A 922,746-nucleotide genomic window follows, 5' to 3' on the forward strand; every position below is an offset into this window, starting at 1 on the left:
TTATCGTTACCGACATCAACGATATTTACTATGCTGCCGCCGATGAGAAAGTGACGCGGGTGTATACCCGACGCGAAGAGTTTGTGATGCCGATGAACCTCAGCGAGTTTTACGGTCGTCTGCCTGAAGAACATTTCTTCCGCTGCCACCGTTCCTACTGCGTCAATCTGTCAAAAATTCGCGAGATCGTACCCTGGTTCAACAACACCTATATTCTGCGGCTGAGCGATCTGGATTTTGAAGTGCCGGTCAGCCGCAGCAAGGTAAAAGAGTTTCGCAAACTGATGCGTTTATAATCGCCAGCCGTTACCAGCGTGGCCCCGGGCGATAGTAATAGCCCGGCGGCGGTGGTGGTGGCATACGGTAATGCGGGCGGTCGCGCCATTCGCGTCGTGGCGGGCCGTAATAAATAACCCGTGGTGGCGGACCATAGTAATAACCGCGCGGGCGTTCATAGCCCCGGTGTTCAGACCACCAGCGCGGATCGCGCCAGCGACCGCCGTCCCAATAGTGACCGCGATTATCGCGATCGCCAATGTGCAATGAAAGGCCCGGTACATTGACGCCAATCGATACGTCTGCGTGGCTCACCAACGGCAGCGACAGCAGTGCGGCTAATAACAACAGTATTTTCTTCATCTCAACGACTCCTGCAGAGCGGAACCCGTCCGTTCGCAGATAACATAGATCTGCGCCAGCCGCCGCTCTATAGGAACAATGCCCATTTACGCCTTTCACACAGATCCTTCACAATTCAACCACAATCACCGCCGGGTGATCGGCGATAAATCGCTAACATTCTTGATATAGATCACGTAGCACCCGCCGCATTTCACGCCCTTTTAAGCGCAAAAAAGGCAACTCATGCGCCTTCTGATGCATTTCATTCCTTCCCTTGTGCAACTCATTCCCGATCCGCCGTCCAGTGGTATTACCAGCCTTATAATAAGCCCATACCGCGGGGCCTTAGACGCTATCCGCAAATTTCCGCCAACGGCTAACGCCCGGCAATGCACACACAGGAAGGAGTCCGGCCATGAACACCAAACCGGCAAATCGCAGCTTAATCGTTCTGGGGACCATCATCTGCCAGATGGGTCTCGGTACTATCTATACCTGGAGCCTGTTCAACCAGCCGTTGGTCGATAAGTTCCACTGGGGCCTCGGCGACGTCGCCACCACCTTCTCCATCACCAGCTTCTTCCTGGCTTTCGCCACGCTGTTTGCCGGCAAACTGCAGGAACGTTTCGGTATCCGCAACCTGACGCTGTGCTCCGGTATCCTGGTGGGTCTGGGCCTGATGGCCAGCGCCTACGTCAGCTCACTGAATATGGTCTATCTGCTGGCCGGCGTAGTGGTCGGTTTCGCGGTCGGTATCGCTTACATCTCTACCCTGTCTAACCTGATCAAGTGGTTCCCGGCCAACAAAGGGCTGATCTCCGGTATCTCAGTCGGGGCTTTCGGTACCGGTAGCCTGCTGTTCAAATACGTTAACGCCGCACTGATTACCGACGTCGGCGTGTCCTCCGCCTTCTTCTACTGGGGTGCCATTGTAATGGCGCTGATCGTGCTCGGCTCCCTGCTGTTGAAAGAACCGGTACTGGTGAGCAACTCGGCACAGCAAGGTACCCACGGCCTGGGCAATGACTACAGCGTGCGCCAGATGCTGGCCACCAAAGAAGCCTACCTGCTGTTCATCATTTTCTTCGCGGCCTGTATGAGTGGCTTGTACCTGATTGGTATCGTGAAGGACATGGGCGTGCAACTGGCCGGAATGGATTTAGCTACTGCCGCCAACACCGTTTCTGCCGTCGCTATCTTCAACACTGCGGGCCGTATCATTCTGGGTACGCTGTCCGATAAAGTGGGCCGCATGCGCGTCATCAGCTTCACCATGCTGGTTACCGTACTGGCGATTGTGGCACTGAGCTTCCTTACCCTGAACCACACGCTGTTCTTCATCTGCGTCGGCGCCGTCGCCTTCTGCTTCGGTGGCAACATCACCGTGTTCCCAGCGATTGTCGGTGACTTCTTCGGCCTGAAAAACCACAGCAAAAACTACGGCATCATCTATCAGGGCTTCGGTCTGGGCGCACTGGCCGGTTCGTTTGTCGCCAAATACTTCGGCGGCTTCCATGCCACCTTCATCGTGATTGGCGTGTTGTCAGTGGCTTCTCTGATAATCACCCTGTTCATCAAGGCACCGAAAGCGGTAGCGCAGGAAGAAGAACACTTCCCGCAGACGGAGCTGGCAAAAGCCTAACTCCTCAAACGATAAAAGGGGCGCAACTTAACGGTTGCGCCCCTTTTTTTATAGTAGAGATATTGATAGCGAAATAATAGTAATTGGCCCAACAAAAAATAATTAGCAAAGAAATTAATAATTATTGTTCTGGGTTTGTAAAACATTGTTATGATGAGCGGAATTCAATGTCGAGGATAGGGAAGTGAAAAGTTTATTACTGTTTTCTTCTGCAATATTATTGCTGACTGGTTGCTCAGCCAAATACAACACAAATAACATCCAAAAAAACACAGAGCTTTTAATTAAAGATACCCCCGTAGTCATAGCGAAACCTGCTGATGGCGCATATGAAACGCATAATTACGCAGGTTCGGGTAATGCTACAGCAACGGCTGTTAAAGCCGCATTCTTGCAACACTCAGATAACGTGAGTGTTTTCACAGATTGCGAGGACACTGCTTGCCTGAAGAGTAATCACCCAATTAGTCGTGGGTATTACGTAATCCCACAGATATTACACTGGGAAGACAGAGCTACTGAATGGTCCGGCAAACCTGACAAAATAGAAGTAAAAATCACCATATACAATGCAGAATCAAATACTAGAGTTGCTTCAACAATTATTAGCGGGAAAAGCAAATGGGCAACATTTGGAGGTGACCATCCACAAGACTTATTGCCTGAACCCGTTAACGCGTATATCTCCAGTCTGTATTAAGTGAACTTACCGCCAAGATTCGTCCCCCCCCCCCACAATAATCTTGGTACAAATAATCCCGGCAAATCAGCATACCGCTGTTTTGCCGGGATTATGCATTACAGATGCATGCCCAGCGTTTGACGCAGATGAGCGCCGGCACCCAGCAGGCCAGGTTGCCCGTGAGTGATCATAAATACCGGAATGTCGTGCACGTAATCTTTGAAACGCCCTTTATCCTCGAACGCCGCACGGAAGCCAGAAGCTTTAAAGAACTCCATAAAGCGCGGCACTATGCCCCCAGCAATATAAACGCCGCCAAAGGTGCCCAGGCTCAGCGCCAAATTGCCGCCGAAACGCCCTAGAATGACGCAGAACAGCGACAAGGCGCGGCGACAATCAATGCAGCTGTCGGCCAGTGCGCGCTCGGTAATGTCCTTTGGCTCCAGCTTTTCCGGCAGGCGCTTATCCGACTTAACGATAGCGCGGTAGAGATTGACCAGCCCCGGCCCGGACAGCACACGCTCGGCAGACACATGGCCCACTTCGGCGCGTAACACCTCCAGAATGATATCTTCTTCTTCACTGTTCGGTGCGAAGTCCACATGGCCGCCCTCGCCCGGCAGGCTCACCCAGCGACGGTTAACGTGCACCAGATGCGCCACCCCCAGACCGGTACCGGCGCCATACACTGCAATCGGCTTGTCTTTCTGCGCGCTGCCACCGCCGAACTGCAACACGTCGTCTTGCGACAGCATCGGGATCGCCATCGACACGGCGGTAAAGTCGTTGATCACTTCCAGGTGGCTCAGCCCCAGGCTGGCCTTCATCTCTTTGATCGAGAACGCCCAGGTATGGTTGGTCATCGCTACCCAGTCTTCAGTGACCGGGCAGGCAATGGCAATACAGGCGTCCTGCACCTGAATATCCTGCTCGGATAAATATTGGCGGATCACCGCCTCCAGGCTGTCAAACTCCAGGCCGGAATAGGTTTTCGCCTGGGTAATTTCACCCGTCGCCACAGTGCACAACGCCAGGCGGGCATTGGTGCCGCCTACATCACCTACGAGGGCATAAGTCATCAGTATCTTCTCCGCGGAATGAATAATTGAAAGCTGCCCACACTGTAAAATCCCGCTGCAAAAACAACAATCACCATCCTTCACGCGGCCATCCATTAGCGATCCAGATCACAAAAAACATTTCAGCCCATCCCTTTCAGGGCGATTTGAAACAAATTGCGGCAAAAAACGCGCTACCACGGCTGTTAACCATCAACACAGAAAGGCACTATTAATTGGCTGTGGCCCCAGGCCTGGCCGGAAATTTCTTTGCGTGCCAGAGTGCTGATTGTCTGGCAAGCTGTGGTCACAATTCAATCACCCGTTCGCCCTGCCATCCGGGGCCATTAACAAGGGATCGCCGCATGTTGCACCCGCGCGCCAATGCCATGTTGGCTTTCGCTCTGCCCGCTCTCGTTATCGGTTCGGCTTCAAGCCTGGTGCTCATTCTGGTGATGAAATTCGCCGATGCACTGCAGCGGCTGCTGTGGGTGAATATTCCCGCGGTTATGAATATCGACACCCAGTCGCCCTGGTGGTTGATCGGCATTCTGACGCTGACCGGCGTCGCCGTCGGGTTAATTATCCGCTATATGCCCGGCCATGCGGGGCCAGACCCGGCAACGGAATCGCTGATCGGCATGCCTCTGCCCTTGTCGGCGGTGCCCGGTCTTGCGCTGGCACTGATCGTTGGCCTGGTGGGTGGCGTCAGCCTGGGGCCGGAAAACCCGATCACTGCCATCAATATCGCGTTGGTGGTGGCAATCGGCTCACGTCTGCTGCCGAGAGTCCCGCGCATGGACTGGATTATTCTGGCCGCAGCCGGCACCATCGGCGCACTGTTCGGCACTCCGGTCGCCGCTGCGCTGATCTTTTCACAAACGCTGGCGGGCAATAATGATGTGCCGCTGTGGGATCGGCTGTTTGCCCCGCTGATGGCAGCAGCAGCCGGTGCGGTCACCACCCAACTCTTTTTCACCCCGAACTTTACCCTGCAGCTTGATGCCTATGGCGTTACCCGGCTGACGGATATTTTCAGTGGATCTATCGTCGCGCTGATCGCCATCGCGCTGGGCATGGTGGCGCTGTGGAGTTTTCCGCATATCCATCGCCTGTTCCATTCGATCAAGAACCCAGTACTGATGCTGGGGCTGGGCGGCTTTGTGCTCGGGCTATTGGCATTAATCGGCGGCGAGGTCACCCTGTTTAAAGGGCTGGATGAAATGAAGCGGCTGGCGATCGGCGAGAATTTTTCGGTCACGGAACTGCTGCTGATCACGCTGACCAAACTGGCGGCACTGGTGATTGCTGCCGCCAGCGGTTTTCGTGGTGGGCGCATCTTCCCGGCAGTGTTTGTCGGGGTGGCGTTGGGCCTGATGCTGCATCAGCATGTTCCGGCGGTGCCGGCGGCCATTACCGTCTCCTGCGCCATTATGGGGTTGGTGCTGGTGGTCACGCGTGACGGCTGGCTCAGCCTGTTTATGGCCGTTGCGGTGGTGCCGGAGTTGCACCTGCTACCGGTGCTGTGTGTGGTGATGCTGCCCGCCTGGCTGGTGCTGGCGGGCAAGCCACTGATGCTGGTGGGTAAACTCCAACCGCCGCACGACGATTAGGCTAGCGAGTATTCTGCTGCTGCGCGCGCATGGATAGCAGTGGTGTCAAATACCGGCACTGACGCATCCTGCGCGCCAACCAGCAGACCAATCTCGGTGCAGCCGAAAATAATCCCCTGAGCGCCCTGCTGTTCCAGATTGCCGATAATACGGCGATACTCATCGCGCGACGCATCACGGATTTTCCCCAGGCACAGCTCTTCATAAATAATGCGGTGCACAATGTCGCGATCGGCCGCCACCGGGGTGACCACCTCAATGCCATACTTTTCCTGCAGTCGCCCACGATAGAACTCTTGTTCCATGGTAAAACGCGTGCCGAGCAGCCCGACGCGGCGAATATCCTGCTGACGCACCTGCAACGCCGTGGCGTCGGCGATGTGGATCAGCGGTAAGCCGCTGGCCTGTTCAACCGCATCCGCTACCTTGTGCATGGTGTTGGTACAAATGACGATGGCCTGTGCCCCCGCAGCACGCAGTGAGGCCGCAGCGGCAGCCAGCAGTTGCCCCGCCCCCTGCCAATCGCCCTGATGCTGCAAGCGTTCCACCTCGTGGAAATCGACGCTGTAGAGCACGATTTTGGCCGAATGCAGGCCGCCAAGTCGCTCCTTAACCTGTTCATTGATCATGCGGTAATAAGGAATGGTCGATTCCCAGCTCATGCCGCCCAGCAGGCCCAACACTTTCATCGTTTGCTCCTCAGTCATTGCTGCAATTATCCGACATTACCTGAGAATCGCAGGGATGACGACGCCTTATTTAGCGGAGGAGTTGACTGGCTGACGCGCCTCAAACCAACGCTGACGCAGCGTATCGTACGCCCAGTTATAGAACATGGTGTACGGCAGGAAGAACAGGAAGAAGCCGATCTCCAGCATAAACGCCTGCCCCAAAGAAATGCTCAGCATCCAGGCGGCAATGGGCACGCCGATCAACACAAAACCGGCCTCAAAGCCCAGGGCATGAAACACCCGCACTTTAAGATTACGCACCACGCGGCCCACCGGCCACAGGCGGTCAAAAACGGTGTTATAAACCATGTTCCATACCATGGCGACGGTGGACAACATCACCGCCAACGCACCGACCTGTACCATCGAACGGTTCAACAACCACGCGCCCAACGGGGCGCAGACCATCACGGCAATGGTTTCGAAACCGACGGCGTGGACGATACGTTCAACGAAAGACTTGTTTTGCAGTTGCATACATCACCTGTTTTATCCCTTATGAATTTGTAGGGGCGCTGCATGCCGCGCCCGCATAAATTGGAGCGAATATATTCGCCCCCTACTAAACTCAGGTGATTATCATCGATTTTTTGGGTAGATTAAAAATAGGTTCCATCGATAAAGTAGATACATCATGCGCTATTCTCCCGAAGCCCTACAGGCGTTTGTTGAGGCCGCCGCCCTCGGTTCTTTCTCAGCCGCCGCGCGCAAGCTGCGCAAAAGTCAGTCCACTGTCAGTACCGCGATCGCCAATCTGGAAGCCGATCTCGGGCTAAACCTGTTTGATCGCCAGGCACGCCAGCCGGTATTAACCGCCGCCGGTCACAAAGTGCTGGCCCATGTGCAGGACATTCTCACGGCCAGCGAACGACTCGACGCGCTGAGTATTCGGCTGGCGGACAATATAGAACCCCGCCTGACCATCGTTTTTTCCGATACCTACCAACCCACCCACCACGATCGCCTGATGCAGCACTTTGAACAACGCTATCAGGACATAGAGCTGGAGTGCATGATCGCCGAGGACGGCGACGTACTGGATCTGTTGCAAAGTGGCCGTGCGCATCTGGGTATGGTGGAAGTGCAGGCCAGCTATCCACCGGATATCGGCTTTGCACGGCTGCCGGAACAGACGGAGATGGGGCTGTTCGTCACCCACTCGCACCCGCTGGCGCAGACGCCTTCCCCCACGCCGGAACAACTGTCCAGCACCCGCCAACTCTATCTGAACACCTACACCGGCGCCGGTGCGTCCCGTCCTCAGGGCCGGGTCTGGTCGGCACCCAGTTACCTGATGCTGCTGGAAATGGCCGAGCAAGGGGTCGGTTGGGCCACATTGCCGAACTGGCTGGTGCGGCAATATGGCCATGACAAATTAACCGAACTTAAGCCACGCGGATGGCCGAAGCTGATTTCAGTGGATGCGGTTTGGTCGAAACTGACCCCGCCAGGGCCGGCGGGGTATTGGTTGCTGGAACGCCTGCTGGAGAACGCGACGGATCAGGCCGCCGCGTTACGCGACTGAATGGCGCGCGAGACGGTATCCAGCAATTCGGGAATATCCATCTTTGGCAGCACCACTTCCACAAAAGCCAGTTGCGGGCTGTCGCCGACTTCTCTCAGCGCCTGGCGCAACTGTTCTGGTTCAGTAACCCGCAGCGTTTTCACCTGATGTTCGCCGGCTAACGCCTGCGGCAACTGCGTCCAGTTCCACTGGGCGATATCGTTGTAACGCTGTTGCGGGCCGTGGATAGCCCGCTCAACGGTATAACCGTCATTATTGAGCAGGAAGATCACCGGTTTCAGCCCGTCGCGCAGCATCGAGCCCAGCTCCTGTGCGGTGAGCTGTGCCGAACCGTCGCCGATTAACAGCACCACCCTACGGTCCGGCTCCGCCGTCTGGGCACCGAATGCCGCCGGCAGGGTATAACCGATAGACCCCCACAACGACTGGACGATAAACCGACAGCCCTGCGGCAGACTAAGCGCCGCAGCACCAAAACAGGCCGTGCCCTGCTCGGCGATCACAATGTCGCCCGGCCGCAGAAAGTCCTGCATCTGTTGCCAAAAACCGTGCTGATCCAAACCACTGCCGTTCGGATCCGGTAATACCGGGCGTTTAATCGCCGGTAATTGCCATTGTTTTACCAACGTCAGCGTCAACTGGTGCAACGCAATGACCGCGTCTCGCATTGGGATCTGGCTGAAGACTTGCTGCCCTACCCGTGCTTCAAACGGCTGAATATCAATGCATTTCTCCACCGGCAGATGATGAGTGAAGCCAGCGGTAATGGTATCGGTAAAACGCACGCCGACGTTAATGACGACATCGGCGCCCTCAATCAGTTGCTTCACCTGCGGATCGCTGGCCGCACCGGCATAGGTGCCGGTAAAGCAGGCATGGGTTTCATCCAATACGCTCTTGCCAAGCAACAGGGTTGAATGTGGCATATCAACCTCATTCATCCACTGTGCCAGCACCTTTTCAGCCCCAAAGCGTTCCGCCAGAAAATCCGCCAGCAGGGAGACCCGCTTGACCGGCAGCAGCATTTCCCGCGCGGCGGCGATAAAGGCTTGTAGTGACACCTGAGAACAATGGGCCTGCCGCAGCATCAGCGGTGCCGGTCGGGATGCCAGCGGTGCTTCTGCCACCTCACTCGGCAACAGCAGATAAACCGGACGATGCTCAAACAAGGCGATGGTCAGCAGCCGATCTATTTCTGCCTCGGCGTTGTCGGCGGTTAGGCTGGCCTGCGCGACGGTGACCTCTTTCGCCATACGGGCAAAGTGGCCGAAATCGCCATCGCCCAGAGAATGGTGCAATAAATCTCCAGCCTGCTGGGCACGTAATGTGGGGGCACCCACTACGTGGATCACCGGCAAGTATTCAGCGTAGCTGCCGGCAATGCCGTTGACCGCGCTCAGTTCACCCACGCCAAAAGTGGTCAGTAAAGCGGCAGCCGGTTTACAGCGTGCATAACCATCTGCGGCATAGGCGGCATTCAGCTCGTTAGCACAGCCTACCCAGGTGATCTGCGGATGAGCGATGACATGATCGAGAAACTGCAGGTTGTAGTCCCCGGGCACGCCAAAGAAATGTCGGATACCGATCTGAGCCAAACGATCGAGTAGGTAATCGGCCACCCTATAGGTTTTATTCATGATCATCACCTGCCAACAGTTGAGATTGTCAGTATTAAGTATCGAAGATGTGGTATGAATTTCGAGCTTTGTGTTTAAAAAGGGATTGGCAACCCAGCGTTACATCGACGCACCCTTGGCAGGCATAAGTTATACCTCATAAGTTGTATTTATAACGTTATGGCGATTAAGCGTGATCGGCGACTCTGACAACCGCAATGGAAACGCATACACTAAAATTCATTCCACCTCTGCTGAAAAGGGTTCCTATGCTCTACCAGGCTGATTCTTCACGTTATCAAAGTATGGAATACCGCCGCTGCGGCCGTAGCGGCCTGAAACTGCCGGCCATTTCACTCGGCTTGTGGCATAACTTTGGCGACACCACGCTGTATGACAATGCGCGCAAGCTGATCCACTGCGCGTTCGATCGCGGCATCACCCACTTTGATCTGGCCAACAACTATGGTCCGCCTCCCGGTTCCGCCGAAGAAAACTTCGGCCGTATTCTTAACGCGGACCTGAAGCCCTGGCGTGATGAACTGATTATCTCCTCGAAGGCCGGTTACACCATGTGGCCTGGCCCTTACGGCGACTGGGGATCGAAAAAGTATCTGGTCGCCAGCCTGGATCAAAGCCTGCAACGCATGGGGCTGGAGTACGTGGACATCTTCTACCACCATCGTCCCGATCCGGATACGCCGCTGGAAGAAACCATGGGCGCGCTGGATTTGCTGGTGCGTCAGGGCAAGGCACTGTACGTCGGGCTATCAAACTACCCGGCCGACCGTGCACGCGAAGCGTTTCGCATTCTGCAAAAACTCGGCACGCCTTGCGTGATCCATCAGCCCAAATACTCGATGTTCGAACGCTGGGTTGAACCCGAGTTACTGGATACGCTGGAAGAACACGGCGTAGGTTCCATTGCCTTCTCACCACTGGCCGGTGGTCTGCTGACCGATCGCTATCTGCACGGTATTCCACAAGATTCGCGCGCCGCCAGCGGCAGTCAGTTTCTGCAGCCCGGTCAGCTCACCGACGATAAGTTGGAAAAAGTGCGTCGACTCAATGCATTGGCGCAACAGCGTGGGCAAAAGCTGTCGCAAATGGCACTGACCTGGGTATTACGTGGCGATCGCGTCACTTCGGTACTGATTGGTGCCAGCAAGACCAGTCAGATTGAAGACGCGGTAGGCATGCTGGCTAACCGCAGCTTCAGCGATGCCGAAATTGCCCAGATCGAACAAATATTAGTGTAATCGGTTACAATGATCGCCGGATCCCACGCCGGCGATCGTCTATCCTCGCCAGACAAATCTTAAATCAGCTGCCCCACACCGCTTTTCAGAATCTCTCTAAGATTCAACCCTAGCCCCACAGGCTAAGATGCCGCTATTGCAGGTAAAACTATAAGGCCATTTTATAAACTGATGAACGCGCTTCATTACTTATAAAACCGGCCAACCCGCTGCGGCGGAAAGGAGAATTCATGTTTAAACCTCTGTTATTGGCCGCCCTGTTGGTGGTGTCAACGGTGCCTGTCATGCAGCAAGCCCAGGCGGACGGCCTCAGTATCGATCTGATGCCGGGCGTGTCATTACGTATCGGTGAACAAGACAACCGTGGCCGTTACTGGGACGGTTATGACTGGCGTGACCGCGACTGGTGGCAGGGCCATCAGGGCCGCTACCTGGGCGATCGCAACCGCCGGGGTTACAACTGGGACGGTTATCGCTGGCGCGACAACGACTACTGGCGCAAAAATTATTACTATCATGAAGGCCGCTATCGCAAATACGATAAGCACTACTACAAGCATCATGATAAACACCACTGGAAAGATCGTCGCCATGATGACCGCGATCACGGTCACCATGGTCATGGTGACCACGACGACTAACAGCAAAAGGCCGGCATCATGCCGGCCTTTCATTTAACAGGTGCTCACAGCAGGCTGCTGACCAGCAAATAACCGTTCAGCCCCACCACTACCACCACGATCAGCTTACCCATCGTCTGTATGGTACGGCTGTTCACCATCTCGCCCATCAACTCACGATTACCAGTGAACGACAGCAATGGCACCAGTGCCAGGGCAATCCCGAAACTCAGCAATACCTGGCTTAGCACCAGAATGCGCGTAGCGTCCATCCCCAGCATAATCACGATAAATGACGGCAGCATGGTGACCACGCGGCGTACCCACAGCGGAATGTAAAAGCGCACGAACCCCTGCATTACCACCTGCCCCGCCAGCGTGCCCACCACGGTAGAAGACAGCCCGGCAGCCACCAGGCTCAGCCCGAAAATGGTCGCTGCCGCCTGCCCCAGCAAAGGTTGCAGCGTCAGATAGGCCTGGTCGAGATCGGTGACGCCACTATGACCATTAAAATGGAAAGCGGCGGCGGCGGTGGCCATCATCGCCAGATTAACAAACCCGGCGATGGTCATGGCAATGGCGACATCGAACTTGGTAGCGGCATAGCGATCGGCCTTTGAATTCTCGCCAGCGGCCTGGGTTAACGACGAATGCAGATAAATCACGTGCGGCATAATGGTAGCGCCCAGTACGCCCGCAGCCAGAAACACCGCATCGCCGTTCGGCAAATCCGGCAGCGCCATGCCTTTTAACAACGGTCCCAACTGCGGCTGGGAGAACACCAGCTCCACCATATAAGCCAGGGCGACAAACAGCAGCAGGCTGCCAATCACCCATTCCAGCGGTTTTTGCCCACGTTTTTGCAGCATCAGGATCAGGAAGGTGGCAATACCGGTCAGGATCGCCCCTTCCAGCAGCGTTACGCCCAACAGCAGTTTGAAACCGATAGCCGCACCAATAAACTCGGCCAGATCGGTCGCCATCGCAATGATTTCTGCCTGCACCCAATAGGCCCAGACCGCTGGGCGTGGAAAACGATCGCGAATGTGCTCCGCCAGGTTTTTACCGGTGGCAATGCCCAGTTTGGCGGACAACAGCTGGATCAGCATCGCCATCACATTGGCCCACACCACCACCCACAGCAGGGTATAGCCAAAAGAAGCCCCTGACTGGATATTGGTGGCGAAATTGCCAGGGTCGATATAGCCGATAGCCGCGATAAATGCGGGCCCCATCAGGGAGAGTTTGATCTTTCTGGATGGGCGCTGAGTGGTCTCTACCACGCGACTGTTCAGCATGCTCTGAACCCTTACGTCTATTAAGCCTGAGGTTATTTTATGTAAATGATAATAATTATCAAGTGCGTTTAGAGCGGTAATACTTATCTCTGCGATAGAGAAAAACCACGGGTTTAACGAAAGGTTTAGCGGGTAGATGGATATTTTCCGTACTCTGCCGAGCCTGATTCAGAGCACAATCGGTCTTATAATGGAATTAGCACAGGAATAGGAATTTCATATGGTTTCATTAAGCTCTTGATTTTTTATGCTTTACCGTACTAATTTAAGACATATCCCACTATGACTTTCCATATTTGCAATAGACCTCTCGTTTTTAAACGTGGCGTTACATAAAATGACATCCGAAATTCAGCCTGCCTCAAGTTTGGAGCAAACATGTCCCATATTGCGCACTTTGCGTTGGCGTTAGTGGTGGTTGCGGTTCTGGCACTGTTAGTGTGCCGCGATCGTAAAAGCATCCGCATTCGCTACGTTATACAACTGTTGGTTATTGAAGTACTGCTGGCCTATTTCTTCCTGCATTCGGAAGCGGGTTTAGGCTTTGTAAAAGGATTCGCAGCGCTGTTTGACAAGCTGCTCGGGTTTGCTGGGCAAGGGACTGAATTTGTATTCGGCGGTATGGGTGATAAAGGTCTGGCCTTCTTCTTCCTGAAGGTACTGTGCCCGATCGTCTTCATCTCTGCGCTGATCGGTATTCTGCAATACATTAAAGTACTGCCGTTTATCATCCGCATTATTGGTACCGTGCTGTCAAAAGTAAACGGTATGGGCAAGCTGGAATCCTTCAACGCCGTCAGTTCGCTGATCCTGGGCCAGTCTGAAAACTTCATTGCCTATAAAGATATTCTGGGCAAGATGTCAGAAAAGCGCATGTACACCATGGCAGCAACCGCGATGTCTACGGTTTCCATGTCCATCGTCGGTGCTTACATGACCATGCTGGATGCCAAGTTTGTGGTCGCCGCGCTGGTACTGAACATGTTCAGCACCTTTATCGTGCTGTCATTGGTCAACCCGTATGACACCAGTAAAGAAGAAGAACTGCATCTGGGCAATCTGCACGAAGGCCAGAGCTTCTTCGAAATGCTGGGTGAATACATTCTGGCTGGTTTTAAAGTAGCTATTATCGTTGCTGCGATGCTGATCGGCTTTATCGCCCTGATCGCCGCGCTCAACGGCCTGTTCAGCGCCATCTTCGGCCTGAGCTTCCAGGAAATCCTGGGCTACTTCTTCTATCCATTCGCCTGGATTATGGGTATTCCTAAGCACGAAGCGTTGCAGGTAGGCAGCATCATGGCGACCAAACTGGTTTCCAACGAATTCGTGGCGATGATGGAACTGCAGAAAATCTCTGCTGAACTCTCTCCTCGCAGCATGGGGATCCTGTCGGTGTTCCTGGTTTCCTTCGCCAACTTCTCTTCCATCGGTATCGTTGCCGGTGCGATTAAAGGGCTGAACGAGCATCAGGGCAACGTGGTGTCCCGCTTTGGTCTGAAGCTGGTATACGGTTCTACGCTGGTCAGCATCCTGTCTGCGTCCATCGCAGGCCTGGTTCTGGGCTAAGCCGAAACCTCAGTGAGACAAAGGTCGCTTCGGCGGCCTTTTTTAATGGCTGTAATTCGGTGTTCGGGATGGAGGAGGAAAGACAGAAAGCAAAAAGCCGACCCTGAGGTCGGCTTTTTAAATGGTGGTGGAGCTAGACGGGATCGAACCGTCGACCTCTTGCATGCCATGCAAGCGCTCTCCCAGCTGAGCTATAGCCCCACAAAAGTGGTACGCTTTAACCGGCGTTACGGTATTCCCCAACCCTTCTGAGATAAAGGTTGGTGGAGCTAGACGGGATCGAACCGTCGACCTCTTGCATGCCATGCAAGCGCTCTCCCAGCTGAGCTATAGCCCCAATCCACAATCACAAAATCCTGTGAACGGGGCGCATAATATGAAACCCCTGAAACACTGTCAACGGCTAAATTGAATTACTCGATCAAGCGCTGAAAAAGCCGCCAAATCAGCGCGTTTCACGCTAAAAAATCGCCAGGACGGGTAAAAATCAGCCATTACCCTGGTCATCTCACAAAATACAAAAAACCTTATCCATTGTGTTGATTTTTATTTAATGGAATGTTAGCGAAATACGCTTGAGTCATCATCCCCACAGGCATAGACTGCCCGCGTCGTAAAATCCACAACTATAAACCGAGTCAGTTATGTCGTTGCATTCACCAAAAGAAATCGCTGCGTTAGCCATTCAGGCCGGCGTAAACAAAAGCCAGGCGTCACTCGCCAATCTGCTCATTCTGGGCTTTCTCGCCGGTGCCTTTATCGCTACCGGCTTCCTGCTGGATATCCATGTGATCGGCACCCTGCCGGCCGAATGGGGCTCGTTTGGGGCATTACTGGGCGCCGCCGTGTTCCCGATCGGCCTGATCCTGACAATTCTGGCCGGAGGAGAGTTACTGACCGGTAATATGATGACTCTGCCGATGGCCTGGTTTGCCCGCCAAATATCGCTGTTTGCCATTCTGCGCAACTGGTTCTGGGTCACTCTGGCCAACCTGGCCGGCAGCGTGGCCGTTGCCTATTTCTTTGGCCACCTGCTTGGCCTGACAGAAGGGGCATTCCTGCACAAAACCTTGTCCATCGCGCAAGCCAAAGTGGATGCTGACTTCCTGCACGCATTTATTTCCGGCGTCGGCTGTAATTGGCTGGTGTGTCTGGCGGTATGGCTGGCCTTTGCCAGCAAAGACGTGCCGGGCAAGGTGATTGGCATGTGGTTCCCGGTGATGGCTTTCGTCGCTATCGGTTTCCAGCACGTGGTGGCGAACATGTTCATTATCCCGGCGGCCATCTTTGCCGGTGGCATGAGCTGGAGCCAGTATCTGCCCAACTTCACCGCCGTGTTTCTCGGTAACGCATTGGGCGGCGCAGGCTTCGTCGGCCTGATGTATTTCCTCGCCTACCGCCCCGCCGTTCCGGCCAGCGAACAGGCCTGATCGACACCGATAAAAAAGCCCCGGGATTGCTCCACGGGGCCTTTTCATTTACAGGCTGGGAAACTATCAGCCTTAAGCTTCACGCCCGGCAATGAAAGCCAGCGCCAGGTCGATGCGCTGCAGAGAACGTTTCTGACCAATAGCATGAACGGTAACATCCATACCCGGTGACTGACCGGCACCGGTCACCGCTACGCGCAGCGGCATGCCGACCTTGCCCATACCTACACCCAGCTCATCAGCCGTGCCCTGAATGGCGTCATGCACGTTTTCCGGGGTCCAGGCAGTGATAGCAGCCAGTTTGGCACGTACTGCCTCCAGCGGCTGGCGTGCAACCGGACGCAGGTGTTTCTTGGCAGCATCAGCGTCGAACTCGCTGAAGTCTTCGTAGAAGTAACGGCAGGACTCGGCCATTTCCTTCAGCGTTTTGCAACGCTCGCCCAGCAGCTTAACAATATCTTTCAGCTCAGGACCGTTGCGGGTTTCAATCCCCAGTTGCTCAACATGCCACGCCAGGTGCACCGCCACTTCTTCGGCAGGCATATGGTTAATGTAGTGGTGGTTGAGCCACTGCAGCTTCTCGGTATTGAAGGCGCTGGCAGATTTGTTGATCGCTTCCAGAGTAAAGAACTCTTTCATCTCATCAATAGAGAAGATTTCCTGATCGCCATGGGACCAACCCAGACGCACCAGATAGTTCAGCAGCGCCTGCGGCAGGTAGCCGTCATCGCGATACTGCATTACGCCTACCGCACCGTGGCGTTTCGACAGTTTTTTGCCGTCGTCACCGAGGATCATCGAAACGTGCGCGTATTCCGGTACTGGCGCGCCCAGCGCTTTCAGAATGTTGATCTGACGCGGGGTGTTGTTGATGTGGTCTTCGCCGCGGATCACGTGGGTGATTTCCATATCCCAGTCATCCACCACTACGCAGAAGTTATAGGTCGGTGAACCGTCGGTACGGCGAATGATCAGGTCATCCAGCTCCTGGTTGCTGAATTCGATCGGGCCACGGATCTTGTCATCGAAGATAACCGAGCCTTCCTGCGGGTTACGGAAACGCACCACGTAGGGTTCGTCGTCGGTATGGCTGCACTGGCTGTCACGGCAATGACCGTCGTAACGTGGTTTTTCACCGTTTTCCATCTGCGTTTCACGCAGCGCTTCCAGACGTTCCTTCGAGCAATAGCATTTATAGGCGGTATTCTGCACCAGCATGTCGTCAATCACCGCGTTATAGCGGTCAAAACGCTTGGTCTGGAAGTACGGGCCTTCGTTCCAATCCAGGTTTAACCAGTTCATGCCATCCATAATTGCGTCAATAGCGTCCTGGGTTGAACGTTCCAGATCGGTATCTTCGATACGCAGAACGAACTCACCGCCCATATGGCGGGTGAACAACCAGGAGTAAAGCGCAGTACGGGCGCCACCGACGTGAAGATAGCCGGTTGGGCTCGGTGCAAAACGGGTTTTGATTTTCATTGGGTTCACTGCCTTATTACGCAACGCGTGTCGGCGGTTGCCGACGATTGCTCGGAATTTAAAAAAGTGGGCAACATTGTACCACCACGCGCTAATTCCTCAACGCTGACACGATATTGCTGCCCCTGATTTCGTTATCTCTGCGGCAGGTTTCGCATAACCATGTGCAAAGATCCGTCATTGCGGGCGATAAATATCGCATCCTGTTTAAATTTGCGGCGAACGATTGAAATCATTTTAAAAACCGTTGACTCACTTTCAACTATCCCTATAATGCGACTCCAACAAGACGGGGCGATTAGCTCAGTTGGTAGAGCATCTCCTTTACACGGAGGGGGTCGGCGGTTCGAGCCCGTCATCGCCCACCATCTTGTTGAGTAGTAAAGCAGTAAGAAATGAGAAGAATGAGGGTGATTAGCTCAGTTGGTAGAGCATCTCCTTTACACGGAGGGGGTCGGCGGTTCGAGCCCGTCATCACCCACCACTCATTCTCTTGTTTGGCAGTACCCGGAAGTTCTGAAGTGGGTGATTAGCTCAGTTGGTAGAGCATCTCCTTTACACGGAGGGGGTCGGCGGTTCGAGCCCGTCATCACCCACCACTTCTGCGGGTCGTTAGCTCAGTTGGTAGAGCAGTTGACTTTTAATCAATTGGTCGCAGGTTCGAATCCCGCACGACCCACCACTACAGAAAAAAGCGCCTTTTGGCGCTTTTTTCGCATCTGACGTCCGGAAGCGCTCAAAACCTCAGTAATTCTCCCAATATCTCCATACAACTAACAATGCTCGTTATTAGGGAGAGCGTGCCGAAGGGGTCGTAGCGGCTTGCCCGCCGGAGCGCCCCTCGGTGCGCTAGGCCCGGGCATCTCGAGATTAAAGACAACTAATAAAGGCGCTGCAAGCAGCGCCTTACGGCTATCGCGAAGGTAGAACCTGATTATCAGGCCGCCAGCGTCGCTCCACCATCAATCACAATATCCTGCATAGTGATATGGCTGGCGCGATCGGAAGCCAGGAACAGAATGGCATCGGCGATTTCCTGTGGTTGAGCAATTTTGCCCAACGGAATGCCCAGTTTGAACTGTTCCGGGAAACCGTTAATGGTGTTCTGCTCACCGGTTTCATCCTGCCACATGCCACGCTGCATTGGCGTATTGGTCGAGCCCGGCGAAACCAGGTTGCTGCGCACGCCATAAGGGGCCATTTCCAACCCCACGGTTTGGCACAGGCTGCGCAATGCAGCTTTAGAAGCGCAGTAGGCCGCCATGCCGACGCGCGGCACATGGGCGGCGTTGGACGCTACGCTGACAATCACACCGCGTCGTTGGCGACGAAACACCGGCAAGGCATGGCGGAACATATTGAATGCCCCACCGGCATTGACCGCCAGACAAGCCAGCCAGTCTGCGGTGCTGGTTTCATCCGTCAGCCCCATGCGCAAAATACCGGCACCGTTGACCAGCACGTCCAAATCCCCCTGCTCCGCCAGCAAACGTCCGCACACGCGGTCTACTGCATCACTGTCAGCGATATCCAGCACTTCAGTACGGAATGGGTATTCCGGCTCACCAAAGTGTTTATCAAAGCCAACCACTTCGGCACCGGCCTGCACAAACGCCAGTGCCGTTGTCAGACCAATTCCGGCACCAGCACCAGTCACCCAGACTCGCTTACCGGCGAAATCGCCCTGTTGCTCCATCAGGCTTTCCCCTCTGACAACAACGCCCACCAGCCATCGATGGTTGGGTTCTTGGCCAGCGCGATAAAATCGATATCGCCGCGAATTTTGCGCCAACGTGCCGCCAATTCCATGATACGCACCGAATCCAGACCGTAGTCGATCAGGTTTTCATCGTCGCCCATGTCTTCGCTGTCTTCATCGAGGAAAGGCATGATTTGCTGGCGCAGCGCAGCCTTGCTGGCAATGCCCGGCAACAGCTCGGCGGTGGTCACCACGCGACCGCAACGGCCGGCGGTATAACGCAATGCCATCAGATGCTCTTCACGGGAGAAATCGGCCAGGCCGTCGGCCACCATGAACGGCTGAATATTGCGCATAAAAGCATCGATCGCCGTAGTCATGCAGCCGATATGCGCGTAGACGCCACAGATGATCAACTGATCGCGCCCCGACTCCTGCAGAATCTCCTGCAGCGGTGAGCGGTGGAAAGCACTGTAACGCCACTTCACCAGTACGGTATCGTCTGCTTCCGGTGCCAGGGCAGCAACCACTGCCTGCTGTTCCGGGTGCTTATTCAGACCTGGGCCCCACATGTCATTCAACAAGGCGCGATCTTCATCGCTCTGCTGATTAGGCTGCGCGGTGTAAAACACCGGGATCCCCTGGGATTTGCAGTAACGGCGCAGGTTGGCGATGTTCTCCACCACCTGTTTGATCAGCGGGCTGTCTTCACCCCAGAAATTCAGGAAATACTGCTGCATATCGTGGATCAACAATGCGGCGCGCTGCGGTTCCACCTTCCAGCTCACTTTGTTGGTCGGCAGTTCAGCCTGAGTCGGCAACGCGTAATCATTAAGTTTTGGAATGGCCATGACTTATTCTCCCTGGACCAGAGTCAGTTGTTGCGCCTCCAGGCGTTGGCGCAACAGTTTTTTATCCACTTTGCCAACCGGGGTGAGCGGCAGCGTATCAACCTGTATAAAACGATCGGGTAATTTGAATTCGGCCACGCCCTCGGCGCGCAAATGGCGGCGCAGTACCACCGCTTTCAGCGCGCTGGTCGCGATAATATAGGCACAGCTTTTTTCACCCATCAGTTCGTCCGGCATCGAAACCAACGCCGCGTTGATCACTTCCGGATGACGCAACAGCAGGTTTTCGATCTCCTCGGCGGCGATCTTCTCCCCACCACGGTTGATCTGATCTTTCTGACGACCTTCAACCTTCACATAACCGTCTTCGGTCAGGCTGATCAGGTCACCGGAGCAGTAGAAACCGTCGTCATCAAAGGCGGCGGCGTTGTGCTCTGGACTTTGGTAATAGCCACGGAAGGTATAAGGACCACGGGTCATCAGACGTCCGGTTTCGCCCACCGGCAGCGGGTTGCCCTCATCATCGGCCACCCACAGCTCGTCATCCGGCGACATCGGGCAGCCCTGGGTGGTCAGAATATACTGGTCGTCATCGTCCAGTCGGGTGTAGTTCACCAGGCCTTCCGCCATGCCGAACACCTGCTGCAACTGGCAGCCGATCTCGGCCGGAATACGTGCCGCCAGGGTTTCTCCCAGCTTGGCGCCGCCCACCTGCAGCAGCTTAAGGCTGGCCAGTTGCTGGCAACCGCCCCACTCTTCAATCGCCTGCAACCACAGCGTGACCGCCGGCGGTACCAGCGCCGTCACGTTAATCTGATGCTGCTCGATCAAACGGAAACATTGTCCGGCATCCGGATCGCTGGCAAATACCACCAGCCCGGCACCATAGAACACGCCCAGGATGCCCGGGGAGCTCATCGGATAGTTGTGGGCCACCGGCAGCGCGCACAGATAGCGGGTATCGACATCGAAATGACAAATTTCCACGCTACGGCGAATGCTGTAGTAGTAATCATTGTGGGTACGCGGGATCAGTTTTGGCGTGCCGGTACTACCACCGGAAAGCTGGAAAAATGCTACCTGATCGGCCGGGGTTGGCGTCGCAACAAAATCACCGCTGTCTTCTTCCAGCCAGGCCGCCAGCGACTGTTCGCCCTCGGCCTGATTACGCAGTGCCACCACGCGCAGTGAAGGATGCTCAGCATGAAAAGCCGTCAGATATTCATCGTTGCCAAACAAGCCATGCTGGCGATCGGCAATCAGCAACGCTGGTTTGATCTGTACGGCGTAGGCGTTCAGCTCGTTGCGTTGATGGCTGAACAGCGCATTCACCGGCACCACGCCAATTTTCAGCAGCGCAAAGAAGGTCACATAGAATTCGACTACGTTGCCCAACTGCACCAGCGCAGTGTCACCGCTTTGGATGCCGCGACGCTGCAAGGCGGCGGCCAGCCGATCGGAAAGCTGATTAAGCCGGCGATAGCTCAGGCTGCGCTCCGGGTCGATCAGCGCGATGGCGTCATTTTTGGCCTGGCGAGTGATGATGTCGGTCAACGGCCGGTCGGTCCAATATCCGCGCTCACGATAACGACGGGCCAAGGCCTCAGGCCAGGGGGTAAAAGCAATGGTCATCAGAATGTCTATCCTTGGTTCAGGCCAAACGCCCGCGAAATGGTACTGAGTTTGGTGCCGGTTTCATGCCACTCGGATTCCGGCGAAGAGTCTTGTACGATGCCGGCTCCGGCAAACAGTCGTACCTGATTGCCCTGCACCGTGCCGCAACGGATGGTCACCACCCACTCGCCGTTACCTTCGGCGTCACACCAACCGACGATGCCGCCAAACAGGCCGCGATCAAAAGGTTCCAACTGTTTAATCACCTGATGTGCCAACGCGGTCGGCGTACCGCACAGCGCCGGCGTCGGGTGCAACAGGCAGGCCAGCGACAGCGCATTTTCAGCGCGGCTGGCGGCTTCACCATCGATAGGTGTCGACAGGTGCCACAGCGTGGTAGTGCTCAATAATTCAGGAACGGTGGGGATATTCAGATAACGGCAGCGATCGGCCAGCACCTGACGCATCCCTTCGGTGACAAACTGGTGCTCATAGCGATCTTTTTCTGACACCAATAACTGCTGGCTGACTTCCAGATCCCGCTGCGGATCGGCATCACGACGGGCAGAGCCGGCCAGCGGGTTGGAGTAGAACTGCGCGCCGGATTTGCGTAGCAGCAATTCCGGGCTGGCCCCCAACAGTGCCCCCTGTTCCAGCGGGACATGGAAGTGGAAACCATGAGGATTCTGGGCGATGATACGCGCCATCAACGCCTGGCGATCTACCGGCTCGCGGGTTTCAATCTCCAGCAATCGCGACAGCACCACTTTATCCAACTGGTCGCCACGGGTCGCTTCCACCGCATCCGCCACCATCTGCATAAAGGGTTGCTGGGCAGGCACTTCATTTTGGCGAGTAATTTCCGGCAGGGCGTCCTGCGGTGAAGCTACGCCAGCCAAATAGGCATCGCGCTCAAACCATTGGGTTTGCTGGGGAATAAACAGCGCGGAGGGCTGATGAGTGTCAAACGGGATCGCACCGCACAGTATTGGGTTTTTCACCCCCGCCAGTTTGGCCTCGGCAAAAGCATGCTGTACCGCCTGCTGGAACTCGCCGTTAAGCTGGTCCCCGTCCTGGGCCGGCAGCGTGATTTTGGCGAAGCAGCCTTGAGTACTCAGGCTACGGAAAGGAGAGGTAAAGAAAAAGCCGGAGGTCGGCGACACGCCTGCAGCAGACTGTTCGCTATCCTTGCTTTGCGGCTTCTTCTGCCCGGAACTCTTTACTGTAACGCTCATCGGTACTCCCTTTCGTATCATGAACAATAACCGGTATAATAATGATTATCATTTGTATTGAATCGCGTTAAATTACCCTCGTGAATATGCTATGTCAATAAATGTAAACAGTTCTTCCATTCATAATCGTGATATAAAACCAGCAGTTTTAATTATATAAATGATAAGTATTACTATTTAACTTCTAAGGATGCTTTATGAAGAAGAACCCGATCTTCAGCCTGGTGCTGTTTGGCCTGATGGTCATCGGTACTGCCCATGCCGCAGACGCCGGTTGGCCGCGCAAAATTGAAACTTCACACGGCGTGGTGACACTCAGCCAGCCCCCTGCGCGTATTGTTTCCACCAGCGTCACCGTCACCGGTACCCTGCTGGCGATCGACGCCCCGGTGATCGCCAGTGGCGCCACCACGCCCGGCAACCGTCTGGCGGACTCACAGGGCTTCTTCCATCAATGGGGCGCTATCGCGGTACAGCGGGGCGTCAAGCGTCTGTATATCGGCGAACCCAACGCAGAAACTATTGCCGGTGAAGCCCCCGATCTGATTATCATCTCGGCCACCGGTGCCGATTCCGCCCTGCGCCTGTACGATCAGCTCTCTGCCATTGCCCCGGTGCTGGTGGTCAATTACGACGACAAAAGCTGGCAGGCACTGGCGACCGAACTGGGTCAGGCTACCGGGCATGAAGTTCAGGCACAGAAAGTGGTCAGTGATTTCGATGCGCGTGAAAAATCACTGAAGCAGCATATGAAACTGCCGGAACAACCGATTTCCGCCCTGGTCTTCAACGCCGATGGCAAATCCGCCAACCTGTGGACCGCCGCTTCGTCCCAGGGGCAGATGCTCAAGCAGTTGGGTTTTACCCTGGCACCGCTCCCGGCCAAGCTGAACAACAGCCGCAGCATGGGGATGCGTAAGGACATTATTCAACTGAGCGGTGAAAACCTGGCGGAAGGCCTGAACGGCCAGACGCTGATGCTGTTCGCCAACAACGACAGCGATGTCCAGCGGCTGATGGCCAATCCTTTCCTGGCGGACCTGCCGTCGGTGCAGCACCAGCGGGTTTACGCGCTGGGGAGTGACACCTTCCGGCTGGATTACTACAGCGCCAGCAACCTGCTGACGCTGTTGGAAAAACAGTTTATTTCTCAGTAGATTCTGCGGCGGGCTGGAGATCGCTTTCTTGCCCGCCACGGCCCACCTGACGCAGACCGCGCATCGCAAAAGCCAGCACCACACCGAGTAGCGCCACGCCAAAGCCAAAACTGGTTGAGGTCATCGCCGGCAGCATAAACGCCCCCATAGCCCCCAGCAGCAGCGCGCCCAAGGCGTCACCCACCACGTTTTGCGCCGTCCACAGGCCATTGATACGTCCGAGAAACGCATCCGGCGTCAGGTTCTGGATCAACCCGTACTGCAGCAGTGAATTCAGCGCGCTCAGATAACCGAAGACCACCAGGAAAAACAGCGCCAGGCCATACCACGGCATCAAACCGAACAGGCCGATAGCGACAAAAGCGCCAATCGCCGTCATCAGCATCATCCAGCCCGGCCGCGCCACGTGGGCTACCCGACCACTGGTAAAGGCGCCAATCGCTGCTCCCAGCGGCACGGCGGAATACATAAAGCCCAACTGCGCCGCACTGACCTGCCACATGCCGGACATCGCCGGATACAGCACCCGCACCGCACTGGCCATGGTCAACAGCGCGCCAATCAGCGCCACCATGCCAATCACCCGGTTACGGAACAGGAAACCAAAGCCCCCGGCCAGCGCACGTAGTGGGTGCTCACGCGGCTGCGGGGGTGGCAACAACTGCGGCAGGCGCAGCAACGGGATCAGCGTCAGCAAGGTGCCAAATGCCGCCAGACCGTAGTTCCAGGCCACGCCGGCGTTGGCGATCACCAGCCCCCCGATCGCCGGGGAGAGGATCGAGCCAAAACGCACCGTCAGCATGCTGATGGCCCCGGCCTGCACGATATTTTCACGCCCCACCAGTGCCGGTGTCGCCGCCAACAGCGCCGTAACGCCAACCGCACCGAAGAAGCCGTCCCAGACGGCCAGCAGGTAAATCAGCGTTAATGAAGGGGCAGGCAAAGCGGCGTTCAGACACAAACCGACAAAACCGATGCCGCAGGTGGAACGGGCGAATAAAATCAGGCGACGGCGCTCGTAACGATCGGCCAGCACGCCCCCCATCAGCAAACCGGCAAACATGCCGCTGCCCGCCAGCGTCACGGACAAACCAACCAGCAATGTCGACCCGGTCAAGGCCTGGATCTGCACCGGGATCGCAATGGCCATCAACCCCAGCGCTAAAATGGAAATAAAACGCGCGCAAAAAACGGCACGAAACGCGCCATTGGTCTTAAGCAGGCCAAAATCAAGCAAAATAGAGGGCTTACTCATGAGCTTTCTCACCACAACTAAAGAAAAAGGGGCAGCGTCTGTGCTGCAATAGCGAAGGGACTCATGGTACCATAGATGAAAGCAATCAATAATGATAATAAAACTCATTTATATTCAATTAAATAATGGATTGGTATGTTACGGATTTCACACCCTGGCACACAGCCCGTTCCTGCCCCCCGGGAGCGTCTTATTGGCGGCACTCCCCGCTCATTTCGCCGCAGGCTGTTTGGCCTGCTGATTGCCTTTTGTGCATTGCTGGTCGTGATGTTACTCAGCCTGTCACTTGGCGCTAAATCTATTCCCTTCGACACGGTTATCCAGGCGCTGAACGGCCAGTGCAGCGGTGCAGACTGCACCATAATTACCAATGCCAGGCTGCCACGTACACTGGTGGGCGTGCTGGCCGGTATCGCACTGGGCCTGTCCGGCGTACTGATGCAAACCCTCACCCGCAACCCCCTGGCCGATCCGGGCATTCTCGGGGTTAATGCCGGTGCGGGCTTTGCCGTGGTACTGGGGATCACCTTCTTTGGTGCTGCCGAGGTCAGCCAATATCTGTGGTTTGCCTTTGCCGGTGCGATGTTCGCTGCGCTGCTGGTGGCGCTAATAGGCGCTTTGGGCGGCAGCAGCCTTAACCCGGTACGTCTGACGCTGGCCGGTGTCGCGCTGGCCGCGGTGCTGGAGGGCATGACCTCCGGGATTTCCCTGCTGAACCCACTGGTGTTCGATCAGCTCCGTTTTTGGCAGGCCGGTTCGCTGGATATTCAAAATATGCAGGTGGTGCGTACCGTGGCCCTGCCGATCCTGCTGGGTACGCTGATTACCCTGTGGATGAGCAAGTCACTGAACAGCCTGAGCATGGGTAATGAATTGGCCACCGCACTGGGCACCGGTATCGTGCGTACCCAGTTGCTGGGTCTGCTGGCGATTACCTTGCTGTGTGGTGGTGCCACTGCCGCCGTCGGCCCGATTGCCTTTGTCGGTCTGATGATGCCGCACATCGCCCGGCGGCTGGCCGGTTCCGAGCTGCACTGGATGCTGCCATGGACGCTGGTATTGACCCCGATCCTGCTGTTGAGCGCCGATCTGATCGGCCGCTTCCTGGTGGCCGGTGAACTGCGCGTTTCCATCGTCACCGCTCTGATTGGCGCACCGCTGCTGATCATGTTGGTGCGGCAACGCCATATGTTCAGGAGGCAGCGCTAATGTCGATGTCCGCGGCCCGCCTGATGGCCAACCACAAACTACGCGCCCTTTCGCGTCCGGCGCTGACTGCGCTGCTACTGTTGCTGGCCGTGCTGGCGCTGGCGATTTACGCGCTGGGTTCCGGTGCTCTGTCACTGACCGCCTCGCAGGTGATCGACGCCTTGCGCGGTGAAGGCCCGGCCAACCTGGCGGTGATCGTCACCCAATGGCGTTTACCACGCGTGGTGATGGCGCTGCTGCTGGGGGCGGCACTGGGCATCAGCGGTGCCATTTTCCAGTCGATACTGCGCAACCCGCTCGGCAGTCCGGACGTGATTGGCTTTAATACCGGCGCTTACAGCGGCGTGCTGGTGGCCATAGTGCTGTTTAACGGCGGCGTTATCGGCATCACTTCCGGGGCGCTGGTCGGGGGTCTGTTGACCGCCGCGCTGATTTATCTGCTGGCCTGGCGCAACGGCGTCGAGTCTTTCCGTTTGATTATCGTCGGCATTGCCGTCCGCGCCCTGCTGGTGGCGGGCAATACCTGGCTGATCATCAGCGCCTCGCTGGAATCCGCCATGACCGCCGGACTGTGGAGCGCCGGTTCACTCAACGGCGTGAACTGGGCGAAAAGCCTGCCGGTGTTGGTGGTGTTCGCGCTGTGCTGCTTACTGTTGCTGACCCTGTCCCGCCGCATGCGGCTGCTGGAAATGGGTGATGATACCGCCTGCGCACTCGGCGTACCGGTAGAACGCTCGCGCGTTATGCTGCTGCTGATCGGCGTGTTGCTGACGGCCGCCGCGACCGCCGTGGCCGGGCCGATCTCCTTTATTGCGCTGGTGGCTCCGCAGATTGCACGACGCCTGTGCGCCAACCGCAGCGTACTGCTGCTGACCGCCTTGATCGGTGCCCTGTTGTTGCTGCTCGCCGATGTCGTTGCACAGCGCCTGTTTATGCCTTATCAGCTGCCGGTCGGGGTGTTGACCGTCAGCCTGGGCGGCATTTATCTGATTTGGCTATTAATCCGTGAGTCACGTAAAAAATGAATGCTGAACCCCTGCAGCCCGCGCCGTTACGCGCCGAACATCTGACGCTCGGCTACGACAAAAAAATTGTCGCCAGCGACCTGTCCGTCTCTATCCCGCACGGCGAACTGACGGTGATTATCGGGCCGAACGCCTGCGGTAAATCGACCCTGTTACGCACCCTCAGCCGCCTGATGCAACCGCAGGCCGGCGCAGTCTGGCTGAACGGCAAACAAATCAGCGAATACGCCACCAAAGAGGTGGCACGCCAGTTGGGGTTGTTGCCACAAAGCTCGACCGCACCGGGTGATATCACCGTGTTTGATCTGGTGGCCCGTGGTCGCTATCCGCATCAGCGCCTGTTCAGTCGCTGGAGTGAGGAGGATCAACAAGCGGTAGACCAGGCGATGTGCTCTACCGGCGTATTCGAGCTGGCCGAACAACCGGTCGATACGCTCTCCGGCGGACAACGTCAGCGGGTGTGGATCGCGATGGTGCTGGCGCAGCAAACGCCACTGCTGCTGCTGGATGAGCCGACCACCTGGCTGGATATCACCCACCAGATTGACCTGCTGGAGCTGATGCGTCAGTTAAACCGTGAAAACGGCCATACGCTGGTGGTGGTGCTGCACGATCTCAACCATGCCTGCCGCTACGCCACGCATCTGATTGCCATGCGCAATGGCAAGGTGGTGGCCGAAGGGGCGCCGAAGGACATTGTGACCGCAGAACTGATCGAAGAGGTGTACGGCCTGCGCTGCATGATCATTGACGATCCGGTCTCGCACACGCCGCTGGTGGTACCACTGGGTAAGTCATAGATATTGTAGGGGCCCAGCATGCTGGGCCCGCATTAATCGGGGCGAATGTATTCGCCCCCTACCGTCACTGGGGATTACAGCGCTCTTAGAATCCGGTTCAGCAACGGCCCTAACACCTTGAACGACGCCGGTGACACGATATCTACGTGGGCACAATCCAGCTCATGCACCTGCAAGGCATCCACGTATTGCGACCAGGTCTGCTGCACGTCCATCCCTTCCTGCAACGTCTGACGCGCGACAAACAGCGTCGCCTGCCCTTTAAAGTTCGCCGTATGAGTCGCTGAAAGCAGGCGCACCGAATCGGCATAGTTGGCTTCGATATTATCGAACATCGCCACACGGGTTTCGCCCAATGCCGGATCCAACGCATCCTCGGAAACTGCCAGGAACTGCTGACGTTCGCGCTGGACTTCTTTCAGTACGTTGTCATCCAGCATCACGTCCCAGTTCTGGGTTTCCGGCGGATAGGTATCCAGCAGCCCAAGGAAGGCTACCTCTTCACCCCGCGCCTGCAATCTGGCGGCGATACCCTGCGCCAGCGTGCCACCCAGTGAGTAACCGATAAAGTGGTACGGGCCCTGCGGCTGCACCTGCAATACCGTCTCCAGATGTGCGTCGCAGACCTGATCCATATCCTCGCTCAGCGCCAACGGACCCTCTGGCCGTGGTGACTGAATACCCACCAGCGACCAATGCTGATCGATATAGCGCGGCAATACGCTGAACTGCCAGGAGAATCCGGATGCCGGATGCAGACAGAACAACGTTGGGCCTTCCGTGGTACGTAATGGCAGTACGCTGTCAAAACCGGTCCGATCGGCCTCTTCCTGCGTGCGTTCTTCCGCCAGCAGCTGCGCCAGTTGTTCCACCCGGGAAGCCACCATCACCTGCCCTACCGAGACCGCTTTACCCAGCTCACGGCGCAGCTCCGCCGCCAGACGCATCGCCAGCAGCGAGTGACCACCGAGGGCAAAGAAATCGTCGTCGGCAAACACGGTTTCACGCTGCAGCAGACGGGCGAACACCGCAGCAATCGCCGTTTCCAGCCCGGCTTCAGGTTCACGCCCGGCGGCTCTGACGCCGCTCTGTGGTTGCGGCAACGCTTTGCGATCCAGCTTGCCATTGGCACTCAGCGGCAAGGATCCCATCTCGACCAACGCCACCGGCACCATATGCGGCGGCAAACGATCGGTCAGCGCGGCTCGCAGCACCTCCAGATCTAGGCGCACACCGGACTGCGCCACCAGATAGCCTACCAGTTGGCGGGCATCGCCACCGGCCGGATCTATCGGCGTATTATCCAGCACCAGCGCATGAGTCACCGCTTGCTTGATCCCCGGCAGTGACAGCAACGCATGATCGATTTCACTCAGTTCTATACGTTGGCCACGAATTTTTAACTGATCGTCGCTGCGGCCGAGGTATTCCACTTCGCCCCCCGGTAACCAGCGTGCGACGTCACCCGTGCGATACATCCGCCCACCGTCACCTTCCGGATCGGCCACAAAGCGGCTGGCGGTCAGTTCTGGTCGGCCCAGATAGCCGTGCGCCAGCTGTACACCGGTGAGATACAAATCACCCGCGACACCCGGCGGCACCGGCCGCAAGCGTGCGTCGAGAATGCGCAGACAGGTGTTCCATACCGGCAGACCAATAGGCACGTTAGCCCCGGTGACGGCGGCCAACGCCTCGCCCCAGGCCGGATGCCAGGTGACATCCACTGCCGCTTCGGTCGGGCCGTACAGGTTATGCAACGGCACCCCGCTGCGGCTTTGCCACAGGCGGCACAGCTCGGCCGGCAAGGCTTCACCACTGCAGAACACCTGCCGCAACGGCGCACAACACGCCACCGCCTGCCGAGTGTCCAATGCACCGACAAAGGCCGCCAGCATCGAAGGCACAAAGTGCATAGTGGTGACCCGATATCGGTCAATCAGTTGCAGCAGCTGTTCCGGATCGCGATGCGCTTCCGGCGGTGCCATCACCAACTGGGCACCCACCATCAACGGCCAGAAGAACTCCCATACCGAGACGTCAAAACTGCAAGGGGTTTTCTGCAACACCACATCGCCCGCAGCCATCGGATACTGATGCTGCATCCACAGCAGACGGTTGACGATCGCCTGATGCCCCACCAGCACGCCTTTCGGCCGCCCGGTTGAGCCGGAGGTAAAGATAATGTAGGCCGGATGATGCGGCGTTGGCCCACTGAGCACCACGTCCGCCGCACTGTTTGCGGCCAGCGGTGCGTCATACAGCAAGATCTCACCCTGGCCGGCAAAACGCGCTTGCTGGCTGGCTTCGGTGATAATCAGGCGTGGTGCGGCATCTTCCAGCATCATGCTGAGGCGTTCGTCAGGATAACCGGTGTCCAGCGGCAAATAAGCCGCCCCGGCCTCGACGATGGCCATTAATGCCAGCGACAAAAACACCGACCGTGGCAAGGCAACGGCGACGATATCGCCGGGCTGCACGCCCTGTGCCGTCAGTTGACGCGCTAACGCAGTGACCTGTTCACGGGTCTCGCGGTAGTTGAATTGGTATTGCGCATCGGCCAGCGCCGGGGCATCCGGGGTTTTCTGCGCCTGTTGCGCCAACAGGCCGCTGAGGGTTTGCGGCACCACCGGATGAGCGGTGTCGTTAACCCGGGCCAACAATTGGCGATCCTGCTCGGTGAGCAAATCGGCTTCACCGATCGGCATCTGTGGTTGTGCCGCAAACTGGCGCAGCAACAGCGGCAGGCGTTGCAGATGCGCCGCCAGCTCATCCGGCTGATAACGCTCGGCATTGGCCAGCAGATCAACCTTCAGCGTACCGGCCTCATCGAGGTACAACGCGATTTCCAGGTCACGCACCGGCCCGGAGGCCAGCTCATGGGTAATACCTTCGATATCACCGAAATCCAATTGGAAATCGAACATCTTAAAGTTGAAAACGGTGCCGTACAGCGGCTGGGCATCGCCAATCCGCCCCAGATCACGCTGCACCTGTTCCGCCTCGTAACGCTGATGACGACGGACGCTTTTCAGCTCTCGGCCGATATTGCCGGCGACTTCGCTCAGCGTAGCCTGAGGGTCGAGGTGCATTTCGATCGGCAATACGTTAATCACCGGCCCGTTGGCGCACAGTGCCGCCGAACCGGTGCGGCGCATAAAGATAAAACCGGCGCTGAAGCTGGCGTGGCCGCTCAGACGAGACACCCACAACGCCACCAATGCCAGCGCCATATCAGCCACGCTGAACTGCTGCTGACCGGCGTTCACCAGTTGACTAAAGTCCTGGCGGTCACACAGCTGTGATAACCGATGAATGCGGGTGGTCGGCGTTTGGCCGGCCAACGGCTGTGGACAGAGCGTGGCCGGGGTCGGCAACTGCTGCGCCTTGTTCAGCCAAAAGGCCGCGTCGCGCTGGCAGGTAGGCGACTGGGCGTAGCGTTGATACTCTTCAACCACTTCGCTGAAGGCGCTAAACGGCGTCGGGTCCGGCTGTTCATTACGCAACGTTCGGGTATAAATATGGGCAATTCTGCGGGCAATGGCGGTGAAACTGAAGCCATCGACCAAAATATGGTGATAACGCTGATACCAGAACCAGCGCTGATCCGACAGGCGGATCAACATATGGCGGTACAGCGCATTGCCGCTGCCGATGCGTAAATCACCGGACATATCCAGTTGCATCAAGGCGCGTGCTGCAACGGCTGCGTCAGGAGAATCACGCAGGTCAATAAACTCGACCGGCAGGATCGCCAGCGCCGGGTCATGCCACTGCATCGGCACCCCGTCACGTTCTGCAAAACGGAACTGCAGGGTATCCACTTCGGACAACCCCTGCGCGATCGCCTGTAGCAGACAATCCTGGTCCAGCGGGCCGTTCAGCTCAATATAGTGGGAAACCGCGTAAGCATTGGCATGCGGTGAAATTTGATCGGCAACCCAGATCCCGGGCTGCGCGGCGACCAAAGGCAGCTCAGTGGCGAGCTGCTGTTCGGACGATAATAAAATACTGTCTGACAAGGGACTGACTCCTGTTTTCGGGACTGATGCCATCACGCCTTACGCAGTGATGCGGGCCGCATATCCTGCCAATGTTGTTCCAGCCACAGCACGCACAGCGGCCGGGCCGCCGGGCCGAATACCGGCGTCCACCCCGCCGGTACTGCGCTGAAATCCGGCCACAGGCTGTATTGCCGTTGGTCATTCTGCACAATCAGGCAGATTTGTTGTTCGTCATCGAACGGGTTCAGAGTTTCCATCACGGACTCCTTGGACAGTGAAGGTTAGCTTGGCCAAAGGAGCAGGAACTTGATCCGCCCACAGCGCCTGTAGCCCATCGATCAGACCGCCACGCCAGCACAGGTAATCATGCCCCCCCGCGACCACCCGGTATTGCACCCGATGTCCGGCGTCACGCAGCAATGCCGCCATTTGGTCGTTCACCCGGTGCGCTACTTTTTCGTGCACGCCGGCCTCCATAAACACCTTCAACTTACCCTTGCCGACGCCCTGCTCAACCTGATGCAGCAACCAGCCGGCATCGGCGGGTATCTCTTCACGCTGATACATATCGCGACGTGGCCACCAGAAGGAGCCAGACTGGCTGATAACGCCGCCAAAGCACTGTGGCCAGTGCAAGCCGGCATACAGCGATGACAGGCCGCCAAAACTCTGGCCGCACACTAACGTCGTGGCAGGATCACGGCTGTGAGGTGCCCATTCAGCCACCTGCGGCAGCAGTTCTTCTTGCACCGCCAGCCAGAAATCTTCATTGCAGGCCAGTTCCTGGCTACGGTGTTTGAGGCTGATGATGTCGATCAGCAGATAAACCGCTTCCGGCAGTTTGCCTTCGCGGGTCAACTGCATCAGCGGATCCCAGACCGGCATGTTGCTCGACCAGAATTGCCCGTCCAGCATTACCGCCAGCGGCCGTTGCGCCGGGTTGCTGTCGCCGGTGGTGTAAACCCAGACGTTACGGGTATTACCCAGTCGCTCGCTGTGCCAACTGTGACGCTGCAGTCGCGCAGGCGGCGCTGGTGTACAGCGCCCACTGGCCACGGCGTAGCGATCAAAATCCAGCCAGGCCGGTTGCGATGGGGCCTCCGGCATATGCAGCCCGGACAGCACATTGCCGCCAACACCGGTCCATGAACGATGGGGATTAAGCAGATCCTGAGTCGCACCGGCAAACACCTGATGCCACCAGTGACGGATCGAATGCATATTGGCGTGCGCATCGTCACCCCTGTTTTCCAGCGGTCGGTCGTCCATACAGGGGATAAAGCAGTAGCTGCCACGCCAGTCCGCGCTCAGCTCGGTTTGCCAATACCAGACGTCGGTGCCTTCCAGTCGTTGCAGGCTCTGTGGCGGCGACGATTGATGGTGGTCGGTCAGGCAATTGATGTGGATCCAAACGCGTTGATAGGCTGAAGTGAGCTCACATCCCTGCGGATCGCGCCATAAAAATGTGACCTCCCCTCGCCCATCCCCCAGCAGCTCCACCAGCGGCGTGCCGCGTTTGGCGATATTCAGCCACCATCCATGGCGCCCGGCGTGCTTGCTCGATAATAATCTGCTGCTTTCTGACTCGGATTTTGTTTTCAAAACGCCTATTCACTTTTTAGCTGGCAGCTTCAGGAAAGCCGGTAAATTCGCGGCGCGAGGCGCTGCCCAAGAAAACCGTAAACCGAATACTATTGATAATTATTTGCGTTTGCAATAGTGTGTGTAGGCCCGCAAACGGGGCAGGTATTCTTCAACAGGGATGGATACCGGGTTTTAGCGCTGAATCCAATGTCGGTATCGGTGTCGTCGCGTCTCGGCCGGCTGGATTTTTATTTCCGAAAACACAAAAACTACAACCGCCCTTCTCTCCGCCGGTGGCCTACAGCTTGGGTGCCCCGGGAAAGGCAGCAAGGTAGGAACACTCACATGAACCGCAAATTATCTCGTTATTCCTTAGCCACACTCATCGGGTTAGGATTAGGCGCGTCCGCCTTTGCGCACGCCGCACAGCAAACAGAAACCACCGCAGAAACAGACTCCGTCGCCAAAAACAAAAAACAACCCGCTGAAGAAACCATTGTTGTGACCGCCGCCAAGCAGAACCTGCAGGCACCCGGGGTTTCTACCATCAGCGCCGACGAAATCAAAAAGCGCCCACCGGCGCGCGATATCAGCGAACTGATCCGTACCATGCCCGGCGTTAACCTGACCGGCAACTCCACCAGCGGCCAGCGCGGCAACAACCGCCAGATCGATATTCGCGGCATGGGTCCGGAAAATACCCTGATCCTGATCGACGGCAAACCCGCTACCAGCCGTAATTCGGTGCGTCAGGGTTGGCGTGGCGAACGTGATACCCGTGGCGATACCGCCTGGGTGCCACCGGAGATGATTGAACGCATCGAAGTGCTGCGCGGCCCGGCGGCAGCACGCTACGGCAACGGTGCCGCCGGTGGCGTCGTCAACATCATCACCAAGAAGAACACCAAAGAGCTGCACGGCTCGTTAAATGCCTACTTCAACGTACCGCAGCACAAGCAAGAAGGCTCTACCAAGCGTACCGACTTCAGCCTGTCAGGTCCGTTGACCGACGAGCTGAGCTTCCGCCTGTTTGGCGGCTACAGCAAAACTCAGGCCGATGCCTGGGATATCAACGAATCACACAAATCCGCGCGCGTGGGCGCTTATGCCAGCAGCACGCCCTCCGGACGTGAAGGCGTAGAAGACAAAAACATCGATGCCATGCTGCACTGGGACTTTGCTCACTTGCAGTCACTGGAGTTTGAGTATGCCTACGGTCGCCAGGGCAACCTGTATGCCGGGGATACCCAAAACACCAACTCCAACGCGCTGGTGCAAAGCAACTACGGCAAAGAGACCAACCGTATTTACCGTGAAACCTTCGGCCTCAACCACCGTGGTGCCTGGGATAACGGCGTCAGCACCAACAACTATATTCAGTTCGAACGCACGCGTAATACCCGTCTGAACGAAGGCCTGGCCGGCGGTACCGAAGGCATCTTCGATACCAAAAACGAGGGTTTCGGCACCACCAAGCTCGACGATTTCCTGGCGCACAGCGAAGTCAGCGTGCCATTCGAACTGGGCGTGACGCAAACCGCCACGGTCGGGACCGAGTGGAACCAACAGAAGATGAAGGACGGCTCTTCGACCAGCCAAACTCAGATGGGCGGCACCATTCCAGGCCAAGACACCGGCACCCGTAGCCCTTACGCCTCCGCGCATATCTTCTCGCTGTTTGCCGAAGACAATATGGAGCTGACTGACAGCACCATGCTGACACCGGGCCTGCGTTACGACCTGCACTCCGAGGCCGGCAACAACTGGAGCCCGTCACTGAACCTGTCGCAGGAACTGGGCGACTTCTTCACCCTGAAGATGGGCATCGCCCGTGCCTATAAGGCACCAAACCTGTACCAGACCAACCAAAACTATTTGCTCTACAGCAAGGGGCAAGGTTGTTCGTCCAGCGACGTCAAAAATGGCTGTTACCTGCTGGGTAACGACGATCTGAAAGCGGAAACCAGCGTCAACAAAGAGATTGGTCTGGAATTTCATAACGACGGCTGGCTGGCCGGCGTGACCTATTTCCGTAACGACTACCACAACAAAATTGAAGCGGGCAACTCCCGAATCGGCACCAGCAGCACCGGTACCGCCATTTACCAGTGGGAAAACGTGCCTAAAGCGGTAGTACAGGGGCTGGAAGGGTCGTTGAACGTGCCGGTGAGCGAGACCGTTTCCTGGACCAACAACGCCACCTACATGATTGAAAACAAGAATAAGACGACCGGTGATTACCTGTCGATTATTCCTGAGTTCACCATCAACTCGACCCTGAGCTGGCAGGCAACCCAGGAGCTGTCGATGCAATCGACCCTGACCTGGTACGGCCGCCAGAAACCGAAGAAGTATAACTACCAGGGTAAGCCGGTTAGCGGCACCGAAACCAAGGAAGTCAGCCCTTACGCCGTCGTGGGCGCCAGCGCCACCTATGATGTGACCAAGAACATCAGCCTGACCGCCGGTATCGACAACCTGTTCGACAAACGCCAGTTCCGTGAAGGTAACTCGCAGAACGTGGGTGATCCAACCACCGGCGCGATTAACATCGCCGGCGCAGGGGCAGCCACCTACAACGAACCGGGCCGGACTTACTATATGAGCGTGAATACCCATTTCTAATGGTGGGATAAACCGGTCATGATTTCAGGGGCTGCCATGCAGCCCCTTTTTATTATTTCTCCAGCGAGACCTGTTTGAAGATGTGCTTACCAAACGGGTCGATCTCGTAACCTTTCACTTCTTTGCGCACCGGTTCAAAAATGGTTGAGTGGGCAATCATCATTGCCGGCATTTGGTCATGCATCATCACCTGCGCCTGCTGATACATCGCCACCCGTTTGGCGTGGTCATTCTCTTCACGCGCCTGCAAAATCAGCTTATCAAAGGGTGGATAGCACCACTTGGCCGAGTTCGAACCCCCATTGGCCGACACGCAGGTAAACAGCGGGCCGAAGAAGTTATCCGGATCGCCGTTGGCAGTGGTCCAACCCATCAATGCTGCCTGATGTTCACCGTTTTTTATCCGCTGCAGATACTCACCCCACTCGAAGGTGACAATCTTGGCCTTCACGCCGATCTTCGCCCAATCGGCCTGGATCATCTCCGCCATGCGCTTGGCATTCGGGTTGTACGGCCGTTGTACCGGCATCGCCCACAGGTCAATAGCGAAACCCTGGCCCAGCCCGGCCTCCTGCAACAACTGTTTGGCTTTTTCCGGTGAGTACGGATAGTCCTCAATTTTATCATTGCTGCCCCATTGGGTCGGCGGCAGTAGATTCTTCGCCGGCTGCCCCGCGCCGTGGAATACCGCTTCGAGAATAGCCGGCTTGTTCACCGCCAGAGCCAACGCCTGCCGTACCTTGAGGTTATCCAACGGCTTTTTCTGGGTGTTGAACGCCAGGAAACCGATGTTCAACCCGGATTTCTCCATCAACTGGATATTTTTGTCCTCACGCATGCGCGTCAGATCCGCCGGGTTGGGGAATGGCATCACCTGGCATTCATTCTTTTGCAGCTTGGCGAAGCGCACCGCCGCATCCGGGGTGATCGAGAACACCAAGCGGTCAATCTTCGGTTTGCCTTCCCAATACTGGTCGAACGCCTTGTAGAGGATCTTCGCATCCTTCTGGTACTGCACCAACTGGAAGGGACCGGTACCGACAGGATCGTTATCCACCCGCTGCGGGGTGCCGGCTTTCAGCATCGCATCGGCATATTCGGCGGAGAGAATAGTGGCGAAATACATGCCGAGATCGGCCACAAACGGCGCTTCTGCGCGCGAAAGTTCAAAGCGCACGGTGTTGTCATCCACTTTGACAATCTGGTTGATCAGCGAACCAAACTCCATCGATTCGAAGTTGGTGTAAGCCCCGTTGGAGACCTTGTGATAAGGGTTATTGGCATCTTTTTGCCGCATAAAGGAAAAGATGACGTCGTCGGCATTGAAGTCACGGGTGGGAGTAAAGTATTTGTTGCTCTGGAACTTCACGCCTTTACGCAGATGAAAGGTGTAATTCTTGCCGTCTTCGCTCACCTGCCAGCTTTCCGCCAGGCTCGGTTGCAGCTCGACGGTACCGGTTTTGAAATCCACCAGCCGGTTGTAAAGGGTCGCCGAACTGGCATCGACCGTCGGGCCGGAGGTAAACAGCTGCGGATTGAAACCTTCCGGCGAGCTTTCGGAACAATAAACCAGCGTGCTAGCGCGCGCGCCGCCCATCACCGCCAGGGCCAATAATCCCAGCGTCATTGTTATCGCTTTTGCTTTTGATTTCTGATTCATCGTGCCATCCCCAGAGTAAAAAACAGACTCGAGGGATACCAATAAATCATGCAGTTAGGGATGTAAAGAACAAATTCTGAGCATGGAAAACGGGGAGTGCCAGAGGCGGCATTCCCCGTGGTTTAACGACTTGCTGAAATTAAATCATCTGGCTGAAGTTCATCTGCGCCATCAGTTTGTAGTTGTCGGCGTAATCCACCGGAATGGCCACCACGACCGGCCCCTGAATTTCCATCGCCTTACGCAGCATCGGCCGCAAGTCCTCCACAGACTGCACGGCAAACCCGACCGCACCGCAGGCCTCGGCATAGGCTTTAAAGTCGATGGGGCCGAATTCCACCCCGGATTTACGCTGGTATTTGTTCACCTCCTGCATTTCCACCATGTTGTAGGCGTTATCCACCCAAATCACGTGCACGATGTTATTTTTCAGCCGCACCGCGGTTTCCAGCTCCATGCTTGACTGCATAAAACCGCCGTCGCCGGATATCGACACCACTTTATCCCCCGGGCGCACCAGCGCCGCACCGATGGCCCACGGCAACGCCACCCCCATGGTCTGTTGGCCGTTGGAAATCAGTAGCTGGCGCGCGCGGAAACTGTAAAGGTAACGTGCAATCCAGATGTGGAAACTGCCCATGTCCACGCACAGCGTCACGTCGTCGCTGACTATGTCCTGCAACTCTTTCACGATGCGCAACGGGTGGATCGGCATGCCGCCGCGCCGTGCGGCACGTTCCGCCAACTCATTGCGCTGACGCCCCAGATCGCTGAGGATCAGTTCGACCTCCGCCGGTACGCTCACCACGCTGTTAAAGGCTTCGGTCATCATGTCGAGAGTGGCGCTGATATTGCCCACCAGCTCGACGTCCGGGCGATAGCAGGTGTCGATGTCCGCCGGCAGCACGTCGATATGCACCAGTTTCAATCGACCCTGGCTGTTCCACATGCAGGGATCGTACTCGATCGGCCCGTAGCCGACGCTGACCACCAGATCGGCCTTCTGCAATAGCTGGTCGGCAGGTTGGTTGTTGAACAACCCAACACGCCCGGCAAAACGCGCGAAGTGATTGACGTCGATCACCCCGGCCGCCTGATAGGTACCCACCACCGGCATATGGGTGCGATGCAGCAACTGACGCACCGCCTCGCTGTTTTCCGGACGGCTGGCCTGCAGGCCTAACAGCAGCACCGGGCATTTCGCCTGTTGGATCAGTTTAACCGCCGCACCAATATCCTCGGCCGCCGCTGCCCCCATGCGCGGCAATCGGCACCCCGCCAGCACCGGCGCACTGACCGGCTCATTGACGATGTCCATCGGCAGGCTGACGAACGATGCCCCCGGACGGCCAAACTCGGCGTGGCGGAAAGCATTGGCGATCACTTCCGAAATCGCCGAACCGGCATGCACCTCGGCGCAATACTTGGTCACCGGCCGGAACATGCTGACGGTGTCCATGCTCTGGTGGGTTTGCTTCTGGTTATCGGCACGTTTCACCGCCCCGCCAAACGCCACCACCGCATCCCCTTCTGAGGTGGCGGTCGCCAGCCCGGTGATCAGATTGGAACTGCCCGGTCCGGAGGTCACCAGTGCCACCCCGGCCTTGCCGGTCAAACGCCCGACCGCCGCTGCCATAAACGCGGCGTTGGCTTCGTGACGCACCACCACCGTTTCTATCGAGGGGGCGTCCTCCAGCGAATCAAATACCCGATCAATCTTGGCTCCCGGGATGCCGAATACGTAGTTAACCCCCTGCGCTTCCAGATTTTTCACCACTAAATCTGCGCCGCACGCCCAGTTATGGTCTGTTTTTGCCTTGCTCATGGAATACCTCCTGAAAATTAACCCAAGACTGTCGCGGACTTAACCCTCGGCAGAACGAATTGCGCGGTCCAAATCCTCTGGACAGAGGTCGGCGCGCAGAAAATCCGCATCATGCGGCAACTGAAGATTGAGACGGGTGATCACGCCAAATTGCAGGCGACCGTGGTCGAGCTGGTAATCCAGCACGTGGCCGCCGCCGTTGCGATCCTCGGTGACAAAATGTTCGTGATAACCGGCCACGCCAATGCCCTGCATATAGTCAGGCGAGCGGAAACCGACCAGGGTGCCCTGGCAGTGATGAAAGGCAAAGGTTGGCTGCTCCTCTATCGCTTCCAGCATCGGGCGATAGGGGCGTTCCTGGCGGGGTACGGTGCGGGTTTCCACGTGGCTGAATTCGCCGTCAACGCGTACCGCGCAGAACAGATTTGGTGAAGCCACCTGTTCGTCAATGCACTGGTGCAGTTGCGCCTTGGTGATCGGGCGATCAAAGTTTTGGGTAATGCTCGGTTGGAAAAAGGTGACAACGGCAAACGGGGTTTTCTGCTGCAGACTAGCCGGCCGCGCACTGCCGTCGGCACGCAACTGGTGAATTTCCTTGTCGAAGGCGATCAGTTCGCCGTCAAGGTGATTGAAGGTGCCCAGGCCGAAGTTACCGTGCCGGAGCAATTCGGCAATAGTGACCTCCCCTTCGTAAACGCCGCTGATTAACGCGCTCATCAGCGAGATTTGGTAGATCTCGCCCTCCCCAACGCTCAGCGACTGCCTGGCAAACCCTTGCGCCAAATGCTGCGCACAGGAACACCCGTGGTCTTCGTTCATAAACTACTCCTCCACCAGCGCGGAGTGGAATGCCCCGCGCGTTCAAAAATGCTCACCTGAAGGTGAGCAAAGATGTCACCGGCGACGCGTTCAGTTGGAACGATTCAGCCAACGATGACAAAAAAACCGGCACGGCAGGCCGGTGACACCCAAGGTCAACAACGGTTTAGATTCACTAATCATTGTTGTTAAACAGGGTGCCAAATTGAACGGTTAGTCTGGTGTTGAAGCAGTTATCAATACCGCAGGCACACGGCGGAGCCTGGGGAAAACAAGCTATCTGAAGTTCTAAAAACCGCGTGTCTTATGCATTCTTGCTCTGTGCGGTGAGCTCACGGCACGTTGTTATCCGCCGTAAGCACCAAAAAAGAGTAGCCGTATTGCGACGGACGGAGAACCAGGTATTCATAAGAAACGCTTTTGCATATAATGCAAAGATGAATGACGCCCGCTATGTTGAACATCTGCCGATATTTCTCGAGGTGGCCCTGTTGGGCAGCTTCTCCGCCGCCGCCCGCAAGCTGGGAATGGTGCCTTCTTCGCTGGTGCGCCACGTTGATGCACTGGAAAGTGCCTTGGGCGCGACGCTGTTTATTCGCTCAACGCGCGGTCTGATGCTGACGGACGCCGGGGAAATGCTGCAGACGCGAGCCACCACGTTGCTGACGGACATCAGCGATATCCGCGCCGAACTGACTTCGCTGAGCGACAGGCCGCAAGGCACCTTGCGCATCAGTTGCCTGCCGACCTTTGGCAAAACCTATATTCTGCCACTGTTGCCGACGCTGGCTGAACGCTATCCGCAGCTGTTTGTTGAGCTGGATTTAACAGAGCGTCAGACCGATCCGACCCAGGAACTGCTGGATGCCGCCATCCGCATCGGCGAGCAGAAAGACAGTGGGCTGTATGCCAGCCGGATAGCCACCCAGCGCTGGATGATGTGCGCCAGCCCTGATTATCTCGCGCGCTATGGCCGCCCAGCCGACCTGAACGCCTTGCCGGAACATCGGCTGATTGCCCGCTATCACAAACAACAACCGGCCTGCTGGGCACAAATTCTCAGCGCTCCTTTGATGGATCGCTGCAATCTGGTATTGCGCTGTGATGACTTTACCGCTCAGCGCGAGGCGGCGCTGCTGGGGCTGGGGATCACCTTTTTACCCAACTGGGTCGTCGGACCGGATATTCAGGCCGGTCGGTTGCTGCCGCTGCTGGAAGATCCGCGGCAGGAGCAACAGGGGATTTATCTGCTGCGGCCGCTGGCGAAGGTGTCCACACGGCTGAATCTGTTTATTACTCTGCTCAAGCAAAGTATCGGTCAGCCGCCGAGTTGGGAGTGAAGCGGTGATACCTGGCCATACAACGCCGGGTTGTCACTTTCATCTTTCAGCTCTATTCCGGTCAGGCGACGCTGGAAAGCCTGCTCCAGCAGCCACGCCAGTTTAAACGCCGCCTGCGGGTAATCCAGCCCTTCCGGACGCACGTTGGAAATGCAATTACGCTCCGACTCCCGCCGCTGGGTGTTCGGCCCCCAGGTCAGGTAGATCCCCAGGCTGTCCGGCGATGACAGGCCCGGCCGCTCGCCGATCAACATCGCCACCGCTCTGGCCCGCAAACATTCACCAATATCATCCCCCAATGCCACCCGCGATTGATGCGCTAACACCACCGGTGCGACCGAGAGCCCCAATAGGTCGAGATAAGGCCGCAGCGCCTGCAACAACGGCAGCGCCTGACGATGTACCGCCTTGGAGGACAAACCGTCCGCCACCACCAGCAGTAAGTCAGCTGGCTTGTCCGACAGGCCCTGCAGCAGGCTGCGGCTGTCCGCAGCCAACCGACGCCCCAGATCCGGTCGACTGAGATAAGCGGTACGATCGGCCGCCTGGCTGTGCACCGTCAAGGTTTGCCAGCCCTGATGCTGTAAAGCGCTGGCCAGCGTATCGCTGTCGAACGGCTGGTGCACCGCATCACGCGCCTGCGCATGCGCCAGGCCAAATTTAAGCAGTTCCTCGGTGGGCAGGCTGGCACCGGTGCGCCCCAGCGCAATGCGCGCATCGGTAAAGGCACGCAGCGCATCCCAACTATTAACGTGGACCGGCTTGCTCATGGTTGCTCTCCCTGTAACGCCAGCAACAGCGGGTGATTGGCGGCGGTGTCGCGCAGTCGCCCCAGATCGTCGGTGATATGCATTTTCGTCAGCCAGTCGGCGAACTCCGGCGCATGCTTCAGCCCCAGCAGTTCGCGGATATACAGCGCGTCGTGGAATGAGGTGCTTTGGTAATTGAGCATGATGTCATCCGCCCCCGGAACGCCAATCAGGAAGGTCAGCCCGGCGGTGGCCAACAGCGTCAACAGCGTATCCATATCGTCCTGATCCGCCTCCGCGTGATTGGTGTAACACACGTCGCAACCCAGCGGCAGGCCGAGCAATTTCCCGCAGAAATGATCTTCCAGACCGGCGCGGATAATCTGTTTGCCGTCGTACAGGTACTCCGGCCCGATAAAGCCGACCACGGTGTTGATCAGCAATGGCGAGAAATGTCGCGCTACCGCATAGGCACGTGCCTCACAGGTTTGTTGATCAACACCGTGGTGCGCATTGGACGACAAACAACTGCCCTGCCCGGTTTCAAAGTACATGACGTTATGACCCAGAGTGCCGCGATTGAGGCTCAGCGCTGCCTGCTGCGCCTCCGCCAGCAGGGCCAGATTTATGCCAAAACCGCTGTTGGCCACCTCGGTACCGGCGATCGACTGGAACACCAAATCCACCGGCGCGCCACGTTCGATCAGGCGCAGCGTATTGGTGACGTGCGTCAACACACAGGATTGGGTAGGAATGGCGAAACGCTGGATCACGTCGTCCAGCATATAATTGAGTTTCTCCAGCAGCGGCAGGCTGTCGCTGGCCGGGTTGATGCCCACCACCGCATCACCGCTGCCATACAGCAGGCCATCAAGCATGCTGGCCGCAATGCCCTGCAGACTATCGGTAGGATGGTTCGGCTGCAGTCGCACGCTGAGGTGGCCCGGCAAGCCAATGGTGTTGCGAAAACGCGTGATCACCCGGCACTTTTTAGCCACCAGGATCAGATCCTGATTGCGCATCAGTTTACTCACTGCCGCCGCCATTTCCGGCGTAATGCCGGCGGCCACCCGCGCCAACATAGCGCTGTCCGCCTGCTCACTCAGCAGCCAGTCGCGAAAGTCCCCCACCGTCAGGTGCGAAATCGGCGCAAAGGCCAACGCATCGTGGCTATCGATAATCAGCCGTGTCACCTCGTCCTGTTCGTACGGCACCAGCAACTGCTGGAGGAAAGTTTTCAGCGGCACCTCTGCCAACGCGATGCGCGCTGCCATGCGTTCCTCTGCGCTGTCCGCCGCCACTTCCGCCAGATAGTCGCCGGAACGGGCCGGTGACGCCTTGGCCATCAACTGGCGTAAATCACTGAAACGGTAGCTGCGCCGGCTAAGCGTTGCCTGATACATAGTGTCCCCTGTTGTGCCCTGAATACTCACCTGAAGTTGCAAACCCTGTACCAAGTGTAGTCAGTCGGCCAGCGAATATATTCGCTCGCTGTTTCACCCACGGGCACTTCAGGTTACAGTAGCCGCAACAAAGGAGAGGTAATGACCCGGCAACAGAAAATTATCCAGTGGTTACAGCAAGATAGTGAAAGAATGGCGGCATTGCGCACCGCACGGCGGCTTGGTCTGAATGACTGGTGCCTGGGGGCCGGTTTTGTGCGTAATCTGGTGTGGGATCGGTTGCACGGTTACACCACGTCAACGCCGCTTAACGACATCGACGTGATCCATTTTGATCCACAACGCCCGGAAGCGGAGCGTGACCAAATGCTGGAAACGCGACTGCAAGAGTGGTTGCCACAGCCGTGGTCGGTGAAAAACCAGGCGCGTATGCACCTGCGCAGCGGCCGGGCGCCCTATCTTAACAGCGAAGATGCCATCAGCTATTGGACCGAGCGGGAAACCGCGGTGGGCGCACGTCTGAACGCTGACGACAGCATCCAACTGGTCGCGCCATTCGGCCTCGACGGGTTGTTCGATGACACCATCACCTTCAATGCCAAAAACGGCGACCTCAGCGCCTATGAACAACGGGTGGCCAGCAAAGGCTGGTTACAGCACTGGCCACGCCTGCGGCAAATCCGCGGGTAAAGTTTTCCCCCGCGCGGCCGATACCCTGAGCAGCAGAATCAAACTCAGGGAGAGTATTATGTCGACCAGCATTACCATGATTGTCCCGGTGAAAAACACCGTACCCGGCATCAGCAAGGTTTTTAGCGCCCCCGGTAACGAAGGCCAGTTGCTGATGGCCAAACCGGTCAACCAGCAGCCGGAAGGCGGCAAGATGAAAGAAACCAAGGAAGCGGGCGGTAGCGATCAGGTAAAAGTGGCCGACAGCAGCGCCTCAGCACGGATCAAATCGCTGAATAAACAAATCCAGGATCTGCAACAAAAACTGGTGGATCTGAAAGACTCGGATGGTGATCCTAAAGAGATCGAAAAACAGAGACAGTTGATTCAGGCGCAGATCAAAATGCTGCAGGCCGAAATCGCGCGGATTCAGAAAGAAGAGATGGAAAAACAGCAGGCAGAGCAAATGGCCAAAACGGCTGACAGCGTTACCCCCGCCAAAGGCGACGGCATCAACCGCCCGACCGCGCTTAACGCCGTGGATGTGTATATTTAACTCAGTAATCCGCCTGCCGTTGGCGCTGCTGCTGCAACAACGCCGCCTGCTGTCCCACTACCTGCCAGATGACCTCTGCCGCCGGTGTCAGCGAGCGATTTTTACGCCGTACCAGCATCAGCGCGCGGTTGATTTCCGGCACCAGCCGCCGAACCTTCAACTGGCCCCCTTCCGGCAAGGGTAATGCCAACGCCGGAAAAATACTGATGCCGATACCTGCCGCCACCATCGGGAACAACGTGGCCGGGTGGCCAATCTCCTGCACCACCGTCGCTTCCACCCCTTGTTGGCGCAGGGCGCTGTCAATCAACGGTCGGCTGCCGGAGGCATAATCCTGTAATACCAAACGACTGCCGTTCAGCGCCGACCAGTGCACTTCAGGCAGCTCGGCAAACGGATGATCGTTACGGCACAGCAGCAGGAAAGGTTCGTGCAGGATCGGTTCACAGTCCAGATCCAACGCCTGCACCGGATCGACCACGATGCCAAAATCGACCTCGGCGTTGCGAATGCTGTGCAGCACCTGCTGTTGCGCCTGGTCACGCAGCATCATGCGGATGTCAGGATACTGCTTTTCCCCTGCGGCGATACATTGCGGCATCAGGTGCGCAGAGATGGTCTGGCTCGACGCCACCCGCACCGTACCACTGCGTAGCACGCCAAAGCTGCGCGCATCCAGCAATGACGACTGTAATTCATCCAGCAATCGTTCAACGCGGTTGGCCAACCGCTGCCCGGCGTCGGTCAGCAGCACTTCGCGGGTAGTGCGATCGAGCAGGCGTACGCCAATTTCCGCCTCCAGCTCTTTTACGCTGTGACTGACCGCCGACTGGGTCAGGCCAATCGCCTCACCGGCCCGACTGAAGCTGCGGTGCCGGGCAATGGCGACAAAAACCCTGAGTTGTTTAATCGAGTAATTCATGTTTTTTATTCATAAATAAATTAAATAAATCAATTTAATTATTATATCCCGTCGCGCGACAATGGGCGCATTGATTTTTCTTCGAGTATGCCGCCATGAGATTTTTGCCCGATCGCTTTACCCTGACGCTGATCGCCACCGTGCTGCTGGCTTCGTTCCTGCCGGCGCGCGGCGAGTTCGTCGGTTGGCTGAACGCGTTGACCATCGCTGCCATCGCCCTGCTGTTCTTTATGCACGGTGCCAAGCTGTCTCGCGAAGCCATTCTGGCCGGCAGCAACAACTGGCGGCTGCACCTTTGGGTGATGTTCAGCACCTTTATTATTTTCCCGACGCTCGGCGTGCTGTTTAAATGGTGGTCGCCGGTCAACGTCAGTCCCGAGTTATATTCCGGTTTTATTTACCTGTGCATTCTGCCCGCCACCGTGCAATCGGCCATCGCCTTTACCTCACTGGCGGGCGGCAACGTGGCCGCTGCGGTGTGCAGCGCGTCGGCTTCGAGCCTGCTGGGGATTTTCGTCTCGCCATTGCTGGTCGGGTTGTTGATGAACGTGCACGGTGAAACCGGCAGCCTGCAACAGGTGGGCTCCATCGTGCTGCAACTGTTGGTGCCGTTTGTCGCTGGCCATCTGTCACGGCCACTGATTGGCAAATGGATCGAACGCAACCGCAAGCTGATCGGCAAAACCGACCAGACCTCGATTCTGCTGGTAGTGTATGCCGCCTTCAGCGAAGCGGTGACGCACGGCATCTGGCATCAGGTGGGGTTGGGTTCACTGGTGTTTATTGTGGTGGGCAGCCTGGTGCTGTTGACCATTGTGCTGGTGGTGAACACTTATATGGCACGCTGGCTGGGCTTTAGTAAAGCCGACGAAATCACCATTGTGTTCTGCGGCTCGAAGAAAAGCCTGGCGAACGGCATCCCGATGGCCAATATCCTGTTCCCAGCCGCGACCGTGGGGATTATGGTGCTGCCGTTGATGGTGTTTCATCAGGTGCAGTTGATGACCTGTGCGGTATTGGCTCGGCGTTATCAGAAGAAACAGCAGGAAAAGCAGGCGGCGCTAAGCGCAGAAGCCGAAACCGTACGGGGATAATAAAATGGGCGCGGCACAGATACCGCGCCCGGTAACTCAAGTTCTCTTCAGCGGCTTGACTAGGTGGTCGAGCCCTTCGATTTTAATCGCCAACGTCATTTCCATCAGCATACCGAGTTTCCCCTGGGGGAACTCCCCTTTGCGGGCAAACCACAGCAGGTATTCTTCCGGCAGGTCAATCAACACTCGCCCCTGGTACTTGCCGAACGGCATCAGGGTGTTGGCGATTTCGATCAGGTTCTCTTTTTCCATCAGACACCCAACAGGCGGATCATTTCCGCTTCGTCGATGACCGCGATGCCCAGCTCCTGCGCCTTCACCAGCTTGGAGCCCGCCGCTTCACCGGCAATCACCAGATCGGTTTTCTTCGATACGCTGCCGCTGACCTTGGCGCCCAGCGCCGTCAGGCGATCTTTGGCCTCGTCGCGGGAAAGCTGGCTCAACGAGCCGGTCAGCACCACGGTTTTACCGGCAAACGGGCTGTCGATCTCTTCCGCCACTATCACTACCGGTGCCGGCCAGTTAATGCCGATTTCGTCGCTGACCAGTTCCTGGATTACCTGCTGATTAAGTTCTTCGTCGAGGAAATGACGCGTGTGCTTCGCCACCACCTCACCCACTTCCGGCACCTGTTTCAGTGCCTCAATATCAGCAGACATCAGCTTATCCAGCGAACCGAAATGTGCCGCCAGATTGGCCGCCGTGGCTTCGCCGACTTCGCGGATACCCAGCGCGTACAGAAAACGGGCAAAAGTGGTCTGTTTGGATTTTTCCAGCGCGTTAACCAGATTCTGCGCCGACTTCGGCCCCATGCGATCCAGCCCGGTCAGTATACCGGCGGACAGACGGAACAGATCGGCCGGATTCTTCACGTACTCTTTTTCGACCAGTTGCTCGATGATCTTGTCGCCCATGCCGTCGACATCCAATGCCCGACGGGAAACAAAGTGCTTCAGCGCTTCTTTACGTTGTGCAGCACAGATCAACCCGCCGGTGCAACGTGTCACCGCTTCGCCTTCCACTCTCTCAACGTCGGAACCGCATACCGGACAATGCTGTGGGAATACGATTTCACGCGCATCCGCCGGACGGCGTTCGGTCATCACTCCCACCACCTGCGGGATCACATCACCGGCACGGCGTACAATCACCGTGTCACCGATACGCAAGCCCAAACGTTCAATTTCGTCGGCATTATGCAGCGTGGCGTTGCTGACGATCACCCCGGCCACCAGCACCGGCTCCAGTCTCGCCACCGGCGTAATGGCACCGGTACGGCCAACCTGGAATTCCACCTCACGCACTAGCGTGATCTGCTCCTGCGCCGGGAATTTGAACGCCGTCGCCCAACGCGGCGCACGCGCCACAAAGCCGAGCGTTTCCTGCAGGTCAATATCGTCGATTTTCACTACCACGCCGTCGATATCAAACCCGAGTTGCGCGCGGTCCTGTTCTACCTGGCGGTAGAATGCCAGGACTTCGTCGCTGCCGGTACAGCGTTTGGCACGATCGCTGACCGGTAAACCCCAGTCTTTGAATTGCATCAGGCGCTGCCAGTGACTGCGCGGCAACTCGCCGCCTTCCCGCAGGCCAACGCCATAGCAGAAGAAGGTCAGCGGGCGTTTGGCGGTAATACGTGGGTCAAGCTGACGGATCGATCCGGCAGCAGCGTTACGCGGGTTGGCGAAAATTTTACCGTCCTTGCGACGCGCCTCTTCGTTCATCTGCTCAAAACCGGCCTGCGGCATAAACACTTCGCCACGCACTTCCACCCGACGCGGGATATTGTCACCGGTCAGTCGCAGCGGAATGGCGCGGATGGTACGCACATTGGAAGTAATATTTTCACCGGTGGTGCCGTCGCCACGCGTGGCCGCGCGAACCAGCTCGCCCTCTTCGTAAAGCAGGCTGACCGCCAGACCGTCCAGCTTCAACTCGCAGCAGAAGGTCAGCGGGTCGCTGCTCTTCAGGCGATCCTGCACTCGCTTATAGAACGCCAGGAAGCTTTCTTCGTCGAAGACGTTGTCCAGCGACAGCATCGGCACTTCATGACGCACCTGATCGAACGCCGCCAGCGGGGCTGCGCCCACACGCTGAGTCGGAGAGTCCGCGGTGATCAACTCCGGGTGTGCGCTTTCCAGTGCACGCAGTTCCCCCATCAGGCGATCGTATTCCGCATCCGGCACTTCCGGCGCGTCCAGCACATGATATTGATATTCGTGATGGCGCAGTGAGGTTCGTAGTTGATTGATTTGTTGGATTATCGATTCCATGGCTCACCATCAAAGATAAAAAACCCCCGGCAAGCGGGGGCTTTGTTGTTACGGATGTTCAGTGCGCGTGGCCGTCGATCAGGCGTTGTTTTCCAACACTTCACGAAGGCGCGCTTTGTAGGTTTCCAGCTTTTGCGGGGTCATCATGCGGCGCTCATCGTCCAGCACCACACCACCCACATCGTCGGCGATCCGCTGTGCCGACTGCAGCATCAGCTTGAAGTTCTGATTAGCGTCGCCATAAGACGGCACCATCATAAACATCGACACGCCCGGCGTAGAGAAATCGGACATCATCTCAGGATCAAAGGACCCCGGCTTAACCATATTCGCCAGGCTGAACAGCACAGGACCGCTGCCCGCAGGACTGATATGGCGATGGAAGATACCCATTTCACCAAACTGGAAGCCCGCCTGCAGTACGCTCTGCAGCAGAATTTCGCCGCCGATCACGCCACCCTGATGTGCGGTAACGTGCAGCACCAGTACGGTTTCTTTCAGTTTAGCCTTGATGGCAGCAGGCGCTGGCTGAGGCTCGTGTGCCACGGCTGGCTTCACTTCCGGCTGCGGCTGATGAGCAGGTTCGGCGTGGAATGCCGGCTCTGCTACTGGTGCCACAGGCGGGAGATCGTCAACGCGCGGTTCACGGCGTGGCGCAGGCTGCTGCGGCTCGTCGTCTTCGTCCTGCGCGTAATTGTCCAACAGGATGTCATCATAATCCGGCCGCTGAGACAGCGGTGGCGGAGCCTGATGAGCAGCCGGTTGAACGGCACGCGGTGCTGGCTCAGCCGCCGGAGCAGGCTTGGGCGCAGCCACGGGTTCTTCGCGAGCGGCATCAAAATGACCAAAGGACGGCTCATCTTCCGGGTGAGCGGAGCGTACACGCACCTCTCCCACACCTTCATCGAGTTCGTCGATCGGGGATTGTTCACGTTCCTTTTTGGAACGTTTGGCTGGGCGATCGCGAAAAAGCGATGAGCGTTCCTTACGACTGGTCCAAAGACCGTGCAATAACAACGCTATTATGGCGATCGCGCCAACAACGATTAATATCAGACGCAAATCCTGCATCATTGCTATCTCTGTTGTTCCAATACATTGCCACCGCGGCAAACATTCACTCTTTAACTCTATTTGCCCGAGCACACAAGTGCAAGTCCGTGCTGAACTTTATGCCAATAAAGATGATTATACTGCCTTTTTTTGCTGTTTTTTCAGCCAATGTCACCCTAGCCAGTAGAAAATCATCCCGATATGATAGCTAAGCCTGTTCAGACAAAGAGATAACTTAAGATATGTCCTATACGCAGTCACCTTCTCACTCCACCAACGGCCTTCATTATTTTGCCGAAGGCTGGCGCCTGATTTCGCGCCCGGGGATTAAACGCTATGTCGTATTACCGTTACTGGTCAACGTACTGCTGATGGGGTCCGCCTTCTGGTGGTTGTTCAGCCAGCTAGGGGATTGGATCCCCAGCATGATGAGCCATGTCCCTACCTGGCTGCAGTGGCTTAGCTATTTGCTGTGGCCGCTGGCGGTCATTTCCGTCTTGCTGGTGTTCAGCTATCTGTTCAGCACCATCACCAACCTGATTGCCGCTCCGTTTTGCGGCCTGCTTGCCGAACACCTGGAGGGCAGCCTGACCGGTAAACCGCTGCCGGACACCGGCATCTTCGGCATTGTGAAAGATTTGCCGCGCATTATGGCGCGTGAATGGCGCAAGCTGGCCTACTACCTGCCACGCGCGCTGCTGCTGCTGATACTCTATTTCATTCCGGGCATTGGCCAGACGGTGGCGCCGGTGCTGTGGTTCCTGTTCAGCGCCTGGATGCTGGCGATCCAGTATTGCGACTACCCGTTCGACAACCACAAGGTGAGCTTCGCCGATATGCGCCGCGCACTGCGCCAGCATAAAACCGACAACCTGCAGTTTGGCGCGATGGTCAGCCTGTTCACCATGATCCCCATCCTTAATCTGGTGATCCTGCCGGTCGCGGTTTGCGGTGCTACTGCAATGTGGGTCGATCGTTACCGCCCACAATTTGTTCGTTCCTGAGTCGTTTTACTGACCGTTTCACGATTAATTCTTCGACAGGGCGCGCAATCTGCGCCCTTATCCTTGTGCTTAAAACTTATTTCCTAATAACATATAGATATACCAATTCTTTACTTCCCTGCCGGTACTGTTAGCGTATGCTTTCGACGTTCCCCACATTTTCATAGAGTTAAAGGACGGGCTATGAGCAAGATATATGAAGACAACTCATTAACAATCGGCCATACGCCGCTGGTTCGTCTGAACCGTATCGGCAACGGACGCATTCTGGCCAAGGTTGAATCACGCAACCCCAGCTTCAGCGTTAAATGCCGCATCGGTGCCAATATGATTTGGGACGCAGAAAAACGCGGCGTACTGGTTGCCGGCAAAGAACTGGTGGAGCCAACCAGCGGCAACACCGGTATCGCACTGGCGTTCGTCGCCGCAGCGCGCGGCTATAAGCTGACGCTGACCATGCCGGAAACCATGAGCATCGAACGCCGCAAGCTGCTGAAAGCGTTGGGCGCCAATCTGGTGCTGACCGAAGGCGCTAAAGGCATGAAAGGCGCGATCGCCAAGGCGGAAGAAATTGTCGCCACCGATCCCAACCGCTACCTCATCCTGCAGCAGTTCAGCAACCCGGCCAACCCGGCGATTCATGAACAAACCACCGGCCCGGAAATCTGGGACGATACCGATGGTGAAGTCGACGTTTTCATCTCCGGCGTCGGTACCGGCGGTACGCTGACCGGTGTCAGCCGCTATATCAAGAACACCAAAGGCAAGGCGATTACCACCGTGGCGGTGGAGCCTACCGACTCCCCGGTGATCACCCAGGCGCTGGCCGGTGAAGAAATCAAACCGGGTCCGCACAAAATTCAGGGCATCGGCGCCGGCTTTATCCCCGGCAACCTGGATCTCGATCTGGTCGACCGCGTTGAGCAAGTCACCAACGACGAAGCCATCAGCATGGCGCGCCGTCTGATGGACGAAGAAGGCATTCTGGCGGGCATTTCCTCTGGTGCAGCAGTGGTTGCTGCGGTGAAACTGACTGAAGAACCCGAGTTCGCCGACAAGACCATCGTGGTGATTTTGCCGTCCTCCGGTGAGCGCTATTTGAGCACCGCTTTGTTCGCCGATTTGTTCACCGAACAAGAATTACAACAGTAGTGCCAACCGCGCACTAATCGCTAAAAAAGCACCTTCCGGGGTGCTTTTTTGTGGACTGGATCAAAGTTTATAGCAGTCAAAGATTGATTTTACCCGCCAGCTTTAGTATTTAACGGTGCATTATTTCGATGCGCGAAATTAATCACCCTTCATTTCTGGTTTAAGCTGAATCGATTTACTCATTTGTCGCCAAGGCGTTAAACACGGCATAATGGAGAGCGGATTAAAACGACGATGGAAGCCGAATTTTTTGATCTGAAGTGCCTAACTCGTCGTTTTCTGTTGCATCAATGCTCGCCCCTGTACCATAGTCAGGCGCTAACCAGACAAGCTAAAGTCATACCCTTGGGCTAAACTTTAGCTCCACAACACACCAATAAGTTGGGGAAACATCAATGTTCCAGCAAGAAGTTACTATTACCGCTCCGAATGGTCTGCACACTCGCCCTGCCGCTCAGTTCGTGAAAGAAGCCAAAGGCTTCACGTCTGACATCACCGTGACCTCCAACGGTAAAAGCGCCAGCGCCAAAAGCCTGTTCAAACTGCAAACTCTGGGGCTGACTCAAGGGACCGTAGTGACCATCTCCGCTGAGGGTGAAGACGAGCAGAAAGCCGTTGAGCACCTGGTAAAACTGATGGCAGAGCTTGAGTAATCGGCCCGTCTTCTTAGTTAACACCAGTCAAGAGTAAGGTAGGGTTATGATTTCAGGCATTTTAGTATCACCGGGTATCGCTTTTGGTAAGGCTCTCCTACTGAAAGAAGATGAAATTGTCATCAACCGGAAGAAAATCTCTGCAGACGCTGTAGAGCAGGAAGTCCAACGTTTTCTTGATGGCCGCGCCAAGGCATCCGTGCAGTTGGAAGCAATCAAGACCAAAGCTGGCGAAACCTTCGGCGAAGAGAAAGAAGCTATCTTCGAAGGCCATATCATGCTGTTGGAAGACGAAGAGCTTGAGCAGGAAATCATAGCCCTAATCAAAGATGATCTGGCTTCTGCGGACGCGGCTGCCTACACCATCATCGAAGGCCAGGCGAAAGCGCTGGAAGAACTCGACGATGAGTACCTGAAAGAACGTGCGGCCGACGTACGTGACATCGGTAAACGCCTGCTGCAGAACATTCTGGGCCTGGCTATCGTCGATCTGAGCTCAATCCAGGACCAAGTGATCCTGGTAGCTACCGATCTGACGCCGTCTGAGACCGCACAGTTGAACCTGGACAAAGTGCTGGGCTTCATCACCGATCTCGGCGGTCGTACTTCCCACACCTCCATCATGGCTCGCTCCCTGGAATTGCCGGCAATCGTAGGCACCAGCGACGTGACCAAACAGGTGAAAAACGACGACTACCTGATTCTGGACGCGGTTAACAATAAAATTTACGTTAACCCAACCGCTGACGTCATCGATCAGTTGAAAGCCGAACAGAACCAGTACCTGACCGAGAAAAACGATCTGGCCAAGCTGAAAGATCTGCCGGCAATTACGCTGGACGGTCATCAGGTTGAAGTCTGTGCCAACATCGGCACCGTGCGCGACGTCGCAGGTGCAGAGCGCAACGGTTCTGAAGGTGTCGGCCTGTATCGTACCGAATTCCTGTTCATGGACCGCGACTCACTGCCAACCGAAGACGAGCAGTTCCAGGCCTATAAAGCCGTTGCGGAAGCCGTAGGCTCACAGGCGGTGATCGTCCGCACCATGGACATCGGCGGCGACAAAGACCTGCCGTACATGAACCTGCCGAAAGAAGAGAACCCGTTCCTCGGCTGGCGCGCCATCCGTATCGCCATGGACCGCAGAGAAATCCTGCACGCTCAGTTGCGTGCCATCCTGCGCGCCTCCGCGTTCGGCAAACTGCGCATCATGTTCCCGATGATCATTTCCGTGGAAGAAGTCCGCGATCTGAAAGGTGAAATCGAGACGCTGAAAGCGCAACTGCGTGAAGAAGCCAAGGCATTTGACGAAACAATTGAAGTGGGCGTGATGGTGGAAACACCGGCCGCGGCAGTGATTGCTCACCACCTGGCGAAAGAAGTCGACTTCTTTAGTATTGGGACAAACGATCTTACCCAGTATACTCTGGCGGTAGATCGCGGCAACGAGCTGATTTCTCATCTCTATAACCCGATGTCCCCATCAGTGCTTGGCCTGATCAAACAGGTTATTGATGCATCTCACGCAGAAGGCAAGTGGACCGGTATGTGCGGTGAACTGGCTGGCGATGAGCGTGCTACACTGTTGTTATTGGGCATGGGGCTGGATGAGTTCAGCATGAGTGCGATTTCAATCCCGCGCATCAAGAAAATTATTCGTAATACGAATTTCGAAGATGTGAAGGCGTTGGCAGCGCAAGCCTTGGCACAGCCAACGGCGCAAGATCTGATGAATTGCGTGAATAAATTCATCGAAGAAAAGACGCTCTGCTAAACTTCCACGACACTGGAACGCCGCCCAATTTAATGCTTAGGAGAAGATCATGGGTTTGTTCGATAAATTGAAATCTCTGGTTTCTGATGACAAGAAAGACACGGGCACTATCGAGATCGTAGCTCCACTTTCTGGCGAAATCGTTAATATCGAAGATGTACCTGACGTAGTATTCGCTGAAAAAATCGTTGGCGACGGTATTGCTATCAAACCAACGGGCAACAAAATGGTTGCTCCGGTTGACGGCACTATCGGTAAAATTTTTGAAACCAACCATGCTTTCTCTATCGAATCCGACAGCGGCATCGAGCTGTTTGTCCACTTCGGTATCGACACCGTTGAACTGAAAGGCGAAGGCTTCAAACGCATCGCTGAAGAAGGCCAGCGCGTCAAGAAAGGCGATGTGGTCATCGAGTTCAATCTGGCCCTGCTGGAAGAGAAAGCCAAGTCTATCCTGACGCCGGTGGTTATCTCCAACATGGACGAGATCAAAGAGCTGATCAAACTGTCCGGTACCGTGACCGTTGGCGAGACCCCGATCATCCGCATCAAGAAGTAATAGCGAATGAACGCAAGAACGGCGCCCTCGGCGCCGTTTTTTTATATCTGTTATTTGTGCAACGTCGCGATAGCGATTAACTCCAGCGTGGAATGCGCAGGGTAATCACCAGCCCTTCCTGTTCGCCGTTACGCGCTTCAACCTGGCCGCCATGTGCCAGTACCACCTTGCGGGTGATCGCCAGCCCCAGCCCGTAGCCCTTGCCCGACATCGCCGATTTCACCCTGACGAACGGATCAAAGATGCTCGAAAGCTTCGACTCTTCTACTCCTGGCCCCTGATCGCTGACCTCAATCTGGAACAGTTGCTCGATACGCGTCAGCACCACCGTCACCCGCTGTCCGTGGCTGGAGAAGCGTAACGCGTTACGCACGATGTTATCCACCGCACGTCGCATCAGCTCGGCATTGCCCTTGACGGTGTAATCCACGTCCGAACTGGCCTGCAGCACGATTTCCACCCCAGGGATCTGGGCTTCATAACGCGCATCGCTCACCACCGCGTCCACCAGCCCGTACAGATCGAAATACTCTTCATCCGGCAGGCTGTTGCTCTCGGCACGTGACAGCGCCAGCAGTTCGCCGATCATTTTATCCAGCCGCCCTGCTTCATGCTCAATGCGCTGCAGCGAGTTCTCTACGTTGCCCTCATTCTGCCGCGCCAGGCCAATCGCTAATTGCAAGCGGGCCAGCGGCGAACGCAGCTCGTGCGAAACATCGTGCAGCAACTGCTCACGGGCGCTGACCAACAGTTCCAGCCGTTCGGCCATGCTGTCAAAGTCACGCGCGACCTCAGAAAGTTCATCATGCCGTCGGCGCATGGCCGGGAACAAACGTACCGACAAGTCCCCCTGCGCCACGCGATCAAAACCGTCACGCAGCTTGCGCATCGGCCGGGTCAGGTTCCAGGCCAGCATCGCACTGAACAACAGCCCCGCCAGCCCCCCGACCCAAAGCATCGGCGCGGGAATATTGAAGAAATGCGAACGCTTGTTGGGGCGATACTCTTCCCGCAGGCCACGCATGTCGTAACTCAGCCAATAGCCGTTACCGCCCTCACCTTCTACCCAGGCGGTGATCGCTTTCGGCATCCGACGGCCTTCAAACACCGGCTCCTCGGGTTCTGGTGCCGGTGCCGGTGGCTCCGCCATCGGGGTCACAGACAGCAAACGTCGGTCATCATCTGACCAGTCTTTCAGCATCGCATTCAGCGCAGGCATGCCACCGCTGCGCAGTTGGGTGGCGGCCGACGTCAATTGCAGCGTGATCACCCGCCGGGCCATGGCATTTTCCGGCGGTTCGTAGCGATCGCCATACAAAGAAAAAGCGACCCACAGCGCCTGGGTCATGATGATAAAAGTCAGCCAGAAGCCGAGCAGGATTTTCCAGAATAATCTTCCGCGCATGGGCATTATCGGATGCGATAGCCGATGCTGCGCACCGTCTCAATGCTGAGCGCGTTGTCCGTCAGCGCCCCCAGCTTCTGGCGAATGTTGCTGATATGCACATCAACGCTGCGGTCATAGGCTTCGCGCGGGCGGCCTAACCCTTTTTCTGACAGCTCATCTTTTGACACCACACGCTCGGGCGCACGCAGCAACAGCTCCAGCAGGTTGAACTCGGAAGCGGTCAGATCGAACGCCTTGCCGCGCCATTCACTGCTGCGGGTCGAAGGGTTAAGGGTCAGCTCACCAAAATTAATCGCAATCTCGTCGTCCACTTCATCCGGACGCTCGTCAAAACGGCGCAGTACCGCACGCAGGCGCGCTACCAGCTCACGGGGATAGCACGGCTTGGGCATATAGTCGTCGGCCCCCATTTCCAGGCCAATCACCCGATCGATGTTATCGCCTTTGGCCGTCAGCATGATGATCGGCATACGGCTCTTTTTACGCACGTCACGCAATACGTCGATGCCGCTCATGTCCGGCAGCATAATGTCGAGGATCATCGCGGTGTAATCGCCTGACAGCGCGCCTTCTACCCCTGCTTTGCCGGTTAGCACCAGCGTGGCGTTAAAGCCTTCGCCGGTCAGGTACTCACTCAGCATGGTGCCGAGTTCGAGGTCATCATCGACCAATAAAATTTTCATGCCTTGCTCCTTCGCGGATTTTCGCCATTTTCACGCCTATTTGTCTGCTTCGCAGCCGGTTTTACTCAATCCTTACATATTCCTGAACGCCACTTAACCGCAGCCTGAGCGACGGCGCGTTAAATTAGTGCCAACAGATTTTTGCCGCGCTTTTATGCCAGGGAATCCCATCGTCATGCCATCGTTTCAACGCTCAAAACGCTATCTGCTGCCCACCGTTATTGTGGCTGCTATCGCCTTATTTCTCTACTTCAGGTCGCAAGGCGGCGAAGAAACTCCCCGTTATATCACTACGGTGGCGCAAACGCGCGAGCTGGAACAAACGGTGTTGGCCGATGGCACCATCGAGGCGCAAAAGCAGGTCAGCGTCGGTGCCCAGGTCTCCGGCCAGATAAAGGCCCTGTACGTGACGCTGGGCGATAAAGTACATAAGGGGCAACGGGTAGCCGAGATTGACGACTTAACGCAGCAGAACGCCCTGAGGGACGCAGAAGCGGCATTGAAAAACGTTCAGGCCCAGCGCGCTTCCAAGATGGCGGCACTGCATAACAATCAGCTCGCTTATCAGCGTCAGCAGGCCATAGTGGCGCGCGGCGTTGGTGTGCGGGCAGATTTGGACAACGCCCAGGCCACGCTGATTGCGACCCGTGCTGACATCAATGCGCTGGACGCGCAGACGGTTCAGGCGCAGATCGCGGTCAATACCGCCCAGGTCAACCTCGGTTACACCAAAATCACCTCGCCGATCGACGGCACCATCGTCGCCCTGCCGGTGGAGGAAGGCCAGACGGTGAACGCGGTACAGAGCGCACCGACCATCGTCAAAGTCGCTCAACTGGCGACCATGACCATCAAAGCGCAAATCTCCGAAGCCGACGTGGTGAAGGTGAAAACCGGCATGCCGGTCTATTTCACCATTCTCGGCGAGCCGGGCAAGCGCTACCGCACCACCCTGCGGGCGATAGAGCCGGCACCGGACTCCATCAATGACGATACCACCTCGTCCAGCACCAGCAGTTCCAGCAGCACTTCCAGTACCAGCACCGCGATTTACTACAACGGCCTGTTTGACGTAGCCAACCTGGACGGCGCGCTACGCATCTCCATGACCGCACAGGTGTATATCGTGCTGGCCAAGGCAGCAGACGCGGTGGTGATCCCCGCCACCGCATTGCAGGGCAACTGGGTACAGGTGGTGGATAAACAGGGCAATATCGCCCGCCGCCCGGTCAAGGTCGGCATCAATAACAACGTCGATGCGCAGATTATCAGCGGCGTGTTGGCCGGCGAGCAAGTAATTGTCAGCCAGGTCAATGCCACGACTAAAAGCAGCACCCGCCGTATGGGCCCGCCGCCGATGGGGATGTAATCATGAGCCAACAGCCTCTGCTGCAACTGCATGGCATCAGCCGCCATTTTCAGGCCGGTGAGCAAACCGTGACGGTGCTGAACAATATCAACCTCACCATTGGCCAGGGCGAAATGGTGGCGATAGTGGGAGCTTCCGGCTCCGGTAAATCGACGCTGATGAACATTCTCGGCTGCCTTGATCATCCCAGTGAGGGCGACTATCAGGTGGCAGGTCGCAGTACCGGGCGGCTGGATCGCGATAGCCTGGCCGAACTGCGCCGCGAACACTTTGGTTTTATCTTCCAACGCTACCATCTGCTGGGCGATCTTAGCGCACAGGGCAACGTGGAAGTCCCGGCGGTGTATGCGGGCCATCAGCGTAGTGCTCGCCGACAGCGCGCCGCCGATTTGTTGCAGCGGCTTGGTTTGGCGCAACGGCTGGATTACCGTCCCAGCCAGCTCTCCGGCGGCCAGCAGCAACGGGTCAGCATCGCCCGTGCATTGATGAACGGTGGCGAAGTGATCCTGGCGGACGAACCGACCGGCGCGCTGGACAGCCACAGTGGTCAGGAGGTGATCGGCATCCTGAAAGACCTGCACGCCCGTGGTCACACGGTGGTAATCGTCACCCACGACATGCAAGTCGCGGAACATGCCCAACGCATCATCGAACTTAGCGACGGCGAAATCATCGCCGACCGACAGAAAAGCGCCCAGACCGTCGCACGCCTGCCAAAGAGGCCGGCCAGCACCAGCAGTCGTTGGCAATCACAACGCGACCGCCTGCGTGAGGCGTTCAAAATGGCGCTGCTGGCGATGGCTTCCCAACGTCTGCGCACCCTGCTGACCATGCTTGGCATTATTATCGGCATCGCCTCGGTGGTGTCGGTGGTGGCGCTGGGCAAAGGCTCCCAACAGCAGGTGCTGGCGAACATTAATGCCATGGGGACCAGCACTCTGGAGGTCTATCCGGGCAAGGATTTCGGTGATATGCGTTCAGCCGCAGTGCAAACGCTGCGCGCCACCGATGCCGACGCGCTGGCGCAGCAGAACTACGTACACAGCGTGACGCCGACCGTTTCCAGCAGCACCACTTTTCGCTATGGTAATCAGTCGGTCAGCGGCACGGTCAACGGCGTTGGCGAACAGTATTTTCTGGTGCGCGGCTACCACATTGACAGCGGCATGGCGTTTAACCGCCAGAGCGTCGATCATCTGATGCAGGAAGCGGTGATCGACGAAAATACCCGCGACAAACTGTTTCCCCACGGCGCCAATCCGCTGGGCGAAGTGATCCTGCTCGGTTCGTTGCCGTGCCGCATTATCGGCGTCGCCGCCAAAAAACAGAGCGGCTTCGGCAGCGATGAAAACCTCAACGTCTGGATCCCCTACACCACTGCCATGAAACGCATGCTGGGCCAGAGCTACCTGAAAAGCATTACCGTGCGGGTTAACGACGATATCGATCTCACCAGCGCCGAAGACGGTGTCACCCGCCTGCTGAGCCAGCGCCACGGCGGTAAAGACTTCTTCGTGATGAACACCGACAGCATCCGCCAGACCATTGAACAGACCACCGCCACCCTGACCTTGCTGGTGTCGATGATCGCGCTGATTTCGCTGGTGGTCGGTGGGATTGGGGTGATGAATATCATGCTGGTGTCGGTCACCGAGCGCACGCGTGAAATTGGCGTCCGTATGGCGGTGGGTGCCCGCGCCAGCGACATCATGCAACAGTTCTTGATTGAGGCGGTGCTGGTGTGCCTGCTGGGCGGCGCGCTGGGGGTCTTGTTGTCACTGGCGATCGGCGTGGTGTTCAGCCAATTCAGCGACAACTTCAAGATGGTTTATTCCACCGGATCCATCGTCGCCGCTTTTATCTGTTCGACGTTGATTGGGGTGATTTTTGGCTTCTTCCCGGCGAAACGCGCCGCCGGGATGGATCCGATACATGCGTTGGAAAGGGAATAACTGTCAGGCAAAAACGCCGGTGGAGAGATAGCGATCGCCGCGATCACAGATGATCGCCACTATCACGCTGCCCGGATTGGCTGCCGCAATCTTTAGCGCACCGGCTACCGCACCGCCGGAGCTAACGCCACAGAAAATGCCTTCGCGCTGTGCCAACTGGCGCATGGTCTGTTCGGCGTCGGTTTGCTCGATGTCCAGCACCTGATCCACCAGTTCCGGACGGAAGATGCCCGGCAGGTAGGCCGGTGCCCAGCGGCGAATGCCGGGAATATTACTGCCTTCTGCTGGTTGCAGGCCGATAATCTGCACCTGAGGATTTTGGCTTTTCAGGTAGCCGCCCACGCCGGTAATGGTGCCAGTAGTGCCCATGCTGGAAACGAAATGGGTCACCCGTTGATGGCTCTGCTGCCAGATTTCCGGACCGGTGGTGGTGAAGTGGGCGTAAGGGTTGTCCAGATTATTGAACTGATCCAGCACCTTGCCCTGCCCCTGATTCTGCATTTCCAGCGCCAGATCGCGCGCGCCTTCCATCCCCACTTCCCGGCTGACCAGGATCAGCTCTGCGCCATAGGCGCGCATCGCCGCCTGGCGTTCCAGGCTCATGTTTTCCGGCATCAGCAGGGTCATCGAATAGCCTTTCAGCGCCGCGATCATCGCCAGCGCAATACCGGTGTTACCACTGGTGGCTTCGATCAACCGATCGCCGGGCTTTATCTCACCGCGCAACTCCGCCTGCTGGATCATCGCCAGCGCGGCGCGATCCTTCACCGAACCCGCCGGGTTATTGCCTTCCAGTTTGAGCCAAACCTCGCTGCCCAGTCCTGCGGCCAGACGTTGTAATTTTACCAGCGGGGTATTACCGATGCATTGTTCAAGCGTTGTCACGATCTTGGCCTGTGTTGAAGTACGTAATGTAAAAAGGCAACCCCAGGGTTGCCTTTAAAATGAAGTTGGGGGCTAAAAACTATCAGGCGCTTTTAGCTAACGCAACAGGTTGTAGCAGTTGGTCACCGGCATACAGACGCGCATTCAGGCTGCCAACGTAGTAACGGCCGCCGCGTACCGGGGGTTCGTTGCCATCCGGCAGCACTACGCTGATCGGTTCCTGATGCCAGCCGATGGGCTGTACGGTCATCTGCCAGAAATGGCCGCGTGGGCTGACTTCCAGCACCTGAACCGGCAGCGGGCAGCGGTCGCTGCTTTCGGTGCCGACTTCCATTTCCCAGGGCCGCAGGAACAAATCCACGCTGCCCTGATGCATCGGCTGGAACGACAGCGGCCACTGGTGCGCACCGACGAACAGTTGCGAACCGCGGATCTCGCCGCTCAGGCGGTTCACTTCGCCCATAAATTCCAGCACGAAGCGGCTGGCAGGCTCACGCACAATCTCTTCCGGCGAACCGACCTGTTCAATATTACCCTGGCTCATCACCACGATACGATCGGCCACTTCCATCGCCTCTTCCTGATCGTGGGTGACAAACACGCTGGTGAATTTCAGCTCTTCATGCAGTTGGCGCAACCAGCGACGCAGCTCTTTACGCACCTGTGCATCCAGCGCACCGAAGGGTTCGTCCAGCAGCAGGATTTGCGGTTCGACCGCCAGCGCACGTGCCAGGGCAACGCGCTGCTTCTGGCCACCGGAAAGCTGTGACGGGTAGCGGCTAGCCAGGTGGCTCAACTGCACCATTTCCAATAACTGGGTCACTTTTTGTTTGATCGCCGCGGCATTCGGACGCTCACGACGCGGCAGTACGCTCAGGCCGAAGGCGATGTTGTCGAACACCGTCATATGGCGGAACAGCGCGTAATGCTGGAACACGAAGCCCACCCGACGATCGCGGGCATGCACATGGCTGACGTCGGTACCGTGGAAGCCCAGCTTGCCGCCGCTCTGGCTTTCCAGCCCGGCGATAATGCGCAGCAACGTGGTTTTACCGGAGCCAGAAGGCCCCAGCAGCGCCACCATCTCACCGGAGGCAATATCGAGCGAGATATCGTTCAATACCTTGGTACGACCGAAAAACTTGTTGATACCGTTAATCTCAATGCTCATGATTTTCCTCCCGCTCGAGACGTGCATTCTGACGTTCCAGACGCCATTGCAGGCCACTCTTCAAAAATAGGGTCACTATTGCCATCAGGGTCAGCAAACCGGCGGCGGTAAAGGAACCGACCGTGTTGTAGTCCTGTTGCAATAACTCAACCTGCAGCGGCAGGCTGAAGGTCTCACCGCGAATAGAACCGGACACTACCGAGACCGCGCCGAATTCACCGATGGCACGCGCGTTGGTCAGTACCACGCCGTACAACAGCGCCCAGCGAATGTTTGGCAGCGTCACCCGGCGGAACATCTGCCAGCCGGAAGCGCCCAACAAAATGGCGGCTTCGTCTTCCTGGCTGCCCTGGCTGAGCATCATCGGCACCAGCTCACGCACCACGAACGGACAGGTCACGAAAATGGTCACCAGTACCATGCCCGGCCAGGAGAACATCACCTGGATATTATGCGCATCCAGCCAACCGCCCAGCAGGCCATTGCTGCCGTAAAACAACAGGTAAATCAGCCCCGCTACCACCGGTGAAACGGCGAACGGGATGTCGATCAGCGTCAGCAGCAGCTGGCGACCGGGGAAGGTGAAACGCGTCACCAACCAGGCCAGCAAGGTGCCGAAAACCAGGTTGAACGGCACGGTAATTAAAGCGATCAGTACCGTCAGCCAGATGGCGTGCAACATGTCGCGATCGATCAGGTTGCCCCACATCGCGCCAACACCCTTGGAAAAGGCCTCGGCGAAAATCGAAATAATCGGCACCACCAGCAGCAGTACCGAAAACAGTACGCCGATACCGATCAGCGTCCACTTGCCCCAGTTGACGCGTGGGCGTTCGACACCGTTGAACTCAGAGATATCCGCCATCAGTGCCCCCCAATGCGTCGGCCAAAGCGGCTCTGCAGAACGTTAATGCTGAACAGCAACAGCAGCGAGGCCGCCAGGATCACCGAGGCAATCGCACTGGCCGCCGGATAATCAAATTCCTGCAAACGAACAAAAATCATCAACGAGGTCACTTCCGTCTTCCAGGCGATGTTGCCGGCAATAAAAATCACCGCACCAAACTCGCCCAGGCTGCGGGTAAAGGAGATGGCCGTACCGGCCAGCAGCGCCGGTGCCAACTCGGGCATTACCACACGGCGGAAGCTCTGCCAGCGGGTTGCCCCCAGGGTTTCCGCCGCTTCTTCATATTCCGGCCCCAGTTCTTCCAGTACCGGCTGTACGGTGCGCACCACAAACGGCAGGCTGGTAAACGCCATCGCCACCGCAATCCCCAGCCAGGTGAAAGTTACCTTGATGTCAAAATGCGCCAACCACTGGCCATACCAACCGGTGGTGGAAAACAGTCCCGCCAGCGTCAGACCGGCTACCGCAGTCGGTAGCGCGAACGGCAAATCGATCAGGCCGTCCAGCAGCGTGCGACCGGGAAAACGATAGCGGGTGAGGATCCAGGCCATCAGCATGCCGAACACCGCGTTAAACAGGCTGGCGACGCCCGCTGCCAGCAGCGTGACCTTATAGGCCGCCACCACCTGCGGGTTGGAAATCACTTCCCAATACTGCGCCAGGCTCATCTGAGCCAACTGCATCACCAGCGCACTGAGCGGCAACAGCAGGATCAGGCAGGTATAAAACAGGCTGCTCCCCAGACTGAGGCCGAACCCTGGCAAAACCCGCTTGCTGGTCAACGTCAACATTACTTACGCCCTGCGGCTAACAGTTGATCCAACTCACCACCGGTGGAGAAATGCGTTTTCATCACCTGCGGCCAGCCACCAAACTGATCTTCCACCCGGAACAGCTTGGTCTCCGGGAACTGGCCCTTGGCCGCTGCCATCGCCTGCTTGTCGTAAACGCGATAGTAGTAGCTGGTGATCACCTGCTGGGCTGCCGGGCTGTAGAGATAATTCAGGTAGTCTTTGGCCGCCTGTTCGGTGCCGTTTCTTGCCACGTTTTTATCTACCCAGGCCACCGGGAACTCCGCCAGAATATCGACCGGCGGCACGATCACTTCGTATTTGTCCTCGCCATACTGCTTGCGGATATTGTTCACTTCCGACTCAAAGCTGATCAGCACGTCGCCCAGACCCCGTTCCACGAAGGTGGTGGTCGCGCCACGGCCGCCGGTGTCAAACACCAGGACGTTTTTCAAAAAGCGGGTCATAAAGGCGCGAGTTTTGGTCTGATCGTTGCCATCTGCCTGGCTGGCAGCACCCCAGGTGGCCAGATAGGTATAGCGGCCGTTACCGGAGGTTTTCGGGTTCGGGAATACCAGCTTCACGTCGTCACGCACCAAATCGTTCCAGCTATGAATGCCTTTTGGATTGTCCTTGCGTACCAGGAAAGCCATGGTGGAATAGAAAGGTGAGCTGTTGTTCGGTAAACGGGTCTGCCAGTCGGCCGGGATCAGTTGGCCGCGATCGTGCAGGATCTGCACGTCGGTCACCTGGTTGTAGGTCACCACATCGGCACGTAATCCTTGCAGGATCGCCAACGCCTGCTTGGAAGAACCGGCGTGGGATTGCTTGATGGTCAGCTTGTCGCCCGGATGCTGCTGGTTCCATTGCTGTTCAAAGCCTGGGTTCAGCGCGGTAAACAATTCACGGGAAACGTCATAGGAGCTGTTCAGCAATTCGGTTGCCGATACGGTGCCGCTGGCTAACAGCGCCGCCGTCAACCATCCTTTCAGTACGATATTTTTAACCCGTGTTTGTTTCATTGTGCACCTTATAACTGAGTCAATCCGTCGGGCTTTCGCCCTGATGTTGACCAGTGTATTTATAACTAGGTGCGGAGCTGTAACGCTTTTATATACCGTTTAGTGATTTTCAAGCATCAAACGCTATAAGGCAGGTACGGAGCGGCATGGCGGAGGGGGATATAAAACCGGAGCTGGCGTGGCCAACCCCGGTGAAGGGGTTAAAGCGACAGCAGGCGCGTCAGTGATGGCGCAAAGTAATAGCTGCCGGTCACCGCACGGCTGAAACGCAGCATCGCATCACGTTTGCCGTCCAGATCGCCAAACATGCTCAGCAGCTGTTTTTCGATGTTATGCAGGCGCGCGCAGTAGGCGATGAAATACAGCCCGTGCTTGCCGCTGGCGGTACCGTAAGGCAGGCTCTGGCGCAGGATCTTCAGGCCCTTGCCGTCTTCTTTCAGATCGACACGGCTGACATGCGAGGTATCCGGACGCTGCTCCGGCGGCAACTCTTCGCTATCCTGCTTGGTGCGGCCGATAATCTGCTCTTGCTGCTCGGGGGTGAAACGCTGCCACTGACGCAGGTTGTGTTCGTAACGCTGCACCAGCACGTAGCTGCCGCCGGCATCTTCTTCGCCTTCGGCAATCACCGCCACTTCCGGGCGTTGCTCGCCCTGCGGGTTTTCAGTACCGTCGATAAAGCCGCTCAGATCACGCTCTTCTACCCAGCGGAAACCGTGGGTTTCTTCTTCAATTTTGATGGCGTTGCCAAACGCCGCCAGTGCGGCCTGAGCCAGCGTGAAGTTAACGTCATGACGCAGGGATTGAATATGGATCAGCAGGTCGCGCTGGGTGGCCGGTGCCAGCCCCTTGCCAAGCGGGGTGAATGGCTTCAGCTCTTTGGCGCCCTGACCGCTGGACAGGTCATGCCAAACGTCGTAGCCGAAGGCGATCACCGCGCCCAAATGCGCATCGGGGAACTGCTGTTGCAGCTCGGTCAAGGTCTGGCAAAACTGCTTGCAGCCCTGGCGTAAATCGGCGAATTCGCCCTGCACGGTGGCTTCCATAAAAATGGCGAAACGGCAGTGTTCCAGCAAAATGCCGCTCTGAACCTGTGTCATTATCGTTATCCTCAATAGCAGAATCGGGTAACAGTGGCCTGTTACGAATGCGCAGCATCATACCGCAAGCAAGGGTAATTGCCTTGCCCGAACGCAAAGAAAATAAGGATATCCGTCATGATGAGGGGAGCGGAGGCGCCGCGGATTGGGCGCCCAAAAAGAAAGGTTTACTGAGGTTTGGCGTGCCAGATGATCTTGCTGACCGTCCAGCTTTTCAGCGTGTCATCCGGCGGGATGATGTCCTGCGGACCGGCCCATTTGCCGTTGAAGATGTAGGTGACGTACTTGCTCTGCTCCGCCACGCACTCTACCTTGCCGGCATCATCGCCATCGGCCGGTTTACAGGCGCCAAACGCCTTGCTGTACAGGTCGCTGAACGGCGTGCCGAGTTTGCTGCCCCACTCGGTAGCGACCTTGCTGTCCATCACGTCCACACGCTGCACGTGGCCCTTGGGTTCACCGGTGATCACCAGCTTCACGTCGTTGCCGTCCATCGCCTGGTAGTAAGAAACAATCTGGCCCTGACTGGTAGCCATGCCGCCGCGCAGGCGGTAATCGCCGTTCAGCCCGTCGTTAATGGCGCTTTCCGACATTGGGGTGCCGGCATTGAGTTCACCAACGCCCTTGGCACTGACCTCAAGACTGCTGCCAAACCAGTTAAGCGGTGACAGGCTCGACCAGGAGAAGTTGGACATCGTCGAACAGCCGGTCAGTAACAGCGGGAGCCCTAACAGCAGGGGGCGAATATTCATCTCTAACTCCTTAATATCAAGCGCGCTCGGCGTTTTGCTGCGTGTCAGCCTCTCATAACTGCCCACGCTTCGCCATCGGTTGCGAGCTTGGAGTGCGGAAAATAAGAAAAGTGCCGCAGCCAGCGGCAATTACCCCGCCTCGTCCTGCACGGTAAAGCAGGCTTTCAGGCGCTCACTCAGCAGCAGACAGGCCAGTGCCAACGCATCAAGCAGCACCAGAACAGCCTCCAGCAGCGGCTGATTGTCGGCCTGCTGCCACAGGCTGAACAGCGAACCACCCAGCGCCGCCAGTAGCGAGAGGCAGAGCACCCAACGCCAGGCTCGCCACAAGCGTGGCCACTGATGACGGCGCGGGGCTAACAAAAATGCCAGTGCCGCCGGTAGCCCCAATATGATGCCGAACCAGAACCTTTGAGTATCCGGATAAAACAGCTGCAGCAGCCCTTCCCCCTGCTGACGTGAGGCACCGGCCATCACGAACAGGATCCAGGTGCGGGCCTGTAAAACCAGCACGCCCCAAAACCACAGCGGCAAACGCAACGCGCCGTGATGATCGTAATCGTCGGGGGAAAAACGGGGGGGAGAGTGGCTTCAACGTCGATTCCTTGCCAATTTCATTTGATTACTCCTTCAAATGGGAGCCCGATTTATGGTTTTCAATGCGCACGCTTAAGAACCCCTTAAGATTTTCATGCTTTACTTAACCCCATCAAACCAGCAGTCCTGATTGGCAGGGCTTTAATTCTCGATTGAGATAAGGAAGCTTCAAATGAAAAAATATACCCTGGCCGCATTAATCGCTCTGTGCAGCGCACCGGTTTTGGCACAGCAAGGTGGGTTCCTCGATCCTGCAGCACCACAGACGCAAACGCAAAACACCCAGCAAGGCGGCTTCTCCGGCCCCAGCGCCGCACTCACCACCGTGGACAAGGTTAAGTCGATGAGCGATGACACCTGGGTGATGCTGCAGGGCAACATTGAGCAGCGCGTCGGTGACGACACCTATACCTTCCGCGATGCCAGCGGCACCCTGACGGTAGAGATCGACAGAAAACGCTGGAACGGCCAGACCATCACCCCGAAAGATAAAGTGCAGTTGGAAGGGAAAGTGGATAAAGACTGGAGCAGTGTCGAAGTGGATGTGAAGAACATCAAAAAACTGCCGTAACCGGTAGCAAAGGGCGGTGAAGCTTCACCGCCCAAAGTACCACTCAATATTCCTGATCTTCGATCAGTCGTTTGCCCAGGCTGGTGACGTTCTGGATTTCGTAACCGAGCTTCTCGTACATCTCGATCACCGTATCGTTATCTTCCCGCACCATCAGTTGGATTTTCGGGCAACCGCGCGCAATCAGCTTCTTCTCCAGGCGGCTAATCAACGCATTGGCAATGCCCCGCCCGCGATAATCCGGGTGTACCCCCAGATAATACGCCGAGCCACGATGGCCGTCGTAACCGCCCAGCACTGAACCCACCACTTCTCCGCCCACTTCGGCGACCAGAAACAACTCCGGATCGTGATTCAATTTGCGCTCAATATCCATCTCAGGATCGTTCCACGGCCGCAGCAGATCGCAGCGCTCCCACAGGGTAATGATTTCTTCAAAGTCGTCTTGTCGAAATACGCGAATTTCCATCGATGTTCGCCGCTGTTAATTAAGATGTTTATCTGATTATCGCGTGATTATTCACTTACGCAATATCAAACTGCGATTTCCCCCCTCAATTATGTAGAAATCACCGGTAACACGAGTAATAAATGGACATAGTTATCAGGTCGATTAATGATTATCAATACGATATAACATCGCAAAATAGAATTTGTCGATGGAGCGTAGCGTTATGAAAAAGCAGGTTAAACAATTCCTCAATTTTAAGCCGCTTTCTGTTTCCCCCACGCGACGTCAATTACTGCTCTCCGGTCTGGCATTAGTGTTACTTGGCAGCAAAAGCCACACTGCCGAAGCCGAGTCTGGCGGCATGCTGCGCAATCAACATCCCAAACCGACCGCTAAACCAGCGCCTAAACCCTCCGGCAGCAAAAGGCTGGTGATGATCGATCCCGGTCATGGCGGTATCGACTCCGGCGCAGTCGGCAGTGAAGGCTCACAGGAGAAGCACGTGGTGCTGGAGATCGCCAACCACGTCCGCCGCATCCTGCACGAACAGGAACATGTCGAAGTTCGCCTGACGCGGGAAGAAGACGAGTTTATTCCCTTGTTCCAGCGGGTGGAGATTGCCCACCAGCACCAGGCCGATCTGTTTATCTCGATTCATGCCGACGGCTTTACCAGCCCGGAAGCCTCTGGCGCTTCGGTGTTCGCCCTATCCAACCGCGGCGCCAGCAGCGCCATGGCGCGCTACCTGTCGAACCGTGAGAATGCGGCTGATGACGTGGCCGGCGGCAAATACAAAAACCAGGACAACTATTTGCAACAGGTGCTGTTCGATCTGGTGCAGACTGACACCATCAACAATAGCCTGACGCTCGGCCGCCATGTGCTTGGCCAGATCCGTCCGGTGCACCACCTGCACAGCAACAGCACGGAACAGGCGGCATTCGCGGTGCTGAAATCCCCGTCGATCCCATCGGTGCTGGTCGAAACCTCGTTCATTACCAACCCGGCCGAAGAGCGCCTGCTGGGCACCACCGCATTCCGTGAAAAAATCGCCCGCGCCATTGCCGACGGGGTGATCAGCTTCTTCAGCTATTACGATACCCACCAACGAAAACCCGGCTGATACTGCCAGCCGCGATGAATAAAGGTATACTCTGCGGCTTGTTCAGTCAGACGCTGTGAATTTTCCCGTATGAGTTTATCGACCATCGCAGAAGTAAAATCCTTCCTGCTGACGCTGCAGGACCGCATCTGCAGCCAGTTGGCCCAGGCCGACGGCGGCGCCGTTTTCAACGAAGACCGCTGGACGCGTGAAGAAGGCGGCGGTGGCCGCAGCCGGGTGTTGACCGACGGTGCGGTGTTCGAACAGGCGGGTGTCAATTTTTCACACGTCTCCGGTGCCACCCTGCCCGCTTCCGCTACCGCGCATCGCCCCGAACTGGCCGGACGCAGCTTCCAGGCGATGGGCGTTTCGCTGGTGATCCATCCGCGCAGCCCCTACATTCCCACCAGCCACGCCAACGTGCGCTTTTTCATTGCGGAAAAGCCGGGTGAAGAGCCGGTGTGGTGGTTTGGCGGCGGTTTTGACCTGACGCCGTTCTATGGCTTCGAAGAAGACGCCGTTCACTGGCACCGCACCGCCGAACAGCTGTGTGCGCCCTTCGGTGAACAGGTCTATTCCAAATACAAAAAGTGGTGCGACGACTATTTCTTTATCAAGCACCGCAACGAGGCACGCGGCATCGGCGGCCTGTTCTTTGACGATCTGAACACCCCGGACTTCGCCACCTGCTTCGCGTTTACCCAAGCGGTGGGCGAAGGCTTCCTCGAGGCCTATCTGCCAATCGTAGAGAAACGCAAGGCGCTGAGCTGGGGCGATCACGAGCGCCAGTTCCAACTGTATCGCCGTGGCCGCTATGTGGAATTCAATTTGGTCTGGGATCGGGGCACGCTGTTTGGCCTGCAAACCGGTGGCCGTACCGAATCCATCCTGATGTCGATGCCGCCGCTGGTACGCTGGGAATACAACTATCAACCGGCAGAAGACAGCCCGGAAGCGGCGTTGTACCGTGACTTCCTGCCGGTGCGCGATTGGCTGAAGGAGCCAGAATGATGCAGATTTGGGTTGATGCGGACGCCTGTCCGAACGTAATCAAGGAAGTGCTGTTCCGGGCGGCAGAACGTACTGCGATGTCGGTGACACTGGTCGCGAACCAGCCACTGAGAACGCCGCCGTCAAAACACATCCACACCCTGCAGGTGCCGGCCGGCTTTGACGTGGCGGATAACGAAATCGTACGCCGCTGTGAGAAAGGCGATCTGGTGATCACCGCCGATATTCCGCTGGCAGCAGAGGTGATAGAGAAAGGGGCGGTGGCGCTGAATCCACGCGGTGAGCGTTACACCCCGGACACCATTCGTGAGCGCCTGAACATGCGCGACTTTATGGACACTTTGCGCTCCAGCGGCATCCAGACCGGCGGGCCGAATACGCTGAACCAGCGCGACCGTCAGCAGTTCGCCAACGAGTTGGACAAGTGGCTGCAACAAGCCAAACGGGCGCAGTAACTGCGCCCGCATTGCGCTTAGAATCGCACCTCCCCGCCGAAGATATAGGTTCGGCCGCGGGCGGTGTTGGTCGGTGAGACATCCTGCGACTGCGACGGCATAGCGTTCATCTTGTTCAATGCATCGGAATAATCTTTGTCCATCAGGTTCTGCACGCTGAATTTCAACAGCAGATTGCGGTTGAATTGATAGGTGCTGTACAGGTCGATAACGGTCGGAATATGCGGCGCAGGCTCTTTCAGCAACTGCTCATTCTCATCGACGTTAGAATCGGGAGAGAGGCGCACAGCCTTGCCGGTGTATTTCACCAACCCGCCCAACGTCAATTTCTCATCCAGCAAACGCACCCCCGTATCTAGCGTAAAGTACAACTCCGGTAACTCGCTAATGTCACCGGCACCAAACACATTGCTGGCCTGATTGGTCGGCTGGCTGGTGTGCTCCTTGCTCAAAGACAGTTTGGTGTAGGCGAAACCGGCGTCGTACATCGCCTCTACTTCTACCCCACGCAACCTGACTGGCTCGTAAGAGTTGCTGTACATAGTCATGGCGACATTCACATCGGCGTTATCCCATTCCTCCTGACTAGTCTGGGCACGATTACATTTTTGGCGATTGCTGCACACCATGTAGCTCTGACTGGAAATGTAATTTTTGATTTTCGACTCAAAATACACCGCCTTGAGCTGGAAACTGTCCTGTTTAAACAGCAGGTCATGAGCATTGGCGTTAAAACCCGCCTGATAGGTTTCTGCCGTTTCCCCCTTAAGGAAAGGGTTCATCGACTGCCCGCCGCTGTTGGCGAAGAACACTTCCTGAATATTTGGCCCACGCATCGATTTGTTGTAGCTGACGAACGGCTGCAGCCACGGTGTTACCTGTGCGGACAACATCACCGCCGGGTTAAGGCCATGCTCTTTCAAATTGATGTTACTGGCCCCCTGCGGGAAGCAGGCGACGCGCTCATCGCAGGCGGGTTTATAGCCGGAAATATCATAGGCGCTGTAGTTCAGGTCAAAGTTACCCTGCAAGATGCCGTAATTAAGCTGCAGGCCACTGTAAATACTGGCAATATTTTGTTTTCCTGCAATGCCGACCGGCGAGCTTTCCGCCTGGCCCTCGTCTGTCACCAGACCGGAGGCATGTTTCTTGTATTCGTTGCGAATCAGCTTGCCACCGTAGCTGAAGGCAAAATCAACCTCCTGCAGGCTGAAACGGCTGGTATTGTTCACATCCAGCGCGTCGGAGATATTTTTCGCTGTGCTGTCGCTAAAGCCCGCCATATTGTCGGACATAAACTTCTGCTCACCCCGGCTGGTACTGGCCGTCAGATTAAAGTCAATCAGCTCTGAAAACGGGGCGTAATGATATTTAATATAAAAGTCATTACTGTCGATATGGCGTCGGGTGATCTTATTTTGATAAGTTCTGGCTGACAGTTCAATGCTATTAAAGGCGTCAGGTTTAATATCCACTTTGAATAACTGGGATTTAGGATTCTGGCGATAGGTTTTATCGACATTAAACTCTTCACTGTCAAATCCTGAGCCGTTCTTATAATTAGAGGTGATGGAGCTGCCGCTGATAGCCGCCATGGCTCCCAAACTACCGCCGTCGCCGAATGCGTCGGTTTTCCCACCCACGGCGATCATACCGCTGCGGCCAATACCGTTATTGCCTACAGAAAATTTGGTGCGCACGCCAAAGGGGTTATCCGAAAACACCACGTCATCCACACCAATCGTGCGGAAGTTGGCGCTGCCTGCCAATGCATTAACACCGGCGGAACCCGTAGCATTACCGCGAGCCACATCAACGCCGACGATAAAGTTGGGATCGATCAGCGCACCAAACTGACTGGTAGGCAGGCCGCCATGCGCCGCGTCGCTGGGTGAGCTGCCATAGTAGTTCTGAGTGATGCCATCAACCATGGTATTAACACGACCAAAGCCGCTCATGCCACGGATATTAACGCTGACCGAACCCTGGCCTGGGTCTATCTGGGTATAGGTACCCGGCATGCTGCGCAGGATGCTGTCTACCGACTCCAGATTCTTATTTTCCCCGCGTGAGCTGAAAGCACCGGGCTTTTCCAGCGCTTCTTTTTCACTGCTACTGTTACTGCTCTCTGCCGCCGAAACATTCAATGGGCTGAAAACCACCTGGCCCTTTCCCTCTTCAACCCCGTTCTGCGCAGCCGTCGCCATCCCGCTCAGCGCTATTCCCGCGCCGATCAGGCTTACTATTAATTTGATTTTCATATATCCCCAGAAATTGCCAAAAAGATTTGGTGGCCGACAATGCCCAGCAAAAAGTCCGCCGAAATCGACGGTAAATTGATTTTTTATAGTTTTAATAAACCGTCGGGTTTATTACCCGACGGTAGTAATGGTTATTTCTGTGTTTTCTGATCCATCGCCATAATAAAGCTGTATTCCAGCGCGTTACTTTCCAGCCGCGTCAGACGGCCAGATTTTCCGCCGTGGCCAGCCGTCATATCGGTCGCCAGCAGCAACACTGAATCGCCCTGTTTAAAACGACGCAGTTTGGCGACCCATTTGGCCGGCTCCCAATATTGCACCTGCGAGTCATACAGGCCGCTGGTGACCAGCAGGTTCGGATAGGCCTGCTTACGCACGTTGTCGTAGGGACTATAGGACTTCATCAACGAATAGGCCTGCGCTTGATTCGGGTTGCCCCACTCCTCGTATTCACCGACCGTCAGCGGAATGCCGTCGTCCAGCATGGTGGTCAGCACATCAACGAAAGGCACCTGCGCCACCACCGCGTTATACAACTGCGGTGCCTGATTGATCACCGCTCCCATCAGCAGTCCACCGGCGCTGCCGCCCATGGCGTAAATCCGCCCCGGCTGACCATACCCCTGTTGGATTAATGTCTGGGTGGCATCGATAAAGTCGTTGAAGGTGTTCGGCTTATGGGTCAGTTTGCCCTGTTGGTACCAGTTCTGCCCCAGCTCACCGCCACCACGCACGTGGATCAACGCATAAACGAAACCGCGATCCAGCAAACTAATGCGGTTAGCGCTAAAGGCCGGATCCATGCTCATGCCGTAGGCACCATAACCGTACACCAGCAGCGGGCTGTGCCCCGCTTTGAACATTGCTTTGTTGTAGACCAGCGAGACCGGCACCTTCACACCGTCACGCGCCTGAATCCACACCCGCTCGCTATGATACTGGCTGGGATCCACCCCCTTCACTTCCTGCTGTTTCAGCAGGGTGCGCTCGCCTTTATTAAGATCCCATTGGTAAGTCCGGGTCGGGGTGGTCATCGCCGAATAGCCGTAGCGCAACTGCGGGTTGTCCGGATCGGGGTTATAACCCAACCAGGCCATATAGCTGGCATCATCGAACGGAATGCGGTGCTGAGTGTTACCGTCCCAACTGATTTGCCGCAGTTGCACCAAACCCTCGCCACGTTCCTTCACCACCAGCCAGTCGCGGAACAGGGTAAAGCCCTCAACCTCGTTCTTTTCCTGCGGCGCTATCAGCGTCTGCCACGGCTTGTCGACCGCCGCGGTGTGATACAAGCCAAAATGCGGGCTCTGGTGGTTGGAGCGCAGATAGAACTCACCGCGATAGTGATCCAAATAATATTCGAGGCCGTTCTTGCGTGCGGCAAACAACACCGGTGTGTTCAGCGGCTGATTAGCGTCGATCAGTCGCACCTCCGAGGTGGTATTGCCGCTGATGCTAATAATGACGTAGTCACGTGAGGAAGAGCGGCCGAGGCTCAGATAAAAACCGCCGTCGTTTTCCTGATACACCAGTTTATCGTCCGTGACCGGCGTGCCGGATTGATGACGATAAACCTGATACGGCAGCAAGGTCTGCGGGTGATTGCGGATATAGAACAGCGTCTTGCCATCATTGGCCCACGCCATATCACCGGAGGTATTTTCAATCACTTCCGGAGCCCATTTTCCGCTATCAATATCCTGCAATGAGATACGGTACTGCCTGCGCCCCTGCAAATCTTCAGCGATCGCCATCTGCCGATTATCCTGGCTGATTTCCAACCCGGCCAGGCGATAATAATCCTGGCCCACAGCGCGCTGATTGGCGTCCAGCAAGGTTTGCCATGGCGCATCGGCCGTCAAAGCCTGGCGTTGATACAGGGCAAAATCCTTGCCCGCCGCATAGCTTTCCTGATAGCGATAACCGTTAAGCTGATAAGGCACCGAGCGATCTTCCGGGCTCATACGGCCCAGCATTTCCTGATACAGCGTATCGCGCAGTTTTTTATACGGCTGCATCATTTGCTCGGTATAACGGTTTTCCGCCGTCAGATAATTCAGCACCTTTTTATTCTGGCGGCTGTCGTCGCGCAGCCAATAATAATCATCCACCCGGATTTCCCCCTGGGCAGTTAATGAATGCGGGATAATTTCAGCGCTGGGTGCCAGTGGTTCCGACCGGGCTACCTGCCCCAATAAACTCAATGAAATCGCTGCATAGGCGGCCGTACGCCAACGACGACGAACCGACAGAAATGGATGTTTCATAATCCCTCACGATGATTTGGCATAAGCAACCCCCGCCCCTGGTTTAGATAAACCAAGGCCGCTGCTCACGGAATAAATTATTGGCTGGCGTTCAATGCCGCCAGATTAAAATCAATCGGCATCGTCACCTGTACATTACCCTGCCGCAGCAGCTCGCCCGGTGGTGGTGGCAGCGGTTGTGCTCGCATCACCACCGCTAACGCCTCCCGATCCAGCGAGGCCGTGCCCGACGGAGCCTGCAATGTCAGATCGAAAACCCGCCCCTGCGCATCCACAAAAAAAGACACCTGCGGCATACCGCTACGGCGACGACGCTGCGCATCCGGCGGATAACGTTTGATGCGGTTTAGCATTCCCTTCACCTGACTCTCCCACGACAGCTTGGCCTGCACGCGGCTTGCGGAATCGCTGTTCAGCGGCGCTGCCGTCTGCCGGGAGATATTCAGCGCTTTTGGTGCCGCGGCACTGGAGGCGGCGGCACGTTTGGCCTCTTTCGCCTGATCTTCCGGCTTCGGCTGAGCTTTCTGCGGTGGCCGGTGTTCGGTCCGCTTTTTCTCAGCCACGCTAATTTTGGTCTTTTCAGCCCGCGCCAACTTCGGCAAGTCCGGCTGTTCCTGCTGTTCGGCCGGTTGTGCCGCTGCGGACTCCGCCTGTTGCACGCCCAACGGCAGCGGCCTGGGGCTATCCGGCGCCTCAATCTGCGCAGCCCAACTCATCATCACCGCCGGTGGTGGCAACTGCATCGGCGGCAACGACGAAGACGGCCAGTAAAACAACAGCACCAGAGCCGCATGTGCCGCTATTGCACACAAAAAGCCGCGAGCCCAACGTGGCTGCGGCATAGCGACGGTCGGGTAAGATAAAGACTGACTTAACATAGGGAGATTAGACTATTTAATTACGAATGATTTTAGATCTCATTTGCTAATGATAATCATTTGTAATTTGTATTAACAGTTCTTTTCACTGTCTTAACTTAATCATTTAACCTCAGGGGTTATCGCAGGGGTAACCCATAGGTAATCCGCCACCTGCTTATCGATCTGCACACCAGGTTCAGCCAGCATCAACACGGTCGGCAACGCCGTCGGCTGCAGATCCTGCACATGCAGCGGCACCCCCACCGTCTTGGCAGCATGGTAGCCACCGGCAATCAGCAGCGCCGGCGTCGGGGCCGCCAGCAGACGTTCAGCCATGCGCCGGTCACGTTGCTGCTGGATCGCCAACATCGCATGCAGCTGCTGAGGTTCAATCTTCCCACCGTGCGAAGTACGGATAGTTTCTTCCAGTGCCTTCTGCACCGCCGGACGCACCGACAGTTGGCCCTGTGGGAAAGACGGCTGCTGATAAAACGCCATGATCTCATCGCGATCCAGCTTGGCCGACCACAGCGGGTACGGCGCACGTATCGCCGCCATCGTCAGATCGCCATACAGCGACCATTTCCAGCCTGGCTGCCAGTCAATCAACTCCGCCACACGGCTGTCACGTACCGCCGGGCTGCCCTGTAGCCAGTGCTTCACCTGATCTACCTTGGCCTGCTGATTCGGGTTAATCATCTCCATCAGTACGCTACCCTGCGGCCGTTGCTGCGGCAGGTTTTGCACCAGCCACAGTTCAATCTGGTGGTGATACGGGTTGTCATGTTTTTCCCCAACGATAACCCGTGGCTGAGCGGCCAAACGGGTCAGCAGTTGGTCAGGCGTCAGGGTTTCCCCCGTGTGCAAGTCGGTTATTTTCCCCAGCTTGTCGAGGGTATTTTTTGGTGAGGAAACCGGGGCCTGACTACAGGCGCCGAGCGCCAGCACGGTCAATAAAATCAGAAATCTCATGATGCTGCCCTGTCATAAAAAGTGGCGACATTATAGATAATAATTATCATTTGCATATAGGTCGCACCCGATCCTGAGACGTCGATAACTATTTTTTTACTTTATGGTTTCCGCTCCCGCATTGATTTCATGAAGTATTGCGGGTATAACCAATAGCCACTTAGCAGCCCAGACGTCTATACGGACAAGAAATTATGCACTCAGCCGTTCCCACCGAAGGACAGTTCAAACGCACCATGAAAGCCCGGCATCTGGTGATGCTGTCGCTGGGCGGTGTGATTGGCACCGGACTGTTTTTCAACACCGGTTATATCATTTCCACCACCGGCGCTCTCGGCACCCTGCTGGCCTACTTGATCGGCGCGCTGGTGGTCTATCTGGTGATGCTGTGTCTGGGAGAACTGTCGGTAGCGATGCCGGAAACCGGTGCCTTCCACGTCTATGCTTCACGTTATCTTGGCCCGGCCACCGGTTACACCGTCGCCTGGCTGTACTGGCTGACCTGGACGGTTGCATTGGGCTCCAGCCTGACCGCCGCCGGTTTCTGCATGCAGTATTGGTTCCCTCAATCACCGGTATGGCTGTGGTGTTTGATCTTCTGCGCAGCCATTTTCCTGCTCAACGTGGTCACCACCCGCTTCTTTGCTGAAAGCGAATTCTGGTTCTCGTTGATCAAGGTGATCACTATTCTGGCGTTTATCATTCTCGGCGGTGCGGCGATGTTCGGCCTGCTACCGATGAAAGACGGCACCCCGGCGCCCTTCCTGCATAACCTGACCGCTTCCGGCTGGCTGCCGAACGGTACTTTGCCGATCCTGATGACCATGGTGGCGGTGAACTTCGCTTTCTCCGGTACTGAACTGATCGGCATCGCCGCCGGCGAAACCGAGAACCCGGAAAAGGTGGTGCCCTGGGCGATACGTACCACGGTGATCCGTCTGATGCTGTTCTTTATCGGCACGGTGTTTATTTTAGCGGCGCTGATCCCGATGGATCAGGCCGGAATTGTCAAAAGTCCCTTTGTACTGGTGTTTGAACGCATCGGCGTACCCTATGCCGCCGACATCTTTAATTTCGTGATCCTGACCGCCATTCTGTCGGCGGCCAACTCGGGCCTGTACGCTTCGGGCCGCATGCTGTGGTCGCTGGCCAACCAGCGTACTCTGCCGGCCTATTTCTCCCGCGTGAATAAACGCGGCATTCCGATTAATGCGCTGACCTTCAGCATGCTCGGCGGCGTACTGGCACTGCTGACCAGCGTGATCGCTCCGGACACGGTGTTCGTGGCGCTGTCGGCGATTTCCGGCTTTGCGGTGGTGGTGGTCTGGTTGAGCATCTGTGCCTCGCACTTCGCTTTCCGCCGTCATTATGTCCGCAGCGGCCAGCCGATCTCCGGCCTGAAATACCGCGCGCCGGGTTATCCGCTAACGCCGATTGTCGGTTTCGCCCTGTGCCTGTTGGCCTGTATCGGTCTGGCGTTCGATCCCGAGCAGCGTATCGCCCTTTACTGTGGCCTGCCGTTTGTCGCCCTGTGCTACATCGCCTATTACCTGACCCGCCGTGCCGGGCAAAAAACCTCACTGGGAGAGAATCATGTCGGTCAATAACCCCGTAGCCCCCCTCTTGGCCGCTAACGGCACGCTGATTTTAGACGGCGCGCTGGCTACCGAACTGGAAGCGCGCGGCTGTGACCTCAGCGACCCGCTGTGGTCGGCAAAAGTGCTGATTGAAAACCCTGAGCTGATTTATCAGGTGCATCTCGATTATTTCGAAGCGGGGGCACAGTGCGCCATCACTGCCAGCTATCAGGCCACGCCGCAAGGCTTTTTACGCCGGGGTCTGGATCAAGCACAGTCACTGGCGCTGATTGCCAAAAGCGTGCAACTGGCGCAGCAGGCACGCAGTGATTACCTGGCGCAGCATCCGCAAGCTGCCCCCTTGTTGATTGCCGGCTCGGTGGGGCCGTATGGCGCTTATCTGGCCGATGGGTCTGAATATCGCGGCGATTACTCACTGCCGCAGGAAGAGATGATCGCCTTCCACCGCCCGCGTATCCAGGCGTTAGCCGAAGCCGGGGTGGATTTACTGGCTTGCGAAACCCTGCCGTCCTTCAGCGAACTGCAGGCGTTGCTGACGTTGTTACAAGAATTCCCGACGCTGGGCGCCTGGTTCGCTTTCACCTTGCGCGACAGCCAACACCTCAGCGACGGGACACCGCTGACTGAGGTCATGGCGTTGTTACACGCAAATCCACAGGTGCTGGCCATCGGCATTAACTGCATTGCACTGGAAAATGTAACCCCGGCACTGCAACAGTTTGCCGCCCTGGCTGACAAACCGCTGCTGGTCTATCCGAACTCCGGTGAACACTACGACGCGGTGAGCAAAACCTGGCATGCCTGCGGCGGCGCACACGGCAGCCTGATTGATCAAATTGGCGAGTGGCAAGGCATCGGTGCGCGACTGATTGGTGGCTGCTGCCGTACTACGCCGCAGGATATCCGTCAGATCGCGGCCAGCTGCAAGGCATAAAAAAACCCCCTGCGCCGAGGGCGTCAGGGGGCGGTTTATCGCTAAAGGTTTATAGCGGTGTGGTCTGCGCTTCTACCACGGCCAGCGCCACCATGTTGACGATGCGGCGTACCGAGGCGATTGGCGTCAGGATGTGTACCGGTTTCGATACCCCCATCAGTACCGGTCCTACGGTGACCCCTTCGGAAGAGGAGACGCGCAGCAGGTTGTAGCTGATGCGCGCCGCTTCCATATTTGGCATGATCAACACGTTGGCCGCCCCTTTCAGCGGGCTGTCCGGCATCAGATCATTACGAATGCTCTCTACCAGCGCGGCATCGCCGTGCATCTCACCGTCAATTTCCAGTTCCGGCGCCATCTTGTTCACCAGCTCCAGCGTTTTGCGCATCTTGCAGGCCGCCGGGTTATCGGATGAGCCAAAGCTGGAATGGGACAGCAGCGCCACTTTCGGCTCAATACCGAAGCGGCGCACGGTTTCCGCCGCCATCAGGGTGATTTCTGCCAGTTGTTCCGGAGTGGGATCGTCATTGACATAGGTGTCGGCAATAAAGGTGTTGCCGCTTGGCAGCAGCAGCGCATTCATCGCCCCGGCGACGTGTGCCCCCTCGCGGAAGCCAAACACTTTCTCAACCACGTCGTAATGCTCATGGTAGCTGCCGATGGTGCCGCAAATCATCGCATCCGCTTCACCGCGATGCAGCATGATGGCGGCAATCAGCGTCGGGTTCCCGATCACTGCACGGCGCGCCTGCTCCTGCGATACACCGCGGCGCTTCATGATCTGGTAATACTCGCCCCAATATTCGTTGAAACGCGGATCGGACTCGTTGTTCACCACTTCAAAGTCTTTACCTGCCGTCAGTTGCAGGCCGAGTTTTTTCAGGCGCATTTCAATCACGCTCGGACGACCGACCAGGATTGGATAGGCCAGCCCCTGCGATACCAGTTCCTGAGTCGCATGCAGTACCCTTTCCTCTTCGCCTTCCGCCATCACCACGCGCTTCATTTCTTTCTTCGCCTGGGAGAAAATCGGCTTCATGAACAGGTTGGTTTTATAGACGAACTCGGACAGTTTTTCGACGTAGGCGTCAAAGTCTTCGATCGGACGCGTCGCCACGCCGGACTCCATCGCCGCCTTGGCGACCGCCGGAGCAATTTTAACAATCAGGCGCGGGTCGAAAGGTTTTGGAATGATGTATTCAGGGCCAAATGACAGGTCCTGATCGCCATAGGCCGAAGCCACTACGTCGCTCTGCTCAGCCAGTGCCAGATCGGCAATCGCATGCACACAGGCCAGCTTCATTTCTTCGTTGATGGTGGTTGCACCCACGTCCAGCGCGCCACGGAAGATGAACGGGAAGCACAATACGTTGTTCACCTGGTTCGGGTAGTCGGAACGGCCGGTACAGATAATGGCGTCCGGACGCACGGCTTTCGCCAGCGGCGGCAAGATCTCCGGTTCCGGGTTGGCCAGCGCCATGATCAGCGGATCCTTGGCCATGGTTTTCACCATATCCTGGGTCAATACGCCCGGGCCGGAACAACCGAGGAAGATATCAGCATCGGGGATCGCGTCCCCCAGCGTCCGCTGGCCGTTATCTTCAATGGCGTAGGCCGCCTTGGTCTGCTCCATGTTGGCGTCGCGACCTTTGTAGATCACCCCTTTGGAATCGCAGACGGTAATGTTCTGCTGACGCAACCCCAGCGCCACCAGCAGGTTTAAACAGGCGATCGACGCGGCACCGGCACCGGAAACCACCAGCCGCACGTCGGAAATATTCTTTTTCACTACCCGCAGGCCGTTCAGCACTGCGGCGGTGGTGATAATGGCGGTACCGTGCTGATCGTCATGAAACACCGGGATCTTCATGCGTTCACGCAGTTTCTGCTCGATGTAGAAACACTCTGGCGCTTTGATGTCTTCCAGGTTGATGCCACCAAAGGTGGGCTCCAGCGAGGCAATGATGTCGATCAGCTTGTCAGGGTTTAGCTCATCCACTTCGATATCAAACACGTCGATACCGGAAAATTTCTTGAACAGGACGCCTTTCCCTTCCATTACCGGCTTACCGGCCAAGGCGCCGATATTGCCCAGCCCGAGCACTGCCGTGCCGTTGGAAATCACCGCCACCAGGTTGCCACGCGCGGTGTACTTGTAGGCCGCCAGCGGATCGGCAGCAATTTCCAGACAAGGGGCTGCGACGCCCGGCGAGTAGGCCAGCGCCAGATCGCGTTGCGTTGCCAGCGGTTTGGTTGGAGATACCTGGATCTTCCCTGGGACCGGATACTGGTGAAAATCAAGCGCACTCTGTTTGAGCTGTTCGTCCATTATGGGTTCCTATGCTTTTTGCTTTTATGTTGAGGTAAGACTTGTAAACCTTTAAGGCTATGAGGCTGCGTCCTGTCATTGTCCGTGGCGCCGTCGCAGACCCAAAAGCCCGTAATCAAGGCGGAGGGAGCAGGGTATAGCGGGCCTATGTTCAAACCCGACAACGCGGAGTACGGGCTTTTGGGGCACGACCCGAAGGGCTGGGGCCATTTGAACGCGCATCTGTGTTACGAGCCGCTTATTTGGCTCACCAAACCTCACGACCCGCGCCTTGCTGCGCGTCCAAATGACCGCCAGCGGCGCTCACGTACAATGGCAGGGCACAGCCTTTAAGTATAGTGAGAGAAACGTCACAAACTTTGAACCGGGCCATAACCTTGATCGAAATAGTTTTTTAAAAGTAAAAAAAGAAGTACCACAGGACGGAAAAGAAAAACACTGCCGTCAGTGCGACGCTAGTGAGTTTGATAACAAAGTTGTTTTTTAGCTCGAGATACCCGGGCCTAGCGCACCGAGGGGCCATTATGGGACACGTCCATGTGTCCCACCCTACGGGCCGACTGGAAGTCGTTCCAATTTGCTCCCGGCAAATTGGTCGGCAGCCAAGGCCGCTACGACCCCTTCGGCACGCTCTCCCTAATATCGGACATTATCAGTAGCCTGAGTGCCGTCAGTACGACGGCAGTTGGGCACGCCAAGCGTTGAGCGTTGCCACCCGGCCGGCGCAAATTTGTAACGAGGTTTGTAGTGCCAGGGTGTAACTCAGCGCGTCGCCCCAGGTACTGCCCAATAACTGCGGCTGCTGGCACGGGGTAAATACAGACTCAGGGGGCAACAGCACCACCGGCACTGCTGCCTGCGGCGGTTGGGCGCAGGAGCTCAATAACAGCATCAGGCATAGGCTGCCCAGCGCAGGCGTCATTTTTGATCGCTTCACGGTATTTCCTCTGATAAACGTCGCTTTGCTGGCGCAACTGCTGCTCCTGCTGCTGTTGGACCGCCATCAGCGCCCGGTTCTGTGCATCCTGAATTTGCAACGTGGCAATCAACCCTGCCTGCTGCGCCAGGGTCTTTTGCTGTTCACCCGCCTGCTGCTGCACCAACTCCAGCCGGTGCGACAACAGCGAGCTATAGCCGCCAAGGCAGATGGCTGCCACCAACAACAGCAGCCATCCCCCCTGCACCAGCCGGCTCAACAAGCCGCTCATGCCGGATAATCCCTGAAGGAAAGCTGGAAGTGCGGCCCGTCCTTCAGCGTTTTCCATTCCCCGCCCCACTCAACGCTGACGGCACATTCGCGTGCCGCACGGCGAACTGCTACGGCAATTTGCGCGTAGTAATCCCATTCCCAGGACACCACGCCCGCCGGCATCGCCACCACGTCCACCGCATGGCCGGTCAAATGACGGCTTTTCAGCGTCTGGCTTTGACCACCGCGCACCAGATCACGCTGACGAGCCATGGTGCGCAGCCCCTCGGTGATGGAAAACGGCACCAGCGAGTAATGCAGCGCCAGCCTTATCACCCGCACCAGATCCGGATGAACGCCGATTAAATTCGCCTCGCTGCGGGCGGTAAACTGAATGTCCTCAATTTCATTTATCATTTTTAAACCCCGTCTTTTTTCCAATGATTTTTTTAATTAATGCGCTGATATAATCGGCCCCAAGGAAACCAATCAGCACGCTGGCAAGATTCGCCCATTTTAATTCCAGCCCGGTCAGCGCCAACGCATCGCGTACCGTCCAGGCCAATAATGCACACATGCCTGCATTTAATAGTCGGCGCCTCATACCTACGTTGCGGTAGGCGCCATGTAATAGCGCCATGATGCCCGCCAAAATGGCATTCATCACCGGCTGCAGATATTCACATGCTCGCTGGATAATTAAGCCAACAGCGTCTGGCTCTAAGCTGGACATAGCTACACTCCTATTTTATTTTAATAAACTGCCCATCACGGCCGGTGGGATATCGGTACCATCAGAATCTAGTTAAGGATGCTATAACAAAGCAAATGAATAAATATAGCCTCTAAGGTCAAATTGATTCATGCTCAGCCACAGCACAACAAGCCCAGGCAAATAACAGGGCCCATTGATAAAAAACTCATCTTTACTGTGATTTATTTCGACTTCTCTTTATCAGAAAAATAAACATTAATAGCGGCGAGAGAATGGCTCTCAATAACAAAAAACCTCAACCCTGGAGAAATACCATGTCCGAACGTAAAGCCGTTATTGGTTATTATTTCATTCCAACCAACCAAATTAATAACTATACCGAGTCTGATACTTCAATCGTGCCCTTCCCGGTATCAAACATCACACCGGCCAAGGCCAAACAGCTGACCCACATTAATTTCTCGTTCCTCGACATTAACAGCAATCTGGAATGCGCCTGGGATCCAGCCACTAACGACGCCAAGGCGCGCGACGTGGTCAGCCGGTTAACCGCGCTGAAAGCGCACAACCCCAACCTGCGCATTATGTTCTCCATCGGCGGCTGGTATTACTCCAACGATCTGGGGGTTTCCCATGCCAACTATGTCAATGCGGTGAAAACCCCGGCGGCGCGGACCAAATTCGCACAATCCTGTGTTCGCATCATGAAAGACTACGGTTTTGACGGCGTGGACATTGACTGGGAATACCCACAGAGCAGCGAGGTAGATGGCTTTGTCGCCGCTCTGCAGGAGATCCGCACCCTGCTGAACCAGCAGACTCAGGCCGACGGCCGCCAGGCACTGCCTTACCAGTTGACCATTGCCGGCGCCGGTGGCGCGTTCTTCCTGTCGCGTTACTACAGCAAGCTGCCGCAGATCGTCGCCTCGCTCGATTACATCAACCTGATGACCTACGATCTGGCCGGCCCATGGGAAAAGATCACCAACCATCAGGCCGGGCTGTTCGGCGACAGCGCCGGGCCAACCTTCTACAACGCGCTGCGTGAAGCCAACCTGGGCTGGAGCTGGGAAGAGCTGACCCGCGCCTTCCCCAGCCCGTTCAGCCTGACAGTGGACGCCGCAGTACAACAGCACCTGATGCTGGAAGGCGTGCCGAGCCACAAAATTGTCATGGGTGTGCCATTCTATGGCCGTGCGTTCAAGGGCGTCAGCGGCAGCAACGGCGGCCAGTACAGCAGCCACAGCACACCGGGCGAAGATCCGTTCCCGGGCACCGACTATTGGTTGGTGGGCTGTGAAGAGTGTGTCCGCGACAAGGATCCGCGCATTGCCTCCTACCGCCAACTGGAACAGATGCTTTTGGGCAACTACGGCTATCAGCGCCTGTGGAACGACAAGACCAAAACGCCGTACCTGTATCACGCGGCCAATGGCCTGTTCGTCACCTATGACGACGTCGAAAGCTTCAAATACAAGGCGAAGTACATCAAGCAGCAGCAGTTGGGCGGCGTGATGTTCTGGCACCTGGGCCAGGATAACCGTAACGGGGATCTGCTGGCGTCGCTGGACCGTTATTTCAACGCGACGGACTACGATGACAGCCAACTGGATATGGGCACCGGCCTGCGTTATACCGGCATTGGCCCGGGTAATTTGCCGATCATGAGCGCCCCGGCCTACGTTGCCGGTACCACCTATAACCAGGGGGCGTTGGTGTCATATCTGGGCTACGTCTGGCAGACCAAGTGGGGCTACATCACGTCGGTGCCCGGCTCCGATACCGCTTGGCTGAAAGTGGGCCGCGTGGCGTAACAGCAGGTTATCCCATAAAAAAACCCCGGGGCCGATGGCAACGGGGTTTTTACTGCATTAAACATTTAATTTTCGCATCCCTTCGTGGCTACTCCCTCAGTTGTTACACCAAGGGTAACCCCCGTCACGTATCACTTCACGCCCCATCAGGCTAAATACGTCGCTTTTGCGCGTCAGCCGCTCATGCCACCAGGTAAACCCGGCCCCCTTGCTGGCCGGATGCCAGGCCAGCCAAATCATTTCGTCACCTTTTTGCATATCAACCGGCACCGTCACCAGTTCACCGCTCGCCAGCTCTTTTTCTATCAGTGCCGGTGGCAGGAAGCCGTGGCCAATGCCGCGCTTCAACAACGCCAGCTTACTTTCGACGTCGCACACCACCAGTTGGCGCTGCAACGGCATGGTGCCGTGGTTACGCTTGGGCAGCTCGTGGCTGCTGTCGGCAATCACCACCACGATATCGTTCAACCGCTGGTTTTTATCCACCGGCTTTTTCTGCGCCGCAAAGGGATGCGAAGGTGAAACGCACAGCACAAAATTCAGCTTGCCGAGCATCAGCGTCTTGGCCTGTACACTGTCCGGGATCTGGCCGATGGCGATAATCAAATCGGCCCGGTTGTTCTTCAGGGCATCCCAGGTGCCATTCAGCGCTTCACGCTGTACGGAAATGTTGGCATTCGGACTGTGCCCAATATAGTCGCGGATATCCTGGGTGATAGTTTCCAACGGAAAGAAATTATCGACGACGATGCGGATATTATTATCGAGTTTCGGGATGTTTCTTACCCTACTCTCCAGATCCTGCACCGCATTTAAAATCCAGCCGCCCTCTTGCAACAGGAATTCCCCTTCATCTGTCAGGGTAATCATCGGGCCATTACGATGAAAAAGTTTCACGCAGAGTTTACTTTCAATATTGGAAACCCGATAAGAGATTGCCGACGGGGTTTTATGCAATGCCTCCGCCGCCATTGAGAAAGAGCCGGTACTTTTGATGGTGCTGATTATTTTAATCGCATCCAGGGATAATCTAGTCATACAAATTCCTCTTTGAAATAAAATAAGAAAAAATTGACACTAAATTCCCAAGTGGTTGGCGCGTAAAAGTCGTTCAAGTCACACAAGAGTAAGTCAAACCACAAGCAATATACTCCATATCGGAGAACGTCATCTGAAAGACTATTCATCAATCCTTTAAATAAAATTCATCATGACGCCGTTTTTTTAGACAGCAGCGTTTAAATAAATTCAACCAGGAAACAAAAGACAATCATCATAATAATTTTAGTTAATAGCCTATAAAACATTCCATACTGACGAGCGAGACTAAGAGTAAAAATAAAACAAGCCGCCAAGAATGATGTTTTTAATTTCGTTAATAACCTCTCATTTCACCGGTGAAATAAACCCAACTTACAAAACAACTTCAGTCAGGAGTGACTTATGAACACGACTTCCCGTACCCTTATGTCCCTTGGTCTTTTGAGTGCCGCACTGTTCGGCGTCTCGCAACAGGCTGCTGCCCACGGCTATGTCGAAACACCGGCCAGCCGCTCTTACCAGTGCAAACTGCAGCTCAATACCCAGTGCGGCAGCGTGCAATATGAACCGCAAAGCGTTGAAGGGCTGAAAGGCTTCCCGCAGGCCGGTCCGGCGGATGGGCATATCGCCAGCGCCGACAAAACCACCTTCTTCGAGCTGGATCAGCAAACGCCGACCCGCTGGAACAAGATCAACCTGCATACCGGGCCTAATTCCTTCACCTGGACATTGACGGCTCGTCACAGCACCACCAGCTGGCGTTATTTCATTACCAAGCCAAACTGGGATGCTTCACAACCGCTGACCCGTGCGTCGTTTGACCTCACACCGTTCTGCCAACAGAACGACGGCGGTGCAATCCCTGCCGCACAGGTCACCCACCAGTGCAACATACCGGCAGACCGTAGCGGCTCGCACGTGATCCTCGCCGTGTGGGATGTAGCAGATACGGCCAATGCCTTCTATCAGGCGATTGACGTTAACTTGAGCAAATAATAAGGAGGGGGAATACCACAGGGTTCAGCCGGGTGCTGAACCCTTTTTTATTGCTTTATAGATCGTCGCAGCGCATGTTTCTTATTGTTCCCCCTCAGGCTAAATTCGGCTTCCCGCTGCCGAACAACCGGCGCAAAGCCGCAGCCCGCCTGGTTTTGGAGAGGATCCATCGTTCTTGTCCATTGCAACAATCAGAAAAAGCGCATTTTAATCTTCGGGCTTCTGATGCAGTGTGTTCAGCCTACGATGGAAAACGTTCTCATTTCCTACATTGACGTTAGGTCAAGGAGCTTATAAATGAATCAATTAGACGCACTCAAGCAGCTAACCACGGTTGTGGCCGACAGTGGCGATATCGAATCGATCCGCCAGTTCGAACCGCAAGATGCCACCACCAACCCTTCCCTGATCCTGAAGGCCGCTGCACTGCCTCAATATAAGCCACTGATCCTCGAAGCCCTGAGCTATGCCCGCCAGCAAGGCGGCAGCAAAGAAACCCAACTGATTAACGCCTGCGACAAACTGGCGGTCAACATCGGCGTCGAAATTCTGAAAAGCGTACCGGGCCGCATTTCCACCGAAGTGGACGCCCGCCTGTCCTTCGACCGCGGTATGTGCGTGGCCAAGGCGCGTAAACTGATTGGCCTGTATCAGCAACAGGGCATTGATAAGTCGCGCATTCTGATCAAACTGGCTTCTACCTGGGAAGGCATCAAAGCCGCCGAGGAGCTGGAAAGAGAAGGTATCAACACCAACCTGACACTGCTGTTCTCTTTCGCCCAGGCCCGCGCCTGTGCCGAAGCCGGGGTGTTCCTGATTTCACCTTTCGTTGGCCGTATCTATGACTGGTATCAGGCCAAACAGCCGTCCGCTGACTATAACGCCGAGCAGGATCCGGGCGTGGAATCAGTCCGCAACATTTATGAATACTACAAGCAGCACCGTTATCAGACGGTGATCATGGGTGCCAGCTTCCGCAAGGTAGAGCAAATTCTGGCGCTGGCCGGCTGCGATCGCCTGACTATCGCACCGAACCTGCTGGAACAGCTCAAGCAAAGCGATCAACCGATAGAACGCAAACTGACGCCATCTACCGAAGGTTTCCATCAACCTGCCCCGCTGGCCGAGGCCGAATTCCGTTGGCAGCACAATCAAGATGCCATGGCGGTTGAAAAACTGGCCGAAGGTATCCGTCTGTTCGCCGTTGACCAGCAAAAGCTGGAAGACATGCTGGCCGCTGAACTGTAATCACTCTGGAGTCCCGTAATGTCTGCTCGTAAAGAACTCGCCAACGCCATCCGCGCACTCAGCATGGACGCCGTACAAAAAGCAAATTCCGGCCACCCGGGTGCACCTATGGGCATGGCGGACATCGCCGAAGTCCTGTGGCGTGACTACATGAACCACAACCCGACCAACCCGCACTGGGCTGACCGTGACCGCTTCGTCCTTTCCAACGGCCACGGCTCCATGCTGATTTACAGCCTGTTGCACCTCACCGGCTACGACCTGCCGATGAGCGAGCTGGAAAACTTCCGCCAGCTGCACTCCAAAACTCCGGGTCACCCGGAATACGGCTACACCCCGGGCGTGGAAACCACCACCGGCCCACTGGGTCAGGGCATCGCCAACGCCGTCGGTTTCGCCATTGCCGAACGTACCCTGGGCGCGCAGTTCAACCGCCCTGGCCATGACGTGGTCGACCACCACACCTACGCCTTTATGGGCGACGGCTGCATGATGGAAGGCATCTCCCACGAAGTCTGTTCACTGGCCGGTACCCTCAAGCTCGGCAAACTGACCGCGTTCTACGATGACAACGGCATCTCCATCGACGGTCACGTCGAAGGCTGGTTCACCGACGATACCGCCGAGCGCTTTGAAGCTTACGGCTGGCACGTGGTGCGTCACGTTGACGGTCACAACCCGGACGCCATCAAGGCCGCGATTGAAGAAGCCCGCAAGGTGACCGACAAGCCGTCGCTGCTGATGTGCAAAACCGTGATTGGTTTTGGTTCCCCGAACAAGGCCGGTACCCACGACGTGCACGGCGCGGCACTGGGCGCCGCCGAAGTGTCTGCCACCCGTGAAGCCCTGGGCTGGAAATACGCCGCCTTCGAAATCCCGCAGGACATCTATGCCCAGTGGGACGCCAAAGAAGCCGGTAAAGCCAAAGAAGCGGCCTGGAACGACAAGTTCGCCGCCTACGCCAAAGCCTTCCCGGAACTGGCTGCCGAGTTCAAACGCCGTGTGAACGGTGAACTGCCGGCCAACTGGAAAGCTGAAGCCAAAGCCTTCGTTGAAAAACTGCAGGCCAACCCGGCCAACATCGCCAGCCGCAAGGCCTCGCAGAACGCGCTGGAAACCTTCGGCAAGGTGCTGCCGGAATTCCTCGGCGGCTCCGCTGACCTGGCACCGAGCAACCTGACCCTATGGTCCGGCTCCAAGCCGCTCAACGAAGACCTGGCGGGTAACTACATCCACTACGGCGTGCGCGAGTTCGGCATGACCGCCATCACCAACGGCATCGCGCTGCACGGCGGCTTCCTGCCGTACTCGGCGACCTTCCTGATGTTCGTGGAATACGCCCGTAATGCGGTGCGTATGGCGGCGCTGATGAAAATCCGCAACGTGTTTGTCTACACCCATGACTCCATCGGTCTGGGCGAAGACGGCCCGACGCACCAGCCGGTTGAGCAGATTGCCAGCCTGCGCGTGACCCCGAACATGAGCACCTGGCGTCCGTGTGACCAGGTGGAATCGGCGATTGCCTGGCAGTACGGCATCGAGCGCAACGACGGCCCGACCACGCTGATTTTCTCGCGTCAGAACCTGACCCAGCAGCCACGTACCGCAGAGCAACTGGCTAACGCCTACCGTGGCGGTTACGTGCTGAAGGATTGTGCCGGTACGCCGGACGTGATCCTGATTGCCACCGGTTCGGAAGTGGGCATCACCGTGGAAGCGGCAGACCAGCTGACAGCAGCGGGCCGCAAGGTGCGCGTGGTTTCCATGCCGTCTACCGACGCATTCGACAAGCAGGATGCGGCCTACCGTGAATCCGTGCTGCCGGCGGCGGTGAGCGCACGCGTGGCGGTGGAAGCGGGTATCGCGGACTACTGGTACAAGTATGTGGGCCTGAACGGCGCCATCGTGGGTATGACCAGCTTCGGCGAGTCTGCCCCGGCGGAGCAGCTGTTCAAAGAGTTTGGTTTCACCGTGGAAAACGTGGTGGCCAAGGCGCAGGCACTGCTGAAGTAAGCCGTAAGTAGGGGCGCCGCATGCTGCGCCCTGAACATGATGACGAAAACCCGGCAATGCCGGGTTTTTTATTCCATAATCCGATGAATTTGCAGGTACTGCAGCAGCATAATGGTCTTGCCGTCTTTCATCCGCCCGTCGGCGATCATCGCCACCGCCTCGGTGAACGGCAGTTCCACCACTTCAATGTCTTCGTCTTCGATACCGCCGCCGGCTGCACGACGCTCATCGTCATGGTACTCGGCAATAAAGAAATGAATGATCTCGGTCACGCCGCCCGGTGACATGTAGGCTTCGAAAATCTTCTTCACTTCGCCAACCTGAAAACCGGTTTCTTCCACCGCTTCACGGCGCGCGCACTGCTCCGGTGAGTCAGCATCCAGCAGGCCCGCACAGGCCTCCAGCAGCATGCCGCTGTCGTTGCCGTTAACGTAGGTCGGCATACGGAATTGGTTGGTCAGCACCACAGTGCCCTTGGCGCGGTTATACAACAAAATGGTTGCACCGTTACCGCGATCGTAGACTTCGCGCATCTGCTGAACAGAACCGCCATCCTTGCGCTTCAGATCAAAAGTGTATTTGTGCAACACATACCAGTTATTCGACAACAGCTCTTTTTTCACATTCTCAATTTTCGCTGACATGAACCCTTCTTCTTTTCCGTTAGCTGAAACGCAAAAATGATACCGCGATTAAGCGCCGAAGTGACAAAGGATTTGCAACAAAAAACCCCGCAGCTCATCAAGAACTACGGGGTTTTTACCACCGAAAGCATTTAGAAGCCGTTAGGCACGTCGCGCATATCCGGCAGCTTGTGGGCGATCCCCTTGTGGCAATCGATACAGGTTTTTCCTTCGGTTATCGCCTTGTCGTGCATCTTCGCCGCCACGGTTTTCTGCGCGGTAAAGTCCATATATTCAAAATTATGGCAGTTGCGACACTCTTGCGAGTCATTGGCCTTCATGCGGGCCCATTCGTTGCTCGCCATCGCCAGCCGGTGCTGATCAAATTTCTGTGGCGTGTCGATCAAACCGAATGCTTTGGCATACAACTCTTTGCTGGCTTTGATCTTACGCAGCATTTTCGGCCCCCACTCATGGGGCACGTGACAATCCGGACAGGTAGCGCGCACGCCGCTGCGGTTGTTGTAATGCACCGTGCCCATATATTCCTCATAGACGTTTTCGCGCATTTCATGACAGCCGATACAGAACTGCTCGGTATTCGCCGCCTCCATGCCGGTATTGAAACCGCCCCAGAAGATGATGCCGGCACCAAAGCCCAGCAACAACAGCGTACCCAGCGCCAGACGACTAGGCCTGCGCCACCAGCGCCATAACCGCAGCAGCCGACCGGGCTTTTTTTCAGTGGTGGTGTGTTGGTCTTCGCTCATAGCTCCCCCGCTTAGTGCCCAAAGCCCGGCATGGGCTGGAAATCATTGCCGACAATCGGCGCCGCGTCGGTTTGCGGTACGTGACACTGCAGACAGAAATAACGACGCGGTGCGACTTCACTCAGCACCTTGCCGTCCCGGTCCATAAAATGCGTCGGACTGATACGCGGCGCACCGGTGGTACGGTAATGTTCCACGCCGTGGCACTGCAGGCAACGGTTGGTGTTCTTGCTGATCTGATAGCCATCAACGCTGTGCGGGATCATCGGTGGCTGATTGACGTAGTTCAGCGCCATCCGTTCCTGCTGTTTCGGCATCGAGATCGGCCCGCTGACAGTCCCGGACACTTCCGGGGACTTACTGAGATCGACATCACCAGCAGCAAACGCCAGACCGGCGAAGGCCAGCGATAACAAGGTAACCCACAGGGCAAGCGTCTTTTTCACAACAGGGCTTTTCATTTTTATTTGGCTCCCGGGTAATAAAATGGGGTGTTCATCGTGCAATTCGTCCGCCTCATACCTTCTGCAACTTCACCGCACATTTCTTGAAGTCGACTTCCTTGGAAAGCGGATCGGTAGCATCCAGCGTCAGGTTGTTCACCAACTGCGCTGCATCAAAGAACGGCATATACACCAGTCCTCTTGGCGGACGGTTACGGCCACGGGTTTCGACCGTGCTGATCAATTCGCCACGGCGCGACAGCACCTTGACCTTCTCGCCACGGCGCAGGTTGCGGCTTTTGGCGTCCAGCGGATGAATAAACAGCACCGCTTCCGGGAAGGCCCGATGCAACTCCGGCACCCGGCGGGTCATCGAACCGGTATGCCAATGCTCCAGCACCCGACCGGTGGATAACCAAAGGTCGTATTCACTGTCCGGGCTTTCCGCCGCAGGTTCGAACGGCAGTGCGAAGATCACCGCCTTGCCGTCCGGTTTGCCGTAGAAACGCACTTCTTCCCCGGCTTTCACATAAGGATCGGTACCTTCGCGATAACGCCACAGCGTCTCTTTGCCCTCCACCACCGGCCAGCGCAGACCACGAGCCTGATGGTAGCTATCAAACGGCGCCAGATCGTGACCATGACCGCGCCCAAAACCGGCATATTCTTCAAACAGCCCTTTTTGCAGATAGAAACCGAAGTCGCGCGCCTCGTCGTTCAACTGGTCCGCCGGGATTTCAGTCAGCGGGTATTTGTTGACCTCACCATTGGCGAACAGCACGTCGTACAGCGTTTTGCCGCGATATTCCGGTTTCTGTGCCAGTAATTCTTCCGGCCACACTTCTTCTACCTTAAAGCGCTTGGAGAACTCCACCAGTTGCCACAGATCAGATTTGGCCTCGCCCGGCGCTTTCACCTGCTGACGCCAGAACTGGGTGCGGCGCTCCGCATTGCCGTAGGCGCCCTCTTTCTCCACCCACATGGCGGTCGGCAGGATCAGATCGGCAGCCAGGGCGCTGACGGTCGGGTAAGGATCCGACACCACCACAAAGTTGCGCGCATCGCGCCAGCCCGGCATACGGTCTTCATTGATGTTCGGCCCGGCCTGCATGTTGTTGTTGCACATCACCCAGTAGGCGTTCAGCGTGCCGTCTTTCAGCGCGCGGTCTTGCGCTACCGCATGCAGCCCGACTTTAGCCGGGATGGTGCCGGCCGGCAGTTGCCATTTCTGTTCGGCTGTCTGGCGGTGCTTTTCGTTGGTGACCACCATGTCGGCCGGCAGACGGTGAGCAAAAGTCCCCACTTCACGCGCGGTACCGCAGGCGGAAGGCTGGCCGGTCAGTGAGAAAGGTCCACAGCCCGGTTTGGAGATCTTGCCGGTTAACAGGTGCAGGTTGTAACACAGGTTATTGGCCCACACGCCGCGCGTGTGCTGGTTAAAGCCCATGGTCCAGTACGACACAACCTTGATATTCGGATCGGCATACAGCTTGGCCAGCGCTTCCAGTTGGTCTTCCGGCACGCCGCTCATTTTCGACGTTTTTTCCAGCGTGTATTCCGCCACGAAGGTCTTGTATTCCTCGAAGCTCATCGGATCCGAAGCGTCGCTGCCCGGGTTTTTCGCCGCTTTTTCCAGTGGGTCAGTCGGACGCAGGCCGTAGCCGATATCCGTCGCCCCACGGCGGAAGTTAACGTGTCGATTCAGGAAGTCCTGATCCACCGCGTTGTTTTGAATGATGTAATTGGCGATATAGTTCATGATCGCCAGATCGGTCTGCGGCGTGAACACCATGCCGTTATCCGCCAGCTCGAAGCTGCGATGCTCAAAGGTCGACAGCACCGATACGTTGACTTTCTCGTTGCTCAGGCGACGGTCGGTAATACGCGACCACAGGATCGGGTGCATTTCCGCCATGTTGGAACCCCACAACACGAAGGCGTCGGCCTGCTCGATATCGTCATAGCAGCCCATAGGTTCGTCCATGCCGAAGGTGCGCATAAAGCCCACCACCGCGGAAGCCATACAGTGCCGAGCGTTCGGATCCAGGTTATTGGAGCGCAGGCCGGCTTTCAGTAGTTTGGCGGCGGCATAGCCTTCCCACACCGTCCACTGGCCGGAGCCGAACATGCCAACCGCGTCTGGGCCCTTCTCTTTCAGGGCCTGCTTGAACTTTTCGGCCATGATGTCGAACGCCTGCTGCCAGCTGACCGGCGTGAACTCGCCTTCTTTGTGGTACTGGCCGTCTTTCATGCGCAGCAGTGGCTGAGTCAGACGATCTTTGCCGTACATGATTTTTGGCAGGAAGTAGCCTTTGATGCAGCTCAACCCACGGTTGACCGCCGCTTCCGGATCGCCCTGTGAGGCCACAATGCGGCCATTCTGGGTGCCAACCAGCACGCCGCAGCCGGTACCGCAGAAACGACAGGGCGCTTTGTCCCATTTGATAGAGTCAGCGCTGCCGGCCACTGCCTGCGCCACCGTAGGAATAGTCAGCCCGGCGGCTGCCGCAGCGGCTACCGCGGCGTTTGCTTTCATGAAGTCTCGACGACTGAGTTTCATGGCGTTACCTCACCTTGAGTGTCCTGCTGGTGATAAACCAGCGATACCGCCAGCACGCCATCCAGATTGCGTACCGACTCAATTTTTTCCAGCAGCTGATGAGAACAAGCCGCCTGCATCACTACCACCAGCTTGCCGTGCTGCGGATCCTGCGCCGGGATTTCCGTGTCCGTTATCGCCAGCAAGGCCGTTATCAGTCGTGGAATTTTTTCCGGTCGCGCCTGCACTACCAGCCCGCTGACGTGCCATTCGCTATTCATTATTATTTTCGCTCCGGGTTAAGGTGACGGCGTCGGCCGGACAACCGGCGACACAGGCGCCACAGCCATTGCAGGCCGCGATGTCCAGCGTCGGTTGTGCCATTTCGCCCAGACGTGGCCGAAAGCGGATCGCCTGAGTCTCACAGCTATCCTGGCAACTGCGACATTCCACGCCCCGCTGCGCCAGACAGGCGCTACCGAATACCGCATGTTGCCGCCAGGGGGTTTCTGCCAACGGGCGAAATAGCGGTTCTTCGCAGGCCTGTACGCAGAGCCCGCAAAACGTGCATTCCGCTCGCTGAAAATCAATTTCGGGAAAACCGCCGCTGCCGCCGATCAGCACCCCGGTTTCGCAGGCGCGAACGCAGGCCTGGCAGCGAGTGCAACCGGCAATAAAAAGGGATTCTTGCAGCGACCACGGGGGGCGGATCGCTGCGGTTGGCTGACGCCATTGTCCACCGAGCAGTTTGCGCCGTGACAATACGGTCATACGGTTTTTCCTCGACATTGCAAACACGCCATCGCGCGTAATAAATAAAACCTGTTTTTGTATTGTTATTGTAGTCATTGCCAGGGAATTTCCCGTTGCCGCCATAACGTGAAAGACGACAGGAATAAACCCTGAGAAAGACGGGGGTAAGATAAGGGGATCGCTGGGGGTATATAATTACCCTAAAGGGGTAAATGCGGGGGTAGCTTGCGCCAGATCAATCTATTTCCGCTCTCAATGGGTTATCGGCCGCAGGAACGCCAGTCAGACGCTATCTAGTTGATTATATAGCGTCTGAATTTTGTGGTGATGCAGACCAACTTAATGCAAAACGCAGTGCATTTTAGTTGCAAAACTTATAATTTTGCTTTCGAATGAAACCCGGCGATGCTCATCGCCCACCAGAAAAGGATGCATGATTGCTTGTTAAACGTTCAGTGACCAGCAGCCTGGCCAAGGCGCTGTTTTGCATTGTAATTTTGTCCGTGCTCTCCACCGGGCTGGCGCTGACCACCGTTGCTGACAGCCTGCGCGACGCCGAAGCGGTTAACATTGCCGGTTCACTGCGCATGCAGAGCTACCGGCTGGCCTACGATCTCACCCGCCCGGCTCCGGAGCTGGAGCAGCACCTGTTGCAGTATCAGCAATCGCTGCAGGCCCCGGCATTACAAAAGCTGGACCGTTTTTACGTGCCCGAGGAGGTGCGGGAAAAGTACCTGTCGCTGCAGCATGCCTGGCAACCGCTGGCGCAGCAGATCCGGGCCGGCCAGTCGGTCGACTATCAGGCCAATATCGCCGGCTATGTTAACCAGATTGACCATTTTGTGTTGGCGCTACAGCGTTATTCCGAGCTGAAACTTACCATCGTGGCGGCCATTAGCGTGCTGGGCTTTATCGCCATTATCGGCCTGGTGCTGTTTTGCATCCGTTTTATGCGCCGTCAGGTCGTGGCACCGCTGAAACACCTGGTAGATGCCAGCCAGCGCGTGCAACAGCGGGACTTTAACCACCCGCCGCTGGATACCGCCCTGCCGAACGAACTCGGGGTACTGTCGCAGGCCTTTACCGCCATGTCGGGCGATCTGGCCAAGTTATATAACTCGCTGGAGCAGAAAGTGCAGTTAAAAACCCAGCGGCTGCAACAGGCGAACAAGACGCTGGAGGTGCTGTACAACTGCTCGCAAGCGTTGAGCGTGCGGCAGATAGACCAGCAGGCATTCGAACAGATCCTGCATATCGTGCGCCAAAGCGAAGATTTGCACTGCATCCGGCTAAACGTGGCGGACAACCTCAGCGAATGGCAATTGCGCAGCGGTAGCCCTTCGCCGACGCTGGCGTGGCAATCGTTGACCATCATCCAGGGCGACAAACCGCTGGGTGAACTGAGCTGGCAGCATCAGGATCATCCGCCACACCCACATCTGATGCAAAGCGTGGCCAACATGCTGAGTCGAGGGGTTTATTTTAACCGGGCGCAGAAACAGCATATGCAATTCTTGCTGATGGAAGAACGCGCCACCATCGCCCGGGAGCTGCACGATTCTCTGGCACAGGCCCTGTCATTCCTGCGTATTCAGTTAACCCTGCTCAAGCGCAAACTGGCGGGCAGTGCCCCTGAAGCCCAAGAGATCATTACCGATTTTGACCAGGCGCTGGCCGATGCCTATCGTCAGTTGCGCGAGTTGCTGACCACCTTCCGCCTCAACATTCAGGAGGCCGATTTGAACACCGCGCTGCAGCAGTTGCTGGCGCCATTAAAGGTTCTTACCGACGCACGGATTCAGTTACACTGTCGGCTTTCTTCCCAGGCGCTCAATGCCCAGCAGCAGGTGCATGCGCTGCAGATTGTGCGCGAAGCGGTGCTCAACGCCATCAAACATGCCGGAGCACAGGAAATCGTGATTCGCTGCGAAATGACGGCCGAGGGGGATAACAGTATCAGCATTGCTGACGACGGCTGCGGCATTGCCAGCCTGAATGAACCTGAAGGCCACTATGGCCTGACCATCATGAGCGAACGCGCTGCGCGACTGGGAGGAACGTTGCGCATCCAGCGGGGTGAGCCGGACGGCACGGAAGTCCGTCTGACATTCCCGCCATAAAATCAGGACTGTTCACCCTTCGTTACGGTTTAGCGAAGTCTAACGGTCATTTCAGGATGTCCGGGGCGCTAATTGCCACTATTTTATAAGAGTCTGTCCCACTGTGAAGCGTGCTGCACAGCGCGTTTGAGTGGCTTTACTCGCTACAGGGAGCATATTTCATGGTGATGAAGAATTACCGAGTGATGATCGTCGACGACCACCCGCTGATGCGCCGCGGAATCAAACAACTGCTGGGGCTGGATCCGCTGTTTACCGTGCTGGCAGAAGCCAGTAACGGTAACGAAGCCATTACGCTTGCGCTGCAACACGCACCGGACGTCATTCTGCTCGATCTGAATATGAAAGGTTTATCCGGTCTGGACACGCTGAAAGCGCTGCGCAATGAAGGCGTGGATGCCCGCATCATCGTGCTGACGGTGTCAGACTCACGCAACGACGTGTATGCGTTGATCGACGCCGGTGCCGACGGCTACCTGCTGAAAGACAGTGAACCGGAACAGTTGCTGGAACACATTCGCGCGGCGGCGGAAGGACAGAACGTGATCAGCGACGCGGTGGCGGACTATCTTTCATCCCGCAGCGAACAGCACGATCCCTTTGCCGAACTGACCGAACGCGAGCTGGACGTGTTACAGGAAGTGGCGCGCGGCCTGTCCAATAAACAGGTAGCGGCGCAATTGCACATTTCTGAAGAGACGGTAAAAGTGCATATCCGCAACATGCTACGCAAGCTGGACGTGCGTTCACGCGTGGCGGCCACGGTGATGTATCTGGAGCACAAGAGTCATTAATACTTCCCCGGCACGCCGGGGAGGCTTTATTCAATGGCGGCGAGCAGCGTCTGATGGTGCTGGTTAACCCAGCCCTTGTTGATCGGCCCCCAATTTTCCAGCTGGTAGAAACCGTCGTTATTACGCACACCCTGCTGAACAAACTGCAACTCTACCCCCAGACCTGGCAAGGCTTTCAACACGTCCTGCAGAGTACGGCGCGGCCAGCCGGTCAACTCCATCAGTCGTGGCACGTTGGGCCGTTCGCTGTGGCTGATCAGCCAGCACAGATAAAGACGGCGGGCAAATACCGGGTTAATTTCCATGCCTTGCTCCTGCTTTAATATGAGTCCTGATGATTTCCCGTGAACCCTGATCGGTCAGGCCCTTGATAGTAATAAATTTGTCTTAATGGCGTAATTAACAGCAATAGCAGCACCATTGCAGGTTTCTACTACCGTTATTTACATTATCTCCTTTTTTTCTCCACGCTTTACTCCCCCTACCCGAGTAAAGTGCATAAGCGCCGGAATCCTTCCCAGCCGCTGATAAACGCAATTCCGATGCGTCTTAAAGATAGAACAAGTCATAACGAGGTTCGCGCTGCATGGCCAATTTTTTTATTGATCGCCCGATTTTCGCCTGGGTTCTGGCAATTATTCTTTGCCTGACCGGCGCCTTGGCGATTTCTTCCTTACCGGTAGAACAGTACCCGAACCTGGCACCGCCGAACGTGCGCATTAGTGCCAACTACCCCGGAGCCTCGGCGCAAACGCTGGAAAACACCGTCACCCAGATTATCGAACAGAACATGACCGGTCTGGACAACATGATGTACATGTCGTCGCAGAGTACCAACACCGGGCGTGCCACGGTAACGCTGACCTTTGAGGCCGGCACCGATCCCAACGAGGCGATGCAGCAGGTGCAAAACCAGCTGCAGGCGGCGATTAAGCGACTGCCACAGGCCGTGCAAACCCAGGGCGTGACGGTCTCGAAATCCGGCGACACCACGCTGATGATGGTGGCCTTTGTCTCCACCGACGGCAGCATGGACAAGCAGGACATTGCCGATTACATCGTTTCCAACCTGCAGGATCCACTCAGCCGCATCAACGGCGTGGGCAGCATGGACGTTTACGGTTCGCAATATGCCATGCGTATTTGGCTCGATGCCAACAAGCTCAACAGCTACCAGCTCACCACCCAGGACGTGGTTACCGCGATCAAATCACAGAACGCCCAGGTGGCCGTCGGTCAGCTCGGCGGCACACCGTCCGTGGATAAACAGGCACTCAACGCCACCATCAACGCCCAGTCTCAGCTACAAACGCCGGAACAGTTCAAACAAATCACCCTGCGGGTCAACCAGGACGGTTCACTGGTGACATTGGGTGATGTTTCCACCATCGAGCTGGGCGGCGAGAACTATGACTATCTCAGTCGCTATAACGGCATGCAAGCCGCCGGCATGAACATCAAGCTGGCCTCCGGTGCCAACGAACTGCAAACCGACCAGTTGGTGAAAGACAAAATTGCCGAGCTGTCACAGTATTTCCCGCACGGGCTGGAGGCGAAGGTCGCCTACGAGACGACTCCGTTCGTTAAAGCCTCAATCAAAGACGTGGTAAAAACCCTGCTGGAAGCCATTTTGCTGGTGTTCCTGGTGATGTATCTGTTCCTGCAGAACTTCCGTGCCACGCTGATCCCGACCATTGCCGTGCCGGTGGTGCTGATGGGCACCTTTGCCATTCTTTCGGCCTGCGGATTCAGTATCAATACCCTGACCATGTTCGCCATGGTGCTGGCCATCGGGCTGCTGGTGGATGACGCCATCGTGGTGGTGGAAAACGTCGAACGTGTGATGAGCGAAGAAGGCCTGTCGCCCCGGGATGCCACACGAAAATCCATGGGGCAGATCCAGAGTGCGTTGGTCGGTATCGCCATGGTGCTGTCGGCGGTGTTTATCCCGATGGCGTTCTTCGGCGGCACCACCGGTGCCATCTACCGCCAGTTCTCGATCACCATTGTTTCTGCCATGGTGCTGTCCGTGCTGGTGGCGATGATCCTGACCCCTGCCCTGTGCGCGACCCTGCTCAAACCGATCGCCAAAGGTCACCATCACGGCAAACGCGGCTTCTTCGGCTGGTTTAACCGCATGTTCAACCGCAACGCCGATCGCTACGAGCGCGGTGTGGCACGGGTTCTGCACGCAAGCACCCGCTATATGGTGATTTACCTGCTGCTGCTGGGGGGCATGGCGTTGCTGTTTATCAAGCTGCCAACCTCGTTCCTGCCGCAGGAAGACCGTGGAGTGTTCACCGTACAGGTGCAGTTGCCGCCGGGATCGACCCAGCAGCAGACCACCAAGGTGGTGGAAAAAGTTGAGCAATACTTCCTGACCAAAGAGAAGCAGGACGTGCTGTCGGTGTTTTCCACCATCGGCGCCGGGCCTGGCGGTAACGGGCAAAACGTGGCGCGTATGTTTATTCGGTTGAAAGACTGGGATCTGCGCACCTCGGGTGCCAACAGCTCTTTCGATATCATCAATCGCGCCACCCACGAATTTAACAAGATTAACGAGGCGCGGGTGATTGCCAGCAGCCCACCGGCGATCACCGGGCTGGGTAACTCCTCCGGTTTCGATATGGAACTGGAAGATCATGCCGGGCTGGGTCACGAAAAACTGATGGCAGCGCGCGATCAACTGCTGCAACTGGCCGCCGCCAATCCACTGCTGTCCCGGGTACGCCACAATGGTCTGGATGACAGCCCGCAATTGCAGATTGATATTGACCAACGCAAGGCTCAGGCGCTGGGGGTTTCTATCGATGACATCAACAACACGCTGTCGACCGCCTGGGGTTCAACCTACGTCAACGACTTCGTCGACCGTGGTCGGGTGAAAAAAGTTTATGTGCAGGCTGCCGCGCCGTTCCGCATGTTGCCTGGCGACATCGATAAATGGTTCGTGCGCAACAGCGCGGGCGGTATGGTGCCGTTCACCGCTTTCGCCACCTCTCATTGGGAGTACGGTTCCCCACGTCTGGAGCGTTATAACGGCAACTCGGCGCTGGAGATTGTTGGTGAGGCGGCAGAAGGCGTCAGCAGCGGTACGGCAATGATCGAAATGGAGAAAATTGTCAGCCAGTTACCGACCGGTTTCGGCCTGGAATGGACCGCCATGTCCTATCAGGAACGCCTGTCCGGTTCCCAGGCACCGGCGCTGTACGCCATCTCGCTGCTGGTGGTGTTCCTGTGCCTGGCGGCGCTGTATGAGAGCTGGTCGATTCCGTTCTCGGTGATGCTGGTGGTACCCCTCGGCCTGATTGGTGCCGTTGCGGCGACCTGGCTGCGCGGGCTGGAGAATGACGTTTACTTCCAGGTGGGGATGCTGACCATTATCGGGCTGTCGGCGAAGAACGCCATTTTGATCGTCGAATTCGCCAACGAGCTAAATCAAAAAGGCCAGGATTTGATGGCGGCGACGCTGGAAGCCTCGCGCATGCGTCTGCGGCCGATTCTGATGACCTCACTGGCCTTTATCTTCGGTGTACTGCCGATGACCATCAGCAGCGGTGCCGGCTCAGGCAGCCAGCATGCAGTAGGCACCGGCGTAATGGGCGGCATGATTTCCGCTACCCTGCTGGCGATATTCTTCGTACCGCTGTTCTTTGTGCTGGTTCGTCGCCGCTTCCCGGGTAAACCCTCCAGGGCGGCCAAACCGCAAGACAGCGCAGAATAGCAGGCAAAAAAAAGCAGCGTCGGGAAACCGATGCTGCTTTATCTCGAACGAGAGTCTCGTTCCCAAGGTGCTTCAATTACCGACAAATCAACCAACCTTGTTTTCAGCCTCAACGCAGTGTCAGTTACCCAACATCTCTTCGATGAAGTCTTTCCAGTTTCCTAACTCACGATCAACCATAATAATTTACAACCTCAATTAATAGACGAAGCGAATTCTACGCCTGTTTTTTGAGCAAGTGAAGGGGGTTGGGAACGATGCCAGCCGCGAAAACCGGGGATAGTGCACATTTTCGTATTTATCTGATCAATCGATAATCCCGGCTATTCCCTTCCGATCTTAATCCGTCCAAGCCAACGCAGAAAAGATCTAACCCGGCCGCTGTTAGCAAACGGCCGGGCTATTGACTCAGCAAAACTTAGAAATCGACGCGTAAGCCGAGGTTATAACGACGGCCCTCCAGCTGCGGATATTCCCCCCAACTGGTGGTGCGTTTTGGCGCGCTATCGAAAATGTTATACACGCCCGCCATCACCTGGGTGTGCTTGTCGAAGTGGTAAATCACCCCGGCATCCAGCAAAGCGTAAGCTCCGTAGCGGGTATGGTCGCCGGTCTCCTCGTTGCGGCTGCGATAATTGACCTTGGACCAGACGTCCAGCGCCGATGCCGCAGCCCACTTGGCGGATAAGTTAGCCATGTGTTTTGGGAAGTCATTTAGCGCATAGCCCTTATTGACACCGTTTTTCTGCTCGCTCTTGTTGAAGGTGTAGTTGGCACTGAGATTCAGACTGTCTGTCGCCTGCCAGTCTGCGTTAAGTTCGACACCGTAAACATTGGCCTTGCCAATATTGAAATACTTATCGATCGATTCGGCGTTATAACCGTTAACCACGCAGGGATGGTTGGCACTCGCCTCACAGATATTCACCTCCGCGATCTTGTCCTTGAAGTCGGTATAAAACACCGTGCCGTCAAAGGAGAGATCGCGATTGTTGTTCCAGTACAGCCCCAGTTCGGTATTCAGGCTGGTTTCCGGCTTCAACTCGCTGTTGCCCACCGACAGATAGGGATAAGGCGGGTTGCTGCCACGCGGCGTAATGAATTGATCGGAGTTTTCCCGCAGCGACGGTTTTTTATAGCCGGAAGAGACGCCGCCCTTCAGTGCCCAGGCTGAATCGAGGATCCAGTTGCCGTAAAGTTTCGGGCTAATGTGGGTGCCAAAGTAATTGTCCCGATCCATACGTGCCGAGGTGGTCAGCGAGAAATCTTCAATGTTCCACTGCCCTTCGGCGAACAGCGCCCAGCCGTCGCGCGAAATTTTGGTGACGGGATCGATGCCCGGCGCCCGTTTGTTGTCGGCATAGAAATCGTCATTCAGCGTTTCACGGCTGTAGTTGGCGCCGAGGGTCAGGTTGTGCTCACCCAGGCTTAGCTTGGCCTGGCTATTCAGCACGTAATTCTCGGTCTGGATATGCTGTGGTGCCAACGTGCTGGTGTGGAAGGTTGATTCGCCTTTTTCGTATTGAAAATAACTGGTGGTGGCGATGCTATCTTCCGCATACCAACCCGAGTGGGTCAGGCTCAGGGCGTCACGATCAAAATCCCAGCCCCAAGGGGTGCCACCGCCTTTCTCCGTCCGGCTGCGTTTTTTCTCCCCTTTCACCAGGTTCAGGTCGAACAGGTTGGTCTCATTGGCGGCAAAACCGAGCGTCATGTCGAGCGACTTTTTGTTGTTCTTGCTGAACGAGTTGGGTTTTTCGTCCTCACGGCGATCGAGGTAATCCGCCGACAGGCTGAGCCCCAGAACATCGGGTATCAGCGGCCCCATCAGGAACAGGTTGGTCTGTTGGGTATTACCGAACTCCTGATGCTGTTGCAGGAAACTGTTTGCGGCAATCGAGCCCATCCATTCCCGTACGCCAAACGGTTTTTTGGTGATGACGTTGACCACGCCGCCGATGGAGTCCGAGCCGTACAGCGATGACATCGGGCCGCGGATCACCTCAATACGATCGATGGCCGCCAACGGCGGTAAAAAGCCGGCTTCGGTGCCAACATTCTGGCCATAGGGACGGGATTCGCCGGTATTCTGCTTAATGCTGTTGACCATGAACGAGGTGTAACTCGAGTCCATACCGCGGATCATGACGTCGCCGGACACCTCAGTGCCAGCACCGTTGCTGACAGACACCCCCGAAATATCCTGAACCGCTTCGGCCACATCGCGGCTGTTCTGCTTCTCGAGCGCCTTGCGATCGATTACCGAAATGCTGGCCGGGGCGTATTTCTTGTTCTGCTTGAATCCGGAGGCGGTGACCACCAGTTGGTCTTCCTGGGAGGCGTTATTTTTCTGTTCTGCCTCCCCTTCCTGCGCGTAAGCCTGAGGGGCAATAATCAATGCCAGAGCCATCGCTTTGGCCATTACGCTGCGTTTTCCCATGTATTGTTTAACACTCATAACCATTCCTAATAAAACCGGTTTCCGATAGGTGATGTAGCCCGCAAAGCGTCCAAAAATGGCTGACGCAGCAGGAGATCGATGGCCTTAGCCAACTCGCTCTGTACGCCAGCGGATAACCGCTGCTGATGGTATTTTTATTTACAATCCTTCACGATTGACGGCGAATATAGCGGATAATCATTCGCATTAAAACGAAATGAAAATTATTACAACAACAAAAATCGCGGGGAACAAGATCGCGCAATGCGGACATATCATGGGGTTATTTTAAATATTTACTTATTTTTCAATAAGAAAAATACATATCTTCATATGATTAATTAAATGATATTGATATTAATTATCAATATCATTAGCATCCTTAAATCGTAAACTGATGTAAAGGAATGTATATGAAGTTGCACCTGTTCACCCCAGGCAAAGGTTTCTCTTTCAGCGCACTGACCTCCGCCATGCTGCTGCTGTCTTGTTCAACGCTGGCCGCTGAGCTGCCAGAAAGCCATTTCCAGGCCAAACCGGTGGGATACGGCCTGTATGAGTTGGCATTTGATGGACAAAACAGCACCTTGTTTGCCGCTTCTACGCCTTCATTCGCCAAAGGAAAAAACAGCGGGATTGTTTACCGTATCAATCCGGCCACGCTGGCTACAGATGGGAAAATCGTCACCCAACGTCGTGCCTTCGCCACCGCGCTGGATGAAGAACGGCATGTCCTGTACATCGGCAACACCGTGGACGGTTCAGTAACCATGATCGATACCCAGAGCGGTAAAGAACTCGCGACCATCCAGCTCAGTGAAAGCATGAAAGAAGACCAGTTCGTCCCGACGCGTGAAATGGTGCTTGATAAGAAAAATCAGCGTTTGTATGTCTCTGGCACGTCCAAGAAAGGTGTGCTGTGGGTGATCGATACCGCCAAGCGGGAAAAAATTGCCACCCTGAACGACGTCGGCGAATACCCTACCGGCCTTGCCCTGGATACCGAACGTGGCCGCATCTACTGTGTTAATGGCGGCGGCGAACTGATTACCCTGGACGCCAACAGCCACCAGATCCTCAATCGCCTGGTGGTCGAACCCGCCAAGAAACACTTCTTCCTTAACATCAGCCTGGACAGCAAAACCGGTCGCGCCTTCCTCACCGACCCCGACCTGCCTAACGTGCTGGTAGTCGATGTCAACAGCGGCAAAATCCTGCACCAGATTGACGTGAACAACTCACTGGCGGTGCTGTTCAATCCGGCACGCAGCGAGATCTACATCACTCACCGCGAGGCCAAACGCATCAGCATCGTTGACAGCAACAGCTACCAGGTCAAAAACAGCATCGCCACCCACGCTTTGCCTAACAGCCTGGCGCTTTCTGCCGATGGCAATACCCTCTTCGCCAGCATCAAGCAATCCAAGGAAGAGATGGAGAAAAAGCAGGACTATCTGCTCAAGATTAATCTCGGCGGATTGTGAGGCAGGTCATGGCTAGTTTTATGATCCGCCTTTCCGGCGGGGTACTGCTGTGCCTGCCGGTCATGGTGGTACAGGCGGCGGGAACCGGGCAGGCTCCCCGCCCACAGAAAGAAGAAACCCTGGAGGTGGTCGCTTCGCCGTTAAGCGAGGACGGCAGCACTGAAAACACCGGTTCCTACACCACCAGTCAGATGAGCACCGCCACCGGCTTGCCGCTGAGTATCAAGAATACGCCGCAGTCGGTCGCGGTTATCACCCGCCAGCAAATTGACGATATCAACGCGTATTCGCTAAAGGATATCCTGCGCTGGTCCACCGGTGTCAGTGAGAGCAACTACGACAGCGAACGCTCCTCGTTCAATTACCGCGGTTTTAGCGTCGATAACTATCAATATGACGGTGTTCCCACCTTCTTTGATTCGGGTTATTCCGGCGGTGAGTCGGAAATTGACTCGATCACACTGGATCACGTCGAGATCGTCAGGGGGGCCGCCGGCCTGCTGAACGGCGTCGGTAATCCGGGCGCGGCCATCAACCTGGTCAGAAAGAAAGCTTCCAGCCTTTCTCCTTTTGCCCGCGTCGAACTCTCCGCCGGTTCCTGGGATCACTACCGCACTACGGTCGATGTCGGCACACCGCTCAATGACGAAGGCACCGTCAGGGTGCGCATCGCCGCCGCCGGCGAGCGCAGCCACTCATTTATGGACAGGCATCAGGAACGCAAAGGCACCCTCTATGGCACGCTGGAAGCCGATCTGAGTAGCGAGACCTTGCTGCGACTGGGGGCGGATTATCAGCAAAACCGGCCTAAAGCCTCCACCTGGGGCGGTGCCCTGCCAACCGGCTGGTTCAGCGACGGCAGCGAGATCAATTGGGATCGCCACTATAGCGGCGCTTCTGACTGGTCGAGCTGGGACACCACGCTCAGCACTCAGTTCGCTACGCTGGAGCACCAGTTCGAGAACAGCTGGAAAGGCGTGGCCAACTACACCCACAGTCGGCAGGTCTTCGATGCAAAAATGGCGATGAGTCTTGGCGGGCTGATTGATCCGGATACCTGGGCAGTGAAACCTTCCAGCCCTTATGCCGGGCGCTATGAAGGCTACCGGGATCAACATGCGGTAGACCTGAAGCTGAACGGTGATTTCGACCTGCTGGGCCGCAATCACAAATTTGTGGTGGGCAGTTCCTCTGCCTGGCAACACAGCTACAGCACCTATCGTAGCGCCAGCACCTCACAACTGTTTAGCGGCAGCCTGCTGGATTGGAACGGCGGCCTGGGCGACCCCGAGTGGTCAGACAAAATGCCGCAAATGGATTACCGTACGCGGCAAATCGGCTTCTACAGCAGTGCTGACTTTTCGGTCACCGACCGTCTGGATCTGATACTCGGCGCTCGCTTCAACAGCTTTAAAAACACCACCACCAGCACCGCGAACAAAGTCACCCCATTCGTTGGCACGGTCTATAAGCTGACCGATCAGGTCTCTGCCTATGCCAGCTACACCAACATCTTCAAGGATCAGAACTATCTCGACAGCAGCGGCCACTACCTGGCGCCGATCGAAGGGGTGAATAAGGAAGTGGGCATTAAAGCTGCGTTACTCAATGAGCGGCTCAACCTGTCGCTGTCGGCATTCCGCATCACGCAGGACAATCTGGGTGTGCTGGACGAAGACACCAGCAATCTGGACTGGCTGCAGCAGACCTATCATGAGAGCCAGGGCGCCACCAGCAAAGGCGTTGAGTTCGAACTGAACGGTGAACTGGCACAGGGCTGGAACGCACAGTTTGGCATTACCCACTTCTCATTGAAGGACAAGGATAAGGTCGATCTCAACACCGAGCAGCCGCGTACCCGCATCAACCTGTTCACCACCTACCAACTGACGGGTGCCTTGCGCGACCTGACGCTGGGCGGCGGCGCACGCTGGCAGAGCAAGGTTTACGCCAACGTTAACGGGGCCAATAACGGTGAAATGGTCAATCGCAAAGCCGAACAAGGGTCTTACGTTCTGGTCGATGCGATGGCGCGTTACAGGCTGACGCCGCAAACTGCGGTGCAACTTAACCTGAACAACGTTTTCGACCAGAAATACTACTCACAGGTTAATTTCTACAGTACCCGCAACTATGGCGAGCCGCGTAACTTCATGCTGACGCTCAAACACGAGTTCTGATTATCTACAGTAACCCGTTGAAAAGCCAGTTATTATGGGGAGCGTGCCGAAGGGGTCGTAGCAGCTTTAGCTGCCGGAGCGCCCCTCGGTGCGCTAGGCCCGGGTATCTAGGGCTAAAAGACAACTTTGACAGCAAAAACCGGCCCCGGATCGCGGGGCCAACCTTCCCTCAGCAATGCCTATACCCCTTGTGCGATGAATTCTTCCGTAGTAGCGTGCAAAAGGTACAAAAACCCTACTCACCTAAGGCCATGTGATGTCCCCTACGCTGACCATCGAACAATTGAAAGAGTTGGGCCGCTATCAGGAAGCGACCGAACTGGCGCAACAACAGTTACTGCAACAACCGGAAGACGCCGCCCTGCACTACCAATTGGCTTGCCTGTATGACGTTCAGGGCTTTGAGCAGCAGGCGATCCCCAGTTACCTCGCGGCACTGGCGCGCAATTTGTCGGCAACGCAACGCCAGGAAGCCTGGCTTGGCCTGGGCAGTACCTACCGGGCGCTCGGCCTGTATCAACAATCGCTGGCCGCCTTCGACGAAGGGCTGAGCGAGTTCCCACAGGCCAAAGAACTTACCCTGTTCCGCGCCATGACGCTGTACAACCTGGGTGAAACCAAACAAGCGGTCGCGGATTTGCTGTTGCTGCTGGCTGAAACCTCTTCGCATAGCGACATCAGCAGCTACCAGCGTGCGATCCGTCAATACGCCGCCGATCTGGACCGGATTGGCTAAGCGAGGTCAACATGGAAATCGTGACCGACCCGAACCGCTACGGCGTCGACTGGCTACAGTTGGCCGGGCTACTGGAAGCCGCCGGATTGGGCCAGCGTGACTCGCAGGTTCTGCAGCGCGTTTATCAGCACAGCCAATTTTGCTACTGGGGCTACCTGGATGACCGGCTGATCGCCACCGCCCACGCCATTAGCGATATGACTTCAGTTGCCTATCTGGCCGACGTGGCTCTGCATCCAGACTTTCAGGGCCAGGGTTTGGGACGTCAGTTGATGGATCGGGTCATGCAGGATTTGGCCCCGCTCGGCAAAGTGTTTATCTACTCGGTGCCCGACAAGCTGGAGTTCTACAAAAAATACCACTTCCGTGAGCTGACCACCGGCATGGTCTATGCCGATAGCGCGGCTTTAGAGCGACTGCAGCAAAATGGTTATATCCGCTGAAAAAACCTTAAAGGAACTCCCCATTGCTTATTGAAAACCGGCTGTCTCCGCAGGACTGTGCGAACATGAATGATATTCGCGCTGAAATAGACATGATGGACGAAAGCATTATCAAGCTGATCGCCCAACGCTTCGCCTACGTGAAGGCTGCGGCCAAATTCAAGACCAGCCCCGATGCGGTACGCGCCAAAGAACGCTTTGAGGCCATGCTGCTGCAAAGACGAGTCTGGGCCGATGAGCAAGGTTTAAGCCCGGAGGTGATAGAGAACATGTATCGCGATCTGGTTAATTATTTTATCAGCGAAGAAATGAAACATTGGTCCCAGGATCAGGGCGAAAAGTAAACTCAATGAGGAAATCAACAGAACATGGCTGACTTATCCTGGCTAATGGAAACCGAACTGAAAAGCGAAAGCATCAGCCTTATCCCATTACGGAAAGAGCATGCGTCACAGCTGGTTGAAGCGGCTACCGACGGCCGTCTCTGGGAACTTTGGTTTACCTCGGTACCCAATGAAGACACCGTAGAAGACTATATCAGCCTGGCTTTAAGTGAACAGGCAGCCGGGCGAGCATTACCGTTCGTTGTGGTGCATAACGCCACGCAAAAAATTATCGGCACCACTCGGGTTTGTCATGCCGACGGACAAAACCGTCGCGTTGAAATTGGCTACACCTGGTATGCCAAAAGCCATCAAAAAACCGCCGTTAACACCGAGTGCAAATTGTTGTTGCTCAGTTATCTGTTTGAATCCCTGGCGGTGATTGCCGTTGAATTTCGCACCCATTGGCATAATCATGTTTCCAGAACGGCGATAGCGCGCCTGGGTGCCAAGCAAGACGGCGTACTGAGAAATCACCAGAAAAATGCAGATGGTAGCTATCGGGATACGGTGGTTTTTTCCATCATCGACCACGAATGGCCGATGGTGAAAAAAAGCCTGAGTTATAAATTACGTCAGGCCAGAGAATGATTTCTGGCCAGTAATCTACAACGTCTTCATCATAAAGATCCTGCTGGTACCTGCCGGCAGACAGGGCACTTCGCCAAAGCTCGTCCAGCCGTTCAACTCATAAAACTTCGGTGCCTGAAAGCTGATGGTGTACAGCACGGCGGAAACGCAGCCCCTGCGTCGCCCTTCCAGCTCAAAGCGACGCAGCAACTCACTGCCCAGCCCTGAACCACGCAGCGATTTTGGCAGATAAAACAGATCGACAAACAACATACCCAACGATGAACGCCCGCTAATACCGCCCAGCACTTCGCCGCTGATCGGGTCTCTCACCACTACCGCTAACGGGCGACGATCGTTGGTGCCGGTCACTTCATCGTTATATTGATTCAGCCCTTCTGCAATCAGCGCTTCTATTTCGTCGATGGCGCTTTCGGTGACTTCGATTCGGTAATTTTCCATGATCTTCTTCTTATGTAGGGTTGCTCAGTAGCACAGTGAGATTAGCAAAAAAGCAGCGTAATAAACGCGATCGGCATTTTTTCAGCTTTCCCCTGCCTTTCAGACCATTGTACGGTGGAACTCCCCGCCATTTTTCGGCATGCTGGTCGCTGGCTTTCATTAGATGTAATCAAAAAAATCAATAACTACCCTTTTGATTTTTTATATTAATGAGTGAAAAAATGCACTTAACCATTCGATGGATAAGGGCATCGGAGATTAGTTTTGTACTCATTTTTTAGACAAATTGAGAAATGACTGTGGCGGCTTAAAAATTATGAGTTTGGAACCACCTTTGGTCGGTGTTAAGGACTTACGTAACTTATGAACAATTTCTGGTAATTGACTATGTTTAAGAACCTCATACCCGTCTCTAACTTTTTTATGACTCCATCACGCTCTAACGCGTCAAAATCAATTTTTGATAATTATCCTTATAAACCGATAAGTTATTTACACATTTGTTCTGTAAATTTCAAGTTTTTATCTTCTCTCATAATCACATCAAGATTTCAAAAAAAATTAGAAGTACTTAGCTCTCATTTCATCTAGAGAGGTATTACTGATTATTGGCCTGCCCTCAGGATTAGATACAACGCTCAGTTAGTAATGTCGGATCTTTCACTCTCAGAATTACCCGTTCTCCAGCCCGCCGTAAATTCAGACGGTGTCTGATAATTGAGCGTGGAGTGTGTGCGGCACTCGTTATAATCTTTACGCCATTCACTGATGATTTTCCTGGCATGGCTGATCTCGCTGAACCAATGTTCATTCAGGCATTCATCGCGAAAGCGTCCGTTAAAACTCTAAATAAATCCATTCTATGTCGGCTTACCTAGCTGGAAAAGCCGCAGCTCCACGCCTTGTTCGTAAGCCTACTGGTTAAGCGCTCCGCTGGTAAACTCCGCCCCCTGGTCGTCGCCGGATAGCCGCGAAACAGCGCAATGCTGTCGAGAATACGCGAGACCTGAACGCTAGAAATCCCAAAGGCAACGGTTACCGTCAGGCACTCCTTCGTGAAGTCGTCCACACAGGTCAGGCACTTTATCCTGCGACCGGTGGCCAGCGCATCCATCGCAAAATCCATCGACCAGGTCAGATTAAGAGCCGCTGGGCGGAGCAGCGGCAAACGTTCTGTTACCAACCCTTTACGACGTCGTCTGCGCTGTACACCCAGACCACTGAGATGACAAAGCCGTTACACTCGCTTGTGATTAACATGAAGCCCTTCGTGGCGCAGCAGCTGAGATGCGGCGGTAGCCAAAACGCCTACGCTCCAGTGCCAGTTCGGTGATGCATCCTGATAAATGCGCATCCGACACTGGACGCTACGCTTCGTAACAGCAGGCCGACAGGGACAAACCCGTTAGCCTGCAGGCACGACGTTGCGACAGATTGGTCGCATCACACATCAACACCACTGCTTCCCGCTTCTGGTCTGTCGTCAGTACTTTCGGCCCAGAACCACCTGAAGTACCTCCTTATCCTGCATGGCTTCGACAAGCAGCTTCTTGAGTCGAACGTTCTCCTCCTCAAGCGACTTCAGACGCTTAACCTCGGGCACCTCCATACCACCATACTTTTTACGCCAGGTGTAAAACGTGGCGTCGGAGCTCACATGCTTGCGGCTGAGTTCACGGGCAGAAACCCCGGTTTCAGCCTCTCGGAGAATACTGATTGATCTGTTGGTCGGAAAAACGCTTCTTCACGGGGATGTCCTCATGTCGCTTATGAAGACATTGCTAACATCTGGGTGTACTAATCAACGAGGAGCAGGTCACACAAGGTGGATCACAAAATCGAAATACATATATTAAATTCAATTGAGTTTATTCATATATCACAACATAATTATTAAAAATTTCTCGAGAAAAAATAATGTTAAAAAAATTGATTCTTTTAGCATGTTCATACCGTCCTGGAGGCCGTTGCGTTGCAGGAATAGAAATAGTTGATAACCGAGCACAAGGTTGGGTACGCCCTGTCTGCTTAAACGGTGAGGGGCAAGTTCATGATTCAGATAGAATTTGCCTTAATCAACACACAGCAAATAAACTCAGTGTTGTACAAATTGATTTTACGACAGCTCAAAATCATCCAATGCAGAAGGAAAACATGCTGTTCACTCACGATGCAAAATGGACACACGTAGGAAATTATTTACAAGCACATGAATATTTAAGCCCATTGCTACAAAGACCTACTTCTCTTTGGGAAAATGGACTGCATAGTACTAATGGAATTAATGACAAAGTACCTGTAGGTATAGTTAGAACATCTCGTGATTCACTCTATTTTATTCGGCCTACAAGATTATTCGTTCATATTGCAACTGAAGGGGAAGCGTTCGATAATCCTCAAAGAAAAGTAAGAGCTAGATTCTACTACAACAGTGTCGAATATATGTTCTCTTTGACTGATGCTATGATCTTAGAGCAATACGCAAATCACAGAAATGGTGAGTATGAAATTAATAATTGTTATCTGGTAGTAAGTCTAGGTGGAGAACACTTAGGCTATTATTGGAAAATAGCAGCTGCTATATATGAGGTACAAGAATGAAAGTATATTCGATAGGATTCACTGAGAAATCAGCAGAAAAATTCTTTAATCTTATGAAGTCACAGAAAATCTCCACATTAATAGATGTTAGGTTAAATAATATTTCGCAACTTGCAGGTTTCTCCAAGAAAAATGATCTAAAATATTTCCTTAAAGAAATTTGCAATATCGATTATGTGCATGTGCCAGATCTAGCTCCAACAAAAGAAATGTTAGATCCCTATAAAAAAGGTAACATTCCTTGGGAAACTTATGAAAATAATTTTTTAAACCTTATGGCCCAAAGAAACATTGAAAGAATTGACAAAGAACTCATTAAAAACAGCTGCTTACTATGCAGCGAGCATAAACCTCATCACTGCCATCGACGTCTTGTGATAGAATATTTGAATGATCACTGGGATACTGACTTCGAGGTTAAGCATTTGATATGATGAAAGTACTGATAATGTATCATCCAAACTTTGTATCTGCTGGTAAGTTTGAAAGAAAACTTACTAAAATACTTTCAGCACTGGATGATTACCAAATTCTATACTTTGCTGATCCAGCAAGTCTTATTAGTAATCACTTCGATTCAAAATTATTAAAACATCTTGACGATGATGTACTTAGTAGTGTTATTCAAGATAAAAAACTAACTCATGCGGTAATTTTTGATTCTATCTATTCCCCAGAATTCACAACTGTTAAATCATATCTTTCAGAGAAAATACCAGTCAGATATATTCAAGACAAAATAACATTCGTCTCAAATAAAGACAAAGATGAACATTTTGATACTTATATTGGACGCGGAACTTTATGGGGGAATCCGTATGCAATAGGTCAAGACGGCGACCGTGATGAAGTCATCCGAAAATTTGCTTATGATTTTAACCGTGGTTTTTTACGTGGAGGAGATGATTTTAATGAAAAGCTTAGGCTTTTAAGAGGACATACTTTAGGCTGCCATTGTAAACCATACGCATGCCACGGGGATGTTCTTGCTGAATATCTCAATAAATTAGATGATGGTGAATAAACGCAGGTTACTAAGTAACCTCAAATTAAACCACTCGCATCTTGCAGTAGTGCTGATTTGTACAAATCCCCTTGTACACCCCAAACGCCCCATTCCTTCAAGTGCTGCAATAACTCAGTATCAAATACGCCGGATACGATAATCCTAGGGCAATACTTAATTATATCCTTTAGTAATACTGGAAAGCTGTTCCTGTAGAATTGAGTACTGAACAGGATTTTATCGATCTTAACCACTTCAAATATGGTACTAACATAAGTTAGTAGATTTACACTCCCAGCGCCAAGATAATTAAGGGAAATAGCATTGCTACTATGTGAAAGTGATTTCAATTCTGGATTCATTACCCCCTGCTCATTTTTTATATCCCCTCTGATACCATAAAATTAACTGCATGGCATTAATTTCAACAAAGTCAGAATGTATGTATCGTGCTTCAAAATTAATACAGTACTGGAATCGATACTGAGGGAACATAACAGTTTTTTTCTTTGAGAAATGCTTCGCCATTGGTAATAAAATATATTACGTCAATAAAATAAGTTTTTTCGTGGATAATCCAATCCTGCATTATTTCACCCCCTAACAACTTCTGATCTGTGCTCATTACAGGTTGAGCAAAGTATTGAGTAATCATCTCTGGCTATCCTGATTTTTAATGTACTGATGATTGATTATACCAAGCAGGTCAGCTAAAAACTAATGCAGATAAAAACGCTCTACTTTTAATATTCGTATGTAACCCCTTAAACTTTCAATTTTAATAATGAATAATTTGGGTATTTGGTATTTGGTATTTGGTATTTGGTATTTGATATTTGATATTTGATATTTGATATTTGATATTTGATATTTGATATTTGATATTTGATATTTGATATTTGATATTTGAAAATATAAAGATAAGTAATGTTAAAGGTATTAATTACGGAAATGATATTTTTATTAATACATTTAAATAATAAAAACCATTTAAATCATAGCTCTACTTTCCGTAATTAAAAAACTGGGCATCTGAACGAAAGATAGAGCATATAATAAATTAAAAAACATTTAAAGTAATGCCTGAATCTCAAGCCAATACAATTGGTTTTGCATCACTTTTGATTTAATTCCATCTATGTTAGCAATGTTTAATTGTGAGCTTTCAGGATCATATTTTAAATGACGAGAGAAATTCTTTTTCAAGAAGACTGCACAATGTCTTGAGAACCCCATAAATTGCAATTGCCAAACAACTGGATCATTCGATCCAAACTCAATGAACTGGGACCAATTAGCCCCAGGATTGTTCTCAAATATTAGCGATAGAAGCTGACAGTAATGTGAAATGTAATTTTGGAGTTGATAACCGACCTTCAACTCAATGTCCTTTATAGTATCATTTACTAACTTGGTAATATGCGTAGGGTTACTGGAATCAAATAGCTCACGAACTCCATTAGAAAAATACAATTCCCTTCCATTTGATTTATAGTAATATATTGTATCAGCTATAATTTCACTTAAAGAGTTACCATGCATCCATTTGGATAAAATAACAGCGTAGTAGGTTATTGATTTAGAGTTAAGGCGATTCAACCCTTTACTATATTTTTCTATTTGATAAAGTTCAAATATTAGCTCTAACTTTCCTTTTATATCATCATGCGTAGGATTCCATGATAACTTCAGTTCATCGATAGAATAATTTTTTATTTTATTAAAGGCATTATATTGAGAGTTAATAGCAATATGGCTGTTGGCTAGTAAAATATTTAGAGGGATATTGAGGTCATTAGTACTCTTTAAAGCATGATGTAAAATATCGCTATTACCATTATCCCTAAAGTAGTTAATAAGTGGAAGATTATTAACCCCATCAGTCCTTAAGGTATCTATTCTAACCATGTCCCCTAGGGTTCTTAGAAACTCACTATTCTTAATGCCATCTGTGGAACCAGTTGTAATTATCTGTTTTAATGAATCAATACTTTTCTTATCATTTATATAGAAACTTGGAATTAACTCTATACTATTTTTATCTGATAGAATTAATTTTTTTATTGCATTATCTGTCCATGTTTTGCTTTCATCTTTTACACAGAAAATATCTCCTGCCAACTCCATAGCTAACCTTCCAGCTCTACCTGCAAGATTCCAAAAATCAACTGACTCAAAGTGGCTGTTTCCTTTCTTAGATGTTAGAATGAATATTGAACGTGCCGGTAAATTTACGCCTTCCAGCAATGTTGATGTGCAGAATAGATATTCTATATTCCCTTTTCTAAAATGATGTTCAATAAGGTCACGAATTGCTTGCGGTAAGTTACCAAAATGAAATGCAATACCATATTCTATGGCTTCGGCCAATTCATATCCATTGTGTACAAACTCTCTAATTTGCGAGGCAAGATCAGAATTATAGAGTCTCTTTGCTTGCTTTGTTTTTTTAATATAATTCAAAAACTCTCTTGTCCGTAACAGTGTATTATCTATACCTCCAGAATAAATTATTTTACTTTTACCTTTGTTGATTTTATATATAAGATCATTAGCAGAAGCATATCTTTCATTTATATTTTTTATTTTTGTTAAACTATTTCCACCTACATAACTGAAATTCTGCTCTAACAAATCAATAAAATATAAATTTTGTGCAGTAGCACCTTCAATGCTTCTATATGTCGCAGCATTTTCTCTATCGAATAGTTTGTTAAACACCTCGGGATTTGATAAGTTTGGTGATGAAAAAAATAATTTCGCATTAATATTTAAATTTAAAGCCTGTTCAATAGCTGAATATGTAACAAGACTTCTCGTGTCATTTTTTGTTGTAAGCTTCTGAGCTTCATCTACAAAAATATAATCAATTTTCATTTTAGGAGATGAACTAATTAAACTAACTAATCGTTCAGGAGTTAGTACGAAAATATACCCCCCACCATTATCAACACCACCTCTTAACATATAGGAGGTAGTAATTAATCTATAACGATTTTTATTAATCTCATTCCTAAGCTCGTTCTTCAGCTTTAATGTATTCTGACTGATTAGTGCTCTGGTAGGGACCATAAGCACAATTTTTTTACAATCTTCATTAATGACAATATGTTTTATGTATTCATTGATAACAAATGATTTCCCCATTGATGTAGGACCTGCAAAGCTTAAATTATTTGAGCTAATCAAGGATTGATAAAGTTCATATTGCCTGTCTGTAAAATATAAACCATCGACACTAGTCTTTTGGATGGTTTTTTTTACCGCAGACTCAACCTCACGATCTAAAGGTAATTGTACACCTTGCGATATTAGATTGTCCGCAGCGAATACGCCTAAGCGGTTGATTACGGCTGACCCAATCATTTTGAAATAAGGATTATTTGATTGGAATGTAGCTATTTTACTTATTATTTCAAATGAACTAGAGCGATGTTTTTCTGATAGAGAGTGTGATAGTATGTCCGCAAAACGCAAAGCATGTTCAATTTTTGACATGTCAATTACATCTATTATATCCTGCTCATTATTGTTAAACAAACAATCATCATATATCATTGATATATATGTGTGAATTTCTTTGAAGTAATCACTCTCATAAGCATCCACTGACAAACGCTCTGCTAGTGGAATTTTTTTTATAATACCTTCTTCATTCATAACTCTCACCCAACCGTTAGCATTTCTTGAATTAGTTTCTTTCGGGTAATATCTATATCCGTAAATGGAACTATGTAAATATGAAAATCATGACCAAATAGCTTATGCTTTATAATTCTCTTTTGAATGGTATCAATTACTCTGGATGCATTTTGTTGCACAACGGAGTATATCCATTCTCTAAATTCACTATTTTTCATGGATAACTGAACATCATCAATAGATAGTTCAAAACCTAGAAAAACACCAAAAGACAAATCGAGATCTGGGCCATTATCTCCTGAGGGGAGTAAAATAGATTTGATTGTTTCATACCCTTCTTCTGTAACCATTTCATTTATTACATGAGTATCAATTAAACCTCTTTCAAACCCTAAACCGTTAAGTTTAAACTCTGCAATAGAGTCAAATGCTTCGCGGGCACCGTCTAGTAAGTTTGCATACATTTTAGACTCACCAAAAATTAATTGATAATCGTTGCCTACTTCTAAGAGATGTATACCATCAGACCCTTTAATATAGTCATTCGCATCAGTTTTTAACTCCATTTTAGACAACAATTTAGGTGCATTTAAACCTGACTCAAGAAATGCATATAGTAGCAATTCACCAAGCTCACCTTCATTAGATGTATAATTCCGAAATTTCCGAATTGCCTCTAAATATGGTTTAGGACTAAATCTTGGATGATTTTTATCGAATTCTGCTAACCTTCGATTAGAATGAACATAGCCAACAATTAACTCTCGTAGTTCATCAACTAACTTTTGGTATATAAAACTATTACTTTCAATATTAAGTACATGCAAATTTATTGTTGATTGCTGAGGTGACCGATCTAACTGTAATGTTCTAAATAAATTAAGAAATCGTTTGTTGACTCGTATTGGTAGCAACATTTCCACAATACCCTTTTGTTATCATGGATAAAATTTAACACGCATACCTCTAGTTGTCGATTTCATGGTCATAGTATACATACTGTATAAAAACACAGTCAAGTCTGTTTCATCAAGTTAATAGGCGATTTTTTGACTTAGTGCAGTACCCCTATGCAAGCACTGCAACTTAGTAACTCTAAAACGTTGTAGCTTCGTTTGTAAGTATCCCTGCAAAACGAACCATTCACTTTTAGAGATCTTCCGACATACTGACTATGTCCCTGGAGGAGATCGCCATGCGCAAAGCACGATTCACCGAACACCAGATCATCGCCGTTCTGAAGTCCGTCGAAGCCGGACGCACCGTTAAAGACGTCTGCCGCGAGGCCGGGATCTCTGAGGCCTCTTACTACAACTGGAAAGCAAAGTTCGGCGGTATGGAAGCCTCTGATATCAAAAAGATGAAAGACCTTGAGGATGAAAACCGCCGGCTGAAACAGATGTTTGCGGACCTGAGTCTCGAGTGCCACGCACTGAAAGACGTCATTGAAAAAAAGCTTTAAAACCAGCGATAAAGCGTGAGCTGGTCAGCTATCTGACCGCGCAGTTTGCCATGAGCTTACGCCAGGCATGTAGGACATTGTCGCTGAGCAGGACGGTATTTCGTTATCAGCCGGATACGCGACGTGATGAGCCGGTTATCATGGCGCTGACCATGGCGGCTGAACGCTATCCACGATACGGATTTAAGAAGTTTTTCAGGTACTTCGCAGGCAGGGCAATATCTGGAACCATAAGCGCGTGCACCGGATTTACTGCCAGCTAAAACTGAATTTTCGCCGTAAGGGTAAACAACGCCTGCCGGTGCGCAATCCGGCTCCGCTGGCAACGCCGGAAGCACTCAACCAAAGCTGGTCGATTGATTTTATGCACGATGCCCTGACATGTGGCCGACGTTTTCGGACCTTCAACGTTGTGGATGATTTTAACCGTGAGGCTCTGGCCATCGACATTGACCTGAATATCCCGGCCCAACGGGTTGTCAGGGTGCTGGACAGGATAGTTGCAAACCGTGGATATCCGTTGAAGATGCGGATGGATAACGGGCCGGAACTGATATCGCTGGCTCTGGCACAATGGGCTGAAGACCACGGAGTGATGCTGGAATTTATCAAGCCAGGCAAACCGACGCAAAACGCATTTATCGAACGTTTTAACCGGACGTACCGGACCGAAATACTGGATTTTTATCTGTTCAGAACACTGAATGAAGCACGGGAAATAACGGAACGCTGGCTGACTGAGTACAACAGCAAGCGACCTCATGAGTCCCTGAATAACCTGATGCCGGAAGAATATCGGCTGATGGCAGATAAACCGGAAACCCCAAAAAGTGCGTGGAACTAAAGCTGGGATACTTACACGTTCACCAAATGCGTTTTAGTCAGGTTTACCCCCTTCTGAACTTTTTTACATTTTCCTTTAGTGCCCCAAGTGCCGGATTAGGTGACGTTACATAAGGATTTGGTTGTGAAAACTGTATACCTGCGCGGGATAATGCTTCTATGCGGTAACCACTTTCAACTTTGCCGCCGATCTGCTGTGTACAGGGCTTCCCGATCCGTACATAGCAGTTGAGTACTACCCGTGATCGGTTCTGCTTCACTTGAATGTGTAATACTTGGTCATTTCTATTATTAAGATCATTAGATAGGGGAGCATTACACTTTTCTACATCACTGGCCCATGAACGAGTTTTCAACAATGGCTCAGTGCCAGCCGCATACACAGCCGCGACTCTTTGTACCACTAAGAGTGTTTGCGGCTAATGGTAAGCCACTTCTCAACATCATGCAGTTCGATTTGAGCACGGTCTAATTGCGAAATGTACTCAACACCCTTGAAAGGGTTTTCGCGAGAGAACTGATCGAGCCTTTCGCTATGTCACCATCATTAACACGCTTGAAAAATCGTCCTAACCCTGCACTTTCATGCAAATGTTCGGCTTTGAATGCTAAACGCCCTTCATCGATAATTAGCTCGTAGTCTGGATCGAAATCCTGCACTGGGGCATTATCTTCAAAATACTTGATGAGCAGTGATTCCTGACAGTTTAGGCCATCGCCTGATACCTGTTGCTCTGAACTTACCCTGATATAGAGGTAACATTTTTTCATGAAAGACAATGCTCAAAAAAGTTTGCTTAAGCTCTACGGCATCAAAAATTGTGACACCATCAAAAAAGCACGCCGCTGGCTGGAAGAACAGGGTGTGGCTTATCAATTTCACGACTACCGCGCCGACGGGCTGGACGAACAGCAACTGCGTGGTTTTGTCGAACGCCTGGGCTGGGAGCCGCTGCTGAATACCCGCGGCACTACCTGGCGCAAGCTGGATGAAGCGCAGCGCACCGCCTGCGACAATGCCGATGCGGCCATCGCGCTGATGCTGGCTCAACCGGCAATCATCAAACGCCCACTGCTGGACGACGGCAACGGACACGCCCTGCTCGGCTTCAGTGCCGAAGGCTACCAGCAATTTATTTCCGAGGTGGCAGCATGATTTGCCCGGTTATCGAACTGGCTCAACAGTTGATTAAACGCCCGTCGCTCAGCCCGCACGATGAAGGCTGCCAGGCACTGATGATTGAGCGTCTGGAAGCCATTGGTTTTACCGTTGAGCCCATGCCGTTCGGCGATACCCTGAATTTCTGGGCCTGGCGTGGCGAAGGTCAAACGCTGGCGTTTGCCGGCCACACCGACGTGGTACCGACCGGCGACGAAAAACGCTGGGACAACCCGCCGTTTGAGCCAACCATCCGCGACGGCATGCTGTATGGCCGTGGCGCGGCAGACATGAAAGGTTCGCTGGCCGCGATGGTCGTGGCGGCTGAGCGTTTTGTGGCAGCCAACCCGCAGCATCGGGGCCGTCTGGCCTTCCTGATCACCTCCGATGAAGAAGCCAGTGCTACCCATGGTACGGTGAAGGTGGTAGAGGCGCTGATGGCGCGTAGTGAGCGCCTGGATTATTGTCTGGTCGGCGAGCCGTCCAGTACCGAACGTGTCGGGGACGTGGTAAAGAACGGCCGTCGCGGCTCGATCACCGCCAACCTGCACATTCACGGTATTCAGGGCCATGTCGCCTATCCGCATCTGGCGGATAACCCGGTACACCGTGCCATGCCGGCACTGAATGAATTGGTGGCGACCGAGTGGGATCGCGGCAATGAATTCTTCCCGCCGACCAGCATGCAGATCGCTAACGTGCAGGCCGGTACCGGCAGCAACAACGTGATCCCAGGCGAGATGTTCGTCCAGTTCAACTTCCGTTTCAGCACTGAATCGACTGACGCAACCATCAAACAACGCGTGGAAGAACTGCTCGAGCGCCACCAGTTGAACTACAGCATCGAATGGCGCCTGTCGGGCCAGCCGTTTCTGACCGCACGCGGCGCACTGGTGGATGCGGTGGTTAACGCCGTCGAACACTATTCTGAGCTGACGCCACAGTTGCTGACCACCGGGGGCACCTCAGACGGTCGTTTTATCGCCCAGATGGGCGCGCAAGTGGTTGAACTGGGGCCGGTCAACGCGACGATCCATAAGGTCAACGAATGCGTACACGCTGCCGACTTGCAGCTGCTCAGCCGCATGTACCAGCGCATCATGGAGCAACTGGTCGCATGATCACGCCAGAAATGCTGACCGGGCGCTCAACCGATCATCTGGTACCGCTCTGCGGTAACCACCGGTTGCAGCCCGCCGCCGTGGCCGCGTTCCTCGCCATGCAACAGGCGGCACTTGCGGCCGGGTTCGATCTCCAGCCCGCCAGCACATTTCGTGATTTTGATCGTCAACAGGCGATCTGGAATGGAAAATTCTGCGGGCAGCGCCCAGTATTAGATAAGGACAGTCGACCGATCGACATCACGCCACTGTCCGCCGCCGAGCGCTGTGAGGCAATCTTGCGTTGGTCGGCTTTGCCCGGTGCCAGCCGCCATCACTGGGGCAGTGACCTCGACGTCTACGATCCCTCACTGTTACCGGCAGGGCAAAAGTTGCAGTTGGAGCCCTGGGAATACCAGCATGGCGGCTACTTTTATCCGCTCAATCAGTGGATGACGGCGCATATGGCTGAATTTGGCTTTTACCGTCCGTTCACCGAAGAAGGTGACGGTGTGGCGGTAGAACCCTGGCATCTGAGTTACCGGCCACTGGCGCGTGAAGCCGAGCATCTGCTGACGCCGGCGCTGCTGCTGGCAGCCTGGAAAAATAAGGACGTTGCTGGTGCCCAATGGCTTGAAGAGCATTTGCCATCGATATTTTCGCGTTTTATACGCCCTGAAGGAAAGGAGTAAATATGGAATGGTTAGCTGACTACTGGTGGATCATCCTGCTGATTTTATTCGGCATGATTATCAGTGGGATCAAAGAGCTGCGCCGCGTTGACGTCAAACGCTATCTGGCCGATAAGCCGGAGCTGCCACCGCACCGCGATAACAACGCCGAGTGGGATAACGACGACGACTGGCCGAAGAAGAAATGATATCAGGGCGCATTTAGCGCCCTGAAGTTTATTTAAAAGCGATCAAATCGCCGCGTTTGCCGAACATCGCTTCATCCCAGTAGCGCTGAGGCACGTAGTAATGCAGCCGTTCGAGGGCATCGTTCATCATGCCCTGATTGATGGCGTGCCCCACGTCTTCTTCCACGTCCAGCGTGAAATCGACGCCAATAGCCTGCAGCTGTTCTGCCGCCGCTCTGGCATGTTGCACCGCAATCACCGCATCCTGTTCGCCGTGGATCAAGTGCACCACGCAATCACCGAACGCCCGCTCCGGCAGGCTGGCAAAACGTCCGCTGAAAGCCACTACCCGGCCGGCCAGTCTGGGTTCTGCCTTCAAGGCTTCCAGCGCCATGATTGAGCCCTGAGAAAAACCGACCAGTGCGGTGCCGGCATCATTCACGCCGCTCTGTTTCTGCCAGTAACGCACAGTTTCGACAAACTGTGGCATCACTTCAGCAATGCGCTCGGCGCGGTTTTCTTCGGTCACACCCTGCACCGAAAACCACTGACGGCCGCTGCCGTTACCGAAGGCAAAAGGGCCACCAATGCTGACCACCAGCGCCTGCGGGAAGTCTTTGGCAAAATAGCTGCCAATCTCGCCCATCGCCTCTGGGGTATCGCCAACACCGTGAAACAGCAGGATCAGCTGCGCAGCCGGGGTTGCCGGGCTCTGTACAACAAAATGCTCATGTTTCATCGGTGACTCCTCGTATTGATCAAATTCTGCCCGGCGCCAGTTGCCCGGGTTCCTGTCAACTACTATACGCCGCTGAGAATTCAGGAAAATCGGGTTTTATTGAGCAACATCTTCAATTTATTCCAACGATTGCGACCAATTGTGCCAGCGCAGGCAGTGCTGGGCATCAAGTTGCTCAAGCGCTAACCCCGCCTCCTGCCGCCAGCGGCGTAGCAAAGCCTTCTGGCCGCTGAAGCCAAGCAACGCCACGCAGCCCGCCGGCGTCGTTTGCTGTTGCAGATGCTGACGCAGTGCGGGCAGCGGCAAAGGACTGGCTAGCAGTAAACGTTGTAGCGCCCCCAGGCTGGCCTCAAGCGGCCGATGGGCGAAGGCGAACCCGGCAAGTTCGCGCCAGTCATCCTCACCCAACTGGATATCGCCGTCGTCACCGGTGATTTCCAGTTGCAGATCAATACGCGGCTGCAGCCAGCGCCAGTCACGCGCCAGATGCTTATGCGCCGCATGCCGCAGCGCCTCACCCTGCTCACTTAGCGGCAGGATGGCCATGGCGGTGTAACAACCGCTGCTGGCTTCCGTTTTGCTGCCGATGCGCACCAGTTCAAAACCACAGGATTGCCAAAAGCGCCACAGCGACTCGGTGTAACCAAAGCTGACCGAGAGGTAATCCAGCCCCTGCGTTTGCCGACGTTGCTGTACGATCAGACTGCGGGCAATGCCCTGCTGACGCAAAGCCGGTAATACCGCAATGCGGGTAATGCGCCGTGAACGCAGCGTCGGTGCCCACCACTGCCCGCCATGTGCCGCCAGCGACTGTGCCACCAGGTTGCCGCGCGGTCGCCGCCGCCCGGCCCAGACTTCGTGTGCCAGTTCGGCGCTCAGGCCGCCTTCCTCCACCAGCCACAGTGCGCCGATGACTTCATCTTCAACCTGCGCCACGCCAAAATGCATGCCGGGCGCGTCCATCAACCGCCGTAAATCAAGCGGTGAAGTGCGGTAATGGGCGCTGCTTAACAGGGCGTAAAAACGCATTAACCCTTGAGGGTCGGCACACAGCGCTCCTTGTTCTGTCTCGCTGATACTGACGGGTTTATTCGTCGCCGGCCAGAGTGGCAGTTCGTTGAACAACAGCGCGTTATCAATGACGCGTTCCAGCGCATCGCCCTGCGCCCAACGCATGGGCTGCTGTAACCCCAGCGACTGAAACGCAGGCAACCCCGCGCAAAATTTCAGTAAAAACCCCCGGCCGGTGCCTTCATAGCCCTGTACCGTGGTGGTCAGCAAAACTCGGGGGAAATGGCTAACCAGTTGTTGCAGCAACGGGCCGGGGATCGCCGCCGCTTCGTCCACCAGCAGCCAGCCCACGTCGCTGACGTCGTGTTCGCGACAATGGGCCAACAACGCGTCCGGTGCCCAAAATTGTGCGCGGCCCTGCGCCCATTCACCAGCGACCTCGGTAGCCGCTCGGCTGGGCCCGGTGATCCAGCAGGTGAGCGGCGTGTTCGCCACCAGCATACCCGCCACCGTTGACTTGCCGCGCCCACGGGCAGCGGTCAGCACCCAAATGCCTGACTCAGCGCCGAGTAATTGTGCCAGCAACCTTTGCTGCTCGGGAGTCGGCTGGCCATCCGGCGCTTGCCACTGCGGGCGTATTGGCAAGGGTGCCAAAGTCAGCGGCTCATCCTCTCGCCAGAGCGTGACTTCGTTGTCCGCCGCCAGGTGTTGCTGTAGATGGTGAATGAAATTAGGGGTCATGATCGGCTGCGGGCAATCGCTCCAGCGCAGGCTGTCGTGGTCCGGCTGCTGATGCCATTGTTGCCATGGTGGTGTCAGCAACAGCAACCAACTGCCGGCGCGCAGGGTACCGGCCAGCGCGGCCAGCGCTTCGACATCCAGGCCGCGGGTCGCATCAAACACCGCATGCAACCGCTCCTGCCCCAGCAATGTCCGTACCGCACCACTGGCCAGTGACGGCATAGCAGGCGGCGGATTTTCTCCCACCCACGGCCAGTCGCCCGGCAGGGTTGTCGCCAGCCGTTGTGCTTGCTGGCGACACCATTGCGGCTCGCCACTGAGCACCAGCAGGCGCCTGATGCCCTGCTGCTGCATAAGTTGTTGCATTGCCTGTAACATCAGGATCCAGACCTAAAAAAATGCCGGAGTCAGGCTCCGGCATGCATGTTAACGGGAAGCGAAGGTGTTGCAGGTGTTAGGATCACCGCTATCGAAACCCTGTTTAAACCAGGTGTAGCGCTGCTGCGAGGTACCGTGAGTGAAACTGTCCGGCACCACTCGTCCCTGGCCCTGTTGCTGCAAACGGTCGTCGCCGATCGCCTGCGCAGCGTTCAACGCCGCCTGCAAGTCGCCCTCTTCCAACATCTGTTGCTTCTCGGCATATTTGCCCCAAACGCCGGCAAAGCAGTCCGCCTGCAGTTCCATTTTCACCGACAGACGATTCACTTCCGCCTGGCTGGCACCCTGCTGCATCTGACGCACTTTAGGCTCAATGCCCAGCAGGTTCTGCACATGGTGGCCCACTTCGTGCGCCACCACATAGGCCTGGGCAAAGTCACCGCCGGCCCCCAGTTTGGTTTTCATATCCTGATAGAACGACAGGTCGATATACACCGTTTTATCGCCCGGGCAGTAGAAAGGCCCCATCGCCGCCTGACCGGTGCCACAGCTGGTGCGCGTTACGCCGCGATACATCACCAGTTTGGGTGGCTGGTAGGTTTTGCCCATGCGCTGGAAAACTTCTTTCCAGTTATCTTCGGTAGAGGCCAGCACCACCGAGGTAAATTTAGCCAGTTCATCGTCTTTTGGACTGATGCTGGCGCTTTGTTGTTGAGTTTGTGGGCTAACGTCCCCACCGTTCAACAGCGGCGAAAGATCGATGCCGTAATAGCCGGCCACCAGCACCACCACCAGAATGGCGATACCGCCCTTGCCGCGAGGCACGCGGAAACCGCCGCCACCGCCACCCAGACCTGAAGACTGCCCGCGACGATCCTCAACATTGTCACTTTCCCGACGCCCTTGCCAACGCATATGTAAACTCCAGATTAGGTTTTTGTCATGTTACGTAGATCATTATAAATGCTCAGCGGCAAAGGAAATGTAGAATTTTTCTGGAAATGCAGACAGAAGGAACAGACGGCGGGGAAAGTCAGGAAAATGACGGGGCCGGAGAGACCCCGTATAGCGAGAAAACGCTTAGTCGAGTTTGACGCCGATGCGGCGAGCCACTTCTTCGTAGGCTTCGATCAAGCCACCCAGGCTCTGACGGAAACGGTCTTTGTCCATCTTGTCCAGGGTGTTTTTGTCCCACAGGCGGCTACCGTCCGGTGAGAACTCATCACCCAGCACCACTTCGCCATTGAACAAGCCGAACTCCAGCTTGAAGTCGACCAGGATCAGGCCGGCATCGTCAAACAGCTTGCTCAGCACGTCGTTCGCCAGGTAGCTCAGCTCACGCATGCGTGCCAGGTGCTCTTTGTTCACCCAACCAAAGGTTTCACAATAGGACTCGTTGACCATTGGATCGTGCATCGCATCGTTTTTCAGGAACAGGTCAAACAGCGGCGGGTTCAGTACCAGTCCTTCTTCAATGCCCAGACGCTTCACCAGTGAACCGGCGGCACGGTTGCGGATCACACACTCGACCGGCACCATGTCCAGCTTCTTCACCAGCACTTCGTTGTCTGACAGCAGGCGTTCCATTTGCGTCGGGATACCGGCTTCTTCCAGTTTGCTCATGATGAAATGGTTGAACTTGTTGTTCACCATGCCTTTGCGATCAAACTGCTCAATGCGCTGACCATCCAGTGCTGACGTATCGTTGCGGAACTCCAACACCAACAGATCAGGGTTTTCGGTGGTGTAGACGGTTTTTGCCTTTCCGCGATACAGCTCAGCTAGCTTTTGCATCTTAGTTACTCCAATAAAAAATTGTTTTAAAAACGCTGCAAGAATGATGGGTATATTGTGCCAAATATGCGACGCAAACGATACCGTAACCATCAAAGAAAAAGGGGCCTTGGCCCCTTTTCAGTTACTTAACGCTGGTTTTACTGAATGCTGACTGGAATGCCGCAACCAACCCGTCGTTTTGCGACTGGGTCAACGGCTTCCCTTTAGGATCGATAAATTGCAGGCTGGAACGGTTGTTCAAGTCACCCACCTGCAGTTTGTAATCGCCTTCTTTCAGCTCAGGATCCTTGACGCCCAACGCATCCCAATCGCTGCTGCTCAGGGATTTGTAGGTTACGGCAACGGTACCTTGCGGACGGCTGCGGTCACCCACTTTCATCCCCAGTTTTTCCAACGCCGCCGGCAGACGATCCCACACCACGGTGTACGGACCGCGCACTACCAACATTGGCAGACCGGTATCATCTGCGCCGCTCTGCACGTCCAGCGTGCCGAAACGGTTGGCAGACTGGTTGCTCGCCAGGTTGTCCTGCTTGTCCAGGCCTTCAACCAGAGTGTTCATCATCATGCCGTTGTAGCGCTGCACTTCCGACGGGTCGGTAATCTGCTCGGTTTTACCCTGCTGCTGCAGGCCGACGGTCTTCACCACCAGCGCCTGCTGGTAACCCTGCTGCTGTACGCTGATCTGGTAGCGGCCTTCGTACTGGTTGTCTTCATCCAGACGGTTCCACTTCACCCAGTCGGTGGTCAGGGTCTGAGTAGCGTCCTGACGTGAGGCGATCGCAATGTTTTTCGTTTGCAGCATGCTGGTCACGCGTGACCACAGGTTCTGGTTCTGCGGGCTGTTTTCCAGCAGCAGCGTGCCGCTGTCGCCGGCATATTGCGCACGTGAACCGCTCAGCAAGGCCAGTGGCTGTACTGGCGGACGAATATCCAGTTGCTTGCCGACGCCGCCTTTCAGCGTGGTGGCCGGAACATCATAATTACCGCTTTGCACCGGCAGGATCATACCGGCTGGTGCGTTCAGTGGCTTGAGCACCGACGCATCGAGGTAAGACTCATCGCCGCTCACCTGGCGTTTGTAACGCTGATCGGTGGTACAACCCACCAGCATCATCACCAGCGAAATACCCACGACTTTTGCTACCGTCGACTTTTGCAATGAATAAACCATCAAATTTCCCTTAGAGTTACAGCAAACCGGCGCTTTTCAAGGCGCGTTCCACTACCGGACGGGCAGCGTCGGTCAACGGCGTCATAGGCAGACGCATCGTATCGGTTGCCATCAATCCCAATGCCTTACAGGCCCATTTCACCGGGATCGGGTTTGCTTCTACAAACAAATCCTGATGCAACGGCATCAAGCGCTGATTTAAGCGGCGTGCCTCAGCAAAGTTACCCTGTGCTGCCAGCGCGCAAAGTTGCGCCATTTCACGCGCCGCCACGTTGGCCGTCACGGAAATCACCCCTTTGCCGCCCAGTTGCATGAAATCCAGACCGCTGGCGTCATCGCCGCTCAGCAAAATGAAATCTTCATCATCAACCAGCACTTGGATCTGACTTACACGACTTAAGTTCCCTGTTGCCTCTTTAACAGCAACAATATTCTTAATTTTTGCTAAACGCGCGATCACCGGCGGCAGCATGTCACACCCGGTGCGCGAAGGCACGTTATAGAGGATCTGTGGCAGCGCGGTGCTTTCGGCAATCGCCTTGAAGTGCTGATACAGCCCTTCCTGAGTCGGTTTATTGTAGTAAGGCGTGACCGTCAGACAACCCACTACGCCGGTATTTTCGAAGCGTTGGGTCAGCGAAATGGCTTCAGCGGTAGCGTTGGCGCCGGTACCGGCGATCACCGGAATGCGGCCAGCGGCCAGTTCCAGCGTCTGCAATACCACGTCAACGTGCTCGTCATGGGCAAGCGTTGCTGACTCGCCGGTAGTCCCTACGGAAACGATAGCCGCAGTTCCACTGGCTACATGATAATCAATCAATTTTTTTAGGCTCGCGCGATCGACAGCACCTGTGTCGTCCATCGGCGTAACCAGTGCAACAATACTTCCCGTAAACATTGGCCGTCCCCTCCACAAACAAGTCACTCATGGTACTTTTGCTGCCTATCCAAAAGCAAGCAAACAACGGTGTTGTAAGCGCTTGGCAGGCGGTTTTTTTTATGTTTACCATGGTAACCCCATTGTGCACGACAGGAAGCTCCATTTTGCCTAAGCCAGATGAACACTATCTCGTGATTACCGCGCTCGGTACCGACCGCCCCGGGATCGTCAATGCCATCACCCGCCACGTCAGCAGTTGCGGATGCAATATCGAAGATAGCCGTCTGGCCATGCTGGGTGAGGAGTTCACTTTCATCATGCTGCTTTCCGGCAGTTGGAACGCCATTACCCTGATCGAGTCCACCCTGCCGCAAAAAGGCGCGGAGCTGGAACTGCTGATTGTGATGAAGCGCACCAACTCGCACGAAAGGCCGCCGATGCCGGCCACGGTGTGGGTACAGGTTGAGGTGAAGGATTCACCGCACATCATTGAACGTTTTACCGACCTGTTTTACTCCAGCCAGATGAACATTGCCGAACTGGTGTCGCGCACCCAGCCGGCAGAAACTGACCTGCCACCCCAGCTCCATATCCAGATCACCGCACACAGCCCTGGCAATCATGATGCATCAAATATTGAGCAAGCCTTTCATCGCCTATGTACAGAATTGAAAGCACAAGGCAGTATTAGCGTTGTGAACTATCCACAGCATGATGAGAAAGATGGAGAGTAGTGATGACCCCATTGAAAGCCGGTGACACAGCGCCAAACTTTAGTTTGCCTGACCAGGACGGTGAGGAAATTAATCTGGCCGACTTCCAGGGACAACGAGTACTGGTTTATTTTTATCCCAAGGCGATGACGCCGGGCTGTACCGTACAGGCCTGCGGTTTGCGGGATAACATGGATGACTTGAAAAAAGCGGGTGTCGAAGTTCTGGGCATCAGCACGGATAAACCCGAAAAACTGTCGCGTTTTGCCGAGAAAGAGTTGTTAAACTTCACGTTGTTGTCTGATGAGGATCACCAGGTAGCACAGCAGTTTGGCGTTTGGGGTGAGAAAACCTTTATGGGTAAAACCTATGACGGCATTCACCGCATCAGCTTCTTGCTCGACGGCAAGGGCAAGGTTGAAAAAGTGTTTGATGATTTCAAAACCACCAATCATCACGACATCGTTCTGAGTTACCTGCAGCAATAATTTATACGAAGCGCAGCGGCCTGCTGCGCTTCGTTATTCCTGCCTATTCCTGTTCCGTTTCCACCCGCAGTTCGTCCGGCCAGGCGTGGATCACCGCCTTCACCAAAGTCGCCAGTGGGATAGCAAAGAACACGCCCCAGAAACCCCACAGCCCGCCGAAAATGATCACCGACAGAATAATCACCAACGGATGCAGGTTGACCGCCTCAGAGAACAGGATCGGCACCAGCAGATTACCATCCAGCGCCTGCACCACCAGATAAGCGACGATCAGCGTCCAGAAGTCGGCGCCGATACCCCATTGGAACATCGCCACCACCACCACAGGAATGGTTACCAGCACCGCACCGATATAGGGGATCAGCACCGAGACACCGACCAGCACCGCCAGCAGCAATGAATAGCGCATGTCCAGAACAACGAACACCAGATAGGTCGCTATGCCGACAATCACCATCTCCAGCACCTTGCCGCGAATATAGTTGGTGATTTGCTGATTCATCTCGATCCATACCTGCCCGGCCAGCCCGCGATTCCGTGGCAGCACGCGGCGCACCGCGTTGAGCATTTGCTCTTTGTCCTTCAGCAAGAAGAACATCATCATCGGCACCAGGATCAGGTAAATCGCCAGCGTCAACAGCCCAACCAGCGAAGCCAGTGAGAATTTCACCACCGACTCCCCCATGCCCGACAAACGCCCACGCAGGTTTTCCGCCATCATATCGATGATACCGGCATCCACCAGCGCCGGATAACGCTTCGGCAGCGTCGCGGCAAAGTTATAGAACTGATTGAGCATACCCGGCAGATCGGTCATCAGGTTGATACCCTGTTGCCAGGCGGTCGGCGCCACCACAAACACCAGCAGCATCGCAATACCGGCAAACATGATCATCATCATGCTCGCCGCCCAGTTACGCGAGCAACCAATACGCTGCAGCCGTGCGGTCGGCCACTCCAGCAGATATGCCAGTACGATGGCCACCAGCAGTGGAGTCAGAATGCCATGCAGAAAATAGAGAATGAGGAATCCGGCAACCAGGATCACCAACAGCGCGATGGCCTGCGGATCGGTAAAACGACGGCGGTACCACTGTAATAACATCTCCAGCATCAGAGAGTGCTCCTAGAGGTTTGACTGGCAGGCATTGCTGTTCCTGTGATGGAGTATTTTTTAACTTATTGCTCCCCCAGCACAAAGCGGGGGGCTTCAGGCGTATGGTTGTACCATGCCAGCCATCTGCCAGCCAGCGATTGTCAGTACAGACAAGGGGAAAGACAATTATCGATTTAATGCGGGGAAGGTAGAGCGGCGGTTTAACTGCGAGTCAAACCGCCGCTATGGCCTAAGGCCGGTGGTTATCAGAAATCGTAAGTTACGGAGACTTTAGCGGTACGCGGTTGCCCCTGGAACAGATAGGTGCCATAACTCTCTACACCAGACCAGTATTTCTCGTTAGTGACGTTATCCACGCCGACACGCCATACCATACTGTTTTTATCCTCGTTCAGGCGCATGCGGTAACGCAGACCGAGGTCCAGAGTCGTATAGCTGTCCAGTTTTTTGGTATTGGCCGCATCGGCGTACTGAGATCCCGTGTGTCTCACCTTGGCAGTGGCTGTCAGGCCATCAACCGGTTTGATGTCATACTCGGCACCCAACACCATGTAGAAACGCGCCACGCCAATCGCATCATTACCTTCATTCACGCCGCCCTGGGTTTTAGTCAACTCAGGTTGAAGCCAGGTCGCGCTGCCGTTCAGGCGCACACCAAACGTCGGTTCACCAAACACATTCAGCTCTACGCCACGATTACGTTGCTCACCATCCAGCACATAGTTGCCACTGTCGTTGAGGATGGCGGAAGGTTTCTTGATTTCAAACAGCGCCAGCGAGCCGCCTACGCGCTCGAAATCGACCTTCACCCCCACTTCATTTTGCTTGGAGCGGGCAATGCCGGTGCTCTGACCATAGTTGTTGGCCCCCTGCGGCGCGTTGTCACCAGGTTGCAGCGCCTCAGTATGGTTGGCGTACAGCGACACTTCTTCCCACGGCTTATACACCAGGCCAAATGTCGGCATCCAACGGCTTTGGGTATAGCGAGACGAAGTATCCTCCAGGCCGGTGGTGTTACTGTAGTTGCGCACGACCACTTTCTGATGGCGTGCCGCCGCGGTAAACAGCAATTGATCGTTGAAGAAGCCCAACGTATCGCTGAATAGCCAGCCCTGAGTCCGATTACGGGCGGTGGTTAACGGATCGGAGTAGTTGCCGCCAAAGTAGGCATTATCCGGCACCGGGACATCGTGATTGTCATAAATATTGGTCGTGGGATTGTTGGCCGACATACGCCAGGCGGTCTTGTCACTTTTGATCTGCGCCGAGTAACCGACGTTCACCTTATGCGACACGTCCCAGGTGTTGAATTCGCCGCTAATGCCTGCCATGCCGCTGAACGCGTCGATAATGCGGTTAGTATCCAGGCGCCCGACCGTGGCGTCACCATCGGCGTTAATCAACTTCGGTGCGCTGTAAAGACCGGTTTCATGGGCATGCTGTGCACCCAATCCCACGTAAGCCTTCCAGCTTTGCGTGAGGTCATATTCCGCTTTCGCCATACCGAACTCGTTTTCGATATCGCTGTAGCCCCATTTCTGGCTGTAGTTCTTGGTCGGGTCCGGCACGGCGGGAATAAAATCAACGCCGCTGACGTTGAGCCCCATGGTCCCGCCATGGAAAGTCTTTTTCTGATAGCCGAAGTCCAGTGAGGTGCGGAAACGATCGCCACGGTAATCCAACCCCACGGAGGCCAGGGTTGTGCGACGTTTATCGTCGTTAACCGCCGTTTCACCTTCGCGATGAACCAGGTTTACGCGAGCGCCGAACTGGTTGTTGTCACCAAAGCGGCGCCCCAGATCCAGCTTGCCGCCGACTTGCGAATCAGAAGTGTAATCAATGCCTACCTGGGTCGTTGGCGTATCTTCCGCACGTTTGGGTTCGAGGTTGATCATACCGCCTACTCCGCTGCTGGCTACGCCATTCAGCAGGGCATTGGCGCCTTTGAATACTTCCACGCGTTCCAGCATTTGGGTATCCATCACCTGGCGTGGAACCACTCCCGCCAGACCGCCCATGGTCATGTCGTCGCCATCGAGCATAAAACCGCGAATACGGTAGGTTTCGGCAAAGTTACCGTAGCCCTGTACCGCCTGAACGCCCGCGTCATTGCTGATGACATCGGCAATGGTTTTCGCCTGCTGATCTTGTATCAGCTTCGCGGTATAGCCAACGACGTTAAACGGCACGTCCATGGCTTTTTGCTCGCCGAGCATCCCCAACCGCCCGCCATGCGCAATTTGCCCATCCAGATAAGCGGGCACCAGGTCATCACCGCCGGCTTTAAAATCGCTGTCTTTGCTGGCTTCAACCACCAGGGTTTCTTCCTGACTTTTTTTACTGCTCTCTGTGGGTGCGGCCAGCGCCCCCTGACTAATCGCGCCGATAGCCAGCGCCAATAGCGTCAAGCGCTGCGGAAAAGATGTTGAACTGGTGTTATGCATAATTCACTCATAGATGAGGATAAGTGGAACAAAAATGGCCCGTTACCGAGCCGGTGTGGCTTATTTATTCAAATCAATGCGAACAACGCTGTCCGGGCCTTTGGTCGAATGATCTTTATTAAATACCTGCTTAACGGTGACATACAGGGTCTGGCCGTCTGCAGAGAGCGACAGGCTGTTTGGATTCGGCGGCAACGCCCAGCTCTGTTTCACCGCATAGGTGGTGGCGTTGAGACTCAACACCTTGCCGGATTCGCGCTGCGAGATATAAATTTCGTTACGTTTCGCATTGAACAACACCGCCAGCGAATCGCCGACATCGAGCTGTTTCAACAAATTACCGCTATGAATATCCAATACCAGCGTGGTTTTAGCTTTTGAATTGTCGGTCACAAACAGTCGGCCGGTGTCGCTGTCTTCCGTGAGGTTAAGCAACAGCGCCGGCTTATCGCCAAGCGGCTTCCAACGTTTTTCGATGCAGTTGTTTTTCGGGTTAATCACCAGGATTTCCCCGCTGCCGTTCGCGGCATACAGGCGCTGGGTTTGTTGCGAGTAATGCAGGCCGGTCATCCATTTGCCGGTGTTTTTGATTCGCGCTTTTAATTTCAGCGTATTGGCATCAACCACCCAAATCAGCGCCGGATCGGCCACTGCGCCCACATACAGCGTATTTTCGTGTAGCAAGATCTGGCGCGCGCCATACGGCAGCCCTTTCTCGTTGCGTTCGCTAAACAGCAGACGACCTTTCACTTTGCCGTCAGCAGTATTGATAGCGCTGATACCGCCATCCAGAGAATTAGTCACATAGAGAGTTTTGCCATCAGGGGATATCTGCATGGCAAAGTTTTTCAGATCTGTGTGGGTCAGGCTAATCGTTTTCAGCGTTTTCGCATCCAGCTTATAAACCACCCCACCCTGCACATCTTTAAAACCTTCGGAGCTGGCGACATATAACGCATCACCCGCCGGAGCCAGTGCGATCTCATACAGACCATTTGCCAGTTCACGTTGAACACTATTGGCGGGTTGAGTCACCGGTGCGGCAGGTTGGGCGATTGGAAAAGCAGAGGGTTGCTTTTGTGTAACGCAGCCACTCAGCGCCAGGCTCATCACCAGGGCGAGCGCGGAGACTTTCATTTTCATCAGGGAAATCCTTGGCCATATAAAGTTATTGAGTGGTGGCTCTGCGGATTATTTTTTGGCTTTCCCATGACGAGAAATGAGCCCCACCGTCTGTCTCAGTGTTCCCTGTGGAGGGTATTTCACTTTTATGCATGCGAATAACAAAGAGAATAATAATCATACTCATTACATTTTATGCAAGCAAGCGTAAATGGCTGTCCCAATAGCCGCGTAAAGCCGTATGAACCCTCAGCAACATCAGGTGAATGCTCACACAACTCTTGCTGGACAGTGGCAAATAAAACGAGAAATGGTCATGCTGTACGGCAAGTTCATTATCATGTCTGACCAAGGGGAATTTATGTCAGTATCAGCTCGTAACCAGTTATCCGGTACCGTGTCTGCGGTCGCAAAAGGCGCCGTTAATGATGAGGTAGAAATCACCCTGCCGGGTGGAGAGAAATTGGTCGCCATTGTGACAGTGCAGAGCCAGCAATCGCTTGGTCTGGTCACCGGCAAAGAAGCCGTAGCGCTAATCAAAGCACCTTGGGTGATCCTGGCGTCTGAAGATTGTGGGCTGCGTTTTTCCGCCCGTAATCAGTTTGCCGGAGAAGTGAGTGCGGTGGAACAAGGAGCCGTCAACAGCACCGTACATATCAAAACGGATGCGGGCTTTACCCTGACCTCGGTGATTACCAACGAAAGCCTGCAGGAAATGGCATTGAAAAACGGGTCTCGGGTGATTGCGCTGATCAAAGCCTCATCCGTGCTGCTTGCCGTCAGAGCCTGACGGCATCCCCCTTGATATATCCGCCATCATGTCGGCGGATATATCCTCTCTTATTTGAGCGCTTGCTCGGCTAACAAGGCGACGGCGATGATCACCATCGCGGCACCTGAGATACGGCTGACAACTCGCGCCGCCTGTGGGCGAGTCTGCAAGACAGACTGCGAGCCAAACCCCACCAGCAGATAAACCAGCCCACAACTGACCAGATGCAACAGGCCGAGTGCCAGGATCTGCGTCGGTATTGACCAAACGGCATGCGGATCGGTGAATTGCGGCAGCAGGGCCAGAAACAGCAGGAACACTTTGGGGTTCATGCCACTGATGCAAACTCCTTTACTCGCCCAGCGCATCCATGAGTCTGAGCTCTGTTTCTCCGCGGAATTGGGTACAGGCGGGCTCATCAGCAGATTGATGCCAATCCACAACAGGTAGGCCGCTCCCGCGACGGTGAGCACGGTCAGGATCAAGGGGTTACCTGCAACCAACACCCCCACGCCAGCCGCCACAACCACAATCGCCAGCAGGTGACCAAACAGCAAACCGGCGACGGCGGGGACCACGACCCTGCCACGTATACCTGCCGATATGACGTATGCCCAGTCCATGCCCGGCGTGATGACAAACAGCATAGAGACCGCCCAAAAGGCCGCAAAAATGGCGAGTGTCATGATGGTTTAAGCCCCTGCCGAGATTGCTGTGTTATCCGTATGTTCACCTGACTTTCCTCATTATAAGACCCTGAGCGCCGCTGCAAAAACGCGCAGTCCCGAGCGGTTAATTATTGGAAAGAATATCTTTAGGGCGTTAAAATGTGCTGCCAATTACTTGCCTGAAAACCACGAGTTCGGGGAAATTCTTCTAAATGGATAAGATTGACCACAAAATTCTTGCTGAACTACAGACCGATGGGCGACTTTCGGTCACCGACCTGGCCGAACGGATCGGGCTCAGCGTTTCCCCCTGCCATCGTCGGGTCCGGGCTTTGGAAGAGTCGGGAGTGATCCGGGGTTATCGCGCCCAGCTTGATCCCACCAGCCTGGGGTATAACTTTTCCGCGCTGGTTTTCGTCACCATGAGGGAAGGCGATCGCCACGCCGTGGCGGCCTTTGAGGATGCGATGGTGGATATTCCTCAGGTGGTGCAGGCGCAAAGACTGTTCGGTGATCCAGACTATTTGCTGCACGTGATCTCGCGCGATCTACCCGCATTCCAGCAGCTGTATGACGAGAAGCTTTCCGCACTGCCCGGCGTTCAACGCCTCAGTTCGACACTGGTGATGAAAACCGTGGTGCCTGAGCGCTCTTTTTTGCCGATGGGGAAATAACAACGGGAGCGTTTCCGCTCCCGTTGGTGACTTAAGTCTTAAGGGACAATCACAAAGTCTGGATTGGCGACGGCGAACAGCGCATCGCGATCCGCTGCCGGTGGGTAAATCCACTGGGTGTTGATTTCCTGTTTGATCTTTTTTCCCTCCTCACGTGTGAAGCGCACCTGACGGTCCCAGCCTTCGGTGTAGAGCGCTCCCCAGGAACCGAGATCGAGGCAGGTCACGTACTTGGGCTGACTGTAAGGATAAAGAGGCAGCCCGACCAGTTCCGCCGCGGCATTGTGCCCGGCTACGCGCCCCAGGCTCATCGCATGCTGGCAGGTCATCAGGTTATGATTTCCCTGCCCGTCGGTCGCGGCTTTGACCGTATCCCCGGTAACAAACACGCCGTCCACCGCCGGTGCATGCAGGAAGGCATCACCGACAATGCGTCCGGAGCCGTCACGCTCACCCGGAATTTGTGCAACCAACGGATGCGCCCGCACGCCGGCGGCCAATATCACCGTGTCGGTTGCAATGCGTTCGCCGCTCGACAACGTAACGCTGCCGGCATCAATCGCCGTAACGCGCAGCCCGGCCCGTGACTCAACGCCACATTCATCCAGCGCTTGTCGGATCACCACGCCAGGTTCAGCCCCCATACCCGCCCCCACTTCTTCTGCGGTATCAACAATCACCACACGGATGTTCGCTTCGCTGCCCAGAATGGCACGCAGGCGCATTGGCATTTCGGCCGCGCTTTCCAGCCCGGTTAGCCCACCGCCAACCACCACCACGGTGTTACGCGCCGGAGTTTCTGGCTGACTCGCCAATGCTTTTAGATGGGCGTCCAGTCGTTGCGCACTTTGCAGCGTATCCACGTTGAAGCCGTGCTCGGCAAAACCAGCCACCGGAGGAATAAACAATTGGCTGCCGGTCGCCAATACCAGGCGATCATAATCCAGTTGTAGTCTTTGTCCTTCTGCGCACTCCACCACCAGCGTCTGGTTTTCGCTGTCTATCTGCGCAACCAAACCGGCCAAATGACGAACGCCAATAGCGGCAAGCTGTGCCGAGATATCCGGACTCATGTTTTCCAACACCGCTTCATACAGCCGTGGGCGAATGGTGACGTTCGGCGTCGGCGAAACCATCGTCACTTCGATGTCCTCTTCCTTGCCGGCCAGCGAGATTGCCCGCATGGCAGAAACGGCAGCCCAAAAACCAGCAAAACCAGAACCGGCGATCACTATTTTCTGCGTCATGGAATAACTCCTTCATACACGTTTATCGGGTTGCCCGTACTGTTTTCCAGGCGAGTGGCGCCGTTCCGCTCCCGGATAAAAGGGTGCAGAAGGGCTACCGCCTGTGGCACACAGGCGGGAAAAAATAGTCAGAGAAAATACTGAGGCGTTATTGAGGCTTGGTGCGGGCCGGTTTGCCGCTGCGCGTGGTGCGCTCGCTCATGCGCTCATCCATCCAGATGTTGACCTCACCGAAGAACCCTTCTGGTGCCTTGCGCCCGAAGCGAGTAGCGACAGCCCCCAGAGTTTGTACCGCCAGCGCATCACGCATGGCCTTTTCGGCCTGCAGCATCACCGCATGGATCGCACACTTGCCCGACACCGCCCAGTCTGGCGGGCTGTCATCAAACACCGCACAGCGACCACGCACCTCCTGGCAATCGAACAGCGGTTTGTGACCTTCAATGGCATCAATGATCTCCAGAAAAGTGATCTCATCTGCCGGGCGGGCCAACCGATAACCACCGCGCACGCCTTCGCTCGCGGCAACGATCCCCGCTTTTTCCAGCTTGGGAAAGATTTTGGCCAGGAAGCTGGGGGAAATACCCTGCAGCTCGGCAAGTTCGCGGCTGCTAAGAGCACGCTGGTTATCGCCGACGAGCCAAAGCAGACAGTGGATGCCGTATTCAACGCTGGTAGTGATGTAAGCCATATGGGGTTTGCGGTGCACCTGTGAATTCAATAACACAGACTATATTAGTCCACGTTTAACCTGTCAATTAAAACGCGGACAAACTTTGTCTTTGTTTTTTGTCGATGGCCTGAGAGCGTCACTCCGTCGATCGCCATGGTGGTATTCAGAAATGAAAAATAAAGCCTTTCTGTCCGATTATTGCCGAACATAAGTTTCATTGTCGCTTTTGGCTGACTATGATGTGATCTGCCAACAGGCCGCCGCAACGCGTGCATTTTTGTGAGCCAACACGCTTTCGCACTGATTGTTTTGGCGAGTCCGGCAGGGAACAAGAACTCTTAGGTGATGCTGACGTCTTAGAAATGACTATTTAAGGGAAAGGCCTGACTATGACCACCCGGTTGACCAAAACAGCGATTGCAGTACTGTTGCTTGGCACGCTCAACGCCACGGCGATGGCGCCGGTGCAGGCGGAAACCCAGGATCAACTGCCGGATATGGGCACCTCTGCGGGCGGCACCCTGAGCATTGGCCAGGAAATGGCCATGGGGGATTTCTATGTGCGTCAGCTTCGCGCCAGCGCACCGCTGATCAACGACCCACTGCTGACTCAATACATTAACCAGTTGGGTAACCGACTGGTGGCAAGCGCCTATTCAGTGCGCACGCCATTCCATTTTTATCTGGTGCGTAACGACGAAATTAACGCCTTTGCCTTCTTCGGCGGCAACGTGGTGTTGCACTCTGCCCTGTTTCGCGAAACCGACAACGAAAGCCAGCTCGCCTCGGTGCTGGCGCATGAAATCTCGCACGTGACCCAACGCCACCTGGCACGAGCGATGGAAGACCAGCAACGCAATGCTCCCCTGACCTGGGTTGGCGCCCTCGGCTCCATCCTGCTGGCGATGGCCAACCCGACCATGGGCATGGCGGCGCTGAGCGGTACCCTGGCCGGTACGCAACAGGGCATGATCAGCTTTACCCAATCCAACGAACAGGAAGCCGACCGCATCGGTATTCAGGTATTACAACGCGCCGGGTTTGATCCGGAAGCCATGCCTGACTTCTTGCAGAAGCTGTCTGACCAGTCGCGCTACGCCTCGAAACCGCCAGAAATGCTGCTGACCCACCCATTACCCGACAGTCGTCTGTCTGACGCACGAAACCGCGCCAACCAGATGCCCAAGCATTTGGTGCAGTCCACCCAGGATTACCTGATGGCCAAGGTGCGTTCTTTGGGGATGTACAGTTCCGAAGGTTACGGCCTGCGCGAAGAACTGCTCGATACTTACAGCAAAGGCAATATACGTGAACAGACCGCCGCCAAGTATGGCCGCGCCATTCTGTTCTATGAGGCGAAAAAATACGATGACGCCCGTAACATCATTCAGCCGTTGCTGACGCAAGATCCGAAAAACGTCTGGCTGCTCGATTTGATGACCGACATCGATCTCGGTCAGAAACGTGCGCCGCAGGCCATCGCCCGTCTGCAGGCGGCCAATGCCGCCCAAAGCAACAACCCGGTGCTGCAGCTCAACCTGGCCAATGCCTATGTTGAAGGCAACCAGCCGGCCCAGGCATCCAAAATACTTAACCGTTATACCTTCGCCCATCCGGACGATCCCAACGCCTGGGATCTGCTGGCCCAGGCCAGTGCCGCTCAGGGACTGCGCGATGAAGAGCTTTCTGCCCGTGCCGAAAGCCTGGCACTGACCGGCCGTCTCGATCAGGCCATTGGCTTGCTCAGCAATGCCAGTTCGCTGCAAAAACTCGGCAGCCTGAAACAGGCGCGCTATGATGCGCGCATCGACCAGTTGCGCCAGTTGCAAGAGCGTTTCCGCCAGTACCAGCGCAGCTGATTTTGATAAGGATGATTTAAATGAAGAACGTCACGATTTACCACAACCCGCGCTGCTCCAAGAGCCGTGAAACCCTGGCACTGCTGGAACAGCATGGCGTAACACCTGAAGTGGTGCTGTATCTGGAGACGCCGCCGTCGGTGGAGCAACTGAAAAAACTGCTGAAGGAGCTGGGCTTCACCTCGGCGCGCGAACTGATGCGTAAGAAAGAAGATCTGTACAAGGAGTTGAATTTGGCGGATGAAAGCCTGAGCGAAGCCCAGTTGTTAGCGGCGATGGTGGCGAATCCGAAGTTGATCGAGCGCCCTATTGTGGTCAACGACAGCAAAGCGCGTATCGGCCGACCGCCGGAGCAGGTGCTGGAGATTTTGTAAGCGTGATATTGATATTGGGCACTGATTATGGTGCCCAAAATTTTCGAAGTGAAGCTGTTACAGCCCCAGGATCTCTTTCACAAACGGGATGGTCAGCTTGCGCTGGGCGGTGATCGAAGCGTGATCGAGTTGATCCAGCGTCATAAACAGCGTACGCATTTCGCGATCCAGGCGTTTGAGCAGGAAACGCCCCACGTCTTCCGGTAATTCAAATCCGCGCAGTTTGCCACGCAATTGCAGCGCCAACAGTTTCTCTTCATCCGACAGCGGTTGCAGCTTGTAGATTTGCCCCCAGTCCAGGCGTGAGGCCAGGTCGGGCAGATGAAGATTGAGTTGGCGTGGCGGACGATCCCCGGTAATAAACAGGCGCGTACGGCCGGTTTCCAGGATGCGGTTATAAAGATTGAAGATGGCCATTTCCCAGGCTTCGTCACCGGCGATGCACTCGATATTATCGATACACACCAGCGCCAGCTGCTCCATGCCATCCAGGACCTCAGGCACGAAATAGGCTCGCTTATCCAGCGGCACATAGCCTACGGCTTCGCCGCGCTGCGAAAGCTCTGCGCAGGCCGCATGTAACAAGTGACTGCGCCCACCGCCCTCGCGTGACCAGAAATAGATATAGTTGCCGTGTTCCTGACGAACGGCGGACTGGATCGCGCTCAATAGGGATGGGTTCTCCCCCGGATAAAAACTGGCAAAAGTTTCATCATCGGGAAGATAAAGTGGCAGTGAAAGCTGTGCCGGCGTATTCAGAAAAGCACCTCAACCAAAACTGGCAGGAAAACGCGGTAAGTCTACCACAGAAAACGGGCTCTGTTGAACCGGCAGGATTTTATGCCGCAATAGTGTACAACGGTGGCCAACGCGATCAAATTAACCGACGGCTCTGGTCAGTGAAATTTGTATTTCAGCTAAGTCTTATCCTAGTATAGATAAGCGAAACGCAATCACCATAAACAAGGTTCTACAAGGATATAGACAATGAAAGTATGGAATAAAGTGCTTTTGGCCTCACTCATTGGGCTAGTACTTGCCGGCTGTGATGACTCATCCAAAGTCGACGCCAATCTTGAAAAGGCCAAAGACAGCGCAGAGCAGATGAAAGACGCCGCCCAGAAAAAAGCGGACGATCTGACCGATAAAGCCGCCGCCGTGGCCAAGGACATCAAGAAAGAGGCCACCACTCAGGCCGACCAGCTTAAAGACAAGGCTTCGGCGATTAAAGACGATGCCAGCAAGCAGGCAGAAGCCATCACCAATGATGCGAAGGCCAAAGCCGATGCCATCAAAGATGACGCCAGCAAACAAAGCCAGCAGTTGGTCGACCAGGCTAAAACCATTAAGAACGACGCCATTAATGGCGCCAACGATTTGACCGAACAGGCCAAAGCGAAAACCGAAGCGATTAAAAACAGCGCTGAGAATAAAGCGGAAGAATTAAAAAGTGATGCTGATGCAGCAGGGAACAACAATACCCAGCCGGCAACACAACAATAATTTAGTTGATATCAAAGAAAGGAGCAGTCAATGGGAATTATTTCCTGGATCATTTTCGGCCTAATCGCCGGTATTTTAGCCAAGTGGATCATGCCAGGTAAAGACGGCGGCGGTTTTATCCTGACCATCGTATTGGGTATTGTCGGTGCCGTGGTCGGGGGTTATATCAGCACCTTCTTTGGCTACGGCAGAGTGGACGGTTTCAACTTCGGCAGCTTCGTGGTGGCGGTGATTGGTGCCATCGTGGTGCTGTTTGTTTACCGTAAAATCCGCAGCTAATTTATTGCGTATTAATAAAACGGGCAGCTTATCGGCTGCCCGTTTTCATTCATCACTTCTGTTCGGCCGACTCATCCGGCGCTTCGATCACTTCCTCTTCCTTACGGTACAGGCTAATGACCTTGAACAGCAGGCTGAGGCCGATGCCCACGATGGTTGCCAGCGCCATGCCTTTCAGCTCGGCAGCGCCGATATGCACCTTGGCACCGCTGACGCCGATAATCAGGATCACCGAAGTCAGAATCAAGTTTTGCGCCTTGTTGTAATCCACTTTGGATTCAATCAGCACGCGAATACCGGACGCGCCGATCACCCCGTACAGCAGCAGGGACACGCCGCCCATCACCGGTACCGGCACCGCCTGAATGGCCGCTGCCAACTTACCGACGCAGGAAAGCAGGATCGCCAGAACCGCCGCACCGCCGATCACCCAGGTACTGTAAACCTTGGTGATGGCCATCACGCCGATATTCTCACCGTAAGTGGTGTTTGGCGTTGAGCCAAAGAAGCCGGAGATCACCGTCGAGATGCCGTTGGCAAACATGGAACGGTGCAGACCTGGGTCGCGCAGCAGGTCTTTTTTCACGATATTGGCCGTCACTACCAGGTGGCCGACGTGCTCGGCGATCACTACCAACGCCGCCGGCAGGATGGTGAAGATGGCAAACCATTCAAAACGTGGGGTGTAGAAAGTCGGCAGTGCGAACCAGTGCGCCTCACGGATCGGGGTTAAATCCACCACGCCCATAAAGAACGACAGCGCATACCCCACCAGTACGCCGATCAGAATTGGGATAATCGCCAGAAAACCGCGGAACAACACGGAGCCCAGGATAGTCACACCCAGCGTTACCAGCGAAATGGTCACTGTAGTGGTGTCTGCACTGACGCCGTCGGCCGGCAACAGCCCCGCCATATTAGCCGCCACACCCGCCAGTTCCAGACCGATGACCGCGACAATCGCCCCCATCGCCGCCGGTGGGAAGATGACGTCCAGCCAGCCGGTACCGGCTTTTTTGACAATCAGCCCCACCAGGCAGAACAACACCCCGCACATGATAAAACCGCCCAGCGCGACTTCATAACCCAATGGCAGTAACAACAAGACCGGTGAGATAAAAGCAAAGCTGGAACCGAGATAAGCCGGGATCTTGCCCTTGCAAATAAACAGATACAGCAGCGTCCCTATGCCGTTAAACAGCAACACCGTCGCCGGGTTAATCTTGAACAGGATAGGCACCAGCACCGTAGCGCCAAACATGGCGAACAGATGCTGGAAGCTGAGTGGAATGGTCTGCAGTAGCGGCGGGCGTTCACTGACGCCGATGACGCGACGGGTCATGGGGTTTTTCCTCTAATTATTTTCCGGTCAAAAAAAAGCCGACTCACGTCGGCTTCAATTTTTATTTGGTACCAAATATCTTATCGCCGGCATCACCCAGGCCCGGCACGATGTAGCCCTTGTCATTCAGGCATTGATCGATAGAAGCGGTGTACAGCTCGACGTCCGGGTGTGCTTTCTCCAGCGCGGCGATACCTTCTGGGGCCGCTACCAGTACCAGCACCTTGATGCTGTTGCAGCCGGCTTTCTTCAGCAGATCGATAGTGGCGATCATCGAGCCACCGGTCGCCAGCATCGGGTCAACAACCAGGGCCAAACGCTCTTCGATATTGGAAACCAACTTTTGGAAATAAGGTACCGGCTCCAGGGTTTCTTCGTCACGGTAAACGCCAACCACGCTGATGCGTGCGCTAGGGACGTTTTCCAGCACCCCTTCCATCATGCCCAGACCGGCACGCAGGATAGGCACAACGGTAATTTTTTTCCCTTTAATCTGGTCTATTTCAACCGGACCACACCAGCCATCGATGGTCACTTTCTCTGTTTCCAGATCGGCGGTCGCTTCATAGGTCAGCAAACTACCCACTTCCGAAGCCAGCTCACGGAAGCGTTTGGTGCTGATGTCATTTTCACGCATCAGGCCAAGCTTGTGTTTCACCAGCGGGTGTTTCACCTCAACGATCTTCATCATTTTTCTCCTATTAAGGTGGTTGACGGCCAAAAAAATCGCCGGATTATACCTCCTTTTGCCGACTGCGCCACCCACTATAGCCCGATCGGGATCAACAAAAGATTGAATAACAGTATAGATGACGAAAAAGCGGAGCTGGTTCACAAGCCACTCGCAAACGTTTGCCTGCGCTGTTAGAATTGCCGCGCCTTAGTCCGGAATCAATGCCGGATGCACAGTTTTCAAACCGCAAACCGTCGTGGGGATCGCGCAGTGACCGACAAAACCTCTCTCAGCTATAAAGACGCAGGTGTCGATATCGATGCTGGCAATGCATTGGTAGACCGCATCAAAGGTGTAGTTAAACAGACCCGCCGCCCTGAAGTGATGGGTGGTCTGGGCGGTTTTGGCGCCCTGTGTGCGTTGCCGCAGAAATACCGCGAGCCGATTCTGGTGTCCGGTACCGACGGCGTAGGCACCAAGCTGCGTCTGGCGATGGACCTGAAACGACACGACACCATCGGCATCGATCTGGTTGCAATGTGTGTGAACGATTTGGTGGTACAGGGCGCCGAGCCGCTGTTCTTCCTGGATTACTTCGCGACCGGCAAACTGGACGTGGACACCGCGGCCAGCGTGATTACCGGTATCGCCGAAGGCTGCAAGCAGTCTGGTTGTGCGCTGGTTGGGGGTGAAACCGCCGAAATGCCGGGCATGTACCATGGTGAAGATTACGACGTGGCCGGCTTCTGCGTCGGGGTGGTCGAGAAATCCGAAATCATCGACGGCAGCAAGGTTCAGTCCGGCGATGCCTTGATCGCCCTGGGCGCTTCCGGCCCGCACTCCAACGGCTACTCGCTGGTGCGCAAAATCCTGGAAGTCAGCAACACCGACCCAACCACCACCGATCTGGAAGGCCAAACGCTGGCTGACCATCTGCTGGCACCGACCAAGATTTATGTGAAATCCGTGCTGGAGCTGATCGAGAAAATCGACGTCCATGCTATCGCTCACCTGACCGGTGGCGGCTTCTGGGAAAACATCCCGCGCGTGCTGCCGGAAGGTATGCAGGCGGTGATCGACGAATCCAGCTGGCAGTGGCCGGCCGTCTTCACCTGGCTGCAGCAGACCGGTAATGTCAGCCGTCATGAAATGTACCGCACCTTTAACTGTGGCGTGGGCATGGTGATCGCACTGCCGGAAGAATTGGTTGAATCCGCCATCGCATTGTTGACTGCCTCCGGTGAAAAAGCCTGGAAGATCGGTAAACTGACCGCTTCTTCTGACGAACAACAAGTGGTCATCAACTGATGAAAAAGATCGTGGTGTTGGTCTCCGGCCAGGGGAGTAATCTCCAGGCGCTGATTGACGCCTGCCAGCAGGGCCGAATTGCCGCCGAAATTGTGGCGGTATTCAGCAACCGGGCACAGGCTTATGGCCTGCAACGTGCAGAAGCGGCAGGCATTGCCGCCCATGCGCTGGATGCCAAGGCCTTTGCCGACCGTGCGGCGTTTGACGTCGCACTGGCGGAAGCCATCGACCAATACCAACCCGATCTGGTGGTACTGGCCGGCTACATGCGTATTCTCAGCCCGCAGTTCGTACAGCGCTTTACCGGGCGCATGCTGAATATCCACCCTTCCCTGCTACCGAAATACCCGGGGTTGCATACCCACCGGCAAGCCATAGACAACGGCGACAGCGAACACGGCACCTCGGTGCATTTCGTGACCGAACAGCTCGACGGCGGCCCGGTGATTTTGCAGGCCAAGGTGCCGATCTTCCCCGGTGACGAGGAAGATGAGGTGGTTGAACGGGTACAAGTGCAGGAACACCAGATTTATCCGCTGGTGGTGAACTGGTTTGCCGAAGGTCGGTTGGCGATGCGTAATGGCGCTGCCTGGCTGGACGGCGAACGCTTGCCCGAACAGGGGCATGCGGCGGACTAGAGTGCATCTTGAGTTTCTTCAAACCCTGGCTTTCAGCCGGGGTTTTTTATTCAGGGATATTCACGTTTGGCATGAATAACACTCAGAACTTCTATATGTCCGATGACTCTATAAACAACCAGATAGTTGGGATGGACGACAATTTCTCGCGTATTATCCACCCTACCCAAGCGGTGCATTAAAGGGTTTAACGGCAGGGTAAGGACCACCGCTTCGATTTCCCGGTGCAATTTTCGCGCCGCCTGCGGGTTTCTGTCATCGATATAATCAATAATGCTCCATAGCTCTTCCTGAGCCTCACTGCTCCATTCTATCCGCATTGATCATCCCATTTTGCGCAATTTTTTCTTTGCCGCTAGACGAGTTTGCATTTCAGTCATCACTTGTTCGTGTGAAATTCTCGGTTGTTCACTGTTAATTGCGCTCTCAACCTTGGCCCGGTACCAACGATCGTAACTCTCTGTTTGCTCAGCCGAGCCCAGCACCGGCAAAGTGGAGAGTGGAGGTTTTATCGCCATGGAATACGTCCTCTCTGGGTTGTCTATATTTCAGGCAGTATAACGGCTTTGTTTACGAAAAAATACGCGACTCAGAGCTTCATCCTGACCATAATGTATTGTCCGGTATTATCATTGGTACCCATCCACGACATTAAGGAACCCCCATGTCCAGCCCTACCAACGTCAAGCTACGCCCACTGGAACGGGATGATTTGACGTTCGTCCACCAGATGGACAACAACGCCAGCGTGATGCGCTATTGGTTCGAAGAACCCTACGAGGCCTTCGTGGAGCTTTCCGACCTGTACGACAAGCACATCCACGACCAGAGCGAACGCCGCTTTATTATCGAACACCAGGGTGCCAAAGTCGGGCTGGTGGAACTGGTGGAGATCGACCACATCCACCGCCGTGCAGAGTTCCAGATCATTATCGATCCTACTCATCAGGGTAAGGGCTACGCCACTATCGCCGCCAAGCTGGCGATGGAATACGGCTTCTCGGTGCTGAACCTGTATAAGCTGTATCTGATCGTCGACAAAGAGAACCCGAAGGCAATCCACATTTACAGCAAGCTGGGCTTCGAGGTAGAAGGCGAGCTGATCGATGAGTTCTTCGTTTACGGTGAATACCGCACCGTGCTGCGCATGTGTATTTTCCAGCCGCAGTACATGGCGAAGTTCAAAACCGCTGCCAGCGATAAGCCTCTGGTGAAGTAAACAAAAAACCCGCGAAAGCGGGTTTTTGCATGCTAAAGACCTGAGTTCTGTTTCGCCGGCAGAAAGCGATGCGGCACCTTAACCATAGCGCCCGGTAATGTAATCCTCGGTACGGCGCTGGCGCGGCGAGGTAAAGATGTCGTCGGTGTCGTTGTACTCCACCAATCGGCCCTGGTGAATAAACGCCGTGTAGTCGGATACTCGCGCCGCCTGCTGCATGTTGTGTGTCACCAGCACCACGCTGTAGTGCTGTTTCAGCGCGGAAATCAGCTCTTCGATGGTTAGCGTGGATATAGGATCCAGTGCCGAGGTCGGCTCATCCAGCAGCAGCACTTCCGGCTCTATGGCGATCGCCCGCGCAATCACCAACCGCTGCTGCTGACCGCTGGAAAGGCGAAACGCGTTCTCACGCAGCCGATCTTTCACCTCGTGCCAAAGCGCTGCCGCACGCAGCGAGCGCTCTACCGCTTCGTCCAGGATCCGTCGGTCACGCACTCCCTGCAGACGCAGGCCATACACCACATTTTCATAAATCGACTTGGGGAAGGGATTCGGGCGCTGGAACACCATACCGACCCGCCGTCTCAGTGCCGCAACATCGATTTGTGCCCCACTGATGCCCTGGCCGTTAAGCTGCAGATCGCCTTCAATCCGGCAGTTATCCACCAAATCATTCATCCGGTTGAAACAACGCAGCAGCGTCGATTTACCGCAGCCGGAGGGGCCGATCAGCGCCGTCACCCGGTGTTTCGGAATTCGCAGTGAAATATCGTGCAGCACCTGCTTTTCGCCATAAAACAGGTTGAGGTCGGTTACCGACAGCGCGGTATCTTCATCACCAAGATGCTGGACATCCAGCCGGGGCAAACTGCCTGGCGTCATCAAACTCATTAGGCACTCCCCAGAAATAGCTTCATTGTTACTGCGACCATGCTCGGTACCGCTCCCTTAGCGAATGTCGAATGCCCATCGCCGCCAGATTCAACCCCACCACAATCGCCACCAGCAGGAAGGCGGTGGCAAAGACCAGCGGCCGGGCGGCTTCTACGCTCGGGCTCTGGAAGGCCATATCGTAAATCTGGAAGCTCAGGTGCATAAACTTCCGCTCCAGATGCAGATACGGGAAAATATCATCCACCGGCAGTACCGGCACGGATTTCACCACGCCCACCAGCATCAGCGGCGCGGTCTCTCCCGCGGCGCGCGCTACCGCCAGGATCAGGCCGGTCATCATTGCCGGTGCGGCCATGGGCAAAACAATGCGCCACAGCGTTTCCGCCCGGCTGGCCCCCAGGGCCAACGACCCTTGACGCAGGGAGGCAGGAATACGCGACAGCCCCTCTTCGGTAGCAACGATCACCACCGGCAGCGTCAACAGCGCCAGCGTCAATGCCGCCCATAGCACACCCGGCGTACCAAAGGTCGGGTTGGGCAGTGATTCCGGATAGAACAACTGATCGAGCGTGCCGCCAATCATATAAACAAAGAAGCCGAGGCCAAACACCCCGTAGACGATCGAGGGCACGCCGGCCAGATTCACCACCGCAATACGGATCAGCCGCGTCAGCAGATTATTCCCGGCGTATTCGTGCAGATAGACGGCGGCAATGACGCCAAACGGCATCACCACGATCGACATCAGGATCACCATCAATACCGTACCGAAAATGGCCGGGAATACGCCACCTTCGGTATTGGCCTCACGTGGGCTGTCGCTGAGGAATTTCTTCACCTGCTCGCCCCAGTGCACCAACTTCTGCGTGCTATTCATCGCATTGGGATACCAGGCATCGCGCACCTGGCTGAGCGAGATAGTATGGACCTGGCCATGCATATCACGCAGCAGCAGCGCATCACGCTGGCGATCGCGGTTCAAGCCTTCCAGTCGGTCAGACAGCAAGCGATACTGGCGCTGCAGCTCCAGCCTCTCTGCCTTGATGGACGCCTGCGCACGGGCGTCGAGCAGGTCGTCATGCAGCAGGCTTTTCTCCCGCAGCCGCAACGCGTCAAACCGTTGGTTGATGCGCGCCATATCGCGGAACTGAATATCGTGCGCCTGCCGCGAAAGCGCGGCAATTTGCGGCAAACGCTGTAGCAACGCCTGGCTGAGGTTACGCCCGGTCAACGGCTGGCCGTCCTCCAGCATGCCCGCCAGATAACCATAGGCGGTGCCATTGCTGTTGCGTTCCAGTACCAGCAAATTGCGCGGCGTGCTTTGGCTTAAAATGTCACCGGCCAGCAGCGTGCGGAAGTCCTGCCCTTCGCTCTCTCGGTTGCCCACCTTGATCAGATAACGTTCAAAACTCTGCGCATTCCCCGGCGGCAGCGCAACGCCGGACTCCTGCAACTGACGGCGCGGAATACTCTGCTGTTGGTACAGTTCGCCGATCATCGTCACCGCCCCGGCAGCGCTCTGATTAAGCTCAAACTGGTAGACCGGGCTGGGCCAGAAATAGCGCATCCCCTGCCCGGCCAGCAACAGCATGATGCCGATCAACGCCAGCAGGCTGACGGCCACCGATCCGGCGGTCAGCCAGATCCACGGCGAACCGCTCTTTGCCCAAAGCCTCATGGCGCCTCCTGATTCAGGGTATAGCGTTTACGCAGGCGCAGCCGGACTGCCTCTGCCAGAGTGTTGAAAACAAAGGTGAAAATAAACAGCACCAGCGCGGTCAGGAACAGCACCCGGTAATGGCTGCTGTCGGCCACCGCTTCCGGCATCTCGATAGCGATATTGGCCGCCAGGGCACGCAACCCCTGGAACAGGCTGCCGTCGATTACCGGCGTATTGCCGGTCGCCATCAGCACAATCATGGTTTCACCCACCGCTCGGCCAAAACCGATCATCAGAGCCGAGAAAATACCGGCGCTGGCCGAAGGCAAGACCACCCGCATCACGGTTTGCCACTGGGTCGCGCCCAGCGCCAACGAGCCCTGGCTCAGCGTCGCCGGCACGCTGAACAAGGCGTCTTCCGCCAACGAGAAGATGATCGGCACCAGTGCAAAGCCCATCGCCACGCCGACCACCAACGCATTACGCTGGTCATAGTCATCGCCCAGCCAGAAATGCAGCGGTTCGCCAAACAGTTTGACCTCCAGCCACGGCCCCACGCTGAACGCCAGCCAAACGGTAAGTATCATCAACGGCAGCAGGATCAGCAGATCCATGCCCGGCGGCAAGCGGCGCGGTGCCAGCTTGTTCACCAGGGCACCGCAGGCCAGCACCACCACCGCCAACAGCAGCGGCAACGACAACACCGCCAACAGATAATGTTCAATCACCGGCGCCAGCCAGATACCGGCCACCAGCCCAATCACTACCGTTGGCAGCGCGCCCATCACCTCGATCGCCGGTTTAATCACCCGTCGCAGCCCGGCCGACATGAAATAGGCGGTATAAATCGCCCCGGCCAATGCCAGCGGGATGGCGAACAGCATGGCGTAAGCCGCTGCCTTAAAGGTGCCAAAAATAACCGGCATCAGGCTAAATTTGGCCTGATAGCTGTCCTCACCGGAGGTGGATTGCCAAACATAGGCCGGTTCGGGGTAATTCTCATACCACACCTTGTGCCACAGCGAGCGCCAGGTGACGTCGGGATAAGGGTTATCGATTGGATAATGCTGCCAGCCCTGCGCCGTTTCCAGCAGCAGACCGTCACCGCGTGGGGCGAACGCCATTTGCTGTACGCCAGTGCTCAACCTGCCGTTCAGCAGCGGCTGCGGCTGAATGCTGGAGAACAGAGAGAAGCCGCCGTCAGGTCTCAGGGTGGCGAATACCCGACGATAAGGCTCGGCCACCAGCAGATCCTGCGGCTCGGACTGGTGGTTGAAATGCTGCACCGGGGTCAGTTGCCAGCGCTGATCCTTTTCAACATCGAACCATTCGCGTATGCCACCGTCAGCCGCTTCGATCAATAAGGCGCTGCCACCGGGCAAGGCGGTCAGTTGATAAGGCGTGTGATCGCCTAAGATGCGCGTTTCTTTAAGCTGTAACTGGGTGTCGTTAATTTGATAGCGTGCCAGTCGGTTGCCCGACAGCAGATATAATTGACGGCCGTCCGGCGTCAGCACCAACTGCTGCACCGCGCTCTCCAGCGGGCTTTCGCTCAACTGCGGCGCTTGGTCGCTGCTAAAACGGCCAAACACCAAACGGTGGTCATCAGTGACACCAGCCAGCAGATAGTGACCCTGTCGCACCTCTGACAGTGCCAGCAGCGCCAACGGCCGTCCCTGCTTATCCAGCGCTAGCGGCCGTTGTCCCAGCGGAAATAGCCACTGTGGTACAGAAGTGCTCGCGGCAGCAAAATCCGCGCTGGCAACGATAAAGCGGCCATCGGCCTGCGCCAAAGCAAACAGATCGCGTTCACCGGCGGCCTGGGTCAATAACGTCGGTTTGGTCAGCAATGGCTGCTGCGACAACGGCGTGCCCGCTGCGGCGGCGTCCTGCGGTACCAATCGGTAGAACTGCCCCAGCCCCTGCGCATCAATGCGGTACCCGATACGCTGCTGCACATCCATGCCCAGCGCCAACGCAGGCGCAGTGGCGCTGATCGGCAAAGGCTTTGCCTGCCCCATCGTTGCCGGTTTGAACAGCGGCAGCACCGCAAACAGCAGGTAAACGAAGATCAGCATTAGCGTCATCAGCACCAGTAGCCCGCTGACGGTCACGGCCGCCTGCACGCTACGGTCGATGCGCGCACGCAGCCGATCCCGGGGATGTTGGTTTACCGTAGTCTGTGCCATGTCTCTCGCTGTCGCTGATGTAAGCAGGCTTGCGCCATAGAATAACCGGGCATCTTATGTCAGTTTTATGACGTTTGCATGACAAAGTTACCCGCCAGGTGCAGCGAACTTTGCGCTACCCATCAGCATTATTAATGCTATATATTGCTGAAAAATGATGATAAACCCAATCACATCTATAAATATAAAGCATGAAATACGCCATTTTATGCCAGTTGGTGATGACCAACAGTTCCCACGCCGCAGAAAATATATTTACCGCTTAAAATGCCTCACGCCAAGGTAATGGATGTGTTGGACTTTACTGTCAATCTCTCGCAATAATGATGAAGGACACTAGAGCGGCATCCGGGCTGCGTCCCGGATCCTTTTCTAAAATTGAACTGGAGTGGCAATGGGTCAGGAAAAGCTCTACATCGAAAAAGAACTAAGCTGGTTATCCTTTAATGAACGCGTATTGCAGGAAGCCGCAGATAAGAGCAATCCCCTGATTGAGCGCATGCGTTTTCTGGGCATTTACTCCAATAACCTGGATGAGTTCTATAAGGTCCGCTTTGCCGATCTCAAACGACGTATCCTGATCAGCGAAGAACAGGGTTCCGGTGGCGCGTCACGTCATCTGCTGAAAAAGATCCAGGCCAAGGTATTAAAAACCGATCAAGAATTCGACAGCCTGTATAACGATTTGCTGCTGGAAATGGCGCGTAATCAAATCTTCCTGATTAACGAACGTCAGGTGTCGGAGAACCAGCAAATCTGGCTGCGACAATACTTCAAGCAGCATCTGCGTCAGCACATCACCCCCATCCTGATCAACCACGAAACCAATCTGGTGCAGTTCCTGAAAGACGATTACACCTATCTGGCGGTGGAGATTATTCGCGGCACACGCATCGATTATGCGCTGCTGGAGATCCCGTCGGATAAAGTGCCACGCTTCGTTAACCTGCCACCGGAAGCACCACGCCGCCGCAAGCCCATGATCCTGCTGGACAACATTCTGCGCTACTGCCTGGATGATATCTTCAAGGGCTTCTTCGACTACGACGTACTCAACGCCTATTCGATGAAAATGACCCGCGACGCGGAATACGATCTGGTCACCGAAATGGAGTCCAGCCTGCTGGAACTGATGTCCTCCAGCCTGAAACAGCGTCTGACCGCCGAACCGGTGCGCTTTGTTTACCAGCGCGACATGCCGAATGAAATGGTGGAACTGCTGCGCGGCAAGCTCGGTATCTCCAACTACGACTCGGTGATCGCCGGCGGCCGCTATCATAACTTCAAAGACTTTATTGGCTTCCCGAACGTCGGCAAGGCCAATCTGGTCAACAAACCGCTGCCCCGCCTGCGCCATATCTGGTTCGAAAAGTTCCGCAACGGCTTTGACGCCATCCGCGAACATGACGTGCTGCTTTACTATCCATACCACACCTTTGAGCACGTGCTGGAGCTGGTGCGCCAGGCGTCGTTTGACCCCAGCGTACTGGCGATAAAAATCAATATTTACCGCGTAGCAAAAGACTCACGCATTATCGAATCGATGATCCACGCCGCCCACAACGGCAAGAAAGTGACGGTGGTAGTGGAGCTACAGGCACGCTTTGATGAAGAGGCCAACATCCACTGGGCCAAGCGTCTGACGGAAGCCGGAGTGCACGTTATCTTCTCTGCACCAGGGCTGAAAATTCACGCCAAACTGTTCCTGATCTCGCGCCGTGAAGGCGACGAAATTGTGCGCTATGCTCATATCGGTACCGGTAACTTTAACGAGAAAACCGCGCGTATTTATACCGACTATTCGCTGTTGACCGCCGACTCACGCATCACTAACGAAGTGCGCCGAGTGTTCAACTTTATCGAAAATCCGTACCGGCCAGTCACCTTCGACAACCTGATGGTGTCGCCACAAAACTCGCGCCTGAAGCTGTATGAGTTGATCGATAAGGAAATTGCCAACGCTCAGGCCGGTCTTCCGGCTGGCATTATGCTGAAAATCAACAATCTGGTGGATAAAGGGCTGGTAGATCGGTTATATACGGCATCCGGCGCCGGCGTAAAAATCCGCCTGTTGGTGCGGGGTATGTGTTCTTTGATTCCCAACCTGCCGGGGATCAGTGACAATATTCAAGTAATCAGCATCGTCGACCGCTATCTGGAACACGATCGGGTTTACGTTTTCGAAAACAAAGGTGACAAACTGGTTTATCTGTCCTCTGCCGACTGGATGACCCGTAACATAGATTACCGCATCGAAGTCGCGGTCTCGCTGCTGGATCCAACGCTGAAACAACGGGTTCTGGATATTCTGGAAATCCTGTTCAATGACACGGTCAAGGCGCGCTACCTCGATAAAGAACTGAGCAACCAGTACGTCCCGCGCGGCAATCGCCGTAAAGTGCGTTCTCAGGTTGCCATTTATGAGTATTTAAAAGCTCTGGAACAACCAGGACAGTAGGCCAGCCACTATGCCGCTAAAAAGCACTGCAACAAACAAACCGCAGGAAATCGCTGCCATCGACCTCGGGTCGAACAGCTTCCACATGGTGATTGCCCGCGTCGTCAACGGCGCCTTACAGGTGTTGGGCCGTTTAAAACAACGGGTCCACCTCGCCGATGGATTGGACAGCAACAATGTGCTCAGTGAAGAGGCAATAGAACGCGGCCTGGCCTGCCTGGCGCTGTTTGCCGAACGGCTGCAGGGCTTCCCGGCGGATAACGTCACCATCGTCGGGACCCATACCCTGCGCCAGGCGGTTAACGCCGAAGTGTTCCTCAAGCGTGCGGCCAAAGTGATCCCCTACCCGATCGAAATCATCGCCGGGCAGGAAGAAGCGCGTCTGATCTTTATGGGTGTGGAACATACCCAACCGGAAAAAGGCCGCAAGCTGGTGATCGACATCGGTGGCGGTTCCACCGAACTGGTGATCGGCGAAGACTTTGAACCGCTGCTGGCAGAAAGCCGCCGTATGGGCTGCGTCAGTTTCGCCCAACAGTTTTTCCCTGGCGGTGAAATCAGCAAAAGCAATTTCAAACGTGCGCGCCTGGCGGCGGCACAAAAGTTGGAAACCCTGGCCTGGCAATACCGCATTCAGGGCTGGCAGTATGCCCTGGGCGCGTCAGGCACCATCAAGGCCGCACACGAAGTGCTGGTAGAGATGGGCGAAAAAGACGGCCTGATCACCCTGGAACGTCTGGAGATGCTGGCGGAGCAGGTGTTGCAGTTTAAAAGCTTCAGCTCCCTGAGTCTGCCGGGGCTGTCGGAAGACCGTCAGTCGGTCTTTGTACCGGGTCTGGCGATCCTGTGCGGCGTATTCGATGCGTTGGCGATCCGCGATTTGCGCCTTTCCGACGGCGCGCTGCGCGAAGGCGTGCTGTACGAAATGGAAGGCCGTTTCCGCCATCAGGACATCCGCAGCCGTACCGCCAAGAGCCTGGCCGATCACTACAATATCGACCGTGAACAGGCCAAACGGGTACTGGAAACCACCGAATTGCTGTACGCGCAGTGGATGGCGCAAAACACCAAACTGGCGAATCCTCAGTTGGAAGCGCTGCTGAAATGGGCCGCGATGCTGCATGAGGTGGGGCTGAGCATCAACCATAGCGGCATGCACCGCCACTCAGCCTATATTCTGCAAAACACCAACCTGCCTGGCTTCAACCAGGAGCAGCAGTTACTGCTGGCGGCGCTGGTGCGGTTCCACCGCAAGGGCATCAAGCTGGAAGAACTGCCACGCCTGAACCTGTTCAAGAAGAAGCATTATCTGCCGCTGATCCAACTGTTACGTCTGAGTACCCTACTCAACAACCAGCGCCAGTCGACTACCACGCCAGAGACCCTGCGCCTGAGCACCGACGATAATCACTGGACGCTGCGCTTCCCAGCCGGTTATCTGGCACAGAACAATCTGGTTCAACTGGATCTCGAACGCGAACAGGCCTACTGGAACGACGTAGTAGGCTGGAAACTGATTTGTGAAGAAGAAGGTTCACAGAACGAGCAACGCTCGGCCTGAGTCTGTGCCCCCTGCCAGCCGGGGGGCCAATTCAATCTTGTACCGGTAACAGCGCCGCCAAGGGTTGTGGCTCGCCGATGAAATAGCCCTGCATATAGTCAACACCGACCCCTTTCAACGCGAGCAACTGCTCCATACTTTCGACGTATTCCGCCACAATGGTCAATCGCTTCATCCGTGCCACCTTGCAGATAGACGCAATCACCTGGAAATCTACCGGATTGGTCAGCATGTCGCGGACAAACCCACCGTCAATTTTCAACATGTCGACCGGCAGTATCTTCAGCCGATCGTAGCTGGCATAGCCGGTGCCGAAATCGTCCAACGCAATGCGGCAACCCATTTCACGCAGTGCCTGCAGGTTTGCTCTGGCGTAATCGGTATCCTGCAGCAAGTGCGATTCGGTTACCTCCAGCGTCAGCTGATAAGGCTCAATCCGGTGCTGCTGCAACAGGTTGTCCACATCATGGCACAGCATCGGTCGGCACAGCGAAGAAGGCGATAGATTAACCGCAAAGCGCGCACTGGGCAGTTCGGTCCGATGTCGGTCCATAAATTTCAACGTATTGCGCAATACCCAAATGTCCACCCGATAAGAAAGGCCGAACTCGTGCGCCACCGGTAGAAAATCATTCGGCGAGATGATCTCCCCCCGAGCGTCGCGCATACGCAGCAAAATTTCATGATATCGATCACCACGCAGGCCAACGATCGGCTGCGCCATCAGGATAAACCCGTCGTTATCCAGCGAATGTTGTACGCCATGCAGCAATGCCACCTTGCGTTTGACCTCCTCCTGAACCAGATGACCGCCGTTTTGCACACTCTCCGGCTTGCCGCTGGTCAGGGATACCTCTGCCAGTGAGCTAAGTTCCCCCAACAGCAGGTAGAGATGTTCAAAATCGGACACCACGCTGCAAAATCCTAACCCCAGCGGGGGATGGAGCGGCAAGCCGTTCCATACCAGGCGAAATTTCTCCAGCGCGCGGTAAATCTCTGCGACCTTTGCTTCGCTGTCTTCAGCGTCCACTCGCAGCAGCAGATCATAACCCGGCAGGTGGTAAACCCCCTCGCCAGGTGCCAACACCTGATGCAATAGCGCCGCCAGTTGTTGTTTGAAGCGAATGCGTAACTGCATGCCGTAGTTACGGGTCAGTAAATCCAACTCGCTGACCCGCAGGAAACACAGCGTTGAAGGAGGGGACTGGGCCAGATCGCGCTTGAGGGCACGCAGGTTAGGCAGGCCAATCACCGGATCCTGCAGCGAGGCGCTTTGTGCCCTGGCGTGGCTCAGGCGCTGACGGGTGTTGAGTGCCGACATCAGGTAAATGCACAGAGTAAACACCACCATCATCGAAGAGATCACCGCCAGATTCAGCAACAGATTCTCACGCTGGGTATAACCGGGATAATTGAAAAACAACACCAGCAGGGTGGCGGACCAGATAATACAAATGAATTGATAGCCAAAACGCATCGCGCCGTACAACATCACCGGCAGCAGCAATATCAGGCCGTAGCCCCCCAGCAGCAAAGGGCTGGCGCTTTTGGCCTGATGGCATAGCAGAGCCACCATGGTGCCCAGCACTGACAGCCACAACACCAGCTCTTTTTTATCGGCGTTTGGCGCCATTTCGCGGCCAAAACGCCGCCAAAGGGTCAGAACAAACCTGGGCTTGTTCAATATGCGCAACATAAAGTAGAACAACGGCATGGCCGAAAGGCTGCCCAGCAGCAGAGCCTGAAAATTAACCAAGGCCAGCAGATGACTGCTCTCGCCAGACATCATCCCCAGCTCATCAGGCAATTGAGCGAGGCCGACCAACAGCTTCAGGCCAAAGACAAACAGCAACGCCGGCAACACCACCAGCCAGATCAACCGCGCCTTGACCAGCGCCGGTACCCCCGGGGCCGCACACCAACGCCGCTGGGTCTGGCTGCGGTACCCCAACCAGCACAGGCTCAGGCAAAACAGGTACAGCAACATCACCAACATGCCGCTTTCCAGCCCCAGTCGAAGACAGTAACGCAGCATGATGGCCAGGGTAATGCCCGGCAGCGCACGCCAGTCATAAACCATCAGCAGTGCCATGCAGGCCGTCAGTGGCAGATAGAGCAAATAGACTTTGCCCTCGGGCAGCATAATGCGCGGTGACAAGCAACCGGCAAACGGGATCAAAAACAGGCCCCAGATGAGGGGATACCCCCACCAGCGCTCACGCAAATGCTTCCAGAATATTGGCTTAATCATAAAAATAACGAGTCCTTCAGAGCGTAATTCCATTCACGCGTTCAGGTAATAAGGCAGGTTCCTTTACGTACCTCTCTCCATTCATGAGGCAAAGTGAAAATAACATATGCGACAGGGGAATGGGGGGAATTTTAGGCGCTGGGGTCAGCGGAGGCTTGACTGCGATCAATCAAAAAAGAAAAGTTGGGTAATAATGTGTAAAGCCATATTTTGTATTGCCTTAACCCGCTGATCCCAGTGACAAACTCAAACCCGAGTTAAACACCGGTGAAATACCTGGTTTTGCCGTCCGGAAATAAATAGACAATATTTGTCATCGATAGCTAAAATTCCGGTTACAATTTATCGGCTTTAATCACCCGCAATCCCCAGACAGGATCGAGGAAAATGTAATCGCCCTCTCCCGCAGGCAAGGCGCGCGGGTATAACACAGGAAACCGGCATGGCCGGGTGATATATGCGTAAAAAAACCACCGGACAGATGACGAAAATAGTGCTGCTTATCAGCTTTATCATTTTGGTCGGCCGTCTGTTGTATGCTGCGGTTGTCGCGGTGCCCCATCATCAGGAAAAAAAGCTCGCCCCTTATCAAAGCACCTCCGAGATCGGCGGCGAAAACCAGGACACAACCCCCTGAACCCACAGACTCGAGCTTCTCTGCAGGGCTTGCGAATAGTTAAGCAGCCTGCCGGCGTATCGGCATGCCAGGCCCCTTACTTATTCCTCAGCTTCTGCACCCATTTCATAAAAATGACGCCTGCATTCACTATGCTCTATGTTGTCCAGAGTCCGTCTGTAAGGATCACCGAGTGCCAGTAAGGAATACCATGTCAGCCGCAACGCATAACGTTCAAAAAGTCGCTGAGTATCGCCAGCGCATTCTTTCTCTGCTGTTAAACAACAAAGACCTGGTCGACGGCATTCTCGGTCGTCCAGGGGATGGAAATGCCCTCAGCAAAAGTGAACTGCTAAACCAGACTGCTGAAATCACCGGCCTGCTGGACGATATGCACGCCGCTGACCTGGCAGACTTGCTGGAAGCCCTGCCGCAGGACGAGCGCCTGGCAGTATGGCGATTGATCGGCAACGCCAAACGCGGCCAGACGCTGGTGGAAGTGGCCGAACCGGTGTGGGACAGCCTGATCGAAGAGATGAGCGACAAAGACCTGCTCAAAGCGATCAAAACGCTGGACGTCGATGAACAGGCCTATCTGGCGCAATACCTGCCGCGTAACCTGATGGGTCGCCTGCTGACCTCGATGGATCCGGAGCAACGCGCGCAGGTGCGCGAGATGATCCACTACGGTAAAGACACCGTCGGTTGGATGATGGATTTTGAACTGGTCACGGTGCGCCCGGACGTCACCCTGGGGGCGGTGCATCGCTTCCTGCGCCTGCGCAAAACCATTCCGGCAGCCACCGATAAACTCTTTGTCACCGATCGTAAAAATACCCTGTTGGGCGAATTGCCGCTCACCGCCGTGCTGCTAAATGATCCGGAAACGCTGGTGCAGACGGTAATGGACAGCGATCCCACCCGTTTTTTGCCGGAAGATAAAGCCGAGGCCGCCGCCAGCGCGTTTGAACGTTATGACCTGATTAGCGCCCCGGTGGTCGATGCCAAAGGCAAGCTGATGGGCCGCCTGACCATTGAAGAGATCGTTGACGTGGTCAACGAAGAAAGCGACAGCAACCTGCGCCGCATGGGGGGCTTAAGCCCGGAAGAAGACGTGTTTGCCCCGGTCAGCAAAGCGGTGAAAACCCGTTGGGCCTGGCTGGCGATCAACCTGTGTACCGCGTTTATTGCCTCACGCGTTATCGGCCTGTTCGAACACACGATTTCGCAACTGGTGGCGCTGGCCGCGTTGATGCCGATCGTCGCGGGAATCGGCGGTAACACCGGCAACCAGACCATCACCATGATCGTTCGTGCGCTGGCACTGCATCAGATTGAGGTCGGCAATATTTCCCGTCTGATGTTCAGAGAGCTGGGGGTCGCCATCATCAACGGCGTGGTCTGGGGCGGGATCATGGGGATAGTCACCTGGTTGCTGTATGGTGACTGGGCAATGGGCGGCGTGATGACCCTGGCGATGATCCTCAACCTGCTGGTGGCGGCGCTGATGGGGGTGGTGATCCCAATGACTATGTTAAAAATGGGGCGCGATCCGGCGGTCGGTTCCAGCGTATTGATCACCGCACTGACCGACACCGGCGGCTTCTTTATTTTCCTCGGTCTGGCCACCATTTTCCTGCTCTGAATCCTGACGGCCGGCGGCAACGCCGGCTTTTGCCACCGCTCACTAAAACCGCCTGATTCAGTAGGCTTTCTTGCCGCGCTGTACTACCCTTTGGCAATGAACTCTCCACCTCATCCGCGTCATGACGTCGTTCAGTGACAGATGCCAGCGTTAAGGTTGTTTATGGATATCAGCGCACCGAATCATCTCACCACGCGCAAAGGCGCACTGCTGATGCATACCCTGCTGGCGGCCGCCGTGGTTTTCCTGTTGGCACTGCTGTGCCTGACGTTGTCCAACGAATCCAGTCACTTTACCCCGCTGTGGTTCCCGACCGCCGCTATCATCACGGTGCTATACCGCCACTCACCGCACCAGTGGGGTTTGCCCTTGCTGGCCAGCGGTGTCGCCATTGTCACCGCCAGCACGCTCCTGTACGGCTTTAGCTGGCTGCCGGTCAAACTGTCGCTGATCAACCTGCTGGAGGCCGTGGTCTGTACTCTGTTACTGCGTCGCATGCTGTTACCGGACGATCCGCTGAACAGCCTGGCCAGTTGGCTGAAATTTGTGGTCTGTGCGGTGATCTTCACCCCGTTGTTCAGCGCCTTGCTGGCCGCCTGGTGGGCGCCGGCTCCCGAGCAAAGCTTCTGGCAGTCGTTTAACACCTGGTTTATTTCGGAAGCCATTGGCGTGCTGTCGCTGGCCCCCATCGGGTTGGTGTACCGCCGCCGCATGCTGGAACAGCTGAACCCGTTCCCGCTGTTATTGGCACTGATAGCGTCGCTGGTTTTTGGTTATCTGGCGCTGGCCCACCTGCCCTTTCCGTTTACCTTCGTCATCCTGCCGCTGCTGTGGGCGGCGATCGCCCTGCCACGGTTGGAAGCCTTCACTATCTGCTTTTGCACCACGGTAATGATCACCGTGATGATTTCATTCGGGTTATTGCATTTCCGTATCCCCACGACGCCGCTCAGCGACATTGAAATCTACCTGCCGATCCTGCTGATTCTGATCCCGGCGCATGCGATGGCGATGGTGATGCACGCTTTCCGGGTAGAGAAGCAGCATATCGTCGAGAGCGAAATCCGTTTTCGTAATGCGCTGGAATATTCCGCCATCGGCATGGCGTTGGTATCGCCGCAGGGACAGTGGCTGCAGGTCAACCAGGCGTTATGCAAACTGCTGGGCTACACCCCGGAGGCCTTGCGACGCCTGACGTTTCAGGAAATCACTCACCCGGACGATCTTAATGCCGACCTGGTGCAATTGCGCGACCTGCTCGACGGCCATATCAGCAGCTACACCCTGGAAAAGCGCTATATCCGCAGCGACGGGGAGCACGTCTGGACGCTGCTGGCGGTATCGATGGTGCGCGATGCCGAAGGCCTGCCGCTGTATTTTATTTCTCAGGTGGAAGACATCAGCGAGTTGAAACGCACCTCAGCAGAAAATCACCGACTGATGGAGCGCATTACCCTGGCCAATCAGGTCGGGGGGATCGGCGTTTGGGAGTGGGTGATGGACGGCGAAGAACTCACCTGGGACAAGCGCATGTTTGAGCTTTATGATCTCAGCCCGGACCAGAAGCCAACGATGTCGCTGTGGCGGACGCTGCTGCTGCCGGAAGATCGTGAACGTACCGACCTTGAGATGTCCTCTTTGCTGGACCAGCCGCGGCCGTTTATCCTGGAATTCCGACTGCTCACCCGCGAAGGAAAAGTGCGCCATATCCGCGGTCAGGGCAACGTCATTTTGGATGCACAGGGCAAGGCACTGCGCATGATCGGCACCAACATCGACATGACGGAAGTGCGCAACCTGACCGAAGCGCTTCACCAGGAAAAAGAGCGTCTGCACATCACCCTCGATGCCATCGGCGAAGGTGTGATCTCCACCAACGATGCGATGCAGATTACCTTTATGAACCCGGTGGCCGAGCAGATGTGTGGCTGGCCACTGAGCCTGGCGGTTGGCATGCCGATCGCCGGGGTAGTACGTTTGACCAACGGCAAAGACGGCGCAGAAGTCGAAAACCCGGTTCAGTGCTGCCTGCAAGAGAACCGCCAGCTTTCGGCAGATTATGCCCTGGTGTTGCACAGCCGCGATGGCCGCCATTTCGACATTCAGCAATCGGTATCACCGCTGAAAACCCTCAATGATGAAGTGATGGGGGCAGTGATGGTGCTGCAAGATGTTACCGTCTCACGCGAATTGATGCGCAAGCTGAGTTACAGCGCGTCTCACGATGCCCTGACCACCCTGCCCAATCGCACCAGTTTTGAAAAACGACTGAAAAACGCCATCGCCGGTGCCGTTGAACACCAACGTCAGCATGCGTTGGTGTTCCTCGATCTCGATCGTTTTAAAGCGGTCAATGACAGTGCCGGCCATGCGGCAGGCGACGCGTTGCTGAGAGATATCGCGCAACTGATGCAGCACCATCTGCGCCACAGCGACTGTCTGGCCCGGCTGGGAGGTGATGAGTTCGGCCTGATCCTGTTTGACTGCTCATCCGAGCAGGCCAAATCCCTGATGCAACAACTGGTGAACTACATCGGCCAGCATCCGTTCTATTGGGAAGACAAGGTTTATCACGTCGGTGCCAGCGCGGGTATCACCTGCATCACTGCAGATAGCGGCAAGAGCAGTGAACTGCTGGCTAAGGCCGATCTCGCCTGCTACACCGCTAAGCATCAGGGTCGCGGGAAGGTCTATCTGTACGAAGCACGACAAAAAAAGATACTGACTCCAGGCGCACCACACCACAAAAGTTAGCCACAGGGACCTGAAACAAGCGCTGACCGCACGACGCCGCGGCGGTGACCGTGGCGTTCGCTCCCCCCATTCCCCTTCATTCTGCCCCACTCTCCCGTTTTTCGGGCTGTGGCGTCATTGGGTCACAGCCCCCCGATCACGTTTTTTTTGCTTAGCCAACCTGAGGTTAGTGGTATAACTAACGGGTCAAAGTTAATCGTTTAAACAATACCTCGATACGGAAATCAGCACGCGCGTTAATTTCCACCCCATCTTTAAACGTGATTGCTCAGGGATAATGGCTATGAAAAACGAGTGGTTTGCCGCCAGAGAGCTAACCGGCATTGCAGGACTGCCCTCCTCGCCACAGGGCATCAATTTGATGGCCCGCCGCGAAGGTTGGATCAGCCGCCGCCGAAAAGGCGTACAGGGCAAAGCGGTGGAATACCACATTGACAGCCTGCCGATCGGCGCACGCAGCCTGCTGATACTGCAAGAAGATCCCGCAGAATATCAGATTGAACGTAAGGATCCGCTGGCGGTATGGGTTGAGTATTACTATCACCTTAGCGAAAGCGAACGCGAGAAAGTCCTGACGTTCCTGATGCGTGAAGGGATCGACAGCCTGCTGGCGCGCATTGCCGCCGAAGAGTAGCGCGACTAGCCATCAGTGTCCGTTGAGGGTACCCAGCCATCGTTATGCCACAAATGCAGCGTGGCGTAAGAGCGCCATGGCCGCCAGCGTTCGGCATAGTTTTCAATCTGGCGTGGCGTCATCTCCGGAAAGCGCTGTTTGATCAGATAATCTCCCGCCAAAAAGACGTCCGGCCATGACCAGGCACGCATAGCGATATAACTGGCCGTCCAACTGCCAATTCCCGGCAACGCGGTCAGTGCCTTGATCCCCTGCTCAATATCCAGCACGTTATCCAACTGCAACCGCCCTTCGGTGACCGCCCGTGCAATGGCGATCAGCGCCGCTGCGCGTTTTAATTGCACCCCCAGCGGACGCAGTTCCTCAGGTTGCAATTGTGCCACCTGCTCAGCATTGGGGAACACATGGGTAATGCCGGCGTAGGGCTGTTCCAACGGCGTTCCCCAGCGTTCCGCCATGCGCCCGGCAAAGGTCGCCGCCATCTTGACGCTGACCAACTGCCCGAGCACCGCCCGGGTCGCCTGTTCAAAACTGTTGACGCAACCGGGCAGCCGCAGGCCCGGCGCATCGGCGGCCAGGGCTCCCAGGGCCTGGGTGATCAGATCCGGTGCGGCATCCAGATCGAACAGTTGGCGGATACGGCGTAACACCTCCGTGGTTACCCGGCTGAGCGCCGGAGCGATCTCTACCCGCACCCGATTGCGGGCCTCCTCCGGCTGTACGCTGACCCAGCCGTGATAGTCAATACCGCCCTGAGTAATGGCGATCGCCCGCAAATATTGTTGCCCCTCAACCCGTTCCACCCCGCTCACCGCACGGGTTTGCAAAAAGCTCAGCATGCGCGGCCAGTCATAGGGTGGCCGGTAGCCCAAATGAAACACCAGCCCGCTGGCGACGGTACGCTCATTACGGCCGCTGCTGCTACGCAGCGCCGAGGGGATCAGCCGGTAGCGCGCCTTGAACAATTCGTTAAAGCGTCGCAGGCTGCCAAAACCGGCGGCAAACGCCACTTCACTCAGCGGCATATCGGTATCCGCCAGCAGCCGTTTGGCCTGTAACAGCCGGTGCGACTGGGCATAATCAATCGGCGAGGCGCCAAACTGATCGGCAAAAATGCGCCGCAGGTGGCGATCGGAAATCCCCAGCCGCGCGGCCAGTTGCTCGCAGCTGTGCTCCGACAGATAGCCTTGTTCAATCAACTGTACCGCCACCTGAGCGTAGCGATTGCCGAGGTCGATCAACGCCAGCCCCGGTGCCAACTCCGGCCGGCACTTCAGACAGGGGCGAAAACCCGCCAGCTCCGCCGCCGCCGCGCTCGGGTAAAAAGTACAGTTCTCGATCTTCGGCGTGCGGGCACTGCACACCGGGCGGCAATAAATACCGGTCGAAGAAACACCGACGAAGAAGCGGCCATCGAATTTGCGATCGCGCGCACTCAGTGCCTGATACAACGCCTGCTGTTGGTTTTTCATGGCCACGCTCGGGGTCAGTTTTTTGTTCATTATGCGACTCGGCTGATGCGCTGACGTGCGGGATTCGGACATTAAGTTAAGCATGCACTCCCGTTCGCCGCTAAAATTTTCGTCAGTTACGCGCTCACACATTGCCCGGGGGGCAAGTCTCGGGTAAAGTCGCCCCCCTTCATCGGCATGGGGAGTGAGAAAAGACATGTTTATTGGATTCGATTACGGAACGGCCAACTGTTCCGTCGCAGTGATGCGTGATAACGGCCCCGAGCTGCTGACGTTGGAAAACAACGAACCCTATTTACCGTCGATGCTGTGTGCGCCGACGCGGGAAGCCGTGAGCGAGTGCTTGCACCGTCACTGGCAGGTGCCGACCGGCAGCGAAGAGAACCAGCAACTGCTGCGCCGGGCGATCAACTACAATCGCGAGGAAGACATTCCGGTCGCGAATAACAGCGTGCTGTTTGGCCTGCAGGCATTGGCGCACTACGTTGAAGATCCGGAAGAGGTGTATTTTGTTCGCTCACCGAAATCCTTCCTGGGTGCCAACGGCCTGAAGCCGCAGCAGATCGCACTGTTTGAAGATCTGGTGTGCGCCATGATGTTCCACATCAAGCGCCAGGCGGAAAACGTTCTGCAGGATAGCATCAGCCAGGCGGTCATCGGTCGCCCGATCAACTTCCAGGGCATGGGTGGTGAAGAGGCCAACCAGCAGGCGCAGGGCATTTTGCAGCGCGCAGCCGAACGTGCCGGGTTCAGAGACATTGAATTCCAATTCGAGCCGGTCGCGGCAGGACTGGACTTCGAAGCGACGCTGAGCGAAGAGAAAACCGTGCTGGTGGTAGACATCGGCGGCGGGACTACCGACTGTTCAGTGTTGCTGATGGGGCCGCAATGGCGTGACCGCGCCGATCGCCAGCAAAGCCTGCTGGGCCACAGCGGTTGCCGCGTAGGCGGTAACGATCTGGATATCATGCTGGCATTCAAACAGCTGATGCCGCTGTTCGGCATGGGCGGCGAAACCGGAAAGGGTATCGCCCTGCCCGCGCTGCCCTACTGGAACGCCGTCGCCACCAACGACGTGCCGGCGCAGAACGACTTTTACAGCGTCGCCAACGGCCGCATGCTGCAAGATTTGATCCGCGATGCCGCCGAGCCGGAAAAGGTCAAACGCCTGCTGAAAGTCCACCAGCAACGTCTGAGCTACCGTTTGGTGCGCGCGGCAGAGGAGAGTAAAATCGCCCTGTCTGCGCAGCAAAACATCAGCGCACCGCTGGCTTTCGTCCAGGCTGATTTGGCGGAAACCATCAGCCAGGATCAGCTTGCCGAGGCTATTTCGCAGCCGCTGTTGCGCATTCAGGAACAGGTCAGCGCCGCGCTGGCCAGCAGCCAGACCGCACCACAGGTGATTTATCTCACCGGCGGCAGCGCACGTTCACCGCTGCTGCGCGCCGCGCTGCAACAGCAGTTGCCGGGCATTCCTATCGTCGGTGGCAACGACTTCGGCTCGGTCACCGCCGGGCTGGCACGCTGGGCGCAAACGCTGTTCCGTTAATGACCAGAAGGCGCGGCTTGCCGCGCCTTTGTTCACTGGAGCCAAGTCGATGAGTGAAATACTCCCCTTCGAGAGTGACCGGTTGCTGTTACGCGCCTGGCGCGACCAAGACCTGCCGGCATTCGCCGCACTCAATGCCGATCCACAGGTGATGCGTTATTTCCCCGCCCCGCTGACAGCCGAGCAAAGCTACGCGCAGGCTGACAAGATCCGTCAGTTTATGCAGCAAAACGGTTGGGGTTTATGGGCGGTGGAAGAAAAAGACGGCGCGCCTTTTATCGGCTTTGTCGGGTTGGCGATCCCGGCGGACGATCTGCCCTGCTCACCCTGCGTAGAAATCGGCTGGCGGTTAGCCGCAGCGCACTGGGGTAAAGGCTATGCTTCTGAGGCCGCCGGTGCCGCACTGCGCTTCGCTTTCGAACGCCTGGATTTGGCTGAAGTGGTCTCTTTTACCGCCGAAAGCAACGAGCCATCACGCCGGGTAATGGAACGCATTGGCATGATGTCCCACGGCGAAAATTTCCTGCATCCCCGACTGCCGCAAGGCCATCCGTTGCAAAAACACGTCCTGTATCGGCTGGCACAACAAACCTGGCGGGAAAAACTCCACGGCTAATCCCGCCGCTGATTGTTGGAAATATTACCAGGCGCTGGCCTGGTTCAGTGCGCTGATATCTTCAGCCTCCAACCGCAGTCGGGTGGCACTAATCAGCTCATCCAACTGTTTCAGCGAAGTGGCGCTGACGATCGGTGCGGTGATGCTCGGTCTTGCCATCAACCAGGCCAGCGAAACCTGCGCCGGTGAAGTGTGATGTTTCGCCGCAACGCTATCCAACGCCGCCAGGATTTTAAAACCACGCGGATTGAGATACTGCTCAATCACTCTGTCACCACGCTGGCTCTTGCCAATATCTTGCTCGCTGCGGTATTTTCCGGTCAGGAAGCCGCTGGCTAACGAGAAGAAGTTAATTACCCCCAGGCCATGACGTTGCGCCACCGCTTCCAAACCTTGTTCGTAACCTTCGCGCGCATACAGGTTATATTCCGGTTGCAGGGTTTCGTAACGCGCCAGCCCTTCCTGCTCACTGACTTTCAGCGCTTCTTCCAGACGATCGGCCTGATAGTTGGAGGCACCGATCACCCGTACCTTACCGGCCTTGATTAACGCATCGAACGCCGCCAGGGTTTCCGCCAGCGGCGTATCCCGATCATCATCATGCGACTGATAAAGGTCGATATAGTCGGTCTGCAGACGGCGCAGTGAATCCTCGACCGCCTGCTGGATATAGCGCGGCGACAGCCCCTGCTTCCCTTCCCCCATCGGCTTGCCGACCTTGGTGGCAATGATCACCTGATCACGCTTGCCGCTTTTTTTCAGCCACTGGCCAATCGTGCTTTCGGACTCGCCGCCCTGGTTGCCCGGTGCCCAGCTCGAATACACGTCGGCGGTATCAATAAAATTAAGCTGATTTTCCACCAGTGCATCCAGCAGGCTGAAGGAAGTTTCGCGATCCGCCGTCCAGCCGAACACGTTACCGCCGAAGGTTAATGCCGGCACTTTGATGCCCGAACGGCCCAGTTCTCTGTTGCTCATTGCATGCTCCATGGGGTTAATGATTTGCAGGTTAATTATTAGCGCAAAATCGGAAGGCAGGCTAAAACGCATTGGCTATAAGCCCGTTTAACTCTCTTATAAACCTGGCATGATCAAATCTACAACTTATTCGGACGATGCTGACGATTCCTCCATATTTCCTTCATCTTTATGCCGTCTTTGCTGGCTAAACTAGTATCCTGTAAGGAGTGTAACTTTTGAGGCAATGAGTGCCCGCACGCCTGCCCTTTTGGAGATATTTTCGCCGCCATGAATGCAAAAAACCCACGTCGTTCACTGATACTGCGCCTGCTGGTGGTGGTCATTGTGGCTATTGCCGCCGTGCTGATTTGGCGTCACTTCAGCGCTTCACCACCGGCTACGGCTACCGCACCAGGTGCGCGCCATGCAGGTAGCGGCCCAGCTGCCGGGGGCCGACGTGGGGCACCAATGTCACCGGTGCAGGCCGCGACCGTTACGCAGCAGACGGTACCGCGCTATCTTTCCGGGCTGGGCACCGCCACCGCCGCCAACACCGTGACCGTCACCAGCCGGGTTGACGGCCAACTGATGGCAGTCCACTTTACCGAAGGCCAACAGGTCAAGGCCGGCGATCTGCTGGTTGAAATCGACCCACGCCCGTTTGAAGTACAACTGACCCAGGCGCTGGGGCAACTGGCCAAAGATCAGGCCACGCTCGCCAACGCCCGGCGTGATTTGGCGCGTTATCAGCAACTGGCGAAAACCAATCTGGTCTCGCGCCAGGATCTGGATACCCAACTTTCCTTGGTGCAACAGACAGAAGGGGCGATCAAGGCCGATCAGGGCACGGTCGACAGCGCCAAACTGCAAATCACCTACAGCCGTATCACCGCACCAATCGACGGCCGCGTCGGCCTGAAGCTGGTGGATGTCGGTAATTACATCACCAGCGGCAGCACTACCGGCATTGTGGTGATCACCCAGACTCACCCTATCGACGTGGTGTTTACCCTGCCGGAAGCCAATATCAGCGATTTGATCAAGGCGCAAAAAGCCGGCCCGGTCAGCGTCGAAGCCTGGGATCGCACCAACCAAAGCCAATTGGCGAGCGGTTCGCTGCTGAGTCTGGATAACCAGATCGACACCACCACCGGCACCATCAAACTGAAGGCGCGTTTTACCAACGAGGACGACGCACTGTTTCCCAATCAGTTTGTTAACGCTCGGCTGAAAGTGGCAACCTTGCATGATGCGACCGTTATCCCAACCGCGGCGCTGCAGATGGGCAACGAAGGCAACTTCGTCTGGACCCTGAGTGAAGAGAACAAAGTCAACAAACACCTGGTCACTACCGGCATGCAGGACAGCCGGCAGGTGGTGATCAACGCCGGTCTGAACGTCGGCGATCGGGTGGTTACCGACGGTATCGATCGTCTGACTGAAGGCATGCAGGTGGAAGTGGTGACGCCGCAGGCGGCTGCGACCACCACCAAACCCAGCCATCCACCGCGCGCTCAGGGGAAATCCTGATGCAGGTGATGCCACCTAACCCCGGCGGCGGCCCATCCCGCCTGTTTATTCTGCGTCCGGTCGCCACCACATTATTGATGGTGGCTATCCTGCTGGCGGGGATTATCGGCTATCGCGCCCTGCCGGTTTCCGCCTTGCCGGAAGTCGACTATCCGACCATTCAGGTGGTCACGCTGTACCCTGGCGCCAGTCCGGACGTGGTCACTTCTGCCATCACCGCCCCACTGGAACGGCAGTTTGGCCAGATGTCCGGCCTGAAACAGATGGCGTCGCAAAGCTCCGGCGGTGCCTCGGTAGTGACGCTGCAATTCCAGCTTGAACTGCCGCTCGACGTCGCCGAACAGGAAGTGCAGGCGGCGATCAACTCCGCCACCAACCTGTTGCCGAGCGATCTGCCCTACCCGCCGATTTACAGCAAGGTTAACCCCGCCGATCCGCCGATCCTGACGCTGGCCGTAACCTCATCCGCCATGCCGATGACCCAGGTGGAAGACATGGTGGAAACCCGCGTGGCGCAGAAAATATCGCAGGTCACCGGCGTTGGGCTGGTCACGATTTCCGGCGGTCAGCGACCGGCGGTACGCGTGAAGCTTAATGCGGCAGCCGTCGCCGCCTACGGCCTGGACAGCGAAACCATCCGCACCGCCATCAGCAATGCCAACGTCAACTCCGCCAAAGGCAGCCTGGATGGCCCAACCCGTTCGGTCACGCTGTCCGCCAACGATCAGATGAAGTCCGCCGACGATTACCGCCAACTGATTGTCGCCTACCAAAACGGCGCGGCGATCCGCCTGCAGGATATCGCCACCATCGAACAGGGCGCAGAAAATACCCGGCTGGCGGCCTGGGCCAACAAGCAACCGGCCATTGTGTTGAATATTCAGCGTCAGCCGGGGGTGAACGTGATCACCACCGCCGATAGCATCCGCGAAATGCTGCCAACGCTGATTAAAAGCCTGCCGAAGTCGGTCGACGTCAAGGTACTGACCGATCGCACCACCACCATTCGTGCCTCGGTCAGCGACGTACAGTTCGAACTGCTGCTGGCGGTAGCGCTGGTGGTGATGGTGATTTACGTGTTCCTGCGCAACGTGCCTGCCACCATTATTCCGAGCGTCGCGGTACCGCTATCGCTGATCGGTACCTTCGCCGCCATGTACTTTCTGAACTTTTCGATCAACAACCTGACGCTGATGGCACTGACCATTGCCACCGGGTTTGTGGTCGATGACGCCATCGTGGTGATCGAGAACATCTCGCGCTACATCGAAAAGGGGGAGAAACCGCTCGACGCGGCGTTGAAAGGCGCCGGTGAAATCGGCTTCACCATTATCTCACTGACCTTCTCGCTGGTGGCGGTGCTGATCCCACTGCTGTTTATGGGCGATATCGTCGGCCGACTGTTCCGTGAGTTTGCCGTGACGCTGGCGGTGGCGATTTTGATTTCCGCCGTGGTTTCGCTGACGCTGACACCGATGATGTGCGCACGCATGCTGAGCCACGAATCGCTGCGTAAACAGAACCGTTTTTCCGCGGCCTCCGAGCGTTTCTTTGATCGGGTCATCGCCCGCTACGGCAAATGGCTGAAAACGGTGCTGAATCATCCCTGGCTGACCCTGGGTGTGGCGTTCAGCACGCTGGTCCTCACCGTGTTGCTGTACCTGATCATCCCAAAAGGCTTCTTCCCGGTGCAGGACAACGGCATTATTCAGGGCACGCTGGAAGCGCCGCAATCCGTGTCGTTCAGCAATATGGCCGAACGCCAACAGCAGGTGGCGGCAGAAATTCTCAAGGACCCGGCAGTGGAAAGCCTGACGTCGTTTGTCGGCGTTGACGGCACCAACGCCACGCTCAACAGTGGCCGGTTGCAGATCAACCTCAAGCCCTTAAGCGAACGCGCAGACCGCATTCCGGCCATCATCACCCGCCTGCAGCAGCAAAGCGCGCAGTTCCCCGGCGTGAAGCTGTATCTGCAGCCGGTGCAGGATCTGACCATCGATACCCAGGTCAGCCGTACCCAATACCAGTTTACTTTGCAGGCGATGTCGCTGGACGATCTGAGCCTGTGGGTACCGCAACTGATGGCAGAGCTGAAACAAACCCCGCAGTTGGCGGACGTGACCAGTAACTGGCAGGATCAGGGACTGGTCGCCTATGTTAATGTCGATCGCGATTCGGCTTCCCGACTCGGCATCAGCATGAGCGACGTGGATAATGCGTTGTATAACGCCTTTGGCCAGCGGTTAATTTCCACCATTTACACCCAGGCCAACCAATACCGCGTAGTGCTGGAACATGACGTCAGCAGCACGCCAGGACTGGCGGCGCTGAATGATATCCGCCTGACCAGCAGCAACGGCACCATAGTACCGCTGAGCACCATTGCCAAAATTGAGCAGCGCTTCGGGCCGCTGTCGGTTAACCACCTGGATCAGTTCCCGGCGGCCACCATCTCCTTTAACGTGGCGGGCAATTATTCGCTCGGTGAAGCGGTCGATGCCATCACCCTGGCGGAAAAAAACCTCAATATGCCAAAAGACATCACCACCCAGTTCCAGGGCGCGACACTGGCGTTCCAGGCAGCGCTGGGCGGCACCCTGTGGCTGATCCTGGCGGCGGTGGTGGCGATGTATATCGTGCTGGGCGTGCTGTATGAGAGCTTTATCCACCCGGTGACCATTCTGTCTACTCTGCCCACCGCCGGGGTCGGTGCCTTGCTGGCGCTGATGCTGGCCGGCAGCGAACTGGACGTGATCGCCATTATCGGCATCATCCTGCTGATCGGCATCGTGAAGAAAAACGCCATCATGATGATCGACTTCGCCCTGGCCGCCGAGCGTGAGCAGGGGATGACGCCGTATGACGCGATTTATCAGGCCTGCCTGCTGCGTTTCCGGCCGATCCTGATGACCACGCTGGCCGCGTTGCTCGGCGCACTTCCGCTGATGCTCAGTACCGGCGTCGGCGCGGAACTGCGTCACCCGCTCGGGGTTTGTATGGTCGGCGGACTGGTGATGAGCCAAATCCTGACGCTGTTCACCACCCCGGTGATCTACCTGCTGTTTGACAAGCTGGCGCGTAACACTCGCCACCAGCCGGATGCGCAGGAGCTGCCGTGAAATTCTTTGCCCTGTTCATCTACCGGCCGGTCGCCACCACGCTGCTGACATTGGCCATCGCCATCAGCGGCGTGATTAGCTTCAGCCTGCTGCCGGTTTCCCCGCTGCCGCAGGTCGACTATCCGGTGATTTCGATCAGCGCTTCGCTGCCGGGTGCCGATCCAGAGACCATGGCCTCATCGGTGGCGACGCCGCTGGAACGCGCACTGGGCCGAATTGCCGGGGTCAATGAAATGACCTCGATGAGTTCACTGGGCAGCACGCGAGTGATCCTGCAGTTTGATCTCGACCGTGATATCAACGGGGCCGCACGTGACGTACAGGCGGCAATCAATGCGGCGCAAAGCCTGCTGCCTACCGGCATGCCAAGCCGCCCCAGCTACCGTAAGGTCAACCCCTCCGACGCGCCGATCATGATCCTGACGCTGACCTCGGATACTTACAGCCAGGGCCAGCTTTACGACTTTGCCTCTACCCAGTTGGCGCAGAAAATCGCCCAGACTGAAGGAGTGGGTGACGTTTCGGTCGGCGGCAGTTCGCTGCCTGCGGTGCGGGTCGAACTCAACCCGAGCGCCCTGTTCAATCAGGGTATATCGCTCGATGCGGTGCGCCAGACCATCAGCAATGCCAACGTGCGCAGGCCGCAGGGCGCGGTGGAAGATCCTCAGCAGCGCTGGCAGCTCCAGGCCAACGACGAGTTGAAAACTGCCGAGGCTTATCGCCCACTGATTATTCACTATAACAACGGCTCGGCGGTGCGCCTGAGTGATGTGGCTGCGGTCAACGACTCGGTACAGGACGTGCGCAACGCCGGGATGACCGATGCCAAACCGGCGATTATTCTGGCCATCAGCCGGGCACCAGATGCCAACATCATTGAAACCGTCGATCGTATTCGCGCCGAATTGCCCGCGCTGCAAGACAACATTCCGGCGTCAATCCAACTGAATATCGCCCAGGACCGCTCGCCGACCATTCGCGCCTCGCTGGCCGAGGTAGAACAGTCGCTGGTGATTGCCATTGGGCTGGTGATCCTGGTGGTGTTTATCTTCCTGCGTTCCGGCCGCGCTACGCTGATCCCGGCGGTCGCCGTACCGGTATCGCTGATCGGTTCCTTCACCGCCATGTATCTGTGCGGCTTCAGCCTGAATAACCTGTCGCTGATGGCATTGACCATCGCCACCGGCTTCGTGGTCGACGACGCCATCGTGGTGCTGGAGAACATTTCCCGCCACATCGAGGCCGGCATGAAGCCGGTCAACGCGGCGCTGGTCGGGGTGCGTGAAGTCGGCTTTACCGTGCTGTCGATGAGCGTGTCGCTGGTGGCGGTGTTTATTCCGCTGCTGCTGATGGAAGGCCTGCCGGGCCGTCTGTTCCGCGAGTTTGCCGTGACCCTGTCGGTGTCGATCGGTTTGTCGTTGATTATCTCACTGACGCTAACCCCGATGATGTGTGCCTACCTGCTGCGCCACCAGCCGCCGCGCTCGCAGAGGCGAGTACGCGGCTTCGGTAAAATGCTGTTGGCGTTGCAACAGGGCTACGGTCGCTCGCTGAGCTGGGTGCTTGGCCATTCGCGCTGGGTGCTGGCGGTGTTTTTGGCCACCATCGCGCTCAACGTGTGGCTGTATGTCAGCATTCCAAAAACCTTTTTCCCGGAGCAGGATACCGGTCGGCTGATGGGCTTTATCCAGGCTGACCAGAGCATTTCCTTCCAGGCGATGCGCGTGAAGCTGGAAGATTTTATGAAGATTGTGCGTGAAGATCCGGATGTGGAAAACGTCACCGGCTTTACCGGGGGGTCACGTACCAACAGCGGCTCGATGTTTATTTCGTTGAAACCCCTGTCGGTACGCAGCGATGATGCACAAAAAGTGATCGCCCGGCTGCGCGCCAAATTAGCCAAAGAGCCGGGAGCCAGCCTGTTCCTGATGGCGGTACAGGATATCCGCGTCGGCGGTCGGCAGGCTAACGCCAGCTACCAGTACACGCTGCTGGCAGATGACCTCGCCGCGTTACGTGAATGGGAACCGAAGATCCGTACCGCACTGGCCGCCTTGCCAGAGCTGGCAGACGTCAACTCCGATCAGCAGGACAAAGGGTCGGAGATGGATCTGGTTTACGATCGTGAGACCATGGCCCGGCTGGGTATTTCGGTCTCTGACGCCAACAACCTGCTGAACAACGCCTTCGGTCAGCGCCAGATTTCGACCATCTATCAGCCGCTCAATCAGTACAAAGTGGTGATGGAAGTGGCGCCGCCCTATACCCAGGACGTCAGTTCACTGGACAAGATGTTCGTGATCAACAAGGACGGCAAGGCTATTCCCCTGTCCTACTTCGCCCGTTGGCAACCGGCCAATGCACCGCTGTCGGTTAACCATCAGGGGCTGTCGGCCGCCTCGACCATCTCGTTTAACCTGCCGGATGGCGGCAGCCTGTCCGATGCCACCGCCGCCGTGGAACGTACCATAACGGCACTCGGCGTCCCCGCCACCGTACGCGGTGCCTTCGCCGGTACCGCACAGGTGTTCCAGGAAACGCTGAAATCCCAGTTGCTGCTGATCGCCGCCGCCATCGCCACGGTGTATATCGTGCTTGGCATTCTTTACGAAAGCTATATTCACCCGCTGACCATCCTGTCCACCCTGCCCTCTGCCGGCGTGGGGGCGCTGCTGGCGCTGGAGCTGTTTGGCGCGCCGTTCAGCCTGATTGCGCTGATTGGCATTATGTTGTTGATCGGTATTGTGAAGAAAAACGCCATCATGATGGTCGACTTTGCCCTGGATGCGCAGCGCAACGGCGGCATTAGTGCGCGAGACGCCATTTTCCAGGCATGCCTGCTGCGCTTCAGACCTATCATGATGACCACGCTGGCGGCGCTGTTCGGTGCATTGCCGTTGGTACTGACCCACGGTGACGGCGCCGAACTGCGCCAGCCGCTCGGTATCACCATCGCAGGCGGCCTGATCGTCAGCCAACTGTTGACGCTGTACACCACCCCGGTGATTTACCTGTATTTTGACCGGCTGCAGATGAAGTTCCGTCGCGGCAAGAAACTGGATCCTTTGCCCCAATAATGGCTGATTGATGCTTATAAAACACACCGCTTCAGTACAGTGGCAACTCTGGATTGTGGCGTTCGGCTTCTTTATGCAGACGCTGGACACCACCATCGTCAACACCGCCCTGCCATCGATGGCTGTCAGCCTGGGGGAGAATCTGCTGCGCATGCAATCGGTGATCGTCTCCTACGTACTGACGGTGGCGGTGATGCTGCCGGCCAGCGGCTGGCTGGCGGATCGGGTTGGCGTGCAGCGGGTATTCTTCAGCGCCATCGTGCTGTTCACTCTGGGATCGATCCTCTGTGCCCGCTCCGAAACCCTGAATGAGCTGATTGCCTCACGCGTGGTGCAGGGCATCGGCGGCGCGATGATGGTGCCGGTCGGTCGGCTGACGGTGATGAAAATCGTCCCGCGCGAACAGTATATGGCGGCGATGACCTTTGTTACCCTGCCCGGCCAAATCGGCCCGCTAATGGGGCCGGCACTGGGCGGCTTTTTGGTGCAGTACGCCAGTTGGCACTGGATTTTCCTGATCAATATTCCGGTGGGAATTGCCGGGGCCATCGCCACGCTGCTGCTGATGCCCAACTACCGCATGCAGACCCGGCGCTTCGACATCAGCGGTTTTATCATGCTGGCTATCGGTATGGCGACGTTGACGCTGGCGCTTGACGGCCACAAGGGAATGGGGTTGTCGGCCACCGCCATCGGCGGCCTGGTGGTAGCCGGCGTAGCGGCGCTGGCCGGTTACTGGTGGCATGCTCACGGCAACAGCCGGGCGCTATTCTCGCTGCGGTTGTTCAAAACCCAGACCTATAAAGTTGGGCTGACGGCCAGCCTGCTGGGCCGTATCGGCAGCGGCATGTTGCCGTTTATGACGCCGCTGTTTATGCAGGTCGGCATGGGGTTTTCTCCGTTCCACGCCGGGTTGATGATGATCCCGATGATTATTGGCAGTATGGGGATGAAGCGCATCGTGGTGCGAGTGGTTAACCGTTTCGGTTACCGCAACGTGCTGGTGGCCGCAACGCTGATGCTGGCATTGATCAGCCTGAGTTTCCCGCTGGTCGCCATGCTCGGCTGGATCTGGCTGTTGCCGGTGGTGTTGTTCTTCCAGGGCATGGTCAACTCGCTGCGCTTCTCGGCCATGAATACCCTGACGCTGAAAGATTTGCCTGATCGGCTGGCCAGCAGCGGCAACAGCCTGCTGTCGATGGTGATGCAACTGTCGATGAGTCTTGGCGTCAGCATCGCCGGTATTCTGATCGGCAGCTTTGCCCATCAGCAGGTGATCACCGGCAGCCCGGCGATTCACAGCGCCTTTATTTACAGCTACTGCTGCATGGCGTTAATCATCGCCCTGCCTGCGCTGGCCTTCGCCCGTGTCCCGGCCGATACCACGACTAACCGTACGCTGACCAAAGAGCCGGGCACCGGCTCCACGAGGTTGCAATGAAAATAGGCATTACCGGTAAACTGTTCATGGCGATCTTCGCCACCTGCATGCTGGTGCTCATCACCATGCATTGGGGTGTGCGTGTCAGCTTCGAGCGCGGTTTTATCGACTACATCAAGAACAGCAACGAGCAGCGTATCAATATGCTGGGTGAAGCGCTGGAAGAACAGTACAGCCGCCACGGCAACTGGGTCTTTCTGCGCAATAACGATCAGGTGGTTTACCAGATCATGCGTTCGTTCGAACAGAACAGCGACAGCAGCCACAATCTGCCGCCCAAGGGCTGGCGTACCCAGTTCTGGGTGGTAGACAGCCAGTTTAACCGGCTGGTCGGGCATTCCGGCCCGCTGCCGAAGGAAGGCCCGCGCCATCCGATCCGCTACAACAATGAAATTGTCGGCTGGGTGATCACCACCCCGGTTGAGAGGTTGACGCGCAATACCGACATCAACTTCGACCAACAGCAAAGGCGCACCAGTTGGATGATTGTCGCCCTCTCCACGCTGTTGGCAGCGGCGGTGACCTGGCTGATGTCGCGCGGATTACTGGCGCCGGTCAAACGCCTGGTAGCAGGTACTCATCGCCTGGCTGCGGGGGATTTCGGCACCCGTGTGGCCGTCAGCAGCCAGGATGAACTGGGGCGACTGGCGCAGGACTTTAACCAGCTCGCCACCTCACTGGAAAAAAATGAACAGATGCGGCGCGCCGTGATGGCCGACGTTTCGCACGAATTACGTACCCCGCTGGCGGTGTTGCGCGGCGAACTTGAAGCCTTGCAAGACGGCGTGCGCCAACCCACCCCGGCCTCACTCAGCTCATTGCTGGCGGAAGTCACCACCCTGACCAAGCTGGTAGATGACCTGCACCAACTGTCGTTATCCGATCTCGGCGCGCTCGCTTACCGTAAATCACCAGTCGACTGTGTGCACTTGCTGCAAATTGCAGTCGCCAGCTTCCGCGACCGGTTCCGCGCCAAAGGGCTGGAAATCGTGACTCTGTTGCCTGAACAGGCATCGCTGTTTGGCGATCCGGACAGGCTTAATCAGCTGTTTAACAACCTGCTGGAAAACAGTCTGCGTTATACCGACGCCGGCGGTAAGCTGGAAATCGGTGCAGAGCCGTTGCCGGGCCGCCTGCGGATTTACTGGCAGGACAGCGCGCCAGGCGTCAATGATGAGCAACTGGCGCGCATTTTCGAACGCTTCTACCGTACCGAAGGTTCGCGTAATCGTGCCAGCGGCGGCTCCGGACTGGGGCTGTCGATCTGTCAAAACATAGTGGAAGCACACAACGGGACGATCTACGCACAGCACTCGCCTTTGGGCGGCGTGCGGATTACAGTAGAATTCGCCGTCCCGGTAATGAATAAGGCGTCATGATGGAAACCCAGAACCAGCCGTTGCAAATTATGATTGTTGAAGACGAACCTAAACTTGGCCAACTGCTGGTGGACTACCTGCAGGCCGCAGGGTACGCCACGCGCTGGCTGACCAATGGCAGCGAAGTCGTGCCGGCAGTGCATGAACGTGCCCCCGCACTGATCCTGCTGGATCTGATGCTGCCGGGCGCTGATGGGCTGACCGTCTGCCGCGAACTACGCCGCTTTACCGACATCCCTGTGGTGATGGTGACAGCGAAAATTGAAGAAATTGATCGCCTGCTGGGGCTGGAGATCGGCGCAGATGATTACATCTGCAAACCTTACAGCCCGCGCGAAGTGGTCGCCCGGGTGAAAACCATTCTGCGCCGTTGCTACCGCCCGCTGGATAATACGCAGGAAGAAACCCAGCTTCATATTGATGAACCGCGCTTTCAGGCCAGCTATCAGGGCCAAATGCTGGATCTCACCCCGGCGGAATTCCGCCTGCTGAAAACGCTGGCCAGCCAGCCGGGCAACGTGTTCTCACGCGAGCAACTGCTGAATAATCTGTATGACGACTACCGGGTGGTGACCGACCGCACTATCGACAGCCATATCAAAAACCTGCGGCGCAAGCTGGAGCTGATCGACGGCGAAAAATCCTTTATCCGCTCGGTGTATGGCGTGGGTTACCGCTGGGAAGCCGAAGCCTGTCGGCTGGTGAATGGGCTGTAACCGGTTCTAGGTCCAGTCTTCGACCCTCAGCCCCGGCACCATGGCGAACGCCTTATCGTTAGTCACTATTGTCGCACCACGGCTCTGCGCGTGTGCGGCAATAAGCTGATCCAAAGCCCCCATTACTCGCCCCTTTTTCGCCATATCCGCCCGCATCGTTCCGTAGCAATGCGCGGCTTCCCGGTCCCAGGCATACACCGTCACGGAATCCAGGAATGCCGCCACGGTCGCTTTTAGCGCCAAACTTTGCCGCTTGGCTACGCCATACAACAATTCCGCCTCCGTGATACTGGAAATGCAGACCGCAGACGGCGGGATCTTTTCCATTACGCGCAATAAGCGGGGATGCCGACGGAACAGTTGGCTGACCGTATTGGTATCAAACATGTACATGCTTACTCTTCCTCGCCGAACGGATCGCGGATGGCGATCCCCTGTTGACGATCCTCAGCCACCAGGAAGTCCTGCGGCACCTGAGTTTGCTCGATCATTTGCAGCAGTGGAGCCCAACTGTCAGGTTTTGCCGGATACTTTGATAAAATCACGTTTCCCTCCCGATCGCGGCGGATATACACACGATCTGTATCAAATTCGAATTCCACGGGTAATCTCACCGCCTGATTTCTGCCGTTTTTAAACAGCTTCGCGACTCTTTCCATTTTCATCTCCTCTGACAGGCATAGGCCTAAGCATATGCCTGTTGAGCTTCGATGCCAAGATGCTGTGCTTGTTTTTTGAACGCCAATGACGCAGCGAGCCAACCTTAACGTGGCGTGACCGTCGGTGAAATACTGCCATGGCAAAAATGCGGCCAGCTGCGCAGACTTTCTGCGCATCACAATCCCCCATTAGCTTCTCGTGCTACAGCACTATCCGCTGGTTAAAACTCAACGCCAGCGCAAAAAAATCGCCTGTTTTTTGCGCTATGGTGCGCAAGTCATGTTTATTAGCCGCCCAATTTCAAGCTATTGGCTACACTTACATCACTTATCGGAACCCACAGGAGAGGAACCATGGCAATCGGTCACTATGAGCTGAAAAAAGCAAAGAATGGACAGTACCACTTCAACCTGAAAGCCAGTAATGGTGAAATTATTCTGGCCAGTGAGATGTACGCCAGCAAGGCCTCGGCGGAAAATGGCATTGCCTCAGTGCAAACCAATTCCCCTCACGAAGCGCAGTACGAACTGAAACACAGCACCAGCAATCAGCCTTACTTTGTACTGAAAGCCAAGAACCATCAGGTGATCGGCGTCAGTGAAATGTACAGCTCTGAAACAGCAGCAAAAAACGGTATTCAGTCGGTGATCAAGAACGGCCCGAGCACCGATGTGCGCGATTTGAGCGCATAACTTCATCTGGGCGACGCGCGATGGCTGCCATCGCGCGTTTTTCTTATGACCAGGATCAATCTCCCTGTAATAAATCCGGTTACCTGCTGATTTCTTGCCACGCTGCCGCTACAATCCCCCGCTTTTACTGCGCCATTTGGTGGTGCGGTACTGACCTGAAATCAGACCGAGACTCATTATGTTTACACCGGAACTTCTCTCCCCGGCCGGTACGCTGAAAAACATGCGTTACGCCTTTGCCTATGGTGCCGACGCCGTTTATGCCGGCCAACCGCGTTACAGCCTGCGGGTGCGCAACAACGAATTCAATCATGAGAACCTGGCGCAGGGGATCAACGAAGCCCACGCACTGGGCAAAAGATTCTACGTAGTGGTGAATATCGCCCCGCACAACGCCAAGCTGAAAACCTTCCTGCGCGATCTTAAACCGGTTATCGACATGGGCCCGGATGCGCTGATCATGTCCGATCCCGGCCTGATCATGATGGTGCGCGAAGCCTTCCCGCAGATGGACATTCATTTGTCAGTACAGGCGAATGCGGTTAACTGGGCAACGGTGAAGTTCTGGCAGCAAATGGGGCTGACGCGAGTGATCCTGTCGCGCGAACTGTCACTGGAAGAGATCGCCGAGATCCGCGCCCAGGTACCTGAGATGGAGCTGGAAATCTTTGTTCATGGTGCGTTGTGCATGGCCTACTCCGGCCGCTGCCTGCTGTCCGGTTATATCAACAAACGCGACCCTAATCAGGGTACCTGCACCAATGCCTGCCGCTGGCAGTACAAGGCGGAAGAAGGCAAAGAGGATGAGACCGGCAACATCGTGCATATGCATGAGCCGATCCCGGTGCAGACCGTCGAACCGACATTGGGTATCGGCGCGCCAACCGACAAAGTGTTCATGCTGTCCGAAGCGCAAAAGCCGGATGAATACATGAGCGCCTTTGAGGATGAACACGGCACCTACATCATGAACTCGAAGGATTTACGCGCCATCCAGCACGTAGAACGTCTGACTCAGCTCGGCGTGCATTCGCTGAAAATCGAAGGCCGTACCAAATCCTTCTACTACTGCGCACGCACTGCGCAAGTTTATCGCCGCGCCATTGATGACGCGGTCGCGGGCAAACCATTCGATCCCACCCTGCTCACCACACTGGAAGGTTTGGCGCACCGGGGTTACACCGAAGGTTTCCTGCGTCGCCATGTGCATGAAGCCCAGCAAAACTATGATTACGGTTCCTCACTGTCTGAACGCCAGCAGTTTGTCGGTGAATTCACCGGCGTCCGCCGTGACGGTTGGGCAGAAGTGGATGTGAAAAACAAGTTCATGGTCGGTGATGGCGTAGAGATGATGACTCCCGGTGGTAACGTGTTGTTTACCCTGGAGAGCATGCAGAATAAAAAAGGTGAAGCGATCGATGTGGCGCCAGGCAACGGGCATATCGTCTATTTGCCGATCCCGCATGATATCGATCTCAATTACGCGTTGCTGATCCGCAATTTGCCTGATACCAATACTCCTGCGGTGTGAAAATTCCGCTGGCTATCTTTAAGTGGTGATTTTTAGCAAATATTAGAATTGGATCACATCAATTAGTCCGCAGCTTGGTTAATATCAGGCTGCTTAAAACTAAGAACGAAAAATATTTGCATAGCAATACTAGGAACCACCTCCTTAGCCGGTCCAATCTCCCTTGGACTGGCTTTTTCTTTGATTTCAACCGCCTATCCGCTCGGGTATCGCTAATATAACCAGCCATTTTTTTAACACATTATTTAAATCTATTTTTAAAAGCACCTTCCTCACAGCGATATAAATACCATGCTACAACGGTTAATTAATTCATTAACAAAAAACGCTAACTCATCTGCGGCGTATATCTCAGATTAAGTCAATTATGTAGGAATTATCTCTGCCCAACGGCATCTACCCAGAATTAACTGAATATTCTGATGGCCTGCCGCGGGTGGGTAGTTTATCGTTGCTCATTATCTGTTTACCGCAGGGAGAGACCGGGAATGCATCCACCAGCACCAGCGCTTCTTATCATTAATGGCAAAGGCGCCGGCAACGAAGAGGTTCGCCTTGCCGTCCAGAAGTTGCGGGATGAGGGCCAAACTCTGCACGTTCGCGTCACCTGGGAGCATGGAGATGCTGCACGGTATGTGCAGGAAGCCTGCCATCTGGGAGTGACCACGCTGATTGCCGGCGGCGGCGATGGCACCATCAACGAAGTGGCCGCAGCATTGGCAACCTTACCGGCCAAGGGTCGGCCGGTATTGGGCATTCTGCCGTTGGGCACGGCCAACGACTTCGCCGTAGCCTGCAATATCCCACTGCTGCCGGAGCAGGCACTGCGTTTAGCCGTAAAAGGCCGCGCAGTCCCGATAGACCTGGCCAAAGTGAATGATCATCGCTATTTCATCAATATGGCCACCGGCGGCTTTGGCACTCGTATCACGACCGAGACCCCGGAAAAACTGAAGGCCGTGTTAGGCGGTGTGTCCTACTTTATTCATGGCTTACTGCGCATGGATACGCTCAAGGCCGATCGCTGCGAGATCCGTGGGCCGGATTTCCATTGGTCCGGCGACGCGCTGGTGATTGGCATCGGTAACGGCAAACAAGCCGGTGGCGGGCAGCAGTTATGCCCGGACGCACTGATCAACGATGGCTTGCTGCAACTGCGTCTGTTGATCGCTGATGAGTTGCTGCCGGCGTTAGTGGCCAGCCTGTTTAGCGATGAAGAAAACAAAAACGTGATCAGCGCTGCACTGCCGTGGCTGGAAATCGATGCGCCCCATGAGATGGCTTTTAATCTCGACGGCGAACCGCTCAAGGGCACTCATTTCCGTATTGAAGTGCTGCCCAACGCCATCGAATGCCGCCTGCCACCCAACTGTGGATTACTGGGCCAACCTCAGTCCTCTAAATAGTCCCCCACAGCGCCCACCAGCACAGGTTGGGCGCGGTTTGCTATAAGGGCAACCCGTCCGCCTTTGCCTTGCCTCCGCTGCTCCCTTTTCTGCGACAAAATGTGATCCTCTCCGGCAAATTCATTAAATCATACTTGTATGGTAGTTAGTTCATGGCGTATTTTTCGTCCATTATGATGACCCGTGGGAACAGGATTAGACCTATGAAAATTATCAACGCAGAGGTTTTTGTGACCTGCCCAGGCAGGAACTTTGTCACGCTTAAGATCACCACTGACGAGGGGATTACCGGTATCGGCGACGCAACCCTTAACGGCCGCGAGTTGCCGGTGGCGTCCTACCTGAAAGATCACGTCTGTCCGCAATTGATCGGTCGTGATGCCCACCAGATCGAAGACATCTGGCAGTTCTTCTATAAAGGCGCTTACTGGCGGCGCGGCCCGGTGACCATGTCCGCCATTTCCGCCGTAGACATGGCGCTGTGGGATATCAAAGGCAAGGCCGCCAACATGCCGCTGTACCAGTTACTGGGCGGCGCATCACGTACTGGCGTGATGGTTTACTGCCACACCACCGGCCATTCTATCGACGAAGTGCTCGACGACTACGCCAAACATAAAGAGTTGGGCTTTAAAGCCATTCGCGCCCAGTGTGGCGTGCCGGGCATGAAAACCACCTATGGCATGGCCAAGGGCAAAGGGTTGGCTTATGAACCCGCCACCAAGGGCAACTGGCCGGAAGAACAGCTGTGGTCAACGGAGAAATACCTCGATTTCACCCCCAAACTGTTTGAAGCCGTGCGCAACCGCTTTGGTTTTGACGAGCACTTGCTGCACGACATGCACCACCGGCTGACCCCGATCGAGGCCGCACGCTTCGGCAAAAGCGTTGAGCAATACCGCCTGTTCTGGATGGAAGACCCCACACCTGCGGAGAATCAGGAATGTTTCCGCCTGATCCGCCAGCACACCGTCACGCCAATCGCCGTCGGCGAGGTGTTTAACAGCATCTGGGATTGCAAACAGCTGATTGAAGAGCAACTGATCGACTATATCCGCACCACCCTGACCCACGCCGGTGGCATTACCGGCATGCGCCGTATTGCCGACTTTGCCTCGCTGTATCAGGTGCGCACCGGCTCGCACGGCCCCTCCGATCTTTCGCCTATCTGCATGGCGGCGGCGCTGCATTTTGATCTGTGGGTGCCGAACTTTGGCGTGCAGGAATACATGGGTTACTCCGAACAAATGCTCGAGGTGTTCCCCCATAGCTGGAGCTTTAACGACGGCTATATGCACCCGGGCAATAAACCGGGGCTGGGCATTGAGTTCAACGAAAAACTGGCCGCCCGTTATCCGTACGAACCGGCTTACCTGCCGGTCGCACGCCTGGAGGATGGCACCCTATGGAACTGGTAACAGGAGAACGCACCATGCAAAGCGTGGTCATTGAACAGCCCGGCCTGCTGGCTATCCAGCAGCGCCCTCTGCCGCAGCCGGCCGCTAATGAAGTGCGGGTAAAGGTTAAATTTGCCGGTATCTGCGGTTCTGACGTGCATATTTATCATGGTCATAATCCTTTCGCCCGCTACCCGCGTGTGATCGGTCATGAGTTTTTTGGCGTGATTGATCAGGTGGGCAGCGATGTCGACCCGCAGCGGCTCGGCGAACGCGTTTCGGTCGATCCGGTGGTCAGTTGCGGCCATTGCTACCCTTGCTCTATAGGCCGCCCCAACGTCTGTACCGAACTGCAGGTAATAGGTGTGCACCGCGACGGCGGCTTCAGTGACTATGCCTGTGCCCCGGCGCGTAACGCCTACCGCATTCCGGACAGTATCAGCGATCGCCACGCCGCCATGGTCGAACCCTTCACCATTGCCGCCAATATCACCGCCCATCTGCAGCCCAATGCCGCTGATATCGCGCTTGTCTACGGCGCGGGGCCGATGGGGCTGACGGTGATCCAAACGCTGAAAGGCGTCTACGGCGTGAAGCAGGTGATCGTCACCGATCGCATCAAGGAACGACTGGAGATGGCGCAGGAAAACGGGGCCGACTGGACATTCAACAATGCCGAAGCGTCGCTGCCCGCCGAACTGGAACGACGCGGCATCCGCCCGACGCTGATCGTCGACGCCGCCTGCCATCCGGCCATTTTGCAGGAGGCGATCAACCTGGCGTCCCCAGCGGCACGCATCGGCATCATGGGGTTCTCCGGCGAGGCCTGCACCGTGACTCAACAAAGCATCACCAGTAAAGAGCTGTCGATTTTCTCCTCACGCCTCAACAGCGCGCGCTTCCCGCAGGTCATCGAGTGGATGGCCAGCGGGAAAATCGCCCCACAGAAGTTAATTACTCACTGCGTGCCGGCCGCCGAGGTTGAACAGGCGATGTTAATGTTCGAAAAAGATCAGCGCACCTGCTGCAAGGTGTTGTTGCAATTCGATTGATTACTCTACCAGGGCCAGGGGCTGCAGGAAGCGGCCCTCTCCAACCATGAAGCATCGCGATTAAAACAACATCAAGTGGAGTGCTTTTATGTTTAAAAACCTGCGTTGGACCATCGTATTCCTGCTGTTTATGGTTTACATGATCAACTACCTCGACCGCGTCGCGCTGTCGATTACCGTACCTATGATCGAAAAGGATCTGATGTTGAATGCCGAGCAGTTCGGCATCATCTTCGGCAGCTTCTTCTTCGGCTACGCCATCTTTAACTTTATCGGCGGGCTGGCAGTAGACAAATTCGGCCCGACGTTAGTGCTCGGCATTGCCGTCGGCCTGTGGTCGATTTTCTGTGGCATGACGGCATTAGCCACCGGTTTCTATTCCATGCTGATCCTGCGCGTACTGTTCGGCATGGCCGAAGGGCCAATCTGCGCCTCCGCCAATAAAATGATCAACGGCTGGTTCCCGAAGAAACAGGCGGCGACTGCCATGGGCCTGCTCAGTGCCGGTTCCCCCTTGGGCGGCGCCGTCGCCGGGCCGATCGTCGGCTATCTGGCATTGGCATTTGGCTGGCGACCGGCGTTTATGGTCATCTGTTCGATCGGTATCATCTGGATGCTGGTGTGGTTCTTCGTGGTGGCGGATAACCCGGCGAAAAGCAAACGCATCGGCGATGAAGAGCTGGCGCTGATTAACCAGATGAAGGAAGAGACTCACAGCGCCGAAGAAGAGCTGAGCAATGCCGCGCACGGGCTGGGTTACTACCTGAAGCAGCCGATCATCCTGGTCACCGCGTTCGCCTTCTTCTGCTACAACTACATCCTGTTCTTCTTCCTGAGCTGGTTCCCGTCCTATCTGGTGCAGGCACACAACCTGAACATCAAGGAAATGAGCCTCACCACCATGATCCCGTGGATTGTCGGCTTTGTCGGCCTGGCGCTCGGCGGCTATATCTCCGACAAAATTTTCAATATCACCGGCAAGCTGCTGCTGTCGCGCAAGATTGTGCTGGTCACCAGCCTGCTGGCGGCGGCCATCTGTGTGGCACTGGCGGGTACCGTCAGCAGCGTAGTGCCGGCGGTGATGTTGATGTCGGTATCGATCTTCTTCCTGTACATCACCGGGGCGATTTACTGGGCGATTATCCAGGACGTGGTGCATAAATCCCGGGTTGGTGGCGCCAGTGGCTTTATCCATTTGGTGGGCAGCGTTTCCGGCATCATTGGCCCGGTCGTAACCGGCTACATCGTGCAAAACACCGGCAAGTTCGACAGCGCCTTTATGCTGGCGGGTGGCGTGGCCGCGCTCGGGGCCGTGTTGGTACTGCTGGTGATCAAGGCACCGCGCAATACCGCACAACCGCAAATATCAAAACCCTAATCTGCCCGGGGCGGCCAACGTCGCCCCGCTTTCAGTCCCCACATTCAGGAACTTCAGCATGACACTTTCCAGCAACAGCGTGCTGCCGACGGCGGTTGCGCAGCCGGGTTACGCTCGCGAAAGGATTAAACCGCGCATCGTGCATCTGGGTTTTGGCGCGTTCTTCCGCGCACATCAGGCGGTATATACCGAACAGTTGGCTAACGAGCACGCCAGCGACTGGGGTTACTGCGTGATCAGCATGCACAACGGCCGGCAAAAAATCGCCGACCTACAACGGCAGGATTTGCTGTATACGGTTGCAGAAATGGACGGCGACGGCTGGCATGGTCAGACGATCGGCGTCATCAGGCAGGCGCTGCACCTGCAGGTCGACGGGCTGGAAGCCGTGCTTGAAGCCATGGCACAGCCGGAGATTGCCATCGTTTCATTGACCATCAGCGAGAAAGGCTACTGTTATCAGCCCGCCAGCGGCCAGTTGTTGGCAGAGCATCCGGATATTCAGCATGACATCGCCCACCCGCTGCATCCGCGATCGGCCCCCGGCCTGATCCTGGCCGCACTGCGGCTACGCCGGGCACGGGGCCTGCCGGCGTTTGCCGTAATGTCCTGCGACAACATGCCGGCCAACGGTCAGGTAACCCGCAACGTACTCAGCCAACTGGCACAGCGACAGGATGCGGATCTGGCGGCGTGGGTCACACAGCAGGTCACCTTCCCATCAACCATGGTCGACCGCATTGTTCCGGCAGTCACCGCGGAAACGCTGCAACACATTGAGGATTTACTGGGTGGCATCGCCGATCCGGTCGCTGTCGCCTGCGAACCCTTCCGCCAATGGGTGATCGAAGATCACTTTCCGCAGGGACGCCCGGCATGGGAAAAGGCCGGTGCTGAGCTGGTCAGCGACGTACTGCCATACGAGGAAATGAAGCTGCGGATGCTCAACGGCAGCCATTCGTTTCTCGCTTATCTGGGCTATTTGGCCGGTTATGCGCATATCAGCGACTGCATGCAGGATGCGTATTTTGTTAAAGCCGGACGCCACCTGATGCTGGCGGAGCAAGCACCGACGCTGCAGGTTCATGAGCTGGATCTGACGCACTACGCCGACTCGCTACTGGCCCGTTACCGCAATACGGCGCTAAAGCACCGTACCTGGCAGATCGCCATGGACGGCACGCAAAAACTGCCGCAGCGCATGTTGGACTCCATTCGTTGGCATCTGGCGCACGGCAGCGATTTTAGTTGTCTGGCTTTAGGTGTCGCCGGTTGGATGCGTTACGTCGGCGGCAAGGATGAACAGGGTCAGCCTATTGAGATCAGCGATCCTTTAAGTGAACGCCTCGCCAACTTGGTCGGCAACAGTCGCGAAGGCCCGGAACGGGTGCTGGCCCTGTTGCAGCTCGATGCGGTCTTTGGTCAGGATCTGCCGGCCTATCACAGCTTCGTCGACACCGTCACCCATGCCTATCAGGCGCTGTTAGCGCAGGGTGCCAAGACCACCGTTTCCAAATTGCTGGCCTGAATACTGGGTCACCAGGAGAAAGTCACCATGGAAAATGTCATCAAGGATCGGCCGATCAAATTGCGTAATCTGCTGGCTTACGGCAGCGGGGATGTTTTCGGCGGCGGCAGTTTTGCGGTACTCGGCCTGTGGATCATGTTCTTTTACACCACCTATGCCGGTCTCAGTCCGGTTCAGGCCGGTGCCATCATAGCTATCGCCCGATTGTTAGATGCTATCTCCGACCCGCTGATGGGTTATGTCACCGACAATTTCTATCGCAACCGTTGGGGTCAACGTTTTGGGCGTCGCGGCTTTTTCTTCCTTATTGGTTCACCTCTGGTACTGGTGACCTACATCTGTATGTGGGTCGACGGCATGGGATTCGGCTATTACCTGACAACCTACGTGCTGTTTTACCTTACCTACACGCTGGTGATCGTGCCTTACGAAACGCTGGCGGCGGAAATGACCAGCGATTTTAAGGTTCGCGCCAAGCTCACCGGCGTTCGCATGCTGTTTTCCACCGGTGCGGGCATACTGGCCGCCTGGCTGCCGGGCCGCATTATTGCTTATCTCGGTGAGGATGCTTCGTCATCCTTCCTGTATATGGGGGTAATTTTCGGCATCCTGTTCGCCATCGTCATTGTCCTGCTGTACTGTTTTACCTGGAGCCGCCCGGTTCCCATCTCTCAGAATATGCCGCCGCTGTCGTTTCGCCGCGATATGCGAGATTTATTCAAATCACTGATTTCTACTTTTCATATCAAAACCTTCCGCCTGCACGTAGGTATGTATCTGGGCGCTTATGTGGCGCTGGACGTCCTGGGATCGGTGCTGGTCTATTACATTGTTTTTGTGCTGGGCCAAAACGCTATTGATGCTTCCAACGCACTGACACTAATGACCCTGGTGCAGTTTCTGTGCGTTTCGCTGTTTATTCCACTCTGCATCCGATTCGGCAACGGGGCCGCCTACAAGATTGCTCAGTCCTTTATGCTGGTGAGCATTGCGCTGTTTTTGATGATTTATCTGGTTTCACCGGCTAATGCCATCTACTGGATCGCGCTGGCCGCGGTAGTGATGGGCTGCGGCCGCGCAGGCAGCTATTACGTCTGCTGGAACATTTACAGCTTTATCCCGGACGTCGACGAAATATTCACCGGCCAACGGCGTGAAGGGATCTTTGCCGGCGTAATGACCTTCGTTCGTAAAGCGGTACAAGCCCTGGCGCTGTTTATGGTCGGGCTGGCACTGCAACATTCTGGCTTTATCGCCAAAAGTAGCAGCCAGCCGACCGAGGCTATTCATGGTATCGCGATGGTATTTTGCATCGGTTCGGTGCTGTTCTTGCTGTTTGGTCTGCTGTGCGCCCGCAAATTCCGCCTGACTATCGATAACCACCGCATCCTGGTGGAAGAAATCAACCGACTGAAGCAAGGAGGATCAATGAGTACCGCCAGCGCGGAAACCCGGCAGGTGGTCGAAACGCTGACCGGCTGGGACTACCGCTTCGCCTGGGGTAATAACAGCATCATTAACCGCCCCACCACACTGCCGATCAAGGAGCAACAAAATGAACAGAATCCCCTTTGAGGTGATGCAAAACACCGTTGAGCGCGCTTTTGTCCAGGCTGGGCTGGGACAGGACAAAGCCGCCACCTGTGCTCGTATTCATACCGAATCCAGTTGCGATGGCATCTATTCCCACGGTCTGAACCGCGTCGCCCGTTTTATCGACTATCTGCAACGTGGCTGGGTTAATCCACAGGCCGAGCCGGTGCTTATCAAACAGTTGGGGGCGATCAATCTGTATGACGGCCAACGTGGAGTCGGCATCACCAATGCCCTGTTTGCCGTTGAGCAAGCAGCGCAATTAGCGCGACAAAACGGCGTCGGCATTGTGACAATGCGCAATACCACCCATTGGATGCGCGGTGGCACCTACGGCTGGCAAGCCGTTAATCAGGGACTGGCCGCCATTTGCTGGACCAATACCGAATCCTGCATGCCGGCCTGGGGGGGCAAGAACCCACGGCTGGGTAATAATCCTTTTGTTATGGCGGTGCCAGGTGAACAGCCACTGGTGCTGGATATGGCGATGTCACAATATTCTTACGGCCAACTGCAGGTGACCCGGCTCAAAGGGGGGCAAATGCCTTTCCCCGCGGGCTATGACCAGCAGGGGAATATCACGCTGGAACCCGGCCCGGTAGAAGAATCCATGCGCATTATGCCAGCCGGGTATTGGAAAGGCTCCAGCATGGCAATCCTGCTGGATGCGATGGCAGCCATGCTGTCCGCCGGTCACACCACCAGTGAGATCGACTGTATCGAACAGGGCAGCGGAACCGGCGCCAGTCAGATCTTCATGCTGTTTGATCCCCAGCAACTGGGCGGCGCAGACTATACCCGCCGGCTGACCGAGGACGTAGAGCGTTATGTTGCCGCCTCCGAACCGGCTGAGGGGGTTGAACGGGTATTTTATCCCGGTGAACAGCAGTTGCTAAGGCGTCAGCAAAACCTGAGCCTGGGCATTCCGGTCGATGATGACATTTGGGCCAAGGTGGTCGCCCTGGCCGGCAATTAATTCGCCGGGATAAACCCGCCGGTTTCAGGTCGATACCGGCGAAACATAAGGGTTTTCATAACCCGTAAGCAATAATCTGCTAGTATGGTGGCATCCAAATCCCAGCCAGATGACCGATCGTCTCCATGTCTGAATCCTACAGCCTCACCAATAGCCTTCCGGTTAATCAGCAAATCTACCGTTTCCTGCGTAAGGACATCGTCGACTGCACCATTCCCCCCGGCACGCTGCTGTCAGAGAAAGAGATTTCCACCCGCTTTAGCGTTTCACGCCAACCGGTGCGCGAAGCCTTTATCAAGCTGGCGGAGGCCGGACTGGTGCAGATCCTGCCGCAGCGCGGGACTTTCGTGATGAAGATTTCGGCCAAACGGGTAGCCGATGGGCGTTTTATCCGTCAGGCCGTAGAATGCGCTGTTGTACGTCGCGCGGCGGAACGCATTACACCGGAACAGTTGATGACGCTGGAGCATAATTTGCACCGCCAGGAGCTGGCCGCACAGAACAAGCAGACACGTGAGTTCCTGGCGCTGGACGATGAGTTCCACCAGTTGCTCACTCAGTTTGCCGAATGCCCACTGGCCTGGGAGACCATCGAAACCATCAAGGCCACCATGGACCGGGTGCGTTTTCTCAGCCTGAGCGAAGTCTCGCCACCGGAAAGCCTGCTCCAGCAGCATTACCGCATTTTTGCCGCACTGAAGGCGCAGGATGCCGATGCCGCCGAGCGCGCCATCCATGAGCACCTGCAAGAAATGATCTACTCTATTACCCCCATCGCTTTGCAGAATACCGAGTGGTTCGACGCCGAATAGTCAAGCACTGACCTTCAAGGGGGCGATCGCCCCCCGCTATTTGGCTTCCCAAATGGCATTTCCTCTCAATCGCATCTATTGTTTCTCCTTGCTATCAGGATTTCATTACTATCGTTTTTACAGCTTCAATCACCGCTTTTTACTACGCCGGTGAATAAATCTCCCCTATGGTTTTTATTGTCGGTGTATGAAGAAGCTAATCAGGAGACAATCATGACTGATATTGCGCAGTTGTTAGGAAAGGAAGCGGAAGACCTGTTGCAACACCGCTGTACTACCATCCCTGCTGAGAATCTGTACCTGCCGGGCGCCGACTTTGTCGACCGGATCATGATCGATAATAACCGTCCCAACACCGTTCTGCGTTCGATGCAAAGCCTGCTTAACCACGGCCGTCTGGCCGGCACCGGTTACCTGTCGATTCTGCCGGTTGACCAGGGGATTGAGCACTCCGCCGGCGCGTCTTTCGCCGCCAACCCACTGTACTTTGACCCGAAAAATATCGTTGAACTGGCCATTGAGGCCGGCTGTAACTGCGTCGCCTCCACTTACGGCGTGCTGGCTTCGGTATCGCGCCGCTATGCCCACAAAATTCCGTTCCTGGTCAAACTGAACCATAACGAAACCCTGAGCTATCCAACCCAATACGACCAGACCCTGTATGCCAGCGTCGAACAGGCTTTCAACATGGGTGCCGTCGCGGTCGGTGCCACCATTTACTTTGGTTCCGAACAGTCACGCCGCCAGATTGAAGAGATCTCGAGCGCCTTCGAGCGCGCCCACGAACTGGGTATGGTCACCGTGCTGTGGGCTTATCTGCGTAATCCGGCGTTTACTAAAGACGGTGTGGATTATCATTCCAGCGCCGATCTCACCGGCCAGGCCAACCATATTGCCGCCACCATCGGCGCCGATATCGTTAAGCAGAAAATGGCGGAAAACAACGGCGGCTACCGCGCGGTGAAATTCGGTTATACCGACGACCGCGTCTACAGCAAGCTGACCACCGATCACCCGATCGATCTGGTGCGTTACCAGTTGGCCAACTGCTATATGGGCCGTGCCGGGTTGATTAACTCCGGCGGGGCCGCCGGTGAAAACGATCTGCAGGAATCGGTGCGCACCGCGGTCATCAACAAGCGCGCAGGTGGCATGGGGCTGATTCTGGGGCGTAAGGCGTTCAAGAAATCGATGAAAGAAGGTGTTGCGCTGATCAACGCGGTTCAGGACACCTATCTGGATAAGAAAGTCACCATCGCCTGATCCCGTCGCTCGCAAAATCTGTTACCTCCAGCCCGGTTCGCCGGGCTTTTTTATGCCTTTAATCTGCTGCCATCTTCCTCCTTGCCTAACGGCTACCGCGCTTTAATGTTATTTTTCTTTCATAATTAACTTTCACAATAAAATATTTATCTTTCAAACTGTGATCTATTTAAAACAAATTAATCCATAAAGTGATTAGTGTAAGGCCCATGGCGACAGAGCCGCCGTTCGCTCCAGGCCATACCTTCCATCTCAGGAGAACAATAATGATTGAGCTAATCACCCACGGCGCCGAATGGTTTATCGGCCTGTTTCAGAAAGGCGGTGAAGTGTTTGTCGGCATGGTGACCGGCATTTTACCTTTGTTAATCAGCTTGTTGGTCATTATGAACGCGCTGATCAAATTTGTTGGCCAGGAACGTATCGAACGCTTGGCGCAGCGCTGTGCGGGGAACCCGGTTTCACGCTATCTGCTGCTGCCGCTGATCGGCACCTTTGTGTTTTGCAACCCGATGACCCTCAGCCTCGGTCGCTTTATGCCCGAGAAATACAAACCCAGCTACTACGCGGCGGCGTCCTACAGCTGCCACTCGATGAATGGCCTGTTCCCGCATATCAACCCCGGCGAACTGTTCGTTTACCTCGGGATCGCCAGTGGCCTAACTACCCTCGGCCTGCCGCTGGGGCCACTGGCGGTGAGCTATTTCCTGGTCGGGCTGTTTACCAACTTTTTCCGCGGTTGGGTAACCGATCTCACCACCAGCCTGTTCGAACGCAAGATGGGCATCCGCCTGGACCGTCAGGTACAACTTTAATTCGTGGAGTACAGCATGAGTGCTTATATCCGTATTGAGAAAGGCGCCAGCGGCTGGGGTGGCCCGTTGCAGTTACCGATCGAGCCGGGAAAAAAAGTGGTGTACATCACTGCCGGTACCCGCCCGTCGATCGTCGATCGGCTTAGCGAACTGACCGGCTGGCCAGCCGTCGACGGCTTTAAGGAAGGCGAACCGCCGGCCGATGAAATTGGCGTCATGGTGATCGACTGTGGCGGCACCCTGCGCTGCGGCCTGTACCCTAAACGCCGTATTCCGACGGTCAATATCCACGCTACCGGCCAATCTGGCCCGCTGGCGAAATTTATCCTCGAGGATATTTATGTCTCCGGGGTACGCGATAGCAACATCAGCCGGGTGGAATCGGCAACGGAGACAGCGCAAGCAGCCCCCGCCCCGCAACCCAAGGGACGGGATTACGACACCAGCAAAAAAATCACCGAACAGAGCGACGGCTTGTTGGCGAAAGTCGGCATGGGTATGGGATCGGTGGTGGCGGTGTTCTTCCAGTCTGGCCGCGACACCATCGACACGGTACTGAAAACCATTCTGCCGTTTATGGCGTTCGTCTCGGCACTGATCGGCATCATCATGGCCTCCGGCCTGGGGGATTTTATCGCCCACGGCCTGACGCCATTGGCCAGCAGCCCGATTGGCCTGGTGACGCTGGCGCTGATTTGTTCTTTCCCACTGCTGTCGCCATTCCTCGGCCCTGGCGCGGTGATCGCCCAGGTGATTGGCGTGCTGGTCGGGGTGCAAATCGGTCTGGGTCATATCCCACCGCAGCTGGCGCTGCCCGCCCTGTTCGCGATTAACGCGCAGGCCGCCTGTGACTTTATTCCGGTAGGTCTGTCATTGGCAGAAGCCAAGCAGGACACGGTGCGGGTCGGTGTGCCTTCGGTCTTGGTCGGGCGTTTCCTGACCGGCGCACCTACGGTGCTGATCGCCTGGGCCGCCTCAGCCTTCATCTACCAATAACTTTTACTTACTGCCAGGGGCTAGCTATGAACACCATTTTCCAAACCACCATCACCCAGATTGGCGACAGTGCCCGCGATGCATTGCTGGACGACATGCTGATCACCTTCCGTGAGGGGGCACCGGCAGACATCGAAGAGTTTTGCTTCATCCACCGGCACGGCAATACCCTCGGCGAACTGCAGACCGGCGGCTGGATGGAGCTGGCGGAGCAGCGTTATCCGATTACCGCCGTTGGCGAGGTCGCCAGCCAAAACCTGCGTGAACTGGGCCACCTTACCGTACGTTTTGACGGGGAAAATCAGGCCGAATTCCCCGGTTCTATCCACGTAGCCGGTGCCACACCGGTTGATATCCCGTTAGGCAGTACGCTGAAATTTATCGCATAAGGAGTAGACCATGTCTGAAGTAGCTGTAGTGATTGGCGGAGGCCAAACATTAGGTGCATTTTTGTGCCTGGGACTGGCGCAGGCGGGTTACCGCGTAGCGGTAGCCGATTTAAACGCGGATAACGCCCGACAGGTGGCGCAGCAGATTAACGACCAATACGGCGCAGGCTGCGCACAGGGTTTCCAGGCCGATGCCACCAATGAACAGAGCGTCATTGCCCTGGCGGCGGCAGTGGATAGCCAATTTGGCCAGGCCAATCTGCTGGTGTACAGCGCCGGTATCGCCAAGGCCGCGCCGATCACCGATTTTCCGTTAGGGGATTTCGATCGTTCGTTGCAGGTCAATCTGGTGGGCTATTTCCTCTGCGCCCGCGAGTTTTCCCGCCTGATGATCCGCGACGGCGTTGCCGGGCGCATCATTCAGATCAACTCCAAGTCCGGCAAGGTCGGGAGCAAGCACAACTCGGGTTACAGCGCCGCCAAGTTCGGCGGGGTCGGGCTGACCCAGTCACTGGCGCTCGATCTGGCGGAATACGGCATTACCGTGCATTCGCTGATGCTCGGTAACCTGCTGAAGTCGCCCATGTTCCAGTCACTGCTGCCGCAGTACGCACAAAAACTGGGGATTGCGCCGGATGAAGTTGAAAAATATTACACCGATAAGGTGCCGTTGAAACGCGGTTGTGATTACCAGGACGTGCTGAATACCCTGCTGTTTTACGCCAGCGATAAAGCGTCTTATTGCACGGGCCAGTCGATTAACATCACCGGCGGTCAGGTAATGTTCTGATTGGGTTACGCCTCCCTCTCCGTCTGGAGAGGGAAAATAAACAGGAGACACTATGACCCAGGCATTGATCATCTTCGCCGTACTGGCCTGGCTGCTGCAAATCGCGCTCGGTTGGTGGCAGCTCCAGCGTTTCAACCGTGCCTTCGACGGCCTGTGCCAACTGGGCCGCGTCGGTGTCGGACGTTCTGGCGGGCGCTTCCGGCCACGGGTGGTGCTGGCGTTGGCCTTCGACACCGAACAACGGGTCTGCGGTAGCATGTTGATGCGCGGCCTGACCATTTTTGCCCAACCCCGGTCGATCGCCCGGCTGCATGGCCTGCACCAGCGGGATCTGCGCCCGGATGTGATCTTCCCCGAGGATCGCGCATGCCAGACTGCACTATCGTTAGCGATTGCCCCTAAATCATGATATTTTCACATTAAAAGACATTACCTTTCATGTTGAATTATTCACTGAAGGGAAATGCTCAACTCTTGTGAACAGGACGGGCTATGAAACCAAAGCAGCGACAGGCCGCTATCCTTGAATATCTGCAGCGACATGGCAAAACGGCAGTGGATGCCCTGGCGGCACATTTCGCCACCACCGGCACCACCATTCGTAAAGATCTTACCCTGCTGGAAGACGAAGGCGAGGTGATCCGCACCTACGGCGGCGTGGTGCTCAGCCGCGACGATGGCGACCAGCCCATCGACCGCAAAACTCACATCAATACCGAAAAGAAACGTCAGATCGCCTACGCCGCCATTAAGCTGATCAACGACGGCGACTCGCTGATTTTCGATGCCGGCAGCACGGTGCTGCAAATGGTGCCGCATCTGGCGCAGTTCAATAACATCACGGTGATGACCAACAGCCTGCATATCGTTAATGCGCTGGTGGAGCTGGATAACGACCAGACCATCCTGATGCCCGGCGGCACTTACCGCAAAAAATCGGCGTCCTTCCACGGCAGCCTGGCCGAATCGGCTTTCCAGCAGTTCAGCTTCGACAAGCTGTTTATCGGTGCGGACGGCGTGGATCTTAACGCCGGTGTCACCACCTTTAACGAAGTGCATAACGTCAGCAAGGCGATGTGTGAAGCCGCCAGCCGTATTATCCTGCTGGTGGATTCGTCAAAATTTGGCCGCAAAAGCCCGAACGTGGTCTGCGACCTGAGCGCCGTAGACACGCTGATCACCGATAAAAACATCAACCCGGATTACCTCGCCGCGCTACAAGCGAAAGGGATCAATATCATTCTGGTAGGAGATTTTGATGAGTAACGCCGCTGCCCTGCTGGCCTTTGCCCGCGAAACGCTGGAAATTGAGTTGACCGAAGCACAACGCCTGCTGGCGCGACTGGACGACAACTTCGTCTGCGCCTGCGAACTGCTGCTGAACTGTCGCGGCAAGGCGGTGATTTCCGGCATCGGTAAATCCGGTCATATTGGTAAAAAAATTGCCGCCTCGCTGGCCAGTACCGGCACCCCGTCCTTCTTCGTCCACCCGGCGGAGGCACTGCACGGCGATCTCGGCATGATCGGTGCCGACGACGTGGTGGTGTTTATCTCCTACTCCGGCCGCGCCAAAGAACTGGATCTGATCCTGCCGCTACTGGCGGAGAATAACATCCCGGTGATCGCTATTACCGGTGGCAAAGAGTCACCGCTGGCACAGGCGGCGGCCTGCATGCTGGACATCAGCGTTGAGCGTGAGGCTTGCCCGATGGGGCTAGCACCGACCTCCAGTGCGGTCAATACGCTGATGATGGGCGACGCACTGGCAATGGCGCTGATGCGTCAACGCGGTTTCAACGCCGAAGACTTTGCCCGCTCGCATCCGGGCGGCAGCCTGGGCGCACGCCTGCTGAACCGGGTACATCACCTGATGCGCACGGGCGATCGCCTGCCGCAGGTCAGTGAAAATGCCAACGTGATGGAAGCGATGCTCGAACTGAGTCGCACCGGGCTGGGGTTAGTGCCGGTGTGTGACGCACAGCAGAAAGTGGTGGGGGTGTTTACCGACGGCGACCTGCGCCGCTGGCTGGTGAAAGGCAATAGCCTGCAGGATGCATTAAGCCCGGCGATCACCCGGCCCGGCTACCGTTTGCCGGAACAATGGCGCGCCGGAGAAGCACTGGAAGCGTTGCACGAACAGCACATTAGCGCCGCGCCGGTGGTCAATCTGGATGGCGTACTGGTGGGCGCGATCAACCTGCACGACCTGCATCAGGCCGGTATCGGCTGACCGCATTAACTAATGCTTGCCCGTTTGTCCCCTCTCCTTTGGGTGAGGGGATACGTACGACGCTAAAGTCCGCTTATTTCCAGTCCGGATTATTCTCGAACTGTTGTTTCAGCAGCGCCTTCATGTCCTCATCCGGCTTGCCCAACCATTGGTATTTGGCGTATTTCTTCGGATGATCAACCGCTTCCGGCTTATTCGCCACTTCAACGCGCACCGCCCAGGCCTGCGACTTGTCTTCTTTAAACGCCACCATCATAAAGTTGTTGGCACAGTCATGGGGCTTGCACACATTGCCCACCAAATAATCCTGGCCCTTCCAGCTCAGGCTTTGCGCCGGGGTTGACGTCCCTACCCCTTTGCGCGCCCAGCCCGGCAAACGGGCCTGCCCCTTCACCATGTTCTGCCAACTGGCCTGATAACCCGGCTGCTGGATCACGTCCGAAGTGGTGACAATCTGTTGGGCGAAGCTGCCCACGCTGAAGCTGAGTAACGCGCCGAAGATGGCGCCGCGAAGTGCGTTTTGTCCTGTCATGCCCTTCTCCCTTGATTGAATTCGATCGCACCCGGCCAAAACCGGGCCTGAATCTAGTCAGACCACAGCACGGCTAAAAAGTTGACTCACCACCAGGCGTGAAAATGATGCACCGGCCCGATGCCGTGCCCCACTTCCAGCGTATCGGCCTGCTGCAAGGCTTTTTGCAGATAATCCTTGGCGGCAGCGACCGTACCTGCCCAGTCGTCGTGGCGCGGACGCAGCGCGGCCAATGCGGCAGACAGCGTGCAGCCGGTGCCGTGCGTATGGCGGGTCGCTACGCGCGGTGCAGTAAAGCGTTGCTCCTGCCCCACACTGAACAGCCAGTCCGGGCTTTCACTTTCACTCAGATGGCCGCCCTTCATCAGTACCGCCTGGCAGCCCATCGCCAACAGTGCCCGTCCCTGTTCACGCATCTGGCTTTCGTTTTCCGCCGGGGCACATTCCAGCAGGGCCGCCGCTTCCGGCAGGTTCGGCGTGATGATCGACACCAGCGGCAACAGCTCGCGGCGAATCGACTCCACCGCCTCCGGTGCCAGCAAAGGATCACCGCTTTTCGCCAGCATCACCGTATCCAGCACCACAAACGACGGCTGATAGTGACGTAAACGCTCCGCCACCGCCTGCACAATGTCGGCGTTGGCCAGCATACCAATCTTGGTGCTGTCGATACGCAGATCGCTGAACACGGAATCAAGTTGAGCGGCGACAAAGGCCGGTTCGATGTTATACACCGACTGCACGCCGCGGGTGTTTTGTGCCACCAGCGCGGTGATCACGGAGGCGCCATAGGCCCCCAGCGCAGAGAAAGCTTTCAGGTCGGCCTGGATACCGGCCCCGCCGCTCGGATCGGTCCCGGCGATGGTCAACGCGTTAATCCGTTTCATTGCAGGTCCTCCGGGCGCAGTTGATATAGGGCATCGAGAAATGCCGGGGTAAAACTGCCCGGCCCGGCGGCACGGCGCGTGGCCCGCTCACCGCAAAGCGACATCACCCGGCAGGCGGTGGCAACGTTGTCCAGTCGATCGCCCGGCAGGCTGCAAAATGCCGCCACCACCGCCGAAAGCGCACAACCGGTGCCCACCACTCGCGTCATCAGCACGTCCCCTCCGGCGACCGCCCAGTCACGCTGGCCGTCGGTGATATAATCCACCACGCCGGTCACTGCTACTATCGCCCCGCTGAGCCGCGCCAGTTCACGCGCCGCCGGTAACGCCGCCAGTGAATCGTCAGCGCTGTCGACGCCGCGACCGTTCGCCTGCATGCCACTCAGCGCCATGATCTCAGAGGCATTGCCGCGAATTGCCGCCGGCTTTTCCCCCAGCAAACGCTGGGCAAATGCAGTGCGGTACACCAGCCCGCCAACGGCGACCGGATCCAGCGTCCAGGGGGTGCCCGCCGCATTGGCAGCCTCTACCGCGGCCAGCATGGATTCGGCCCGCGAGGCATTGAGGGTGCCGATATTAACCAGCAAAGCATCCGCCAGCCGGCTGAACTGCGCCGCTTCGGTCGGTTCCACCACCATCGCCGGGGAAGCGCCGAGCGCCAGCAACACGTTAGCCGTCAGTTCCTGCACCACTTCGTTGGTCAGGCAATGAATCAAGGGGGGTTGGCGTTTAAATTGGGTCAAACAAGCCGCGGCGTGAGCGCCGGGTAAAGCATCAGGTCGAGCGAACATATTCCTCCCAACCGGCGTTCAAGAAGGCGGGTACCGGTGGGGGCACCGAGACTTCCCTACGCTGGCATAATCCAGATCAGGTAATACGGGTAAAATCTCAGCCCCTAGAGGCACCCCGAGTCAAGACGGCCATTATTGGGGTTGCCGCCGGTGAGGTCAATCGCGCTATAGTGTCAAAAAATAAAAAGGAGACGCCATGCAAATAAGAAAATACCAGGAGGCCGACCGTCCGTTCCTGCGCACCCTGTATCTGGCATCGCGCAAAGCGGCGTTCCCCTGGCGTGATACCGAAGATTACCGACTGGAAGATTTCGATCGTTCGACACTGGGCGAGGATATTTGGGTGGCGGAAGAAAAAGGGAAGCGACTGGGGTTTGTCTCGATTTATCGTCAGGATAACTTTATTCACAATCTGTATGTCGACCCTCACCTGCCGCCCCTGGGCGTCGGCAGCGCGCTGTTGCAGGCAGCGGAGCAGACGTTTACCGCCACCGGCTCGCTGAAATGTCTGGTCAAGAATGAGAAGGCGCTGGCGTTTTACCATAAACACGGCTGGCGGACGATCACCACCGGCAATGACGGCGCGGAAGACTATTACCTGATGCACTCGCCGACCAAGTAAGGGCACGGCGTGTTGTACCGTGCCCATCCATAGTCCCCAACTCAGGCGGCAGAAACCGCCGGGGTCAATTTGCCGCGTGCGCGGATATTTCTGACCAACAGCCCCGACACGATGATCCCGGCGCAGGCAAACATGCCCATCAGGCCGAAGACAATCTTGTAGCCGGTTAGCCCGGGGAAAGCATCGAGAATGTGGCCGTACAGGCTGAAGCAAAACATTGCCGGGGCGTAACCGATAAAACTGCCTAGCGCCATCGCCGCACCGGTGTGTTCCTCATCAATCCCCGCCTCACCGATCGGTGCGAAGAACACCGCACGTTGGGTAAAGACCACCGCACCAAATCCCAGCGTACAGGCCATGCCCAGATAGACCGGCATTTGCTCATGCGGCAACAGGATCAATAATGCCAGCGCAACGGCGCTGATAATAAAGGTATAGAATAAATACTTGCTGGGGGATTTTAATACTTTGTCCGCAATCAAACCGCCAATCGGCCCACCCACCATTTTTAGGCAATACTGATTAATGATCCCGTAGGCCCCAACCAGTGCAATCGGTAATGCATAGACATGGCTCAGGAAAGGAATAAAGAACGTCAGCCCACAATACACCGCATAAACACAGAAAACGCTGAAGGCAATCAGCCAGACCGTTTTATTTTTTAATACGCTACTCATGCCCGGTTTTTTATCAACCGCCACTGCGCTTTGTGAAGTTGTTTTTCCCTCCGGGCTTTCCTTCATCACCAACAAAATAATAATCCCCACGATAATGGCGATCGCCGAATAAAACAGTATCCCAACTTTGAAACCAAGGTAGCCGCTGCCAAAGGCGGTAAACAATGCCAGTGCGGAAAACGCCACCACGGTATCCACCACGCCACGTCCGGTTTCGAAGAAGCCGAACAGCCGCCCCTGCTGGGTATTATCCCCCAGCATACTCACCGATTTGAGCAGCACCGGCCAGTTCAGCATGTCGCAGGTGACGCCAAACAGGGCCCAGACAAACAGAATGCCCCAGTAGCCCGGCATGCTGGACAGGTAAATACCGAGTAAACCGGTGGCGATCAGTGAAAACGACATGGTAAAGCGGCGCGGCAGACGATCGGAGAAATAAATCGATAAGAAGAAGCCAATGGTGGTCACAATCGAGTTGACCGACATGGCGTTACCAATTTCGCCATTGCTCAGGTGGAAATATTCTTGCATCGGCACATAAAAAGCATCCTTAAGGGAAGGCAATTTATATATTGTCCCGCCACATAAGACCAACAAACTAAATAGCGCCCATCTTTTTTTAGTCAGCATCATTCCCTCACAGCCAATAGATAATTAAGCGGTGTTGTGACCTCGGTGACGGGACGAGCACATCTCCACATCAGCGAGAATATGTAATTTATAAATTTCGTTATTATATTATGCCGGGGTTAGCCGTTCCCGGGCTTGCTGCGTCAAACTGTTAATAATGGTGCGAACATGGTGAATTTGATTTAAAGCATCCTGAGACTCTTTTTTCAGTCGTTCTTCCAACCCTTGCTCCGGTAACGCGGTTTCACTCATTTCGCGCCATGGAATAGGCGGGTTATCGCCCTCATCGGTGAAACGAAACGGCGGCGCGTAATAATCCACTTCTTCTTCCAGCCCATAAGCGGTGACCTGCGGCCGCTCGTCGCCCAAACAAATTAGCCCCAGCAACAGTTCGCGGAAGGGTAAGTCCCCCTGCCCGGAAATGCAGGCCCGGTGCCCCATGCCCTTCTTCTCACGCACAATCAGCGCATCCTTGATATGTACCTGCGTGATTTCCCCGGCCATTGTCGCCAATGCCGACAGCGGCTCTTCGTTGGCGTTAATCATGTTGGCGAAATCGAACAACAGGGAAAGTTGAGGAAACTCCGCCGCCCGAACCAGGCTAACCAGTTCATGGCTCTTGAGATCTTCGTGCTGTTCCAGTGTAAAGCTCAGACCCGAGTGCTGATAACGCTGCTTGATGTACTGAATATCTGCCGCGATACGCGCTAACACCTCCTGCAATGGCCCCTGATAGCGCGGATAAAAGCGCACCGAACTGGCACCGGATTTAAGGGCAATATTCACCGCCTGATCGATAGTCTGCGAGTCGGAGGCGCTGGTTTCGATATGAATATCCAGCCCATAGCGCTGCGCCTGCTCACCAAACTTGCGTAAGCGGGCATCATCGGCGTGGCAAAGCGCCTGACTTTCTCCGTCTAACACGTGCACTTTCACGCCGCGCAACTGCTGCTGATGAGCAATGGTCAGCAAATCCTCAGGCAGGATTTTCTCCATGCGCATATTGAGATGAAAAGCGTAGGCATGCAGGTAAAGGGGCAAATTCTGCGCCCGCAGAAGGACTTTCTCCGCAGTTAAGCGATCCATGGTGTTCACCTATAAGTTAATGAAAAAATCCACCGACTCGAAGCGCCAGTATTCGATATCCACCTGTACGATACGGCGTTGGGCATCGGCACGATGCTTCTCTACCAGAATCGACGGCGTGCTGGCGTTGCCGCCCATCACCTTGCAGGCATCGCCAGATAATCGGGTAGGTTTAAACGCCAAGTGACGGGTATGAGTGGGGGTGCCGTAGGCGTTTTCCCACACTTCGGCAAATGAGTTCTCACCCAGACGTTCGATAAAGTCGGGAGCCACCAGCGGATTGATATAGGTTTCGTGATAAAACACGATGTGATTATCCAGCGCCCCCCAGCCACAGATCTGGTAGATCTCTGCTCCTTCACTCACCTGCAGTAAATCGCCAATAGCCGCCGGTGCCGTCAAGACCCGCTCCTTGGTCATATAGCCCCAGGAAGGAAAACGCCCCTGCTCAATGGCTGCCTGTTTGAAGCTGGTAGACGAGTTGGGGTTGTAGTTAAACCGCGGCAGTGCCGCAAACCAACCCCGGCGATCCTTGCGGAATATTCTCGACTCGCTTTCCAGGAACAGCAGCGCCTGACGTAGCGTCATGCGTTTAATGTTCAGCAATTCCCCCAGTTCTCGCTCCGAAGGAAGCTTGTCACCGGGGGCTATCGCGCCCTGACTCAGCCAGTCATTAAGCCTTTGCTTGGCCAGTTCAACGGTGGAGTTGTTTTCCATAGCTCACTCAATTGGTTTAAACCAGATTACACAACAGTATCGCGGTGAATTATGACAAACAATGGGGGTACTGAATTTTATATGTGACTCCTGTCCCAGAACCGAAAGGATGCCGGTTAATGCGTCGTGCCTGAGGCTGGCATCGCACGCAGCGTCAGCCCCCAGAACAACAGAGCGACCAGGCTGACACCCGCCCCCAGCCAGCACACGCCAGACCAGCCCGCCAGGGCAAATACGTGGGTGCTGGCAAAGGCACCCAGCCCACTGCCCACCGCGTAAAACAGCATATAACAGCCGACTAACCGGCTATGGGCCTGCGGATGTGCGCTGAAAATTAGGCTCTGATTCAGCACATGAATGGCCTGCCCCGCCAGATCGAGCAGCACTATGCCCACAATCAGCCACCCCAACCCGTTACTCAGCATGCCGAGTGGTAACCAGGCCAACACCAGTAACAACAGACAAACCCCGCTCGCCACCTGCCCCAAACCGCGATCGGCCAGATGCCCAGCCCGTACCGCCGCCAGTGCGCCCACCGCCCCCACCAAACCAAACGCGCCAATCACCGAATGTGAAAAATTAAACGGCGCCTGACTGAGTGGCAGAACCAGTGCACTCCAGAAAATACTGAATGCTGCAAACATCAGCAGCGCCAGCATGCCGCGGATCTGTAGCGTACGGTCGCGCCACAGCAGCGTCAGCATTGATCGCAACAGCGCCGGGTAACTGAGCGTTGATGGCGGCGTACGTGGTGCAGGCAACAGACGCGCCAATATCGGCAACAGGATCAAGGTTACCGCCGCCGAGAAGAAGTAAACCGCTCGCCAGCCGCCCAAATCCGCCAGTGCGCCGGAAAGCGTACGCGCCAACAGCAGGCCGAGCACGACCCCGGCTTGTGCTGCCCCCACTACCCGCCCCCGCTCATGCGGCGCCGCCAACGTGGCAGCAAAGGCGATCAATCCCTGAGTCATGGCCGTGCCCAGCAGCCCGACCAACAGCATGCCGAACAGTAATAACAGGCTGCTGTTCGCCCAGCCGACCACGCACAATGCGGCAATCAACAGCAGTTGCTGCACCGCCAGCAGCCGGTGGCGATTAACCCGATCGCCCAACGGCACCACCAGCAACAGTGCCAAAGCACAACCTAACTGGGTAACGGTGATCACCATGCCCACCGATGCCAGGCTGATATTAAAATCCTGGGCAATGGCGTCCAGCAGCGGCTGAGCGTAATAGACATTTGCCACGCTAAAAGCGCTGGCCCCCGCCAGCAACAGCACCAACGCCGCAGGCATCCGGCTCAGCGATCCCCCCGGCGATACACAAATCGGATCCAGCATTTTGTCACTCATCATTCGCCCCAAAGTGGTTTCATTATTAAACCCAATGAACTTTACGCATGGTGGTTTTATAATGCAACCCGATCCCGCTGCAGGAATTGAAAACCGTGAAACGTAAAAGTCTGGAAGATGCACAGTGCCCGGTGGCACGTACGCTGGATGTGATTGGTGACTGGTGGTCGCTGCTGATTGTGCGCGACGCCTTCGACGGCGTGCGCCGTTTCAGCGAATTTCAAAAGGGACTGGGGATGGCGAAGAATATCCTCTCTACCCGGCTGCGCACCCTGGTGGCACACGGCATTTTGGAGATTGCACCCGCCTCGGACGGCAGCGCCTATCAGGAATATATTCTCACCGACAAAGGGCGTGCCCTGTTCCCGGTGATTGTCGGCCTGCGCCAATGGGGTGAGGATTATCTGTTTGACGCGTCAGAGGCGAAATCAACGCTGGTCGAAAGCGACAGCGGCCAGCCGATACCGCGCATGACGCCGACCGGCAGCACCGGGCAAACTCTTACGCCGCTGAATACTTTGGTGGTGAAGGTCGGTGATGAATGAAATCGTGTGAGTAGGGGTCCGCTTGGAAAACGGAATCTATGGTCACTCCCGTTTTTGCAACACCGATTTTGACGACAAGTTGGCTTGCTTGAATCTATCCGGCGTCTGAATGGGATTTTATTCCCGCGCCTTGATGAGTTCCGCGCCTGATGAACCTCCAGAAAATATACGGCTTCAATGAGCCTTTCCGTTTTACAGGTTCCTCAACAGGCCGGTGGGCCGTTAGTATCATCAATATCAGTATTCGCAAAACCAGATCAGTAATTCTTTAAACCGGTGTATTTCTGCCGTTATGCTACATAAGTTTGCTGTCGTGCCGTTAGGGCCCAGGCTATTCTGGCCAGCTTGTTTGCCAGAGCACAAGTGACGACAAAGTTGCTTTTCCGGCACAGTAAATCCCTGACCCAATCGGCCAATTTGCCAGACTGGTGTTCCAGTTTTTGTATGAATACCCTGGCACATTGAACCAACAAAGTTCGGATCTTTTTATTACCTCGCTTACTAATTCCCAGCAATGTCGTCCTACCTCCCGTGCTGTACTGCCGAGGTACAAGCCCTGTTGCCGCCGCAAAGTCACGGCTGCTGGCGTACTGCTTCCCGTCGCCAATCTCAGTTGAAATAGTACTCGCTGTCAGTGTTCCAACGCAGGGAATGCTCAGCAAGCGCTGTCCAACCTCATCTTCGTCCAACTTTCGTTTCAACTGGGATTCCAAATCTTTAATCTGCTCAACAAGATAGTGATAATGCTGTTGTAATTTCAGCAATAACTGGCTGAGGTAAAGAGGCAAACTATTGTCCTCAAGAAGGGTACTCAGTCGGCTAATAACGGCAGCTCCTCGGGGAACGCTAATGCCAAATTCCAGCAGAAAAGCATGCATTTGATTGGTTGTTTTTACCTTATCCTGAACCAGGGATTCACGGACACGATGCAGAGCCCGCATTGCCTGCTGAGATTCCGTTCTGGGCTGCACAAAACGCATAGACGGACGCGATGCAGCTTCACAAATAGCTTCGGCGTCGACAAAGTCGTTTTTATTGCTTTTAACGAACGGGCGGACAAATTGTGGTGATATCAGCTTTGGGGAATGCCCCAACTCTTCCAACTTGCGTGCCATAAAGTGAGAACCGCCACAGGCTTCCATTGCGATGGTTGTAGCGGGGCATGTCGCCAAAAATTCGATCAACTTTGGCCGGGTAAATTTTTTACGGTAAACAGCCTTCCCGCGACGATCCTGGCAATGAATATGGAAAGAGTTTTTACCCAGATCGATACCAATGAGCGCAATGTTTTCCATGATGGTTCTCCGAATGAAAGCCTGTCCTCAGCATAGTACTGGGAAGGAGGGAGTGACCATCTCATTAAATATCCCACGCCAAGCCTCTTTTTTGTACAAACTGACATTAACCGCGCGTAATGACCGGTATTTACCAGATCCCAACTTAACGTTATTACGCAAGACGTTATCCCCTGTCAGATTGATATGCCCCCAACCTAGTGGCAACAGGTGAGAAACCCGTTGCTCACTAATCTGGATACCCTTTCGCCTCAGTGACCCAATAGCTCTTTCTACATATATCGTATTCAACAAGATGATCGCTGCCTTCATCAATCTCAGTCCACTGGCGCGATAACGATCACGGGCGTTTCCTGCTGCGGCGCCGCCAAAAACTCGTCACGGTTATGGAATTGTGTGTCTGTCCTTTTGAGTAGACATGACCAAAGTATGGCTTCAGCTGCGTGGTCGCTTATTCGCAACGTGGTACGACAGCACAAGGTTCAGTATATTAATTGTCAAAAAAGTACAGTCAATGCTAATTATATTAAATAAATTAATTAGTTATGTTTTTAGCTGATTTTGGTTGAGCACAACCCAGCATCTTGCCCCCGCGTAATCATTTCCCCCTTCCGCTATGAAAACGCCCCCATTTTCATCGAGAGCGATGGCACCCGGTCGCTCAGCTTTGGCATCTCTTAACGTATTTTTCCAGCCATGCGGCTCGCCATCCCAAATTAACACCACGCCGCCTGTCCGATTCAGTGATGGGTTTTCTTGGCGCCAGTGGCGCGCGATTTTCACCAGATCCATGTTGATACCTCTCGTTTCATGTTAATACAACCAGCGTCCAGCCTTGGCCGATTCAACCAGCATCCTGATGGTGAGCGGTCTGAGTGGCTGTTCGGGTACCTTTGAACCAAAAAATTCAGGTGCAAAGTAGTGAGTAAACTCCATGTTGCCCGGATCAACATCCCATTAGTCCTGGATCTGGCTGGTCCGGGTCAGCTTGCATTCTGTCACTCACTATCCTCAAGGCATGTTGTACTAGGTCGCGCTGGAACGAACGCGGCTATCATTTTGGTGGGGCTGTTTGGGACACGGTGGCCTAATACCATTATGGTTTCAAATTTTCATTTTCGCTTGCCTATGTCACAAACATGCTATATATAGTAGTTTTTTAGGAGATATCGATATGACATTGAAGTTTTTTTCAAAAAATTTAATTTATTCATTATTTTTTTACACATTGCTATTTATTATGGCAAATCACACGACAACTCTGTCCACGACTGAGCTGGTGTGCTTTGTTTTATTTGGGGTATCCGCATCAGCGCTGTTTCCATTCACTTTGTTTTTTATTAAAAGTAAATTTAGCCAGTTGGCCGGGGTGTTTAACTGGGTTAACTGGGGGTTTGTTATTTGTATTGTGTTATCCATGCCGCCAATTGGCCTGTTTTTCTTGATTTATTATTTCGCTAAGGTCGACCATTAAAAATAGCCGACCTTGCTTTCACTTTTACATGGTCGTGATGAGATCATTCATCTTTCTTAAGGTTTCATCAGTAATAAGGGCACCCACAACGGCCATAATAACAGCAAACCCAACAATACCAATAGGTGCGACAGCCATTGCACTAAAGGCTACTGCGACCAAGGCAGAAGCCACTTTTCCGACAATAATGCTCTCGCCGCTGATTATCGCATCATTCCACTCACCCGTTCTTAAACCTTTTATCAGACCATTCACAAAACCACTCCATTGGATTGCATCACTAACAAAGCCAAAAGCTTTACCAAAATTCGCGAGCTGTTTTGCCATCTGCTCTTTATTTAACGACTCAAGAGCCTTGGCGATAGCTTCTCTGTCCTTTTGGTTTACCTTTTTATTAATGTCGGATTTGTATTTATCAAATGCCTTAATTGCATCTTCGGCATTTCTCAGTGTTCTTCCTTTTGCCGTATCTGCTAGTTCTTTGGCTTCCTTAGCCAATTTTTCGCTATATTTTGATGCTAATTCTTTGTAAAAGTCAGATACTTTATTGACTGCATCTTTAATTGCATCCTCCTCTTTTTTTTTCGCTTCTTCGGCTTTACGCTTGGCTTCTGCATCGGCTTTTGCCTTGGCTTCGGCTACCCTGCGGGCTTCTTCGGCTTTACGCTTGGCTTCTGCATCGGCTTTTGCCTTGGCTTCGGCTGCCTTGCGGGCCTCTTCGGCTTTACGCTTGGCTTCTGCATCGGCTTTTGCCTTGGCTTCGGCTGCCTTGCGGGCCTCTTCAGCCTTACGCGCCGCCTCAGCCTGACGCTGGCGTTCAGCTGCCTGATTTTTATTTAAAGCATTTTCCAAATCAGCCTTAACCTGGGCAACTGCCTTTGCCTGGGTCTTTTTTGCTTCATTATCATGAGTTCTGATTATCGTGCGGTTGTTATTGCTACCGCCGGTTTCCGTTCTCGTGGTCACTTTATCCGACATCGTATCGTGCGCATTTTGCCATGCCTGATTGGTCTGGACTCGAGCTGCCGGCTGCTTGTCGAGCGGGAGAGCATCAAACGCGGCTCGCATCACTTTGTAGGCGGGGGTCTGCGTTGACGCATAATCACTCCTGGGGAGGCCATTTTTCAATGCCTCCTCAATAGCGGCATTAATCAAACCAACATTGATCGGACCAGCTCCAGCCCAACCTCCAGTCTTCCCATTAGAACCGCCTGATTTAGAATCACGCCCGCCTGTTCCATGAGAGCCACCACCTGGTGTAGGGCCATCCCCTCGCTCACGACTCCAACCGCTCCCATCGCCTTTACCGCCATAATTAAAACCACCCATAATTTCCCTCTCTAGGTTATGCTATTGAACTCGACCACTGTATGCATAAACAGTACTGGTGGATGCTACACTTTCTGGAAAATATCGTCAACAGCAACGATATGAAGTATTTTAATGTAATGTAACCACTTGATATTGTTGCCTTTATACTCATACCCCCCCCAATGAAAGCATGTCCAACATGGAAGGCCAGCGTCCTTATCACATCACTGCTCGCCCTGGCAGGGTGAAATACCCCACGATCAGTGCCGAACGTCACACGAAACACTTTACCTATTCCGCAGATGACGGGTTCGATCATAATTTTGTCACCCGTAAACATGAGTCGGTCAAATTATCTATTCCGTTTTTTAAGCAATTCTGGGAAGCAGGAAAAAAGGACCGGGAAAACGGTATTACACGGGAAAAAGCAAACAAACATGTACAATATTTTTACAGCGATGATTTTTTACTTCCTTTAAAAACTACAGTGTATTCGCGGGCAAGGAATATAACGCAGCCAGGACATCACTAAAATGGCGTAAAGCCATGACTGAAGAGACAACCGGTGCTTACATAGATGGGTATGAGGGGCGTAATTAGCTTTTCAGGTGGCCGCACGTCGCCGCGTAGAGCGCAAACTCCAGTGGGTGCGCCGCCGCCCATTTACCCAGCCGTTGCGCATAGTCAGCCGAACCCCCTATGCGATCAACAAAGGATGTGTTAACAAAATTCTTGGTGTTTTATTGCTATTCAAGCATTAATCCTTTTCTCCTCGTCCTCGGATCCGAAAAAAGGCAGACTCGGAAGTTCGCTTTCAGGCGGCCTTTCGTCTGATAATATTGAGACTATGAATCCTTTGGGGAGACACCCTGAATGTGCAGTACAAACTCACAAAAAACCTGGATATGTTCAGAATTTATCACTGAGCCTTTTCTCAGCGCGAGCATCGAGACGTCCGGCAGCCTGCAAATACTGCGGTGTGAATCAAGCCTGTTTCAGCCTGGGAGCCATCTGCGACTTGATCGAACAGGCTATAGCAGAACATTACGTTCGCACGTCGAACGAACCATCAGCATTTGGATATCCCATGCTCAGGCACGGAGACAGCGATTATGGCTGGGAGCGAGAAGGTACTGACGTTGTGTATGTTATTGAAGAGCTGCTTGAGACCAGTTCGGCCGTGGCAACGGATTACTTAGGTTTGGCAGCGTTAAGTCAACCAACCTAGCCACTACAGCGTATCCTAATCACCAGGGATAATTATGTGCTTAGTTGCTGATTGATTTGTATAAATGCCAGCTCACTCGGTATATATCCACTAGGTCCGGGACTCAGAGGATTGAAAGCGGGGGCATTTTTCACCTATATCATGCCCCGTCGAAGATATTAGTAAATGACAGCATGAGAAAGCCTTCATTTTGACTTTATCATGGGGGTTATTTTGTAGAGAAAATATTATTTGATATTTAAATCTGTAATGTCCAACTCAAATTCCTCCTCCATACCCAGTTTTTTCATGATGGCGGGTAAAATCTGATGTATTGTTCTCATGCCTACCAGTAATTCATTCATATAAACATCAGGGTGTAAGCGCGATTTGTTAAACCCTAAGCTCTCTGCTTCAGCTTCATGTCCCAAGGCGTCATGAGAACTGTAAACCAAGTTCAGTAGTTCGGCTTTCAGTGGATATCCTTTACGAAAAGCGATCTCTTTAACCTGAGAGATCCACCGCCCATAATCAGAGGTAACTCGGTACTTAAACATAGTGAAGTTAGTGACAAATGCATTATTGGTATCAACCTTACTGGCTGCCAACAATAACAAGCATGACTCAATCTCCGAGCCAACATCGAACAATTCATCATCGTTATCATAGATTAACTCATAAATATAAGCATAGTAAAATCCATAGACATCATTGAGGGCGCGGTATATTTGAGATATCAGTGAAAAGTAGGGGTTCTCCTCGATCATATCCCAGTCCATATCTTCATCGGGATCACTAAAGTCCACTTCTAACTCAGTCGGAAACTCTTTCGGTATCGTGACCCCCATCTCATTCAGGGTTCTTAAGGTTTCGGCACATAATAAGCCATCAGGATCCGTTAATGGTTCAGTTTCGTAGCCAGTTTCCGCATTCTCCAATGCTGTTTCAGCAATATATTGAATAACCTGTTCCCATTTCATGGCTTGTTCCGCTGAGCCGACTAACAACACCAGATCAGGGTCCAGCGTATTAATACCGGAAAGCTCTCGCATTTTTTTCTCCATGTCATCGGACATGTATTCTCCTTTTTTCCATTTACTGACCTGTGCTGGCGATACACCAAGACGTTCTGCCAACGCCTTCTGACTGCAGGCAAGGTTTTTTAACACTAGTTCGACAAGAGCTTGGCTGGACATGAATAGAGACCTCCCGATAGCGAAATATAGTTCATTTTTTATTGAATTAAGTAAATTTAATGCTAACACAGGATTTAGTTCATATCTTATTTTTTTTACTTAATTAGTTGGCGCACTTCCAATATCGCATCTCCTTAGGGATAACGCGATGAAGGACGAATTTTTGACCGGATTGAGGAAAATTGGACTACGTGAAATCTGGTAAACTGGCAGGGGGTTATTGTCAGTCGGCAGTTTTTACGTCGCATTCCCACCGACAATGCCGTCGCTTTTCGCCCTGGCTGACAAAAATTTTCCGCTACAAGGATGTCGTTAGGCCAACCGCCCCGAGCTCGTCTTTTCCTGTCCTGTGTTGGCCTTCGGGTAACCCCCTAAAAAGCCGATCTTCACAGACTTACCCCCCGTTTCTGTGGATAACCCCTATAGGGTATAGTGACTCCGGTTTTTAACACTACATAAGGTGTTTCTAACCACTGGCGGCGGCTTGGCGGGCGTCAATCGCAGCCGCTATTTCTATCCTTATCATTCGGTATTTTTCCGTTATACATCAGTTTTACCGATTTACAGTTCTGCGGCAGCCGATTTATTGCAAACGATCACCGCAGCGTTCTCAGGCACAATAGTGGCTAAGTTTTCTGACGTCGTCCCTTTAGCCCATTGAATGTGTGTGATTTTTTATCAGATTGCGCTACGTGAAAAATAATTTCTTATCGGGGAATGGGGGAGACTTCAGATTTTACGTAGCGCGATCGGGAGAAATTACTGACTACTCCCACTCCACAAGACTGACTGGAAGGGTCCCCTTGTAAAGCACTGCAGCCGCTACGTCAGATGAGTGGCAAGAACGCGGCTTTGATGCCGCGGGTGAGCCAAAGCTTGCCATTCACTCGTTGGCCTGCGCTAGCAGTGCAGAAAAAACTAAAATGATTCACCTACTGCAGAACTCTCTTTTTTAAAACGGATGTTAACAATGAGATCTTTCGTAGGTTTACCGCTTTCATAACGCCACTTCTGCATTGCCATCCTCATCTCATTATCAAAAATACCGCTGGGATGAGACTCAAGAAGGCGAATGTTCTGGACACGCCCCTCTGCATCAACGTCAAATTTAACCCTGGCGAAATTGGTTTGTGGCTTCTGCCGGTCGGTTACTGAATTTGATGGCGATTTGGCAGTCTTCTCACTGCCGGTGCAAGCCGTCAGCGATAGCGAAAAAAGCACTAACAACATTATCTTGGCAGCAGGTTTTATCATTGTAACTCACTCCATAAGTTAGTTAATGCAACTGCCAGACTCTGGCAGTTTAGTGGCCGAAAAGCAGCTCGGTGTATTTCTTGGAAACGGCTCCGGTGCGTTTACCGCCTTCGCCGTAGTAGCGATCCTCACGGCACAGTCGCTCTTTGACATCGCAGAAAATGCCATTGGCAAAGGTGAACTCGGTCGAGTCGAAGTCACCTTGTAAATACAGCTTGGTGGCGGCTTTCTTGCCGAGATACTTCTCGGTCAATTCACGGGAAATACCATCGGTGCCATTCGCACAGGCGTAACGGTCACATAACACGCCTGATGCCGGTGACTTGAGGGATGAATTTTGCTTTGCCTGCACAGGCATCACGGATGCGGCAAGCAGCAGAGTCAGTGAGAACGAAAGTGCTATTTTATTCAATGAGTCAGCCTCGTTTAATGGCAGAGCGCCCGTTATTTGGAACACCATACTGCCATAAAAAACAGGGCGTTGACGATGTGCAATTTTACAGATTAGTCACGGAAAACGATGCAAGAATACCTATAGTGCAGAGGTTAAGCCGAATACCAATGTCGATCTTCTGATTATCGTTAAATTGAAAGCCTGCTTGCTACGGGGAAGGTTCAAGCGCCATTAACCTCTGCGACCTCAGGTAAGGTATAGTCCGCGTTTTACGGGGAAACCATGTTGACTCAATCATCCATTCGCCTGAACAAATACATTAGCGACAGCGGCATCTGTTCCCGTCGCCATGCCGATCGTCATATCAAGCAGGGCCTGGTTTTTATCAACGACTGCCTGGCCGACGTGGGCGCGCAGGTATTGGTCGGGGATCGGGTGAGTGTCAACGGTCAGCTGATTGAGCCACGCAATGCCGAAGATCTGGTGCTGATCGCGCTGAATAAACCGGTTGGCATCCTCACCAGCATGGGAAAACATGAGCGGGATAACATCGGCGATTTTGTTAACCACAGCCAGCGCACCTTCCCCGTCGGCCGCCTGGATAAAGCTTCTCAGGGGCTGATTTTCCTGACCAATAACGGCGAACTGGTCAATAAGATCCTCCGCGCCGGTAATAATCACGAAAAAGAGTATCTGGTCACCGTCAATAAACCCCTGACCGATGAGTTTATTCAGGGCATGGGGGCAGGCGTGCCGATACTGGATACGGTGACGAAACAATGCCGGGTGGAGAAAGAAACCGCGCAGGTATTTCGCATCACGCTGGTTCAGGGGCTTAACCGCCAAATCCGCCGCATGTGCAAACACTTTGGCTATGAAGTCACCAAACTTGAGCGCGTACGCATTATGAACATCACTCTGGAAGGGCTGCCGCTGGGCGAATGGCGGGACTTGACCGGGGATGAGCGAACCGAGTTATTCAAGCTGCTTGAGCACTCTTCGTCCGAGGACGGCGACCAATTGCAGGGAGCCGAGATATCGCCAGGCAACAATGGCCTGTTGCCCAACGATACCCCGTTATAAAAACCTAATTCTTTAGAAAATCAGAATGACCATCTGATGTTGGCATTGACTGCATTTACCTGAGTATCAGAACCGTATTGCCCCTGATAACCAAGATCCAGGCTGGTGGATCGCGACAACTTCACGCTCACCCCAATGTCCGCCACCATCAGGTTGTCATCAACCGCAGTACCTTGTGTGATAAACGCGTCACTGCCGGCAAAGGCCATGCGTGATGACGTGGTTTTATCGCCGTAGGCATGCTGCCAACCCAATGAGCCGTAAAGGCTGACGTTCTGCGGCAGTTCAACCGTACCGCGCACGCCCAACGTTGAATAGAAGGTATTCATCGTTTCATTGCGTACGCTAAGCGCTGCGGCACCGCCATTTTCCTGGAAATTATCGGTATGCAGGCGGATGTAGCTCAGATTGACAAAGGGCTCAACGTTCGCGTCCGTCTGCCCAAAACGGTAGCCCGCTTCGGTGAATGCCAGCAGTGAGTCAGCGTCATAGTTCGCCTTAAGCCGATCCGAGTAATTACCGAAGTTAACATTGCGCTCATTTTCCAGCCGGTGCCAGGTGTAGCCCAATGCACCACGTAACGAGAAGGCATCCTGCTGTCCTGCGGCATACAGACCCAGGTGATAATTATCGCTGTCTGACTTGGAGCGACGGCTGTCAATATTGTAGTCACCACGGCTATAACCAAAATATCCCCCAACGCGAATACTGTGGTCAGCCAATTTATGGTCCGCCCCCAACAGGAAGCCACTGGTATTGCCATCCAGTTTACCCACGTTGTCATTGCCACTGTTTCTTGCCCAGGAACCAAACGTCTGCCCCCATACACCGCTATTTTCAGCCCGCGTCGGCTGAACCAGCGTCATCGCCAAGGGGGGAACGGGCAACGGATCATTATCAAACGCACGCAACATCCGCTGATTCAAGACATTGAACAACTGGGTGCTGCCGGCAATCAGGTTAGACTGCATGGAAGGATAGACCTCGCCAGACAGTTGATTGAACGCCTCTCGCGCCTCCGGCGCACTCAATAACAACAGAGAGTTGTACAGGGCCAATGAAGGGCCGCCTTGTGCCAGAGTCGAGAGCGCGCCGGCGGTATTCCACTGATTGCCGGTTTGCGCCACCGTTTGGAAAATGCCGGGCTTGCCGCTGCCTTCTCCCGGATTTTCGCCACCAGGATTCTCACCTCCCGGGTTCTCACCACCTGGATTTTCTCCGCCGGGATTCTCACCGCCTGGGTTCTCGCCTCCCGGGTTTTCACCGCCCGGATTCTCACCACCACCTTTCTGCGCAATGGTCAGATCCACGGCATTCGCACTGTGGTTGAGCGCCACGTCCAGAAACGCAGATTTTGAGACCGCTTCGGCGAACTGCCCATCGATCCCAGCTTCCGAGGTTAAAATACGATAGCTTTGGCCGGTCTGATAACTGGTTTGCGGGTCCAACGCAGTCACCTGCACCTTCGCCTGATCGCTGATAGTGGTTTTACCCGTGACCACCAGTTTGTCACTGCTGCCATCGCCGGCAATATCGACGTCGTAGAAAGATTCACCAATGAAATTCAGATAGCGCTTCAGCGTCAAAGTGCCGATGTTGCCATCACCGGGAGAAATATGGCCACCGGACTGAATTTCCGTCTGACCCAAAGTGCCATTGCCGCCCAAGGTGCCGCCGGACTTGATCGATGCGGCACTGCTGTAACCCTGACCATTGTTGACGTCAGAACCGGCTGTCGCATTAAGAATCAATGTACCGCCATTCTCGGCACTCAGGGTCTGCACGTCGAAAGGACTGTCTTCTGGTTGCGTATTGATATCGCTGTTAATGATGATTTTACCGCCACGGGCAGTTACGTTCGCCTTAAGCTGGGTAAGATCTCCGCTCAGCGTCGTCCGCCCGGCGGTGTTGATCACTTCACCTTCACCAACCATCTTATTGCTGAAATCGTAGCTGTCGGAGGTATGGTTAAAGTACACGTAGCTACCGAATAACCCACCGCGCAGATTGACCACCGTTTGGGCATCGACAGTCCCCGCACCTCCCGCCGCACCGAGCGTGGGTTCGGTCAAGCCGCTGCCAGTATCCATGTTGCCGCGGCTGCCGATGATTAGCGCGCCCCTGTTCGAGCCCGATCCTGTGTCACCCAACCGCAGTTCGTTAGCACCGGCGGAAAATACGCCGCCATCGACGACCGACACTACGCCGTTACCATAGTCCCCAACATTGACACTGCTGGCACTGGTAAAACGCGAACCCTCGCCAGCGATATACAACTCGGCGGTTTTGCGTGAGCCTGAAACACCGGCAATCTGCGCACTGCCAACATTGACCACCCCACCGTTCAGCACATCCACATCTCCGTTGGCGGTGAGCGCCTGAGTGATGTTCCACTGAGAGTTATTGCCGGTCACCGTGGCTTTGGGTCCCAGCTTGTCGGCCTCATCGGGTATGAATCCGCTGTCAATTCTGGCGGCGGCCACGGTGGTCACTACCCCGCCATCCTCAATCAACAGGGTCGAACGCGCGCCCTGCCCGAAACCGATGCCGAGCCTGTCGCTGATAACCCTGGAGCCAGCGCCCTTAACATTAAGGTGGCTGTCGTACCCCCCAGTGGTACCAACGATAATTTCTTTCGCACTGGCCAGCGCGCCATCTTCAACCCGCAATGTGCCCTGGCCAAGATTTAAACTGCCGCGCAGAACATATTGATCGTTAATGGCGCTCAATACCGCGTTCGGTCCTCTGACCGTAACCAGACTTTCATAAATTTTGCCGTCTGAACGGGTGCCAATATTGATGTTATAGGCATTAACCTCGCCATTATCGATCAATAGGTTCCCACTTTGATTGCGGCCAACATAAACATTACCGGCGTAGGCCAAAGATTCTGTAACTTTGGATTCGCCATCAAAAATAGCATCATCGGCCCGGGCTATATCAGCAGGTCCAATCAATATCAGTGGTGCAGAAAACAGTGCGAGGTAAACTTTGGAAAGCGGTTTTCTTACCGCTAAGTGATGCGATATTTTATCTTTCATGTTCTCTCCGGCTCAATTATTCTGATGCCATCAAAGTTATTATTTATATGAAAAATTCAATGTATTAGAGGGTGTAGGTTACGTAATGTCTTGTGCACCAACTGATTGCCATCGAGACGCCAGCTTATTGCCCCCCAGCGCTAACGCCTCGATACCAAACTTATTGTGACTTCAGGCCAAATATCCCTGTAGGCGTTGGTGGATTATTTATGCGTGACAACCGGGGTGCAGCTTGGCGCGCTCAATGTGGCTGCCGATCCTAAAAACCCTGGCATCATCATCGAGGAGCAATCGAAGATCCGTCCTTTCTCAGTGGTGGCGCGGTAAGAAAGCTTTTGCCCGCCCAGCGCGTCGGGTTGAGCACCATTAACATTGGTCACGGTAATTTCGTCCGATGACCCCAAGCCGAGCATTTTTGCCGTCTCCGCCTGCAGCAAGGGTATTGCCTGATCGGTTTTCAATGTTGAACAACCGCTTACCAGTAAAGTAACGGCTAAAGCGATAAATGGTTTCTTCATAAATTATCCTTTTCAACCAAACAGATCCAAACACTGAATGGCTCTATGTTTTATCTTGTCCAAATCCCCACATAATATATTTCTCTTTCCTAAACGAAAAAACCCTCCTAAAGTAGGGAGGGTCAATAATAAAAATCGTCAGAACCATCTGATATGCTTAGGCGAAAGGAGATAGCTTTGGGGCAGGATTATGCACTGGTTGTTGATGACCATCCTTTGGTGGCAAGTGGTATTGCCAATTTCCTTAATTCGCATTGTCGATTCAAACATGTTTATGTGGCAACCAACGAAGATAATTGCTATCGACACATTCTTGAAAATGGTGCCCCGCGTTTAATCGTCATCGATTTTTGGTTATCCGATGGCACGGCATTAAAATTGCTGAAAGAGATAAAACAGCTCTATCCTCAGGTACGTTTACTGGTGGTCAGTGGTGACGAGAATAATGAAATATGGCAAAAAGTGCGTGATGCCGGTGGTCACGGTTTTGTACTTAAAAACGAACCGCCTGAATCATTTGAAAAAGCCGTTTTTGCGCTGACCGACAATCGGCAATGGTTTCCTCTGGATAACTCCATAGATAGCGCCAGTGTCAAAAATAACTTCCATAATTTTAATTTAACCCCACGGCAAATTGACGTTTTAACCATGATGATGCGCGGCTTACCCAATAAGAGAATTGCCGCACAGCTCTCTATTTCCGAACCTACAGTCAAAGAACACATCAGTAATATCTTGAAAAAAATAGGCGTTAACAGCCGGGTGGAGGCGATTACTTTACTTCATGGCAGACAGGCTCCATCAGAATGAAAATAATTCAGTCTTTACAGGATGATGGGATCTCTCCGCGGGCTCAAATTCGCCTGCTGGACAATACCTTTCTACGCCTGGTGTTTAGCTTCAGTGCCGTGCCTCTTGTCGGCATCCCTTTCGCAATTTGGATTTATTTACTGGGGGAAAACCTGTGGCCCATTACTAGCTGGATAGTCTTGTATCTTTGCTGTGCCGTGGCTATCAGAGTATGGCATCGCAGCTATAAAAATGAAGCCAAGAAAAAAGACGCAGAGGCTATTCTCCGCCGCTGGCTACCGCATATTAATAAAGTCGCCTTCGTTCATGGCTTAGGCATTTCCTCATTATATGTAATCACACCGCAGACCGGGAATTTTGATTTCTTCTTATTATTGAACATCAGCATAGCGGCTATCGTCGCGGCAAATGCAACACATCTGACGCCAATCATTAGCACCTTTACCCTGTTTTTCTTTTCCTGCTGGGGCATGCTGAATATTGGTATCATCTGGCGATTAAACGATGTCATGTTTATTGTGTTGATGCTTAATCTGCTTTATGGGTTCGCCATCTACCGCCACGCGTTGAGCTCTCATAAATTCTTCATCCAGCAAGCCCGCCTCGAAGAGAACAGCTCCCGCCTTGCAGAACAATTTAGGCAGGCCAAAGAAGAAGCGGAACAGGCCCTGCTGGATAAAAACCAATTTCTTACCACCGCCAGCCATGACTTACGCCAACCGGTGCATGCCATGGGTTTTTTGATCGAAGCCATCATTCACAAAAACCGCGATACCACGCTCACCCCGCAACTCATGGATCTGCAGCAAAGCGTGCGCTCCGTGCACCTGATGTTTAATTCTTTACTCGATCTCAGCAAGATTGAATCCGGCAACGTCAGCACCGCCACTACCCACGTGGATATTGGAACAGTGCTCGATTCGGTAATTACGCTGTTTCGTGAAGAAGCGAATAGCCGGAAATTATCACTGCGGACCTGGCGGCCCAAGCGACGAGTTCTCGTGGTGGGCGATCAATTACTCATCAGGCAATCACTGATTAACCTGATCCAAAATGCGCTGCGTTACACGCCAAAAGGCGGTGTATTGATAGCGATCCGCCCGCAAAGGGGTGAATGCCTGTTCGAGGTATGGGATACCGGCGTTGGTATTGCCGACGACGAAAAAGGCAAAGTCTTTTCCCCCTATTATCGTCCCGAACTGGCGTGGAAAATTGATAGCGCCGGCCATGGATTGGGGTTGGCGGTCGTGGCACGCTGCGCCAAATTGATGAAGGTGAAATACGGCATGCACTCCGTTGAGGGTAAAGGATCCCGATTCTGGATGCGCTTTGCCCTGTACACCGGGGAAGACAAAACACCCGAAATCGCAAGCACTTACTCAAATACCATCACCCCTGCTCGCTATGCGCCGCTATACGGTTCCTGCCTGGTCGTGGACGATGATCCGCTGGTGACTTCTGCCTGGTCGAGTTTGATGAGCACCTGGGGCCTGACCGTGCGCTGCGCCGCTTCCGCAAAGGAGGCTTTTGCCATTATCGATGAAGGCTTTCGCCCTTTCGCCGTACTCTGCGATCAACGGCTTCGCTCTGGCGAGAGCGGCTTCGATATTTTGAAAGCCCTGTTTGACCGCCTGCCGGATACCAGCGGTGCCATGGTCAGCGGTGAATTTAACTCACCCACTTTGCAACAGGCCGAGCAGGAGGGCTATCTGGTATTAAGAAAACCATTGGAACCCGCAAAACTCTATGTGTTGCTGTCGCAGTGGGCATCTTGTTAGTGGGGAGGCTTTAAACCAGTGAACCCACACCGGAATTCCGTTTCCGTATGGGTTAGATTTCAGGGGGAAATCCCTTTTAGATCTCAAGCCCACGCATCAGGCCTTCAAGGTTTCGCTCACCGTCGCGGGTCTGGGCACCCGCCTTAAGCCCACCCCGAATGAGTTTTTCTGCTGCCGGGCGTTCGAACAGCCCTGCCCAGGCATCGTGCTCGCGATAAAAGCCTTCCCGCAAATCTGGCGCGGGCATCGCCTTCTTGGCTGCCGCAATCACCCCTTCGGGCAAGGCCGCGATGTTTCGCGCCAACCGATCGACGAAGCCGTCAAGTTCAGCGGCAGGCAATGCGCGATTGATCCACCCATAGCGTTCCGCCGTGGGCGCATCGATAAGCTCGGCGCCAAGCACTACTTCAAGAGCACGACCGCGCGTCATCCGACTGGTCAGATACTGGGTAGCCCCGCCGCCGGGGGTGATACCCATCAGCGCTTCACATTGGGCGAGTCCCGCCAGCCCTTCTGCGGCAAACGCCATGTCGGCCGCCGCCACAAATTCGGCACCACCGCCGCGTGCCAGCCCGGCCAACTTGACGATCGTGACCTGTGGCTGCGCGCGCAAAAGCTCACCGAACGCCTGGAACGGATTAAGCCCTTCAGGAGCATCACGTGCAAGCTCATCGAAAGCATGGGGTTCATCAATTAAGGTCATGTCGACGTGAGCAATAAAAAACTCGGGATTCGCACTCTGGAATACCAGCACTCGCGTGTTCGGATCGTCACGAACAGCAACAAGAAAGCGGCTAAGTTCCGACATCAAAGACACATCGAGAACATTTACCGGCGGATTGTTGATGGTAATCGTCGACACGCCAGCGTCATGGGAAATACTCAGCCTGCCGAAATCTGTATCAGTCATGTCAATTTCCTGGGTGGTTTGCGGGACATTGGCACCGGGTTTGGGTGCTGTTCACTGCATGGTATACTTTGCATACCTAGGGTCAATTACGCACTTTAAGCATCCCAGGGATGCTGGAGGATACCGATGAACCAGACCGATCCGATCTACCGCGCCGACTGCCCAAGCCGCATTATTCTCGACCAGATCGCGGATAAATGGTCAATGATGGTGCTGGAGGTGCTGCGCGAGCCACGGCGCTTCAACGCCATCAAGCGTCGCCTCGATGGCGTCACTCAACGCGTACTGACCCAGACACTGCGCAAGCTTGAGCGCAACGGCATGGTAAAACGCAGGGTGTTGGATGGCCGAGTACTGGGCGTCGAATATTCACTGACACCGCTCGGCGAATCGTTGCAGGGGCCGTTCTCAATTTTATTTGATTGGACGCTGGGAAATATGGAGTCGATACAGGACAGTCAACGCAGATATGATGAGCAAAACCAACAGGGTGAAAATTGAGGCTGACAGCCTCAATTTCCTGTGCGATCAATGGCTGCGTACATCCAATAATCTCGGGCCTGCCCGCGCACTCGACGGTATTGCCTTATCAAGCCTTCGCGTTGCATGCCCACTCGCTCCAGGACGGCAATGGACAATATGTTGCTATCAAGGACAGTAGCCTGCACACGCTGAAGGCCCAGAACAGTGTGCGCCCAATAAATAACGGCACTCGCCGCCTCAGTCGCCAAACCCCGGCCACAGTGGCTCGGGTCAAGATCGTAGGCAATTTCAGCCCGGCCATGATCGCGGGATATGTCGTTCAACCCCACCGTACCGAGCAAACTGTCACTCGAATCCACAATGGCCCAACGAAGTGAATCTCTGCCTTCGGCATAGTCAGCAACCAGCTTTTCGAGGTTGCTCGGGCCGACATCCCCCCAACTGGTATGTTCAATAACCCCAGGCTCACTCAAATATGCCGACCACGCATCAACATCATTTGGTCCCAGCGGCCTTAAAGACGCGTAAAGCTCGTCGGGTAGCGGTATTCGTATTGGCAATGTCGTCATAGCACCTCCGGCGAATCCTTCAAAACCTGGCGGTCGAGTACTCTTCATTCGCGAACCTGCCAAGGGCTCACTTCCGGTGAGTTCCCGACCCTATAACCTCTGAGCAGTTAATTAAAATAAATGCCGCTTAACTCCGGCAGCCTTTAGCAGATAATCACGCGAGGCTTCTATTTTTATCAGCAGAGCAGCCTGATCAACCCCCAGCATTTTACCGTTCTGTTTGACCATCTTCCCGGCAACAATGACCGTATCAACATTGCTGGTGTCCATCAACGTGACAATCGTGCCGGCAGCATTATTGAGTGGCATAACGTTCAGTGTGTCGGCGCGTAGCATGACAATATCGGCCTCTTTTCCCGGTGTCAGGGAACCTGTGCGGCTGTCTAAATGCGCTGCTTTTGCGCCTTCAAGAGTGGCAAAACGCAAAATATCCTGGCAACTGAGCAACGCGGGGACATTTTTCTCTCCGTCCAGTACCCGTTGATTGATTAAGCCTCTTTGCAAGGCATAAGAAGCTACTCGATCCCGACGACCGTTATGTTTTGGCTGCGGCCATCCGCTGCGGTACAAGCGTGATCGTGACCTTCAACCAACGGGACTTTCCCACAGGCGTACTCGCCTCCTACGGAGTGAAGTCCCAACATCTCGATGAGTTTGTGGAGAATCTCTTAGACCTTGATGCAGCAGCAGTACAGCACCAGCGAGCGCAACTCAAGAACCCACCTACTGACGTCGATCATTATCTGGAGTTTCTATTGCGGCAACGATTGGTTCAGGCAACTAAGACTCTGGCGACTTATCGCGCTATTCTAGCGACTCCTGTTGACCGAGAATTGCCATAACGCTTCATCTTGGCTCAACAGCGTACTTAAAGCGAGTACAAGACCACCATGGCCGAGCAAATAGCATGCGCAACTCAACATCGTGGGAGGCATGCGTTGCGGCTCAATCCTCATACTAAAAGAGGCTGGTAAGTGCTGGACTCAATATGCACAAATTATAGGTTGGGCTACTGCTAGCTTCACCATCATTGGAATTGGTTTATTGATCGCAACCTTGTCTTCATAGGTTTGGCGAAATAGCCGACATACTACGATCGATTGCAGGTCTATACGCGGCAATAATTGCTAAAAGAAAGATCTGTGGGCAGCACCAGGGGAAGAACACAATGCCGAATTTACTTATGAATCCTTTCAGGCTGCGGCCGATTTCAGAGTCTGATATTGATCAGGTTGTTGAAAATGCTGGAGGGAAACGAGCACATCCGGACGCTGATCACCGAGAGCAGCCCGGTGCCGACTATGTGCTGGGTAACTGCGTTATAGAGTTAAAGGCACTCGATGATGAGGGTTTAGCAAAACCAGAAAGACAAGCCAAGCTTGCTGCTTTGTTCCGCCCCCTTAATTCCGATAAACCAGTTGTAGTTCTGGATCGTGACTCTTTGCCTTCATCCGAGCAGAGAAATTTTGATCGAATTCTAGAAGGACCAATAAAAACGGCAATCAGCAAAGCCAGAAAACAACTCAAACAATCTCGGCTTGAGCATGAAGAAACGACGACTTCAATTATTTGGTTTATCAATAACGGCTACACCGCGCTCGATCACGATGCATTGCTCAAACTGATCGCGCATCGGGTACGAAATGACACTAATGAGGTTGATGGGGTCATTGTTTCGGGCTGCTACTTCCACAGCGACTCCTACGACAGTTTTTTCTTGTATCCCTTTGAATACGTGCCCATAAATCTGGACAAGAATTTTCCAGAGTCCGACGATTTACGCCGTGCTTGGAACGACCTCGCTGATAGGAGCATGACTGCTCTCATGCAACAGGCTCCGGGGAAGCAGGAGGTAAAGGGGCCGGTGATAGACACCCAATTCGACATTGATAACGTCACTTACGTCAAACCGGCTCCGCCAATCGGAGGCAAATCAGAATTCTTTCGTAATGGCCGCCCAAGATTGAATAGTACAGGGATAACTACATCGCCTCCTGTGGGATTGGTTTTTGGCGATCTGTCGCTTGGGCAATGGACAACATTTCATGAGAACCTACCAAATGCGCAATGGCTTCGGACAAACCATGAGGACTGGAAGCTGGGAAGAGCAGATGCGGCTAAACAGGCAACAGATAGGCAAATTTTTATCTCGATCCCAGTGAATTGGGATGCTTGGGTCAAGTGGGTTGGGCAGTCAAGAGAGCATCAGCATTTGACAACGCATCATTATGCAACCCACATCTTTCAAGAAAGAATATCCGTGCTTCTAAATGAAGCAAAAGATATAGACGGGGTAAAAACTTTACCCAACAGGTACATGCTTATCGTTACCGAAGAAATTGGGCAAGACAAAGGCAACGACATTTCCCATGCTGCCATTGTTGTAGAAAATTCAGACGGAACCCAAGATTTTGAAGAAATCTTTTCCAATCAAAGGTTGTTCCATGAATATGCAATGATGCTGGGCTGCGCACATGCGATTGCCCGAGATGTTGAAGTGGTCAGATGGCATAAGAACAAAACTTATGCATGGATCTGACCTTGATGCAGTAGCGGTGGTAGCCGCTGCGCAGAGCCAGCGGGCGCAACTCAAGAACCCGCCTATTGACGTCGATCGCTATCTGGAAATTCTATTTCAGCAAGGATTAATTCAGACAACCAAAGCCTTATCGTTTCATTCTCTAATCCCGATACCATGTTGGGATTACATACCCCAACATGGTATCGGCGTTTTTCCCATAGCGCGCTCTTCGCACACCATGAAAAATGCCATTAATGATGTGGAATACACAGTTGTCGCAATGATTTATCACAACAAAATCAATATATTGCAACAAACATTCACTCCTACTCGATTATAAACAGAACTTCAAACCGCTTTATATTAAATGTTTAAGTTGATGAAAACTTCAAAATACCATGAAAAAGAACATACCAAATTGATGCCATTCTCGCTCGAAACGTGGGCTTCCGCTCAGCAGACCCGCCCTCAATTAGTCGACCGAATGAAATTTGCCCTAACCCCGAGGGGCAAAAGAACAGACCACGATTTGCAGACGGGACGCATGTCATGTGAAAGGAGGCAGGTCCATGTGGGCAGCTGCCTGGACAAGGACAATGCATCGCTCCTTCGCACGTGTCACTGCATTATAGAGCAAACGCCTCTTCTGCTCGTCGCTTCCACCAACCGCTGCCGGCCAGAGAACAATGACATTGTCAAATTCTCGATTCTTGGCACCGTGAACTGTCATCCCATTCCATCCACGCACTTCGCTTCGTCGAGATTGACGGCGCTGTGAAAATGATTGCTCCACTAATTTCACGACTTCATTCCTTGAGAACTCCACCTTCGCCTTGGTGCGACGTTGGATCTCCAACCATTCGGTCACATCTCTGGCTACTCTAGCGTCACCAGCAGCTAAGAGGACGGCAGCAATGGAAGATGCATCAGCCTGGTTGGCTAGTTGAATAGTGGCGAGGTACTCGGTTGCAGCTTTTGCTTCCGACTGTTCCCAAGGAATGCTGTAAGGGCCTGCACCTTTCTTGGTATTATTCGCAGCGGCCCAGGTCAACGCAGCTCTCGCAAACGTCCCAAGCGTTGGAGTGATGATCGCAACACTCTTGCCTCCGCCGTACCAACTCAAGTTGGAGTTGATCCATGCTCCAGCCAACGGTGGCTTCGGCGTTTGCGCAACTACGAAGTATTTCCCGGACTGTGGCGCTTCGCCGGCGCGAATCGCTCGCGCTGCATTAAGCAGCTCATCGACGTTGGTCCGCCGTGGCTGCGTAAGTTCTTCAGGCGCGCATACTTGGGACAGCCAAATGCATGCTGGGTTGGGTCGAAGCTCCTCGCTGAGACATTGAAACTCGTCGGCCGCAACGAATACCTCCAATCTTTTGGCCAGACCTGCAACCATGCCGAGGCGATCCACAGTCATGTCTTGGGCTTCATCTACGACAAGGATAGGAAACGTCGCCACCACCCAGCTTTGGACATCCTTGATCTGTACGAGCACACTGGCAGCTTCACATACGCGCTCGTACTCACTTGGCTCTATATTTACGAAGCCGAGAGCTGCGGCAAACGAACGCCAACGTCGAACAAGACGCCATGCGAAGCTATCAATAGTTGTGCATTCCGTCCTACCCCTCAGGTTCTGAAGCATTCCAAGACGCTCTTCCAGACGTCGACGAGAGCCATGCATAAACGTAAGCGCTAGGATCTTCTGACCTGCATGAAGTGGTGTTGCGTCCAGATACGCAGACAGCGAAGCCATGAGCATGTGGGTCTTGCCGCAACCGGCGCCGCCGGTAAATGCGTGGACTGTCATGGCTGGAAGACCCACACTCCATCGGCTCCACGGGCAAATCGCTGCGTAGCTTCGTCGCCGACGCATGCACAAGCAAGACCGCTCAGTAAGTCCGCTGCACGCCCCCTGCATGCTTGTGTCGTAGCAATGGCATCAGCGAGGCTTTCATAGGCAATGATGTCCATCTTTTTGGACTTAAGGTGCGCCACAATGTCAGCGCTCGACGTGGGCGGCTGCGGGGAGATTTCCGCCAGTTTCGCTACCACTACGGCTTCTTCCGCTTCGAGGATCCAGCCGATGGCATCCTCAATCATTGCGCCATTGTGCCAACGGATGATCGCGCTCGGCGGTGCAGCTTCTTGCCGCAGTTGATCTGCGTACGCTAGGCCGGCCGCGTCTCCGTCCACGAGGCAACATACTCTCTGGTGAAGCCGCCTCATCAGCCTCTGAGTCTCAATGACATTTGCATCCTCTGTGGGAACTACACCGACTTCGATACCGAAAGGGCGTGGCATCGTATCGATCCATCCTTCTGTCATCATTAGCGGCCGTAGAATGCAACGGATTAGTTGGAAATCGGCACGACCTTCTGGAACAAGAAGCACGGGCTGCATTAACGCACTCAGCACGTCCATGCGGCTGTGCTGGAAAAACTTGCGTTTCCAATTTGGAGCCGCCGCAGCAAGTGGACTGGCCAAGAAAGGCTCGGCTGAAAGAACCCCCTCATGCTTTTTCAAGATCAAAACGGAGGTCGGATCCGCGATGCTGGCGACGAGCGGCGAATGAGTAGTGACGAAAGTCTGGGTCGATAGCGCTTGAACGCGCTGAACCAGTCGCTGCTGCGCAGAAGGTGGGAGATGGATTTCAGGCTCTTCCAGTGCCATCAGGAACTCTCCACCATTTAAAGCACGAGCGCGACCAAGCTCAAGAAGTAATAACAAGCCTTGCATGGATACAAGCCCGCTGCCCTGCCTCCCTGCGGGAATGCTGAAGCCATCCGTTCCTGCAAAATGGGCTGAAACTGCCTCCATCACAGACCGACTGTCGGTGTTTGTGAGCCTCAACTGGACTTTTGGAGCGTTCGGGAACGAGAGTGCAAGCTCACTATTTAGATTCTGGATCAGCGGCTGAATATCCGGGTCGGCATCGATTGGCTGGGCCGGTGCCCGCAAGCGGTCTCGCTCAGCGAGCAATGCCCCCGCAGGCTGAGCCGCAGCCGCCAGCACCGTGCGCTTGAAAAGCTCATTGCCCCATGAGAAGACTTTGTCCCAGGTCCGGCTCGCGCGCACCAGATAGAAACTCAGTTCCTGTATAAGCTTGCCAGGCACTGGGGCAGGTGCCTCATCAGCAAAAGGGTCAATGGGCTCTTCATGGTCATGGAAGTAGCGTATGGTTTCCACGGCCAAGCTCTCATGGTCAAAACGAGCTTGCACACCAACCTGGCAACATAGCTTCCACGCCGGGTTGTCGCGTCCCGGGTGCACTTGGCCTGTCGTCTCATCGAGCCATTTAACAACCGCTCTCTCATCACGAAACCACTGGCTGCTCTGCTCTGGGTCGTCTTCCGGAAAGTCAGTGACCGTAGCTACAATCTTGATTCGATCAGCCGCCTGCGGGTTAGATCCATAAAAGTCATGCTCGGTCAGCTCCCGCACTAAGCGATCTCTGCCAAGCACAAGAGTCATCGCTTCGATCAGCGTGGTCTTGCCAGTATTGTTATCTCCAATAAGAACAGGATGCTTGCCGAACTGTACAAAGCCCGTTTTCACACCACGAAAATTCTCGATCCTCAAATTGGCTACCCGCATTCTTCGTTCCTTTTTTAAGGGGGTAAATCACTGGTTTTCGCCGCCATGTCCTCCAACCTTCAAACGAGCCCCAGCTCGAGCCATACCGAGGTATCGATCAACAGGTTCAATCTCATTCGTGATCGCGCCTTCTCTATCCAACGCTGCTGGACTACCCGCGCTATCCCACAGACCTTGCAGTCTGATCAAGATATTTCACCATAAGAGTTGTTCCCTGCTGAGTAAAAGCATGGAGTGACTACTCTTTTTGCATCGACTATGACCAGACAATTACATTCGTGTACGCACTCACCCGACGTTTACAGCTGACGAGCTGTTCATGTGACCGGGGCCAATGACACATATAAATCACCTTCCTCAGTCGGCCATGGAAACATGCCCACAGTCCACAAGAGACGCTCAACATGTTGTGAAAGCGCAAGGATCCTCTCGATTGTGAACTGATCGTCTGCATCGTAGAGCCGTCGTAAATCGCGCCCAAAAAGCTCAATCCAATCGCTAAGCCCATGGTTTTTCAAGTTTTCTTTAATCGAGGATCCCAGGAGCAACTCTTGCGATGGAAGCCCATCCCGATGCCCAAGCCATTCAGCTGCATGATCGAGTACTGAAGATATATGCATAAGGGCTACGTCTAGCAATTGGTCCATTGCTAGATCAACAAGGTATGTCCGCTTCGCGCATTGGATCGCTTGTTGTGCTGAGGACAGGCTATCCAAAAATAAAGTGGCAAATCGCTCACCAGCACCGTTATCGGCAAAGGCGCTAGTTTTCGCCGAAAAATACATGCCGGGACAGGAAGATGAGGCTACATGCAGTCGCCTTGAGACGATGTCAAATGGGATCTCTGACATGCTAGGAAGATCCTGCTCGTAAAGCGCGCTGTGTGCGACATTTGCGAGCATCCCAATAATGACGTGTAGAGCCCAAGCGTTGTTTTCATCCTCCGCATCAAGTAGCGCTCCTGCAATAACTGCGCTGAGCACAATATGCTCTTTACGCTTCCCGTCGCGGACGACATGAACGCATTTGGCTATGGCTTGACCGTAATTTCGAGGGCGGGTCCTGTCCGCAAGGAGCGTTTCCCCCCCCCTATCCAGGCTCTCCAGAGCTGCCACGTAGTCTGCCGCGAAGGTAATACCATCTAGATGTGAGAGTGGCAAATCCCGGCTCATTTCCTGGACTATACCCCGCATAATATTACCAAGTTTGGTCGCAGTTTCGGAATCGGCAAACCCTTGGCACGTTAGAGAGAAGCTAAAGCTATTGGTGTGATTGGCTGAGACAACGGAGTCCATCCCAGTCCTTGCGCTTGACTGCGAGGAGTCGCGCTGTCCGACTTCAGCTATCGCCTCTGCAACAACTTTTTTTATTGATAGGGAGCAGCGCTGACCGATTAGGGTGGCAAAGTCGGTAGAGTCGCAGGAGTTGCGGGCAATAAAAAAGCTGTCGCTGCAAGCGGCGCTTGCGGCGTTGATTTTTTCGATATTAATTTCTTTTATTTCTCTCTTAGATCCCACAAGTAACAGATCGTGAGCGATGGGCAAAATTATAATGTCAGGTATTTCTTGTTCTCTCAAAGTTAGAGCTGTTAGCGAGTCAGATCCGCTCTGTGCCAAAGCGATGCAGTCTGGAAGAATAGCCCCCTCAACACTGTACGTTCGCCATGACAGCTGCGCTAGATCCGCCACCCATTTACTCTCTTGGGATGTTCTTAATGCCTTGTTATGACCGTCCCGGGTCATAGCGGGAAGCGCTTCTATAAGTTTTATGAAAGCTTCGGCGACCACTGGCATTTGAAATGAGTAGAACTCGCTGAACGACTCGCGGAGCGAGAAGGCTAGGGCTCTCTTGGCGAAAGGACGCGGGAGTAATTCTCCGAGGAGAGACGAATTCAGTTCTTCCTCGATTGCAGCCAAGGGCAGACTCATGCCCACACTATCTATCCCCATCAATTCACGCAGTTGATCCGAGTCAGAGATTCGTACGGACAACTGATCTAACAGCTGCTCAGCGCCTTGAAGGAAGGTCGAGCGTACATGCGCCGTCCTTAACGTAAGGTGCGTCGTGACGCGGGCAGGAATTCGTGAGTTAATGATAGCCCCTCGGGGAGCACGTTGGAGCTCCTGGAGACTGGTGTGGATATCCAACTCAACTGATGTAATGAGATCGTCTAGCCTTTCTTCGTCTGCAGGCCCTAGCTTCGAGTAGAAGAACTCGCCAACTCCGACATCTTTTATACCGACCAGTCGGGCTGCGGTACCTCGCCGATGCAGCCACGTCCGCTCAGCTTCGCCGGTTTGCTCAGCGAGAAAACCTCGCTGTAGAAATCTGGGAATGTAATGTTGCCGTTTTCCTGCCATGTCGCGCCTATAACGATCTCGTTCAACCGAAGATCGTTCCTCTATTGTTGATTATTTGCGCGCAGCATTGTAGCTGCCCAAGAACATGTCACATGTCATTCGCAGAAGCGCCCTTTGATGCCAGTTCGAAAGACTACCTTTGCTACCAATAGCACATTCTAGCGCGACTCTTCGCGGGTAACGTTACCGCGTTCGCTGACGTGCTTTTTTATTCTTTTTTAGGCTCTCGCCCTTTGTTGATAAATTGCGTGTATTCGTTGTCTTCATCACTACTATGCTGCTGGCTCCCTCCCAGACTGTCACCATCAAATGTGTCATTGGTTTGGCTAGATGCAGAGCTTTGCTGCACGTTACCGCTGTCGCCGGCAACATCACCTTGATCAGTGACGTGCTCCCTGCTTTCAGCACGAGCAGCGGTTTACTGGCGAGTTTGTGACGCTAATTGCCCCCCAGCAGTTCCATCAATAAGTTCTTTGGCAGCTTGCACTCTATTTTTATGGTTTGCTTCTCGCCGAGTTGACATACCATCCGCCAGGCTAGAAGGCATATTTGATGCCATACGGCCAGCGTTGGAAAAACCCATGAACCCCTGACTTGGGCCACTATTTGAAGAGGATGAGCCTCCCGGGCCTCCGGAACCATCAGCAGGTGGCATTACAGTACCCGTCTCTTCTGAATATCCGCTGTTACCAGCATGAAAACCAGACTCCTCACTCATGGCAGCTTGTACAGATTCAAATGCAGCCTTAAGGGCAGAGGCGCCTCCAGCCCCCCCCCAGAAACCAAAGCCCCACTAACCGTAGTTATTACCGCACTGGCACTTCCCGCAGCTCCCATTAAAGCTCCAGAACCAAAACCACCGACTCCTCCCATTGATGCACCACCTGGAATATTCCCCATCATTGGTGGAACTTTATTAACCAATACCAAAAGGATAATGGATGCAACTAACATGACAAACATAGATTTGAAATGATTACGCCGTTTCATCCTCTCCTTTGGTATCGTCCATAATGCTTCACTAAAATTGATCTCATTCCAGGTCGCGTTAGTGAGTTCACTTTTACGTACCATCGTTAACAGCAAAAGTTTAACCGCTGCTCTGATTGATGGCGTCGTTCCTACCCGTTCCATCAGACCGATTTCAACTGACGTCAAGGCCCTGTCACGAGGCTCAAATTTCGCTATGCTTGCAGGCCGTACCAGATCAGCTGGATTCTCTACCTTCTGACCGCGCTCAATAGCCCAGCGATAGACTTGCAATACAATCTCTCTGGCGTGCACAGCTGTCGCCGGTGCCCCTCTCTCGACAATGTTATCGGTTAATGCGCGTAAGTCTTCATGTGTAATCTCACTCAGTTTCTGCTGGGCAAATTTTGCCTTCAACTCTCTTTGATATACCGAACGCCGCATATCACGCGTCGATTCAGCCATTTGATAGCCACGTAACCATTTCTCAGCCCACGCACCAAAAGTCTCCGCATCTTTGATACGCGCTTTATCTCTGGCTTTTTCCCTCGCAGGCGATCTTCCACCGGCAACCATTTTTTTAGCTTCGTTGAGCCGTTCACGCGCTTCTGCAAGCGAGATCCCTCCAACGCCATAGCGGCCAAAAGTAACGGTCTCCTGTCTTCCGTTTATTGAATAGTTATAACGAAATGAGATCGTTCCAGCCGGAGTGACCGCAACATACAGACCATCACGGTCATTAACTTTATAGAGTTTTTCCTTCGGCTTAAGGTGACGCAGCCTGGTGTCAGTCAACATGGTTTATTGTTTTCCTATATCAATTAATACCATGTTGTAAAAATCCCAGATAAATGATTTAACTACCTGTTTGTAATTAAGTTATGCAAAACCAATACCATAATTCAACCGGCATTTATCACATGGTACTTTTTCAAATCTGAATTCAAAACCAGAGAGTACCATCAAAAATTCCATTGAAAAAACCGTGCTTCCCGTTGCTAACAGCTGCCAGAAAGTGCCAGACAAAAAAACAAAAAAGCCCGCAGTTACGCGGGCTTAGAGGTACTTTACTGCTTTTACGTGCAGGCTGTTGCCAGACGCGAAATCATTCCCACTCAATGGTAGCCGGTGGCTTGCCACTGATGTCATAAACTACGCGAGAAATGCCATTCACTTCGTTGATGATGCGGTTGGAGACGCGGCCGAGGAAATCGTACGGCAGGTGCGCCCAATGCGCGGTCATAAAGTCGATGGTTTCCACTGCGCGCAGTGAAACAACCCAGTCGTATTTACGGCCATCGCCCATCACGCCAACCGAACGGACCGGCAGGAATACGGTAAATGCCTGGCTGACCTTGTTGTACAGATCGGCCTTGTGCAGCTCTTCGATGAAGATGGCATCGGCACGACGCAGCAGGTCGCAATACTCTTTCTTCACTTCACCCAGCACGCGCACGCCCAGACCTGGCCCCGGGAAAGGGTGACGGAACAGCATGTCGTACGGCAGGCCCAGTTCCAGACCAATTTTGCGCACTTCGTCTTTGAACAGCTCTTTCAGCGGTTCGACCAGACCCAGCTTCATCTCTTTCGGCAGTCCACCCACGTTGTGGTGCGACTTGATCACGTGCGCTTTGCCGGTGGCAGAAGCGGCGGATTCGATCACGTCCGGGTAGATGGTGCCTTGCGCCAGCCATTTAACTTCAGATTGCTTGCAGGCTTCTTCGTCGAACAGCTCAACGAACACGCGACCAATGATCTTGCGCTTGGCTTCTGGCTCGTCAACACCGGCCAGTGCGCTCAGGAAGCGATCTTCTGCCGCCACGTGAACAATGTTCAGGCCGAAGTGGTCGCCAAACATTTCCAGTACCTGCTCGGCTTCGTTCAGGCGCAGCAGGCCGTTGTCGACAAACACGCAGGTCAGGCGTTCGCCGATAGCGCGATGCAGCAGCATGGCGGTAACGGAAGAATCTACGCCGCCGGACAGGCCGAGGATCACGTGATCTTCACCCACCTGCTGGCGAATACGCTCTACCGCATCTTCAATGATGGTCGCCGGGGTCCACAGGGCTTCACACTGGCAGATATCCAGTACGAAACGCTCCAGCATGCGCTGGCCCTGACGGGTGTGGGTCACTTCCGGGTGGAACTGCACGCCGTAGAAGCGTTTTTCTTCGTTGGCCATAATGGCAAACGGACAGGTATCGGTGCTGGCAACGGTCACGAAGTCAGCCGGGATAGCGGTGACTTTGTCGCCGTGGCTCATCCACACGTCCAGCAGCGGTTTGCCGGCCGGGCTCAGGGCATCTTCGATGTCGCGAACCAATGCGCTTTCGGTAGTGATTTCTACCTGTGCATAACCGAACTCACGCTCGTTGGAACCTTCTACCTGGCCACCCAACTGCATCGCCATGGTCTGCATGCCGTAGCATACGCCCAGCACCGGGACACCGGCGGTGAACACGTATTCTGGCGCACGCGGGCTGTTGGCTTCGGTCGTGCTTTCCGGGCCGCCGGACAGGATGATGCCGCTTGGATTGAATTCGCGGATTTGCTCTTCGCTAACGTCCCAGGCCCACAGCTCACAGTAAACGCCGATTTCGCGCACGCGGCGTGCTACCAGTTGAGTGTATTGCGAACCAAAATCCAGAATAAGGATGCGATGCTTATGGATATTTTTTGTCATGTGAGGCGAATTCCAGCAACAGAGAAAAAGAGCGAAAATAGTGTTTTCGGGGTGAAGCGTTACGCCCCACCCCGGCTTCCCCCGCAGGAGAAGTTAAAGCATTAACCCATGCGGTAGTTCGGTGACTCTTTGGTGATGGTCACGTCATGCACGTGGCTTTCCTGAATGCCGGCGCCGCTGATGCGCACAAATTCAGCCTTGGTGCGCAGTTCATCGATGGTGGCGCAACCGGTCAGGCCCATGCAAGAGCGCAGACCGCCCATTTGCTGGTGAACGATCGCTTTCAGCATGCCCTTGTAAGCCACGCGGCCTTCGATACCTTCCGGCACCAGTTTGTCGGCGGCGTTATCGGTTTGGAAGTAACGGTCGGAAGAGCCTTTGGACATCGCGCCCAGAGAGCCCATACCGCGATAGGACTTGAACGAACGGCCCTGATACAGCTCGATTTCACCCGGAGATTCTTCGGTACCTGCCAGCATAGAGCCGACCATCACACAGGCTGCACCTGCCGCGATAGCTTTGGCGATGTCGCCGGAGAAACGGATGCCGCCATCGGCGATAACCGGGATACCGGTACCTTCCAGCGCTTCAACCGCGTCAGCGATAGCGGTGATCTGCGGTACGCCTACGCCGGTAACAATACGGGTGGTACAGATGGAGCCAGGACCGATACCCACTTTCACTGCGCTAACGCCGGCATCAGCCAGTGCTTTGGCGCCTGAAGCGGTCGCGACGTTACCGCCAACGATCTGCAGGTCCGGGTATTTGGCGCGGGTTTCGCGAATGCGCTGCAATACGCCTTCGGAATGGCCATGTGAGGAGTCAATCAGCAGGACGTCAACACCGGCAGCGACCAGCGCATCAACGCGCTCTTCGTTACCTGCACCGGCGCCAACGGCAGCACCTACGCGCAGACGGCCGTGCTCGTCTTTACAAGCGTTTGGCTTGCGTTCCGCTTTCTGGAAGTCTTTTACGGTGATCATGCCCAGCAGATGGAACTGATCGTCGACCACCAGCGCTTTCTCAACGCGTTTTTCGTGCATTTTCTGCAGCACGACTTCACGCGCTTCACCTTCTTTCACCGTAACCAGGCGCTCTTTCGGCGTCATCACGGCGGTAACAGGCTGGTTCAGATCGGTGACGAAGCGGACGTCACGGCCGGTAATAATACCAACCAGTTCGTTTTCTTCGGTCACTACCGGGTAGCCGGCAAAGCCGTTACGCGCGGTCAGTTCTTTCACTTCTTTCAGGGTGGTGGTCGGTGTCACGGCCTGTGGATCGGTGACCACGCCGCTTTCATGTTTTTTCACGCGGCGGACTTCTTCAGCCTGACGCTCGATGGACATGTTTTTGTGGATGAAGCCTAAACCGCCTTCCTGCGCCAACGCGATAGCCAGATTGGCTTCGGTGACGGTATCCATAGCTGCGGACAGCATAGGGATGTTCAGGTGGATAGTTTTGGTCAATTGGGTGCCGAGCTCAGCGGTATTAGGCAGAACCGTAGAGTGAGCTGGAACCAGGAGAACGTCGTCGAATGTCAGTGCTTCTTTTGCGATACGTAGCATGGGCAATATCTCACCAGAGTGGGCTGTGAAAAAGATAAAATATTGCCGCGGCATTATACAGAGCGTAATCGGTTGCCTCCAGCACTTTCTCACAAAAACTCTTGATTACCTTTTTCAGCCATGTAGTATCGACCAATTAAGTGCTTGTTTTGAAATTTGATCTGGGTCACATGTCGCTACCTGTTTCGCCGTCTATTTTTACCGTAAGCCGCCTGAATCAGACGGTTCGACAGCTGCTGGAAATGGAAATGGGCCAGATTTGGCTCTCCGCAGAGATTTCCAACTTCTCCCAACCCTCTTCCGGCCACTGGTATTTCACGCTGAAAGACGATCGTGCGCAGGTCCGTTGCGCGATGTTCCGCAACACCAACCGCCGTACCACTTTCCGTCCGCAGAATGGCCAACAGGTTCTGGTTCGCGCCAGCATTACGCTGTATGAACCGCGCGGCGACTACCAACTGATTGCCGAAAGCATGCAACCTGCCGGTGACGGCCTGCTGCAACAGCAGTTCGACCAGTTGAAACAACGCCTGAGCGCCGAAGGCCTGTTCGACCAGCAGTTCAAGCAGCCCTTGCCCAGCCCGGCCAAACGCGTCGGGGTCATTACCTCTGCCAGCGGTGCGGCGCTGCACGATGTGCTGCAGGTATTGCAACGGCGTGACCCTTCACTGCCTATCGTTATCTATCCCACTTCGGTGCAGGGCGCAGAAGCGCCGTTGCAGATTGTGCGCGCCATCGAAACGGCTAACCGCCGGGACGAGTGTGACGTGCTGATCGTCGGCCGTGGCGGGGGCTCGCTGGAAGACCTGTGGAGCTTCAACGATGAACGCGTGGCACGGGCGATATTCGCCAGCCGCATTCCGATCGTCAGCGCCGTCGGCCATGAAACCGACGTCACCATTGCCGACTTTGTCGCCGATCTGCGTGCGCCAACCCCTTCTGCCGCTGCCGAACTGGTCAGTCGCAATCAGCTGGAGCTGCTGCGTCAGTTGCAGTCCCAGCAACAGCGGATGGAAATGGCGATGGATTACTATCTGGCGCAGCGCCAGCAACAGTTCACCCGCATCAACCACCGCTTGCAGCAACAGCATCCGCACCTGCGCCTGGCGCGTCAGCAGACGCTGTTGTTCAAACTGCAACGGCGGTTGGAAGATGGCATGCAGAACCAACTGCGTGTGTCTTCACGTCGCAGCGAGCGGGCGCAACAGCGTCTGGCGCAGATGCAGCCGCAGGCACGCATTCATCGCTACCAGCAACGTGTGCAACAGCAGGAATACCGATTGCAACAGGCGCTGGAACGTCAGCTCAACGCCTGGCGTCAGCGCTTTGGCGTCGCCTGTAGCCAGCTCGAAGCAGTCAGCCCGCTGGCAACGCTGGCGCGCGGCTACAGCGTGACGCAAACCCCGCGCGGCGAACTGCTGAAAACCACCAAGCAGGCTCAGGTCGGTGAACTGCTGAAAACCCGTCTGCAGGATGGCTGGGTGGAAAGCGAGGTGAAAACCATCACCGTCGCCAAAAAGCCGCGCAAAAAACGCGCGGCTGAATAACTCCGCTTATTCCAGCGTAAAACTCTCGCCGGGCACGCCGTTGATCCACAACTCGCGCGTTTCTCCGGCAGGCAAGCTGAAGGTCAGGGTTTGCCATGCCGGTTTAAAGCGGCCTTCGGTGGTAATGTTCAGCGTGATGCGCTGATTGTCACTGAGCATCTCCCAGCGCAGCCACAGCGCGTCGCCCTGCTGCCAGCCATAACTTTCCCCGTCGTCTTCAAATAACAGCCCAGAAGCGCTGCCACAGCCTTTTAGCGGATAGAGTTTAAGCTCGCGCCGATCGTCGGTCGCCACATCAACATGAGCCAATCGGGATGACAGCGGCAACCCTGCACCGGCACGTACCAGTAACGGCAAGCGCTCCAGCGGGGCATCCAGCGCCACCGTCTGGCCACCGCTGAACCACTGGCCGCTGTAGAAGCAGTACCAGCCATCTCCGTTATCCGGCAGATACACCGGCCGCTGGCGCTGCCCCTGCTCCACCACGCTGGCCACCAGTAGATCGCGGCCGATCATAAAATCGTCGGTTTCCCTTAGGGTCTGCTCGTCATGCTCATGATCGAGGAAAGTCGGGCGCAGCATCGGCTCGTCGTCGGCACTGGCCTGCCACAGCAGGGTGTAGAAATACGGCATCAGCCGGTAACGCAGGTTAATCGCCTCGCGTACCGCCGGGGTGGCAGCCGGATACATCCAGGGTTCGTTAACCGTGGCGTCGTCGTTCCAGGAGTGAATGGTGAAACGCGGATGCATCACGCCGTTTTGCACCCAACGCACCAGGAGTTCGGCGTCCGGCTTGTCACCGGAGAAACCGCCGACGTCATGCCCCAGGTTATACAACCCCGACAGGCTCATGCCCAACCCCATGCGGATGTTGTAGCGCAGGGTCTGCCAACTGGTGCGGTTGTCGCCGCTCCAGGTCTGCACATAACGCTGCATGCCGGCACACCCGGAGCGCGAAATCAGATAGGGCCGCAGATCGGGAGCAAAACGTTGCTGGGCCTCCATTGAGGCACGCATCATCAGTAACGGCATCACCGGGCGGATATGCTTGATGGCAATCGGTCGGCCGAAACCGTGGCAACGAGCCTCACCGTCCCATACTTCGTATTCGTTATTGTCATTCCAGGTGGAATCGATACCCATCTCCAGCAGTTGCTGCGTCACGCCCTGCTGCCACCAGCGGACAGTCGCCGGATTGGTGAAGTCGAGGTGCGAGCCTTCGTCGTCCCAAAAGCTGGAGCGCTCCGGTTGGTCGCTTTCAGAATCACGGATAAACAGCCCCTGATCCGCCGCCTGCTGATACTGCGGGTGATCTTGCAACAGGCAGGGCTTGATGTTGGCCGCCAGCTTCAGCCCGGCATCGTGAAACGCCTGGCTCAGTAGCTTGGGCTGCGGCACCTTGTCGTAATTCCAGTTGAACACATAGCGCTTGTTGGCAATCGAGGTGTAACCCGATGACAGCTGGAAAGAGTCGCAGGGAATATCATGCTGACGGCAGAGCTGAATAAACTGCTGCAGTTGCTGCTGGGCATCCGGCGCGTCGGTGTAATGCATAGTGGATCCGCTGTAGCCCAGGCTCCATTTCGGTCCAAAGTGGGTCTTGCCGGTCAGGCGCACGAACGCCTTGGTCACATCCAGCACCCTCGGCCCAAGGAACAGGTAATAATCCAGATCCCCCGCCTCCGCCTGATAGCGCCGATAAGCCAGATGGTAGTTGTCGATCTCATTACCCAGATCCAGCCAGCAGCTGCTCAGGTTGTCGTAAAACAGCCCGAAACTGGCCTCTTCACCGCGGGTGATGGTAAACGGAATGTGTTTGTACAGCGGGTCGGTGCTGGCGGCGTTGTAGCCCATCGCGTCCAGATTACGCATTTCAAAGCGACGGCCACTGCGTTCCAAATCCCCGGCCTTCTCACCCAGGCCATAGTAACGCTCGGCAGTCTGGCGGCGCTGATAATGCGCCACGCCGTCACCGTGCGGATTAAGCAGGTAAGCGCTGGTGGGCCGATCGGCTGCCAGTGGACACCATTCCCCGGCGGCGTTGCAATGCTCCCACTCCAGCCACAACGGCTGATGCACGGTCACGCGCAGCGCAGACGTCGCCACCACCAGCCGATCGTCATGTTGCTGCAGCTGATAGCCCGGCAGGCCGAACCCGGCCACGCTCAGCCGATCACGTCCTTCCCAGGGCACGTCACTTTCCGGCGCAATACTCCAGGTGCGATCCAACGCCAACTCGCCGTTGCGTTTGATCAACACGCGGAACAGGTCATTTTCCAGTGCGTACAGGCAAAACAGGTGACGTTCGTCGACCAACAGTTCAATGCGATCGGCATACTGACCGGCCAACGTCCAATTTTTTAAGGTTTTCATAGGCATCCAACTTAACTATTAAGTGTTTTTTTACCGCCGCGTTCGGCGATCAAGGCAATCAGGAACAGGGCGCCGATCAGGTCGAAGAAGCCCATGGCGATAAACAGCGGATTGAAACCGACGGTATCGGAGACCGCGCCGATCAACAGCGTAAACAGGAAGCTGGCGATCCAGGCGCTGGATCCGCGCATACCGTTGACCGTCGCTACCTGGTTTTTATCGAACGATTCCACCACCAGCGCGCTGAGCATGCAGGAGATCACCTGATGGCCAAAACCGCCGATCGAGATCAGAGCGATCGCCAGGTAGGGATCTTTAGTGATCGCCACAAACGCCAGCGAGACCATCATGAATGCGCCGGTGACCGAACTGGCAACCACCGAGTTGACGCGGCTGCAGCCAAACCATTTGCGGTACAGCGTGGTGAGATAGCCGCTGGCAACGCTGCCGATGTCCGCCGCCAAAAACGGCAGCCAGGCAAACATGGCGATGTGTTTTAAATCCATGCCGCGCTCGGTGGCCAGGTACAGCGGCACCCAGAAACTGAATACCGCCCAGGCCGGTTCAGCAAGAAATGCCGGAATGGCTATGCCATAAAACTTTTTATTGCGGCACAGGATCGCCAGCGACTTGAGAAATGGCAGCCGGGGTAACTCGGGCTCGTTGTCTTCGCGGATCAGATCCAGCTCCTGCTGGCTCAGATTGGGGTGCTGCAGCGGCGAGTGATAGAAACGCCACCACAGCACGACCCAGACCAGCGCCAGCGCGCCGGAGAACAGGAAAGCGCCCTGCCAGCCAAAGGAGACATGGGCGATGACAATGATCGGCGGTGCCAGCATGGCACCAATAGAAAACCCGACGCCCGCCCAGCCGGCAGCGATCGGCCGTTCCTTTTTCGGGAACCAGTCGGAAATGGCCTTGGCGTTGGCCGGTGTGGCCGCCGCTTCTGCCCCACCCATGAAGAAGCGCAGGATCGCCAACTGCACCCAGGTGCCTGCCCCGGCGTGCATCATGCAGACCACCGCCCAGATGCTGGCGCAGATCAGGAACCCCATCTTCAGGCCGATCACGTCGATCAGCCAGCCACAGATCGGCTGAAACACCGTATAGGCCAGTTGAAACGACGCCACCACCCAGGAGTACTGTTCAGTAGTCATGTTCAGGCTGGTTTTCAGCTCCGGCGCCAGGATGCCCAGCGAATTACGAGTGATGTAGTTGACCGTCACGCCCAGTAAAAACAGCGCCAGCATCCACCAGCGCAGCGATTTAAATTTACGCCGGCCGCTGTCAACGACCGTCTGATTAATTTCAACACTCATCTGTCTTCTCTCCACGACGGCTGCCCGGTGACACAGCGCGCTTTTTGGTAGGGTACGTTTGGCTAGTGAAGGTATGGAACCCGTGAAATTGAGAGGCGCCTCACAGAAGCAGGCATATCGTCTTCACAACCACCTGATTTATTTTCATTTTATTTATAATTCAGTCCATTAATTGGACTGATAAATCTATAAAGTTGGCATACCAATTCAGACTATCCAGCCGGAAGCGTGAGCGAAACGTGGTTTTTTGCAAAAGTTTTCATACACAGGATAAAAGGTCGCCATAATGGCGACCAGAGCCTGACAGTACGCCGAAAAAACACCGTGAAAATATTTTCATTACCAAATTTGAAGGAGATCACAGAATGAACGGAAAGCTGAAAATACAGGAAATCGCCCGCCAAACCGGGCTGTCGATCAGCACCGTTTCACGCGTATTAGCTGGCAAGGCCAACACCAGCGCCGAGGCACGTCAGAAGGTGCTGACCTGCGCCCAACAGAAGGGGATCCTGCAGGGGATTTCCAGCGGCCGATTGATGTTGAACAACGTGATGGTCTTCGCCCCGCAACGGGCCTTTGACGTGCGCACCGATATCTTTTACTACAAGGTGATCCAGGGCATCACTGCTGCGCTGGCAGAGCACGAAGTCCGTATTCGCTATTGCGGGCTTGAGGAATTACACAGCGATGGCGCGCTGTTTCTGGAAAAGATGAGCGATCCGCAGACCCAGGCGGCACTGATTATCGGCATCGATGACGAACATATTCACCAGTTAGCCGCCGACCTGAACAAACCCTGCGTACTGATTAACTGCAGCGACCGTCAGATGCGGCTCGATAGCGTGTCGCCCGACCATCAACTGATTGGCGAGTTCTCCGCCAACTATCTGTTCCAACAGGGCCACAGCCATATTCTGAACCTGCAATGCCTGCGTCGGCACACCATGGAATTACGGCTGGCAGGCATTAAACAAGCCTATGCGCGACACAATATCGCCTTTGACGACGGTCGCCATCTGGTCACCACCTCCGGCTTCGGCAGCGAAGAGACCGAACAGGCACTCACCACCTTTATCAATCGGGTCAGCCACCGCTCACAGTTGCCCACGGCCATTCTCGCCGGTGGCGACTATATGGCGGTCGGCGCGGTCAAGGCGCTCAACAAACTGCAGTTGAACGTGCCGGGCGATATCTCGGTGATGAGCACCGACGGTTTTAATCTGGCGGAAATTCATGACGTGCCGCTCACCTCGGTACATGTACCGCGCGACGAACTGGGCTATGAGGCCATTCAACTGCTGCAGCGCCGCATGCTGCGTGCCGATGCGCCCCCATGCAACCTGCTGCTGCATGGCAAGCTGGCGGTTCGCACCTCGGTCAAACGCATCAGCGCCCATAAAACCAACCCGGCGGTCAGCACCCACGATCATCGTCTTTACGATGTCTGAGCTACACTTAGTGTCAAAATATTTATAGATACCCTATAGCTTGAAAGATGACGGGTAACTTTTTTTGCCTAAGGAGAGCCACTATGCCGACCCTAACAGCACGATCGGTCATCCCCCCTTATATGCTGCGCCGGATCATTGAGCACGGCAGCCTGCCGCAGCGCGACTGCGCATTGCACACCCTGAATCACGTTCAGAGCCTGCTAGGCAACAAGCCACTGCGGGCCCCCGGGGCGAAAACCTCGACCGGTGGTGAAGTCATCCGCGATATTTACGATGCCGAAAACAGCACTCAACTGCCCGGCAAACAGGTGCGTAATGAGGGCCAGGCCAGCAACCACGACGTGGCGGTGGATGAAGCCTATGACTACCTCGGCGTCACCTACGATTTTTTCTGGCAGGCTTTCAAACGCAACTCGCTGGACAACCAGGGCCTGCCGCTGACCGGCAGCGTGCATTACGGCAAGGAATACCAGAACGCCTTTTGGAATGGCCAGCAAATGGTCTTCGGCGACGGGGATGGTGAAATCTTTAACCGTTTTACCATCGCCATCGACGTCGTCGGCCACGAATTGGCGCACGGCGTCACCGAAAGCGAAGCCGGGTTAATTTACTTCCAGCAGGCCGGTGCGCTGAATGAATCGTTGTCTGACGTGTTTGGTTCTTTGGTCAAGCAGTTCCACCTTAAGCAAACTGCTGATAAGGCCGACTGGCTGATTGGCGAGGGACTGTTGGCGAAAGGCATCAACGGCAAGGGCCTGCGTTCGATGTCGACTCCCGGTACCGCCTACGACGATCCGTTGCTGGGGAAAGATCCGCAGCCGGCCAGCATGAAAGACTACATTCAGACCAAAGAAGACAACGGTGGCGTCCACCTCAACTCCGGTATCCCCAATCGCGCCTTTTATCTGGCGGCCACTGCACTGGGCGGCTATGCCTGGGAGAAAGCCGGTTACATCTGGTACGACACCCTGTGTGATAAGGCACTGCCGCAGGACGCTGATTTCGCCACCTTTGCCCGTACCACGGTGAAGCATGCAGAACAGCGCTTCGACAGCAAGGTAGCGCAAAAGGTACAGCAGGCATGGCATCAGGTGGGGGTGGCATAATGAAACCTTTGCCGGTGCTCAATCAGGATACGGTCATTGAGCTGGCGCGTGAAGGCGGTTTCGCCTTTATTCCCAAACTGGCGGGCCAGCGGCGCATTGCGCTGGCCGACATTACGCCAGAGCAACGGCAGCGCCTGAACCAACTGTTGAACCAGACTCTGCCCTATGCCCAGGAAGAGGGTCAGCCGGACTCCCCCGGCTGCGGTGACCAACGCTATTTTCGCGTGCAGATCAGCTATTACAGCCAAACCCTGCGCAGTGAAATCGTGCTGTTGATCCCGGAAACCAGCGCTCCACAGGCGTTAGTCGACCTGTGGAAAACCGGTCAGGTCGATGAGTGAATACTTACAACGGCTGATAACTGAATAGCACGCGCTTTTTGGAGATCATCCCGTCGCCGTTCTGGCACAGGTAGTCCACCGCGCCACAGGCCTTCAGCTCTTGCAACGGTTGCCCGCAATCCGGGCAGTGAGCCAATTGTTGATAATCGCTGTTACAGGCGGCGCAATGGTAGTGACCATTCACCCACTCCATCGTTTGATCGCATTGCGGACACTGCGCTTCCATAGTTTCTCCCAGGTTAAATCACGCCCCATGAGCGTAAGAAATAGATACCCAACGCGGTAGTGAAAAACGATCCGACGGTGGTGATGGCGATAATATTCGCCGCCAGCGTGGCGTTCCCTCCCATGGCGCGCGTCATTACATAGCTGCCAGACGCCGTTGGCGTGGCCGAGAACAGGAAAATAATCCCCAATGCCGCACCGTGAAAACCACACAGCCAGCCACCCAGCGTCATTATCACTGGCACGATAAACAGCTTGGCCGAAGAGGACAGCGCCGCCACGTTGGACGAGCGGAACATGGCGCGCAGATCCAAACTGGCACCGGTGCACAACAGTGCCAGCGGCAGCGACAGTGCAGAGATGTAGCTGCCCGTCTGCCGGATCACCTGAGGGATACCCAGGCCGGTCTGCGCATAGACCAAGCCGCACACCAGACCAATAATCAGCGGATTGGTGACGATGCTGCGCAACAGTGACAGGCGGCTGATCCTCTTGCCCTGCCCACCCTGCAGGCTACGCGTCAGGGTAATCACCGACAGTACGTTAAACAGGATCACCGTCACCGTCAGGTACAGCGACCCCAGCGCTATTCCTTCGCTGCCGTAAGCGGTCATGGCATAAGCCAGGCCGACAATGGCGGTATTGGCGCGGAAGCCCCCCTGAACGAAGACACCGCGTTCCCGCGGATCTTTAACCAGCCAGATAGCCGCCGCTTCCAGCAACAGGAAGGTGACGAGGGTACCGACAGCGCCAAAGATCACCAGCGGCAGGTTACCCAGCAACTGCGGGTGGTTGGTGGCGATGCTGAAGAACAACAGGCAGGGCAGCGCAATATTGAACACCAGCCGGGTGGCACCGTCGATAAACCGATCGTCCATCAGACGCCAGTGGCGCAGCAGTATGCCCAGCAACATCATTAACAGATTGGGGACAGTGACGTTAAATGCAAAACTCCAGGTTTCCCAGGACATGATGTTCCTTCAGGCTGACGGCGATAATCTACGGATAATAAAACGATTTCAGACCAATAAAAAAGGGGCGCGGTAGTGATACCGCGCCCCTCATACTGATGATCAGCTTTTTTTCAGGTGGCTCATCAGGCGTTTACGCTTGCGCATCTGGTTTGGCGTCAGCAGGTTACGCTTGCCGGCGAACGGGTTCTCACCCTCTTTGAACTGGATACGGATTGGCGTACCCATCACCTTCAGAGAGCGACGGAAGTAGTTCATCAGGTAGCGTTTGTACGAATCGGACAGATCGGTCACCTGGTTGCCGTGGATCACCACAATCGGCGGGTTATACCCACCGGCGTGCGCATATTTCAGCTTCACGCGGCGGCCACGTACCAAGGGTGGCTGGTGGTCGTCGGCGGCCATCTGCATGATTTTGGTCAGCATAGAGGTGTTCACGCGACGGGTCGCACACTCGTAAGCTTCCAATACCGAGACGAACAGGTTACCAACGCCGCTACCGTGCAGGGCAGAGATAAAGTGAATGCGGGCGAAATCGACAAAGCCCAGACGCATATCGAGCATCTCTTTCACGTGATCGCGATCTTCCTCGCTCATGCCGTCCCACTTGTTGACCACAATCACCAGTGAGCGCCCACTATTGAGGATAAAGCCGAGCAGCGAGAGGTCCTGATCGGAAATGCCTTCGCGTGCATCCACGACCAGCAACACCACGTTAGCGTCTTCGATCGCCTGCAGGGTTTTGATTACCGAGAACTTCTCTACGGTTTCCGTCACCTTGCCACGCTTACGCACCCCGGCGGTATCGATCAGCACGTATTCGCGCTCGTCACGAACCATCGGGATATAAATGCTGTCACGGGTGGTGCCCGGCATGTCGTAAACCACGACACGATCTTCGCCGAGGATACGGTTAGTCAGTGTGGACTTACCTACGTTAGGACGACCGACAATAGCCAGCTTGATCGGCAAATCCTGCGGGTTGAAGTCATCTTCCGGCTCGTCTTCCGGGCCTTCGAGGTTTTCACCTTCTTGCTCGGCCCAATAAGCGGCGTTAGCCTCTTCTTCGGTCAGCTCGACTTCTTCCGGCTTTTCACCGACAAACGGCACCAGCACGTGTTCGATCAACTGCGCCACGCCACGACCGTGGGAAGCAGCAATCGCATGCACGTCGCCCAGGCCCAGCGAGTAGAAATCGGCGGTGGCCATGTCGGGATCCATACCGTCGGTTTTGTTGGCAACCAGGAAGGTGGCTTTCTGACGGTTGCGCAGATGCTGGGCAATCCCCAGATCGGCTGGCATCAGACCGGCGCGAGCATCGACCATAAACAGCACGATGTCTGCTTCTTCGATCGCCAGCAGCGACTGACCGGCCATGCGGGTTTCAACGCCGTCTTCGGTGCCGTCAATGCCCCCGGTATCGACGATAATAAATTCATTACCCTCAACCTCAGCACGACCATACTTGCGGTCTCGCGTTAGCCCGGGGAAATCCGCCACCAGCGCATCGCGCGTATGGGTTAAACGGTTAAACAAGGTGGATTTACCCACATTCGGGCGCCCTACTAGCGCGACGACAGGTATCATTGTGAAGCCTCATTACTTAATAATCAAAGCGTTACTACACCATGGGTAGACACCAGGAGTGCAGCTTATAAAAATACGAAACGGCCCCTGAACACTCAGGAGCCGTTGGCAATCCGTGCGACGATCGGCGTTAGCGGGTGAAAGCGTAAACTTTTCCGCCCTTCGCCTGGATGACCAGCTTATCGCCAGCGACCATTGGCGCAGACAGGAAGCCGGAGCTATCCACTTCTTGCTGAGCAACAAAACGGCCGTCCGTGGTATTGATCCAGTGCAGGTAACCTTCTGAGTCACCGGTCACCAGGAAACCATTGTACATCACCGGCGGGGTCAGGTTGCGGTGCAGCAGATCGCTCTGCGTCCATACGGTCACGCCACCTTCGGTGCTCAATGCCACCACGCGATCGTTCTGATCGATAAGGTAGATGCGGCCGGCATCAACGATAAAGTCGTTCACCGAGCCCAATTCACGCTTCCACATGATCTGGCCGGAACGCAGATCCAACGCCGTCAGGTTGCCATTGTAACCTAATGCGTAGACAACGCCCTCAACAATCACCGGCGTAGTGTCGACATCGTTCAAACGATCGATTTCGGTCGCGCCGCTCGGCTGGGAAATACGTTGCTGCCAAATCAACTGACCTTGCTGCATCAGCACGGCATTTACGCGACCGTTATCACCGCCGACAATGGCTGCGCCAAAGGCAACGGCCGGTGCGGATTCACCGCGCAACGACAGTGAAGGCATGTCCAGGTTAACCGTCCACTTCACCGCGCCGTCAGATTCGTTCAACGCCTGCAGCAGGCCGTTAGTGGTGTGGATCAGCACCATACCGTCGCTGATCACCGGACGTGAAATCGCTTCGCCGGCCACTTTGGTCTGCCACGCGACGGTACCGTCTGCAGTATTCAGCGCGTAAACCACCGCTTTCTCACTGCCAACGTAAGCCTTGTCACCCGCGACCGCCATACCACCCGACAGCAGTGCCGGCAGGTTGCTGGAGAAGAAGCCGGTTTTCTCAGAGAGATCAACCTTCCACTTTTCGTTACCGTTATCGGCATCCAGCGCTTTCACGATGCCGTGACGATCGGCGGCATAAATCGTATTGTCCTGGAAAGCAGGACGCAGGTGAGAATAGAACTCACCGACGCCGTCACCGACCGAGGTACTCCACGCCTTGTTTGGCGTGAACTGATTTTCAACTTTCGGCAGCGGCGACATGGTAACCACGTCTTCTTCACTGTTGAACAGTGAGCAACCACTCAACAAGGCAACGGAAACCAGTCCGACCAAGAGTGTTTTACGCAATTGCATGGGAATTCCCCTTAGCTGGACAAGTTATTCAATTTCATGCGCAGCAGAACTTGCAGCGCCTGAGAAGCGTTAGACTCAATGCCTTTACTGTAAGCCTCACGCGCACCTTTGGTGTCGCCTTTGGCCAACAGCACGTCGCCGCGCGTATCTTGCGCCATCGCCGCCCAGCCTTCGCCTTTCACGCCATCCAGCGTTTTCAGCGCGTCATCCAGCTTTTTCTCCTGCACCTGGACACGGGCCAGACGCAGGTTAATCATCGAAAGCAGGTTTTCATCTTTGGTCTGGCCCTGAGCCAGCACCAGTTGTTGGCTCGCTTTGGCAAACTCATTCTGCTCAACAAAATGCTTCGCCAGCTCCAGCGAGGCCATCACGCCGTAGCTGTTGCTGTTGGCCTGTGCAAACTTCTCCGCAGCGGCGACATCGTCCGGTTTACCGAGAGCCAGACGATCGCTGGCTTCCTGATAAGATTGGGACGCAACCATCATGTTGGAGTTTTCGTGGCTCTGCCAGTAACGCCAGCCGACCAGGGCACCAATTCCGAGCACCACGCCCACTGCCAGCGCTTTGCCGTTTTCAGCAAAGAACCGACGCACGGCGTCGACTTGTTCGTTTTCAGTGGTATAGACTTCCACGGTGTCCTTCTCCTTAACCTAACATCGTTGCCAGACGCACTGCGACTTCGCTTTGCGCCAGCGTTTCTTGTTCACCACTGCGCAGGTCTTTGACCACGACCTGCTGGGCTGCGACTTCGTTCTCACCCAGGATCAAGGCGACGCGTGCGCCCCACTTATCCGCACGGGTGATCTGCTTCTTAAAGTTACCGCCGCCGTAGTTGGTCATCAGTTTGAGCTGTGGCGCCGCATCACGCACGCGCTCCGCCAACTGCATGGCCGCACTCTGAGTCCCTTCACCGGAGGAGATCACGTATACGTCAATGGTCGCCGCGGCTTTGAACTCTGGGTTAACAGCCTGAACCAGCAACACCAAGCGCTCCAGGCCCATGGCGAAACCGACTGCCGGCGTTGCACGCCCGCCCAGTTGCTCGACCAGACCGTCATAACGCCCGCCGGCACACACCGTACCCTGAGCGCCCAAACTGGTGGTCACCCATTCGAATACCGTACGGTTGTAATAGTCCAGACCGCGCACCAGGCGTTCATTGATGGTATATGGGATGCCTGCCTGCGCCAAAAGTTCACACAGACCTTCGAAGTGGGCTTTGGATTCTTCATCCAGATACTCGGACAGCCGTGGCGCGTCGTTCAACAACGCCTGCACTTGCGGGTTTTTCGAGTCCAATACGCGCAGCGGGTTGCTGTACATGCGACGTTTGCAATCTTCGTCCAGCTTCTCTTGATGCTGTTCCAGGAATGCCACCAGTGCATCGCGGTAATTGGCGCGTGCTTCCAGTGAACCAATGGAGTTCAGCTCCAGCTTGACGTGCTCGGAGATCCCCAGCGCTTTCCACCAGCGGGCACTCAGCAGGATCAGCTCGGCGTCAATATCCGGGCCCTGCAGGCCAAACACTTCGGCCCCCAGTTGATGGAACTGGCGATAGCGGCCTTTTTGCGGGCGCTCGTAGCGGAACATCGGGCCGACGTACCACAGACGCTGCTCCTGATTGTACAGCAGACCATGTTCGATGCCGGCGCGAACGCAGCCAGCCGTCCCTTCCGGACGCAGCGTCAGGCTTTCGCCATTGCGGTCGTCGAAGGTATACATCTCTTTTTCCACGACGTCGGTCACTTCGCCGATCGCGCGTTTGAATAACGGGGTCTGCTCTACAATCGGCAAGCGGATTTCGCTGTAACCGTAGCCGCTAAGCACCTGCTTGAGGATGCCTTCAATACGCTGCCATAATGCCGTTTCTTCCGGCAGGTAGTCGTTCATGCCGCGAATGGCTTGAATGTTCTTTGCCACGTGAGTTCTCTGTCCGTTGTCTATAAAAATGAACCCGATTATAGGGACTTTGCCGTCCCGTATTCAACGCGAATGCAGAGTTCTGCTCCCGGGTTCATAAACAAGCGGGCTAAAAAGCCCGCCGTATCGGTATAATGCTTATTTTTCCAGCAGGTTGACCGCGATGCGATTGCTTTCATCCAGCATCGACGCCTTGGCGCGGATTTTGGCTTCCAACTGGTCAATCATCTGCTCGTTGTCGAAACGTTCTCTCTGGCGCACGCCGTCTTCGTAGAAACCACTCTTTTTGTGGCCACCGGTCACGCCCAGCGTGGAAACCAGGGCTTCGCCCGGGCCATTGACCACACAGCCGATAATCGAAATGTCCATCGGCGTGATAATGTCTTCCAGACGCTGTTCCAGCGCGTTCACCGTACCGATAACGTCAAATTCCTGACGTGAACAGGTCGGGCACGCGATAAAGTTAATACCGCGAGCGCGGATGCGCAGCGATTTCAAAATGTCGAAACCGACCTTCACTTCTTCCACCGGATCGGCTGCCAACGAGATACGCAGGGTATCGCCGATGCCTTCCGACAGCAGCAGCCCCAAACCAATCGCCGACTTCACTGAGCCACTGCGTGCGCCACCGGCTTCGGTGATGCCCAGATGCAACGGCTGATCGATACGCGCAGCCAGCAGACGATAGGATTGCACCGCCAGGAAAACATCGGAAGCCTTAACGCTGACTTTAAACTGGTCGAAGTTGAGGCGGTCGAGGATATCAACGTGGCGCATGGCGGATTCGAGCAGCGCTTCCGGCGTAGGTTCGCCGTACTTTTCCTGGATGTCTTTTTCCAGCGAACCGCCATTCACCCCGATACGAATAGGGATGTTTTTATCGCGCGCGCAGTCTACCACTGAACGGATACGCGACTCGTTACCGATATTGCCCGGGTTGATGCGCAGGCAGTCTACGCCATACTCTGCAACCTGCAGCGCGATACGGTAATCGAAGTGGATATCGGCGACCAGCGGCACGTTGACCTGCTGCTTGATCAGCCTGAATGCCTCGGCGGCATCCATGGTGGGGACTGAAACGCGGACGATATCGACACCCACGCGCTCCAGTGCTTTGATCTGATTAACCGTGGCTTCAACATCAGTGGTACGGGTGTTAGTCATCGACTGCACGGCAATCGGCGCACCATCACCAATAGGCACATTGCCGACGTAAATTCGCGTTGATTTTCGACGGATGATGGGCGATTGGTTATGCATTACTTACTCTCCATTGTTGCCCTGACTCAACGACAATGGCCGCGCAATTACTGCGCGGCAACGGTCAGACGAGCAACACGGTTTGACTTAACAAACCGGCTTAAATCAACCGGCTTACCTTGATATTGAATCTGTACTGCGGCCGGTGCACCAATGGTCAGTTTGTACGGCGCGGTACCCGCCAGGCTCAGCTTGCCGCCGCTTTTCTGGCTGCCGCTGTACAACGTTTTACCGCTGGCATCACTCACCTGCAGCCAACAGTCGGCGGAGAACTCCATGACCAGCGCGTTAGGATCAACCGCAGCGGCAGTCACACCCGCGTCAGCGGTTGGCAAGGGTGCGGCAGGTGCCACAGGCGTTGTCTCTGGCAGCGTTGTCTGGCTTGGTGAAACCACCGCAGGTTGCTGCGCGGTTGCACTGCCGGTAACGGCCGGAGTCTGCGACTGCTGTGGAGCAACGCCGGTATCAACCGGCGTGGAACCATTGTCAGCCAAAGGTGCACTGTTGTCGGCATTGCTGTCGGTCAACGGCACAGATTGGCCTTCATTGTTATTCTGTGAAAGCTGGGCAGAGGATTGATCGGCCATAGTGGCGATTTCTTCCTGCTGGGCCTTGTGGTTTTGCCACCACCAGGCGCCGGTCAGGCCAACCACTACGAAAACGATCAGCCAGGTGAAGCTCATCAGCCAGCCGTCGCGTTTTTTGCGGCGCTTGCCCAATGAGAAACTCTGCATGGGGGCAACTTTCGCCACCTTCAGCGGAGCCTGCTTGGCCAGCATCGGCAGCAGTTCATCCTCTGGTACACGCACCAGCTTGGCGTAGGAACGGATATAACCCCGCACGAAGGTTGAAGCCAAATCTGCGGACAGATTGTCTTCTTCGATATCGCGCACGGTAGACATTTTGAGGCACAGGCGTTCTGCAACGGCCTGTTGACTCAACCCGAGTTGTTCACGGGCTTGACGCAGACGTTCGCCTGTCGTCATTGATACGGTTTTATCTTGGGAGGCTTCAGTATTCATTAGCTAAGAACTGCTGGTACTGTTTGGATTGTGGAAAACTTCGCGATAACTGCTTGCCATAACGTTGCACGCTATCTTGGCGCCCGGCTAACGCGGCGAAACGAATCTGTAACCATAAGCTGTCGGCGCTAGCCGGCAGAACATGTTGATAACTATCGAGTAAAAGTTGCGACTGCGCGCGCTTCCCTTCTCCAAATTGCTTTTCTGCCTCCACTAACAGTGGAGTACCCTTGTCCGGATCGATCTTCATCGCACGCGTTAACAAGGTACGTGCTTCATCGTTCTGTCCGGCCTTGAGAAAACAGTAACCTGCGTTTTCCAGGCTGTCGGCAACCTGACCGTAATCCGGTGCTACTGCCGCAGCGCTAAACTGCTGTTGTGCCGGTACATACTGCCCTAAACTGCAAAGAAACGCACCGTAATTATTCAGCACGGTGCCATTGCCAGGCGCAAGTTTGAGCGCTTGCTGATAACGCTGTTCGGCCGCGCTATTTTCACCCATCCGCTGCTCATAGAGTGCCATGCCCAATTGGGTACGGTAATCCTGTGGGGCAGCGTCCGCCGCCTTCTCCAGATTCTGTCGCGCGGCAGGTAAATCGCCCTGCTTCAGATATTCCAGACCCAGTTGCAAACGCGTCTGGCCCGCTTGTGACTGCGCGTCTTTTTCTTCCGGTGTTGAACCGGAACAGCCCGCCAGTAAACCGGCTGCCAGCAACATCCCCCACAGAGTCAGCTTCATGCCTGCATTCATTTCCTTGTCTGATGTCACCTTACAATCTGTTGGTATAACAGATTGTAAGATAACAAAAAAATCATGCTATAGGGTTCAGACCGCACGTACGGAGATAGGTTCCCCGGCCATTTTCTTTTTCAGGGTACGCTTGGTACGGTCGATCACTTCACCCGCCAGTTGCCCGCAGGCGGCATCGATATCATCACCACGGGTTTTACGAACAATAGTCGTAAAGCCGTATTCCATCAACACTTTGGAAAAACGATCCACCCGGCTGTTGGAGCTGCGGCCGTAAGGTGCCCCCGGGAACGGGTTCCATGGGATCAGGTTGATCTTGCATGGCGTGTCTTTCAGGACTTCAGCCAGTTGGTGCGCATCGTCGGTGCTGTCATTGATATGGTCCAGCATCACGTACTCGACCGTGACCCGACCCTGGTTGGCATTGGATTTTGCCAGGTAGCGGCGCACCGCAGCCAGGAAGGTTTCAATGTTGTATTTACGGTTGATCGGCACGATATCATCGCGGATCTTGTCGTTCGGCGCATGCAGCGAGATTGCCAGCGCAACGTCGATCATATCGCCCAACTTGTCCAGCGCCGGCACCACACCGGAGGTAGACAGGGTCACACGACGCTTGGACAGGCCAAAACCGAAGTCGTCCAGCATGATTTCCATCGCCGGTACCACATTGCTCAGGTTGAGCAGCGGCTCACCCATACCCATCATCACCACGTTGGTGATCGGGCGTTCGCCGGTCACTTTAAGCGCACCGATGATTTTCGCCGCACGCCACACCTGGCCAATGATTTCCGACACGCGCAGGTTGCGGTTAAAGCCCTGCTGGGCGGTCGAACAGAATTTGCATTCCAGTGCACAACCCACCTGGGAAGAAACACACAGGGTCGCACGGTCGCCGTCCGGGATAAATACGGTTTCGACCTGCTGATCGCCCACTTTGATCGCCCATTTAATGGTGCCATCGGCTGAGCGTTGTTCTTCCGCCACTTCTGGCGCACGGATCTCGGCGACGCTTTGCAATTTATTGCGCAGGACCTTGTTGATGTCGGTCATCTGCTCAAAATCATCGCAGCAATAGTGGTACATCCACTTCATCACCTGATCGGCACGGAAGGGTTTTTCGCCCATTTTGGCGAAGAACTCACGCAACTGCTGACGGTTTAAATCCAGCAGGTTAATTTTGGCCACAGCCGGTTGTTCCGCGTTAACGGATTGAGTAGTCAGCGAATTATTTTCAGACACGATGTGCTCGGACGTGATGGGTTCTAACATAATTGATCTCTGGCCTCGTTGTTACACGTTACGGCGCGAAAGAGTGGAAAGTAAGTGCGTCGTTCAACCCGCATCAATTGCGGTGACGGCGCTAAAAAGCGCGCCCCTGACAAGAAGCCTTATCAGGGGCGCGGCATTGTACAAATTTTAGTAGCAGCTTTCCACGTCTGAAAGGTATTCAGGGCATTTTTATTGTTTCAGCCGATGAATGCCGTATTCGGACGGGTATTATTAACGTGAGCAGATTTCGCTATCGTTAAAGAAGTAAGCGATTTCGCGCTGTGCAGATTCTACTGCGTCAGAACCGTGAACGGCGTTGGCAGTGAAGCTGTCCGCGTAGTCAGCACGCAGGGTGCCGGCCAGTGCGTTGTCTGGGTTGGTCGCGCCCATGATGTCACGGTTACGCTGTACTGCGTTTTCCGCTTCCAGAACCTGTACCACGATCGGGCCAGAGGTCATGAACTCGACCAGGCCATCGAAGAATGGGCGGCCTTTGTGCTCAGCGTAGAAGCCTTCAGCTTGTTCGCGAGTCAGACGCAGCATTTTGGATGCGATGATTTTGAAACCGGCGCGCTCAAAGCGAGCATAGATTGCGCCGATGTCGTTGTTAGCTACAGCGTTTGGTTTAATGATGGAAAAGGTACGTTCTACGGTCATGATGGCCTCTGTATAACTTCCAAAACAGGCCGGTCTGTAAACAGGGTGCCGGCCTTCTCAAGTGGCGCAGATTATATGTGCGCTGGTAACGCTTGCCTACGGGAAAAACAACATTTCATTAAAAAATCATTATCTTTATTCTTCACTTTGCGGCCCAGAGCACAGGTTATGAAAACTCAGCCTAATCGAGGCTAAATTCGCGCACGGCCACCTGACCACTCTCATCCAGCACGCTGAGCTGATAACGGCCGGGTTGGGTCAACGTCTGCAACAACGACTCCCCTTCCCCCACCAGTTGGCCGTTGAGGAACCACCAGCGCTGTCCGCCGCCCCCCTGGGTGCTGACCCGCAAATCAAGCGCATTGTTGCCAGGCAGGCGACGCAGTATCGCGCCGTCACGCACGCCCAACATCAACAACGGCGGAGCTTCTTGTTGCTGCAACGGCGGGCACTGTGGATCGATAGCCGGCAAGCGCTGAGCACGGCGCTCCGCCGCAGGCAACCAGGGCTCCAGCGGCGTTGGCCACAGTGCCAGCCGACGCGGTGTCGCCCCCGGGCAATCCGCCGCCACCCGCAATCCACGCGCGTTCAACCACATCAGCGGCTGACTGCCCAGCAGGCTTTCCTGGCCCGGCGCGGGCAGCGTCGGCGGGATAGTCCCGTCGAGGATCCAGCTCAGACGCCGCTGACGGCAATTACTGTCCCCCGCCGGAAGCGGCTGGCCGCCCGGCCAGCAAATCACCGCACGGCTGACGCTGGCGGGGCGAGGATCGGCCGGAATACCTTCGCCACGCTGGCGTAAAGAGGTCAGCAACAGGTTGTTGACCTGATTCAGCAGAGGCACCGCCGTGGCGAAGCCGAACTGCCCGGCCACCGGCGTGCCGTCCGGTCGGCCCACCCAAATACCCATCGTGTAGCGGGCATTAACGCCAATCGCCCAGGCGTCGCGATAACCGTAACTGGTGCCGGTCTTCCACGCCAACGGCACGCTGGCGGGCAATGCATCATCCGGTAGTGGGCGCGCCTCTCCCGCCAGTATTCGCCGCACAATCCAGGCGGCACCCGGTGACATTAACTGGCGATCGTAAACCCCTTGCTGAGGCATAAAGCGCAGCGGTGCCACCCGGCCCTGACGAGCCAGCGCGCTGAATCCGGCCACCAACTGATCCAGCCGGGCTCCGGCCCCGCCCAAGATCAGCGCCAGGCTCGGTTCGGCGTGAGCAGGCAGTCGCAGTTCAACCCCCACGTTACGCAAGTTGGCGGCAAAACGCTTTGGCCCGTAGGCCTCCAGCAACTGTACCGCTGGCAGGTTAAGCGAACGCGATAGCGCCTCACTGGCGCTGACCGGGCCGTGGAAACCGGTATCAAAATTGCCGGGTCGATAATCGCCGAAACGACGCGGTACGTCTTGCAACAGCGATTCAGCGTGGATCAGGCCATCGTCCAGCGCCAGTCCATACAAGAAGGGTTTTAGCGTCGAGCCCGGCGATCGCCAGGCAGCCACCATGTCGACATGGCCAAAGCGGCTGTTATCGTTCAAATCCAATGATCCCAGATAGGCGCGTACCTTCATATTGGTGTGATCAACCACCAAGACACCAACCGAGGTTTTCTCGGGCAGTTGGCTCTTCCAGCCGCGTGCCAGTTCTTCCAGCCGCCGCTGTAACGTGGCGTCCAGCGTGGTGGTTACCACCTGACTGCGGTTACTTTGCGTCATGCGCCTGGCCAGTAACGGGGCCAACTGTGGCACCTGGCGCGGGGCCAACCACAGCGCCTCCTGACGGATTTCAGCCACCTGCTGCGCCGGCCAAACCTGATAATACGCCAGCCGTTCCAGCACTTTGTCACGTGCAGCCTGTGCCCGTTCCGGGTAGCGATCCGGTCGCAAACGACTGGGAGCCTGCGGCAACACGGCCAATAACGCCGCCTCACCCCGCGTCAGCGCCGAGGGCGGCTTGCCCAGATAAGTCCAGCTTGCTGCACCAATCCCCTGTAGCGTGCCACCGTACGGCGCCCGGTTAAGGTAGATTTCGAGGATTTGATCCTTCGACAGATACCATTCCAACTGAGCGGTGCGCCATACCTGTCGCAATTTCCCCCCCAGCGTGCGGGGATGGGGATCTATCAGCCGCGCCACCTGCATCGACAGCGTGCTGCCGCCGGAAACAATCTGCCCGTTGCGCAGGTCCTGCCAGGCAGCACGGGCCAGCGACAACGGATTAATCCCAGGGTGCTGATAGAACCAGCGATCCTCATAGGTCAGCAATGCCTGCAGATAATAGGGCGAGACCTGCTGCAGGCTGACCGGATAGCGCCATACGCCGTCACTGTCCGCATAGCGCCACAACGGCGTGCCGTCCTCCGCCACCACCACGCGCGCCATCTCGGCATCTTTCAACGGCAGCGGCCACAGCCGATCCGCCAACCACAGTAAAGCGGGCAGCAGGACAATGACCAGCAGCCAGAGGGCGCCTCGGCGACGTAAATGGGTGAGGAGTCGATTCATTGGGAAACTATCACTCCCTTGCCCCGCCTCCGGCTAAACCTCCGGGGCGGGGCAAGGAGGATCATTTGGCGATTTCAAGCCGTTGCGGTGTCGCACCCAGCGCACGCCAGGCTGGCACATACATTGACTCAACCTGCGGCGCAGGCACCAAATAGGTACCCGGAGTGACTGCGCGCGCCAGATACAGCAGCGTGGTATGACGGTAGCCGTCGATATTCACCGCCGCCACATAGCGATCGTCACGGAACTCCTGATGCTTGATGTCGGCCTGCTGCATGTCTTGCAGCAATTCGGTCACGCTGCTGGCACTTTCGCCCAGGCTGGCACTGCTGTCCCCCAGGTTCTGGTTTTCCAGCTCCAGCCCGGCCGGCAGCAGATCCACCACCAGCGCATCCGGTACCTGATTGTCGGCCCAGACATCCAGGTGCACCAGGATCAGTTGGCCGCTTTTCAGTTGGGTCAGATCCACCGGCTTACCATCCAGCCCCAGGAATTCACGGCGGATGTTCAGCACGTTGCTCTGCGGCTGCGGTGCCTGTTGCGGATAGCCCACCAGATCGACCCGGCTGTACAGCGTGCCGCTGCCGGTATTGGTGAGCTGCAACCCAGCCGCCAACTGTTCAGCGGACAGGTTTTGCGTCAGCGCCTGGCTGCCGGACAGCGTCTTGCCCTGCGCCGTTTGCGCCTGCCATGGTGTTTCAGCACTGCCGATCAGGTTGCGCGCGGCCAGGAACAGGGCATTGCTCTCCTGCGTAGACAGATAACGTTCGCCGTTGAGACGCTCAGACAGCGTCAGCAAGCGCTGGTCACGCTCGGCCGGCAGCAGATTATTTTCGGTCAACAGCGCCAGGATCATCGCGTCATCACGCAGCGGGCTGCCGTAATCTTCCAGCCAGTAATCTTTGGCATTACGCTGCGTCGCCAGCCCTTGCTCGATCGCCTGATTGGCACGCGGCATATCCCCCATCAACTTCAACGCCACCCCAAGCTGCACTAGCGGCAAGCCTGATCGAGCATCGGCACGACGCTCAAACAGCTGCCGCAATGCCCCAAGCGGTGCCTGTTGCTGACGTGCCAGCACCAGGCCGGCATAGGCCTGCACGGCAAAACGGGTGTGATCCGGGTACTGGGTGGAGGCAACGTCGATCTGGCTGCGATCCTGCAAATAACGCTGCAGACGGTTGTTGGCCGCCGTCAGGGCATCCGCCGGTACGCTGTAGTTCTGCTCGCTGGCACGGAACAGGAAGTCCGTAGCATAGGCCGTCAACCAGAACTCTTCCTGACTGTCGCGATTCCACAAGCCAAAACCACCGTTATAGCGCTGCATGCTGAGCAGATGCTCAATGCCAACGTCGATACTGTTGCGGCGACTTTCATCGCTGCCGGATTTGATCCCCAGCGCGCTAAGCTGCGCCCGGTTGGTGTACAGCGACGGGTAAAGCCCGCTGGTGGTCTGTTCCAGACAGCCGTAAGGATAGGCGTACAATTCGCTGATGTAGCGCGCCAGGTTGATTGGCGGACGGCTGGTCAACAGCAGTTGCCCTTCGGTCGTCGCCTGCACCAGCCCGGCGGCGGCATCTGCCGGTAAGCCCCAGCTTTCACCGGCGTGGATCACGTTGGCAAACTGGCGGGTCTGCGCCGGGTAAGCCGGTCGCACGCCAATCTTCCAACTGTGCTGGTAGTCTTTGAGCGTTTCCCCCGGCAGCACCAGGCCGCTGACGGTCAGCGCAACTTCACCCTGACCAAAGCCCGCCAGCGCCTGCACCGGGATCTGCAGCGTGGTGCGCTCGCCGTTGGCCAGGCTGATCTGTTGTTCAGCAGCGCCCTGCAGCGCCACTAACCCGCTGGAAGCCAGTTTCACCGTTAATGTCTGCGGCTGCCCCGACAGGTTGCTGACATCCAGCGCCAATTGGGTACTGTCGCCCCCAGCCAGGAAGCGCGGTGTCGCCAGCTCCGCGACTACCGGTGCGGCAACAACGGTCTTGCCCTCCGCCTTGCCGAAGTCTTCATTACTCCACGCCTGCGCCATCAGTCGCAGTTCGCCGTTGAAGTCCGGAATGGCAATCTGAATTTCGCCTTCGCCATTGGCATCCAGCTTAACCGGCTGCGCCTGCTGGGCGACGATGGTAACCGCGGTGATCGGTTTTTTACCGCCGCGCGACAAGGCATCTTCGTCATCGCCGTCACCGCCGTAACGCAGGTTAGCCAAACGCCCCTTGCCTTCAATCAACTGACCGTACACATCGTACTGATCGGCGCTGTAGCGTTTGCGGCCAAAGAAGGCCTGATACGGATCCGGCGTTGCGTAGTCGGTGATATTGAGGATGCCGCTGTCCACTGCGGACAGCAGCACGTTGATTTGCTGTGGCGGTTTACCGCTGCTGTGGGCGGCCTTCACTTTCACCGTCAACATTTGGTTCGGCCGCATACGCTGCGGCGCGTCCAGCGTCAGTGCCAGTTTGCGCCCTTCATCCACCAGCGGCAGATGCAACAGCCCTACCGCCCGTTTCGGCGTCGACTGCTGTTGCTTATCTCCCGGGCGGATCACCAATGCGCTGAGGTACAGATCGTGGCGTTTCCACTCCTGATTGATCGGCACCTCGACATCAATGCCCTTGGCCGGTACGTCCAGTTCCTGCCACCACAGCGGGCCATCGCTGGATTCCACCAGCAGATAGCCCTTGCCGGCGGCCGGTGCTTCGATATGCAGTTTCACTTTTTCGCCCGGTTGGTAGGCCGGTTTGTCCAGCTTCAGCTTCACCTGGTCCGGACGCACCGCGCCGCTGCCATTGGTGTTGTCCTGCCAACGGTAACCCGCCCAGAAACGCAGGCTGCTGATCAGATTGCTCTGTGGATCCACCACCTCAATGCGGTATCCGCCCCACTCCACCGGGAAACTGACCTTGGCACTGCCGTCGGCGGCGATATCGATAGTCTGTTCCGCCAGTGGCAGATCTTTTTTGTCGTACAACGACTGCCAGCCTTCGCCTTCTGACCACTGCCAGTAGTAGTCGCGGCGCTCACGCACCAGACGGGCCTTCAGCCCGCTGACCGCCAGTTTCTCGCCGGCAGCATTGGCGTAGACGATATCAAACCCGGCCTGGGTGTTTTCATCCACCACCGGCTGGGCCTGATAACTGTCGCTGCGGTAATCATAAATCTGTTGTTTGCTGAACAACGGCCGAATGCCGGGCAGTGCATCGGCTGGCCAGATCGCCTGTTCAGCGCGGCGTGTCACCGGGCGGCCACCGGACTCCAGCAGGCTGGCCTGCAGAATGGCCTTCAACGGGGACTTCACTTCGGCCCAACTGCTGTCTACTGCCACCTGCGCCTTACCGGCGTTATCCAGTGCCTGATCGAATTCATCCATATTGCGCGACAGGCTTTCTTCCGTCACCGAACCGAACTCATAGCCCGGCAGGCTGCTGACCGCCTCACGCTGTGGTCGCAGGAAAACCTGCCCCTGCAGACGATTACCCGAGGCAGGAGCACCGTAGAGATAGCGACCGCTGACGTCGAACACCAGCTGTGCGTCAGGGCGCAGCGGGGTTTTCTCGGCGGTGATGTCGAGCGCCATGCGTTCCGGCAGGAAATCCTCTACCTTGAAGCTGTACAACCGTGGCTGGTTATCGCCCAGGTTGAAACGCAGTGACCAGTTACCGGTCGGCCCGCCTTCGGGAATGGAATACTGATATTGATACAGGCCGTCCTGTGGCTGCCAGACAAAGCTGCGCGCCACCTGATCGTCCGGCTTGACGATATCTACCTTCACCGGCTGGGCCGGTAGCGGCTTGCCGTCGGCGTCACGCAGCAGACCGTTTACGATCAGCGTTTCGCCAGGACGATACAAATCACGTGGGCCAAAGGCGAAGAATTGCTTGCTGTAACCTTCCGGCCCGGCAATATCGAACTCAGCCAAATCCAGCGCCGGCGTCGAGAGGTCGATCATGCTGGTCTGGCCCTGCTGGGTAGTCAGCAACAACCGTGCCTTGGGGCTTTTCGCTAACTGGGCATGCCCCTGCTTATCGGTGGTGCCCTGGGTCAGCGTTTGGCCTTTTTCATCCAGCAGGCGCAGTTCCACCGCGCCCAATGCCGCGCCGCCGTCCAGCGCCTGGGTAAACACATCCAGACGATCATGATAGCTGTGCAGTGAAACACCGATATCACTGAGGGTGAACAGGGTCGCCGGGTTGGTGTAGCCGTAATGCCCGGCCTGTTGCATCACCGCCAGGTAAACCCCCGGCTGCTGCAGTGCCTCGATGCTACTCAACGGCAGCAGCAGGCGTTCGCGGGTATTGCGTTGCGGATTGAGATCAAAGCGGCCGCTGTAGACCAGGTCGGCCATTTTCAGCAGTTCTTCCGATTCCCAACTGGAAAGCGAATTGCGGTACTCCCAGTTGGCCAGGAATGCCGGTAAGGCATCGGCCTTCACCCGGAAGAAGTTAACGTCGACGTTATCGACGTTGAGCGCCATCACCGGTAACCCCTGCGCCAGCTTGGTTGGCAGCAGTGAGCCTTTGCCGGCAAAGCCGACGCTCGGTTTGATGTCGCGGGTGGTAATTGTCTGTTGTTGCTGTTTACCCAGTTCGGCACCGTTGACCGCTTTCAGACCACCCTCAAGGGTCAGTACCACTTTGCGGTTAGGCTGCAGATGGCGTAACCGCAGCTCCATCAAATTATCTGACAGCTCCCAGGCACCATCGATTTTACCGCTGACGCTGTCGACCAGATGAGCTCGCGCGGCGAAATCCTGATTTGGATCCAGCGGCAAAGAAAACGTCAGCACCATGGCACTGGCGCCGTCGAGTTGCAGTTCGGAGGCATCAAGCAGCGTTAAGGGTTTCCCGGCGTCGCGTTTCGCCAACGCTGCCAGCGCGGCGGCATCCGGCCGCTTGGCCTGCGTGACGCTGCTGGCCTGAGCATCGGCTTGCGCCGCGGTTGAGGTTTGACCGTTGTCATCACAGGCAGCCAGCAGTATCAGGCCCCCCGCCAATACGATCCCCTGACAAAGCTTCTTGCCTGATGCAAATGCCCCTGAACGGCATGGTTTCATCGTTTAACTCCCTGGCAGCCTTTACGCAACGACACCCGTCGGCGCAATATCCGAATATGGATGAATGATAGCAGCGCTGTTAGCATCAGACCCAGCTCAATTTTTCCCCGTCAACAGAAAGGGCAACCGAAGCCTGAGCAGGAGATGATATGGCCACAATGAAAGATGTTGCCCGACGGGCAGGTGTATCGACGGCCACCGTCAGCCGGGTGATCAACAGCACCGCCTATGTTGAACCGGTCACCCGTGAACGTGTTGAAAAGGCCATGCGCGAGTTTAACTATCACCGCAATGCTGCCGCGCTGGCCCTGGCGAAAAGAAGCGGCAATATGCTGGGGTTATTGACCGGCAATCTCGACGATCCCTTTTTCTCGCGACTGGCGCGGGGCGTCGAAGATATCACGCGCAAAGGCGGCGTAAAATTGATGGTCTGCAGTGGCGGCCATCAGGCCGAACTGGAGAAAAACGGGCTCGACTTTTTGATCAACCAGGGCTGCGAAGCCATCGTGGCCCACGTGACCCGGATGAGCGATGCCGACGTCTTACGCTACGCCGCCCACACCCCGGCAATGGTGGTGATCAATCGCTATTTGCCCGCCATCGCCAATCGCTGCATTTGGCTGGATAACGTCAGCGCCTCTCAGGCCGCCACCCAGATGCTGATTCAACACGGGCACCGGAATATCGCCTGTATCACGACAGACTTGCCGATCGATGACAGAAAACAGCGTCTGGAAGGCTACCGCAACGCCATGGCTCACGCCGGGATCTCGGTGCCGGGTGCCTGGATCATCAGCGTCCCCTTCAATGAACAAGGAGGCGAATTAGCGGCAGAAAGGATCCTGACCAGTGGTCACCATTTTACCGCCGCACTGACGTTTAATGACGTGATGGCCGCCGGTATGATGCGAACCTTTCGCCAACGCCAGATGAGCCTGCCGGAGGATATCTCGATTGTCGGGTTTGATGACGTGGCCCTGGCAAAATATCTCCACCCGGCATTGACCACCGTGCATTATCCGGTTGAGAAAATGGCAAGACGCGCGGCTAATTTGGCACTACAGCTCAATTCCGCTGTTACTGTGGCACCGCAGAATAATATGTTTTCCGCTGAATTGATCCTGCGAGACTCGGTCGCCTCCCTCGAGAAAAACACCTCAAATCAAGAAAACAAGGCCATAAAGTGAGAGCTATTTCACACAACAGCAGTCCATGAAACCGATTACATGGACAGTTGCCCGCGCTCACACCTCAATCAAAACGAATTCATTAGGCTGGCGTCACACCCTCATCCTTAACCGGAGTTGTTAATGAATAACAAAAAGAAACTCAACCTGGGGCTAGCGATGCTGCCCATTGTGGCGATGCTATTACTGCTGATCATCGGCTACGGCCAGCTTGGGCTGCGGATCGAGCCGTTGCTGCTGGTCTCGGCCGCCATTGCCGCCGCACTGGCCTGGTGGCAAGGTTACCGCTGGAACGACATTATCGACTCGATCGTGGCCAAGCTGGCCAAGGCGATGCCGGTGATCATGATCCTGATCTGCGTCGGCGGTTTGATCGGCACCTGGATGTTCAGCGGTACCATTCCCTACATGGTGTACTGGGGCTTAAAACTGATCAGCCCGCAATATATCCTGATCGCCGCGTTCTTCATTACCAGCGTGATCTCCGTTTGTACCGGCACCTCCTGGGGCGCAGCCGGTACCGTCGGCGTGGCACTGATGGGCGTGGCCGCCGGCCTGGATGTGCCTTTGGCCGCCGCCGCCGGTGCCGTGGTTTCCGGGGCCTACTTTGGCGACAAAATCTCTCCGTTGTCTGACTCCACCAATTTCGCCGCCATCGTCGCGGATACCGACCTTTACAGCCATATCCAGCACCTGATGTACACGACATTACCGAGCTTCGTTTTAGCCGCGGTGGTGTATCTGATTGCCGGGCACACCAGCGCCGTCGGCAGCGTAGCCACGCCGGAAAAAGTCACCGAGATCGTGACCGCGCTGGAGGGGCTGTATCACTTTAACCTGCTGCTGATCCTGCCGCCGGTGTTGGTGCTTTGGGGTGCCGTCACTAAACGACCGGTGATCCCCGTGATGCTGGCGGCCTGTACTCTGGCCATCGCCATTGGGGTACTGCTCCAGGGCTTTAACCTGCAGCAGGGCTTAAATGCGTTGATGGACGGTTTTAACCTTTCGATGTTTACCGCCCAGGGGCACAGCATTACCGGCATCGTCGACGATGTTCCACGCCTGCTAAACCGCGGCGGCATGTTCTCGATGATGAGCACAATCCTGCTGGTGTTCTGCGCGTTTTCCTTTGCCGGGGCCTTAACGCTGACCGGCGCGCTGACCGTTATCATCAACCGACTGCTGAAAGTGGTTCATACCACCGGCCAGTTGATTGCCGCAACGGTCGCAACCACCATTCTGGTGACCGGCGCCACCAGCGACGGCAAGCTGGCGCTGCTGATCCCCGCAGAACTGTTCAAGGGCGCCTACCGCCGCATGGGATTAGACAATAAAAACCTGTCACGGACCGTGGAGGACGCGGGCACCGTCATCGAACCTTTAATTCCGTGGACCGCCGCAGGTATTTATATGGCAACCACCCTGGGTGTCAGCACGCTGGATTTATTGCCTTGGGCCATCCAATGCTACGCCGCCGTGTTCTTCGCCCTGATTTATGGCTTTACCGGATTCGGGATTGCCAGAATACAGCCAGAAAACGATTTACAGCGTAAGGAAGCCTGACGTGAAACCAACCGATTTTAACCAGATAGTTAACCGCCACAACACCGGTTCGGTGAAATGGGACTTTATCGACCGCTATCTGCAACTCGATGAAACCGATCTTTTGCCGATGTGGGTCTCTGATTTTGACTTCCAGTGTCCAGAGGAAGTCCGGCAGGCGCTGCATCAGCGGGTAGATCACGGCATATTTGGCTATAGCGAACGCGATGACTCATATTACCAGGCGGTAATAGAGTGGTTCTCAAGCAGGCACAATCTGCCTTTGCAACGCGAATGGTTCACGTCGATCGAAGGGGTGGTGCCCGGATTGGCGATCCTGATCCAGTTGCTTAGCCAGCCTGGCGATCCGGTGGTGATCCAGGGGCCATACTATGGATCTTTCGCCAAGATCATCACCATGAATGGCCGAGAGGTCCTCGAAAATCCGCTGAAGGAAAGCCCACAAGGCTATCAATTCGATTTCGAGCATCTGGAGGCCTGTTTTGAGCAGCGGAAACCGCCATTGTTGTTGCTGTGTAACCCCCATAATCCAACCGGACGATGCTGGAGCCACAGCGAACTGACGCAGTTGATGGCGCTGTGCAGCCGCCATGGCGTGACGGTGATTTCCGATGAAATCTGGGCCGACCTGACGCTACCCGGCGAAACCTTCACCTCGGTGCTGCACCTGGATGAAGCCTGGCATGACCACCTGATTTCAGCGACCTCTGCCAGCAAGAGCTTTGGCTTGTCGTCGCTGAGGATCTCAAATTTCCTGATCCCCAATGCTCGCACCCGCAATGCGTTTATCGAACGCCTTAATGCTCATGGGTTGGATGTCTTCAATGCGCTGTCGATGACCGCCGCAACGGCAGCTTATCAACAGGGGGAAGCCTGGCTTGATGATTTACAAGGTTATCTGGCCGACAACCGGCGTTGGTTTGAACAGGCATTAGCCTATGCCGCGCCCTGGTGCAAAATGGCCCGGGCCGAGGGCACCTACCTTGCCTGGCTGGATTGTCGCGCTTTAGGCCTGGATGATAACGCTTTACAGCAGGCGTTGATCCACCAGTCAAAGATTGCCGCCTCGATGGGCATCAGCTTTGGCGAGCAGGGAAAAGGCTTTATACGCATCAACCTTGGCTGCCCGCGGCAGTATCTTGAACAGGCCATCGCGGGGCTCGCCCGACTAAAGCCCTGAGCAACAATCACCGGTGTATGAAAGGCCCCAGTCGGGGTCTTTTTTTGAACGATATCTGGTGGGAATGATTGAATGAATTTACCGCGACCTGACGGTATAGCTTTGAAATTAAAGCTTCTGTTAGACTGCGGATGGGCGCTTGAAGCTTTCTGCTTCAGGCCCTGGGTGGGAAGCAGAAAGAAGAAAGCCCCAAACTGACTCTTAATCAGAATGAGGCTTCACCATACTGCCTGAACACCAGCATGGTAGCCTCTTAACCGCAGAAATGCAACGGAGGGCTGACATGTCGCGAAAACTGTTTTTACCAGGATTTACAGTAGGATGCGTAACATTCTTGGTATTCACCTGGCTTATACGTGGCTCAGTTTGTGAGTTGACGTTTAAACAGGGAAATATGGAGGTAGCGGCAGTGTTGTCCTGTAACGTTCAACGTTAAATGGCAACCTGAAGGCGGGGTTCGCCCCGCCTGTTTTGGTGTGACGCAGTGGTTTTCCAGCGCCCATTGCTGTATTCGGCCAGCCTTTCGAGGCTGGCCGCTCTCTTTAGTTTTGATACAGAGAACAGCAGCAAAAACAGGATTACTGGGTTTTATCCGTTGAAGGAATAATATTACGCAACCAACTGCCCCAGCGACGCTGGTAGAAGGGTTGGGTATGGGTGATCAAATAATGGCTGACGCCACGTTCCTCTTCCGATACCAGGCAAAAATCCACCGGTTCATCATTAGGCGCGGTTTCGCTGGCCACGCTGCCCGCCTCGTTGATCAATGCCTCAATGTCGCCTTGCTCGCCATCCACTTCCAGCCCAACCAGCAGGTTAGGTTTTTCGTCGACCGCCTGATCGTGCATCAGAGCCAGAAATGCGCGACGCACCGGCTTACGCTGACTGAACAGCGTGGTCAAGGCATCGACCATTGCCGACGGGTATTCTTCCGGCTGCCCCAGCAGGATCTGGGTATCTTTATCGATATAGCGCTCTGCCGGTTTGCTCACACCGCCGGTCGCCAACAACATTGCCACTTCTTCAGGATAAAACTCTTTGCCGTACTCGGCCTTCGGGTTGAGGAACAGATCCGCACCCTGCGTAATCTCGAATAAGACGCGTGCCGGCATGGCGATGAACGGCTGTTCATCCTCAACGGCCTTTTGCAACGCTTCTACCGAGGTAAAGAATGGGATGCTGCTGCCACCGTCCTGCTTTTCCCAGTGCTGGATATTCACCGGCGTATCGGCGTTCAGCGTGATGTCACCGCCGAGTTGCACCTGCTCGCTGTCACCGAGGATTAACACCGTAGCGTCGAGCAGTTCACGGAAGAATGCCGGACGATGGGCCGGCTCCGTCACCGCCAGTTTCAACAGGCGTTCAAGTTCATTTTCGCCTGTGGCGACTTCGTGATGGTGAGAACTCATGGCAAACTCCAGCAATCAAATAACGGGGCCCAGCATGCTGGGCCCCGAGGGTAAACGACATTCTATACCCTATAGCTTTCATTTTGCAGTTAGGCGCCCAGCTCGCTCATCCCCAGGCGCTTACTCGAGTAAGTAACTGGGGTGAGCGAGTGCAGGTAACAACGCTGCAACTTGAAAGATGACGGGTATAACGCCCACCTTGGTGGGCATTCAATTATTTGGCTTTGCTCAGCAACAGATTGGCCAGAGCACGTACGCCCAGACCGGTCGCGCCGGCAGCCCATTGATCCACGGCACCTTTACGGTAGGTGGCGGAACAGTCGATGTGCACCCAACCCTGCTGATAATTTTTCACAAAATGCGACAGGAATGCGGCCGCGGTGCTGGCACCCGCCGTGTAAGCCGGAGCGGCCACGTTGTTCAATTCGGCAAAGTTGGACGGCAGTTGGCTGCGATGGAACTCAGCCAGCGGCAGACGCCAGAAAGGCTCTTGTTCAGCGGCCGCACTGGCCAGCAGTTCTTGCGCCAGAGCGTCATCGAAGCTGAACAGCGCATGGTAGTCGTTACCCACCGCCGTTTTCGCCGCACCGGTCAGAGTGGCGCAGTCGATAATCAACTGAGGGTTCTGCGCGGACGCATCGATCAGGCCATCGGCCAGCACCAGACGCCCTTCAGCATCGGTATTCATTACCTCAACGGTTTTACCGTTACGGTAACGAATAATATCGCCCAGCTTGAAGGCGTTGCCGCTGACCATGTTGTCGGCACAGCACAGGTACAGCTTCACACGCTGCTTCAGACCGCGAGCCGCCGCCAGCGCCAATGCGCCGGTAATGGTGGCTGCACCGCCCATATCCGCTTTCATGGAGTCCATAAAGGCGCTTTGTTTCAGGCTGTAGCCACCTGTATCAAAGGTGATACCTTTGCCCACCAGGCAGGCAAACACCGGCGCTTCCGGGTTGCCGGTCGGGTTGAAATCCAGTGCCAACAGCACCGGCGAACGATCCGAGCCGCGCCCCACAGTGTGAATACCGGCGTAGTTTTGCTCACGCAGATCTTCACCCTTGGTAATGCGGTAACTGACGGCTTCACAACCGACATCACACATCAGATCCACTGCGCGGGTAGCCAGTTGCTCCGGCCCCAACTCTTCCGCTGACATATTGATGGTGTCACGCACCCAGTCAACAATCTTCAGGCGCTGTTCCAGCTCTTTGCTTTCCGCTTCCGGCAATTCTGCCCATTCGACGCTGCGCTTGCCCTTCGGCCCACGGAAACCTTGCCAGAACGCCCAGCTGTTTTCCAAATCCCAGCCATCGCCGGCCAGTTTGACGTTCTTGATGCCCTGTCCGTCGATCTTACGGGCGGCACGTTGAATGCTGCCCAGTTTGTCGTTGCCGGTCAGGTGGATAGTCATCCCTTCTGTACCGGTGCTCAGCAGCGCTTTCTCGCCCCAGCGAGCGTCAGCAGGTTGGTTCGACAGCGTTACCAGCATGAATTCAGTTGTCATAGCCTTACTCCGGATTTCCCCTTCATTTTCACGTTGTTGCGCGAAATCTATTGGGGATTTTTATTGTATACCCTATGAGTTTCAAGTTGCCTCGATAACCACCCGGGGTTCGTAGGGGCGCTGTATACTGCGCCCTTGCTAATCGGGGCGAATATATTCGCCCCCTACGAGTAACCTGGTGCAGTCAACAACGCTGCAGCTTGAAAGGCGACGGGTATGTCGGATACAAAATAAACGGGCCGCCTATGGCAGCCCGTTACGCTATTTACTCCGCTTCATCTAACCAGACCAGCAGGACAGCTTCCAGTATTTTTTCGTTGGAAGCCTGTGGATCGTCGTCAAAATCTTCCAGATCGCAAATCCACTGATGCAGGTCGGTAAAACGTACGGTTTTCGGATCGGTATCCGGGTATTGGTCGTACAGGGCTTCGCCGATTTCACGGCTGTCGGTCCACTTCAGTCCCATTCCTATTGTCCTCTTAACCTTCACGCGCGTGGTTGACGGTATAACGCGGCATTTCAACCACCAAATCTTCGTCGGCCACCAGCGCCTGACAGCTCAGACGGCTTTCCGGCTCCAGACCCCAAGCCTTGTCCAGCATGTCGTCTTCCAGTTCGCTGCTCTCTTCAAGAGAGTCAAAACCTTCGCGTACAATGCAGTGACAAGTGGTGCAGGCGCAGGATTTCTCACAGGCATGCTCAATCTCGATACCATTGCGCAGCGCCACATTGAGGATTGACTCCCCGTGTTCAGCTTCCAGTACTGCCCCCTCCGGGCATAAATCTTGATGGGGCAGGAAAACAATTTTAGGCATGATTAAACCTCATCCACAGAATGGCCAGCCAGCGCGCGGCGAATGGAAGCATCCATGCGGCGCGCGGCAAAGTCTTGCGTTTGTGCATCTAATGTTTTAATTGCGGCTTCAATGGCGGCAGGATCGGTGCCCTGCGTCGCCAGTTGCAAAGCTTCCACCGCCGCGGGGATCGCCGTACTTTCTGCTTCACTCAGCAATGCGGCATCGCTGGCCAGTGCACCCTGCAGGCTTTCCAGCACCCGCGACGCCTCAACCCGCTGTTCCGCCAGCATGCGTGCGCCAACATCGCTCTGCGCATTGGCCATCGAATCTTTGATCATGCCGGCGATTTCGGCATCGGACAGACCGTACGACGGTTTAACCTGAATTGAAGCCTCTACGCCGGTGGATTTCTCCATCGCGGTGACACTCAACAGGCCATCGGCATCCACCTGGAAGGTAACGCGAATATGCGCGCCGCCGGCTGGCAGTGGCGGTAAACCACGCAGCGAGAAGCGTGCCAGTGAACGGCAATCCTGCACCAGCTCACGTTCACCCTGCAGCACGTGGATCATCATCGCACTTTGGCCGTCTTTAAACGTCGTGAACTCCTGCGCACGCGCCACCGGAATGGTGGTGTTACGCGGGATCACTTTCTCTACCAGACCGCCCATGGTTTCCAGACCGAGCGACAGTGGGATCACGTCCAGCAGCAGCATGTCGCTGTCCGGCTTGTTGCCCACCAAAATGTCAGCCTGGATCGCAGCACCGATAGCAACCACTTTGTCCGGATCGATCGAGGTCAACGGCGTGCGGCCGAAGAACGTACCGACCTGCTCACGCACCAAGGGCACGCGGGTGGAGCCGCCAACCATGACCACTTCCAGCACTTCTTCGGCACTCACCCCTGCATCTTTCAGCGCACGGCGGCAAGACATCAGAGTACGTTTCACCAGAGTCGCGATCAGCGCATCAAACTGTGCGCGGGTCACTTCGCCCTGCCAGCCGGCTATCTCAACGACAGTGCTGTCGGCATCGCTCAGCGCAATTTTGGCCGCGATGGCCGCATCCAGCAGTTGGCGCTGTACGCCGTGATCGCTACGGTCAGCCACACCGGCCTGCTCACGCAACCAGTCGGCCAGCAGATGGTCAAAGTCGTCGCCCCCCAGCGCGGAATCCCCGCCGGTGGCCAACACTTCAAACACCCCACGGCTCAGCCGCAGAATGGAAATATCAAAGGTACCGCCGCCCAGATCATACACCGCGATAATGCCTTCCTGCCCGGAATCCAGACCATAGGCAATCGCCGCCGCTGTCGGTTCGTTCAGCAGGCGTAGCACGTGCAGCCCGGCCAGACGCGCGGCGTCTTTGGTGCCCTGGCGTTGTGCATCATCAAAATAGGCCGGAACGGTGATCACCACACCGTCGAGTTCCCCTTCCAGCGCCGTTTTCGCCCGCTCGGCCAGTGCCCTGAGGATATCGGCGGAAACCCCTACCGGGTTAACCGCACCGGCAGCAGTGACGATCATCGGCAAGCCATTGTCACTGGCCTGGAACTGATACGGCAGGTTCGGGTAACGTTGTTGCACGTCGGTCAATGAACGGCCCATCATGCGTTTGATTGAGCTGATGGTATTGGCGGGATCCTGCGCTGCCTGCTGGCGCGCATCCCAACCGACACGCAAGGTGTCAGCCTGATAGTGCACCACCGAGGGCAGTAAATCGCGCCCCTGGGCATCGGCCAGCGTTTCCGCCTGCCCGCTGCGCACCGTGGCGACCAGAGAGTTGGTGGTGCCTAAATCAATACCGGCAGCCAGACGGCGCTGGTGCGGCGCAGCGCTGAGGCCGGGCTCACTAATTTGTAATAAGGCCATATTGAAGCTTCCACAATCAAAAATGTGTTACTCAAAACCCAGCAGTTTTTCTTCGAGTTGTTCAACCTGTTGCTGGAGTTTGTCCAAAAAGCGCAGCTTACGCACGGTGTCGGCGGCATCAACCCACTGTTGACTATCCAGCTGTTGCACCATCAGCGCGCTGCGCTGTTTGACCGTCTCGTTCACCCGCGCGCCAAAGCTGGCCAGCAGAGTTTCTGCATCCGCTTTGCGTTCTATGGCGTCGAGCTCTTCGCGCAGTTCCAGCTGTTCCATCAGGAACGCAGTATCACGCAGGGTATGCTGCTCGTTGCCCAAATCAAAGCCGTGCAAAGATAGCATATACTCTGCGCGTTTTAATGGGTGCTTCAGCGTTTGGTAGGCGTCATTGATAGTCGCAGCCTGTTGCAACGCCATCAGGCGTTCGCGTTCTGGCTGACTGGCAAAACGATCGGGATGGAATTGGCGCTGCAGATCCTGATAGCGAGATGCAAGCAGGCTGCCGTCCACGGGATAGCGAACTGGCAGCCCGAATAAAGTAAAGTAATCCATAGCGTGCTCTGGGCGTTATCGAATGAAGTTCCCCCGCGGCTGGCGGGGGAGCACGATGGACTGTCAGACGTTGAAACTTTCGCCGCAGCCGCACTCGCTTGAGACATTGGGGTTGTTGAACTTGAAGCCTTCGTTCAGGCCTTCCTTAACGAAATCAAGCTCGGTGCCGTCAAGGTAGACCAGGCTCTTGCCGTCAATGATCACCTTAACGCCTTTGTTTTCAAAAACGATGTCGTCATCGTTCATATCGTCAACAAATTCCAGCACGTACGCCATCCCGGAGCAGCCAGAGGTTCTCACCCCCAGACGCAGGCCAAGGCCTTTGCCGCGGTTATCCATAAATGCCTGAACACGCTGCGCAGCGCTGTCGCTCATGGTAATTGACATCACAACCTCACACTTCAAAGCCCAACCAAGGTCGGGCTAAATGACTCAGAAATAATTACTTGGCGCTATGTTTGCTCTTGTAGTCGGCAATCGCTGCTTTAATGGCGTCTTCGGCCAGGATAGAGCAGTGAATTTTTACCGGCGGTAATTCCAGTTCTTCAGCGATCTGGGTGTTTTTGATCGCTTCTGCCTGATCAAGAGACTTGCCTTTCATCCATTCTGTCACCAGCGAGCTGGAGGCGATGGCGGAACCGCAGCCGTAAGTCTTGAAACGGGCGTCTTCAATGATACCTTCATTGTTGACTTTGATCTGCAGCTTCATCACGTCGCCACAGGCCGGTGCACCCACCATGCCGCTGCCAACGCTCGGATCTTCGTTGTCGAAAGAACCCACGTTACGCGGGTTTTCATAGTGATCGATTACTTTTTCGCTGTAAGCCATGACCTTGCTCCTGAATCCTGAGAATTAATGATGTGCCCATTCGATGCTGTTGATATCCACGCCCTGTTTGAACATGTCCCACAGTGGAGACAGGTCACGCAGACGGCCGATGGATTTACGCACCAGTTGAATGGTGTAATCGATCTCTTCTTCTGTGGTGAAACGCCCCAGAGAGAAACGGATCGAGCTATGCGCCAATTCATCAGTCATGCCCAACGCGCGCAGCACGTAAGATGGCTCAAGGCTGGCGGAGGTACAGGCTGAACCCGAGGATACGGCCAGGTCTTTCAGCGCCATGATCAACGACTCACCTTCAACATAGTTGAAGCTGACGTTCAGAATGTTAGGAACACCGTGCTCCAGATCGCCGTTCAGATACACTTCTTCCATATCTTTCACGCCGTTCCACAGACGATCACGCAGCGTGCGCAAGCGTGCCATTTCCGTCGCCATTTCTTCTTTGGCAATACGGTAGGCTTCGCCCATACCGGCGATCTGATGGACTGGCAGAGTACCGGAACGCATACCGCGCTCATGGCCACCACCGTGGATCTGGGCTTCGATACGGATACGTGGCTTACGACGCACGTACAGTGCACCAATGCCTTTCGGGCCATAAATTTTGTGGCCGGAGAACGACATCAGATCGACTTTCAGCTTGCTCAGGTCGATAGGCAGTTTGCCCACGCTCTGGGTCGCATCAACGTGATAAATGATACCGCGCGCACGACACATTTCGCCGATAGCTTCGATATCCTGCACCACGCCAATTTCGTTGTTCACGTGCATGATCGAAACCAGAATGGTGTCTTCACGCATCGCGGCTTCGAGGGCCTGCAGACTGATAATACCGTTGCTCTGCGGTGCCAGATAGGTCACTTCAAAGCCTTCACGCTCGAGCTGACGACAGGTGTCCAGCACGGCTTTGTGTTCGGTTTTGCTGGTGATGATGTGCTTGCCTTTCTTTTGATAGAAATTGGCAGCACCTTTGATCGCCAGGTTGTCGGATTCGGTGGCTCCGGAAGTGAACACGATTTCGCGCGGGTCAGCGCCAACCAGTTCAGCAATTTGGTTACGGGCGATATCTACCGCTTCTTCCGCCTGCCACCCGAAACGGTGGGAACGGGAAGCCGGGTTACCAAAGGTCCCGTCCAGAGTCAAAAACTGCATCATTTTCTCAGCAACGCGCGGATCAACCGGCGTCGTTGCTGAGTAATCCAAATAAATCGGTAATTTCATTGCTCTTGTGCTCCGTACATCACTTCCAAAAACTAAAAAAATATCGCCAGCTGCTTATGCGCGCAGATTAACGTTGATAGTTTCTTGCTGACGACCGTTGGCCGTGCGACGGGTATCGTTGTTCTGACGGTCCGCCACCACCAGCACGTCCTGGTTGTTTACCAGTTCAGCCAGCGTAATGTTGTTCAGGAACCCGCTGATGCGCTCGCTCAGATCGCGCCACAGGGTATGAGTCAGACAGCGATCGCCACCCTGACAGCCTTCTTTACCCTGGCAACGGGTTGCATCTACCGACTCATCGACAGCCGTGATAACTGCACCTACGGCAATCTCACTTGCGTCTTTACCCAGCAGATAACCACCGCCCGGCCCACGTACGCTGGCCACCAGGCCATTCTTACGCAGACGGGAGAATAATTGTTCCAGATAAGAGAGCGAAATACCCTGGCGTTCAGAAATATCCGCCAGAGGTACGGGCCCTTCCTGGGAGTGCAATGCCACGTCAAGCATAGCGGTTACGGCATAACGGCCTTTGGATGTCAGTCTCATAGCTAAGTGGTTACCTGTTGGTCAAACATGGCCGAAAGTCTGACATTCCTGAGTAAATCAGTCAACTATTTAACCTAGTAATTTACTCAAGTATTAGCACGTTTTGGACTAAGCCAGATAATATGCATATAAAATACACATTATAACCATTAGATAACTAATACTATTACCGCCAGCCGTCATTTCACATCAAATTAATTACCTTGATGTTTATCCTGTTTCTCGATAGACGTCAGCATGCCGCGCAGGATATTCAGCTCTTGAGCTTCCGGTCGCGCGCGGGTGAACAAACGGCGTAAACGGCTCATCACCTGCCCCGGATGGGACGGACGAATGAAGCCACTATGCTGCAGCGTTTGTTCCAGATGTTGATAGAAACGTTCGAGGTCGTCCACCAACGGATAAGGGGTTTCTTCCAGCTGCGGCGCGCCCACCTGTTGGCGATCGAGGTAAGCCACACGCACTTCATACGCCAGGATCTGCACGGCCATCGCCAGATTCAGCGAGCTGTAGTCCGGGTTGGCAGGAATGGCGACATGATAATGGCACTTTTGCAGCTCATCATTGGTCAGGCCGACACGTTCACGGCCGAACACCAGCGCGACCGGTGCATGTTCACCTTCGTGCACGGCGCGTATGCCGCATTCACGCGGTTCCAGCATTGGCCACGGCAAGGTGCGTGAACGCGCACTGGTGCCCACGACCAGGCTGCAGCCGGCAATGGCGTCATCCAGAGTGTCAACAATGGTGGCGTTGCCGATCACGTCGCTGGCGCCTGCGGCCAGGGCAATCGCCTGAGAATCAGGTTTTATCAGCGGATTAACCAAATAAAGGTTGGTTAATCCCATGGTTTTCATGGCTCTGGCGGTCGAGCCCATGTTACCGGTATGAGAGGTTTCTACCAGAACAATGCGGATGTTATGCAGCATACAAACTCTGAGCGTAGCGGAAAATCACAGCAGCTTAACACAGCCGTAGGCATTTTGCCGAACACCTGCTATACTTCGCGCCGTTTCCTGTTCTTTAACATCCTAGTTGGAAGATACCCATGCATCCGATGCTGACGATCGCCGTGCGCGCAGCGCGCAAGGCCGGTAACCTGATTGCCAAAAACTACGAAACCCCGGACGCTGTAGAAGCGAGCCAGAAAGGGACCAATGACTTTGTCACTAACGTCGATCGCGATGCAGAGCATCTGATCATCGACGTCATTCGCAAGTCCTATCCGCAACATTCTATTGTTACCGAAGAACGCGGCGAATTAGTCGGCGAAGATAAAGATGTACAATGGGTGATCGATCCACTGGATGGCACATCAAACTTCATCAAACGTTTCCCACACTTCTCAGTTTCCATCGCCGTACGCATCAAAGGCCGTACTGAAGTGGCTGTGGTTTACGATCCAATGCGTAACGAACTGTTCACCGCGGCTCGCGGCCAGGGCGCACAGCTCAACGGTTACCGTCTGCGCGGTACCAACGCCAAAGACCTGGATGGCACCATCCTGGCAACCGGCTTCCCGTTCAAGGTGAAGCAGCACGCAACCCCTTACATCAACATCGTTGGCAAACTGTTCACTCAGTGTGCCGACTTCCGTCGCACCGGTTCTGCCGCGCTGGATCTGGCCTATGTGGCCGCCGGCCGCGTTGACGGTTTCTTCGAAATTGGCCTGAAGCCATGGGATTTCGCCGCGGGTGAACTGCTGGTGCGCGAATCTGGCGGCCTGGTGACCGACTTTGTTGGCGGCCACAACCACTTCAGCTCCGGCAACGTGGTAGCCGGTAACCCGCGCGTAGTGAAAGCCATGCTTTCCACCATGCGGGAAGAACTGAGCGAAGCGCTGAAGCGTTAATATCGCGAAGTGAATGAATAAAGAAAAAGCGCTGCAATATTTGCAGCGCTTTTTTTATGCCGGTCAGCGGGAGAAAGGCCGGATGCCACCGATGAATTCCGACTGGGCAGTGACATACAGCAACACCCCGGCGAACAACAGTATCAGGCCACCGGCCAGCGCCAGCGAACCCCAGGCGACTGCGCTCCAGGCCGCGGGCGCGCGTGAACGGCTGAGACGCACCGCCAACCGACGGCTGTAATGTACCAGCAACGCCAGCAATGAAATGGTCAGCGAGGTGCCCAGCGCCATGGCCAACGCCGAAAAAACGCCCCAGATAAACACGCCAATCACCTTGGAAAACAGTAATACCAGTATTGCGCCTGAACACGGCCGCATCCCCATCGCCAACACGATGGCGGTCTGCGTACGCCAGTCACTCCCCGCCTGCAGTTCGCTGTCGCTCGGCATATGGCGGTGACCACAGCCGCAATGGTCGCTATGAACATGATCCGCCGGTAGCGGTTGCAGACTGTTGATACGCAGAGCCGGAGAGGGACGCATGGCTTTCACCGCGTGATACAAACGCTTCAGCGCTCGCCAGCTCAGCAACACCCCAAGCAGCATCACCAGAATAAAACTGCCCTTCTCCATCCAGAAACTGCTCTGATGCAGCTGCCGGGACGACAATTGCAGTACCACCAGCATCAGCGTCACCAGGACGATCGCCACCAAGCCCTGAACCAGTGAAGCGGCAAAGGTCAGTTTCAGGCTGCTTTTCAGCCGCGCCGGATGAGTGGCCAGATAAGTGGCGATCACTACCTTGCCGTGGCCTGGGCCGAGCGCATGCAACACGCCATAGCTCAGACTGAACAACATCAACGCCAACCCGGCTTGCTGTGGTGCCGCTTTTACCTGCTGCAACAGGCCAGCCAACTGCTGATGCAGGCCTTTTTGCCACACCACGCTTTGCATCAACAGCTGCGGCCAATAGTGCCACACCAACTGGGCGCCCAGCGCCAGCAACAGCGCAAACAGCAACAACGGCCACAGGCTGAAAGCCCAGTGTCGCTTACGCGGGGTGTGTTGAGTGAGGTTTATTGACATTGCAGGCTGACCCGCTGGGCAAACTGTTGTCCCAGCGCCATATCTTCACCAGGTGAATCATTCTTATCGAGGGATAACGCATAGGCCTGCAGGGAGCTGTCCGGCTTCGGCGTCATCAATTTAAACTTGCATTGCGCCGTCATCTCCGCTGGCAAATGCAGTGCCGTTTTATCTTTATAAGTCATATCGACAAAATAGGTGGGATCGTAAGTGGAGATCTCAAACGGCTTGCCCGCCAGCGGCTGCGGCTCGGCCAGCGGCAGGACAAATTCCAGCACCGCCTGGTGCCCCTGGCGCGAAAGGTGATATTCCGTTGGCAGATTCAGGTATTTCACCGGCTTGCCGTCGCGATAGACATCGGTGAAATAGTGTTGCCCCAGGACATTGGCCATCACCTGTGCCGCCAGCTTTTTCCACACTTCCGAGTCGTTTTTGGCATTTTCCGCATCGTACAGCAGATCCGCCGAGGTGATTTCATCCATAACCCAAACCATTTTCAAGCCAACCAGCTGTTGATCCTTAGCCACAAAGGTGGTGTTCATATCAATAAAGCTGTGCGGGTGAGCGACAGCGCCGGTGCAGAATAGCGTTAGAAACCCGGCAAAAATAAAACGTAACTTCATCATCAAACGATACTCATTATTGTTATAAAGTAACATCAACCGTTCTTCAACCACCGCCATTCCGCCCAATAATTGTGACGAAAGTTGTAAGCCGAAGTAAAACCGGGTGCCGTTGCCACGCCGCACAGCGCCATTTGCTATGCTTATTGATAATTTAAACGTGACCTGCCTGAAGGTGATATGAGCCTGGACACTGGCCCCGTGCCTGAGCTCTCCGGTCAACAACGACGCTGCCATCTGTTATTGATGCTGTATGCGCCGGTGCCCGCAGTACAACTGGAGACTATCAGCCAAATTAATGGCGTCGCCCCCCCCATCACCCGGCAAGATATAGCCGAGGTTGCCAGTGAAATCCAGCGTTTCCACCATCTGGAGATCGACGGCAACCCCGACGAAGGTTACCGGATCAGGGGCAGCGCGCTCAACCAACGCCTCTGCCTGCTCCACTGGTTGCGACGAGCCCTGCGCTGCAGCCCGGAATTTATCGATCACCATTTTTCCCACTGGCTACAGCAGGCTTTGGGGCTGAGCACCGATCTGACCCCGCAGTTGGAGCAGTGTATCAGCGAGTGTGAAACGCTGATCGACCGCAGCTTTGATCGGCGCGATCGTCAGTTCCTGCAGCACTACCTGCGCTATTGCGCATGGGAAACCCAACGTCAGCGGCACCCGACATTCAGCCCCGCCCAGCGTGACTGGCTGCATCAGAAGCCGGAGCATCAGGCCGCCGGCTGGCTGCATCAAGCGTTGAATCAACTTTTTGTCCTGCCCCCCGAGGCGAGCGAAAGCGACTTCCTGGTGTTAATGTTCACCATGCTGAAAAACCACAGCTACCACAGCAACGACTCAGCGGAAGATCTGCGATTGATGGCGGCGATTGAAAATATGGTTGAACGCTTCCAACAGATTTCCGGCATGACCTTCAGCAGTAAAGAGGACTTGATCAGTCAACTGTTTGCCCACCTGGCACCGGCGGTAGAACGCTGTCGCTTTGAGATCGGCATCGATAACTCGCTGCTGGAAGAAGTGCAGCGCAAATATCCACGCCTGATGCGTACCGCTCAGGAAGCACTGGCACCGCTCGAACAGGAGTACAGCATTCATTTCTCCAGCGAGGAAGCCGGGCTGGTCGCCATCAGTTTCGGTGCCTGGTTGATGCAGGGCAATGCGTTGCAGGAAAAGCAGGTGTTATTGCTGACGCTGGACAACCCGCAATTGGAAGAGGAAGTGGAATATCAGATCCGTGAATTAACGCTACTGCCGTTGAACATCAAATATTTGCCGCTGCGCGACTATCTGCACTCCGGTGCACCGCAAGGTGTCACATTGGTGATCACCCCTTATGCAACTGCGCACGCTGAACCGCAACCGCCGCTGATTTATACCGAATTGCCGTTAGAGCGCCAGCAGCGCAAAGCCATCCGTGCGCTGCTGGAAACCTCTTAACGACTGTCGCTGACTGCAACCGCCGGCGGGCGGATAAACAGCGCCGGCACCACCACGGCCGCCATCACCCAGAACACCCCCCCCTGCAGATGCTCAAACAGGAAGCCGGCGATCACCGTCATAATCGCAATGCCGCCGCCCATCGCCAGCGCCGAGTAGACCGCCTGCAGTCGGATCACTTCCGGCCCCTTGCGCGCGGCGATAAAGCGCATCGCTGCCAGATGGCAAACGGTAAAGGTGCCACAGTGCAGAATTTGGATCACCAGCAACCACCCCAGTTCGGTGCTACTGGCCATCAGGCCCCAGCGCAGGATCCCGCAGCAGGCGGAGAGCAGCAGCAGATTGCGTGCATTCCAGCGACGGAACAGGAAATTGCTGCTGGCGAAAATAATCACTTCCGCCACCACGCCCAGCGACCACAAGTAGCCAATGGTCGAAGCTGAATAGCCCGCTTCCTGCCAGTAGATAGAACCGAAACTGTAATAACCGGCATGTGCGCCCTGCAACAGGGTTACGCACAACAGGAAGCGCCAGACAGGCCCTTCCTTAAGCATCTCCCACAGTGAACGGTCGGCTTCGCTATGGGTCCGCGCCTCGCCCTGTGGCATCACGCTTGGTTTCAGCATCATGCCCAACAGCATCACCAGTATGCTGATGATCAGGCTGTAGAGGATGGCGTTATGGCCCCAGACGGAAACCATTTGCCCGGTCAGCGCCGAGCCAATCACAAACGCCAGCGAGCCCCATAGCCTGACCCGGCCGTAATCCAGGGTAATTTGTTTTTGCCAGGTGCCGGCCAGCGCATCGGTCAGCGGTACCAGCGGCGAAAAGAACAGGTTGAAGCCGGCGATCACCAACATCATCCAGCCCCAGCCGTTGCCAAAGCAGAACCCAATGGCAAAAGCCAGCGTCAGTAACGCCAACAGGCGTAATGCCGTCACCAGATGAGAGGGATCTTTTACCCGAGGGGCAATCAACAAACTACCGAGGAAGCGCGCAACCAGACCGGCGCCGAGCAGAATACCGATGGTTTCAGGCGGTATGCCTTCACCTTTTAACCAAACGCCCCAAAAAGGTAAGAAGATGCCGTAAGAAAAGAAATAGGTGAAATAACTGAGAGCTAGCCAACGCGTAGATTGCAGAACCATGATCCCTCCGGTGTGAGGGCGATACTTTGACAGAGGTCACATTGGCTAGCAATGTTCATTCACCTTCAAAGGGATAGAGTGCAATGCAGTTCACAGTTTATGCCCGGAATCAGGGCGCAACTTGCAGCGCCCCTATGACGGAGGGTCGGCGATTTACCCTAATAAATGGTCCGGACCGAACCCAAAGGGGAAAAGCTCCGAGATGTCGTGTACGTAGTATTCATCCAGGCTGTTGGCAATAATAACCCTGGTGTCCTTGCCAAACTCATAGATCATTTGACGACACACACCGCATGGCCCGGAATAGCCTTTAGCCTTGCTTTCACCCTCTCTGGGACCACCGATCACCACAATCATTTCAAAACTGCGCTCGCCTTCAGAAACGGCTTTTAAAATAGCAACGCGTTCTGCGCAGGTGGTGGGCGAATAGGAAACAGATTCGACATTACAGCCGCTGTACACCTTACCGCTCTTGGTCATCAATGCCGCACCCACGGTAAAATTAGAATAAGGGGCATAGGAAAACTCCCTGGCTCGGGAGGCCGCAGCAATCATTTCTTGTATCTTGGTTTTGTCATCCATTTCAATTTCTCCTTTTGATTGAATTCATTAAATTGCACCAGAAGGCGGTATAGTTTTCCCACTGCATAAATTGCGGTCCGCCCCAATGTGGCGAACAATCACTGGCAAAACAGGCAACATGCCCCTTCTGATACTTGCCAACCACCAGCAAGGGGTCACCGTTAATCTCGGCTAATGTTTCGCTGCCAGGTTTGGCAATAAATTTGTTATATCCCAGCAAAATCGGCCATTCATTTAAATCACGGGTGATCTCATGACTGTGGCTCAGCGTGAGTGGTTTACAGCCTTGCGGTAATTCAATACGGTCGTCATGGTCTAACATTTCAACCGGCAACACTTCGGCAAGGAGGGTGTTTTTATAATTTGCTTTAGCCTCTATACCGGTAAAGGAAAGATAACCGCCTATCATTAATGCTCCGCCCCCCATGGCGACATAGTCTTTTATCAATGACAGGGCATTGGCCATCACCTCCATTTTATAAAAGGTTTTATTTTGCAATAAGAAGGTATTGCTGCCGATATCGCTAATCACGACAGCATCATAAATTAGCAGTTCGTCCAACGTTTGCGGAAAGGCAGTTTGCACGGTATGCGCCGGCATATAATCGATAGTCATCCCCGCGCCGCGTAAACAGGACAACAGATACTCCGCGCCCTCTTCATATTTACTCGATGTAAAACTGTCAAAGCCTTTAGAGTGGATCATGTGAATATGCCATGACTCACCAATAAACAAAACCCTCATGGTAATACCTCATTATGTCTGTCGATTTTAAACTCTGTCGGAAAGAAATAACTTCTGGCCTGGAAAGAGGCTAGCTGGCGTTTTAAATAACTAATCCGGCTACCGCTGCCGATAAAAAACTCACCAGCGTTGAGCCATACAGCAGTTTCAGACTGAAACGGGAAACCACATTCCCCTGTTGCTCATTCAGTGCTTTAATCGCCCCCGCCACAATGCCCACCGAGGTGAAGTTGGCAAAGGAGATCAGGAACACCGACAAGATCCCTTCAGCGCGTGGCGACAACGCAGCTTTGATTTGTTGCAAGTCAGTCATGGCGACAAACTCGTTGGCCACAATTTTGGTCGCCATGATGCTGCCAACCTGCTGCGCTTCATGAGCCGGTACGCCAAGGATCCAGGCAAAAGGATAAAGCAGATAGCCCAGTAATCCTTGGAAGCTGATGCCAAACAGGCTGCTAAACAACGCATTGATGGCAGCGATCAGGGCAATAAACCCCAATAACATCGCTGCAATGATTACTGCTACCTTAAAGCCGGCGAGAATATATTCGCCCAGCATTTCAAAGAGGCTTTGTCCGCGATGCAGATCCTGCATCTGAACTTCTTCTTCCAAATCGACGCGATAGGGATTAATCAGTGACAGCACAATAAACGTGCTAAACATATTCAGAATCAATGACACCACGACATATCGGGCATCAACCATATTGATATAGGCGCCGACCATAAACACCGAGACGGTTGACATTGCAGTAGCCGCCATGGTGTAGATACGGTTTTCAGACATCTTGCCCAGCACATCTTTATAGACGATAAAGTTCTCCGACTGCCCAAGCAATAATGCACTGACGGCATTAAAAGATTCCAGCTTGCCCATACCGTTGACTTTGGACAATACCGTCCCCACCACCCTAATAATAATCGGCAATAGATTGATATGCTGAATAATACCGATCAATGCAGAAATAAAAATAATCGGGCATAACACATTAAGGAAGAAGAATGCCAACCCTTGCGCTCGCATTCCACCAAATAAGAAATCGGTGCCTTCGCCGGCAAACAGCATCAACCCATTGAACACCGTAGAAACCTGTGCGGTAAAGCCGGTGCCAATATCAGAACGGAGAAATAGCCAGGCGAGTAAGACTTCTATCACCAGCAGCTGGATAATATAACGAACCTTAATTAACTTTCGGTTATGGCTCACCAGCAATGCCATTACCGTTACTAACAGACAAGAGAGAGCAAAATGAATAACCTGCGTCATACGACACTCCATAGTATAATAATCGTCCTTTATTAAGGTATACCATGAGAGTAAATAACAATCATATAGACGCACATCACATAACACGCCCTCAGCACAATGCAATTAATTAAAAGGCGATAAATATCACAGCCTGTTGTTATTAAATATATTAATAACTAATATTAATGACGGAAACATATATACGACGTTGGATCTACCACCGTCGACAGCAGGTAAAAAAAAACCGGTCACCTAAGTGACCGGCATGACGCCTGAGCGTTTTTTAGCGAGAAAGCGGAATTATGCGTAAACCGGCAGGCGGGCGCAGATATCCAGTACTTTCTTCTTGGTGCGTTCGATGGTGGCTTCATCATTGATGTTGTCCAACACATCACAGATCCAGCCGGCCAGTTCACGCACATCAGCTTCTTTAAAGCCGCGGCGAGTCACAGCCGGAGTACCGATACGCACACCGGAGGTGACGAACGGGCTCTTGGGATCGTTTGGCACGCTGTTTTTGTTCACGGTGATGTTGGCACGGCCCAGGGCTGCGTCAGCTTCTTTACCGGTCAGGTTCTTGTCAACCAGGTCCAGCAGGAACAGGTGGTTATGGGTGCCACCGGAAACCACTTTGTAGCCGCGTTGCAGAACCACTTCCACCATAGCTTTGGCGTTATCGGCCACTTGCTGCTGGTAAATCTTGAACTCAGGCTCCATCGCTTCTTTCAGCGCCACCGCTTTACCGGCGATCACGTGCATCAGCGGGCCGCCCTGACCACCAGGGAACACGGCGGAGTTCAGCTTTTTATACAGATCTTCATCACCGCCTTTCGCCAGGATCAGGCCGCCGCGCGGACCCGCCAGGGTTTTGTGGGTGGTGGTGGTCACGATATGCGCGTGAGGGACCGGGTTCGGATAAACGCCGGCGGCAATCAGGCCCGCAACGTGCGCCATGTCAACAAACAGGTAGGCGCCGATGCTGTCGGCGATTTCACGCATTTTTGCCCAATCAACGATACCGGAGAAGGCAGAGAAGCCGCCGATGATCATTTTTGGTTTATGAGTCTGTGCCTGTTTAGCCAGATCTTCGTAGTCGATTTGACCTTTTTCGTCGATGCCGTAAGGCACCACGTTATACAGTTTGCCGGACAGGTTAACCGGAGAACCGTGGGTCAGGTGGCCACCGTGCGCCAGGTTCATCCCCAGAATGGTATCGCCCGGCTGCAGCAGCGCGGTATAAACGGCGAAGTTCGCCTGGGAACCGGAGTGTGGCTGAACGTTGGCGTAATCAGCACCGAACAGCTCTTTGGCACGGTCGATTGCCAGTTGCTCAACGATATCCACATATTCGCAGCCGCCGTAATAACGCTTGCCCGGATAACCTTCAGCGTATTTGTTGGTCAACTGGGAACCCTGAGCCTGCATTACGCGCGGGCTGGTGTAGTTCTCAGATGCAATCAGCTCAATGTGCTCTTCCTGACGCACCACTTCTTGCTCCATTGCACGCCACAGTTCGGCATCGTAATCAGCAATGTTCATTTCACGCTTTAACATCCGGCTTCTCCTGACTTAAATCGGCTAACTAAAAAATCACCAAATAACTACCCGGTTGGGTTCTGGCCCACAGTGTAAACTGTTTCGCCCCACTGAGGATAGGCCTTGACAGAGGTTTTTACGCAAACGATTGGCATTAGGCGCAGCAAGGCTTTGATCCGATAAACCACCCCATTCGACAACGGACTTTTACTCATACTGAGCATGCGGTTTTTTCATGTTCTGTGAGCAAGATCGTCGCTTAACGACCCCGCAACAAAAACAGGGGTATTTACAGCCAAGGCAGAAACCGTTAGGATGCGTTAAAACCTAAAGATGCATTTAAAATGCATCATTTAAATATTCCAATAATGATCGACCAAGGAGCGCTACCATGCTGGATAGCCAAACCATCGCCACCGTAAAATCTACCATTCCCCTGCTGGCCGCTACCGGGCCGAAACTGACTGCCCATTTCTACGATCGCATGTTCGAGCACAATCCTGAGTTAAAAGATGTGTTCAATATGAACAACCAGCGCAATGGCGATCAGCGTCAGGCGCTGTTCGACGCGATCTGTGCCTATGCCGCGAATATCGAAAATCTGGCGGCGTTGCTGCCGGCGGTAGAACGTATTGCTCAGAAGCACACCAGCCTGAATATTCGGCCGGACCAATACCAGATTGTTGGCGGTCATCTGCTGGCTACCCTGGATGAAATGTTCAGTCCGGGCCAGGAAGTGCTGGATGCCTGGGGTAAGGCTTACGGCGTGTTGGCGGATGTATTTATCCAGCGCGAAGGCCAGATTTATCAGGCCAGCGAAACGGCCGATGGTGGCTGGCGTGACCTGCGCGCATTCCGCATCGTCAAAAAACAGCCACAGAGCGAGGTGATTTGCAGCTTCGTGTTGGCACCGGTTGACGGTGGCAAGGTGATCGACTTCAAACCGGGTCAATACCTGGCGGTCTACATCAAGCACGACAGCATGGAAAACCAGGAAATTCGCCAATACTCACTGACCACCTCACCGAATGGCGAATACTATCGCATTGCGGTAAAACGTGAAGATCAGGGTAAGGTATCGAACTTCCTGCATCAGCAAGCCAAAGAAGGCGACGTGATTTATCTCGCTCCGCCGCACGGGGATTTCTTCCTCGAAGCACAGCCGGAAACCCCGGTGGCGCTGATCTCCGCCGGTGTCGGCCAAACGCCAATGCTCGGCATGCTCAATACCTTGCACGATAACCAGCACCCTGCGGACGTACACTGGTTGCACGCAGCGGAAAACGGCAGCGTTCACGCCTTTGCCGATGAAGTGGCAAACATCGCCGACCGCATGCCAAACCTGAGCCGCCACGTCTGGTACAACCAACCGGGCGTCAATGATGTGGAAGGCCGTGACTACCAGAGCCGTGGCCTGATGAACCTCAGTGCTCTGCGCGAAACGCTCAGCACGCCGCAGATGCATTACTACTTCTGTGGGCCGGTGCCGTTTATGCAGCATGTGGGCAAGCAGTTGCTGGAGATGGGTGTAGAAGCCGAACGCATCCACTACGAATGCTTCGGCCCGCATAAGGTTCTGTAATTAAAAGGGGCGCGACCTGGTGCCGCGCCCTCAGATGGCTGATAATGCTCGTTATTAGGGAGAGCGTGCCGAAGGGGTCGTAGCAGCTTTAGCTGCCGGAGCGCCCCTCGGTGCGCTAGGCCCGAGTATCTCTATCTAATAAACAGCTCAACCCGCGCCCTTCTGTTATTTCTCCGCCAGCTTACGTGTCTCTTGAACCTGCTGCGCCGTAACCGGTGCCGCCTGGTTGCCCCAGCTTCCCCGTAAATAACTCATCAGATCGGCGGCCTGTTGATCGTTCAACGTCCAGGCGTAACCCGGCATGGCGATTGCCGTGGCATGTTGGGTGATTGGCGTATGCGCCCCTTCCAGCACCACGCGCAGCGCAGTTAACGGGTTTTCCGCCGTGACCGTTGCGTTACCCGCCAGTGCCGGAATGGTGTTGTCGCTGCCCTCGCCCTTATTGCCATGGCAGGTTGAGCAATACATGGCATAGGTGGCTTGCCCTGCCTGCGAATTGCCGGTGGTCATTGCCACGGCTTTGTCCGCCTGCGGTTTTTCCGCCGCCAGGCTGTGCAGATAGGTCGCAATGGCATTCAGATCGCCATCGGTCAGATATTGCGTACTGTGGCTAACCACCTCACCCATCGGCCCTGCGACCGCCGCATGTTGACTACGTCCGGTTTTCAGCAAGGCCACGACCTCGTCCTGTTGCAGCCCGCGTAATCCGGAAGCGTACCACCCGTCCAGTTCGGCACCACTCAGGAAGGCCGGCTCTTTGCTGTCCAGCCCTTTCTCCTGCATCGCCCAACCACGCGGCGTATGGCAACTGCCGCAGTGCCCCGCCCCCTGCACCAAATAAGCCCCGCGATTCCATTCAGCACTCTGACCCGCGTCCGGCTGGTAAGGCGTATCCTCATGGAACAACTGGTTCCATATTGCCAGCGGCCAACGCATCGACAGTGGCCAACTGATATCACTGGCACGGTTAGCCGTATTCTGCGCCGGGACCTCCTTCATCAGGTAGTCGTACAGCGCGCGCATATCTTCCGCATTCATTTTGGCGTAAGAGGTGTACGGCATCGCCGGATACAGCCGATGGCCATCTTTGGCGATCCCCTGGCGCATCGCACGGTCAAACTCGTCAAAGGAATAAGCCCCGATGCCCTGCTGCTTATCCGGCGTAATATTGGTAGCGTAAATATTGCCCAGCGGGGTCGGGAACTTCATGCCACCGGCAAACAGAGCACCGCCCGGTGCGGTATGGCAGGCGGTGCAGTCACCGGCCTTGGCCACGTATTCCCCGGCCGACATCGCCTGGGCCGAACCGCCCGCTGCCAGTAAGGTCAGTAAATACAGTGAACGCATGCTCATGCTCCCTCCTTGGCGGCAACATGGCCGAAGGCCAGTTCATTTACCGCGCGCCATGCCTGGTCGATCGCCGAATTGGCGTACGGACTCCAGTCTGAATCCGAGTTGGCAATCACAATTTTGCCGATCGGCTGGCGTGCCGTCTCTATGATTTTCTTCGCCTCGTCCTCATCGTCAAACAGCCCGTTGAGGAAGTAAGAATAGCCGTGCGACCAGCGGTTAACGGTGATCGCCTCGATATCACGCTGATGATCGAAACCGGCAGAGCCGAGCATGCCCTGCAACTGTTCGCGGATCATCTGCTCATGCACTTCAAACGGCGTCCCCAACAGCAAGGCGCGACCCTTGCGCGACTGTTCGCGCGGGCTCAGCCCACTGCCCGCCAGCGTCGGCACATACACCATGTGCAGGCCAATCGGCTGGTTCGGATCCCGCGGGTGTTGATAGCCGCCCATGCTCACCGGATAATCCAGCTTCACACGGCAATAAGGCGCCGTCGGCGAGTAAACTTCATGCACGCCCAGTTTAATAAACGACTGCCAGTTGCGGATCACCACTTTGCTGTACACCAGCGGCGACTTGACGTTCTGTTTCAGCGCCTGTTGCTGCTCAGTTGACATTTCCGGCACCAGATACGGGATCATCATGTTGTACCCAGCCATCACGACCTGTCCGGCACGCACCTTGGTCATCTTCTCGCCGGTCATATAGGTCACCTCGACCTTGTCGCCGACATTGGCCGCGTGCAGCCCGGTGCTGTTCAACCGCAGTTTTACCGGTGACTCCGCCCGGTCAAGCTGGCTGTAGTCGAACTTCGCCAGCACGATGTCATTCATGTCTTTGCCACCCGGTGAGACTGCCGGGATCAAATGGCGCACCATTAAGCGCGTCAGCGTGGCGTTGCCGTCCGGGAAATGGAACACGTAAGGATCGTCGAGATCCGCCTGCGACTCTTCATCCAGCGGCGGCAGGTTCATGCCGTTCAGGCCGGGAAGATCGCAGATACGCGCATCGCTGCAAGAGGTGGCGTCGATACCCACCGCCTGGAAATCACTGGTGGTTTGTTGGAAATAGCGGATCGCCATTTCGCTCAGGCCAACCTTGTCACGCAGGAACTCGGTATAGTTGTGTTTGTCGAGCCATTCGCTTTTCTGTTCCTGGTTCATCTCCGGCAGATAATCTTTATCCACGGTGTGCAGCACAATCAGCGCCTGACGATCGCTTTCCGGCAGTGGGAAATCACCGATAAAGGCTTCATAGGAACGGCCGTTGAGGCGGTCATGGGGGATATCATCCGCCACCATGCGGCCCGGATCCCCGTTCACCACTTTGTCGACGCCGAAGTTTTTGCGATCGAAATAGACGCCACGGCTCAGGTTCAGATCCGGGTAGAAGGTTTTATCGAAAGCCTTTTCCAGGTTGTCGATGCTGACGCCCAGCTTTTGCAGTAGCCCCATCGCCACCGGACTGAAGTTGGAACGCGGCGACTGCAGCGATTCGCTGCCGCCATAGCCGAGGATGGTGCCGTTCTCACTGCTGAACTCATTGCGCTTGGCGTGACCACCGAAGTCATCGTGGTTATCGATCAGCAAAATACGCTGCTGCGGCCCCTTCATTTGCTGCCAGAAGCAGGCGGCCGCCAGCCCGCTGATTCCGGCACCGACCACCACCAGATCGAACTCTTCCGTGGCTGGGATGCTGGCAAAATCGAAGGCCTTGCCGTCACGTCCCAATTGATGCGCATGCTCAAACGAACCGGGATGGTTGCCCCGCAGCCCGGTCAGCGTCGGTGGGTAATAGAGGGTTTGATTGGCGGTTTGCGGCGATGCGCGCAGGATCTGCATCGGCGTTAACCCGGCGGCGATGGTGATCGCTACCCCATTAAGAAAATCGCGTCTGGTGATACCCATAATTGGCTTCCTTCAGTTTTTATCCCCGTCGTATTTCAAGCTACAGCGTTGTTACCTGCACTTGCTCACCCCAGTCACTTACTTAAGTAAGCTCCTGGGGATGAGCAAGCTGGCCGCCTAGCTGTAACTTGAAATTCATAGGGGAATATTATTATCAAGCAAGTACCAGCCTGCTTAAAAGCCGCGTTATTTTGCAGATAAAACCTGATGAATCAATGTTTAAACATCACGTGGCGGATAGCGGTGTAATCTTCCAGGCCGTACATCGACATATCCTTGCCGTAACCGGACAGCTTTTGGCCACCGTGCGGCATCTCACTGACCAACATGAAATGGGTATTCACCCAGGTACAACCATACTGCAAACGGGCGCTCAGACGGTGTGCCCGGCCCACGTCGCGCGTCCACAGGGAAGATGCCAGCCCGTAGTCAGACTCGTTGGCCCAGGCCAGTACCTGTGCTTCGTCGTCGAACGGCGTGACGGTCACCACCGGGCCGAACACTTCACGCTGGACGATTTCATCTTCCTGCCGAGCCCCCGCCAACAGCGTCGGCTGGAAATAGTAGCCAGGGCCGTTAACCCTTTCACCACCGGTCACCACCTGCACGTGCGGCAGCGCCTTGGCCCGTTCGACAAAACCCACCACCCGCTCCAGATGCTGAGCAGTAATCAATGGGCCCAGTTCGCTACTTTGATCTTCCGGCGGGCCGATCTTCAGGCTACCGATGGCCTCGCCCAACGCTTTCACCAACTGCGGATAGATCCCCTTCTGCGCATAAATGCGGCAGGCGGCGGTACAGTCCTGACCGGCGTTGTAGAAACCAAAGCTGCGGATCCCTTCCACCACCTGCTGCAGGTCGGCGTCGTCAAACACCAGCACCGGTGCCTTGCCCCCCAGCTCCATATGGGTGCGCTTAATGCCGGATGCGGTATGGCCAATGATGTGTTCGCCGGTGGCGATTGAGCCGGTCAGCGACACCATGCGTACTTTGTTATGGCCGGTCAGGCGATCACCGACGCTGGCACCGCGGCCGAACAGCACGTTAAACACGCCCGGCGGGAACAGACCGGCGGCCAGTTCGGCCAGCTTGAAGGTGGTCAACGGGGTTTGTTCCGACGGCTTAAGCACCACGCAGTTACCTGCCGCCAGCGCCGGAGCCAGCTTCCACGCCGCCATCATCAGCGGGTAGTTCCAGGGGGCGATCGAGGCGACTACACCTAGCGGATCGCGGCGGATCATCGACGTGTGTCCAGCCAGATACTCACCGGCCGCCAGCCCGCTCAGGCAACGGCTGGCCCCGGCGAAGAAGCGGAAGACATCAGCCACGCCCGGCAGTTCGTCATTCAGCACGCAGTGGTAGGGTTTACCACAGTTGATCGATTCCAGGCGGGCCAGGGTTTCCGCATGGCTGTCAATCAGATCCGCCAGCTTCAACAGGTGTTCAGCACGTTCTTTCGGCGTGGTCTGCCCCCAGTGTACAAATGCGGCGTCGGCCGCCAGTACGGCCTGATCGACCTGCTCTGCACTGGCTTCAGCCACCTGTACCACCACCTCTCCGGTTGCCGGGTTATACACCGGCAACAACTCGCCCTGGCCGGTAACCAGTTGGCCGTTAATCAACAATTGGCTTTGCATAGGGTTATCCTTTTATAAGATGTCTGGTACGCATTAGGGTCAGAGGTTATTTGCCGCTGCCGGCGACGCTCTCGCCGCCCTTGGTCAGGTAATAGGCCCCCAAAATCGGGAACATGGTCAGCAACATCACCGACAGCGCCACCACGTTGGTGATGGGCACATCGCGCGGACGGCCAAGCTGGTTCAGCAACCACAGCGGCAGCGTGCGCTCATGTCCGGCGGTAAAGGTGGTGACGATGATTTCATCAAACGACAGCGCGAATGCCAGCATGCCCCCGGCCAGCAATGCCGAGCCCAGATTGGGTAGCATCACGTAGCGGAAGGTTTGCCAGCCGTCGGCGCCGAGATCCATTGACGCCTCGATCAGGCTATGGGAAGTCCGGCGGAAACGAGCGATGACGTTGTTGAACACGATCACCACGCAGAAGGTGGCATGGCCAATCACGATGGTCAGCACCCCCGGCTCGATATTCAGCGCCTTGAACGCCGCCAGCAGCGCCAGACCGGTAACAATGCCCGGTAGCGCGATCGGTAACAGCAGCAACAGTGAAATGCTGTCTTTACCGAAGAAATCACGCCGGTACAGCGCCGCCGCTGCCAGAGTGCCCAGCACCAGCGCTACCGCCGTCGCCAGCGCGGCAATCTGCGCGGAAAGCAGCATCGCATCGATAATGTCCTGCCGACCGGCAGCCACGCTAAACCAATGCAGCGTGAAGCCCTTCGGCGGGAAGCTGAACGCCGCGTCCTCGGTGTTGAAGGCATAGATGGCGATAATCGCCAGCGGGAAATGCAGGAAAATCAGACCGCCCCAGGCGGCCAGTTTCAGCCCTAATGGCGCGCGCTCAGAGTGCATCGAAGGCCCCCAGACGTTTCACAATGGAAAGATAAATCGCGATCAACACAATCGGCACCAGGGTAAAGGCTGCTGCCATCGGCATATTGCCGATCGCCCCTTGCTGGGCGTACACCATGCTGCCGATGAAATAGCCCGGCGGCCCCACCAGCTGCGGCACAATAAAGTCCCCCAGCGTCAGCGAGAAGGTGAAGATCGACCCCGCGGCAATGCCTGGCACCGCCAGCGGCAGGATCACGTAACGGAAAGTCTGCGACGGACGTGCGCCCAGATCCGCCGAGGCGTGCAGCAACGAAGGTGGCAGACGTTCCAGCGCCGCCTGGATCGGCAGGATCATGAACGGCAGCCAGATATAGACAAACACCAGAAAACGCCCCAGCCCGGAGGTCGACAGGGTATTGCCGCCGACGCCCGGCACGGTCAGGATCGCCGCCAGTACCGGCTCCAGCCCCAGATGCTGCAGGAACCACTGCGCTACGCCATCCTTCGCCAGCAGCAGCGTCCAGGCATAGGCCTTGACGATATAGCTGGCCCACATCGGCATCATCACCGCGATATAAAAGAACGCTTTGACGCGGCCGCTGGTGTAACGCGCCATGTAATAGGCAATCGGGAACGCCAGCACCGCACTGGCCAGTGACACCAGCACCGCCATCGTCAGCGTGCGCAGGATGATGTCGTAGTTGGCCGGGTTAAACAGCGCCCGCAGGTTATCGAAGGTCAGATCCGGCGTCACCGTCATGGTGAAATCGTCGAAGGTATAGAACCCCTGCCACAACAGCGTCAATAATGAGCCGAGGTACACCGCACCGAACCACAGCAGCGGCGGCACCAGTAACAGCAGCAGGTACAGCGTCGGCCGGCGGTAGAGAAAGGTCGACAGGGCGCGCAAGGTACCGCGGCGCGGCGCGGGATAGTCGATGCTCATCTCCATCTCACCTCTCCTCCAGCAGCGGTACCATCGCCTCACGCGACCAGCAGGCGGTGACCGGCTGACCAATCAAATGCTGCTGTCCGGCGGCGTGCCACTGAGGATTCGCCTCGCTGACCAGCAGTTTTTCACCGCTGCTCAGCGCAATTTCATAACGCGTCGCCGCGCCCTGATAATGGATCTCTTGCAACGTGCCCTGCACCTGAATTTCGCCCTGCGCGGCACCGGTCATATCCACCAGGCGAATATGCTCAGGGCGGATCGAGAAGGTGGCGGTCTGGCCGAGCAAGCGCTGCGCCAGCTCGCTGCGCACCACGTTGGAAGTCCCGACAAATTCGGCGACAAACGGCGTCTTCGGCCGCATGTACAGTTCACGTGGCGCGTCCACCTGCTCGATACGCCCGTTATTGAACACCGCCACCCGATCCGACATCGACAACGCTTCGCTCTGATCGTGGGTGACGAAAATAAAGGTGATCCCCAACTGGCGCTGCAGCTTTTTCAGCTCGCCCTGCATCTGTTCACGCAGCTTGAGATCCAGCGCGCCCAGCGGTTCATCCAGCAACAGCACCCGTGGTCGGTTAACCAGTGCGCGGGCCAGTGCCACACGCTGCCGCTGACCACCGGAAAGGTGCGCCGGTTTGCGTTCGGCGACGAACCCCAGCGCCACACTGTCCAGCGCCTCCTGGGCCCGAGCCAACCTTTCACGCTTGGCGACGCCTTTCACCATCAATCCGTAGGCCACGTTTTCCAGCACCGACATGTGCGGGAACAGCGCGTAATCCTGGAAGACGGTATTCACGTCACGCTGATACGGCGGCAGATTGGCCGCTTCCTGGCCGTGAATACGGATCGAACCGGCGCTGAGTTGTTCAAAGCCGGCGATCAGTCGCAGGCAGGTGGTTTTGCCCGAGCCGGAAGGCCCGAGCATGGAGAAGAATTCCCCATCTTGTATTTCGATAGAAACCCGGTCCACGGCGCGAACGTCGCCGAAGCTCCGCGAAACATCGATAAATTGTACGGCAATGGTCATGATCTGCGCTCCTGATAGGCATTCATCGGGCGTAGCAGGCTACGCCCTCCGCGGGTTACCGACCGCCCATGATGGCGATATAGTCCTGAGTCCAGCGGCTGTACGGCACGAACTTGCCGCCCTGCGCCTGCGGCGTTTTCCAGAAGGCAATCTTGTCGAACTGGTTGAAGCCGTTGGTTTCACACCCCTTGTCACCCAGCAGCGTACTGGCCTTGCAGCCTGCCGGAGACGCCGGTACCGAACCAAACCAGGCGGCAACGTCGCCCTGCACTTTTGGCTCCAGCGACCAGTTCATCCACAGATAAGCACAGTTCGGGTGTTTGGCATCGGCGTGCAGCATGGTGGTGTCCGCCCAGCCGGTAACGCCCTCTTTCGGGAACACGGTGCCAATCGGCTGGCCTTCCCCTTTCAGGGCATTGGCCTGATACGGCCAGGCGCTGGAGGCCACGACGCCTTCGTTTTTGAAATCACTCATCTGTACCGAGGTGTCATGCCAGTAGCGGTGGATCAACGCATGCTGGGTGCGCAATATCTTCAATGCCGCCTGATATTGCTCTTCGTTCAACTGGTACGGGTCGCTGATGCCAAGCTGCGGCTGCGTAGCCTTCAGGAACAGCGCTGCATCGGCGATGTAAATCGGCCCGTCATAAGCCTGTACCCGGCCCTGATTGGTCTTGCCGTCCGGCAGGTTTTGTTGCTGGAACACCACCGCCCAACTGTCTGGCGGCGTCGGGAAGGTTTTAGTGTTGTACATCAGCAGGTTTGGCCCCCACTGATAGGGTGTGCCGTAGGTTTTGCCGTCTACGGTGTACCAGGCCCCGTTCAGCAGGCGCGGGTCGATATTTTTCCAGTTGGGGATCAGTGCAGGGTTGATCGGCTGCACCCGCTTACCGAAGATCAGGCGTAACGAGGCGTCGCCGGAAGCGGTGACCAGGTCATAGCCGCCCTTGGCCATCAGGCTGACCATTTCATCGGAGGTGGCGGCGGTTTTCACATTCACCGCACAGCTGGTTTGTTTTTCAAACTGGCTGACCCAGTCATAGTTTTTATCGGACTGACCGCGTTCGATATAGCCGGGCCAGGCAATGATATCCAGTCGCCCTTCGCCTTTACCCAGCGCCTGCGGCAAGTCGGCCGCCTGGGCCAGGCCACAAAGCACGGTGAAACAGAGTGCGGAAACTGTGGTGGTGACTGCGGTAGTTTTTCCCATCGTAATTACCCCTGTGTTGCGTATCTGTGTGCGGCAGGGAACGGCTGCCGCCCTAATTTCATTAGAAGCTGGCTTTAAACTTCGCCATAACATGTCTGACCACGCTGTAGTCTTGCAGTGAATCACTGGACAGATCTTTGCCGTAGCCGGAGCGTTTCAGGCCCCCGTGCGGCATCTCACTCGCCAGGGTGAAATGGGTATTGATCCAGGTGCTGCCGTATTGCAGATGCGCGGCAATATGCAGCGCCCGATCGATATTCTGCGTCCAGACCGACGAGGCCAGGCCGTATTCGGAATCGTTTGCCCAGTTGACCGCCTGCTCCAGATGTTCGAAGCGAGTGACGCTCACCACCGGGCCGAACACTTCGCGCTGGACGATTTCGTCACTTTGCAGGCAGCCGGCCAGCAGCGTGGGTTGGTAGTAGAAGCCAGGGCCGGAATGCGCGGCAGCGCCGGTGATCAATTCAATATGTGGCTGGCTGAGCGCCCGCTCGACAAAGCTGGCGACGCGATCGCGTTGGCGGCTGCTGATCAGCGGGCCGATTTCGTTGTCTTCATCGCGTTTGCGGGCAAAACGCAGGCTGGCAACCGCCTCGCCCAGCGCCTCCACCAGCTTGGGATAGATCCCCGCCTGCGCGTAGATGCGGCAGGCGGCGGTGCAGTCTTGTCCGGCGTTGTAGTAGCCATAGGTGCGGATGCTGTTGACCACTTCATCCAGGTCGGCGTCGTCGCAAACAATCACCGGAGCCTTGCCGCCCAGCTCCAGGTGAGTACGTTTGACGCTCTTCGCCGCGGCCTGCAGAATTTTTTGCCCGGTGACGATGTCTCCGGTGACCGAGACCAGCCGCACCTGAGGATGACCGACCAGATGGCTGCCGACCCCTTCCCCACCGCCATAAATGATATTCAGCACGCCCGGTGGCAGGATGTCCTGCAACGCAGGCACCAGCGCCAGAATGGTCAGCGGAGTATGTTCGGAAGGTTTGAATACCACGGTGTTACCCGCCGCCAGCGCCGGCGCGATCTTCCACGCCGCCATCATCAGTGGGTAGTTCCACGGCGCAATCGAGGCCACCACACCGATCGGGTCGCGGCGGATCATCGAAGTGTGGCCTTCAATATATTCACCGGCCAATTGCCCCTGCTGGGTGCGTACCGCGCCGGCAAAGAACCGGAACACATCGACGGCGGCCGGCAGATCGTCATTGAGCGCCTGATGCAACGGCTTGCCGCAGTTGAGCGCCTCAAGACCGGCCAGACGCCCGGCCTGCCGTTCGATGGCGTCGGCAATGCGCAGCAGAATAGCAGCACGGTAGGCCGGCGTGGTGCGCGACCAGTGGCCGAAAGCCTGCTGTGCCGCTTTGACCGCACTGCCAACCTGTGCCGATGAAGCTTCGGTGATGGAAACCAGCGTTTCGCCATTGGCGGGATTAACGATGCACTCTTGCTGGCCTTCGCCTTCGACCGACTGACCGTTAATGAATTGCTGACAGGATAAACCTGAAAGGAGGTGCACATCTGCCATCGCGTATCGCCTCTAAGTGACCAAAACGTTAACTAAATGTGAATAAGTTAGTTTCAATCAGACTAAGCGAGCCTCAGGCAGCCAACAAATTCTAAATACTGAACGCCGCGTTCGATTAAATCGAATGCTTCAGCCCAGCGGCGTGCATATTGCCGTTCTCACGCGCAATGGTAAGGAACGGCGTGACCAGCTCCGGCCGCGCACTGCCGCGTCGCCAGGCCAGACCGATGTCCAGCGGCTCCAGCAGATCCACCAGCTTGCGTGCCTCAATCATGTTGCCTTCCAGCGACCAGGCGCGGTAGGCCATGTCCGGCAGGATCGAGACACCCATGCCCGCTGCTACCAGGCTGCGCACCGCCTCCGTCGACGCGGTTTTCATGGCAATCTCCGGTTTCACTCCGGCACGTGCCCAAATGCGCCGCGCATGGACGTCCATTTCATCGGCGTTAAGCTGGATCAACGGCAGTTTCGCCACGTCCGCCAGGCCGATGCTTTCATGATCCAGCAACGGATGCAGCGGCGGCAGCCACAGGCGATAAGGCGAGTGCATCAGCACTTCGGTCTGCAGCGCGTCGCGGTCTTCGATATTCGACAGGATCAGCACGCCGATATCTATCTCTCCACTCACCAGCAGATGCTCAATATAAGGGCGTTCGTCTTCGATCACCTGAAGGGTGACGTTGGGGTAAGCCGATTTAAACCGCTTCAACAGCTCGACCAAAAAGTACCCGGCCACCAGGCTGGTCACACCGATGGTCAGCTTGCCGGTCAGGCTTTCGGTCCCCAGTTGCAGGCTGCGCTTGGCGTTATCCACCGTCGCGAGGATCAGATAAGACTGGCGCAGAAACTGGTGGCCCTGGTGCGTCAGGTTCATGCCCTTGGCGTGGCGATCAAACAGCCGCACACCGATGTCGGTTTCCAACTGCTGAATGGCCAGCGTCAGTGAGGACTGGGAAACAAACACCGCCTGCGCGGCGGCGGAGATCGATCCGGTTTCCGCCACGGCAATGAAATGGCGGATTTGGCGCAGCGTCATCATAGGTAACAACCTCAATCAAAACAGTTGGGTTGAGTGTAGATGCCGTGCGGAAAGCGATCGAAAAAACTATCTAAAACGCGACAGCCTTCGCTTTTTTAGAACGCTAACCACAGGAATGACTGAGACTGGAGAATAAAACCGTGGGTTCAAGGGGGAATGGCAGAAACAACAAGGGCGCAGTATTGAGCTGCGCCCTCAGGGATTTCAGACCAGAAACGTTAAATTAAATTGCTTCTTCGTCCTGCTCGCCGGTACGGATGCGCACTACGCGCGCCACGTCGAAGACAAAGATTTTGCCGTCGCCAATTTTGCCGGTTTGCGCCGTCTGCATGATGGTCTCCACGCAGGTATCGACGATATCGTCGGCCACCACGATCTCAATTTTCACCTTCGGCAGAAAATCGACCATGTACTCCGCGCCACGGTACAGCTCGGTGTGGCCCTTCTGGCGGCCAAAGCCTTTCACTTCGGTAACGGTCATCCCGGTAATGCCAACCTCAGCCAGCGCTTCACGAACATCATCCAGTTTGAACGGCTTGATAATAGCGTCGATCTTTTTCATCTTGTTTCCTTTACCAATTTTTGCGGCCAAAGCCGGATGTGATTGGGTAGCGGCGGTCTTTGCCGAAATTGCGGGCGGTGATGCGCGGCCCAACGGCGGCCTGACGCCGTTTGTATTCGTTGATATCCACCAGGCGGATAACCTTGCGCACGATCGCCTCGTCGAAACCTTCAGCCACCAGATCGGCGACCGACTTATCGCGCTCGACGTAACCTTCCAGAATCGCATCCAGAATGTCGTACGGCGGCAGACTGTCCTGATCGAGCTGATCCGGTGCCAGCTCGGCGGACGGCGGACGATCGATAACCCGCTGCGGGATCACGTATGAGACGGTATTGCGGTATTCGGACAGCTTGAACACCAGCGTTTTCGGTACGTCCTTCAGCACGTCGAAGCCACCCGCCATATCACCATACAGCGTGGCGTAGCCTACGGCCATCTCGCTTTTGTTGCCGGTGGTCAGCACGATGCTACGGCGTTTGTTGGACAGCGCCATCAACACCACGCCACGGCAGCGTGCCTGCAAGTTTTCTTCGGTGGTGTCGCGTTCGGTACCGGCAAACATTGGCGTCAGCTGGCCCATAAAGGCATCGAACATAGGTTCAATGGAGACGATGTCGAATTCAATGCCGAGGATTTCCGCTTCTTCCTTCGCATCGGCGATGCTGATATCCGCGGTGTAGCGGAACGGCATCATCAGCGCCTGCACTTTGTCTTTGCCCAACGCATCGACGGCAATCGCCAACGTCAGCGCCGAATCGATGCCGCCGGACAACCCCAGTACCGCGCCCTTAAAGCCGTTTTTGGTCACGTAATCACGCACCGCCAACACCAGGGCTTCGTACACCTGCGCCAACTGCGGCAGCTCGGCGGCCGGTGCGGTCATCGGCACCACCTCCAGCTCATTGAGCTCAAGCAGGGTCACCTGCTCGGCAAACGCCGTCAGGCGGTGGGTCATGTTGCCAGCCGCGTCGAATACCTTCGAGCAGCCGTCGAAAATCAGCTCATCCTGCCCGCCGATCTGGTTCAGATATACCAGCGGCAGATGAGTACGTTGGCAATGGCCGGCCATCAGCGTCTTGCGGATATACGGTTTTTCGCGGTTGTACGGCGAGGCATTGATCGACAGAATCATTTCGGCACCGGCCGCCTTGGCGGCATCCACCGGTTCCGGGAACCACAGATCTTCGCAAATCAGCAGGCCCAATTGATAGCCTTTCAGCTCAACCACGCAGGTTTCATTACCGGCCTCGAAGTAGCGTTTCTCATCGAAAACGCCGTAGTTCGGCAACTGCTGCTTGAAGTACCGCGTCAGCAACTGCCCTTCGGAGAACAGCGACAGCGCATTATACAGCTTGTCGCCTTCGCGCCACGGGTGACCAACCAGAATGGCGACCTCGGCAGATGCCTGCTGTAAACGGTGCAACTGCGCGTCACAGCGCTGATAAAAATCGTTGCGATACAGCAGGTCTTCCGGCGGATAGCCGGAGAGCGCCAACTCGGTGAACATGACCAGATCGGCTCCCGCCTTCTGCTGCTCTTGCACGGTTTGCAACATGCGTTCGGTGTTGCCTTCAATGTCACCGACCAGCAGATTTAGCTGGGCCAGTGCGATGGAAAGTGATCTGCTCATTGTTTAGGATCCCGCTTAATACGTCCCATGGTGCTCTGTGTTGGGCCATGCCGCAAACAAGAGAACGGAGTGTAAATCATTCCGCCGCGTTTGTTGAGAACCTGCGTGCGCAGGCTGCGGCGGAAAATATCATTCTTTAAAATCGTTGGCGTCCAGTTCATGGCGCGACAGCAATTTATAAAACTCGGTACGGTTGCGGCCCGCCATGCGCGCGGCCTGGGTCACGTTACCCTTGGTGATTTGCAACAGCTTGCGCAGATAGTGCAATTCAAACTGATTGCGCGCCTCGACAAAGGTCGGCAAGGCGGTATTTTCGCCTTCCAGCGCCTGCTCAACCAGCGCTTCACTGATCACCGGCGCAGAGGTCAAGGCCACACACTGTTCGATCACGTTCACCAGTTGGCGCACGTTGCCCGGCCAGGTGGCGGTCATCAGGCGTTTCATGGCATCCGTTGAGAAACTGCGGACAAACGGCTTATGGCGCTTGGCGGATTCACGCAACAGATGATTGGCCAGCAACGGGATATCCTCGGCCCGCTCATTCAACGCCGGGATCTTCAGGTTCACCACGTTCAGGCGGTAGTACAAATCCTCGCGGAATTCGTTTTTCGCCATCGCCTTTTGCAGATCGCGGTGAGTGGCGGAAATAATACGGACGTCAATGTCCAGATCGCGGTTGCTGCCCAGCGGGCGCACCTTGCGCTCCTGCAAAACTCGCAACAACTTAACCTGCAGTGAAAGCGGCATATCGCCGATCTCGTCGAGGAACAGCGTGCCGCCTGCCGCCGCCTGGAACAGCCCTTCGCGGCTGCTGACCGCGCCGGTAAAGGCCCCTTTGGCATGGCCAAACAGTTCGGACTCCAGCAACTGCTCCGGTAACGCGCCGCAGTTAATGGCAATAAAGGCCTTCTTGCCACGCGGGCTGGCGCCGTGGATAGCCTGTGCCAACACCTCTTTACCGGTGCCGCTGTGGCCGTTAATCAATACGCTGACGTCCGACTGCGCCACCATTTTTGCCTGCTCCAGCAGGCGCAGCATAATCGGGCTGCGGGTGACGATGTCCTCACGCCAGCTGTCATCACCGGCTGGCAGTGACAACGACAGCGCATCGTCGATGGCTTTGTACAGCGCATCGCGATCCACCGGTTTGGTCAGGAAGCTGAACACCCCTTGCTGGGTAGCCGCCACCGCGTCCGGGATCGAGCCATGGGCGGTCAGGATGATCACCGGCATGCCCGGCTGGTGCTTTTGGATCTCGACAAACAGCGCCATGCCGTCCATTTCGTCCATCCGCAGGTCGCTGATCACCAGATCAATCTTCTCACGCCCTAACAGGCGCAGCGCTTCCTGGCCACTTTCGGCGGTGGTGACATGGAAACCTTCGCTGGTCAGGCGCATCCCCAGCAGCTTGAGCAGGCTGGGATCGTCGTCAACCAATAACAAATTGGCCGGTTTGCGTGCGGTCATTGCGCGTGAGACTCCTTGTTAGCGGGGGGCGGCGCGTAAGTGTCTTCCGGCTCCACCGGCAGGGCGGTGCCCTTCTCCGGTTCGGCGTCCGACTCTGCCGCCTTGGCCGGTGCGACTTTCTTGCCCGTGGCGTCGGTTTTTTGCTGCGTCCCGCTGTTGTCCGGGATGTCACTCTGCAACTGCTTGCGTGAAGAGAGCTGACGTTCGATATCGGTCAGGTTTTCCAGCTTGCGTGAAGTGTCCTGCAGCTGCGCCTGTAGACGCACCTGGCTCTGACGCAGCGTATCGATCTGGCTGTCGGAGCTTTCCTGCAGGTGTTGATAGCGCACCTTTTCATCAAACAGGGTGATCTGCAGCACCTGCTGTTGACGCCACAGCTGCAACAGCGGGCGCAGGGAACTTGGGAACTCCATGCGGTAACTGTTCAGGCGATCGATCATCTGGCGGCGTTCGCCCGAGGTCGGCTCGGCGCTGCCCAACAGAATGCTTTGCTTGAAAATGCCGTCCCAACTGTTGCCGGGCAAGGTTTTCGCCAGCGCACGGGCCTGGGTTGAACCGATACGATCGGCACAGTCCATGGCGCGCAGCCAGTAAAGTGAGTTATTCAACGCGTCTTTTTCGTCGAGCGGCCACAGGGTGTCGCACGCTGCGATGCGGTAATCCACCACTTTGGTGTCCGGGATCGCTTCCTGCTGCGGCTGATTCAGGCCACCGCTGACCGCACGATCGACGCAGCCCGCTAACAGAAACGGCATAAAAAGAACGCTGCCTAAAAAGGAAAATCGACGCTTGCCGAGCGGCGTGCCCTGTGTGGCACGCGGTGAACGTTCGGTCTGCGAGAGACGAAGGCGTTTAGACCATGTGTACATTATTATTCATTCTCGGCGGTTAATGGCAATTCAATACGGAAGCAGACGTCTGCGCCGGCGACTTCGACCAACTGCAGTTCGCCACGCATGCGGCGGATACAATCCTGCGCGATGCTCAACCCCAGACCGCTTCCTTTTACTGCCCCTTTTCGCTGGTGACTCCCCTGGAAAAAAGGCTCAAAAATCATGGTTTTCTCGGCTTCGGGGATCGGCGTGCCGCTGTTAGCGACATCAATCTGCACCCTTTGCCCAACCTGACGGCTGCGGATCCAAATGTTACCGGATTCCTTGCCGTAGTGCACCGCATTGGAGTAGAGATTATCCAGCACGCGCATTAATAGCGTAGGCTCTGCCCAGCAGATTTCCGCATCCAGTTGGATCTCGGTGCCGATCATTTTTGCCCGCGCCGGCAAACTGTGCGCAGCCACCACCATTTCGACCATCCCTTCCAGCTCAACATTCTCATGTTCTGCCGGACCATCGGCCAGTTTGCGGTTGTAATCCAGCAGTTGTTCAATCAGTTGCTGCAGGTGGCGACTGCTGCCGTCGAGAATGGCCACCACCTCTTTTTGATCTGAGGTCAGCGGACCGGCCACTTCGTCCGCCAGCAGTTCGGTGCCCTCACGCATGCTGGCCAACGGCGTCTTCAACTCATGCGAGATATGGCGCAGGAACTCATGGCGCTGCGACTCCAGCCACGCCAAACGTTCACTCAACCAGATAATGCGCTGTGCCAACGAACGCAGTTCACGCGGTCCTTTAAACAAGGCAGTACTGCCCAACGCCCGCCCTTCCCCCAGACGGTTGATCATGCGCTCGACCGCTTTTACCGGGCCGATAATCATCCGGGTAAACAGCACCACCAGCATCACGCTGACCAGGAACAGCATCAGCGCCTGCCAACCGAAGAACTGGCCGCGCTCGGCGATCGCCTGCTGCAACTGCTGGCCGCGAGAGAACACCACGGCGCGCGTGGCCTGTACCATCTCGGCATTGGAGCGCGAGAACGACTCCAGCAGCGTCGACGCCTGCGAGTCCGGGCCGCTGTTCTGGCATTTAATCGCCGCCAGTTGGGTTAGCAGATCGCGCAAGGTTTGATAATAGCGTTCATCCGGCAGGATCGGCGCGTGGGCATCGAGCATCTGCGAATACTGTTTACGTTGGTTCTGATACAGCCGAGCCAGGGTGGGATCCACCAGCACGCAGTACTGGCGATAGCTGCGTTCCATTTCCAACGCCACGCTGGTCATCGCTTCGCTACGTCGCGCATCCACCAGCGTGGTGCGGTTGATGTCCGCCGCCTGAGCGCTGAGATGATCCAGACTCTGGTAAGCCTGATAGGCCAGCACCAGCAGCGGCAACAGCACCAACAAGAACGCCATCAGCACCAGTTGGCGCAGCGAGCGGGGAAATAAACGCCATCTTTTCAACGAAATCATCTCATTGTCTCTAGTCTGCTTCGATGCTAACCGAGTCGCCGATGAGAGGAAAGCCCGGCGTTCAGCGGAGCGTCAGGAAAATACAGGTCAGCGGGCCATCGTGGGGAGTTTGCGTTTAAGGCTTTCGATAACGGATGAATACAGAGGTAAGCATAATGTTGAGGTTTGACGCTGGGGCAGGGCTGCCCCATCGCAAGAAAGTGTGGATGCCCTTGAATCTCGTCCCCAGGGTGATGTAGCACAAGGCTGGCATCGAACAGGACGAATAGCATCCGTAAGTATCCGGGATTGATGAATATTCATCACAGTTGGATACAGGCGGTGCCTCACTCCACGTGTCGCCCGATGCTTGATAAAGCGCTTGCGCGTCTGTTATCGGTTTGGTTGGACGATAGGCACCATTTCTTTGGCATCATTCGGAGGCTTATGAGGCAACTGTTCCGTCTAAATACGGGGCCGTCATAAAAAGTTGAATGAGCAACTGGGGAGAATAATGCACTTAGCGTGCCAACTTTTCAAGTTATTTTTAATATACTGATATATATGAATAAAAATATTATCCTCTGTCAAAAGTCGCTCATTAACGCCACATCGGGTGAAGAAAAAAACGCCACCCTGTCGTCAAAAACCGACAACTTAAGCCAATTAATTTTTCACCATTATAAATCAATGAGTTAAGTGTCTCTTTTTAGAGACAATGAAAATAGCCTCTGTCGCAAAATGCAGACAACCGCCAGCGCGCAGAACAATAAAAAGGGGCGCAATCTCTTGCGCCCCTCAGGCTAGAGCTAAATGCTCGCTTAACCCAGCTGTTTACGGGCGTTGCGGAACATGCGCATCCACGGGCTGTCTTCGCCCCACTCTTCCGGATGCCACGAGTTGCTGACGGTGCGGAATACCCGCTCCGGATGCGGCATCATCACCGTTGCGCGGCCATTGGTGCTGGTCACTGCGGTGATCCCGTTCGGCGACCCGTTCGGGTTGGCCGGGTAGGTTTCCGTTACCTGGCCGGCATTATCGACAAAGCGTAATGCCACCAGGTTATGGTGTTCCAGCGCTGCCAGATGCGCAGCATCACGGACTTCGACGTGCCCTTCACCGTGCGATACGGCGATCGGCATGCGTGAACCCGCCATGCCCTGCATGAACAGCGACGGGCTGGCCGCCACTTCCACCAGGCTGAAACGCGCTTCAAAACGGTCTGACAGGTTGCGCACGAAGCGCGGCCAGTGTTCAGCACCCGGGATCAGGTCGCGCAGGTTCGACATCATCTGACAGCCGTTACACACGCCCAACGCCAGCGTTTGCGGACGGTGGAAGAAGGACTCGAACTCGTCACGAACGCGATCGTTGAACAGAATCGACTTCGCCCAACCTTCACCGGCGCCCAGTACGTCACCGTATGAGAAGCCCCCGCAGGCCACCAGCGTATGGAAGTCCTGCAGGTCACGACGGCCTTCCAGCAAATCGCTCATGTGAACGTCTACCGCATCAAAACCGGCGCGATGGAATGCCGCAGCCATCTCAACGTGAGAGTTAACCCCTTGCTCACGCAGCACCGCCACTTTAGGGCGCGCGCCCTTGGCGATGTACGGCGCAGCAACGTCTTCTTCCGGTGCGAAGCTCAGTTTGACGTTCAGGCCAGGATCGCGTTCATCCTGCTTGGCCTGGTGCTCCTGATCGGCACATTCCGGGTTATCACGCAGACGCTGCATCTGCCAGGTAGTTTCCGCCCACCAGGTACGCAGCGTGGCACGGCTTTCGCTGTATACCGCTTTATCGCTCTGAGTAATCACAAAGCGATCCCCGGCCTGCACGCTGCCGATGTGGTGAACATTGTCCGTCAGGCCGTGCTGAGCAAACACCTGCTGCACCGCTGCAAGCTGGTCAGCCGTGACCTGGATCACCGCGCCCAACTCTTCGTTGAACAGCGCAGCCAGTGCGTCGCCGCCCAGCCCTTTGATATCTACCTGCACACCGCAGTGACCGGCAAACGCCATTTCCGCCAGCGTGACCAGCAGGCCGCCATCAGAACGGTCGTGGTATGCCAGCAACGCGCGATCGGCCACCAACTGTTGCATGGCATTGAAGAAGCCCGCCAGTTGCTCAACATTACGCACGTCGGCCGGTTTGTCGCCCAGTTGACGATAAACCTGCGCCAGCGCAGTGGCACCCAGCGCGTTATGGCCGTTACCCAGGTCGATCAGCAGCAGCGCGCTGTCGCCTTTATCGGTGCGCAACTGTGGCGTCACCGTGTGGCGTACGTCTTCTACGCGAGCAAAGCCGGTGATCACCAGTGACAACGGCGAGGTCATTTCGCGCTGTTCGTTACCTTCCTGCCAGCGGGTTTTCATCGACATCGAGTCTTTGCCCACCGGAATAGTGATACCCAGCGCCGGGCAAAGCTCTTCGCCCACCGCTTTCACGGCTTCATACAGACCGGCATCTTCACCCGGGTGACCGGCTGCCGCCATCCAGTTAGCAGAAAGCTTCACGCGCTTGAGCGAACCGATTTCGGTTGCCGCCAGGTTGGTCAGGGCTTCTCCGACCGCCAGGCGGCCAGAGGCGGCGAAGTCCAGCAGCGCCACCGGCGCACGTTCGCCGATCGACATCGCTTCACCGTAGTAACTGTCCAGGCTGGCGGTAGTGACCGCACAGTCGGCCACCGGGATCTGCCACGGCCCCACCATCTGATCGCGCGCCACCATACCGGTCACGGTACGGTCGCCAATGGTGATCAGGAAGGTTTTCTCTGCGACGGCCGGCAGGTGCAGAACGCGGTTGACCGCATCGGCCAGGGTGATCTCGTCGCGCTGTAGCGGCTGGCCTTTGGCCTGCAGACGGGTCACGTCACGCGTCATCTTAGGCGTTTTGCCCAACAGCACGTCCAGCGGCATATCGATCGGTTGATTGTCGAAATGGCTGTCGTTAAGCGTCAGATGCTGTTCTTCGGTAGCTTCACCGATCACCGCATAAGGTGCGCGCTCACGGCGGCAAATCTCGTCAAACTGCGCCATCTGCGCCGGGGCAATCGCCATCACATAGCGTTCCTGCGATTCGTTACACCAGACTTCCAGCGGGCTCATGCCCGGTTCGTCGTTCAGGATATCGCGCAGTTCGAAACGACCACCGCGGCCGCCATCGCTGACCAGTTCAGGCATGGCGTTGGACAAGCCGCCGGCACCGACATCGTGGATAAACAGAATCGGGTTTTGCTCGCCCAACTGCCAGCAACGGTCGATCACTTCCTGGCAACGACGTTCCATTTCCGGGTTGTCGCGTTGTACCGAGGCGAAATCCAGATCGGCGTCGGACTGGCCAGAGGCCATAGAAGATGCCGCACCGCCGCCCAGGCCGATATTCATCGCCGGACCGCCCAGCACCACCAGTTTGGCACCGACGGTGATTTCTGCTTTTTGTACGTGGTCGGCACGGATGTTACCGATACCGCCCGCCAGCATGATCGGCTTGTGGTAACCACGCAGTTCCACGCCGTTATGGCTGTTGACCTGCTCTTCATAGGTACGGAAGTAACCCACCAGCGCCGGACGGCCGAATTCGTTGTTAAATGCCGCGCCGCCTAATGGGCCATCGGTCATGATGTCCAGTGCGGTAACGATGCGGTCCGGTTTGCCGAAGTCCTGCTCCCATGGCTGTTCAAAGCCGGGAATACGCAGGTTGGAAACCGAGAAGCCCACCAGACCGGCTTTGGGTTTGGCACCGCGACCGGTAGCGCCTTCGTCACGGATCTCGCCGCCGGAGCCGGTAGCAGCACCCGGCCATGGGGAGATCGCCGTCGGGTGGTTATGGGTTTCCACCTTCATCAGGATATGGGCTTCTTCCTGATGATAATCATACTGACCATTTTCCGGCGCGGCGAAGAAACGGCCGACCTGCGAGCCTTCCATCACGGCCGCATTGTCTTTATAAGCCGACAGCACGTAATCCGGCGTCTGCTCGAAGGTGTTTTTGATCATTTTGAACAGCGACTTCGGCTGCTGTTCACCGTCGATGATCCAGTCGGCGTTGAAAATCTTATGGCGGCAGTGCTCAGAGTTGGCCTGCGCGAACATATAGAGTTCGATATCCGTCGGGTTGCGCCCCAGACCGGTAAAGGCATTCAGCAGATAGTCGATTTCGTCCTCGGCCAGCGCCAGACCCAGCTTGATGTTGGCCTGCTCCAGCGCGCTGCGCCCTTCTCCCAGCATGTCGACCGCCAGGTAAGGTGCCGGCTGATGCTGAGCGAACAGTTGTTCGGCCTGTTGCAGACTGCTGAAGACGGTTTCCATCATGCGGTCGTGCAACAACGTGGCAAGCTGCTGCCATTGTGCTTCGGTCAGCGTCGGGGCCTTGACGTAGAACGCCAGACCGCGCTCCAGCCGCAGCACCAGCTTCAAACCGCAGTTATGGGCGATATCGCTGGCTTTGGAAGACCACGGAGAAATGGTACCCGGACGCGGCGTCACCAACAGCAGGCGGCCTTCAGGGGCATGTTCGGCGAGAGAGGGGCCGTACTTGAGCAAGCGCGCGAGCTTGGCGTGCTCTTCGGTATTTAACGGTGCGCTAACATCAGCAAAGTGGACGTACTCGGCGTAGATATCACTGACCGGGAGTTGAGCGTCCTGGCAGCGGGACAGCAGTTTGGTAACACGAAAAGCCGACAAAGCGGGCGAACCACGCAGTATTTCCATAATCAAAGTTCTCTCGTCTTCGAAGCAACTGACTTCAGCACTTCATTGGGCGCAACAGGGGGAAAACGCGCGCCATTATAGAGAATCTACGCCGCCGACGAAACCGTTTGCGTAGCTATTATTAATAAAAGCTGTCTGCGCCGTCGAATTGTCATAACGTGTCAATAAAGTTGCACGCTGGCGTTTTGTTGCGCAAAATGCCCCGGCACTGTTGATTTAACCATAAGAAAAGACTGGTCAGCCGTCGGCAGTGCATGTGTGCCACCACTGGATAACTATTTGAAACGCCTTAAAATAAACTACATTCTAATCGGTGTTGTTACCTTGCTTCTGGCGCTCGCCCTGTGGCCCAATATTACCTGGCGCGGCGGTCAGGGCGGGCAACTCGAAGAGATCAAATCCCGCGGAGAGTTGCGTATCAGTACGCTAAACTCGCCGTTAACCTATTTCACCACCAAGCAGGGGCCGAGTGGCCTCGACTATGAGCTGGCAAAACGCTTTGCCAACTACCTGGGGGTGAAACTGGTGGTGATCCCGCACAACAACATTAATGACCTGTTTGACGATCTGGACGATGACGACGCCGACCTGTTGGCCGCCGGGCTGATCTACAATCAGGATCGGCTCAGCCGTGCGCGCACCGGCCCGGCTTATTATTCTGTTTCCCAACAGCTGGTCTATCGCCTGGGTACCGCACGCCCGAAAACCTTTGCCGACATTAAAGGCAAACTGGCGGTCGCCTCCGGTTCGGCACACGTCAGCACCCTGAAACAGCTTAAGCAAAGTAAATTCCCGAACCTCAGTTGGGAAGCCTCCAGCGATCTCACTTCGAAAGAGCTGCTGGAGCAGGTGGCCGACGGCAAGCTGGATTACACCCTCGGCGATTCCGTCACCATCGCCCTGCTGCAACGCATTCACCCTCAGTTGGCGGTAGCCTTCGACGTCACCGATGAAGAACCGGTCACCTGGTATCTCAAGCGTGGCAGTGACGACAGCCTGTATGCGGCGATGCTGGACTTCTACAGCCAGATGGTTGATGACGGCACGCTGGCGCGGCTGGAAGAGAAGTACCTCGGCCACGTCGGCAGTTTCGATTACGTCGACACCAAAACCTTCTTGTCCGCCATCGATTCAGTGCTGCCGACCTTCCGTTCTCTGTTTGAAAAGTACGCCAGCGAGATCGACTGGAAGCTGCTGGCGGCCATTGCCTATCAGGAATCACACTGGAACCCGCAGGCGACCTCACCCACCGGCGTACGCGGCCTGATGATGTTGACGCGAGCCACCGCCGACGGACTGGGGGTTAACGATCGTCTCGACCCCGAGGAAAGCATTCAGGGCGGTGCCCTCTACCTGCAAAGGCTGATGGCCAAGGTGCCCGACAGCGTGCCGGAAGATGAACGTATCTGGTTCTCACTGGCGGCCTACAACATGGGCTGGGGCCATATGCTCGATGCCCGTAAGCTGACCAAAATGCAAAAAGGCAATCCGGACAGTTGGGTCGACGTCAAACAGCGCCTGCCGATGCTCAGCCAGAAACGCTACTACCCGCAATTAACCTACGGCTATGCACGCGGGCGCGAAGCCTATAACTACGTGGAAAACATCCGCCGCTATCAGGTTAGCCTGGTCGGTTATTTGCAAGAAAAGGAGAGAAAGGCGGCGCAGGAAGCGGCCGAGCAGGCGGAACTGGGGAAAGGCTATCCGGCCGTGACACCGGAGTTGGCACTGAACTTCTGATTATTCAGGGCTGTTATCCGTATCGCTGCGCTGCGCCTGCTTCAACGCCTTTTTCTGCTCACGACGCAGGCGGAAAAAGTTGCTCAGCGTGGCGGCACACTCCTCGGCCAGTACGCCGGACAGGATCTCCACCTGATGATTCATGCCCGGATGGCGCAAAATATCCACCAGCGATCCTGCCGCACCGGTTTTGACATCGGCCGCGCCGTACACCAACCGACGAATACGGCTGTGCACCATCGCGCCGGCACACATCACGCAGGGCTCCAGAGTCACATATAAGGTTGCGTTCAGCAGACGGTAGTTCTGTAACACCGTCCCGCCTTGTCGCAACGCCATGATCTCCGCATGCGCCGTCGGATCGTGGCGACCAATCGGCCGGTTCCAGCCTTCGCCAATCACCTGATTATCCAGCACCAGCAACGCGCCTACCGGTACCTCGCCCTCTTCCTGCGCACGCAGGGCCAGCCGCAATGCCTGACGCATCCAGTACTCATCATTATATTCAGTCATTGCATCATTCCTCGTGCACTTTGCGGCGGGCATTATACACAGTACCCCCCTTTTGTCGCAGCCACTCGACTATACTGGCCGAATAACAGTGTTTTTCAGGGACAGGAAACATGAAATTCAGCAAAAAGAATGCCGTTGTGGTGCGTAAGGCGCTGGACGGTTGGGTGGGTGAAGGCGCACTGACCTCGCAACAACAGCAACAACTGCTGCAACATGTCGAAGTACAGCCCTTTGACTGGCGAAGACTGGCGCGTTATGCGTTTCTCGCCGCACTGGCTTCGCTGGTGATTGCCATCAGCAGCCTGTTCGCCGACAGCGAGCTGCTTTACCGACTGGGTCAACTGTTCCGCTTCGATGCGCCGGTACGCATGACAATGGCCGCCGTGGTGGCCGCCCTGGGTTATGTCTGGGCGCTGCGCCGTCGCCGCCGTCATCCGGAAAAACGCTATGGCAATGAAGCGGCGCTGTTTGTTGCCGTGCTGTTCACTGCCTGCGCCCTGTGGCAAATGGGCGTCTGGCTCGATAACGGCAGCGGTCGGGTTTCCCTGCTGCTGATGTTTGCCGCCCTGTTGTATGCCGTGATTGGCTGGTTCAGCCGCTCCGGGTTGGTGTGGTGGTTTGCCTTGCTGTCACTCGGCAACGCCTTCGGTGCCGAAACCGGCTATATGTCCGGCTGGGGAGCTTATTGGCTGGGCATGAGCTTCCCAATGCGCTTTATCGCCTTCGGAGCAGTATTGATCGCCGCGGCATTGCTGTTGCGGCCCCTGCTCGCCAGTCGCGGGCTGGAGCGAGTTTCGCTGGCGATGGGTTTGTTGTATCTGTTTATTGCCCTGTGGTTGCTGTCGATCTTTGGTAACTATGACGACCTCGACAGTTGGTACAACGCGCGTCAGATTGAACTGTTCCACTGGAGCCTGTTGTTCGGCCTGGTCGCCGTCGGCTGCATTTGGCTGGGGCTGAAGCGCGACGACGGCATGCTGCGCGGATTCGGGCTGACGTTCCTTGGCATTAACCTCTATACCCGATTCTTCGAGTTTTTCTGGGGCGCCATGCCAAAGGCGATTTTCTTCGTACTGCTCGGCCTGAGCCTGTGGGCATTAGGCCACTATGCAGAAAAGATATGGCAACTGGGCCGTAAACCCCACGATCAGACCGATGATTAAGGCCTGTCGCTTAATCGTAAGTCTTACTGCTGGATTGGGCTGATGCAGGGGAAATAGACCATACAATTAAAATGGTTAAATTGGAATCAAATCAATCACCTGGTCTAACCACCGCAAAATTGCGATAGATCATAATGATTTAATAATTAGCGGAGTAGTGTTTGAGGCAAGCAATAAAGCTTTTATCAAGGAGTGAGTTATGGCTGCCTCAACTTTCTTTATCCCTTCAGTCAATATGATTGGTTCCGGCTGTCTGGACGAAGCGGCAAACACCATGAAACAACAGGGATTGCGCCACGCATTGATCGTGACCGACAAAGTGTTGAATAACATTGGCGTGGTTGCCCAGGTTCAACGGTTGCTCGCCGCACAACAGATCGAAAGCTGCGTTTATGACGGTACTCACCCTAATCCAACTACGCTGAACGTGAAACAGGGCCTGGCGCTGCTGCAAGAACACCGCTGCGACTGTGTAGTCTCGCTCGGTGGAGGTTCGCCGCATGACTGCGCCAAAGGCATTGCGCTGGTCGCGACCAACGGCGGGGAGATCAAGGATTATGAAGGTGTCGATCGCTCTGCCAAACCGCAACTGCCGATGATTGCCATTAACACCACCGCCGGCACCGCCTCCGAAATGACCCGTTTCTGCATCATTACCGATGAAGCACGCCACATCAAAATGGCGATTGTCGATAAACACGTCACCCCGATCCTGTCGGTCAACGATCCGCACCTGATGGCCGGCATGCCAAAAGGGCTGACCGCCGCCACCGGGATGGATGCATTAACCCACGCGATTGAAGCCTACGTTTCCAGCGCCGCCAACCCGATTACCGATGCCTGCGCTCTGAAAGCCGTCACCATGATTGCCGAATCGCTGCGCGACGCGGTTGCCGACGGCAGTAATATGCAGGCGCGTGAAAATATGGCCTATGCCCAGTTCCTGGCCGGCATGGCCTTCAATAACGCTTCACTCGGTTATGTGCACGCCATGGCGCACCAACTCGGCGGTTTCTACGATCTGCCGCATGGGGTATGTAACGCCGTGCTGCTGCCACATGTGCAGGAGTTCAACGCCCGCGTTTGCGCACCACGGCTGAAAGACATCGCCGTCGCCATGGGGCTGGATGTGAAACACCTTAACGACCCACAGGGCGCTGCCGCCTGTATCGCCGCCATCCGTTTGCTGGCGAAAGACGTCGGTATCCCGGCCGGGCTGCTCGATTTAAAGGTGAAAGAACAAGACTTCGATACGCTGGCGGCCAACGCGCTGAAAGATGCCTGCGGTTTTACCAACCCGATACAAGCCACCCACGAGCAGATTGTCGCCATCTTCCGCGCGGCAATGTAAACCACCAAAAACAGCAAAGGGCGGAATATCCGCCCTTTGCTGTTATTCCAGCTGTTGCAGCTCACCCAGCTTGCTGACCCGCCAACGGTGCTCGCAGAAATACAGCAAAGGATTATCCTGCTTGCTGTCGCTGTAGCCGCTATATAACTTGAGGGGCGCACCGAGACGCTGTTCCAACTGAACCACCTTCTGTACCCCCAGGCAACGCAGAGCCAGCACCCAACCACCGTAACGCCGTAAAATACGGCTCCCCACCAGATGTACCTGTGGCAGAAAAGCAGAGTCCTGATACACCTGCTCCACCAGTCGCTCCGGCGAACCCGTGATCAGCCATACCTGTGCATCATGCACTTCTAGGTACTGACGCAGACGCATTTGCACCACCGGGAAAGCGGTCACCTTATCGCGAAAATAACTGACAAAGCGCTGTTCCAATGCCTTTAAACGGGCCTCTGAGCGACCAAAGGTAATTGACCACAACAGCACGCTCATCGGCCAGCGGGCGGCGCGCCCCATCACCAGCAGTGTCAGCCCGACAACCGGCAACAACGGCACCACCAGCAACAGATTCAATGGCAGATGGCGTAACAAAAAACGCAAGAAACTGCCAAACATGTCTTCCTGATGCAGCGTGCCGTCCAGATCAAAGAACACCACACGGCGGCCTTCCTCGGCCTGCTGGTTCTGTTTCTCGCTCAAGCGCTACTCCTCAGGATCGTTGAATCCCATTATCCAGGTGAAAATAAATCCAGCGGCAATGGTAATCACCAGACCAGCCAGATACAACATCACCTTACCCGAGACAATGGTTAACGCCAAAGGTAAACCCGAGATGCCGAAGGTGATCACCGTCGCCACCTTCCAGTAACTGATCAGTGCACCACCCACTGCCCCGCCGAGACAGGCGGCGATAAAAGGCCTCCCCAGCGGCAAAGTCACACCGAAAATCAAGGGCTCGCCAATGCCAAGAATGCCGACCGGCAGCGCCCCTTTGATCACCTTTTTCAGGCGGGCATTACGGGTTTTCATTAATACTGCCAGCGCGGCTCCGACCTGGCCGACCCCTGCCATGGCCAAAATCGGCAACAGAGGATTAGAACCGTGCGCCTGTACCAGTTCGACGTGGATCGGCACCAGCCCCTGATGTAAACCTGACAGGACCAACGGCAGGAAAAGCCCGGACAGTACCGCGCCCACCAGCAAGCCCCCTTTATCGATCGCCAGGTTAGCACCGTGGGCGATAGCGTCCGAAATATAGCCGCCCAGCGGCTGCAGGATCACAATTGCCAACGATGCGGTGACCAGCGTGGTGATTAGCGGGTTGAGGATTAACTCAATCGACTCCGGTAGCCAATTACGCAGGCGCTTTTCCACCCAGCACATCAACGCCACCACCAGCAGTACCGCGATGACCCCGCCACGGCCAGGCTGCAACGCCTCACCAAACAGAGTGATCTGCGCCAACGCCGGGCTGGAGAGAATACCGGCCATGACGCCGCCCATCGCCTGTGAACCGCCAAACACCCTGGCGGCATTAACCCCCACCAGAATATTCATGATGGCAAATACTGCGCTGCCGAAAATCGCCAACAGCCCCAGCACGTTGGGGTAATTCACTGCCAGCTCACCGGCAATATCCGGCCGTTTCAGCAGATTAATGATGCCGGTAATCAAACCGGAAGCGATAAACGCCGGGATCAACGGAATAAAGACATCGGCCAGTTTTTTCAGCGCTCCGCTCATTGGCGCGGCATACTTTTGCTTGGCCTGCGCCTTGTTGCGGGCAACAGGATCCCCGACTGCCACCGCCGCCGGTGCGCTGGTGAGCAGTGAACGCATGGCATCCACCACCTTGGCGGCGGCCCCCGGACCCACGATGAACTGGTGCTGATCGCCCTGTTTGATATAGCCTTTAACGCCCGATAACTGTTTGAGCGCCGCTAAATCAAGGCGTTGCTCGTCGCTAACTTCGACGCGCACCCTTGTCATGCAGTTCTCCAGACGCAGGATATTTCCCTCGCCGCCAATGCCCGCCAGAATCTGTGTCGCCAGTGCCGTTGTCTTGTCCATCGCCCGCCCCAGGAGTGGTTTAGCGCGTCAATGCCGCGCGCAAATAGCCGTCGTGCTGCTGTAAGCGCTGCTGCGCCTCTTCAGCATCGATGCCGGCCAGAATCATCAGGATTGCCGGTTTGACTTCAAAACCGGTCTGCGTCAGCGCCGCTTCGGCCTGACTGCGCTCGGCACCGGTGGCTTCCACCACGATGCGGCAGGCGCGATCCACCAGTTTTACGTTGGTGGCCTTCACGTCCACCATCAGGTTTTCATAGACCTTGCCCAGCTTGACCATTGCACCGGTCGACAGCATGTTCAGCACCAGCTTCTGCGCAGTACCAGACTTCAGACGCGTTGAACCGGTCAAGGCTTCCGGCCCCACCACCGGCGAAATCGCCACCTGTGCCTCATGGGCGATCGGTGAATCCGGGTTACAGGAGATCGCTGCCGTCGCGCAGCCCAGTTGTCGTGCATAGCGCAGCGCACCTATCACATAAGGTGTGCGCCCGGACGCGGCCAGCCCGACCACCATGTCGGTAGCCGTTAAATCCAGCGCGACAAGATCGGCCTCACCCAGCGCCGCGTCGTCCTCTGCGCCCTCCACCGCTTTCAGCAGCGCGCCCGGCCCACCGGCAATCAGCCCTATCACCATGCCATGCGGCACGCCGAAGGTCGGTGGACATTCAGAAGCATCCAACACGCCAAGGCGGCCGCTGGTGCCAGCGCCCAAATAAATCAACCGACCACCGGCCCTCAGCGCCGCCGCCGCCAGATCCACTGCCTGCGCGATAGCCGGCAGCACTTTTTCAATCGCCTCCGGCACTTTGCGATCTTCCCGGTTAAAACAGCTCACCATCTCCAGCGTCGACATCTCGTCCAGCCCCATGGTGGCTGGGTTGCGGGTTTCGGATACTAATGCGCCTAAGTTCATCTCTTCACCTTTGAATTTTTAATTCACAAACTTAAATCATTATTTGAATATTTTATTCAACAAAGCGAGCGCTTTTTGCTATTTTAAAGACTCGCTCACAAAAAATTTTCACTGCGCGTTTTCGCCATCGACGTGGCAGAATGGCGTCTGGTTTTCAGGGAATTATCAATGAGTACCCTTCTTCGTATTCGCCAGATGTATCCCACGCTGGCTCAAAATGACCGCAAACTGGCGGACTTTCTGCTGCATAACGCCGAGCAGGCGCGCCATCTCAGCTCACAAAAGCTGGCCCAACTGGCTGGGATCAGTCAGTCGAGCGTGGTGAAGTTTGCTCAGAAGATGGGCTATAAAGGCTTCCCGGCGCTAAAACTGGCGCTGAGTGAAACCCTGGCACAACCGCAGACAGAACCCGCGGTGACGGTGCATAACCAGATCCTCAGCAGTGACGCCCTGAAAACCGTCGGAGAAAAACTGTTGGTAGAGAAGCAGGCAGCACTGCGCGCCACGCTGGACATCAACAGTGAGGAACGTCTGCATCAGGCGCTGGAAATGTTACGTCAGGCGCGGAGGGTTATTCTGCTGGGAATTGGCGCTTCCGGCCTGGTCGCCAAGGACTTCTCCTACAAACTGATGAAAATTGGCGTGATGGCGGTGGCCGAGCAAGATATGCATGTCCAGTTGGCAACGGTTCAGGCGCTGGATAAGCGGGATTTGCTGTTGGCAATTTCGTTCAGCGGCGAACGACGGGAAATCAACCTGGCAGCGGAAGAAGCCCGCCTGGCCGGCGCTAAAGTGCTGGCGCTCACCAGCTTCTCACCGAACGGCCTGCAACAACGCGCCGACCACTGTTTGTATACCATTGCCGAAGAACCCAATACCCGCAGCGCCGCTATTTCTTCCAGCACCGCTCAATATGCCCTCACCGACCTGCTGTTTATGGCCTTAATCCAGCACGATCTTGATCATGCCCGCAACCGAATAAAACATAGCGAACAATTAGTGAAAAAACTCGTCTGAGTCGTATAATGCCCAGGCCACAAATACCAGGATATAAAAAACATATCTAAAAATAGAGTGTGTGGTGTTTATTGTTAAAATTCCGCCAGGAATTTTAACAGGCATGGACAGCAATATATTGATAATAGAGTTTAATGAAAACACATACAGTAATTTTAAATAGAACCCACATATTCGCAACATCCCCCGTGGTCCGCAATTTTTTGCTCTTCGTTGTCGCTTCGTTGATATTAATAAAAGCGATGGGATATGGCGGCACCAAAGGGGTTGATATTCTGTTTATTTCCCTTAGCCTGTTATTATTATCTGCCATCCCCCTCACGCGATATTTTCTGGTTATCCCCTACATTATATTCTGTGCCATTTATGCCCCTGTAGGGGTGATCTACGGCCCACCTTCCGTGTCCGTGGTGTCGGCCCTGTTTCAAACCAACAGGGCGGAAGCCATCGAGTTTCTGCATGCCATACCTGCCGGCTGCTATCTGCTACCCTGCGCCACACTGCTCACATTGTTTATTCTTGCTCGCTATAGCTGGCAACGGTCACTCCCGACAAAAAAAATATTGCCATTTTTGGTAATTTTTATCGTTTTGCTGTTCGCCAGAATACTCAGCGGGGGAGTAGGAAATCTTCATTTGGTGGATTTCTTTTCCTCGCTAGTTTCTTCCTACCAAAGCTACAACCAACAAATGGCAGAAATTGATGCCAGCACGCATTCCCAACCCAGCTGGCTCCTTAATGGCGCTAATAGTAATAAGGCTAACTATGTCATTGTGGTTGGTGAAAGCATGCGCAGGGACTACATGTCATTATTCGGTTATCCGACGCCGACGACCCCCTTCCTGGATCACGTCAACGGGACCTTTTACAGTAATTATATTTCCACTGCACCGAACACCTTCGAATCTTTGCCAAGAACGTTGGCATTGAGCGAAGGGAAAAACAGTCATATTGCAGATAATATTATTACGCTGGCGAAAACCGCAGGATTACACACCCATTGGTTTTCCAACCAGGGTCTGATTGGCCAGTTTGATACGCCGATATCCAAAATAGCCATGTTCAGTGATGAGCACCAGTTCCTGAAAAAAGGGGATTACCAGTCACGCAACACCGACGACGATGAGCTATTGCCTCTGCTGCAAAGCTCATTGGCGAACAATGGTCTGGGGAATCTGTATGTTCTGCATATCATGGGTTCTCACTCGGACTTTTGCGAACGTCTCGGTGGTGAGCCGCCGGTTTTCACCAGCGATAACGCTGAGCTCGCTTGTTACCTTTCAACCTACCGCAAGACGGACCGTTTCATCGAGCATGCTTATGAAATGCTGCAGGCGACTCACTCCCCGTTTAAATTATTCTATTTCTCTGACCACGGTCTTTCCCACCGTGAGATTGACGGCAAACTTTACCTGCGCCATGGCGGTGATACCCGGCAGAATTATGAAGTTCCGCTGCTGGTGCTTTCTGATTCAGATCGGCAACGGACCCTTATTGAGGATCCTTACAGCGCCTTTGACTTTATCAGTCTGTTTGCCCAACAGGCTGGGATTACCATTGCCCAGCCACAATTGTCTTCAGCGGTAACGGCACAAAGCAAAAGGCATGTCTTCAATGGTCAGGAAATGGTTGATTTTGATCAGTTGGCCAACGACCCGCCAGAGTTACTATGACGCCCCGGTTAACCGTATTTGCCGCTACAGGTGGAAAAATGCCCGGAAAAATGGGTTTTATGATAGATTGCGCGCCTGTTCGTGTGCACCGATTAAAAGATAACTGATATGGCACTGCTGATTACCAAAAAATGCATCAACTGCGATATGTGCGAGCCGGAATGCCCTAATCAGGCCATTTCGATGGGCGATGATATCTACCAGATAGATACCGATCGCTGCACCGAATGCGTTGGCCATTACGATATTCCCACCTGTCAGCAGGTGTGCCCAATCGATAACACCATTGTGGTTGACCCGCAGCACACCGAAACCAACGAACAGCTGTGGGATAAATTTGTGGTGCTGCACCACGCCGACCGACTCTGACCGCAACGGTCAGATCAACAAGGGCGCCAACAGGCGCCCTTTTGTTTTACAGCCGGATAAGACTATTACCCTTCGATAATCACCGTAGCACAGGCATAGCGGCGTTCATCGGCCAGCGAAACGTGAATGGAGGTCACCCCCATTTCCTGCGCCAGTTCGGCGGCACGTGCATGCAGACGAATATTCGGCTTGCCGAGCCCGTCGTTGAACACTTCAAACTGATTAAACGCCAGCCCGTTGCGAATACCGGTACCAAATGCCTTGGCAACCGCCTCTTTCACCGCAAAACGCTTGGCCAAAAAGCGCACCGGCTGCTGATGCTGCTGGTACAACTGCCATTCGGCTTCGCTCAGTACGCGACGTGCCAGACGATCGCCACTGCGCTCCACGACCGCTTCTATGCGCGCCATTTCGACAATGTCGGTACCCAGCCCCAGCACTGCCATTAGCGACGCGCTTCACGCATCAGCAATTTCATGTCAGTCACCGCTGCCGGTAACCCACACATCACCGCCTGGCCGATAATAGCGTGGCCGATATTCAACTCATGCATTTCAGGCAGGGCCGCGATCGGCTGAACGTTATGGTAAGTCAGGCCATGGCCGGCGTTGACCTTCAGGCCTTTCTCAGCGGCGTAGGTCGCGGCAACTGCAATACGGCGCAGCTCGGCTTTTACTGCCAGTTCGCCTTCGGCTTCTGCATAGGCGCCGGTATGAATCTCAATATAGGGTGCACCTACAGCGACCGCCGCATCGATTTGGCGGTGATCCGGATCGATAAACAGCGAAACCAGAATGCCGGCCTTCGCCAGTTGCTCAACCGCGACGGCCATTTTGTCTTGCTGCCCGGCAACGTCCAGCCCACCTTCGGTGGTCACTTCTTCGCGTTTTTCCGGCACCAGACAACAAAAATGCGGCTTTAACTCTATGGCGATATCCAGCATCTCATCGGTCACGGCCATTTCCAGATTCATTCGGGTCTGAATGGTCTGGCGCAAAATGCGAACATCGCGATCGGTGATATGACGGCGATCTTCACGCAGGTGTACGGTGATCCCGTCGGCCCCGGCTTGCTCGGCAATAAATGCCGCCTGTACCGGATCCGGGTATTGGGTTCCGCGCGCGTTACGTAACGTGGCGATGTGATCGATATTGACGCCCAGCAGCAAATCAGCCATGACAACCCTCTAAAAAACGATTTTCAGTGGCCGTAGTTTACACGCGGGGACAGTGCTGCAAAAGGGGAAAAGGTCAGGCGTCGTCGACCGGCGAATCCGGCTGTTTGCGGACAAACTGACGAAACAGCTCGCGGCTCTTCAGCGGTTTACCGCCCAGGTAAGGTTTGAGCGCCATGCGGGTGAAACGTTTGGCTGCACGTAAGGTGTGCACATCGGGAAACTGGCGCTCCGCCAATGCGCGCAACTCGCGGCCGGTAAAGCTGTAATGATCAACCACCAGGCTGGCGATAAAGCCTTTTTCTTCGCGGTAACGATAGGTCATGCCGTCATCTACCGGCAGGCCGCTGCCGGCGCAGTGCAGGAAGTCCAGGCCGTAGCCCAGGTGATTCAGCAAGGCCAATTCGAACTGTCGCAGCGCCTGTTCCGGCGAAACATCTTCTGCCGCCAGCGCCTGCAAACATTGCAGATAATCGAAGAATAGTACCGAGTAGTTGGCTTCCTGCTCCAGCACCCGTGACAGCAGTTCATTCACGTACAGGCCGCTGTACAGCATCATGCCGCTGAGGGGTAAACCGAGGGAGACCGCTTCGGCGTTGCGCAGCGTTTTGACTTCGCCACGACCGCCCCAGCGCACCAGCAGGGGAGTAAAGGGTTGCAGGCAACCCTTTAGATTGGAACGGCGGCTGCGCGCGCCTTTTGCCAGCAAACGCACCCGCCCATGACCTTCGGTAAACATATCCAGCATCAGGCTGGTTTCACTGTACGGTCGTCCATGCAGGACGAAAGCGCGCTCCCAGCCGTCCATTGGATAGTTTATTTCAGGTCGTCGGTATAGCCCAGGCTACGCAACGCACGTTCGTCGTCCGCCCAGCCCGATTTCACTTTCACCCACAGTTCCAGATGCACTTTGGTTTCAAACATCTGTTCCATATCCTGACGGGCTTCGATACCGATGGTTTTGATCTTCGAGCCCTTGTTGCCGATGACCATTTTCTTCTGGCCTTCGCGCTCAACCAGGATCAGCCCGTGCACGTTGTAACCACCGCGCTCGTTCGGCACAAATTGTTCGATCTCAACCGTCACCGAGTAAGGCAGTTCTTCACCCAGGAAACGCATCAGCTTTTCACGGATGATTTCCGACGCCATAAAGCGCTGGGAACGGTCGGTGATGTAATCGTCCGGGAAGTGGTGTTCCGCTTCCGGCAGCACCTTGCGCGCGATAGCCGCGATAGTGTCCACGTTCATGCCTTTTTCGGCAGAAATTGGCACCACGTCGAGGAAATTCATCTGCTGGCTGAGGAACGCAATGTGCGGCAACAGCTTGGATTTGTCGGTAACGTTGTCGACCTTGTTGATCGCCAGCAGGACCGGACTTTTCAGGTTGCGCAGCTTGTTGACCACCATTTCATCATCGGCAGTCCAGTTAGTGCCTTCTACCACGAAGATCACCAGCTCGACGTCGCCGATTGAGCTGCTGGCCGCACGGTTCATCAAACGGTTGATGGCGCGCTTTTCTTCGATATGCAGACCCGGGGTGTCAACGTAGATGGCCTGATAGGCGCCATCGGTATCGATACCCATAATGCGGTGACGGGTCGTCTGTGGTTTACGCGAGGTGATGGAGACTTTTTGCCCCAGCAGTTGGTTCAGCAACGTGGATTTGCCCACGTTGGGACGACCGACTATCGCAATAAAACCACAGTATTGTTTTTCTTCGCTCATTCAAGCTCCAGCTTTATTAACGCTTGTTCCGCTGCCGCTTGTTCGGCTTTACGGCGGCTTGAGCCGGTTCCCACTACGGGTTCGCTCAAACCACTCACCTGACAGTGGATAGTAAACTCCTGATCGTGCGCCTCACCGCGAACCTGCACCACCAGATAAGAAGGTAACGGCAGATGACGACCCTGTAAAAACTCCTGCAAACGGGTTTTTGGGTCTTTCTGCTTATCACCAGGGCTGATTTCGTCCAACCGGCTGCGATACCAGTCCAAAATCAGTCGTTCAACAGTTTGGATATCACTGTCCAGGAACACACCGCCAATTAAGGCTTCCACCGTATCCGCCAGGATTGATTCGCGGCGGAATCCACCACTTTTCAGCTCACCCGGGCCGAGACGCAGACATTCGCCCAGATCGAACTCACGTCCCATCTCCGCCAGCGTATTACCGCGCACCAGCGTGGCGCGCATGCGGCTCATATCGCCCTCGTCTACGCGAGGGAAACGCTGGAACAGCGCATTGGCGATGACAAAACTGAGAATGGAGTCACCCAGAAACTCAAGACGTTCATTGTGTTTACTGCTGGCGCTACGGTGAGTTAACGCTTGCAGTAAGAGCTCCTGCTGTTGAAAAGTGTAGCCCAGCTTCCGCTGCAGCCTATTTATTACGATGGGATTCATGAGTTACCAATAGATCAAGAATGCGTCAAAAACTTGCAGCATACGGAACAGGCCTGCTTCGCTGAAAGCCAATCCAAAGCTGTTTCGTTTGCAGTGGCCCCCAACAGGGAGCCAACTTTTTATCGCTCGAGCCGGTATTCTACAACGAGTGGAAATATAATGCTGCGTTAATAGACGCTGGATTAATGAATTCCACCGATGCGGCTAAATCTTACGCCGGTAGGCCATTCGCCTTCCTGCTTTTCAAAACTCATCCAGATAGCCGTGGCCTTACCAACCAGATTTTTCTCTGGTACGAAGCCCCAATAACGGCTGTCGGCGCTGTTGTCGCGGTTATCACCCATCATGAAGTAATGACCCGCTGGTACAACCCACTCCGCCAACTGTTTACCCGGCTGCTGGTAATAAGCGCCCACCTGATCCTGCGTGCCCGGCACGGTCAGAATATGGTGAGAAACATTACCCAGACTTTCCTGGCGTTCACGCAGACGGATGCCACCCTGCGGCACGTTTTCGCTCAGCGGGATTTGGTAGAAACCGTTGCTGGCTTCGCCCATGCCGCTGCGGCTGAACAACTGGACAAAGTCGCTTGGCTGCGCATCGTTGTAAGTCACGGCCAATGCGGTATCGCATGACTGCCCGCTGTTACACGAAGGCTGAACGGTCACACGCTTATTGATCGGATCATAACTCACACGGTCGCCCGGCAGGCCAATCACACGCTTGATATAATCCAGTTTCGGATCCAGCGGATATTTAAATACCGCAATATCACCGCGTTTCGGATGACCGGTTTCAATTAGCGTGGTCTGGGTAATAGGATCTTTAATGCCGTAGGCATATTTCTCCACCAGAATAAAATCGCCAATCAACAACGTCGGCATCATAGAACCGGACGGGATCTGGAAAGGTTCGTAAATAAACGAACGCACCACAAAGACCAGCAACAATACCGGGAAAACCGACGCGCCGGTTTCAATCCAACCCGGTTGTTTCGCCACTTTTGCCAGCGTTTTATCGTCTACAGCGCCCGCAGTCTGTGCATTCACCGCCGCAATCTTGGCTTGGCGGGCCGGCGCCCATCTGAAGCGCTCAAAGGCCCAGATGATCCCGGTAACCAATGTGGCCAGTGCCAGGATCAGGGCAAACATATTCGCCATGCAAACTCCCTAGTTACGCGACTCTATCGCTGTTACTTACTTGTCCTTGCCAACGTGCAGAATGGCCAGGAACGCTTCTTGCGGCAACTCTACGTTACCGACCTGCTTCATGCGTTTCTTACCGTCTTTCTGTTTCTGCAACAGCTTCTTCTTACGGCTGACGTCACCGCCATAGCATTTCGCCAGAACGTTTTTACGCAGCTGTTTCACCGTCGCACGCGCGATGATATGGGTTCCGATAGCGGCCTGAATGGCAATATCGAACTGCTGACGTGGGATCAGCTCTTTCATCTTCTCTACCAGCTCACGGCCACGGTACTGCGAGTTGTCGCGGTGAGTGATCAGCGCCAGCGCATCCACGCGCTCGTTGTTGATCAGCACGTCGACACGCACCATGTCAGAGGTCTGGAAGCGTTTGAAGTTGTAATCCAGTGACGCGTAACCACGCGAGGTGGATTTCAGACGGTCGAAGAAGTCGAGCACCACTTCCGCCATCGGGATTTCGTAGGTCAGCGCAACCTGGTTACCGTGGTAAACCATGTTGGTCTGCACACCACGTTTCTCGATACACAGGGTGATCACGTTACCCAGGAATTCCTGCGGCATCAGCATGTGACATTCGGCGATCGGTTCACGCAGCTCTTCGATGTTATTCAGTGGCGGCAGCTTGGATGGGCTATCAACGTAGATAGTCTCTTTGCTGGTGGTTTCCACTTCATACACTACCGTTGGCGCGGTGGTGATCAATTCCAGATCGTATTCACGCTCCAGACGCTCCTGAATGATCTCCATGTGCAGCAGGCCGAGGAAGCCACAGCGGAAGCCGAAGCCCAACGCGGTGGAGCTCTCTGGCTCGTAGAACAGGGAGGCGTCGTTCAGGCTCAGTTTGCCCAGCGCGTCGCGGAAGGATTCATAGTCGTCGGAGCTGATCGGGAACAGGCCCGCATAAACCTGCGGCTTCACTTTCTTGAAGCCCGGCAAGGCTTTGTCTGCCGGTTGACGAGCCAGTGTCAGGGTATCGCCCACCGGTGCGCCAAGGATGTCTTTAATTGCACAGACCAACCAGCCTACTTCACCACAGTTCAACACGTCGCGATCGACACGTTTCGGGGTAAAGATGCCCAGGCGATCGGCATTATAGGTTTGGCCGGTGCTCATGACCTTGATCTTGTCGCCCTTGCGCATGGTGCCGTTCTTAACGCGCACCAGGGAAACGACACCCAGGTAGTTATCGAACCAGGAGTCGATGATCAGTGCCTGCAATGGCGCTTCCGGATCGCCTGCCGGGCCCGGAATATCACGCACCAGGCGTTCGAGCACTTCTGGCACGCCGACGCCGGTTTTGGCCGAGCAACGCACCGCATCGGTAGCGTCGATGCCAACGATATCTTCAATTTCCTGCGCAGCGCGATCGGGATCGGCAGCCGGCAAGTCAATTTTGTTCAGTACCGGCACCACTTCCAGATTCATATCCAGTGCGGTGTAGCAGTTAGCCAGCGTCTGGGCTTCTACGCCCTGCCCGGCATCGACCACCAGCAGTGCGCCTTCACAGGCGGCCAGTGAACGGGAAACTTCGTAGGAGAAGTCAACGTGTCCAGGCGTGTCGATAAAGTTGAGCTGGTAGGTTTGGCCATCCTGCGCCTTATAATCCAGCGTCACGCTTTGCGCTTTAATGGTGATGCCGCGCTCGCGCTCAAGATCCATAGAATCGAGCACCTGTGCGGCCATTTCACGTTCGGACAAGCCACCGCAAATTTGGATAATACGGTCGGACAGCGTCGACTTACCGTGGTCAATGTGGGCAATAATGGAGAAATTTCGTATATGCTTCATTATAAAAGTTTTTCTGCCTTGGTATTTCTGAATTACTCGCCTATAGAAACCCGCATGGACCTAAAGCGACAGTGAATGGGTTCGGCCGTCTTGCGCCTGAATCGCTGCATTCTACATGCCACAACACTGAAAACCTAGCGATCGGTGCAGTGAAGGCATTCTATTATGTACACTTTAATGTTACAGGGCGCTCCGGGTTATGAAAGCAGATGTTAACAAAACCCAACGCAGTCAAAACGGTCAGTTATGACAACCTTTCCTTCCCCTATCCCCTCACCTGCCGCCTGCGGGATCGGGCGTTAATACATAACCGCCAATAACGCAATAAACCCCCTCCTAATTCTGGATAAAATAATATCTGGATCAACATCTTAGAATTGCACTTCACTCTCCAGGCTTTAGGAAAAACCCGATATACGCTGACCGGCTGCTTCTATAGAAATGTGGGTGAACACCGCGATAAAACATAATTCAGGGCACTACATCGGCATGCCCACCGGGGTTCATCAGCCTATCTCTGCGTATTGATTGGAAGGTGCAAAATGATCGATAAAGGGCCAATGCTGAGCCGGCACGATTTTTCAAAGGTCAATTGGGGCATTCTGGCAGCGGCAGCGCTGTTGTTAACTCTCGGTGCGGCACTGCTGTTACTGCCACTACTGAGCAACATGGATGAAAATGAGGTACTGACCTTACTGCAAACCGGCGCAGCAACTATTGTACTCGGCTGCATTCTGCTGGCGCTGCGCCATTGTCTGCGGCCAACGTTGACCTATCGCCTGTACGAGCACGGTGTTCGGGTGATTAACCCGCATAGTCATAAAGAACGATTTATCCCCTTTGAAAAAATCGGTGATATTTATCGTTTTCGCGGTGGGCGTCTGTTTGGTGGGGTATTCGATGTGATGGCTTTTCGCACCTCGGTTGAACAGCCCTGGTGCCCGGTATTCAGCAATGTTTCCCATTCCTGGCGGCTGGCAGATACCATTATCGCTCAGCAGATCCAACAGCGTGGGCCGCAAGCCTTAAATGCGCTGTATCAGGGGGAAATGCTGTCGTTTCACTACCTCAGCTGCGGCGCTCGCTGGCTGAATCAATTACTGCCTGGACAGCGGAAACGGCCGTCAACCCAAACACTGAGTCTGAGCTCAACGGCACTGATCACGGCACAGGGATCTATCCCGATTGAGCAGATCCGCGAACTGGAAAATAATCCGCAGCGCGGCACTATTCGCCTGTTGGATAATCAGGGCAATGCGTTATTTACCATCGGATATTTTTCGCTGCTCAGCGCCGATCTGTTTATCGCGCTGCTGGAACATATGATCTACACCCGCATCACCGCCTACCATAACCCGGCGATGACGCGGCAGCAGTTTTAAAGCTGAGGTGAGTTTTCCGTCTGCAGGCGCATGGCCCCAGGCGGTAAACCAATTTGCAGAACGATGGGTTGGTAATTCGCCTGTTCACCGAGACGATGTGCCAGACTGCGTGCCAGCATAAAGGCCGCAACCCCGCCAAGCAGTGCGCCCAGCGCGGCAGATGCATCGGTGCCCAGCCAGTATTGCAACAGGCTGCCCCCCAGCATCATGCCCAGCAGCGGCGTCAGATAAACCAGCATGGCTGAACGCAATAGGCTGCCTTCAGCAATGCCCACCTCAACCCGCTGGCCCGGCTCGAGCGGCTGCTCAATACGCACCTGCAGTTGGTGTTCAGTTTCCGGCACCAGCTCATTCAACGCGCGTGCGCCACAGCCAGAACGGGCCGTACAACTGCCACATCCTGCTTTCGGCTCACAGCGCAGCAGCGCAACACCTTGTTGCCACGAAACAACCGTGGCCCACTCTTTCATCATTGTGGTGGCACCTTGAAGGAAATGCTGTCAGCAATTCGTTTAGCCGTCGCCGGCGGCAATTCGCCAACGATAGTGATCTCATTGCCGTTACGGACTTCGGTCTGGATAGTGCGACGCCCCTGACGATAATACTGCTGACCGGCACCGCTGCCCGCAGGGCTGACGTTAACCGAGAAGCTGAACAGACCATCGCTGTAGAGCCGCGATTCAACAGGTTCAGTCACGTTCGGCAGTTTGCGGCGGTTACGTGCAATTTCATCCACCCCAGCCGGTAACCAGCCCGTGCTCCAGCTCAGCTTGATTTTATCCACTGCAGGAAGCGACAACAACGGTGGCAGGCTAGCCTTGATCAGCCCCTCCATTGCACTTTGCACCTGCGGCCCGACCACGAACGAAATCACCCGGTATTGCTCCAGCGTTTCGCCGTCGCGGTCGATCAAATCCACCCTCAGCGGCAGCTTGGTGGCTTCATCCATCCAGACAATATAGCTATAGCGTGAACCATCGCGAGCCACCACGCGGATCACTTCGCAGGGACGATCGGAAATGCGGGTGCTGCCGACGGAGATGAAATCGTAATATTTCGCCAGGCGGTCAAAATCAGCATAAACAATGGCCGGCAACGCATCGACGATGTGATCGCCAGACAGCGTGAAGGGCTCCAGGCCGGGTTCGAAATAGCTGATCCCCCCGCCGCGCTGCAGTACTTCACGGCGTGGGCCGTCCATATGCAGTAATTGGCCGAGCGGCTGCTGGTCGATCATCGCGTGGCGGTAGCGCAGCGATTCGATCCCCTGCTTGCTGATGCTGATATAGGCGAGTTCATAATTGAGCGAACGGCTGGCACTGCTCATCTGTTGTAACAACGCCCCGGACGCAGAGGGCTGCGCCGGGGCGATGTTTGAGTAGAGCAGGCTGCCCGTCAATAGACAGACGGAGAACCAAAGTTGCTTCATTACTGCTGTTGCATTCCTAAAGACTGAGTTCCGGGTACCTGAACGGCAGCCTGTTGTGGGGTGCTTTGCTCAAGCTGCAGTCGATCAGAATGCAAACGACGTTGCAACTCATAATCTTGCAGCATAGCGTTAATGCGTTTGCGTTGTTCCTGCACCTGCTGCTGTTGACCGCTGCCGGTGGAGAAACTGTCTGCCGGCACGCCAAGGCTAACCGGTGACGCCTGCCCCATGATCGGCAGGGTATTGAATGCCGGTGATTCAGCAGCGCCAGATTGTGCAGCCGGTTGATTGTATTGTTGGACGCCTACAATCACCGCCAGCGACACACATGCCGCCATACCAATCTGTGTGATCTGGCTAGCCCAAGGGCGAACTTTGTGCCAGAACGGCATTTTCTGCCAGGTGTGCGGTTGCGGCTGAGATTCTGGAACTGCAGAAGGAACCAGACGTGCAGGTTCTTTCTCAAGTGCAGCAGCAACACGATCTGCGATATCGAGATGCATGACTTGTCCGATATCACCCCGTAGTGTGTCACGTATCAGGTGATAGCTCTGCCAGCTTTGTTGAAGCGCCCTGTCTTTAGACAATGAACTCAGTAGCTCGCTGTCGAGCGATTCTCCATCCATCAGAGCGGAAAGCTTTTCTTTCTGCATGCCTAAGTACCCTTCCTGTGTTCGCCATTGCTAACGTTGAATCAGCGGTTGAACTTTATTATCGATAGCCTCCCTGGCGCGGAAAATACGCGAACGTACGGTTCCGACCGGGCAATCCATGATGGCAGCTATTTCTTCGTAGCTTAGACCATCCAACTCCCGCAGGGTAATCGCCATGCGAAGATCCTCAGGGAGAGACTCAATGGTACGGAAAACTATCTGTCTCAGTTCTTCTGACAACATTAAGTTCTCAGGGTTCGAAATTTCTTTCAGTGCACCCGCACTTTCGTAATTTTCGGCATCGTTGGCATCCACATCGCTGGATGGCGGACGACGGCCCTGAGCCACTAAATAATTTTTTGCCGTATTCACAGCAATTCGATACAACCAGGTATAGAAAGCGCTATCCCCACGGAATGATTCCAGTGCGCGATAGGCTTTAATAAACGACTCCTGTACCACATCCGGCACATCGCCCTGCGGTACATACCGGGAAACGAGACTCGCCACTTTATGCTGGTAACGAATCACCAGTAAGTTAAACGATTTCTGATCGCCCTTTTGGACCCGCTCAACCAGAACTTGATCCGTTAACTGCTCGCTCATCCGAGGTAAACTCTCCCCAAATCCGTCTCCACGCGTAAAGTTGTACTGCCAGCCATACATTATTTTCCTGAGCAAGCACTCGCTTGGAGTTCATACAGAACACGAAGTTCCGTATTGCCATTGTTTTTTATGTTGATGTCACCCATCCGTGGCTTTTGCCCGGACAATTAGGCTAACATGAATTTCACTCTTCTTCTGCACACATCATACGCTATGCAACCATCATCTGAACATGTTAGCGATGTACTGATCGTCGGCAGCGGTGCTGCCGGCCTGTCACTGGCGTTGCGCCTGGCGCAGCATTGCAAGGTTACCGTACTCAGCAAGGGGCCACTCAACGAAGGCGCCACCTTTTATGCCCAAGGCGGGATCGCCGCGGTTTTCGATGAAACGGACAGCATTGCCTCACACGTTGATGACACTTTGATTGCCGGAGCCGGTCTGTGTGACAAAGATGCGGTTGAGTTTATCGCCGGCAATGCTCGCCACTGCGTGCAGTGGTTGATCGATCAGGGAGTCTTGTTCGACACCGAGGTCAACGCTCAGGGCGAGGCACATTACCACCTGACGCGGGAAGGCGGGCACAGCCATCGCCGTATCCTGCATGCCGCTGATGCTACTGGCAAAGAAGTAGAGACCACCCTGGTTGGGAAAGCAAGCAACCACCCGAATATTTGCGTGATGGAACGCCGTAATGCGGTCGATCTGATCACTTCAAACAAAATTGGCCTGCCGGGCACCCGTCGCGTGGTCGGTGCCTATGTCTGGAACCGCGAACGGGAGCAGGTAGAAACTTACCGCGCCAAAACGGTCGTGCTGGCGACCGGTGGTGCGGCCAAGGTGTATCAATACACCACCAACCCGGATATCTCTTCCGGAGACGGCATCGCCATGGCCTGGCGCGCCGGTTGCCGGGTCGCCAACCTTGAATTCAACCAGTTCCACCCGACCTGCCTGTTCCACCCGCAGGCACGTAACTTCCTGCTGACCGAAGCGTTACGCGGTGAAGGGGCTTATCTGAAGCGCCCGGACGGCAGCCGCTTTATGCCCGATTTTGACCCACGCGGCGAACTGGCACCGCGAGACGTCGTGGCACGCGCCATCGACCATGAAATGAAGCGTCTGGGTGCGGACTGCATGTATCTGGACATCAGCCATAAGCCAGCCGAATTCATTACCCAGCATTTCCCGATGATCCATGAAAAACTGCTGACGCTGGGCTTTGACCTGACAAGCCAGCCGATCCCTATCGTCCCCGCAGCGCACTATACCTGTGGCGGCGTGATGGTCGATCAGCACGGTCGCACCGATCTGGACGGGCTGTACGCCATTGGCGAGGTTAGCTACACCGGCCTGCACGGGGCCAACCGCATGGCGTCAAACTCACTGCTGGAATGCCTGGTTTATGGCTGGTCGGCGGCAGAAGACATCATGACGCGTCTGCCGTTTATCAAGCTGGCCAAACAGCTACCGCAGTGGGATGAAAGCCGGGTGGATGATGCCGATGAGCGAGTTGTGATCCAGCACAACTGGCATGAGCTGCGGCTGTTTATGTGGGACTACGTAGGGATCGTGCGCACCACCAAACGACTGGAGCGCGCGCTGCGCCGCATCAATACGTTGCAGGCAGAAATTGACGAGTACTACGCCAACTTCCGCATCTCCAACAACCTGTTGGAACTGCGTAATTTGGTGCAGGTGGCAGAATTAATCGTCCGCAGCGCCATGGAGCGTAAAGAAAGCCGCGGGTTGCACTACACGCTGGACTACCCGGATCTGCTGCCGGAAGCGCTACCGACCATCCTGCAACCATAATGATACCGTCAGGGCACCCATAAAGGTGCCCTGTTCATTTCAGTAGAACAGGTAAAAATCGGTAATCAGACGGCGGAAATCATCGGTGTAACTGCCATCGTCCAACTTGATAGCCAGTTTCTGTTCGGTTTCTTGTTCGGCGGGCTGACGCGTCAGCGCCAACAATACCCGATGCATTGGCGTATCCGCGCGATCGCTGACATTCAGCCGCTGCACCGTATGCCAGCCGCGTAGCTGGGCATTGCTTTCGAAAGCGCCACCAATATCATGGGGCAGCACTACGCAAAAAGACCCCTTCGGTGCGATCAACTGCTCCGCACTGGCCAACAGAGCATCGTGGGTCAGGGTTTCGGTATAGCGTGCGTTGTGGCGCGCCTGGTCACGGCAGGCAACCGCCGGCTCGAAATACGGCGGGTTACTGACGATCAAATCATATTCACCGGCATGATGCTGGGCAAAATGATGAATGTCCTGTGCGTGGACCTGAATGCGCTGCGGCCAGGGGGATTCCTGCACGTTGTCACGTGCCTGTGCGGCAGCGGCCTCGTCCAGTTCCACCGCGTCGATCAGCACGTTCTCGGCCGACCGCTGCGCCAGCATCAGCGCGATCAATCCGCTGCCGCTGCCGATATCCAGCATTCGTTGCGCCTGCGCCAAGGGTGCCCATGCGCCGAGCAACACGCCGTCGGTGCCCACTTTCATTGCACAGCGGTCGTGGGCAACAAAAAATTGTTTGAAGGTAAAACCGCCGCGACGCGGAGTAAAATTCGCTTTCGATTGAGTGCTCACAATAACCACCTGAATACAAAACTCGCGTAGCATAAGGCAATCTGATTTTTGGGAAAAGACATGCTTTCCGCTTAAATAGGTGAAGAACGCGGCCAACCCGTCTATAATCGGCGCCCCAAGTAGAGGTAGACCATGACAGTAACCAATTTTTCCGAGCTCGAACTCGATGAACGCCTGATAAACGCCCTGCGCGATAAAGGCTACGAACGCCCAACCGCCATTCAAGCCGAGGCGATCCCGCCTGCGATGGATGGGCGCGACGTATTGGGTTCGGCGCCGACCGGCACCGGCAAGACCGCTGCATTTTTGCTGCCGGTATTGCAACATCTGCTCGACTTCCCACGCAAGAAGTCCGGCCCACCGCGCGTACTGATCCTGACCCCGACACGCGAGCTGGCGATGCAGGTAGCCGATCAGGCACGTGAACTGGCTGCTCATACTTCGCTGGATATCGCTACCATCACCGGTGGCGTCGCTTATATGAACCACGCAGAAGTCTTCAGCGAAAACCAGGACGTGGTCGTTGCCACTACCGGTCGTCTGCTGCAGTACATTAAAGAAGAAAACTTCGACTGCCGCGCGGTAGAAACGCTGATCCTCGATGAAGCCGACCGTATGCTCGATATGGGCTTCGCGCAGGACATCGAAACGATTTCTGCCGAGACCCGCTGGCGTAATCAGACCCTGCTGTTCTCCGCGACGCTGGAAGGCGATGCCATCCGCGAATTCGCCGAACGCATTCTGAAAGAGCCGGTAGAAGTCGAAGCTGACCCGTCACGCCGCGAGCGCAAAAAGATCCTGCAGTGGTACTACCGTGCAGACGACGTAGTACACAAAACCGCCCTGTTGGTGCATTTGCTGCAGCAACCGGACGTGCAGAAATCCGTGATCTTCGTGCGTAAGCGTGAGCGCGTGCATGAACTGGCAGCCTGGCTGCGCGAGGCGGGCATCAACACCTGTTACCTAGAAGGTGAAATGGTGCAGGCCAAGCGTAACGAAGCGGTAAAACGCATGATGGACGGCCGGGTCAACGTGCTGGTCGCTACCGACGTTGCCGCTCGTGGTCTGGATATCCTGGATATCACCCACGTGTTCAACTTCGACATGCCGCGCACTGCGGATACCTACCTGCACCGCATCGGCCGTACCGGTCGTGCCGGACGCAAAGGCACCGCCATCTCGCTGGTTGAGGCACACGACCACCTGCTGTTGGGCAAAGTGGGCCGTTACCTGAACGAGCCACTGAAAGCGCGGGTGATCGAAGAGCTGCGTCCATCAACCAAAGTGCCAAGCGAAAAAAGCAACGGCAAACCTTCCAAGAAGGTGATAGCCAAGCGCGCTGTCGACAAAGAAAAGAACAAAGAAAAAGCCAAGGTGAAAGTGCGACATCGCGATGCGAAAAACGTCGGCAAACGCCGCCAGCCAAAGGCCAAGCCTGAGGGCAACGGCGCGAAGTAATGCTGCCGTAGTGAATAAAAACCGCCTCCATTGACCTGAAGGCGGTTTTTTTATGCCCGTTACGGCTGCACGTAATGCGTCGCCTGCTGATGGGCTTTCAGCCAGGCATTCAGTTGACGGTAACGATCGCGCATTTCTTCACTTTGCAACGACGTCGGCGTCTGTGAGAAATAGAACTGGAAGGTCACTCCCTGCTGGTTGCGGGCTTTGGCATCGGCCCCGGCCTGCAATAGCATCAACGCCAATTGCGGTGCATTGATTTTTGCCGCTACGTGCAAAGGTGTATCCCCCAGCCGATCGCTCAGCGTAACATCCGCCCCAGAGACCAACAGCAGCCGCAGTTGCTCCTCTCGCCCCGCCAACACCGCAGCCGCCAGCGGCGTGGCACCGGTCACCGCATTACGCGGGTTAACCGCTACACCCTGCTCCAGCAACAGCCGCAAATACTGCGGATCCTGCACCGCCGCGGCGGTATGCAGTGCGCTGTTGCCATCCAGCCCCGGCGTGGCGGCATCGGCCCCCAGCTCTAGCAGTGAGCCCAGACTTGACGGTTGCTGCGACAGTATCGCCCATTGCAGCAAAGTGACCTGACGGTCGCCCTGCTCGCGCAGTCGCCCCTGGGTGGCCTGTTCGGCAATACTCTGCACATCACCGCGCGCCACCGCCTGAGCCAGCGCCGCATTGCCGTGTCCGTTGAACGGAGAAATATCCTGATTCATCTGTTGTTCCTTAGCCATCATCAACAAACCGGCGATCGCCGTCAGCAACAGCATGGCGATAATTAACGCCTGCCGTACTCGTCGCCGGTCAGGCATTGGCTTTCGCCTCCCAGGGCTTTTGCTCCGCCATCGAACCGATCACCTTATCGATACCGTGCGCGGTCAGGCTGCGATCCACATGTTTGCTTGGCCGCCAGTCGTCAATGCCGCTCAGAGTGTCGTTATTGGCCAACGTGATTTTATGCCCGATAGCGTCCGGGATCAGCGAAGTGGATTCCTGCGTGCCGGTCAGCATGTCGTATTGCTCGCTGTAACGGCGGATGCCTCCGGCTTGCGCATCCTGTTTCGCCGCTGCCGGATCGATCCCCATACGGTTCAGCGTGTAATCGGACACGCCCGCAGCGTTAAAGGTGACCGCCACCGTGCCGGTCGCCAGCGCCGCCGTTGCCGCCAGGCCACCCCCTAACGAATGCCCGGCAATCACCAACGCATCACCAAACGCCGCCTTGGCGCTTTTGGCAACCGCGACCGCCTGATTGTACTGCACATCATCATAACCGGTTGCCTGCCGCACATTGCTCAACCAGTCGCGCATATCATTGGTACCCGCGAAGGCCAATACATATTGCTGATTATCGCTGTAAATGCCGGCCTGAAAACCCGATGCCGAGTCATGCAGGCTGGCGGGATCAATGCCTGCGCCGAGCAAGGCGCTGTCGCTCAACCGGCTAAATCCGTCAACGCCCTGGCCGGTGGTGCTGTAAACGTCTTTAGCCAATAGCGCTAGCGTATAGTCCCCTTGCTGGGACTGTTGCCCACGCGTCACGCCCTGATTTGCAGCCACCGGTGCAGCGGCCGACATATCGCTCACCAGCGTATTCAGCAGGTGCTGCGCATTCAGGCTGTTAGTGGAAAGCGTGGACGCCGGGGCCTTGGTCGGTGGGGTTTCTGTGAGCTGAGGTGAACTCGGTGGTTCGGGCAACGCGCGCGCCACTGGGGGCTGGATGGCCGCGGAACTGACCGCAGAGGTAAAACTCAAAGACATACTCATGCCGACTCCTTGTCGATAGACTTATCTATGCCGCACCCCAATGGGTGCTGCTTTAGCTATCGGCAGGTCGGAGCAGTTCTGTAATTCGGGCGATTATCTTTGCGAGGAATGTGATCCGGATTCAGTTTCTGGCGAGTACAGCAATAAAAAAGGGAGCCGAAGCTCCCTTATTAACCACGCGGGTAATTACAGGCTTTCTGTAAAGGTACGTGTAATCACGTCACGTTGTTGTTCTGGCGTCAGCGAGTTGAAACGCACCGCATAGCCGGACACACGAATGGTCAATTGCGGGTATTTTTCTGGGTGCTTAACCGCATCTTCCAGCGTCTCACGACGCAGTACGTTCACGTTCAGGTGCTGCCCACCTTCCACGCGCACGGTAGATTGCATTTCCAGCGGCACTTCACGATACTCGATCTGGCCCAGATCGCTGACCGGTACGACCTGGTCTTCTGTGTATTTGGCTTTAGCGCAAACGCAGCGGGCTTCGGATGTTTCATCATCCAGCAGCCAGAAAGAGTTCAGTAGCGCCTGGTCGTTCGCTTTAGTGATTTGAATACCAGTAATCATTTTGTTGCCTCCGTACAAGGGCGAAAAATTCTACTTCGAGAAAAAACCAATCCTGGTTTCGGCCATTTGGTAAAACCATTGTTGTCTTGTTGTTCTGTATACCAGTCTGGCCGGGGCAATTCTTTGATTAAAGTCAATTTTCACGGGGTACCCACACGGCGACAAGGGGCAAGTTTATGTTTTATGTCAATTTTCCCCACAAAGCACTTCGCAATTATTTTTGTAAATTATCAACAATTTTTGCATCTATCGCGATAACGCCAGGATAAAAGCGAGTTTCACTGTGTGGAGCTAAACGGTAAGCTATGCCCAGTGAATTGTTAACGAAAACAAAGGAGAGCGTTTATGTCCACCTCCCTCACCTGGCATGATGTCATCGGCAAGGAGAAAGAGCAGCCCTATTTTCATGAAACGCTTGCCTTTGTTGCCGCTGAACGCCAGGCCGGTAAGACCATTTACCCACCACAAAAAGACGTGTTCAACGCCTTTCGTTATACCGAACTGGCAGACGTGAAGGTGGTGATCCTCGGTCAGGATCCCTATCACGGCCCGAATCAGGCCCATGGTCTGTCTTTCTCGGTGCTCCCTGGCGTGCCTGCGCCCCCTTCGCTGGTGAATATGTATAAAGAGCTGGCAACGGATATCCCGGGTTTTGAGCGCCCCAGCCACGGCTGCCTGCAAAGCTGGGCGGAACAGGGCGTGCTGCTGCTGAACACGGTGTTGACCGTTGAAGGCGGCCAGGCGCACTCTCATGCCAAGCTGGGCTGGGAGACCTTTACCGACAAGGTGATCGCCGCATTGAATGAAAATCGCGAAGGTGTGGTGTTCCTGCTGTGGGGCGCGCATGCCCAGAAGAAAGGCAACTTTATCGACAGCAACCGTCACCACGTATTGAAAGCGCCGCACCCTTCGCCGCTTTCCGCCCACCGTGGTTTCCTCGGCTGCCATCACTTCTCGCAGGCCAACCAGCTGTTGGAACAACAGGGGCTAAAGCCTATCGACTGGTTGCCGCAACTGCCGCAGGCCTGATTCAGACGCAAAAAAGGCACCCGGAGGTGCCTTTTCTTTACTTAATTTCGCTTAAGCCTTGGCTTTGGAAACCGCAACCATCGCCGGGCGCAGCAGACGACCATTCAGCGTATAGCCTTTCTGCATCACCATCATTACGTGATTTGGCTGGTGATCGGCAGATTCCATCAGGCTCATCGCCTGGTGCACTTCCGGGTTGAACGGCACGTTAGTGTCGCCAACGATTTCGATACCGTACTTACGCACGACGTCCTGCAGGGACTTCAGCGTCAGTTCGATACCTTCGATCATCGCCGTCAGTTCCGGATTGTTTTTATCCGCCAGATCCAACGCACGCTCCAGGTTATCAAGCACCGGCAGCAGGTCACCGGAGAATTTCTCCAGAGCAAATTTGTGCGCTTTTTCAATATCCAGCTCGGTGCGGCGACGGACGTTTTCCATTTCCGCTTTGGCACGCAGCAGGCTGTCGCGTTCATGCTGCTGGGCTTCGGCCAGTTGAGCTTCCAGCTCAGCAATGCGCTCATCCCGCAGATCGACGCCCTCAGCCGCTTCCGGCAAGACTTCCTGCTGTTCCATTTCTTCCGAGACTTGCTCGTTTGGCGTCTTCTGTTCTTTACTACTCATGAATATCTCCGCGTTTTAGCATTAATCTCGCAACTTGGCTTATTATGGGGATCAAAACCGGGGTTTCAAGTCAACCGGTCACAATGTGGGGCATAAACTGGTCCCGGTGAGGAAAATCACAACAATGAATAAAAAATTCGCCTGTATTGGCATTGTTGGCCACCCGCGTCACCCTTCGGCGCTGGCAACGCATGAGATGTTATTTCACTGGTTGGTCGCCCGAGGCTATTCAGTGATGGTTGAACGGCAGATAGCCAAGGATTTGGGGCTGCAAGACGCCGTGACCGGTAGCCTGGCAGAGATTGGCCAAAAGGCCGACCTGGCCGTGGTGGTCGGCGGCGACGGTAATATGCTGGGCGCTGCGCGCGTGCTGGCACGCTACGACATTAAAGTGATCGGTGTTAACCGCGGTAATCTCGGCTTCCTGACCGATCTTGATCCTGACAACGCATTGCAGCAATTGGCCGACGTGCTGGAAGGCGAATACATCGATGAACAGCGCTTCCTGCTGGAAACCATCGTGCACAAAGAGAACCAGCAGTGCCGCATCAGCACCGCGATCAACGAAGTGGTGTTGCACCCCGGTAAAGTTGCGCACATGATTGAGTTCGAAGTGTATATCGACGATCGTTTCGCCTTCTCCCAGCGCTCCGACGGCTTGATCATCGCCACCCCGACCGGTTCGACCGCCTACTCACTCTCTGCCGGTGGGCCGATCCTGACGCCCTCGCTGGAGGCCATCGCGCTGGTGCCGATGTTCCCGCACACCCTTTCGGCTCGCCCATTGGTGATCAACGGCAACAGCACCATTCGGCTGAAGTTTTCGCAAATTGGCAGCGATCTGGAAATCAGCTGCGACAGCCAAATCGCGTTGCCGATCCAGGAAGGTGAAGAGGTATTGATACGCCGTAGTGATTTCCATTTGAATCTTATTCATCCAAAGGACTACAGCTATTTCAACACGTTAAGCACCAAGCTGGGCTGGTCAAAAAAATTATTCTAAAAACTGCGCCAGCCTCTTTACTGTATATAAAACCAGTCTATACTGTATGAAACTACAGTTATGTGTTTATACACAGGAAGGTTCCCATGCTGGCGCAATTGACCATCAGCAATTTTGCTATCGTTCGTGAGTTGGAAATTGATTTTCAACCGGGTATGACGGCGATTACCGGTGAAACCGGCGCCGGCAAATCGATCGCCATCGACGCGCTGGGGCTGTGCCTCGGTAATCGCGCCGACGGTAATGTCGTTCGATTGGGAGCCGCCCGTGCCGATATCTGCGCCCGCTTCTCACTGGCGGACACTCCGTCTGCAAGACAGTGGCTCGAGCAAAACCAGTTGGACGACAGCAATGAGTGCCTGCTGCGCCGGGTGATCAACGCCGACGGCCGCTCACGTGGCTTTATCAACGGTACCGCCGTACCGCTTTCGCAACTGCGCGAACTCGGCCAGCGCCTGATTCAAATCCACGGCCAGCATGCCCACCAGTTACTGCTCAAGCCTGAGCACCAAAAACAACTGCTCGACGCCTACGCCGACGAACCTGCCCTGCTGGCGCAAATGCAGCAGGCTTACCAGCGCTGGCATCAGAGCTGTCGCGAACTGGCCCACCATCAGCAACAGTCCATCGAACGTGACGCACGCAAACAGCTGCTGCAATACCAATTGAAAGAGCTGAACGAGTTTGCGCCGCAGGCCGGTGAGTTTGAAAAAATCGATACTGAATTCAAACGCCTGGCCAACAGCGGCCAGTTGCTGACCATCAGCCAGCAAACCCTGCAATTATTGGCTGATAGCGAAGAAAACAATATGCTGAGCCAGCTCTACACCGCCAAACACCTGCTGGTTGAGCTGGTCAGTATGGATGAAAAGCTCAGTGGCCTGCTGGATATGCTGGAAGAGGCGTCAATCCAAATCAGTGAAGCCAGCGATGAACTGCGCCACTATGCCGATCGCATGGATTTAGACCCAAACCGCCTGCAAGAACTGGAACAGCGCCTGTCGCGCCAAATTAACCTGGCACGTAAACACCACGTCGCGCCAGAAGAACTGCCGCAGTTGCACCAGCAAATGCTGGATGAACAACAACTGTTGTCACAGCAAGAAAACGACCACGAACACCTGGCCGAGGCGGTCACGTTGCATCATCAGCAAGCGCTGTTGCTGGCAGAGCAACTGCATCAGAAACGCCAGCATTATGCCGCCGAACTGACTACGTTGATTACCGACAGCATGCAGGCGCTTTCCATGCCACACGGCAAATTCAATATCGATGTGCGCTTCGAGCCGCAATATTTGAGTGCTGAAGGCGCGACCCGTACCGAGTTCTGCGTTTCCACCAACCCGGGCCAACCGCTGCAGGCCTTGGCGAAAGTAGCCTCTGGCGGCGAGCTGTCGCGCATCGCGCTGGCAATCCAGGTGATTACCGCCCGCAAGATGGAAACACCGGCGCTGATTTTCGACGAAGTGGACGTAGGTATCAGCGGCCCAACCGCCGCCATCGTCGGCCGCCTGCTGCGCCAGTTGGGGGAATCAACCCAGGTGATGTGCGTTACTCACTTGCCGCAGGTGGCAGGTTGTGGGCATCAGCATCTGTTTGTCAGCAAACAGACCGACGGCACCGAAACCGAAACACAGATGTCATCCCTGGATAAACGTGCCCGTTTGCAAGAATTGGCGCGCCTTCTCGGCGGCAGTGAAGTCACCCGAAACACCCTGGCAAACGCAAAAGAACTGCTTGCTGCATAGAAAAGCTCAACTTTTTCACTTTCCTGAGGTCTGACTTTGGCGCTGTTTACCCAATAGATTTCAAGCTGTAGCAAGGCGGCAACTCAGTGAATCCCCAGGAGCTTAGATAACTAAGTGACTGGGGTGAGAGTAGGAAGCCAACACAGCTACAACTTGAAAGATGAAGGGTATAAGGGTTTCCAACGGCTGCAAGGTCTATTATCATCGGCATCCTATGCCCTAAAGGAATGTGATTACTATGCGCTGTAAAACGCTGACTGCCGCCGCTGTGGTTCTTGTGATGCTGACTGCAGGCTGTTCTACTTTTGAGAAGGTGGTTTACCGGCCTGACATCAACCAAGGGAACTACCTGACGTCAACCGACGTAGCTAAAATCCAAAAAGGTATGACCCAGCAACAGGTCGCTTATACATTGGGAACCCCAATGTTGCAGGACCCGTTCGGTACTCAGACGTGGTTCTATGTGTTCCGCCAGCAACCTGGTCATGAAAATATCACCCAGCAAACCCTGACGCTGACCTTTAACAGCGCGGGTGTATTGACCGATATTCAGAACAAGCCAGCGCTGACTAAGTAATCCGCGCAGGAACTATCGTCCGGCCCGTGAGGGACGCGTCAAGTTCTTCATGACAGTACCAGGCTGCAACTCGGAAGATAAAATTCTGATAAAAAACAAGGCGCACTCAGCGCCTTATTTTTTTGCCTTCTCTGCCCGTTGACGGCGCAGCTCTTTGGGGTCGGCAATCAAGGGGCGATAAATTTCCACCCGGTCGCCATCATTGAGCACATCACCCAACTTGGCCGGTCGGCTATAGATGCCCACCTTGTTACTTTGCAGATTAATGTCACCACGCAGCTCCAGCAGCCCGGAGGCGACAATCGCCTGCTCAACGCTGCTGCCCTCGTCCAACGTGACGTTGCGCAGATACTGACGTTCCGGCAAGGCATAAACCACCTCGACCCGTATCTCAGACACTGTAAACCTCTTTCGCCCGCTGGGTGAATGCCTGCACCATGTTACCCGCCAGCTCTTTAAACACCTTGCCGAACGCCAACTCGATCAGTTTGTTGGTAAATTCGAAATCCAGGTGCAGCTCAACCTTGCAGGCTTCCGGACTGAGCGGCGTGAAGTGCCAGCCCCCCATCAGCTTGCGGAACGGACCGTCAACCAGCTGCATATTGATGCTCTGGTTATCCAGCAGCGTGTTGCGCGTGGTAAAAGTTTTACTGATACCGGCTTTGGCAACATCCACCGCGGCGGTCATTTCATTGTTGGACGCGTTAATCACCCGGCTACCGGTGCAACCTGGCAGAAAATCGGGATAAGAATGAACATCGTTAACCAACTGATACATCTGCTCGGCGCTGAATGGCACTAACGCAGATCGACTGATCTGGGGCATATCATTTCCTGTGAGACACAAAACATACAAATCATACCATTTATCTATCGGCAAACAAAAAATCTGCTATGCAACACAGAGGCCAAAAATGCGAAAAATTGCGCAGGTGCTGAGCGGGAAAGGATTTCTTTCGCTGACGCATCCAGTATAATGAACACACTATGACAAAGAAAAAAGCACACAAACCCGGCTCTGCCACCATTGCGCAAAACAAGCGGGCGCGTTTCGAATACGCCATTGAGGAAGAATTCGAAGCGGGCCTGTCTCTGCAAGGGTGGGAAGTCAAATCGCTGCGTGCCGGCAAAGCCAACATCAGTGACAGCTACGTGACCTTTCGCGATGGTGAAGCCTACCTGTTTGGCGCCACTGTCTCACCGCTCAACGTAGCTTCTACTCATGTGGTCTGCGATCCGACACGTACCCGTAAACTCCTGCTGAAAAAGCGTGAGCTGGACTCACTGCTCGGCCGTGTAAACCGTGACGGTTACACCGTGGTTGCCTTGTCCATGTATTGGAAAAATGCCTGGGCCAAGATCAAAATCGGCGTAGCCAAAGGTAAGAAAGAACACGATAAGCGCGATGACATCAAAGATCGTGAATGGCAGACGGCGAAATCCCGTATCATGAAGCACGCCAACCGATAAGCCTCTGGCTTAACGGGATAAACTTCTGTTATACTGCGCGACGTAACTTGGGGCTGATTCTGGATTCGACGGGATTGTGAGGCCTTAGGAGCATGCCGAGGGGCGGTTTGCCTCGTAAAAAGCCGCAAAAAAAATAATTGCAAACGACTCGCAATTCGAATCTGCTGCTTTAGCAGCTTAATCAGCCTAAGAAACTGAAGATTCCCTCTCTCCCTAGCCTCCGCTCTTAGGACGGGGATCAAGAGAGGTCAAACCCAAAAGAGATCGCGTGGATGTCCTGCCTGGGGCTGAAGCGTTAAACCCAATCAGGCTAGTTTGTTAGTGGCGTGTCCATCCGCAGCTGACCGGCGAATGTGAAGATTGGACTAAGCATGTAGTGCCGACGGTGTAGTAATTCCGGACGGGGGTTCAAATCCCCCCAGCTCCACCAAATAGGTCACCGGTGATACCAGATAGATCCGGTGACAATAACGAAAAAGCCCGCAATTCACGTTGCGGGCTTTTTTGTGTATCTAAAACAGATAACAACTAGTGATCCAAATAGAGATAGTGCATCCAGCTGGTCATCCGCAGCAGGACTTTGCGCATAATGGAAAGATGCTCAAAATGCTCGGTATATACCGCGGTCTGGGCAGTCACGCCATCGGGCAGTTTGTCGAGATCCGCAGTAGGATCGAGATCGATCATCACGTAGACCCCTTCCTGCTGGGCGCCGGCATTTAATCCCTGCAATACGCCGCTGGCCTGATAGCTGCCGTCCGGCACCACGGGCAGCACTCGCGTTACCGAACCGCCATAGATTTTGCCCGGCAAGCCGTTAAAGACCACCTCGGCCTTATCACCCTGGGTTAAACGCAGGATCGAGTTTTGACGGAATACCGCCACCACCTGCCGCTTTTGCTGCGGAATAAAAATCATCACCGGCTTGAACGGCAGGCGCACTGCCGTGGTGCCCGGTCTGGCCAGCACTTGAGTAACATAACCGTCGCTCGGTGCGCGAACAATGGTTTGTTCCAGGTTATAAGTCGCCTCGGCAATCTGCGATTTCAGGCCGGCAATATGCGCATCTTCGCCGTTATAACGACCAGAAAGTTGTTCCTTAGCCTGCTGATGCTGTGCCCTGGCAGCCTGCAATGCGGCAGATTGTGCCTGGAACTGTTGCTGCGCATGGCTGATATCTTGCTCGGAAAAAGGATTGACCGCCATGGTCGCGCCTTTGGCATAGCGCTGATAATCCTTGCGGGCCCGTTCATACTCGGCATTCACCCGCTGAACATTCGCGGCAGACTCATTTAATGTAGCCTGGCGCGCCCGCACATCCGCTTCTGCGCCGGCAAGTTCCGCCTGCAGCTTGCTTAAGCGTGCGCGGTAACGGGTATCGTCAAGGCGAAACAACAGGTCCCCTTTGTGCAACAGCACATTGGTTTTATCCGTGACCTCAACAATCACGCCCGAGACTTGCGGGACGATCGGCACTGAAATGGCGATTTTCTGCGCCCGGTAGGTATAAGGATGGTTGTAGTTCATGCCCAGAATTAAGGCGCCAACAATAAAAATACCGCCGAGCACCGCCGTCGGTACCGTCCATTTATTGACCGGGATACGGAACAGTTTGAATACGCCGTAGCTCAGCGCGACGTAGCTGAGGATAATTAAGAGATCCATACTGTTTGCTTAACCTTTGTTGGACGACAAGCGTTGTTCGGCAACCTGTAGCTGCATACGCTGCAACTCAGCTTCGAGCTGATTTATTCGCGCCTGCAGCACGTCAGGTGGCTCAGGCTTGTCGGCCATCCCCCAACCCCGTTCCGGTCGATATAATGTCGCCCAAATCCACAGCAGTGGCCAAATGGCATGCAGGGTAAACAGGCTGACCCAGCCCGCCACATGAATGGCATCCTGATGAGGATGCTGCCGTTTCTTGGCCAGAAGATAAGGAATATCGTGGATAATGATCACACCGTAAAATAAAATTAAAAATACGGCGATCAATACCCCTAAAGCGAAGTAATCTAGAAACATGCAGTATCCTGGTTGGTAAGGCTAAATTATTTAGCGATATTTATGTGGTTTTATATTCTTTAATATCTTTGGCAATGGTATCGATGGCATTTTTAACATCGGCCACTTTTAACTGTGACTTTTCATTATTCAGGTTCTCTCCGGACGCTTTCCTCACCACTTTGATCACCGGTTGGTGGGTTGAGGCATCGATAAATTCCCCTTCCATATAAACGGCACTTTCCATGGTGCGGTGGCCAGTGACGCTTTGCGTTGCGGCAACCAGCAGCGTAATCGGCAGCACTTCATACACCTGCAGCCCCTTCTTCTGCGTATCGATAGCCGTGATAGCCCCACGGAAAATCAGCGTATTTTCACGCGGTACATCCTCCAGGATGAAGTGTGAGCCCATCGCCTGCCTGAACTGCTGATTGGTGTAGCTCAGGATATTATCGAGTGCACGCTGGCTCACCATCTCGCTAGGTTTTGGCCGTGGGAAATAGATCATCGGTTGGTAAACCAAATATTTATATTTGGAGAAATCCACGTTGCTGGCTTTCCAATATAATACGTCCTTACCAGAGGCCGATTGGCTCTTGGTAATATCATTATAATTAGGCAGAAACGTCGAGTATTTCTCTTTTTCAGTGACCGACGACGAACAGGCGGTCAGTGTTAACGTCAATGGCAAAATGATCGCGCAGGTTATTTTCATTATAATCTTCCATGTCAATTTTAATGCATAGCAAATAATTGACCAAAAGAATACCCGCCGGTCAGTGATAAGTCATATGACAATACCGGCAAAAATGTATATCATTTTTGATATACAAACTCAGTTTGGTACGCACTGTGAAATCAAAAGACTTCAGGATTGACGAGCTCAGGATCGTTCGCACCATCGCAGAAACCGCCAGCGTCAGCAAAGCAGCGCAACTGTTGGATATGCCGCAATCCAATGTGTCACGCACCCTGACGGCACTTGAGCGGCGGCTGGGCCTGGAGATCTTTTTGCGCAGTCCACGAACGCTGTCATTAACCGAGTTCGGTGAGCAATTTCTACGCCGTGCCGCTCAGCTTTTGGATGAGCATAACGACCTGCTCGACATGTCCGGCACCTATAAAAAAAGCCTGAACGGCATGGTGACCCTGGGTGCGCCGATCGGTATTCACTCCTTCCTGACCCGTTATCTGCTGCCGCCCCTGCTGCGTGGATCTCCCGAACTGATCGTCGATTTGGTCACCCGCAACCCGGATGAACGCGAGAAAAAATACGGTGCGGTTTTTGATTGCGACTGCGACCTGCTGATTAGCCTCTTCCAGCCGCAGAATGAAAGCCTGATCGCCCGGCCGTTGACCCGTTTCCGCGTCGGGCTGTTTGCATCGCCAGATTATATTGCCCGCTCACCGCTTATCGAGCCGACCGAGCTGGCGCAACATCGTTGTATTACCCTGCGAGTGTTGGGCGGCAGCCGCAATACCTGGAGCTTTTACAACGCGCAGGGCCAGTTGGTCGATGTGGCGGTCAACGGCACCAGTATCTGTGACAATATCCTGCCGGCGATCGAGCTGGCCAAACAGGGCCTGGGCATTGTCTATGCCCCCTATTACTCGGTGGCTTCCGCGCTGGAATCAGGTTCACTGCTGCCTTGCATTGAGCGCGAGCGCTGCATCGATATGCAGGCTTACCTTATTTACCGTCAACGCGGCGTGCTCCCCCACCGGGTGCAGGTGATGATGGACAGCATCATGAATACCATCAAAATACATGAGCATCGCCTAATCTAACCCCACCGGCCCTGTCAGCCGTGGTCCTGCGCCTGTTTGATAAAATCGATAAATGCCCGCAATGGCGCGGGTATGAATCGTCGGTCGGAATAATAGAGATAGGGCCCTGAAAACTGCGGCCACCAGGCTTCGAGCACCGGCTCCAACTCGCCTCGGGTCAAATAAGGCCTTAACCAGCCTTCAAATAAATAGATAATCCCCACGCCAGCCACGGCAGCCTCTATGGCCAGATCGGTAGCGCCCCCCGCCTGCACCGTCAGCGGGCCCTCCGGGTGAATAACCCGTTGCTCACCCTGTCTTTCAAACTCCCAGGGATAGGTTTTACCACTGGGAAAACGCCCTTGCAGGCAAGCATGGCTGAACAGATCCTGCGGATGTTCAGGCCGCCCACAGCGATCAAGGTAGTCCGGCGCAGCAGCAGCGGCAAAGCGTTGTATTCTCGGGCCGATAGGCACCGCGATCATGTCCTTTTCCAGCCGTTCTTCATAACGGATACCGGCGTCGCAGCCCGCGGCCAGCACATCGACAAAGCTTTCGTCCGTTTGCACCTCCAGCTTGATCTCCGGATAGGCAGTGAGAAATGCCGGGATCAGCGCCGGCAACACCAGCCGCGCCACGCTGGTCGGCACATTCAGCTTCAACGAACCGGCGGGCTTATCGCGAAAACCATTGACCACATCGAGCGCCCCCTGCACTTCAGCCAGTGCCGGCCCCAGCCTTTCCAGCAGGCCATAACCGGCGGCGGTAGCAGTGACGCTGCGCGTGGTGCGGTTGAACAGCCTGACACCGAGCTGTTTCTCCAGGCGACGCACCGCATCACTAACGCCGGAGGCGCTGCGCCCCAGGGTTCTGGCACCTTCACGGAATCCCCCCGTACGCGCCACGGCGAGAAAGGCATGCAAATCATCTAAATCGGTGTTCATTGTGCGTTTCCCCGTACAACCCGTCCACTGCCCCGCTACTTATCACCGTCGGCGGCAACGCTTATTATAAATAGATGCGGTAGCCCCGCTTACCCTCTAGGAGACTGGTTATGTTCAATCGCGATCAACACAACACCTTCAACCTCGGCGATCGAAACGTCAAGCGACTTGGCTACGGAGCCATGCAATTGGCCGGCCCTGGCGTGTTCGGGCCACCGAAGGATACTGATGCCGCACTGGCAGTACTGCGCGAAGCGGTAGCCTCTGGCGTTAACCATATCGACACCAGTGACTTCTACGGCCCGCACGTCACTAACCAACTGATTAAAGCCGCGCTGGCGCCTTACCCGGACGACCTGACTCTGGTTACCAAAATCGGTGCGCGACGGGGAACCGATGCCTCATGGTTACCGGCATTTTCCGCCGAAGAGTTGACCAGTGCAGTGCATGACAACCTGCGCAATCTGGGTCTTGAGACGCTGGATGTGGTTAACCTGAGGATTATGTTCAGTGCCCATGGCCCGGCAGAAGGTTCTATCGAAGCCCCTTTAACCGCATTAGCGGAACTCCAGCATCAGGGGCTGGTACGGCATATCGGCCTGAGTAATGTCACATCGACCCAGATCGCCCAGGCACGTAATATTTGTCGTATTGTCTGCGTACAAAATCACTACAACCTGGTCAATCGCAGCGATGATGCCCTGATTGACAGCCTGGCGCGTGAAGGCATTGCCTACGTGCCGTTTTTCCCACTCGGTGGTTTTAGTCCGATCCAGTCTTCGGCCTTATCCGATATTGCCCAGCGCCTCGGGGCCACGCCGCTGCAAACCGCCCTGGCCTGGCTGTATCACCGTTCGCCCAATATTCTGCTGATACCGGGGACTTCCTCCGTGGCTCACCTGCGAGAAAATCTCGCGGTCCCTGACTTGCCCTGGACAGAAGAGATTGCCCAAGCGCTGGACGCCATTGCCTGACAGCAAGCTGACCGCCCGCTCAAGTCCACCTTATTTAACATGGAAATCAGCGGGATGTGCGGATAACATGACGACGCTGCCTAAATATACGGCAGCGGTTTAACTCAAACAGGAGTCGTTATGACGCAAAATATTTATGACAACCAAGCCTTCTTCGACGGCTATGCGCAGCTCAGCCGCTCGGTAGACGGGCTGGACGGCGCGCCGGAGTGGCCGACCATCCGCAGTATCCTGCCGGACTTACACGGCAAGCAGGTGGTCGATCTGGGCTGTGGTTATGGCTGGTTCTGTCGCAGCGCGCGTGAACAGGGCGCTACCAGGGTTCTCGGTCTGGATCTGTCGGAGAAAATGCTCAACAAAGCCCGCACGCTGACGCAAGACGCCGGTATCGAATATCACCAGCAGGATCTGGAACAGCTTCAACTGCCAACGGCCTGTTTTGATCTGGCCTACAGTTCGCTGACGCTGCACTACATCGAAGATCTGGCACGGTTGTTCGCCACGGTTTATCAGGCGTTAGTGCCGGGCGGGCAATTTATCTTCACCGCCGAACACCCGATCTATACCGCGCCAAAGCACCAAGGCTGGCAGGTAGACGAAAACGGGCAAAAATCCTGGCCGGTCAATGGTTATCAGCAGGAAGGCCAGCGCATTTCCAACTGGCTGGCGGAAGGGGTGATCAAGCAGCACCGTATGCTCGGCAGTTACGTGAACTTGCTGGTACAGCAAGGGTTCGTCGTCACCTATCTGAATGAATGGGGCCCTTCGGCACAGCAAATCGCAGAAAATCCGGCGCTCGGCGAAGAGCAAGAACGCCCGATGATCTTTATTCTCGCCGCCCATAAACCCGCGTAGTTAGTATTCGTCACAGTAAATTCTTAACACATCCAATTTTGGGGAGGTTACCTCCCCCCAAACTCCCGCCTCACCCACTCTTCAGGCACGGATATCCTGATATTCCGGCGTCGTATCAAACTCGTGTTTGGCAAACGGGCACAACGGAATGATTTTACGGTTCTCTTCCCGCATTTTTGCCACCACCAGCGCCACCAGCTTTTTACCGACGCCCTGACCTTTCAGCACCTCATCCACCCAGGTGTGATCAATAATGGTTAATTTATCCCCGCTCGGCACAAAAGATATCTCGGCGATCATTTTTCCCTGCTGATCGTTTATATAGAAACGTTTCTCGTCTGACAGAATTTCAAGATCCATACATTTATCCCATTTTAAAAATACATAAATTTATACCCTATAGCTTTCAAGCTGCAGCTAGGCGCCCAGCTCGCTCATCCCCAGGTATTGTAGGGGCGCTGCATGCTGCGCCCACATTAATCGGGGCGAATTTATTCGCCCCCTACAGTCACTGGAGTGAGCTAGTGCAGGTAACAAACCTGATATTAGTCTACTATTTAATCAGTAATACAACATAATTGTGACAGTGGCTGAGGAGTTCAAAATGGGTGAAGGCTCAAAAGACGGCGTAATTCTGCTATCCCGAATATTGTTGATGATCCTGTTTATCATTTTTGGCTGGATGAAATTGACCAGTTTTGGCGCAACCGTGACAGCGATGGAAGGGTACGGCACGCCAATGCCCTATTTAGCGGCGATCATCGCCGTGGTGGTTGAATTCTTTTTTGGCATCGCGCTTATTCTCGGGTTATTTACCCGGCCTATTGCGGTTATTTTTGCCGTTTATGTTCTCGGCACCGCCTTTATCGGTCATCCATTCTGGAAAATGACCGGTATGGAAATGATGGGCAATGAAATAAACTTCTTTAAAAATATCAGCATTATCGGCGGGCTGCTGCTGTTGGCGGTCACCGGTGCCGGGCGTTATTCGCTGGATTATAAATTCTTCAATAAATAGCTTTATTCAGCCGGCAGCATCGCTGCCGGCTGCTCCTCCGCAATACCCTAACGACTGCGCTTGGCGTGACGCTCGAAATTGTCGGCTTTGGCCTGCGCCGATTTACGCAGCGTGACGTAGCAGGCACCTTCCCCGCCGTCACGCGGCAACGCGCGGCAAAAGGCCTGTACCTGCTCAAACTGCGCCAGCCATTTGGCGAGATAACTGCGGATGATGTTGGCATGGCTTTCATCTTCGCGACCACGGCCGTGGACAATCAACAGCGAGCGCAAGTCTTGCTTTTCCGCCTGAACAATAAAGCGGAACAGCGCTTGTCGACAGGCCTCTACCGACTGTTTCAGTAGGTTCAGACTGGCCTGCGACGGATAGCGCCCGTGGCTTAGCTTGTCCAGAACGCCCTGCTGAATGCCCTCGCCTTTGTATTCCAGCGGGACTTCGCAAGGGATCAGCTCAAGAAAACCGGTGCTGAGAAAGTTTTCCTGCCGCAGCGCCTCGGCCTCACGGCGTGCGCTTTTATCCACCGTCTCCTGCGGCTTGAGGTACAAGGTCTCGGGGGCGCTGGATAACGGGATCACATCCGCCATCGCCTGTTCAAAAAAGTCTTTGTCCTGGTTGCTCATCGCTCTGCCACTCCTAGACTGGGCCTTTAATGCCGGGAATGACCCTGATTGTAAGACGCCTCACCCCGGTTGCAAGCCGGGAATTTTCCGCAATCGTCGTCAACGGGTGAGGTTCTGTGCAGTTTTCGTTATACTGCTAAACCATTATTGAGTGCCGCAAAGGATCGATCCCATGAAAATGCGCGAGCTGGAAACCCAGTTTCAAAATGCCATGAGCGAGTTGCAGGCCAGCTTCGAAAAGCAGCATCGTGAATGGCAGCACAGCTATCAGGCACTGCAGCAGTTGCTGGAAGAGGCTAAACAGCGCGAAGTCGCATTGCGTATGCAGAATGAACAGTTGGTGCGCAAACTGAGCACCGCCAGTTCAGTGCCGGAACAGCACGCGTTAGTGAAGCAAATCAAAATGCTGGGCGCTCATCTGGACGCGTTGGCCAAAGATGCCGCCACCTTTAACCACCACCTGCACAATCAACAGCGGGCAGCCGACAACTTCAGCGGCGAACAGCGTTGACACCGGGCGCTGTCACGCAGCGCCTCCTGCCAAATACTGGCGTTCTGAGAGTGTTATAAATCATAAATGACCTGGATCATCATCGCTGCCCTGATCGTTGTATTTATTATTGGCTACCGCATTCTGACTTCCGATACCCGCAAAGCCATCGACTCTCTGGCCCACTTGCTGAAAGTCAAACCGATGCTGATTGAATCCATGATTCAGGAGATGGGCAGTCGCAACAGCCAGACCTTTATTCGCGTGTTGAACAACGGCTACACCGAAGAGATGCACCAGGCGGCCTATTTGCTGTTTATCTACCTGACCTTTATCAAGCAGGCGGATGACCAACAGATCGCCCTGTGGCGTGAAACGCTGCTGCGCGCCGGGCTATCGCCGGAGCTGCATGCCGAACACACCGAGGCCGCGCTGTTTTACTTTGCCGATCTGGATATTGACGCCTTCGAACTGGCGCAGTTTCGCCGCGCTTACAATGAGCGTTTTAATCAGGAAGCCATTGCGAACTGGTAAGAATGTGTCCCCCGCAGGCGGGGGAAGCATTACTGGAACATGCTGTAGATATAGCGCGAAAGCGCATCACGCGAGCTGAAGCCGTGTGGAATGCCGTAACGCGCACTCGGGGCATCGCTACTTAAATCCAGGGGAAACTCAAGATACTGATTGCTGATGCGTACCGGCGAGGTCGGCGTGGCAAAATGCACGCTTTTCTCTTTCAGCGCCGGGTGGATCACCAACGCGGTTCTGCCCATCCGCGCTTCACGATTCACATATACGTAGTGCTCACCCTTGCGGTAACCATAAGACTGGTCGGTGACATAATCACGCTCAAAGCCAGTATTCTCCAACACTCTAGCCACTTCATCCGGCCGTAAATACATCGATTTCTCCTCTCGTTCTGGACCGCTGAGCGACCTTACCGTAATCATGAGATGAAACAATAAATTTTTCGGTATGGATGTGGGTTTAGGAATAATCCTTAATTATGGGTTTTGCCGGTTTTGCACCAGTAACCGCAGCGTCAACAGCACGCCCAAAAACACCATCAGCGCTGCCGCCAGATAGATCGACGGCACGCCCATGTGGCTCATCAGCAGCCCGGCCAGCGGCCCGGTGATCCCCAACGCCAGATCGAGAAACGCCGAGTAAGTGCCCAGCGCGGTGCCCTGACTTTGCTGCGGCACCTGTTTCACCGCCTCCACGCCCAGCGCCGGGAACACCAACGAGAAACCGGCACCGGCCAACAACGCGCCCGCCTGCACCATCAACGGATCGCTGGCCTGCCATATCAGCAGCAATCCAACAATCTCGATCAGGAACGACACCAGCGTGACCTTTAAGCCGCCGTGACGATTAATGGTCTGGCTGAAGATCAAACGGATACCGACAAAGGCAACGCTGAACAGCGTCAGTGAAAATGCCGCCCCGCTCCAGCCCTTATCAGCATAGTAGAGGGTGATAAATGTGGCGATCACGCCAAAGCCCACGGTGCCCATCGCCAGTCCGAGGCCATAGGTCCAGATGCGGCCGAATACCGCGCTAAAGGCGAGGCGTTTGCCGGCAGTGATCGAAACATTGGGCTTGGCACTCGCCAGCCACAGCGAAATCGCGACGGCCAACACGATCAGCGCCGCCACCCCGGCCAGCCCCCATTGCTGGTTAAGGTAAACACCGAGCGGCGCTCCGGCCGCCATGGCACCGTAAGTCGCCACCCCGTTCCACGAAATCACCCGAGCGGTATGCAGCGGCCCCACCAGACCAATGCCCCACAATGTGGAACCGGTGCTGGCAAAGCTTTCGCCGACGCCAAGAAATACCCGGCCAACGCACAGCAAAATCAGGCTCAACAGCGGTATACCGACAAACCAAAAAGCCATGGCGTAAAACAGACCGCTCACCCCGCAACAGGCCAGCCCGAACAGTACTACCTTTTTTGGCCCGAGCTGATCGGCATAGCGCCCGGCATGCGGCCGGCTGAATAAGGTGGCGAAATACTGGGCGCTGATGATCAAACCGGCCAGCACCGAGTTGTACCCCAACTCGTTATGCACAAACCCCGGTAATACCGCCAACGGCAAACCTATGGTCAGGTAACAGACAAAGGTAAACATCACCACGGACAGGATCCGTTGGTTAAGCTGAAAGTTGTTTTCTTTAGAACTGACGGCGGTCATCGAAGGTGGCTCGCATTAAACCGGGTAGGCAACAGCACTCAGCATACCCGGTCGGGGGTCGATCATAAATCTGCGAGTTATAACCAATTATTATTTAACTCAACTTTTGCTGCCTGCGCCACTCGCTCGGGCTAATGCCCTGAATGCGCAGAAACTCACGGTTAAAGTTGGATTTAGTGGTGAATCCGGCCTTTTGCATGATATCGGTCACCGGCTCCTCACCGTCCAGCAGCCACTGGGCCGCCTGGCGGATGCGCAGTTGATTCACATATTGCGACACATTCATGCCCGTATGGCGGTTGATCGCCTGTGAAACCCACCGCGTCGGCAAACCGACCTTACGCGCCAGGCGCGCCAGATTCAGTTCGGGCTCCAGATAGAGGTCGTCCTGCCGCAGCCGCTGCTGCACCCGCTCAAACCACTCGGCCAGTTGCTCTTCATCTTCGGCAACCTCCTGCGTCGGCTCCGGTAACGGCTCTACCGGGCTGTCTGAGGGACGGCTGCGGGACAACACCAGACACAGGCTTACCGCCACCAGCAGGTTAACCAGGGTCGCCAACCTGCCGGCATGACGCCCGTCGAACAGTGAAAAATCGAGCGTAATCACCAGTTCAGCCACCGCCACGGCCATCAGCAAGATGCCTAGCCCCCGCCACAGTCGATAGCTGAGCCAGCTTTCCGCCAGCGCCACCTGCTGCAAAGCGTTCTCACCACGCCGCAATGCGTACAGCAGCGCCGCGCCATAGCCCAGATAAGCGCCCGCGATCAGCACATCCAGCCAAAAAGGCGCAAACAAGCTCGCCAGCAGCGTCAGGCATAGCGGCATCAGGTGCCCGAGTTCACGTCGCCGCAGCCTGCCCTGAGTGCTGACCAGAAAAGCCAGATACGTCAACGTGGGGATCGCCACCGCACCGAAGGGTTGCAGTCCATTAAACTGCGCCACGCCATAGCCATAGCGGATCCCCACCAGCAGGCTTTGCCAGGCGCACAGCAACAGCAATAACTGGAAGACCCAGCGCTGCGGCCGTGGTCGCCCCAGGCGATACAGCAGCCCCAGGCACAGCAGACCAAACAAAAAAGTGAGGGGGATAAGCGGCATCGTCGGCATCTTGTTGTGTTCACACAGAAACGGCAGTGTACTGTTAAAACAAACCTTTAACGACCCGGATCGCGATCGAGGTCGCCGGATAGCGCCGCCAATGCCACCCTCGTAAGGTCAACATTTGAGGAGTGAAAATGAACAGAGCGTTGTTGTTGTGGATACTGCTGTGCGGTATTGCCAGTGCCACCCCCTATCAGGTTGCCACCCGCGATCAAGTCTTTCAGGCCGGTTCACGTTCGTTGAACAGCCGAATTTACTACCCCACGACCGAGACGAATGGGCAACGGCTCACCGGTGCGAATAAGGTCTTTACTGGCATCAGCAGCCGGCCAGATGCGCCGGTGGCGAACGGACACTTTCCGCTGATCGTGATCAGCCACGGCAGCGGCGGCAATAATAGCAGTCAGGCCTGGCTGGCGGCGGCGTTAGCCCAACAGGGAATGATTGTCGTGGCGGCCAACCACCCAGGCAGCACCACCGGCAACTCTGTTCCGGCGCTCTCCGCCAAACTGTGGTTACAGACAGAGGATATTTCCGGCCTGATCAGTGCGATCACCGCCGACCCTCAGTGGAATAAAGTCGTTAATCGCCAGGTCATTGGCGTTATCGGCCATTCCAAGGGCGGTTACAGTGCCATTGCCGCCATCGGTGGGCGAGTCCGGCTGGCCGATTTTGTCAGCGGCTGCCAACAAGCCCCACAGTCACCCAACTGCCAGTTTTATACCCGGGCCAAAGTTGATTTAGAAGCGCTCTCCGCCCGGCAATTTGATGCCGATTATACCGACCCGCGCATTCGCTTTGCCGTCGCCCTCGATCCCGGCATGGTGCCTTATCTGCTGCCTGACAGCCTGCATCGGCTCAGCGCCCCTTTATTGGTTATCGAACCTCAACATTTCGAACCAGACAGCCAAATACCCGGTCTTGGCGGTGCCACACTGGCCAAAGACGCAGGACAGCAACCGATTGATGCATTACGGCTGTCGGACGGTAACCATTTTGATTTTATTCCGCTTTGTCAGCCGAATGGACGCCAAATTCTGGCTGCGGAGGAGAAAGATGCAGAGGTGTTATGCGCTTCCTCCAATACACAGCGTGAATGGGTACACCAGAAGACATTAACGGCCATCATGGCGTTTATTCACCCGTGGCTATCCGCGCCCGCAGGAAATCAATAAACGCCCGCACCTTCTCCGGCACATGGCGGGTATTGGGGTACAGCGCATAAATGCTTTGGGCCGGAAATTGATGGTCTGCCAGCAGCGGGCACAGTTTGCCTTCGGCAATGGCGGGCCGCACCAGCCATTCGGGCAGTAATGCCACCCCGGCACCGTGCAGGGCAAACGCCAGCAGCGCGGAGGCACTGTCGCCCATTAATGTGGCGGCGTCTTCAACCTTAAACAGCACCGCCTGCCGCTCCGGGGTAATCACCTGCCAGCTCAACGGTGAACTGAGGCGGCTGTGGGCGATCCACTGCGCCTGCGCCAGTTGCGCCAGCGAGCCAACCGGATGGCGGGTCAGATACTCCGGCGAGGCGACCGGCAGGATGGCAAAACTGTCGAGCCGCGCCGCATGGTGGCTGGAGTCCGCCAGTTGCCCCAGCCGGATCGCCACATCGAAGCGTTCCGAAATTAAATCGGCATGATAAGAAGAAGAAACATGCTGAATGCGCAAACGCGGATGCAACCGGGAAAATGCCGCCAGCGCCGGCACCACCACTTGCGCGCCGTATTCCGGCGTAGTGGTGATTCGCAATACGCCACTCAGACCGTGGTGATCGCGGCGCACGTCATCCAGCACGTTTTCCGCATCCTGCAGCAACCGCAGGCAGCGTTGATAGAAGCGTTCACCGGCATCGGTCAGTGCCAGCCGCCGGGTACTTCGCACCAGCAACGACACCGCCAACTCACTTTCCAGCTGTTTGACATTGAAACTGACCACCGCCTTGGTTTGCCCCAACGCCACCGCCGCAGCGGTAAAGCTGCCGGCATCCACCACCGCCACAAAGATCGCCAAACGCTGCAGGTTAAGCATAGTGTCACACCTTATTGTCAAAATTATTTTGACAGTGTAATCGTTCGCAGCCGATTTATCCGCAGTTTCCCGCCCGCTACACTGCTGGCCTTCAACCGGAGGCCCCATGCCCTATCGCATCAAAGTCGCAATCGTCTATCTGCTCGGATTCTTTGTCGATCTGATCAACATGTTTATCGCTAACGTCGCTTACCCGTCGATCGGTCATGCGTTGCAGGCTTCGGTCGGTGAACTAGCCTGGGTCAGCAACGGTTATATTCTCGGCCTGACGCTGGTGATCCCGCTCAGCGCCTGGCTGGCGCAGCGCATCGGTGGACGGCGGGTGTTTTTGCTGTCGCTGACACTGTTTATGCTGGCAACAACCGCGGCGGGCTATGCCGGCTCAATTGGCGAGTTGATTGGTTGGCGAGTGCTACAAGGTATGGGGGGCGGTTTGCTGATCCCGATCGGTCAAACACTAACCTATCAACTGTATCGCAGCCACGAACGCGCCGGGCTTTCCGCCGCCATTATGCTGGTTGGCCTGCTGGCACCCGCGCTGTCACCGGCGCTGGGCGGGCTGATTGTTGACAGCCTTGACTGGCGCTGGGTGTTCTTCGCCAACCTGCCACTGGCAGCGCTGGCACTGTTGCTGGCCGCGCTGTGGTTGCGCCCTCAGGCAGCCGAGCTACAACGCAAGCCGCTCGACGTTAACGGATTGTTCAGCGCCTGCACCGCTCTGACGCTGATCCTGCTGGGCCTGACCCGGCTGGGTGATGCCGATGGCCTGCTGCAGGGCGCTTTGCTGTTGGCCGCCGGGGCGCTGACGTTGGCTTATTACCTGCGGCGCAGCCTGCGCATCGCCCAACCGCTGCTGAACCTGCGGCTGATGCAAGATCCGCTGCTGCGCACCTCGATGATGATTTATCAGTGTATTCCCGGCCTGTTTATCGGCGTCAGTCTGGTGGCCATGCTGTATTTGCAAAACCAATTGGGCATGCGCGCCGCACAGGTCGGCAGCCTGATGCTGCCCTGGTCGCTGGCCTCGTTTCTGGCCATCACCCTGACCGGCAAGAAATTCAATCGCCTTGGCCCGCGGCCGCTGTTTATCCTCGGTTGTCTGCTGCAGGGGCTGGGTATTCTGACGCTGTCGCAGATTGCTCACGCCGGGGACTACGGATTGCAGTTGACGGCCTTCGCCCTGATGGGCTTTGGCGGCAGCCTGTGCAGCAGTACCGCACAAAGCAGCGCTTTCCTGCAGATTGCCGATGAACAATTGGCGGACGCCAGTGCACTGTGGAATATCAATCGCCAGCTCAGCTTTTGCCTGGGTGTCGCCCTGCTCAGCCTGCTGTTAAATCTGCTGCTTGAGCATTTTTCGCCCGCTGCCGCCTACAAAATCTGTTTTTACCTGGCCGCCGCCAGCACGCTAGTGCCGCTGTTGCTGTGCCTGCGTATCGCTAACCGTGCCATCGTGCACCGTCTCAACACTCAACAGGAAGCTCCATGAACCGATATTTTACCGAAGTGATCGACGCTCACGTTGCCATTGAAAACTGGCTGGAAAAAGGAATGGGGGAAGAAACAGCGCTGCTGGCGCGTTTTAATCCGGCCTTCAGCATGATCGCGCTGAACGGCAGCCGACTGGATTTCGCCGCATTGAGCGCCTTTTTCCATGCACATCGCGCCGCTAAACCAGGGCTGGAAATCACTATAGAAGAGATGACGTTAGTGGCCGAGTGGCCAACGGGGGCGGTGGTTAGCTATCGCGAAAAGCAAATGCAGCCTGGACAAGCGGCAACGCTACGCAACTCCACCGTGGTGTTTGAGCAGACCCAAACCGGGCTGGGGTGGCGGCACCTGCATGAAACCACGCTGGCACAGTAATTAGAGAAAACCGTCGGCCAGGAACAGCTCCCAGGCGACAATCAGCCCACACAGGGTAACGGCGCTGAAAATCACTTCGAACAGATAGCGATTGATCATCATGGGCTGGCCCTCAAAAGAAAACACCCGGCAAAACCGCAATGCCGATCAGTTAAGGATCGGTTGACCGATCCTTAATCTGCGGCAATATAACGGCTTCCATTACAGGGAGCCGTTTTCTTATGCCACTTCTCGATGACCTGCTCAGTTTTAGCGACCAGCCTTTGTTACCGCCACCTTCTGCGCAGATTTTTGCTGAACATCTTCCTGTTGAATGGCTCCAGCATTGCCTTTCTCTGTCTACCCATGCCACCGTCAGACGCCGCCGCCTGCCCGGGGACATGGTGGTCTGGATGGTCGTTTGTATGGCCTTCTTTCGTAATGAGCCCATTACCGATATTGTCCGCCGCCTTAACCTCAGTGCCGATGGCGAAGCCGGCACGCAGCTTCTGGCACGCAGCGCCATTACACAGGCACGCCAGCGTGTCGGTGCTGCCCCTGTTGAATGGCTGTTTCGCCAGACAGCACGAACCTGGGGGACTGAACGCTATCCCAAAGATGACTGGAGAGGATTGCAGCTCTTTGCCGTCGACGGTGCACAACTGCGTACGCCCGATGAACCGGAACTTCGTGCGCATTTTGGTTCCAGTAACACCTCTACAGACCGACAGAGTCCTTTTCCGGTGATGCGTCTGGTGGCGTTGATGAACCTGAGCAGTCATGTTCTGCTGGATGCGGTCACCGGGCCTTACCGGTGTAGCGAGACCCGGTTGGCGCATGACCTGATTAAGGCGTTACCGGATAACTCCATCACCCTGTTTGATAAGCTATTTTTTAGTGCGGATTTACTAACAGGGGTGAACCATGGCGGCGAAAATCGCCACTGGCTACTGCCTGCCCGCAAAGGGATGGTCGCAGACGTGCAGGAAAGCTACGGAGCGGGCGACCGTCTGCTAAAAATGAAAGTCTCTGCGCAGGCTCGAAAGCAAAACCCGGCCCTTCCTGAGTCCTGGTATGCCCGGGCGGTCAGTTACGATATCGGCGGTGTGGAGAAAACCGTGCTGACTTCATTGCCTGCGGATCGTTATCCGGCCAAAGCGGTGGCGGAGCTTTATCATTCCCGATGGGAAATCGAAGTGGGTTTTCGCAATATCAAAAGCAGCCTGCAGAGTAATGCGATGGTGCTGAGAAGCCGCAAAGTGGAGTTGCTGCATCAGGAAGTGTGGGGGTTGCTGCTGGCTTACAACCTTATCAGGCGGGAAGCGGCGCTGACGGCAAAACAGTATAAAAGAGCGCCGTCGGAGATGAGTTTTAAATTTGCTTTTGGGGTAATAGCGACGGAACTGATAGTGCTGGGTAATACGGTATCCCCCGGAACGATACCGAAACGGCTGATGCACCTGAGGGGGAGTTTGGAGGCGATGTTCATAACAAAACGCCCCCGACCATCAAGGCCGAGGGCGGTTAAGATATCAAAAACCCGTTATCCGGTGAATCGTTATGCCTCACCACTTAAGTGAACGGCATTGCGGCAAAACCGGGTGTTTACATAGCGTCTGGATGCGGAGGTTCCCGCAGACTTCACTTATTTAGCGGCTGGAGCTGCTGCTTTTTTGGTAGCTTTGTGGTGTTTTTTAGCGGCCTGAGCTTTCTGCACTGGCGCTTTTTTGCTTACTTTGTGGTGAGTTTTAGCAGCCTGAGCTTTCTGGGCTGGGGCTTTTTTGCTCACTTTGTGGTGAGTTTTAGCAGCCTGAGCTTTCTGGGCTGGGGCTTTCTTGGTCGCTTTGTGGTGCTTTTTAGCGGCCTGAGCTTTCTGTGCTGGCGCTTTCTTGGTTGCCTTGTGGTGCGTCTTCTTATGATGAGTGGCTTTAGCAGGTGCCTTCTCAGCAGCAGCAGCGGCTGGTGCAGCGCTAGTGGTTGCAGCCGGAGCAGCCGCCGCCGGAGCTACAGCATCAGCAGCGAAAGCAACAGAAGACAGACCCATGGTAGCAGCAACGATCAGGGCTAATACTTTTTTCATCTTTAATTCCTCAGAGTGTTTTTTCAGTAAGCCCCGTTGGGCCGTTGAAGCAGATACTAGAGGAATCGCTGAGCCGCTTCCGTGAGTGATTGGTTTCGCCGAGTAACCAAATGTACAGTGGCCGTATGGCCGACGAACATGGCGTTTTTTCCGTGATCGCCAACACGTTTTAAAAAATGGTCTACACTTAAAAGACATGTGTCGAAACGGAGAATCGAATGTTTAAGAGATCAGAAAAAGTAGAACGCGACATCGATCAAGACGTCACCCTGCTGGCGGATACGCTGGATGAGGTGCTACGCGAATCCGGTGACAAGACCAAAGAGGAACTGAAAGAGCTGCACAGCAAGGCAAAAGGCGTATTACGCGATGCCCGGGCACGCTTTAATGGTTCCAGCAGTCTGACACAGCACGCTCGCGATGCCGTCGAACAAGCCGACAGCTACGTGCGCGACAAACCTTGGCAGGGCGTAGGGATCGGGGCCGCAGTTGGCATCGTCCTCGGCGTGCTGCTGGCCCGGCGTTAACACCCCTTGCAGTCATAAAGATAAAACAGATGTGCGTCTGGCCCGCGGGAAACCGCGGGCCGTTTAATTTGTGCCTTTGATTAATCCGGCCAACCGGGCTACCGCTCGCTCCGTCTCCGCCTGCTGGGTAAAGTTGGCAAAGCCCATTAACAGGCCCGACCCCGCCGGTTCCGCAATGCACCAGTCGGATAGCGCCTGTATCGACAAGCCGCACTGCCAGGCCAGTTCCGCCAAAAGCCGATCCTGCCCCTCCCCCTTCAGCCGGGCCAATAACTGAATGCCACCGGCCTGTGACGCGACCGTCAAATGCTCCCCCAACTGCTGTTCCAGTGCCTGTGCCAGCCATGCGCGCCGTTGGCGGTAAATGGGCCGCATCCGCTTCAAGTGGCGATAAAAATGCCCCTGATGAATAAAATCCGCCACGCTAGCCTGCAGCAACGGTGGACAACCGCAGCCACGCAGCCGACTGCTGTGGCCAAAGGCCTCTACCTGCCCGGCAGGCACCACCAGATAAGCCATGCGCAAGGCCGGGAACAGCGTTTTGCTGAAGGTACCGGCGTACAATACCCGCCCCTGACGATCGAGACTTTTCAACGGCGGCAGCGGCCGACCGTGATAACGCACCTCGCTGTCATAGTCGTCTTCAAGGATCCACGCCTGCTGCTGCTGCGCCCACTCCAGCAGCGCCATACGCCTTGCCAGACTGAGTGTGACCCCCAGCGGACTCTGATGGGTCGGCGTCAGCACCGCCATCCGTGCCTGGGGGGCGCTGGCCAAACCGGCGGCAATGTTCATGCCCTGCTCATCGACCGGCACCGCCACTGGCCGCATACCGGCGGCGCGAAACAGCGGCAGCGTGACCGGATAGCCCGGATCCTCCAGCCATACCGCTTCCCCCGGCTGAAGCAAAGTGCCGATCACCAGATCCAGCAGTGCCTGATAACCGGCGCAGATAAACACCTGTTCCGGGCGGCAACTGATGCCGCGCGAAAGCTGCAAATAATTGGCGATTGCCGCACGCAGTTCGGGCAAGCCCTGAGTTGACGGATGTGCCATAGAGGCCAACGGGGCAGTGCGTAACTGGCGACCGACAATTCGCTGCCATTGCGCACGCGGAAACGCATCCAGCGCGGGTAGCCCCAGTTGAAACGGCGGCGTCGCCCCGTTCGGATGCAGCGGATTTGCCGTGACCGTCGGCAAAGGTTCCACTGCCAGCGCCGCACGCACCGGCAGGTTCTGCAACTGCGGCGAAACAAAGGTCCCCGCCTGCCCCCGGCTTTGCAGAAAACCTTCGGCAATCAGCTGCGCGTAGGCACTTTCTACCGTGGCGCGTGCCACGCCCAAATCGCTCGCCAAGCCACGAACCGAAGGCAAGCGGCTGCCCGCCGGCAGGGTTCCCTGCGCTATGGCGTCTTTGATCCGCAAATAAATCTGCCGGTACAAGGGGTCGGCAAGCCGGCTGTCCAGCCGCAAGGAGGTAAGAAACTGACGCATCATGGCCCGGTTAAATAATCACTTTATGGCCCTATAGCATAGTCCATATCGCCGCTAAAGTAGCACCATGATTCTGCTATTCGCTAACCGAGGTTGACCATGATTAAGCAACGTTTGAACTATTCCGAACTTTCACCGGCTCCGTACAAAAATATGGTGAATGCCCTGATGGCGCTGGAGAAAGGCGCGCTGGATAAAGCGACAATTGAACTGATGTTTATGCGTGTTTCGCAGATCAACGGCTGCGCCTACTGCCTGGATATGCACGGCAAAGCCCTGCGCGAAAGTGGCGTCAGCAGCGCCAAGCTGGATCAGCTGGCAGGCTGGCGCGTCAGCCATGCGTTCAGTGAGCGCGAGCGTGTGGCACTGGAATGGGCAGAGTCAGTCACCCTGATCGCCGCTACCGGCGCACCGGACAGCGCGTTTGAAGCGTTACAGGCGCACTTTAGCGATGCGGAAATTGCTGATTTGACCTTCGCCATTAGCATCATGAATGCCTTTAATCGCCTGGCCATCAGCATGCGTCAATGATCAAACTGCACCTCCCCTCTCGCTGCGAGAGGGTTTTTTCGTCACTAACTTCCCCGCAAAAAAAAATTCCCCAGCACTTTTCCAGCGCCGCTGCGGCCTGCGTTCAAATTCCATCAAAACACCATATATAGCGTGGTTGATAAATTAAATATCTACATATAGTATTTAATCCATCAACCGCAGGGAACATGTAGCCGTTGGTAACGCCGTCAGAAACGCCGTTCAATGCTCCGTTATCTGACCTGTCCGCCTTTCCTTTAGCCCATAAGGTGAATGCGAATCATGAGCATTATTATTTACAGTAAACCGGACTGTGTCCAGTGCAACGCCACCTATCGCGCCTTCGATAAACAAGGGATTGGTTATCAGGTGATTGACCTCACCCAGGATCAACAGGCGCTGAGCCATGTTAAATCCCTCGGCTATCAACAGGTTCCGGTGATTATCGCCGGAGACGATCACTGGTCCGGCTTCCGGCCAGACAAAATTGGCGCGCTGGCTCACGCCGTCGCGTCCTGAGGTTGGCCATGAACCCGCTGGTCTACTTCTCCAGCAGTTCGGAGAACACCCACAGGTTCGTTGAAAAGCTGGGCTTACCGGCGATGCGCATACCGATCGCCGGAGCCCGCAGCAAACTGCTGATGGAAAGCCCCTATATTTTGATCGTGCCCAGCTATGGCGGCGGCAGCGCCGTGGGAGCCGTGCCGATCCAGGTGATCCGCTTTCTCAACGATCCGCAGAATCGCGCTTTCCTGCGCGGCGTTATCGCCGCCGGGAATACCAATTTCGGCGCAGCGTACGGCATTGCCGGCGATATCATCGCCAAAAAATGTCAGGTGCCTTTTCTTTACCGTTTTGAGCTGCTCGGCACCACACAAGACGTTGCAAACGTTCGACAGGGAGTAACCGCATTTTGGCAACGACAGAACTGACCAGGCCCGCTACCAGCGCGCTGGATTACCATTCGCTCAACGCGATGCTCAATCTTTATGATGCCGAAGGCCGTATCCAGTTTGATAAGGATCGACTGGCGGCACGACAATACTTCCTGCAGCACGTCAATCAGAACACCGTGTTCTTCCACAACCTGGAAGAGAAGCTGCGCTATCTGGTGGAAGAAGGTTATTACGAGCAGAGCGTGCTGGCGCAGTACGACTTCGCCTTTATCAAGCAGTTGTTCCAGCAGGCCTACGCGAAAAAATTCCGCTTCGAGACGTTTCTCGGCGCCTTTAAGTACTACACCAGCTACACGCTGAAAACCTTTGACGGCAAACGCTATCTGGAACGCTATGAGGACCGGGTGTGCATGGTCGCCATGACGCTGGCCGCAGGCGATACCACACTGGCACAAGCTCTGGTAGAAGAAATGATTTCCGGCCGCTTCCAGCCGGCGACGCCCACCTTCCTCAACTGCGGCAAACAGCAGCGCGGCGAACTGGTGTCCTGCTTCCTGTTGCGCATTGAAGACAATATGGAGTCGATCGGCCGGGCGGTGAACTCCGCGCTGCAACTGTCGAAACGTGGCGGTGGCGTGGCGTTTTTGCTGACCAACATCCGTGAGGTCGGCGCGCCGATCAAACGTATTGAGAACCAATCCTCCGGCGTCATTCCGATCATGAAAATGCTCGAAGATGCCTTCTCTTACGCCAACCAACTGGGTGCGCGTCAGGGCGCCGGTGCGGTGTACCTCAATGCTCACCACCCGGATATTCTGCGTTTCCTCGACACCAAGCGCGAAAACGCCGACGAGAAGATCCGCATCAAAACCCTGTCGCTGGGGGTGGTGATCCCGGATATCACCTTCGAGCTGGCGAAAAATAACGAAGAGATGTATCTGTTCTCGCCGTATGACGTCGAGCAGGTGTATGGCGTACCGTTTTCGGAAATCAGCGTCAGCGAGAAGTACCGCGAAATGGTGGATGACAAACGTATCCGCAAATCGCGCATCAATGCCCGCGAGTTCTTCCAGGTGCTGGCGGAGATCCAGTTTGAATCCGGCTACCCGTACATGATGTTTGAAGATACCGTCAACCGCGAGAACCCGATCGCCGGACGTATCAATATGAGCAACCTGTGTTCGGAGATTTTACAGGTTAACCGCGCCAGCACTTATCACGATGACCTGAGCTATGACCAGGTCGGCAAGGATATTTCCTGCAACCTCGGCTCGCTAAACATCGCCAAAACCATGGATGCATCGGATTTCGGCAAAGCGGTCGACACTGCGATCCGCGCGCTGACTGCGGTGGCGGACATGAGCGACATCCGCTCGGTACCCTCAATCGCCGAAGGCAACCGCAGCTCGCACGCTATCGGCCTGGGCCAGATGAACCTGCATGGCTACCTGGCGCGCGAACGCATCTTCTATGGCTCTGAGGAAGGCATCGACTTCACCAATTTCTATTTCTATACCGTCGCTTATCACGCCATTCGCGCCTCTAACCAGCTGGCTATCGAGCGCGGCAGCGCATTCGCCGGCTTTGAGGACTCCACCTACGCGTCCGGCTTGTACTTCAGCAAATACACCGAAAGGGAATGGCTGCCACAGACCGAGCGAGTGCGCGCGCTGTTCACCGACGCCAATATCGCCATTCCGGGCCGCGAGGAATGGCTGGCGCTGCGCCAGTCGGTGATGATGCACGGGTTGTACAACCAGAACCTGCAGGCGGTGCCGCCGACCGGCTCCATCTCCTACATCAATAACTCGACCTCCAGCATCCATCCGATTGTGTCACGCATCGAGATCCGCAAAGAGGGCAAGATTGGTCGCGTGTATTATCCGGCGCCCTATATGACCAACGACAACCTGGAGTACTACCAGGATGCCTATGACATCGGGCCGGAAAAGATCATTGATACCTACGCCGCCGCCAGTCAGCACGTCGATCAGGGGCTGTCGCTGACGTTGTTCTTCCGCGATACCGCCAGCACGCGCGACATCAACCGCGCGCAGATTTACGCCTGGCGTAAAGGCATCAAAACCATCTATTACATCCGTCTGCGCCAGATGGCGCTGGAAGGCACCGAGGTGCAGGGCTGCGTGTCCTGCGCACTGTGAGGCAACTTATGAATAGCATTAAACCGGCGCAGCTGGTGCGCGCAATCAACTGGAATACCATCGAAGACGATAAAGATCTGGAGGTGTGGAACCGCCTGACCTCTAACTTCTGGCTGCCGGAAAAGGTACCGCTGTCGAACGATATTCCGTCGTGGGCCACGCTGACACCGAAAGAACAGCAGTTGACCATCCGGGTGTTCACCGGCCTGACGCTGCTGGACACCATTCAGAATACCGTCGGTGCCCCGGCGCTGATCGCCGACGCCATTACGCCGCACGAAGAGGCGGTGTACTCCAACATATGCTTTATGGAGGCGGTGCACGCCCGCTCCTACAGCTCGATATTCTCCACGCTGTGCCAGACGCCGGACGTCGACGACGCCTACCGTTGGAGTGAGGAAAACCGCGCATTGCAGAAAAAGGCCCATATCATTCTGGCCCACTACCGCAGTGACGATCCGCTGATGAAGAAAGTCGCCAGCGTGTTCCTCGAGTCGTTCCTGTTCTATTCGGGCTTTTACCTGCCGATGTACTGGTCGAGCCGCGCCAAACTGACCAACACCGCCGATCTGATCCGGCTGATCATCCGCGACGAGGCGGTACACGGCTATTACATTGGCTATAAGTTCCAGAAAGGGTTAGAGAAGGTCGACGCTGCCCGTCGGCAACAGGTGAAAAACTTCGCCTTCGATCTGCTGCAGGATCTGTATGACAACGAGGTGCGGTACACCGAAGAGCTGTACGACGGGGTGGGCTGGAGCGAGGACGTGAAAACCTTCCTGCACTATAACGCCAACAAGGCGCTGATGAATCTGGGTTACGAAGCGCTGTTCCCACCGTCGATGGCGGAGGTCAACCCGGCGATTCTGTCGGCGCTGTCGCCGAACGCCGACGAAAACCACGACTTCTTCTCCGGCTCCGGCTCGTCTTACGTAATCGGCAAAGCGGTTAATACCGAGGATGACGACTGGGATTTCTGAGGACAGTCGCGGGGTGCATAACTTCACCCTACAACGATAACCTGTGAACGGGCGCAGCATGCAGCGCCCCTACTGTTTAGATTTTCCCGGAACGCTGCCGGATGCGTTGCCAGATGGCCCGCTTTTCCTGGTCATCGGCGCTCGACCAGGCAGCGATTTCATCCAGCGAGCGCCAACAGCCACGGCACCACGATTTTTCGGCGTCGATCTGGCAAACATTATTGCAGGGTGAACGGACGCTATCGTCAATCTGACTGCCCGTTTTCCTTCTTCTGCTGCGCCCTACCATTAAATGCTTCCTCGAGGTGGATTTCTCGCCACAGGATACCCGATCCTGCCACGAAAAAACCGCCCGCCAGCATCAGATGATGCCACCGTTGGCACGCAGGGTTTGGCCATTAATCCAGGCACCGTCGGCACCGGCCAGGAATGACACTGCTGCGGCGATATCCTGCGGCTGGCCCAAACGCTCCAACGGTGCCATTTTCGCCAGTCGCTCGATTAGCTCAGGCGTTTTACCGTCCAGGAACAACCCGGTAGCAGTGGGCCCAGGTGCGATGGCATTCACGGTGATATTACGACCGCGCAGCTCTTTCGCAAGCACGCTGGTCAGCGCCTCGACGGCGGCCTTGCTGGCGGCGTACATGCCGTAGCTCGGCTGCAACAGCCCGACCACACTGGAAGAAAAGTTGATGATACGGCCATTGTCACGCAGGCGTTTCGCCGCTTCACGTAGGGTATTGAAGGTGCCCTTCAGGTTGATGTCGATCAACCGATCGACATCGGCATCGCTCATTTCTGCCACCGGGGCCAATGCAATCACCCCGGCGTTGTTCACCAAAATATCCACGCCGCCGAAAGCCTGTTCGGCACGGTCAAACAGTTGGGCCACCGCAGCGGTATCGCTGACGTCCGCTTTGGCGCTCAGCGCCCGGCCACCATTCTGCTCAATTTTGCGCACCAGTTGATCGGCCAATGCCTGGTTACCTGAATAGTTGACGATCACAGTAAAACCGTCGGCAGCCAGGCGTTCGGCGATGGCGGCACCGATGCCGCGTGATGCGCCGGTGACGATGGCAACTTGTTGGCTAGTGGTGTTCATCTGATCTCTCCTCGTCGACGATGCGCCGGCAGGCTTGCTGGCGTGGGATCATCATGCACCTTTCGCAATGGCGAATAATCCCCTAATCTTCGTTATCACTATCCGAATTAAGCGAACAATCACCATGGACAGAATTGACGCCATGCGTCTGTTCACCCGCGTGGTAGAACAGCGTAGCTTTACCCAGGCCGCACAGGATCTGGGCCTGCCGCGTTCCACGGTGACCGACGCCATCAAACAGCTGGAAGCCCGGTTGCAGGTACGGCTGCTGCAGCGTACCACCCGCCACGTCAGCCCGACGCTGGATGGCGAGGCCTATTATCAGCGCTGCCTGACTATTCTGGCGGATATCGAAGATGCCGAGATGGCATTTGCCGGTGCCAGGCCACGCGGGCTGCTGCGTATCGATGTGCACGGCACCCTGGCGCGTCACTTTCTGCTGCCGGGGCTGCCTGATTTTCTGGCGCACTATCCGGATATCGAATTGTTCATGAGCGAAGGCGATCGGCTGGTGGACCCGGTGCGCGAAGGTATCGACTGCGTGGTGCGGGTCGGCAAGCTGAAAGACAGCGATATGGTAGCGCGCCGGTTAGGTGAGCTGGAGGAAGTGACCTGCGCGGCCCCCGACTACCTGCAACGCTTCGGGACGCCGCTCAGTATCGATGAACTTGAAGGGCACCGCATGGTGGGTTTTCGCTCCTCGGCCAGCGGCACCATTATGCCTTTGGAATTTAACGTCGCAGGCCAGCCGCAGCAGGTGATGCTACCCTGCACGGTGTCGGTCAGCGCGGCGGAAAGCCTGGTGGCCGCTGCGCGCATGGGACTGGGGATTATTCAGGTGCCGCGCTATCACCTGCGCGACGATTTGGCCAATGGCAGCCTGCTGCCGCTGTTGCCGCAATACCCTTCCACACCGATGCCGGTTTCGCTGCTGTATCCGCGCAGCCGACAACTTTCACCCCGGGTGCGGGTATTTATCGACTGGTTCAGCAAGGCTTTTACCGCACGCAACGGTTAACAAGCCGCCCGTCAGGGCGGCCAGCGGCTTACAGTGCACCGTAGTCCAAAGGTATCCAGTCGTATCCTTCGCCCTGCTTATTCAGATAGCCCAACCCGGGGAATGACAGATGCGCCCCGCCCAGCAGCTCCTTTTGTCGGGCGCTATCACCGAAGACCCGCAGTCGCTGGGTCACCGCTGCTTTGGCATCACTGTCGAAGCTGATTGCGACATTCGGATCGGCAAACTGTACCGCTGCCACGTGGATCAGATCGCCAATTAACAGCAGTTTCTTACCCTGACTTTCCACCTGATAAATGCTGTGGCCCGGCGTATGACCATGGGCTGCAAAAGCGCTGATGCCCGGCGACAACTCGCCGTCACTGTTGAAAGGTTTGAAGTGCCCGACGGCCTGATAAGGTTTGATCGCCGCTATCGCATTCTCAAATGACGCTTTATCTTCCGCCTTCGCCTGTTTCAAGCGGCTCTCGCTCAGCCAAAAATCGGCCTCTTGCTGACCGGCACGCACCAGCGCATTTGGGAATACCGCCTGGCCGTTTTGCATCAGACCGCCGAGATGATCCGGGTGCATGTGCGTCAGATAGATTTCATCCACCTGTTGCGGCTGATAGCCGGCCGCCTTCAGATTAGCGGTCAATTTACCCAGATCCTTGCCCAGCAGCGAACCGGCCCCGGTATCGATCAGGATCAACTTACTGCCGGTATTGATCAGGTACGAATTGAACGAGGTCACTACCGGCAGGCTCTGATGATGCTCGGCCAGCGCGGTTTCGATCTGTTTTGGCGTGCTGTTCAGCAGCAGTTTATCCACCGGCAAACGGAGCACCCCATCGGACAATACGGTGATTTCATAGCTGCCCAGCATAAGGCGATAAAAACCCGGCGCGGGAGTTTTCACCTGTGGCGCGGCGGCCAGGGTTTGCAGTGACATGACGGCCAGCGCCGCCCCCAGCAGGTAAGGTTTCCAGAACATAGTGACTCCCGATTGTCATTTAAGCGCTAAGTATTAACCCAAAGCGGAAATGACGCCTGCAGGAGAAGAAAATGAATAAAAAAAATCCCCGCGGGGGCGGGGAAAGGCAAAGAAAACTAAGGTTTTTTTGTTATACGAAGAATTTGGCCAGCACTAACAAAGAGAGTGAGACGTTAATCGCGCCGCCGATGCGGGTGGCGATTTGGGCAAACGGCATCAATGACATACGGTTACCGGCGGTCAGGATAGCAACGTCACCGGTACCGCCTTGTCCGCTCTGGCAGCAGGAGACAATCGCCACATCAATCGGGTGCATGCCAATTTTCTTGCCGACAAAGAAGCCGGTCGCCACCAGCGTGCAAACGGTGCTGACGATCACCACCAGGTTTTGAATAGTGAAAGCGTTAACCAGTTCCTGCCATGGCGTGATCGCTACGCCAACGGCAAACAGGATTGGGTAGGTCACCGCCGTGCGGAAGAACTTATACACCACCTGCGAACCTTCCTGAATGCGTGGAGACACACCGTGCGCCAGCTTCACCGCCACCGCCGCGAACAGCATGCCAACCGGTGCCGGCAGGCCAATCAAGCGGTGCAGCAGCATTCCCACCATGTACAGCAGGATGGCCAACAGCGCGCCACTGGCAATAGTGCTGACATCCACCTTGCCGCTGATTTTATCCACCGCGCTCATTTCGCTGTCGCCCTGCTTGCTCGGCATCAGGCTGCCTTCACCGGTCAGGTGCGGGTAGCGTTTACCGAGTTGGTTGAGCAAGCCGGCAAGCACAATGGCGGTCAGACTGCCGAGCATCACGATCGGCAAAATACGCCCTAACGCCACTCCCTGCTCCATATGCAGGATTGCCGCGTAGCCCATCGACAGTGGGATCGCGCCCTCACCGACGCCCCCGGCCATGATCGGCAAGATCAGGAAGAAGAAGATTTGGAACGGCTCCAGCCCCAGCGCCATGCCGACCGCCATGCCCACCAGCATGCCGGCAATCTCGCCGCACAGCATCGGTGCGAAGATGCGCAGGAAGCCCTGGATCAACACCTGACGGTTCATGCTCATAATGCTGCCGACGATAATGCAGCAGATATAGAGATAGAGAATATTGGTCGACTTGTAGAACTTGGTGGTCGACTCCACCACCACGTCCGGCAGCAGGCCGTAATGCACCAGCGCGGAAGGAATAAAGGTGGCGCAAATGGCTGCGGCCCCCATTTTGCCGATCAGCGGCAGGCGTTTGCCAAACTCGCCGCAGGCAAAACCGAAGAAGGCCAATGTAGCGACCATCACCACGATATCGCTGGGTAATTTCCCTTCCAGGCAATCCAGTAAAATAAGTACGCCGGCCAGAACGAAGAACGGTAACGGAATAATCCCTACTTTGTAATTGTCCAGTATGTGCCACCATTTTTCACGCAACGGTATTTCAGCCGTTTTGTCTTTGGCGACGAGGTAAGAATCATCTGTTGTGCTCATAATCTGGCCTCTTATTAGTTTGTTCGGCCATCATAGAGAAACGCACGGATTACCTGCTGTGATTTTGTTCAAAATTAAAAAGGGTTTTTAATGGTGGTTATGGTTTCTATGGTGTTAATTGGGGTTATGTAAAATAGAGCGAGGTTTTAATGGTGTTAATGTTATTTTAACTTTAAAGCTTATCAGTTTTATTGCAGTCGTTTAATACCGCGACCCATTAAGGATAAACCCGTGGTGGCGATCACAAGTTGATCGGGCGCAATATTACATTAACCACGACTCATGATAGGGTAAGCGCTCAGGATCTCTCAGGACGCCCCCCAGGCCATGCGCATAAAACTCTCATTTCAAATCAAGCTATTCCTGTGCCTGGTCGCCTTCTCTTGTGTGCTGTTAACCTTTATTGGTGCTTACACCTACTATCAGCTGGATGCCCAGCTGCATCGCGACCTCGGCGCGCGGGCGCAAGTGCAGGCACGGGAGATTGCCCTGATCCCGTCCCTGGTCACCGCAGTGGAAAAAAACGATCCGGTAAAAATAGCCGAGCTGATGAAAAAAATACGTGCCAGCAGTGATGCCAGCTATATCGTGATCGGCGATAAACAAACCCGGCATCTTTACCACTCTGAATATACTGATCGTGTCGGTACCCCGATGGTCGGCGGCGATAACCAAGAGGTGCTGGAAGGAAAAAGTATTATTTCCATCCGCAAAGGCGGCATCGGAATTTCATTGCGTAGCAAAGCACCGATTATGGATGACAATAATAAGGTTATCGGTATTGTCTCGGTCGGCTATCTGAAATCACATATCGATAACCTGAATGCCAGAACCCTGACGCAAATTGTGGTGTCGATTGTGATGTTATTAATCGCCCTGTTTGTCTTTTCCTGGCTGTTATCGAAGAATTTAAAACGCCAGATGTTCTGGCTGGAGCCGAAGGAAATTGCGCTGCTGGTGCGCCAACAAAAGGCCCTGCTGGAAGCGATTTATGAGGGTGTGATTGCCGTCGATCCCCAGTTGCGGATCATCACCATCAACCACGCAGCACGTGAATTACTGGATCTGCGTCAACCCGCCGGGGCCTTGATGGGACGTGAAATTGGCGAGCTGATCCAGGCACAGCCGGACTTTTTCGGCGCTTCCCAGTTGGGACACGACACCCATGATGAGGTTTGCCGTTTCAACCACGTGCGGGTCATCGCCAGCCGGGTGCGGATTATGCAGGAAGAAGAGTTGCAAGGCTGGGTGATCAGCTTCCGCGACAAGAACGACATCAATACCCTGAGCAGCCAGCTCAGCCAGGTCAAACGCTACGCTGACAACCTGCGTATCATGCGCCATGAACAGCTCAACTGGACCGCCACCCTCGCCGGGCTGTTACATATGCAGCGCTACGACGAGGCGATCCGTTATGTTGAGGCTCAGTCGGAAGGCGCGCAGGAGATCCTCGACTTTATTTCTCAGCGTTTCAGTTCGGCGGCACTCTGTGGCCTGTTATTGGGCAAGTACTCCAGTGCGAAGGAAAAAGGCGTTGAGCTGCGCTTCGATCCCGCCTGTCAACTGGGGCAAATCCCGGCGGCGCTGAACGAAACCGAACTGATGTCGATCATTGGCAATTTGCTGGATAATGCGGTTGACGCTACGCTGCATTGCGATGCGCCGCATGAAGCGGTAGAACTCTATATTAGCGATAACGGCAATGAGTTGGTGATTGAAGTGGCCGATCGCGGCACCGGCATTGCCCCCGAGGTGCGTGATACGCTGTTCGAACAAGGCGTCACCACCAAAGATGACAAAGGTGACCACGGCATCGGCCTGCATTTGGTCGCCAGCCACGTAGCGCAAGCGCATGGCAGCATAGAAGTGTCGGACAACGAGCCGCACGGCACCATTTTTTCTTTGTTTATCCCTAAACAATCTTGAGCACCCGAATAATGCAACCAGAAGCACTGGACGTTTTGATCGTGGAAGATGAGCCACAGTTGGCGACGCTGCACGCCGAGTTCATTGAGCAGAACTTTGCTCTGCGGGTGGTGGCCTATGCCGCCACGCTGGCCGAGGCCAGAGCCAAGGTCAAAACCCACCAGCCACGGTTGATCCTGCTGGATAACTTTTTGCCGGACGGCCAGGGTATTGAGCTAATGGAGGAAGCCGCAGTGAAAAATCCCGGCTGTTCGGTGATCTTCATTACCGCCGCCAGCGATATGAACACCTGCAGCCAGGCGATCCGCAACGGCGCTTTCGATTACATCATTAAACCGGTGTCCTACAAACGGCTGCGCAACTCGCTGGAACGCTTTATGCAGTTTGTTCAAACCCAGCGCACCTTCAAGGTGATCGACCAAAGCAACGTCGACGCGCTGTATAACCTGCAATCCAAACAGTTCTCCAGCGAGCCCAGCGCCAAGGGCATTGAAACCAATACGCTGGAGCTGGTTCAGGCGCTGTTTATCAAACGGCCCGAGGTTGCGCACGCGGTGGAAGACGTGGTCGAACAGGTCGGTATCAGTAAAACCACCGCCCGACGTTATCTGGAATACTGTGTCGCCACCCAGTTCGTACGCGTAGAGATGATGTACGGCAATATTGGCCATCCACGCCGCCTGTATCGCAAGGCGTAGGCTGACATCTGGCTGTCATATTAAGCGGATAATATGCCTGCGACGATATCCCCTCGATATCGGCACCTGTCGTTAAAAACTGATGAAATACTGATGACTTTTACCCGACCTCTGGTCGGGTTTTTTATTGCCTGACAAGAAGACTCAGCGAGTAAATAATAGCGTTAATACAATGGGATTATTTTTACTTAAAACCAAGCGTTTACGGGGAATATCAAACGCAAATAATTGAATATTCACCGCACTACCATAACCAATAGAAATGTTGATGTAAATCGCTAATATCCCATTCAGCGGACATTGAGGGTTGTCTCAGATATCCACTGTGTTAGGGTATAGGGGACTATTATTTTCTATTGGGACATTTTTTATCGTTTGATAATTCATCAGAGGAAACAGCAAATTGCATGGCAATTAAACTCGAAGTAAAGAACCTGTATAAGATATTTGGCGAACACCCGGATCGCGCATTCAAACTGATTGAGAAAGGTCTGACAAAAGACCAACTGCTTGAAAAAACCGGGTTATCATTAGGCGTAAAAGACGCCTCTCTGGCCATTGAAGAAGGCGAGATATTTGTCATCATGGGGCTTTCCGGTTCCGGAAAATCCACCCTGGTACGCCTTCTCAATCGTCTGATAGAACCCACCCGCGGACAGGTGCTGATTGATGGCGAGGATATATCGAAAATATCCGACAGCGCACTGCGTACCGTACGTCGTAATAAGATCAGCATGGTGTTTCAATCATTCGCTTTAATGCCACATATGAATGTATTGAATAACACTGCATTTGGCATGGAATTAGCCGGTATTCCTCCTCAAGAACGCCTGGATAAAGCGCTGGAAGCCCTGCGTCAGGTCGGACTGGAGAATTATGCCCATGCTTATCCCGATGAACTTTCCGGTGGCATGCGTCAGCGCGTAGGATTAGCCCGCGCCATGGCAAATAATCCGGATATATTATTGATGGATGAAGCCTTCTCGGCGCTCGATCCCTTAATCCGTACCGAAATGCAGGATGAGCTGGTCAAATTACAGGCCCAGCATCAGCGCACCATCGTCTTTATTTCTCACGATTTGGACGAAGCTATGCGCATTGGCGATCGTATTGCCATTATGCAAGGCGGTGAAGTGATTCAGGTCGGCACGCCGGAGGAAATATTAAATAATCCGGCCAACGATTATGTACGTACCTTCTTCCGTGGCGTAGATGTCAGCCATGTTTTCAGCGCCAAGGATATCGCCAAGCGTCGTCCGGTGGCGCTTATTCGTAAAACCCCCGGTTTTGGTCCGCGGTCGGCGTTACAGCTGCTGCGCGATGAAGACCGTGATTATGGTTATGTTGTTGAACGCGGAAAGAAATTTATCGGCGTGGTGTCGGTAGATTCGCTCAAGCAGGCACTGGCGGCCAATCTGACGCTGGATGATGCCCTGCTGGAAGCGCCCGCCCCGGTACCGGCCGACATGCCGCTAAGCGAACTGATTTCATTGGTCGCTCTGGCGCCTTGCGCGGTACCTGTGGTCTGCGAAGAAAACAACTATATCGGAATCATTTCCAAGGCCATGCTGTTGCAGGCCCTGGATAAAGAGGGCCCAACGAATGAGTGATACAACACAAGATCCCTGGGCCACTGCGCCTGTCGACCCCAGTGCCGCACCGGCCGCTGACGCTGCAAACTCGGCAGCTCCCGCCGGCGATGCCTGGTCCAGCACGCCACCACCGGCGACCCATGACGCCGCCAGTCAGGCCGCTCAAGGCTCAGACTGGCTGAATAGCGCCCCGGTCCAGCCGGAGCACTTCAACCTGCTGGATCCGTTCCACAAGACCTGGATACCCTTTGACTCCTGGGTCACCCACGGCATTGATTGGCTGGTGCTGCACTTTCGCCCGCTGTTCCAGGGGATCCGCGTGCCGGTCGATTTCATCCTCAGCGGTTTTCAACAATTGCTGCTCGGTATGCCGGCTCCGATCGCCATTCTGCTGTTCTCGCTGATTGCCTGGCAGCTCTCCAGCCTCAGCATGGGTGCCGCTACGCTGGTCTCGCTGATAGCCATCGGCGCTATTGGCGCCTGGTCGCAGGCCATGGTGACGCTGGCGCTGGTATTGACCGCCCTGTTCTTCTGTATCGTCATAGGATTGCCGCTCGGCATCTGGCTGGCGCGCAGCAAGCACGCAGGCAAAATCATACGGCCGTTGCTTGACGCCATGCAGACCACGCCGGCCTTCGTCTATCTGGTGCCGATTGTCATGCTGTTCGGTATCGGTAACGTGCCCGGAGTCGTGGTCACCATTATCTTCGCCCTGCCGCCGATCGTGCGACTGACTATCCTGGGCATCAAACAGGTGCCGGAAGATCTGATTGAAGCCGCTGAATCCTTTGGTGCCAGCCCGCGCCAACTGCTGTTTAAAGTGCAGTTGCCACTGGCGATGCCGACCATTATGGCCGGGGTAAACCAAACGCTGATGCTGGCACTGTCGATGGTGGTGATCGCCTCGATGATCGCCGTCGGCGGTCTGGGCCAGATGGTGCTGCGCGGTATCGGTCGTCTCGATATGGGGCTGGCCGCCGTCGGCGGGGTCGGTATCGTGATCCTTGCGATTATTCTCGACCGCCTTACCCAGTCGCTGGGGCGCGATCGCCGCAGCAAAGGCATGGGACGTTGGTACGCACACGGCCCCATCGGCCTGGTCACCCGGCCCTTCATCAAAAAGCCTTAATCGCCCTGCCTCCGGCGCTGGCCGGGGGCACCGACAGCACGAATAAAATCGAAGGAACCACTATGCGCTCGACAGGAATTTGGGCTTTAGCCCTGACTTCATTGCTTGGCACACAGGCGTTCGCCGTCGAACTTCCCGGCAAAGGCGTCACGGTTAAACCCTTGCAAAGCACCCTCGCCGAAGAAAGCTTCCAGACCGAGCTGGTCAACCGTGCGCTGGTCAAGCTGGGCTATAACGTCCAGCCCACCGCCGAGGTGGAATACAATATTGCCTATACCTCTATCGCTTCCGGTGATGCCACCTACATGGCGGTGAACTGGGATCCGCTGCAAACCGACATGTACCAAAGCGCCGGCGGCGACAAAAAGTTTTATCGCCAGGGTGCCTATATCACTAATGCGGCGCAGGGTTATCTGATCGACAAGAAAACCGCAGATCAATACCACATCAGCGATATTTCCCAGTTGAAAGATCCCAAGCTGGCCAGGCTGTTTGATGCTGACGGTGACGGCAAGGCCGATCTGGCCGGCTGTGAGCCCGGCTGGGTGTGCGGCAGCGCGATCAACACCCATATCAAAGCCTATGGCCTGAGCAACAGGGTTACTCAAAACCAGGGTAACTACTCCGCCATCATCGCCGACACCCTGACCCGCTATAAACAGGGCAAACCGGTGCTGTACTTCACCTGGACGCCGTATTGGGTCAGCGACGAACTGGTGCCCGGCCGCGATGTGGTCTGGCTGACCGTGCCGTTCTCCGCCAGCCCGGGTTCGTTGAAAGACAAGGATACCGCGTTGCCGAACGGCAAAAATTACGGCTTCTTCGTCAATAACGAACATATCGTCGCCAACAAGCCGTGGGCGCAGGCCAACCCGGCGGCGGCCAAGCTGTTCGCCATCATGAAATTGCCGTTGGCGGACGTTAACGCGCAGAACCTGCGTATGCACAAGGGCGAGAACAGCGCCGACGATATACAACGCCACGTAGACGGCTGGATTAAAGCCCATCAGGCCACCTTTGATGGCTGGGTCAGCACCGCTGCTGCGGCAGCGAAATAATCCCGACGTGCCGGAAATCCCGGCTTCATAACATAAAAAAGGTATTTCACTATGCGCACTACAGGAATCTGGGCGGTTGCCCTTACCACATTGATTAGCTCACAGGCGGTCTCCGCCGCAGACTTGCCAGGCAAAGGCATCTCCGTTCAGCCGGTGCAGAGCACCATCTCTGAAGAGACCTTCCAGACGCTGCTGGTCAGCAAAGCGCTGGAAAAGCTGGGCTATGACGTCAAGGAGACCCGTGAAGTCGACTATAACGTCGCTTACACCTCGATCGCTGCCGGCGATGCCACCTTCATGGCGGTGAACTGGCAGCCGCTGCACAATGATCAATACAAGGCCGCCGGCGGCGACGCTAAATTTTACCGCAAAGGCATTTACGTAGATAACGCTGCGCAGGGTTACCTGATCGACAAAAAAACCGCCGATAAATACCACATCACCAACATTGAGCAGTTGAAAGATCCGAAGATCGCCAAGCTGTTTGACACCAATGGAGACGGCAAGGCCGATCTGACCGGCTGTACGCCAGGCTGGGGTTGTGAAGCGGTGATTAATAATCACATCAAGGCCTACGGCCTGGATAAAACCGTCGAGCACAACCAGGGTAACTACGCGGCGATGATTGCCGATACCATTACCCGTTACAAAGAAGGCAAACCGATTCTGTACTACACCTGGACACCATACTGGCTCAGCGACGTGCTGGTCACGGGGCGCGACGTTGTCTGGTTACAGGTCCCCTTCTCCTCCCTGCCGGGCAGTCAGAAAGATATCGATACCAAGTTGCCTAACGGCGCTAACTATGGGTTCCCAGTAAGTGTCATGCGCATCGTTGCCAACAAAAAATGGGCTGAAGCCAACCCAGCGGCTGCCGAGCTGTTTGCCATCATGAAGCTGCCGATTAGCGATGTGAATGCGCAGAACCTGCGTATGCATGAAGGTCAGGCGTCCGAAGCCGATATCCAGAATCACGTTAACGGCTGGATTAAAGCGCATCAGGCCACCTTCGACGGCTGGGTGAAAACCGCCGCAGAAGCCGCGAAGAAGTAATCACACCGGGGCGCAGGCCACTGCGCCCCGACTCTCTTCATTCGGCAATATCAATCCCACTAAACTGCAAAAACCGCTCGGCGGTTCTGGACAGCGGCTGCGGCCATACGCAGTACACCTGTCGCCGTGGACCATCCTCAATCGGGATCGACACCAGCGAACTCAAACGCTGCGCCGTTGAGATGGGCACAATGCCAGCCGCCAGCCCACGCCGCACCAGATTCTCCAGCCATTCGATATGGTCAATTTCAAAACTGACATGCCGCTTGATGCCCGCCGCCTGAAACGCACGGTCGGTCTGCCGCCGGGCACCAGTCCCGCTGTAAAAGTCCACCAGCGGCACTTCTGACAGGGTTTGCAGATTGACCCGCTGACGACTGGCCAGCGGATGCTGCGTCGCCACCAGTGCCACCAGCGGCTCATCGGTGAGCTGCCGATGCGACACCGGCAGCATATCGATATCCCCCGGCCAGATACCGACAAACGCCACGTCCGTCTTTTGTTGGCGTACGTCCTCCAGCAATGCTTCGCTCATGCCCACGTACAGCCGGATATTCACCGCCGGATAATGGCGATGAAAGTTACCCAGTTTTTCGGTCAGATCAATCGCGTTTATGGTTGAAATGGTGCCGATGGTCAGGGTACCGGATACCGTGCCGCTGGCGGCAACCACCTCCTCCACCAGCGCCTGTTTCGCCGCCAGCAGCCGTTGCGCTGGTTGAATAAACGCCTGCCCGGCGGTGGTCAGTCTGACCCGACGCGAGGTGCGCTCGAACAATGTACAGCCCAGCTCCTCTTCCAGTTTGGCAATCTGGTGGCTGAGGGCCGACTGCACCGTATGGCAACGCTGTGCCGCCCGGGTAAAGCTCTGCTCTTCGGCTACCGCCAGCGCAAAGCGGATCTGTTTCAGGTTCATGGCATCTATCGAAAAATGAGATTGATAAAATGAAAATTATACATTGGTTTCACCGGCTGTCGTGCCCGATACTTCGGCTAACTTTTCCCTGTGATTAATATCTTATGAGCCAACAACATTCACAGTCGGGTCTCAGCCCGGCGCTGATCGTGCTGATCGCCATCGCCACCGGTCTGGCTGTCGCCAGTAACTACTACGCGCAACCGCTGCTGGAAACCATTGCACAAAACTTTGATCTGTCGGTGAATCAGGCCGGTTTTATCGTTACCGCCGCCCAGTTGGGTTATGCCGTTGGCCTGCTGTTGCTGGTACCGCTCGGCGATATGTTTGAACGCCGTGGGCTGATCGTCTTTATGACGCTGCTGGCCGCGGGCGGCATGCTGATCACCGCCAGCTCCACCACCTTGCCGATGATGATCCTCGGCACCGCGCTCACCGGGCTGTTCTCGGTGGTGGCGCAAATTCTGGTGCCACTGGCGGCCACCCTGGCCCATCCGGAGAAGCGCGGCAAAACCGTCGGCATTATTATGAGCGGCCTGCTGCTCGGCATTCTGCTGGCGCGCACCGTGGCCGGAGCGCTGGCGTCGATCGGCGGCTGGCGCACCATTTACTGGGTAGCCAGCGTGCTGATGATCCTGATGGCGCTGATCCTGTGGCGCGCACTGCCGCGTTACAAGCAGCATTCGGGGCTGAATTACCCGCAGTTGCTGAAATCTATCTTCACCCTGTTTTACGGTACCCCTTTGCTGCGTACCCGCGCGATACTCGGGGCACTGTCATTCGCCAACTTCAGCGTGCTGTGGACCTCGATGGCTTTTCTGTTGGCAGCACCGCCATTTGGTTATTCCGAAGGGGTGATTGGCCTGTTTGGCCTGGTAGGCGCTGCCGGTGCATTGGCGGCTTCACGAGCCGGGCATTTGGCGGATCAGGGTAAGGGCGGTTTAACCACCACCGTGGGCCTGGTGTTGCTGCTGCTTTCCTGGATACCCATCGCTTTCGCTAAACAATCCTTGTGGGCGTTGATCGCCGGTATCCTGATCCTCGACCTGGCCGTACAGGCCGTACACGTCACTAATCAAAGCGTGATTTACCGGATTATGCCGGAAGCACGCAACCGTCTGACCGCCGGCTACATGACCAGCTATTTCATCGGTGGTGCGCTCGGCTCACTGCTGTCAGCCTCGGCTTATCAACATGCCGGCTGGACTGGCGTTGCCACCGCCGGGGGTATTTTGTGTCTGCTCAACCTGCTGACCTGGTGGCGCGGCAAGCATCATGATCCGCAAGGACCGGCGACGATCTGATTAGCAAGCGAATAGTCATAGTCGAAATTTATTAGCGCCGCAGGGTATAAACATTACTCACTCTCTGGTAATGTTCTGCAGATGAACTATTAATCTCTATCCTGCGACACTAATAAAAATGCAAAGCCAAGCTGCAGAAAGCCTTAATCCCCCTGCCGTCAGCTCTACCTTCACCCACGGCGTCGTCGACAGTTTACCGATCGTCATCGGCTATGTGCCGGTGGCTTTTGCCTTTGGCCTGAGCGCCGTTAAGCTGGGGTTCTCCCCGCTGGAAAGCATCTTCTTTTCCTGCATTATCTATGCCGGTGCCAGCCAGTTTGTGATCACTGCCCTGCTGAGTGCCGGAATGTCGCTGTGGGTTTCCGCGCTGACCGTGATGGCAATGGACATACGGCATCTGCTGTATGGCCCCGCCCTGCGCCACCGCATCGTTTCACGCATGTCGGGCGGCAAAACCGCACTCTGGGCCTTCGGTCTGACCGACGAGGTGTTCGCCGCCGCTACCGCCAAGCTGATGCGTAATAACCGCAGCTGGAGCGAGAACTGGATGATCGGTATTTCACTCTGCTCCTGGCTTTCCTGGGTAGCGGGCACCGCCATCGGTGCACTGTTCGGTAACGGGCCGCTGGAGCAATACCCGGTGATTGAAGCCTCGTTATCCTTTATGTTGCCGGCGCTGTTCCTCAGCTTCCTGTTGGCGGCCTTCAGGCGTCCGCAAAGTCTGACCATCGCCGCCGCACTGGCTGGCGCACTGCTCGGTGTGGTGCTGTTTTCTATTCCCGTCGCCATCTTGGCCGGCATCAGCGCCGGCTGTATTGCCGCCCTGTTCCAACCCAGCGTATCGGAGGCGATTGATGAACACTGATGTGGTGGTGATTGGCCTGGTGGTCGGTTGCGCAAATTACCTGTTTCGCTACTTACCCTTACGCCTGGCACCGGCGCGTGCCCAACCGGGGATCAAACGCGGCAAAACCGCGCTATTGCTCGACAGCATTGGTATCGCCTCCATTTGTGCGCTACTGGTGGTTTCCAGCACGCCGGTGGTGATGCGCGAACCGGACAAGCTGTGGCCGACGCTGGTCGGTTTCGCCGCGCTGGGACTGTGCTTTTACCGCAGTAAAAGCATCATTCTGTCGACGTTGAGCGGCGCAGTCGCCTTTGGTGTCACGTTAAAAATATTTATGATTCTCAGTTCAGCCAGCCTTTGATTTTGTCCATTGCCCCCATTCTGGGCTGTCGCTCGCGAAGGGGTCGTTGACAAATAACTTACAAATGACACGAATTGCTAAATTATTCGCATGGCTGAAGATTTACATTATTAATCACTATCGTTACTATCTCGAACGAAATTAATGAGGCCCCAAATTATGGAAAGCTCGTTTACTCCCATTGAACAAATGCTTAATTTCCGTGCAAAACGTCAGAAAGACTTTCCTTATCAGGAAATCCTGCTGACCCGGCTGTGCATGCACATGCAAAGCAAATTGCTGGAAAATCGCAATAAAATGCTTAAGGCACAAGGGATTAACGAAACCCTGTTTATGGCGCTGATTACTCTGGATGCGCAGGAAAGTCACAGCATTCAGCCTTCTGAGCTAAGCTCTGCCCTAGGCTCGTCACGGACCAATGCCACGCGGATTGCCGATGAACTGGAAAAACGCGGCTGGATTGAACGCCGGGAAAGCGACCATGACCGTCGTTGCCTGCATCTGCACATGACGCCGCAGGGAGAAGAGTTTCTCAACCAATTGCTGCCACCGCAGCACAAATGTCTGCATTTCCTGTGGTCCACGCTGAACGATGATGAACAGCAACAGCTGGAACAGCTGACGCGCAAACTGTTAACGCGTCTGGACCAGATGGAAGTTTCAGGACAGTTATCCCAATAATTTCTGTTCAGGTAACCGACTATGCGATCCCCGTTTAACTGGAGATTCACCCCGCTGTTCGCCGTATTGCTGCTGGCTGGGTGCGCCTCTACCGACAATATTGCCCCGCAATCCACCCTGATGGACTCGCAGAGCCTGCAACTGTCACAGCCGAAGGTCAGCTCGCTGAACGTTAGCCCACAGTGGTGGCGTTCGCTTAACGATCCTCAGCTCGACAGCCTGATGACCCAGACGCTGCAAAGCTCACCGACGCTGCGACAAGCGGCCGGTCGCGTGCGTGAAGCACAGAGCGTGGTGGGTGAAGCCAGCGCGGCCAACGGCCCGAATCTGGATCTGAACGCCAGCAGCAACCGCCAGAAAGTCCCGCAGAACGTCAACATGGGTCTGGGCTATCCACATAAGCCTATCTACGAGAGCTCCAACTCGCTGGGGCTGAACCTGGCCTATGAATTTGACTGGTGGGGTAAATACCGCAATCAGGTTAACGCCGCCAAGGCACAGGTCGATGCGGCCCGCGCCGAGCAGGAACAGGCTGCGCTGACGCTGACCAGTTCGGTAGCCTCGGCCTATTACCAGTTGCAGAGCAATTTCGCGCTGGAAAAACTGCTGCAACAAGAAGTGGACAACAACCAACGCCTGACGGATTTGCGTCAACAGCAATATAAAGCCGGCATCACCGGCGTTGATGTTCCACAGCAAAGCCAGGCGCAAGCCGACGGCGCCAAGCAGCAGATCCTGCAACTGCAATCGCAGATTGAACAACTTAGACACCAGTTGGCCGCGTTGGCCGGCCAGGGCCCGAGCGCCATGCAACACCTGCGCCCGGTGGCTCTGCCCGCCAGCACTCTGATGGCGCCAAAAGGTGAGCTGACTGCCGATCTGCTGGGTAAACGCCCGGATATCACAGCGCAACGTCAGTTGGTGGAATCCTATAACCAACGCGTCAGCGCCGCCCGTAAAGAATTTTACCCCAGCCTGACCATTTCAGCCTTTGCCGGCCTGACCACTACTAACACCAGTGGCACCAGCCCGAATCTGTTTGAAGCGGCCAGCCAGGCCTGGAACGTGATGCCGGCGATTTCATTGCCGATCTTCCACGCCGGTGCGCTGCGCAGCAAGCTGGGTGAGGAGTCCGCGCTGTATGACCAGGCGGTGGAGTCCTATAACCAAACTATCCTGAATGCCGTGCAGGAAACCGCCGATGCCATCACCGTCCAACAAAGCACTGCGCAACAGCAGCTGCAGGCGGCATCTGCGTCCCAATCGATGCAACAGGTGTACCGTGTCGCTAACGCTCGATACCAGGCAGGGATTATCGGGCGCGACCAGTTGTTAACCAGCCAGACGCAGCTCTTGCAGCAGCAACAGGCGGAACTGAATGCCAACAGCAACTTGCTGCAGGCGAAGATAGGACTGATCCGTGCGCTGGGCGGTGGCTATCAGGCCCCGGTCGCTGCGGATTCAAAAGCATAATAAAATTGAGAGCTTGGAGAACACCATGAGCGCAAGTGCGGAGACTCAGACCCCGCCACAACCGGCCGGCAAAAAGAAACAGCGTAAATTTTGGCTGCTGTTGCTGACGGTTATTTTCGTTGTTATTGGGGTGGCATATTTAGTTTATTGGTTCCTGGTGTTGCGTCATCATCAGGAAACGGACGACGCCTATGTGGCCGGCAACCAGGTGCAGATCATGGCCCAGGTGAACGGTAGCGTTAACAGCGTCAACTTCGACAATACCGACTACGTGAAGCAGGGGGATGTGCTGCTCACGCTGGATCCAACCGATGCCGAACAGGCGCTCGAACGCGCCAAAACCGGCCTGGCCAACAGCGTGCGTCAGACCCACCAGCTGATCATCAACAGCAAGCAGTATCAGGCCAACATTGCCTTGCGCAAGTCCGACCTGAGCAAAGCGGAGAACGACTTGAAACGCCGCGTGGTACTGGGCAGCCTTGACGCCATCGGCCGTGAAGAACTGCAACATGCGCGTGATGCGGTCGACAGCGCCAAGGCGGCGTTGGAAGTGGCGGTTCAACAATACAACGCCAACCAGGCGATGGTATTGAACACCCCGCTGGAGCAACAGCCGGCGATTCAACAGTCCGCTGCGCAAATGCGTGACGCCTGGCTGGCGCTGCAACGTACCAAAATCATCAGCCCGATCACCGGCTATGTGTCTCGCCGCAGCGTACAGGTTGGCGCGCAAATCGCCGCAGGTTCCCCGCTGATGGCGGTGGTCCCTGCCGAACACATTTGGGTGGACGCCAACTTCAAAGAAACCCAGATCGCCAATATGCGTATCGGTCAGTCGGCCACCGTGGTCAGTGACATTTACGGTGACGACGTGGTGTATAGCGGCAAAGTGGTCGGTATCGATATGGGCACCGGCAGCGCTTTCTCACTGTTGCCTGCACAGAACGCCACCGGTAACTGGATCAAGGTGGTTCAGCGTCTGCCGGTTCGTATTGAGCTGGACGCCAAACAAATCGCCGATCATCCGCTGCGTATTGGTCTGTCGACGCTGGTGAAAGTTGACACCACCAACCTGGATGGCCGCGTGCTGTCTGACGTGGTGCGTGACAAGCCGCTGTACCAGACCAACGCATTGGCGTTGAACCTGGCACCGGTTAACCAGATGATCGCCGACGTGATCCATGCGAATGCCGGCTAAGCGCGTGGGAGGCTACCTTGGCACAGAAACCGCTTGAAGGTGCCCAGCTCGCCTGGATGACGGTCGCGCTCGCCATGGCGACCTTTATGCAGGTACTGGACTCCACCATTGCCAACGTGGCGATCCCGACCATTGCGGGTAACCTCGGGTCTTCCAACTCGCAGGGTACCTGGGTGATCACCTCGTTTGGCGTGGCGAACGCCATCTCGATCCCAATTACCGGTTGGCTGGCAAAGCGCGTCGGTGAAGTGCGACTGTTCCTGTGGTCCACCGCGCTGTTCGTGCTCGCTTCCTGGCTGTGCGGTATTTCCAACAGTCTGGGCATGCTGATCTTCTTCCGCGTGATCCAGGGTGTGGTCGCGGGGCCGTTGATCCCGCTGTCGCAGAGTCTGTTGCTGAACAACTATCCGCCCGCCAAGCGAGCGATGGCCCTGGCGCTATGGTCAATGACGGTGATCGTCGCGCCCATATTCGGGCCTATCCTCGGCGGTTATATCAGTGACAACTATCACTGGGGCTGGATCTTCTTCATCAACATCCCGATTGGCGCCGTGGTGATCCTGGTGGCGATGTCGACGTTGAAAGGCAGGGAAACCAAAACCGAGATCAAACCGATCGACACCATCGGTCTGGTGTTGTTGATCGTCGGGATTGGTTCGCTGCAGGTGATGCTCGATCAGGGCAAGGAGCTGGACTGGTTCAACTCGACCGAGATAATAGTGCTGACGGTAGTAGCGGTGGTGGCGCTGGTGTTCCTGATAATCTGGGAACTGACGGACGACCACCCGGTGGTGGATCTGTCGCTGTTCAAGTCGCGCAACTTTACCGTCGGCTGCCTGTGTATCAGCCTGGCCTATATGCTGTACTTCGGCGCCATTGTGCTATTGCCGCAGTTGCTGCAGGAGGTGTATGGCTATACCGCTACCTGGGCGGGGCTGGCTTCGGCACCGATCGGATTGATACCGGTCTTGCTGTCGCCGATCATCGGTAAGTTCGGTAACCGGCTCGACATGCGCCGACTGGTAACCTTCAGCTTCATTATGTATGCCGTGTGCTTCTACTGGCGCGCCTATACGTTTGAACCGGGAATGGACTTTGGTGCCTCGGCCTGGCCGCAGTTTGTCCAGGGCTTCGCCATCGCCTGCTTCTTTATGCCATTGACCACCATTACGCTGTCCGGCCTGCCGCCGGAACGTATGGCAGCGGCATCAAGCCTGTCGAACTTTACCCGTACGCTGGCGGGGTCGATCGGGACCTCGATCACCACCACCCTGTGGACACAGCGTGAGTCGCAGCATCACTCGCAGCTGGCGGAGTTCGTGAATCCTTACAGCCCGCAGTCGCAGGACATGTACCGGCAACTGGAACAGATTGGCATGAGCAAGCAGCAGGCGTCGGCCTATATCGCCAACGAGATCACCGCGCAGGGGCTGATTATCTCGGCTAACGAGATATTCTGGCTGTCGGCTGGGGTGTTCCTGATCCTGCTGGCGCTGGTCTGGGTGGCGAAACCGCCATTCAGCTCCGGCGGTGGGGGCGGCGGCGCTCACTAAACAGCAGAAAACAAAACGGGCGCCCTGAGGCGCCCGTTTTTTATGACATATTATGTATACCCTATGAATTTCAAGTTGTAGCTAGGCGACCAACTCACTCATCCCCAGACGCTTACTCTAGTAAGTAACTGGGGTGAGTTAGTGCAGGTAACAACGCTGCAGCTTGAAAGGCGACGGGTATATCAAGCTTGGTTTTGACGCCACCAGTCAGCCAGCAAAATGCCGGTCGCGACCGATACGTTCAGACTTTCCACCTTGCCGGTACCGCCGATAGACACGTTCATATCACCCTGTTGCCAGGCACTGTCGCTCAGGCCGTCACGCTCCTGACCCAGTACCAGCACCATTTTGGCCGGCAGTTTAGCCTGCGCCAGTGGGGTCCCTTTGTGGCTCGAGGTAGTGACGATGGCGTAACCCGCCTTGCGGAAGGTATCCAGCACCGACAGGAAATCATCGGCGTTAATTGCCTTGATGTGTTCCGCGCCGCCTTCAGCCGTACGCACCGCTGCGCCAGACTCCAGCACCGCCGGATCCTGCAGCAATACGCCGTTAACGCCAAAGTGAGCGCAAGAACGGACAATAGCACCCAGGTTGTGCGGGTTACCCACTTCTTCCAACGCCAGCACGCAGTCTTTCGCCGGAGCTTCTTTCAGATAGGTTTGCGCATCCAGACCCTGGCGCTTCTTAATCAGGAAGCAGACGCCGCCGTGGTGTTCGGTGCCGGACGCTTTGGCCAGCTCTTCTTCATCCACCACGTGGTAGGCTTTGCGGTTCGCCGCCATCCAGCGCAGTGCTTCACGAAAACGTGGCGTGACCGACTGTACGAACCAGGCGCGGACGATAGCATCCGGGCGGCTGGCGAACAGGGCCTGACAGGCGTTTTCACCGTAAACGCGCGTTTCTTCCGCACGCTGACGACGCAACTGCTCTGGATCGATAAAGCTTTTACCGCTGATGCCACCGTGATCAAACGCCGGCTCTTCTTCCGGGCCACGTGACACGGTTTTCCACGGCGAATCATAACCACCACGGTCTTCAGTGTGCGCTGGACGGCGAGGACGATCGCTTTCACTGCGGCGGGAATCAGTGCCAGAGCCACGGCGATCATTATTACCGCGCGGCTTGTCCTGACCGGTACGGCCCGAAGTGCGCGCACCGTCTGCCGGACGGCCTTTGCCGGCCGGACGCTTATTCTTGTTACGGTCGTCGCTGCTGCTGTCGTCGTCACTGCGGACGTACATCACTTTAACTTTACCGTTCTTGCCACTAAATGAATCGTTCATTTTCTTCTCCACCAACGCGCAGGGCGCGAAGATTACCTGATGTTAGGGTGCTAAGCCACCTACTTGCGCTAAAAGCTAACAACTATCGTATTCATCGAACAAACCTCTTTGTTCATTGCCCCACTTTTAACGATAATAAGCAGCATTAAAGAAACATATCCGCAACCCGAGTGCGGTGTGTCGTGCTTTCTCAGTATCCGAGGTCATCATGAATACAGTTTGTCCAGCTTGTAATGCTACCAACCGCGTCCCTGAAGAACGAGTGGCTGACGGTGCGAAATGCGGCCGTTGTGGCCATGCGCTCTTTGACGGCGAGGTAATCAACGCCACCGCTGCCACTCTGGACTCGCTGCTGCAAGATGGCCTGCCGGTAGTGGTCGATTTTTGGGCGCCGTGGTGCGGGCCTTGCGTCAGTTTTGCCCCGATCTTCGAAGACGTCGCCGAAGAGCGCGCCGGCAAAGTCCGCTTCGTGAAGGTGAATACCGAGGCCGAACCGGAACTGAGCGCCCGCTTCCGCATTCGCAGCATCCCGACCATTATGCTGTTCCGCGAAGGGAAAATGGTCGATATGCTCAACGGCGCCATGCCGAAAACGCCGTTCGATAACTGGCTCAATGAACTAGTTTAACGCAGAAAGTATAGGCGGTGTTGCCCATTGTGGATGACACCGCCAGGATCCAATCCAGCCCGAATGCTCCCGTCGGGCTTTTTTCTGCGTTACAATGGCGGTTTTCCCCGGGATCTTTATGACCGACAACGCCGTACTTCGCCTGCGCCAAATTCGTCTGGAACGCTCTACCCGCCCCTTTCTGGCGCGCGGCAACCGCGTACCGCGTTGTCAGGGCTGCCTGCTGCCCCATAAGAACTGCCTGTGTGACACTATTCAGCCGCAGCCGGCCGCCAGTCGTTTTTGCCTGATCATGTTTGGTGCAGAGCCGCTGAAGCCGAGCAATACCGGCCGACTGATCGCCGATATTCTGCCGGAGACTCAGGCATTTCTTTGGTCGCGCACCGAAGTAGACCCAGCCCTGCTGGCGGCAATTAACGATCCCGAACGCCAGCCTTACGTGGTGTTTCCCGCGTCCTATGCCGCACCCGAGCGGCCGGTATTCAACGAACTGCCCGCCGGTGGCAAACCGCCGCTGTTTATTATGCTTGACGGCACCTGGGCCGAGGCGAGCAAAATGTTCCGTAAAAGCCCGTACCTCAATCAGTTCCCGGTGTTCTCACTCAACGTGACCGCCGCTTCCAACTACCAACTGCGCGAAGCCAGCCGCACCGAGCAGCACTGCACGGCCGAAGTGGCGACAGCGCTGTTGCAGCAGGCCGGTGATGTGGCCGCCGCCGACGGGCTGGCCCAGCATTTTCACTATTTCCGTCAACAGTATCTGGCAGGGAAACCTACCCGACCGGAGGCACCGGTCACAGCAAAGCCGTCGCAAAACGCCTAGAATCAGGCGTAACGTTGCCTAAAGGAGTCGTGCATGAGCCAGCGAGGGTTAGAAGCGCTTTTACGTCCTAAATCGATTGCCGTTCTCGGCGCTTCACAACAGCCCGGCCGCGCCGGTAACCTGATGATGAGCAACCTGCTGGCCGGTGGCTTCAACGGGCCGGTGATGCCGGTGACGCCACGCTACAAGGCCGTGTGCGGTGTCATGGCCTACCCGGACGTCGCCAGCCTGCCAATCAGCCCCGATTTGGCGATACTTTGCACCCACGCACAGCGCAACCTGGCACTGATTGAAGATCTGGGGCAACGCGGCTGTAAAACCGCCATTGTGCTCTCCTCCCCGCCGGAACAGTTTGCCGAGCTGAAAGCCTGCGCACAGCGTTATTCGATGCGCCTGCTGGGGCCAAACAGTCTGGGCCTGCTGGCACCGTGGCAAGGCATCAACGCCAGTTTCTCACCGGTGCCCATCCTCAAGGGCAAGCTGGCGTTTATTTCCCAGTCCGCCGCCGTGGCCAATACCATTCTCGACTGGGCGCAACAGCGTGAAGTCGGCTTTTCCTATTTTATCGCGTTGGGTGACAGCCTGGATATTGACGTCGACGACCTGCTGGATTTTCTGGCGCGCGACAGTAAAACCAGCGCCATCCTGCTGTACCTGGAAAATATCAGCGACGCGCGGCGCTTTTTATCCGCCTCGCGCAGCGCTTCACGCAACAAGCCGATTCTGGTGGTTAAAAGCGGGCGCAGCCAGCAGGCCCAACTGTTGCTCAACAGCCAACAGGGGTTGGATGCCGCCTACGATGCCGCCATCCAGCGCGCCGGTTTGTTGCGCGTGCAGGATACCCACGAGTTGTTCTCGGCAGTAGAAACCCTGAGCCATATGCACCCGCTGCGCGGAGAGCGGTTGATGATCGTCAGCAACGGCGCCGCACCGGCCGCGATGGCCCTGGACGAACTGCTGGGCCGCAACGGCAAGCTGGCACAGTTAGGGGACGAAATTCTGGCTCAGCTTGGTGAGGCTTTGCCCGAGTTTATCCATGCGGGTAATCCAATCGATCTGCGCGATGATGCGACGCCACAACGCTATCTGGCGGCGGTCAAAACGCTGCTCGACAGCCATGATTACGACGCTCTGCTGCTGATCCACGCGCCAAGCGCAGCGGCACCGGGCACCCTCACCGCCGAACGGATTATCGAGGCAGTGCGTCAACACCCACGCGGTAAACGCATTACGCTGCTCACCAACTGGTGCGGCGAATACTCTTCGCAGGAAGCCCGGCGGCTGTTTACCGAGGCCGGCATTCCAACCTACCGTACCCCGGAAGGCGCGGTGACCGCGTTTATGCATATGGTGGAATATCGCCGTAATCAGAAACAGCTCAAAGAGACGCCGGCACTCCCGGTCGGCCTGACCGCCAACACCGCCGATGCCCATAGGCTGATTCAGCAGGCGCTGGCCGAAGGCGCTACTCAGCTCGATACCCACGAGGTGCAATCCATTCTGCAGGCCTATGACCTGACGACGCTACCGACCTGGATTGCCGAAGACAGCGCCGAAGCGGTGCATATAGCCGAACAAATTGGCTACCCGGTCGCTTTAAAGCTGCGTTCGCCGGATATTCCCCATAAGTCTGAAGTCCAGGGCGTTATGCTCTATTTGCGCACCGCCACCGAGGTGCTGCGTGCCGCAGAGGCTATTCTCGACCGCGTAAAACGCACCTATCCACAGGCGCGTATTCATGGCCTGCTGGTACAGAGCATGGCCAACCGCGCCGGCGCTCAGGAATTGCGTATAGCGGTGGAACAGGATGCCATTTTTGGCCCACTGATCATGCTGGGTGAAGGCGGCATCGAATGGCGGCAGGAAAATCAGGTCGCAGTGGCGTTACCACCGCTGAATATGGCGCTGGCGCGCTATCTGGTATTGCAGGCAGTGAAAGGCGGCAAGATCCGCGGGCGCAGTGCCCTGAGGCCTCTGGATATTCCCGGACTGAGCCGTCTGCTGGTTCAGGTATCCAACCTGATCCTCGACTGCCCGGAAATCACCCGGCTGGATATCCACCCGGTACTGGCCTCCGGCAGCGAATTCACCCTGCTGGACGTTTCCATGCAGCTTGCTCCCTTTGAGGGTGACCCGCAGGCACGGCTGGCCATCCGCCCCTATCCTCATGAGCTGGAAGAGACCATTGGCTTGAAAGACGGCTCACAATGCCTGTTCCGGCCAATCCTGCCGGAGGATGAACCTGCGCTGAAACACTTCATCGATCGCGTGACCAAGGAAGATCTCTACTATCGCTACTTCAGTGAGATCAACGAGTTTACCCATGACGATTTGGCTAACATGACGCAGATCGACTACGATCGGGAGATGGCTTTTGTCGCCGTGCGCGATGAACAGATCATCGGTGTAACGCGCGCCCTGTCTGATCCGGACAATACCGACGCGGAATTCGCCGTGCTGGTGCGCTCCGACCTGAAAGGGCTGGGACTGGGCCGTCAACTGCTGGAAAAAATGATTGCCTATGCCCGTGCCCACGGGCTGACCCGTCTGACCGGGATCACCATGCCAAACAACCGCGGCATGATAGGACTGGCACAACGGCTGGGCTTCGGTATCGATGTGCAACTGGAGGACGGTATCGTCAATTTGACCCTGCCGCTGCAGGCGGAAGAAGCGCAGTGACCTGTGTCGCAATGCGCTACGAATCCACCACTTAACGCCAAAACATACGCACAATCGAGGCAACTAGTGGTATTATCGCCCGATTATTCGATTTATTGTTTTTCCGTATTTGGCGTTCTGGCCATCTAATCATGAGAGAAGAAGCGCACTGTGATGTTGTCAAAATTTAAACGTAGCAAACATCAACAACACCTTGCACAACTGCCCAAACTCCCCCAGACGGTAGCTGATGTACGCACTTTGTACACACCGTCTGATTACCGCGCCACCCTGCTGGAATTAATCGCTAACGCCACCCAACGCATTTATCTGGTCGCTCTGTATCTGGAGCACGACGACGCCGGGCGCGATATTCTCAACGCACTTTATCAGGCGAAGCAGCGGTGTCCCGAGCTGGAGATTTGCATTCTGGTCGACTGGCATCGCGCCCAGCGTGGGCGCATCGGTGCCGCGGCCGCCAATACCAATGCCGACTGGTACTGCGCCATGGCAGACCAGCATCCGGGGTTGCCCGTGCCAATCTACGGCGTGCCGGTCAATACCCGTGAAGCCTTGGGCGTGTTGCATCTGAAAGGTTTTGTTGTCGACGATACCGTGATTTACAGCGGTGCCAGTATCAACGACGTTTACCTGCATCAGCATGAGAAATACCGCTACGATCGCTACCAGTTGATCACCAACAACCCGTTGGCCAATACCCTGATCGATTACATCAAACAGCACCTGCTCACCGCCGGCGCCGTACAACGTTTGGATCGTGACGATCGCCCCAAAAGCCCAGAGATCAAAAACGAAACTCGCCTGTTTCGCTTCGGCCTGCGCCGCGCCGGCTATCAGTTTAGTAACAAGGCGAGCAACGATGAGCTGGCGGTAACGCCGCTGGTTGGCCTGGGTAAACAAAGCGTGCTGAATAAAACCATTCACCACCTGATGTCCAGCGCCGATCAGAAACTGACGCTGTGTACCCCCTACTTCAACCTGCCTGCGTTGTTGGTGCGCAATATCATCTATCTGCTGCGCCAGGGCAAACAGGTGGAAATCATTGTCGGTGATAAAACCGCTAATGACTTCTATATTCCGGAAGATCAGCCGTTCAAAATTATCGGCGCGCTGCCTTACCTGTACGAAATTAACCTGCGACGCTTTCTCAGCCGCCTGCAGCGTTATGTCGATACCGGCCAGCTGATTGTTCGGCTGTGGAAAGACGGCGATAACAGCTACCACCTGAAAGGCATGTGGGTGGATGACGAATGGCAGTTGATTACCGGCAATAACCTTAACCCACGCGCCTGGCGGTTGGATCTGGAGAATGCCATTCTGATCCACGATCCCAAGCAGGAACTGCGTGAGCAGCGGCACAAAGAGCTAGAGTGCATCCGTACCCATACCACCGTGGTTGGGCACTACCTGGACTTGCAAAGCATCCAGGAATATCCGATCAAAGTGCGTAAGTTGATCCGTCGTCTGCGCCGTATCCGCATCGACCGATTGATTAGCCGTATACTGTAACCGCGCTATAATTCAGCTATCGCAGACCCCGGCCCAGGCCGGGGTTTTTTATGTGTCATGACAACAGGATGTTTTCATTATGCGTCTACTCTGCTGCCTGGCTGTGTTGCCCTTTTTACTGTTCACCAGCGGTTGTACTCATCTGGCCAATGACCGTTGGACCGGGAAGGACAAGGCTCAGCATTTTGTCTCTTCCGCCGTCTTTGCCGCCGCCGGTGCCGCTTATGGTGACCATCAAAACTGGAGTGAGGCCAGCAGCCGTAGCTTCGGCCTGATGTTCTCGATCGGGCTCGGTGCCGCCAAAGAACTGTATGACAGTCGCGAGGGCGGCACCGGCTGGAGCTGGAAGGATTTTGCCTGGGATGTGGCGGGAGCGGCTACCGGTTATAGCCTGTACCACGCTACCCGCTGATTCACAGTTGGATCTCTTTCCCCCTGCGATGCAAGCGGAGCGAAACGATCAGTGCCAGTAGACACATGCCGGAAACATACCAGAAGAAGGCGTTCTCGATGCCGTACGACTTCAGCGACAGCGCAACATATTCTGCAGATCCGCCAAACATCGCGTTAGCCACCGCATAAGACAGACCAACACCTAACGCCCGCACTTCCGGCGGGAACATTTCGGCTTTCAGCAACCCACTGATTGAGGTATAGAAACTGACGATGAACAACGCCAGCACGATCAGGCCAAACGCCGCATAGGGGTTGGTGACGTTTTTCAGCGTCAGCAGGATTGGTACCGTCAGTAAGGTGGCGAACGAAGCAAAGATCAGCATTGAACTACGACGACCAATCTTATCCGATAGTGCCCCAACCAGCGGCTGTAGCAGCATATAGATAAACAGGGCAGCGGTCATAATACCGCTGGCCAGCTTGGCATCCATCCCCGAGGTATTGACCAGATACTTTTGCATATAGGTGGTAAAAGTATAAAAACTCAGCGAGCCCCCGGCGGTAAAGCCCAGCACCATCAGGAAGGCCTTGCGATTCTTCCACAGTCCTTTCAGTGAACCGGCATCCTTATGGTTACGGGTTTTAGCATCGGAAGTTTCATTCAGTGAGCGGCGCAGATATAACGCCACTACGGCCAATACCGCCCCTATTGCAAAGGGAACACGCCAGCCCCAGGCTTTGAGTTCTTCAGTCGAAAGAATTTGCTGCAGTGCCACCAGAACCAGCAGCGCCAACAGCTGGCCGCCAATCAGCGTGACATATTGGAACGATGCATAGAAGCCACGCCGCCCTTTTATGGCTACCTCACTCATGTAGGTGGCACTGGTGCCGTATTCGCCGCCAACCGACAGCCCCTGGAACAGGCGGGCAACCAGCAGCAGCACCGGCGCCCAACTGCCGATCGACTCATAGGTCGGTAAGCAGGCGATCACCAGGGATCCAGCGCACATCATACAGACTGAAATCAACATCGAGTTTTTACGGCCATGCTTATCGGCAATATAACCGAATAACCAGCCGCCGATCGGACGCATAAAGAAACCTGCGGCAAACACACCGGCGGTTTGCAGCAGTTGGGTAGTACTGTTGCCGGCAGGGAAAAATGAAGCGGCAAAGTAAATAGAACAGAACGAGTAGACATAAAAATCAAACCACTCCACCAGGTTCCCGGATGAAGCCCCAACAATCGCGAAAATACGTTTCTTTTTGTCCTGAACGGCCAGACCGGCGGTATCCCCATCCTCAATGGCCGAGGTTGTTTCTGTCATTTTATATTCTCCGAGCCAGATAAACAGTGAAGTCGGCGTCCCGCCGTTTAAATGTGATTTAATTGTTAGCATTTAGTTAACGATTAAAACAAATAGCGGGCGAAGAATATAGCGTGATTTATGTGATGCACATTGAAGACTGGGGTGAAAATTGAGAGGAATGGCGGCAATTCTTTATTGCGCACACAGCAAAAAGCCTCATGCTTTCGCATGAGGCTTTCGACTTTAATTAATGCCTGGCAGTGTCCTACTCTCGCATGGGGAGACCCCACACTACCATCGGCGCTACGGCGTTTCACTTCTGAGTTCGGCATGGGATCAGGTGGGACCACCGCGCTATTGCCGCCAGGCAAATTCTGTTTCATTCCAACCGCTACTACCCGTAGCCATCAGAACCAATCTCGGAACATTCGCTGAAAATCTGTCTCTCTAAAACACTTTTGGTGTTGTAAGGTTAAGTCTCACGGATCATTAGTACTGGTTAGCTCAATGCATCGCTGCACTTACACACCCAGCCTATCAACGTCTTAGTCTTAAACGTTCCTTCAGGGGGATCAAGTCCCCAGGGAAGACTCATCTCGAGGCAAGTTTCGCGCTTAGATGCTTTCAGCGCTTATCTTTTCCGCACTTAGCTACCGGGCAATGCCATTGGCATGACAACCCGAACACCAGTGGTGCGTTCACTCCGGTCCTCTCGTACTAGGAGCAACCCCTCTCAATCTTCCAACGCCCACGGCAGATAGGGACCGAACTGTCTCACGACGTTCTAAACCCAGCTCGCGTACCACTTTAAATGGCGAACAGCCATACCCTTGGGACCTACTTCAGCCCCAGGATGTGATGAGCCGACATCGAGGTGCCAAACACCGCCGTCGATATGAACTCTTGGGCGGTATCAGCCTGTTATCCCCGGAGTACCTTTTATCCGTTGAGCGATGGCCCTTCCATTCAGAACCACCGGATCACTAAGACCTACTTTCGTACCTGCTCGAGCCGTCACTCTCGCAGTCAAGCTAGCTTATGCCTTTGCACTAACCTCACGATGTCCGACCGTGATTAGCTAACCTTCGTGCTCCTCCGTTACTCTTTGGGAGGAGACCGCCCCAGTCAAACTACCCACCAGACACTGTCCTCACCCCGGATTACGGGGCCGAGTTAGAACATCAAACATTAAAGGGTGGTATTTCAAGGTTGGCTCCACGCAGACTGGCGTCCACGCTTCAAAGCCTCCCACCTATCCTACACATCAAGGCTCAATGTTCAGTGTCAAGCTATAGTAAAGGTTCACGGGGTCTTTCCGTCTTGCCGCGGGTACACTGCATCTTCACAGCGAGTTCAATTTCACTGAGTCTCGGGTGGAGACAGCCTGGCCATCATTACGCCATTCGTGCAGGTCGGAACTTACCCGACAAGGAATTTCGCTACCTTAGGACCGTTATAGTTACGGCCGCCGTTTACTGGGGCTTCGATCAAGAGCTTCGCCTTGCGGCTGACCCCATCAATTAACCTTCCAGCACCGGGCAGGCGTCACACCGTATACGTCCACTTTCGTGTTTGCACAGTGCTGTGTTTTTATTAAACAGTTGCAGCCAGCTGGTATCTGCGACTGGCTTCAGCTCCGAGAGCAAGTCTCTTCACCTACGCGCCAGCGTGCCTTCTCCCGAAGTTACGGCACCATTTTGCCTAGTTCCTTCACCCGAGTTCTCTCAAGCGCCTTGGTATTCTCTACCTGACCACCTGTGTCGGTTTGGGGTACGATTTGATGTTACCTGATGCTTAGAGGCTTTTCCTGGAAGCTTGGCATCAACTACTTCTGCACCGTAGTGCATCGTCATCACGCCTCAGGGTTGAATAAGTAACCGGATTTACCAAGTCACTCCCCCTACACGCTTAAACCGGGACAACCGTCGCCCGGCTAGCCTAGCCTTCTCCGTCCCCCCTTCGCAGTAACACCGAGTACAGGAATATTAACCTGTTTCCCATCGACTACGCCTTTCGGCCTCGCCTTAGGGGTCGACTCACCCTGCCCCGATTAACGTTGGACAGGAACCCTTGGTCTTCCGGCGAGCGGGTTTTTCACCCGCTTTATCGTTACTTATGTCAGCATTCGCACTTCTGATACCTCCAGCAACCCTCACAGGCCACCTTCAACGGCTTACAGAACGCTCCCCTACCCAACAACGCCTAAGCGTCGCTGCCGCAGCTTCGGTGCATGGTTTAGCCCCGTTACATCTTCCGCGCAGGCCGACTCGACCAGTGAGCTATTACGCTTTCTTTAAATGATGGCTGCTTCTAAGCCAACATCCTGGCTGTCTATGCCTTCCCACATCGTTTCCCACTTAACCATGACTTTGGGACCTTAGCTGGCGGTCTGGGTTGTTTCCCTCTTCACGACGGACGTTAGCACCCGCCGTGTGTCTCCCGTGATAACATTCTTCGGTATTCGGAGTTTGCATCGGTTTGGTAAGCCGGGATGGCCCCCTAGCCGAAACAGTGCTCTACCCCCGAAGATGAGTTCACGAGGCGCTACCTAAATAGCTTTCGGGGAGAACCAGCTATCTCCCGGTTTGATTGGCCTTTCACCCCCAGCCACAAGTCATCCGCTAATTTTTCAACATTAGTCGGTTCGGTCCTCCAGTTAGTGTTACCCAACCTTCAACCTGCCCATGGCTAGATCACCGGGTTTCGGGTCTATACCTTGCAACTATTCGCCCAGTTAAGACTCGGTTTCCCTACGGCTCCCCTATACGGTTAACCTTGCTACAAAATATAAGTCGCTGACCCATTATACAAAAGGTACGCAGTCACCCAACTAGTAGGCTCCCACTGCTTGTACGTACACGGTTTCAGGTTCTATTTCACTCCCCTCGCCGGGGTTCTTTTCGCCTTTCCCTCACGGTACTGGTTCACTATCGGTCAGTCAGGAGTATTTAGCCTTGGAGGATGGTCCCCCCATATTCAGACAGGATGTCACGTGTCCCGCCCTACTCATCGAACTCACAATTAATGCATTTTAGTGTACGGGACTATCACCCTTTACTGTGCGACTTTCCAGACGCTTCCACTAACACAAGAACTGATTCAGGTTCTGGGCTCCTCCCCGTTCGCTCGCCGCTACTGGGGGAATCTCGGTTGATTTCTTTTCCTCGGGGTACTTAGATGTTTCAGTTCCCCCGGTTCGCCTCATACGACTATGTATTCATCGTATGATAGTGCAACGAATTGCACTGGGTTTCCCCATTCGGGTATCGCCGGTTATAACGGTTTATATCACCTTACCGACGCTTATCGCAGATTAACACGCCCTTCATCGCCTCTGACTGCCTAGGCATCCACCGTGTACGCTTAGTCACTTAACCTCACAACCCAAAAGTGTTTCCACCTTCGTGCTGCTACATTTGAGAGACTCTATGACAGGTTAATCCTTACTCCAATACGTCTACGGAGGAGTAAGTTTCAGCTGTCATGTTTCAATTTTCAGCTTGTTCCAGATTGTTAAAGAGCAAAATCTTAAACGTGATTCTTGCGAATCAGTTTTAAGATTTTTTTGATATGGTGGAGCTAAGCGGGATCGAACCGCTGACCTCCTGCGTGCAAGGCAGGCGCTCTCCCAGCTGAGCTATAGCCCCATATCAGAAAAGCATTTTTCTACACCCTGCCTACTACCTTCGCCAATTCGCTTCTAGTCAAAGCGAAGTCCTGCGACGTTTACTCACGTAAACAACCAGGGCGACAACGCAGGATAGGAGGGAATTGGTGGGTCTGAGTGGACTTGAACCACCGACCTCACCCTTATCAGGGGTGCGCTCTAACCACCTGAGCTACAGACCCGACAAGGTGCTTTAAGGCTTAACCGGGAAGATTAAACCTTATGCTCTCTTTCATTTCATCAGACAATCTGTGTGAGCACTACACGCAATCAATATCATTAGGTAAGGAGGTGATCCAACCGCAGGTTCCCCTACGGTTACCTTGTTACGACTTCACCCCAGTCATGAATCACAAAGTGGTAAGCGCCCTCCCGAAGGTTAAGCTACCTACTTCTTTTGCAACCCACTCCCATGGTGTGACGGGCGGTGTGTACAAGGCCCGGGAACGTATTCACCGTAGCATTCTGATCTACGATTACTAGCGATTCCGACTTCACGGAGTCGAGTTGCAGACTCCGATCCGGACTACGACGTACTTTATGAGGTCCGCTGGCTCTCGCGAGTTCGCTTCTCTTTGTATACGCCATTGTAGCACGTGTGTAGCCCTACTCGTAAGGGCCATGATGACTTGACGTCATCCCCACCTTCCTCCGGTTTATCACCGGCAGTCTCCTTTGAGTTCCCGCCATTACGCGCTGGCAACAAAGGATAAGGGTTGCGCTCGTTGCGGGACTTAACCCAACATTTCACAACACGAGCTGACGACAGCCATGCAGCACCTGTCTCACAGTTCCCGAAGGCACTAAGGCATCTCTGCCGAATTCTGTGGATGTCAAGAGTAGGTAAGGTTCTTCGCGTTGCATCGAATTAAACCACATGCTCCACCGCTTGTGCGGGCCCCCGTCAATTCATTTGAGTTTTAACCTTGCGGCCGTACTCCCCAGGCGGTCGACTTAACGCGTTAGCTCCGGAAGCCACGCCTCAAGGGCACAACCTCCAAGTCGACATCGTTTACAGCGTGGACTACCAGGGTATCTAATCCTGTTTGCTCCCCACGCTTTCGCACCTGAGCGTCAGTCTTTGTCCAGGGGGCCGCCTTCGCCACCGGTATTCCTCCAGATCTCTACGCATTTCACCGCTACACCTGGAATTCTACCCCCCTCTACAAGACTCTAGCTTGCCAGTTTCAAATGCAGTTCCCACGTTAAGCGCGGGGATTTCACATCTGACTTAACAAACCGCCTGCGTGCGCTTTACGCCCAGTAATTCCGATTAACGCTTGCACCCTCCGTATTACCGCGGCTGCTGGCACGGAGTTAGCCGGTGCTTCTTCTGCGAGTAACGTCAATGTAATGTGCTATTAACACACTACCCTTCCTCCTCGCTGAAAGTGCTTTACAACCCGAAGGCCTTCTTCACACACGCGGCATGGCTGCATCAGGCTTGCGCCCATTGTGCAATATTCCCCACTGCTGCCTCCCGTAGGAGTCTGGACCGTGTCTCAGTTCCAGTGTGGCTGGTCATCCTCTCAGACCAGCTAGGGATCGTCGCCTAGGTGAGCCATTACCCCACCTACTAGCTAATCCCATCTGGGCACATCTGATGGCGTGAGGCCCGAAGGTCCCCCACTTTGGTCCGAAGACGTTATGCGGTATTAGCTACCGTTTCCAGTAGTTATCCCCCTCCATCAGGCAGTTTCCCAGACATTACTCACCCGTCCGCCGCTCGTCACCCAGAGAGCAAGCTCTCCTGTGCTACCGCTCGACTTGCATGTGTTAGGCCTGCCGCCAGCGTTCAATCTGAGCCATGATCAAACTCTTCAATTAAAAGCTTGATTTGCTTCAACTCGTGAAGCGATGCTCGAAAATAACTTTCGTAATAGTCGTTCTGTTGGACAAGCCAACGAAACAACGTATTGCTTGGTCACTCTTCAAGACTTGATATTTTTTCGAACCCGAAGGTTCTGGATATCGTCTTGTGGAGTGCCCACACAGATTGTCTGATAAATTGTTAAAGAGCAGTGAGTTAGCCGCCGTAGCTTGCTATCTCGAGGTGGCGTATATTACGCCTTCCTCTTTCAGAGTCAACCCCTAAATTTCAGGATTTTTTCTCTTCGAACCCCGGAGACTCTGTGAAGTTGTTCACATGTTCCGTGTCGATGGAGGCGCATTATAGGGAGCTGGTTCAGAATGACAAGGGTTTATATTCACTTTTTATCTGACCGCTCACTATTCATGCATAACGTCTACTAAACCCGCTTTTTGATGGCTTCCGGCAGGTCTGCCAGGCTGTTTAACACCCAATCCGCCAGTTCCTCACCTTGTTCAGTGACCGGTTTGCCGGTACGCACCAGCACTTTGGTCCCAACACCTGCCGCGATTGCTGCCTGCATGTCTTCCGGTTTGTCGCCAACCATATAAGAAGCAGCCATATCAATGTTCAATTCCTGCTGCGCCTGCAACAACATGCCCGGTTGAGGTTTACGGCAGTCGCACACCTGACGGAACTCTTCTATTACTGCTTCTGGATGATGCGGACAGAAATAGATACCGTCCAGGTCAACATCACGGTCGGCCAGCGACCAGTCCATCCACTCGGTCAGGTACATAAATTGCTCTTCGCTGAACTTGCCGCGTGCGATGCCGGACTGGTTGGTCACCAATACCAGAGCAAAGCCCATCTTTTTAAGTTCGCGACAGGCGTCAATCACGCCATCAATAAAGTGGAAATTATCGATTTCATGGACGTAGCCATGGTCAACATTAATCGTGCCATCACGATCGAGGAAAATTGCTGGAACGCTTTGTGTCACCGGTTTGCTCCTGAGGGCCTGAAAACGCGGACAGTATCGCATGTTTTACCCAGTGCTGAGAACGGCAGAGAACCGCGTTGATCGTTGACTTAGACGTCTAGACGCCTTAACATCTGATCCATACCTTGGTCCACGCCAAGGTTTACTTTTATCTAGCCACGGGCAACCACGCTAAAATAAGAAGAATATGATTAAACTTTCTAACATCACCAAAGTGTTCCAGCAGGGTTCGCGCACCATTACCGCGCTCTCTGACGTGACTCTTCACGTCCCTGCCGGGCAAATTTATGGCGTTATCGGTGCATCAGGTGCCGGTAAGAGTACGCTGATCCGCTGCGCCAATATGCTTGAGCGCCCAACCTCCGGCCAGGTGCTGGTTGATGGACAGGATCTGACTTCGCTGTCTGAAGGCGAACTGACGCGCGCTCGCCGTCAGATCGGCATGATTTTCCAGCACTTTAACCTGTTATCCTCCCGCACGGTGTTTGGCAACGTTTCATTGCCGCTGGAGCTGGACAGCACTCCACGCGCTGAAATCAAAAAACGCGTAACCGAATTGCTGGAGTTGGTCGGGCTGTCAGATAAACATGACGCCTACCCGGCCAACCTGTCGGGCGGCCAGAAGCAGCGCGTGGCAATTGCCCGTGCTCTGGCAAGCCAACCCAAAGTTTTGTTGTGTGATGAAGCCACCAGCGCGCTGGACCCGGCCACCACCCGTTCAATTCTGGAACTGCTGAAAGACATTAACCGTCGTCTCGGCCTGACCATCCTGTTGATCACCCATGAAATGGACGTGGTTAAACGAATCTGTGATCAGGTTGCGGTTATCAGTCAGGGTCAATTAATTGAGAAAGACAGCGTCAGCGAGGTGTTCTCGCATCCGAAAACCCCGCTGGCCCAACAGTTTATTCAGGCCACGCTGCATTTGGATATCCCGGATGACTACGCCAAGCGCCTGGCACCGGAACGCAGTGGCGGCCGTCAGCCTCTGCTGCGTCTGGAGTTCACCGGCCAATCCGTTGATGCACCGCTGTTGTCAGAAGCCGCCCGTCGCTTCAACGTTAACAACAACATTATCAGTGCGCAGATGGATTATGCCGGCGGTGTTAAATTCGGCGTGATGCTGGCAGAGCTGCACGGCAGTGATGAAGACGCGCTGGCAACGATTAAATTCCTGCAGGAAAATCAGGTAAAAGTAGAGGTTCTGGGTTATGTCTGAGGCAATGATGTGGTTAATGGCACGTGGCGTGTGGGAAACCGTCATGATGACCTTTGTCTCCGGCTTCTTCGGTTTCGTGCTTGGCCTGCCGGTTGGCGTGCTGTTGTATGTGACCCGTCCCGGGCAAATCGCCGCCAACAACACGCTATATAGAACGCTGTCCGGCCTGGTGAACGTTTTCCGTTCCATTCCGTTCATTATTCTGCTGGTGTGGATGATTCCATTTACTCGTTTGATCGTCGGTACCTCGATCGGTCTGCAGGCAGCTATCGTTCCGCTGACCGTGGGCGCGGCACCCTTTATTGCCCGTATGGTCGAGAACGCCTTGCTGGAGATCCCATCCGGTCTGGTAGAAGCTGCCCGTGCGATGGGAGCGACGCCAATGCAAATCATCAAGAAGGTGCTGCTGCCGGAAGCCCTGCCGGGCCTGGTTAACGCCGCTACCATTACCTTGATCACTTTGGTGGGTTATTCCGCCATGGGGGGCGCAGTAGGCGCAGGCGGTCTGGGACAGATTGGCTATCAGTACGGTTATATCGGTTATAACGCCACAGTAATGAATACCGTATTAGTATTACTGGTGGTGCTGGTCTATTTGATTCAGTTCTTCGGTGACCGGATCGTCAAGGCCGTCACCCATAAATAACTTTTACAGCAACTGCGCTTACACAGCGTATTTCAAATGCGAGTCTAATGAGGAAGGGATATGTCGTTAAAATTTAAATCCATCGCGGCAATCGGCGCACTGATCGGTACTCTGGCTCTGGCAGGCTGCGGTCAGGAAGAAAAAGATCCGAACCATATCAAAATCGGCGTGATTGTCGGTGCTGAACAGCAGGTCGCTGAAATCGCGCAAAAAGTGGCGAAAGAGAAATACGGCCTGGACGTCGAACTGGTGACCTTCAATGACTACGTGCTGCCAAACGAAGCGCTGAGCAAAGGGGATATCGATCTGAACGCCTTCCAGCACAAACCCTACCTGGATCAGCAGATCAAGGATCGCGGTTACAAGCTGGTGTCGGTCGGTAACAGCTTCGTTTACCCGATTGCCGGTTACTCCAAGAAAATCAAATCGCTGGACGAGCTGAAAGACGGTTCTCAGGTTGCCCTGCCTAACGACCCAACCAACCTGGGCCGTTCCCTGCTGCTGCTGCAGAAGGTTAACCTGATCAAGCTGAAAGACGGTGTTGGCCTGCTGCCAACCGTGCTGGACGTGACTGAAAACCCGAAAAACCTGAAGCTGGTCGAGCTGGAAGCCCCACAACTGCCACGCTCACTGGACGATCAACAAATCGCCCTGGCAGTAATCAACACCACTTACGCCAGCCAGATTGGCCTGACGCCAGCGAAAGACGGTCTGTTTGTTGAAGATAAAGACTCACCGTACGTTAACCTGCTGGTTGCCCGCGAAGACAACAAAGACGCGGAAAACGTGAAGAAATTCGTTCAGGCTTACCAGTCTGACGAAGTGAACGAAGCAGCCAACAAGATCTTTAACGGTGGTGCAGTTAAAGGCTGGTAATCATTAATTACCGAATTTATTCCTATAATTGCAGGACGGGCTACGGCCCGTCTTGTTATTTCCACCATAGATTGCTTCAATAGCGCCACTTACCTATTCCATCAAGGCAGAGGAATCTCAATGCGTGCTTTACCTCTCTGTTTGTTAGCGCTTGCGCTGGCAGGGTGTTCGTCGCAGCGTTTTGCGCCCCCGTCAACAAACAGCACCAGCAAACCGGTAACAACCACTCCAACGAAAACCACGCCAGCAGCACGTCCGGCCCCGGTTAAACTGTACAAAAGTGCAGAAGAATTAGTGGGTAAACCATTCCGCGATCTGGGTGAAGTCTCTGGCGAATCCTGCCAGACAACGGTACAGGATTCACCGCCGAATCTGGCGACCGCCCGTAAGCGTATGCAAATCCGCGCCTCTTATATGAAGGCTAATGCCGTGCTGTTGCATGACTGCCAGATTGTCAGCGGTGTTGCCGGCTGTTACCAACAGGCTATTTGCCAGGGTTCAGCGCTTAACGTTTCGTCCAAATGACCGAATTTGTTTTCAATCAGATCGGTACCATCCGTTCACCGTATAAAGAAAAGTTCGCCGTTCCCCGCCAACCGGGATTAGTCGAAGACGGTGGCGGTGAGTTAGTGCTGCTGCCGCCCTATAATCAGGCGGAAGCGGTACGCGGCCTCAGCGAATTCAGCCATCTGTGGGTGATGTTTATTTTCCATCAAACCATGGAGGGCGGCTGGCGGCCTACCGTCCGGCCACCCCGCCTCGGCGGTAATGCCCGGATGGGAGTATTTGCTACCCGCTCGACCTTCCGCCCCAATCCGCTCGGCATGTCGCTGATCGAATTAAAAGGCGTACGTGTGCAGGGCAGCGAAGTAGTGCTGGAGTTGGGCAGTCTCGATCTGGTTGACGGCACGCCGGTGGTGGATATCAAACCCTATCTGCCGTTTGCCGAAAGCCAGCCGCAGGCCCGAGCCGGGTTTGCTCAGGCAGCGCCCGCCGGGGATATGCCGGTATGCTTTGCCCCAGAGGCGGAACAACAGCTGCAGCAACATCAACAGCGTTATCCGCACCTGCGGCGGTTTATCAGCCAGGTGCTGGCTCAGGATCCGCGTCCCGCCTACCGCAAGGGGCAATCAGCGGAACGGGATTATGCCGTCTGGCTACTGGATTTCAACGTGCGTTGGCGAGTGGTGGATCAACAAACCGAGGTGCTGTCTCTCGACCTGCGTTAAAATTCCACCGTCTCTCTTTTGACAACCCGCTCGCACTGGTAAACTAAATTACTTTCGAAAATTTTGGCTGCCCTACTACTGGCAGCCGGTTGCAATTTGCAGTTCTAACGGAACCAAAACACCATGCGTACTAGCCAATATCTGCTCTCCACTCTGAAGGAGACACCTGCCGATGCCGAAGTGATCAGCCACCAGCTGATGCTGCGCGCCGGGATGATTCGCAAGCTGGCCTCCGGTCTTTATACCTGGCTGCCAACCGGCCTGCGAGTTCTGAAAAAGGTTGAAAACATCGTTCGCGAAGAAATGAACAATGCTAACGCGATCGAAGTTTGCATGCCGGTGGTACAGCCTGCCGATTTGTGGCAGGAAAGCGGCCGTTGGGAACAGTACGGCCCTGAGTTGCTGCGTTTTGTTGATCGCGGCGATCGTCCCTTCGTGCTGGGTCCAACCCACGAAGAAGTGATCACCGACCTGATCCGTAACGAGATCAGCTCTTACAAGCAGCTACCGCTGAACTTCTTCCAGATTCAGACCAAGTTCCGTGATGAAGTGCGCCCACGTTTCGGCGTTATGCGCTCGCGTGAATTCCTGATGAAGGACGCCTACTCGTTCCATACCTCACAGGAATCTCTGCAGGCAACCTACGAAGCAATGTACGAAGCCTACAGCAAAATCTTCAGCCGTATGGGTCTGGACTTCCGTCCGGTGCATGCCGATACCGGTTCGATCGGCGGTAGCGCATCACACGAGTTCCAGGTGCTGGCCGACAGCGGTGAAGACGATATCGTGTTTTCCACCGGCTCCGACTTTGCCGCCAATATCGAACTGGCAGAAGCGGTTGCCCCGGCCGAACCTCGCGCTGCAGCCAGTGAAGAACTGCGCATTGTGGATACGCCGAATGCCAAAACCATCGCCGAGCTGGTAGAGCAATTCCAACTGCCGGTGACAAAAACCGTCAAGACGTTGCTGGTACGGGCCAAAGAAGACAGCGGCCACAAGCTGGTTGCTCTGCTGGTGCGTGGCGATCACGAACTGAACGAAATCAAGGCCGAGAAGCTGCCGCAGGTTGCTGCTCCGATAGTCTTTGCCACCGAAGAAGAGATCCGCGCCATCGTGGGTGCGGGCCCAGGCTCACTCGGTCCGGTCAATTTGCAGGTTCCCGTGGTTGCCGATCGCAGCGTAGCGGCGATGAGTGATTTTGGTGCTGGTGCCAACATCGACGGTAAACATTACTTCGGTATCAACTGGGAGCGCGATCTGCCGCTGCCACAGATTGCCGATATCCGTAACGTCGTAGAAGGCGACGCCAGCCCGGATGGTAAAGGCACGCTGCTGATCAAGCGCGGTATCGAAGTGGGTCATATCTTCCAGCTCGGCACCAAATACTCAGAAGCGATGAAAGCCACCGTACAGGGCGAAGACGGCCGTAATCAGGTGCTGACCATGGGCTGCTATGGTATCGGGGTCACCCGCGTGGTCGCTGCCGCTATCGAGCAGAACCATGACGAACGTGGCATCATCTGGCCGGACGCTATTGCGCCGTTCCAGGTGGCGATTCTGCCAATGAACATGCACAAATCCTTCCGCGTGCAAGCGCTGGCAGAAGAGTTGTACAACACGCTGCGTTCCCAGGGTATCGACGTGATCCTCGACGACCGTAAAGAGCGTCCAGGCGTGATGTTCGCGGATATGGAACTGATCGGCGTACCGCATTCTATCGTGATCGGCGATCGTAACCTCGACAGCGAAGAGATTGAGTACAAGAACCGCCGTGTCGGCGAGAAGCAAATGATTAAAACCGGCGAAGTCATTGATTTCCTGCTGGGACAGATCAAGCGCTAATCCGCTACCGCAGAAACTAAAAACCCGCCTAGGCGGGTTTTTTTTATGGCGTTTATTTGCTGTCGCAATTTTTACTGCGGTCGAAGGCGATTTTTCCGTCCGGCACCAGCGCCTTCTCGGTAAGCCCCTCTTCCATTGACGGCTGAACGCTAAAGTGGCCATTCAGGGTCAGGAATACCGGTTCACCCGGCGTTTTGTACGCCTTGGCATAACCCTGCTCCAGCGCAATAGTATTGTCGACCGGGAAAGTCTTACCGGTGGCGCAGTCTTTAAACACCGCCGCATCCGCCATGTAGGTGTAGCTGCCTTTCAGCGACATCGGCGTTTTGGGCAAGGCTTTTTCTACCGGATCAAGGCGGTAATTTAGCTGCGACTCAATCGGCATGCCGGTTTGATCAAGCATTTCCAAACTTTTACCCACTGGACGGAAATAGCGCTTATCACCACGGCTGTCGGTCAGCACCAGCTTATCGGCGGTACGCGCCCATTTGCCGTAGTCAGCAAAGGTTTGATCGCCGTCTTTGGTGCCACGATAGGTTTCCTGCAGCACGAAAGTGCCGTCTTTATCCAGGAACAGATTGGTATCCAGACCACCGCAGTCAGCACAAGGCAGCACGCCCTGATAACTTTGCTGCATCGCCTGAAGAGGTTGTTCTTTCGGCTGGTAGTGGTTATTACATCCCAGTAACGAAAGTGCCCCTGCAGCTAAAAACAGGGCCAATGTAATTTTTTTCACAGTTATTCTCCTACTGTGTTCATGTGTCCTTAACTACGGATCTTGCCGCGCAGCGCTTTAGTCGCGCCTTTGCGTACCTTGCCTTCCAGACGACGTAATTTTGCCCCTTTAGTGGGCTTGGTCGCCTTGCGTGTTTTTTCCACCACCATCGCCTGCTGGATCAACGTAACCAGTCTGGCCAGCGCCGCCTCGCGGTTTAATTCCTGGCTGCGATATTCCTGCGCTTTGATAATCACTACGCCATCGGCGGTAATTAAATGATTATTCAGGGCCAGCAGCCTTTCTTTATAATACTCTGGCAGGCTGGATGCCCGGATGTCAAAGCGCAAATGGATAGCCGTTGAGGTTTTGTTCACGTGCTGGCCACCCGCGCCCTGCGCGCGGATCGCCGTCAACTCCACTTCGTTATCCGGTATGGCTACGTTTCTTGACAGTTCAAGCACCGGTCACACCTGTGCCTGTTGCCATTCGGCAAACTGGATTTCCAGACTATTCTGAGCGTCAGAAAGCCAGATAGTTCCCTCTTGCAGCGTGGCCTGCAGCGTCATATTGCGGCTGACCAGCGCCGCCAGCTTGCCTAATTGTTCATCATCCAGAAAACGGATGCTTAGGTTTTTGTGGTTTGCCACTTTGCTCTGCATCGATTGCCACCACACGTGGCCCGCGCGTTCGCCGTAAGCGTACAGCACCACGCGCGGTGACTGGTTGCAGGCTTTCTTGATGCGTTTCTCATCCGGCAGGCCCATTTCGATCCACATTTCCAGCCCGTTATGATCGTTACGTCGCCAGATTTCCGGCTCATCATCGGCGCTCAGGCCTTTGGTAAACACCAGACGCTCATCGGCATGGCAGATCCAGGCCAGCAGACGCAGCATCATGCGCTGTTCAGTTTCAGAAGGATGTTGGGCCAGAGTGAGCGTGGCGTCGTGGTAGAAGTGACGGTCCATATCAGCGATATTGACCGTGGCTTTATAAATAGTAGCTTTCAGCGCCATGGGTGACCTCATTATTATCAGGCGACAGTGTACTAGATTTGGCCCAACCGCGGCCAGCACGGCCGGGCAAAGCCCGGTGCGAAAGCCGCGCTGAGGTGCTAATAACTCCACAATAGCTGTGCTATAGTCGTCTAGGATAGAGTCAAGCTCCGAGTGCCTGCGCCTCATCGCTATAGGGCTTCGATGACGCAGAGGTTCTTAAGGGAGGAAACTGTGCAACAATACTGTGAGTTAGTACGCCGTTTTTACGCCGAGATCGGCAGTGGTGATCTCGGCTACGTGCCTGATGCGTTAGCATGTGTATTAAAGGCATTGGACGAAGTTGCTGCGAATAGCACGCTACCGTCCTCCGTTAGGGAACAGGCGGCCTTTGCCGCCGCTAACTTATTGGTGAGCGACTATGTTGATGAATGATGAGTACCAATCCATCAATTGCGATGACTATGAAAGCCTGGAACTCGCCTGTCAGCATAACTACATTCTGAAGCTGGAGTTACGCGACGGAGAAAAACTCGAAGGCAAAGCCACCGAGCTGAAGTTTACCAAGGGCGTTGAGTACCTGATTATCGATCGGGCCGGCGATGCTCTCAGCTTGCGTCTGGATCACATCCTCAGTTTCAGTCATCCGGAAATCGGTACCGTGGTCGTCAGCCTGTCTGATTGATTTAGCGGTAACGCCATCCCAACAGGGCAGCCCAACGGCTGCCCTCGTCATTTGTAGCTTCAGGCTGGGCTAGGGTTTAAGACTGGCATAGTAGGCCGCCAGATCGGCAATATCCTCATCAGACAGCGCGGAAACGTAGGCTTTCATCACTTCCGCCTGCCCACCATTGCGCTCGCCTTTCTTGTACGCCTGCAACGCATGCTCCAGATACATGGCATTTTGCCCTGCCAGATTTGGGTACATGGGCATTGAAACCTTCCCTTCCGCCCCATGACAGGCCATACAACTGGCGGATTTATCCTTGCCTGCAGCCCCATCGCCCGCCGCCATCGCCGGCAAACTGCACAACCCCAACATCACTACCATTGCGCTCACAAATTTCATCATGGTTCCTCAGTCTATTATTATTTTTTACGCCAATGCAGCCGCCAGGGTTGCTGCCCTTCGGGCACTTGTCCGGCCTCGCTGACAAAAACCCCCAACGCAGCGATAAGCTGGTCATCATAATAGATCAACGGGATACGCTCACGCTGCCACGGAGGAATACCCAACTCCTGCCACAGTTTTTTGATCGGTCGCGAATGCGTGCGCCCAAGAATGCGGTGTTTGCCCTGAGCGGTAAAACGAATGCTGACTTTTTGCTGGGGTTGCGGCGCGCACAGGCAAATATCGCCCTCCCCACTGACCAGCTCACCCAATCCATCCGGCAGTGTCAGCGGGCCTGCCAATGACCAGCTTAGCCAGATATCATGCAGATCCGCCATCAGTGGCAGCAAAGACAGGCGTCGGCGGAAGCGGCGGATCTGATATTGCCCCAGTTGTAATTGCGGTTCGGCATCAGCGCGGCTAAGCGCCACTTCGTCCCATAGCCGTTGCAACTGTTCGCGTGAAGGCATGGTAACGCCAAATAACGCGATCCAACGGCGCAACAAAGCAAAACGCCGGGCTGGCGAACACGTCAGTAACCCATCAATCGCCAGCGTACGGTCTTCGTCGAGCAACAAGTGCAGTTGCTCTGCCAGCAGCTCATCCAGTAATTGCTCCTGCTCGGCACACAGGCTGGCGCTACGCGCCGTCGCAGCGGCAAAGTGCGGCCAGCGCTGGTTGAGCAACGGCAATATCTGCAGGCGCAGAAAATTGCGGTCGAAGCGCGAGTCCTGATTACTGTCGTCGTCAATCCAGCTGAGCTGATGCTGCTGCGCGTAGGCTTCCAACTGCTGGCGAGAGTGACCCAGCAGTGGGCGCAGCAAGCTATTCTCCCCCAGCGCCGTCTGTACAGCCATTGCCGACAGGCCCGCCGGCCCGCTGCCACGTTTTAGTGCCAGCAGGAAGGTTTCACATTGGTCGTCAAGGTGTTGTGCGGTAAGCAAGACTTCATCGGCCGCCAGCGTAGAGGCGAAAGCAGAATAGCGTGCCGCCCGGGCTGCGGCTTCGATCCCCCCGTGCTGGCTATCAACCTGCACGTGCTGAACCACCAAGGGTAGCTGCCAGGCGGCGCATTGTTGCTGGCAGTGCGCCACCCACTGGTCGGCAAAAGCACTCAGACCGTGATGCACGTGTACTGCACGAAGCTGCAAGTCTGGCAATTGCTGGCGTAACCCCACCAGCAGGTGCAACAGCACGCTGGAATCCAGCCCGCCACTGAATGCCACCAGCAAGTGCCGGTGTGCGCCCAATTGGCGGGCAAGCTGTGCAGATAATTGATTGCTATTCATTGATTAGGCTTAATGACGTCCAGATAGCTGCACGTTAACCCCCGTCCTACCATCAATCAAGCATTAACCGCACGGATATGACGACCGGCCAGCAACCACCACATGGCCAACACTGCGACCACTGCCGCCGTGCATCCCAATGCCCACCAACCAATTTGTGCAAACAGGTGAACATAAGCCTGCGCCGTCGCTCCCGTAGCCGGGTCTTCAGCGGTTTGACCGGCGATAATGCCGGCCAGGTAATTGGCTATCGAGCCGGTGGTCAGCATATAAATACCGGTCAGCACCCCGGTAGCGCCGGGGATATTCAGCCGGGTGATTTGTGCCATGGCGACCGGATCGATAAACAGTTCGGCAAGCCCCATCACCGACAGCCCGGCGATCATCAGGCTCATTGACCCTTGGCCGTAACGGGCGTTAAGCGCCATCAGGGTAAAACCGACGCCAATCAGCAGTAAACCAAAGGCAAACTTTCCCCAAATACGCAGGGTGCGACTGCCATTGCCGTTACCCCGTACCAACCAGGCCAGCATCACACCGCCAAACATCACGGCAAAAGCGTTAACCGACTGGAACAATGCAGTCGGCACCGTCCAGGAAAACCATTGGCGGTCGACAAAGCGATCGATAAACAGGCTGATCGAACTGCCCCCCTGCTGGGCAAAGGCCCAAAACAAGGTGCCCAACAGCATCAACATCACTATCTGCCACAACCCACGGCGCTGCACCGTTGTGGCCCGGGCCATAATACGTATCACCATCACTACCGCAGCAGCACACACCAGCATCAGCAATTGGCCGGCCAGATCGTAAATGAACAGCGCAGTGAAGAACAGCGGTGCCAATAACAGCATGGCACTTAGCCATACCCAGTTCGGTACCCGCAGCGTGGTAACGCACATCTGCGCCCGATCTACGCCGCGCGTATGGCTGAAATGACGGCTGCCGAACAAGAAGATCGTCAACCCGGCCAGCATGCCGATCCCCGCCAGCGCAAAGCCGACGTGCCAGCCGTAGCGTTCGGCCGCCAGCCCACAGGCAATGGGTGCCAGGATCGAGCCGACATTACCGGCGGCATACAGCAGTGAAAAGCCACCTTCACGGCGCGTGTCCTGCGGTTGATACAACTCGCCCAGCAGGCAACTGATATTGGATTTAAACAGGCCGTAGCCACAGATGATGATCGACAGTGCCAGGTAGAGTGAATGCGTCGAGACTGCGCTCAGACCGAGCACGATATGGCCCAACGTCATCAGTACCGCTCCGGCAATGACCGCGACGCGATTACCCAGCAGGCGATCGGCAAGCAGGCCGCCGAGGATCGGTGTGACGTAGACTAGGGAAGCGTAGGCGCTATAGAGGCTAATGGCGCGGCTATCGGAATAACCAAGTTGGTGGGTAAGATAGAGAATAAGTAACGCACGCATGCCGTAAAAGCTGAAATATTCCCAAATTTGTATTGCTACGACATAGTAGATTGCGCGCGGCTGTGAGGGTGTTTTCATGGTTTTCTCCCATCAGTCGGTGAACGACAAAAGGGGAAGCGCAAGCGCCTCCCCCTGTGATTTCACTTATTTATCGTTTTTCAACACCTTCACGGTGTAACGTCCATCCGCCTGGCGATAGGCACCATGGATATCCGTTTCGAAGCCTGGATAATGCGCGCCGATTTCGCACAGCATTTGCAGGAATTCCAGCACCGGACGGCTTTCCTCGGTGAGCATTTCACCCGGCATCACCAAAGGAACACCCGGAGGATATGGCAGGATCATGTTGGCATTCACTTTGCCCACCATGTCTTCCAAATAAACCTCTTCCACTTCGCCGTGCAGCTCTTTCTGGAAGGCTTTGAACGGGTTCATCACCATCGCCGGAAGCACTTCAAAAGCACGATACATCAGGTCTGGCAGGTTATGGTGTTTCACCAGATTGTGAATGTTCTGGGCCAGTTCCTGGATGCGCATGTTTTCATAAAACTCTGGTGCTTCTTTGTACAGCGAAGGCAGCATGTTTTTCACCCGCAGGTTCAGATCGAACGAGCGTTTAAAGTCAGTCAGACCGCGCAGCAGGCTGAGAGCTTTGGTTTTGTCGATGCCGATGCTGAACAGGAACAACAGGTTATACGGGCCGGTTTTTTCAACAATGATGCCGTGCTCATCAAGGTATTTAGCAACCAGACTGGCCGGGATACCAAACGACTCCATTTCGCCGTCTTTGCTCATCCCAGGAGTCAGCATGGTGACCTTGATTGGGTCAAGGTACATATGCTCGTTATCAATACCTTTGAAACCATGCCAGGCGCTGTCGGAACGCAGTGGCCAACATTCCGCTTCATCAATGTGCTCTGGCTGCCAAACGTCAAAGAACCAGCCTTCAGACTCGACGTTCAGGCGTTTGATTTCTTTACGGAACTTAATAGCACGTTCAATCGAACCGTTAATCAGACGCTTACCGGCATTGCCTTTCATCATTGCCGCGGCGGTTTCGGTAGAAGCCACGATGCCGTAGTGCGGTGAAGTGGTGGTGTGCATCATGTAGGCTTCATTGAAGGTTTCTTCGTTGATGTCGCCTTTCACGTGGATCATCGAAGCCTGTGAGAACGCCGCCAGCAGTTTATGGGTGGATTGGGTTTCATAAATCACTTTCCCTTCCACACGGCCACCGCTCATACCGCATTTGCCTTTATAAATCGGGTGGAAATTGGTGTAAGGCACCCAGGCAGAGTCAAAGTGGATGGATTTCACATCCAGCGTGCTCTTGATAAAGTCGGTGTTATACAGCAGACCGTCGTAGGTCGAGTTGGTGATTACCGCATGTACCGGCCAGGTCGCGTTAGGCGTCTCTTTCACGCGTTTAGCGATAGTGGCGCGAGCAAATTCGCTCTGTGGAATACCACCGAGGATGCCGTAAGCATTGCGGGTCGGGCGGAAATAGATCGGCGTAATGTCGCTCATCATCATCAGATGGGTCAGCGATTTATGGCAGTTACGGTCAATCAGCACGGTGCTGCCGGCTGGTGCGGAGTACATACCGACAATTTTGTTGGCGGTAGAAGTCCCGTTCGTCACCATATAGCTGCGTTCAGCGTTGAAGACGCGAGCAATATACTCTTCAGCTTCTTTGTGCGGGCCGGAGTGATCCAGCAGTGAACCCAGTTCGGAAACCGAAATGGAAACGTCGGATTTCATCGCGTTCGGGCCAAAGAAATCATAGAACAGGCTGCCGACCGGGCTTTTCTGGAAGGCGGTACCGCCCATATGACCCGGAGTACAGAAGGTGTATTTACCTTCACGCACGTATTTGAACAGTGCTTTGGTCAGCGGTGGCAGGATGGTGTCAACGTACTCATCGGTGTTTTGTTTGATCTTGTCGGCAATGTCGTTGGCCGCACCGAGCGCATATTCAAAGAAACGTACCTGCATACGCAGATCGTTCAGGCTGACGTCCAGCGTTGAATAGGTGTTGGCAAAGGCATACAGCGGCATGTACTCATTCAATTCGCTGATTTCTTGGCACAGCTCAAGGTTGTATTTATCCCAGTCAAAGATCACACCGCACAGACGGGCATTATTCTCGATCAGTTTGAGCAGGTCTTCGCGATCGTTAGGGTAGACAATGCGGAAGTTCAGTTTTTCCAGCGCGTTGTGCAGTTCGCGGATGGGCTCTTCTTTGAAGTAGACACCCATGTGGTTCATGATAGCAATAACGTTCATAATCATTTCTCCAGGTAATGCGAGCCCCTTGCCATCACGGATGACAACAGTTGTTGCAAGGGGCTGAATTAAGAAGTGGGTCAGTGCGTGCTTAGTGCGCTTTGGCCGTCGAGCTGTTGTCGATGGCTACAGCATTGGCTTTAGCTGTCTGACGGGTATTCATTTTGCGGGCGTAGAACATCAGGATGATCAGGCTGATGATGAAGGTGCCGGCCAGTTCGAACGATTCGGCCCCCATCAGTGCGATGAAGCAGAAGCCACAACCCAGAACCGATGCCACCAGGCTCAGCAGGTTACGGATATTGACGCCTTCAAAGCGGATCAGGTCTACGCAAGAGTAGAAGTAAGGCAACATGGTCAGCAGCACCGCAATACCGGTCAACATCCCGAATAGATCGGAAGCTTTACCACCACCGGAGCTCATGGCAGTAATCAGCACCATCAGCGCGGTCATTTTGCAGCTGGCCAACAGCAGGCCTTTTCTAGGAATGCCGTTCTTATCCAGTTCGCCGTACACTTTCGGGAAGTTACCGTCGTTGGCGGCACGGACCCCAGCCTGGCCAACCAGCATCATCCAAGAACCGAGTGAAGTCAGGCAGGCAAAGGCGGTGAAGGCAGAGACCAGAGGTGCGGCCCAGTTACCCATAATGGCAGAGGCACTGACGGCGAACGGTGCACCGCTGGCAGCCATTTGGCTAGCCGGGAACATACCGCTCATCACCTGAGTGGCCGCAATGTAGATAATCCCGGCCAGCGCGGTACCCAGCATGGTTGCCAGCGGTACGGTGCGTTTCGGGTTTTTCACCATGCCAGTGCTCACGGCGGCAGACTCTACGCCGATGAACGCCCACAGACACAGCAGAATACTTTTGATTACCGCATGGCTGTCGGTGGTACCGGAAGTGTTCCAGTTAGCGTGATAGGTTGCAGCGTCGAACCAATGCCAGCCGGCAGTCGCGGTCACAATCACCGGGATCAGCACCAACACCAGACCGAGGGTGGTCAAACGGCTGACCCAGGTCCCGCCGAGCAGGTTAATAAAGGTGAACACCCACAAGATGGCGATACAGGCAATACCTGCCGGCACCGGATTGTTCAGCTCTGGGAAAAAGGTAGAGAGATAAGAAACTGCGGTAATGCCGATGGCCAAATTACCGATCCAGTTCGCATGGTAATAAAGCACGCCGGTCTGGAAACCGAATGCCGGGGAGATTTCACCGGCGTAAGCAATAGGGCCGCCCTGCTGTGGGTTTTTGGTCGCCAGACGCGCATAAACATAAGCCAGCGACATCGCACCAATAATGGAGATTACCCATCCCCAGATAGCGATAGAACCGAGACTTGCCAGGTTCGCGGGTAATAAGGCAATGCCGCTCCCCATCATATTACCGGCAACGACACCGGTGCAGGCAATAAGCCCTATTTTCTTGGATGAAGCCATGGTCAGTTTCTCCTGATTTTGATTTCTTATAAGTCTTGGTCGTTATGCAATTTTGCTAATGACCGGACTTGATAGTCAGGATGCTAATCATCGGCGGGAATAAAGTCCTAAAGATAAAGTGATCTTACGCTCATGATCATACAAATGATAAATTGAGGTTTTTGATTAACACATCAAGAGATAAACACGCGCTCAAGAAAAGGTAAACATCATTTAAAAACAACAATATAACCATGTTATCTGCAATAACAAATGAGGATTAAAGAGGATGATTCATCAACGCGCGGGGTTATTTTACTTAACAAATAAAACACAATAAATAACACCGCCGAGCAATGATATCGCCCGGCGGTGTGAGATTATTGAGACTCTTTGTCTGGGTTGTAGTTTTCGAGGTAGGGAACTACGGTGTTAACTGAGGTATGGAAGACGGCATTGCGGATCCAATGCAAAGTATTCTCACCCGGGCGTAGATTAAATGCGGTGATATAAGAGTCTGCAGCCAAACGGTTATGACCCTGCATCTCATAAACCTTGCCGAGTAACACATAATTCATCCATGACATCTGCAGCTCGATACCCTTATTTATCGCCTGATACGCCTCATCGGTTTTCCCCTCCCCCAGCGCCTGTATCGTACGAATTTGCTGAATAATGGGGCTGTCTTTTAATGCCGGCAGCGCATCCAGGCGGGCGATCTCCGTCTCCAGCTGCGTCAGTTGCACGCTGTCAAAAGGTTGATAAGAGTTACGCAGCAAGTCCGCCAGCGCTTTTTCCGCCGCAACATAAATAAAGTCTGGAGAGCTTTTGGCCATCTCACCCAACAGGTTGCTGGCATGGGTCAGGGAATCGATATCCCCCTGGATCAGCAGCTGATGTGCCTGATAATACTGTTGCAGGGCTGGGCCGGAGTTGGGCAACAGCTGCATCAGGCGCTGCTGCAGGGGTGCCGGCCACGGCTGATTAAGTGCAACAGACAGACTGCTCAGGAAGTCTTCCTGGATTTTTAGCTGGTTGTCCGTGGTCACAAAGTAACGCTTGTCCAGCATGATCGAGCTGTCCGCATTGTCCACCAGCCGCACCGACAGGAAGCATTGTTGCGCGCGATAATGGCGCTGGTTGACGAACTCTATGGTCAGTGATTTACCCGAACTGCTGGGCCCGGTGTAGTTATAGTTGGTTTGATCGTGCACCAGGAAGGTGGAATAGGTATTCAGCGAATCCGTCACCACTTCGCTCAGGCCGACGACATAGGAAAGTTGCGGCGTCCAGTTACTGCAACTGTTGCCACCCTGAATGCGGATATCAATATCACGCGGGTTCATCAGCACCGGCATCGTGGATTCCGGTATGCGCTGTGACAAAGTGGCTATCGCCACAAACACCACGCAGGCACTCAACGCGGTCAGGAAAGCCAACCAAACCCAGAACGGTGATTGACGGTAAAAAGGAACCGTCGATTTTGCCGCCGATTTTTTTGCCACGCTGGGTTTAGGCGGCTCATAATCTATGCCGTCGTCTTCACTGCCATCTTCCGGCTCATGAGTAATGACCGCCACCCGTGGCACCGCAGGCATCGTCGCCTCTTCCCCTTCACACCACATTACCGGGGCGGCCAGCTTATAGCCGCGTTTGGGCACGGTAATAATGTATTCCGGGCTGTTACTGTCCCCGTCTTTCAAGTATTTGCGCAGTTCGGAAATACTCTGGGTCACCACATGATTGGTGACAATGTTGCGCTTCCAAACGTTGTCGATCAGCTCATCGCGACTCAACACCACATCCGGATGTCGGGCGAAATATTGCAGCATATCGATTAAGCGGGGTTCCAACGCCAGTTGGCGCCCGTCACGGCTTATTTTGTTGTCTGCGGGAGTAACCAACCACTCACCAACGCGAAAAACAGGTTCTTGCATAGTGAAAATAACTCAAAAGGGGGTACGGCAAGCGCGGGATAATACCATATGAGGGCGTGGCCTGCGTCGATACGCCCCGATTAAGCATTCATACCTCATATAATTCTAGAGGTAGTCCATCAGGATCGCTGAAAAAAGTGAAGCGTGACTGGGTATAAGGATCGACACGTACCGGTTCACAAACCACCCCGGCAACCTGCAAGTGCTCGATGGCCTGCTCGATATCGTCGACGCTGAATGCCAGATGGCGCAGGCCACAGGCTTCTGGGCGGCTGACGCGGGCGGGCGGCGACGGGAATGAAAACAGTTCGATACTGTATTGACCATTGAGCGCCAAATCCGCCTTCCAGGAATCACGCTCTTCACGATAGAACTCACCCAGCAGGGTGAAACCCAGAATATCGCAGTAAAAATGCTTACTGGCAGCATAATCTGAACCAATGACTGCGATGTGATGTACCTGACGTAGTGCCAACATGGTGATGCCTCATGATCGGTTTGATGAGGCACGGTATCCGGCGACGCGGGCAACGTCAACGGCAAAAAGCCCCGCAGCATAAGGCGGGGCTATCATTCAGCTATCTATAATGCCACGGGCAGATCAGGCTTTAAGGTCAGCCAACGCTGCACCGTAGTTGATGTGCAGCACCTGCCCATCCACCACCAGCGCCGGCACGCTCTGTACTCCTGCTTTTTCTGCTTCGGCGATGCGCGCCGGTTTTTCACCCAGATCCACCACGTCCACCTGCACATCCTGGCTCAACAGACCCAACAACTGCTGCTCTGCGCTGACGCAAACCGGGCAACCGGCATGATAGAAAACGGCCTTAGTCATGATAATTCTCCTTGGTTCTGACTGTTGGGGGCGAAATATGCTCGCCCATTTAGTTTCGATTCGAAACCAAATGCACAATAAATCCTCGCTCCTGACTTGTCAATATAGTTTTTAATCGATACTATTTTCACGACCTAATGAGGAGTACATATTGAGACTGTTTGATTTATTGGAGCGGCTGAATAGCCTGCAACGCAGCTGGCTGCGCAACCATGAAGAACTGGATAACCTGCCCCCGGTGCAGTTGAGCGCGCTGTATTATCTGGCACGCTGCAACCATTACTCCAACACGCCGATGGCAGTGGCGGAATATCTCGGCCTGACCAAGGGCACGGTATCGCAATCGCTAAAAAAGCTGGAAAGTAATGGGATGATCGCCCGTACTGCGGACGAGAAGGACCGCCGTAGCGTCAGGTTAAAGCTGACCGACAAGTCACGTGCATTGATGGATGCTCTGTTCCCACCGGCCTATTTACAAAATGCGCAGGATGCCATGCAGCAGGACGGTGGGCAGTTGCTGGAACTGTTGACGCAGTTACTGCGCCAGTTGCAAAAGCAGGATAATAATGTGGCGTTATTCGGCGAATGCCATCGTTGCCGTTATCACCAGCGGCAGAACGGCCAACCATTTTGTGGGCTGACGCAGGAACCGCTGCCATCAAGCAGCGTGAACCTGATTTGCCGGGAATTTGCTTAAGCCAGCGGCGTTTTCAGCACCTTCACCAGATAACGTCCGTCCTCGGTCAGCTTCGCGCCATGGATATCGGTTTCAAAGCCTGGATAACGTTCACCGATCGAGCACAGCATCAGCAGGAAATCGAGTACTGCACGGCTCTCTTCGGTGATCATCTCGCCCGGCATCACCAAAGGTACCCCTGGCGGATAAGGCAGGATCATATTGGCCGCCACCTTGCCAACCAACTGATCCAGTTCGCAGGTTTCTACGTTGCCGCGCACCTGTTGCTGGAACATCTGATGCGGCGTCAGCTTCATTTCAGGCAGCACGTCAAACGCCCGCTGCATCAGGCCTGGCAGATCGTGCCGACGGATTAAACGGTGGATCCCGGCGGCAAGATCCTGAATGCGCATATTGCGGTAGAAATCCGGATCTTCAGCAAACAGATCCGGCAGCATGTTCTTCACCCGCAGGTTGAGATCGTAAGCGCGTTTGAAATCGGTCAGACCACGCAGCAGGCTCATCGCCTTGGTTTTATCGATGCCGATGCTGAACAGGAACAGCAGGTTATAGGGCCCGGTTTTTTCTACCACGATACCGCGTTCATCCAGGTATTTCGCCACCAGCGCCGCCGGTATCCCGCTCTCTTCCAGCATGCCCAACTCATTCATACCCGGCGTCAGGATGGTGACCTTGATTGGATCGAGGTACATGTGGTCGGGGTCGGTGTTACCGAAACCGTGCCAGTTATCATCCGGATTCAGTGGCCAGCACTGCGCCTCGTCGATCTCCTCCGGCTGCCAGATGTCAAAGAACCAGCTATCGCTCTCCCCTCGCAACCGCTGCACCTCGCGGCGGAAATGCAGTGCACGCTCCACCGAGCGATTAATCAAACGCCGCCCCGGATTACCACGCAGCATCGCCGCCGCGGTTTCCATCGAGGCCACGATGCCATAATTCGGCGAAGTGGTGGTGTGCATCATATAGGCTTCATTAAAGGTGCTTTCGTCATAGTCACCCTTAATGTGGATCATCGAGGCCTGCGAAAACGCCGCCAGCAATTTGTGCGTAGACTGGGTTTCGTAGATCACCTTGCCGGGCGTGCGCTCACCGCTCATGCCACTCTTGCCGTCGTAAATCGGATGGAAGTTGGTATAGGGCACCCAGGCTGAGTCAAAGTGGATCGAGGGCACGTCCAGCGTCTGTTTGATGTAGTCGGTGTTATACAGTAAACCGTCATAGGTAGAATTGGTGATCACCGCATGCACCGGCCAACTGGCATTAGCCGTCGCCGCGACCCGGCCGGCAATGCTCTCATGGGTAAACTCATGCTGTGGGATGCCACCGAGAATGCCATAGGCGTTACGCAATGGGCGCAGGTAGATCGGGACGATATCGCTCATCATCAGCAAATGGCATAAGGATTTATGGCAGTTGCGATCAATCAATACCGTGCTGCCGGTCGGCGCCGAATACATGCCGACAATTTTGTTGGCAGTGGAGGTGCCGTTGGTCACCAGATAACTCTGTTCGGCGTTAAAGGTACGCGCTATATACTCTTCGGCCTCCAGATGCGGGCCGGTGTGATCCAGCAACGAACCCAGCTCGGTAACCGAAATCGAAACGTCTGCTTTGAGAGTATTGGCACCGAAAAAGTCGTAGAACAAACAGCCGACCGGGCTTTTCTGAAACGCAGTGCCGGCCATGTGCCCTGGGGTACAGAAGGTGTATTTCCCTTCACGCACGTAGTTAAACAGCGCCTTGGTCAAGGGCGGCGTAATGGTATCGATATATTCGTCAGTGTATTGCTGGATGCGCTGGGCAATATCATCCGCCGCATTCAGGGCGTACTCGAAGAAATACAGCGCCATACGCATTTCATGCAGGCTGACGTCAAAGGTGGAGTGGGTGTTGATAAATGCATACAACGGCAGATATTCATTCAGCTCGTTGATGTCACTGCACAATTCCAGGCTGTAATCGTCCCAGTCAAAAATCACTCCGCAAATGCGCGCGTTGGCCTCGATCAGCTTTAACAGGTCACCGCTGTTTTTCGGATACACCAGTTGGAAATCCATTGCAGTCAGTGCGGTGTGAAGCTCGCGGATCGGCTCGTCTTTGTAATAAACGCCCGCTGGGCTCATGATCGCGATGATATTCAACGGCTGCTCCTGTCAGTTAACCAGCAATCATCTATAACAACATGAAAAACCCGGACTGTGTACCCCAAAAGCTCCCTTTTCATCAGCCAAAAAAAAACCGCCCGAAGGCTAACACCATTCGGTTAAGCATTTGATTAAAATATTAATCATCAAAATGCTTAACAAGAGAAATGATGGCCCCCAATCCAACAGGGGTTCTCAGAAACAGAGGATGCCTGTTTACATCCTCATTTCTCTTAAGCGAACGGTGTTAGCCCGAAGGCGGTTTCTTGCAACACAGGATAAAACTCAGCAGTAGCCGTAGTTCATCAGGCGTTGGTAACGACGGTTGCGCAACTCTTCGTTGTTCAGGCCGTCGAGATCTTTCAGGTCAGCCAACAGCTGCGCTTTCAGCGAGGCTGCCATCGCCGGCACGTCACGGTGAGCAGAGCCCAAAGGCTCCGGGATCACCGAGTCGATCAGCTTCAGTTCTTTCAGACGCGGTGCGGTAATGCCCATCGCTTCTGCAGCCAGAGGAGCCTTGTCGGCACTCTTCCACAGGATGGAGGCACAGCCTTCCGGTGAGATCACCGAGTAGGTGCTGTACTGCAGCATATTCACTTTGTCGCCAACGCCGATAGCCAATGCACCGCCAGAACCGCCTTCGCCGATCACGGTGCAGATCACCGGGATATTCAGACGAGACATTTCACGCAGGTTATGGGCAATCGCTTCTGACTGGCCGCGTTCTTCCGCGCCCACACCCGGGTATGCCCCTGGAGTGTCGATGAAAGTGATCAACGGCAGTTTGAAGCGAGCAGCCATTTCCATCAGGCGCAGCGCTTTGCGGTAGCCTTCCGGTGCCGGCATGCCGAAGTTACGGCGGATTTTCTCTTTGGTTTCGCGGCCTTTCTGATGACCGATGATCATCACCGGGCGACCATCCAGACGAGCAATACCACCGACAATCGCTTTATCATCGGCATAGGCGCGATCGCCTGCCAGTTCTTCGAAGTCGGTAAAGATGTGTTTGATATAATCCAGGGTATAAGGACGGCGTGGGTGGCGTGCCAATTGGGCAACTTGCCAAGCCCCAAGATCGGAAAAAATCTTGCGCGTCAGCTCAACGCTCTTTTCACGAAGGCGCTGAACCTCTTCGTCCAGATTAATATCTAATTTTTCGTCTTGACGGCTGACTGCAGTCAGCGAGTCAATTTTCGCTTCCAGCTCTGCAATCGGCTGTTCAAAATCAAGAAAATTCAGACTCATAGCATTCCTATTTTAGTCAAATTCCAGTTCCACCTGCTCATTACCTACCAAAGTCCGCAAATCTATCAATAAGCGGTCGGTGGGCGTCACGCGCCAGGTTGCGCCAAAACGCAGCTTGGCCCGCGCATCTTCCCGTTGATAGTAAAGATGCACTGGAATCGTCCCCGAGCGATGGGGTTCCAAAGACTGACGGAGACGGTTCAAAAGCTGGTCATCAATTTGCCTGTCCGTCAGCGAGATAGCAAGTCCGCGAGCGTATTTTTCACGGGCTTCACTGATGTCCATTAGCTCGCGGGCAGTCATTTTAAGCCCACCGCTAAAGTCATCAAAGCTGACCTGTCCACTGGCGATCAGGATACGGTCTTTTTCCAATAAATGCTGGTATTTTTCTAACGCATCGGTGAATAACATCACTTCCAGACGGCCTGAACGGTCATCCAGCGTACAAATTCCGATGCGATTACCGCGCTTGGTGACCATAACCCGTGAGGCGATCACCAGCCCAACGGCGGTCGTCATTTTGCCCCGGTCCGTCGGATGCATATCTTTCAAACGCTGGCCACCGGCATAGCGTTCGATTTCCTTCAGGTACTGGGTGATCGGGTGGCCGGTGAGGTACAACCCCAGGGTTTCCCGTTCACCGTCCAGCACCACCTGCTCCTGCCAGAGGGGCACGTTGGCGTAGGATTGCTCCACCTGCTCCGGCGCTTCCGCCAGTACGCCAAACATGTCCACCTGGCCGATAGCTTCGGCTTTGGCATGCTGATCCGCCGCTTTCAGGGCGTCGCCCAATGAATTCATCAGTGCGGCACGGTGCGGCCCAAGGCGGTCGAATGCCCCGGACATGATCAACTTTTCCAGAATACGGCGGTTCAGTTTTTTGATATCAGAGCGAGCACAGAGGTCAAACAGGTCTTTGAAATAGCCCTGCTCGCCACTGTTACGCGCTTCAAGAATGGCTTCAATCGGCCCTTCCCCGACGCCTTTGATAGCGCCGATGCCGTAAACGATCTCACCTTCGTCGTTAACGTGGAAATGATACTGGCCGCTGTTGATGTCCGGCGGCAGGATTTTCAGGCCCATGCGCCAGCATTCATCCACCAGCCCCACCACCTTATCGGTGTTGTCCATATCGGCGGTCATTACCGCCGCCATAAACTCGGCCGGGTAGTGCGCCTTCAGCCACAATGTCTGGTATGACACCAGAGCATAGGCGGCGGAGTGCGATTTGTTGAAGCCGTAACCGGCGAATTTCTCCACCAGGTCAAAGATTTTTACCGACAGCTCGCCGTCGATGCCGCGTGATTTTGCCCCGTCCTCGAAACCGCCGCGCTGCTTGGCCATCTCAACCGGGTTCTTTTTACCCATCGCACGACGCAACATGTCTGCGCCGCCCAGCGAATAACCGGCCAGCACCTGGGCAATCTGCATCACCTGTTCCTGATACAGGATGATACCGTAGGTAGGCTCCAGCACCGGTTTAAGCGACTCATGCTGCCACTGGATATCCGGGTAGGAAATCTCTTCACGGCCGTGCTTACGGTCAATAAAGTTATCTACCATGCCTGACTGCAGCGGTCCCGGGCGGAACAGCGCCACCAGTGCGATCATATCTTCGAAACAGTCGGGCTTCAGGCGTTTGATCAGGTCTTTCATGCCGCGTGATTCGAGCTGGAAGACCGCCGTGGTCTCCGAACGCTGCAGCATGTCGAAGCTTTTCTTGTCCTCGAGCGGGATGGCGGCGATATCGATCGGTTCCAGCCCGGTTTTCGCGCGGCGGGCGTTGATCATCGCCAACGCCCAGTCGATGATGGTCAGGGTTCGCAGCCCCAGGAAGTCGAACTTCACCAGCCCGGCGTATTCCACATCGTTCTTGTCAAACTGGGTTACCGGATGCTGACCTTCGGCATCGCAGTACAGCGGTGCGAAGTCAGTGATTTTGGTCGGTGCGATCACCACACCACCGGCGTGCTTACCGGCGTTACGCGTCACCCCTTCCAGCTTGCGCGCCATGTCGATCAGCGCTTTGACTTCCTCATCGGCCTCGTAGATTTCCGGCAGCTGCGGTTCGGCGGCAAAGGCTTTTTCCAGCGTCATGCCCGGATCGGGCGGCACCAGCTTGGAGATGCGATCAACGAAGCCATACGGGTGACCCAGTACACGGCCCACGTCGCGAATAACCGCTTTCGCCGCCATGGTACCGAAGGTAATGATCTGCGATACCGCCTCACGGCCGTACATCTCCGCAACGTGCTCAATCACCAGATCGCGTTTTTCCATGCAGAAGTCGACATCGAAGTCAGGCATCGAAACACGTTCCGGGTTAAGGAAACGTTCGAACAGCAGGTCAAATTCCAGCGGGTCAAGATCGGTGATTTTCAGCGCATAGGCCACCAGAGAACCGGCACCAGACCCACGACCCGGCCCTACCGGCACGTCGTTGTCCTTCGACCACTGGATGAACTCCATCACGATCAGGAAGTAACCCGGGAAGCCCATCTGGTTGATCACTTTCAGCTCAATATCCAGACGTTCGTCGTATTCAGGGCGGCGCTCAGCACGTACCTGCGGATCCGGGAACAGGAACTCCAGACGATCTTCCAGCCCTTCCTTCGACTTCAGGACCAGGAAATCCTCGGTAGTCATATCACCGGTTGGGAACTGCGGCAGGAAGTACTCGCCAAGGCGGATAGTCACGTTGCAACGCTTGGCAATCTCTACGCTGTTGAGTAACGCCTCCGGGATGTCGGCAAACAGCTCGCACATCTCGTCTTCGTTACGCATGTATTGCTGCGGAGTATAGTTACGCGGCCGCTTGGGATCGTCCAACGTGAAGCCGTCGTGGATGGCGACGCGGATCTCATGGGCGTCGAAGTCATCCGCTACCAGAAATCGTACATCGTTAGTGGCCACCACCGGCAGCCCGCGTTCGGTCGCCAGCGCCACCGCAGCATGCAGGTAGTTTTCTTCGTCCGGCCGACCGGTGCGGATCAGTTCAAGATAATAGCTGTCAGGGAAGTACTGCTGATAGAACTCCAGACACTGATCCACCTGCGGCTGGTTGCCACGCAGCAGAAACTTGCCGACGTCGCCCAGACGGGCGCCAGAGAGCAGAATGAGCCCTTCACGGTGCTCAATCAGCCAGTCACGATCGATGATCGGACCGGCGGCGCCGTAACCACGCTGATAGGCGCGAGAAATCAGCAACGTCAGGTTTTGGTAACCTTCATTATTGGCGGCCAGCACGGTGAGCTGCGCCAGCTCATCGCCCAGCACTTCGCTTTGCACATGAAAATCCGCGCCGATGATCGGTTTGATCCCGGCGCCGTGCGCGCTGCCATAGAACTTCACCAGACCACACAGGTTGGTAAAGTCGGTAATTGCCAAAGCAGGCATGGCTAACGCGGCGGCTCTTTTCACCAACGGCCCGATCTTGGCTAATCCATCAATCATGGAGTAGTCACTATGAACGCGCAGGTGAATAAAACGAGGTTCGGCCATATCCAGATACCTGAATCTAGGGGCTCAGCGAACTGAACCCGGGTTAACTCTATCGCGTGCCTGGCCCGGATAAGGCCGGCAGATTACAGCGCCAGCACCCTTCTGACCGGGGCAAAGCTGCGGCGATGATGTTCGGTCGCACCCAGCGCGGCCAGCCGCTCCAGATGGAAAGCGGTTGGGTAGCCTTTATGCTGCGCAAAACCGTAGTCCGGGAATTCCCGATCCAACTCAGTCATTTCGCGGTCACGCGTTACCTTCGCCAGAATGGACGCTGCACTGATTTCCGCCACGCGGCTGTCGCCTTTCACCACCGCCTGCGAGCGCATCGACAATTTCGGGCAGCGGTTACCGTCAATCAATACCATGTCCGGCGCGATATGCAATCCGGCAACTGCACGCTGCATCGCCAACATAGTGGCATGCAGAATGTTCAGTTGGTCAATCTCGTCCGGCTCGGCGCGCCCCAAACTCCAGGACAGGGCCTTCTCGGTAATTTCGTCATACAGCGCCAGGCGGCGTTTTTCACTGAGTTTTTTCGAGTCCGCCAGCCCTACGATCGGTCGTGCAGGATCGAGGATCACCGCAGCGGTCACAACCGCGCCCACCAAGGGGCCACGCCCGACTTCGTCCACGCCGGCAATCAGCGTGGCGACAGGATAGATGAAAGGTTCAATCATGCTTTTGCCAGCTCCAACACAGCCTGAGCGGCCTGTTCATCGGCACCACAACGGATGCTTTGGTGCAAGTTAAGGAAAGTCTGTTTCAGTTCGTCAGTTTGCGGACTATCTTCCAGCAGCGGCATTAGCGACGCCGCCAACTTGTCCGGCACGCAATCGTGCTGCAACAGTTCGGTGACGATTTCACGACCGGCCAGCAGATTAGGCAATGAGACATATGGCGTCTTCACCAGCCGTTGCGCTATCCAGAAGGTAAATGGTTTCATGCGATAACCCACCACCATCGGGCATTTGGCCAGCATACACTCCAGCGCGGCAGTGCCGGAGGCCAGTAATGCCGCGTCGCTGGCGATCATCGCCTCGCGCCCCTGGCCGTTGAGCAGGTGAACCCTTAACTCGGGTGCCACTTCGGCCTTGATGCGCTCGAACTGTTCGCGTCGCTTGGCATTAACCAGCGGCACCACCAGTTCCAGATCCGGATAGCGGGTACGCAGCAACTGGGCCGTTTTCAGGAAATCGGCGCTTAGCATCTCGACTTCCGCACCGCGGCTGCCCGGCAACAGGGCCAGACAACGGGCATCCGGGGCGATGCCCAGCGTGGCGCGCGCAGCCAGTTTATCTGGTTGCAGCGGCATGGCGTCGGCCATGGTATGGCCGATAAACCGACAGGGAACGTTGAAACGATCGTAAAACGCTTTTTCGAAAGGGAGAAATGCCAGCACCAGATCGGTGGCTTTGCCTATTTTGAAAACGCGCTTTTGACGCCAGGCCCAGACGGAGGGGCTGACATAATGAATGGTGCGGATGCCGCGCTGTTTCAGGCGACCTTCCAGGGTGATATTGAAGTCCGGCGCGTCGATACCCACAAACACGTCCGGCTTCAGTTCGCTGAACCGGCGGGTAAGATCCTTGCGGATCTTTAACAGGCGTGGCAGGCGCTCAAGCACCTCGACCACGCCCATTACCGCCAGTTCTTCCATTTCGTACCAGGTTTCGCAGCCTTCGGCCTGCATCAGCGGGCCGGCGACGCCAACAAAACGCGCGTCGGGGATCTGCGCCTTGAGCGCGCGGATTAAACCGGCGCCAAGAATATCACCGGAAGTTTCTCCGGCGACCAATCCGATGGTCAATGGGCGATTTTGCATAGGTCAGCGAATAATACCGCGGGTGGAACGACCAAAGAAATCAAGGAACTGCTGCACCACCGGTTGTTCTTTCGCCAGGGCTTCGATTTCTGTTTTCGCTTCATCCAGCGTTTTCTCGCTGCGATAAAGAATTTTGTAGGCGTTACGAATGGCCTGCATTTCATCTTTATCAAAACCACGACGCTTCAGGCCAACGGCGTTAACACCGAATGGCGTGGCGTGGTTACCCTGCGCGATGACAAAAGGAGGCACGTCTTGGGCAACGCCGGAACAACCGCCCACCATCACGTGAGTACCGATAATGCAGAACTGATGGATAGCCGTCATACCACCGATAATGGCATGATCATCAATTTCCACATGGCCGGCCAGCGTGGCGTTGTTTGCCAAAATACAGGAGTTACCCACCACACAGTCGTGCGCAACATGCACGTTAACCATCAGCAGGTTATCATTACCTACTTTGGTCAACCCAGTGCCCTGCGCTGTGCCGCGATGAATGGTGACGCTTTCGCGAATGCGGTTGCGATCGCCAATCTCGACACGCGTCGGTTCACCCGCGTATTTCAGATCCTGATTCACTTCGCCAATAGAGGCGAACTGATAGATCTGATTATCGCGGCCGATTTTGGTCAAACCATTCACCACAATGTGGGACTTCAGTACCGTGCCTTCGCCGATTTCCACCTGGGAGCCGACGTAGCAGAAGGGACCGATGTGTGCACCAGCGCCGATAACGGCGCCTTCTTCAATAATCGCGCTAGGATGGATAAAGGCGGTTTTGTCGATCACGGATTAGGCCTCCCGGCTGCGCGCACACATCATGGTTGCTTCGCAGACAATTTTGCCGTCGACGGTCGCCACGCCTTTAAAGCGCGTCAAACCACGACGAGTTTTCTCAAAGGTGACTTCCATGATCATTTGATCGCCAGGCACTACCGGTCGTTTGAAGCGGGCTTCGTCGATACCGGCAAAGTAATACAACTCACCCGGCTCCAGTTTGCCGACGCTTTTGAACGCCAGAATACCGGTGGCCTGCGCCATGGCTTCCAGAATCAATACGCCTGGGAAAATCGGCTTACCAGGGAAGTGTCCCTGGAAAAACGGCTCATTTACAGATACGTTCTTCACCGCACGCAGGAATTTGTGCTCCTCAAACTCGAGGACGCGATCGACCAGCAAGAACGGGTAACGGTGAGGAAGCAACTCTAAAATTTCTGCAATATCCAGAGTATGAGTGTCAGTAGTCAAAATACTCTTCCTGTCTCTAAAAACTGATGGCATCAACAACACGGCCTGCGCTGCCCCCAATAAGGAGGAAGTCATGCAGGCCGCAAATTAACAACTCTTTGCGCTTTTGGTCTCATGACCAACGCGTTTCGTTTTGTACCCAGCGAGGCGGGCGATAGTGATTAGTCTTTTCCGACTTTTCGTTCGACAGCTTTTAAGCGCTTGCTAATCTCATCGATATTCATCACCAACGCAGCGGTTTTACGCCAAACTTTGTTGGGTTGTAACGGAATGCCCGAAGAGTATACCCCAGGTTCGGTGATTGGTCGCATAACCATTCCCATTCCGGTGACAACAACTTTGTCGGCGATCTCCATGTGACCGTTGATCACACTGGCTCCGCCGATCTGGCAATAGCGGCCAATCTTCAGGCTACCCGCCATGATCACACCGCCGGCAACGGCAGTATTGTCGCCAATCACCACGTTATGTGCAATCTGACATTGGTTGTCGATGATAACACCATTCCCGATCTGGGTGTTATCCAACGCACCGCGGTCAATGGTGGTGCAAGCGCCAATCTCGACGCGATCGCCGATGATTACCGTGCCCAGCTGAGGAATTTTAATCCACTCGCCACGTTCGTTGGCATAGCCGAAACCATCAGCACCGATCACAGTACCTGATTGGATCAGGCAGCGCTGACCGATCTCGACTTCATGATAAATAGTTACGTTTGCCCACAGACGCGTACCCGCGCCAATGCGTGCAAGTTTGCCGATAAAGCAGCCAGGACCGATAACCACGTTATCGCCCAGAACGGCGCCCGACTCGATCACCGCATTAGCGCCAATGGCCACATTCTGTCCCAGAGTGGCAGCAGGTGAGATAACCGCGCTTGGGGCGATATCCTGAGCCGGAGACGGCGTGGTGTCCATCAGTTGCGCCATGCGCGCGTAAGTCAGGTAAGGGTTTTTAACCACCAGCGCCGCAGAACGGCAGTGTGGTAAATCCGCTTCGGTAAGCACTACTGCGCTTGCCAGGCAGGAAGACAGCTGCTCTTGATAGCGGCTGTTTGACAAAAACGTGATTTGGCCAGCCTGTGCCGAATGCATAGAAGCAATGCCGGTGATGACGAGATCGCCATCACCGTGCAATTGTGCATCCAACTGCTGCGCTAGATCAGCCAGTCGAATTGAAGGCATGTGTTATTTAACCTGTTTCAGCACGTCAGCAGTGATATCTTTAGAAGTCCCTGCATAGGCAACTGCGTTAGCATCGATGACTACGTCGTAGCCTTCTTTGCTGGCAACAGATTTCACAGCGTCCTGAATACGGCTCAGGATTTTGTTACGCTCTTCCATCTGACGGCGACGGTTGTCCTGCTCAAAAGCCTGTGCTTTCTGAGAGAACTGCTCGCGCTGTGCCATCACGTCTTTTTCCGCCTTGCTGCGATCGCTGGCTTTCATGGTAGCGCCATCACGCTGCAAACGTTGCATTTTGGTCTGAAGGCTACGCTCCATGTTCTGAAGCTCACCCGCACGGCCTTTAAACTCGTTTTCCAGCTGTTTAGCTACGGTTTCACGAGCCGGCAACTGTTGGAAAATGCTGGAGACGTTAACTACAGCGATCTTATCTGCTGCCTGAACGCCAGCTGAAGCAGCCATTGCTAAACCGAGGCCTGCGGCACACAACCACTTTTTCACTATAAACTCCTTACCATCACCCATTTGTGTCATATGACACTTGAAGTACACAATCTGCCAGACTTATCCCGCAAAACAATGAGAATCATCTCTCTGTGCTCTGACGGGCGCCTGGCATTTGCGATTCTTAATAACTGCTATGCCCAGAAGCGGGACCTGTTACCAGGTCTTGCCAATGTTAAACTGGAACTGTTCGGACTTGTCGCCTTCGTATTTCTTGATCGGGTTGGCATAAGAGAACACCAACGGACCCAAAGGTGACATCCACTGCAAGGCGATACCGGCAGAAACGCGGATATTGCTCGCTTTACTGTAGTCCGGAATATCGTACATGCTGGTCTGAGCGTCATTCTTCCAGTTGGTATCCCACACGGTACCCGCATCCATGAACAAGGAAGTACGCACCGAGTTGGCGTATTTCTCGCTGATAAATGGTGTTGGCGTGATCAGCTCCATACTGGCGACGGCCATGGCGTTGCCGCCCACCGCATCGTCAGAACTACACACAGCGGCACCATTGGTACAGCTGTACGAGTTGGAGTTGTAGTACGCCGCTTTCGGACCAATGGTGTTGGAACCGAAACCACGCACGGTGCTCGAGCCGCCGGCGTAGAAGTTCTCGTAGAACGGCATTTCTTTGCCGCCCAGACCATCGGCATAACCCAGACGGCCACGACCCAACAGTACCCAGGTGCGATCGTCGTTGATTGGGACGTATTGCACGCTGTCCAGCGTCATTTTGTAGTATTCGTTATCCGACCCCGGAATGGTGACTTTACCATTCAGCGTTGTGCGGTTACCCGAGGTTGGGAAATAACCCCGGTCAAGGTTGTTATAGGTCCAACCCAGGTTCAGCGTGAAGTCATCGGCAGAATAACTGGCCCGATCGGTCTTGTTCGGATCCAGACCCATCGAGTCCAGATAACGCCACATGGCAACCTGAGGCTGCATGTTAGACAAGCCGTTATGCACGTAACCCAAGCCGGTGCGCAACGAGTTGTTTTCGTTGATCGGGAAGCCCAGGGTGCCGTCGATACCGTAACTCTTGTTGGTATAGTCGGACAGGTCCGCGTCATCGGCTTTAAAGTCGTTGTAGAAGATACGGCCACCCAAACTCACACCGTCAACGGTGAAGTACGGGTTGGTTACCGACAGCTCGGTGTAAGTCTGGTAGTCGTTCTTGGTCCCGCTGATGCCGACGGAATAGCCGGTCCCCAGCCAGTTGTCCTGCTGAACGCCCGCCTGGAAGCTCACGCCGCTCTCGGTGCCGTAGCCGACACCGAAGTTGAAGGTACCGGTGTTACGCTCTTTCACCTTGTAGGTGACGTCAACCTGATCCGCAGTACCCGGAACGCGCTGGGTTTCCACATCTACCGTTTCAAAATAGCCCAAACGGTTCAGACGTTCTTTACCCTGCTCGACCTGAGCGTTGCCCAGCCACGCACCTTCCATCTGACGCATTTCACGGCGCAGTACGGAATCTTTACTGGTGTCGTTGCCTTCAAACTTAATGCGACGCACATAGAAACGGTTGCCCGCATCAATGTTCACATGCAACTTCACGGTTTTATCCGCGTCGTTGATTTCAGGCTGGGTAGAAACACGCGGGTAAGCGTAACCATAACGGCCCAACATCGTTTTGACGTTGTCTTCCATCTTGGTCACTTTACTGCCGTTATACAGCTCACCTGGCTCAATCTTGGTCAACTGGGCAACTTCCGCCGAGTGGCCGGCCAGATTGCCGTTCACCACCACGTCGGTGAGCTTGTACTGCTCGCCTTCAGTGATATTGACGGTGATGTAAATGCCTTTTTTGTCCGGCGTCAGGCTGACCTGAGTCGAATCAATATTGAAGCGTGCGTAGCCGCGGTCCAGATAGAAACTGCGCAGGGTTTCGAGGTCACCCGCCAGCTTTTGCTTCTGGTATTTGCGATCGCCAACCACGTTCCACCACGGCACTTCATCACGCAGTTGGAAGCGTGAGATCAGTTCATCGTTGGTGAAGGCATGATTGCCGACAATGTTGATTTGTTGAATCTTGGCGGAAACCCCTTCCGTGAACACCAGTTTCAGGTCGACACGGTTACGCGGCAGCGGCGTGACAACGGCTTTCACCGAGGCACTGTATTTACCGACGCTGTAGTAGAAGTCTTCCAGCCCTTTTTCAATGCTGGATATGGTGGTGCGATCGAGCGCTTCGCCAACCCGAACGCCAGAGGCCTCCAGGTTTTGCTTGAGCATGTCATCTTTCACCGACTTGTTGCCGGAGAAAGTGATGCTGGCAATGGTAGGGCGTTCCTTAACCTGAACAATCAGCGTAGTACCATCGCGCAGCACGCGAACGTCCTCGAAGTTGCCAGTGGCAAACAAGGCACGGATGGTATTACTGATATCATCGTCAGTGACGGTATCGCCTACGCGAACCGGCATGTTGAGTAACGCCGCACCGACGGCGACTCGCTGCAGGCCTTCGAAATGAATATCCTTCACTACGAACCCGTCTGCACCGTATACGGTGGCGCTGCCAAACAGCAGCGACGCTATGAGCAACTTTTTCATCGCCATCGTTGTTATGCGTTCTTCCTAACCTATCCCCGCCCCTAAAGACGAGAAAAATCATTGAAAAGTGCAAGACCCATTAAAAGCACCAACACGATCGAACCTATGCGGTAACTGTAGTCCTGTACTCGCTCGGAAACCGGCCCACCCTTCAGCTTTTCTATCGCCAGGAAGAGGAGATGCCCACCATCTAACACCGGTAATGGGAACAGGTTGATGATACCCAGGTTGACACTGATCAACGCCAGGAACATCAGATAATACACAAACCCGACCCCAGCTGACGCCCCTGCTCCCTGTGCAATCGAAATCGGGCCACTCAGGTTGTTCAGCTTTACATCACCGGTTATTAATTTACCCAGCATTTTGACCGTAAGGCTCATAAGCTGCCAGGTCTTGTCCCCAGCCTGATACAGCGCCGGGAAAGGTCCATACTGGCGAATCGTCTTATATTCGTCCGGCAGCGGCAGCACTTTCGGAATGATGCCTGCAAACCCCACCGATTTGTCTTTTCCCACCGGCTTTGTATCCGGTATCAGCGTCAAAGACAAGGGGGCGCCGTTTCTTTCGATCTCTAAAACCAGCGGTTGCCCAGGGCCGTTATGGATCCGTTTAACCAACGTTTGCCAACGACCCAACAGCTGACCATCGACTTTAACGATCCTGTCCCCCGCTTGTAAACCTGCCTTTTGCGCTGCCGAGTTCGGCTGCACTTCGGCAAGGACAGATTCTATCTGTGGGCCGCGAGGAATAATACCCAGCGCCACCACGGGATCCTGTTTGTCCGGCTCAAAATTCCACTGGCGCAAATCCAGGGTTTTCGTCACCACCCGAGAAGTGCCAAACGGCGCGATACCCACTTCGGTTTCTGCGTCGCCAATCTTCGCCACCAGAGCCAGACGAACTGATTCCCAATCAGGCGTTTCGATGCCATCTACGGACTTAAGTTCCATTCCTGGCGAAATTTCAGCGTTGGCCGCAATCGATTGGGGCGCGATTTCACCGATTACCGGACGGAAGCTGGGAACGCCGATAATGAAGACCAGCCAGTAAGCAAGGATAGCAAACAGGAAATTGGCGATAGGACCGGCACTGATGATAGCGGCACGCTGCCAAACGGTTTTGTTGTTAAACGCCTGATGACGGAGTTCCGGTGCAACCGAATCAACCCGCTCATCGAGCATCTTCACATAACCGCCAAGCGGGATCAGGGCGATGACATATTCCGTGCCCTGACGGTCAGTGCGGCGCCATAAAGCGCGGCCAAAACCGATGGAGAAGCGTTCTACACGGACGCCGCAGCGACGGGCGACCCAAAAGTGCCCGAACTCGTGCACGGTGATTAAAACACCAAGCGCAACAAGAAATGCGACTAAGTTCCAGAGCACGCTAACCATAATCCCTTCACTCCCCGCCATTGACGGATTAAAACACTAACAGCATCAGGCAGGCAAATACAGGCACTGCTGCGGTCAGGCTATCGATACGATCCAGTATACCGCCATGACCCGGTATCAAATGACCACTGTCTTTGATACCCGCTTCGCGTTTGAACATGCTCTCGGTAAGATCGCCCAGCACCGAAGCCAGCACGGCAATCACCGAACAAATCAGTAAGGTCGTCGGCACCACATTCAGCGGAGCGTACCGACCAAACAGCCAGGATATCAGGGCTGAAGTAATCAGGCCACCAATCAGCCCCTCCCAGGTTTTCCCCGGAGAAACTTTCGGCGCAAGCTTATGCTTGCCAAACAGTTTGCCGAACATGTAGGCGCCGGAATCCGCACCCCAAACCAGTAACATCACATACAGCAGCCACCAGGCGCCGGTGAAGTGGTTCTGTTCATAGCCGAACTGGCGCAGCGACAACATGCCCCAGAAAAACGGCACTATGGTCAGCAGACCGAAAACCAGACGTATCGGGCGTGAGTTACGCCACAGTGCAGCCGAGCCGGGATAAAACAGCACCAGCAACAGCGCTACCAGCCACCAGGCCAGCGACAACCACAACGGACCGCCGACCTGAAGCAAATGGACCGACTGGTGATAGGCCGGAATGCTGAGCAGCATCAACGCCAGCAGGAAGCCGCACAGTATCGCCAACCAGATGCGCTGCGAGCGGGAGGTAAAACCGGCCAGTTGGCCCCACTCCCAGGCCGCTAACATGCACACCACGAGTGTTACCAGGGCAAAGCCCACCGGCGGCAGCAAAAACAGCGCCGCGATAACAATCGGAATTAAAATCAGAGCAGTTATGAGGCGATACTTCAGCAAAAGTTCCCCCTAGGACGCATCGGCGCCGATAGGTGTTGTTCCCCCGAAGCGACGCTCGCGTTGTGCAAATGCATTCAGCGCACCTTCAAAGACAAGTTCATCAAAATCAGGCCAGAGTACATCAGTAAAGTAAAGTTCAGCGTAAGCAATTTGCCACAGCAAGAAGTTACTGATGCGGTGTTCTCCACCGGTGCGGATCACCAGATCCACCGGCGACAGATCGTTCATACAGACCCGCTCACCCAGTAATTCTTCGCTAATTTGATCCGGACGCAGTGAACCGTCCTTCACCTGCTCAGCCAGTTCCCTTACTCCCTGAATAATATCCCAACGGCCGCCATAGTTGGCAGCGATGTTGAGCGTCAGGCCATCGTTATTTTCTGTCAGTTGCTCAGAGCGACGGATCCGCTCCTGCAAGCGCACGCTGAAACGGCTAATGTCGCCGATCACTCGCAATCTGACGTTATGTTTATGCAGGCTTTTTACTTCACTGTCCAAGGCGCGGACAAAAAGCTCCATTAGGGCGGAGACTTCCTGCACCGGACGGTTCCAGTTCTCGCTGCTGAAGGCATAAAGCGTGAGTGCATCCAAATGGTTGTTGGCGGCAAAACTGACCGCACGACGTACCGATTTCACCCCTGCTTTATGACCGAAGACACGTAACTTACCCTGACGTTTAGCCCAGCGCCCATTGCCGTCCATAATAATGGCGACATGCCGTGGCCCCAGAGTAGACAGATTAGCCTCTTGTTGATTTGCGGACGACATAACTCGTACTTATTTCCTCAATAGAAATACAACTGCCTTTCCGGAACATCAGGCCCTTACGCGCAAAAAAAGCCGTGTGCCCGACACGGCTTTTCAGTCTGCCCTGCGACAGCCGGTAATCTGCGCTGCGCTACCGGCTTTCGAGATGTCAATCAGGCCATAATTCAACGGTATAACCGCTGAAAGGTGGCGCAGACTATACCACCTCAGCAAGGCCTGAACAAACGGCCCCACTGCGGCACGCGTAATTTGCGAACAAAATAGGATAATTGCCGGTATCAGTTACACAATGATTTAACCAATCCAACCGCAACCTCACGCGCCTGACGATCTATTTCTAAGACCGCATCAATGCAGGACGGTTCCTGCAGTGACAGCCGTTCGACGACTTTTTGGTTCACTGTCGCAATATCGGTAAAGCGAATCTGTTCCTGCAGGAAAGCTGCCACAGCCACTTCGTTGGCCGCGTTCAGCGCGGTCGTTGCCGCCTGGCCCGCATCGAAGGCCTCAATCGCCAGATACAGGCAGGGATAACGTTCCCGCTCAGGTTCGGCAAAGGTCAGCGACCCGATACGGCAGAAATCCAGCGCTTCCACACCAGAATTGACCCTCTGCGGGTAAGCCATCGCATGGGCGATCGGCGTACGCATATCCGGCGTGCCCAATTGGGCCAACACGCTGCCATCGGTGTAACGCACCATCGAGTGGATCACCGACTGCGGATGCAGAATCACTTCCATTTGTTCGGCCGAGGCGTTAAACAGCCAGCGGGCCTCGATATATTCCAGTCCTTTGTTCATCATGGTAGCGGAGTCTACCGAGATCTTGCGCCCCATCGACCAATTTGGATGGGCACAGGCCTGATCCGGCGTCATCGTGACAAACTGCTCCAGCGGCGTGGTACGGAACGGGCCGCCGGAACCGGTAAGCACAATGCGCGACACACCATGACTTTCTAATGAAGAGTATCCCAACTGACGCTGAATGCTCTCAGGCAAACTCTGAAAAATGGCATTATGTTCGCTGTCGAGTGGCAGTAATTGCGTCTTGCTCTGCTGTACCGCGTCCATAAACAGGCGTCCACAGGTCACCAGCGACTCTTTGTTCGCCAGCAGTACCTGCTTGCCGGCGCGGATGGCCGCCAGCGTAGGCAGTAGCCCGGCAGCGCCAACAATGGCTGCCGTAACCTGGTCGACGTCGTCCAATGCCGCCAACTCACAGGCGGCCTGCTCGCCCGCCATGACCTCAGTGGCAATACCGTTTTCCGCCAGCAGAGTACGCAGTTCACGCGCAGCGCCTTCGTCCGCCATCGCGGCATACGCCGGGCGAAACTCTATGCACTGTTGCGCCATGACCGCGACATTGCGGCCGGCAACCAGCGCTTTAATCGCAAAAAGGTCGGAATTTGCCCTGACCACGGCCAGGGTACTGGTCCCCACTGAGCCGGTGGAGCCAAGAATAGTCAGTTGCTTCATGAGCTCACTCTGAATAACTGTCTGATGAGATCGGAGGTGTTCCAGTGTGTAACCTTGGCCACCGCTTGTCCATGATCAATCAGTACGATGAAACGGGATCTGCGCCACAAAAAACAAAGCGCCGCCCAGGCGACGCTTTTTTTCTGCGCGATGCTGATTAGAAATCCATCAGCTCTTTTTCTTTATCCGCCAGAGCGGCATCCAGAAGTTTTATATAGGCATCGGTCAGTTTCTGAACGTCGTCCTGTGAACGACGATCTTCATCTTCGCTGATTTCTTTGTCTTTCAGCAGCGCTTTAACTTTGTCGTTGGCATCACGGCGCACGTTACGAACCGCCACACGGCCCTGCTCTGCTTCGTTACGCACCACTTTGATCAAATCTTTACGACGTTCTTCAGTCAGCGGAGGCAGTGGAACACGGATCACGCTGCCGGCTGAACTTGGATTCAGGCCGAGGTCTGAGGACATGATGGCTTTTTCTACCGCTGAACCCAGGGAGCGATCAAACAGGTTGATTGCCAGGGTGCGGGAGTCTTCAACGGTCACGCTGGCCAATTGACGCAGTGGCGTGGCGGAACCGTAGTACTCAACCATAATGCCGTCCAGGATGCTTGGAGAAGCACGGCCGGTACGAATTTTGCTGATTTGGGTTTTGAATGCTTCTACGCTTTTTTCCATGCGTGAATCAGCATCTTTTCTAATTTCATTAATCACGTTGCGAACCCTTGAAAGCTGGATACTTGGCAGGCCATACCACAGTATAGCCCGTGAATTTTACTCAAGGAGAGCACGCGACGTCTGGCGTTGCCCGCTCCCGCTAAATTTGGCAGAACAGCTTTATTTGCCGATCAGCGTGCCTTCGTTTTCACCCATTACCACCCGGCGCAGTGCACCTGGCTTGTTCATGTTGAATACGCGGATTGGCAGACCGTGATCGCGGGCCAGCGTAAATGCCGCCAGGTCCATCACTTTCAGCTCGCGCTCCAGCACGTCCTGATAGGTAATATGTTCGTACAGTGTGGCATCCGGATTTTTAACCGGGTCAGCGGAGTATACACCATCCACTTTAGTTGCTTTCAATACCACATCCGCTTCGATCTCGATCCCGCGCAGGCACGCAGCAGAATCGGTGGTGAAGAACGGATTGCCGGTACCGGCGGCAAAGATCACTACGCGGTTATTGCGCAGCAGGCTGATCGCCTCGGCCCAGCTGTAGTTGTCGCACACGCCGTTCAACGGAATTGCCGACATCAGGCGGGCGTTCACATAGGCACGGTGCAGTGCATCACGCATAGCCAGTCCGTTCATCACGGTAGCCAGCATTCCCATGTGGTCGCCCACTACGCGGTTCATGCCGGCTTGTGCCAGGCCCGCGCCGCGGAACAGGTTACCGCCGCCAATAACTACACCGACCTGAATTCCCAGTTCGACCAGCTCTTTCACTTCCTGAGCCATGCGATCCAAAACGCTAGCGTCGATACCAAAACCTTCTGCGCCTTGCAGGGCTTCGCCACTCAGTTTAAGCAGAATACGCTGATATACGGGTTTTGCATTGGTTGCCATGGTGATCTGTCCTAAGAAGCAGTATTAGTATTGGGGATTTCAGCCGATGAAACGCGCCTGTGCTGTGTATCATGCCACAGGGCTTGCCACCGGTGTAATTCTGGCTGGATAAAATGGAACCGCCAGACGGCGGCTCCATTAACAGTCATTAAGACTGCTTGCTCATTGCTGCAACTTCAGCAGCAAAGTCGTTCTCAACTTTAGCGATGCCTTCGCCCACTTCGAAGCGGATGAAGTTAACCACGTCAGCGTTATGCTCTTTCAGCACCTGGCCAACGGTTTTGCTTGGTTCGATAACGAAAGGCTGACCGGTCAGAGAAACTTCGCCGGTGAATTTCTTCATGCGGCCTTCAACCATTTTCTCTGCGATTTCTTTCGGCTTGCCAGACTGCATGGCGATGTCCAACTGAACCTGGTACTCTTTTTCTACCACTTCAGCAGACACATCTTCAGGCTTAACGAATTCAGGCTTGCTTGCCGCAACGTGCATGGCAATTTGCTTAACCAGCTCTTCGCTAGCGCCTGTAGCGGCGATCAGAACGCCGATACGCGCACCGTGCAGGTAGCTACCCAACACTTCGCCTTCCAGGGAAGCAACGCGACGGATGTTGATGTTCTCACCGATTTTCGCAACCAGCGCTACACGTTCTTCTTCGAACTGTGCTTTCAACACTTCAACATCAGTGATTTTGCCGGCAAAAGCAGCATCCAGCACTTTGTCAGCGAATGCCTGGAAACCAGCATCTTTAGCTACGAAGTCAGTCTGGCAGTTAACTTCCAGAATCAGACCGTAGTTGCCTTCAATCTTGGTTTTGATCACGCCGTCAGCAGCTACGTTGCCTGCTTTTTTCGCCGCTTTGATCGCACCAGATTTACGCATGTTTTCGATTGCCAGCTCGATGTCGCCGTTAGACTCAACCAGAGCTTTTTTACAATCCATCATGCCAGCGCCAGTACGCTCACGCAGTTCTTTTACCAGAGCAGCGGTAATATCAGCCATTTCTTTTTCCTCGGTTATCTCGCGTGGAGACAGTCTCATTCAGATAAGCAAAGGGGGCCTATAAAGGCCCCCCTAACCAACATATTCAATACCTGGTTAATAAGGGCTCAGTGACGAGCTTGCCTTATTATTCAGCTTCTACGAAGCTTTCTTCCGCTTGAACGGCCAGATCTTGAGAACGACCTTCACGGACGGCGGCAGCAACGGCAGTCAGGTACAATTTGATTGCACGGATTGCATCGTCGTTACCAGGGATGATGAAGTCAACGCCGTCTGGATCGGAGTTGGTATCAACGATAGAGAATACCGGGATACCCAGGTTGTTGGCTTCTTTGATCGCGATGTGTTCGTGATCAGCATCGATGACGAACAGTGCGTCAGGCAGACCACCCATGTCCTTGATACCACCCAGGGAGTTTTCCAGCTTGGCCAGTTCGCGAGTACGCATCAGCGCCTCTTTCTTGGTCAGCTTGTCAAAGGTGCCATCTTGAGACTGGATTTCCAGATCTTTCAAACGCTTGATTGACTGACGAACGGTTTTCCAGTTAGTCAGCATGCCGCCCAACCAGCGATGGTTCACGAAGAACTGGTCGCAGGTGTTAGCATATTCTTTTACCGCTTCGCTTGCTGCGCGCTTAGTACCAACGAACAGGATCTTACCTTTACGGGAAGAGATCTTGGTCAGTTCAGCCAGTGCTGCGTTGGCCATTGGTACAGTTTTTTCCAGGTTGATGATGTGAACCTTGTTACGTGCGCCGAAGATGAAAGGCTTCATTTTCGGGTTCCAGTAACGGGTTTGGTGACCAAAGTGTACACCGGCCTGGAGCATGTCGCGCATGGAAACAGTTGCCATGATTAAACCTCTATAGAGTTAGTTGGGGTTATGCCTCCACGTATCCCATAACGCCGACCCTGGCGGTGATAAATCACCTCAGGGCACCCCGGCGGATGTGCCGATACGTGTGTGTTATTTACACAAAGTGAGTGCAGTTAAAGTATTTTCGGCTTTTTCCGTCATTATCACAAGGACGAAGAGCGGATCTGCCGGCGCGCTTTATACCATAAACCCGCCCCCGACACCAACTTTTGTTACCAACCAAAGTCCGGCGAGAAATCAAATTTGGCAGCCTCAGGCCGGGCTGATACCATAAGAGACTGCTTCTTATTTCTTTCTGTTGTCGGCGAGCACGACACCTGCGGACGAATTTCATGGCAATTTCAATTAAAACACCTGATGACATCCAAAAAATGCGCGTGGCCGGCCGATTGGCTGCCGAAGTGCTGGAAATCATTGAGCCGCACGTCAAACCTGGCGTAACGACCGGCGAACTGGATCGTATCTGTCACGATCACATTACTAACCAGCAGCAGGCCATTTCTGCCTGTCTGGGCTACCACGGCTTCCCGAAATCCGTGTGTATCTCGGTGAACGAAGTGGTATGCCACGGCATCCCAAGCGATGACAAAGTCCTGAAAGACGGCGACATCGTTAATATCGACGTCACCGTGATCAAAGACGGTTTCCACGGCGATACCTCTAAAATGTTCATCGCCGGCAAACCGACCATTCTGGGCGAGCGCCTGTGCCGCATCACTCAGGAAAGCCTGTATCTGTCACTGAAAATGGTGAAGCCGGGCATCCGTCTGCGGACCCTGGGTAAAGAGATCCAGAAATTCGTCGAAGCCGAGAATTTTTCGGTGGTGCGCGAGTACTGCGGCCACGGCATTGGCGAAGTGTTCCACGAGGAACCACAGGTACTGCACTATGACGCTGACGACGGTGGCGTGGTGTTGCAAGCCGGTATGGCCTTCACCATCGAGCCGATGGTCAATGCCGGTGATTACCGCATCCGCACCATGAAAGATGGCTGGACGGTAAAAACTAAGGATCGCAGCTTGTCGGCGCAGTATGAGCATACTATTGTGGTCACAGATAACGGCTGCGAGATAATGACGTTGCGCAAGGATGAACGTATCCCCAACATCATTACGCACGAGATGTAAGCGCCGCGGCGTTTTGCCGCGATGCATGATGTCACAGGCCGGCTTTTGCCGGCCTTTTTTATGGGCTGCGTATTATGTCTGAAAACTTTCGCCAACAAGACACCTCGGTCATTGTGCAACAGGCCGTGCCGGAGCAGCCTGAATATCCCAACGCCTATGGCGATGAGGAGATCAACTGCATCGCGCTAAAACAGCGCCTTGAACAGTTCCAGCTGTGGCTGGCGGCGGCATTCAACGCCGGCTCCAGCGCCGAAAGCCTGGTGGCCGCCCGCAGCGACTTTATCGACCGCCTGCTGCGCCGTCTGTGGATCTACCATGGCTTTGAGGATATCCCGGAAACCGCGCTGGTTGCCGTCGGTGGCTATGGCCGTGGCGAGCTACACCCGCTCTCGGACATTGACGTGCTGGTGCTCAGCCAGCGCCGCCTGAATGAACAACAATCCCAACGCGTGGGGGAATTTATCACCCTGCTGTGGGATCTGAAGCTGGAGGTGGGCCACAGCGTGCGAACGTTGGAAGAATGCCTGCTGGAAGGCCTGGCGGACCTGACCGTCGCCACCAACCTGATTGAGTCGCGGATGATCTGCGGCGATGTCGCGCTGTTCCTGCAAATGCAAAAGCATATTTTCAGCGATGGTTTCTGGCCCTCGCCGCAATTTTTCCACGCCAAGGTGGTTGAGCAACAGGAACGCCATCAGCGATACCACGGCACCAGCTACAACCTGGAGCCGGATATCAAGAGCAGCCCCGGCGGCCTGCGCGATATTCACACGCTGCTGTGGGTGGCGCGTCGTCATTTTGGCGCTACCTCGCTGGACGAAATGGTCGGTTTCGGCTTTCTCACCCAGGCTGAACGCAACGAACTGAACGAATGCCAGAGCTTCCTGTGGCGTATCCGTTTCGCACTGCACCTGGTGTTACCACGCTACGACAACCGCCTGCTGTTCGATCGCCAGCTCAACGTGGCACAGTTGCTGCGTTATGAGGGGGAAGGCAACGAACCGGTTGAACGCATGATGAAGGATTTTTATCGCATGACGCGCCGCGTCGGTGAATTGAATCACATGCTGCTGCAGTTGTTCGACGAGGCCATTCTGGCATTGGATGCCACGGAAAAACCGCGGCCGTTGAACGATGATTTCCAATTGCGCGGTGATTTGATTGATCTGCGTGACGAGACGCTGTTCATCCGTCAGCCCGAAGCCATCATGCGGATGTTCTACCTGATGGTCCGCAACCGTGAAATCAAAGGTATTTATTCCACTACCGTGCGCCAACTGCGCCACGCCCGTCGCCATCTGAAGCAGCCGCTGTGCACTATTCCGGAAGCACGCGAGCTGTTTATGGCCATTCTGCGCCACCCAGGCGCGGTCTCTCGGGCATTGGTGCCGATGCATCGCCACAGCGTACTGTGGGCCTATATGCCACAGTGGGGCAAGATCGTCGGGCAAATGCAGTTCGACCTGTTCCATGCCTACACCGTCGACGAACACACCGTTCGCGTCCTGCAGAAGCTGGAAAGCTTTGCCGATGCCGAAACGCGACCGCGTCATCCACTGTGTGTCGAGCTGTATCCCCGCCTGCCGAATCCGGAACTGCTGCTGCTGGCCGCCCTGTTCCACGATATCGCCAAAGGGCGCGGTGGAGACCACTCGATCCTCGGCGCAGAAGATGCACTGGAGTTCGCAGCACTGCATGGCTTGAACTCCCGCGAAGCCCAACTGGTCGCCTGGCTGGTGCGCTGTCATCTGCTGATGTCGGTGACCGCCCAACGCCGCGATATTCAGGATCCGACCGTTATTCAGCAATTCAGTGCCGAAGTGCAGAGCGAGACCCGCCTGCGTTATCTGGTCTGCCTGACGGTGGCAGATATCTGCGCCACCAACGAAACCTTGTGGAACAGTTGGAAGCAGAGCCTGTTGCGTGAACTGTACTTCGCCACCGAAAAACAGCTGCGCCGCGGCATGCAAAATAGCCCGGACCTGCGCGAACGCGTGCGTCATCATCGCCTGCAGGCGTTGGCACTACTGCGCATGGACAATATCGACGAGGAAGCGTTGCACCGCATCTGGAGCTGCTGCCGCGCCGATTACTTCCTGCGCCATTCACCCAATCAGCTGGCCTGGCACGCCCGTCATTTGCTGGCCCATGACTCCACCAAACCGTTGGTGCTGGTCAGCCGACAGGCAACGCGCGGTGGCACCGAAATTTTCATCTGGAGCCCGGACCGCCCGTACCTGTTTGCCGCCGTCGCCGGCGAGATGGATCGCCGCAACCTGAGCGTACATGACGCGCAGATCTTCACTAACCGCGACGGCATGGCGATGGACACCTTTATCGTGCTGGAACCGGACGGCAGCCCGCTGGCTCAGGATCGTCACACGGCGATCCGCCACGCGCTGGTGCAGGCCATTACCCAACGGGAGTATCAGCCGCCGCGCGTGCGCAGGCCGTCTTCCAAGCTGCGCCATTTCAGCGTGCCGACCGAAGTCAGCTTCCTGCCGACCCATACCGACCGCCGTAGCTATCTGGAACTGACCGCACTTGACCAACCTGGCCTGCTGGCCCGGGTGGGTGAAGTGTTCGCCGATCTGGACCTGTCGCTGCATGGCGCACGCATCTCCACTATCGGCGAGCGGGTTGAGGATTTATTTATTCTGGCCGACAGCGATCGACGCGCCCTTAACCCGGAAACGCGCAGAAAGTTGGAACAACGGTTGACAGAGGCCCTCAATCCAAACGATAAAATGTGATACAAGTAACCTTTTCGTAGACAACATCAGGACAGAGAACAGCATGCAGCAATTACAGAACGTTATTGAAAACGCCTTCGAACGCCGTGCGGAAATCACCCCGGCGAACGCAGACACCGTAACGCGCGAAGCGGTAAACCAGGTGATCGGCCTGCTGGACAGCGGCGCCCTGCGCGTTGCCGAGAAAATTGACGGTCAGTGGGTAACGCATCAGTGGCTGAAAAAGGCCGTGCTGCTTTCTTTCCGCATCAATGACAACAAAGTGATGGACGGTGCCGAAACCCGTTATTACGACAAGGTGCCGATGAAGTTCGCTGATTACGACGAAGCGCGCTTCCAGAAGGAAGGCTTCCGCGTAGTGCCACCAGCCACCGTACGCCAGGGTGCGTTCATCGCCCGCAATACCGTGCTGATGCCATCCTATGTGAACATCGGTGCCTACGTTGACGAAGGCAGCATGGTGGATACCTGGGCCACCGTCGGCTCTTGTGCGCAGATCGGTAAAAACGTTCACCTGTCCGGCGGCGTCGGCATCGGTGGCGTACTGGAGCCACTGCAGGCCAACCCGACCATCATTGAAGACAACTGCTTTATCGGCGCACGTTCAGAAGTGGTTGAAGGCGTGATCGTGGAAGAAGGTTCAGTGATCTCCATGGGTGTATACCTGGGCCAGAGCACCCGCATTTACGACCGTGAAACCGGCGAAGTGCACTACGGCCGCGTGCCGGCCGGTTCGGTGGTGGTTTCCGGTAACCTGCCGTCCAAAGATGGCTCTTACAGCCTGTATTGCGCAGTCATCGTCAAGAAAGTCGATGCCAAGACGCGCGGTAAAGTCGGCATTAATGAGTTATTACGCACCATCGACTAAAATAGACATGGCGGGTTAATTACCCGCCATTTTTTTATCTTCATTACGTGAGCAGTCACAGTCTCTGGCGCGGTTATTCGCCATAATCCCAGACCGTGGAATATAGTCTATTTATAAGGTGGCGCTATTATGTATGACAACCTGAAAAGCTTAGGAATCAATCAACCGGAAGATGTCGATCGCTATAGCCTGCGTCAGGAGGCCAATAACGACATTCTTAAGATTTATTTCCGCAAGGATAAAGGCGAGTTCTTTGCCAAGAGCGTGAAATTCAAATATCCGCGCCAACGCAAAACGGTGGTGGCGGACAATGCCGGCCAGGGTTACAAAGAAATCCACGAAATTAACCCGAATCTGCGTTACGTCATTGATGAGCTGGATCAGCTATGCCAGCGCGATCAGGTGGAAGTGGATCTGAAGCGCAAAATTCTTGATGACCTGCGTCATCTGGAAGGCGTGGTCTCCCACAAGATTGCCGAGATCGAATCCGATCTGGAAAAACTGACCCGCGGTAAATAAGGGTTCAGCGAACTGGATCTACTACTTCATTTTCACCCTATGAATTTCGAGTTGCAGCTAGGCAGCCAACTTGCTCATCCCCAGGCGCTTACTTAAGTAAGTAACTGGGGTGTGCAAGTGCAGCTAACAACGCTGCAACTTGAAAGGCGACGGGTAAATCTATTTCAGCAACGTGCCCCATTTCTCGACCCATGGGCAAGAAACCACTTCCGGCTCCGGCTGTTCCATCGCATCGATTTCCAGCACCTCACCCACGCGGGTGGCACCCTGCTCCTGCAACAGTGCATCAAACGCACGCCCGGCACCGCAGAAATTGTCATAGCTACTGTCACCCAGCGCGATCAATCCATAGCGCAGCTCAGGTTGGTAGCCAACCTGGTCACGGATGGCGTGGAACAGCGGCGCAATGCTGTCCGGCAAATCGCCCTGGCCCGTAGTTGAGGTGATCACCAGCGCATGGTGCTGGCGGTAAAACTGCCAGGCCTCAAGCGTACCCTCTTCAAACAGTTTGACCTCATGGCCCTGCTCGCTGAGGATAGTTTCAGCTTCTTCCGCCACCAATAATGCGTTGCCGTAGACCGTTCCCACGAAGATTCCAACCTGAGCCATTGCCCCTACTCCCTTCAATACCTTTGAAAATGATCAGTTATCCTGACCGCAAGCCGGTGGAAACTCAACCCTGGCAAGCTCAGGGATACTCTCTGTCCAGCCAAACTGTGACATGACGCCCTGCCAGCGTTCATCCCAGCGCGCGGAAAGATGCAGCGGCTCACCGGTTACCGGATGATTCAGTTGCAGGTGACTGGCGTGCAGCATCAGGCGCGGGCAGCCAAAATGCTGGGCCATACCCCGGTTCTGGTTCAGATCGCCGTGTTTACTGTCGCCAATGATCGGATGGCGGATATGTACCATATGGCGGCGTAACTGGTGCTTGCGGCCATTTTCCGGCTTCAGTTCAACCAGGCTGTAGCGCGCACTGTCATAACGGCCAATCGCCACCGGCATCTCAACCTGTGCCAACGGTCGATAATGAGTGACTGCCGGCTGTGGACCTTTGTCCTTCGAAGCAAACTTGTCGGCGATCTTGTCCAGCTCTTCCGTCAACGGATAGTCGATGGTAGCGCCTTCCAGCACGTAACCACGCACCACTGCATGGTAGGTTTTCTGCATCTGATGCTGTTCAAACTGCTGCGACAGCAGCCGTGCCACCTCGCTGGACAGCGCCATCAACAGCACCCCGGAGGTCGGTCTATCGAGGCGGTGCACGGTATATACGTGCTGGCCAATTTGATCGCGCACGGTCTGCATCACAAACTGGGTTTCATGACGATCCAGCCAACTGCGGTGTACCAACCACCCAGAAGGTTTGTTCACCGCCACCAAATGCTCATCCTGATAAAGAATCTCAAGCATTATTGCGGCTCTTTATTCAGCATTTGATCCAGGCGCTGCAACAGCACCAACAGCGGCATGCAGTTGGGATCATTATCTTTCAACGCCTCTTCAAAGTAAGGCGTGATAGCAAAACGCGTCGGCAGCGGCGCTCCCGCATCCAGCAACGCGTACATGCGAGGCAGAAAGACCCACTGTAGCCAGGCTTCGGCCGACATGCTGTCTATGCAAAACGGCTCGGGGCTGGCGAAGGCTTCAGGCTCGGGCGGCATAGCTTGCCACAGCGCCAACTCTCGCATTGACTGTTCAATCGCCTGCAAACTATGGCGAACCTGATTTTGTATACTCATCTGCATTCCCGATCTGTTTAAACCATGATATTCAGCGGCACGGCTGAAAGGCGGCAAAGCATAGCATTTTACTTTTTATAGCCCAAATCCAGCTGAATTGATGGCATGGATACATTTGAACTGGTGGCCGGCACGGCCACACGGCACAATAGTTCACCGAATAAACCACACAGATTAGACAGATGCCCGCAATCACACCGACGAAAAATCACGCCACGCCTGGCAAAGCCATGCTGGCTTCGGTCACCGGCTACGCCATGGACGGCTTTGACCTGCTGATCCTCGGCTTTATGCTGCCAGCCATCAGTATTGAAATGGGGCTAAGCTCCTCCGCCGCCGGTTCACTGGTCACCTGGACGTTGATCGGTGCCGTACTGGGCGGCGTGATTTTCGGCCACCTCAGCGATCGCTTTGGTCGTATCCGGGTGCTGACCATCACTATCCTGATGTTCTCATTGTTTACCGGTCTGTGCGCGTTGGCACAGGGCTACTGGGATTTGCTCGCCTACCGCACACTGGCGGGCATCGGGCTCGGTGGTGAATTTGGTATCGGCATGGCGCTGATCGCCGAGGCCTGGCCGGCGGAGAAACGCAATCGCGCCTCGGCCTATGTGGGCATGGGCTGGCAACTTGGCGTGCTGGCGGCCGCCTTCCTCACCCCACTGCTGCTGACGCATATCGGCTGGCGTGGCATGTTCCTGGTCGGGCTGCTGCCGGCGCTGGTGTCATTCCTGATCCGCCGCACCCTGGGTGAGCCAGAAGAGTTTGTCCGCCAGCAAAACAGCGGCCAGCAACTGTCGTTCACCCAACGCGTAAGGCTACTGTTCAAAGACCGGGCCACCAGCAAGGCCAGCATCGGCATTTTTATTTTGTGCTCGGTGCAGAACTTCGGTTATTACGGGCTGATGATTTGGATGCCGACTTACCTGGCAAAAAACTTCGGTTTCTCCCTGACCAAGTCAGGTCTGTGGACTGCGGTCACGGTGATCGGCATGACGTTCGGTATCTGGCTGTTTGGCGTGTTGGCCGATCGCTTCACCCGCTGGAAGATTTTTATCTGCTATCAGATCGGTGGGTGGTGATGGTGGTTGTCTATGCACAACTTAGCGACCCCACGCTGATGCTGTTTGCCGGCGCGCTGATGGGGTTGTTCGTGAACGGCATGATTGGTGGCTACGGCGCGTTGATTTCCGATACCTATCCGGTTCAGGCACGCGCCACTGCGCAAAACATCCTGTTTAATCTGGGGCGTGGCGTCGGCGGGCTGGGGCCATTGGTGATCGGCGCCCTGGTGACTCAGGTTTCCTTCACTGCGGCTATCAGCCTGCTGGCAGCTATTTATCTGCTGGATATCTACGCCACGCTGTTCCTGCTGCCGAAAAAGCAGGGCAATGGCGATACGCTGGGGGCGATTGGTTAACAATTGAGATGAATTTGAGCAGGGGTAAGCATCCTGGATGCTTAAAACTTGACCTTGTATAAAAAGTTGAGGGCACTGCGCTAACAGTGCCCTCGGTTCGTTTTATAGCAGTCCCGCTACACAGTGTGCTCCCTGCTCAATCCTTGAAAACTTTTCCTGCGGCCATCCTGACCAAAACCATCCTGGCTCTATCCTGTAGCATCATCCTGACGCGGTTCCTCAGTCTTCATGACCCGCCAACCATCCTGTGCCGGCTCTCAATCTCCATCCTGGAGGTGTCCCTGGTTTCAATCCTGAAACATCCTGGCATCTCCTGACGCCGTCCTCCGCTCTTCACTGAGCGCATCCACTTCTTCATCCTGAAGCTGCATCATCCTGATGCTTTCCAGCTCCACCGTATCCCTTCCGGTGAACATAAGATCGCTTAATTATCCCGGGTTCACAAGGGCTTACTGGCTGGCTGACAGGAAATTAACGCTAAGAGTTATCCTAAAGAAAATCTAACCAATTGATCTGGATAACAATAAACCCCATGCAAGCCAATGAGAGGGGAAAATTAAAAGCGATCTCTCACAGTCCGTGTGAGAGATCTCGCACACGGATCTCGCTGTAATTGGCCTCAAACACCCAACGTCGGGCGCAATGCATCGAGGAAATTGCCCAACGAAGCCGCCAGCAAAATGCGTTTATCACTGCCAAACTGCTCCAGCACCACATTGCCGCTGACGTTACACAGCGAGACCATGGTCATTTCTGATTCGGTGGTTGCCAGGAACAGCGTCGGCGACAGCTTCAGGCGTTTTTGCGTCACCAGATGGCCGATCAGGTTTTCCTGCAGGCGAATAAAATCGTCCTCGCTCCACACCTGCAACAGGGTCACATAGTGCTCACCGAACTGCGCGCTCATGTCGCCTGCATACTGCTGGGTATAAAACAGGTTGATGTCCGGCTGTAAACGCAGCTCGAGCGCCGTCTCTACCTTTTCCAGCGTTGCCGCCGGGGTAAACGGCTGCGGCAACCACAGCACTTCATCATCGCGATTTTCTACCAGACAAGGCGACGGTACGCCGTACAGATCTTGGCTGGCTGGGGCATGACCACGCTCTTGTTGCCAAAGCTCAACATAACGCTGGGTGAATTCACGCAGGGCGTGCGGTACATCATGGTCCATATTTTTTCTCGCATACGGTAAACTGGCGACCATTGTACCTATCTCTCACCAAGGTGACAGCAGATGTCCTCATATCAAGACCACCATGCCCTGTCGGCGCTAACGCTGGGTAAAGCTACCGCGTACCGCGACCATTACGACGCCACGCTGCTGCAGGCGGTGCCGCGCAGTATGAACCGCGAGCCGCTGGGATTATATCCGGACAGCCTGCCGTTCCACGGTGCCGATATCTGGACGCTGTATGAACTCTCCTGGCTGAACGATAACGGCCTGCCGCAGGTCGCCGTCGGCGAGATCAGCCTTAATGCCGACAGCATCAACCTGATCGAATCCAAAAGCTTCAAACTTTACCTCAACAGCTTTAACCAAACCCCGTTCAGCGATTGGGAGGCGGTACGCAACACCCTGCAACGCGATTTGTCCGCCTGCGCACAGGGCGAGGTCAGCGTCTCATTGTTCCGCGTCGATCAACTGGAAGGCAGTCCGATCGCCCGGTTAGAGGGTGAATGTATCGATCATCAGGACATCCGCATCGATAACTACGAATTCAATGCCGATTACCTGCAAAATGCCGCCGGTTCCCAGCAGGTGGAAGAACGGTTGGTCAGCCATCTGTTAAAGTCCAATTGCCTGATCACCAACCAACCGGATTGGGGTTCGGTGCAAATTCATTATCGTGGCGCGCAGATCGATCGCGAGGCGCTGCTGCGTTATCTGGTGTCTTTCCGTCATCACAATGAATTCCACGAACAATGTGTCGAACGCATCTTTAACGATTTGCTGCGCTACTGCCAACCACAGAGCCTGACGGTGTACGCACGCTATACCCGCCGCGGTGGGTTGGATATCAATCCATGGCGCAGCAACACTGACTTTGTTCCATCACATGGCCGTCTGGCGCGCCAATAGTGCGAAGCATTGCTCAACAACTGAGCTAACGAGCGGTTTGTATTGGTAAAAACCAGGGGACGGCGGTAAGGTTAAATCAACAGCGCTCGGCGCTATGCCGGGCATTCCGGCAGGCCAATCCCATAATGATGTTGCCGCCGTGCGCTCACTATAACGAGATGCTGTTCTGCTGCGTATGGATTACTACTGCCCCATTCCGGGTGCAAAGGAGTTACCTTGATTACACACATCAGCCCGCTTGGCTCTATGGATTTGCTGTCGCAGCTGGAAGTAGACATGCTGAAGCGTACCGCCAGCAGCGATCTATACCGTTTGTTCCGCAACTGTTCGCTGGCCGTCCTGAACTCCGGCAGCCAGACCGACAACAGCAAACAGCTGCTGTCGCGCTATGAAACCTTTGATATTAACGTCCTGCGCCGTGAGCGCGGGGTCAAACTTGAACTGGTAAATCCACCGGAAGACGCCTTTGTCGATGGTCGAATCATCCGTTCGCTACAGGCCAACCTGTTTGCCGTGCTGCGCGATATCCTGTTCGTCCACGGACAGATCGACAGCGCCGGTCGTTTCCAGCATCTGAATCTGGAAAACTCGGCCCACATTACCAATCTGGTGTTCTCTATCCTGCGTAACGCCCGTGCACTGCACCTCGATGAAGATCCTAACCTGGTGGTCTGCTGGGGGGGGCACTCGATCAACGAAAACGAATATCTGTACGCACGCAAGGTCGGTAGCCAACTGGGCCTGCGCGAACTGAATATCTGCACCGGCTGTGGGCCAGGTGCCATGGAAGCGCCGATGAAAGGTGCTGCCGTAGGCCATGCGCAACAGCGCTACCACAACAGTCGCTTTATCGGCATGACCGAGCCGTCGATCATCGCCGCCGAGCCGCCAAATCCGTTGGTCAATGAGCTGGTGATCATGCCGGACATTGAAAAACGCCTGGAGGCCTTCGTCCGTATCGCCCACGGTATCATTATCTTCCCAGGCGGTGTCGGCACGGCGGAAGAACTGCTGTATCTGCTGGGGATCCTGATGAACCCGGAGAACAGCGAGCAGGTATTGCCGCTGATCCTCACCGGGCCGAAAGAGAGCGCCAACTACTTCCAGGTGCTGGATGAGTTCATCATGAACACGCTGGGAGACGAAGCGCGCCGTCACTACCGCATTATCATCGACGATCCTGCCGAAGTGGCGCGTCAGATGAAAAAAGCCATGCCGCTGGTGAAAGAAAACCGCCGTAATACCGGTGATGCCTACAGCTTTAACTGGTCTATCCGCATCGCGCCAGACTTGCAGCTGCCGTTTGAGCCAAGCCATGAAAATATGGCGAATCTCAACCTGTATCCGGACCAGCCTGCCGAACAGCTGGCTGCCGCGCTGCGCCGTGCGTTCTCCGGCATCGTCGCCGGTAACGTGAAAGAAAATGGCATTCAGGCCATCGAACAGTTTGGTCCGTACAAGCTGCACGGCGAACCGCAGATGATGAAGCAAATGGACAGTCTGCTGCAGGGCTTTGTCGCCCAGCACCGGATGAAACTACCGGGCACCGCTTATGTGCCCTGCTACGAAATCGTCGCTTAATAAGCCATCCCGGGCGGCCTAATAACCGCCCTTCTTTTACCTGACTTTTTCCGCCTTTACTCTATGGATTTCAAGTTGCAGCCAGGCGGCAAGCGTGCTCATCCCCCGGAGCTTACTTAGGTAAGTGATGGGGGTGAGTTCGTGAAGTCAACAACGCTGCAGCTTGAAAGACGACGAGTAATGCCTATACACCTACTGATTGTCGACGCCCTCAACCTTATCCGCCGCATACACGCCGTGCAGGGTTCCCCCTGTGTGAATGCTTGCCAGCACGCACTGCAGCAGTTGATCCAGCACAGTCGACCAACGCACGCCGTGGCGGTGTTTGACGAAGATGACCGCAGTGAAAGCTGGCGTCACCAAATTCTGCCCGACTACAAGGCGGGGCGTTCGCCGATGCCGGACAATTTGCAGCAGGAAATGCCGCAGCTGCGGCAGGCGTTTGAAGCGCTCGGCGTTGCCTGTTGGCATTCTCCGGGCAATGAAGCGGACGACCTGGCGGCAACGCTGACCGCCAAGATAGCAGGCGGTGGCCATCAGGTGACGATTGTGTCCACCGACAAAGGCTATTGCCAACTGCTGGCGCCCAGCGTGCAGATCCGCGATTACTTTCAAAAACGCTGGCTGGACATGCCCTTTGTGCAGCAAGAGTTTGGCGTATCGCCACAACAATTGACGGATTACTGGGGGCTGGCGGGAATAAGCAGCAGCAAAATCCCTGGCGTGGCCGGTATTGGACCGAAGACGGCGGTATTGCTGTTACAGCAGGCAGGTTCGCTGGATGGGGTGTATCAGGATTTGGAACAGGTGCCGGAGAAATGGCGCGGTAAACTGCAACAGCACCGCGAGATAGCCTATGTCAGTAAAAGGGTCGCGACCTTGCGAACCGATCTGACGTTAACCGGCAACCTGCAGCAACTGCGGTTACCGGTTTAAATCCGGGCGCTGCACAAGCAACGCCCTATCGATTATTCACGTTCGTCGCGACGCCCCGCCACGGCCGACCACATACGGCGGACGTGGATGGTGACTTCTTCACGATCGTGATACAGCTGTTTGGCATGAATTTCTGAGCTGATCCCCGCCGCATCCAACGCTTCCTTGATCGACAGCAGGTTCTGCGAAACCTCTTCGTAACGTTTTTTCATCGGCAGTTTCAGGTTAAAGATCGCCTCACGGCACCAGCCTTTCACCAGCCACTGGATCATCAAGCTGGTCACCTTCGCCGGTTTCTCCACCATGTCACACACCAGCCAGTAAATCTTGCTGCTGGAGGGTTCATATTTGAAACCGTCGGCGCGGTGATGCGTCACCTGGCCGGTATCCATCAGGCTCTGCGCCATGGTGCCATTATCCACCGCGTGCACCATCATGCTGCGTTGCACCAGTTGATAGGTCCAGCCACCCGGGCAGGCGCCCAGATCGACCGCATGCATGCCGCTGCCCAAACGTTCTTCCCACTCATCGGCAGGAATGAACACGTGAAACGCTTCTTCCAGCTTCAGGGTGGAACGGCTCGGCGCATCGGACGGGAACTTCAGGCGCGGAATGCCCATATAGAACGGGGAGTTGTTGTTGCTGAAGGAGTAACCCACATAGCAGCAACCCGGCGCGATAAAGAATACGTGAACCACTGGACGGGTCTTGTTCTCACGCGCCATCAACACCTTCTGCTCACGCATCGCCGCGCGCAATGGCACCGTCAGCTTGCGGCAGAACTTCAGCAGCTCTTTGCTTTCGTTGGTGTCCGGCACTTCCACTCGCAGCTCACCGCCACGATCGACCACGCCCATCAACATGCCGACAATCGGTGACACGCGGTCTTCCGGCGGCAAATCACGCAGCAACTCGCCAACCACCAGCATCTGACGGGCAAAAATCAGTTCACGGAACGGGATTTCCCGCGCCAGGCGATCGGCATCATCCGGCTGATAGCACTCGAACAGCACATAACCGCTGTTATCTTTCACTCTGGCAAAACCGAATATTTCCAGCTCGGCTGCCTTGGCGGTAATTTCTGCCGCGCACTCTTTTTCAAAGCCTTGACGGCAATACAACGCAAGTCTATTCATGGCGCTCGGCCTTTTTCCTCAGACGCAAAGCGCCAATCAACATCAATGCCCAACCGATCAGGAAACACACGCCGCCAATCGGCGTGATGTAAACCCAGAACTTCAGGTGTGACAGCGCCAGACAGTACAGACTGCCGCTGAACAGTACGGTGCCGAGCGCCAACAGCGCCCCGCTCCAATAAAACCACAGGCTGACGCGGCGTTGCATTGCCACCGCCAGTGCCAGGATCGCCAAAGTATGGAACCCCTGATAGTCCAGCCCGGTACGGATCCAGACCATCTCGTTGGCACCCAAGGTGCCACTTAATACATGTGCGCCAAACGCGCCCAGAGCAACAAATACAAAGCCGCTGATAGCGGCAAAAATCAGCATTGAACGACTGCTCATCGTTATTTACCTTTATTGAAAAAGCCGGCTGCGACAACACGGCGACCGGCCTTATTGTTCGTAGCGAAAGCGAAACTTTTCTTGTTCGCTGGCTGCCCGTGCCAGGATCCATTGACGAAAGGCGGCTATTTTACCCAGTTCTGCCTGACTGTCATGACATACCAGATAAAAAGCATTTTTACTGACCAATACTTCGTTAAAGGGACAGACCAGCCGCCCGGCTTCAATCTCGGTCTGCGCCATCACATTATTGACCAGCGCGATCCCCTGACCATGCACCGCCGCCTGAACCACCATGGCGCTGTGACTGAAAATCGGCCCCTGTTGCACGTTGATGTGCTGTAACCCCAACTGACGGGTATAGGCCAACCAGTCGCGGCGTGAAGTATCATGCAGTAGCGTGTGATAAGCCAGATCGCTCGTCACTTTTAACGCATGTTCTCCAGTCAGCAGGCTGGGCGAGCACACCGGCAACAGATATTCCGCGTATAAACGTTCGGCTCGCAACCCGGTCCAGTTGCCGCGACCGTAGAAAATAGCCACGTCGACATCATCCGCCAGCTTGTCTTCTTCACGGTCTACCGCCTGGATACGGACATCGATTCCCGGATAAGCTGAGTTAAAGCCTGACAGCCGTGGCACCAACCACTGAATAGCAAAACTTGGGGGCAAACTGACGGTTAATGCCCCCTTGGCACTGCGTGCCTGCAGCTTGCGTGTCGCCTCATTAATAGAGGTGAAGATTTCCTTGATATCCAGGTAATAACTTTGCCCTTCTTCCGTCAGCAACAGCGAGCGGTTACGGCGTCGAAACAGCTTCAGGCCGAGGAAGTCCTCCAGCGACTTGATCTGGTGACTCACCGCGGCCTGGGTGACAAACAGTTCTTCTGCCGCTTTGGTAAAACTCAGGTGACGGGCAGCCGCGTCAAAGACCCGCAGTGCATTAAGAGGTGGTAAGCGTTTAGACATTTATTAGCTACTTTTGTGTAACAATAATCCGAGTGATTCGGCATAAAAAATCAGGCGGCGTTATCTGCCGTGCGATAGGCACCAGACAGCCAAGCGCTACCATTAGTTTTTTTAATCCGAGCCATTATAAATTGTCCGTTGAGCATGCGCCAGTAAATACCTATAGTGGCGGCACTTCCCGGGCCGGAACGAAAAGGGAGTGGGTGTCGAGGACGCCGATGAACTTTTGGCTTGTGGTTGTGATGTTGTGTTTGCAAATTGTCTGGCAATCCAGACGTGGTAGCTAAGCTACTGTTTTTCACTTCCTGTACATTTACCCTGTCTGTCCATAGTGATTTTATGCAGCACCGCAAGCTTTGCGGTGCTTTTTTTTGCCCATTTTTGGCCGGGATTACTGGTCGCTTTCAACCATTTCCTTCACGTCCGAGCGGTTGATCTGCTGCTCAACGCCGTTGGCATCTTTATAGCTGATCATGCCGGTGTCGTTATCCAACGCGGGCTTTCCTTTAGCGACAATGGTGCGTCCATCATTGGTCTGCATCACGTAGTTGCTGGAACAGGCGGCCAGGGTAAACGTTAGCATCAGGGCAGAGATAACTGCGGCTGTTTTCTTCATTGTGGACTCCTTGTAGTTTTAAATGCTGTAAAAACCTTTTATGTTATTTAACGCCATGACTTAGTGCGCACCTAACAGCATAACAAACTTGCCTATAATTTCCAGACGATGAATCCTAATATGCGGGATAGCTTGTCTCTGACGATAAAATAGGACAGGATCAGCCATTGACTCAAGCCAGTGACAATCAGGGTATGACACCTTTTAATCCCATCGCCTTTCGTAATCAGTTTCCTGCCTTGCAACAAGCGGGCATTTATCTCGACAGCGCCGCCACCGCGTTGAAACCGCTGGCGGTCATCGCCACTACGCAGCAGTTTTACCGTGACGACGCCGCCACCGTACACCGCAGCCAGCACCGGGCCGCGCAGGATCTGACCGCGCGTTTCGAGCAGGCGCGCCAACAGGTCGCGACGCTGATCAATGCCCCTTCGGCCGATGACATTATCTGGACCCGTGGTACCACCGAAGCAATCAATTTGGTGGCTCAAAGCTATGCCCGCCCCCGCCTGCAACCGGGTAACGAAATTCTGGTGAGCGAAGCCGAACACCACGCCAATTTGATCCCCTGGTTGATGGTGGCGGAACAAACCGGTGCACGGGTGGTGAAATTGCCGCTCGGCGCTGACCGCCTGCCAGACCTGGCGCAGTTGCCAAGCCTGCTGAGCGATAAAACCCGCCTGCTGGCGCTGGGGCAAATGTCCAACGTCACCGGCGGTTGTCCGGATCTGGCGTTGGCCATTCGGCTAGCCCACAGTGCCGGTGCCCGGGTGATGATCGACGGCGCGCAAGGCATAGTTCACTGCCCGGCTGACGTTAAGCGACTGAACATTGATTTCTATGCCTTCTCCGGCCACAAGCTGTATGGCCCGACCGGCATCGGTGCGCTATACGGTAAAAGCGAATTGCTGACGCAGATGGCCCCCTGGCAAGGCGGCGGCAAGATGTTGACTCAGGCATCCTTTGAAGGCTTCACGCCGCAAAAACCGCCGCACTGTTTTGAAGCCGGCACGCCAAATATCGCCGGTGTGCTGGGGCTGGCCGCCGCATTGGAGTGGCTTGGTGAGCAAGATCTGGCGGCAGCCGAGCAATACAGCCGCGAACTGGCCAACCTTGCCGAGCAACGATTGACGCAACTGCCGGGGTTCCGCAGCTTCCGTTGTTCTGGCTCCAGCTTGCTGGCGTTTGATATTGCCGGGATCCATCACAGCGATATCGTCACCCTGCTGGCAGAACAAGGTATCGCGCTGCGTGCCGGTCAGCACTGCGCCCAGCCGCTGATGGCAGCGCTCGGCGTCAGTGGGACGCTGCGCGCCTCCTTTGCCCCCTACAACACCATGGAAGATGTCGATGCCCTGGTGGCCGCACTGCACAACGCCATCGACCTGCTGGCTGACTAAATGAATCCTGGAGAAGCTATGCTTGCCCCCCACCCCTTTGGCCGCGAAATAACCGGCGAAGCGTTGATAGATAAATTTACCGCGCTGAAGCAGTGGGAGGATCGTTATCGCCAACTGATCATGCTGGCGAAACAATTGCCGCCGCTGCCAGAGGCATTACGCGCAGCGGAAATGGAATTGAGTGGCTGTGAAAATCGGGTCTGGCTGGGGCATCAGTTACTGGCGGACGGCACGTTGCACTTTTACGGTGACAGCGAAGGTCGTATCGTACGCGGCCTGTTGGCGGTACTGCTAACGGCGGTAGAAGGAAAAACGCCACAGCAGATCGCGACGATAGATCCCCTGGCACTGTTCGAGCAACTGGCATTACGTGCTCAGCTCAGTGCCACCCGTGCCAGCGGACTGGCAGCGCTGGCCGCTGCCGTGAAGGAAATGGCGGCTCGCTACGCCTGACGCGCGGCTTTCGCCACCATCTTCTTCAGCGCATGGGAAACCGCGACAAAACCAAAGGTCGCGGTCACCATGGTTGCCGCACCAAATCCCGCACTGCAATCCATGCGTTTTGGCCCTTCCGCGGTACTGCGTGACGCGCAAACGCTGCCATCCGGCTGCGGGTAAACCAACGGCTCGCTGGAAAATACGCAGTCAATGCCCAGCTTGCCCTTGCTGTTCTTCACCACGTTAAAATCATTTTTCAACCGCTCACGCAGCTTGGCCGCCAGCGGATCCTGAATGGTTTTCGCCAGATCTACCACCGCTATCTGGGTCGGATCTATCTGACCACCGGCACCGCCGGTAGTGACCACCGGGATCTTGTAACGACGGCAATAGGCCAACAGCGCGGCCTTGGGCCGTACGCTATCGATCGCATCGATGACATAACTGAAATTGTTATTCAGCAGCTCGGCGACGTTATCCGCAGTAATAAAATCATCAATGCAGGTCACCCGGCACTCAGGGTTGATGGCCAGAATGCGTTCCGCCATCACTTCAGTCTTTGACTGGCCCACGTGCTGACGTAGCGCATGGATCTGGCGGTTGGTGTTGGTGACACAGACATCATCCATATCAATCAGCGTAATGGCACCGATGCCGGTGCGCGCCAGCGCCTCGGCCGCCCAGGAGCCCACGCCGCCGATGCCAATCACGCAAATGTGCGCCTGGGCAAACAGCGCCAGGGCCTGCTGACCGTACAAACGTGCCGTGCCGCCAAAACGCTGCAGATAGGCTTCAGAATAGGCTGTGCTCATAACGCTTTAGTACCTTAACATTGCAAATGATAAGGGCCGGAGTGTCCGGCCCTTGCGGGTCAATCTATCGCTGTATTACTTTGGCCGTTAGCGGGTGACTAACAGCGAGCCGCCGGAAGCGGTATTGTTCTGGCCGGTGAACAACGGTGCGTTAACGTTAGCGCCTTTCAGCACCCAAACGCGGCCGTAGTGGTTGTAGAAACCTGCCGAATGACCGGCATCCGGCCCGATGCCCTGGTACATATCGAAGTGCTGGCCTTTGATCGCCCCACCCACGTCCAGAGCCACCATCAGGCGCATCTCATATTTTCCCGTGAATTTACCCTTGTTGTCCAGCAACGGCACTTCTGCCAGCAGCGTGGTGCCCGCCGGGATCAGTGAACGGTCGGAAGCCACCGAAGCCTTGGCGACCAGCGGAACGGCACTGGCTCCCCGTACCGGCGCAAAGGACTCAGGACGGAAGAAGACAAAGGAAGGGTTTTGCTCCAGCAGTTCACGCACTTCGGCGGCGCTGTGAGTATCCGCCCATTGACGAATCGCCTGCATCGACATATCTGCTTTAGCCACTTCGCCACGATCGATCAGCACTTTACCGATACTGCGATAGGCGTGGCCGTTCTTGCCGCCGTAGCCGAAGAACACCAGCGGCTGACCGTTGCCGTAATCCACATAACCGCTGCCCTGGACTTCCATCATAAAGTTGTCCATCAGCGAGTTGGTGTACGCCACAATATAGCGGTCATCCAATGCGCCCGAGTAAATACCCGCGCGATCGGGCAGGCGGCCTTTACCTTTTGGCGGCATGCGGTACAGCGGATAACGGAACTCACCCTGTTGGGTGTAGCGCGCCTGCAGCACCGGCGTGTAGTAACCGGTAAATTGTACGTTGCCGTAGCTGTCCACGCCTTCCATTTGATAAGCGCTGAGGCCGTATTGGTTCAGAGTACGAGTGTCGGCACCGGACGCCATCCAGCTTTGTACTGCCTGAAAGGTGGTGTTGTTGCGATTAAAGAGTGAAGGAGAGGCGTATTTAATCTCCATCAGTTGATCCGAGTAATCCTTGGCATTCACCGGCACGCCCTTGGCATTGGGTTGATTCACCAACTCCAGCGACTGATCCAGGTGACCGTCCTTATATTGTTGTCCCCGGTCGGTCGGCTTGGAAGAACAGCCTGCCAGTACCGCTACCATTAACCCGCCCAGCAGGTATTTGCCCCAACGTCCTTTCATCGCGCACACTCTCTACATATATGATCTACCGGCGAACGATAACAAACGCCCATAGATAAAGGAATCGCCGCCAATAAAAAAAGCCATACGGCCAATAACGATGAAAAAGAACGCACATTGCGGACTAATCCAGCAGAAAGACTGTTTTAGTTCAATTAAATGCAAAAAGGGTTGCAACAAAATGCACGGAGAGTATAGTGCGCTTCCATCGGACGCGGGGTGGAGCAGCCTGGTAGCTCGTCGGGCTCATAACCCGAAGGTCGTCGGTTCAAATCCGGCCTCCGCAACCAACCGATATTGCCAGAGGCAGTATCAAGTAAAGTGTTGGATTCGATGAAAAAGTATTATACGGACGCGGGGTGGAGCAGCCTGGTAGCTCGTCGGGCTCATAACCCGAAGGTCGTCGGTTCAAATCCGGCCCCCGCAACCAACCGATACTGTACCAGCGGTATCATATGAAATGTTGGTTTCGATAATACAAGCATTAAGACGGACGCGGGGTGGAGCAGCCCGGTAGCTCGTCGGGCTCATAACCCGAAGGTCGTCGGTTCAAATCCGGCCCCCGCAACCAATCTTAATGACTACAGATAAGCACCTTAACGGGTGTTTTTTTGTATCTGAAATCCGCCAAAAGCGGATTCACTGCAATCAGACAGAACCATCCCGCACATAAATGACACCAAACCAGAGTCCCGCTTATCAATCATAATGGCTTTCGCGTTTTTGTAGCCACATGCCCCATACAGCCAATGCCGATATCACCGCAGGCACAGCCGCAAGCAACAACAAGTCGGAAGCTATCCAATGCTGGGCAATCAACGCAGCACCCAATAGCGGGCCGAGCATAGAAGCACCCCGCCCGATCCCCAATCCCCAGCCCACGCCGGTTGAACGCAAAAATGTTGGATAACCGTTCGCCGAAAGCGTATTCACACCCGGCATGCCCCCGACCACGAAAATTCCCGTGACGAAGACGGAGCTGAAAAGCATAAGCAGGTTTTTCGGATCAAAACCGATGGCGGCTATTGAAAGGGCGGCGATCGAAAAACCGGCGATGAGTACCGTGTAAGCCCCCAATTTGTCAATGAGACGGCCAAGCGCCAGAGTGCCCAAAACTCCGCCAAACTGTAATGCTCCCGTTGCCAAATTGGCTATTTCCAGCGACAGACCTGCGTCTTTGATAAGGGTTGGCAACCAGTTGGCCAAAAAGTAGAGATCAATAAGATTCATAAAGTTCACTAGCCAAAGTAGCAGTGTGAAGGTAGCTCGATTGTCGCTGAAGAGATCAACTACCGTTGCCTTGGCTCGCGCCGTGCCAACATGACCGACGGAAAGGTCAACACTCAGTACTTGCTGCTCTGAAAACACTTTAAGCAAGGTGGAACGAATCGCCTTTTCCCCTTTTCCACACCTCAACATCCATTGTGCCGATTCCGGCAGGTACACCCACATTGAAATCGCCAAGATAATAGGCACAAGACCGCCAAGCATAAAAACGGCTCGCCAGCCGAATTGTGGGATCAGTAAGGCAGCGGCAATGCCGCCAAGCCCGCCGCCAATAGCAAAAAAGCAGCTTATGGTGGTGATATAAGTCGCACGCTGCCGCAAGGGGCTATATTCGACCACCAGAGCAATGCAATTTGGCATGACGCCACCTAAGGCTATGCCGGCAAGGAAACGAAACACCATAAGTTGATTAATATTCTGCGCAAATGCCGAACAAAGTGTGAACACACCAAAAATTAGCGTGGCAGAAATGATGGACGGCCTTCGGCCGATCCTGTCGGCCAGCCACCCAAGAGCAAAACCCCCAATGGCAATGCCGGCCAAACCGGCGCTAAATACCGGACCCAGCAGAGCCGTTTCGAGCGACCATGCATCTCGAATTGCTGGTGCGGCATACCCCATAGCCTGAATATCAAAACCATCACACATCAGACAAAGCGCACACAGAGTCAGCAAAAAGAGCTGGCCGCGACGCGTCCCCACTCTATCTACCATATTCTGGATACTCTGCTTTCCTTCATTTACAGACGCTGGCATGGGAGATCCTTTTTCGATACGACACAAAAATATATTTTTTAATAAAATATATTTTTTAGTCACTGTCAATGTTCGAGGCTGATTTTTGAGCGCATGAGCTTATCGACAAACGAAAATTTGCGGTTTTGCCGGCCAGGCGGCTATCGAACTCGCTGTTCGCATAGGGGTTTAGATGGGAAGTAACGACAGTTGCGGCCGCTCACTGTCTCGGACACGGCCAATGAGCGGATAACGAAACGGGTTTCACTGAAAGGTGTGGGGCCTGCTCTATCTATAATTATCTGCGCGCGGCTGCCCCGCCGTTGGCAAAGTACGCCTTGATACCCGCCAGAATAGATTCCGCCACCTGCTGCTGGAAATGCGTAGTGCGCAGCTTGCGCTCTTCTTCTATGTTGCTGATAAACGCCGTCTCAACCAGAATCGAAGGGATGTCCGGCGCTTTTAATACCGCAAAACCGGCCTGATCGACCCGATTCTTGTGCAAACGGTTAATTTTGCTCATCCGGTTCAGCACTTCCTTACCGAATTTCAGGCTGTCATTGATGGTCGCCGTTTGTATCAGATCAAACATGGTGTGATCCAGATAGCGGTCACCACTTTTGCTGACGCCGCCAATTTGATCCGATTCGTTCTGGGTCTGCGCCAGGAACTTCGCCGCCGAACTGGTGGCGCCTTTGGTCGACAACGCAAAGACCGATGATCCACGCGCGGCCCGGCTGGTAAAGGCATCGGCATGGATCGACACAAACAGGTCAGCACGTTGCTTACGCGCCTTCGCCACCCTCACCTTCAGTGGAATGAACACGTCTTCATTGCGCGTCATAAACACTTTCATGTTCGGCTCACGCTTGATTAGCGTGCTTAGCCGGCGGGCAATCTGCAATACGATGTCTTTTTCACGCGTTTTGAATTTACCAATAGCGCCTGGGTCTTCGCCGCCGTGGCCGGGATCCAGCATGATGACAATAGGTCGATCGCGCCCTGCCTTACCGGCCTGTGGTGCTTCCGCCGGCAAGGTACGCTCAAGATCGCCCTTGTTGTAATCTTCCAGTAACGCCAACAGCGGATCATAATCTTCGCCACTGCCGCCCTTGCTAGGATACAAGTCCATCACCAGACGATTGCGGTATTCCGGCACCGGCGCCAGGGTAAACATGTGCGGGCTGACGCTGCGTTTAAGCTCCAGCACCAGCCGGACGGTGTTTTGATCAAACTGACCGACACGCGCCTGTTTCAGGTAGGGATCGTCGGCACGTACCTGACCTACAATGCCCTTCAGCACGCTATTAAGCTGCACGCCCTCGATATCCACCACCACACGGTCGGGATTGGTCAGCGCAAACTGCTTATATTTCAGTTCAACGTTAGATTCGAGCGTCACCCGGGTATAGGTGGAGGAAGGCCAGACGCGTACGGCGATGACATGCGATGAGGCGGCGACGCCTACGCGACTCACACTCAGCAACCAGCTTGCGGCAACCCCCTGCAATAAACGACGGCGGCCCAGATTGTGATTTGAGTTTGGCATGCGACTCCGGCAGTGGTAACAGATTAAAACAGATGAAAAAAACACCGGTCAAATAGGAATGCCGAAAACTTTAACCAATCATTCCGGCGCTGTCATCAGAAAATCTTTTTATGGTTTTTCAATTTATTAACGACTCAACGCCCCTGGCAAAGAAATAGAGACAATTTCTCACTTGCCATTAGGGCCATAAAAGAATAAAAATACAAAAATATCGTATAAATATGCAAATGAGGTTTGGCCGTGAAGGAACGTAGTACAGAGCTGGTCCAAGGATTCCGTCACTCAGTTCCCTATATCAATGCCCACCGTGGCAAGACGTTTGTCGTTATGCTGGGTGGGGAAGCCATAGAACATGAGAACTTTGCCAACATCGTTAACGATGTTGGGCTACTGCATAGCCTGGGGATCCGTTTGGTGGTGGTTTATGGCGCGCGGCCACAGATCGACGTCAATCTGGCGCAGCATAATCTCGAACCGATTTATCACAAGCATACCCGCGTCACCGACGCCCATACGCTGGAATTGGTTAAACAGGCGGCGGGTCTGCTGCAACTGGATATCACCGCCCGGCTGTCAATGAGCCTCAACAACACGCCACTGCAGGGCGCGCATATCAACGTGGTCAGCGGTAACTTTATCATCGCTCAGCCGCTGGGTATTGATGACGGTGTGGACTACTGCCACAGCGGCCGCATTCGCCGTATTGATGAAGAAGCCATCCACCGTCAGCTCGACAGTAACGCTATCGTACTGATTGGCCCGGTTGCCGTTTCCGTCACCGGCGAAAGCTTCAACCTGACCTCTGAAGAAGTGGCGACTCAGTTGGCAGTCAAGCTGAAGGCCGAGAAAATGATCGGCTTCTGTTCATCCCAGGGGGTGACCAATCAGGAAGGCACCATCATTTCCGAACTGTTCCCCAACGACGCGCAAAAACGCATTGAAGAACTGGAAGAGAACGGCGACTACCACTCTGGCACCGTGCGCTTCCTGCGCGGCGCCGTGAAGGCCTGCCGCAGCGGTGTACGCCGCAGCCACCTGATCAGCTATCAGGAAGACGGTGCGCTGGTACAGGAACTGTTCTCACGCGATGGTATCGGCACCCAGATCGTTATGGAGAGCGCTGAACAGGTGCGCCGGGCGACGATTAACGACATCGGTGGCATCCTCGAGCTGATCCGCCCGCTCGAGCAACAGGGTATTTTGGTGCGTCGCTCACGTGAACAACTGGAGATGGAGATCGACAAGTTCACCATTATTGAACGCGATAACCTGACCATCGCCTGTGCGGCATTGTATCCGTTCCCGGAAGAGAAAATCGGCGAGATGGCCTGCGTCGCGGTTCATCCCGACTACCGCAGTTCGTCACGGGGGGAAATGCTGTTACAGCGGGTGGAGAGCCAGGCGCGCCAGATGGGCCTGCGTAAACTGTTCGTCCTGACTACGCGCAGCATCCACTGGTTCCAGGAGCGTGGTTTCACGCCGGCGGAAGTCGACGTGCTGCCGGTTGAGAAACAGGCGCTGTACAACTATCAACGCCGTTCCAAAATTCTGCTGGCAGATTTGTAATCCTTTACGGGCGCAGCATGCTGCGCCCCTGCTCATTCTCACTCAGGCGGTGATCTGCAACCGCTCCGCCAACCCGCTGCGACGCTGGGTGGGGGTACGAATGGCTCGCATCAAAACCGCATCAATGGCATACAACGAAAGCTGTCTGCGAGCACGGGTGATCGCGGTGTACACCAATTCACGGGTCAGCACCGGCAGGAAATGATTGGGCAATACCAGCACCGTGTGATCAAACTCCGAGCCCTGCGACTTGTGCACCGTCATTGCATAAGCGGTTTCATGCGCCGGTAAACGGCTCGGCTGCACCGACTTAATGCTGCCGTCCGGCAGTTGGAAGTGAACACGTAGCTCGCCGGTCTCATCCCGCAAGGCAATACCGATATCGCCATTAAACAGCCCCAGAGCGCTGTCATTGCGACCAATCATCACCGGACGGCCAGAATACCAACGCCCTGCGGCCCCCGGCTTGCGTTGGATCAGACCGGCGCGTTGCAGCCCCGTCTCAATGCGTTCATTTAACCCGGCAATACCGAAGGGCCCCTCTCGCAGCGCACACAGCACCTGGAAACGAGCAAACGCCGCCAGCACCGCCACCGCGTCCGCACCTGCGACCACCTGCTGCAGATAATCACGATAGCCCGTCACGCAGGCATCCAGCAGCGCCTGATAGTCTTGCGTTTCCGCCAACGGATAACCGCTTACGTCACTGAAACGGCCGTCGAGTGCCGCCAGTGCAAGCTTGCCATTACCGGTATTCACCGCAGAGGCCAGTTGGCCAATGCCCGAGTTGGCATCAAAGCGATAGCTTTTGCGCAGCAGACACAGACTGTCGCGCACTGCGGCCTCCGCCTGGGCACTTTCGCCCTGCAACAGACAGCCGGTCAGTCGAGAGAGTTGCTCTGCGCGCGCCACGCTGTAACCTTGCTCGGCAAAGCGGCAGATATCTCCCAGTACCGCCCCAGCCTCTACCGAAGCCAGCTGATCGCGATCGCCCAGGAAGATCACCCGCGCCTGAGCGGGCAAGGCGGCAATCAAACGCGCCATCATTGGCAAGTCGACCATTGAGGCCTCATCGACCACCAGAACATCCAGATGCAGTCGGTTGCCACTGTGATAACGCATGCGTTGACTGTTGGGCTGAGCGCCCAGCAGGCGATGGAGCGTGGAGGCTTCGGTGGGGAACAGCGCTCGCTGCTCCGGGGTTAATGCCAGTTGTTTGCCTGCGCTGCCTAACGATTCCGTTAAACGCGCCGCCGCTTTGCCGGTAGGCGCCGCCAACTGAATACGTAAACGGCGCCCCTCGGCAAGCTGCACCAGCGCCGCCAGTAATTTGGCGACCGTGGTGGTCTTACCGGTGCCCGGCCCACCAGAAATCACCGCAATGCGTCGCGTCGCGGCCACTGCCGCCGCAATTTTCTGCCAGTCGGGTTCATCGGTCGCTTCGCCAAATAATTGGTCGAGAATGGCGCGCAGCTCGGCTTCTTCAACCGCCTGAGGCAGGCTGTCGCTACTGATAAACTCGGCAACCTCACCCTCGTTCTGCCACATGCGCTGCAGATACAATCGCTGCTGTTGCAACACCATCGGCATCGCGGTACTGCCATCGCCCACCGCCGCACTGGCCGACAGACGCTGCTGCCAACCGGCCACATCCAACTGCCCTGCCGCCAACCATGCGGCCTGTGCCAGCTCCGGCTGACGCCCGTCAAAGAGATTTTCCGGCAGCAGCTGTTCCAGCATCAGACAGACATGACCCGCACCGGCCTCTGCGCTGAGGCAGGCCGCAGCCAGCAGCATCTCCGGCTCGTCGCTCCCGGCCACCACACGGGCAAACTGTAAGTCCAGCGGGCGCAACACGCCGAGTGCCTGCGCCTGTTCCAGTAGCGCGATCATGATTCATCCTCAGCCACAAGAGCCTCACCGCTGAATAACAAGTCCATGCCTTCCACCAATTGCGCCTCCGGGCGGCAGGCGAAAATGCCATTACCCGGATGCTGTGCATCCACGCCGCGCAGGAACAGATAAATCACCCCACCGAAGTGCCGCTGATAATCATAATCCGGCAACCGATGACGCAGATAGCGGTGCAGTGCCAACGTATATAGCTGATATTGCAGGTCGTAACGGTGTTCTGCCATCGCCTGCGCCATCGCCGGTTGGGTATAGGCACTGCTGTCTTCACCCAGCCAGTTGGATTTGTAGTCCAGCAGGTAGTATTTCCCCTGCCAGCAGAATACCAGGTCGATAAACCCTTTCAGCATCCCCTGCACCTGTTGGAAATCCAATTCAGGGCAGCGAGCAGAAAGGGGATCGTAGCTTTTCACCAGCTTATCCAGCTCATGCGCCTGCAACAGCTGCCCGATCGGCAGATAAAACTGCAGCTCGGCCTGTTTATGCTGCGGTACCAGCGCCGATAACACGACACCGGTATCATTAAGCGGCGTGTTCAACAGCACCTGCATCCACGCCAGCAGTATCGGTTGCCAGTGATCGGCAAACCCTTGCTGTTGCAACTGCTCCAGCAACCACGCCTCATCGAGCGGTTGGGTAAAATCGAGTGTTTCAAACAGGCTATGCAGGAAGGTCCCCGGACCGGCCCCCCGTGGGAAGGTATGCGGTGTGAGCGCTGGCTCACTGTCCTGGGCTTTCTCGCCGGCGGCATCGACATCCAGCCGTGGCAATAAATCCTGCATCAGGCCCGCGCCATGTTGTTGCAGGCCGGTATAACTGGTCACCCGCCAAAAATCCTGTACCTGACGCGAGAAGTGCTTCGCCGCCAGCTCGGTCAAGGCCGGCGTTTGCGGCAGCCAGGGCTGCTCGTCCAGGGTTTCCACCAGCGACAGCGCAACGCCATCTGCGGCCAGCTGTTGCAGGCATTGCTGCAGATAAGCTGCGTCGCCCGCCTGACCGGACTGCACCAGATAACCCAGCGCGCTGCGGTGTAAATCGGTATCCCCCTGTTTCTTGCGGGTGCCTTGAATCAACGGCGCAATGCCAATGCTGCAGTGGTATACCGAACGGGTCAGCGCGACATACAGCAGACGTAGATCTTCTGCCAGCCGTTCCTCCTCCGCCCATTCGAGACTTTGTTCATCGGCGTTGAGATCCAGTAAGGCCTGGAAACTCTGGCGATCGTGGTACAGCACCTGCTGTTGCTGGCGGAAATTGCCGACGAACGGCAACCACACCAGATCGAACTCCAGGCCTTTAGATTTATGGATGGTGATCACCTGCACCAGATGTCGGTCGCTTTCCAGCCGCAGTTGCTGGTTATCGGACTGTCGATTGGGCTGGGAAATCTGCTGTGCCAGCCAACGCACCAGCGCATGTTCGCTGTCGAGCTGCGCGGAGGCCTCCTGCAACAGTTCCCCCAAATGCATCACGTCGGTTAATCGACGCTCACCACCGAGGCTGGCCAACAGGTTTTCCGCCAGATGGCGCTGATTCATCACTTCACGCAGCATCGGCAACACACCGCGGCGCAGCCAGAGCGTTCGGTATCTGTCGAACTCATTGACCAGCGCATCCCAGGCGCGCTCATCCTGATTCAATCCGTCCAGCGTTGGTGCATCCAGCCCCATCAGCCCGGTCGCCATGGCACTGCGCAGCGTGCGTTCCTGCTCCGGTGCCAGTACCGCCTGCAGCAGCCACAGCAGATCTTTGGCCTCTGGCGTATCGAATACGCTGTCGCGGTTGGATAGATAAACCGAAGGTATGGCCAGCGCACTCAGGGCATCACGCACTAACGCCGCCTCATTGCGGCTACGCACCAGTACGGTAATGTCTGACGCCTCTACTGCCCGCCGTTTTTCTCCGTCCACCAGCCAGGCCTGCTGGTCTTGCCCGGCACTGAGCCAGTCGCGGATTTGCGTGGCGCACAGGCGTGCCATCAATTGTTGGTACTCACTAACGCCAACGCCTTCCCCTTGCTGCAGCCAAAACTGCATCGCCGGCTGTGGCTGGTTTTGCAGCTCAAAGGCCAACCCCCGGTTTTTCTCGGCGGCGGCTACCTCAATAAAGGGAATTTGGCCGAACAGGAAGGGTTTTTCCACCTGAGCAAACAGATGGTTAACGCTGCCCACCATCGACGGGGACGAGCGCCAGTTGGTTTCAAGCGTATAGTGGGCGCTTACCTCTGAACGGGCGCGCATATAGGTAAAGATGTCGGCACCACGGAAGGCGTAAATCGCCTGCTTGGGGTCGCCGATCAGCAGCAGGCCGCATTCCGGCCTGCCGACATAAAGTTTTTGGAAGATGCGGTATTGCTGGGGATCGGTATCCTGGAACTCATCGATCATCGCTACCGGGTAACGCTGGCGGATCGCCTGCGCCAACCGTTCGCCACCGTCACTCTGCAATGCGCTATCCAGTCGGCTTAACAGATCGTCAAAGCCCAGTTCGGCGCGCTGACGCTTCTCCTGCTGAATGGACAGCCGTATCTCGCTCAACGCCCGCGCCATGATCAAGTCACGTAACGTCAGCGGTTCATCGAACAGTTCGTCGATCGCCACAAACAGCGCATGCCGTGGCGGCTCGCCTTTTTTGGTTTTATCCAGCAGTACCGACTGGCGGAATTTATCCAGCTCTTTCGGCAGTTGATAGTCCTGAGTTTCCAGCACCACCCATTCCCCCACCTTATGCAGCCAGTTGGGCAGATGCTTGCTGCTGTAACTGCGCTTATCAACGCCGGACTGGCTGATCAACGCTTCCAGATCGCCCGCAGCTGCCAGCCACTGCGCTTTAATGGCGTCAATGCGCGCCACAATCTGCTCATGGCGCATCAGAACCGTTTCTTCATCCTTCGGCGGCCGACGCAGCATAGGTGCTTCGCCGTGCAGGTAGCCGGAAAGATCCGCCAGTAGTGCTTCCGGGCCACTCCACTCCTGACTCACCGCCCGGGCGACGCCCAGCGGTAACGGATAACAATGACGGCGCCAAAAGTCCGCACAGGCCTGACGGCGTAGCGGCAGTTCATCCTGCACCAGCGTTTGTTCAAACAGAATGCCGGACTCGAAGGCATTATGGGTCAACATGCGCTGGCAAAAGCCATGAATGGTATAGATTGCTGCTTCATCCATCTGCCGCTCGGCAGCCAGCAGCTGTGCGGCGGCATCGGGCAGATCGTCAATTTCCGCCATCAACGCGTTAAATAACGGATTCTTACTGATGCCGCGCACGCAGGCAATGCGTAATCCATGGATATTGCTACGGATACGCCCGCGCAGCTCCTCGGTGGCGGCCTCGGTAAAGGTCACCACCAGGATCTCCTCTACCGTCAGCGGCCGGGGAAAGGCCGCTGCCTGACCCAGGCCAAGCAGCAGGCGCAGATACAGTGCGCCAATGGTAAAGGTTTTACCGGTCCCCGCCGACGCTTCTATCAGCCGCTCGCCAAACAGCGGCAATGTTAGCGGGTCAAGCCGCTGCGGGGCGGTCTCTGTCATGGGGTCGCCACTTTACGCGGCAGAGTTTTCTGCAGCGCGGAGGCGTTTGGATAAGTCACCCAGTCCGGCTGCACGGCGTAATCCGCCTTCTCTTGCCCGCTGCCACTCACCTGCGACAACACCGCCAGACCCTGTGGCTTAATCACCGCCTGATGGAAATAATCCGCCAGTTTGGTCGGCGTCAGCTGCTTGACCTGCTCAATCAGCTTATGACGAGTATCAAATGAGAAGTTACCGCGATCGAAGTCATTGGCGAAACGGCCGGCCTCTTCGCTCAGGGTTTGCGGACGCTGCTTCAGTTCGTTGATCAGCGCCTGCTGGTACTGCTCGAAGTCCGCCGGTTTCATCTCACGCAGGCGTTTCTCGGTTTTCGGATAGAAATCCTGGTAGCGCTGATACAGATAGGCCGGCTGCTTGCTGTTGCTTTGCAGCAGGAAACCAATCCCCCACTGACGGCCCACAGACATTGGGAAAGCAAACACCGCGTAGCCCAGTTGTTCCTGAGTACGCAGTTGGCTGTAGAACCATGGCTGGATAATCTGGCCCAACAGCGAGCTGTAAGCCATGCCGGTCACTTCGTCGTAGCCGGTCGGTACATACACCGCCGCCAGCGCCGAGTCGGTGCTGCTGCCCGCCCGCTGCAGATTGGCCAGCTGACTTTTAGTCACTTCAACGTCTTCGCCGTGCCACCATTCAATACCGGTACAACCCAGGCGATGTTTCAGCGTTGAGGCCAGGGTATCCACCTGCTGCTTGCTCATATTCCCCACCACCAACAGCTCCGGCGTCGCGTCGGCCAACAGGCTGTCGCGATAGGCCAGTACGTCTTTCAGCGTCAGGGTTTTCAGCACCTCACGGCGTTCACTACGTTCGGAGTAAGGCACGCGAGAAACCATCTGCACCGGCTGGATCGCCAGCTCAAACGCTTTGCCCTTCTCGGCGGAATCCAACTGCTCCAGATACCAGGACTTGGCCTGCGCCAGTTGATCTTCGGTCGGCGTAAAGCTCGAGTAGCCCTCGATCAGGGAAGTCAGCAGTTGCGGCAAGCGCTGGGTAAAGCCGTTGGCGTTGAACTCCAGGCCGTTGTTCGGCGAAGTTGAGAAACTCAGCCCGCCAACCGAAGCCTGGTAGCTCAGTTGATCCAGCGAAATCCCTGCCATATAGTCAGTCAAAGAGAACAACACCTGGTTGCGTGCAGAATCCATGGTTTTTGCATTGCGGAACGCCACTGTGACGTCAGCCTTAGGCTCATCGGCAAAGTAACGGCTCGGCATATACAACACACGCAGGCCCGGTTGGTCGACCACCATCTCCGGTTTTTTAAACTCGTGTGAAGGCTTGGTCAGACTGAAATCATCCGGAATATACGGGTTCAGTGTGGGTAACGACAGGCTGATCCCTTTACCCAGTTGCTGCCACTGTTCAAAGCGCTGTGGGGTGATTTTATCGACCTGATAAGGCGCATTGACGAAGTAGGCCATTTTGTTATGCGGCTCATTCGGGCTGACGAACCAGATCCGCGCATTCTGTGGCGTCATGGCGTCCAGACGTTCGGCGATCGCCTTGGCGTCATAGCGGTCGGCCAGATAAGGCGAGTCCAGCGTATGTTCGACCGGCACGCGCAGCATGGTATCCACCAGCCATTCGATGTAATCCATATCACGGGTGATCGACGGATAGCGGAAATCCAGATTCAATACGTGGGAGATCTCATCAAAATAGCTTTGCTTGATGCCTTCGCTGCGCAACATTTTCAGGTAGTTAAAGATAGCGGCGACAACTTCGTCACGCTTGGCCAGGCCTTTATCGGTCAGTGAAACACTGATTGAGAATACGCCGCCGTTGCGATCCACCATAGGATCGGCCCCGGCATTGATGGCATCCGCCAACCCCTGCTTTTGCAGCCAGTCAGACAGGGTATTTTGGCTGCGGTTGCCAATCAGGTAGCTGATGTAGGTATCGGTCTTGCTGCGGAATTCAGCGCTGTTATTGTCAATGCGGAATTCCACTTTCAACTGCTTGCGCGGCTGGGCCGGGACATAGTGAATAATGATGCCCTGCTGTTCAGGAGTGACCGCCGGGACGTTGATCGGCGGCACGCTGGCGTCACGGTTCGGCACCCGGCCAAAAGTTTTGGCCGCCAGTTCAGCCAGCTCCGGCAATGGCTGGTTGCTGTACAGCACCCCCATCATCAGATTGGCGGAATAATAGCGTTGGTAGAATGCCGTCAGCTCATCGTGCAGCTTGCTGCCCGGCTTGTCTTTTAAGGTATCGAGGTTACCGCCGGAGAAACGCGCACTAGGGTGTGCCGGGTTCAGCGTTTCTGCCCCGACCTGCGCCATGCGCATTCCGTCGCGTGAACGTGCCATCGTCAGCTCGGCATTAACCGCGTTACGTTCACGATCGGCATTGCCCGGCTCCAGCAGCGGTTCGGCGATAGCATCCGCCATGCGGTCTACCGCCGGGGCCAACGCGTCGTTTTCCACTTCCAGATAGAACGCGGTGCGATAAGACGCGGTGCTGGCGTTATGGCTGCCCCCATGCTTCTTCAGGAACTCCGCCAGATTCTCCGCCTGCGGGTAGCGTTTGGATCCCATCAGCACCATGTGCTCCAGGTAGTGCGCCAACCCTAGCTGACTGTTCGGATCTTCCAGCGAGCCGACCGGCAGCGCCAGCGCCGCCAGTGATTTCGGTGCCTGAGCGTCGGAAACCAACAGCACGGTCATGCCGTTCGCCAACTTGATCGCCTGATACTGACGCGGATCGTGATCGCTTTTGTTGATCTTCTCCGCCAGCGGTTGCCATCCCTGTGCGGCCCAGCTCAACGGTGCCCAAAACATAACCACTAATACTAACCCGGTGATACGGGCCAACTGTCTGCGCATATCCAAAATGAACCCCTATTCTGACGCCGTCGCGCCACATCCCTGACGTTGACGACGTACATAAAAACAACAAAAGCTATATGCCTGTACGTTATGTAAGACCGGGACTAACCCCGATAGTTGAATATAACCCTGATTATTTTTACCACCTCAGGGCAATCAGTACCACCGGGGGATTGTTACCCAAGGTTATGCCGTGCCACCGGCAACAGATAACGCTCTGTTTCGGCCAGAATTTGCGCTAAATAAATATTGTCCAACTGGCGGAATACCCGTTGCACATAGGGATCCTCGCCTTCGCCTGGAATACGCTGATCGCCCTGCCAGGTTTGCAGCAACTTGGCCCGGGCCTTGATTTGCACCTCTTCATCCCAGTCAATCTGCTGCGTCTCCGGCTGATAGCACTGGCTCAGCCACGCCCAGCCACTTTTGTTCAGCAGCAGCAACGGCTGACACAGACCGCGCTGGTAGCCGGCCACCAGTTCAGCCAATTGCTCGTGGGCTTCTTGCGCACTTAACGCGGCAAAACGCCAGGCGGCCCCTTTACGTCCGTAGATACGGCTTTCTCCGCTGCCACCGACGCAGCAGTACACCAGATGTTCCAGCCACAGCAATATGCCGTCGACTGCCGATAAGGTTGACGGCCGCCAGCGCAGCAGCCCGTCGTCCTGGACCTGATGTAGCCAGCCGCTGATGCGCACACCGGCAATGTCGATATCCAGTTCCAGGCTGTGCCCTTCGCTACGTTCGGCGCGTACCTGTTCGGCCAGTTCGGTCATCTCTTCCTGCTGCTTCTGCCAGTATATTTCGCCGAAGGGGCCAAAAGGCAACCCGCCGGCGGCACGCACCCGCTGAAACAGGCGGGCGGCGTCCCCACCGTCAATCAGCGTATTCAGCAGTTGGCTATTGAACTGATAGCGACTGAGATTATCCAGGGTGAAGGGTTCTTCGTCCGGCAGCTCGGTTTCTTCCAGGATAAAACTGACCCCCAATCGCAGTTGGAAGAAGGCGCGGATCGGGTGGCGGTAGAACCGCAGTAAATCGTCCAGCGAGATCTGCGTTTTTTCATCCGGCAACAGGGGCTGATTAAACGCGGGATGCGCCGCACCGCGCCGATCGGCGGCAGGTAACCATTCGGCAGCATAGCTTTGTTCTTCGGTGTCGGGCAGGAAATTCTCGGCGGCAAACGGCATACGTGAATGCCAGTTAAGCAAATGTTTACCCACCTGCTGTGCGCTGCCATCGGCGTCCAGATACTCATCGCCCGGCAGACAATAACTTTGCTCAAGGTACTCCAGCAGCTCGGTCACCAGCACCGAAGGAAAACGCTCGCTGTTATCCTGAATGGAGCGGCCAATAAAGCTGATATACAACCGTTGTTGCGCCGACAGGATCGCCTCGAGGAACAGGTAGCGGTCATCATCACGGCGACTGCGGTCACCACGTTTCACCTGTTGCGCCATCAAATCAAAGCCTAGCGGTGGCAAGGTGCGCGGATAAACTCCGTCGTTCATGCCCAGCAGGCAGACCACTTTAAACGGGATGGAACGCATGGGCATCAGCGTACAGAAGTTGATTTGTCCGGCCAGGAAACGTTGGCTGATGCGTTCCTGATCGAGACGTGCCGCCAGTTCATCCCGCAGGATAGACAGCGGCACCTCGTCGGGATAGCGTGCCGCCAGCCCAAATTCGAACAGCTTGTTCCACTGCTGTTCTATCAGCGCCAACACCACTTCCGTTTCGCCGTCCTGTTCAAAAAAGGTTTCCAGCAGTTGGCGGCACAGTGGCTGCCACTCCGGCAAACAACGCGCCTGCCCCAACCGTTGTCGCCAGCGGCTCAGCGCCGCCAGCAGTTCCGCCAGTTGCCCGGCCAGTTCGGCTACCAGCCCGCTCGACTCGTCATAGGGTAAAACGCCCTGCCAGTCGCCGACATTGCTGTCCATGGCGTAACCCAGCAGCATGCGTGTAATACCGAATTGCCAGGTGTGCTGGCCGGTAGCGGGCAGATCCAGTTCACGTACGTTGTCGTCATCCAACCCCCAACGCACGCCGGACTCGCCGACCCAGTGGCGCAACAGGCGCAACCCTTCCTCCCGAATGGAGAACCGCGCGGCCAGCGCCGGAACCTCCAGCAAGGCCAGCACCTGCTCTGAGGTAAAGCGGCTCTGCGGCAGATCCAGTAATGAGATAAACGCCTGTAGCGCCGGGTGAGCCTGGCTCGCCTTGCGGTCAGAGATGGCAAACGGCAGGTAACGTTCGGGGGAAGCGTTACCGAATACCGCCTGAATATAAGGCGTATAGCTGTCGATATCCGCCACCATCACGATGATGTCGCGTGGCGTCAGCTCAGGATCGTCCGCCAGCATGCTCAACAGCTGATCGTGCAGTACTTCCACCTCACGCTGCGGGCTGTGGCAGGCGTGCAGGCTAATCGAGCGATCGGCCGGATCAAGCCGACGTTTCGTAACGCTGCTCTCCAGCGTTTCCGGTGTGGTACCGATAACCGCACTGTTCTTCAGCTCCAGCATATCGTGCTGAATAGCATGCAGCAGATTGTCCGCAGGGATATCAACAAAGGCAAAAACTTCCTCTGAGGATTCGATCTGCGAGAGTAAAAAGTGGTGGTCGCGCCCCAGCTTGCCCCATGAAGCCAGCAGCGGATTTGGCAGGTCTTGCTCGCCGGCGTCGTTAAACAACCCGGCGGCATTATCAGGATCCCGAAATAACGAATATTCCGTTTTGTCGCGATAATGCTGTCGCTTACGGCTTTGCAATTTCGCCAGGAATGACTGGCTTTGAATGTCCCCCCAATAGTAGCGGCACGGGTTGGTGAACATCAGATGAATATCAATATGCTTGCCCAGCGCCTGCAACGCTTCCAGATACACCGGGGGCAACGCCGAGATACCGCAGATAAAGACCCGAGGTGGCAGCCCCGCCGGCGGGGTTTCAGCTTTCTCTAACGCGCTGATAAAACGGCGATACAGGTTGGCACGGTGCCATTCAGGCTGCCCCAATTCCTGAGTGTATTCGACCAACCGCGCCCATAACGGCGCTTGCCATTGCTGTGCCTCCGCCAGCCCATCAACAGGCTCACCCTGCTGCCAGCTTTCCAGCCATTGCGGGCGATACACCAGATATTGGTCAAACAGGTCAGCCACCCGACCGGCAAGCTGGTGGATTTTACGCTTGTCGCCGTCGTCGGTGAGGTAATGCTGCAGCGGGGCAAATTCAGGTTGGGTGAGCAGATCGGGCAACAGCCACATCAACTTCCAGGTCATGGCGTCTTTGCTGAAGGCGCTCTCTTTCGGGATCCCCGGTAACACCCGGGTGAACATGTCCCAGATGAAGGTGGCCGGCAATGGGAAAGCAATGTTGGCGGCAATGCCAAATTGTTCTGCCAGTTGCATCTGTAACCACTGCGCCATACCAGGGCTCTGTACCAGCACCACTTCCGGTTGAAAAGGATCGGCCAATGGCTCTCTGGCTATCAACGCGCTGGTTAACGTTTTCAGCAAATCCAACTGATTGGAATGATAAACCCTAAACATTGGGAGCTCCCTTAAAACAAAATATCTGCCGGATCACTGGCGCATGCAGTACCAACGACTGAGTTCCGCCCACTGTCGCTGGGGCGTTTTTATTCTTACCGTCAGCCGTTGGCAGGCGGCTTGCGGGGTACTTAGCCCTGTCTCACGTTGCCAACCGGGGCCCGGTAGCGGCAGCCCGACGTCCACGCGCCCACTAGCGGCGAAAACTTCCAATTGCTGATGCGCCAACGACCAGGCCTGTCGATACTGCCACTGACGCTGGAACGACTGCAACAGCACCTGATGATACTGTAACAATCCCAGCAGCGACACCGCGAACAGCAACGCGGCGATCAGTACCTCCGGCAGGCTGAAACCCCGTTGGCGCCATAACGCTGCACCGGACGCACTGCGCAGGTTACTCCGCACAGTCCACCTGCTTTTTTTCAGGGCAAAAATCCAGCCAGCCGCCGGTTTCCACCCTCAGCCCGATGTCACCCCCGGTGCCTTCAGGTTGGGTTCGTTGGTATAACCGCAACGGTTCCCCACGACTGACCTGCGCATCACCACGGACCAGCACAATGCCCGCCTGAGAGGATAATTTTGCACAGGCGCGCAGCTCACCGGTTTGCTGACACCACCAGTCGTTAGTGGCTAACCGCCCACGCGGCCAGGACTGCACCACGCCCCAACTGAGCGCCGAAGCGGCCTGATTATAAGCCTGTAGATAACGCTTCTCGTCGGCGGCCAGCAGCAGAGCACTGTCCAGTTGGCGGTGCTGGGCATTCAACAGCATCAACCCCATCACCAGCAACATCATCACTGCCGCCAGAGTGCTGCCTCCCCGCTGCCCGCCAGCCTTCATGGCAGCGAGGCCATGTTAACCGCCCACTGCAGACTGCGCCGTATCCCTTTATCCGCTTTTGAACGGCCACTCAGGGCCAGCGTCACCCAGTTTTTACCGCTGTCGCCCGCATTCACCTTGATGCTGAAGGTTTCAATGCGTACTTCGTCGTTATCGAGCAGACGCTCCCAGCCGGTGCCACGGCAGTGACTTACGCCTCGCTGCCCCTCCAGCATGCCTTGCCGTAACCGGTATCCGAAGTAGCCGGCGTCGGCACCGAGAGTTTCCCAGCGTCCACTGCGGGTGATGTCATAGGCAACTATCACGCAGCTGCCCGCCGCCTCCCCGGCTGCACGACCGATCAACAAGGGCTGCCCCTGGCACTGGCCTGCACAGAAACCGGCGCGGCGCAGATCCTTCTCAATGCCAAAGGCTAACTGCCGCAGCACCGATTCCAGCCGATAATGCCGACCGACATCGACACTGTGCTGACGCAACACCGGATAAATTTTTGCCGCAGCCAACGCAATCAGGCTGCCAAAGGTCAGTGCCAGCATCACCTCCGGCAACGTAAAACCGCGTTCTAGGGCTGACATGCCGCAATCCCCCCCAGGCTCACGTCTTGGCTGCATAACCGTAGCCGCCCCTTGGCTGACAGCACCAGGCGCAGGCTGCCGGCACCATTCCTGAGCAAAATATGCCCGGCCTGGGCATTGTTACGCAGGCCATAAAACCCGATATCTTTTTGGGTAAACCCCGCCAGTTGCACGTCCCGATAGTCAGGACGGAACACATCATCGCCGAGCGCTGCACAATCCACCGGCGCTTGACCGCTGCCGATGCACCAGGGATCGCCGGTTTTAAACCCCAGCAGCGCCGTGCGATTACGCCAGTTGGCGTCCGCCTGTAACCGGGTGAGAAAGGCCAGCAGCTGCTGCGCGGTATGCTCCAGTCGCAAAGCCTGTTGATAATGACGCCAGTGGCTAACGCCCCAACCGGTCAGCAGGCCCGCCAGGGTAATCACCACCAGCAGCTCAATCAGCGTCATGCCGCGCTGGCCCTCAATGTTGAAAATCATCTTGTCGCTCATGCCGGCCAGTGTAACCAGAGGCACAGCAGGATAAAGAAGGCGTTACCTGGCCTGAAGCGCGCTGCGCAACCTTTCTATGAAACTGACGGGGAAGCCCAATTAAATGCGAAGCAGAGCGCAGAAACAGCGGAGGTGGATCGGCAGAAAAAACCAAGGGCGCAACCTGTGCGCCCTTGGGGATCAATCATCGGGTAAAAATCAGATGGCAACCGGTGCCTTGATGGCCGGGTGCGGATCATAACCTTCGATTTCAAAGTCTTCGAAACGGTAATCGAACAACGATGCCGGCTTGCGCTTGATCACCAACTTCGGTAATGCACGCGGTTCGCGGGTCAGCTGCAGCTGGGTTTGTTCCATATGGTTGCTGTACAGATGAGTGTCACCGCCGGTCCAGACGAAATCACCCACTTCCAGGTCGCATTGCTGCGCCATCATATGTACCAGCAGCGCGTAACTGGCGATATTGAACGGCAGACCAAGGAACACATCGCAGGAGCGCTGGTACAGTTGGCAAGACAATTTGCCGTCTGCCACATAGAACTGGAAGAACGCGTGGCAAGGTGCCAGCGCCATCTGATCCAGCTCACCCACGTTCCAGGCGGAAACGATAATACGGCGCGAATCCGGATCCTGTTTCAGTTGGTTCAGCACGGTGGTCAACTGGTCGATCTGACGACCATCCGCCGTCCCCCAGGCACGCCACTGCTTGCCATAGACGGGGCCAAGGCTGCCATTTTCATCCGCCCATTCGTCCCAGATGCTGACGTTGTTTTCCCGCAGATAAGCCACGTTGGTGTCACCATTCAGGAACCACAGCAGTTCATGGATAATCGAACGCAAATGACACTTCTTGGTAGTGACCAGCGGGAATCCTTCCTGCAAATTGAAACGCATCTGGTGGCCGAATATCGACAAGGTGCCAGTGCCGGTACGGTCGGCTTTAGGGGTGCCCTCGGCGAGCACTTTGTTCATCAAATCCAGATACTGTTTCATTTGTTCCTCACGACAGTTGTTGCTGCGGACGACGACGATACGCCCAAATCATCATAATAATACCGGCCACCACCATAGGGACGGACAGGATCTGCCCCATGCTGATGACGCCGTCAAACAGGCCAAGCTGGGCATCCGGCTGGCGGAAAGCTTCGACGATAATACGGAATGCGCCGTAGCCAATCAGGAACAGGCCGGAAACGGCCCCCATCGGCCGCGGTTTGCGGATAAACAGGTTCAGAATGATAAACAGCACCACGCCTTCCAACAGCAGTTCATACAGCTGGGACGGGTGACGCGGCAACACGCCGTATTGGTTCAGGATAGGCAGCAGTTGCGGATCGGCGGCAGCCAGCGCCACGTCTTCCGGACGGGAGCTTGGGAACAGCATCGCCCATGGGGTATCGGTAGTCACACGGCCCCAGAGCTCACCGTTGATAAAGTTGCCCAAACGGCCGGCACCCAGGCCGAAGGGGATCAGCGGGGCAATAAAATCAGAAACCTGGAAGAAGGTGCGTTTGGTGCGGCGAGCGAACCAGAACATCACCAGGATCACCCCCATCAGACCGCCGTGGAATGACATGCCGCCATCCCAGACTTTGAACAGATACAGCGGGTTATCCATGAACAGCGGCAGGTTGTAGAACAGCACATAGCCCACGCGGCCACCGACGAACACACCGAGGAAACCGGCATACAGCAGGTTCTCTACTTCATCCTTGGTCCAGCCGCTGCCCGGTTTGTTAGCCCGGCGTACCGCCAACCACATGGCAAAAACGAAGCCAACCAGGTACATCAGACCGTACCAATGCAGAGAGACCGGGCCGATAGAGAAAATCACCGGATCAAATTTAGGAAACGCCAGATAGCTATTGGTCATCTATCACCACAACAAGTCTATTATTCTTCCCCATCCGGGGGCGGCAGGTGCCAAACGCGGTGAAACACAGCAGGAGCATTATTTTTCCGTTGCTTTCAGCGCAGTTGAGGAGGCGGATAATAGCATAAGCTTAACCGCCTCCGGACTGGCCTGCAGGGAAAAGTTCTGTAAAAAAATCAGTCAGCCCACGGCCTTACTTACCGCCGCGGATCAAACCACCCATGCCGCGCCGTTCCATAAATGCCGCTACCTGATGACGCACTTCGGTGGTCATTTGGGCATTCAGCACCCGCTGCACCAGCACTTCGGCGTCGGATAGCTCAATATGCCGCAGCAGATATTTAATGCGCGCCACGCTACGTCCGTTCATGCTCAGATTACGGTAACCCATTCCCACCAGCAGCAGCGCGCCCATCGGGTCACCGGCCAGTTCCCCACACAGGCTTACCTGCAACCCAACCGCCCTGGCCTGCACGGCGATCAGCTTAAGCACCTGCAGCATGGAGGGATGCAGGCTGTCGTACAGCGACGCCACCCGGGTATTGTTGCGATCCACCGCCAACAGGTATTGGGTCAGGTCGTTGGTGCCTACCGAGATAAACTCAACGCGCCCGGCCAGATGCGGGATCATGAAGATCATCGAGGGCACTTCCAGCATGATGCCTAATTTGGGTTTTGGGATTTCATATCCCAGTACCTCTTCCACTTCCCGCCCTGCGCGGTCGATCAAGCGTCGGGCCTCGTCGATCTCTTCCAGGCTGGTGATCATCGGCAGCAGTATGCCCAGATTGCCGGTACCGGCATTGGCACGCAGCATGGCACGCACCTGGATCAGGAAGATCTCCGGCTGATCCAGGGTAATACGAATACCACGCCAACCCAGACAGGGGTTTTCTTCGCTGATCGGCATATAAGGCAGTTGCTTATCGGCGCCAATATCCAGCGTGCGCAGCGTCACGGGCTTGTTCGGGTACAGTTGCAGCATGCCCTGATACTGGGCGACCTGTTCCTCTTCGGAAGGGAAGCCGCTCTGCAGCATAAAAGGGATCTCGGTACGGTACAGACCCACACCGTCAACCCGCCCGCCCAGCAGTTTTTCATGTTCCGGGCTGAGGCCGGCGTTAAGCATTACCTGGACGCGCTCGCCGCTTTTGAGTTGGGCCGGTTGCTCAACGTCGTCTTCGGCCAGCTTGCTTAACTCCAGCTCTTCGCTGATCAGCCGTTGGTATTCCTGCACCAGCACCGGTTCGGGATCGACCAGCAGTTCGCCGCGATAACCGTCGACGATCAGCAGCCGCTGGCTGAGCAGCGCAGGCTGGATATCCGCCCCCATCACCGTCGGCACCCCCATCGCCCGCACCAGGATGGCGGCATGGGAGTTGGCGGCACCGTCGCGCACCACCACGCCGACCAGCCTGTCCTGTGGCATTTCTGCCAGCAGGGTCGCGGTCAGTTCATCGGCCACCAGCACAAAACGCGCCGGCCACTGGGTAGCGCCCTGGGTGGTGTCATCGAGGTGGAACAACAGACGCTGACCAAGCGCACGCAGATCGCTGGCGCGCTCACGCATATAGGTGTCTTGCAGGCTGGCAAACTGGGCCGCAAAGACTTCGATCACCTGTTTAACCGCCCATTCCGCCACGGAACCGGCATCAATTTCGGCAAACAGTTCGCGCTTGAGGCGCGCGTCGTTCAACAGGTGAGAGTAGAGATCGAAGATCGCCGCGCTCTCTTTTTGCGAGCTGGCGGCAAAGCGCTTGCTGAAACGGCGGAATTCCGCGCCGGCTTCTTCCAGCGCCTGAGTCAGGCGTTCCCGCTCGCTGGCCGTATCGAGCGTCGAAGCCTCGTAAACTTGATCGAGTGACGGCTGGCTGCTGTCCTGCCAGCCTTCGGCCACCGCAACGCCTGGGGAGGCCGCCAGTGCGCGAATGCGCGTTTGACGATACTGTCCGAAAATGGCGTTAAGCTGTGACTGCGAGAGGATCCCGGCCATTTGCGTGGCCAGGGTCACCATGAAGGATTCTTCGCTTTCGTCAAACTGACGCAGCTCACGCTGCTGTACCACCAGCACGCCCAGCAGTTGGCGACGATGAATGATCGGCACGCCGAGGAAGGATCGGAAACGATCCTCTTTCACCTGGGGAATGTATTTGAAGCTGGGGTGGCTCTGCGCGTCGGCCAGGTTAATCGGCTCCGCACGGCGTCCGACCAAACCGACAATGCCTTCATCAAAGGCCAATGCGATAGCGCGCCCACGCGGTTTTTTTAACCCGCGTGTCGCCATCAGGTAATAGCAGCGGCGGTCGTTGTCCGCCAGATAGATGGAACAAACTTCTGTATCCATTGCCAGACAGGTTTCATTGACCAAAAGATCCAGCGCATCTGTCAGGCTGGCCGCCGCGGCCACCTTCTCAACAATTTCTCGCAAGCGCGTGAGCATAGTCGGCTTAACTTAACCTCTCTTCCGGCGATAAGCGGGGGTCTGCCGCTGTGCTGCCTGCTCCTGCATTGGCATCACGGTGACGGCGAATTCTTTCATCACCCGGCGGTACACGTCGCGTTTGAACGACACCACCTGGCGCACCGGATACCAAAAACTCACCCAGCGCCAACCGTCAAACTCCGGTGTGCTGCTGCGTTGCATATTGATATCAGCGTCATTGCACATTAACTGCAACAGAAACCATTTCTGCTTTTGGCCGATACAAACCGGCTTTGTGTCCCAACGCACCAAACGTTTTGGCAATTTATAGCGCAACCAGTTGCGGGTTGAGGCCAGGATGCGTACATCCTTTTTACTCAGCCCCACTTCTTCGAACAGCTCACGGTACATTGCCTGTTCTGCGGTTTCACCAGGGTTAATCCCACCTTGGGGAAACTGCCAGGAGTGTTGACCGTAACGGCGAGCCCACAGGACTTGCCCCTGACGATTACAGATTACGATACCAACATTCGGGCGGTAGCCATCATCATCGATCACCGGACTACCTCGATAAGCTTAAATTCGCATAGATACCCTGATTGTTTCACACAAGCTACAGGCGGTAAACCACTGCTTTGCGGCGCTGCAGACCGGATAACATTGGGATAACTCACAGATAATGGCAAAGTTATAAACATGCGAGACGATTTACACGCGGTTTTATTCACTTTTTCTGTGGATAGGTGTGTGAAGAACTCAAGGGATAAGCCGGTAAAACTCTGGTGAGCCTAAAAACCCCATAAAAATAAAAATCACATTAATCGTTTAAAAACATAAAGATACATAATTATCAACAGCCCTATACAGAGCAAAAATGTGATCTATGTCCGTTTAGGATCTTACCCTGGTGAAAGATCCACCAACGTCGTTTTTATCCACAGATTATCCGTATGAGTTACGCACAAAACGGACAATTTCGCAAAAAAGTGCCTGCGTCAAGGCTGTAAATCGAACCAGTGATCGGTAAAAATTTGGGTTATCCCATAAATCTGTGGATAAATAGGTGTAAGATCCTGTTTATTGTCGGTGGCTTCAGGTGCACAAGCGTCGCCCGGAATTTTTCCTCTGCCGGCTGTGAGAAAAAAAGTCATGAAAAATCATGCTACTATTATTCTTTTCCCCAGTACTTTCCCGCCAAGGTTCTCTGTGGACAAATACAGTACGTTTTTCAACCAAATCTAACAGGCTGGTATTATGGCGTTTTTATCTCCTTTGCCCCTTCCTCCAGAAAACGAACAAGAGCTGTTTGAACGGGCGCAGCAGCTTGCCGGCTGCCATCTGGGTGAACTGGCCGAACGTGCACAGTTGGCTATCCCCAAAGACCTCAAACGGGATAAAGGCTGGGTTGGCATGCTGCTGGAGCATTATCTGGGTGCCATGGCGGGCAGCAAGCCGGAGCAGGATTTCCCCGAGTTGGGCATCGAACTGAAAACCATCCCGATAGACGCCGCCGGCAGACCGCTGGAAACCACCTTCGTCTGCGTGGCGCCCTTAACCGGCAACAGCGGCGTAACCTGGGCCAGCAGCCATGTGCGCCATAAGCTGGCGCGGGTGTTGTGGATCCCGGTGGAAGGCGAGCGGCAAATCCCGCTGGCACAGCGACGTATCGGTTCACCGCTGTTGTGGAGCCCGAACGCCGCAGAGGAAGAAATGTTGCGCCGCGACTGGGAAGAACTAATGGATTTGATTGTGCTTGGTCATGTCGAGCGGATCACTGCCCGCCACGGTGAAGTTTTGCAACTGCGTCCCAAGGCGGCCAACAGTAAGGCCCTGACCGAAGCTATCGGCGAACAGGGTCAGCCGATCCTCACATTGCCTCGCGGGTTCTACCTGAAAAAAAGCTTCACCGGCGCATTATTGGCAAGACATTTCTTTATCTGATCCCTTTTGTTTAGGTCGCGTTTAGCTAACAGTGTCGCTGTATCAATAAACGCGTATAATTCAGCCTTTGCTTTTTATTAAGGTGTGGTTTGCCAATGTTCGAGTGGATTATGGATCCCAATGCCTGGTTAGCGTTAGGTACGCTGACCATTCTTGAGATCATTTTGGGTATTGATAACATTATTTTCCTGTCGCTGGTGGTGTCCAAGCTGCCGAAAGCACAGCAGAACAAGGCTCGCCGCATCGGGCTGGCCGGCGCAATGTTAATGCGTCTGGGGCTGTTGGCCTCTATCGCCTGGGTGATCCGTCTGACCCATCCGCTGTTTAGCTTCATGGACCACAGTATCTCGGCGCGCGATCTAATCCTGCTGCTGGGTGGGCTGTTCCTGATTTGGAAAGCCAGTAAAGAGATCCATGAAACCATCGAAGGTTCCGATGAAGAGCACCACACCAAGGTGCACGGCTTCTTCGGTGCCATCGTGCAGATTATGCTGCTGGACATCATTTTCAGCCTGGACTCGGTGATTACCGCAGTAGGCCTGTCCGACCATCTGTTTATCATGATGGCCGCAGTGGTGATTGCCGTTGGCGTCATGATGTTTGCCGCCCGCCCTATTGGCGAATTCGTTAACCGCCATCCTTCGGTGAAAATGCTGGCGCTGGCGTTCCTGATCCTGGTGGGCTTCACCCTGATGCTGGAAAGCTTCCAGGTGCATGTGCCAAAAGGCTACATCTACTTTGCGATGTTCTTCTCAATGTCGGTCGAAGCGCTTAATCTGATGCGCAGCAAGAAAAAAACCGTCTCTGAGTAATTCCCCACGGGAGTGCGCGCCAGCCGCTCCCGTTATTATTTTCGCCTTCCGCCCTGCTTCAACGTCACTTTAATCTATAAAGATAAAGACTTATCCGAAACACGGCGCTTACAGAGTTTGCTAATCTAAGAAGAAGCTTCTTTTTTGCATACATAACAGAGGATCCGCAGGATGAATAAGTGGGTAATGGCAGTGTCTGCGTTGGTGATCGCCGCCGGGTTGGCGGGATGTTCCAGCGATTACGTGATGGCGACCAAAGACGGCAATATGATCCTGACCCAGGGCAAACCGGAGATTGACCAGGATACCGGCCTGATCAGCTACAAAGATGAAAAAGGCAACAGCCGTCAAATCAACGGCGATCAGGTTTCACAGGTTATCGAACGCTAATCCCCCGTCGGCTATCCTGCGTGATAGCCTTCCCCGCACTGAATCCACTTCCCCCATCTTCCCGGCTTGGTTATAGTCGGCAAAGGCGATATCACCGCCTTGCGGGTTGTTTGCCACAGCCTGCCATTTGGCTCCTGTTTCACCGGGCGGTACCGCCCGTTAGCGCTAACATGAAAGGAAGGCCGTTAATGCAATACCACCGTATTCCCCACAGTTCTTTAGAAGTGAGCGTGCTGGGACTGGGCACCATGACCTTTGGCGAACAGAACAGTGAAGCCGATGCCCATGCGCAACTCGACTATGCATTAGCCGCTGGCGTCAACCTGATCGATACCGCAGAGATGTACCCGGTCCCGCCCCGTCCTGAAACCCAGGGGCTGACCGAGCAATACATTGGCAGTTGGATCAAGGCACGCGGCAACCGTGAGAAGATAGTGCTGGCCAGCAAGATTGCCGGGCCGGTGCGTGGCACCGACAGCAGCATCCGCCCACAGCAGGCGCTGGATCGCAAAAATATCCGTGTCGCGCTGGACGCCAGCCTGAAACGACTCAACACCGATTATCTCGATCTCTACCAACTGCACTGGCCACAGCGTCCGACCAACTACTTCGGCAAGCTCAATTATCAATACACCGATGATAAAGCCACCGTCACCCTGCTGGAAACGTTGGAGGCGCTGACCGAACAGGTGCGTGCCGGTAAAATCCGTTATATCGGGGTGTCTAACGAAACGCCATGGGGCGTGATGCGTTACCTGCAACTGGCTGAAAAGCACGAGTTGCCGCGCATCGTCTCAATTCAGAATCCCTACAGCTTGCTGAACCGCAGTTTTGAGATTGCCCTGGCAGAGATCAGCCAGCACGAAGGCGTCGAACTGCTGGCCTATTCCAGCCTGGCGTTCGGTACCCTGAGCGGCAAGTATCTGAACGGCGCAAAACCGGCCGGTGCGCGCAACACGTTATTCACGCGCTTTAACCGCTACTCTGCGCCACAAACGCAGTTGGCGATTGCCGAGTATGTCGCGTTAGCCAAAAAGCACGGGCTGGATCCTTCGCAGATGGCGCTGGCCTTTGTGCGCCAACAACCCTTCGTTGCCAGTACCCTGCTGGGCGCGACCACGCTGGAACAACTGAAAACCAACATCGACAGTTTCGACGTGGTGTTGAATGAAGATGTGTTGCAGGGGCTGGAAGAGATCCATACCCGCTTTACCATTCCTGCGCCATAAACAAGATGGGGCGCCTGATCGCGCCCCATCCGTTATTTTGCCCGCCGCTGCGACAACCACAGCGCGCTAATCGCCAGTGCGAACACCACGCCAAAACCAATCCCCACGCCGACCACCGGCACGCTGATTTTGACCGCCAGAGAATACAACCCGAGCATCAGCAACATGGCGGTGTTCTCCCCCAGGTTCTGTACCGCGATCGCGTTCCCCGCCCCCACCGAGTTTTTGCCCCGCTCCTGCAATAGCGCGTTCAGCGGTACCACAAAGAAGCCGCCCAATACACCGATAATCAGCAGCAGTGCATAAGCGTTAAACAGGGTGGTTTGCAGCGCGAATATTGCCACCGCTACACCGATCAGGATCCCGGCAGGCATACAGCGCTTCACCGTCTCCAGCGTGACGAAGCGCGCGGCCGCACCGGCGCCAATCACAATCCCGACCGCCACCATGGCATTGAGCAGCGTCGGCGTGGCGTTATCGGCGATACCGAGCGCCACCGGCACCCACAACACCAACAGGAAGCGCAGCGTGACCCCTGCGCCCCAGAACAGGCTGGTGCCAATCAATGAGAAGCGTGTCTGGCCGTCGCGCCACAACACCACACAGGCGTTGAAGAAGGCCCGCGTCATGGCACGCGGCGTCCAGGAAACGGCAGGATATGCCGCCGGCAAGCGCGGAATGTACAGGTTGGCAATCACCGCCGCCGCATAGACCACCGCACACACCGCCAGCGCCGCCACGATATGCCAGTCGGCCAGTATGCCGCCGGCCACCGATCCGATCAGGATCGCGGCAATGGTGGAGGCCTCCATCAGGCCATTGGCCTTGACCAGTTTTTCGCCGCTGGTGATCTCGCCCAAAATACCGTACTTGGCGGGTGAATAGGCCGCCGCGCCAACGCCCACCAGGGTATAACCGAGGAACGGATTGAGGCCGAAGCAAATCACCAGCGCACCGGCCAGCTTCAGACCGTTGGCTACCATCATCACCCGCCCCTTGGCGAAGCTGTCAGCAACCTGGCCGACAAAAGGCGCGAGGATGATATAGGTGGCGACAAACGCCATCTGCAAAATCGGCTGGCTCCAGTCGGGGTAGAGCTGCTGCTTGATCAACGCCAGCGTGGCGAACAGCAGCGCGTTGTCGCCGAATGCGGACAGAAATTGGGCGCAAATCACCGCAATCATGCTGCGTGAGAGCAAGGGTGAATCAGTATTCAACGTCGGGTTCATCAGACAGTCTCCGGCTGTTCAGCCATGTTACGCAGGGTCACAAAGTCCGGTTTCCCGCTGCCGAGCACCGGTAAGGTTTTCAAAATACGGATATCACGCGGCACGGACAGCTCAGGGCTGCCCAATTCCCGCGCCACCTTCAACAAGGCTTCGCGGGTGATGCCGGCGTCGGTGGTAAACAACACCAACGCCTCACCTTTACTGCTGTCGCTTTTCGCCGTGGCGGCGTGCTGCCCCTCCGGTGCTACGCGTTGTGCCAGCAGCTCCACGCTTTCCAGCGAGACCATTTCACCCGCCAGTTTGGCAAAGCGCTTCACCCGACCGCGGATCACGCAGTACCCCTGCTCGTCCAATGTGACAATATCGCCGGTATCGTACCAACCCGGCTGCAGGTTGCCGTGCTCATCCTCTGCCGCCGGGGGCTCCAGCTCGCCCGGGCGTTCCACCCGCAGATAGCCTTTCATGATATTAGGCCCCTTCAGCTGCAAGCGCCCGCCGTTATCGATACCCGGCACCTTCATCAACCGCGCCTCCATATTCGGCATGATACGGCCGACGGTGCCCACCTTGGCCGCCAGCGGCACGTTGATCGACACCACCGGCGCGCATTCGGTCACACCATAGCCTTCCAGGATGCGGATGCCGTATTTGTCCTGATAAATCTGTTTGGTGCTGTCCGCCAACTTTTCCGCCCCGGCCACCACGTAGCGCAAACGAGCAAAATCATACGGGTGGGCAAAGCGGGCATAGTTATTGAGGAAAGTCGCGGTGCCGAACAGCACGGTGCAGTTGCGGTCATAAACCAGCTCCGGTACCACACGGTAATGCAGCGGGCTGGGGTAAAGGAAAATGCGGCTGCCGGTCATCAGCGGGGTCAACAGCCCGACCGTCAGACCAAACGAGTGGAACAGCGGCAACGATGACATAAAACGGTCACGCGGGGTGAAATCGGCGATGGTGCGGATCTGTTCAACGTTGGCCAGCAGGCTGGCGTGAGAATGCACGACGCCCTTCGGATTGCCCTCCGAGCCGGAGGTGAACAGGATCAGCGCCGCATCGTCCGGTTGCTGCGGCAGCATGGCGCGCGCCGGTTGGAACAGGTGACGCAGGATCCACAGTTTGTCCGCCAGGGTAATCGTATCTTTCAGATCCTCCAGGTACACCCAATTGGCCTCCGGCACCTGCTGTGGCAAATGCGTCAACTTACCCTTTTCCAGGAACTGGCGCGAAGTGACGATGGTTTTGAGGCTGGCGGCGGTCATGGCGCTTTTCAGGCCTTTGGACCCGGCAGTGTAATTGAGCATAGCCGGAATGCGATTACGCAGCGACGCGCCAAAAATCGCCGCGACGGTGATGGTCGCATTCGGTAATAACATACCGACATGTTCACCCTCGGCGGTAAAGCGTTGCAGGATACGGCTGACACCCAGCGCTTTCTTGGTCAGCGTCCGGTAACTGTCCTCCTTGAAGTTAATATCCTCGATGCACGGCTTTTTACCGCCATAACGGTGCTGCGCCGCCAGCAGGGCCTGGAACAGGGTCTGCGGCTCACGGGTATCCATCCGTGCCTTCATCATGATCTGGTGCAACCGGTCACCAGCCAACGCACGGCGATCGCGGGCGCGCGGCGCTACCGGCATCGGCAGCGAGGTCGGCGGTAAAATACGGATGCTGATCTGCGGGAACCAGCGGATCCTGAACACCCCGGCCATGCGCCCAAAGGGACTGAACTCGGCGCCATCCAGCCGTATCGGTACCAGGGTCGCTCCGGATTTGGCGGCGATAAACGCGGCACCGTCATAAACCTTCATCAGCGAACCGGTAACGGTGATACGCCCTTCAGGAAACACCACCACCGGCCGCCCCTGCTCTACCGTGCGCACCAGCTGTTTGATAGCCATGGGTTTGGTCGGATCGAGCGAGACAAAGTCGATATAGGGCCGCAGCCAGCGCATAAACCAGCGATCGCCAATGCTGGCATACACGGCAAACACCGGTTTGATCGGCAAAAACACCGCCAGCAAAACGCCGTCGAGGAAGGAGATATGATTGGGGGTAATCAGCAGCTTTTGCTGATCGAAATGTCGAACGTCGCCCTCGACACGTACCCGGTACAGCAGGCGGAACAGCACCCGCAGTATAGAAAAGATCATGCCCTTCTCCCCTTGGCAAAAAAAATGAGTGTATACCCACTAGATTTTAAGGTGCGGGAAGGCGGCAAGCATACGAATCCCCAAGAGCTTACTGAAGTAAGTGATTGGGGTAAGAACGCGCAGCCAACACACCAGCGCCTTGAAAGATGAAGGGTATAAATGGTTGTTGGGAAAAGAATACTATATGGCAGGCAAAAAAAAACCTACGCATCCGCGTAGGTTGGTGCAATTGAAAATGGCTTCAACATACAGAGTATGCTGATTTCTCACCAATCAATACCTCTGGGATCACCTACTCTAGAGAGATGACGATTAAGAAACTACCGACCAATCGCAAGAGTTTTGCTCTAAATGCAACCAGCTGTAAATTTCCCGCATTTTTCGGAAATAACTCAATGAAACTTAAACAGTCCTGGAGCAGAAAAATACAAAATCGGATTTTGTGCAGGCGGGATGGCAAGGCAGCAGGCAAAAAAAACCTACGCATCTGCGTAGGTTGGTGCAAATTAATATGGGTTCAACAAACAAGTTGCCGAAACTCACCAATCAATACCTCTGGGACGTTCAATTTACCCCGGGCCGGCAAAAGCCAGCCAGCAAGCAATCGCAACATTAAGGCGCAAAGTGTAACCAGGGGTGTAATTACCTATCGGGCGCTCACCTCGACCAGGCAGCTCATGGCGTTCGGGCCCTGGGTTAACGGCGAGGTGCCGATATCCAGCGTCAATACGTTCGGGTTGCCGGACTGCTCCACCTCCAGGCGCTCGGCGCCGAAGCCCGGATCAAACCAGGCACCGGTGGCCATCAGTACCACGCCCCGGGTGACACCGTCGGTAAGAGAAACGCCGGCCAGACAACGGCCACGCGCATTGCTGACCAGCACCTCAGTGCCATCGACAATACTGCGTTCTGCCGCATCTTGCGGATGCATATACAACGTCTCGCGACCGGCGGTTTTATTACCCTGCGCCAGCGGTGCCGGATCCATCTGGCTGTGCAGACGGTCGCTCGGCTGGATGGAAATCAGGTGCAACGGCCAATCTTTGGCCTGCGGCGCACCCAGCCATTCGGCCGGCGGCTGCCACTGCGGATGCGGTGCAAAATCAGCATAACCGTAGCCGGCGATTTTCTCGCTGAACAACTCAATCTTGCCGCTTGGGGTTTGCAGCGGATTGGCCTGTGGATCAGCGCGGAAGTCATCAAAGAACACGAACTCTTTCGCCGGTGCCGGCAGTTCGACATAGCCTTTGCGCCAGAAGTCCTCAAACTCCGGCCATTCCACGCCGGTGCCTGCCTGCGCCTGCCCGCACTGCTGATAGATAGATTCGATCCAGGCGCGTTCGTCGCGGTTTTCGGTGAATTGCTCGCGGTAACCGAGTCGCTCCGCCAGATCGGCAAAAATATCAAAGTCATTTCGCGCCTGATGCTGTGGCGCAATCGCCTGATGCATCGCCAACACGTAGCGATCGCGCGATGAACCGCCGATATCGTTACGTTCCAGCGAGGTTGTGACCGGCAGCACGATATCCGCCATTTTGGCGGCCGGTGTCCACCAGATATCCTGCACAATCACCGTATCCGGCTTCTGCCACCCCTCCACCAGTCGGTTTAACTGTTGGTGATGGTGGAACGGATTGCCACCGGCCCAGTGCACCAGATGGATATCCGGATAGTGCCGCGTCTCGCCGCGGAACTGGTAGGGTTCGCCAGGTTGCAGCAACATGTCACAGATGCGCGCCACCGGGATCGCCAGCCCGCAAGGATTGGCCCCCACCGGCATCATTGGCCCCGGGGTATCCACCCGCGGATTGCCGACGCCGTTCATTGAACCGTGCCCAAACGAGAAGCCGCCGCCCGGCAGCCCAACCTGACCGAGCATCGCCGACAGGGCAATCATCATCCAGTAGGGTTGTTCGCCACGGTGAGCGCGCTGAACGGAATAGGAACAGGTGATAAAGCTGCGCACGCCGATCAGTTGCTGCGCCAGCAAGCCGATGCGTGCCGCGGGGATGCCGGTGATCGCACTGGCCCACTCCGGCGTTTTCGCCACGCCGTCATCGGTGCCGCGCAGATAACTCGCCAGTTGGTCGTAACCGGCACAGTGGCTATAGAGGAATGCCTCGTCCTGCGCACCCCGCCGCTGAATTTCATATGCCAACGCCAGCATCAGCGCCACATCGGTATTCGGGCGGATCGGGATCCATTCGGCATTGACGAATGCCGGGCAGTCATCACGCATCGGACTGATGTTGATGACTGGTGTGCCTTTCTGTACCAGCTTTTGCAGCCACGGTTTGAGTGAATGCTCCGCCGCACCGCCGGAAGATACCTGGGCATTTTTCAACGCCAGGCCACCGAAAGCCACAAACAGTTCGCAGTGTTCGACCACGCTCGGCCAACTGGTGACGCGCCCGGTCAATGGAGTGAAGGTGCCAATCACATAAGGCAGGAAAAACTGCGCGGCACCCCAGCTGTAATTGCCCAACTGGTCAACACCGCCACCGCCGCCGAAATAAAAACGCCGCACCAGCGAACGGGCATGATGCAAACGCCCGGCGGATGACCAGCCATAGGAACCGGTAAACAGGCCCGAGGGGCCGTAGCGATCGCGCACGCGACGGTTTTCTTCCGCCACCAGATCGAGCGCCAAATCCCAGTCCACTTCGACAAAATCTTCACGCCCCCGTAACGTACGGTCACTACCTTCACGCTTTTGCAGCCAGGAGCGACGCACGGCAGGTTTGCGGATGCGCTTGTCGGAATAGGCCATAGGCGCGATGGAGGCAAGCATCGGGGAAGGATCCGGATCGTCGGCGAACGGCTCACAACGGATAAGCCTGCCGTCTTCAACCACGGCGGTATACGCCCCCCAGTGAGCGAGCTGCGGATAACGTTTAATCGACATGCGGTTCTCAAACAAAAGTAGTTGCCCAAAAGTAACATTAGCCGACCTGCGCCGCCAAAGCACAAATGACTCTATTACTGGGTGGTACAGGTCTAAGCGCACGATAAATCGCCCATATCTGCAACAGCCGCCACAAGTTGCGATCGCCAGTGCTTGCAGCCCCGGGCTTTTTCCGCAAGACTGAGGAATGTAAGCGATTACCCAGGATGTATGACAGATATGGCTACCATAAAGGATGTTGCCAGGCTGGCGGGTGTTTCCGTGGCCACGGTATCCCGCGTAATAAACAATTCCCCGAAGGCCAGCGAAGGCTCACGCACTGCGGTGCAGGCCGCGATGGAACAACTGCAGTACCACCCAAATGCTAACGCTCGCGCACTGGCCCAGCAATCCACCGAAACGCTCGGGCTGATCGTCTCCGACGTGTCCGATCCTTTTTTTGGCGCCATGGTCAAAGCGGTCGAACAGGTAGCCTACGCCACCCATAACTTCTTGCTGATTGGCAACGGTTACCATGAGGCGGAAAAAGAGCGTCAGGCAATTGAACAACTGGTGCGCCACCGTTGTGCGGCGTTGGTGGTTCATGCCAAAAAGCTGACCGACCGTGAGTTGAGTGGCTGGATGCAGCAAATCCCGGGGATGGTGCTGATTAACCGCACGCTGCCGGGCTTTGAATCACGCTGCGTGGCGCTGGACGACCGTTACGGTGCCTGGCTGGCGACCCGCCATCTGATCCAGCAGGGGCACCAGCGCATTGCCATCGTCTGCTCCACCCACCAGATTTCCGACGCCGCAGACCGCCTGCAGGGCTATCTCGATGCATTGCAGGAGCATGGCATTGCGGTGGATGAAAAACTGATTGCCTACGGCGAGCCGGACGAAATCGGCGGTGAACAAGCGATGACCGAACTGCTCGGGCGCGGCAAAAACTTTACTGCAGTGACCTGCTATAACGACTCAATGGCCGCCGGTGCGCTGTCGGTGCTGAGCGACAACAGTGTCGATGTTCCTGGCCAGATGTCGTTGATTGGTTTTGATGACGTGCTGATTTCACGCTACCTGCGGCCGCGCCTGACCACCATTCGTTATCCGGTGGTGGCGATGGCGACTCAGGCAGCCGAACTGGCGCTAGCGCTGGCCAACAACCAGCCACTGCCGGAGATCACCAATATGTTCAGCCCGACCCTGGTACGCCGCCATTCGGTGGCCAGCATCAATAACGTTTACGAACAGAACTAGTCCAGTTCCCGGTGGTAGACCCGCACCGGGCGGTCGGGGTAATCCAGCGCGTCGCCGATGTAATGCCAGCCGTGACGTTCGTAATAGCCGCTGAAGTCACTGTAGAGATACAGTTCGCTGAAACCGGCACCCCGGCTGTAGTCCTGCACATGCTGCTGCAGCCGTAAACCCAGCCCGCAACCGCGTTGGCTTTCATCGACATACAGCGCCGCCAGCCAGGGCGTCAGATCCTGGCGGCTGATCAAATCGCAGCGCCACAGGCCCACGGTGCCGACCAGTTTGTCGCCCAGCAGAGCAATAAAAGTGATGGGCAAATCCGCCCCACGCAGCCCACTGTCCACCACGCTGGCGAAAAATGCCCGGCTGCTTTCGCTACCAAAGGCCCGCCACTGCCAGTCGATCACCTGTTGTCGATACTGTGGGTAATCCACCAGAAGCACAATGTTAATCATCTCCCCTCCTTTTTCCGTTGCCCGAGATCAGTCTACGGGCGTTTGCAGACAACGCAATCCCGGCGACAAAAAGCCACGCAGCCAAGGGCTAACCCTATGCTAGACTGAGCATTATTTGCCACAGCGGATGTTGAAAGGGGTAAGCCATTGATGATCACCATGTTGGATGTTTCCATTCGCGCTGGGGTCTCTAAGGCCACGGTCTCACGCGTGTTAAATGGCACCGGCCAGGTGAAAAAAAGCACCCGCGACGCGGTGTTCAAAGCGATGGACGACCTGGGTTACCGCCCGAATTTCCTCGCCCAATCGCTGGCGAATAAAAGCTCCAACAGCATTGGACTGGTAGTCTCCAACTTCGACGGCCCCTACTTCGGCCGTCTGCTGCGTAAAGCCGCCAAGCTGATCGAAGCCAGCGGCAAGCATCTGATTGTCACCGATGGCCACGACACGCCGGAAGACGAGCTACAGGCAGTGCGACTGCTGGCCGATCGCCGTTGTGACGCCATCATTCTGTATACCCGATTTATGTCCGAATCTGCGCTGATGAACTTGCTGGGAAGCCTGCCGGTGCCGATCATGGTGATCAACCGCGATCTGCCACAGGCACGCGAGCGCTGCGTGTTCTTCGAACAGCAGAGGGCCGCCTTCCACGCGGTGGATTATCTGATCCGGCAAGGGCACCGCGAGATCGCCTGTATTACCGGGCCGATCGCCACGCCCACCGCTCAGGCGCGGTTGGCGGGTTATCAGCAGGCGCTTGAACATCATGAGATTGCCTTCGACGACGCCCGTGTAGCCTATGGCGACAGCAGCGTGCAAAGCGGCTATCAGGGTGCCCGCAGTTTACTGGCCAGGGATAGCGGCTTTAGCGCACTGTTCGCCTGCAACGACGACATGGCGGTCGGCGCCATGAAGGCGCTGCACGATGCAGGCAAACGCCTGCCGCAGGATGTCTCCCTGTTTGGCTTTGACGACGAACCCAGCGCCGCCTATTTGCAACCTGCGCTGTCCACCGTTTATCTGCCGATCGACGTGATGATCGAAGCCGCCATCAGCCAGGCTTTCCGCCTGATTAAAGGAGAGAATATACAGCCACTCCCTCCTTTCACCGGTGAACTACGGCTGCGCGAATCCGTGATACCCGGCCCCTACGCCAACTGATCCCTTCGGGCGCTGGCGCTGATTGCGCGCCACGCCGCATTTCCCCCACTACGATTTCCCTTGCCTGCCACTTAGCCGCATATTGTCACAACAATAGTCTTTACGCTATATAGCATAAAAGCTATATTTGGAGTGTGGTCGTCGAACGATTCGACAACTGATTTTTATTTGGCAACCCAGAGGTAACGCATATGGCTAAGCCTTTAGCAAACCTGATCGAAAAGCTTGATCCCGCAGTGGTTGAAGCAGCGAGGCAAAAAGCGGACAAAGAAATTTTTGAATTGCGGCTGGCAATGCTGCGGGAAGAACTGGCGGTGTCCCAAGTGGAACTGGCGAAACGACTGGGCATCAGCCAGCCTTCGGTCGCCAATCTGGAAAAACGTGGTAGCGAAATTAAACTCTCTTCACTGAAGCGCTACATCGAAGCCATGGGCGGCACACTCTCGCTGGAGGTCCAACTGCCCAACGGTCAGCATCGACGGATGACATTGTGAGACGGGCGCAGTTTTGAACTGCGCCCGAAGCACTCAGATCAGTTCCAACGCAATCAGCTCTTCAATGGTCTGGCGGCGACGGATCAAACGAGGTTCGCCGTTCTCAAACAGCACTTCCGGCAGCAGCGGACGGCTGTTGTAGTTCGAAGACATCGATGCGCCATAAGCGCCGGTGTCATGGAACACCAGATAATCGCCGACCTGCACCGGCGGCAGTTCGCGGGTTTCAATACCGCCACCGGCCTGCTGGGTAAAGACGTCACCGGACTCACACAGCGGCCCGGCAATCACGGTATCGCGCAGCGGCTGGTTGGCAGTATCGCGGCCATCGGCCGGCAGCAGGGAAATATGGTGGTAACTGCCGTACATCGCCGGACGCATCAAATCGTTAAAACCGGCGTCCACCAGCACGAAGTGGCGGCTGCCCATGTCTTTTACCGCGCGTACCTCAGCCACCAGCACCCCGGCTTCCGCCATCAGGAAGCGCCCAGGTTCAATTTCCAGACTCACCGGATGGCCCAGATGGGCGGCAATACGCTCGCGCGCACTGTTCCACAGGCCAAAATAGTGTTCGGTATCAATCGCCTCTTCGCCGTACTGATACGGGATCGACAGGCCGCCACCGGCGGAAATAGCGCTGATGTCATGGCCCAGGTCGATCACCTGCTGCACCATGGCGTCACACACGCGCTCCAGATGCTGGTAATCCACACCCGAACCGATATGCATATGCACGCCGATCAATTTCAGGCCGTACTGCTGAATTTTTTCCACTGCCTGCGGCAAATCGGCATACCAAATGCCGTGCTTGCTGTTCTCACCGCCGGTATTGGTTTTCTGGCTGTGACCGTGGCCGAAGCCCGGGTTAATGCGTAGCCACACCGGGTGCCCGGCAGAAACCTGGCCCAGTTGCTCCAGCATGTCGATCGAACCGACGTTGACCGGGATTTTCAATTCACTGACGCGCGCCAGCGTTGCATGATCCAATACGTCGGCGGTAAATACGATTTCGCTTGGCTCACCACCCGGCTGAAAACCGGCCTGCAGTGCACGTTCAATCTCCCCCAGCGACACCGAATCCACCTTGACGCCCTGCTCACGCATCAGGCGCAGAATATGAATATTCGAACAGGCCTTTTGGGCAAAACGGATCACATCAAAATGACGCAGTTGGCTGATACGCTCGCTAATGATAGCGGCGTCATAGGCCCATACCGGGCAACCAAAACGCTGAGGCAAGGCCAACAGGTTAGCGGCATTAAGGGCAGTCGTCGTATCGTGTAAAGCACGTGGCATGGTGGTATCCCTGAATAAAATTTAGTGACTCTAATACCCCAATATTGCCGCACTCTTTCTCGGGTGGAAAATATCTATTTAGCCAGAGTCTATTCATCTATGATATGGCTTTGCTCATTATGGACACTGCCGATGCACGCGATAACCCTGCGCCAGATTGAAATCTTCTATGCGGTGATGACCACCGGCAATCTGACCGAGGCCGCTGCGCTGCTGCAAACCTCGCAACCCACCGTCAGCCGTGAACTGGCGCGCTTCGAAAAACTGATCCAACTGCAATTGTTCGAACGGGTGCGCGGCCGGTTATCTCCGACGGTGCAAGGCCTGCGGCTGTTAGAGGAGGTGCAACGATCCTATTACGGTCTGGATCGCATCGTCAATGCTGCCGCCGGTATCCGCCAATTCCAGCAGGCGCAGCTGTCGATTGCCTGCCTGCCGGTGTTCTCGCAGTCACTGCTGCCCGCCGTGTGCAAACCCTTTATCGATCGCTATCCCGAAGTAAGTTTCAGCGTAATACCGCAGGAATCACCGCTGCTGGAGGAGTGGCTGTCGGCGCAGCGTCACGATTTGGGGCTGACGGAAAATACCCTGACCCCGGCGGGAACCGAGCGCATGACGCTGATGACCTTGAACGAGGTCTGCGTGCTGCCGGCCGGGCACCCCATGCTGGCAAAAACGGTACTGACGCCGCAGGACTTTGCCGGGCAAAACTTTATCAGCCTGTCGAATACCGACAGCTATCGTCAACTGCTGGATTCGCTGTTCAGTGAGGAAGGCGTTAACCGCCGTCTGGTGATGGAAACCCACAGCGCCGCGTCGGTCTGCGCCATGGTTAAAGCAGGGGTGGGTGTGTCGATCGTTAACCCGCTGACGGCGCTCGATTACGCCAGTGATGGCCTGCACGTGCGGCCATTCAGCGTTGAAGTGCCCTTTACCGTCAGTCTGATCCGGCCGCTGCACCGCCCATCGTCGGCGCTGGTCACGGCCTTTACTCAGCATTTGCAACAGCAGGCGGAGACACTCCCCGCCCGCCTGGCTGCGGTAATTACACGCTAGCCGGGCGCTTGGCGCGGCTGAAGGTCACCATGCAGAGCAGCAACCCCAGCAGCGCAATCCCCGCAGCGGCCAGCGGTACGCTGGTCAAGCCCAGCCCCTGCGCAATCACCACGCCGCCGACCCAGGCACCTATGGCATTACCGACGTTGAACGCGGCAATGTTCAGCGTAGAGACCAGGTTGGGGGCTTTTTTACCGTAGGTGACCACGTTGATCTGCAGTGCCGGTACGGCGGCAAACGCGGCGGCGGCCCACAGGAACAGGGTGATCTCTGCCGGGACCATCGAATGGCTGGTCCAACTGAACAGCGCGGCGAAACAGGCGATCACCAGGAAGGTACAGGTCAGCGTCAGCGGCAAACGCCAGTCTGCCAGACGGCCGCCCAGGATATTCCCCAGCGTCAGCCCTACCCCCATCAGCAACAGCGTCCAGCTCACCCCATGCGATGAAACGCCGGTCACTTCGGTCAGCAATGGCGCAATGTAGGTAAACAGCGCGAACATCGATGCGGCAAAGGCCACGGTCATCAGCAGCGAAAGCCAGATGCCAGCGCCACGCAGCGCCGCCAGTTCTTTTTTCAGGTCGGTCGGTGCCTCGTCCTTCACCGTGGGCAGCTTGCTATACAACGCCAACAGGGAGAACACACCGATCACCGCCACCGCCCAGAACGTCGAGCGCCAGCCCAGTGCCTGCCCCAGCGCGGTACCGAGCGGCACCCCGAGCACGTTAGCCAGCGTCAGGCCGGTAAACATCAGCGCCACGGCAGAGGCCCGGCGGTTTGGCGGAACCAGGTTGGCCGCCACCACCGCGCCAATACCAAAGAACGCACCGTGACACAGAGCGGTGATAATGCGCGCCAGCATCAGGAAGTCGTAGCTGTAACCCAGGGCGCACATAATATTGCCGAAAATGAAAATCACCATCAGCAGCAACAGGGTCTTTTTACGCGGTAGTTTCGCCGTCAACAGCGCCATGATCGGTGCGCCGATAGCCACGCCAAGCGCATAGCCACTGATCAACCAGCCGGCAGAAGGAATAGAAACCTGCAGGTCTCTGGCGACCTCAGGCAGCAACCCCATAATCACAAACTCGGTGGTGCCGATAGCAAATGCACTTAATGCCAGTGCGAGCAGAGAAACAGGCATGCGTAACGCTCCCAATTAACAAAGCCCCGGCGTCAGGCGCCCGAGGCCGGTAAAAACACACGAAATTATCGGGCAACCTGACAGGCTGCCCGTGAAAAAGGTCAGAGAGGGTGTTCCAAGAGCTGGGGAAATGTATTTAACCCTATAATTATTAAGTCTTATTCACTCTTTTCACGTTACAGAAATTACACCTCGTCCCACGAGTTAACCAGTGAGAAAGCCAGAGTAGCGCACAAAAAGCCCCCATGAGCCGACTAACCGCTTGAATGCGCTACCGATCAAAAATGTGTGAAAATGTTACTGTCGTGTTAACTATATCAGCGCAGCGTCGCCCGCCAGTCAGCGTCGGTGGCAAACCACTCCACCAAAAAATCCAGCATGGTTCTCAGGGTCGCCGGCATCTGTCGGCGTGAAGTATAAATGCCGTAAATGCCCATCGACTGAGGCCGATACTCCGGCATCAGTTCAATCAGATCACCACTGGCCAGCAGCGGTGCCGCCGAATAGTAAGGCTGCATCGAAATACCCGCCCCCTGCACCGTACCCGCCATCAACACCACCGACTCATTGGCACTCAGGTTGCCGCTGACCGCGACCGCCGACTTCACCCCCTGGTGATCAAAATGCCACAGGCTTTTACCGAAGTAGGAATAGGTCAGGCAGTTGTGTAACGCCAGATCCTGCGGATGACGCGGCGTGCCGTGCGCTGCCAGATAAGCCGGGGAGGCACAAACCACCGAGGCGCAAGAGGATAAAGGCCGGGCGATCAAATTGGGATCCAGCTCGTTGGTAATTCGCAGTGCCAAATCGATACGCTCTTCGACCAGATTCACCGTGCGATTATTCATTTGCAGATCCACCGCGACCTGCGGGTGGCGCTTCAGGTATTGGGCTACCGCCCCCACCAACGCCGTCTGGCCCAGGGACTGTGAGCAGGTGATACGCAACAGGCCGCGCAGCTCATCGCTCTGTTCTCCTTCAACCAAATCAATCTCACCCGCCAGCGCCAGCATCTGCCGACAACGCTCCAGCGTGCGCTCACCGGCGTCAGTCAGACTAAGCTTACGGGTAGTGCGATGCAGTAAACGTGCACCTGCCCATTGCTCCATCTGAGCCAGATAGCGCGTCACCATGGCTCGTGACATTTCCAGCGTTTCCGCTGCCGCAATCATGCTGCCACGGTCAACGATGGTGATAAAAACCTCAGCTGCGGTAATGCGATCCATGATTCGTCCGATTTACGCAATGAATAATTGCTCATTATCCGGTTTTTCTATCGCTTTATGCAACCTAACATCTATACAACATTTAATCGCTACCCAAGGACCTCTGACCATGTTTAACAAATCATTACTGACCCTGGCCTTCGCCGGCATCACTACCTTTAGCGCCTACGCCACTGCGGCTAACACTCTGACCATGGAAGTGTACAACCCAGGTGAGAAAAGCGTTTTCCCGGTGTCCTCTGAAATCATCAGCGGCAAGCACGAAGTGGCACTGATCGACGCCCAGTTCCAGCGTAATGACGCGGAAGAGCTGGTGAAAAAGATCAAGGCGACCGGCAAGAAGCTGACCACCGTTTATATCAGCCATTCAGATCCGGATTTCTACTTCGGTCTGGACGTGATTAAAGCCGCCTTCCCACAGGCAAAAATCATCGCTTCCCCAGGCACCATCGAAGAAATCAACGCCACCAAAGACGGCAAAGTGGCCTACTGGGGCCCAATTCTGAAAGACAACGCACCGAAAGCGGTGGTGGTCCCACAGGCGTTGCAGGGTGACAGCTTTACCGTTGACGGCCAGAAAGTCGAAGTGAAAGGCCTGACCGGTCCAACCCCGGAACGCACCTACGTGTGGATCCCGGCGCTGAAAGCGGTAGTGGGCGGTGTTCCGGTCGCGGGCGACAATATCCATCCGTGGGTCGCCGATAACCAGACCGTTGAATCACGCGCACACTGGCAGCAAACGCTGGAAGGCATCAAGGCATTGAAACCGAAAGTCGTTGTCCCAGGCCATTTCCTGCCGGGTGCCGACCAAACGCTGAAATCCGTTACCTTTACCCAGAACTACCTGACCACGCTGGAGGCTGAACTGCCGAAGGCCAAAGACTCTGCGGAACTGGTGGCGGCAATGAAAAAGCATTACCCGAACCTGAAAGATGAGTCCAGCCTGGAACTGAGCGCCAAGGTGCTGAAAGGCGAAATGAAGTGGCCGCAATAAGCCCATCTAAACACACAGGCTAAGGCGTTACTGCTACCCCGCCCTTGAAAGGGGGCGGGTATAACGAGGAATTATTATGACCGGCACGACTCTGCATTACATTTTCGATCCGCTGTGTGGCTGGTGTTATGGCGCAGCCCCCCTGGTGAAGGCGGCCAAAACCATTCCAGGGCTGAACATCGCCCTGCACGCCGGTGGCATGATGACCGGCAACAACCGCCGCCAAATCACGGACGAATGGCGTAATTATGTGATTCCGCACGACAAGCGTATTGCGGAGTTAACCGGACAGACCTTTGGTGAAGCCTATTTCAATGGGCTGCTGCGTGATACCACGGCGATCATGGATTCTGAGCCGCCGATTACCGCGATTCTGGCCGCTCAGGCGCTGGCGGGACGTGGGCTGGATATGCTGCACCGCATTCAGGAAGCGCATTATCAGGAAGGTCGACGCATCGCCGATACGCCGGTGCTGGAAGCCCTGGCGAAAGAGCTGGGCCTGGCTTCGGCCCCGTTCATCGCCGAGATGCGCTTTAACGCCGGTGCGCCGACCGCACAACACATCGCCCAAAGCCGGGCGCTGCTGGCCAAAGTTCAGGGCCAGGGCTTCCCGACCTTCGCACTGGAAGACAGCGAAGGTCAGCTACGCCAGATCCCGGCGGGCAACTATCTGGGTAATGTTGCAGCCTGGAAAGAGTTGTTGAGCGGTGCCGCCACCTGGGCGTAATGCCTGCGACAGTCCCCGGTATTCACGAAATTGAATGTCCGGGGCTGATTATTCGACCCGTACGAAACGCCCTTCCGCCCGTACGTTAAAACCAAAACCGCAGTCACCCTGGGTATGCATTTCCAACGCATCCGCGGTGAATTGCATCGTCACATCACAGGCCATCGCGTCCTCAGGCTCCCGTTGACGGTACAGCGCCTTGCCGTGTTCAATCGGTAATACCTCGGCGAATTCGCCCATATTCGGCCCGTAATACAGCCCCATCTGCGGCATGTAATAGCCAGAGTATTGGATCAGCCAGCGGCCGTTTTGTGGCTTGACCTCCACTTCGCTCCAGACACCACGCCCGGCGTACTGCCAGTAGATGCCAGCCGGTCCGTTCAACGGCGGCTGTTTCGCCAAACGCTGCTGCAACAGCTTCAGGTTATGCTGGGATTTACTGTCTTGCGGGGCCAGTTCCAGATAGGCACGCGCTTTAAGCAGTTCACCGGCACGCATCAGCGCCAGCGCCACATTGTTATAGGCCGTGGCGGTCGCCTGACGCTCCAGGCCGCAGAACTCACTCCAGGCGGCCTGATCGCGGAAAATATCGGCGGCTCGCGGGTAATCACCGCGCTGGTAGGCACTTTTCCCGAGTTCGGCATAGCTCGCCACCTTGTGACAATCGGCATCAATATCCGGCTCATCAATCTGTGCCATCGTCTGGCCGCTGGCGAGCGCGCCATAGGCCAACAGCAGGGGAACCCACGCCTTCATCACTCATCCTTTCCGCAGTAAACAAACCCAATTTCGGCGCCAGTATAACCGCCATCCCTCCCGGCTTCACCTCTGACGATCCAACCACAATATTTCAAACGGTTAGTCGCGTTAAAACTGCTTACAGTCAGGGTTTGTTTGTTACCTGTCCCCGGCCCATGCTGAAAAAAATGCAGAATTAACGAGAGCCCATGAACACAAGCCCCCCCCCCCAAACACGCCGTCTGGCAGTTGATTAAGCCCTTCTGGGTTTCAGAAGAAAAACTGCGGGCCTGGTCGATGTTGATCGCCATCATCGCCCTGTCGCTCGGGCTGGTCTACATCAGCGTGCTGATCAACCAGTGGAATCAGGTGTTCTACGACGCGCTGCAAAACAAGAACTACCCGGTGTTCAAGGCGCAGCTGTGGCGCTTTACCTACCTGGCGCTGATCTTTATCGTGCTGGCGGTGTATAAGATTTACCTGACACAGGGCCTGCAAATGCGCTGGCGGCGCTGGATGACCGAAAAGTTTATGGGGAAATGGCTGGCTCATCAGGCCTATTACCACACCGAACAGCAGCAGATCGTCGATAACCCGGACCAGCGTATTGCCGAAGATCTCAACGTGCTGACCCAGTACACGCTGTCGCTGTCACTCGGGCTGCTCTCCAGCCTGGTGACGCTGTTTTCGTTTATCACCATTCTCTGGCACGTCAGCGGGCCAATGACCTTTGTTATCCATCAGCATGCCGTCACCCTGCCCGGTTACATGGTGTGGTTCGCCCTGCTGTATGCGGTGCTGGGATCGCTGTTGATTTGGTGGGTCGGTAAACCACTGGTGCAGCTCGGTTTTAATCAGGAACGCTACGAAGCGAACTTCCGTTTTGGCCTGATCCGCATCCGTGAAAATAACGATGCTATCGCGCTGTACCACGGTGAACCCCGCGAGGCGCAACAGTTGGGCGATCGTTTTGACAGCATTCGGACCAACTGGGGGTCGATCATGCGTATCACCCGTCGACTTAACATTGCCTCCAACTTTTACAGCCAGTTCGCCATTGTCTTCCCGCTGCTGGTGGCGGCACCGCGCTACTTCTCCGGCGCTATCCAGATGGGGGGCATGATGCAGATCGCCTCCGCCTTTGGTCAGGTGCAGGGGGCGTTGTCGTGGTTTATCGATGCCTTTAGCGATTTGGCGACCTGGAAAGCCTGCGTTAACCGTCTGGCCGGTTTCAACGCCGCCGTGGATCAGGTGCATCATCAGCAACGAGGCATTCAACTGCCGTCGGAGAACGGCCAGCCGGTGATCCTCGACCGTCTCAGCCTGCAATTGCCGGACGGTCAGAGCTTGCTGGAACCGACCTCGATGACGCTGAAACGCGGCGATCGCGTGCTGATCGTTGGCCCGTCCGGCTGTGGCAAATCAACGCTGCTGCGTGCTATCGCCGGTATCTGGCCCTACGGTTCCGGCGCCATCGGCCGGGATGCCGCCAGCAGCAGCTTATTCCTGCCGCAGCGCAGCTATATTCCGATTGGCACATTGCGGGAGGCGCTCAGTTATCCGCATCTCGCGGCAGAATACAGCGATGAACAACTGCTGAAAGTGCTGGAAAATTGCCGTCTGAAACCTCTGCAGCGTTGGCTGGATACCAGCGCCAACTGGAGCCACCGTCTGTCGCCGGGTGAACAACAGCGGCTGGCATTTGCCCGCGCTATTCTGACCCGTCCGGATATTTTGTTCCTCGACGAGGCCACCAGCGCGCTGGACGATGAAACCGAGCAACTGATGTACTGCCTGTTGGTGGATGAGCTGCCGCAGGTGACGCTGGTCAGCGTGGCACACCGCAACAGCGTGGCGAAATATCACCAGAGCTGCTGGCGCTTTAGCCGTACAGAAGAGAATCAACCGGCGCGTATGGCACTTAGCCCACTGCCGCTCGCCAGTTGATCAACCGGGCGCTGCTCCCCTGGCAGCGCCCGCTTTCCCTCAAATACCGTCCGTCTGCACGTCCTCACATTTTACCCGGCGTCTCTCGTGCCACAGGCTGGTCAACCCACGCTTGCCACATGCCAGCGCCAGTTCGCGGAATTCATCCAGGCTCAGCCCATCCCGTTCCAGCATCATCTCCGCCACCAACTGCATATTAACGCCCGTCAGTACCTCGCAATGCCCTTGCGCATCCGCCAACTCGCTGGCACAGCGAAACGGTGAACCGCCGAGCATATCGGTAAGAAACACCACGCCGTCCGGCTGTGCTACCTCGGCCAACGCCGAGATCAGCGCGGCCTTTAACTCTGCGGTACTCATCTGCTCGGGAAAATTGACCGCAACGCAGTACGGCTGCGGCCCCACTACCTGTTCAACCGCCTGCAACAGCCCACTGGCGAAGCCGCCGTGGCCGGTAATCACAATGCCTGGCATAAGCCTTTCCTCACAGTAAACCGATAAACTTGCCCACCACCCCAATCACCACCGTCACGCCAATCAGTTTTACCGGTGAGAAGCCACGCTTCATCAGGAAGAAAATCAGCAGCGTAAAGCACAGTGGCAACAGGTTGGGCATCAGCTTGTCCAGCACGTCGGTCTGTAGCGCCACACTGGCCTTGCCGGCATGCATCACCAGCGGGGTAGAAAGATGTACATAGGAGGCCACCAGCGCGCCGATCACCGTCATACCGACAATCGAGGCGGCGTGGGATATTCGCCGGGTATGGGTTTTCAGCAGCGCCAGCGCGCTGGTACCGGCCTGATAACCATAGTGAGCCAACCCGAAACGCAGGCCGAAATGGAACACGTTAAACAGCAGCAGGAAGACGATCGGCCCGAACAGGCTTCCCTCCAGCGCCAGCGAAGCCCCAATCCCGGCGCAGATCGGCAACAGCGTCAGCCAAAACAGCGCATCGCCGATGCCCCCCAGCGGGCCCATCAGTGCCACTTTGACCGCACGGATGGTGGAGATCTTCTCTTTGTTTTGCTCCATCGCCAGCACCAATCCGGAAAGGAAGGTGACGTCAAACGGATGCACATTGATAAACTCCATGTGCATTTTCATCGAGTTGGAAAGATCCTGCGGATTACGGTGGATCTTGCGCAAAGCGGGGATCAACTGATACAGCCAGCCGCCGGCCTGCATGCGTTCATAGTTGAACGATGCCTGCAGCAACAACGAGCGCCAGGCCATACGGTTGATGTCACCGCGGGTCAAGGCCTCGGCGGGCTGGCTGTCGAGGTAGTCGTCCTGCTCCACCTGACTGGTGGCCAGCGCCTGCGCCATACGTTTTTCCGCTTTTTGCGCCAGCAGATCGTCAGAATCATTAAATGCCATCTTCAGCATCCTCCTGGGGTACAGGTTGTTTGAGCGGGTCCGCACCGGCCCGCTGACTGTTAAAGAAATCGATCAGGGCGATCGCCAGCGCGCCCAGCGCCACGGCCAGGATCGGCAATTTCAGGAAGGTGACGGAAATAAAGCCGAGGATGAAGTAGGCCACGTAGGTTTTTTTCATCATCACTTTCATCAGCAGCGAGAAACCAATCGCCGGCATCATGCCACCCGCCACGGCCAGGCCGTCCAACAGCCAGACCGGGGCCTTTTGCACCATGGCGCTGGCCGCGTCGGCACCGAAATAAATCGGCAGAAACGCCACCACAAAATAGAACGCGAACAGGATGGTGATACCGAGATAGTTCACCCGTTCGATACCGCGCCAGTTCAGCTCTTTCACCATGCGATCGCAGCGATGCATCATTGGTGAAAACAGGGTGAACAACAGCGTGATACAGCCCTGTACCGCAATTGAAAACGGTACCGCCACGCCAATCGCCACCTTGGGATCGGCCTTGGTCAGAATGGCAAACGCCGTACCAATCACCCCGCCAATCACCACGTTAGGCGGCTGAGCCCCCGCCAGCGGCACCATGCCCATCCACACCAGTTCCAGCGTGCCGCCCACCAACAGGCCGGTGTAGACATCCCCCAGGATCAGGCCGACCAGCGGCCCCAGTACCACCGGACGGTGGAAGTGGGTCAGGCCGTCGAACAAGTCGACCCCCGCCAATCCGGCCAGCAGTGCAATCAATAACGCATCAGTCAACATGGTTTCCCCCGAACTCAAAACAGCAGTTTGCCGATCGCCTCACCCGCTTCATCCGGCACCCGGCGCACCTCACATTCGACGCCCAGCGCCGCCAGCTCGCGAAAGGCAGCCACGTCACCGTCATCCAGCGAGACCGTTTTATGCACCTGCCGCTTCCCCTCGGCAAAATGCATGTTGCCGACGTTGACGAAACGGATCGGCACCCCGCCCTGCACCAGCCGCAAAACATCCTGCGGCGTTTTGCACACCAAAAAGATCTTCTGCCGGTCTGCTGCCTTGTGGATCACATCGATGGTTTTCTGCAGCGTGAAGTAGCGCGTCTGCACCCCCTCCGCCACCACCATATCCATCAGGTTCTGCTGTACCGGATCGGCCGCCGCATCATCGTTAGCCACCACCACCAGATTGGCCCCCAGAGTATTGGTCCAGGTGACGCCGACCTGGCCGTGCACCAGTCGGTTATCGATACGGGTCATCAAGATATTCGGCATTTCAATGCACCTCCGGATAGCAGGCGGCGTGATAGTCATCGAGCACCTGCGTCACTTTGTGCATCACCCAATCCTGTGGATCGTCGCTCAGTTCGCCGGCATTCATCGCACGCGCCTGATCGGGCAGATACTGGCTTAGCAACGCCAGCGGCACCGGATTGCGACGCAGGTTGTCGATCAGGCTCTCTACCGCCTGCTGGACCTGTGGCTGCGGCCAGTAGTAACGCACCCGGTCACTCAGGCTGTAGTGGCGATCAAGATACTGTTGATGCGGGTTACCGTGGTAATAGCGGCTCCACTGCTGCGGTTGCTCGCGCATCACCTGTTCCAGCGTGGCGCACAGCTGTGCCGATTGATGCTCACCCAGCCATTCACGTTCGATATGATCCAGGGCAAACAGCGCTTCACGCAGGGCAAAGGTCAGCGCCGGGCCGACTTTCAGGATGGCGAAATGGTCGCCCACCAGTTGCCGGTAGGCCTGTGGGGGTTGGTAATCCGTTGAGTGCGCTTCGTAGACCATTCCCGGTTGCCGTTCGATAAAACGACTCAGTTCATGGGCCCGCTGTGGCTGATAGTGTTCCACGCTGTGATGATCAAACTCCACGCCCGGCTGTACCACCAGCGCAATGGTCCGCGTCCAGGCATCAACCAGCTCCGCCCGCTGCCAGGCCAGGCGATGCACCTCAAGGGTTTGCTGTACTGCCTGCGGTGTGGTGACCTGCATGCCTTCCAGCGCCTCCTGCGCGCCACCCGGTACCGGCACTTCGGTACCTATGACATACACCGGTGGCTCACCGCCGCTTGCCTGCCAGGCGCGCTCCGCCACGGCACATAACCGCGCAGCGCGAACGGCCACGGTTTCATCATTCAGTGGGAAGGGATCGCCGACGCAGGACATCGAGCAATCGAGGTGAATTTTACGAAAACCGGCGCGGACATAATCGTCGATCAGCGTTTCTGCCAGCTGCATCGCCTCTTCCGCCGGTCGATCCTGCCAGGCATTGGGGCCGAGATGATCACCTCCCAGCCACAGACGATCGCGCGCCAGCCCCACTTCATCCGCCAGTTGCCACAGCGCATCGCGGAACTGCTGCGCCGTCTGGCCGGTGTAACCGCCAAACTGATTGACCTGATTCGAGGTGGCCTCAACCAGCACCGGTGTGCCGCGCGCTTTGGCCTGCCGCAGGGCCGCTTTCAGCACCCAGGGGTGAGCGGAACAAACGGAAAATACCCCAACCGGTTTTCCGGCCTTGTGCTGCTCAACAAGCTGTAACAACTGCTGCATGAATCCCCCACGCAGGCGCCGTACTACCGATCGGCGATGACAACCTCCACGCCCATCTCGGTTAACGCCCGCTCGTAATCGTCCGGAAGAAGGCTGTCGGTAATCAGCCGATGAATTTGTCCGGCTTCGCGAATCATGCAAAAGCTCTTGCGACCAAACTTGCTGGCATCCGCCACGGCGATAATCTCGCGTGCCACCTCGCACATCACGCGATTGAGGTGTGCCTCACCGGGGTGAGGCGTGGTGATACCGGCAACCAGATCGAAACCGTCGACCCCCAAAAACAGCTTGTCGAAGCGGTACTGGCGCAATTGCTGCTCGGCAGCCGGACCGTAGAGCGAGTAGGAGTTGCGGCGCACGCTGCCCCCCAGCACCATCACCTCTGCCCCATCGTTACCTGAAAGCTCATAAGCAATGTTCAGCGCATTGGTCATCACCACCAGATCGCGTCGTCCTTTGAGGAACGGCACTATCTGGGTGGTGGTGGAACCGGAATCGAGGATCAGCGCATCACCATCGCGCACATAGCTGGCCGCTACACTGGCGATCTGCGACTTCACATCGCGGTTTAACCGCCCCTTGTCATGCAACGGGCGATCGAAGGCGAATTGCTGATTGAGCATCGCGCCGCCATAGGCTCGTAGCGCACACCCTTTTCGTTCCAGAAAGCGCAGATCGTTGCGGATCGTCACCGTGGATACTGCAAACTGTTTGCTGAGCTGCTCCACGCGCACGCTGCCGTGCTCGCATAACAGATCGATAATGTGTTCACGTCGCTTTGCGGTATTCACTGGCATGAGCTGCGGTCCTCAGGTTTCCGGCCGGGCCGGGGAGAAGATGGCTTTCGCTCTACTGCGCTGGCATTACAGCAAAGCGAAGGCAATGAAATTGTGATCGGGGTTACAGCGCTGTTTTAGCAGAAAAAGAGGTTAAAAACCTTTCGGATCGAAATGAAATGAAAATATTGAGAAGCAGTGAAAGGCAAAGTGAAATCTCAGCGCAGGCGCAGCTGCCGGGCTGAGGAGCCCGAAGTACAGCAGAAAACGAAAGGGGTAACACAGCGGCCCGGCTGGCTGACTTTTAGTTCATCAGGTGATCGGGATCACATAATAACAATTATGCCTCTCCGGCATCCCGCCGCCGACGCCTGAATGGGGCAGGTTCCGCTTAACCGCCCTCTTGTCAGATCAGGGGTTCTTCCCTACACTTGCGCGCAGATATCGGCCCCCTGCCGGTACGTAAGCGTTAACGTCAATCAACGCATCATGCCGTGCAGTATTGATTGACTGCATGCCCTGGTGCGAGGAACTGATGCCCCAATCCGCTTTATCCCCAACGCCTGCCGCCAACAAGCGCAGCCGTTTACGCCACCCGCTGTTACTGATCACCGGCATTATGCTGGTTGCGGCCAATCTGCGCGCCGCACTGACCAGCGTGGGCCCGTTGCTGGAACAGATCCAGCAGCAGTTGTCGCTGTCTGCCACCTCGGCCGGCCTGCTTAACTCGCTGCCGCTGATCCTGTTTGCCGTGCTGTCACCAGTGACCCCCAGCCTGGCCAAACGTATGGGTATTGAACGTACGCTGGGTATGGCGTTGTTACTGTTGATTGGTGGCATTGTGCTGCGCTCTCTGCCGCAAACCAACATGCTGTGGTTGGGCACGGTATTGATCGGCGCTGCCATTGCTTTTGCCAACGTCGTATTGCCGACGCTGGTAAAACGCGACTTCCCAAGCCGTGCCGCCGCCATGATTGCCGGTTATGCGGCGGTGATGTCACTGGTGGCCGCCACGGCCTCCGGTCTGGCGGTGCCACTGGCGGAGTTGAATAATCTTGGTTGGCGTTTTTCCCTGCTGTGCTGGAGCCTGCCAGCCCTGTTGGCGCTGATGGTCTGGCTGCCGCAACTGCGCCGTCCCGCGGCTTCGGCAACGGCTGATACCTCGGCGCTTCAACCTGCGCCGTCCCGTTCTCCCTGGGGTAGTGCACTCGGCTGGCAGGTGGCTTTATTTATGGGCTTACAGTCCATCACCTTCTACACCATTATCGGCTGGTTCAGTGCCTTTGCCGCCAGCCACGGCACCTCGCCACAACAGGCGGGTTTTGAGCTGTTTATCTATCAGGTGGTGGCGATCGCCGCCAACTTTGTCATGGTGTTTATTCTGCCGCGCGCACGCGATCAGCGGGCTATCGCATTGTGCAGTTCATTGCTGATTTTTACCGGCGTCGCCGGTTTGCTGTTGATGCCGGCCAACTCGCTGGTGTGGTTGATTTTTGCCGGGCTGGGGGCGGGAAGTTCTTTGGTGCTGGCGCTGTCCTTCTTTGGTCTGCGCAGCAGCCACCATCATCAGGCCACACAACTGTCGGGCATGGCGCAATCGGTAGGTTACTTGCTGGCGGCGCTGGGGCCCACGCTGTTCGGTCTGTTACACGATCTGACTCAGGGCTGGCGGTTGCCGCTGGCCATTCTGTTGGCCCTGACGCTGCTGCAAATGCTGTTCGGCATTCTGGCCGGGCGTAATCGGGTTATTCGTTAACTGTGGGGCGGGCGGGTCGCTCTGCGGCATATTCTGCCGCGTCGTCCTGCCAGAGGTCGTTAATAAAATCCTGCTGTTCGGGCGTCAACTGCCAGGAAGGGGGGATCTTGACCGGGCTATCATCCCGGGCGCCCCCCATGTTCTTTACGCGCTTCTTGTCCATCAATAGGTTCCTAAGTAAACAGCCAATAAATCACGGTGGCGACGGCCAGCCAAAATACTCCGCAGCCGATAAATACGCACAACCAAGCTTTACGTTTGATATCCACGCCATCCTTGCTTATCACAGCCGCCTCTACTAATAGATTAAACTAATCAAAATGCAATTATTGATCTATTTAAACGATCAATAAAGAAGTTTGTTCCTATAGATATTTATAAAAGTTCTGCTAGCCATGTACCTAAAGTCAGGTATACAGCTGAAAGACATCAGTATTTGTCAGGTCTTTGGCGATGGATCCAGGCTCAATGAAGGGATAAGGAAGCAGTGTGTCACAAGCGGATTGATCAAAATTAAACCGCCAGTACATAAACGAAAAATCAATTAATTGACTTTTCTTAAGCGAAATTGGCAATGAATCAGGCTGAGTGGGGATGTGGAAATGAATGGATATGCTGGCGTCGCGGATAGCACCGTGCAAACAGGAGGTATCACCCAGCCCCTTGGCGAGGTCTGGGTGAAATTAATCAGTCAATTTGTGAAACGGAATCCTTGCTGGCACGTTCACGATCGCTGCCGGTCAATTCACTGAGCTGCCCATCGCGCATTTGCAGCAGCCGATCGGCATGCTCGAAGTAATGGTCGTCATGGCTGATGGCAAACACCGTTTTACCCAATGCACGTAACTGCGGCAGCAGTTCACGGTAGAAGGTTCGGCGAAATTGCGGGTCTTGATCCGCTGCCCATTCGTCCAACAGCAAAATATCCCGTTTTTCCGCCACCGCCAGCAGCAGTGCCAGGCGTTTGCGCTGCCCCTGCGACAGCTGTGGATTGGTCACCCGCAGGCCGTCAAACTGCAGTTTGCTCTTCATGTTCAAGCGATTAAGCCAGCTTTCCACCAGTTCGGCGTCCGGCTGTTCACCCTCAGGCCCCTGTAAATGATGAAACGGGTGAAAGTCGGTAAAAATGGCGGAGAACAAACGGCGATAGTCAGGCATATCGATCGGAGTTTGTGGCACACCATCCAGCAAGATCTGCCCGCTGACCGGCTGATACAACCCGGTCAACAGCATCGCCAGCGTTGATTTACCGCTGCCGTTGCCACCAATCAGAAATACCAGTTCGCCACGGTGCAGCGTCAGGTTGAGCGGCCCGACGGCGAAACCGGTTTTTTGCTCCGTAGCACCATAGTGGAATACCACATCACGCAGTTCCAGAGTTTGCCAGGCTTTGGCTGCCACCGCGGGGAACCCGGGTTGATAATCGGCCAACCGCAGGGCTTTGACCTTGCCGAAGGCCACTTCGGCACCAATCAGCGTCGGGAACGCCCCCACCGCCTGCAACAACGGGGTTCGCAGGAACAATAACGTCAGTGAATAGGTTGCCGCGACCGGGGTATCGGCCCAGCCCAGGCTGTTGGCCATATAGAACACCAGGCCAATTGCGCCCAACATCATGATATTCGACCAGTTCACCGCGCTGAGATGGTAAGTATCGGCACGGATAATATGGTGCCGATAATCTTCGGCATCCGGCTGATAGGCCTGCTGATACAGCGCTTTGGCACGATCGCGGTTCAGCGCCAGCTCTTTGCGGCCGTCAATCGCCGATTGGTAGTGTTCATAAAGGCGCTCTTCAGCCTCACGTACGCTGGTCAGATGACGATACACGCGTGATACCAGACACCCGCTGCCAAATACCGTCACCGCCACCCAAACGGCAGTCACCGCCAGCATCTGTGGCGACAACCAGCCCAGATAGGCTGCAGACCCCAGGGTCAGAACCACACCTTGCACCAGCTCCGGCAGGCGAACAAAGGCAATGGTGATATTGCGAATATCACTGGCCAGGCTCGCCAACAGCGAAGCGCTGCCCAGTTGCTCTATCCGTTCGATATGAGTATCCAGGATCTGCTTCACCAGTTGGCCACGCAGCCGGAACACAAAATGATGGCCGAGCGTCGTCAGCGCCAGCTGTGAGCCGAGCGTGACCGCCATCAGCAACGCCAGTAGCCCGAGGAACTCCGGCAACACGGCCAGAGGATTGCCCGCCACCGCCATCAGCCGCAAATTGATAAAGGCGATGATGCCTATGCCCAACGCCGCACTGACCATGGTCAACGCCATGACCGCCAGAAACGGCCAGCGATACTGGTGGTAAACCACCCGTAGCAACTCCATGAAGAACCCTTAGCCTGAAATCTTGAGATGGCAGGCATTGTAAGCGGCCAAAAAGTGATATCAATAACAATTCTCATATTGTCGCCGGCGATTGATTCCTGAATCTGAGGATTTACACTGGCTGTTACTCTGGGACGAGGAAAACCCCCACCGATGTTGCCCACACATGAATACGCCAACGACCTGATCCTGTTCGCCCTGATTGTTGATTGCGGTTCTTTCAGCAAAGCCGCTGAAACCGCCGGCATCACCAGTTCGGTGGTCAGCAAACGTATCGGCCGTCTGGAGAAATCCCTCGGCGCACGCCTGCTGTACCGCACTACCCGTAGCCTGACGCTGACCGAAAATGGCCAAAGCCTGTATCGTCAGGCCAAAGAAATCAGCGCAAAAACTCAGGAGGCCCTGAACGTCATCAGTGAAAACAGCGATGAGCTGACCGGCGTGATCCGCATGTCGGTGCCGACGATTTCGGGGGAATTGTTGCTAAGTGAAAGCGTGGCGGAATTCTGTGCTCATCATCCCAACCTGAAGGTTGAAATGCGGCTGGAAAATCGCTTTGTCGATCTGGTTAACGAAGGGATAGATCTGGCGATCCGCACTGGTACCCTGCCGGACTCCAGCCTGATTGCCCGTCCGATCCTGAATTCCCGCTGGGTGATCGTTTGCTCGCCCGGTTATCTGCAACAATATTCTGAGCCGCAGTCCGCCGACGACTTGCTCAGGCATAACTGCCTGACCTATACCTATCAGGAAAGTGGCACCGACAACTGGCTGATGAAGCAGCCGGGCAGCAACGAGATTTATGAACTGCAGGTCAATGGCAACCTGTCCGCCAATAACGCCCGGGCGATCCGCAAGGCGGTGATCGGCGGTTATGGCATTGCCATGGTGCCACGCTGCATGGTGTACGAGGATTTACAGGATGGAAAGCTGGTGGAAATTTTGGCCGGCCACTGTGGCAAGGTATTAGGCATTTACGCCGTCTACCCTTACACCCGCAATTTACCGTTAAAAACCCGACTGCTGATCGAACACATCATCACCTCCTACCAAAATATCAGCCATTATTTTTGAAGTGGGTCACCTAATCATTCTGCGCGGGCTCGCCAGCGAGCCGCCGGGATTACCCTGTTTTTGAAGATAATCTATTGATAATTGTTGTGTAATCAATGTGACCCAGCACATTCATCACACAATAAAATATTCTATCCATTTGATTTTTAATACAATAAAAATACCCTCAGTCATTAGAAATGGTTCCGCAGAGTCACTCTACCGCCCCACATTTCCCTACGGGAAAATTGCACAATAGAACATCAGCCAGCGTTGTGATTAGAATGAAAATGTTGCGGTAATTAACCTTTCGGCTACATACCTCCACAAATAACAATAATAACGCTGAGGCTCTTATGTCCCTATTTTTCAGTATTGCGCCCATCATTCTGCTGATTTGGATGATGACCAAAAAGAACGGTGTTCCTTCTTATATCGCGCTGCCCTTAACGGCCGCCGCCGTGTATGCCATACAGATGTTTTGGTTCGACAGTCTGCCCCTGCTGCTGCACGCCAATATCATTACCGCACTGGTGTCGGTTTTCACCCCGATAACCATCATCGCCGGCGCGATTTTGCTGAATAAACTGATGCAAATCAGCGGTGCGGAAAACGTGGTTCGTCGTTGGCTGGAAAATATCAGCCCCAATCCTGTTGCTCAATTGATGATCATCGGCTGGGCATTTGCTTTTATGATTGAAGGGGCCAGCGGCTTTGGTACTCCAGCCGCCATTGCCGCGCCCATTCTGGTCGGCCTGGGTTTTAACCCCCTGCGCGTGGCTCTGTTGACGCTGGTGATGAACTCGGTTCCCGTCTCATTCGGCGCCGTCGGCACCCCCACCTGGTTCGGCTTTGCCAATTTGGGATTATCCGACGCCAACCTGCTGGAAATTGGCCGTCAGACAGCGTTGATCCACTTTGTCGCCGGATTTGTTATCCCACTACTGGCGCTGCGTTTTATCGTTTCCTGGCGTGATATTCGCCTCAACCTGCCGTTTATTTTACTCAGCGTCTTAAGTTGCACGGTGCCTTACCTGCTGCTGGCGCAGGTTAACTATGAATTCCCGGCACTGGTGGGTGGCGCCATTGGCCTGATGCTGTCGGTTCTGTTGGCGCGTGCCGGCATCGGCCTGTCCCGCTGCGAAGACAAAACCGCGCCTCAACCCGTGCCCTTCATTCAAGTGATTAAAGCCATGACCCCAACCCTGCTGCTGATTGCTATTTTAATAGTGACGCGCATTCATCAATTGGGGATTAAGGCCTTGCTCAACAGCACCACCCCTTTATGGCAGGGCAAACTCAGCGGGCTGGGCGAGTTACGCGTCAGCGATGCCCTGATCGTTGAATTGCAGCAGGTATTAGGCACTTCTGCCGCCGCCAGCTACAAAACGCTGTATGTACCTGCTCTGATCCCTTTCCTGCTGGTGGTCTTGCTGTGTATTCCCCTGTTCCGACTGAACTGCGGGCAGGTAAAACAGATGTTCGCAGAGACCGGCGGACGCGTGGCCAAACCTTTTATCGCGCTCTTTGGCGCTTTGGTCATGGTCAACCTGATGATGCTGGGCGGTGACAATGCGCCGGTGTTCCTCATTGGCAAAACGCTGGCCTCACTCACCGGAGAAAGCTGGCTGTTGTTTTCCTCTTTCCTCGGGGCTCTGGGATCGTTCTTTTCAGGTTCCAACACCGTTTCTAATCTGACCTTCGGCGGTATTCAGCATTCGATCGCCCTCAGCAGCGGGCTAAACGTCAACCTGACTCTGGCACTGCAGTCCGTTGGCGGTGCCATGGGCAACATGATATGCCTGAACAATATTATCGCCGTCTGCTCAATTCTTGGGATCGGCAATGCCGAAGGCAAAATTATCAAAAAGACCGTATTGCCCATGCTGGTGTACGGGGGGATCGCCGCTGTGATGGCGCAGATCATGATTCTTTGAGCGTAAAAGCACGTTATCGAAATAAGGTAAAACTATGATTATCTCCGCTTCAACCGACTACCGGGCCGCAGCACAGGCTAAGCTCCCGCCTTTTCTGTTCCACTACATTGACGGCGGGGCCTACGCAGAACATACACTGCGACGTAACACCGAAGACCTGGCGGGCATCGCGCTACGCCAGCGCATACTGCGCAATATGTCGGATCTCAGCCTGGAGACCAGCCTGTTCGGTGAAAAACTGGCGATGCCAGTGATCCTCGGCCCGGTCGGGTTGACCGGGATGTACGCCCGTCGTGGTGAGGTGCAGGCTGCCAAAGCCGCCGCGCAGAAAGGTATTCCTTTTACCCTGTCGACGGTCTCGGTATGCCCGATTGAAGAAGTGGCACCGGCGATCGATCGGCCGATGTGGTTCCAACTGTACGTATTGAAAGACCGTGGTTTTATGCGCAATGCGCTGGAACGCGCCAAAGCCGCCGGGGTGAAAACTCTGGTATTCACCGTCGATATGCCCGTGCCCGGCGCGCGTTACCGTGATGCCCACTCCGGCATGAGCGGTCCCCATGCCGCCACGCGCCGTATATTGCAGGCGGTAACCCATCCGCAATGGGCCTGGGACGTCGGGCTGTGCGGCAAGCCGCACGATCTGGGCAACGTCTCGGCCTATCGCGGCAAACCCACCAGCCTGGAAGACTATATCGGCTGGCTGGGCACCAACTTCGATCCCTCTATCTCCTGGAAGGATCTGGACTGGATCCGCGAATTCTGGCAAGGCCCAATGATCATCAAAGGCATTCTGGATCCGGAAGATGCCAAAGATGCGGTGCGTTTCGGTGCCGATGGCATCGTGGTTTCCAACCACGGCGGTCGCCAGCTCGACGGCGTGTTGTCTACCGCCCATGCGCTGCCGGCGATTGCCGAGGCGGTCAAGGGTGATATCACCCTGCTGGCCGATTCCGGGATTCGCAACGGGCTGGACGTGGTGCGCATGATTGCACTGGGCGCCGACGGAGTGTTGTTGGGCCGGGCTTTCGCCTATGCGTTAGCGGCAGCCGGGCAGGCCGGCGTCGCCAACCTGCTCGAGCTGATCGATAAAGAAATGCGCGTCGCCATGACGCTGATCGGCGCGAAAACCATCGCGGACATCAACGCCGATTCGCTGGTTAACGGCCGCTGATTACAGCGGCTGCACCCCGTCGGGATATGCGTTGTAACTCATCTTGTGAATAAAAGCGCCGGCGGGTGAGACCAGCACCTTGCCGGCGGCATCCAGCCCCAGGAATATCCCGGTGCAACGGCCGAGGGTAAAGTCAAAAAAGAACACCGAACAAACCGGAATGATCTTTTCCCGGAAGGTGAATAAATACCGATCTTCATCGAATTTATAATAAGTGGCGTAATCCATATCGCCGTGACCAAACTGCTCGCCGCGCAGATTCTGCCAGGCATAGCGCTCGGTATTGACGTAGAAATGCTCGTAATAATGGTTGGGGCTGTAAATATTCAAGGTACGGTAGCCCAGCAGTTCACGAGTCAGATGCGGAGCAGCACCGAGCGGTGTCATACCGGTAATCTGACCAACGTGAAAGCTTTGTCCCAAGCGGGAGCCGCTCGCCACCTGATGCTCAGGTAACAGCGTGCTGCGCACCATCAGCGCCCGGCCACTGTCAGTATTCAGCACCAGCGTCAGGCATTCATTGCCCGGGGTCTGCAAGGGGATATTCAAGAAATATTGTGCAGAGGAAGTGCGCACTTCCTCGTAAGTATCCTCACCGCTTTCGCCCTGCCAGGCCCAGCTCAGCTGCTGATGACCAGCACTGAAATTCAACGTCATCTGCTCGCCCTGTTCAAACGCCAACTGTAGCGTTTTTCCTCGCCAATCCTGCGTCGCAGGCAGACGGTTGGTGTCTATTCCCCGGGCAAAATCGTCATAGTTCTTCCACTCCGGCTCGGCGTTCTGGTTCAATACTGATGGGTTTAAAGACATGCTCGCTCTCCTTGAGGATAGGGGTGAAAAACCATTTCAGACGTCGGCAACACCCTGACTTTTCAACGCTCTTCGGCTGACCACTGCGGGTGCCGTTTCATCGAGAAAACAACTTAATACCACCGCACAGGCCGCGCCGGTGGCCGCCAGCCACATCACGCTGACCAGGCCGTAACGATCGGCGATCAAGCCTGCCGTAAACGGCGCCAGGCAACCGCCGATCACCTCGCCAATCCCCATGACCAACCCCAGTGCGGTGGCAATACGGGCTTTCGAGACGGTTTCGGACGGTATGGTGGCCATAAACAGAGTGAAGCAACCCAGGCCGGTATAGGACAAAAACACCAGTCCCCCCAATAACCACAGATTGTCGACATAGCTCAGAAACAGTGGGCAGCAAATCGCCAGCAACGAGAAGAAGATTAAGGTGGGCTTACGGCCAATACGGTCCGAGATCGCCGGAACCGCTACGCCCCAGAAAACCCAGGCAACGCCGATGGCGCTCATGATGCCGCCCATCGACTGCTCGCTGAAACCACGGGCGGTCACCAGGAAGCTGGGCGTGAAGGTAATAATGACCATAAACCAGGTGACGAATACGCAGGAAATCAGGATGCACAGCACCACATTTTTAATTTTGAATAACTCGGCGTAAGCGGCCTTTTCCGACTGATTTTTTACTGCCGGCTCGGCGGCGAAGGACGGATCCTTTTTGCCGTTAACATATTTATAAATTAACCAGGCCAGAATAATGCCCGGCAGGGCCGTCAGGTGAAAGGCCGTACTCCAGCCCCACTTCTGTGCCAGATAAATAATCAGCGGCGGAGCAATAATGCCGCCCAATAATCCCGGTGCCGCACCCTGGATCAACCCCATATTGAACCCGCGCCGCTGCGGCTGTGACTTTTCAACCATCAGCGACTGCGCAATCGGCAATACCGGCCCTTCGGCAATGCCCATCAATGCACGGAATATCAGCAGCATGGCAAAACCACTGACCCACCCAGATAATGCGGAGAATAAGGAGAATACGATAATTGAGACGATCAGCATCGGCTTGCGAACATTAAAACGATCGGCAATGGCTCCCAGCCCGGCACCAGACAGCGCCCAGGTTAGCGCCAGTACCGCGGACAGCGTGCCAAGGTGCACATTGCTGAGCTGCAAATCGGCGGCAATCATCGGGAACAGGAAGGAGATGGTTAAACGATCAACAAAAACACAGCCAAAGACAAAAAACAGAATCACCAACAGTCTGTTTTCCTCACTCAATATCGAACCCCGCCCCACCGATTTTTTCATGGTGTGATCTGCCTGTTAGTAAACTGATAAGTGACAATATCCCTGTTCACAGCCTCTGTTTGGCACCCCGAATTCGGCGGGCCTGTTGGTCTGACAGGATGTTATTAACATGTTAACAATTTAAACTTATCGCAAGCGGGCAGGCTGTCAACCGGGTGTTAGCGGTGACCAGAAAATCGATGAGTCAGGTACATTACAGACGGGTTATTATTAACATCACTAATCTTATTACTCTGTTATTTATATATAAAACTTTATTAACTGGGACTCCTCACGCCCCAAAAACCACGTAATTAATCATTTTCATAAATATATTAACGTTTTACACTTTAACTTTATTTATTATTCTATTCGACAGTGCTTTATTCAGCGTGATCTTTATCTGTTGAATTCATTTCATTTATCCGGTGGTGGCTTTCGCAATTAACTCCATTGAGGGAATCCCTTCTCCAGCGCTTACATTACCGCCACTGAAGCGTAAAAAAGCGCATATCGTGATGTGAATCACAGCAATCCTCCGAGCCACAACGCGATCATCGCACTAACCCTGTGGTAAACCCCTCGGCAAAAGCGCCGCGCAGATAGCGGCTGAATTCCGTCACCGCTCTGGAGACCTGAGGTGCATAGGGTCGAACCACATACAGGCTGTCGGCAAAGGCATCGACCGGTCGCCAGGCAGGTAATACCTCGATCAACCTGCCGTCCGCCAATGCCTGCTGAGCGCTAAAATCTGGCAGCAGCGCAATACCTAACCCTTCCGCTGCAGCGTCGCGAATCGACTCGCTGTTGTTGGTGGCAAACGGCCCGCTGACCAGGACCCGGGTCTTTTCCGCCTTGCCTTGTGGCGCCTGTTTGGCAACAAAACTCCAGCCAGGCTGTTCATTGCCTCGGGGATAATAAAGACACTGATGCCGTTGCAGATCGGCCGGCGATGTCGGCATACCGTGCCGTTTCACGTAGTCTGTCGACGCCACGGTCAGCGTTGCGGTCGGACACAGCCGCCAGGCAACGTGGGTATCCGGCAGGCTGTCACTGTGGCGGATCGCCAAATCAAACCCTTCGGTGGTTAACGACACCAATCGGTCGGAAACCTCAAGCTGAACCCGCACCTCCGGATTCTCACGCAGAAAACCGGTAATGCGAGGGACCAGTTGCTGGCGGGCAAACGCCACCGGCGCCGTCACCCGCACAGAACCGCGCAGTGGCCCGGCCGAATCGCAAATGCCGGAAAAACTCTGTTTTATCTGCGCGAAAGGCTGACGCAGTTCCTCCACCAGCCGCAGCCCGGCATCGGTCAACCTGACGCTGCGAGTCGTGCGTTGTACCAACGGCACCCCGGCCAGGGTTTCGATCTCTTTGATTTTTTGACTCATCGCCGCTTTGCTGACGTCCAGCCGCTCCGCCGCACGGGTAAAGCTGCCCTGCTCGGCCAAGATGGTGAGCCAGTGCAAATGGGTCCACAGGGTTTCTATTTTTGGGTTTTTCATCATCGACTGTTCATTTATATAAACAATGAGTTCAAGTATAGCGCTTCTTCCCGCCCCTGGGCTTGGCTAAGATGGGTTATCAAAAGCGAGAATAAAACGCTGCCCTGCACATGGCAGAACTCATTAACTTACTGACGGGATTATGAAAATGCCATTACTTATCTTTGAAGTCATCGAGGGCCGCAGCGAAGCCGAACTGAAAACCCTGCTCGATGCCGCCCACCGTGCGGTGCTCAGCGCCTTTGAGGTGCCCTCGCGCGATCGCTACCAGATTGTTCATGAAAACAAAGCCCAGCATATGGTGATTGAAGACACCGGGCTGAATCTGACCCGCACCCGCGCTCTGGTGGTGGTACGGGTGATTACCAGCCCGCGGGCCGAGGAACAGAAACAGCGGTTTTATGCCGATCTCAGCCGTGAGTTGAAGGAAAGCTGTGGGATTGAAGGCAGCGACCTGATGGTGTCAATCACCACCAATAGCAAAGGGGACTGGAGTTTCGGCAACGGTGTAGCGCAATACCTGACCGGCGATCTTTAACCGGTGATCCCCCAGGCGCGACATAGTGCCCGGGGTTAGAACCCTCAGGGCTGCTGTTCGTCGTTATATTGGCTTTGCCACATGGCGGCGTAGCGGCCATTGCTGGCCAGTAAGGCGTCATGCCGCCCTCGCTCAACGATTTCACCGGCTTCCAGTACGATGATTTCATCGGCATCCACCACCGTCGACAACCGGTGGGCAATCACCAGCGTGGTATGGTCACGGCTGACTTCACGCAGGTGAGCTTGAATTTCGCGCTCGGTCTGAGTATCCAGCGCGCTGGTCGCTTCGTCAAAAACCAGGATCGCCGGATTTTTCAGGATGGTACGAGCAATCGCCACCCGCTGCTTTTCGCCGCCCGACAGCTTCAGCCCACGCTCCCCCACCCGGGTTTCATAACCATCAGGCAGGCCGACAATAAATTCGTGAATGTGCGCCAACCTGGCTGCCCGCTCGATTTCTTCCTGGCTTGAACCGGTTTTGCCGTAGCCGATGTTGTAGCCCAGCGTATCGTTGAACAACACGGTATCCTGCGGCACGATGCCGATCGCCGCGCGCAGGCTGGCCTGCTTCAGGTCACGAATATCCTGACCGTCAATCGAGACCGCCCCGCTGCTCACGTCATAGAAACGAAACAGCAGCCGGGACAAGGTAGATTTACCGGCCCCCGAGGCACCAACAACCGCGACCGTATTACCGGCCGGGATGGTGAAGCTGACGTTTTTCAGGATCGGCCGCCGCACATCATAGCCAAAGCTGACCGAGTCAAAACTCACTTCGCCCGCGGTCAGTTGCAGCTCCTTCGCATCCGGCTTATCGACAATCTCCTGCTCTTCCTGCAGTAAATCGAACATGTTTTCCATATCGATCAGCGCCTGCCTGACTTCGGCATAAATAAAACCGAAGAAATTCAGTGGCTGATAGAGTTGCAGCAGATAGGCATTCACCAGCACAAAGTCACCGACCGTCATCCGCCCTTGCACAATGCCCTGTGCCGCCATCGCCATCATCACAATCAGCCCAATGGAGATAATGGCGGTCTGTCCGAGGTTGATGGCGGTAAAACTGAACTGGTTCTTGATGGCGGCATATTCGTACAGCCGGCGCGACATATTGAAACGGTCGGCCTCAAAGTTTTCGTTACCGAAGTATTTAACCGTCTCGTAATTCAGCAGGCTGTCGATCGACTTGCTGTTGGTATCGGCATTGGCCTGGTTGAGCTCACGCCTAAAGCGGGTTCGCCAACGCACGGCCATGACGGTGAACAGGATATAACAGCCTACCGTCGCCAGGATCGCCAGGGCAAACCAGCCGTTTAGCAGATGCCACATAATCACCGAGACCAGGGTGATTTCGAACAAGATGGGGAAAATGGAGAACAGCAGCCGCGAAAGCACCGTCGCTACCGCCTGGGTGCCACGTTCGATCGATAACGACAACCCGCCGGTTTGGCGCTCCAGATGAAAACGCAGGCTCAGCGCGTGCAACTGTCTGAAGACCCGCAGCCCCAATAATCGGGTGGCATTCTGGCTGACATGCACAAACATCACGTTGCGCAGCTCTTCAAATAACGCGCCACCGATACGCGCGACGCCATAGGCCAGGATCAAACCCATGGGAATGGCCAGCATCCTGGCGGTTTCGCCGCTCAGGGCGTCGATCATCGCTTTGTACGCCAGCGGCACCAGCGTGATGCTGACCTTCGAAATCACCATAAAGACGAAGGCGATTACCAGGTAATAACGCAGTTTAGGGTTATCTTTAGGCCACAGGTAAGGCAGCAAAAATTTCAGTAAGCGGGAGGGATCCATCATCGGCTATCTATCATCTCGGTCAGCAGCGCAGTATCGGCTTATGATCTATTCTGGCACGTATGCCATGAAAAACCTTATGTAATCCACCCCTGTGGCTCTTTTTGGTACGCAGAGTCAATACACCGCAGCCAGGCATCATCCTCAAGGTGGCGTGTTCCACTATAATAGTCAGTGGGACTGTACAGGACATTCAAAACAAGGGAGTTACATCATGCTAAATATGAACCATCTTCATTCGTTGAAAATCGACGAACAGAGTCTAAAGAAACAACGCACCCCGCTGTTAATCATCTCGATATTGCTGCTATTAGGCGGCCTTTTCTGCCTGTTCAGCCCCTTTGCCTCGGGCGCAGCGATCAGTATGGTGGTGGGGATTTTCTTGCTGCTGAGCGGCTTCGGTCTGATTTTCGGCATGGTTGCCAATCGGGTGCAAAATACCTGGCCAATGATCGGCGGCATCCTGCTCGGGGTGGCTTACCTTATTATCGGCTACGTTTTTATCACCAACCCGGCGGTAGGTATTTTCGCCATGGCGATTTATCTCGCGGCTTTGTTTGCGCTGGGCGGTATTGTGCGGTTGATCGCCGGCTACAAGCTGCGTGAGGTCAAAGGAAGCTGGCTGCAGCTGGTGATTGGCGTTTTGGATCTGGCGATTGCCTGGTTACTGCTCAGCGCCGATCCGATGACGTCCGTGGTGCTGGTCACCACTATTGTCGGTATTGAAATGCTGTTCAGCTCCTTCAGCCTGTTCCAGGTTGCCCGACAACTGAAACGCGCGTGATCCCATTGCGGAGCCACCCGGCTCCGCTTTTTGGCGCTAAAGCCGCCGATGACGTCGGGACCTTAACGACAAACTGCCCGACTAAGAGTAAAGTTTCACCCAATACAGGCTCAACTACCCCCCCTGACCAAAGATTGAAGTGAGATGATAACGCTATGGAATTCAAGGATTACTACGCCATTTTAGGGGTTAAACCAGCGGACGATCTCAAGGCAATCAAAACTGCCTATCGCCGACTGGCGCGAAAGTATCACCCCGACGTCAGTACCGAATCGAACGCCGAAGAGCAGTTCAAACTGGTTGCCGAAGCCTATGAGGTGCTGAAAGACGAAGAGCGTCGCGCCGAATATGATCAACTGCGCCAGCACCGTAACGACCCCAATTTTGGCCGCCAGACGCAGCACGGCAATACCCATAACGCCGAAGACTTTTCCGATATCTTTTCCTCTATGTTCGGCGAACACGCCCGGGCTCAGCAGCATCGCCAACGACGCCAGGGCATGCGCGGCCAGGATATTGAGATGGAAGTGGCGATCTTCCTGGAAGAAACCCAGACCGAGCAAACCCGTACTATTCGCTATAGCCTGCCGGTGTATAACGCCTTCGGCATGGTGGAGCAGGAAGTCCCCAAAACCCTTAATGTGAAAATCCCCGCCGGTGTCGGCGATGGCGAGCGTATTCGCCTGAAAGGCCAGGGCGCGGCCGGGACTGACGGCGGTGCTAACGGCGATCTCTACCTGATTATTCGCATTGCGCCGCACCCGCTGTTCGACATTGTCGGCCACAATCTGGAGATCGTCCTGCCAGTCGCCCCATGGGAAGCCGCACTGGGCGCCAAGGTGCCGGTCCCCACGCTGAAAGACAGCATTCTGCTGACCATTCCTGCCGGCTGCCAAACCGGGCAGCGCTTGCGCATCAAAGGGAAAGGCCTGGTCGGCAAAAAAGAAACCGGGGATTTGTATGCGGTGATCAAGGTCATGATGCCACCGAAGCCGGACGAAAAAAGCGCCGCGCTATGGCAGCAGTTGGCGGAAGCCCAGCAGACCTTTGATCCACGCAAAGAGTGGAGTAAGCAAAATGGCTAACGTAAAAGTAACTTTCACCATTACCGAGTTTTGCCTGCATACCGGCGTTTCACAGGATGAACTGACCGAAATTGTCGGACTGGGGGTGATTCAACCACGCGATCCCGCGACGGAAGACTGGATCTTTGACGATCGTGCGTTAATCACTTTCCATCGTGCTGAACAATTGCACCGTGAACTGGCGTTGGACTGGCCTGGCATTGCGGTCACGCTGACCCTGCTGGAAGAAATTGAGCAATTACGCAAAGAAAACAATCAGCTACACCAACGGCTGGCGCGGTTTGTTGCCAAATCCTGATGGCGTGAAAACAGCCCGTTGCCCTGGCAGCGGGCTGCCTCAGTGCGGTTATAATCTTGTTTTTCTTGGCTAATAAAACGATACATATTCCCCCCCCGCCCTTCAGCATCATTCATAAACAAAATCCCGACAGAATAAAGCCAAAAAAATGAGGCTGCACCGCTGAAAACAGCTTCTGGATAAGGCTTAATGGATGATTTTTATCAATACTGTCAATAAAGACATGTTATTAAAAACATGATATTAAAAACAGTATTGACACCCTGTTAAAAACTAGTAGATTGGTATTCATCAGCAGCGAAACAATAGCCAGCTGATAATAGTTAAAGTGTTAGAAATAAGTTATCAAAGTTTTTTTTGCGATAAAGGCCACGAAGCACTTGTTGTATGGGCCATCATATTGAGGAAAAGTAAATCCTCATTGGATGAAGCTTTAAGGCCAGGTAGTCAGTACTACAATCGCAGGGTGTGTACCAAAACGCGATGATGTAAGGCCATGATTTAACTGTTTTTTGCTTGCGATTTGTTTTTTTTCAAAGTTAGTGTACCAAAATCGCAACGGAAGTGAGGCCACGCATCAAAGAGTCTATATCGCGAGGGGAGATGTACTGTTTAAGATGCCCAATCTTCGAATATTCATTCAGATTGGTGAGGACCGTAAACTGGTAAATATAGGGGAGGTTTTAGTTCGCCCAATATTATCTGTGTTAAACCTGTACATTTAATGGTAGTACCTTAGCAGTAAGAAATTAGTAAGTTCATTAATGTTAAATTTGAAGTTGATAGTACCTTAAAAGCCCTGGCAATCCTTGTCAGGGCTTTTATCTTTTATGCATCAGCCACACATGACGATAAAAGATGCCGGCGACACAGCCTGAGCTCTGTCCTCATCCCTCATGCAGCACCAGGGATATATTGACCAGCCGATGACATTAAAAAAATTAATCCTTGCTTAATAAATCAAACCAAGCCTACTATGGCGGCATCGGTTTGGAACACAGACCTTATGAAAGCAGTTTTAGTAAAGCAGTTCTCAGTTCAAGCGTTATCTCTAGATACCCTTCTTCATGAGCCTCCTCCTAAGTGCCCAATAAGTAAAAATCTGCAAAACAGGCCATGTTCGCCACGTTGAGTGGCTCAAAAAATGAAAAGGATATATCTATGTCTAACAAAATGACTGGTTTAGTAAAATGGTTTAACGCTGACAAAGGCTTCGGCTTTATCACTCCACAAGATGGCAGCAAAGATGTCTTCGTACATTTCTCCGCTATCCAGAGCAGCGATTTTAAAACCTTGGATGAAGGTCAGAAAGTGGAGTTCTCTATTGAGGACGGCGCTAAAGGCCCATCTGCTGTTAATGTTATCGCGCTTTAATCGCCGATAATCTCGCTAAAACTTACGATAGCGATGAAGGCACCAGCCTGAGCAGTTAAGCATTAGTGATAAAAAAACCCGCTTTGAGCGGGTTTTTTGCATTTCTTTTCTAAGCAAATAGTGACTCATCAACAAACGGTTTTATCCACCGCTACGCCCCACCCCGTTACAAGAAGCCGTATGCCGCCGCCAGGACCCACCCCATCACGCAGGAAACGGAAACCCCAATCAAACCGACCAGGATAAAGCTGTGGTTGATAACAAATCGTCCGATATTGGTTGTCCCTGAACGGTCGAACTGAATGGCGGCCAGATCGCTTGGGTAGGTAGGCAAAATATAGTAGCCGTAGCAGGCCGGTGCAGAAGCAACGATATAGGCAGGGTCAACACCGATGGCCAATGCCACAGGAACAATCGCGGCCAGTGCGGCAGCCTGGGAGTTAACAAACTTGGAAACGATCAGCAAAACGATGGCGTACGCCCAAGGGTATTCTTTAACAATGGTGCCCAGTACCGATTTTATCTCTTCCAGATGAGCACCAAACATCGTTTCGGCCATCCAGGCGATACCATAAACCGCCACTATAGCGATCATACCTGAACGGAAAACTTCGTTTTTAGAGATATTAGCCGGGTTGGTTTTGGTAGCAATAATAATGACCGCGCCTGCACATAACATAAACATCTGGATAACCAGCACCATGGACAGCGGTTTTCCATTGATTAATGGACGCAGCTCGGAAAAGGCTCCCAGTAGCGCAACAATAGCGATAGTCCCCAGGAAAATCCACATGGCCACCCAATTGCTGGTAGGTAATTTTTTATCCAGCAATGTTGCCGTGTCGCCATAGACGTACTTATAGTTTTCCGGATCTGAAATGTAGCTTTGGAACTTTTCATCTTTATCCAGATCTTTACCCCGGAACCAACTGAATATACCAATAGCAAGAATACCGCACAGGGTGGATGGAATAGTGATCGCCAGCAGATCCAAAAACTCCAGATGTTTACCATTAAAGGTAAAATTACCCAACATGGCGACCAGTGACACCACGGCGACTGACACCGGGCTGGCAATAATGCCCATCTGCGCCCCAATAGAGCTGGCGGCCATAGGCCTTTCGGGACGAATGTTATTCTTGATTGCCACGTCATAGATTATCGGCAAGATGGTGTACACCACATGCCCGGTACCACAGAGAATGGTCAGTATGCAGGTCACGAAGGGTGCAACGATGGAGACATATTTAGGGTTTCGTCGCAGTAAACGCTCTGCAATTTGCAGCATCACATCAAGCCCGCCGGAGGCTTGCAGCGTTGCTGACGCAGCCACCACGGCGATGATAACCAGCATGACATCAACCGGCGGTTTACCGGGTTGTAGATGAAAAACGAAAACCAATATGATTAATCCAATACCGCCAAGTAGCCCCAGTGCAATCCCACCTTTTCTGGCTCCATAAAAGAGACAGATCAGTATGACAATAAGTTGAATAGTAAATAACATGCTAACCTCATTATTCTTTTTAAGAAGGCTAATAATTAACTTCTTTTCATTTTCATTGAGGGATAGCGATCACAAACAGATGGTTTTTATAGTTAAAAAACCATCAAATATTTACGTGTAAATTAGCTTGTTTAAATATGGTTATTTTTATGTTTATTTTGTAATGAACGAAAGTTAATTATAATAAAAACCTGTAAACGAATACGCTATATAATAGTCAGCAGAAAAAACCTCCTGCTTTAAATTGAAAATGATTTATCACTGCCAGCAAGGCTGGCAGTGATAGATTAAAAACCTGTTCGTTGCTGTTTCAACCATTCCCTGACGTCCATCACCGGGATACCCTGGCGGACATTGTAGGTCATCGTTTTATCCCAAGAGACGCCATCTGCACGAGCAAACGCCAGCCGGTAGGCGGCCGTCAGACTCTCCGGTGACACAGCCACCGCATCCTGCAGTGCCTGGTGATCCTCGACCACCAGAGTATAAAGACATCGGTCATGTTCACTGAGCCGTTCAGCGAGCTGGCGGTAAGTAATGCTATCCCCTGCGATATGAATAATTTCGTTGTCGCACTGCGGCCGATGGAAAAAAATCTTTGCCGTCAGCTGACCGATATCTTCAGGGGTGGTCAGGGTGACTGAGTAGTCTGCGTTACCGGGCGCATTAACCCGGCGACTCTTTCTTTCAACCACGCCGAAGCTGGGTTCGAAAAGATAGCTGGTGAACATTCCCGTGGATACGATGACCCAACGGGTCCTTTGTTGTGCGCGCAGCAGGCCCCGTACAGCAAGCTGCTCATCCCATACCGGTTGACCGCTCCCCATACCGATACGATCGTAATCAACCCCGAACTGCCAGGGAAAATAACGGGCAACCTCAGCCAGCAGTACGGCACGCGTAATTTTAAGCTGTGTTCCTTTACCACCGACAAAGCCACTGCAGTTAATTACGGCATCATAGTGGGCAAAAATCGTTGCCAATTCCTGTTCCGATTGCCGACTAAAATCTGCGGTAACAATATCGACACCCCAAGCTTCAAGCTGTCTTTGGCGGGACTGGCTTTCCGGTGAGGTCTTGCCTGGTGATGAGGGCCGCAGCAGCACCGTCAGCTTGACTTCGGGCCGCCGTTCTTTTTCCTTCACGAATCCGTTCAACATGGCCATGCCAAGTTCGCCGGCCCCCAGGATCAGAATATTAGATATTTGACGATTATTTGAGATGCTCATACTCTCTCCTGCTGTATTGGTCGGCATATCCTGTCAGCCTGATAACAGGGGAGCAATCAGGCACACCATTGATACTGCGAGGATGAAATGACACTCAGCGACGAACAAAAGGCCAAATTTGCCGAAATATGCAGCGCACTCAGCGATGATGACGATGGCTTAAAACGTGAAGTGCTCACGCATACCGGCAACCGTTGGTCTCTGAGCATCATCTATGCACTAGGCACCCGCGGGCCCTTGCGTCATGCCGAGCTGGGCCGTGCCATCACGGGGGTGACTCAGCGCATGCTGACGCGGACACTGCGTCATCTGGAGCGTGACGGGTTGATCAGTCGCCATGACTTTCAACAAAAATATCCGCATCCTCATGTGGAATATCGGCTGACACCAACTGGCGAAGGCATTCTGGTTAATATGTTGCCGATGTGGGAATGGATCCTGACTAACATTGTCGCGATCCGTGATTCCCGCAGCAAATTTATGGTCAGGGTTAGTGATGATAGCGGTGAAAAGACGGCGATCTAACGAAGCAAAGCTTCAGAAAATCCGGGATTGGGTACGACAACATGCAACGACTTCATCGTCATCTGATCCACCGGCAGCCCTGTCCGATTGATAATGCTTTATGTTCGTTCGGTTATGCAGTCTGAACCTGGCGTCCTGTAGTCTTCTCGCGCACCCAACTCATGCAAAAAGGTAAATTTAAAAATAAAGTTGTTCTGATTCAGGCTAGCTCAAATAAATATTGGCATGGCGTCGGTATCGATATCGTTATAAGCGAGAATTTACATGAAGTTAGATAAAGTTTATGGGCCACTAATCAACGGTGTATTTGAACTACATAATACGGATCTGCACCCAATCATTTCCCCTTCCACCGGCGAGCACCTTGCTGACTTGTATTACTGCAATGAACAGGATGTAGAACGTGCCGTACTGGCTGCCGAAGGCGCCTTTCCTGCCTGGAAAGCATTGGGACAGCAAGCTCGAGCGCAGATGGTCCTTCAGTTGGCTAATCTGCTTGAGAATGATTCGGAACGAATGGCCCAAATTGATGCCCTGGATGTCGGACGCTGCATCAATGAATTACGTCGAGATTATCAAATCGCTGTACGCCATTACCGTTATTTTGCCTCAATAATCATGGGCCATGAAGACACCGGCAGAAGTATTGCAGATGGCTATAGTCTGGCTAAACGTGAACCTCTCGGTATTTGCGGGCAGATAATTCCCTGGAACACGCCGGCGATTATGGCAGCCTTTAAGCTGGCACCGGCATTAGTGACAGGCAATACGGTGGTGTTAAAAGCGGATGAAAATGCTTCGTTATCAACACTGGAGCTGGCCAAGCATATTGCTAACGTCTTCCCTGCTGGCGTGATTAACATCGTAACCGGGTTCGGAAATATAGTGGGCCCAGCCTTAACCGGGAATAAAAAAGTCCGCAAGCTTTCTTTCACTGGCAGTACTGAAGTGGGCAGGATAGTAGCGAAAGTGGCAGCAGAAAGATTAGTGCCCGTCACTCTGGAATTAGGGGGAAAGAGCCCTAATATCGTGTTTCCCGACATCAGTAATATCGATGCGGTAGTCGACAACGTCACCTTTGCAGCCCTCCTCAATAATGGTCAATCTTGTTTGGCCGGTACCCGACTATTTGTTCATTCTGATATTTATGATAGCTTCAGCGCCAAACTGGTTGAGTCATTCAAACGGGTGCAAGTAGGTTCTCCTTTAGATGAGCAATCCAGGATCAGTTGCCTGGTGTCAGAAAAACAGGGTAAGCGGGTACTTTCATATATCCAAGCAGGTATTGATGAGGGTGCTACACTATTGGTCGGCGGGAATAGACGTACAATTTTCGGCTGTGAACATGGTTATTTTATCGAACCGACAATCTTCGCTGCTGAGAATCATATGAAGATCTGTCAGGAAGAGATATTCGGCCCCGTGCTTACATTAATTAAATGGTCCGATTATGACGAGATGATCAAACAGGCAAATGATAACGAGTATGGATTGGCTTCAGGTATTTACACCAGTAGTCTAAAAAATGCCATGGAAACCGCGGATAAACTAGAGGCAGGCTCAGTCTGGGTCAACCGTTATTCCAACCTCGCCGAGGGCACGGCCTTTGGCGGATATAAAAACAGTGGTATCGGCAGAGATTTTTGCAAAGAAACCCTGAATTCTTATACACAAATAAAAACAGTGACCCTGCAGACGACAACGCCTGACGCTTGGTTCGCTATTAATTAAGGAATCACTGCACATGGACGTGCACTATTGTTAACTATTGTAATTATACTTTTCCATATAGTTCTTTGGCGATTCTCCCATGCTCCTTTTGAACGCAGTACTAAATGCACTTTCTGACTCATAGCCGAGATCAAAAGCGATCTGTGATATTTTTTCATTATTCATTATCATTCTTTCAACCGCCAAACCAAAACGCCAAACTCGAATATACTCAATGACGCTGTAACCAGATAACTTTCTGAATTTTTTCGTAAATGCGCTACGCGACATGCCAGCAACTTTTGCCAACTCATCCAACCGCCACTTTTTACCTGGTTGATCGTGTATGCAAGCTAACGCCCGGCCGATATTTTTATCCGCCATAGCATAAAACCACCCTTCTCCGCCCGCCAATGGCTCCGATAATAGTATGGTTCTTAATGCCTTGGTCATGATTATCTGTAGAAGATGCTCAGTGATCAGTGAACTTCCTAATCCTGGGCTTTCTATTTCTGAAGAAAGATTATTCAGAAAAGATTTAATCCCGACGTTTTCTTCTTTTTTTGTGTTAATGATCATCGGCTCAGGCAAGGTGGTGACAAACCTTAATGTATCATTAATTTTAAATTCAAACCGACAGCCTAAAAATGAGAAATCGCATCCACCATTACTAAAATAAGAGTTGCCGTCATTAACCCCATGAATTAACTGAATATCAGATGAAGTTGACTCTAAATCATCAAATATTTCGAATGGCCTTCCACTTGACATGATGACTACATCACCTTCATCAAGGTGGTAGACAACTGAATCACACTCTATTCTTAGAAAGAAACCACAGTTTTTGGCAATGTAAATTTTCACCCCTGTATAGTCTGGAAACAACACCTTGGTGTTGTTGCGCATATCAAAAACAACGACTTTCTGTCTACTTATTTTAAGTCTGGAAACGATATCGGATAATGGGTCCATTCTGCCTCAATGACATTTAATGCTGTAGGGATAATATATTTTTTATGTTGCTATATTATAACAAAACTATTTATTTTTCATCTCTTGCTCAAAAGTGGCACCATACCATTAGAATTCACTTTTAAAATAGTCACAATATATTTATGGATATCGATTCCAGGGAGCAGAATGAATCAAAAGGATCGTAAACCCGATTATCGGGTTGAATATGGCGAAGAATGGAAGCCGGAAAAAACCTCTAAATGGTTTTGGATCCTACTGATCGCCATTATCGGTGCTCTGGTGGCCATTTCGTGAAATGTAGTAATACTGAAACCGGGCCCGCGGCTTCTCCCCGTCAGTGAGAGGAAATAAACTCTGAAGGGATCACGGGTGCAGGCAGCGAAAAATTCTGCCTCATACGTTCAACCTCATGGAGCGGTGTCAGCCCGAATAAACGTTTAAACTCGCGACTGAACTGAGAAACGCTTTCATAGCCGACACGAACACAGGCGGCTGAAGCGGTGAGATTATTTCGCAGCATCAGCAATCGGGCTTGATGCAACCGCGTAGATTTAAGATATTGCATCGGGGACGTATTGGTCACGGTTTTGAAATGGCTGTGGAATGTTGGCAGGCTCATACCCGCCTCTTTCGCCAGCGCCTTCACATCCAGATACGAATCATACTCGGCATGCAGTTTTCGTAACGCTTTCGCCACCTTGCCAAACTGCCCCTGCGTGGTCAGCGCACTTCGCAGTATCTGCCCCTGAGCACCGGTCATTACACGGTAATAAATCTCCCGCACCATTGCCTGTCCCAGTATTTCTGCATCCAACGGTGAAGCCATGATCTGCAAGAAACGCAAAACCGAGTGGCTCATAGCGTCATCCATCGGACTCGACACCATACTTCGTGGAGGTTCGCTGAGATTCGGACTATGCTCATCGAGTTGCAACATCAAATCAGCCGCTAAATTGAAATCCAGCCGCATATAAATCGCCAACATCGGCTCTGAAGCACTGGCATCCGTTTCCATGCTAAAGGGCACCGGGACTGACACCATCAGATAATGCTGCGCATCATACAAATAGACATCGTTTCCCAAAAATCCACGTTTTCTCCCCTGCACCACAATGACGATCCCAGGTTCATATAAAACCGGTGTGCGCAGCAACGGGCGGTTGGAACGTAAAAAACGCACGTCCGCCAGAACCGTAAGATTGTAGCCTTCATGCGGTGTCAACCGGTCCAAAAGCTCAATCATCTGGTCGGTCGCCGTTGGCATGAAAAGGGTCATAGACGCCTGCAAAGAGAAGTGGAAAGTCATTGAAGTGTGGCAGCCAGCAACCGGCCCGTCCAGACACTCAGAGGAATAGGCAAACATCAGAGAGGATCCGGGCTACGCGTTTTACTCTGCCCGCCCTATTCTGCCTATCCACCCTACTGAGGATAACGCCATGAACCAATCAAAATTATTTTTCATCACCGGAGTCAGCAGCGGTTTTGGTCGCGCACTGGCAGAAGAAGCGCTAAAAGCGGGCCACCGCGTGGTCGGAACACTCCGCAATCAGCAGGCCAAAGATCACTTTGAAGCCCTGGCACCAGGCCGCTGCTTTGGCCGTATTCTTGATGTCACCCATTTTTCCGCGGTTGCCCCGCTGGTCGATGCCGTAGAGCAGGAACTGGGGGCAGTTGACGTACTGGTCAATAATGCCGGTTATGGCCACGAAGGGATTATGGAAGAGTCGCCGCTGAGTGAAGCGCTCCATCAGTTTGAGGTCAATGTGTTTGGTGCCGTGGCCGTGATTAAAGCCTTTCTGCCTTATTTTCGGGCTCGCCGGGCCGGCCATATTATCAATGTGACCTCCATGGGCGGCTTCATTACCCTGCCGGGGATCAGCTATTACTGCGGCAGCAAATTTGCCTTGCAGGGCATTTCCGAAACGCTGACCAAAGAACTAAAGCCCTTTAATATTGCGGTCACCGCCATTCAACCCGGGTCTTTTCGAACCGATTGGGCTGGGCGTTCGATGGTGCGTTCGCCGCGCAGTATCAGCGATTACGATCAGAGCTTCGGGCCGATCCGTGAAACACGTGAAAAACGCAGCGGCCATCAACCCGGTGACCCGGTTAAGGCCGCCAAAGCCATTCTGCAACTCATTAACAGCCCTGAGCCCCCGGCATCACTGCTACTGGGCAGCGATGCCGTCATGTATGTCAGGGAAAAACTGAATCAAATGAACCGCGATATCGATACCTGGGAAGCTGTCAGCCGCTCAACCGACGGTTAATACCGTCCTACGTTCATTCTTGTTTACAGCAACATATCGCTTGAAGGTAGTCGGCGCTGGCTAAAAATTGCGTTGGCAATAGTGTCGACTACAATTCAATCGAAATACCTCCCTACAAAATCAATATTGATTCATATTTGAGGTGATTATGTTACAGAAACACGAAAACGTAATAAGTATGACTGCACTTAGCCATCAGGCCACCCAACAATTAATGCCGTCGTTTTCTGGATTGCCCCATACACAACACGCCGACGGCAAGTACCGTTTACGCCGCTATTCGGTCGTCAAACATCTCAATGGCCATGTGGTAGAGATTGGCCGACGTAATTTCGTTCAGTCCGATGAGATCAACCATTTCCAGGGCAACGTGGTGCGCCATTTCGAACCCATTGACGATGCCGTGTTGCAAAGCGCTGGCATGGAAGAAATGTGCAATCTGTTTGCAGAAAGCAACGCACTGCCAGAAGGTGCAGAGATAGAAATTCATCAGATGCGCATCGTCGCCATTCATCATGAAACTCAGGTAGCACCGGAAGGGATCCATCAGGATGGCTTTGATCATATCGCGATGATTGGTATCCATCGGCAAAATATTGTCGGCGGCGAAATCATGTTATACGCCGATAATCACCAGCCCCCTTTCTTTAAAAAAGTGTTGGCGGATGGTGAGGCCGTTTTGCTGGCGGACAGCAAGCTATGGCATAACGCCACGCCTATCAGCCCCATTGTCCCGGAACAAGAAGGACATCTTGATCTGTTTGTTCTGACCGCACGGGGAGAAAAAGCATGACCTTCTCCCCTGAACTCGCCCGAACCCAATTTAGCGCGCTAAATCAGCACTATAATGATAAACCGGTTATTTTCTTCGATGGCCCCGGTGGTTCTCAGGTATCACAAGCGGTGTTGGGAAAAATGACCGAGTATCTGGGGAAATATAACGCCAACCTGGGCGGGCACTATTTTTCCAGTCATAAGACAACCGAGGTGATGGATCATGCGAGGGAATCGGTGCGCGCCTTCTTGAATGCGCCCTCGCCCGATAATATCGTTTTTGGCATGAATATGACCTCGCTGACGTTCCACCTCAGCCGGATCATTAGTCGCAACTGGCAAGCCGGCGATGAAATTATCGTCACCGAGTTGGATCACTACGCCAACGTATCCAGTTGGCAGCAGGCGGCCAACGACAAACACGTCACCGTGCATCAAATCCCCCTGCAGCAATCGGATTGTTCTTTGGATGTTGCCCGGCTATGCGAGCAGATCACGGCCAAAACCCGCCTGGTCGCGGTCACCTACGCCTCTAATGTCACCGGCAGTATCGTCGATATTAAAACCATCACCGAAGCCGCCCACCGCGTCGGCGCACAGGTTTACGTCGATGCGGTACATTATGCCCCGCACAACTTGATCGATGTGCAGGCGCTGGGCTGCGACTTTTTGGTGTGTTCCGCCTATAAATTCTTTGGTCCGCATATCGGCATGGCCTATATCGCGCCGCAATGGTTGCAACGACTGCGGCCTTACAAGGTCGAACCGGCCACCGATGTCGGGCCAGGGCGTTTTGAGACGGGCACGCAAAGTTTTGAAGGGTTGGTTGGCGTCTCGGCGGCCATTGACTACCTGGCGCAATGGGGAACGCCGGGGGCCTCTTTAAGGCAGCGTTTACAGGAAAGTTTTGCCGACTATCACCGGCATGAAGAAACCCTGTGTCGGTATTTTTTGCAGCGCTTACAGCAAATCGACGGGGTGCAGCTCTACGGTTCTCCCGTGGCGGACACCCAACGCCGCACACCCACGTTTGCATTGACCTTTAAGCAGCACTCCCCCGAACAGATCGCCCGCCGGTTAGGCGAACACAATATCTGCGTCGGCAGCGGACATTTCTATGCACTGGGGTTAGTTCAGCGGTTGAATCTGCAGGACTGCGGCGGTGTACTACGCGTCGGAATGATGCATTACAATACCCTACAGGAAATCGACACTCTGTTTGAGATACTGGCTAGCGGAAGGTAGTGACAGGAATTTTTTGGAGCGGGTGAAGGGAATCGAACCCTCGTATGCAGCTTGGGAAGCTGCCGTTCTACCATTGAACTACACCCGCATCGGTGTGCGGCTGCCATTATAACCGGTTATCCCCGTCGGGCAAGCGGAGATAACGCGTAACTGCTGGTGTTTTAAGCAGTTAGCCGCGTTCCCCTCGGTTATCACTCATCAGACGAAAAAAAACCGGCGCAGTCACCTGTGCCGGTTGATATTCATTACTGCGAAGTTATTTCTGCGGGCGCATTGCCGGGAACAGGATCACGTCGCGGATGGTGTGGCTGTTGGTGAACAGCATAACCATACGGTCGATACCGATGCCCAGACCTGCGGTTGGCGGCAGACCGTGCTCCAGCGCGGTAACGTAGTCTTCGTCGTAGAACATCGCTTCGTCATCGCCGGCGTCTTTCGCATTAGCCTGGTCAGCAAAACGCTGCGCCTGGTCTTCTGCGTCATTCAGCTCGGAGAAGCCGTTACCAATTTCACGGCCGCCGATGAAGAACTCAAAGCGGTCAGTGATTTCCGGGTTGTTATCATTACGACGTGCCAGCGGAGACACTTCTGCCGGATACTCGGTAATGAAGGTCGGCTGAATCAGATGGCTTTCCGCCACTTCTTCGAAGATCTCGGTCACAACGCGGCCCAGACCCCAGCTCTTCTCAATCTTGATGCCGATGGATTCAGCGATAGCCACCGCTTTGCCCATATCAGCCAGATCGGCCAGATCGGTTTCCGGACGGTATTTTTTGATCGCCTCGGTCATGGTCAGCTTCACAAACGGCTTGCCGAAGTCGAACACTTCATCACCATACTGCACCTGAGTATTGCCCAGCACGTTCTGGGTCAGGGTGCGGAACAGCGACTCGGTCAGTTCGATCAGATCTTTGTAATCCGCGTAAGCCATATAGAGTTCCATCATGGTGAACTCTGGGTTATGACGCGGAGAAACGCCTTCGTTACGGAAGTTACGGTTGATTTCGAACACACGTTCGAAGCCACCCACAACCAAACGCTTCAGGTACAGCTCTGGGGCAATACGCAGGTACATATCGATGTCCAGCGCATTGTGGTGAGTCACGAATGGACGAGCAGAAGCCCCACCCGGGATCACCTGCATCATAGGGGTTTCGACTTCCATGAAGCCGCGTTCCACCATGAAGTTACGCATCGCCGCCATGATCTGAGAACGCACCTTGAAGGTCTTGCGCGATTCTTCGTTGGCGATCAGATCCAGGTAACGCTGACGGTAACGGGTTTCCTGATCGGCCAAGCCGTGGAACTTGTCCGGCAGCGGACGCAGGGCCTTGGTCAGCAGGCGCAGTTCGGTGCAGTGGATAGACAGCTCACCGGTCTTGGTTTTGAACAGCTTGCCGCGTGCGCCAAGGATATCGCCAAGGTCCCACTTCTTGAATTCTTCGTTGTAAACGCCTTCCGCCAGATCATCGCGCGCGACGTACAACTGGATGCGGCCACCAACGTCTTGCAGCGTGACAAAGGATGCCTTGCCCATGATACGGCGGGTCATCATACGGCCGGCAACGGTGACTTCTACACCCAGTGCTTCCAGCTCTTCGTTGTCTTTATCGCCGTACGCGGCGTGCAGCTTGTCGGACGTGGTGTCGCGACGGAAATCATTCGGGAACGCAATGCCGTTCTCGCGCAGCGCAGCCAGTTTTTCACGGCGTGACTGCAACTCGTTATTGAGATCCAGCGCCTGTTCGGCGCCTTGTGGTTGTTGCTCAGACATTTCTGTTCCTTATAACCCGGCTTTCAAACTTGCCTCAATGAATTTATCCAGGTCGCCATCTAATACGGCCTGCGTGTTGCGCGTTTCAACGTTAGTGCGCAAATCCTTGATACGGGCGTCATCCAGCACGTAAGAGCGGATTTGGCTGCCCCAACCGATGTCGGACTTGTTGTCTTCCAGCATCTGTTTATCAGCATTTTTCTTTTGCATCTCAAACTCGTACAGCTTGGCTCGCAGCTGTTTAAACGCTTGATCCTTGTTCTTATGCTGAGAACGGTCGTTCTGACACTGCACTACGATGTTGGTCGGTAAGTGGGTAATACGCACCGCCGACTCAGTTTTGTTCACGTGCTGACCACCCGCACCCGAGGCGCGGTAAACGTCGATACGCAGGTCCGCCGGGTTGATGTCGATATCAATATCGTCGTCCACTTCCGGGTAGATAAACACCGAACTGAACGAGGTATGACGACGACCGCCGGAGTCGAACGGGCTCTTGCGCACCAGGCGATGTACGCCGGTTTCAGTACGCAACCAGCCGAAGGCGTAGTCACCGATGATCTTGATGGTGGCGGACTTCAGTCCTGCGACGTCACCGTCGGACTCTTCAATCACTTCGGTCTTGAAGCCTTTGGCCTCGGCCCAGCGCAGGTACATGCGCAGCAACATGCTGGCCCAGTCCTGAGCTTCTGTGCCGCCGGAACCGGCCTGGATATCCAGGTAGCAATCAGCACTGTCGTATTCACCAGAGAACATACGACGAAATTCTAATTGCTCCAGCTTGGCAGACAGTTGATCAAGCTCAACGACGGCTTCGTTAAAGGTTTCTTCATCGTCGGCTTCAATCGCCAGTTCCAGCAGGCCGGTAACGTCTTCGCCCCCCTGCTCGAGTTGATCGATGGTCTCAACGATGGCTTCGAGCGCCGCGCGCTCTTTACCCAGCGCCTGTGCGCGCTCAGGTTCGTTCCAGACGTCAGGTTGTTCCAGCTCTGCGTTAACTTCTTCTAGGCGTTCTTTCTTGGCATCATAGTCAAAGATACCCCCGAAGAACGGCAGTCCGCACGGACAGGTCCTGAATTCGGTTTTTTACCGGGTTAATTTCAAACATGTTTTTTGCGTTCTTTTACGTTGATGTCGTCGATGGCGAAATGCCATTAGAACCGGTAATTCTAGCGGATCCAGACGTCAGTTTATAGCGAGTTGGTTAGTTTTTGTGGGGATCCCGTTTAGCGTCCAGATAGCATGCCCGGCCAGGATTCTATTGGTAGCAAAAAACAGGTCATCAGATCGATCAAATATTGAACATGGTAGTCATCAAGACTATAGTCATTATGACTATTCAACAGGGACAGGTGGTTCAATATGGATATCTTCGTCACCGATGACTTCGACAAGTTTATGAGGAAAAACCGCATATTTGACCAAAGGATATGCGTAGCAGCCCAAGAGATCATGCATGACAGGCACGACGGCGATCTGGGCGGTGGCGTATACAAGAAACGTATTCCAATCAACCAGGGCAAACGCGGCGGCGCACGCTCGGTGGTGGCATTTAAAAGAGGCCATCATCAGTACTTTGTTGATGGATGGCTTAAAAATACCGTGAAACAAACCGGTGCCAAAGAAATTAGCGATGATGAACTGGAAACCTATCGAGAACTCGCCAGAGACTTTCTTGCCATGTCGCCGGAGATTATTCAGCGGGCAGTCGATAGCGGCTATTTGCGAGAGGTAAAATGTAATGAATGATAACCGTCTGCTCAGGCTGCAAAAAATGGCACAGCGGTTTAACGCAATCGGTGCTGTTTCAGATGAAACCGTCCGCAATATTGAGGCTCGTGTGCAGGAAAGGGAAAGCAATGTCCGCCGTGAGCAGGCGCAGATGATGGACGGCGCGCGCATCAAAATGCTACGCGAGCGTCTGGGACTGAGTCAGGCCGATCTGGCTGCCGTAGTCAATATGTCGACCACCAGCGTGCAAAAATGGGAACGCAACGCCGTCAAACCTCAGGGTTCTGCGCTAAGAATGCTGGAAATTATCGAGCAGAAAGGTGTGGCCAGCGTCATTATTTCGCCACTGGACCGGTAGCAGACAGGTACCTGTGATTCACAGGTACCTGTCATCAACCACAAATTAACGCGGCCAGAGGTGTTGGATCAGTAACTGCACGTTGCGGTTGCCACGGAACTCGTTGACGTCGAGCTTGTAGGCCAGCTCTACTTCGCGCACGCTGCTGTCGGGCCACAGGGTGGTATCGACATTGAAAGCGATGCCGTCCAGCAGCGGGCCGCCGCCGAGCGGTTCTACCATCAGCTTCAGGTGTTTCTCACCCACCAGCCGCTGCTGCAGGATACGGAAGGTGCCGTCGAAGGTCGGTTCCGGGAAGGCTTGCCCCCAGGGGCCTCCTTCGCGTAACAGCTCCGCCGTTTCCAGCGAAAGTTCCTGCATAGCCAGTTCGCCATCAGACCAGATAACCCCTTCCAGCATCGCCGGATCGAGCCATTCCCCCACCAGCTCGCCAAAGCGCTGACGGAACTCGTCGAATTTGGCCTCTTCCAGCGACAGCCCGGCCGCCATGGCGTGGCCACCGAACTTCATCATCAGCCCTGGGTTCAAGGTATCCAGCCGCTCCAGCGCATCGCGCATGTGCAGACCGGCTATCGAACGCCCCGAGCCTTTCAGAATGCCCTCACCTGCCGGTGCAAAGGCGATCACCGGGCGATGGAAACGTTCTTTAATACGCGAGGCCAAGATACCCACCACGCCCTGATGCCATTCAGGGTGATACATCGCCAGTCCGTAAGGCAAGGCCGTGCTGCTGCGCTCCAGTTCGTCGCACAGTTGCAAAGCTTCAACCTGCATGCCCTGCTCAATCTCACGCCGGGTCAGGTTAAGCGCATCCAGATCGTTGGCCAGCATACGCGCCTGCGCGATGTCGTCACTCAGCAACAGCGCCACACCGATCGACATATCATCCAGTCGCCCGGCGGCATTGAGCCGCGGCCCCAGCGCAAAGCCGAGATCGTTGGCTGCCAGTTGGCGTGCGTCACGATTAGCCACTTCCAGCAACGCCTTGATGCCCGGCCGACATTTGCCGGCACGGATGCGGTTCAGCCCCTGATACACCAGAATGCGGTTATTGGCGTCGAGCGGTACCACGTCGGCCACCGTACCGAGAGCGACCAGATCCAGCAGTTCCGCCAGGTTTGGCATCGCCAATGCCCGTTGTTCGAACCAGCCGTCGTCACGTAGCCGGGCACGCAGCGCCAGCATCAGATAGAAAGCTACGCCGACACCGGCCAGAGATTTGGACGGAAACTCACAGCCACGCAGATTTGGGTTGACGATCGCCTCCGCCGCCGGCAGGGTTTCCCCCGGCAGGTGGTGGTCGGTCACCAGCACCTGCATACCTTTGGCGTGAGCCACGTCTACACCGGCGTGGGAAGAGATGCCGTTATCCACGGTGAGGATCAGTTCCGCACCGCGCGTTGCCGCCTGCTCTACCACTTCGGGGCTCAGGCCGTAGCCGTCCTCGAAGCGATTCGGCACCAGATAGTCGACCGCACTGCCACCCATGCTGCGCAGCGCCAGTACCGTCAACGCGGTACTGGTGGCGCCATCGGCGTCGAAGTCGCCCACCACGATAATGCGGCGACTCGCGGCTAGCGCCTGTTGCAGGATCCCAACGGCGGTATCTATGCCGTCCAACTGCTGCCAGGGCAGCATGCCTTTGACGCTGCGCTCTAACTCCTGCTCAGCCTGAACGCCGCGCAGCGCGTATAAACGGCGCAGCAACGGGTGCAGGCTGGCAGGCAAATGGCTGTCGTCCGTCGCCGCACGGCGGCGTAGTTGTGTTTTGATGCTCACCGGCGATTAACCACCGGTTTTGGTTGCGGTCTGATGCGCGTCCAGCATGGCGGCCATCTCTTTCGGCCCCTGATAGCCTGGGATCATCATGCCATTTTCCAAAATGATGGCCGGAGTGCCCTGAATACCGAACTGCACGCCGAGCGCGTAGTGTTTGCTGATGTCGGTTTTACAGGTCGCCGGAGAAACCGCATCGCCTTTCATCGCGGTATCGAAGGCCTTGGCCTTGTCGGCAGTACACCAGATTGACTGCATGTCTTTCTCGGCCTGAGAATTCAGCCCCTGACGCGGGAACGCCAGATAGCGGACGGTAATCCCCAGATCGTTATATTCTTTCATCTGCTGGTGCAGCTTGTGGCAGTAGCCACAGGTGATGTCGGTAAACACGGTGATCACGTGTTTTTGCTTTGGCGCTTTGTAGACGATCATCTGATCTTTCAGCGCTTCCAGCTTGCCGGTCAGCAGTTGGTTGGTCACGTTAACCGGCTCTTTGCCACTGACGTCGTACAGCGGGCCTTGCAGAATGTGTTTGCCGTCTTCGGTCACATACAGCACGCCGTTATCGGTCAACACGGTTTTCAGGCCGGTCACCGGTGAAGGCTGCACGTCCGCCTGTTGAATGCCCAGGCTGCCAAGCGCTTTTTGGATTGCCGCATCGTCGGCATGGGCCGCGCCGGTCACTGAAGCCACCAGCAGGGAGAGCAGCATTAAACCTTTCTTCATTCTTCCAATCCTTTTGAACCCGGCGTGTCAGGCACGCGGGTGGTGCTGTTGATGTAGCTGTTTAAGTCTTTCGGTCGCTACATGCGTGTAAATTTGTGTGGTCGAGAGGTCGCTATGCCCCAATAACATCTGTACGACACGGAGATCGGCCCCATGGTTCAGCAAATGGGTGGCAAACGCGTGGCGCAGCACGTGCGGCGACAGCCTCTCGCTGTCAATGCCCGCTAGGATCGCATAGTGTTTGATGCGATGCCAGAATGTCTGTCGGGTCATTTGCTGACTGCGGTTGCTGGGAAACAGCACATCCAGCGCCTGGCCGTTGACCATCCACGGGCGACCGTGCTCCAGATAGTTTTCGATCCAGTACACCGCTTCTTCGCCCAGCGGCACCAGCCGTTCCTTATTGCCCTTGCCGATCACCCGCACCACGCCCTGGCGCAGACTGACGTCGCTGATGGTCAGCCCGACCAGCTCGGAGACCCGCAGCCCGGTAGCGTACAGCACTTCCAGCATGGCCTTGTCACGCAGCTCCAATGGCTGATCGACACAGGGCGCCTGCAGCAACGCATCGACCTGCGCCTCGCTCAGATCTTTCGGCAACCGCTGCGGCAGTTTCGGTGAGGCAAGCAGCGCGGTAGGGTCGTCGATGCGCATATTTTCGCGGTACAGGTACTGGAACAGACGACGCATGGCGCTCAGCAAACGCGCGGAGCTGGTGGCCTTGTAGCCGCCCTCCACCCGCTTGGCGAGAAACGCCTGCAGATCCAGCGCCTGCGCCTGTAACAGCGAAGTGTTTTGCTGGTTCAGCCAGGCGGCCAGCGCCTGCAAATCCAGCCGATAAGAGGCCAGCGTATTTTCTGCCAGATTGCGTTCGAGCCATAGCGCATCCAGGAATTGCTCAATCAACGCACTCTCTTGCTGTTGCACGCGGTCCTCTCTTTGTTACGTTTATGCCACAGGCATTATGCCTTAAGCCGGGACAAATCGGGTATACTCGCTGCAATTCTACCTACGGCAATATAAACGGTTTAAACATGAAGATTGGTCTGTTTTACGGCTCCAGCACCTGCTACACCGAGATGGCAGCAGAAAAAATCCGTGAGATTCTGGGTGAAGACCTGGTCGACCTGCACAACCTGAAAGACGTCTCCCCCAAGCTGATGGAAGATTATTCCATCCTGATCCTCGGCATGCCTACCTGGGACTTTGGTGAGTTGCAAGAAGACTGGGAAGCGATTTGGCCGCAGCTGACCACGCTGGATTTGCAGGGGAAAATCGTCGCCATGTATGGCATGGGCGATCAACTCGGTTACGGCGAATGGTTCCTCGATGCGCTCGGCATGCTGCACGATCACATTGCCCCGCTCGGGGTGCAGTTTATCGGTTTCTGGCCGATCGAAGGCTTCGAATTTACCAGCCCGAAACCGCTGAGCGCCGACGGCAAACACTTTGTCGGCCTGGCGCTGGATGATGTGAATCAATACGACATGAGCGAAGACCGGCTGCAACAGTGGTGCGAACAGATCCTGCTGGAGATGGAACCGCTGCTGTAATGCCCATGGGCGCGGCAATGAACCGCGCCCAATCTGGTACTTATTTCCACAACCGGAAGCGATTTTCACCCTCGCCGCTCGGTGTTTCACTATTCAGGCGTGCCGGTTCGGCCACCTGATACCAGTCCAGCTTGCGCGTCAGCAGCATAATTCCCGCCAAAATAGCGAACAACAGCCCTGCCCCCAGTACCAGTGCGTTATCTTCCGACTGCAGCAACAGATACAGCACGCCATACAACATCAACAGGCTGGCGGCGAACAGCGCCCCCCGCAACCTGCCGCGCAGTACCGCGCTGAGGTAAAAGGCGATCAGTCCGCTGCAGGCGATACTGGCCAACAGGTAGGCGGTAGCGAAACCGAAGTGCTCGGAGAATGCCAGCAGGATCAGGTAGAACAACACCAGTGCCGCGCCAACCAGCAAATACTGAATCGGATGCACACGCAGGCCGGTCAGGGTTTCGAACAGGAAGAACGCCATAAACGTCAGGCCAATAAACAGCACCGCATATTTCACTGCACGTTCGGTCAGTTGGTAGTGATCTACCGGTTCAATCAGACTGGTGCTGAAGGTCGGCAGCTTTTCTTCGCCAAGAATTTCATCGTCGTAATGGAAAGCGCTGTTGATGTTGTTGGCAAACCAGGTGCTGCGCCAGCGGGCACTGAAGCCTTTTTCCGTCACTTTGCGTTCGTCCGGCAAGAAGTTACCGAGGAAGTTCGGATGTGGCCAGTTGCTCTGCAACGTCAATTCACTGCTACGGCCGAGCGGTACCAGTGACAGGCTGCTGGTGCCCGCCAGCGTCAGGGTGAACTCGGCATCCAGCCCCGCTTTTTGCAATGCGGCCAGCGTCAGCGGCGCATGGATCCCCTGATGCAACACATTGACCTGAGTGCCCGGCTCAAAGGTCGTTTGAGACTCTGGGCTGGTCAGTGGCGAGATGCTCTTGATACCGCGTGAATCACTCAATGAAACCAGCAGGAAAGGCTGACCCACCGTCACGTTAGTGCGCTGCAAGTCCGTCAAATCCGGCTGGCCAAACTTCACCTTAAACTGCAACGGCCCCTGATACACCTGAGTCTGGTAAATACCCAGCTTGCGCACCTCCACGTTCGGCTTGCCGTTAACCTGTAAAGTCTCCGGCAGCAGATAACGATGATGGCGAACCATTTGCACCACTTTCTGCCCCTTGTCATCCGTCTTCTCTTCCCGCTCGCTATAAGGGATAACAATCAACGGCCCCAAAATACGCTGCGCCCGGCTGGTGCTTTCGCTGACCTGCCCGACCACGCTCTGGCGGTAGCCGCTGCGTTCATCAATCACATTCATTAATTGCGTTACCGGGATGATCATTAAAATCATCAATCCCAGCAGAGTGGTTATTTTCCAAAACAGTACCGATTTCATCATCGCCGCGCTCCATGTAGGTAATAGCGCTACGATAAAAGCCTCAGGTGAAAGCCGGATGTGGTTATGTGAAGGGACGGTGAAGTCAGAGCGATAAGGTGAAAATAGCTGTCACGCCCTGCGGTTGACGGTTGTTCAACTGGATGCTGCCACGGTGCAAGCGCGCCACTTCCTGCACAAAGTTCAGACCCAGGCCGCTGCTTTTCGGCTTGTCCGATCGGGCCAGCGAATAAAAACGTTCAAACACTTTGTCCAGCGCGTAATCCGGAATGCCACTGCCGTCGTCACTGACGGTAACCTGGTAGTGACCATCGAGGCGTTCGCCACGGACACTGATACTGCCGCCCGGTGGCGTAAAATCCAGCGCATTGTCGAGCAGGTTAGTCAGCGCCTGGCTGATCAGCAATCCATCTCCGCTCAGGGTGATCTCTTCTGCCACATTCACCTGCAGCAGAACGCTGCGTCGCTCTGCCTGCGCCTCTTTGCTTGCCACCGCCTGACGCACCAGCGTCGCCATCGCCAGCGGAGCCAGCTCCAGTCCAGGCCGGCTCTCCAGCCGTGCCTGCACCAGCAATTTATCCACCAGTTGCTGAATGCGCGCACTCTGTTGTTCGATATTGGTCAGGAAACGCTGGGCGGTGGCCGCTGGCGGCTGTTCCTGCAACAGCTCGGCTGCGCCACGGATGGCTGCCAGCGGGCTTTTCAGCTCGTGGGTCAGGGTATGCACATACTGTTCGATGTGGGCCTTGCCCTCCAGCTTCACCCGCATGCTGTCCAACGCCTGCGCCAGCTGTGTCAGCTCATGGCCGCCCATTTTTGGCAGCGGTGCACTTTCACCCTTCGCCACGCCATCAGCATAGTGCACCAGCCGGCCAATTGAGCGGTTGATCCACCAGACAAAACCCAGACCGATCAACAAGGCAATGCCCAACAGCAGCGCACCCGCCCAAAGAATACGTCGCTCGCTACGCTTAATCACCGGCGCCATGGTGCTGTTCGGTTTACCGACGCTGAGCACGCCGATAATTTTGCCCTGATCCATTACCGGCGCGGCGACGTACATCACCGAGCTGTTTTCATCCTGCGGATCGCTGCGCGTACTGCGTGCGCCATACTGACCGAGCAGCGTCAGATAAACATCATTCCAGCGAGAGTAGTCCTGGCCGAGCACCTTGCCGCTGGAATCAAAAATGACCTTGCCTTGTTGATCGGTGAGATAGACATGGTATTCGCTGCGATCCTTGCGGATGCCGGCAATATTGGCGCCAATCGGCCGTTGATTGAGTTGAGCAAACGCCTGCGCCAGTTGCCCGTGCGCCACATCGGCGTGCTGCATGTCCAGACGCGCGATCTGCGCCAGCAGGTTGGCGGTATCCACCAGCGTGCCTTCGGTCGCACGCCGCACCCCGGGCTTCACTTCCTGCACGAAAATACTCAGCACGAAATAGCCCGCTACCGCCACGATCAGGAAATACCCCAACAGCAGCCGCAGGCCTATTCTCATGACTGGCGGCTCACGCTGTAGCCGAGACCGCGGTGGGTGTGGATCGGCGGTTCCGCAGGGTCGATGGCTCGCAGCTTGGCGCGCAGCGTTTTGATATGGGTGTCGACGGTGCGATCCAGGCTCTCTTCGGCCAGCGCCCAGACGCTTTCCATCAATTGTTGGCGTGAGAATACCCGGCCGGGTGCCAGCAACAGGGTTTTCAACAGCAGAAATTCGTAACGGGTCAGCGGCAGTGGCTGCTGATGGTAATAGATGGCCGCGGCCTGTTCATCCAGGCCAAAAGGACCGAAGCTGTACAGTGCAGGCTGCTGCAGGCGCTGCTGTTTTTGCAGACGACGCAGAATGGTGCGCACCCGGGCGCTGACCTCTCGTGGAGAGAAGGGTTTGGCGACATAATCGTCGGCGCCGATTTCCAGCCCAATCAGGCGATCAACCTCATCGCTGCGGGCGGTGAGAAACAAAATCGGTAAATCCGCCGACTGTGATAACAGCCGACGGCAGAGTTCAAAACCATTGATGTCCGGCAGGCCAACATCGAGGATCGCCAGCGCAGGTGCCCCTTGCGCCAACGCCTGTAATGCCGGCTCACCACGTTCGAACCAGCGCACCTGGAAGCCTTCGCTCTCCAGGGTATAAATCAGCGTATCGGCAATGCTGGGCTCATCTTCCACCAGCCAGAGCGTCGGCTTCATCAGGGTTCCTCGTCATCACTGGCCGGCGGATAGAGCAACTGCTGGCGCAGATGCCGCCAATCGGCTTTGGCCATGGCATCGGATGCCAGCCACAGTCGACGGCGCTTTTTGCCCCCCACGGGTTGCAAGGTCAGCAGAATGCCGTAACGCGGCATCCAGGGCTGCTTCACCAGTTGCCATTCCTGGCCGTGCCAACCCAGACGTTGGTTTTCCAGCAGGCGTAGTTCGCCCTGCCGCGACGCAATGCGCTTTTGGCTGCGAATGCACTCAAACACCACCAGCGTCAGCAACACCAGCCAGATCGGCCCGTAGCCTTCCGGCCAGGGTGAAATCAGGATCAGCAGGATCAGTGCGCCATGTGTCAGCAGGGAAAGTAACTGGGTGCGCCAGGAAATACGGACGTCACATCGCCACTGGGCCACGGTCTTTATTTCGCGTCTGGATCAGTGTCACCATTCTCTGCAGTTCACTGTCCTGCGGAGCGCCATGATTCATCAGCCAGTTGAAGAGATCGGGATCGTCGGACTCCAGCAGGCGGATAAACAGCGCTTTGTCTGTGTCATTCAACTGGTCGTATTCATACTCGAAGAACGGCATGATGGAGATGTCCAGCTCGCGCATACCACGGCGACAAGCCCAGTGGATGCGTGCTTTGTTATTAATATCCATGTTGTTATGACTAACCTCTTTTCAGCGTGGCAACGCCATCGCAGGGTTCAACTGACACACTGTATGGCAACACCGGCGCGATATAATTCCATCAGCCAAAGATCTGTCTGCAAGGGTAACCCTTGGCCGCAAGCCTATAGAGTAACAATTTGACATACTCGCCGGGAAGGACGTTCTCTGTGTAAAGCGTAATAAGGCGCTAAATGTCAAAAAAAGCGCTGCCAGAGAAGCAAGCGTGAATAACAGTTTGCAAAGCCCGCCGCCTCTTTTACCATGGGGTCAACACACCTTCAGGTAAGCTAAACGTTAAGCAGGATCTTACTATGGCGTATAAAATTCCATTTCCACCCCGTCAGCCTTCCGCTTCTTCCCATCTGCCCCTGACCCTGATCTCGCTGGAAGATTGGGCAATGGTGACGCTGAACGGGCCGGATACGGTGAAATACCTTCAGGGCCAGGTGACCGCCGATATCGAAGCGCTGCCAGCCGATAGTCATGTGTTGTGCGGCCACTGCGACGCCAAGGGCAAAATGTGGAGCAATCTGCGTTTGTTCCATCGCGGTGAAGGCTTTGCCTATCTGGAACGCCGCAGCGTGCTGGACAGCCAACTGGCTGAAATCAAGAAGTACGCAGTGTTTTCCAAACTCACCATTGCCGCCGACAACGAAGCCGTCTTATTGGGCGTCGCCGGTTTTCAGGCACGTGCGGCGCTGGCGGGGGTGTTCAACAGCCTGCCGGATGCTGAACATCAGGTGGTGCAGGACGGTGAAACCACGCTGTTGCACTTCTCTCTGCCGGCGGAACGTTTTCTGCTGGTTACCACCGCTGCCATTGCCGAACAGTTGGCTGACAAGCTGCACGAACAGGCAGAACTGAACGACAGTCAACAGTGGCTGACGCTGGATATCGAAGCTGGTTACCCGGTAATTGATACCGCCAACAGCGGGCAATTGATCCCACAGGCCACCAACCTGCAGGCGCTGGAAGGCATCAGTTTCAGCAAGGGTTGCTACACCGGTCAGGAAATGGTGGCTCGTGCCAAGTTCCGCGGTGCCAACAAGCGTGCGTTGTACTGGCTGGAAGGCAAAGCCGGGCGAGTGCCACAGGCCGCTGAAGACGTGGAGTTGCAACTGGGTGAGAACTGGCGCCGTACCGGTACGGTGCTGAGTGCTGCCAAGCTGGCCGACGGCACCCTGTGGGTACAGGTAGTGTTGAATAACGATCTGGATGCCGACAGCAAGCTACGGGTTCGCGATGATGCCGCCAGCCAACTGGCCATCAAACCGCTGCCGTATTCGTTGATAGAAGAAAAATAGGGGCAGTTCAGAGCTTCTTAACCTATCCGCAATAGATTTCGCACTGCAGCCAGCAACGCTGCGGTGCGAAAGATATCAGCGGAGATCAGACGTACAGATAAATAGCCATAAAATGGCACAGGCTGCCGCCGAGCACGAAACCATGCCAAATGGCGTGACCGAAGCGGAAACGTTTGGAAGCATAGAAGATCACTCCCAGGGTATAAACCACGCCCCCCACCGCCAACAGCGTCACGCCGCCCAACGCCAGACGGGTCGCCAGCTGATAAATCACGATCAGCGACAGCCAGCCCATGGTCAGATAGGTCACCAACGACAGCGCTTCAAAACGGTGGGCAAAGGCCAGCTTGAACAATACGCCCAGCAGCGCCAACCCCCAGATTACCGCCATCAGCCCTTTTGCCAACGGTGAGTTCAGCCCCACCAATAGAAATGGCGTGTAGGTACCGGCAATCAAAAGATAAATGGCGCAGTGGTCAAATTTTTTCAGCCAGTGCTTGGCCTTTTGGTGGGGAATGGCATGGTAGAGCGTGGAGGCAAGGAACAGCAGGATCATGCTGCCGCCATAGAGACTGTAACTGGCGATGGCCGTCACATCAGCGCCGGTATCGACCGCCTGAACTAACAGCAGAACCAGACCGACAATGCCGAAAACCAGACCGATGCCATGACTGATACTATTAGCGATCTCTTCCGCCCACGGATAGGCCGCAGCGGCAATTTTTTCGCTACCGGCTTTTACTACGCCCGTTTTTCCCATAAAGCACAACCCCTCAAAACAGCCAACATTGTTCGAAATTACCGCAAAGCAGCTTAACTGAGAATAATTTCAGTGTACACGTGTACGCTAAAATAAAACTGTGTGCGCGTGTAACCATCGAAATCCCTCGCCCACTGGTCTACAATCGTTCGGCTTCAACCCATCTACCTTGAGGTTTACACCATGTCATCCGCTGTACCCGCGTTAGATTTCGGCTCCATGACCCAGGTCATCCAGTTCCTGATGGAAATCGACAAGTTGAAAAGCGTGCAACGCCGCACCAAAGTGCTGGGCACTCAACGCCAGGAAAACTCCGCCGAACACAGCTGGCACTTTGCTATTGGCGCCCTGAGCCTGGCGCCTTACGCTGGTGAAGGCGTGGATATCCAACGGGTGATCCAGATGGCGCTGCTGCATGACATCGTTGAGATCGATGCTGGTGACGTGCTGGTCTACGATCTGGCGGCCCGCGCAGCGATCCATGATAAAGAAGTGGCGGCAGCCCGCCGGTTGTTCGGTATGCTGCCAGACACTCAGCGCGAGTATTTCACCGCTTTATGGCAGGAGTATGAAGATGGTGAGAGCGCCGACGCGCGTTTCGCACTGGTGCTGGATCGCACCATGCCAATGCTGATGAACCTGCATAACGAAGGCCAAAGCTGGGTCGAAAATGGCATCAGTCTGGAGCAGGTGCTGTCGCGTAACGCGGCCATTGCCGATGTCCAGCCAGAGCTGTGGAAGTACCTGCTGCAACACCTGCAGGACGCTCAACGCAAAGGCTGGCTGAAGTAACGCTGCTGCTATTGCGACATGCCGGGTGATCCTCTCACCCGGCAAGCCATTCACAACGGCTTGTGGGCCGTTTCCTTTGCGGCAATCACCGCCCACAGCGTGATCAACAACGCCACCACCACATAGGCCGAGATCGCCAGCGTGCTGTCGTAAGACTTGAATAACGATGCGATAATCAAGGGTGCAAAACCACCACCGATAATACCTGCCAGCGTATAAGCCAACGACGATCCCGCATAGCGCACCCGGGTCGGGAACTGTTCGGTGATAAAAGCCGCCTGCGGGCCGTACATCGCCGCATGGATCAACAACCCCACCACCACCGCCAGGCAGATCAGCACCGGCTGGCTACTGTCGAGCAGCATAAAGAACACAAATGCCCAAACCATCGCCGCCAGCGCCCCGCCGATATACACCGGTCGACGGCCAAAACGATCGGACAGTGCGCCAAACATCGGTACGGTAATCGCGTTACCGATCGCCCCCAACATGGTAGCGGCCAACGCCAGCGGGCGCGGCAGGTTCAGTACCGTGGTGACATAGGTCAGGGTAAAGACCACCACCAGCGCATACAGCACGTCGGAACCGATACGCGAGCCACCGGCAATCAACAATGGACGCCGATGCTGGGTGAAGACCTCGCGGATCGGCGAATGGGTAACATCTTTGGATGCCTCCAGTTTCAGAAACGCCGGCGTTTCCCCCACCCCACGGCGCAGCCACAGGCCAAATACCACCAACACCAGGCTAAGCAGGAAAGGAATACGCCAACCCCACTGTTGGAAATCTTCTGCCGACATAGCCACCGTCACCAGCGTAATCAAGCCGGTACCGATCAAGGTACCGCAGGAAGGACCGACCTGAGCAAAGGAGGCGTTACGCCCACGCTGATGAGGTTTGCCATGCTCCATCGACAGCAATACGGCCCCCGCCCATTCGCCCCCCAGCGCAATCCCCTGAATAAAGCGCAGCGTGACCAACAGCAGTGGGCTCCAAATGCCCCAACTGGCATAACCCGGCAGCAGCCCCATCAGCGCGGTAGTCACGCCCATGATCACCAGCGTGGTCACCAGGACAAAACGGCGCCCCAGCACGTCGCCGAGATGACCAAACACGATGCCGCCAATCGGCCGTGAAACATAACCGACCGCGTAGGTGGAAAACGCCAAAATAGTGCCCACCAGCGGATCGAACGACGGGAAAAACACGTGGTTGAAAATCAGCGCCGCCATGATGTTGTAGACGGTGAAGTCATACCATTCCAGTGCGGTGCCGATCGAACTGGCCGCGGCCAGCTTGCCGGTATTCGGTGGATGTGCGGCAGTATCGTCGGCAGATAAATCCGCGGTCGGTGTTTCCGTGGTTGAAGTGCTCATGATGACAGCTCCTGCGTGGTCAGTTGCCAGCCAAGGGCATAATGCACCGCATCGGTGGCGGGGATTTTCAAGTGGAGACAGGCCAGCTCATTCAGCCGCTGGCCGGCTTCGGCACTGCTGCTTTCGATCAACAGCATCGGCAACAACTGGCGATTTTCCCGCGACTCTTTCGGCAGCGGTGAGCTGAGTTCAACATCCGGCGACAGCAGGCTGCTGCGCACAAAACCGGGTTGCTCGGCCAGCATAGTCCCCAAATGATGAATACCGGCTTTCAGGACTTCCGGTGCCGCCGGCTCCAGGGTAACAATGGCCAAATGGCTGCCGCAGCCCTGCCCGGTCACCGCCTCTACCGCACAGACCCGGCGCATTGGGTCGCGCATTTTGTCGAGGCTCGCCACCGACCAGGGGGTCTGTTGGTTAAACGCGGCGCGGTAAGCCGCCGAGGTAAAACTGGCCAGGGATTCGGTTTTATACAGCCCCAGATATTTACGCCCGCCTTGTAGCGCCTGATAACGCGTGCCCGACAAAAAGCCGGGCACCCGCACCCGCTCTTCCACGTGCTCACGGTCGTACCACTGATTGAAATCCGCCTCGTCCTGCGCGGCGACATCTGTTGCAACAAACAGCATTCCGTTCGGGGAACCGGTCATGGGTACTCTCCTGTTAGCTCAAAGTAAGGCGGGGTCGCACCCCACCGGAAAATCACACCTCGGTGAGGCAACGTTCGATCGCCAGCGCCCAACCCAGCAGCGTCTCGTCCTGCAGGGGCAACCCGGCCAGCATCAGGCCAACCGGCGCCGCTCCGGGCGATTGGCAGGGCAGCGACAGCGCACAACCGTCGAGGAAGTTGATCACCGAAGGGTTACGCAGCGCAGCGCCGTTGATACGAAAATAAGCGTCTTCATCCGCTTCCAACTCGGCAATGGTTGGCGCAACCATAGGCACCGTCGGCATCAATAGTGCGTCAAACCCTTGCACTACAGCCGTCACCCGCCGTTGCCAATCGGCACGCAGCAACTGCAATTGCTGCAGATCCTGCTCATTCAGCCATTGGCCGCGACGAATACGTGACAGCACCCGTGGGTCATAACCATCGGCATGTTCGGCAATCAGCGGCTGATGCCAGCGCCAGGACTCCAGCGCGCTGAAACCACCGGCGGCGTTGATCGTCGCCAGCTCGCCAAACTCATGACAGGGAATAAATTCAATCTGTGCCCCGGCCTGCACCAGCCGCTGGACGCTGAGATGAAAGGCGGCGGTGACCTCATCGTCCAGGCCATCCAGCACCAATGTTTGGGGCACGGCAAAACGCGCCTGACTCAAGGTTTTCTGCTGCGGATGCAGTGGCAGATCGGCTATCGCCGCATCCAGCGCTATGCAACCAGCAACGTCATGAGCGATCACGCCGATCGAATCCAGTGAGGGCGACAACGGCAGCAGACCGTGGCTGCTGATACGACGGGCGGTGGGTTTATAGCCGGTCAGGCCGCAGAAGGCCGCCGGAATACGTACCGAGCCACCGGTGTCGCTGCCTATCGCGCCCCAACACATGCCGTCAGCCACCGCAACCGCCGCCCCCGAAGACGAACCACCGGGAATGCGGCGAGCAGAGCGATCCCAGGGATTGGCAGGCGTGCCGTAGTGGGGATTGATCCCCAGCCCTGAATAGGCAAACTCGGTCATGTTGGTTTTGCCGATCACCACCGCGCCAGCCTGCAACAACCGCGCCACCACGGCGGAATGGCGATTAGCCACCGGCGCATCGGCCAGCACCCGCGACCCGGCGGTGGTGACTTCCCCGGCGACATCAAACAGGTCTTTGACCGACACCGGTACGCCATCCAGCGTCGACAGAGGATCACCCGCCGCACGCCGTCGATCGGCCGCCAGTGCCTGCTGCTGTGCCCAGTCGCTATAAACATGGGTAAAAGTGCGAGAGCCCTCACCCTGGTCGTCGGCAATTTGCGCCAGCGCAGCGGCAGTCAACTGCACAGCCGTTAATTCACCGCTGGTCAACCCGGCAACGACCTGCGTTAAAGTCAGTTTTTCCATCACGCCACCACCGGCAGTTCAATACTGCGATAGCTATGGCTGATAGTTCGCCCCAGCACCTCGTCCACCAGTTCCATACGGAATTCGGCCGCCGGTCGGATACCGCCAATCGCCGCCACCGTGCCGCAGGCCATCGCCAGACCGTCACGCGGCTGAGGTACCGTCAGCCCGCCCTCGGGCACCTGCTGACCACTCAGATAACGATCCAGCAGATCGCCAGGAGTACGCAGACTGGCAAGGTAACCCTGCTGATAAAGCCGGAACTCACCGTCCTCTTTGATCCAGGATCGCAGGATCAACGAGTCCCAATGTGCGATCACTTCTCGCAAGGGCCAGGCGGCACGTGCTACTGGCTTGACGCAAATTTGCTTGGACAGCGCTACGCTGTGCGCCTCCAGTTGACGATCGGTATGATCCGAGGCCAGCGAAACAAACAGCTCGCCGCGATGAGTGAAGATCAGCGGTTCCGCTTCGCCGGAGCTGGCATTGCCGATCACTTCAATGCAGTCGCTCTGGCTAAGCTGATTAACAGCCACCCGATAAAACAGTGGGATTGCACTGGGTTGGGGCACACCCAGCGCCGCCAACTCCCTAATATGGTGCAGGATCGCCTCGCGATCGCGGCCGGTCCAGCCGGCAATCACCAGATGGTCGATCTCAACATCCAGCACCCCGGCACCGCTGGATTCAGGTAAAGTGAAGGTCAGTCTCATGGCGTTTGTGCCTCTTTGGTTAAAATACTGTGAAATTTCACTATATCTTTAGTTACCAAATAAGCGATTTCCGTGCCATGTTTTTGTGTACTATGTCTAAAAACTTTCTTCTTGCAGGAGCAGAACGTGATGACCCTTGACGCAGAGAGCCAGGAACTCCCGACGGCAGAGGAAGCCGGAATATCGCTGAATGAACTGGCCTACCGGCGCTTTAAGCAGGCGCTGGTGACGTTAAGTTACAAACCTGGTGAATATCTCAATACCGCGCAGGTGATGAGTGAGCTGGATATGGGCAGAACGCCGATCAATCAGGCGATCCACCGGCTGGCCAATGAAGGGTTACTGCAGGTGATCCCGCGTAAAGGGGTGATGGTCTCACCGCTGTCGATGGATGACGCACTGGAACTGATTGAAGTGCGACTGGCCAATGAAATGCTGTGTATGCGACTGGCTAGCAAGCGAATTACCGAACCGCAGATCGCCGCACTGACGGCCCTCAATCAACAGATCGAAGCCGCCAGCCAGCGCCGTGACCGGGTACAGATGATGACGCTGGACCACCAGTTCCACCAGCAGCTGGCGCAGATCGCCGGGAATAATATGCTGGCGGACATCCTGAGCGTGCTGCACGCCAGAGCACAGCGTTTCTGGGCCAGCACGCTGTCACGCGAAGGCCATATGCGGGAGGTGATCGAAGAACATCGGGCGATTATCGCCGCTCTGGCAGCACAGGACGACGACGCCGCGGCCAATGCGGCAGAGGCGCACATTCTGTCTTTCCGCAGTGCGCTGCTGCATGAGGGCTGATTGGAGAGAGGTAATGTCGTATCAAAAACCCGGCGCGTCTAAAGCTACCGGGTTTTAAACTGCAGGATAAACAGCTACGGATAGATAATTTTACTCTTCGAGCTCTTGGCCTTTCAACATAGCGGCACGCAAGACCGCGTTCAAACGCTTCTGGTAGCCCTTACCCGGTCTCTGGAGCCATTCCAAAATGTCAGCATCAATTCTGACTGTTTTTGATACCTTCATCGGTTTGTAGAACCGCCCCTGTAATGCCGTTCCCCATTGCTCATCGCTAAGCGCGGGGGCATCACCATAGTCAATCCCATCATCCGGCATAACCCTCAAGGAGGCTATCTGCGCTTTTGCTCCTCCGTCAGAGGAGGAAGCACGCTATGCTGCACATTCCTAACCGAATTTTTGCGTTTCATACTTCCCCCTTTCTCGTGCATCCGCTTTGCGGGCTGAAATGATACGGATAACCTCAATAACATCGCCGTCAGCGGCCGCCGGAGGCCTCGATAAAGCTGCCGGTGACGTAAGAAGCGGCATCGGACAGCAGCCAGACGATGGCTTCCGCCACTTCTTCCGGGGTGCCACCACGCTGCATCGGCAGGTTGCCCTTCACCCGATCAACACGGCCCGGCTCACCGCCGCTGGCATGCATCTCGGTGTAAATACAGCCCGGTCGCACCGAGTTAACGCGAATCCCCTGCGCTGCCACTTCCAACGCCAGTCCGGTGGTCAGTGTGTCGACCGCCCCCTTCGATGCCGCATAGTCGATATACTCCCAGGGTGCCCCTAAACGAGAGGCGGCGGAAGAGACGTTGACGATAGCTCCGCCCTGCCCACCATGACGCTGCGCCATGCGCTTCACCGCTTCGCGGCAGCAAAGGAAATAGCCGGTGACGTTGGTGCTCAGCACTTTGTTAATTCGCTCGGCGGTCAGTTGTTCAATGCTGGTCTGTTGAAACAGAATACCGGCATTGTTGACCAGCGCACTAATAGGACCGAGGGTGGCATCCAGTTCGGCAAACATCGCGACCACCTGGCTTTCATCACCAATATCGGCCTGCAACGCCAGCGCCCGGCCGCCCAGGGAGGTTATCTCTGCGACCACCTGTTGCGCCGCAGCCTCATCCTTCAGATAGTTAACGCCCACTGCGTAGCCCTGACGGGCCAGCTGTAACGCCGTGGCGCGACCAATACCTCGGCTGGCACCGGTGACCAATGCAACTTTAGTCATGCTGTTCCTTTCTCTGGTTAGGAAATCAGAAACGGTAGCTGGCGCTCAGGAAAGCCACCCCAGCCACCTTTTTCTCGACGATCGGGCTGTTAGCCGCATCGCCCAACAGAGTATAGATACCGACTCCGCCCTGGAAAGCGATTTCCCGCGTCAATTGATAATTCAGCGCCGTGTTGAGCATCACCTGTTTAAAACCGCTGCCTGGCCGATAAGTTTCGAAAGCGCTTTGCTGTGCCTGCTGCTGGGTAACACCAAAGTAGCCCCGCTGATAGCCGCTGTTGGCCCAAGTGGTGGTCAGATCGGCAGAGAGGCTAAGAGCATCGGTTAAGGGATACAGCGCTGCCACACCCAGATCGACATAGGCGGTATGCCCCAGATCTTCATCGCCGTAGCGACGCGCCTTGGTCGCCTGCATGCCCCTGATATAAGCGCGGAAAGGCTCGAGTTTATAGCTCAGTTCAATGCCGGCCTCAAACGCACCGTCCAAATCGCCCATACCCTTCAGCCGATTGTTGTGCCCTCTCAGCGTTTTCACTTTCTCGTCTCGTCCGCCGTCATAACCGGCCAATAAGGCGATGCCGAACGGCCCCGACAACGGCAACTGCCAACTGGCGCCCCCCAGTCCAATACTGAAATCCCCCCAGGCCGCCCCATCATAGCTGGCCTGCATATCGTACAGCGGCACAGCGCTATAGGTAGATGCCCCCTGATACAGCGGCGCTACCGCCATACCACCGCTGAGAGTCAATGAAGCTTGCCCGCCCTGTTGTGCAGAGCCCTGCAGGGGAAATATTGTCAACAACGTCGCTACGGAATAACCCAGGATATTTTTCAACTGGTCAGCCTTATTAAATTAAATGTTGTAGCTGCACCAGACGACGCAGCTGTTTTTTAATGCGAGGTTTTAAGCTTTTATAAACAACCAGGGGTTCAGCATGCTGAATAAACGGCAGGGTCGATGAAAGTGGAGTGGCATGCTTGCCACTCTGCAAGCCGATAGGGGAAGGTAGCGTAGTCAGCGCCAAAAATAAAATCGCGACAGCGCATGTAGCCACCGTTGAAAATTTATCTGCTCGCATTTTTCCCCACCCGAATGATTTTTGCAGGGATGAGCGTACTAGAAACAAACCGAGGCTCCCTTAACGCCAAATTAATGCCAGATTAAGGTTTGCTTAAGAACGGGTGAGCAAAAAGGATGACGTCGTTGTCTTCACCCGATGGTTGTAGTTATATAGCCGTCGACACATCGATATTAATCGGATGGCACGTGAACATACTGTTGGTGGAAGACGACCTGCAATTAGGCAAGGCCTTATGCCGCGCATTGGAGCTGGCGGGCTTTGAGTTGTGCTGGGTGCGGCTGGTCCATGATGCTCAAAGTAAACTCTCGCAAGCCAGCTTCGATTTAATGCTGCTGGACCTGACCCTGCCTGACGGCGATGGCTTAAAAAAATTGGTCGAGTGGCGGGCCGCCGGACAAAATATCCCGATCATTGTTCTGACCGCCCGCGACCGGATTGAGAGCCTGGTCAATAGCCTGGACTCCGGTGCGGACGACTTTCTGGCCAAACCTTTCGCCTTGCCTGAGCTGATATCTCGTGTGAAGGCGGTGAACCGCCGCATGGCCGGGTTTGCCTCCCAAACCTGGAGTCTGGGCAATTTGTATCTGGACCCAATGAACCACCAGGTGACACTGGATGGTGAACTGTTGCTGTTATCGAAAAAGGAGTACCGGCTGTTGCATGAACTGATGCGCTGTGCCGGCACCGTGGTGCGTAAAACCGCACTGGAGCAAAGTCTTTTCGGTCACGGCGACAGCGTGGAAAGTAACTCACTGGAGGTACATATGCATAATTTGCGGCGCAAGATAGGTAGAGAGCGAATTATTACCGTGCGCGGCATTGGCTATTTATTAAAAAAAGAGACGCTGGGATGATTAGTTTTAAATCCTTTTTTATGCGCACCATTATTTTCCAGGTATTGGCCATATTACTACTGTGGGGCGTATTGATGGGCTGGGTAAAATATTTTTATTACCCCGACGCCGAAAAATACTTGGATAATCAGCAACGCATTGTCGCACGCGGCATTGCCAATATTCTTGATAAAACTGACATCAACGACCACAATTTTATTGAGGTAATTAAAGACATCGAAATAATGTATATCGACTCGATCAAAAACGGCATGCAGGATGAAATAGACTACCGCCCCTTATTCGTGGTTTACGATCGTAACAATAAGATGCTTTACGCCTCGCTGGCGCAGGAAATACCGCTGTTCCTGCCACCTTCCGTGCTGTCCGGCACTATCAGCTACGCCAATATGAAGTGGCATATCGCCGGCAGTTGGAGCGACAAGCAGCAATTTAGGGTGATCGTCGGCGAATCCTTTGACAACCGCACCACCATTTTCGGTAATCCGGCGGAAAGCACCGCTATCCCACTGTTGCTAACCCTGGCGGCAACCATTGCCGCCCTGTTGATCACCGCCTATTTCAGTCTGAGGCCGCTACGGCAAATCGCCAGAATGATCTCTGACCGCAAGCCCGGTACCTTGTCACCGATCAATGCGACCGAGCAATATCAGGAAATCCGGCCAATAGTATTGGAAATCAATAAGCTGATGGCACGTATCGATGCCGCCAATCAGCGCGAAAAACGCTTTATGGCTGACGCGGCGCATGAGCTACGCACCCCAATCGCCGCCGTACTGGCACAGTTGCATCTGCTGACCCAGGTGGCGGATAAAACCGAACGACAGGAAATCATTGAAGACATGCAGCAGGGGCTGGATCGCGCCGCATCGCTTTCGCGCCAACTGATTGACCTGGCCAAGCTGGAGTCAGAAGACTTTCCGCTGAAGATTGAAACCGTGAATATTCACGCGGAAATCAGCAAATGCATTGCCCAACACGTGCCCTATGCGCTGGAAAAGAACGTCGAACTTTCGCTGGATGGCAGTGAAAATGTGATGATTGATACCGATCGCCAATCACTGATTACCATCTTCACCAACCTTTTGGAAAACGCCATCAAATACGCGCCGGAGAATGGGCGAATCGAAGCCAATATTCGCTCGCTGTCACCGCTGGGTTGCTACATTACCTTGCGCGACAATGGCCCTGGCATCGGCCCGGAATACCACAAACGGCTGTTCGAGCGCTTTTACCGCGTGCCGGGCACCCTGCAAGTTGGCAGCGGTCTGGGGCTGGCGATAGCCAAAAATCTGGCCGATAAAATCGGTGCGCAGCTGCGGCTCACCGAAGGACTCGATGAACGCGGTATCGGGTTTGTTATCGACTTACCGGAAAACTACCTCGCGCCGCCAGAAGAGAGTTAAACCGGCATGAAAGCCGCTATTTTACTGCCGCGGTATCGGCTTGATTGACTGTGACAGATCAATGGGCAAAAACGTGTTTGCCCATAAACCTGAGAACAGTTATCCGGCAATACGGATCACCGATCGCACATCGCTTTTCTTGTTCAGATCCCACACTTCGGCGATCTCGGATAAACCGTGCTCCTGAGTTTCAACCGAGATCTGCCCTGCGGCCGCCAACGCCAGGATCTCACTGGCATATCGCTGCATCTCAGCCGGCGGAGGGAAATTGCCGGTACCACTGCCCAAAATCTGCAGCTGGTTGCTGCGCAGTACCGCTGCCGGCAAGCGGATGTCTGGCCCGGCCATTGAACCTACGTTGACCAGACGAATACCGCGCCCACCGGCATAGGAAGACAGATCGTGATTGTTCAGCGTGGCCAGCAGCGCTTCGGTAGCCGCCCCCCAAATGTAATCGACAATCACCTGATAGCCGTTCGGGCCTGCAGCAGCAGCGAAAGCCTGCACCAGTGCATCTCCTTCCAGGCTGAGGTCCACCGTCGCATCGACGTCCAGCGCATCCAGTACGCTCTGCCGACGCCCAGCCGCGACAATCCGCCCGGCTCCCGCCTGACGTGCAGCGGCCACCGCCAGCTTGCCCGAGGTGCCGGTCGCACCAATAATCAGCACCGTTTCACCCGCCTGAAGCTCGGCGCGCCAGTGCAGCGGCAGCCAGGCGGCAAATGCCGGATTAATCAAGGCCGCTGCGGTGGCATCGTCCACACCTTTCGGCACCGGCACGCTCCAGGAAGCGACGGTACGCTCTGCCAGTGCGCCGTGAGGCTGCCGGAAAGAGGCGAAATAAACCCGCTGGCCATCCGGTGCATAACCAACGCCATCGGTACCTGGCACGATCGGCAACACCTTAGGGCTGGAGTAATGGGTTCCCGCCACCATGGCGCGATCCAATTGTTTGATACCGGCGACAATCACTTCGATCAGGGTTTCCCCTTTTCTGGCTATCGGCTCATCCACATCACCGACTACGGGTGCCTGGCCTAACGCGTTAACTATTGCAGCTCTCATCATTGCTCCTTAATCCGTTGGGGTTGCGGTGCGGCGACAGTAAAAAAGGGACACTGCATCATGCAGTGTCCCTTGAGAGTACGCTTTGCCGAACGTGTTATTGATATTGACTCACCGGCATTTTGTTGGAGAAATCAGAACCGCCAGCTCACAGACATATTGCCCTCTAATGAATTACTGCCCTGGCGGAACAACTCGCTGGAAAGCCCGGCCCCAACTGAAACATCTTTGTTCAACTGATACTGCACACCCGCCTGCGCCGCCAGCCCATCACGCCCCGCCAAGGTGCTTTTGCTATCAAAAGCCGAGGCGTCATAACCAACGAACTGCGCACGCTGGGTGACATTGTTGCTCAGCAGCTCATGCTGCCAGCCAAGGCGCAGGGTCGCGGACAAAGCCTCTGTCCCCTGGAACAGCGCCTCTACACCCAGCGTGCTTTGCAGAGAGTCGGCATAGCGCCCTTTAATCTGCATCGGCAAGGTGCCAGTACCGGTCTCCTTAATCGTACGATGAGTGGTGGCGGTATAATCCAGTGCCGCTACCGGGCCAAAGCTGAACGAATCGGTTAATGCAAAATGATAGCCGCCGCCCAGGGTCAATGAACCGTTCCAGGCCGTCCAGTCGCTCTTGCTGGTGCCGCTCACACCGGCGACATCAAACTGACGCTTCATATGATTATCCTCAGCGCCCACCCGGCCCAGGCCATAAGCAAACGGCCCGGCCATGGCATCCTGTGCAAAGTTGAACTGCAAACCAACATCAAATGAAGTGCTGTGCGCCCGCGCCCGATCGGCACTTTTGGCATTGACGGTTTGTCCGCCCACCGCGGCGTGGAAACCGGTGGTCAGCCCAGGCACCAGCACATTACGTTTCTCAGCGCCGAACAGCACGCCATAACGCGATGCGTTGTAACCGGTGATATTGCCCGAATTACGCTGCCAGTTACCGCCGCCATAAGGCAGGGCAAAACTAATCCAATCTTGTTCGTCGTCAACCGGAGCCAGCGTCAGATTGCGTTCCGGTGCCGTCAACGCACGGGTTAACTGACGTTCGCGATCGAATGAAGCCTGGATCAGGCTGTTATAGGCCGACGGCTCCAACTGGGCCAAAGCATTGTTGACCTGCTTGCCATCAGGGGCAGAGAAATCCAGCGCAGTCAGCAACGGACGCATATCATTACCCGCCGTCACCGCCGCACGGGCCAACGCCAGACCGACGTTCTGCTCATTCGTGCTCTGTGCATATTGGCTGTAGGCCGTTGCACCACGGCTGGCGCTGATTTGATATTCCCCGGCCGCCAACGGTGTCGCACTGAAGCTTAAGGTCGGTGACTGCGTCTGCACGCTGATCTGATCGAACTCACCGCTGGCCTGCCCCAGTTGCAACAGGGAAGTGCTGTTCAGCTTCCAGTCTGATGCATACCAGCCTTTGACCGGCATCAGCGCCAAGGCACCGCCCAGACTGGATTTTCCGCTGATTATCACCTGGTCCCCACGCCCCAGGTTGTCGAACATCAGTTGCAGACGCCCCTGCGGCCCCTGCGAGTAATCGCCGACGATCGAAACCAGACCAAAAGGTGAACCGGTGGTGAGCAAACCGTTATTGGTAAACAACCCGGCATCCGACAGCTCATAACGGCTATTCCCAGCCAGTTGGGCCCCTGGCTCAATATCCACGCTATACACCTGATGCATGCCGTTGAGAGTCGTTTTACCGCCCTCAGCCACCAGCGCAAAATTATCCTTACCGCGAATGTTACCGTTATAGGTGAAGTCAAAACCGCTATCCGCCGCTGCGGTGACCTGCCCCAGTTCATCCGGCTGCAGGCCGAAGGTTAAACGAGTGAGGCGCGCCTGATTATTTTCGTCCCATTGCGCATAGTCAGAGATAATATCGCCCTGAATGTCAGCACCACGCATCACGTTGATTGCGCCGGCCAGTGCATTTTCAGACTGGTAGATCGCCGCTTTGCTGCCTTTCAATGAGCCGGTGATATCGAAATTGGACACCAGCGGGGCTGCCCGATATTTGGACAGATCGAGCCCGCCCCACTGCCAGATATATGAGCCACGGTATTCGGCATCATTGCCCAGCAGGTTGTTACCAAAGTCCAGACGAGCAGCCACGCCTTCTTTGCCGGTCGCCTCCAGGCTGCCACGCTGGATAATATTGTGCCGATCCCCGTACGCCACCAATAAGCCGGTGCCGTAATCACCGTTGGCCTGCACCCGGGTACCCGGAGCGATGCTGAGCGTGTTGCCCGCACCATCAATGCGGATACCGGCGGCGGCTACGCCATCTGCCAACAGATCGCCGCGCTGCTCTATGCGATTGTTACTGCCGTAAATGTGCAACCCGACACCCCGGGCAGCAGTATTGGCTTTGCCGTCGATATAATCGGTACCGTCAGCATTACGCGCGAAATACCCTTGCTGGTTAACCACATCCAGACCGCTGCCATAAACCGAGCGACCAAAGAAGTTACGACGATCGATGTCGTACCCCATGTCCTGTAACAGCGCCAATTCGGCTTCCATCATCGAGGTGTAATTGCGGTAGTTTTGGTGGCTCATCAGGCTGCGATCCAGCTCGATGTGGGACATGTAATCTTCATCCAGATCGCCAAATACATCGAGGATGCGTACCGGAACTCCCGGCATGGCACCGTCCAGCACCTCTTTGACATGGCTACCGGCGAAATAACCTTGATCCTTGCGCACGTCGAAACCTGAAGGATCGTCCGGTCCCTCACAGCCTTTGCACAAAATCGCCTGGTCCGGCTGAGCAGGATTACCGTTGTCGTCAAACAGATGCGATGTCCAGCTCCCCTGCGTCGGGCCGAATTGCGTTATGCCATTGGCTACCCCGGCATCAGCGCTGATCCCTAACGCATGGGCAATTTCATGAAATATCGTGACTTCCAGATCGGTTCGATGATCGGTGGGGATCTGGGCCGGCGAGGCCTGGGTAGGGGTAAAGTCCAGCTTGCCGATACGGACGATGGCATGGGCACCACTGTCCAATACCCCCGCCTCCTGCCCCTGTAACACTGCCTGAAGCTGGGTCAAACTAAAGCTGTCGTCACTGACGTTGGCGCTCATTGCGCCGGCATTTTTCTCATCAAAGGTACCGACGTTGATCACCCCCGGCAACTGGCCAGGCTTGGGTTTGATAATATCGGCCCAGCGTTGTGCGGCGCTGATCACCTGTGCCTTTTGCGCCTCGTCCAGGATCCAGGATGAGTGCTGAGGGACACCTTCATCAGTAAAATAGCCGTCATCGGTGGGGGTGTAGAAATTCAGTTTAAATACCGTTTGCCCGCTGTTATTTCGTACTTCATAACTTTCAACCGCCTGCGCGGAGCAGAAGGGTAAAGCCGCAATGATTGCGATAGCCAACCTTTTCATAGAGCACTCCTTGTGAGTCAATCTTCCCTGCAAAATATTTTGCTGATGTCAATTTAACCACGCGTGTTTAAACGGAATGTAAACCGGACAGTGTCTTAAATCAGGTTGGAAGCAAACTGCGGGGGATCGCACAAAAAAGAAGATAATTAGCAATTAATCAAATATATAAGCAAGAAAACCATGTGCATGATGGACAAAAAAAAGCAGCGCAAAATGCGCTGCCTGTTTATCAACTCCCCGCCGAAGGGTTTATTCGTATTCGCTCATCGGTACGCAAGAACAGAACAGGTTACGGTCGCCGTACACGTCATCCAGACGTTTCACGCTCGGCCAGTATTTGTTCTCACGCACACCAGCGATTGGGAACACCGCCAGCTCACGGCTATAGGCGTGCTGCCAGTCACTGACCAGTTCGGCCTGAATGTGCGGCGCGTTGACTAATGGGTTGTCTTCCAGCGGCCATTCACCTTTCGCCACCCGATCAATCTCGCCGCGGATAGCCAGCATCGCGTCGATAAAGCGATCCAGCTCTGCTTTGCTTTCAGATTCGGTAGGTTCAACCATCAGCGTACCCGCTACCGGGAACGACATGGTCGGCGCATGGAAACCGTAGTCAATCAGACGTTTAGCGATATCCATTTCGCTGATGCCGGTCTCTTCTTTCAACGGACGAATGTCGAGAATGCATTCATGCGCCACGCGGTGATCGCGGCCGGTATACAGCACCGGGTAAGCGTCTTTCAGACGGGTCGCAATGTAGTTGGCGTTCAGGATCGCCACCTGGCTCGCCTGCTTCAACCCTTCTGCGCCCATCATGCGGATATACATCCAGCTGATTGGCAAAATTGAGGCGCTACCAAAGGGTGCAGCAGAAACTGCGCCCTGCTGGGTGGTCACACCGTCGATCTGCACCACGCTGTGGCCCGGAACGAAAGGTGCCAAATGCGCTTTGACGCCGATTGGCCCCATGCCTGGACCGCCACCGCCGTGTGGGATACAGAAGGTTTTATGCAGGTTAAGGTGTGAGACGTCTGCACCAATGTAACCTGGGGTGGTGATGCCCACCTGAGCATTCATGTTGGCGCCGTCGAGGTACACCTGGCCGCCGAACTGATGAACGATCTGGCACACTTCACGGATAGTTTCTTCGTACACGCCATGGGTCGACGGGTAAGTCACCATGATACAAGACAGCTCTTCACCCGCTTGCTCGGCCTTGACGCGCAGGTCGTGCAGATCGATGTTGCCATTCTTGTCGCAGGCCACCACTACCACGCTCATGCCCGCCATTTGGGCAGAGGCCGGGTTGGTACCGTGTGCGGAGCTTGGGATCAGGCAGATGTGACGGCCCGCTTCGTTACGGCTTTCATGGTAATGACGGATCGCCAACAGCCCGGCGTATTCACCCTGCGCGCCGGAGTTCGGCTGCATGCAAACCGCGTCGTAGCCGGTCAATTGCACCAGCCACTGTGACAGCTGACCGATCATCTGCTGATAGCCTGCCGCCTGTTCTGGCGGGCAGAACGGGTGCAGCTCAGAGAACTCAGGCCAGGTAATCGGGATCATTTCCGCCGCGGCATTCAGCTTCATGGTGCAAGAACCGAGCGGGATCATCGCCTGGTTGAGCGCCAGATCCTTGCGTTCCAGACGGTGCATATAACGCATCATCTCGGTTTCGCTGTGGTAGCTGTTGAATACCGGGTGAGTCAGGATCGGATCCTGGCGCACCATGCCCGCCGGGATCGATTGGCTATTTTTGCTCACCGCCGCGTCCAGCGCGTCGATGTCCAAACCGTGCTCGTCACCCGCCAGCAAGGCGAACAGCGTTTGCACGTCTTCACGTGAGGTCGCCTCGTCCAGCGTGATGCCCACCGCACCGTGAATATCGGTACGCAGGTTGATGCCGAAGCTCAAGGCGCGTTCCAGCACCGCGGCCTTGTCTTTCACTTCCACCGTCAGGGTATCGAACCAGGTTTTGTGACGCAGTTGCAGCCCGGCCTGTTGCAAACCGGCGGCCAAAATGTCGGTCAGGCGATGGATACGCCCGGCAATACGTTGCAGGCCTTGTGGGCCATGGTACACCGCATACAGGCTGGCGATGTTGGCCAGCAGTACCTGCGAGGTACAGATATTCGAGTTGGCTTTTTCGCGACGGATATGTTGCTCACGGGTTTGCATCGCCATGCGCAGTGCAGTGTTACCGGCAGCATCGCGAGAAACACCAATGATGCGACCTGGCATCGAACGTTTGAATTCGTCACGGCAGGCGAAGAAGGCCGCGTGTGGGCCACCGTAACCCATCGGCACGCCAAAGCGCTGTGCGGAGCCGAACACCACGTCGGCGCCCTGTTTGCCCGGTGCGGTCAACAGCACCAGTGCCATAATGTCGGCAGCCACGCTGGTACCGATTTTGCGGGTTTTCAGCTCGGCCAGCAGTTTGCTGTAGTCGTGCAGTTCACCGGTGGTACCGACCTGTTGCAGCAGCACGCCAAACACGCCCTGCAGCTCCAGCACTTTCTCGGCTTTATCGACGATCACTTCAAAACCGAAGGTGGCGGCACGGGTACGTACCACGTCCAGCGTTTGAGGATGCACGTCGTCAGCCACGAAGAAACGGTTAGCGTCTTTCAGCTTGCTGGCGCGTTTGGCCAGCGCCATCGCTTCGGCGGCCGCGGTCGCCTCGTCCAGCAATGAAGCCGATGCCAGATCCAGACCGGTCAGATCGAGCGTCACGGTCTGGAAGTTCAACAGCGCCTCAAGGCGGCCCTGCGACACTTCCGGCTGATAAGGGGTATAAGCGGTGTACCAGCCCGGATTTTCCAGCATGTTGCGCAGGATCACCGGCGGTGTCAGCACCGCGCTGTAGCCCATACCGATATAGGATTTGTAGCGCTGATTCTGCGAGGCAATCGCCTTCAGTTCGGCCAGCGCCTGATGTTCAGTAGCCGCATCGCCCACCGGCGGCGGCGCAGGCAGTTGAATGTCTGCCGGCACAATCTGTTGGATCAGCGCGTTGAGCGAGCGTGCGCCCACCGCTTCCAGCAACTGCTGCTGTTGTTCTGCAGAAGAGCCGATATGGCGTTCGATGAACGCACCGCTGTGTTCAAGTTGGCTGAGTGTCTGAGTCATTGCTACAAATTCCTGAATGCTTACGGGGTACGGGATATAGCCTGATCTATAACTAAAACGCCCCGGCCAATGGGCCTGGGGCGTTACAACAGTTACTCGTCGATAGAAGCCTGATACGCACCGGCATCCAGCAGGTTGCCGAGTTCGGCACTGTCAGAAGCCTTGATGCGGAACAGCCAGCCTTCGCCGTACGGGTCAATGTTAACCAGCTCCGGAGAGCTTTCCAGCGCATCGTTGGCAGCGATGATTTCACCGCTGATAGGTGCATAGATATCGGAAGCGGCTTTCACCGATTCCGCTACTGCGCAGTCTTCGCCAGCGTTAACCGCGGTGCCCACGTCAGGCAGGTCGACAAACACCATGTCGCCCAGCAGTTCCTGCGCGTGTTCGGTAATGCCTACCACGTATTCGCCGTTGCCTGCGTCACGCACCCACTCATGGGATGTTGCGTATTTCAATTCTGTTGGCACATTGCTCATCGCCAGCTACTCCTTCGAAGAAATAAAGAATCAATAAACAAAAAATTAATTAGTCAGTGGCTTACCGGCACGCACGAATCCAGGTTTGGTGACCTTGACCGGCATTTCACGGTTGCGGATCTGAACGATGGCCTGCTCGCCGATACCGGCGGGTACGCGGGCCAGGGCGATGCTGAAGCCCAGGGTCGGTGAGAATGAACCGCTGGTGATCACCCCTTCATGCGTCTGACCTGCTTCATCGGTGAAACGCACCGGCAGCTCATTACGTAATACGCCTTTTTCCGTCATGATCAAGCCGACCAGTTGTTCGGTGCCCACTTCGCGCTGTTTTTCCAACGCTTCACGGCCGATAAACTGACGGTCTTCCGGCAGCCAGGCAATGGTCCAGCCCATGTTGGCAGCCAGCGGCGAAATCCCTTCATCCATCTCTTGCCCGTACAGGTTCATACCCGCTTCCAGGCGCAGGGTGTCACGTGCACCCAGGCCAGCCGGCTTCACGCCCGCCGCCAGCAGTTTCTGCCAGAAATCGACCACCTGCTCTTTCGGCAGGGCAATTTCATAACCCGCTTCGCCGGTATAACCGGTAGTGGCAATAAACAGATCCCCGGTCTGTACGCCGAAGAACGGCTTCATGCCTTCAACCGCGCTTTTTTGTTCCGGGGTAAATAAGGTGGCGGCGCGCTCTTTGGCCTGTGGGCCCTGCACCGCAACCAGCGCCAGATCGTCACGCACCGTCAGCGCTACGCCGTACGGAGCTGCGTGTTCTTCGATCCAGGCCAGGTCTTTGTCGCGGGTGGCGGAGTTCACCACCAGGCGGAAATAGTCTTCAGTAAGGAAGTAAACGATCAGGTCGTCGATCACACCGCCAGACGCATTCAGCATGCCGGTGTACAAGGCTTTGCCAGGTTGAGTGAGCTTGGCGACGTCATTCGCCAGCAGGTAACGCAGGAACTCGCGGGTGCGGGCACCGCGCAGATCCACAATGGTCATATGGGAGACGTCGAACATACCGGCATCCTGACGCACGGCGTGGTGCTCATCGATCTGGGAGCCGTAATGCAGGGGCATCATCCAGCCATGAAAATCTACCATGCGCGCACCGCACGCCACGTGCTGGTCGTACAGTGGGGTTTGCTTTGCCATCTTTTCCCTCATTTCACTCAGAAGCTGAAGATAGGGTGCTGCTACGCAATACATCAGATAATGGCTCGCGGCCGGATTGCGTGGCGCACTGACTGCCCAACAGAAACGCTGCGCCGAACGTGCAAAAACTGCGGCTAACCGCCGCGACGCAAACGATACCTTTGTCCTGACGTTATCACCGAACGACCCCATTAACCATAAGTTAAAATAGGCTTGGCGTCGCTCAGGGCCAGTAAAATGCCGGGCTAGTGTGCAGAGTTTTTGACTGGAAAAATGCGCTTTAAGGCACAAAACCAACAATTAAAGCACCAAAAATCCGAAGTTATATAACAAACCCAAGGCCGGATACGGAATTTCGACTTTTGATAACCGAACATGGAATTAGAAAAACTAATGGCAAAACCGGCCTGGAATTAGATTATTTCAAATGAAGGGTTATATAAGAAAAAGCTATGGGTATAAGGCGCAGGGCTGCGCCTTTGAGAATCGATGATATCGAGGGGAAAATGAGGCAGAGAGGCCTAACGACCTCTCTCAGGCTGCCGTCAGGCCAGCCATTCCGGCAGGTCATTCAGGCCCATCGCCTGACGCACCAGCTTGGGCTTCACGCCCGGCAAGCTGTCGGCCAGGCGCAGCCCGACATCACGCAACAGTTTCTTCGCCGGGTGGTTACCATCAAACAGTTCGCGGAACCCTTGCATGCTGGCCAGCATCACCGCAGCACCGTGTTTGCGACGGCGTTCGTAGCGGCGCAGATACAGGTGTTGGCCAATATCCTTGCCCTGCCGTTGCAGACGGCGCAGTTCAGCGATCAGCTCTGCCACATCCATAAAGCCCAGATTCACCCCCTGCCCGGCCAGCGGATGCACGGTATGCGCAGCATCGCCCACCAGCGCCAGACGGTGCGCGGCAAAGTTGCGGGCATAACGCCCGGTCAGTGGGAAGGTCTGACGTTCACTTTCCAGGGTGCAGGCACCGAGGCGCAGGTCAAAAGCCATCGCCAGCTCACGGTTAAACTGCTCCGGCTCCAGTTGCTTCAGGCGTTCAGCCTCTTCCGGTGCCACCGACCAGACGATCGAGCTTAAATGCGGATCGCTGAACGGCAGAAACGCCAGAATGCCATCGCCGTGGAACACCTGCCGCGCCGTCGCCAAATGCGGCTCTTCGGTGCGGATCGTGGCCACCAGCGCATGGTGGCGGTAATCCCAGAAGGTCAGCGGGATATCAGCATGCTGACGCAGCCAGGAATGGGCACCATCGGCCCCAATCACCAGTCGGGCGGTCAGCATGCGGCCGTCTTCCAGAGTGATGAAAGCGTCGTTCTCGCCCCAGGCCACCTGCTTGAGCGCCGCAGGCGTCATCAGCGTGACGTCGCTCAGGCTTTCCGCCCGCTTCCACAACGCCTGCTGGATCACCGAGTTTTCGATGATATGGCCAAGATGATTAAAACCGCATTCGTCACCACGAAAGGCTATTTTGCCGAAGCTGTCGCGATCCCAGACTTCCATGGCGTTATAGGCGCTGGCGCGCAGGGAGAGGATCTCGTCCCACACGCCAATGTGCTGCAGCAGGCGCTCGCTGGCGGCATTGATGGCGGAAACGCGCAGTTCCGGCTGTGGTTGCGGCGGCGTCATATCCGGTTGCTGCTGTTCCAACACTGCAACGCGCAGACCGCTGCCCTGCAAACCACAGGCCAATGCCAACCCCACCATACCGCCGCCGGCGATAACCACGTCAAATGATTGCATGCTGCTTAATTTCCTTAAATGACTCGCTGTGCCATTGCCCAGCGCTTTGGGCACAGCATGCTGCGCCTGTGCTTATACACCGCTTAGCGATCCACCCAGCCCAAAGTACGTTTGGCAAAGGCGTCCCGCACCGACGGTAACTGGGCCATCGCCATCAGACCCAGATTACGACCGACCACCAGGGGGTCGTAGCGATTGGCAAACAGCCGGATCAGGCCGTCTGTCACACCAATGGTAGCCTGCTGATCTTGCTGTCGCCGTTGTTGATAACGCCCCAACAGCGCATAGCCACCGGGATCTTCTCCGGCCTGCTGCGCCTCGGCCAGCGTTTCCGCCAGCGACATCACGTCACGCAGGCCAAGATTGAACCCCTGCCCGGCGATCGGATGCAGCGTCTGTGCGGCATTGCCCACCAGTGCCAGCCGGTGGCTGACATGCTGATTGGCGGTCAGCAGGCTGAGCGGGTAGCTGTGGCGTTTGCCGGCGCGAAGAATACGCCCCAGACGCCAGCCAAACGCCTGCTGCAATTCACTGATAAAACGCTCATCGTCCCATCCGTCGACCTGCTCGCGATCTTCACGCGCATGGCACCACACCAGTGAGCTGCGCCCCTGAGACATCGGCAGTAAAGCCAAGGGCCCGTGACGGGTGAAGCGTTCAAAAGCGCGCCCCTGTGGATGCTCTGCAGTGGTGACGTTGGCAATGGTAGCAAACTGCGGATAGTCACTTTGCTGCCACTGCAGATTACAGGCCTGTGCCAGCGCCGAACGTGAGCCGTCCGCCGCCACCAGCAGTTGCCCGCTGATACGCTGACCGTTATCCAGCAGTACTTCGGCCTGCTCTGCTGTACGCACCACATCGACCACCCGGGCCGGACAGTGCAACGTCACACCCGGTGCCTTGGCCAGCAGCGCAAACAACCGTTGACCGGCATCGTGCAGCTCAATCACCTGCCCCAACGCATCGACCTGGTAATCCTGCGCGTGCAAATTAACAAACCCGGCATGACCGCGATCGCTAACGTGCACCTGGGTAATGGCCGTCGCACAGTCGCGCAGCGCCGGCCAAACGCCAATGCGCGTCAACTGCTGACAGGTGCCCTGCGCCAAGGCAATGGCGCGGGCGTCAAATCCCGGATGGCTGCGGTCGTCCGGTCGGGTCGCTTCGACCAGGTCAACCGCCAATCTTCCCTGAGTCAGCGAGGAAATGGCCAGCGCCAAAGTCGCCCCCGCCATACCGCCACCAACGATGATTACACTCATGCTGTTACCTTGCCGCCGCCATCAGTGCTTCGATGGCATCTGCGTCTTTCACTACGCTGGCCGTCAGATTCTCAATGCCGGTGGCGGTGATCAGGATGTCGTCTTCAATACGAATGCCCATGCCACGATATTCTTCCGGCACATCAGCATTCGGCGCAATGTACAGCCCCGGTTCGACGGTCAGCACCATGCCCGGTTCCAACGTACGGTCGCGATCTGGCGTACCGTAATGGCCGACATCATGCACATCCAGCCCCAGCCAGTGACCCAGGCCATGCATGTAGAACGGACGATGTGCCTGTTCGGCAATCAGCTGCTCGACTTCGCCTTTCAGGATCCCCAATTCCACCATCCCGGTAATCATGATGCGTACGACTTCATCGTTGACCACGCGGATGCTGATGCCCGGTTTGAACATCTCCAGCGCCCGTTGCAACGACGCCAACACGATGTCATACACTGCGCGCTGCGGTCGGCTGAATTTGCCGTTGACCGGGAAGGTGCGGGTGATGTCGCCAGCATAGCCTTTGTACTCGCAACCGGCGTCGATCAGCACCAAATCGCCATCGCGCAATTCACTTTCGTTCTCGGTGTAGTGCAGGATACAGGCGTTGTCACCGCCACCGACAATGGTGTTGTAAGACGGGTAGCGGGCACCGAAGCGGGTAAACTCATGATGAATTTCCGCCTCGAGCTGATATTCGAACATGCCGGGACGGCATTTCTGCATTGCACGGGTATGGGCCAGCGCGCTGATCTCACCGGCGCGACGCATAATCACCATCTCTTCCGATGACTTGAACAGGCGCATTTCGTGCAGCCACGGACGCCAGTCGGTCAGGGTTGCCGGTGCCTGCAGGTTCTGGCGGAAACCCTTGCGCAGCTTGTCCAGCGCAGCAAACAGGATTTGATCGGCATAGTCGTATTGGCCCTGCGCGTGGTAGATCACGTCCAGGCCATTGAGCAACAGGGGTAATTGGTCGTTGATTTCATCGAACGGCAGCGCGCGGTCCACACCCAGCTTCGCCGGGGCAGCCTCTTGGCCCAGACGGCGGCCAAACCAGGTTTCCGCCGTCAGATCGCGCACCCGGTTGAACAGCACGCTGTGGTTATGCATCTCGTCACTCTTCACCAGAATCAATACCGCGCCCGGCTCGTTGAAGCCGGTCAGGTACCAGAAATCGCTGTTCTGACGGTAAGGATATTCGGTATCTGCACTGCGCGTTGCTTCCGGCGCAGAGAAAATAATCGCCGCGCTGGCCGGAGCCATTTTCGCCAACAGCGCCTGACGGCGGTTGTTGAATTCCTGCTGAGTCATCACCTTCTCCTGAAATCAATCTGCCTGTGCTCACGGCCTCAAGGTCGTGAAATAGGATGTTTAGTGCAAGGTCGGTTTGGCATTTTCCGGCGCCGTCGGCTTGCGGCGAGTAAATTCGGTGTGGCACAAAATGGCCGCCATCCGCACATACTCCACCACTTCCTCCAGAGAGTGCTCAAGCTCTTCCTGGTCTTCATCTTCTTCATAACCGAGTTGGGCGATGTTACGCAGATCGTCGATCGCCTCACCCAGCTCGTCTTTCACCTGGGCCAGTTTCGGCTGCATCATGCCAAGGCCGAGCAGGAAATGGTTCACCCAGCCGCTCAACGCGTCGGCGCGATCAAACACGCTGACCGTTTCGCCTTCCGGCATCATCAGTTGGAACATGAAATCGTCGTCTTCCAGCGTTTCACGCGTAATTTCATGAAGTTGCTGAAGCGGCAAGCTTAGCGCCTGCGGGAAGGCCACGCCTTCATTAGTCAGATCATAGACCAGTGATTGCCAGCCGGCGTCACGGCTGCCACCGCACAACAGGCCACTGATCAGGCCGTGCATTTCTGCTGCGGTCAACGCCACCGCTTGCTGGTTAAGGGCAAGGGTCAAAGATTGGTAACTTGGAAATGTATTCTGTATAGACATGCGCATTCGTCATCGTTGGCAGGATAAGTTCGTGTTATGCTACCACCAAGGTCCGTCGCTGTGCCAGATAAGCACGACACCTCAGTGGCTAGTTATAATCGTGATGCGTCAGAATTCACACAGTACCGGAAGGGAACAAAATGAAGCTAAATACGCATTTTGAAACCCTTTTTTGACTGGTAATGTCTGTCGCGGTAGATTACAACCAGGTACTGAAAAAGGGGTTGTATCTTGGTACCGAGGTATATATAGTGGCGCCCGCTTTGGTGGCCCGGTAAGGGTAGACTGGGGCTGGCGCGAAATTTAGGCAGGAAGGTGGCATGTCTGCACAACCGGTAGATATTCAAATTTTTGGTCGCTCTTTAAGAGTCAATTGCCCGCCAGAACAACAAGATGCGTTGAACATGGCAGCGGTCGATCTTAACGAACGGTTGCAAGATCTTAAAGTTCGCACTAGAGTCACAAATACTGAGCAGCTCGTTTTCATCGCAGCATTGAATGTTTGTCACGAACTTGCTCAAGAACGGTTGAAAACCCGTGATTATGCGTCCAATATGGAACAACGCATTCGCATGCTACAACAGACCATTGAACAGGCTTTGCTTGAACAGGGTCGCATCTCTGAACGTCAGGATGCACAATTCGAATAACTTAAGTTGCTGAAATCCTGGATTTTGGCAATGAGTAAAAAATTTCTCTGAGATGTTCGCCAGCGGGCCAGTCCCCTGAGCCGATAATTAGTACCAACAGAATGTGATGATCCGCGATCGGTGTGCATGCTCGGCCCGCCGAGAAGCCTTAAGATTGCGACAGCACGTTCACCTTGAACCATGGGTTCAAGGGTTACAGCCTGCGACGGCATCTCGGAGATTCCCCTTCCTCAGCGGTAAGTGTGCTGACTATGTCTTTTCAAGCCCAGTATGCCCAACAGCGGCAAAACATCCGAAACCAAATCCGTCAACTTCGACGCGCCCTAACACCCGAACAACAAAATAATTTCGCCCTGCAGACGGCTGAACGCATCGCTGCACATTCGCGCATCCAGGCGGCACAAAGCATTGCGGTGTTTTTGTCGTTCGATGGCGAGCTCGATACCCGTCCGCTGATTGAACGGTTATGGCAGCAAGGCAAACAGGTTTATCTGCCGGTGTTGCACCCGTTTAGCCCCGGCAATCTGCTGTTCCTGCGCTATACCCCGGAAACGCCTCTGGTTAACAACCGCTTCAATATCCTTGAGCCACAGCTCGATGTGCGCAACGTCTTGCCGATCGGCTCACTCGACGTGGTGCTGACGCCACTGGTGGCGTTTGACAGTACGGGCCAGCGTTTGGGGATGGGTGGCGGTTTTTACGATCGCACTCTGCAAAACTGGCATCATCTCGGCCCCTACCCGATCGGGTTGGCACATGACTGCCAGCAGGTGGAACAGCTGCCGGTGGAACATTGGGATATCCCGCTGCCGGAGATCGTTACCCCATCGCAGAATTGGGTATGGCGGATAGCCGAATAGCAAAAGGCCGGATAAATCCGGCCTTGGTTGTTACAACGCGTTCAATCAGAGCAGCAAGCGAGCACGGATAGTGCCGGCAATCGCCTTCATACGTTGCAGTGCCGCGTCGGCACGTTCAGTTTCAGCTTCGATGTCGATCACCACGTAGCCGATTTCCGGACCGGTTTGCAGGTACTGCGCGGCGATGTTCACCCCTTCTTCAGCGAAGATCTGGTTAATCTGCGTCAGTACGCCAGGACGGTTTTCATGGATGTGCAGCAGACGGCTGGCATTAGGGCCATGCGCTGGCAATGACACTTCCGGGAAGTTAACCGCCGACAGGGTCGAACCGTTGTCGGAGTATTTCGCCAGCTTACCGGCCACTTCGTCACCGATGTTCTCCTGCGCTTCCTGAGTCGAACCGCCAATGTGTGGGGTCAGGATCACGTTGTCGAACTCGCACAACGGTGAGTTGAACGGCTCACTGTTGGTCGCAGGTTCTTCCGGGAAGACGTCGATCGCCGCACCGGCCAAATGCTTGCTGGCCAATACTTTGCACAGTTCAGGAATATCCACCACGGTACCGCGCGAGGCGTTGATCAGAATTGAGCCCGGCTTCATCAACGCCAGCTCTTCTGCACCCATCATATTCTTGGTCGACAGGGTTTCCGGCACGTGCAGCGTCACTACGTCGCTCATGTTGAGCAAATCGGACAGGTGGCGTACCTGTTGGGCATTGCCCAACGGCAGCTTGTTCTCGATATCGTAGAAGAACACTTTCATGCCCAGGCCTTCGGCCAGGATACCCAACTGGGTGCCGATATGGCCGTAGCCGATAATCCCCAGCTTCTTACCGCGCGCCTCAAACGAGCCCACGGCCAGTTTCTGCCATTCACCGCGGTGTGCCTTGGCGTTGGCGGACGGAATGCCGCGCAACATCAGCAGCAACTCGCCCAGCACCATTTCGGCCACGGATCGGGTATTAGAGAAAGGTGCGTTAAACACCGGAACGCCGCGCTTGGTCGCCGCCTTCAGATCAACCTGGTTAGTACCGATACAGAAACACCCTACCGCCACCAGCTTTTCTGCAGCGGCGAAAACTTCTTCGGACAGATGCGTACGCGATCGGATGCCGACGAAGTGAGCATCGCGGATCGATGCCTTAAGCGATTCGGTGTCTAACGCACCTTTGTGATATTCAATGTTGGTATATCCGGCTGCCAGCAGATTATCTACCGTGCTCTGATGAACCCCTTCCACCAACAGGAATTTAATCCTGTCTTTCTCCAATGATACTTTTGCCATTTACCCGACCCTATGTTCAGACTTCAGAAGCGGCTGTTGTGAAACAGCACGCATCCAACATAACAAAAATAACGCAGGCGGCAATACAAACGATTGCCCGCCCGTCAGGACAAGGCTCAGCGTTGTTGCTGGTTTCTGGCAGAAAATGCCATAGGGAAAGAAATAGGCAGAAGCTTCGTGGAGCTATCGCTCGTAATGTGACATATGTCACCAAATTTAGCGCTTTTAATAAAAGATATTTTAACCAGTGAATTATGCGGCCCGGTGGGATCCAAGACCGCATACCTGTAGAGGGTTCTACATTATCCGATGACCTTCACGCCATCAGGCGTGCCGACCAGCGCCACGTCGGCGCCACGGTTGGCAAACAGCCCCACGGTCACTACACCGGCGATGCCATTGATTTTATTTTCCAGCGCAATGGCATCGAGAATGCTGAGATTATGCACATCCAGGATCACGTTGCCGTTATCGGTCAGGACATTCTGACGATACTCCGGCAGTCCGCCCAGCTTCACCAGCTCACGCGCCACGTAGGAGCGCGCCATTGGGATCACTTCTACCGGCAGCGGGAATTTACCCAGCACGTCGACCTGCTTGGTGGAGTCGACAATACAGATAAACTTGCGCGCGATGGCGGCAATGATTTTTTCACGCGTCAGCGCAGCGCCGCCGCCTTTGATCATCTGCATCTGGCGGTTGATTTCATCCGCGCCGTCGACATAAATATCCAGCGAATCCACTTCGTTGCTGTCGAACACGTGGATACCGAGGCTTTTCAGCTTGGCAGTGGAGGCGTCGGAGCTGGACACCGCCCCTTCGATCTGGTGTTTGATCGAGCCGAGCGCGTCAATAAAGTGGGCGGCGGTCGAGCCGGTACCCACCCCGACGATGGTGCCCGGGGTCACGTAATCCAGCGCTGCCCAGCCAACCGCTTTTTTCAGTTCATCCTGCGTCATAATATGTCCATTGCCTCTGTACGAAAACGTGTGCGTATTATAGGGTAAATCGCTATTTTTCACTTAGGCAGGATCACACTTCTTCACCCTGAGCCGCATTTTTAGGCGCGCCGCGGCAAGATGGCCCGGTGATTTTCCACCTGTAAAACACCAGAGATGTGGCATAGTGCCAGTATCAATTTACTTTAAGGGATATCTTTCCGATGAAACGCCCAGACTATCGAACGCTACAAGCGCTGGACGCGGTGATCCGTGAGCGTGGCTTTGAGCGCGCCGCGCAAAAACTTTGCATCACACAATCGGCAGTATCCCAGCGCATCAAGCAGTTGGAAAACCTGTTTGGCCAACCGCTGCTGGTACGTACCGTGCCGCCACGTCCGACCGAACAGGGCCAGAAGCTGCTGGCGCTGCTGCACCAGGTGGAATTGCTGGAAGAAGAGTGGCTGGGCAACGACACCGGCATTGATACGCCGCTGCTGCTGTCGCTGGCGGTTAACGCCGACAGCCTGGCAACCTGGCTGCTGCCGGCGCTGAAGCCGGTGCTGACCGATTCTCCGATCCGTCTGAACCTGCAGGTAGAAGACGAGACCCGGACTCAGGAACGCCTGCGCCGCGGTGAAGTGGTGGGTGCGGTGAGTATCCAGCCGCAGCCGCTGCCAAGCTGTCTGGTGGACCAACTGGGCGCGCTGGATTATCTGTTTGTCGCCTCGAAAGGTTTTGCCGAGCGCTACTTCCCGAACGGGGTTACGCGCTCCGCGCTGCTGAAAGCGCCGGCGGTGGCATTCGACCATCTCGACGACATGCACCAGGCTTTCCTGCAGCAGAACTTTGATCTGTCGCCGGGTAGCGTGCCCTGCCATATCGTCAACTCATCGGAAGCCTTCGTGCAGTTGGCGCGTCAGGGCACCACCTGCTGTATGATCCCGCATCTGCAGATTGAGAAAGAGTTGGACTCGGGCGAACTGATCGATCTGACGCCAGGCCTGTTCCAGCGCCGCATGCTGTTCTGGCACCGCTTCGCGCCAGAGAGCCGCATGATGCGTAAAGTGACCGATGCCCTGCTCGAGCATGGTCGCCAGGTTCTGCGCCAGGATTAAATAGAAAAGGTTGCTGTTCAGGTTGTTTTTAAGCCCGAGATACCCGGGCCTAGCGCACCGAGGGTGCGCTCTCCCTAATAACGGGCTTTATCAGTAGTCTGAAAGACCCATCTTATACCCTAAATAATTGGAGTTGCATCAAGGCGGCCAAGGCAGGAGTCCCCAGGAGCTTACTCAAGTAAGTAACTGGGGTGACTGCCTGCAGCCAACACAGATGCAGCTTCAAGTATGACGGGTATATTATTGCGCCGCGTTGCGCTGCAACTCAAATACCACATCCACCTGATCGTCAAAGTGAATGCTTTGCTGTTCGTAGGTTTGCGCCGCGTCGCTTTCCGCCGCTGCACCCGCCGATTTATACATGCGTGCTACCGGCATCGGCTGGTAGTTGGCAACGTGATAACGAATGCTGTAAACCGGCCCCAGCTTGGCGTTAAAGCCTTTCGCCAATGAAGCCGCCTGCTGAGTGGCGTTCTCGATGGCTTTCTGACGCGCCTGCTCACGGTAAACGTCCGGTTTCGCCACGCCCAGCTCAACGGCGCGGATCTCATTCAGGCCGGATTTCAACGCGCCGTCCAGCAGCTCGTTCAACTTATCCAACTGACGCAGCGTCACCTGCACCTGACGTACCGCACGGTAGCCTTTCAGCACCGACTCACCGGTTTTCAGGTAGTCATATTCCGGCTGGGTGCGCAGGTTGGCGGCGCTGATGTCTTTCCTCTCAATGTTATTTTTCTGCAGGAAATCAAAATATTGCGCTACGCGCTCATCAACCTGCTTTTTCGCCTGTGCGGCGTCTTTGGAAGAGACGCTGACCTCGATCGCCAGGGTGGCGATATCAGGCGTCGCGTCAACGCTGGATGTGCCCGAGGTCACCACGTGTGGCCCTTCCGGCACTTCTGCCGCTTGCAGCGCCAGAGGTAACGTCCCTAATCCAACCATTGCGGCCATAGCCAATGCTTTAAGCTTCACAGTGTCTCCTTGATGACAGGCTGTAACTGATTTACCGGCCTTTCTCTGCTGAGAACAGCCGGTTCCTTGGCATCAAACGTAGCATATCGCGCGGGCTTTTGAATTCGGATTAGTGACAAATTCTTATAAACCTGCCCCCTGCCAGGCCAACTGCAAAGCGATGCCCCACATCACCACGCCGACCAGCGTATTGATGATGCGCTGCGCCATTCGGGTGTTCAGCCAGGGTGCCAGCCAGGAAGCCAACAGCGCCAGCGCGAAGAACCAAACGATGGAAGCGCTCACCGCACCCAACGCAAACCAGGAACGAACATCCGGCGTCAGTTGGCCGCCCAGGCTGCCCAGCACCACAAAGGTGTCGAGATAGACGTGCGGATTCAGCCAGGTCACCGCCAGCATGGTGACCACCAGCCGCCAGCGGCTCTGCTTCAGTTCCTCAGCGGTTGCCAGTGCCAGTTGCCGACTGAAGGCGGTGCGAAACGCCCCCCAGCCGTACCACAGCAAAAAGGCGACGCCGCCCCAGGTTACCAACGCCAGCAACAGCGGCGAACGACTCAGCAAGGCACTGCCACCGAAAATCCCCCCGCAGATCAGCACGATATCACTCAACGCACACAGCGACGCGACCATCAGGTGGTACTGACGCCGAATGCCCTGATTCATGACAAAAACATTTTGCGGGCCCAGCGGCAGGATCATCGCGGCACTCAGGGCAAAGCCCTGTAAAAAGACAGCTAACATGGTATTCCTCACAGAGAACAAAGCGCCGGGCAGCGGCGCGTATCGGTCAATACGCGCATCATAGGAGGAAAAAATTATTAGGTGAAATTGATATTTCTAATCAACTATCAGCAATGCTAATAATCAGGCCGGAGTAACAAACCCCAGCTCCTGAGAAATGCGCTGCGCGGTCGCCAGCACCGGCTTAATCAGGGCTTTGACGCCAATCTGCTGCAGCTTGGCAGTCGGTAGCGAAACCGACACCGCATAGGGCACCCGTTGCTGAATATCAAACACCGGCGCCGCCACGCAGGACACTCCCAGCTCATTCTCTTCGCGATCCATCGCCATGCCGCGCAGGCGGATATCGGCCAGCTCTTCATACATCTTCGGCAGCTCGGTGATGGTATTGCGCGTTAATGTCTGGATCTCATGCTGATGGGTTTGCCAGTAGCGATCGGGATAATCGCTGTTGCCGTAGGCCATAAAAATCTTGCCCATCGCCGAGCAGTACAGCGGCATATGCTGGCCGATATAGGCACGGGTGCGCATCATGCCGGTAGTCGGCTCCAGCTTGTAGATCAAAATGACGTGGTCGTCTTCGCGGCTGGAGAAGTTGACCGTCTCCCCCACTTCCAGATTGAGCTGCTCCAGGTGCGGCGCAGCGACATGGATAATATTCAGCGAGGAAAGCGCCTTCTGACCGATAGAAATAAACTTGGTGGTCAGGCGATAGCTGCCGGGCGACGGGGCCTGGGTGACATAGCCGCTGGTATGCAGCCCTTGCAGCAGGCGGTGGACGGTACTTTTGTTCATGCCGGCCAACTCAGACAGGTGCGCCAGTGGGCAGCCGTTAGGGAAGTTACTCAGGATCTCAATCAGTTGCAAACCGCGGAACAGGCTTTGGCTGCCCAGGGGTTTGTCTTTCTTGTCATCTTTCTCGTCGACAGCTTTCAGGCTCATAGCGCAATTTCTCCAGTGTCGAGCCGCCAGCCAACGCCACGGCGTGGTAAACGGACCCTTTGCCGGGAATGTTACCCCAAGGCCCGCATCAGGTGAAGACGGAACGCCGTTTCATTGTCGGTAGCAAGTTAAAAATCCGCAACATTCCGCTAACTTCCGAAGTGAGTTGTGCGTCACAATTCCGCAAAGATATAAATAACAGATTGTTTTAAAAGGACAATTAAAACCTCTCCGGCTTTGCTTTAGATCGGCAATCGGCATATTATTTTTGAAATTGAATTTCGCATATTGAAATTTAAAGGCGATATAACCACCAATCAGCATCTCGCCGATCGCGGATGCAGGGACCAGGGGCGCATCACATGACACCAGATAATGCGGAACAACCCATTCTTAGCCTCAGCCATATTGTTAAACGCTTTGGCGGCAACGTCGCGGTGAATGACGTCAGCCTGCAGGTGATGCCGGGCGAAGTCCTGGCCCTGCTGGGCGAAAATGGCGCGGGCAAATCGACGCTGATCAAAGTACTGGCCGGGGTTTACCCACGCGACGGTGGCGATATTCAGTTTCAAGGGGCCAGCATAGCCTCCGCCGCGGCAATAAAAAGTGATAGCCGCCAGCCTATTGCCTTTATTCATCAGGATCTCGGGCTGATCGAGTGGATGACGGTGGCGGAAAATATGGCGCTGGTGATGGGTTTCCCGCGCCGCTTCGGCCTGATTGACTGGCGTGCCAACCGTCGCCGCGCCGTTCAGGCACTGCAGGATGTCGGCATCGCGCTGGATCCCGATGCCAGAGTTTTTGAGCTGTCACGCACCGAAAAATCGCTGCTGGCGATCGCCCGGGCGGTCGCGGTTAACGCCGAACTGCTGGTGCTGGATGAACCCACCGCGTCCTTGCCCGCCAACGATGTGCGCCATTTGTTCGCGGTGATTAACCGGCTACGTGCCAAAAAGGTCGGCATGATTTACGTCACCCACCGGCTGGATGAAGTGATCGAGATCGCCGATCGGGTCTGTGTCATGCGCGACGGGCGCTACGTGGCGGGCGGCAATACTGCCGACTACTCGCTGCGCGATCTGGTGCAGATGATCGTGGGTGAAGCGATGGCGGACGATCAGCGCGAACCCTTACCGGAGGATCGCCCACCGGTGCTACAGCTCAATAACGTGGCGGTAGGCGATATCGGCCCGGTCAGCTTCACTCTGCAGCCCGGAGAAATGCTGGCGCTGGCGGGGTTGCGCGGTGCCGGTCAGGAAGAGATTGGCCGGTTGCTGTTCGGCCTGCGTCACGCCGATGAGGGCGAAATCCGCTTTCGCGACCAGCCTTACACCGCCAGCAGCCCACAGCAGGCCATGGCCTGCGGCGTCTCTTTGGTCGCAGGCGACCGCACCGGCGAAAGCCTGGTGATGTCGATGAGCGTGCGTGAAAACCTGTTTATCAACCCTGTGGCCAGCGGCCACAAACTGCTGTCACGCTACAGCCGCCGGGCCGAGATTGGCGCCAGTTGGTGGAAAGTACAGCTGTTCGACGTACGGCCCAAGGACGTCAATATCGATATCAGCGCCCTGTCCGGCGGTAACCAGCAAAAGGTGGTGATGGCACGCTGGATGCACCTGGGCGCCCCGCTGCTGATCCTGGAAGACCCCACCGCCGGTGTAGACGTGGGCGCACGGGCAGAAATCTATCATCTGTTAAATAAATCCCTGGAAGCAGGCGTGGCGGTATTGGTGATCTCCAACGACTTTGAGGAAATTGCCCATATCTGCAACCGCGCACTGGTGTTTAACCGGGGAAAAGTGGTCGGCGAGCTGAGAAATCAGCAGGTGTCATTCGCCAATTTATTGGAACTGGCCTCCGCCAGCTCCGGGGAAACCCTCGCGACAACGTTAGAATCTGAGGTGGGTCATGTCTAAAACATCTGTTAAATCAACGGCACTGGAGCAAAGAGTCAGCCTGTCACAGGACGGTACCGGCCCGTGGCTGATGCAGGTTCTCACCCGCTACGGCCTGCTGCTGCTGTGCATTGCGCTGGTGATCCTGTTTTCGCTGATCTCCCCCTCGTTCGCTTCAATGCTAACGCTGCAGGCGATCCTCTCCAGCAAGGCCAAGATCGCTCTGTTGGCGCTGGCGGCGACCATCCCGATGATCGTCGGCAAGATTGACCTTAACGTCGGCTTCGGCATCGTGCTGTGGCATATCCTGGCCATCACGCTGCAGGTGGAATACGGCTTTTCGTGGCAGATGGCGGTGCTGACGGTGCTGGTACTCTCCGCGCTGTACGGCCTGTTGAACGGTATTCTGGTGGCGCTGGCGGATATCGACAGCTTTGTCGCCACGCTGGGATCCGGCACCGTGCTGTATGCCATTGCGCTGTGGCACTCCGGCGGGCGACAGATCGTCGGCGATCTGCCTGACGCCTTTACCGCCCTGCACCACACCGAGATCGGCGGGATCCCGATCGTGGCCTTCTACGTGTTGATCGTCGCGGTAGTGCTGTGGTTGATCACCGAACACACCCCACTGGGCCGTTGCATGTACGCGGTGGGCGGCAACCCGGCGGCCGCGCGGTTGAACGGCATTTCGGTCAATCGCTTTACCATCGGTGCCTTTATTGCCTCCAGCGTGCTGACTGGCTTTAGCGGAGTGTTGATCGCCGCCGAGCAAGGGGTTGGCCAGGCCAGCGTCGGCATGGACTACCTGTTACCGGCGCTGGTTGGCGCCTTCCTCGGCAGCACCACTATTCGTCCCGGCCGGGTTAACGTCTGGGGCACCGTAGTCGGCATCGCCATTCTGGCCATCGGCATCGCCGGTATCCAGCAGTTCGGCGGCGATTTCTGGGTCGAACCGCTGTTTAACGGCGCGACGCTGTTGCTGTCGATCACCCTGGCGGGTTATGCCCAGCGCCGCCGGTTACTCAACCAAAAAGCGGTACAACGCATCCCAGCCACTCCGGCTGATAAAAATAACCAAAAAGCGATCAATCCTTAACCAGGAGTCCACCCTATGAAACGTCTTTGGATATTACCGACTACCCTGCTGCTGGCCGGCGCGGCCTCATCCGCCTGGGCCGATGCCTATCTTGATCAAGCCACGGCGGCGGTCACCAAGGCCACTGCCAGCGTGACCCAATGGGACGGGCCGACCAGCGGACCGAAGCTACAGGCCAACAAGAAAATCATCTTTATCGCTTCGGACATGAAAAACGGCGGTGTGCAGGGAGTGCAGGAAGGGCTGAGTGAAGCGGCGAAAGCGGCCGGCTGGAAATTGGAAACCCTGGACGGCGGCGGCTCGGTAAAAGATCAGCTGGCGTCGCTGAACCAGGCGATTGCCCAGAAGCCGGACGGCATCGTCATTGGCGGCTGGAACCCGAACGTGGCCAAGATCCCGCTGAAGAAAGCCATCCAGCAAGGAATAGTGCTGACCGCCTGGCATGCGGTGCCTGAGCCGGGACCGATCGCCAAGTACAACGTGTTTTACAATGTCACCTCCGACTCCAACGAAGTGGCGCGCATCGCTGCCCAATATGCGGTGGTGCAGTCCGGCGGCAAGGCCAGCGTGCTGATCTTTACCGATTCGCTGTACCAAATCGCGTTGGACAAGGCCAATGTGATGAAAGAGGAAATAGGTAAATGCAGCGGCTGCAAGGTGGTCGAGTTTATTGATACCCCGCTGGCCGATACCGCCAACCGCATGCCGACCATGACTTTCAGCCTGCTGCAAAAATACGGCGACCAGTTCCAGTACGCGCTGGCCATCAACGATCTGTATTTTGATTTCATGGCACCGGCGCTAAAAACCGCCGGTAAAGGCGGCAAGAATGCGCCCTACAGCATCTCCGCTGGCGACGGCTCTATTTCTGCCTACCAACGCATCCGTTCCGGGGGCAGTCAGTCGGCCACGGTACCGGAACCGCTCAAACTGCACGGCTGGCAGCTGCTGGACGAGTTCAACCGCGCCTTCGCCAAACAGCCGCCTTCCGGCTACGTTACCCCGGCGCATCTGGTGACCCGCGACAATATCACTGCCGACGGTGGCAGCAGCAATCTGTATGACCCGCAGAATGATTATCAGGGCCACTACAAAGCCATTTGGGGCGTGAAGTAAGCGGAGGTCAGCATGAATGAACTGATGGCGGACCACCCGCTTGAACGCCTGTGCTCACCGGCCATTTGGGCCGAGGGGCCGGTGTGGCTGCCGCAGCAGGATGCGGTGGTGTTCAGCGATGTGAAGGGCAACCGCATGTTCCGCTGGTCGCGACAGGGGGAACTGAGCCTGTGGCGCTCCCCGTCGCACTACGCCAATGGCAATGCGCGCGACGCCGAAGGTCGGGTGGTCAGTTGCGAGCACGGGCGGCGCGGCGTCAGCCGCACCGAAAGTAACGGCGAGGTACAGATGCTGGTCGATCGGGTGGATGGCAAGCGTTTCAACTCCCCCAATGACCTAGCGGTTCGCTCCGACGGCACCCTTTGGTTTACCGATCCGCCCTATGGCATTACCGGTGATGAAGAGGGTTACAAGTCGGAAAGCCAGGTGATCGGCTGCTACCTGTACTGTTTTGACCCGCGCGACGGCTCGCTGAACATTGCCGCCAGCGATCTACAGCGGCCAAACGGCCTGGCGTTCTCACCGGATGAGTCGCTGCTGTATGTGGCAGACATGTCGATCGTCGATTTCCCGACCCTTGGGCGCAGTGAACTGCGGGTGTATCAGGTCAACGGACGTGAACTGGAAGCCGGTCGGCGTTTCGCCCAGGTTGCCCCCGGTTTCCCGGACGGTTTTTGTGTCGACAGGGCCGGAAACCTGTTTTGCAGCTGTGCCGACGGGGTGCTGATCTTCGACAACCAGGGTAAACAGCTCGGTAAAATCAATCTGCCGGAACGCGTCTCTAACTGCACCTTCGGCGGACCGGACGGCAATGAGTTATACATTACCGCCACCACCTCGTTATACCGCATGGTGCTGAATACTCGCGGATAATGGGCAAAAATGAAGATCGCAGAGCGGGCCTGTTCCGCTCTGCTTTGCCACGTCTGAAACGCACCAGCAGGCCAAAACGTGCCGCCGATCACAAATTCACCAAGTTAATTTAACACACTGTTTTATATAAATAACTTTCTCCCCCCTGGCTTTGACTTCATCTAACCGCAGGTATAGCATTTATTTGAAATGCAATTTCGCATAATGAAATTTAAAGAACATAAAACAAACAAATGCGCCGTAGCGGAGAATCAGCATGAGAGTGAGTTACCCCGATCTGAAACAGCAATTCAAACGCGTACTTCTGGCGCGGGGCGTGGCCGAAGCCACCGCCGATGACTGTGCCGGTATGTTCGCCGACACCTCCGCCAGCGGCGTTTACTCCCACGGCGTTAACCGTTTCCCACGCTTTATCCAGCAGTTGGACGCGGGTGATATCGTGCCGGACGCCGAACCCAGCAAGCTGCTGTCGCTGGGTGCCATTGAGCAATGGGACGCCCATCAGGGCATCGGTAACCTCACCGCCCGCAAAATGATGGATCGCGCGATGCAGTTAGCCGACAGTCACGGCATCGGCCTGGTGGCCCTGCGTAACGCCAACCATTGGATGCGCGGTGGCGGCTACGGCTGGCAAGCGGCGGAGAAAGGGTATATCGGCATTTGCTGGACCAATTCGGCAGCCGTGATGCCACCCTGGGGGGCCAAAGAGTGCCGTATCGGCACCAACCCGTTGATCGTGGCGGTACCGGGCAACCCAATCACCATGGTGGATATGTCGATGTCGATGTTCTCCTATGGCGCGCTGGAGCTGAACCGGCTGGCGGGCAAAACCCTGCCGGTGGACGGCGGCTTTGACAATGACGGTCAGCTGACGCGCGATCCCGCCACCATTGAAGAAAACCGGCGCATTCTGCCGATGGGCTACTGGAAAGGATCGGCGCTGTCTATCGTGCTGGATATGATCGCCACCCTGCTGTCCGGCGGCTCTTCGGTGGCGGAAGTGACCGAAGACAACCGTGATGAGTACGGCGTGTCGCAGGTGTTTATCGCCATAGAGATCGAACGGCTGATCGACGGTGCCACTCGCGATGCAAAACTGCAGCGCATCATGGACTACATCACCAGCGCCGAACGTGATAACCCGGAAGTGGCTATCCGCCTGCCGGGCCATAAATTCCCGCGCATTCATGCAGAAAACATGCGTGACGGCATCCCGGTGGATGAGCGCATCTGGGCGCGCATTCAGGCGCTGTAACAGGAGAATAACCATGATCTTCGGCCATATCGCCCATACCTCACCGGAGCAGTATCCGGCACCGGTGGCTAGCGCCATCGCCTATTTGCAAAGCACCGACTTCAGCGCCTTGCCCGCCGGACGCTATCAGGATCCCGCCACTGGCTACGTGGTGCAGGTGCTGGATCTGCACACCCAGCAGCCGGGCGATCTGCAGCCCGAAGTGCACCGCAAAAATGTCGACGTGCAGTTTCTGGTCAGCGGCACCGAATTGATCGGCGTGGCGGCCGATCGCGGCGATAACCGGATCCACCAGGAGTTACTGGCGCAGCGCGACATCATTTTTTATCAGGAGGTCGCGGATGAATCCTGGTTAACCATGCAGCCCGGTAACTTTGCGGTATTTTTCCCGCAGGACGTTCATCGCCCGGCCTGCATTAATCAACAGCCCGGCGCTATTCGTAAAGTGGTGGTGAAAATACCGCTGGAATTATTTAGCGCCTAACCGACAGCAAAGAAATTAAAGATAAAAAAACATCGGCCTGCGGGCCGTTGCGGGCGCCCCTACGCCTTAAACCACCAAAACAATAAAATCTGACTCTACAGGTGTACATATGAACACTGCCTCTGTTTCTGTCACTCAAAGCCAGGCGATCCCTAAATTACGCTGGTTGCGGATCGTGCCGCCGATCCTGATTACCTGCATCATTTCCTATATGGACCGGGTGAATATCGCCTTCGCCATGCCCGGCGGCATGGATGCCGAGCTGGGTATCACCGCCTCGATGGCCGGGCTGGCCGGCGGCATCTTCTTTATCGGTTATCTGTTCCTGCAGGTGCCCGGCGGCAAGCTGGCGGTGTACGGCAACGGCAAAAAATTCATCGGCTGGTCGCTGCTGGCCTGGGCGATCATTTCGGTGCTGACCGGGCTGGTCAGTAACCAGTACCAACTGCTGTTCCTGCGCTTTGCCCTGGGCGTCTCCGAGGGCGGCATGCTGCCGGTGGTGCTGACCATGATCAGCAACTGGTTCCCGGACAAGGAACGCGGGCGCGCCAATGCCATCGTCATCATGTTCGTACCGATTGCCGGTATTCTCACCGCCCCGCTGTCCGGCTGGATCATCACCGTCTGGGACTGGCGCATGCTGTTCCTGGTGGAAGGTGCACTGTCGCTGGTAGTGATGGTGCTGTGGTATTTCACCATCAGCAACCGCCCGCAGGAGGCCAAGTGGATTTCAGCAGCGGAAAAAGACTACCTGATCAAAACGCTGCATGACGAACAACTGCTGATCAAAGGCAAAACGGTGCGCAACGCCTCGCTGCGCCGGGTACTGGGCGACAAGATCATGTGGCAACTGATCCTGGTGAACTTCTTCTACCAAACCGGGATTTATGGCTACACCCTGTGGCTGCCCACCATCCTCAAGGGGCTGACCAACGGCAATATGGAGCAGGTGGGGATGTTGGCGATCCTGCCTTATATCGGCGCCATCTTCGGCATGCTGGTGATTTCCTCACTTTCTGATCGTACCGGTAAACGCAAAATCTTCGTCGCACTGCCGCTGGCCTGCTTCGCCATCTGTATGGCGCTATCAGTGCTGTTGAAGGATCACATCTGGTGGTCCTATGCCGCGCTGGTCGGCTGCGGCGTATTCATCCAGGCGGCAGCCGGGGTGTTCTGGACCATTCCACCCAAACTGTTCAACGCCGAAGTCGCCGGTGGCGCACGCGGTGTGATCAACGCGCTGGGTAATCTGGGCGGCTTCTGTGGCCCCTATATGGTCGGGGTATTGATCAGCCTGTTCAGCAAGGACGTCGGCGTTTACAGCCTGGCGGTATCGCTGGCCATCGCCTCGGTGCTGGCGCTGATGCTGCCGAACAAATGCGACCAAAGTGCGAGGGCCGAATAATGGACTATTGGCTGGGACTGGACTGCGGCGGCACCTTTATCAAGGCCGGGCTGTATGACCGTCAGGGCGCTGAGCTGGGTATCGCTCGCCGCAACCTGGAGATTATCTCGCCCCAGCCCGGCTGGGCGGAACGGGAGATGCCTGCGCTGTGGCACACCGCTGCCGAGGTGATCCGTGAGCTGCTGACCCGCAACCAGATTGCTGCCGGGGATATTCAGGCGGTCGGCATCTCGGCGCAGGGCAAAGGCGCGTTTCTGCTGGACAAGCAGGGGCTGCCGCTGGGCAACGCCATGCTGTCTTCCGATCAGCGTGCGCTGACGCTGGTGCAGGAATGGCAAAAACAGGGCGTGCCGCAAGCGCTGTATCCGCAGACCCGGCAAACGCTGTGGACCGGTCACCCGGTGTCGTTACTTCGTTGGGTTCGGCAACATCAGCCGGAACGTTATCGCCAGATTGGCAGCGTGTTGATGGCGCACGATTACCTGCGCTACTGCCTGACCGGCGAGCTGGCCTGTGAAGAAACCAATATCTCCGAATCCAACCTGTACCAGATGGCCGCTGGCCGCTATGACCCGGCGCTGGCACAGCTGCTGGGCATCGGCGACATCATGCCGGCACTGCCACCGATAGTGGGTTCAGGTGAGATCGCCGGGCGAGTTAACGCGGCCGCTGCGGCGGCAACCGGGCTGCTGGCGGGTACGCCGGTGGTCGGCGGGCTGTTCGACGTGGTGTCCACCGCGCTGTGCGCTGGGTTGCGGGACGAAACGCGGCTCAACGCGGTGATGGGCACCTGGTCGGTCACCAGCGGCATTACCGACAAAATCACCGAAGGATTCGACTACCCGTTTGTCTATGGCCGCCACGCCGAGGCCGGTAAATACATTGTGCACGAAGCCAGCCCGACCTCGGCCGCCAACCTGGAATGGTTCTGCCGCCAATGGGGCTTGCAGGACTACGCCCAGCTCAATGACTGGGTGGCAACGCTGCCGAAGGCCGACAGCAGCCTGCTGTTTGTTCCCTTCCTGTACGGCTCCAACGCCGGGCTGGGCCTGAGCGCCAGCTTCCACGGTCTGCAGGCCTTCCACCAGCGCGAACATCTGGTGCAGGCAATTTACGAAGGCGTGGTGTTCTGCCATATGACCCACCTCACCCGCATGCGGCAACGCTTCCCTGCGGCCACCGCTCTGCGCGTCACCGGTGGCCCGGCCAAATCCGCTCCCTGGATGCAAATGTTCGCCGACGTCAGCGGCCTGCCGGTGGAACTGCCGCAGGTGGAAGAAACCGGCTGCCTGGGTGCGGCCATGGCAGCGATGGTCGGCAGCGGCGCCTTCAGCGATTTCACCGCTGCCCAGCGGGAGTTGGCACCGCGTATCGAACGGGTGCTGCCGGATGCCGCCGCCGCAGAGGCTTACGGTAAAAAATATCAGCGTTATCAGGCGCTGGTGGCAACGCTGCAAACGCTCAATCAACCCGGTCAGGAGGCTCTATGAGCAATAAACCGCGCCTGCAACTGGCGCTCGATCACACCCGGCTGGACGCCGCCCTGCAGACGGCAGACCGCCTGCAACCGCACGTCGACATCATCGAGGCCGGTACCATTTTATGCATCAGCGCCGGTATTCAGGCGGTGAGCGCGCTGCGTGAACGCTGCCCGCAACATACGCTGGTGGCCGACCTGAAAGTAGCCGATGCCGGCGGCACGCTGGCGCAGCAGGCCTTCAGCCACGGTGCCAACTGGATGACGGTGATCTGCGCCGCCCCGTTAGCCACCATGGCCAGTGCGCTGGAAGTGGCGCAACAACACCATGGCGAGATCCAGATTGAGCTGTTCGGCCGCTGGACGCTGGACGACGCCCGGCAGTGGCGCGAACTCGGTATCCGCCAGGCGATCTACCACCGTGGCCGCGACGCGCAGGCCAGCGGGCAAACCTGGAGCCAACAAGATTTGGATCTGATGAAAGCCCTGTCGGATCTGGGCATTGAGCTGTCGGTCACCGGTGGCATCACACCGACCGATTTACCGCTGTTTAAAGACATCGCCGTCACCGCCTTTATCGTCGGCCGGGCGCTGGCGGAGGCCGCCGATCCGCTGGCCGCCGCCGGTCAGTTCCGCACCGTCATTGATGACATCTGGAGAAGTTGATATGCGCCAGCACCCGTTGGGAATCTATGAAAAAGCCTTGCCGAAACACCTGACCTGGCCCGAGCGGCTGGCACTGGCCAAGGCCTGCGGTTTTGATTTTGTCGAAATGTCGGTGGATGAAAGTGACGAACGGCTGGCACGCCTGAGCTGGAGCAAGGAACAGCGGCTGTCGCTGGTCAGCGCCATGCTGGAAACCGGCATCAGCATCCCGTCGATGTGCCTGTCCGGCCACCGGCGCTTTCCGTTCGGCAGCCATGACGATGCGCTGCGCCAGCGCGCCTTCGAGGTGATGGAACAGGCGATTCAACTGGCAAAGGACGTGGGTATCCGCACCATCCAGCTCGCCGGTTATGACGTTTATTACGAGCAGCAGGACGAAAGCACCCTCGCCCGCTTTACCGAAGGCATGCAATGGGCGGTCGAACGCGCCGCCGCCGCCCAGGTGATGCTGGCAGTGGAAATCATGGACACCGCTTTTATAAACTCGATCAGCAAGTGGAAAGCCTGGGACGCCTGCCTGGCATCGCCGTGGTTCACGGTCTATCCGGACGTCGGCAATCTCAGCGCCTGGGGCAATGACGTGGCGCAGGAGCTGGCGCTGGGTATTGATCGCATCGCCGCCATCCACCTGAAAGACACCTATCCGGTCACCGAAAGCTCGCCGGGACAGTTCCGCGATGTGCCCTTTGGCGAAGGCTGTGTCGACTTTGTCGCCGTGTTCCGCACGCTGAAACAGCTTAACTATCGCGGTGCTTTCCTGATTGAAATGTGGACCGAAAAAGCCGAAGAGCCGGTGGCCGAAATCGTTCAGGCACGCCGTTGGATCGAACAAAAAATGCAACAAGGGGGTATGACATGCTAACGCTGCCGCAACTGAAGCAACAGGTACTGGAAGCCAACCTCGACCTGCCGCGCCACAATCTGGTGACTTTCACCTGGGGCAACGTCAGCGCGGTGGATCGCGAACGCGGGCTGGTGGTGATCAAGCCTTCCGGCGTGGAATATGAACACATGGCGGCCGGGGACATGGTGGTGGTCGACCTTGCCAGTGGGCAAACCGTCGAGGGCAGCAAAAAACCCTCTTCGGACACCGCCACCCACCTGGCGCTGTACCGCGAATTTGCCGATATTGGCGGCATCGTGCACACCCATTCGCGCCACGCCACCATCTGGGCACAGGCCGGGCTGGACATCCCCGCCTGGGGCACCACCCACGCCGACTACTTCTACGGTGCCATTCCCTGCACCCGGCTGATGACCGAGGCCGAGATTGCGCATGATTACGAACTGGAGACCGGCAAGGTGATTATCGATACCTTCCGTCGCCGTGGCATCAGCCCGAACGCCATTCCGGCGGTGCTGGTCAACTCACACGGCCCCTTTGCCTGGGGCAAGGACGCGCACAGCGCGGTGCACAACGCGGTGGTGCTGGAAGAAATTGCCTATATGGGGATTTTCTCGCGTCAGCTGACGCCAGGCATCGGCAGCATGCAGCCCGCGCTGCTGGACAAACACTACCTGCGTAAGCACGGCAAGAATGCTTACTATGGGCAGTAGATTGGGTTGGCAGTCCTCAGTTCCAGTATCAATAGTTTTCACCAGATGCTTCGGCGTCTGGTAAAAACTGGTTAGAAAGTGCCTGGATTACCAATGACGATTTGGTCTAAACTGAATTTCTATACTAATGGGAACGCAAAAATTAATTCTATCTTCTAGATAGTATTTTGAGCGGAGTAATAGGGAAATTCTGATGATTTACCAATGTTATTCATGTAATAAAACCTCCTTCGAAGTTAACTGTCCATGGTGTTCCGGAATGATGACAGTTACATCATCGCCATGGGGTACCAGAACCTCACCAACACCAGAGTCTGAATCTGATATACAACAGATGACTCCCCTTAATCCGGCCTTCTATCCAGAGTTTCAATACCAATCAAAAGGTATGTTGAAAGACTTATTTGGAAAAAAGAAAGAGCAATCGCAGCTCAACCAGTTACTGGGGAATGTTTTGGAAAAATATTCCAGTTTTAAAGATCCATACTTTACAAATTTCATTTATACATCCAGATTCTCTCATGATAAAAAATCAGAAAGAGATTATCCAGAAGATAATGGTATTTACTCGGAGTTAAGCCTCTTCAGAGAAGTACTCGTCAGGAAAGGTTTCAACGAGCTTGAACAATTACCTGTATTATTGGATAAACTACTACTGACAACATCATTTAATGCTCTTTATTCTGGCTTTGCTAAGGAGGTCAAGAGGCATATTAAACCTACTCTAACCGAATCTTTAAAGTCATGGATAGAAGAGGCTGGCACAACCTTTCGGGCTGACCTCTCATTATTCTTTTTCTATCTTTGGAAAAATAAAGTAAACTTTTCATCGATAGAGTTTAATAATGATTCAGAAACCACTCCCAGCGTACCATTGATCTCATTTTCTAATATTAAAAACTATCTATCTATATGCGAAAATATCTATTTTGACATTCTAGTTGATAGATTAGCTACTCGACTTGAGCATTTCAATCCGAACAAATTTGTCACTATGTATTTGGTTGATGCAATGGATGGGTTTCAGTTTGAAGATTTCCTGGTCGAGATTTTCCAGACTATGGGATATGACGTTAAGGAAACCAAGAGAACTCAAGATCAAGGAGCAGACCTATTCGTTACTCGGTTTGATAAAAACATGGTCATTCAAGCGAAAAATTACTCTGGCTCTGTAGGTAACTCTGCAGTACAGCAAGTGATCTCCGCGAAAGCGTTTTACGGCTGCGATGAAGCAATGGTAGTTACAAATTCTTATTTTACCAAGTCTGCAAAAGAGCTGGCTGAATCTGCAATGGTTCGTTTGATCGACAGGGATGAACTACAGAATTATCTGGATGACTATAATCAGAAAATAATTGAGGATTTTCAATCAACTTCATAATGATCAATGCTTTCCTAGGCAATAATTAGCTAACTGTTAGCTCAGGAAATCATTAACAGTAATGCAGGTCACCGGCAGTGGCGTTCAGCGTGGGTACCGTATTAGCCGCTCACCATGCTAATAATGTCGGCCTAGTGACCCGTTTACCATAAGAACCGGCCATAAACGTTTATCCGGGATCTGCTTATTTGTGGTGATAATACGAAAAATAAATTTCTACTTATGGTTGGCCGTGCATATTCCAGCGCGCAGACCCCATAACATCGTAAACATGCTGGTCAGTAAATGCTGGGAATTTGGCTCGCTTGGCAGCTTCGGCCAGGGCATCACAATAATCCTTATCGCCGCTCTTTATGATGAAATTCTGAAGGGTGCCATCAATTTTGAAATCCAGATGCACATTACATCTTTTACCATCCCAAGCATGGGGTTTTATAAGCGCAGCATCCAGGGCCTTTTTAAGGCCAGACGCTTGCTCACCATAGATATCTTTATCAGTGACTTTACCAGAGCGGTCGTAAGTGCATGAAACAAGCGCACCCGTTTTCTTGCAATCTTTGGGGGTCAGAGGGGAACAGCCGGCCACAGTGGCTGATAGTAGTATCAGAACCAATATTTTTGTCATGATCAAGTCCGTTTATTATGATTGCCCAGAAGCTACGATTCCTGTCAGTTATTCAGATCATTATGCCACTGTCTACGGAGGGACGTTAATCTGACTTACAACCCCGCAAGAATAATGGGTGTATGTCAGACTGGAACATAACACCGTAATATATGGAATAAATAGGGATTATCAACGCACCATGATGTTGAAAACATCCGCTCATGGTACCAAGCTGCCCGTGGCAGCCCACAGGATGCTCTGAACCAAAACCGTCGTCATTCGCCTGTCGGTTTAAAATTCGTTATCATCCGCACCCACTCTCCCTCTGGTTGGCCTGATGTCCAAGATTATCGATACCTTTATTGCCCCACCGTGCCATGACCAGATCGAGATCCTCTATCAGGACGAGAGTCTGGTGCTGATCAACAAACCCACCGGGTTACTCAGCCTGTCGGGGAAGAATCCGCAAAATCTCGATTCGGTGCATCATCGGCTGGTACAGCAATTCCCCGGCTGTACTTTGATCCACCGCCTGGATTTCGGCACTTCCGGGTTGATGGTGATTGCCCGCAATAAGGCTATCAATGCCGCCCTCTGCCAACAGTTCAGCCAGCGCACAGTGACCAAAGTGTACAGCGCACTGCTGTGTGGGCATCTGGACGACAACGAAGGGGTGATAGACGCAGCGATTGCCAAAGATCCGGCGCTGTTCCCGCTGATGTCGATTTGCGCCATCCACGGCAAGCCAGCTCGCTCTGGCTATCGGGTCATTGAACGCTTTTACCACGAGTTGGAAGACGGGAGATCACTGCCATTGACGCGGGTACAGCTAACCCCGGAAACCGGGCGTACCCATCAACTGCGCATCCACTGCCAGCAGTTGGGCCACCCTATTTTGGGCTGCGACCTGTATGGCGGTCGCCTGCTGCCCGGCACCGAACAGACCCCGCGGCTGATGCTGCACGCCAGTGAGCTGCATTTTGTTCATCCTGTCAGCCAAGAGCCGATCAAAGCCCATAATGCCAGCCCGTTCTGAACGCGGTAGAAACGGCATTGATGTACCTGGAGCAGAGCTACAAAAATAAAACTGCCCTATTAACGACATGTTGTTAAGCTAATGCGAAGATTAATCGATAATTTGGGGAATGTGCTTCCCATATCACGGGAAACACAGGCTTTCACTCAAAGAGTAAAATGATGGAACTGAATCGTATTGGTGATATTGCGGCCTTCGTCGCAGCCGTTGACGCCGGGAGTTACACCCGTGCCACGCCAAGCGTTGGTCTTTCTCGTTCAGCTATCGGCAAAAGCATTACACGCCTGGAGGCACAATTGGGCGTGAGATTACTTAACCGGACCACTCGTCAGCTCAGTCTGACGGAAGAGGGGCGGATTATGTACGATCGCTGTAAGCAAATACTGGAAGACCTGGAGGAAGTTGATGCAACCATGGCTCTGCGCAGGGAAAAGCCCACTGGAACGCTTCGCCTGACGGCACCATTATCGCTGGGACAGCGTCACATACTTCCTGTTATCGACAGTTTTTTGAAAAAGTGGCCTGAGTTGCGGGCATATATCGTTTTTACCGATCGCTATGTTGACCTGATCGAGGAAGGATTCGATATTGCCATCCGCATTGGAGAGCCGAAAGATGACTCGCGGATACTGACCAGAACTATCGCCACTCAGCACATGGTCACCTGCGCTTCGCCGGAATACCTTTCCCTGCACGGTGTGCCTGTTGTGCCGGAAGATCTCTCCAGACACGACATCATCTTCTTACGCAGTGCTGAAAAACGTCGTTCATGGCGCTATCAGACACCAGAGGGGTATTTCATTTACGACGGCCCAGGCCGTATGGATATCGACAGTTCCGAGGCCATGCTCTCCTCCGCTATCTCCGGCTTTGGTATCATACAGCTTCCTGACTACCTGGTATTTCAGTCTCTCGAAAAGGGAGAACTGACAGCCATTCTCACCGAGTATAAAACGGAACCTGAGCCAGTAAGAATTATTTACCCCAGTAAACGCCATTTATCCCCAAGAATTCGTGGTTTTGTTGACATGATTGCGGAAGACTGGCAAAGCAACGGCGTCCCCTGGAAAGGGCGTTGATTACATACTTGTTTTTTATTTAACTGCGCCAGCATTAATGACATGTTTATATTAATTCTGATAGTAACACCTGCGTGCAACACACCAAAATTATCTTTAATTATCAATATACCAAACCCGTTCATATAGCGAGCTGCCTTTATTTAAAATCCTTCTGAGCAATTCCGTCCCGTCATATGGGAAGCACATTCCCGAATTTTTGTTTTATTGTGTTGCGACAGACTTAATTAAACTAATTAGCAGGTATTAATATGTCAAAACTTACACTGCCGCTGCACCTCCAACAACATACTGCTTTCAAACGTGTATTTCAGCCGGGTAAACTGACCTTTGGTCTTATTGCCCCCTTTAAAGGATATCCTGAAGGCCCGATTCCAAATATGGACGATCACCGCGAATTAGCGCAAATGGCCGATGAGGGTGGGATTTCTGCCTTGTGGGTACGCGATGTTCCTTTCTACGATCCTAATTTTGGTGATGTCGGTCAGGTCTATGATCCGATGGTAGATTTAGGCTACCTCGCTGCGATCACCAAAAATATCGCATTAGGCAGTGCCGGGATTGTATCTCCACTGCGTAATCCTGTGCTTACCGCCAAGCAAGCGGCGAGTGTGGATCGTCTGTCAGGTGGGCGCTTTCTTCTGGGAATGTCGAGTGGTGACCGTCCGGTTGAGTATCCAGCCTTTGGTTATGAATTTAACAATCGAGCCGATCGTTTCAGAGAAGCATGGGATGTTGTTCGTCTGCTGACTGAAAACAGTTTCCCCAAAGGCTCGACAGAATATTACGGCAACTTCAACGGCGGGATTGATTTAGTGCCAAAACCGACCGTTCCACGCCTGCCAATGATCACCATTGGCCGTGCCCGTCAGGAGATGTCCTGGTTCGCCAATCAATCTGATGCCTGGATTTGGCATGGCGTTGATCCTAAACGCTCGGGTGATATCGTGAATGAAATTGCCGAACTTGGAGATGGCAAGACATGGCATCCGTTTGGCTATTCGAACTTCCTGGATTTAAGTGAAAACCCGGATGAACCTTTACGCCTGTTCAATAATGTATTCATGAGCGCGGGCCGAAACACCCTGATGGAATACTGGAAGCAGCAGGAGAGCGTTGGCGTATCTCATATCGCGCTGAATCTCAAGCCAAGCAAGCGCCCGGCGAAAGAGGTATTACAGGAACTGATTGAGGATGTTTTACCGTCGTTTTCAGCAAATTCGTAAGCTAAATATCAGCATTTTAGAAACGCCAGGAGGTGGCCAAGACGTCATCCTCCTGGTTTTTTCAGGAACATTATTCCCAGTAGCGCCTGTCCCTGAGTATGAGCATCGAAGATGCGGAAACGATGGAGACAGCGGTTAAGCTTCTTACCATTGAAAAACTCATCAACATCTCCCCCTACTGCATCCTCCGCAAGCCCCAGGCTCTGGTGTATACTCGGGGCTCTACGCCATGCAAGCCAAAGCGGCTTTGGATCAGGCCCGTTTCAGCAAGAACCTGACGCCTACATTGCCCTCCAGCCAGCTCCACACTCGTCTATTCAAGTGGAACCTCCATGAGCCAAAACACCGCTCGTATCAGTGAGATCATCGACAACGCGAAGATCTCGCCTTACCAGATCCTGATCCTCAGCCTGTGCTTTCTGATCGTCCTGTTGGACGGTTTTGATACCGCGGTCATTGGTTACATTGCCCCTGCCCTGCGTGAAGAGTGGGGTCTGCTGCCTGCACAGTTATCTCCTGCCTTCGGCGCGGGGTTGCTGGGCCTGTTAATCGGCAGTCTGATCTTCGGTCCGGTCGCCGATGCCATTGGCCGCAAACGCGTGCTGCTGGTCTCGATACTGATCTTTGGCGGGGGCACCCTGGCCTCGGCCTATACCTATTCCATCGAGTCGCTGACCCTGCTGCGTTTAATCACTGGCATCGGTTTGGGTGGCGCAATGCCCACCTGTATCACCCTCAGTTCGGAGTACTCCCCGGCACGTCGGCGGATGATCATGGTCACTCTGAGTTGGAGCGGTTTCACCGCCGGTCTGGCTCTGGGCGGTCTGCTTGCCGGGCAGATTATCCCGGCGTTCGGCTGGCGTGGCGTACTGATGCTCGGTGGTATTGTGCCGTTGTTGCTGCTGCCATTGCTGGCCTGGCAGATGCCCGAGTCCGTGCGCTTTATGACTTCCAGCCCAAAACATGCCGATAGGTTACGTCTGGTGGTCGAACGCATTACTGGTAAAAGCTGGGCCGGCGTGGCGATTATTGATGACGAGCGCCCAACGCAGGTCAGATCGCCGATATCGCACCTGTTCATCGAAGGCCGCGCGGTGCGTACCCTGCTGCTGTGGCTGGCCTTCTTCTGCTCGCTGTTCGTGTTTTACCAACTCACCAGTTGGCTGCCGAGCATTCTCAAGGATGCCGGTTACGATATCGTCCACGCATCACGCATTGGGGCGATGGTGCCACTGGGCGGCACTCTCGGGGCCATCCTGATGGCGCTGCTGATGGACCGGGTTGGGCCTTACCGGGTGCTGGCCCTGTCCTACCTGGGTGCAGCGCTGGTTGTCGGTGCCACCGGCTATTTGATGGGTGATGTCTATACGCTGGCCGCCACCGTGTTCCTCATCGGTTTCGGCGTGGCTGGTGCACAGAACGGTTTGAATCTGGTTTCCGCCACTATCTACCCCACTGCGGCTCGCGTCACCGGGGTAAGCTGGGCGATGGCCAGTGGCCGCTTCGGTTCCATCGTCGGTTCGATGCTCGGAGCCTGGATGATTGCCGCTGCGGGTTCCTCTGAAGTGTTCTTTATCTGGCTGGCGCTGCCGGTGTTGGTGGGCTCTGCCGCCATCTTCCTGCTCTACCGCCTCAGTTTGAATCGTCGGGCACCTGCGGCTGACTCTGCATGACCCAACTGACCCAATAAAAAAGCCGAGACCCATCTCAGTGATGTCGTCTCGGCCGGCAGTAAAAATCCGCCTTCGTAGAAGGCGGCATTGCTTGGGCGCCCCATAGGGGCGTACTAAGCTCGAACCCTAAGGGTCCTCACTTCACATTCCATGTAAACTCAGCTGGTTTTCTTCTTGCTCGTGTTTCTCTTGGTACTTTACGTACTTGCGGATCATCTCTGCGTTTACACCTACGGTGTCCACACAGTAGCCCTTCGCCCAAAAGTGATTTCCCCACAACTTGTGCTTCCTCAAGTAGGGGAATTTATTAAACAAACGGATAGCTGTTCGGCCTTTAAGGTGGCCCATCACTTCTGATACTGACAGTTTCGGCGGGATCTTTATCAGTAAATGAACATGATCTAACTGAACATTTAACTCCACTATTTCTACATGGAGTTGTTCACTTAATATTCTTATTTGCCTGTAAACCTCTTTCCCTACATTGTTTTTCAGTATTCGAAATCGGCACTTGGGCGTCCAAACTATATGGTATTGACAATGCCAGAGCACATGCGATGCTTTTTCGAACCTACTCATGGTTAAATCCTTATCAGTTATGGGGATAACGGATTCGGATTTTCCCATGAGTAGCATTACTGGCAGAGCCAAAAAGTCGATAACCACGTCCATAGGACGTGGTATTCAGTTAGAAATAAAAAAGGGGCCTGGGCCCCTGTTCGTTATTCCGCTTTCGCGGTGGTCGCATCGTTGCGATACAGATGAACGTCCATCTGCGGGAACGGAATACCGATGTTGTTGGCATCCAGCGCGCGCTTGAAGTTCTCCATCAGATCGAAGTACACGTTCCAGTACTCGGCATTGGTGGTCCAGGAGCGGGTCACGAAGTTCAGTGAAGAAGGCGCCATCTCGTTCAGACGCACGGTCACGCCTTTGGCGTGCATGATGCGCTTGTCGGCGGCGATCACATCGCCCAGTACCTTTTTCACCACATCGATATCGGCGTTATAAGCCACGCCAACCACGATATCCACACGACGGTTCGGCTCACGGGAATAGTTGATGATGTTACCGGCGATGATTTTACCGTTCGGTACCACGATGGTTTTGTTGTCTGCGGTGCGCAGCGTGGTGGAAAAAATCTGCACCTGATCCACGGTACCGGCTACGCCGCCCAGATCGACATACTCACCGGCACGCAGTGGACGGAAGGCCACCAGCAATACGCCTGCGGCGAAGTTGGACAGCGAGCCCTGCAGCGCCAAACCGACGGCCAAACCGGCGGCACCCAGCACGGCGATCACCGAGGTGGTCTGTACGCCAACGCGCCCCAGCACAGCGATAAAGGTGAAGGCCAGAATGCCGTAACGCGCCATGGCCGACAGGAAATCCGCTACCGTGGCATCGATGCCGCGCAGCTTCATCACCCGGTTTACCGCATTGCTGACTATACGGGCAATGATCGAACCAATGATGAAAATAACGATCGCCGCGACGATGTTCACCGCATACTGAATCAATAAATCCTGGTTCTGCACCAGCCAGTTACCGGCACCGTTGATGCCGTCTACTACGTTCAGATCTTTCATTCGTGTCGTCCTAACTTTTCCCTAAGGGGATAAACTCGCAAAAAAAGACTGACATAGGGCGTCAGTCGGAAACCACTGCCCTAGGTTAACTAACATTTCCGCAGCATGCCAACCGTAAGCGGTAAAAATAGCCGAACTTCCTCTATGCTGAACACAGCGCTATCACCTTTATCTGGATAAGGAACTTCGCTCGTTATGCACATTTCCTCATCGATTAAACACTATTGGCAGGTCCGCCCCAGGCTGCTGCTTTCCGTCGCTGCGGGTATCCTGTGTTATCTGCTGCTGCCGCACCGGCTCAATGAATTGCAACGATTGATGCTCGGCTGGAACATGTTGGCCTGGATTTATCTGTTGTCTCTCTGGCGGCTGATGCTGATCAGTACGCCGAAGCACATCCGCCAGCTCGCCCGCAGGCAGGATGAAAGTGCCAGCATGGTGCTGGCGCTGGTCAGCATCGGCTGTCTGGTGAGCATTCTGTCGATTCTGTTCGAGCTGAGTACCGCCAAGCAGGTCAGCGACTCGCTGAAAACGCTGCATCTGGTGCTGACCGGTGCCACGCTGGTGGTGTCCTGGCTACTGCTGCCCACCGCATTCACCATGCACTATGCTCATCAATTTTACCGACAGGACGCACAGCGAGATCCGCTGCCGCTGCTGTTTCCCGGCGATCTCAAAGAACCGACCTATTGGGACTTCGCCTATTTCTCGTTCACCATTGCCGTGGCGTCGCAAACCGCCGACGTGGCGGTCGGCGCGGCCGAAGTGCGCAAAATCGCCCTGCTGCAATCGGTGATTTCCTTTGTCTTCAACCTGGTGATCCTGGGGCTGTCGATTAACGTCGGCGCCAGCCTGCTGAGCTAGAAACGAAAAAGGCTCCCCGAGGGGAGCCTTGATATCAGCAGCTAACCGAGATTACAGAACGTCTACTGCGTTCAGATCTTTGAAAGCCTGTTCCAGACGAGTAATCATCGAAGTCTGGGCTGAACGCAACCATACGCGTGGGTCGTAGTATTTCTTGTTCGGCTTGTCAGCACCTTCTGGGTTACCCAGTTGGCCTTGCAGATAGCCTTCGTTCTTTTTGTAGTACTGCAGGATGCCGTCCCAGGTTGCCCATTGGGTATCGGTATCGATGTTCATTTTGATCACGCCGTAACCTACGGACTCTTTGATCTCTGCATCGCTAGAACCAGAACCGCCGTGGAACACGAAGTTCAGGCTGTTGTGCGGCAGGTTATATTTCTTGGAAACATAGTCCTGAGAATCACGCAGAATAGTCGGGGTCAGTTTCACGTTGCCTGGCTTGTAAACGCCGTGCACGTTACCGAAGGACGCCGCGATAGTGAAGCGTGGGCTGATCGCATTCAGTTTTTCGTAAGCGTAGGCCACATCTTCTGGCTGAGTGTACAGGGAGGATGCGTCCATATGGCTGTTGTCCACGCCATCTTCTTCACCGCCGGTGCAGCCCAGTTCGATTTCCAGGGTCATACCGATTTTCGCCATGCGAGTCAGGTATTTGCTGCAAATCTCGATGTTTTCTTCCAGAGACTCTTCAGACAGGTCGATCATGTGGGAAGAGAACAGTGGTTTGCCGGTAGTCGCGAAATACTTCTCGCCAGCGTCCAACAGGCCGTCCAGCCATGGCAGCAGTTTCTTCGCACAGTGGTCGGTGTGCAGAATAACCGGCACGCCGTAATGCTCAGCCATCTGGTGAACATGGTGTGCACCGGAGATAGCGCCCAGAATTGCTGCACCCTGTGGAACGTCAGTCTTCACGCCTTTGCCGGCGATAAACGCGGCACCGCCGTTAGAGAACTGAACGATAACCGGAGCACGTACCTTCGCGGCTGTTTCCAGCACGGCGTTGATAGAGTCGGTACCTACACAGTTCACTGCTGGCAGAGCAAAGTTGTTCTCTTTAGCTACTGCGAATACTTTCTGAACGTCATCACCAGTGATGACACCCGGTTTTACGAAATCAAAAATTTTAGACATGTTACTTTGTCCTGTTTCGTCGGCCGTAGATGGATGTAAATCGATTTTTTCATGCCGCGCCGCCTAAGCCGCGCGGTATAAAATAAACGGGCGACTTTCGCCTCCCGCTGTCTGAATTACTGCTTGGCGCGCTCTTCCAGCATGACTACTGCCGGTAACGCTTTACCTTCCACAAATTCCAGGAAAGCACCGCCGCCGGTAGAGATATAAGAGATTTTATCTTCAATACCGAACAGATCGATAGCCGCTAGCGTATCACCACCACCAGCGATAGAGAATGCATCACTCTCTGCGATAGCGCGTGCGACAATTTCGGTGCCCCGGCGGAAGTTAGGGAACTCGAATACGCCAACCGGGCCATTCCACAGAATGGTTTTGGCTTCTTTCAGCAACTTGGCCATAGCCAGCGCGGTTTCGTCACCGAAGTCCATGATCTCTTCATCATCTTTCACTTCGCTGACTTTTTTCAAGGTAGCAGGGGCAGTTTCAGAGAACTCCGTGCCTACGCGAGAATCGGTAGGAACCGGAATTTTAAACTCGTCACGCAGTTTTCTCGCTGCATCGACGAAGTCAGGTTCGTACAGGGATTTACCAACGTTGTTATCGATAGCCACGAAGGTGTTGGCGATACCGCCGCCCACGATCACCGTATCGGCGATTTTCACCAGCGAGTTCAGCACATCGAATTTGGTAGAAACCTTAGAACCGCCCACCACAGCAACCATCGGACGAGCCGGGCTTTTCAGCGCTTTGCCCAGGGCTTCCAGTTCTGCTGACAGCAGCGGGCCCGCACAGGCGACAGGAGCAAACTTGCCCACGCCATGAGTGGATGCCTGCGCACGGTGTGCAGTACCGAAGGCGTCCATCACGTACACGTCACACAGCGCCGCATATTTCCTGGACAGGGTTTCGTCGTCTTTTTTCTCGCCCTTGTTGAAACGGACGTTTTCCAGCACGACCAGTTCACCTTCTGCAACGTCAACACCTTCCAGGTAGTCTTTAGCCAGACGAACCGGAGCTTTCAGGTGGTCTTTCAGATAGTTGACAACAGGCAGCAGGGAGAATTCTTCGTTGTACTCGCCTTCGGTAGGACGACCCAGGTGGGAAGTTACCATCACGCGGGCGCCTTGTTTCAGCGCAGCTTCAATAGTCGGCAGGGAGGCACGGATACGTGCATCGGAAGTCACTTTACCGTCTTTCACTGGAACGTTCAGATCGGAGCGGATCAGAACGCGTTTACCGGCCAGATCCAGATCGGACATGTTAATTACAGACATGGTGAACCCTCTTGGTTGATTCTCTATAAACTATAAAGTTGCCTGGGCGGCGCATCGGTCATGCCAATGCCGCCGTACTAGAAACCGCTAGCGGCCATTGCCCGTGTTGTATCCAACATCCGGTTGGCAAAGCCCCATTCATTATCACACCAGACCAAGGTCTTGATCAGGTGCTGACCGCTGACCCGGGTCTGCGTACCGTCGACGATAGCGCTATGCGGGTCATGGTTAAAATCGATCGAGACTAATGGTAGTTCCGTATAGTCAACTATACCACGAAATGATCCCCGTGCGGCCATTTGCAACAGCTGGTTGACCTCTGCCACCTTCACCGCCGAGCTAACGCTGACGCTGAGATCGATGGCCGTCACGTTGATGGTTGGCACGCGCACCGAAATCGCTTCGAAACGATCGCAAAACTGCGGAAAAATGCGGGTAATGCCCGCGGCCAGCTTGGTGTCGACCGGAATAATCGACTGGCTCGCCGCGCGGGTACGCCGCAAATCCTGATGATAGGCGTCTATCACCGGCTGATCGTTCATCGAAGAGTGAATGGTGGTCAGGGTGCCCGATTCGATGCTGTAGGCATCGTCCAGCAGCTTGATCACCGGAATAATGCAGTTGGTGGTGCATGACGCATTGGAAACAATGCGGTGTTCTGCCAGTAGCGTCTGATGGTTGACCCCAAACACAATAGTAGCATCCAGATCGTTACCGCCAGGGTGGGCGAACAACACTTTTTTCGCCCCCGCCGCCAGATGGGCTTCGCCATCCGCCCGGCTGCCGTACACACCGCTGCAATCCAGCACCACGTCGACGCCCAGCTCGCCCCAGGGAAGCTGTTCCACCGCCGGCTGATGCAACAAACGAATGGTATCGTCCCCGACGGTTAGCATGTCGCATTCCTGGCGGACATCCCAGGCAAAGCGGCCATGGCTGGAGTCATATTTCAGCAGGTGGGCCATCCCCTCGGCATTCGCCAATTCGTTGATCGCCACCACGGAAATTTCCGCTCTTCGTCCCGATTCATACAGTGCGCGTAAAACGCTGCGGCCTATGCGGCCAAAGCCGTTTATCGCTATGCGGATTGTCATGCTGCTCCTGAAAAAGGGCCTTCTCTCACCGGGCATACTCACCGTGTTCAAGAGGGCGCTGACTGGTTACCAAGCTAACCCGCATAGAGTACTTTAGCGCACCACCTGCTGTGAATCGGCACATCACATTATTCCTTCGGTCCGGCGCTGTTTCTCCGGTCTCACTCCGCCGTTTCTGTTGAACACCGTCACAACTGAAACGCTTCAGCCGAGCATAAACCAAAGTTTTAGCAAAAGGAACAGGTGCGGCAGCCTGCCTGACAACGGAACGACACTTTGCGAGAATAAGATGATCTGGCGCACACTTTTTCATAGCCAATCCTTGGTCGTGCGCCAGATATTTTGACAATAACCAGGCTCGCAGCCTTAAATTTTAGGAAAAATCCACAGGTGCTCGGCCGGCAGGGAAAGCCGACACAGGGTTTGACCACGCACTTCAGTGCCATAAGCGCGTACCACAAAATCTTCGGCAACGGTACGGAACAGGTATTCCCAACGGTCGCCGAGATACATGCTGGTCAGCAGCGGCAACTCAAGCTGATTGCCCTGCGGATCATCCCCCAGGCGCACGCGCTCTACACGGATCACCGCCGTAGCTTCTTCGCCGACTTTTACTCCTGCACCCGCCATGCCCCACAGCGTCCAGTCTTTGCCTTCGATGCGCGCCTTGCCCTCACTCACCTCGCTGATCTTGCCGTGCAGACGGTTATTGCTGCCCATAAACTCGGCGGTAAACAGGGTCGACGGCGAACCGTACATTTCCTGCGGCGTGCCCTGTTGTTCGATTTTTCCGTTGTTGAGCAACAGGATGCGATCGGAGATCGCCATCGCCTCGTTCTGATCGTGAGTCACCATCAGTGCCGAAAGCCCCAGCTTGATAATCAGCTCACGCAGGAACACCCGCGCCTCTTCACGCAGTTTGGCGTCGAGGTTCGACAAGGGCTCATCCAGCAGGATCACCGGCGGGTTGTACACCAGCGCCCGGCCAATCGCCACGCGTTGCTGCTGGCCACCGGACAACTGATGCGGATGACGCTTGCCCAAATGCCCCAGCCCAAGCTGGTCCAGCACGCCCTGCACCCGCTGGTTGATTTCCGCCGAGGCGACCTTGCGTAATTTCAGCGGGTAGGCAACGTTTTCAAACACGGTTTTATGCGGCCACAGCGCGTAAGACTGAAACACCAGCCCCAGATTGCGCTCTTCCGCCGGGATTTCGCTGCGCGCGCTGCCGTCGTAAACGGTATTGCTGCCGATGATAATGCGCCCCTGGGTCGGTTTCTCCAGCCCGGCGACCGCACGCAGCAGCGTGGTTTTACCGCTGCCCGACGGCCCCAACAGCGAAACCACCTCGCCGCGCTTTAAGTCCATCGAGACTCCCTTCAACACCGGGTTGTCGCCGTAGGTCAAATGCAGGTTTTCTACCGAAAGTTCAATCATGTAATTTCACTCCAAAGCGCAGGGCGATACCCAGTCCCAACACCACCAGCAGGATGTTAATAAACGAGAGCGCGGCAACGATATCAATGGCGCCCGCCGCCCACAGGGAAACCAGCATCGAGCCTATGGTTTCGGTACCCGGAGACAACAGATACACCCCGGTGGAATACTCACGTTCGAAAATCAGGAACATCAGCAGCCACGAGCCAATCAGGCCGTAACGCGATAGCGGAATGGTGACGTGACGGGTGATCTGTCCCCGGGTCGCGCCAGCGCTGCGCGCCGCCTCTTCCAGCTCCGGGCCCACCTGCAGCAGCGTCGAAGAGATCAGCCGCAGGCCATAAGCCATCCACACCACGGTGTAAGCCAGCCAGACGCTGAAGATGGTGCTGCGCAAAGACCGCAACCAGACGATCAGGTGCTCCCGCAGCCATTCGGCCACCGGCAACGCCGACAACCAGCCCTCTTTCAAAGACTTATCCAGCCACATCGGCAGGAACAGGAACACCCACAGGAACGCCAGCCCCGCCAGCAGGCCGGGCACCGCACGCGGCACCAGCACGCTGTAATCGAGGAATCGGGTGGCACCGTCGGGTTTGCGGTGCATGGCAATGCCGATAAACAGGTAGCAAACCACCGCCAGCGCGCCGCCGAACACCCCAATCGCCATCGAGTTGACGATCGCCCGCAGCAGGTTCGGCTGCTGCCAAATGGTGCGGAAGGTATTAAGCGACAGCTCGTCCCAGATTGAAACGCCCACGCCCCAGTTGGAGATAAAGGCGCGCAGCACTACCCCTACCAGCGGTACGCCGATGGTCACCGTCAGCCAGAACACCACTACTGCACCGGCAACCCAACGCCATTTACCCAGCGGCAGCGCCCGCGCCTGCGACGCCTTGCCCTTGACGGTGACGAAGCGGTTAGCGGTGCGCATCAGACGGCGCTGTAACATCACCAGCGGTATGGTGATGCAAATCAGCACCACCGCCACCGCCGCCATCAGATGGTAAGACGGCGTGCCCAGCTTATTGGTCAGTTGATACAGGTAGGTCGCCAGCACCAGGTTGCCTTCCGGATCGCCCAGCACCAACATCAGGCCAAACACTTCCAGCCCGAGGAAAAACAGCAGTACCCCGGCGTACAAAATCGACGGTCGCACCATCGGCAAACTGACCGCGGTCATCACCTGCAAAGGCGAAGCCCCCGCCGTTCGTGCAGCCTCTTCCACGTCAGAACCGACGCTGCGCAAGGCCGAGGAAATATAAAGATAGGCGTGCGGTACGTGCGTCAACCCGGCGATCACCACGATGCTCGCCATCGAGTAGATATTCCACGGCACAAAGCCGAACAGCGCTTCCGCCCACAGCGAAAAGAAGCCGACCGGCCCGGCGGCCACCACGTAGCCAAAGCCCAGAACCATCGGCGAGACAAAGATCGGCACCAGGATCAGCGGCTCAATAAAACGCCGGCCCGGCAAATCGGTTCTGACCATCAAAAAGGCCAGAATCCCCCCCAGCGGAATGGCGATCACCACCAGGCCGAAAGCCAGAATAAACCCGCTTTTCAGCGCCTTGTAAAAGTCCGGATCGGTGAAAATAAACTGGAACGCCTCAAGGCTGAAGACCTTGGAGGGGGAAAAAAAGGGAGCGGAGAGGAAACTTTGAATCACGATAAACGACAACGGTACATAGATAACCAGCGCGGTTATCAGCACCACCAAGCCGCGCGGCAGGCTCTGCCACTTTCTGCGCCATGCTTCCATAATATATCCCGATGGTTGTAAACGACGACGACCAAAGGGCGCGCGCCACAATGGCAGACGCGCGTCCGTATCCTGTGTTATTTTGCTGCGGCGGTACGCCACTGCTTGATGTAATCCAGGCGTTTGGCCGGTTGCAGATACTCCAGCAGGCTTTCATCTACCGGGATCGGTTTCAACGCATTGCCAAGCATTTTGGTCATGCCTTCAATGTCGTTTTTGCCTTCAATATCATTGCGAATCGAAGGAATGTCGGCCTGGTTGGCAAGAATGCTCTGGCCCTTTTCCGACAGCACATAGTTAAGCCACAGTTTTGCCGCATTGGCGTTGGCCGCTTCTTTGCTGATAAAGGACACGCGCGACAGCACCAGGGTGTAATCCTTCGGATAAGAGATACCCAGTGAAGGATCGGTTTTGGCGCGGGCCTCGGCGTAGGAGCCCAGGATGTTGAAACCAATCAGGTTCTCACCGGATGACACCCTTTCCATCATGGTACCGGTGGAGGATTGCACCGCCAGCCCCCCTTTGGCGACCTCAGCCAACGTGGCGAAATAGTTAGGATCGGCCTTGAAGTCCTGCACCGACAGCATGAAACCCAGCCCTGACTTTTCAATGTCATAGGTGGTGACTTTCTTTTTGAATTTGTCGGTCTGGCTGGCGATCAGCTTGGCCAGCGCGGCGTGCGAGTCCGGCACATCCCCCTGCGGGATCAGCCGTTTGTTATAGATGAAAACTACCGGCTCGTAGGTGGTGCCGTAGGCTTTCTCTTTCCATACCGCCCACTTGGGCAGTTGACCCTGCTCCGGCGAAGCGTATTCCTGCGCATAGTCGGTCGCCAGCTTTAGCGCGGTGTCCATCGACGAGCTCCATACCACATCGCCGCTGGTGCCACCCGCCGCCTGTTCGCTGATATACCGGTTGTACAGCTCGGTGCTGTTCATGTCGTTGTATTCGACCTTCACGCCCGGATACTGCGCTTCGAACCCCTGGATCAGCGGGCCGGCAGCCTTGGTATCGGTAGTGGAGTACACCACCACCTTGCCCTCTTTCTTCGCGCCGTCCACAATTTTCTGATAGTCGGCTGGATAGCCGGCCGGAAATTCAGCGTAAGCAGGCACTGCACCCAGTACCGCCATCGCCACCACCGACGCGCCGATTCTTGTCAACATGATCAACTCCTGGTTACATTTAAGAAACTAAAAATTAACATATAGTTAATAAGTGTTCCTAAGCAACGCCGTTGATTTTTTATCTTCGGGTTTTGTGAGGTTGGCCGATTTTTAGGCAATAAAAAACCCGGCATTGCCGCAATGCCGTTCACTTAAGTGGTGAGGCATAACGATTCACCGGATAACGGGTTTTTGATATCTTAACCGCCCTCGGCCTTGATGGTCGGGGGCGTTTTGTTATGAACATCGCCTCCAAACTCCCCCTCAGGTGCATCAGCCGTTTCGGTATCGTTCCGGGGGATACCGTATTACCCAGCACTATCAGTTCCGTCGCTATTACCCCAAAAGCAAATTTAAAACTCATCTCCGACGGCGCTCTTTTATACTGTTTTGCCGTCAGCGCCGCTTCCCGCCTGATAAGGTTGTAAGCCAGCAGCAACCCCCACACTTCCTGATGCAGCAACTCCACTTTGCGGCTTCTCAGCACCATCGCATTACTCTGCAGGCTGCTTTTGATATTGCGAAAACCCACTTCGATTTCCCATCGGGAATGATAAAGCTCCGCCACCGCTTTGGCCGGATAACGATCCGCAGGCAATGAAGTCAGCACGGTTTTCTCCACACCGCCGATATCGTAACTGACCGCCCGGGCATACCAGGACTCAGGAAGGGCCGGGTTTTGCTTTCGAGCCTGCGCAGAGACTTTCATTTTTAGCAGACGGTCGCCCGCTCCGTAGCTTTCCTGCACGTCTGCGACCATCCCTTTGCGGGCAGGCAGTAGCCAGTGGCGATTTTCGCCGCCATGGTTCACCCCTGTTAGTAAATCCGCACTAAAAAATAGCTTATCAAACAGGGTGATGGAGTTATCCGGTAACGCCTTAATCAGGTCATGCGCCAACCGGGTCTCGCTACACCGGTAAGGCCCGGTGACCGCATCCAGCAGAACATGACTGCTCAGGTTCATCAACGCCACCAGACGCATCACCGGAAAAGGACTCTGTCGGTCTGTAGAGGTGTTACTGGAACCAAAATGCGCACGAAGTTCCGGTTCATCGGGCGTACGCAGTTGTGCACCGTCGACGGCAAAGAGCTGCAATCCTCTCCAGTCATCTTTGGGATAGCGTTCAGTCCCCCAGGTTCGTGCTGTCTGGCGAAACAGCCATTCAACAGGGGCAGCACCGACACGCTGGCGTGCCTGTGTAATGGCGCTGCGTGCCAGAAGCTGCGTGCCGGCTTCGCCATCGGCACTGAGGTTAAGGCGGCGGACAATATCGGTAATGGGCTCATTACGAAAGAAGGCCATACAAACGACCATCCAGACCACCATGTCCCCGGGCAGGCGGCGGCGTCTGACGGTGGCATGGGTAGACAGAGAAAGGCAATGCTGGAGCCATTCAACAGGAAGATGTTCAGCAAAAATCTGCGCAGAAGGTGGCGGTAACAAAGGCTGGTCGCTAAAACTGAGCAGGTCATCGAGAAGTGGCATAAGAAAACGGCTCCCTGTAATGGAAGCCGTTATATTGCCGCAGATTAAGGATCGGTCAACCGATCCTTAACTGATCGGCATTGCGGCATTGCCGGGTTTTCGTCATCATGTTCAGGGCGCAGCATGCGGCGCCCCTACTTACGGCTTATTTCAGCAGTGCCTGCGCCTTGGCCACCACGTTTTCCACGGTGAAACCAAACTCTTTGAACAGCTGCTCCGCCGGTGCTGACTCGCCGAAGCTGGTCATGCCCACGATGGCGCCGTTCAGGCCCACATACTTGTACCAGTAGTCCGCGATACCCGCTTCCACCGCCACGCGTGCGCTTACCGCCGCCGGCAGCACGGATTCACGGTAGGCCGCATCCTGCTTGTCGAACGCGTCGGTAGACGGCATGGAGACCACGCGCACCTTAGTGCCCGCTGCGGTCAGCTGGTCTGCCGCTTCCACGGTGATGCCCACTTCCGAACCGGTGGCAATCAGGATCACGTCCGGCGTACCGGCACAATCCTTCAGCACGTAACCGCCACGGTAGGCGTTAGCCAGTTGCTCTGCGGTACGTGGCTGCTGGGTCAGGTTCTGACGCGAGAAAATCAGCGTGGTCGGGCCGTCGTTGCGCTCGATGCCGTACTGCCAGGCAATCGCCGATTCCACCTGGTCACACGGACGCCAGGTGCTCATGTTCGGGGTCACGCGCAGGCTGGCAATCTGCTCAACCGGCTGGTGCGTCGGGCCGTCTTCGCCCAGACCGATGGAGTCATGGGTGTAGACGAACACGTTGCGGATTTTCATCAGCGCCGCCATACGCACCGCATTACGGGCGTATTCCACGAACATCAGGAAGGTCGCCGAGTACGGCAGGAAGCCGCCGTGCAGTGCGATGCCGTTGGTGATGGCGGTCATGCCGAACTCGCGCACGCCGTAGTGAATGTAGTTACCCGCCAGGTCTTCGTTGAGTGGCTTGGAGCCGGACCACATGGTCAGGTTGCTCGGTGCCAGGTCAGCGGAGCCGCCGAGGAATTCCGGCAGCACCTTGCCGAAGGTTTCCAGCGCGTTCTGCGAGGCCTTGCGGCTGGCGATGTTGGCCGGGTTGGCCTGCAGTTTTTCAACGAAGGCTTTGGCTTCAGCTTTCCAGTTGGCCGGCAGCTCACCGTTCACACGGCGTTTGAACTCGGCAGCCAGTTCCGGGAAGGCTTTGGCGTAGGCGGCGAACTTGTCGTTCCAGGCCGCTTCTTTGGCTTTACCGGCTTCTTTGGCGTCCCACTGGGCATAGATGTCCTGCGGGATTTCGAAGGCGGCGTATTTCCAGCCCAGGGCTTCACGGGTGGCAGCCACTTCGGCGGCGCCCAGTGCCGCGCCGTGCACGTCGTGGGTACCGGCCTTGTTCGGGGAACCAAAACCAATCACGGTTTTGCACATCAGCAGCGACGGCTTGTCGGTGACCTTGCGGGCTTCTTCAATCGCGGCCTTGATGGCGTCCGGGTTGTGACCGTCAACGTGACGCACCACGTGCCAGCCGTAAGCTTCAAAGCGCTCGGCGGTATCGTCGGTGAACCAGCCTTCGACGTGGCCGTCGATGGAGATGCCGTTGTCATCGTAGAAGGCGGTCAGTTTGCCGAGCTTGAGGGTACCGGCCAGCGAACAGACTTCGTGGGAGATGCCTTCCATCATGCAGCCGTCGCCCATAAAGGCGTAGGTGTGGTGGTCGACCACGTCATGGCCAGGGCGGTTGAACTGCGCGCCCAGGGTACGTTCGGCAATGGCGAAACCGACGGCGTTGGCGATGCCCTGACCCAGTGGGCCGGTGGTGGTTTCCACGCCCGGGGTGTAGCCGTATTCCGGGTGACCCGGAGTTTTGGAGTGCAGCTGGCGGAAGTTTTCCAGCTCGCTCATCGGCAGGTCGTAACCGGTGAGGTGCAACAGGCTGTAAATCAGCATGGAGCCGTGGCCGTTGGAAAGGACGAAGCGGTCACGGTCAGCCCAGTGCGGGTTGGTCGGGTTGTGGTTCATGTAGTCACGCCACAGGACTTCGGCGATGTCCGCCATGCCCATAGGTGCACCCGGGTGGCCGGAATTTGCTTTTTGTACGGCGTCCATGCTGAGTGCGCGGATGGCGTTGGCAAGCTCTTTACGAGAGGACATGTTTTACTCCAGGTCGGATTAAAAAATCGGTCAAGTTTTCTATTTTCTCAGACTCAGCATTAAAACGGCAATCCCTAATGCCAAATGAGAGCGAGTTCACAACTTATTAGCACAATTGGTCGTTTTTTCGGAATAACACTATTTTCCCAATGGCCAGCGTACACTAGTCTCAGGCGGCAAGTTTTCTCTAATTTAAAATGGCACTCCCCCCTTGTTACTATCACAGGAAGATGGCTTTATGAAAATTCGTACCTCTTTGATTGCATTAAGCATTGCCACTTTGGTAAGCGGCTGTCAAAACCTGAATACCGATACCCTGATGCAGTCTGGTGCACAGGCGTTTCAGGCGGCGACATTAAGCAATGACGACGTAAAAACCCTGAGTGATAAATCCTGTGCAGAGATGGACAGCAAGGCACAAATCGCGCCGGCTGACAGTACCTATGCCAAGCGCCTGAACAAAATCTCTGCCGCACTGGGGGATAATATCAACGGCACGCCGGCCAACTACAAGGTTTACGTCACTAAAGACGTGAATGCCTGGGCAATGGCTAACGGCTGTATCCGCGTTTACAGCGGGCTGATGGACATGATGACCGACAATGAAGTGGAAGGCGTGCTGGGCCATGAAATGGGCCACGTGGCACTGGGGCATACGCGTAAAGCCATGCAGGTAGCCTACGGCACCGTGGCGTTACGCACCGCTGCGGCCTCAACCGGTGGCATCATAGGTTCGCTGTCGCAGTCACAACTGGCGGACATGGGCGAAAAACTGGTGAATGCCCAGTTCTCCCAGAAGCAGGAAAGTGAAGCCGATGACTACTCGTTCGATCTGATGAAACAACGCGGCATCGATCCGAACGGCCTGGTCACCAGCTTTGAAAAACTGGCGAAAATGGAAGCCGGTCGTCAAAGCAGCATGTTCGACGACCACCCAGCCTCCGAAGCGCGTGCGCAGCACATTCGCGACCGCATCGCGGCAGGCAAGTAACCCTCATTGCCCTACCGAACAACGGCACCCAAAAGTGGGTTTCTCACTGATTAAGGTGCCGTTTTCAGAAAATAAAAAATGCATTCCTGTTAAATCCATTATTAAAAAACCACTCAACTCTACTTATAGACTTATATAAACAGAACAACTTATAGCAACACATAATAACCATTTATTTTTTGTGATCTTTAACGAAAACTCACCTATGCAGCATTGAAAGTATTCTGAAAACAATATAATACTAAGCCTCCTTATGGACATAAAACAACACTATGGAATGGAGTTATTTATGAAAATCATTGATACATCTTTACTCGATCAAATATCTGGCGGTCGTGGAAATAATGGCGGTGACCGTAGCGATAATGGCGGAAGAAGAAGTCGGAATAATGGCCGCAACGGAGGCGGAGCCCCAAAAACATGCGCAAATGATGTTGGCGTTGGCATCATCACTGGCGCGCTAACAGGTATGGCTGGTGGGCCATGGACGATGATTGGCTTTGCCGTTGCGGGGGCTGCGACGGCAAGTCTCGGTTGCCCTGATAAAAGCCCATATAGAAATAACAACAATAATAACAGAGATGCACTAGCGGGTAACCGCTCCCCAAATAGCGTAAATGGGCAATGCCGCTGGTAATATTTCTCTGTATATGCCCCCTCGCTCAATGGGGGCGATTAAGGCGTCAGCTCATGAATAAAGCAAGATACTCGTTAATTTCCATTGTCTGGATGCCAGGCTGTTATTTTATTGGCGTTAAATCATCATTAAAAATATTACAACCGGCGACCAACTACGTGGACTTGGTCACGCTGGTTCTTGCTATTATTGGGCTTCGAGTATCCATTTCACTGATAGTCGACGCCCTGGGGATTTTTAATAAAAATTGATTACCTTTGAACGACACCTCGACTGAGTAAGGTGCCGTTCAACCTGTCACGGCTTAGTACAAAGACTTTTGCGGTGGCCCGGCGAAGGTCAGCGGCCCGATGCTGTTCATATCCACCTCCACCACCGACGGCCCCGGATAGTTAATCGCCTCCGCCAACACGCCGCTGAACTGTGCTGCGCTGTCGACCTTCCAGGCTTTCAGCCCCATGGCTTCGGCCACCAGCGTAAAGGATGGAGTGTGCAGTTCGTTATAGTACTGACGACCGGCAAAGTATTTATCCTGAATACCGCGCATCACGCCGTAGCCACCGTCGTTCATGATCAGCAAAGTGATATTGGCCTGCTCCTGCGCCATGGTCGCCAGTTCGCCCAGTCCTAACGCCAGCCCGCCGTCACCCACCAACCCGACCACCTTGCGCTGCGGGTTAGCGATCGCGGTACCGATGGCCATCGGCAAGCCCATGCCAATCGCCCCGGCCAGCGAGTGAATGTTGCATAGCGGAGAAATAGCCCGGAATAAACGACTGCCCCAGACGCTGCCGGAGACGGTGATATCACGCACCAGCAGCCCATCCTGCGGCAGCGCGGCGGCAATGGCGTCGTTCAATTTGGCATATTCCCCCGACTGCTGGCGCAGCGCACTTTCCGCCTGCTGCACCGCAGCGACAATCTTGGCATCCCACTCGGTACTGACCTTCTCACCTGAGCTCAGTCGTGCCGCCAGTGCGTTAAGCAAAGCGCCACAGTCACCGTTGATTTGTTCGTCGGCCAGATAGTTGCGATTGGCCGCCGCCGGATCAATATCAATCTGCACCAATGGGCGCGGCAACGGCAGCGTCCAGGTACGGGTTTCATTGCTACGCAGGCGCGAACCGGCCACCAGCGTCAGATCGCACTGCGTCAGGATCGCCTCAATGCTCGGTGAATTATGGAATGCACGCAGGCTGCGCGGGTGGCTATCCGGCAGAATGCCGCGTCCGTGGGTGCTGGAGATCACCGCCACACCGGCATCCGCCAGTTTACGCACCGCATCGCCGCAGGCCAGCGCACCGCCGCCCAACCACAGCAGTGGGCGTTTGGCCTGTTTCAGTCGCTGATACAACCGCTCAACCGCGTCGTCACTGGCCGGCGGCAGCGGCGCAGGGGCCACCGGCTGGCTCAGCACCGCGCTGGAGACCAGGCTGCTTTGAATATCGATCGGGATCTCCACCGCCACCGGGCCGCAAGGCACCGTCTGCGCGTCGAGAATGGCCCGTTGGATCACCGCCACGGCCTGTTCCGCAGAGTTAACCCGATAAGCGCGTTTGGAGCAGGCGCGCAGGAAACCCAATTGATCGCGGGTTTCATGAATGAACCCGGCGTCGGCATCCAGATAGGCTTTTTCCACCTGACCGGTAATGTGCAGCAGCGGCGTGTTGGCGTTCAGCGCTTCGATCATCGCGCCGACCGCATTGCCGGCACCTGCGCCGGTACTGGTCAAGGCCACGCCCAGACCGGAGAAACGGCCGTGGGCATCGGCCATGGTCACCGCCCCCGCTTCACCGCGCGCCGGCACGAAGCGAATGTTGCCACGTTGCCCCACCGCATCGGCAATCGGCAGATTATGAATCGAAATGATGCCGTACATCGCCGACACTTCGTACTGTTCCAGAGTCCGGGCTATCGCCTCGCCAACCGTTATTTTATCGCTCATCATCTGCCTTCTTATTGTGTTCGTTGTAGGGGTACACACCGTCGACCAAAGCTAATCGCTCCAGCGATTCACCTGATGGCTAAGCGCCAGGTACAGGCTTTTTTGCTGCATGTAGGCTTTGATGCCGTGCAGGCCCTTTTCGCGGCCCAGACCGCTTTCTTTGAAACCGCCGAAAGGCGTAGAAATAGAAAATGTTTTGTAGGTGTTGATCCACACCGTGCCGGTTTCCAATTGCTCCGCCAGCGCCATGGCCCGTGGGAAATCACGGCTCCAGATACCGGCCGCCAGCCCGTATACCGAGTCATTCGCCTGTTCAATCAACTGCTGCTCATCGTCAAACGGCAGCACCACCAGCACCGGGCCAAAAATCTCTTCCTGACAGGCGCGGGCGCTGTTGCTCAACCCTTCGATTATCGTCGGCAGGTAATAGCTGCCCTGCGCCAGCAGCGGATCGGCCGGGGCTTCTCCGCCAATCACTACCCGCCCCCCTTCCTGCTGCGCCAGCGCCACGTAATCCGCCACGCTTTGGCGATGCTTTTGGTTAATCAGCGGACCGAGATGCACACCCGGCGTCAGTGGATTACCGACCCGCAATCCGGCTGCCAGCTCACTCAGGCGCGCCAGCAACGGCTGGTACAGAGAACGGTGCACAAACAGCCGCGAACCGGCGATGCAGGCCTGACCGGCAGAGCTGAAAATGCCGTAACAGATACCGCGTGCCGCCTGTTCCAAATCCGCGTCCTCCAGCACGATGGTCGGCGACTTGCCGCCCAGTTCCAGCGAAGTGGGGATCAGCTTCTCGGCGGCAATGTGTGCCAGATGGCGGCCGGTATTGGTGCCACCGGTAAAGGAAATCTTTTTAACCAACGGGTGACGAGCCAGCGCTTCACCAATCACCGAGCCTTTGCCCGGCAACACGCTGAGCAGCCCGGCAGGCAGCCCCGCCTGTTCAAACAGCTCCGCCAGTTTGAGCGCCATCAGCGGTGTGGCTTCGGCCGGTTTGAGGATCACCGCGTTGCCCGCCGCCAGTGCCGGGGCCACCTTTTGCATTTCGCTGGCAATCGGGGAGTTCCACGGCGTAATCGCTGCGATCACCCCCAGCGGTTGATACTGGCTCAGCGTCATCACCTCGGCGCTGCGCTGGGTCGGCAGTTCGCCCTCCAGCACTTCGCAGGCGGCAGCAAAGTAACGGGCGGTCGCCGCCGCACTGGCCACCAGCCCACGGGTTTCCGCCAGCGGTTTGCCGTTGTCGCGGGTCTGCAACTGCGCCAGCTCTTCCTGCTGCGCCATAATCAGGTTACTGACGCGGTACAGAATGCTGGCGCGCTGATGCGGTACCAGCCCACGCCACTCGGGCGCACGCCAGGCGCGTTCCGCCGCGGCTACCGCATCATTGACGTCTTCAACGCTGGCGGCACGCAGCCGCGCATTGACGCTGCCATCGGCCGGAAACACCGAGGTCATCTCATCGCCGCGCCCTTCGCACCAGCGCCCAGCCACAAAAATCTTTAACCTTTCCATGCTCGCTCCTGCCGTTCAGGCAATAAAACCACCGTCGATCAGACGGCGGCAGGCTTGTACCGCGCTCAGCGCCGCCAGGGTTGATGTCTTGGGATTGCTTGCCAGCGGATTACCGCTCAGCTCAATCTGAAATTCACCGAAATTGCCGCACACCTGCAGCCGGTGGGTATTACGTCGGGTGGCGGGATCGACCAGCAATCGCACCTGGGTGGCGTCCATCCCCAAACCGTTGAGCGCAATGGTTGCCGCCACGTTGGCGTTGGCCGGGAACAAGCGTGCCGCCTCGCGCGCCGACCCTTCAAAAAATACCTGCGCCTCGTTCACGGCATCGAGATCAATCAATTGCTCTGCCATGCTGCCGCGCCAGCTTGCCGGGCTTTTACAGGCCTGATAGGTGACGCTGTCCAGCCCGCCTTCGCGCGCCGACGCCAGCCCATCCATCCCCGCCACCGCACCGGACAAAATGATCAACTGGCCCTGATGCTGCCGACAGGCCTGCTGCAACCGCTGTTGCAGTGCCGCATCCGCCAGCGCGCCGGTGGAGATCACCGCCAACGGCCAGCCACGCGTCACCACCGCCTCACCAAATTCCGCCACCGCCTGCTGGCTGGCACATTCCAGCACCAGATCCGGCTGCTCAGCACACTGATCCGGATGGGTTAACGCCTGCACCTGACCACCGAAGGCGCTGACAATCGCCGCATGATGAGCCGCACGCGCCACGATCCAGCCCACGCTCACCCCATCCGGCAGGCGGGAAAGCACTTCTCTGGCCATTGCGCCGTAGCCAATCATCATGATCTTCTTCATCTTTTCAGCCCCTGCGGTTAAAGATGGCGGTTAAAGCCACCGGAGACGTCGAGCGCCGCACCGGTAGTAAAGGACGCCAGGGGAGAAGCCAGGAACAACAGCGCCTGCGCCGGCTCCTGCGGTTTACCGAGGCGTTTCATCGGGATGCCGCGACGTTCGGCAATCGCCGCCGTCCACTGCTCCCAGCTTTGATCCTTATCGCTGCGCTCGTCGAAACGGCGTCGCCACTGGCCGGACTCCACCATGCCCAGCAGGATCGAATTGACACGGATCCCTTTGTCCACCAGCTCTTTCGACAATGTCAGCGTCATGTTGAGCAGTGCGGCGCGTGCCGCCGAGGTGGCGATCATGTGTTCTTCCGGCTGCAAGGCCAGCAGCGAGTTCACGCAGGTAATTGAAGCGATATCCGAACGTTCCAGCGCCGGCAGAAACGCCTGCACCGGGTTAATCACGCCGAACAGCTTCAGCTCCGCTTCATGCAGCCAGGCCGCACGTGGCGTATGCTCAAAATGCGCGACGAACCCCTGACCGGCGTTATTGATCAACAGATCCACCCCGCCGAAGTGTGCCGTCACCTGAGCGGCAAACTGTGTCACCTGTGCCTCGTCAAGCACGTCGCAGCACAGCGCCAGGATCTCCGCCTGTGGAAACTCATTACGCAGGCTGGCTTCGGCTCCCGCCAGTTTGTCCGGGTCGCGGCCGCAAAAGGCCACCTTTGTCCCCTCCGCCAACAGCAGGCGCAGGGTCTCAAAACCGATGCCCGACGAACCGCCGGTGACTACCGCGATCCGTTGCTCAAGCTGAAAATTCATGATTGGATTGCTCCCGTAAAATCCTGCAGATAACGGTTAAATTGCACCGGCGCGTCGAGATAGCTGGCGTGCCCTGCCTGCTCAATCAGCCGCAGGGGCGCGTCCTGCTGTTGCGCCAGTATTGCCGCCGCTTCAGGCGGCGTGATCCGGTCGCAGTCACCGCACCACACCTGCAGCGGGCCACGGTACTGCGCCAGATGGCGGCCGATATCGTCATTGGCCAGCATCCACGCCGCGCTGAGAAAACCTTCTGGATCCAACTGCTGCATACCGTTGCGTACCCAGGCGATATCCTGCGGATCCGCGCCATCACGCAACAGCGCAGCCGCCCGCTGTTCGCCATAGCCCTGCGGCCCCAGCTTTTCAATCATCTGTTTGCGCTGGCCATAAACCTGCTGGCGTTTTTCTTCCGACGCAGTGGCATAACCCTGAGCCGGATCCGCCAGCACCAGCCCACATAACCCATCAGGATGCGCGGCGGCATAGGCACTGCCGATCAATGCGCCGAGCGAATGGCCGACAATCAGCGGTTGCTCCAGCTGCAATTCGGCCACCAGCGCCGCCAGAGCAGCAGCATAAGCGGCGGCGTCCGGCCGGCTCACCGTCAGCGGCAGGCTGCCGCCGTAGCCCGGGGCATCCCAGGCCAGCAGGCGGTGGCCGTCGGCCAACCCGCGATCGTTAAACTGCTTGATCCACGAGGCCGAACCGGAGCTGATGCCGTGCAGCAACACCACCGGGCGGCCGTGCCCCGCTTCGCGCCAGCTCAGGGTGTAACCCCCGCAGCGCGCCTGCTGACGTTGAACCAGGCCGTTCATCAGTTGCGCTTCACTTTGGACAAGGGGTGATCCGCCGGGTAGGTCGGCGTTTCCGGTTTGGCGGTGCCGAGCATCACGCACATCAGCGCCTCTTCCTCACCGTGGTTAAACAACCCACGGTAGACCCCGGCCGGAACCGAAATCAGATCGCGCTCTTTCAGCTTGGTTTCGTAGTACTCCGTGCCGTCCTGGATCATCAGCGTGATGCTGCCCTTCAGCATAAAGAACACCTCTTCCACATCGTCGTGCAGGTGCAACGGGCCTTCGCATTTCGACGGCAGCACCATGGTGGAGAAGGTGAAATTACCCGCCGGAATGGTGTTGGTGTCATTAACCACCCCGGTAGCCCCGGTGCCGATGTAACGCATCTGCGCGCGGCGGTATTTCGGGTCGTAATCGGCCTGGAACTTCAACGCATTCCAGTCATATTTGCGGCCTTCAAAACGGGCGATACGTGATTCCACCCAATTCTCTATCGACTGATCCTGCGGCTTGACGGCAGCTTGTTTCTCAACCTGGGACATGTTGGTACTCCTCTGTGAATCAATGGGATATCAATATTTCTTCAGCAACGGCAGCAGAATGATGCAGCCGATAAAGGCCATCACCACCAGGAACAGCAAGCCGTTATCCATGTTGCCGGTGGCGGCGATCAGCGCCCCCATCAGCACCGGTGCCAGTGCACCGGCAAAATTACCTAATCCGTTAAAAATACCGCCGGCGGTGGCGCTGACCTTGCTGCTGGTGGCCTTCGCCAACAGGGCAAATACGTTCGGCGCACCGGCCCCCCACATAAAGGTGCTGAAGGCCATGGCAGCGATCACGCTGTAGGTCCCCTGCATATGCAGCACCACGGCCAACCCCAGCCCGGCGCCGCACAGCGAGATAAAGCAGGCCAGCGCACGGCGATCCAGTTTGTCCGACAGCCAGGCCCCGAGCACTTCGCCCAGCAGCATGGCGATAAACGGCAGCGATGACAGGTAACCGGCGTGTTCCAGGTGAATGCCTTTACCCTTGATCAGGTAGCTGGGCAGCCAGCCGTTCATGCCCCACAGGTAGGTCAGGAAGGCGATGTTAAACAGGCAAATCATCCAGAAATTCGGGTTGCGCAGCAGCTCATGGCGATGCCGCTTGCGTTCGGCGACTGCCGGAGGTGAAACGGCAACGGCAGCCGGACGCGACACGTTCAGATGGCGCATGCCAAACAACACCAACAGCATCACCGGCAACGTCAGGAACGCCATAAAGAAGAAGGTGGTTTGCCAGTCAAAGGTGTTGAGGATATACAGCGTGACCGGGAAGCCGAGCGCCGCACCCAGCGGGGTACCGAGCAGCCACAGCATGGTGGCACGCGCCTGCAACCGCTGCGGGAAGGCCTGGCGGATAATGGCGTAGGCCATCGGTAACAGCGGGCCTTCGGCAATGCCGAGTAAAATGCGCAACGTCATCATGGTGTGATAAGAACGGGCCAGGCCCATCAGCACCATCAACACGCCCCACACCACCATCATGCCGATCAAGACTTTTACCGGGTTCAGCCGGTCGCCAATGCCGCTCAACAACATCGAAGAAATGCCGTACGAGAACAAAAACGCGCTCATCAGCAAGCCCAGTCGCGCCGGGTCAAAACTGATGCCCAGCGCCTGCTGGAATTCACTATCGGAAAACAGTGCCGCGATGCTGATCTTGTCGAAAAACGCCAGCAGCACACAGGCAAACAGCGCGATAGGCACCGACCAGCGAACCCGCTGCTGCGGATTTTCGGCAACGGCGTCCCCCACCCGTTCAGCACGGGCGTCAATCTCTTGCGTAGTCATGAAACGCTCCCGAGGTTACGGGCGTTATTTCAACGCCATCAAAGAAAACTCTGCGTCCGCCAACTGCTGCGGTTCCAACACTCGTCCGCTGGCCAGCCAGCGTTTGCCCAGCTTGATGGTGCGCGCGTCGTTAAACGCCACCATCTGCACCAACTGACGATCGGCATTCAGCGTAAAGAACACCTGTGACTGCGGTGTACGCCGCACTATGTGATGCACACCGCCGGACGGTACGCCGAGGATCTGGATATTGGCGTCGTATTGATCCGACCACAGCCAGGCCACGTCATCGTAAGGAGAGGCGAAGGCATCCAGCATCGCGCAGGCAGTGCTGATCGCCTGATTCTGCGCGTAGGCCCAGGATTGCAGGCAAAGGCCCAGCGTCGGATGGCGCGCGACGTCACCGGCGGCGAAGATCGCCGGGTGGCTGGTACGCCCCTGACCGTCAACCACGATACCGGCGTCCACCTTCAGCCCGGCACCGTGCGCCAGTTCCAGATTCAACTCCACGCCGATCCCCACCACCACCAGATCAAACGGCTGAGGATCGCTGATGTCGCTGCCGATCCAGGCGCTGCCGTCACGATCTTCCAGTTGAATGTCACCACAGCCGCAATGCACCGTCACGCCCTGCTGCTGATGAAGTTCGAGCAATGCCTGGGAAACGTCCGCGCCGACGCTGCGCATGCACAGTGCGGACTGGCGCTCGAATACCCGGACCTCAGCGCCAATGCGCCGTGCCGAGGCGGCAATTTCCAGGCCGATCCAGCCGCCACCGACGATGGCCAGCTTATGGCAACCCTGCAGCGCCTGGCGCAGTCGGGTCGCATCATCCCAGGAGCGCAGCGTCATCACCCGTGGGTGACTGGCCCAGCGAGCATCCGGCAAACGCGGTCGCCCACCGGTGGCGATCAACAGTTGATCAAACTGCAACTGTCGGCCATCGCTAAGGCTGACAATTTGTTGCTGTGCATCAATGGCTTCGGCACGCAACGGGCGACACCAGTCGATGTTCAGCCCGGCCACTACCTGCTCACTGAACAGTCGGCTGAGCGGCGCATTGCCGTCCAGTAACGCCGCCTTGGAAAGCGGTGGACGTTCATAAAAGTCATAGGGCTCGTCACTGACCACCGTCAGCTTGCCGGTGTAGCCCCGGTCACGCAGCGTTTTCGCCGCCCAACCGCCGGCCTGACCGCCGCCGATAATCAGGATGCCTGCCGGTTGTGGCTGGCTCATAACGCCTCCGGCTTTTTATGCTGGCGGCGCGTGTCGTGGTCGATCCCCCCTTCCACCGCCCACTCGGTGAACGACACCAGTGAGTGTTCCAGCTCGCGGGGCTGCCAGTTTTCGGTCAGGTAATCGTCGTTGGTGTAGTATTCAAACGCCCCGCCGGTCGGGCTGTTGACGTACCAGAAATAGGCCGAGGAGATTGGGTGGCGACCGGGGCCGATAAAGGTGCTCCAGTGCTCTTTGTTCATGGCGATGCCACCGCCGATCACTTCGTGGATGTCGCGTACGGTAAAGGCCACGTGATTCAGGCCCCGTGGGCGATTAGGTAATTTCAGCAGGAACAGGTTGTGATGGCCGCCGCGAGCCTGAGTACGCAGGAATACCGCGCGGTCGATATAGCGGTCCGATACCTGGAACCCCAGCACTTCACAGTAGAAGCGCTCGGTCGCGGCCAGATCTTCGACGAAGAACACCACGTGGCCGATATTGATCGGTTGCGCCTGCGCATACACCGGACTTGGCTGATCGATGCGGCGCACGTCGCCCCACTGGTTGATCGGCGACACCGGTAAATCGACTTCACGCTGCTGGCTAACGCTAAAGCGCACCGTCATACCGTTCGGATCGAGACACTCCAGCTCTTCGCCTACCTGACGGAAGCCTGGCATCTGCGCCAACAAGGGCTGCAACGCCGCCAATTCGGCCGGGCTGCCAACGCCCCAGGTCATGCGACGCAGCGTCGAGCCGCCCTCAAATGCCGCCGGTAATGCCTCGCTCTGCAATGGATGCAACACCACGCGCGCCCCGCTCAGAGTAGTGAATTCACGCTGGGTTTCGCCCCAGTGCTGTTGCGCCGCCTGCAGGCCGAAGTCCTGCATGAACTTTTCGCAAGTTGGCAGATCTTCGACGCCAAATTCCAGTTTTTCGATTCCGATTACGCTCATTAATTGTGCCTCACGTTCTCGCTGAATGCGTTTTTCAGGCATGACAAACCCGGGCCCCTGTTTACCATGGGCCTTATCCCTGCCTGAGTCATTGGTAGGGGACGACTCTATTCGTCCCGATTAATGCGGGGGCCGCCTGTCGCGCCCCTGGGAAATCAGTTAACCGGCGTTAGCCTGCGGCGGTGCACCCAGGAAGCCGGAGATTTTCACCGCGGCGTCCCGCACCTCCATGCGTAACCGCTCGCGATCCGCTTTCGGGATCTCATCGGACGGCACCATAATGCTGATCACTGCCTCAACCCGCTGCTCGCGGTTGAAGATCGGATAGACGATGGAAGAGATACCGTGGCGGAAAAACGACTCGCCGATCACATAGCCGCGCGCCTTGTCCTGCTGCACCATCTGCCACAGCGTTTCGCGATCTGCCGGTGTACCTGGGCCACTACCCGGCAGTTGTTCCTGCGGATACAGCAGCTCAAACTCTTCGCGGGTGGCGCTGGTCAATAGCATGCGGCCAAGCGAAGTTTGGTGTACCGGCAGGCGAGTGCCGACACTGACCTGGTTGATTTGCGAACCGGCGGCGCTGACGCGGGCGATGTAGATCACGTCGCGCCCATCACGGATCGCCAGATGACTGCTGCATTGGCTGCGATCGCGCAGTTGTTCTATTACCGGCTGACCGGCCTGCGCCACGTCCAGCGAGGCAATATATTCGAAGCCGAGACGCAGCACCTTGATGCCCAGCGAGAAGGTGTTGGTGCGTGGGTTACGCTCCAGAAAACCCAGATGCTCCAGCGTCTGCACCACGCGATAGGCGGTAGCTTTTGGCATGTCGACCAGGCGATGCAATTGGGCAAAGGTCATTTCCTTGTGCTGCTCGCCAAACGCCAGCAACAGTTGCAATCCGCGATCCAGTCCTGGGATCAGATATTTACACCCTTGGTCGTCTGCCATGTGCTGCTCCTGGCTAAAAGGTAGATTAGTTAAAGACGAAACCGCCGTTAACCGGCAACAGTTGACCGGTCACGAAGTTCGCCAGCGGTGACAGCAGGTAGAGCACCGTCCCGTTGACGTCGTCAGGATGCTGAGCCCCGGCCAGTGCCCGGCCCTGCTCATACAGCTGATGGCGCTCGGCGGGCACATATTCGGTGGCCTCCACCCGCGTCAGGCCCGGTGCAATGGCATTAACGCAGATCCCCTGCGGGCCCAGTTCCCGCGCCATCGAACGGGTCATCGAGATAATCGCCCCTTTGCTGGCCACATAGGCCATTAAGCGCGGTGCGCCCCACAGTGCGGTATCCGAAGCTACGTTGACGATCTTGGCATGTGGGTTTTGTGCCAGCAGCGGTACCGCCGCCTGGCTCACCAGCCAGGTGCCACGCACGTTGACCTGCATTACCCGATCCCACAGATCGATATCGTATTCCATCATGGTTTTGCCGCCCACGCCGGTGGCCAGGGCCGCGTTGTTCACCAACCCGTCGATCGCCCCACCTTCGGCTATGGCGTTAAACGCAGCGCTGATCGAGGCCGGATCGGCCAGATCGATCACCTGGCTTTCAACCTGTGCCCCCTGCTCCCGCAGGCTGGCGGCGCCGTCCGCCAGTTCATCAGCCAGAATATCGCACATCACCACGCTGGCACCGGCGGCAGCAATGGCGGCGGCGAAACTACGCCCCAGCCCACGCGCCGCGCCGGTCACCACAATCCGTTTCCCTGTCAGCAGGCCATTCACTGTGCCGCCTCCTGTTCACTGAGCTGCGCCAGCTGTTTCTGTGCTTCTTTTTGCATCATGCGGCGCAGGCGGGATAGCCCGACGTCATGCTGATACAAATATTCACGACCACGTGCGTTCGGTGCCATGTTTTCCAGCACGATGCGATCCTGCTCCAGAACGTCCCAGTGCAGCGACTCCAGGCGGTTGCGGTACATAAAACGCCACATGTCACGCTGCCAGTCTTTCACCTGGCGGATACGCCAGAAGAACACCCGGCAGTGATCCTTGTCTTCAGGTACCACCATGCCGATGATCCAGAAGTGGCCGCCCGGTCCGAAACGTTTTTTGTATGGGATCGACAGACGCATCCAGTAGGCACCGCTGCTGCCAAATTCTACCCAGTCAAAGTTAACGCCGATCTGGCCATTCTTCTTAAAGATGAAACCGCTGTCGGTCGGCTCCAGTGCCATGTCCGCCTTGCGATCCCCTTCCGCCATTGAGTGCGAAGACGAATGCAGGTAGGTGCCGTGCATCGGGTCCATCACGTTTTCCAACGCGTACTGATAATTGCAGTCCCAACTGGCGGTACACAGGAAGTTGCTGTAGGACGCTTCGTCCGCCAGTTCCGGCGGGAAGGTCAGCTCGGCCGGCTCTTCATCTGCGGTCACGCCGAAATAGAGAAACACCGCGCCGTAGGCCTCTTTGGCCGGATAGGAACGCAGGCATTTCTGCCCCACCAGCGGGCAACGATCAACCGCCGGTACGTCTTTAACCGTACCGTCACCGCCCACTTCCACGCCGTGATACCAGCAGGCAATGCGATCGCCCAGGTTCCAGCCCATGGAAAGCCGTGCCCCGCGGTGCGGGCAGCGATCTTCCAGCGCATGGATCGCGCCTTCACCATCACGCCACACCACGATCTGCTGCTCCAGACGCGTAATGCCGACCGGGTTATTGCCAATTTCCCAACTGGCCAGCACCGGATACCACATGCCACGTAGCCCCTGATCGAGATAGTCCTGTAAGGCCTGTGCGGAGGATGTTGTGTTTGCTGTCATTGTCTTCTCCCGGGTGTGGATCAGAAACCGTTAACGTGCAGGAACTCGCGGAACGCCGTCTCATTCCACGGCTGGCCATTGCGATCAAACAGGCGGCGCTGATTTAGCGCACTGACGATCTGCTCCAGCTCTTCCGCGCCCTGATCGAAGATCTCTTCCAACGCCGCCACCAGCGCGGTCTCAAAACCGTCCGGTACCCTGGCACGGTTTTGCCAGATCACATTTTGAAATTGGCCGGGTTGATGGATCTGACCGTTGCCGCCTTCGCGCGCCGGGATCACCTGTTGGGTGTCCGGCAGCCAGGGATTGAAATCGGTGATGTGCTGCATGATTACTCCTCCGCAATAAAGGTGATTTGGATTTGATTGTCGATCACCCGGGTGGCATAGGTTTGCAGATCGCGACCGCCTGGCTCACGCAGGCACTGGCCGGTACGTACGTCGAACAATGCTTCGTGCAACGGACACTCGACCTTACCGTCATCAACAAACCCCTGGCTGAGCAAGGCATAGGCATGTGGGCAGACGTCTTCCAGCGCGTAATAGTTGCCGTCGATCAGATACACCCCGACTTCTTTCCCTTCCACGTTGGCGGAGAAAGGAAAATCTTCTTTCACCTGAGACACTTCACACACTTTCTTCCAGCTCATTGCTTCTGTCCTCTATCTGATTGTTTCATATATGAAACTCAGTTTCTTATTTAATACAGCCACTATAAGTATGGCGAAACTTTCGTCAAGAGAGCAAAGCGGCAATTGTTAATGGAAAGTTGTTTAAACATGACAAATGCGGGGAGGATCACGAAAAAATGCACCGAGATGAAAAACCTATGAAAGTTGTGCGTTGCATCACGAAATCATGGGTGAAAACACGTTGATCTGGCTGGCTTAATGAGAGTACAAGTTCCCTCTCACTGATTAAAACACCCTTTTAAATAACAATAAATTTACATTCAGCCCGCTCAATCCCGCTTTTCAGCTCTGTGAAATCAGCGGGTTAGTTTTCTGCTGCCTGAATTCTTTCATCGCCCGCTAAAGGAGCGCACATGGAGCCCATGGTGCAACAACGTCAACGCTGGTCCGGGGTCGTGGCCCTGCTGTTTCTGATCGTCATCGCCTATGCCGATCGGGTCAATATCGCCGTGATGCTGGTCAACCCCGACTTTCTGCAGCACTTTCAGCTCGGCGACAGTCGCGCACATCAGGGCATGCTGATGACGGTGTTTTTGCTCGGTTACGGACTTTCCGCCATGCTGCTAACGCCGTTCCTGGAAACCCTGATGGGGTATCGCCGCGCGCTGACGTTGAGTATTGTGCTGTGGGCGCTGCTCACCGCCGCCTCGCCGCTGGCCGGTTCGGTACTGCTGTTATTTGCGGTGCGCGCACTGTTGGGTGTCAGTGAAGGGCCGTTATTCTCGCTGAAAACTATGTATATCGGCGATCACTTCGCCGCCGATGAGCGCGGCAAACCCAATGCGGTCAGCACCCTGGGCGTCTCGCTGGGGCTGGTGATTGGCTTTCCGCTGGTGAGTTTCCTGATGGCGCACTTCGGCTGGGCCATCTCCTTCTATCTGCTGGCGCTGATCAACCTGCTGCTGGGGCTGGCATTGGTACGGCTGTTTATCCATCCCGCCACCCAGCCTTCACGCACCGTCGATCCACGGCCGATAATGAGCCGCGTCTGGCAAACCTTCGCGCTGGCCTGGCGTACCCCGATGCTCGGCTGGATCATGCTGATCGAGATCGCCACCCTCAGCTACCTGTGGGGATCCAGCTCCTGGTTGCCGGCCTACCTGACCGACGAGAAAGGTTTTTCTATCAAACAGATGGGCTGGATGGCCTCGCTGCCGTTTATTGTCAGCATCGGCTCAAAATACCTTGGCGGCGTACTGCTCGATCGCATTCGCCCTTATCAGGCACCGCTGATTTTCGCCTTTGGTGGTGCGGCCACGGCACTGTGCATCTATGGCGTGATGCACAGCCATCAGCTCGGCTGGATTGCCTTTTTCCTGCTGGCGGCCAATGCCTGTTGGGGCGCTCAGGGTGCCGCGATCCCTACCCTGCTGCAGCATTATGCGCAGCCGCAGGCCGTCGGCAGCGCCTATGGGCTGATTAACGGTGTCGGCAATATGTTCTCGGCGTTTGTGCCGATGATCATGGGCATGGTGATGGCCAGCCAGGGTAAGGTGTCTTCGGGGTTTACGGTGCTGATCGTGTCGCAGGGCGTGACACTGTTGGCGGGTGCCGTACTGTTCAGCCGGATGCTGATGACGCGTGAGGCAAAGCGGGCATAAAACAAGAGGGGCGCATAATGCGCCCCAACTCATATTCATGTTACTGCGGCTTAGCGCCCTTTCTTCTTACGGCCCGGCTGGGCAAAACGCTTGCGTGCAGCCGAGTTACCGCTGGGCTTTTCGGCGCTTTTCGGCGCGCTGGCGGCAGGCTTTTTCACTGCAGGTTTGGCTTTCTTGGTCGGTTTGGCTTCTGAAGATGAACCCTCGATCAATTTGAACAGTTCGACCAACTCATCGTCGGTTAAATCGCGCCATTCTCCCGGCGGCAACCCGGCCATGCCCACATTCATAATGCGGGTACGCTCCAGCTTGGTCACCTCATAGCCGAAATGCTCACACATACGGCGGATCTGACGGTTAAGCCCCTGAACCAGCACGATGCGAAACACAAAGGGCGCTTCTTTCTTCACCTTGCACTTTTTGGTCACCGTACCCAGCATCGGCACACCGGCACCGAGGCCACGGATGAAATCGTCGGTCACCGGCTTGTTGACCGTGACCAGATATTCTTTCTCGTGGTCGTTACCCGCCCGCAAGATTTTGTTCACCAGATCGCCGTGGTTGGTGAGGAAGATCAGGCCCTGTGAGTCTTTATCCAACCGACCGATCGGGAAGATACGGGTACTGTGGTTAACGAAATCGACAATGTTGTCTTTCTCGCCTTCTTCCGTGGTGCTGACGATACCGACTGGCTTGTTCAGCGCAATAAAGATCAGATTGTCTTCGTTGCGCGGTTCAATCAGCTGACCGTTGACCTTGACGACGTCTCCCGGAAACACCTGATCGCCAAGCGTCACGCGCTTGCCATTGATAAAAACATTGCCTTGTTCGATATAACGATCGGCATCACGGCGCGAGCAGATACCGCTCTCGCTTATATATTTGTTAAGACGTGTAGATTGTTTGGTCAACATATTCTCTCCGTAAGCCCGGATTATAGACCTTCAAGGCAACAGATACAGGCATTTTCATAGTGCGGTAACGAACGGTGAATAGAGTGTTTTAGACTATATTTTCCATTCTAAATTCATCACCCGCTATACCCTATGGATTTCAAGTTGCAGCTAGGCGCCCAGCTCATTCATCCTCAGGAGCTTACTCAAGTAAGTGACTGAGGTGAATGAGTGCAGGTAACAACGCTGCAGCTTGAAAGACGACGGGTATATTTAGGCCTGTTTTTTTGCTGCCTGCAGATACAGCATTTCCAGGCCCAGGGTCGCCGCGGCCAGCGCGGTGATCTCGGACTGATCATAGGCCGGAGCCACTTCCACCACATCCATGCCGACGATGTTCAGTGACTGCATGCCGCGTACCAGTTTCAGTGCACGATCGGAAGTCAGGCCGCCGATCACCGGTGTGCCGGTGCCCGGTGCGAATGCCGGATCCAGGCAGTCAATGTCGAAGGTCAGGTACACCGGCATATCGCCGACGATCTGTTTGATCTGGGCCAGCAGATCGTCCGCGCTACGATCGTTAACCTGCGCAGCGTCCAATACCGTGAAGCCGTTGTCATGATCGTATTCGGTACGAATGCCGATCTGCACCGAATGTTTTGGATCGATCAGGCCTTCGTTCGGCGCATGGAAGAACATGGTGCCGTGGTCATATTGGCTGCCGTTCGCGTAGGTGTCGGTATGGGCATCGAAGTGCACCAGCGCCATTTTGCCGAAATGTTTGGCGTGTGCGCGCAGCAGCGGCAAGGTAACAAAGTGGTCACCGCCGAATGAGAGCATGCGCTTGCCGGCCGCCAGCAGTTTTTCTGCGTGCGCCTGCAGGTTGTCGCTCATGCTCTGAGCGTCGCCAAAGTTGAACACAATGTCACCGCAGTCGACCACATTCAGACGATCGCGCAGGTCAAAGTTCCACGGCCAGCGGTTGCCTTCCCAAGCCAGGTTGGTGGAAACCTGACGGATCGCCGCGGGGCCATGACGGCCACCGGCACGGCCGGAGGTTGCCATATCAAATGGAATGCCGGTGATGACCCACTCTGCATCGCTGTCGTAAGGCATAAAGTTCAGCGGAAAGCGCAGGAAACCAAAGGCATTGGACACTAAAGAATTATCGGGCTGGTGGCCTAAGGTACTCATAGTAAACCCTCATATTTCAACGTTTCGCCTGTTGAAAAATCACACAGGCGCTGGCAAAAAAAAATCCCTCCCGCGTCGTTAGCCCGACGAGAAAGGGATCCATTCGAAATCTGTTTAGTACTGCTGATACGGCAGATTATCGCCGCATTTCGTTCGCGCTTCAAGAGCGCGCATCATCATCCCGGCAGCTCGTCGTCACCCAGTATAGACCCTGCATCCTTCAGCTATGTGATCGTTGCCGCCTGCCGTGACTAAATTTTGTGATTTTGGTCCTTTAATCTGGCATATAAACTCTATAACTTTGTTAATCCAGCATTTAAGAAATAGGTGTTTATTAAATTTAAAAAAACCTAAAAAAGAAAAAATACTTTCACTAACGATTGAACCTTATATATTCAGCTAAAAAACAGGCTAACAAATAAAATGTTAACAATCATGCCAAGGCAGCATAAACGGATTATCAAACACCAGAGGATTTATTTGGCACTGCAAGCCATAACATTTTTGTCATGTTTCCCATTGGGTTATCTGTGCTCTCAAATTGATTCAATGAATGATATTTCCCTGGAAATCATTCTCATCTATATCCCCGTATCTATGCTCCTGGTGGATTACCTTTACCAACGCTTCGAAAAATAATTCCGTCGCTACTGTTTCACCAATACCGGCTGCTGGCTGTAACGCGCCGGGAATAAATGCTCGAGCTGTTTTATTTTCGGTTGGTCGTTAATCATGATGTACATGGAATCAGGGTGGTCGGTCAAAAAGTTCTGATGATAACTCTCTGCCGGGTAAAAATGCCCGTTGCCTTCGACGCGAGTCACCAGCGGCTGAGCATAACTGTGGCTGGCCTGTAACTGGGCAATGTAGGCGTTGGCGATCCGTTGTTGTGAGTCACTCTGCGGGAAAATCGCCGAACGATACTGCGTGCCACTATCCGGTCCTTGTCGATTAAGCTCGGTAGGATTATGAGCCACCGAGAAAAAGATCTGCAACAAGCTGCCATAAGAAACCTGAGTCGGATCAAAAGTCACTTTCACCGATTCTGCATGGCCAGTATCACCCCCGCTAACCTGCTGGTAATCGGCGGTTTGCGCTGCACCACCGGTGTAACCTGAAACCGCGTTGGTGACGCCTTTCACATGCTGAAAGACCCCCTGCACACCCCAGAAACACCCGCCGGCAAAAATAGCGGTCTCACTGTGCGACGTCACTGCCGGTTCATCAACCGCAGGTGCCGGGATCACCACCGCGGTTTCCGCACCGCCAAATGACCATGCGCTCCCCTGCCAGAGCCCCACACCGACCAGCGCGACCACACCAGAGAAAGCATAAGACCGCAACCCCTTACCGAGCCTGTTTGAAAGTTTCATCATATTCCCCACGGGATTAACCGAAAGTGAAGGCGTAAGCAGCGACGCCCGCCTGTTCGAATTCAATGCTGAAGGTGTGTTCACCCGCACCATCGGTTTGTCGTATCAGTTGATAAAGGCGTTGATCGGTGACCACGCCACGCCCATCCGGCGCGACATCAGCGCCATGCATTTCGCCAGGCGCCTGGCCATCCAACGTCACTTTGAAAGCCACCGGCTTACCCGCCGCTGTCGGGCCTAATACCAAATGCAAATCGCGGGCATGGAAGCGGTAGACGAGGCGCCCTTTAGGGGCATTGAGCGTCACGTTTTCGCCACCGACGGTCCAGTTCCCCGCCAGCCCCCAATCGTTGAGCGGTAAACTTGCAGGCACGCCGTAGCGGGCAACCACGTCCTGGGTAGCCTCGCCGGAGGCAAAGTTTTGCGCCCGCGCATAGCCCAGATAGGTCTCTGGCGAAATGTCAGCCTGATTACCGGCCGCCTGTTCAACGCCCTGCCCGGCGACCTGGCTGACGGCGGTGCTGATATTTTTAGCCCCGGCCTGACGCAGCAACGCCTGGATCACCCGCTCAGACTGCGCATAATCACCTTCGCCAAAATGCTGGTAACGGATATGCCCGGTGGCATCTATAAAATAGTGGGCAGGCCAATACTGATTGTTGAACGCACGCCAGATGCTGTAGTTGTTATCGATGGCGATCGGGTAATTGATCCCCAGCTTTTTAGCCTCTTTGGTGACGTTGCCAATGTCTCTCTCAAAGGCAAACTCCGGAGCATGCACGCCGATCACCACCAGCCCCTGATCGCGGTATTTCTCTGCCCAGGCCTTCACATAAGGCAAAGTACGCAGGCAGTTGATGCAGGAATAGGTCCAGAAATCCACCAGCACCACTTTGCCGCGCAGAGACTCAGCGGTCAGCGGCGGAGAGTTCAGCCATTGCACCGCCCCTGACAACGCCGGCATTTCGCCAAAATCGTCCAGAACCGGCGTTGAATCGACAGCGGTTTGCACCGGCAGACGCGCTGGGGCAGCTGCTGGGGTGAACGTCTGCAACAAACGTTGTTCAATCCCGCCGGTGGAGGCCGCTGAAATGCGTGCCAGCACGCTGGTATCCAGACCGAGAGCAATCGCCACCACCCCAACCAGCATCGCACCGCCCAAGCCGCGACGGATCCATTCACCGGCACCCAGCGAACGTTTCATGGCGCTGAAGACCTTGCCGCCGATCAATAACGCCAAGGCCAGTGAGGTCGCCGCCCCGGCGGCATAGGCTAACAAAAGGAAAGTGGAACCGACATTCGCCCCCTGCAGCGCGGCACCGGTCAGCACCAGACCGAGGATCGGCCCGGCGCAAGGTGCCCAAAGCAGCCCGGTAGCGACCCCCAGCAACAGCGAGGGGCCAACCTGGTGCTGCTTGTCTGCGGCAATCTTGTCAGACAGGCGATTGCCAGCCGAGACCAGTGGGTGCATCACACGTTCGGCAACCGCCGGGAACAGCAGTGTGACCCCAAATACCGCCATCAGCACCAGTGCCAGCCAACGACCGTATTGATTGGCGGCGACCACCCAACCGCCACCAACGGCGGCCAGCGTGGCGAACAGCGCAAAGGTCAACGCCATGCCCACCAGCAAGGGCAAACCGGAGCGTAAGAAAGGACGATCGGCACGCGAAAAAATAAACGGCAGCACCGGCAGAATACACGGGCTGGCGATGGTCAGAATGCCGCCGAGATAAGCCAGTATCAGGATCAACATATCGCTCTCCCCATTAGGCTTTTTGCACTGCAAACTGCAGCGCCAGCCCGTTCATGCAGTAACGCAATCCGGTAGGTTGCGGACCGTCGTCAAACACGTGCCCCAGATGCCCGCCACAGCGGCGACAGTGCACCTCATCGCGCACCATGCCAAATGTTCGATCCTGCTGCTGTGCGACCGCCTGTTCAAGCGGCTGGTAGAAGCTTGGCCAACCGGTGTGGCTGTCAAATTTGGTATGAGAGGAAAACAGCGGTAGCTGGCAACCCGCGCAGGAAAACAGGCCGTCGCGATGTTCATCATTCAGCGGGCTGCTATAGGGCGCTTCTGTGCCCTGTTCCCGCAAAATATGATACTGCGCGACGCTCAGTCGCTGATGCCACTGTTGATCAGTGTAGCTGACTTCAAATTGCCCAGAGGCCGCCGCATAGGCCGCCTTTCTCGGCAAGAGCCCGAATGCGAACGCAGCGGACAGGCCGCCGCCAACCAGAATAAATTGCCGTCTGTTGATCATCATCGTCACCCCGGAAACCGATCCAACCGATAGTGACAAGCTACAGAGAAAACCCTGTCCGAATCCTCACGGAGAGTTAACAAATTTGTGATAACTGATAGGGGGAAGAAAGGTATTGAGGGAATTGCGGGGAAAAACCATTAAAAAAGGCCGGGCATCAGAGAGATGCCCGGCCTTTCAGAACTACTTATTCATCTTCTAAATAAGTATAGCCGTACAAACCGGCTTCAAACTCTTCCAGGAACTGCGCTTGCAGTTCACTGTCCAGATCGGTTTCTTTCACCTGATCGCGGAATTTGGCCAGCAGCGCGGTAGGATCCAGCTGCACGTATTCCAGCATGTCGGCAACGGTGTCGCCTTCATCAGACAGTTCGCTTTCTACCGTGCCATCAGGGAACACAAACACGTCAACCGAGGCGGTGTCACCGAACAGGTTGTGCATGTTGCCCAGGATTTCCTGATAGGCGCCTACCATAAAGAAGCCCAGCGCCGGCGGGTTTTCCGGATCGTATGGCGGCATTGGCATGGTGGTCGCTACGCCGTCACCGTCGATGTAGTGATCGATAGTGCCATCGGAGTCACAGGTGATGTCCAGCAGCACCGCGCGGCCTTCCGGCGGCTTATCCAGCCCTTCCAACGGCAATACAGGGAACAGTTGATCAATACCCCAGGCATCCGGCATCGACTGGAACAGCGAGAAGTTGACGTAGAACTTGTCCGCCATACGCTCTTGCAGTTCGTCAATGATCGGACGGTGTGCACGGTTGCTCGGATCCAGCTGCTGTTGGATCTTGTTGCAGATGTTCAGGTACAGCTGCTCGGCCCAGGCGCGCTGGGTCAGATCCAGCATGCCGTGAGCGTACTGGGTGTGAACGTCGTGCAGGTCCATCTGGCTGTCGTGCAGCCATTCGCGCAGTGAACGGCGGTTCTCCGGCTCGTTCAATTCCTGCCAGGTTTCCCACATGCTTTCCAACGCGCGCGGCGCGTCTTCTGCCGGAGGTAGCGGTTCACTGAATTCGTTGCGCTCAACGCCGATCACGTTAGACACCAGCACCGTATGGTGTGCGGTAACCGCACGGCCGGATTCGGTGATCACCGTCGGGTGCGGCAAACCGTGTTCATTACAAGCGTCGCCGATGCCCCAAATCACGTTGTTGGCGTATTCATTCAGGCCATAGTTCACCGAACAGTCGGACTGCGAACGGGTGCCTTCATAATCCACGCCCAGACCGCCGCCCACGTCGAAGCACTGGATGTTAACGCCCAGTTTGTGCAGTTCAACGTAGAAACGTGCAGATTCGCGCACGCCGGTGGCGATATCGCGAATGTTGGCCAGTTGCGAGCCCAGGTGGAAGTGCAGCAGTTGCAGGCTGTCGAGACGACCCGCTTCACGCAGGGTTTCCACCAGCTTCAGCACCTGAATGGCTGCCAGACCGAACTTGGACTTTTCGCCGCCGCTCGACTGCCATTTACCGGAACCTTGTGACGCCAGACGCGCACGCACACCGAGGCGCGGGACCACGTTCAGACGTTCGGCCTCTTCCAGCACCATGTTGATCTCGGACATCTTCTCGATCACCAGGTACACCTTGTGCCCCAGCTTTTCGCCGATCAACGCCAGGCGGATGTATTCACGGTCTTTATAGCCGTTACACACGATCACCGAGCGGGTCATACCGGCGTGCGCCAGTACCGCCATCAGTTCGGCTTTGGAGCCGGCTTCCAGCCCCAGCGGTTCGCCGGAGTTGACCAGCGATTCGATCACGCGACGATGCTGGTTTACTTTGATGGGGTAAACCAGGAAATAGCCGCCTTCATAGCCGAACGACTCACGCGCGCGTTTGAACGCGGCATTGATCGAACGCAGGCGATGCTGCAGGATCTGCGGGAAGCAGAACAATGCCGGTAAACGCAGACCGTCTTTTTGGCGTTGCTTCACCAAATCAGCCAGATCGACACGTGCCTGCGGGACATCCGGATCCGGGCACACGCTGATGTGGCCCAGTTCATTGACGTCATAATAATTGTTGCCCCAGTAGGCGACGTTATAAGTGCGCAGCATCTTGCTGGCATCACGGTCATTCATGGCAACCTCCTGCATGGAGCGCAAAGATTTAGATTCGCCCGTTGCTGACGGACGGTGAATCAAAAGATCATCAGACATTACTCGCCTCACATCCCGTACTGACGATACAGTCAGCCACTATCGCAGCTACAACCCGCGAGAACAACCCAACAAACCGCCCTTGCGGCAGCGAATAAAACTGCCGTTCGCGGTCAGCGATCGGTTTATTACTCATATAATTGTAAGACACCCTGTTCAAACCTCGTGAATCGGGTCAAGAAACATCCCACAGGAAGGCTGCAGGCTACCCTTGTTCAGTTCTTCAGACGACCGTTAACCGGCCCGAGGATCCTGAGTAGCGCCCAGGTGTTTATCACACCTGAAAGGTGGTGTAGAGACAAGACGGGAGATAGCAGAAGAATATGCGCCAGAACGGCACTGCTGTTGAGAACCAACAACCGGTAGACAACGGATCATTAATCCAACCACCTCCACGCACGCCGTCCTCAATGAACGACTGAGCCTCTATTAATAGTGTAAGAACGTGACCGTTCTATGAAGCGGCGACACCAAAGGTCGGCGTCTGCGGCTGAGTATCCGGCCACTCACGGAGGCGTCACAGAAATTTACAACTTCTTGCCCCACGCTGTGCACCAAATGAGCCGCGCGCGCAGTTTATACCGATAACACGGGGAAAATGCAAAATGAAAATTTGCCGGGAACTGTTTCAAGCGATGAAAATGGCGTCGGCGGCTTTGCGCAAAAGAGCGAAATGGCAAAAAAATACTGGCAATCCGGCTAAGGCCTGACCTAAAATAGACGTCCAGATGTTAATCCATCTATACTGATTAACAGAGAAACTGCTTAACGGCTTTGCCTGAGGGGCGTTGCAGGATGCATCTCGCGCCATCAGCGGAAGACCCTTCGCTTTGATGCCGGATCTCCAGCGCTGTGCAGTAATTTCTAACCCGTCTTATGCAAGGTACAGAATACAATGGCTAAACACCTTTTCACGTCCGAGTCCGTCTCCGAAGGACATCCTGACAAAATCGCCGACCAGATCTCCGATGCCGTTCTCGACGCCATCCTGGAGCAGGATCCTAAAGCACGCGTAGCTTGTGAAACCTACGTGAAAACCGGCATGGTACTGGTCGGCGGTGAAATCACCACCAGCGCCTGGGTAGATATCGAAGAGATCACCCGTAAAACCGTGCGCGAAATCGGTTATGTGCACTCGGATATGGGTTTTGACGCCAACTCTTGTGCCGTACTGAGCGCCATCGGTAAGCAATCCCCGGATATCAATCAGGGTGTTGACCGTACCGATCCGCTGGAACAGGGTGCCGGCGACCAGGGCCTGATGTTTGGCTATGCCACCAACGAAACCGAAGTGCTGATGCCTGCACCGGTGACCTACGCCCACCGTCTGGTACAGCGCCAGGCCGAAGTGCGTAAGAACGGCACTCTGCCGTGGTTGCGTCCGGATGCGAAAAGCCAGGTTACTTTCCAGTATGACGACGGCAAAATCGTCGGTATCGACGCAGTGGTACTCTCTACCCAGCACTCCGAAGATATCTCGCTGAAAGATCTGCAAGAAGCGGTGATGGAAGAGATCATCAAGCCGGTTCTGCCTACCGAATGGCTGAGCGCCAGCACCAAATACCACATCAACCCAACCGGCCGTTTTGTTATCGGTGGCCCAATGGGCGACTGCGGTCTGACCGGGCGTAAAATCATCGTTGATACCTACGGCGGCATGGCTCGTCACGGCGGCGGTGCATTCTCCGGTAAGGATCCATCCAAGGTTGACCGTTCAGCAGCCTACGCGGCGCGCTATGTAGCGAAAAACATCGTTGCTGCCGGCCTGGCTGACCGCTGTGAGATCCAGGTTTCCTACGCTATCGGCGTGGCAGAGCCAACCTCGATCATGGTGGAAACCTTCGGTACCGAAAAAATCCCTACCGAACAGCTGACGCTGCTGGTGCGCGAGTTCTTCGATCTGCGCCCATACGGCCTGATCCAAATGATGGATCTGCTGCAGCCGATCTACCGCGAAACTGCCGCCTACGGCCACTTCGGCCGTGAGCACTTCCCTTGGGAAGCGACCGACAAAGCAGCTCTGCTGCGCGATGCTGCCGGCCTGAAATAAGCCCGCGTATCGAGTGTGAAAACGGCGAGCCTGGTGCTCGCCGTTTTTGTTTTTATGGGATGTTTAAACGTTGTAAATCCTGTCTGGCACTTTCAGAAACAATCCGCGCAGATACCCACTAGTGTGAGGCAAGTTCCTGAAAGAATTTAGGGTTGGCCTGTATGGTCGCCAGCACCTTCGCCGCCAATCCTGTCGGATTACGTCTGCCGGTTTCCCAGCTTTTGATAGTATCGAGGCTGGTGCCAAGCACCTTAGCCATTTCATCCTGCGTCACGTTCAGCTGGGCGCGGAGTGCCTTCACGTCAGCCAGTTCGTAGCGTGTCACACGGGCAGGCGCTTTAACGCCTTTTTTGATCTCGACGGCTTCTTCGAGTGACGCTTTCAGTTCGTCAAAAAAACTCATGCTACACCTCATCTTTCAGTAATTTCGTCAGCTTTTTCAGGTCGGATTTTTCGGCGTCCGTTAGGCTGTCTTTGGTGCTTTTCGGGTAGGCCATCACCAGATAGATAATCTCGTCGGTGGCCAGAAAGTAAATCACCCGCGCACTGCCGCTTTTCCCCTGTACGCCGGTCGCCATTCTGATTTTTCGCAGCCCGCCGGTTTGCCTGATGAGATCGCCTTTGTCCGGTGATTCAATCAGCACTTTCTGGAGATCTTTGAGCTCGTCATCCGTGGCGATTTGCTTTATCTGACGGGTAAACATCGGCGTTTCGATAAACTCTATCGCATGGCTCACCGGCACCCTCTCCATGTTGAGGTACAGAGTACACCTGATGATGTACTCTGTACACTAGGGTAACTTGAGTGTAATAGGCTCCTTTCCTTGGCTCTCGGCAGAGATCCAGAGCATCCGCACCCAGTATATTAATCTCCCCCAGGTTTCAGCGGCCCTTTCCACGTTAAGTTCCGTTTCTGCGCAACCTTACGCAAAGCGTTGCAACACTCTGAAAACACAAAAGACAAAGGCCCAGCAATGCTGAGCCTTTGAGGGCAGAAACCGGAGTTCCGATATCGGTTACGAGGTTTGCTTACGCAGCAGGTAAACGAAATACGGTGCGCCGATAAAGGTCGCCAGCAGCCCGGCGGGAATTTGGTACGGGAACATCACCATGCGTCCACACCAGTCGGCGAACACCATCAGCAACCCGCCCAACAGTGCAGCAATCACCATCTGCGGTAACGCGCGGCGGAAGCCCAGCATACGCGCCATGTGCGGTGCCATCAGACCAATAAAGCTCAGCGGCCCCACGGTCAGTGTTGCCATGGCGGTCAGCGTGGCGGCCAGCAGCAGAATGCTCAAGCGCACCGGCGTCAGGGCGATGCCTACCGAACGAGCCGTGGCACTGCCGAGCGGCAAGATACTGAGCCAGCGCCGACACAGCGGCGCCAGCACAATCAACACTGCCGCAATGATCGCCGTTCGCACCGCCTGCTCCGGCGTCACCGCATAGGTAGAGCCGGAAATCCAGGTCAGCAGCCCACCGGTGCGCGGGTCGCCACTGGCCAACAGCAAGAAAATGGTGGTGGTAAACGCCGTGCTGAGCGCAATACCGGCCAACAGCATGCGCTCGGTAGAGAACCCCCCGCGCCCAGCAGCAACCATGATCACCAGCAGGGTACCGGCAGCCCCCAGGCTCCCGGCCGGCAGCAGCCAGACAAAAGCATCTCCCGGGACTATCAACAGCATCATCACCACGCCGAAGGCGGCCCCGGAACTGATGCCCAGCACTTCCGGGCTGGCCATCGGGTTACCGGTCAACTTCTGGATTAAGGTGCCTGCTACCGCCAGCATCATCCCCGCAGCCAGCGCCGACAACACCCGTGGCCAGCGCCACGGCATCAGCGACTCCAGCTCGGCACCATGACTCCAGTGCCAACCGGCAGCGTTTTGCCCCAACATCAGCGCCACAGTCAGACCAGCGAATAACACGGCACCCGCCAACGCCACCCACACCAACAGATGACCACGTTCAGCCGGCACCCTATCGCCCAGATTCATCGGTGGTGGCGTAGAGGCACTGCGCAGCCGCGGCAACAGCCATAGCAGCAGCGGTGCACCAAACAGCGCAGTGGCCGCACCGGTCGGGACTTCACGCCATACCTGTGTCAGCCAGATCATCACCTGATCGGTTAACCACAACAGCAGCGCCCCCAGCAACGGGGCTAACATCATGCGGTGCGCCAACCGGCGTGCACCCAGCATTTTTGCCATCAGGGGGGCAAACAGGCCGATAAAACCAATTACGCCAACGGCATTCACCAGCATGGCACTGAAGATAATCGCCAGCGCCAATGCGCAGAAACGCGCCATCGACAGGCCCAGCCCCAAATTACGTGCTACGCCGTCATCCAACCCCAGCAGCGTCAGTGGGCGAAGCAGCAACACCGCCAACACCCCGGCCACCAGCAGGCGCGGCAGGATAAACTGCACCGTGCTCCAGTCTTGCTGATTCAGTGCGCCGGTACTCCACAGGAACACGCCCTGCAGTTGATCGTAATTGAACAACGCCAGCAGGCTGTTGACCGCACCGCAGTATAGCCCCAGCACCAATCCGGCCAGGATCAGCGTCACCGGCGACATGCGTTTGCCCCAGGCCACGCCGAACACCAGCCCGCCGACCACCACCGCCCCGACCATGGCGGCCAACTGGCGGGTCAGCTCACCGCCTGGCAGCATCCACAGCGTGGCGATAGTCAGCCCGAGCTGTGCCCCGGCGGAAACCCCGAGCGTCGCCGGTTCCGCCAGCGGATTGCGCAAGACCTGCTGGAACAGCACGCCGACCAGCCCTAACCCGGCTCCGGCCAACAGGGAGACCGACAGCCTTGGCAACAGGCTGTAATGGAACAGCATTTGGCGTACATCGTCGATATTCGGCGTAGTCAACGCCTGCCCCCACAATGCCCACGGCAGTTGTTGCAACAGGTTGTAGATCGTCAGGCCGCCGGCTGTCGCCAACAGCAGCAGTACCAGGGTCAGCGGGAATGCACGGATGCGTGCGCTCATGAATAACTCTCCTGCGCCTGCTCCAGCAGATGACAAAATCGCATCGAAGACAGCGTCGCCCCGTAGAACCACACCGCCGGTACCTGGCGCAATTGATCCTGCCGGACGAACGGCAATGCCTGCCATAGCGGGGTGGAACTGACCTTTTTCAACATCTCTTGATTACCGTGGTCGAGATAAATCGCCCGTGCGCTTTTCACCGCCGTCAGACGCTCTATGCCGACTACCGCCGTACCCCAGAAGTTGGTTTCCCCTTCCCAGGCATTTTTTATTCCAAGCTGATCCATCACTTCCTGGAACAGGCTGTTCTGACCAATGATCAGCGCATGGCGGGTATCCATCAGCGAAAACATCAGTAGCGGTTGCCGGGTATAGGAATGCAGACGCTGACGCGCATCCTGAATAAAGCGATCAAACTGCGCCAGATGTTGCACCGCTCGGGTTTCCAGCCCCAGCCGCTGCGCCAACGCCTGCAATGACTGCCTGGCGACCGTCAGCGGCTTGCCACTGCCGTCGTTGAAGCTAAAACTCATGCTGGGAGCAATCGGTGCCAGCTTTTGCGGCGTCGGGCCATAGCCCTTCGACAGCAGCATCAGCGAGGGCTGAAGCTGTTGCAACAGCTCGAGGTTAGGTTCGGTACGCTGGCCGACATCAATCACTGAAGCAGGCAGTTTCGGCTCTTCCACCCACAGGTTGTAATTATGGATATCAGCAACCGCTAACGGCGTAACTCCCAGCGCCAGCAGCAGCTCAATCGGCAACCATTCCAACGCCACGATGCGCGAAAGGTCCGGCGGCGTTGCGGCGGCTTGTCCCGGCAGGGAAAACAGCAAGGGCGAAAGCGCCATGGCCGCTAACAGGCGACGGCGTACGGCATCATGATGAATATCAGAGGAATCAGCCATCAGTAGACAAAACTCACCGGCGCACCGCCGCTTGGATGTGGCAGCGTTCCCATAGGAATACCGTAAATTTGTTCCAGTACCTCGCCCTGCATCAGATCCAGTGGTGTGCCCTGTGCAATCATTTCGCCGCCGCGCAACGCCACCAGATGGTCGCAGTAGCGCGCCGCCATATTGATGTCGTGCAGCACGGCAATCACCGTCAGGCCGCGTTGATGGCTAAGTTGCTGGATCAACGCCAGCACCTCAACCTGATGGGCGATATCCAGCGCCGAAGTGGGTTCGTCCAACAGCAGACAGCGGCTGTCCTGCGCCACCATCATCGCCAGCCAGGCGCGTTGACGTTCACCACCGGACAAACTGTCCACCAGGCGGTTGGCGAAGGGCTTCAGGCCCACCAGCGCAATCGCCTCTTCCACCTGCTGGCGATCGTTAGCGCCAAAACGGCCCAGCGCACCGTGCCACGGGTAGCGGCCAATCGCCACCAGTTCACGCACCGTCATGCCTTCTGCGGCCGGCAGTTGCTGGGGCAGATAGGCAACCTGACGCGCAAAGGCTTTGCTGTCCCACTGGCTCAGCGGTTGCTGGTTGAGCAATACACTGCCGCTGGTAGGGCTTTGATGACGGCCAAGGATCTTTAGCAGCGTGGATTTGCCGGAGCCGTTATGGCCGATCAGCCCACAAACTTTGCCGACAGGAAAGGTCAGCGACAAGGGCTGCAGCAGGACGCGGCCGGGAACGGCAAAGCTGGCGTTATTCAGGGTAAAGGTGGCGTCGTGATTGAGATGTTTATCCGGCATAGGTCCTACTTTGTCCGGGGCGACAAGACGCCGCCCCGGTTATCCGATTAGAAGCGGAAGGTTGCGGTGGCGACCACCTGACGTTCTGCGCCCCAATAGCAGCCATAGGTGGCAAAGCAGCTGGAGACGTATTCTTTATCAAACAGGTTGTTCACATTGATGCCAATCGAGGAGCCCGGCAGATTGAAACGCGCCAGATCGTATTTTATCGCGGCATCAACCACCGTGTAATCCTTCACTTTAAAGGTATTGGCCTCATCCCCATAGCTGGAGCCGACATAGCGAACGCCAGACCCCAGAGTCAAACCGCTGATGGCGGTTTCATGGAAGGTGTAATCCGCCCACAGTGAGGCCATGTGTTTTGGAATGGCGGCCGGGGTATTGCCCTGCTGTGTGGTGTCCTTGGAGTACTCGGCATCCGTGTAGGTATAAGAGCCCAGCAGGTTAAGGTTGGCCGACAGCGCAGCTTTGGCTTCAAATTCAACACCACGGGAACGGATCTCGCCGCCCTGAATGCTGGCGAATTTATTATTCGGGTCCGCCACCTTGTTGTTGGTTTTGGTCAACTGGTAGATCGCCATGCTGGCAGTAATAGGGCGATCCTTCGGTGCATACTTCACGCCGGCTTCATACTGCTTCCCTTTGGAGGCAGCGAAGGTGTTGCCGCTGACATCCGTGCCTGACGTTGGCTCAAAGGATTCACTGTAACTGACATAAGGCGCAATACCGTTTTCAAAGACATAATTCAAGCCAGCCCGGCCGGTGAATTCATTGTCCTTCTGCCGGGATACCGAGTTCTCGGTCAAGCGATTGGTGCTGTTGGTATCGCTCCAGTCATAGCGGCCGCCCAGGGTCAGCACCCATTGATTCCACTCGGCCTGATCCTGTACGTAAAGCCCGGTTTGCTCCTGACGATTGACCTGGCTGGCGCCGCCGGTAATGGTATAGCTTTGATTGCCGTACTCCGGTGCCACCACATTCAGGCTGGAAGCGCTGCCATACTGATAAACCACGTCATTACGCATGCGCATGTAGTCCACGCCCATCAGCAAGGTGTGATCAACCAGCCCGGTGGCAAATTTTGCCTGGGCCTGGGTGTCCACCGCAAAGCTCGACAAATGCTCTTTCGAATTCATCACCCCACGCGTTAACTCAGCCGGATTCGTCGGACTGATGCCCTGACCATAGATCGAGCGGTAATCGACATCCATCTTGGAGTAACGCAGGTTTTGGCGCACCGTCCACACGTCGTCAAAACCATGCTCGAAGGCATAACCGACCATCTGCTGCTTGCGCGAGATGTTGTTATAGCCCGGCTCACCGTCGTTAAAACTGGTCGGTAGCTTGCCGTTGATGCCATTTTGCACCGTGCCCTCTTTCGGTAGCCAGCCATAGAAGCCCACGCTTGGGTCATCCTGGAAACTGCTGAGGAAAGTCAGAGAGGTACGATCATCCGGCCGCCAGCTGAAAGAGGGTGCGATAGCGTAACGCTTGCTCTTTTCGCCCACCTGCTGCTGGTCTTCATCACGCGCCAGGCCGGTCAAACGGTAAGAATAAACACCGTCATCATCCAGGGCGCCGCCAAAGTCGAAGCCAGTCTGGAACAGATTGTCGGTGCCCATTTTGAACTGAACTTCACGCAGGCTTTCGGTCGTGGGACGTTTGCTGACCAGAGCGACAACCCCACCCGGGTTGCTCTTGCCATAGAGCACCGAAGAAGGACCGCGCAGCACTTCGGCGCGCTCCAGGAAGTAAGGGTCAATCTGGTAAATGGAGTAGTTGTCGTCCTGCAGCTTCAGGCCGTCGAGGTACATATTGGTACCGACCGAACTGAATCCGCGAATGTTCACCGCATCGTAAGCGGTAGAGGCCCCACGGTTACCCACCATCACGCCCGGCGTATAAGCCAGCGCACTTTTCACCGTCTCCGACTGGCGCATATCCATTTCTTCGCGCGTCACCACGGACACCGACTGCGGCGTTTTTACCAAAGGGGTATCTGTTTTGGTGCCGGTGGCGCTGTGCTTGGCCGCATAGGTGCCGACCGGCCCCCAGGCGCTTTCCTGCTGTGATTGGCTGCTACCTACTACGGTAATCGTGTCTTCCTTGACGTCGGCGGAGAATGCCGGCGTTGCCAGCGTGCCAAGTGCGGCAACGATAGTCATCGCCACCCCACTGACGTGAATGCGGCCCTGCTTGGCCGCAGAAGATGAAAGACGCTTGGTCGACATAGGTGGTTTCTCTGATGAATTATTTGATAACGAATGTAAACGATAATAATTATTATAATCGCGGCATTTTATGCAGAAGCTAAATTAAACTGCAAGTCGAATTCAGCAGGTAAATTGGTGTGCGATTAATCGGTTAGCCTCATTAACCAGATGGAAATAAACTGCGCAGAGAAACAAAAAAGCCCGCAACAGAAAGTTACGGGCTTAATAACAAAGAAAAACTTTTCGCCTAAGCGCTTTACATGATTAGCCGCTTACTTGCCGAACATGTCCTTGATCCAACCGGCGACGCCGTCAGCATCTTTCTGCTCACCCGCAGCCTGCTGCTGCTGCTGTTGTTGCTGTTGCTGAGCTGCCTGGCTTGCCTGACACAGACCTTGCGGATTGTCGGTCCACACCGGGATGGAGCGCCCACCACCGCCACAGACAAAGTTACCGCCAGAATCGATAGCTATCTGGTTGATCCCTTCCGGCGGCTGCAACATCAGCGGCAGCGGCGTCTGGTTCTCCAGATAACGGCGATACAGGGTCAGTGCACCGTTGGCACCGGTCAGCTTGGCCGGACCGTTGTTATCACGGCCAACCCAGGCGATAGCCACTTCTTTACCATCGATGCCGGCAAACCAGCTGTCGCGCAGATCGTTGGTGGTCCCGGTTTTCGCCGCCAGGTTGTAGTTGGGGAATTTCACCGACAGTGAACGGGAGGTCCCGCGTGCTACGCCCTGCTGCATGGCATACAGCGTCAGGTAGGCGGCCTGTGCCGGCACCACGCGTTCCGCCTGTGGGAAGCTCTGGTACAGCACCGAACCGTCTTCGGCGATCACTGAGCGCACCGCTGACAACGTCGCACGGTTACCGCCACCGGCGATGGTCTGGTATTCCTGCGCCACTTCCATCGGCGTCAGGCCAATCGCGCCGAGCAGCATAGAAGGTACCGGATTGATTTCCGCTTTCGGAATGCCCAGGCGTTGCAGTGTGGCGCTGATTTGATCCAGCCCCACCGCCATGCCCAGGTTCACCGTAGGAACGTTGAGCGAGAAGGCCAGTCCGTCCACCAACATCACCTGACCACGGAACTTACGGTCATAGTTGTTTGGCTGCCAGACGGTGCCGTTTTGCAGTTTCAGCGTTAATGGCTGGTCTGCCAGCCAGGTATTCAGGCGGTATTTATCCGGCTCGGACAGCGCAGTCAGGTAGGTTGGCGGCTTGGCCAATGAACCGACCAGACGGCGCGCCTGCATCGCACGGTTAAACCCGGCGAACTGCGGGTTGGCACCGCCAACCATGGCGCGGACTTCACCGCTGAAGCGATCGACAATCACCATCGCCGCTTCCAGATCCTGAACGTGGCGAGCCGCCTTCAGTGCCGGAATACCGTCTTCAACCGCTTTTTCCGCTGCGTCCTGCGAAACCGGATCCAGCGTGGTGAAGATTTTCACCCCGGACAGATCGTTAACCTTGTCGCCCAGCTTGGCTTGCAGCTCCTGACGCACCATCTGCATAAACGCCGGCTGCGGGGTGATCACCCCGCCTTTCGGCTGCACACCCAGCGGTCGTGCGCTGAGCATGTCGTACAGTTCGGCATCGATAACGCCCTGGTTCTGCAACAGTTTGAGCACCAGGTTACGGCGCTCCAGCGCCAGTTTCGGGTTACGCCAAGGGTTATACAGCGACGCCCCTTTGACCATGCCTACCAGCAGCGCCTGCTGATCCAGACTCAGTTCATCCACCGGGCGGCCGAAGTAATACAGGCTGGCCAGCGGGAAACCACGGATCTGATCGTTGCCGCTCTGGCCGAGATACACCTCGTTCAGGTACAGCTCAAGGATGCGATCCTTGCTGTAACGGTAATCTACCAGCAACGCCATGTAAGCTTCGTTGGCCTTACGCCACAGCGAGCGTTCATTGGTCAGGAACAGGTTTTTCACCAACTGCTGCGTCAGGGTACTGCCGCCCTGTACCGCACGGCCGGCGGTCAGGTTAGCCAGTACTGCACGGCCGATGGAATAGGGGCTGATACCGTCATGTTCATAGAAGTGACGGTCTTCGGTGGCGATCAGCGTATCCACCAGCAGGTCCGGGAAGCCGGCACGCGGTACGAACAGACGCTGTTCGCCATTCGGTGACTGCAACATGGTGATCAGGCGCGGATCGAGGCGGAAGAAGCCGAAACTGCGCTGGTTCTCCATGTTCTCGATTTTCGCCAAACGGTTGTTCTGGAAATCCAGACGGGCGTGGATCTGCCCTTCTTTACCGTCCGGGAAATCAAACGGACGGCGCAGCATCTCAATGCTGTTGGCCTGCACGGTAAATTCGCCCGGGCGCGTCATGCGGCTAACCTGACGGTATTGCATGCCCTCCAGCAGATCGACCATTTCCTTTTTGCTGTACGGCATGCCCGGTTCCAGATTGACCATACGGCCATACACCGCCGCCGGCAACTGCCAGACCTTGCCGTCAATGCGGCTGCGGATCTGCGAATCCAGGTATACGCCGTAGATCGCCAACAGGACGGCAACCACCAGGATCAATTTGATCAGCAGGCCGAGCCAGCGGCGTTTTTTACGCGGCGGAGTCGCTTTTACCTTACGTGGCATGCGTTCTTCCTCGTCTTCATAATCATCATCGTCATCCTGGTACTCGTCTTCTTCGTAATCATCGTAATCGTCATCTCGACGACGGCGCGGCGGCTTGCGCGACGCGGTGCGTTTTGGTTGTTTCCCTTTGCGCCCTATGGGCTCGCGGTCATCCCCAGCCATTGCTGTTGCTCTCCAGACTTGGCGGCACTGCCGGCCATTATAAGTCGCTTAATCTGTCGCGCCGTCAGGCCGCTGAACAGAAGAAACATCTGAATTCGTTTACTGATATTTTTTCGTGCGCCGCGTGGGAGCGGTATTCGCCGGGTCGTCCGGCCACACGTGCTTCGGGTAACGCCCTTTCATCTCTTTTTGCACTTCCCGATAAGCGCCCTGCCAGAACGCTGCCAGATCGCCGGTGATTTGCAACGGCCGGTGCGCCGGTGAGAGTAACTCAAGCACCACCGGGATGCGACCCTCAGCCAGCATCGGGCTGCGCTGTTCACCGAACACTTCTTGTAAACGCACCGCCAGCGCCGGCGGTTTGCCGGCATCATAGCGAATCGGTAATCGGCTGCCGGTCGGCACAGTGTAATGAGTGGGTAGCGCATTATCCAGCCGCTGCTTTTGCTGCCAGTTCAACAACCGCGCCAGGGCCTCGGCGATATTCACCTGTTTCAACCCACGCATGTCACGCACGCCACTCAGCGACGGCAGCAGCCACTGCTCCAGCGATGCCAGTAACGAGTCATCGTCGACCGGTGGCCAGTCAGCCTCCGGCAGCCAGTTCTGTGCGCACTGCAAACGCAGGCGCAACTGTTCGGCAGCGGTATCCCAGTTAAGCACCGCCACACCCTGGGCACGCACCCAGTTAAGCAGCGCCTGTTGCATCTCTTCGGCCCCCGGCTTGGCCAGCGGCTGGGCACGCAGCGTCAGACGACCAATCTGCTGGCGCTTCCAGGCGCGCAGCGTGCCTTTTTCTTCATCCCATTCCACGGCGGTTTGCTGGGAAACGATCGCCGGTAACTGCGCTGCCAGCGCTTCAATCTCCACCGGCAGTGCCAGCAGAATACGGGCATCGGGGCTGTTATGCCCCTGCAGCAGGCTGGGGACAATCAGCCAGGGCGCTCGCGATAACGCCTCATCCTGATTCATCGCCGCCCCCATGCCGTTAGCCAACAGGTAACGGCCATCCTGCCCACGCCGTTGGGCGATACGGTCAGTAAATGCCAACGCCAGCAGGCGCGGGGCCATCTCAACGTCAACCTGCCCGCTTTTCACCTGCAGGCGGCGGGCAAGCTGAGTCGCCCGGCGTTGCCAGTTCGGCTGTGGGCGGCTCAGCCAGTAGCCGATATCCATTTGTCCGCTGCGCGGTGGCTCTTCCAGTAACGCCGCCAGTGCGGCGGCCGTCGCCAGCCCATCAGCCCCGCGCTCTGCGCCGTGGGTCAGCATCGCTGCCAGCCGTGGCTCACAGCCCAATTTGGCCATCTGCCGACCGCGCGAGGTAAGTTTATCGCCGTCATCGGTGGCACCCAGCCGTTGCAACAGCCGCCGGGCTGCCGCCAGTGCCGTTTCCGGTGGCCGATCGAGCCAGGTCAGTTGCCCGACGTCATGGCAGCCCCATTGCAGCAACTCCAGCCAGAAACCGGCGAGGTCACTTTGCAGAATTTCCGGTTCGGCGTGCTCTGCCGCCCGCTCTGCCTGCTCTTTGGCAAACAGATGCCAGCAGATACCCGGCTCCAGACGCCCGGCACGACCGGCGCGCTGGATCATTGACGCCTGACTGATACGCTGTGTCACCAGCCGCGTCAGGCCATTACGCACGTCATAACGCGCCACCCGCTCCAGGCCGCTGTCGACCACCAACCGGATGCCTTCGATGGTCAGACTGATTTCGGCGATGTTGGTCGCCAGCACCACTTTACGCCGCCCGGCCGGGGCCGGTTGAATCGCTTTCTGCTGCTGCGCCAACGGCAAGGCACCGTACAGCGGGCACAGCTCGGTATCGGCAGCCACTTCGCCGTTCAAGCGCTCCAGCACCCGGTTGATTTCTGCAACGCCCGGCAGGAACAGCAGCAGCGATCCCGTCTGTTCCGACAGCAGGCGCTTAACCGCCGCGGCCACGCCGTCCTCCAGCCGCTGATGGCTGGCCAGGGGTTGATACTGGCGATCGACCGGGAAGCTACGCCCGGCGGACACCACCGCCGGTGCCTGTGGCAGCAACTGCGACAGGCGGGCGTTATCCAGCGTCGCCGACATGATCAGCAGTTTGAGATCGTCACGCAGCCCCTGCTGCACATCCAGCAGCAGCGCCAATGCCAGATCGGCCTGCAGGCTACGCTCATGGAATTCATCGAGGATCACCAACGAGACGCCCTGTAACTCGGCATCCTGCTGCAGCATGCGGGTGAGAATGCCTTCGGTCACCACTTCCAGCCGGGTATTTGGCCCCGTTTTGCTTTCGGCGCGCATGCGGTACCCCACGGTCTGGCCAGGTTCTTCGCCTAACTGCTGCGCCAGCCGATACGCCACGTTTTTCGCCGCCAACCGCCGCGGTTCGAGCATGATGATGCGGCCCGGCAGCCCGGCTTTAGCCAGGATCTGCAGCGGCAGCCAGGTCGATTTACCGGCACCGGTCGGCGCATGCAGCAGCACCTGCGGGGCGGATTGCAGCGCAGTGAGCAATTCATCAAGAACCGCGCTGACGGGCAGTGAAGACACAGAACTCTCCGTAGTGGTTAACATTGGACGGCGCACATTGTAGCATTAGAGTCTGCGTTTCATTCACTTGCCACTTGCCGGGGCCCCATGTCCAATTCGCGCCGCCTGTTTTTCGCCCTGACCTTGCCTGATGCGCTACAGCAACAGGTGATCCGCTGGCGTGCCGAAGCCTTCGCGCCGGAAGTCGGTCGGCCGGTCGCGGCGGCCAATTTGCACCTGACGCTGGCCTTTCTCGGCGACGTCTCGGCGCAAAAAGAGAGCGCGCTGAAAAAGTTGGCGGGCCGTATTAGCCAGCCCGGTTTCAGCATGGTGCTGGACGACCTGGGGCACTGGCCGCGTCCCGGCGTGGTTTGGCTCGGCACCCGACGTGCCCCGCGTGGGCTGTTGCAGTTGGCGGAGCTGTTACGATCGCAGGCGGCTCGCAGCGGTTGTTATCAGAGCCCGATGCCGTTTCATCCGCATATCACTCTGCTGCGATCGGCGACGCAACCGGTCGCCGTGCCGCCCGCTACCCCGGGCTGGAACTTCAGCGCCGACGAATTCGCCCTGTACCAGTCAGTGTTTGAAAACGGCCGCACGCGTTATCAAATGCTTGAGCAATGGTCTTTAACCCGTCAGGACACCCGATGATTTTTACGCCACCGCTGCGCCACGCCACGCTGATTAAACGTTACAAACGCTTTCTGGCGGACGTCGTCACCCCGGAAGGGGAAACCTTCACCCTGCACTGCGCCAATACCGGTGCCATGACCGGCTGTGCCACGCCCGGCGACACCGTTTGGTACTCCACTTCGGATAATCCCAAGCGCAAATACGCCCAGAGTTGGGAACTGACCCATACCCAACAGGGGGACTGGATCTGCGTGAACACCTTGCGTGCCAATGGGTTGGTACGTGAGGCAATCGAACAGAATCTAATCAATGAATTATCCGGTTACAGTAAAATCAGCAGCGAAGTAAAATACGGCAGTGAGAACAGTCGTATCGATTTGTTATTACAGGCAGAAAACCGAGCTAACTGCTATATTGAAGTTAAGTCAGTCACATTATTGCAACAACAACGTGGTTACTTCCCTGATGCAGTAACGCTCAGAGGACAGAAGCACTTACGTGAGTTGCTAAGCGTGGTTGAAAGCGGGCAACGGGCGGTATTGTTCTTTGCTGTGTTACATAGCGGTATTGAGCAGGTCGCACCGGCACATCATATAGATGAGCGTTATGCGACACTGTTGGCACAGGTTCAGCAGTTGGGTGTAGAAGTGGTTTGTTATGGGGCTAAATTATCACCTGACGGTATATCTCTCTGCGATAAGTTACCGTTTTTTATCGATTAGCGCTGGCCGGGTACAAATAATTCGACAACCGGTTAACGCGTCGCCAAATACGCCTTCCTTCACACCATTGTCAAGCAGGCGACAGGAATAATTGCCAACCTACCTCCCATCTGTTATTTATAGCGGCCTGTTTTTCCCCCACATTGGGGATTCGATAGTGCGTGTGTATGTAGGAGAAGCAACATGCAAGAAGGGCAAACCCGTAAAACCTCGTCCTTGAGCATTCTCGCCATCGCTGGGGTGGAGCCGTACCAAGAGAAGCCGGGCGAAGAGTACATGAACGACGCCCAGTTGTCGCATTTCAAGCGCATTCTTGAAGCATGGCGTAACCAGCTCAGGGATGAAGTTGATCGTACGGTAACTCATATGCAGGAAGAGGCAGCTAACTTCCCTGATCCGGCCGACCGTGCCACTCAGGAAGAAGAGTTCAGTCTTGAACTGCGTAACCGCGATCGTGAACGCAAACTGATCAAAAAGATCGAGAAAACGCTGAAGAAAGTAGAAGACGAAGATTTCGGCTACTGCGACTCTTGTGGCGTGGAGATTGGCATTCGTCGCCTTGAAGCGCGTCCGACTGCCGATTTGTGCATCGACTGCAAGACTCTGGCCGAAATCCGCGAAAAGCAGATGGCCGGCTAATACAGTTGTTACCGCTGCGGCGTGCGTTCTGCGTGCGCCGCACAGAGAAAAGGGAAAGTTTCCCCTCTGATATGCAAGAAAGACATTATGTGGGGCGCTTTGCCCCATCGCCTTCCGGGGATCTGCATTTCGGCTCGCTGATTGCCGCTCTGGGAAGCTACCTCCAGGCTCGTGCCCAACGCGGGCAGTGGCTGGTTCGCATTGAAGATATCGATCCCCCGCGAGAAGTCGCCGGTGCGGCCGATCGTATCTTATCCGCTCTGGAACACTATGGTCTCCTCTGGGACGGCCAGGTCATCTATCAATCCCAACGTCATGAAGCCTACCGCGCCGCTCTGGATCAACTGCATCAGCAGGGGCTCAGCTATTTCTGCAACTGTACCCGCAGCCGTATTCAGCAGATAGGCGGCCTGTATGACGGCCACTGTCGCTCTTTGAATCTTGGCCCGCAAGGTGCCGCCATTCGCTTGCGTCAGTCCTCTCCGGTTTACACCTTTCATGACCGCCTGCAGGGTGAGTTGCAGGCCGACCGGGCGCTGGCACAGGAAGACTTTATCATTCGTCGACGTGATGGGCTGTTCGCCTATAACCTGGCGGTGGTGGTGGACGACCATTTCCAGGGCATTACCGAAATCGTTCGTGGTGCCGACCTGATCGAACCTACGGTGCGCCAGATAGCGCTGTACCATCAGTTACAGGCGCCGGTGCCCGCCTATGTGCATCTGCCGCTGGCGCTGGGCGCCAACGGTATCAAACTGTCGAAGCAAAACCATGCACCCGCTCTGCCCGACGGCGATCCACGCCCAATACTGGTGGCCGCGCTAAAATTTCTGCGCCAACCGCTGCCGGAAAGCTGGCAAGATCTTGACCTGTCGTTATTATTGAGCTGGGCAATCGCACACTGGAAGCTGGATGATGTGCCGCGCCGGGAGGCTATTTCCCTGGACGAAAACACATCGGCATTCTCAAAAGAGCCATGGTGAGCTATGATTAGCCGCTATTTTTTGTTAGCGCCATTTTTATCAGACACTATCGAGGTGTACCATTTTTACCCGAGTAGCCAATTTCTGCCGTAAGGTGCTAATCCGCGATGACAAGCAGCCGCGCGATGATGCGCCGGTCAGCGATAAAAACGTAGTCCGCGAAGAAAGCGTGGTGGCGGCACCGCCGGCCGCGCCGCAGCAACGTTCCGCCGATCGCGGCAGAGAAAGCCCTGCCCGCCGACCGGCACCGCGTAAACGCTCACCTTTTCCTGCCGCAGAGAGCAACGGTTCAATGACCGTGATCCCACGCGACCAGCATTCCATCTCACGTAAAGACATCAGTGAGAATGCGCTGAAGGTGCTGTATCGCCTGAATAAATCCGGCTTCGAGGCCTATCTGGTCGGTGGCGGCGTACGTGACCTGTTGCTGGGCAAAAAACCGAAAGATTTCGACATCACCACCAACGCAACGCCGGAGCAAGTGCGCAAGCTGTTCCGCAACTGCCGTTTGGTTGGCCGCCGCTTCCGCCTGGCACACGTGATGTTCGGGCCGGAAATTATCGAGGTTGCCACCTTCCGTGGTCACCACGAGCAGCAAACGCCGGAATCTGACAAAAATTCTTCCCAACAGGCCCAAAACGGCATGCTGCTGCGCGACAACATCTTCGGTTCGATCGAAGAAGATGCCCAGCGCCGCGACTTCACCATCAACAGCCTGTATTACGGCGTAGCGGACTTCACTCTGCGTGATTACGTCAACGGCCTGCGCGATCTCAAACAGGGCGTGATCCGCCTGATTGGCGATCCGGAAACCCGTTATCGTGAAGATCCGGTGCGCATGCTGCGCGCAGTGCGCTTTGCCGCCAAGCTGGACATGACCATCAGTGACGAAACCGCCGAGCCGATCCCGCGCCTGGCATCCTTGCTGCATGAGATCCCGCCGGCACGTCTGTTTGAAGAGTCTCTCAAGCTGCTGCAGGCAGGCTACGGTTATCCGACCTATCTGAAGCTGTGTGAATATCAGTTGTTCCAGCCGCTGTTCCCACAGATTTCACGTCACTTCACGCCGACCCAGGACACGCCGATGGAGCGTATTCTGGCGCAGGTGCTGAAGAACACCGACTACCGCCTGCAGAACGACATGCGCGTCAACCCGGCGTTCCTGTTTGCTGCTATGCTTTGGTACCCGCTGCTGGAACATGCGCAGAAACTGGCGCAGGAGAGCGGACTGGCGTACTACGACGCCTTCGCGCTGGCGATGAATGACGTGTTGGACGAGCAGTGTCGTTCGCTGGCCATCCCGAAACGCATCACCACGCTGGTTCGCGATATCTGGCAGTTGCAGCTTCGCCTGTCCCGTCGTCAGGGCAAGCGCGCGCACAAGCTGATGGAACACCCGAAATTCCGCGCCGCTTACGATCTGCTGGCGCTGCGTGCCGAAGTGGAAGAAAACCAGGAAATGCTGCGTCTGGCCGAATGGTGGGGCGAGTTCCAGGAAGCCACTCCGGCACGCCAGAAAACCATGTTGAGTACTTTGGGTGACGATCCGGCACCGCGCCGCGCGCGTCAACGCCGCCCTCGCCGCCGGACGCCGCGTAAAGAAGGAGAATAATGATCCGCGTTTATATCGCGCTGGGTAGCAACCTGGCGCACCCGCTACAACAGGTGAAAGCCGCACTGGAAGCGTTGGAGCATCTCCCACGCAGCCGGTTGATCGTTTGTTCTTCGTTTTACCGCACCAAGCCGCTGGGCCCGCAGAACCAGCCGGACTATCTCAATGCGGTGGTGGCACTGGATACCTTGCTACCCGCAGAACAGTTGCTCGATCACACCCAAGCGATAGAACGCAATCAGGGCCGCGTGCGCAAAGATGAGCGCTGGGGCCCACGGACTCTGGATCTGGATATCATGCTGTATGGCGAGCAGGTCATTCATACCGACCGCCTGACGGTGCCGCATTACGGTCTGAAAGAGCGTGAGTTCATGCTCTATCCGTTGGCAGAAATCGCCCCCGAGTTAATCTTCCCCGATGGCGAATCGCTGGCCAGTTGCCTGAAACGCGTGCCGCAAAATGGCATGGAACTCTGGCACAAACCCAAGCACAAAGCCTGAGTCAGACGCAGCATGCCACGCCCTACAGCATCACCTGAGCAACAAATCCCCCTTCTGGCCGGTTGGCAAAGCTAACGCGCAGTCCGTGTAAGCCGGCAATACGCTGCACAATCGACAACCCCAACCCACTGCCGGTTTGCTCCTGGCCTGGCGGACGATAAAAACGTTCCCCCAACCGCGCCAGATGTTCCACCGTTACCCCAGGACCATTATCCTCGACCGTCAGCAGGCGCTCTGTCAGCCTCACAGTTACGATGCCGCCCGCTGGAGTATACCTCACCGCATTATCCAGCAGATTACGCACCAGCAGCGACAGCAGCAGCGTTTGCCCCTGTAGCGGCGGTGGCGAGCCCTGTTGTTCGTAACGCAGGGTGACGCCGGCAGCATGAGCATGGCGATCCTGCTCTGCCAGCGTCATCGGCACCAGTTGGCCCCAGTCGACCGCTTCCAGCTCAGCCAGGTCAGACAGGGAATCCAGCCGCGATAGCGTCAGCAGTTGATCCACCAGCCGGGTGGCACGATCGATACCCACCGTCAGATTGCCCAACGCATGCTCACGCATCGGCTCGTCATCACCGGCCAACTGCACCACCTCTGTCTGCACCCGCAGCGCCGCCAACGGACTGCGCAGCTCATGGGCGGCATCAGACGTAAAGCGCCGTTCACGCACCAGCAACGCATTGATGCGAGTAAACAGTGCGTTAAGCGCATCGACCAGCGGCCGGACTTCGGTCGGTACCTGACGCGCGTCCAACGGCGTGGCATCGTCCGGTGCGCGCTGGCGCAATCCTGCTGCAACACTTCGCAGTGGCCGCAGCTCACGCCCAACCATCAGCGCAATCAGTAGCATCAGGATCGGCAGCGTCACCAACCACGGCACCAGTTGCCCGGTCACCATGCCCAATGCCATATCCCGGCGATAGTCCCACTCTTGCCCTACCACGATGCGATAGCGGCCATCCGGGCTGGTCAGCCACAGTAAGCGCCAACTGTCGTCATCGCCTTTGCGTTCGCCATCGGTGAAACCTTCGCGATCGCCGTCAAAGCGGAAATCCGCGCCGTTTTCCCCATCGTTGAGCAGCATCTTGCCATCGCGATCGAAGATGGCGAACGCCAGCGCGTCATCATCCTGCTCGCCACGCTTGCCGTGATGCACCAGCTTTTTGGTTTTCGGCAGGCTGCGTACGCTCTCATCGGCCAGCAGATCGCCCAGGTTGACGGTCGCCAGCCGTTTGGCAAACAGCATCTGTTGAGTATCAAACACTTCGTTGATGGTGTTGCGCGTCATCATCCACGCCACCAGGCTGGCAGAGCACCAGGTCAACAGCGCCAACAGGCTGAAAATCAGGATCAGCCTTAGCCGCAGACTAAGATGTTTCACGCATCATCCCCCAGTGTGTAACCCACGCCGTGAATAGTGCGGATGAACCCGTTACCCAGCTTGCGCCGCAGATGATGGATATGGACCTCCACGGCGTTGCTGCTGACGTCATCGTCCCAGTTGTACAGTTTTTCCTGGATCAGCGGCCGCGCCAGCACCCGCCCCTTGTTATGCAGGAACAGTTCCAGCACCGCCAGTTCGCGTGGCGTCAGCGTGACCGGCTCGCCGTTGCAGCTCACGCTGCGGGTGGCGCTATCAAACACCACATTGCCATGCACCAGTTGTGGCATCAGTTGGCCATGGCGGCGGCGGATCAACGCCTGCAGCCGCGCCGCCACCTCCGCCAGGGCAAAAGGCTTGCACAGATAATCATCGGCCCCACTTTGCAGGCCGTTGACCCGTTGCTCCAGCGCGTCGCGCGCGGTCAGGATCAGCACCGGCACGTCATGACCGGCCTGCCGCCACTGACGCAACAAGTCCAGGCCATCGAGGCCCGGCAGGCTCAGATCGAGGATCACCGCGTCGTAGGGCGCGCTTTCCAGCGCATTTTTGCCGACCAGCCCATCGGTAAACCAGTCCAGATTAAAGCCGAGCTTGGTCAGCCCGGCCTTGATTCCGTCGCCGATTAACTTGTCATCTTCTATCAGCAGAATTCGCATGTGCGTCCTTTTTTAGCCATTGCCGGCCATTACACCACAAGGTTCTTAAGAACCGCTTAAGCATTATGATCTGCGCTACCCACCCCGTTAGGGTTACAGTAGAATGACAGCACTTTTTTGCAGCCAGGGCCCTGCGCACGCCGCACGACCCTATTCAGGAGACGACGTGATGAAACCCACCACCGTGACCCATTTGCACCAGTGGAAGCAGGAACAGCGCAAGTTTGCTTCCCTCACCGCCTACGATGCCAGCTTTGCCAAACTGTTTGAAGAGCAAGGCGTTAAAGTGCTGCTGGTGGGCGATTCGCTGGGCATGACGCTGCAGGGCCACGACTCCACGCTGCCGGTCACCGTTGCCGACATTGCCTATCATACCCGTGCCGTGCGCCGTGGCGCACCGGCCTGTCTGCTGCTGGCCGACCTGCCCTTTATGAGTTACGCCACCCCACAGTTGGCCTGTGCCAATGCCGCCGAACTGATGCAGGCCGGTGCCAATATGGTGAAGCTGGAAGGCGGCAGTTGGCTGTGTGAAACGGTGAAAACGCTCACCGAACGCGCCGTGCCGGTATGCGGCCACCTCGGCCTGACACCGCAGTCGGTCAACGTCTTCGGCGGCTACAAGGTGCAGGGCCGTGATGAGCTCGCCGCCAAGCAGCTGCTGGAAGATGCAAAAAATCTGGAGCTGGCCGGTATCCAACTGCTGGTGCTGGAATGTGTACCGACCGAACTGGCACGCAAGGTCACCGAAGCCCTGACCATCCCGGTGATCGGCATTGGCGCCGGTAATGCCACCGATGGACAGATCCTGGTGATGCACGACGCATTCGGTATCACCGGCGGTCACACGCCGAAATTCGCTAAAAACTTCCTGGCGCAAAGCGGCGATATCCGCTCGGCGGTGCAACACTATATTCAGGACGTGGAGCAAGGAATTTACCCCGCTGAAGAGCACTCTTTCAACTAAAGTGACCGCGTTAGGAGTTATGCAATGGTAATTATCGAAACCCTGCCGCTGTTGCGTCAGCAGATCCGCCGCTGGCGTCAGGATGGGAAACGCATCGCGCTGGTGCCAACCATGGGCAACCTGCACGAAGGCCATATGACACTGATCGATGAAGCCCGTGCGCGCGCCGATATCGTGGTGGTCAGTATCTTCGTCAACCCGATGCAATTCGAACGTCCAGAAGATCTGGCGCGTTACCCACGCACCCTGCAGGAGGACAGCGAAAAGCTGACCCGTCGCGGCGTTGAACTGGTGTTTGCACCGGCCCCGGCCGATGTCTATCCGCAGGGGCTGGAACAGCAAACCTACGTCGATGTGCCGGGTATCTCCAGCATGCTGGAAGGTGCCAGCCGTCCGGGCCACTTCCGCGGCGTCGCCACCATTGTCAGCAAGTTGTTCAATCTGGTGCAGCCGGATCTGGCCTGTTTTGGCGAGAAGGATTACCAGCAACTGGCGTTGATCCGCAAGATGGTGGCGGACATGGGCTATGACATCGATATCGTCGGCGTACCTACTGTTCGCGCCAAAGATGGCCTGGCACTCAGCTCACGCAACGGTTACCTGACCGCTGAAGAGCGTAAAATCGCCCCGCAGCTCAGTAAAATCATGAATGCGTTGGCAGAACAGCTCAGCAACGGCGAACGCCACGTCGACGAGTTGCTGGAACAAACCGCCGAACACCTGCGCAATGCCGGTTTCACGCCGGATGAGCTGTTTATTCGTGACGCCGACAGCCTGCAGCCACTCGGCGTTGAAAGCCGCCGTGCGGTGGTGTTGATGGCCGCCTGGCTGGGCAAAGCGCGGTTGATCGACAATCAACAGGTTGACCTGACACTGTAAGTCATTTTTTGTGCAGTCGTCACCATTACGCCCCGCCTGGCAGTAGACAATGGCAGGCTTATCGGTGACGATGACGCCGGATGGATGTTCAACCCCAATCGCCTGTGAAGGCTGATATTCAGCTAGGTAAAGTTTTGACTGCTCCCCGCCCTAAAGCGCGAGGATTCCCACTTCACCGAGCTCGACCTTCAGCGCAATTTACGCTGCGGGTTTTACAAACTCTCCGTGGGCTAACACTGCCAGCCCGGCAGCTTTGATATTACGGGCAGCATTAATGTCGCGGTCATGGCTGATGTTGCACTCAGGGCAAACCCAGCTACGGACATTAAGCGAAAGATGTTTCAGGGTAAAACCACAACACGAGCAACGTTTGGAAGAAGGAAAGTAGGGGTCAATAGCCACCACGCTACGGCCAGCCCACTTTCCTTTGTACTGAAGCTGCCTGACAAACTCAGACCAGCTGGCATCGGCAATAGACTTTGCCAGCCTGGGGTTGCGGAGCATGTTCTTCACTTTCAGCGATTCAACGCACACCACTTGGTTTTCGTTTATTAGTGTGCGGGACAGTTTATGCAAGTTATCCAGACGGCAATCGGCGATTTTCGTATGCAGACGGGCGACCTTTAAGCGAGCTTTGGTGCGATTTTTCGAACCCTTGCGCTTTTTGCTTAATCGGCGCTGCAGTACCGCCAGCCGTGCCGCGTACTTAGCAGTATGGCGCGGATTGCCAGTTTTTAATCCGCTGTCAGTGACGAACAAATCGTTTAAACCTACATCAATGCCAACCATTTTCGGACTGACAGGCAGTGATGCAGGCTCAAATTCGCACAGGCAGGAAACAAAGTACCGACCAGCCGCATCTCTGGTGATAGTTACCGTCGATGGCGCTGACGGCAGTAAACGTGACCAGCGTATCGCCAGAGGCATTTTGCTTTTGGCGATATAGAGTTGGTTATCAACATATTTAAAGGCGCTTTTAGTAAACTCTGCAGCCTGTTTGTGACGTTTGGATTTAAATGCAGGATAGCTGGCGCGGCCTGAAAAGAAGTGATTAAACGCCGTCTGTTGATGGCGCAACGCCTGCTGCAAAGGGACGCAGGACACGTCGTTTAGCCAGGCATACTCCGCGTTTTTCTTCAGCTCAGTTAAGTGAGCCGAAGCGGCGGAATAGCCAATTTTTTCCTGACGCTGCCGAAAAGCTTCACCGCGCCAGTGCAGCACGGCATTGTAGACAAAACGGACACAGCCGAATGTTTGAGCCAAAAGCTCAACCTGCTCGGGAGTGGGATAGAACCGATATTTATAGGCACGTTTCATCATTAGATATTTACAGGAGTCATCGTGAAAGTACAAAAAGAAATCAGCGCGAAAATCGTCACCTTTCCTCCCCGGCCTGAAGGCCGAGGTTTCCCGGAGGCATTCTGATGATACGTACTATGCTGCAAGGCAAGCTGCATCGGGTGAAAGTGACTCAGGCTGACTTGCACTATGAGGGCTCCTGCGCCATCGACCAGGACTTCCTGGAAGCCGCAGGCATTCTGGAATATGAAGCTATCGATATTTATAACGTTGATAACGGTCAGCGTTTCTCGACCTATGCCATCGCCGCCGAACGCGGTTCGCGCATTATTTCGGTCAACGGCGCGGCAGCACGTTGCGCCTGCGTGGGCGACAAACTGATCATCTGCTCCTATGTACAGATGAGCGATGCCGATGCCCGCCAGCACCATCCGAAAGTAGCCTATTTCGAAGGTGACAACCACCTGCAACGCAAGGCGAAAGCCGTGCCGGTACAGGTCGCCTAAAAATAAAACGGGCGCTGTCTGCGCCCGTTCCTTTCTTGCTATTGCACCACCAGCGTTCCTGGCTTGTTGGCTATTCTGTCCGCCATGGTCTGAATCGAGTCGGTGCGCAAAATATACAGCCGTTTCAGCGTATAGGGGTTATCCCCCGGTTTCACTTTGCCCTGCACCGTGGTCACGGCCATATGGAACCCGGCATCTTTCGCGGCCTGTATCGCCCGCTGGTTGTAGCCGCCAAACGGGTAGGACACATACAGCACATGCGGATTAAACTGCGACAGCGCACGGCGTGAGTGCTCAAAATCGAATTCGATATTGTGCAGCGAGCGGCTCAGCAGGATCGGCTGACGATTACCGTCGGTGCGATGCAGGAAATGAGTATGTGACTGCACGTCGAAGACGTCCTGAATCTGCTTCAGTTCGGAAATACTCATAAACTGCAGCGAGTCTGGGTTCCACTTTTGCGGGTGACGTTTAATGCGCGAAGAAATGATAAACGCCGTAGCGCGGAAGCCGTAATTCTTCAAGACCGGGTAAGCGTAGCGATAGACCGATTTCAGCCCATCATCAAACGTCAGTACCACCGCCCTGCCCGGCAGGTTGATCTGGTTTTTCAGGTAGGCTTCCAACTGATACAGGGAAATGGTGTCATAGCCCGCCTGCTTCAGATAGGTCATCTGGTTACTGAATGCCACGTCCGACGTGGTGGTCGAAGTATGGCGGAAGCGCTTGTTCTCTTCGTTTTTCAGCAGGTGATGGTAGGTCAGTATCGGTATGCCGGTGTCAATCTCGCAGTCCAGCTCACTGACATAGCCCAGGCGATCGCCAATGTTGATCTCGTACCAGGTGTTATTGAGCCGGTCTTTCAGCTTACCGATGATCGGGTAGCGCAGGTTCTCTTCCAGCACGCCAAACACATCGCTGCTGTTATCCGCATCGGTATAAACGTTGATCGCCTTGTGAGTGATCAGATTCTGGTTGGTCAGCGGTTTATTCAGCTCCCCCAGATCATCCTTCACCTTGCGTGATTTTTTGAGATCGCGCACGTCGTCTTTATCAATAAACCCCGTGCCGTGGCCGAATTTGAACTCGTAATATTCCGCATCCGCCGGGAACACCTGGATCAGTTGCCCCTGCTTCACTTCACCAACCGGGATGACATGCTCGCCAATCAGCGAATAGACTTCGCTATCGCGTTGTGCTTCCATATATTCGGATTTAACAGCACTGTCTTCCGACAGCAAATTTGCCAGGCTTGCCGGGGCGACAAGTGACATCAGGATGCCGAGTAACCCAGCCGCTATCTTGTGTGTAGACCGCATGGTTATGTTCTGCTTACGAGTGCGTATACCCGTCGCCTTTCAAGCCGCAACTTGAAATTCATAGGGCATATAACAAAATGGAGAAAATGTGGAGCGCCAGCATAGCACGATTTGAACAGCCGGGAGAAAGGGGTTATTTGAGCAATTTTATTGATTTACAGGGTGCTTGCTTCAGGTCAATAAAAGCGTCCCCGCACGCGATGCCCGGGGACACAGGTTAATCAGGTACGCAGACCGCGACCGCGCTCAATCAGGTACCAGGACAACAGGTAGAACACTGCAATAAACGCCACCAGCACCGTCATGGTCAGCGCCAACGGCACGTCGCTGATGCCCAGGAAGCCATAGCGGAATCCGCTGATCATGTAGACGATCGGGTTCAGTTTGGACACCGCCTGCCAGAACGGCGGCAGCAGCGTCAGCGAGTAAAACACCCCACCCAGATAGGTCAGCGGCGTCAACACGAAGGTCGGGATCAGGCTGATATCGTCAAAGGTGGTGGCAAACACCGCATTGATCAGGCCCGCCAGCGAGAACAAAATCGCCGTCAGCAGCAGCGTGGCCACAATCACCCACCAGGCATGCACCTGTAGCGGCACGAAGAACAGCGAGATCACGGTGACCAGCACGCCGACACAAACGCCGCGCGCTACGCCACCGCCGACGTAACCGGCGATCACCACATGCGTCGGTACCGGCGCCACCAGCAGTTCTTCAATATTACGTTGGAATTTGGCGCTGAAGAACGAGGAGGCCACGTTGGCATATGAGTTGGTGATCACCGCCATCATGATCAGACCAGGGACGATAAACTGCATGTAATCAAAACCGTGCATCTCACCGATGCGTGAACCTATCAGGTTACCGAAGATGATGAAATACAGCGTCATGGTGATCACCGGCGGTACCAGCGTCTGGATCCAGATGCGGGCAAAACGGTTGATCTCTTTGGCCCAGATGCTCTGTAAGGCCACCCAATACAAACGCATCATGCTTTTTCTCCATTACCGTTAACCAGGGTGACAAACAGCTCTTCCAGCCGGTTAGCCTTGTTACGCATACTCAGTACCTGAACACCCTGGGTGCTGAGCTGGGCAAACAGACCATTCAGGCCCTGCTCGCGCATCACTTCCACTTCCAGCGTTGAAGTGTCCGTCAGGCGGTGGCGGTAACCGTCCAGCTTCGGTAACGGGCTTTTCGCCGCCAGATCGAGGATGAAGGTTTCAGACTTCAGCTTGGCCAACAGACCTTTCATCGAGGTATTTTCCACCAGTTCGCCGTTCTGGATAATGCCGATATTGCGGCACAGCATTTCTGCCTCTTCCAGATAGTGGGTGGTGAGGATAATGGTGGTGCCCTGAGCGTTGAGCTCTTTCAGGAAGCCCCACATCGAGCGGCGCAGCTCGATATCTACCCCGGCAGTCGGTTCATCGAGGATCAGCAATTTTGGCTGATGCATCAATGCGCGGGCGATCATCAGGCGGCGCTTCATCCCGCCGGATAACATGCGGGCGCGTTCATCGCGCTTGCCCCACAGATCCAACTGGGTCAGGTATTTTTCCGCCCGCACCAGGGCTTCACGGCGAGTCACGCCATAGTAGCCCGCCTGATTGACCACAATCTGCATCACGGTTTCAAACGGGTTAAAGTTGAACTCCTGAGGCACCAGTCCAAGCTGGCGTTTGGCATTAACAATGTCTTTATCGATGTCGTAGCCGAATACCCGCACGCTGCCGGACGTCTTATTGACTAGCGAGCTGATAATGCCGATGGTGGTGGATTTCCCGGCGCCGTTAGGCCCCAGCAAAGCGTAGAAATCCCCTGCCTCGACGTTCAGGTCGATCCCGCGCAATGCCTTGACGCCACCGGCGTAAGTCTTGGTTAACTGCGCTATTTCCAGTGCATAATTCATAAGTTAAAAAGTACCTTGTGACGATGAGTATGCTGCTGCGTCTTGTAATGAAGATGATCTTATCATCAGCAGCGTTTTCACTGAGGCAAATCCGTGCGGAAAATTCAGGTTCCATCCCGCCATACTGTATAAAAAGTGGCTGAATATCGTCTTGCGTAACTGTTCCGATTTCCAAAATGTGATGCTTGTCCTATATTACCCCAACGCAATCTGTTCGTTACAGGTCTATAACCTCCATGAAAGAAATCGAAAAGCTTATCGCTAATAACCATACCTGGTCAGCTAACATCAGCAAGGAAGACCCAGACTTTTTTGAACGTTTAGCCCAGGCGCAAAAGCCCCGCTTTTTATGGATAGGTTGTTCAGACAGCCGCGTTCCCGCGGAAAGACTGACCGGACTGGAGCCAGGTGAACTGTTTGTCCACCGCAACGTGGCCAACCTGGTGATTCATACCGATTTAAACTGTCTGTCAGTGGTGCAGTACGCCGTCGACGTGCTGGAAGTTGAACATATCATTATTTGCGGCCACCTGGGCTGCGGCGGTGTGGAAGCCGCGGTTGAGAACCCGGAACTGGGGCTGATCAACAACTGGCTGCTGCACATTCGTGACCTGTGGTACAAGCACAGCTCACTGTTGGGTGAACTGGAGCCGGAACAACGCCTCGATGTGCTCTGTGAAATCAACGTGATTGAGCAGGTCTACAACCTGGGTCATTCCACCATCATGCAATCAGCGTGGAAACGTGGCCAGAAAGTCATGATTCACGGTTGGGTGTATGGCATCCAGGACGGACGCTTGCGCGATCTTGAAGTGGCGGCCACCAGCCGCGAAAGCCTGGAGATGGGCTATCGCAAGGCCATGGCCACATTGCAGCAGGATAAGGGCATTTAATTCTGTCACGGGCGCGGTAAACCGCGCCCGCAGCTTATTACTCGTCCAGCAGCACCACTTTGCCGACGTACGGCAGATGGCGATAACGCTGAGCGTAGTCGATACCATAACCCACCACAAACTCGTCCGGAATGGGGAAGCCCACGTACTCAACCGGCACTTCAACCTCACGGCGTTCAGGCTTGTCCAACAGGGTACAGATCGCCAGGGATTTCGGCCCGCGCAGCGCCAGAATTTCGCGCACTTTGTTCAGCGTATTGCCGGAATCAATGATGTCTTCCACGATCAGCACGTCTTTACCACGGATGTCTTCATCCAAATCCTTGAGGATTTTCACATCACGGGTGGTAGACATACCGCTGCCGTAGCTGGAAGCGGTCATAAAGTCGACCTCATGCGGCACTTCAATCGTGCGACACAGATCGGCCATGAACATAAAGGAGCCGCGCAGCAGTCCGACCAACACCATATCACTGCCGCTATCGCGGTAATCTTCGGTGATCTGGCGGCCAAGTTCGGCGATACGTGTCTTAACTTCCTGCTCGGAAATCATTACTTCTACAGTGTGTTTCATAGTTTTCAGGTCAGTTGCCGGAAGAAGGGCGCAGAGTTTAGCATAGCCTGAAGCCAGTGGCGACGCGAGTGCGCCGCCCGTTGAATCTGGCGGGTTCAGGTATCAACAAAGTTTAGGGCAAAGTTCGAGGGTATTCCTGACGGGCATGAAGCACACTCAACACCTCGATATGCTCCGCTAATACGCGATAAATCACTATATAATTTGGGTGTACCACTATTTCACGAGTTCCGGCTACGCGCCCGGTTCGGAACAAATACGGATGTTCAGTTACTGGAATGACCGATTCTTCTATACGCTGCATCAGCGACTCAGCGGCAACTGGATTTTGTTCCGCGATAAAAGCGATCAGGGTATATAAACCCGTTTTTGCCTCGTCAGTCCATTTGACGGCCAGCATCAGGCTGATTTTCTTTTAGCTTTAGCTTCTTCGATAATCTTACGGGCACCGGCCATGACTTCATCATGAGGGATCAAAGGGGCGCTACTATTGATTGCAGCTTCAACCTGGCTCCGAAACCAACGGTCATAGCGGTCAGCCTGCTCTTGAGTTTCAAACTCCGAGACGATGGGGTCCAATTTTGTCGACATAATGCTTCCCTCAATAGCTGATATTTTAAGCAGTATAGCCACTTCCCAAGGCCAAACCAAGCGCTGGCGACGCGAGTGCGCCGCCCGTTGTTCCAGGGTGGGTGGATCAGTCGGTTACGGTAAAGCCCAGCATCATGCCGGTATCTTCATGTTCCAACAGGTGGCAGTGGGCCATATAGGCATGATCGCTGTTGGCTGGGTGATCAAAACGCACCAGCACTTCACTGCGCCAACCTTCGACCAGCACCGTATCTTTCCAGCCGCTACGGTGGGCCGCCGGGGGCTTGCCATTTTCCGACAGAATACGGAACTGGGTGCCGTGAATATGGAACGGGTGCAGCATCATGTCGCCTTCACCGGAAATGGTCCATTTTTCATATTTTCCGCGCTTGGCTTCAAACATCGGCTTGGTCATGTCGAAGGCTTTACCGTTGATCATATTGCCATGGCTGAAGTCGAACGGCTTGGCACCCTGATCCATCCCCTTCATATTACCGTGATCCATGCCTTTCATCGCGCCGTGGCCCATGCCTTTCATGTCGGCCATCTCACCGCCGCCTTTAGCCATATTGCCGTGATCCATGCTCATGCCGGCCATGGCCTGATGACCGTAGCGATCCATCAAGGCCTGCATGCCCAGTTTGTCCAACTGCGGGTTCATCATCAGTTGCAGCCAGCGCTCCTGGATCCCGCTCACCGCCGGTAATACAGGCAGTTTCACCAGGCTGTCCGGCATGGTCTTGATGCCCTGCGCCAGCGAAGGCTGAATATGCAATACCGGCAGCGGCTGGTCGAACGGTGCCAGCGTCATGCCCATCTGTTTAACCGGCAGCGTGACGATATCAAAGGGTTTGCCATCGGAGGCATCCACCAGCACTTCGAAGCGTTCGCCCATCAGCATCGACAGCTCGGTCAGCTTGACCGGTTCGGCCAGAAAACCACCATCACTGGCGATCACATAGAGTGGACGGTTATCACTGGTTGCCAGATTCAACGAACGCGCATTGCAACCGTTGAGAAAACGCAGGCGCAGCCAGCCGCGAGGTGCCACATGCCGTGGATACTGGGCACCGTTGGTGAACATGCGATCACCGAACCAGCCTACCGCTGCGCTCATGATATCCAGTTGGTATTCAATCTGTGCGTCTTTGCCCAGCCGCTTGTCCTGCAGGATCACCGGAATATCATCCTGCCCCCAGGTTTTCGGCAATGGCAGCTTGCTGCTTTCTTCATCTTCCAACAGCACCAGCCCTGCCAAGCCCATCATCACCTGCTGACCGGTCTTGCCGTGGGTGTGCGGATGGAACCAGCAGGTGGCTGCGGGTTGCTCCACCGTGAACTGCACCCTGCGCGTGGTACCTGGTTGGATCAGCGCCTGTGGGCCGCCATCGACGTCGCCGGGGATTTCCAGACCGTGCCAGTGGACGGTACTGGCCTCCGGCAAGCCATTGCGGATATCCACCGTGACCGGCTTGCCACGCTGCAACCGTACCGCCGGCCCCAGCAATGCACCATTAACCCCCCAGGTTTGGGTTGCCTTGCCCGGCAGCCAGTTCATTTCACCGGTTTGCAGCGCCAAAGCGATGTTCCCCTGCGCGTCTGGCATCAGCAACGGCGGGATCGGCAACGCCGGCAGTTCAGCTGCCCACGCGCCCCGGCTCCACAAGGGTAAAGCACTTGCCGCGCCCAGCGCAGCGGTCAATTTGATAAAATCACGGCGTAACATCGCTGACTCCCTTTTTCAGTGATCGGCACTTAATGCGACGCAAGGTGCAGCTCATTCAATGAACCTGCACCTTGAAAGATTATGGGTATAGCTTTATCTGCGCACAGCCTAAACCCTCCCCTAAGCGGAAGGTCAAGCCTTTGCTGCCGGTTATGTTACCTGCAGGTAATAAAATTTGGTGCCTTTACAGGCAAGTGTGATAACGTCTGTGGACAATAAACAGGTCTATTTTCATGATGAAAAAAACAACGTTACTGGTGCTGTTGCTCACCATGCTGGGGTTCTCCAACGCCAGTCTGGCGCTGAATGAGTCTGAGGCGGAAGATCTGGCCGATCTGACGGCGGTCTTTATTTATTTGAAAAATGACTGCGGCTATAACGACTTGCCCAATGCCCAAATCAAACGCGCCATCGTTTATTTTGCCCAGCAAAACCGTTGGGATCTGAGCAACTATAATAGCTTTAATATGAAGGCGCTGGGTGAAGACAGCTATCGCGATCTCAGTGGTATCGCCATCCCTACCCCCAACAAGTGCAAATCCCTGGCACGCGACTCGCTTAGCCTGCTGGCTTACGCCAACTAATCCCCCGCCTTGCGCTATCTCTGTTTGAAATTCAGCCGTGCATCACCAGGCAGAGTTAGCTATGATGTTGCGCCAATTTTTCATGGCTGTTATTACGGAGTTCCCGCACATGACCCAGAAAGAAATTTGGTATGAAACGCTGCATGCCAACTTCGGCCAGTACTTCTCGGTAGAGAAGATACTGTATCGTGAGAAGACCGAGCATCAGGATCTGGTGATTTTTGAAAACCCGGTTCTGGGGCGCGTTATGGCGCTCGACGGCGTGGTGCAAACCACCGAGCGTGATGAGTTCATTTATCACGAAATGATGACCCACGTACCGCTGCTGGCCCACGGTCAGGCGAAGAAGGTGCTGATCATCGGCGGCGGTGACGGCGCCATGCTGCGTGAAGTCAGCCGGCATCAGGGCGTTGAGCAGATCACCATGGTCGAGATCGACGCCGGCGTGGTCGAGTTCTGTCGCCAATACCTGCCAAACCACAATGCCGGAGCTTACGACGACCCACGCTTCAAGCTGGTGATCGACGACGGCGTCAACTTTGTTAATCAGACCGATGAAAAATTCGATGTGATTATCTCCGACTGTACCGACCCTATCGGCCCTGGCGAAAGCCTGTTCACTTCAGCGTTCTACGAAGGTTGTGCACGCAGCCTGAACGAAGGCGGCATTTTTGTTGCGCAGAACGGCGTGTGCTTCCTGCAGCAAGACGAAGCGGTCAATAGCCACACCAAACTGAGCCAGTACTTCAACGACGTTAGCTTTTACCAGGCGGCGATCCCGACCTATTACGGCGGCATCATGACCTTCGCCTGGGCGAGCCAGGATCCGGCGCTGCGCCAGCTCGATCTGGCAACGCTGCAACATCGCTTTCATCAAAGCGGTTTAAGCTGTCGTTATTACAACCCGGCAATTCACGCGGGCAGCTTTGCTCTGCCGCAGTATTTGCTCGACGCACTGAACGTTACACGTTAAGCGAGAAGATAAAGGAGGTGAACCAAATTGCATAAGCTAAAACTGCACGGCTTCAACAACCTGACCAAGAGCCTGAGTTTTTGTATTTACGATATTTGTTACGCCAAAACCGCGGACGATCGCGCTGGCTATATCGCCTACATTGACGAGCAATACAACGCCAATCGGCTGACCGAGATCCTGAGCGAAACCTGCTCGATCATTGGCGCTAATATTCTGAACATCGCACGCCAGGACTATGAGCCTCAGGGCGCCAGCGTCACCATTCTGGTCAGTGAAGAACCGGTTGATCCGAACGATGTCGATACCTCGGAGCATCCTGGCCCACTGTCAAAAACGGTGGTCGCGCACCTGGACAAGAGCCATATCTGCGTCCACACCTATCCGGAAAGCCATCCTGAAGGCGGCCTGTGTACCTTCCGCGCCGATATCGAAGTGTCGACCTGCGGCGTGATCTCACCGCTTAAGGCGCTGAATTACCTGATCCACCAGTTGGAATCCGACATCGTTACCATGGATTACCGCGTGCGCGGCTTTACCCGCGACGTGAACGGCGTGAAGCATTACATCGATCATGAGATCAACTCGATCCAGAACTTTATGTCTGATGATATGAAGGCGCTGTACCACATGATGGATGTGAATGTTTATCAGGAGAACATCTTCCACACCAAGATGTTGCTGAAGGATTTCGATCTGAAGCATTACCTGTTCAATGCCAAACCGGATACGCTGAGTGCCGCCGAACGTAAAGAGATTACCGATCTGCTGTGGAAAGAGATGCAGGAAATCTATTACGGTCGCAATATTCCGCATCTGTAATGTGTAACGGGCGCGGTATACCGCCGCGCCCTACGCTGAATAACCCTCTCTGTTTGCGCTGAAACCAATAAGTCGTGATCATCTATCCCCCATTGTGTGATCCCTCTCCCATTATCATTTTTTGGTCATTGCCTGATTGAGTCGGAAGATAGAAGATTTAAATCTTCATTAAAATGAAAATTAAAAACGATGAGCAAAGCATTTATTAAAAAAGAAGGTCTGGCGTTAGTCAGCCTGGCGCGCTACCTGTTCGGACTGGCAGTGGGAGCACGACTGAAAACCATTGATGAACTGTCCACTGAATTGAATCTCTCAGTCGGCGTTGTGCAACACGCCTTGAAAACCCTGGAGGCCACCTCCTGCGTTACGCTGGATCGTCGCGGCAGGAATGGCACCTTGCTCAGTAATATGAATTACCCAGCCCTGCTGGAACAGGCAGATATCGGCAACATTGTATGCGCCATGCCATTGCCTTACACCCGACTGTATGAAGGACTGGCCAGCGCATTGAAAGCCCAGTTCGAGGGATATCCGCTCTATTACGCCCACATGCGCGGTGCGGATGTCCGTATCGAATGCCTGATCGATGGCGTTTATGATATGGCGGTCGTCTCCCATCTTGCCGCGGAAAGCTACTTGCGTGCTGGCAAAGTGACTGCGGCTATGATGTTGGGTGCCGGCTCTTATGTTGATGGACACCAGTTGGTTTATCGTAAAGGCGAAAAAGAGAACATTCACCGTATTGGCCTGGATCCGCGTTCACCCGATCAGCGTCTGCTCACTGAGATGGTATTTGCCGGCCAGGAGATTGAGCGCATTAATCTGCCTTACAACGAATCCCTGATGCGGATTGAGCGAGGCGAAATAGATGCGACAGTCTGGAACGTGACCGAAGATCTCGACAGTCTGAATTTGGTCAAAGAGCCACTCGATGATTATCCGGTGAGTATTAAAGCTTCCGAAGCCGTTCTGCTGGTGCGTAACGATGACCGAGTAATCCCTCATCTGGTCAACACGCTGGTTAACCTGCAGCGACTGTTAGCGCATCAACAGGAAGTCAAAAAAGGTATCCGGGAACCCAGCTACTAGCTCAGGAACAATAAAATGGAAATACGTCTGCAGATTTTACATGATGCCGAGGTCATTGATAAAGAAGTCTATATCGGCATGCTTGAGGTAATTAAAAGACTCGAGCAGCATTGGCAGCTCAATATCCGCCATGCCCAGGGAGAAATGATGATTACCCATATGGCAAATGCCATGACGCGCGCACTCCATGGGGAAATAATCACAGCTATCGATCCGGAGCTATTAAATGAGATCGAAGCATCGAACGTCTTTGCTAACATCAGGGAAATTAACAACGACCTACTGAGTCTGTTTGCATTTACGGTTCCACAGTCTGAACTCGGCTACTTGCTGGCTAACGTTTTTGGCCTGTATCTCGCTCAATCAGGTTGCAGCACGGAGTGAGTTTTTGGTTTTAGCCTAAATATTCAAAAAAATGAATTAATAACATACATCGAGGGACCTATGTTTCTTAATGCGCTGGAAAAACAAAACTCTGCTCTGATTGATGCCGCCGTTCACTTTTGGCGTAACGGTGATATCGGGCCGGATTGCTACGTTATCGATGTCGACCTGGTATTGGAAAATGCCCGGTTGTTGCAGGAATGCGCAGAAAAACTTGGCCTTTCGCTGTATCTGATGAGTAAACAGTTTGGTCGCAATCCGCTGTTATGCAAGCTGTTGTTGGAAAAGGGTTATCAAGGCATTGTCGCCGTTGATTTTAAAGAAGCACGTCAACTTTGGCAGCATGGCTTACCGATAGCCCACATTGGTCATCTGGTGCAAACGCCGGCGAATATGATTGATGAAATCATTTCCCAAAGACCAGAAGTCATTACCGTTTATAGCATTGAAAAGGCACGGGAAATCTCTATCGCCGCGCTACGCCAACAGCATAGGCAGCCGCTACTGCTGAAAGTCCAGGATAACGGTGATGTGATCTATCCGGGCCAGGAGGCGGGGTTCTTATTGGCTGAACTGCCGGACGTGATTAATAAAATCAGCAGGTTGGCGGGCGTTGAAATTATTGGGATAACGCACTTCCCCTGCATGCTGTTCAACGAGCAACGGCAAAGTACCGAGGCGACCCCCAACCTCGCCACATTAGCCAAGGCGAAAAACCTGCTGGAACAGCACGGCATTGAAGTTCGGCAAATGAATGCCGCTTCGGCAACCTGCATCGAAACCCTGCCCAAATTGGCCGCTGCAGGGGTAACTCATACCGAGCCCGGTCATGCCCTGACGGGCACGCAGCCTGCAAATCAGTACGGTGGTGGTCCGGAAAAAATAGCCATGCTTTATCTTTCTGAAATTTCGCATAGCCAGGACAACACCAGCTTCTGTTATGGCGGTGGCTACTATCGCCGCGGCCACCTGCAAAACGCGCTGGTGCTCGATGGCCAATGGCAGCGCAGCCGCGTGCTGCCAATAGATAGCGACAGTATCGATTATACATTGCCGCTAACAGGGCTCTGGCCCGTCAGCAGCCCGGTCATTATGTGTTTTCGCACTCAGATTTTTGTAACGCGCAGTGATGTGGCGCTGATAAGCGGCATTCAAATGGGTAACCCTCAACTGTTGGGGGTATTTGATAGTCTCGGTAACAACCTGACAAGGAGCCATCATGGATAAGTTTGTGGTTTTGGTCATCGATAGTTTTGGCGTGGGTGCCATGGGAGATGTACCCGAGGTGCGTCCACAGGACATTGGTGCGAACACTTGCGGTCATATTTTGCAACGGTTGCCCAATCTGCAACTCCCGATGCTGGAAAAACTCGGCTTGATCAATGCGCTGCATATCGCCGCCCCCTATCATCAAGTCGGCGCCATGCACGAGAGCCCGATAGCGGCTTTTGGTGTCGCTCTGCTGCAACACGAGGGTGGAGATACCTTCATGGGGCATCAGGAGATCATGGGCACTCTCCCGCTTCCTCCGGTACGCATGCCCTTTTCGACCGTACTTGAAAAGGTGGAGCAGGCACTAAAAACCGAAGGTTTTAAGGTAGAACGCTACCCGGTCCAAAACAGTGAATTATGCCTGCTTTGGGTCAACGACGCGGTCGCCATTGGCGATAACCTCGAGGCGGATTTAGGCCAGGTGTTTAATGTCTGTGCCAATCTCTCGGCCATCAGCTTCGAACAGGTTGAAAAAATTGGCCGGGTGGTACGCGGGCATGTCGAAGTAGGCCGAGTTATCGCCTACGGTGGGTTGTTGCAAAGCAGTGAACAGATCCTGGCGGCAGCGGAGGTCAAAAACAATCGCTTCGTCGGTATCAACAGTCCGAAAGCCGGAGTTTATCAACGTGGCTTCCAGGTGATTCACCTGGGCTATGGTGTCGATGCCAGCGTTCAGGTGCCCCAACAGCTGCACCAGCGAGGTATTTTAACCGTACTGGTAGGGAAAGTGGCCGATATCGTCGAAAACCCACAGGGTCGCAATTACCAACAGTTGGTTGATTCTCAAAGCATTCTGGATATTACCCTTGAAGAATTGCAGCGCCCTGAGCCAGCGTTCATCTGCACCAATATTCAGGAAACCGATCTTGCCGGCCATGCACAAGATGTCGAGCGCTATGCCGAACGCCTGCAACTGGTCGATGCCTCGCTGGCAAAAATCATCTCTGCGATGGATGAAAGCGATTGTCTTGTTGTCATGGCTGACCACGGCAACGATCCTACCGTCGGCCACAGTAAACACACGCGTGAACAGGTTCCCCTATTGATTTTCCGCACAGGCCAAGCAGCTTGCCCGCTCGGTACTCGCACCACACTTTCAGATGTGGGGGCAACAGTTTGTGAGTTCTTCAACACCAAAGCACCGTACAACGGTCGCTCATTTCTGACCGTGCTTAACGCCGCCGGTCGTTCTTCAGATAAATAACATCAGGTGAAAATCATGATCAAAATAGCCATTGGTGGACAGCTAAACAAAAACGAGATTCAGGAATGCCTGGCAAAATTCGGTGAAGAACAATTCACATCTGAAATATTTACCGATATGGATGCCGCCATGAAGGTTAAAAATGGCAGCTTCGATTACTACCTTGGTGCCTGCCAAAGCGGGGCCGGCGGGGCGTTGGCGATGGCCTATGCGCTGATTGGCCGTGACAAATGTGCCACCATCGCCAACGCCATAACGCAACCTTCACAAGAGAAGATCGCGCAATTGCTCGCCGATGGGAAAAAGGCATTTGGTTTTACCAACGATCGCGCCGAAAGCTCGATAAAAGCCTTTATCGCCGCACTATTAAAAAAATAATTAATCCGCTGCGCCCGTTCATCGGGCTCAGCAAGGATGATAGCGCTACTGAAGCCAGCGGCTTCTTCAGGGGACGAAATGGAATCATTCAACATTATAAAAATCATTCTGTTCGCATTGATGGGCGGTTATGCGACTTTTCTTGCGAACCGCTGTATCGCGGTTTATCACGATGGCTTGCGCCCAATTATGCCGGAGTTTATGAACGGCAATATGAGCCGTAAAGAATTGGCAGGCATTTCATTTGCCATCAGCATCGGCTTCATAACCGGTTTTGCCATGCCAATAACCCTGGCAACAGGCGTTATTGTCATTCATATCGTACTGCTGACTGCCGATATTATTGGCGTCTCGTTTAACAACACCAAACTGGCAGTGCTCATTGGCACCCTTTATGGTGCGTTGATCACCGTGGCACTGGATGGAGTGATCAAAGGCTTTGCTTACCTGCCGGTGAATTTCCTGGATGCTTTGGCTTCCGTGGGTGACCCAATCATTTATGCTTTCGTCGCCTTCCCTGCAATTGCCGTAGGTTATCAATTTGGCAAAAAAGCCGGGCTGATTACCATCATAGCCTCCTTTATGGGACGCGTGATTATTGAGCGCATCAACCCACTGACCATTGCAGGCAATGAGATTTCACTCAGCCCGGAAGGTATTGCGATGCTGGTTGGCATGATTTGCCTGCTGTTCTTCGCTTCCCGCGATAAGCGTCGTAGTGAAGAATTGGAACACAGCCTGTTTGATGACAACATCAAACGCATTCGCAAAAATGCCCTTTATTTGCTGCCAATGGCGGCACTGATTGCTATCACGGCTAACTACCACTGGATCGCAGGCGAACCTATCGCCGCCGCTTTGGTAGGGAAAGGCAATATGACCTCCGCTGCGATTGTCGCTATCGTGCAGGCCATCGCCTTTATGCCATTGATTATCACCACCGCCATGATCAGTGGCGTTTACGGCACCAACGGTTGGTGTGACTGGTTCCTGGGGCTGGGTTATCTCGCACCAAACCCGATCGTTGCAGGCATATTGGGAGCCAGTGCCATGGGTGTGGAAATCACCAGCCTGAGCAAGATAGGCAAAGCGATGAACCGCTTCCCGGCATTGAAGATGTCCGGAGACAACATTCGGACTTCAATGACGCAGATCCTGGAGATTGCCTTGCTCGTCGGGGGCGTGAATGCGGGTAATCAGATTTGGGCAGGCACCGGCATGTTTGTGGTCGTCAGCCTGTATATTCTTAACGAAATTAGCGGGCGACCGGTTATGAAGCTGGCCGCCGGCCCAATTGCCGCGATCGTCGTGGGGGTGTTGGCTAATATTTTCGCCGTGTTGGGACTGCACGTCGTAGTTTAGCACTGCTGGTTAAATACACAGGGGCAGCCACTGCCCCTGTTGGCATAATTTAGTATTTCAGCATAAAAGAACGATAGGCCTTAAGTACCTGCAGGAAATCCTCAACGCCGCAGAATGAGAGGCTTTCTTCGTCATAATAATTCATCCCCTCCTCCATTTCGTCGCCTTCAAACTCCAGCAGATTGGCGCGGATCATTACTTCTTCACCGTCCATCAGCAGCGTGTATTCACGGCCTTCCAACTGCCATTGACGCTCACTGCCCTTAACCTCGGCCGCACCGGCTTCGATCCGATCCAACAGGTTAAAATCGCCTTTGAGTTCTTCGTTGATCCAGTGGCCAATCACCTCATGCCCCATCGAAAATCTGACGATCACCTGTCCGGTCACGTCACGCAGAAATTCGTAATCCATAGCACGCCCTCCTGAGCCCTTTCTCTTAGTGTAAACATTAATTCATGACTAACTCAGTGAGCGCTCGCAAAGTTGGCAACTGAGAAAAATAAAACGGGAGGCCAAGGCCTCCCGTTAAACAGTTGCGCAATATAGCGACTTAAACAGCGGTTTGGAAGATCACGCCGTCGGCTTTTTCAGTGTACTGGCCCAACTGGTCAAAGTTCAGATAGCGGTAGGTATCCGCCGCAGACTTATCGACCTGTGCCATGTACGTCTGGTACTCGTCCGGCGTTGGCAGACGGCCCAGCAATGAAGCCACAGCCGCCAGTTCTGCAGATGCCAGATAGACGTTGGCACCCGTCCCCAAACGGTTCGGGAAGTTACGGGTAGAGGTGGAAACCACCGTCGCACCGTCGGCCACTCGCGCCTGGTTACCCATGCACAGTGAACAGCCCGGGATCTCGATGCGTGCACCGCTCTTGCCGAACACGCTGTAGTAGCCCTCTTCGGTCAACTGAGCCGCATCCATCTTGGTTGGCGGTGCCACCCACAGACGAGTCGGCAACTGCCCCTTGTGCTGATCCAACAGCTTGCCGGCAGCACGGAAGTGGCCGATGTTGGTCATGCAGGAACCGATGAACACTTCATCGATCTTGCTGTTGGCCACATCAGACAGCAGACGCGCGTCGTCCGGATCGTTTGGTGCACACAGGATTGGCTGAGTGATCTCCGCCAGATCGATGTCGATCACCGCCGCGTATTCTGCATCTGCATCGCCTTCCAGCAATTGCGGATCTGCCAGCCATTTCTGCATGCCCTGGACACGACGCTCCAGCGTACGACGGTCGCCGTAGCCTTCGGAGATCATCCACTTCAGCAGCACGATGTTAGAGTTCAGATACTCTTCTATCGGCGCCTTATCCAGCTTGATGGTACAACCGGCTGCGGAACGTTCGGCAGAGGCGTCAGTCAGTTCGAATGCCTGCTCAACCTTCAGTTCCGGCAAGCCTTCGATTTCCAGAATACGGCCGGAGAAGATGTTCTTCTTGCCCTTCTTCTCTACGGTCAGCAGGCCCTGCTGGATGGCGTAGTAAGGGATGGCATGCACCAGGTCACGCAGGGTGATACCCGGCTGCATTTTGCCTTTGAAACGCACCAGCACCGACTCAGGCATATCCAGCGGCATCACGCCGGTGGCGGCAGCAAAGGCGACCAGACCAGAACCCGCCGGGAAGGAAATACCAATCGGGAAACGGGTGTGGGAGTCACCACCGGTACCTACGGTATCCGGCAACAGCATACGGTTCAGCCAGGAGTGGATAACGCCGTCGCCTGGACGCAGCGATACGCCACCACGGTTCATGATAAAGTCCGGCAGCGTATGGTGAGTGGTCACATCAACCGGTTTCGGGTACGCGGCGGTGTGACAGAACGACTGCATGACCAGATCGGCGGAGAAGCCCAGGCAAGCCAGGTCTTTCAGCTCGTCACGGGTCATCGGGCCGGTGGTGTCCTGAGAACCGACGGAAGTCATCTTCGGCTCACAGTATTCCCCCGGACGCACGCCGGCAACGCCACAGGCGCGGCCAACCATTTTCTGCGCCAGTGAGAAGCCTTTGCTGCTGGCAGCCACTTCTTTGGCAATGCGGAACACGTCGCTGTGCGGCAGGCCCAGCGCTTCACGCGCTTTGGTGGTCAGGCCACGGCCGATGATCAGCGGGATACGGCCACCGGCGCGCACTTCGTCGAGCAGCACGTCAGTTTTCAGTTCGAAGTTGGCAATCAGATCGCCAGTTTCATGGTTACGTACTTCACCCTTGTACGGGTAAATGTCGATTACGTCGCCCATGTTCAGGTCATTAACGTCCACTTCAATCGGCAGTGCGCCGGCATCTTCCATGGTGTTGAAGAAGATTGGCGCAATTTTACCGCCCAGCACTACACCGCCGCCGCGCTTGTTAGGCACGTGCGGGATGTCATCGCCCATAAACCACAGCACCGAGTTGGTGGCAGACTTACGGGAAGAGCCGGTACCGACCACGTCACCGACGTAGGCCAGCGGGAAGCCTTTTTTGTTCAGCAGTTCGATTTGCTTGATCGGGCCAACGCTACCCGGCTGATCCGGCACTATGCCTTCACGTTCGTTTTTCAGCATCGCCAGGGCGTGCAACGGGATATCCGGACGCGACCAGGCATCCGGTGCCGGTGACAGATCATCGGTATTGGTTTCGCCAGTGACTTTGAACACGGTAACGGTGATTTTTTCCGCCAACTGCGGACGTGACAGATACCACTCGGCATCGGCCCAGGACTGCATGATTTTTTTGGCGTGTGGGTTACCCGCTTTGGCTTTCTCTTCCACGTCGTAGAAGTTATCAAACATCAGCAGCGTATGGGACAGCGCTTTAGCTGCAATCGCAGCCAATTTTTCGTTATCCAGCGCGTCAATCAGCGGATGAATGTTATAGCCGCCCTGCATGGTGCCCAACAGTTCTATGGCTTTTTCAGGGGTAATCAGGGGGGATGTTGCTTCGCCTTTGGCGATGGCAGCCAGGAAACCGGCTTTAACATAGGCGGCTTCATCGACGCCCGGGGGTACACGGTTTATCAGCAGGTCTAACAGGAATTCGTCTTCGCCTTTTGGCGGATTTTTTAATGATTCAACCAGCGCTGCCATTAGGGTGGCGTCTAACGGCTTAGGGACGATGCCCTCTGCAGCACGCTCGGCTACGTGCTTACGGTATTCTTCTAGCACGACATTCTCCTCGCTCTCATTGTCATTTATTGTGCCTGGCGTTTATACCCGTCGTCTTTAAAGCCGTAGGGTATATATTTTCAAACCGGGTTTAGCGCACGGTGTTGATGCCATTGATCCTGACGGGGCACTGCTGTCGATGTCCTGGACTGTAAGTTACAGTGCCCGGTTCCGCTCAGCCAGCATATCAGGATTTGAATTGGTTGTTAATTCGTTCACATAAAAGCAACATTAAATCTTTGCTGAATCGTTGAGTACAGTGTAATCGGCTGCGGCACGGGCTAGCCGGGGCTGCAGGTTGGGTCCGTCTACAACAAAATTCAGCCTGACGAGCACAACATAATAGCCATGTATTTACAATGGCTATTGGGTATGAAGATCAAAAGTTGGGAGCCGGAGACACAAAAAAACCGCCATAAATGAAGGCGGTTCTTTTATTCCGTTCGGTGTTAGCAGGCACCTCACGGGTTTCTTACATCGTTAAAGAACGATACAAGCGCTACCGAGCACAAAACATTGTGCGCAACATCGTTCAAAAAATCAACTAAACAATGTTATCGCTGCTATTTTTAGGTACTCTCTCGATGGGTCTGTTCTGCCGGTTTGAGCGGCGTTTTACTGAACGCCATCCATAAAAAAACGGCCCCTTTTCAGGAGCCGCTTATCAACCTTTCAAACCAGCAGAATTACTTCTTCTTGGCTTTCGGGTTAGGCAGATCGGTGATGCTACCTTCGTAGATCTCAGCCGCCAAACCTACAGATTCGTGCAGGGTTGGGTGAGCATGGATAGTCAACGCGATGTCTTCTGCGTCACAACCCATCTCGATAGCCAGACCGATCTCACCCAGCAGCTCGCCGCCGTTGGTGCCGACAATCGCGCCACCGATGATACGGTGAGTTTCTTTGTCGAAGATCAGTTTGGTCATGCCGTCTGCACAATCGGAAGCGATAGCACGGCCAGAAGCTGCCCACGGGAAGGTGGAGGTTTCGTAGCTGATGCCTTTCTCTTTCGCTTCTTTCTCGGTCAGACCCACCCAGGCAACTTCCGGCTCGGTGTACGCGATCGATGGGATCACTTTCGGGTCGAAGTAGTGCTTCATGCCGGCGATAACTTCTGCGGCAACGTGGCCTTCATGCACGCCTTTGTGCGCCAGCATCGGTTGACCGACGATGTCGCCGATAGCGAAGATGTGCGGCACGTTGGTGCGCAGTTGCTTGTCGACGTTGATGAAGCCACGCTCGTCAACTTCCACACCGGCTTTACCCGCTTCCAGCAGTTTGCCATTCGGCACACGACCGATAGCCACCAGCACCGCGTCGTAACGCTGTGGTTCTGCCGGTGCTTTCTTGCCTTCCATAGTGACGTAGATGCCGTCTTCTTTGGCTTCTACCGCGGTCACTTTGGTTTCCAGCATCAGGTTGAACTGCTTGCTGATGCGTTTGGTGAAGACTTTCACCACGTCTTTGTCAGCGGCCGGGATCACCTGGTCAAACATTTCGACCACGTCGATCTGTGAACCCAACGCATGGTATACGGTGCCCATTTCCAGGCCGATGATACCGCCGCCCATGACCAGCAGACGCTCTGGGACAGTTTTCAGTTCCAGTGCATCGGTTGAGTCCCACACGCGTGGATCTTCATGAGGAATGAATGGCAGTTGGATCGGACGGGAACCTGCGGCAATGATGGCATTGTCGAAGTTGATGGTCGTTGGGCCATTTTCGCCTTCAACAACCAGGGTGTTAGCGCCAGTGAACTTGCCCAGGCCGTTAACCACTTTAACTTTACGGCCTTTAGCCATACCAGCCAGACCGCCGGTCAGCTGATTGATGACTTTTTCTTTCCAGACGCGCACTTTGTCGATGTCAGTTTTCGGCTCGCCGAAAACGATGCCGTGTTCGGCCAGGGCTTTGGCTTCTTCGATGACTTTGGCAACGTGCAACAGGGCTTTGGAAGGGATACATCCCACGTTCAGGCAAACACCGCCCAGAGTGGAATAACGTTCAACCAGAACGGTTTCAAGACCTAAGTCAGCGCAACGAAAGGCAGCAGAATAACCTGCCGGGCCCGCCCCAAGTACCACGACCTGAGTTTTAATTTCAGTACTCATCATGACCTCTTAATTGATTGTCCGGCGGGTCTGACGTCATTTTTATTACTAATCGATCTCATAACGCCCTTCATCCACCGGGACGCTTACACCGCCAGCAGTTTACAGAATTGTTAATAATCTGCAAAGCGTGTTCGAGTGACCCGTGTCTCAACAATTTTGTCGAGTCATGCAAAAACCGACAAAACTGCTAATGAAGTGATAAGGGCGCAGCATAACTGCGCCCCTTTTTCATTACATCACCATACGGCGGATGTCAGCCAGCATGTTGTTGATGATGGTAATAAAGCGCGCACCATCCGCACCGTCAATCACACGGTGGTCGAAGGAGAGCGACATTGGCATCATCAGACGTGGCACGAACTCTTTACCGTTCCAGACCGGCTCCATAGCAGACTTGGAGACGCCCAGAATGGCCACTTCCGGTGCATTCACAATCGGTGCGAAATGGGTCGTCCCGATACCGCCCAGGCTAGAGATGGTGAAACACCCGCCCTGCATTTCGCCTGCGGTCAGCTTGCCGTCACGCGCTTTTTTGGAGATAGCCATCAGTTCACGGGACAGTTCAGTGATGCTCTTCTTGTTCACATCCTTGAACACCGGAACCACCAGACCGTTTGGCGTATCAACCGCAACACCCACGTTGATGTATTTCTTCAGCGTCAGCTTCTGGCCATCTTCGGACAGAGAGCTGTTGAAGCGCGGCATTTGCTCCAGTGCGGCAGCAACAGCTTTCATGATGAACACCACCGGGGTGAACTTCACATCCAGCTTACGCTTGGCAGCTTCTTCGTTCTGTTGCTTGCGGAAAGCTTCCAGATCGGTGATATCGGTTTTGTCGAAGTGAGTGACGTGCGGGATCATCACCCAGTTACGGCTCAGGTTGGCACCCGAGATTTTCTGGATGCGGCCCAGTTCAACTTCTTCGATCTCACCGAACTTGCTGAAGTCCACTTTCGGCCATGGCAGCATGCCTGGCAGACCGCCACCGGCAGCAGCAGCCGGAGCCGCTTCTGCACGTTTGACCGCGTCTTTCACGTAAGTCTGAACGTCTTCGCGCAGGATGCGGCCTTTACGACCGGTGCCTTTCACTTTCGCCAGGTTTACGCCGAATTCACGCGCCAGACGGCGGATGACCGGGGTAGCGTGCACATAAGCGTCGTTCTCAGTGAACTCGCCTTTGGCAGTTGGTGCAGCCTGTTGGGCCGGTGCAGAACTTGCAGCCGGAGCCGGTGCAGCTTCTGCCTTCTGGGCAGGAGCAGCGGCTGGCGCTGCGCCTTCCACTTCGAACACCATGATCAGGGAACCGGTTTTCACTTTGTCGCCGGCGCTGATTTTGATTTCTTTCACGGTACCTGCGAACGGTGCCGGCACTTCCATAGAAGCCTTGTCACCTTCAACGGTGATCAGTGACTGCTCAGCGGCAACTTTGTCGCCCACTTTCACCATCACTTCGGTCACTTCTACTTCGTCGCCGCCGATGTCCGGTACTGCAACGTCTTTGGCCGCAGAAGCCGCCGGTGCCGCTGGGGCAGCCGGAGCTTGTGCCGCAGCCGGAGCAGCAGCAGAAGCGGCGCCAGCCACTTCGAAGACCATGATCATAGAACCGGTGGTGACTTTGTCGCCGGTGGCAATTTTGATCTCTTTCACGGTGCCCGCGAACGGTGCCGGGACTTCCATTGAAGCCTTGTCGCCTTCAACGGTGATCAGGGACTGCTCGGCTTCCACCTTGTCGCCCACTTTCACCAGGATCTCGGTCACTTCAACTTCGTCAGCACCGATGTCCGGTACCGCAACGTCTTTGGCCGCAGCGGCAGCCGGTGCTGCGGCCGGTTTTTCTTCAGCCTTGGCGGCTGGTGCGGCCTGAGCCGCCCCTTCTGCTTCAAAGATCATCAGCAGTTTGCCGGTCTCGGTTTTGTCACCGACGGAAACCTTGATTTCTTTAACCACACCCGCCTGCGGGGATGGGACTTCCATGGAAGCTTTATCACCTTCAACGGTGATCAGCGATTGTTCAACTTCAACTTTATCGCCCACTTTCACCAGAATTTCGGTGATTTCCACTTCGTCTGCACCGATGTCCGGTACTTTAATTTCGATAGACATTCTTCTGTACCTCTTATGCCAGACGCGGGTTAACTTTTTCTGGGTTGATGTCGAATTTCTTAATCGCATCAGCTACCACAGAAGCTTCGATTTCACCGCGTTTAGCCAGTTCACCCAGTGCAGCAACCACAACGTAAGAAGCATCAACTTCAAAGTGGTGGCGCAGGTTTTCGCGGCTGTCTGAACGACCGAAGCCGTCAGTGCCCAGAACGCGATAGTCGCTGGCTGGAACGTAAGTACGAACCTGTTCTGCGAACAGCTTCATGTAGTCGGTAGACGCAACCGCCGGCGCTTCGTTCATCACCTGAGCGATGTAAGGTACGCGCGGAGTTTCGGTTGGGTGCAGCATGTTCCAACGCTCACAATCCTGGCCATCACGCGCCAGTTCAGTGAAGGAAGTCACGCTGTAGATGTCGGAACCCACGCCGTAATCGTCTGCCAGGATCTTCGCCGCTTCACGAACGTGACGCAGGATAGAACCTGAACCCAGCAACTGAACCTTGCCTTTGCTGCCTGCCAGAGTGTCCAGCTTGTAGATACCTTTACGGATACCTTCTTCTGCGCCCTGCGGCATGGCCGGCATGTGGTAGTTTTCGTTCAGCGTGGTGATGTAGTAGTAGACGTTTTCTTGCGCGTCACCGTACATGCGCACCAGACCGTCGTGCATGATCACTGCCACTTCGTACGCGTAAGCTGGATCGTAAGAGATACAGTTAGGAATAGTCAGAGACTGGATGTGGCTGTGGCCGTCTTCGTGCTGCAGACCTTCACCGTTCAGGGTGGTACGGCCTGAAGTACCGCCTACCAGGAAGCCGCGCGCCTGTTGGTCGCCTGCTGCCCAGCACAGGTCACCGATACGCTGGAAACCGAACATCGAATAGTAGATGTAGAACGGGATCATTGGCAGATCGTTGGTGCTGTAGGAAGTCGCTGCGGCCAACCATGAAGAGGCTGCGCCCAGTTCGTTGATGCCTTCCTGCAGGATCTGGCCTTTCTCGTCTTCTTTGTAGTAAGCAACCTGCTCACGGTCCTGCGGGGTGTACTGCTGGCCGTTCGGGCTGTAGATACCGATCTGACGGAACAGACCTTCCATCCCGAAGGTACGCGCTTCGTCGGCGATGATTGGCACCAGGCGATCTTTGATCGACTTGTTCTTCAGCATCACGTTCAGGGCACGCACAAAGGCGATGGTGGTAGAAATTTCTTTGTTCTGCTCTTCCAGCAAGGAGCTGAAGTCTGCCAGAGCCGGCATTTCCAGCTTCTCGGTGAACTTCGGCATACGGGTAGGCACATAGCCTTTCAGCGCCTGACGACGTTCGTGCAGATATTTGTACTCTTCGGACTCTTTCTCGAAGGTGATGTACGGCAGTTTTTCGATGTCGGCATCGGCAACTGGCACATTGAAACGATCGCGGAAGTGGTGAACCCCTTCCATGTTCATTTTCTTCACCTGGTGAGCAATGTTTTTACCTTCCGCAGTTTCACCCATGCCGTAACCTTTGATGGTATGGGCCAGGATAACGGTTGGTTTGCCTTGGGTGTCCTGCGCTTTTTTCAGTGCAGCAAAGACTTTCTTCGGATCGTGACCACCACGGTTCAGTGCCCAGATCTCTTCGTCGGTCATATCTTTGACCAGCGCAGCGGTTTCCGGGAAGCGGCCGAAGAAGTGCTCACGCACGTAAGCGCCGTCTTTGGACTTGAAGGTCTGGTAGTCGCCGTCCAGGGTTTCGTTCATCAGTTGGATCAGCTTGCCGCTGGTATCTTTACGCAGCAGTTCATCCCAACGACCACCCCAGATCACTTTCAGTACCTGCCAGCCTGCGCCCGCGAAGATGCCTTCCAGCTCATTGATGATCTTGCCGTTACCGGTGACCGGGCCGTCCAGACGCTGCAGGTTACAGTTGATGACGAACACCAGGTTGTCCAGCTTCTCACGGGTAGCGATGGTGATCGCGCCCTTGGATTCCGGCTCATCCATCTCGCCATCGCCCAGGAAGGCGTAAACGGTTTGGGCAGAGGTGTTCTTCAGGCCACGGTGTTCCAGATATTTCAGGAACTTCGCTTGATAGATGGCGCTGATTGGGCCCAGGCCCATAGAAACGGTAGGGAACTGCCAGAATTCCGGCATCAACTTAGGATGCGGGTAAGAGGACAGGCCTTTGCCGTGAACTTCCTGACGGAAGTTATTCATTTGGTCTTCGGTCAAGCGGCCTTCAAGGAAGGCACGTGCGTAAACGCCTGGAGAGATGTGGCCCTGGAAGTAAACCAGATCGCCGCCGTCTTGCTCGGTGCGTGCACGGAAGAAGTGGTTGAAGCAGACTTCATAGAAGGTCGCAGAAGACTGGAAGGAAGCCATGTGGCCGCCCAGATCCAGATCTTTTTTGGAAGCACGAAGAACGGTCATCACCGCATTCCAGCGAATAGCTGAACGGATACGACGCTCAAGATCCAGGTTACCAGGGTAAGCAGGTTCGTCTTCCACCGCGATGGTGTTGACGTAGTTGTGAGCCGCAGCACCGGCTGCAACGCTAACACCGCCTTTACGGGCTTCACCCAGAACCTGATCAATCAGAAACTGAGCTCGCTCAACACCCTCTTCACGGATGACCGATTCGATCGCCTGCAGCCAGTCGCGGGTTTCGATCGGATCCACGTCATTGTTTAAACGTTCTGACATGGTGGTATTCCTTATCTGTCTAATGGTTTGTTTTGGAGCCTGTCTTCCTGTGTTCTGAAACAAAACACACGAAGACAGGCCCATCAGTTTAGTTGCCGCTTACTTAAATGCTTAATTAAGCACTTCGAACGTAAACCCCGCAGGCTGGTGTGCCCTGAAGAGAACCGTTCTTAATCCTTGCGTTGCTGGAGACGCCGCAGCGATCTCTCGCGTCGGGTATGCTCCCGACTGAGATCCAGCAAGATTTCCTCGATAAACGCCAAATGGCGGTGCGAGGCTTCGCGGGCCTTCTCGGGCTCACGTGCCACAATCGCCTCAAAAATTCCGGCGCGGTGGCTGCTCACTTTTGCCAACATCTCACGGCGCGAGTAGAGCAATTCAAAGTTCTGACGCACGTTCTGTTCCAGCATCGGCCCCATACAGCGCAGCAGGTGCAGTAACACAACGTTGTGGGCAGCTTCGGTCACGGCGATTTGATATTGCATGACCGCATCGGCTTCGGCGTCGAGATCGCCGCTATCCTGGGCCTGCTGAATCAACATGTGGCAATCGCGGATGCGCGCCAGATCTTCGTCGGTACCGCGCAACGCCGCATAATAGGCAGCAATGCCTTCGAGGGCATGACGGGTTTCCAACAGATCGAATTGTGATTCAGGATGGTCGGCCAGCAGTTCAGCCAGCGGATCGCTAAAGCTCTGCCACAGATTAGTTTGTACAAAGGTGCCACCGCCCTGACGGCGCAGGAGCAGCCCTTTGGCTTCCAGGCGCTGGATGGCCTCTCTCAGAGAAGGACGGGAAACATCAAATTGTTTCGCCAGTTCACGCTCCGGTGGCAGTTTCTCGCCTGGGCGCAGTGTTCCCTCGAGGATCAGGTGTTCGAGCTGCTGCTCGATAACGTCTGACAACTTGGGTTGGCGGATTTTGCTGTAGGCCATGGGTGATTTCTTCTCTGCGAATGGCGCGGAGTCAATTGGTAATACCAATTTCAAAAACGTGACGGTAAAGTAACAAAGTATTCACCTCCTGTCCATATGGGCCTTGATCGAAATCAGGTTACCCGCACATTTTAACACCTCAATACCAGAGCTGCTGCAAACCGCTAACGCATGCTTGGTAATACCATTTACGAGGTAGGTTTTTGATTTAACTTTTGCGAAACCTGCCGTCAGGCTGACTGAAGTCTCTAATGTAGAATTCTATTGCATGTTTATTAAGCTTTAACGAATACCTATTTACATCGCAAAAGGTGCGTTCATCCGGTTAATATTTCGCCGCCGACCAACCGCCAGAACTAAATTATTTTTGCGCATTATGTGAGTTAATGCTTATTTCATGCATTGAATCCCCCCTGTCGTCACACAACCCGCATTTTGTTTCCTAAACTGCTGAAATCTTAATCACTCACCACATAAAGCAGGTGCAAACTGGCGCGCATAACATTATTCTTTGCCAAACGGTAGCGGCTCCGTGGAATTAATAGATATAACGCCGTAAATAAAACAAAACACACATCGTAACCACTGCTTTACAGCATGTGAGTAATTCTGCAACGACAGAGGGTTTCATTGATGGATGGTCAACAGCATGATGGCGACCAGCTGAAGCGCGGCCTTAAAAACCGCCATATTCAGCTTATTGCACTAGGGGGCGCTATTGGTACCGGGCTATTCCTCGGGATCGCGCAAACAATAAAGATGGCCGGCCCTTCGGTCATTCTCGGTTATGCCATTGGCGGCTTTATCGCATTTCTGATCATGCGCCAACTGGGTGAAATGGTGGTCGAAGAGCCGGTGGCCGGTTCCTTTAGCCACTTCGCCTATAAATACTGGGGTAACTTCGCCGGCTTCGCTTCTGGCTGGAACTACTGGGTACTGTACGTCCTGGTTGCCATGGCGGAACTGACCGCGGTAGGCATCTATGTGCAGTACTGGTGGCCGGAAATCCCGACCTGGGTATCTGCGGCGGTGTTCTTCCTGGCGATTAACGCCATCAACCTGGCGAACGTGAAGGTGTATGGCGAGATGGAATTCTGGTTCGCCATCATCAAAGTGGTGGCGATTATCGGCATGATCGTGTTCGGCGCCTACCTGCTGTTCAGCGGCATGGGCGGCCCGGAAGCCACCGTGACCAATCTGTGGGCACAGGGCGGGTTCTTCCCGAACGGCATCATGGGGCTGGTGATGGCGATGGCGGTGATCATGTTCTCGTTCGGTGGGCTGGAGTTGGTGGGCATTACCGCTGCCGAAGCCGACAACCCGCAGAAAAGCATTCCTAAAGCCACCAATCAGGTGATCTACCGCATCCTGCTGTTCTATATCGGCTCGCTGACCATTCTGCTGTCGCTGTACCCGTGGGGCAAAGTGGTTGAAGGCGGCAGCCCGTTCGTGCTGATCTTCCACGCACTGAACAGCAACCTGGTCGCAACGGTACTGAACGTGGTGGTATTGACCGCCGCGCTGTCGGTCTACAACAGCTGTGTCTACTGCAACAGCCGCATGCTGTATGGCCTGGCGAAACAGGGCAACGGGCCGAAAAGCCTGCTGAAGGTCGACGGGCGCGGCGTACCGGTGATTGCTATCGCCGTCTCCGCCACGGCCACGGCGTTCTGCGTACTGATTAACTACCTGATCCCCGGTCGTGCCTTCGAACTGCTGATGGCGTTGGTGGTATCGGCACTGGTGATCAACTGGGCGATGATCAGCCTGGCACACCTGAAATTCCGCGCGGCCAAGAACCGCGAAGGCGTTGAGCCGAAGTTCAAGGCCTTCTGGTATCCGTTCAGTAACTACCTGTGCCTGGTGTTTATGGCCGCGATTCTGGTGATCATGTACCTGACGCCGGGGATCCAAATCTCGGTGTTGCTGATCCCGGTTTGGGTCGCCATTTTAGGCATCGGCTATGCCGTTAAACAACGTAGCCAGCGCGCAGTAAGCGCATCTGGCCGCGGGTAACTCACTAAAAAACAACAAGGCCTGCATTTGCGGGCCTTTTTATTGCCTTTCGATTTTGCAAACTGGCTCACAGTTTCTCCGCCACGGTTGATTTGTCCATCTCTACAACCATTCACTTCTGATAACTCGCCGCCAACCGGGACAATAATCGTTGCCACTCAGTCAGATCCTGCCAGTTCGGAGAAAATGTCCATGAAGAGCAATGCCCTTTCAATAAAAGAAAAGATTGGCTACGGCATGGGAGATGCCGGCTGCAACATGATCGGCGGAGCGATTATGCTGTTTCTCAACTATTTCTATACTGACATCTACGGTCTGACGCCTGCGCTGGTCGGCGTGCTGCTGCTGTCGGTTCGCGTGCTGGATGCCGTCACCGACCCGATTATGGGAGCGATAGCCGATCGCACCCAAAGCCGTTGGGGACGCTTTCGTCCCTGGTTGCTGTGGATCTCCCTGCCGTATGTATTATTCAGCGTACTGATGTTTACAACGCCGGAATGGAGCTACAACAGCAAAGTGGTCTACGCCTTCGCGACTTACTTTTTAATGTCGCTGACCTACACGGCGATTAATATCCCCTACTGTTCTCTGGGCGGTGTGATTACCTCGGATCCACAGGAACGGGTCTCCTGTCAGTCCTACCGTTTTATCCTGGTCGGTATCGCTACCCTGATCCTGTCCCTGACGCTGTTACCGATGGCCGAATGGTTTGGCGGCGCAGACAAAGCGCGTGGCTATCAGATGGCAATGGGTGTGCTGGCGCTGGTCGCCCTGTTCATGTTTCTGTTCTGCTTTGCCACGGTCAAAGAACGCATACGCCCGGCAGTACCCACTCATGACGCTCTAAAATCCGATCTGAGAGACGTATGGAAAAACGATCAGTGGGTGCGCATTCTGCTGCTGACGTTCTGCAACGTCTGCCCCGGTTTTATCCGTATGGCCGCCACCATGTATTACGTCACCTACGTCATGCAACAATCGACTTCCTTTGCCAGCCTGTTTATCGCGCTGGGTGTAGTCGGCATGATGATTGGCAGCGCGTTGGCCAAACCCCTGACCGATCGCTTCTGCAAACTGAAAGTGTTCTTCTGGACCAATATTTTGCTGGCGGCGTTTTCCTGTGGTTTTTATTTCCTCAATCCTCAGGTCACTTCGCTGATCGTGGCTGCCTATTTCCTGCTGAATATCCTGCATCAGATCCCTTCACCGCTGCACTGGTCGTTAATGGCCGACGTGGACGATTACGGCGAATGGAAAACGGGCAAGCGCATCACAGGCATCAGCTTTTCCGGTAATCTGTTCTTCCTTAAAGTCGGACTGGCGGTGGCCGGCGCCATGGTTGGCTTCCTGATGTCGCTCTCCGGCTATCAGGCGGATGCGGTCAGCCAAAGCGCCGGCGCGCTGAACAGCATCGTCCTGTTGTTCACGGTGATCCCCGGTATCGGATATCTGATCACGGCCGGCGTGGTGCGTCTGTTGAAGGTTGACCGCCAACTGATGCGTCAGATTCAGCTCGATCTGGAAAAGCGACGCATAAATTACCGCGAGCTCACCGACTACCCGGAACAGCAACTCGAAACCCGACACCCGTAAGGAGCCTGAGATGCGCGACTACCCTAACCCCTTGATTGAACAGCGGGCAGATCCGTTTGTTTTACGCCACAGCGATGGCTATTACTATTTCACCGCCTCGGTGCCGGAATATGACCGGTTAGAGCTTCGGCGTGCGCGTAGTATCAACGAATTGTCGCAAGCCAGCCCGACGGTGGTGTGGCAAAAACCGCAGCAGGGGCCGATGAGCCATTTAATCTGGGCGCCGGAACTGCACTTTATTAACGGTAAATGGTATTTGTACTTCGCCGCAGCCCACAGCCCGGAGATTGCTGACGGCCTGTTCCAGCACCGAATGTTTGCACTGGAATGCAGCGCAGCCAACCCGCTGACCGGAGACTGGGTGGAAAAAGGGCGAATTTACACGCATATCGACAGTTTTTCCCTCGACGCCACCCACTTCGAGCATCGCGGCAAACATTATTATCTGTGGGCGCAAAAGGATCCGGCGATCCACGGTAACTCCAACCTTTATCTGGCAGAAATGGCAAATCCCTGGACGCTCAAGGGCCAGCCGGTGATGCTCAGCCAACCGGAACTCCCCTGGGAAACCGTCGGTTTCTCGGTCAATGAAGGGCCGGCGGTGATCACCCATGGCCAAAAGATATTTATCAGCTACTCCGCCAGCGCGACCGACGAGAATTATTGCCTCGGTCTGCTGTGGGCCGATATCGACAGCGACATGACCGATGCCACTCAATGGCATAAGCTCGGGCAGCCCCTATTTCGGACCAGTGTTAAAAACCGCCAGTTCGGGCCTGGGCACAATAGTTTTACCCTTGATGAACAGGGGCAAGATCTGTTGGTTTACCATGCTCGTAATTACACGGAGATCGAGGGGGATCCGCTCTATGACCCGAATCGTCATACACGGATTAAATCACTGGAGTGGGATGAAGAAGGCATGCCGGTACTGGGTGACCCCCCGGCAGATAATCGTTAATTAAAAATGGCTCGGCATGCCGAGCCATTTTTGTCATTGAACCTTACTTACGCAAGGCTTTCACCTGTTCGGCCGTCACATCCGCCGGCAAGCCGCCCCAGGTCACCCGCAGATAGTTCACCAGTTCCGCCACCTGCGCATCGTCCAGTCGCTCACCAAAGGCCGGCATGCTCTGCATGCTTTCACCGTTAGGGAATTGCTGCGCCGGTAAACCGTCCAGCACCGAGACAATCAGGTTTTTAGCATCCGGCTGGCGCAGCGTGGCGTTATCACGCATCGCTACCGCCACGTGCGGCTTGCCCTCGCCTTCACGCGCATGACAACCCGAGCACTGATCCAGATAGCTGATGCGCCCGGCATCACTGCCCTGGCCGATTTTAACCGGCACAGCCGCCGGCGGCTGTTCGCCCATCAGATAGGTCGCCAGCGCCTGGTGATCTTCCAGCGTCAGATGACGGGTACTGAGATCCACCACCATATGCATCTCGCTGAAGGCAGAGCCTTGCGGCGCCAAACCGGTCGAGAGGAAGCGGTTCAGATCGTCCGGCGTCCAGCCGCGTTTCGCCAGCCCGTTCGGGGTGATGTCCGGTGCCATAAAGCGCCCCAGATCACCGCCCTGCATCGGTTTACCCAGTTCCATTTGACCCAGCATGCCGCGTGGCGTGTGGCATTCCCCGCAGTGGCCCAGCGTATCCGCCAGATAACGGCCGCGTTGCCACTGCGCCGAATCACCCTGCGAACTGGCAGGCAGCGGATCCTGACTACGGAACAGCAGATTCCAGCCAATCAGCGCCATGCGCTGGTTAAACGGGAACGGCATGGCGTTTTCAGGTATAGCAACGTCTACCGCCGGACGGGTCATCAAATAGGCATAGATGTCATCGGCATCCTGACGCGTCATCCCTTTATACGAGGTATAAGGCATCGCCGGATACAGATGACGGCCGCCCGGTGCCACGCCCTTTGTCAGCGCCAGGAAGAAGTCGTCTTTGGTCCAGCGGCCAATCCCCTGATCGGCCGAAGGCGTCAGGTTACTGCCGTAGATGGTACCGAACGGCGTATCCAGCGGATAGCCACCGGCCATTGGCGCGCCACCACTGGCGGTATGGCAGGCGGCACAGTCGGCGGCCTGAGCCAGATAGCGGCCCCGGACGACCTGTTCCGTGCTGGCGGTCACCTGTTGCACCGGGCCGTCGTAATGGCGGTTTTCACGCCACCACAGCACCGCGATGACGATAATCACCACCAGCAGGATCAACAGTGCGAGACGTTTTTTCATTGCGCCGTCTCCTTCACCAGACCTGGGGTTTTCAGCACCACATCGCGTACCGCTTCGTAGTAACGCACGTAGCCGGTGCAGCGGCAGATATGACTGTCCAGCGCCTGTTCGATAGCGCTTTCCAGCTGATCACGGGCAATCGGCTCACGCTTGAGTTTTTCCACAAAAATGGTGGCGGCGTTAACAAAGCCCGGCGTGCAGTAGCCACACTGGAAGCTGTAATGCTCCAGAAAAGCCTGCTGAATTGGTGAAAGCTCGACCACTTCACCCTGTTCATCCACCTTGGCATGGCCTTCGACGGTACGCACTTTCTTGCCGCTGAAGAAATGTGCGCCGGTGATACAGGTACGCACTTCCTCACTGGTACCGCTCGGGTGATCGACAATCGCCACGCAGGCGTGGCAGATCCCCTGCCCGCAGCCAAGGCGTGAGCCGGTCAGGTCAAGATATTCGTGCAGGAAGTCGATCATCATCAGCCCTTCCGGCACTTCGATCGGGCCATACTGCTTGTCGTTGATGGTCAGGGAAATCGGCTGGGTTTTAATGCTCATTGTAATACCTCACGAATATTTTCTGCACGAACGGGCAAATCACGGAAACGGTGGCCGGTAGCGTCGGCGATGGCGTTAACCAGCGCAGCAACCACCGGGATCATCACCACTTCGGCCATGCCTTTGGGTGGATCGGTTTCCGACAGCGCGGGCAGGATGTCATCGGTCTGTTTCCAGACCGCCACATCGCTGGCACGCGGCAGGTGGTAACGGTTAAAGTTCCAGGTACCGTTACCGGGCCCATCTTCGTACAGCGGTAAATATTCGTGCAGCGCATGGCCAATCCCCATCGCCAGGCCGCCCTGCAATTGGCCGGAAACCAGTTCCGGTACAATCAGGTTGCCGCACTCCATGATCGAATGGTGGTTCAGCAGTTCTACCTGGCCGGTAGCGATATCCACCGCCACTTCCGCCAGAGTACCGACAGCGCTGTAATAGGTCACCGCCGCGTTATTGCGTTGGGTCGGCGGGTAATAGGCCTGGTTGCGCGGCAGCGTTTTGAATTCGCCATTGGCGTTGCGCACCGCCAGCCCGTCAATCGGCAGACGTTCGCTATTACCACTCAGGGTGAAGTCCGCTTCCGCCCACTGCCAGCGGTTGAACACGTGTACCGCGGCACCGGTGATGCCGCCCATCTGGTAGGCCTGTTTCGCCAGACGCTCCAGGGTCAGCACTTCCAGCCCGGCCGCGGTCAGCCCGCCTTCCACCCAGCGTGCGTCTTCTCTGCGCACCACCAATGGCGCCGCCTGGCCGCCACCGATGCCGGATTGCCAAATGGCCATCGCCGCCGGCCACAGGCCGTGATCGAAGATCAGCCGCGCCGCTTCACGCGTACTGTGGGAGAAATAAAATGCCGAGTTGCTGGCGCTGGAGGGTGAACAGTAGCTTGGCGTCCAGGCCGGGTTGGCTTGCAACTGGTCCTGTTCGGCCTGCGACATGATGTAAGGATCGCCGCTGGTAACCATCGGCAGCACCGACCAGTCGGTCACCGAGAAGTGCGCCTCATCCGCCGGTTTACCCAGCCACTGCGCGCACAACACCGACTGTGAGGTCGACATACCGGTTCCCATCTCTGCGCCGCTGTGATGCAGCATTATGCGCCCATCTTCCCCCAGCTCGACGCGGGCGAACGAGGTTTCAGCCCCAGTACCGAAGTCTTTTTGTACGCAGCCAAAGCCGACGCCATAGCGTTTGCCCGGGTGCTGGCTCTCAAACTCCGCCTTACGCTGGGCACGTTGCAGCCACATTTCATGCTTCGCCGCCTTCTCCAGCACTTCATCGGCACGAATAGCCCCGGCCGGAATAGCGCCCTGCGTGTTTTTCATGCCGGATTTCAGTACGTTGCGCAAACGGAATTCAATCGGGTCGATCTTCAGCTCGGCCGCCAGTTCATCCACCATCATCTCGGTGGCGGCCATGCTTTGCAGCGTGCCGTAGCCGCGTGCCGATCCGGCATCGATGGCGCGTGAAGCCAGCCCTACCGAAGACAAATCGCTTTTTGGGAAGTAGTAAATCGACTGTGCCGCCGTCGCCGCCACCATCACCACCGACGGTGTAAAGTTGCTGCGACCGCCGCCGTCTGCCGTCATCTCGCCGTGGAATGACTGCAAGACGCCGGTTTGACGGTTGACCGCAATGCGGTAATTCATGTCGAACGCGTGGCGCTTCAGCGCCGTCTGGAACTGTTCGAAACGGTCATTGGCCAGGCGTACCGGGTGCCCGTCACCGTACATCGCCGCCACCGCGCCGTAGTACGGGAAGTTATAGTGATCTTTCGAACCGTAACCGACGGTGTAGCACGGGTGCAGGATCAGCTGTTTCACCGGCGGATTGTGCTTGGCCAGCATGCGTGGCATTTCGTCGGCCACTTCCTGCGGTGACTGGGTCGGTACCACCAGATGCAGGGTCTGCGTTGCTGCATCGTACCAACCGTTGGCGTTATCCGGTTCCAGCGCCGAGGTATCGACCGACTGCGTGGTATAACGCCGCGACATCACCAGCCAGTCTTCCGGCGGCGTTTGCAGCTCATTGGCGATCATCCCGGCGTAATACATCCCTTCCTGATCCAGCTTGCCGCCTTCACGGCCTTCCGGCCAGACCGGCAGGTGTTTCTTCATCGATACCGGGAAAATCGGCGTATCTTTCAGGCTGGAGAAGCGATCGTCGTCGAACGGCTTGTCGCCACCCACTCGCACATAACGGAAGGTGCCCCAGGGATCCCGCTCCAGCGGGCCGGTTTCCGCCCCGTACTTGAGGGTTTCTTCACGGAATTTCAGCTTGTCTTTGGCGAAGCGGAAACGGGCGAAGTCGTGGTAAATCAGGATCGCCACCGCCTGCCCCAGATAGGCCGGGGTTTTGCCCACCGGCAGCAGCATGTCGTCGCCGTAGAACGCCGGGAAGGCCAGGCCGTCGCGCGCCAAATCCTCTGCCGTCACCAGCCTGTCTGGCTGCAGGTCGTCCCCCAATAACGAGAGATCGAGGCCCTCGAACAGCCGGTCGGCCTTGGTGACACGTAAAATAAACGCATGCGCCTGTTGTTGCGGCCAGTGCGGCATATCGACCGCGCGAATGTCGCGGGCGAACACCTTCTGCCCCATCACCTTGGCACGGCCATCGATGCGAAAGCGAATACGCTTTTCATGGGCATCCCAGTTCGGCGACTGGAGGATTTTTTGCTCAAACAGCGCGGCGTAGGCACGGCTGTACAGAGGCGCGAGGTATACGGATACCCCCGCTATCACGGCGCCTTTGATAAAGCGGCGTCGCGACGGGTTAAAATTGCTCATAAGAAGTCCTTTGTTTCTTTATTTTATTTTTGTGTTCAGCGGTGGTGTTGCGCAAACGCTGACGACCTTGCCGTAGACGTCATAAGCATATGCTTATAACCAAAATTATGTGATGATTAACATGCTGTTTTCAAGAAAAACACATCTCAAAAACACATATTTTTAGTAAGGTAATAATAAGTTGCGCAAATTCGGGCGGGTAAGATGACGACAGGCATAGTGATCGCCGCTGCCGGACGTGGGGAACGCTTCTCTCAGGCCGGTGGCGAAGGCAATAAATTGAATGCCGAGTTTACGGATCAGTCCGGCCGACGACGCTCGCTGTTTGAACAGACGCTGTGTCAGGCGCTGGCTTCGGGCCTGCCGGTATGGGTCGTCACCCGGCCGGATAACCTTCAGGTACAACAGGTTTGCGCCGTCTATCAGGTGCCGGTCACGCTGCTGGCCAGCGCGGGTCTGGGGGATTCCATCGCCGCCGGGGTGAAGGCTACGCCGCACTGGCAAGGCTGGTTGATACATTTAGCGGATATGCCCTTCGTCACGCCAGGCGTTTTCCAGCAGGTGGCTACCGCCTTATCGCAACACGCCATCGTCCGCCCCAGCTTCCTGCAGCAGCCGGGCCACCCGGTCGGATTTTCCGCCCTTTTGCGCAAACAACTTGGCCAATTGCGTGGTGATAATGGCGCGCGTGAACTGCTTAAAGGGCAGTCGGTGTACCTGCTTTCTCTTGATCAACCCACGGTGGTGCAGGATATTGATCTTCCGTCACAGCTACCGGCCAGCGAGTAAATCACCTATGCAACATCTCGATATCACCGTGGTCAACCAGGCGATAAGCTGGCTGAAGCAACAACCGGTGTGGCTGTGCACCGTACTGAATACCTATGGCTCCTCGCCGCGATCGCCAGGGGCACTGCTGGTGGCCACCCAGGACGGGCATTATTGCGGTTCGTTGTCGGGCGGCTGTGTAGAAGAAGATTTTCTGCGGCGCGTGGCGGCCGGAGAGTATCAGGCGGCCAGCCAGGTGATCCGTTACGGTGAAGGAGGCCTGGAACCGAACGTGGCGCTGCCCTGCGGTGGCGTGCTCGAGGTGCTGATTGAATCCCTGCCAACCGGTGATGACAGCATTGCCTATCTGACCCAAATTGCCGGTGCGCTGAACGGACACCATGCGCTGGTCAAACGCCTGACCCTGCCCGATGCCTGTTCCAGCCTGACGTTGACCGACTTCGCCAGCGCTACCCAGGTGGAGCGTCGTGGGCCGCAAGTCACTCTGCATATCGCTGCGGCACCACGTTTGCTGATCGCCGGGCTGTCCAGCGTGGCGTTGTACTGCGCCGATTTCGCCAGTTCATTGGGGTTTGAAGTGTTGGTGTGTGAAAACCGGCCAGAGGCGCTGGATAATTTCGCCCCGCAGCTCCGATCCAACGTGACACTGCTGCGTCAGTTCCCGGCCAAGTTTATTGAAGACGGCGGCTGCCACGCCAATACTGCGATTGTGGCGCTGACCCACGATCCGCGCATGGACGATCTGACGCTGATGGAGGCGATCCACACCCCGGCATTTTACATTGGTGCCATGGGATCATTGCGCAACAGCGCGCGTCGTCGCCAGCGTCTGCAACAGATTGCCGAATTCAGCCCGCAAGAGCTGGAACGCATTCATGCCCCGATAGGCCTGCCGCTCGGCAGTAAAACCCCGGCGGAGATCGCGTTGGCGGTGATGGCGGATATCGTGCAGCAGAAAAACCGCACTAGCGCCGCCCGATCGGTCAACCAAGGGGAGTTACAGGCACCAGATGCTGGAGCTCAAGATGCAGCTCCTCCCGCTCGTTCAGTGAATAGTTGAACATCGTCAGGTCTGGTCCTTCCCTGCGGGCCAGGCCCAATTCCGGCAATACCTGGGTGTAAATCTGTATCACATGGTCATGCAAGGCCACCGGTTTGCCGGAGTAACAAAAACGGCAAAAATCGCCGTGAATTTCCTGCCATAGTTCGAGGCCGGCATCATCACTGACCGTGCAATCCGCCGCAACGCCGAGGGCATATTCCACCCGGACCTGTTCCCCATCAGGAATCAGCTGGGTAAGCGAATAGGTCAACGCCGGTCGGCTGGCCACCGAGTGATAGAATCTCTCTCTGATTTTGCTGCGGATGTGCAGATGCGACTTATCCAAATCAGTAATATCGAGATGGTAAGCGTAACCTTTCCCTTTGATCGCATACTGACCTTTGGCCACATTGATTCGGTCAACCTGAATGTCACCAGGGTGGTTGGCTGACAGCGAACGAACCAGATGGCTGAAGTCCTGCTTGCGGGCGTGGCGATAAACGCTGGGGGATTCGGCAAAGTGCTTCTTGAAGCAACGGGAAAAGGTTTGTTGGTTATCAAACTGATATTCAATGGAAATATCAAGAATGGTTTTTTGCGTAAAGCGCAGAGCAAAAGCGGCGAGATACAAGCGGCGGGCCCGAATATAGGAAGCCAGCGACAGGCCGGTCTGCGTTTTGAACATTCGTTGCAGATACCATTTCGAGTAGCCTGATTTGGCAGAAACGATATCCAATGATAGCGGGTTGGTCAGGTTGTCTTCAATCCAGACCAGCAGTTCCCTGATATGATTTTCCTGCGTTTCCATGTATTTGCCGAACCTTCTGTGCCAAATATGCCTTTATGCGTGTATTACTGCTCCGCACGTAGGGTATACAGGTTAAAACGCGGCGTCCAGCGGGCTACAGGACTTTACACTGGGTTTGATCAAGGCGGGAACTTGCCGCCCGATAACGGGCGACAAGTCTTTGCGAGAGTTACTTCACGCAGCGAGAACACTGGCCGGCCTGGATCTTCTGGAAGAAGTCATTGCCTTTATCATCCACCAGAATAAACGCCGGGAAATCTTCCACTTCAATTTTCCAGATCGCTTCCATCCCCAGCTCAGGGTATTCGACGCAGGTCAGGCTCTTGATGCTCTGCTGCGCCAGCACCGCTGCCGGGCCACCAATGCTGCCGAGGTAGAAGCCACCGTGTTTGTGGCAGGCGTCAGTCACCTGCTGGCTACGGTTACCCTTGGCCAGCATGATCATGCTGCCGCCGTGGGACTGCAGCAGATCAACGTAAGAGTCCATACGCCCGGCGGTGGTTGGCCCCAGTGAACCCGAAGCGTAACCGTCCGGCGTTTTGGCCGGACCGGCGTAATAAATCGGGTGATCCTTGACGTACTGCGGCAGACCTTCACCGTTGTCCAGACGCTCTTTCAGCTTGGCGTGCGCGATGTCACGCCCCACGATGATGGTACCGCTCAGCGACAGGCGGGTGGACACCGGGAATTGTGACAGCTGCTTGAGGATCTCGGCCATTGGGCGGTTGAGGTCAATCTTGACGGCCTCGCCTTCCCCAGCCTGACGCAGTTCCTGCGGAATAAACTTGCCCGGATTGTGCTCCAGCTTCTCCAGCCAGATACCATCACGGTTAATCTTGCCCTTGATGTTACGGTCAGCGGAACAGGAAACCCCCATGCCCACCGGACAGGATGCGCCATGGCGCGGCAGGCGCACCACGCGGATGTCATGCGCAAAGTATTTGCCGCCAAACTGCGCGCCCAGCCCCAGATTCTGCGCCTCTTTCAGTAATTCTTCTTCCAGTACCACGTCGCGGAATGCCTGGCCGTGTTCGTTACCTTCGGTTGGCAGGCCATCGTAGTACTTGGTCGAGGCCAGCTTGACGGTTTTCAGTGTCGCTTCGGCCGAGGTCCCGCCGATAACAAACGCCACGTGGTAAGGCGGACAGGCTGCGGTACCCAGCGTGCGCATTTTCTCGACCAGATAATCCTTCAGCTTGCCCGGGGACAGCAGCGCCTTGGTTTCCTGGTAGAGATAGGTTTTATTGGCTGAACCACCGCCTTTGGCGATGCACAGGAATTTGTATTCTTCACCGTCAACGCTGTACAGATCGATCTGCGCAGGCAAGTTGCTGCCGGTGTTGACCTCGTTGTACATATCCAGCGCGGCGTTTTGCGAATAACGCAGGTTGTCTTCGATAAAGGTGTTGTACACCCCACGTGACAATGCCGCTTCGTCACCGCCACCGGTCCAGACGCGCTGGCCCTTTTTGCCGACGATGATGGCGGTGCCGGTATCCTGGCAGGTCGGTAAAATTCCCTTGGCGGCGATTTCTGAGTTACGTAAAAATTGCAGCGCAACGTACTTGTCGTTTTCGCTGGCGTCCGGATCCTTGAGGATATCGGCCACCTGCTGCTGGTGTGCCGGACGCAGCATGAATGAGGCGTCATGGAACGCGTGCTGAGCAAGGAGGGTTAACGCTTCGGGGGCCACTTTCAGCACTTCCTGGCCTTCAAACTCGCTCACGGAAACGTGATCGCGGCTCAACAGATAGTATTCGGTGTCATCTTTCTTCAGCGGGAACGGATCTTGATAATGGAACGGTTTATTCGACATTGATCTCTCACTTGCAACATCAGCTGCGTTAAATTCACACTTACTCAGCCAGCTCGGGGCAGGCCGTGTCAGAAAACTCCCCACACCTTACGTATTTTTAATCAGTCGGTTATTGCGCTAAATCGCATAATACCCTGCTGGCTTGTAGGGGCGCTGTATACTGCGCCCGTGTTAATCGGGACGAATATATTCATCCCCTACAGGTACAGTCTCAGCATGTACCCTTTATTATCCCGCAGTTAACACAATGATTACAATCCATCAGCATCGATCGGGTTATCAATGCGGTGAAAAAACCTGTCTGGCGGACGGTCAGCAAATTAGTTTTGCGTCTTATTGCCAGCCGGTTCGCCATTGCTTAAGCTAGCCGCAATGAACAAAGTAAGAATCCCCATTGCGCTGCAACAGGCGGCGATGCGCTGTCTGCGAGAAAAACTGCAGCTGGCCCGTCAGCACTTTTCCGTCGAGTTCCCCGAGCCCAAAGTCGTTTACCAGCAACGTGGCACCAGCGCGGGCACCGCCTGGCTACAAGCCTGGGAAATCCGACTGAATCCGGTACTGCTGATGGAAAACCAACAGCCGTTTATCGATGAAGTGGTGCCGCATGAACTGGCGCACCTGCTGGTATTCCGTCAGTTTGGCCGCGTACCGCCGCACGGCCGGGAATGGCGCTGGATGATGGAAAGCGTGTTGCAGGTACCGGCCAGCCGTACCCACCAGTTTGAGATTGCCTCGGTGCAGAGCAAAACCTACCCCTACCGCTGCAGTTGCCAACGGCACCAGCTCACCGTGCGCCGCCACAATAGGGTGATGCGCGGAGAAAGTGAATATCGCTGCCGCCAGTGTGGCGACAAGCTGAAATTTTTTGCCGGTGAACCCATTTAGCGAAACGATTTATACGTTAAAACAAGCCAGTATCGTCGTTTGCTACGACTGTCAACTTCCGCTACCCTGCCTGCTTTTCCAATTTTGAGCTGTTTTGGAATATGCTTCGCAAAATTTTATTTTTGGTGGTTCTCTCTGCCGGTGCCGCACAGGCGCACGGCATCAATAACTTTTCTCAGGCCAAGGCGGCAGCGGCCAAAATCAATCAGGACGCGCCCGGCTCCTTCTACTGCGGCTGCCGGATCGACTGGCAGGGCAAGAAAGGCATTCCCAATCTGAACAGTTGTGGCTATCAGTCGCGTAAAAATGCCCAACGCGCGCAACGTATCGAATGGGAACACGTGGTTCCGGCCTGGCAGTTCGGCCACCAATTGCAGTGCTGGCAACAGGGCGGCCGCAAAAACTGCAATAAAGACGCCGGCTACCGCCAAATCGAAACCGATTTGCACAACCTGCAGCCGGCGATAGGTGAAGTGAATGGCGATCGTAATAACTTTATGTACAGCCAGTGGAAAGGCGGCGAAGGCCAGTATGGCCAGTGCCCGATGAAAGTGGACTTCAAAAATAAGCAGGCCGAACCGCCGGTCCGCGCCCGTGGCGCGATCGCCCGCACCTACTTCTATATGCGCGACCGCTACCAACTGCGGCTTTCACGCCAGCAGACCCAGCTTTTCGAGGTGTGGAACCGCCAGTATCCGGTCAACCAGTGGGAATGTCTGCGCGAAGCACGCATCGCTAAGGTTCAGGGCAACCATAATCCTTATATTCAGCAGGCTTGCCAGCAACGAAAGGGCTAAATCCCCTTCGTACTTAAAACTGCAGCGGTGTTGACTGCTTGAGCGCCCCCGAATCACTTACTTAAGTAAGCTCATCGGGATGCACTCACTTGCCGCCTTGCTGCAGCTTCAATTACTTTGGGTATATACTCTTTTTTTTCAAGCTGCAGCACTGATGACTGCACATGAGTCAGGATCGAATATTCAATGCGTATACCCCGTATTTATCACCCGCAGCCGTTGATCGACAATGCGGAAATCTTCTTAAGCGAAGACGCCGCCAACCATATCGGGCGTGTACTGCGCATGAATGCTGGCCAGGCGCTGCAGTTATTCGACGGCAGCAATCAGGTGTTCGACGCCGAGATCACCCATGTCGACAAGAAAAGCGTGCAGGTGCAGCTCAGCGCCGGGCAACGGGAAGACCGTGAATCACCGCTCAATCTGCATCTGGGCCAGGTGATTTCTCGCGGTGAAAAGATGGAATTCACCATTCAGAAATCCATCGAACTGGGGGTTAACGTCATCACCCCGCTGTTTTCCGAGCGCTGCGGCGTAAAGCTGGACGGCGAACGCCTGGCGAAAAAAATTCAACAGTGGCAGAAGATTGCCATCGCCGCCTGCGAACAGTGTGGCCGTAACCGCATCCCGGAAATCCGCGAGGCAATGCAACTGGAAGCCTGGTGTGCCGAGCAGGATGGCAGCCTGAAGCTCAACCTGCATCCACGCGCCAGCCACAGCATCAATACCCTTCCCCTGCCGGTGGAACATGTCCGCTTGCTGATTGGGCCGGAAGGCGGTTTATCCGCCGACGAAATTGCGATGACCACAGGCCACGGATTTACTGATATCCTGCTTGGGCCACGCGTTCTGCGTACAGAAACCACAGCGCTCACCGCGATTACCGCTTTGCAGGTACGTTTCGGCGATCTGGGTTAAAGGAGAAAAGATGATTAAGCTCGGCATCGTGATGGACCCTATCGCCTCCATCAATATCAAGAAAGACACCAGCTTCGCCATGCTGCTCGAAGCGCAGCGCCGTGGCTGGGAACTGCACTATATGGAGATGGACGATCTCTATCTGCACGCCGGTGACGGCCGCGCCCGTACCCGCCTGCTGAACGTGAAAGAAGATAAAGAGAGCTGGTTCAGCTTTGGTAGCGAGCAGGATCTGGCGCTGCATGATCTGGACGTGATCCTGATGCGTAAAGATCCGCCATTCGATACCGAATACATCTACGCGACCTATATTCTCGAGCGCGCAGAGGTCAAGGGCACGCTGGTGGTCAACAAGCCACAGAGCCTGCGTGACTGCAACGAAAAGCTGTTCACCGCCTGGTTCCCGGAACTGACGCCGGACACCCTGGTCAGCCGCAGCGCAGCGCACATCCGCAAATTCCACCAGCAGCATGGCGACATCATCCTCAAGCCGCTGGACGGCATGGGCGGCGCGTCAATCTTCCGTGTGAAACAGGATGACCCGAACCTGTCGGTGATTATCGAAACCCTGACCGAACACGGCAGCCGTTTCTGCATGGCGCAGAACTTCATTCCGGCGATCAAGGAAGGCGATAAACGCATTCTGGTGGTGGACGGTGAGCCAGTGCCTTACTGCCTGGCACGTATTCCGGCGCAGGGCGAAACCCGCGGTAACCTGGCGGCCGGTGGCCGGGGTGAGGCGCGTCCGCTGAGCGAAAGCGACTGGAAAATTGCTCGTGCGGTAGCCCCGACGCTGAAAGAAAAAGGGCTGATCTTCGTTGGCCTGGACGTGATTGGCGATCGACTGACCGAAATCAACGTCACCAGCCCAACCTGCGCGCGCGAAATCGAAGCGGCCTTCCCGGTGTCGATCACCGGCATGTTGATGGACGCGATCGAAAAGCGTCTGGCAGCGAAGTAATCCGCAGTGCGGGCGGCGATGTCGCCCGCAATCCTGGTTTCCTGGATCGAGGCTCTCGGCTCACGCTGCAACTTGAAAGGCGACGGGGATGGCCGCATACTGGCGGCTGTTTAACTTATCACCCATCAACTGTCTAAAATAACACCATGAATTTACAGCACCATTTTCTTATCGCTATGCCATCACTTCAGGATCCTCGCTTCAAACGCTCGGTGATTTATGTCTGCGAGCACAATGAAGACGGCGCCATGGGCCTGGTGATCAATAAACCGGTGGAACAGTTCACGGTGGAAACAGTGTTGAGCAAACTGAAGATCATAGCGCAGGCGCGCGATCCGGCCATCAGCCTGGACAAACCGGTATTTGCCGGCGGCCCGCTGGCGGACGATCGCGGTTTTATTCTGCATACGCCGCGCAAAGGCTTTGGCTCCAGCATTCAGATCTCGCCGGATACCATGATCACCACCTCGAAAGACGTGCTGGAAACGCTGGGCACCCCGGAGCAACCGGATGACGTGCTGGTCGCGCTCGGCTATGCCGGTTGGGAAAAAGGCCAGTTGGAACAGGAAGTGCTGGAAAACGCCTGGCTGACCATTGAAGCCGACACCGACATTCTGTTCCATACGCCGATCGCCAACCGCTGGCGCGCGGCTGCCAACCGTCTGGGTATCGACATCTGCAGCATTGCCAACCACGCAGGACATGCCTGATGACTAACCGCACCATTATCGCCTTCGACTTCGGCACCAAAAGCATTGGTGCCGCCATCGGGCAGGAACTCACGGGCAGCGCCCGCGCGCTGGCGGCCTTCAAAGCTCAGGACGGTTCACCGGACTGGCAAAAGATCGAGAAACTGCTGAAAGAATGGCAGCCGGATCTGGTGGTGGTCGGCCTGCCGCTGAACATGGACGGCACCGAACAGTTGGTGACCGAGCAAGCTCGCAAGTTCGCCAACCGCCTGCACGGCCGCTTTGGCGTCCAGATCGCACTGCATGACGAGCGCCTCAGCACCGTCGAAGCCCGCGCCAACCTGTTCGATCGTGGCGGTTTCCGCGCGCTGGACAAGGGCAGCGTAGACTCGGCCTCGGCAGTGGTTATTCTGGAAAGCTGGTTTGAGCGGCAGCTGGGCTAACTTTTTCAGCCGGTGCAAACCGGCTGAACATGATGGCACCCGCCGTCGGTACCACTTCAATCTCGTCCTCCGGTAACGTCCAGCCCTCCCGCAGCCCGTAAGTATCCAACGACAGCCGATTGACCCGATACGAGGTCAATGACCCCACAATCGCATAGCCGCGCCAGTCGGTGGTCACGCCATATTGGTTATCCACGCCGATGCCGGGCGAGTCAGGCACGCTGACCAGCGCCATGGTTTCGCCCAAAGTTTGCCCGAGCGTCACTCCCTGTTGGGATGCAATCAGGCTACCTGAAAGTTCGGCATTCTGCTGCTGATAACCCAGGCCACGCGAATACCCTACTCGCAGTTGACCGGCATTGTATTGGTAACCGGCACTGAGATCCTGGCTGCCGCCTTTTTTCTGGCTCTGCGTAGCGCTGGCCGCATAGTTGAGGCTGTAATCCTTCAGTGCCGTGCCGCTGATCCCCAGGCGGCGGCTATCTTCGCCATTCTTCACCAGCGTATGGTCGTAGTTAAGCCTCACCCGCGGCAACAATATCGCGCTCATGGGGATGGAGAACGACAGGCCGACCTGGGCCTGATCTTTACCGTAAGACCGTTGGTTATATTCAGCATGCAGGGAAACGTCCAGCTCACCCCAACTGCTGCTCACCCCCAACTCAAGACTGGTCTCGCCTTTCTCCTGCCCGCGCAGGGTCTCTGTTACCAGCGTCAAATAGGCACTGTCCGAATCCGTAATGAATTGGTTATAGCTTGCCTCGAGGCGGTATTTTTTTTCAGCGTCAAAATCACCGGTAAAAATACCGTCCTCCCAATCCCACCAATAGGTCTTCTGCTGGGCTATCGCCTCATTGAAAGTGCGATAACTTTGTCTGGGGGGATAATACTGCGCCAACAGGCTAAACGAGGACTCCCACTGAGGTATCGCCTTGGCATAACGCAAGCGGGCCATGCCGCCGTTATCCGGCTGTTGCCGCCGCGGCTCAAGCGCAGATGAATGGCTGTAGTCAATTGACAAGGCCCCCCACTGATCCAGACTTTTGCCCACGCCCACGGCGGCACTGCGATAAAGATCTGAGGTGAGAAAACCGCCGTACAGCGTCATCTTATAGGCCAGTCCGCTGCTGAGCGACATTTCGCCAAATACCGGCTGCGCTTGTTCAACACCGTGGTAAGGCTGATATTTCCCCACGGTGGCGTCGTACTTCCAATGGTAACGGTGCACCAGATTGGGCATCGATGAATACGGGATCCTTCGTTCGGTTTCGGTACCGTCACTTTCCTTGATGATCACTTCAATATCACCATCAGGGGCCGGTGGATAAACATCCTTCAGAATAAAAGTACCGGGCGAAACAAAAGTCTGATAAATCACCACGCCGTTCTGACGGATCTTCACCTGCGCGTTGCTACGCGCATAGCCGCGTAGCCAGGGTGAGAAAGCGCGCAGGCCATCCGGTAACATCCTGTCGTCCGACACCAGGCTGATACCTCGATACTTCACACTTTTGAACAACGTAGAGGGCGTGTTGTTATCGCCCAGGGTCAACTGAGAGCGCCAGGCCCGGATATCGCGAAAGGCGAACGCCCGCTCGGTATACCATGCGGGTTTACCCCAGGTTTCTTCCTGATAAACCGGCTCGTAACGCAAACGCCAGGCACCAAGATTAACGCCACTGTTAATATCCGCATTCATCCGACGACGACGATCGGTATTACGGTATTTTTCACCCTGGTAGTGACTGTAATTGAGCCGATAATCGACAAAGGCGGCGTTAATGCCGTCATCCCAACGGCTGGTGACCACGCCATTTTCCTTATTGGTGATAAGTGGCTCCGGGATCACCAGGGTTAACAACTGCGCATCGGGATCAAAAAACTTTTTGATATTACGCTGGGTCAAAGCCGTCGGCATCACGCAGCCCTCGACCGAGAAATACATGGCGGCGACGTCCGGATAGCGCATTCCCCATTCCCTGAGCAGGGGGGCAGTAATGCAAACCTCTCCACTGGGGGTCTGATCGAACCCGATACGCCCATGGTAGGTATTATTCACAATGACGTAAATTTTGTTGCTCTCTGCCAGACAGGCAGGAGCCACCAGTGCCGTCAGCAGCAGCAAAATGCGCAGAGAGAAGAGCATGGAATGTTAATACCGGCTTTTTAACCCAATAAAAAAAGGCGCTTTACGCGCCTTTGGTCTTGAGCCAAAAAGCTTAGCCTTGCAGGGCGGCCAGCTCAGCACGAGCCTGACGCAGGTCAGCGGTAATTTCATTCACGTCGGACTGTTTTTCCTGAAGCTTTTTCTGATACTTAGCGACTTTCTTGGCATCGCCTCGTGCCTGTGCTTCACCTAAATCAGCCTGTACCTGATTCACGTTATTTTGCTTCTCAACCAGCTTGCGCTCCAGCTTGTCGATTTTTTTCTGGTTCTTGGCGGCCAGACCACTGTCGGTACAATTGGCTTGCAACTCGTTCAAGGCTTTCTGCAGCCCAGCCACTTTGTTGCTGTTGCCGTATTTCTGCGCTTCTCTGATCTGGTTTTCAATTGCGCCACGCTTGGCATTGCAATCGTTACCTGCCGCAGTAGCCACTGAAGCAAAACCTGCACCCAACGCCAGAACCAGTGGCAGTGCGATTAATTTAGTCATTTTTTTCATTATCATGTCCCTTTTCAACGATAAATAAGTGGGGATGTCCCCCTCCATCTTGTCGGACAGATAATAGATTTATGCAGATGACGTTAATATCGACAGATGGCTTCATTGCTCTGTAGGAACGGACTACCCCTCTGTAGTCCGTGTATCGGCCAACGAAAGACTCTGTTGCAGTACCCCGATCAAATCGGTAGCCGCCTGCACCACGGCATCCATATCATCGATATCACCGCTCGCCGCCAGACGTCGACAAGCCTCCGCCAGCAGATCGGCATGCACTAAACGGGCGGCACCCAACAGCTTATGGGCGACTTCAGCAATCTGGCCGTTATCTGGCGACCGGTGATCCCGCAGTGCGTTTAACTCCGCGCAGTCTTCGTCCAGGCTTTCGATCAGCGTTGCAACAAACTCATTGAATACCCCAGTAACACGCAATTCTGCGGGTAAGGCTGCGAGATCAAAAATCTGCAGGTCGCTACCCGTATCACCGGGTTCCACTGACAAGGTGCGAAGTTTTTCGGTAAGAATTTGCAGATTCACCGGCTTGAACAGGCAATCATTCATCCCGGCCTGCAGGCAGGCTTCCCGGGCGCTGCCCTGGGCATCCGCCGTCAGCCCCCAGAGCGCCACCGCCGGTAAGCCCTGTTCGCGCTCTTTCACCCTCAACCGACGGGTGAAGTCATAGCCGTCCATATTCGGCATATGGCAATCGGTAATCACCAAATCGACCCTTTGCTGCTCCAGCGCCTTCAGGGCCTGTATGCCGTCTTCAACCGGGATCGGATGATGACCAAGGAAGCGCAACTGCTGCGTCAGCAACAAGCGTCCGGCACGGTGATCTTCCACCACCAGGATCCGTAAGCCAGCCCGTTCGGGAGCTTCCACCGGAGATGCCGTCGGCGGCGGCACTATTGCCAGCAGGCGCGGTATCGACAGTGAAACCGTCACCTCGGTACCGATTTCCGGTTCACTGACCAGGGCAATGCTGCCCCTCATCATGGCGATCAGGGTGCGGCAAATATAAAGCCCCAGCCCGGCACCATGGCTGCCTGCCATATTTTTCCCCTGAGAGAACGGCTGGAACAGTGCGGACTGGGTTGCGGTATCAATGCCCTTGCCGGTATCGATAACCCTGACTCGCATCTCCAGACGCTCATCGTCGACGGCATCCACCAGCGCACTGAGGGTGACCGTGCCCTGCCCGGTGAACTTAATTGCATTGCTGACCAGGTTTGAGATCACCTGTTTAAATCGCACCGGGTCGATCATCACATCACCGGCAATCTCGGCATCAATATCCAACTTAAAGCCCAGCCCCTTCTGGCGAGCGACTCCGTCAAACAGGATGGCCACCGACTCAATCAACTGCCTTAAATCAGCGCGCTCCGGGTGCAGCACCAAACGTTCGGACTCAATACGCGAGATATCCAGAATGTCGCCAATCAGCGCCAACAGTGAATGGGCCGAACCCTGGGCGATATTCAATAAATCGACATCTGCTTCCCCGCCGCGTTGCCGCTGCCGCAACACCAGTTCCAGCATGCCAATAATGGCATTCAGTGGGGTACGGATCTCATGGCTCATGGTGGCAAGAAAGGTGGTTTTCGCCCGGTTGGCACTATCGGCCCGTTCCTTGGCTTGCTGCAATTGCACAATCAGCTGCTCGCGCTCGGTGATGTCAAACCAGCCGCCCACCTTGCTGTCACACTGCCCCTGCTGCGCCATCAGCAAGGTGCTCCACTGCTGCAAAAGATGGGGCTGCCCGCCAAAGGTCAGCTGTCGGGTGAGTAACAACGCATGGGGATCCTGTTCATTTGAACTCAGAGCAATATCTTCAGCGCCAGACAGACTGAGCTGAAAGCTTTCCAGGCTATTGCCTACAGCCTCCGGCGGAGCCAGACCCAGCGCTTGATAAAAGCGTGCATTGGCCAAGATTATTTTTTCTTTTAAATCGGTGAGATAAATGGGTATCGGCACGGCATCCAGCAACATTTGCTGATGCAGGGCCATCTCATTACGCAAGGCTTCCAGGCGGTGCTGATATTGCCGACGATAAAAAATAAATATCGCCAGAAAACACAGCAATATTGCAGCCAGTGCCAGTAACGCCGGGCGGTAATACCGGGCCATGGAAACCCCTTCAACGCTCTCGCTGTTCATTAGATAAGCATTGTTGTACCAGTTACGGGTCATGGCATGAATATCCTCCGGCGGAATACTCAGTAATGCCTTATCCAGAATGGTCGCCAGCGGATATTCACTGCCGGAAACGCCCATGACAAAACGCGCCGGTTCTGAATCCAGCCCACGAAGGATCTGCAAACCGGGTTGAGAACCATGGGAAAGCAGAAAATCTGCGCTGATCATCGGCAACACCAGTACATCGGCACGCCCGTCGGTCAAGGCCTCAATCCCGGCGTAAGGCGTCGCTACTGGGATGATGCGGCTCTGCGGGTAGTGCTGTCGCAAGAACGCATCAAGCGGATGACCCCGGACCAATGCAATACGCTGCGGCTGCAAATCGGCTTTTTGTGCCTCATGCCCCACCAGTACCCAGGAATTAAACAGATAGGAACGGGTGGTTAACAGCCCGTTGGGCCACACCGCATCCAGAGTAACGCCGGCGACCACGTCGGCTTTGCCGCTTTTCATCTCCTCCAGCGACTGCTGCAATGATGTGGCCCGAATGACATCGAACCTCAACCCGGTGCGGGTAGAGATCGCCTCAAGCACATCCGCCGTCAGTCCATGAAAATAACCCTGTTCATCGAAGAAATTCAGCGGCGCAAAATCATCGTTAACCACCACTCGAACCCTGGGATTATCTTCAATCCATTTGCGCTCCAGCGAGGTAAACAGCAGGTGCTTTCCGGCAGACGCCATCGGCGCCCCGCCGCTCCAGCGACTCTGGATCGCCACCACCGCACTGTCGGGGATCGTCTCCAATACCCGGTTCAATATCCTTTGCAGACGGCCATTGCTACTCGCTACGGCAAAAGCAAAACCGTTGGCATCTTCCTGCGGCAACAGTTGTAGACGCAGATTATTCAGGTTTGCCTGATTGATCAGATAGCGGGCGGAGATAGCGTCACCGATAAACGCATCGAGATTATTAAAAGAAAGGGCCTCCAGTGCACGTCGCGAGGAGTCGTAGATTTGAGTGCTGCCAGCCGGAAAGCGCCGGATCAAAGCTTTACGGTTGCGGTACAAACTTTCAATGCCGACCCGCCGGATCGGTTTACTGTGCAGCAGGCTGTCGGTTCTCTCGACCAGTGCCGGACTGGCGACCAGATAAGGATGACTGAGCAACAGGCCATGTTTCTGCTTATCCTCGTCGCTGGCATTAGCGATAAGGTCCACTTCCCCTCTGGCCAGGGCCTGTAGCAGCAACTCATAGCTTTCGTAGTAGCGGACTCGTACCTGGATATTGAGGTTGTAGCCGATGATGCCCAGATAATCGGCATTAATCCCCCCATAGTCATGCAACCCGGTGGTGATGTCATAAGGAGGATAATTGGGCGCTGCCGTGCCGTAGATCAGCATGCGTTTTTGGCGCAACCATTGCCAGTCGCTGCCTTTAAGCCCCGGCTCGGGCAATTGAACCTGGCTACGGCTATCCAGGTTTATTTCCCGAAAGGTCGGGGTAACCTCTGCGATGACGCTGCTGCAAAACAACAGCAATATTAAAAATAATTTATTCATCATCAATGCGACTATTTTGATGATGAAGAAAACTCGCCAAATCCTCGACGCGATGGACCTTTAGTTTATCCATCAGACGTGCCTTATAAGTACTGATGGTTTTATTACTTAACAGCAAGCGATCGGCAATCTCTTTATTGCTTAATCCTTCGCTCAAATAACGCAGCACGGTCAATTCACGATCGGAAAGGCGCGTCATGACATCTTCATTTTTCGCTGGTGTATTCAGCAACGAGCTAAAGGTTCCCTGAGGAAAACAAAGATAGCCTTGCAACACCAGTTGGCACAGTGGCGCCAGTTGGCCAACATCCAGCTCTTTACTGAAAAAACCGCAGGCACCGGCACGCCAGACACGCTCGGCATAGATCTCCGCCGGCAGGCTGCTATAGACCACCACTTTCATTGAACTATCTATTTGACGAATGTGTTGCAGGATCTGCAAACCGTCCATTTTGTTCAGCATAATGTCCAGAATGACCAACTGGGGCTGAACCTGTTTTATTTTTGCCAATGCCGCCATTCCATTGGTGGCGGTTATAATTAAGTTATTTCCTAATGGAGCAAGAATTGTCTTAACCGCAAAGCAAATTGCCGGATGATCGTCAATAATCAACCAGGTGTTCATAAGGATATCCTTATCCAAAAGACAGCATTCAGGAAATACGCTCAAACGCTTCATTAAATAGTTAATAAAGGGCATGAGTTAATATTTTTAATGGGTTATTACAGAATGACCGATGGGTTTTATCATCTCACAACGGCTATTTTAGCGATTGTGGCATTATAATATTCCCTGCGCAACCCGCTGCTGCAGCCCCTGTTCAAAGGTCTGCATACCGGACTGCCCGCCGGTTTGCAGCACGTTAGCCAATTGATGGGTTTTGCCCTCGCGGATCATGCTGCTGACCGCCGCCGTTGCCGTCAGTACCTCAAAAATTGCTACCCTGCCACCGCCGGGCCGACTCAACAATTTTTGTGCAATCACCGCCTGTAAGCTGCCGGCCAATTGGGCACGCACATAAGGTTTTTCTTCCGCCGGAAAAACATCCACCAGCCGATCCACCGCCTGCGGCGCACTGCGGGTATGCAATGTGGCCAGCACCAGATGGCCGGTTTCCGCCGCGGTCAGTGCCAGACGGATCGTGGTGGTATCGCGCAGCTCCCCCAGCAGGATCACATCAGGATCCTCACGCAGAGCAGCCCGCAACGCATCGTCAAAGCTATGGCTGTCGCGACCCAGCTCGCGTTGCTGGATCAAACACTGCCGGCTGCAGTGGATAAATTCGATCGGGTCTTCCAGCGTAAGGATATGCCGACGCTGGTGCTGATTGATCTCGTCAATCATCGCCGCCAGGGTGGTGGATTTTCCGCTGCCAGTCGCACCGGTCACCAGGATCAGGCCATCTTCGCGCCGAACCAGAGCCGGAATAATGTCTGGCGCGGCCAACGCGGCCAAGGTTGGGCAATGGCCGGCAATCAACCGCAAAGCAATCGAGACTCCCTGGCTTTGCAGAAAGAAATTGGCACGCAGACGGATCTCACCCGCCAGTGAAAGCGCCAGATCCAGCTGCCCCAACTGTTGTAACTGCTGCCGCTGCAACGGTTGCAGCAGGGTGTTGCACAACAGCTGCATTCTCGCTGCGGTCAGGATTTCTGCCCCTGCCAGCGGCTGCAGTTCACCATCAATGCGCAACATCGGCCGATGTCCGGTACAAAGGTGCAGATCGGAAGCATTATGCTTTACACTAAGGGCCACGAATTCATCGATATCCATATCAATCTCCTGGGTCAATAATGAGCACTATCCAACAGAATCTGCAGGATGTCAGAAACCGCATTGCCGCGGCCGCTCAAGGCTGCGATCGCGCTCCAGAAGAAGTTACGCTGCTTGCCGTAAGCAAAACCAAACCTGTGGCGGCGATCGCAGAAGCCATCGCGGCAGGCCAGCGCGCCTTCGGCGAGAACTATGTTCAGGAAGGCGTGGATAAGGTTCAGCATTTCGCCGCGCTGCCGGAAGGCGCAACATTGGATTGGCACTTTATCGGCCCGTTGCAATCCAACAAGAGCCGGCTGGTGGCAGAGAACTTCGCCTGGTGCCACACCGTTGATCGGCTGCGTATTGCCCTGCGTTTGAGCGACCAGCGCCCGGCAGAGATGCCACCGCTTAACGTTCTGATCCAAATAAACATCAGCGATGAACAGAGTAAATCTGGCATTGTACTGGCTGAATTGCCGGCGCTGGCAGAGGCGGTTGCCGCGCTGCCAAACGTCAGGCTGCGCGGGCTGATGGCCATTCCAGCACCGCAAGAGAATTACCAGAGCCAGTTGGCGGTATTCGGTCAGATGCGCGACGCCTTCCTGGCTCTGCAACAGCAATATCCGCAGGTGGACACGCTGTCGATGGGCATGACCGACGACATGACGGCAGCGATTGCCGCAGGCAGCACCATGGTGCGTATAGGCACCGCCATTTTTGGCGCCCGTGATTATTCACAGGCCTGACACATTAACGAGGGATTTTGATGCAGCATCGTAAGATTACCTTTATTGGTGCCGGTAACATGGCACGCGCTATCATCGCTGGCCTGGTGGCGGGCGGTTATCCGGCCAAATCCATTAGCGTCTGTGCACCTTCGGCTAAAAACCGTGATGTACTGGCGGCGGACTACGGCATCATCAGTAGCAGTGACAACCTGGCCTGTGCTCAAGCGGCTGATGTCGTGGTGCTGGCGGTAAAACCGCAGATGATGGCCGATGTCTGTCAGCCGTTGCGTGAACGGGTCGATTTCAGCGGCAAGCTGGTTCTGTCGATCGCCGCCGGTATCCAGGTCAGCCGTTTTTACCAACTGCTGGGCGACAACCTGAACATCGTGCGCATCATGCCCAATACCCCCTCACTGGTAGGTAAAGGCATGAGCGGCCTGTATGCACCGCAACAGGTCAGCCAACAGGACCGCGACTACAGCAGCGATTTGATGGCGTCAGTCGGCAAGGTGTGCTGGGTAGATGACGAAAACGGCATTAACGGCGTCATCGCCGCTGCCGGTAGTGCACCGGCTTATTTCTTCCTGTTTATGGAAGCCATGCAGCAAGAAGCCGAACGTATGGGCTTCGACAGCCAGACCGCCCGTAATCTGGTGCAGCAGGCGGCCTCCGGCGCTGCCGCGCTGGTGGAAGCCAACCCGGATACGCCATTGTCGACCCTGCGTGAGCAAGTGACCTCTAAAGGCGGCACCACCGCCGAAGCGCTGCGGGTCTTCAACGAACAACAGCTGCCGGCAACCGTGGCCAAAGCCATGCAGGCGGCAGTTTCCCGTGCGCAGGAAATGGAAAAATCATTTTAAATAATCGAGAGTTAAGGAGAAGGGCTACTACATGCTAACGCTGACTTTTTTGGTCAAAACCGTTGTTGATCTGTACGTCATGGTACTGCTGCTGCGCATCTGGATGCAGTGGACGCGCGCTGACTTTTACAACCCATTCGCACAGTTTATCGTAAAGATCACCCAACCGGTGATCGGCCCGCTGCGCCGTGTCATTCCGTCCCTCGGACCGATCGACAGCGCATCGCTGCTGCTGGCGTTCCTGCTGATGACCATCAAGTATCCGCTGCTGCTGCTGATCCAGGGCGGTGCGATGTCACTCAGTCCATATAATCTGTTGTTTGGGCTGATCTCGCTGGTGAAGTCGGCCGGTTACCTGATCTTCTGGGTGATGATTATCCGCGCGCTGATGAGCTGGATCAGCCAGGGACGCAGCCCGATTGATCAGTTGATGTATCAACTGACCGAACCTTTAATGTCCCCGATCCGCCGTATTTTACCGGCAATGGGCGGCATTGATTTTTCAGCGATGGTGGTGATCCTGATCCTGTATCTGATCAACTACCTGGGCATGGATCTGTTCGGTGAGATCTGGTTCCTGCTGTGAGTGCAGTGACCCCGATGCTGGACGGGCTGGCGATCAGGCTATATATTCAGCCGAAAGCCAGCCGCGACCAGATTGTCGGTTTGCATGGCGACGAACTTAAAGTCGCCATTACCGCCCCGCCGGTAGACGGCCAGGCCAACGCTCATCTGATCAAGTTTCTCGCCAAGCAGTTCAAGGTGGCGAAAAGCAACGTCACCATCGAGAAAGGCGAACTGGGGCGGCATAAACAGTTACGCATCGTTAATCCGCAACAGATCCCCGCCGTGGTCGCGGCGCTAATCGAATAAATTTCAAGGTAGTCATCATGCAAAAAGTCGTTCTTGCCACCGGAAACCCGGGCAAAGTGCGCGAACTCGCCGACCTGCTGGCCGATTTCGGGCTGAATGTGGTCGCACAAACCGAGCTGGGCGTGGAGTCCGCTGAGGAAACCGGCCTGACGTTTATTGAAAACGCCATCCTGAAAGCCCGTCACGCGGCGCAAATCACCGGCCTGCCGGCGATTGCCGACGATTCGGGCCTGGCGGTAGACGCATTGGGCGGCGCACCGGGCATCTATTCTGCGCGTTACGCAGGTGTTGACGCCTCCGACCAGCAAAACCTCGACAAACTGCTGGTGGCGCTGAAAGACGTGCCGCAGGGCAGCCGCGGTGCGCAGTTCCACTGCGTGCTGGTGTATATGCGCCACGCAGAAGACCCAACGCCACTGGTGTTCCACGGCAGCTGGGCCGGTGAAATCACCCACGCCGCGGCAGGTGAAGGCGGTTTCGGTTACGATCCGATCTTCTACGTCCCGGAACTGGGCCGCACCGCCGCCGAGCTGAGTCGCGACGAGAAACGCGCAGTATCACACCGTGGTAAAGCACTGAAACTGATGCTGGAAGCGATGCGCAATGCTTAAGTTGCCTCCATTAAGTTTGTACATTCATATCCCGTGGTGCGTGCAGAAATGCCCGTACTGCGACTTCAACTCGCATGCGTTGAAGGGCGAAGTCCCGCATCAGGAATATGTCGATCACCTGCTGGCGGATCTGGATGCCGATCTGCCGCTGGTAGCCGGCCGTGAAATCAGTACTATTTTTATCGGCGGCGGCACCCCCAGCCTGCTGAGTGCCGAGGCGATGCAATCGCTGCTGGACGGCGTGCGAGCACGCATCCACGTGGTTGACGGTGCCGAGATCACCATGGAGGCCAATCCCGGTACCGTGGAGGCCGATCGCTTCAGCGGCTACCAGCGCGCCGGAGTGAACCGCATCTCTATCGGAGTGCAGAGCTTCAGCGCCGAGAAGTTAACTCGCCTGGGACGCATACACGGCCCGGAAGAGGCCAAACGTGCCGCGCACCTGGCCACCGGTCTTGGCCTGCGCAGTTTTAACCTCGATCTGATGCATGGCCTGCCGGACCAGTCGCTGGAAGAGGCGCTGGACGATTTGCGCCAGGCGATTGCCCTTAATCCGCCGCACCTGTCGTGGTATCAGCTGACCATCGAACCCAATACTCTGTTCAGTTCACGTCCGCCGGTCCTGCCGGACGACGACGCGCTGTGGGATATTTTCGAACGGGGCCATGAGTTACTGAGCGCTGCCGGCTATCAGCAATATGAAACCTCGGCCTATGCCAAGCCGGGTTACCAGTGCCAACACAACCTCAACTACTGGCGCTTTGGCGACTATCTGGGGATTGGCTGTGGCGCACACGGCAAACTGACATTCAGCGACGGCCGCATTCTGCGCACCGCGAAAACCAAGCATCCGCGCGGTTTTATGCAGGGCAAGTATATGGACAAGCAGCATGAGGTGACGGCAGCAGATCGGCCGTTCGAGTTCTTTATGAACCGCTTCCGCCTGCTGGAGGCGGCGCCGCGTGCCGAGTTCGTCAACTACACCGGGCTGGATGAAAGCACTATCCGTGCACAGTTGGACGAAGCACTGGCGAAAGGCTATCTGGAAGAGACGCCGGAATATTGGCAGATCACCGAGAAAGGCAAACTGTTCCTTAACTCACTGCTGGAGCTTTTTCTGGCAGACGAATAGCAAAAAGCGCTGAATTATCAGCGCTTTTTTTTGGTTTTAATCTGGATAGAACTCGTGGGAAAGCACCTGCTGGATATCCCAAATACCGTTTTCCGGATAAACATCCAACCCGGTTTCGGTCGTCGCCAGCGCTATCGCCTTGGACCAAATGACATCCAGCCAGTCAGCGTCGCTAAGCTTGACTTTTAAACTCGGCGACTCCTTCAGACTGTAAAGCACCTCTTTGCGCTGTGCTTTAATGGTTCTTTCCCAACTGGTGCCACGACGCGCCGGCTGATATTTCCATTTCAGCAGATGCGCGATCAGCACTGTCATACGGCTTGCAAGTTCCCTTTGCTCGCTCTTTCCCACGTCCTCAATCTCCTCGGCGATCTTTTCAACATCGATCTCAGACAATTTTCCGGAGCGCAAAAGAGCTGCCTGTTCATTTGCCCAGGCGACAACATCAGTTTCGTAGCGAGTATGGCTCATAGCGTTCTCCGTAAACACCCATGAATCTGTACATAGTTCAACCAGTCTGTCAGATAACCATCAGGAGGTCAAAAAACACGCTACCCACGGTAATTTCGCGTTACTTCAAAGCATTAAGCAGGTCTTTACGTTGGGTTTCCAGGCCGGTAACGCGGTTACAGACATCGTGACCAAAGTTCTGGAAGTCCTGCTCCTGGTTGTTCCATTCGTTCTGAATCGCCTTCTGCAGGCCACCCAGATTGCCCATGATCGCCTGCAGCGGATTGCCGCCGCTGTTGGCCGCCTGCTTGACGCCCATCTCATTCAGACTGTCCTGCAATACGCCGCCCATGCTCTGCTGCACCAGATTACGGCCATCCTGCTCAACCTGATCAATCGCCTTGTGATGGAAGGTCAGGCCGTCGCTGCGGTGTTCAATAATACGGTTCATCTGCTGCTTGAGCTGGCCATTGAGCGTAGTCAGGCGGTTGCGCACGTTGCTGTCGCTGCCCAGCTCTTTAACGATCACCTTGTCCAGTGCCACACGCGCTTTTTCCAGGTGTTGTTGTGCACCATTGTCAATCCACGGCAGCTCTTTACGCAATGCGCTCTGGTAGCTGAAGGCCTTTTGACGCTGGCTGTCATTCAGGCTCAACGCCTGGCCGTTGCGGGTCACATCGCCATCCGCTGAAATCTGCAGGTTGCCGCTGGCGCCTGTCACCTGCACGTTCTGCGGGCTGATAATCACGTCGTCCTGGGGTTTAACGCTGCACTGATACTCGGCATGCGCCTGTGAAGCAGTCAACAGCAGTAAGGCTAACCCGGTTTTCTTTAACATATTTTCTCCTGACTCCCTTCCGTGGTGGGATTAAAAAATCGAACGGCTAATCCGTTGAGACAACAGTTCCAGCGCCGCAGTTCCCGCCAGTGAGTTACCGGAGGCATCCAGCTCCGGCGACCAGACGGCGATCGACAGCTCATCGGGGACGATGGCGACAATACCGCCGCCAACACCGGACTTGCCCGGCATGCCCACGCGGTAGGCAAATTCTCCCGCGCCGTCGTACATGCCACTGGTCATCATCAGCGCATTGATCTGGCGCGCCTGCAGTGGGCTGATCACTTCGCGCCCGCTAAGATCACGCCCGTGATTGGCCAGATAAACAAAGCTACGTGCCAGCTCCTGGCAGCTCATCCGCAACGCGCAGTAGTGGAAATAGGTTTGCAGCACGGTGAGCACGTCGTTTTCAAAGTTGCCGAACGACTTCATCAGATAGGCTATCGCCGCATTGCGATCGGAGTGTTCAAACTCGGAACGGGCAACCCGCGAGTCGTAGGCCAGGTCTTCTTCACCGGCCAGTTGGCGCACCACTTCCAGCATGCGTTGCTTGGGAGCGCTGAGCCGCGTTTGCAGCATGTCACACACCACCAGCGCACCGGGGTTGATAAACGGATTGCGCGGTTTGCCCTGCTCCATCTCCAACTGCAGCAACGAGTTGAACGGCAGACCGGAAGGCTCCTTGCCGACCCGTTGCCAGATCTCGTGCTCCTGATAACGGGCCAGTGCCAGCGTCAGGCTCAGCACCTTGGAGATCGACTGAATAGAGAAGCGCTCGGTGGCGTTCCCGGCCTGGAACATTTCGCCGTCGACGGTACAAACGGCGATCGCCAGACGATCGGCCGCCACTTCCGCCAGTGCCGGTATATAGTCCGCCACCTTGCCCTGGCCAATCAGCGGGCGCACCTGTTGCAGGATCTCTTCCAGCAACGCGTTATCCAATGTCGTTACCACCGCGCTCACACTCCGGACAAAACAAAGGTGCCGTTAAGGCACCTTAAAATCAATAAGCTGGCGCGGCTCCGGGCCGCGCCGATCGTGCTGGGGAAATCAGTCCCACCAGATATCGAACAGATCGCTGACCTTAACGTCGGTCAGTTTACGCGCTTCCAGCCATTTTTTGACCAGTTCGCGCTGTTCGTCGGTGCAATGACCGATAGTCTGCAGGCAGATCAAACCTTCCCACTGCAGATAGCCACTGCCGTCAAACGCCATACCGTTCGGCTCGATCACTTCGTCGATGAAAGCGTCCAGCGTGCTGTCGATATCTTCAACCGCGGTGCCTTCGGCAAAACGCCATGCTACGGAGAAACCCAGCTCCTGAAACTCTTCAATGTGTAACTTTTTACGTAAACGACGACTGCGGTTCTTAGCCATTATTCTTTCCTCTCAAACATCAAATCCCAAACGCCATGTCCCAGACGCTGGCCGCGTAATTCAAATTTTGTCAGTGGGCGTGAATCCGGACGAGGCACGTAATCATTATCGCTGGAAAGATTACGATAGCCTGAGATCCCGTTCATAACCTCTAACATATGTTCTGCGTAAGGCTGCCAGTCGGTGGCCATATGGAATACGCCGCCGACTTTCAATTTGCGCTGCACCAGTTCAACAAACGGCGTCTGTACGATGCGACGTTTATTGTGGCGAGCTTTGTGCCACGGATCGGGGAAGAACAGCTGCACCATGTCCAGCGACCCGTCCGGGATCATATTCTCCAACACCTCAACCGCGTCGTGACACATCACGCGCAGGTTGTTCAGTTCCGCTTCGGTAGCGTCGGCCAGACAGGCACCCACGCCCGGCGAATGTACTTCAATCCCCAAGAAATTCTGCTGCGGGTTATGGCCCGCCATGGTCACCAGCGAGGCGCCCATGCCAAAACCGATCTCCAGCACGGTCGGCGCATCGCGCCCAAACAGTGCGGTGATATCGACAGGTTCAGCCTGATACTCCACGCCCATCACCGGCCAATAGTTGTCCAGCGCGTGCTGCTGGCCTTTGGTCAACCGCCCCTGGCGGCGGACAAAACTGCGGATACGGCGCATCGCTCGGCCGTTCTCATCAAATTCTGGGGAGATGACGTCATTAATCATAGTGCTTTCTGTCTGTTTGGCTGCTAATTAGGGAAACGCGCATTATGCAAAGATACATTGGTTTAGCAAGTGTTCATCTGATGTACCTGCCGTGCGACGTCGGAAAGTTCCGGTTTACAGCATCATGACTCTATGCTGCAATCGCGCTTCATTTTCTGCCGGATATCGAAGCTGCTTATTATGATGCAAGCACAACAGTTCGCACAGGTGGTGCTTGACTGGTACCAGCGTTATGGCCGTAAAACCCTGCCGTGGCAGCTTGATAAGACCGCCTATCAAGTATGGCTCTCTGAGGTCATGTTGCAACAAACGCAGGTTGCCACCGTGATCCCGTATTTTCAGCGCTTTATGGCACGTTTTCCCAACGTGCGTGCGCTGGCAGAAGCGCCACTGGACGAAGTGCTGCACCTGTGGACCGGCCTGGGCTACTACGCCCGTGCCCGCAACCTGCACAAGGCGGCGCAGACCATTGTCGCACAGCACGGCGGCGAGTTCCCGACAACCTTTGAAGAAATCCACGCCCTGCCCGGTATTGGCCGCTCAACGGCGGGGGCGGTACTGTCATTGGCGCTCGGCCAGCATTACCCCATCCTCGACGGCAACGTGAAACGCGTGTTGGCCCGCTGCTATGCGGTCGAAGGCTGGCCAGGTAAAAAAGACGTCGAAAACCGGCTGTGGCAGATCAGTGAAGACGTCACCCCGGCACAGGGCGTCGGCCAGTTCAATCAGGCGATGATGGATCTGGGGGCGATGGTCTGCACCCGTTCCAAACCCAAGTGCGAGCTGTGTCCACTCAGCCTCGGCTGTATCGCCTACGCCCATCACAGTTGGGCGAAATACCCCGGTAAAAAGCCCAAGCAGACGCTGCCGGAAAAAACCGCTTACTTTTTATTGCTGCAACAGGGCGAACGAGCCTGGCTGGAACAGCGGCCGGCCGTCGGCTTGTGGGGCGGGTTATTCTGCTTCCCGCAGTTTAGCGAACGCGAAGAGATGGAACTCTGGCTGCAACAACGCGGTCTGAAAAACAATCGTCAGCAGCAGTTGACCGCATTTCGTCATACTTTCAGTCATTTCCATCTGGATATCGTGCCTGTCTGGCTGGAAATGAACGACGCAGGCGCCAGCATGGATGAGGGTGCCGGTCTCTGGTATAACTTAGCGCAGCCGCCCTCTGTCGGGCTGGCAGCGCCGGTTGACCGCCTGTTGCAACAGTTGGCAAAACAGTCCCCACGCCAGCAGGGTTTATTTGGCGATAGCGCCATTGATGAGGAATTAGCATGAGCAGAACCATTTTTTGTACCTTCCTGCAGCGCGACGCTGAAGGGCAGGATTTCCAGCTTTATCCAGGGGAAGTCGGCAAACGCATCTATAACGAGATCTCGAAGGAAGCCTGGGCAGAATGGATGAAAAAACAAACCATGCTGATCAACGAGAAAAAACTGAACATGATGAACGTGGATGACCGCAAACTGCTGGAAGCGGAAATGATCAAGTTCCTGTTCGAAGGGCACGACGTGCACATCGAAGGCTATACGCCACCGAGCGAATAACGCTGTTGGGGCCAGGCGCTGGCCCTCTTCAATACTTCTCGTATACGGCTTTAAGATGAAGAAAATTTTAGCTTTGCTAGTAATAGCGCCTTTACTGATTTCCTGTTCCGGCAAAAAAAGTACCGAAGTCAACGAAGCCCTGGTCAAAGACACCAACGGCTTTGAGATCCTGATGGGCCAATTCGCCCACAACATCGAGAATATCTGGGGTCTGAACGAAGTTCTGATCGCCGGGCCAAAAGATTACGTTAAATACACCGACCAGTATCAAACCCGTAGCCACATCAACTTTGATTCTGGTGCCATCACCATTGAAACCATCGCCACCACCGATCCTGCCGCCCACCTGCGTCAGGCGATTATCAGCACCTTGCTGATGGGTGACGATCCGGGTTCTATCGATCTCTATTCCGACGTCAACGATATCCAGATCAGTAAAGAGCCGTTCCTGTACGGCCAGGTGCTGGATAACAAAGGCGCGCCGATCCGCTGGGAATGGCGTGCGGCGCACTTTGCCGACTATCTGGTGCAGAGCAAACTGCAAAAGCGCACCTCCGGTCTGCACGTGATTTACTCGGTCACCATTCAACTGGTGCCGAACCACCTGGACCAACGTGCGCATAAATACCTGCCGATGGTCCGCAAGGCGTCGGAGAAGTACGGGGTCGAAGAGTCGCTGATCCTGGCGATTATGCAGACCGAGTCGAGCTTTAACCCGTATGCGGTGAGTGGTTCGGATGCACTGGGCCTGATGCAGGTGGTACAGCACACCGCCGGTAAAGACGTGTTCCAGATGCGCGGGAAATGGGGCAAGCCAAGCCGCAGTTACCTGTTCGATCCGGAAAACAATATCGACACCGGCACCGCCTATCTGGCCATTTTGCAGAACAACTATCTGGGGGGTATTCAGAACCCAACCTCACGTCGCTACGCGGTGATCACCGCCTATAACGGCGGGGCGGGCAGCGTGCTGCGAGTGTTCTCCAGTGACCGAACCCGTGCGGTCGGCATTATCAACGGCATGCAGCCGGGCGACGTCTACCAGACGTTGACCACCAAGCATCCGGCCGGTGAATCGCGCCGCTATCTGGTGAAGGTGAACAACGCGCAGAAGAGTTATCGACGCCGTTAATCACCCTGTCAGGGCGGTCTCTTCCGTCGCCCTGACCACCAGCATCACGAAGCAATGCTGTAGCCATTACGCCCCAGTTCCTTGGCGCGGTACAGAGCCTGATCGGCAGCTGCCAGCAGTTGTTCACGGTTCTGTCCCGGTTGCCATTGCGCAACCCCCTGACTTACCGTCACCCATTGCGCCACTTCAGAATCCGCATGCGGCATCGCCAGACCGGCGAGCAACCCTTCTATCCTCTTTGCCACCTGAGCTGCTTCACGCGCTTCGGATTTTGGCAGCAAGATAATAAATTCCTCACCGCCATAGCGGGCTACCAGATCCTGCGAACGCCGGGTAGCGCTCTCCAGACAGGCCGCCAGGCGGATCAGGCACTCATCCCCCTGCTGATGACCATAGTGGTCGTTGTACTTTTTGAAAAAATCGACGTCCAGCAGGATCAGGGAAAACGGCGCCTGCAGGGTTGATTCCCGCAGCAGAACCGCATCAAAGTAGGTGTCGAAGTAGCGCCGGTTGGCGATGCCGGTCAGCGGATCGCGGTGTGCCAGCTTGCTCAGGCGCTCAATCAGCCGTTTGTTTTCCTGCTCGCGCTCAATCGCCAGTTGGAACCATTGCTCCAGCCGGCTCTGCGCCGAATAAATCAGAAACAGCATCAGCGCATAGGAGATCAGGTTCACCAGCGAAAAAGCGCTGTGGATAAAAATATTTTCGGCAATCGCCACCAGCAGCACCGGAATGCTGAACAGGAAAAACAGCCGTGGAGACAGATAAAAAGCGATCAGAGAAGAAAACAGCAGGCCGAGTGTTAACGGGTAAAGCAGATTAATACTGTCGCTGACAATCAGATGGTGAAAAACGCCGCACCAACACAGAGCCAACAGCAGAGTGCAAACCACCGCACCACGCCAGGACGCCAATTTTCCTCGGGTAGCCAACTGACGGATCGCGACAAAAGACAGGGCCGACAGCAATACCACACCGCAGATCGCCGGTGCACCACGTAACAGGGAACTCAACGAGCGCTCACCGAAGGTTTGAGCACGCTGAAGCAGCAGATAGAGCGCCAGCAGCACATTAACCAATAAGAACCAGTTAAAATTCCGCAGCGTTGAACGTCTTTTCTCTCGGCCGACCCACTCGAGATTACCCTCTTCTTTCATCATCTTATTCCGGCACCCGTGGCTTTTACCTAAAAGGTAGTGCCACCACACAGCTTTGTCATCCTGGGCCGGGATGATTTAAAAGCGGCCCCTGTGGGCCGCTCAAATCTATGGCTTGATCATATAGCCGAAGATGCGTTTCCAGCCGTGATCTTTTTTCTCGATATACACGCCCTGCAATTCCGGCGAGAACCCCGGCAGCCGGTTGATCCCGTCCTCCAGCGCCAGGAAGTAACGCTGCACCGCCCCGCCCCACACTTCCCCCGGCACCACGCACAGCACGCCTGGTGGGTATGGCAATGCACCTTCTGCCGCAATGCGCCCTTCCGCCTGACCAATCGGCACCAGTTCGACGTTATCGCGAATAAACTCCACGTTGGCGTCCTGTGGGTTCATCATCACCTGCGGGAAATGGCGCTGACGGAACATCTCTTTCTGCAGCTGTTTGACGTCAAAGCTGACGTACAGATCGTGCATTTCCTGGCAAAGCTGGCGCAGGGTATAGCCGCGATAACGCTGTTCATTCTTGCGATACACCGTTGGCAGCACCACGCTCAACGGCGCGTCTTCTTCCACATAGCGCTCGAACTGCACCAGCATCTCCACCAACTGTTCCATCTTGGCCGGGTTTTCCGCCGGGGTCAGCAGGAACAGGATCGAGTTAAGGTCGCATTTCTCCGGCACGATGCCGTTCTCACGCAGGAAGTTGGCCAGAATGGTGGCCGGCACGCCAAACTCGGTGTACTGGCCGGTGGCCGCGTCTATGCCCGGGGTGGTCAGCAGCAGCTTGCACGGATCGACCAGATACTGGCCCTGCGCGTAGCCTTCAAAGCCGTGCCATTTCTCCTCCGGCACAAAATCAAAGAAGCGCGCGTCGTTGGCGATCAGATCGGTGTCGTAATCCTGCCAGTTTTTACCCGCCACCTGCAGCGGAATAAACGGCCTGAGTTGCGAGCAGCGTTCCAGCAGTTGCTTGCGCGTCTCGATACCCAGCTTCACGCAGTCCATCCACATGCGGCGACCGGCGGCCCCGGCATGCATCTTGGCGTTAACGTCCAGCGCGGCAAACAACGGGTAGAACGGGCTGGTCGAGGCATGCAGCATGAAAGCATTGTTGAGGTGCTTGTGGTTGCAGTGACGCTTCTGGCCCTTGATGTGATCGTCTTTCTTGTGGATCTGCGAGGTCTGCGAGAAACCGGCCTGCTGCTTGTGTACCGACTGGGTAACAAAGATGCCCGGATCCAGTTCATCCAGCTCCAGCAACAGCGGCGAGCACTCCTTCAGCATCGGGATAAACCCTTCGTAACCCACCCAGGCCGAGTCAAACAGGATGTAGTCACACAGGTGGCCGATGGTGTCGATCACCTGGCGGGCGTTATAGATGGTGCCGTCGTAAGTACCCAGCTGAATGATCGCCAGGCGGAACGGACGGGCCGCATCGGCTCTCTCCGGTGCCACTTCACGGATTTGTTCGCGCAGGTAACGCTCATCAAAACAGCGCGAATCAATGCCGCCGATAAAACCAAACGGGTTACGCGCGGTTTCCAGATACACCGGGGTCGCCCCGGCCTGGATCAGCGCACCGTGGTGGTTGGACTTATGGTTGTTGCGATCGAACAACACCAGGTCACCACGAGTCAGCAGCGCGTTGGTCACCACCTTATTGGCGGCCGAGGTGCCGTTGAGCACGAAATAGGTTTTATCGGCGTTAAATACCCGTGCCGCGTGCTTTTGCGCATCCTTGGCCGAGCCTTCGTGGATCAACAAATCGCCCAGCTTAACGTCGGCGTTGCACATGTCAGAACGAAAAAGCGTTTCACCGTAGAACTCAAAAAACTTCCTGCCGGCCGGATGCTTGCGGAAGAACTCCCCACCCTGGTGGCCCGGGCAGGCAAAGGTTGAGTTTTCCATTTCCACATAGGTTTTCAGCGTTTTGAAAAACGGCGGCAACAGCGCCTGTTCGTAGGCATCGGCGGCAGCTTCCAGCTGCGCCATATAGAACGCCTTGCTGGCCCCTTCCAGTGCAAAAACGCCGCTGATCAAGGGCAGATAGTCCGGGGAGAGATGCTCGTCCCCCGCCACCGCCACAAAAGTCGGGATCTCGAACCCGGTCGCTTTGAGCTGCGCCAGGATACCTGCGTTAACGTCGTCGACCGACACCACTAACGCGGCCACATCGGTATAGTCCGTTTGCTCTACGCGAACGATTTGGCGCAGCGTTTCAATGGTGGCGACCAAACTGGCGCTGGTGGCTATTTTCAATTCTTTCATTGTGCTAACTCTCAAACGGTTAAGGATGAGGGTGTGCCATGGGGCACGGTGATGAGATAACAAAGGTTACCCCGGCAAATTGATGCCCGGCGTTGCAGTATAAAGCGCAAACGTGACCGGCTGACTCTCCTAAGATTATCAGGTAACTATCGGGGACTGGTATCGGCAGCGTCCGATAGACATCAGTAAAAGCAGAGCCGCAGCTCTATTTTTAATAATGCCTAACAGCGAGCATCAGGTAGCCTTACCGCATGGCAGGCTGGGTGTTTTTGACGGACTGCGTTCGGGAAAGGTAACGGCGGAGTGACGGCATCATTTGATGTCTGGTGCGCAGTGACGCTTGAGTAACAAAACCAGTCATGCCTGCAACCCTCTGACTTAAATGAGCACCAACGCCGTTAGGGGACGTAGCTTGCTAAAATTTGCGCAATGATTGCATGTTTTTTTATGAGGTTCAAGTAACAATTATGCTGATTTAATGATGAAAGGATAACACATAACTCATTGTTAAATATCAATTAAAAATAAACACCAGAAAAATCAAAACGGTATAAATAGACGGATTTTTTGCATATTTATTGCCATACCAGGTTCCAGTATCCCGCCAGCCCCACCTGCCATTGCATGAAAATAGAGCAACCGATCGGCTTTGTGACAGAAAGCGATTGACGATTTCCGGCCAATAGGGTTAAATGCGCCCCGTTGCCCGGATAGCTCAGTCGGTAGAGCAGGGGATTGAAAATCCCCGTGTCCTTGGTTCGATTCCGAGTCCGGGCACCATATTTAGAAGAACCCGCCTATGGCGGTTTTTTTGCTTTCTGGGGTCCTGGTAGATTTCTGGGTGTTCTGGTCGCAGATGCCGCTTGCTCAGCCCTTTCCATCCCACCTGAGCATTTCTCTTTAGCGACTCCCTACCCTTCCGATTACAGTGCCAACGTCTACTGGCCTTCAAACTGCAATAAACACCAAATACCGGGAAGGATTCCCGACCTTGTTCAAGGTTCTCAATAAAATAGGTTATGATCCCTCCTTCAACCAACTGACTCCCCGCCACTGTTAAGCCTCCAGTAAGTGATGTTAATGGCGACGTTTATATCTCTGCAGCGCTTACTAATGTACAGAAATTCGGAACTGACACTTTCCTGTTCTTAACGTTACTCAGGTTGAGTGTCGCTTATGTGCCATAAGCGGAAGTTGGAGTGCCAGAGACTATCTCAAAGTGGATAGTTCCTTTTGCAGGGATACTTACAGCTTCATAAAGAGGAAGGAGGCCCTGGCCCCCCTCGCTTTGTTAGTCGTTGACCATAGATCGTGCTGTGCGCCAGTTTTGAATGGCAATTGCAGCCGTTTCACGTGTAATGGCGATATTTGCCTGCATGGCATCAATATTCTGCTGCAAGGGAGCCCCAGGATCGCAGAGCATGTCCATTGCCGATGATATATTGCTAAAAGGAATCTCCGTGACCGAATAGAGGCTATGTTTGCGGTGCCAGCCTTGTGCTTTAGCATTTAACCGAGCAAGAGAAGCATAGAAATATTTCGAGTAGCTTCGCTCAAATTGCATGTTCAGTTGTGCTTTAAAAATAGAGGGCTCTACTGGCTTACCAAAATGCAGAAGTAATGCATGAAGGGCCGCGACATAGTCGTCGATGACGATATTTTTATAGGCACAGGCTGGTGTGGTATAGAGCATACGGCCCACCTGAACAACATTTCCCCTCTCAATCATGTCATCCAGATAAAACGACGCATGTGCCAGGCTTTTACTCTTCAGCAAATTGGCAATTTCAGGTTTCGTTAGCGGTTTATCACTGTTGTTCATCGCTTCGATGATGACGTCCTTTTGCGTGATGTTCTTAAAACCTTTCTCCAGCCCTATCGAATCTGCCTGAGATTTTCCGTCGAAGTAAAAACCGTAATCCTCGCCGAAATGTTTCACAAAATGGCGAATGACATAGTAATCATGTTTTTTCAGATTGCGCGAGGCCTGGTAAAACTCATTCAGGTGGAACACCGAACGGGAATTTTTCTCGGCGTATTCCATCATTTCCAGAAAAATGTCGTCTATCTGTGCCGCATCGACATCGATAAAACAGGTGTGCTTGTAGGTCCCCTTGCCGGACAGATAGATATACTCAGGCTGGTTAAACGCTTCGTGATCCAGACGGTCCTCGTAAACAGGGCTGCGCGAATAATTATTCCCATTGATTAATTTCGCAATATCCAGCCAAGGTAGACCTTTTTGGTGTTTAATCAGCACGCAGGCACTAGCTTCAGCTTTTTTCAGCTGCAGGGGGTAGACGTTCTCATCTTTAAGCTGGATGGCGCCTTGTTGCGCAAGATGACGAATCGCATTGTCAACGTAGGGTATTTCGATGCTGCAGACAGAGGGGATAAACTCCCGGATGTCGTCAAGGTGGATGGGTGCGCCATTCTCGGCAAAGTAGGTATTCAGGATCGCTTTGTCAATCTCGGGATAGACATGAGTGATGAGCTCTGTTTGCCCTGACACCATATCCAGAAATTCGAAGAAGTCACGTTCAGAGGAGAAACAGGAAAAAAGCGTCTGCATTTTCACACTAAGATCCGGCGATACCTCAGGCTCCAATATCTCCCAAACCGATGGTTGACTGACACGCATATGCCCAAGGAATTCTTGTCTGATATCGGCCTGAATTTGGCGAATTCGCTCTCTCGATACGACGTAATCGGCCCCGATCTCTTCGAGGGTCTTTTTTTCTTCAACAAACCCCCAGCGACGTTGGGCAATGTCGACCTTCATTTCACTGCTTTTATCGAAGTAAGATTCGATATCTTCCAGTAAAACGGCTTCAAGTTTATTCAATGTGCAGTTTATAAGTCGTTTTGGAACGATCAAGACGGATTCAAGCGCCAGGTAGTCAATGTCACCATTCTGAATAGCGATAATCTCTTCCCGTAATCTGTCTCTAAATGCCAATAACTGTGTGATACTTCCTTTTCCCCAGGTCGGAATGGCTACTAATTGCTCATGTTCGGCATGCAGAATAGCCTGCAACATCTCGCCCATATCTTCCGTTTTAAGATAGCGACCAAATTTTTCCAGTGCTTTGGTATAGCTAGCTTCCACGCCCGCAAGGCTCAACCGCATCTGGCTGCTATCCACCTTCGCGAAATCAATGCCCGTATGAGTCGTGCCGATAGCCTCAACGGCAGGTGCAGACTGAACCAGCTGTTGCAATTCTTTAAAAGTATCAATATATAGTGCCCCGATTCCGGGCTGTGCAGCCAGCTCATGAACTGTTAGCGCGATGAGTTCGCCGAAGGTTTCTCCGGGCCCAAAATCGGGGTTTACCAAGTGTATGTTTTTTAGTCGCTTGATTAATTTCATAAATCTATCAGGCAACTGAATCGCGTCAAGTAAGGTGGATGAGGCAGGGATCTGAAGACATTCCATCACCGGTTCATCACTCGTTATTTCCGGCTTTTCCTCAACCTCAGTTTCAACTTGCCTGATTTCCTCATCATCTACTGAAAGCTTCTGTCCCGAAGGGGGATAAATATCTACTGCTCGCAGCAAATCTGCAAAATAGACATTTTTCTTCAATGCCATGAATTGCTGCATGCTGAGTTTTTCACAGAGCTCCCAGGCACTGAGCGTTTCTCCGGGCGTGAGCTGACTTTCTTCAACCAGGTTATGGATGAGTTTATTTAGAGCTCGGCCGAGCTGATGTTGATCTACAACGAAGTCAATTTTTTCCATATTAAAGCGCGTCTTTTAGCTTTTTGAGAAACACGAATGCCGATTGATACTTGTTCTTAATCTGTTTCTGCACATCCGGCGGTAATTGCTTAAAACTGACAAGGTTCAAAGGTTTTCCCCGGTACGTTTCGATCCATGGACAAACATCCACTTCCTTCACCGGCATATCACTCTCGACCTGCGAGTCAGCCACTTTAATTCGGGCACTGACAAGGTTGTCGTAATCGGGCAGAAGCTGTTGAATCTCTTTTTCACTGAATTCGTACAACGGGTTCACGCCGAAATTCAATGAAATCGTGTAAAAACTTGGTGCCATGTTGTTCTCCCCGATAAAGGTATCGAGAAATTCAATCAGTCTCGTGCGCATGGAAGGAATATCCACGTCTTCATTGAATGCGGATGTCAGGTAGCTCAAATAAGAGCCGAAATGGGTGGCAATTTGATCAAGGCTAATGTCAGCTAACTCTTGTTCCAGTTTTGCAATGGAGGGTAACTCGTCATTTTTTTCGCGATATCGGCGCAACTTATCCAGCAGTACATCGCGGCTATTAAGCTGCATTTTCATCTCTTCCAGGAGAGCCAGTACTTTCGCCGCCTCTGCGCTGAATTGCACCTCCAGTGAAGTGTCATGATAAACCCCAGGTGCGTCCATCTCCTCCGGATCATCAATAGTACTGCCGTGATACCTTGGCTGCTGTTCAATCTCTTTTGCCAGGCCTTTAATCTCATTCAACCGCTCAAGGGATCCAACAAAATCTAATACATGAACAAACTCTTTATTTGGCGTTTTGCGCAACCCACGTCCTAACTGTTGTAACCAGATTGTACGTGACCCGGTATAACGCATAAAGATCAATAGGTTGGTTTCTGGAATATCAATACCTTCATTGAACAGGTCGCACACCAAAATGTACTTATAATCCCCTTCCCTGAACAATCGAATATTTTCTCGTCGTTCCTGGTCATACATTTTTGAATGCACAAGGGTGGCTGTGCCGGGCTCAAAGAACGCAATAAGATGATTCATATGCTGGATATTCCGGCAAAAGATAATCCCTTTTACGTTCTCTATCCCCTGCTCGGTCACTGTTTTGTCGATGAGACGGACAATCTCATGATCTTTTTTATGCAAAAAAAGCAGTTTATCAATATCGGATAGAGAAAGACCGCTCTCAAGCTGGTCGATCTTATCCTGATCCAGATCGTCAAGCAGGACAAGATATTTGGGGAATGCCAGTTTTTTATTTTTGAGTGCCCAAACCAGATCGAATTTACCAATATGACCATCGGCACCACCAAAGAAGCTCACTACATCGCGATTATCCGTCCGGTACGGGGTCGCGGTGAGGCCAATCAGGAGTTGCGGCTGGAAAAGCGACACCACCGCAGAATAGGTCTTTGCCAGCGTATGGTGGGCTTCATCGACAATGACGTAATCAAATGCCCCTGCAGATAACGCATCGAGTTTGCTATAGAGCGTATCAAATGACGCAAAGACGAAATCAGTGTCTTCAGGATGTGTGCCGCCGAAACAGGCAGAAAAACTGAAGTTACCAATACCCAAAACGTTTTTAAATGCGGTAACTGATTGCAGTAAAATCTCGACCTGATGTGCAAGAAATAACACTCTTGGCCTGCGGCTATTTTTTTGAATTAAGCGCTTAATTAAGTGGGCAGCGGTATAGGTTTTGCCTAATCCCGTCGCCATTTCAATCAGCAGCTTTGACTTTCCTGCCGCATGAAGTGCAAGGGCTTCGTTAATCACATCCTGCTGATAAGTTCGCGGCTTAATGTCACGGCCAATCTCGGAATGCTTAATGACCCACAGATTTTGCAACTCATCCCGGTCTATCAACTCAACGCCGAGTCGTAACGCCCGCGCCTTCACTTCAGAGGTAAACCAGGAGTTGGTAACCAAAATTTTATAGGTAACATTTGCCAGCGTAGCGCCGGTAACTAGTTGATTAAGGGCCTTCACATCCACTGTCGTACCCAGCTGGCGCTGTTTCACCTCAATGGCAAACTTTCGCTTCCCTTTCCAGGCGAAAATATCGACCCCGCCATCTCCGTGTTTGAATTCTTTGCCTGTTTGGGTAATTTCGGCATCGGTCCATCCCGATGCAACAAACAAATCGCGGACGAAAATTTCAAAGTCCGAAGAGGAAAGATTATCAATATCTTTAAATTCCGCGATTAAAGGTTTGTACTGCGGAATGACAGAAGCCGTCATAGCACCATTATCCTTCATAAAACAACCACGTTAAATTAACAGCTACATATTCCCACGAAATATAAGGCCGACTTGCTGAAGTGAGCTAAGCTTCCCGCCGCGAACAACGTTCACCAATGTAACCAGGAAATAAAGATTTCTTTCAAACCACAAACACACTTAATGGCAGATTCTTTCACTTGCCATATGAAGCAGTCAACAAAAAATGGCCCCGACTGGTCCAGGTAATAGATGGCCTGCTGCCTCTGCTCGGTGCTGAGTGGTCGTTGATGACCCACAATAGTCTCTTTTCTCGTTGCCATTTCCAGGAGTCAAAACTGACACGAGTTTTGAAAATCTCCGTGTCCTTGGTTCGATTCCGAGTCCGGGCACCCTATTTAAAAGAACCCGCCTATGGCGCAATGCCGTTCACTTAAGCGGTGAGGCATAACGATTCACCGGATAACGGGTTTTTGATATCTTAACCGCCCTCGGCCTTGATGGTCGGGGGCGTTTTGTTATGAACATCGCCTCCAAACTCCCCTTCAGGTGCATCAGCCGTTTCGGTATCGTTCCGGGGGATACCGTATTACCCAGCACTATCAGTTCCGTCGCTATTACCCAAAAGCAAATTTAAACTCATCTCCGACGGCGCTCTTTTATACTGTTTTGCCGTCAGCGCCGCTTCCCGCCTGATAAGGTTGTAAGCCAACAACAACCCCCATACTTCCTGATGCAGCAACTCCACTTTGCGGCTTCTCAGCACCATCGCATTACTCTGCAGGCTGCTTTTGATATTGCGAAAACCCACTTCGATTTCCCATCGCGAATGATAAAGCTCCGCCACCGCTTTGGCCGGATAACGATCCGCAGGCAATGAAGTCAGCACGGTTTTCTCCACACCACCGATATCGTAACTGACCGCCCGGGCATACCAGGACTCAGGAAGGGCCGGGTTTTGCTTTCGAGCCTGCGCAGAGACTTTCATTTTTAGCAGACGGTCGCCCGCCCCGTAGCTTTCCTGCACGTCTGCGACCATCCCTTTGCGGGCAGGCAGTAGCCAGTGGCGATTTTCGCCGCCATGGTTCACCCCTGTCAGTAAATCCGCACTAAAAAATAGCTTATCAAACAGGGTGATGGAGTTATCCGGTAACGCCTTAATCAGGTCATGCGCCAACCGGGTCTCGCTACACCGGTAAGGCCCGGTGACCGCATCCAGCAGAACATGACTGCTCAGGTTCATCAACGCCACCAGACGCATCACCGGAAAAGGACTCTGTCGGTCTGTAGAGGTGTTACTGGAACCAAAATGCGCACGAAGTTCCGGTTCATCGGGCGTACGCAGTTGTGCACCGTCGACGGCAAAGAGCTGCAATCCTCTCCAGTCATCTTTGGGATAGCGTTCAGTCCCCCAGGTTCGTGCTGTCTGGCGAAACAGCCATTCAACAGGGGCAGCACCGACACGCTGGCGTGCCTGTGTAATGGCGCTGCGTGCCAGAAGCTGCGTGCCGGCTTCGCCATCGGCACTGAGGTTAAGGCGGCGGACAATATCGGTAATGGGCTCATTACGAAAGAAGGCCATACAAACGACCATCCAGACCACCATGTCCCCGGGCAGGCGGCGGCGTCTGACGGTGGCATGGGTAGACAGAGAAAGGCAATGCTGGAGCCATTCAACAGGAAGATGTTCAGCAAAAATCTGCGCAGGTCATCGAGAAGTGGCATAAGAAAACGGCTCCCTGTAATGGAAGCCGTTATATTGCCGCAGATTAAGGATCGGTCAACAGATCCTTAACTGATCGGCATTGCGCCTATGGCGGGTTTTTTGCTTTCTGAGATATGAACTCTACATCGAACAGGTTCGATTATTCGACCCGAGGTCGGGTACTGTTGCGCAGCCAGCCATAAAGCTCGGCATTGCGCCGAAACCCCATTTTTCGCATCACGCTCATCTTGTGATTACTGACCGTTTTCACGCTGATCTCCAGCATGTGGGCAATTTGTGTGACGCCCAACTCCCACTTCATACATCTCATGATCTCTTGTTCTCGCAGCGTCAGGATCCTTTGACAGGCGCAAGGGCGTTTATGGCTACGGTTGTCCAATGGCCACAACCTTTGCCGCTCCAGCCCAGCGATAACCACCTGTAGTACCGCTGAAACAGGCATATCATGATGGATAACCCCAGACTCAAGCACGCACCTGGCGCTGGCAGCCGCAGAGTGCCGCTTATCCGGTTGACGCAGTGCAAAATACAGGGGTTTCCGCCCCGCGGACGGTAACGCATATTGACAAAAACAGCTCAAATTGCCCGGGGAGAAATAGCGAAACACCAAATCTGCCTCATTGGCCTGCTCAATATCCACGATACGCACCAGCACACCGCACGAATTGAAATGCTGTACTAAAACATCCTGTAATCCCTTGATGAAAAAAGTGTTCTTATCAAATAAGGCTATTGTCATTATGGAACTCATGCCGGCTCTCCTGCCTTTATTAAGCCAAACCACTGCTGTATTCGCCCTTAGGGTGTCTGGCTATTGTCGATACGCAATTCGTAAACCATGGTGGCATTCGGCGGTACTTTCGGCGGATAGCCCGCCTCACCATAGGCAAACTCCGGTGGCACCACCATGGTCAGTGAACCGTGATTGCGAAGATGACCAATCGCTTCCCGGAATAAAGGCGGATACGCAGAGAGCGGTTGCGAGAGGACTTTACCGCTGAGCTCCATATCCTGGATGACGGTGCCATCGGTCAGCCTTTCCTTGACCACCACATCAATCACCGCATCCTTCGCCAACTCGTGGTCACCGGCGTAATCCACCCGATACCAAAAGCCCATCGCCGATTGTTTAACACCCTTTTGTTTACTGAAACGGGCCAGATAATCCTGATCCTGTTGCACCTGGGCCTTGACCCGTTTTTCTCGTGCGGCGCCGGCGGCGCTATCCGCCTTCTCCATCAGCCTGGCAAGCTCTGCGGGGGGTAACAGTAAATGACCGGAAACCGCATCCAGCACGCCGGCCAGCAGGCTATTGCGGTCTACCGGCACGCCCCAGCTCTGGCGTTCAGCCATTAACCCATCAATATCCCGCCCAAGCGCACTGCCGGCCGCGTAGGACAGGCGATTCTTTTCATCCTTTAACTGTTCTGCCGTGACTTCCCACCGTTGGCGTTTGCCTAATTCCGTCGCCTCGATCTGCGCTTGCGCCAGTTGTTGCTGCTGCCCTGCCAGCTTCTGCTCATACTCCTGATTGGCTTGTTCGGTAGCGGACAATTTCGCCGTCAGGCCGGCTAATTGACTCTCGGCCCGTACCTGCGCTTCTCTGGCCTGCTGAGTGTCCCGTTGGGCTTGCTGCAGTAAAGAGGCCGTTCGTTGCGCATCCGGCGAACCCCGCCAGGCCTGGCTCAGCCCCGCCAACCACTGCTGCAAGAGCGAGATGTCGGGCGGCACCGGTGAAGCACTAACGGGCGGTTTCTCGGCACGCAACGCGGTAATTTCCTGGCGTAGCGCATCCAGCTCTGCCTGTTGGCGGGTCAGTTGTTGTTCACTCTCCACCAGCGACCGGCGTAGCGTAAAGGCGGTCGAAGCAGCGGCTTTCGGGTGTTCTGCCTGCCTGGTTATCTGGCGGGGACTGTCGTCTTTCTTTTTCGGCGCAGCCGTTTTCTCGCTATTGCGCGCTTTATCGCTCGCTGGCGTCTCCGGCTTAACATTCTGACGTTGGTATTGTTCGGCAAATTGCAGCAGAGCGGGCACGCCCTCATCTGCCTGTGCCTGACTCACGACCATGAGTGCCGCAAACCCCAAAAAAGCCAGCCGGGACACCCGCATCATTTAACCAACTCCCCGCGTTCGGCCAGGCCCGTCAGCACCGCCTGATTCACCCCGGCACACAGGAAATTCACTTTATAGCGATACAGCGCATCCACGGTCTCCTGGGTATCGCCATTAACCTTGGTTCGCACCCCGGCGTACTGCGAAGCGCCACTCATCAAACTGTCGAAAGCCTGCTTATACTGTTGAAACTGTTTGGCATTGATATTACGCAGTGCGCCCAGTTGCTCCTGGCACTGCTGTAGCCGCTCAGCCTCACGCTGTTTACGTAAGCTTTCCTCCGATATCTCACTGGTGGCGCTGGTCTTTCCGGCGGCCAGGGGTTTAGTCGACTTCGGGTTTTGGCATGCCGTGGCTCCCATCACCACCAGACACAAGATCCCCACTCGGACACTAAGATTTATATGCTTCACCATCATCTTTCCGGCTTCCTTTTTTAGATGTATTCCTGTCCAGCACGGCCATAGCCAGCCGTGACTACTCGCCCGTTGTTGCCGTTGACCGGCGAAAACGCGGGTCGGCGGGAAACAACAACGCAGCGTCAAAACCATACTTTTCGGCCTCGGCCGTTTGCTGCTGATAACGCAATATGGCAATCAAACTGGCGTACACATTGGCGTCAACTCGCCTCGTCAGATAATGACGAGCCCAGACGGCATAGCGCGAAAGTTCACTGTCGTCTCGCCGGGTGTTGTAGGTCAGTAAGCGATGCGTCTGTGCATCAAAATTGACTCGATCCTGCAGCCCCCATCGCGCAATCGGCGACATCGAGTCCAGGATCTGAATATCGCGCAGCCCATTGCGCTCGGCCTGCGTCAGCGAAAGACCCCCGCGGAAAATCGCCACCATCATCACAAGCGTCGCCATGCACAACCCGCCAATGCCACAGCGCAGCGGCAACCGTCCCCTGGCGGGAAGAATAATGACGCCAACTTTCCGGCAAGAAAGGCGGTCTGCCATCGCCAGCAACAGCAAGAAAACCATCCAGTGCATAGCCGACAGATAGAAAGGGTATTCAAGTTGGGTATGTACCAACATGGGCAACAGAGCCAGGCATAGCGCGCTGGTCTCACCGGCATTAGCGGCCCCGGTCGAAAAAGCACGGCGGTCATGCCTGAACACCTGTAAAAGCAATCGTCCGCCGCCCAGGATCAGCAAGCTGATGCCCAGCAACGCGACCAAGCCCCCTTCCACCCACCAGTACAGGATCTCATTGTGCGGATGACGCGCAATTTCCAGCACCTGCGTGGGTGGCACCTGTTCGATGCGGAAATGCTGAAAGGCGTACTCAAAACTGCCGTATCCCCAGCCGGACAAAGGATGCGCAGCGATCATCTTCAGCGTGTCCTGCAGCATCGCCAAACGGGCCTGATTGGACATTTCGTGGGAGATGTAACGCACGCCACCTGCGCTCTCCGGCCACAGCATGACAACGCCGCCCAGCGCCGTACCCAGCAATATCAGCAGAGATGCGCTCAGTAATCCGCGGGTAAAGTGATGGCGGAAACACCCCCAAAAACCCAGCACCACCAGCAGGGTTGCCAGCCAGGCAGCGCGCGACTGTATCCAGACCAGCACCGCAGAGAACAACACCAACAGCAAGGAAAGAGCGATTCGGCGGACGCCCTCTCGGCGTGAAGCAACCAGGGCATAGCCCGGCAACAGCCACTGCATCAACGTCAAAGCCAGCCCGGTGGCGATAAAACTGCCTAACACGTTCGGTTGCTGAAAAATGCCGTAGACCCTGGCCCCTCGCAGCGGCACCCAGCTCCAGGCTGGCAAAAACAGCTGTAACACAGCAATAACGGCCTGACCGGCAACGATGGCCAGCAGCAGCACCAGCAACGGCTGGCGCAGACGAAAAGGCAGCCGCACCTGCAACCCACTGCAATAAAAAATCCAGCCGGCCAGCAGAGCCGCAACACGCCATGCCGCGGAGGAAAACCCCGCCGCCGGCCCATAGGCCAGCGGCACAGCTAACAGAACCACGCCCATCGTGAAACACCTGGCGGTCGGCGTGAAAACGATGCCGCGACGACGTGGCTTGCCACACCAAATCAACAGCACCATCACGGCCATGACGGCATAAACCAGCGGATTAAAAGGCAGGCTCAACCCAACACCGCCCATATTGGGGAAGTAACACCACGACACTATCGGCAAGCCGATGAAACAGGCGACTAATCCTTTATTTCTTAGCAACACGTCAACCGCACCCTAAAAACCAATGAAAACCCGCCGGTATCGCTATTCGTATTCCAGGGTAAACGTCGTTACCGCACTGAATGTCCCGCGCCCGATAGACTTGTTTTGGATCGCCTCAGGCTCCCCCTTCACATAGGCCTGCAGGTTGATCATGTTGCTCCCCGCTGACAGCCGGAATTTTTCGCTGGCACTGTTGAGCGGCAACGCTTTGCCCTCTTGAGTTTCCAACCCGATCCCCACCCCCGATGCACTACTGCCGCCGTCCAGCGCCAACAGGCCGGGCAGCTTGGCGTTTTCCGTACCGCTAAAGGTGATCGAAACCGTATTGCCCAGGCTGAGATCGCATTCGGCCAGATGCAGAGCAAAAGGCTGGCTATGGGTGCGGGTATTCAGATACAGGTATTTATCGACAATGGTGCCGAAATCTAGCTGTATTTCCTCTTCGCCCGGCGGGATCACGCAGGGTTCCGCCACCAGGGTGCCGTGAAAACGCATATTTTCTTCCGCAGCCGCCGGTTGGCCGATAACCCCCGCCAACATCGCCCCTGCAACCCCCAGCCTAACGGCTCTGCGCCAGTACCTTTCTTTCACGCCCATGATGACACTCCCTTTTATCGGTGTTGCGCTTGCCCTTTAGCCACACAGTTTTCAAACGTTTAGTCGTAATACAGGCGAAAATCGATCACCGCGCGATAGGCCCCAGCCCCCAGCGTTGCCGGGGTGCGCACTGGCGTCACGGTGTACGTCAGGGTGTTTTGTCCCGGCGTCAGCAGGATGGGTTTGTTACGGGCTCCGAGCCGTACCGGCAACCCGGTTGCATCCGCCAACTGCAACCCCAATCCCGTTACGCCAGCGACCTTGATCAGGCGCGGCGCGTTACTGTCGGCAGGTGCCATAAAGGCCAGCGACACCGCAGGCTGACTGCCGCTCCAGGCTAAAGCGCCGGTCCAGGCATCCCGGTTGCTCGCCGGTGCCCGCAGGCAGTCTTTCAATCTCAGTTCAAACGCCACCGGCGTGCCGCGATCGCCAGGATGCTGAAACTGCGCCGTTCCGGTTTCGCCCAGCCACACCTCCTGCCGAGCGGTAGCCATCTCCAGACTGCAGGCGCTCTCGGTCAGCGATCCATAGACGTGCAAAGTGCCGTTGGCCCCCTCCACGTCCCAGTTATCCACTGCACCCGCCTGGGGTATCAGCATTAAAATCATTCCCGCAGTCAGCGGGATCATCAGCGCGGCGAGTACCGTCAGGCCAATAGTGCGGCGTTGGTAGCGGTCATAGGCCTTTCCTGACAACATTGGGCTCTTTCCTTGCATGGTTTATTTCACTCCGCTGTCTTTAAAACCGTTTCTTCCTTGCTTGCCGTAGTCACCGCGGTTTTTCGGTTATTTTTTGGCAGGCACAACCTGACAGGTACTGCCGGTGCAGCGGAACGTCAGTTGCGGTCGGCCACCGTAATCGTTGATGTAAGTCAGCACCGGGCTGTCCCCTAACACCGCGGTAGACAGGTTCAACGATGCGCTGGCTTTCGGCGCCACCATCATTGGCTCAAAAGCGGCGATCCCCTTCCCATCCTTACGGGCATTGGCCTCAACAATCGTGACGTAATAAGGCGTCGGGTTATTCACCGCGTACTTGTCACCCTGTCGGGTCAACGTCAGTTTTTCCTGCCAGGGGGCCTGATTCTTTTGCGGTGCTATTGAGCCCGGCCGATAAAACATCTTGATGCGTGTCTGTAACGCTATCTGCAAGGTGTTTGGCTTATCGCTACGCGGCGGTATTTCACGCAGGTTGAAGTAATAAAGCGTTTCCCGGTCCTGCGGCAGCTGGCGCGCGGCAGGCAAGGCCTGGATTTTCACCTGGCTCGGTTTGCCGGGCTCCAGCCGCTGTACCGGTGGCAGCACGGTGAACGGACTTTGGATCTTGTTGCCCTGTTCATCCTCAATCCAGCCCTGCGCCAGATAAGGCAATTGCTTGTTCTGGTTGCTGATGTTGAGGCTCATGGTCTTAAGGTCACCGTCAAAGATCACACGAGTGCGATCCAGGGCAATGGCCGCATCAGCGGGCATGACAACCGTGCCGGCTGACAGAACGGCAACGGTGGCGAACGTGCTCAAAAGTGAGATTTTTTGTTTGGTCATCATCTGATTCATCATTTTCTTCGCAATTATCAGCCAGCCCCAGTGCAGCTGGCTGACCGGCGGTTAAACGGTGAGGCGGGCCTCACCCTGAATGTGGTCAGGTAACAGGCGTAACCTGCGCAGCCTTAATGCCTTCAGGTGACGAAGGCGGTTTACGGGTGCCCAAAGGGTGACAAGGCAGCAACAACGTGTTCATCAACACCTCATCAGGCAGCAATGCCGGTAGCTGGATCTCGCATTGCGGACCGCTGTTCCAATGCACCGTCATCACTTCACCCGGATTAATCCCCGACAGGTAGACACTGCCGCCGTCATTGACGATCCCCGTGTCCTGCTTGCGTCGGTTCATTACCGTCGCGCCAAACGGCGGTTCACTGCCATCGGCCAGTTTGATGATCGCCATCGCTTTCTCACCGGCAATCACATCAAACTTGCGATAACCAATCGCCCCTTCCGTCAAGGTTGCTTGCACCACCGAACGGGTCGCCTCAACGTTATCCCCAAGGCGGTTGAGATCGATGCTGGCCTTGTTGCGGTAGTAGCTGTTCACATCGGTTACCACCGCCTTGCCATATCGGTTGGTCAGCACCGTGCTGCCGTAACCCCGTACTGGCACATCGGCAACGCCGTCGGTATCAAGCAACAATCGGGTTCCGCCCGGCGTATTGATCCGGTGCAGCACCACGCCTTCCTGTGCCAACGTCACCCCACCTTGTGCCCCCAAGCCAATGGCGCTGTAACGGCCAGACTGGTAGCTGGCGTTGGCGTTAATCTGGGCCATATCGCCTTCATGGCTGTAATAGCCACTGGTTGTCGCGCCGCTGCGAGCGGCACCCGCAGTGATCTGATAGTTGTTGTGTTCATCAATCCGGTCGTAGTAACCCACGCGATGCGCGTTATCATCACGATTGACCGTCATGTTGTAGCTAAGCGTCCCCGTGTTGCCCCAGGGGATCGACAAGGACAGGTACATCCCGTCGTCGTTACGCTCGTTGTAACGGTTGCGATAAGCAGACAGCGACGCGCTGACATTCTTGAAGGTACCGATATCGAAATAACGCGATACCATCAGGTTGTAGCGATCGTTGGCAGCGCGATCCCAGTAGGTTTGGTGGCTGTAGTTGAGATAAGTGCTCAACCCCAGTTCACGGAACTGTTTGTTGAAGGTGATGGTGTACATCTCCTTGCTCTTGCCGCTGCGTCCGCCCTCATAACGCGAATCGAGGTACTCCCCCATGCTCATAAAATCTTCCTGGGAGAAGCGATAACCCGCGAAGGTGACCTGGCTGTCATAGTCGTCAAAGTTTTTCGAATAACTCAAACGGTAGGAACCGCCGGTCAGTACGCCGTCTTCCGGCAATTTTGCGCGTGACTGCGTGGCATCGAACGACAACGCGCCAAGCGCCAACAGATCACGCCCCAACCCCACCGAGAGTGCGTTGTAGTCACCGCCGCTGATGGCGCCGCCATACAGTGACCAACCATTACTGATACCCCATGAAAACTCCCCGGTGCCAAACAATGGCCCGCGCAGGTGGTGGCCCCATTCGGATGGTTTGCCCGCTGCCAGCTTGTAGCGAACGGTGCCTGGACGTGTCAGGTAAGGAATACTGGCGGTGTTCATCTTGAACTCCTGCACGCTGCCATCCTGCTCTTCAACGCGCACATCAAGCTCGCCAGAGACCGCATCGTTGATGTCCTGAATACGGAATGGCCCGGCAGCAACCTGGGTTTCATACAGCACCCGCCCCTGCTGACTGACCACCACCTTGGCGTTGGTTTTTGCCACGCCGCTCACTTCAGGCGCATAACCGCGCAGGTTAGGCGGCAGCATGCTGTCATCCGAGCGCAGGCTGGCGCCGGAGAAACGCAGGCTGTCGAAGATATCGGAATTCAAATAGTCTTCGCCCATCGTCAGCCGGGAGCGCAGAGCCGGAATAGCCCGGTAGGCGTAATAGCGGCTCCAATCGAACTGTTTATCGGTCGGCTGGTCAGCCCCTGTCTGGTGGTTGAGATTGGCTTGCCAGTCAGCACGCAGGCGCCAGGCACCCAGATTGGCTCCGCTGGTGCCATTACCGCTCAGGTTGTAGCTGCTGCCGCCCCCTTTCAGATTCTTTTGCGTTTGGGCGTTGACGTTGTAATCGAACAGCAAGCCCGGAATACCTTCATCCCAACGTGAAGGGGGATCCCAGCTTTCTGAGCTGTATTCGAGATAGGCCTGAGGAATATTGAGATACAGGGATGAAGTGCTCAGATCGCCACGCGCCTCCATTCCGGCCAGATGCTGCAGATCAAGACATTGGCCGTCATGCGTCCAGCTCAGGGAGTTTTGCAGTTTTTCTTTGAACCCTAATTGCTTGACCAATGCCGGCGACAGGCAGGCTTCGCTGCCTTTAGGATCCTTGGGTGGGGCTAAAAAGGTCACCGTCTGCTCCGGCAGATCGTTTTTATTGACGTGCACCACCATGGTATAGACGCCCGGCATAATGTAGCCGCTACGCGTAAACTGACTCAGATCGATATTCTTACGATCGTTAATATCTAATACATCCGTGTTGAACTGGATTTCGGCGGCGGCGTAAACCAACGCGACTGGGTTACCCAGCGAAAGCGCTACACAGAGTCCCAGTACCTGAAGACGAAATAACTTCCCTGCCGGTGAAAGCATAATAAAAGTCCTTTCAAAAACGAATTAACCGTCAGCACGAGATAATTCAAAAATAATCCAGCTTAAAACGCACTGTGGAAAAATACGCTCCCGCTTTCAACGGCTGATGATTGGCTATCAGCGTCATGGAGTAATTCAGCGTTCTATTTCCAGGAATTATTTCTTCCATGGGCAATGGCTCACCAGGAATAACAGCATTCCCGTTACTGTCATTAATTTTCAGTGCAACACCGCGGGCATCGCCTTGTACGCCAAACAGTGTTCCTTCTGCAGAACCGTCAAAAGTAACCTGAAAAAATTTCCAGTCTGATTTATTCCCCGGTCGTTCCAGGATGCAGTTCACCAATTCGATACTGAAAGGTTTAGTCATCCCCTGACCGTCACGGATGATTTGTCCTAAAGGAATAGTTTCCATATCTATGGTTTGGTCCCGACTGCCGGCCGCAATGGCGCAGGCGGTATCAATAATAGCGCCGTGCATATTGACCCGGCCCCATCCCTGCAGGGTTTGGGATGCATAACTGGATCCGGCGGCCAATCCAGACAGTAATATCAACAGTATTAAACCGGCCTGATTCCCTTGTGAAAACATCGCGACATTCCTTTGACAGGGGGATCAACCAGGCATGCGATGACTCACATGCCTGGTTTATTAAACCTGCGGAGTTACTTACTGATAAGCCAGGGTGAAATCGGCTACAGAAGTAAAATCACCTGGGACGACAGCGGCAGAAGCCCCTTCACCCTGGAGATAAGCAGCAAAGTGCAGGGTGTTGTTGCCGGTGTTCAGAGTCTGAGCCGTTGTCGCTTCACCCAACTTGATTGGCTGACCATTGTAAGAGATGGCTACACCCGCGCCGCTGGCCGTACCCGCGATACCCAACAGATCTTTGTTGGTGGCAGAAGCTACGCCGCTGAAAGTGGTCTTGACCGTTTTCAGAGTAGTGATGTCGCACTGCTCCAGCTTAATTTCGAATGGACGAGGGTTAGATTTGCCACCGCCATTCAGTGCCACGTTGGAAACCTGACCCAGGTCTACAGTCTGGTCAATGGACTCAGGAGCAATCGAGCATGGCGCATCAATGATTGAACCTGTGAAAGTGACTTTACCGTGTCCCTGATCGGCTGCGTGTGCAAAAGAAGTTGCGCCAAATGCAATCACTGCAGCCATCATGATTTTGTTAAGTTTCATAGAACCTATATTCCTTATAAGAAAAAATGCATATCCCAATAAAGAACAGAGCATTAGCGTGCCGAGCACGCGAAAATTTAACGCTCTAATTCTTTAGCATCTTGAGAGTAATTAAGCCACCGTACTCAGGGGCGAACAGCAATATAATCACCGGTTCTAGCCAGGTGATGAGGTTTAAAAAAACCAATGAATTAACATATAACAAATAAGCAAACGCATTGAATATTAAAACCGCAAAACCCTAAACTCCCTCTCTTGGTTGGCGATTAATATTCTTGCAAAAGCCTCCCATTAAACAAAGGATTTTCTTGAGCACCTTTAATATTCGCCATTTATTCCCTGTATCAGGTTAATTTATTGTTATTTTTAGCCTCATAGATCGTAAAATATTCTTTCTTGGAATAAAATCCTGTTTTTTATAATCTGCCAACCAATGAGATCGCAAACTGGCTTTTTATGAATATAATAAACCAAATTATTGGGTTTAAGTATGACATCCCCCCGTTATACCGCCCGGCGAAAAATGGATAGCAAGCAATCTATTTTTCAGCCTAAAAAAACAGATAGGCGTTTGCTTTCTATAGGAATTAAAGCAGGTCTACGAATAGAGAAAGTTTGTTTTTTCAAAGTAAACAGCAATAGAAATACAGAGGAAGTGCTATGGAAGCGTTATCCCCGAAACAAAAGGAAGTCCGGCAGCTGCAGCAAGCGCTGCTACAAGCATTATTAACGCAGTCCCCTCAACCCAGCCCTTTCAAAGGGGTACCGCCTCAGCACGAATGGCTGTCAACCAGGCAACTGGCAGACATCATCGATGTCGGGGTTTATCGGGCCAGAAACCTACTGCTGGAAATGGTCGCTAAAGGTGAAGTTGTGGTCTCCTCTGGCTCGATAAAAAACTCCCTTAGATGGTACCCGGCGGCCATTTTCTCCGGCCATGGTGTCACGGTTTAAATCGCCGCTAACCTTATGTTTATAAAAATGAAAAATAAAACCTTCCGTAGCGGGCGGGCTATTTTCATCTATAGAACATCAAGCGTTTAGCAAAATCGTTAGCCATCGATTATTGGAATATTATAGTGAGAAAGACATCCGTTTTATTATTACGTTGCTGTTTGGCCGCCTCCTTCTTTTTACTGGTCGGCAATGCCAACGCATTTACCTGCAGAACCTCAGATGGCGGAATAATCCCTCCGGGAGGCTCCAACACACCGGTTGATGTCAGGGTGCGAATCGGCCCGCAGCTGTCTTACGGGAAAAATGAAATTGTTAACGTGAGTCAGGTAACCTGTAAAAACGACGTTGCCAGCTGGTGGGATTACTTAAAAACCGATGCTCCGGCACTGACAATGAATACCGGAATTTTTGGGGCCATTGGCAGCGGTATGACTATTAATGGGGCGGATTATAACTCCCCGGTGTCTTCTAATATCAGCGTATTGAATTTGACTGGCCTGCAGACCAGCAGTGTCGCTATCAGGGTGTTTATCGTATTGAACCGTTTCCCTACGCCAGATATCAAGGTCAATAAAGGTGACGTCATCGGTCAAATCAACTTTCGTCAGACGAACGACCAATCAGGCTGTCCACAATGCGGCCCTTATCGCTGGCGGTTGATTGCCGACAACGACGCCTATTTTGTGACGACCAGTTGCACCATCAACAATGGGCAACAAATTAACGTCGCTTTTGATCAAATCAGGCAGGATTACCTGACGCAAAACGTCAGCGACGCACAAATAAAACAGGACAAGGCTCTGACTTATCAATGTGATGACCAAAGCGCCACCCAAGATATTCTGATTCGTATGGTCAGCGACGCCACCGGATTTTCTAGCGATTTTATTAAAACCAGCAACCCAAACGTCGGTGTTGCCATGGTTTATAAAAATGCGGTGGTGAAACCCAACAACAGCTTTAGAACGCGCATCGTTAATGGCATGGGAAGCGACACCATCACCTTTGTTCCGGTGAAAAACAATGTCCCTTATAACAGTATTGCCACCGGGCCATTATCAGGTTCAGCCACGCTTATTTTCAGCGCACCTTGAGGCAGATATGATCACCATGAAAAAAAGGCACCTTTATCGCCTTATTTTAGCCCTGTCGATTATCAGCTTCGCGGCATCGGCCGCAGATCAGGGTACCAGGGTAAACATCACGGCGACCGTGGTAGCCCCTCCCCCTTGTGTGATCAACGAGGGGCGGACTATCGATGTCGACTTCGGTAAGGTCGGGGTGAACAGAATTGACGGCACTCGCTATATGCAACGAGTGGACTACAGCATCAACTGCGAGTTTCTGGACAACACCAGACAACTCAAGATGAAAATTATGGGCAGTGGGGCGGCTTTTGATGCCAATGTGTTAAACAGCAACATTAACGGATTGGGCATAAAACTGCTGGCGGATGGCAAGGCATTCAATATCAATACACCGTTGAGCATTGATTACACCAATCCCCCAACCCTGGACGCCGTGCCGGTTAAAAGCTCCGCGCTTGCCTTGAAAGACGGCGACTTTACCAGTGGTGCCACGATGTTGGTCGACTACTTTTAAGCTTTTAACCACAGGGGATATTTACAGGGTGGCATTCAACGAGTGCCCCCTGCCCCAGGAACAAAAACTCGCCTTCCGATCCCGATAGTCATGCCACCTAATTGCCGATGAGATGTTAATATCGACGTTTTTCAGGTGAATAGGCTCTGCATGCCATCTTCTTATCGTCGCTGTCTTACCCTTGTTCTCACGCTGGTTCTTGGCGTGGGCTCGCCTATGCTGGCACAGGCCAGGCCCGATCTGGAGCGTAAAATTGGCGTAACCGTCGCCGATAGCCAATCACCTGATTACCAGTTCAGCGATTTGCGGTTTAATTCAACCGATGGCCAACGCCATTACCGCATCCGTATAGCGCAACCGCGCATTGCCCCGCCGCCAACCGGCTATCCGGTGGTCTACTTTCTGGATGGCAATGCGGTGCTGATGGAGTTGAATGCCAAATTACTGGCTCAGCTTGCGGCGCAAAAACAGCCGCCGGTATTGGTGCTGCTCAGTTACGACAACGATTTACGTATTGATGCCAACGGTCGCAGCTACGATTACACGCCGGCTCCCCTGCAGACCGGCGAGATGCGGGCCAATGGCGGGGCTGATGCCTTCCTGAAACTGATCGAAGGCCAGGTTAAACCGGCAGTGGCGGCCAGGGTTACTGTCGATCCGCAACAGCAAACACTGTGGGGGCACTCTTATGGTGGCCTGTTCGTTCTGCACACCCTGTTAACCCAACCCGCCGCATTCCAAAATTATGTCGCCGTCGAACCTTCCCTGTGGTGGGGCAATGGCTTTATCCTGCAGGAAGCTCAACGGGTTATGGCTCAGCATCCAGCCATCTCTGCCCATCTGTGGCTGTGGACCGGCGGTGCCGAGAAAATGCGCAGTGCACCGCCCAATATCAAGCAGCAACCGCTCCCCACCGATGCCGCTCAGCGTCTGGCCGAACGGCTGGCGACGCTAAACGGGCTTGCCGTGGATTTTCGGGAATGGCCGGGTCTGGATCACGGGGGTATGTTCAGTGCCGCCATCGAGCCGGCATTGAATGAGATCGCAACAGACAACTGAATAACTGGATGCCGTTAATCTGACCCTAAACCCGGGTTGCTGTTTACGGCAGAGCCCTGTTATCCGCTTTTGTCGAAAACAAACATAATATGGTCATCGTCCAGATACTTGATCTCAACCTCACAGCCTTGCTGGACCTTCGATGAATAGAAGGCAGGAATAGTCTCCTTGCCTTCAACCTGTTTGGTCACATCACCTTCATGCCATGAAAGGCGGTATTTTATGTTGGTGGTCCCGTTCTCATTTGAACTGATGTAATGGACTTCTTCTACCAGAGCCTGAATATCTCGCCCCTGCTCCCGAATTTTATGGTCGCGGTTAAACAGATAAACAATATAGGCAATGACGCCTACTGTAAGAATCACTGAAATAATGATCGCAAACTTCATCGATTCGTCCCTTAGCCGAACATGGTCAGGCCGTTAAATGATGACATTATCTTACCGACATGAGCCATCGCATCGATAAAAGCTACACGCCCTGTGGTGGTGGTAAGATCAAAGGCTGTCTTATCAAATTTCATATTGGTCAACCCGATCTTACCGCTCGCAGTAACGCTCATTGAATAGCCTTCCGTAACGATTTTCGCCGCCGTGAAATCAAAAGAAAACATGGAGGCAGACTCTTTATGATCTTTGTATTCAAAAGCATGTGGCGTCTTGATGCTCACCTTTTCCGCACTGTCGATGGTGATCATTTTCGGTGAGGTGATGGATACCCCCCCTTGTACCGTCTGCGTCCAGCTTCCCAGGATGTCCGTCTTGGCATCCTTGGTGATGGTCTGTACCCGTCCCCCCAAGATCTCGTCCGTGACGTCCTGGGTGACGATATTATGGCGTTTCCCCGTGACTTTGTCATAGCGATCCCCCTTGAGGAAGGAGTCCATGCCGTCGTCATAGGTGCGGGTCACCTTACCGGTAACATGTTGATCTTCTATGCCATCGGTGTCGACGCTCCGCTTTCCTTTAATGGTTAGCGTTTCCCCGCCGCTGGTAATATCCGACGTCCGGCCATTGGTGATCGTGACCTTTTCGCCGTCTTTAAAGGTTTTGGTTTCCGGTTTGTCGACCGTCGTGGTACGTGTGCCGTGGAATTGGAAGATAGCGTTGCCGAACACCTCATCCTTCTGGTCTTTTTGGATGGTCGTGGTGCGGTTACCGTCTACGGCCACCGTTTTATCGTTCTCTACCGAAATATTCATATCTTTTTCGGCATGCAGCTGCACCATCTCCGAGCCCGCTTTATCTTCAAAGAACAGATGGCTGGAATTATCACTGTGGCCGTCTTTAGAGCGCGTCATAAAGCCCATCATGGTAGCGCCGGCGGGCAGCGTCCACGGAGGCATACAGGCTTCGTTATACACTCGGCCGGTGACCATTGGGCGGTCCGGATCGCCATTGATAAAATCAATCACCACCTCATCCCCCACTCGTGGGATTTGCACACCGCCGAAGCCCTGTCCCGCCCAGGCGCTGGAAACTCGTACCCAGCAGGAACTGCTTTCATCCCCTTTCGCCAGACGATCCCAGTGGAACTTCACCTTCACCCGGCCGTATTTATCGGTCCAGATCGACTCCCCTTGTGGCCCCACTACCCGTGCTGTTTGCGGGCCATGGGTACGCGGCCACGGGGTACGCTGTGCGGAGCGGAATGGCGTGCTAACCGGGATCACCACAAAATCAGTGCGATGTACCGCCTCTTCCCCCCCGCTGGCGTAGCTGTTCTCTTCAAGATCGTAACGCGCGCTCAGTACCAGATACTCTCCGCCGTCGCTGGCAAATGGCGGATTGAGCAGGGCAAAGGTACAACCCGGCACAATACCCAGCGCGGTAGCCGTTGCGTCGATGCGCTGATGCTCCGCCTGCCACTCCTCCTGACGCACGCGGGCGTAGGTTTCGCCGTGGCTGTGTTCCACGAAGTGCCCCGGCCAGTCGTAGTAGTCAATCTGGCCCGGTGAAGGTGAGGTTGGGTTCTGTCGTGCCTGGAACAGCCATGCGTTGGGCTTGCGGAAGTCGTAGTCGTCGATGCTGTAGATCCCCGGCGTCACCCGCTCGGATATCGCCCACTGGCCGATCCCCTCTTCGCCGGTGCTGCCACCGGAAGGTGTGGCGTGGTAAGGAATGGCTTCATAGCCGCTAAACGGCTGATGCTGCTGAGGGGCGTCGTACAGTACCATCGTATGTTTATCCGCCTCATGGCGGAAAAAGAAATAGATCCCCTCAAGCTCCATCAGGCGCGAAATAAAGTCGTAGCTGCTCTCCTGGTACTGCACGCAATATTCCCAATTGCGGTAATTACCGGTGAGCTGGTTCTCCATCTGCACGCCGTACTCATCAAGTACCGTTTTGATGATATCCGGCACGCGCTGGTTCTGGAATATTCGCTGGTTGCGATCCCGCTTCAGCGGCCACAGGTCCGACTCCATGGTCAGCGTGTAAACCACGTAACGTTCACCATTTATATCCGCGCTATGCACGTTGACCCGGGTGATTTTACCGTTGAGATAGCGTGGTGCGGCAAGCAGCCCCTGAGTAGGGATAGTCAGGGTAATGGGCTGACCCAGCATGGCCCTGCGGTCGAGGCGGGCATGGGTGCTGAGTAACGTCACGTTCAATTCAAATGAACGTGAAACGACTTCCTCACCGTTAAGTTTCCAGAACTTCAGCGTTCCCTCGCCCGCAGGCGTTGTTGCCGTGATACGGTCAAACATAGCTTCTTACCCCTATAACTAAGACAGCGTTATGCCGCTCTGCCACTCATGGAGCCAGCATCAGGACTTTGAATTGACTGGGTACCGCGCGTATCCCCACGGCATTGGTTGAATTCTGCAGGCTGACGCTGGTCAGGCGAGTCGCCGGCGTGCCTTTCAGCAGCACGGTAAAGGAGCCGGTGAGATGACGCGACGGCCCCATCACGGTGCCTGACGCCACGCCGGTAGCGACGCCGGGGTTATCCCCGTTGGTCAGCGGCGTCACCGTTGCCATGTTATGGGCAGGCATGCCCATAAACAGAATATTCAGCGCATTGGGGACCGCCGTTGGCCCAAGAGCGATATCCGGATAAGGTATCGGGGTTGGCGTCGGCATCGGCGTCATGCAGACATCGGGAAAGGCCAAATCGGTGCCCATCAGTTGACAGTTGGCAAACATCGCGGCCTCCTCAGCCCATATGGATCTGTTCGGCATCCACTTTGGTGATTGCCTTCGAGGTAATAACGGTATTTTGCGCATGCAGACGCGCATAATCTTCGGCCTGCATGTCCAGTTGCCCGGCACGCACTTGCTCTGTCTGACGCGTAGTACGCAGCAGGTTATGGCTCACCTGAGTCACGGTTTGCCAGACTGACTCCGCATGCTTGCCCACCATGCGCGAAAGGCTTACCCAGGCGGAAAGTTTGTCGCCGCTGTACTGCATTTCGCTGATATGGCAGTCGCCTTGCCTGGCGCTGACGCGCAATGCCTCACTGCTGAGGCTGATTTCGCCGCGGCTGCGGATATGCAAATCGCCCGGTACGCTCAGTTCAGCCATTTCCGGGTTGGCACGTTCCAGCACCGCCAGTAGCCACACCTGATTATCCACGCTGGTGATGAGCACCAGATCCCCCGTCTGTGGGGCAATAACGCAGCTGGCGGCACGCTGACAGTGCCAACCGCGCCCTTCACTCTCCACGCTCAGGCTGCCGTTGGAAAAACAGTGGGTAACAATCCCCGCGCTCTGTAACGGCGGTACCACTGCCTGTGCCAGCCTGTGATTGATATTGTTCATATTCTCTCCTTAACGACGGCTCTGATGCTGGAGGCTCCAGGCCTCAGCGGCCAGTAACTCTTCATCATATTCAAGGATGCCCCGACGATCGGAAAAATGGGCCCCCTCCTGCCGCGCCCGGTGAAACCGGGTACGGGAAAATGTGGCACTTCGGAAATCGGCCCCGCGCAGATCGGCACCGGTGAAATCGCTGTAAGTCAGGTCGCTCATGGCAAAACGGCTGCCTTCAGCCTTCACCTGCTGCAGAATGCTCTGGAACAGGCGACAGTGACTAAAGTCGGCCTGGTGTAATGTGGCGCCGATGAACAGCGCCTGATCAAACAAACTGCCCTGGCAAGCGGCGCCGGTGAGATCCGCACTCATAAACAGCGCCTGACTGGCGTTCACCTTCGTGAGTTGGGCATTTTTTAGCGAAGCGCCTTTGAAATTGCATTGCGTCAGCTGCGCCCCGCTAAAATCCACCGCATCGAGCTGATTATCAGTAAACTGACAGCCACTAAAGCGCTGCCGGGCATAGTTTTTTCCGCGTTGATCGCAGTTGAAAAACACCGCCCGGTCGAATTGGCTGTTGCCCAGACGGGTAGTGCGCAAGTCGAGATTGAAAAAGGTCGTCAGCAGGCACTGGCACTGCTCCAGTTGCGCTTCATCCAACGAGCTTTCGAAGAAGGTGGTACGTTCCAGTGTGGACTGGTTGAAGCTGCTGCCGGAAAGCGGGCTGCGCATAAATTGGGTAGCGTCAAATCTGCTGTGGGAAAAATCGCTGTTGCCAAGATCACAATGATTAAAGATGCACTGCGTCATTAACGTGTCGCTGGCACTGATGGCCTTCATCTCACAGTCGTTAAACACGCTCTGCTGCATGTTTGCACCGCTCAGCCTTGCCCCATTCAACGGACACTCATTGAACACCGTCTCATGTAAATTAGCCGCCTGGAGGTTTGCCCCATTCAGTGAGACATCCTGAAAGATACCGCCGGACAGGTCGCACCCTTGCAGATCCAGGCCATCCAGATTGCACGCGTTAATCATCTCGCCATTTTTAATTTTCTGCTGTAGCTCTGTCGCGCTCAGCGTCGTCATGAAAGTTCCTCATCACGCTTCGGCAGCGTTTTCACCCGGCTGGTATAGGCATTGTCCAGCCGCGTCTCCATATTGATAAAAGATTGTGACAAATCGGCGCGGAACAGGTTGGCGCCGGTAAAGTCCGCGCCGCCCAGTTGGGCTTTCTGCAACAGTGCCCCCATAAGGTTAGCACCGGTGAAATTGACCTGACGGAAATCGGTGCGGATCAACAGGCTTCCCATCAGGTTGGCGCGGGTGAAATCCGCCCTCTGGCAATCCGCCTCGCTGAGATCGCTGTTCTCCAGCTTTGCCAACCTAAAGTTGGCCTGCGTCAGTAAAGCCTGGCGCAGGTTGCTCTCCTTCAGCGTCGCCTCGCTAAAGTCCGCGCCGCTTAAATCGCTTGCCATTACGGCGGCGCAGGTCAATAGCGTAGCCGCTTTAAACTGGGCTTGCGGCAGTTTGCTCTCCACCCAGTTACAGCTTTCAAGCCACGCGCCGTTGAAGATAACGGCCTGCAACTCACACTGTTGGAACACGGTTTTATGCAGCCTGGCGTGGCTGAAATCGAGCTGCGGCAGCGTTAAGTTCATCACGATGCACTCCTCCAGCGCGGCACGGTGGAAACGGCAGCGGCTGATCCCCACCTGTCGTAGCAACAGCGTTTTTAATGTGGCATGGCTGAAATCGCACCCTTCAAACAGGGCATCTTCCAGCTGGGTTTCCGTCAGATTGGCACCGCTGAAATCGGTCTGCCGGCACTGTGCCAGCGCCAGGCTGGCCTGGGTCAGATTGCATTCACGCAGCGAGCTGTTGCTCAAATCAGCCCGCGCCAGCATCGCCTCAGTGAAATCAGCGCCGTCCAACTGACAACCGCTGAGATCGACGCTTTCCAGCAACGCCTTACGGAAATTAGCACCGCGTAAATCCATGCCGGAAAGGTCCGCGCCGGTGAAATCCAACTCGCTGAAATCCCCTCCGCACGCCATAGTGTTCGAGGCGCGCTGACGAATAATCCTGGCGATATCCCCCGTCATGCGTTTCGCCGGCGGTTGATGCTGAACTGCCATCAGATACATCTGGTGCAGCGATTCGCGGCTCTGCGCCAGTTTCTTCTCCGTCATGCTGTCCGCGTGCTGGTGCAGCATCTCCTGCATACGGTGCATCGATTCCGGACCACGTGGGCGATAGTCTTGTTTTGCTCCTTGCCGGGCTTCTACCTCGGCCTGGCGAGCCTCAGCCTGCGCTTTCATCTCTTCAGCCTGACGCTCCAACCGCTCGACAAACTCCGGCAGTTCATCAAGCCGGGGCATCTCTGGCGGCGAGGTATTCGCCAGTAACTCGTCAACGTCCGTCCCCTCGGCTTCCAGCCTGGCGCGGTGCTGTTCCCGCATTTGACTTACCCGGTTTTGCATATTGTTTTGCATCGGGCTAGCTGTTTGCTGCATTTCGCTGTCAATCCAGGGACCGATAATCTCTTCCGGCAACAAATCTTTTTCCCGGAAGGAAAACAGCGCACCCTTGCCTTTATCCAGACGCTGGGCCAGCACCTTGCGATAGTGATTGACCGAACGAGTGGCACCGTTTTTTTCCAGCGCCGGCATAAGCTGCAGCACGTCCGCCGCATCATCCTCGTTGATGCGGCAACTTCCCTGCCAGATCAACATCATCTGTTCCAGATGCGGGAAGAACCAGACCGTGGTGGCACGCAGCGCAATTTCTTCAAACAACGTTTCATCACCACGCTGACGATTGATAAAGCAGCGCGCCCGCCACGGCGGTAGCCTGCCCGACTGTAATGGTTTCTCCGGATGCATATTCCAGATATACCACTCGGCTTCGGGCGGCAACTCATCCTGTTCCGGCCACCACTGATCCGGGCTGGCCGCGTTAAATACACGCCAGTCGGCATCGCGGGCAAGACCAGGAAAGTCATTCTTCAACCAGTTGGCATCATAGGCTTTGCCCATGCGCTTAAAACGACGTGGCCAGGTCATGTCCAGCGGCCCAAAACTTGCCGGTTCGGGCTGCTGACGCGGTGAAGTCATGCGCAGATGCTGCGATTCGATATTCGGCAGGCGACGGTAAACCCCCTCCTTATGCTGCTCCTCCGCTGCACCGATACCATGAGGGTTCTCTTCGTATCCTGTGCCACCAAAAGCACGGCTCCAGTCGAGGCGCATCGATTCAAAATTGCGCGGCGGGGTAGGATGTGAACCAGACCAGATGCGATCGCCAAAAGCCAGCAGGGTCTTACTGAGGTTTCCCACGTTGATACGTACTGCGCAGCTGTTCTTTTCCTTCTGGTGATGAGTATAAGCATTACCCGTCGCCAGAAATTCGGCCCGGACTTTCGGTATCGCCACATCGATGACGCCGCCGCTGGTTTGCAATTCAGCCGCCGCCAGTTGCCATAGCTCGACTTCCGGGCGCAACTGGGGCGTTGCGCCCATATCCAGCAATGCCATCACGGAAACGCCAAGATAATTTTTACCCTGTAAGCGGAAAGGTCGATTTAATACGCTCAGACGCAGAGGCTTAATAATCTTCATATAATGCGCCTTTAGGCAGCCAGTTAATGAACGCGGTTAAAAAGTGGGATAATGCATCTGACTAGGGTTCTATCGCATTAACCGAATGAGTGCAAGATGGGGCTCTTAATGATTATTCCCCTAAGCCAGAGAATAAAGGATATCTATTGCAGCAAGTCACGCAGGGTTGGTGATACTTCCCCTTCCCAGGCCAAGCGCTGGCGGGGCTAACGCTTTCTGGCATTCGCCACTTGTCTCAAATGAGACCGGCTGAAGGCCTGGAATTAAGATTAGTCTTAATTCACGATAGTGCACTGCTATTTTTTTGCATTAATCCAAAGCAGGTTCTATTACTAATAAGCCCCAAACCCTTCCATTATTAATAATAGGTTGCGTATCATGACTACAGATATGAATTTTAAGCTGGAGGGCGTGGCGGGAAAATCAAAGGATTAAATCACAGACCGTTCAGGCCCTGATGGATAAAACCGTGCAGGTTATTTTGAAATACGGTGAGTAGCATTTAGCCGTTGGTCTTCGCCCCGCATTAAAGCAAATGAATAACACCTGTCTCCCCTGCTCCCCCCTGACAAGCTGCCGGTAAAACCCAGCACTTTTTCGGCCGACGGCCGACGATGCCCATGGGCAGATTTGTGCACGGATCCATCAGAAGGCTGAACGTGGCGGCTCCCCTTTGGCAAGTTAGCTTGCTCTACCGGTGGAGCCTGAAGGACTAAAGTATTTCCTGGATGAGGCCCTGGTGAGGCACAATAGGAAGATATTGACTGAGCAAGGCTGACCGCTATTTATTACCGCGTATTACGCTATTTTCCAGCCTCGTCACAGTTAATATAAACGCTTGGCCCCCTGACGGGAACGGGTGAAAACCACCCTTGTAATACATTACGAAAAGTGATAGTTAAACCCGTTGGCATGCATCAATTTGATTGTGCGAACTAATTATTATCACAGGGAATTATATTATATCCATGAAAATAAATATTACCGACCAGCCAAATCCGCAAGACGAAGAGTTCGTTATTGACAGCCTTTGGGGTCACAACGAAAAAACCGAACACGTTGATATCCACCCTCTGTTCCTGACCGTGACCGACGATGAAGGTAAAATCGTTGCCGGCCTGGTGGCCAGAACCTGGTGGGGTGGGCTTGAAGTGCAGTATCTTTGGGTCAGCGACCAACATCGTAAAAGCGGCTATGGCCGTCAACTGATGCTCCAGGCCGAAGAAGAGGCCCTGAAGCGGGGTTGCCATATGGCCTATGTGGATACCTTCGACTTCCAGGCACGCGGCTTTTACGAAAAATTGGGCTATCAGGTGTACGGTAATTTAGGCGGCTATGCCAAGAAACACACCCGTCACTACCTGGCAAAAGAGATTTAACCCAGTTTTAATCGGTGAGGTCAGAATGGATTCGCCCGACAATAATGAATTTTATTTGAAAGGTCTGATTGCCATGATGGAGCACTTAAGTGAGCCATGGGGCATAAAGGATCTGGCATCCCGACATATTTACATGAACCGAGCCGCTTACCTCTATACCAACACACCGTTGAATTTTGATATAGCCGGTAAGCTCGACGACGAGTTCCCCGCCGACTGGGCCGAATGCGCGGCCGATTTTGTAGAACACGACAAAATGACGGAAGTCTCGCGCGATCGGGTTGCCGTAATAGAAACGCATTATTGGTACGGCAAAGACAGCCTGACGCCGTTTATCAGTGAAAAGCTGCCGATTTATAACGATAAAAAAGAAGTGTTTGGGGTGATGTGGAACGCCAAGCCACTAAATACCTTATCTCCACTTAACTATATCAATCATAAAAAACCCAGCGTCCTGACCACAGAAACCAACAGCGCTATTTTCACCCGAGCCGAACTTGATGTGATATTTTTAATGCTGCAACGGCTGTCGGTAAAAGAGATCGCCAAAATATACAATATCAGCAATAAAACCATAGAAAATAGAATATATAACATCTATCAGAAATCTGATGTCCACACACAGCAGCAGTTTGAAGAATTTTGCAAATATGCGCATCTGGACAATTACATTCCCGATCGCCTGATAGCTAAAGGCATTCAGTTTATTTAATAGCAAGGAATACCTCACCGTGATCAAAATTGAAGACTATCCGCTAACCCGGGTACCTCAGGATAAAAGAGTCTCGTTTTTAAGCGTCGCCATTGTGCATATGGGCATGCTGACCGCTCTGGATCAGTTTATGCTGGGTGCCGTATTGGGTCACTCGATGACGCTGTTCGATGCCTTCACCGCCATTTTCGTCGGCAGTCTGATCTTTGGCGTAGTGACCTACGGCCTCGGGCTGGCGGGCATGCGCGAAGGGATCTCCGGCAGCCTGCTGGCCCGCTGGTGCGGCTTTGGTCGACTGGGATCGGTGCTGATTGGTGTGGTGGTGGCCGTCAGCCTGCTGGGCTGGTTTGGCATACAGAACGCCATCTTCGCCAAGTCGCTGGATTTCGCTCTGGGGAACAAGTTGGGCTTTGGCCTGGCGGCCGGTCTGTCCGGTACCCTGCTGACCATTCTGGTGGCCTTTGGCTTCAAAGCATTGCGCATAGCCGCCCGGATTGCGGTGCCGATGTTTATTATGCTGGTGGCTTATATCTCTTACATCACCCTCACCGGCCATAATCTGCCGGAGATTATCCAAATGATGCCGCCTGGCGATCCGCTGTCGATCAGCGCCGGTATCACCATTGTGGTCGGCGGCGCCATTGTCGCCAGCCTGATGACCCCCGATCTGACGCGTTATTCCAAAAACGGCAAGCACGTGCTTGGTGTAACCCTTCTCACTATTGTCGCCGGGGAGTTCGTGGTTAACGGTCTGGCGCTGCTGATCGCCAAAACGCTTGGCACGGCGGATGTCGTCACCATTATGTCGCAAGTCGCCGGCGGTGCGGGCCTGCTGGTGGTGGTGTTCTCCACCTTAAGGGTGAATGACCTCAACCTGTACTCATCGTCACTGGGCATCGTCAATGCGGTTGAAGGCATGACCGGTAAAAGGCTGAAATACACCGCTACCACGCTGGTGGTTGGCGTTTTGGGCACCACGCTTTCGGTGCTGGGGATCCTCGACCGGTTTGTCGATTTCCTGACGGTGCTGGGCGTGGTGTTCCCGCCAATTATCGGCGTGATGCTGGTGGATTATTATTTGCTGCGCACTCACCGTAAAATTCTGGATGAGAGCCGCCGGGAAGGCAAACTACCCGATCAGACGCCGACCATTGGCTGGGCGGCTATCATCGCCAGCATTGCCGGTAGCATCGTCGGGTTAGTGACCGAGTGGGGCGTGCCGACCATCAACTCATTGCTGGCCGCCAGCCTGTTGTATTGGCTATTCAAGTTGGCGCTAAATCGCGCTCAGAAACCGGCCCCAGTACAAGGCTGAGCCGATCGCTAGCGGCAAAATGTCATCGCCACTCTCCAGCAACTGGGGAGTGGCAAAACAAGAAACTGGGGATCTGACGAACGGAAAGCGGTGGTTTTAAAGCTGAAGACGTAATTGGAATTCCCTGGTGTCGGTAGCTAAAACATCCTTTAATACCCAGAGAATGGAAACGCCTCCCTCCCTGAGCTTTTTATTATAGAAGTTGTCAGACAATCGTTTATTAACCGTTTTGACCGTCAAAAAACACTTCAGTATGCGTGAACAGTAGCTCACAAAAACCACTATGGTCAACACAAAAGTAGACACAAAACTCACTTTTGTGTCTACTTATTCGAACCTGTAACCTAAGCAGTTGATTTATATTTAATTACTTTTGATTTACATTTCATTCATCATAATAAAATCATCATTGGCCGTGATGCCGGGTAGTGAACATCCATTTTCAAAGAGTAATCAGCCGCTTACCGCCCCTCTTGTGGTGTCAGTTCTGGACAATACCGATGCGTGCGATATAGTGAAGCCGCCAGAATATTGTAAGGAATGCTTATGAAGACCACTAACGCCCAGCGCAAAAGTAACATCATTAAGAATATTGAATATCTGATGCGCACCCGTGGCGAAACCAAGGCATCCTTCTCTAGTCGTACTGGCCTGACACGAACCACTATCTACAAGATCCTCGACGGACGGGTCAACAACGTGCAGCAGGCCACCGTTAATCGGATTTCAGATTTCTTTGGGGTTTCCTGCGAAGAGATCGAAGACTATGATTTGGAAAAGCTGGAACTGCTCAACGAGACGCTGTCCACCGAAGGCAATAAAAACCCTTCAGCGATCCCTGTTATTCCGCAGTCCTGTTTTTTAGCGGCTACCGGCAAGAAGATCGGCCAACTGGTCACCGAATTCCCTTTGACTTATTTCTTCGGCGATGAGTCAAATATGGTAGCAATGAGAATAGAGACCGAAATAAAAGGTTCATTTATTCCAGGCGAGGTGATTATTATAAAACGCCCGCCGGTATTAGTTTGCGATTCGCCTTTATTGTATCACTCGGGAAAATACGGCTTCTTTGTGGTTAACGACAAAGAAGAAAGTAGCATGGAGAAAAATCATCAGGATACCGTGCAATTCCTGGGTTATATCTTTGGAGAAAGGCTATAAATGGAACCGAATCAAAAGTTCAAGCTATTGGGCTTTACCCGGCATGGCACTCTGGCTGCCAATGTCATGGTATTAGCCACCGGCAAAACCATTACCATGGGGCTGAATGAACTGGCCGACAGCGATATATCGGAAGATCTGAGTCGGCATGAACTGCAGGCGCTGTATCGAAAAATCTACGGTAACAATCAGCAGCAAACCGCCTATGAGCTCAGCGATCGTCATGAACGATCCTGGTACGCCTACCTGATCATTACCGTGGCGCTCAGCGTGATTTATATCTTCTCAACCCTGTGCGGCGTCAAACCGATTCAAATCCCCGCACTGAACCTGATCACGCCCCCGGCAATATTTATTTACCCTCTCACCTTTATCCTGGTGGATATTCTGAACGAGTTCTATGGCCTGCGGCTGGCCAGACGCACCATTATCATCTCGTTTATAGCCAACCTGATTTTCGTGCTGGGCGTTTGGGCGACCACGCTGGTACCGAGCATTCCCCAGTGGGAGTTCAGCAAGACTTATGACGGCATCGTTCACAGCATCATGGCGGTGTTGGTGGCTTCATCCGCGGCCTATTTAATCTCCGAGAACGTCAACTCCTACCTGCTGTGCAAAATCAAGGAACTGACCAACTCTCGCTACCTGTTTGTGCGGGTGATCACCAGCACCGTGGTGGCCTCGGCCATCGACAGCGTGGTGTTCTGTACCCTGGCGTTCTACAACGTGCTGAGCTGGGACATCATCAAAACCATGATCCTGTCGCAGTTCCTGATCAAGGTGGTCTACGCCCTGGTCGGCGTTGGGCCGATTTACGCCGCCCGCAGCCTGTTTAACCGTTATATCAATACCGATCTTGCAAGGAGCAATGAATATGCATATCAAAAAACAAGATAAAATCACCCATCTTGGCGCCAACTCCGATTACCCGGACCAGTATGCTCCCGAGTTGCTCGAAGCCCTGCCGCGCGCTCGCGGCCGTGATCTGATCGGCGTAGATGAACAGCAGCTGCCATTCCACGGCTATGATCTATGGACCGCCTTCGAGCTGTCCTGGCTCAACGCCAAAGGCAAGCCGGTGGTCGGTATTGGTGAGTTCACCCTGCCCCATTCCTCCACCAACCTGATCGAGTCCAAGTCATTCAAGCTGTATCTCAACAGCTTTAACCAGACGCGCTTCGACAGCGTGGAACAGGTCAGTGCCGCGATGCAAAAAGATCTGTCGCAGGCCGCCAACGGTCAGGTCGGGGTGAAGCTGTATCCGGGATTAGACGGTTATTCATCGCAGATCGACAGCCTTCCGGGCATCAATATTGACGATCTGGATATCGCCGTGGATGACTTTGACTTCAAACCGGAATATCTGGACGGTGCCGCCAGCGAACAGGCGGAAACGGTAACGGAGACACTGTCCTCCAACCTGCTGAAATCCAATTGTCTGGTCACCAACCAGCCGGACTGGGGCAGCGTAGTGATCCACTATCAGGGCCGGAAAATCGATCGCGAACGCCTGCTGCGCTACCTGATCTCCTTCCGTCAGCATAATGAGTTCCACGAGCAGTGTGTCGAACGCATTTTTAACGACATCAAGCAAAGCTGCCGACCGGAAAAACTCAGCGTGTTCGCCCGCTACACCCGTCGTGGCGGCCTGGACATCAACCCGTTCCGCAGCGATTTCGAAACGGCACCGACCCTCGGCCGCTTGATCAGGCAATAATCGCTCGACCTGTCATGCCCCCGCCCGGGGGCATTATTTTCCCCCGTTCATCTCCTTGTTATTTTTCGCCATTACCGTCGTTAACAACTATCTTCAAAATAACCCTTAGGGAGATTAACGACGCATGCCTGACTTTTCGCGCAGAGAAATACTGCGGGCTGCCGCCATAGGATCGGCCTTTACACTGTTACCCGCCTCGATCCGCAAAGCGCTGGCAATCCCCGCCAATAACCGCACCGGCACGATTAACGATGTCGAACACGTGGTGATCCTGATGCAGGAAAACCGCTCCTTCGACCACTACTTCGGCACCCTGCCCGGCGTGCGTGGCTTTAGCGATCGCTTCACCATTCCCTTGCCCGGCGACCGTCACGTCTGGCAGCAGCAAGGGGAACAGCGGCTGGTGTTCCCTTACCATCTGGACAGCAAGCGCGGCAACGCCCAGCGGGTTAGCGGCACGCCGCATTCGTGGGTCGATGAGCAATCCGCCTGGGACAGCGGCCGCATGAGCGCCTGGCCGACCTACAAAACGCCCACCTCGATGGGGTATTACCGTCGGCACGAACTGCCGTTCCAGTTTGCGCTGGCCGAAACCTTCACCCTGTGCGACGCCTATCATTGCTCGATCCACGCCGGTACCAATACCAACCGCCTGTTCCACTGGACCGGCACCAACGGCCCGACGGCGGCCGGGGTCGCGGTAGTGGTCAACGAGTGGGACAGCCCCGGTCCGGTTGAGATCGGCTACCAATGGCAGACCTATCCGGAACGACTGGAAGCCAGCGGCGTCAGTTGGAAGGTCTATCAATTTTTGCCGGATAACTTCACCGATAACCCGCTGGCGGGTTTCCGCCAGTACCGCGCCGCCAGCGTTAAGGTCGGCAACCCGGCGCAGCCACCGAAAGATTTCACCGCCTTTGTGCCTTACCGCGATGAGCTCAATGCCGATGCGCCGCTGTATAAGGGCAATGGCAACACGCTACCGGCCGCCGACGGCAACGATTTGGACGCGATGCTGGCCGGTTTCCGCCACGACGTACAGCAGGGTAAACTGCCGCAGGTGAGCTGGATCATCGCTCCGGCGGCCTACTCGGAACATCCCGGCCCTTCCAGCCCGGTGCAGGGCGGCTGGTTTACCCAGGAGATCCTCAACGCGCTGACGGATAACCCCGAGGTGTGGAGCAAAACCGTACTGCTGGTTAATTACGACGAGAACGACGGCTTCTTCGATCATATGCCTTCTCCTTCTGCGCCGTCATTACGTGAAGACGGCAACTTCGCCGGTAAATCGACGGTGCCGTTCGACAGTGAAATCTTCCAGCACGTCGCCCCACCCGGTTCACAGGAGCAACCGCCGCCGGACGGCCGTATCTATGGCCCCGGCCCACGGGTACCGATGCTGGTGCTGTCCCCCTGGAGCCGTGGCGGCTGGGTCAATTCACAGGTCTTCGACCACACATCGGTACTGCAATTTTTGGAGCAACGTTTCCAGGTGCATGAACCGAACATCAGCGCCTGGCGACGGGCGGTATGTGGCGATCTCACTTCGGCATTCAACTTTGTCGATCCCAACAACGAAACCCTGCCCAGCCTGCCGGCCACCAGCCGCCACGCCGCCGACAGTCTACGCCAGCGGCAGGAACAGTTGCCGCAAGTGCCCTTGCCAGCGGTGGATCGCCAGCAGTTGCCGCACCAGTCCCGGCTGGCACGCCCGTCGCGTGCATTGCCTTACCAACTTCACGTTGAGGCCACCGCTTCCCCCGAACAAAAGAGGCTGACGCTCAACCTGTTTAATACTGGCGAACAAGGCGCGGTATTTCATGTTTATGACCGACTGAATCTGGATCAGATCCCACGGCGCTATACCGTCGAGGCTGGTAAGGCCGTCAGTGATAACTGGCCGACGGAGGACAAGTACCACCTGTGGTTACTGGGCCCCAACGGTTTTCATCGTGAACTGCGTGGCAGCGTTCAGCAGCCACAGCCAGAAGTGCGGCTAGCCCCGCAGGGTGACCGCCTGTCGCTAACCCTGACTAACCCCGGCAGTCAGGCGACAACGGTGACCATCTCCCGCTGCTTCTATACGCAAAACGGCCCCTGGCAGATTGAACTGCCGGCGGGTGGCCGCCACCAGCAAGCCTTTGACGCCAAAGTCAGCGGGGGTTGGTACGATCTTTCATTACAAGACTCACAGGGCTGGCTGCGCCGCTTGGCGGGGCATCTGGAGAACGGCGACCACAGCGTCAGCGATCCGCTGATGGGCAAAGCTTAAGATATCCGCACTGGGGTGTTCAAAGGAGGGAGATGCCCTGCAACGGGGCATCTTTTTCACCGGCAGTGCAACCGGAACAGGCGCGCCAGGTGCGCGCCCATCGGCGTCAGCGTGGTGTCCTTGCGCTGGATCAGATAGAACGTCGCCTTGGGCAGGCTCTCCTCCAGCGCCAGCGGCACCAGATGCTTCCCCAGTATCGGATCGGAGATCACATCCACCGACAAAATGCTGACAAAATCGCTCTGCGCCACCAGGCTGGTACAGGCCATAAAGGTTTCACAGGTGACGCTGATCGACGGTGCCATCCCCAAATCCCCGAACAAATCGTGCAACAAGCGGTAATAGCTGCCCTTTGGCGTCGGCATGGTCCAGTCACAGTGCTGCAGTTGCTTGAGTGACGTCGCCCCCTCCATCGGATGCCCCTTGCGCACCACCACCTTGTACTCTTTTTCCATCAGTCGTTCGTACTGCAACTCATTATCCAGGCTGCTGGGGTAATAGGTATTGACGGTGAAATCCAGCTCGCCCTGGCGCAGCTCCGGGATCATCGACACCAGTTGCCCTTCAACAATCCGCACTTTGACCTTCGGGTATTCGCGGTGGAACTGATTGATGACCTGCGGCATCACGGTGCGCGCAATGCTGCCACCGACGCCAATATTCACCGAGCCGCCCGCCAACCCCAGCCGCTGCTGGATATCCTCCTGCGCCACCCGCAGCTCTTCGAGGATCAGGCTGGCATGCTGGAAAAAGTTATCGCCGCAGTCAGTCAGCACCACTCCCTGGCTACGGCGGACAAACAGCTTGGCCCCCAGCACCGCCTCCAGTTCCTGAATCGATTTGGTCAGCGCCGGCTGGGAAAGTTGCGAAGTCCGGCTGGCGGCGCGGATGCTGCCCTGGCGACTGACTTCTACAAACGCACGTAATTGGTGCAATTTTATTGAGGCGGGCATAGGCGAATGGCGATAACCGTTGTTTATCAATAGCAAGATATTGGCATCTTATTTAGCCTGATTCCATTGTGTACATTCGAAAAAAACATAATAAATAACCAAATTCTTATTTCGCTTAATTAAACGCATTTTCTGCGCCGATAAGCGCATTTCACGGCAGTTAGTCGCTAAATACGTCATTTTCATTCCATGGCTTCATCGTCTGATTTCAGTTCAGCGCACCACTGCTGCCCGGCGTTTACCCGGGCGCGATAACTTATGAGATATCCCAATGAATAATCCGCTTTCGATGTTGGTGTCCGATTTGTCCCCGCAGTTGCAGGCCTGGCGCCGCGATTTTCACCGCTATGCCGAGTCCGGCTGGTTTGAGTTCCGCACCGCTACCCTGGTGGCAGAAGAACTGGATCGGCTCGGCTACCGCCTGCAACTGGGGCGCGAAGTGATTAACGCCGATGCCCGCATGGGGCTGCCCTCGGCCGAGGCCCTGCAGGCACAAGAGCAGCGCGCCCGCGAACAGGGCGCACTGGAGAAGTGGTTGCCGCACTTTTCCGGTGGCTTCGCCGGTATTGTCGCCACGCTGGACACCGGCCGCCCCGGGCCGGTGATCGCCTATCGCGTCGACATGGACGCGCTCGATCTCAACGAAAAGCTACAGCCGGATCACCTGCCGTTCCGCGAAGGCTTCGCCTCCTGCAACAGCGGCATGATGCATGCATGCGGTCATGACGGCCACACCACCATTGGGCTGGGGCTGGCGCGGGTATTCAAGAGCCTGGAGCCACAGCTCACCGGCACCATCAAGCTGATTTTCCAACCGGCAGAAGAAGGCACCCGTGGCGCGAAATCCATGGTGGAAGCCGGCGTGGTGGACGACGTTGATTTCTTCACCGCCGTGCACATTGGCACTGGGGTAGCGGCCGGTGAGTTGGTGTGCGGCAGCGACAGCTTTATGGCCACCAGCAAACTGGACGTCACCTACCGCGGCGTAGCCTCTCACGCCGGGGCCAAACCGGAGGATGGCCGTAATGCCCTGCTGGCGGCAGCGCAGGCTACAGTGGGACTGTACGCCATCCCACGCCACAGCGAAGGCAGCTCACGCATCAACGTCGGCGTATTGCAGGCCGGAACCGGCCGCAACGTGATTGCCGATCGGGCATTTATGAAGGTGGAAACCCGCGGGGCCACCAACACCATCAACGAATTTGTTTACCAGCAGGCGCTGAACGTGATCGAAGGCGCGGCCAAAATGCACGGAGTGGAATACGACATCGCCCTGATGGGCGCGGCGCAGAGCAGTAAACCGACCCAGCCTTGGGTGGACTACATTCACCGCCAGGCACAGGAGATTGCCGAACTGACTTCGGTGGTTGATCGCCGCGAGCAGGCCGCCGGTTCAGAAGATGCCACTTACATGATGGAACGGGTGAAATCCCACGGCGGGCAGGCCTCTTACGTGATTTTCGGTACCGAACTGAGCGCCGGACACCACAACGAGAAGTTTGATTTTAACGAACAGGTGCTGGCGGTAGCGGTAAAAACGCTGGCGTCGCTGGCACTCAACCTGCCGACCTTTGGGAGCAAAGCATGAGTAACCCGCAGCTGCTGACGTTTATCAATCAGTACATTGACCAACACCAGCCACGCTTTAGCGCACTGAGTGACAGCATCTGGGATCACCCGGAGACGCGCTTTACCGAAACCTATTCCGCCAATCTGCTGGCCGACGCGCTGGAGCAGGAAGGCTTTACCCTTGAACGCAGCGTTGGCGGCATCGAAACCGCGTTTATCGCCAGCTACGGCAGCGGCCAGCCGGTGATCGCCCTGCTGGGTGAATATGACGCCCTCGCCGGACTGAGCCAACAGGCGGGTTGTGCCACGCCGCAGCCGCTGGTGGAAAACGGCAACGGCCACGGCTGCGGCCACAATCTGCTGGGCACCGCCGCGCTGGCTGGGGCATTCGCGGTGAAGGCCTGGATGCAGCAACAGCACCTGACCGGCACCGTCCGTTTCTACGGTTGCCCCGGTGAAGAAGGCGGTTCCGGCAAAACCTTTATGGTGCGTGAAGGGCTGTTCGATGACGTCGACGCCGCCCTCACCTGGCACCCGGAAGGCTTCAGCGGCATGTTCAATACCAGCACCCTGGCCAACATCCAGGCGGCGTTTCAGTTCAAGGGGATTGCCGCTCATGCCGCCAACTCACCGCACCTGGGCCGCAGTGCGTTGGATGCGGTGACGCTAATGAATACCGGTGCCAATTTCCTGCGCGAGCACATCGTGCAGGAAGCGCGGCTGCATTATGCCGTCACCAATACCGGCGGCAGTTCACCCAACGTGGTACAGGCCGACGCCGAAGTGCTGTACCTGATCCGCGCGCCGCAGCTCGATCAGGCGCAGGATATTTACCAACGGGTGATCAACATCGCCAAGGGTGCGGCGCTGATGACCGATACCCAGATGACGGTGCGTTTCGACAAGGCTTGCTCCAACTACGTACCAAACCGCAGCATGGAACAGGTGATGTATCGCTATGTCTGCGACTTCGGCCTGCCGGAGTACAGTGAGGCAGAACGCAAATTCGCCGGCGAGATCCGCCAAACGCTGAATAAAGACGAGCTGCGTAATGCCAGGCTGAATGTCGCCCGCACCGGCGGCGCAGCCGGGCGCGAATGGGTACAGCAGTTGGGTGACAAGGTGTTGATGGACGAGGTCGCCCCTTATGTGGCATCGGAAGATCTGCTGTACGGCTCTACCGACGTCGGCGATGTCAGTTGGGTCGCGCCGACCGCCCAGTGCTTCAGTCCGTGCTTCGCCTTCGGTACGCCGCTGCACACCTGGCAACTGGTGGCACAGGGACGTACTTCGATCGCCCACAAAGGCATGTGCCTGGCAGGCAAGGTGATGGCGGCCACCGCCGTCGAACTGCTGAGCGACAGCGCCCTGTTGGCGGACTGCCGCCGTGAGTTCGAACGCCAGCGTGCCGAACAGCCTTATAGCTGCCCGATCCCCAAAGACATCAAGCCTTCACCGTTAAAGTAATCACCAGGCTACAAAGGCCTGGGAAACCGGGCCAGTCATAATAATTATAATTAAATCAAATAATAAAAAATAAACACAACAGGACAAACACAGAGGGTAAGACAATGAGTGAGGTCACAACGTCAGCCGATAAAAGCCCTGGTCGCGTTTTTTACTGGGTAGAACGCATCGGGAATAAAATCCCCAATCCATTTTTGCTGTTCGTCTATTTAATCGTTGTTTTAATGCTGGCCACCGCACTGTTCTCCTGGCTTGGCGTGGCGGTGAAAAGCCCGGCCACCGGCGAGTTGATCAAGGTGAATAACCTGATGAGCGTGGCGGGCATGCAGTGGATCTTCCCGAATATCATTCATAACTTCAGCAGTTTTGCCCCGCTGGGCGCGATTTTGGCGCTGGTGATCGGCGCCGGGCTGGCTGAGAAGGTTGGGCTGCTGCAGGCGTTGATGTACAAGATGGCCTCACGCGTTAGCGCCCGCTATGCCAGCTACCTGGTGCTGTTTATCGCCTTTTTCAGTCATATTTCTTCCGACGCCGCACTGGTAGTGATGCCGCCGCTCGGTGCGCTGATGTTTCTGGCGGTTGGCCGCAACCCGATAGCCGGGCTGCTGGCCGCTATCGCAGGGGTTGCCTCCGGTTTTACCGCCAACCTGCTGATCGTCACCACCGACGTACTGCTTTCCGGCATCAGTACCGAGGCCACCAAGGCAGTGGACGCCGCCGTTCACGTCAGCGTGATCGACAACTGGTACTTTATGGCCACTTCGGTGGTGGTACTGACCATCACCGGTGCGCTGTTGACCGATAAGTTTATCGAACCCCGCCTGCCAAAATGGCAGGGCAACGCCGAGGACAAAATTGAGGCGCTGACCCCGCTGCAAAATCGTGGGCTGATGATGAGCGGCATTGCCGCACTGGTGTTTATCGCGATTATCGCCGCCCTGGTGGTGCCGGAGGCCGCTCCGCTGCGCGATCCAAAAACCGGCTCGGTGATCCCATCGCCGTTTATTAAAGGCATTGTGCCGATCATCATCCTGTTCTTCTTCACCGTCGGCATTACCTACGGCGTGGTCACCAAACAGATCCGGCGACCGGACGATATCCCCCACCACCTGATAGAACCGATGAAAAGCATGGCCGGCTTTATCGTTATGGTGTTCCCGCTGTCGCAGTTCGTGGCGTTCTTTAACTGGAGCAACATGGGCAAGTTTATGGCCATCGGCCTGACCGATATGCTGGAGGCCGCCGGCATGAGCGGCGCTCCGGCGTTTCTGGGCCTGATGTTCCTCTCTGCCTTCCTGTGCATGTTTATCGCCAGCGGCTCTGCCATCTGGTCGATTCTGGCGCCGATCTTTGTGCCGATGTTTATGCTGTTGGGCTTCCATCCGGCGTTCGCCCAGATGATTTTCCGCATCGCCGACTCTTCGGTGCTGCCGCTGGCACCGATGTCGCCCTTCCTGCCGTTGTTCCTCGGCTTCCTCCAGCGTTACCGCAAAGATGCCCAGCTCGGCACCTATTACGTGCTGATCCTGCCGTATCCGTTGGTGTTCTTTGCCGTGTGGATTTTGCTGTTGCTGGCGTGGTACGCACTCGGCCTGCCGATTGGCCCAGGCGTCTATCCGAAGATGGGGTAAGTCCGCTGAACCCGCTCTGAGTAACGCCAGGGCGGGTATTCCTTTCTGTATTTCGCTCTCCTCTCTCCCGTCTATTCACCGCTCAACAGATTATTATATTGCTTTGCTAAACCGGTTCTTCTATTTTAGCTCGTCATCTGAGACCGCTGAAAACAGGATTGAACATGGCTAATCGAGTATGGGTATTGGGTGACGCAGTTGTCGATCTGGTTCCTGAAAATTCAAACAGTTACCTTAAGTGTCCCGGTGGTGCGCCCGCCAATGTGGCGGTCGGCATCGCCCGTCTGGGTGGCGACAGCGCCTTTATCGGCCGGGTAGGCAAGGACAGCTTCGGGGCCTTCCTGCTGCGGGTATTGAGAGAAGAACGAGTAGACATCGACCACCTGTCACAGGACCCCGACTACCACACCTCCACCGTGGTAGTGGACCTCGATCTGATGGGGGAACGCTCTTTTACCTTCATGGTGAACCCGAGTGCCGATCTGTTCCTGCAACCTGAGGATCTGCCTGATTTCAAAGCGGATGAGTGGCTGCACGTCTGCTCTATCGCCCTGTCACAGGAGCCGAGCCGCAGCACCACCTTCACCGCGATGGAGAACATCAAGGCGGCCGGAGGCTGGGTCAGTTTTGACCCTAATATCCGTGAAGACGTCTGGCGCCAGCCGGAAGCGCTGCGCCCCTGCCTGCAAAAAGCGCTGCTGCTGGCGGACGTGGTGAAAATTTCGCTGGAAGAACTGAGTTTTATCAGCAATATCGGTGAGTTAGAGAGCGGCATCGATTGGATGATGCAGCGCTACCCGCTGCGTTTGTTGCTGGTGACATTGGGTGGTGACGGCGTCTGCGTACATGACGGCAAGCAGATCCGCCATTTCCGCGCCCCTTCAATCACCCCGGTCGATACCACCGGGGCGGGCGACGCCTTTGTCGCTGGTCTATTGGCCGCGCTGGCTCATCTCGGCGCTTTGCCGCAGGAAGCTCAGTGGCCTGCGGTGATCGCCCAAGCCCAGGCCTGCGGTGCACTGGCCACCACCGCCAAAGGTGCGATGACCGCCCTGCCGCATGCCGACGAGTTGCAGGACTTCCTGCAGCGCTAACCGGATAAGTGTGAATTCTGACCCAATGCCATCGCTTAAGAGATTGGCATTGGGTGCCAGTCTCATCCCTGGCATCTCCAGTCGGTATTTTGCGGGCTCGATCACAATAGCTGAATCGGGTTAGCAAACTTGATTGCCAGCCACCGTTCAACTCACTATCTTTCATCCTGAAAAACCGGTTTAGCAATTTAGCAAAAAATAATAACAACCTTCCCGGATGATAGAAAATCATGAAAAAACTTAGCTATCTGGCCATCACTACAGGGCTCCTTATCTCCACCTCTGCGGCGGCGTCAGGCGCCAATACCAGTATCGAAGCGCGTCTGAATGCGCTGGAGCAACGACTGCAACAGGCCGAACAACGTGCGACTCAGGCTGAGACGCGTGCCACGGTGGCAGAACGCCGGGCACAACAGCTAGAACAGCGCACTGCCAACACCGAGCGACAAACCGTTCAGGTGGCCCAGCGCACCGCGACGCTGGAAACCCACGCCGCACCGGCCGGCAAACTGCAACTCACCGGATTAACCGACCTGAAACTGTATGGCGACGTCGAGTTCAACCTGGACGGCGCCAGCCGCAGCGGCCAGCTCACCTCACTGAAAAGCAGCGACAACAAGGACTGGAAGCCCGGTAACAAAGAGCGTTGGGATATCAACGGCCGTATTCTGGTCGGTGTGGACGGCTACCGACGCAATCCGGACGGCAATTTCTCCGGCTTCAGCGTGCAACCGCTGGCCGACATGACCGGAAAAATGAACCTCGACGATGCCGCCTTCTTCTTCGGTAACGAAAAGAACTGGCAGACCAAGATTGGCCGGTTTGAAGCCTACGACATGTTCCCGCTCAATCAGGACACCTTCATCCAGTATTCCGGCAATACCGCCAACGATCTGTATGCCGATGGCTTCGGCTATATCTACATGATGAAAGAAGGCCGTGGCCGTAGCAGCAGCGGCGGCAACCTGATGCTGAGCAAGTACGCCGGTGACTTCTACTTCGAGCTGAATACGCTGGTGGAAGACGGCACCTCACTGTTCCAGGAGGAGGCCTACCACGGCAACAGCCTGGATAATAAGAAAAATGTCGCCTACCTGCGGCCGGTGATCGCCTGGAAAAAAGACCAGCTCAGCGCGGCGGTCGCGATGGAAAGCAACGTGGTCAACAATGCTTATGGCTATCACGACAGCCAGGGGCAATTTGTCGACCAGTCTAAACGTAACGGCTACGGCATGACCCTCAGTTGGAACAACACCGCCGCCAATCCGGACAACGGCGTGGTCGCCAACCTAAGCAGCGCCTACCTGGACGCCTCGGGTGAGCAGGACTTTACCGCCGGCATCAACGTCCTGTGGCGCCGCTTTGAAGTGGGTTATATCTACGCCCACAACAATATCCAAGAGTTCAACACCACTGGGATGAGTGCCGATATCAGCAACCCGCTCAGCGAGCCGGGCAAATATGACATTCATACCATTCATACTTCGTACCAAATACCAAACATCATGAATATGAAGAACTTCAATCTGTATCTTGGCGCCTACGTCTCAATGCTGGAGGCCAACGCCGAGAACAAGATAGCCAATGCCAGCGACGATCAGCGCTACGGCGTGCGTGCCAGATTCAAGTACTTCTTCTGACGCTAATTAGCTGATTTCCGCCGCGAAACACTGCGGCGGCATTTTTATTTATAAAGGGAGTGAACATGGACATTACCGCAACCGCTAACGCGCTGTTGCCGCTGCTCGGCGGCAAAGAAAACATTGCCAGCGCCGCCCACTGTGCCACGCGTCTGCGCCTGGTGCTGCTGGATGACAGCAAGGTGGACAAGGTGGCAATCGGCAAGCTGGAGGGCGTGAAAGGCTGCTTCAGCAATGCCGGGCAAATCCAGGTAATTTTCGGCACCGGGCTGGTCAACAAGGTGCACGCAGAATTTATCAAGGCGGCCGGAGTCAACGAATCCAGCAAGTCCGAGGCCGCCGACATCGCGGCGAAGAAACTCAATCCGCTGCAACGTATTGCCCGCCTGCTGTCGAACATCTTTGTGCCGATCATCCCGGCTATCGTCGCCTCCGGCCTGTTGATGGGCCTGCTCGGCATGGTAAAAACCTACGGCTGGGCCGATGCCAACAGCGCCGTGTTTGTGATGCTGGATATGTTCAGCTCGGCGGCATTCATTATTTTACCGATCCTGATTGGCTTCACCGCCGCACGTGAGTTCGGCGGTAACCCCTATCTGGGCGCCACGCTCGGCGGCATCCTGACCCATCCAGCGCTGACCAATGCCTGGGGTGTCGCCAGCGGTTTCCACACCATGGATTTCTTTGGGTTGGAGATCGCCATGATCGGCTATCAGGGCACGGTGTTCCCGGTGCTGCTGACCGTGTGGTTTATGAGCGTGTTGGAAAAACAGCTGCGCAAAGTGATCCCCAACTCGCTGGATCTGATCCTGACCCCCTTCCTGACGGTCGTGATCTCCGGCTTCGTCGCCATGCTGTTTATCGGCCCAGCCGGCCGCGCGCTGGGTGACGGTATCTCACTGGTGCTCAGCACGCTGATCGCCCACGCCGGTTGGTTTGCCGGCTTGCTGTTCGGCGGGCTGTATTCCGCCATCGTCATCACCGGTATCCACCACAGCTTCCACGCCGTCGAGGCCGGGCTGCTCGGCAACCCGAATATCGGCGTTAACTTCCTGCTGCCGATCTGGTCGATGGCCAATATCGCTCAGGGCGGTGCCTGTCTGGCGGTGTATTTCAAAACCCGCGATGCCAAGATCAAAGCCATTGCGGTACCTTCGGCCTTTTCCGCCATGCTCGGCATTACCGAAGCGGCATTGTTCGGCATCAACCTGCGCTTTGTGAAACCCTTCCTGGCGGCATTGGTGGGCGGCGCACTCGGGGGAGCCTGGGTGGTGGCCAATCATGTTGGCATGAATGCGGTCGGGCTGACGGCTATCCCAGGGATGGCGATTGTGCAGGCCAGCTCGCTGGTCAGCTATATCATTGGTCTGGTGATCGCCTTTGGCAGCGCCTTTATTCTCTCGTTGCTGCTGAAATACAAAACGGACAGTGAATAATGGAAGAACTGCAATTAATGAAACAGGCCGTTCAGGCGTTGATGAGCGGCATGCCACAGGCGCTGCACGATCCGCACCGGCCGGCGTGGCACCTGGCGCCCAGCGTCGGGTTGCTCAACGATCCCAATGGCTTTATTCAGCATAACGGCGTCTACCACCTGTTCTATCAGTGGAACCCGCTGGGTTGCGATCACCGCAACAAATGTTGGGGCCATTGGCAGTCGACGGATCTGGTCAACTGGCAGCATCAGCCGGTAGCCCTGGTACCGGGTGCCTGTTACGACAGCCACGGCTGTTACTCCGGCTCGGCGGTGGTGGCGGACGGAAAAATCATGCTGGCGTATACCGGCAACGTCAAATACCCCGACGGCTCCCGCACCGCCTACCAGTGTCTGGCGCAAGAAAATGCGCAAGGCGGCTATGACAAGCTCGGCCCGGTATTGCCGCTGCCACCGGGCTATAGCGGCCACGTGCGAGATCCAAAGGTTTGGCGTCATCAGGACCAGTGGTACATGGTGCTCGGCGCTCGTGACCTGCAAGACTGCGGCAAAGTGCTGCTGCTGCGCTCCGCCGATTTGCGCAACTGGCAGTTGCTGGGTGAGATTGCCGGTTCACGGCTGAACGGCATCGGTGATTTCGGCTATATGTGGGAGTGCCCGGACCTGTTTACGCTGGACGACGCCGAAGTGCTGATCTGCTGTCCACAAGGGCTGGCGGCGCAGGCCGAACGTTATCTCAACGTTTATCAGGCGGGCTATCTGACCGGCAAGCTGGATTATCAACAGGCCAGGTTCGAACATGGGGCCTTCCACGAGCTGGATCTCGGGTTCGAATTCTATGCGCCGCAAACCACCCTGGCCGAAGACGGTCGCCGGCTGTTGGTTGGCTGGATGGGCGTGCCGGAGCAAGACGAGGATTGTCACCCGACGTTGCAATACGGCTGGATCCACATCCTGACCTGCCCACGCGAATTGTCGCTGCATAACGGCAAGCTTTACCAACAACCGGCGCGCGAACTGCAACGGCTGCGGGATGAAGGCCGCCAATGGCAGGGCATCGCCGATGCTGCCCCTGTCTGGCCGGTTGACAGCGCGGAACTGCTGCTGACCCCCACGGGGGCATTTAGCGCTGACTTTGGCGGGGCAATGACGCTGGTCTGGGACGGTAACTTGCTGCAGTTGACGCGTAATAACCTGCGTAGCGGGCAGCCGGAGCACCGCTACTGGCGGGGCAACCTCAACCAACTGCAACTGCTGTTTGACCGTTCCAGCGTGGAGATTTTTATCAACCATGGCGAAGCGGTGATGAGCGCGCGCTACTTCCCTGGCCCGCAACCGCTGCTGCACCTGAGTGGCGAAGCTCCGCTGGCGCTCGAGCACTGGTCGCTGACGCCATGCATGCTAGAATGACGCATCCTTCGATGAATTCAGATGCCGTCAGTGAAAAAAAATAAACGCATAACCATCAGTGATATTGCCGCACTGGCTGGCGTGTCGAAATCGACCGCCAGCCTGGTGCTTAACGGCCGCAGCAAGGAATACCGGGTCTCCGACGACACCCGCGATCGTATCCTGGCGCTGGCCGGCGAGCACCACTACCAGCCTAGCTTCCACGCCCGTTCGCTGCGTTCTTCCCGCAGCCATACCCTGGGGTTGGTGGTGCCGGAAATGACTAACTACGGTTTTGCGGTAATTTCACGCGAGCTGGAAACCCTGTGCCGCGAGGCCGGTTTGCAGTTATTAATCGCCTGCACCGATGAAAACCCGGCGCAGGAAATGATGGCGGTAAACAGCCTGGTGCAGCGCCAGGTCGATGGCCTGATTGTCGCCTCCAGCCAGCTCAACGATGCGGAATACCAAAAGATTAATGCCAGTCTGCCGGTAGTGCAGATGGACCGGCTGATCATCGGCTCCGACCTGCCGCTGGTGATCACCGACTCACTGACCTCAACCGCCACACTGGTGGAAAACGTCGCGCGCCAGCATCCGGACGAATTCTATTTCCTTGGCGGCCAACCCCGCATCTCACCGACGCGCGATCGTCTGGCCGGTTTCCAGCTCGGTCTTGAACGCGCCGGGGTGGTCTGTAAACCGGAATGGATCATCAACGGTAATTATCACCCCAGTTCCGGCTACGAGATGTTCGCCCAACTCTGTGCACAACTGGGCCGACCGCCCAAGGCGCTGTTTACCGCCGCCTGCGGCCTGCTGGAAGGGGTACTGCGCTACCTGAATCAGCACCAGTTGATGGAAAGCGACCTGCATCTGTGCAGCTTTGACGATCACTACCTGTTCGACGGCCTGACGTTAAAAATCGACACCGTGGCGCAGGACTGCCGCGCCCTGGCCCAACACAGTTTCGACATGGTCAGCGCGCTGATTGACGAGCGGCCATTAGAGCAGAACGCGCTATATCTGCCGGGCAGCATCCACTGGCGTCACGCCGGTTCGAAGGCGTTGCTCGGTCAGCCTTAAGCTTTTCTTTTTCCCGGTTAAGGAGCTCATCATGAGCCGTGAGATTAATAAAGATACCCAACTCTGTATGTCGCTGGCCGGTCGCCCAGGTAACTTTGGCACCCGTTTCCACAACTATCTGTACCAGGAACTGGATCTCAACTTTATCTACAAGGCCTTCACCACCCAGGATATTCAGGCGGCGGTGGGCGGCGTGCGTGCGCTGGGCATTCGCGGCTGTGCGGTATCGATGCCGTTCAAAGAGAGCTGCATTCCTTTCCTCGACGAGTTGGATGCCTCCGCCACGGCGATTGAGTCGGTCAATACTATCGTCAATGATGAAGGTTTCCTGCGGGCTTATAACACCGATTATATCGCCATCGCCAAACTGCTGGCGCAGCATCAGATCCCGGTGGAAACCTCCTTTGCCCTGCGCGGCAGCGGCGGTATGGCGAAAGCGGTCACCGCCGCGCTGCGTGATGCCGGTTTCAAAAATGGCCATATCATCGCCCGTAATCCGCAGGCCGGTCAGGCGCTGGCCAATGCCTATGGTTATCAGTGGCTGGCAGAGGTCGGTGATTTAAGCGTGGATATGGTCATCAACGTGACGCCCATCGGTATGGCTGGGGGAACAGAAGCCGAGCAGTTGGCCTTTGCACCCGCGACTATTGCTGCGGCGAAAATCGTGTTTGACGTGGTGGCACTGCCAGCGGAAACCCCGCTGATCCGCAACGCGCGTGAGCAAGGCAAACGGGTGATTACCGGTGCAGAAGTGATTGCGCTGCAAGCGCTGGAACAGTTTGTGCTCTATACAGGCGTGCGCCCTACCGATGAGCAGATCGCCCGCGCTGCGGCACATGCCCGCGGCTGAATGATGCTGAACGTTGGGGGCTAAGCAGATGAGCCTGCCCTTAACGTTCTAACGATAAGCCAGCAACCGTAAAATATTTCTCGCCCCGTGGAATACACGTTCGATCCTGACATTGCGTTGTATCGCAGTGAAAACAATAAGATATTTACCATAGGCGCTAATCCTGACACCTGGACCAAGTTCAGGACGCTTTTGATAGGCTTCCGGTGACTCACCGATACGCTGGCATTGGTTGTATAGCTCAGAAATAAAACTCAGAGCACGGCTCGGATTATCTTGCGCAATATAATCGCCAATATTTTCAATATCACATACCGCTGCCGGCGATATTGTTAGCCCCATTAGTCACTTCCGTTATCTACCATCCGTTGGTATTTAGTCCGCAAACGCGTAAATGCCTCCTCCGCCGGGACCCCCTCACCACTTTCTATTCCCTGTGCAATAGCCACTCGCAGTTGTTCGATTTTCATCGCCCGTTCATGTTCTTCGAGCAGGCGCAGACCCGCCCGTATTACTTCGCTGACGTTGCCGTAACGCCCGCTGTCAATTTGCTCATGAACGAACTTCTCAAAATGAGGGCTTAAAGCAATGCTGGTTGGCATAGCCGACTCCGGAAAGTAGTGTTAATTACTATCTATTAGTATTTTCATTTGCCGAGGGCACGTCAAGCGTTTGTACGAAATTCAGGCAATAAAAAAGAGCGCCTGAGCGCCCTTCTTACCTTGGGTGATGTCAGCCCACTATTTGGCGGTGCCTTCCATCCCCACCAGCCCTACTTTCAGGTAACCGGCTTTACGCAGCGTATCCATCACGCTCATCAGCGTCTCGTAGTCCACGGTCTTGTCCGCCTGGAAGAAGATGGTGGTCTCTTTGTTGGCCTGAGTCCGCTGATCCAGCACCGACGTCAGTTGATCGGCGCTGACCGCCTGTTCGCCAACGTACAGCTGCTTGTCCGCTTTCACCGACAGGAACACCGGTTTTTCCGGGCGCGGCTGCGGTTTGGCAGAAGAAGCTGGGAGATCGACACGGATATCTACCGTTGCCAGCGGCGCGGCCACCATAAAGATAATCAACAGCACCAGCATGACGTCGATAAACGGCGTCACGTTGATTTCATGCAGTTCGCCGCTGTCGTCCAGATCTTCATTTAAGCGCATCGCCATAACTCACCCCACCCGCAGTTGGTGTGAATGCTGTGAACGTTTGGCTTCCGCGGTGGCGGCCAGATCCAAATCGCGGCCCAGCAGCAGCAGAACCTGCGCCGCTACGTCGCCAACCTGAGCACGATGACCGCTGATCACACGGGCGAAGATGTTATAAATCACCACCGCCGGGATCGCAGCAACCAGCCCCAGTGCGGTTGCCAGCAGCGCTTCTGCGATGCCGGGCGCAACCACCGCCAGGTTGGTGGTCTGCGAGTGGGCGATGCCGATGAAGCTGTTCATGATGCCCCAAACGGTACCGAACAGGCCGACAAACGGCGAGATGGCCCCGATGGTGGCCAGGAAGCCATTGCCCCGGCCCATGTTACGGCTGTAGCCCGCGACGCGACGCTCCAGACGGAAACCGGTACGTTCCTTGATGCCGTTGTTGTCGTTAGACTCCGCCGACAGCTCCAGTTCGTTCTGCGCATCGTTCAGCAAGACGGAACTGATGCTTTCATCCGAGAAGTTCTGTGCCAGCTCGGAGGCTTCATCCAGCGAGCGGACATTAGCCAACGCCAGCTGTTCGCGGCGCAGACGGCGCTTGGCGCGGAACAGTTCGCTGCCTTTGGAAAACAGGATGGTCCAGGTGACGATAGACGCCAGCACCAGGCCGATCATCACGATTTTCACCACGATGTCCGCATGCTGGTACATGCCCCAGACGGACAGATCCATTCCGCGGGTTTCCGGCGGCTGGATGGTCGGCTGTGGGTTCACCGGGGTGATATTTTCCGGGGCAGTTGCGGCAGGCGCAGAGGCCGCAGCAACGCTTTGAGTCACGGCCGGATTAGTCGCCGGAGCTGCCTGTGCGCTACCGGCCAGGCCCACCACCAACACCATTGAAGCGATCAGACCGCGGCCGAATGCCTGGCCCCATTGCGCCCGGCCCTGACCGAACGATCCTTGATTTAAATTCTTGCCAGCCGTTTTCACGCTGTGCCTCCACCCGTTACCGATCAAATTTGAGGAATAATTCAGCGTGCGATCATATCAAACCAATCAGGGATTGATAGTAGTTCTCATTATTATTTACCAAATAATCGGGAAAATTACGCTTCTGCCCCCGCAAAATGACCAGGGCAACCCAATCGCGGCCTGTTCGGGCCTATAAGCCCCTTTTATAAGGTTTTTCGTCACTTTTACCCCACAGAGATGTAACAAAATCAGGGTTTTTATCGCATTTTGTCGTCACATCGCAGGTTTGCCGATAAACCCACTTGGTTATCGCCGACAGGCAGAAGGATGGCGTGCTGAAGCGACGTCGGACAGAGGATTCCCCCCGCTTTTATATTTGGCAGTTAAAACGTCTGGATGGCTATCATATGTCATGCTAACGTAAGGGCTATCGCAAATACCCCGTGAAGACCAAGCCAAAGGTGAGCCCGCTCCTATGACGTCAAAAAACATCGAAACCACCCTGATCGGCGCAGGACGCAGCAAGCGCTATACCCGGGGTTCCGTCAATCCCGTCACCCAACGCGCTTCTTCACTGGTCTTTGATTCCGTGGCGGCCAAAAAGCACGCCACCGCCAAGCGGGCACATGGCGAACTGTTTTACGGGCGGCGCGGCACCCTGACCCACTTCGCGTTGCAGGATGCGATGGTGGAGTTGGAAGGCGGTGCCGGCTGTGTGCTTTATCCTTGCGGCGCGGCTGCGGTCTCCAACGCCATCCTGTCGTTTGTCAGCGCCGGCGATCATCTGCTGATGACCGGTTCGGTCTATGAGCCCACACAGGATTTTTGCACCCATATCCTGAACCGTATGAACGTGGCGACCACCTATTACGACCCGCTGATCGGCGCCGATATCGCCAGGCTTATTCAACCCAATACCCGCGTGGTGTTCCTTGAGTCACCCGGCTCGATCACCATGGAAGTTCAGGATATCCCGGCCATGGTGCAGGCCATTCGTGCCGTGGCACCGGAAGTGGTGATCATGATCGATAATACCTGGGCGGCCGGAGTGCTGTTCAAGGCGCTGGATTTCGACATCGATATTTCGATTCAGGCCGGTACCAAATACATTATCGGCCATTCCGATTACATGCTCGGCACCGCCGTAGCCAACTCACGCTGTTGGGATCAACTGCGCGAATACTCTTATTTGATGGGCCAGATGGTAGACGCCGATACCGCCTATATGGCCAGCCGCGGCCTGCGTACGCTGGGCGTCCGCCTGAAGCAGCACCAGCAGAGCAGTATCGAAGTCGCTAACTGGCTGGCCACACGGCCGGAGGTGGCGGTAGTCAATCACCCTGAGCTACCAAGTTGCAAGGGCCACGAGTTTTACCGCCGTGATTTCAGCGGCTGCAACGGCCTGTTCTCTTTCGTGTTGAAACAGCGTCTGAGTGATGTGCAATTGGCCGAGTATCTGGACAACTTCAGCCACTTCAGCATGGCCTATTCCTGGGGCGGCTATGAGTCGCTGATCCTGGCTAACCAGCCGGAGGAGCTGGAAGCGATCCGCCCGGCGGGGGGTATCGACTTCTCGGGTACCCTGGTGCGCCTGCATATCGGTCTGGAGAACGTGCAGGATTTGATCGCCGACCTCGCCGCCGGATTCGACCGTCTCGCCAACGCGCACTGACAGATTACCTGTTGCAGCGCAACTTTATTCGCCTCGTTTAATGTGTGCTTAAGCTAATAGCGGTACACTAGGCGGGTAACTGTCAGATACGGTCAACACCGCATCCTGGAGAATTTGGCTCCAGGCGCAACCGGCATGCAACAGGATATATAATGGATGTATTACGAGAGATTGTTCATGCGCTTTGGCAGCAGGACTTCATTGCCCTTGCCGATCCAAGCGTAATTTGGGTGGTTTATGCAGTACTTTTCACCACTCTATTTTTAGAAAACGGGTTACTGCCAGCCTCCTTCTTACCCGGCGACAGCCTGCTGCTGTTATCCGGCGCACTGATCGCCAAAGGCGTGATGGCCTTTGTGCCAACGCTGATCATTTTGACCGTCGCCGCCAGTCTTGGTTGCTGGCTGAGTTACCTGCAGGGGCGCTGGCTGGGCCACACCAATCTGGTCAAAGGCTGGCTGCTGCAATTGCCCGCCCAGTATCATCAACGCGCACACAATCTGTTTAACCGCCATGGCCTGATGGCACTGGTGATAGGCCGTTTTCTGGGCTTTGTCCGTACCCTGCTGCCGACCATGGCCGGCATCTCCGGTTTGAACAGTACCCGTTTCCAGCTATTTAACTGGCTGAGTGCCGTGGTTTGGGTGGGCTCGGTGGTCGGGCTTGGCTACGCTTTCAGCCAGATCCCTCTGGTAAAACGCTACGAAAGCCAGGTGATGACCGGGCTGATGATCCTGCCGTTGCTGCTGCTGTTGGTTGGTCTGCTGGGCGCCATGTTGGTTATCTGGCGCAAAAAACGCGCCACCTCTTCCTGATGCATTAAAGGGCGGCAGTCGTCGCCCCTACAACACTCTTCCCCTGCCAGGCTATAACCTAGCCCTCCATCATTAGTGGAGGATTGTCACGCAGTCGGGCCACTTCGTCGCTTGGCGTCACACCAAAGAAGCGTTTGAATTCACGACTGAACTGCGAAGCGCTCTCATAGCCGACGCGGATCGCTGCGGTGCTGGCCTTCAGGCCATCGTGCACCATCAGCAAACGCGCCTTATGCAACCGATAGGATTTCACATACTGCAATGGCGAGGTGTTGGTCACCGCCTTAAAGTTATGGTGAAACGCCGAAATGCTCATATTCACTTCACCCGCCAACTGCTCAACGTTGAGGCTGTCGGCATACTGGTTTTCGATGCGTCGCAGCGCCTTGGCGATTTGGCTGAAGTGGGTATGGCGATTAACCAGTTCCTGCAATGACGTCCCGCAGCTGCCCCGCAACACGTGGTACAAAATTTCGCGCACAATCTGCGGCCCCAGCACCCGCGCATCAAGCGGCTTGGCCATCACGTCCAGCAGGCGTTCGGTGGCGCACAGCAGCTCTTCCGACAGCTCGGCCAAATTGACCCCGCTACTCTCTTGGCGTGGTTTCATCAGGTAGTCGTCATCGCCGATGTCGATCAACAGATCCTGCAGCATCTGGCTATCGATATTCACCGACAGCCCCACCAGCGGCAGCTCGGGGCTGGCAAAGGTTTCGCATTCAAACGGCAGCGGTACCGTCATCAGCAGGTAGTTGCGCGGATCATACTGAAACACCCGGTTACCGCAGTAGCCTACCTTGTGTCCCTGGAAAATGATCACCACCCCCGGCTCGTACATCACCGGCTGACGCGGACAGTGGCGGTCAACATAGAGGATTTTCACCAGGGGGACTGGCGAGGGGGTATAACCGTTACTCTCGGCAAAACAGGCCGCCTGGCGCGCCATGCGGCTGCGCAGTTCATCGATTTCACTCATGGAAACACCCTCTTACACTAAGAACAATTCGGCATAAATAATAGTTTAAAACTCTTCTTTTCTACAACGCTTTGTAGAAATAGGCAAGACTCGGACAGGAATGTGCATTGTGCTGATGGACCAAGTTACTGACAATACACCTCAGATATTTTGCGCCGCCGGCGCTTGCCTTATGCAGAAGAGAAATTACCCATGCAAAACTTTATTCTTCATACCCCAACCAAAATCCTGTTCGGCCAAGACCAAATCGCCGGTCTGGCACAGCAGATCCCTGCCGACGCACGCATTCTGATCACCTACGGTGGCGGCAGCGTGAAGAAAAACGGCGTGCTGGATCAGGTTTATTCCGCACTGGCCGGTCGCAACGTGCAGGAGTTCTCTGGCATCGAGCCTAACCCAACCTACGAAACGCTGATGAAAGCGGTCGAGGTTGTCCGTGCAGAGAACATTGATTTCCTGCTGGCCGTCGGTGGCGGTTCAGTGGTTGATGGCACCAAGTTCATCGCCGCAGCGGCCCACTATCAGGCGGATAGCGATCCATGGCACATCCTGAAAACCGTCGGCAGCGAAATCAAAGGCGCCGTGCCGATGGGTTGTGTACTGACCCTGCCGGCCACCGGTTCTGAATCCAACAGCGGCGCGGTGATCACCCGTAAAAGCAGCGGCGACAAACAGCATTTCTTCTCGCCATTCGTTCAGCCACTGTTCGCCGTGCTGGATCCGGTAGTGACTTACTCGCTGCCGGCACGTCAGATCGCCAACGGCGTGGTCGATGCCTTTGTTCACACCATTGAGCAGTACCTGACCTATCCGGTCGATGCCAAGGTGCAGGACCGCTTTGCCGAAGGCCTGCTGCTGACGTTGCTGGAAGATGGCCCGCGTGCGCTGGCCGAACCGGAAAACTATGCGGTACGCGCCAACGTGATGTGGAGCGCCACCATGGCGTTGAACGGCCTGATCGGTGCCGGTGTGCCGCAGGACTGGGCAACCCATATGCTGGGCCACGAGTTGACTGCCATGCACGGTCTGGATCATGCTCAAACGCTGGCGATCGTCCTGCCGGCACTGCTGAACGAGAAAAAAGCACAAAAACGCGAAAAACTGCTGCAGTACGCCGAGCGCGTCTGGGGCCTGCGTGATGGCAGCGAAGACAGCCGCATTGACGGTGCTATTGCCGCCACCCGCGCCTTCTTCGAGCAAATGGGCGTTCCAACCCGTATGGCCGATTACCAGCTCGACGGCAGCTCGATCCCGGCACTGCTTGATAAGCTGCATCAGCACGGTATGACCGCACTGGGCGAGCATCAGGACATCACCCTGGAAGTCAGCCAACGCATTTATGAAGCGGCACGTTAATCGCAAATCTGCCATTTCCTGCTAGGCTTTAGTTTCTGTTTGTCTTTTCTATTCCTGCGCCCAACCGATCACCGGGCGCAGTCTCAAGCACTATTCCGACACTGCTGAAATTTGCTTAGCAAACTCAGCACCACCCTGGTTTGCCAACTAGAATTTATTGATAGCCGTTCCTGGTGCATGCAGCACCGGGCAATCCGTTGACAAGGAGATACGCATGACAACGCAACAACCCATCATCAAACTCCACGATGGTAATCTGATGCCGCAGTTGGGTCTCGGCGTTTGGCAGGCGAGTATTCCAGATACCACTCAGGCGGTGATTAAAGCGCTGGAAGTGGGTTATCGTTCGATCGATACCGCCGCGATCTACAAGAACGAGGAAGGCGTCGGTGCCGCGCTGCAATCTGCCTCGGTGCCGCGCGATGAGCTGTTTATCACCACCAAGCTGTGGAACGACGATCAGGGCGACCCACAGGCGGCCCTGGAAACCAGTCTGGAAAAACTCAAGCTGGACTACGTCGATCTGTATCTTATCCACTGGCCGAAACCGCAGCAGGATCAATACGTGGACGCCTGGCGCGGGCTGATTAAGCTGCGCGAACAGGGGCTGGTCAAGAGTATCGGGGTCTGCAATTTCCACACCCCGCATTTGCAGCGCCTGCTGGATGAAACCAATGTCGCACCGGTGATTAACCAGATTGAGCTGCATCCGTTACTGCAACAGCGCCAGTTGCGCGCCTGGAACGCGACGCACCACATCGCTACCGAATCCTGGAGCCCACTGGCACAGGGCGGTGAAGGGGTATTCGATCAGCCGCTGATCAAACACCTGGCGGAAAAATACGAGAAAACCCCGGCGCAAATCGTGGTGCGTTGGCATCTGGACAGCGGCCTGATCGTGATCCCGAAATCGATCACGCCTTCACGCATTCGTGAAAACTTTGAGGTGTTTGATTTCAAACTGGATAAGGACGAACTGAACGATATCGCCAAACTGGATATCGGCAACCGTCTGGGGCCGGATCCCGACTCACTGTAGTGTTACCCAGCCCTGTTGTTTAATGGTAGGGGCGCTGCATGCCGCGCCCGATAGCATAATCAAGGGGTTAAATCGGGTCGAACATGTTCGACCCCTACAGGTTTAGCTCTTACCAGCCCTCTCCTCTGGAGAGGGCTGTTTTATTCCCCGCTACAACTGCTCGCCATTGGTGGCGATCACCCGCTGATACCAGCCAAAACTTTGCTTCTTCTTGCGTGCAAAATTGTTGTCGTGATCGACGTACACAAAGCCGTACTGCTTTTGGTAGCCGTTGAGCCAGGAGAGCAGATCAATAAACGACCAGGGGTAGTAACCGCGCACATCAGCGCCCTGCTCGATCGCCGCGCCGATCGCCTGAATATGATCGCGCAGATAGTCAATGCGGGGTTGATCGCGCACTTCCCCCCCGACGATCGGATCCTTGGCACCCAGGCCGTTCTCGGTAATGTAGATCGGAATGTTGCCGTAGCGTTTGACGATGCGGCCAATGGCGTCGGTCAGCCCCTGCGGATAAACCTCCCAGTCCCAGTCGGTGTAGACACCGTTCGGGTTGCGCACCAGTTTAAACAGCCCCTTGAAACCCAATTCACGCCCGCTGCCCTTCTGGCCGCTGGTGTTGATGGCATAGCCCTCGACGTCGTCGTTGTGGGCCACCATTTCGCGCTTGTAGTAATTCAGGCCGATAAAATCGACGATATTGTCCTTCATCAACGCCTCATCTCCCGGCGCGAAATGCGGCACGCCAAAGGCCTGCTGCGCCATCGCCAGTAGCTCCGCCGGGTATTCGCCCTTCAGCACCGGATCGTACAGCCAGTGGGTGAAGATCCCCTCGGCGATCTCGCAGGCACGGCGATCCTCTGGTGAATCGCTGATCGGATCGTTCGGTTGCAGCACATTGACGAAGCCGATCTGACCGTTGATCTTCATTTCACGGAAGCTTTTCACCGCGCGGGCATTGGCCAGGAACACGTGATGACAAGCCTGAATGCCCTTTTTCGGATCGGTCAGCTTGGGCGGGTGCGCCCCGGTGAAATAGCCCATGCCGATAAACACAATGGTTTCGTTGAAGGTGGACCACAGCTCGACGCGATCGCCAAAACGCTGATAACACAGGCGAGCATATTCATCGAAGGCGTCGACGATCTCACGTGATTCCCAACCGCCAAACGCGTCCTGCAACGCCTGCGGCAGATCCCAGTGGTACAGGGTGATCATCGGCTTGATATTGTGCTTCAACAGTTCGTCGATCAGATCGCTATAGAATTGGATCCCGGCTTCATTCACCTCGCCCCGCCCCTGCGGCAACAGCCGTGGCCAGGAGATCGAAAACCGGTAGGTCTGCATCCCCAACTCGGCCATCAGCGCCACGTCCTCGCGGAAGCGATGGTAGTGATCGACCGCCACGTCGCCGTTGGTACCCTGATAAGTGGTGCCCGGCAGATGGGAGAACAGATCCCAGTTGGACAGGCCCTTGCCATCGGCATCAAAGCCGCCTTCAACCTGATAAGAGGCGGTCGCCGCGCCCCACAGGAAATCCTTCGGAAAAACGCTCATTGATTTTGCACCCCGTTCTGCTCCAGTAATCGGTAAATTCTCACCAGCTCCTCCACCAGATCGCGCGCCAGCATGGCGTTCATGATGTGGTCCTGCGCATGCACCATAATCAGGTTGACCGGCAGCTTACCTTCCCCCTCGTCAAAACCGATCAGCTCGGTCTGGGTGGCGTGAGCGCGCTTCGCCGCCAACTGCGATTCCGCCAGCAGAATATCTACCTGATCCCACTGATACTTTCGCGCCGCGTACAGCGCCTGCATGGCACAACTGCGCGCCTCACCGGCGTTGATGATCAATTCCATTACCGCCGTTTCCATGTCGATCATTCGGTGACTCCTTGTGTCTGTTCAATCTGATCCGCTTCGCTCACTTCCTGATCCAGTAACTGTTGCTCATAGACCTTAAAGAACGGGTAATAGATCAATGCCGATACCGCCGCCAACAGCAGCACCAGTAACGCGGCTCGGAAATCCCAACCGGTAGCCCAGGCGGCGCCAATCGGTGCCGGTGCGGTCCAGGGCACCACCGAGATCACCCGACCGATCAGATCCAGCTTCACTGCCGAATAGGCAATGATCGAATTGACGATCGGCGCAGTGATAAACGGGATAAAGAAGGTCGGGTTCATGACGATCGGCGTGCCGAAGATCACCGGTTCATTGATGTTGAAACAGCTCGGCACCAGGCTCAGCTTACCGATCGACCGCAGGTGCGCCGAACGGCTGCGCAGATAAAGCAGCACCAGCCCAAAGGTGGCGCCGGATCCGCCGATGACGATAAAGAAGGTCCAGAAAGCCTCCATAAAGATGTGCGGCATCGGGTGGCCAGCAGCCAACGCATCCTGATTGATGCCCAGATTGGTCAGCCAGAAAGCCTGCAGCATGCCAGAGACGATCACCGCGCCGTGAATACCGGCGAACCACAACAGGTGGCCGATCAACACCGCCAGCAAGATCGCCGGCAGCGAATCGGCCGCGGAAATCAGCGGCTGGAACAGCGCCATGATCGCCTGCGGCAACAGTAAATTAAACTGGTGCTGCACCAGCAGGCTGAGCGGGTACAGGGTGATCACTACCGCCAGGATCGGGATCAGCAGATCGAACGACTGTTTGATCTTGGCCGGTACCTGTTCTGGTAACGAGATACCAATATTGTGCAGTTTGAGAAAACGGATCAGTTCGGTGGTGTAGACCGCCACCAGAATGGCGGTAAAGATCCCCACGCCCCCCAGCGCGGCGGTCGGCAGCATCTTTTCGGTCTGTGGCGCGGCGACCAGTAAAAATGACATCAGCGCCAGCATCGCCGCCATAAAGGGATCGAGCTTATAGCTCTGCGCCAGGTTATAAGCGATGGCAGCAGTAATATAAATCGACATGATCCCCATGGTCATATTAAACGGGGTAAGAATCGCCACCTGATGTTTCTCTGCCGCCCCCAGCCACCATTGGGCTATTCCCCAACTGCTGTCGGCGGAAAAAGGCGGGTAGGCAAAGACCAATAAAAAGGAGCCGACAATCATAAATGGCATCGCGGAAATAAAGCCATCGCGGATCGCCATAATATGTCTCTGGGTCGAGAGCCTACCGGCAATCGGGCTGATACGGTTTTCAATAAAATTGAATGCGGCCTGGCTGATACTCATGGTTCAACCCTCGGGACGTTCTGAGTCAATGGTCACAGGGCGAGAAAGCCGGCGGCAACAGGCTGCAGCAGGCGGCCCTGCTGGGATCAGTGTTGTGCGATCATCGTTAAGGCTTCGGCGAGGATTTTATCGCCGCGCATCATGCCGTAATCCATACTGTTAATCACCGCGATCGGTTTATTTTCCCTGTCGGCGATCTTTTTAAAATCGGCCAGCTTATATTTAATCTGCGGTCCAAGCAGACAACATTGATAATTCGCCAGCGTGGTTTCAAACTCCTCAATACCCACGGCGATAATATCCACCTCAATACCCTGCTGTTCGGCAGCCTTCTTCATTTTATTGACGACCATGCTGGTCGACATTCCAGCGGCGCAGCATAAGAATATTTTTTTCATCCGTTCTCCTGTAGCCAATAAACGCAAATGGGTCAGTTGAGGAATGAGTATGGTTTCAAAAATGGAAAAACAGCAACCGGTTTCAGTAACCGGTTGCAGGGTTTAAACAGGTTCTGTGAAGGAGATCCGAATTTTAATTTTCGGACTTAACGCGCTGAATAACTGAGCAGCATGGCCTGGCTGAAGCTCTCACCTTTAGCCAGGCGGCGCAACCCACCCAGCCCCGCCATATTATGCGCATTGGCGGCGTGCGACATCGGTTCCAGGCAGAAGAATTCGAACTGATAACCCGGATCGAACGCCGGATCGGAGACAAACATAAAGTACACCGGGCAGGCAGGCTCGGTGCTCATTTGCAGTTGGCTACCCTGCTCCGGCCACTGGATCTTTGCCTCGCCATTCCAGCCGCCAAATCCGTTATTCACCCAGCGACGGGGGATCGCGGCCAGCCGGTTAAAGTCCATTTCCTCGCTAAGTGGCACCTGTTCGCCCGCCAGCCACTCTTCAGCCTCCAGCCAGTAGGCCTGAGCCGGTGCCTGCACCCGGGTATCCGGCGTTAACGGAAAATACGGGTGCCAACCTAACCCATAAGGCATCGGGCTTTCGCCACCATGCTCCACCCGCAGTTCGATTCTGAGTTGCTGCTGATCCAGGGTAAAACATTGCTCAACCCGGTACTGATAAGACCCTTCGGCATGCTGATAACTTAAACGAAGGAAATCGCTGCGCTGCTCAATGCACTGCCATTGCTGCAGCCAACCATCGCCGTGCAGGTAATGCCGATCCCAACTTGTATTGGGGCAAAGCGCATAGTCCCGTCCTTCGAAACTGAACCGATTTTGGTTGACCCGGTTGCCAAAGGGCACCAGCGGAAAGCAGCCCGATTGCAACGCCGGAGTGTCTTCACTCAGCGTTGCCGGCCGTAACAAAGGGATTTCCCCCTCTGGGCTATGTGCAGCCAGTTTCAGCACGCTGCCACCCAAGGATGAAACCACCAGCGTAAGACTGCCATTATCCAACCTGAACAAGGCCATATTGCCTCCGGAGTTAATCGGCGAAGTTAATGACCACTTTGCCACACTGGCCAGAAGCCATCAGCGCATAAGCCTCTGCGGCCTGCTCAAGGTTGAAACGGTGGGTAATGGCAGCATGAGGATGCATTTTCCAGTCGTGCAGATCGGTGCAGCATTTTTCCATATGGTGCAGGCTGGTGACCCAGGAACCAATGATCCGCCGCTGATGGTGCATCAGGTCGGCGCTGACTTCGAACTCAACCTTGCCGGTTTCACCAATGTAGATCACCCTGCCCCAGTCTGAAGAGGCTTGCAGCGCCAGCAGGCGACCTTTGGCATTGCCGGAACAGTCCAGCGTCACATTGGCACCGCCCGCCGTCAGTTCACGAATACGCTCTGTCACGCCGTCGCCGGTCAGAAATCCGTGATCCATCAGCCCCAACTTTTTCGCGGTGGCCAGACGTTCAGGGATAACATCAACGCCAATCACCGTTTTCGCCCCACGGCCCTTCGCCAGCATCATCGCCATCATGCCGACCGGACCAAGTCCCACCACCAGCACGTGATCGCTGCCGGACACTTCGCCCCGCACAATGCCTTCATAGGCCGTGCCGACGCCGCAGGAGATAAAAGCGCCGTCTTCATAGCTGAGCGAGTCTGGCAGATGGATCAAATCTTTCTCTTCCGCCAACAGGTAGTCGGCATGCCCGCCATCCCGCTGCCAGCCATAAGCGGCCTTGCCCTCACCGGTGCAAGAAATCGGGTAACCCCGGCGACAGTTACTGCAAAAGCCGCAGCCGGAAATATGGTACACCAGCACGCGATCGCTCTCGCGAAAGTGCCGACAGCCCGCCCCCAAAGCCACGATCTGGCCACAGGGTTCGTGGCCATTAATAAATCCCCGATATAAAGGTTGATCCGGCGCGGCCGCCGTCCCCCGATGCTGGTGATAAATATAATGAATATCGCTACCGCAAATACCGGACGATTTCATTTTAATCAACACCTGGCCAATACCCGGTTGTGGAATATCAACCTCACGCAGCGTTACACTGGAATTTCCGGGCAAATAAGCTGCCAACATTTTTCCCATGTTATTTTCCTTTAAAATTTAATAAAGAATTTTTTGAGCGCAATGAAATGTTATTGCTTACTGTTCTTTTGCATCACAATAATATTCACCAGCACCGCCAATACAATAATGACGCCCCTGACCACCTGTTGGAAAAAGGAGTTGATGCCCAGTAACACCAGGCCACTGCCAATCAGGGTGATCACCAGTACGCCAAGCAGGGTACCGAGCATTGAACCACGTCCGCCGGACAAGGCGGTGCCGCCCACCACCACGGCGGCAATCACGTCGAACTCCAGACCGCTGGCCGCCCCGGCGTTACCCGAACCCAGGCGTGCAGCCAGCAAAATGCCCGTCACTGCGGCCAGCAGACCGGCGATGGTGAACAGCAGCACGCGAATGCGCCTGACGTTGATCCCACACAGTTGTGCCGCGCCGGCGTTACCGCCAATCGCGTATACCGAACGGCCAAAAGCGGTTTTCTTGCTGATAAACTGAAACACCACGAACAGGATCAGCATAATCACCGCTGACACCGGCAGCCCCAGCACCTGGCCGCCCAACCAATCCAGCACGGTATTTTCTTCGATCGGTACCGGCAGCGCGTTGGTCATAAACAGCCCCATGCCGCGCAATGCGCTCCACAACCCCAACGTGGCAACAAAACTCGGCACGTTGAACCTGCCACGCAGCACCCCGGCAACCGATCCCAGGGCTGCCCCCAACAGCAGAGACAAGATCAGCGCGATCGGCAGAGGTATCGCGTATTGCATCAAATACGCCAGGATCACGGATATAAACGCCACCATCGGCCCCACACTGACGTCAATTTCCCCGGAAATAATAATTAACGTCATCGCCCAGGCAGCAATGCCGATAGTGGCTGCATCGCGTAATATGTTCATTTGATTGTTCAGCGAAATAAACCCGGGAGCATAAATAGAGAACACGAGATATAACACGATAATAATAGCCAGCAAGCCCAGCTCATTGGCATGCTTGGATAATTTATGGGTCTTGGCTATTTTCATTTCAGGTACCAATGTAGACATTGTCATTACCTCCGGCGTATGCAATAACGGCAAAATTATTGGATCATCAGCACTTCAGACATCAATTGTTCAACGTCCACGGGTGAGATAAATTCCTTCGCTATCCTTCCCTGCTGTAACAATAAGATCCGGTCGCAAACCTGAGGTAACTCCTCGACTTCACTGGACACGAAAATAATACTTTTCCCTTCCGCCGCTAATTCACGGGCGATGCGATAGATTTGATTTTTGGCTTCTACATCGACACCACGGGTCGGCTCATCAAGCAATAAGATCCGGCTCCTGGCATAAACCCAACGACCAATCACCACCTTTTGCTGGTTACCCCCAGAGAGCGTCACGATCGGCGTACCGGTCGCTGCCGTTTTCACCCGCATACGGCTGACGATCGCCGACGTCGCTTGTTTGATCTTCAGCCAGTTCAGCACGCCATAACGGCTTACCGCACGGCTGTCGGTCATCACGGTGTTTTCATCCACCCCCAACAGCGGCATGATGCCTTCAGCCTTACGGTTTTCCGGGGTGTAGGCCATACCGCGTTTGAGCATACCGGCATAATTCGGGGCAATCAGCGTTTCCCCGTCCAACACCAGTTCACCTTCGGTAAAGGGCGTCAGGCCGACAATCGCTTTCAGCAATTCGCTGCGGCCCGCCCCCAGTAACCCGGCGATGCCCAGGACTTCACCACGCCGCAGTTCAAAACTGACCTGATGCAATTTTGGTGGTAACGATAGCTGCCTGACCGCCAACACCGTTTCGCCGCCGACAGGTGCCGTGACCCACTGAGTGTGGTGATCCTGATGGCCTAACATCAGGTCGACAATCTGCTGAGTTGAAGTGTTATCCAACGCCACATCTCCAGCCACGCAACCGTCACGCATGATGGTACAGGAGGACGCCAGCCGGCGGATTTCATTCATCCGGTGGCTGACATACACCACCGCAATGCCGGCAGCAGACAGGCGCATCACCGCCGCAGCCACCAGATCCGCCTCGGCATTGGCCAGCGAACTGGTCGGCTCATCGAGGATCACCACTTTGGGATCCCCCTGAATAACGCGGGCTATCTCCACCAATTGCTGCTGCGCCGGGCTCAGATCACGCACCCATTGTTGAGGATCGATATCGACTCCCAGCCGGTCCAGCGCCCGTTTCGCCTGCTCTGCCATGCGCCGGGCATCAATCACCCCGGCACGCTGCGGCCAGACGCCCAGGCACAGATTTTCCGCTACGCTCATATCCTGCACCAGGCTTAACTCCTGGTAGACAGCCCGTACACCGAGCCTGGCGGCACGGCGCGTCAACTGTTCCTCCGGCCCATCCAACTGTTGTTCACCGATAAAGACCTGCCCGGCATCCAGCCGTTCGCTACCGGTGAGCATGCGGATTAATGTGGATTTACCCGCGCCGTTTTTCCCGAGTAACGCGCGCACCTCACCACGGCGCAGAGTAAAATTAACATCTTGCAACGCTACCACTCCCGGGTAGCGTTTATGCCCGGACTGGATACAGGCCACCACCGGTTGCTGTGCCAGACTGCTCAAGACCCTGTCGCTCATGGGAGTCTCCTGCATCAAGGTAAGCCATCTTTGTGAGTCGCCAGCCAGTCAGTCGCGCTCTGCGTGGTGGCATAGAGATCTATCGGTACCTGCACCACTTTTTGAGCGACCGGCTGCCGGTTAATGGCACTCATCACCTGAGCAAATGCCAATGCCCCCATCTTCTTGCCGGAGATATCCACCACCGCTTGCAGCACTTGCCGGTTTGCCAGCTCCTGGGCAATTTCAGTGGTCATATCCGAGCCGAACACCACGGTTTGCCCGACCTTGTTCTGATTGCGAACGGCTTTAACGGCACCAAGCGTAGCGCCGCCGGATTCACCGAAAATAGCATCGACCTTGCCGGATGAAATCAGCAGTTTCTCACCCACCGATATCGCTTTATCCAGCACCGTACCTTCCTGATTGGCGACTATCTTCATGCCCGGTACTTTCGCCTTCAGCGCATCTTCAAAACCTTTACGGCGCTGTACGCAGACTTCAAATGCCTCGCAGTTAATTACCGCAATAGTCGGCTGCGTTATTTTCTTCTCAATAAAGTAATCGGCCGCGCTATTCCCCAGTTTCTTACCAAATTCATATGGGTCCCCTACCAGATAGGCATAGACATATTTATCTACACCCTTCTCGTTAATGCAGGTGTTGTAACAAATCACCGGAATATTCGCTTCGTGGGCACGTTTAATCGCCCGCACGCTGCCATTGGTTGAAACGGCAGAGAGCACCACGGCACTCACATCGCGCGCGATCATGGTATCGATAAACGAACTCTCTTTAGAAACATCACCTTGTGCGTTGGTTTCTATAATGCCAATTTTGCCGCCGGCCTTGTCTGCGCTGTCTTGTACCCCCCAGCGCACCCCGGCGTAATATCCCTGGGTATCAAGATAAATGGCGCCAATAGTCATCTTCTCGTCTTTGGCCTGCACCCCTGTACTAAAAATAACGATGACCCCGGTAATGGCTAACATCATGTGTCTTATTTTTTTCAGCAACATTGTTGTTCTCCAGTTAATGTTTATTAACCCCTTGCTGCATATTTTCATTATTGCGACTGATGGCCGGGACTTGCCGCCAGTGCGGCCCAGTCCCAGAGCACCAACTCATTACACTAAATGATCAAGTTGATTACTTTTCACCACAGGATCACGCATTAAACTAAACAGAGTTAAGTAAACTCTTTTTCCTTGCCGGCGGCAGCTCCTGTCGGGACGAGCTGCTGCTCCAGCGCCTCCAGCGTGATGCCTTTGGTTTCCGGCACTCTGGCGTAGATAAACAGTGCTCCGGCCAGGCAGATCGCGCCGTACAGCAGGAAACTGCCTGCGGCGCCTAACGCAGCATTTAACAGTGGGAAGCTGTAGGTCAGCACGAAGCAGGCGACCCACAGGGCAAAGGTGCCTGCCGCCATCGCCGCGCCACGGATACGATTGGGGAAAATTTCCGCCAGCAGCACCCAGGTGACCGGCGCGAGCGTGACGGCATAAATGGCGATGGCAACCAGAACCAGCAGCAGTACCGGCAGACCCAACAGACCATAGGCGTAGGCCGCCGCCATCAACAGGTAGACAGCCGTCAGTCCGCAGGCGCCGATCAACATCAACCGGCGTCGACCGATGCGATCCACCAGCGGCAAGGCTAGCAGGGTGAAGATCAGGTTGATCAACCCGGTGGCAACGATCGACTTCAGGGTATCGTTGATATCAAACCCTGCCGAAGCGAAGATCTCCTGCGCATAGTTGAAGATCACGTTAATACCGCACCACTGCTGGAAGACCGCCAGCACAATGCCAATCACCAGCACCGGTCGCACATCCCCGCGCAGCAAAGCACGGAATGGCACCTTGCCGCTGTCCTTGTCCAGCGTCTGGCGGATCTCCGTCAGCGTTTGCCGTGCGTATTGTTCGTTACCGATACGCCGCAATACCCGCTGCGCCTGCTCATGACGCCCGGCCTTCGCCAACCAGCGCGGTGATTCGGGGACGGCCAGCATTAACAGCAGGAAAGCCAGCGCCGGTACCAGTTCAGCGCCAAACATATAGCGCCAGCCAATCTGCCCATTCCAACTGGCCAGCAGATCCGCCTGGCTGGCATTGGCCACCACCGGATCGGCGATCAACAGGTTGATCAACTGCGCCGCCAGCACGCCAATCACGATCGTCAGTTGGTTCACCGCCACGAAACGACCCCGCTGCGCCGCCGGACTGACCTCGGCGATATACACCGGCGACAGGGCCGAAGCCAGGCCAATACCGATCCCACCGACAATGCGATAAAAGATAAAGGCATCGAAGCTGGTGGCCATGGCGGTGCCCCAGGCGGAGATCACGAAGGTTAACGCGGCGATCGCCAGCGGCAACTTTCGGCCAAAACGATCCGACAGCAGCCCCGAGATCAGGGCACCAAAAATACAGCCCACCAGCGCCGAGCTCATCGCCCAGCCGGACTGCGCAGGATCGGTAATGCCGAAGTACGCCTCGTAAAAGGGTTTGGCACCGCCGATCACTACCCAGTCATAGCCGAATAACAGGCCGCCGCAGGCGGCGACCAGGCAGATGGTCCAGACATAGGACATGTTCAGTTTATTCGTCACATCAACCTCCTTCGGGCATCAGTTTGCTAAGGCTGCGGCCAGTACATTGAATAAACGCGCTTTGTCATGCGCCGGATTGCACGCCAGCAACGCTTTCAACGTTTGCTGCGCTGCCGTTAGCTGCCCTAATCCCAACTGCGCCAGCGCCGTCACCAGCAGGCAATGCTGTTGATGAGCCTGTTGCAGGTCGTTGTCCAATGCCATCAGATCCGGCAGTGAAACGGCAAAGAAATCGGCGCCAGGCGACACCTCAGGCTGTTGGTGCACCCATTGCTGCATTTGCGTGAATACCTGTTCGGCCTGCGTTGACTGCCCAAGTTGCCTGAGCGCCATGCCGCGATAGAACAGATAATCCACCGGTTGGTCGTTGTAATAGCGGCTTTGCGTCAGCTCGCTGTGCCCCGCGCAGGCCTGTTGCCAATAGCCTGCGGCAGCGTCGAGGTTGCCCTGGCGGGCAGCACCGATCCCGAGCCAATAGTAAATATCATTGTCGCTTTGTCCGGCCAGGCGGCCTTCTCCCAGATTGTGCGGGTAGTGCAACGCCGACTGCAGCAAGTCATGTGCCTGCAGCAACTCACCCTGTTGCAGCGCCTGAAACGCTAACCGCTGCAGGTTGATCAGGTACTGGCCGGTGACCTTGCCTTCACCGCCTTCCCACGGGTGGAACTGCCGTTGTTGCAGGATCTGTTGCGCGTCACTCAGCCGCCCGCACTGGTTGTACAGGCTCAGCAGTTCGGCAGTAAGATCGTCACGCCTGGCCACCACCGGTAAATGTTGTTCCAGCAAGGCCAGCCGCTGTTCCGGGGCCGCCCGCAGATGCTTATTCAGTTGATCCAGTTCGAACAGCAGCCGGGCATCATCGGGCTGCAGGGCAAACGCCCGTTGCAGATATTCCAGCGCGACATCATGCTGCTGGAGCTTGTTGAAGCTGTAGATCCCCAGGTTGCGCCAGGCATCGGCAAACCCCGGCTGTCGCTCGACACAGCGCTGCCATAACGCCACCGCCTGCAAGTAGTTGCGCTTGCTGTAATGGAAACAGCCCAACAGGTACTGCGCAAAATCGCACTCCGGCAGTTGGCTCAGCATCTGTACTTCGTTCAGGGTATTGGGGAAGCGCACCTGTCGGATAAAGCTGTCGCGCGCCTGCGCCAGCAACTGTTGGTATTCACTGTCGCTCACCTCGCCTTTGCACAAGCTGGCCAGCAGATAAAGTGGCAGGGTTTCCTGACTGTCCAGCAGCGTCAACAGTTCAACCGCCTGCCGTTTGGCCCCCCATTCACACAGTTGGCCGGCAATCGTCAGCGCATTGATACCGCGGCAGCCCGTCACCGCCCGCAAACGCTGTAAATCGACCGCTTCGCGGGTTTGCGCATAGCGCAGGTAATGCAGGCTGTAATGCAATGGGCGAGCGGCCAGCTGTTGCGCAATATAGGCCAGGCTCTGCTCCCCCTGACCCAGGCGTTGCAACAGCAGTGCCTTCAGGGCGATCAGTGGGTAATGGCTGGCATTAACGCTCAGGCTGCTTTCACAGAATTCCAGCGCCTGCGAATCATCCCCGCGCCGTGCCGCGACTCGTGCCAAGCCGTAGAAGCCACCCGGTTTACCATTGCCGCTCCAGATGGCGCGGTAAAAATCTTCATAGGCCGCGCTGTCGTCACCCAATTGTTCATGAGCGCAGCCGCGGATCAGGCTGGCCAATCCGCACTGTGGGTTACGGTTTAGGTGATGTGCGCGTGCCAGCGCATCGTCAGCGTAGGCGATGGCGCGTTTGAAATTGGCGCGGTTATATTCCAGCGTCGCCAGAGCCAGATTGCAGCGATAATCAAGCGGATCCAGCTCCAGACCGCGCTGGTAATAGTCGAATGCCGAACGACTGGCGTGATTGTATTGCTCCAGATGCTGGCCGATAAACCAGGCCTCATCGGCACTGTCGATTTGTCCGGCTTCCCGTGGCGCTTGGGCAGGCTGCGGCAGTTCTGCGGCCGGATCGGCCTTATGCTGACGATAGCTGAGTACGCAGCGCCCCTGTGCGTCCAGCAATTCCATGGTCAGGCGACCCGGGAAATCACCGCTCAGGGTCTCCAACAGCGCCGCCCCTGGGTTGAGATCGACACGGCGGTCGAGCAGCAACTGTTGGTCGCTATCGCTGCGGATCACCAGCCGATGTTGCAGCAAAGGCGCAACCGCATACAGCCCCCATACCAACTGCCGGCCGTCGCTTTCCAGTTTCAACGCCGCACGGGTGTTGGCGTTCTGCACCATGCCCAGGGTGTTGTAGGGCAGGAAATTCTGCACGAAGCATTTTTCCTCGTAGGCATCGAGCCAGGTGAAATCCGGTTGGTTATCGGTGTAAACCCCGGTCATCAGCTCAATGTACGGGCCGTTGCTGTCGGTCAGATTGCGATCCCAGGCCTGGCCAAACTCACCATGGCCCCAGCTCCATTGCTTCTTGCCGGGTGACACATGGTGATCGGCGATATGCAGCAAACCGCCCTGCTCATCGTGGCTATAAGCGCCGACGAAATCATAGTCCGACTTGTGCGCCATATAAGACGTCGGCACCGGGATATTCTTGTAACGCGAAATATCCACGCCGGCCGAGTAATCCACCTTGTAATAGGTGCCGGTGGCGATAGGGAACGAAGACACATCGCGCTTGCCGTGGTCAAAAACGGCGGTCACATCCGGTGGGAACACACTCTGGTGATCGTCCCCGCCCTTCACCGCCGGGTTGGCCCACCAAAGGAAATGACGCGGTGTCGGGTTGGCGTTAAAGATCCTGGCGCTGATTTCGATCAAGGCACGGTCGGGATACAAGGTAAAACCGACCATCACCTGCAGTCCGCGCATCGGCTCCACTTCCCCCAGCCAGACGGTCTGCGCACCGTTATCCTGTTGCTGAGTCTGACAATCCACCGGCATGTAGGTGGTCGGGCGGTGGTGCTGCGGCCAGTTGAATTCGATCCCTCCGGAGATCCACGGCCCCAGCAGCCCCACCAGCGCCGGCTTGATCACGTCGTTGTGGTAGACAAAATCACGCTGTTGCACCTTGTCGTAAGCCCGGTGAATACGCCCGCCCAGTTCCGGCAGCAACATCACTCGCAGGTAGTCGTTTTCCAGATAGACCGCCTGATAGCGGCGCAGGGATTTTTCACCGCTCAGGGTATCAATCACGCCGTAGGGGTAAACCGCGCCGGAAGATCCCTGATAGACGCGGTTTTCCAGGAACATCGGGTGCGAGTCCTGCTCACCGGTACCGTAGGTGGATAATTCAACCTGTTCTTGCCAAACCTTGACTGTCCCGTGCATGCTTTCCTCTCTAAAAATACTGAACATTGCGTTTCAGGCAGTCTAGATGACAGAATTGCTGACTTTATGCGCTACCATCACGCAATACACTAAACGGGGTTTAATGAATGGCCTTGCAAGGTTTGAACAATCAACGGGTGCGCAATTTTAATAAACGGGTGCTGTGCGCGCTGCTGTATCGGGAAAAGGTTGCCAGCAAGTCGACGTTGGCGCGGCTTTCGCAGTTGTCTATTCCTGCGGTCGGCAAAATCCTCGACGAACTGCAGGAAGAGCAGCGGGTAGAGCACGATCCGCATAACCTGCACAGCCGCGGGTTGGGGGGCGGCAGCTATCGCATCGCCGCCGCCGGGCAACGTATTCTGTGTCTGAACGTCTCCCCCTATCTGATTGAAAGCATCGTGGTCGACGGCCTGATGACACCTTGCAGCGCTTTCACCCCACTGCCGATTGTCGCTACCACTCCGCAGGCGATGCTGCAGGAAATGGTGCAGATCTACCATCTGCACAGCCGCCAGCAGGGCATGCCGCTAAAAATCGCTTTGTCGATCCACGGCCAGGTCAACCCGCTGACCGGGGTATCGCAGCGCATGCCACAGGCCCCGTGGGAAGGTCCGATAGAGATAAAATACCTGCTGGAAGAACGTCTGAAGACCGAGGTTTTGCTGGATAACGACTGCGTGATGCTGGGGTTGGCGGAAAAGTGGCAAAATAACGCTAATCTGCAGGACTTTTGCGTGATTAACGTCGATTACGGTATAGGATCCTCGTTCGTGATTAACCAGCAGATTTACCGGGGCAGCCTGTTTGGCAGCGGTCAGATTGGCCATACCATTATCGACCCCGATGGCAGCCTCTGCGCCTGTGGCCGCTACGGCTGTCTGGAAACCATCGCTTCGCTGTCGGCGCTGAAGAAAAAAGCCCGCATTCAGCTCAAAGTCACCCCCTGGGCACAGCAGGAGGGCGAAAGGATTAAAACCCCCACCACCGCCGAGCTGATTGCTCGTTATCATCAGGGAGATGCTGCGTTGCAGGTGCTGGTGCAACGCGCCGCCCAGGCGATTGGGCTGAGCCTGTATAACTTCCTTAACATCCTCAATATCAACCGTATTTATCTGTATGGTCGCAGCTGTGGATTCGGTCAGGCCTGGCTGGACACCATCATCAGCCAGACCGGTTTCAACCCTTTCGATCGGCACGACCAAATCCAGGCTCAGGCCACGCATATCGGTTTTGGCCAACTGACGCGCGCACAGCAGGTGATGGGGATAGGTTATCTGTATGTCGAACAGGCACTGACGGAGATGTTATGATGCCCGACTTTATCCCAGCAAAAACAAGACGGAGCACCATGAACCCCACTCTACGAGGCTGGTCACGCGCAGGCATTGTCTGCCTGATGCTGATCCTGGCCGGTTGTTCCAGCAAAAAACCACGCACCAGCTACGATGCTCACGCTTTTGATGATGAGATTGAAGATGCTGCGGATAAATACGATGTCGACCAAAAACTGATCGCCGCGATGATCAAGGTGGAGTCCGGCTTTAACCCGGCAGCCATCAGCCGGTCAAATGCTATCGGTTTAATGCAACTGAAAGCCGATACCGCCGGTTGCGATGCCTATCGCTATAAAGGAAAACGCGGTTGCCCGGACGAAGACGATCTGCTGGATCCCGATACCAATATCGATCTCGGTGCCGCCTATATTGCCACCTTGCAAAAACAGCAGCTTAAAGGGATCGAGGATCCTGTCACCATGCGTTACGCCACCATCATCGCCTACGTAAATGGCACCGGTGCACTGTTGCGGACCTTCTCCAGTAACCGTCAACAGGCCATCTCAATGATTAACAATCTGTCGCCGGAAGCCTTTAACTGGCATGTCCGTAAATACCATCCTTCCTCGCAGGCGCCACGCCATTTGATGAAAGTGGAAGCCGCCTACGAACAATTGTGATGTTCAAACGCAAAAAAGGAGAACCCGAGGGTTCTCCTTTTCGTTTAACGCTGACTTAACCGTTAGGGCTTGCTGTTGCGGATCGGCTTGCGTGGCGGCTTATTGGACGGCGTACGCTGACGGGTGATGTCAGTGTGCTTGGTCAACGCCGGACGAGTATGGCGCTGCAAGCGCTTGGCTTCACGCTGCTCGTCAATGCTTGGCGCCGGCACCAGACACTCGCGACGGCTGCCGATCAGGTGCTTCATGCCCATCTCTTCCAGCGCAGTACGGATCATCGCCCAGTTGGCCGGATCGTGATAACGCAACAGCGCCTTGTGCAAGCGACGCTGACGATCGCCCTTCGGTATCACCACATCTTCACTCTTGTAACCAACCCGGCTCAGCGGGTTTTTACCGCTGTAATACATGGTGGTGGAGTTAGCCATCGGTGACGGGTAGAAGTTCTGCACCTGGTCGAGGCGGAAACGGTTTTTCTTCAACCACAGCGCCAGGTTCACCATATCCTCATCGCGGGTGCCCGGATGCGAAGAGATGAAATACGGGATCAGGTACTGCTCTTTGCCCGCCAGCTTGGAGTAATGGTCAAACAGTTGTTTAAACCGATCGTAGCTGCCCATGCCCGGCTTCATCATTTTCGACAGCGGGCCTTCCTCGGTGTGTTCCGGAGCAATCTTCAAATAACCACCCACGTGGTGGGTAGCCAATTCTTTGATATAGCGCGGATCTTCTACCGCCAGATCGTAACGTACTCCTGAGGCGATCAGGATCTTCTTGATGCCCTCAAGCGAACGCGCACGGCGATACAGCTTGATGGTCGGCTCGTGGTTGGTGTCCATGTAGGTACAGATTTCCGGATACACGCACGAGGCGCGGCGGCAGGTCTGCTCTGCGCGCGGGTTGGTGCAGCGCAGCATGTACATGTTGGCGGTCGGGCCGCCCAGATCGGAGATCACGCCGGTAAAGCCCGGCACCTTGTCACGGATCTCTTCGATTTCACGAATAATGGAGTCTTCCGAACGGCTCTGGATGATGCGCCCTTCATGCTCGGTAATCGAACAGAATGAACAGCCGCCGTAGCAGCCACGCATGATGTTGACCGAGAAACGGATCATGTCATAGGCAGGAATGGTTTCCTTGCCATAGGACGGATGCGGAATACGCTGGTACGGCAGGGCAAACACGCTGTCCATTTCCGGCGTGGTCAGCGGGATAGCCGGTGGGTTAATCCACACGTAGCGGTCGCCATGTGACTGCATCAGCGCACGGGCACAGCCCGGGTTGGTTTCATGATGCAAAATACGCGAGGTATGCGCGTACAGCACCTTGTCGGCCTTCACCTTTTCGAAGGACGGCAGCAGCACGTAGGTTTTTTCCCACGGCTTCGGCTTGGCAGCACGTACGGTGACTGGCTTGGCTTCCGGCTCCGGCTTGCCGCCGTCGGCACACGGCAGGTCATCACCGTAAGGGTTGGGAATAGGCTCAATGCGGCCCGGTTTGTCCATCCGGGTAGAATCCACGCCGGTCCAGCCTGGCAATGCGCCCTTGCGCATCACTGCGGTATTACGGATATCGTGGATCTCACTGATTTTTTCACCGGCGGCCAGACGGTGCGCCACTTCCACCAACGGACGTTCGCCGTTGCCGTAGATCAGCATGTCGGCTTTGGAATCCACCAGCACCGAGCGGCGCACGGTATCCGACCAGTAATCGTAGTGAGCGATGCGACGCAGGCTGGCTTCAATGCCGCCCAGTACAATCGGCACATCTTTATAAGCTTCTTTACAGCGTTGGCTGTAAACCAGCGTGGCGCGATCCGGACGCTTGCCACCCACGTTGCCGGCGGTATAGGCATCATCGTGACGCAGTTTGCGGTCAGCGGTATAGCGGTTGATCATCGAGTCCATGTTGCCGGCGGTGATGCCGAAAAACAGGTTCGGTTTGCCCAAACGCATGAAATCTTCTTTATTGCTCCAGTCCGGCTGCGCAATGATGCCCACGCGAAAGCCCTGCGCTTCCAGCATGCGGCCGATAATCGCCATACCAAAACTTGGGTGATCGACATAGGCGTCACCACTGATAATGATCACATCGCAGCTGTCCCAGCCCAGTTGATCCATCTCTTCGCGCGACATCGGTAAAAACGGCGCGGTGCCATAACATTCGGCCCAATAAGGCTTATAGGAAAACAATTCACGGTCGGGTTGGATCAGGCTGGTAGTGCTCATTCTGGTGCTCTTTCACAGGTTAATTAATCGCCGGGCGGCGATTATACGCACTAGTGGCAAAAAGAGCATGGTTATTTCACAGATCGGTCACATCTCGGGGCTGGCGCCGGGGACCAAGATTTATCGGAAGTCATCACGGGAGAAAGGAGCTGCGACATCGGTCTCTGCGCGCAAGCCTGCCAGCCTGGGTTGACGAGATTGGAAGGAGCTGACGTTCGGCACAGGTCCCTGTGGTGTTTAATTATGGTTAACATCTACCCAATTGTAATAAAAAATACAGAATAGAATTGAAACAAAAACCATTAAGATATTTTTTTAACCCCTATGACTTTATAAAGAATAGTCTTAAAGACATAGGAAAATCATAAATAAATAGCAATTTATCAAAAATAAAATAAATCCATCTCATTGTTTTTAAATGATATAGATACCAACAAACAGAATACGGCAAAAATTATGAAGCCACAGCAAAAATCAAGTAGAAGATGAACATCTAATTATGCAACTATAAACACGTAAGACTTATCCTAAGGATTGCGATCTGTTACAAAATATATCATTGAATGACCCATCTATTTAATTATCACCACACATATATACAACGGAGGTAAATATGAAACAAAATATAAGAAAATATTTGGATGAATCAGAAATAAAAAGCATGATCGAGAGTATTCCAAAAAGCCTGAACGCCTGGCGTGACCGATGCATGATCAGTATGTGTTTTATCCATGGGCTGCGCGCCAGCGAACTGAGCGGTATGACATTGGATAATATCGAGTTGGATGCAAAAAGAATCTACATACCCCGCCTGAAAAATGGTCTTTCCGTACAGCACCCATTGCATGAAAATGAAATTGCCATGTTGAGCGGCTGGTTGGAAATAAGAAAAAGTTGGCGTTATGCCGATCTGCCCTGGCTTTTTCTCTCACGAAAAGGCGGACGTATCTCCCGCCAGCAAATTTATCGACTGATACGCCACTATGGTCAAAATGCCAATATCAAAATCCCGACACATCCCCACATGCTACGCCATGCCTGCGGTTATTGTCTGGCAAATCAAGGTATTGACACCCGTTTGATTCAGGACTATCTGGGGCACCGAAACATTCACCATACGGTACTCTATACCGCCAGCAATGCCATGCGCTTTCAGGCGATTGAATTCTGATTCACTGGCCTGACCCAAGAATGTCCCTGTCTCACCACCGATAAAAAACAGATGGCCTGACTATAAAAAAGCCATAAATTAACCGTGGGTAACCACCCCAAAAAAATATCATTAGGAATAATAATTGAAGATAATTAAACGCAGGGTTAACTATTTATTTCGGCACAATGGACACCTAACCTGTCATTTTTTTAAATTATCGAGACCTCCTGTCCATGAAAAATAATAATAATGGACTGACTTACCGTCATGAAACAGAATTGACTATTTTCTCTACACAATGGGAACACGGTCAGATTGATAACGTTCAGGTCAGCGGCGCTCATTTGGCTCAGCTTGTACGCCCCAGCCACACCCTGATCGTTTATGACAGCTTTCAGGCACCTGACGGCAGTACCACCGTCCATGGCGACATTTGGTTTGACCAAAAACGGATACCCTGCAAACGTGCGATTGCCCAGGTTGCAGACCTGATCCCCTGCGGTTGCGGCTTTGAAGCTATGACCTATATAGAAGGCACTCTCAAATATACCGCCATTTCAGTTTCCCCCGCATTGATTTCGTTATTCCCTGCCGGTGAAACGGGGCTGAACATTGAACCGAGCGCTAACATACGCAGCCCAATAATCAAACAGCTGTGTGCCAGCCTTAAAACCAGCACCGATGAATTGCATGCCTCGTCCCTGATGCTGGCATTGCTAACAGAAACTTCGCAGTACCTGCGAACGTTGTTCAGCACCACGCACAGGCACGAAGCACTCTCCAAAACACAACGCGAACAGCTGGCCTGCTATATTGAAGAAAACCTGGGCGAGACCATCACACTCCAGGCTCTGGCCCAGCTCGTGGAGTTAAGCACCTTCCATTTTTCCCGGGTCTTTAAACAGTATTTTGGCCTGCCGCCCTATCAGTATGTCCTGCAGCGACGCCTGGAACGGGCGTATCAACTGGTCATCACTAGCCGGCTGTCTCTGACAGAGATCTCCGCCCAATGTGGGTTCAGTGCCCCAGCCCAATTCAGTACGCACTTTCGGCGTCATTTTGGTCAGTCGCCTTCATCACTGCGTTCATAATGACCGGCGGGATATTAGCCGTTTGTAACGGGGGAGAAATTGAAACGAAGCACCGGGCTGCGAGGCCCTTCCTTGCTGCTGAACTCGGCATCCGTGGCTTCCCCGCCGCTTAGACAAAAGTTGATTTCACGCTGGCCTGTTTGTATCGCCAGCATAACGGCGGCAGTCACATTAAAGGTCTTTTGCACGGAATCACTCCACATCTGCGCGTGATCCAGTGGAGCTGCAGATGGACAGTGGGTAAGAGCATGCCCGCCTTCATTTTCATCCCAGTTCCCCTCCGCTAACGCGTATAACCGCACCTGCCCGGTTTCACCGCTGACCTGACGCCCATACAGACGCAGGTCGGCTTTGCTGATGTTGAGGTTGTCGAGGCGTTCCGGCAAAGCAAACTTCAGCAGCCCGATGTTTTGCTCTCCGCCTACTTTGATGATCGGATCATCACCATGAAAACGTCCATCTGCCAGTGAAACCCAGGCATCGGCGCTGCTACGTTCGAAATCCCCTGGTATATCCTTGTCACAGGCCAGGGTGCGATTAAGGCACTCCTCCACACTATAGCGGGTAGCGCGCGGGCTCCAGGCAGAGAAGAAATCCGCATGGGCACTATAAAGATTGCCCCAGATCGGTTGCAAACTGCCATCTGCCTGCAGGGTCGGGTTCATGGACAACAGAGCGCCTTTCAGGTTGCCATTATCGCCCAGCGCATAGTGAATACGCATATTCAGCCGCGGGATTTTCACCGGATAGTTTGCAGGGCACAGCCCACTTTCCACATCGCTGTAAGCTGCATTGCGTTTTTGCGGGGAAGTCGTCAGGCTTTGGCCGTCCCAACAGTCCGGGAAGGTGAGCGAAATATTGAATTCGGCGCCTTCATAAAACCCGGCTATCTGCGGGCAGCTTTCCGGCGGAGCATTTGAATGTTCCCCTCCCTCAAGCGTCGTGCGGCAATAAAACCAGATGTTGGGATCATATTGCCCCTGCGGCCGATGGTGATTACCGGCCAACAGTTGTAAGCCCATTGGGAGGGGGGCAGCAGCTTGTTGTGCCGGTTTCTCGTTGCGGTAATAGACCTTGATATAGTTGGGGGTGACTATGCTGCCATCGGCCCGTTTAAGCTGCGGTGCCCAATACGAAGAGGCGTCATAGGGCGAGGTGCAGGTGGTGCTCGGGGCCTGTAGCAATGATTCGGCGGTACTCATGGCATTACCCCCAGTATTGCCAAAAAAATCATGAATCATCGATAACCCCGGTAAATTCGGCATCACAATGGCATCGTCCGCCAGCGTATGGGAGTAATCGCATACCACGTTAAAGATGCCAACATCGCCACCATCAATCACCTCTGTGGGTGTGAACTCGGGTACCAAAGGGGAAGCGAGCGTTAAATAAGGAAAGAAGAGAGCCAGATAAATAAGACTCGCAATATTGCTCCTGAACATACTTTTTCCTTTTTTAAGTAAATAGGCTACATTTTATTACTGCGCACGCTAGGCCTGGATTAATCATGGGCATCCCGGCAGTTACACCATTCTTGAAAGAATATTTTTCTTATCAATTAGCTGGTGTTTGATTACCGCAGCAACATGCATTAACAGCATCAGCCCCAGGGCCATACAACTGTAACGATGAACGGTGAAAAAGAAGAGATTCACCTCCAGGTTATGCAGCGGCTGCGGAACCGGCAGCATGCCAAATAAGCTATAGCCGTCCTTCAACATTAAAAAACCACTGATTAACACCACGAAGATGATCAGATAAAAAACCTCATGCAATAAAATAACCAACCCTTTTTTATTACCCTGAATATGTTCACCGTAGGGCACTGCCGGTCTGAAAAAACGCCAGGTGAAACGCACAATCATCAACAGCGTCATCACCGTTGCCAATGACATATTCAGCTCTGAAAAAAAGCTAAAAACCTGGGGATCTGAAATAAAATGCAAACCATAGCCTACCAGCCCAGCATAAATAATCCCTACGGCCAATACCCAGTGTAATATGCGTGAAAAACGATCGTAGCGAGAACGTGGCACATGGCTTTTCATATTCAGTAACCTCCTTATTATTGATGAAAAAAGTCGGCCGGGACAGGCCGACAAAAAATAGCGTTGCCGTTAGTTTTTTAATATCCAGGCTTCTTGCCAGTTGCTGCCAACACCGGGCTCAAATTGGGTAGTAGAACCTGTCCATTGTTTGCAATAGCCGCTGTAAGGGAAAGGTTTGCACTGGTAGGTTTTGCCATTCTTGGGTTGTAGCACCACTGTCCCAGCGGTGTAGCTATCGAGGCCTTCGGGGAAGCTATATTGATAATTACCGGAAGAAGTGTCTTCAATTTGTAGGTTAATCACATCCTGTTTGACTAACTGGCCTTCTTTGTTGGTCGCGAAGTATTTCAGCATATGATGGCCGGCAGTCACCTCATTCAGAGGCAACGTCATCTCCAGGCTATCGTCCGCGACGTTTTGCTTCAGGTAACCTTTTTCGCTGCCCTGATGATTAATCACCCTGGCTTCAAACGTGACCGCGCCCTTGACGTTAACCTTGAAACTCACGTTGGCGTGCCCATCCTGGATTTTATCCACCTGAACGCCGGAGACTTCCACTTCCTCTTCAACGGCCTGGGTCTGCTCTTCATACGAGATGACCACGTTGCTCAGGCGGCTGTCATCCTTGACGAACGCGCTGTTGTTGCCATAAACCGGATTGACCTGGCCCTGGTTATCCTTGACGCCAATACGGATATCGCTGTGTTTGCTGTTGATCAACACGGCCAGGTCATGTGACCAGCGGTTTTTATCCGTCTGCGCCTGGCTGGCAATAGTCATTTCGGTACGTAGTGACGCCACTTCACCCTGGTCGTCAAAGAAACGAGCAATAACCTTATCGCCCTCCTTCAATGATTTGCCGGCAACCTGACCCGAAAGCTGTTTGCTCCATTCCGAAGTCGCGGTTTCACCTTCACCAAAGTCAACGTCAATCACCTGATAGAAGCTATTAGCGGTATCGGCAATTTCCCAAACACCGTAAATCACCTGATAACCACTGCGTTCTGGTACGTTACATTCCGTCACCTGGCGTTGGGACGGCATTTGTCCATGCCCCTCTTCCTGACAGAAAGGTGCAGACTCAAACGCCTCACGCGTCAGTGGCTTATTTGCATCCCAATTTTGTTTGGTGATGTAATAACGCCAGTTATTGGTTTTATGTTGAGCCGTATGGTACCAGGTAAATTTATTTATCCCCGCCTTGATCGGATTCTTGGCCCACATATTCATGCTTTGCTTATCAAGTGGAGAATAATTAGGAATGCTGGCGCTGGCCAGTTCACCGTCGCGCGGTAAAGGCCCCGACGGGAAGCCTGAATCTTTCTCAACGCTCTGTGGTTCATACTGTACCGGGCCGCAGTCGATATTTTGCTGTAAATTACACTTATAAGCGCGGCTTTGCGGCGATTCCACATAACCATGGGCTAAAGCACCACAGGAGAGAGTCAATGTGGCTACAGCCAATGCGATTTTTTTCAATTCCATTTTGTCACCAGAGTTAAAACCAGAATTTAAATGGTTAAACGGTGAGTTTTTCTACCCACAGCTAACCGCCATTTACTCTGTGGACATCATAAATATTTCCTCACCCACCACCTCTTAAAAAACATGAATATAAGAGGTTATAAGTGACATCAGAACACCTATACCACATAATATTCAACAGGGAAGAAAAACATTATTCCTGAGGTTTACTTTTGAAATAATAGGCGTAACAACCCTTAAGTTAAGCGGAGTCTGTGAGTTGTGAAAAAATTAATTCTATTATCTTTTGTTTCATGCAACATATTATTAACCGGGTGTGCAACATCGACTCAAAGCAACACAGATCCCACACTGAATGGCCAGCACCAACAACAATTAGCAGCATTGATCGCGGGAAGTGAATATCTAAAAGAAAATTGCCAGCGCAGCGATATCCCTGCGATGTCGGTTTTAACAAAAACGGCAATCTCGGAGGCTAAAAAGAAACAGTGGCCGGTCGATGAAAGCCTGTCCGACACGCTGCCGACAGAAGCCAGAAATATCATTAACCGGTTAAATCAGGACCCGGCTCCGGTTGCACAGAAATGCGCTTACTTTAACCAATCCCTGGCCACTTTCATTGAAGCCTCTCGTCGGCAATAACCCGCTTACAACAGTAACATCAGGCAAAAGACCCCGGCAGCACACAGTCCCGGACCAAAAGGTTGGGGCTGGCTCCAGCCATTTGCCCGTTTTTTCGAACATAACAGAGTGACAATCAGCGTTGCGGTGGAAGCGATCAACAGGACCTCGGGTAATTTTTGCCATCCCAGCCAGGCGCCAAGCGCCGCCAACAGCTTGAAATCGCCGTACCCCAGCCCCTCCCTCTTGGTGATAAACCACATGCCCCAATACAGCGACCATAACACCAGATAGCCTCCCATCGCGCCGAGCACCGCATCACCAAGAAAATCCGGCTGCTCCAGCCAATGCCAAAACAAACCGCACCACAGCAAACCCAATGTCAGGATGTCCGGCAAGATTTGATGATGAAAATCAATGATGGCCAACGACAATAGCAATGCACTAAATACCATGATCATCACCCAATCTGCCCCTGGGAGCCGATAGCAGGCCAACAAAGTGGCGATCACCGCCATCGTCAGTTCAACCGCGGGATATGCCCAGCCTATCTTCTGCCGGCATTGGCGACAGCGTCCGACCAAGAGCAGCCAGCTGATCAGAGGAATATTATCGTACCAGGCGAGCCTGTACTGACAACGGGGACAATGTGAGCGCGGCAGAAACAGGTTTAGTCTTGCCGGCGACGCTTCTTCAACCCGAGTGCCTGTCGGGGATTGCGAGGTTAAATAATCCATCACCAGCGTTTTTTCTTCCTGCTCCATCATCAATGGCAAACGATAAATCACCACATTGAGCAAACTGCCAATGCACAGCCCTACCAGCCCCGAGAGCAATGGCCAAAGAAAAATATCAGAGTAAAACGACATGCTTATTCCTCTTGATTAACGAATTGAGGGAGCCTGGAGACTCAATCTTTTCACTGTGACGATATCGCCTTCCTCGCTCAGGCTGAGATCGACCACATCGACCCTCATGCCATATTCCTGTTGCAGGCTCCCCAGCCACAACAGCAAGGGTTTGAGCGGTTGTGGGGGAAGTGCCACATCCAGAGTCGGCAGATCAGGCGGTAACCTGCCCAATAACACGCCATGTTTTTTAGCGGTGGTCTGAAGTAAGGCCGGTAGCGATGCTGCCGCAGACAAACCCGGAGGGTGATTGCGCCGTAGTGTGTTAATGCGCTGGGCATTGCGCTGCAACTGCGCCAACTCACTGGCCGCCTGCTGCGACTGGTTTTTTTGCTGGAGATAAAACGCCAGAAGACAGAGCCCGGCGAGCAGGCTGCACCAGAGAAGTTTCCCTCTCTTGTTTTTCACGCCCGGTCGGATTTTTGAGCAGCTCATAAGTTTTCCCTCAGCGTCAACGTGCCCTGCTGGTTGACCGGATCCACTCGCATTTCCAGCGTATTACCCCGATCGTTTATTTTGGTGAAGGGCTGTAATCCTGCGCCCTGTAGCCTGAGGGTGATGGCAGACTTATCGGCTTCGAAAGCCAGGCCGAGGATCCGATACCCCGGGATCCCCTTTAGGGCCTGTTGCGCCTGTGCGGCAAGCTCGAAGAATTGGCGGGGGGATTTGGCCTCTTGCAGAGCCCGGATAGCCTCTGAGCTCGCCTTGAGAGGATCGGCCGGTATCGGCTGACCAACAAAAAGTCGTTGATATAAAGCGTCACGGCGCTGGCCAATTTGTTCAGCCTGATGCTGGTAATGCAGCCCACCGACCGCCAGCGCTCCCAGAGTTAATGCGACTCCGACAACGGCCGGCCAGTGCCGCCAGCAAGGATGGCGTTGCCAGCGCGGCCTCACCTTATATTTGCCTTGCAGCAGCGAAGCCGAAGTCTTCGCCTCCCCCCGCGCCCTATCCCACAAGGCATCACAGGGTGACAAGGGAACCGAGTCCACAACGGCAATCTCACCCGCGGCAGGCAGCCAGTGCGCCGGTAGCGAATAACCTGACCAAAGCGAGCTCCTGCACAGCAGGCGCCGATGCCAACGGTAAAAACGCCCCTCATCCACCGGCCCGCAAAGCGTGTCGGGTACCAGCATATCCGGCGTGATGTCCCATTCCGCCAGCTGTGACAACCAGCGTTGCATGTCTGCATGACGATAACCGGCCAGGGCATAGTGGCCTTCCTGGCGGTTCAATATCACCCAGTACAACTGCTCGACCTCTTCCAGCAGGCTATCTTCACACTGATAAGCCAGAGCCAAAGCCGTCGCGGCTCGGCGAGGCCCATTGAATGACACCCTTTGCAATGTCACCGACTGACCCGCTACGCAGACCATCACCCGACATTGCGATGCGCTGACTGGCAGTAGCGTTCCCGGCAACCATGCACCTGCATGTCGCCATTGCGGCTCGGCAGGGTCTCCCTGACACCACAGGGTTGGGGCTCCAGCCTCTCCCAGTGCCAGCACCAGCAAAGGTTTTGAATAGGTCATTGCACACTCTCCCCCTGCCCGGTTTGGCGGCCGGTCACCGCCAGCCTGCCTTTTTCATAATGCAATTTGCTACGCAGGTAATAACCGCTGTCTGTGCCCTGAGTGACCAGTTGGAGGTTAAAATAGCGGCTTTCCGTCACCAGCAATTTCTCGCCGGAGGGCGAAGGTAAGCGCAGCCCGGCCAATGCGGTTGCCCAGTCCTGATCATCCAGTCCCTGCCAGCCGGTGGCGGGCCGGGCGTTAAGCAGTTGTTTCAATTTGCTGTCGCTGGTCTGGTTTAAAAATAAGGCACGCAACAGCGGCAACTGAGCCTCGCTGAGCGTGTTGATATTGATTGCCGGCTGGCGCTCGGGCAGCGCGCATAGCCAGGGTCGCAGACGTAAATACTGTTGGCGGTCAATGAAAGGGAATGCCCGCAGTTCAGAAACGTCACTAAATGCAGAATGCTCCGGCTTCAGATGTTGTTCTATCGCCCTGCCGATACGTTCGGTTTCCTCATCGCTGAACGCCAGGTTTGATAACAGGGCATCGAACACCCGACGGGGAATATTGTTGCCGGTTTCGGCAGGGGGCACCTGGGCTGGTGTCTTGTCTTGCGGGGCCGTTTTTTGCTTATCGGGCAAGTAACGATAGCGTAACGTATTGAGATTAAAACAGGATTGAGCATCCCTGATAACATAGGAAATCTCTCTGTCTTCCGTGCGTATCATCCCTGGCACTGCCCAGCGCTGCCCCAGATTGACCGATGTCTCGTCATGTAAACTTTCCGACAACAACTGTTTGGCAAACTGTTCCCCCGCCAACAGGTCCCATTTGGCCTGAAAAGCCGTTTGCGCATGCAAGGTTCGGGAAAAAGTCAGTTGCCAATACTGATGGATCCCCATCGACAAAATGGCCATCAATGCCAGCAGTAACAGTACGATCAACAATGCCATGCCTCGAGACTTGTTCATGAGGCTTCTCCGTCGGCCAGCAAGAAAATGCGCTGTAGCGTCCCGCGGTCAGATAAGGTCACGGAGACCTCAATAGCCTGAGGCAAACCGGTGCCTGCAAACCCGCCGGCCTGCCAATGTCCGGCCAGCCGGTGCCGCAGGTGAAAACTTTCTACGCCCGTTATCAACGTGATGATTCTTGCTTTGTCCTCTGGCGCATCAGGAGTGGGGTAGCTCAGTCGCTGCAACTGGCCATCATGAAGGCGGTAAGTGATTCGCTCCAGCGAGGATCGCGGTAGTAAGCCACCGGGGTTAAGCCAGTTACTGCGTAATAGCGCCAGGCTCGATGCATTATCCACTATGCGGGCACCCGCCAAATTCGCTCTGGATGAAGGCTCGGACGGCAGCGTGAGGGTCTGGCGAATATCCCGTTCCATCAGGGCGAATGCCTGCTGTAATTGGGTCAGGGCGTTGGCCTGGGTTTGGACTATGGCATTGTTCTTCACGATGCTGCTCAACAGTTGCGACGCCATCAATGACATCAAGGCAAAAATCACGATCGCCAACATCATTTCAATCAAGGTGAACCCCTTTTGCTCAGGGTTTGGCATAGTCCGCCCTCCAGGTACGCAGACGCAAGATCGGGTAGCTGAACTCAGGTTCGCTATCTACTTCGATCTCAATGGCCTGGAGGTGACTGTCGGTGGTCTGCCGACTGCGGCTGCGCCAAAACCATTGGCGATTAGCCATCATGCTAGTGCCCTGTTGCCACAGCGGAGACAAGACGATATCCCCCAGATAAATCTGGGCCAGTTGATTGTCCGCTACCCAGCCGGCCACTGTTTTATCCTCCAGCTTGCCGAGATTGCGTACCTGTTGACCAGTGGTGCGGATCACCGCCATGCAACCGACGGATAAAATCATCATGGCCACCAGCACCTCCAGCAACGTCATGCCATTACGGCGTTTGCGGCTCATCGCAACTTTCCTCTGACAGAGCGAAACTCATATAACCCTTTGATTCTATTGTCTGCTCACATTGTTTTTGCCGTAACTTCAGGGTAAATAACGACATTTCACCGCCCGGATAGAACCACAGCTGAGGCGTGGCTTCAGGATCAAGGGCTGAAGGTAAAACCATCTCCAGCTGTTCCAGCTGTAATGAAAGGCTTAAGCTATCAGGTAAAATGACGCCATGAATGCCATCGATTCGCCAGCCTTCGCGCTCTTCGGGCCGCTCCCTCAAGCGGTAGATCATCCGTTGCCACCCTTGTTTGGTAACGGAAATCCCCACGGGGAGCCCGCTCTGCTCTGCACGTTGTTGGGCCGCGTTCAACGCCAGCGTCAACGTCGTTATGGCATTGGCAAACTGCGCCCGTTCTGAACGGTCATGGGGGACGATAATTGCTCCGGTGATGCCTATCAGCACCAGCACCAGCATAATTTCCATCAGGGTAAATCCGCGCTGGCGTAACCTGCCGCTAAGAGCCATTGGTGATATCGTCTGCGTTACCCCATTGACCGTCGGGCCCGGCGGACGAAATATCAATCTTGTGGTGTATTCCCGGGTTTAACAGACGGTAATCGCTGCCCCAGGGATCCTGCGGCAGGCGGCGCAGGTAGCCATCCTCCGGATAATTGCGCGGCAGCGGTGGCGTGACCGGTTTGGCAATCAACGCAGCCAACCCCTGTTCGTTAGTGGGATAACGACCATTGTCGAGCCGATACATGTCCAGCCCGTTCTCCAGGGCGACAATGTCGCTGACGGCTTTTTGCCGATCGGCCTTGTCTTTATTGCCCATCAGGTTAGGGATAATAAAGCTGGCCAGCAGTCCTAAAATCACAATCACCACCATGATTTCCATCAGGGTAAAGCCCGCTTGTCGGGTGCCACGTCTTACGGTTGGGGTTCGCATAGTGTTCTCCATTGAGTTAACCCATCATGTTATTGAGCTGTAGGATCGGTTGCAGGATCGCCAGAATAATGAACAGAACCATGCCGGCCATGCTGATCACCAGCGCAGGTTCAAACAGGCTGAGTACCAACGCGATACGTTGATTGAGGGCGTCCTGTTGCATATCGGCAGCCCGTTTCAACATGCTGCCAAGTTCACTGCTGCGCTCACCTGCGGCGATCATATGGCGCATCATCGGGGAAAAAAGACGGCTGTCCGCCAGCGCCTGGTGCAAAGCGCCGCCCTCCTGTACCTGCGTCATCGCCTCCAGTAATCGGCGCCGGGCCTCGTCGTTATTCAGCACCGCCGCGCTGATCTTCATGCTGTCCAACAAAGGCACTGCGCTGAGTGTCAGAATGCTGAGGGTGTGCGCATAACGGGCGGTATCCAGATTCAGGAACAGGGTTCCCAGAGCCGGCATGCGCAATAAATAGCGGTGCCATGCCAGACGAAATCGCGTTTTTTTCAACTGCCAGCGAAAGGTCAGCGTGCCCGTTACGATCGCCGCCAGGCCATAAGGTCCCCAGCGGCTTATCCCGTCGCTGCACATCAACAGGATTTGGGTGGTTAACGGCAGCGTTTGTTTCATATGCACAAACTGTTCAATCACTTTCGGCACTACCGCCACCAACAGCAGGCTAATCACCGCGATGGCGACCAGCGTCAGGATCACCGGGTAGGTCATGGCCTGGGTCATTTTGTTTTTGATTTTCTGCCGCTGTTCGACGTAATCCGCCAACTCGGTGAAAATCAAAGGCAACTGGCCGCTGCTCTCGCCGGCAGCCACCATGGCGCAAAACAGACGGTCGAAAACGGAGGGGAATTGCATCAACGCCTGAGACAGCGACAGGCCCTCCAGCACATGGCTGCGCAGGCGGGTGATTAGCTGGATCACCGTCTTTTTTTCGGACTGAAGTGCGACGGTCAACAACGCCTCTTCAAGCGGTAAGGCGGCCGCAATTAAGGTCGCGAGCTGGCGGGTCACCAGAGCCAGTTCGCTGCTGCTCAAACGAGGGCGACGCCGGGCAGCCAGCAGAGAGGCGACCAGGCTTGTTCCCTGCGGGGTAATCTGTGATGGCGTCAGTTTTTGCTCACGCAGCCGTTGCCGTGCGCTGCGTAAGGAATCCGTCTCCAGCACGCCTTTGACACCTTTGCCGGCGGCATCGTAGGCCTGATAGTTAAACTTCACTGCATGGCTCCCCACCGGTTACCCGCAGCACCTCTTCAATACTGGTTTCCCCCATCAGCAGCTTGCGTACACCATCCTGGCGCAGGGTGTGTCGCGCATCACCGCACAATTGTTCAATTTCCTGCTCACTGCTGTTCAAATGAATCGCCTTGCGGATAGCATCATCGATCAGCAGCAGTTCGTGGATCCCCAGCCGCCCGCGGTACCCCAAACCATTACATTTTTCGCAGCCGACCGGACGCCACGCAACGGGTTCGATCTCGGGGGATAACTGTATTGAGTGGGCTTGTTCTGCAGAAAGCGCATAAGGCTGCCGACAATGTGGGCACAATTTTCGCACCAGCCGCTGGGCCAGAATGCCCGTCAGGGAGCTGGCCAGCAGGAAGGGTTCGATCCCCATATCGCGCAAACGGGTGATAGCACCGATGGCGGTGTTGGTATGCAGGGTAGATAACACCAGGTGCCCGGTCAGCGAAGCCTGTACCGCAATATGTGCGGTTTCGGTATCGCGTATTTCCCCCAACAGCACAACGTCCGGATCCTGACGAAGCAAGGCGCGCAATCCCCTGGCAAACGTCATATCGACCCGGGTGTTAACCTGGGTTTGCGAAATCCCCTTTAATTCAAACTCGACCGGATCTTCTATGGTCATGATGTTGCGATTGCCGTCATTAATCTGCATCAGCAACGCATACAGCGTGGTGCTTTTCCCCGACCCGGTCGGGCCGGTCACCAGGATCACCCCGTGGGGCTGATGAACCAGCCGCGTTAACGCCGCCAATTCAAGCGAACGGACGCCCATCTTGGCGAGATCCAGGCTGACGCTGCTTTTGTCCAGCAAGCGCATCACCACCCGCTCTCCATGATTGGTCGGCAAAACGGACACCCTAACATCGACGGCTCGGCCGCCAATCTTCAGGGTAATACGGCCGTCCTGCGGGATCCGTTTCTCTGCAATATCCAGTTTTGACATCACCTTAATGCGGGATGTCAGCAGGGCTGCAAGCTGGTGCTGGGGCTTCAGAATGGTTTTTAGTACGCCATCAATACGAAAACGGATCACCAGTTCGCAGTCATAGGTCTCAATATGAATGTCCGAGGCCCGTTCTTTAATGGCTTCACTGAGCATGGCGTTCAATAAACGGATTATCGGCGCATCGTCCTGCTCATCCAGCAGATCCTGGGTTGCCGGCAGCGCCTGTGCCAGGCTGTAAAAATCGAGCTCTTTGCCCAAATCGTCCATGGTCTTTTGCGTATTGCTGCTGCCCTGCTGGTAATGTTCCAGCAATTTCTGTTCGAAGGCGCTCTCGTCCAACAGGCACAGCGGAATGTCTTCCGCCAACAGGCGAGCAAGCTCGGCCAACGTGGCCAGGCTCACGTCCTGTCGGCACCACAGGGTGCGCTGGTTTTCTTCGCCGGTGAGGAGCGCGTGGTGCTGACGCGCCCAGGCATAGGACAAGCAAATATCGGTCACTGGCGGCCCTGCCGATAAAACCCATCAATTTGCTGCCGGGCCTGCTTAAAGGCGCCATTTTCAGCAGCGCCGACCATATCAAGCTGGGCATCCGCATGGGCTTTCAGCGGCAATGACTGGGCGTTAAGCGAGCGGAAACGGGCGGCTTTACGCAAGCTTTCTTGCGCATATTCCTCGGTAGAGCGGATCACCGTCGGCCGAATGAACAAGATCAAATTGCGTTTACTCTCTTTATGCGAGGTAGAGCGGAACAAAGCACCCAGCAGCGGAATGCGTTCCAAAAACGGCACCGCACTTTTGCTGTCGGATTGCGACTTGTCCAACAACCCGCCGACCACCACGGTCTCACCGCTTTCCACCAGGACGGTGTTATTAACCGTACGAATATTAAAAGTGGCCCCCAGGTTGTCCTTATCCACCGAGCTGTTTTCCGCCACGCTGGAAACCTCCTGCTCGATCTGCAGCAGTACCGACTGCCCCTTGTTGATTTGCGGTTTGACCTTCAGCTTGATACCGACGGTTTTGCGCGACACCGTATTGAACACGTTGTCACTGTTGGTGGTTTGAGAGCCGGTCAGAATAGGCACATCCTGCCCGACACTGAACTCGGCATCTTCATTGTCCAGTGTCATGATGCTGGGCGTGGCGAGAATATTATTCTGGCTCTGGTTGCTGATGGCGGTAAGCAGGCCGGCCCAGTTGCCACTGTAGAAACCCGTCACCAGGCCATTGGCATTTTTGAAGACTTCCTCCATCCCCCCTTTAAATCCGGGGGCAATTTGCGCCTGAGCATTGCCGAACTGCGTGCCTCCGCCATAACGGTTAGCCCATTGAATGCCCAGATTCAGGCCATCGGCATTTTGCATTTCGACAATCACCGCCTCAACCAGCACCTGTGCACGGCGAATATCGAGCTGCTCGATGACTTTTTCCAGGTTGCTCATGACGTCTGGCGTGGCATTGATGATCAGCGCATTGGTCAGCTCATCCGCCTTGATCACCATGTTCTTCATAACGGAAACGTTGGCACCGGCAGACTTTTTGTCGTCCTGCAGATTGGCGCTGACACCAGAAAGCACTTCCAGCAGACTCTGCGCCTTGGCATATTTCAGCCGGATCACCTTGGTATTTCCCTGACTGGCTTTCTCTTGATCCAACTGCCGGATAATACTTTTGACTCGTGCCTGTATCGTCGGCTCACCGGCAATCAGCACGGTATTGGTCCGCTCATCAGCAACCACTTTCATCCCCGGCTGCACGCCCTTCTTGGTTCGGCTCTCATCCCGAAACAGGGTCGTGACAATGCTGACTACATCGGCGGCAGAGGCATGTTGCAAAGCGACTGAGGCTACGCTGGCCTGATCGGTACGATCCATTTCATGGGCCAGTTCCACCAGGCTATTGACCACGTCAGCCCGGCCGGTGATCAACAGCGCATTGCCACTTTCCAGGAACACCACGTTGCCGATGCCAATACTGTCGTTAAATTGGCGCATCAACGGGGCCACTTCTTTCGCCGCGATATTGTTCAAAGGGACAATCCGCATGATCAACTCATCACCTTCGGCGGGCGTTTTCAGGGAGCTAAGGGCCGCTCTTTTACCGTCTTTCGCCGGTATCACCTTCAGGACATTATTGGGCATGCTGATGACTGCATAACCATAGACATCAAGCACATTGAGGAAGAATTGGTAGTATTGCCCGGCATCCAGCGGCTCATAGCTGCGAACCGTGACTTTACCTTTCACCCCATCGTCAATAATGATGGTTTTCCCCAGTGCCTTGCTGGCGGTACTAATAAATTCGTGAATATCCGTTCCTTTGAAATTGGCGGAGAATTCTTCGGCCTGAACGGGGGTTATCATGCACAGCACGATGGCCAGCATTGCGATGAATATGAGTGCTTTCGTGATGAGAGGTCTTGTCATTTTTGCGTGCATGAACCCATGCCTGTCTGGAGATAAGTCAGTGTTGTACATATGCCTTTCCAATTGCGAACCCTGATAATGCAACATCAATGATCACACTCAACTCTCGAGTATTAATGCGGCATAAAATCCGTTTTCATTGATAATAATCCGGTCTGGAAATATTTTTATTATCGGGTAAATGTCATTGATTGCACTGCCTGAGAGATAACTCTGCTGTCGCCCCGAGGCTTCAATAATGGCCATGCCGGCATGGTTACCTTTGTCACAGAGTAAACCCACAACTTTCATCGGTAACTTTGCGACCGGAGCCGTCATTAATAAGGTGTCACTGGCGAGTTTTCTGGTAACACGAAAGCGCTCTTGATCGGTATCTGCATCTTCCTGACCATCGGGATAAAACAGTGCTGGCAATGGATTGGTCATCTGACTGACGATTTTATCAGGTGTTTTTTTTAATAGCGCTTCAAGGTTGATCTCAGAGTTTTCTGTTTTATAGAACGTCTCACAGGTCACAACAATAGCCGTTGTCAGTCCAAGAATAAGCAATACATATCCCAGTACCGCTGGCCATTTTTCTTTCTCGATACGATAAATGATGGAAAAATTACCAGGAACAAAACAAAATCTCACGCCACGCCTCTCGCTTGTTGTAAGGGTAAATAGGCAAGGCCATTTCATTTACACCATGGCACTGACAATAAAAACAATATTAACAACCAGTAAAATCAAAAGATTACGGATAAGGCTTTGCCTGTTACAGAGCATGCTGACGAATTTTTTACGCCACTGGGTAAACCAGCCAGAGTGCTGAGCCTGTGCTTCTTCCAGTGGCGAGCAGTTGAACCTGACACCGTATCGTGGGATGGTTTTGATGACTTCAGGAGGAATACCATGACGGGAAAGTAATGTTCTGCATTGATATATTAATTGATGATAGTTGTTGTCAGTGATAGTGACGTGATTATTTTCCCATACTGACTCTATCACTTCTTGCTTCTTGGTTACGCCGCTAAGCAAAATACAAAAAAGGCGCCTTTGCAATTCAGTAAGATGAATGGATTCGTTTTTAGCCTTAATAATTAGGGTGCTACTCTTACTGTTCAGGGCGAAAAAATCGTTTTCAACTAAAGACAACTTTTTCTCTGCGAGTGCCACAATTAAAATATACCCTTCAGCAATAATCCATTATTCCCCGTTATCAATAAGAGACCACATAGCCCTATGCCAGTCAAGAAATACTCTCTTAAAAGCTAACCAACAATAAGATTAACTTACGAGACATTGTTTTTTTAAAATAACAACCCAGATTTTGTTGTGATAATGTTTTGTTTTGTTGATGGTTATTAAATATTTATGGCGATTAAAACAATAATAAGAAAGTGGCGCAATTATTAGTAATTAGCAATATGGGCGCAAACGAGATGCGCCCATGTTTGTTTAATGCGCCCGCTGTATTGGGCCAGGACTCTCCTCCGGCCGGTGCTGATAGTTAAAGGTCAGAGCGAAAATAACTCCCAGTACCAACGTATATAAAGCGAAGATCAACCAGATACTCTGCCAATCTTTGACGCCGTTGTGGGTGAAGAAATCCACCACTTCACCGCTGGCAATCGCCCCCAGATAAGCGCCAATGCCGTTCACCATGGTCATAAACAGCCCCTGTGCGCTGGCACGAATACGGTGATCCGCCTCTTGTTCCACGAAGATAGCCCCGGAGATATTAAAGAAATCAAAGGCGCAACCGTAGACGATCATCGAAAGCAGCAGCAGGACAAAGCCGAAACCGCCCGGGGTGCCATAGGCCAGGAACAGGAAACGCAGCGTCCAGGCCGCCATGCTGATTAGCATCACCTGTTTGATGCCATATCGGCGCAGAAAGAACGGGATGGTGAGGATGAAAAACACCTCGGAGATTTGTGACAGTGACAACAGCACCGCCGGGTATCTGACGCTTATGCTGTCCTGATACAGCGGGTTATTGGCGAAATCGTGCAGGAACGGGTTGCCGAAGGTGTTAGTGACCTGCAGTGCCGCCCCCAACAGCATGGCAAACAGGAAAAACAATGCCATGCGCCGTTGACGGAATAACACCAGTGCATCCAGCCCCAACACGCTGAACCAGCTTTTCGACTTTTCCACCTTACTGGTCGGGCAATTCGGCAGCGTCAGCGAATAACCGGCCAACAGCAGAGACACCCCGGAGGCCAGATACAGTTGCATATTGCTGAGTTCAATTCGGCTAAAACCGATCAGCCACATCGCCACAATAAAACCGACGGTGCCATACACCCGCACCGGCGGGAAATCCTTGACCGTATCGTAACCGTGCTTTTCCAGGCAGAAATAGGAAATGGCGTTGGAAAGCGCAATGGTCGGCATATACACCATGGCGTTGAACAGCATCACCCAAAACATCAGCATCGGTTGTTCAACCTGGGCGGCACAGTACAGTGCACCCGCACCGAGCAGATGACACAGGGCATACAGGTAATTGGCCTTGATCCAACGATCGGCAAGAATGCCCGCCAAACCCGGCATAATCAGTGCCGCGATACCTTTGGCGCTGTATACCATACCCACCTGCAGACCGCTGAAATGCAGGGTGTTAATCATGTAAGATCCCAGCGTGACCAGCCAGGCACCCCAGATAAAGAACTGCAGAAAGACCATCACCTTCAGTCGCGTTTTTATTGCCATCACCATCACCTTATTATTCTGATTAAAACGATGATTCGCACGGCAGGGTTCCCGCCCCCTGCCGCGAGGGGTTTTACAGCATTACAGCGTTTTGAAGAACTCACGGATCAGGCGCATAAAGTCCTCGGCCGCCAGCGCCGCACAGCTCAGCGTTTGCTCATGGGACAGCGGCGTATCCGACAGCCCTTCGGCGTAGTTGGTCATCGCGGACACCACCAGCACTTTCAGCCCACAATGACGCGCCGAGAGCACTTCCGGCACGATCGACATGCCGACCACGTCGCAACCCAGCGTTTGCATCATGCGGATTTCTGCCGGAGTTTCGAAGTTGGGCCCGGTGTAAGCGGCAAATACCCCTTCTGCCAGCGGAATGCCCACGCTTTCCGCCACCTGAGCCAACTGACCGCGCAGCTCGCGATCGTAGGCGTTGGCCAGGCTGAAGAAACGCGGGCCAAAACGCTCGTCGTTATCGCCAACCAGCGGCGACTCAGGCATAAAATTGATGTGGTCGGTGAGGGCTACCAGGCTGCCCGGTGCCACCGATTGGCGCAAAGAACCGGCAGCATTGGTGGCCAGCAGGAATTCACAGCCCAGCAGCTTGAAGGTGCGTACGGCGGTGGTCATCACCTGCATGCCACGACCTTCGTAATAGTGGCCGCGCCCCTTCATGCACAGTACCGGCACGCCCTCCAGCCAGCCGGCAACCAGCTGCCCGGCATGGCCCACCACGCTGCTGACGGGGAACCCTGGCAGCTCTGCGTAGTCGATGGTCAGAGTGTCCGTCATCACCTCCGCCAGTGCGCCCAGCCCGGACCCCAGAATCAAAGCAGCGCGCGGCTGGAAGCCCGGCAGTCGGGTGCGGATCACTTCGGCACAGGAAAAAGCATCTTCTTGATTAAACATTGTATTCTCTTCTATGAGGGGGAGGTGATCCCCATAGTAGAGAGCGAGGTGCAGCGGCGACCAATACATTATTGGCGGCCGATTTATTCCATTTACCTATAAATTGGTAGCCACAGGAGGCCATCATCAGCATCAAACAGCCCAAACCCCTGCCCGATCCCAGCCGGATTAATTTCCGTCTGCTGCATTATTTCCGCGTGGTGGCGGAGGAGATGAACTTCACCCAGGCGGCACTGCGGCTGAATATTTCGCAACCGCCGCTCAGCAAACACATCAAAGAGCTGGAGAGCCAGCTGGGCGTGTAGCTGTTCAAACGCACCACCCGCTCGATGGCGCTAACGCTGGCAGGCCGCACGCTGTTGCAAAACGTTGAAATGCTGCTGGATCAGGCCGGGCATGCGCTGAACCAGGTGCAACAACTGGGCCGTGGTGAGGCCGGGCATATGGTGGTCGGCATAGTCGGCACTTCGGTTTGGGGCGGGCTGATACCGGCGCTGAAGCGCTTTGCCGGGCAAGCGGCCAACGTCACCTGGGCGTTAAACGAGCTGACACCCAGCCAGCAGATCACTGCGCTGCAAAAACGTCATATCGATATTGGTGTCTGGCGCGAGGCCAGGCAGCAGGTACTGCCTGGGTTGGCGAGCCAACTGCTGGCCCGGGAGAATATTGCGGTGGTGCTGCCGCTGGACCACCCGCTGGCGCAGGCGGAAAGCCTGCCGCTCGCCGCGCTGCGACATGAAAAATTCATTGTGCTGCCGCCGCACGAGGCCAGCCTGGGCCTGTATCTGCATAACCTGTGTTTACAGCAGGGTTTCAAACCGGATATCGCCTATCAGGTCAACGAACCGCAAACCCTGATGGCGCTGGTGGCAGAAGGCTATGGCATTACGCTGTTGCCGGACAGTTACGGCCGTATTCCCTGGCCCGGCGTGCGTTTTTGCCCGCTGCAGCAGGCACCGTCAGCGGATCTGTACGCCATTTATCATGCCGACAGCGCAACGCCGGTGGTGCAGGCGTTTCTGGAGATGTTGCGTGCGGCTCCCCAGGTGAAGCCTCTGCAACCAACTTAAAGCGCAGGCTGCACCATAAACTGGCCGGCGCTGCCGCGATCCGCCATCTCCAGCGTCTGGCTGTAGAACAGGAACGGGAAATGCTCCGAAGTGGACTGATTGAAGTAGACCAGCAGCTCGACGTCGCCGTCGACCCATACCGTGTCCTTCCAGCCGCGATCTTCCGCCATCGGCTGCGCGCCGTTGACCCGTTTCACCAGGAAGCGCACGCCCTGAATATGGAACGCCTGCGGCGTATCTGCATGGATATTCCAGCGCTCCCAACTGCCCTGCTGGGTTTGTACATCGATACGGTTCATGTCCCAGACGGCCCCGTTGATCCCCGCCTGGCTGTCGCCCAGACGGAATTCGCGGGTGCGGCTAACGCTGCCGTCCAGCAGTTCATCTGCCAGTAAACGCATCGGCAGATTGTCGGTTACCAGCGGCAGCAAACCGGTCGGTTTCAGCGTCAACACCTGGGTGGAAACCAGGATGCTGGAAGGCTCAATCAGGCCGCGCAGGCGATCCATAATGCCCGCAGCTTCACCGGCACTGATCGTCACCTCATCACCTTTCGACATATCGATCAGCACCTCGCGGCGCTCACCCGGTGCCAGCGAAAGCTGTTGCACCGCTACCGGTGCCGGCAGGAAACCCTGATCGCTGGAGATCACGTTTAGTGGCCGACCGTCACTCAGTTGCAGCATGTAGCGACGTGAGTTGGAAGCATTAAGCAGGCGCAGGCGCACCCAACCGCGTGAGACTTCGACAAAGGGGTTTTGTACACCGTTAACCAACAGCGTATCGCCGACAAAGCCGCCCTGCGACGGGGGGTCATATTCCGGTGTGCCAAAGTTATCCAGCCGCTTGTCCTGAATGATCAACGGGAAATCATCGACGCCATAGTGGTTCGGCAACGGCAATGCCTTGCTGACTTCATCCTCAACCAGCCACAGCCCGGTCAGGCCGTTGTAAACATGCGGGGCCATGCGGTTGGGCGTGCTGGCATGGTACCAGCAGGTGGCCGCACTCTGGCGGATAGGTAACACCGGTGACCAGTCAACGTTGGGAGACATCATGCGCGGCGCGCCCCCGGTCAGAGTACCCGGCACCTGCAGACCGCTGATGGTCATCGCCACCGGCTCCGGCAGGCGGTTGCTGTAGATCAGTTTGACGTCATCGCCGTTGTAAACCCGCACCGTCGGTCCAAGGTACATGCCGTTAATGCCCCACACCGACGTCTTGCGATTATCCATAAATGCCCAGTGGGCGCGCTGCAAGGTTAAAAACAGCGGCTGACCGCGGCGGGACTCCAGCAACGGGGGAATAGGTAATGGGGTCTGCATTCCGCTCGCCTCAGCCCTCAGCGGCACGGCTCCTGCGCACAGCGCCAAGCCCGATGCCTGAATAAACTGACGTCGACTGAGTGACATATTTTCTCCATGAAAAGCAATGATTAAACCCTGTGCAAAAACCGGGCCCCTGTTAATCAGATTAGCAGGAGCCCAGTCGCTAACGGCGTTTGACGCCGTTTAAAAGTTCATTCTTTGAAGCCGGTAGGGATATTATTTTCCGGCCGCATTGCGCTGGGCAACTTCCGCGTCCAGCTCGGCAATTTTCGCCAGCATCAGCTCATGGCAATGGGCCGCCAGCTCACGCACATTTTCTCTACTGTAATTGCTGATATCGATCGGCTCCATCACCTCGACGATCGCATGACCGTTATTCCAACGGTTAAGATTAATTTTACCGCTGGTGGTGGAAACGCAGATTGGCACAATCGGCACCCCGGCAGCGATAGCCGCGTGGAATGCACCGGTTTTAAACGGCATCAACCCACGTCCGCGGCTGCGGGTGCCTTCAGGGAACATCCAGACCGAAATATCACGTTTTTTAAACTGTTCGGCCACCTGAGCAATGGTGCCGTGCGCTTTGGCGCGGTTATCACGGTCAATCAGCAAGTTACCGGTCACCCAATACAGTGGGCCGAAGAACGGGACCCACAGCAGGCTTTTTTTACCCACGGTCACGGTACGCGGTTGTACCGCTTTGGCGGCCGTTACCATATCGTAGTTATTCTGGTGGTTGGCAATATAAATGCAGTTGCCGTTTTTGGCCGCATCGGCCGGCACGCGGACTTCCACTTTCAGACCAAATAGCCCGGACAGACGGCCAAACAAATGACCGAACGTCGCCACATGGCGGGGATCTCGGGGACGGAAAAATAAACAGTAAATAGAACCGAAAATGCACACCAGCAGACAATACAGGGTGGCGAGCACGGCACGTAAAATTAATAACATAACAACCTCATTAGCACACTGCCGGCGCAGCCTGAAACGCTGCGCAGATCCCTTTACTCATTCTTTGATTGCAGGGTTCGAAAACCTGCCCTGCCTTTTTTTGCTATTTTCCCGCCAGCCGACGAAACGCACAATAATTTTATGCCGGGAAATGTTAACTATTTGAAAATAATTGCCGCCGGCGGGAAATAAAGCGGGCGCAGCATGCTGCGCCCGAGGGGTTATCCTGCCGTTACAGGCTTACTCTTCGCTGTCGCCGGTAGGCGCACGCGCCGGAGCATCGACCTCTACGCGGTCGATTCGCTGCAGGCCTCGTGGCAGTGAGGTACCTTTACGGCCACGTTCCGCACGGAATTTCTGCAAATCTTCCGGACGCAGCGTCAGCTTGCGTTTACCCACGTGCAGGGTCACAGAGGTTTGCGGCGGCAGCACGAACAGCCATGTCAGTTTGTCTTCACCGGATGCGGCCTGGGCCGACGGGATAGAAACAATCTTGTTACCCTTGCCCTTCGACAACTGCGGCAGGTCGGCAACCGGGAAGAACAGCATGCGCCCGGCGGCAGTGATCGACAGCAGCATGTCATCGTCGCCGTGGATTTCCATCGGTGCCAGCGCTTTGGCGTTATCCGGCAGAGTAATCATCGCCTTGCCGGCACGGTTACGCGCCACCAGATCGTTGAAGGTACAGACGAAGCCGTAACCGGCGTCAGAAGCCATCAGCAATTTCTGGTCGTCTGCGGCCATCAGCACTTGCTCAATGGTTGCACCCGGCGGTGGCGTCAGCTTGCCGGTCAACGGCTCGCCCTGCCCACGCGCCGAAGGCAGCGTCAGGGGATCCAGTGCGTAGCTGCGCCCGGTGGAGTCGATAAACACCACCGGCTGGTTAGTCTTGCCACGTGCCGCACTGCGGTAGCTGTCACCGGCCTTGTAGCTCAGGCCGCTTGGATCGATATCGTGGCCCTTGGCGCTACGCACCCAGCCCATTTCAGACAATACGATGGTCACCGGCTCCGACGGCACAAAGTCGTGCTCGCTCATCGCCTTGGCTTCTGCACGCTCGGTAATCGGCGAGCGGCGATCGTCGCCATAAGCCTGCGCATCGGCCTGGATCTCTTTCTTGATCAGGGTGTTCAGCTTGCGCTCAGAGGCCAGCAGCGCCTGCAGTTGATCGCGCTCCTTGGCTAACTCATCCTGCTCGCCGCGGATCTTGAATTCTTCCAGCTTCGCCAAATGGCGCAGTTTCAGCTCGAGGATCGCTTCGGCCTGGGTATCGGAAATGCCAAAACGCTGCATCAGCACCGGCTTGGGCTCGTCCTCGCTACGGATGATGTGGATCACTTCATCGATATTGAGGAACGCCACCAGCAAACCTTCCAGGATATGCAGGCGTTTCAGTACTTTTTCCAGACGGTAGTTCAGGCGACGGCGTACCGTATCGCGACGGAATGCCAGCCACTCGGTGAGGATTTCCACCAGCCCTTTGACCTGCGGGCGGTTGTCCAGACCGATCATGTTCATGTTGATGCGGTAGCTGCGTTCCAGATCGGTAGTGGCAAACAGGTGATTCATCACCTGATCCAGATCGATACGGTTGGAGCGTGGCACAATCACCAGCCGCGTAGGGTTCTCGTGATCGGATTCATCACGCAGATCTTCGACCATCGGCAGCTTTTTAGCGCGCATCTGGCTGGCAATCTGCTCCAGCACCTTGGCGCCGGAAACCTGGTGCGGCAAGGCGGTGATCACCGCGCTGCCGTCTTCTTTATTCCAGACGGCGCGCATACGTACCGAACCACGGCCGTTCTGATAAATTTTGCGGATTTCTTCACGCGGGGTAATGATCTCGGCTTCGGTCGGGTAGTCCGGGCCCTGTACGAACTCGAGCAACTCTTCCAGCGAAGCGCCTGGCTTGTCGATCAACGCCACCACGGCGGCGGCCACTTCACGCACGTTGTGTGGCGGAATATCGGTCGCCATACCCACGGCAATGCCGGTGGTGCCATTCAGCAGGATGTTGGGCAGGCGGGCCGGCAACATCTTCGGCTCCTGCATGGTGCCGTCAAAGTTTGGCACCCAGTCAACGGTCCCCTGACCCAGCTCGGCCAGCAGCACCTCCGCGTATTTGGACAGGCGGGATTCGGTATAACGCATCGCGGCGAAGGATTTAGGATCATCCGGCGCCCCCCAGTTCCCCTGGCCGTCTACCAGTGGATAGCGATAAGAGAATGGCTGCGCCATCAACACCATAGCTTCATAGCAGGCACTGTCGCCGTGCGGATGGTATTTACCCAGCACATCACCCACGGTACGGGCGGATTTTTTGAATTTGGCGCTGTTGCTCAGCCCCAGCTCAGACATGGCGTAGATGATGCGGCGTTGTACCGGCTTCAAACCGTCACCAATGTACGGCAACGCCCGATCCATGATGACGTACATGGAATAGTTCAGATAGGCGTTTTCAGTGAATGTGTGCAGCGGTAAACGCTCTACACCGTCATGAGTCAGATCACTCATTACTCAATTATCCTCAGACCGTGGCTTGGCAATCCCTGGACGACAAAGGGTTGATTCTGTCCGCGATAGTAACTCATCAGCGGGGTGGCTGTCACAGATGGCGCAGCAATCATCCGGCGTGGCCGGTTCATCTGCCGATTTTATGCAAAATTTCGCTATTCCACGGCGCATTTATTGACTCACAGTCAACACTGTTGTGCGCTGGATCCCATTTTTACTTACATTGCTAAGCATTACACTCTCTGTCAGCGAAATGTTTTCCGCACCCTGGCGCGGAGGGCATCATAGACTTTAACTCTGACAGGTGCCGTGAAAGATGAGCAATATCCTGATTATCAATGCTAAAAAACAGTTCGGTCATTCTAACGGCGAACTCAACCAAACGATGAGCGACGTGGCGGAAACCTATCTGCGCGATGTGCAGCACCAGGTACAAGTCACCGTGGTCGACGACGGCTACGATATCGAAGCCGAAGTGCAAAAATACCTGTGGGCCGACGTGGTGGTCTATCAGATGCCCGGCTGGTGGATGGGTGAGCCGTGGATCCTGAAAAAATACATCGATGAAGTGTTCACCGCCGGGCACGGCAGCCTATATGCCAGCGATGGTCGCACCCGCTCCGACGCCAGCAAAAAATACGGTTCCGGCGGCCTGATCCAGGGCAAGAAGTACATGCTGAGCCTGACCTGGAACGCCCCGCTGGAAGCCTTTACCGACCCGGAACAGTTCTTCCACGGCGTCGGGGTTGACGGTGTCTATCTGCACTTCCACAAGGCCAATCAGTTCCTGGGTATGGAAGCGCTGCCGACCTTTATCTGTAATGACGTGATTAAACAACCGGATATCGACAGCGACATCGCACGTTATCGCGAGCATCTGGCCGAAATTTTTGCTTAACTGGCACTGTGCACGTCAATCAATGAGGTAGTGATGATCACCGTAATTGCAGAAATCAAAACCAAACCGGGCCACCGTGAAACGGTCCTGAAGGCGATTGAGAAACTGATCCCGCTGGTGCTGGCAGAAGACGGCTGTAGTGAATATACGCCAATGATCGACAGTCACACCCAGGCGCCATGGCAGAAACTGTCGCCGGACTCGGTGTTTATGCTGGAGAAATGGGCCAGCCAGGCGCACCTGGAAAAACACCTGGATATCGCTCACATGCACCAGCATCGTGACACCATCAAAGACAGCGTGCTGGGCGTGACCATTCACGTACTGGGTAACGCACTGTAATCCCCTGAGGGGCCGCCCTATGGCCCCTACAGCGTCTGCGCATCAATATGCGCACTGACGTAGTCGAGAAAACAGGTAATACGCGCTGCCAGTTGGGTATTGCGGTAATACACCGCATTAATCGGCTGGCGCACATCTAACGTCTCCTGCTCCAGCAACGGTACCAGCCGCCCGCTGCGTTGATCGTCACGCGTCATAAAATCAGCCAACTGCACGATCCCTTCGCCACGCAACGCCAACTGCCGCAACGTTTCACCGCTGGAGGCCGATATTGTCGGCGTGATGGCAAAATGCTGCGCCTGCTGATAACGCAACGGCCACAGATTGAGTGATTCCGGCTGAGTGAAGCCGAGCAGGCAGTGCTCTCGCAGCGCTTCGACGCTGGTGGGAGTGCCGTTACGTGCGAGGTAATCCGGACTGGCGAGAACACGTAAGCGGCTGGCACCCAACAGGCGCGCATGAATGGTCGAATCCCGCAGCGCACCGATGCGAATGGCAATATCGGTGCGTTTCTCCAGCAGGTCGATAATCAGGTTGTCGGTATTCAGTTCCAGCTCAATTTGCGGATAACTTTGGCGAAAGCCAGCCACCAACGGCACAATCACGTGTTCCATAAAGGGGGCGGCGGCGTTGACCCGCAGCTTGCCGGCCGGGATCAGCCTGCGCAACGCCATCTGTTCTTCGGCGTTCTCCACCGAGCGGATAATTTCGCGCGCATGACTGAGGAAGTTTTGGCCTTCTTCGGTCAGCTCCAGCCGACGCGTGGTGCGGCGCATTAAAGTTGTATCGAGTTTTTTTTCCAGCCGACTGAGCGCGCGGCTGATACCGGAGGTGGTCTGACCGAGCTGTTCGGCGGCGGCCGTGATAGAGCCGCTGTCAACGACGGTGGTAAACGCCAGTAATTCTTCGAGGGTGATTTTCATGCATTCCGCCCAGAGTCATCGGGCGCCGCATGCAGCGCCTGCGGGAAGAAAGCCCGGCGGGGAGCCGGGCCTGTCGGTCAGGCAGACAGCTCGGCCATATCGCCTTTGTCCTGCAGCCAGTTGCGGCGGTCTTCGGAACGCTTCTTGGCCAGCAACATGTCCATCATCGCCAACGTCTGATCCACGTCCTCGTCGCTCACCGTCAACTGCACCAGACGGCGGGTGTTCGGATCCAGGGTAGTCTCACGCAATTGCGGCGGGTTCATCTCACCCAGCCCTTTAAAGCGCTGAACGTTTGGCTTGCCCTTTTTGCGTTTCAACTGTTCCAGCACGCCGGCCTTTTCTTCTTCATCCAGCGCGTAGAACACCTCTTTGCCGAGGTCGATACGGTACAGAGGCGGCATCGCCACATACACGTGACCGCCCTTCACCAACGAACGGAAATGGCGTACAAACAGCGCGCACAACAGCGTGGCAATGTGCAGGCCGTCGGAGTCCGCATCCGCCAGGATACAGATTTTACCGTAACGCAGTTGGCTGAGATCTTCGCTGTCCGGATCAATACCGATCGCCACCGAGATGTCGTGCACTTCCTGCGAGGCCAGTACTTCATCCGAGGAGACTTCCCAGGTATTCAGGATTTTGCCTTTCAGCGGCATGATCGCCTGATATTCACGATCGCGTGCCTGTTTGGCTGAACCGCCCGCCGAGTCCCCTTCCACCAGGAACAGTTCGGTCATGTTCAGATCCTGCGACGTACAGTCGGCCAGTTTACCCGGCAGTGCCGGACCGCTGGTCAGCTTCTTGCGCACCACTTTTTTGGCGGCACGCAGACGGCGCTGGGCGCTGGAAATAGCCAGCTCGGCCAGCTGTTCCGCCGCCTGAATGTTCTGGTTCAGCCACAGGCTGAAGGCGTCTTTCACCACGCCGGAAACAAAGGCCGCACACTGACGTGACGACAGACGCTCTTTGGTCTGCCCGGCGAACTGCGGATCCTGCATCTTCACCGACAGCACGTAGGCGCAACGGTCCCAGATATCTTCCGCGGACAGCTTCACGCCACGCGGCAGGATATTGCGGAATTCACAGAACTCGCGCATGGCGTCCAGCAAGCCCTGACGCAGGCCGTTAACGTGGGTGCCGCCCTGCATGGTCGGGATCAGGTTGACGTAGCTTTCGGTCAGCAGTTCACCGCCTTCCGGCAGCCACAGCAGTGCCCAATCTACCGCCTCGGTATCGCCGGCAAAGTTGCCGACAAACGCCGCTTCCGGCAGGGTGATCAGGCCATTTACCGCTTCCATCAGGTAATCGGTCAGGCCGTCCTGATAGCACCAGCGTTGCTCGGTGTTGTTCAGCTTGTCGATGAAGTAGATTTCTACCCCAGGACACAGTACCGCTTTGGCTTTCAGCAGGTGGCTAAGACGCGAGACCGAGAAACGCGGGCTGTCGAAGAACTTCTCGTCAGGCCAGAAATGGATGCTGGTGCCGGTATTGCGTTTGCCGCAACTGCCGGTCACCGCCAGTTCCTGCACCTTGTCGCCGTTTTCAAAGGCAATGCTGTAGACGTTGCCGTCGCGCTTGACGTTGACTTCTACCCGGGTCGACAGGGCGTTAACCACCGAAATCCCCACGCCGTGCAGGCCGCCGGAGAACTGGTAGTTTTTATTGGAGAATTTACCGCCCGCGTGCAGACGACACATGATCAACTCAACCGCAGGTACGCCTTCTTCAGGGTGGATATCCACCGGCATACCACGGCCGTCATCGATCACTTCCAGTGACTGATCGGCGTGCAGGATCACGTCGATGCGCTTGGCGTGACCGGCCAACGCTTCATCGACGCTGTTATCTATCACCTCTTGGCCGAGGTGATTGGGGCGCGTCGTGTCGGTATACATGCCGGGACGACGGCGCACTGGTTCTAGACCGCTGAGTACTTCAATGGCATCAGCGTTATAGCTGGATTGAGTCATCGTTGAGTTTTTCGTGGTTAGTAGGAAGGTGCCTATACCCGTCGTCTTTCAAGCCGCAGCGTTGTTACCTGCGTTCGCTCACCCCAGTAACTTACCAGAGTAAGCGCCTGGGGATAAGCGAACTGGGCGCCTAGCTGCGACTTGAAAGCCATAGGGTATAAATCGCTAATTCAGACAGCGTTTAGCCCTAAAAAATCCACAATCTGGGGGAAGTAATGCTCGAAACCGACGAAGGCGTGGTTTCCACCCGACTCCACCGTCTGTCGGCATGCGGTGTAATAGGCGACCGCTTGCCCATAATCGAGAATTTCATCGCCCGTTTGTTGCAGCAACCAGATTAAATCCGGTGACTCCAAGGGATCGATCTGCATCGTTTTCAGATCGTAAACGTGACGAGACTCTAACACATATTGCTGGCCGGTGTAGGGGTTCTCGTTTTTGCCAAGGTAGTCAATCAGCAGTTCAAACGGCTTCACAGCAGGGTTAACCACTACCGCCGGCAGTGAAAAACACTGCGAAAGCCAGGTTGCGTAGTACCCGCCCAGTGAGGAGCCGACCACGCCTATCGTCTGCCCGGCTCGCTCCATCACCATGTTCTCGATCATTTCGGCCGCCTCCGCCGGGAACACCGGCAGTTGAGGCACCAGGACTTCGATATGCGGATGATGTTCGGCCAGCCACGCTTTGAAAGACGTTGCCTTGGCCGAGAACGGCGAGCTGTTAAAACCGTGCAGGTAGAGCAGTGTAGAAGGCATCAATACCCATCCGAATCCATGTCGGGGCGGAAATCGTCGTTTTCCAGGCGGAAAACCTGCGTCTCGACGCGGCCGTCCGGCAGCAAATCAAGATAGCGCCAGCCGGGTGAAACCTCGTCGATAGTGAAATTGGTGCAATGCGGTTTGAACTGCACGCAGGTGGACGGCGATGCCAGCAGGCGTCGGCCCTGCCACTCCAGATCCAGCTCCTGGTGAATATGCCCGCACAGCAGGGTATTCACTTTCGGGTAGCGCAACAGCACCGCGCCCAGCGTATGCGGGTTGCGCAGGCTGTGTTGATCGAGCCAGGTGCAGCCGGACGGCAGCGGATGATGGTGCAGCAGCATTAGGGTATAGCGATCGGGATATGCTTGCAGGCAGCGCTCCATCCACTCGAGCTGATATTCGCTCAGCTCACCGTGCGGCACGCCGAAGACCTGGCTGTCCAGCAACAGCACCTGCCAGTGATCGCCCACCAGCACCTGTTTTGACGGGGCAATTCCGGCGTCGGCCAGTGCATCGACCATCGCCGGCTGAAAATCATGGTTGCCCGGCAGCCAAACGCAAGGCGCCGGCAGCCGTGCAATACCTTCGGCAAAATGCCGGTAGGCAGCCAATGAATGATCCTGTGCCAAATCACCGGTGGCGACGACCAGATCAAAATCACGCTGCTGCGCCAGGATAGCGTCCAACACCGCGTGATAGCTGCGATAGGTATTGATGCCAAGCAAAGTCTCATTTTCGCCGGCAAAAAGGTGGGTATCTGTTATTTGCAGGATCCTGACCCTGGCCCCACTTGCCACGGTCGGTTTAAACAGGCTTTCCAAATGGTGTCCTTTGTTATCTCAGTCTGTTTAACAAACCGGAACCGCCATTGCTCCATGCGCCAAACAGTAGCGCAACCAATCAGCAAGAAACTGGTTAATTTGATGCTTTTCGTCGCGTTGATGCAACTTTTTGTTGGGATAATCATAACGTGCTTTAAAGCGATAGATCTGCTGACTTGAACACACTTCCGCAACCATCGCGTCATGATACAGCCGCACCGTCATCGCAGGCAGGCTCCAGTAGCTGACTGCCGGGACGGTCTGTTCGATCTGCACCAGCGAGGTATAGCGGGTGGATTCAATAATGGTCAGACGATAACTGGCGCCGTTCACCTGATAAGTCACCGTTTCACCCACTTCATCATTGCGCGGCAGCAAGCGGCGCAATTGCGCGAAGTTGGTTTCGCACAATCTCATCATTTCCGGGAAATCAGGGGTATAGCGCTGTTTCATTAATTGGCCCACTCTTTTCTTAACGATTCATGGTGCAACGCCAGCCACTGCAATGCAATCACTGATGCCGCGTTATCAATCGCACCCTCTTCAACCCAACGGTAAGCCTGTTCGCGGCTGACCACATGGACCCGGATATCTTCATGTTCTTCTTCCAGTCCATGGATGCCTTCCGCCGTAGTCGCGTCCACTTCGCCCACCATAATTGACAAGCGCTCGCTGGTACCGCCAGGGCTGGCCAGGTAGCTCAACACCGGCTTGCAACGTCCGACCACGACGCCGGCCTCTTCCTGCGCTTCACGGCGGCACACGTCTTCAACACTCTCGCCGGTTTCGATCATGCCCGCCACCATTTCCAGCAGCCAGGGTGACCTACTGGTATCGACCGCAGCGATCCGCAGTTGTTCAATCAGCACCACCTCGTCACGCACCGGGTCATAGGGAAGTAACACCGCGGCGTGCCCGCGCTCGAAAATTTCGCGTTTAATTTCGGGACTCATCTCACCGTTGAACAAGCGGTGGCGGAAACGATATAAATTGAGTGAAAAAAAACCACGATAAAGCGTCTCACGTGCAATAATTTCTACATCATTTTTATCGAGAGTAACGGGCGATGGTTGCGAGTGGCTCATAAATGAATTCTCCAGCGTGAGTATGCCGATAAAATAAACAGTTTTGATGACAGAAACGGCGGGATAATCTTCCGCGGCTTTATGATAGATTGTGAGCCATGATATCAGGTGTGACGTACGCAGCCAGTTGAACTAAGGTAAACAGGCGGCCTGAAAGGTAAAAGTTACGCAAGATGGCACATTCAGCCACCTGAGGCGTACAACAGACTCTGTTAGAATCGGCAACTATTTCGTCTATCGTCAGCGCTAACAACATAGCAATATTGCTGCACAACAAGGAATGCAAATGAAGAAACTGCTCCCCCTTCTTATCGGACTGAGCCTGGGCGGCTTCAGTGCAATGAGCCAGGCAGAGAACCTGCTGCAGGTCTACAAACAGGCCAGGGAAAGTAACCCGGATCTGCGCAAAACCGCCGCTGACCGTGACGCCGCATTCGAAAAAATCAACGAAGCACGCAGCCCATTGCTGCCACAGTTGGGTTTGAGCGCCGGTTACACTTACACCAATGGCTACCGTGACAGCCGCAATAGCAACAGCGATGCCACCAGTGGCTCACTGGCGTTGACGCAGACTATCTTCGACATGTCCAAATGGCGTGCGCTGACGCTGCAGGAAAAAACCGCCGGCATCTCCGACGTGACTTTCCAGACCTCTTCGCAGCAGTTGATCCTCGATACCGCTACCGCCTATTTTAACGTGCTGAGCGCTATTGATACGCTGTCTTATACCCAGGCGAACAAGCAAGCGGTTTACCGCACCCTGGACCAGACCACCCAACGCTTTAACGTGGGCCTGGTAGCGATCACCGACGTGCAGAACGCCCGTTCGTCCTACGATACCGTGCTGGCGGCCGAAGTGACTGCCCGTAACAACCTGGATAACGCGCTGGAAAAACTACGCCAGGTCACCGGTACCTTCTATCCGGAACTGGCCTCGTTGAATACCGACCGTTTCAACACCAAACGCCCGGATGCCGTAAATAACCTGCTGAAAGAAGCCGAAAGCCGTAACCTGAGCCTGTTGTCCGCTCGTCTGAGCCAGGATCTGGCCCGTGAGCAGATCCGTTCCGCACAGACCGGCTATATGCCTACCGTCGACTTCAGCGCTTCCACTGCGGTTAGCAATACCAATAACAGCGGTTCACGTAACATTACGCCGGACAGCGACATTGGTCAGAACAAAGTGGGCCTGAGCTTCAATATGCCACTGTACAGCGGCGGCCAGACCAACTCGCAGGTGCAGCAGGCGCAGTACAACTTCGTCGGCGCCAGTGAGCAACTGGAAAGCTCCCACCGTAGCGTAGTGCAGACCGTGCGTTCTTCGTTCAATAACGTGAATGCCTCGATCAGCAGCATCAACGCCTATCAACAAGCGGTAGTGTCTGCCCAGAGTTCATTGGATGCGACCGAGGCCGGTTACCAGGTTGGTACCCGCACCATCGTCGACGTGCTGGATGCCACCAGTACGCTGTATAACGCCAAGCAACAGCTCTCCAGTGCGCGTTATACCTACCTGATCAACCAACTGAACATCAAGTCGGCGCTCGGTACCCTGAACGAGAACGACCTGCTGCTGCTGAACGGCGCATTGGGTAAACCGATTTCTACTTCGCAAGACGTGGTAGCCCCAGCGACTACGGCACAAGACGCTTACGCTGAAGGCTATAACGGCAACGCCCCTGCACCGCAAACCTCCGCGCCAGTTGCTGCTGCTCCGGTTGCCACCCGTGCCTCCACGCCGGCGACCACCACCAGCCAGCCTGCACGCAACAGCGGTAACCCATTCCGTAACTGATGGATTTACGCCGCTGAATACGGGGTACGGCTTCTGCCGCACCCCGTTTTTTTTGCCGGGTCATCGGTTCTGCCCGCCGCCTCACAGCCCTTCCCCCACCCTGGAGTGGTATCATCCAGGTTATCGCTTTATCTCGTCTGGATGGGATCCGATGGAGAACACTTCAAGCTGGCAACGCCTGATCGAAGGTGACCTGCCCCCCGCGCAACGCCCTGCGCCGGCAATCTATGCTTCCTGGTTGCGTTGCCGCAGCCTGATGCAGCCCGCGGTGTGGAAAGCGCCCCACTGCGCACTCGGCGCCACCTTTAATTCCATCTGCCAGCGTAAGAATGACCTGCTAACGCTCGGTCAGGCGGCGCTGGAAGACGCCTGCGAATACATGGAACAGCGCCGCTGCCTGCTGATGATCCTCGACGAAAGCGGCTGCATGCTGTGGCTGTGCGGCGATGCCCCAACGCGCGAATGCCTGCAGCTATTGGGTTTTACCCCCGGTGCCTATTGGGCCGAGGGGGACATCGGCACCAACGCGCCGTCACTGGCGGTAGCCGAGGGCCACCCGATGCAGGTGCGCGGCAGCGAACATGTGCGCCAGGCGCTGCACGACTGGTCATTCTGCGCCACGCCGGTCTACGACAACAGCGGTCGTCAACGCGGTTCGATTGCGCTGGGCTGCCGGTTGGTCGACTGCGCCGCTGGCGATCTGTCACTGACGCTGGCGCTGGCACGCGAGATCGGCAACTCCCTGAACGCCGACAGCCTGCTGGCAGAATCCAACCGCCACCTGAACCAGCTTTATGGCCTGCTCGACGGGGTGGATGACGGCGTCATGGCCTGGGACCATCGCGGTTACCTGCAGTACATCAATCAGCGCGCCGCTTCCTTGCTGAAGCTGGATGAGCAACAAAGCCAGGGCAAAGCGCTGACCCAGTTGCTGACGCTGCCCGCCCTGCTCAACCGCGCCATCGCCCAGCGGCAGCCGTTGCAGCACGTTGAGGTCACCTTTGAAAGTCAGCGGCAGTTTATCGCGACGCTGTTAACCCTCAAGCCGATCTTCGACGGTGAGCGCTGCAGTTTTATCGCCCTGCTGCATCCGCTAGAACGGCTGCGCCAGTATGTCAGCAGCCAATTGGGCCGTGTCAGCCACAGTTTTGAACAGATGCCTTCCGCCTCGCTGGAGATGCGCCGGTTGATCCGTTATGGCCAGCAAGCCGCGAAGGGCCAGCACCCGATCCTGCTGTGCGGCGAGGAAGGTGTCGGCAAGGAGTTACTCAGCCAGGCGATCCACAACGCCAGCGACCGCGCCGCCGGGCCTTATATCGCCCTCAACTGCCAATTGATGCCGGAAGCGCAGGGGTTGCGTGAGCTGCTGGGCAGCGATGCCAACGAGGAAGAAGCGGGCCAACTCAGCAAGTTTGAACTGGCCAACGGCGGTACGCTGTACCTGGAACAGATCGAGTATTTACCGGCGGAGATGCAGTCGGCGCTGTTGCAGGTGCTGAAAACCGGCGTGGTGATGCGGCTCAATTCCAACCGGGTGATCCCGGTCGATGTGCGGGTGATCGCCAGCAGCGCCGCCGATCTGCCGCTGTTGGTGCAGCAGAATCGTTTTCGCCGCCAGCTGTTTTACAGCCTGCAGGCGTTCGAGATCCAGATCCCCTCGCTGCGCCAGCGACTGAGCGATATTCCGCTGCTGGTAAAGCACCATCTGCGCACGCTGGAACAGCATTTTCAGTGCCGTTTCCGGGTGGATGATGAGGTGATGGCCCAACTCGGGCTGTATCTGTGGCCCGGCAACGACCTGGAACTGAAGGGGGTGGTGGAGCGCACCGCGATGATGTGTCACGGCCACCACCTGCAACTGGCGGATTTGCCCGAGCACCTGCTCAGCCACCAGCCGCTGCTGGAAAGTGAACCGCAACCGGGCATGCCGCTGTTGACGCTGGCGGAGATGGAACGCCAGGCGATTATTCGCGCGGCCAACGTCAGCCGCGGACAGTTGAACGAGATGGCGCAGTTGCTGGGCATTGGCCGCACCACGCTGTGGCGGAAAATCAAACAGTATCAGATTGATATCCGCCAGTTTAAGCTGCGCGCCTGAGGGTGCAATCAGTGGCTGAGTTGCAGCACACCACGCGCCGCGTCCAGCATCGCTTTCTGGCCGTTGCGGGTTTTGCTCATACAGTCGTTCATGCCCACCACCATCGGCATCCCCATCGCTTTCGCCAGGATCGCACTGTGCGACAGCGCATTGCCACCGCTCAGGCAGATGCCGAGCACCAGACGACGGTCGAGCATCACCACGTCTGACGGCATCAGTTCGTCCATCACCAGAATGGACGGCGCGGTCAGCGTAATCACCGGCAACGGCTGCTGTTGCAGATGACTCAGGGTGCGGCGCAGCATATCGCGCACGTCCAACTCACGCGCCCGCATATATTCATCATCCAGTTCGCGATACTCCCCGGCAATGGCTTCCATCTCCTGCCGCCAGGCCTGCTCGGCACTGCATTGCTGCCGGGCGATGCGGGTATAGGCCGCCTGCTGCAGATCCGGGTCGTCAAGCAGCATACTGTGAGCACCGAAGATTGCCGCCTGCGGTTTGCCAATCAACGAGCCGGTGCGCTCCGCCAACCGATTCAAATCACTCAGCGTGTGCTGCAATGCCTGGCGTAGCCGCTGTTGTTCGTTCAGTACGTCGTCTGCGCCAATAGTACGCTCGACCACCGTCGGCCAGAAGCTGATCGCCTGCCACACCGGGCCACTGGTCACGCTTTCAGCCACCGGAATCCCGTGTAATGAAGGCAGACTCTGCTCGGAAACCGTTTCACCAAAGTGCTGCTCTGCCAGCGCGCTAAACGCCGCCAGCGCCTGATCGGCCTGCGGCCCGTCGGCAATCAGCCGGATGGTGTCGCCGTGGCGCACCAGCAAAAGCGCCAGCTGGTTAAGGCTACGCGGATTGGCGCACTGGCCCTGCTTTTCCAACACCAGTTCGGCATCGAACGGGGCCAGCGTTTCCGCCAGTCGGGCGGCCGGACGAGCATGCAGGCCATGCGGGTTCTGCACCGTCCAACTGACGCTTTTTCCTTGTGTCAGCGGCAACTCAACGCTTTTGGCCACCGGCGTGGCAACTTCGCCCAACTGCGCCTGTTTGGCCTGCAGCACGCCCTGAGCCTCGGCCAGCACCTGTTCCAACCCCGCTCCGGCATTGGCGGCCACCACCGCGGCCAGCGTCCCCTCGACCAGTGGTGCCGAGCACAGCTTCACCTTGGCGGCCAACGACGGATCCAGCAGATCGATCGCGGTTTCGGCACTCAGCAGCGCACTGCCCAAATCCATCAACACCACAATGCCCGCACCGTCAGCCACCGACTCAATGGCTTCCATCACTTTGATTGCATCGGTGCCTATCGGATGATCCGCATCATCGACACCCGCCGCCAGCACCAGTTTACAGCCGTCGCCGCGCATCATCTGCAACGCCAGCTCTTCAACCCCGCGCGCCAATAGCGCACTGTGTGAAACTACAACGATATTGATCATCTCGCCTCCTGCTATTGGCCGGCGACCGCTGCCAGCGTTTTCATCATCAACATCACCGAAGTGGCACCCGGATCCTGATGACCGATGCTGCGTTCACCCAGGTAACTGGCCCGCCCTTTGCGTGCCTGCATGGTGATGGTGCTTTCAACCGCCTGCTCCGCCCGCTCACTGGCGCGCTGCAAGGCCTCTGCCACGCTTAACTGCTGCTGAGCCGACTGGCCGAGGCTTTCCACTACCGCCCACCAGGCATCGCACATGGTTTTATCACCCGGCTCCGCCTTACCGCGCATCACCACGCCTTCGACACCCTCCTGCATCATTTGGTGCAGCTCCGCCAGATCCAGGCTCTGTTTGGCGTTGGCCGACTGTGCGGCACGGATAAAGAAGGTGCCGAACAGCGGACCACTGGCTCCCCCCACGCTGGACAGCAGCGTCATGCCGGTGTTCTTCAGAATAAAACCGATGTCTTTGTCCGCCACCGAAGGCAGCTTTTCTACCACCTTGTTGAAGCCGCGGTTCATGTTCAGCCCGTGGTCGGAATCGCCGATCTCGGTATCCAGCCGGGTTAGAAAATCACGCTGCTGGGTAAACACCTCACCACAGCGCATCAGCCAGTCGACCACTTGTTGTTTGGTTAACGCCATGATTCCTCCTCAGCAGCCCCAACGCAGCGCAGGTGTTTTCACCGGCGCATCCCACAAGGACAACAGTTCGTCGTCCACTTTCAGCAGCGTGATCGAGACCCCTTGCATGTCCAGCGACGTGCAGTAAGAGCCCACCAGGCTACGCTCAACGATCATTCCCGCCTCGGCACAACGCTCCGCCAGCCGGTGGTAAACGCCATACAGCTCGGACAGCGGCGTCGCCCCCAGGTTGTTCACCAGTGCGATCACCCGGTCGCCACGCGTCAGCGGCTGTTTGGTCTGTACTTCATCGCGCCATTCGCCCTGCTGACGATCCCAGACGCGGACAGTGCGCTGGTAGTGACCATGGTCGATCAGGGTATGGAACATGTCGTCCACCGCCGCATTAAGGGTGGTGAACGGGCGTCGCGCAATGCCTGGCTCGCCGTGAATGCCGACGCCGAATTCCATCTCGTTTTCCGCCAGCACGAACGAAGGTTTACCGGCCGCCGGCACGGTACAGGCACCCAGTGCAATACCGATCGAATGCCCGTGATTATTGATACTGTGCCCCAGCGTCACAATGCTATCCAGGTCGTCGCCGCGCGCCGTTGCCGCACCGAGCAGTTTCTCCATCAGCACGGTATTGGCCACCCCGCGTCGCCCGGCGGTGAACAGGCTGTCTTTCACCGCCACATCATCGTCCACCAGCACCGTCGCCACCTGGGTACCGCTGTCGTGCAGCAGTTCGGTCGCGGTTTCAAAGTTCAAGATGTCGCCGGTGTAGTTTTTAATGATCAACAGCACCCCGGCACCGCCGTCGATCGCCTGGCCGCACTCGTACATTTTATCCGGCGTGGGCGAGGTGAAAATTTCCCCTGGGCAGGCACCGTCCAGCATGCCTTCGCCGACAAAACCGCAGTGCATCGGCTCGTGTCCGCTGCCGCCACCGGACAGGATCGCCACCTTGCCCGCGACCGGCGCATCGGCGCGCGTGACAAACACCGGCTCCTGATGCACCAACAACTCTGGGTGCGCCTCTGCCAACCCCAGCAGTTGCTCTTCCAGTACCGACTCAACTTTATTGATCAGTTTTTTCACGGTTATTTCCTCGTTTGGCCGACGGGACGCAGCCTGCTGCGCCCCTGCGGTATCAGCTTGAGTGTTGTTGCAGCCAGGCACTGCCCAGCCGATCTGCCGTCAAAATGGCCGCCTGTACGCTGGCAGGCGTGACCTCGAACGGCATGTTGTGGATGGTTTCACCGGCCGCGCAGCTGGCTTCGGCCACCGCCATGATTTTCGCTGCCGGATCGCCGCTCACACCCATTTGCGCCAGCGTGATTGGCAAGCCGAGACGCTGGCAGAAATCCAGCACCGTTTCGATCTGTTCCATGCTGCTGTTTTGCAGCACCAGCTGTGACAGCGTGCCAAACGCCACTTTCTCGCCGTGGTACAGGTGATGGCACTCTTCCAGTACGGTGAAACCATTGTGGATAGCGTGCGCGCCCGCCAGGCCACTGCTTTCAAAACCGATGCCGCTCAGATAAGTATTGGCCTCGATAATGCGCTCGACCGCCTCCGTCACCACCCCGGCCTCAACCGCCAGCTTGGCCTTCACGCCCTCCGCCAGCAGCGTTTCATAACACAACCGCGCCAGACTCAGCGCCGCCAGCGTCGATTTGCCGCCCGCCATGCTGGTCGCCTGAGCATCGAAACAGGCCTGTGCTTCAAAATAGGTCGAAAGCGCATCGCCCATCCCCGCCACCAGCAGTCGCACCGGTGCCTTGGCGATAATCGCGCTGTCCATCACCACCATGTCCGGGTTGCGCGGGTAGATAAGGTATTCGGCAAATTCGCCCTGTTCGGTGTAAATCACCGACAGCGCACTGGTGGGGGCATCGGTAGACGCAATGGTCGGGATCAGTACCACTGGCAGATGCTGGTAATGCGCGATGGCCTTGGCGGTGTCCAGCGTTTTACCGCCGCCGACACCAATCACACCGCGGCAACCATGAGCCTTCAGTTCCAGGCCCAGCCGGTCGATTTCCTTATGGCAGCATTCGCCGTTGAACACACAGGCGTGATGCTTCACCCCGTGCTGATGCAGGCTGCCCATCAGGGTATCGCCCGTCAGCTTCATCACGAAGTCGTCGGCAATCACAAAATAATGGTCGGCAAGGGCTTTAGCGTATTCGCCCACGGCGGCCAATGCGTTGGCGCCCTGGATGTACTTGCCTGGAGACTGGATGATTCTCAACATAACCGGATCCTTGTAGGGAAATTGGCGATGGTAACGTTCAGATATCAGGTGATAGATGCGTCGGTCTTGTGCCGTCGCGTTGTTATGAACTGACTATAGGGCTTGCCAGACGCTTTAGGTTCTTCGACTTTTTTGTTTCATTATGGAACGTTACTTTCGTCTAGATGTTCCAAAATGAAACTATGACGTGGCTTTTTTAGCCGGTAAAGCGAACTGGCGCACAACCTAACGTATAGCTGCGTAAAGAGTGGATTCTGTGGGCATTTCAGCTTTAATTTTGACCATCTTTCCCCTATCCTTACCGCCATTACTGGGAATGGGCGAATACAGCCCGACTGATGGGATGAATAACGATGAAACGGACAAAAAACATCAACCGAGAGACGTTCCGCAAATCCTGGCGCGACTACCGCGTTGCGCCCGTAGCTTTGGCGATCAGCGCAGTCTTTATGCTGGCCGGCTGCGAGAAGAGCGATGAAACGGTCTCTATGTATCAGAATGCCGACGACTGTTCGCGCACCAATCCTTCGATGAGCGAGCAGTGCACCACCGCCTATAACAACGCCCTGAAAGAAGCCGAAAAAACCGCGCCAAAATATGCCACCCGTGAAGACTGTGTCGCCGAGTTCGGTGAAGCGCAATGTACACAGGCATCAGCTCCGGCCCAGGCCGGCATGGCCGCTGAGTCACAGAGCAGTGGCAGCATGTGGATGCCGCTGATGGCAGGTTACATGATGGGCCGCATGATGGGCGGCTCCGGCTTTGCTCAGCAGCCGCTGTTCACCTCTAAAAACGCTGCCAGCCCGGCTAACGGCAAGTTCGTTGACGCTTCTGGCAAGAGCTACGGCCCGGCGACCGCCGGTGGCCGCACCATGACGGTGCCGAAAACCGCAATGGCACCTAAACCGGCCGTCACCAATACCGTCACCCGCGGCGGCTTTGGCGAATCCGTTGCCAAGCAGACCAGCATGCAGCGCAGCAGCGCAACCTCCAGCTCACGCAGCATGGGCGGTTAATGCATGAAACGCGTTGCGATTACCGAGCGCCCGGACTGGCGCGAAAAAGCCACCGAATTCGGCTTCCGCTTCCACACCATGTATGGCGAGCCGTACTGGTGTGAGGATGCCTATTACCAATTCACGCTGGCGCAGATTGAAGAAATTGAAAACGCTACCGCCGAATTGCACCAGATGTGCCTGCAGGTGGTAGAGAAAGTGGTCAGCAGCGATGCGCTGATGACCAAGTTCCGCATCCCGAAACACACCTGGGAGTTCGTGCGCAGCTCATGGCGCACCAGCCAGCCGTCACTGTATTCACGTCTTGATCTGGCCTACGACGGTATCAATCCGCCCAAGCTGCTGGAGAATAACGCCGATACCCCGACCTCGCTGTACGAAGCGGCCTTTTTCCAATGGCTGTGGCTGGAAGACCAGATCAACGCCGGCAATCTCAGCCCGGAGTCCGATCAGTACAACAGCCTGCAGGAAAAACTGATCGAGCGTTTCGCCGAGCTGAAAGCACAACACGGTTTCGGCCTGCTGCACCTGGCCTGTTGCCAGGACAGTGAGGAAGACCGCGGTACCGTGCAATACCTGCAGGACTGCGCGCTGGAAGCCGGAGTCCCAACAGAATTCCTGTTTATGGAAGAGATTGGTCTGGGCGAAAAGGGCCAGTTTACCGATCTGCAAAATCAGGTTATCGGTAATCTGTTCAAGCTATACCCGTGGGAATTCATGCTGCGCGAGATGTTTTCCACCAAGCTGGAAGATGCCGGCGTGCGCTGGCTGGAGCCAGCGTGGAAAAGCATTATCTCCAACAAGGCCCTGCTGCCGATGCTGTGGGAAATGTTCCCGGATCACCCGAATCTGCTGGCCTCTTACTTTGCAGAAGACGATCATCCGCAGCTCGATCACTACGTCACCAAGCCGCTGTTCTCACGTGAAGGCGCCAATATCCAGATCGTGCAGAACGGTCAGGAAGTCGCCCGCGTTGACGGCCCATACGGCGAAGAAGGCATGATCGTGCAGCAGTTCCACCCACTGCCACAGTTCGAAGGCAGCTATACGCTGATCGGCAGTTGGCTGGTCGACGATCAACCCTGCGGCATCGGCCTGCGCGAAGATCGCGAGCTGATCACCCAGGATCTGTCGCGTTTCTACCCGCACATCATCCTCGGCTAATGATTAAATCGGTTGATATCGCGCTCAAAGGGCTGACAAAGCCAGTTATTAGGGAGAGCGTGCCGAAGGGGTCATAGCGGCTTGCCCGCCGGAGCGCCCCTCGGTGCGCTAGGCCCGGGTATCTCGGGTTCAAAGACAACTTTTTCATAAAACTCAGCGCGATAATATCGCGTTGAGTTTTATGCTTTCCGGCTGGAGATTAATCGATTAACCTTTTATACTCGAAGCGTCTGTTCTCCTCGGGCGGAGCAACCAGATATGAAACTGACGTCCATTATTCCACCGCAGGTCGACCTGGCCGACGGATGCTTTACCGCACCTGATATTCAACGCAAATCTACGACCCTGGGCAGCCTGGCGGGGATCTTTGCCGATCCTGCAGCATGGCGAGCGATGCCGGCAGAACTTGCCGTCTATCAGGTCGAAATGCTGCCCTCCGAGCTACAGGAAGGTGAGCTGTTTGTGGGCACCACTCACCTGCAGCCTGGCCGGGTGGGTAACGAATTCTTTATGACCCGTGGGCATTTTCATCAGCGCCCCGAACAGGCTGAGTTCTATTTTGGCCTGCGTGGCCAGGGTTTGCTGCTACTGCAACACCGGGACGGGGCTTGTACGTTGGAACAGGTTGCCCCCGGCAGCGTTCACCATATCCCTTCGTTTACCGCTCACCGCCTGATTAACACCGGTACTGAGGTGCTGTCCGCCCTGGCGGTCTGGCCAACGGTGGCAGGGCACAACTACGACGCACTGCAACCACAGGGATTCAAACTGCGGGTCTTTGCCGATGGCAACGGTTGGAAAGCGGAGGCGCAATATGAGTGACTCGATGCTGCAATTTGGCCTTGATGTGCGCATTAGCGACAACCCGATGGGATTCGGCTATGGCGATGAGGTGATTGGGCCATTGCCGGAAATAAGAACGCTGGAACAAATCCGCCGCTCCTTACGCGATCCTGACTGCCATGGGCCGGAACAGGTTTATGCCATCGCTATGGACGTCGCCAAACAACAGCATTTGGCGGAATTGAAGAAGCGCATGTTGCTGTTCGGTATTGTCACCTATGCCAAGGGCCAGTTAGGTCAGGAGCCGGTACGCAGCCAGGGCCATGTGCACCGCATCAGCGTACACAGCGGCTGGTCACCGCCGGAGCTGTACGAGATCTGGCGAGGTAAGGCCATTATTTACATGCAAGAACGGGTTGAGCGTGAGCCGGGACGTTGCTTTGCCGTCCATGCCGGCCCCGGTGAAAAGGTATTGGTACCGCCAGGATGGGCTCACGCCACCATTTCCGCCGATCCCAACCAGCCGCTGACCTTCGCCGCCTGGTGCGATCGTGAATATGGCTTTGAATACGATGCAGTACGTGAATACAAAGGGCTGGCCTGGTACCCGTTATTGCAGGGCAACCATATTATTTGGCAACAGAATCCACGATATCAATCCGGCAGGCTGCACGCCATCGGACCACGCCAATACCACGAGTTCGGCCTGAGCGATGCCCCCTTATACTCACAGTTTGAGGCCGATCCAGCACGCTTTCAGTTCATTTCCAAACCGGGCAGCGTAGCGGAAAAATGGCAACGATTTGAGCCGTGAAAGAGAACGGGGCGAATATATTCGCCCCTACGTGTAACTCAGGATAGCTTAAGAGAATAAACCGCAGGCTACCCCTGCCGCCGCCAATACCAGCAGCCCGAGCATCGCTTTCACCGGTGAAAGCCCGCGCTTGGCCATCAGGTACCAGGTCGCCAGCACCACGATCAACGGCATCAGGTTAGGGAAAATGCCGTCCAGCATTTGCTGCAGGTGAATATTTACCCCGTCTTTGGTGACAAACTCCAGACCTGTCCCCAGTTTGACGTAGCTCGCCGCGACGCCGCCCATGACGAATACCCCCAGCAGGGAAAGTGCTTCCCGCAGGCGTGAGGATTTGCTGCTGACCAGCATCTCCACCGAGCCGGAGCCCATGTTGTAGCCTTTCATAAACAGCCAGTAAGACCCCGGAATGACGATCAGGCTGAAGGCGATGATGTAAAACAGCGGGCCAATCACACTGCCACCGGCCGCCAGTGCCATGCCGATACTCAGCAAAATCGGGATCAGCATGCCCGGAACCATCGAGTCGCCAATACCGGCCACCGGTCCCATCAGCCCCACCTTGAGCGTGTTGATGGTTTCCCCGTCGATCGGCTCGCCATTGGCGCGTTTTTCTTCCAGCCCTATCACCATGCCGTTCACAATCGCGCCCAGCTGCGGCTCGGTATTGTAAAACGAGGTATGGCGGCGAATGGCCTCAATACGCTGCTGCTTGTCCTGATACAGCTTTTTCAATGCCGGCATCATACTCAGGCAGAAACCGTAAGACTCCAGGCGTTCAAAGCTCATCGATGACAGGTTGTACATCATCCAACTGCGCCAGCAACGACGCAGATCCTGCTTAGTCAATTTTGGTGTTGGCGTATCCATCAGAATTCATCCTCATCATCAGCCTGAGGCGCGGCCTGTGCGGCGGCCACCTGCGGCTCTGGCTTATAGTTGTAGTGAATCAGTGCCAGCAGCGCGCCGACAATCACCAGCGCCACCATATTCAGCTTGAGGAAAACAATGCAGATAAACCCTACCAGGAAGTAAATCAGCATGCTGTAGCTTTTAATAATCTGTTTAAGAAGGATGGCGATACCGACCGCGGGCAGAATACCGCCCACCACGTTCATGGTGGTCAACACCAGCGCCGGCAGGCTGTCCATAAAGGCGTTGATGTAGCGCGCCCCGAAAAACACCGCGATAAACGTCGGAATAAAACGCAGCAGGAAGTTGGTGACCTGCGGCCAGATGGCGCTATTGAGGTAAATTCCCCGTTCATCACCGCGCTCCACCGCCAGATCCGCACGGTGATTCCAGTAAGAATTGAGCACCATCATGGCGTTGAACAACACGGTCCCCATGATGCCGATAGTCGCCGCCAGTGCGACCGCCACCTCGGTTCCTTTCCCGGAAAGAATACCCAGCGCAATCGCCGGGAACGCCACAAAGTTGAGATCGGCCGGCATCGATCCACCCGGTGTGACCATGGCGATATACACCGCCTGGACCGCAACACCGATGATGATACCGGTCTGTACATCGCCGAGAATAGCCCCCACCAGCATGCCGGAGACCAACGGACGGCTGAGAATATACCAGCCTCCGGTCAGTCCCAGCAGCCAGGGGCTGCTCAGCGCGCCGAGATAGCAAAGTATCCCGATAAGCGTCGCTTCAAACCACATAGTTAACTCCTGCCGTTCAGGCTTATTTGAGTTTCTTTTTTGCGTCCAGCCAACTGAAATGGCTGGCATCAGGGACTAAACGAAATTCGATGGCATGTCCGTGTTCAGTAAGAAAATCGAAGGCCTCTGCCTCTACCGCGCTCACTGATTGATTCGGGCCAATGGTCACCGTGTCCTTGCGGGCAGACATCGGCCCAACGTTGATTTTCTTGTTACGATTACCGAGATCGATCCCTGCCTCTATCAACCTGCGCAGCGTGACCGGTGATTTGCCAATCACAAAGTACTGCTTGTCGCTGGCGATCACCTTCGGCAGCTTTTCTATCGCCTGCTGCACGGTAAACAACCATACCCTGGTGTCTTGCACCGCCCCCTTCATCACCGATGACAGCAGTGGATCCGCCGCTACCTCATTATCGATCGCCACAATGCCGTCGCAGGGCAATTCCTTCGCCCAACGGGTCACCAGTTGACCGTGAATAACCCGGTCGTCGATACGAACAAATGAAATGGCCATATTCTCTCCTCAGAAATCGTCTGGTTGTGCCGTTACCGCTGGACGAGCAAGGGAAATCGCCTCAGCCCCCAGCGCTACCAGCTCCTGTGCCGCCTGTTGAACATCCTTTCCCTCCAGTAATTCGGCACTCATTAACAACATCGGAAAATTCACGCCGGTCACCACGGCCATCGGCACCGGGCTTTGGGGATCAAATGCGTGGCGGCAGGCCACGTTATAGGGCGTGCCACACAGCATGTCGCACAGCACCAGCACACCGTCGGCCCCTGCGCTTACCCGCTGCAATTTATCGGCAAAATCCTGTTTAAAGGCTTCAATACCCGCCCCTTCGCTCAGGGCCACATGGCTGGTTCCTGGCAGTTCACCGTAAACCATACCTGCGCTGCTCATCAGCGCCTCGGCCAACGGGCCATGGGAGGTCACTATCACTTTCAACATAATGCTTATCCCCTTACCCAGGCTTTAATGGTGCCCAGAGTTTTGCCCAGGCTGCGACCATGGGGGCTGATACGGTACGGCCCCACGGCGGCCGGTACGATAAAGGTTTCGGCGTAATGCACCACGAAGGGCGCGAAATGGCCTTCAGGGCTTTCAACTACCGCCTCTTCCCCTTCGACCAGATTCAGCACGTTCACCCGGCCTTCGGTATGGTGCAGCACCGGTTCACTAAACCAGTGACGCCGAGTTTCGATAAATTCCCGCTCGTGCAAACCGGTTCGCTCCTCCTGCCAGCCAGCACCTTCGGCAACTTGCTCAATGCGGTTCACCAAATGCTCCGTTGCCCAGGTGGTGTCGCACTGCCAGTTGATCACCTGCTCACCATGCTGCAGATGCACCGGGCGCGGTTGTCCATCTAATCCCAGACGACCCCAGTCCCACAGCTTGAAGGTGAAAATGTACGGCGTAGCGCTGATCTCCAGCACCATGGCGCCCGAGCCGGAACAATGCACCGTCCCCGCCGGGATCAGAAAATGGTCGTGTTTACGCGCCGGGAAACGATTCACGAAACGTTGATCATCGAAGGCTTTTTCACCTCTTTGCGCGGCGGCCAGATCGGCCATCATCGCCTGCGGTTCGGTGCCGTTTTTCACCCCCAGGTACACTTCGGAACCCGGCTCTGCCGCCAGGATGTAATAGCTTTCGTCCTGGGTGTAATGCATACCGAAATGCTGTTGGATATATTCCGTCAGCGGGTGCACCTGGAAGCTGAGATTTTGCCCGCCGACGGTATCCAGCAGATCAAAACGGATCGGGAATTCGGCGCCGAAGCGGGCATGCACCCGCTCACCCAGTAAGGGGTGGGGATATAACAGCACCAAATCCTGTGAGGGGATCTCGACCCGGACGTCACCAAAACGCATTAGCAGGCTGTTTTCCTCGGGCACGCAGTCAAAACACCATGCATAGTTGGCTGCCGTCGGGTCGAGATCGAACTGTTGTTTCATCCACTGGCCACCCCAAACGCCGGGGTCAAAAAACGGCACCACGCGGAATGGGCGTTGGGTTGCCTGCTGCAATCCGGCATGGAAAGCCGTACCGGTCACCAGCTTCGGTTGGCCGGCCTGGTTGGTGTCCAACACAAAATCTGCACGCTGTAGCAGTGGGGTTTTATGACGATCGAAGACTCGCCATTCCACGAAGAATGCACGCTTGTAGCGGCGCAGCACATCCTCGTCCACATTGGCCGCGCCCCAGTTGCCCAGTTCGCCGCGGCGAAAACGCTGCTGGATTTCCCAGCGGGCCATATCGGCATACACCAATACATCGGCTTCGGCGATCAGCGCCGCGCCCGGTCCATAAACCACCACCAGCCCACTGTCGACGCGCGCAATTTGATCGCGCAACTGCTGGACGCGCTCAGCATCAAAAAACTCGGGCATTTCATGGCACGACAACACGCCAAAAACACGGTCATCGGTTAAATTGCGCTCAATCATCGCGTGGATGTGCGGTTCATCGTATTTGGCCGATTCAGCATTGATGCTACTGGCCGGCTGCAGAGGCTTAATAAGATTCTCGATTAGCTCTGCCAGACTCACCCCATGGTAGCAATCCACTACCAACAGGGTTTTACGCAACCCGAGGGCGGCAATTTTGTGGCTGACGGCCTCGGTCACTGCCTGCCAGCCTTGCCAGGCGGCATTATCAAACCCCTGCACCGCCACTTCCGGATACTTGTCATAGCTGGTTGATTTATGCTGTTGCTCTGTCATATTCTTCTGCCTATGAACTGGATACATAGAAAAAGATTAATCGATTAACCTTCTGACAAACAGGCTGGTTAACGGGATTAACCTCTTAAAATCGATAATAACCCCATAAAAAACCGAACCTTCGTGACATGAATCACGATTTATTGACGGAATTTTACGAAATAAGGTTAATCGTTATACCTTACTATGACCGTCGGCATCGACAGGAGATAAAATGAGCACGATAACTTTGGCGGACGTCGCCGCACACGCAAAAGTCTCCACCGCCACGGTATCGATGGTATTGCGCAACCGTGGCCGCATATCGGACGCCACCCGTAAGCGGGTACTGAGTGCCATTGATGAACTGGGCTATGTCTACAACCAGACCGCCGCTAACCTGCGCAATCGCAGCAGCAACCAGGTCGGCCTGTTACTGCACGACATCACCAATCCGTTTTATGCGGAGATGACCGCCGGACTGAGCCAGGAAATGGAGCGTCACCAGTTGATGCTGTTTCTGGCCAACAGCGAAGAGTCTGCCGACAGGCAGCAAAAATTTGTCGACTCCCTGCTACAGAACAATACCAGCGGCATGGTGCTGTGCGCCGCCCGGCAAACTCCCACTCTGTTTTTTGAAACGCTGAAGCGCCGCAAGATACCGGCCATTATGGTGGTTCGGCCGGTGGCCGATGCGCATTTTGACTTCGTCGGCACCGACAACTTCCTGGGCACCCAATTGGCGACTCAGCATCTGCTGGATCTTGGCCATCGCCATATCGCCTTTATCGGCGGCTCCATCAGCTCCACCACGCGCGCACAGCGACTGGGAGGCTACACCAGCAAGCTGCTGGAACACGGGATTATGGTTAAAGGGGAATGGATTGTGGACAGCGAGGCCAGCCAGAGTTCCGGTGCCAAGGCAGCAGAACAGTTACTAAGAGCCCACCCGGAAATCACTGCAGCCCTGTGCTATCAGGACATCGTCGCGTTGGGGGTAATGCAGACATTGCGCAAACTCGACCGTCAGATTGGCAGAGATTTTGCGTTAATTGGTTTTGATGATATTACCGAAGCCTCGCTGGTACAGCCGGGTTTGACCACCGTGTCGGTGGCCTCGCGCGAGATTGGCCGTAAAGCCGGGGAACTGTTGTATAGCCGTATTCAGGGCAATGATGAGCCGCCAAAACGTATCATCCTGCCGCCTTCTCTGGTGATCCGCGAATCCTGCGGTTTTGCAAATAAATCCACGCCAGCCTGAGCTGGCGTGAACGTTCTAGCCGATCTGTACTGACAGCATGCTCAATGAGCTCATCTCAATGCCATCCACCGGCACGGTTATCGCCTCCTCACCGTCCCAGCCGCCGAGCACGTACAGCAGTGGCAGGTAGTGCTCCGGCGTCGGGTTCGACAGCGCCGCGCCCTCATGCTGCATAAAGTTCACCAGCGGGTGGTTATTGCCTTGATAATTCAGGTTATCCCGCACGAACTTATCAAACGACGTTGCCCATGGATAAGGGGTGGCGTCACCCTGCCATTTCACCATCCGCAGGTTATGCACCACGTTACCGCTGGCAACGATCATGATCCCCTGATCGCGCAGCTCCGCCAGCTTGCGGCCCAGGTCATAGTGATATTCCGCCGGTTGGGTACCGTCGATACTGAGCTGTACGACCGGAATGTCCGCCTCGGGATACATTTTGATCAAAACGCCCCAGGTGCCGTGATCCAGCCCCCACTCACTGACGTCGGCCTTGACGTTGATCGGCGCCAGCACCTGCTGGATCTGCGCTGCCAGTTCAGGTGAACCGGGTGCCGGATACTGGGTATCAAACAGCGCCTGTGGGAACCCTCCAAAGTCATGGATGGTTTTCGGTTTTTCCATCGCGGTAACCGCAGTGCCACGGGTATACCAGTGAGCGGAAACGGCAACGATAGCCTTCGGACGTGGCAAGGTTTCACCCAACGTACGCCATGCCTGGGTGTAGCGGTTTTCTTCCAGCGCGTTCATCGGACTACCGTGGCCGAGAAAAAGTGCTGGCATACGAGAGGTGTTCATACAGGATCCTTGGTTGGTCGCAATACATTATGTGAACCAGATTACGCCGTTTACCGCGCTAAAACAGCCGGATAACCATGATGATGATCTTCAATAAATTTGAATGGTTAAAACAATGGAAGCAATCAGCCAAATCCACTCGATTTATGCCTTTACTCTGTTAGTATCAGAAAATAAACAATAATTTCAGCATATAGGAGAGAGTTATGTCCGTACCACTGCTCCTGACCCTGCTGGCCGGCGGCGCCACCTTTGTCGGTGCCCTGTTCGGCATTATCGGCCAGAAGCCCTCCAATCGAATGCTGGCATTTGCTCTCGGCTTTGCCGCCGGGATTATGCTGTTGATATCATTAATGGAAATGCTGCCAGCGGCGCTGCACACCCAGGGCATGTCACCCATGCTGGGCTACGGCATGTTCATGCTCGGCCTGCTGGGTTATTTTGCGCTGGATCGGATGCTGCCACACCAGCATCCACAAGATTTACTGCAGAAGCCGCTCCAGCCGCACAACCTGAAACGTACCGCCGTGCTGTTAACGCTGGGCATCAGCCTGCACAACTTCCCGGAGGGCATTGCTACCTATGTCACTGCCAGTGCCGATCTTGAACTGGGGATGGGCATCGCGCTGGCCGTCGCCATCCACAATATCCCTGAAGGTCTGGCGGTTGCCGGGCCGGTATATGCGGCGACCGGCTCAAAGACCAAGGCACTGCTGTGGTCGGGAATTTCCGGTATGGCGGAAATCCTCGGCGGCGTGCTGGCATTTCTGCTGCTCGGCCCGATGATATCACCGGTGGTGATGGCGTCGATTATGGCGGCAGTCGCCGGCATTATGGTGGCGCTATCGGTCGATGAACTGATGCCGTTGGCGAAAGAAATTGATCCGAATAATAACCCGAGCTACGGGGTATTGTGCGGAATGGCGGTGATGGGATTCAGCCTGACGCTGTTACAAAGTGGCGGCATCGGTTAACCGTTTTTCAGCGACAAAAAAAGCCGCGTATGCGGCTTTTTTCATGTTCAGAAAATCAGTCTGATATCAGCTGGCTTTCTGCTCCTGCGCCTGACGGTAAGCCACCAGATCTTCGATGGTCAGCACGTGCATGTCATGCTGTTTGGCGAACAGGATCACTTCTGGCGCATGCGCCATGCTGCCGTCATCGTTGGTCAGTTCACACAGCACGCCGGCAGGTTTGAAACCGGCCATTGATACCAAATCGATCGTCGCTTCGGTATGGCCACGACGGCTCAGCACGCCACCCGGCTGCGCACGCAGTGGGAACACGTGGCCAGGGCGGTTCAAATCGCTCGGCTTGGCGTTATCGGCAATTGCCGCACGAATGGTGGTCAGACGATCGGATGCGGAAACACCGGTCGTCACCCCCTGCGCCGCTTCGATAGTCACGGTGAAGGCGGTCTGGAACTGGCTGGAGTTGTGAGTCACCATCATCGGCAGCTCAAGCTGCTGACGGCGTTCTTCGGTGAGACACAGGCACACAATACCGCTACCGTGGCGAATGGTCAGCGCCATCTGCTCAACGGTCATGGTTTCTGCGGCGAAGATCATATCACCTTCGTTTTCACGATTTTCATCATCGAGCACCATCACACCGCGCCCACTGCGCAATGCTTCAAGAGCGCGTTCTACGCGTTCTACTGGCGTGCCGAAATCTGAAAGTAGGGTCTGATTCATGGTAAAAAACCTCATTAGAAAATTATGGATTACCAGAACCAGGGCGATCTTGAGGAGTAGCTAGCAATAGCTAAAAAAATAACGCAAGCGGGCGCAAACCCGGCAGATACCGTTACTCTCTCCCATCCGGACTATAACCGTCGGCCCCGGAATTACACCGGATCTGCTGACCTCTAACCAAACTGCAAGAAACTGGCTGAGCGCTCGCGGGCTTTCACCGTAAAAGGTGATTTACCGCCGGTGGGGACTTGCACCCCGCCCTGAGAATAAGCTTCTCGACTATAACGCTAATGATTAATCAGGGCAATTGGCAAAAGCACAATTCGGCCAGTGCCATGGAATGCGGTTAATAGTTTATCCGGCGAGCAACTCGCATTACACTAGGCGACAGCTAATAAACTCTGAAAGGGAAACGCCATGATTGACCCGAAAAAAATTGAACAGATCGCACGTCAGGTGCATGAGTCCATGCCTAAAGGTGTGCGTGAATTCGGGGAAGACGTTGAGAAGAAAATCCGTCAGGTGTTGCAGTCACAGCTCACCCGCCTGGATTTGGTCAACCGCGAAGAGTTCGACGTGCAGACCCAGGTGCTGCTGCGCACCCGCGAAAAACTGGCATTGCTGGAACAGCGTATGAGTGAGCTGGAAAGCAAGCTGAACGCCACGCCTGCTGCGCAACAGCCAGACGCCGAATAAGTTACCGTTAAGGGCGCGGCACCGCGCCCTTATTGCGGTTTGAACGCCGCCTGCGGCTTAAGCCGCAACACCAGCCAAATCAGCGCGAACATTGCCAGCGCATACAGACTTTTCCAGCCAATAATTACCATCAGCAACACACACAGCACCAGTCCTGTCGCCGCCATTAACCGCGAACGTCCGTGCAAAATTCGGCAACCCGCCAGCATGCACAGCAGGTAGATCAACACGAAGATGCCATTGGCATACACCAGCAGCGTATCCAGCGGTAGCTTCAGCGTATAAATCAGCAAAGTGAACAGCAAGCAACTCCCCACCACCGCGCTTAATGCATTGACCGGGGCCTGTCCGGCAGACAGCTTGGCCAGCGCGCTGGACGGACGATCCTGCGCCTGCGACCACACCAGCCGGGCGAAGCTTTGAGTATAGATATTCACGCTGGCGAAGCAGGCCAGATAGCCAATAATGCAGGCTACCCACAGCGCATGCTGACCAAACAGCTGCACCACGATACCCGGCAACGAAGCTGCCGCCGCCTGATGCTCACCGTAGGCATGGAAATGCAGCACCGCTACGGTACAGCCCCAGTACACTGCCCCGGCGACCAACATGCCAAACAACAGCGCACGCGGGAAATCGCGTTCAGGGTTACGGAACTCGGTCGCCAGATGGGCAAACGCCTCCAACCCCACAAAGCACCAGAACATCACTGCCAATGCGTGGAACAGATTGGGCGGGGAGATTTCGTCGATGGCCGGCCAGGGAATTTGAGTCAGTGAGATGTCGCCTCGCCACCAGATAGCGGCCACCAGCGCCACCACCAGAATAGCGATTAGCGTTTGAATATTGGCGCTGGAACCTGCGCTGCGCGTGCCTAAAAACCAAATCACCACCAGCGTGGCGATCTGCACCAACAGCAGGCCATTGGCGCTCCAGCCGAAAGTGGCCTGCCAAAAACCGGCGGCAATCTGCAACGCAGCGGGTAGCCCAACCGGGATCACCGACAAAAACAGCCAGCCGGTCACTTTCGCCATGCGCGGGCCAAAGGCCAGCCCGACAAAGTGTGCTGCGCCAGCGGCGCTGGGGAAGTGACGGCCTAAAGCGGCAAAGGCGATGGCGATAGGGAAGACCAGGATAATCAGCACCGGCCAGGCCCACAGGCTATCGCCCTGCGCCACCTGTGCTGCCAGGGCCGGAACGGCAAACACCCCGGTGCCCAGCAGTGAAGTGGACAATAGCCCAACGCCCTGCGCCAAACTCAGCTCTTGCTTCAGTCCACTCACTGCCCACCGCCGTTTTCAGCAAGCGTTAACCACGCCCGTCTTTGATTGCCTTGATGATGTTGGTGGTCGACAAACCGTCTTCAAAGTTCAGCACTTTGACGTCACCGCCGTTAGCCCACACCTCGGAACTACCGGCGATGTCTTCAGGCTTGTAATCACCGCCTTTCACCAGCAGATCCGGCAGGATATCGGCGATCAGGCGCTGTGGCGTGTCTTCTTCAAACGGCACTACCCAGTCCACCGCTTCCAGCGCACCCAGCACGATCATGCGGTTTTCCAACGCGTTGACCGGACGGGTTTCGCCTTTCAGACGTTTAGTGGAAGCATCGCTGTTCACCGCCACAATCAGGCGATCGCCCAGCTTGCGGGCATTGGCCAGATAAGAGACGTGACCGGCATGCAGAATGTCGAAGATGCCGTTGGTCATCACCACTTTTTCACCGCGCTGACGTGCTTGCGCCACAGCGGTTTTCAACTGGGCTTCGGTCATCACGCCAAAGCCGGTTTCGGCCCGACCGCGTACTGCGTTTTCCAGCTCGATCGGTGAAACGGTCGAGGTGCCCAGCTTGCCCACCACCACACCGGCGGCGGCATTGGCCAGGAAACAGGACTCTTCCAGCGTGTTACCGGCAGCCAGTGCCGCGGCCAACACGCCGATAACCGTATCGCCGGCACCGGTAACGTCGAACACTTCCTGCGCCAGAGTTGGCAGATGCAGTGGCGCAATGCCCGGCTGCAGCAGCGTCATGCCGTGTTCGGAACGGGTAACCAACAGAGCAGAAAGCTCAAAGTCCGCGACCAACTTCATGCCGCGTTCAACCAGTTCGGCTTCGTCTTTACAGTGGCCTACCACCGCTTCGAATTCGGACAGGTTTGGCGTCAGCAGCGTTGCGCCGCGATAACGCTCGAAATCCGATCCTTTAGGATCGATCAGCACCGGTACCTTGGCAGCCCGTGCCAGTTGGATCATGCTCTGTACCTGGCTCAGTGCGCCTTTGGCGTAGTCGGACAGCACCAGCGCGCCAATCTGTGGCAGCGCCTGTTGAATGCGCTCCAGTAACGGCTGTGGATCGACGTTAGAGAAGCCTTCTTCGAAATCGAGACGGATCAACTGCTGATTACGCGACAGCACGCGCAGCTTGGTGATAGTCGGATGCGTAGGCACCGAGACAAAATCACAGCGCACGTTCACTTCGTTCAGTTTGGCGCTCAGCGCCCGCGCGGCATCATCAATACCGGTCAGGCCCACCAGGCGTGAGTTAGCGCCCAGCGAAGCAATGTTCATCGCCACATTAGCCGCACCGCCAGGACGCTCTTCAATGGTTTCAACCTTGACCACCGGCACCGGCGCTTCCGGTGAAATGCGGCTGGTCGGCCCATACCAATAGCGATCCAACATGACGTCACCCACCACCAATACCCCGGCGCGGCGAAAATCAGGCAGTGTAACTTTCATCCGATAACTCCAAAAAAGTACAAAATTTTAGTGGCGCAGATATTACCACAGACGTCTGTAATAGCTGCAAAACGTATTGCGCAACCGGCCTGCTCAGCCCAGCCACTTCGCCCAACTGGTGCGAACTTGTTCACGTTCGGCGGCGAATTGCCCATTGCCGACCTTGCCGGAATGCTCCTGCAACGCCAGATGATGGATCTCATCGCGCATGGTGACGTAAGCCTGGGTCAGCGCGCGCGCTTCTTCTTCCGGCATGATGTCGTAATTGGCCATCAGCTCGAAAATGCGCACGTTATCAGACCAGCGTGTCAGGCGTGGTTCGGCGGCCGCATAGCCTAAGACCAGATACTGGGCAATAAATTCGATATCGGTGATCCCGCCCTCGTCGGCTTTGATATCAAACAGATCGCGCTGCTTGCTGCCAAGGTGATTGCGCATTTTCTCGCGCATCTCGCGCACTTCACGCTTCAGCGTTTCAGGATCACGCTGTTTGCACAGGATCTCACGACGGATAACGTCAAACTGCTGGTGCAACAACGGATCGCCATGTACAACGCGCGCCCGCACCAACGCCTGATGTTCCCAGGTCCAGGCCTCGTTCTGCTGATAATCGGCAAAGGCTTCGACGGTACTGACCAGCATACCGGCCGCGCCCGAAGGCCGCAGGCGGGCATCCACTTCATACAAAATACCGGACGAGGTGCGGGTGCTGAACAGGTGCATCACGCGCTGCGCCAGACGCAGATAAAACTGACGGCCGTCGATGCTGCGATCGCCGTCGGTCATCACCTCCGGCGGGCAATCGAGGATAAACACCAGATCAAGATCGGAACTGTAGCCCAGTTCCCAACCGCCCAGTTTGCCGTAGCCAATCACCGCAAAACCACGCCCTTCACGCTCCTGCAAATGGGTCGGCTGGCCATAGCGTGCAACCATATCGTTCCACGCCTGTTGCACCACAGTATCGATAATCGCTTCCGCCAGATAGGTGAGGTGATCGCTCACTTTCATCACCGGCAACGCACCAGAGATATCCCCGGCGGCAATACGCAATTGCTGCGCCTGCTTGAACTGGCGCAACGCCTCCAGCCTCTGCTCTTCGTCGTCTTCCGGCACCCGCAACAGGTACTGACGCAGTTCGCTGCGGTAGGCATCCGGGGCCACCGGTTGATACAGCGTCGCCGGCTCCAGCAGTTCATCCAGCAGCAAGGGATAACGCGACAGTTGATTGGCCACCATCGGTGAAGCCGCACACAGGCGAATCAAATGGCTGAGCGCCGCATGGTATTCCACCAGCAGCTCGAGGTAGGTCGTACGGGTCACGATGCTCAATAGCAACTGAGTCAGTCGCAGCAACGCGGTCGGTGCATCCTGACGCGGACACACTTCCGCCAGCAGGCGGGGCATCAGTTGATCGAGCACATCACGACCGCGTGGGCCGATGGTGCGTTTGTCGACGTCATGACGAAACTCGGCAATGGTGCGCAGCATCTGCCTGCGCGCCTCTTCGTCCAGGTGTGGCGTCAACGGGGCCAGTTCGTTCTCTTCCAGCGCGTCCTGCCACAGACTGTGATAGTGCTGATAATCCGGATCTTCGCCAACGTCAGGGCTATCGTCGCCAATCAGGTCGTTAAATACCGCCCTGACCGCCTGCATATGGATCTCCAGCGCCGCCAGCAGTGCCGACCAGTCGTCGAACCCCATGCCCCAGGCCAGGCGCGCCTGATCCAGTTCATCTTGCGGCAGCGTTTGTGTTTGTTGATCGGCAATCGCCTGCAGCAGGTTTTCCAACCGACGCAAGAACAGGTAACTGGTGCTCATCGCCTGTACCTGCTGCGGCTCCAGCAACCCCAGTTCCCCCACCGCCTGTAACGTGGGCAGCAAGGAACGGCCCTGCAACGCCGGCTCACGGCCGCCGCGGATCAGTTGGAACACCTGAGTGATAAATTCAATTTCGCGGATGCCGCCGGCACCCAGCTTGATATTGTCTTTTAGCCCGCGCCGCCGAACCTCACGGGCGATCATGCCTTTCATATTGCGCAGCGACTGGATCACACTGAAATCGATATAGCGACGGAAAACGAACGGCCGCAGGGTTTTGCGCAATTCTTCGCTGTAGACGTCTTCCGAACCGCCCATCAGCCGCGCCTTGACCATCGCGTAACGTTCCCAGTCACGGCCCTGTTCCTGGTAATAATCCTCCAGCGCGGCGAAACTCATCACCAGAGGGCCGCTATCGCCAAACGGCCGTAAGCGCATGTCCACGCGATAGACGAAGCCGTCGATGGTTTGCTGATCCAGCGCTTTGATCAACCGCTGCCCCAGACGGGTGAAGAACTGGGCGTTATCCAGCTCACGCCGCCCGCCCTGGGTCTGGCCATTTTCCGGGTAGGCAAAGATCAGATCGATATCGGATGAGAAATTCAGCTCACCGCCGCCCAATTTGCCCATCCCGAGGATCAGCAACGGTTGCGGTACGCCCTGCGCATTACAGGGAGTGCCCCACTCACGGCAGCAGGTTTGGTATAGCCAGTCGCGGGCGCTGACGATCAGCGTTTCTGCCAACCCACTCAGTTGCAGCAGCGTTTCTTGCGTGCTGCATTGGCCCAACGCCTGCGCCCAGGCGATCCTCACCAGCGTCTCGCGGCGGAACAGGCGCAGTACGCGCATCAGTTGCGCTTCGTCACGCACCTCTTCCAAATCATCCTGCAGCCAGGCTGCATAATGTTGCCACTCGTCCGCCACCGGCGGTTGCTTGCGCAGCGTCGCCAGCCATTCCGGCTGGTTGAGCAACATGTCGCAGACAAAGTCGCTCGACGCCAAAACCCACTGTTCCTGATCGCTGAGCGCGCAGTCCGCGCCCTGAGTTTCCTGAAAACGCTGCACGATGTTCTGTGCCTGAGCCTGTAACGCTGCTGAAAGTGGCAACATAGTGAATGATCCGTTCTGCGGCCTGCGCCTCGCAGGCCAGCTTAATTAGCGGAGGGCGCCGTTTAACCAGAATGGCGCCTGCAATAAGGCCTGCTTGCGGCTGCCTTCGTACCAGCCCTGACGCCGTTCGGCCACCGCCAGTTGCAACTCGCGCCAAGCGTCGATGTACGGACCGGTTTCGTCGTCAGGGTAAGCGCCCGACAGCAGGATAAATGCCGATACCTGACGCGTCAGACGCGGCAGTTGTTCCTCATATTCATCATCGTTCAACGTGCGGGTGAAGGCTTCTTTCAATTCCGCGGCGCTGCGCCCCAGCATAATGTCACTGAAACGTTTGAAGGACCCGTCAAGCTTGGCCTGCGCCTTGGCATCGATAAAGGGTTTCCAGGCACCGGTCACCAACCACGATGTGAGCGCCAACTTACATTGTAGATATTCCGCGCTGTAGCACAGCACCTGCGGTTGGGTGGTTTTATCAATCAACAGCGGTTCCAGTGCGGTCAGACGAGCGCGCAGATCGGCACTGGCCTTGCGTGGCACCAGACCACCGAAAATCACCAGTGCCTGGCGGATCAGCGCAATCGCCTCCATCACGGAACGACGGGCCTGAGTATCGCCGCGCAGCCACAGCTCTTCGTGATACTGCCAATGGCTCAAACCCAGTTCGAAACTGGCGATCATCCCCTGCTCAACGCTGGATTTGGCGGCCGGCTTCAATACTGCCAGCGGATGACGCTCACGCGGGACGTTGCCCTGCGCCAGATGATAGCCCCGCGCCGCCTTGCTCAGGTTGCCCTGACGCAGGCCGCCGTGCTCCGCCAGTGCGTTGGCCAGCGCCAGCAAATCGGTGGTGTTGCCTTCTTTCAGTTCCAGTTCGATCTCGCACAGTGCTTCACTCAGATCACCGGCTCGCACTTCACCCTGGTCAAGACCAACCTCAATCTCGCTCTTACCGTAAGTGACCACCCACTTCTCACGCACAAAGTCAGTGCGGAACAGCGGCTGCAACGCCTGTTCCAGCGCCGGAACATCGCAGTCTTGCGGCCAGATATCCGCCGGCAACCTATCCAGCGCCAGCTCCGGCGTGGCAATCGCTACATTGTATTCAGGACGCTGATGCAAACCTGCCACTACCTTACCGGCGGTTTTGATGGTCATTTCATAACTGTCGTCGTACCCACGAATACGCAGCCCCATATCCTGACCACGCAGGAAATTGTCGGCGGTTTCGAAATAAATATTGGTCAGTTTTTGCGGCGCGGAATGCTGATTCGGCCAGGCAGCCAGTTGCTGCGGCAAGGCGGCAACCGCATCCGGGGTAGCAATAAATTTCAGTTCTATTTCAACGGTCATAAGTCTTTTACACCAATAAGTTACGCATTCGCGTCAGCCTTCACGGCGGCGGGACTGGCCTGCCGCGTTCTGCCCGGTGACGCACAGTTGCCGTTATCTTACCGCGATTCCCGACGCCTTAACCCTGCTAACTGCAGAAAAAACCTGTTACGTTATAAAACACTGCGCAACTCACAGAATCTGCCACAGTAAGATAGTTCTCATTCCGGTTTTTGCGTTGCGTCGTCAGACTGAACGCTCTACTATCGTTCCCATAAATTCACACAGAAACGATGAACTAATGCAGAAATTACGCCTAATTTGCCTTGCCGTGCTGAGCTTCAGCATCACTTGGGGCGCACATGCCGAAGATAAGCGCTATATCTCCGATGAATTGAATACTTACGTCCACAGCGGCCCGGGTAATCAGTACCGTATTGTCGGTACCTTGAACGCCGGTGAAGAAGTGACCCTGTTGAGCGTAAATGACAGCACCAATTATGGCCAGATCCGCGATGCCAAGGGCCGCAATACCTGGATCCCGCTCGATCAGCTTAGCCAGACCCCAAGCCTGCGCACCCAGGTGCCCGCGCTGGAACAACAGGTCAAAACCCTGACAGACAAGCTGGCCAACATCGACAACAGCTGGAACCAGCGTACCGCAGAAATGCAGCAGAAAGTGGCGGGTAGCGACAGCACCATCAGCGGTCTGCAGCAGGAAAACCAGGATCTGAAAAATCAGCTGGTCGTGGCACAGAAAAAGGTTAATGCCGTTAACCTGCAGCTCGACGACAAACAGCGCACCATTATCCTGCAGTGGTTCATGTACGGCGGCGGCGTAGCTGGCGTAGGCCTGCTGTTGGGTCTGCTGTTGCCACACCTGATCCCGCGTCGCAAGAGCAACAACCGCTGGATGAACTGATTTAAGTCACGTTCAGTTTGAGATCGGGCGCCTGCATGGCGCCCTTTTTATTGGTTTCGGCAGCGCATCGCTAATTGAGGTAATCTGATCCACAGAGCCTTTGGATAAATTCAGGAGTTAACAGTGAAGACTTACCTGGTCGGCGGTGCCGTCCGCGACAGCTTGCTTGAGATACCGGTGGTCGACCGCGACTGGGTGGTGGTGGGCGCCGCGCCGGCAGAGCTGATGGCGCTGGGGTATCAACAGGTCGGTAAAGACTTCCCGGTGTTTCTTAACCCGGAGACTCATGAAGAATATGCGCTGGCGCGGACCGAACGAAAATCCGGCCAGGGATATACCGGTTTTACCTGCTATGCCGCGCCGGACGTGACGCTGGAAGAAGACTTGCAACGCCGCGATTTAACCATCAACGCCATCGCCCGCAGCGCTGACGGAGAACTGATCGACCCTTTCAACGGCGTGGCCGATCTGCAAGCGCGGGTGCTGCGCCACGTGTCCGACGCCTTTGGTGAAGACCCGCTGCGCGTGCTGCGCGTGGCACGTTTTGCAGCCCGTTTCGCCCATCTGGGTTTTAGCATTGCCCCGGAGACCGCCGGGTTGATGCGTCAGATGGCCCACAGCGGTGAACTCTCAGCGCTGACGGCCGAACGGGTCTGGAAAGAAACCGAGAAGGCACTGCAAAGCCAGAGCCCACAGGTATATTTTCAGGTACTGCGTGACTGCGAGGCACTGGGCGTACTGTTCCCGGAGATCGACGCCCTGTTCGGCGTACCGGCCCCCGCCAAATGGCATCCGGAAATTGATACCGGTGTTCATACCCTGATGACGCTGGCAATCGCTGCCCAGCTCAGCCCAGACGTGGATGTACGCTTCTCCGCACTCTGCCATGACCTCGGCAAGGGACAGACGCCAAAAGAGCTTTGGCCACATCACCACGGCCATGGACCTGCGGGCGTGCTGCTGGTCGAAGAACTGTGCCAGCGACTGCGAGTACCCAACCCGGTGCGCGATCTGGCCAAGTTGGTCGCCGAATATCACGACCTGATCCATACGGTAAACAAGCTGCGCCCGGAGACCCTGCTGAAGCTGTTTGACGCGGTTGATGTTTGGCGCAAACCGCAGCGGCTGGAACAGATGATCCTCACCAGCGAAGCTGACGCCCGCGGGCGTACCGGCTTTGAAAATAACCCTTATCCGCAGGGCGATTATCTGCGCCAGGCGTTTCAGGTGGCGAACGCGGTGTCGGTCAAAGAGGTGGTAGCCAGCGGCCTGCAAGGGCTGGCGATCCGCGACGAACTCAACCGCCGCCGTCAACAGGCGCTGGCCGACTGGAAACAAACCCAGGATACCCCTCTCGATCAGGCATAAAAAAACCCCGCAGCGCGGGGTCAGACTGCTAACAAAGTTCTTTACTGTTAAAAGTCCAGTTTTGAGGGCTAATAAAAACAAAGGATGATGTCTTCTGATTTACCCCAAACATCCGAAAACCACGTTTTTCGGGTGTTTGTCATCAAACTAACCCCGCAATGCGGGGTTTCTTATTGCAGCTCAGCTTACATGAAGACCATGTAAACCACGCCCGCCACGATAAAGCGATAGATGGCGAACGGCACAAACGAGATGCGTTTGATCAGCGACAGGAAGGTCTTGATCGCGATCAGCGCTACCACGAAGGCAGTGGCAAAACCGACCGCAAACATCGGTAAATCGCCCATCGTCAGGAAGTGCAGACTCTTGTACAGATCCAGTGCACTGGCACCAATCATCATCGGCACCGCCAGAATGAAAGAGAACTCCGCAGCCGCGTAACGATTCACGCCCACCAGCATGCCACCGGCAATGGTGGAACCTGAGCGGGAGAAGCCCGGCCACAACGCCAGACACTGGAAGCAACCAATCATAAACGCCTGGCGATAAGTAATATCATCCAGCCCTTCTGCACTTGGTTTTTTCGGCTTGAACCATTCCGCTGCCAGCAGCAGGAAACCGCCGACCACCAGCGCATACATGACGTTTTTCGGTGCAAACAGCGACTTGATAAAGTCATGGAGCAGCAGCCCCAACACTACCGCCGGGATCATCGCCAACAGAATATGACCCAGTTTCAAATGGCCCGTGGTTTTACCTTCGTGTTCGACCGGCTTACCACCAAAATGAATGCCGATCAGCCCGAACAAGCGACGCCAGAACATCACTACCACCGCCAGAATCGACCCCAGCTGAATGATCACCTCAAAGGTTTTGGCCTTATCGCCGGTAAAACCCAGCCACTCGCCGACAATGATCATGTGCCCGGTAGAAGACACCGGTAAAAATTCAGTTAACCCTTCGACCACCCCAAGAACAAACGCAATAAACAGTGAATGCATGTCCGCCATGTGCTTCGATCACCCTATAAATTTACGGCTATAAACATAAAAAAGCGGCAGTGTTCAATACATTGCCGCTAAAACAATTCTCAGGTTCAGACCAGGTTAACGGTCTTAAGTTGCACAAGAATGACAGAACGTCACACCGGCCGGGTGCCACGTTCAATGATCACCCCAACCCGGCTGGCATGTGCAACCGCGCCCGGTTTGCTGACCTTAATACGGACCCACGGGGAATTGAAGCGCTGGAGTAATATTTCAGATATTTCCTCTGCAACCCGCTCCACCAACGCAAAGCGATTGGGTTCCACGTGCTGGATGATGGCTTCACTGATATCGGCGTAGCTCAGGCAGTCATTCACATCGTCACTGGCGGCGGCCTGGCGGTTGTCCCAACCCATTTCGATATCGAACACCAGCTTCTGGCGAATGTTTTGTTCCCAGTCATAAACGCCAATGGTAGTAATTACGGTAAGCTCTTCTATAAATACGATATCCATCACGTCATTCTCTGTTTTTGGCCTTGCCGGATACCACTTCCAGCGGAATATGAGTATTATCCATATATGTTGAGAGTAAAACGACCCTTATTAAACGGAACCGCGTTATGAGTGCTACCGCGCTTGGCATGATTATCTTCGCGTATCTGTGTGGCTCAGTTTCCAGTGCGATCCTGGTTTGCCGGATCGCCAGGCTGCCCGATCCGCGTGAAAATGGCTCAGGGAATCCAGGAGCGACCAACGTCCTGCGCATCGGCGGTCGCGTCGCTGCGGCGGCGGTGTTGGTATTCGATATTCTCAAAGGGATGCTGCCGGTCTGGCTGGCATACAAACTTGATGTCCCGCCGCTGTATCTCGGCCTGACGGCGATTGCCGCCTGCCTGGGGCATATCTACCCGGTGTTCTTCCACTTCCGCGGCGGTAAAGGCGTGGCGACGGCGTTTGGTGCCATAGCGCCGATCGGCTGGGATCTTACCGGCCTGATGACCGGTACCTGGCTGCTGACCGTATTGCTCAGTGGTTATTCCTCGCTGGGTGCGATTATCAGCGCGCTGATTGCTCCGTTCTACGTCTGGTGGTTCAAACCACAATTCACCTTCCCGGTAGCGATGCTGTCGTGTTTGATCCTGATGCGGCACCACGACAATATTCAGCGCCTGTGGCGTGGCCAGGAAGGGAAAATCTGGAGTGTCTTTCGCAAGAAGAAAACCGACGCGGCAGGGTCAGAGCAGGAAGAAGAGAAGAAAGAAGAGTAATTAAAAAGGCCGGAGAGCTCCGGCCTTTCGACTATTTATACTGCAGGCAATTCAGCCAGCGGCCAACGCGGTCGCACCGAAACGCTCAGTTCCGGATTGGCACCGCTCTGCAACCGCACCAGACCCGCATAAGCGATCATCGCGCCGTTATCCGTGCAGAATTCCGGACGGGCATAGAACACCTCACCGCCGCGTTTGCGCATCATTTCCGCCATTTTGGTCCGTAGCGTACGGTTGGCACTGACGCCGCCAGCCATCACCAGTCGTTTGAAACCGGTTTGCTCCAGCGCGCGTTTGCATTTGATTGCCAGCGTATCGACCACCGCATCCTCAAACGCCCGGGCAATGTCCGCACGCGTTTGATCGTCATTACCGTTGGAGCGAATGGTATTGGCGGCAAAGGTCTTCAGCCCGGAGAAGCTGAAATCCAGCCCCGGACGATCGGTCATCGGCCGCGGGAAGGTGAAACGGCCCGCGGTACCCTGCTGCGCCATTTTCGACAACATTGGCCCGCCGGGATAGTCCAGCCCCAGCAGCTTGGCAGTTTTATCGAAGGCTTCACCCGCCGCATCGTCGACCGACTCGCCCAGCAGTTGGTATTGGCCAATACCGGTCACGCTGATCAACTGGGTATGGCCGCCGGAAACCAGCAGCGCGACAAACGGGAACGCCGGTGGATTATCTTCCAGCATCGGTGCCAGCAGGTGGCCTTCCATGTGGTGCACCGGTACGGCCGGCACGCCCCAGGCAAACGCCAGCGCACGACCAATGGTCGCGCCGACCAGCAACGCCCCCACCAGGCCGGGCCCGGCGGTATAGGCAACGCCGTCGATATCGGCCGCGGTCAGGTTCGCTTCCTTCAATGCCGCCTGAATCAAGGGCACGGTTTTACGCACATGATCGCGGGAAGCCAGTTCCGGCACCACGCCGCCGTAGTCGGCATGCAGCTTCACCTGGCTATACAATTGATTCGCTAATAAACCGGCCTGATCGTCATACACTGCAATTCCGGTTTCATCGCAGGAGGTTTCTATACCCAGTACTCGCATTACATTTCCCATCATTCACGTGCGGCCGTCAGTTTAGCACAATCAGGCCTGTTTGCCGCCAGCGCGGCGCATCTTGTCAGCCACATTGGGCTATGTTGATGATTCCAGCCATAAATGCCTATTTGATTAAAAACGAGCATTTTTTTCTGATTAGTCTATAATCAGCGCCCGATGCAAAATTGCGCATGTTTTACCAGGGTGGCCGCAGGTTTCAATTTGCTGTGGTGCTTTACAAAGCAGCATCCGTTGAAGTAAAATTCCGCACCATTTTGAAATTGCTGGCGCTTGGCCAGCAGCAAACCGAATTTTATTGAGGTGAGAGGCACATGCCTGTAATTAAAGTACGTGAAAACGAGCCATTTGACGTTGCTCTGCGTCGTTTCAAACGCTCTTGCGAAAAAGCAGGCGTTTTAGCTGAAGTTCGTCGTCGCGAGTTCTATGAAAAACCGACTACCGAACGTAAACGCGCTAAAGCTTCTGCTGTGAAACGTCACGCGAAGAAACTGGCTCGCGAAAACGCACGCCGCACTCGTCTGTATTAATTCTTCGGGGGTAACCCCGCCGCGTGAATTTCTGATTTTAAAAATCGCGCAGACCGAGTAGTTGCATACGAAGGCCGTGCTTTCCGAAAGGAATGCGCGGCTTGTTCTCGTTTATAGGCTAGTGAAGTAAGGGCTTATGGCTGGACGAATTCCGCGTGTATTTATCAATGACTTGCTGGCTCGTACCGACATCGTCGATCTGATCGATGCCCGGGTAAAGCTCAAGAAGCAGGGCAAGAACTACCACGCGTGCTGTCCGTTCCACCACGAAAAAACGCCTTCATTTACCGTTAATGGCGAAAAGCAGTTTTATCACTGTTTTGGTTGTGGTGCGCACGGTAACGCCGTCGACTTTCTGATGAATTACGACCGACTTGAGTTTGTCGAAACCATCGAAGAGCTGGCAACCATGCACGGACTGGAAGTGCCTTACGAGGCGGGCTCCGGACCGACACAAATCGAACGTCATCAGCGCCAAAGCCTGTATCAACTGATGGAACAGCTCAGTGCGTTCTATCAACAGTCATTGCATCAATCTTCCGGTACGCCGGCGCGTGATTATCTGCAACAGCGCGGGTTGAGTGACGACGTTATCCGCCATTTTGCCATCGGCTTTGCACCTGCCGGTTGGGATAATGCTTTAAAGCGTTTTGGTCGCGACGCCGACAGCCGCAGCGCATTGAACGATGCCGGCATGCTGGTGACTAACGATCAAGGACGCTCGTACGATCGTTTCCGTGAACGCGTGATGTTCCCTATTCGCGACAAACGCGGGCGAGTGATCGCCTTTGGCGGGCGCGTGCTGGGTGACGGCATGCCGAAATACCTGAACTCGCCGGAAACTGAAGTATTCCACAAGGGTCGTCAATTGTACGGCCTGTATGAAGCGCAGCAGAACCACCCTACCCCGCAGCGTTTGCTGGTAGTGGAAGGCTATATGGACGTGGTGGCGTTGGCGCAATACGGCATTGATTATGCCGTCGCCTCGCTCGGAACCTCAACGACGGCTGAACATATTCAGCTGCTGTTCCGCGCCACCGATAACGTGGTCTGTTGCTATGACGGTGACCGGGCCGGCCGTGAAGCGGCCTGGCGCGCACTGGAAACCGCGCTGCCCTATCTGAATGACGGGCGTCAGCTGCGGTTCATGTTCTTGCCTGATGGCGAAGACCCGGACACATTGGTACGCAAAGAAGGCAAAGAGGCCTTCGAACAGCGAATGGAGCTGGCGCAGCCGCTTTCCACTTTCCTGTTCGAAACCCTGATGCCACAGGTCGATCTGAGCAGCCCGGACGGTCGCGCCAAGCTGAGCACGCTGGCACTGCCGCTGATTACTCAGGTGCCGGGCGAAACGTTGCGCTTGTACCTGCGACAACAGCTCGGCAGCAAGCTTGGCCTGCTGGATGATAGCCAGCTCGACAAGCTGATGCCCAAACAGGCTGAAAATGCGAATACCTACCAGGCGCCCCAGCTAAAACGCACAACCATGCGTATACTAATAGGGTTACTGGTACAAAATCCGCAACTGGCTACACTTATCCCTTCACTCGAGGGATTAGAGCAGACCAAACAGGCCGGTTTACCGCTGTTTGTCGAGCTGGTGCAGACCTGTTTAGCGCAGCCGGGCCTGACTACCGGCCTGTTGTTGGAGCAGTATCGCGACAACAAATTGAGCCAGCAACTTGAAACCTTGGCGACATGGAACCATATGATCGTTGAGGAAAGGGTCGAACAGACCTTTTTGGATACCCTGGCCAGCCTTTATGACTCGGTACTGGAGCAACGGCTGGAGACATTGATCGCCCAGGCCAGAACGCACGGCCTCAGCCCGGAAGAACGTGAAGAAGTCCGTTCTCTTAACCAAGTGCTAGCGAAGAAAAACTGAATACCTAAACGGCTTAAGTGCCGATAAATGCGAGGGCAGAGCCCTGCAATATGCCGCCACAGTGGGCCGCGGCAACAACAAAAACGCCCCAAATGCTATTGTTGGCGGTTTCGCCGACCGACACCAACCCCAATACTCTGAAGTGTGGATACCGTCTTATGGAGCAAAACCCGCAGTCACAGCTAAAGCTACTTGTCACCCGTGGTAAGGAGCAAGGCTATCTGACCTATGCTGAGGTCAATGACCATCTGCCGGAAGATATCGTCGACTCCGACCAGATCGAAGACATCATCCAGATGATTAACGACATGGGCATCCAGGTGCTGGAAGAAGCACCGGACGCCGATGACCTGATGCTGGCCGAGAACACCACCGACACCGATGATGATGCGGCGGAAGCGGCTGCTCAAGTGTTGTCCAGCGTTGAGTCTGAAATTGGCCGTACCACCGACCCGGTGCGCATGTACATGCGCGAAATGGGGACCGTTGAACTGCTGACGCGCGAAGGCGAAATCGACATCGCCAAGCGTATTGAAGACGGCATCAACCAGGTTCAGTGCTCCGTTGCCGAGTACCCGGAAGCCATCACCTATTTGCTGGAGCAGTACGATCGCGTCGAAGCGGGCGAAGCTCGCCTGTCCGACCTGATCATCGGCTTCGTCGATCCTAATGCGGAAGAGGACATCGCTCCTACCGCGACGCACGTCGGTTCTGAGCTGTCGACCGAAGAGCAGAAAGACAACGACGAAGAAGATGACGAAGAAGAAGAAGACGACAACAGCATCGATCCAGAGCTGGCTCGTCAGAAATTCTCCGACCTGCGCGATCAGTATGAAGCGACGCGTGTTGTCATCAAAAAGAACGGCCGCAGCCACGCCAGCGCAGCAGAAGAAATTCTGAAGCTGTCTGAAGTGTTCAAGCAGTTCCGCCTGGTGCCAAAACAGTTCGACTTCCTGGTCAACAGCATGCGCATCATGATGGACCGCGTTCGTACTCAAGAACGTATCATCATGAAGCTGTGCGTTGAACAGTGCAAAATGCCGAAGAAAAACTTCGTTACCCTGTTCTCCAGCAATGAAACCAGCGATACCTGGTTCGCAGCCGCACTGGCAATGGCCAAGCCATGGTCAGAAAAGCTGAAAGACGTCGCGGATGACGTCCAGCGCAGCCTGCAGAAACTGCGTCAGATCGAAGAAGAGACCGGCCTGACCATCGAGCAGGTGAAGGACATCAACCGTCGTATGTCTATCGGTGAAGCGAAAGCCCGCCGTGCGAAAAAAGAGATGGTTGAAGCCAACTTGCGTCTGGTTATTTCTATCGCCAAGAAATACACCAACCGCGGTCTGCAGTTCCTGGATCTGATCCAGGAAGGCAACATCGGTCTGATGAAAGCGGTAGACAAGTTTGAATACCGTCGTGGTTATAAGTTCTCAACTTACGCCACCTGGTGGATCCGTCAGGCTATCACCCGCTCTATCGCCGACCAGGCGCGTACCATCCGTATTCCGGTGCATATGATTGAGACCATCAACAAACTCAACCGTATTTCGCGCCAGATGCTGCAAGAGATGGGCCGCGAGCCGACGCCGGAAGAGCTGGCTGAACGCATGCTGATGCCGGAAGACAAAATCCGCAAAGTGCTGAAGATCGCCAAAGAGCCGATCTCCATGGAAACGCCAATCGGTGATGATGAAGATTCACACCTGGGCGATTTCATCGAGGATACCACCCTCGAGCTGCCGCTGGATTCTGCTACCTCGGAAAGCCTGCGCTCTGCAACGCACGACGTCCTGGCTGGCCTGACCGCCCGCGAAGCGAAAGTGCTGCGTATGCGTTTCGGTATCGATATGAACACTGACCACACCTTGGAAGAAGTGGGCAAACAGTTCGACGTTACCCGTGAGCGTATTCGTCAGATCGAAGCCAAAGCGCTGCGTAAACTGCGCCACCCAAGCCGTTCCGAAGTGCTGCGTAGCTTCCTGGACGACTAAGGTTTAGCTGCTTGCAAAAAACCCCGGCTCGCCGGGGTTTTTTTATTGCCTAAAATCCATCTGACTTATTTCAATGCCAGGAACAGCTCGCGATAGCTCTCTGTAAGCTGCTCCAGCGTGGCACGGTTCAATCCGCTGGGGTTCGGCAGCACCCACACTTCAGTTTTACCGATCGTCATGTCCTGACGTCCCCAGGACGCTTTACGCACCCCAAAGGCACTGCTGAACGCCTGCTTGCCCAAAATCGCCAGCGCCCGCGGCTGGTAACGCAGGATCTTTTCCTTTAACGCCTCACCGCCGCTGAGCAGTTCGTCACGCGTTACCTCACTGGCTGCCACTGTAGGCCGCGCCACCAAGGCGGTGATGCCACAGCCGGTCTCCTGCAGCTGTTGCCACTGCTCCGGCGCTAACTGACTAGCGGTAAAACCGGCCTGATGCACCACTTTCCAGAAGCGGTTGCTGCCGTTAGCAAAAGGGTAGCCTTGATGGGCCGAAGACAGGCCAGGGTTGATGCCGCAAAACACCACCCGCAGGTTGGGCGCCAGGAGTTCCATAGGGTTCGAGAGTCCATTAAAGGGATTTACAGCGGTTATCGCAAAATCCGCCAGCAATTACAACAGGCTAGAACTGCGCAGAAAAGCAACATACAGATGGTTAACAGTAGACCTGCGCCGAAGGATTACCGTATAATCTCGCCGCTTGGCCCCTTAGCTCAGTTGGTTAGAGCACGCGACTCATAATCGCTTGGTCACTGGTTCAAGTCCAGTAGGGGCCACCAAATTTTAGCTGATATAACAGCACATTAAGCCACTTCCTCAGAAGTGGCTTTTTTGTTTCCGCCCGCTAGCCTAATCAGGCACCACCGTTCTGCCGCTGGTGAGCCAGTTGTTCGGCACGCAGCAGGATTTCCTGCAGATCGTCTTCGTCGATATCAAACAGCTCGCCCTGCATCAGCGCCTCGTGCAGATCGGCACGGGTGATAGACACCGCATCAATCGGCAGATTGGCTGGCTTGGCTTCGGCCGAGGCCAAGGGGTGCGGATAACGTCGTCCGGCCAGATTATTGAAGATAATCGCCAGCACGGCCAGTAGCACCGAGTTCAGCAGCACCGGGTACAGCACAAAGCTGTAGCCCAGTTGGTGAATACCCGGTCCGCCGAGGATCGCAGTCAGCGCGACCGCGCCGCCGGGCGGATGCAAACAGCGCAGTTTGAACATCAACCCAATCGCCAACGCCACCGCCACCCCACAGGCCAGGCCGGGATCGGCAATCAGCAGGCTGGTGCTGACCCCTACCGCCGCAGCCGAGATATTGCCGCCGACGATCGACCATGGCTGCGCCAGCGGACTGTTTGGCACGCCAAACAACAGCACCGCAGAAGCCCCCATCGGGGCAATAAACCACAGGTTGACCTCACCCAGCACAAAATGGCTGATCCAACCGGAAATCATCAGCCCCAACCCAGCGCCGACGCTGGAAAGCAAAATCTCCTTTTTGCCGACGGCTAAGGGATGCGGCCATAAACGTGCGCACCCCATTTTCAAACTTTCTACCCACTGCTTCTTCATGTTACTTCACGCTGCCAAACTCAACTTAATGGCAACAAATATATCACAATGCCAGTAGCCACCGCCTGCAGCGCGAGTCGCCGTTGAAATAACTTTCTGCTAACAGATTGATTTTTAGCCACTGCTCGTCAATTATCAAAGTTCGCCTCCCTTTGCCTTGAGGAAAACCCAATGTCTCAGCCGATAGCCGAACTCTATACCGATGCCAACTTTTTCAGCCCCTATGCCATGTCGGCGTTTATTACACTGACGGAGAAAGGCATTCCCTTCACCCTGAAGCAGGTCGACCTGTCGCAGGGGAAAAACCAAGAGCCGGCCTACGCGGCGCTGTCATTAACGCGCCGGGTACCGACGCTGGTGGTCGGCGAGTTTCAGCTGTCGGAGTCCTCAGCCATCGATGAATATCTGGATGAGATCCACCCGGCCCACCCGGTGTACCCGCGTGATGTCAAACAACGCGCCAAGGCCCGCGAAGTCCAGGCGTGGCTGCGTAGCGATCTGTTGGCACTGCGTGCCGAGCGGCCGACAGAGGCGGTGTTCCTTAACGCCAAGTTTCCTCCGTTATCTGCAGCCGCACAGGTTGCCACCAGCAAGTTGATCGCCGCAGTCGAAAAGCTGCTGAGTCACGGCCAGGATAATCTGTTCAGGGAATGGTGCATTGCCGATACCGATCTGGCATTGATGCTCAATCGGCTGGTGATACACGGCGATGCGGTGCCGGAAAACATTCGCCACTATGCGCAAAAGCAGTGGCAACGTCCTTCGGTGCAGGCCTGGTTGGCGCTGCCGGAGAAAATGCGCGGGTAAAAAAAACCGGCGGCCACGACGCCGCCGTTCTCAATTATCGAGAAATAACATCACTTCTTGAGGGAAGGCAATTCACCATCCAGAGGGCAGATAGCCAAACAGCGACGCAATCGCGTACACCGCGCTGCCCAGATACAGCAATACGATGCTGACCTGCAACAACGGGTGAGTGATCCAGCTGCACTGCCAGCGTGGCGTCTGGTCGCCGTGCTTGCGCGCCCCACGCAGGATCAGCATCGGCATAATCGACAGGATCACCCCACTGAATACCCCGGCGAAATATAGCGCGTTAACGAAGGACACCAGCCCGCTGTATGCCAGCACAAACGGCGGCAACACCACCAGCATCAGCACGCCGAAGCGGCGCAGTGGCTGTTCGTCATTACCCAGGCTGAACTGGTCGAAAATATTGGTCAGGAAGCTGCCGCCCAACCCCCAGTAGGAGGTCAGCATCGCGCACAGAGCAAAGATGTTGGCGGAGAAGAACGCCCACTGCCCTAACGCCTGGCCCCAGGAGATGGTCGCCACATCAGAGATACCCGCCAACCCGCTGAGCGCAATCACCGACATTGGCACCGCCGCCAGCAGCACAAAGGTCACGGCCATACCGACCATAATCGCCTTAGGCAGCTGCTCCGGCTTATCGGAGAAACCGCGTGCCATTTCCGGCACGATGTACTGCGCCGAGAAGCAGAACACCACCACGTTGAATACCGGCACCATAAAGCGCCAGTCACCGTCCAGCAGGTTGCGCATCTGGCTGGTGTCTTTAAGCAGTGTGGCCGCCACCAGCGCGGTCAGCATCACCACCATACCGATACTGATAAACTTTTCGCCGCGGCCAATCGCCTTCAGCCCCAGGTACAACACCCCCGCCGCCGGCACGAAAAACAGCAGGCTGCCGATCGCCGGAGAGATGCCAAACAGAGACTGCAACAGCTTGCCGCTGCCGGTCATGTAGGCGGTCAGCGCCCCGACGCTGTTAACGCAGACCGAAGCAAACATCAGCCAGGCACCAATGCCGCCGACATAACGTTTCGCCAGCCCGCTTAATTGCAGGTGGGCGCGGGTGCGCAGGGTAGATTCGGCAACGTACAGCATGGTGATGGTGGTCAGGCTGCCCACCAGCACCAGCCAAAACAGCAGCGGTAGAAAACCGGCCTTGCTGGAAGCGTAAGCGATAGACAGCACGCCGGCGCCAATGTTGGTGCCGACAATCATCGCCACCCCTTCGAGGAAACTCAGTGATTTGGTGGGTGCAGGTGCTCGCACCCCGGCGGCAAGCGCCGGAGAAACAGAGGTATTTTCAGCAGACATACGGCATCCTTTGTCTCCCGGCGGCCCTGGCCACCGGGATCGGTTAATTTCCCGGTGGTTAACAGCTCACATCGATACACAGGTATTTCAGCTCCAGATATTCTTCAATCCCGTAACGCGATCCTTCACGTCCGAGCCCTGACTGCTTCACGCCGCCAAACGGCGCGACTTCGTTGGAAATCAGTCCGGTATTGATGCCGACCATGCCGTATTCCAACGCTTCAGGTACCCGCCACTGGCGCGAGGCGTTCTGCGTGAACAGATAGGCTGCCAGGCCGAATTCGGTATCGTTGGCCATGGCGATGGCTTCCGCCTCATCATGGAAACGGAACAGCGGCGCTACCGGGCCAAAGGTTTCTTCTTTGGCGAAGCGCATTTTTTGCGTCACCCCAGTCACGACCGTCGGCTGGAAGAAGGTCCGTCCCAGCGCGTGTGGCTGACCGCCGATAGCGATCTGCGCACCCTTGATCAACGCATCGTCGATGTGGCTTTGTACTTTTTCCACTGCGTCCTGGTCGATCAACGGCCCCTGTGTGGTGCCCTCCTGGCTGCCGTCGCCGACTTTCAGTTGTTCGACCAGCCGCCACCAGTTTGTCCACCAGACGGTCATAAATGCCGTCCTGTACATAGATACGGTTGGCGCAAACGCAGGTCTGGCCGCTGTTGCGGAATTTGGAGGCCATAATGCCCGCCACCGCCGCGTCCAGGTTGGCGTCGTCGAACACGATCACCGGCGCATTGCCGCCCAGTTCCAGCGACAGTTTTTTGATGGTTGGCGCGCACTGCGCCATCAGAATGCGGCCGACCTCGGTCGAACCGGTAAAACTCAGTTTGCGTACTACCGGGCTGTCGCACAGCACCTTGCCTACCTGAGCAGCATCGCCAGTGACCACCTGCAATACGCCCGCCGGAATACCGGCATCCTGCGCCAGCTTGCCTAACGCCAGCGCGGTCAGCGGCGTTTGTTCGGCCGGTTTAACGATAATGGCGCAGCCTGCTGCCAACGCCGGTGCTACCTTGCGGGTGATCATCGCCGCCGGGAAGTTCCACGGCGTGATCGCCGCGCAAACGCCAATCGGTTGTTTGACCACCACCAGGCGCTGTGAGGCCAGCGGCGCCTGCAATACCGCCCCGTCGACCCGTTTAGCTTCTTCGGCAAACCAGGTGATAAACGAAGCGGCATAGGCCACTTCGCCACGCGCTTCCGCCAATGACTTGCCCTGCTCAGCGGTCATCAGCTGCGCCAAATCTTCCTGCGCTGCCAGTACCTTGTCGGCCCAGGCCAGCAGCAGTGCGGAACGTTGCTTGGCCGTCAGTTGTTTCCAGCCCTGCTGCGCCACCTGCGCCGCGTTAATCGCCTGCTGGGTTTCTTCACCGCTGACCAGCGGAATGCTGGCCAATTCGACGCCGGTCGCCGGGTTGATCACTGCTTCACGCTTGCCGCTCAGCGCATCGCACCACTCACCGTTAATCAGGCACTGGCTGCGCAGCAGCTCGGGATTATTCAATTTCATTGCCGATCACTCCTTATTGGGCCAGCGCGCGAGAAAGAATGCCCAGCGCCTTGGTGAACTGATCTTCAGGAATGGTCAGCGGATACAGGAAGCGGATCACGTTGCCATTGACGCCGCAGCTCAGCAGCAACAGGCCTTCTGCCAACGCTTTCTGCTGCACCTGGCGGGTAATCTCCGCCGAAGGCTTGCCGGACTTCGGATCGTTGAACTCCACCGCGACCATCGAACCCTGCGCGCGGATATCCACGATCGCCGGGCTGGTCTGGCGCGCCTGCTGCAACACTTCCACCAGATGCTGACCCAGACGCTGCGAACGCTGGCACAGTTGTTCTTCTTCAATCACCTCCAGTACCGCCAGCGCTGCCGCCACCGCCAGTGGGTTACCGGCATAGGTACCACCCAGCCCACCCGGAGCCGGAGCGTCCATCACTTCGGCACGCCCTGCCACCGCCGACAGCGGCATACCGCCCGCCAGGCTTTTCGCCATGGTGATAAGGTCGGGTTTCACGCTGTAATGATCCATGGCGAACAGTTTGCCGGTACGGGCAAACCCGGTTTGTACTTCATCGGCAATCAGCAGAATGCCGTGCTCGTCGCACAGCGTACGCAGCGCTTGCATGAATTCGGCCGGTGCGATGTTGAAACCGCCCTCGCCCTGTACCGGCTCCAGCACGATGGCCGCGACCTGCTTGGGATCGATATCCGCTTTAAAGATACGTTCCAGGCTGTTCATTGCGTCTTCGGTGGTCACGCCGTACAGCGCATTCGGGTATTGACCGTGGAACACCGAACCGGGGAAGGGTCCGAAGCCCAGCTTGTAAGGTGCCACTTTGCCGGTCAGCGCCATGGTCATATAGGTACGGCCGTGGAAACCACCGCCAAAGGTGATAAGCCCTGGGCGACCGGTATGGGCACGGGCAATTTTGACTGCGTTCTCTACCGCTTCGGCACCGGTGGTGAAGAAGGCAGTTTTGCATGGGCCTTCAATTGGCGCACGCTGGTTGATACGTTCCGCCAGGGTGACGTAGCTTTCGTAAGGAACAATTTGGTAAGCGGTGTGGGTGAAGGCCTTCAGCTGCTTTTCAATCGCGGCGATCACCTTAGGGTGGCGGTGCCCGGTATTCAGTACCGCAATACCGGAGGCGAAATCGATCACTTCATTGCCTTCGACATCCCACAGCGTGGCGTTCTCTGCGCGCTCTGCGTAGAAATCACACATCACACCCACCCCGCGTGGGGTGGCATCTTGACGACGTTGATTCAATTCTGCGTTTTTCATGTTGTTCTCTCCGGTCGGTGGGCGGTGCCATCTGTACGTTTCGTTCACATTCGTGAAACAATGACGTTTATTTACACAGGATGTGGCCCTATAATCGAGAGCCAGTTACGATTAATTGAGGGATCCAATTGCGCTCACTGAGTGGTGACCTGTTATTGCAGCGTCTCGGCGAACAGCCCGATGACAAGCTGCATAAACGGCTATATAACGCGATCCGCACCAGCATTCTGGACGGCAGCCTGCCGCCCTCCAGCCGCCTGCCCGCCTCACGCGATCTGGCGCAAGAGCTTAGCCTTTCACGCAACACGGTTTTAACCGTTTATGAACAATTACTGGCAGAAGGATATGTGCTGGCACGCGCCGGAAGTGGCACATTCGTCGCCGAAACCGTGCCGGACAGTTGTTTATCCACTGCCAGCGCACCCGCAGGCAGTGACGGGGAACAACGGGGTATTGAACTGTCGGAACGTGGGGCCGCCCTGTTACATCACGCCAGTGCCAGCCCCAAACAATGGGGGGCGTTTATTCCCGGCGTGCCCGATGTGAATGCCTTCCCACACCAGTTATTCAGCAAAATACAGGCACGGATCAGTCGCCGCCCAGCCCCACAGCGGCTGACCTACAGCAACCAGGGTGGCAGCCCTGAATTGCAGCATGCGCTGGTGGATTATCTGCGCGTGGCGCGCTCGGTACGCTGTTCGCCGGAGCAAATTCTGATTACCGAAGGCATCCATCAGGCGATAGATCTGGTGACGCGGCTGCTGTGCAATCCTGGCGACGACGCCTGGATTGAAGAACCGGGCTATTGGGGGATCCGCAATATCCTGCGGATGAACGACGTGAATATCTGCCCGCTGGCGGTTGATGAGGCCGGCATGGTACCGCCGGAGCAGCCCACAGGTGCACCGCGACTGATATTTGTTACTCCGTCGCACCAATATCCGCTGGGATCGGTGATGAGTCTGGCGCGGCGACAACGCTTGCTGGCGCTGGCGCGCAACGGCGGCAGTTGGATCGTTGAGGATGACTACGACAGTGAATTCCGCTTTTCCGGCCAGCCGATCCCGGCGTTGCAGGGGCTGGAAGCCGACGCGCCGGTGATCTATATCGGCACCTTCAGCAAAACGCTGTACCCTGCGCTGCGGCTGGGTTACGTGGTGTTGCCAAAACCCTTGATGGCGGCGCTGAAAACCGCCCATGCCGAGCTGTACCGCGGCGGTCACCTGCTGATCCAGACCGCACTGGCGCAGTTTATTCAGGAAGGCCACTACACCGCGCATATCCGTCGCATGCGGCTGTTGTATGCCCGACGCCGGGCGTTTTTAACTGCGTTGATCGAGCAGCACCTGGGTAAACAGGCGTTGAGCGAATTCAACAACAACGCCGGGCTGCACCTGATCCTTAACCTGCCGGACCAGGCTGACGATGTCGCGATCGCCGCCGCCGCCAACGAACGCGGCGTACTGGTGCGACCGCTGTCGCGTTACTACATGCTGCCCAACCATCGCCGTGGTCTGCTGATGGGCTTCGCCTGCGTGCCGGAAGAACAAATGGCCGCCGCCTTTACCCTGCTGCTGGAATGCATTAATCCCTGAAACGAAACTGGCGGCCACGGTCTTCCATCAAAAGACCTGAAGTTGCCACCCTTCCTGCCGCCACTGTAAACGGTGGGTCAATTTTAACGCCTGCAGAAATGCCTCATCGTGGGAAACCACCAGCATCGCACCGGGAAAACTGGCCAGTGCAGCCTCGATAGCCAGCGACGACGCCAGATCCAGGTGGTTGGTCGGTTCATCCAGCAACAACAACTGCGCTGGCTCCTGCCGCCACAGCATGCAGGCCAACGCCGCTTTCAATCGCTCACCGCCACTCAGCGCCGCCAGCGGCAACAGCACCCGTTCGGCGTTTAGCTGTAACTGTGCCAACTGGCTACGCATCCTGCCCTCGTTGAGCGGCGAATCCTGCAGGCCAAGGTGTTCAACCACCGAAAGCGACAGATCGAGTTGGGAAAGGTTTTGGTCGAGATAAGCCGTCGGCAGCGGACAGTGGCAACGACCACCCCTGGCTGCCCATTGCCCCAGGATCACCTTCAGCAAGGTGGATTTACCGCAGCCATTCGGGCCGGTCAGCGCCACGCGCATCGGGCCATCGATACGTAAATCCAACGGCGGCATAGTGATAAAAGGCAGTTGCAGCTGTTCCAGCACCAGAACCTGTTTGCCCGCCGCCACAGCGCTGCCCGGCAGGGTCAACATTACCGGGCTGTCTTCCTCCACCCGCTGCCAGGCTTCACGCACCGCGGCATCGAGGGAGCCTTTCTGCTCCTGATGCTGTTTGCGCAGCGTACCCAGGCTCTCTTTGGCCGCGGCCTTGTAAGCCACGCGCTCAAAAGAGGCGATGTTCAGCGTATCGACGGTTTTCAGCGTCTGTGCAGAGCGCCGCTGGCTGATGTCGTGCTCTTTCTGCTGTCGGGCACGAGTGCGCCGACGTTCCTGACGCGCATGTTCCAGCCCGGCACGTGCCGCCTGCTGCTCCAGCTCACGCTGGTGGCGATAATCATCGTAGTTACCGCCGTAGCTGTGCAGTGCGCCGGGCGTCAGCTCGACAATACGCTGCATGCGCGCCAGCAGTTGTCGATCGTGGCTGGCGACCAGCAAACCGCCGCGCCAGCTTTCTAACTGCTGATATAACCCCTCGCGAGCGCGAGTATCAAGATGGTTGGTCGGTTCGTCCAATAACAAGAAGTCGGCGTTACCCAGCATCGCGCCGCACAATGCGGCGCGCATCCGTTCGCCACCACTGAGATCCTTCACCGGCCGTTGCGGATCGAAAGCCGGTAACCCGGCGGTGGCAAATGCAGCCTGCAAACGATCGTTCAGATCCCACTGCCCTTCCAGACGATCGATATCCTCCGCCTGCGGTCGCCCCTGCTCAAGGCGGGTCAGTGCGGCAAAGGTCTCGCCATAGCCCAGCAGTTGGGCCAGCGTAGTCTGTGGCGCGATGTCTGGCTGCTGCGCTACGTAGGCCAGTGAAGCATGGGATTCGACATGCCCACCACCGGGCAGATCCAGCCCGGCAATCAGCCGTAGCAGACGAGTTTTTCCGACGCCGTTGCGCCCAACCAGGCCGCAGTGCTGTTGATCGAAAGTGAGATCCAACGGGCCGAACAGCGTTTCGCCGTCAGCAAACTGGCAGGTCAGTTGATGTAAAACAAAATGAGGGGACTGCGCAAAATGAGCCATAAGCACTCCTGGATGAGATCAAAACATCCCCACATGGCACCGGTGTGCTCAACGTGGGACAAGATATCAACAGGCGTGTTTGTTCATTTTCGGTGATGGCTCCGCAGAGAGAAGGGATTGACAACGCACAAATGCTAACCGATTTGTTGTTCACGATGCAAACAACAATAAAGATCCATGACATCTATCACATTCAGCGCAACACAGATTCCCAACGGCAGTGACAACGGCTAGATTTATCTCATCCGACCACTTGGTCGTACATAATAATAACAACTGATCATACCCAAAAGCTTTCGAGCGGCAGTTAGGCGGCAAGTTTGAGAGTCCCCTGGAGCTTACTTTGGTAAGTGACTGGGGTGAACGAACGCGGCCAACAACGCTGCAGTTTGAAAGATGCGGGGGGATGAGCGATGGAGACTGCAATGAGCAATTACCCACACCTGCTGGCGCCGCTGGATCTCGGCTTCACCACCCTGAAAAATCGGGTGCTGATGGGATCGATGCACACCGGCCTGGAAGAACTGCCCAATGGCCCCGAGCGTATGGCTGCTTTCTATGCCGAACGCGCGGCCGCCGGCGTGGCGCTGATCGTCACCGGCGGTATCGCCCCCAATGAAAAAGGCGTGGTGTACCGCGGCGGCTCCACCCTCAGCCAGCCACAGCAGGTCAGTCATCACCGCATTGTCACCGAGGCCGTCCATCAGGCCGGCGGCAAAATTGCGCTGCAAATCCTGCATGCTGGCCGCTACAGCTATCAGCCGCAGCCGGTCGCGCCCTCCGCGCTGCAGGCACCGATCAATCCCTTCGCCCCCACCGCGCTGAGCGAAGCAGACATTCTGCAGACTATCGCCGACTTCGCCCAATGCGCGGCACTGGCACAGCAGGCCGGTTACGATGGCGTCGAGGTGATGGGTTCCGAAGGCTATTTGATCAACCAATTCCTGGTGTCGCGCACCAACCAGCGCGACGACCAATGGGGCGGCAGCTTCAGCAACCGCATGCGCTTTGCCGTGGAAATCGTCCGGGCCGTACGGCAGGCCGTCGGCAGCGACTTCATTCTGATTTACCGTCTTTCGATGTTGGATCTGGTGGAGGACGGTTCCAGCTGGCAGGAGATCGAGCAGTTGGCGCTGGCGGTTGAGCAGGCGGGCGCGACGATTATCAACACCGGCATCGGCTGGCACGAGGCGCGTATTCCGACCATCGCCACCATGGTGCCGCGCGCCGGTTTCAGTTGGGTGACCCGTAAGCTGATGGGCAAAGTGCGCATTCCGCTGATCACCACCAACCGCATTAACGATCCGGCAGTCGCAGAGCAAGTGCTGGCAGACGGCTGCGCCGACATGGTATCGATGGCTCGCCCGTTCCTGGCCGACGCCGCCTTTGTGCAAAAAGCGGCCGAGGGCCGTGCCGACGAGATCAATACCTGCATTGGTTGTAATCAGGCCTGCCTCGACCAGATTTTTGAAGGCAAACTCACCTCTTGCCTGGTTAACCCACGCGCCTGCCGCGAAACCGAAATGCCCCTGATCGCGGCAGAAAAACCGAAGAAACTGGCGGTGATCGGTGCCGGACCGGCCGGACTGGCGTTTGCTACCACCGCCGCCAGCCGTGGCCACCGGGTGACGTTGTTCGACGCCGCCGATCAGATTGGCGGCCAGTTCAATATTGCCAAACAGATCCCCGGCAAAGAAGAATTCCATGAAACCCTGCGCTACTTCCGCCGCCAACTGGCACTGCTGGAAGTCACGCTAAAGCTGGGCAGTTGGGTGACCGCGGCCGATCTGGCTGAATTTGACGAAGTGATCCTCGCGTGCGGCATCGTGCCACGTACCCCGGAGATCCCCGGTATTGATAACGCCAGAGTCCTGACCTATCTGGATGTACTGCGTGACAAAAAACCGGTCGGCCAGCGGGTGGCGATTATCGGTGCCGGCGGCATCGGCTTCGACACTGCCGAGTACCTCAGCCAGCACGGAGTATCGAGCAGCCTGGATCAGGCTGAGTTTAACCGTGAATGGGGCATCGACGACCAGCTTAACCAACGCGGCGGACTGGCAGCCCAGGGGCCCGTGGCGGCGCGTGCGGCCCGGCAAATCTATCTGCTGCAACGCAAAACCAGCAAAGTGGGAGAAGGCCTGGGGAAAACCACCGGTTGGATCCACCGCACCAGTCTGGCGATGCGCGGCGTAAAAATGCTCAATAGCGTGAATTATCAGCGTATTGACGATGAAGGGCTGCATATTTCACGAGCCGAGCAGGAAAGCTGCTTGCCGGTCGACACGGTGATTATCTGCGCCGGGCAGGAACCGCGTCGTGAACTGCAGCAACCGCTGCTGGCGATGGGCAAAACGGTGCATTTGATTGGTGGAGCGGACGTCGCCGCCGAGCTGGATGCCCGCCGCGCTATCGATCAAGGCACGCGGCTGGCGATGGCGCTGTAATTACAATCAGGGGCGCATTCACTGCGCCCCTCAATCAATCAGTAACGTGCGCCGGATTTCACCGCTTTCAGGATCACGAACTTCTTGTTGGATGCGATCAGGGTGCAGTTGCCGAACAAACGCTTCAGTTTCTGGTGGTAATCCAGATGGCGGTTACCAACGATGCGCAACTCGCCGCCTACCTGCAGGCAACGCTTGGCGTCACAGAACATCTGCCAGGCGGTGTGATCGGTAATCGCATGCTGCTGGTGGAATGGGGGGTTACACAGCACCGCCTGCACGCTTTCACGCTCAATCCCCGCCAGTGAGTTATTCACTTCAAACTGACAACGATCCATATCCTGCGGCAAGTTATGTTCCACGTTCAGTTCGCTGGAGGCCACCGCCATGTAGGACTCATCAACAAAGCTCACCTGCGCTTGCGGGTTCTGCATCAATGCGGCCATGCCGATGATACCGTTGCCGCAGCCCAGATCGATGATGTGGCCTTCAATGTCATGCGGCAGATGATCCAGGAACAGGCGTGCGCCAATGTCCAGGTTGCTGCGTGAGAACACGTTGGCATGGTTGTGGATAATCCAATCGGTACCGTCCAGCACCCAGTTGGTGGTTACCGGCGCTACCGGTGGCACGATGTCGGCGACGTCACAGTGGATCAACCGCGCTTTCTTCCATGCCAGGCTGGTGCGAGTAGGACCGAGCACCTTTTCAAACAGTTGCATGGTCGAGGTATGCACGTCACGCGCTTTAGCCCCGGCGATGATCACCGTGTCCGGTGCCACCACATCACGCAACGCACGCAGTTGCTGTTCCAGCAGTGCCAACGCTTTAGGAATACGGATCAACACCACCGCCGGTGACGCAGGCAATTCGGCCAGGGTGTCCAGCAGCGTAACCTGCTCCGGATCCAATTCATTGAGCTTCAGGTTATGGCGCGTGGCCAACTGGCTCATATAGGAATCGCTGATGCTGTAAGGCTGATGACCGTGCAGCGCACAGGCCAGCGTGCCAAAGTTGTCGTTGAAAATCAGCACCGGACGATCGCCAATGTTTACATTTTCAAGCTGTTGCAGCAGATATTCGTCCGCCGCTTCCCACGCCTGTAGTTGGGTGGATTCTTCCTGTTGGGGATAACGTTCCAGCTCAAGTTGCTGTGTTCCCAGATCGAGTTGGCTCATTGCCCCTCCTGACTGATAAAATTTGGGCTGTTTATCCCCTAAAAACGTCCGGCAGTAAAATGTTTTTTCGGATAAATTGCCCTTTGCGGGCTTTGCGCGAAAAAACATCATACAATGACCCGCTGAATTATGGCCAATACGGGAAGACGATGTCCGAACTGACTTACCTGCAGGGTTACTCTGAACATCTGCAAAGCCAGGTGCAGCAGTTGATCGACCAGCAACGTCTGGGTGAGGTGCTGTTGCAGCGCTATCCCCAGGTGCACGACTGCACCACCGACAAGTCGCTTTATCAATTTACCGTCGATCTGAAAAACCAGTATCTGCGCAATGCCCAGCCGCTGAGCAAAGTGGCCTACGACGGTAAAATCCAGGTAATGAAACACGCACTCGGCATGCACACCGCCATTTCCCGCGTGCAGGGCGGCAAGCTGAAGGCCAAGGCAGAAATCCGCGTGGCGACGGTATTCAAGCTGGCACCGGAGCCGTTTCTGCGCATGATCGTGGTGCATGAACTGGCGCACCTGAAAGAGAAAGACCACAACAAAGCCTTCTACAGCCTGTGTTGCCATATGGAACCCAATTACCATCAACTGGAGTTCGATACCCGGCTGTATCTGACCCACCTCTCCGTGTTTGGCAATCTGTATGCATAGCAGGATTCGCCTTCGGTAAATGCCGTGATAATCTGATTCTTTCTACCCGTCGCCTGGGAACCGGAGATATCTATGATTCGCTTTGCCGTTGTTGGTACCAACTGGATTACGGAACGCTTTATTGACGCCGCACACGAAAGCGGCAAGCTGAAGCTGACCGCCGTCTATTCGCGCAAGCTCGAACAGGCGCAGGCATTTGGTGCCAACTACCCCGTCAGTCTGTTTTTCGATTCCCTTGAGGCGCTGGCCCAGTCGGACGCCATCGACGCGGTTTACATCGCCAGCCCCAATAGTCTGCACTGCCAGCAGTCGCTGCTGTTCCTCAGCCATAAAAAGCACGTGATTTGCGAAAAGCCACTGGTATCCAACCTGCGCGAAGCCGAGAAGCTGGTGGCCTGTGCACGTGAAAATCAGGTAGTACTGTTCGAAGCCTTTAAAAGCGCCCATTTGCCCAATTTCTTGACGCTGCAACAAACGCTGCCGAAAATCGGCCGCCTGCGCAAAGCCTTTATCAATTACTGCCAGTACTCCTCACGCTACCCACGCTATCTGGCTGGTGAAAACCCAAATACCTTCAACCCGCAGTTTTCCAACGGTTCGATCATGGACATTGGTTATTACTGCCTGGCCAGTGCCGTGGCGCTGTTCGGCGAGCCTCAATCGGTGATCGCCAGCGCGAGCTTGCTGGATACCGGCGTTGATGCGCACGGCACCGCCTGCCTCAATTACGGCGATTTCGATGTGACCCTCTCCCACTCCAAGGTGAGCAACTCTGACATTCCGAGCGAGATCCAGGGTGAAGAAGGTACGCTGATGATTGAGAAAATTTCGGAGTGTCAGGGCGTGGTACTAACGCCGCGCGGTGGTCAGCGCCAGGATCTGACCCAGCCGCAGCATATCAATACCATGCTGTATGAAGCGCAAGTGTTCGCCGAACTGGTGGAAAAACGGCAGGTGGAACACCCGGGGTTAGAGAATTCGCTGATTATCGCCCGCCTGCTGACCGAAATCCGCCGCCAGACCGGCGTAGTATTTCCTGCCGACGGAGCATGACATGAAGCCGTTATTACTGATGCAAACCGGCGACGCGCCGGAGGTGATCCGCCAGGAAAAAGCCAATTTCGACGGCATGTTCCTGCAACAGGGAAACATTGACGTCGATCGCGTACAGATCGTACATCTTCCCGCGGGTGAACAACCGCTGCCGCCGCAACACTACTCTGGCGTGGTGATCACCGGTTCACCGGCGATGGTCACCAAGCAGTTGCCCTGGAGTGAACAGGCCGCCGAATGGCTGCGACAGGCCATGCTGATCAAACTGCCTATTTTTGGCGCCTGCTATGGCCACCAGCTGCTGGCCTATGCGCTTGGCGGGGAAGTCGGCTATCACCCGCAGGGCATGGAGGTCGGCACGCTGGAGATAGAACTGTTGCCCGCCGCCGCCAATGACCGGCGGATGGCGATGCTGCCACCGCGCTTCAAGGCGAATCTGATCCACGCGCAGAGCGTATTGACGCCCCCTGCCGGCGCCGTGGTGTTGGCGCGTTCGCAGCAGGATGCTTACCAGATCCTCAGTTATGGCGAGCAAGTGCTGACCACCCAGTTCCATCCGGAATTTAACGGCGCGGTGATGCACCAGTATCTGAGCTGGCTTGGCGAGCTCTATCCGCAGCAACAGGAGGAGTATCAGCTTAAGCAACAGCAGGTTAGCGATACCCCATTCAGCCGACTGCTGTTGCAAGGGTTTGTCGTCAGCCTCGGCGCACAAAAAGCCCTGGCCGGGTAACGCAATAAACGTTGACCACTGACACATTTTGCATTACTTTCTGCCGTGCAAAGGGGAGTAACTTCATTGCCGGTTAATCGTCATTACGGTGCGCAAGCACCCGGTTACCGGGCAACCTGATGTCAGGGCGCACTAAGGTGCACCTTCATCAACGTTGTAAGTGAGACCTTGCCGGAAGGCGAGGTTTGCTTGCAGCGTTCATAAGAGCGGCTAGCGTCTTCCGACGTTGGCCGTTTTTGTTTTTGAAGGATACCTCTGATGATGAATACCGTTGGCACACCTTGGTTATGGGGCAGCTTTGCCGCCATCATAGTTGTGATGCTCGCAATCGACCTCCTGCTGCAGGGCCGCAAAGGCGCACATACCATGACGCTGAAGCAGGCCGCCAGTTGGTCACTGGTGTGGGTCAGCCTGTCTCTGCTGTTCAACCTGGGTTTCTGGTACTACCTGAACCAAACTGCCGGACGTGCCGTCGCCGATACCCAGGCACTGGCCTTCCTCACCGGTTACCTGATCGAAAAAGCACTGGCGGTTGATAACGTCTTCGTCTGGCTGATGCTGTTCAGTTACTTTGCCGTTCCGGCCAACCTGCAGCGTCGGGTGCTGATTTTTGGCGTGTTGGGCGCGATCGTACTGCGTACCATCATGATCTTCGCCGGTAGCTGGCTAGTGACCCAGTTCCAGTGGCTGCTGTACCTGTTCGGCGCTTTCCTGCTGTTCACCGGTATCAAGATGGCGCTGGCGAAGGAAGATGGTGCTGCAATTGGCGACAAGCCACTGGTGAAATGGCTGCGTAGTCACCTGCGCATGACCGACAACCTGGAAGGTGAGCGCTTCTTCGTGCGCCGCAACGGCCTGCTGTTTGCTACGCCGCTGGTGCTGGTGCTGATTCTGGTGGAACTGAGTGATGTGATCTTTGCGGTCGACAGCATCCCGGCTATCTTTGCCGTGACCACGGATCCGTTTATCGTACTGACCTCTAACCTGTTCGCCATCATGGGCCTGCGCGCCATGTACTTCCTGCTGGCTAATGTGGCTGAGCGCTTCTCGATGCTGAAATACGGCCTGTCGCTGATCCTGATGTTTATTGGCGTCAAGATGCTGATTATCGATTTATTCCACATCCCGATCGGTGTTTCGCTCGGCGTAGTCGCCAGTATTCTGACGCTGACGTTGTTGATCAACGCCTGGGTTAACCGCCGGAATGACCGCCTGGCCAATAATAAAGCTCCATAATCTGTTATCCGGGGCGCTAGTCGCCCCGTGATTGTTTGGCAATTCGTCCCAAACGCCAAACGTTATTGCGATCACACAAATGTAACCAGTATGTTATCAAGAGTTGATCCGCCCTTAGAATTTCACCGCTGGCCCTTTCCAACCCCATTGGTTTACTGAATACTGATTTGGCAAACACACTTGGTTACAGATACAAATAAAGTTGTCCGGCGAGGTTCCCGCCGAGATAAAGCTGTAAGCAACATCATCGGGAAGAAAAGCACTATGCAAAAACTACTACAAAAGATCACTCAGGGCAGTCTGGTCAAACAAATCATGGTCGGCCTGGTGGCCGGTATTATCATCGCGCTGGTCTCACCGGCAACGGCTTCGGCAGTGGGTCTGCTGGGTGCGCTGTTTGTTGGTGCATTGAAAGCGGTGGCACCGGTATTGGTGCTGGTGTTGGTGATGGCCTCCATTGCCAATCATAAACACGGGCAGAAAACCAATATCCGGCCGATCCTGTTCCTCTACCTGCTGGGTACCTTCGCTGCAGCGCTGGTGGCGGTCGTGGTCAGCTTTATGTTCCCGTCCAATCTGGCGCTGGTGGCCGGTAATACCGACATCAACCCACCGGGCGGCATTATAGAGGTGCTGAAAGGCCTGCTGTTGAGCGTGGTAGCCAACCCGTTCCAGGCGCTGATTAGCGCTAACTATATCGGTATTCTGGCCTGGGCCGTGGGTCTGGGACTGGCGTTGCGCCACTCCTCCGACACCACTAAATCGCTGATTAACGATATGTCGCATGCGGTCACCATGGTGGTGCGTGCGGTGATCCGCTGCGCCCCTCTCGGCATCTTCGGCCTGGTGGCTTCGACGCTGGCAGAAACCGGCTTCAGTGCGCTGTGGGGTTATGCCCAACTGCTGGTGGTGTTGATCGGCTGTATGCTGCTGGTCGCACTGGTGCTGAACCCGCTGATCGTGTTCTGGAAAATCCGTCGCAACCCTTATCCGCTGGTGTTTGCCTGCCTGCGCGAAAGTGGCGTGACCGCATTCTTCACCCGTAGCTCAGCCGCCAATATTCCGGTGAATATGGAACTGTGCAAAAAGCTGAATCTGAACGAAGACACCTACTCGGTTTCCATCCCATTGGGCGCGACCATCAATATGGCCGGTGCGGCGATCACCATTACCGTGCTGACGCTGGCGGCAGTGCATACCTTGGGTGTGCCAGTTGATATCCCAACCGCGCTGCTGTTAAGCATTGTCGCGGCGGTCTGTGCCTGCGGGGCTTCCGGCGTGGCCGGGGGTTCGCTGTTGCTGATCCCGTTGGCGTGCAACATGTTCGGTATCCCGAACGATGTGGCCATGCAGGTGGTTGCCGTCGGCTTTATCATCGGCGTACTGCAAGACTCTGCCGAGACCGCGCTGAATTCTTCTACCGACGTACTGTTCACCGCGGCAGCTTGCCAGGCGGAAGACCAACGTCTGGCGGATGAAGATCCATTGAAAGTGCGTTAATTTTTAAGCTAATGCTACAAGGCGCTCGTTATCGGGCGCCTTTTTTTGGCCTCAAGACCACAGTCCTACAATGTCACCCCGCTTTTAAAAATCGCCAGTTCACGGAAGTCATTCACTTCATTACGCGCCGCCTGACCATTGGCAATAGCCACAATCAGATCGACAAACTGCTCCAGCAGGCTTTCCATCGGAGTGCCGTGGATCAGCCGACCGGCGTCAAAATCAATCCAGTGGGGTTTCTTCGCCGCCAGTTCGCTGTTGGTGGCCAGCTTCACCGTCGGCACGAAACCGCCATAGGGCGTGCCGCGCCCGGTACTGAACAACACCATATGACAGCCGGCACCGGCCAGCGCGCTGGTCGCCACCGCATCATTACCCGGTGCACTGAGCAGGTTTAATCCGGGCTGCCGCAGGCGTTCGCCATATTTCAGCACGTCCACCACCTGGCTCTGCCCGGCTTTCTGCGTACAGCCCAGGGATTTTTCCTCCAGCGTGGTAATGCCGCCGGCTTTATTGCCCGGCGAGGGGTTTTCATAAATCGGCTGGTTATGGGCGATAAAGTACTGTTTGAAGTCGTTCACCATGCTGACAGTTTTCTCGAAGGTCGCCCTATCGCGGCAGCGGCTCATCAGGATCCGTTCGGCACCAAACATCTCTGGCACCTCGGTCAGCACCGTAGTGCCGCCGTTGGCGATCAGGTAGTCGGAGAAACGTCCCAGCAGTGGGTTGGCGGTAATGCCGGACAGGCCGTCCGATCCGCCGCACTCCAGTCCGAACTTCAACTCGCTCAGTTTGCCCGGCTGGCGACGGTCATCGCGCATCACCTGATACAGGGCGTGCAGTTGCTCCAACCCGGCCTCGACCTCATCGTCCTGCTGTTGGCACACCATAAAGCGTACCCGCTGCTCATCGGTCGCGCCCAGCGTGCTGCGGAACACATCCACCTGGTTGTTCTCACACCCCAGGCCAATCACCAACACCGCCCCGGCGTTCGGGTGGCGCACCATATTTTGCAGCATGGTGCGGGTGTTCTCGTGATCCTGACCCAGTTGCGAACAGCCAAACGGATGGCTGAACAGATGTACGCCGTCGATCCCCTGCGCATCCTGAGTTTCCTTCAGAAAACGCTGCTGGATCTGCCGGGCAATACCGTTAACGCAGCCGACGGTCGGCACGATCCACAGCTCGTTGCGGACTCCCACCTCCCCGCTGCGCCGGCGGTAAAGCTGAACCTCTCGATCCGCAGCCTGTGGCGGTAACGTGGAAAAGGCCGGTTGATACAGATAACTGTCGAGATCGTTCAGGTTGGTTTTGGCATTTTGCGAGTGAATATGTTCACCCGGCTCGATGGCTTCCAATGCATGCCCGATCGGCAGACCGTACTTGATGATCGCTTCACCTACGGCGATCGGCTGCAAGGCAAACTTATGCCCGCGCGTCACCGGTTGTACCAGCCGGATGGCCTGTGTCTCCAGTTCCAGCGTTTCGCCGGCGGCCAGATCGCGCAGCGCTACCGCGACATTATCCAGCGAATGAATTTTTACCATGCTTTGCATAAACCCACCTCGGGCAACGGCTACGCCAGTTCAATGGCGAAATAGTTTTTGGCATTGTCGAAGCAGATGTTTTTCACCATCTCACCCAGCAGCGTGATATCCGCCGGCACTTCACCGTCCTCCACCCAGCGGCCGATCATCTGGCAAAGGATACGGCGGAAGTATTCATGACGGGTATAAGACAGGAAGCTACGGCTGTCGGTCAGCATGCCGACAAAACGGCTCAGCAGGCCCAACTGTGCCAACTGCGTCATCTGCCGCTGCATACCGTCTTTTTGATCGTTAAACCACCAGCCAGAGCCAAACTGCATCTTGCCCGGCGTGCCTTCCCCCTGGAAGTTGCCGACCATGGTGCCGATCACTTCGTTGTCGCGCGGATTAAGGCAATACAGAATGGTTTTCGGTAACCCGCCCTGGCGTGCCTGGGCATCCAGCAGGCGAGAAAGCGGCTCCGCCAACGGCCGGTCGTTAATAGAATCGAAGCCAATATCCGGGCCCACGCTGGCCAGCATGCGGCTGTTGTTATTGCGCAGCGCACCGATGTGATACTGCTGCACCCATTCGCGGCGCTGATATTCGGCGGCCAGGAACAACAGCACCGCGCTTTTGAACTGAGCACTCTGCTCCGAGGCAGGCAGCTTGCCGCTCAGGCGTGCCGTTAAAATAGCGTCCAATGTACTTTCGTCCGCTTCACCATACACCACCACGTCCAGCGCATGGTCAGCCACCTTGCAGCCATGAGCGGCAAAATGATCCATACGTTTTTTCAACGCGTCACACAGCGCACTAAAGCGGCCAATATTGATATCCGCTGCCGCTTCCAGTTTTTGCAGGTAATCATTGAAACCCGGCGCATCAATATTGAACGCCTTGTCCGGTCGCCAGCTTGGCAACACCTTAATGTCGAAACTGCTGTCGGCTGCAATCGCTTTATGGTGGCGCAAATCGTCGATCGGATCGTCGGTAGTGCCGACCATCTTCACATTCATTTGCTGCATGATGCCACGCGCTCTGAAATCCTCCTGCGCCAGCAAGGCGTTGCCGCGCTGCCAGATATCGTCCGCCGTCGTCGGGGAAAGCAACGTGCCGGTAATACCGAACGGGCGACGCAGCTCCAGATGAGTCCAGTGGTAAAGTGGGTTACCCAGGGTGTGCGGCACGGTGGCAGCCCAGGCGTCGAACTTTTCACGATCGCTGGCATCACCGGTACAGAGTCGCTCAGCCACACCGTTGGTGCGCATCGCCCGCCATTTGTAGTGATCGCCCTTTAGCCAGATTTCATATAAATTTTTGAAGCGGGTGTTCTCGGCGATCTGCTCCGGCGGTAAATGGCAGTGATAGTCAAAGATCGGTTGGTCTGCCGCATAGTCATGATACAAACGCCGGGCAAACTCACTGCCCAACAGGAAATCTTCGTTTAAAAACGTCGCCATATCTGGCTCCTCACCTTGCTTGCCGTTCGACACTGTGTCCAATGCGACAAAGTTATCACACCAATTTTACTGAGCGTCCAGCAAAATATCACCCTCTGCCTTGGCGCTATCGTCCATAAAAGGCCGTTAACCGGCAGTTTTACGGCAAAAAGCCGCCTGAATCGCATAATTATCCAGCAAACAGTATTGCCCAATTGAAAAACGGCTTTTGTGATATCACTCAACTTTTAAATCTGTATGACAAGTTATTGTCTCGCCACCCAGTCGTTCATGCGGCGGGAATACGTCGGTGACGGACAGGCCGGCGCAGAACAACGAAAAGGGGGAGCCCCCTAAAACGCTGCCGCCATCTCGGCGCCACCTATTGAAGACTGGGAGATATTTTGGATGCGTAAAATTAAAGGGTTACGCTGGTACATGATCGGGCTGGTGACCATCGGCACCGTGCTGGGTTACCTGACTCGTAATGCGATAGCCGTTGCAGCACCGACGCTGGAAGGGACCTTACATATCACCACGCAGCAGTACTCCTATATTGTCGCGGCGTATTCTGCCTGCTACACCCTGATGCAACCGGTGGCGGGATACGTGCTGGACGTACTGGGTACCAAAGTGGGTTACGCCATGTTCGCCATTCTGTGGGCGCTGTTTTGTATGGGTACCGCACTCGCCAACAGCTGGGGCGGACTGGCACTGGCACGTGGCGCCGTGGGCATGGCGGAGGCAGCGATGATCCCCGCAGGGCTGAAAGCCAGCAGCGAGTGGTTCCCGGCCAAAGAGCGTTCGATCGCCGTGGGCTACTTCAACGTGGGCTCGTCGATCGGCGGCATGCTCGCCCCACCGCTGGTGGTCTGGGCCATCGTGGCACACAGTTGGGAAATGGCGTTTATCATCACCGGCGTACTGAGCCTGATTTGGGCCATCTGCTGGCTGATCTTCTATAAGCACCCGAAAGACCAGAAAAAACTCAGCAATGAGGAACGCGATTACATTCTCGAAGGCCAGGAAGCCCAACACCAAACCAACAACGCCAAGAAAATGTCCGCCTGGCAGATTGTGCGCAACCGCCAGTTCTGGGGCATCGCACTGCCGCGCTTTCTGGCAGAGCCGGCCTGGGGCACCTTCAATGCCTGGATCCCGTTATTCATGTTCAAAGCCTACGGTTTTAACCTGAAAGAGATCGCCATGTTCGCCTGGATGCCGATGCTGTTCGCCGATCTCGGCTGCATCGTTGGCGGCTACCTGCCACCGTTTTTCCAGAAACACTTCAAGGTGAACCTGATCGTTTCGCGCAAGTTGGTGGTCACTATGGGGGCGGTATTGATGATTGGCCCTGGTATGATCGGCCTGTTCACCAGCCCTTATGCAGCTATCGCGCTGCTGTGCGTCGGTGGCTTTGCCCATCAGGCGCTGTCTGGCGCACTGATTACCCTGTCTTCCGACGTATTTGGTCGCAATGAAGTGGCCACCGCCAACGGCCTGACCGGCATGGCCGCCTGGACCGCCAGCACCATGTTTGCCCTGGTGGTCGGTGCATTGGCCGATACCCTGGGCTTCAGCCCGTTATTCGCTGCACTGTCGGTATTCGATATCCTCGGCGCCATCGCTATCTGGACCATTCTGCAAAATCGACCGGCCTCCGAACCGCAGGAAGACCCGCTGCAGCCGGCCCCGGCACGCAGTTAACCCCACCGCCCGGCCGCTGTGCCGGGCGTTCCCCCGCGTCCACTGGTAGCTCTGCCGGATAAGTGGTATAACAAATCCATGGTCACACGACCCTCCCTACCCTAAGAGCATTCACTATGGAATTCACTGAAACCAGACGCCTGTATCAGCAACTGGCCGCCGAGCTTAAGCAGCGTATTGAAAGCGGTCGGTACCCGGTGGGCGATAAACTGCCGGCCGAACGCTACATTGCCGAAGAGATGAACGTCAGTCGCACCGTGGTGCGGGAGGCTATCATCATGCTGGAAGTGGAAGGCTATGTTGACGTGCGCAAAGGCTCCGGGATCCACGTGATGTCCAACCAGCAGAAAAACCTGGTGATACCGGGTGACAGCATTGAGTTTGCCACCGCAGGGCCATTCGAACTGCTACAGGCGCGCCAACTGATTGAAAGCAACATTGCCGAGTTCGCCGCCACCCAGGTCACCAAACAAGACATCGTTCAGTTGATGGAGATCCAGGAACAGGCACGCAAGGAAGATCGCTTCCGCGATTCGCAGTGGGATTTGAAATTCCACGTGCAAGTCGCGCTGGCCACCCAGAACACCGCAATGGCCACCATCGTGGAAAAAATGTGGGTGCAGCGCGTGAATAATCCTTATTGGATCAAGCTGCATGAACATATCGACGACCGCTCCATCGCCAGCTGGTGTGACGATCACGATCAGATCCTCAAGGCGTTGATACGCAAAGATCCTTATGCCGCCAAACTGGCCATGTGGCAGCACCTGGAAAATACCAAGCAAATGCTGTTCAACGCCACCAGTGACGATTTTGAATACAACGCTGACCGCTATCTGTTTGCCGATAACCCGGTGGTTCATTTGGACAACGTGAGCGCAGAAAATAAATAGCTCAGGCAGTCAAAAACCGTAGTGTTATGTCAGGTATTGTAAAATCCGCTGAATCGATGCCTGAACGGCGGTTTGCCGTGTAGTATTTCACCGCTGGCAACGTAGATTTCCCTGTTGCCAATCGTGCTATTTTGGTAAAGTTGAGCCACTTTTTTACCCTCTGCTACGGGGCGGGACGCGAATACATGCGCTGGTTGTTTGCCATGCTTATTGCTCTTTTTTGCTGGACCGGTTCGGTCTCCGGCCAAAAGCTATGCGCGGCGTCTTCCAAAGCCATTCCCACCGCACTGAACAGCCAGCCATCGCTAGCTGAACCGGTGTTTTCCCCAGAGGACCCGGTTTACCGGTCACCGGCAGAATTGCGACGTAAAGCGCCAGGTAAAATGCCGCTGCTGCTGCCGCGGGTACATTCTTACCCCGGTTCGCTACCCGTCCCCACCCAACTGCTGCCGGTTTATTCGTTAGCCACTGAGTTGGGCCACAACACTCGACTCCCGCGTCAGAAATCACCTGCGCCAAACCGGCTTGCCCAGGTCAACTGGACGCTGCATACCCCGCAGCAGCAAAACAGGCTGGGTGGCTGGAAAGAAAGTAATATGCTTTATCGTGGCACGCTGACGTATCACTCTTGACCGGTGTCGCACCGATTAGAACCCACTAAAAGCAACGCCGTTTCATCATTATCAGCAGCCAGGATCGCCCACGCGCTCTTCGCCTACTCCCGATCCGCCGCTGAGACAAAAACAAACAATGACGTTTTAGGAACACCGGATGGACATCATTAAAGAACTGTTACATGCCTTATGGCAGCAGGATTTTGAGACGCTGGCGAATCCTTCGCTGGTCTGGACTCTCTACGCCCTGCTGTTTTTGATCCTGTTCCTGGAAAATGGCCTGTTGCCGGCGGCGTTTCTGCCGGGTGACAGCTTGCTGATCCTGGTTGGCGTGCTGATCGCCAAAGGCACCATGAATTTCCCGCTTACCATTTTTATCCTGACCGTCGCCGCCAGTCTGGGGTGCTGGGTCAGTTACATACAGGGCAAGTGGCTCGGCAATACCCGAACCGTGCAGGGCTGGCTATCCCATCTGCCGGCTCATTATCATCAGCGTGCCCACCAGTTGTTCCACCGTCACGGGCTTTCCGCCCTGCTGGTTGGCCGTTTCCTGGCGTTTGTCCGCACCCTGTTGCCAACCATTGCCGGTCTTTCCGGCCTGAGCAATGCGCGTTTCCAGTTCTTTAACTGGATGAGCGGTCTGCTGTGGGTGGTGATCCTGACCTCGCTGGGCTTTGCCCTGGGCAAAACGCCGGTGTTCCGCAAGTATGAAGACCAACTGATGTTCTGCCTGATGCTGCTGCCATTGGTGCTGCTGGTGGTCGGGCTGGTGGGTTCGTTGATCGTACTGTGGCGCAAGAAACGCGCCGACAGCCAGGGGAAAGGGGCGTGATGACCAGGCGCCCGCGCTGGCAGTACCTGTTGCTGATTGCGCTAGCCTTGCTGGCGCTCGCCACGCTGCTGGTGCCCTGCATGGTGCGTACTGAAAGCGAACTGCGCATCCGTGCCGGCCAGCAAGGCCTTTCGCTACCCGACGGCTTTTATGTCTATCAGCGGTTGGACCAACGCGGTATTCGCATCAAAAGTATCACCCCGGAAGGCGATGGCCTGGTGATCCGGCTGGACTCGCCGGAGCAACAGTTGCTGGCGCGCGAAGCGCTGCAAAACATTTTGCCGCCGGGTTATATCATCGCCCTGAGCGAATCCCCTGTTCCTACCCATTGGGTGCGTGAATTTGCACGCTCCCCACTCAATCTGGGATAATACCCCTTCAAATGAAGGGTTTTCCTTTCATCTGGCCTATCTGTTCAATTAATCATCAATCACCACCGAACTTAGGCGGATTCTTTGGGGGTCAACGCGATCCATGACTATGCTGAAGGTTAGCGTCAGTCAGCCGCGTAAGACTCCTGTCGCACTGCCCTATTGGCAGTCAGGAACAGAGGATGCGTGCCAATGCATCCCAATAATAAGGAACTGATAGTATGAAATTACGCCCAGCCATTTTACTGGCTCTCCCATTATTCGCCTTACCGGCCCTGTCGTTCGCAGCAGAAAACGGCTGTGTGACCAAGGCACAAGAAATTCAAAAGCAGATCGATTACGCCACCCAGCACGGCAATACTCAGCGTGTAGCCGGGTTGAAAAAGGCCTTGGGCGAAGTGCAGACCCATTGCACCCCAGCCAGCCTGCAGGCCGATCGCCAGAAAAAAATCGATGAAAAACAAAGCAAGGTCACCGAGCGTCAGCAGGAACTGAAAGAAGCCCAGCAGACCGGTAACCTGGAAAAAGTGGCCAAGAAGCAGAAAAAGCTGACTGAAGCTCAAGCCGAGCTGAAACAGGCCCAGGCGGAATAATTTTTTTACACCAGCGGATTTATCGCTGAGAGCCACGCCACACGGGATTTTTATTACCTATAAAATGGATGCTTGGTGATATCAGCTACCCATCCGCCCTTTGCTCCGGCGAAAAAATCCGCTATGTTGAAAGTCTGTCGAAGTTAACGTTAAGGAATAATCACATGGCCCATGATTCAAATGCAGAAAACTTACGCGCTGAACTTAAATCCTTAGCCGATACGCTGGAAGAAGTGTTGAACTCTTCCACCGATAAGCCAAAAGCTGAACTGGAAAAGCTGCGGTCCAAAGCCGAAAGCGCGTTGAAAGATACCCGCGTACGCCTGAGCGATGCCGGCGACAAAATTGCCTCCCAGACCAAACAAATCGCCGGCCAGGCGGATGATTACGTTCGTGATAATCCGTGGACCGGTATCGGTATCGGCGCTGCGGTCGGCGTAGTGCTGGGCGTTCTGTTAGCGCGCCGCTAATATGGCAGAACAACCGCAAGTTCGTGCACAGGGCCCCGCTAAAGGGGTCCTGGATGTCGCCCAGCGCATCATCACCATTCTGGTCGGGATGGTGGAAACCCGGGTTCGGCTGGCCGTGGTCGAGCTGGAAGAGGAGAAAGCCAACCTCATCCAGTTACTGATTATGGCCGGTATGACCCTGTTGTTCACCGCATTTGGCCTGATGAGTCTGTTGATCCTGATTTTCTGGGCTATCGACCCTATCTATCGTCTGATGGCGTTAGGCGCGACTACCGGGGTGCTGTTGTTCCTGGCCGTGGTTGGCGCTATCTGGACACTGGTCAAGGCCCGCCGCTCCACGCTGCTGGGTGCCACGCGCAAGCAGTTGGAAATCGACCGTTCCGAGTTGGAAGGTGAAAAATGAATCGCCGCCGCTATCTGGAATGGAGAAAAGAGAAGCTCATTCGCAAGATCCAGCAGCAAAGGCTGGATCTCGCCGAAAACAAAACCCTGTGGCTGGAAAAGACCGAGCGCATCGATCGCGGTTGGCAAACCATTTTCGGCCTGCGTAAATACCTTGTAGTGGGCTCCAGCGTAATGGCGTTATATGGCGTCCGCCATCCCAGCAAGTTGATTCGCTGGTCACGCCGTGCTTTTGGTGCCTTTGGTACTATCCGCTTGATCCAGAAAACCTTTTCCAGTAAGTAACCTTCCCAAATACCATCAATACTTCCGATGTTTTGCCCCCCTTTTCACAGAAACTTTGCGTTTCTGTCGGTAAAGGTCGGGCAACTTTCTGATTCCCCACGATTTGTTAGCAGGCTAAAGATTCAGTTTTTTTGAAAAAATACGACAGTTTTACTTGCTAACAAAGCGCACGCTTCCCGATTAACATTCACTCCATCAATACGAAACGGGCAGGACAGGGTCAGAGACCCGGCATACCACCCACTAACATGACAAACGCCAAGACTGGCAAACAAAAATCACTTTGGAGTTGATGATGAAAAAATTAGAAGATACAGGTTTGCTGGTTGCTCGTATTCTGATGCCAATCCTGTTTATCGTGGCGGGCTACGGCAAAATGGGTGATGCATATGCCGGAACCCAACAGTACATGCAATCGATGGGCGTACCTGGCTTCTTGCTGCCACTGACCATCCTGCTGGAATTTGGTGGCGGTCTGGCAATTCTGTTCGGTTTCCTGACCCGTACCGTGGCACTGTTCACCGCCGGTTTTACCATCCTGACCGCATTACTGTTCCATACTAACTTTGCGGAAGGCGTAAACCAGCTGATGTTCATGAAGAACCTGACCATCGCCGGCGGCTTCATCGTACTGGCCGTTGCTGGCCCAGGCGGTTTCAGCATCGACCGTATTCTGAACAAAAAGTGGTAAGATTTTAATACCGACTCAGGGGCCCGCATGTCGGGCCCTTTTGCTTTTTCACTCGGACACGAAGGAGATTCCCATGGGACAACTCGTCGATGGCGTTTGGCAAGACATCTGGTATGACACCTCATCCACCGGAGGTCGTTTCAAGCGCTCAACCTCTCAGTTTCGCAATTGGGTGACCACAGACGGTCAACCGGGCGAACACGGAGTCGGAGGTTTTAAAGCGGAGAAAGATCGTTATCACCTGTACGTTTCACTCGCCTGCCCCTGGGCACATCGCACCCTGCTGATGCGCAAATTGAAAGGGCTGGAGTCACTCATTCCGGTTTCCGTGGTGCATCCGCTGATGCTGGAAAATGGCTGGACCTTCGGCAGCGACTTCCCTGAAGCCACCGGTGACAGCCTGTACCACTCAGACTTTCTCTATCAGCTTTACCTGCGCGCCGACCCACACTACAGCGGCCGCGTAACTGTGCCGGTACTGTGGGACAAACAGCAACAGACCATCGTCAGCAATGAATCCGCCGATATCATCCGCATGTTCAACAGCGCATTTGATGGTGTTGGCGCACGCGCCGGAGACTATTACCCCGCCGAGCTGCGCGAAAAAATTGATGAACTGAACGGCTGGATTTACGACCAGGTGAATAATGGCGTCTATAAAGCCGGTTTTGCCACCAGCCAGGAAGCCTATGATGAAGCAGTGAACGGGGTATTTGACGCGCTGGCACGACTTGAACAGATCCTGGGGCAACAGCGTTACCTGACCGGCGATCGCCTGACTGAGGCCGACCTGCGCCTGTGGACCACGCTGATACGCTTCGATCCGGTGTATGTCACCCACTTTAAATGCGACAAACACCGTATCAGCGATTATCTCAACCTGTACGGCTTCCTGCGTGACATCTACCAGATGCCGGGCATTGCCGAAACGGTCAGCCTGCCGCATATCCGCAATCACTATTACCGCAGCCACGCCACCATCAATCCGCACGGCATTATTTCCATCGGGCCGGCGCAGGATCTGGACGAGCCGCATGGCCGCGACCGACGTTTTGCTTAACACACTCCCCCTTGCTTAGCCGCGAGGGGGGCGTTTTACTGCCGTTCCAGTTGGGCGAACAGCTGTGGGATTTCACGCAGGAACCAGGCTTTCGCCTCCCCCATACTGTCACGCCGCCAGGCCATGATGATATCGACTTCGCGGCTGTATTCCGGCCCCACCACGCGTAAACGCCCTTCTTCGATGTCTTTCTCGACCATCGGGTAAGGCATGGTCGCCACACCCAATCCGGCCAGCAAAGCCAGGCGCTTGTCCTCAATGGTGCTGACCGTCAGACGCTGCTGTTTATCCAACAATTGCACGGTTAACACCGGACGCTCACGTGCAGTATCCGCTACCGCAATACCGCGGTACTTCACGCGCGTCACCTCAGACAACGGCTCCGGCTCCAGATGGATGGGGTGGTTCGGCGCGGCCACATACACGCTCATCACCTTGTACAGCTTGCGGGTGTTAATTTCGGATGACGCGCGGAAATGCATGTCCGGGGCGATAACAATATCGGCACGCCCCTGCTCCAGCCTTTCCCAGGCACCAGCCAGCACCTCGGTGAAGATCGACACCTGAGTATTGGCCTTCAGCGCCAGCTTATCGACCAATGGGAACAGTTTGCTCGGTGGCGACAGTGCCTCGCTGACGATAGTCAGGTGCGTTTCCCAGCCGCGTGCCAGCGCTTCAGCATCGGTGGTCAGCTTGTCTGCCGCTTCCAGCAGGACCCGCCCACGCTCCAGCAACATACGCCCGACATTGGTGAACTTGGTCCGGTGACCGGAGCGATCGAACAGCACCACGTCCAATTCTTCTTCCAATTTTTGCATGGTGTAGCTGAGTGCCGAAGGCACACGCCCCAGCTCATCGGCTGCCGCAGCGAAGCTGCCACGTCGGTCGATCGCATCCATAACCCTTAACGCTTCAAGCGTTAACGCCCGATCTCTGGCCATCGAATCTCTCTGTCAGGAAATTTGAATATGCCGACCAGATTAACTGGCTAACAATCCGGCGTCCAGATGCTTACCATCTAGATAATGAATTTAGAGAGCCGATTGCCATGATTACATGCAGAACAGCACAACAATGCGGGCAAGCTGACTTTGGTTGGCTGCAGGCTCGCTACACCTTTTCTTTTGGACACTACTTCGATCCCAAGCTGATGGGCTACGCCTCACTGCGGGTGTTAAATCAGGAGGTGCTGGCGCCAGGCGCTTCATTCCAGCCACGCACCTATCCCAGCGTGGATATCCTGAATTTGATCCTGCAGGGTAAAGCGGAATACCGCGACAGCGAAGGTAACACGGTGAACGCCAGGGCCGGTGAAGCCTTGCTTATGGCGACCCAGCCGGGACTGAGCTACAGCGAGCAGAACATCAGCAGTGATACGCCGCTGACCCGTCTGCAACTGTGGCTGGATGCCTGCCCGGAGCGCAGCAACGAGCGAGTACAGCGCCTGATGCTGCCACAGGCCGGCGTGACGCTGTTGGCTTCCCCAGACGGAGCACAGGGCAGCCTGCAACTGCGCCAACAGGTGTGGATCCACCACCTGGATTTACAGCCGGGTGAACAGCAGACGCTGGCGCTGAACGGGCCCCGTGCTTACCTGCAGTCGATCCACGGCACTATTGATGCCCATGGCGAGCGTAACGACAACCAACGCCTGACCTGCGGTGATGGGGCGTTTATCCACGAGGAAAACCGCCTGACTCTCCGTGCCGAAACGCCGCTGCGTG

General features: G+C 55.4%; 820 protein-coding genes, 14 tRNA genes, 3 rRNA genes, 2 other RNA genes, 8 pseudogenes and 2 riboswitches (2 of these 849 running past the window's edge). Of the genes and pseudogenes, 361 read left to right on the plus strand and 486 right to left on the minus strand.

Annotated features, from left to right (window positions below; all coding sequences use genetic code 11):
* Window positions 1-296, plus strand: the 3' portion of a protein-coding gene (locus QOT07_RS17890; RefSeq protein WP_283603681.1) for a LytR/AlgR family response regulator transcription factor. The gene continues 439 nt to the left of window position 1, outside the view; the window shows 296 of its 735 coding nt (coding positions 440-735); its start codon lies beyond the left edge, outside the window; its stop codon occupies window positions 294-296.
* A gap of 10 nt (window positions 297-306) precedes the next feature.
* On the opposite strand, the gene QOT07_RS17895 is transcribed toward QOT07_RS17890, so the two are convergent.
* A complete protein-coding gene (locus QOT07_RS17895) occupies window positions 307-639 on the minus strand; it encodes a DUF2502 domain-containing protein (RefSeq protein ID WP_099063679.1) in 333 nt (110 codons plus the stop codon).
* A gap of 397 nt (window positions 640-1,036) precedes the next feature.
* Here QOT07_RS17895 and QOT07_RS17900 point away from each other — a divergent pair, with 397 nt between their 5' ends.
* Together QOT07_RS17900 and QOT07_RS17905 are read left to right on the plus strand one after the other, a co-directional pair.
* On the plus strand, window positions 1,037-2,263 hold the full coding sequence (locus QOT07_RS17900; RefSeq protein ID WP_283603682.1) for an L-lactate MFS transporter: 1,227 nt from the start codon (window positions 1,037-1,039) through the stop codon (window positions 2,261-2,263).
* A 184-nt stretch (window positions 2,264-2,447) separates the two neighbouring features.
* Entirely contained in the window at window positions 2,448-2,963 is a 516-nt protein-coding gene (locus QOT07_RS17905; protein ID WP_283603683.1) for a DUF4823 domain-containing protein, read from the plus strand.
* Window positions 2,964-3,061: 98 nt separating this feature from the next.
* Here QOT07_RS17905 and glk read toward each other — a convergent pair whose 3' ends face one another.
* On the minus strand, window positions 3,062-4,027 hold the full coding sequence (gene glk / locus QOT07_RS17910) for a glucokinase (RefSeq protein ID WP_099063704.1): 966 nt from the start codon (window positions 4,025-4,027) through the stop codon (window positions 3,062-3,064).
* A gap of 341 nt (window positions 4,028-4,368) precedes the next feature.
* Here glk and QOT07_RS17915 point away from each other — a divergent pair, with 341 nt between their 5' ends.
* Window positions 4,369-5,616: an ion channel protein gene (locus tag QOT07_RS17915; protein ID WP_099063677.1), complete on the plus strand. Its 1,248-nt coding sequence runs from the start codon at window positions 4,369-4,371 to the stop codon at window positions 5,614-5,616.
* On the opposite strand, the gene QOT07_RS17920 is transcribed toward QOT07_RS17915, so the two are convergent.
* The gene (locus QOT07_RS17920; protein WP_099063676.1) at window positions 5,613-6,305 is read right to left on the minus strand and encodes an aspartate/glutamate racemase family protein; all 693 of its coding nucleotides are present in this window, start codon (window positions 6,303-6,305) and stop codon (window positions 5,613-5,615) included. The genes QOT07_RS17915 and QOT07_RS17920 overlap by 4 nt on opposite strands.
* Window positions 6,306-6,371: 66 nt before the next feature.
* Complete coding sequence (locus QOT07_RS17925) at window positions 6,372-6,824, minus strand: multidrug/biocide efflux PACE transporter (protein ID WP_283603684.1); 453 nt, start codon at window positions 6,822-6,824, stop codon at window positions 6,372-6,374.
* 157 nt (window positions 6,825-6,981) lie between these two features.
* On the opposite strand from QOT07_RS17925, the gene QOT07_RS17930 reads away from it, so the two are divergent.
* A complete protein-coding gene (locus tag QOT07_RS17930) occupies window positions 6,982-7,872 on the plus strand; it encodes a LysR family transcriptional regulator (RefSeq protein WP_219016721.1) in 891 nt (296 codons plus the stop codon).
* Here QOT07_RS17930 and QOT07_RS17935 read toward each other — a convergent pair.
* Window positions 7,848-9,509 (minus strand): alpha-keto acid decarboxylase family protein, encoded by a 1,662-nt coding sequence (locus QOT07_RS17935; protein ID WP_283603685.1) that lies wholly within the window; start codon window positions 9,507-9,509, stop codon window positions 7,848-7,850. The genes QOT07_RS17930 and QOT07_RS17935 overlap by 25 nt on opposite strands.
* 248 nt (window positions 9,510-9,757) lie before the next feature.
* Between QOT07_RS17935 and mgrA the strand changes: the two genes are divergently transcribed.
* Together mgrA and QOT07_RS17945 are read left to right on the plus strand one after the other, a co-directional pair.
* Window positions 9,758-10,747 carry an L-glyceraldehyde 3-phosphate reductase gene (mgrA, locus tag QOT07_RS17940; protein WP_283603686.1) on the plus strand — a complete coding sequence of 330 codons (990 nt, stop codon included), beginning with the start codon at window positions 9,758-9,760 and terminating at the stop codon, window positions 10,745-10,747.
* 230 nt (window positions 10,748-10,977) lie between these two features.
* Complete coding sequence (locus tag QOT07_RS17945; RefSeq protein WP_283603687.1) at window positions 10,978-11,388, plus strand: DUF2502 domain-containing protein; 411 nt, start codon at window positions 10,978-10,980, stop codon at window positions 11,386-11,388.
* 44 nt (window positions 11,389-11,432) lie between these two features.
* Here QOT07_RS17945 and QOT07_RS17950 read toward each other — a convergent pair whose 3' ends face one another.
* Window positions 11,433-12,665 carry an Nramp family divalent metal transporter gene (locus tag QOT07_RS17950; RefSeq protein WP_112348763.1) on the minus strand — a complete coding sequence of 411 codons (1,233 nt, stop codon included), beginning with the start codon at window positions 12,663-12,665 and terminating at the stop codon, window positions 11,433-11,435.
* 378 nt (window positions 12,666-13,043) lie between these two features.
* Here QOT07_RS17950 and QOT07_RS17955 point away from each other — a divergent pair, with 378 nt between their 5' ends.
* Window positions 13,044-14,231: a NupC/NupG family nucleoside CNT transporter gene (locus tag QOT07_RS17955; protein ID WP_099063669.1), complete on the plus strand. Its 1,188-nt coding sequence runs from the start codon at window positions 13,044-13,046 to the stop codon at window positions 14,229-14,231.
* 125 nt (window positions 14,232-14,356) lie between these two features.
* Here the strand turns inward: QOT07_RS17955 and QOT07_RS17960 are convergent.
* Together QOT07_RS17960 and QOT07_RS17965 are read right to left on the minus strand one after the other, a co-directional pair.
* Window positions 14,357-14,432, minus strand: a tRNA-Ala gene (locus QOT07_RS17960).
* A 60-nt stretch (window positions 14,433-14,492) separates the two neighbouring features.
* A tRNA-Ala gene (locus tag QOT07_RS17965) sits at window positions 14,493-14,568 on the minus strand.
* A 307-nt stretch (window positions 14,569-14,875) separates the two neighbouring features.
* On the opposite strand from QOT07_RS17965, the gene QOT07_RS17970 reads away from it, so the two are divergent.
* Entirely contained in the window at window positions 14,876-15,661 is a 786-nt protein-coding gene (locus tag QOT07_RS17970) for a formate/nitrite transporter family protein (protein ID WP_099063668.1), read from the plus strand.
* Between the two features lie 72 nt (window positions 15,662-15,733).
* Here QOT07_RS17970 and gltX read toward each other — a convergent pair whose 3' ends face one another.
* On the minus strand, window positions 15,734-17,143 hold the full coding sequence (gltX, locus tag QOT07_RS17975; protein ID WP_099063667.1) for a glutamate--tRNA ligase: 1,410 nt from the start codon (window positions 17,141-17,143) through the stop codon (window positions 15,734-15,736).
* 292 nt (window positions 17,144-17,435) lie between these two features.
* On the opposite strand from gltX, the gene QOT07_RS17980 reads away from it, so the two are divergent.
* From QOT07_RS17980 to QOT07_RS17995, 4 genes are all read left to right on the plus strand, one after another.
* A tRNA-Val gene (locus QOT07_RS17980) sits at window positions 17,436-17,511 on the plus strand.
* A 40-nt stretch (window positions 17,512-17,551) separates the two neighbouring features.
* A tRNA-Val gene (locus tag QOT07_RS17985) sits at window positions 17,552-17,627 on the plus strand.
* A 39-nt stretch (window positions 17,628-17,666) separates the two neighbouring features.
* Window positions 17,667-17,742, plus strand: a tRNA-Val gene (locus QOT07_RS17990).
* A 7-nt stretch (window positions 17,743-17,749) separates the two neighbouring features.
* A tRNA-Lys gene (locus QOT07_RS17995) sits at window positions 17,750-17,825 on the plus strand.
* A 255-nt stretch (window positions 17,826-18,080) separates the two neighbouring features.
* Here QOT07_RS17995 and dhbA read toward each other — a convergent pair.
* The 4 genes from dhbA to QOT07_RS18015 are packed head-to-tail and all read right to left on the minus strand — an operon-like array spanning window position 18,081 to window position 22,542.
* Window positions 18,081-18,839 carry a 2,3-dihydro-2,3-dihydroxybenzoate dehydrogenase gene (dhbA, locus tag QOT07_RS18000; RefSeq protein WP_099063665.1) on the minus strand — a complete coding sequence of 253 codons (759 nt, stop codon included), beginning with the start codon at window positions 18,837-18,839 and terminating at the stop codon, window positions 18,081-18,083.
* Complete coding sequence (locus tag QOT07_RS18005; protein ID WP_099063664.1) at window positions 18,839-19,693, minus strand: isochorismatase; 855 nt, start codon at window positions 19,691-19,693, stop codon at window positions 18,839-18,841. The genes dhbA and QOT07_RS18005 overlap by 1 nt, the downstream gene beginning before the upstream one ends.
* 3 nt (window positions 19,694-19,696) lie before the next feature.
* Complete coding sequence (locus tag QOT07_RS18010; RefSeq protein ID WP_283603688.1) at window positions 19,697-21,325, minus strand: (2,3-dihydroxybenzoyl)adenylate synthase; 1,629 nt, start codon at window positions 21,323-21,325, stop codon at window positions 19,697-19,699.
* Window positions 21,326-21,333: 8 nt separating this feature from the next.
* Window positions 21,334-22,542, minus strand: coding sequence for an isochorismate synthase (locus tag QOT07_RS18015; RefSeq protein WP_099063662.1), 1,209 nt, complete (start codon window positions 22,540-22,542; stop codon window positions 21,334-21,336).
* A 197-nt stretch (window positions 22,543-22,739) separates the two neighbouring features.
* Between QOT07_RS18015 and fepB the strand changes: the two genes are divergently transcribed.
* Window positions 22,740-23,699, plus strand: a complete 960-nt coding sequence (gene fepB, locus QOT07_RS18020; RefSeq protein WP_283603689.1) for a Fe2+-enterobactin ABC transporter substrate-binding protein — start codon at window positions 22,740-22,742, stop codon at window positions 23,697-23,699.
* Here fepB and entS read toward each other — a convergent pair.
* Entirely contained in the window at window positions 23,686-24,954 is a 1,269-nt protein-coding gene (gene entS, locus QOT07_RS18025; RefSeq protein WP_099063660.1) for an enterobactin transporter EntS, read from the minus strand. The two genes, fepB and entS, sit on opposite strands and share 14 nt — an antisense overlap.
* Before the next feature lie 135 nt (window positions 24,955-25,089).
* Between entS and fepD the strand changes: the two genes are divergently transcribed.
* Genes fepD through QOT07_RS18040 form a run of 3 tightly spaced genes read left to right on the plus strand, consistent with a single transcriptional unit; the run spans window position 25,090 to window position 27,988 of the window.
* Complete coding sequence (gene fepD, locus QOT07_RS18030; protein WP_219016726.1) at window positions 25,090-26,163, plus strand: Fe(3+)-siderophore ABC transporter permease; 1,074 nt, start codon at window positions 25,090-25,092, stop codon at window positions 26,161-26,163.
* Window positions 26,163-27,188, plus strand: coding sequence for an iron-enterobactin ABC transporter permease (gene fepG, locus QOT07_RS18035; RefSeq protein ID WP_283603690.1), 1,026 nt, complete (start codon window positions 26,163-26,165; stop codon window positions 27,186-27,188). The genes fepD and fepG overlap by 1 nt, the downstream gene beginning before the upstream one ends.
* Complete coding sequence (locus QOT07_RS18040; protein WP_207978924.1) at window positions 27,185-27,988, plus strand: ATP-binding cassette domain-containing protein; 804 nt, start codon at window positions 27,185-27,187, stop codon at window positions 27,986-27,988. The genes fepG and QOT07_RS18040 overlap by 4 nt, the downstream gene beginning before the upstream one ends.
* Before the next feature lie 74 nt (window positions 27,989-28,062).
* Here QOT07_RS18040 and QOT07_RS18045 read toward each other — a convergent pair whose 3' ends face one another.
* Genes QOT07_RS18045 through fes form a run of 3 tightly spaced genes read right to left on the minus strand, consistent with a single transcriptional unit; the run spans window position 28,063 to window position 33,591 of the window.
* Entirely contained in the window at window positions 28,063-32,007 is a 3,945-nt protein-coding gene (locus QOT07_RS18045; RefSeq protein WP_283603691.1) for an enterobactin synthase subunit F, read from the minus strand.
* A gap of 32 nt (window positions 32,008-32,039) precedes the next feature.
* Window positions 32,040-32,246, minus strand: a complete 207-nt coding sequence (locus tag QOT07_RS18050) for an MbtH family protein (protein ID WP_219016728.1) — start codon at window positions 32,244-32,246, stop codon at window positions 32,040-32,042.
* The gene (fes, locus tag QOT07_RS18055) at window positions 32,221-33,591 is read right to left on the minus strand and encodes an enterochelin esterase (protein WP_283603692.1); all 1,371 of its coding nucleotides are present in this window, start codon (window positions 33,589-33,591) and stop codon (window positions 32,221-32,223) included. The genes QOT07_RS18050 and fes overlap by 26 nt, the downstream gene beginning before the upstream one ends.
* A 327-nt stretch (window positions 33,592-33,918) precedes the next feature.
* Here fes and QOT07_RS18060 point away from each other — a divergent pair, with 327 nt between their 5' ends.
* Window positions 33,919-36,198 (plus strand): TonB-dependent siderophore receptor, encoded by a 2,280-nt coding sequence (locus QOT07_RS18060; RefSeq protein ID WP_207978929.1) that lies wholly within the window; start codon window positions 33,919-33,921, stop codon window positions 36,196-36,198.
* Window positions 36,199-36,250: 52 nt separating this feature from the next.
* On the opposite strand, the gene QOT07_RS18065 is transcribed toward QOT07_RS18060, so the two are convergent.
* The 3 genes from QOT07_RS18065 to budA all read right to left on the minus strand — a co-directional run bounded on the left by QOT07_RS18065 (window position 36,251) and on the right by budA (window position 40,502).
* Window positions 36,251-37,858, minus strand: coding sequence for an ABC transporter substrate-binding protein (locus QOT07_RS18065; protein WP_099063653.1), 1,608 nt, complete (start codon window positions 37,856-37,858; stop codon window positions 36,251-36,253).
* A 139-nt stretch (window positions 37,859-37,997) separates the two neighbouring features.
* On the minus strand, window positions 37,998-39,683 hold the full coding sequence (alsS, locus tag QOT07_RS18070) for an acetolactate synthase AlsS (RefSeq protein WP_099063652.1): 1,686 nt from the start codon (window positions 39,681-39,683) through the stop codon (window positions 37,998-38,000).
* A gap of 39 nt (window positions 39,684-39,722) precedes the next feature.
* On the minus strand, window positions 39,723-40,502 hold the full coding sequence (gene budA / locus QOT07_RS18075; RefSeq protein ID WP_099063651.1) for an acetolactate decarboxylase: 780 nt from the start codon (window positions 40,500-40,502) through the stop codon (window positions 39,723-39,725).
* Window positions 40,503-40,939: 437 nt separating this feature from the next.
* Here budA and QOT07_RS18080 point away from each other — a divergent pair, with 437 nt between their 5' ends.
* A complete protein-coding gene (locus QOT07_RS18080) occupies window positions 40,940-41,842 on the plus strand; it encodes a LysR family transcriptional regulator (protein WP_129936630.1) in 903 nt (300 codons plus the stop codon).
* On the opposite strand, the gene eutC is transcribed toward QOT07_RS18080, so the two are convergent.
* Complete coding sequence (gene eutC / locus QOT07_RS18085) at window positions 41,821-42,612, minus strand: ethanolamine ammonia-lyase subunit EutC (RefSeq protein WP_099063649.1); 792 nt, start codon at window positions 42,610-42,612, stop codon at window positions 41,821-41,823. The two genes, QOT07_RS18080 and eutC, sit on opposite strands and share 22 nt — an antisense overlap.
* Entirely contained in the window at window positions 42,609-43,994 is a 1,386-nt protein-coding gene (locus tag QOT07_RS18090) for an ethanolamine ammonia-lyase subunit EutB (RefSeq protein ID WP_283603693.1), read from the minus strand. The genes eutC and QOT07_RS18090 overlap by 4 nt, the downstream gene beginning before the upstream one ends.
* A gap of 141 nt (window positions 43,995-44,135) precedes the next feature.
* Between QOT07_RS18090 and QOT07_RS18095 the strand changes: the two genes are divergently transcribed.
* Both QOT07_RS18095 and QOT07_RS18100 read left to right on the plus strand, forming a co-directional pair.
* A complete protein-coding gene (locus QOT07_RS18095; RefSeq protein WP_219016732.1) occupies window positions 44,136-44,684 on the plus strand; it encodes a nucleotidyltransferase family protein in 549 nt (182 codons plus the stop codon).
* Window positions 44,685-44,742: 58 nt separating this feature from the next.
* Window positions 44,743-45,219, plus strand: a complete 477-nt coding sequence (locus QOT07_RS18100) for a FlxA-like family protein (protein WP_219016733.1) — start codon at window positions 44,743-44,745, stop codon at window positions 45,217-45,219.
* 1 nt (window position 45,220) lies between these two features.
* On the opposite strand, the gene QOT07_RS18105 is transcribed toward QOT07_RS18100, so the two are convergent.
* On the minus strand, window positions 45,221-46,141 hold the full coding sequence (locus QOT07_RS18105; protein WP_283603694.1) for a LysR family transcriptional regulator: 921 nt from the start codon (window positions 46,139-46,141) through the stop codon (window positions 45,221-45,223).
* A gap of 95 nt (window positions 46,142-46,236) precedes the next feature.
* On the opposite strand from QOT07_RS18105, the gene QOT07_RS18110 reads away from it, so the two are divergent.
* Window positions 46,237-47,235 carry a bile acid:sodium symporter family protein gene (locus QOT07_RS18110; RefSeq protein ID WP_099063644.1) on the plus strand — a complete coding sequence of 333 codons (999 nt, stop codon included), beginning with the start codon at window positions 46,237-46,239 and terminating at the stop codon, window positions 47,233-47,235.
* Window positions 47,236-47,271: 36 nt separating this feature from the next.
* Here QOT07_RS18110 and QOT07_RS18115 read toward each other — a convergent pair whose 3' ends face one another.
* From QOT07_RS18115 to zipA, 3 genes are all read right to left on the minus strand, one after another.
* Window positions 47,272-47,487 carry a DUF3820 family protein gene (locus QOT07_RS18115; protein WP_099063643.1) on the minus strand — a complete coding sequence of 72 codons (216 nt, stop codon included), beginning with the start codon at window positions 47,485-47,487 and terminating at the stop codon, window positions 47,272-47,274.
* On the minus strand, window positions 47,487-49,508 hold the full coding sequence (gene ligA, locus QOT07_RS18120; protein WP_283603696.1) for an NAD-dependent DNA ligase LigA: 2,022 nt from the start codon (window positions 49,506-49,508) through the stop codon (window positions 47,487-47,489). The genes QOT07_RS18115 and ligA overlap by 1 nt, the downstream gene beginning before the upstream one ends.
* A gap of 78 nt (window positions 49,509-49,586) precedes the next feature.
* A complete protein-coding gene (gene zipA, locus QOT07_RS18125; RefSeq protein ID WP_283603697.1) occupies window positions 49,587-50,582 on the minus strand; it encodes a cell division protein ZipA in 996 nt (331 codons plus the stop codon).
* A 221-nt stretch (window positions 50,583-50,803) separates the two neighbouring features.
* On the opposite strand from zipA, the gene cysZ reads away from it, so the two are divergent.
* The 5 genes from cysZ (at window position 50,804) to crr (ending at window position 55,703) form a co-directional block, all read left to right on the plus strand.
* Window positions 50,804-51,565: a sulfate transporter CysZ gene (cysZ, locus tag QOT07_RS18130; protein WP_099063640.1), complete on the plus strand. Its 762-nt coding sequence runs from the start codon at window positions 50,804-50,806 to the stop codon at window positions 51,563-51,565.
* A gap of 183 nt (window positions 51,566-51,748) precedes the next feature.
* Window positions 51,749-52,717 (plus strand): cysteine synthase A, encoded by a 969-nt coding sequence (cysK, locus tag QOT07_RS18135; RefSeq protein WP_207978942.1) that lies wholly within the window; start codon window positions 51,749-51,751, stop codon window positions 52,715-52,717.
* Window positions 52,718-53,112: 395 nt separating this feature from the next.
* Window positions 53,113-53,370 carry a phosphocarrier protein Hpr gene (gene ptsH, locus QOT07_RS18140; protein ID WP_004936458.1) on the plus strand — a complete coding sequence of 86 codons (258 nt, stop codon included), beginning with the start codon at window positions 53,113-53,115 and terminating at the stop codon, window positions 53,368-53,370.
* Between the two features lie 46 nt (window positions 53,371-53,416).
* Window positions 53,417-55,144, plus strand: coding sequence for a phosphoenolpyruvate-protein phosphotransferase PtsI (ptsI, locus tag QOT07_RS18145; protein ID WP_261416843.1), 1,728 nt, complete (start codon window positions 53,417-53,419; stop codon window positions 55,142-55,144).
* Between the two features lie 49 nt (window positions 55,145-55,193).
* Window positions 55,194-55,703, plus strand: coding sequence for a PTS glucose transporter subunit IIA (crr, locus tag QOT07_RS18150; protein WP_085118019.1), 510 nt, complete (start codon window positions 55,194-55,196; stop codon window positions 55,701-55,703).
* A gap of 76 nt (window positions 55,704-55,779) precedes the next feature.
* On the opposite strand, the gene QOT07_RS18155 is transcribed toward crr, so the two are convergent.
* Window positions 55,780-57,108, minus strand: a complete 1,329-nt coding sequence (locus QOT07_RS18155) for an ATP-binding protein (protein WP_283603698.1) — start codon at window positions 57,106-57,108, stop codon at window positions 55,780-55,782.
* A gap of 5 nt (window positions 57,109-57,113) precedes the next feature.
* Entirely contained in the window at window positions 57,114-57,794 is a 681-nt protein-coding gene (locus tag QOT07_RS18160; RefSeq protein ID WP_012146164.1) for a response regulator transcription factor, read from the minus strand.
* A 175-nt stretch (window positions 57,795-57,969) separates the two neighbouring features.
* Here QOT07_RS18160 and QOT07_RS18165 point away from each other — a divergent pair, with 175 nt between their 5' ends.
* Together QOT07_RS18165 and QOT07_RS18170 are read left to right on the plus strand one after the other, a co-directional pair.
* Window positions 57,970-59,163, plus strand: coding sequence for an efflux RND transporter periplasmic adaptor subunit (locus tag QOT07_RS18165; RefSeq protein WP_099063637.1), 1,194 nt, complete (start codon window positions 57,970-57,972; stop codon window positions 59,161-59,163).
* A gap of 2 nt (window positions 59,164-59,165) precedes the next feature.
* Window positions 59,166-61,115: a MacB family efflux pump subunit gene (locus tag QOT07_RS18170; protein ID WP_207978947.1), complete on the plus strand. Its 1,950-nt coding sequence runs from the start codon at window positions 59,166-59,168 to the stop codon at window positions 61,113-61,115.
* A gap of 3 nt (window positions 61,116-61,118) precedes the next feature.
* Here QOT07_RS18170 and cysM read toward each other — a convergent pair whose 3' ends face one another.
* The 8 genes from cysM to QOT07_RS18210 form a co-directional block, all read right to left on the minus strand.
* On the minus strand, window positions 61,119-62,000 hold the full coding sequence (gene cysM, locus QOT07_RS18175; RefSeq protein ID WP_099063636.1) for a cysteine synthase CysM: 882 nt from the start codon (window positions 61,998-62,000) through the stop codon (window positions 61,119-61,121).
* An 82-nt stretch (window positions 62,001-62,082) separates the two neighbouring features.
* Window positions 62,083-63,171, minus strand: a complete 1,089-nt coding sequence (gene cysA / locus QOT07_RS18180) for a sulfate/thiosulfate ABC transporter ATP-binding protein CysA (protein ID WP_099063635.1) — start codon at window positions 63,169-63,171, stop codon at window positions 62,083-62,085.
* Entirely contained in the window at window positions 63,161-64,036 is an 876-nt protein-coding gene (gene cysW / locus QOT07_RS18185) for a sulfate/thiosulfate ABC transporter permease CysW (protein WP_085118026.1), read from the minus strand. Before cysW ends, cysA begins: the two co-directional genes overlap by 11 nt.
* Window positions 64,036-64,869 (minus strand): sulfate/thiosulfate ABC transporter permease CysT, encoded by an 834-nt coding sequence (gene cysT / locus QOT07_RS18190; protein WP_085118028.1) that lies wholly within the window; start codon window positions 64,867-64,869, stop codon window positions 64,036-64,038. The genes cysW and cysT overlap by 1 nt, the downstream gene beginning before the upstream one ends.
* Window positions 64,869-65,891: a sulfate ABC transporter substrate-binding protein gene (locus QOT07_RS18195; RefSeq protein WP_283603700.1), complete on the minus strand. Its 1,023-nt coding sequence runs from the start codon at window positions 65,889-65,891 to the stop codon at window positions 64,869-64,871. Before QOT07_RS18195 ends, cysT begins: the two co-directional genes overlap by 1 nt.
* Window positions 65,892-66,091: 200 nt before the next feature.
* Entirely contained in the window at window positions 66,092-66,991 is a 900-nt protein-coding gene (locus QOT07_RS18200) for a Dyp-type peroxidase (RefSeq protein WP_261285096.1), read from the minus strand.
* Window positions 66,992-67,158: 167 nt separating this feature from the next.
* Window positions 67,159-67,743 (minus strand): RpoE-regulated lipoprotein, encoded by a 585-nt coding sequence (locus tag QOT07_RS18205; RefSeq protein ID WP_261427933.1) that lies wholly within the window; start codon window positions 67,741-67,743, stop codon window positions 67,159-67,161.
* Between the two features lie 129 nt (window positions 67,744-67,872).
* Window positions 67,873-68,277 carry a DUF2919 family protein gene (locus QOT07_RS18210; RefSeq protein ID WP_430523282.1) on the minus strand — a complete coding sequence of 135 codons (405 nt, stop codon included), beginning with the start codon at window positions 68,275-68,277 and terminating at the stop codon, window positions 67,873-67,875.
* A 235-nt stretch (window positions 68,278-68,512) separates the two neighbouring features.
* Here QOT07_RS18210 and QOT07_RS18215 point away from each other — a divergent pair, with 235 nt between their 5' ends.
* A complete protein-coding gene (locus QOT07_RS18215; RefSeq protein WP_012146173.1) occupies window positions 68,513-68,911 on the plus strand; it encodes a YgiW/YdeI family stress tolerance OB fold protein in 399 nt (132 codons plus the stop codon).
* 43 nt (window positions 68,912-68,954) lie between these two features.
* On the opposite strand, the gene QOT07_RS18220 is transcribed toward QOT07_RS18215, so the two are convergent.
* Window positions 68,955-69,380 (minus strand): GNAT family acetyltransferase, encoded by a 426-nt coding sequence (locus QOT07_RS18220; protein WP_261258462.1) that lies wholly within the window; start codon window positions 69,378-69,380, stop codon window positions 68,955-68,957.
* Between the two features lie 205 nt (window positions 69,381-69,585).
* On the opposite strand from QOT07_RS18220, the gene amiA reads away from it, so the two are divergent.
* The 3 genes from amiA to QOT07_RS18235 all read left to right on the plus strand — a co-directional run bounded on the left by amiA (window position 69,586) and on the right by QOT07_RS18235 (window position 71,930).
* Window positions 69,586-70,485 (plus strand): N-acetylmuramoyl-L-alanine amidase AmiA, encoded by a 900-nt coding sequence (gene amiA, locus QOT07_RS18225; RefSeq protein WP_085118040.1) that lies wholly within the window; start codon window positions 69,586-69,588, stop codon window positions 70,483-70,485.
* Window positions 70,486-70,554: 69 nt separating this feature from the next.
* A complete protein-coding gene (gene hemF, locus QOT07_RS18230) occupies window positions 70,555-71,475 on the plus strand; it encodes an oxygen-dependent coproporphyrinogen oxidase (protein ID WP_085118049.1) in 921 nt (306 codons plus the stop codon).
* Window positions 71,475-71,930: a YaiI/YqxD family protein gene (locus tag QOT07_RS18235; RefSeq protein WP_099063701.1), complete on the plus strand. Its 456-nt coding sequence runs from the start codon at window positions 71,475-71,477 to the stop codon at window positions 71,928-71,930. The genes hemF and QOT07_RS18235 overlap by 1 nt, the downstream gene beginning before the upstream one ends.
* A 17-nt stretch (window positions 71,931-71,947) precedes the next feature.
* Here QOT07_RS18235 and QOT07_RS18240 read toward each other — a convergent pair whose 3' ends face one another.
* From QOT07_RS18240 to QOT07_RS18255, 4 genes are all read right to left on the minus strand, one after another.
* Window positions 71,948-74,191 carry a TonB-dependent receptor domain-containing protein gene (locus QOT07_RS18240; RefSeq protein ID WP_283603701.1) on the minus strand — a complete coding sequence of 748 codons (2,244 nt, stop codon included), beginning with the start codon at window positions 74,189-74,191 and terminating at the stop codon, window positions 71,948-71,950.
* A gap of 131 nt (window positions 74,192-74,322) precedes the next feature.
* The gene (locus QOT07_RS18245) at window positions 74,323-76,458 is read right to left on the minus strand and encodes a S9 family peptidase (RefSeq protein WP_283603702.1); all 2,136 of its coding nucleotides are present in this window, start codon (window positions 76,456-76,458) and stop codon (window positions 74,323-74,325) included.
* Between the two features lie 77 nt (window positions 76,459-76,535).
* Entirely contained in the window at window positions 76,536-77,300 is a 765-nt protein-coding gene (locus tag QOT07_RS18250; protein WP_283603703.1) for an energy transducer TonB, read from the minus strand.
* A gap of 138 nt (window positions 77,301-77,438) precedes the next feature.
* Window positions 77,439-78,290 carry a ChaN family lipoprotein gene (locus QOT07_RS18255; RefSeq protein WP_283603704.1) on the minus strand — a complete coding sequence of 284 codons (852 nt, stop codon included), beginning with the start codon at window positions 78,288-78,290 and terminating at the stop codon, window positions 77,439-77,441.
* A gap of 194 nt (window positions 78,291-78,484) precedes the next feature.
* Here QOT07_RS18255 and mmuP point away from each other — a divergent pair, with 194 nt between their 5' ends.
* Window positions 78,485-79,897 (plus strand): S-methylmethionine permease, encoded by a 1,413-nt coding sequence (mmuP, locus tag QOT07_RS18260; RefSeq protein WP_283603705.1) that lies wholly within the window; start codon window positions 78,485-78,487, stop codon window positions 79,895-79,897.
* Window positions 79,884-80,822, plus strand: coding sequence for a homocysteine S-methyltransferase (gene mmuM / locus QOT07_RS18265; protein ID WP_261427925.1), 939 nt, complete (start codon window positions 79,884-79,886; stop codon window positions 80,820-80,822). Before mmuP ends, mmuM begins: the two co-directional genes overlap by 14 nt.
* Before the next feature lie 49 nt (window positions 80,823-80,871).
* Here the strand turns inward: mmuM and maeB are convergent, their stop codons facing one another.
* The 5 genes from maeB to QOT07_RS18290 all read right to left on the minus strand — a co-directional run bounded on the left by maeB (window position 80,872) and on the right by QOT07_RS18290 (window position 85,073).
* Window positions 80,872-83,151 (minus strand): NADP-dependent oxaloacetate-decarboxylating malate dehydrogenase, encoded by a 2,280-nt coding sequence (gene maeB, locus QOT07_RS18270; RefSeq protein WP_085118056.1) that lies wholly within the window; start codon window positions 83,149-83,151, stop codon window positions 80,872-80,874.
* Window positions 83,152-83,821: 670 nt separating this feature from the next.
* Complete coding sequence (lysC, locus tag QOT07_RS18275; protein WP_283604441.1) at window positions 83,822-83,986, minus strand: Rz1-like lysis system protein LysC; 165 nt, start codon at window positions 83,984-83,986, stop codon at window positions 83,822-83,824.
* A complete protein-coding gene (locus tag QOT07_RS18280) occupies window positions 83,976-84,359 on the minus strand; it encodes a DUF2570 family protein (protein ID WP_207978959.1) in 384 nt (127 codons plus the stop codon). The genes lysC and QOT07_RS18280 overlap by 11 nt, the downstream gene beginning before the upstream one ends.
* Window positions 84,356-84,736, minus strand: coding sequence for an L-Ala D-Glu endopeptidase ChiX (gene chiX, locus QOT07_RS18285; protein WP_461531901.1), 381 nt, complete (start codon window positions 84,734-84,736; stop codon window positions 84,356-84,358). Before chiX ends, QOT07_RS18280 begins: the two co-directional genes overlap by 4 nt.
* A gap of 10 nt (window positions 84,737-84,746) precedes the next feature.
* Window positions 84,747-85,073: a phage holin, lambda family gene (locus tag QOT07_RS18290; RefSeq protein ID WP_099063622.1), complete on the minus strand. Its 327-nt coding sequence runs from the start codon at window positions 85,071-85,073 to the stop codon at window positions 84,747-84,749.
* Between the two features lie 296 nt (window positions 85,074-85,369).
* On the opposite strand from QOT07_RS18290, the gene chiB reads away from it, so the two are divergent.
* Window positions 85,370-86,869: a chitinase ChiB gene (chiB, locus tag QOT07_RS18295; protein WP_261428025.1), complete on the plus strand. Its 1,500-nt coding sequence runs from the start codon at window positions 85,370-85,372 to the stop codon at window positions 86,867-86,869.
* A gap of 96 nt (window positions 86,870-86,965) precedes the next feature.
* On the opposite strand, the gene QOT07_RS18300 is transcribed toward chiB, so the two are convergent.
* Window positions 86,966-87,907, minus strand: coding sequence for a LysR family transcriptional regulator (locus tag QOT07_RS18300; RefSeq protein ID WP_099063620.1), 942 nt, complete (start codon window positions 87,905-87,907; stop codon window positions 86,966-86,968).
* A 405-nt stretch (window positions 87,908-88,312) separates the two neighbouring features.
* On the opposite strand from QOT07_RS18300, the gene cbp21 reads away from it, so the two are divergent.
* The 3 genes from cbp21 to tkt (QOT07_RS18315) all read left to right on the plus strand — a co-directional run bounded on the left by cbp21 (window position 88,313) and on the right by tkt (QOT07_RS18315) (window position 92,167).
* On the plus strand, window positions 88,313-88,906 hold the full coding sequence (gene cbp21, locus QOT07_RS18305; RefSeq protein WP_129936654.1) for a chitin-binding protein/chitosanase CBP21: 594 nt from the start codon (window positions 88,313-88,315) through the stop codon (window positions 88,904-88,906).
* 297 nt (window positions 88,907-89,203) lie between these two features.
* The gene (tal, locus tag QOT07_RS18310) at window positions 89,204-90,154 is read left to right on the plus strand and encodes a transaldolase (RefSeq protein WP_283603706.1); all 951 of its coding nucleotides are present in this window, start codon (window positions 89,204-89,206) and stop codon (window positions 90,152-90,154) included.
* A gap of 18 nt (window positions 90,155-90,172) precedes the next feature.
* Window positions 90,173-92,167, plus strand: coding sequence for a transketolase (gene tkt, locus QOT07_RS18315; protein ID WP_283603707.1), 1,995 nt, complete (start codon window positions 90,173-90,175; stop codon window positions 92,165-92,167).
* A gap of 68 nt (window positions 92,168-92,235) precedes the next feature.
* On the opposite strand, the gene nudK is transcribed toward tkt (QOT07_RS18315), so the two are convergent.
* The 6 genes from nudK to napF form a co-directional block, all read right to left on the minus strand.
* Entirely contained in the window at window positions 92,236-92,811 is a 576-nt protein-coding gene (gene nudK / locus QOT07_RS18320; RefSeq protein WP_099062551.1) for a GDP-mannose pyrophosphatase NudK, read from the minus strand.
* A 131-nt stretch (window positions 92,812-92,942) separates the two neighbouring features.
* Window positions 92,943-93,560, minus strand: a complete 618-nt coding sequence (napC, locus tag QOT07_RS18325) for a cytochrome c-type protein NapC (protein ID WP_085118070.1) — start codon at window positions 93,558-93,560, stop codon at window positions 92,943-92,945.
* Between the two features lie 11 nt (window positions 93,561-93,571).
* Window positions 93,572-94,021, minus strand: a complete 450-nt coding sequence (gene napB / locus QOT07_RS18330) for a nitrate reductase cytochrome c-type subunit (protein ID WP_099062552.1) — start codon at window positions 94,019-94,021, stop codon at window positions 93,572-93,574.
* Between the two features lie 55 nt (window positions 94,022-94,076).
* A complete protein-coding gene (gene napA / locus QOT07_RS18335) occupies window positions 94,077-96,563 on the minus strand; it encodes a nitrate reductase catalytic subunit NapA (RefSeq protein ID WP_283603708.1) in 2,487 nt (828 codons plus the stop codon).
* On the minus strand, window positions 96,560-96,826 hold the full coding sequence (gene napD, locus QOT07_RS18340; RefSeq protein ID WP_176980464.1) for a chaperone NapD: 267 nt from the start codon (window positions 96,824-96,826) through the stop codon (window positions 96,560-96,562). Before napD ends, napA begins: the two co-directional genes overlap by 4 nt.
* Window positions 96,816-97,313, minus strand: coding sequence for a ferredoxin-type protein NapF (gene napF, locus QOT07_RS18345; protein ID WP_099062555.1), 498 nt, complete (start codon window positions 97,311-97,313; stop codon window positions 96,816-96,818). The genes napD and napF overlap by 11 nt, the downstream gene beginning before the upstream one ends.
* A gap of 419 nt (window positions 97,314-97,732) precedes the next feature.
* Between napF and narQ the strand changes: the two genes are divergently transcribed.
* Both narQ and narL read left to right on the plus strand, forming a co-directional pair.
* Window positions 97,733-99,415: a nitrate/nitrite two-component system sensor histidine kinase NarQ gene (narQ, locus tag QOT07_RS18350; RefSeq protein WP_283603709.1), complete on the plus strand. Its 1,683-nt coding sequence runs from the start codon at window positions 97,733-97,735 to the stop codon at window positions 99,413-99,415.
* A 161-nt stretch (window positions 99,416-99,576) separates the two neighbouring features.
* Window positions 99,577-100,209, plus strand: a complete 633-nt coding sequence (gene narL / locus QOT07_RS18355) for a two-component system response regulator NarL (protein WP_085118079.1) — start codon at window positions 99,577-99,579, stop codon at window positions 100,207-100,209.
* Window positions 100,210-100,235: 26 nt separating this feature from the next.
* Here the strand turns inward: narL and QOT07_RS18360 are convergent, their stop codons facing one another.
* A complete protein-coding gene (locus QOT07_RS18360) occupies window positions 100,236-100,514 on the minus strand; it encodes a winged helix-turn-helix domain-containing protein (RefSeq protein ID WP_099062557.1) in 279 nt (92 codons plus the stop codon).
* Between the two features lie 281 nt (window positions 100,515-100,795).
* Between QOT07_RS18360 and acrD the strand changes: the two genes are divergently transcribed.
* Window positions 100,796-103,933, plus strand: a complete 3,138-nt coding sequence (gene acrD, locus QOT07_RS18365) for a multidrug efflux RND transporter permease AcrD (RefSeq protein ID WP_099062558.1) — start codon at window positions 100,796-100,798, stop codon at window positions 103,931-103,933.
* Between the two features lie 120 nt (window positions 103,934-104,053).
* Here the strand turns inward: acrD and ypfM are convergent, their stop codons facing one another.
* Both ypfM and QOT07_RS18375 read right to left on the minus strand, forming a co-directional pair.
* On the minus strand, window positions 104,054-104,113 hold the full coding sequence (gene ypfM, locus QOT07_RS18370; protein WP_112349006.1) for a protein YpfM: 60 nt from the start codon (window positions 104,111-104,113) through the stop codon (window positions 104,054-104,056).
* A 238-nt stretch (window positions 104,114-104,351) separates the two neighbouring features.
* Window positions 104,352-106,391, minus strand: coding sequence for a TonB-dependent receptor domain-containing protein (locus tag QOT07_RS18375; RefSeq protein WP_099062559.1), 2,040 nt, complete (start codon window positions 106,389-106,391; stop codon window positions 104,352-104,354).
* Between the two features lie 395 nt (window positions 106,392-106,786).
* Between QOT07_RS18375 and yncE the strand changes: the two genes are divergently transcribed.
* From yncE to QOT07_RS18405, 6 genes are all read left to right on the plus strand, one after another.
* Window positions 106,787-107,857, plus strand: coding sequence for a 7-bladed beta-propeller protein YncE (gene yncE / locus QOT07_RS18380; RefSeq protein WP_283603710.1), 1,071 nt, complete (start codon window positions 106,787-106,789; stop codon window positions 107,855-107,857).
* Between the two features lie 8 nt (window positions 107,858-107,865).
* Window positions 107,866-110,037, plus strand: coding sequence for a TonB-dependent siderophore receptor (locus tag QOT07_RS18385; RefSeq protein WP_283603711.1), 2,172 nt, complete (start codon window positions 107,866-107,868; stop codon window positions 110,035-110,037).
* A 256-nt stretch (window positions 110,038-110,293) separates the two neighbouring features.
* On the plus strand, window positions 110,294-110,773 hold the full coding sequence (locus tag QOT07_RS18390; RefSeq protein WP_099062561.1) for a tetratricopeptide repeat protein: 480 nt from the start codon (window positions 110,294-110,296) through the stop codon (window positions 110,771-110,773).
* Window positions 110,774-110,784: 11 nt separating this feature from the next.
* Window positions 110,785-111,216 carry a GNAT family N-acetyltransferase gene (locus QOT07_RS18395; protein WP_099062562.1) on the plus strand — a complete coding sequence of 144 codons (432 nt, stop codon included), beginning with the start codon at window positions 110,785-110,787 and terminating at the stop codon, window positions 111,214-111,216.
* 23 nt (window positions 111,217-111,239) lie between these two features.
* The gene (locus QOT07_RS18400; RefSeq protein WP_099062563.1) at window positions 111,240-111,560 is read left to right on the plus strand and encodes an isochorismate lyase; all 321 of its coding nucleotides are present in this window, start codon (window positions 111,240-111,242) and stop codon (window positions 111,558-111,560) included.
* 24 nt (window positions 111,561-111,584) lie between these two features.
* Window positions 111,585-112,190: a GNAT family N-acetyltransferase gene (locus QOT07_RS18405; RefSeq protein WP_099062564.1), complete on the plus strand. Its 606-nt coding sequence runs from the start codon at window positions 111,585-111,587 to the stop codon at window positions 112,188-112,190.
* Between the two features lie 15 nt (window positions 112,191-112,205).
* On the opposite strand, the gene QOT07_RS18410 is transcribed toward QOT07_RS18405, so the two are convergent.
* Together QOT07_RS18410 and QOT07_RS18415 are read right to left on the minus strand one after the other, a co-directional pair.
* On the minus strand, window positions 112,206-112,631 hold the full coding sequence (locus QOT07_RS18410; protein ID WP_099062565.1) for a GNAT family N-acetyltransferase: 426 nt from the start codon (window positions 112,629-112,631) through the stop codon (window positions 112,206-112,208).
* Window positions 112,632-113,269: 638 nt separating this feature from the next.
* Window positions 113,270-114,379, minus strand: a pseudogene (locus tag QOT07_RS18415) (IS3 family transposase).
* Window positions 114,380-114,548: 169 nt separating this feature from the next.
* Between QOT07_RS18415 and QOT07_RS18420 the strand changes: the two are divergent.
* Genes QOT07_RS18420 through QOT07_RS18430 form a run of 3 tightly spaced genes read left to right on the plus strand, consistent with a single transcriptional unit; the run spans window position 114,549 to window position 116,256 of the window.
* Window positions 114,549-115,232: a dual OB domain-containing protein gene (locus QOT07_RS18420; RefSeq protein WP_157765434.1), complete on the plus strand. Its 684-nt coding sequence runs from the start codon at window positions 114,549-114,551 to the stop codon at window positions 115,230-115,232.
* Window positions 115,229-115,666: a DUF488 domain-containing protein gene (locus QOT07_RS18425; RefSeq protein ID WP_099062566.1), complete on the plus strand. Its 438-nt coding sequence runs from the start codon at window positions 115,229-115,231 to the stop codon at window positions 115,664-115,666. The genes QOT07_RS18420 and QOT07_RS18425 overlap by 4 nt, the downstream gene beginning before the upstream one ends.
* Complete coding sequence (locus QOT07_RS18430) at window positions 115,663-116,256, plus strand: DUF4326 domain-containing protein (protein ID WP_099062567.1); 594 nt, start codon at window positions 115,663-115,665, stop codon at window positions 116,254-116,256. The genes QOT07_RS18425 and QOT07_RS18430 overlap by 4 nt, the downstream gene beginning before the upstream one ends.
* Window positions 116,257-116,276: 20 nt before the next feature.
* Here QOT07_RS18430 and QOT07_RS18435 read toward each other — a convergent pair whose 3' ends face one another.
* The 3 genes from QOT07_RS18435 to QOT07_RS18445 all read right to left on the minus strand — a co-directional run bounded on the left by QOT07_RS18435 (window position 116,277) and on the right by QOT07_RS18445 (window position 120,797).
* Window positions 116,277-116,600, minus strand: a complete 324-nt coding sequence (locus QOT07_RS18435; protein WP_099062568.1) for an EAL domain-containing protein — start codon at window positions 116,598-116,600, stop codon at window positions 116,277-116,279.
* A 709-nt stretch (window positions 116,601-117,309) separates the two neighbouring features.
* A complete protein-coding gene (locus QOT07_RS18440) occupies window positions 117,310-119,898 on the minus strand; it encodes a DEAD/DEAH box helicase (protein ID WP_283603712.1) in 2,589 nt (862 codons plus the stop codon).
* A gap of 5 nt (window positions 119,899-119,903) precedes the next feature.
* Window positions 119,904-120,797, minus strand: a complete 894-nt coding sequence (locus QOT07_RS18445; protein ID WP_099062571.1) for a HamA C-terminal domain-containing protein — start codon at window positions 120,795-120,797, stop codon at window positions 119,904-119,906.
* A 278-nt stretch (window positions 120,798-121,075) separates the two neighbouring features.
* On the opposite strand from QOT07_RS18445, the pseudogene QOT07_RS18450 reads away from it, so the two are divergent.
* From QOT07_RS18450 to QOT07_RS18470, 5 genes and pseudogenes are all read left to right on the plus strand, one after another.
* A pseudogene (locus tag QOT07_RS18450) lies at window positions 121,076-122,186 on the plus strand (IS3 family transposase).
* Between the two features lie 768 nt (window positions 122,187-122,954).
* A complete protein-coding gene (locus QOT07_RS18455; protein WP_099062573.1) occupies window positions 122,955-123,341 on the plus strand; it encodes an ArsC family reductase in 387 nt (128 codons plus the stop codon).
* A complete protein-coding gene (gene dapE, locus QOT07_RS18460) occupies window positions 123,338-124,465 on the plus strand; it encodes a succinyl-diaminopimelate desuccinylase (RefSeq protein WP_099062574.1) in 1,128 nt (375 codons plus the stop codon). Before QOT07_RS18455 ends, dapE begins: the two co-directional genes overlap by 4 nt.
* On the plus strand, window positions 124,462-125,136 hold the full coding sequence (locus QOT07_RS18465; protein WP_099062575.1) for a M15 family metallopeptidase: 675 nt from the start codon (window positions 124,462-124,464) through the stop codon (window positions 125,134-125,136). The genes dapE and QOT07_RS18465 overlap by 4 nt, the downstream gene beginning before the upstream one ends.
* 2 nt (window positions 125,137-125,138) lie before the next feature.
* Complete coding sequence (locus QOT07_RS18470) at window positions 125,139-125,324, plus strand: YpfN family protein (protein ID WP_099062576.1); 186 nt, start codon at window positions 125,139-125,141, stop codon at window positions 125,322-125,324.
* A gap of 28 nt (window positions 125,325-125,352) precedes the next feature.
* Here the strand turns inward: QOT07_RS18470 and ypfH are convergent, their stop codons facing one another.
* The 6 genes from ypfH to dapA form a co-directional block, all read right to left on the minus strand.
* On the minus strand, window positions 125,353-126,042 hold the full coding sequence (gene ypfH, locus QOT07_RS18475) for an esterase (protein WP_099062577.1): 690 nt from the start codon (window positions 126,040-126,042) through the stop codon (window positions 125,353-125,355).
* 117 nt (window positions 126,043-126,159) lie between these two features.
* Window positions 126,160-128,172, minus strand: coding sequence for a tRNA(Met) cytidine acetyltransferase TmcA (locus tag QOT07_RS18480; protein ID WP_099062578.1), 2,013 nt, complete (start codon window positions 128,170-128,172; stop codon window positions 126,160-126,162).
* A 48-nt stretch (window positions 128,173-128,220) separates the two neighbouring features.
* Entirely contained in the window at window positions 128,221-129,087 is an 867-nt protein-coding gene (gene ypfJ / locus QOT07_RS18485; protein ID WP_012146218.1) for a KPN_02809 family neutral zinc metallopeptidase, read from the minus strand.
* A 165-nt stretch (window positions 129,088-129,252) separates the two neighbouring features.
* The gene (gene purC, locus QOT07_RS18490; RefSeq protein ID WP_085118101.1) at window positions 129,253-129,966 is read right to left on the minus strand and encodes a phosphoribosylaminoimidazolesuccinocarboxamide synthase; all 714 of its coding nucleotides are present in this window, start codon (window positions 129,964-129,966) and stop codon (window positions 129,253-129,255) included.
* A gap of 124 nt (window positions 129,967-130,090) precedes the next feature.
* Entirely contained in the window at window positions 130,091-131,143 is a 1,053-nt protein-coding gene (gene bamC / locus QOT07_RS18495) for an outer membrane protein assembly factor BamC (RefSeq protein ID WP_099062579.1), read from the minus strand.
* A gap of 16 nt (window positions 131,144-131,159) precedes the next feature.
* Window positions 131,160-132,041: a 4-hydroxy-tetrahydrodipicolinate synthase gene (gene dapA / locus QOT07_RS18500; RefSeq protein ID WP_099062580.1), complete on the minus strand. Its 882-nt coding sequence runs from the start codon at window positions 132,039-132,041 to the stop codon at window positions 131,160-131,162.
* A 110-nt stretch (window positions 132,042-132,151) separates the two neighbouring features.
* Here dapA and QOT07_RS18505 point away from each other — a divergent pair, with 110 nt between their 5' ends.
* Both QOT07_RS18505 and bcp read left to right on the plus strand, forming a co-directional pair.
* Window positions 132,152-132,757, plus strand: coding sequence for a glycine cleavage system transcriptional repressor (locus QOT07_RS18505; RefSeq protein ID WP_198404413.1), 606 nt, complete (start codon window positions 132,152-132,154; stop codon window positions 132,755-132,757).
* A 2-nt stretch (window positions 132,758-132,759) separates the two neighbouring features.
* Window positions 132,760-133,224, plus strand: coding sequence for a thioredoxin-dependent thiol peroxidase (bcp, locus tag QOT07_RS18510; protein WP_085118108.1), 465 nt, complete (start codon window positions 132,760-132,762; stop codon window positions 133,222-133,224).
* A gap of 43 nt (window positions 133,225-133,267) precedes the next feature.
* Here the strand turns inward: bcp and QOT07_RS18515 are convergent, their stop codons facing one another.
* From QOT07_RS18515 to QOT07_RS18525, 3 genes are all read right to left on the minus strand, one after another.
* Window positions 133,268-134,338, minus strand: coding sequence for an AI-2E family transporter (locus tag QOT07_RS18515; RefSeq protein WP_099062582.1), 1,071 nt, complete (start codon window positions 134,336-134,338; stop codon window positions 133,268-133,270).
* A gap of 248 nt (window positions 134,339-134,586) precedes the next feature.
* Window positions 134,587-136,785 carry a TonB-dependent receptor gene (locus QOT07_RS18520; RefSeq protein WP_099062583.1) on the minus strand — a complete coding sequence of 733 codons (2,199 nt, stop codon included), beginning with the start codon at window positions 136,783-136,785 and terminating at the stop codon, window positions 134,587-134,589.
* A 60-nt stretch (window positions 136,786-136,845) separates the two neighbouring features.
* Window positions 136,846-137,928 (minus strand): YncE family protein, encoded by a 1,083-nt coding sequence (locus tag QOT07_RS18525; protein WP_283603714.1) that lies wholly within the window; start codon window positions 137,926-137,928, stop codon window positions 136,846-136,848.
* 340 nt (window positions 137,929-138,268) lie between these two features.
* On the opposite strand from QOT07_RS18525, the gene QOT07_RS18530 reads away from it, so the two are divergent.
* On the plus strand, window positions 138,269-138,697 hold the full coding sequence (locus QOT07_RS18530; protein ID WP_099062762.1) for a TOBE domain-containing protein: 429 nt from the start codon (window positions 138,269-138,271) through the stop codon (window positions 138,695-138,697).
* Window positions 138,698-138,747: 50 nt separating this feature from the next.
* Here the strand turns inward: QOT07_RS18530 and QOT07_RS18535 are convergent, their stop codons facing one another.
* Window positions 138,748-139,365, minus strand: a complete 618-nt coding sequence (locus QOT07_RS18535; protein WP_099062585.1) for a LysE family translocator — start codon at window positions 139,363-139,365, stop codon at window positions 138,748-138,750.
* A 194-nt stretch (window positions 139,366-139,559) separates the two neighbouring features.
* Here QOT07_RS18535 and QOT07_RS18540 point away from each other — a divergent pair, with 194 nt between their 5' ends.
* A complete protein-coding gene (locus tag QOT07_RS18540) occupies window positions 139,560-140,021 on the plus strand; it encodes an Lrp/AsnC family transcriptional regulator (RefSeq protein WP_099062586.1) in 462 nt (153 codons plus the stop codon).
* 38 nt (window positions 140,022-140,059) lie between these two features.
* Here QOT07_RS18540 and QOT07_RS18545 read toward each other — a convergent pair whose 3' ends face one another.
* Together QOT07_RS18545 and QOT07_RS18550 are read right to left on the minus strand one after the other, a co-directional pair.
* Window positions 140,060-141,268, minus strand: coding sequence for an NAD(P)/FAD-dependent oxidoreductase (locus QOT07_RS18545; protein WP_283603715.1), 1,209 nt, complete (start codon window positions 141,266-141,268; stop codon window positions 140,060-140,062).
* Between the two features lie 148 nt (window positions 141,269-141,416).
* On the minus strand, window positions 141,417-141,959 hold the full coding sequence (locus QOT07_RS18550) for an RrF2 family transcriptional regulator (RefSeq protein ID WP_099062588.1): 543 nt from the start codon (window positions 141,957-141,959) through the stop codon (window positions 141,417-141,419).
* A gap of 371 nt (window positions 141,960-142,330) precedes the next feature.
* Between QOT07_RS18550 and bepA the strand changes: the two genes are divergently transcribed.
* Together bepA and arsC are read left to right on the plus strand one after the other, a co-directional pair.
* Window positions 142,331-143,800, plus strand: coding sequence for a beta-barrel assembly-enhancing protease (gene bepA, locus QOT07_RS18555; RefSeq protein ID WP_099062589.1), 1,470 nt, complete (start codon window positions 142,331-142,333; stop codon window positions 143,798-143,800).
* Between the two features lie 20 nt (window positions 143,801-143,820).
* Window positions 143,821-144,174 (plus strand): arsenate reductase (glutaredoxin), encoded by a 354-nt coding sequence (arsC, locus tag QOT07_RS18560; RefSeq protein ID WP_283603718.1) that lies wholly within the window; start codon window positions 143,821-143,823, stop codon window positions 144,172-144,174.
* Window positions 144,175-144,231: 57 nt separating this feature from the next.
* Here arsC and hda read toward each other — a convergent pair whose 3' ends face one another.
* Complete coding sequence (hda, locus tag QOT07_RS18565) at window positions 144,232-144,933, minus strand: DnaA inactivator Hda (RefSeq protein WP_085118118.1); 702 nt, start codon at window positions 144,931-144,933, stop codon at window positions 144,232-144,234.
* A 228-nt stretch (window positions 144,934-145,161) separates the two neighbouring features.
* Here hda and QOT07_RS18570 point away from each other — a divergent pair, with 228 nt between their 5' ends.
* Both QOT07_RS18570 and QOT07_RS18575 read left to right on the plus strand, forming a co-directional pair.
* The gene (locus QOT07_RS18570; protein WP_129936911.1) at window positions 145,162-145,677 is read left to right on the plus strand and encodes an E3 ubiquitin--protein ligase; all 516 of its coding nucleotides are present in this window, start codon (window positions 145,162-145,164) and stop codon (window positions 145,675-145,677) included.
* Window positions 145,678-145,707: 30 nt separating this feature from the next.
* Window positions 145,708-145,956 (plus strand): GlsB/YeaQ/YmgE family stress response membrane protein, encoded by a 249-nt coding sequence (locus QOT07_RS18575; RefSeq protein WP_006316897.1) that lies wholly within the window; start codon window positions 145,708-145,710, stop codon window positions 145,954-145,956.
* A 52-nt stretch (window positions 145,957-146,008) separates the two neighbouring features.
* Here QOT07_RS18575 and uraA read toward each other — a convergent pair whose 3' ends face one another.
* Entirely contained in the window at window positions 146,009-147,298 is a 1,290-nt protein-coding gene (gene uraA / locus QOT07_RS18580; protein WP_112348682.1) for a uracil permease, read from the minus strand.
* Between the two features lie 61 nt (window positions 147,299-147,359).
* Window positions 147,360-147,986 (minus strand): uracil phosphoribosyltransferase, encoded by a 627-nt coding sequence (upp, locus tag QOT07_RS18585; protein ID WP_017893631.1) that lies wholly within the window; start codon window positions 147,984-147,986, stop codon window positions 147,360-147,362.
* 255 nt (window positions 147,987-148,241) lie between these two features.
* On the opposite strand from upp, the gene purM reads away from it, so the two are divergent.
* The gene (purM, locus tag QOT07_RS18590) at window positions 148,242-149,279 is read left to right on the plus strand and encodes a phosphoribosylformylglycinamidine cyclo-ligase (RefSeq protein ID WP_085118131.1); all 1,038 of its coding nucleotides are present in this window, start codon (window positions 148,242-148,244) and stop codon (window positions 149,277-149,279) included.
* Window positions 149,279-149,917, plus strand: a complete 639-nt coding sequence (gene purN, locus QOT07_RS18595; protein WP_283603719.1) for a phosphoribosylglycinamide formyltransferase — start codon at window positions 149,279-149,281, stop codon at window positions 149,915-149,917. Before purM ends, purN begins: the two co-directional genes overlap by 1 nt.
* Before the next feature lie 50 nt (window positions 149,918-149,967).
* Here purN and QOT07_RS18600 read toward each other — a convergent pair whose 3' ends face one another.
* Window positions 149,968-150,237 carry a type II toxin-antitoxin system RelE/ParE family toxin gene (locus QOT07_RS18600; RefSeq protein ID WP_283603720.1) on the minus strand — a complete coding sequence of 90 codons (270 nt, stop codon included), beginning with the start codon at window positions 150,235-150,237 and terminating at the stop codon, window positions 149,968-149,970.
* 3 nt (window positions 150,238-150,240) lie between these two features.
* Window positions 150,241-150,435 carry a type II toxin-antitoxin system RelB family antitoxin gene (gene relB / locus QOT07_RS18605; protein WP_099062595.1) on the minus strand — a complete coding sequence of 65 codons (195 nt, stop codon included), beginning with the start codon at window positions 150,433-150,435 and terminating at the stop codon, window positions 150,241-150,243.
* 146 nt (window positions 150,436-150,581) lie between these two features.
* Between relB (QOT07_RS18605) and speG the strand changes: the two genes are divergently transcribed.
* Entirely contained in the window at window positions 150,582-151,136 is a 555-nt protein-coding gene (gene speG / locus QOT07_RS18610; RefSeq protein WP_099062596.1) for a spermidine N1-acetyltransferase, read from the plus strand.
* Between the two features lie 78 nt (window positions 151,137-151,214).
* Here the strand turns inward: speG and pstB are convergent, their stop codons facing one another.
* The 3 genes from pstB to QOT07_RS18625 are packed head-to-tail and all read right to left on the minus strand — an operon-like array spanning window position 151,215 to window position 155,879.
* Window positions 151,215-152,027 carry a phosphate ABC transporter ATP-binding protein PstB gene (gene pstB, locus QOT07_RS18615; protein WP_085118133.1) on the minus strand — a complete coding sequence of 271 codons (813 nt, stop codon included), beginning with the start codon at window positions 152,025-152,027 and terminating at the stop codon, window positions 151,215-151,217.
* 28 nt (window positions 152,028-152,055) lie between these two features.
* Entirely contained in the window at window positions 152,056-153,708 is a 1,653-nt protein-coding gene (gene pstA, locus QOT07_RS18620) for a phosphate ABC transporter permease PstA (RefSeq protein ID WP_283603721.1), read from the minus strand.
* Window positions 153,705-155,879: an ABC transporter permease subunit gene (locus QOT07_RS18625; protein WP_283603722.1), complete on the minus strand. Its 2,175-nt coding sequence runs from the start codon at window positions 155,877-155,879 to the stop codon at window positions 153,705-153,707. Before QOT07_RS18625 ends, pstA begins: the two co-directional genes overlap by 4 nt.
* A 394-nt stretch (window positions 155,880-156,273) precedes the next feature.
* Here QOT07_RS18625 and ppk1 point away from each other — a divergent pair, with 394 nt between their 5' ends.
* Together ppk1 and ppx are read left to right on the plus strand one after the other, a co-directional pair.
* The gene (ppk1, locus tag QOT07_RS18630) at window positions 156,274-158,337 is read left to right on the plus strand and encodes a polyphosphate kinase 1 (RefSeq protein ID WP_099062599.1); all 2,064 of its coding nucleotides are present in this window, start codon (window positions 156,274-156,276) and stop codon (window positions 158,335-158,337) included.
* A 10-nt stretch (window positions 158,338-158,347) separates the two neighbouring features.
* Window positions 158,348-159,898 (plus strand): exopolyphosphatase, encoded by a 1,551-nt coding sequence (gene ppx, locus QOT07_RS18635; RefSeq protein ID WP_112348675.1) that lies wholly within the window; start codon window positions 158,348-158,350, stop codon window positions 159,896-159,898.
* Between the two features lie 31 nt (window positions 159,899-159,929).
* Here ppx and QOT07_RS18640 read toward each other — a convergent pair whose 3' ends face one another.
* Window positions 159,930-162,149: an EAL domain-containing protein gene (locus QOT07_RS18640; RefSeq protein WP_283603723.1), complete on the minus strand. Its 2,220-nt coding sequence runs from the start codon at window positions 162,147-162,149 to the stop codon at window positions 159,930-159,932.
* Between the two features lie 457 nt (window positions 162,150-162,606).
* On the opposite strand from QOT07_RS18640, the gene QOT07_RS18645 reads away from it, so the two are divergent.
* The 4 genes from QOT07_RS18645 to QOT07_RS18660 all read left to right on the plus strand — a co-directional run bounded on the left by QOT07_RS18645 (window position 162,607) and on the right by QOT07_RS18660 (window position 167,798).
* On the plus strand, window positions 162,607-162,786 hold the full coding sequence (locus QOT07_RS18645; RefSeq protein ID WP_283603724.1) for a YfgG family protein: 180 nt from the start codon (window positions 162,607-162,609) through the stop codon (window positions 162,784-162,786).
* A gap of 190 nt (window positions 162,787-162,976) precedes the next feature.
* Window positions 162,977-164,410 (plus strand): magnesium transporter, encoded by a 1,434-nt coding sequence (gene mgtE, locus QOT07_RS18650; protein WP_099062603.1) that lies wholly within the window; start codon window positions 162,977-162,979, stop codon window positions 164,408-164,410.
* Window positions 164,411-164,572: 162 nt separating this feature from the next.
* Window positions 164,573-167,164, plus strand: coding sequence for a diguanylate cyclase (locus QOT07_RS18655; protein ID WP_283603725.1), 2,592 nt, complete (start codon window positions 164,573-164,575; stop codon window positions 167,162-167,164).
* 283 nt (window positions 167,165-167,447) lie between these two features.
* Complete coding sequence (locus QOT07_RS18660; RefSeq protein ID WP_283603726.1) at window positions 167,448-167,798, plus strand: DNA-binding protein; 351 nt, start codon at window positions 167,448-167,450, stop codon at window positions 167,796-167,798.
* Between the two features lie 5 nt (window positions 167,799-167,803).
* Here the strand turns inward: QOT07_RS18660 and alkA are convergent, their stop codons facing one another.
* Window positions 167,804-169,300: a DNA-3-methyladenine glycosylase 2 gene (gene alkA / locus QOT07_RS18665; protein ID WP_099062605.1), complete on the minus strand. Its 1,497-nt coding sequence runs from the start codon at window positions 169,298-169,300 to the stop codon at window positions 167,804-167,806.
* Window positions 169,301-169,466: 166 nt separating this feature from the next.
* Here alkA and yegD point away from each other — a divergent pair, with 166 nt between their 5' ends.
* Together yegD and QOT07_RS18675 are read left to right on the plus strand one after the other, a co-directional pair.
* Window positions 169,467-170,819, plus strand: a complete 1,353-nt coding sequence (gene yegD / locus QOT07_RS18670; RefSeq protein WP_112348669.1) for a molecular chaperone — start codon at window positions 169,467-169,469, stop codon at window positions 170,817-170,819.
* A gap of 49 nt (window positions 170,820-170,868) precedes the next feature.
* Window positions 170,869-171,435, plus strand: a complete 567-nt coding sequence (locus QOT07_RS18675; protein ID WP_283603727.1) for a GNAT family N-acetyltransferase — start codon at window positions 170,869-170,871, stop codon at window positions 171,433-171,435.
* Between the two features lie 24 nt (window positions 171,436-171,459).
* On the opposite strand, the gene QOT07_RS18680 is transcribed toward QOT07_RS18675, so the two are convergent.
* Window positions 171,460-172,413, minus strand: a complete 954-nt coding sequence (locus tag QOT07_RS18680; protein WP_261416911.1) for an aldo/keto reductase — start codon at window positions 172,411-172,413, stop codon at window positions 171,460-171,462.
* Between the two features lie 270 nt (window positions 172,414-172,683).
* Here QOT07_RS18680 and QOT07_RS18685 point away from each other — a divergent pair, with 270 nt between their 5' ends.
* Genes QOT07_RS18685 through baeR form a run of 6 tightly spaced genes read left to right on the plus strand, consistent with a single transcriptional unit; the run spans window position 172,684 to window position 183,657 of the window.
* Window positions 172,684-173,925: an MdtA/MuxA family multidrug efflux RND transporter periplasmic adaptor subunit gene (locus QOT07_RS18685; RefSeq protein ID WP_283603728.1), complete on the plus strand. Its 1,242-nt coding sequence runs from the start codon at window positions 172,684-172,686 to the stop codon at window positions 173,923-173,925.
* Entirely contained in the window at window positions 173,925-177,044 is a 3,120-nt protein-coding gene (locus tag QOT07_RS18690; RefSeq protein ID WP_207979904.1) for an MdtB/MuxB family multidrug efflux RND transporter permease subunit, read from the plus strand. The genes QOT07_RS18685 and QOT07_RS18690 overlap by 1 nt, the downstream gene beginning before the upstream one ends.
* Complete coding sequence (gene mdtC / locus QOT07_RS18695; protein ID WP_099062611.1) at window positions 177,041-180,121, plus strand: multidrug efflux RND transporter permease subunit MdtC; 3,081 nt, start codon at window positions 177,041-177,043, stop codon at window positions 180,119-180,121. The genes QOT07_RS18690 and mdtC overlap by 4 nt, the downstream gene beginning before the upstream one ends.
* 10 nt (window positions 180,122-180,131) lie before the next feature.
* Window positions 180,132-181,562 carry an MFS transporter gene (mdtD, locus tag QOT07_RS18700; protein ID WP_283603729.1) on the plus strand — a complete coding sequence of 477 codons (1,431 nt, stop codon included), beginning with the start codon at window positions 180,132-180,134 and terminating at the stop codon, window positions 181,560-181,562.
* A complete protein-coding gene (baeS, locus tag QOT07_RS18705; RefSeq protein ID WP_099062613.1) occupies window positions 181,559-182,941 on the plus strand; it encodes an envelope stress sensor histidine kinase BaeS in 1,383 nt (460 codons plus the stop codon). Before mdtD ends, baeS begins: the two co-directional genes overlap by 4 nt.
* Window positions 182,941-183,657 carry an envelope stress response regulator BaeR gene (gene baeR / locus QOT07_RS18710; protein WP_219016796.1) on the plus strand — a complete coding sequence of 239 codons (717 nt, stop codon included), beginning with the start codon at window positions 182,941-182,943 and terminating at the stop codon, window positions 183,655-183,657. The genes baeS and baeR overlap by 1 nt, the downstream gene beginning before the upstream one ends.
* Before the next feature lie 6 nt (window positions 183,658-183,663).
* Here the strand turns inward: baeR and QOT07_RS18715 are convergent, their stop codons facing one another.
* Window positions 183,664-184,050: a type II toxin-antitoxin system VapC family toxin gene (locus tag QOT07_RS18715; protein ID WP_099062615.1), complete on the minus strand. Its 387-nt coding sequence runs from the start codon at window positions 184,048-184,050 to the stop codon at window positions 183,664-183,666.
* Between the two features lie 2 nt (window positions 184,051-184,052).
* Window positions 184,053-184,316 carry an antitoxin gene (locus tag QOT07_RS18720; RefSeq protein WP_112348659.1) on the minus strand — a complete coding sequence of 88 codons (264 nt, stop codon included), beginning with the start codon at window positions 184,314-184,316 and terminating at the stop codon, window positions 184,053-184,055.
* Window positions 184,317-184,670: 354 nt separating this feature from the next.
* On the opposite strand from QOT07_RS18720, the gene QOT07_RS18725 reads away from it, so the two are divergent.
* From QOT07_RS18725 to gutQ, 18 genes are all read left to right on the plus strand, one after another.
* Entirely contained in the window at window positions 184,671-185,009 is a 339-nt protein-coding gene (locus QOT07_RS18725) for a YegP family protein (RefSeq protein ID WP_099062617.1), read from the plus strand.
* Window positions 185,010-185,187: 178 nt separating this feature from the next.
* Window positions 185,188-186,540 carry a prephenate-dependent tRNA uridine(34) hydroxylase TrhP gene (gene trhP, locus QOT07_RS18730; protein ID WP_099062618.1) on the plus strand — a complete coding sequence of 451 codons (1,353 nt, stop codon included), beginning with the start codon at window positions 185,188-185,190 and terminating at the stop codon, window positions 186,538-186,540.
* Between the two features lie 488 nt (window positions 186,541-187,028).
* Complete coding sequence (yegS, locus tag QOT07_RS18735; RefSeq protein WP_283603730.1) at window positions 187,029-187,946, plus strand: lipid kinase YegS; 918 nt, start codon at window positions 187,029-187,031, stop codon at window positions 187,944-187,946.
* A 203-nt stretch (window positions 187,947-188,149) separates the two neighbouring features.
* Entirely contained in the window at window positions 188,150-189,364 is a 1,215-nt protein-coding gene (gene manD, locus QOT07_RS18740; protein ID WP_085118175.1) for a D-mannonate dehydratase ManD, read from the plus strand.
* 14 nt (window positions 189,365-189,378) lie between these two features.
* Window positions 189,379-190,395, plus strand: coding sequence for a Zn-dependent oxidoreductase (locus tag QOT07_RS18745; protein ID WP_099062620.1), 1,017 nt, complete (start codon window positions 189,379-189,381; stop codon window positions 190,393-190,395).
* An 88-nt stretch (window positions 190,396-190,483) separates the two neighbouring features.
* The gene (locus tag QOT07_RS18750; RefSeq protein WP_099062621.1) at window positions 190,484-191,773 is read left to right on the plus strand and encodes an MFS transporter; all 1,290 of its coding nucleotides are present in this window, start codon (window positions 190,484-190,486) and stop codon (window positions 191,771-191,773) included.
* 58 nt (window positions 191,774-191,831) lie between these two features.
* Window positions 191,832-193,301 (plus strand): mannitol dehydrogenase family protein, encoded by a 1,470-nt coding sequence (locus QOT07_RS18755; protein WP_283603731.1) that lies wholly within the window; start codon window positions 191,832-191,834, stop codon window positions 193,299-193,301.
* Window positions 193,302-193,328: 27 nt separating this feature from the next.
* A complete protein-coding gene (locus QOT07_RS18760) occupies window positions 193,329-194,876 on the plus strand; it encodes an MFS transporter (protein ID WP_261427903.1) in 1,548 nt (515 codons plus the stop codon).
* Entirely contained in the window at window positions 194,857-195,870 is a 1,014-nt protein-coding gene (yiaK, locus tag QOT07_RS18765) for a 3-dehydro-L-gulonate 2-dehydrogenase (protein ID WP_283603732.1), read from the plus strand. Before QOT07_RS18760 ends, yiaK (QOT07_RS18765) begins: the two co-directional genes overlap by 20 nt.
* A gap of 125 nt (window positions 195,871-195,995) precedes the next feature.
* Window positions 195,996-196,682 (plus strand): GntR family transcriptional regulator, encoded by a 687-nt coding sequence (locus QOT07_RS18770; protein ID WP_129936419.1) that lies wholly within the window; start codon window positions 195,996-195,998, stop codon window positions 196,680-196,682.
* Between the two features lie 213 nt (window positions 196,683-196,895).
* Window positions 196,896-197,945, plus strand: a complete 1,050-nt coding sequence (gene fbaB / locus QOT07_RS18775) for a class I fructose-bisphosphate aldolase (protein ID WP_099062625.1) — start codon at window positions 196,896-196,898, stop codon at window positions 197,943-197,945.
* A 266-nt stretch (window positions 197,946-198,211) separates the two neighbouring features.
* Window positions 198,212-198,760, plus strand: a complete 549-nt coding sequence (gene srlA / locus QOT07_RS18780; RefSeq protein WP_004941528.1) for a PTS glucitol/sorbitol transporter subunit IIC — start codon at window positions 198,212-198,214, stop codon at window positions 198,758-198,760.
* 15 nt (window positions 198,761-198,775) lie between these two features.
* Window positions 198,776-199,756 carry a PTS glucitol/sorbitol transporter subunit IIB gene (srlE, locus tag QOT07_RS18785; protein ID WP_129936420.1) on the plus strand — a complete coding sequence of 327 codons (981 nt, stop codon included), beginning with the start codon at window positions 198,776-198,778 and terminating at the stop codon, window positions 199,754-199,756.
* Between the two features lie 26 nt (window positions 199,757-199,782).
* A complete protein-coding gene (gene srlB, locus QOT07_RS18790) occupies window positions 199,783-200,145 on the plus strand; it encodes a PTS glucitol/sorbitol transporter subunit IIA (protein WP_261416919.1) in 363 nt (120 codons plus the stop codon).
* A 10-nt stretch (window positions 200,146-200,155) separates the two neighbouring features.
* Complete coding sequence (gene srlD / locus QOT07_RS18795; protein ID WP_099062628.1) at window positions 200,156-200,935, plus strand: sorbitol-6-phosphate dehydrogenase; 780 nt, start codon at window positions 200,156-200,158, stop codon at window positions 200,933-200,935.
* A gap of 52 nt (window positions 200,936-200,987) precedes the next feature.
* A complete protein-coding gene (gene gutM, locus QOT07_RS18800; RefSeq protein WP_207979897.1) occupies window positions 200,988-201,344 on the plus strand; it encodes a transcriptional regulator GutM in 357 nt (118 codons plus the stop codon).
* An 83-nt stretch (window positions 201,345-201,427) separates the two neighbouring features.
* Window positions 201,428-202,201 (plus strand): glucitol operon DNA-binding transcriptional repressor SrlR, encoded by a 774-nt coding sequence (srlR, locus tag QOT07_RS18805; protein ID WP_099062630.1) that lies wholly within the window; start codon window positions 201,428-201,430, stop codon window positions 202,199-202,201.
* On the plus strand, window positions 202,194-203,165 hold the full coding sequence (gutQ, locus tag QOT07_RS18810) for an arabinose-5-phosphate isomerase GutQ (RefSeq protein ID WP_112348647.1): 972 nt from the start codon (window positions 202,194-202,196) through the stop codon (window positions 203,163-203,165). Before srlR ends, gutQ begins: the two co-directional genes overlap by 8 nt.
* Before the next feature lie 73 nt (window positions 203,166-203,238).
* Here the strand turns inward: gutQ and QOT07_RS18815 are convergent, their stop codons facing one another.
* The 3 genes from QOT07_RS18815 to thiM all read right to left on the minus strand — a co-directional run bounded on the left by QOT07_RS18815 (window position 203,239) and on the right by thiM (window position 205,375).
* Window positions 203,239-203,697: an inhibitor of vertebrate lysozyme family protein gene (locus QOT07_RS18815; RefSeq protein ID WP_099062632.1), complete on the minus strand. Its 459-nt coding sequence runs from the start codon at window positions 203,695-203,697 to the stop codon at window positions 203,239-203,241.
* A gap of 86 nt (window positions 203,698-203,783) precedes the next feature.
* On the minus strand, window positions 203,784-204,584 hold the full coding sequence (gene thiD / locus QOT07_RS18820) for a bifunctional hydroxymethylpyrimidine kinase/phosphomethylpyrimidine kinase (RefSeq protein ID WP_099062633.1): 801 nt from the start codon (window positions 204,582-204,584) through the stop codon (window positions 203,784-203,786).
* Window positions 204,581-205,375 (minus strand): hydroxyethylthiazole kinase, encoded by a 795-nt coding sequence (gene thiM / locus QOT07_RS18825; protein ID WP_283603733.1) that lies wholly within the window; start codon window positions 205,373-205,375, stop codon window positions 204,581-204,583. Before thiM ends, thiD begins: the two co-directional genes overlap by 4 nt.
* A 36-nt stretch (window positions 205,376-205,411) precedes the next feature.
* Window positions 205,412-205,503: riboswitch (TPP riboswitch) on the minus strand.
* A gap of 68 nt (window positions 205,504-205,571) precedes the next feature.
* On the opposite strand from thiM, the gene QOT07_RS18830 reads away from it, so the two are divergent.
* Window positions 205,572-205,997, plus strand: coding sequence for a GNAT family N-acetyltransferase (locus QOT07_RS18830; protein WP_283603734.1), 426 nt, complete (start codon window positions 205,572-205,574; stop codon window positions 205,995-205,997).
* A gap of 41 nt (window positions 205,998-206,038) precedes the next feature.
* Here the strand turns inward: QOT07_RS18830 and QOT07_RS18835 are convergent, their stop codons facing one another.
* The 4 genes from QOT07_RS18835 to QOT07_RS18850 form a co-directional block, all read right to left on the minus strand.
* Window positions 206,039-207,304 (minus strand): MFS transporter, encoded by a 1,266-nt coding sequence (locus tag QOT07_RS18835; RefSeq protein WP_283604393.1) that lies wholly within the window; start codon window positions 207,302-207,304, stop codon window positions 206,039-206,041.
* A 108-nt stretch (window positions 207,305-207,412) separates the two neighbouring features.
* Window positions 207,413-208,390, minus strand: coding sequence for a sugar phosphate isomerase/epimerase family protein (locus tag QOT07_RS18840; RefSeq protein ID WP_085118207.1), 978 nt, complete (start codon window positions 208,388-208,390; stop codon window positions 207,413-207,415).
* Between the two features lie 9 nt (window positions 208,391-208,399).
* Window positions 208,400-209,107, minus strand: coding sequence for a GntR family transcriptional regulator (locus QOT07_RS18845; RefSeq protein WP_261416926.1), 708 nt, complete (start codon window positions 209,105-209,107; stop codon window positions 208,400-208,402).
* Between the two features lie 116 nt (window positions 209,108-209,223).
* Complete coding sequence (locus QOT07_RS18850) at window positions 209,224-210,459, minus strand: MFS transporter (RefSeq protein ID WP_283604394.1); 1,236 nt, start codon at window positions 210,457-210,459, stop codon at window positions 209,224-209,226.
* Between the two features lie 95 nt (window positions 210,460-210,554).
* Between QOT07_RS18850 and QOT07_RS18855 the strand changes: the two genes are divergently transcribed.
* Window positions 210,555-211,004, plus strand: a complete 450-nt coding sequence (locus QOT07_RS18855; protein ID WP_099062764.1) for a winged helix-turn-helix transcriptional regulator — start codon at window positions 210,555-210,557, stop codon at window positions 211,002-211,004.
* A 290-nt stretch (window positions 211,005-211,294) separates the two neighbouring features.
* On the opposite strand, the gene QOT07_RS18860 is transcribed toward QOT07_RS18855, so the two are convergent.
* The 5 genes and pseudogenes from QOT07_RS18860 to QOT07_RS18880 all read right to left on the minus strand — a co-directional run bounded on the left by QOT07_RS18860 (window position 211,295) and on the right by QOT07_RS18880 (window position 215,102).
* Window positions 211,295-212,299, minus strand: coding sequence for an IS110-like element IS4321 family transposase (locus QOT07_RS18860; RefSeq protein ID WP_022542389.1), 1,005 nt, complete (start codon window positions 212,297-212,299; stop codon window positions 211,295-211,297).
* A 27-nt stretch (window positions 212,300-212,326) separates the two neighbouring features.
* Window positions 212,327-212,653 (minus strand): annotated as a pseudogene (locus QOT07_RS18865) (Tn3 family transposase); the annotation flags it as partial.
* 189 nt (window positions 212,654-212,842) lie between these two features.
* Complete coding sequence (locus QOT07_RS18870; RefSeq protein ID WP_283603735.1) at window positions 212,843-213,091, minus strand: antirestriction protein ArdR; 249 nt, start codon at window positions 213,089-213,091, stop codon at window positions 212,843-212,845.
* 21 nt (window positions 213,092-213,112) lie between these two features.
* A pseudogene (locus tag QOT07_RS18875) lies at window positions 213,113-213,256 on the minus strand (DUF1493 family protein); the annotation flags it as partial.
* A 541-nt stretch (window positions 213,257-213,797) separates the two neighbouring features.
* On the minus strand, window positions 213,798-215,102 hold the full coding sequence (locus QOT07_RS18880; RefSeq protein ID WP_283603736.1) for a colicin-like pore-forming protein: 1,305 nt from the start codon (window positions 215,100-215,102) through the stop codon (window positions 213,798-213,800).
* A gap of 181 nt (window positions 215,103-215,283) precedes the next feature.
* Between QOT07_RS18880 and QOT07_RS18885 the strand changes: the two genes are divergently transcribed.
* Window positions 215,284-215,616 carry an Exc2 family lipoprotein gene (locus QOT07_RS18885; RefSeq protein WP_283603737.1) on the plus strand — a complete coding sequence of 111 codons (333 nt, stop codon included), beginning with the start codon at window positions 215,284-215,286 and terminating at the stop codon, window positions 215,614-215,616.
* Between the two features lie 923 nt (window positions 215,617-216,539).
* On the opposite strand, the gene QOT07_RS18890 is transcribed toward QOT07_RS18885, so the two are convergent.
* The 3 genes from QOT07_RS18890 to QOT07_RS18900 all read right to left on the minus strand — a co-directional run bounded on the left by QOT07_RS18890 (window position 216,540) and on the right by QOT07_RS18900 (window position 219,099).
* Window positions 216,540-217,487 carry a helix-turn-helix domain-containing protein gene (locus QOT07_RS18890; RefSeq protein WP_283603738.1) on the minus strand — a complete coding sequence of 316 codons (948 nt, stop codon included), beginning with the start codon at window positions 217,485-217,487 and terminating at the stop codon, window positions 216,540-216,542.
* 918 nt (window positions 217,488-218,405) lie between these two features.
* Window positions 218,406-218,741 (minus strand): TonB family protein, encoded by a 336-nt coding sequence (locus QOT07_RS18895; protein ID WP_283603739.1) that lies wholly within the window; start codon window positions 218,739-218,741, stop codon window positions 218,406-218,408.
* A gap of 49 nt (window positions 218,742-218,790) precedes the next feature.
* The gene (locus QOT07_RS18900) at window positions 218,791-219,099 is read right to left on the minus strand and encodes a YcgJ family protein (protein ID WP_283604396.1); all 309 of its coding nucleotides are present in this window, start codon (window positions 219,097-219,099) and stop codon (window positions 218,791-218,793) included.
* Between the two features lie 318 nt (window positions 219,100-219,417).
* On the opposite strand from QOT07_RS18900, the gene rluF (QOT07_RS18905) reads away from it, so the two are divergent.
* A complete protein-coding gene (gene rluF / locus QOT07_RS18905) occupies window positions 219,418-220,218 on the plus strand; it encodes a 23S rRNA pseudouridine(2604) synthase RluF (RefSeq protein ID WP_283603740.1) in 801 nt (266 codons plus the stop codon).
* A 20-nt stretch (window positions 220,219-220,238) separates the two neighbouring features.
* Here the strand turns inward: rluF (QOT07_RS18905) and QOT07_RS18910 are convergent, their stop codons facing one another.
* Entirely contained in the window at window positions 220,239-223,259 is a 3,021-nt protein-coding gene (locus QOT07_RS18910; protein WP_283603741.1) for an autotransporter outer membrane beta-barrel domain-containing protein, read from the minus strand.
* A gap of 203 nt (window positions 223,260-223,462) precedes the next feature.
* A complete protein-coding gene (locus QOT07_RS18915; RefSeq protein WP_085118217.1) occupies window positions 223,463-223,777 on the minus strand; it encodes a putative periplasmic lipoprotein in 315 nt (104 codons plus the stop codon).
* 177 nt (window positions 223,778-223,954) lie between these two features.
* Between QOT07_RS18915 and QOT07_RS18920 the strand changes: the two genes are divergently transcribed.
* Both QOT07_RS18920 and QOT07_RS18925 read left to right on the plus strand, forming a co-directional pair.
* Window positions 223,955-224,587: a response regulator transcription factor gene (locus QOT07_RS18920; protein WP_283603742.1), complete on the plus strand. Its 633-nt coding sequence runs from the start codon at window positions 223,955-223,957 to the stop codon at window positions 224,585-224,587.
* A complete protein-coding gene (locus QOT07_RS18925) occupies window positions 224,584-226,365 on the plus strand; it encodes a hybrid sensor histidine kinase/response regulator (RefSeq protein ID WP_283603743.1) in 1,782 nt (593 codons plus the stop codon). Before QOT07_RS18920 ends, QOT07_RS18925 begins: the two co-directional genes overlap by 4 nt.
* A 76-nt stretch (window positions 226,366-226,441) precedes the next feature.
* Here QOT07_RS18925 and QOT07_RS18930 read toward each other — a convergent pair whose 3' ends face one another.
* Window positions 226,442-227,275, minus strand: coding sequence for an enoyl-CoA hydratase/isomerase family protein (locus QOT07_RS18930; protein ID WP_283603744.1), 834 nt, complete (start codon window positions 227,273-227,275; stop codon window positions 226,442-226,444).
* A 126-nt stretch (window positions 227,276-227,401) separates the two neighbouring features.
* On the opposite strand from QOT07_RS18930, the gene QOT07_RS18935 reads away from it, so the two are divergent.
* Entirely contained in the window at window positions 227,402-227,776 is a 375-nt protein-coding gene (locus tag QOT07_RS18935) for a winged helix-turn-helix transcriptional regulator (protein ID WP_261259000.1), read from the plus strand.
* 11 nt (window positions 227,777-227,787) lie between these two features.
* Here QOT07_RS18935 and QOT07_RS18940 read toward each other — a convergent pair whose 3' ends face one another.
* Both QOT07_RS18940 and QOT07_RS18945 read right to left on the minus strand, forming a co-directional pair.
* Entirely contained in the window at window positions 227,788-228,327 is a 540-nt protein-coding gene (locus tag QOT07_RS18940; RefSeq protein WP_283603745.1) for a GNAT family N-acetyltransferase, read from the minus strand.
* A 111-nt stretch (window positions 228,328-228,438) separates the two neighbouring features.
* Window positions 228,439-228,897, minus strand: a complete 459-nt coding sequence (locus QOT07_RS18945; RefSeq protein WP_283603746.1) for an amidohydrolase family protein — start codon at window positions 228,895-228,897, stop codon at window positions 228,439-228,441.
* A gap of 86 nt (window positions 228,898-228,983) precedes the next feature.
* Between QOT07_RS18945 and QOT07_RS25950 the strand changes: the two genes are divergently transcribed.
* The 3 genes from QOT07_RS25950 (at window position 228,984) to QOT07_RS18955 (ending at window position 231,188) form a co-directional block, all read left to right on the plus strand.
* Entirely contained in the window at window positions 228,984-229,169 is a 186-nt protein-coding gene (locus tag QOT07_RS25950; RefSeq protein WP_488175599.1) for a VapC50 family PIN domain-containing toxin, read from the plus strand.
* Window positions 229,170-229,495: 326 nt separating this feature from the next.
* Window positions 229,496-230,866: a hypothetical protein gene (locus tag QOT07_RS18950; RefSeq protein ID WP_283603747.1), complete on the plus strand. Its 1,371-nt coding sequence runs from the start codon at window positions 229,496-229,498 to the stop codon at window positions 230,864-230,866.
* Window positions 230,853-231,188 (plus strand): VapC50 family PIN domain-containing toxin, encoded by a 336-nt coding sequence (locus QOT07_RS18955; protein WP_283603748.1) that lies wholly within the window; start codon window positions 230,853-230,855, stop codon window positions 231,186-231,188. Before QOT07_RS18950 ends, QOT07_RS18955 begins: the two co-directional genes overlap by 14 nt.
* 207 nt (window positions 231,189-231,395) lie before the next feature.
* Here the strand turns inward: QOT07_RS18955 and QOT07_RS18960 are convergent, their stop codons facing one another.
* From QOT07_RS18960 to guaB, 7 genes and pseudogenes are all read right to left on the minus strand, one after another.
* Window positions 231,396-232,658 (minus strand): ATP-binding domain-containing protein, encoded by a 1,263-nt coding sequence (locus tag QOT07_RS18960; RefSeq protein ID WP_283603749.1) that lies wholly within the window; start codon window positions 232,656-232,658, stop codon window positions 231,396-231,398.
* The gene (locus tag QOT07_RS18965) at window positions 232,655-234,445 is read right to left on the minus strand and encodes an ATP-dependent nuclease (RefSeq protein ID WP_283603750.1); all 1,791 of its coding nucleotides are present in this window, start codon (window positions 234,443-234,445) and stop codon (window positions 232,655-232,657) included. Before QOT07_RS18965 ends, QOT07_RS18960 begins: the two co-directional genes overlap by 4 nt.
* 317 nt (window positions 234,446-234,762) lie before the next feature.
* Window positions 234,763-236,373, minus strand: a complete 1,611-nt coding sequence (locus QOT07_RS18970) for a hypothetical protein (RefSeq protein ID WP_283603751.1) — start codon at window positions 236,371-236,373, stop codon at window positions 234,763-234,765.
* A 305-nt stretch (window positions 236,374-236,678) separates the two neighbouring features.
* On the minus strand, window positions 236,679-236,831 hold the full coding sequence (locus QOT07_RS18975) for a hypothetical protein (protein ID WP_283603752.1): 153 nt from the start codon (window positions 236,829-236,831) through the stop codon (window positions 236,679-236,681).
* 949 nt (window positions 236,832-237,780) lie between these two features.
* Window positions 237,781-238,572, minus strand: a pseudogene (locus tag QOT07_RS18980) (tyrosine-type recombinase/integrase); the annotation flags it as partial.
* Window positions 238,573-238,879: 307 nt separating this feature from the next.
* Window positions 238,880-240,457, minus strand: a complete 1,578-nt coding sequence (gene guaA / locus QOT07_RS18985) for a glutamine-hydrolyzing GMP synthase (protein ID WP_207979608.1) — start codon at window positions 240,455-240,457, stop codon at window positions 238,880-238,882.
* Between the two features lie 101 nt (window positions 240,458-240,558).
* Window positions 240,559-242,022, minus strand: coding sequence for an IMP dehydrogenase (gene guaB, locus QOT07_RS18990; protein ID WP_085118229.1), 1,464 nt, complete (start codon window positions 242,020-242,022; stop codon window positions 240,559-240,561).
* Between the two features lie 170 nt (window positions 242,023-242,192).
* Between guaB and xseA the strand changes: the two genes are divergently transcribed.
* Window positions 242,193-243,569 (plus strand): exodeoxyribonuclease VII large subunit, encoded by a 1,377-nt coding sequence (gene xseA / locus QOT07_RS18995; RefSeq protein ID WP_207979606.1) that lies wholly within the window; start codon window positions 242,193-242,195, stop codon window positions 243,567-243,569.
* 6 nt (window positions 243,570-243,575) lie between these two features.
* On the opposite strand, the gene QOT07_RS19000 is transcribed toward xseA, so the two are convergent.
* Both QOT07_RS19000 and QOT07_RS19005 read right to left on the minus strand, forming a co-directional pair.
* Window positions 243,576-245,942 carry a glycoside hydrolase family 31 protein gene (locus tag QOT07_RS19000; protein WP_283603754.1) on the minus strand — a complete coding sequence of 789 codons (2,367 nt, stop codon included), beginning with the start codon at window positions 245,940-245,942 and terminating at the stop codon, window positions 243,576-243,578.
* Window positions 245,943-245,953: 11 nt separating this feature from the next.
* The gene (locus tag QOT07_RS19005; RefSeq protein WP_085118233.1) at window positions 245,954-247,261 is read right to left on the minus strand and encodes an MFS transporter; all 1,308 of its coding nucleotides are present in this window, start codon (window positions 247,259-247,261) and stop codon (window positions 245,954-245,956) included.
* A 365-nt stretch (window positions 247,262-247,626) separates the two neighbouring features.
* Between QOT07_RS19005 and QOT07_RS19010 the strand changes: the two genes are divergently transcribed.
* The 3 genes from QOT07_RS19010 (at window position 247,627) to QOT07_RS19020 (ending at window position 250,159) form a co-directional block, all read left to right on the plus strand.
* Window positions 247,627-248,709 (plus strand): LacI family DNA-binding transcriptional regulator, encoded by a 1,083-nt coding sequence (locus tag QOT07_RS19010; protein WP_283603755.1) that lies wholly within the window; start codon window positions 247,627-247,629, stop codon window positions 248,707-248,709.
* Between the two features lie 83 nt (window positions 248,710-248,792).
* Complete coding sequence (locus QOT07_RS19015) at window positions 248,793-249,818, plus strand: M4 family metallopeptidase (protein ID WP_283603756.1); 1,026 nt, start codon at window positions 248,793-248,795, stop codon at window positions 249,816-249,818.
* Window positions 249,818-250,159: a protealysin inhibitor emfourin gene (locus QOT07_RS19020; protein WP_099062660.1), complete on the plus strand. Its 342-nt coding sequence runs from the start codon at window positions 249,818-249,820 to the stop codon at window positions 250,157-250,159. Before QOT07_RS19015 ends, QOT07_RS19020 begins: the two co-directional genes overlap by 1 nt.
* 4 nt (window positions 250,160-250,163) lie before the next feature.
* On the opposite strand, the gene QOT07_RS19025 is transcribed toward QOT07_RS19020, so the two are convergent.
* The 13 genes from QOT07_RS19025 to QOT07_RS19085 all read right to left on the minus strand — a co-directional run bounded on the left by QOT07_RS19025 (window position 250,164) and on the right by QOT07_RS19085 (window position 268,695).
* A complete protein-coding gene (locus QOT07_RS19025) occupies window positions 250,164-250,385 on the minus strand; it encodes a zinc ribbon domain-containing protein (protein ID WP_283603757.1) in 222 nt (73 codons plus the stop codon).
* Between the two features lie 13 nt (window positions 250,386-250,398).
* Window positions 250,399-251,355 carry an AEC family transporter gene (locus tag QOT07_RS19030; RefSeq protein ID WP_283603758.1) on the minus strand — a complete coding sequence of 319 codons (957 nt, stop codon included), beginning with the start codon at window positions 251,353-251,355 and terminating at the stop codon, window positions 250,399-250,401.
* Between the two features lie 102 nt (window positions 251,356-251,457).
* Entirely contained in the window at window positions 251,458-252,942 is a 1,485-nt protein-coding gene (der, locus tag QOT07_RS19035) for a ribosome biogenesis GTPase Der (RefSeq protein ID WP_085118243.1), read from the minus strand.
* Between the two features lie 130 nt (window positions 252,943-253,072).
* Window positions 253,073-254,254: an outer membrane protein assembly factor BamB gene (bamB, locus tag QOT07_RS19040; RefSeq protein ID WP_085118245.1), complete on the minus strand. Its 1,182-nt coding sequence runs from the start codon at window positions 254,252-254,254 to the stop codon at window positions 253,073-253,075.
* An 11-nt stretch (window positions 254,255-254,265) separates the two neighbouring features.
* On the minus strand, window positions 254,266-254,886 hold the full coding sequence (locus tag QOT07_RS19045; RefSeq protein WP_099062663.1) for a YfgM family protein: 621 nt from the start codon (window positions 254,884-254,886) through the stop codon (window positions 254,266-254,268).
* 13 nt (window positions 254,887-254,899) lie between these two features.
* Window positions 254,900-256,174, minus strand: a complete 1,275-nt coding sequence (gene hisS / locus QOT07_RS19050; RefSeq protein ID WP_283603759.1) for a histidine--tRNA ligase — start codon at window positions 256,172-256,174, stop codon at window positions 254,900-254,902.
* Window positions 256,175-256,312: 138 nt separating this feature from the next.
* On the minus strand, window positions 256,313-257,434 hold the full coding sequence (gene ispG / locus QOT07_RS19055) for a flavodoxin-dependent (E)-4-hydroxy-3-methylbut-2-enyl-diphosphate synthase (RefSeq protein ID WP_099062665.1): 1,122 nt from the start codon (window positions 257,432-257,434) through the stop codon (window positions 256,313-256,315).
* A gap of 47 nt (window positions 257,435-257,481) precedes the next feature.
* Entirely contained in the window at window positions 257,482-258,456 is a 975-nt protein-coding gene (gene rodZ / locus QOT07_RS19060; RefSeq protein WP_099062666.1) for a cytoskeleton protein RodZ, read from the minus strand.
* Complete coding sequence (gene pilW / locus QOT07_RS19065) at window positions 258,446-259,195, minus strand: type IV pilus biogenesis/stability protein PilW (protein ID WP_085118253.1); 750 nt, start codon at window positions 259,193-259,195, stop codon at window positions 258,446-258,448. The genes rodZ and pilW overlap by 11 nt, the downstream gene beginning before the upstream one ends.
* 87 nt (window positions 259,196-259,282) lie before the next feature.
* Window positions 259,283-260,479 carry a dual-specificity RNA methyltransferase RlmN gene (rlmN, locus tag QOT07_RS19070; RefSeq protein WP_085118255.1) on the minus strand — a complete coding sequence of 399 codons (1,197 nt, stop codon included), beginning with the start codon at window positions 260,477-260,479 and terminating at the stop codon, window positions 259,283-259,285.
* Window positions 260,480-260,710: 231 nt separating this feature from the next.
* Window positions 260,711-261,136 (minus strand): nucleoside-diphosphate kinase, encoded by a 426-nt coding sequence (gene ndk, locus QOT07_RS19075; protein ID WP_085118257.1) that lies wholly within the window; start codon window positions 261,134-261,136, stop codon window positions 260,711-260,713.
* Between the two features lie 181 nt (window positions 261,137-261,317).
* On the minus strand, window positions 261,318-263,642 hold the full coding sequence (pbpC, locus tag QOT07_RS19080; RefSeq protein WP_283603760.1) for a peptidoglycan glycosyltransferase PbpC: 2,325 nt from the start codon (window positions 263,640-263,642) through the stop codon (window positions 261,318-261,320).
* A 61-nt stretch (window positions 263,643-263,703) separates the two neighbouring features.
* Window positions 263,704-268,695, minus strand: a complete 4,992-nt coding sequence (locus tag QOT07_RS19085) for an alpha-2-macroglobulin family protein (protein WP_283603761.1) — start codon at window positions 268,693-268,695, stop codon at window positions 263,704-263,706.
* 149 nt (window positions 268,696-268,844) lie between these two features.
* Here QOT07_RS19085 and QOT07_RS19090 point away from each other — a divergent pair, with 149 nt between their 5' ends.
* From QOT07_RS19090 to QOT07_RS19105, 4 genes are all read left to right on the plus strand, one after another.
* Window positions 268,845-269,882 (plus strand): LacI family DNA-binding transcriptional regulator, encoded by a 1,038-nt coding sequence (locus QOT07_RS19090; protein ID WP_283603762.1) that lies wholly within the window; start codon window positions 268,845-268,847, stop codon window positions 269,880-269,882.
* Window positions 269,883-270,005: 123 nt separating this feature from the next.
* A complete protein-coding gene (gene nhaC, locus QOT07_RS19095; RefSeq protein ID WP_099062670.1) occupies window positions 270,006-271,445 on the plus strand; it encodes a Na+/H+ antiporter NhaC in 1,440 nt (479 codons plus the stop codon).
* A 1-nt stretch (window position 271,446) separates the two neighbouring features.
* Window positions 271,447-272,625 (plus strand): MalY/PatB family protein, encoded by a 1,179-nt coding sequence (locus tag QOT07_RS19100; RefSeq protein WP_283603763.1) that lies wholly within the window; start codon window positions 271,447-271,449, stop codon window positions 272,623-272,625.
* A gap of 283 nt (window positions 272,626-272,908) precedes the next feature.
* Window positions 272,909-273,061 carry a Hok/Gef family protein gene (locus QOT07_RS19105; RefSeq protein ID WP_283603764.1) on the plus strand — a complete coding sequence of 51 codons (153 nt, stop codon included), beginning with the start codon at window positions 272,909-272,911 and terminating at the stop codon, window positions 273,059-273,061.
* Window positions 273,062-273,203: 142 nt separating this feature from the next.
* On the opposite strand, the gene sseB is transcribed toward QOT07_RS19105, so the two are convergent.
* From sseB to trmJ, 11 genes are all read right to left on the minus strand, one after another.
* Window positions 273,204-274,034 carry an enhanced serine sensitivity protein SseB gene (gene sseB, locus QOT07_RS19110; protein WP_283603765.1) on the minus strand — a complete coding sequence of 277 codons (831 nt, stop codon included), beginning with the start codon at window positions 274,032-274,034 and terminating at the stop codon, window positions 273,204-273,206.
* A 214-nt stretch (window positions 274,035-274,248) separates the two neighbouring features.
* Window positions 274,249-275,544 (minus strand): aminopeptidase PepB, encoded by a 1,296-nt coding sequence (gene pepB, locus QOT07_RS19115; RefSeq protein WP_085118273.1) that lies wholly within the window; start codon window positions 275,542-275,544, stop codon window positions 274,249-274,251.
* Between the two features lie 265 nt (window positions 275,545-275,809).
* The gene (gene iscX / locus QOT07_RS19120) at window positions 275,810-276,010 is read right to left on the minus strand and encodes a Fe-S cluster assembly protein IscX (protein WP_085118275.1); all 201 of its coding nucleotides are present in this window, start codon (window positions 276,008-276,010) and stop codon (window positions 275,810-275,812) included.
* A gap of 13 nt (window positions 276,011-276,023) precedes the next feature.
* Window positions 276,024-276,359: an ISC system 2Fe-2S type ferredoxin gene (gene fdx / locus QOT07_RS19125; protein ID WP_085118276.1), complete on the minus strand. Its 336-nt coding sequence runs from the start codon at window positions 276,357-276,359 to the stop codon at window positions 276,024-276,026.
* 2 nt (window positions 276,360-276,361) lie between these two features.
* Window positions 276,362-278,212 carry a Fe-S protein assembly chaperone HscA gene (gene hscA / locus QOT07_RS19130; protein ID WP_283603766.1) on the minus strand — a complete coding sequence of 617 codons (1,851 nt, stop codon included), beginning with the start codon at window positions 278,210-278,212 and terminating at the stop codon, window positions 276,362-276,364.
* 27 nt (window positions 278,213-278,239) lie between these two features.
* A complete protein-coding gene (gene hscB / locus QOT07_RS19135; protein ID WP_207979589.1) occupies window positions 278,240-278,761 on the minus strand; it encodes a co-chaperone HscB in 522 nt (173 codons plus the stop codon).
* Window positions 278,762-278,824: 63 nt separating this feature from the next.
* Window positions 278,825-279,148 (minus strand): iron-sulfur cluster assembly protein IscA, encoded by a 324-nt coding sequence (iscA, locus tag QOT07_RS19140; protein ID WP_085118282.1) that lies wholly within the window; start codon window positions 279,146-279,148, stop codon window positions 278,825-278,827.
* A gap of 55 nt (window positions 279,149-279,203) precedes the next feature.
* On the minus strand, window positions 279,204-279,590 hold the full coding sequence (gene iscU, locus QOT07_RS19145) for a Fe-S cluster assembly scaffold IscU (RefSeq protein ID WP_012146333.1): 387 nt from the start codon (window positions 279,588-279,590) through the stop codon (window positions 279,204-279,206).
* 24 nt (window positions 279,591-279,614) lie between these two features.
* Window positions 279,615-280,829 (minus strand): IscS subfamily cysteine desulfurase, encoded by a 1,215-nt coding sequence (locus QOT07_RS19150; protein WP_085118284.1) that lies wholly within the window; start codon window positions 280,827-280,829, stop codon window positions 279,615-279,617.
* A 54-nt stretch (window positions 280,830-280,883) separates the two neighbouring features.
* The gene (gene iscR, locus QOT07_RS19155) at window positions 280,884-281,378 is read right to left on the minus strand and encodes a Fe-S cluster assembly transcriptional regulator IscR (protein ID WP_085118285.1); all 495 of its coding nucleotides are present in this window, start codon (window positions 281,376-281,378) and stop codon (window positions 280,884-280,886) included.
* Between the two features lie 194 nt (window positions 281,379-281,572).
* A complete protein-coding gene (trmJ, locus tag QOT07_RS19160; RefSeq protein WP_085118287.1) occupies window positions 281,573-282,307 on the minus strand; it encodes a tRNA (cytosine(32)/uridine(32)-2'-O)-methyltransferase TrmJ in 735 nt (244 codons plus the stop codon).
* Window positions 282,308-282,426: 119 nt separating this feature from the next.
* Here trmJ and suhB point away from each other — a divergent pair, with 119 nt between their 5' ends.
* Window positions 282,427-283,230 carry an inositol-1-monophosphatase gene (suhB, locus tag QOT07_RS19165; RefSeq protein WP_085118289.1) on the plus strand — a complete coding sequence of 268 codons (804 nt, stop codon included), beginning with the start codon at window positions 282,427-282,429 and terminating at the stop codon, window positions 283,228-283,230.
* 63 nt (window positions 283,231-283,293) lie between these two features.
* On the opposite strand, the gene QOT07_RS19170 is transcribed toward suhB, so the two are convergent.
* Window positions 283,294-284,316 (minus strand): nickel/cobalt transporter, encoded by a 1,023-nt coding sequence (locus tag QOT07_RS19170; protein WP_099062675.1) that lies wholly within the window; start codon window positions 284,314-284,316, stop codon window positions 283,294-283,296.
* Window positions 284,307-284,942 (minus strand): DUF1007 family protein, encoded by a 636-nt coding sequence (locus tag QOT07_RS19175; RefSeq protein WP_232519018.1) that lies wholly within the window; start codon window positions 284,940-284,942, stop codon window positions 284,307-284,309. The genes QOT07_RS19170 and QOT07_RS19175 overlap by 10 nt, the downstream gene beginning before the upstream one ends.
* 177 nt (window positions 284,943-285,119) lie before the next feature.
* Here QOT07_RS19175 and csiE point away from each other — a divergent pair, with 177 nt between their 5' ends.
* Window positions 285,120-286,385, plus strand: coding sequence for a stationary phase inducible protein CsiE (gene csiE / locus QOT07_RS19180; RefSeq protein ID WP_283603767.1), 1,266 nt, complete (start codon window positions 285,120-285,122; stop codon window positions 286,383-286,385).
* On the opposite strand, the gene QOT07_RS19185 is transcribed toward csiE, so the two are convergent.
* From QOT07_RS19185 to glyA, 5 genes are all read right to left on the minus strand, one after another.
* Window positions 286,382-287,533, minus strand: a complete 1,152-nt coding sequence (locus QOT07_RS19185) for a 3-phenylpropionate MFS transporter (protein ID WP_283603768.1) — start codon at window positions 287,531-287,533, stop codon at window positions 286,382-286,384. The two genes, csiE and QOT07_RS19185, sit on opposite strands and share 4 nt — an antisense overlap.
* 153 nt (window positions 287,534-287,686) lie before the next feature.
* Window positions 287,687-288,115 (minus strand): cytidine deaminase, encoded by a 429-nt coding sequence (gene cdd, locus QOT07_RS19190; RefSeq protein ID WP_261416967.1) that lies wholly within the window; start codon window positions 288,113-288,115, stop codon window positions 287,687-287,689.
* 1 nt (window position 288,116) lies between these two features.
* A complete protein-coding gene (locus QOT07_RS19195) occupies window positions 288,117-288,860 on the minus strand; it encodes a glutamine amidotransferase (RefSeq protein WP_219016801.1) in 744 nt (247 codons plus the stop codon).
* A gap of 82 nt (window positions 288,861-288,942) precedes the next feature.
* Window positions 288,943-290,127: a NupC/NupG family nucleoside CNT transporter gene (locus tag QOT07_RS19200; RefSeq protein ID WP_099062680.1), complete on the minus strand. Its 1,185-nt coding sequence runs from the start codon at window positions 290,125-290,127 to the stop codon at window positions 288,943-288,945.
* A 282-nt stretch (window positions 290,128-290,409) separates the two neighbouring features.
* Window positions 290,410-291,663, minus strand: a complete 1,254-nt coding sequence (glyA, locus tag QOT07_RS19205; protein WP_099062681.1) for a serine hydroxymethyltransferase — start codon at window positions 291,661-291,663, stop codon at window positions 290,410-290,412.
* Between the two features lie 373 nt (window positions 291,664-292,036).
* On the opposite strand from glyA, the gene hmpA reads away from it, so the two are divergent.
* Entirely contained in the window at window positions 292,037-293,227 is a 1,191-nt protein-coding gene (hmpA, locus tag QOT07_RS19210; protein WP_112348604.1) for an NO-inducible flavohemoprotein, read from the plus strand.
* Window positions 293,228-293,392: 165 nt separating this feature from the next.
* Here the strand turns inward: hmpA and QOT07_RS19215 are convergent, their stop codons facing one another.
* The 15 genes from QOT07_RS19215 to purL form a co-directional block, all read right to left on the minus strand.
* Entirely contained in the window at window positions 293,393-294,580 is a 1,188-nt protein-coding gene (locus tag QOT07_RS19215; RefSeq protein WP_207979579.1) for a cytochrome c, read from the minus strand.
* Window positions 294,577-296,487, minus strand: a complete 1,911-nt coding sequence (locus tag QOT07_RS19220) for an NAD(P)-binding protein (protein WP_283603769.1) — start codon at window positions 296,485-296,487, stop codon at window positions 294,577-294,579. Before QOT07_RS19220 ends, QOT07_RS19215 begins: the two co-directional genes overlap by 4 nt.
* 212 nt (window positions 296,488-296,699) lie before the next feature.
* Window positions 296,700-298,124, minus strand: coding sequence for an aminobutyraldehyde dehydrogenase (gene patD / locus QOT07_RS19225; protein ID WP_099062685.1), 1,425 nt, complete (start codon window positions 298,122-298,124; stop codon window positions 296,700-296,702).
* A gap of 46 nt (window positions 298,125-298,170) precedes the next feature.
* Window positions 298,171-298,977 carry an ABC transporter permease gene (locus QOT07_RS19230; protein ID WP_085118310.1) on the minus strand — a complete coding sequence of 269 codons (807 nt, stop codon included), beginning with the start codon at window positions 298,975-298,977 and terminating at the stop codon, window positions 298,171-298,173.
* Window positions 298,967-299,905, minus strand: a complete 939-nt coding sequence (locus tag QOT07_RS19235; protein ID WP_369804750.1) for an ABC transporter permease — start codon at window positions 299,903-299,905, stop codon at window positions 298,967-298,969. The genes QOT07_RS19230 and QOT07_RS19235 overlap by 11 nt, the downstream gene beginning before the upstream one ends.
* 7 nt (window positions 299,906-299,912) lie before the next feature.
* Complete coding sequence (locus QOT07_RS19240) at window positions 299,913-300,941, minus strand: ABC transporter ATP-binding protein (RefSeq protein ID WP_099062686.1); 1,029 nt, start codon at window positions 300,939-300,941, stop codon at window positions 299,913-299,915.
* A 55-nt stretch (window positions 300,942-300,996) separates the two neighbouring features.
* Window positions 300,997-302,151: a putative ABC transporter substrate-binding protein YdcS gene (ydcS, locus tag QOT07_RS19245; RefSeq protein WP_085118314.1), complete on the minus strand. Its 1,155-nt coding sequence runs from the start codon at window positions 302,149-302,151 to the stop codon at window positions 300,997-300,999.
* A gap of 61 nt (window positions 302,152-302,212) precedes the next feature.
* A complete protein-coding gene (locus QOT07_RS19250; RefSeq protein ID WP_085118316.1) occupies window positions 302,213-303,676 on the minus strand; it encodes a gamma-aminobutyraldehyde dehydrogenase in 1,464 nt (487 codons plus the stop codon).
* 115 nt (window positions 303,677-303,791) lie between these two features.
* Window positions 303,792-304,715 carry a LysR substrate-binding domain-containing protein gene (locus tag QOT07_RS19255; RefSeq protein WP_085118317.1) on the minus strand — a complete coding sequence of 308 codons (924 nt, stop codon included), beginning with the start codon at window positions 304,713-304,715 and terminating at the stop codon, window positions 303,792-303,794.
* Between the two features lie 223 nt (window positions 304,716-304,938).
* The gene (glnB, locus tag QOT07_RS19260; RefSeq protein ID WP_004847623.1) at window positions 304,939-305,277 is read right to left on the minus strand and encodes a nitrogen regulatory protein P-II; all 339 of its coding nucleotides are present in this window, start codon (window positions 305,275-305,277) and stop codon (window positions 304,939-304,941) included.
* Window positions 305,278-305,287: 10 nt separating this feature from the next.
* Complete coding sequence (locus QOT07_RS19265) at window positions 305,288-306,910, minus strand: NAD+ synthase (protein WP_099062687.1); 1,623 nt, start codon at window positions 306,908-306,910, stop codon at window positions 305,288-305,290.
* Window positions 306,911-307,039: 129 nt separating this feature from the next.
* A complete protein-coding gene (gene glrR, locus QOT07_RS19270) occupies window positions 307,040-308,377 on the minus strand; it encodes a two-component system response regulator GlrR (protein ID WP_099062688.1) in 1,338 nt (445 codons plus the stop codon).
* Window positions 308,374-309,246: a two-component system QseEF-associated lipoprotein QseG gene (gene qseG / locus QOT07_RS19275; RefSeq protein ID WP_283603770.1), complete on the minus strand. Its 873-nt coding sequence runs from the start codon at window positions 309,244-309,246 to the stop codon at window positions 308,374-308,376. Before qseG ends, glrR begins: the two co-directional genes overlap by 4 nt.
* A gap of 2 nt (window positions 309,247-309,248) precedes the next feature.
* A complete protein-coding gene (locus QOT07_RS19280; RefSeq protein WP_099062690.1) occupies window positions 309,249-310,685 on the minus strand; it encodes a sensor histidine kinase in 1,437 nt (478 codons plus the stop codon).
* Window positions 310,686-311,485: 800 nt separating this feature from the next.
* On the minus strand, window positions 311,486-315,376 hold the full coding sequence (gene purL, locus QOT07_RS19285; RefSeq protein ID WP_283603771.1) for a phosphoribosylformylglycinamidine synthase: 3,891 nt from the start codon (window positions 315,374-315,376) through the stop codon (window positions 311,486-311,488).
* Between the two features lie 279 nt (window positions 315,377-315,655).
* Between purL and mltF the strand changes: the two genes are divergently transcribed.
* Complete coding sequence (mltF, locus tag QOT07_RS19290; RefSeq protein ID WP_207979565.1) at window positions 315,656-317,116, plus strand: membrane-bound lytic murein transglycosylase MltF; 1,461 nt, start codon at window positions 315,656-315,658, stop codon at window positions 317,114-317,116.
* Here mltF and tadA read toward each other — a convergent pair whose 3' ends face one another.
* Window positions 317,117-317,629: a tRNA adenosine(34) deaminase TadA gene (gene tadA / locus QOT07_RS19295; protein ID WP_099062692.1), complete on the minus strand. Its 513-nt coding sequence runs from the start codon at window positions 317,627-317,629 to the stop codon at window positions 317,117-317,119.
* Window positions 317,630-317,739: 110 nt separating this feature from the next.
* Here tadA and QOT07_RS19300 point away from each other — a divergent pair, with 110 nt between their 5' ends.
* Both QOT07_RS19300 and yiaY read left to right on the plus strand, forming a co-directional pair.
* Window positions 317,740-318,792: a DUF2157 domain-containing protein gene (locus tag QOT07_RS19300; protein WP_283603772.1), complete on the plus strand. Its 1,053-nt coding sequence runs from the start codon at window positions 317,740-317,742 to the stop codon at window positions 318,790-318,792.
* 199 nt (window positions 318,793-318,991) lie between these two features.
* Entirely contained in the window at window positions 318,992-320,143 is a 1,152-nt protein-coding gene (gene yiaY, locus QOT07_RS19305; RefSeq protein ID WP_099062694.1) for an L-threonine dehydrogenase, read from the plus strand.
* Between the two features lie 42 nt (window positions 320,144-320,185).
* Here yiaY and yfhb read toward each other — a convergent pair whose 3' ends face one another.
* From yfhb to murQ, 3 genes are read right to left on the minus strand one after another with little or no spacing between them, the layout of a single operon-like run.
* Window positions 320,186-320,842 carry a phosphatidylglycerophosphatase C gene (gene yfhb / locus QOT07_RS19310; protein WP_283603773.1) on the minus strand — a complete coding sequence of 219 codons (657 nt, stop codon included), beginning with the start codon at window positions 320,840-320,842 and terminating at the stop codon, window positions 320,186-320,188.
* A 3-nt stretch (window positions 320,843-320,845) separates the two neighbouring features.
* Window positions 320,846-322,213, minus strand: a complete 1,368-nt coding sequence (locus tag QOT07_RS19315; protein WP_261417000.1) for a PTS transporter subunit EIIC — start codon at window positions 322,211-322,213, stop codon at window positions 320,846-320,848.
* 19 nt (window positions 322,214-322,232) lie between these two features.
* Complete coding sequence (gene murQ, locus QOT07_RS19320) at window positions 322,233-323,126, minus strand: N-acetylmuramic acid 6-phosphate etherase (RefSeq protein WP_099062697.1); 894 nt, start codon at window positions 323,124-323,126, stop codon at window positions 322,233-322,235.
* Window positions 323,127-323,294: 168 nt separating this feature from the next.
* Here murQ and QOT07_RS19325 point away from each other — a divergent pair, with 168 nt between their 5' ends.
* From QOT07_RS19325 to QOT07_RS19335, 3 genes are all read left to right on the plus strand, one after another.
* A complete protein-coding gene (locus tag QOT07_RS19325; RefSeq protein WP_099062698.1) occupies window positions 323,295-324,143 on the plus strand; it encodes a MurR/RpiR family transcriptional regulator in 849 nt (282 codons plus the stop codon).
* A gap of 134 nt (window positions 324,144-324,277) precedes the next feature.
* The gene (locus QOT07_RS19330) at window positions 324,278-325,816 is read left to right on the plus strand and encodes a phosphoethanolamine transferase family protein (protein WP_099062699.1); all 1,539 of its coding nucleotides are present in this window, start codon (window positions 324,278-324,280) and stop codon (window positions 325,814-325,816) included.
* 108 nt (window positions 325,817-325,924) lie between these two features.
* Window positions 325,925-326,185, plus strand: coding sequence for a YfhL family 4Fe-4S dicluster ferredoxin (locus tag QOT07_RS19335; RefSeq protein WP_099062700.1), 261 nt, complete (start codon window positions 325,925-325,927; stop codon window positions 326,183-326,185).
* A gap of 65 nt (window positions 326,186-326,250) precedes the next feature.
* On the opposite strand, the gene acpS is transcribed toward QOT07_RS19335, so the two are convergent.
* The 7 genes from acpS to lepA all read right to left on the minus strand — a co-directional run bounded on the left by acpS (window position 326,251) and on the right by lepA (window position 332,754).
* On the minus strand, window positions 326,251-326,631 hold the full coding sequence (gene acpS / locus QOT07_RS19340) for a holo-ACP synthase (protein WP_099062701.1): 381 nt from the start codon (window positions 326,629-326,631) through the stop codon (window positions 326,251-326,253).
* On the minus strand, window positions 326,631-327,362 hold the full coding sequence (pdxJ, locus tag QOT07_RS19345) for a pyridoxine 5'-phosphate synthase (RefSeq protein WP_012146372.1): 732 nt from the start codon (window positions 327,360-327,362) through the stop codon (window positions 326,631-326,633). Before pdxJ ends, acpS begins: the two co-directional genes overlap by 1 nt.
* Before the next feature lie 73 nt (window positions 327,363-327,435).
* Window positions 327,436-328,167, minus strand: coding sequence for a DNA repair protein RecO (recO, locus tag QOT07_RS19350; protein WP_099062702.1), 732 nt, complete (start codon window positions 328,165-328,167; stop codon window positions 327,436-327,438).
* A gap of 8 nt (window positions 328,168-328,175) precedes the next feature.
* Window positions 328,176-329,084, minus strand: a complete 909-nt coding sequence (era, locus tag QOT07_RS19355; RefSeq protein ID WP_085118353.1) for a GTPase Era — start codon at window positions 329,082-329,084, stop codon at window positions 328,176-328,178.
* Entirely contained in the window at window positions 329,081-329,761 is a 681-nt protein-coding gene (gene rnc, locus QOT07_RS19360) for a ribonuclease III (protein WP_012146375.1), read from the minus strand. The genes era and rnc overlap by 4 nt, the downstream gene beginning before the upstream one ends.
* Before the next feature lie 182 nt (window positions 329,762-329,943).
* Window positions 329,944-330,921 (minus strand): signal peptidase I, encoded by a 978-nt coding sequence (lepB, locus tag QOT07_RS19365; protein WP_099062703.1) that lies wholly within the window; start codon window positions 330,919-330,921, stop codon window positions 329,944-329,946.
* A 36-nt stretch (window positions 330,922-330,957) separates the two neighbouring features.
* Window positions 330,958-332,754: a translation elongation factor 4 gene (gene lepA, locus QOT07_RS19370; protein WP_099062704.1), complete on the minus strand. Its 1,797-nt coding sequence runs from the start codon at window positions 332,752-332,754 to the stop codon at window positions 330,958-330,960.
* Window positions 332,755-333,296: 542 nt separating this feature from the next.
* On the opposite strand from lepA, the gene QOT07_RS19375 reads away from it, so the two are divergent.
* Window positions 333,297-334,136 carry a hypothetical protein gene (locus QOT07_RS19375; protein ID WP_099062705.1) on the plus strand — a complete coding sequence of 280 codons (840 nt, stop codon included), beginning with the start codon at window positions 333,297-333,299 and terminating at the stop codon, window positions 334,134-334,136.
* On the opposite strand, the gene rseC is transcribed toward QOT07_RS19375, so the two are convergent.
* Genes rseC through rpoE form a run of 4 tightly spaced genes read right to left on the minus strand, consistent with a single transcriptional unit; the run spans window position 334,133 to window position 336,824 of the window.
* Window positions 334,133-334,609 (minus strand): SoxR-reducing system protein RseC, encoded by a 477-nt coding sequence (gene rseC, locus QOT07_RS19380; RefSeq protein WP_099062706.1) that lies wholly within the window; start codon window positions 334,607-334,609, stop codon window positions 334,133-334,135. The genes QOT07_RS19375 and rseC overlap by 4 nt on opposite strands.
* Window positions 334,606-335,565 (minus strand): sigma-E factor regulatory protein RseB, encoded by a 960-nt coding sequence (gene rseB / locus QOT07_RS19385; RefSeq protein ID WP_099062707.1) that lies wholly within the window; start codon window positions 335,563-335,565, stop codon window positions 334,606-334,608. The genes rseC and rseB overlap by 4 nt, the downstream gene beginning before the upstream one ends.
* Window positions 335,565-336,218 carry an anti-sigma-E factor RseA gene (gene rseA, locus QOT07_RS19390; RefSeq protein ID WP_112348580.1) on the minus strand — a complete coding sequence of 218 codons (654 nt, stop codon included), beginning with the start codon at window positions 336,216-336,218 and terminating at the stop codon, window positions 335,565-335,567. Before rseA ends, rseB begins: the two co-directional genes overlap by 1 nt.
* A 30-nt stretch (window positions 336,219-336,248) precedes the next feature.
* Complete coding sequence (gene rpoE, locus QOT07_RS19395) at window positions 336,249-336,824, minus strand: RNA polymerase sigma factor RpoE (RefSeq protein WP_012146382.1); 576 nt, start codon at window positions 336,822-336,824, stop codon at window positions 336,249-336,251.
* Between the two features lie 213 nt (window positions 336,825-337,037).
* Between rpoE and nadB the strand changes: the two genes are divergently transcribed.
* A complete protein-coding gene (nadB, locus tag QOT07_RS19400; RefSeq protein WP_170925066.1) occupies window positions 337,038-338,639 on the plus strand; it encodes an L-aspartate oxidase in 1,602 nt (533 codons plus the stop codon).
* Between the two features lie 39 nt (window positions 338,640-338,678).
* Here the strand turns inward: nadB and trmN are convergent, their stop codons facing one another.
* Window positions 338,679-339,461, minus strand: coding sequence for a tRNA(1)(Val) (adenine(37)-N(6))-methyltransferase TrmN (trmN, locus tag QOT07_RS19405; RefSeq protein ID WP_283603774.1), 783 nt, complete (start codon window positions 339,459-339,461; stop codon window positions 338,679-338,681).
* A gap of 99 nt (window positions 339,462-339,560) precedes the next feature.
* Between trmN and srmB the strand changes: the two genes are divergently transcribed.
* Window positions 339,561-340,886, plus strand: coding sequence for an ATP-dependent RNA helicase SrmB (gene srmB, locus QOT07_RS19410; protein ID WP_099062711.1), 1,326 nt, complete (start codon window positions 339,561-339,563; stop codon window positions 340,884-340,886).
* A gap of 59 nt (window positions 340,887-340,945) precedes the next feature.
* On the opposite strand, the gene QOT07_RS19415 is transcribed toward srmB, so the two are convergent.
* The 3 genes from QOT07_RS19415 to grcA form a co-directional block, all read right to left on the minus strand.
* A complete protein-coding gene (locus QOT07_RS19415; RefSeq protein WP_099062712.1) occupies window positions 340,946-341,701 on the minus strand; it encodes an ankyrin repeat domain-containing protein in 756 nt (251 codons plus the stop codon).
* The gene (locus tag QOT07_RS19420) at window positions 341,694-342,656 is read right to left on the minus strand and encodes a Tle-like phospholipase domain-containing protein (protein WP_219016815.1); all 963 of its coding nucleotides are present in this window, start codon (window positions 342,654-342,656) and stop codon (window positions 341,694-341,696) included. The genes QOT07_RS19415 and QOT07_RS19420 overlap by 8 nt, the downstream gene beginning before the upstream one ends.
* 186 nt (window positions 342,657-342,842) lie before the next feature.
* The gene (gene grcA, locus QOT07_RS19425) at window positions 342,843-343,226 is read right to left on the minus strand and encodes an autonomous glycyl radical cofactor GrcA (protein WP_085118371.1); all 384 of its coding nucleotides are present in this window, start codon (window positions 343,224-343,226) and stop codon (window positions 342,843-342,845) included.
* Window positions 343,227-343,571: 345 nt separating this feature from the next.
* Between grcA and ung the strand changes: the two genes are divergently transcribed.
* A complete protein-coding gene (gene ung / locus QOT07_RS19430; protein WP_099062714.1) occupies window positions 343,572-344,255 on the plus strand; it encodes a uracil-DNA glycosylase in 684 nt (227 codons plus the stop codon).
* A 51-nt stretch (window positions 344,256-344,306) separates the two neighbouring features.
* Here the strand turns inward: ung and grpE are convergent, their stop codons facing one another.
* The gene (grpE, locus tag QOT07_RS19435) at window positions 344,307-344,879 is read right to left on the minus strand and encodes a nucleotide exchange factor GrpE (protein WP_017893731.1); all 573 of its coding nucleotides are present in this window, start codon (window positions 344,877-344,879) and stop codon (window positions 344,307-344,309) included.
* A 124-nt stretch (window positions 344,880-345,003) separates the two neighbouring features.
* On the opposite strand from grpE, the gene nadK reads away from it, so the two are divergent.
* The 3 genes from nadK to bamE all read left to right on the plus strand — a co-directional run bounded on the left by nadK (window position 345,004) and on the right by bamE (window position 348,207).
* Window positions 345,004-345,882 (plus strand): NAD(+) kinase, encoded by an 879-nt coding sequence (gene nadK, locus QOT07_RS19440; RefSeq protein ID WP_085118374.1) that lies wholly within the window; start codon window positions 345,004-345,006, stop codon window positions 345,880-345,882.
* A gap of 86 nt (window positions 345,883-345,968) precedes the next feature.
* Complete coding sequence (gene recN, locus QOT07_RS19445; protein WP_198404411.1) at window positions 345,969-347,630, plus strand: DNA repair protein RecN; 1,662 nt, start codon at window positions 345,969-345,971, stop codon at window positions 347,628-347,630.
* A 238-nt stretch (window positions 347,631-347,868) separates the two neighbouring features.
* Window positions 347,869-348,207: an outer membrane protein assembly factor BamE gene (gene bamE / locus QOT07_RS19450; RefSeq protein WP_012146393.1), complete on the plus strand. Its 339-nt coding sequence runs from the start codon at window positions 347,869-347,871 to the stop codon at window positions 348,205-348,207.
* Between the two features lie 114 nt (window positions 348,208-348,321).
* Here bamE and QOT07_RS19455 read toward each other — a convergent pair whose 3' ends face one another.
* A complete protein-coding gene (locus QOT07_RS19455; RefSeq protein WP_283603776.1) occupies window positions 348,322-348,606 on the minus strand; it encodes an RnfH family protein in 285 nt (94 codons plus the stop codon).
* The gene (locus QOT07_RS19460) at window positions 348,599-349,033 is read right to left on the minus strand and encodes a type II toxin-antitoxin system RatA family toxin (RefSeq protein WP_020828273.1); all 435 of its coding nucleotides are present in this window, start codon (window positions 349,031-349,033) and stop codon (window positions 348,599-348,601) included. The genes QOT07_RS19455 and QOT07_RS19460 overlap by 8 nt, the downstream gene beginning before the upstream one ends.
* 161 nt (window positions 349,034-349,194) lie before the next feature.
* Between QOT07_RS19460 and smpB the strand changes: the two genes are divergently transcribed.
* Both smpB and ssrA read left to right on the plus strand, forming a co-directional pair.
* The gene (smpB, locus tag QOT07_RS19465) at window positions 349,195-349,677 is read left to right on the plus strand and encodes an SsrA-binding protein SmpB (RefSeq protein WP_085118380.1); all 483 of its coding nucleotides are present in this window, start codon (window positions 349,195-349,197) and stop codon (window positions 349,675-349,677) included.
* Window positions 349,678-349,726: 49 nt separating this feature from the next.
* Window positions 349,727-350,107: a transfer-messenger RNA gene (gene ssrA, locus QOT07_RS19470) on the plus strand.
* 98 nt (window positions 350,108-350,205) lie between these two features.
* Here ssrA and QOT07_RS19475 read toward each other — a convergent pair.
* The 3 genes from QOT07_RS19475 to QOT07_RS19485 are packed head-to-tail and all read right to left on the minus strand — an operon-like array spanning window position 350,206 to window position 352,393.
* The gene (locus QOT07_RS19475; RefSeq protein WP_099062717.1) at window positions 350,206-351,342 is read right to left on the minus strand and encodes an HlyD family secretion protein; all 1,137 of its coding nucleotides are present in this window, start codon (window positions 351,340-351,342) and stop codon (window positions 350,206-350,208) included.
* 9 nt (window positions 351,343-351,351) lie between these two features.
* The gene (locus QOT07_RS19480) at window positions 351,352-351,699 is read right to left on the minus strand and encodes a DUF3302 domain-containing protein (protein ID WP_283603777.1); all 348 of its coding nucleotides are present in this window, start codon (window positions 351,697-351,699) and stop codon (window positions 351,352-351,354) included.
* Window positions 351,700-351,739: 40 nt separating this feature from the next.
* On the minus strand, window positions 351,740-352,393 hold the full coding sequence (locus tag QOT07_RS19485) for a DUF3313 domain-containing protein (RefSeq protein WP_207979521.1): 654 nt from the start codon (window positions 352,391-352,393) through the stop codon (window positions 351,740-351,742).
* A gap of 137 nt (window positions 352,394-352,530) precedes the next feature.
* On the opposite strand from QOT07_RS19485, the gene QOT07_RS19490 reads away from it, so the two are divergent.
* Window positions 352,531-353,466: a LysR family transcriptional regulator gene (locus QOT07_RS19490; RefSeq protein ID WP_283603778.1), complete on the plus strand. Its 936-nt coding sequence runs from the start codon at window positions 352,531-352,533 to the stop codon at window positions 353,464-353,466.
* Between the two features lie 14 nt (window positions 353,467-353,480).
* Here the strand turns inward: QOT07_RS19490 and QOT07_RS19495 are convergent, their stop codons facing one another.
* On the minus strand, window positions 353,481-354,389 hold the full coding sequence (locus tag QOT07_RS19495) for a LysR family transcriptional regulator (RefSeq protein WP_207979518.1): 909 nt from the start codon (window positions 354,387-354,389) through the stop codon (window positions 353,481-353,483).
* A gap of 110 nt (window positions 354,390-354,499) precedes the next feature.
* On the opposite strand from QOT07_RS19495, the gene QOT07_RS19500 reads away from it, so the two are divergent.
* Window positions 354,500-355,363, plus strand: a complete 864-nt coding sequence (locus QOT07_RS19500) for an aldo/keto reductase family oxidoreductase (protein ID WP_207979517.1) — start codon at window positions 354,500-354,502, stop codon at window positions 355,361-355,363.
* A gap of 120 nt (window positions 355,364-355,483) precedes the next feature.
* The gene (locus QOT07_RS19505) at window positions 355,484-356,218 is read left to right on the plus strand and encodes a class I SAM-dependent methyltransferase (RefSeq protein ID WP_283603779.1); all 735 of its coding nucleotides are present in this window, start codon (window positions 355,484-355,486) and stop codon (window positions 356,216-356,218) included.
* Window positions 356,219-356,299: 81 nt separating this feature from the next.
* On the opposite strand, the gene QOT07_RS19510 is transcribed toward QOT07_RS19505, so the two are convergent.
* Window positions 356,300-356,578 (minus strand): GNAT family N-acetyltransferase, encoded by a 279-nt coding sequence (locus tag QOT07_RS19510; protein WP_085118392.1) that lies wholly within the window; start codon window positions 356,576-356,578, stop codon window positions 356,300-356,302.
* A 244-nt stretch (window positions 356,579-356,822) separates the two neighbouring features.
* Here QOT07_RS19510 and QOT07_RS19515 point away from each other — a divergent pair, with 244 nt between their 5' ends.
* Complete coding sequence (locus tag QOT07_RS19515) at window positions 356,823-357,236, plus strand: DoxX family protein (protein WP_085118394.1); 414 nt, start codon at window positions 356,823-356,825, stop codon at window positions 357,234-357,236.
* Between the two features lie 47 nt (window positions 357,237-357,283).
* Here the strand turns inward: QOT07_RS19515 and smrA are convergent, their stop codons facing one another.
* Window positions 357,284-357,856, minus strand: a complete 573-nt coding sequence (gene smrA, locus QOT07_RS19520; protein ID WP_207979515.1) for a DNA endonuclease SmrA — start codon at window positions 357,854-357,856, stop codon at window positions 357,284-357,286.
* A gap of 172 nt (window positions 357,857-358,028) precedes the next feature.
* On the opposite strand from smrA, the gene QOT07_RS19525 reads away from it, so the two are divergent.
* Both QOT07_RS19525 and QOT07_RS19530 read left to right on the plus strand, forming a co-directional pair.
* On the plus strand, window positions 358,029-358,367 hold the full coding sequence (locus tag QOT07_RS19525) for an MbeD/MobD family mobilization/exclusion family protein (RefSeq protein ID WP_099062725.1): 339 nt from the start codon (window positions 358,029-358,031) through the stop codon (window positions 358,365-358,367).
* A 66-nt stretch (window positions 358,368-358,433) separates the two neighbouring features.
* Window positions 358,434-358,880 (plus strand): DUF1198 family protein, encoded by a 447-nt coding sequence (locus QOT07_RS19530; protein ID WP_085118398.1) that lies wholly within the window; start codon window positions 358,434-358,436, stop codon window positions 358,878-358,880.
* A 29-nt stretch (window positions 358,881-358,909) separates the two neighbouring features.
* On the opposite strand, the gene QOT07_RS19535 is transcribed toward QOT07_RS19530, so the two are convergent.
* The 3 genes from QOT07_RS19535 to QOT07_RS19545 all read right to left on the minus strand — a co-directional run bounded on the left by QOT07_RS19535 (window position 358,910) and on the right by QOT07_RS19545 (window position 361,649).
* Window positions 358,910-359,248, minus strand: coding sequence for a DUF2002 family protein (locus QOT07_RS19535; protein WP_012146416.1), 339 nt, complete (start codon window positions 359,246-359,248; stop codon window positions 358,910-358,912).
* 102 nt (window positions 359,249-359,350) lie between these two features.
* Entirely contained in the window at window positions 359,351-360,541 is a 1,191-nt protein-coding gene (locus tag QOT07_RS19540) for an MFS transporter (protein WP_099062726.1), read from the minus strand.
* A 94-nt stretch (window positions 360,542-360,635) separates the two neighbouring features.
* Window positions 360,636-361,649: a helix-turn-helix domain-containing protein gene (locus QOT07_RS19545; protein WP_346823078.1), complete on the minus strand. Its 1,014-nt coding sequence runs from the start codon at window positions 361,647-361,649 to the stop codon at window positions 360,636-360,638.
* A gap of 128 nt (window positions 361,650-361,777) precedes the next feature.
* Between QOT07_RS19545 and QOT07_RS19550 the strand changes: the two genes are divergently transcribed.
* Window positions 361,778-362,818, plus strand: a complete 1,041-nt coding sequence (locus QOT07_RS19550; RefSeq protein WP_283603781.1) for an alpha/beta hydrolase family protein — start codon at window positions 361,778-361,780, stop codon at window positions 362,816-362,818.
* On the opposite strand, the gene QOT07_RS19555 is transcribed toward QOT07_RS19550, so the two are convergent.
* The gene (locus tag QOT07_RS19555) at window positions 362,778-363,674 is read right to left on the minus strand and encodes a LysR family transcriptional regulator (protein WP_207979511.1); all 897 of its coding nucleotides are present in this window, start codon (window positions 363,672-363,674) and stop codon (window positions 362,778-362,780) included. The genes QOT07_RS19550 and QOT07_RS19555 overlap by 41 nt on opposite strands.
* 106 nt (window positions 363,675-363,780) lie before the next feature.
* On the opposite strand from QOT07_RS19555, the gene QOT07_RS19560 reads away from it, so the two are divergent.
* From QOT07_RS19560 to QOT07_RS19570, 3 genes are all read left to right on the plus strand, one after another.
* The gene (locus QOT07_RS19560; protein WP_283603782.1) at window positions 363,781-365,163 is read left to right on the plus strand and encodes an MFS transporter; all 1,383 of its coding nucleotides are present in this window, start codon (window positions 363,781-363,783) and stop codon (window positions 365,161-365,163) included.
* Entirely contained in the window at window positions 365,160-365,540 is a 381-nt protein-coding gene (locus QOT07_RS19565; protein ID WP_261417036.1) for a DUF4440 domain-containing protein, read from the plus strand. The genes QOT07_RS19560 and QOT07_RS19565 overlap by 4 nt, the downstream gene beginning before the upstream one ends.
* 221 nt (window positions 365,541-365,761) lie before the next feature.
* Window positions 365,762-367,099 carry an IS4 family transposase gene (locus QOT07_RS19570; RefSeq protein ID WP_219017319.1) on the plus strand — a complete coding sequence of 446 codons (1,338 nt, stop codon included), beginning with the start codon at window positions 365,762-365,764 and terminating at the stop codon, window positions 367,097-367,099.
* A gap of 65 nt (window positions 367,100-367,164) precedes the next feature.
* Here QOT07_RS19570 and asr read toward each other — a convergent pair whose 3' ends face one another.
* A complete protein-coding gene (gene asr / locus QOT07_RS19575) occupies window positions 367,165-367,599 on the minus strand; it encodes an acid resistance repetitive basic protein Asr (RefSeq protein ID WP_099062732.1) in 435 nt (144 codons plus the stop codon).
* Window positions 367,600-367,817: 218 nt separating this feature from the next.
* Here asr and QOT07_RS19580 point away from each other — a divergent pair, with 218 nt between their 5' ends.
* Window positions 367,818-368,126 (plus strand): ElaB/YgaM/YqjD family protein, encoded by a 309-nt coding sequence (locus QOT07_RS19580; RefSeq protein ID WP_099062733.1) that lies wholly within the window; start codon window positions 367,818-367,820, stop codon window positions 368,124-368,126.
* 63 nt (window positions 368,127-368,189) lie between these two features.
* On the opposite strand, the gene pdxR (QOT07_RS19585) is transcribed toward QOT07_RS19580, so the two are convergent.
* Window positions 368,190-369,623: a MocR-like pyridoxine biosynthesis transcription factor PdxR gene (pdxR, locus tag QOT07_RS19585; RefSeq protein ID WP_283603783.1), complete on the minus strand. Its 1,434-nt coding sequence runs from the start codon at window positions 369,621-369,623 to the stop codon at window positions 368,190-368,192.
* Between the two features lie 96 nt (window positions 369,624-369,719).
* Here pdxR (QOT07_RS19585) and QOT07_RS19590 point away from each other — a divergent pair, with 96 nt between their 5' ends.
* The 5 genes from QOT07_RS19590 (at window position 369,720) to nrdF (ending at window position 374,189) form a co-directional block, all read left to right on the plus strand.
* Window positions 369,720-370,151: a carboxymuconolactone decarboxylase family protein gene (locus QOT07_RS19590; RefSeq protein WP_099062735.1), complete on the plus strand. Its 432-nt coding sequence runs from the start codon at window positions 369,720-369,722 to the stop codon at window positions 370,149-370,151.
* Between the two features lie 282 nt (window positions 370,152-370,433).
* Complete coding sequence (gene nrdH, locus QOT07_RS19595) at window positions 370,434-370,670, plus strand: glutaredoxin-like protein NrdH (protein WP_207979502.1); 237 nt, start codon at window positions 370,434-370,436, stop codon at window positions 370,668-370,670.
* A gap of 8 nt (window positions 370,671-370,678) precedes the next feature.
* Complete coding sequence (nrdI, locus tag QOT07_RS19600) at window positions 370,679-371,083, plus strand: class Ib ribonucleoside-diphosphate reductase assembly flavoprotein NrdI (RefSeq protein WP_099062737.1); 405 nt, start codon at window positions 370,679-370,681, stop codon at window positions 371,081-371,083.
* Entirely contained in the window at window positions 371,065-373,209 is a 2,145-nt protein-coding gene (nrdE, locus tag QOT07_RS19605) for a class 1b ribonucleoside-diphosphate reductase subunit alpha (RefSeq protein ID WP_283603784.1), read from the plus strand. Before nrdI ends, nrdE begins: the two co-directional genes overlap by 19 nt.
* A gap of 8 nt (window positions 373,210-373,217) precedes the next feature.
* On the plus strand, window positions 373,218-374,189 hold the full coding sequence (gene nrdF / locus QOT07_RS19610) for a class 1b ribonucleoside-diphosphate reductase subunit beta (RefSeq protein WP_099062738.1): 972 nt from the start codon (window positions 373,218-373,220) through the stop codon (window positions 374,187-374,189).
* Window positions 374,190-374,265: 76 nt separating this feature from the next.
* On the opposite strand, the gene QOT07_RS19615 is transcribed toward nrdF, so the two are convergent.
* Entirely contained in the window at window positions 374,266-374,478 is a 213-nt protein-coding gene (locus QOT07_RS19615) for a DUF1289 domain-containing protein (protein ID WP_283603785.1), read from the minus strand.
* Between the two features lie 72 nt (window positions 374,479-374,550).
* Complete coding sequence (locus tag QOT07_RS19620; protein WP_207979500.1) at window positions 374,551-375,291, minus strand: SDR family oxidoreductase; 741 nt, start codon at window positions 375,289-375,291, stop codon at window positions 374,551-374,553.
* Between the two features lie 124 nt (window positions 375,292-375,415).
* On the opposite strand from QOT07_RS19620, the gene QOT07_RS19625 reads away from it, so the two are divergent.
* Window positions 375,416-376,309 carry a LysR family transcriptional regulator gene (locus tag QOT07_RS19625; protein WP_283603787.1) on the plus strand — a complete coding sequence of 298 codons (894 nt, stop codon included), beginning with the start codon at window positions 375,416-375,418 and terminating at the stop codon, window positions 376,307-376,309.
* 28 nt (window positions 376,310-376,337) lie between these two features.
* Here the strand turns inward: QOT07_RS19625 and QOT07_RS19630 are convergent, their stop codons facing one another.
* A complete protein-coding gene (locus QOT07_RS19630; RefSeq protein ID WP_283603788.1) occupies window positions 376,338-377,282 on the minus strand; it encodes an MBL fold metallo-hydrolase in 945 nt (314 codons plus the stop codon).
* A 130-nt stretch (window positions 377,283-377,412) separates the two neighbouring features.
* Window positions 377,413-378,768, minus strand: a complete 1,356-nt coding sequence (locus QOT07_RS19635) for a 2-hydroxycarboxylate transporter family protein (protein ID WP_207979495.1) — start codon at window positions 378,766-378,768, stop codon at window positions 377,413-377,415.
* A 327-nt stretch (window positions 378,769-379,095) separates the two neighbouring features.
* On the opposite strand from QOT07_RS19635, the gene QOT07_RS19640 reads away from it, so the two are divergent.
* From QOT07_RS19640 to proX (QOT07_RS19665), 6 genes are all read left to right on the plus strand, one after another.
* Window positions 379,096-380,694 carry an ATP-binding protein gene (locus QOT07_RS19640; RefSeq protein WP_283603789.1) on the plus strand — a complete coding sequence of 533 codons (1,599 nt, stop codon included), beginning with the start codon at window positions 379,096-379,098 and terminating at the stop codon, window positions 380,692-380,694.
* Between the two features lie 11 nt (window positions 380,695-380,705).
* Window positions 380,706-381,392, plus strand: coding sequence for a response regulator (locus tag QOT07_RS19645; RefSeq protein WP_219016839.1), 687 nt, complete (start codon window positions 380,706-380,708; stop codon window positions 381,390-381,392).
* Between the two features lie 407 nt (window positions 381,393-381,799).
* Window positions 381,800-383,002, plus strand: a complete 1,203-nt coding sequence (proV, locus tag QOT07_RS19650; RefSeq protein WP_085118432.1) for a glycine betaine/L-proline ABC transporter ATP-binding protein ProV — start codon at window positions 381,800-381,802, stop codon at window positions 383,000-383,002.
* Entirely contained in the window at window positions 382,995-384,113 is a 1,119-nt protein-coding gene (gene proW, locus QOT07_RS19655) for a glycine betaine/L-proline ABC transporter permease ProW (protein ID WP_099062747.1), read from the plus strand. The genes proV and proW overlap by 8 nt, the downstream gene beginning before the upstream one ends.
* A 62-nt stretch (window positions 384,114-384,175) precedes the next feature.
* The gene (proX, locus tag QOT07_RS19660) at window positions 384,176-385,171 is read left to right on the plus strand and encodes a glycine betaine/L-proline ABC transporter substrate-binding protein ProX (protein ID WP_207979493.1); all 996 of its coding nucleotides are present in this window, start codon (window positions 384,176-384,178) and stop codon (window positions 385,169-385,171) included.
* A gap of 51 nt (window positions 385,172-385,222) precedes the next feature.
* Window positions 385,223-386,224, plus strand: a complete 1,002-nt coding sequence (proX, locus tag QOT07_RS19665) for a glycine betaine/L-proline ABC transporter substrate-binding protein ProX (protein WP_207979492.1) — start codon at window positions 385,223-385,225, stop codon at window positions 386,222-386,224.
* A gap of 37 nt (window positions 386,225-386,261) precedes the next feature.
* Here the strand turns inward: proX (QOT07_RS19665) and QOT07_RS19670 are convergent, their stop codons facing one another.
* Window positions 386,262-387,140 (minus strand): LysR family transcriptional regulator, encoded by an 879-nt coding sequence (locus QOT07_RS19670; RefSeq protein WP_207979491.1) that lies wholly within the window; start codon window positions 387,138-387,140, stop codon window positions 386,262-386,264.
* A 104-nt stretch (window positions 387,141-387,244) separates the two neighbouring features.
* On the opposite strand from QOT07_RS19670, the gene QOT07_RS19675 reads away from it, so the two are divergent.
* The 7 genes from QOT07_RS19675 (at window position 387,245) to emrB (ending at window position 394,557) form a co-directional block, all read left to right on the plus strand.
* Window positions 387,245-388,444 carry an MFS transporter gene (locus QOT07_RS19675; protein ID WP_219016841.1) on the plus strand — a complete coding sequence of 400 codons (1,200 nt, stop codon included), beginning with the start codon at window positions 387,245-387,247 and terminating at the stop codon, window positions 388,442-388,444.
* Window positions 388,445-388,562: 118 nt separating this feature from the next.
* Window positions 388,563-389,309 (plus strand): AzlC family ABC transporter permease, encoded by a 747-nt coding sequence (locus tag QOT07_RS19680; protein ID WP_129937462.1) that lies wholly within the window; start codon window positions 388,563-388,565, stop codon window positions 389,307-389,309.
* On the plus strand, window positions 389,299-389,652 hold the full coding sequence (ygaH, locus tag QOT07_RS19685) for an L-valine transporter subunit YgaH (RefSeq protein WP_099062753.1): 354 nt from the start codon (window positions 389,299-389,301) through the stop codon (window positions 389,650-389,652). The genes QOT07_RS19680 and ygaH overlap by 11 nt, the downstream gene beginning before the upstream one ends.
* Window positions 389,653-389,811: 159 nt before the next feature.
* Window positions 389,812-390,333 (plus strand): transcriptional repressor MprA, encoded by a 522-nt coding sequence (gene mprA / locus QOT07_RS19690; RefSeq protein WP_085118444.1) that lies wholly within the window; start codon window positions 389,812-389,814, stop codon window positions 390,331-390,333.
* A gap of 21 nt (window positions 390,334-390,354) precedes the next feature.
* A complete protein-coding gene (locus QOT07_RS19695; protein WP_099062754.1) occupies window positions 390,355-391,806 on the plus strand; it encodes an efflux transporter outer membrane subunit in 1,452 nt (483 codons plus the stop codon).
* A gap of 25 nt (window positions 391,807-391,831) precedes the next feature.
* Entirely contained in the window at window positions 391,832-393,004 is a 1,173-nt protein-coding gene (emrA, locus tag QOT07_RS19700) for a multidrug efflux MFS transporter periplasmic adaptor subunit EmrA (protein WP_207979490.1), read from the plus strand.
* A 17-nt stretch (window positions 393,005-393,021) separates the two neighbouring features.
* Entirely contained in the window at window positions 393,022-394,557 is a 1,536-nt protein-coding gene (gene emrB, locus QOT07_RS19705; RefSeq protein ID WP_085118448.1) for a multidrug efflux MFS transporter permease subunit EmrB, read from the plus strand.
* Between the two features lie 182 nt (window positions 394,558-394,739).
* On the opposite strand, the gene QOT07_RS19710 is transcribed toward emrB, so the two are convergent.
* Window positions 394,740-395,840, minus strand: a complete 1,101-nt coding sequence (locus tag QOT07_RS19710) for a tRNA/rRNA methyltransferase (RefSeq protein WP_085118450.1) — start codon at window positions 395,838-395,840, stop codon at window positions 394,740-394,742.
* 208 nt (window positions 395,841-396,048) lie between these two features.
* Here QOT07_RS19710 and trxC point away from each other — a divergent pair, with 208 nt between their 5' ends.
* From trxC to QOT07_RS19735, 5 genes are all read left to right on the plus strand, one after another.
* The gene (gene trxC, locus QOT07_RS19715; protein ID WP_012146452.1) at window positions 396,049-396,468 is read left to right on the plus strand and encodes a thioredoxin TrxC; all 420 of its coding nucleotides are present in this window, start codon (window positions 396,049-396,051) and stop codon (window positions 396,466-396,468) included.
* 118 nt (window positions 396,469-396,586) lie between these two features.
* Window positions 396,587-397,291 carry a tRNA-uridine aminocarboxypropyltransferase gene (locus QOT07_RS19720; protein WP_099062757.1) on the plus strand — a complete coding sequence of 235 codons (705 nt, stop codon included), beginning with the start codon at window positions 396,587-396,589 and terminating at the stop codon, window positions 397,289-397,291.
* 33 nt (window positions 397,292-397,324) lie between these two features.
* Window positions 397,325-399,973, plus strand: a complete 2,649-nt coding sequence (locus QOT07_RS19725; RefSeq protein ID WP_283603790.1) for a bifunctional acetate--CoA ligase family protein/GNAT family N-acetyltransferase — start codon at window positions 397,325-397,327, stop codon at window positions 399,971-399,973.
* Between the two features lie 153 nt (window positions 399,974-400,126).
* Entirely contained in the window at window positions 400,127-401,482 is a 1,356-nt protein-coding gene (pssA, locus tag QOT07_RS19730) for a CDP-diacylglycerol--serine O-phosphatidyltransferase (protein WP_176980159.1), read from the plus strand.
* 79 nt (window positions 401,483-401,561) lie between these two features.
* Window positions 401,562-401,894 carry a YfiM family lipoprotein gene (locus tag QOT07_RS19735; protein WP_283603791.1) on the plus strand — a complete coding sequence of 111 codons (333 nt, stop codon included), beginning with the start codon at window positions 401,562-401,564 and terminating at the stop codon, window positions 401,892-401,894.
* Window position 401,895: 1 nt separating this feature from the next.
* On the opposite strand, the gene QOT07_RS19740 is transcribed toward QOT07_RS19735, so the two are convergent.
* The 7 genes from QOT07_RS19740 to gmhB form a co-directional block, all read right to left on the minus strand.
* Window positions 401,896-403,206 carry an MFS family transporter gene (locus QOT07_RS19740; RefSeq protein ID WP_283603792.1) on the minus strand — a complete coding sequence of 437 codons (1,311 nt, stop codon included), beginning with the start codon at window positions 403,204-403,206 and terminating at the stop codon, window positions 401,896-401,898.
* Window positions 403,207-403,440: 234 nt separating this feature from the next.
* Window positions 403,441-403,556: ribosomal RNA gene (gene rrf, locus QOT07_RS19745) — 5S ribosomal RNA — on the minus strand.
* Between the two features lie 100 nt (window positions 403,557-403,656).
* Window positions 403,657-406,565: ribosomal RNA gene (locus QOT07_RS19750) — 23S ribosomal RNA — on the minus strand.
* Window positions 406,566-406,759: 194 nt separating this feature from the next.
* Window positions 406,760-406,835 (minus strand) — tRNA-Ala (locus QOT07_RS19755).
* Window positions 406,836-406,960: 125 nt separating this feature from the next.
* Window positions 406,961-407,037, minus strand: a tRNA-Ile gene (locus QOT07_RS19760).
* A 102-nt stretch (window positions 407,038-407,139) separates the two neighbouring features.
* Window positions 407,140-408,682, minus strand: a 16S ribosomal RNA gene (locus tag QOT07_RS19765).
* Together the 16S, 23S and 5S rRNA genes with 2 tRNA genes alongside form the textbook arrangement of a ribosomal RNA operon.
* 422 nt (window positions 408,683-409,104) lie before the next feature.
* The gene (gene gmhB, locus QOT07_RS19770) at window positions 409,105-409,668 is read right to left on the minus strand and encodes a D-glycero-beta-D-manno-heptose 1,7-bisphosphate 7-phosphatase (protein ID WP_283603793.1); all 564 of its coding nucleotides are present in this window, start codon (window positions 409,666-409,668) and stop codon (window positions 409,105-409,107) included.
* 187 nt (window positions 409,669-409,855) lie between these two features.
* On the opposite strand from gmhB, the gene metN reads away from it, so the two are divergent.
* The 6 genes from metN (at window position 409,856) to proS (ending at window position 415,480) form a co-directional block, all read left to right on the plus strand.
* Window positions 409,856-410,887, plus strand: coding sequence for a methionine ABC transporter ATP-binding protein MetN (metN, locus tag QOT07_RS19775; protein ID WP_112347204.1), 1,032 nt, complete (start codon window positions 409,856-409,858; stop codon window positions 410,885-410,887).
* Window positions 410,880-411,533 carry a methionine ABC transporter permease MetI gene (locus QOT07_RS19780; protein WP_012146460.1) on the plus strand — a complete coding sequence of 218 codons (654 nt, stop codon included), beginning with the start codon at window positions 410,880-410,882 and terminating at the stop codon, window positions 411,531-411,533. The genes metN and QOT07_RS19780 overlap by 8 nt, the downstream gene beginning before the upstream one ends.
* Before the next feature lie 60 nt (window positions 411,534-411,593).
* On the plus strand, window positions 411,594-412,409 hold the full coding sequence (locus QOT07_RS19785; RefSeq protein ID WP_283603794.1) for a MetQ/NlpA family lipoprotein: 816 nt from the start codon (window positions 411,594-411,596) through the stop codon (window positions 412,407-412,409).
* 120 nt (window positions 412,410-412,529) lie between these two features.
* Window positions 412,530-412,934, plus strand: coding sequence for an Rcs stress response system protein RcsF (gene rcsF, locus QOT07_RS19790; protein WP_085118874.1), 405 nt, complete (start codon window positions 412,530-412,532; stop codon window positions 412,932-412,934).
* Entirely contained in the window at window positions 412,931-413,638 is a 708-nt protein-coding gene (tsaA, locus tag QOT07_RS19795) for a tRNA (N6-threonylcarbamoyladenosine(37)-N6)-methyltransferase TrmO (protein WP_261428258.1), read from the plus strand. The genes rcsF and tsaA overlap by 4 nt, the downstream gene beginning before the upstream one ends.
* A 123-nt stretch (window positions 413,639-413,761) precedes the next feature.
* The gene (gene proS / locus QOT07_RS19800) at window positions 413,762-415,480 is read left to right on the plus strand and encodes a proline--tRNA ligase (RefSeq protein WP_283603795.1); all 1,719 of its coding nucleotides are present in this window, start codon (window positions 413,762-413,764) and stop codon (window positions 415,478-415,480) included.
* A gap of 52 nt (window positions 415,481-415,532) precedes the next feature.
* Here proS and nlpE read toward each other — a convergent pair whose 3' ends face one another.
* From nlpE to QOT07_RS19815, 3 genes are read right to left on the minus strand one after another with little or no spacing between them, the layout of a single operon-like run.
* Window positions 415,533-416,216: an envelope stress response activation lipoprotein NlpE gene (nlpE, locus tag QOT07_RS19805; RefSeq protein ID WP_207979351.1), complete on the minus strand. Its 684-nt coding sequence runs from the start codon at window positions 416,214-416,216 to the stop codon at window positions 415,533-415,535.
* Window positions 416,217-416,245: 29 nt separating this feature from the next.
* Window positions 416,246-416,659, minus strand: a complete 414-nt coding sequence (arfB, locus tag QOT07_RS19810; protein ID WP_099065026.1) for an alternative ribosome rescue aminoacyl-tRNA hydrolase ArfB — start codon at window positions 416,657-416,659, stop codon at window positions 416,246-416,248.
* A 3-nt stretch (window positions 416,660-416,662) separates the two neighbouring features.
* Entirely contained in the window at window positions 416,663-417,211 is a 549-nt protein-coding gene (locus QOT07_RS19815) for a YaeQ family protein (protein ID WP_099065025.1), read from the minus strand.
* Window positions 417,212-417,424: 213 nt separating this feature from the next.
* Here QOT07_RS19815 and QOT07_RS19820 point away from each other — a divergent pair, with 213 nt between their 5' ends.
* Both QOT07_RS19820 and rof read left to right on the plus strand, forming a co-directional pair.
* Window positions 417,425-417,625: a YaeP family protein gene (locus tag QOT07_RS19820; RefSeq protein ID WP_012146467.1), complete on the plus strand. Its 201-nt coding sequence runs from the start codon at window positions 417,425-417,427 to the stop codon at window positions 417,623-417,625.
* Window positions 417,618-417,875 (plus strand): Rho-binding antiterminator, encoded by a 258-nt coding sequence (gene rof, locus QOT07_RS19825; RefSeq protein ID WP_349289746.1) that lies wholly within the window; start codon window positions 417,618-417,620, stop codon window positions 417,873-417,875. The genes QOT07_RS19820 and rof overlap by 8 nt, the downstream gene beginning before the upstream one ends.
* A 69-nt stretch (window positions 417,876-417,944) precedes the next feature.
* Here the strand turns inward: rof and QOT07_RS19830 are convergent, their stop codons facing one another.
* The 8 genes from QOT07_RS19830 to QOT07_RS19865 form a co-directional block, all read right to left on the minus strand.
* Window positions 417,945-418,262 carry a c-type cytochrome gene (locus tag QOT07_RS19830; protein WP_207979353.1) on the minus strand — a complete coding sequence of 106 codons (318 nt, stop codon included), beginning with the start codon at window positions 418,260-418,262 and terminating at the stop codon, window positions 417,945-417,947.
* A 17-nt stretch (window positions 418,263-418,279) separates the two neighbouring features.
* On the minus strand, window positions 418,280-419,590 hold the full coding sequence (gene tilS / locus QOT07_RS19835) for a tRNA lysidine(34) synthetase TilS (RefSeq protein ID WP_261428263.1): 1,311 nt from the start codon (window positions 419,588-419,590) through the stop codon (window positions 418,280-418,282).
* Between the two features lie 56 nt (window positions 419,591-419,646).
* On the minus strand, window positions 419,647-421,095 hold the full coding sequence (gene dtpD / locus QOT07_RS19840) for a dipeptide permease DtpD (RefSeq protein WP_099065022.1): 1,449 nt from the start codon (window positions 421,093-421,095) through the stop codon (window positions 419,647-419,649).
* Window positions 421,096-421,161: 66 nt separating this feature from the next.
* Entirely contained in the window at window positions 421,162-423,303 is a 2,142-nt protein-coding gene (gene cadA, locus QOT07_RS19845; protein ID WP_099065021.1) for a lysine decarboxylase CadA, read from the minus strand.
* Between the two features lie 91 nt (window positions 423,304-423,394).
* Entirely contained in the window at window positions 423,395-424,744 is a 1,350-nt protein-coding gene (gene cadB / locus QOT07_RS19850) for a cadaverine/lysine antiporter (RefSeq protein WP_099065020.1), read from the minus strand.
* Between the two features lie 359 nt (window positions 424,745-425,103).
* Window positions 425,104-426,660 carry a lysine decarboxylation/transport transcriptional activator CadC gene (cadC, locus tag QOT07_RS19855; protein ID WP_112347213.1) on the minus strand — a complete coding sequence of 519 codons (1,557 nt, stop codon included), beginning with the start codon at window positions 426,658-426,660 and terminating at the stop codon, window positions 425,104-425,106.
* An 88-nt stretch (window positions 426,661-426,748) separates the two neighbouring features.
* On the minus strand, window positions 426,749-427,138 hold the full coding sequence (locus QOT07_RS19860; RefSeq protein WP_099065018.1) for a VOC family protein: 390 nt from the start codon (window positions 427,136-427,138) through the stop codon (window positions 426,749-426,751).
* Between the two features lie 123 nt (window positions 427,139-427,261).
* Window positions 427,262-427,495, minus strand: coding sequence for a glutaredoxin family protein (locus QOT07_RS19865; protein ID WP_283603796.1), 234 nt, complete (start codon window positions 427,493-427,495; stop codon window positions 427,262-427,264).
* Between the two features lie 151 nt (window positions 427,496-427,646).
* On the opposite strand from QOT07_RS19865, the gene QOT07_RS19870 reads away from it, so the two are divergent.
* Window positions 427,647-428,192 (plus strand): MarR family winged helix-turn-helix transcriptional regulator, encoded by a 546-nt coding sequence (locus tag QOT07_RS19870; RefSeq protein WP_207979359.1) that lies wholly within the window; start codon window positions 427,647-427,649, stop codon window positions 428,190-428,192.
* On the opposite strand, the gene QOT07_RS19875 is transcribed toward QOT07_RS19870, so the two are convergent.
* From QOT07_RS19875 to rpsB, 18 genes are all read right to left on the minus strand, one after another.
* A complete protein-coding gene (locus tag QOT07_RS19875; RefSeq protein WP_283603797.1) occupies window positions 428,189-430,333 on the minus strand; it encodes a lysine decarboxylase LdcC in 2,145 nt (714 codons plus the stop codon). The two genes, QOT07_RS19870 and QOT07_RS19875, sit on opposite strands and share 4 nt — an antisense overlap.
* Window positions 430,334-430,621: 288 nt before the next feature.
* Window positions 430,622-431,581, minus strand: coding sequence for an acetyl-CoA carboxylase carboxyl transferase subunit alpha (gene accA, locus QOT07_RS19880; protein WP_085118517.1), 960 nt, complete (start codon window positions 431,579-431,581; stop codon window positions 430,622-430,624).
* Window positions 431,582-431,593: 12 nt separating this feature from the next.
* Window positions 431,594-435,082 carry a DNA polymerase III subunit alpha gene (gene dnaE, locus QOT07_RS19885; protein WP_085118519.1) on the minus strand — a complete coding sequence of 1,163 codons (3,489 nt, stop codon included), beginning with the start codon at window positions 435,080-435,082 and terminating at the stop codon, window positions 431,594-431,596.
* An 83-nt stretch (window positions 435,083-435,165) separates the two neighbouring features.
* Window positions 435,166-435,759, minus strand: a complete 594-nt coding sequence (rnhB, locus tag QOT07_RS19890) for a ribonuclease HII (protein ID WP_283603798.1) — start codon at window positions 435,757-435,759, stop codon at window positions 435,166-435,168.
* Entirely contained in the window at window positions 435,756-436,904 is a 1,149-nt protein-coding gene (lpxB, locus tag QOT07_RS19895) for a lipid-A-disaccharide synthase (RefSeq protein WP_099065012.1), read from the minus strand. The genes rnhB and lpxB overlap by 4 nt, the downstream gene beginning before the upstream one ends.
* 3 nt (window positions 436,905-436,907) lie before the next feature.
* Window positions 436,908-437,696: an acyl-ACP--UDP-N-acetylglucosamine O-acyltransferase gene (gene lpxA, locus QOT07_RS19900; RefSeq protein ID WP_012146483.1), complete on the minus strand. Its 789-nt coding sequence runs from the start codon at window positions 437,694-437,696 to the stop codon at window positions 436,908-436,910.
* Window positions 437,697-437,699: 3 nt separating this feature from the next.
* Window positions 437,700-438,155: a 3-hydroxyacyl-ACP dehydratase FabZ gene (gene fabZ / locus QOT07_RS19905; protein WP_017893789.1), complete on the minus strand. Its 456-nt coding sequence runs from the start codon at window positions 438,153-438,155 to the stop codon at window positions 437,700-437,702.
* 161 nt (window positions 438,156-438,316) lie between these two features.
* Window positions 438,317-439,339: a UDP-3-O-(3-hydroxymyristoyl)glucosamine N-acyltransferase gene (lpxD, locus tag QOT07_RS19910; protein WP_085118523.1), complete on the minus strand. Its 1,023-nt coding sequence runs from the start codon at window positions 439,337-439,339 to the stop codon at window positions 438,317-438,319.
* Between the two features lie 3 nt (window positions 439,340-439,342).
* Complete coding sequence (gene skp, locus QOT07_RS19915; RefSeq protein ID WP_099065011.1) at window positions 439,343-439,840, minus strand: molecular chaperone Skp; 498 nt, start codon at window positions 439,838-439,840, stop codon at window positions 439,343-439,345.
* A 159-nt stretch (window positions 439,841-439,999) separates the two neighbouring features.
* Complete coding sequence (gene bamA, locus QOT07_RS19920; protein ID WP_112347220.1) at window positions 440,000-442,405, minus strand: outer membrane protein assembly factor BamA; 2,406 nt, start codon at window positions 442,403-442,405, stop codon at window positions 440,000-440,002.
* 35 nt (window positions 442,406-442,440) lie between these two features.
* Window positions 442,441-443,796: a sigma E protease regulator RseP gene (gene rseP / locus QOT07_RS19925; RefSeq protein WP_099065009.1), complete on the minus strand. Its 1,356-nt coding sequence runs from the start codon at window positions 443,794-443,796 to the stop codon at window positions 442,441-442,443.
* A 28-nt stretch (window positions 443,797-443,824) separates the two neighbouring features.
* Window positions 443,825-444,673 carry a phosphatidate cytidylyltransferase gene (gene cdsA, locus QOT07_RS19930; protein ID WP_099065008.1) on the minus strand — a complete coding sequence of 283 codons (849 nt, stop codon included), beginning with the start codon at window positions 444,671-444,673 and terminating at the stop codon, window positions 443,825-443,827.
* A 9-nt stretch (window positions 444,674-444,682) separates the two neighbouring features.
* On the minus strand, window positions 444,683-445,441 hold the full coding sequence (gene ispU / locus QOT07_RS19935) for a (2E,6E)-farnesyl-diphosphate-specific ditrans,polycis-undecaprenyl-diphosphate synthase (RefSeq protein WP_099065007.1): 759 nt from the start codon (window positions 445,439-445,441) through the stop codon (window positions 444,683-444,685).
* Window positions 445,442-445,719: 278 nt separating this feature from the next.
* Window positions 445,720-446,916, minus strand: coding sequence for a 1-deoxy-D-xylulose-5-phosphate reductoisomerase (gene ispC / locus QOT07_RS19940; protein ID WP_283603799.1), 1,197 nt, complete (start codon window positions 446,914-446,916; stop codon window positions 445,720-445,722).
* Window positions 446,917-447,073: 157 nt separating this feature from the next.
* The gene (gene frr, locus QOT07_RS19945; protein WP_085118535.1) at window positions 447,074-447,631 is read right to left on the minus strand and encodes a ribosome recycling factor; all 558 of its coding nucleotides are present in this window, start codon (window positions 447,629-447,631) and stop codon (window positions 447,074-447,076) included.
* Window positions 447,632-447,754: 123 nt separating this feature from the next.
* Window positions 447,755-448,480, minus strand: a complete 726-nt coding sequence (pyrH, locus tag QOT07_RS19950) for a UMP kinase (protein WP_085118537.1) — start codon at window positions 448,478-448,480, stop codon at window positions 447,755-447,757.
* Window positions 448,481-448,628: 148 nt separating this feature from the next.
* Complete coding sequence (gene tsf / locus QOT07_RS19955) at window positions 448,629-449,480, minus strand: translation elongation factor Ts (RefSeq protein WP_085118538.1); 852 nt, start codon at window positions 449,478-449,480, stop codon at window positions 448,629-448,631.
* 127 nt (window positions 449,481-449,607) lie between these two features.
* Entirely contained in the window at window positions 449,608-450,333 is a 726-nt protein-coding gene (gene rpsB / locus QOT07_RS19960; RefSeq protein ID WP_020828365.1) for a 30S ribosomal protein S2, read from the minus strand.
* 356 nt (window positions 450,334-450,689) lie between these two features.
* Between rpsB and map the strand changes: the two genes are divergently transcribed.
* From map to QOT07_RS19980, 4 genes are all read left to right on the plus strand, one after another.
* Complete coding sequence (gene map / locus QOT07_RS19965) at window positions 450,690-451,484, plus strand: type I methionyl aminopeptidase (RefSeq protein ID WP_085118540.1); 795 nt, start codon at window positions 450,690-450,692, stop codon at window positions 451,482-451,484.
* 74 nt (window positions 451,485-451,558) lie between these two features.
* Window positions 451,559-454,237 carry a bifunctional uridylyltransferase/uridylyl-removing protein GlnD gene (gene glnD / locus QOT07_RS19970; protein ID WP_283603800.1) on the plus strand — a complete coding sequence of 893 codons (2,679 nt, stop codon included), beginning with the start codon at window positions 451,559-451,561 and terminating at the stop codon, window positions 454,235-454,237.
* A gap of 43 nt (window positions 454,238-454,280) precedes the next feature.
* Window positions 454,281-455,105, plus strand: coding sequence for a 2,3,4,5-tetrahydropyridine-2,6-dicarboxylate N-succinyltransferase (dapD, locus tag QOT07_RS19975; RefSeq protein WP_085118544.1), 825 nt, complete (start codon window positions 454,281-454,283; stop codon window positions 455,103-455,105).
* Window positions 455,106-455,234: 129 nt separating this feature from the next.
* A complete protein-coding gene (locus QOT07_RS19980; protein WP_006318690.1) occupies window positions 455,235-455,624 on the plus strand; it encodes a DUF3461 family protein in 390 nt (129 codons plus the stop codon).
* A 159-nt stretch (window positions 455,625-455,783) separates the two neighbouring features.
* Here QOT07_RS19980 and QOT07_RS19985 read toward each other — a convergent pair whose 3' ends face one another.
* From QOT07_RS19985 to QOT07_RS19995, 3 genes are read right to left on the minus strand one after another with little or no spacing between them, the layout of a single operon-like run.
* Complete coding sequence (locus QOT07_RS19985; protein ID WP_176980358.1) at window positions 455,784-456,233, minus strand: flavodoxin; 450 nt, start codon at window positions 456,231-456,233, stop codon at window positions 455,784-455,786.
* A 33-nt stretch (window positions 456,234-456,266) separates the two neighbouring features.
* Window positions 456,267-457,037 (minus strand): tRNA pseudouridine(65) synthase TruC, encoded by a 771-nt coding sequence (truC, locus tag QOT07_RS19990; RefSeq protein ID WP_129937862.1) that lies wholly within the window; start codon window positions 457,035-457,037, stop codon window positions 456,267-456,269.
* Window positions 457,037-457,366, minus strand: a complete 330-nt coding sequence (locus tag QOT07_RS19995) for a YqcC family protein (RefSeq protein WP_165366331.1) — start codon at window positions 457,364-457,366, stop codon at window positions 457,037-457,039. The genes truC and QOT07_RS19995 overlap by 1 nt, the downstream gene beginning before the upstream one ends.
* A gap of 182 nt (window positions 457,367-457,548) precedes the next feature.
* Between QOT07_RS19995 and QOT07_RS20000 the strand changes: the two are divergent.
* Window positions 457,549-458,786: pseudogene (locus QOT07_RS20000) on the plus strand (MFS transporter).
* 619 nt (window positions 458,787-459,405) lie between these two features.
* On the opposite strand, the gene syd reads toward QOT07_RS20000, so the two are convergent.
* Entirely contained in the window at window positions 459,406-459,957 is a 552-nt protein-coding gene (syd, locus tag QOT07_RS20005; RefSeq protein ID WP_283603801.1) for a SecY-interacting protein, read from the minus strand.
* Between the two features lie 63 nt (window positions 459,958-460,020).
* On the opposite strand from syd, the gene queF (QOT07_RS20010) reads away from it, so the two are divergent.
* From queF (QOT07_RS20010) to xni, 3 genes are all read left to right on the plus strand, one after another.
* Window positions 460,021-460,866, plus strand: a complete 846-nt coding sequence (gene queF / locus QOT07_RS20010) for an NADPH-dependent 7-cyano-7-deazaguanine reductase QueF (RefSeq protein WP_261416225.1) — start codon at window positions 460,021-460,023, stop codon at window positions 460,864-460,866.
* Between the two features lie 216 nt (window positions 460,867-461,082).
* Window positions 461,083-462,447, plus strand: a complete 1,365-nt coding sequence (ppnN, locus tag QOT07_RS20015; RefSeq protein WP_099064999.1) for a nucleotide 5'-monophosphate nucleosidase PpnN — start codon at window positions 461,083-461,085, stop codon at window positions 462,445-462,447.
* Between the two features lie 180 nt (window positions 462,448-462,627).
* Complete coding sequence (xni, locus tag QOT07_RS20020) at window positions 462,628-463,383, plus strand: flap endonuclease Xni (protein ID WP_099064998.1); 756 nt, start codon at window positions 462,628-462,630, stop codon at window positions 463,381-463,383.
* Window positions 463,384-463,415: 32 nt separating this feature from the next.
* On the opposite strand, the gene rlmM is transcribed toward xni, so the two are convergent.
* The 4 genes from rlmM to QOT07_RS20040 all read right to left on the minus strand — a co-directional run bounded on the left by rlmM (window position 463,416) and on the right by QOT07_RS20040 (window position 466,492).
* Window positions 463,416-464,519 (minus strand): 23S rRNA (cytidine(2498)-2'-O)-methyltransferase RlmM, encoded by a 1,104-nt coding sequence (gene rlmM / locus QOT07_RS20025; protein ID WP_099064997.1) that lies wholly within the window; start codon window positions 464,517-464,519, stop codon window positions 463,416-463,418.
* Window positions 464,512-464,907 carry a DUF423 domain-containing protein gene (locus QOT07_RS20030; RefSeq protein WP_099064996.1) on the minus strand — a complete coding sequence of 132 codons (396 nt, stop codon included), beginning with the start codon at window positions 464,905-464,907 and terminating at the stop codon, window positions 464,512-464,514. Before QOT07_RS20030 ends, rlmM begins: the two co-directional genes overlap by 8 nt.
* 51 nt (window positions 464,908-464,958) lie before the next feature.
* Window positions 464,959-465,876, minus strand: coding sequence for a transcriptional regulator GcvA (locus QOT07_RS20035; protein ID WP_085118561.1), 918 nt, complete (start codon window positions 465,874-465,876; stop codon window positions 464,959-464,961).
* A 391-nt stretch (window positions 465,877-466,267) separates the two neighbouring features.
* A complete protein-coding gene (locus tag QOT07_RS20040; protein ID WP_085118562.1) occupies window positions 466,268-466,492 on the minus strand; it encodes a YgdI/YgdR family lipoprotein in 225 nt (74 codons plus the stop codon).
* Between the two features lie 194 nt (window positions 466,493-466,686).
* On the opposite strand from QOT07_RS20040, the gene csdA reads away from it, so the two are divergent.
* Window positions 466,687-467,892 carry a cysteine desulfurase CsdA gene (csdA, locus tag QOT07_RS20045; RefSeq protein WP_283604397.1) on the plus strand — a complete coding sequence of 402 codons (1,206 nt, stop codon included), beginning with the start codon at window positions 466,687-466,689 and terminating at the stop codon, window positions 467,890-467,892.
* Between the two features lie 18 nt (window positions 467,893-467,910).
* A complete protein-coding gene (gene csdE / locus QOT07_RS20050; protein WP_099064995.1) occupies window positions 467,911-468,345 on the plus strand; it encodes a cysteine desulfurase sulfur acceptor subunit CsdE in 435 nt (144 codons plus the stop codon).
* Here csdE and tcdA read toward each other — a convergent pair.
* Window positions 468,336-469,142, minus strand: coding sequence for a tRNA cyclic N6-threonylcarbamoyladenosine(37) synthase TcdA (gene tcdA / locus QOT07_RS20055; RefSeq protein WP_012146512.1), 807 nt, complete (start codon window positions 469,140-469,142; stop codon window positions 468,336-468,338). The genes csdE and tcdA overlap by 10 nt on opposite strands.
* Window positions 469,143-469,229: 87 nt before the next feature.
* Window positions 469,230-470,372, minus strand: coding sequence for a murein transglycosylase A (mltA, locus tag QOT07_RS20060; RefSeq protein ID WP_099064993.1), 1,143 nt, complete (start codon window positions 470,370-470,372; stop codon window positions 469,230-469,232).
* Window positions 470,373-470,585: 213 nt separating this feature from the next.
* Between mltA and QOT07_RS20065 the strand changes: the two genes are divergently transcribed.
* The 3 genes from QOT07_RS20065 to QOT07_RS20075 all read left to right on the plus strand — a co-directional run bounded on the left by QOT07_RS20065 (window position 470,586) and on the right by QOT07_RS20075 (window position 470,943).
* Window positions 470,586-470,662: transfer RNA gene (locus tag QOT07_RS20065), tRNA-Met, on the plus strand.
* Between the two features lie 63 nt (window positions 470,663-470,725).
* Window positions 470,726-470,802: transfer RNA gene (locus QOT07_RS20070), tRNA-Met, on the plus strand.
* 64 nt (window positions 470,803-470,866) lie between these two features.
* Window positions 470,867-470,943, plus strand: a tRNA-Met gene (locus tag QOT07_RS20075).
* A gap of 128 nt (window positions 470,944-471,071) precedes the next feature.
* On the opposite strand, the gene QOT07_RS20080 is transcribed toward QOT07_RS20075, so the two are convergent.
* Window positions 471,072-472,478, minus strand: coding sequence for an MFS transporter (locus QOT07_RS20080; protein ID WP_283603802.1), 1,407 nt, complete (start codon window positions 472,476-472,478; stop codon window positions 471,072-471,074).
* Window positions 472,479-472,692: 214 nt separating this feature from the next.
* The gene (gene amiC / locus QOT07_RS20085) at window positions 472,693-473,943 is read right to left on the minus strand and encodes an N-acetylmuramoyl-L-alanine amidase AmiC (RefSeq protein ID WP_261416229.1); all 1,251 of its coding nucleotides are present in this window, start codon (window positions 473,941-473,943) and stop codon (window positions 472,693-472,695) included.
* Between the two features lie 240 nt (window positions 473,944-474,183).
* Here amiC and argA point away from each other — a divergent pair, with 240 nt between their 5' ends.
* Window positions 474,184-475,509 (plus strand): amino-acid N-acetyltransferase, encoded by a 1,326-nt coding sequence (gene argA, locus QOT07_RS20090; RefSeq protein WP_099065014.1) that lies wholly within the window; start codon window positions 474,184-474,186, stop codon window positions 475,507-475,509.
* Between the two features lie 42 nt (window positions 475,510-475,551).
* On the opposite strand, the gene recD is transcribed toward argA, so the two are convergent.
* The 12 genes from recD to rppH form a co-directional block, all read right to left on the minus strand.
* A complete protein-coding gene (gene recD, locus QOT07_RS20095; RefSeq protein WP_262262058.1) occupies window positions 475,552-477,402 on the minus strand; it encodes an exodeoxyribonuclease V subunit alpha in 1,851 nt (616 codons plus the stop codon).
* Window positions 477,399-480,950: an exodeoxyribonuclease V subunit beta gene (recB, locus tag QOT07_RS20100; protein ID WP_283603803.1), complete on the minus strand. Its 3,552-nt coding sequence runs from the start codon at window positions 480,948-480,950 to the stop codon at window positions 477,399-477,401. The genes recD and recB overlap by 4 nt, the downstream gene beginning before the upstream one ends.
* On the minus strand, window positions 480,947-483,835 hold the full coding sequence (ptrA, locus tag QOT07_RS20105) for a pitrilysin (protein ID WP_283604399.1): 2,889 nt from the start codon (window positions 483,833-483,835) through the stop codon (window positions 480,947-480,949). The genes recB and ptrA overlap by 4 nt, the downstream gene beginning before the upstream one ends.
* Before the next feature lie 179 nt (window positions 483,836-484,014).
* Complete coding sequence (gene recC, locus QOT07_RS20110) at window positions 484,015-487,386, minus strand: exodeoxyribonuclease V subunit gamma (protein WP_283603804.1); 3,372 nt, start codon at window positions 487,384-487,386, stop codon at window positions 484,015-484,017.
* Between the two features lie 33 nt (window positions 487,387-487,419).
* On the minus strand, window positions 487,420-487,794 hold the full coding sequence (locus QOT07_RS20115) for a prepilin-type N-terminal cleavage/methylation domain-containing protein (RefSeq protein ID WP_275880994.1): 375 nt from the start codon (window positions 487,792-487,794) through the stop codon (window positions 487,420-487,422).
* Window positions 487,784-488,230 carry a YgdB family protein gene (locus QOT07_RS20120; RefSeq protein WP_099064987.1) on the minus strand — a complete coding sequence of 149 codons (447 nt, stop codon included), beginning with the start codon at window positions 488,228-488,230 and terminating at the stop codon, window positions 487,784-487,786. Before QOT07_RS20120 ends, QOT07_RS20115 begins: the two co-directional genes overlap by 11 nt.
* Entirely contained in the window at window positions 488,227-488,805 is a 579-nt protein-coding gene (locus QOT07_RS20125) for a prepilin peptidase-dependent protein (protein WP_261428279.1), read from the minus strand. The genes QOT07_RS20120 and QOT07_RS20125 overlap by 4 nt, the downstream gene beginning before the upstream one ends.
* A complete protein-coding gene (locus tag QOT07_RS20130) occupies window positions 488,793-489,299 on the minus strand; it encodes a prepilin peptidase-dependent protein (RefSeq protein WP_283603805.1) in 507 nt (168 codons plus the stop codon). The genes QOT07_RS20125 and QOT07_RS20130 overlap by 13 nt, the downstream gene beginning before the upstream one ends.
* Window positions 489,300-489,497: 198 nt before the next feature.
* Window positions 489,498-490,292, minus strand: a complete 795-nt coding sequence (gene thyA, locus QOT07_RS20135) for a thymidylate synthase (RefSeq protein WP_085118584.1) — start codon at window positions 490,290-490,292, stop codon at window positions 489,498-489,500.
* Between the two features lie 7 nt (window positions 490,293-490,299).
* Entirely contained in the window at window positions 490,300-491,172 is an 873-nt protein-coding gene (gene lgt / locus QOT07_RS20140; RefSeq protein WP_085118585.1) for a prolipoprotein diacylglyceryl transferase, read from the minus strand.
* A gap of 193 nt (window positions 491,173-491,365) precedes the next feature.
* Entirely contained in the window at window positions 491,366-493,612 is a 2,247-nt protein-coding gene (gene ptsP / locus QOT07_RS20145) for a phosphoenolpyruvate--protein phosphotransferase (RefSeq protein WP_099063781.1), read from the minus strand.
* Window positions 493,613-493,624: 12 nt separating this feature from the next.
* The gene (gene rppH, locus QOT07_RS20150) at window positions 493,625-494,152 is read right to left on the minus strand and encodes an RNA pyrophosphohydrolase (RefSeq protein ID WP_012146527.1); all 528 of its coding nucleotides are present in this window, start codon (window positions 494,150-494,152) and stop codon (window positions 493,625-493,627) included.
* A gap of 696 nt (window positions 494,153-494,848) precedes the next feature.
* Here rppH and mutH point away from each other — a divergent pair.
* The 4 genes from mutH (at window position 494,849) to QOT07_RS20170 (ending at window position 497,966) form a co-directional block, all read left to right on the plus strand.
* Complete coding sequence (mutH, locus tag QOT07_RS20155) at window positions 494,849-495,535, plus strand: DNA mismatch repair endonuclease MutH (protein WP_283603806.1); 687 nt, start codon at window positions 494,849-494,851, stop codon at window positions 495,533-495,535.
* A 95-nt stretch (window positions 495,536-495,630) separates the two neighbouring features.
* Window positions 495,631-496,347, plus strand: coding sequence for a TerC family protein (locus QOT07_RS20160; RefSeq protein ID WP_099063783.1), 717 nt, complete (start codon window positions 495,631-495,633; stop codon window positions 496,345-496,347).
* A 171-nt stretch (window positions 496,348-496,518) separates the two neighbouring features.
* Window positions 496,519-496,737 (plus strand): YgdI/YgdR family lipoprotein, encoded by a 219-nt coding sequence (locus QOT07_RS20165; RefSeq protein WP_099063784.1) that lies wholly within the window; start codon window positions 496,519-496,521, stop codon window positions 496,735-496,737.
* Between the two features lie 188 nt (window positions 496,738-496,925).
* Complete coding sequence (locus QOT07_RS20170; protein ID WP_012146531.1) at window positions 496,926-497,966, plus strand: NADP(H)-dependent aldo-keto reductase; 1,041 nt, start codon at window positions 496,926-496,928, stop codon at window positions 497,964-497,966.
* Window positions 497,967-497,998: 32 nt separating this feature from the next.
* On the opposite strand, the gene lplT is transcribed toward QOT07_RS20170, so the two are convergent.
* The 3 genes from lplT to QOT07_RS20185 form a co-directional block, all read right to left on the minus strand.
* Window positions 497,999-499,195: a lysophospholipid transporter LplT gene (gene lplT, locus QOT07_RS20175; protein ID WP_283603807.1), complete on the minus strand. Its 1,197-nt coding sequence runs from the start codon at window positions 499,193-499,195 to the stop codon at window positions 497,999-498,001.
* Window positions 499,195-501,348 (minus strand): bifunctional acyl-ACP--phospholipid O-acyltransferase/long-chain-fatty-acid--ACP ligase, encoded by a 2,154-nt coding sequence (aas, locus tag QOT07_RS20180; RefSeq protein WP_283603808.1) that lies wholly within the window; start codon window positions 501,346-501,348, stop codon window positions 499,195-499,197. Before aas ends, lplT begins: the two co-directional genes overlap by 1 nt.
* A gap of 646 nt (window positions 501,349-501,994) precedes the next feature.
* Window positions 501,995-504,253, minus strand: coding sequence for a molybdopterin guanine dinucleotide-containing S/N-oxide reductase (locus tag QOT07_RS20185; protein ID WP_261428284.1), 2,259 nt, complete (start codon window positions 504,251-504,253; stop codon window positions 501,995-501,997).
* A gap of 219 nt (window positions 504,254-504,472) precedes the next feature.
* Between QOT07_RS20185 and galR the strand changes: the two genes are divergently transcribed.
* Window positions 504,473-505,492, plus strand: a complete 1,020-nt coding sequence (galR, locus tag QOT07_RS20190) for an HTH-type transcriptional regulator GalR (protein ID WP_099063788.1) — start codon at window positions 504,473-504,475, stop codon at window positions 505,490-505,492.
* Here galR and QOT07_RS20195 read toward each other — a convergent pair.
* Window positions 505,489-505,944, minus strand: coding sequence for a GNAT family N-acetyltransferase (locus QOT07_RS20195; protein ID WP_283603809.1), 456 nt, complete (start codon window positions 505,942-505,944; stop codon window positions 505,489-505,491). The two genes, galR and QOT07_RS20195, sit on opposite strands and share 4 nt — an antisense overlap.
* A gap of 150 nt (window positions 505,945-506,094) precedes the next feature.
* Here QOT07_RS20195 and QOT07_RS20200 point away from each other — a divergent pair, with 150 nt between their 5' ends.
* Window positions 506,095-507,105, plus strand: coding sequence for a LacI family DNA-binding transcriptional regulator (locus QOT07_RS20200; protein WP_261462000.1), 1,011 nt, complete (start codon window positions 506,095-506,097; stop codon window positions 507,103-507,105).
* Window positions 507,106-507,296: 191 nt separating this feature from the next.
* Window positions 507,297-507,599: a helix-turn-helix domain-containing protein gene (locus QOT07_RS20205; RefSeq protein WP_085118626.1), complete on the plus strand. Its 303-nt coding sequence runs from the start codon at window positions 507,297-507,299 to the stop codon at window positions 507,597-507,599.
* A gap of 33 nt (window positions 507,600-507,632) precedes the next feature.
* On the opposite strand, the gene lysA is transcribed toward QOT07_RS20205, so the two are convergent.
* A complete protein-coding gene (lysA, locus tag QOT07_RS20210) occupies window positions 507,633-508,895 on the minus strand; it encodes a diaminopimelate decarboxylase (RefSeq protein WP_099063791.1) in 1,263 nt (420 codons plus the stop codon).
* 132 nt (window positions 508,896-509,027) lie between these two features.
* On the opposite strand from lysA, the gene QOT07_RS20215 reads away from it, so the two are divergent.
* Complete coding sequence (locus QOT07_RS20215; RefSeq protein ID WP_261428287.1) at window positions 509,028-509,951, plus strand: LysR family transcriptional regulator; 924 nt, start codon at window positions 509,028-509,030, stop codon at window positions 509,949-509,951.
* Here the strand turns inward: QOT07_RS20215 and QOT07_RS20220 are convergent.
* Entirely contained in the window at window positions 509,941-511,095 is a 1,155-nt protein-coding gene (locus QOT07_RS20220; protein ID WP_099063793.1) for an MFS transporter, read from the minus strand. The two genes, QOT07_RS20215 and QOT07_RS20220, sit on opposite strands and share 11 nt — an antisense overlap.
* 317 nt (window positions 511,096-511,412) lie before the next feature.
* Window positions 511,413-512,321 carry a LysR family transcriptional regulator gene (locus QOT07_RS20225; RefSeq protein ID WP_085118630.1) on the minus strand — a complete coding sequence of 303 codons (909 nt, stop codon included), beginning with the start codon at window positions 512,319-512,321 and terminating at the stop codon, window positions 511,413-511,415.
* 109 nt (window positions 512,322-512,430) lie between these two features.
* On the opposite strand from QOT07_RS20225, the gene QOT07_RS20230 reads away from it, so the two are divergent.
* Together QOT07_RS20230 and QOT07_RS20235 are read left to right on the plus strand one after the other, a co-directional pair.
* Window positions 512,431-513,315 (plus strand): MBL fold metallo-hydrolase, encoded by an 885-nt coding sequence (locus tag QOT07_RS20230; RefSeq protein ID WP_112347253.1) that lies wholly within the window; start codon window positions 512,431-512,433, stop codon window positions 513,313-513,315.
* A 76-nt stretch (window positions 513,316-513,391) separates the two neighbouring features.
* Window positions 513,392-514,042, plus strand: coding sequence for a DsbA family protein (locus QOT07_RS20235; protein WP_099063795.1), 651 nt, complete (start codon window positions 513,392-513,394; stop codon window positions 514,040-514,042).
* A gap of 48 nt (window positions 514,043-514,090) precedes the next feature.
* Here QOT07_RS20235 and QOT07_RS20240 read toward each other — a convergent pair whose 3' ends face one another.
* Entirely contained in the window at window positions 514,091-514,798 is a 708-nt protein-coding gene (locus QOT07_RS20240; protein WP_283603811.1) for a tetratricopeptide repeat protein, read from the minus strand.
* A 231-nt stretch (window positions 514,799-515,029) separates the two neighbouring features.
* Between QOT07_RS20240 and QOT07_RS20245 the strand changes: the two genes are divergently transcribed.
* Window positions 515,030-516,727, plus strand: a complete 1,698-nt coding sequence (locus QOT07_RS20245; RefSeq protein ID WP_283603812.1) for an ABC transporter ATP-binding protein/permease — start codon at window positions 515,030-515,032, stop codon at window positions 516,725-516,727.
* Window positions 516,728-516,766: 39 nt separating this feature from the next.
* Here QOT07_RS20245 and agaF read toward each other — a convergent pair whose 3' ends face one another.
* The 6 genes from agaF to agaR are packed head-to-tail and all read right to left on the minus strand — an operon-like array spanning window position 516,767 to window position 521,447.
* Window positions 516,767-517,201 carry a PTS galactosamine/N-acetylgalactosamine transporter subunit IIA gene (gene agaF, locus QOT07_RS20250; RefSeq protein WP_112347257.1) on the minus strand — a complete coding sequence of 145 codons (435 nt, stop codon included), beginning with the start codon at window positions 517,199-517,201 and terminating at the stop codon, window positions 516,767-516,769.
* A 10-nt stretch (window positions 517,202-517,211) separates the two neighbouring features.
* Complete coding sequence (locus QOT07_RS20255; RefSeq protein ID WP_085118639.1) at window positions 517,212-518,105, minus strand: PTS system mannose/fructose/sorbose family transporter subunit IID; 894 nt, start codon at window positions 518,103-518,105, stop codon at window positions 517,212-517,214.
* Complete coding sequence (gene agaW / locus QOT07_RS20260) at window positions 518,095-518,874, minus strand: PTS N-acetylgalactosamine transporter subunit IIC (RefSeq protein ID WP_085118640.1); 780 nt, start codon at window positions 518,872-518,874, stop codon at window positions 518,095-518,097. Before agaW ends, QOT07_RS20255 begins: the two co-directional genes overlap by 11 nt.
* A gap of 14 nt (window positions 518,875-518,888) precedes the next feature.
* Window positions 518,889-519,365 carry a PTS N-acetylgalactosamine transporter subunit IIB gene (gene agaV, locus QOT07_RS20265; protein WP_099063800.1) on the minus strand — a complete coding sequence of 159 codons (477 nt, stop codon included), beginning with the start codon at window positions 519,363-519,365 and terminating at the stop codon, window positions 518,889-518,891.
* Between the two features lies 1 nt (window position 519,366).
* A complete protein-coding gene (locus QOT07_RS20270; RefSeq protein ID WP_207979403.1) occupies window positions 519,367-520,650 on the minus strand; it encodes a D-tagatose-bisphosphate aldolase, class II, non-catalytic subunit in 1,284 nt (427 codons plus the stop codon).
* A gap of 23 nt (window positions 520,651-520,673) precedes the next feature.
* A complete protein-coding gene (gene agaR / locus QOT07_RS20275) occupies window positions 520,674-521,447 on the minus strand; it encodes a transcriptional repressor AgaR (protein ID WP_112347259.1) in 774 nt (257 codons plus the stop codon).
* 514 nt (window positions 521,448-521,961) lie between these two features.
* Between agaR and QOT07_RS20280 the strand changes: the two genes are divergently transcribed.
* Window positions 521,962-523,182 (plus strand): CynX/NimT family MFS transporter, encoded by a 1,221-nt coding sequence (locus tag QOT07_RS20280; RefSeq protein ID WP_207979405.1) that lies wholly within the window; start codon window positions 521,962-521,964, stop codon window positions 523,180-523,182.
* Here QOT07_RS20280 and QOT07_RS20285 read toward each other — a convergent pair.
* The 3 genes from QOT07_RS20285 to QOT07_RS20295 all read right to left on the minus strand — a co-directional run bounded on the left by QOT07_RS20285 (window position 523,172) and on the right by QOT07_RS20295 (window position 525,522).
* Window positions 523,172-523,345, minus strand: coding sequence for a hypothetical protein (locus QOT07_RS20285; protein ID WP_198404445.1), 174 nt, complete (start codon window positions 523,343-523,345; stop codon window positions 523,172-523,174). The genes QOT07_RS20280 and QOT07_RS20285 overlap by 11 nt on opposite strands.
* A gap of 10 nt (window positions 523,346-523,355) precedes the next feature.
* Window positions 523,356-523,469 carry a YmiA family putative membrane protein gene (locus tag QOT07_RS20290; protein ID WP_219016877.1) on the minus strand — a complete coding sequence of 38 codons (114 nt, stop codon included), beginning with the start codon at window positions 523,467-523,469 and terminating at the stop codon, window positions 523,356-523,358.
* A 400-nt stretch (window positions 523,470-523,869) separates the two neighbouring features.
* A complete protein-coding gene (locus QOT07_RS20295) occupies window positions 523,870-525,522 on the minus strand; it encodes a multidrug ABC transporter permease/ATP-binding protein (protein WP_283603814.1) in 1,653 nt (550 codons plus the stop codon).
* Between the two features lie 153 nt (window positions 525,523-525,675).
* Between QOT07_RS20295 and QOT07_RS20300 the strand changes: the two genes are divergently transcribed.
* The 3 genes from QOT07_RS20300 to lldD all read left to right on the plus strand — a co-directional run bounded on the left by QOT07_RS20300 (window position 525,676) and on the right by lldD (window position 529,686).
* Window positions 525,676-526,596, plus strand: coding sequence for a LysR family transcriptional regulator (locus QOT07_RS20300; protein ID WP_099063805.1), 921 nt, complete (start codon window positions 525,676-525,678; stop codon window positions 526,594-526,596).
* Between the two features lie 335 nt (window positions 526,597-526,931).
* Window positions 526,932-528,512: an L-lactate permease gene (locus tag QOT07_RS20305; protein WP_099063806.1), complete on the plus strand. Its 1,581-nt coding sequence runs from the start codon at window positions 526,932-526,934 to the stop codon at window positions 528,510-528,512.
* 34 nt (window positions 528,513-528,546) lie between these two features.
* Complete coding sequence (lldD, locus tag QOT07_RS20310) at window positions 528,547-529,686, plus strand: FMN-dependent L-lactate dehydrogenase LldD (RefSeq protein ID WP_219016879.1); 1,140 nt, start codon at window positions 528,547-528,549, stop codon at window positions 529,684-529,686.
* Here lldD and QOT07_RS20315 read toward each other — a convergent pair whose 3' ends face one another.
* The 3 genes from QOT07_RS20315 to QOT07_RS20325 form a co-directional block, all read right to left on the minus strand.
* Window positions 529,687-530,496, minus strand: coding sequence for a MoaF C-terminal domain-containing protein (locus QOT07_RS20315; RefSeq protein ID WP_283603815.1), 810 nt, complete (start codon window positions 530,494-530,496; stop codon window positions 529,687-529,689). It abuts the gene before it with no gap.
* Between the two features lie 36 nt (window positions 530,497-530,532).
* On the minus strand, window positions 530,533-531,798 hold the full coding sequence (locus tag QOT07_RS20320; RefSeq protein WP_261428301.1) for an MFS transporter: 1,266 nt from the start codon (window positions 531,796-531,798) through the stop codon (window positions 530,533-530,535).
* A gap of 533 nt (window positions 531,799-532,331) precedes the next feature.
* Window positions 532,332-533,285 (minus strand): LysR family transcriptional regulator, encoded by a 954-nt coding sequence (locus QOT07_RS20325; RefSeq protein ID WP_283604401.1) that lies wholly within the window; start codon window positions 533,283-533,285, stop codon window positions 532,332-532,334.
* A gap of 148 nt (window positions 533,286-533,433) precedes the next feature.
* Here QOT07_RS20325 and QOT07_RS20330 point away from each other — a divergent pair, with 148 nt between their 5' ends.
* A complete protein-coding gene (locus QOT07_RS20330; protein WP_283603816.1) occupies window positions 533,434-533,823 on the plus strand; it encodes a tautomerase family protein in 390 nt (129 codons plus the stop codon).
* Between the two features lie 44 nt (window positions 533,824-533,867).
* Here QOT07_RS20330 and QOT07_RS20335 read toward each other — a convergent pair whose 3' ends face one another.
* Window positions 533,868-535,634 (minus strand): ABCB family ABC transporter ATP-binding protein/permease, encoded by a 1,767-nt coding sequence (locus QOT07_RS20335; RefSeq protein ID WP_283604403.1) that lies wholly within the window; start codon window positions 535,632-535,634, stop codon window positions 533,868-533,870.
* 214 nt (window positions 535,635-535,848) lie between these two features.
* Between QOT07_RS20335 and QOT07_RS20340 the strand changes: the two genes are divergently transcribed.
* The 4 genes from QOT07_RS20340 (at window position 535,849) to cspE (ending at window position 539,175) form a co-directional block, all read left to right on the plus strand.
* On the plus strand, window positions 535,849-536,418 hold the full coding sequence (locus QOT07_RS20340) for an HdeD family acid-resistance protein (RefSeq protein WP_112347269.1): 570 nt from the start codon (window positions 535,849-535,851) through the stop codon (window positions 536,416-536,418).
* Between the two features lie 155 nt (window positions 536,419-536,573).
* Window positions 536,574-537,503 carry a curved DNA-binding protein gene (gene cbpA / locus QOT07_RS20345; RefSeq protein WP_261285211.1) on the plus strand — a complete coding sequence of 310 codons (930 nt, stop codon included), beginning with the start codon at window positions 536,574-536,576 and terminating at the stop codon, window positions 537,501-537,503.
* Window positions 537,496-537,801 (plus strand): chaperone modulator CbpM, encoded by a 306-nt coding sequence (cbpM, locus tag QOT07_RS20350; RefSeq protein ID WP_099063812.1) that lies wholly within the window; start codon window positions 537,496-537,498, stop codon window positions 537,799-537,801. Before cbpA ends, cbpM begins: the two co-directional genes overlap by 8 nt.
* Before the next feature lie 1,161 nt (window positions 537,802-538,962).
* Window positions 538,963-539,175 (plus strand): transcription antiterminator/RNA stability regulator CspE, encoded by a 213-nt coding sequence (cspE, locus tag QOT07_RS20355; protein WP_085118662.1) that lies wholly within the window; start codon window positions 538,963-538,965, stop codon window positions 539,173-539,175.
* Window positions 539,176-539,341: 166 nt separating this feature from the next.
* On the opposite strand, the gene QOT07_RS20360 is transcribed toward cspE, so the two are convergent.
* Complete coding sequence (locus QOT07_RS20360; RefSeq protein WP_219016882.1) at window positions 539,342-540,682, minus strand: anaerobic C4-dicarboxylate transporter; 1,341 nt, start codon at window positions 540,680-540,682, stop codon at window positions 539,342-539,344.
* A gap of 287 nt (window positions 540,683-540,969) precedes the next feature.
* Window positions 540,970-541,911 carry an aromatic alcohol reductase gene (locus tag QOT07_RS20365; protein ID WP_283603817.1) on the minus strand — a complete coding sequence of 314 codons (942 nt, stop codon included), beginning with the start codon at window positions 541,909-541,911 and terminating at the stop codon, window positions 540,970-540,972.
* Window positions 541,912-541,998: 87 nt separating this feature from the next.
* On the opposite strand from QOT07_RS20365, the gene QOT07_RS20370 reads away from it, so the two are divergent.
* Window positions 541,999-542,436, plus strand: a complete 438-nt coding sequence (locus QOT07_RS20370; RefSeq protein ID WP_283603818.1) for a winged helix-turn-helix transcriptional regulator — start codon at window positions 541,999-542,001, stop codon at window positions 542,434-542,436.
* A 264-nt stretch (window positions 542,437-542,700) separates the two neighbouring features.
* Window positions 542,701-544,167 (plus strand): aldehyde dehydrogenase family protein, encoded by a 1,467-nt coding sequence (locus QOT07_RS20375; RefSeq protein ID WP_283603819.1) that lies wholly within the window; start codon window positions 542,701-542,703, stop codon window positions 544,165-544,167.
* Between the two features lie 30 nt (window positions 544,168-544,197).
* Here the strand turns inward: QOT07_RS20375 and QOT07_RS20380 are convergent, their stop codons facing one another.
* Window positions 544,198-545,118: a helix-turn-helix domain-containing protein gene (locus tag QOT07_RS20380; RefSeq protein ID WP_283603820.1), complete on the minus strand. Its 921-nt coding sequence runs from the start codon at window positions 545,116-545,118 to the stop codon at window positions 544,198-544,200.
* Window positions 545,119-545,286: 168 nt separating this feature from the next.
* Between QOT07_RS20380 and QOT07_RS20385 the strand changes: the two genes are divergently transcribed.
* Window positions 545,287-545,415 (plus strand): hypothetical protein, encoded by a 129-nt coding sequence (locus tag QOT07_RS20385; RefSeq protein ID WP_255409002.1) that lies wholly within the window; start codon window positions 545,287-545,289, stop codon window positions 545,413-545,415.
* Window positions 545,416-545,455: 40 nt separating this feature from the next.
* On the opposite strand, the gene QOT07_RS20390 is transcribed toward QOT07_RS20385, so the two are convergent.
* Complete coding sequence (locus QOT07_RS20390) at window positions 545,456-546,364, minus strand: AraC family transcriptional regulator (RefSeq protein ID WP_430523294.1); 909 nt, start codon at window positions 546,362-546,364, stop codon at window positions 545,456-545,458.
* Window positions 546,365-546,557: 193 nt separating this feature from the next.
* On the opposite strand from QOT07_RS20390, the gene QOT07_RS20395 reads away from it, so the two are divergent.
* The 3 genes from QOT07_RS20395 to QOT07_RS20405 all read left to right on the plus strand — a co-directional run bounded on the left by QOT07_RS20395 (window position 546,558) and on the right by QOT07_RS20405 (window position 549,410).
* The gene (locus QOT07_RS20395; RefSeq protein ID WP_283603821.1) at window positions 546,558-547,391 is read left to right on the plus strand and encodes an oxidoreductase; all 834 of its coding nucleotides are present in this window, start codon (window positions 546,558-546,560) and stop codon (window positions 547,389-547,391) included.
* Window positions 547,392-547,569: 178 nt separating this feature from the next.
* The gene (locus QOT07_RS20400; protein WP_283603822.1) at window positions 547,570-548,184 is read left to right on the plus strand and encodes a 2OG-Fe dioxygenase family protein; all 615 of its coding nucleotides are present in this window, start codon (window positions 547,570-547,572) and stop codon (window positions 548,182-548,184) included.
* On the plus strand, window positions 548,181-549,410 hold the full coding sequence (locus QOT07_RS20405) for a cysteine desulfurase-like protein (RefSeq protein WP_283603823.1): 1,230 nt from the start codon (window positions 548,181-548,183) through the stop codon (window positions 549,408-549,410). The genes QOT07_RS20400 and QOT07_RS20405 overlap by 4 nt, the downstream gene beginning before the upstream one ends.
* A 14-nt stretch (window positions 549,411-549,424) precedes the next feature.
* Here the strand turns inward: QOT07_RS20405 and QOT07_RS20410 are convergent.
* The 3 genes from QOT07_RS20410 to prfB form a co-directional block, all read right to left on the minus strand.
* Window positions 549,425-549,498, minus strand: a tRNA-Gly gene (locus QOT07_RS20410).
* 168 nt (window positions 549,499-549,666) lie between these two features.
* Window positions 549,667-551,184: a lysine--tRNA ligase gene (gene lysS / locus QOT07_RS20415; protein ID WP_207979420.1), complete on the minus strand. Its 1,518-nt coding sequence runs from the start codon at window positions 551,182-551,184 to the stop codon at window positions 549,667-549,669.
* A gap of 9 nt (window positions 551,185-551,193) precedes the next feature.
* Window positions 551,194-552,292, minus strand: a protein-coding gene (prfB, locus tag QOT07_RS20420) for a peptide chain release factor 2 (protein ID WP_099063837.1) whose coding sequence is annotated in 2 segments (ribosomal slippage) — window positions 551,194-552,216 and window positions 552,218-552,292 — 1,098 coding nt in all. Because the reading frame shifts where the segments join, the coding sequence is not laid out codon by codon here.
* Window positions 552,293-552,546: 254 nt separating this feature from the next.
* On the opposite strand from prfB, the gene QOT07_RS20425 reads away from it, so the two are divergent.
* Window positions 552,547-552,933, plus strand: a complete 387-nt coding sequence (locus tag QOT07_RS20425; RefSeq protein ID WP_283603824.1) for a type II toxin-antitoxin system RelE/ParE family toxin — start codon at window positions 552,547-552,549, stop codon at window positions 552,931-552,933.
* Window positions 552,926-553,273: a helix-turn-helix domain-containing protein gene (locus QOT07_RS20430; RefSeq protein WP_085118688.1), complete on the plus strand. Its 348-nt coding sequence runs from the start codon at window positions 552,926-552,928 to the stop codon at window positions 553,271-553,273. Before QOT07_RS20425 ends, QOT07_RS20430 begins: the two co-directional genes overlap by 8 nt.
* A 45-nt stretch (window positions 553,274-553,318) precedes the next feature.
* On the opposite strand, the gene recJ is transcribed toward QOT07_RS20430, so the two are convergent.
* Genes recJ through xerD form a run of 3 tightly spaced genes read right to left on the minus strand, consistent with a single transcriptional unit; the run spans window position 553,319 to window position 556,702 of the window.
* The gene (gene recJ, locus QOT07_RS20435; protein WP_099063838.1) at window positions 553,319-555,052 is read right to left on the minus strand and encodes a single-stranded-DNA-specific exonuclease RecJ; all 1,734 of its coding nucleotides are present in this window, start codon (window positions 555,050-555,052) and stop codon (window positions 553,319-553,321) included.
* A gap of 6 nt (window positions 555,053-555,058) precedes the next feature.
* Complete coding sequence (gene dsbC / locus QOT07_RS20440) at window positions 555,059-555,775, minus strand: bifunctional protein-disulfide isomerase/oxidoreductase DsbC (RefSeq protein WP_099063839.1); 717 nt, start codon at window positions 555,773-555,775, stop codon at window positions 555,059-555,061.
* Window positions 555,776-555,802: 27 nt separating this feature from the next.
* Complete coding sequence (gene xerD, locus QOT07_RS20445; RefSeq protein WP_099063840.1) at window positions 555,803-556,702, minus strand: site-specific tyrosine recombinase XerD; 900 nt, start codon at window positions 556,700-556,702, stop codon at window positions 555,803-555,805.
* A 107-nt stretch (window positions 556,703-556,809) separates the two neighbouring features.
* Here xerD and fldB point away from each other — a divergent pair, with 107 nt between their 5' ends.
* On the plus strand, window positions 556,810-557,328 hold the full coding sequence (fldB, locus tag QOT07_RS20450; RefSeq protein ID WP_085118696.1) for a flavodoxin FldB: 519 nt from the start codon (window positions 556,810-556,812) through the stop codon (window positions 557,326-557,328).
* Window positions 557,329-557,368: 40 nt separating this feature from the next.
* On the opposite strand, the gene creD is transcribed toward fldB, so the two are convergent.
* The 5 genes from creD to sdhE form a co-directional block, all read right to left on the minus strand.
* Complete coding sequence (gene creD, locus QOT07_RS20455; protein WP_283603825.1) at window positions 557,369-558,733, minus strand: cell envelope integrity protein CreD; 1,365 nt, start codon at window positions 558,731-558,733, stop codon at window positions 557,369-557,371.
* Window positions 558,734-558,815: 82 nt separating this feature from the next.
* Window positions 558,816-560,234, minus strand: coding sequence for a two-component system sensor histidine kinase CreC (gene creC, locus QOT07_RS20460; RefSeq protein WP_283603826.1), 1,419 nt, complete (start codon window positions 560,232-560,234; stop codon window positions 558,816-558,818).
* Entirely contained in the window at window positions 560,231-560,926 is a 696-nt protein-coding gene (gene creB / locus QOT07_RS20465) for a two-component system response regulator CreB (protein ID WP_085118700.1), read from the minus strand. The genes creC and creB overlap by 4 nt, the downstream gene beginning before the upstream one ends.
* Window positions 560,926-561,348 carry a protein YgfX gene (locus QOT07_RS20470; protein WP_099063843.1) on the minus strand — a complete coding sequence of 141 codons (423 nt, stop codon included), beginning with the start codon at window positions 561,346-561,348 and terminating at the stop codon, window positions 560,926-560,928. The genes creB and QOT07_RS20470 overlap by 1 nt, the downstream gene beginning before the upstream one ends.
* Window positions 561,329-561,595 (minus strand): FAD assembly factor SdhE, encoded by a 267-nt coding sequence (gene sdhE / locus QOT07_RS20475; RefSeq protein WP_037418284.1) that lies wholly within the window; start codon window positions 561,593-561,595, stop codon window positions 561,329-561,331. The genes QOT07_RS20470 and sdhE overlap by 20 nt, the downstream gene beginning before the upstream one ends.
* 323 nt (window positions 561,596-561,918) lie before the next feature.
* Between sdhE and ygfZ the strand changes: the two genes are divergently transcribed.
* The gene (gene ygfZ / locus QOT07_RS20480; protein ID WP_099063844.1) at window positions 561,919-562,911 is read left to right on the plus strand and encodes a tRNA-modifying protein YgfZ; all 993 of its coding nucleotides are present in this window, start codon (window positions 561,919-561,921) and stop codon (window positions 562,909-562,911) included.
* Window positions 562,912-562,996: 85 nt separating this feature from the next.
* Here ygfZ and trhA read toward each other — a convergent pair whose 3' ends face one another.
* Entirely contained in the window at window positions 562,997-563,671 is a 675-nt protein-coding gene (gene trhA / locus QOT07_RS20485) for a PAQR family membrane homeostasis protein TrhA (protein WP_085118705.1), read from the minus strand.
* A 183-nt stretch (window positions 563,672-563,854) separates the two neighbouring features.
* Here trhA and QOT07_RS20490 point away from each other — a divergent pair, with 183 nt between their 5' ends.
* Window positions 563,855-564,463, plus strand: a complete 609-nt coding sequence (locus QOT07_RS20490) for an HD domain-containing protein (protein ID WP_099063845.1) — start codon at window positions 563,855-563,857, stop codon at window positions 564,461-564,463.
* A 50-nt stretch (window positions 564,464-564,513) separates the two neighbouring features.
* Here QOT07_RS20490 and QOT07_RS20495 read toward each other — a convergent pair whose 3' ends face one another.
* The 4 genes from QOT07_RS20495 to QOT07_RS20510 are packed head-to-tail and all read right to left on the minus strand — an operon-like array spanning window position 564,514 to window position 568,604.
* On the minus strand, window positions 564,514-565,839 hold the full coding sequence (locus QOT07_RS20495) for an MFS transporter (RefSeq protein ID WP_219016887.1): 1,326 nt from the start codon (window positions 565,837-565,839) through the stop codon (window positions 564,514-564,516).
* Window positions 565,836-566,489, minus strand: coding sequence for a DUF4286 family protein (locus QOT07_RS20500; protein ID WP_219016888.1), 654 nt, complete (start codon window positions 566,487-566,489; stop codon window positions 565,836-565,838). Before QOT07_RS20500 ends, QOT07_RS20495 begins: the two co-directional genes overlap by 4 nt.
* A gap of 52 nt (window positions 566,490-566,541) precedes the next feature.
* On the minus strand, window positions 566,542-567,891 hold the full coding sequence (locus QOT07_RS20505; RefSeq protein ID WP_283603827.1) for an amidase: 1,350 nt from the start codon (window positions 567,889-567,891) through the stop codon (window positions 566,542-566,544).
* Complete coding sequence (locus tag QOT07_RS20510; RefSeq protein ID WP_099063849.1) at window positions 567,891-568,604, minus strand: DUF2848 domain-containing protein; 714 nt, start codon at window positions 568,602-568,604, stop codon at window positions 567,891-567,893. The genes QOT07_RS20505 and QOT07_RS20510 overlap by 1 nt, the downstream gene beginning before the upstream one ends.
* A gap of 129 nt (window positions 568,605-568,733) precedes the next feature.
* Here QOT07_RS20510 and QOT07_RS20515 point away from each other — a divergent pair, with 129 nt between their 5' ends.
* Window positions 568,734-569,411: a GntR family transcriptional regulator gene (locus QOT07_RS20515; protein ID WP_283604407.1), complete on the plus strand. Its 678-nt coding sequence runs from the start codon at window positions 568,734-568,736 to the stop codon at window positions 569,409-569,411.
* Window positions 569,412-569,501: 90 nt separating this feature from the next.
* Here QOT07_RS20515 and QOT07_RS20520 read toward each other — a convergent pair whose 3' ends face one another.
* From QOT07_RS20520 to QOT07_RS20535, 4 genes are all read right to left on the minus strand, one after another.
* Complete coding sequence (locus QOT07_RS20520; RefSeq protein ID WP_232519097.1) at window positions 569,502-569,726, minus strand: BrnA antitoxin family protein; 225 nt, start codon at window positions 569,724-569,726, stop codon at window positions 569,502-569,504.
* A 160-nt stretch (window positions 569,727-569,886) separates the two neighbouring features.
* Window positions 569,887-570,633: an SDR family oxidoreductase gene (locus QOT07_RS20525; protein WP_099063851.1), complete on the minus strand. Its 747-nt coding sequence runs from the start codon at window positions 570,631-570,633 to the stop codon at window positions 569,887-569,889.
* A 25-nt stretch (window positions 570,634-570,658) separates the two neighbouring features.
* Window positions 570,659-571,468 carry a MipA/OmpV family protein gene (locus QOT07_RS20530; protein WP_207979435.1) on the minus strand — a complete coding sequence of 270 codons (810 nt, stop codon included), beginning with the start codon at window positions 571,466-571,468 and terminating at the stop codon, window positions 570,659-570,661.
* 13 nt (window positions 571,469-571,481) lie between these two features.
* On the minus strand, window positions 571,482-571,712 hold the full coding sequence (locus tag QOT07_RS20535; RefSeq protein ID WP_157765451.1) for a hypothetical protein: 231 nt from the start codon (window positions 571,710-571,712) through the stop codon (window positions 571,482-571,484).
* Window positions 571,713-571,900: 188 nt separating this feature from the next.
* On the opposite strand from QOT07_RS20535, the gene QOT07_RS20540 reads away from it, so the two are divergent.
* Together QOT07_RS20540 and QOT07_RS20545 are read left to right on the plus strand one after the other, a co-directional pair.
* Window positions 571,901-572,569 (plus strand): response regulator, encoded by a 669-nt coding sequence (locus QOT07_RS20540; protein WP_085118723.1) that lies wholly within the window; start codon window positions 571,901-571,903, stop codon window positions 572,567-572,569.
* Window positions 572,566-573,975: an ATP-binding protein gene (locus QOT07_RS20545; protein WP_283603828.1), complete on the plus strand. Its 1,410-nt coding sequence runs from the start codon at window positions 572,566-572,568 to the stop codon at window positions 573,973-573,975. The genes QOT07_RS20540 and QOT07_RS20545 overlap by 4 nt, the downstream gene beginning before the upstream one ends.
* A gap of 99 nt (window positions 573,976-574,074) precedes the next feature.
* Here the strand turns inward: QOT07_RS20545 and QOT07_RS20550 are convergent, their stop codons facing one another.
* From QOT07_RS20550 to QOT07_RS20590, 9 genes are all read right to left on the minus strand, one after another.
* Window positions 574,075-575,040 carry a quinone oxidoreductase family protein gene (locus tag QOT07_RS20550; RefSeq protein ID WP_283603829.1) on the minus strand — a complete coding sequence of 322 codons (966 nt, stop codon included), beginning with the start codon at window positions 575,038-575,040 and terminating at the stop codon, window positions 574,075-574,077.
* 134 nt (window positions 575,041-575,174) lie between these two features.
* The gene (locus tag QOT07_RS20555; protein WP_283603830.1) at window positions 575,175-578,447 is read right to left on the minus strand and encodes an autotransporter outer membrane beta-barrel domain-containing protein; all 3,273 of its coding nucleotides are present in this window, start codon (window positions 578,445-578,447) and stop codon (window positions 575,175-575,177) included.
* A 249-nt stretch (window positions 578,448-578,696) separates the two neighbouring features.
* On the minus strand, window positions 578,697-581,576 hold the full coding sequence (gcvP, locus tag QOT07_RS20560) for an aminomethyl-transferring glycine dehydrogenase (RefSeq protein ID WP_283603831.1): 2,880 nt from the start codon (window positions 581,574-581,576) through the stop codon (window positions 578,697-578,699).
* A gap of 92 nt (window positions 581,577-581,668) precedes the next feature.
* Window positions 581,669-582,055: a glycine cleavage system protein GcvH gene (gcvH, locus tag QOT07_RS20565; RefSeq protein ID WP_283603832.1), complete on the minus strand. Its 387-nt coding sequence runs from the start codon at window positions 582,053-582,055 to the stop codon at window positions 581,669-581,671.
* Between the two features lie 45 nt (window positions 582,056-582,100).
* Window positions 582,101-583,198 carry a glycine cleavage system aminomethyltransferase GcvT gene (gcvT, locus tag QOT07_RS20570; protein ID WP_099065327.1) on the minus strand — a complete coding sequence of 366 codons (1,098 nt, stop codon included), beginning with the start codon at window positions 583,196-583,198 and terminating at the stop codon, window positions 582,101-582,103.
* Window positions 583,199-583,743: 545 nt separating this feature from the next.
* Window positions 583,744-584,946 carry an FAD-dependent 2-octaprenylphenol hydroxylase gene (gene ubiI, locus QOT07_RS20575; RefSeq protein ID WP_099065326.1) on the minus strand — a complete coding sequence of 401 codons (1,203 nt, stop codon included), beginning with the start codon at window positions 584,944-584,946 and terminating at the stop codon, window positions 583,744-583,746.
* An 83-nt stretch (window positions 584,947-585,029) separates the two neighbouring features.
* A complete protein-coding gene (ubiH, locus tag QOT07_RS20580; protein WP_099065325.1) occupies window positions 585,030-586,208 on the minus strand; it encodes a 2-octaprenyl-6-methoxyphenyl hydroxylase in 1,179 nt (392 codons plus the stop codon).
* A gap of 4 nt (window positions 586,209-586,212) precedes the next feature.
* Window positions 586,213-587,526 carry a Xaa-Pro aminopeptidase gene (pepP, locus tag QOT07_RS20585; protein ID WP_283603833.1) on the minus strand — a complete coding sequence of 438 codons (1,314 nt, stop codon included), beginning with the start codon at window positions 587,524-587,526 and terminating at the stop codon, window positions 586,213-586,215.
* A 60-nt stretch (window positions 587,527-587,586) separates the two neighbouring features.
* Window positions 587,587-588,165: a YecA/YgfB family protein gene (locus QOT07_RS20590; protein WP_099065323.1), complete on the minus strand. Its 579-nt coding sequence runs from the start codon at window positions 588,163-588,165 to the stop codon at window positions 587,587-587,589.
* Window positions 588,166-588,485: 320 nt separating this feature from the next.
* On the opposite strand from QOT07_RS20590, the gene zapA reads away from it, so the two are divergent.
* The 3 genes from zapA to QOT07_RS20605 all read left to right on the plus strand — a co-directional run bounded on the left by zapA (window position 588,486) and on the right by QOT07_RS20605 (window position 589,675).
* Complete coding sequence (zapA, locus tag QOT07_RS20595; RefSeq protein ID WP_012146623.1) at window positions 588,486-588,815, plus strand: cell division protein ZapA; 330 nt, start codon at window positions 588,486-588,488, stop codon at window positions 588,813-588,815.
* 41 nt (window positions 588,816-588,856) lie between these two features.
* A non-coding RNA gene (gene ssrS, locus QOT07_RS20600) (6S RNA) lies at window positions 588,857-589,039 on the plus strand.
* 27 nt (window positions 589,040-589,066) lie between these two features.
* Window positions 589,067-589,675 carry a 5-formyltetrahydrofolate cyclo-ligase gene (locus tag QOT07_RS20605; protein ID WP_283603835.1) on the plus strand — a complete coding sequence of 203 codons (609 nt, stop codon included), beginning with the start codon at window positions 589,067-589,069 and terminating at the stop codon, window positions 589,673-589,675.
* A 45-nt stretch (window positions 589,676-589,720) separates the two neighbouring features.
* On the opposite strand, the gene serA is transcribed toward QOT07_RS20605, so the two are convergent.
* The gene (gene serA / locus QOT07_RS20610; RefSeq protein WP_099065321.1) at window positions 589,721-590,959 is read right to left on the minus strand and encodes a phosphoglycerate dehydrogenase; all 1,239 of its coding nucleotides are present in this window, start codon (window positions 590,957-590,959) and stop codon (window positions 589,721-589,723) included.
* 302 nt (window positions 590,960-591,261) lie between these two features.
* Window positions 591,262-591,918 (minus strand): ribose-5-phosphate isomerase RpiA, encoded by a 657-nt coding sequence (gene rpiA, locus QOT07_RS20615; protein WP_085118743.1) that lies wholly within the window; start codon window positions 591,916-591,918, stop codon window positions 591,262-591,264.
* A 203-nt stretch (window positions 591,919-592,121) separates the two neighbouring features.
* Between rpiA and QOT07_RS20620 the strand changes: the two genes are divergently transcribed.
* The gene (locus QOT07_RS20620) at window positions 592,122-593,015 is read left to right on the plus strand and encodes a LysR family transcriptional regulator ArgP (RefSeq protein WP_037418226.1); all 894 of its coding nucleotides are present in this window, start codon (window positions 592,122-592,124) and stop codon (window positions 593,013-593,015) included.
* Window positions 593,016-593,255: 240 nt separating this feature from the next.
* On the opposite strand, the gene QOT07_RS20625 is transcribed toward QOT07_RS20620, so the two are convergent.
* The 3 genes from QOT07_RS20625 to QOT07_RS20635 form a co-directional block, all read right to left on the minus strand.
* Window positions 593,256-593,987 carry an oxidative stress defense protein gene (locus tag QOT07_RS20625; protein WP_283603836.1) on the minus strand — a complete coding sequence of 244 codons (732 nt, stop codon included), beginning with the start codon at window positions 593,985-593,987 and terminating at the stop codon, window positions 593,256-593,258.
* A gap of 123 nt (window positions 593,988-594,110) precedes the next feature.
* Complete coding sequence (gene argO / locus QOT07_RS20630; RefSeq protein WP_085118746.1) at window positions 594,111-594,728, minus strand: arginine exporter ArgO; 618 nt, start codon at window positions 594,726-594,728, stop codon at window positions 594,111-594,113.
* 123 nt (window positions 594,729-594,851) lie between these two features.
* Window positions 594,852-595,670, minus strand: a complete 819-nt coding sequence (locus QOT07_RS20635) for an IclR family transcriptional regulator (protein ID WP_099065318.1) — start codon at window positions 595,668-595,670, stop codon at window positions 594,852-594,854.
* A 362-nt stretch (window positions 595,671-596,032) separates the two neighbouring features.
* On the opposite strand from QOT07_RS20635, the gene QOT07_RS20640 reads away from it, so the two are divergent.
* The 12 genes from QOT07_RS20640 to QOT07_RS20695 all read left to right on the plus strand — a co-directional run bounded on the left by QOT07_RS20640 (window position 596,033) and on the right by QOT07_RS20695 (window position 608,875).
* Window positions 596,033-597,586, plus strand: a complete 1,554-nt coding sequence (locus QOT07_RS20640) for a sugar ABC transporter ATP-binding protein (RefSeq protein ID WP_283603837.1) — start codon at window positions 596,033-596,035, stop codon at window positions 597,584-597,586.
* Window positions 597,579-598,661, plus strand: coding sequence for an ABC transporter permease (locus QOT07_RS20645; protein ID WP_085118751.1), 1,083 nt, complete (start codon window positions 597,579-597,581; stop codon window positions 598,659-598,661). The genes QOT07_RS20640 and QOT07_RS20645 overlap by 8 nt, the downstream gene beginning before the upstream one ends.
* Before the next feature lie 15 nt (window positions 598,662-598,676).
* On the plus strand, window positions 598,677-599,777 hold the full coding sequence (locus QOT07_RS20650) for an ABC transporter substrate-binding protein (protein WP_099065316.1): 1,101 nt from the start codon (window positions 598,677-598,679) through the stop codon (window positions 599,775-599,777).
* Between the two features lie 12 nt (window positions 599,778-599,789).
* Window positions 599,790-600,650 (plus strand): SMP-30/gluconolactonase/LRE family protein, encoded by an 861-nt coding sequence (locus tag QOT07_RS20655; RefSeq protein ID WP_283603838.1) that lies wholly within the window; start codon window positions 599,790-599,792, stop codon window positions 600,648-600,650.
* Window positions 600,651-600,906: 256 nt separating this feature from the next.
* Window positions 600,907-601,905, plus strand: coding sequence for a 3-dehydro-L-gulonate 2-dehydrogenase (yiaK, locus tag QOT07_RS20660; protein WP_099065314.1), 999 nt, complete (start codon window positions 600,907-600,909; stop codon window positions 601,903-601,905).
* Between the two features lie 13 nt (window positions 601,906-601,918).
* Window positions 601,919-602,389 carry a NanQ anomerase/TabA/YiaL family protein gene (locus tag QOT07_RS20665; protein ID WP_283603839.1) on the plus strand — a complete coding sequence of 157 codons (471 nt, stop codon included), beginning with the start codon at window positions 601,919-601,921 and terminating at the stop codon, window positions 602,387-602,389.
* Between the two features lie 109 nt (window positions 602,390-602,498).
* A complete protein-coding gene (locus tag QOT07_RS20670; protein ID WP_262210424.1) occupies window positions 602,499-603,794 on the plus strand; it encodes an MFS transporter in 1,296 nt (431 codons plus the stop codon).
* Window positions 603,794-605,284 carry an FGGY-family carbohydrate kinase gene (locus tag QOT07_RS20675; RefSeq protein WP_283603840.1) on the plus strand — a complete coding sequence of 497 codons (1,491 nt, stop codon included), beginning with the start codon at window positions 603,794-603,796 and terminating at the stop codon, window positions 605,282-605,284. Before QOT07_RS20670 ends, QOT07_RS20675 begins: the two co-directional genes overlap by 1 nt.
* On the plus strand, window positions 605,281-605,937 hold the full coding sequence (gene ulaD / locus QOT07_RS20680; protein ID WP_283603841.1) for a 3-keto-L-gulonate-6-phosphate decarboxylase UlaD: 657 nt from the start codon (window positions 605,281-605,283) through the stop codon (window positions 605,935-605,937). The genes QOT07_RS20675 and ulaD overlap by 4 nt, the downstream gene beginning before the upstream one ends.
* A 1-nt stretch (window position 605,938) precedes the next feature.
* Window positions 605,939-606,799: an L-ribulose-5-phosphate 3-epimerase gene (locus tag QOT07_RS20685; RefSeq protein ID WP_085118762.1), complete on the plus strand. Its 861-nt coding sequence runs from the start codon at window positions 605,939-605,941 to the stop codon at window positions 606,797-606,799.
* Window positions 606,793-607,494: an L-ribulose-5-phosphate 4-epimerase gene (gene araD / locus QOT07_RS20690; RefSeq protein WP_099065308.1), complete on the plus strand. Its 702-nt coding sequence runs from the start codon at window positions 606,793-606,795 to the stop codon at window positions 607,492-607,494. The genes QOT07_RS20685 and araD overlap by 7 nt, the downstream gene beginning before the upstream one ends.
* A gap of 193 nt (window positions 607,495-607,687) precedes the next feature.
* Window positions 607,688-608,875 (plus strand): restriction endonuclease, encoded by a 1,188-nt coding sequence (locus tag QOT07_RS20695; protein WP_283603842.1) that lies wholly within the window; start codon window positions 607,688-607,690, stop codon window positions 608,873-608,875.
* Window positions 608,876-609,095: 220 nt separating this feature from the next.
* On the opposite strand, the gene QOT07_RS20700 is transcribed toward QOT07_RS20695, so the two are convergent.
* On the minus strand, window positions 609,096-609,500 hold the full coding sequence (locus QOT07_RS20700; protein WP_283603844.1) for a cell envelope integrity TolA C-terminal domain-containing protein: 405 nt from the start codon (window positions 609,498-609,500) through the stop codon (window positions 609,096-609,098).
* Between the two features lie 319 nt (window positions 609,501-609,819).
* Between QOT07_RS20700 and QOT07_RS20705 the strand changes: the two genes are divergently transcribed.
* The 4 genes from QOT07_RS20705 to QOT07_RS20720 all read left to right on the plus strand — a co-directional run bounded on the left by QOT07_RS20705 (window position 609,820) and on the right by QOT07_RS20720 (window position 614,496).
* On the plus strand, window positions 609,820-610,518 hold the full coding sequence (locus tag QOT07_RS20705; protein ID WP_261425305.1) for an RluA family pseudouridine synthase: 699 nt from the start codon (window positions 609,820-609,822) through the stop codon (window positions 610,516-610,518).
* 161 nt (window positions 610,519-610,679) lie between these two features.
* Window positions 610,680-611,597 (plus strand): LysR substrate-binding domain-containing protein, encoded by a 918-nt coding sequence (locus tag QOT07_RS20710; protein ID WP_099065329.1) that lies wholly within the window; start codon window positions 610,680-610,682, stop codon window positions 611,595-611,597.
* A gap of 251 nt (window positions 611,598-611,848) precedes the next feature.
* Window positions 611,849-612,823 (plus strand): LLM class oxidoreductase, encoded by a 975-nt coding sequence (locus tag QOT07_RS20715; protein ID WP_099065304.1) that lies wholly within the window; start codon window positions 611,849-611,851, stop codon window positions 612,821-612,823.
* 332 nt (window positions 612,824-613,155) lie between these two features.
* Window positions 613,156-614,496, plus strand: a complete 1,341-nt coding sequence (locus QOT07_RS20720; protein ID WP_207979470.1) for an MFS transporter — start codon at window positions 613,156-613,158, stop codon at window positions 614,494-614,496.
* Between the two features lie 141 nt (window positions 614,497-614,637).
* Here the strand turns inward: QOT07_RS20720 and tnpA are convergent, their stop codons facing one another.
* Together tnpA and mscS are read right to left on the minus strand one after the other, a co-directional pair.
* Window positions 614,638-615,075, minus strand: coding sequence for an IS200/IS605 family transposase (gene tnpA / locus QOT07_RS20725; protein ID WP_283602402.1), 438 nt, complete (start codon window positions 615,073-615,075; stop codon window positions 614,638-614,640).
* 143 nt (window positions 615,076-615,218) lie between these two features.
* Window positions 615,219-616,085, minus strand: a complete 867-nt coding sequence (gene mscS, locus QOT07_RS20730) for a small-conductance mechanosensitive channel MscS (protein ID WP_085118980.1) — start codon at window positions 616,083-616,085, stop codon at window positions 615,219-615,221.
* A 195-nt stretch (window positions 616,086-616,280) separates the two neighbouring features.
* Between mscS and QOT07_RS20735 the strand changes: the two genes are divergently transcribed.
* The gene (locus QOT07_RS20735) at window positions 616,281-616,949 is read left to right on the plus strand and encodes a DUF1345 domain-containing protein (protein ID WP_207979471.1); all 669 of its coding nucleotides are present in this window, start codon (window positions 616,281-616,283) and stop codon (window positions 616,947-616,949) included.
* A 51-nt stretch (window positions 616,950-617,000) separates the two neighbouring features.
* Here the strand turns inward: QOT07_RS20735 and fbaA are convergent, their stop codons facing one another.
* The 8 genes from fbaA to tkt (QOT07_RS20775) form a co-directional block, all read right to left on the minus strand.
* Window positions 617,001-618,080 (minus strand): class II fructose-bisphosphate aldolase, encoded by a 1,080-nt coding sequence (gene fbaA, locus QOT07_RS20740; protein ID WP_099065300.1) that lies wholly within the window; start codon window positions 618,078-618,080, stop codon window positions 617,001-617,003.
* 116 nt (window positions 618,081-618,196) lie between these two features.
* The gene (gene pgk / locus QOT07_RS20745; protein WP_099065299.1) at window positions 618,197-619,357 is read right to left on the minus strand and encodes a phosphoglycerate kinase; all 1,161 of its coding nucleotides are present in this window, start codon (window positions 619,355-619,357) and stop codon (window positions 618,197-618,199) included.
* A 77-nt stretch (window positions 619,358-619,434) separates the two neighbouring features.
* Window positions 619,435-620,451 carry an erythrose-4-phosphate dehydrogenase gene (gene epd, locus QOT07_RS20750; RefSeq protein WP_017893895.1) on the minus strand — a complete coding sequence of 339 codons (1,017 nt, stop codon included), beginning with the start codon at window positions 620,449-620,451 and terminating at the stop codon, window positions 619,435-619,437.
* A 366-nt stretch (window positions 620,452-620,817) separates the two neighbouring features.
* A complete protein-coding gene (locus QOT07_RS20755; RefSeq protein ID WP_207979472.1) occupies window positions 620,818-621,888 on the minus strand; it encodes an ABC transporter ATP-binding protein in 1,071 nt (356 codons plus the stop codon).
* The gene (locus QOT07_RS20760; protein WP_085118997.1) at window positions 621,881-623,650 is read right to left on the minus strand and encodes an ABC transporter permease; all 1,770 of its coding nucleotides are present in this window, start codon (window positions 623,648-623,650) and stop codon (window positions 621,881-621,883) included. The genes QOT07_RS20755 and QOT07_RS20760 overlap by 8 nt, the downstream gene beginning before the upstream one ends.
* Before the next feature lie 77 nt (window positions 623,651-623,727).
* The gene (locus tag QOT07_RS20765; protein WP_261428360.1) at window positions 623,728-624,816 is read right to left on the minus strand and encodes an ABC transporter substrate-binding protein; all 1,089 of its coding nucleotides are present in this window, start codon (window positions 624,814-624,816) and stop codon (window positions 623,728-623,730) included.
* A gap of 148 nt (window positions 624,817-624,964) precedes the next feature.
* Window positions 624,965-626,302, minus strand: a complete 1,338-nt coding sequence (locus QOT07_RS20770) for an IS4 family transposase (RefSeq protein WP_219017319.1) — start codon at window positions 626,300-626,302, stop codon at window positions 624,965-624,967.
* A gap of 145 nt (window positions 626,303-626,447) precedes the next feature.
* Window positions 626,448-628,442, minus strand: coding sequence for a transketolase (gene tkt, locus QOT07_RS20775; protein ID WP_283603846.1), 1,995 nt, complete (start codon window positions 628,440-628,442; stop codon window positions 626,448-626,450).
* 238 nt (window positions 628,443-628,680) lie between these two features.
* Between tkt (QOT07_RS20775) and loiP the strand changes: the two genes are divergently transcribed.
* Both loiP and QOT07_RS20785 read left to right on the plus strand, forming a co-directional pair.
* Window positions 628,681-629,433, plus strand: coding sequence for a metalloprotease LoiP (gene loiP, locus QOT07_RS20780; protein WP_099065249.1), 753 nt, complete (start codon window positions 628,681-628,683; stop codon window positions 629,431-629,433).
* A 289-nt stretch (window positions 629,434-629,722) separates the two neighbouring features.
* The gene (locus QOT07_RS20785) at window positions 629,723-630,070 is read left to right on the plus strand and encodes a hypothetical protein (protein ID WP_099065250.1); all 348 of its coding nucleotides are present in this window, start codon (window positions 629,723-629,725) and stop codon (window positions 630,068-630,070) included.
* 304 nt (window positions 630,071-630,374) lie between these two features.
* Here the strand turns inward: QOT07_RS20785 and QOT07_RS20790 are convergent, their stop codons facing one another.
* The 14 genes from QOT07_RS20790 to QOT07_RS20855 all read right to left on the minus strand — a co-directional run bounded on the left by QOT07_RS20790 (window position 630,375) and on the right by QOT07_RS20855 (window position 643,388).
* Complete coding sequence (locus QOT07_RS20790) at window positions 630,375-632,015, minus strand: thiamine pyrophosphate-binding protein (RefSeq protein ID WP_261428028.1); 1,641 nt, start codon at window positions 632,013-632,015, stop codon at window positions 630,375-630,377.
* A 51-nt stretch (window positions 632,016-632,066) separates the two neighbouring features.
* Window positions 632,067-633,536, minus strand: a complete 1,470-nt coding sequence (locus QOT07_RS20795; protein ID WP_085119003.1) for an aldehyde dehydrogenase — start codon at window positions 633,534-633,536, stop codon at window positions 632,067-632,069.
* Between the two features lie 15 nt (window positions 633,537-633,551).
* The gene (locus tag QOT07_RS20800; protein ID WP_261416286.1) at window positions 633,552-634,346 is read right to left on the minus strand and encodes an aspartate dehydrogenase; all 795 of its coding nucleotides are present in this window, start codon (window positions 634,344-634,346) and stop codon (window positions 633,552-633,554) included.
* Window positions 634,347-634,363: 17 nt separating this feature from the next.
* Window positions 634,364-635,158, minus strand: a complete 795-nt coding sequence (locus QOT07_RS20805; protein ID WP_207977581.1) for an SDR family oxidoreductase — start codon at window positions 635,156-635,158, stop codon at window positions 634,364-634,366.
* Window positions 635,155-635,973 (minus strand): alpha/beta fold hydrolase, encoded by an 819-nt coding sequence (locus QOT07_RS20810; protein ID WP_099065256.1) that lies wholly within the window; start codon window positions 635,971-635,973, stop codon window positions 635,155-635,157. Before QOT07_RS20810 ends, QOT07_RS20805 begins: the two co-directional genes overlap by 4 nt.
* On the minus strand, window positions 635,973-636,497 hold the full coding sequence (locus QOT07_RS20815) for a cupin domain-containing protein (protein ID WP_085119009.1): 525 nt from the start codon (window positions 636,495-636,497) through the stop codon (window positions 635,973-635,975). Before QOT07_RS20815 ends, QOT07_RS20810 begins: the two co-directional genes overlap by 1 nt.
* A gap of 30 nt (window positions 636,498-636,527) precedes the next feature.
* Window positions 636,528-637,790, minus strand: coding sequence for an MFS transporter (locus QOT07_RS20820; protein WP_283603847.1), 1,263 nt, complete (start codon window positions 637,788-637,790; stop codon window positions 636,528-636,530).
* A 24-nt stretch (window positions 637,791-637,814) separates the two neighbouring features.
* The gene (locus QOT07_RS20825; RefSeq protein WP_283603848.1) at window positions 637,815-639,026 is read right to left on the minus strand and encodes an NAD(P)/FAD-dependent oxidoreductase; all 1,212 of its coding nucleotides are present in this window, start codon (window positions 639,024-639,026) and stop codon (window positions 637,815-637,817) included.
* Window positions 639,023-639,964, minus strand: a complete 942-nt coding sequence (locus QOT07_RS20830; RefSeq protein WP_099065290.1) for a VOC family protein — start codon at window positions 639,962-639,964, stop codon at window positions 639,023-639,025. Before QOT07_RS20830 ends, QOT07_RS20825 begins: the two co-directional genes overlap by 4 nt.
* Window positions 639,965-640,123: 159 nt before the next feature.
* Window positions 640,124-640,918, minus strand: a complete 795-nt coding sequence (locus QOT07_RS20835) for an IclR family transcriptional regulator (protein WP_012146667.1) — start codon at window positions 640,916-640,918, stop codon at window positions 640,124-640,126.
* A 25-nt stretch (window positions 640,919-640,943) separates the two neighbouring features.
* Entirely contained in the window at window positions 640,944-641,699 is a 756-nt protein-coding gene (locus QOT07_RS20840; RefSeq protein WP_099065259.1) for an SDR family oxidoreductase, read from the minus strand.
* Window positions 641,696-642,739, minus strand: a complete 1,044-nt coding sequence (locus QOT07_RS20845; RefSeq protein ID WP_099065260.1) for an aromatic ring-hydroxylating oxygenase subunit alpha — start codon at window positions 642,737-642,739, stop codon at window positions 641,696-641,698. The genes QOT07_RS20840 and QOT07_RS20845 overlap by 4 nt, the downstream gene beginning before the upstream one ends.
* 20 nt (window positions 642,740-642,759) lie before the next feature.
* Complete coding sequence (locus tag QOT07_RS20850; RefSeq protein ID WP_085119018.1) at window positions 642,760-643,068, minus strand: recombinase-like helix-turn-helix domain-containing protein; 309 nt, start codon at window positions 643,066-643,068, stop codon at window positions 642,760-642,762.
* Window positions 643,069-643,070: 2 nt separating this feature from the next.
* Window positions 643,071-643,388 (minus strand): non-heme iron oxygenase ferredoxin subunit, encoded by a 318-nt coding sequence (locus QOT07_RS20855; protein WP_012146671.1) that lies wholly within the window; start codon window positions 643,386-643,388, stop codon window positions 643,071-643,073.
* A gap of 395 nt (window positions 643,389-643,783) precedes the next feature.
* Between QOT07_RS20855 and QOT07_RS20860 the strand changes: the two genes are divergently transcribed.
* Window positions 643,784-645,031 (plus strand): MFS transporter, encoded by a 1,248-nt coding sequence (locus QOT07_RS20860; RefSeq protein ID WP_262262209.1) that lies wholly within the window; start codon window positions 643,784-643,786, stop codon window positions 645,029-645,031.
* A 50-nt stretch (window positions 645,032-645,081) separates the two neighbouring features.
* Here the strand turns inward: QOT07_RS20860 and rluF (QOT07_RS20865) are convergent, their stop codons facing one another.
* The 8 genes from rluF (QOT07_RS20865) to QOT07_RS25955 all read right to left on the minus strand — a co-directional run bounded on the left by rluF (QOT07_RS20865) (window position 645,082) and on the right by QOT07_RS25955 (window position 653,300).
* A complete protein-coding gene (rluF, locus tag QOT07_RS20865; RefSeq protein WP_261258746.1) occupies window positions 645,082-645,945 on the minus strand; it encodes a 23S rRNA pseudouridine(2604) synthase RluF in 864 nt (287 codons plus the stop codon).
* A 252-nt stretch (window positions 645,946-646,197) separates the two neighbouring features.
* On the minus strand, window positions 646,198-647,118 hold the full coding sequence (speB, locus tag QOT07_RS20870) for an agmatinase (protein WP_207977573.1): 921 nt from the start codon (window positions 647,116-647,118) through the stop codon (window positions 646,198-646,200).
* A gap of 647 nt (window positions 647,119-647,765) precedes the next feature.
* Window positions 647,766-648,491: a peptide-methionine (S)-S-oxide reductase MsrA gene (msrA, locus tag QOT07_RS20875; RefSeq protein ID WP_099065267.1), complete on the minus strand. Its 726-nt coding sequence runs from the start codon at window positions 648,489-648,491 to the stop codon at window positions 647,766-647,768.
* 16 nt (window positions 648,492-648,507) lie between these two features.
* Entirely contained in the window at window positions 648,508-650,247 is a 1,740-nt protein-coding gene (locus QOT07_RS20880; RefSeq protein ID WP_283603849.1) for a cytochrome c biogenesis protein DipZ, read from the minus strand.
* Between the two features lie 13 nt (window positions 650,248-650,260).
* On the minus strand, window positions 650,261-650,758 hold the full coding sequence (gene msrB, locus QOT07_RS20885; RefSeq protein ID WP_219016989.1) for a peptide-methionine (R)-S-oxide reductase MsrB: 498 nt from the start codon (window positions 650,756-650,758) through the stop codon (window positions 650,261-650,263).
* Window positions 650,759-650,945: 187 nt separating this feature from the next.
* Complete coding sequence (gene speA / locus QOT07_RS20890; protein WP_099065269.1) at window positions 650,946-652,922, minus strand: biosynthetic arginine decarboxylase; 1,977 nt, start codon at window positions 652,920-652,922, stop codon at window positions 650,946-650,948.
* Complete coding sequence (locus tag QOT07_RS25910; protein WP_112347340.1) at window positions 652,915-653,058, minus strand: virulence promoting factor; 144 nt, start codon at window positions 653,056-653,058, stop codon at window positions 652,915-652,917. The genes speA and QOT07_RS25910 overlap by 8 nt, the downstream gene beginning before the upstream one ends.
* A 98-nt stretch (window positions 653,059-653,156) precedes the next feature.
* On the minus strand, window positions 653,157-653,300 hold the full coding sequence (locus tag QOT07_RS25955) for a hypothetical protein (protein ID WP_488175597.1): 144 nt from the start codon (window positions 653,298-653,300) through the stop codon (window positions 653,157-653,159).
* Between the two features lie 517 nt (window positions 653,301-653,817).
* Between QOT07_RS25955 and metK the strand changes: the two genes are divergently transcribed.
* Window positions 653,818-654,972, plus strand: coding sequence for a methionine adenosyltransferase (gene metK, locus QOT07_RS20895; RefSeq protein ID WP_085119028.1), 1,155 nt, complete (start codon window positions 653,818-653,820; stop codon window positions 654,970-654,972).
* 118 nt (window positions 654,973-655,090) lie between these two features.
* Here metK and nadS read toward each other — a convergent pair whose 3' ends face one another.
* From nadS to hrpB, 8 genes are all read right to left on the minus strand, one after another.
* A complete protein-coding gene (gene nadS, locus QOT07_RS20900) occupies window positions 655,091-655,375 on the minus strand; it encodes a NadS family protein (RefSeq protein WP_012442910.1) in 285 nt (94 codons plus the stop codon).
* Between the two features lies 1 nt (window position 655,376).
* Window positions 655,377-655,709: a type II toxin-antitoxin system RelE/ParE family toxin gene (locus QOT07_RS20905; RefSeq protein WP_283603850.1), complete on the minus strand. Its 333-nt coding sequence runs from the start codon at window positions 655,707-655,709 to the stop codon at window positions 655,377-655,379.
* A gap of 279 nt (window positions 655,710-655,988) precedes the next feature.
* A complete protein-coding gene (gene fhuB, locus QOT07_RS20910) occupies window positions 655,989-657,977 on the minus strand; it encodes a Fe(3+)-hydroxamate ABC transporter permease FhuB (RefSeq protein ID WP_099065272.1) in 1,989 nt (662 codons plus the stop codon).
* On the minus strand, window positions 657,974-658,882 hold the full coding sequence (fhuD, locus tag QOT07_RS20915; protein WP_099065273.1) for a Fe(3+)-hydroxamate ABC transporter substrate-binding protein FhuD: 909 nt from the start codon (window positions 658,880-658,882) through the stop codon (window positions 657,974-657,976). The genes fhuB and fhuD overlap by 4 nt, the downstream gene beginning before the upstream one ends.
* Window positions 658,882-659,679 (minus strand): Fe3+-hydroxamate ABC transporter ATP-binding protein FhuC, encoded by a 798-nt coding sequence (fhuC, locus tag QOT07_RS20920; RefSeq protein WP_099065274.1) that lies wholly within the window; start codon window positions 659,677-659,679, stop codon window positions 658,882-658,884. The genes fhuD and fhuC overlap by 1 nt, the downstream gene beginning before the upstream one ends.
* Before the next feature lie 47 nt (window positions 659,680-659,726).
* Window positions 659,727-661,910, minus strand: coding sequence for a ferrichrome porin FhuA (gene fhuA / locus QOT07_RS20925; RefSeq protein ID WP_283603851.1), 2,184 nt, complete (start codon window positions 661,908-661,910; stop codon window positions 659,727-659,729).
* Window positions 661,911-662,164: 254 nt separating this feature from the next.
* Window positions 662,165-664,669, minus strand: coding sequence for a bifunctional glycosyl transferase/transpeptidase (mrcB, locus tag QOT07_RS20930; protein WP_207977566.1), 2,505 nt, complete (start codon window positions 664,667-664,669; stop codon window positions 662,165-662,167).
* A gap of 99 nt (window positions 664,670-664,768) precedes the next feature.
* Window positions 664,769-667,207, minus strand: a complete 2,439-nt coding sequence (gene hrpB / locus QOT07_RS20935) for an ATP-dependent helicase HrpB (protein ID WP_283603852.1) — start codon at window positions 667,205-667,207, stop codon at window positions 664,769-664,771.
* A gap of 87 nt (window positions 667,208-667,294) precedes the next feature.
* On the opposite strand from hrpB, the gene thpR reads away from it, so the two are divergent.
* The 6 genes from thpR to folK all read left to right on the plus strand — a co-directional run bounded on the left by thpR (window position 667,295) and on the right by folK (window position 672,275).
* A complete protein-coding gene (thpR, locus tag QOT07_RS20940) occupies window positions 667,295-667,837 on the plus strand; it encodes an RNA 2',3'-cyclic phosphodiesterase (protein ID WP_283603853.1) in 543 nt (180 codons plus the stop codon).
* Window positions 667,834-668,541 carry a DNA/RNA nuclease SfsA gene (sfsA, locus tag QOT07_RS20945; RefSeq protein WP_283603854.1) on the plus strand — a complete coding sequence of 236 codons (708 nt, stop codon included), beginning with the start codon at window positions 667,834-667,836 and terminating at the stop codon, window positions 668,539-668,541. The genes thpR and sfsA overlap by 4 nt, the downstream gene beginning before the upstream one ends.
* A 183-nt stretch (window positions 668,542-668,724) precedes the next feature.
* On the plus strand, window positions 668,725-669,180 hold the full coding sequence (gene dksA / locus QOT07_RS20950; protein WP_085119044.1) for an RNA polymerase-binding protein DksA: 456 nt from the start codon (window positions 668,725-668,727) through the stop codon (window positions 669,178-669,180).
* 71 nt (window positions 669,181-669,251) lie between these two features.
* Window positions 669,252-670,163 carry a tRNA glutamyl-Q(34) synthetase GluQRS gene (gluQRS, locus tag QOT07_RS20955; protein WP_283603855.1) on the plus strand — a complete coding sequence of 304 codons (912 nt, stop codon included), beginning with the start codon at window positions 669,252-669,254 and terminating at the stop codon, window positions 670,161-670,163.
* A 61-nt stretch (window positions 670,164-670,224) separates the two neighbouring features.
* A complete protein-coding gene (gene pcnB, locus QOT07_RS20960; protein WP_151416057.1) occupies window positions 670,225-671,775 on the plus strand; it encodes a polynucleotide adenylyltransferase PcnB in 1,551 nt (516 codons plus the stop codon).
* Window positions 671,775-672,275, plus strand: a complete 501-nt coding sequence (folK, locus tag QOT07_RS20965) for a 2-amino-4-hydroxy-6-hydroxymethyldihydropteridine diphosphokinase (RefSeq protein WP_099065281.1) — start codon at window positions 671,775-671,777, stop codon at window positions 672,273-672,275. Before pcnB ends, folK begins: the two co-directional genes overlap by 1 nt.
* 22 nt (window positions 672,276-672,297) lie before the next feature.
* On the opposite strand, the gene qseC is transcribed toward folK, so the two are convergent.
* Window positions 672,298-673,656, minus strand: coding sequence for a quorum sensing histidine kinase QseC (gene qseC, locus QOT07_RS20970; RefSeq protein WP_099065282.1), 1,359 nt, complete (start codon window positions 673,654-673,656; stop codon window positions 672,298-672,300).
* A complete protein-coding gene (gene qseB, locus QOT07_RS20975) occupies window positions 673,653-674,315 on the minus strand; it encodes a quorum sensing response regulator transcription factor QseB (protein ID WP_283603856.1) in 663 nt (220 codons plus the stop codon). The genes qseC and qseB overlap by 4 nt, the downstream gene beginning before the upstream one ends.
* Window positions 674,316-674,484: 169 nt before the next feature.
* Between qseB and panB the strand changes: the two genes are divergently transcribed.
* Both panB and panC read left to right on the plus strand, forming a co-directional pair.
* Complete coding sequence (gene panB / locus QOT07_RS20980; RefSeq protein ID WP_129936150.1) at window positions 674,485-675,279, plus strand: 3-methyl-2-oxobutanoate hydroxymethyltransferase; 795 nt, start codon at window positions 674,485-674,487, stop codon at window positions 675,277-675,279.
* 24 nt (window positions 675,280-675,303) lie between these two features.
* Window positions 675,304-676,158 carry a pantoate--beta-alanine ligase gene (panC, locus tag QOT07_RS20985; protein WP_099065285.1) on the plus strand — a complete coding sequence of 285 codons (855 nt, stop codon included), beginning with the start codon at window positions 675,304-675,306 and terminating at the stop codon, window positions 676,156-676,158.
* A 198-nt stretch (window positions 676,159-676,356) separates the two neighbouring features.
* On the opposite strand, the gene QOT07_RS20990 is transcribed toward panC, so the two are convergent.
* Window positions 676,357-677,475: an RNA-guided endonuclease InsQ/TnpB family protein gene (locus tag QOT07_RS20990; RefSeq protein WP_219016990.1), complete on the minus strand. Its 1,119-nt coding sequence runs from the start codon at window positions 677,473-677,475 to the stop codon at window positions 676,357-676,359.
* Window positions 677,476-677,582: 107 nt separating this feature from the next.
* Between QOT07_RS20990 and panD the strand changes: the two genes are divergently transcribed.
* Window positions 677,583-677,963, plus strand: a complete 381-nt coding sequence (gene panD, locus QOT07_RS20995) for an aspartate 1-decarboxylase (RefSeq protein ID WP_024484346.1) — start codon at window positions 677,583-677,585, stop codon at window positions 677,961-677,963.
* A 38-nt stretch (window positions 677,964-678,001) separates the two neighbouring features.
* Here the strand turns inward: panD and QOT07_RS21000 are convergent, their stop codons facing one another.
* The 3 genes from QOT07_RS21000 to QOT07_RS21010 form a co-directional block, all read right to left on the minus strand.
* The gene (locus QOT07_RS21000) at window positions 678,002-679,282 is read right to left on the minus strand and encodes a polysaccharide deacetylase family protein (protein ID WP_099065286.1); all 1,281 of its coding nucleotides are present in this window, start codon (window positions 679,280-679,282) and stop codon (window positions 678,002-678,004) included.
* A 221-nt stretch (window positions 679,283-679,503) separates the two neighbouring features.
* Window positions 679,504-680,274, minus strand: a complete 771-nt coding sequence (locus QOT07_RS21005) for an ABC transporter permease (RefSeq protein WP_099065287.1) — start codon at window positions 680,272-680,274, stop codon at window positions 679,504-679,506.
* A complete protein-coding gene (locus tag QOT07_RS21010; protein ID WP_085118881.1) occupies window positions 680,271-681,194 on the minus strand; it encodes an ABC transporter ATP-binding protein in 924 nt (307 codons plus the stop codon). The genes QOT07_RS21005 and QOT07_RS21010 overlap by 4 nt, the downstream gene beginning before the upstream one ends.
* A 236-nt stretch (window positions 681,195-681,430) precedes the next feature.
* On the opposite strand from QOT07_RS21010, the gene can reads away from it, so the two are divergent.
* Entirely contained in the window at window positions 681,431-682,087 is a 657-nt protein-coding gene (can, locus tag QOT07_RS21015; protein WP_061807929.1) for a carbonate dehydratase, read from the plus strand.
* 37 nt (window positions 682,088-682,124) lie between these two features.
* Here can and hpt read toward each other — a convergent pair whose 3' ends face one another.
* The 4 genes from hpt to cueO form a co-directional block, all read right to left on the minus strand.
* A complete protein-coding gene (gene hpt, locus QOT07_RS21020) occupies window positions 682,125-682,661 on the minus strand; it encodes a hypoxanthine phosphoribosyltransferase (protein ID WP_012146700.1) in 537 nt (178 codons plus the stop codon).
* A 112-nt stretch (window positions 682,662-682,773) separates the two neighbouring features.
* The gene (locus QOT07_RS21025; protein WP_283603858.1) at window positions 682,774-683,061 is read right to left on the minus strand and encodes a type II toxin-antitoxin system RelE/ParE family toxin; all 288 of its coding nucleotides are present in this window, start codon (window positions 683,059-683,061) and stop codon (window positions 682,774-682,776) included.
* A complete protein-coding gene (gene relB / locus QOT07_RS21030; protein WP_219016928.1) occupies window positions 683,061-683,252 on the minus strand; it encodes a type II toxin-antitoxin system RelB family antitoxin in 192 nt (63 codons plus the stop codon). Before relB (QOT07_RS21030) ends, QOT07_RS21025 begins: the two co-directional genes overlap by 1 nt.
* Before the next feature lie 106 nt (window positions 683,253-683,358).
* Window positions 683,359-684,978 (minus strand): multicopper oxidase CueO, encoded by a 1,620-nt coding sequence (gene cueO, locus QOT07_RS21035; RefSeq protein ID WP_283603859.1) that lies wholly within the window; start codon window positions 684,976-684,978, stop codon window positions 683,359-683,361.
* A 236-nt stretch (window positions 684,979-685,214) separates the two neighbouring features.
* Here cueO and QOT07_RS21040 point away from each other — a divergent pair, with 236 nt between their 5' ends.
* From QOT07_RS21040 to QOT07_RS21080, 9 genes are all read left to right on the plus strand, one after another.
* A complete protein-coding gene (locus tag QOT07_RS21040) occupies window positions 685,215-685,562 on the plus strand; it encodes a YacC family pilotin-like protein (RefSeq protein WP_099065294.1) in 348 nt (115 codons plus the stop codon).
* 109 nt (window positions 685,563-685,671) lie between these two features.
* Entirely contained in the window at window positions 685,672-686,535 is an 864-nt protein-coding gene (speE, locus tag QOT07_RS21045; RefSeq protein WP_099065295.1) for a polyamine aminopropyltransferase, read from the plus strand.
* Window positions 686,536-686,562: 27 nt separating this feature from the next.
* Window positions 686,563-687,357, plus strand: coding sequence for an adenosylmethionine decarboxylase (speD, locus tag QOT07_RS21050; RefSeq protein WP_099065289.1), 795 nt, complete (start codon window positions 686,563-686,565; stop codon window positions 687,355-687,357).
* Between the two features lie 189 nt (window positions 687,358-687,546).
* Window positions 687,547-688,446: a GntR family transcriptional regulator YhfZ gene (gene yhfZ / locus QOT07_RS21055; protein ID WP_099063398.1), complete on the plus strand. Its 900-nt coding sequence runs from the start codon at window positions 687,547-687,549 to the stop codon at window positions 688,444-688,446.
* Between the two features lie 15 nt (window positions 688,447-688,461).
* Window positions 688,462-688,830 (plus strand): PRD domain-containing protein, encoded by a 369-nt coding sequence (locus QOT07_RS21060; RefSeq protein WP_099063397.1) that lies wholly within the window; start codon window positions 688,462-688,464, stop codon window positions 688,828-688,830.
* Between the two features lie 60 nt (window positions 688,831-688,890).
* Complete coding sequence (locus tag QOT07_RS21065; protein ID WP_219016930.1) at window positions 688,891-690,057, plus strand: YhfX family PLP-dependent enzyme; 1,167 nt, start codon at window positions 688,891-688,893, stop codon at window positions 690,055-690,057.
* On the plus strand, window positions 690,050-691,306 hold the full coding sequence (locus tag QOT07_RS21070; protein WP_283603860.1) for a phosphopentomutase: 1,257 nt from the start codon (window positions 690,050-690,052) through the stop codon (window positions 691,304-691,306). Before QOT07_RS21065 ends, QOT07_RS21070 begins: the two co-directional genes overlap by 8 nt.
* A gap of 15 nt (window positions 691,307-691,321) precedes the next feature.
* Entirely contained in the window at window positions 691,322-691,684 is a 363-nt protein-coding gene (locus tag QOT07_RS21075) for a DUF2620 domain-containing protein (RefSeq protein ID WP_099063394.1), read from the plus strand.
* Window positions 691,685-691,762: 78 nt separating this feature from the next.
* A complete protein-coding gene (locus QOT07_RS21080) occupies window positions 691,763-693,046 on the plus strand; it encodes a YhfT family protein (RefSeq protein WP_283603861.1) in 1,284 nt (427 codons plus the stop codon).
* A gap of 49 nt (window positions 693,047-693,095) precedes the next feature.
* On the opposite strand, the gene yacL is transcribed toward QOT07_RS21080, so the two are convergent.
* From yacL to pdhR, 6 genes are all read right to left on the minus strand, one after another.
* Window positions 693,096-693,458 carry a protein YacL gene (gene yacL / locus QOT07_RS21085; protein ID WP_099063392.1) on the minus strand — a complete coding sequence of 121 codons (363 nt, stop codon included), beginning with the start codon at window positions 693,456-693,458 and terminating at the stop codon, window positions 693,096-693,098.
* A gap of 139 nt (window positions 693,459-693,597) precedes the next feature.
* Entirely contained in the window at window positions 693,598-696,195 is a 2,598-nt protein-coding gene (gene acnB, locus QOT07_RS21090; protein ID WP_283603862.1) for a bifunctional aconitate hydratase 2/2-methylisocitrate dehydratase, read from the minus strand.
* Window positions 696,196-696,881: 686 nt separating this feature from the next.
* A complete protein-coding gene (gene lpdA / locus QOT07_RS21095; protein ID WP_012146711.1) occupies window positions 696,882-698,306 on the minus strand; it encodes a dihydrolipoyl dehydrogenase in 1,425 nt (474 codons plus the stop codon).
* A 234-nt stretch (window positions 698,307-698,540) separates the two neighbouring features.
* Window positions 698,541-700,412, minus strand: coding sequence for a pyruvate dehydrogenase complex dihydrolipoyllysine-residue acetyltransferase (aceF, locus tag QOT07_RS21100; protein WP_283603865.1), 1,872 nt, complete (start codon window positions 700,410-700,412; stop codon window positions 698,541-698,543).
* A gap of 13 nt (window positions 700,413-700,425) precedes the next feature.
* Window positions 700,426-703,089, minus strand: coding sequence for a pyruvate dehydrogenase (acetyl-transferring), homodimeric type (gene aceE, locus QOT07_RS21105; RefSeq protein WP_099063388.1), 2,664 nt, complete (start codon window positions 703,087-703,089; stop codon window positions 700,426-700,428).
* Between the two features lie 170 nt (window positions 703,090-703,259).
* Complete coding sequence (pdhR, locus tag QOT07_RS21110; protein ID WP_012146714.1) at window positions 703,260-704,024, minus strand: pyruvate dehydrogenase complex transcriptional repressor PdhR; 765 nt, start codon at window positions 704,022-704,024, stop codon at window positions 703,260-703,262.
* Between the two features lie 633 nt (window positions 704,025-704,657).
* Here pdhR and QOT07_RS21115 point away from each other — a divergent pair.
* The 3 genes from QOT07_RS21115 to QOT07_RS21125 all read left to right on the plus strand — a co-directional run bounded on the left by QOT07_RS21115 (window position 704,658) and on the right by QOT07_RS21125 (window position 708,594).
* The gene (locus QOT07_RS21115) at window positions 704,658-706,040 is read left to right on the plus strand and encodes an amino acid permease (RefSeq protein ID WP_207977555.1); all 1,383 of its coding nucleotides are present in this window, start codon (window positions 704,658-704,660) and stop codon (window positions 706,038-706,040) included.
* Between the two features lie 192 nt (window positions 706,041-706,232).
* Entirely contained in the window at window positions 706,233-707,633 is a 1,401-nt protein-coding gene (locus QOT07_RS21120; protein WP_176979607.1) for a glycoside-pentoside-hexuronide (GPH):cation symporter, read from the plus strand.
* Window positions 707,634-707,643: 10 nt separating this feature from the next.
* Window positions 707,644-708,594: a glycoside hydrolase family 43 protein gene (locus QOT07_RS21125; RefSeq protein WP_283603866.1), complete on the plus strand. Its 951-nt coding sequence runs from the start codon at window positions 707,644-707,646 to the stop codon at window positions 708,592-708,594.
* Window positions 708,595-708,637: 43 nt separating this feature from the next.
* Here QOT07_RS21125 and QOT07_RS21130 read toward each other — a convergent pair whose 3' ends face one another.
* From QOT07_RS21130 to QOT07_RS21140, 3 genes are read right to left on the minus strand one after another with little or no spacing between them, the layout of a single operon-like run.
* Window positions 708,638-709,873 (minus strand): cytochrome c, encoded by a 1,236-nt coding sequence (locus QOT07_RS21130; RefSeq protein ID WP_283603867.1) that lies wholly within the window; start codon window positions 709,871-709,873, stop codon window positions 708,638-708,640.
* On the minus strand, window positions 709,870-710,424 hold the full coding sequence (locus QOT07_RS21135; RefSeq protein WP_085118899.1) for a (2Fe-2S)-binding protein: 555 nt from the start codon (window positions 710,422-710,424) through the stop codon (window positions 709,870-709,872). Before QOT07_RS21135 ends, QOT07_RS21130 begins: the two co-directional genes overlap by 4 nt.
* Window positions 710,421-713,210 carry a xanthine dehydrogenase family protein molybdopterin-binding subunit gene (locus tag QOT07_RS21140; protein WP_283603868.1) on the minus strand — a complete coding sequence of 930 codons (2,790 nt, stop codon included), beginning with the start codon at window positions 713,208-713,210 and terminating at the stop codon, window positions 710,421-710,423. The genes QOT07_RS21135 and QOT07_RS21140 overlap by 4 nt, the downstream gene beginning before the upstream one ends.
* Window positions 713,211-713,414: 204 nt before the next feature.
* Here QOT07_RS21140 and QOT07_RS21145 point away from each other — a divergent pair, with 204 nt between their 5' ends.
* Both QOT07_RS21145 and QOT07_RS21150 read left to right on the plus strand, forming a co-directional pair.
* Entirely contained in the window at window positions 713,415-713,999 is a 585-nt protein-coding gene (locus tag QOT07_RS21145; RefSeq protein WP_283603869.1) for a nucleotidyltransferase family protein, read from the plus strand.
* 7 nt (window positions 714,000-714,006) lie between these two features.
* Window positions 714,007-715,059 (plus strand): XdhC family protein, encoded by a 1,053-nt coding sequence (locus QOT07_RS21150; protein ID WP_283603870.1) that lies wholly within the window; start codon window positions 714,007-714,009, stop codon window positions 715,057-715,059.
* Here QOT07_RS21150 and QOT07_RS21155 read toward each other — a convergent pair.
* Both QOT07_RS21155 and fumA read right to left on the minus strand, forming a co-directional pair.
* Window positions 714,983-715,849: a helix-turn-helix domain-containing protein gene (locus tag QOT07_RS21155; RefSeq protein WP_207977545.1), complete on the minus strand. Its 867-nt coding sequence runs from the start codon at window positions 715,847-715,849 to the stop codon at window positions 714,983-714,985. The genes QOT07_RS21150 and QOT07_RS21155 overlap by 77 nt on opposite strands.
* A 169-nt stretch (window positions 715,850-716,018) precedes the next feature.
* Complete coding sequence (fumA, locus tag QOT07_RS21160; protein WP_099063379.1) at window positions 716,019-717,665, minus strand: class I fumarate hydratase FumA; 1,647 nt, start codon at window positions 717,663-717,665, stop codon at window positions 716,019-716,021.
* Between the two features lie 372 nt (window positions 717,666-718,037).
* Here fumA and QOT07_RS21165 point away from each other — a divergent pair, with 372 nt between their 5' ends.
* The 6 genes from QOT07_RS21165 to ruvX all read left to right on the plus strand — a co-directional run bounded on the left by QOT07_RS21165 (window position 718,038) and on the right by ruvX (window position 722,358).
* Complete coding sequence (locus QOT07_RS21165; RefSeq protein ID WP_099063378.1) at window positions 718,038-718,550, plus strand: SprT family zinc-dependent metalloprotease; 513 nt, start codon at window positions 718,038-718,040, stop codon at window positions 718,548-718,550.
* Between the two features lie 101 nt (window positions 718,551-718,651).
* Complete coding sequence (gene endA / locus QOT07_RS21170) at window positions 718,652-719,347, plus strand: deoxyribonuclease I (protein WP_283603871.1); 696 nt, start codon at window positions 718,652-718,654, stop codon at window positions 719,345-719,347.
* A 186-nt stretch (window positions 719,348-719,533) separates the two neighbouring features.
* Entirely contained in the window at window positions 719,534-720,265 is a 732-nt protein-coding gene (gene rsmE, locus QOT07_RS21175; RefSeq protein ID WP_099063376.1) for a 16S rRNA (uracil(1498)-N(3))-methyltransferase, read from the plus strand.
* A gap of 10 nt (window positions 720,266-720,275) precedes the next feature.
* The gene (gshB, locus tag QOT07_RS21180) at window positions 720,276-721,226 is read left to right on the plus strand and encodes a glutathione synthase (protein ID WP_099063375.1); all 951 of its coding nucleotides are present in this window, start codon (window positions 720,276-720,278) and stop codon (window positions 721,224-721,226) included.
* A gap of 146 nt (window positions 721,227-721,372) precedes the next feature.
* Entirely contained in the window at window positions 721,373-721,936 is a 564-nt protein-coding gene (locus tag QOT07_RS21185; protein WP_099063374.1) for a YqgE/AlgH family protein, read from the plus strand.
* Window positions 721,936-722,358, plus strand: a complete 423-nt coding sequence (gene ruvX / locus QOT07_RS21190; protein WP_012146730.1) for a Holliday junction resolvase RuvX — start codon at window positions 721,936-721,938, stop codon at window positions 722,356-722,358. Before QOT07_RS21185 ends, ruvX begins: the two co-directional genes overlap by 1 nt.
* Here the strand turns inward: ruvX and QOT07_RS21195 are convergent.
* The 5 genes from QOT07_RS21195 to QOT07_RS21215 all read right to left on the minus strand — a co-directional run bounded on the left by QOT07_RS21195 (window position 722,321) and on the right by QOT07_RS21215 (window position 730,494).
* The gene (locus tag QOT07_RS21195; RefSeq protein ID WP_283603872.1) at window positions 722,321-724,504 is read right to left on the minus strand and encodes a fimbria/pilus outer membrane usher protein; all 2,184 of its coding nucleotides are present in this window, start codon (window positions 724,502-724,504) and stop codon (window positions 722,321-722,323) included. The two genes, ruvX and QOT07_RS21195, sit on opposite strands and share 38 nt — an antisense overlap.
* A 73-nt stretch (window positions 724,505-724,577) precedes the next feature.
* Complete coding sequence (locus QOT07_RS21200) at window positions 724,578-725,021, minus strand: DUF1090 domain-containing protein (RefSeq protein WP_099063371.1); 444 nt, start codon at window positions 725,019-725,021, stop codon at window positions 724,578-724,580.
* 123 nt (window positions 725,022-725,144) lie between these two features.
* On the minus strand, window positions 725,145-728,723 hold the full coding sequence (locus QOT07_RS21205; protein WP_283603873.1) for an ATP-binding protein: 3,579 nt from the start codon (window positions 728,721-728,723) through the stop codon (window positions 725,145-725,147).
* Complete coding sequence (locus QOT07_RS21210) at window positions 728,713-729,345, minus strand: response regulator transcription factor (RefSeq protein ID WP_261416314.1); 633 nt, start codon at window positions 729,343-729,345, stop codon at window positions 728,713-728,715. Before QOT07_RS21210 ends, QOT07_RS21205 begins: the two co-directional genes overlap by 11 nt.
* 156 nt (window positions 729,346-729,501) lie before the next feature.
* Complete coding sequence (locus QOT07_RS21215; RefSeq protein WP_099063368.1) at window positions 729,502-730,494, minus strand: type IV pilus twitching motility protein PilT; 993 nt, start codon at window positions 730,492-730,494, stop codon at window positions 729,502-729,504.
* 20 nt (window positions 730,495-730,514) lie between these two features.
* Here QOT07_RS21215 and QOT07_RS21220 point away from each other — a divergent pair, with 20 nt between their 5' ends.
* Genes QOT07_RS21220 through hemW form a run of 6 tightly spaced genes read left to right on the plus strand, consistent with a single transcriptional unit; the run spans window position 730,515 to window position 734,680 of the window.
* Window positions 730,515-731,222: a YggS family pyridoxal phosphate-dependent enzyme gene (locus QOT07_RS21220; RefSeq protein ID WP_207977529.1), complete on the plus strand. Its 708-nt coding sequence runs from the start codon at window positions 730,515-730,517 to the stop codon at window positions 731,220-731,222.
* A 20-nt stretch (window positions 731,223-731,242) separates the two neighbouring features.
* Window positions 731,243-732,064 (plus strand): pyrroline-5-carboxylate reductase, encoded by an 822-nt coding sequence (gene proC / locus QOT07_RS21225; protein WP_207977527.1) that lies wholly within the window; start codon window positions 731,243-731,245, stop codon window positions 732,062-732,064.
* A 31-nt stretch (window positions 732,065-732,095) separates the two neighbouring features.
* Window positions 732,096-732,650, plus strand: coding sequence for a YggT family protein (locus QOT07_RS21230; RefSeq protein WP_085118923.1), 555 nt, complete (start codon window positions 732,096-732,098; stop codon window positions 732,648-732,650).
* Entirely contained in the window at window positions 732,647-732,937 is a 291-nt protein-coding gene (gene yggU, locus QOT07_RS21235; protein ID WP_261416318.1) for a DUF167 family protein YggU, read from the plus strand. Before QOT07_RS21230 ends, yggU begins: the two co-directional genes overlap by 4 nt.
* A gap of 17 nt (window positions 732,938-732,954) precedes the next feature.
* Window positions 732,955-733,548: an XTP/dITP diphosphatase gene (locus QOT07_RS21240; RefSeq protein ID WP_099063365.1), complete on the plus strand. Its 594-nt coding sequence runs from the start codon at window positions 732,955-732,957 to the stop codon at window positions 733,546-733,548.
* Window positions 733,541-734,680, plus strand: coding sequence for a radical SAM family heme chaperone HemW (gene hemW, locus QOT07_RS21245; protein WP_099063364.1), 1,140 nt, complete (start codon window positions 733,541-733,543; stop codon window positions 734,678-734,680). The genes QOT07_RS21240 and hemW overlap by 8 nt, the downstream gene beginning before the upstream one ends.
* A gap of 36 nt (window positions 734,681-734,716) precedes the next feature.
* Here the strand turns inward: hemW and QOT07_RS21250 are convergent, their stop codons facing one another.
* From QOT07_RS21250 to trmB, 5 genes are all read right to left on the minus strand, one after another.
* A complete protein-coding gene (locus tag QOT07_RS21250; protein WP_207977525.1) occupies window positions 734,717-735,151 on the minus strand; it encodes a DUF29 domain-containing protein in 435 nt (144 codons plus the stop codon).
* A gap of 100 nt (window positions 735,152-735,251) precedes the next feature.
* The gene (locus tag QOT07_RS21255; RefSeq protein WP_099063362.1) at window positions 735,252-735,968 is read right to left on the minus strand and encodes a YggN family protein; all 717 of its coding nucleotides are present in this window, start codon (window positions 735,966-735,968) and stop codon (window positions 735,252-735,254) included.
* 30 nt (window positions 735,969-735,998) lie between these two features.
* Window positions 735,999-736,922 (minus strand): glutaminase B, encoded by a 924-nt coding sequence (gene glsB, locus QOT07_RS21260; RefSeq protein WP_099063405.1) that lies wholly within the window; start codon window positions 736,920-736,922, stop codon window positions 735,999-736,001.
* A 96-nt stretch (window positions 736,923-737,018) separates the two neighbouring features.
* Entirely contained in the window at window positions 737,019-737,345 is a 327-nt protein-coding gene (locus tag QOT07_RS21265) for a YggL family protein (protein ID WP_020828611.1), read from the minus strand.
* Window positions 737,345-738,064: a tRNA (guanosine(46)-N7)-methyltransferase TrmB gene (gene trmB, locus QOT07_RS21270; protein ID WP_207977523.1), complete on the minus strand. Its 720-nt coding sequence runs from the start codon at window positions 738,062-738,064 to the stop codon at window positions 737,345-737,347. The genes QOT07_RS21265 and trmB overlap by 1 nt, the downstream gene beginning before the upstream one ends.
* Before the next feature lie 132 nt (window positions 738,065-738,196).
* On the opposite strand from trmB, the gene mutY reads away from it, so the two are divergent.
* From mutY to mltC, 3 genes are read left to right on the plus strand one after another with little or no spacing between them, the layout of a single operon-like run.
* The gene (gene mutY / locus QOT07_RS21275) at window positions 738,197-739,345 is read left to right on the plus strand and encodes an A/G-specific adenine glycosylase (protein ID WP_283603875.1); all 1,149 of its coding nucleotides are present in this window, start codon (window positions 738,197-738,199) and stop codon (window positions 739,343-739,345) included.
* Entirely contained in the window at window positions 739,342-739,614 is a 273-nt protein-coding gene (locus QOT07_RS21280; protein WP_020828614.1) for an oxidative damage protection protein, read from the plus strand. The genes mutY and QOT07_RS21280 overlap by 4 nt, the downstream gene beginning before the upstream one ends.
* A 55-nt stretch (window positions 739,615-739,669) precedes the next feature.
* Window positions 739,670-740,746 carry a membrane-bound lytic murein transglycosylase MltC gene (gene mltC, locus QOT07_RS21285; RefSeq protein WP_099063360.1) on the plus strand — a complete coding sequence of 359 codons (1,077 nt, stop codon included), beginning with the start codon at window positions 739,670-739,672 and terminating at the stop codon, window positions 740,744-740,746.
* Window positions 740,747-740,790: 44 nt separating this feature from the next.
* On the opposite strand, the gene QOT07_RS21290 is transcribed toward mltC, so the two are convergent.
* Entirely contained in the window at window positions 740,791-741,906 is a 1,116-nt protein-coding gene (locus tag QOT07_RS21290) for a GGDEF domain-containing protein (protein WP_283603876.1), read from the minus strand.
* 105 nt (window positions 741,907-742,011) lie between these two features.
* Window positions 742,012-744,174, minus strand: coding sequence for an ornithine decarboxylase SpeF (gene speF, locus QOT07_RS21295; RefSeq protein ID WP_283603877.1), 2,163 nt, complete (start codon window positions 744,172-744,174; stop codon window positions 742,012-742,014).
* A 704-nt stretch (window positions 744,175-744,878) separates the two neighbouring features.
* Here speF and QOT07_RS21300 point away from each other — a divergent pair.
* Window positions 744,879-744,954: transfer RNA gene (locus QOT07_RS21300), tRNA-Phe, on the plus strand.
* 511 nt (window positions 744,955-745,465) lie between these two features.
* On the opposite strand, the gene QOT07_RS21305 is transcribed toward QOT07_RS21300, so the two are convergent.
* The 13 genes and pseudogenes from QOT07_RS21305 to QOT07_RS21365 all read right to left on the minus strand — a co-directional run bounded on the left by QOT07_RS21305 (window position 745,466) and on the right by QOT07_RS21365 (window position 762,166).
* Window positions 745,466-747,916 (minus strand): sigma factor-like helix-turn-helix DNA-binding protein, encoded by a 2,451-nt coding sequence (locus tag QOT07_RS21305; RefSeq protein ID WP_207977518.1) that lies wholly within the window; start codon window positions 747,914-747,916, stop codon window positions 745,466-745,468.
* Between the two features lies 1 nt (window position 747,917).
* Window positions 747,918-750,146 carry a DEAD/DEAH box helicase family protein gene (locus tag QOT07_RS21310; protein ID WP_207977597.1) on the minus strand — a complete coding sequence of 743 codons (2,229 nt, stop codon included), beginning with the start codon at window positions 750,144-750,146 and terminating at the stop codon, window positions 747,918-747,920.
* A 408-nt stretch (window positions 750,147-750,554) separates the two neighbouring features.
* Window positions 750,555-751,824, minus strand: a pseudogene (locus QOT07_RS21315) (IS4 family transposase).
* 166 nt (window positions 751,825-751,990) lie between these two features.
* Complete coding sequence (locus QOT07_RS21320) at window positions 751,991-752,602, minus strand: response regulator transcription factor (protein WP_283603878.1); 612 nt, start codon at window positions 752,600-752,602, stop codon at window positions 751,991-751,993.
* A gap of 47 nt (window positions 752,603-752,649) precedes the next feature.
* Window positions 752,650-753,960 carry an FKBP-type peptidyl-prolyl cis-trans isomerase N-terminal domain-containing protein gene (locus QOT07_RS21325; protein ID WP_430523295.1) on the minus strand — a complete coding sequence of 437 codons (1,311 nt, stop codon included), beginning with the start codon at window positions 753,958-753,960 and terminating at the stop codon, window positions 752,650-752,652.
* Window positions 753,960-754,382, minus strand: coding sequence for a hypothetical protein (locus QOT07_RS21330; RefSeq protein WP_099063355.1), 423 nt, complete (start codon window positions 754,380-754,382; stop codon window positions 753,960-753,962). The genes QOT07_RS21325 and QOT07_RS21330 overlap by 1 nt, the downstream gene beginning before the upstream one ends.
* Window positions 754,383-754,440: 58 nt before the next feature.
* Window positions 754,441-756,168 carry a PglL family O-oligosaccharyltransferase gene (locus QOT07_RS21335; RefSeq protein ID WP_346823191.1) on the minus strand — a complete coding sequence of 576 codons (1,728 nt, stop codon included), beginning with the start codon at window positions 756,166-756,168 and terminating at the stop codon, window positions 754,441-754,443.
* A 42-nt stretch (window positions 756,169-756,210) separates the two neighbouring features.
* Entirely contained in the window at window positions 756,211-756,765 is a 555-nt protein-coding gene (locus QOT07_RS21340; protein WP_099063353.1) for a fimbrial protein, read from the minus strand.
* A gap of 59 nt (window positions 756,766-756,824) precedes the next feature.
* Window positions 756,825-757,463 (minus strand): fimbrial protein, encoded by a 639-nt coding sequence (locus QOT07_RS21345; RefSeq protein ID WP_283603880.1) that lies wholly within the window; start codon window positions 757,461-757,463, stop codon window positions 756,825-756,827.
* An 87-nt stretch (window positions 757,464-757,550) separates the two neighbouring features.
* Window positions 757,551-758,318, minus strand: a complete 768-nt coding sequence (locus tag QOT07_RS21350; protein ID WP_232519076.1) for a fimbria/pilus periplasmic chaperone — start codon at window positions 758,316-758,318, stop codon at window positions 757,551-757,553.
* Window positions 758,319-758,403: 85 nt separating this feature from the next.
* On the minus strand, window positions 758,404-760,974 hold the full coding sequence (locus tag QOT07_RS21355) for an outer membrane usher protein (RefSeq protein ID WP_099063350.1): 2,571 nt from the start codon (window positions 760,972-760,974) through the stop codon (window positions 758,404-758,406).
* 46 nt (window positions 760,975-761,020) lie between these two features.
* A complete protein-coding gene (locus QOT07_RS21360) occupies window positions 761,021-761,566 on the minus strand; it encodes a fimbrial protein (RefSeq protein ID WP_099063349.1) in 546 nt (181 codons plus the stop codon).
* A gap of 78 nt (window positions 761,567-761,644) precedes the next feature.
* The gene (locus QOT07_RS21365) at window positions 761,645-762,166 is read right to left on the minus strand and encodes a fimbrial protein (RefSeq protein ID WP_017893980.1); all 522 of its coding nucleotides are present in this window, start codon (window positions 762,164-762,166) and stop codon (window positions 761,645-761,647) included.
* A gap of 660 nt (window positions 762,167-762,826) precedes the next feature.
* Here QOT07_RS21365 and QOT07_RS21370 point away from each other — a divergent pair.
* From QOT07_RS21370 to QOT07_RS21385, 4 genes are all read left to right on the plus strand, one after another.
* On the plus strand, window positions 762,827-763,120 hold the full coding sequence (locus QOT07_RS21370; protein ID WP_099063348.1) for a hypothetical protein: 294 nt from the start codon (window positions 762,827-762,829) through the stop codon (window positions 763,118-763,120).
* 125 nt (window positions 763,121-763,245) lie between these two features.
* Window positions 763,246-764,217 (plus strand): fimbrial protein, encoded by a 972-nt coding sequence (locus QOT07_RS21375; RefSeq protein ID WP_237520776.1) that lies wholly within the window; start codon window positions 763,246-763,248, stop codon window positions 764,215-764,217.
* Window positions 764,218-764,224: 7 nt separating this feature from the next.
* Window positions 764,225-764,725 (plus strand): fimbrial protein, encoded by a 501-nt coding sequence (locus tag QOT07_RS21380; RefSeq protein ID WP_207977508.1) that lies wholly within the window; start codon window positions 764,225-764,227, stop codon window positions 764,723-764,725.
* 150 nt (window positions 764,726-764,875) lie between these two features.
* Entirely contained in the window at window positions 764,876-765,784 is a 909-nt protein-coding gene (locus tag QOT07_RS21385) for an alpha/beta hydrolase (protein ID WP_283603881.1), read from the plus strand.
* Window positions 765,785-765,843: 59 nt separating this feature from the next.
* Here the strand turns inward: QOT07_RS21385 and QOT07_RS21390 are convergent, their stop codons facing one another.
* The 6 genes from QOT07_RS21390 to QOT07_RS21415 are packed head-to-tail and all read right to left on the minus strand — an operon-like array spanning window position 765,844 to window position 773,160.
* Window positions 765,844-766,173, minus strand: a complete 330-nt coding sequence (locus QOT07_RS21390) for a hypothetical protein (protein ID WP_283603882.1) — start codon at window positions 766,171-766,173, stop codon at window positions 765,844-765,846.
* Window positions 766,174-766,184: 11 nt separating this feature from the next.
* Window positions 766,185-768,494, minus strand: a complete 2,310-nt coding sequence (locus QOT07_RS21395; RefSeq protein WP_283603883.1) for a type VI secretion system Vgr family protein — start codon at window positions 768,492-768,494, stop codon at window positions 766,185-766,187.
* Between the two features lie 46 nt (window positions 768,495-768,540).
* Entirely contained in the window at window positions 768,541-768,933 is a 393-nt protein-coding gene (locus QOT07_RS21400) for a DUF4150 domain-containing protein (protein WP_012146887.1), read from the minus strand.
* A 10-nt stretch (window positions 768,934-768,943) separates the two neighbouring features.
* A complete protein-coding gene (locus QOT07_RS21405) occupies window positions 768,944-769,549 on the minus strand; it encodes a DUF3540 domain-containing protein (protein ID WP_099063342.1) in 606 nt (201 codons plus the stop codon).
* A 9-nt stretch (window positions 769,550-769,558) separates the two neighbouring features.
* Window positions 769,559-770,629 carry a pentapeptide repeat-containing protein gene (locus QOT07_RS21410; protein ID WP_283603884.1) on the minus strand — a complete coding sequence of 357 codons (1,071 nt, stop codon included), beginning with the start codon at window positions 770,627-770,629 and terminating at the stop codon, window positions 769,559-769,561.
* The gene (locus tag QOT07_RS21415; protein ID WP_283603885.1) at window positions 770,626-773,160 is read right to left on the minus strand and encodes a DUF2169 family type VI secretion system accessory protein; all 2,535 of its coding nucleotides are present in this window, start codon (window positions 773,158-773,160) and stop codon (window positions 770,626-770,628) included. Before QOT07_RS21415 ends, QOT07_RS21410 begins: the two co-directional genes overlap by 4 nt.
* Window positions 773,161-774,128: 968 nt before the next feature.
* Here QOT07_RS21415 and QOT07_RS21420 point away from each other — a divergent pair.
* The 7 genes from QOT07_RS21420 (at window position 774,129) to QOT07_RS21450 (ending at window position 781,716) form a co-directional block, all read left to right on the plus strand.
* A complete protein-coding gene (locus QOT07_RS21420) occupies window positions 774,129-774,539 on the plus strand; it encodes a GNAT family N-acetyltransferase (protein WP_099063339.1) in 411 nt (136 codons plus the stop codon).
* 25 nt (window positions 774,540-774,564) lie between these two features.
* Window positions 774,565-775,251: a helix-turn-helix transcriptional regulator gene (locus tag QOT07_RS21425; protein ID WP_207977494.1), complete on the plus strand. Its 687-nt coding sequence runs from the start codon at window positions 774,565-774,567 to the stop codon at window positions 775,249-775,251.
* A gap of 19 nt (window positions 775,252-775,270) precedes the next feature.
* The gene (locus QOT07_RS21430; protein WP_283603886.1) at window positions 775,271-776,566 is read left to right on the plus strand and encodes a cytosine permease; all 1,296 of its coding nucleotides are present in this window, start codon (window positions 775,271-775,273) and stop codon (window positions 776,564-776,566) included.
* A gap of 546 nt (window positions 776,567-777,112) precedes the next feature.
* Window positions 777,113-777,727 carry a helix-turn-helix domain-containing protein gene (locus QOT07_RS21435; RefSeq protein ID WP_099063336.1) on the plus strand — a complete coding sequence of 205 codons (615 nt, stop codon included), beginning with the start codon at window positions 777,113-777,115 and terminating at the stop codon, window positions 777,725-777,727.
* Entirely contained in the window at window positions 777,728-778,624 is an 897-nt protein-coding gene (locus QOT07_RS21440) for a queuosine precursor transporter (RefSeq protein WP_085119196.1), read from the plus strand.
* Window positions 778,602-779,444, plus strand: coding sequence for an NADPH-dependent 7-cyano-7-deazaguanine reductase QueF (gene queF / locus QOT07_RS21445; RefSeq protein WP_099063334.1), 843 nt, complete (start codon window positions 778,602-778,604; stop codon window positions 779,442-779,444). Before QOT07_RS21440 ends, queF (QOT07_RS21445) begins: the two co-directional genes overlap by 23 nt.
* A gap of 124 nt (window positions 779,445-779,568) precedes the next feature.
* A complete protein-coding gene (locus QOT07_RS21450) occupies window positions 779,569-781,716 on the plus strand; it encodes a phosphocholine-specific phospholipase C (protein WP_283603887.1) in 2,148 nt (715 codons plus the stop codon).
* A gap of 56 nt (window positions 781,717-781,772) precedes the next feature.
* Here the strand turns inward: QOT07_RS21450 and QOT07_RS21455 are convergent, their stop codons facing one another.
* Window positions 781,773-782,669, minus strand: a complete 897-nt coding sequence (locus tag QOT07_RS21455; protein ID WP_099063404.1) for a LysR family transcriptional regulator — start codon at window positions 782,667-782,669, stop codon at window positions 781,773-781,775.
* 271 nt (window positions 782,670-782,940) lie between these two features.
* Here QOT07_RS21455 and QOT07_RS21460 point away from each other — a divergent pair, with 271 nt between their 5' ends.
* From QOT07_RS21460 to QOT07_RS21500, 9 genes are all read left to right on the plus strand, one after another.
* On the plus strand, window positions 782,941-784,257 hold the full coding sequence (locus QOT07_RS21460; protein ID WP_283603888.1) for a M20 family metallo-hydrolase: 1,317 nt from the start codon (window positions 782,941-782,943) through the stop codon (window positions 784,255-784,257).
* Window positions 784,254-785,705, plus strand: a complete 1,452-nt coding sequence (locus QOT07_RS21465; protein WP_283603889.1) for a M20 family metallopeptidase — start codon at window positions 784,254-784,256, stop codon at window positions 785,703-785,705. Before QOT07_RS21460 ends, QOT07_RS21465 begins: the two co-directional genes overlap by 4 nt.
* 104 nt (window positions 785,706-785,809) lie before the next feature.
* On the plus strand, window positions 785,810-787,336 hold the full coding sequence (abgT, locus tag QOT07_RS21470) for a p-aminobenzoyl-glutamate transporter (RefSeq protein ID WP_219016961.1): 1,527 nt from the start codon (window positions 785,810-785,812) through the stop codon (window positions 787,334-787,336).
* A gap of 164 nt (window positions 787,337-787,500) precedes the next feature.
* Entirely contained in the window at window positions 787,501-788,430 is a 930-nt protein-coding gene (locus tag QOT07_RS21475) for an aminoimidazole riboside kinase (protein ID WP_283603890.1), read from the plus strand.
* A gap of 230 nt (window positions 788,431-788,660) precedes the next feature.
* Window positions 788,661-790,070 (plus strand): carbohydrate porin, encoded by a 1,410-nt coding sequence (locus tag QOT07_RS21480; RefSeq protein ID WP_099063326.1) that lies wholly within the window; start codon window positions 788,661-788,663, stop codon window positions 790,068-790,070.
* Between the two features lie 65 nt (window positions 790,071-790,135).
* Window positions 790,136-791,506 (plus strand): sucrose-specific PTS transporter subunit IIBC, encoded by a 1,371-nt coding sequence (locus QOT07_RS21485; RefSeq protein WP_099063325.1) that lies wholly within the window; start codon window positions 790,136-790,138, stop codon window positions 791,504-791,506.
* On the plus strand, window positions 791,506-792,915 hold the full coding sequence (locus tag QOT07_RS21490) for a glycoside hydrolase family 32 protein (RefSeq protein WP_283603891.1): 1,410 nt from the start codon (window positions 791,506-791,508) through the stop codon (window positions 792,913-792,915). The genes QOT07_RS21485 and QOT07_RS21490 overlap by 1 nt, the downstream gene beginning before the upstream one ends.
* 21 nt (window positions 792,916-792,936) lie before the next feature.
* Window positions 792,937-793,980 (plus strand): LacI family DNA-binding transcriptional regulator, encoded by a 1,044-nt coding sequence (locus QOT07_RS21495; protein ID WP_099063323.1) that lies wholly within the window; start codon window positions 792,937-792,939, stop codon window positions 793,978-793,980.
* A 31-nt stretch (window positions 793,981-794,011) separates the two neighbouring features.
* A complete protein-coding gene (locus tag QOT07_RS21500; protein ID WP_283603892.1) occupies window positions 794,012-794,830 on the plus strand; it encodes a shikimate 5-dehydrogenase in 819 nt (272 codons plus the stop codon).
* A gap of 48 nt (window positions 794,831-794,878) precedes the next feature.
* Here QOT07_RS21500 and QOT07_RS21505 read toward each other — a convergent pair whose 3' ends face one another.
* The 4 genes from QOT07_RS21505 to exbB form a co-directional block, all read right to left on the minus strand.
* On the minus strand, window positions 794,879-795,172 hold the full coding sequence (locus QOT07_RS21505) for a type II toxin-antitoxin system RelE/ParE family toxin (protein ID WP_207977470.1): 294 nt from the start codon (window positions 795,170-795,172) through the stop codon (window positions 794,879-794,881).
* Entirely contained in the window at window positions 795,172-795,432 is a 261-nt protein-coding gene (locus QOT07_RS21510; protein ID WP_099063320.1) for a type II toxin-antitoxin system ParD family antitoxin, read from the minus strand. The genes QOT07_RS21505 and QOT07_RS21510 overlap by 1 nt, the downstream gene beginning before the upstream one ends.
* Before the next feature lie 138 nt (window positions 795,433-795,570).
* A complete protein-coding gene (exbD, locus tag QOT07_RS21515; RefSeq protein WP_085119216.1) occupies window positions 795,571-795,993 on the minus strand; it encodes a TonB system transport protein ExbD in 423 nt (140 codons plus the stop codon).
* A gap of 3 nt (window positions 795,994-795,996) precedes the next feature.
* Window positions 795,997-796,968 (minus strand): tol-pal system-associated acyl-CoA thioesterase, encoded by a 972-nt coding sequence (exbB, locus tag QOT07_RS21520; protein WP_207977469.1) that lies wholly within the window; start codon window positions 796,966-796,968, stop codon window positions 795,997-795,999.
* Between the two features lie 457 nt (window positions 796,969-797,425).
* Between exbB and metC the strand changes: the two genes are divergently transcribed.
* Entirely contained in the window at window positions 797,426-798,622 is a 1,197-nt protein-coding gene (gene metC, locus QOT07_RS21525) for a cystathionine beta-lyase (RefSeq protein ID WP_283603893.1), read from the plus strand.
* Between the two features lie 152 nt (window positions 798,623-798,774).
* Window positions 798,775-799,437, plus strand: a complete 663-nt coding sequence (locus tag QOT07_RS21530) for a DedA family protein (protein WP_207977468.1) — start codon at window positions 798,775-798,777, stop codon at window positions 799,435-799,437.
* Window positions 799,438-799,495: 58 nt separating this feature from the next.
* Here QOT07_RS21530 and QOT07_RS21535 read toward each other — a convergent pair whose 3' ends face one another.
* Window positions 799,496-800,413 carry an AraC family transcriptional regulator gene (locus QOT07_RS21535; protein WP_099063314.1) on the minus strand — a complete coding sequence of 306 codons (918 nt, stop codon included), beginning with the start codon at window positions 800,411-800,413 and terminating at the stop codon, window positions 799,496-799,498.
* A 192-nt stretch (window positions 800,414-800,605) separates the two neighbouring features.
* Between QOT07_RS21535 and yqhD the strand changes: the two genes are divergently transcribed.
* Together yqhD and dkgA are read left to right on the plus strand one after the other, a co-directional pair.
* Window positions 800,606-801,769: an alcohol dehydrogenase gene (yqhD, locus tag QOT07_RS21540; protein ID WP_099063313.1), complete on the plus strand. Its 1,164-nt coding sequence runs from the start codon at window positions 800,606-800,608 to the stop codon at window positions 801,767-801,769.
* Between the two features lie 214 nt (window positions 801,770-801,983).
* A complete protein-coding gene (dkgA, locus tag QOT07_RS21545) occupies window positions 801,984-802,808 on the plus strand; it encodes a 2,5-didehydrogluconate reductase DkgA (RefSeq protein ID WP_085119226.1) in 825 nt (274 codons plus the stop codon).
* Between the two features lie 150 nt (window positions 802,809-802,958).
* On the opposite strand, the gene QOT07_RS21550 is transcribed toward dkgA, so the two are convergent.
* From QOT07_RS21550 to QOT07_RS21600, 11 genes are all read right to left on the minus strand, one after another.
* The gene (locus tag QOT07_RS21550; RefSeq protein WP_283603894.1) at window positions 802,959-804,362 is read right to left on the minus strand and encodes a GH1 family beta-glucosidase; all 1,404 of its coding nucleotides are present in this window, start codon (window positions 804,360-804,362) and stop codon (window positions 802,959-802,961) included.
* Entirely contained in the window at window positions 804,359-804,688 is a 330-nt protein-coding gene (locus QOT07_RS21555; protein WP_099063311.1) for a PTS lactose/cellobiose transporter subunit IIA, read from the minus strand. Before QOT07_RS21555 ends, QOT07_RS21550 begins: the two co-directional genes overlap by 4 nt.
* Window positions 804,685-806,004, minus strand: a complete 1,320-nt coding sequence (locus QOT07_RS21560) for a PTS sugar transporter subunit IIC (protein WP_099063310.1) — start codon at window positions 806,002-806,004, stop codon at window positions 804,685-804,687. Before QOT07_RS21560 ends, QOT07_RS21555 begins: the two co-directional genes overlap by 4 nt.
* A gap of 86 nt (window positions 806,005-806,090) precedes the next feature.
* A complete protein-coding gene (locus tag QOT07_RS21565) occupies window positions 806,091-806,402 on the minus strand; it encodes a PTS sugar transporter subunit IIB (protein ID WP_085119233.1) in 312 nt (103 codons plus the stop codon).
* Window positions 806,403-806,548: 146 nt separating this feature from the next.
* Window positions 806,549-807,436 (minus strand): aldose 1-epimerase, encoded by an 888-nt coding sequence (locus tag QOT07_RS21570; protein ID WP_283603895.1) that lies wholly within the window; start codon window positions 807,434-807,436, stop codon window positions 806,549-806,551.
* Between the two features lie 13 nt (window positions 807,437-807,449).
* Window positions 807,450-808,508 (minus strand): zinc-dependent alcohol dehydrogenase family protein, encoded by a 1,059-nt coding sequence (locus QOT07_RS21575; RefSeq protein ID WP_207977459.1) that lies wholly within the window; start codon window positions 808,506-808,508, stop codon window positions 807,450-807,452.
* A gap of 50 nt (window positions 808,509-808,558) precedes the next feature.
* A complete protein-coding gene (locus QOT07_RS21580; protein WP_099063307.1) occupies window positions 808,559-809,545 on the minus strand; it encodes an ABC transporter permease in 987 nt (328 codons plus the stop codon).
* Window positions 809,546-809,574: 29 nt separating this feature from the next.
* Window positions 809,575-811,098 (minus strand): sugar ABC transporter ATP-binding protein, encoded by a 1,524-nt coding sequence (locus tag QOT07_RS21585; RefSeq protein ID WP_198404429.1) that lies wholly within the window; start codon window positions 811,096-811,098, stop codon window positions 809,575-809,577.
* Window positions 811,099-811,112: 14 nt separating this feature from the next.
* Window positions 811,113-812,093: a substrate-binding domain-containing protein gene (locus QOT07_RS21590; protein WP_390900032.1), complete on the minus strand. Its 981-nt coding sequence runs from the start codon at window positions 812,091-812,093 to the stop codon at window positions 811,113-811,115.
* 173 nt (window positions 812,094-812,266) lie between these two features.
* Complete coding sequence (locus tag QOT07_RS21595; protein WP_283604415.1) at window positions 812,267-813,670, minus strand: sugar porter family MFS transporter; 1,404 nt, start codon at window positions 813,668-813,670, stop codon at window positions 812,267-812,269.
* A gap of 36 nt (window positions 813,671-813,706) precedes the next feature.
* The gene (locus QOT07_RS21600; protein ID WP_283603896.1) at window positions 813,707-816,997 is read right to left on the minus strand and encodes a DUF5107 domain-containing protein; all 3,291 of its coding nucleotides are present in this window, start codon (window positions 816,995-816,997) and stop codon (window positions 813,707-813,709) included.
* A gap of 107 nt (window positions 816,998-817,104) precedes the next feature.
* Here QOT07_RS21600 and QOT07_RS21605 point away from each other — a divergent pair, with 107 nt between their 5' ends.
* Window positions 817,105-818,307 (plus strand): ROK family protein, encoded by a 1,203-nt coding sequence (locus tag QOT07_RS21605; protein ID WP_283603897.1) that lies wholly within the window; start codon window positions 817,105-817,107, stop codon window positions 818,305-818,307.
* A gap of 38 nt (window positions 818,308-818,345) precedes the next feature.
* Window positions 818,346-818,951 carry a transglycosylase SLT domain-containing protein gene (locus QOT07_RS21610; RefSeq protein WP_283603898.1) on the plus strand — a complete coding sequence of 202 codons (606 nt, stop codon included), beginning with the start codon at window positions 818,346-818,348 and terminating at the stop codon, window positions 818,949-818,951.
* 62 nt (window positions 818,952-819,013) lie between these two features.
* Here QOT07_RS21610 and QOT07_RS21615 read toward each other — a convergent pair whose 3' ends face one another.
* Window positions 819,014-821,179, minus strand: coding sequence for a YgiQ family radical SAM protein (locus QOT07_RS21615; RefSeq protein ID WP_099063301.1), 2,166 nt, complete (start codon window positions 821,177-821,179; stop codon window positions 819,014-819,016).
* A 613-nt stretch (window positions 821,180-821,792) separates the two neighbouring features.
* On the opposite strand from QOT07_RS21615, the gene QOT07_RS21620 reads away from it, so the two are divergent.
* Together QOT07_RS21620 and QOT07_RS21625 are read left to right on the plus strand one after the other, a co-directional pair.
* A complete protein-coding gene (locus QOT07_RS21620) occupies window positions 821,793-822,350 on the plus strand; it encodes a tyrosine-type DNA invertase (RefSeq protein ID WP_099063300.1) in 558 nt (185 codons plus the stop codon).
* Between the two features lie 215 nt (window positions 822,351-822,565).
* Complete coding sequence (locus tag QOT07_RS21625) at window positions 822,566-823,423, plus strand: helix-turn-helix domain-containing protein (protein ID WP_283603899.1); 858 nt, start codon at window positions 822,566-822,568, stop codon at window positions 823,421-823,423.
* Between the two features lie 14 nt (window positions 823,424-823,437).
* On the opposite strand, the gene QOT07_RS21630 is transcribed toward QOT07_RS21625, so the two are convergent.
* The 3 genes from QOT07_RS21630 to gbpA all read right to left on the minus strand — a co-directional run bounded on the left by QOT07_RS21630 (window position 823,438) and on the right by gbpA (window position 826,956).
* The gene (locus QOT07_RS21630; RefSeq protein ID WP_283603900.1) at window positions 823,438-824,865 is read right to left on the minus strand and encodes a DUF1996 domain-containing protein; all 1,428 of its coding nucleotides are present in this window, start codon (window positions 824,863-824,865) and stop codon (window positions 823,438-823,440) included.
* A gap of 81 nt (window positions 824,866-824,946) precedes the next feature.
* Window positions 824,947-825,471, minus strand: coding sequence for a cytochrome b (locus tag QOT07_RS21635; protein WP_260329646.1), 525 nt, complete (start codon window positions 825,469-825,471; stop codon window positions 824,947-824,949).
* A 69-nt stretch (window positions 825,472-825,540) separates the two neighbouring features.
* A complete protein-coding gene (gene gbpA / locus QOT07_RS21640) occupies window positions 825,541-826,956 on the minus strand; it encodes an N-acetylglucosamine-binding protein GbpA (protein WP_283603901.1) in 1,416 nt (471 codons plus the stop codon).
* Between the two features lie 261 nt (window positions 826,957-827,217).
* On the opposite strand from gbpA, the gene gspS reads away from it, so the two are divergent.
* On the plus strand, window positions 827,218-827,598 hold the full coding sequence (gene gspS / locus QOT07_RS21645; RefSeq protein ID WP_283603902.1) for a type II secretion system pilot lipoprotein GspS: 381 nt from the start codon (window positions 827,218-827,220) through the stop codon (window positions 827,596-827,598).
* Between the two features lie 5 nt (window positions 827,599-827,603).
* Here the strand turns inward: gspS and QOT07_RS21650 are convergent, their stop codons facing one another.
* From QOT07_RS21650 to xapA, 15 genes are all read right to left on the minus strand, one after another.
* On the minus strand, window positions 827,604-828,446 hold the full coding sequence (locus QOT07_RS21650; RefSeq protein ID WP_207977451.1) for a prepilin peptidase: 843 nt from the start codon (window positions 828,444-828,446) through the stop codon (window positions 827,604-827,606).
* Window positions 828,447-828,461: 15 nt separating this feature from the next.
* Entirely contained in the window at window positions 828,462-828,920 is a 459-nt protein-coding gene (gspM, locus tag QOT07_RS21655) for a type II secretion system protein GspM (RefSeq protein ID WP_283603903.1), read from the minus strand.
* On the minus strand, window positions 828,917-830,017 hold the full coding sequence (gene gspL, locus QOT07_RS21660) for a type II secretion system protein GspL (RefSeq protein ID WP_283603904.1): 1,101 nt from the start codon (window positions 830,015-830,017) through the stop codon (window positions 828,917-828,919). Before gspL ends, gspM begins: the two co-directional genes overlap by 4 nt.
* The gene (gene gspK / locus QOT07_RS21665) at window positions 830,014-830,970 is read right to left on the minus strand and encodes a type II secretion system minor pseudopilin GspK (protein ID WP_283603905.1); all 957 of its coding nucleotides are present in this window, start codon (window positions 830,968-830,970) and stop codon (window positions 830,014-830,016) included. The genes gspL and gspK overlap by 4 nt, the downstream gene beginning before the upstream one ends.
* A complete protein-coding gene (gene gspJ, locus QOT07_RS21670) occupies window positions 830,967-831,560 on the minus strand; it encodes a type II secretion system minor pseudopilin GspJ (protein ID WP_283603906.1) in 594 nt (197 codons plus the stop codon). Before gspJ ends, gspK begins: the two co-directional genes overlap by 4 nt.
* Window positions 831,547-831,927 carry a type II secretion system minor pseudopilin GspI gene (gspI, locus tag QOT07_RS21675; protein WP_283603907.1) on the minus strand — a complete coding sequence of 127 codons (381 nt, stop codon included), beginning with the start codon at window positions 831,925-831,927 and terminating at the stop codon, window positions 831,547-831,549. The genes gspJ and gspI overlap by 14 nt, the downstream gene beginning before the upstream one ends.
* Complete coding sequence (gspH, locus tag QOT07_RS21680) at window positions 831,908-832,441, minus strand: type II secretion system minor pseudopilin GspH (RefSeq protein WP_430523283.1); 534 nt, start codon at window positions 832,439-832,441, stop codon at window positions 831,908-831,910. Before gspH ends, gspI begins: the two co-directional genes overlap by 20 nt.
* The gene (gene gspG / locus QOT07_RS21685) at window positions 832,431-832,865 is read right to left on the minus strand and encodes a type II secretion system major pseudopilin GspG (protein WP_207977441.1); all 435 of its coding nucleotides are present in this window, start codon (window positions 832,863-832,865) and stop codon (window positions 832,431-832,433) included. Before gspG ends, gspH begins: the two co-directional genes overlap by 11 nt.
* Window positions 832,866-832,881: 16 nt before the next feature.
* Complete coding sequence (gene gspF, locus QOT07_RS21690; RefSeq protein ID WP_207977439.1) at window positions 832,882-834,093, minus strand: type II secretion system inner membrane protein GspF; 1,212 nt, start codon at window positions 834,091-834,093, stop codon at window positions 832,882-832,884.
* On the minus strand, window positions 834,083-835,567 hold the full coding sequence (gspE, locus tag QOT07_RS21695; RefSeq protein WP_283603909.1) for a type II secretion system ATPase GspE: 1,485 nt from the start codon (window positions 835,565-835,567) through the stop codon (window positions 834,083-834,085). Before gspE ends, gspF begins: the two co-directional genes overlap by 11 nt.
* Complete coding sequence (gene gspD, locus QOT07_RS21700; protein WP_430523284.1) at window positions 835,564-837,507, minus strand: type II secretion system secretin GspD; 1,944 nt, start codon at window positions 837,505-837,507, stop codon at window positions 835,564-835,566. The genes gspE and gspD overlap by 4 nt, the downstream gene beginning before the upstream one ends.
* An 87-nt stretch (window positions 837,508-837,594) precedes the next feature.
* Window positions 837,595-838,176 (minus strand): type II secretion system protein N, encoded by a 582-nt coding sequence (locus tag QOT07_RS21705; RefSeq protein ID WP_283603911.1) that lies wholly within the window; start codon window positions 838,174-838,176, stop codon window positions 837,595-837,597.
* Window positions 838,177-838,653 (minus strand): winged helix-turn-helix domain-containing protein, encoded by a 477-nt coding sequence (locus tag QOT07_RS21710; protein ID WP_283603912.1) that lies wholly within the window; start codon window positions 838,651-838,653, stop codon window positions 838,177-838,179. It abuts the gene before it with no gap.
* Window positions 838,654-838,935: 282 nt separating this feature from the next.
* The gene (locus tag QOT07_RS21715; RefSeq protein WP_283603913.1) at window positions 838,936-840,195 is read right to left on the minus strand and encodes a nucleoside permease; all 1,260 of its coding nucleotides are present in this window, start codon (window positions 840,193-840,195) and stop codon (window positions 838,936-838,938) included.
* A gap of 81 nt (window positions 840,196-840,276) precedes the next feature.
* Entirely contained in the window at window positions 840,277-841,098 is an 822-nt protein-coding gene (gene xapA, locus QOT07_RS21720; RefSeq protein WP_085119244.1) for a xanthosine phosphorylase, read from the minus strand.
* A 182-nt stretch (window positions 841,099-841,280) separates the two neighbouring features.
* On the opposite strand from xapA, the gene QOT07_RS21725 reads away from it, so the two are divergent.
* Window positions 841,281-841,403: a LysR family transcriptional regulator gene (locus QOT07_RS21725; RefSeq protein ID WP_283604417.1), complete on the plus strand. Its 123-nt coding sequence runs from the start codon at window positions 841,281-841,283 to the stop codon at window positions 841,401-841,403.
* Window positions 841,404-842,168 (plus strand): LysR family transcriptional regulator, encoded by a 765-nt coding sequence (locus tag QOT07_RS21730; RefSeq protein WP_283604419.1) that lies wholly within the window; start codon window positions 841,404-841,406, stop codon window positions 842,166-842,168. It begins immediately after the preceding gene.
* Here QOT07_RS21730 and ftsP read toward each other — a convergent pair.
* The 3 genes from ftsP to parC all read right to left on the minus strand — a co-directional run bounded on the left by ftsP (window position 842,165) and on the right by parC (window position 846,964).
* Window positions 842,165-843,580, minus strand: a complete 1,416-nt coding sequence (ftsP, locus tag QOT07_RS21735) for a cell division protein FtsP (protein WP_099063281.1) — start codon at window positions 843,578-843,580, stop codon at window positions 842,165-842,167. The two genes, QOT07_RS21730 and ftsP, sit on opposite strands and share 4 nt — an antisense overlap.
* 132 nt (window positions 843,581-843,712) lie before the next feature.
* On the minus strand, window positions 843,713-844,450 hold the full coding sequence (locus tag QOT07_RS21740; protein ID WP_085119250.1) for a 1-acylglycerol-3-phosphate O-acyltransferase: 738 nt from the start codon (window positions 844,448-844,450) through the stop codon (window positions 843,713-843,715).
* A 240-nt stretch (window positions 844,451-844,690) separates the two neighbouring features.
* The gene (gene parC / locus QOT07_RS21745) at window positions 844,691-846,964 is read right to left on the minus strand and encodes a DNA topoisomerase IV subunit A (RefSeq protein WP_283603914.1); all 2,274 of its coding nucleotides are present in this window, start codon (window positions 846,962-846,964) and stop codon (window positions 844,691-844,693) included.
* A gap of 316 nt (window positions 846,965-847,280) precedes the next feature.
* Here parC and QOT07_RS21750 point away from each other — a divergent pair, with 316 nt between their 5' ends.
* Complete coding sequence (locus tag QOT07_RS21750; protein ID WP_261257658.1) at window positions 847,281-847,862, plus strand: NAD(P)H-dependent oxidoreductase; 582 nt, start codon at window positions 847,281-847,283, stop codon at window positions 847,860-847,862.
* 33 nt (window positions 847,863-847,895) lie between these two features.
* Window positions 847,896-848,204 (plus strand): putative quinol monooxygenase, encoded by a 309-nt coding sequence (locus QOT07_RS21755; RefSeq protein ID WP_099063399.1) that lies wholly within the window; start codon window positions 847,896-847,898, stop codon window positions 848,202-848,204.
* 26 nt (window positions 848,205-848,230) lie between these two features.
* Here QOT07_RS21755 and QOT07_RS21760 read toward each other — a convergent pair whose 3' ends face one another.
* From QOT07_RS21760 to nudF, 6 genes are all read right to left on the minus strand, one after another.
* Window positions 848,231-849,127 (minus strand): LysR substrate-binding domain-containing protein, encoded by an 897-nt coding sequence (locus tag QOT07_RS21760; protein ID WP_207977424.1) that lies wholly within the window; start codon window positions 849,125-849,127, stop codon window positions 848,231-848,233.
* Window positions 849,128-849,204: 77 nt separating this feature from the next.
* Entirely contained in the window at window positions 849,205-851,100 is a 1,896-nt protein-coding gene (gene parE, locus QOT07_RS21765) for a DNA topoisomerase IV subunit B (protein ID WP_099063277.1), read from the minus strand.
* 170 nt (window positions 851,101-851,270) lie between these two features.
* The gene (yqiA, locus tag QOT07_RS21770) at window positions 851,271-851,855 is read right to left on the minus strand and encodes an esterase YqiA (protein ID WP_099063276.1); all 585 of its coding nucleotides are present in this window, start codon (window positions 851,853-851,855) and stop codon (window positions 851,271-851,273) included.
* The gene (cpdA, locus tag QOT07_RS21775) at window positions 851,855-852,682 is read right to left on the minus strand and encodes a 3',5'-cyclic-AMP phosphodiesterase (protein WP_085119261.1); all 828 of its coding nucleotides are present in this window, start codon (window positions 852,680-852,682) and stop codon (window positions 851,855-851,857) included. Before cpdA ends, yqiA begins: the two co-directional genes overlap by 1 nt.
* A 27-nt stretch (window positions 852,683-852,709) precedes the next feature.
* Window positions 852,710-853,135 (minus strand): DUF1249 family protein, encoded by a 426-nt coding sequence (locus tag QOT07_RS21780; protein WP_129938872.1) that lies wholly within the window; start codon window positions 853,133-853,135, stop codon window positions 852,710-852,712.
* Complete coding sequence (nudF, locus tag QOT07_RS21785) at window positions 853,135-853,767, minus strand: ADP-ribose diphosphatase (RefSeq protein ID WP_099063274.1); 633 nt, start codon at window positions 853,765-853,767, stop codon at window positions 853,135-853,137. Before nudF ends, QOT07_RS21780 begins: the two co-directional genes overlap by 1 nt.
* Window positions 853,768-854,053: 286 nt before the next feature.
* Between nudF and tolC the strand changes: the two genes are divergently transcribed.
* Window positions 854,054-855,562, plus strand: coding sequence for an outer membrane channel protein TolC (tolC, locus tag QOT07_RS21790; protein ID WP_283603915.1), 1,509 nt, complete (start codon window positions 854,054-854,056; stop codon window positions 855,560-855,562).
* 151 nt (window positions 855,563-855,713) lie between these two features.
* Window positions 855,714-857,660, plus strand: a complete 1,947-nt coding sequence (gene dhaR / locus QOT07_RS21795) for a dihydroxyacetone kinase operon transcriptional regulator DhaR (protein WP_283603916.1) — start codon at window positions 855,714-855,716, stop codon at window positions 857,658-857,660.
* A gap of 8 nt (window positions 857,661-857,668) precedes the next feature.
* On the opposite strand, the gene dhaM is transcribed toward dhaR, so the two are convergent.
* From dhaM to QOT07_RS21815, 4 genes are read right to left on the minus strand one after another with little or no spacing between them, the layout of a single operon-like run.
* Window positions 857,669-859,102: a dihydroxyacetone kinase phosphoryl donor subunit DhaM gene (gene dhaM, locus QOT07_RS21800; protein WP_283603917.1), complete on the minus strand. Its 1,434-nt coding sequence runs from the start codon at window positions 859,100-859,102 to the stop codon at window positions 857,669-857,671.
* An 11-nt stretch (window positions 859,103-859,113) separates the two neighbouring features.
* A complete protein-coding gene (gene dhaL / locus QOT07_RS21805; protein ID WP_085119270.1) occupies window positions 859,114-859,746 on the minus strand; it encodes a dihydroxyacetone kinase subunit DhaL in 633 nt (210 codons plus the stop codon).
* 9 nt (window positions 859,747-859,755) lie between these two features.
* Window positions 859,756-860,826 (minus strand): dihydroxyacetone kinase subunit DhaK, encoded by a 1,071-nt coding sequence (dhaK, locus tag QOT07_RS21810; RefSeq protein ID WP_099063270.1) that lies wholly within the window; start codon window positions 860,824-860,826, stop codon window positions 859,756-859,758.
* Window positions 860,827-860,878: 52 nt separating this feature from the next.
* On the minus strand, window positions 860,879-861,985 hold the full coding sequence (locus tag QOT07_RS21815) for a glycerol dehydrogenase (protein ID WP_099063269.1): 1,107 nt from the start codon (window positions 861,983-861,985) through the stop codon (window positions 860,879-860,881).
* Between the two features lie 353 nt (window positions 861,986-862,338).
* Between QOT07_RS21815 and QOT07_RS21820 the strand changes: the two genes are divergently transcribed.
* From QOT07_RS21820 to QOT07_RS21835, 4 genes are all read left to right on the plus strand, one after another.
* Window positions 862,339-863,001, plus strand: a complete 663-nt coding sequence (locus QOT07_RS21820) for a DUF1190 family protein (protein ID WP_099063268.1) — start codon at window positions 862,339-862,341, stop codon at window positions 862,999-863,001.
* Window positions 863,002-863,004: 3 nt separating this feature from the next.
* A complete protein-coding gene (locus QOT07_RS21825; RefSeq protein WP_099063267.1) occupies window positions 863,005-864,165 on the plus strand; it encodes a glutathionylspermidine synthase family protein in 1,161 nt (386 codons plus the stop codon).
* 258 nt (window positions 864,166-864,423) lie between these two features.
* Entirely contained in the window at window positions 864,424-864,987 is a 564-nt protein-coding gene (locus QOT07_RS21830; RefSeq protein WP_261428115.1) for a glucose-6-phosphate isomerase family protein, read from the plus strand.
* Entirely contained in the window at window positions 864,980-865,762 is a 783-nt protein-coding gene (locus QOT07_RS21835) for a glucose-6-phosphate isomerase family protein (protein WP_207977412.1), read from the plus strand. Before QOT07_RS21830 ends, QOT07_RS21835 begins: the two co-directional genes overlap by 8 nt.
* 48 nt (window positions 865,763-865,810) lie before the next feature.
* Here QOT07_RS21835 and QOT07_RS21840 read toward each other — a convergent pair whose 3' ends face one another.
* From QOT07_RS21840 to QOT07_RS21860, 5 genes are read right to left on the minus strand one after another with little or no spacing between them, the layout of a single operon-like run.
* Window positions 865,811-866,632 carry a PTS system mannose/fructose/sorbose family transporter subunit IID gene (locus tag QOT07_RS21840; RefSeq protein ID WP_099063263.1) on the minus strand — a complete coding sequence of 274 codons (822 nt, stop codon included), beginning with the start codon at window positions 866,630-866,632 and terminating at the stop codon, window positions 865,811-865,813.
* Window positions 866,632-867,432: a PTS mannose/fructose/sorbose/N-acetylgalactosamine transporter subunit IIC gene (locus QOT07_RS21845; RefSeq protein ID WP_085119282.1), complete on the minus strand. Its 801-nt coding sequence runs from the start codon at window positions 867,430-867,432 to the stop codon at window positions 866,632-866,634. Before QOT07_RS21845 ends, QOT07_RS21840 begins: the two co-directional genes overlap by 1 nt.
* A 22-nt stretch (window positions 867,433-867,454) precedes the next feature.
* Window positions 867,455-867,949, minus strand: a complete 495-nt coding sequence (locus QOT07_RS21850) for a PTS sugar transporter subunit IIB (RefSeq protein WP_283603918.1) — start codon at window positions 867,947-867,949, stop codon at window positions 867,455-867,457.
* Between the two features lie 9 nt (window positions 867,950-867,958).
* Entirely contained in the window at window positions 867,959-868,387 is a 429-nt protein-coding gene (locus QOT07_RS21855; protein ID WP_283603919.1) for a PTS sugar transporter subunit IIA, read from the minus strand.
* A gap of 5 nt (window positions 868,388-868,392) precedes the next feature.
* A complete protein-coding gene (locus tag QOT07_RS21860; protein ID WP_099063260.1) occupies window positions 868,393-870,162 on the minus strand; it encodes a class I mannose-6-phosphate isomerase in 1,770 nt (589 codons plus the stop codon).
* 214 nt (window positions 870,163-870,376) lie between these two features.
* Between QOT07_RS21860 and QOT07_RS21865 the strand changes: the two genes are divergently transcribed.
* Complete coding sequence (locus QOT07_RS21865) at window positions 870,377-871,402, plus strand: LacI family DNA-binding transcriptional regulator (protein ID WP_283603920.1); 1,026 nt, start codon at window positions 870,377-870,379, stop codon at window positions 871,400-871,402.
* Between the two features lie 15 nt (window positions 871,403-871,417).
* Here QOT07_RS21865 and ygiD read toward each other — a convergent pair whose 3' ends face one another.
* Window positions 871,418-872,200: a 4,5-DOPA-extradiol-dioxygenase gene (gene ygiD / locus QOT07_RS21870; RefSeq protein ID WP_129937273.1), complete on the minus strand. Its 783-nt coding sequence runs from the start codon at window positions 872,198-872,200 to the stop codon at window positions 871,418-871,420.
* A gap of 206 nt (window positions 872,201-872,406) precedes the next feature.
* Between ygiD and zupT the strand changes: the two genes are divergently transcribed.
* Window positions 872,407-873,174 (plus strand): zinc transporter ZupT, encoded by a 768-nt coding sequence (zupT, locus tag QOT07_RS21875; RefSeq protein WP_207977401.1) that lies wholly within the window; start codon window positions 872,407-872,409, stop codon window positions 873,172-873,174.
* 66 nt (window positions 873,175-873,240) lie between these two features.
* Here zupT and ribB read toward each other — a convergent pair whose 3' ends face one another.
* A complete protein-coding gene (gene ribB / locus QOT07_RS21880; protein ID WP_099063256.1) occupies window positions 873,241-873,894 on the minus strand; it encodes a 3,4-dihydroxy-2-butanone-4-phosphate synthase in 654 nt (217 codons plus the stop codon).
* A 110-nt stretch (window positions 873,895-874,004) separates the two neighbouring features.
* A riboswitch (FMN riboswitch) is annotated at window positions 874,005-874,166 on the minus strand.
* A gap of 145 nt (window positions 874,167-874,311) precedes the next feature.
* Between ribB and ubiK the strand changes: the two genes are divergently transcribed.
* The gene (gene ubiK / locus QOT07_RS21885; RefSeq protein WP_012146986.1) at window positions 874,312-874,590 is read left to right on the plus strand and encodes a ubiquinone biosynthesis accessory factor UbiK; all 279 of its coding nucleotides are present in this window, start codon (window positions 874,312-874,314) and stop codon (window positions 874,588-874,590) included.
* 29 nt (window positions 874,591-874,619) lie between these two features.
* Here the strand turns inward: ubiK and yjeH are convergent, their stop codons facing one another.
* From yjeH to QOT07_RS21905, 4 genes are all read right to left on the minus strand, one after another.
* Complete coding sequence (gene yjeH / locus QOT07_RS21890) at window positions 874,620-875,873, minus strand: L-methionine/branched-chain amino acid transporter (RefSeq protein WP_099063255.1); 1,254 nt, start codon at window positions 875,871-875,873, stop codon at window positions 874,620-874,622.
* 25 nt (window positions 875,874-875,898) lie between these two features.
* Window positions 875,899-877,329: a bifunctional D-glycero-beta-D-manno-heptose-7-phosphate kinase/D-glycero-beta-D-manno-heptose 1-phosphate adenylyltransferase HldE gene (gene hldE, locus QOT07_RS21895; protein WP_219017009.1), complete on the minus strand. Its 1,431-nt coding sequence runs from the start codon at window positions 877,327-877,329 to the stop codon at window positions 875,899-875,901.
* 93 nt (window positions 877,330-877,422) lie between these two features.
* Window positions 877,423-880,260: a bifunctional [glutamate--ammonia ligase]-adenylyl-L-tyrosine phosphorylase/[glutamate--ammonia-ligase] adenylyltransferase gene (glnE, locus tag QOT07_RS21900; protein WP_207977395.1), complete on the minus strand. Its 2,838-nt coding sequence runs from the start codon at window positions 880,258-880,260 to the stop codon at window positions 877,423-877,425.
* A gap of 45 nt (window positions 880,261-880,305) precedes the next feature.
* Complete coding sequence (locus QOT07_RS21905) at window positions 880,306-881,613, minus strand: CYTH domain-containing protein (RefSeq protein ID WP_283603921.1); 1,308 nt, start codon at window positions 881,611-881,613, stop codon at window positions 880,306-880,308.
* A gap of 280 nt (window positions 881,614-881,893) precedes the next feature.
* Between QOT07_RS21905 and QOT07_RS21910 the strand changes: the two genes are divergently transcribed.
* Both QOT07_RS21910 and QOT07_RS21915 read left to right on the plus strand, forming a co-directional pair.
* Window positions 881,894-882,514: a TIGR04211 family SH3 domain-containing protein gene (locus QOT07_RS21910; protein ID WP_012146991.1), complete on the plus strand. Its 621-nt coding sequence runs from the start codon at window positions 881,894-881,896 to the stop codon at window positions 882,512-882,514.
* A 123-nt stretch (window positions 882,515-882,637) separates the two neighbouring features.
* Complete coding sequence (locus QOT07_RS21915; RefSeq protein ID WP_261428122.1) at window positions 882,638-883,882, plus strand: multifunctional CCA addition/repair protein; 1,245 nt, start codon at window positions 882,638-882,640, stop codon at window positions 883,880-883,882.
* Window positions 883,883-884,067: 185 nt separating this feature from the next.
* Here QOT07_RS21915 and bacA read toward each other — a convergent pair whose 3' ends face one another.
* Window positions 884,068-884,892 (minus strand): undecaprenyl-diphosphate phosphatase, encoded by an 825-nt coding sequence (gene bacA / locus QOT07_RS21920; protein ID WP_085119304.1) that lies wholly within the window; start codon window positions 884,890-884,892, stop codon window positions 884,068-884,070.
* 131 nt (window positions 884,893-885,023) lie between these two features.
* Complete coding sequence (gene folB / locus QOT07_RS21925; protein WP_006320572.1) at window positions 885,024-885,383, minus strand: bifunctional dihydroneopterin aldolase/7,8-dihydroneopterin epimerase; 360 nt, start codon at window positions 885,381-885,383, stop codon at window positions 885,024-885,026.
* A gap of 107 nt (window positions 885,384-885,490) precedes the next feature.
* On the opposite strand from folB, the gene plsY reads away from it, so the two are divergent.
* Window positions 885,491-886,138 (plus strand): glycerol-3-phosphate 1-O-acyltransferase PlsY, encoded by a 648-nt coding sequence (gene plsY / locus QOT07_RS21930; RefSeq protein WP_099065691.1) that lies wholly within the window; start codon window positions 885,491-885,493, stop codon window positions 886,136-886,138.
* Between the two features lie 35 nt (window positions 886,139-886,173).
* Here the strand turns inward: plsY and tsaD are convergent, their stop codons facing one another.
* Entirely contained in the window at window positions 886,174-887,187 is a 1,014-nt protein-coding gene (gene tsaD, locus QOT07_RS21935) for a tRNA (adenosine(37)-N6)-threonylcarbamoyltransferase complex transferase subunit TsaD (RefSeq protein ID WP_085119307.1), read from the minus strand.
* Between the two features lie 326 nt (window positions 887,188-887,513).
* On the opposite strand from tsaD, the gene rpsU reads away from it, so the two are divergent.
* The 3 genes from rpsU to rpoD all read left to right on the plus strand — a co-directional run bounded on the left by rpsU (window position 887,514) and on the right by rpoD (window position 891,605).
* Window positions 887,514-887,729: a 30S ribosomal protein S21 gene (gene rpsU / locus QOT07_RS21940; RefSeq protein WP_001144069.1), complete on the plus strand. Its 216-nt coding sequence runs from the start codon at window positions 887,514-887,516 to the stop codon at window positions 887,727-887,729.
* A gap of 136 nt (window positions 887,730-887,865) precedes the next feature.
* Entirely contained in the window at window positions 887,866-889,614 is a 1,749-nt protein-coding gene (gene dnaG, locus QOT07_RS21945) for a DNA primase (RefSeq protein ID WP_085119308.1), read from the plus strand.
* Window positions 889,615-889,772: 158 nt separating this feature from the next.
* Window positions 889,773-891,605, plus strand: a complete 1,833-nt coding sequence (rpoD, locus tag QOT07_RS21950; RefSeq protein ID WP_283603922.1) for an RNA polymerase sigma factor RpoD — start codon at window positions 889,773-889,775, stop codon at window positions 891,603-891,605.
* Between the two features lie 65 nt (window positions 891,606-891,670).
* On the opposite strand, the gene mug is transcribed toward rpoD, so the two are convergent.
* Window positions 891,671-892,159 (minus strand): G/U mismatch-specific DNA glycosylase, encoded by a 489-nt coding sequence (gene mug / locus QOT07_RS21955; RefSeq protein WP_099062147.1) that lies wholly within the window; start codon window positions 892,157-892,159, stop codon window positions 891,671-891,673.
* 147 nt (window positions 892,160-892,306) lie between these two features.
* Here mug and QOT07_RS21960 point away from each other — a divergent pair.
* Window positions 892,307-892,383 (plus strand) — tRNA-Ile (locus QOT07_RS21960).
* Window positions 892,384-892,457: 74 nt separating this feature from the next.
* On the opposite strand, the gene QOT07_RS21965 is transcribed toward QOT07_RS21960, so the two are convergent.
* On the minus strand, window positions 892,458-893,174 hold the full coding sequence (locus tag QOT07_RS21965; RefSeq protein WP_099062146.1) for an HPP family protein: 717 nt from the start codon (window positions 893,172-893,174) through the stop codon (window positions 892,458-892,460).
* Between the two features lie 171 nt (window positions 893,175-893,345).
* Between QOT07_RS21965 and yfcF the strand changes: the two genes are divergently transcribed.
* Window positions 893,346-893,981 carry a glutathione transferase gene (gene yfcF, locus QOT07_RS21970; RefSeq protein ID WP_283603923.1) on the plus strand — a complete coding sequence of 212 codons (636 nt, stop codon included), beginning with the start codon at window positions 893,346-893,348 and terminating at the stop codon, window positions 893,979-893,981.
* 72 nt (window positions 893,982-894,053) lie between these two features.
* Here the strand turns inward: yfcF and QOT07_RS21975 are convergent, their stop codons facing one another.
* The 3 genes and pseudogenes from QOT07_RS21975 to QOT07_RS21985 all read right to left on the minus strand — a co-directional run bounded on the left by QOT07_RS21975 (window position 894,054) and on the right by QOT07_RS21985 (window position 898,091).
* The gene (locus tag QOT07_RS21975) at window positions 894,054-895,298 is read right to left on the minus strand and encodes an aromatic amino acid transport family protein (RefSeq protein ID WP_099062144.1); all 1,245 of its coding nucleotides are present in this window, start codon (window positions 895,296-895,298) and stop codon (window positions 894,054-894,056) included.
* A 58-nt stretch (window positions 895,299-895,356) separates the two neighbouring features.
* A pseudogene (locus QOT07_RS21980) lies at window positions 895,357-896,812 on the minus strand (NAD-dependent succinate-semialdehyde dehydrogenase).
* A 13-nt stretch (window positions 896,813-896,825) separates the two neighbouring features.
* Window positions 896,826-898,091: a 4-aminobutyrate--2-oxoglutarate transaminase gene (locus QOT07_RS21985; protein ID WP_283603924.1), complete on the minus strand. Its 1,266-nt coding sequence runs from the start codon at window positions 898,089-898,091 to the stop codon at window positions 896,826-896,828.
* 128 nt (window positions 898,092-898,219) lie between these two features.
* Between QOT07_RS21985 and pdxR (QOT07_RS21990) the strand changes: the two genes are divergently transcribed.
* Window positions 898,220-899,686 carry a MocR-like pyridoxine biosynthesis transcription factor PdxR gene (gene pdxR / locus QOT07_RS21990; RefSeq protein ID WP_207977379.1) on the plus strand — a complete coding sequence of 489 codons (1,467 nt, stop codon included), beginning with the start codon at window positions 898,220-898,222 and terminating at the stop codon, window positions 899,684-899,686.
* A gap of 27 nt (window positions 899,687-899,713) precedes the next feature.
* Here pdxR (QOT07_RS21990) and QOT07_RS21995 read toward each other — a convergent pair whose 3' ends face one another.
* Window positions 899,714-901,333 (minus strand): ABC-F family ATP-binding cassette domain-containing protein, encoded by a 1,620-nt coding sequence (locus tag QOT07_RS21995; RefSeq protein WP_283603925.1) that lies wholly within the window; start codon window positions 901,331-901,333, stop codon window positions 899,714-899,716.
* Between the two features lie 425 nt (window positions 901,334-901,758).
* On the opposite strand from QOT07_RS21995, the gene QOT07_RS22000 reads away from it, so the two are divergent.
* A complete protein-coding gene (locus tag QOT07_RS22000; protein WP_099062140.1) occupies window positions 901,759-903,780 on the plus strand; it encodes an NADPH-dependent 2,4-dienoyl-CoA reductase in 2,022 nt (673 codons plus the stop codon).
* Window positions 903,781-903,818: 38 nt separating this feature from the next.
* On the opposite strand, the gene rlmG is transcribed toward QOT07_RS22000, so the two are convergent.
* On the minus strand, window positions 903,819-904,958 hold the full coding sequence (rlmG, locus tag QOT07_RS22005) for a 23S rRNA (guanine(1835)-N(2))-methyltransferase RlmG (protein WP_099062137.1): 1,140 nt from the start codon (window positions 904,956-904,958) through the stop codon (window positions 903,819-903,821).
* 149 nt (window positions 904,959-905,107) lie between these two features.
* Here rlmG and QOT07_RS22010 point away from each other — a divergent pair, with 149 nt between their 5' ends.
* The 5 genes from QOT07_RS22010 (at window position 905,108) to sstT (ending at window position 910,136) form a co-directional block, all read left to right on the plus strand.
* Window positions 905,108-905,614 (plus strand): M48 metallopeptidase family protein, encoded by a 507-nt coding sequence (locus tag QOT07_RS22010; RefSeq protein ID WP_099062136.1) that lies wholly within the window; start codon window positions 905,108-905,110, stop codon window positions 905,612-905,614.
* Between the two features lie 72 nt (window positions 905,615-905,686).
* Entirely contained in the window at window positions 905,687-906,667 is a 981-nt protein-coding gene (locus QOT07_RS22015; protein ID WP_099062135.1) for a Gfo/Idh/MocA family protein, read from the plus strand.
* A gap of 1 nt (window position 906,668) precedes the next feature.
* On the plus strand, window positions 906,669-907,400 hold the full coding sequence (locus QOT07_RS22020; RefSeq protein ID WP_283603926.1) for a glutamine amidotransferase: 732 nt from the start codon (window positions 906,669-906,671) through the stop codon (window positions 907,398-907,400).
* A gap of 258 nt (window positions 907,401-907,658) precedes the next feature.
* Window positions 907,659-908,636 carry a TerC family protein gene (locus QOT07_RS22025; protein ID WP_112363732.1) on the plus strand — a complete coding sequence of 326 codons (978 nt, stop codon included), beginning with the start codon at window positions 907,659-907,661 and terminating at the stop codon, window positions 908,634-908,636.
* A gap of 264 nt (window positions 908,637-908,900) precedes the next feature.
* Window positions 908,901-910,136: a serine/threonine transporter SstT gene (gene sstT / locus QOT07_RS22030; protein WP_099062132.1), complete on the plus strand. Its 1,236-nt coding sequence runs from the start codon at window positions 908,901-908,903 to the stop codon at window positions 910,134-910,136.
* 65 nt (window positions 910,137-910,201) lie between these two features.
* Here sstT and QOT07_RS22035 read toward each other — a convergent pair whose 3' ends face one another.
* A complete protein-coding gene (locus tag QOT07_RS22035) occupies window positions 910,202-911,692 on the minus strand; it encodes a UxaA family hydrolase (protein ID WP_283603927.1) in 1,491 nt (496 codons plus the stop codon).
* A 20-nt stretch (window positions 911,693-911,712) separates the two neighbouring features.
* Entirely contained in the window at window positions 911,713-913,125 is a 1,413-nt protein-coding gene (gene uxaC, locus QOT07_RS22040; RefSeq protein WP_261416420.1) for a glucuronate isomerase, read from the minus strand.
* 387 nt (window positions 913,126-913,512) lie between these two features.
* Between uxaC and QOT07_RS22045 the strand changes: the two genes are divergently transcribed.
* From QOT07_RS22045 to QOT07_RS22095, 11 genes are all read left to right on the plus strand, one after another.
* Entirely contained in the window at window positions 913,513-914,811 is a 1,299-nt protein-coding gene (locus QOT07_RS22045) for an MFS transporter (protein ID WP_219017053.1), read from the plus strand.
* A 116-nt stretch (window positions 914,812-914,927) separates the two neighbouring features.
* Window positions 914,928-915,704: a transcriptional regulator ExuR gene (exuR, locus tag QOT07_RS22050; protein ID WP_207977365.1), complete on the plus strand. Its 777-nt coding sequence runs from the start codon at window positions 914,928-914,930 to the stop codon at window positions 915,702-915,704.
* Window positions 915,705-915,889: 185 nt separating this feature from the next.
* Entirely contained in the window at window positions 915,890-916,336 is a 447-nt protein-coding gene (locus QOT07_RS22055) for a hypothetical protein (RefSeq protein ID WP_099062128.1), read from the plus strand.
* 139 nt (window positions 916,337-916,475) lie between these two features.
* The gene (locus QOT07_RS22060) at window positions 916,476-917,150 is read left to right on the plus strand and encodes a DedA family protein (protein ID WP_085119124.1); all 675 of its coding nucleotides are present in this window, start codon (window positions 916,476-916,478) and stop codon (window positions 917,148-917,150) included.
* Window positions 917,150-917,521 carry an EnvZ/OmpR regulon moderator MzrA gene (mzrA, locus tag QOT07_RS22065; RefSeq protein ID WP_099062127.1) on the plus strand — a complete coding sequence of 124 codons (372 nt, stop codon included), beginning with the start codon at window positions 917,150-917,152 and terminating at the stop codon, window positions 917,519-917,521. The genes QOT07_RS22060 and mzrA overlap by 1 nt, the downstream gene beginning before the upstream one ends.
* Window positions 917,522-917,742: 221 nt before the next feature.
* Complete coding sequence (locus QOT07_RS22070; protein ID WP_283603928.1) at window positions 917,743-918,114, plus strand: DUF1090 domain-containing protein; 372 nt, start codon at window positions 917,743-917,745, stop codon at window positions 918,112-918,114.
* Between the two features lie 164 nt (window positions 918,115-918,278).
* On the plus strand, window positions 918,279-918,584 hold the full coding sequence (locus QOT07_RS22075; protein WP_004948431.1) for an ElaB/YgaM/YqjD family protein: 306 nt from the start codon (window positions 918,279-918,281) through the stop codon (window positions 918,582-918,584).
* Between the two features lies 1 nt (window position 918,585).
* On the plus strand, window positions 918,586-918,987 hold the full coding sequence (locus tag QOT07_RS22080) for a phage holin family protein (protein ID WP_099062125.1): 402 nt from the start codon (window positions 918,586-918,588) through the stop codon (window positions 918,985-918,987).
* Window positions 918,984-919,271, plus strand: a complete 288-nt coding sequence (locus QOT07_RS22085) for a YqjK-like family protein (protein WP_099062124.1) — start codon at window positions 918,984-918,986, stop codon at window positions 919,269-919,271. The genes QOT07_RS22080 and QOT07_RS22085 overlap by 4 nt, the downstream gene beginning before the upstream one ends.
* A 295-nt stretch (window positions 919,272-919,566) precedes the next feature.
* Window positions 919,567-919,962 (plus strand): DoxX family protein, encoded by a 396-nt coding sequence (locus QOT07_RS22090; RefSeq protein ID WP_099062123.1) that lies wholly within the window; start codon window positions 919,567-919,569, stop codon window positions 919,960-919,962.
* A gap of 73 nt (window positions 919,963-920,035) precedes the next feature.
* Window positions 920,036-921,022, plus strand: coding sequence for a glutathione S-transferase family protein (locus QOT07_RS22095; protein ID WP_099062122.1), 987 nt, complete (start codon window positions 920,036-920,038; stop codon window positions 921,020-921,022).
* A 35-nt stretch (window positions 921,023-921,057) separates the two neighbouring features.
* Here QOT07_RS22095 and QOT07_RS22100 read toward each other — a convergent pair whose 3' ends face one another.
* Entirely contained in the window at window positions 921,058-921,963 is a 906-nt protein-coding gene (locus QOT07_RS22100) for a LysR family transcriptional regulator (protein WP_283603929.1), read from the minus strand.
* Between the two features lie 107 nt (window positions 921,964-922,070).
* Between QOT07_RS22100 and QOT07_RS22105 the strand changes: the two genes are divergently transcribed.
* Window positions 922,071-922,746: the 5' portion of a pirin family protein gene (locus QOT07_RS22105; protein ID WP_099062120.1), read on the plus strand. It continues 26 nt past the right edge of the window; the window shows 676 of its 702 coding nt (coding positions 1-676); it begins with the start codon at window positions 922,071-922,073; its stop codon lies off the right edge, out of view.

The sequence above is a fragment of the Serratia proteamaculans genome (assembly GCF_949794035.1).
GTDB classification, from domain to species: Bacteria; Pseudomonadota; Gammaproteobacteria; order Enterobacterales; family Enterobacteriaceae; genus Serratia; species Serratia proteamaculans.

What these genes read in the sequence shown, in the direction of transcription:
- QOT07_RS17895 (WP_099063679.1), bottom strand. Translation starts at nt 639, where the DNA reads ATGAAGAAAATACTGTTGTTATTAGCCGCACTGCTGTCGCTGCCGTTG.
- QOT07_RS17900 (WP_283603682.1), top strand. Translation starts at nt 1,037, where the DNA reads ATGAACACCAAACCGGCAAATCGCAGCTTAATCGTTCTGGGGACCATC.
- QOT07_RS17915 (WP_099063677.1), top strand. Translation starts at nt 4,369, where the DNA reads ATGTTGCACCCGCGCGCCAATGCCATGTTGGCTTTCGCTCTGCCCGCT.
- QOT07_RS17920 (WP_099063676.1), bottom strand. Translation starts at nt 6,305, where the DNA reads ATGAAAGTGTTGGGCCTGCTGGGCGGCATGAGCTGGGAATCGACCATT.
- QOT07_RS17925 (WP_283603684.1), bottom strand. Translation starts at nt 6,824, where the DNA reads ATGCAACTGCAAAACAAGTCTTTCGTTGAACGTATCGTCCACGCCGTC.
- QOT07_RS17930 (WP_219016721.1), top strand. Translation starts at nt 6,982, where the DNA reads ATGCGCTATTCTCCCGAAGCCCTACAGGCGTTTGTTGAGGCCGCCGCC.
- QOT07_RS17935 (WP_283603685.1), bottom strand. Translation starts at nt 9,509, where the DNA reads ATGAATAAAACCTATAGGGTGGCCGATTACCTACTCGATCGTTTGGCT.
- mgrA (WP_283603686.1), top strand. Translation starts at nt 9,758, where the DNA reads ATGCTCTACCAGGCTGATTCTTCACGTTATCAAAGTATGGAATACCGC.
- QOT07_RS17945 (WP_283603687.1), top strand. Translation starts at nt 10,978, where the DNA reads ATGTTTAAACCTCTGTTATTGGCCGCCCTGTTGGTGGTGTCAACGGTG.
- QOT07_RS17950 (WP_112348763.1), bottom strand. Translation starts at nt 12,665, where the DNA reads ATGCTGAACAGTCGCGTGGTAGAGACCACTCAGCGCCCATCCAGAAAG.
- QOT07_RS17955 (WP_099063669.1), top strand. Translation starts at nt 13,044, where the DNA reads ATGTCCCATATTGCGCACTTTGCGTTGGCGTTAGTGGTGGTTGCGGTT.
- QOT07_RS17970 (WP_099063668.1), top strand. Translation starts at nt 14,876, where the DNA reads ATGTCGTTGCATTCACCAAAAGAAATCGCTGCGTTAGCCATTCAGGCC.
- gltX (WP_099063667.1), bottom strand. Translation starts at nt 17,143, where the DNA reads ATGAAAATCAAAACCCGTTTTGCACCGAGCCCAACCGGCTATCTTCAC.
- dhbA (WP_099063665.1), bottom strand. Translation starts at nt 18,839, where the DNA reads ATGGAGCAACAGGGCGATTTCGCCGGTAAGCGAGTCTGGGTGACTGGT.
- QOT07_RS18005 (WP_099063664.1), bottom strand. Translation starts at nt 19,693, where the DNA reads ATGGCCATTCCAAAACTTAATGATTACGCGTTGCCGACTCAGGCTGAA.
- QOT07_RS18010 (WP_283603688.1), bottom strand. Translation starts at nt 21,325, where the DNA reads ATGACCATTGCTTTTACCCCCTGGCCTGAGGCCTTGGCCCGTCGTTAT.
- QOT07_RS18015 (WP_099063662.1), bottom strand. Translation starts at nt 22,542, where the DNA reads ATGAGCGTTACAGTAAAGAGTTCCGGGCAGAAGAAGCCGCAAAGCAAG.
- fepB (WP_283603689.1), top strand. Translation starts at nt 22,740, where the DNA reads ATGAAGAAGAACCCGATCTTCAGCCTGGTGCTGTTTGGCCTGATGGTC.
- entS (WP_099063660.1), bottom strand. Translation starts at nt 24,954, where the DNA reads ATGAGTAAGCCCTCTATTTTGCTTGATTTTGGCCTGCTTAAGACCAAT.
- fepD (WP_219016726.1), top strand. Translation starts at nt 25,090, where the DNA reads ATGTTACGGATTTCACACCCTGGCACACAGCCCGTTCCTGCCCCCCGG.
- fepG (WP_283603690.1), top strand. Translation starts at nt 26,163, where the DNA reads ATGTCGATGTCCGCGGCCCGCCTGATGGCCAACCACAAACTACGCGCC.
- QOT07_RS18040 (WP_207978924.1), top strand. Translation starts at nt 27,185, where the DNA reads ATGAATGCTGAACCCCTGCAGCCCGCGCCGTTACGCGCCGAACATCTG.
- QOT07_RS18050 (WP_219016728.1), bottom strand. Translation starts at nt 32,246, where the DNA reads ATGGAAACTCTGAACCCGTTCGATGACGAACAACAAATCTGCCTGATT.
- QOT07_RS18060 (WP_207978929.1), top strand. Translation starts at nt 33,919, where the DNA reads ATGAACCGCAAATTATCTCGTTATTCCTTAGCCACACTCATCGGGTTA.
- QOT07_RS18065 (WP_099063653.1), bottom strand. Translation starts at nt 37,858, where the DNA reads ATGAATCAGAAATCAAAAGCAAAAGCGATAACAATGACGCTGGGATTA.
- alsS (WP_099063652.1), bottom strand. Translation starts at nt 39,683, where the DNA reads ATGAGCAAGGCAAAAACAGACCATAACTGGGCGTGCGGCGCAGATTTA.
- budA (WP_099063651.1), bottom strand. Translation starts at nt 40,502, where the DNA reads ATGAACGAAGACCACGGGTGTTCCTGTGCGCAGCATTTGGCGCAAGGG.
- QOT07_RS18080 (WP_129936630.1), top strand. Translation starts at nt 40,940, where the DNA reads ATGAATGACGCCCGCTATGTTGAACATCTGCCGATATTTCTCGAGGTG.
- eutC (WP_099063649.1), bottom strand. Translation starts at nt 42,612, where the DNA reads ATGAGCAAGCCGGTCCACGTTAATAGTTGGGATGCGCTGCGTGCCTTT.
- QOT07_RS18090 (WP_283603693.1), bottom strand. Translation starts at nt 43,994, where the DNA reads ATGTATCAGGCAACGCTTAGCCGGCGCAGCTACCGTTTCAGTGATTTA.
- QOT07_RS18095 (WP_219016732.1), top strand. Translation starts at nt 44,136, where the DNA reads ATGACCCGGCAACAGAAAATTATCCAGTGGTTACAGCAAGATAGTGAA.
- QOT07_RS18100 (WP_219016733.1), top strand. Translation starts at nt 44,743, where the DNA reads ATGTCGACCAGCATTACCATGATTGTCCCGGTGAAAAACACCGTACCC.
- QOT07_RS18105 (WP_283603694.1), bottom strand. Translation starts at nt 46,141, where the DNA reads ATGAATTACTCGATTAAACAACTCAGGGTTTTTGTCGCCATTGCCCGG.
- QOT07_RS18110 (WP_099063644.1), top strand. Translation starts at nt 46,237, where the DNA reads ATGAGATTTTTGCCCGATCGCTTTACCCTGACGCTGATCGCCACCGTG.
- QOT07_RS18115 (WP_099063643.1), bottom strand. Translation starts at nt 47,487, where the DNA reads ATGGAAAAAGAGAACCTGATCGAAATCGCCAACACCCTGATGCCGTTC.
- ligA (WP_283603696.1), bottom strand. Translation starts at nt 49,508, where the DNA reads ATGGAATCGATAATCCAACAAATCAATCAACTACGAACCTCACTGCGC.
- zipA (WP_283603697.1), bottom strand. Translation starts at nt 50,582, where the DNA reads ATGATGCAGGATTTGCGTCTGATATTAATCGTTGTTGGCGCGATCGCC.
- cysZ (WP_099063640.1), top strand. Translation starts at nt 50,804, where the DNA reads ATGTCCTATACGCAGTCACCTTCTCACTCCACCAACGGCCTTCATTAT.
- cysK (WP_207978942.1), top strand. Translation starts at nt 51,749, where the DNA reads ATGAGCAAGATATATGAAGACAACTCATTAACAATCGGCCATACGCCG.
- ptsH (WP_004936458.1), top strand. Translation starts at nt 53,113, where the DNA reads ATGTTCCAGCAAGAAGTTACTATTACCGCTCCGAATGGTCTGCACACT.
- ptsI (WP_261416843.1), top strand. Translation starts at nt 53,417, where the DNA reads ATGATTTCAGGCATTTTAGTATCACCGGGTATCGCTTTTGGTAAGGCT.
- crr (WP_085118019.1), top strand. Translation starts at nt 55,194, where the DNA reads ATGGGTTTGTTCGATAAATTGAAATCTCTGGTTTCTGATGACAAGAAA.
- QOT07_RS18155 (WP_283603698.1), bottom strand. Translation starts at nt 57,108, where the DNA reads ATGCGCGGAAGATTATTCTGGAAAATCCTGCTCGGCTTCTGGCTGACT.
- QOT07_RS18160 (WP_012146164.1), bottom strand. Translation starts at nt 57,794, where the DNA reads ATGAAAATTTTATTGGTCGATGATGACCTCGAACTCGGCACCATGCTG.
- QOT07_RS18165 (WP_099063637.1), top strand. Translation starts at nt 57,970, where the DNA reads ATGCCATCGTTTCAACGCTCAAAACGCTATCTGCTGCCCACCGTTATT.
- QOT07_RS18170 (WP_207978947.1), top strand. Translation starts at nt 59,166, where the DNA reads ATGAGCCAACAGCCTCTGCTGCAACTGCATGGCATCAGCCGCCATTTT.
- cysA (WP_099063635.1), bottom strand. Translation starts at nt 63,171, where the DNA reads ATGAGCATTGAGATTAACGGTATCAACAAGTTTTTCGGTCGTACCAAG.
- cysW (WP_085118026.1), bottom strand. Translation starts at nt 64,036, where the DNA reads ATGGCGGATATCTCTGAGTTCAACGGTGTCGAACGCCCACGCGTCAAC.
- cysT (WP_085118028.1), bottom strand. Translation starts at nt 64,869, where the DNA reads ATGTTGACGTTGACCAGCAAGCGGGTTTTGCCAGGGTTCGGCCTCAGT.
- QOT07_RS18195 (WP_283603700.1), bottom strand. Translation starts at nt 65,891, where the DNA reads ATGAAACAAACACGGGTTAAAAATATCGTACTGAAAGGATGGTTGACG.
- QOT07_RS18200 (WP_261285096.1), bottom strand. Translation starts at nt 66,991, where the DNA reads ATGACACAGGTTCAGAGCGGCATTTTGCTGGAACACTGCCGTTTCGCC.
- QOT07_RS18205 (WP_261427933.1), bottom strand. Translation starts at nt 67,743, where the DNA reads ATGAATATTCGCCCCCTGCTGTTAGGGCTCCCGCTGTTACTGACCGGC.
- QOT07_RS18215 (WP_012146173.1), top strand. Translation starts at nt 68,513, where the DNA reads ATGAAAAAATATACCCTGGCCGCATTAATCGCTCTGTGCAGCGCACCG.
- QOT07_RS18220 (WP_261258462.1), bottom strand. Translation starts at nt 69,380, where the DNA reads ATGGAAATTCGCGTATTTCGACAAGACGACTTTGAAGAAATCATTACC.
- amiA (WP_085118040.1), top strand. Translation starts at nt 69,586, where the DNA reads ATGAAAAAGCAGGTTAAACAATTCCTCAATTTTAAGCCGCTTTCTGTT.
- hemF (WP_085118049.1), top strand. Translation starts at nt 70,555, where the DNA reads ATGAGTTTATCGACCATCGCAGAAGTAAAATCCTTCCTGCTGACGCTG.
- QOT07_RS18235 (WP_099063701.1), top strand. Translation starts at nt 71,475, where the DNA reads ATGCAGATTTGGGTTGATGCGGACGCCTGTCCGAACGTAATCAAGGAA.
- QOT07_RS18240 (WP_283603701.1), bottom strand. Translation starts at nt 74,191, where the DNA reads ATGAAAATCAAATTAATAGTAAGCCTGATCGGCGCGGGAATAGCGCTG.
- QOT07_RS18245 (WP_283603702.1), bottom strand. Translation starts at nt 76,458, where the DNA reads ATGAAACATCCATTTCTGTCGGTTCGTCGTCGTTGGCGTACGGCCGCC.
- QOT07_RS18250 (WP_283603703.1), bottom strand. Translation starts at nt 77,300, where the DNA reads ATGCCGCAGCCACGTTGGGCTCGCGGCTTTTTGTGTGCAATAGCGGCA.
- QOT07_RS18255 (WP_283603704.1), bottom strand. Translation starts at nt 78,290, where the DNA reads ATGAGATTTCTGATTTTATTGACCGTGCTGGCGCTCGGCGCCTGTAGT.
- mmuP (WP_283603705.1), top strand. Translation starts at nt 78,485, where the DNA reads ATGCACTCAGCCGTTCCCACCGAAGGACAGTTCAAACGCACCATGAAA.
- mmuM (WP_261427925.1), top strand. Translation starts at nt 79,884, where the DNA reads ATGTCGGTCAATAACCCCGTAGCCCCCCTCTTGGCCGCTAACGGCACG.
- maeB (WP_085118056.1), bottom strand. Translation starts at nt 83,151, where the DNA reads ATGGACGAACAGCTCAAACAGAGTGCGCTTGATTTTCACCAGTATCCG.
- QOT07_RS18280 (WP_207978959.1), bottom strand. Translation starts at nt 84,359, where the DNA reads ATGAGCGGCTTGTTGAGCCGGCTGGTGCAGGGGGGATGGCTGCTGTTG.
- QOT07_RS18290 (WP_099063622.1), bottom strand. Translation starts at nt 85,073, where the DNA reads ATGTCCAGCTTAGAGCCAGACGCTGTTGGCTTAATTATCCAGCGAGCA.
- chiB (WP_261428025.1), top strand. Translation starts at nt 85,370, where the DNA reads ATGTCCGAACGTAAAGCCGTTATTGGTTATTATTTCATTCCAACCAAC.
- QOT07_RS18300 (WP_099063620.1), bottom strand. Translation starts at nt 87,907, where the DNA reads ATGACTAGATTATCCCTGGATGCGATTAAAATAATCAGCACCATCAAA.
- cbp21 (WP_129936654.1), top strand. Translation starts at nt 88,313, where the DNA reads ATGAACACGACTTCCCGTACCCTTATGTCCCTTGGTCTTTTGAGTGCC.
- tal (WP_283603706.1), top strand. Translation starts at nt 89,204, where the DNA reads ATGAATCAATTAGACGCACTCAAGCAGCTAACCACGGTTGTGGCCGAC.
- tkt (WP_283603707.1), top strand. Translation starts at nt 90,173, where the DNA reads ATGTCTGCTCGTAAAGAACTCGCCAACGCCATCCGCGCACTCAGCATG.
- nudK (WP_099062551.1), bottom strand. Translation starts at nt 92,811, where the DNA reads ATGTCAGCGAAAATTGAGAATGTGAAAAAAGAGCTGTTGTCGAATAAC.
- napC (WP_085118070.1), bottom strand. Translation starts at nt 93,560, where the DNA reads ATGAGCGAAGACCAACACACCACCACTGAAAAAAAGCCCGGTCGGCTG.
- napB (WP_099062552.1), bottom strand. Translation starts at nt 94,021, where the DNA reads ATGAAAAGCCCTGTTGTGAAAAAGACGCTTGCCCTGTGGGTTACCTTG.
- napA (WP_283603708.1), bottom strand. Translation starts at nt 96,563, where the DNA reads ATGAAACTCAGTCGTCGAGACTTCATGAAAGCAAACGCCGCGGTAGCC.
- napF (WP_099062555.1), bottom strand. Translation starts at nt 97,313, where the DNA reads ATGACCGTATTGTCACGGCGCAAACTGCTCGGTGGACAATGGCGTCAG.
- narL (WP_085118079.1), top strand. Translation starts at nt 99,577, where the DNA reads ATGGTGATGAAGAATTACCGAGTGATGATCGTCGACGACCACCCGCTG.
- QOT07_RS18360 (WP_099062557.1), bottom strand. Translation starts at nt 100,514, where the DNA reads ATGGAAATTAACCCGGTATTTGCCCGCCGTCTTTATCTGTGCTGGCTG.
- acrD (WP_099062558.1), top strand. Translation starts at nt 100,796, where the DNA reads ATGGCCAATTTTTTTATTGATCGCCCGATTTTCGCCTGGGTTCTGGCA.
- QOT07_RS18375 (WP_099062559.1), bottom strand. Translation starts at nt 106,391, where the DNA reads ATGAGTGTTAAACAATACATGGGAAAACGCAGCGTAATGGCCAAAGCG.
- yncE (WP_283603710.1), top strand. Translation starts at nt 106,787, where the DNA reads ATGAAGTTGCACCTGTTCACCCCAGGCAAAGGTTTCTCTTTCAGCGCA.
- QOT07_RS18385 (WP_283603711.1), top strand. Translation starts at nt 107,866, where the DNA reads ATGGCTAGTTTTATGATCCGCCTTTCCGGCGGGGTACTGCTGTGCCTG.
- QOT07_RS18390 (WP_099062561.1), top strand. Translation starts at nt 110,294, where the DNA reads ATGTCCCCTACGCTGACCATCGAACAATTGAAAGAGTTGGGCCGCTAT.
- QOT07_RS18395 (WP_099062562.1), top strand. Translation starts at nt 110,785, where the DNA reads ATGGAAATCGTGACCGACCCGAACCGCTACGGCGTCGACTGGCTACAG.
- QOT07_RS18405 (WP_099062564.1), top strand. Translation starts at nt 111,585, where the DNA reads ATGGCTGACTTATCCTGGCTAATGGAAACCGAACTGAAAAGCGAAAGC.
- QOT07_RS18410 (WP_099062565.1), bottom strand. Translation starts at nt 112,631, where the DNA reads ATGGAAAATTACCGAATCGAAGTCACCGAAAGCGCCATCGACGAAATA.
- QOT07_RS18420 (WP_157765434.1), top strand. Translation starts at nt 114,549, where the DNA reads ATGTTAAAAAAATTGATTCTTTTAGCATGTTCATACCGTCCTGGAGGC.
- QOT07_RS18425 (WP_099062566.1), top strand. Translation starts at nt 115,229, where the DNA reads ATGAAAGTATATTCGATAGGATTCACTGAGAAATCAGCAGAAAAATTC.
- QOT07_RS18430 (WP_099062567.1), top strand. Translation starts at nt 115,663, where the DNA reads ATGATGAAAGTACTGATAATGTATCATCCAAACTTTGTATCTGCTGGT.
- QOT07_RS18435 (WP_099062568.1), bottom strand. Translation starts at nt 116,600, where the DNA reads ATGAATCCAGAATTGAAATCACTTTCACATAGTAGCAATGCTATTTCC.
- QOT07_RS18440 (WP_283603712.1), bottom strand. Translation starts at nt 119,898, where the DNA reads ATGAATGAAGAAGGTATTATAAAAAAAATTCCACTAGCAGAGCGTTTG.
- QOT07_RS18445 (WP_099062571.1), bottom strand. Translation starts at nt 120,797, where the DNA reads ATGTTGCTACCAATACGAGTCAACAAACGATTTCTTAATTTATTTAGA.
- QOT07_RS18455 (WP_099062573.1), top strand. Translation starts at nt 122,955, where the DNA reads ATGAAAGACAATGCTCAAAAAAGTTTGCTTAAGCTCTACGGCATCAAA.
- dapE (WP_099062574.1), top strand. Translation starts at nt 123,338, where the DNA reads ATGATTTGCCCGGTTATCGAACTGGCTCAACAGTTGATTAAACGCCCG.
- QOT07_RS18465 (WP_099062575.1), top strand. Translation starts at nt 124,462, where the DNA reads ATGATCACGCCAGAAATGCTGACCGGGCGCTCAACCGATCATCTGGTA.
- QOT07_RS18470 (WP_099062576.1), top strand. Translation starts at nt 125,139, where the DNA reads ATGGAATGGTTAGCTGACTACTGGTGGATCATCCTGCTGATTTTATTC.
- ypfH (WP_099062577.1), bottom strand. Translation starts at nt 126,042, where the DNA reads ATGAAACATGAGCATTTTGTTGTACAGAGCCCGGCAACCCCGGCTGCG.
- QOT07_RS18480 (WP_099062578.1), bottom strand. Translation starts at nt 128,172, where the DNA reads ATGTTACAGGCAATGCAACAACTTATGCAGCAGCAGGGCATCAGGCGC.
- ypfJ (WP_012146218.1), bottom strand. Translation starts at nt 129,087, where the DNA reads ATGCGTTGGCAAGGGCGTCGGGAAAGTGACAATGTTGAGGATCGTCGC.
- purC (WP_085118101.1), bottom strand. Translation starts at nt 129,966, where the DNA reads ATGCAAAAGCTAGCTGAGCTGTATCGCGGAAAGGCAAAAACCGTCTAC.
- bamC (WP_099062579.1), bottom strand. Translation starts at nt 131,143, where the DNA reads ATGGTTTATTCATTGCAAAAGTCGACGGTAGCAAAAGTCGTGGGTATT.
- dapA (WP_099062580.1), bottom strand. Translation starts at nt 132,041, where the DNA reads ATGTTTACGGGAAGTATTGTTGCACTGGTTACGCCGATGGACGACACA.
- QOT07_RS18505 (WP_198404413.1), top strand. Translation starts at nt 132,152, where the DNA reads ATGGTAACCCCATTGTGCACGACAGGAAGCTCCATTTTGCCTAAGCCA.
- bcp (WP_085118108.1), top strand. Translation starts at nt 132,760, where the DNA reads ATGACCCCATTGAAAGCCGGTGACACAGCGCCAAACTTTAGTTTGCCT.
- QOT07_RS18515 (WP_099062582.1), bottom strand. Translation starts at nt 134,338, where the DNA reads ATGCTGGAGATGTTATTACAGTGGTACCGCCGTCGTTTTACCGATCCG.
- QOT07_RS18520 (WP_099062583.1), bottom strand. Translation starts at nt 136,785, where the DNA reads ATGCATAACACCAGTTCAACATCTTTTCCGCAGCGCTTGACGCTATTG.
- QOT07_RS18525 (WP_283603714.1), bottom strand. Translation starts at nt 137,928, where the DNA reads ATGAAAATGAAAGTCTCCGCGCTCGCCCTGGTGATGAGCCTGGCGCTG.
- QOT07_RS18530 (WP_099062762.1), top strand. Translation starts at nt 138,269, where the DNA reads ATGTCAGTATCAGCTCGTAACCAGTTATCCGGTACCGTGTCTGCGGTC.
- QOT07_RS18535 (WP_099062585.1), bottom strand. Translation starts at nt 139,365, where the DNA reads ATGACACTCGCCATTTTTGCGGCCTTTTGGGCGGTCTCTATGCTGTTT.
- QOT07_RS18540 (WP_099062586.1), top strand. Translation starts at nt 139,560, where the DNA reads ATGGATAAGATTGACCACAAAATTCTTGCTGAACTACAGACCGATGGG.
- QOT07_RS18545 (WP_283603715.1), bottom strand. Translation starts at nt 141,268, where the DNA reads ATGACGCAGAAAATAGTGATCGCCGGTTCTGGTTTTGCTGGTTTTTGG.
- QOT07_RS18550 (WP_099062588.1), bottom strand. Translation starts at nt 141,959, where the DNA reads ATGGCTTACATCACTACCAGCGTTGAATACGGCATCCACTGTCTGCTT.
- bepA (WP_099062589.1), top strand. Translation starts at nt 142,331, where the DNA reads ATGACCACCCGGTTGACCAAAACAGCGATTGCAGTACTGTTGCTTGGC.
- arsC (WP_283603718.1), top strand. Translation starts at nt 143,821, where the DNA reads ATGAAGAACGTCACGATTTACCACAACCCGCGCTGCTCCAAGAGCCGT.
- QOT07_RS18570 (WP_129936911.1), top strand. Translation starts at nt 145,162, where the DNA reads ATGAAAGTATGGAATAAAGTGCTTTTGGCCTCACTCATTGGGCTAGTA.
- QOT07_RS18575 (WP_006316897.1), top strand. Translation starts at nt 145,708, where the DNA reads ATGGGAATTATTTCCTGGATCATTTTCGGCCTAATCGCCGGTATTTTA.
- uraA (WP_112348682.1), bottom strand. Translation starts at nt 147,298, where the DNA reads ATGACCCGTCGCGTCATCGGCGTCAGTGAACGCCCGCCGCTACTGCAG.
- upp (WP_017893631.1), bottom strand. Translation starts at nt 147,986, where the DNA reads ATGAAGATCGTTGAGGTGAAACACCCGCTGGTGAAACACAAGCTTGGC.
- purN (WP_283603719.1), top strand. Translation starts at nt 149,279, where the DNA reads ATGAAAAAGATCGTGGTGTTGGTCTCCGGCCAGGGGAGTAATCTCCAG.
- QOT07_RS18600 (WP_283603720.1), bottom strand. Translation starts at nt 150,237, where the DNA reads ATGCGGATAGAATGGAGCAGTGAGGCTCAGGAAGAGCTATGGAGCATT.
- relB (WP_099062595.1), bottom strand. Translation starts at nt 150,435, where the DNA reads ATGGCGATAAAACCTCCACTCTCCACTTTGCCGGTGCTGGGCTCGGCT.
- speG (WP_099062596.1), top strand. Translation starts at nt 150,582, where the DNA reads ATGTCCAGCCCTACCAACGTCAAGCTACGCCCACTGGAACGGGATGAT.
- pstB (WP_085118133.1), bottom strand. Translation starts at nt 152,027, where the DNA reads ATGAGTTTGATGACGCCAGGCAGTTTGCCCCGGCTGGATGTCCAGCAT.
- pstA (WP_283603721.1), bottom strand. Translation starts at nt 153,708, where the DNA reads ATGAGGCTTTGGGCAAAGAGCGGTTCGCCGTGGATCTGGCTGACCGCC.
- QOT07_RS18625 (WP_283603722.1), bottom strand. Translation starts at nt 155,879, where the DNA reads ATGGCACAGACTACGGTAAACCAACATCCCCGGGATCGGCTGCGTGCG.
- ppk1 (WP_099062599.1), top strand. Translation starts at nt 156,274, where the DNA reads ATGGGTCAGGAAAAGCTCTACATCGAAAAAGAACTAAGCTGGTTATCC.
- ppx (WP_112348675.1), top strand. Translation starts at nt 158,348, where the DNA reads ATGCCGCTAAAAAGCACTGCAACAAACAAACCGCAGGAAATCGCTGCC.
- QOT07_RS18640 (WP_283603723.1), bottom strand. Translation starts at nt 162,149, where the DNA reads ATGATTAAGCCAATATTCTGGAAGCATTTGCGTGAGCGCTGGTGGGGG.
- QOT07_RS18645 (WP_283603724.1), top strand. Translation starts at nt 162,607, where the DNA reads ATGCGTAAAAAAACCACCGGACAGATGACGAAAATAGTGCTGCTTATC.
- mgtE (WP_099062603.1), top strand. Translation starts at nt 162,977, where the DNA reads ATGTCAGCCGCAACGCATAACGTTCAAAAAGTCGCTGAGTATCGCCAG.
- QOT07_RS18655 (WP_283603725.1), top strand. Translation starts at nt 164,573, where the DNA reads ATGGATATCAGCGCACCGAATCATCTCACCACGCGCAAAGGCGCACTG.
- QOT07_RS18660 (WP_283603726.1), top strand. Translation starts at nt 167,448, where the DNA reads ATGAAAAACGAGTGGTTTGCCGCCAGAGAGCTAACCGGCATTGCAGGA.
- alkA (WP_099062605.1), bottom strand. Translation starts at nt 169,300, where the DNA reads ATGAACAAAAAACTGACCCCGAGCGTGGCCATGAAAAACCAACAGCAG.
- yegD (WP_112348669.1), top strand. Translation starts at nt 169,467, where the DNA reads ATGTTTATTGGATTCGATTACGGAACGGCCAACTGTTCCGTCGCAGTG.
- QOT07_RS18675 (WP_283603727.1), top strand. Translation starts at nt 170,869, where the DNA reads ATGAGTGAAATACTCCCCTTCGAGAGTGACCGGTTGCTGTTACGCGCC.
- QOT07_RS18680 (WP_261416911.1), bottom strand. Translation starts at nt 172,413, where the DNA reads ATGAGCAACAGAGAACTGGGCCGTTCGGGCATCAAAGTGCCGGCATTA.
- QOT07_RS18685 (WP_283603728.1), top strand. Translation starts at nt 172,684, where the DNA reads ATGAATGCAAAAAACCCACGTCGTTCACTGATACTGCGCCTGCTGGTG.
- QOT07_RS18690 (WP_207979904.1), top strand. Translation starts at nt 173,925, where the DNA reads ATGCAGGTGATGCCACCTAACCCCGGCGGCGGCCCATCCCGCCTGTTT.
- mdtD (WP_283603729.1), top strand. Translation starts at nt 180,132, where the DNA reads ATGCTTATAAAACACACCGCTTCAGTACAGTGGCAACTCTGGATTGTG.
- baeS (WP_099062613.1), top strand. Translation starts at nt 181,559, where the DNA reads ATGAAAATAGGCATTACCGGTAAACTGTTCATGGCGATCTTCGCCACC.
- baeR (WP_219016796.1), top strand. Translation starts at nt 182,941, where the DNA reads ATGGAAACCCAGAACCAGCCGTTGCAAATTATGATTGTTGAAGACGAA.
- QOT07_RS18715 (WP_099062615.1), bottom strand. Translation starts at nt 184,050, where the DNA reads ATGTACATGTTTGATACCAATACGGTCAGCCAACTGTTCCGTCGGCAT.
- QOT07_RS18720 (WP_112348659.1), bottom strand. Translation starts at nt 184,316, where the DNA reads ATGGAAAGAGTCGCGAAGCTGTTTAAAAACGGCAGAAATCAGGCGGTG.
- QOT07_RS18725 (WP_099062617.1), top strand. Translation starts at nt 184,671, where the DNA reads ATGGCAATCGGTCACTATGAGCTGAAAAAAGCAAAGAATGGACAGTAC.
- trhP (WP_099062618.1), top strand. Translation starts at nt 185,188, where the DNA reads ATGTTTACACCGGAACTTCTCTCCCCGGCCGGTACGCTGAAAAACATG.
- yegS (WP_283603730.1), top strand. Translation starts at nt 187,029, where the DNA reads ATGCATCCACCAGCACCAGCGCTTCTTATCATTAATGGCAAAGGCGCC.
- manD (WP_085118175.1), top strand. Translation starts at nt 188,150, where the DNA reads ATGAAAATTATCAACGCAGAGGTTTTTGTGACCTGCCCAGGCAGGAAC.
- QOT07_RS18745 (WP_099062620.1), top strand. Translation starts at nt 189,379, where the DNA reads ATGCAAAGCGTGGTCATTGAACAGCCCGGCCTGCTGGCTATCCAGCAG.
- QOT07_RS18750 (WP_099062621.1), top strand. Translation starts at nt 190,484, where the DNA reads ATGTTTAAAAACCTGCGTTGGACCATCGTATTCCTGCTGTTTATGGTT.
- QOT07_RS18755 (WP_283603731.1), top strand. Translation starts at nt 191,832, where the DNA reads ATGACACTTTCCAGCAACAGCGTGCTGCCGACGGCGGTTGCGCAGCCG.
- QOT07_RS18760 (WP_261427903.1), top strand. Translation starts at nt 193,329, where the DNA reads ATGGAAAATGTCATCAAGGATCGGCCGATCAAATTGCGTAATCTGCTG.
- yiaK (WP_283603732.1), top strand. Translation starts at nt 194,857, where the DNA reads ATGAACAGAATCCCCTTTGAGGTGATGCAAAACACCGTTGAGCGCGCT.
- QOT07_RS18770 (WP_129936419.1), top strand. Translation starts at nt 195,996, where the DNA reads ATGTCTGAATCCTACAGCCTCACCAATAGCCTTCCGGTTAATCAGCAA.
- fbaB (WP_099062625.1), top strand. Translation starts at nt 196,896, where the DNA reads ATGACTGATATTGCGCAGTTGTTAGGAAAGGAAGCGGAAGACCTGTTG.
- srlA (WP_004941528.1), top strand. Translation starts at nt 198,212, where the DNA reads ATGATTGAGCTAATCACCCACGGCGCCGAATGGTTTATCGGCCTGTTT.
- srlE (WP_129936420.1), top strand. Translation starts at nt 198,776, where the DNA reads ATGAGTGCTTATATCCGTATTGAGAAAGGCGCCAGCGGCTGGGGTGGC.
- srlB (WP_261416919.1), top strand. Translation starts at nt 199,783, where the DNA reads ATGAACACCATTTTCCAAACCACCATCACCCAGATTGGCGACAGTGCC.
- srlD (WP_099062628.1), top strand. Translation starts at nt 200,156, where the DNA reads ATGTCTGAAGTAGCTGTAGTGATTGGCGGAGGCCAAACATTAGGTGCA.
- gutM (WP_207979897.1), top strand. Translation starts at nt 200,988, where the DNA reads ATGACCCAGGCATTGATCATCTTCGCCGTACTGGCCTGGCTGCTGCAA.
- srlR (WP_099062630.1), top strand. Translation starts at nt 201,428, where the DNA reads ATGAAACCAAAGCAGCGACAGGCCGCTATCCTTGAATATCTGCAGCGA.
- gutQ (WP_112348647.1), top strand. Translation starts at nt 202,194, where the DNA reads ATGAGTAACGCCGCTGCCCTGCTGGCCTTTGCCCGCGAAACGCTGGAA.
- QOT07_RS18815 (WP_099062632.1), bottom strand. Translation starts at nt 203,697, where the DNA reads ATGACAGGACAAAACGCACTTCGCGGCGCCATCTTCGGCGCGTTACTC.
- thiD (WP_099062633.1), bottom strand. Translation starts at nt 204,584, where the DNA reads ATGAAACGGATTAACGCGTTGACCATCGCCGGGACCGATCCGAGCGGC.
- thiM (WP_283603733.1), bottom strand. Translation starts at nt 205,375, where the DNA reads ATGTTCGCTCGACCTGATGCTTTACCCGGCGCTCACGCCGCGGCTTGT.
- QOT07_RS18830 (WP_283603734.1), top strand. Translation starts at nt 205,572, where the DNA reads ATGCAAATAAGAAAATACCAGGAGGCCGACCGTCCGTTCCTGCGCACC.
- QOT07_RS18835 (WP_283604393.1), bottom strand. Translation starts at nt 207,304, where the DNA reads ATGCTGACTAAAAAAAGATGGGCGCTATTTAGTTTGTTGGTCTTATGT.
- QOT07_RS18840 (WP_085118207.1), bottom strand. Translation starts at nt 208,390, where the DNA reads ATGGATCGCTTAACTGCGGAGAAAGTCCTTCTGCGGGCGCAGAATTTG.
- QOT07_RS18845 (WP_261416926.1), bottom strand. Translation starts at nt 209,107, where the DNA reads ATGGAAAACAACTCCACCGTTGAACTGGCCAAGCAAAGGCTTAATGAC.
- QOT07_RS18850 (WP_283604394.1), bottom strand. Translation starts at nt 210,459, where the DNA reads ATGAGTGACAAAATGCTGGATCCGATTTGTGTATCGCCGGGGGGATCG.
- QOT07_RS18860 (WP_022542389.1), bottom strand. Translation starts at nt 212,299, where the DNA reads ATGGAAAACATTGCGCTCATTGGTATCGATCTGGGTAAAAACTCTTTC.
- QOT07_RS18870 (WP_283603735.1), bottom strand. Translation starts at nt 213,091, where the DNA reads ATGGATCTGGTGAAAATCGCGCGCCACTGGCGCCAAGAAAACCCATCA.
- QOT07_RS18880 (WP_283603736.1), bottom strand. Translation starts at nt 215,102, where the DNA reads ATGGGTGGTTTTAATTATGGCGGTAAAGGCGATGGGAGCGGTTGGAGT.
- QOT07_RS18885 (WP_283603737.1), top strand. Translation starts at nt 215,284, where the DNA reads ATGGAAGGCCAGCGTCCTTATCACATCACTGCTCGCCCTGGCAGGGTG.
- QOT07_RS18890 (WP_283603738.1), bottom strand. Translation starts at nt 217,487, where the DNA reads ATGTCCAGCCAAGCTCTTGTCGAACTAGTGTTAAAAAACCTTGCCTGC.
- QOT07_RS18895 (WP_283603739.1), bottom strand. Translation starts at nt 218,741, where the DNA reads ATGATAAAACCTGCTGCCAAGATAATGTTGTTAGTGCTTTTTTCGCTA.
- QOT07_RS18900 (WP_283604396.1), bottom strand. Translation starts at nt 219,099, where the DNA reads ATGCCTGTGCAGGCAAAGCAAAATTCATCCCTCAAGTCACCGGCATCA.
- rluF (WP_283603740.1), top strand. Translation starts at nt 219,418, where the DNA reads ATGTTGACTCAATCATCCATTCGCCTGAACAAATACATTAGCGACAGC.
- QOT07_RS18910 (WP_283603741.1), bottom strand. Translation starts at nt 223,259, where the DNA reads ATGAAAGATAAAATATCGCATCACTTAGCGGTAAGAAAACCGCTTTCC.
- QOT07_RS18915 (WP_085118217.1), bottom strand. Translation starts at nt 223,777, where the DNA reads ATGAAGAAACCATTTATCGCTTTAGCCGTTACTTTACTGGTAAGCGGT.
- QOT07_RS18925 (WP_283603743.1), top strand. Translation starts at nt 224,584, where the DNA reads ATGAAAATAATTCAGTCTTTACAGGATGATGGGATCTCTCCGCGGGCT.
- QOT07_RS18930 (WP_283603744.1), bottom strand. Translation starts at nt 227,275, where the DNA reads ATGACTGATACAGATTTCGGCAGGCTGAGTATTTCCCATGACGCTGGC.
- QOT07_RS18935 (WP_261259000.1), top strand. Translation starts at nt 227,402, where the DNA reads ATGAACCAGACCGATCCGATCTACCGCGCCGACTGCCCAAGCCGCATT.
- QOT07_RS18940 (WP_283603745.1), bottom strand. Translation starts at nt 228,327, where the DNA reads ATGACGACATTGCCAATACGAATACCGCTACCCGACGAGCTTTACGCG.
- QOT07_RS18950 (WP_283603747.1), top strand. Translation starts at nt 229,496, where the DNA reads ATGCCGAATTTACTTATGAATCCTTTCAGGCTGCGGCCGATTTCAGAG.
- QOT07_RS18955 (WP_283603748.1), top strand. Translation starts at nt 230,853, where the DNA reads ATGCATGGATCTGACCTTGATGCAGTAGCGGTGGTAGCCGCTGCGCAG.
- QOT07_RS18960 (WP_283603749.1), bottom strand. Translation starts at nt 232,658, where the DNA reads ATGACAGTCCACGCATTTACCGGCGGCGCCGGTTGCGGCAAGACCCAC.
- QOT07_RS18965 (WP_283603750.1), bottom strand. Translation starts at nt 234,445, where the DNA reads ATGCGGGTAGCCAATTTGAGGATCGAGAATTTTCGTGGTGTGAAAACG.
- QOT07_RS18970 (WP_283603751.1), bottom strand. Translation starts at nt 236,373, where the DNA reads ATGAGTCTGCCCTTGGCTGCAATCGAGGAAGAACTGAATTCGTCTCTC.
- guaA (WP_207979608.1), bottom strand. Translation starts at nt 240,457, where the DNA reads ATGACAAAAAATATCCATAAGCATCGCATCCTTATTCTGGATTTTGGT.
- guaB (WP_085118229.1), bottom strand. Translation starts at nt 242,022, where the DNA reads ATGCTACGTATCGCAAAAGAAGCACTGACATTCGACGACGTTCTCCTG.
- xseA (WP_207979606.1), top strand. Translation starts at nt 242,193, where the DNA reads ATGTCGCTACCTGTTTCGCCGTCTATTTTTACCGTAAGCCGCCTGAAT.
- QOT07_RS19000 (WP_283603754.1), bottom strand. Translation starts at nt 245,942, where the DNA reads ATGAAAACCTTAAAAAATTGGACGTTGGCCGGTCAGTATGCCGATCGC.
- QOT07_RS19005 (WP_085118233.1), bottom strand. Translation starts at nt 247,261, where the DNA reads ATGAGTGTTGAAATTAATCAGACGGTCGTTGACAGCGGCCGGCGTAAA.
- QOT07_RS19010 (WP_283603755.1), top strand. Translation starts at nt 247,627, where the DNA reads ATGAACGGAAAGCTGAAAATACAGGAAATCGCCCGCCAAACCGGGCTG.
- QOT07_RS19015 (WP_283603756.1), top strand. Translation starts at nt 248,793, where the DNA reads ATGCCGACCCTAACAGCACGATCGGTCATCCCCCCTTATATGCTGCGC.
- QOT07_RS19020 (WP_099062660.1), top strand. Translation starts at nt 249,818, where the DNA reads ATGAAACCTTTGCCGGTGCTCAATCAGGATACGGTCATTGAGCTGGCG.
- QOT07_RS19025 (WP_283603757.1), bottom strand. Translation starts at nt 250,385, where the DNA reads ATGGAAGCGCAGTGTCCGCAATGCGATCAAACGATGGAGTGGGTGAAT.
- QOT07_RS19030 (WP_283603758.1), bottom strand. Translation starts at nt 251,355, where the DNA reads ATGTCCTGGGAAACCTGGAGTTTTGCATTTAACGTCACTGTCCCCAAT.
- der (WP_085118243.1), bottom strand. Translation starts at nt 252,942, where the DNA reads ATGATACCTGTCGTCGCGCTAGTAGGGCGCCCGAATGTGGGTAAATCC.
- bamB (WP_085118245.1), bottom strand. Translation starts at nt 254,254, where the DNA reads ATGCAATTGCGTAAAACACTCTTGGTCGGACTGGTTTCCGTTGCCTTG.
- ispG (WP_099062665.1), bottom strand. Translation starts at nt 257,434, where the DNA reads ATGCATAACCAATCGCCCATCATCCGTCGAAAATCAACGCGAATTTAC.
- rodZ (WP_099062666.1), bottom strand. Translation starts at nt 258,456, where the DNA reads ATGAATACTGAAGCCTCCCAAGATAAAACCGTATCAATGACGACAGGC.
- pilW (WP_085118253.1), bottom strand. Translation starts at nt 259,195, where the DNA reads ATGAAGCTGACTCTGTGGGGGATGTTGCTGGCAGCCGGTTTACTGGCG.
- rlmN (WP_085118255.1), bottom strand. Translation starts at nt 260,479, where the DNA reads ATGTTAGAACCCATCACGTCCGAGCACATCGTGTCTGAAAATAATTCG.
- ndk (WP_085118257.1), bottom strand. Translation starts at nt 261,136, where the DNA reads ATGACCGTAGAACGTACCTTTTCCATCATTAAACCAAACGCTGTAGCT.
- pbpC (WP_283603760.1), bottom strand. Translation starts at nt 263,642, where the DNA reads ATGAATCGACTCCTCACCCATTTACGTCGCCGAGGCGCCCTCTGGCTG.
- QOT07_RS19085 (WP_283603761.1), bottom strand. Translation starts at nt 268,695, where the DNA reads ATGAAACCATGCCGTTCAGGGGCATTTGCATCAGGCAAGAAGCTTTGT.
- QOT07_RS19090 (WP_283603762.1), top strand. Translation starts at nt 268,845, where the DNA reads ATGGCCACAATGAAAGATGTTGCCCGACGGGCAGGTGTATCGACGGCC.
- nhaC (WP_099062670.1), top strand. Translation starts at nt 270,006, where the DNA reads ATGAATAACAAAAAGAAACTCAACCTGGGGCTAGCGATGCTGCCCATT.
- QOT07_RS19105 (WP_283603764.1), top strand. Translation starts at nt 272,909, where the DNA reads ATGTCGCGAAAACTGTTTTTACCAGGATTTACAGTAGGATGCGTAACA.
- sseB (WP_283603765.1), bottom strand. Translation starts at nt 274,034, where the DNA reads ATGAGTTCTCACCATCACGAAGTCGCCACAGGCGAAAATGAACTTGAA.
- pepB (WP_085118273.1), bottom strand. Translation starts at nt 275,544, where the DNA reads ATGACAACTGAATTCATGCTGGTAACGCTGTCGAACCAACCTGCTGAC.
- iscX (WP_085118275.1), bottom strand. Translation starts at nt 276,010, where the DNA reads ATGGGACTGAAGTGGACCGACAGCCGTGAAATCGGCGAAGCCCTGTAC.
- fdx (WP_085118276.1), bottom strand. Translation starts at nt 276,359, where the DNA reads ATGCCTAAAATTGTTTTCCTGCCCCATCAAGATTTATGCCCGGAGGGG.
- hscA (WP_283603766.1), bottom strand. Translation starts at nt 278,212, where the DNA reads ATGGCCTTATTACAAATTAGTGAGCCCGGCCTCAGCGCTGCGCCGCAC.
- hscB (WP_207979589.1), bottom strand. Translation starts at nt 278,761, where the DNA reads ATGGATTACTTTACTTTATTCGGGCTGCCAGTTCGCTATCCCGTGGAC.
- iscA (WP_085118282.1), bottom strand. Translation starts at nt 279,148, where the DNA reads ATGTCAATTACCATGAGCGACAGCGCTGCGCAGCGTGTTCAGGCATTT.
- iscU (WP_012146333.1), bottom strand. Translation starts at nt 279,590, where the DNA reads ATGGCTTACAGCGAAAAAGTAATCGATCACTATGAAAACCCGCGTAAC.
- QOT07_RS19150 (WP_085118284.1), bottom strand. Translation starts at nt 280,829, where the DNA reads ATGAAATTACCGATTTATTTGGATTACTCAGCAACGACGCCGGTTGAT.
- iscR (WP_085118285.1), bottom strand. Translation starts at nt 281,378, where the DNA reads ATGAGACTGACATCCAAAGGCCGTTATGCCGTAACCGCTATGCTTGAC.
- trmJ (WP_085118287.1), bottom strand. Translation starts at nt 282,307, where the DNA reads ATGCTGCATAACATCCGCATTGTTCTGGTAGAAACCTCTCATACCGGT.
- suhB (WP_085118289.1), top strand. Translation starts at nt 282,427, where the DNA reads ATGCATCCGATGCTGACGATCGCCGTGCGCGCAGCGCGCAAGGCCGGT.
- QOT07_RS19170 (WP_099062675.1), bottom strand. Translation starts at nt 284,316, where the DNA reads ATGTCAATAAACCTCACTCAACACACCCCGCGTAAGCGACACTGGGCT.
- QOT07_RS19175 (WP_232519018.1), bottom strand. Translation starts at nt 284,942, where the DNA reads ATGATGAAGTTACGTTTTATTTTTGCCGGGTTTCTAACGCTATTCTGC.
- csiE (WP_283603767.1), top strand. Translation starts at nt 285,120, where the DNA reads ATGAGCCTGGACACTGGCCCCGTGCCTGAGCTCTCCGGTCAACAACGA.
- QOT07_RS19185 (WP_283603768.1), bottom strand. Translation starts at nt 287,533, where the DNA reads ATGGTTCTGCAATCTACGCGTTGGCTAGCTCTCAGTTATTTCACCTAT.
- cdd (WP_261416967.1), bottom strand. Translation starts at nt 288,115, where the DNA reads ATGGATGACAAAACCAAGATACAAGAAATGATTGCTGCGGCCTCCCGA.
- QOT07_RS19195 (WP_219016801.1), bottom strand. Translation starts at nt 288,860, where the DNA reads ATGAGGGTTTTGTTTATTGGTGAGTCATGGCATATTCACATGATCCAC.
- QOT07_RS19200 (WP_099062680.1), bottom strand. Translation starts at nt 290,127, where the DNA reads ATGACGCAGGTTATTCATTTTGCTCTCTCTTGTCTGTTAGTAACGGTA.
- glyA (WP_099062681.1), bottom strand. Translation starts at nt 291,663, where the DNA reads ATGTTAAAGCGTGAAATGAACATTGCTGATTACGATGCCGAACTGTGG.
- hmpA (WP_112348604.1), top strand. Translation starts at nt 292,037, where the DNA reads ATGCTGGATAGCCAAACCATCGCCACCGTAAAATCTACCATTCCCCTG.
- QOT07_RS19215 (WP_207979579.1), bottom strand. Translation starts at nt 294,580, where the DNA reads ATGAGCATGCGTTCACTGTATTTACTGACCTTACTGGCAGCGGGCGGT.
- QOT07_RS19220 (WP_283603769.1), bottom strand. Translation starts at nt 296,487, where the DNA reads ATGGGTATCACCAGACGCGATTTTCTTAATGGGGTAGCGATCACCATC.
- patD (WP_099062685.1), bottom strand. Translation starts at nt 298,124, where the DNA reads ATGCAAAGCCAATTGTTGATTAACGGCCAACTGGTTACCGGCCAGGGC.
- QOT07_RS19230 (WP_085118310.1), bottom strand. Translation starts at nt 298,977, where the DNA reads ATGCACTCTGAGCGCGCGCCATTAGGGCTGAAACTGGCCGCCTGGGGC.
- QOT07_RS19235 (WP_369804750.1), bottom strand. Translation starts at nt 299,905, where the DNA reads ATGAGCATCGACTATCCCGCGCCGCGCCGCGGTACCTTGCGCGCCCTG.
- QOT07_RS19240 (WP_099062686.1), bottom strand. Translation starts at nt 300,941, where the DNA reads ATGACCATTGCCGTACAATTTATCGATGTTTCGCGGAGCTTCGGCGAC.
- ydcS (WP_085118314.1), bottom strand. Translation starts at nt 302,151, where the DNA reads ATGGGAAAAACTACCGCAGTCACCACCACAGTTTCCGCACTCTGTTTC.
- QOT07_RS19250 (WP_085118316.1), bottom strand. Translation starts at nt 303,676, where the DNA reads ATGGCAGATGTGCACCTCCTTTCAGGTTTATCCTGTCAGCAATTCATT.
- QOT07_RS19255 (WP_085118317.1), bottom strand. Translation starts at nt 304,715, where the DNA reads ATGATGACGCTGCGCCAAATCCGCCATTTCATTGCCGTGGCGGAAACC.
- glnB (WP_004847623.1), bottom strand. Translation starts at nt 305,277, where the DNA reads ATGAAAAAGATCGACGCTATTATCAAGCCGTTCAAACTGGATGATGTT.
- QOT07_RS19265 (WP_099062687.1), bottom strand. Translation starts at nt 306,910, where the DNA reads ATGAGCAGATCACTTTCCATCGCACTGGCCCAGCTAAATCTGCTGGTC.
- glrR (WP_099062688.1), bottom strand. Translation starts at nt 308,377, where the DNA reads ATGACCGCACGCAAACCGGCCAATTTGTTATTGGTTGACGACGATCCC.
- qseG (WP_283603770.1), bottom strand. Translation starts at nt 309,246, where the DNA reads ATGTACACATGGTCTAAACGCCTTCGTCTCTCGCAGACCGAACGTTCA.
- QOT07_RS19280 (WP_099062690.1), bottom strand. Translation starts at nt 310,685, where the DNA reads ATGATTTCGTTGAAAAGATGGCGTTTATTTCCCCGCTCGCTGCGCCAA.
- purL (WP_283603771.1), bottom strand. Translation starts at nt 315,376, where the DNA reads ATGGAAATACTGCGTGGTTCGCCCGCTTTGTCGGCTTTTCGTGTTACC.
- tadA (WP_099062692.1), bottom strand. Translation starts at nt 317,629, where the DNA reads ATGACTGAATATAATGATGAGTACTGGATGCGTCAGGCATTGCGGCTG.
- QOT07_RS19300 (WP_283603772.1), top strand. Translation starts at nt 317,740, where the DNA reads ATGAAATTCAGCAAAAAGAATGCCGTTGTGGTGCGTAAGGCGCTGGAC.
- yiaY (WP_099062694.1), top strand. Translation starts at nt 318,992, where the DNA reads ATGGCTGCCTCAACTTTCTTTATCCCTTCAGTCAATATGATTGGTTCC.
- QOT07_RS19315 (WP_261417000.1), bottom strand. Translation starts at nt 322,213, where the DNA reads ATGGACAAGACAACGGCACTGGCGACACAGATTCTGGCGGGCATTGGC.
- murQ (WP_099062697.1), bottom strand. Translation starts at nt 323,126, where the DNA reads ATGAACTTAGGCGCATTAGTATCCGAAACCCGCAACCCAGCCACCATG.
- QOT07_RS19325 (WP_099062698.1), top strand. Translation starts at nt 323,295, where the DNA reads ATGAGTACCCTTCTTCGTATTCGCCAGATGTATCCCACGCTGGCTCAA.
- QOT07_RS19330 (WP_099062699.1), top strand. Translation starts at nt 324,278, where the DNA reads ATGAAAACACATACAGTAATTTTAAATAGAACCCACATATTCGCAACA.
- QOT07_RS19335 (WP_099062700.1), top strand. Translation starts at nt 325,925, where the DNA reads ATGGCACTGCTGATTACCAAAAAATGCATCAACTGCGATATGTGCGAG.
- acpS (WP_099062701.1), bottom strand. Translation starts at nt 326,631, where the DNA reads ATGGCAGTGCTGGGGCTGGGTACCGACATTGTCGAAATGGCGCGCATA.
- pdxJ (WP_012146372.1), bottom strand. Translation starts at nt 327,362, where the DNA reads ATGGCTGATTTGCTGCTGGGCGTCAATATCGATCACATCGCCACGTTA.
- recO (WP_099062702.1), bottom strand. Translation starts at nt 328,167, where the DNA reads ATGGACGGCTGGGAGCGCGCTTTCGTCCTGCATGGACGACCGTACAGT.
- era (WP_085118353.1), bottom strand. Translation starts at nt 329,084, where the DNA reads ATGAGCGAAGAAAAACAATACTGTGGTTTTATTGCGATAGTCGGTCGT.
- rnc (WP_012146375.1), bottom strand. Translation starts at nt 329,761, where the DNA reads ATGAATCCCATCGTAATAAATAGGCTGCAGCGGAAGCTGGGCTACACT.
- lepB (WP_099062703.1), bottom strand. Translation starts at nt 330,921, where the DNA reads ATGGCGAATATGTTTGCCCTGATCCTGGCACTGGCCACATTGGTTACC.
- lepA (WP_099062704.1), bottom strand. Translation starts at nt 332,754, where the DNA reads ATGAAGCATATACGAAATTTCTCCATTATTGCCCACATTGACCACGGT.
- QOT07_RS19375 (WP_099062705.1), top strand. Translation starts at nt 333,297, where the DNA reads ATGATCGATAAAGGGCCAATGCTGAGCCGGCACGATTTTTCAAAGGTC.
- rseC (WP_099062706.1), bottom strand. Translation starts at nt 334,609, where the DNA reads ATGATGAAAGAGTGGGCCACGGTTGTTTCGTGGCAACAAGGTGTTGCG.
- rseB (WP_099062707.1), bottom strand. Translation starts at nt 335,565, where the DNA reads ATGAAGCAACTTTGGTTCTCCGTCTGTCTATTGACGGGCAGCCTGCTC.
- rseA (WP_112348580.1), bottom strand. Translation starts at nt 336,218, where the DNA reads ATGCAGAAAGAAAAGCTTTCCGCTCTGATGGATGGAGAATCGCTCGAC.
- rpoE (WP_012146382.1), bottom strand. Translation starts at nt 336,824, where the DNA reads ATGAGCGAGCAGTTAACGGATCAAGTTCTGGTTGAGCGGGTCCAAAAG.
- nadB (WP_170925066.1), top strand. Translation starts at nt 337,038, where the DNA reads ATGCAACCATCATCTGAACATGTTAGCGATGTACTGATCGTCGGCAGC.
- trmN (WP_283603774.1), bottom strand. Translation starts at nt 339,461, where the DNA reads ATGCTACGCGAGTTTTGTATTCAGGTGGTTATTGTGAGCACTCAATCG.
- srmB (WP_099062711.1), top strand. Translation starts at nt 339,561, where the DNA reads ATGACAGTAACCAATTTTTCCGAGCTCGAACTCGATGAACGCCTGATA.
- QOT07_RS19415 (WP_099062712.1), bottom strand. Translation starts at nt 341,701, where the DNA reads ATGCCTGACCGGCGACGAGTACGGCAGGCGTTAATTATCGCCATGCTG.
- QOT07_RS19420 (WP_219016815.1), bottom strand. Translation starts at nt 342,656, where the DNA reads ATGAGTATGTCTTTGAGTTTTACCTCTGCGGTCAGTTCCGCGGCCATC.
- grcA (WP_085118371.1), bottom strand. Translation starts at nt 343,226, where the DNA reads ATGATTACTGGTATTCAAATCACTAAAGCGAACGACCAGGCGCTACTG.
- ung (WP_099062714.1), top strand. Translation starts at nt 343,572, where the DNA reads ATGTCCACCTCCCTCACCTGGCATGATGTCATCGGCAAGGAGAAAGAG.
- grpE (WP_017893731.1), bottom strand. Translation starts at nt 344,879, where the DNA reads ATGAGTAGTAAAGAACAGAAGACGCCAAACGAGCAAGTCTCGGAAGAA.
- nadK (WP_085118374.1), top strand. Translation starts at nt 345,004, where the DNA reads ATGAATAAAAAATTCGCCTGTATTGGCATTGTTGGCCACCCGCGTCAC.
- recN (WP_198404411.1), top strand. Translation starts at nt 345,969, where the DNA reads ATGCTGGCGCAATTGACCATCAGCAATTTTGCTATCGTTCGTGAGTTG.
- bamE (WP_012146393.1), top strand. Translation starts at nt 347,869, where the DNA reads ATGCGCTGTAAAACGCTGACTGCCGCCGCTGTGGTTCTTGTGATGCTG.
- QOT07_RS19460 (WP_020828273.1), bottom strand. Translation starts at nt 349,033, where the DNA reads ATGCCCCAGATCAGTCGATCTGCGTTAGTGCCATTCAGCGCCGAGCAG.
- smpB (WP_085118380.1), top strand. Translation starts at nt 349,195, where the DNA reads ATGACAAAGAAAAAAGCACACAAACCCGGCTCTGCCACCATTGCGCAA.
- QOT07_RS19475 (WP_099062717.1), bottom strand. Translation starts at nt 351,342, where the DNA reads ATGGATCTCTTAATTATCCTCAGCTACGTCGCGCTGAGCTACGGCGTA.
- QOT07_RS19480 (WP_283603777.1), bottom strand. Translation starts at nt 351,699, where the DNA reads ATGTTTCTAGATTACTTCGCTTTAGGGGTATTGATCGCCGTATTTTTA.
- QOT07_RS19485 (WP_207979521.1), bottom strand. Translation starts at nt 352,393, where the DNA reads ATGAAAATAACCTGCGCGATCATTTTGCCATTGACGTTAACACTGACC.
- QOT07_RS19495 (WP_207979518.1), bottom strand. Translation starts at nt 354,389, where the DNA reads ATGAACACCGATTTAGATGATTTGCATGCCTTTCTCGCCGTGGCGCGT.
- QOT07_RS19500 (WP_207979517.1), top strand. Translation starts at nt 354,500, where the DNA reads ATGTTCAATCGCGATCAACACAACACCTTCAACCTCGGCGATCGAAAC.
- QOT07_RS19505 (WP_283603779.1), top strand. Translation starts at nt 355,484, where the DNA reads ATGACGCAAAATATTTATGACAACCAAGCCTTCTTCGACGGCTATGCG.
- QOT07_RS19510 (WP_085118392.1), bottom strand. Translation starts at nt 356,578, where the DNA reads ATGGATCTTGAAATTCTGTCAGACGAGAAACGTTTCTATATAAACGAT.
- QOT07_RS19515 (WP_085118394.1), top strand. Translation starts at nt 356,823, where the DNA reads ATGGGTGAAGGCTCAAAAGACGGCGTAATTCTGCTATCCCGAATATTG.
- smrA (WP_207979515.1), bottom strand. Translation starts at nt 357,856, where the DNA reads ATGAGCAACCAGGACAAAGACTTTTTTGAACAGGCGATGGCGGATGTG.
- QOT07_RS19525 (WP_099062725.1), top strand. Translation starts at nt 358,029, where the DNA reads ATGAAAATGCGCGAGCTGGAAACCCAGTTTCAAAATGCCATGAGCGAG.
- QOT07_RS19530 (WP_085118398.1), top strand. Translation starts at nt 358,434, where the DNA reads ATGACCTGGATCATCATCGCTGCCCTGATCGTTGTATTTATTATTGGC.
- QOT07_RS19535 (WP_012146416.1), bottom strand. Translation starts at nt 359,248, where the DNA reads ATGTATTTACGGCCGGATGAAGTGGCTAGAGTGTTGGAGAATACTGGC.
- QOT07_RS19540 (WP_099062726.1), bottom strand. Translation starts at nt 360,541, where the DNA reads ATGACCGCCGTCAGTTCTAAAGAAAACAACTTTCAGCTTAACCAACGG.
- QOT07_RS19545 (WP_346823078.1), bottom strand. Translation starts at nt 361,649, where the DNA reads ATGCCGACGATGCCGCTTATCCCCCTCACTTTTTTGTTTGGTCTGCTG.
- QOT07_RS19550 (WP_283603781.1), top strand. Translation starts at nt 361,778, where the DNA reads ATGAACAGAGCGTTGTTGTTGTGGATACTGCTGTGCGGTATTGCCAGT.
- QOT07_RS19555 (WP_207979511.1), bottom strand. Translation starts at nt 363,674, where the DNA reads ATGCTTAACCTGCAGCGTTTGGCGATCTTTGTGGCGGTGGTGGATGCC.
- QOT07_RS19560 (WP_283603782.1), top strand. Translation starts at nt 363,781, where the DNA reads ATGCCCTATCGCATCAAAGTCGCAATCGTCTATCTGCTCGGATTCTTT.
- QOT07_RS19565 (WP_261417036.1), top strand. Translation starts at nt 365,160, where the DNA reads ATGAACCGATATTTTACCGAAGTGATCGACGCTCACGTTGCCATTGAA.
- QOT07_RS19570 (WP_219017319.1), top strand. Translation starts at nt 365,762, where the DNA reads ATGCCACTTCTCGATGACCTGCTCAGTTTTAGCGACCAGCCTTTGTTA.
- asr (WP_099062732.1), bottom strand. Translation starts at nt 367,599, where the DNA reads ATGAAAAAAGTATTAGCCCTGATCGTTGCTGCTACCATGGGTCTGTCT.
- QOT07_RS19580 (WP_099062733.1), top strand. Translation starts at nt 367,818, where the DNA reads ATGTTTAAGAGATCAGAAAAAGTAGAACGCGACATCGATCAAGACGTC.
- pdxR (WP_283603783.1), bottom strand. Translation starts at nt 369,623, where the DNA reads ATGATGCGTCAGTTTCTTACCTCCTTGCGGCTGGACAGCCGGCTTGCC.
- QOT07_RS19590 (WP_099062735.1), top strand. Translation starts at nt 369,720, where the DNA reads ATGATTAAGCAACGTTTGAACTATTCCGAACTTTCACCGGCTCCGTAC.
- nrdH (WP_207979502.1), top strand. Translation starts at nt 370,434, where the DNA reads ATGAGCATTATTATTTACAGTAAACCGGACTGTGTCCAGTGCAACGCC.
- nrdI (WP_099062737.1), top strand. Translation starts at nt 370,679, where the DNA reads ATGAACCCGCTGGTCTACTTCTCCAGCAGTTCGGAGAACACCCACAGG.
- nrdF (WP_099062738.1), top strand. Translation starts at nt 373,218, where the DNA reads ATGAATAGCATTAAACCGGCGCAGCTGGTGCGCGCAATCAACTGGAAT.
- QOT07_RS19615 (WP_283603785.1), bottom strand. Translation starts at nt 374,478, where the DNA reads ATGGTAGGGCGCAGCAGAAGAAGGAAAACGGGCAGTCAGATTGACGAT.
- QOT07_RS19620 (WP_207979500.1), bottom strand. Translation starts at nt 375,291, where the DNA reads ATGAACACCACTAGCCAACAAGTTGCCATCGTCACCGGCGCATCACGC.
- QOT07_RS19625 (WP_283603787.1), top strand. Translation starts at nt 375,416, where the DNA reads ATGGACAGAATTGACGCCATGCGTCTGTTCACCCGCGTGGTAGAACAG.
- QOT07_RS19630 (WP_283603788.1), bottom strand. Translation starts at nt 377,282, where the DNA reads ATGTTCTGGAAACCTTACCTGCTGGGGGCGGCGCTGGCCGTCATGTCA.
- QOT07_RS19635 (WP_207979495.1), bottom strand. Translation starts at nt 378,768, where the DNA reads ATGAGCACAACAGATGATTCTTACCTCGTCGCCAAAGACAAAACGGCT.
- QOT07_RS19640 (WP_283603789.1), top strand. Translation starts at nt 379,096, where the DNA reads ATGCGCATAAAACTCTCATTTCAAATCAAGCTATTCCTGTGCCTGGTC.
- QOT07_RS19645 (WP_219016839.1), top strand. Translation starts at nt 380,706, where the DNA reads ATGCAACCAGAAGCACTGGACGTTTTGATCGTGGAAGATGAGCCACAG.
- proV (WP_085118432.1), top strand. Translation starts at nt 381,800, where the DNA reads ATGGCAATTAAACTCGAAGTAAAGAACCTGTATAAGATATTTGGCGAA.
- proW (WP_099062747.1), top strand. Translation starts at nt 382,995, where the DNA reads ATGAGTGATACAACACAAGATCCCTGGGCCACTGCGCCTGTCGACCCC.
- proX (WP_207979493.1), top strand. Translation starts at nt 384,176, where the DNA reads ATGCGCTCGACAGGAATTTGGGCTTTAGCCCTGACTTCATTGCTTGGC.
- proX (WP_207979492.1), top strand. Translation starts at nt 385,223, where the DNA reads ATGCGCACTACAGGAATCTGGGCGGTTGCCCTTACCACATTGATTAGC.
- QOT07_RS19670 (WP_207979491.1), bottom strand. Translation starts at nt 387,140, where the DNA reads ATGAACCTGAAACAGATCCGCTTTGCGCTGGCGGTAGCCGAAGAGCAG.
- QOT07_RS19675 (WP_219016841.1), top strand. Translation starts at nt 387,245, where the DNA reads ATGAGCCAACAACATTCACAGTCGGGTCTCAGCCCGGCGCTGATCGTG.
- QOT07_RS19680 (WP_129937462.1), top strand. Translation starts at nt 388,563, where the DNA reads ATGCAAAGCCAAGCTGCAGAAAGCCTTAATCCCCCTGCCGTCAGCTCT.
- ygaH (WP_099062753.1), top strand. Translation starts at nt 389,299, where the DNA reads ATGAACACTGATGTGGTGGTGATTGGCCTGGTGGTCGGTTGCGCAAAT.
- mprA (WP_085118444.1), top strand. Translation starts at nt 389,812, where the DNA reads ATGGAAAGCTCGTTTACTCCCATTGAACAAATGCTTAATTTCCGTGCA.
- QOT07_RS19695 (WP_099062754.1), top strand. Translation starts at nt 390,355, where the DNA reads ATGCGATCCCCGTTTAACTGGAGATTCACCCCGCTGTTCGCCGTATTG.
- emrA (WP_207979490.1), top strand. Translation starts at nt 391,832, where the DNA reads ATGAGCGCAAGTGCGGAGACTCAGACCCCGCCACAACCGGCCGGCAAA.
- QOT07_RS19710 (WP_085118450.1), bottom strand. Translation starts at nt 395,840, where the DNA reads ATGAACGATTCATTTAGTGGCAAGAACGGTAAAGTTAAAGTGATGTAC.
- trxC (WP_012146452.1), top strand. Translation starts at nt 396,049, where the DNA reads ATGAATACAGTTTGTCCAGCTTGTAATGCTACCAACCGCGTCCCTGAA.
- QOT07_RS19720 (WP_099062757.1), top strand. Translation starts at nt 396,587, where the DNA reads ATGACCGACAACGCCGTACTTCGCCTGCGCCAAATTCGTCTGGAACGC.
- QOT07_RS19725 (WP_283603790.1), top strand. Translation starts at nt 397,325, where the DNA reads ATGAGCCAGCGAGGGTTAGAAGCGCTTTTACGTCCTAAATCGATTGCC.
- pssA (WP_176980159.1), top strand. Translation starts at nt 400,127, where the DNA reads ATGTTGTCAAAATTTAAACGTAGCAAACATCAACAACACCTTGCACAA.
- QOT07_RS19735 (WP_283603791.1), top strand. Translation starts at nt 401,562, where the DNA reads ATGCGTCTACTCTGCTGCCTGGCTGTGTTGCCCTTTTTACTGTTCACC.
- QOT07_RS19740 (WP_283603792.1), bottom strand. Translation starts at nt 403,206, where the DNA reads ATGACAGAAACAACCTCGGCCATTGAGGATGGGGATACCGCCGGTCTG.
- metN (WP_112347204.1), top strand. Translation starts at nt 409,856, where the DNA reads ATGATTAAACTTTCTAACATCACCAAAGTGTTCCAGCAGGGTTCGCGC.
- QOT07_RS19780 (WP_012146460.1), top strand. Translation starts at nt 410,880, where the DNA reads ATGTCTGAGGCAATGATGTGGTTAATGGCACGTGGCGTGTGGGAAACC.
- QOT07_RS19785 (WP_283603794.1), top strand. Translation starts at nt 411,594, where the DNA reads ATGTCGTTAAAATTTAAATCCATCGCGGCAATCGGCGCACTGATCGGT.
- rcsF (WP_085118874.1), top strand. Translation starts at nt 412,530, where the DNA reads ATGCGTGCTTTACCTCTCTGTTTGTTAGCGCTTGCGCTGGCAGGGTGT.
- tsaA (WP_261428258.1), top strand. Translation starts at nt 412,931, where the DNA reads ATGACCGAATTTGTTTTCAATCAGATCGGTACCATCCGTTCACCGTAT.
- proS (WP_283603795.1), top strand. Translation starts at nt 413,762, where the DNA reads ATGCGTACTAGCCAATATCTGCTCTCCACTCTGAAGGAGACACCTGCC.
- QOT07_RS19815 (WP_099065025.1), bottom strand. Translation starts at nt 417,211, where the DNA reads ATGGCGCTGAAAGCTACTATTTATAAAGCCACGGTCAATATCGCTGAT.
- rof (WP_349289746.1), top strand. Translation starts at nt 417,618, where the DNA reads ATGAATGATGAGTACCAATCCATCAATTGCGATGACTATGAAAGCCTG.
- QOT07_RS19830 (WP_207979353.1), bottom strand. Translation starts at nt 418,262, where the DNA reads ATGATGAAATTTGTGAGCGCAATGGTAGTGATGTTGGGGTTGTGCAGT.
- tilS (WP_261428263.1), bottom strand. Translation starts at nt 419,590, where the DNA reads ATGAATAGCAATCAATTATCTGCACAGCTTGCCCGCCAATTGGGCGCA.
- dtpD (WP_099065022.1), bottom strand. Translation starts at nt 421,095, where the DNA reads ATGAAAACACCCTCACAGCCGCGCGCAATCTACTATGTCGTAGCAATA.
- cadA (WP_099065021.1), bottom strand. Translation starts at nt 423,303, where the DNA reads ATGAACGTTATTGCTATCATGAACCACATGGGTGTCTACTTCAAAGAA.
- cadB (WP_099065020.1), bottom strand. Translation starts at nt 424,744, where the DNA reads ATGGCTTCATCCAAGAAAATAGGGCTTATTGCCTGCACCGGTGTCGTT.
- cadC (WP_112347213.1), bottom strand. Translation starts at nt 426,660, where the DNA reads ATGCAAGAACCTGTTTTTCGCGTTGGTGAGTGGTTGGTTACTCCCGCA.
- QOT07_RS19860 (WP_099065018.1), bottom strand. Translation starts at nt 427,138, where the DNA reads ATGTTGGCACTACGTCAGGTACATCACATCGCAGTCATTGGTTCAGAT.
- QOT07_RS19865 (WP_283603796.1), bottom strand. Translation starts at nt 427,495, where the DNA reads ATGACTAAGGCCGTTTTCTATCATGCCGGTTGCCCGGTTTGCGTCAGC.
- accA (WP_085118517.1), bottom strand. Translation starts at nt 431,581, where the DNA reads ATGAGTCTGAATTTTCTTGATTTTGAACAGCCGATTGCAGAGCTGGAA.
- dnaE (WP_085118519.1), bottom strand. Translation starts at nt 435,082, where the DNA reads ATGGCCGAACCTCGTTTTATTCACCTGCGCGTTCATAGTGACTACTCC.
- rnhB (WP_283603798.1), bottom strand. Translation starts at nt 435,759, where the DNA reads ATGATTGAACCTTTCATCTATCCTGTCGCCACGCTGATTGCCGGCGTG.
- lpxB (WP_099065012.1), bottom strand. Translation starts at nt 436,904, where the DNA reads ATGCAAAATCGCCCATTGACCATCGGATTGGTCGCCGGAGAAACTTCC.
- lpxD (WP_085118523.1), bottom strand. Translation starts at nt 439,339, where the DNA reads ATGCCTTCAATTCGACTGGCTGATCTAGCGCAGCAGTTGGATGCACAA.
- bamA (WP_112347220.1), bottom strand. Translation starts at nt 442,405, where the DNA reads ATGGCGATGAAAAAGTTGCTCATAGCGTCGCTGCTGTTTGGCAGCGCC.
- rseP (WP_099065009.1), bottom strand. Translation starts at nt 443,796, where the DNA reads ATGGTTAGCGTGCTCTGGAACTTAGTCGCATTTCTTGTTGCGCTTGGT.
- ispU (WP_099065007.1), bottom strand. Translation starts at nt 445,441, where the DNA reads ATGTCGTCCGCAAATCAACAAGAGGCTAATCTGTCTACTCTGGGGCCA.
- ispC (WP_283603799.1), bottom strand. Translation starts at nt 446,916, where the DNA reads ATGAAGCAACTGACTATTCTTGGCTCCACCGGCTCAGTGGGGACCAGT.
- pyrH (WP_085118537.1), bottom strand. Translation starts at nt 448,480, where the DNA reads ATGGCAACCAATGCAAAACCCGTATATCAGCGTATTCTGCTTAAACTG.
- tsf (WP_085118538.1), bottom strand. Translation starts at nt 449,480, where the DNA reads ATGGCTGATATTACCGCTGCTCTGGTAAAAGAACTGCGTGAGCGTACT.
- rpsB (WP_020828365.1), bottom strand. Translation starts at nt 450,333, where the DNA reads ATGGCAACTGTTTCCATGCGCGACATGCTCCAGGCCGGTGTACACTTT.
- map (WP_085118540.1), top strand. Translation starts at nt 450,690, where the DNA reads ATGGCAATTTCAATTAAAACACCTGATGACATCCAAAAAATGCGCGTG.
- glnD (WP_283603800.1), top strand. Translation starts at nt 451,559, where the DNA reads ATGTCTGAAAACTTTCGCCAACAAGACACCTCGGTCATTGTGCAACAG.
- dapD (WP_085118544.1), top strand. Translation starts at nt 454,281, where the DNA reads ATGCAGCAATTACAGAACGTTATTGAAAACGCCTTCGAACGCCGTGCG.
- QOT07_RS19980 (WP_006318690.1), top strand. Translation starts at nt 455,235, where the DNA reads ATGTATGACAACCTGAAAAGCTTAGGAATCAATCAACCGGAAGATGTC.
- QOT07_RS19985 (WP_176980358.1), bottom strand. Translation starts at nt 456,233, where the DNA reads ATGGCTCAGGTTGGAATCTTCGTGGGAACGGTCTACGGCAACGCATTA.
- truC (WP_129937862.1), bottom strand. Translation starts at nt 457,037, where the DNA reads ATGCTTGAGATTCTTTATCAGGATGAGCATTTGGTGGCGGTGAACAAA.
- QOT07_RS19995 (WP_165366331.1), bottom strand. Translation starts at nt 457,366, where the DNA reads ATGAGTATACAAAATCAGGTTCGCCATAGTTTGCAGGCGATTGAACAG.
- syd (WP_283603801.1), bottom strand. Translation starts at nt 459,957, where the DNA reads ATGGACCATGATGTACCGCACGCCCTGCGTGAATTCACCCAGCGTTAT.
- queF (WP_261416225.1), top strand. Translation starts at nt 460,021, where the DNA reads ATGTCCTCATATCAAGACCACCATGCCCTGTCGGCGCTAACGCTGGGT.
- xni (WP_099064998.1), top strand. Translation starts at nt 462,628, where the DNA reads ATGCCTATACACCTACTGATTGTCGACGCCCTCAACCTTATCCGCCGC.
- rlmM (WP_099064997.1), bottom strand. Translation starts at nt 464,519, where the DNA reads ATGAATAGACTTGCGTTGTATTGCCGTCAAGGCTTTGAAAAAGAGTGC.
- QOT07_RS20030 (WP_099064996.1), bottom strand. Translation starts at nt 464,907, where the DNA reads ATGAGCAGTCGTTCAATGCTGATTTTTGCCGCTATCAGCGGCTTTGTA.
- QOT07_RS20035 (WP_085118561.1), bottom strand. Translation starts at nt 465,876, where the DNA reads ATGTCTAAACGCTTACCACCTCTTAATGCACTGCGGGTCTTTGACGCG.
- QOT07_RS20040 (WP_085118562.1), bottom strand. Translation starts at nt 466,492, where the DNA reads ATGAAGAAAACAGCCGCAGTTATCTCTGCCCTGATGCTAACGTTTACC.
- csdA (WP_283604397.1), top strand. Translation starts at nt 466,687, where the DNA reads ATGACACCTTTTAATCCCATCGCCTTTCGTAATCAGTTTCCTGCCTTG.
- csdE (WP_099064995.1), top strand. Translation starts at nt 467,911, where the DNA reads ATGCTTGCCCCCCACCCCTTTGGCCGCGAAATAACCGGCGAAGCGTTG.
- tcdA (WP_012146512.1), bottom strand. Translation starts at nt 469,142, where the DNA reads ATGAGCACAGCCTATTCTGAAGCCTATCTGCAGCGTTTTGGCGGCACG.
- mltA (WP_099064993.1), bottom strand. Translation starts at nt 470,372, where the DNA reads ATGAAAGGACGTTGGGGCAAATACCTGCTGGGCGGGTTAATGGTAGCG.
- amiC (WP_261416229.1), bottom strand. Translation starts at nt 473,943, where the DNA reads ATGCCAAACTCAAATCACAATCTGGGCCGCCGTCGTTTATTGCAGGGG.
- recD (WP_262262058.1), bottom strand. Translation starts at nt 477,402, where the DNA reads ATGATCGCGCTACTGGAACAGGCGCAGGCACTCGGCGTGTTGCGCCCG.
- recB (WP_283603803.1), bottom strand. Translation starts at nt 480,950, where the DNA reads ATGACAGAGACCGCCCCGCAGCGGCTTGACCCGCTAACATTGCCGCTG.
- ptrA (WP_283604399.1), bottom strand. Translation starts at nt 483,835, where the DNA reads ATGCGCAGACAGTTGGCCCGTATCACCGGGTTAGTATTAGTGGTTATG.
- recC (WP_283603804.1), bottom strand. Translation starts at nt 487,386, where the DNA reads ATGTTTAGGGTTTATCATTCCAATCAGTTGGATTTGCTGAAAACGTTA.
- QOT07_RS20120 (WP_099064987.1), bottom strand. Translation starts at nt 488,230, where the DNA reads ATGAAGGCTGGCGGGCAGCGGGGAGGCAGCACTCTGGCGGCAGTGATG.
- QOT07_RS20125 (WP_261428279.1), bottom strand. Translation starts at nt 488,805, where the DNA reads ATGTCAGCCCTAGAACGCGGTTTTACGTTGCCGGAGGTGATGCTGGCA.
- QOT07_RS20130 (WP_283603805.1), bottom strand. Translation starts at nt 489,299, where the DNA reads ATGAGCGACAAGATGATTTTCAACATTGAGGGCCAGCGCGGCATGACG.
- thyA (WP_085118584.1), bottom strand. Translation starts at nt 490,292, where the DNA reads ATGAAACAGTATCTGGATTTGATGAACAAAGTGCTCGCCGAGGGCACC.
- lgt (WP_085118585.1), bottom strand. Translation starts at nt 491,172, where the DNA reads ATGACCAATAGCTATCTGGCGTTTCCTAAATTTGATCCGGTGATTTTC.
- ptsP (WP_099063781.1), bottom strand. Translation starts at nt 493,612, where the DNA reads ATGCTCACGCGCTTGCGAGAAATTGTTGAGAAGGTGGCCGCGGCGGCC.
- mutH (WP_283603806.1), top strand. Translation starts at nt 494,849, where the DNA reads ATGGCGTTTTTATCTCCTTTGCCCCTTCCTCCAGAAAACGAACAAGAG.
- QOT07_RS20160 (WP_099063783.1), top strand. Translation starts at nt 495,631, where the DNA reads ATGTTCGAGTGGATTATGGATCCCAATGCCTGGTTAGCGTTAGGTACG.
- QOT07_RS20165 (WP_099063784.1), top strand. Translation starts at nt 496,519, where the DNA reads ATGAATAAGTGGGTAATGGCAGTGTCTGCGTTGGTGATCGCCGCCGGG.
- QOT07_RS20170 (WP_012146531.1), top strand. Translation starts at nt 496,926, where the DNA reads ATGCAATACCACCGTATTCCCCACAGTTCTTTAGAAGTGAGCGTGCTG.
- lplT (WP_283603807.1), bottom strand. Translation starts at nt 499,195, where the DNA reads ATGAACCCGACGTTGAATACTGATTCACCCTTGCTCTCACGCAGCATG.
- aas (WP_283603808.1), bottom strand. Translation starts at nt 501,348, where the DNA reads ATGATCTTTTCTATACTGCGGGTGCTGTTCCGCCTGCTGTACCGGGTA.
- QOT07_RS20185 (WP_261428284.1), bottom strand. Translation starts at nt 504,253, where the DNA reads ATGTCGATTAAACGTTATCCGCAGCTCGCTCACTGGGGGGCGTATACC.
- galR (WP_099063788.1), top strand. Translation starts at nt 504,473, where the DNA reads ATGGCTACCATAAAGGATGTTGCCAGGCTGGCGGGTGTTTCCGTGGCC.
- QOT07_RS20195 (WP_283603809.1), bottom strand. Translation starts at nt 505,944, where the DNA reads ATGATTAACATTGTGCTTCTGGTGGATTACCCACAGTATCGACAACAG.
- QOT07_RS20200 (WP_261462000.1), top strand. Translation starts at nt 506,095, where the DNA reads ATGATCACCATGTTGGATGTTTCCATTCGCGCTGGGGTCTCTAAGGCC.
- QOT07_RS20205 (WP_085118626.1), top strand. Translation starts at nt 507,297, where the DNA reads ATGGCTAAGCCTTTAGCAAACCTGATCGAAAAGCTTGATCCCGCAGTG.
- lysA (WP_099063791.1), bottom strand. Translation starts at nt 508,895, where the DNA reads ATGCCACGTGCTTTACACGATACGACGACTGCCCTTAATGCCGCTAAC.
- QOT07_RS20215 (WP_261428287.1), top strand. Translation starts at nt 509,028, where the DNA reads ATGCACGCGATAACCCTGCGCCAGATTGAAATCTTCTATGCGGTGATG.
- QOT07_RS20220 (WP_099063793.1), bottom strand. Translation starts at nt 511,095, where the DNA reads ATGCCTGTTTCTCTGCTCGCACTGGCATTAAGTGCATTTGCTATCGGC.
- QOT07_RS20225 (WP_085118630.1), bottom strand. Translation starts at nt 512,321, where the DNA reads ATGGATCGCATTACCGCAGCTGAGGTTTTTATCACCATCGTTGACCGT.
- QOT07_RS20230 (WP_112347253.1), top strand. Translation starts at nt 512,431, where the DNA reads ATGTTTAACAAATCATTACTGACCCTGGCCTTCGCCGGCATCACTACC.
- QOT07_RS20235 (WP_099063795.1), top strand. Translation starts at nt 513,392, where the DNA reads ATGACCGGCACGACTCTGCATTACATTTTCGATCCGCTGTGTGGCTGG.
- QOT07_RS20240 (WP_283603811.1), bottom strand. Translation starts at nt 514,798, where the DNA reads ATGAAGGCGTGGGTTCCCCTGCTGTTGGCCTATGGCGCGCTCGCCAGC.
- agaF (WP_112347257.1), bottom strand. Translation starts at nt 517,201, where the DNA reads ATGCCAGGCATTGTGATTACCGGCCACGGCGGCTTCGCCAGTGGGCTG.
- QOT07_RS20255 (WP_085118639.1), bottom strand. Translation starts at nt 518,105, where the DNA reads ATGGCATTTAATGATTCTGACGATCTGCTGGCGCAAAAAGCGGAAAAA.
- agaW (WP_085118640.1), bottom strand. Translation starts at nt 518,874, where the DNA reads ATGTTGACTGATGCGTTATTGATTGCACTGCTGGCCGGATTGGCGGGG.
- agaV (WP_099063800.1), bottom strand. Translation starts at nt 519,365, where the DNA reads ATGCCGAATATCTTGATGACCCGTATCGATAACCGACTGGTGCACGGC.
- QOT07_RS20270 (WP_207979403.1), bottom strand. Translation starts at nt 520,650, where the DNA reads ATGCAGCAGTTGTTACAGCTTGTTGAGCAGCACAAGGCCGGAAAACCG.
- agaR (WP_112347259.1), bottom strand. Translation starts at nt 521,447, where the DNA reads ATGCCAGTGAATACCGCAAAGCGACGTGAACACATTATCGATCTGTTA.
- QOT07_RS20280 (WP_207979405.1), top strand. Translation starts at nt 521,962, where the DNA reads ATGCCCCAATCCGCTTTATCCCCAACGCCTGCCGCCAACAAGCGCAGC.
- QOT07_RS20285 (WP_198404445.1), bottom strand. Translation starts at nt 523,345, where the DNA reads ATGGACAAGAAGCGCGTAAAGAACATGGGGGGCGCCCGGGATGATAGC.
- QOT07_RS20295 (WP_283603814.1), bottom strand. Translation starts at nt 525,522, where the DNA reads ATGGAGTTGCTACGGGTGGTTTACCACCAGTATCGCTGGCCGTTTCTG.
- QOT07_RS20300 (WP_099063805.1), top strand. Translation starts at nt 525,676, where the DNA reads ATGTTGCCCACACATGAATACGCCAACGACCTGATCCTGTTCGCCCTG.
- QOT07_RS20305 (WP_099063806.1), top strand. Translation starts at nt 526,932, where the DNA reads ATGTCCCTATTTTTCAGTATTGCGCCCATCATTCTGCTGATTTGGATG.
- lldD (WP_219016879.1), top strand. Translation starts at nt 528,547, where the DNA reads ATGATTATCTCCGCTTCAACCGACTACCGGGCCGCAGCACAGGCTAAG.
- QOT07_RS20315 (WP_283603815.1), bottom strand. Translation starts at nt 530,496, where the DNA reads ATGTCTTTAAACCCATCAGTATTGAACCAGAACGCCGAGCCGGAGTGG.
- QOT07_RS20320 (WP_261428301.1), bottom strand. Translation starts at nt 531,798, where the DNA reads ATGAAAAAATCGGTGGGGCGGGGTTCGATATTGAGTGAGGAAAACAGA.
- QOT07_RS20325 (WP_283604401.1), bottom strand. Translation starts at nt 533,285, where the DNA reads ATGAAAAACCCAAAAATAGAAACCCTGTGGACCCATTTGCACTGGCTC.
- QOT07_RS20330 (WP_283603816.1), top strand. Translation starts at nt 533,434, where the DNA reads ATGCCATTACTTATCTTTGAAGTCATCGAGGGCCGCAGCGAAGCCGAA.
- QOT07_RS20335 (WP_283604403.1), bottom strand. Translation starts at nt 535,634, where the DNA reads ATGGATCCCTCCCGCTTACTGAAATTTTTGCTGCCTTACCTGTGGCCT.
- QOT07_RS20340 (WP_112347269.1), top strand. Translation starts at nt 535,849, where the DNA reads ATGCTAAATATGAACCATCTTCATTCGTTGAAAATCGACGAACAGAGT.
- cbpA (WP_261285211.1), top strand. Translation starts at nt 536,574, where the DNA reads ATGGAATTCAAGGATTACTACGCCATTTTAGGGGTTAAACCAGCGGAC.
- cbpM (WP_099063812.1), top strand. Translation starts at nt 537,496, where the DNA reads ATGGCTAACGTAAAAGTAACTTTCACCATTACCGAGTTTTGCCTGCAT.
- cspE (WP_085118662.1), top strand. Translation starts at nt 538,963, where the DNA reads ATGTCTAACAAAATGACTGGTTTAGTAAAATGGTTTAACGCTGACAAA.
- QOT07_RS20360 (WP_219016882.1), bottom strand. Translation starts at nt 540,682, where the DNA reads ATGTTATTTACTATTCAACTTATTGTCATACTGATCTGTCTCTTTTAT.
- QOT07_RS20365 (WP_283603817.1), bottom strand. Translation starts at nt 541,911, where the DNA reads ATGAGCATCTCAAATAATCGTCAAATATCTAATATTCTGATCCTGGGG.
- QOT07_RS20370 (WP_283603818.1), top strand. Translation starts at nt 541,999, where the DNA reads ATGACACTCAGCGACGAACAAAAGGCCAAATTTGCCGAAATATGCAGC.
- QOT07_RS20375 (WP_283603819.1), top strand. Translation starts at nt 542,701, where the DNA reads ATGAAGTTAGATAAAGTTTATGGGCCACTAATCAACGGTGTATTTGAA.
- QOT07_RS20380 (WP_283603820.1), bottom strand. Translation starts at nt 545,118, where the DNA reads ATGGACCCATTATCCGATATCGTTTCCAGACTTAAAATAAGTAGACAG.
- QOT07_RS20385 (WP_255409002.1), top strand. Translation starts at nt 545,287, where the DNA reads ATGAATCAAAAGGATCGTAAACCCGATTATCGGGTTGAATATGGCGAA.
- QOT07_RS20390 (WP_430523294.1), bottom strand. Translation starts at nt 546,364, where the DNA reads ATGATTGAGCTTTTGGACCGGTTGACACCGCATGAAGGCTACAATCTT.
- QOT07_RS20395 (WP_283603821.1), top strand. Translation starts at nt 546,558, where the DNA reads ATGAACCAATCAAAATTATTTTTCATCACCGGAGTCAGCAGCGGTTTT.
- QOT07_RS20400 (WP_283603822.1), top strand. Translation starts at nt 547,570, where the DNA reads ATGACTGCACTTAGCCATCAGGCCACCCAACAATTAATGCCGTCGTTT.
- QOT07_RS20405 (WP_283603823.1), top strand. Translation starts at nt 548,181, where the DNA reads ATGACCTTCTCCCCTGAACTCGCCCGAACCCAATTTAGCGCGCTAAAT.
- lysS (WP_207979420.1), bottom strand. Translation starts at nt 551,184, where the DNA reads ATGTCTGAGCAACAACCACAAGGCGCCGAACAGGCGCTGGATCTCAAT.
- QOT07_RS20425 (WP_283603824.1), top strand. Translation starts at nt 552,547, where the DNA reads ATGGATATCTTCGTCACCGATGACTTCGACAAGTTTATGAGGAAAAAC.
- QOT07_RS20430 (WP_085118688.1), top strand. Translation starts at nt 552,926, where the DNA reads ATGAATGATAACCGTCTGCTCAGGCTGCAAAAAATGGCACAGCGGTTT.
- dsbC (WP_099063839.1), bottom strand. Translation starts at nt 555,775, where the DNA reads ATGAAGAAAGGTTTAATGCTGCTCTCCCTGCTGGTGGCTTCAGTGACC.
- fldB (WP_085118696.1), top strand. Translation starts at nt 556,810, where the DNA reads ATGAAGATTGGTCTGTTTTACGGCTCCAGCACCTGCTACACCGAGATG.
- creD (WP_283603825.1), bottom strand. Translation starts at nt 558,733, where the DNA reads ATGATGAAATCGGTACTGTTTTGGAAAATAACCACTCTGCTGGGATTG.
- creC (WP_283603826.1), bottom strand. Translation starts at nt 560,234, where the DNA reads ATGAGAATAGGCCTGCGGCTGCTGTTGGGGTATTTCCTGATCGTGGCG.
- creB (WP_085118700.1), bottom strand. Translation starts at nt 560,926, where the DNA reads ATGAAGCCGACGCTCTGGCTGGTGGAAGATGAGCCCAGCATTGCCGAT.
- sdhE (WP_037418284.1), bottom strand. Translation starts at nt 561,595, where the DNA reads ATGGATATTAATAACAAAGCACGCATCCACTGGGCTTGTCGCCGTGGT.
- ygfZ (WP_099063844.1), top strand. Translation starts at nt 561,919, where the DNA reads ATGGCGTATAAAATTCCATTTCCACCCCGTCAGCCTTCCGCTTCTTCC.
- trhA (WP_085118705.1), bottom strand. Translation starts at nt 563,671, where the DNA reads ATGGGAAAAACGGGCGTAGTAAAAGCCGGTAGCGAAAAAATTGCCGCT.
- QOT07_RS20490 (WP_099063845.1), top strand. Translation starts at nt 563,855, where the DNA reads ATGTCATCCGCTGTACCCGCGTTAGATTTCGGCTCCATGACCCAGGTC.
- QOT07_RS20495 (WP_219016887.1), bottom strand. Translation starts at nt 565,839, where the DNA reads ATGAGCACTTCAACCACGGAAACACCGACCGCGGATTTATCTGCCGAC.
- QOT07_RS20500 (WP_219016888.1), bottom strand. Translation starts at nt 566,489, where the DNA reads ATGACCGGTTCCCCGAACGGAATGCTGTTTGTTGCAACAGATGTCGCC.
- QOT07_RS20505 (WP_283603827.1), bottom strand. Translation starts at nt 567,891, where the DNA reads ATGGAAAAACTGACTTTAACGCAGGTCGTTGCCGGGTTGACCAGCGGT.
- QOT07_RS20510 (WP_099063849.1), bottom strand. Translation starts at nt 568,604, where the DNA reads ATGAGACTGACCTTCACTTTACCTGAATCCAGCGGTGCCGGGGTGCTG.
- QOT07_RS20515 (WP_283604407.1), top strand. Translation starts at nt 568,734, where the DNA reads ATGACCCTTGACGCAGAGAGCCAGGAACTCCCGACGGCAGAGGAAGCC.
- QOT07_RS20520 (WP_232519097.1), bottom strand. Translation starts at nt 569,726, where the DNA reads ATGCCGGATGATGGGATTGACTATGGTGATGCCCCCGCGCTTAGCGAT.
- QOT07_RS20525 (WP_099063851.1), bottom strand. Translation starts at nt 570,633, where the DNA reads ATGACTAAAGTTGCATTGGTCACCGGTGCCAGCCGAGGTATTGGTCGC.
- QOT07_RS20535 (WP_157765451.1), bottom strand. Translation starts at nt 571,712, where the DNA reads ATGCGAGCAGATAAATTTTCAACGGTGGCTACATGCGCTGTCGCGATT.
- QOT07_RS20545 (WP_283603828.1), top strand. Translation starts at nt 572,566, where the DNA reads ATGATTAGTTTTAAATCCTTTTTTATGCGCACCATTATTTTCCAGGTA.
- QOT07_RS20550 (WP_283603829.1), bottom strand. Translation starts at nt 575,040, where the DNA reads ATGAGAGCTGCAATAGTTAACGCGTTAGGCCAGGCACCCGTAGTCGGT.
- QOT07_RS20555 (WP_283603830.1), bottom strand. Translation starts at nt 578,447, where the DNA reads ATGAAAAGGTTGGCTATCGCAATCATTGCGGCTTTACCCTTCTGCTCC.
- gcvP (WP_283603831.1), bottom strand. Translation starts at nt 581,576, where the DNA reads ATGACTCAGACACTCAGCCAACTTGAACACAGCGGTGCGTTCATCGAA.
- gcvH (WP_283603832.1), bottom strand. Translation starts at nt 582,055, where the DNA reads ATGAGCAATGTGCCAACAGAATTGAAATACGCAACATCCCATGAGTGG.
- gcvT (WP_099065327.1), bottom strand. Translation starts at nt 583,198, where the DNA reads ATGGCAAAGCAAACCCCACTGTACGACCAGCACGTGGCGTGCGGTGCG.
- ubiI (WP_099065326.1), bottom strand. Translation starts at nt 584,946, where the DNA reads ATGCAATCATTTGACGTGGTTATCGCCGGCGGCGGTATGGTGGGGTTG.
- ubiH (WP_099065325.1), bottom strand. Translation starts at nt 586,208, where the DNA reads ATGAGTGTAATCATCGTTGGTGGCGGTATGGCGGGGGCGACTTTGGCG.
- pepP (WP_283603833.1), bottom strand. Translation starts at nt 587,526, where the DNA reads ATGACTCAGCAGGAATTCAACAACCGCCGTCAGGCGCTGTTGGCGAAA.
- QOT07_RS20590 (WP_099065323.1), bottom strand. Translation starts at nt 588,165, where the DNA reads ATGTCTATACAGAATACATTTCCAAGTTACCAATCTTTGACCCTTGCC.
- zapA (WP_012146623.1), top strand. Translation starts at nt 588,486, where the DNA reads ATGTCTGCACAACCGGTAGATATTCAAATTTTTGGTCGCTCTTTAAGA.
- QOT07_RS20605 (WP_283603835.1), top strand. Translation starts at nt 589,067, where the DNA reads ATGTCTTTTCAAGCCCAGTATGCCCAACAGCGGCAAAACATCCGAAAC.
- serA (WP_099065321.1), bottom strand. Translation starts at nt 590,959, where the DNA reads ATGGCAAAAGTATCATTGGAGAAAGACAGGATTAAATTCCTGTTGGTG.
- rpiA (WP_085118743.1), bottom strand. Translation starts at nt 591,918, where the DNA reads ATGACGCAGGATGAACTGAAAAAAGCGGTTGGCTGGGCAGCGCTGGAT.
- QOT07_RS20620 (WP_037418226.1), top strand. Translation starts at nt 592,122, where the DNA reads ATGAAACGCCCAGACTATCGAACGCTACAAGCGCTGGACGCGGTGATC.
- argO (WP_085118746.1), bottom strand. Translation starts at nt 594,728, where the DNA reads ATGTTAGCTGTCTTTTTACAGGGCTTTGCCCTGAGTGCCGCGATGATC.
- QOT07_RS20635 (WP_099065318.1), bottom strand. Translation starts at nt 595,670, where the DNA reads ATGAGCCTGAAAGCTGTCGACGAGAAAGATGACAAGAAAGACAAACCC.
- QOT07_RS20640 (WP_283603837.1), top strand. Translation starts at nt 596,033, where the DNA reads ATGACACCAGATAATGCGGAACAACCCATTCTTAGCCTCAGCCATATT.
- QOT07_RS20645 (WP_085118751.1), top strand. Translation starts at nt 597,579, where the DNA reads ATGTCTAAAACATCTGTTAAATCAACGGCACTGGAGCAAAGAGTCAGC.
- QOT07_RS20650 (WP_099065316.1), top strand. Translation starts at nt 598,677, where the DNA reads ATGAAACGTCTTTGGATATTACCGACTACCCTGCTGCTGGCCGGCGCG.
- QOT07_RS20655 (WP_283603838.1), top strand. Translation starts at nt 599,790, where the DNA reads ATGAATGAACTGATGGCGGACCACCCGCTTGAACGCCTGTGCTCACCG.
- yiaK (WP_099065314.1), top strand. Translation starts at nt 600,907, where the DNA reads ATGAGAGTGAGTTACCCCGATCTGAAACAGCAATTCAAACGCGTACTT.
- QOT07_RS20665 (WP_283603839.1), top strand. Translation starts at nt 601,919, where the DNA reads ATGATCTTCGGCCATATCGCCCATACCTCACCGGAGCAGTATCCGGCA.
- QOT07_RS20670 (WP_262210424.1), top strand. Translation starts at nt 602,499, where the DNA reads ATGAACACTGCCTCTGTTTCTGTCACTCAAAGCCAGGCGATCCCTAAA.
- QOT07_RS20675 (WP_283603840.1), top strand. Translation starts at nt 603,794, where the DNA reads ATGGACTATTGGCTGGGACTGGACTGCGGCGGCACCTTTATCAAGGCC.
- ulaD (WP_283603841.1), top strand. Translation starts at nt 605,281, where the DNA reads ATGAGCAATAAACCGCGCCTGCAACTGGCGCTCGATCACACCCGGCTG.
- QOT07_RS20685 (WP_085118762.1), top strand. Translation starts at nt 605,939, where the DNA reads ATGCGCCAGCACCCGTTGGGAATCTATGAAAAAGCCTTGCCGAAACAC.
- araD (WP_099065308.1), top strand. Translation starts at nt 606,793, where the DNA reads ATGCTAACGCTGCCGCAACTGAAGCAACAGGTACTGGAAGCCAACCTC.
- QOT07_RS20695 (WP_283603842.1), top strand. Translation starts at nt 607,688, where the DNA reads ATGATTTACCAATGTTATTCATGTAATAAAACCTCCTTCGAAGTTAAC.
- QOT07_RS20700 (WP_283603844.1), bottom strand. Translation starts at nt 609,500, where the DNA reads ATGACAAAAATATTGGTTCTGATACTACTATCAGCCACTGTGGCCGGC.
- QOT07_RS20705 (WP_261425305.1), top strand. Translation starts at nt 609,820, where the DNA reads ATGTCCAAGATTATCGATACCTTTATTGCCCCACCGTGCCATGACCAG.
- QOT07_RS20710 (WP_099065329.1), top strand. Translation starts at nt 610,680, where the DNA reads ATGGAACTGAATCGTATTGGTGATATTGCGGCCTTCGTCGCAGCCGTT.
- QOT07_RS20715 (WP_099065304.1), top strand. Translation starts at nt 611,849, where the DNA reads ATGTCAAAACTTACACTGCCGCTGCACCTCCAACAACATACTGCTTTC.
- QOT07_RS20720 (WP_207979470.1), top strand. Translation starts at nt 613,156, where the DNA reads ATGAGCCAAAACACCGCTCGTATCAGTGAGATCATCGACAACGCGAAG.
- tnpA (WP_283602402.1), bottom strand. Translation starts at nt 615,075, where the DNA reads ATGAGTAGGTTCGAAAAAGCATCGCATGTGCTCTGGCATTGTCAATAC.
- mscS (WP_085118980.1), bottom strand. Translation starts at nt 616,085, where the DNA reads ATGAAAGATCTGAACGTAGTAGACGGCATCAACGGTGCCGGTAACTGG.
- QOT07_RS20735 (WP_207979471.1), top strand. Translation starts at nt 616,281, where the DNA reads ATGCACATTTCCTCATCGATTAAACACTATTGGCAGGTCCGCCCCAGG.
- fbaA (WP_099065300.1), bottom strand. Translation starts at nt 618,080, where the DNA reads ATGTCTAAAATTTTTGATTTCGTAAAACCGGGTGTCATCACTGGTGAT.
- pgk (WP_099065299.1), bottom strand. Translation starts at nt 619,357, where the DNA reads ATGTCTGTAATTAACATGTCCGATCTGGATCTGGCCGGTAAACGCGTT.
- epd (WP_017893895.1), bottom strand. Translation starts at nt 620,451, where the DNA reads ATGACAATCCGCATAGCGATAAACGGCTTTGGCCGCATAGGCCGCAGC.
- QOT07_RS20755 (WP_207979472.1), bottom strand. Translation starts at nt 621,888, where the DNA reads ATGATTGAACTTTCGGTAGAAAACCTGCATTTGACCTACGGCGACAAC.
- QOT07_RS20760 (WP_085118997.1), bottom strand. Translation starts at nt 623,650, where the DNA reads ATGGAAGCATGGCGCAGAAAGTGGCAGAGCCTGCCGCGCGGCTTGGTG.
- QOT07_RS20765 (WP_261428360.1), bottom strand. Translation starts at nt 624,816, where the DNA reads ATGTTGACAAGAATCGGCGCGTCGGTGGTGGCGATGGCGGTACTGGGT.
- QOT07_RS20770 (WP_219017319.1), bottom strand. Translation starts at nt 626,302, where the DNA reads ATGCCACTTCTCGATGACCTGCTCAGTTTTAGCGACCAGCCTTTGTTA.
- tkt (WP_283603846.1), bottom strand. Translation starts at nt 628,442, where the DNA reads ATGTCCTCTCGTAAAGAGCTTGCCAACGCCATCCGCGCACTCAGCATG.
- loiP (WP_099065249.1), top strand. Translation starts at nt 628,681, where the DNA reads ATGAAAATTCGTACCTCTTTGATTGCATTAAGCATTGCCACTTTGGTA.
- QOT07_RS20785 (WP_099065250.1), top strand. Translation starts at nt 629,723, where the DNA reads ATGAAAATCATTGATACATCTTTACTCGATCAAATATCTGGCGGTCGT.
- QOT07_RS20790 (WP_261428028.1), bottom strand. Translation starts at nt 632,015, where the DNA reads ATGAGCGATAAAATAACGGTTGGCGAGGCGATAGCCCGGACTCTGGAA.
- QOT07_RS20795 (WP_085119003.1), bottom strand. Translation starts at nt 633,536, where the DNA reads ATGGAAAGGTTAAAGATTTTTGTGGCTGGGCGCTGGTGCGAAGGGCGC.
- QOT07_RS20800 (WP_261416286.1), bottom strand. Translation starts at nt 634,346, where the DNA reads ATGAAGAAGATCATGATGATTGGCTACGGCGCAATGGCCAGAGAAGTG.
- QOT07_RS20805 (WP_207977581.1), bottom strand. Translation starts at nt 635,158, where the DNA reads ATGAATTTTCAGCTTGAGCAACGGATCGCGGTAGTCACCGGCGGTTCG.
- QOT07_RS20810 (WP_099065256.1), bottom strand. Translation starts at nt 635,973, where the DNA reads ATGAACGGCCTGGTTCAACGTCAGCAGGCGCGCTGCGGGGGTTACACC.
- QOT07_RS20815 (WP_085119009.1), bottom strand. Translation starts at nt 636,497, where the DNA reads ATGTCCCAGGTTGAGAAACAAGCTGCCGTCAAGCCGCAGGATCAGTCG.
- QOT07_RS20820 (WP_283603847.1), bottom strand. Translation starts at nt 637,790, where the DNA reads ATGACTACGCAAGAGATTGACGCCCGTGCTGAACGGGTGGGGGACGCC.
- QOT07_RS20825 (WP_283603848.1), bottom strand. Translation starts at nt 639,026, where the DNA reads ATGAGCCAGCCACAACCGGCAGGCATCCTGATTATCGGCGGCGGTCAG.
- QOT07_RS20830 (WP_099065290.1), bottom strand. Translation starts at nt 639,964, where the DNA reads ATGAGCGTAATCGGAATCGAAAAACTGGAATTTGGCGTCGAAGATCTG.
- QOT07_RS20835 (WP_012146667.1), bottom strand. Translation starts at nt 640,918, where the DNA reads ATGGCAGACGACCAAGGGTGTAAATATCTGATCCCAGGACTGGATCGC.
- QOT07_RS20845 (WP_099065260.1), bottom strand. Translation starts at nt 642,739, where the DNA reads ATGACAGCAAACACAACATCCTCCGCACAGGCCTTACAGGACTATCTC.
- QOT07_RS20850 (WP_085119018.1), bottom strand. Translation starts at nt 643,068, where the DNA reads ATGCAGCACATCACCGATTTCAATCCCTGGCTGCCGGACACCCAACAG.
- QOT07_RS20855 (WP_012146671.1), bottom strand. Translation starts at nt 643,388, where the DNA reads ATGAGCTGGAAGAAAGTGTGTGAAGTGTCTCAGGTGAAAGAAGATTTT.
- QOT07_RS20860 (WP_262262209.1), top strand. Translation starts at nt 643,784, where the DNA reads ATGGAGCCCATGGTGCAACAACGTCAACGCTGGTCCGGGGTCGTGGCC.
- rluF (WP_261258746.1), bottom strand. Translation starts at nt 645,945, where the DNA reads ATGTTGACCAAACAATCTACACGTCTTAACAAATATATAAGCGAGAGC.
- speB (WP_207977573.1), bottom strand. Translation starts at nt 647,118, where the DNA reads ATGAGTACCTTAGGCCACCAGCCCGATAATTCTTTAGTGTCCAATGCC.
- msrA (WP_099065267.1), bottom strand. Translation starts at nt 648,491, where the DNA reads ATGAAACTTTCAAACAGGCTCGGTAAGGGGTTGCGGTCTTATGCTTTC.
- QOT07_RS20880 (WP_283603849.1), bottom strand. Translation starts at nt 650,247, where the DNA reads ATGTTGATCCTGATACTGGCTTATCTCGGCGGCATTCTGACCATCGCC.
- msrB (WP_219016989.1), bottom strand. Translation starts at nt 650,758, where the DNA reads ATGATCAACAGACGGCAATTTATTCTGGTTGGCGGCGGCCTGTCCGCT.
- speA (WP_099065269.1), bottom strand. Translation starts at nt 652,922, where the DNA reads ATGTCTGATGATCTTTTGATTCACCGTCCGTCAGCAACGGGCGAATCT.
- QOT07_RS25910 (WP_112347340.1), bottom strand. Translation starts at nt 653,058, where the DNA reads ATGAGTAATAAACCGATCGCTGACCGCGAACGGCAGTTTTATTCGCTG.
- QOT07_RS25955 (WP_488175597.1), bottom strand. Translation starts at nt 653,300, where the DNA reads ATGATCCGTTGTCTACCGGTTGTTGGTTCTCAACAGCAGTGCCGTTCT.
- metK (WP_085119028.1), top strand. Translation starts at nt 653,818, where the DNA reads ATGGCTAAACACCTTTTCACGTCCGAGTCCGTCTCCGAAGGACATCCT.
- nadS (WP_012442910.1), bottom strand. Translation starts at nt 655,375, where the DNA reads ATGAGTTTTTTTGACGAACTGAAAGCGTCACTCGAAGAAGCCGTCGAG.
- fhuB (WP_099065272.1), bottom strand. Translation starts at nt 657,977, where the DNA reads ATGAGCGCACGCATCCGTGCATTCCCGCTGACCCTGGTACTGCTGCTG.
- fhuD (WP_099065273.1), bottom strand. Translation starts at nt 658,882, where the DNA reads ATGGCTGATTCCTCTGATATTCATCATGATGCCGTACGCCGTCGCCTG.
- fhuC (WP_099065274.1), bottom strand. Translation starts at nt 659,679, where the DNA reads ATGCCGGATAAACATCTCAATCACGACGCCACCTTTACCCTGAATAAC.
- fhuA (WP_283603851.1), bottom strand. Translation starts at nt 661,910, where the DNA reads ATGTCGACCAAGCGTCTTTCATCTTCTGCGGCCAAGCAGGGCCGCATT.
- mrcB (WP_207977566.1), bottom strand. Translation starts at nt 664,669, where the DNA reads ATGGCTGGGGATGACCGCGAGCCCATAGGGCGCAAAGGGAAACAACCA.
- thpR (WP_283603853.1), top strand. Translation starts at nt 667,295, where the DNA reads ATGTCCAATTCGCGCCGCCTGTTTTTCGCCCTGACCTTGCCTGATGCG.
- sfsA (WP_283603854.1), top strand. Translation starts at nt 667,834, where the DNA reads ATGATTTTTACGCCACCGCTGCGCCACGCCACGCTGATTAAACGTTAC.
- dksA (WP_085119044.1), top strand. Translation starts at nt 668,725, where the DNA reads ATGCAAGAAGGGCAAACCCGTAAAACCTCGTCCTTGAGCATTCTCGCC.
- gluQRS (WP_283603855.1), top strand. Translation starts at nt 669,252, where the DNA reads ATGCAAGAAAGACATTATGTGGGGCGCTTTGCCCCATCGCCTTCCGGG.
- folK (WP_099065281.1), top strand. Translation starts at nt 671,775, where the DNA reads ATGATCCGCGTTTATATCGCGCTGGGTAGCAACCTGGCGCACCCGCTA.
- qseB (WP_283603856.1), bottom strand. Translation starts at nt 674,315, where the DNA reads ATGCGAATTCTGCTGATAGAAGATGACAAGTTAATCGGCGACGGAATC.
- panB (WP_129936150.1), top strand. Translation starts at nt 674,485, where the DNA reads ATGAAACCCACCACCGTGACCCATTTGCACCAGTGGAAGCAGGAACAG.
- panC (WP_099065285.1), top strand. Translation starts at nt 675,304, where the DNA reads ATGGTAATTATCGAAACCCTGCCGCTGTTGCGTCAGCAGATCCGCCGC.
- QOT07_RS20990 (WP_219016990.1), bottom strand. Translation starts at nt 677,475, where the DNA reads ATGAAACGTGCCTATAAATATCGGTTCTATCCCACTCCCGAGCAGGTT.
- panD (WP_024484346.1), top strand. Translation starts at nt 677,583, where the DNA reads ATGATACGTACTATGCTGCAAGGCAAGCTGCATCGGGTGAAAGTGACT.
- QOT07_RS21000 (WP_099065286.1), bottom strand. Translation starts at nt 679,282, where the DNA reads ATGCGGTCTACACACAAGATAGCGGCTGGGTTACTCGGCATCCTGATG.
- QOT07_RS21005 (WP_099065287.1), bottom strand. Translation starts at nt 680,274, where the DNA reads ATGATGCGTTTGTATTGGGTGGCCTTACAGAGCATCTGGGCCAAAGAG.
- QOT07_RS21010 (WP_085118881.1), bottom strand. Translation starts at nt 681,194, where the DNA reads ATGAATTATGCACTGGAAATAGCGCAGTTAACCAAGACTTACGCCGGT.
- can (WP_061807929.1), top strand. Translation starts at nt 681,431, where the DNA reads ATGAAAGAAATCGAAAAGCTTATCGCTAATAACCATACCTGGTCAGCT.
- hpt (WP_012146700.1), bottom strand. Translation starts at nt 682,661, where the DNA reads ATGAAACACACTGTAGAAGTAATGATTTCCGAGCAGGAAGTTAAGACA.
- QOT07_RS21025 (WP_283603858.1), bottom strand. Translation starts at nt 683,061, where the DNA reads ATGCTGGCCGTCAAATGGACTGACGAGGCAAAAACGGGTTTATATACC.
- relB (WP_219016928.1), bottom strand. Translation starts at nt 683,252, where the DNA reads ATGTCGACAAAATTGGACCCCATCGTCTCGGAGTTTGAAACTCAAGAG.
- cueO (WP_283603859.1), bottom strand. Translation starts at nt 684,978, where the DNA reads ATGTTACGCCGTGATTTTATCAAATTGACCGCTGCGCTGGGCGCGGCA.
- QOT07_RS21040 (WP_099065294.1), top strand. Translation starts at nt 685,215, where the DNA reads ATGAAAAAAACAACGTTACTGGTGCTGTTGCTCACCATGCTGGGGTTC.
- speE (WP_099065295.1), top strand. Translation starts at nt 685,672, where the DNA reads ATGACCCAGAAAGAAATTTGGTATGAAACGCTGCATGCCAACTTCGGC.
- yhfZ (WP_099063398.1), top strand. Translation starts at nt 687,547, where the DNA reads ATGAGCAAAGCATTTATTAAAAAAGAAGGTCTGGCGTTAGTCAGCCTG.
- QOT07_RS21060 (WP_099063397.1), top strand. Translation starts at nt 688,462, where the DNA reads ATGGAAATACGTCTGCAGATTTTACATGATGCCGAGGTCATTGATAAA.
- QOT07_RS21065 (WP_219016930.1), top strand. Translation starts at nt 688,891, where the DNA reads ATGTTTCTTAATGCGCTGGAAAAACAAAACTCTGCTCTGATTGATGCC.
- QOT07_RS21070 (WP_283603860.1), top strand. Translation starts at nt 690,050, where the DNA reads ATGGATAAGTTTGTGGTTTTGGTCATCGATAGTTTTGGCGTGGGTGCC.
- QOT07_RS21075 (WP_099063394.1), top strand. Translation starts at nt 691,322, where the DNA reads ATGATCAAAATAGCCATTGGTGGACAGCTAAACAAAAACGAGATTCAG.
- QOT07_RS21080 (WP_283603861.1), top strand. Translation starts at nt 691,763, where the DNA reads ATGGAATCATTCAACATTATAAAAATCATTCTGTTCGCATTGATGGGC.
- yacL (WP_099063392.1), bottom strand. Translation starts at nt 693,458, where the DNA reads ATGGATTACGAATTTCTGCGTGACGTGACCGGACAGGTGATCGTCAGA.
- lpdA (WP_012146711.1), bottom strand. Translation starts at nt 698,306, where the DNA reads ATGAGTACTGAAATTAAAACTCAGGTCGTGGTACTTGGGGCGGGCCCG.
- aceF (WP_283603865.1), bottom strand. Translation starts at nt 700,412, where the DNA reads ATGTCTATCGAAATTAAAGTACCGGACATCGGTGCAGACGAAGTGGAA.
- aceE (WP_099063388.1), bottom strand. Translation starts at nt 703,089, where the DNA reads ATGTCAGAACGTTTAAACAATGACGTGGATCCGATCGAAACCCGCGAC.
- pdhR (WP_012146714.1), bottom strand. Translation starts at nt 704,024, where the DNA reads ATGGCCTACAGCAAAATCCGCCAACCCAAGTTGTCAGACGTTATCGAG.
- QOT07_RS21115 (WP_207977555.1), top strand. Translation starts at nt 704,658, where the DNA reads ATGGATGGTCAACAGCATGATGGCGACCAGCTGAAGCGCGGCCTTAAA.
- QOT07_RS21120 (WP_176979607.1), top strand. Translation starts at nt 706,233, where the DNA reads ATGAAGAGCAATGCCCTTTCAATAAAAGAAAAGATTGGCTACGGCATG.
- QOT07_RS21125 (WP_283603866.1), top strand. Translation starts at nt 707,644, where the DNA reads ATGCGCGACTACCCTAACCCCTTGATTGAACAGCGGGCAGATCCGTTT.
- QOT07_RS21130 (WP_283603867.1), bottom strand. Translation starts at nt 709,873, where the DNA reads ATGAAAAAACGTCTCGCACTGTTGATCCTGCTGGTGGTGATTATCGTC.
- QOT07_RS21135 (WP_085118899.1), bottom strand. Translation starts at nt 710,424, where the DNA reads ATGAGCATTAAAACCCAGCCGATTTCCCTGACCATCAACGACAAGCAG.
- QOT07_RS21140 (WP_283603868.1), bottom strand. Translation starts at nt 713,210, where the DNA reads ATGAGCAATTTTAACCCGTCGCGACGCCGCTTTATCAAAGGCGCCGTG.
- QOT07_RS21145 (WP_283603869.1), top strand. Translation starts at nt 713,415, where the DNA reads ATGACGACAGGCATAGTGATCGCCGCTGCCGGACGTGGGGAACGCTTC.
- QOT07_RS21150 (WP_283603870.1), top strand. Translation starts at nt 714,007, where the DNA reads ATGCAACATCTCGATATCACCGTGGTCAACCAGGCGATAAGCTGGCTG.
- QOT07_RS21155 (WP_207977545.1), bottom strand. Translation starts at nt 715,849, where the DNA reads ATGGAAACGCAGGAAAATCATATCAGGGAACTGCTGGTCTGGATTGAA.
- fumA (WP_099063379.1), bottom strand. Translation starts at nt 717,665, where the DNA reads ATGTCGAATAAACCGTTCCATTATCAAGATCCGTTCCCGCTGAAGAAA.
- QOT07_RS21165 (WP_099063378.1), top strand. Translation starts at nt 718,038, where the DNA reads ATGAACAAAGTAAGAATCCCCATTGCGCTGCAACAGGCGGCGATGCGC.
- endA (WP_283603871.1), top strand. Translation starts at nt 718,652, where the DNA reads ATGCTTCGCAAAATTTTATTTTTGGTGGTTCTCTCTGCCGGTGCCGCA.
- rsmE (WP_099063376.1), top strand. Translation starts at nt 719,534, where the DNA reads ATGCGTATACCCCGTATTTATCACCCGCAGCCGTTGATCGACAATGCG.
- gshB (WP_099063375.1), top strand. Translation starts at nt 720,276, where the DNA reads ATGATTAAGCTCGGCATCGTGATGGACCCTATCGCCTCCATCAATATC.
- QOT07_RS21185 (WP_099063374.1), top strand. Translation starts at nt 721,373, where the DNA reads ATGAATTTACAGCACCATTTTCTTATCGCTATGCCATCACTTCAGGAT.
- ruvX (WP_012146730.1), top strand. Translation starts at nt 721,936, where the DNA reads ATGACTAACCGCACCATTATCGCCTTCGACTTCGGCACCAAAAGCATT.
- QOT07_RS21195 (WP_283603872.1), bottom strand. Translation starts at nt 724,504, where the DNA reads ATGCTCTTCTCTCTGCGCATTTTGCTGCTGCTGACGGCACTGGTGGCT.
- QOT07_RS21200 (WP_099063371.1), bottom strand. Translation starts at nt 725,021, where the DNA reads ATGAAAAAAATGACTAAATTAATCGCACTGCCACTGGTTCTGGCGTTG.
- QOT07_RS21205 (WP_283603873.1), bottom strand. Translation starts at nt 728,723, where the DNA reads ATGATGAATAAATTATTTTTAATATTGCTGTTGTTTTGCAGCAGCGTC.
- QOT07_RS21210 (WP_261416314.1), bottom strand. Translation starts at nt 729,345, where the DNA reads ATGAACACCTGGTTGATTATTGACGATCATCCGGCAATTTGCTTTGCG.
- QOT07_RS21215 (WP_099063368.1), bottom strand. Translation starts at nt 730,494, where the DNA reads ATGGATATCGATGAATTCGTGGCCCTTAGTGTAAAGCATAATGCTTCC.
- QOT07_RS21220 (WP_207977529.1), top strand. Translation starts at nt 730,515, where the DNA reads ATGAGCACTATCCAACAGAATCTGCAGGATGTCAGAAACCGCATTGCC.
- proC (WP_207977527.1), top strand. Translation starts at nt 731,243, where the DNA reads ATGCAGCATCGTAAGATTACCTTTATTGGTGCCGGTAACATGGCACGC.
- QOT07_RS21230 (WP_085118923.1), top strand. Translation starts at nt 732,096, where the DNA reads ATGCTAACGCTGACTTTTTTGGTCAAAACCGTTGTTGATCTGTACGTC.
- QOT07_RS21240 (WP_099063365.1), top strand. Translation starts at nt 732,955, where the DNA reads ATGCAAAAAGTCGTTCTTGCCACCGGAAACCCGGGCAAAGTGCGCGAA.
- hemW (WP_099063364.1), top strand. Translation starts at nt 733,541, where the DNA reads ATGCTTAAGTTGCCTCCATTAAGTTTGTACATTCATATCCCGTGGTGC.
- QOT07_RS21250 (WP_207977525.1), bottom strand. Translation starts at nt 735,151, where the DNA reads ATGAGCCATACTCGCTACGAAACTGATGTTGTCGCCTGGGCAAATGAA.
- QOT07_RS21255 (WP_099063362.1), bottom strand. Translation starts at nt 735,968, where the DNA reads ATGTTAAAGAAAACCGGGTTAGCCTTACTGCTGTTGACTGCTTCACAG.
- QOT07_RS21265 (WP_020828611.1), bottom strand. Translation starts at nt 737,345, where the DNA reads ATGGCTAAGAACCGCAGTCGTCGTTTACGTAAAAAGTTACACATTGAA.
- trmB (WP_207977523.1), bottom strand. Translation starts at nt 738,064, where the DNA reads ATGATTAATGACGTCATCTCCCCAGAATTTGATGAGAACGGCCGAGCG.
- mutY (WP_283603875.1), top strand. Translation starts at nt 738,197, where the DNA reads ATGCTGCAATCGCGCTTCATTTTCTGCCGGATATCGAAGCTGCTTATT.
- QOT07_RS21280 (WP_020828614.1), top strand. Translation starts at nt 739,342, where the DNA reads ATGAGCAGAACCATTTTTTGTACCTTCCTGCAGCGCGACGCTGAAGGG.
- mltC (WP_099063360.1), top strand. Translation starts at nt 739,670, where the DNA reads ATGAAGAAAATTTTAGCTTTGCTAGTAATAGCGCCTTTACTGATTTCC.
- QOT07_RS21290 (WP_283603876.1), bottom strand. Translation starts at nt 741,906, where the DNA reads ATGATGAAAGAAGAGGGTAATCTCGAGTGGGTCGGCCGAGAGAAAAGA.
- speF (WP_283603877.1), bottom strand. Translation starts at nt 744,174, where the DNA reads ATGAAAGAATTGAAAATAGCCACCAGCGCCAGTTTGGTCGCCACCATT.
- QOT07_RS21305 (WP_207977518.1), bottom strand. Translation starts at nt 747,916, where the DNA reads ATGGAAAAAATTGACTTCGTTGTAGATCAACATCAGCTCGGCCGAGCT.
- QOT07_RS21310 (WP_207977597.1), bottom strand. Translation starts at nt 750,146, where the DNA reads ATGACGGCTTCTGTCATTCCGCAGTACAAACCTTTAATCGCGGAATTT.
- QOT07_RS21320 (WP_283603878.1), bottom strand. Translation starts at nt 752,602, where the DNA reads ATGAGTTCCATAATGACAATAGCCTTATTTGATAAGAACACTTTTTTC.
- QOT07_RS21325 (WP_430523295.1), bottom strand. Translation starts at nt 753,960, where the DNA reads ATGCGGGTGTCCCGGCTGGCTTTTTTGGGGTTTGCGGCACTCATGGTC.
- QOT07_RS21330 (WP_099063355.1), bottom strand. Translation starts at nt 754,382, where the DNA reads ATGATGGTGAAGCATATAAATCTTAGTGTCCGAGTGGGGATCTTGTGT.
- QOT07_RS21340 (WP_099063353.1), bottom strand. Translation starts at nt 756,765, where the DNA reads ATGGGCGTGAAAGAAAGGTACTGGCGCAGAGCCGTTAGGCTGGGGGTT.
- QOT07_RS21345 (WP_283603880.1), bottom strand. Translation starts at nt 757,463, where the DNA reads ATGTTGTCAGGAAAGGCCTATGACCGCTACCAACGCCGCACTATTGGC.
- QOT07_RS21350 (WP_232519076.1), bottom strand. Translation starts at nt 758,318, where the DNA reads ATGAATCAGATGATGACCAAACAAAAAATCTCACTTTTGAGCACGTTC.
- QOT07_RS21355 (WP_099063350.1), bottom strand. Translation starts at nt 760,974, where the DNA reads ATGCTTTCACCGGCAGGGAAGTTATTTCGTCTTCAGGTACTGGGACTC.
- QOT07_RS21360 (WP_099063349.1), bottom strand. Translation starts at nt 761,566, where the DNA reads ATGTTTTCACAAGGGAATCAGGCCGGTTTAATACTGTTGATATTACTG.
- QOT07_RS21365 (WP_017893980.1), bottom strand. Translation starts at nt 762,166, where the DNA reads ATGAAACTTAACAAAATCATGATGGCTGCAGTGATTGCATTTGGCGCA.
- QOT07_RS21370 (WP_099063348.1), top strand. Translation starts at nt 762,827, where the DNA reads ATGGAAGCGTTATCCCCGAAACAAAAGGAAGTCCGGCAGCTGCAGCAA.
- QOT07_RS21380 (WP_207977508.1), top strand. Translation starts at nt 764,225, where the DNA reads ATGATCACCATGAAAAAAAGGCACCTTTATCGCCTTATTTTAGCCCTG.
- QOT07_RS21385 (WP_283603881.1), top strand. Translation starts at nt 764,876, where the DNA reads ATGCCATCTTCTTATCGTCGCTGTCTTACCCTTGTTCTCACGCTGGTT.
- QOT07_RS21390 (WP_283603882.1), bottom strand. Translation starts at nt 766,173, where the DNA reads ATGAAGTTTGCGATCATTATTTCAGTGATTCTTACAGTAGGCGTCATT.
- QOT07_RS21395 (WP_283603883.1), bottom strand. Translation starts at nt 768,494, where the DNA reads ATGTTTGACCGTATCACGGCAACAACGCCTGCGGGCGAGGGAACGCTG.
- QOT07_RS21400 (WP_012146887.1), bottom strand. Translation starts at nt 768,933, where the DNA reads ATGTTTGCCAACTGTCAACTGATGGGCACCGATTTGGCCTTTCCCGAT.
- QOT07_RS21405 (WP_099063342.1), bottom strand. Translation starts at nt 769,549, where the DNA reads ATGAACAATATCAATCACAGGCTGGCACAGGCAGTGGTACCGCCGTTA.
- QOT07_RS21410 (WP_283603884.1), bottom strand. Translation starts at nt 770,629, where the DNA reads ATGACGACGCTGAGCGCGACAGAGCTACAGCAGAAAATTAAAAATGGC.
- QOT07_RS21415 (WP_283603885.1), bottom strand. Translation starts at nt 773,160, where the DNA reads ATGAAGATTATTAAGCCTCTGCGTCTGAGCGTATTAAATCGACCTTTC.
- QOT07_RS21420 (WP_099063339.1), top strand. Translation starts at nt 774,129, where the DNA reads ATGAAAATAAATATTACCGACCAGCCAAATCCGCAAGACGAAGAGTTC.
- QOT07_RS21425 (WP_207977494.1), top strand. Translation starts at nt 774,565, where the DNA reads ATGGATTCGCCCGACAATAATGAATTTTATTTGAAAGGTCTGATTGCC.
- QOT07_RS21435 (WP_099063336.1), top strand. Translation starts at nt 777,113, where the DNA reads ATGAAGACCACTAACGCCCAGCGCAAAAGTAACATCATTAAGAATATT.
- QOT07_RS21440 (WP_085119196.1), top strand. Translation starts at nt 777,728, where the DNA reads ATGGAACCGAATCAAAAGTTCAAGCTATTGGGCTTTACCCGGCATGGC.
- queF (WP_099063334.1), top strand. Translation starts at nt 778,602, where the DNA reads ATGCATATCAAAAAACAAGATAAAATCACCCATCTTGGCGCCAACTCC.
- QOT07_RS21450 (WP_283603887.1), top strand. Translation starts at nt 779,569, where the DNA reads ATGCCTGACTTTTCGCGCAGAGAAATACTGCGGGCTGCCGCCATAGGA.
- QOT07_RS21455 (WP_099063404.1), bottom strand. Translation starts at nt 782,669, where the DNA reads ATGCCCGCCTCAATAAAATTGCACCAATTACGTGCGTTTGTAGAAGTC.
- QOT07_RS21460 (WP_283603888.1), top strand. Translation starts at nt 782,941, where the DNA reads ATGAATAATCCGCTTTCGATGTTGGTGTCCGATTTGTCCCCGCAGTTG.
- QOT07_RS21465 (WP_283603889.1), top strand. Translation starts at nt 784,254, where the DNA reads ATGAGTAACCCGCAGCTGCTGACGTTTATCAATCAGTACATTGACCAA.
- abgT (WP_219016961.1), top strand. Translation starts at nt 785,810, where the DNA reads ATGAGTGAGGTCACAACGTCAGCCGATAAAAGCCCTGGTCGCGTTTTT.
- QOT07_RS21475 (WP_283603890.1), top strand. Translation starts at nt 787,501, where the DNA reads ATGGCTAATCGAGTATGGGTATTGGGTGACGCAGTTGTCGATCTGGTT.
- QOT07_RS21480 (WP_099063326.1), top strand. Translation starts at nt 788,661, where the DNA reads ATGAAAAAACTTAGCTATCTGGCCATCACTACAGGGCTCCTTATCTCC.
- QOT07_RS21485 (WP_099063325.1), top strand. Translation starts at nt 790,136, where the DNA reads ATGGACATTACCGCAACCGCTAACGCGCTGTTGCCGCTGCTCGGCGGC.
- QOT07_RS21490 (WP_283603891.1), top strand. Translation starts at nt 791,506, where the DNA reads ATGGAAGAACTGCAATTAATGAAACAGGCCGTTCAGGCGTTGATGAGC.
- QOT07_RS21495 (WP_099063323.1), top strand. Translation starts at nt 792,937, where the DNA reads ATGCCGTCAGTGAAAAAAAATAAACGCATAACCATCAGTGATATTGCC.
- QOT07_RS21500 (WP_283603892.1), top strand. Translation starts at nt 794,012, where the DNA reads ATGAGCCGTGAGATTAATAAAGATACCCAACTCTGTATGTCGCTGGCC.
- QOT07_RS21505 (WP_207977470.1), bottom strand. Translation starts at nt 795,172, where the DNA reads ATGGGGCTAACAATATCGCCGGCAGCGGTATGTGATATTGAAAATATT.
- QOT07_RS21510 (WP_099063320.1), bottom strand. Translation starts at nt 795,432, where the DNA reads ATGCCAACCAGCATTGCTTTAAGCCCTCATTTTGAGAAGTTCGTTCAT.
- exbD (WP_085119216.1), bottom strand. Translation starts at nt 795,993, where the DNA reads ATGGCGATGCGCTTAAATGAAGATCTGGACGACAGCGGCGAACTGCAT.
- metC (WP_283603893.1), top strand. Translation starts at nt 797,426, where the DNA reads ATGACGTCAAAAAACATCGAAACCACCCTGATCGGCGCAGGACGCAGC.
- QOT07_RS21530 (WP_207977468.1), top strand. Translation starts at nt 798,775, where the DNA reads ATGGATGTATTACGAGAGATTGTTCATGCGCTTTGGCAGCAGGACTTC.
- QOT07_RS21535 (WP_099063314.1), bottom strand. Translation starts at nt 800,413, where the DNA reads ATGAGTGAAATCGATGAACTGCGCAGCCGCATGGCGCGCCAGGCGGCC.
- yqhD (WP_099063313.1), top strand. Translation starts at nt 800,606, where the DNA reads ATGCAAAACTTTATTCTTCATACCCCAACCAAAATCCTGTTCGGCCAA.
- dkgA (WP_085119226.1), top strand. Translation starts at nt 801,984, where the DNA reads ATGACAACGCAACAACCCATCATCAAACTCCACGATGGTAATCTGATG.
- QOT07_RS21550 (WP_283603894.1), bottom strand. Translation starts at nt 804,362, where the DNA reads ATGAGCGTTTTTCCGAAGGATTTCCTGTGGGGCGCGGCGACCGCCTCT.
- QOT07_RS21555 (WP_099063311.1), bottom strand. Translation starts at nt 804,688, where the DNA reads ATGATCGACATGGAAACGGCGGTAATGGAATTGATCATCAACGCCGGT.
- QOT07_RS21560 (WP_099063310.1), bottom strand. Translation starts at nt 806,004, where the DNA reads ATGAGTATCAGCCAGGCCGCATTCAATTTTATTGAAAACCGTATCAGC.
- QOT07_RS21565 (WP_085119233.1), bottom strand. Translation starts at nt 806,402, where the DNA reads ATGAAAAAAATATTCTTATGCTGCGCCGCTGGAATGTCGACCAGCATG.
- QOT07_RS21570 (WP_283603895.1), bottom strand. Translation starts at nt 807,436, where the DNA reads ATGGCCTTGTTCAGGTTGGATAATGGCAGTCTTACGCTGGTGGTTTCA.
- QOT07_RS21575 (WP_207977459.1), bottom strand. Translation starts at nt 808,508, where the DNA reads ATGGGAAAAATGTTGGCAGCTTATTTGCCCGGAAATTCCAGTGTAACG.
- QOT07_RS21580 (WP_099063307.1), bottom strand. Translation starts at nt 809,545, where the DNA reads ATGACAATGTCTACATTGGTACCTGAAATGAAAATAGCCAAGACCCAT.
- QOT07_RS21585 (WP_198404429.1), bottom strand. Translation starts at nt 811,098, where the DNA reads ATGAGCGACAGGGTCTTGAGCAGTCTGGCACAGCAACCGGTGGTGGCC.
- QOT07_RS21595 (WP_283604415.1), bottom strand. Translation starts at nt 813,670, where the DNA reads ATGTCCTATGTCTGGACCATCTGCCTGGTCGCCGCCTGCGGCGGCCTG.
- QOT07_RS21600 (WP_283603896.1), bottom strand. Translation starts at nt 816,997, where the DNA reads ATGCACGGGACAGTCAAGGTTTGGCAAGAACAGGTTGAATTATCCACC.
- QOT07_RS21605 (WP_283603897.1), top strand. Translation starts at nt 817,105, where the DNA reads ATGGCCTTGCAAGGTTTGAACAATCAACGGGTGCGCAATTTTAATAAA.
- QOT07_RS21610 (WP_283603898.1), top strand. Translation starts at nt 818,346, where the DNA reads ATGAACCCCACTCTACGAGGCTGGTCACGCGCAGGCATTGTCTGCCTG.
- QOT07_RS21615 (WP_099063301.1), bottom strand. Translation starts at nt 821,179, where the DNA reads ATGAGCACTACCAGCCTGATCCAACCCGACCGTGAATTGTTTTCCTAT.
- QOT07_RS21620 (WP_099063300.1), top strand. Translation starts at nt 821,793, where the DNA reads ATGAAACAAAATATAAGAAAATATTTGGATGAATCAGAAATAAAAAGC.
- QOT07_RS21625 (WP_283603899.1), top strand. Translation starts at nt 822,566, where the DNA reads ATGAAAAATAATAATAATGGACTGACTTACCGTCATGAAACAGAATTG.
- QOT07_RS21630 (WP_283603900.1), bottom strand. Translation starts at nt 824,865, where the DNA reads ATGTTCAGGAGCAATATTGCGAGTCTTATTTATCTGGCTCTCTTCTTT.
- QOT07_RS21635 (WP_260329646.1), bottom strand. Translation starts at nt 825,471, where the DNA reads ATGAAAAGCCATGTGCCACGTTCTCGCTACGATCGTTTTTCACGCATA.
- gbpA (WP_283603901.1), bottom strand. Translation starts at nt 826,956, where the DNA reads ATGGAATTGAAAAAAATCGCATTGGCTGTAGCCACATTGACTCTCTCC.
- QOT07_RS21650 (WP_207977451.1), bottom strand. Translation starts at nt 828,446, where the DNA reads ATGTCGTTTTACTCTGATATTTTTCTTTGGCCATTGCTCTCGGGGCTG.
- gspM (WP_283603903.1), bottom strand. Translation starts at nt 828,920, where the DNA reads ATGAGCTGCTCAAAAATCCGACCGGGCGTGAAAAACAAGAGAGGGAAA.
- gspL (WP_283603904.1), bottom strand. Translation starts at nt 830,017, where the DNA reads ATGACCTATTCAAAACCTTTGCTGGTGCTGGCACTGGGAGAGGCTGGA.
- gspK (WP_283603905.1), bottom strand. Translation starts at nt 830,970, where the DNA reads ATGAACAAGTCTCGAGGCATGGCATTGTTGATCGTACTGTTACTGCTG.
- gspJ (WP_283603906.1), bottom strand. Translation starts at nt 831,560, where the DNA reads ATGCCAAACCCTGAGCAAAAGGGGTTCACCTTGATTGAAATGATGTTG.
- gspI (WP_283603907.1), bottom strand. Translation starts at nt 831,927, where the DNA reads ATGAGCCGCAAACGCCGTAATGGCATGACGTTGCTGGAGGTGCTGGTG.
- gspH (WP_430523283.1), bottom strand. Translation starts at nt 832,441, where the DNA reads ATGGCTCTTAGCGGCAGGTTACGCCAGCGCGGATTTACCCTGATGGAA.
- gspG (WP_207977441.1), bottom strand. Translation starts at nt 832,865, where the DNA reads ATGCGAACCCCAACCGTAAGACGTGGCACCCGACAAGCGGGCTTTACC.
- gspD (WP_430523284.1), bottom strand. Translation starts at nt 837,507, where the DNA reads ATGCACGCAAAAATGACAAGACCTCTCATCACGAAAGCACTCATATTC.
- QOT07_RS21705 (WP_283603911.1), bottom strand. Translation starts at nt 838,176, where the DNA reads ATGAAATGGCCTTGCCTATTTACCCTTACAACAAGCGAGAGGCGTGGC.
- QOT07_RS21715 (WP_283603913.1), bottom strand. Translation starts at nt 840,195, where the DNA reads ATGGCAATAAAAACGCGACTGAAGGTGATGGTCTTTCTGCAGTTCTTT.
- xapA (WP_085119244.1), bottom strand. Translation starts at nt 841,098, where the DNA reads ATGTTTAATCAAGAAGATGCTTTTTCCTGTGCCGAAGTGATCCGCACC.
- ftsP (WP_099063281.1), bottom strand. Translation starts at nt 843,580, where the DNA reads ATGTCACTCAGTCGACGTCAGTTTATTCAGGCATCGGGCTTGGCGCTG.
- QOT07_RS21740 (WP_085119250.1), bottom strand. Translation starts at nt 844,450, where the DNA reads ATGTTATTAATTTTACGTGCCGTGCTCGCCACCCTGTATTGTCTGCTG.
- parC (WP_283603914.1), bottom strand. Translation starts at nt 846,964, where the DNA reads ATGAGTGATCTGACTCATGACGGTGTAGAGCGTTTACCGCTGCACACA.
- QOT07_RS21750 (WP_261257658.1), top strand. Translation starts at nt 847,281, where the DNA reads ATGAGCAATATCCTGATTATCAATGCTAAAAAACAGTTCGGTCATTCT.
- QOT07_RS21755 (WP_099063399.1), top strand. Translation starts at nt 847,896, where the DNA reads ATGATCACCGTAATTGCAGAAATCAAAACCAAACCGGGCCACCGTGAA.
- QOT07_RS21760 (WP_207977424.1), bottom strand. Translation starts at nt 849,127, where the DNA reads ATGAAAATCACCCTCGAAGAATTACTGGCGTTTACCACCGTCGTTGAC.
- parE (WP_099063277.1), bottom strand. Translation starts at nt 851,100, where the DNA reads ATGACTCAATCCAGCTATAACGCTGATGCCATTGAAGTACTCAGCGGT.
- yqiA (WP_099063276.1), bottom strand. Translation starts at nt 851,855, where the DNA reads ATGCCTTCTACACTGCTCTACCTGCACGGTTTTAACAGCTCGCCGTTC.
- QOT07_RS21780 (WP_129938872.1), bottom strand. Translation starts at nt 853,135, where the DNA reads ATGAAACAGCGCTATACCCCTGATTTCCCGGAAATGATGAGATTGTGC.
- nudF (WP_099063274.1), bottom strand. Translation starts at nt 853,767, where the DNA reads ATGAGCCACTCGCAACCATCGCCCGTTACTCTCGATAAAAATGATGTA.
- tolC (WP_283603915.1), top strand. Translation starts at nt 854,054, where the DNA reads ATGAAGAAACTGCTCCCCCTTCTTATCGGACTGAGCCTGGGCGGCTTC.
- dhaR (WP_283603916.1), top strand. Translation starts at nt 855,714, where the DNA reads ATGGAGAACACTTCAAGCTGGCAACGCCTGATCGAAGGTGACCTGCCC.
- dhaM (WP_283603917.1), bottom strand. Translation starts at nt 859,102, where the DNA reads ATGATCAATATCGTTGTAGTTTCACACAGTGCGCTATTGGCGCGCGGG.
- dhaL (WP_085119270.1), bottom strand. Translation starts at nt 859,746, where the DNA reads ATGGCGTTAACCAAACAACAAGTGGTCGACTGGCTGATGCGCTGTGGT.
- QOT07_RS21815 (WP_099063269.1), bottom strand. Translation starts at nt 861,985, where the DNA reads ATGTTGAGAATCATCCAGTCTCCAGGCAAGTACATCCAGGGCGCCAAC.
- QOT07_RS21820 (WP_099063268.1), top strand. Translation starts at nt 862,339, where the DNA reads ATGAAACGGACAAAAAACATCAACCGAGAGACGTTCCGCAAATCCTGG.
- QOT07_RS21825 (WP_099063267.1), top strand. Translation starts at nt 863,005, where the DNA reads ATGAAACGCGTTGCGATTACCGAGCGCCCGGACTGGCGCGAAAAAGCC.
- QOT07_RS21830 (WP_261428115.1), top strand. Translation starts at nt 864,424, where the DNA reads ATGAAACTGACGTCCATTATTCCACCGCAGGTCGACCTGGCCGACGGA.
- QOT07_RS21835 (WP_207977412.1), top strand. Translation starts at nt 864,980, where the DNA reads ATGAGTGACTCGATGCTGCAATTTGGCCTTGATGTGCGCATTAGCGAC.
- QOT07_RS21840 (WP_099063263.1), bottom strand. Translation starts at nt 866,632, where the DNA reads ATGGATACGCCAACACCAAAATTGACTAAGCAGGATCTGCGTCGTTGC.
- QOT07_RS21845 (WP_085119282.1), bottom strand. Translation starts at nt 867,432, where the DNA reads ATGTGGTTTGAAGCGACGCTTATCGGGATACTTTGCTATCTCGGCGCG.
- QOT07_RS21850 (WP_283603918.1), bottom strand. Translation starts at nt 867,949, where the DNA reads ATGGCCATTTCATTTGTTCGTATCGACGACCGGGTTATTCACGGTCAA.
- QOT07_RS21855 (WP_283603919.1), bottom strand. Translation starts at nt 868,387, where the DNA reads ATGTTGAAAGTGATAGTGACCTCCCATGGCCCGTTGGCCGAGGCGCTG.
- QOT07_RS21860 (WP_099063260.1), bottom strand. Translation starts at nt 870,162, where the DNA reads ATGACAGAGCAACAGCATAAATCAACCAGCTATGACAAGTATCCGGAA.
- QOT07_RS21865 (WP_283603920.1), top strand. Translation starts at nt 870,377, where the DNA reads ATGAGCACGATAACTTTGGCGGACGTCGCCGCACACGCAAAAGTCTCC.
- ygiD (WP_129937273.1), bottom strand. Translation starts at nt 872,200, where the DNA reads ATGAACACCTCTCGTATGCCAGCACTTTTTCTCGGCCACGGTAGTCCG.
- zupT (WP_207977401.1), top strand. Translation starts at nt 872,407, where the DNA reads ATGTCCGTACCACTGCTCCTGACCCTGCTGGCCGGCGGCGCCACCTTT.
- ribB (WP_099063256.1), bottom strand. Translation starts at nt 873,894, where the DNA reads ATGAATCAGACCCTACTTTCAGATTTCGGCACGCCAGTAGAACGCGTA.
- ubiK (WP_012146986.1), top strand. Translation starts at nt 874,312, where the DNA reads ATGATTGACCCGAAAAAAATTGAACAGATCGCACGTCAGGTGCATGAG.
- hldE (WP_219017009.1), bottom strand. Translation starts at nt 877,329, where the DNA reads ATGAAAGTTACACTGCCTGATTTTCGCCGCGCCGGGGTATTGGTGGTG.
- glnE (WP_207977395.1), bottom strand. Translation starts at nt 880,260, where the DNA reads ATGTTGCCACTTTCAGCAGCGTTACAGGCTCAGGCACAGAACATCGTG.
- QOT07_RS21905 (WP_283603921.1), bottom strand. Translation starts at nt 881,613, where the DNA reads ATGACCGTTGAAATAGAACTGAAATTTATTGCTACCCCGGATGCGGTT.
- QOT07_RS21910 (WP_012146991.1), top strand. Translation starts at nt 881,894, where the DNA reads ATGCAGAAATTACGCCTAATTTGCCTTGCCGTGCTGAGCTTCAGCATC.
- bacA (WP_085119304.1), bottom strand. Translation starts at nt 884,892, where the DNA reads ATGGCGGACATGCATTCACTGTTTATTGCGTTTGTTCTTGGGGTGGTC.
- folB (WP_006320572.1), bottom strand. Translation starts at nt 885,383, where the DNA reads ATGGATATCGTATTTATAGAAGAGCTTACCGTAATTACTACCATTGGC.
- plsY (WP_099065691.1), top strand. Translation starts at nt 885,491, where the DNA reads ATGAGTGCTACCGCGCTTGGCATGATTATCTTCGCGTATCTGTGTGGC.
- tsaD (WP_085119307.1), bottom strand. Translation starts at nt 887,187, where the DNA reads ATGCGAGTACTGGGTATAGAAACCTCCTGCGATGAAACCGGAATTGCA.
- rpsU (WP_001144069.1), top strand. Translation starts at nt 887,514, where the DNA reads ATGCCTGTAATTAAAGTACGTGAAAACGAGCCATTTGACGTTGCTCTG.
- dnaG (WP_085119308.1), top strand. Translation starts at nt 887,866, where the DNA reads ATGGCTGGACGAATTCCGCGTGTATTTATCAATGACTTGCTGGCTCGT.
- rpoD (WP_283603922.1), top strand. Translation starts at nt 889,773, where the DNA reads ATGGAGCAAAACCCGCAGTCACAGCTAAAGCTACTTGTCACCCGTGGT.
- mug (WP_099062147.1), bottom strand. Translation starts at nt 892,159, where the DNA reads ATGGAACTCCTGGCGCCCAACCTGCGGGTGGTGTTTTGCGGCATCAAC.
- QOT07_RS21965 (WP_099062146.1), bottom strand. Translation starts at nt 893,174, where the DNA reads ATGAAGAAGCAGTGGGTAGAAAGTTTGAAAATGGGGTGCGCACGTTTA.
- yfcF (WP_283603923.1), top strand. Translation starts at nt 893,346, where the DNA reads ATGTCTCAGCCGATAGCCGAACTCTATACCGATGCCAACTTTTTCAGC.
- QOT07_RS21975 (WP_099062144.1), bottom strand. Translation starts at nt 895,298, where the DNA reads ATGTCTGCTGAAAATACCTCTGTTTCTCCGGCGCTTGCCGCCGGGGTG.
- QOT07_RS21985 (WP_283603924.1), bottom strand. Translation starts at nt 898,091, where the DNA reads ATGAAAAACGCAGAATTGAATCAACGTCGTCAAGATGCCACCCCACGC.
- QOT07_RS21995 (WP_283603925.1), bottom strand. Translation starts at nt 901,333, where the DNA reads ATGGCTCATTTTGCGCAGTCCCCTCATTTTGTTTTACATCAACTGACC.
- QOT07_RS22000 (WP_099062140.1), top strand. Translation starts at nt 901,759, where the DNA reads ATGAGCAATTACCCACACCTGCTGGCGCCGCTGGATCTCGGCTTCACC.
- rlmG (WP_099062137.1), bottom strand. Translation starts at nt 904,958, where the DNA reads ATGAGCCAACTCGATCTGGGAACACAGCAACTTGAGCTGGAACGTTAT.
- QOT07_RS22010 (WP_099062136.1), top strand. Translation starts at nt 905,108, where the DNA reads ATGTCCGAACTGACTTACCTGCAGGGTTACTCTGAACATCTGCAAAGC.
- QOT07_RS22015 (WP_099062135.1), top strand. Translation starts at nt 905,687, where the DNA reads ATGATTCGCTTTGCCGTTGTTGGTACCAACTGGATTACGGAACGCTTT.
- QOT07_RS22020 (WP_283603926.1), top strand. Translation starts at nt 906,669, where the DNA reads ATGAAGCCGTTATTACTGATGCAAACCGGCGACGCGCCGGAGGTGATC.
- QOT07_RS22025 (WP_112363732.1), top strand. Translation starts at nt 907,659, where the DNA reads ATGATGAATACCGTTGGCACACCTTGGTTATGGGGCAGCTTTGCCGCC.
- sstT (WP_099062132.1), top strand. Translation starts at nt 908,901, where the DNA reads ATGCAAAAACTACTACAAAAGATCACTCAGGGCAGTCTGGTCAAACAA.
- QOT07_RS22035 (WP_283603927.1), bottom strand. Translation starts at nt 911,692, where the DNA reads ATGCAAAGCATGGTAAAAATTCATTCGCTGGATAATGTCGCGGTAGCG.
- uxaC (WP_261416420.1), bottom strand. Translation starts at nt 913,125, where the DNA reads ATGGCGACGTTTTTAAACGAAGATTTCCTGTTGGGCAGTGAGTTTGCC.
- QOT07_RS22045 (WP_219017053.1), top strand. Translation starts at nt 913,513, where the DNA reads ATGCGTAAAATTAAAGGGTTACGCTGGTACATGATCGGGCTGGTGACC.
- exuR (WP_207977365.1), top strand. Translation starts at nt 914,928, where the DNA reads ATGGAATTCACTGAAACCAGACGCCTGTATCAGCAACTGGCCGCCGAG.
- QOT07_RS22055 (WP_099062128.1), top strand. Translation starts at nt 915,890, where the DNA reads ATGCGCTGGTTGTTTGCCATGCTTATTGCTCTTTTTTGCTGGACCGGT.
- QOT07_RS22060 (WP_085119124.1), top strand. Translation starts at nt 916,476, where the DNA reads ATGGACATCATTAAAGAACTGTTACATGCCTTATGGCAGCAGGATTTT.
- mzrA (WP_099062127.1), top strand. Translation starts at nt 917,150, where the DNA reads ATGACCAGGCGCCCGCGCTGGCAGTACCTGTTGCTGATTGCGCTAGCC.
- QOT07_RS22070 (WP_283603928.1), top strand. Translation starts at nt 917,743, where the DNA reads ATGAAATTACGCCCAGCCATTTTACTGGCTCTCCCATTATTCGCCTTA.
- QOT07_RS22075 (WP_004948431.1), top strand. Translation starts at nt 918,279, where the DNA reads ATGGCCCATGATTCAAATGCAGAAAACTTACGCGCTGAACTTAAATCC.
- QOT07_RS22080 (WP_099062125.1), top strand. Translation starts at nt 918,586, where the DNA reads ATGGCAGAACAACCGCAAGTTCGTGCACAGGGCCCCGCTAAAGGGGTC.
- QOT07_RS22085 (WP_099062124.1), top strand. Translation starts at nt 918,984, where the DNA reads ATGAATCGCCGCCGCTATCTGGAATGGAGAAAAGAGAAGCTCATTCGC.
- QOT07_RS22090 (WP_099062123.1), top strand. Translation starts at nt 919,567, where the DNA reads ATGAAAAAATTAGAAGATACAGGTTTGCTGGTTGCTCGTATTCTGATG.
- QOT07_RS22095 (WP_099062122.1), top strand. Translation starts at nt 920,036, where the DNA reads ATGGGACAACTCGTCGATGGCGTTTGGCAAGACATCTGGTATGACACC.
- QOT07_RS22100 (WP_283603929.1), bottom strand. Translation starts at nt 921,963, where the DNA reads ATGGCCAGAGATCGGGCGTTAACGCTTGAAGCGTTAAGGGTTATGGAT.